The 922,746-nt window shown below is 39.6% G+C and carries 957 protein-coding genes, 9 pseudogenes, 12 riboswitches and 6 other annotated features (2 of these 984 only partly in view); of the genes and pseudogenes, 290 read left to right on the top strand and 676 right to left on the bottom strand.

Translation table 11 applies throughout. The features are described from left to right. Nucleotides 1-44, top strand: partial view of a YppG family protein gene (locus IEV52_RS12895; protein WP_188402929.1) — the 3' end only. Its footprint begins 256 nt before the window's first position; 44 of the gene's 300 nt are visible here — the last part of the coding sequence; its start codon lies beyond the left edge, outside the window; it ends in the stop codon at nt 42-44. Nucleotides 45-86: 42 nt separating this feature from the next. Here IEV52_RS12895 and IEV52_RS12900 read toward each other — a convergent pair whose 3' ends face one another. The 3 genes from IEV52_RS12900 to IEV52_RS12910 all read right to left on the bottom strand — a co-directional run bounded on the left by IEV52_RS12900 (nt 87) and on the right by IEV52_RS12910 (nt 2,191). Then, the gene (locus tag IEV52_RS12900) at nt 87-266 is read right to left on the bottom strand and encodes a ComZ family protein (protein ID WP_188402930.1); all 180 of its coding nucleotides are present in this window, start codon (nt 264-266) and stop codon (nt 87-89) included. Nucleotides 267-430: 164 nt separating this feature from the next. Next, entirely contained in the window at nt 431-1,336 is a 906-nt protein-coding gene (locus IEV52_RS12905; protein ID WP_188402931.1) for an NAD-dependent epimerase/dehydratase family protein, read from the bottom strand. A gap of 114 nt (nt 1,337-1,450) precedes the next feature. Further along, nucleotides 1,451-2,191, bottom strand: coding sequence for an alpha/beta hydrolase (locus IEV52_RS12910; protein WP_188402932.1), 741 nt, complete (start codon nt 2,189-2,191; stop codon nt 1,451-1,453). Nucleotides 2,192-2,607: 416 nt separating this feature from the next. Between IEV52_RS12910 and IEV52_RS12915 the strand changes: the two genes are divergently transcribed. Continuing rightward, the gene (locus IEV52_RS12915; protein ID WP_188402933.1) at nt 2,608-2,787 is read left to right on the top strand and encodes a YjzD family protein; all 180 of its coding nucleotides are present in this window, start codon (nt 2,608-2,610) and stop codon (nt 2,785-2,787) included. A 38-nt stretch (nt 2,788-2,825) separates the two neighbouring features. Here the strand turns inward: IEV52_RS12915 and IEV52_RS12920 are convergent, their stop codons facing one another. The 6 genes from IEV52_RS12920 to IEV52_RS12945 all read right to left on the bottom strand — a co-directional run bounded on the left by IEV52_RS12920 (nt 2,826) and on the right by IEV52_RS12945 (nt 6,206). Then, entirely contained in the window at nt 2,826-3,005 is a 180-nt protein-coding gene (locus tag IEV52_RS12920; protein WP_188402934.1) for a YjzC family protein, read from the bottom strand. A 90-nt stretch (nt 3,006-3,095) separates the two neighbouring features. Then, entirely contained in the window at nt 3,096-3,419 is a 324-nt protein-coding gene (locus tag IEV52_RS12925) for a hypothetical protein (RefSeq protein ID WP_188402935.1), read from the bottom strand. A 294-nt stretch (nt 3,420-3,713) separates the two neighbouring features. Then, a complete protein-coding gene (gene moaD, locus IEV52_RS12930; RefSeq protein WP_188402936.1) occupies nt 3,714-3,953 on the bottom strand; it encodes a molybdopterin converting factor subunit 1 in 240 nt (79 codons plus the stop codon). Further along, nucleotides 3,954-4,415 carry a molybdenum cofactor biosynthesis protein MoaE gene (locus IEV52_RS12935; RefSeq protein ID WP_188402937.1) on the bottom strand — a complete coding sequence of 154 codons (462 nt, stop codon included), beginning with the start codon at nt 4,413-4,415 and terminating at the stop codon, nt 3,954-3,956. Continuing rightward, on the bottom strand, nt 4,402-4,947 hold the full coding sequence (gene mobB / locus IEV52_RS12940) for a molybdopterin-guanine dinucleotide biosynthesis protein B (RefSeq protein WP_188402938.1): 546 nt from the start codon (nt 4,945-4,947) through the stop codon (nt 4,402-4,404). The genes IEV52_RS12935 and mobB overlap by 14 nt, the downstream gene beginning before the upstream one ends. Beyond that, nucleotides 4,887-6,206 carry a molybdopterin molybdotransferase MoeA gene (locus IEV52_RS12945; protein WP_188402939.1) on the bottom strand — a complete coding sequence of 440 codons (1,320 nt, stop codon included), beginning with the start codon at nt 6,204-6,206 and terminating at the stop codon, nt 4,887-4,889. Before IEV52_RS12945 ends, mobB begins: the two co-directional genes overlap by 61 nt. A 100-nt stretch (nt 6,207-6,306) precedes the next feature. Here IEV52_RS12945 and IEV52_RS12950 point away from each other — a divergent pair, with 100 nt between their 5' ends. After that, nucleotides 6,307-6,498 carry a hypothetical protein gene (locus tag IEV52_RS12950; RefSeq protein ID WP_188402940.1) on the top strand — a complete coding sequence of 64 codons (192 nt, stop codon included), beginning with the start codon at nt 6,307-6,309 and terminating at the stop codon, nt 6,496-6,498. A 4-nt stretch (nt 6,499-6,502) separates the two neighbouring features. On the opposite strand, the gene IEV52_RS12955 is transcribed toward IEV52_RS12950, so the two are convergent. Continuing rightward, nucleotides 6,503-7,318 carry an alpha/beta fold hydrolase gene (locus tag IEV52_RS12955; protein ID WP_188402941.1) on the bottom strand — a complete coding sequence of 272 codons (816 nt, stop codon included), beginning with the start codon at nt 7,316-7,318 and terminating at the stop codon, nt 6,503-6,505. 102 nt (nt 7,319-7,420) lie between these two features. Here IEV52_RS12955 and IEV52_RS12960 point away from each other — a divergent pair, with 102 nt between their 5' ends. The 3 genes from IEV52_RS12960 (at nt 7,421) to IEV52_RS22790 (ending at nt 8,909) form a co-directional block, all read left to right on the top strand. Further along, nucleotides 7,421-8,233, top strand: coding sequence for a Cof-type HAD-IIB family hydrolase (locus IEV52_RS12960; protein WP_188402942.1), 813 nt, complete (start codon nt 7,421-7,423; stop codon nt 8,231-8,233). Nucleotides 8,234-8,370: 137 nt separating this feature from the next. Beyond that, nucleotides 8,371-8,514 (top strand): hypothetical protein, encoded by a 144-nt coding sequence (locus IEV52_RS12965; protein ID WP_188402943.1) that lies wholly within the window; start codon nt 8,371-8,373, stop codon nt 8,512-8,514. A gap of 2 nt (nt 8,515-8,516) precedes the next feature. Next, nucleotides 8,517-8,909 carry a DUF3813 domain-containing protein gene (locus IEV52_RS22790; RefSeq protein ID WP_188402944.1) on the top strand — a complete coding sequence of 131 codons (393 nt, stop codon included), beginning with the start codon at nt 8,517-8,519 and terminating at the stop codon, nt 8,907-8,909. A 19-nt stretch (nt 8,910-8,928) separates the two neighbouring features. Here IEV52_RS22790 and IEV52_RS12975 read toward each other — a convergent pair whose 3' ends face one another. Continuing rightward, a complete protein-coding gene (locus IEV52_RS12975) occupies nt 8,929-9,516 on the bottom strand; it encodes a GDSL-type esterase/lipase family protein (RefSeq protein ID WP_188402945.1) in 588 nt (195 codons plus the stop codon). A gap of 147 nt (nt 9,517-9,663) precedes the next feature. Here IEV52_RS12975 and IEV52_RS12980 point away from each other — a divergent pair, with 147 nt between their 5' ends. Both IEV52_RS12980 and IEV52_RS12985 read left to right on the top strand, forming a co-directional pair. Next, on the top strand, nt 9,664-10,116 hold the full coding sequence (locus tag IEV52_RS12980) for a GNAT family N-acetyltransferase (protein ID WP_188402946.1): 453 nt from the start codon (nt 9,664-9,666) through the stop codon (nt 10,114-10,116). 17 nt (nt 10,117-10,133) lie between these two features. Then, nucleotides 10,134-10,394 (top strand): NifU N-terminal domain-containing protein, encoded by a 261-nt coding sequence (locus IEV52_RS12985; protein ID WP_188402947.1) that lies wholly within the window; start codon nt 10,134-10,136, stop codon nt 10,392-10,394. Between the two features lie 88 nt (nt 10,395-10,482). On the opposite strand, the gene IEV52_RS12990 is transcribed toward IEV52_RS12985, so the two are convergent. After that, nucleotides 10,483-11,295, bottom strand: a complete 813-nt coding sequence (locus IEV52_RS12990) for a BsuPI-related putative proteinase inhibitor (protein ID WP_188402948.1) — start codon at nt 11,293-11,295, stop codon at nt 10,483-10,485. Between the two features lie 451 nt (nt 11,296-11,746). Here IEV52_RS12990 and IEV52_RS12995 point away from each other — a divergent pair, with 451 nt between their 5' ends. Beyond that, on the top strand, nt 11,747-12,145 hold the full coding sequence (locus tag IEV52_RS12995) for a hypothetical protein (RefSeq protein WP_188402949.1): 399 nt from the start codon (nt 11,747-11,749) through the stop codon (nt 12,143-12,145). A 586-nt stretch (nt 12,146-12,731) separates the two neighbouring features. Here IEV52_RS12995 and IEV52_RS13000 read toward each other — a convergent pair. Continuing rightward, nucleotides 12,732-13,598: a YitT family protein gene (locus IEV52_RS13000; protein ID WP_188402950.1), complete on the bottom strand. Its 867-nt coding sequence runs from the start codon at nt 13,596-13,598 to the stop codon at nt 12,732-12,734. Nucleotides 13,599-13,686: 88 nt separating this feature from the next. Between IEV52_RS13000 and IEV52_RS13005 the strand changes: the two genes are divergently transcribed. Beyond that, nucleotides 13,687-14,616 (top strand): DegV family protein, encoded by a 930-nt coding sequence (locus tag IEV52_RS13005; RefSeq protein WP_229754281.1) that lies wholly within the window; start codon nt 13,687-13,689, stop codon nt 14,614-14,616. A gap of 56 nt (nt 14,617-14,672) precedes the next feature. Further along, entirely contained in the window at nt 14,673-14,810 is a 138-nt protein-coding gene (locus IEV52_RS13010; protein ID WP_188402951.1) for a hypothetical protein, read from the top strand. Nucleotides 14,811-14,849: 39 nt separating this feature from the next. Here the strand turns inward: IEV52_RS13010 and IEV52_RS13015 are convergent, their stop codons facing one another. Continuing rightward, nucleotides 14,850-15,983, bottom strand: coding sequence for a histidine kinase N-terminal domain-containing protein (locus IEV52_RS13015; protein WP_188402952.1), 1,134 nt, complete (start codon nt 15,981-15,983; stop codon nt 14,850-14,852). A gap of 161 nt (nt 15,984-16,144) precedes the next feature. Between IEV52_RS13015 and ku the strand changes: the two genes are divergently transcribed. The 3 genes from ku to ligD are packed head-to-tail and all read left to right on the top strand — an operon-like array spanning nt 16,145 to nt 18,880. Next, nucleotides 16,145-17,101 (top strand): non-homologous end joining protein Ku, encoded by a 957-nt coding sequence (gene ku / locus IEV52_RS13020; RefSeq protein ID WP_188402953.1) that lies wholly within the window; start codon nt 16,145-16,147, stop codon nt 17,099-17,101. Next, nucleotides 17,025-17,987, top strand: coding sequence for an ATP-dependent DNA ligase (locus IEV52_RS13025; RefSeq protein WP_188402954.1), 963 nt, complete (start codon nt 17,025-17,027; stop codon nt 17,985-17,987). The genes ku and IEV52_RS13025 overlap by 77 nt, the downstream gene beginning before the upstream one ends. Beyond that, nucleotides 17,960-18,880: a non-homologous end-joining DNA ligase gene (ligD, locus tag IEV52_RS13030; protein WP_188402955.1), complete on the top strand. Its 921-nt coding sequence runs from the start codon at nt 17,960-17,962 to the stop codon at nt 18,878-18,880. Before IEV52_RS13025 ends, ligD begins: the two co-directional genes overlap by 28 nt. Nucleotides 18,881-18,918: 38 nt before the next feature. On the opposite strand, the gene IEV52_RS13035 is transcribed toward ligD, so the two are convergent. The 5 genes from IEV52_RS13035 to IEV52_RS13055 form a co-directional block, all read right to left on the bottom strand. After that, on the bottom strand, nt 18,919-19,941 hold the full coding sequence (locus tag IEV52_RS13035; protein WP_188402956.1) for a LacI family DNA-binding transcriptional regulator: 1,023 nt from the start codon (nt 19,939-19,941) through the stop codon (nt 18,919-18,921). 115 nt (nt 19,942-20,056) lie between these two features. Continuing rightward, nucleotides 20,057-21,583: an alpha-amylase family glycosyl hydrolase gene (locus tag IEV52_RS13040; RefSeq protein WP_188402957.1), complete on the bottom strand. Its 1,527-nt coding sequence runs from the start codon at nt 21,581-21,583 to the stop codon at nt 20,057-20,059. Nucleotides 21,584-21,614: 31 nt separating this feature from the next. Further along, nucleotides 21,615-22,451: a sugar ABC transporter permease gene (locus IEV52_RS13045; RefSeq protein WP_188402958.1), complete on the bottom strand. Its 837-nt coding sequence runs from the start codon at nt 22,449-22,451 to the stop codon at nt 21,615-21,617. A 1-nt stretch (nt 22,452) separates the two neighbouring features. Continuing rightward, the gene (locus IEV52_RS13050) at nt 22,453-23,715 is read right to left on the bottom strand and encodes a carbohydrate ABC transporter permease (protein WP_188402959.1); all 1,263 of its coding nucleotides are present in this window, start codon (nt 23,713-23,715) and stop codon (nt 22,453-22,455) included. A gap of 153 nt (nt 23,716-23,868) precedes the next feature. Further along, nucleotides 23,869-25,134 (bottom strand): extracellular solute-binding protein, encoded by a 1,266-nt coding sequence (locus IEV52_RS13055; RefSeq protein ID WP_188402960.1) that lies wholly within the window; start codon nt 25,132-25,134, stop codon nt 23,869-23,871. Nucleotides 25,135-25,475: 341 nt separating this feature from the next. Between IEV52_RS13055 and IEV52_RS13060 the strand changes: the two genes are divergently transcribed. Further along, entirely contained in the window at nt 25,476-27,200 is a 1,725-nt protein-coding gene (locus IEV52_RS13060; RefSeq protein WP_188402961.1) for a glycoside hydrolase family 13 protein, read from the top strand. A 104-nt stretch (nt 27,201-27,304) separates the two neighbouring features. Next, nucleotides 27,305-28,660 (top strand): MATE family efflux transporter, encoded by a 1,356-nt coding sequence (locus tag IEV52_RS13065; protein ID WP_188402962.1) that lies wholly within the window; start codon nt 27,305-27,307, stop codon nt 28,658-28,660. Between the two features lie 40 nt (nt 28,661-28,700). Here IEV52_RS13065 and asnB read toward each other — a convergent pair whose 3' ends face one another. Then, a complete protein-coding gene (gene asnB, locus IEV52_RS13070) occupies nt 28,701-30,548 on the bottom strand; it encodes an asparagine synthase (glutamine-hydrolyzing) (protein WP_188402963.1) in 1,848 nt (615 codons plus the stop codon). A 161-nt stretch (nt 30,549-30,709) separates the two neighbouring features. Between asnB and IEV52_RS13075 the strand changes: the two genes are divergently transcribed. Next, nucleotides 30,710-31,804 carry an AI-2E family transporter gene (locus IEV52_RS13075; RefSeq protein ID WP_188402964.1) on the top strand — a complete coding sequence of 365 codons (1,095 nt, stop codon included), beginning with the start codon at nt 30,710-30,712 and terminating at the stop codon, nt 31,802-31,804. Nucleotides 31,805-32,119: 315 nt separating this feature from the next. Here IEV52_RS13075 and IEV52_RS13080 read toward each other — a convergent pair whose 3' ends face one another. The 5 genes from IEV52_RS13080 to IEV52_RS13100 form a co-directional block, all read right to left on the bottom strand. Continuing rightward, a complete protein-coding gene (locus tag IEV52_RS13080) occupies nt 32,120-32,656 on the bottom strand; it encodes a 1,2-dihydroxy-3-keto-5-methylthiopentene dioxygenase (RefSeq protein WP_188402965.1) in 537 nt (178 codons plus the stop codon). Further along, entirely contained in the window at nt 32,634-33,299 is a 666-nt protein-coding gene (locus tag IEV52_RS13085; RefSeq protein ID WP_188402966.1) for a methylthioribulose 1-phosphate dehydratase, read from the bottom strand. Before IEV52_RS13085 ends, IEV52_RS13080 begins: the two co-directional genes overlap by 23 nt. Next, a complete protein-coding gene (locus IEV52_RS13090; protein WP_188402967.1) occupies nt 33,296-33,967 on the bottom strand; it encodes a 2-hydroxy-3-keto-5-methylthiopentenyl-1-phosphate phosphatase in 672 nt (223 codons plus the stop codon). The genes IEV52_RS13085 and IEV52_RS13090 overlap by 4 nt, the downstream gene beginning before the upstream one ends. Beyond that, nucleotides 33,964-35,205: a 2,3-diketo-5-methylthiopentyl-1-phosphate enolase gene (locus IEV52_RS13095; RefSeq protein ID WP_188402968.1), complete on the bottom strand. Its 1,242-nt coding sequence runs from the start codon at nt 35,203-35,205 to the stop codon at nt 33,964-33,966. The genes IEV52_RS13090 and IEV52_RS13095 overlap by 4 nt, the downstream gene beginning before the upstream one ends. 76 nt (nt 35,206-35,281) lie before the next feature. Further along, nucleotides 35,282-35,401: riboswitch (SAM riboswitch) on the bottom strand. A 71-nt stretch (nt 35,402-35,472) separates the two neighbouring features. After that, on the bottom strand, nt 35,473-36,639 hold the full coding sequence (locus IEV52_RS13100; RefSeq protein ID WP_268234775.1) for a pyridoxal phosphate-dependent aminotransferase: 1,167 nt from the start codon (nt 36,637-36,639) through the stop codon (nt 35,473-35,475). A gap of 107 nt (nt 36,640-36,746) precedes the next feature. Here IEV52_RS13100 and IEV52_RS13105 point away from each other — a divergent pair, with 107 nt between their 5' ends. The 6 genes from IEV52_RS13105 to IEV52_RS13130 all read left to right on the top strand — a co-directional run bounded on the left by IEV52_RS13105 (nt 36,747) and on the right by IEV52_RS13130 (nt 43,816). After that, nucleotides 36,747-37,529, top strand: a complete 783-nt coding sequence (locus tag IEV52_RS13105) for a carbon-nitrogen family hydrolase (RefSeq protein WP_188402970.1) — start codon at nt 36,747-36,749, stop codon at nt 37,527-37,529. Nucleotides 37,530-37,634: 105 nt separating this feature from the next. Continuing rightward, nucleotides 37,635-37,799, top strand: a riboswitch (SAM riboswitch). An 87-nt stretch (nt 37,800-37,886) separates the two neighbouring features. Next, a complete protein-coding gene (gene mtnK, locus IEV52_RS13110; RefSeq protein WP_188402971.1) occupies nt 37,887-39,104 on the top strand; it encodes an S-methyl-5-thioribose kinase in 1,218 nt (405 codons plus the stop codon). Between the two features lie 3 nt (nt 39,105-39,107). After that, complete coding sequence (gene mtnA, locus IEV52_RS13115; protein ID WP_188402972.1) at nt 39,108-40,163, top strand: S-methyl-5-thioribose-1-phosphate isomerase; 1,056 nt, start codon at nt 39,108-39,110, stop codon at nt 40,161-40,163. Beyond that, nucleotides 40,160-41,296, top strand: a complete 1,137-nt coding sequence (locus tag IEV52_RS13120; protein WP_188402973.1) for a sugar ABC transporter substrate-binding protein — start codon at nt 40,160-40,162, stop codon at nt 41,294-41,296. Before mtnA ends, IEV52_RS13120 begins: the two co-directional genes overlap by 4 nt. Continuing rightward, entirely contained in the window at nt 41,260-42,798 is a 1,539-nt protein-coding gene (locus tag IEV52_RS13125) for a sugar ABC transporter ATP-binding protein (RefSeq protein WP_229754282.1), read from the top strand. Before IEV52_RS13120 ends, IEV52_RS13125 begins: the two co-directional genes overlap by 37 nt. Beyond that, on the top strand, nt 42,776-43,816 hold the full coding sequence (locus tag IEV52_RS13130) for an ABC transporter permease (protein ID WP_373869436.1): 1,041 nt from the start codon (nt 42,776-42,778) through the stop codon (nt 43,814-43,816). Before IEV52_RS13125 ends, IEV52_RS13130 begins: the two co-directional genes overlap by 23 nt. A gap of 24 nt (nt 43,817-43,840) precedes the next feature. Here the strand turns inward: IEV52_RS13130 and IEV52_RS13135 are convergent, their stop codons facing one another. Next, complete coding sequence (locus tag IEV52_RS13135; protein ID WP_188402975.1) at nt 43,841-45,649, bottom strand: EAL domain-containing protein; 1,809 nt, start codon at nt 45,647-45,649, stop codon at nt 43,841-43,843. 152 nt (nt 45,650-45,801) lie between these two features. After that, nucleotides 45,802-46,158: a YisL family protein gene (locus IEV52_RS13140; protein WP_188402976.1), complete on the bottom strand. Its 357-nt coding sequence runs from the start codon at nt 46,156-46,158 to the stop codon at nt 45,802-45,804. 147 nt (nt 46,159-46,305) lie between these two features. Between IEV52_RS13140 and IEV52_RS13145 the strand changes: the two genes are divergently transcribed. Next, complete coding sequence (locus IEV52_RS13145) at nt 46,306-47,514, top strand: ornithine--oxo-acid transaminase (protein ID WP_188402977.1); 1,209 nt, start codon at nt 46,306-46,308, stop codon at nt 47,512-47,514. Nucleotides 47,515-47,539: 25 nt separating this feature from the next. On the opposite strand, the gene IEV52_RS13150 is transcribed toward IEV52_RS13145, so the two are convergent. Genes IEV52_RS13150 through IEV52_RS13165 form a run of 4 tightly spaced genes read right to left on the bottom strand, consistent with a single transcriptional unit; the run spans nt 47,540 to nt 50,908 of the window. Next, nucleotides 47,540-47,716, bottom strand: a complete 177-nt coding sequence (locus IEV52_RS13150; RefSeq protein ID WP_188402978.1) for a hypothetical protein — start codon at nt 47,714-47,716, stop codon at nt 47,540-47,542. Between the two features lie 27 nt (nt 47,717-47,743). Continuing rightward, a complete protein-coding gene (locus IEV52_RS13155; protein WP_188402979.1) occupies nt 47,744-48,532 on the bottom strand; it encodes an SDR family oxidoreductase in 789 nt (262 codons plus the stop codon). 30 nt (nt 48,533-48,562) lie between these two features. Beyond that, on the bottom strand, nt 48,563-49,987 hold the full coding sequence (locus IEV52_RS13160) for an NAD-dependent succinate-semialdehyde dehydrogenase (RefSeq protein WP_188402980.1): 1,425 nt from the start codon (nt 49,985-49,987) through the stop codon (nt 48,563-48,565). A 36-nt stretch (nt 49,988-50,023) separates the two neighbouring features. Further along, nucleotides 50,024-50,908, bottom strand: a complete 885-nt coding sequence (locus tag IEV52_RS13165; protein WP_188402981.1) for a fumarylacetoacetate hydrolase family protein — start codon at nt 50,906-50,908, stop codon at nt 50,024-50,026. Nucleotides 50,909-51,100: 192 nt separating this feature from the next. On the opposite strand from IEV52_RS13165, the gene IEV52_RS13170 reads away from it, so the two are divergent. Then, a complete protein-coding gene (locus tag IEV52_RS13170) occupies nt 51,101-52,858 on the top strand; it encodes a B12-binding domain-containing radical SAM protein (RefSeq protein ID WP_188402982.1) in 1,758 nt (585 codons plus the stop codon). 17 nt (nt 52,859-52,875) lie between these two features. On the opposite strand, the gene IEV52_RS13175 is transcribed toward IEV52_RS13170, so the two are convergent. Together IEV52_RS13175 and IEV52_RS13180 are read right to left on the bottom strand one after the other, a co-directional pair. Beyond that, the gene (locus IEV52_RS13175) at nt 52,876-53,952 is read right to left on the bottom strand and encodes an efflux RND transporter periplasmic adaptor subunit (RefSeq protein WP_188402983.1); all 1,077 of its coding nucleotides are present in this window, start codon (nt 53,950-53,952) and stop codon (nt 52,876-52,878) included. Between the two features lie 15 nt (nt 53,953-53,967). Further along, nucleotides 53,968-54,639, bottom strand: a complete 672-nt coding sequence (locus tag IEV52_RS13180) for a hypothetical protein (protein ID WP_188402984.1) — start codon at nt 54,637-54,639, stop codon at nt 53,968-53,970. 163 nt (nt 54,640-54,802) lie between these two features. Between IEV52_RS13180 and IEV52_RS13185 the strand changes: the two genes are divergently transcribed. Genes IEV52_RS13185 through IEV52_RS13195 form a run of 3 tightly spaced genes read left to right on the top strand, consistent with a single transcriptional unit; the run spans nt 54,803 to nt 58,586 of the window. Continuing rightward, complete coding sequence (locus IEV52_RS13185) at nt 54,803-56,368, top strand: spore germination protein (RefSeq protein WP_188402985.1); 1,566 nt, start codon at nt 54,803-54,805, stop codon at nt 56,366-56,368. Next, on the top strand, nt 56,365-57,459 hold the full coding sequence (locus IEV52_RS13190) for a GerAB/ArcD/ProY family transporter (protein WP_205724010.1): 1,095 nt from the start codon (nt 56,365-56,367) through the stop codon (nt 57,457-57,459). Before IEV52_RS13185 ends, IEV52_RS13190 begins: the two co-directional genes overlap by 4 nt. Continuing rightward, nucleotides 57,456-58,586, top strand: coding sequence for a Ger(x)C family spore germination protein (locus tag IEV52_RS13195; protein WP_188402987.1), 1,131 nt, complete (start codon nt 57,456-57,458; stop codon nt 58,584-58,586). The genes IEV52_RS13190 and IEV52_RS13195 overlap by 4 nt, the downstream gene beginning before the upstream one ends. 38 nt (nt 58,587-58,624) lie before the next feature. Here the strand turns inward: IEV52_RS13195 and IEV52_RS13200 are convergent, their stop codons facing one another. The 9 genes from IEV52_RS13200 to IEV52_RS13240 form a co-directional block, all read right to left on the bottom strand. Further along, nucleotides 58,625-62,032 carry an AAA family ATPase gene (locus IEV52_RS13200; protein ID WP_188402988.1) on the bottom strand — a complete coding sequence of 1,136 codons (3,408 nt, stop codon included), beginning with the start codon at nt 62,030-62,032 and terminating at the stop codon, nt 58,625-58,627. After that, the gene (locus tag IEV52_RS13205; protein WP_188402989.1) at nt 62,029-63,210 is read right to left on the bottom strand and encodes an exonuclease SbcCD subunit D; all 1,182 of its coding nucleotides are present in this window, start codon (nt 63,208-63,210) and stop codon (nt 62,029-62,031) included. The genes IEV52_RS13200 and IEV52_RS13205 overlap by 4 nt, the downstream gene beginning before the upstream one ends. A gap of 11 nt (nt 63,211-63,221) precedes the next feature. Further along, nucleotides 63,222-66,959 (bottom strand): helicase-exonuclease AddAB subunit AddA, encoded by a 3,738-nt coding sequence (gene addA, locus IEV52_RS13210; RefSeq protein ID WP_188402990.1) that lies wholly within the window; start codon nt 66,957-66,959, stop codon nt 63,222-63,224. Next, a complete protein-coding gene (gene addB / locus IEV52_RS13215; RefSeq protein WP_188402991.1) occupies nt 66,956-70,459 on the bottom strand; it encodes a helicase-exonuclease AddAB subunit AddB in 3,504 nt (1,167 codons plus the stop codon). The genes addA and addB overlap by 4 nt, the downstream gene beginning before the upstream one ends. A 345-nt stretch (nt 70,460-70,804) precedes the next feature. Beyond that, on the bottom strand, nt 70,805-71,749 hold the full coding sequence (locus IEV52_RS13220; RefSeq protein WP_188402992.1) for a GGDEF domain-containing protein: 945 nt from the start codon (nt 71,747-71,749) through the stop codon (nt 70,805-70,807). 253 nt (nt 71,750-72,002) lie between these two features. Further along, nucleotides 72,003-72,091: riboswitch (cyclic di-GMP riboswitch) on the bottom strand. Nucleotides 72,092-72,172: 81 nt separating this feature from the next. Continuing rightward, nucleotides 72,173-72,823, bottom strand: a complete 651-nt coding sequence (locus tag IEV52_RS13225; RefSeq protein WP_188402993.1) for a serine/threonine-protein kinase — start codon at nt 72,821-72,823, stop codon at nt 72,173-72,175. A gap of 100 nt (nt 72,824-72,923) precedes the next feature. Next, a complete protein-coding gene (locus tag IEV52_RS13230) occupies nt 72,924-73,283 on the bottom strand; it encodes a YhjD family protein (protein ID WP_188402994.1) in 360 nt (119 codons plus the stop codon). A gap of 16 nt (nt 73,284-73,299) precedes the next feature. After that, on the bottom strand, nt 73,300-73,509 hold the full coding sequence (locus IEV52_RS13235) for a WYL domain-containing protein (protein ID WP_188402995.1): 210 nt from the start codon (nt 73,507-73,509) through the stop codon (nt 73,300-73,302). 97 nt (nt 73,510-73,606) lie between these two features. Then, nucleotides 73,607-74,410, bottom strand: a complete 804-nt coding sequence (locus IEV52_RS13240; RefSeq protein ID WP_188402996.1) for an STAS domain-containing protein — start codon at nt 74,408-74,410, stop codon at nt 73,607-73,609. A gap of 159 nt (nt 74,411-74,569) precedes the next feature. Here IEV52_RS13240 and IEV52_RS13245 point away from each other — a divergent pair, with 159 nt between their 5' ends. After that, a complete protein-coding gene (locus IEV52_RS13245) occupies nt 74,570-74,932 on the top strand; it encodes a DUF2243 domain-containing protein (RefSeq protein ID WP_188402997.1) in 363 nt (120 codons plus the stop codon). On the opposite strand, the gene IEV52_RS22660 is transcribed toward IEV52_RS13245, so the two are convergent. Then, nucleotides 74,929-75,585: an N-acetylmuramoyl-L-alanine amidase gene (locus IEV52_RS22660; protein ID WP_276208316.1), complete on the bottom strand. Its 657-nt coding sequence runs from the start codon at nt 75,583-75,585 to the stop codon at nt 74,929-74,931. The genes IEV52_RS13245 and IEV52_RS22660 overlap by 4 nt on opposite strands. Before the next feature lie 300 nt (nt 75,586-75,885). Between IEV52_RS22660 and IEV52_RS13255 the strand changes: the two genes are divergently transcribed. Together IEV52_RS13255 and IEV52_RS13260 are read left to right on the top strand one after the other, a co-directional pair. Then, nucleotides 75,886-76,299: a MarR family winged helix-turn-helix transcriptional regulator gene (locus IEV52_RS13255; protein ID WP_229754283.1), complete on the top strand. Its 414-nt coding sequence runs from the start codon at nt 75,886-75,888 to the stop codon at nt 76,297-76,299. 70 nt (nt 76,300-76,369) lie between these two features. After that, the gene (locus IEV52_RS13260; RefSeq protein ID WP_188402998.1) at nt 76,370-77,986 is read left to right on the top strand and encodes an MDR family MFS transporter; all 1,617 of its coding nucleotides are present in this window, start codon (nt 76,370-76,372) and stop codon (nt 77,984-77,986) included. 43 nt (nt 77,987-78,029) lie between these two features. Here IEV52_RS13260 and IEV52_RS13265 read toward each other — a convergent pair whose 3' ends face one another. The 19 genes from IEV52_RS13265 to IEV52_RS13355 form a co-directional block, all read right to left on the bottom strand. Beyond that, a complete protein-coding gene (locus tag IEV52_RS13265) occupies nt 78,030-78,857 on the bottom strand; it encodes a GNAT family N-acetyltransferase (protein WP_188402999.1) in 828 nt (275 codons plus the stop codon). Between the two features lie 150 nt (nt 78,858-79,007). After that, nucleotides 79,008-80,366 carry a magnesium transporter gene (gene mgtE / locus IEV52_RS13270; protein ID WP_188403000.1) on the bottom strand — a complete coding sequence of 453 codons (1,359 nt, stop codon included), beginning with the start codon at nt 80,364-80,366 and terminating at the stop codon, nt 79,008-79,010. A 176-nt stretch (nt 80,367-80,542) separates the two neighbouring features. Next, nucleotides 80,543-80,944, bottom strand: coding sequence for a DoxX family protein (locus IEV52_RS13275; RefSeq protein ID WP_188403001.1), 402 nt, complete (start codon nt 80,942-80,944; stop codon nt 80,543-80,545). Nucleotides 80,945-81,098: 154 nt separating this feature from the next. Continuing rightward, nucleotides 81,099-81,848: a type I methionyl aminopeptidase gene (gene map, locus IEV52_RS13280; protein WP_188403002.1), complete on the bottom strand. Its 750-nt coding sequence runs from the start codon at nt 81,846-81,848 to the stop codon at nt 81,099-81,101. Nucleotides 81,849-81,943: 95 nt separating this feature from the next. Further along, a complete protein-coding gene (locus tag IEV52_RS13285; protein WP_188403003.1) occupies nt 81,944-82,549 on the bottom strand; it encodes a TVP38/TMEM64 family protein in 606 nt (201 codons plus the stop codon). A 121-nt stretch (nt 82,550-82,670) separates the two neighbouring features. Then, nucleotides 82,671-83,057 (bottom strand): hypothetical protein, encoded by a 387-nt coding sequence (locus IEV52_RS13290; protein WP_188403004.1) that lies wholly within the window; start codon nt 83,055-83,057, stop codon nt 82,671-82,673. Nucleotides 83,058-83,143: 86 nt separating this feature from the next. Beyond that, nucleotides 83,144-83,599: a pyridoxamine 5'-phosphate oxidase family protein gene (locus tag IEV52_RS13295; protein ID WP_188403005.1), complete on the bottom strand. Its 456-nt coding sequence runs from the start codon at nt 83,597-83,599 to the stop codon at nt 83,144-83,146. A 93-nt stretch (nt 83,600-83,692) separates the two neighbouring features. After that, on the bottom strand, nt 83,693-84,865 hold the full coding sequence (gene iadA / locus IEV52_RS13300; protein ID WP_188403006.1) for a beta-aspartyl-peptidase: 1,173 nt from the start codon (nt 84,863-84,865) through the stop codon (nt 83,693-83,695). A gap of 192 nt (nt 84,866-85,057) precedes the next feature. Then, on the bottom strand, nt 85,058-85,789 hold the full coding sequence (locus tag IEV52_RS13305; RefSeq protein ID WP_188403007.1) for an ABC transporter ATP-binding protein: 732 nt from the start codon (nt 85,787-85,789) through the stop codon (nt 85,058-85,060). Then, a complete protein-coding gene (locus tag IEV52_RS13310; protein WP_188403008.1) occupies nt 85,786-86,553 on the bottom strand; it encodes an ABC transporter ATP-binding protein in 768 nt (255 codons plus the stop codon). Before IEV52_RS13310 ends, IEV52_RS13305 begins: the two co-directional genes overlap by 4 nt. Beyond that, nucleotides 86,550-87,575, bottom strand: coding sequence for a branched-chain amino acid ABC transporter permease (locus IEV52_RS13315; RefSeq protein ID WP_188403009.1), 1,026 nt, complete (start codon nt 87,573-87,575; stop codon nt 86,550-86,552). Before IEV52_RS13315 ends, IEV52_RS13310 begins: the two co-directional genes overlap by 4 nt. A gap of 8 nt (nt 87,576-87,583) precedes the next feature. After that, a complete protein-coding gene (locus IEV52_RS13320; RefSeq protein ID WP_188403010.1) occupies nt 87,584-88,465 on the bottom strand; it encodes a branched-chain amino acid ABC transporter permease in 882 nt (293 codons plus the stop codon). Between the two features lie 12 nt (nt 88,466-88,477). Then, nucleotides 88,478-89,647, bottom strand: coding sequence for an ABC transporter substrate-binding protein (locus tag IEV52_RS13325; protein ID WP_188403011.1), 1,170 nt, complete (start codon nt 89,645-89,647; stop codon nt 88,478-88,480). Nucleotides 89,648-89,741: 94 nt separating this feature from the next. Further along, nucleotides 89,742-90,725, bottom strand: a complete 984-nt coding sequence (gene hpaD / locus IEV52_RS13330) for a 3,4-dihydroxyphenylacetate 2,3-dioxygenase (RefSeq protein ID WP_188403012.1) — start codon at nt 90,723-90,725, stop codon at nt 89,742-89,744. A gap of 12 nt (nt 90,726-90,737) precedes the next feature. Next, on the bottom strand, nt 90,738-92,213 hold the full coding sequence (gene hpaB, locus IEV52_RS13335) for a 4-hydroxyphenylacetate 3-monooxygenase, oxygenase component (protein ID WP_188403013.1): 1,476 nt from the start codon (nt 92,211-92,213) through the stop codon (nt 90,738-90,740). Between the two features lie 12 nt (nt 92,214-92,225). After that, on the bottom strand, nt 92,226-93,740 hold the full coding sequence (gene hpaE, locus IEV52_RS13340) for a 5-carboxymethyl-2-hydroxymuconate semialdehyde dehydrogenase (RefSeq protein ID WP_188403014.1): 1,515 nt from the start codon (nt 93,738-93,740) through the stop codon (nt 92,226-92,228). Then, nucleotides 93,724-94,515: a fumarylacetoacetate hydrolase family protein gene (locus IEV52_RS13345; protein WP_188403015.1), complete on the bottom strand. Its 792-nt coding sequence runs from the start codon at nt 94,513-94,515 to the stop codon at nt 93,724-93,726. The genes hpaE and IEV52_RS13345 overlap by 17 nt, the downstream gene beginning before the upstream one ends. Beyond that, nucleotides 94,512-95,438 carry a 2,4-dihydroxyhept-2-ene-1,7-dioic acid aldolase gene (gene hpaI / locus IEV52_RS13350; protein ID WP_188403016.1) on the bottom strand — a complete coding sequence of 309 codons (927 nt, stop codon included), beginning with the start codon at nt 95,436-95,438 and terminating at the stop codon, nt 94,512-94,514. Before hpaI ends, IEV52_RS13345 begins: the two co-directional genes overlap by 4 nt. Nucleotides 95,439-95,450: 12 nt before the next feature. Next, nucleotides 95,451-96,116, bottom strand: coding sequence for a GntR family transcriptional regulator (locus IEV52_RS13355; protein WP_188403017.1), 666 nt, complete (start codon nt 96,114-96,116; stop codon nt 95,451-95,453). Between the two features lie 212 nt (nt 96,117-96,328). Here IEV52_RS13355 and IEV52_RS13360 point away from each other — a divergent pair, with 212 nt between their 5' ends. Together IEV52_RS13360 and cspD are read left to right on the top strand one after the other, a co-directional pair. Further along, on the top strand, nt 96,329-96,619 hold the full coding sequence (locus IEV52_RS13360; protein ID WP_188403018.1) for a late competence development ComFB family protein: 291 nt from the start codon (nt 96,329-96,331) through the stop codon (nt 96,617-96,619). A gap of 192 nt (nt 96,620-96,811) precedes the next feature. Further along, nucleotides 96,812-97,012, top strand: coding sequence for a cold-shock protein CspD (gene cspD / locus IEV52_RS13365; protein ID WP_188403019.1), 201 nt, complete (start codon nt 96,812-96,814; stop codon nt 97,010-97,012). A 376-nt stretch (nt 97,013-97,388) separates the two neighbouring features. On the opposite strand, the gene IEV52_RS13370 is transcribed toward cspD, so the two are convergent. After that, on the bottom strand, nt 97,389-98,261 hold the full coding sequence (locus IEV52_RS13370) for a hypothetical protein (RefSeq protein ID WP_188403020.1): 873 nt from the start codon (nt 98,259-98,261) through the stop codon (nt 97,389-97,391). A gap of 132 nt (nt 98,262-98,393) precedes the next feature. Between IEV52_RS13370 and IEV52_RS13375 the strand changes: the two genes are divergently transcribed. After that, nucleotides 98,394-99,869 (top strand): methyl-accepting chemotaxis protein, encoded by a 1,476-nt coding sequence (locus IEV52_RS13375; protein WP_188403021.1) that lies wholly within the window; start codon nt 98,394-98,396, stop codon nt 99,867-99,869. An 83-nt stretch (nt 99,870-99,952) separates the two neighbouring features. On the opposite strand, the gene IEV52_RS13380 is transcribed toward IEV52_RS13375, so the two are convergent. Together IEV52_RS13380 and IEV52_RS13385 are read right to left on the bottom strand one after the other, a co-directional pair. Then, nucleotides 99,953-100,378 carry a transporter gene (locus IEV52_RS13380; RefSeq protein ID WP_229754284.1) on the bottom strand — a complete coding sequence of 142 codons (426 nt, stop codon included), beginning with the start codon at nt 100,376-100,378 and terminating at the stop codon, nt 99,953-99,955. A gap of 382 nt (nt 100,379-100,760) precedes the next feature. Next, the gene (locus tag IEV52_RS13385; protein ID WP_188403023.1) at nt 100,761-101,864 is read right to left on the bottom strand and encodes a hypothetical protein; all 1,104 of its coding nucleotides are present in this window, start codon (nt 101,862-101,864) and stop codon (nt 100,761-100,763) included. Nucleotides 101,865-101,967: 103 nt separating this feature from the next. On the opposite strand from IEV52_RS13385, the gene IEV52_RS13390 reads away from it, so the two are divergent. Further along, nucleotides 101,968-102,303 (top strand): ribonuclease M5, encoded by a 336-nt coding sequence (locus IEV52_RS13390; protein WP_188403024.1) that lies wholly within the window; start codon nt 101,968-101,970, stop codon nt 102,301-102,303. A gap of 105 nt (nt 102,304-102,408) precedes the next feature. Here the strand turns inward: IEV52_RS13390 and IEV52_RS13395 are convergent, their stop codons facing one another. The 3 genes from IEV52_RS13395 to IEV52_RS13405 form a co-directional block, all read right to left on the bottom strand. Further along, on the bottom strand, nt 102,409-102,783 hold the full coding sequence (locus IEV52_RS13395) for a VOC family protein (RefSeq protein ID WP_188403025.1): 375 nt from the start codon (nt 102,781-102,783) through the stop codon (nt 102,409-102,411). Between the two features lie 18 nt (nt 102,784-102,801). After that, complete coding sequence (locus IEV52_RS13400; RefSeq protein WP_188403026.1) at nt 102,802-104,025, bottom strand: MDR family MFS transporter; 1,224 nt, start codon at nt 104,023-104,025, stop codon at nt 102,802-102,804. A 369-nt stretch (nt 104,026-104,394) separates the two neighbouring features. Continuing rightward, nucleotides 104,395-105,027 (bottom strand): DsbA family oxidoreductase, encoded by a 633-nt coding sequence (locus IEV52_RS13405; RefSeq protein ID WP_188403027.1) that lies wholly within the window; start codon nt 105,025-105,027, stop codon nt 104,395-104,397. Nucleotides 105,028-105,279: 252 nt separating this feature from the next. Between IEV52_RS13405 and IEV52_RS13410 the strand changes: the two genes are divergently transcribed. Both IEV52_RS13410 and IEV52_RS13415 read left to right on the top strand, forming a co-directional pair. Continuing rightward, the gene (locus IEV52_RS13410; RefSeq protein ID WP_188403912.1) at nt 105,280-105,939 is read left to right on the top strand and encodes a deoxynucleoside kinase; all 660 of its coding nucleotides are present in this window, start codon (nt 105,280-105,282) and stop codon (nt 105,937-105,939) included. A gap of 45 nt (nt 105,940-105,984) precedes the next feature. Further along, complete coding sequence (locus IEV52_RS13415) at nt 105,985-106,203, top strand: hypothetical protein (protein ID WP_188403028.1); 219 nt, start codon at nt 105,985-105,987, stop codon at nt 106,201-106,203. An 18-nt stretch (nt 106,204-106,221) separates the two neighbouring features. Here the strand turns inward: IEV52_RS13415 and IEV52_RS13420 are convergent, their stop codons facing one another. Next, entirely contained in the window at nt 106,222-106,572 is a 351-nt protein-coding gene (locus IEV52_RS13420; protein WP_188403029.1) for a hydrolase, read from the bottom strand. 56 nt (nt 106,573-106,628) lie between these two features. Then, nucleotides 106,629-107,564, bottom strand: coding sequence for a magnesium transporter CorA family protein (locus tag IEV52_RS13425; protein ID WP_188403030.1), 936 nt, complete (start codon nt 107,562-107,564; stop codon nt 106,629-106,631). A 150-nt stretch (nt 107,565-107,714) separates the two neighbouring features. On the opposite strand from IEV52_RS13425, the gene IEV52_RS13430 reads away from it, so the two are divergent. Further along, nucleotides 107,715-107,894, top strand: coding sequence for a small acid-soluble spore protein H (locus tag IEV52_RS13430; protein ID WP_188403031.1), 180 nt, complete (start codon nt 107,715-107,717; stop codon nt 107,892-107,894). A gap of 80 nt (nt 107,895-107,974) precedes the next feature. Here IEV52_RS13430 and IEV52_RS13435 read toward each other — a convergent pair whose 3' ends face one another. From IEV52_RS13435 to IEV52_RS13450, 4 genes are all read right to left on the bottom strand, one after another. After that, complete coding sequence (locus IEV52_RS13435; protein ID WP_188403032.1) at nt 107,975-108,349, bottom strand: cupin domain-containing protein; 375 nt, start codon at nt 108,347-108,349, stop codon at nt 107,975-107,977. A gap of 11 nt (nt 108,350-108,360) precedes the next feature. After that, entirely contained in the window at nt 108,361-108,783 is a 423-nt protein-coding gene (locus IEV52_RS13440) for a DnaJ family domain-containing protein (protein WP_188403033.1), read from the bottom strand. Nucleotides 108,784-108,890: 107 nt separating this feature from the next. Further along, entirely contained in the window at nt 108,891-110,114 is a 1,224-nt protein-coding gene (locus IEV52_RS13445) for an MFS transporter (RefSeq protein WP_188403034.1), read from the bottom strand. 193 nt (nt 110,115-110,307) lie between these two features. Next, entirely contained in the window at nt 110,308-111,267 is a 960-nt protein-coding gene (locus tag IEV52_RS13450) for an ABC transporter substrate-binding protein (protein WP_188403035.1), read from the bottom strand. Nucleotides 111,268-111,460: 193 nt separating this feature from the next. Between IEV52_RS13450 and IEV52_RS13455 the strand changes: the two genes are divergently transcribed. The 6 genes from IEV52_RS13455 (at nt 111,461) to IEV52_RS13480 (ending at nt 116,183) form a co-directional block, all read left to right on the top strand. Then, nucleotides 111,461-112,462, top strand: a complete 1,002-nt coding sequence (locus tag IEV52_RS13455) for a FecCD family ABC transporter permease (RefSeq protein ID WP_188403913.1) — start codon at nt 111,461-111,463, stop codon at nt 112,460-112,462. Next, nucleotides 112,459-113,502 (top strand): FecCD family ABC transporter permease, encoded by a 1,044-nt coding sequence (locus tag IEV52_RS13460; protein WP_188403036.1) that lies wholly within the window; start codon nt 112,459-112,461, stop codon nt 113,500-113,502. The genes IEV52_RS13455 and IEV52_RS13460 overlap by 4 nt, the downstream gene beginning before the upstream one ends. A gap of 16 nt (nt 113,503-113,518) precedes the next feature. Beyond that, a complete protein-coding gene (locus IEV52_RS13465) occupies nt 113,519-114,337 on the top strand; it encodes an ABC transporter ATP-binding protein (RefSeq protein WP_188403037.1) in 819 nt (272 codons plus the stop codon). Continuing rightward, nucleotides 114,312-115,070, top strand: coding sequence for an IucA/IucC family C-terminal-domain containing protein (locus IEV52_RS13470; RefSeq protein WP_188403038.1), 759 nt, complete (start codon nt 114,312-114,314; stop codon nt 115,068-115,070). The genes IEV52_RS13465 and IEV52_RS13470 overlap by 26 nt, the downstream gene beginning before the upstream one ends. Before the next feature lie 89 nt (nt 115,071-115,159). Beyond that, nucleotides 115,160-115,447 (top strand): hypothetical protein, encoded by a 288-nt coding sequence (locus IEV52_RS13475; RefSeq protein ID WP_188403039.1) that lies wholly within the window; start codon nt 115,160-115,162, stop codon nt 115,445-115,447. Nucleotides 115,448-115,460: 13 nt separating this feature from the next. After that, nucleotides 115,461-116,183 carry a hypothetical protein gene (locus IEV52_RS13480; protein ID WP_188403040.1) on the top strand — a complete coding sequence of 241 codons (723 nt, stop codon included), beginning with the start codon at nt 115,461-115,463 and terminating at the stop codon, nt 116,181-116,183. A 46-nt stretch (nt 116,184-116,229) separates the two neighbouring features. On the opposite strand, the gene IEV52_RS13485 is transcribed toward IEV52_RS13480, so the two are convergent. From IEV52_RS13485 to IEV52_RS13495, 3 genes and pseudogenes are all read right to left on the bottom strand, one after another. After that, a complete protein-coding gene (locus IEV52_RS13485) occupies nt 116,230-116,592 on the bottom strand; it encodes a cupredoxin domain-containing protein (protein WP_188403041.1) in 363 nt (120 codons plus the stop codon). Nucleotides 116,593-116,703: 111 nt separating this feature from the next. Further along, nucleotides 116,704-117,021: pseudogene (locus IEV52_RS13490) on the bottom strand (redoxin domain-containing protein); the annotation flags it as partial. Between the two features lie 15 nt (nt 117,022-117,036). Continuing rightward, nucleotides 117,037-117,219, bottom strand: a complete 183-nt coding sequence (locus tag IEV52_RS13495) for a hypothetical protein (RefSeq protein ID WP_188403042.1) — start codon at nt 117,217-117,219, stop codon at nt 117,037-117,039. A gap of 130 nt (nt 117,220-117,349) precedes the next feature. On the opposite strand from IEV52_RS13495, the gene IEV52_RS13500 reads away from it, so the two are divergent. Then, the gene (locus tag IEV52_RS13500) at nt 117,350-118,060 is read left to right on the top strand and encodes a thermonuclease family protein (RefSeq protein ID WP_188403043.1); all 711 of its coding nucleotides are present in this window, start codon (nt 117,350-117,352) and stop codon (nt 118,058-118,060) included. A gap of 48 nt (nt 118,061-118,108) precedes the next feature. On the opposite strand, the gene IEV52_RS22795 is transcribed toward IEV52_RS13500, so the two are convergent. From IEV52_RS22795 to IEV52_RS13530, 6 genes are all read right to left on the bottom strand, one after another. Beyond that, a complete protein-coding gene (locus tag IEV52_RS22795) occupies nt 118,109-118,390 on the bottom strand; it encodes an adhesin (protein ID WP_188403044.1) in 282 nt (93 codons plus the stop codon). A gap of 267 nt (nt 118,391-118,657) precedes the next feature. After that, nucleotides 118,658-118,852: a hypothetical protein gene (locus tag IEV52_RS13510; RefSeq protein WP_188403045.1), complete on the bottom strand. Its 195-nt coding sequence runs from the start codon at nt 118,850-118,852 to the stop codon at nt 118,658-118,660. A gap of 142 nt (nt 118,853-118,994) precedes the next feature. Continuing rightward, nucleotides 118,995-119,579, bottom strand: a complete 585-nt coding sequence (gene uptA / locus IEV52_RS13515) for an undecaprenyl phosphate transporter UptA (RefSeq protein ID WP_188403046.1) — start codon at nt 119,577-119,579, stop codon at nt 118,995-118,997. A 19-nt stretch (nt 119,580-119,598) separates the two neighbouring features. Next, on the bottom strand, nt 119,599-119,946 hold the full coding sequence (locus IEV52_RS13520) for a fluoride efflux transporter FluC (protein ID WP_188403047.1): 348 nt from the start codon (nt 119,944-119,946) through the stop codon (nt 119,599-119,601). After that, nucleotides 119,943-120,332 (bottom strand): fluoride efflux transporter CrcB, encoded by a 390-nt coding sequence (crcB, locus tag IEV52_RS13525; protein ID WP_188403048.1) that lies wholly within the window; start codon nt 120,330-120,332, stop codon nt 119,943-119,945. Before crcB ends, IEV52_RS13520 begins: the two co-directional genes overlap by 4 nt. Before the next feature lie 46 nt (nt 120,333-120,378). Then, nucleotides 120,379-120,801: a CBS domain-containing protein gene (locus IEV52_RS13530; RefSeq protein WP_188403049.1), complete on the bottom strand. Its 423-nt coding sequence runs from the start codon at nt 120,799-120,801 to the stop codon at nt 120,379-120,381. 245 nt (nt 120,802-121,046) lie between these two features. On the opposite strand from IEV52_RS13530, the gene IEV52_RS13535 reads away from it, so the two are divergent. Further along, nucleotides 121,047-122,018 (top strand): metal ABC transporter solute-binding protein, Zn/Mn family, encoded by a 972-nt coding sequence (locus IEV52_RS13535; RefSeq protein ID WP_188403050.1) that lies wholly within the window; start codon nt 121,047-121,049, stop codon nt 122,016-122,018. Nucleotides 122,019-122,056: 38 nt separating this feature from the next. Here IEV52_RS13535 and IEV52_RS13540 read toward each other — a convergent pair whose 3' ends face one another. The 3 genes from IEV52_RS13540 to IEV52_RS13550 form a co-directional block, all read right to left on the bottom strand. Further along, nucleotides 122,057-123,874: an ABC transporter ATP-binding protein gene (locus IEV52_RS13540; protein WP_229754286.1), complete on the bottom strand. Its 1,818-nt coding sequence runs from the start codon at nt 123,872-123,874 to the stop codon at nt 122,057-122,059. 2 nt (nt 123,875-123,876) lie between these two features. Then, a complete protein-coding gene (locus IEV52_RS13545) occupies nt 123,877-125,640 on the bottom strand; it encodes an ABC transporter ATP-binding protein (RefSeq protein ID WP_188403916.1) in 1,764 nt (587 codons plus the stop codon). A gap of 198 nt (nt 125,641-125,838) precedes the next feature. After that, the gene (locus tag IEV52_RS13550) at nt 125,839-126,369 is read right to left on the bottom strand and encodes a copper resistance CopC family protein (RefSeq protein WP_188403051.1); all 531 of its coding nucleotides are present in this window, start codon (nt 126,367-126,369) and stop codon (nt 125,839-125,841) included. Between the two features lie 222 nt (nt 126,370-126,591). On the opposite strand from IEV52_RS13550, the gene IEV52_RS13555 reads away from it, so the two are divergent. After that, nucleotides 126,592-126,678, top strand: a complete 87-nt coding sequence (locus IEV52_RS13555) for a YjcZ family sporulation protein (RefSeq protein WP_077361959.1) — start codon at nt 126,592-126,594, stop codon at nt 126,676-126,678. Nucleotides 126,679-126,749: 71 nt separating this feature from the next. Here IEV52_RS13555 and IEV52_RS13560 read toward each other — a convergent pair whose 3' ends face one another. Together IEV52_RS13560 and IEV52_RS13565 are read right to left on the bottom strand one after the other, a co-directional pair. Beyond that, a complete protein-coding gene (locus IEV52_RS13560) occupies nt 126,750-128,834 on the bottom strand; it encodes a peptidoglycan D,D-transpeptidase FtsI family protein (protein ID WP_188403052.1) in 2,085 nt (694 codons plus the stop codon). Nucleotides 128,835-128,977: 143 nt separating this feature from the next. Further along, nucleotides 128,978-129,151 carry an EAL domain-containing protein gene (locus IEV52_RS13565; RefSeq protein ID WP_188403053.1) on the bottom strand — a complete coding sequence of 58 codons (174 nt, stop codon included), beginning with the start codon at nt 129,149-129,151 and terminating at the stop codon, nt 128,978-128,980. Nucleotides 129,152-129,381: 230 nt separating this feature from the next. Between IEV52_RS13565 and IEV52_RS13570 the strand changes: the two genes are divergently transcribed. From IEV52_RS13570 to IEV52_RS13580, 3 genes are read left to right on the top strand one after another with little or no spacing between them, the layout of a single operon-like run. After that, the gene (locus IEV52_RS13570; RefSeq protein WP_188403054.1) at nt 129,382-130,161 is read left to right on the top strand and encodes an ABC transporter permease; all 780 of its coding nucleotides are present in this window, start codon (nt 129,382-129,384) and stop codon (nt 130,159-130,161) included. Between the two features lie 3 nt (nt 130,162-130,164). Next, nucleotides 130,165-130,950: an ABC transporter permease gene (locus tag IEV52_RS13575; protein ID WP_229754287.1), complete on the top strand. Its 786-nt coding sequence runs from the start codon at nt 130,165-130,167 to the stop codon at nt 130,948-130,950. A 12-nt stretch (nt 130,951-130,962) separates the two neighbouring features. After that, complete coding sequence (locus tag IEV52_RS13580; protein WP_188403056.1) at nt 130,963-131,931, top strand: ABC transporter ATP-binding protein; 969 nt, start codon at nt 130,963-130,965, stop codon at nt 131,929-131,931. A gap of 159 nt (nt 131,932-132,090) precedes the next feature. Here the strand turns inward: IEV52_RS13580 and IEV52_RS13585 are convergent, their stop codons facing one another. The 4 genes from IEV52_RS13585 to IEV52_RS13600 all read right to left on the bottom strand — a co-directional run bounded on the left by IEV52_RS13585 (nt 132,091) and on the right by IEV52_RS13600 (nt 136,658). After that, nucleotides 132,091-132,948, bottom strand: a complete 858-nt coding sequence (locus IEV52_RS13585) for a patatin-like phospholipase family protein (RefSeq protein ID WP_188403057.1) — start codon at nt 132,946-132,948, stop codon at nt 132,091-132,093. 133 nt (nt 132,949-133,081) lie between these two features. Further along, a complete protein-coding gene (locus IEV52_RS13590) occupies nt 133,082-134,680 on the bottom strand; it encodes an N-acetylmuramoyl-L-alanine amidase family protein (RefSeq protein ID WP_188403058.1) in 1,599 nt (532 codons plus the stop codon). 140 nt (nt 134,681-134,820) lie between these two features. Continuing rightward, nucleotides 134,821-135,597, bottom strand: a complete 777-nt coding sequence (locus IEV52_RS13595; protein WP_188403059.1) for a Cof-type HAD-IIB family hydrolase — start codon at nt 135,595-135,597, stop codon at nt 134,821-134,823. Between the two features lie 77 nt (nt 135,598-135,674). After that, nucleotides 135,675-136,658 carry an EamA family transporter gene (locus tag IEV52_RS13600; protein ID WP_229754288.1) on the bottom strand — a complete coding sequence of 328 codons (984 nt, stop codon included), beginning with the start codon at nt 136,656-136,658 and terminating at the stop codon, nt 135,675-135,677. Nucleotides 136,659-136,958: 300 nt separating this feature from the next. On the opposite strand from IEV52_RS13600, the gene IEV52_RS13605 reads away from it, so the two are divergent. Continuing rightward, nucleotides 136,959-137,165, top strand: coding sequence for an alpha/beta-type small acid-soluble spore protein (locus IEV52_RS13605; protein ID WP_066288466.1), 207 nt, complete (start codon nt 136,959-136,961; stop codon nt 137,163-137,165). 56 nt (nt 137,166-137,221) lie between these two features. Here the strand turns inward: IEV52_RS13605 and IEV52_RS13610 are convergent, their stop codons facing one another. The 4 genes from IEV52_RS13610 to gnd form a co-directional block, all read right to left on the bottom strand. Further along, nucleotides 137,222-139,630, bottom strand: a complete 2,409-nt coding sequence (locus tag IEV52_RS13610; RefSeq protein ID WP_188403060.1) for a DUF6359 domain-containing protein — start codon at nt 139,628-139,630, stop codon at nt 137,222-137,224. 218 nt (nt 139,631-139,848) lie between these two features. Next, entirely contained in the window at nt 139,849-140,490 is a 642-nt protein-coding gene (locus IEV52_RS13615; RefSeq protein WP_188403061.1) for an SOS response-associated peptidase, read from the bottom strand. 391 nt (nt 140,491-140,881) lie between these two features. Beyond that, on the bottom strand, nt 140,882-141,415 hold the full coding sequence (locus IEV52_RS13620) for an acyl-CoA thioesterase (RefSeq protein ID WP_188403062.1): 534 nt from the start codon (nt 141,413-141,415) through the stop codon (nt 140,882-140,884). Nucleotides 141,416-141,526: 111 nt separating this feature from the next. Next, nucleotides 141,527-142,423 (bottom strand): phosphogluconate dehydrogenase (NAD(+)-dependent, decarboxylating), encoded by an 897-nt coding sequence (gnd, locus tag IEV52_RS13625; protein ID WP_188403063.1) that lies wholly within the window; start codon nt 142,421-142,423, stop codon nt 141,527-141,529. A 245-nt stretch (nt 142,424-142,668) separates the two neighbouring features. Between gnd and IEV52_RS13630 the strand changes: the two genes are divergently transcribed. Then, entirely contained in the window at nt 142,669-143,535 is an 867-nt protein-coding gene (locus IEV52_RS13630; RefSeq protein ID WP_188403064.1) for a sulfite exporter TauE/SafE family protein, read from the top strand. Between the two features lie 154 nt (nt 143,536-143,689). Here the strand turns inward: IEV52_RS13630 and IEV52_RS13635 are convergent, their stop codons facing one another. Further along, nucleotides 143,690-144,532: a DegV family protein gene (locus tag IEV52_RS13635; RefSeq protein WP_188403065.1), complete on the bottom strand. Its 843-nt coding sequence runs from the start codon at nt 144,530-144,532 to the stop codon at nt 143,690-143,692. Between the two features lie 228 nt (nt 144,533-144,760). On the opposite strand from IEV52_RS13635, the gene IEV52_RS13640 reads away from it, so the two are divergent. The 4 genes from IEV52_RS13640 (at nt 144,761) to IEV52_RS13655 (ending at nt 147,462) form a co-directional block, all read left to right on the top strand. Further along, complete coding sequence (locus tag IEV52_RS13640; protein ID WP_188403066.1) at nt 144,761-145,204, top strand: MarR family transcriptional regulator; 444 nt, start codon at nt 144,761-144,763, stop codon at nt 145,202-145,204. A gap of 207 nt (nt 145,205-145,411) precedes the next feature. Then, the gene (locus tag IEV52_RS13645) at nt 145,412-146,365 is read left to right on the top strand and encodes a helix-turn-helix transcriptional regulator (RefSeq protein ID WP_188403067.1); all 954 of its coding nucleotides are present in this window, start codon (nt 145,412-145,414) and stop codon (nt 146,363-146,365) included. A 67-nt stretch (nt 146,366-146,432) separates the two neighbouring features. Continuing rightward, nucleotides 146,433-146,621 carry a cold-shock protein gene (locus IEV52_RS13650; protein WP_066236983.1) on the top strand — a complete coding sequence of 63 codons (189 nt, stop codon included), beginning with the start codon at nt 146,433-146,435 and terminating at the stop codon, nt 146,619-146,621. Nucleotides 146,622-146,871: 250 nt separating this feature from the next. Then, nucleotides 146,872-147,462: a YtxH domain-containing protein gene (locus IEV52_RS13655; protein ID WP_188403068.1), complete on the top strand. Its 591-nt coding sequence runs from the start codon at nt 146,872-146,874 to the stop codon at nt 147,460-147,462. A gap of 35 nt (nt 147,463-147,497) precedes the next feature. Here IEV52_RS13655 and IEV52_RS13660 read toward each other — a convergent pair whose 3' ends face one another. After that, entirely contained in the window at nt 147,498-149,369 is a 1,872-nt protein-coding gene (locus IEV52_RS13660) for a heavy metal translocating P-type ATPase (protein ID WP_188403069.1), read from the bottom strand. 514 nt (nt 149,370-149,883) lie between these two features. On the opposite strand from IEV52_RS13660, the gene IEV52_RS13665 reads away from it, so the two are divergent. Together IEV52_RS13665 and IEV52_RS13670 are read left to right on the top strand one after the other, a co-directional pair. After that, entirely contained in the window at nt 149,884-150,501 is a 618-nt protein-coding gene (locus IEV52_RS13665) for a DUF47 domain-containing protein (RefSeq protein WP_188403070.1), read from the top strand. A gap of 12 nt (nt 150,502-150,513) precedes the next feature. Further along, nucleotides 150,514-151,512 (top strand): inorganic phosphate transporter, encoded by a 999-nt coding sequence (locus IEV52_RS13670; RefSeq protein ID WP_188403071.1) that lies wholly within the window; start codon nt 150,514-150,516, stop codon nt 151,510-151,512. A 31-nt stretch (nt 151,513-151,543) separates the two neighbouring features. Here IEV52_RS13670 and IEV52_RS13675 read toward each other — a convergent pair whose 3' ends face one another. From IEV52_RS13675 to proS, 4 genes are all read right to left on the bottom strand, one after another. Beyond that, a complete protein-coding gene (locus tag IEV52_RS13675; RefSeq protein ID WP_188403997.1) occupies nt 151,544-151,837 on the bottom strand; it encodes a hypothetical protein in 294 nt (97 codons plus the stop codon). Between the two features lie 57 nt (nt 151,838-151,894). Then, the gene (locus IEV52_RS13680; protein ID WP_188403072.1) at nt 151,895-152,728 is read right to left on the bottom strand and encodes a pentapeptide repeat-containing protein; all 834 of its coding nucleotides are present in this window, start codon (nt 152,726-152,728) and stop codon (nt 151,895-151,897) included. Between the two features lie 143 nt (nt 152,729-152,871). Continuing rightward, a complete protein-coding gene (locus tag IEV52_RS13685; protein WP_188403073.1) occupies nt 152,872-154,125 on the bottom strand; it encodes a dicarboxylate/amino acid:cation symporter in 1,254 nt (417 codons plus the stop codon). 252 nt (nt 154,126-154,377) lie between these two features. Further along, nucleotides 154,378-155,808: a proline--tRNA ligase gene (proS, locus tag IEV52_RS13690; RefSeq protein WP_188403074.1), complete on the bottom strand. Its 1,431-nt coding sequence runs from the start codon at nt 155,806-155,808 to the stop codon at nt 154,378-154,380. Between the two features lie 46 nt (nt 155,809-155,854). After that, nucleotides 155,855-156,068: a binding site (T-box leader), on the bottom strand. 203 nt (nt 156,069-156,271) lie between these two features. Between proS and IEV52_RS13695 the strand changes: the two genes are divergently transcribed. Continuing rightward, the gene (locus tag IEV52_RS13695) at nt 156,272-157,675 is read left to right on the top strand and encodes a LysM peptidoglycan-binding domain-containing protein (protein ID WP_188403075.1); all 1,404 of its coding nucleotides are present in this window, start codon (nt 156,272-156,274) and stop codon (nt 157,673-157,675) included. Between the two features lie 132 nt (nt 157,676-157,807). Here IEV52_RS13695 and IEV52_RS13700 read toward each other — a convergent pair whose 3' ends face one another. The 5 genes from IEV52_RS13700 to IEV52_RS13720 form a co-directional block, all read right to left on the bottom strand. Next, nucleotides 157,808-158,776, bottom strand: coding sequence for a sugar phosphate isomerase/epimerase family protein (locus IEV52_RS13700; protein ID WP_188403076.1), 969 nt, complete (start codon nt 158,774-158,776; stop codon nt 157,808-157,810). A 1-nt stretch (nt 158,777) separates the two neighbouring features. Continuing rightward, nucleotides 158,778-159,833 carry a Gfo/Idh/MocA family protein gene (locus IEV52_RS13705; RefSeq protein ID WP_188403077.1) on the bottom strand — a complete coding sequence of 352 codons (1,056 nt, stop codon included), beginning with the start codon at nt 159,831-159,833 and terminating at the stop codon, nt 158,778-158,780. Further along, nucleotides 159,830-160,870 (bottom strand): Gfo/Idh/MocA family protein, encoded by a 1,041-nt coding sequence (locus tag IEV52_RS13710; RefSeq protein WP_188403078.1) that lies wholly within the window; start codon nt 160,868-160,870, stop codon nt 159,830-159,832. The genes IEV52_RS13705 and IEV52_RS13710 overlap by 4 nt, the downstream gene beginning before the upstream one ends. 29 nt (nt 160,871-160,899) lie before the next feature. Next, nucleotides 160,900-161,622 carry a ThuA domain-containing protein gene (locus IEV52_RS13715; protein WP_188403079.1) on the bottom strand — a complete coding sequence of 241 codons (723 nt, stop codon included), beginning with the start codon at nt 161,620-161,622 and terminating at the stop codon, nt 160,900-160,902. 90 nt (nt 161,623-161,712) lie between these two features. Further along, a complete protein-coding gene (locus IEV52_RS13720) occupies nt 161,713-162,729 on the bottom strand; it encodes a LacI family DNA-binding transcriptional regulator (RefSeq protein ID WP_188403080.1) in 1,017 nt (338 codons plus the stop codon). A gap of 153 nt (nt 162,730-162,882) precedes the next feature. Between IEV52_RS13720 and IEV52_RS13725 the strand changes: the two genes are divergently transcribed. Both IEV52_RS13725 and IEV52_RS13730 read left to right on the top strand, forming a co-directional pair. Next, nucleotides 162,883-163,971: an AI-2E family transporter gene (locus tag IEV52_RS13725; RefSeq protein WP_188403081.1), complete on the top strand. Its 1,089-nt coding sequence runs from the start codon at nt 162,883-162,885 to the stop codon at nt 163,969-163,971. 19 nt (nt 163,972-163,990) lie between these two features. After that, entirely contained in the window at nt 163,991-164,842 is an 852-nt protein-coding gene (locus IEV52_RS13730; RefSeq protein WP_229754289.1) for a DUF1206 domain-containing protein, read from the top strand. 146 nt (nt 164,843-164,988) lie between these two features. Here IEV52_RS13730 and IEV52_RS13735 read toward each other — a convergent pair whose 3' ends face one another. From IEV52_RS13735 to thiD, 9 genes are all read right to left on the bottom strand, one after another. Beyond that, nucleotides 164,989-166,224, bottom strand: a complete 1,236-nt coding sequence (locus IEV52_RS13735; RefSeq protein WP_188403083.1) for an MFS transporter — start codon at nt 166,222-166,224, stop codon at nt 164,989-164,991. Nucleotides 166,225-166,476: 252 nt separating this feature from the next. Further along, the gene (clpP, locus tag IEV52_RS13740) at nt 166,477-167,058 is read right to left on the bottom strand and encodes an ATP-dependent Clp endopeptidase proteolytic subunit ClpP (RefSeq protein ID WP_188403084.1); all 582 of its coding nucleotides are present in this window, start codon (nt 167,056-167,058) and stop codon (nt 166,477-166,479) included. A 15-nt stretch (nt 167,059-167,073) separates the two neighbouring features. Further along, entirely contained in the window at nt 167,074-167,283 is a 210-nt protein-coding gene (locus IEV52_RS13745; RefSeq protein WP_188403085.1) for a hypothetical protein, read from the bottom strand. Beyond that, nucleotides 167,280-167,864, bottom strand: coding sequence for an ArsR/SmtB family transcription factor (locus tag IEV52_RS13750; protein ID WP_188403086.1), 585 nt, complete (start codon nt 167,862-167,864; stop codon nt 167,280-167,282). The genes IEV52_RS13745 and IEV52_RS13750 overlap by 4 nt, the downstream gene beginning before the upstream one ends. A gap of 192 nt (nt 167,865-168,056) precedes the next feature. Further along, nucleotides 168,057-168,296 (bottom strand): hypothetical protein, encoded by a 240-nt coding sequence (locus IEV52_RS13755; protein ID WP_188403087.1) that lies wholly within the window; start codon nt 168,294-168,296, stop codon nt 168,057-168,059. 72 nt (nt 168,297-168,368) lie between these two features. Continuing rightward, complete coding sequence (thiW, locus tag IEV52_RS13760) at nt 168,369-168,881, bottom strand: energy coupling factor transporter S component ThiW (RefSeq protein ID WP_268234789.1); 513 nt, start codon at nt 168,879-168,881, stop codon at nt 168,369-168,371. A gap of 6 nt (nt 168,882-168,887) precedes the next feature. Next, nucleotides 168,888-169,562, bottom strand: a complete 675-nt coding sequence (gene thiE / locus IEV52_RS13765) for a thiamine phosphate synthase (RefSeq protein ID WP_188403088.1) — start codon at nt 169,560-169,562, stop codon at nt 168,888-168,890. Beyond that, nucleotides 169,559-170,458, bottom strand: coding sequence for a hydroxyethylthiazole kinase (thiM, locus tag IEV52_RS13770; protein WP_188403089.1), 900 nt, complete (start codon nt 170,456-170,458; stop codon nt 169,559-169,561). Before thiM ends, thiE begins: the two co-directional genes overlap by 4 nt. Then, nucleotides 170,445-171,257 carry a bifunctional hydroxymethylpyrimidine kinase/phosphomethylpyrimidine kinase gene (thiD, locus tag IEV52_RS13775; RefSeq protein ID WP_188403919.1) on the bottom strand — a complete coding sequence of 271 codons (813 nt, stop codon included), beginning with the start codon at nt 171,255-171,257 and terminating at the stop codon, nt 170,445-170,447. The genes thiM and thiD overlap by 14 nt, the downstream gene beginning before the upstream one ends. Before the next feature lie 105 nt (nt 171,258-171,362). Next, nucleotides 171,363-171,470, bottom strand: a riboswitch (TPP riboswitch). Nucleotides 171,471-171,843: 373 nt separating this feature from the next. Between thiD and IEV52_RS13780 the strand changes: the two genes are divergently transcribed. Then, nucleotides 171,844-172,074, top strand: coding sequence for an IDEAL domain-containing protein (locus tag IEV52_RS13780; protein WP_229754290.1), 231 nt, complete (start codon nt 171,844-171,846; stop codon nt 172,072-172,074). 133 nt (nt 172,075-172,207) lie between these two features. On the opposite strand, the gene IEV52_RS13785 is transcribed toward IEV52_RS13780, so the two are convergent. Then, complete coding sequence (locus IEV52_RS13785; protein ID WP_188403090.1) at nt 172,208-173,134, bottom strand: DUF4349 domain-containing protein; 927 nt, start codon at nt 173,132-173,134, stop codon at nt 172,208-172,210. A 190-nt stretch (nt 173,135-173,324) separates the two neighbouring features. On the opposite strand from IEV52_RS13785, the gene IEV52_RS13790 reads away from it, so the two are divergent. Further along, nucleotides 173,325-174,359: an SEC-C domain-containing protein gene (locus tag IEV52_RS13790; protein WP_188403091.1), complete on the top strand. Its 1,035-nt coding sequence runs from the start codon at nt 173,325-173,327 to the stop codon at nt 174,357-174,359. Nucleotides 174,360-174,428: 69 nt separating this feature from the next. On the opposite strand, the gene IEV52_RS13795 is transcribed toward IEV52_RS13790, so the two are convergent. From IEV52_RS13795 to IEV52_RS13825, 7 genes are all read right to left on the bottom strand, one after another. Next, nucleotides 174,429-175,748 carry an APC family permease gene (locus IEV52_RS13795; RefSeq protein WP_188403092.1) on the bottom strand — a complete coding sequence of 440 codons (1,320 nt, stop codon included), beginning with the start codon at nt 175,746-175,748 and terminating at the stop codon, nt 174,429-174,431. A 146-nt stretch (nt 175,749-175,894) separates the two neighbouring features. Next, entirely contained in the window at nt 175,895-176,077 is a 183-nt protein-coding gene (locus tag IEV52_RS13800) for a hypothetical protein (RefSeq protein ID WP_229754291.1), read from the bottom strand. A 246-nt stretch (nt 176,078-176,323) separates the two neighbouring features. Further along, entirely contained in the window at nt 176,324-177,115 is a 792-nt protein-coding gene (locus tag IEV52_RS13805) for a DeoR/GlpR family DNA-binding transcription regulator (RefSeq protein ID WP_188403094.1), read from the bottom strand. A gap of 340 nt (nt 177,116-177,455) precedes the next feature. Continuing rightward, nucleotides 177,456-177,779, bottom strand: coding sequence for a nucleoside triphosphate pyrophosphohydrolase (locus IEV52_RS13810; protein WP_188403095.1), 324 nt, complete (start codon nt 177,777-177,779; stop codon nt 177,456-177,458). 77 nt (nt 177,780-177,856) lie between these two features. Next, nucleotides 177,857-178,891 (bottom strand): YkvI family membrane protein, encoded by a 1,035-nt coding sequence (locus tag IEV52_RS13815; RefSeq protein ID WP_188403096.1) that lies wholly within the window; start codon nt 178,889-178,891, stop codon nt 177,857-177,859. Nucleotides 178,892-178,996: 105 nt separating this feature from the next. After that, the gene (locus IEV52_RS13820) at nt 178,997-179,875 is read right to left on the bottom strand and encodes a GGDEF domain-containing protein (RefSeq protein WP_188403097.1); all 879 of its coding nucleotides are present in this window, start codon (nt 179,873-179,875) and stop codon (nt 178,997-178,999) included. Nucleotides 179,876-180,284: 409 nt separating this feature from the next. After that, entirely contained in the window at nt 180,285-180,566 is a 282-nt protein-coding gene (locus IEV52_RS13825) for a hypothetical protein (protein ID WP_188403098.1), read from the bottom strand. Nucleotides 180,567-180,773: 207 nt separating this feature from the next. On the opposite strand from IEV52_RS13825, the gene IEV52_RS13830 reads away from it, so the two are divergent. Then, the gene (locus IEV52_RS13830; RefSeq protein WP_229754292.1) at nt 180,774-181,172 is read left to right on the top strand and encodes a phage holin family protein; all 399 of its coding nucleotides are present in this window, start codon (nt 180,774-180,776) and stop codon (nt 181,170-181,172) included. Between the two features lie 11 nt (nt 181,173-181,183). Here the strand turns inward: IEV52_RS13830 and IEV52_RS13835 are convergent, their stop codons facing one another. Beyond that, nucleotides 181,184-181,441, bottom strand: coding sequence for a flagellar biosynthesis anti-sigma factor FlgM (locus tag IEV52_RS13835; protein ID WP_188403099.1), 258 nt, complete (start codon nt 181,439-181,441; stop codon nt 181,184-181,186). After that, complete coding sequence (locus IEV52_RS13840) at nt 181,438-181,695, bottom strand: hypothetical protein (protein WP_188403100.1); 258 nt, start codon at nt 181,693-181,695, stop codon at nt 181,438-181,440. The genes IEV52_RS13835 and IEV52_RS13840 overlap by 4 nt, the downstream gene beginning before the upstream one ends. 236 nt (nt 181,696-181,931) lie before the next feature. On the opposite strand from IEV52_RS13840, the gene IEV52_RS13845 reads away from it, so the two are divergent. Both IEV52_RS13845 and IEV52_RS13850 read left to right on the top strand, forming a co-directional pair. Then, nucleotides 181,932-183,227, top strand: coding sequence for a purine/pyrimidine permease (locus IEV52_RS13845; protein WP_188403101.1), 1,296 nt, complete (start codon nt 181,932-181,934; stop codon nt 183,225-183,227). Between the two features lie 108 nt (nt 183,228-183,335). After that, nucleotides 183,336-183,842, top strand: coding sequence for a ribonuclease FAU-1 family protein (locus IEV52_RS13850; protein WP_188403102.1), 507 nt, complete (start codon nt 183,336-183,338; stop codon nt 183,840-183,842). An 82-nt stretch (nt 183,843-183,924) separates the two neighbouring features. Here the strand turns inward: IEV52_RS13850 and IEV52_RS13855 are convergent, their stop codons facing one another. The 3 genes from IEV52_RS13855 to IEV52_RS13865 form a co-directional block, all read right to left on the bottom strand. Next, complete coding sequence (locus IEV52_RS13855; protein ID WP_188403103.1) at nt 183,925-184,152, bottom strand: hypothetical protein; 228 nt, start codon at nt 184,150-184,152, stop codon at nt 183,925-183,927. Between the two features lie 117 nt (nt 184,153-184,269). Continuing rightward, nucleotides 184,270-184,845 (bottom strand): cysteine hydrolase family protein, encoded by a 576-nt coding sequence (locus IEV52_RS13860; RefSeq protein WP_229754293.1) that lies wholly within the window; start codon nt 184,843-184,845, stop codon nt 184,270-184,272. Between the two features lie 445 nt (nt 184,846-185,290). Continuing rightward, nucleotides 185,291-186,019: a TraR/DksA C4-type zinc finger protein gene (locus IEV52_RS13865; protein ID WP_188403104.1), complete on the bottom strand. Its 729-nt coding sequence runs from the start codon at nt 186,017-186,019 to the stop codon at nt 185,291-185,293. Nucleotides 186,020-186,336: 317 nt separating this feature from the next. Here IEV52_RS13865 and IEV52_RS13870 point away from each other — a divergent pair, with 317 nt between their 5' ends. The 3 genes from IEV52_RS13870 to IEV52_RS13880 all read left to right on the top strand — a co-directional run bounded on the left by IEV52_RS13870 (nt 186,337) and on the right by IEV52_RS13880 (nt 188,881). After that, nucleotides 186,337-187,833, top strand: coding sequence for an HD-GYP domain-containing protein (locus IEV52_RS13870; RefSeq protein WP_188403105.1), 1,497 nt, complete (start codon nt 186,337-186,339; stop codon nt 187,831-187,833). Nucleotides 187,834-187,847: 14 nt separating this feature from the next. After that, entirely contained in the window at nt 187,848-188,405 is a 558-nt protein-coding gene (locus IEV52_RS13875; protein ID WP_188403106.1) for a GNAT family N-acetyltransferase, read from the top strand. A 113-nt stretch (nt 188,406-188,518) separates the two neighbouring features. After that, the gene (locus tag IEV52_RS13880) at nt 188,519-188,881 is read left to right on the top strand and encodes a hypothetical protein (protein WP_188403107.1); all 363 of its coding nucleotides are present in this window, start codon (nt 188,519-188,521) and stop codon (nt 188,879-188,881) included. A 26-nt stretch (nt 188,882-188,907) separates the two neighbouring features. Here IEV52_RS13880 and IEV52_RS13885 read toward each other — a convergent pair whose 3' ends face one another. Further along, a complete protein-coding gene (locus tag IEV52_RS13885; protein WP_188403108.1) occupies nt 188,908-189,342 on the bottom strand; it encodes a hypothetical protein in 435 nt (144 codons plus the stop codon). A 194-nt stretch (nt 189,343-189,536) separates the two neighbouring features. Here IEV52_RS13885 and IEV52_RS22855 point away from each other — a divergent pair, with 194 nt between their 5' ends. Together IEV52_RS22855 and IEV52_RS13895 are read left to right on the top strand one after the other, a co-directional pair. Further along, a complete protein-coding gene (locus IEV52_RS22855; RefSeq protein ID WP_188403109.1) occupies nt 189,537-190,784 on the top strand; it encodes a site-2 protease family protein in 1,248 nt (415 codons plus the stop codon). A gap of 189 nt (nt 190,785-190,973) precedes the next feature. Next, nucleotides 190,974-191,996 carry a C40 family peptidase gene (locus IEV52_RS13895; RefSeq protein WP_188403110.1) on the top strand — a complete coding sequence of 341 codons (1,023 nt, stop codon included), beginning with the start codon at nt 190,974-190,976 and terminating at the stop codon, nt 191,994-191,996. A 55-nt stretch (nt 191,997-192,051) separates the two neighbouring features. On the opposite strand, the gene IEV52_RS13900 is transcribed toward IEV52_RS13895, so the two are convergent. From IEV52_RS13900 to IEV52_RS13920, 5 genes are all read right to left on the bottom strand, one after another. Continuing rightward, complete coding sequence (locus tag IEV52_RS13900; protein ID WP_188403111.1) at nt 192,052-193,731, bottom strand: hypothetical protein; 1,680 nt, start codon at nt 193,729-193,731, stop codon at nt 192,052-192,054. A 261-nt stretch (nt 193,732-193,992) separates the two neighbouring features. Beyond that, the gene (locus tag IEV52_RS13905) at nt 193,993-194,901 is read right to left on the bottom strand and encodes a YitT family protein (RefSeq protein ID WP_188403112.1); all 909 of its coding nucleotides are present in this window, start codon (nt 194,899-194,901) and stop codon (nt 193,993-193,995) included. A gap of 22 nt (nt 194,902-194,923) precedes the next feature. Then, entirely contained in the window at nt 194,924-195,484 is a 561-nt protein-coding gene (locus tag IEV52_RS13910; protein WP_188403113.1) for a tyrosine-type recombinase/integrase, read from the bottom strand. A 146-nt stretch (nt 195,485-195,630) separates the two neighbouring features. Then, nucleotides 195,631-196,392, bottom strand: coding sequence for a Nif3-like dinuclear metal center hexameric protein (locus IEV52_RS13915; RefSeq protein WP_188403114.1), 762 nt, complete (start codon nt 196,390-196,392; stop codon nt 195,631-195,633). A 97-nt stretch (nt 196,393-196,489) separates the two neighbouring features. Then, nucleotides 196,490-196,732 carry a glycine--tRNA ligase gene (locus IEV52_RS13920; protein ID WP_188403115.1) on the bottom strand — a complete coding sequence of 81 codons (243 nt, stop codon included), beginning with the start codon at nt 196,730-196,732 and terminating at the stop codon, nt 196,490-196,492. A 183-nt stretch (nt 196,733-196,915) separates the two neighbouring features. Here IEV52_RS13920 and IEV52_RS13925 point away from each other — a divergent pair, with 183 nt between their 5' ends. Further along, a complete protein-coding gene (locus IEV52_RS13925; protein WP_188403116.1) occupies nt 196,916-197,065 on the top strand; it encodes a hypothetical protein in 150 nt (49 codons plus the stop codon). Nucleotides 197,066-197,077: 12 nt separating this feature from the next. Further along, on the top strand, nt 197,078-197,431 hold the full coding sequence (locus tag IEV52_RS13930) for a DUF2512 family protein (RefSeq protein WP_188403117.1): 354 nt from the start codon (nt 197,078-197,080) through the stop codon (nt 197,429-197,431). A gap of 49 nt (nt 197,432-197,480) precedes the next feature. On the opposite strand, the gene IEV52_RS13935 is transcribed toward IEV52_RS13930, so the two are convergent. The 6 genes from IEV52_RS13935 to IEV52_RS13960 form a co-directional block, all read right to left on the bottom strand. Beyond that, on the bottom strand, nt 197,481-198,029 hold the full coding sequence (locus IEV52_RS13935) for a class I SAM-dependent methyltransferase (protein ID WP_188403118.1): 549 nt from the start codon (nt 198,027-198,029) through the stop codon (nt 197,481-197,483). A gap of 379 nt (nt 198,030-198,408) precedes the next feature. Continuing rightward, on the bottom strand, nt 198,409-198,573 hold the full coding sequence (locus IEV52_RS13940) for a Fur-regulated basic protein FbpA (protein WP_188403119.1): 165 nt from the start codon (nt 198,571-198,573) through the stop codon (nt 198,409-198,411). A 377-nt stretch (nt 198,574-198,950) separates the two neighbouring features. Beyond that, complete coding sequence (locus tag IEV52_RS13945; protein WP_229754294.1) at nt 198,951-199,796, bottom strand: mechanosensitive ion channel family protein; 846 nt, start codon at nt 199,794-199,796, stop codon at nt 198,951-198,953. Nucleotides 199,797-199,872: 76 nt separating this feature from the next. Beyond that, nucleotides 199,873-200,862: a biotin synthase BioB gene (bioB, locus tag IEV52_RS13950; protein ID WP_188403120.1), complete on the bottom strand. Its 990-nt coding sequence runs from the start codon at nt 200,860-200,862 to the stop codon at nt 199,873-199,875. 11 nt (nt 200,863-200,873) lie between these two features. After that, nucleotides 200,874-201,476, bottom strand: a complete 603-nt coding sequence (locus IEV52_RS13955) for a biotin transporter BioY (protein WP_188403121.1) — start codon at nt 201,474-201,476, stop codon at nt 200,874-200,876. A 226-nt stretch (nt 201,477-201,702) separates the two neighbouring features. Then, nucleotides 201,703-202,035: a LapA family protein gene (locus IEV52_RS13960; protein ID WP_229754349.1), complete on the bottom strand. Its 333-nt coding sequence runs from the start codon at nt 202,033-202,035 to the stop codon at nt 201,703-201,705. Between the two features lie 130 nt (nt 202,036-202,165). On the opposite strand from IEV52_RS13960, the gene IEV52_RS13965 reads away from it, so the two are divergent. Further along, the gene (locus IEV52_RS13965) at nt 202,166-202,825 is read left to right on the top strand and encodes a haloacid dehalogenase type II (RefSeq protein ID WP_188403123.1); all 660 of its coding nucleotides are present in this window, start codon (nt 202,166-202,168) and stop codon (nt 202,823-202,825) included. Nucleotides 202,826-202,855: 30 nt separating this feature from the next. Here the strand turns inward: IEV52_RS13965 and IEV52_RS13970 are convergent, their stop codons facing one another. The 5 genes from IEV52_RS13970 to IEV52_RS13990 form a co-directional block, all read right to left on the bottom strand. Beyond that, entirely contained in the window at nt 202,856-203,041 is a 186-nt protein-coding gene (locus tag IEV52_RS13970) for a hypothetical protein (RefSeq protein WP_188403124.1), read from the bottom strand. A gap of 30 nt (nt 203,042-203,071) precedes the next feature. Continuing rightward, on the bottom strand, nt 203,072-203,638 hold the full coding sequence (locus IEV52_RS13975) for a hypothetical protein (RefSeq protein ID WP_188403125.1): 567 nt from the start codon (nt 203,636-203,638) through the stop codon (nt 203,072-203,074). Nucleotides 203,639-203,651: 13 nt separating this feature from the next. Beyond that, nucleotides 203,652-204,263, bottom strand: a complete 612-nt coding sequence (locus tag IEV52_RS13980) for a hypothetical protein (protein WP_188403126.1) — start codon at nt 204,261-204,263, stop codon at nt 203,652-203,654. A 167-nt stretch (nt 204,264-204,430) separates the two neighbouring features. Further along, on the bottom strand, nt 204,431-205,354 hold the full coding sequence (locus IEV52_RS13985) for a CobW family GTP-binding protein (protein ID WP_188403127.1): 924 nt from the start codon (nt 205,352-205,354) through the stop codon (nt 204,431-204,433). 63 nt (nt 205,355-205,417) lie between these two features. Further along, nucleotides 205,418-205,993 carry a thioredoxin family protein gene (locus tag IEV52_RS13990; protein ID WP_188403128.1) on the bottom strand — a complete coding sequence of 192 codons (576 nt, stop codon included), beginning with the start codon at nt 205,991-205,993 and terminating at the stop codon, nt 205,418-205,420. A gap of 420 nt (nt 205,994-206,413) precedes the next feature. Here IEV52_RS13990 and IEV52_RS13995 point away from each other — a divergent pair, with 420 nt between their 5' ends. Both IEV52_RS13995 and IEV52_RS22585 read left to right on the top strand, forming a co-directional pair. Next, a complete protein-coding gene (locus IEV52_RS13995) occupies nt 206,414-206,926 on the top strand; it encodes a cupin domain-containing protein (RefSeq protein ID WP_308464571.1) in 513 nt (170 codons plus the stop codon). Continuing rightward, a complete protein-coding gene (locus IEV52_RS22585; RefSeq protein WP_268234776.1) occupies nt 206,914-207,045 on the top strand; it encodes a hypothetical protein in 132 nt (43 codons plus the stop codon). The genes IEV52_RS13995 and IEV52_RS22585 overlap by 13 nt, the downstream gene beginning before the upstream one ends. Before the next feature lie 72 nt (nt 207,046-207,117). On the opposite strand, the gene IEV52_RS14000 is transcribed toward IEV52_RS22585, so the two are convergent. From IEV52_RS14000 to IEV52_RS14015, 4 genes are all read right to left on the bottom strand, one after another. Beyond that, on the bottom strand, nt 207,118-208,227 hold the full coding sequence (locus tag IEV52_RS14000) for an MBL fold metallo-hydrolase (protein ID WP_229754295.1): 1,110 nt from the start codon (nt 208,225-208,227) through the stop codon (nt 207,118-207,120). Nucleotides 208,228-208,344: 117 nt separating this feature from the next. Further along, complete coding sequence (locus tag IEV52_RS14005) at nt 208,345-208,515, bottom strand: hypothetical protein (RefSeq protein WP_188403129.1); 171 nt, start codon at nt 208,513-208,515, stop codon at nt 208,345-208,347. Nucleotides 208,516-208,554: 39 nt separating this feature from the next. Further along, nucleotides 208,555-209,556 carry a S8 family peptidase gene (locus IEV52_RS14010; RefSeq protein ID WP_188403130.1) on the bottom strand — a complete coding sequence of 334 codons (1,002 nt, stop codon included), beginning with the start codon at nt 209,554-209,556 and terminating at the stop codon, nt 208,555-208,557. A gap of 383 nt (nt 209,557-209,939) precedes the next feature. Continuing rightward, complete coding sequence (locus IEV52_RS14015; RefSeq protein ID WP_188403131.1) at nt 209,940-211,100, bottom strand: S8 family peptidase; 1,161 nt, start codon at nt 211,098-211,100, stop codon at nt 209,940-209,942. Between the two features lie 319 nt (nt 211,101-211,419). Between IEV52_RS14015 and IEV52_RS14020 the strand changes: the two genes are divergently transcribed. Next, a complete protein-coding gene (locus tag IEV52_RS14020) occupies nt 211,420-211,641 on the top strand; it encodes a hypothetical protein (RefSeq protein ID WP_188403132.1) in 222 nt (73 codons plus the stop codon). Between the two features lie 71 nt (nt 211,642-211,712). Here IEV52_RS14020 and IEV52_RS14025 read toward each other — a convergent pair whose 3' ends face one another. From IEV52_RS14025 to IEV52_RS14050, 6 genes are all read right to left on the bottom strand, one after another. After that, on the bottom strand, nt 211,713-212,165 hold the full coding sequence (locus tag IEV52_RS14025; protein WP_188403133.1) for a PaaI family thioesterase: 453 nt from the start codon (nt 212,163-212,165) through the stop codon (nt 211,713-211,715). Between the two features lie 172 nt (nt 212,166-212,337). Then, a complete protein-coding gene (locus tag IEV52_RS14030; RefSeq protein ID WP_188403134.1) occupies nt 212,338-212,592 on the bottom strand; it encodes a hypothetical protein in 255 nt (84 codons plus the stop codon). 141 nt (nt 212,593-212,733) lie between these two features. Then, entirely contained in the window at nt 212,734-214,125 is a 1,392-nt protein-coding gene (locus IEV52_RS14035; protein WP_188403135.1) for an amino acid permease, read from the bottom strand. Nucleotides 214,126-214,212: 87 nt separating this feature from the next. Beyond that, the gene (locus IEV52_RS14040; RefSeq protein ID WP_188403136.1) at nt 214,213-215,595 is read right to left on the bottom strand and encodes an NAD-dependent succinate-semialdehyde dehydrogenase; all 1,383 of its coding nucleotides are present in this window, start codon (nt 215,593-215,595) and stop codon (nt 214,213-214,215) included. An 18-nt stretch (nt 215,596-215,613) separates the two neighbouring features. Continuing rightward, nucleotides 215,614-216,951: an aminotransferase family protein gene (locus IEV52_RS14045; protein ID WP_188403137.1), complete on the bottom strand. Its 1,338-nt coding sequence runs from the start codon at nt 216,949-216,951 to the stop codon at nt 215,614-215,616. 151 nt (nt 216,952-217,102) lie between these two features. Further along, nucleotides 217,103-218,506 carry a sigma-54 interaction domain-containing protein gene (locus tag IEV52_RS14050; protein ID WP_188403138.1) on the bottom strand — a complete coding sequence of 468 codons (1,404 nt, stop codon included), beginning with the start codon at nt 218,504-218,506 and terminating at the stop codon, nt 217,103-217,105. A 237-nt stretch (nt 218,507-218,743) separates the two neighbouring features. On the opposite strand from IEV52_RS14050, the gene IEV52_RS14055 reads away from it, so the two are divergent. The 3 genes from IEV52_RS14055 to IEV52_RS14065 all read left to right on the top strand — a co-directional run bounded on the left by IEV52_RS14055 (nt 218,744) and on the right by IEV52_RS14065 (nt 221,220). Continuing rightward, nucleotides 218,744-219,472 carry an ABC transporter ATP-binding protein gene (locus IEV52_RS14055; protein WP_188403139.1) on the top strand — a complete coding sequence of 243 codons (729 nt, stop codon included), beginning with the start codon at nt 218,744-218,746 and terminating at the stop codon, nt 219,470-219,472. Next, on the top strand, nt 219,462-220,499 hold the full coding sequence (locus tag IEV52_RS14060; protein WP_188403140.1) for an ABC transporter permease: 1,038 nt from the start codon (nt 219,462-219,464) through the stop codon (nt 220,497-220,499). Before IEV52_RS14055 ends, IEV52_RS14060 begins: the two co-directional genes overlap by 11 nt. A gap of 67 nt (nt 220,500-220,566) precedes the next feature. Beyond that, nucleotides 220,567-221,220, top strand: coding sequence for a TetR/AcrR family transcriptional regulator (locus tag IEV52_RS14065; RefSeq protein WP_188403141.1), 654 nt, complete (start codon nt 220,567-220,569; stop codon nt 221,218-221,220). A gap of 49 nt (nt 221,221-221,269) precedes the next feature. Here the strand turns inward: IEV52_RS14065 and IEV52_RS14070 are convergent, their stop codons facing one another. From IEV52_RS14070 to IEV52_RS14085, 4 genes are all read right to left on the bottom strand, one after another. After that, on the bottom strand, nt 221,270-221,413 hold the full coding sequence (locus IEV52_RS14070; protein ID WP_188403142.1) for a hypothetical protein: 144 nt from the start codon (nt 221,411-221,413) through the stop codon (nt 221,270-221,272). A gap of 102 nt (nt 221,414-221,515) precedes the next feature. Continuing rightward, on the bottom strand, nt 221,516-221,803 hold the full coding sequence (locus IEV52_RS14075) for a hypothetical protein (protein ID WP_188403143.1): 288 nt from the start codon (nt 221,801-221,803) through the stop codon (nt 221,516-221,518). Further along, on the bottom strand, nt 221,800-222,234 hold the full coding sequence (locus IEV52_RS14080; protein WP_188403144.1) for a VOC family protein: 435 nt from the start codon (nt 222,232-222,234) through the stop codon (nt 221,800-221,802). The genes IEV52_RS14075 and IEV52_RS14080 overlap by 4 nt, the downstream gene beginning before the upstream one ends. 244 nt (nt 222,235-222,478) lie before the next feature. Further along, entirely contained in the window at nt 222,479-223,636 is a 1,158-nt protein-coding gene (locus IEV52_RS14085; RefSeq protein WP_188403145.1) for an acyl-CoA dehydrogenase family protein, read from the bottom strand. A gap of 328 nt (nt 223,637-223,964) precedes the next feature. Here IEV52_RS14085 and IEV52_RS14090 point away from each other — a divergent pair, with 328 nt between their 5' ends. The 4 genes from IEV52_RS14090 to corA (IEV52_RS14105) all read left to right on the top strand — a co-directional run bounded on the left by IEV52_RS14090 (nt 223,965) and on the right by corA (IEV52_RS14105) (nt 228,282). After that, complete coding sequence (locus tag IEV52_RS14090; RefSeq protein WP_188403146.1) at nt 223,965-225,014, top strand: coiled-coil domain-containing protein; 1,050 nt, start codon at nt 223,965-223,967, stop codon at nt 225,012-225,014. 72 nt (nt 225,015-225,086) lie between these two features. After that, the gene (locus IEV52_RS14095; protein ID WP_188403147.1) at nt 225,087-225,773 is read left to right on the top strand and encodes a response regulator transcription factor; all 687 of its coding nucleotides are present in this window, start codon (nt 225,087-225,089) and stop codon (nt 225,771-225,773) included. Further along, nucleotides 225,763-227,163 carry a sensor histidine kinase gene (locus IEV52_RS14100; protein ID WP_229754296.1) on the top strand — a complete coding sequence of 467 codons (1,401 nt, stop codon included), beginning with the start codon at nt 225,763-225,765 and terminating at the stop codon, nt 227,161-227,163. The genes IEV52_RS14095 and IEV52_RS14100 overlap by 11 nt, the downstream gene beginning before the upstream one ends. Nucleotides 227,164-227,328: 165 nt before the next feature. Further along, entirely contained in the window at nt 227,329-228,282 is a 954-nt protein-coding gene (gene corA, locus IEV52_RS14105; protein ID WP_188403149.1) for a magnesium/cobalt transporter CorA, read from the top strand. A 130-nt stretch (nt 228,283-228,412) separates the two neighbouring features. On the opposite strand, the gene IEV52_RS14110 is transcribed toward corA (IEV52_RS14105), so the two are convergent. The 3 genes from IEV52_RS14110 to IEV52_RS14120 all read right to left on the bottom strand — a co-directional run bounded on the left by IEV52_RS14110 (nt 228,413) and on the right by IEV52_RS14120 (nt 232,395). Then, nucleotides 228,413-228,682 (bottom strand): hypothetical protein, encoded by a 270-nt coding sequence (locus IEV52_RS14110; RefSeq protein ID WP_188403150.1) that lies wholly within the window; start codon nt 228,680-228,682, stop codon nt 228,413-228,415. Nucleotides 228,683-228,777: 95 nt separating this feature from the next. Next, nucleotides 228,778-228,939 carry a hypothetical protein gene (locus IEV52_RS14115; protein ID WP_188403151.1) on the bottom strand — a complete coding sequence of 54 codons (162 nt, stop codon included), beginning with the start codon at nt 228,937-228,939 and terminating at the stop codon, nt 228,778-228,780. 27 nt (nt 228,940-228,966) lie between these two features. Continuing rightward, nucleotides 228,967-232,395 carry a S8 family serine peptidase gene (locus IEV52_RS14120; protein ID WP_188403152.1) on the bottom strand — a complete coding sequence of 1,143 codons (3,429 nt, stop codon included), beginning with the start codon at nt 232,393-232,395 and terminating at the stop codon, nt 228,967-228,969. 355 nt (nt 232,396-232,750) lie between these two features. Here IEV52_RS14120 and IEV52_RS14125 point away from each other — a divergent pair, with 355 nt between their 5' ends. The 3 genes from IEV52_RS14125 to IEV52_RS14135 all read left to right on the top strand — a co-directional run bounded on the left by IEV52_RS14125 (nt 232,751) and on the right by IEV52_RS14135 (nt 236,127). Next, nucleotides 232,751-233,992 (top strand): helix-turn-helix domain-containing protein, encoded by a 1,242-nt coding sequence (locus IEV52_RS14125; RefSeq protein ID WP_188403153.1) that lies wholly within the window; start codon nt 232,751-232,753, stop codon nt 233,990-233,992. A 76-nt stretch (nt 233,993-234,068) separates the two neighbouring features. Then, nucleotides 234,069-235,250: a DHH family phosphoesterase gene (locus tag IEV52_RS14130; RefSeq protein WP_188403154.1), complete on the top strand. Its 1,182-nt coding sequence runs from the start codon at nt 234,069-234,071 to the stop codon at nt 235,248-235,250. A 109-nt stretch (nt 235,251-235,359) separates the two neighbouring features. Then, nucleotides 235,360-236,127, top strand: coding sequence for an alpha/beta fold hydrolase (locus tag IEV52_RS14135; RefSeq protein ID WP_188403155.1), 768 nt, complete (start codon nt 235,360-235,362; stop codon nt 236,125-236,127). Nucleotides 236,128-236,208: 81 nt separating this feature from the next. Here the strand turns inward: IEV52_RS14135 and IEV52_RS14140 are convergent, their stop codons facing one another. Continuing rightward, nucleotides 236,209-236,652, bottom strand: coding sequence for a MarR family winged helix-turn-helix transcriptional regulator (locus IEV52_RS14140; protein WP_188403156.1), 444 nt, complete (start codon nt 236,650-236,652; stop codon nt 236,209-236,211). Between the two features lie 159 nt (nt 236,653-236,811). Between IEV52_RS14140 and IEV52_RS14145 the strand changes: the two genes are divergently transcribed. The 4 genes from IEV52_RS14145 (at nt 236,812) to IEV52_RS14160 (ending at nt 241,669) form a co-directional block, all read left to right on the top strand. Then, nucleotides 236,812-237,234 carry an organic hydroperoxide resistance protein gene (locus tag IEV52_RS14145; RefSeq protein WP_188403157.1) on the top strand — a complete coding sequence of 141 codons (423 nt, stop codon included), beginning with the start codon at nt 236,812-236,814 and terminating at the stop codon, nt 237,232-237,234. A gap of 157 nt (nt 237,235-237,391) precedes the next feature. Next, entirely contained in the window at nt 237,392-238,765 is a 1,374-nt protein-coding gene (locus IEV52_RS14150; protein ID WP_188403158.1) for a sigma-54 interaction domain-containing protein, read from the top strand. 81 nt (nt 238,766-238,846) lie between these two features. Beyond that, nucleotides 238,847-240,190, top strand: coding sequence for an aspartate aminotransferase family protein (locus IEV52_RS14155; RefSeq protein WP_188403159.1), 1,344 nt, complete (start codon nt 238,847-238,849; stop codon nt 240,188-240,190). 39 nt (nt 240,191-240,229) lie between these two features. Further along, nucleotides 240,230-241,669, top strand: a complete 1,440-nt coding sequence (locus IEV52_RS14160; protein ID WP_188403160.1) for a sodium:solute symporter family protein — start codon at nt 240,230-240,232, stop codon at nt 241,667-241,669. A gap of 41 nt (nt 241,670-241,710) precedes the next feature. On the opposite strand, the gene IEV52_RS14165 is transcribed toward IEV52_RS14160, so the two are convergent. The 4 genes from IEV52_RS14165 to IEV52_RS14180 all read right to left on the bottom strand — a co-directional run bounded on the left by IEV52_RS14165 (nt 241,711) and on the right by IEV52_RS14180 (nt 243,541). Continuing rightward, nucleotides 241,711-242,187 carry a hypothetical protein gene (locus IEV52_RS14165; RefSeq protein WP_188403161.1) on the bottom strand — a complete coding sequence of 159 codons (477 nt, stop codon included), beginning with the start codon at nt 242,185-242,187 and terminating at the stop codon, nt 241,711-241,713. Nucleotides 242,188-242,247: 60 nt separating this feature from the next. Continuing rightward, nucleotides 242,248-242,574 (bottom strand): hypothetical protein, encoded by a 327-nt coding sequence (locus tag IEV52_RS14170; protein WP_229754297.1) that lies wholly within the window; start codon nt 242,572-242,574, stop codon nt 242,248-242,250. A gap of 39 nt (nt 242,575-242,613) precedes the next feature. After that, nucleotides 242,614-242,934, bottom strand: coding sequence for a hypothetical protein (locus tag IEV52_RS14175; RefSeq protein ID WP_188403163.1), 321 nt, complete (start codon nt 242,932-242,934; stop codon nt 242,614-242,616). A 112-nt stretch (nt 242,935-243,046) separates the two neighbouring features. After that, a complete protein-coding gene (locus IEV52_RS14180) occupies nt 243,047-243,541 on the bottom strand; it encodes a competence protein ComK (RefSeq protein WP_188403164.1) in 495 nt (164 codons plus the stop codon). Nucleotides 243,542-243,811: 270 nt separating this feature from the next. On the opposite strand from IEV52_RS14180, the gene IEV52_RS14185 reads away from it, so the two are divergent. Beyond that, nucleotides 243,812-244,606: a cyanophycinase gene (locus IEV52_RS14185; protein WP_188403165.1), complete on the top strand. Its 795-nt coding sequence runs from the start codon at nt 243,812-243,814 to the stop codon at nt 244,604-244,606. A gap of 15 nt (nt 244,607-244,621) precedes the next feature. Then, the gene (gene cphA / locus IEV52_RS14190) at nt 244,622-247,249 is read left to right on the top strand and encodes a cyanophycin synthetase (RefSeq protein WP_188403166.1); all 2,628 of its coding nucleotides are present in this window, start codon (nt 244,622-244,624) and stop codon (nt 247,247-247,249) included. Between the two features lie 44 nt (nt 247,250-247,293). On the opposite strand, the gene IEV52_RS14195 is transcribed toward cphA, so the two are convergent. From IEV52_RS14195 to IEV52_RS14210, 4 genes are all read right to left on the bottom strand, one after another. Beyond that, the gene (locus IEV52_RS14195) at nt 247,294-248,037 is read right to left on the bottom strand and encodes a hypothetical protein (protein ID WP_188403167.1); all 744 of its coding nucleotides are present in this window, start codon (nt 248,035-248,037) and stop codon (nt 247,294-247,296) included. Nucleotides 248,038-248,040: 3 nt separating this feature from the next. After that, nucleotides 248,041-248,766 carry a hypothetical protein gene (locus tag IEV52_RS14200; protein WP_188403168.1) on the bottom strand — a complete coding sequence of 242 codons (726 nt, stop codon included), beginning with the start codon at nt 248,764-248,766 and terminating at the stop codon, nt 248,041-248,043. A 237-nt stretch (nt 248,767-249,003) separates the two neighbouring features. Next, the gene (locus IEV52_RS14205) at nt 249,004-249,405 is read right to left on the bottom strand and encodes a hypothetical protein (RefSeq protein WP_188403169.1); all 402 of its coding nucleotides are present in this window, start codon (nt 249,403-249,405) and stop codon (nt 249,004-249,006) included. Between the two features lie 115 nt (nt 249,406-249,520). Then, complete coding sequence (locus tag IEV52_RS14210) at nt 249,521-249,673, bottom strand: DUF3934 domain-containing protein (RefSeq protein ID WP_188403170.1); 153 nt, start codon at nt 249,671-249,673, stop codon at nt 249,521-249,523. Between the two features lie 363 nt (nt 249,674-250,036). On the opposite strand from IEV52_RS14210, the gene IEV52_RS14215 reads away from it, so the two are divergent. Beyond that, on the top strand, nt 250,037-251,014 hold the full coding sequence (locus IEV52_RS14215) for a nuclease-related domain-containing protein (RefSeq protein WP_188403171.1): 978 nt from the start codon (nt 250,037-250,039) through the stop codon (nt 251,012-251,014). Here the strand turns inward: IEV52_RS14215 and IEV52_RS14220 are convergent. The 4 genes from IEV52_RS14220 to IEV52_RS14235 form a co-directional block, all read right to left on the bottom strand. Beyond that, nucleotides 251,007-251,396, bottom strand: coding sequence for a hypothetical protein (locus tag IEV52_RS14220; protein WP_229754298.1), 390 nt, complete (start codon nt 251,394-251,396; stop codon nt 251,007-251,009). The genes IEV52_RS14215 and IEV52_RS14220 overlap by 8 nt on opposite strands. After that, entirely contained in the window at nt 251,396-251,962 is a 567-nt protein-coding gene (locus IEV52_RS14225; protein WP_188403173.1) for a GNAT family N-acetyltransferase, read from the bottom strand. The genes IEV52_RS14220 and IEV52_RS14225 overlap by 1 nt, the downstream gene beginning before the upstream one ends. Continuing rightward, nucleotides 251,955-252,167 carry a hypothetical protein gene (locus IEV52_RS14230; protein ID WP_188403174.1) on the bottom strand — a complete coding sequence of 71 codons (213 nt, stop codon included), beginning with the start codon at nt 252,165-252,167 and terminating at the stop codon, nt 251,955-251,957. Before IEV52_RS14230 ends, IEV52_RS14225 begins: the two co-directional genes overlap by 8 nt. 185 nt (nt 252,168-252,352) lie before the next feature. After that, nucleotides 252,353-252,604 (bottom strand): hypothetical protein, encoded by a 252-nt coding sequence (locus IEV52_RS14235; protein WP_188403175.1) that lies wholly within the window; start codon nt 252,602-252,604, stop codon nt 252,353-252,355. 392 nt (nt 252,605-252,996) lie between these two features. Here IEV52_RS14235 and IEV52_RS14240 point away from each other — a divergent pair, with 392 nt between their 5' ends. Further along, complete coding sequence (locus tag IEV52_RS14240) at nt 252,997-253,368, top strand: cyclic-phosphate processing receiver domain-containing protein (protein WP_188403176.1); 372 nt, start codon at nt 252,997-252,999, stop codon at nt 253,366-253,368. A gap of 24 nt (nt 253,369-253,392) precedes the next feature. On the opposite strand, the gene IEV52_RS14245 is transcribed toward IEV52_RS14240, so the two are convergent. The 3 genes from IEV52_RS14245 to IEV52_RS14255 all read right to left on the bottom strand — a co-directional run bounded on the left by IEV52_RS14245 (nt 253,393) and on the right by IEV52_RS14255 (nt 255,537). Beyond that, complete coding sequence (locus IEV52_RS14245; protein ID WP_188403177.1) at nt 253,393-254,196, bottom strand: PP2C family serine/threonine-protein phosphatase; 804 nt, start codon at nt 254,194-254,196, stop codon at nt 253,393-253,395. 50 nt (nt 254,197-254,246) lie between these two features. After that, nucleotides 254,247-254,473: a binding site (T-box leader), on the bottom strand. Between the two features lie 65 nt (nt 254,474-254,538). Next, nucleotides 254,539-255,024: a dihydrofolate reductase gene (locus IEV52_RS14250; protein WP_188403178.1), complete on the bottom strand. Its 486-nt coding sequence runs from the start codon at nt 255,022-255,024 to the stop codon at nt 254,539-254,541. A 3-nt stretch (nt 255,025-255,027) separates the two neighbouring features. Continuing rightward, entirely contained in the window at nt 255,028-255,537 is a 510-nt protein-coding gene (locus IEV52_RS14255) for a GNAT family N-acetyltransferase (protein ID WP_188403179.1), read from the bottom strand. 289 nt (nt 255,538-255,826) lie between these two features. On the opposite strand from IEV52_RS14255, the gene IEV52_RS14260 reads away from it, so the two are divergent. Then, the gene (locus tag IEV52_RS14260; RefSeq protein WP_188403180.1) at nt 255,827-256,345 is read left to right on the top strand and encodes a YfiT family bacillithiol transferase; all 519 of its coding nucleotides are present in this window, start codon (nt 255,827-255,829) and stop codon (nt 256,343-256,345) included. 21 nt (nt 256,346-256,366) lie between these two features. On the opposite strand, the gene IEV52_RS14265 is transcribed toward IEV52_RS14260, so the two are convergent. The 6 genes from IEV52_RS14265 to IEV52_RS14290 form a co-directional block, all read right to left on the bottom strand. Then, nucleotides 256,367-258,538 carry an FUSC family protein gene (locus IEV52_RS14265; protein ID WP_229754299.1) on the bottom strand — a complete coding sequence of 724 codons (2,172 nt, stop codon included), beginning with the start codon at nt 258,536-258,538 and terminating at the stop codon, nt 256,367-256,369. A 234-nt stretch (nt 258,539-258,772) separates the two neighbouring features. Further along, complete coding sequence (locus IEV52_RS14270; RefSeq protein ID WP_188403182.1) at nt 258,773-259,114, bottom strand: LSm family protein; 342 nt, start codon at nt 259,112-259,114, stop codon at nt 258,773-258,775. 95 nt (nt 259,115-259,209) lie between these two features. Further along, nucleotides 259,210-259,824: an FMN-binding negative transcriptional regulator gene (locus tag IEV52_RS14275; RefSeq protein ID WP_188403183.1), complete on the bottom strand. Its 615-nt coding sequence runs from the start codon at nt 259,822-259,824 to the stop codon at nt 259,210-259,212. 18 nt (nt 259,825-259,842) lie between these two features. Then, nucleotides 259,843-260,475, bottom strand: a complete 633-nt coding sequence (locus tag IEV52_RS14280) for a pyridoxamine 5'-phosphate oxidase family protein (RefSeq protein WP_188403184.1) — start codon at nt 260,473-260,475, stop codon at nt 259,843-259,845. 15 nt (nt 260,476-260,490) lie between these two features. After that, nucleotides 260,491-260,781, bottom strand: coding sequence for a hypothetical protein (locus IEV52_RS14285; RefSeq protein WP_188403185.1), 291 nt, complete (start codon nt 260,779-260,781; stop codon nt 260,491-260,493). 29 nt (nt 260,782-260,810) lie between these two features. Beyond that, nucleotides 260,811-261,053, bottom strand: coding sequence for a zinc ribbon domain-containing protein (locus IEV52_RS14290; RefSeq protein ID WP_188403186.1), 243 nt, complete (start codon nt 261,051-261,053; stop codon nt 260,811-260,813). Between the two features lie 191 nt (nt 261,054-261,244). On the opposite strand from IEV52_RS14290, the gene IEV52_RS14295 reads away from it, so the two are divergent. Next, nucleotides 261,245-261,562, top strand: a complete 318-nt coding sequence (locus tag IEV52_RS14295) for a hypothetical protein (protein ID WP_188403187.1) — start codon at nt 261,245-261,247, stop codon at nt 261,560-261,562. Between the two features lie 39 nt (nt 261,563-261,601). Here the strand turns inward: IEV52_RS14295 and IEV52_RS14300 are convergent, their stop codons facing one another. The 4 genes from IEV52_RS14300 to IEV52_RS14315 all read right to left on the bottom strand — a co-directional run bounded on the left by IEV52_RS14300 (nt 261,602) and on the right by IEV52_RS14315 (nt 265,923). Then, a complete protein-coding gene (locus tag IEV52_RS14300) occupies nt 261,602-262,954 on the bottom strand; it encodes a sodium-dependent transporter (protein WP_188403188.1) in 1,353 nt (450 codons plus the stop codon). 54 nt (nt 262,955-263,008) lie between these two features. Further along, nucleotides 263,009-263,231: a binding site (T-box leader), on the bottom strand. A 42-nt stretch (nt 263,232-263,273) separates the two neighbouring features. After that, nucleotides 263,274-263,915, bottom strand: coding sequence for a DsbA family oxidoreductase (locus IEV52_RS14305; protein ID WP_188403189.1), 642 nt, complete (start codon nt 263,913-263,915; stop codon nt 263,274-263,276). A 68-nt stretch (nt 263,916-263,983) separates the two neighbouring features. Beyond that, the gene (locus tag IEV52_RS14310) at nt 263,984-264,421 is read right to left on the bottom strand and encodes an Rrf2 family transcriptional regulator (protein ID WP_188403926.1); all 438 of its coding nucleotides are present in this window, start codon (nt 264,419-264,421) and stop codon (nt 263,984-263,986) included. A gap of 242 nt (nt 264,422-264,663) precedes the next feature. Further along, entirely contained in the window at nt 264,664-265,923 is a 1,260-nt protein-coding gene (locus IEV52_RS14315; RefSeq protein WP_188403190.1) for an MDR family MFS transporter, read from the bottom strand. 102 nt (nt 265,924-266,025) lie between these two features. On the opposite strand from IEV52_RS14315, the gene IEV52_RS14320 reads away from it, so the two are divergent. Next, nucleotides 266,026-267,681 (top strand): ABC transporter substrate-binding protein, encoded by a 1,656-nt coding sequence (locus tag IEV52_RS14320; protein WP_188403191.1) that lies wholly within the window; start codon nt 266,026-266,028, stop codon nt 267,679-267,681. A gap of 40 nt (nt 267,682-267,721) precedes the next feature. On the opposite strand, the gene IEV52_RS14325 is transcribed toward IEV52_RS14320, so the two are convergent. Then, entirely contained in the window at nt 267,722-268,195 is a 474-nt protein-coding gene (locus IEV52_RS14325; RefSeq protein WP_188403192.1) for a DUF5662 family protein, read from the bottom strand. A gap of 166 nt (nt 268,196-268,361) precedes the next feature. Between IEV52_RS14325 and IEV52_RS14330 the strand changes: the two genes are divergently transcribed. Next, entirely contained in the window at nt 268,362-268,550 is a 189-nt protein-coding gene (locus IEV52_RS14330) for a hypothetical protein (protein WP_188403193.1), read from the top strand. Nucleotides 268,551-268,602: 52 nt separating this feature from the next. Here the strand turns inward: IEV52_RS14330 and IEV52_RS14335 are convergent, their stop codons facing one another. The 4 genes from IEV52_RS14335 to IEV52_RS14350 all read right to left on the bottom strand — a co-directional run bounded on the left by IEV52_RS14335 (nt 268,603) and on the right by IEV52_RS14350 (nt 270,958). Further along, nucleotides 268,603-269,103, bottom strand: coding sequence for a VOC family protein (locus IEV52_RS14335; protein ID WP_188403194.1), 501 nt, complete (start codon nt 269,101-269,103; stop codon nt 268,603-268,605). Nucleotides 269,104-269,284: 181 nt separating this feature from the next. Beyond that, on the bottom strand, nt 269,285-269,725 hold the full coding sequence (locus tag IEV52_RS14340) for a DoxX family protein (RefSeq protein ID WP_188403195.1): 441 nt from the start codon (nt 269,723-269,725) through the stop codon (nt 269,285-269,287). 212 nt (nt 269,726-269,937) lie between these two features. Then, nucleotides 269,938-270,414, bottom strand: coding sequence for a DinB family protein (locus tag IEV52_RS14345; protein WP_188403196.1), 477 nt, complete (start codon nt 270,412-270,414; stop codon nt 269,938-269,940). Between the two features lie 76 nt (nt 270,415-270,490). Then, nucleotides 270,491-270,958, bottom strand: coding sequence for a GNAT family N-acetyltransferase (locus IEV52_RS14350; RefSeq protein ID WP_188403197.1), 468 nt, complete (start codon nt 270,956-270,958; stop codon nt 270,491-270,493). Nucleotides 270,959-271,116: 158 nt separating this feature from the next. On the opposite strand from IEV52_RS14350, the gene IEV52_RS14355 reads away from it, so the two are divergent. Continuing rightward, a complete protein-coding gene (locus tag IEV52_RS14355) occupies nt 271,117-272,037 on the top strand; it encodes an NAD(P)-dependent alcohol dehydrogenase (protein WP_188403198.1) in 921 nt (306 codons plus the stop codon). Nucleotides 272,038-272,085: 48 nt separating this feature from the next. Here the strand turns inward: IEV52_RS14355 and IEV52_RS14360 are convergent, their stop codons facing one another. From IEV52_RS14360 to IEV52_RS14370, 3 genes are read right to left on the bottom strand one after another with little or no spacing between them, the layout of a single operon-like run. Further along, nucleotides 272,086-272,592, bottom strand: coding sequence for an SRPBCC family protein (locus IEV52_RS14360; RefSeq protein ID WP_229754300.1), 507 nt, complete (start codon nt 272,590-272,592; stop codon nt 272,086-272,088). Further along, on the bottom strand, nt 272,593-273,105 hold the full coding sequence (locus IEV52_RS14365) for an SRPBCC family protein (protein WP_205724014.1): 513 nt from the start codon (nt 273,103-273,105) through the stop codon (nt 272,593-272,595). A gap of 56 nt (nt 273,106-273,161) precedes the next feature. Further along, nucleotides 273,162-273,485, bottom strand: coding sequence for an ArsR/SmtB family transcription factor (locus IEV52_RS14370; protein ID WP_188403199.1), 324 nt, complete (start codon nt 273,483-273,485; stop codon nt 273,162-273,164). Nucleotides 273,486-273,756: 271 nt separating this feature from the next. Here IEV52_RS14370 and IEV52_RS14375 point away from each other — a divergent pair, with 271 nt between their 5' ends. Beyond that, a complete protein-coding gene (locus tag IEV52_RS14375) occupies nt 273,757-274,455 on the top strand; it encodes a hypothetical protein (protein WP_188403200.1) in 699 nt (232 codons plus the stop codon). Between the two features lie 48 nt (nt 274,456-274,503). On the opposite strand, the gene IEV52_RS14380 is transcribed toward IEV52_RS14375, so the two are convergent. Continuing rightward, a complete protein-coding gene (locus IEV52_RS14380; protein ID WP_188403201.1) occupies nt 274,504-275,445 on the bottom strand; it encodes an aminoglycoside phosphotransferase family protein in 942 nt (313 codons plus the stop codon). Between the two features lie 152 nt (nt 275,446-275,597). Here IEV52_RS14380 and IEV52_RS14385 point away from each other — a divergent pair, with 152 nt between their 5' ends. The 4 genes from IEV52_RS14385 (at nt 275,598) to IEV52_RS14400 (ending at nt 278,317) form a co-directional block, all read left to right on the top strand. Then, a complete protein-coding gene (locus IEV52_RS14385; RefSeq protein ID WP_229754301.1) occupies nt 275,598-276,536 on the top strand; it encodes an RNA polymerase sigma factor in 939 nt (312 codons plus the stop codon). 155 nt (nt 276,537-276,691) lie between these two features. After that, nucleotides 276,692-277,441, top strand: coding sequence for a DUF2087 domain-containing protein (locus IEV52_RS14390; protein WP_188403203.1), 750 nt, complete (start codon nt 276,692-276,694; stop codon nt 277,439-277,441). Between the two features lie 17 nt (nt 277,442-277,458). Continuing rightward, nucleotides 277,459-277,818 (top strand): GIY-YIG nuclease family protein, encoded by a 360-nt coding sequence (locus IEV52_RS14395; RefSeq protein ID WP_188403204.1) that lies wholly within the window; start codon nt 277,459-277,461, stop codon nt 277,816-277,818. A 34-nt stretch (nt 277,819-277,852) separates the two neighbouring features. Beyond that, the gene (locus IEV52_RS14400) at nt 277,853-278,317 is read left to right on the top strand and encodes an SRPBCC family protein (RefSeq protein ID WP_188403205.1); all 465 of its coding nucleotides are present in this window, start codon (nt 277,853-277,855) and stop codon (nt 278,315-278,317) included. A 31-nt stretch (nt 278,318-278,348) separates the two neighbouring features. On the opposite strand, the pseudogene IEV52_RS14405 reads toward IEV52_RS14400, so the two are convergent. The 4 genes and pseudogenes from IEV52_RS14405 to IEV52_RS14420 form a co-directional block, all read right to left on the bottom strand. Then, nucleotides 278,349-278,908 (bottom strand): annotated as a pseudogene (locus IEV52_RS14405) (AAA family ATPase). 23 nt (nt 278,909-278,931) lie between these two features. Further along, a complete protein-coding gene (locus tag IEV52_RS14410) occupies nt 278,932-279,141 on the bottom strand; it encodes a helix-hairpin-helix domain-containing protein (protein WP_188403206.1) in 210 nt (69 codons plus the stop codon). A gap of 12 nt (nt 279,142-279,153) precedes the next feature. Then, nucleotides 279,154-279,501: a DUF3147 family protein gene (locus IEV52_RS14415; RefSeq protein ID WP_188403207.1), complete on the bottom strand. Its 348-nt coding sequence runs from the start codon at nt 279,499-279,501 to the stop codon at nt 279,154-279,156. After that, nucleotides 279,492-279,905 carry a MarR family winged helix-turn-helix transcriptional regulator gene (locus tag IEV52_RS14420; RefSeq protein WP_188403208.1) on the bottom strand — a complete coding sequence of 138 codons (414 nt, stop codon included), beginning with the start codon at nt 279,903-279,905 and terminating at the stop codon, nt 279,492-279,494. Before IEV52_RS14420 ends, IEV52_RS14415 begins: the two co-directional genes overlap by 10 nt. A gap of 361 nt (nt 279,906-280,266) precedes the next feature. On the opposite strand from IEV52_RS14420, the gene cyoE reads away from it, so the two are divergent. Beyond that, a complete protein-coding gene (gene cyoE, locus IEV52_RS14425) occupies nt 280,267-281,181 on the top strand; it encodes a heme o synthase (protein ID WP_188403209.1) in 915 nt (304 codons plus the stop codon). Between the two features lie 42 nt (nt 281,182-281,223). On the opposite strand, the gene IEV52_RS14430 is transcribed toward cyoE, so the two are convergent. Continuing rightward, nucleotides 281,224-281,586 carry a group I truncated hemoglobin gene (locus IEV52_RS14430; RefSeq protein ID WP_188403210.1) on the bottom strand — a complete coding sequence of 121 codons (363 nt, stop codon included), beginning with the start codon at nt 281,584-281,586 and terminating at the stop codon, nt 281,224-281,226. A gap of 176 nt (nt 281,587-281,762) precedes the next feature. Here IEV52_RS14430 and map (IEV52_RS14435) point away from each other — a divergent pair, with 176 nt between their 5' ends. Beyond that, complete coding sequence (gene map, locus IEV52_RS14435; protein ID WP_188403211.1) at nt 281,763-282,509, top strand: type I methionyl aminopeptidase; 747 nt, start codon at nt 281,763-281,765, stop codon at nt 282,507-282,509. Between the two features lie 497 nt (nt 282,510-283,006). Here map (IEV52_RS14435) and IEV52_RS14440 read toward each other — a convergent pair whose 3' ends face one another. The 4 genes from IEV52_RS14440 to IEV52_RS14455 form a co-directional block, all read right to left on the bottom strand. Beyond that, nucleotides 283,007-283,870 carry a 5'-methylthioadenosine/S-adenosylhomocysteine nucleosidase gene (locus tag IEV52_RS14440; RefSeq protein WP_188403212.1) on the bottom strand — a complete coding sequence of 288 codons (864 nt, stop codon included), beginning with the start codon at nt 283,868-283,870 and terminating at the stop codon, nt 283,007-283,009. Between the two features lie 169 nt (nt 283,871-284,039). Continuing rightward, nucleotides 284,040-284,143, bottom strand: a riboswitch (purine riboswitch). Between the two features lie 99 nt (nt 284,144-284,242). Further along, nucleotides 284,243-284,782, bottom strand: coding sequence for a GNAT family N-acetyltransferase (locus IEV52_RS14445; protein ID WP_188403929.1), 540 nt, complete (start codon nt 284,780-284,782; stop codon nt 284,243-284,245). Continuing rightward, nucleotides 284,778-285,275, bottom strand: a complete 498-nt coding sequence (locus IEV52_RS14450) for an HIT family protein (protein WP_188403213.1) — start codon at nt 285,273-285,275, stop codon at nt 284,778-284,780. The genes IEV52_RS14445 and IEV52_RS14450 overlap by 5 nt, the downstream gene beginning before the upstream one ends. A 12-nt stretch (nt 285,276-285,287) precedes the next feature. Then, nucleotides 285,288-285,776, bottom strand: a complete 489-nt coding sequence (locus IEV52_RS14455) for an NUDIX hydrolase (protein ID WP_188403214.1) — start codon at nt 285,774-285,776, stop codon at nt 285,288-285,290. Between the two features lie 113 nt (nt 285,777-285,889). Here IEV52_RS14455 and IEV52_RS14460 point away from each other — a divergent pair, with 113 nt between their 5' ends. Next, the gene (locus IEV52_RS14460; RefSeq protein ID WP_276208313.1) at nt 285,890-286,969 is read left to right on the top strand and encodes a nitric oxide synthase oxygenase; all 1,080 of its coding nucleotides are present in this window, start codon (nt 285,890-285,892) and stop codon (nt 286,967-286,969) included. Nucleotides 286,970-287,012: 43 nt separating this feature from the next. On the opposite strand, the gene IEV52_RS14465 is transcribed toward IEV52_RS14460, so the two are convergent. The 5 genes from IEV52_RS14465 to IEV52_RS14485 all read right to left on the bottom strand — a co-directional run bounded on the left by IEV52_RS14465 (nt 287,013) and on the right by IEV52_RS14485 (nt 291,725). After that, nucleotides 287,013-287,462, bottom strand: a complete 450-nt coding sequence (locus IEV52_RS14465) for a YrvL family regulatory protein (RefSeq protein ID WP_188403216.1) — start codon at nt 287,460-287,462, stop codon at nt 287,013-287,015. A 91-nt stretch (nt 287,463-287,553) separates the two neighbouring features. After that, nucleotides 287,554-288,249, bottom strand: a complete 696-nt coding sequence (locus tag IEV52_RS14470; RefSeq protein WP_188403217.1) for a GNAT family N-acetyltransferase — start codon at nt 288,247-288,249, stop codon at nt 287,554-287,556. 179 nt (nt 288,250-288,428) lie between these two features. Next, the gene (tyrS, locus tag IEV52_RS14475) at nt 288,429-289,676 is read right to left on the bottom strand and encodes a tyrosine--tRNA ligase (protein WP_188403218.1); all 1,248 of its coding nucleotides are present in this window, start codon (nt 289,674-289,676) and stop codon (nt 288,429-288,431) included. Nucleotides 289,677-289,723: 47 nt separating this feature from the next. Continuing rightward, nucleotides 289,724-289,955 (bottom strand) — a binding site (T-box leader). A gap of 18 nt (nt 289,956-289,973) precedes the next feature. Then, entirely contained in the window at nt 289,974-290,486 is a 513-nt protein-coding gene (locus tag IEV52_RS14480) for a MarR family transcriptional regulator (protein ID WP_229754354.1), read from the bottom strand. A gap of 156 nt (nt 290,487-290,642) precedes the next feature. Further along, complete coding sequence (locus IEV52_RS14485; RefSeq protein ID WP_188403219.1) at nt 290,643-291,725, bottom strand: DUF3626 domain-containing protein; 1,083 nt, start codon at nt 291,723-291,725, stop codon at nt 290,643-290,645. Between the two features lie 136 nt (nt 291,726-291,861). Here IEV52_RS14485 and IEV52_RS14490 point away from each other — a divergent pair, with 136 nt between their 5' ends. Beyond that, nucleotides 291,862-292,449 (top strand): hypothetical protein, encoded by a 588-nt coding sequence (locus IEV52_RS14490; protein WP_188403220.1) that lies wholly within the window; start codon nt 291,862-291,864, stop codon nt 292,447-292,449. A gap of 178 nt (nt 292,450-292,627) precedes the next feature. On the opposite strand, the gene IEV52_RS14495 is transcribed toward IEV52_RS14490, so the two are convergent. The 4 genes from IEV52_RS14495 to bcaP form a co-directional block, all read right to left on the bottom strand. Next, the gene (locus IEV52_RS14495; RefSeq protein WP_188403221.1) at nt 292,628-293,854 is read right to left on the bottom strand and encodes a cation:proton antiporter; all 1,227 of its coding nucleotides are present in this window, start codon (nt 293,852-293,854) and stop codon (nt 292,628-292,630) included. After that, the gene (locus tag IEV52_RS14500; RefSeq protein ID WP_188403222.1) at nt 293,851-294,351 is read right to left on the bottom strand and encodes a cation:proton antiporter regulatory subunit; all 501 of its coding nucleotides are present in this window, start codon (nt 294,349-294,351) and stop codon (nt 293,851-293,853) included. Before IEV52_RS14500 ends, IEV52_RS14495 begins: the two co-directional genes overlap by 4 nt. 144 nt (nt 294,352-294,495) lie before the next feature. Next, nucleotides 294,496-294,816, bottom strand: a complete 321-nt coding sequence (locus tag IEV52_RS14505) for a hypothetical protein (RefSeq protein WP_188403223.1) — start codon at nt 294,814-294,816, stop codon at nt 294,496-294,498. 112 nt (nt 294,817-294,928) lie between these two features. Then, nucleotides 294,929-296,308 carry a branched-chain amino acid transporter BcaP gene (gene bcaP / locus IEV52_RS14510; RefSeq protein WP_188403224.1) on the bottom strand — a complete coding sequence of 460 codons (1,380 nt, stop codon included), beginning with the start codon at nt 296,306-296,308 and terminating at the stop codon, nt 294,929-294,931. A gap of 252 nt (nt 296,309-296,560) precedes the next feature. On the opposite strand from bcaP, the gene IEV52_RS14515 reads away from it, so the two are divergent. After that, complete coding sequence (locus tag IEV52_RS14515; RefSeq protein WP_373869437.1) at nt 296,561-297,814, top strand: cation:dicarboxylate symporter family transporter; 1,254 nt, start codon at nt 296,561-296,563, stop codon at nt 297,812-297,814. Between the two features lie 51 nt (nt 297,815-297,865). On the opposite strand, the gene IEV52_RS14520 is transcribed toward IEV52_RS14515, so the two are convergent. Further along, nucleotides 297,866-299,692: an APC family permease gene (locus IEV52_RS14520; protein WP_188403226.1), complete on the bottom strand. Its 1,827-nt coding sequence runs from the start codon at nt 299,690-299,692 to the stop codon at nt 297,866-297,868. Between the two features lie 133 nt (nt 299,693-299,825). Further along, nucleotides 299,826-299,967: riboswitch (cyclic di-AMP (ydaO/yuaA leader) on the bottom strand. A 149-nt stretch (nt 299,968-300,116) separates the two neighbouring features. Between IEV52_RS14520 and IEV52_RS22590 the strand changes: the two genes are divergently transcribed. Next, nucleotides 300,117-300,248, top strand: a complete 132-nt coding sequence (locus tag IEV52_RS22590) for a hypothetical protein (protein WP_268234777.1) — start codon at nt 300,117-300,119, stop codon at nt 300,246-300,248. 52 nt (nt 300,249-300,300) lie between these two features. On the opposite strand, the gene modB is transcribed toward IEV52_RS22590, so the two are convergent. The 7 genes from modB to IEV52_RS14555 all read right to left on the bottom strand — a co-directional run bounded on the left by modB (nt 300,301) and on the right by IEV52_RS14555 (nt 306,618). After that, the gene (gene modB, locus IEV52_RS14525; RefSeq protein WP_188403227.1) at nt 300,301-300,957 is read right to left on the bottom strand and encodes a molybdate ABC transporter permease subunit; all 657 of its coding nucleotides are present in this window, start codon (nt 300,955-300,957) and stop codon (nt 300,301-300,303) included. Nucleotides 300,958-300,960: 3 nt separating this feature from the next. Then, nucleotides 300,961-301,710, bottom strand: a complete 750-nt coding sequence (gene modA / locus IEV52_RS14530) for a molybdate ABC transporter substrate-binding protein (RefSeq protein WP_188403931.1) — start codon at nt 301,708-301,710, stop codon at nt 300,961-300,963. Nucleotides 301,711-302,064: 354 nt separating this feature from the next. Beyond that, nucleotides 302,065-302,883: a MetQ/NlpA family ABC transporter substrate-binding protein gene (locus IEV52_RS14535; RefSeq protein ID WP_188403228.1), complete on the bottom strand. Its 819-nt coding sequence runs from the start codon at nt 302,881-302,883 to the stop codon at nt 302,065-302,067. Nucleotides 302,884-303,005: 122 nt separating this feature from the next. After that, nucleotides 303,006-303,120, bottom strand: a riboswitch (SAM riboswitch). A gap of 47 nt (nt 303,121-303,167) precedes the next feature. Further along, nucleotides 303,168-303,986: an alpha/beta hydrolase family protein gene (locus IEV52_RS14540; protein WP_188403229.1), complete on the bottom strand. Its 819-nt coding sequence runs from the start codon at nt 303,984-303,986 to the stop codon at nt 303,168-303,170. An 87-nt stretch (nt 303,987-304,073) separates the two neighbouring features. After that, nucleotides 304,074-304,188, bottom strand: a riboswitch (SAM riboswitch). Nucleotides 304,189-304,281: 93 nt separating this feature from the next. Next, on the bottom strand, nt 304,282-304,602 hold the full coding sequence (locus IEV52_RS14545) for an antibiotic biosynthesis monooxygenase family protein (protein WP_188403230.1): 321 nt from the start codon (nt 304,600-304,602) through the stop codon (nt 304,282-304,284). Between the two features lie 16 nt (nt 304,603-304,618). Continuing rightward, nucleotides 304,619-305,215, bottom strand: a complete 597-nt coding sequence (locus IEV52_RS14550; RefSeq protein ID WP_188403231.1) for a class I SAM-dependent methyltransferase — start codon at nt 305,213-305,215, stop codon at nt 304,619-304,621. A gap of 2 nt (nt 305,216-305,217) precedes the next feature. Further along, nucleotides 305,218-306,618: a bifunctional metallophosphatase/5'-nucleotidase gene (locus tag IEV52_RS14555; RefSeq protein ID WP_188403232.1), complete on the bottom strand. Its 1,401-nt coding sequence runs from the start codon at nt 306,616-306,618 to the stop codon at nt 305,218-305,220. A gap of 101 nt (nt 306,619-306,719) precedes the next feature. Between IEV52_RS14555 and IEV52_RS14560 the strand changes: the two genes are divergently transcribed. Beyond that, nucleotides 306,720-307,265, top strand: a complete 546-nt coding sequence (locus IEV52_RS14560; RefSeq protein ID WP_188403233.1) for a GNAT family N-acetyltransferase — start codon at nt 306,720-306,722, stop codon at nt 307,263-307,265. Nucleotides 307,266-307,455: 190 nt separating this feature from the next. Here IEV52_RS14560 and IEV52_RS14565 read toward each other — a convergent pair whose 3' ends face one another. The 3 genes from IEV52_RS14565 to IEV52_RS14575 all read right to left on the bottom strand — a co-directional run bounded on the left by IEV52_RS14565 (nt 307,456) and on the right by IEV52_RS14575 (nt 308,844). Beyond that, nucleotides 307,456-307,629 (bottom strand): hypothetical protein, encoded by a 174-nt coding sequence (locus IEV52_RS14565; RefSeq protein WP_188403234.1) that lies wholly within the window; start codon nt 307,627-307,629, stop codon nt 307,456-307,458. A gap of 194 nt (nt 307,630-307,823) precedes the next feature. Next, nucleotides 307,824-308,354, bottom strand: a complete 531-nt coding sequence (locus tag IEV52_RS14570; protein WP_188403235.1) for a competence protein ComK — start codon at nt 308,352-308,354, stop codon at nt 307,824-307,826. A 202-nt stretch (nt 308,355-308,556) separates the two neighbouring features. Next, nucleotides 308,557-308,844 (bottom strand): hypothetical protein, encoded by a 288-nt coding sequence (locus IEV52_RS14575; protein WP_188403236.1) that lies wholly within the window; start codon nt 308,842-308,844, stop codon nt 308,557-308,559. A gap of 384 nt (nt 308,845-309,228) precedes the next feature. On the opposite strand from IEV52_RS14575, the gene IEV52_RS14580 reads away from it, so the two are divergent. Then, nucleotides 309,229-310,089, top strand: a complete 861-nt coding sequence (locus IEV52_RS14580) for a TVP38/TMEM64 family protein (protein WP_188403237.1) — start codon at nt 309,229-309,231, stop codon at nt 310,087-310,089. Nucleotides 310,090-310,244: 155 nt separating this feature from the next. Further along, the gene (locus IEV52_RS14585; protein ID WP_188403238.1) at nt 310,245-311,438 is read left to right on the top strand and encodes a M14 family zinc carboxypeptidase; all 1,194 of its coding nucleotides are present in this window, start codon (nt 310,245-310,247) and stop codon (nt 311,436-311,438) included. A 42-nt stretch (nt 311,439-311,480) separates the two neighbouring features. On the opposite strand, the gene IEV52_RS14590 is transcribed toward IEV52_RS14585, so the two are convergent. From IEV52_RS14590 to IEV52_RS14605, 4 genes are all read right to left on the bottom strand, one after another. Continuing rightward, the gene (locus IEV52_RS14590; protein WP_188403239.1) at nt 311,481-312,413 is read right to left on the bottom strand and encodes an SDR family NAD(P)-dependent oxidoreductase; all 933 of its coding nucleotides are present in this window, start codon (nt 312,411-312,413) and stop codon (nt 311,481-311,483) included. A gap of 77 nt (nt 312,414-312,490) precedes the next feature. Next, a complete protein-coding gene (locus IEV52_RS14595; protein WP_188403240.1) occupies nt 312,491-313,057 on the bottom strand; it encodes a TetR/AcrR family transcriptional regulator in 567 nt (188 codons plus the stop codon). Nucleotides 313,058-313,260: 203 nt separating this feature from the next. Next, nucleotides 313,261-313,776 (bottom strand): GNAT family N-acetyltransferase, encoded by a 516-nt coding sequence (locus IEV52_RS14600; protein WP_188403241.1) that lies wholly within the window; start codon nt 313,774-313,776, stop codon nt 313,261-313,263. 119 nt (nt 313,777-313,895) lie between these two features. Beyond that, nucleotides 313,896-315,092 carry a metallophosphoesterase gene (locus IEV52_RS14605; protein ID WP_188403242.1) on the bottom strand — a complete coding sequence of 399 codons (1,197 nt, stop codon included), beginning with the start codon at nt 315,090-315,092 and terminating at the stop codon, nt 313,896-313,898. Between the two features lie 204 nt (nt 315,093-315,296). Between IEV52_RS14605 and IEV52_RS14610 the strand changes: the two genes are divergently transcribed. Next, on the top strand, nt 315,297-316,187 hold the full coding sequence (locus tag IEV52_RS14610) for a DUF4240 domain-containing protein (protein ID WP_188403243.1): 891 nt from the start codon (nt 315,297-315,299) through the stop codon (nt 316,185-316,187). A 60-nt stretch (nt 316,188-316,247) separates the two neighbouring features. On the opposite strand, the gene IEV52_RS14615 is transcribed toward IEV52_RS14610, so the two are convergent. From IEV52_RS14615 to IEV52_RS14630, 4 genes are all read right to left on the bottom strand, one after another. After that, nucleotides 316,248-316,922, bottom strand: coding sequence for a hypothetical protein (locus IEV52_RS14615; protein ID WP_188403244.1), 675 nt, complete (start codon nt 316,920-316,922; stop codon nt 316,248-316,250). Nucleotides 316,923-317,117: 195 nt separating this feature from the next. Next, entirely contained in the window at nt 317,118-317,621 is a 504-nt protein-coding gene (locus IEV52_RS14620) for a DinB family protein (RefSeq protein ID WP_188403245.1), read from the bottom strand. A gap of 131 nt (nt 317,622-317,752) precedes the next feature. Next, entirely contained in the window at nt 317,753-318,061 is a 309-nt protein-coding gene (locus IEV52_RS14625; RefSeq protein ID WP_188403246.1) for a hypothetical protein, read from the bottom strand. A 26-nt stretch (nt 318,062-318,087) separates the two neighbouring features. Beyond that, on the bottom strand, nt 318,088-318,915 hold the full coding sequence (locus IEV52_RS14630) for an aminoglycoside adenylyltransferase domain-containing protein (protein WP_229754302.1): 828 nt from the start codon (nt 318,913-318,915) through the stop codon (nt 318,088-318,090). Nucleotides 318,916-319,200: 285 nt separating this feature from the next. Between IEV52_RS14630 and IEV52_RS14635 the strand changes: the two genes are divergently transcribed. From IEV52_RS14635 to IEV52_RS14645, 3 genes are read left to right on the top strand one after another with little or no spacing between them, the layout of a single operon-like run. Then, nucleotides 319,201-320,748, top strand: a complete 1,548-nt coding sequence (locus IEV52_RS14635) for a spore germination protein (RefSeq protein ID WP_188403932.1) — start codon at nt 319,201-319,203, stop codon at nt 320,746-320,748. A 32-nt stretch (nt 320,749-320,780) separates the two neighbouring features. Beyond that, complete coding sequence (locus IEV52_RS14640) at nt 320,781-321,872, top strand: GerAB/ArcD/ProY family transporter (RefSeq protein ID WP_188403248.1); 1,092 nt, start codon at nt 320,781-320,783, stop codon at nt 321,870-321,872. Then, nucleotides 321,869-323,017 carry a Ger(x)C family spore germination protein gene (locus IEV52_RS14645; protein ID WP_188403249.1) on the top strand — a complete coding sequence of 383 codons (1,149 nt, stop codon included), beginning with the start codon at nt 321,869-321,871 and terminating at the stop codon, nt 323,015-323,017. The genes IEV52_RS14640 and IEV52_RS14645 overlap by 4 nt, the downstream gene beginning before the upstream one ends. A gap of 46 nt (nt 323,018-323,063) precedes the next feature. Here IEV52_RS14645 and IEV52_RS14650 read toward each other — a convergent pair whose 3' ends face one another. Next, nucleotides 323,064-323,252, bottom strand: coding sequence for a hypothetical protein (locus IEV52_RS14650; protein WP_188403250.1), 189 nt, complete (start codon nt 323,250-323,252; stop codon nt 323,064-323,066). A 192-nt stretch (nt 323,253-323,444) separates the two neighbouring features. Between IEV52_RS14650 and IEV52_RS14655 the strand changes: the two genes are divergently transcribed. Together IEV52_RS14655 and IEV52_RS14660 are read left to right on the top strand one after the other, a co-directional pair. Next, nucleotides 323,445-323,864, top strand: coding sequence for an SRPBCC family protein (locus IEV52_RS14655; RefSeq protein ID WP_188403251.1), 420 nt, complete (start codon nt 323,445-323,447; stop codon nt 323,862-323,864). Next, nucleotides 323,865-324,194: an ArsR/SmtB family transcription factor gene (locus IEV52_RS14660; protein ID WP_188403252.1), complete on the top strand. Its 330-nt coding sequence runs from the start codon at nt 323,865-323,867 to the stop codon at nt 324,192-324,194. It abuts the gene before it with no gap. A gap of 64 nt (nt 324,195-324,258) precedes the next feature. Here the strand turns inward: IEV52_RS14660 and IEV52_RS14665 are convergent, their stop codons facing one another. The 3 genes from IEV52_RS14665 to IEV52_RS14675 all read right to left on the bottom strand — a co-directional run bounded on the left by IEV52_RS14665 (nt 324,259) and on the right by IEV52_RS14675 (nt 326,391). Next, the gene (locus tag IEV52_RS14665) at nt 324,259-325,260 is read right to left on the bottom strand and encodes a DUF3231 family protein (RefSeq protein ID WP_188403253.1); all 1,002 of its coding nucleotides are present in this window, start codon (nt 325,258-325,260) and stop codon (nt 324,259-324,261) included. A 79-nt stretch (nt 325,261-325,339) separates the two neighbouring features. Beyond that, on the bottom strand, nt 325,340-325,906 hold the full coding sequence (locus IEV52_RS14670) for a CBO0543 family protein (RefSeq protein ID WP_188403254.1): 567 nt from the start codon (nt 325,904-325,906) through the stop codon (nt 325,340-325,342). 59 nt (nt 325,907-325,965) lie between these two features. Further along, on the bottom strand, nt 325,966-326,391 hold the full coding sequence (locus tag IEV52_RS14675) for a VOC family protein (protein WP_188403255.1): 426 nt from the start codon (nt 326,389-326,391) through the stop codon (nt 325,966-325,968). A 121-nt stretch (nt 326,392-326,512) separates the two neighbouring features. On the opposite strand from IEV52_RS14675, the gene IEV52_RS14680 reads away from it, so the two are divergent. Further along, nucleotides 326,513-327,460, top strand: coding sequence for a helix-turn-helix transcriptional regulator (locus IEV52_RS14680; RefSeq protein ID WP_188403256.1), 948 nt, complete (start codon nt 326,513-326,515; stop codon nt 327,458-327,460). Nucleotides 327,461-327,508: 48 nt separating this feature from the next. Here IEV52_RS14680 and IEV52_RS14685 read toward each other — a convergent pair whose 3' ends face one another. The 5 genes from IEV52_RS14685 to IEV52_RS14705 are packed head-to-tail and all read right to left on the bottom strand — an operon-like array spanning nt 327,509 to nt 329,668. Further along, nucleotides 327,509-327,994, bottom strand: a complete 486-nt coding sequence (locus IEV52_RS14685) for an SRPBCC family protein (RefSeq protein ID WP_188403257.1) — start codon at nt 327,992-327,994, stop codon at nt 327,509-327,511. 26 nt (nt 327,995-328,020) lie between these two features. Then, entirely contained in the window at nt 328,021-328,506 is a 486-nt protein-coding gene (locus tag IEV52_RS14690; protein ID WP_188403258.1) for a DinB family protein, read from the bottom strand. Between the two features lie 32 nt (nt 328,507-328,538). Beyond that, nucleotides 328,539-328,847, bottom strand: a complete 309-nt coding sequence (locus IEV52_RS14695) for a TfoX/Sxy family protein (RefSeq protein WP_188403259.1) — start codon at nt 328,845-328,847, stop codon at nt 328,539-328,541. Between the two features lie 22 nt (nt 328,848-328,869). Continuing rightward, on the bottom strand, nt 328,870-329,328 hold the full coding sequence (locus IEV52_RS14700; RefSeq protein ID WP_188403260.1) for an SRPBCC family protein: 459 nt from the start codon (nt 329,326-329,328) through the stop codon (nt 328,870-328,872). Further along, entirely contained in the window at nt 329,312-329,668 is a 357-nt protein-coding gene (locus tag IEV52_RS14705; RefSeq protein WP_188403261.1) for an ArsR/SmtB family transcription factor, read from the bottom strand. Before IEV52_RS14705 ends, IEV52_RS14700 begins: the two co-directional genes overlap by 17 nt. A 175-nt stretch (nt 329,669-329,843) precedes the next feature. Between IEV52_RS14705 and IEV52_RS22360 the strand changes: the two genes are divergently transcribed. Next, nucleotides 329,844-330,107, top strand: coding sequence for a hypothetical protein (locus IEV52_RS22360; protein ID WP_229754303.1), 264 nt, complete (start codon nt 329,844-329,846; stop codon nt 330,105-330,107). A 295-nt stretch (nt 330,108-330,402) separates the two neighbouring features. Here the strand turns inward: IEV52_RS22360 and IEV52_RS22365 are convergent, their stop codons facing one another. The 6 genes from IEV52_RS22365 to IEV52_RS14740 form a co-directional block, all read right to left on the bottom strand. Further along, nucleotides 330,403-330,996 carry an excalibur calcium-binding domain-containing protein gene (locus tag IEV52_RS22365; protein WP_229754304.1) on the bottom strand — a complete coding sequence of 198 codons (594 nt, stop codon included), beginning with the start codon at nt 330,994-330,996 and terminating at the stop codon, nt 330,403-330,405. Between the two features lie 339 nt (nt 330,997-331,335). Beyond that, on the bottom strand, nt 331,336-331,557 hold the full coding sequence (locus IEV52_RS22805; RefSeq protein WP_373869438.1) for a cysteine-rich CWC family protein: 222 nt from the start codon (nt 331,555-331,557) through the stop codon (nt 331,336-331,338). Nucleotides 331,558-331,659: 102 nt separating this feature from the next. Then, on the bottom strand, nt 331,660-332,178 hold the full coding sequence (locus IEV52_RS14725; RefSeq protein ID WP_188403263.1) for a DinB family protein: 519 nt from the start codon (nt 332,176-332,178) through the stop codon (nt 331,660-331,662). A 122-nt stretch (nt 332,179-332,300) separates the two neighbouring features. Next, nucleotides 332,301-333,005: a hypothetical protein gene (locus tag IEV52_RS14730; protein WP_188403264.1), complete on the bottom strand. Its 705-nt coding sequence runs from the start codon at nt 333,003-333,005 to the stop codon at nt 332,301-332,303. Continuing rightward, nucleotides 333,002-333,877: an ATP-binding cassette domain-containing protein gene (locus tag IEV52_RS14735; protein WP_188403265.1), complete on the bottom strand. Its 876-nt coding sequence runs from the start codon at nt 333,875-333,877 to the stop codon at nt 333,002-333,004. The genes IEV52_RS14730 and IEV52_RS14735 overlap by 4 nt, the downstream gene beginning before the upstream one ends. 12 nt (nt 333,878-333,889) lie before the next feature. After that, nucleotides 333,890-334,261 (bottom strand): GntR family transcriptional regulator, encoded by a 372-nt coding sequence (locus tag IEV52_RS14740; RefSeq protein ID WP_188403266.1) that lies wholly within the window; start codon nt 334,259-334,261, stop codon nt 333,890-333,892. 209 nt (nt 334,262-334,470) lie between these two features. On the opposite strand from IEV52_RS14740, the gene IEV52_RS14745 reads away from it, so the two are divergent. After that, nucleotides 334,471-334,935 (top strand): DinB family protein, encoded by a 465-nt coding sequence (locus IEV52_RS14745; protein ID WP_188403267.1) that lies wholly within the window; start codon nt 334,471-334,473, stop codon nt 334,933-334,935. 55 nt (nt 334,936-334,990) lie between these two features. On the opposite strand, the gene IEV52_RS14750 is transcribed toward IEV52_RS14745, so the two are convergent. The 25 genes from IEV52_RS14750 to IEV52_RS14870 all read right to left on the bottom strand — a co-directional run bounded on the left by IEV52_RS14750 (nt 334,991) and on the right by IEV52_RS14870 (nt 377,962). Next, nucleotides 334,991-335,827, bottom strand: a complete 837-nt coding sequence (locus tag IEV52_RS14750; RefSeq protein WP_188403268.1) for an endonuclease/exonuclease/phosphatase family protein — start codon at nt 335,825-335,827, stop codon at nt 334,991-334,993. A gap of 62 nt (nt 335,828-335,889) precedes the next feature. Next, nucleotides 335,890-336,933 carry a 5-methylcytosine restriction system specificity protein McrC gene (locus IEV52_RS14755; protein ID WP_188403269.1) on the bottom strand — a complete coding sequence of 348 codons (1,044 nt, stop codon included), beginning with the start codon at nt 336,931-336,933 and terminating at the stop codon, nt 335,890-335,892. Then, nucleotides 336,908-339,370, bottom strand: a complete 2,463-nt coding sequence (locus IEV52_RS14760; protein WP_188403270.1) for an AAA family ATPase — start codon at nt 339,368-339,370, stop codon at nt 336,908-336,910. Before IEV52_RS14760 ends, IEV52_RS14755 begins: the two co-directional genes overlap by 26 nt. Before the next feature lie 282 nt (nt 339,371-339,652). Beyond that, the gene (locus IEV52_RS14765) at nt 339,653-340,432 is read right to left on the bottom strand and encodes a methylamine utilization protein MauJ (RefSeq protein WP_188403271.1); all 780 of its coding nucleotides are present in this window, start codon (nt 340,430-340,432) and stop codon (nt 339,653-339,655) included. 54 nt (nt 340,433-340,486) lie between these two features. Then, entirely contained in the window at nt 340,487-341,326 is an 840-nt protein-coding gene (locus tag IEV52_RS14770; protein WP_188403272.1) for an HNH endonuclease, read from the bottom strand. Then, nucleotides 341,310-341,708, bottom strand: coding sequence for an 8-oxo-dGTP diphosphatase MutT (gene mutT / locus IEV52_RS14775; protein ID WP_188403273.1), 399 nt, complete (start codon nt 341,706-341,708; stop codon nt 341,310-341,312). The genes IEV52_RS14770 and mutT overlap by 17 nt, the downstream gene beginning before the upstream one ends. A 699-nt stretch (nt 341,709-342,407) precedes the next feature. Continuing rightward, the gene (locus IEV52_RS14780) at nt 342,408-347,213 is read right to left on the bottom strand and encodes a DEAD/DEAH box helicase (RefSeq protein ID WP_188403274.1); all 4,806 of its coding nucleotides are present in this window, start codon (nt 347,211-347,213) and stop codon (nt 342,408-342,410) included. Next, nucleotides 347,204-350,686 carry a hypothetical protein gene (locus tag IEV52_RS14785; RefSeq protein WP_188403275.1) on the bottom strand — a complete coding sequence of 1,161 codons (3,483 nt, stop codon included), beginning with the start codon at nt 350,684-350,686 and terminating at the stop codon, nt 347,204-347,206. Before IEV52_RS14785 ends, IEV52_RS14780 begins: the two co-directional genes overlap by 10 nt. Before the next feature lie 305 nt (nt 350,687-350,991). Beyond that, a complete protein-coding gene (locus IEV52_RS14790) occupies nt 350,992-351,891 on the bottom strand; it encodes a hypothetical protein (RefSeq protein WP_188403276.1) in 900 nt (299 codons plus the stop codon). 122 nt (nt 351,892-352,013) lie between these two features. Beyond that, nucleotides 352,014-352,871 (bottom strand): hypothetical protein, encoded by an 858-nt coding sequence (locus IEV52_RS14795; protein WP_188403277.1) that lies wholly within the window; start codon nt 352,869-352,871, stop codon nt 352,014-352,016. Nucleotides 352,872-353,236: 365 nt separating this feature from the next. Next, the gene (locus IEV52_RS14800) at nt 353,237-356,392 is read right to left on the bottom strand and encodes a type I restriction endonuclease subunit R (RefSeq protein ID WP_188403278.1); all 3,156 of its coding nucleotides are present in this window, start codon (nt 356,390-356,392) and stop codon (nt 353,237-353,239) included. Nucleotides 356,393-356,415: 23 nt separating this feature from the next. Next, nucleotides 356,416-357,645: a restriction endonuclease subunit S gene (locus tag IEV52_RS14805; protein WP_188403279.1), complete on the bottom strand. Its 1,230-nt coding sequence runs from the start codon at nt 357,643-357,645 to the stop codon at nt 356,416-356,418. After that, nucleotides 357,635-359,227: a type I restriction-modification system subunit M gene (locus IEV52_RS14810; protein ID WP_188403280.1), complete on the bottom strand. Its 1,593-nt coding sequence runs from the start codon at nt 359,225-359,227 to the stop codon at nt 357,635-357,637. Before IEV52_RS14810 ends, IEV52_RS14805 begins: the two co-directional genes overlap by 11 nt. 30 nt (nt 359,228-359,257) lie before the next feature. After that, nucleotides 359,258-359,821 (bottom strand): restriction endonuclease subunit S, encoded by a 564-nt coding sequence (locus IEV52_RS14815; protein WP_188403281.1) that lies wholly within the window; start codon nt 359,819-359,821, stop codon nt 359,258-359,260. 191 nt (nt 359,822-360,012) lie between these two features. Then, nucleotides 360,013-363,144 (bottom strand): anti-phage protein, encoded by a 3,132-nt coding sequence (locus IEV52_RS14820; RefSeq protein ID WP_188403282.1) that lies wholly within the window; start codon nt 363,142-363,144, stop codon nt 360,013-360,015. A gap of 388 nt (nt 363,145-363,532) precedes the next feature. Continuing rightward, nucleotides 363,533-365,515: a hypothetical protein gene (locus IEV52_RS14825; RefSeq protein WP_188403283.1), complete on the bottom strand. Its 1,983-nt coding sequence runs from the start codon at nt 365,513-365,515 to the stop codon at nt 363,533-363,535. Nucleotides 365,516-365,520: 5 nt separating this feature from the next. Beyond that, the gene (locus tag IEV52_RS14830) at nt 365,521-367,401 is read right to left on the bottom strand and encodes an McrB family protein (RefSeq protein WP_188403284.1); all 1,881 of its coding nucleotides are present in this window, start codon (nt 367,399-367,401) and stop codon (nt 365,521-365,523) included. A gap of 729 nt (nt 367,402-368,130) precedes the next feature. Then, nucleotides 368,131-368,364, bottom strand: a complete 234-nt coding sequence (locus IEV52_RS14835) for a TIGR04540 family protein (RefSeq protein WP_188403285.1) — start codon at nt 368,362-368,364, stop codon at nt 368,131-368,133. Nucleotides 368,365-369,404: 1,040 nt separating this feature from the next. Then, nucleotides 369,405-370,181, bottom strand: coding sequence for an enoyl-CoA hydratase/isomerase family protein (locus tag IEV52_RS14840; protein WP_188403286.1), 777 nt, complete (start codon nt 370,179-370,181; stop codon nt 369,405-369,407). A gap of 18 nt (nt 370,182-370,199) precedes the next feature. Beyond that, on the bottom strand, nt 370,200-371,051 hold the full coding sequence (locus IEV52_RS14845) for a 3-hydroxyacyl-CoA dehydrogenase (protein WP_188403287.1): 852 nt from the start codon (nt 371,049-371,051) through the stop codon (nt 370,200-370,202). Continuing rightward, a complete protein-coding gene (locus IEV52_RS14850; protein ID WP_188403288.1) occupies nt 371,048-372,097 on the bottom strand; it encodes an alcohol dehydrogenase catalytic domain-containing protein in 1,050 nt (349 codons plus the stop codon). The genes IEV52_RS14845 and IEV52_RS14850 overlap by 4 nt, the downstream gene beginning before the upstream one ends. Then, complete coding sequence (locus IEV52_RS14855; protein ID WP_188403289.1) at nt 372,094-373,503, bottom strand: phenylacetate--CoA ligase family protein; 1,410 nt, start codon at nt 373,501-373,503, stop codon at nt 372,094-372,096. The genes IEV52_RS14850 and IEV52_RS14855 overlap by 4 nt, the downstream gene beginning before the upstream one ends. Before the next feature lie 28 nt (nt 373,504-373,531). Next, nucleotides 373,532-374,902, bottom strand: coding sequence for a TIGR00366 family protein (locus IEV52_RS14860; protein ID WP_188403290.1), 1,371 nt, complete (start codon nt 374,900-374,902; stop codon nt 373,532-373,534). Between the two features lie 35 nt (nt 374,903-374,937). Beyond that, nucleotides 374,938-375,906: an enoyl-CoA hydratase/isomerase family protein gene (locus IEV52_RS14865; protein WP_188403291.1), complete on the bottom strand. Its 969-nt coding sequence runs from the start codon at nt 375,904-375,906 to the stop codon at nt 374,938-374,940. Nucleotides 375,907-376,075: 169 nt separating this feature from the next. Beyond that, a complete protein-coding gene (locus tag IEV52_RS14870) occupies nt 376,076-377,962 on the bottom strand; it encodes a sigma 54-interacting transcriptional regulator (RefSeq protein ID WP_188403292.1) in 1,887 nt (628 codons plus the stop codon). A gap of 381 nt (nt 377,963-378,343) precedes the next feature. Here IEV52_RS14870 and IEV52_RS14875 point away from each other — a divergent pair, with 381 nt between their 5' ends. The 3 genes from IEV52_RS14875 (at nt 378,344) to IEV52_RS14885 (ending at nt 382,082) form a co-directional block, all read left to right on the top strand. Further along, nucleotides 378,344-379,108 (top strand): MurR/RpiR family transcriptional regulator, encoded by a 765-nt coding sequence (locus IEV52_RS14875; RefSeq protein WP_188403293.1) that lies wholly within the window; start codon nt 378,344-378,346, stop codon nt 379,106-379,108. 208 nt (nt 379,109-379,316) lie between these two features. Further along, entirely contained in the window at nt 379,317-380,873 is a 1,557-nt protein-coding gene (malX, locus tag IEV52_RS14880; RefSeq protein ID WP_188403294.1) for a maltose/glucose-specific PTS transporter subunit IIBC, read from the top strand. 15 nt (nt 380,874-380,888) lie between these two features. Continuing rightward, nucleotides 380,889-382,082: a MalY/PatB family protein gene (locus tag IEV52_RS14885; RefSeq protein WP_188403295.1), complete on the top strand. Its 1,194-nt coding sequence runs from the start codon at nt 380,889-380,891 to the stop codon at nt 382,080-382,082. A gap of 260 nt (nt 382,083-382,342) precedes the next feature. Here the strand turns inward: IEV52_RS14885 and IEV52_RS14890 are convergent, their stop codons facing one another. The 4 genes from IEV52_RS14890 to IEV52_RS14900 form a co-directional block, all read right to left on the bottom strand. Beyond that, complete coding sequence (locus IEV52_RS14890; protein WP_188403934.1) at nt 382,343-382,930, bottom strand: hypothetical protein; 588 nt, start codon at nt 382,928-382,930, stop codon at nt 382,343-382,345. 425 nt (nt 382,931-383,355) lie between these two features. Then, the gene (locus IEV52_RS22595; RefSeq protein WP_268234778.1) at nt 383,356-383,481 is read right to left on the bottom strand and encodes a hypothetical protein; all 126 of its coding nucleotides are present in this window, start codon (nt 383,479-383,481) and stop codon (nt 383,356-383,358) included. Between the two features lie 69 nt (nt 383,482-383,550). Continuing rightward, nucleotides 383,551-384,390 (bottom strand): alpha/beta fold hydrolase, encoded by an 840-nt coding sequence (locus IEV52_RS14895; RefSeq protein ID WP_188403296.1) that lies wholly within the window; start codon nt 384,388-384,390, stop codon nt 383,551-383,553. Nucleotides 384,391-384,514: 124 nt separating this feature from the next. After that, nucleotides 384,515-384,658: a hypothetical protein gene (locus tag IEV52_RS14900; protein WP_188403297.1), complete on the bottom strand. Its 144-nt coding sequence runs from the start codon at nt 384,656-384,658 to the stop codon at nt 384,515-384,517. Between the two features lie 184 nt (nt 384,659-384,842). On the opposite strand from IEV52_RS14900, the gene IEV52_RS14905 reads away from it, so the two are divergent. From IEV52_RS14905 to IEV52_RS14925, 6 genes are all read left to right on the top strand, one after another. Continuing rightward, a complete protein-coding gene (locus IEV52_RS14905) occupies nt 384,843-386,288 on the top strand; it encodes an FUSC family protein (protein ID WP_205724002.1) in 1,446 nt (481 codons plus the stop codon). A 38-nt stretch (nt 386,289-386,326) separates the two neighbouring features. Beyond that, a complete protein-coding gene (locus IEV52_RS22370) occupies nt 386,327-386,767 on the top strand; it encodes a hypothetical protein (RefSeq protein WP_229754305.1) in 441 nt (146 codons plus the stop codon). A gap of 84 nt (nt 386,768-386,851) precedes the next feature. Continuing rightward, complete coding sequence (locus IEV52_RS14910; RefSeq protein WP_188403935.1) at nt 386,852-387,838, top strand: Gfo/Idh/MocA family protein; 987 nt, start codon at nt 386,852-386,854, stop codon at nt 387,836-387,838. Nucleotides 387,839-387,891: 53 nt separating this feature from the next. Next, entirely contained in the window at nt 387,892-388,749 is an 858-nt protein-coding gene (locus IEV52_RS14915; protein WP_188403298.1) for a Cof-type HAD-IIB family hydrolase, read from the top strand. A gap of 238 nt (nt 388,750-388,987) precedes the next feature. Beyond that, a complete protein-coding gene (locus IEV52_RS14920) occupies nt 388,988-389,107 on the top strand; it encodes an FbpB family small basic protein (protein ID WP_188403299.1) in 120 nt (39 codons plus the stop codon). Between the two features lie 646 nt (nt 389,108-389,753). Next, nucleotides 389,754-391,232 carry an alanine/glycine:cation symporter family protein gene (locus IEV52_RS14925; protein WP_188403300.1) on the top strand — a complete coding sequence of 493 codons (1,479 nt, stop codon included), beginning with the start codon at nt 389,754-389,756 and terminating at the stop codon, nt 391,230-391,232. A 126-nt stretch (nt 391,233-391,358) separates the two neighbouring features. Here IEV52_RS14925 and IEV52_RS14930 read toward each other — a convergent pair whose 3' ends face one another. From IEV52_RS14930 to IEV52_RS14950, 5 genes are all read right to left on the bottom strand, one after another. After that, the gene (locus IEV52_RS14930; RefSeq protein ID WP_188403301.1) at nt 391,359-391,913 is read right to left on the bottom strand and encodes an NADPH-dependent FMN reductase; all 555 of its coding nucleotides are present in this window, start codon (nt 391,911-391,913) and stop codon (nt 391,359-391,361) included. Beyond that, complete coding sequence (locus IEV52_RS14935; RefSeq protein WP_188403302.1) at nt 391,907-393,301, bottom strand: MFS transporter; 1,395 nt, start codon at nt 393,299-393,301, stop codon at nt 391,907-391,909. Before IEV52_RS14935 ends, IEV52_RS14930 begins: the two co-directional genes overlap by 7 nt. A gap of 86 nt (nt 393,302-393,387) precedes the next feature. Further along, nucleotides 393,388-393,978 carry a TetR/AcrR family transcriptional regulator gene (locus tag IEV52_RS14940; RefSeq protein WP_188403303.1) on the bottom strand — a complete coding sequence of 197 codons (591 nt, stop codon included), beginning with the start codon at nt 393,976-393,978 and terminating at the stop codon, nt 393,388-393,390. A gap of 205 nt (nt 393,979-394,183) precedes the next feature. Further along, on the bottom strand, nt 394,184-394,696 hold the full coding sequence (locus tag IEV52_RS14945) for a hypothetical protein (protein ID WP_188403304.1): 513 nt from the start codon (nt 394,694-394,696) through the stop codon (nt 394,184-394,186). A 409-nt stretch (nt 394,697-395,105) separates the two neighbouring features. Continuing rightward, a complete protein-coding gene (locus tag IEV52_RS14950) occupies nt 395,106-395,417 on the bottom strand; it encodes a hypothetical protein (RefSeq protein WP_188403305.1) in 312 nt (103 codons plus the stop codon). A 430-nt stretch (nt 395,418-395,847) separates the two neighbouring features. Between IEV52_RS14950 and IEV52_RS14955 the strand changes: the two genes are divergently transcribed. From IEV52_RS14955 to IEV52_RS14970, 4 genes are all read left to right on the top strand, one after another. After that, complete coding sequence (locus tag IEV52_RS14955; protein ID WP_188403306.1) at nt 395,848-396,051, top strand: hypothetical protein; 204 nt, start codon at nt 395,848-395,850, stop codon at nt 396,049-396,051. Nucleotides 396,052-396,091: 40 nt separating this feature from the next. Further along, nucleotides 396,092-396,253 carry a hypothetical protein gene (locus IEV52_RS14960; RefSeq protein ID WP_188403307.1) on the top strand — a complete coding sequence of 54 codons (162 nt, stop codon included), beginning with the start codon at nt 396,092-396,094 and terminating at the stop codon, nt 396,251-396,253. A 577-nt stretch (nt 396,254-396,830) separates the two neighbouring features. Beyond that, nucleotides 396,831-397,577, top strand: coding sequence for an ABC transporter ATP-binding protein (locus IEV52_RS14965; RefSeq protein WP_188403308.1), 747 nt, complete (start codon nt 396,831-396,833; stop codon nt 397,575-397,577). Beyond that, nucleotides 397,574-399,538, top strand: a complete 1,965-nt coding sequence (locus IEV52_RS14970; RefSeq protein ID WP_188403309.1) for an ABC transporter permease — start codon at nt 397,574-397,576, stop codon at nt 399,536-399,538. The genes IEV52_RS14965 and IEV52_RS14970 overlap by 4 nt, the downstream gene beginning before the upstream one ends. Before the next feature lie 40 nt (nt 399,539-399,578). Here the strand turns inward: IEV52_RS14970 and IEV52_RS14975 are convergent, their stop codons facing one another. The 23 genes and pseudogenes from IEV52_RS14975 to IEV52_RS15080 form a co-directional block, all read right to left on the bottom strand. Next, on the bottom strand, nt 399,579-400,502 hold the full coding sequence (locus IEV52_RS14975) for a sensor histidine kinase (protein ID WP_229754306.1): 924 nt from the start codon (nt 400,500-400,502) through the stop codon (nt 399,579-399,581). A 53-nt stretch (nt 400,503-400,555) separates the two neighbouring features. After that, nucleotides 400,556-401,230, bottom strand: a complete 675-nt coding sequence (locus tag IEV52_RS14980; protein ID WP_188403311.1) for a response regulator transcription factor — start codon at nt 401,228-401,230, stop codon at nt 400,556-400,558. Between the two features lie 111 nt (nt 401,231-401,341). Beyond that, a complete protein-coding gene (locus tag IEV52_RS14985; protein WP_188403312.1) occupies nt 401,342-404,755 on the bottom strand; it encodes a phosphodiester glycosidase family protein in 3,414 nt (1,137 codons plus the stop codon). 348 nt (nt 404,756-405,103) lie between these two features. Beyond that, entirely contained in the window at nt 405,104-406,297 is a 1,194-nt protein-coding gene (locus tag IEV52_RS14990; protein ID WP_188403936.1) for a YhgE/Pip domain-containing protein, read from the bottom strand. A 417-nt stretch (nt 406,298-406,714) separates the two neighbouring features. Further along, nucleotides 406,715-408,073 carry an N-acetylglucosamine-specific PTS transporter subunit IIBC gene (gene nagE / locus IEV52_RS14995; protein ID WP_188403313.1) on the bottom strand — a complete coding sequence of 453 codons (1,359 nt, stop codon included), beginning with the start codon at nt 408,071-408,073 and terminating at the stop codon, nt 406,715-406,717. Nucleotides 408,074-408,087: 14 nt separating this feature from the next. Next, nucleotides 408,088-408,993 (bottom strand): N-acetylmuramic acid 6-phosphate etherase, encoded by a 906-nt coding sequence (gene murQ, locus IEV52_RS15000; protein WP_188403314.1) that lies wholly within the window; start codon nt 408,991-408,993, stop codon nt 408,088-408,090. Continuing rightward, nucleotides 408,993-409,724, bottom strand: a complete 732-nt coding sequence (locus tag IEV52_RS15005) for a GntR family transcriptional regulator (RefSeq protein ID WP_229754307.1) — start codon at nt 409,722-409,724, stop codon at nt 408,993-408,995. Before IEV52_RS15005 ends, murQ begins: the two co-directional genes overlap by 1 nt. Beyond that, entirely contained in the window at nt 409,717-410,481 is a 765-nt protein-coding gene (nagB, locus tag IEV52_RS15010; RefSeq protein WP_188403315.1) for a glucosamine-6-phosphate deaminase, read from the bottom strand. The genes IEV52_RS15005 and nagB overlap by 8 nt, the downstream gene beginning before the upstream one ends. Before the next feature lie 13 nt (nt 410,482-410,494). Continuing rightward, nucleotides 410,495-411,667 (bottom strand): N-acetylglucosamine-6-phosphate deacetylase, encoded by a 1,173-nt coding sequence (gene nagA, locus IEV52_RS15015; RefSeq protein WP_373869439.1) that lies wholly within the window; start codon nt 411,665-411,667, stop codon nt 410,495-410,497. Between the two features lie 144 nt (nt 411,668-411,811). After that, nucleotides 411,812-412,753, bottom strand: a complete 942-nt coding sequence (locus IEV52_RS15020; RefSeq protein WP_188403317.1) for an ROK family protein — start codon at nt 412,751-412,753, stop codon at nt 411,812-411,814. 1 nt (nt 412,754) lies between these two features. After that, nucleotides 412,755-413,681, bottom strand: coding sequence for a 1-phosphofructokinase (gene pfkB, locus IEV52_RS15025; protein ID WP_188403318.1), 927 nt, complete (start codon nt 413,679-413,681; stop codon nt 412,755-412,757). Between the two features lie 4 nt (nt 413,682-413,685). Beyond that, the gene (gatY, locus tag IEV52_RS15030; protein ID WP_188403319.1) at nt 413,686-414,537 is read right to left on the bottom strand and encodes a tagatose-bisphosphate aldolase subunit GatY; all 852 of its coding nucleotides are present in this window, start codon (nt 414,535-414,537) and stop codon (nt 413,686-413,688) included. Further along, nucleotides 414,534-415,745: an SIS domain-containing protein gene (locus tag IEV52_RS15035; protein WP_188403320.1), complete on the bottom strand. Its 1,212-nt coding sequence runs from the start codon at nt 415,743-415,745 to the stop codon at nt 414,534-414,536. The genes gatY and IEV52_RS15035 overlap by 4 nt, the downstream gene beginning before the upstream one ends. Before the next feature lie 63 nt (nt 415,746-415,808). Next, complete coding sequence (locus IEV52_RS15040) at nt 415,809-416,528, bottom strand: GntR family transcriptional regulator (RefSeq protein WP_188403321.1); 720 nt, start codon at nt 416,526-416,528, stop codon at nt 415,809-415,811. 98 nt (nt 416,529-416,626) lie between these two features. Then, the gene (locus tag IEV52_RS15045; protein ID WP_188403322.1) at nt 416,627-417,886 is read right to left on the bottom strand and encodes a Gfo/Idh/MocA family protein; all 1,260 of its coding nucleotides are present in this window, start codon (nt 417,884-417,886) and stop codon (nt 416,627-416,629) included. 23 nt (nt 417,887-417,909) lie between these two features. After that, nucleotides 417,910-418,743, bottom strand: coding sequence for a carbohydrate ABC transporter permease (locus tag IEV52_RS15050; RefSeq protein ID WP_188403323.1), 834 nt, complete (start codon nt 418,741-418,743; stop codon nt 417,910-417,912). A 15-nt stretch (nt 418,744-418,758) separates the two neighbouring features. Then, nucleotides 418,759-419,700 carry a carbohydrate ABC transporter permease gene (locus IEV52_RS15055; protein ID WP_229754308.1) on the bottom strand — a complete coding sequence of 314 codons (942 nt, stop codon included), beginning with the start codon at nt 419,698-419,700 and terminating at the stop codon, nt 418,759-418,761. Nucleotides 419,701-419,759: 59 nt separating this feature from the next. Continuing rightward, the gene (locus tag IEV52_RS15060; RefSeq protein ID WP_188403324.1) at nt 419,760-420,998 is read right to left on the bottom strand and encodes an ABC transporter substrate-binding protein; all 1,239 of its coding nucleotides are present in this window, start codon (nt 420,996-420,998) and stop codon (nt 419,760-419,762) included. A gap of 288 nt (nt 420,999-421,286) precedes the next feature. Continuing rightward, entirely contained in the window at nt 421,287-422,198 is a 912-nt protein-coding gene (locus tag IEV52_RS15065; RefSeq protein WP_188403325.1) for an endonuclease/exonuclease/phosphatase family protein, read from the bottom strand. 264 nt (nt 422,199-422,462) lie between these two features. Then, a pseudogene (locus IEV52_RS22375) lies at nt 422,463-422,592 on the bottom strand (small multi-drug export protein); the annotation flags it as partial. A 96-nt stretch (nt 422,593-422,688) separates the two neighbouring features. Continuing rightward, the gene (locus IEV52_RS15070; RefSeq protein ID WP_188403326.1) at nt 422,689-423,294 is read right to left on the bottom strand and encodes a YdcF family protein; all 606 of its coding nucleotides are present in this window, start codon (nt 423,292-423,294) and stop codon (nt 422,689-422,691) included. Between the two features lie 9 nt (nt 423,295-423,303). After that, entirely contained in the window at nt 423,304-423,906 is a 603-nt protein-coding gene (locus tag IEV52_RS15075) for an undecaprenyl-diphosphatase (protein ID WP_188403327.1), read from the bottom strand. A gap of 144 nt (nt 423,907-424,050) precedes the next feature. After that, nucleotides 424,051-424,533 (bottom strand): NUDIX hydrolase, encoded by a 483-nt coding sequence (locus IEV52_RS15080; RefSeq protein WP_188403328.1) that lies wholly within the window; start codon nt 424,531-424,533, stop codon nt 424,051-424,053. A gap of 275 nt (nt 424,534-424,808) precedes the next feature. On the opposite strand from IEV52_RS15080, the gene IEV52_RS15085 reads away from it, so the two are divergent. Together IEV52_RS15085 and IEV52_RS15090 are read left to right on the top strand one after the other, a co-directional pair. After that, complete coding sequence (locus IEV52_RS15085; protein ID WP_188403329.1) at nt 424,809-425,138, top strand: DMT family transporter; 330 nt, start codon at nt 424,809-424,811, stop codon at nt 425,136-425,138. 14 nt (nt 425,139-425,152) lie between these two features. Continuing rightward, nucleotides 425,153-425,509: a DMT family transporter gene (locus tag IEV52_RS15090; protein WP_188403330.1), complete on the top strand. Its 357-nt coding sequence runs from the start codon at nt 425,153-425,155 to the stop codon at nt 425,507-425,509. Nucleotides 425,510-425,669: 160 nt separating this feature from the next. Here the strand turns inward: IEV52_RS15090 and IEV52_RS15095 are convergent, their stop codons facing one another. The 3 genes from IEV52_RS15095 to IEV52_RS15105 form a co-directional block, all read right to left on the bottom strand. Beyond that, nucleotides 425,670-426,197, bottom strand: coding sequence for a hypothetical protein (locus IEV52_RS15095; protein ID WP_188403998.1), 528 nt, complete (start codon nt 426,195-426,197; stop codon nt 425,670-425,672). Between the two features lie 468 nt (nt 426,198-426,665). Next, nucleotides 426,666-427,190 carry a GNAT family N-acetyltransferase gene (locus IEV52_RS15100; protein WP_188403938.1) on the bottom strand — a complete coding sequence of 175 codons (525 nt, stop codon included), beginning with the start codon at nt 427,188-427,190 and terminating at the stop codon, nt 426,666-426,668. A gap of 138 nt (nt 427,191-427,328) precedes the next feature. Further along, nucleotides 427,329-427,745, bottom strand: coding sequence for a VOC family protein (locus IEV52_RS15105; RefSeq protein ID WP_188403331.1), 417 nt, complete (start codon nt 427,743-427,745; stop codon nt 427,329-427,331). A 307-nt stretch (nt 427,746-428,052) separates the two neighbouring features. Between IEV52_RS15105 and IEV52_RS15110 the strand changes: the two genes are divergently transcribed. Further along, nucleotides 428,053-429,291, top strand: a complete 1,239-nt coding sequence (locus tag IEV52_RS15110; RefSeq protein ID WP_188403332.1) for an IS110 family RNA-guided transposase — start codon at nt 428,053-428,055, stop codon at nt 429,289-429,291. Nucleotides 429,292-429,454: 163 nt separating this feature from the next. Here the strand turns inward: IEV52_RS15110 and IEV52_RS15115 are convergent. The 4 genes and pseudogenes from IEV52_RS15115 to IEV52_RS15130 form a co-directional block, all read right to left on the bottom strand. Further along, nucleotides 429,455-429,829 (bottom strand): annotated as a pseudogene (locus IEV52_RS15115) (class I SAM-dependent methyltransferase); the annotation flags it as partial. 261 nt (nt 429,830-430,090) lie between these two features. Continuing rightward, a complete protein-coding gene (locus tag IEV52_RS15120; protein WP_188403939.1) occupies nt 430,091-430,426 on the bottom strand; it encodes an SRPBCC family protein in 336 nt (111 codons plus the stop codon). Nucleotides 430,427-430,548: 122 nt separating this feature from the next. Further along, nucleotides 430,549-431,898 (bottom strand): S8 family serine peptidase, encoded by a 1,350-nt coding sequence (locus IEV52_RS15125; protein ID WP_188403334.1) that lies wholly within the window; start codon nt 431,896-431,898, stop codon nt 430,549-430,551. Between the two features lie 425 nt (nt 431,899-432,323). Beyond that, nucleotides 432,324-433,661 (bottom strand): FAD-binding oxidoreductase, encoded by a 1,338-nt coding sequence (locus tag IEV52_RS15130; RefSeq protein WP_188403335.1) that lies wholly within the window; start codon nt 433,659-433,661, stop codon nt 432,324-432,326. Between the two features lie 354 nt (nt 433,662-434,015). On the opposite strand from IEV52_RS15130, the gene IEV52_RS15135 reads away from it, so the two are divergent. Then, complete coding sequence (locus IEV52_RS15135) at nt 434,016-434,666, top strand: FusB/FusC family EF-G-binding protein (RefSeq protein ID WP_188403336.1); 651 nt, start codon at nt 434,016-434,018, stop codon at nt 434,664-434,666. Nucleotides 434,667-435,010: 344 nt separating this feature from the next. Here the strand turns inward: IEV52_RS15135 and IEV52_RS15140 are convergent, their stop codons facing one another. From IEV52_RS15140 to IEV52_RS15155, 4 genes are read right to left on the bottom strand one after another with little or no spacing between them, the layout of a single operon-like run. Continuing rightward, nucleotides 435,011-436,120: an ABC transporter permease gene (locus IEV52_RS15140; protein ID WP_188403337.1), complete on the bottom strand. Its 1,110-nt coding sequence runs from the start codon at nt 436,118-436,120 to the stop codon at nt 435,011-435,013. Then, a complete protein-coding gene (locus tag IEV52_RS15145; RefSeq protein ID WP_188403338.1) occupies nt 436,120-436,992 on the bottom strand; it encodes an ABC transporter ATP-binding protein in 873 nt (290 codons plus the stop codon). The genes IEV52_RS15140 and IEV52_RS15145 overlap by 1 nt, the downstream gene beginning before the upstream one ends. Next, a complete protein-coding gene (locus tag IEV52_RS15150) occupies nt 436,976-437,791 on the bottom strand; it encodes a hypothetical protein (RefSeq protein WP_188403339.1) in 816 nt (271 codons plus the stop codon). The genes IEV52_RS15145 and IEV52_RS15150 overlap by 17 nt, the downstream gene beginning before the upstream one ends. Next, nucleotides 437,760-438,335: an RNA polymerase sigma factor gene (locus tag IEV52_RS15155; protein ID WP_188403340.1), complete on the bottom strand. Its 576-nt coding sequence runs from the start codon at nt 438,333-438,335 to the stop codon at nt 437,760-437,762. The genes IEV52_RS15150 and IEV52_RS15155 overlap by 32 nt, the downstream gene beginning before the upstream one ends. A gap of 434 nt (nt 438,336-438,769) precedes the next feature. On the opposite strand from IEV52_RS15155, the gene IEV52_RS15160 reads away from it, so the two are divergent. Next, nucleotides 438,770-439,654, top strand: coding sequence for a phosphatidylinositol-specific phospholipase C/glycerophosphodiester phosphodiesterase family protein (locus IEV52_RS15160; protein ID WP_188403341.1), 885 nt, complete (start codon nt 438,770-438,772; stop codon nt 439,652-439,654). A 63-nt stretch (nt 439,655-439,717) separates the two neighbouring features. Here IEV52_RS15160 and pheA read toward each other — a convergent pair whose 3' ends face one another. Further along, a complete protein-coding gene (gene pheA / locus IEV52_RS15165) occupies nt 439,718-440,536 on the bottom strand; it encodes a prephenate dehydratase (RefSeq protein WP_188403342.1) in 819 nt (272 codons plus the stop codon). Between the two features lie 334 nt (nt 440,537-440,870). Between pheA and IEV52_RS15170 the strand changes: the two are divergent. Next, nucleotides 440,871-441,074: pseudogene (locus tag IEV52_RS15170) on the top strand (KGG domain-containing protein); the annotation flags it as partial. 122 nt (nt 441,075-441,196) lie between these two features. Here IEV52_RS15170 and IEV52_RS15175 read toward each other — a convergent pair. After that, nucleotides 441,197-441,397 (bottom strand): hypothetical protein, encoded by a 201-nt coding sequence (locus IEV52_RS15175; RefSeq protein ID WP_188403344.1) that lies wholly within the window; start codon nt 441,395-441,397, stop codon nt 441,197-441,199. Between the two features lie 173 nt (nt 441,398-441,570). On the opposite strand from IEV52_RS15175, the gene IEV52_RS15180 reads away from it, so the two are divergent. Further along, the gene (locus tag IEV52_RS15180) at nt 441,571-442,305 is read left to right on the top strand and encodes a YqcI/YcgG family protein (protein WP_188403345.1); all 735 of its coding nucleotides are present in this window, start codon (nt 441,571-441,573) and stop codon (nt 442,303-442,305) included. A 76-nt stretch (nt 442,306-442,381) separates the two neighbouring features. On the opposite strand, the gene IEV52_RS15185 is transcribed toward IEV52_RS15180, so the two are convergent. Next, entirely contained in the window at nt 442,382-442,636 is a 255-nt protein-coding gene (locus IEV52_RS15185) for a hypothetical protein (protein WP_205723997.1), read from the bottom strand. A gap of 293 nt (nt 442,637-442,929) precedes the next feature. Then, on the bottom strand, nt 442,930-443,262 hold the full coding sequence (locus IEV52_RS15190; protein ID WP_188403347.1) for a hypothetical protein: 333 nt from the start codon (nt 443,260-443,262) through the stop codon (nt 442,930-442,932). 276 nt (nt 443,263-443,538) lie between these two features. Here IEV52_RS15190 and IEV52_RS15195 point away from each other — a divergent pair, with 276 nt between their 5' ends. Genes IEV52_RS15195 through IEV52_RS15205 form a run of 3 tightly spaced genes read left to right on the top strand, consistent with a single transcriptional unit; the run spans nt 443,539 to nt 447,111 of the window. Beyond that, nucleotides 443,539-444,942, top strand: a complete 1,404-nt coding sequence (locus tag IEV52_RS15195; RefSeq protein ID WP_188403348.1) for a spore germination protein — start codon at nt 443,539-443,541, stop codon at nt 444,940-444,942. 13 nt (nt 444,943-444,955) lie between these two features. Continuing rightward, nucleotides 444,956-445,990, top strand: a complete 1,035-nt coding sequence (locus tag IEV52_RS15200) for a GerAB/ArcD/ProY family transporter (protein ID WP_229754309.1) — start codon at nt 444,956-444,958, stop codon at nt 445,988-445,990. A 5-nt stretch (nt 445,991-445,995) separates the two neighbouring features. After that, on the top strand, nt 445,996-447,111 hold the full coding sequence (locus IEV52_RS15205; RefSeq protein WP_268234790.1) for a Ger(x)C family spore germination protein: 1,116 nt from the start codon (nt 445,996-445,998) through the stop codon (nt 447,109-447,111). A 63-nt stretch (nt 447,112-447,174) separates the two neighbouring features. Here IEV52_RS15205 and IEV52_RS15210 read toward each other — a convergent pair whose 3' ends face one another. The 12 genes from IEV52_RS15210 to IEV52_RS15265 form a co-directional block, all read right to left on the bottom strand. Beyond that, complete coding sequence (locus tag IEV52_RS15210) at nt 447,175-447,624, bottom strand: hypothetical protein (protein WP_188403351.1); 450 nt, start codon at nt 447,622-447,624, stop codon at nt 447,175-447,177. Nucleotides 447,625-447,822: 198 nt separating this feature from the next. Beyond that, on the bottom strand, nt 447,823-448,476 hold the full coding sequence (locus tag IEV52_RS15215; RefSeq protein ID WP_188403352.1) for a YdeI/OmpD-associated family protein: 654 nt from the start codon (nt 448,474-448,476) through the stop codon (nt 447,823-447,825). Nucleotides 448,477-448,677: 201 nt separating this feature from the next. Beyond that, a complete protein-coding gene (locus IEV52_RS15220) occupies nt 448,678-450,135 on the bottom strand; it encodes a protein adenylyltransferase SelO (protein ID WP_188403353.1) in 1,458 nt (485 codons plus the stop codon). A 111-nt stretch (nt 450,136-450,246) separates the two neighbouring features. Beyond that, nucleotides 450,247-450,693 carry a GNAT family N-acetyltransferase gene (locus IEV52_RS15225; protein ID WP_188403354.1) on the bottom strand — a complete coding sequence of 149 codons (447 nt, stop codon included), beginning with the start codon at nt 450,691-450,693 and terminating at the stop codon, nt 450,247-450,249. Nucleotides 450,694-450,866: 173 nt separating this feature from the next. Continuing rightward, nucleotides 450,867-451,934 (bottom strand): hypothetical protein, encoded by a 1,068-nt coding sequence (locus IEV52_RS15230; protein WP_188403355.1) that lies wholly within the window; start codon nt 451,932-451,934, stop codon nt 450,867-450,869. 22 nt (nt 451,935-451,956) lie between these two features. Then, nucleotides 451,957-452,649, bottom strand: a complete 693-nt coding sequence (locus tag IEV52_RS15235) for an ankyrin repeat domain-containing protein (RefSeq protein WP_188403356.1) — start codon at nt 452,647-452,649, stop codon at nt 451,957-451,959. A gap of 138 nt (nt 452,650-452,787) precedes the next feature. Continuing rightward, nucleotides 452,788-453,474 carry a response regulator transcription factor gene (locus IEV52_RS15240; protein ID WP_188403357.1) on the bottom strand — a complete coding sequence of 229 codons (687 nt, stop codon included), beginning with the start codon at nt 453,472-453,474 and terminating at the stop codon, nt 452,788-452,790. Next, the gene (locus IEV52_RS15245) at nt 453,452-454,918 is read right to left on the bottom strand and encodes a sensor histidine kinase (RefSeq protein WP_188403358.1); all 1,467 of its coding nucleotides are present in this window, start codon (nt 454,916-454,918) and stop codon (nt 453,452-453,454) included. Before IEV52_RS15245 ends, IEV52_RS15240 begins: the two co-directional genes overlap by 23 nt. 300 nt (nt 454,919-455,218) lie before the next feature. Next, on the bottom strand, nt 455,219-455,740 hold the full coding sequence (locus tag IEV52_RS15250; protein WP_188403359.1) for a GNAT family N-acetyltransferase: 522 nt from the start codon (nt 455,738-455,740) through the stop codon (nt 455,219-455,221). Beyond that, the gene (locus IEV52_RS15255; RefSeq protein WP_188403360.1) at nt 455,737-456,432 is read right to left on the bottom strand and encodes a Dph6-related ATP pyrophosphatase; all 696 of its coding nucleotides are present in this window, start codon (nt 456,430-456,432) and stop codon (nt 455,737-455,739) included. The genes IEV52_RS15250 and IEV52_RS15255 overlap by 4 nt, the downstream gene beginning before the upstream one ends. 105 nt (nt 456,433-456,537) lie before the next feature. Continuing rightward, a complete protein-coding gene (locus IEV52_RS15260; protein ID WP_188403361.1) occupies nt 456,538-457,548 on the bottom strand; it encodes a peptidoglycan recognition protein family protein in 1,011 nt (336 codons plus the stop codon). A gap of 432 nt (nt 457,549-457,980) precedes the next feature. Beyond that, nucleotides 457,981-458,628, bottom strand: coding sequence for a pentapeptide repeat-containing protein (locus IEV52_RS15265; RefSeq protein ID WP_188403362.1), 648 nt, complete (start codon nt 458,626-458,628; stop codon nt 457,981-457,983). Nucleotides 458,629-458,783: 155 nt separating this feature from the next. On the opposite strand from IEV52_RS15265, the gene IEV52_RS22810 reads away from it, so the two are divergent. After that, nucleotides 458,784-458,939 carry a winged helix-turn-helix transcriptional regulator gene (locus IEV52_RS22810; RefSeq protein WP_188403940.1) on the top strand — a complete coding sequence of 52 codons (156 nt, stop codon included), beginning with the start codon at nt 458,784-458,786 and terminating at the stop codon, nt 458,937-458,939. 60 nt (nt 458,940-458,999) lie between these two features. Continuing rightward, on the top strand, nt 459,000-459,539 hold the full coding sequence (locus IEV52_RS15275) for a DUF6843 domain-containing protein (RefSeq protein WP_188403363.1): 540 nt from the start codon (nt 459,000-459,002) through the stop codon (nt 459,537-459,539). A gap of 17 nt (nt 459,540-459,556) precedes the next feature. On the opposite strand, the gene IEV52_RS15280 is transcribed toward IEV52_RS15275, so the two are convergent. Next, a complete protein-coding gene (locus IEV52_RS15280; RefSeq protein WP_229754310.1) occupies nt 459,557-459,970 on the bottom strand; it encodes a DUF3574 domain-containing protein in 414 nt (137 codons plus the stop codon). A 242-nt stretch (nt 459,971-460,212) separates the two neighbouring features. Next, nucleotides 460,213-460,441 (top strand) — a binding site (T-box leader). Nucleotides 460,442-460,526: 85 nt separating this feature from the next. Here IEV52_RS15280 and IEV52_RS15285 point away from each other — a divergent pair. Further along, the gene (locus IEV52_RS15285; protein WP_188403364.1) at nt 460,527-461,891 is read left to right on the top strand and encodes an amino acid permease; all 1,365 of its coding nucleotides are present in this window, start codon (nt 460,527-460,529) and stop codon (nt 461,889-461,891) included. Between the two features lie 54 nt (nt 461,892-461,945). Here the strand turns inward: IEV52_RS15285 and IEV52_RS15290 are convergent, their stop codons facing one another. The 7 genes from IEV52_RS15290 to IEV52_RS15320 form a co-directional block, all read right to left on the bottom strand. Then, nucleotides 461,946-462,722 carry a DeoR/GlpR family DNA-binding transcription regulator gene (locus tag IEV52_RS15290; protein ID WP_188403365.1) on the bottom strand — a complete coding sequence of 259 codons (777 nt, stop codon included), beginning with the start codon at nt 462,720-462,722 and terminating at the stop codon, nt 461,946-461,948. A 20-nt stretch (nt 462,723-462,742) separates the two neighbouring features. Next, on the bottom strand, nt 462,743-463,924 hold the full coding sequence (locus tag IEV52_RS15295; protein ID WP_188403366.1) for a saccharopine dehydrogenase family protein: 1,182 nt from the start codon (nt 463,922-463,924) through the stop codon (nt 462,743-462,745). Then, nucleotides 463,921-465,036, bottom strand: a complete 1,116-nt coding sequence (phnW, locus tag IEV52_RS15300) for a 2-aminoethylphosphonate--pyruvate transaminase (RefSeq protein WP_188403367.1) — start codon at nt 465,034-465,036, stop codon at nt 463,921-463,923. The genes IEV52_RS15295 and phnW overlap by 4 nt, the downstream gene beginning before the upstream one ends. Nucleotides 465,037-465,047: 11 nt before the next feature. Next, nucleotides 465,048-465,851: a phosphonoacetaldehyde hydrolase gene (phnX, locus tag IEV52_RS15305; protein WP_373869418.1), complete on the bottom strand. Its 804-nt coding sequence runs from the start codon at nt 465,849-465,851 to the stop codon at nt 465,048-465,050. Nucleotides 465,852-465,867: 16 nt separating this feature from the next. After that, entirely contained in the window at nt 465,868-467,625 is a 1,758-nt protein-coding gene (locus tag IEV52_RS15310; protein ID WP_188403369.1) for a putative 2-aminoethylphosphonate ABC transporter permease subunit, read from the bottom strand. Nucleotide 467,626: 1 nt separating this feature from the next. Beyond that, nucleotides 467,627-468,637: an ATP-binding cassette domain-containing protein gene (locus tag IEV52_RS15315; RefSeq protein ID WP_188403370.1), complete on the bottom strand. Its 1,011-nt coding sequence runs from the start codon at nt 468,635-468,637 to the stop codon at nt 467,627-467,629. 64 nt (nt 468,638-468,701) lie between these two features. Beyond that, nucleotides 468,702-469,772 carry a putative 2-aminoethylphosphonate ABC transporter substrate-binding protein gene (locus tag IEV52_RS15320; RefSeq protein ID WP_188403371.1) on the bottom strand — a complete coding sequence of 357 codons (1,071 nt, stop codon included), beginning with the start codon at nt 469,770-469,772 and terminating at the stop codon, nt 468,702-468,704. Nucleotides 469,773-470,693: 921 nt separating this feature from the next. On the opposite strand from IEV52_RS15320, the gene IEV52_RS15325 reads away from it, so the two are divergent. Both IEV52_RS15325 and IEV52_RS15330 read left to right on the top strand, forming a co-directional pair. Then, entirely contained in the window at nt 470,694-474,431 is a 3,738-nt protein-coding gene (locus IEV52_RS15325) for a S8 family peptidase (RefSeq protein WP_308464572.1), read from the top strand. 200 nt (nt 474,432-474,631) lie between these two features. Next, entirely contained in the window at nt 474,632-474,823 is a 192-nt protein-coding gene (locus IEV52_RS15330; protein WP_188403373.1) for a YfhD family protein, read from the top strand. Nucleotides 474,824-474,895: 72 nt separating this feature from the next. Here IEV52_RS15330 and IEV52_RS15335 read toward each other — a convergent pair whose 3' ends face one another. Then, nucleotides 474,896-475,051 (bottom strand): IS3 family transposase, encoded by a 156-nt coding sequence (locus IEV52_RS15335; protein ID WP_188403374.1) that lies wholly within the window; start codon nt 475,049-475,051, stop codon nt 474,896-474,898. A gap of 194 nt (nt 475,052-475,245) precedes the next feature. Here IEV52_RS15335 and IEV52_RS15340 point away from each other — a divergent pair, with 194 nt between their 5' ends. From IEV52_RS15340 to IEV52_RS15355, 4 genes are all read left to right on the top strand, one after another. Beyond that, entirely contained in the window at nt 475,246-476,271 is a 1,026-nt protein-coding gene (locus IEV52_RS15340) for an extracellular solute-binding protein (RefSeq protein WP_229754311.1), read from the top strand. 125 nt (nt 476,272-476,396) lie between these two features. Further along, a complete protein-coding gene (locus IEV52_RS15345; protein WP_188403375.1) occupies nt 476,397-476,894 on the top strand; it encodes a hypothetical protein in 498 nt (165 codons plus the stop codon). A 132-nt stretch (nt 476,895-477,026) separates the two neighbouring features. Beyond that, the gene (locus IEV52_RS15350; RefSeq protein ID WP_188403943.1) at nt 477,027-477,611 is read left to right on the top strand and encodes an RNA polymerase sigma factor; all 585 of its coding nucleotides are present in this window, start codon (nt 477,027-477,029) and stop codon (nt 477,609-477,611) included. Beyond that, nucleotides 477,601-478,353, top strand: a complete 753-nt coding sequence (locus IEV52_RS15355; protein WP_188403376.1) for an anti-sigma factor — start codon at nt 477,601-477,603, stop codon at nt 478,351-478,353. Before IEV52_RS15350 ends, IEV52_RS15355 begins: the two co-directional genes overlap by 11 nt. 393 nt (nt 478,354-478,746) lie before the next feature. Here IEV52_RS15355 and IEV52_RS15360 read toward each other — a convergent pair whose 3' ends face one another. The 15 genes from IEV52_RS15360 to IEV52_RS15430 form a co-directional block, all read right to left on the bottom strand. Further along, entirely contained in the window at nt 478,747-479,382 is a 636-nt protein-coding gene (locus IEV52_RS15360) for a GTP pyrophosphokinase (RefSeq protein ID WP_188403377.1), read from the bottom strand. Between the two features lie 121 nt (nt 479,383-479,503). Continuing rightward, complete coding sequence (locus IEV52_RS15365; RefSeq protein WP_308464581.1) at nt 479,504-480,106, bottom strand: dienelactone hydrolase family protein; 603 nt, start codon at nt 480,104-480,106, stop codon at nt 479,504-479,506. Nucleotides 480,107-480,150: 44 nt separating this feature from the next. After that, nucleotides 480,151-480,576 carry an NUDIX hydrolase gene (locus tag IEV52_RS15370; protein WP_188403379.1) on the bottom strand — a complete coding sequence of 142 codons (426 nt, stop codon included), beginning with the start codon at nt 480,574-480,576 and terminating at the stop codon, nt 480,151-480,153. Further along, nucleotides 480,573-481,301 (bottom strand): ATPase, encoded by a 729-nt coding sequence (locus IEV52_RS15375; protein WP_188403380.1) that lies wholly within the window; start codon nt 481,299-481,301, stop codon nt 480,573-480,575. The genes IEV52_RS15370 and IEV52_RS15375 overlap by 4 nt, the downstream gene beginning before the upstream one ends. Further along, nucleotides 481,298-481,783 carry an ECF transporter S component gene (locus tag IEV52_RS15380; RefSeq protein ID WP_188403381.1) on the bottom strand — a complete coding sequence of 162 codons (486 nt, stop codon included), beginning with the start codon at nt 481,781-481,783 and terminating at the stop codon, nt 481,298-481,300. The genes IEV52_RS15375 and IEV52_RS15380 overlap by 4 nt, the downstream gene beginning before the upstream one ends. Next, entirely contained in the window at nt 481,776-482,363 is a 588-nt protein-coding gene (locus IEV52_RS15385; RefSeq protein WP_188403382.1) for a cob(I)yrinic acid a,c-diamide adenosyltransferase, read from the bottom strand. The genes IEV52_RS15380 and IEV52_RS15385 overlap by 8 nt, the downstream gene beginning before the upstream one ends. 17 nt (nt 482,364-482,380) lie before the next feature. Further along, nucleotides 482,381-482,809: a bifunctional adenosylcobinamide kinase/adenosylcobinamide-phosphate guanylyltransferase gene (locus tag IEV52_RS15390; RefSeq protein WP_188403383.1), complete on the bottom strand. Its 429-nt coding sequence runs from the start codon at nt 482,807-482,809 to the stop codon at nt 482,381-482,383. Next, on the bottom strand, nt 482,761-483,393 hold the full coding sequence (locus IEV52_RS15395) for a histidine phosphatase family protein (protein ID WP_188403384.1): 633 nt from the start codon (nt 483,391-483,393) through the stop codon (nt 482,761-482,763). The genes IEV52_RS15390 and IEV52_RS15395 overlap by 49 nt, the downstream gene beginning before the upstream one ends. After that, on the bottom strand, nt 483,345-484,151 hold the full coding sequence (locus tag IEV52_RS15400; RefSeq protein ID WP_188403385.1) for an adenosylcobinamide-GDP ribazoletransferase: 807 nt from the start codon (nt 484,149-484,151) through the stop codon (nt 483,345-483,347). Before IEV52_RS15400 ends, IEV52_RS15395 begins: the two co-directional genes overlap by 49 nt. Then, the gene (locus tag IEV52_RS15405) at nt 484,126-484,716 is read right to left on the bottom strand and encodes a bifunctional adenosylcobinamide kinase/adenosylcobinamide-phosphate guanylyltransferase (protein ID WP_188403386.1); all 591 of its coding nucleotides are present in this window, start codon (nt 484,714-484,716) and stop codon (nt 484,126-484,128) included. Before IEV52_RS15405 ends, IEV52_RS15400 begins: the two co-directional genes overlap by 26 nt. Further along, nucleotides 484,713-485,795 carry a threonine-phosphate decarboxylase CobD gene (cobD, locus tag IEV52_RS15410; protein WP_188403387.1) on the bottom strand — a complete coding sequence of 361 codons (1,083 nt, stop codon included), beginning with the start codon at nt 485,793-485,795 and terminating at the stop codon, nt 484,713-484,715. Before cobD ends, IEV52_RS15405 begins: the two co-directional genes overlap by 4 nt. After that, on the bottom strand, nt 485,770-486,726 hold the full coding sequence (gene cbiB / locus IEV52_RS15415; protein WP_188403388.1) for an adenosylcobinamide-phosphate synthase CbiB: 957 nt from the start codon (nt 486,724-486,726) through the stop codon (nt 485,770-485,772). Before cbiB ends, cobD begins: the two co-directional genes overlap by 26 nt. Then, nucleotides 486,720-488,186, bottom strand: coding sequence for a heme ABC transporter ATP-binding protein (locus tag IEV52_RS15420; RefSeq protein ID WP_188403389.1), 1,467 nt, complete (start codon nt 488,184-488,186; stop codon nt 486,720-486,722). The genes cbiB and IEV52_RS15420 overlap by 7 nt, the downstream gene beginning before the upstream one ends. Next, complete coding sequence (locus tag IEV52_RS15425) at nt 488,183-489,247, bottom strand: FecCD family ABC transporter permease (RefSeq protein WP_188403390.1); 1,065 nt, start codon at nt 489,245-489,247, stop codon at nt 488,183-488,185. The genes IEV52_RS15420 and IEV52_RS15425 overlap by 4 nt, the downstream gene beginning before the upstream one ends. Continuing rightward, nucleotides 489,210-490,169: an ABC transporter substrate-binding protein gene (locus IEV52_RS15430; protein WP_188403391.1), complete on the bottom strand. Its 960-nt coding sequence runs from the start codon at nt 490,167-490,169 to the stop codon at nt 489,210-489,212. The genes IEV52_RS15425 and IEV52_RS15430 overlap by 38 nt, the downstream gene beginning before the upstream one ends. Before the next feature lie 136 nt (nt 490,170-490,305). Next, a riboswitch (cobalamin riboswitch) is annotated at nt 490,306-490,486 on the bottom strand. A 135-nt stretch (nt 490,487-490,621) separates the two neighbouring features. On the opposite strand from IEV52_RS15430, the gene IEV52_RS15435 reads away from it, so the two are divergent. After that, nucleotides 490,622-490,771 (top strand): hypothetical protein, encoded by a 150-nt coding sequence (locus IEV52_RS15435; protein WP_188403392.1) that lies wholly within the window; start codon nt 490,622-490,624, stop codon nt 490,769-490,771. Between the two features lie 49 nt (nt 490,772-490,820). Here IEV52_RS15435 and IEV52_RS15440 read toward each other — a convergent pair whose 3' ends face one another. The 5 genes from IEV52_RS15440 to IEV52_RS15460 all read right to left on the bottom strand — a co-directional run bounded on the left by IEV52_RS15440 (nt 490,821) and on the right by IEV52_RS15460 (nt 494,069). Beyond that, the gene (locus IEV52_RS15440; RefSeq protein ID WP_188403393.1) at nt 490,821-491,801 is read right to left on the bottom strand and encodes a glycerophosphodiester phosphodiesterase family protein; all 981 of its coding nucleotides are present in this window, start codon (nt 491,799-491,801) and stop codon (nt 490,821-490,823) included. Nucleotides 491,802-492,004: 203 nt separating this feature from the next. Beyond that, complete coding sequence (locus tag IEV52_RS15445; protein ID WP_188403394.1) at nt 492,005-493,138, bottom strand: zinc-dependent alcohol dehydrogenase; 1,134 nt, start codon at nt 493,136-493,138, stop codon at nt 492,005-492,007. Between the two features lie 91 nt (nt 493,139-493,229). Further along, the gene (locus IEV52_RS15450; protein ID WP_188403944.1) at nt 493,230-493,580 is read right to left on the bottom strand and encodes a hypothetical protein; all 351 of its coding nucleotides are present in this window, start codon (nt 493,578-493,580) and stop codon (nt 493,230-493,232) included. Between the two features lie 79 nt (nt 493,581-493,659). Beyond that, on the bottom strand, nt 493,660-493,896 hold the full coding sequence (locus IEV52_RS15455; protein ID WP_188403395.1) for a YozQ family protein: 237 nt from the start codon (nt 493,894-493,896) through the stop codon (nt 493,660-493,662). Between the two features lie 17 nt (nt 493,897-493,913). Next, complete coding sequence (locus IEV52_RS15460; protein WP_188403396.1) at nt 493,914-494,069, bottom strand: hypothetical protein; 156 nt, start codon at nt 494,067-494,069, stop codon at nt 493,914-493,916. Between the two features lie 134 nt (nt 494,070-494,203). Here IEV52_RS15460 and IEV52_RS15465 point away from each other — a divergent pair, with 134 nt between their 5' ends. Further along, nucleotides 494,204-494,362, top strand: a complete 159-nt coding sequence (locus IEV52_RS15465) for a hypothetical protein (protein WP_188403999.1) — start codon at nt 494,204-494,206, stop codon at nt 494,360-494,362. A gap of 224 nt (nt 494,363-494,586) precedes the next feature. Here IEV52_RS15465 and IEV52_RS15470 read toward each other — a convergent pair whose 3' ends face one another. Together IEV52_RS15470 and IEV52_RS15475 are read right to left on the bottom strand one after the other, a co-directional pair. Next, nucleotides 494,587-494,790 carry an alpha/beta-type small acid-soluble spore protein gene (locus IEV52_RS15470; RefSeq protein ID WP_188403397.1) on the bottom strand — a complete coding sequence of 68 codons (204 nt, stop codon included), beginning with the start codon at nt 494,788-494,790 and terminating at the stop codon, nt 494,587-494,589. Nucleotides 494,791-495,236: 446 nt separating this feature from the next. Then, entirely contained in the window at nt 495,237-495,578 is a 342-nt protein-coding gene (locus tag IEV52_RS15475; RefSeq protein ID WP_188403398.1) for an avidin-fold protein, read from the bottom strand. A gap of 147 nt (nt 495,579-495,725) precedes the next feature. On the opposite strand from IEV52_RS15475, the gene IEV52_RS15480 reads away from it, so the two are divergent. Both IEV52_RS15480 and IEV52_RS15485 read left to right on the top strand, forming a co-directional pair. Beyond that, nucleotides 495,726-496,379: a GNAT family N-acetyltransferase gene (locus IEV52_RS15480; RefSeq protein WP_188403399.1), complete on the top strand. Its 654-nt coding sequence runs from the start codon at nt 495,726-495,728 to the stop codon at nt 496,377-496,379. A gap of 58 nt (nt 496,380-496,437) precedes the next feature. Further along, nucleotides 496,438-496,528: riboswitch (cyclic di-GMP riboswitch) on the top strand. Between the two features lie 44 nt (nt 496,529-496,572). Beyond that, nucleotides 496,573-497,445: an amidase gene (locus tag IEV52_RS15485; RefSeq protein WP_188403400.1), complete on the top strand. Its 873-nt coding sequence runs from the start codon at nt 496,573-496,575 to the stop codon at nt 497,443-497,445. A gap of 95 nt (nt 497,446-497,540) precedes the next feature. On the opposite strand, the gene IEV52_RS15490 is transcribed toward IEV52_RS15485, so the two are convergent. From IEV52_RS15490 to IEV52_RS15500, 3 genes are read right to left on the bottom strand one after another with little or no spacing between them, the layout of a single operon-like run. Next, complete coding sequence (locus IEV52_RS15490; RefSeq protein ID WP_188403401.1) at nt 497,541-498,263, bottom strand: AAA family ATPase; 723 nt, start codon at nt 498,261-498,263, stop codon at nt 497,541-497,543. Nucleotides 498,264-498,292: 29 nt separating this feature from the next. After that, complete coding sequence (locus tag IEV52_RS15495; protein ID WP_188403402.1) at nt 498,293-499,258, bottom strand: alpha/beta hydrolase; 966 nt, start codon at nt 499,256-499,258, stop codon at nt 498,293-498,295. Then, a complete protein-coding gene (locus tag IEV52_RS15500; RefSeq protein ID WP_229754312.1) occupies nt 499,255-499,893 on the bottom strand; it encodes a GNAT family N-acetyltransferase in 639 nt (212 codons plus the stop codon). Before IEV52_RS15500 ends, IEV52_RS15495 begins: the two co-directional genes overlap by 4 nt. Nucleotides 499,894-500,154: 261 nt before the next feature. Between IEV52_RS15500 and IEV52_RS15505 the strand changes: the two genes are divergently transcribed. Further along, on the top strand, nt 500,155-501,621 hold the full coding sequence (locus IEV52_RS15505; protein WP_188403403.1) for an MDR family MFS transporter: 1,467 nt from the start codon (nt 500,155-500,157) through the stop codon (nt 501,619-501,621). Between the two features lie 328 nt (nt 501,622-501,949). Here the strand turns inward: IEV52_RS15505 and IEV52_RS15510 are convergent, their stop codons facing one another. Both IEV52_RS15510 and IEV52_RS15515 read right to left on the bottom strand, forming a co-directional pair. Continuing rightward, nucleotides 501,950-502,249: a hypothetical protein gene (locus tag IEV52_RS15510; protein ID WP_188403404.1), complete on the bottom strand. Its 300-nt coding sequence runs from the start codon at nt 502,247-502,249 to the stop codon at nt 501,950-501,952. Nucleotides 502,250-502,375: 126 nt separating this feature from the next. Further along, nucleotides 502,376-503,113 carry a ZIP family transporter gene (locus IEV52_RS15515; protein WP_188403405.1) on the bottom strand — a complete coding sequence of 246 codons (738 nt, stop codon included), beginning with the start codon at nt 503,111-503,113 and terminating at the stop codon, nt 502,376-502,378. A 192-nt stretch (nt 503,114-503,305) separates the two neighbouring features. Here IEV52_RS15515 and IEV52_RS15520 point away from each other — a divergent pair, with 192 nt between their 5' ends. The 4 genes from IEV52_RS15520 to IEV52_RS15535 all read left to right on the top strand — a co-directional run bounded on the left by IEV52_RS15520 (nt 503,306) and on the right by IEV52_RS15535 (nt 507,954). Continuing rightward, entirely contained in the window at nt 503,306-504,088 is a 783-nt protein-coding gene (locus IEV52_RS15520; RefSeq protein WP_188403406.1) for a lipase family protein, read from the top strand. A gap of 101 nt (nt 504,089-504,189) precedes the next feature. Beyond that, nucleotides 504,190-505,722 (top strand): spore germination protein, encoded by a 1,533-nt coding sequence (locus IEV52_RS15525; protein ID WP_188403407.1) that lies wholly within the window; start codon nt 504,190-504,192, stop codon nt 505,720-505,722. Between the two features lie 16 nt (nt 505,723-505,738). Next, entirely contained in the window at nt 505,739-506,851 is a 1,113-nt protein-coding gene (locus IEV52_RS15530) for a GerAB/ArcD/ProY family transporter (RefSeq protein WP_188403408.1), read from the top strand. Further along, complete coding sequence (locus IEV52_RS15535; protein WP_188403409.1) at nt 506,848-507,954, top strand: Ger(x)C family spore germination protein; 1,107 nt, start codon at nt 506,848-506,850, stop codon at nt 507,952-507,954. Before IEV52_RS15530 ends, IEV52_RS15535 begins: the two co-directional genes overlap by 4 nt. A gap of 355 nt (nt 507,955-508,309) precedes the next feature. On the opposite strand, the gene IEV52_RS15540 is transcribed toward IEV52_RS15535, so the two are convergent. The 4 genes from IEV52_RS15540 to IEV52_RS15555 form a co-directional block, all read right to left on the bottom strand. After that, on the bottom strand, nt 508,310-509,374 hold the full coding sequence (locus tag IEV52_RS15540; RefSeq protein ID WP_188403410.1) for a glycerophosphodiester phosphodiesterase: 1,065 nt from the start codon (nt 509,372-509,374) through the stop codon (nt 508,310-508,312). A gap of 206 nt (nt 509,375-509,580) precedes the next feature. Next, nucleotides 509,581-509,865 (bottom strand): DUF3784 domain-containing protein, encoded by a 285-nt coding sequence (locus tag IEV52_RS15545; RefSeq protein WP_188403411.1) that lies wholly within the window; start codon nt 509,863-509,865, stop codon nt 509,581-509,583. A 39-nt stretch (nt 509,866-509,904) separates the two neighbouring features. Continuing rightward, entirely contained in the window at nt 509,905-510,504 is a 600-nt protein-coding gene (locus IEV52_RS15550; protein ID WP_188403412.1) for a hypothetical protein, read from the bottom strand. Next, entirely contained in the window at nt 510,497-510,835 is a 339-nt protein-coding gene (locus IEV52_RS15555; protein WP_373869419.1) for a PadR family transcriptional regulator, read from the bottom strand. Before IEV52_RS15555 ends, IEV52_RS15550 begins: the two co-directional genes overlap by 8 nt. A gap of 395 nt (nt 510,836-511,230) precedes the next feature. Between IEV52_RS15555 and IEV52_RS15560 the strand changes: the two genes are divergently transcribed. Next, nucleotides 511,231-511,851, top strand: a complete 621-nt coding sequence (locus IEV52_RS15560) for a cell wall hydrolase (RefSeq protein WP_188403413.1) — start codon at nt 511,231-511,233, stop codon at nt 511,849-511,851. Between the two features lie 46 nt (nt 511,852-511,897). Here IEV52_RS15560 and IEV52_RS15565 read toward each other — a convergent pair whose 3' ends face one another. Beyond that, entirely contained in the window at nt 511,898-512,782 is an 885-nt protein-coding gene (locus tag IEV52_RS15565; RefSeq protein WP_188403414.1) for a hypothetical protein, read from the bottom strand. Nucleotides 512,783-512,996: 214 nt separating this feature from the next. Here IEV52_RS15565 and IEV52_RS15570 point away from each other — a divergent pair, with 214 nt between their 5' ends. From IEV52_RS15570 to IEV52_RS15585, 4 genes are all read left to right on the top strand, one after another. Then, on the top strand, nt 512,997-513,422 hold the full coding sequence (locus IEV52_RS15570; protein ID WP_188403415.1) for a DMT family transporter: 426 nt from the start codon (nt 512,997-512,999) through the stop codon (nt 513,420-513,422). 28 nt (nt 513,423-513,450) lie between these two features. After that, nucleotides 513,451-514,152, top strand: a complete 702-nt coding sequence (locus IEV52_RS15575) for a Crp/Fnr family transcriptional regulator (RefSeq protein WP_188403416.1) — start codon at nt 513,451-513,453, stop codon at nt 514,150-514,152. Nucleotides 514,153-514,167: 15 nt separating this feature from the next. Continuing rightward, nucleotides 514,168-514,662, top strand: coding sequence for a DMT family transporter (locus tag IEV52_RS15580; protein WP_188403417.1), 495 nt, complete (start codon nt 514,168-514,170; stop codon nt 514,660-514,662). 193 nt (nt 514,663-514,855) lie between these two features. Next, nucleotides 514,856-515,920, top strand: coding sequence for a M14 family zinc carboxypeptidase (locus IEV52_RS15585; protein WP_188403418.1), 1,065 nt, complete (start codon nt 514,856-514,858; stop codon nt 515,918-515,920). 278 nt (nt 515,921-516,198) lie between these two features. Here the strand turns inward: IEV52_RS15585 and IEV52_RS15590 are convergent, their stop codons facing one another. Beyond that, on the bottom strand, nt 516,199-516,846 hold the full coding sequence (locus IEV52_RS15590; protein WP_188403419.1) for a C40 family peptidase: 648 nt from the start codon (nt 516,844-516,846) through the stop codon (nt 516,199-516,201). Nucleotides 516,847-517,081: 235 nt separating this feature from the next. On the opposite strand from IEV52_RS15590, the gene IEV52_RS15595 reads away from it, so the two are divergent. Together IEV52_RS15595 and IEV52_RS15600 are read left to right on the top strand one after the other, a co-directional pair. Further along, a complete protein-coding gene (locus IEV52_RS15595) occupies nt 517,082-517,375 on the top strand; it encodes a hypothetical protein (protein ID WP_188403420.1) in 294 nt (97 codons plus the stop codon). Between the two features lie 70 nt (nt 517,376-517,445). Continuing rightward, on the top strand, nt 517,446-518,300 hold the full coding sequence (locus tag IEV52_RS15600; RefSeq protein ID WP_188403421.1) for an SDR family oxidoreductase: 855 nt from the start codon (nt 517,446-517,448) through the stop codon (nt 518,298-518,300). 10 nt (nt 518,301-518,310) lie between these two features. Here IEV52_RS15600 and IEV52_RS15605 read toward each other — a convergent pair whose 3' ends face one another. Next, the gene (locus IEV52_RS15605; RefSeq protein ID WP_188403422.1) at nt 518,311-518,649 is read right to left on the bottom strand and encodes a MerR family transcriptional regulator; all 339 of its coding nucleotides are present in this window, start codon (nt 518,647-518,649) and stop codon (nt 518,311-518,313) included. 197 nt (nt 518,650-518,846) lie between these two features. Here IEV52_RS15605 and IEV52_RS15610 point away from each other — a divergent pair, with 197 nt between their 5' ends. Then, entirely contained in the window at nt 518,847-519,209 is a 363-nt protein-coding gene (locus IEV52_RS15610; protein WP_188403423.1) for a CidA/LrgA family protein, read from the top strand. Beyond that, a complete protein-coding gene (locus IEV52_RS15615; protein WP_188403424.1) occupies nt 519,206-519,889 on the top strand; it encodes an LrgB family protein in 684 nt (227 codons plus the stop codon). Before IEV52_RS15610 ends, IEV52_RS15615 begins: the two co-directional genes overlap by 4 nt. 57 nt (nt 519,890-519,946) lie before the next feature. Here IEV52_RS15615 and IEV52_RS15620 read toward each other — a convergent pair whose 3' ends face one another. Further along, nucleotides 519,947-520,768, bottom strand: a complete 822-nt coding sequence (locus IEV52_RS15620) for an STAS domain-containing protein (RefSeq protein ID WP_188403425.1) — start codon at nt 520,766-520,768, stop codon at nt 519,947-519,949. A gap of 224 nt (nt 520,769-520,992) precedes the next feature. On the opposite strand from IEV52_RS15620, the gene IEV52_RS15625 reads away from it, so the two are divergent. Then, nucleotides 520,993-521,784, top strand: coding sequence for a TIGR00266 family protein (locus IEV52_RS15625; protein WP_188403426.1), 792 nt, complete (start codon nt 520,993-520,995; stop codon nt 521,782-521,784). A 108-nt stretch (nt 521,785-521,892) separates the two neighbouring features. Here the strand turns inward: IEV52_RS15625 and IEV52_RS15630 are convergent, their stop codons facing one another. After that, nucleotides 521,893-522,909 carry a S66 family peptidase gene (locus tag IEV52_RS15630; RefSeq protein ID WP_188403427.1) on the bottom strand — a complete coding sequence of 339 codons (1,017 nt, stop codon included), beginning with the start codon at nt 522,907-522,909 and terminating at the stop codon, nt 521,893-521,895. Nucleotides 522,910-523,077: 168 nt separating this feature from the next. Between IEV52_RS15630 and IEV52_RS22380 the strand changes: the two genes are divergently transcribed. Then, nucleotides 523,078-523,464, top strand: a complete 387-nt coding sequence (locus IEV52_RS22380; RefSeq protein ID WP_229754313.1) for a hypothetical protein — start codon at nt 523,078-523,080, stop codon at nt 523,462-523,464. Nucleotides 523,465-523,489: 25 nt separating this feature from the next. On the opposite strand, the gene IEV52_RS15640 is transcribed toward IEV52_RS22380, so the two are convergent. From IEV52_RS15640 to IEV52_RS15650, 3 genes are all read right to left on the bottom strand, one after another. Then, the gene (locus tag IEV52_RS15640; protein WP_188403428.1) at nt 523,490-523,876 is read right to left on the bottom strand and encodes a VOC family protein; all 387 of its coding nucleotides are present in this window, start codon (nt 523,874-523,876) and stop codon (nt 523,490-523,492) included. Nucleotides 523,877-523,976: 100 nt separating this feature from the next. Next, a complete protein-coding gene (locus IEV52_RS15645) occupies nt 523,977-525,305 on the bottom strand; it encodes an amino acid permease (protein WP_188403948.1) in 1,329 nt (442 codons plus the stop codon). 139 nt (nt 525,306-525,444) lie between these two features. Further along, a complete protein-coding gene (locus IEV52_RS15650; RefSeq protein WP_188403429.1) occupies nt 525,445-526,077 on the bottom strand; it encodes a LysE family transporter in 633 nt (210 codons plus the stop codon). A gap of 114 nt (nt 526,078-526,191) precedes the next feature. Between IEV52_RS15650 and IEV52_RS15655 the strand changes: the two genes are divergently transcribed. Then, complete coding sequence (locus IEV52_RS15655) at nt 526,192-526,455, top strand: hypothetical protein (RefSeq protein ID WP_188403430.1); 264 nt, start codon at nt 526,192-526,194, stop codon at nt 526,453-526,455. A gap of 45 nt (nt 526,456-526,500) precedes the next feature. Here the strand turns inward: IEV52_RS15655 and IEV52_RS15660 are convergent, their stop codons facing one another. Both IEV52_RS15660 and IEV52_RS15665 read right to left on the bottom strand, forming a co-directional pair. Next, entirely contained in the window at nt 526,501-527,346 is an 846-nt protein-coding gene (locus IEV52_RS15660) for an MBL fold metallo-hydrolase (protein WP_229754314.1), read from the bottom strand. Between the two features lie 127 nt (nt 527,347-527,473). Continuing rightward, nucleotides 527,474-527,701 (bottom strand): hypothetical protein, encoded by a 228-nt coding sequence (locus tag IEV52_RS15665; protein WP_188403431.1) that lies wholly within the window; start codon nt 527,699-527,701, stop codon nt 527,474-527,476. Nucleotides 527,702-527,858: 157 nt separating this feature from the next. On the opposite strand from IEV52_RS15665, the gene IEV52_RS15670 reads away from it, so the two are divergent. From IEV52_RS15670 to IEV52_RS15685, 4 genes are all read left to right on the top strand, one after another. Further along, nucleotides 527,859-528,683, top strand: coding sequence for an MBL fold metallo-hydrolase (locus IEV52_RS15670; RefSeq protein ID WP_188403432.1), 825 nt, complete (start codon nt 527,859-527,861; stop codon nt 528,681-528,683). Nucleotides 528,684-528,794: 111 nt separating this feature from the next. Further along, on the top strand, nt 528,795-529,628 hold the full coding sequence (locus tag IEV52_RS15675) for a deoxyribonuclease IV (protein WP_188403950.1): 834 nt from the start codon (nt 528,795-528,797) through the stop codon (nt 529,626-529,628). A gap of 197 nt (nt 529,629-529,825) precedes the next feature. Further along, nucleotides 529,826-530,191 carry a helix-turn-helix domain-containing protein gene (locus IEV52_RS15680; RefSeq protein WP_188403433.1) on the top strand — a complete coding sequence of 122 codons (366 nt, stop codon included), beginning with the start codon at nt 529,826-529,828 and terminating at the stop codon, nt 530,189-530,191. A 150-nt stretch (nt 530,192-530,341) separates the two neighbouring features. Continuing rightward, entirely contained in the window at nt 530,342-530,515 is a 174-nt protein-coding gene (locus tag IEV52_RS15685) for a hypothetical protein (protein WP_188403434.1), read from the top strand. Between the two features lie 41 nt (nt 530,516-530,556). On the opposite strand, the gene IEV52_RS15690 is transcribed toward IEV52_RS15685, so the two are convergent. From IEV52_RS15690 to IEV52_RS15715, 6 genes are all read right to left on the bottom strand, one after another. Continuing rightward, nucleotides 530,557-531,012: an SRPBCC family protein gene (locus IEV52_RS15690; protein ID WP_188403435.1), complete on the bottom strand. Its 456-nt coding sequence runs from the start codon at nt 531,010-531,012 to the stop codon at nt 530,557-530,559. Between the two features lie 25 nt (nt 531,013-531,037). After that, a complete protein-coding gene (locus IEV52_RS15695) occupies nt 531,038-531,523 on the bottom strand; it encodes a DinB family protein (RefSeq protein ID WP_188403436.1) in 486 nt (161 codons plus the stop codon). 73 nt (nt 531,524-531,596) lie between these two features. Continuing rightward, nucleotides 531,597-532,610 (bottom strand): Gfo/Idh/MocA family protein, encoded by a 1,014-nt coding sequence (locus tag IEV52_RS15700; RefSeq protein WP_188403437.1) that lies wholly within the window; start codon nt 532,608-532,610, stop codon nt 531,597-531,599. Between the two features lie 534 nt (nt 532,611-533,144). Continuing rightward, nucleotides 533,145-533,984, bottom strand: a complete 840-nt coding sequence (gene ypfJ, locus IEV52_RS15705; RefSeq protein ID WP_188403438.1) for a KPN_02809 family neutral zinc metallopeptidase — start codon at nt 533,982-533,984, stop codon at nt 533,145-533,147. A 230-nt stretch (nt 533,985-534,214) separates the two neighbouring features. Next, nucleotides 534,215-535,459 (bottom strand): erythromycin esterase family protein, encoded by a 1,245-nt coding sequence (locus tag IEV52_RS15710; RefSeq protein ID WP_188403439.1) that lies wholly within the window; start codon nt 535,457-535,459, stop codon nt 534,215-534,217. A gap of 101 nt (nt 535,460-535,560) precedes the next feature. Further along, complete coding sequence (locus IEV52_RS15715) at nt 535,561-536,055, bottom strand: GNAT family N-acetyltransferase (RefSeq protein WP_188403951.1); 495 nt, start codon at nt 536,053-536,055, stop codon at nt 535,561-535,563. Between the two features lie 196 nt (nt 536,056-536,251). On the opposite strand from IEV52_RS15715, the gene IEV52_RS15720 reads away from it, so the two are divergent. Further along, on the top strand, nt 536,252-536,818 hold the full coding sequence (locus tag IEV52_RS15720; RefSeq protein ID WP_188403440.1) for an NAD(P)/FAD-dependent oxidoreductase: 567 nt from the start codon (nt 536,252-536,254) through the stop codon (nt 536,816-536,818). A 22-nt stretch (nt 536,819-536,840) separates the two neighbouring features. Here the strand turns inward: IEV52_RS15720 and IEV52_RS15725 are convergent, their stop codons facing one another. From IEV52_RS15725 to IEV52_RS15740, 4 genes are all read right to left on the bottom strand, one after another. Then, nucleotides 536,841-538,109, bottom strand: coding sequence for an aminopeptidase P family protein (locus IEV52_RS15725; protein WP_188403441.1), 1,269 nt, complete (start codon nt 538,107-538,109; stop codon nt 536,841-536,843). Between the two features lie 338 nt (nt 538,110-538,447). Beyond that, complete coding sequence (gene pepT, locus IEV52_RS15730) at nt 538,448-539,680, bottom strand: peptidase T (RefSeq protein ID WP_188403442.1); 1,233 nt, start codon at nt 539,678-539,680, stop codon at nt 538,448-538,450. Nucleotides 539,681-540,035: 355 nt separating this feature from the next. Then, nucleotides 540,036-540,458, bottom strand: coding sequence for a DUF1801 domain-containing protein (locus IEV52_RS15735; RefSeq protein WP_188403443.1), 423 nt, complete (start codon nt 540,456-540,458; stop codon nt 540,036-540,038). A 138-nt stretch (nt 540,459-540,596) separates the two neighbouring features. Further along, nucleotides 540,597-541,133 (bottom strand): hypothetical protein, encoded by a 537-nt coding sequence (locus IEV52_RS15740; RefSeq protein WP_188403444.1) that lies wholly within the window; start codon nt 541,131-541,133, stop codon nt 540,597-540,599. A gap of 190 nt (nt 541,134-541,323) precedes the next feature. Between IEV52_RS15740 and IEV52_RS15745 the strand changes: the two genes are divergently transcribed. Then, nucleotides 541,324-542,445 (top strand): glycosyltransferase family 4 protein, encoded by a 1,122-nt coding sequence (locus tag IEV52_RS15745; RefSeq protein WP_188403445.1) that lies wholly within the window; start codon nt 541,324-541,326, stop codon nt 542,443-542,445. Further along, on the top strand, nt 542,445-543,617 hold the full coding sequence (locus IEV52_RS15750) for a glycosyltransferase family 4 protein (RefSeq protein ID WP_188403446.1): 1,173 nt from the start codon (nt 542,445-542,447) through the stop codon (nt 543,615-543,617). Before IEV52_RS15745 ends, IEV52_RS15750 begins: the two co-directional genes overlap by 1 nt. Here IEV52_RS15750 and IEV52_RS15755 read toward each other — a convergent pair. The 3 genes from IEV52_RS15755 to IEV52_RS15765 are packed head-to-tail and all read right to left on the bottom strand — an operon-like array spanning nt 543,614 to nt 546,853. Beyond that, nucleotides 543,614-544,765 (bottom strand): glycosyltransferase, encoded by a 1,152-nt coding sequence (locus IEV52_RS15755; RefSeq protein ID WP_188403447.1) that lies wholly within the window; start codon nt 544,763-544,765, stop codon nt 543,614-543,616. The two genes, IEV52_RS15750 and IEV52_RS15755, sit on opposite strands and share 4 nt — an antisense overlap. 33 nt (nt 544,766-544,798) lie before the next feature. Then, nucleotides 544,799-545,485 carry a glycosyltransferase family 2 protein gene (locus tag IEV52_RS15760; RefSeq protein ID WP_188403448.1) on the bottom strand — a complete coding sequence of 229 codons (687 nt, stop codon included), beginning with the start codon at nt 545,483-545,485 and terminating at the stop codon, nt 544,799-544,801. Nucleotides 545,486-545,497: 12 nt separating this feature from the next. Further along, nucleotides 545,498-546,853: a sugar phosphate nucleotidyltransferase gene (locus IEV52_RS15765; protein ID WP_188403449.1), complete on the bottom strand. Its 1,356-nt coding sequence runs from the start codon at nt 546,851-546,853 to the stop codon at nt 545,498-545,500. A 197-nt stretch (nt 546,854-547,050) separates the two neighbouring features. On the opposite strand from IEV52_RS15765, the gene IEV52_RS15770 reads away from it, so the two are divergent. Beyond that, nucleotides 547,051-548,100 carry an NAD(P)/FAD-dependent oxidoreductase gene (locus IEV52_RS15770; RefSeq protein WP_188403450.1) on the top strand — a complete coding sequence of 350 codons (1,050 nt, stop codon included), beginning with the start codon at nt 547,051-547,053 and terminating at the stop codon, nt 548,098-548,100. Between the two features lie 309 nt (nt 548,101-548,409). Here the strand turns inward: IEV52_RS15770 and IEV52_RS15775 are convergent, their stop codons facing one another. Next, nucleotides 548,410-549,291 (bottom strand): EamA family transporter, encoded by an 882-nt coding sequence (locus tag IEV52_RS15775; RefSeq protein ID WP_188403451.1) that lies wholly within the window; start codon nt 549,289-549,291, stop codon nt 548,410-548,412. Nucleotides 549,292-549,588: 297 nt separating this feature from the next. Beyond that, complete coding sequence (locus IEV52_RS15780) at nt 549,589-550,143, bottom strand: helix-turn-helix domain-containing protein (RefSeq protein ID WP_188403452.1); 555 nt, start codon at nt 550,141-550,143, stop codon at nt 549,589-549,591. A 113-nt stretch (nt 550,144-550,256) separates the two neighbouring features. Here IEV52_RS15780 and IEV52_RS15785 point away from each other — a divergent pair, with 113 nt between their 5' ends. Together IEV52_RS15785 and IEV52_RS15790 are read left to right on the top strand one after the other, a co-directional pair. Then, nucleotides 550,257-550,841: a LysE family transporter gene (locus IEV52_RS15785; RefSeq protein WP_188403453.1), complete on the top strand. Its 585-nt coding sequence runs from the start codon at nt 550,257-550,259 to the stop codon at nt 550,839-550,841. A gap of 162 nt (nt 550,842-551,003) precedes the next feature. Then, nucleotides 551,004-551,420 carry a CHRD domain-containing protein gene (locus tag IEV52_RS15790; protein WP_188403454.1) on the top strand — a complete coding sequence of 139 codons (417 nt, stop codon included), beginning with the start codon at nt 551,004-551,006 and terminating at the stop codon, nt 551,418-551,420. 240 nt (nt 551,421-551,660) lie between these two features. Here IEV52_RS15790 and IEV52_RS15795 read toward each other — a convergent pair whose 3' ends face one another. The 5 genes from IEV52_RS15795 to IEV52_RS15815 all read right to left on the bottom strand — a co-directional run bounded on the left by IEV52_RS15795 (nt 551,661) and on the right by IEV52_RS15815 (nt 555,597). Continuing rightward, on the bottom strand, nt 551,661-552,956 hold the full coding sequence (locus tag IEV52_RS15795; protein ID WP_229754315.1) for an Nramp family divalent metal transporter: 1,296 nt from the start codon (nt 552,954-552,956) through the stop codon (nt 551,661-551,663). A gap of 84 nt (nt 552,957-553,040) precedes the next feature. Further along, nucleotides 553,041-553,715 carry a 3-oxoacid CoA-transferase subunit B gene (locus tag IEV52_RS15800; RefSeq protein WP_188403455.1) on the bottom strand — a complete coding sequence of 225 codons (675 nt, stop codon included), beginning with the start codon at nt 553,713-553,715 and terminating at the stop codon, nt 553,041-553,043. Further along, nucleotides 553,715-554,395: a CoA transferase subunit A gene (locus IEV52_RS15805; RefSeq protein WP_188403456.1), complete on the bottom strand. Its 681-nt coding sequence runs from the start codon at nt 554,393-554,395 to the stop codon at nt 553,715-553,717. Before IEV52_RS15805 ends, IEV52_RS15800 begins: the two co-directional genes overlap by 1 nt. Nucleotides 554,396-554,626: 231 nt before the next feature. After that, nucleotides 554,627-554,962 (bottom strand): DUF3870 domain-containing protein, encoded by a 336-nt coding sequence (locus IEV52_RS15810; protein ID WP_188403457.1) that lies wholly within the window; start codon nt 554,960-554,962, stop codon nt 554,627-554,629. Nucleotides 554,963-555,027: 65 nt separating this feature from the next. After that, nucleotides 555,028-555,597, bottom strand: a complete 570-nt coding sequence (locus IEV52_RS15815) for a nitroreductase family protein (RefSeq protein WP_188403458.1) — start codon at nt 555,595-555,597, stop codon at nt 555,028-555,030. A 183-nt stretch (nt 555,598-555,780) separates the two neighbouring features. Here IEV52_RS15815 and IEV52_RS15820 point away from each other — a divergent pair, with 183 nt between their 5' ends. After that, on the top strand, nt 555,781-556,095 hold the full coding sequence (locus tag IEV52_RS15820) for a MerR family transcriptional regulator (protein ID WP_188403459.1): 315 nt from the start codon (nt 555,781-555,783) through the stop codon (nt 556,093-556,095). 38 nt (nt 556,096-556,133) lie between these two features. Here IEV52_RS15820 and IEV52_RS15825 read toward each other — a convergent pair whose 3' ends face one another. The 5 genes from IEV52_RS15825 to IEV52_RS15845 form a co-directional block, all read right to left on the bottom strand. Continuing rightward, nucleotides 556,134-556,832, bottom strand: coding sequence for an exonuclease domain-containing protein (locus IEV52_RS15825; protein WP_308464574.1), 699 nt, complete (start codon nt 556,830-556,832; stop codon nt 556,134-556,136). Nucleotides 556,833-556,855: 23 nt separating this feature from the next. Further along, on the bottom strand, nt 556,856-557,833 hold the full coding sequence (locus IEV52_RS15830; RefSeq protein ID WP_188403461.1) for a DUF294 nucleotidyltransferase-like domain-containing protein: 978 nt from the start codon (nt 557,831-557,833) through the stop codon (nt 556,856-556,858). Between the two features lie 60 nt (nt 557,834-557,893). After that, a complete protein-coding gene (locus IEV52_RS15835) occupies nt 557,894-559,168 on the bottom strand; it encodes an ammonium transporter (RefSeq protein ID WP_188403462.1) in 1,275 nt (424 codons plus the stop codon). Between the two features lie 304 nt (nt 559,169-559,472). After that, nucleotides 559,473-561,209 carry a ribosomal protection-like ABC-F family protein gene (gene abc-f, locus IEV52_RS15840; RefSeq protein WP_188403463.1) on the bottom strand — a complete coding sequence of 579 codons (1,737 nt, stop codon included), beginning with the start codon at nt 561,207-561,209 and terminating at the stop codon, nt 559,473-559,475. Nucleotides 561,210-561,762: 553 nt separating this feature from the next. Further along, nucleotides 561,763-562,674 carry an SDR family oxidoreductase gene (locus IEV52_RS15845; protein WP_188403464.1) on the bottom strand — a complete coding sequence of 304 codons (912 nt, stop codon included), beginning with the start codon at nt 562,672-562,674 and terminating at the stop codon, nt 561,763-561,765. An 86-nt stretch (nt 562,675-562,760) separates the two neighbouring features. On the opposite strand from IEV52_RS15845, the gene IEV52_RS15850 reads away from it, so the two are divergent. After that, nucleotides 562,761-563,723 carry a helix-turn-helix transcriptional regulator gene (locus IEV52_RS15850; protein WP_188403465.1) on the top strand — a complete coding sequence of 321 codons (963 nt, stop codon included), beginning with the start codon at nt 562,761-562,763 and terminating at the stop codon, nt 563,721-563,723. A gap of 32 nt (nt 563,724-563,755) precedes the next feature. Here the strand turns inward: IEV52_RS15850 and IEV52_RS15855 are convergent, their stop codons facing one another. Then, nucleotides 563,756-564,658 (bottom strand): macrolide 2'-phosphotransferase, encoded by a 903-nt coding sequence (locus IEV52_RS15855; protein WP_188403466.1) that lies wholly within the window; start codon nt 564,656-564,658, stop codon nt 563,756-563,758. A 571-nt stretch (nt 564,659-565,229) separates the two neighbouring features. Here IEV52_RS15855 and IEV52_RS15860 point away from each other — a divergent pair. Next, nucleotides 565,230-565,322: pseudogene (locus IEV52_RS15860) on the top strand (IS3 family transposase); the annotation flags it as partial. Nucleotides 565,323-565,379: 57 nt separating this feature from the next. Here IEV52_RS15860 and IEV52_RS15865 read toward each other — a convergent pair. The 6 genes from IEV52_RS15865 to IEV52_RS15890 form a co-directional block, all read right to left on the bottom strand. Continuing rightward, nucleotides 565,380-565,676 carry a putative quinol monooxygenase gene (locus tag IEV52_RS15865; protein WP_188403467.1) on the bottom strand — a complete coding sequence of 99 codons (297 nt, stop codon included), beginning with the start codon at nt 565,674-565,676 and terminating at the stop codon, nt 565,380-565,382. 18 nt (nt 565,677-565,694) lie between these two features. Beyond that, a complete protein-coding gene (locus IEV52_RS15870; protein WP_188403468.1) occupies nt 565,695-566,330 on the bottom strand; it encodes a nitroreductase family protein in 636 nt (211 codons plus the stop codon). Between the two features lie 41 nt (nt 566,331-566,371). Further along, nucleotides 566,372-566,809, bottom strand: coding sequence for a MarR family winged helix-turn-helix transcriptional regulator (locus IEV52_RS15875; protein ID WP_373869420.1), 438 nt, complete (start codon nt 566,807-566,809; stop codon nt 566,372-566,374). Nucleotides 566,810-567,190: 381 nt separating this feature from the next. Further along, entirely contained in the window at nt 567,191-567,388 is a 198-nt protein-coding gene (locus IEV52_RS15880; RefSeq protein ID WP_188403470.1) for an alpha/beta-type small acid-soluble spore protein, read from the bottom strand. 376 nt (nt 567,389-567,764) lie between these two features. Further along, on the bottom strand, nt 567,765-568,667 hold the full coding sequence (locus IEV52_RS15885; RefSeq protein WP_188403471.1) for an AraC family transcriptional regulator: 903 nt from the start codon (nt 568,665-568,667) through the stop codon (nt 567,765-567,767). A gap of 327 nt (nt 568,668-568,994) precedes the next feature. Further along, the gene (locus IEV52_RS15890) at nt 568,995-570,626 is read right to left on the bottom strand and encodes a M4 family metallopeptidase (RefSeq protein ID WP_188403472.1); all 1,632 of its coding nucleotides are present in this window, start codon (nt 570,624-570,626) and stop codon (nt 568,995-568,997) included. Between the two features lie 285 nt (nt 570,627-570,911). Here IEV52_RS15890 and IEV52_RS15895 point away from each other — a divergent pair, with 285 nt between their 5' ends. Further along, nucleotides 570,912-571,274, top strand: a complete 363-nt coding sequence (locus tag IEV52_RS15895) for an SET domain-containing protein (protein WP_240460769.1) — start codon at nt 570,912-570,914, stop codon at nt 571,272-571,274. Between the two features lie 290 nt (nt 571,275-571,564). Here the strand turns inward: IEV52_RS15895 and IEV52_RS15900 are convergent, their stop codons facing one another. Both IEV52_RS15900 and IEV52_RS15905 read right to left on the bottom strand, forming a co-directional pair. After that, nucleotides 571,565-572,437 carry an RNA polymerase sigma-70 factor gene (locus IEV52_RS15900; protein WP_373869440.1) on the bottom strand — a complete coding sequence of 291 codons (873 nt, stop codon included), beginning with the start codon at nt 572,435-572,437 and terminating at the stop codon, nt 571,565-571,567. Continuing rightward, the gene (locus IEV52_RS15905; RefSeq protein WP_188403473.1) at nt 572,437-573,726 is read right to left on the bottom strand and encodes a phytoene desaturase family protein; all 1,290 of its coding nucleotides are present in this window, start codon (nt 573,724-573,726) and stop codon (nt 572,437-572,439) included. Before IEV52_RS15905 ends, IEV52_RS15900 begins: the two co-directional genes overlap by 1 nt. 162 nt (nt 573,727-573,888) lie before the next feature. Here IEV52_RS15905 and IEV52_RS15910 point away from each other — a divergent pair, with 162 nt between their 5' ends. Next, nucleotides 573,889-574,341, top strand: coding sequence for a universal stress protein (locus tag IEV52_RS15910; RefSeq protein WP_188403474.1), 453 nt, complete (start codon nt 573,889-573,891; stop codon nt 574,339-574,341). A 1-nt stretch (nt 574,342) separates the two neighbouring features. Here IEV52_RS15910 and IEV52_RS15915 read toward each other — a convergent pair whose 3' ends face one another. From IEV52_RS15915 to IEV52_RS15955, 9 genes are all read right to left on the bottom strand, one after another. After that, a complete protein-coding gene (locus IEV52_RS15915; RefSeq protein ID WP_188403475.1) occupies nt 574,343-574,504 on the bottom strand; it encodes a hypothetical protein in 162 nt (53 codons plus the stop codon). A 350-nt stretch (nt 574,505-574,854) separates the two neighbouring features. After that, nucleotides 574,855-575,487 carry a YrrS family protein gene (locus tag IEV52_RS15920; protein ID WP_188403476.1) on the bottom strand — a complete coding sequence of 211 codons (633 nt, stop codon included), beginning with the start codon at nt 575,485-575,487 and terminating at the stop codon, nt 574,855-574,857. Nucleotides 575,488-575,717: 230 nt separating this feature from the next. Next, nucleotides 575,718-576,971 (bottom strand): L-lactate MFS transporter, encoded by a 1,254-nt coding sequence (locus IEV52_RS15925; RefSeq protein WP_188403477.1) that lies wholly within the window; start codon nt 576,969-576,971, stop codon nt 575,718-575,720. Between the two features lie 245 nt (nt 576,972-577,216). Continuing rightward, on the bottom strand, nt 577,217-577,555 hold the full coding sequence (locus tag IEV52_RS15930; protein ID WP_188403478.1) for a sigma factor: 339 nt from the start codon (nt 577,553-577,555) through the stop codon (nt 577,217-577,219). A 146-nt stretch (nt 577,556-577,701) separates the two neighbouring features. Beyond that, nucleotides 577,702-577,950 (bottom strand): phage holin family protein, encoded by a 249-nt coding sequence (locus IEV52_RS15935; RefSeq protein WP_188403479.1) that lies wholly within the window; start codon nt 577,948-577,950, stop codon nt 577,702-577,704. 88 nt (nt 577,951-578,038) lie between these two features. Continuing rightward, nucleotides 578,039-579,124 (bottom strand): NAD(P)H-dependent flavin oxidoreductase, encoded by a 1,086-nt coding sequence (locus IEV52_RS15940; RefSeq protein WP_188403480.1) that lies wholly within the window; start codon nt 579,122-579,124, stop codon nt 578,039-578,041. An 81-nt stretch (nt 579,125-579,205) separates the two neighbouring features. After that, entirely contained in the window at nt 579,206-580,477 is a 1,272-nt protein-coding gene (dctP, locus tag IEV52_RS15945; RefSeq protein ID WP_188403481.1) for a C4-dicarboxylate transporter DctP, read from the bottom strand. 174 nt (nt 580,478-580,651) lie between these two features. Beyond that, the gene (locus IEV52_RS15950; protein WP_188403482.1) at nt 580,652-581,335 is read right to left on the bottom strand and encodes a response regulator; all 684 of its coding nucleotides are present in this window, start codon (nt 581,333-581,335) and stop codon (nt 580,652-580,654) included. Then, nucleotides 581,328-582,926, bottom strand: a complete 1,599-nt coding sequence (locus IEV52_RS15955) for an ATP-binding protein (RefSeq protein ID WP_188403483.1) — start codon at nt 582,924-582,926, stop codon at nt 581,328-581,330. The genes IEV52_RS15950 and IEV52_RS15955 overlap by 8 nt, the downstream gene beginning before the upstream one ends. A gap of 97 nt (nt 582,927-583,023) precedes the next feature. Between IEV52_RS15955 and IEV52_RS15960 the strand changes: the two genes are divergently transcribed. Beyond that, entirely contained in the window at nt 583,024-584,085 is a 1,062-nt protein-coding gene (locus IEV52_RS15960) for a DctP family TRAP transporter solute-binding subunit (RefSeq protein ID WP_188403955.1), read from the top strand. Nucleotides 584,086-584,105: 20 nt separating this feature from the next. Here IEV52_RS15960 and IEV52_RS15965 read toward each other — a convergent pair whose 3' ends face one another. Both IEV52_RS15965 and IEV52_RS15970 read right to left on the bottom strand, forming a co-directional pair. After that, nucleotides 584,106-584,291 carry a cysteine-rich CWC family protein gene (locus IEV52_RS15965; protein ID WP_188403484.1) on the bottom strand — a complete coding sequence of 62 codons (186 nt, stop codon included), beginning with the start codon at nt 584,289-584,291 and terminating at the stop codon, nt 584,106-584,108. Next, nucleotides 584,284-584,622: a winged helix-turn-helix transcriptional regulator gene (locus tag IEV52_RS15970; protein ID WP_188403485.1), complete on the bottom strand. Its 339-nt coding sequence runs from the start codon at nt 584,620-584,622 to the stop codon at nt 584,284-584,286. Before IEV52_RS15970 ends, IEV52_RS15965 begins: the two co-directional genes overlap by 8 nt. A 116-nt stretch (nt 584,623-584,738) precedes the next feature. On the opposite strand from IEV52_RS15970, the gene IEV52_RS15975 reads away from it, so the two are divergent. Together IEV52_RS15975 and IEV52_RS15980 are read left to right on the top strand one after the other, a co-directional pair. Further along, complete coding sequence (locus IEV52_RS15975) at nt 584,739-585,281, top strand: GNAT family N-acetyltransferase (protein WP_188403486.1); 543 nt, start codon at nt 584,739-584,741, stop codon at nt 585,279-585,281. A 244-nt stretch (nt 585,282-585,525) separates the two neighbouring features. After that, a complete protein-coding gene (locus tag IEV52_RS15980; RefSeq protein WP_229754356.1) occupies nt 585,526-586,656 on the top strand; it encodes an endonuclease in 1,131 nt (376 codons plus the stop codon). 47 nt (nt 586,657-586,703) lie between these two features. Here IEV52_RS15980 and mraY read toward each other — a convergent pair whose 3' ends face one another. Beyond that, complete coding sequence (gene mraY / locus IEV52_RS15985) at nt 586,704-587,654, bottom strand: phospho-N-acetylmuramoyl-pentapeptide-transferase (RefSeq protein WP_188403488.1); 951 nt, start codon at nt 587,652-587,654, stop codon at nt 586,704-586,706. Between the two features lie 229 nt (nt 587,655-587,883). On the opposite strand from mraY, the gene IEV52_RS15990 reads away from it, so the two are divergent. Continuing rightward, entirely contained in the window at nt 587,884-589,545 is a 1,662-nt protein-coding gene (locus tag IEV52_RS15990; RefSeq protein WP_188403489.1) for a serine hydrolase domain-containing protein, read from the top strand. 219 nt (nt 589,546-589,764) lie between these two features. Here IEV52_RS15990 and fdhD read toward each other — a convergent pair whose 3' ends face one another. Both fdhD and IEV52_RS16000 read right to left on the bottom strand, forming a co-directional pair. Beyond that, nucleotides 589,765-590,559 (bottom strand): formate dehydrogenase accessory sulfurtransferase FdhD, encoded by a 795-nt coding sequence (gene fdhD / locus IEV52_RS15995; RefSeq protein ID WP_188403956.1) that lies wholly within the window; start codon nt 590,557-590,559, stop codon nt 589,765-589,767. A 19-nt stretch (nt 590,560-590,578) separates the two neighbouring features. Continuing rightward, the gene (locus tag IEV52_RS16000) at nt 590,579-590,923 is read right to left on the bottom strand and encodes a Na-translocating system protein MpsC family protein (RefSeq protein ID WP_188403957.1); all 345 of its coding nucleotides are present in this window, start codon (nt 590,921-590,923) and stop codon (nt 590,579-590,581) included. Nucleotides 590,924-591,262: 339 nt separating this feature from the next. On the opposite strand from IEV52_RS16000, the gene fdhF reads away from it, so the two are divergent. After that, nucleotides 591,263-594,190: a formate dehydrogenase subunit alpha gene (fdhF, locus tag IEV52_RS16005; RefSeq protein WP_188403958.1), complete on the top strand. Its 2,928-nt coding sequence runs from the start codon at nt 591,263-591,265 to the stop codon at nt 594,188-594,190. Nucleotides 594,191-594,205: 15 nt separating this feature from the next. Then, the gene (locus tag IEV52_RS16010; protein ID WP_188403490.1) at nt 594,206-594,685 is read left to right on the top strand and encodes a helical membrane plugin domain-containing protein; all 480 of its coding nucleotides are present in this window, start codon (nt 594,206-594,208) and stop codon (nt 594,683-594,685) included. Between the two features lie 222 nt (nt 594,686-594,907). Here IEV52_RS16010 and lysS read toward each other — a convergent pair whose 3' ends face one another. The 14 genes from lysS to IEV52_RS16080 form a co-directional block, all read right to left on the bottom strand. Then, nucleotides 594,908-596,455, bottom strand: coding sequence for a lysine--tRNA ligase (gene lysS / locus IEV52_RS16015; protein ID WP_188403491.1), 1,548 nt, complete (start codon nt 596,453-596,455; stop codon nt 594,908-594,910). Nucleotides 596,456-596,522: 67 nt separating this feature from the next. Further along, nucleotides 596,523-596,796, bottom strand: a binding site (T-box leader). 52 nt (nt 596,797-596,848) lie between these two features. After that, a complete protein-coding gene (locus IEV52_RS16020) occupies nt 596,849-597,412 on the bottom strand; it encodes a phosphotransferase-like protein (RefSeq protein WP_188403492.1) in 564 nt (187 codons plus the stop codon). Between the two features lie 100 nt (nt 597,413-597,512). Next, on the bottom strand, nt 597,513-597,938 hold the full coding sequence (locus tag IEV52_RS16025) for a cytidine deaminase (RefSeq protein ID WP_188403493.1): 426 nt from the start codon (nt 597,936-597,938) through the stop codon (nt 597,513-597,515). A 66-nt stretch (nt 597,939-598,004) separates the two neighbouring features. Continuing rightward, nucleotides 598,005-598,220 carry a dihydrofolate reductase family protein gene (locus IEV52_RS16030; RefSeq protein ID WP_188403494.1) on the bottom strand — a complete coding sequence of 72 codons (216 nt, stop codon included), beginning with the start codon at nt 598,218-598,220 and terminating at the stop codon, nt 598,005-598,007. A gap of 105 nt (nt 598,221-598,325) precedes the next feature. Next, nucleotides 598,326-599,183 carry an amidohydrolase family protein gene (locus tag IEV52_RS16035; protein ID WP_188403495.1) on the bottom strand — a complete coding sequence of 286 codons (858 nt, stop codon included), beginning with the start codon at nt 599,181-599,183 and terminating at the stop codon, nt 598,326-598,328. Nucleotides 599,184-599,207: 24 nt separating this feature from the next. Further along, complete coding sequence (locus IEV52_RS16040) at nt 599,208-602,327, bottom strand: GNAT family N-acetyltransferase (RefSeq protein ID WP_188403496.1); 3,120 nt, start codon at nt 602,325-602,327, stop codon at nt 599,208-599,210. Between the two features lie 412 nt (nt 602,328-602,739). Further along, nucleotides 602,740-604,011 (bottom strand): FtsW/RodA/SpoVE family cell cycle protein, encoded by a 1,272-nt coding sequence (locus IEV52_RS16045; protein ID WP_188403497.1) that lies wholly within the window; start codon nt 604,009-604,011, stop codon nt 602,740-602,742. Beyond that, the gene (locus tag IEV52_RS16050; protein ID WP_188403498.1) at nt 603,984-604,421 is read right to left on the bottom strand and encodes a PadR family transcriptional regulator; all 438 of its coding nucleotides are present in this window, start codon (nt 604,419-604,421) and stop codon (nt 603,984-603,986) included. The genes IEV52_RS16045 and IEV52_RS16050 overlap by 28 nt, the downstream gene beginning before the upstream one ends. Nucleotides 604,422-604,423: 2 nt before the next feature. Further along, nucleotides 604,424-604,957 carry a sigma-70 family RNA polymerase sigma factor gene (locus IEV52_RS16055; RefSeq protein WP_188403499.1) on the bottom strand — a complete coding sequence of 178 codons (534 nt, stop codon included), beginning with the start codon at nt 604,955-604,957 and terminating at the stop codon, nt 604,424-604,426. 99 nt (nt 604,958-605,056) lie between these two features. Next, nucleotides 605,057-605,938 (bottom strand): SMP-30/gluconolactonase/LRE family protein, encoded by an 882-nt coding sequence (locus tag IEV52_RS16060; RefSeq protein WP_188403500.1) that lies wholly within the window; start codon nt 605,936-605,938, stop codon nt 605,057-605,059. A 491-nt stretch (nt 605,939-606,429) separates the two neighbouring features. Next, on the bottom strand, nt 606,430-608,190 hold the full coding sequence (locus IEV52_RS16065) for a methyl-accepting chemotaxis protein (protein WP_188403501.1): 1,761 nt from the start codon (nt 608,188-608,190) through the stop codon (nt 606,430-606,432). A gap of 88 nt (nt 608,191-608,278) precedes the next feature. Continuing rightward, nucleotides 608,279-608,758, bottom strand: coding sequence for a GNAT family N-acetyltransferase (locus IEV52_RS16070; protein ID WP_229754317.1), 480 nt, complete (start codon nt 608,756-608,758; stop codon nt 608,279-608,281). Between the two features lie 14 nt (nt 608,759-608,772). Then, nucleotides 608,773-608,982, bottom strand: a complete 210-nt coding sequence (locus tag IEV52_RS16075) for a GNAT family N-acetyltransferase (RefSeq protein WP_373869441.1) — start codon at nt 608,980-608,982, stop codon at nt 608,773-608,775. A 29-nt stretch (nt 608,983-609,011) separates the two neighbouring features. Continuing rightward, the gene (locus IEV52_RS16080; RefSeq protein ID WP_188403504.1) at nt 609,012-609,284 is read right to left on the bottom strand and encodes a hypothetical protein; all 273 of its coding nucleotides are present in this window, start codon (nt 609,282-609,284) and stop codon (nt 609,012-609,014) included. Between the two features lie 79 nt (nt 609,285-609,363). Between IEV52_RS16080 and IEV52_RS16085 the strand changes: the two genes are divergently transcribed. Next, complete coding sequence (locus IEV52_RS16085; protein ID WP_188403505.1) at nt 609,364-609,828, top strand: hypothetical protein; 465 nt, start codon at nt 609,364-609,366, stop codon at nt 609,826-609,828. 58 nt (nt 609,829-609,886) lie between these two features. On the opposite strand, the gene IEV52_RS16090 is transcribed toward IEV52_RS16085, so the two are convergent. After that, nucleotides 609,887-610,150 carry a hypothetical protein gene (locus tag IEV52_RS16090; protein ID WP_188403506.1) on the bottom strand — a complete coding sequence of 88 codons (264 nt, stop codon included), beginning with the start codon at nt 610,148-610,150 and terminating at the stop codon, nt 609,887-609,889. 132 nt (nt 610,151-610,282) lie between these two features. Here IEV52_RS16090 and IEV52_RS16095 point away from each other — a divergent pair, with 132 nt between their 5' ends. Continuing rightward, on the top strand, nt 610,283-611,569 hold the full coding sequence (locus tag IEV52_RS16095; protein WP_188403507.1) for an L-cysteine desulfidase family protein: 1,287 nt from the start codon (nt 610,283-610,285) through the stop codon (nt 611,567-611,569). A 92-nt stretch (nt 611,570-611,661) separates the two neighbouring features. Here the strand turns inward: IEV52_RS16095 and IEV52_RS16100 are convergent, their stop codons facing one another. Continuing rightward, entirely contained in the window at nt 611,662-613,275 is a 1,614-nt protein-coding gene (locus IEV52_RS16100; protein ID WP_188403508.1) for an MDR family MFS transporter, read from the bottom strand. Between the two features lie 11 nt (nt 613,276-613,286). After that, entirely contained in the window at nt 613,287-614,171 is an 885-nt protein-coding gene (locus IEV52_RS22870) for a TetR/AcrR family transcriptional regulator (RefSeq protein ID WP_188403509.1), read from the bottom strand. Nucleotides 614,172-614,328: 157 nt separating this feature from the next. Between IEV52_RS22870 and IEV52_RS16110 the strand changes: the two genes are divergently transcribed. Genes IEV52_RS16110 through IEV52_RS16130 form a run of 5 tightly spaced genes read left to right on the top strand, consistent with a single transcriptional unit; the run spans nt 614,329 to nt 617,036 of the window. Next, nucleotides 614,329-615,147 carry an aminoglycoside phosphotransferase family protein gene (locus tag IEV52_RS16110; RefSeq protein WP_188403510.1) on the top strand — a complete coding sequence of 273 codons (819 nt, stop codon included), beginning with the start codon at nt 614,329-614,331 and terminating at the stop codon, nt 615,145-615,147. Next, nucleotides 615,144-615,563: a hypothetical protein gene (locus tag IEV52_RS16115; protein WP_188403511.1), complete on the top strand. Its 420-nt coding sequence runs from the start codon at nt 615,144-615,146 to the stop codon at nt 615,561-615,563. Before IEV52_RS16110 ends, IEV52_RS16115 begins: the two co-directional genes overlap by 4 nt. A gap of 13 nt (nt 615,564-615,576) precedes the next feature. Further along, nucleotides 615,577-615,966: a VOC family protein gene (locus IEV52_RS16120; RefSeq protein ID WP_188403512.1), complete on the top strand. Its 390-nt coding sequence runs from the start codon at nt 615,577-615,579 to the stop codon at nt 615,964-615,966. 2 nt (nt 615,967-615,968) lie between these two features. Beyond that, nucleotides 615,969-616,433 carry a hypothetical protein gene (locus IEV52_RS16125; protein ID WP_188403513.1) on the top strand — a complete coding sequence of 155 codons (465 nt, stop codon included), beginning with the start codon at nt 615,969-615,971 and terminating at the stop codon, nt 616,431-616,433. A 12-nt stretch (nt 616,434-616,445) separates the two neighbouring features. After that, entirely contained in the window at nt 616,446-617,036 is a 591-nt protein-coding gene (locus IEV52_RS16130; protein WP_188403514.1) for a hypothetical protein, read from the top strand. A gap of 19 nt (nt 617,037-617,055) precedes the next feature. Here IEV52_RS16130 and IEV52_RS16135 read toward each other — a convergent pair whose 3' ends face one another. Together IEV52_RS16135 and IEV52_RS16140 are read right to left on the bottom strand one after the other, a co-directional pair. After that, complete coding sequence (locus IEV52_RS16135; protein WP_188403515.1) at nt 617,056-617,619, bottom strand: nucleotidyltransferase family protein; 564 nt, start codon at nt 617,617-617,619, stop codon at nt 617,056-617,058. A 225-nt stretch (nt 617,620-617,844) separates the two neighbouring features. After that, on the bottom strand, nt 617,845-618,570 hold the full coding sequence (locus IEV52_RS16140) for a hypothetical protein (protein WP_188403516.1): 726 nt from the start codon (nt 618,568-618,570) through the stop codon (nt 617,845-617,847). A 590-nt stretch (nt 618,571-619,160) separates the two neighbouring features. Between IEV52_RS16140 and IEV52_RS16145 the strand changes: the two genes are divergently transcribed. Further along, on the top strand, nt 619,161-619,811 hold the full coding sequence (locus IEV52_RS16145) for an alpha/beta fold hydrolase (protein WP_188403517.1): 651 nt from the start codon (nt 619,161-619,163) through the stop codon (nt 619,809-619,811). Nucleotides 619,812-620,158: 347 nt separating this feature from the next. Here IEV52_RS16145 and IEV52_RS16150 read toward each other — a convergent pair whose 3' ends face one another. Beyond that, nucleotides 620,159-621,067: a LysR family transcriptional regulator gene (locus IEV52_RS16150; RefSeq protein WP_188403518.1), complete on the bottom strand. Its 909-nt coding sequence runs from the start codon at nt 621,065-621,067 to the stop codon at nt 620,159-620,161. A 475-nt stretch (nt 621,068-621,542) separates the two neighbouring features. Between IEV52_RS16150 and IEV52_RS16155 the strand changes: the two genes are divergently transcribed. After that, nucleotides 621,543-622,598: a Cas5 family CRISPR-associated protein gene (locus tag IEV52_RS16155; protein ID WP_188403519.1), complete on the top strand. Its 1,056-nt coding sequence runs from the start codon at nt 621,543-621,545 to the stop codon at nt 622,596-622,598. A 947-nt stretch (nt 622,599-623,545) separates the two neighbouring features. Here IEV52_RS16155 and IEV52_RS16160 read toward each other — a convergent pair. Beyond that, the gene (locus IEV52_RS16160) at nt 623,546-627,730 is read right to left on the bottom strand and encodes a S8 family serine peptidase (RefSeq protein ID WP_188403520.1); all 4,185 of its coding nucleotides are present in this window, start codon (nt 627,728-627,730) and stop codon (nt 623,546-623,548) included. A gap of 510 nt (nt 627,731-628,240) precedes the next feature. Here IEV52_RS16160 and IEV52_RS16165 point away from each other — a divergent pair. Beyond that, nucleotides 628,241-628,762: a DinB family protein gene (locus tag IEV52_RS16165; RefSeq protein ID WP_188403521.1), complete on the top strand. Its 522-nt coding sequence runs from the start codon at nt 628,241-628,243 to the stop codon at nt 628,760-628,762. A 207-nt stretch (nt 628,763-628,969) separates the two neighbouring features. Continuing rightward, nucleotides 628,970-629,293, top strand: a complete 324-nt coding sequence (locus tag IEV52_RS16170; RefSeq protein WP_188403522.1) for a hypothetical protein — start codon at nt 628,970-628,972, stop codon at nt 629,291-629,293. 262 nt (nt 629,294-629,555) lie between these two features. On the opposite strand, the gene IEV52_RS22600 is transcribed toward IEV52_RS16170, so the two are convergent. Continuing rightward, the gene (locus IEV52_RS22600; protein WP_268234781.1) at nt 629,556-629,681 is read right to left on the bottom strand and encodes a hypothetical protein; all 126 of its coding nucleotides are present in this window, start codon (nt 629,679-629,681) and stop codon (nt 629,556-629,558) included. Nucleotides 629,682-629,841: 160 nt separating this feature from the next. Here IEV52_RS22600 and IEV52_RS16175 point away from each other — a divergent pair, with 160 nt between their 5' ends. Further along, on the top strand, nt 629,842-630,174 hold the full coding sequence (locus IEV52_RS16175) for a hypothetical protein (protein ID WP_188403523.1): 333 nt from the start codon (nt 629,842-629,844) through the stop codon (nt 630,172-630,174). Between the two features lie 40 nt (nt 630,175-630,214). Here IEV52_RS16175 and hmpA read toward each other — a convergent pair whose 3' ends face one another. The 3 genes from hmpA to IEV52_RS16190 form a co-directional block, all read right to left on the bottom strand. After that, nucleotides 630,215-631,441 carry an NO-inducible flavohemoprotein gene (gene hmpA / locus IEV52_RS16180; protein ID WP_188403524.1) on the bottom strand — a complete coding sequence of 409 codons (1,227 nt, stop codon included), beginning with the start codon at nt 631,439-631,441 and terminating at the stop codon, nt 630,215-630,217. Between the two features lie 108 nt (nt 631,442-631,549). Beyond that, the gene (locus tag IEV52_RS16185) at nt 631,550-631,945 is read right to left on the bottom strand and encodes a hypothetical protein (RefSeq protein WP_188403525.1); all 396 of its coding nucleotides are present in this window, start codon (nt 631,943-631,945) and stop codon (nt 631,550-631,552) included. Between the two features lie 119 nt (nt 631,946-632,064). Next, a complete protein-coding gene (locus IEV52_RS16190) occupies nt 632,065-632,511 on the bottom strand; it encodes a hypothetical protein (protein WP_188403526.1) in 447 nt (148 codons plus the stop codon). Between the two features lie 379 nt (nt 632,512-632,890). On the opposite strand from IEV52_RS16190, the gene IEV52_RS16195 reads away from it, so the two are divergent. The 3 genes from IEV52_RS16195 to IEV52_RS16205 all read left to right on the top strand — a co-directional run bounded on the left by IEV52_RS16195 (nt 632,891) and on the right by IEV52_RS16205 (nt 633,731). Further along, nucleotides 632,891-633,070, top strand: coding sequence for an alpha/beta fold hydrolase (locus IEV52_RS16195; RefSeq protein ID WP_188403527.1), 180 nt, complete (start codon nt 632,891-632,893; stop codon nt 633,068-633,070). A gap of 13 nt (nt 633,071-633,083) precedes the next feature. Next, nucleotides 633,084-633,467: a DUF1428 family protein gene (locus IEV52_RS16200; protein WP_188403528.1), complete on the top strand. Its 384-nt coding sequence runs from the start codon at nt 633,084-633,086 to the stop codon at nt 633,465-633,467. A gap of 90 nt (nt 633,468-633,557) precedes the next feature. After that, a complete protein-coding gene (locus IEV52_RS16205; RefSeq protein WP_188403529.1) occupies nt 633,558-633,731 on the top strand; it encodes a hypothetical protein in 174 nt (57 codons plus the stop codon). 31 nt (nt 633,732-633,762) lie between these two features. Here IEV52_RS16205 and IEV52_RS16210 read toward each other — a convergent pair whose 3' ends face one another. The 4 genes from IEV52_RS16210 to IEV52_RS16225 all read right to left on the bottom strand — a co-directional run bounded on the left by IEV52_RS16210 (nt 633,763) and on the right by IEV52_RS16225 (nt 637,937). Next, entirely contained in the window at nt 633,763-634,209 is a 447-nt protein-coding gene (locus IEV52_RS16210) for a DUF4385 domain-containing protein (protein ID WP_188403530.1), read from the bottom strand. 97 nt (nt 634,210-634,306) lie between these two features. After that, nucleotides 634,307-636,619 (bottom strand): RNA polymerase recycling motor HelD, encoded by a 2,313-nt coding sequence (gene helD, locus IEV52_RS16215; protein ID WP_188403531.1) that lies wholly within the window; start codon nt 636,617-636,619, stop codon nt 634,307-634,309. A 205-nt stretch (nt 636,620-636,824) separates the two neighbouring features. Continuing rightward, the gene (locus IEV52_RS16220) at nt 636,825-637,298 is read right to left on the bottom strand and encodes a DinB family protein (protein ID WP_188403532.1); all 474 of its coding nucleotides are present in this window, start codon (nt 637,296-637,298) and stop codon (nt 636,825-636,827) included. Between the two features lie 81 nt (nt 637,299-637,379). Beyond that, the gene (locus IEV52_RS16225; protein WP_188403533.1) at nt 637,380-637,937 is read right to left on the bottom strand and encodes an isochorismatase family protein; all 558 of its coding nucleotides are present in this window, start codon (nt 637,935-637,937) and stop codon (nt 637,380-637,382) included. Nucleotides 637,938-638,119: 182 nt separating this feature from the next. Here IEV52_RS16225 and IEV52_RS16230 point away from each other — a divergent pair, with 182 nt between their 5' ends. Then, nucleotides 638,120-639,298 (top strand): NupC/NupG family nucleoside CNT transporter, encoded by a 1,179-nt coding sequence (locus tag IEV52_RS16230; protein WP_188403534.1) that lies wholly within the window; start codon nt 638,120-638,122, stop codon nt 639,296-639,298. Between the two features lie 569 nt (nt 639,299-639,867). On the opposite strand, the gene IEV52_RS16235 is transcribed toward IEV52_RS16230, so the two are convergent. From IEV52_RS16235 to IEV52_RS16255, 5 genes are all read right to left on the bottom strand, one after another. After that, complete coding sequence (locus IEV52_RS16235; protein ID WP_188403535.1) at nt 639,868-640,404, bottom strand: hypothetical protein; 537 nt, start codon at nt 640,402-640,404, stop codon at nt 639,868-639,870. Between the two features lie 185 nt (nt 640,405-640,589). Beyond that, nucleotides 640,590-641,081: a methylated-DNA--[protein]-cysteine S-methyltransferase gene (locus IEV52_RS16240; protein WP_188403536.1), complete on the bottom strand. Its 492-nt coding sequence runs from the start codon at nt 641,079-641,081 to the stop codon at nt 640,590-640,592. Further along, complete coding sequence (locus IEV52_RS16245; protein WP_188403537.1) at nt 641,074-641,973, bottom strand: DNA-3-methyladenine glycosylase family protein; 900 nt, start codon at nt 641,971-641,973, stop codon at nt 641,074-641,076. Before IEV52_RS16245 ends, IEV52_RS16240 begins: the two co-directional genes overlap by 8 nt. After that, nucleotides 641,960-642,544: a bifunctional transcriptional activator/DNA repair enzyme AdaA gene (locus IEV52_RS16250; protein WP_188403538.1), complete on the bottom strand. Its 585-nt coding sequence runs from the start codon at nt 642,542-642,544 to the stop codon at nt 641,960-641,962. The genes IEV52_RS16245 and IEV52_RS16250 overlap by 14 nt, the downstream gene beginning before the upstream one ends. Nucleotides 642,545-642,760: 216 nt before the next feature. Next, nucleotides 642,761-643,978 carry an MFS transporter gene (locus IEV52_RS16255; RefSeq protein ID WP_188403539.1) on the bottom strand — a complete coding sequence of 406 codons (1,218 nt, stop codon included), beginning with the start codon at nt 643,976-643,978 and terminating at the stop codon, nt 642,761-642,763. A gap of 179 nt (nt 643,979-644,157) precedes the next feature. On the opposite strand from IEV52_RS16255, the gene IEV52_RS16260 reads away from it, so the two are divergent. Then, entirely contained in the window at nt 644,158-646,254 is a 2,097-nt protein-coding gene (locus tag IEV52_RS16260; RefSeq protein ID WP_188403540.1) for a DNA topoisomerase III, read from the top strand. A 178-nt stretch (nt 646,255-646,432) separates the two neighbouring features. Here IEV52_RS16260 and IEV52_RS16265 read toward each other — a convergent pair whose 3' ends face one another. Together IEV52_RS16265 and IEV52_RS16270 are read right to left on the bottom strand one after the other, a co-directional pair. After that, nucleotides 646,433-648,115, bottom strand: a complete 1,683-nt coding sequence (locus IEV52_RS16265) for a metallophosphoesterase family protein (protein WP_188403541.1) — start codon at nt 648,113-648,115, stop codon at nt 646,433-646,435. Nucleotides 648,116-648,251: 136 nt separating this feature from the next. Then, nucleotides 648,252-650,000, bottom strand: a complete 1,749-nt coding sequence (locus IEV52_RS16270) for an alkaline phosphatase D family protein (protein ID WP_188403542.1) — start codon at nt 649,998-650,000, stop codon at nt 648,252-648,254. Nucleotides 650,001-650,316: 316 nt separating this feature from the next. Between IEV52_RS16270 and IEV52_RS16275 the strand changes: the two genes are divergently transcribed. Beyond that, nucleotides 650,317-650,472 (top strand): hypothetical protein, encoded by a 156-nt coding sequence (locus IEV52_RS16275; protein ID WP_188403543.1) that lies wholly within the window; start codon nt 650,317-650,319, stop codon nt 650,470-650,472. An 83-nt stretch (nt 650,473-650,555) separates the two neighbouring features. Here IEV52_RS16275 and IEV52_RS16280 read toward each other — a convergent pair whose 3' ends face one another. The 4 genes from IEV52_RS16280 to IEV52_RS16295 all read right to left on the bottom strand — a co-directional run bounded on the left by IEV52_RS16280 (nt 650,556) and on the right by IEV52_RS16295 (nt 654,729). Continuing rightward, on the bottom strand, nt 650,556-652,376 hold the full coding sequence (locus tag IEV52_RS16280; RefSeq protein ID WP_188403544.1) for a PAS domain S-box protein: 1,821 nt from the start codon (nt 652,374-652,376) through the stop codon (nt 650,556-650,558). Nucleotides 652,377-652,618: 242 nt separating this feature from the next. Beyond that, a complete protein-coding gene (locus IEV52_RS16285) occupies nt 652,619-652,849 on the bottom strand; it encodes a hypothetical protein (RefSeq protein ID WP_188403545.1) in 231 nt (76 codons plus the stop codon). 86 nt (nt 652,850-652,935) lie between these two features. Beyond that, nucleotides 652,936-654,285, bottom strand: a complete 1,350-nt coding sequence (locus tag IEV52_RS16290) for a hemolysin family protein (protein WP_188403959.1) — start codon at nt 654,283-654,285, stop codon at nt 652,936-652,938. A gap of 183 nt (nt 654,286-654,468) precedes the next feature. Next, nucleotides 654,469-654,729 (bottom strand): DUF6672 family protein, encoded by a 261-nt coding sequence (locus tag IEV52_RS16295; protein WP_188403546.1) that lies wholly within the window; start codon nt 654,727-654,729, stop codon nt 654,469-654,471. Between the two features lie 116 nt (nt 654,730-654,845). Between IEV52_RS16295 and IEV52_RS16300 the strand changes: the two genes are divergently transcribed. After that, nucleotides 654,846-655,526, top strand: coding sequence for a hypothetical protein (locus IEV52_RS16300; protein ID WP_229754318.1), 681 nt, complete (start codon nt 654,846-654,848; stop codon nt 655,524-655,526). 140 nt (nt 655,527-655,666) lie between these two features. On the opposite strand, the gene IEV52_RS16305 is transcribed toward IEV52_RS16300, so the two are convergent. Further along, complete coding sequence (locus IEV52_RS16305) at nt 655,667-657,190, bottom strand: MDR family MFS transporter (RefSeq protein WP_188403547.1); 1,524 nt, start codon at nt 657,188-657,190, stop codon at nt 655,667-655,669. A 526-nt stretch (nt 657,191-657,716) separates the two neighbouring features. Here IEV52_RS16305 and IEV52_RS16310 point away from each other — a divergent pair. After that, on the top strand, nt 657,717-658,163 hold the full coding sequence (locus IEV52_RS16310; RefSeq protein WP_188403548.1) for an OsmC family protein: 447 nt from the start codon (nt 657,717-657,719) through the stop codon (nt 658,161-658,163). 131 nt (nt 658,164-658,294) lie between these two features. Continuing rightward, complete coding sequence (locus tag IEV52_RS16315) at nt 658,295-658,522, top strand: hypothetical protein (protein WP_188403549.1); 228 nt, start codon at nt 658,295-658,297, stop codon at nt 658,520-658,522. A gap of 63 nt (nt 658,523-658,585) precedes the next feature. Here the strand turns inward: IEV52_RS16315 and IEV52_RS16320 are convergent, their stop codons facing one another. The 32 genes from IEV52_RS16320 to IEV52_RS16475 form a co-directional block, all read right to left on the bottom strand. Then, nucleotides 658,586-658,981, bottom strand: coding sequence for a gamma-glutamylcyclotransferase family protein (locus IEV52_RS16320; RefSeq protein ID WP_188403550.1), 396 nt, complete (start codon nt 658,979-658,981; stop codon nt 658,586-658,588). A gap of 198 nt (nt 658,982-659,179) precedes the next feature. Then, complete coding sequence (locus IEV52_RS16325) at nt 659,180-659,509, bottom strand: hypothetical protein (RefSeq protein ID WP_188403551.1); 330 nt, start codon at nt 659,507-659,509, stop codon at nt 659,180-659,182. A 124-nt stretch (nt 659,510-659,633) separates the two neighbouring features. Continuing rightward, a complete protein-coding gene (locus IEV52_RS16330) occupies nt 659,634-660,380 on the bottom strand; it encodes a gamma-glutamyl-gamma-aminobutyrate hydrolase family protein (RefSeq protein WP_188403552.1) in 747 nt (248 codons plus the stop codon). A 178-nt stretch (nt 660,381-660,558) separates the two neighbouring features. Continuing rightward, the gene (locus tag IEV52_RS16335) at nt 660,559-660,744 is read right to left on the bottom strand and encodes a hypothetical protein (protein WP_188403553.1); all 186 of its coding nucleotides are present in this window, start codon (nt 660,742-660,744) and stop codon (nt 660,559-660,561) included. A 483-nt stretch (nt 660,745-661,227) separates the two neighbouring features. Then, complete coding sequence (locus IEV52_RS16340) at nt 661,228-661,623, bottom strand: GNAT family N-acetyltransferase (protein WP_229754319.1); 396 nt, start codon at nt 661,621-661,623, stop codon at nt 661,228-661,230. Nucleotides 661,624-661,638: 15 nt separating this feature from the next. Continuing rightward, nucleotides 661,639-662,391, bottom strand: a complete 753-nt coding sequence (locus IEV52_RS16345) for a sugar phosphate isomerase/epimerase family protein (RefSeq protein WP_188403554.1) — start codon at nt 662,389-662,391, stop codon at nt 661,639-661,641. Between the two features lie 25 nt (nt 662,392-662,416). Further along, the gene (locus IEV52_RS16350) at nt 662,417-662,857 is read right to left on the bottom strand and encodes a GNAT family N-acetyltransferase (RefSeq protein WP_188403555.1); all 441 of its coding nucleotides are present in this window, start codon (nt 662,855-662,857) and stop codon (nt 662,417-662,419) included. A 32-nt stretch (nt 662,858-662,889) separates the two neighbouring features. Continuing rightward, a complete protein-coding gene (locus IEV52_RS16355; protein ID WP_188403556.1) occupies nt 662,890-663,660 on the bottom strand; it encodes an alpha/beta hydrolase in 771 nt (256 codons plus the stop codon). Nucleotides 663,661-663,682: 22 nt separating this feature from the next. Continuing rightward, nucleotides 663,683-664,540 carry an MBL fold metallo-hydrolase gene (locus IEV52_RS16360; RefSeq protein ID WP_188403557.1) on the bottom strand — a complete coding sequence of 286 codons (858 nt, stop codon included), beginning with the start codon at nt 664,538-664,540 and terminating at the stop codon, nt 663,683-663,685. A gap of 80 nt (nt 664,541-664,620) precedes the next feature. Further along, nucleotides 664,621-665,559 (bottom strand): VanW family protein, encoded by a 939-nt coding sequence (locus IEV52_RS16365; protein WP_188403558.1) that lies wholly within the window; start codon nt 665,557-665,559, stop codon nt 664,621-664,623. Nucleotides 665,560-665,692: 133 nt separating this feature from the next. Further along, complete coding sequence (locus tag IEV52_RS16370; protein ID WP_188403559.1) at nt 665,693-666,664, bottom strand: ring-cleaving dioxygenase; 972 nt, start codon at nt 666,662-666,664, stop codon at nt 665,693-665,695. Between the two features lie 87 nt (nt 666,665-666,751). Then, nucleotides 666,752-667,078, bottom strand: coding sequence for a YnfA family protein (locus tag IEV52_RS16375; RefSeq protein ID WP_188403560.1), 327 nt, complete (start codon nt 667,076-667,078; stop codon nt 666,752-666,754). A gap of 75 nt (nt 667,079-667,153) precedes the next feature. Then, entirely contained in the window at nt 667,154-668,125 is a 972-nt protein-coding gene (egtD, locus tag IEV52_RS16380; RefSeq protein WP_188403561.1) for an L-histidine N(alpha)-methyltransferase, read from the bottom strand. After that, entirely contained in the window at nt 668,122-669,396 is a 1,275-nt protein-coding gene (gene egtB, locus IEV52_RS16385; RefSeq protein WP_188403562.1) for an ergothioneine biosynthesis protein EgtB, read from the bottom strand. Before egtB ends, egtD begins: the two co-directional genes overlap by 4 nt. 16 nt (nt 669,397-669,412) lie before the next feature. After that, nucleotides 669,413-670,039 (bottom strand): flavodoxin family protein, encoded by a 627-nt coding sequence (locus IEV52_RS16390; protein WP_188403962.1) that lies wholly within the window; start codon nt 670,037-670,039, stop codon nt 669,413-669,415. A 334-nt stretch (nt 670,040-670,373) separates the two neighbouring features. Further along, nucleotides 670,374-670,655, bottom strand: a complete 282-nt coding sequence (locus tag IEV52_RS16395; RefSeq protein WP_188403563.1) for a DUF3817 domain-containing protein — start codon at nt 670,653-670,655, stop codon at nt 670,374-670,376. 209 nt (nt 670,656-670,864) lie between these two features. After that, nucleotides 670,865-671,506 carry an SCO family protein gene (locus IEV52_RS16400; protein WP_188403564.1) on the bottom strand — a complete coding sequence of 214 codons (642 nt, stop codon included), beginning with the start codon at nt 671,504-671,506 and terminating at the stop codon, nt 670,865-670,867. 34 nt (nt 671,507-671,540) lie between these two features. Beyond that, nucleotides 671,541-672,914 (bottom strand): PepSY-associated TM helix domain-containing protein, encoded by a 1,374-nt coding sequence (locus tag IEV52_RS16405; RefSeq protein ID WP_188403565.1) that lies wholly within the window; start codon nt 672,912-672,914, stop codon nt 671,541-671,543. Nucleotides 672,915-673,034: 120 nt separating this feature from the next. Beyond that, nucleotides 673,035-673,667, bottom strand: a complete 633-nt coding sequence (locus IEV52_RS16410) for a response regulator (RefSeq protein WP_188403566.1) — start codon at nt 673,665-673,667, stop codon at nt 673,035-673,037. Continuing rightward, complete coding sequence (locus IEV52_RS16415) at nt 673,664-674,485, bottom strand: sensor histidine kinase (RefSeq protein WP_188403567.1); 822 nt, start codon at nt 674,483-674,485, stop codon at nt 673,664-673,666. The genes IEV52_RS16410 and IEV52_RS16415 overlap by 4 nt, the downstream gene beginning before the upstream one ends. Before the next feature lie 84 nt (nt 674,486-674,569). Then, nucleotides 674,570-675,466: a manganese catalase family protein gene (locus IEV52_RS16420; RefSeq protein WP_188403568.1), complete on the bottom strand. Its 897-nt coding sequence runs from the start codon at nt 675,464-675,466 to the stop codon at nt 674,570-674,572. 119 nt (nt 675,467-675,585) lie between these two features. Further along, nucleotides 675,586-675,765 carry a 4-oxalocrotonate tautomerase gene (locus IEV52_RS16425; protein ID WP_188403569.1) on the bottom strand — a complete coding sequence of 60 codons (180 nt, stop codon included), beginning with the start codon at nt 675,763-675,765 and terminating at the stop codon, nt 675,586-675,588. A 12-nt stretch (nt 675,766-675,777) separates the two neighbouring features. Continuing rightward, nucleotides 675,778-676,578, bottom strand: a complete 801-nt coding sequence (locus IEV52_RS16430; protein ID WP_188403570.1) for a 2-keto-4-pentenoate hydratase — start codon at nt 676,576-676,578, stop codon at nt 675,778-675,780. Nucleotides 676,579-676,581: 3 nt separating this feature from the next. After that, nucleotides 676,582-677,610 (bottom strand): 4-hydroxy-2-oxovalerate aldolase, encoded by a 1,029-nt coding sequence (gene dmpG / locus IEV52_RS16435; RefSeq protein ID WP_188403571.1) that lies wholly within the window; start codon nt 677,608-677,610, stop codon nt 676,582-676,584. Then, nucleotides 677,597-678,505, bottom strand: coding sequence for an acetaldehyde dehydrogenase (acetylating) (locus IEV52_RS16440; protein WP_188403572.1), 909 nt, complete (start codon nt 678,503-678,505; stop codon nt 677,597-677,599). Before IEV52_RS16440 ends, dmpG begins: the two co-directional genes overlap by 14 nt. Nucleotides 678,506-678,532: 27 nt before the next feature. Then, nucleotides 678,533-679,318, bottom strand: coding sequence for a 2-keto-4-pentenoate hydratase (locus IEV52_RS16445; protein ID WP_188403573.1), 786 nt, complete (start codon nt 679,316-679,318; stop codon nt 678,533-678,535). 68 nt (nt 679,319-679,386) lie between these two features. After that, nucleotides 679,387-680,856 (bottom strand): aldehyde dehydrogenase, encoded by a 1,470-nt coding sequence (locus IEV52_RS16450; RefSeq protein WP_188403574.1) that lies wholly within the window; start codon nt 680,854-680,856, stop codon nt 679,387-679,389. 4 nt (nt 680,857-680,860) lie between these two features. Then, the gene (locus tag IEV52_RS16455; protein WP_188403963.1) at nt 680,861-681,331 is read right to left on the bottom strand and encodes a RidA family protein; all 471 of its coding nucleotides are present in this window, start codon (nt 681,329-681,331) and stop codon (nt 680,861-680,863) included. Then, nucleotides 681,309-682,349, bottom strand: coding sequence for an amidohydrolase family protein (locus IEV52_RS16460; protein ID WP_188403575.1), 1,041 nt, complete (start codon nt 682,347-682,349; stop codon nt 681,309-681,311). Before IEV52_RS16460 ends, IEV52_RS16455 begins: the two co-directional genes overlap by 23 nt. Beyond that, nucleotides 682,337-682,876, bottom strand: a complete 540-nt coding sequence (nbaC, locus tag IEV52_RS16465; RefSeq protein ID WP_188403576.1) for a 3-hydroxyanthranilate 3,4-dioxygenase — start codon at nt 682,874-682,876, stop codon at nt 682,337-682,339. Before nbaC ends, IEV52_RS16460 begins: the two co-directional genes overlap by 13 nt. A 15-nt stretch (nt 682,877-682,891) precedes the next feature. Then, nucleotides 682,892-684,379 (bottom strand): 4-hydroxyphenylacetate 3-hydroxylase family protein, encoded by a 1,488-nt coding sequence (locus tag IEV52_RS16470; RefSeq protein ID WP_188403577.1) that lies wholly within the window; start codon nt 684,377-684,379, stop codon nt 682,892-682,894. Nucleotides 684,380-684,689: 310 nt separating this feature from the next. Beyond that, nucleotides 684,690-685,439 (bottom strand): IclR family transcriptional regulator, encoded by a 750-nt coding sequence (locus IEV52_RS16475; RefSeq protein ID WP_188403578.1) that lies wholly within the window; start codon nt 685,437-685,439, stop codon nt 684,690-684,692. A 389-nt stretch (nt 685,440-685,828) separates the two neighbouring features. On the opposite strand from IEV52_RS16475, the gene IEV52_RS16480 reads away from it, so the two are divergent. After that, a complete protein-coding gene (locus tag IEV52_RS16480) occupies nt 685,829-686,977 on the top strand; it encodes a histidine kinase N-terminal domain-containing protein (RefSeq protein WP_229754320.1) in 1,149 nt (382 codons plus the stop codon). Between the two features lie 35 nt (nt 686,978-687,012). Here IEV52_RS16480 and IEV52_RS16485 read toward each other — a convergent pair whose 3' ends face one another. The 12 genes from IEV52_RS16485 to IEV52_RS16545 all read right to left on the bottom strand — a co-directional run bounded on the left by IEV52_RS16485 (nt 687,013) and on the right by IEV52_RS16545 (nt 702,251). After that, entirely contained in the window at nt 687,013-688,152 is a 1,140-nt protein-coding gene (locus IEV52_RS16485) for a zinc-dependent alcohol dehydrogenase (RefSeq protein ID WP_188403580.1), read from the bottom strand. 129 nt (nt 688,153-688,281) lie between these two features. Next, nucleotides 688,282-689,148: a dimethylarginine dimethylaminohydrolase family protein gene (locus IEV52_RS16490; protein ID WP_188403581.1), complete on the bottom strand. Its 867-nt coding sequence runs from the start codon at nt 689,146-689,148 to the stop codon at nt 688,282-688,284. A gap of 361 nt (nt 689,149-689,509) precedes the next feature. Beyond that, entirely contained in the window at nt 689,510-690,352 is an 843-nt protein-coding gene (locus IEV52_RS16495) for a DUF4037 domain-containing protein (protein ID WP_188403582.1), read from the bottom strand. Between the two features lie 201 nt (nt 690,353-690,553). Continuing rightward, nucleotides 690,554-691,240, bottom strand: coding sequence for a YqcI/YcgG family protein (locus tag IEV52_RS16500; RefSeq protein WP_188403964.1), 687 nt, complete (start codon nt 691,238-691,240; stop codon nt 690,554-690,556). An 84-nt stretch (nt 691,241-691,324) separates the two neighbouring features. Next, on the bottom strand, nt 691,325-692,335 hold the full coding sequence (locus tag IEV52_RS16505; RefSeq protein WP_188403583.1) for a phosphotransferase: 1,011 nt from the start codon (nt 692,333-692,335) through the stop codon (nt 691,325-691,327). Nucleotides 692,336-692,867: 532 nt separating this feature from the next. Beyond that, nucleotides 692,868-694,670, bottom strand: a complete 1,803-nt coding sequence (locus tag IEV52_RS16515) for an IucA/IucC family protein (RefSeq protein WP_188403584.1) — start codon at nt 694,668-694,670, stop codon at nt 692,868-692,870. 42 nt (nt 694,671-694,712) lie between these two features. Beyond that, complete coding sequence (locus IEV52_RS16520) at nt 694,713-696,062, bottom strand: lysine N(6)-hydroxylase/L-ornithine N(5)-oxygenase family protein (RefSeq protein WP_188403585.1); 1,350 nt, start codon at nt 696,060-696,062, stop codon at nt 694,713-694,715. Beyond that, a complete protein-coding gene (locus IEV52_RS16525; RefSeq protein ID WP_240460768.1) occupies nt 696,037-696,621 on the bottom strand; it encodes a GNAT family N-acetyltransferase in 585 nt (194 codons plus the stop codon). The genes IEV52_RS16520 and IEV52_RS16525 overlap by 26 nt, the downstream gene beginning before the upstream one ends. After that, the gene (locus IEV52_RS16530; RefSeq protein WP_188403586.1) at nt 696,605-698,377 is read right to left on the bottom strand and encodes an IucA/IucC family protein; all 1,773 of its coding nucleotides are present in this window, start codon (nt 698,375-698,377) and stop codon (nt 696,605-696,607) included. Before IEV52_RS16530 ends, IEV52_RS16525 begins: the two co-directional genes overlap by 17 nt. Beyond that, nucleotides 698,374-699,864 carry a pyridoxal phosphate-dependent decarboxylase family protein gene (locus IEV52_RS16535; RefSeq protein ID WP_188403587.1) on the bottom strand — a complete coding sequence of 497 codons (1,491 nt, stop codon included), beginning with the start codon at nt 699,862-699,864 and terminating at the stop codon, nt 698,374-698,376. Before IEV52_RS16535 ends, IEV52_RS16530 begins: the two co-directional genes overlap by 4 nt. A gap of 9 nt (nt 699,865-699,873) precedes the next feature. Then, nucleotides 699,874-701,220 carry an aspartate aminotransferase family protein gene (locus IEV52_RS16540; protein WP_373869422.1) on the bottom strand — a complete coding sequence of 449 codons (1,347 nt, stop codon included), beginning with the start codon at nt 701,218-701,220 and terminating at the stop codon, nt 699,874-699,876. Nucleotides 701,221-701,498: 278 nt separating this feature from the next. Beyond that, complete coding sequence (locus tag IEV52_RS16545; RefSeq protein ID WP_188403588.1) at nt 701,499-702,251, bottom strand: GNAT family N-acetyltransferase; 753 nt, start codon at nt 702,249-702,251, stop codon at nt 701,499-701,501. A gap of 93 nt (nt 702,252-702,344) precedes the next feature. Between IEV52_RS16545 and IEV52_RS16550 the strand changes: the two genes are divergently transcribed. Beyond that, nucleotides 702,345-703,049, top strand: coding sequence for a DUF421 domain-containing protein (locus tag IEV52_RS16550; protein WP_188403589.1), 705 nt, complete (start codon nt 702,345-702,347; stop codon nt 703,047-703,049). 68 nt (nt 703,050-703,117) lie between these two features. On the opposite strand, the gene IEV52_RS22820 is transcribed toward IEV52_RS16550, so the two are convergent. The 7 genes from IEV52_RS22820 to IEV52_RS16580 all read right to left on the bottom strand — a co-directional run bounded on the left by IEV52_RS22820 (nt 703,118) and on the right by IEV52_RS16580 (nt 707,352). Further along, a complete protein-coding gene (locus IEV52_RS22820) occupies nt 703,118-703,264 on the bottom strand; it encodes a DUF6157 family protein (protein ID WP_373869423.1) in 147 nt (48 codons plus the stop codon). 4 nt (nt 703,265-703,268) lie between these two features. Beyond that, on the bottom strand, nt 703,269-703,736 hold the full coding sequence (locus tag IEV52_RS16555) for a GNAT family N-acetyltransferase (RefSeq protein WP_188403590.1): 468 nt from the start codon (nt 703,734-703,736) through the stop codon (nt 703,269-703,271). Nucleotides 703,737-703,795: 59 nt separating this feature from the next. After that, a complete protein-coding gene (locus IEV52_RS16560) occupies nt 703,796-704,605 on the bottom strand; it encodes an alpha/beta fold hydrolase (protein ID WP_188403591.1) in 810 nt (269 codons plus the stop codon). 109 nt (nt 704,606-704,714) lie between these two features. After that, nucleotides 704,715-705,377, bottom strand: coding sequence for a type 1 glutamine amidotransferase domain-containing protein (locus tag IEV52_RS16565; RefSeq protein ID WP_188403592.1), 663 nt, complete (start codon nt 705,375-705,377; stop codon nt 704,715-704,717). 167 nt (nt 705,378-705,544) lie between these two features. Beyond that, a complete protein-coding gene (locus tag IEV52_RS16570) occupies nt 705,545-706,390 on the bottom strand; it encodes an aldo/keto reductase (RefSeq protein ID WP_188403593.1) in 846 nt (281 codons plus the stop codon). Nucleotides 706,391-706,435: 45 nt separating this feature from the next. Continuing rightward, on the bottom strand, nt 706,436-706,846 hold the full coding sequence (locus IEV52_RS16575) for an HIT family protein (RefSeq protein WP_188403594.1): 411 nt from the start codon (nt 706,844-706,846) through the stop codon (nt 706,436-706,438). Next, entirely contained in the window at nt 706,846-707,352 is a 507-nt protein-coding gene (locus IEV52_RS16580) for an NUDIX hydrolase (RefSeq protein ID WP_188403595.1), read from the bottom strand. Before IEV52_RS16580 ends, IEV52_RS16575 begins: the two co-directional genes overlap by 1 nt. Nucleotides 707,353-707,539: 187 nt before the next feature. Here IEV52_RS16580 and IEV52_RS16585 point away from each other — a divergent pair, with 187 nt between their 5' ends. After that, complete coding sequence (locus IEV52_RS16585) at nt 707,540-707,782, top strand: transporter suffix domain-containing protein (RefSeq protein ID WP_188403596.1); 243 nt, start codon at nt 707,540-707,542, stop codon at nt 707,780-707,782. A gap of 183 nt (nt 707,783-707,965) precedes the next feature. Here the strand turns inward: IEV52_RS16585 and IEV52_RS16590 are convergent, their stop codons facing one another. From IEV52_RS16590 to IEV52_RS16600, 3 genes are all read right to left on the bottom strand, one after another. After that, nucleotides 707,966-708,538, bottom strand: a complete 573-nt coding sequence (locus tag IEV52_RS16590; RefSeq protein WP_188403597.1) for an MFS transporter — start codon at nt 708,536-708,538, stop codon at nt 707,966-707,968. Continuing rightward, nucleotides 708,535-709,959 (bottom strand): FAD-binding oxidoreductase, encoded by a 1,425-nt coding sequence (locus tag IEV52_RS16595; RefSeq protein WP_188403598.1) that lies wholly within the window; start codon nt 709,957-709,959, stop codon nt 708,535-708,537. Before IEV52_RS16595 ends, IEV52_RS16590 begins: the two co-directional genes overlap by 4 nt. 226 nt (nt 709,960-710,185) lie before the next feature. Beyond that, nucleotides 710,186-711,445: an MFS transporter gene (locus tag IEV52_RS16600; protein ID WP_188403599.1), complete on the bottom strand. Its 1,260-nt coding sequence runs from the start codon at nt 711,443-711,445 to the stop codon at nt 710,186-710,188. A gap of 129 nt (nt 711,446-711,574) precedes the next feature. Here IEV52_RS16600 and IEV52_RS16605 point away from each other — a divergent pair, with 129 nt between their 5' ends. Beyond that, nucleotides 711,575-712,462: a LysR family transcriptional regulator gene (locus IEV52_RS16605; protein ID WP_188403600.1), complete on the top strand. Its 888-nt coding sequence runs from the start codon at nt 711,575-711,577 to the stop codon at nt 712,460-712,462. An 80-nt stretch (nt 712,463-712,542) separates the two neighbouring features. Beyond that, nucleotides 712,543-712,791, top strand: coding sequence for a hypothetical protein (locus tag IEV52_RS16610; protein WP_188403601.1), 249 nt, complete (start codon nt 712,543-712,545; stop codon nt 712,789-712,791). A gap of 46 nt (nt 712,792-712,837) precedes the next feature. Here the strand turns inward: IEV52_RS16610 and IEV52_RS16615 are convergent, their stop codons facing one another. Then, on the bottom strand, nt 712,838-714,040 hold the full coding sequence (locus IEV52_RS16615) for a M20 family metallopeptidase (RefSeq protein WP_276208308.1): 1,203 nt from the start codon (nt 714,038-714,040) through the stop codon (nt 712,838-712,840). A gap of 225 nt (nt 714,041-714,265) precedes the next feature. Between IEV52_RS16615 and IEV52_RS16620 the strand changes: the two genes are divergently transcribed. After that, nucleotides 714,266-714,952, top strand: coding sequence for a class I SAM-dependent methyltransferase (locus IEV52_RS16620; protein WP_268234782.1), 687 nt, complete (start codon nt 714,266-714,268; stop codon nt 714,950-714,952). Between the two features lie 324 nt (nt 714,953-715,276). Next, on the top strand, nt 715,277-715,972 hold the full coding sequence (locus tag IEV52_RS16625) for a class I SAM-dependent methyltransferase (RefSeq protein WP_188403603.1): 696 nt from the start codon (nt 715,277-715,279) through the stop codon (nt 715,970-715,972). Between the two features lie 40 nt (nt 715,973-716,012). On the opposite strand, the gene IEV52_RS16630 is transcribed toward IEV52_RS16625, so the two are convergent. The 3 genes from IEV52_RS16630 to IEV52_RS16640 all read right to left on the bottom strand — a co-directional run bounded on the left by IEV52_RS16630 (nt 716,013) and on the right by IEV52_RS16640 (nt 719,444). Beyond that, the gene (locus IEV52_RS16630) at nt 716,013-718,295 is read right to left on the bottom strand and encodes an ATP-dependent DNA helicase (protein ID WP_188403604.1); all 2,283 of its coding nucleotides are present in this window, start codon (nt 718,293-718,295) and stop codon (nt 716,013-716,015) included. A gap of 67 nt (nt 718,296-718,362) precedes the next feature. After that, nucleotides 718,363-718,824 (bottom strand): large conductance mechanosensitive channel protein MscL, encoded by a 462-nt coding sequence (gene mscL, locus IEV52_RS16635; protein ID WP_188403605.1) that lies wholly within the window; start codon nt 718,822-718,824, stop codon nt 718,363-718,365. Between the two features lie 83 nt (nt 718,825-718,907). Next, complete coding sequence (locus tag IEV52_RS16640) at nt 718,908-719,444, bottom strand: 2'-5' RNA ligase family protein (RefSeq protein ID WP_188403606.1); 537 nt, start codon at nt 719,442-719,444, stop codon at nt 718,908-718,910. Nucleotides 719,445-719,613: 169 nt separating this feature from the next. On the opposite strand from IEV52_RS16640, the gene IEV52_RS16645 reads away from it, so the two are divergent. Then, the gene (locus tag IEV52_RS16645) at nt 719,614-719,748 is read left to right on the top strand and encodes a YjcZ family sporulation protein (protein WP_077363080.1); all 135 of its coding nucleotides are present in this window, start codon (nt 719,614-719,616) and stop codon (nt 719,746-719,748) included. 338 nt (nt 719,749-720,086) lie between these two features. Further along, nucleotides 720,087-724,196, top strand: a complete 4,110-nt coding sequence (locus IEV52_RS16650; protein WP_188403607.1) for a phosphodiester glycosidase family protein — start codon at nt 720,087-720,089, stop codon at nt 724,194-724,196. Between the two features lie 183 nt (nt 724,197-724,379). On the opposite strand, the gene IEV52_RS16655 is transcribed toward IEV52_RS16650, so the two are convergent. The 11 genes from IEV52_RS16655 to corA (IEV52_RS16705) form a co-directional block, all read right to left on the bottom strand. Next, nucleotides 724,380-725,657 carry a homoserine dehydrogenase gene (locus tag IEV52_RS16655; RefSeq protein WP_188403608.1) on the bottom strand — a complete coding sequence of 426 codons (1,278 nt, stop codon included), beginning with the start codon at nt 725,655-725,657 and terminating at the stop codon, nt 724,380-724,382. Beyond that, nucleotides 725,644-726,741, bottom strand: a complete 1,098-nt coding sequence (gene metX, locus IEV52_RS16660) for a homoserine O-acetyltransferase MetX (protein ID WP_229754321.1) — start codon at nt 726,739-726,741, stop codon at nt 725,644-725,646. Before metX ends, IEV52_RS16655 begins: the two co-directional genes overlap by 14 nt. Continuing rightward, the gene (gene acsA, locus IEV52_RS16665; RefSeq protein WP_188403609.1) at nt 726,719-728,410 is read right to left on the bottom strand and encodes an acetate--CoA ligase; all 1,692 of its coding nucleotides are present in this window, start codon (nt 728,408-728,410) and stop codon (nt 726,719-726,721) included. The genes metX and acsA overlap by 23 nt, the downstream gene beginning before the upstream one ends. A gap of 148 nt (nt 728,411-728,558) precedes the next feature. Beyond that, the gene (locus IEV52_RS16670) at nt 728,559-730,349 is read right to left on the bottom strand and encodes a PLP-dependent aspartate aminotransferase family protein (protein WP_188403610.1); all 1,791 of its coding nucleotides are present in this window, start codon (nt 730,347-730,349) and stop codon (nt 728,559-728,561) included. A 190-nt stretch (nt 730,350-730,539) separates the two neighbouring features. After that, nucleotides 730,540-730,653, bottom strand: a riboswitch (SAM riboswitch). A 176-nt stretch (nt 730,654-730,829) separates the two neighbouring features. Beyond that, on the bottom strand, nt 730,830-731,939 hold the full coding sequence (locus IEV52_RS16675; protein ID WP_188403611.1) for a hypothetical protein: 1,110 nt from the start codon (nt 731,937-731,939) through the stop codon (nt 730,830-730,832). A 223-nt stretch (nt 731,940-732,162) separates the two neighbouring features. Further along, a complete protein-coding gene (locus IEV52_RS16680; protein ID WP_188403612.1) occupies nt 732,163-732,810 on the bottom strand; it encodes a nitroreductase family protein in 648 nt (215 codons plus the stop codon). A gap of 87 nt (nt 732,811-732,897) precedes the next feature. Then, nucleotides 732,898-733,119 carry a hypothetical protein gene (locus IEV52_RS16685; protein ID WP_188403613.1) on the bottom strand — a complete coding sequence of 74 codons (222 nt, stop codon included), beginning with the start codon at nt 733,117-733,119 and terminating at the stop codon, nt 732,898-732,900. Nucleotides 733,120-733,196: 77 nt separating this feature from the next. Beyond that, nucleotides 733,197-733,823 (bottom strand): phosphatase PAP2 family protein, encoded by a 627-nt coding sequence (locus tag IEV52_RS16690; protein ID WP_188403614.1) that lies wholly within the window; start codon nt 733,821-733,823, stop codon nt 733,197-733,199. Nucleotides 733,824-733,924: 101 nt separating this feature from the next. After that, nucleotides 733,925-734,356: a YflT domain-containing protein gene (locus tag IEV52_RS16695; protein ID WP_188403615.1), complete on the bottom strand. Its 432-nt coding sequence runs from the start codon at nt 734,354-734,356 to the stop codon at nt 733,925-733,927. Between the two features lie 69 nt (nt 734,357-734,425). Then, nucleotides 734,426-734,587 carry a hypothetical protein gene (locus IEV52_RS16700; RefSeq protein WP_373869424.1) on the bottom strand — a complete coding sequence of 54 codons (162 nt, stop codon included), beginning with the start codon at nt 734,585-734,587 and terminating at the stop codon, nt 734,426-734,428. A gap of 103 nt (nt 734,588-734,690) precedes the next feature. Further along, nucleotides 734,691-735,644 carry a magnesium/cobalt transporter CorA gene (gene corA, locus IEV52_RS16705; RefSeq protein WP_188403969.1) on the bottom strand — a complete coding sequence of 318 codons (954 nt, stop codon included), beginning with the start codon at nt 735,642-735,644 and terminating at the stop codon, nt 734,691-734,693. A 131-nt stretch (nt 735,645-735,775) separates the two neighbouring features. On the opposite strand from corA (IEV52_RS16705), the gene IEV52_RS16710 reads away from it, so the two are divergent. From IEV52_RS16710 to IEV52_RS16720, 3 genes are all read left to right on the top strand, one after another. Then, nucleotides 735,776-736,330, top strand: coding sequence for a sigma-70 family RNA polymerase sigma factor (locus IEV52_RS16710; protein ID WP_188403616.1), 555 nt, complete (start codon nt 735,776-735,778; stop codon nt 736,328-736,330). Next, nucleotides 736,330-737,436, top strand: a complete 1,107-nt coding sequence (locus IEV52_RS16715) for a hypothetical protein (RefSeq protein ID WP_188403617.1) — start codon at nt 736,330-736,332, stop codon at nt 737,434-737,436. Before IEV52_RS16710 ends, IEV52_RS16715 begins: the two co-directional genes overlap by 1 nt. 61 nt (nt 737,437-737,497) lie before the next feature. Continuing rightward, nucleotides 737,498-737,839 carry a hypothetical protein gene (locus IEV52_RS16720; RefSeq protein WP_188403618.1) on the top strand — a complete coding sequence of 114 codons (342 nt, stop codon included), beginning with the start codon at nt 737,498-737,500 and terminating at the stop codon, nt 737,837-737,839. 87 nt (nt 737,840-737,926) lie between these two features. On the opposite strand, the gene IEV52_RS16725 is transcribed toward IEV52_RS16720, so the two are convergent. Continuing rightward, complete coding sequence (locus IEV52_RS16725; RefSeq protein ID WP_188403619.1) at nt 737,927-738,754, bottom strand: VanW family protein; 828 nt, start codon at nt 738,752-738,754, stop codon at nt 737,927-737,929. Between the two features lie 206 nt (nt 738,755-738,960). Here IEV52_RS16725 and IEV52_RS16730 point away from each other — a divergent pair, with 206 nt between their 5' ends. Together IEV52_RS16730 and IEV52_RS16735 are read left to right on the top strand one after the other, a co-directional pair. After that, the gene (locus IEV52_RS16730) at nt 738,961-739,872 is read left to right on the top strand and encodes a permease (protein WP_188403620.1); all 912 of its coding nucleotides are present in this window, start codon (nt 738,961-738,963) and stop codon (nt 739,870-739,872) included. A 14-nt stretch (nt 739,873-739,886) separates the two neighbouring features. Then, a complete protein-coding gene (locus IEV52_RS16735) occupies nt 739,887-740,744 on the top strand; it encodes a TIGR03943 family putative permease subunit (protein ID WP_188403621.1) in 858 nt (285 codons plus the stop codon). A gap of 28 nt (nt 740,745-740,772) precedes the next feature. Here the strand turns inward: IEV52_RS16735 and IEV52_RS16740 are convergent, their stop codons facing one another. Continuing rightward, the gene (locus IEV52_RS16740; protein ID WP_229754322.1) at nt 740,773-741,474 is read right to left on the bottom strand and encodes a vanadium-dependent haloperoxidase; all 702 of its coding nucleotides are present in this window, start codon (nt 741,472-741,474) and stop codon (nt 740,773-740,775) included. A gap of 228 nt (nt 741,475-741,702) precedes the next feature. On the opposite strand from IEV52_RS16740, the gene IEV52_RS16745 reads away from it, so the two are divergent. The 3 genes from IEV52_RS16745 (at nt 741,703) to IEV52_RS22605 (ending at nt 743,806) form a co-directional block, all read left to right on the top strand. Continuing rightward, nucleotides 741,703-742,506, top strand: a complete 804-nt coding sequence (locus tag IEV52_RS16745; RefSeq protein WP_188403622.1) for an FkbM family methyltransferase — start codon at nt 741,703-741,705, stop codon at nt 742,504-742,506. 119 nt (nt 742,507-742,625) lie between these two features. Next, nucleotides 742,626-743,417: a class I SAM-dependent methyltransferase gene (locus IEV52_RS16750; RefSeq protein ID WP_188403623.1), complete on the top strand. Its 792-nt coding sequence runs from the start codon at nt 742,626-742,628 to the stop codon at nt 743,415-743,417. A 266-nt stretch (nt 743,418-743,683) separates the two neighbouring features. Then, entirely contained in the window at nt 743,684-743,806 is a 123-nt protein-coding gene (locus tag IEV52_RS22605; RefSeq protein WP_268234783.1) for a hypothetical protein, read from the top strand. A 76-nt stretch (nt 743,807-743,882) separates the two neighbouring features. Here IEV52_RS22605 and IEV52_RS16755 read toward each other — a convergent pair whose 3' ends face one another. Further along, nucleotides 743,883-744,308: a MarR family winged helix-turn-helix transcriptional regulator gene (locus IEV52_RS16755; protein WP_188403624.1), complete on the bottom strand. Its 426-nt coding sequence runs from the start codon at nt 744,306-744,308 to the stop codon at nt 743,883-743,885. Nucleotides 744,309-744,569: 261 nt separating this feature from the next. Between IEV52_RS16755 and IEV52_RS16760 the strand changes: the two genes are divergently transcribed. Then, nucleotides 744,570-744,803 carry an XRE family transcriptional regulator gene (locus IEV52_RS16760; protein WP_229754323.1) on the top strand — a complete coding sequence of 78 codons (234 nt, stop codon included), beginning with the start codon at nt 744,570-744,572 and terminating at the stop codon, nt 744,801-744,803. Nucleotides 744,804-744,902: 99 nt separating this feature from the next. On the opposite strand, the gene IEV52_RS16765 is transcribed toward IEV52_RS16760, so the two are convergent. The 7 genes from IEV52_RS16765 to IEV52_RS16795 all read right to left on the bottom strand — a co-directional run bounded on the left by IEV52_RS16765 (nt 744,903) and on the right by IEV52_RS16795 (nt 755,004). Further along, nucleotides 744,903-745,406, bottom strand: coding sequence for a ParB N-terminal domain-containing protein (locus IEV52_RS16765; RefSeq protein ID WP_188403626.1), 504 nt, complete (start codon nt 745,404-745,406; stop codon nt 744,903-744,905). 134 nt (nt 745,407-745,540) lie between these two features. Then, nucleotides 745,541-746,563 (bottom strand): Delta(5) desaturase DesA, encoded by a 1,023-nt coding sequence (gene desA, locus IEV52_RS16770; RefSeq protein ID WP_188403627.1) that lies wholly within the window; start codon nt 746,561-746,563, stop codon nt 745,541-745,543. 158 nt (nt 746,564-746,721) lie between these two features. Next, on the bottom strand, nt 746,722-751,059 hold the full coding sequence (locus IEV52_RS16775; protein WP_188403628.1) for a S8 family peptidase: 4,338 nt from the start codon (nt 751,057-751,059) through the stop codon (nt 746,722-746,724). Nucleotides 751,060-751,671: 612 nt separating this feature from the next. After that, entirely contained in the window at nt 751,672-752,283 is a 612-nt protein-coding gene (locus IEV52_RS16780) for a flavin reductase family protein (protein ID WP_188403629.1), read from the bottom strand. Between the two features lie 15 nt (nt 752,284-752,298). Continuing rightward, nucleotides 752,299-752,907, bottom strand: a complete 609-nt coding sequence (locus tag IEV52_RS16785) for an alpha/beta hydrolase (protein WP_188403630.1) — start codon at nt 752,905-752,907, stop codon at nt 752,299-752,301. Beyond that, nucleotides 752,904-753,854 (bottom strand): ring-cleaving dioxygenase, encoded by a 951-nt coding sequence (locus tag IEV52_RS16790; protein WP_188403971.1) that lies wholly within the window; start codon nt 753,852-753,854, stop codon nt 752,904-752,906. The genes IEV52_RS16785 and IEV52_RS16790 overlap by 4 nt, the downstream gene beginning before the upstream one ends. A 313-nt stretch (nt 753,855-754,167) precedes the next feature. Further along, the gene (locus tag IEV52_RS16795; RefSeq protein ID WP_188403631.1) at nt 754,168-755,004 is read right to left on the bottom strand and encodes an aldo/keto reductase; all 837 of its coding nucleotides are present in this window, start codon (nt 755,002-755,004) and stop codon (nt 754,168-754,170) included. Between the two features lie 152 nt (nt 755,005-755,156). Here IEV52_RS16795 and IEV52_RS16800 point away from each other — a divergent pair, with 152 nt between their 5' ends. Further along, on the top strand, nt 755,157-755,351 hold the full coding sequence (locus tag IEV52_RS16800; protein ID WP_188403632.1) for a hypothetical protein: 195 nt from the start codon (nt 755,157-755,159) through the stop codon (nt 755,349-755,351). On the opposite strand, the gene IEV52_RS16805 is transcribed toward IEV52_RS16800, so the two are convergent. Then, nucleotides 755,348-755,521: an aspartyl-phosphate phosphatase Spo0E family protein gene (locus IEV52_RS16805; protein ID WP_373869425.1), complete on the bottom strand. Its 174-nt coding sequence runs from the start codon at nt 755,519-755,521 to the stop codon at nt 755,348-755,350. The genes IEV52_RS16800 and IEV52_RS16805 overlap by 4 nt on opposite strands. Before the next feature lie 268 nt (nt 755,522-755,789). On the opposite strand from IEV52_RS16805, the gene IEV52_RS16810 reads away from it, so the two are divergent. Continuing rightward, on the top strand, nt 755,790-756,023 hold the full coding sequence (locus tag IEV52_RS16810) for a DUF2164 domain-containing protein (protein ID WP_229754324.1): 234 nt from the start codon (nt 755,790-755,792) through the stop codon (nt 756,021-756,023). Between the two features lie 37 nt (nt 756,024-756,060). On the opposite strand, the gene IEV52_RS16815 is transcribed toward IEV52_RS16810, so the two are convergent. Further along, nucleotides 756,061-756,354 (bottom strand): hypothetical protein, encoded by a 294-nt coding sequence (locus tag IEV52_RS16815; protein WP_188404000.1) that lies wholly within the window; start codon nt 756,352-756,354, stop codon nt 756,061-756,063. A 213-nt stretch (nt 756,355-756,567) separates the two neighbouring features. Between IEV52_RS16815 and IEV52_RS16820 the strand changes: the two genes are divergently transcribed. Further along, the gene (locus IEV52_RS16820) at nt 756,568-756,720 is read left to right on the top strand and encodes a YjcZ family sporulation protein (protein ID WP_188403973.1); all 153 of its coding nucleotides are present in this window, start codon (nt 756,568-756,570) and stop codon (nt 756,718-756,720) included. A gap of 48 nt (nt 756,721-756,768) precedes the next feature. Here the strand turns inward: IEV52_RS16820 and IEV52_RS16825 are convergent, their stop codons facing one another. After that, nucleotides 756,769-757,398: a YitT family protein gene (locus tag IEV52_RS16825; protein WP_229754325.1), complete on the bottom strand. Its 630-nt coding sequence runs from the start codon at nt 757,396-757,398 to the stop codon at nt 756,769-756,771. 136 nt (nt 757,399-757,534) lie between these two features. Between IEV52_RS16825 and IEV52_RS16830 the strand changes: the two genes are divergently transcribed. Further along, the gene (locus IEV52_RS16830) at nt 757,535-758,479 is read left to right on the top strand and encodes a nucleoside hydrolase (protein WP_188403634.1); all 945 of its coding nucleotides are present in this window, start codon (nt 757,535-757,537) and stop codon (nt 758,477-758,479) included. A gap of 128 nt (nt 758,480-758,607) precedes the next feature. Continuing rightward, entirely contained in the window at nt 758,608-758,766 is a 159-nt protein-coding gene (locus IEV52_RS16835; RefSeq protein ID WP_188403635.1) for a hypothetical protein, read from the top strand. A 40-nt stretch (nt 758,767-758,806) separates the two neighbouring features. Here IEV52_RS16835 and IEV52_RS16840 read toward each other — a convergent pair whose 3' ends face one another. Further along, a complete protein-coding gene (locus IEV52_RS16840) occupies nt 758,807-759,058 on the bottom strand; it encodes an HPr family phosphocarrier protein (protein WP_188403636.1) in 252 nt (83 codons plus the stop codon). A gap of 187 nt (nt 759,059-759,245) precedes the next feature. Here IEV52_RS16840 and IEV52_RS16845 point away from each other — a divergent pair, with 187 nt between their 5' ends. After that, nucleotides 759,246-759,497 (top strand): hypothetical protein, encoded by a 252-nt coding sequence (locus tag IEV52_RS16845; protein ID WP_188403637.1) that lies wholly within the window; start codon nt 759,246-759,248, stop codon nt 759,495-759,497. 356 nt (nt 759,498-759,853) lie between these two features. Here IEV52_RS16845 and IEV52_RS16850 read toward each other — a convergent pair whose 3' ends face one another. The 3 genes from IEV52_RS16850 to IEV52_RS16860 all read right to left on the bottom strand — a co-directional run bounded on the left by IEV52_RS16850 (nt 759,854) and on the right by IEV52_RS16860 (nt 763,162). After that, a complete protein-coding gene (locus IEV52_RS16850) occupies nt 759,854-760,192 on the bottom strand; it encodes a VOC family protein (protein WP_188403638.1) in 339 nt (112 codons plus the stop codon). A gap of 185 nt (nt 760,193-760,377) precedes the next feature. Continuing rightward, nucleotides 760,378-760,674: a hypothetical protein gene (locus IEV52_RS16855; RefSeq protein WP_188404001.1), complete on the bottom strand. Its 297-nt coding sequence runs from the start codon at nt 760,672-760,674 to the stop codon at nt 760,378-760,380. Between the two features lie 85 nt (nt 760,675-760,759). After that, the gene (locus tag IEV52_RS16860) at nt 760,760-763,162 is read right to left on the bottom strand and encodes a penicillin acylase family protein (RefSeq protein WP_188403639.1); all 2,403 of its coding nucleotides are present in this window, start codon (nt 763,160-763,162) and stop codon (nt 760,760-760,762) included. A 205-nt stretch (nt 763,163-763,367) separates the two neighbouring features. Between IEV52_RS16860 and IEV52_RS16865 the strand changes: the two genes are divergently transcribed. Next, nucleotides 763,368-763,556 (top strand): hypothetical protein, encoded by a 189-nt coding sequence (locus IEV52_RS16865; RefSeq protein ID WP_188403640.1) that lies wholly within the window; start codon nt 763,368-763,370, stop codon nt 763,554-763,556. A 171-nt stretch (nt 763,557-763,727) separates the two neighbouring features. Here IEV52_RS16865 and IEV52_RS16870 read toward each other — a convergent pair whose 3' ends face one another. Continuing rightward, complete coding sequence (locus tag IEV52_RS16870) at nt 763,728-764,357, bottom strand: hypothetical protein (protein WP_229754326.1); 630 nt, start codon at nt 764,355-764,357, stop codon at nt 763,728-763,730. A 411-nt stretch (nt 764,358-764,768) separates the two neighbouring features. On the opposite strand from IEV52_RS16870, the gene IEV52_RS22385 reads away from it, so the two are divergent. Continuing rightward, the gene (locus IEV52_RS22385; protein ID WP_229754327.1) at nt 764,769-764,858 is read left to right on the top strand and encodes a putative holin-like toxin; all 90 of its coding nucleotides are present in this window, start codon (nt 764,769-764,771) and stop codon (nt 764,856-764,858) included. 162 nt (nt 764,859-765,020) lie between these two features. Here the strand turns inward: IEV52_RS22385 and IEV52_RS16875 are convergent, their stop codons facing one another. Continuing rightward, nucleotides 765,021-767,165, bottom strand: a complete 2,145-nt coding sequence (locus IEV52_RS16875) for an ATP-dependent Clp protease ATP-binding subunit (protein ID WP_188403641.1) — start codon at nt 767,163-767,165, stop codon at nt 765,021-765,023. A 173-nt stretch (nt 767,166-767,338) separates the two neighbouring features. Beyond that, a complete protein-coding gene (locus IEV52_RS16880) occupies nt 767,339-767,884 on the bottom strand; it encodes a BsuPI-related putative proteinase inhibitor (protein WP_188403642.1) in 546 nt (181 codons plus the stop codon). A 115-nt stretch (nt 767,885-767,999) separates the two neighbouring features. On the opposite strand from IEV52_RS16880, the gene IEV52_RS16885 reads away from it, so the two are divergent. The 3 genes from IEV52_RS16885 (at nt 768,000) to IEV52_RS16895 (ending at nt 769,987) form a co-directional block, all read left to right on the top strand. Beyond that, the gene (locus tag IEV52_RS16885; protein ID WP_425589498.1) at nt 768,000-769,376 is read left to right on the top strand and encodes an FAD-binding oxidoreductase; all 1,377 of its coding nucleotides are present in this window, start codon (nt 768,000-768,002) and stop codon (nt 769,374-769,376) included. A gap of 63 nt (nt 769,377-769,439) precedes the next feature. Next, nucleotides 769,440-769,760, top strand: coding sequence for a YbjQ family protein (locus tag IEV52_RS16890; protein WP_188403643.1), 321 nt, complete (start codon nt 769,440-769,442; stop codon nt 769,758-769,760). Next, nucleotides 769,757-769,987, top strand: coding sequence for a hypothetical protein (locus IEV52_RS16895; RefSeq protein WP_188403644.1), 231 nt, complete (start codon nt 769,757-769,759; stop codon nt 769,985-769,987). Before IEV52_RS16890 ends, IEV52_RS16895 begins: the two co-directional genes overlap by 4 nt. 37 nt (nt 769,988-770,024) lie before the next feature. Here the strand turns inward: IEV52_RS16895 and IEV52_RS16900 are convergent, their stop codons facing one another. The 11 genes from IEV52_RS16900 to IEV52_RS16950 form a co-directional block, all read right to left on the bottom strand. Beyond that, nucleotides 770,025-770,846, bottom strand: a complete 822-nt coding sequence (locus IEV52_RS16900) for a DUF2785 domain-containing protein (protein ID WP_188403645.1) — start codon at nt 770,844-770,846, stop codon at nt 770,025-770,027. 50 nt (nt 770,847-770,896) lie between these two features. Beyond that, nucleotides 770,897-772,585, bottom strand: coding sequence for a methyl-accepting chemotaxis protein (locus tag IEV52_RS16905; protein ID WP_188403646.1), 1,689 nt, complete (start codon nt 772,583-772,585; stop codon nt 770,897-770,899). A 10-nt stretch (nt 772,586-772,595) separates the two neighbouring features. Then, nucleotides 772,596-773,036 carry a chemotaxis protein CheW gene (locus tag IEV52_RS16910; protein WP_188403647.1) on the bottom strand — a complete coding sequence of 147 codons (441 nt, stop codon included), beginning with the start codon at nt 773,034-773,036 and terminating at the stop codon, nt 772,596-772,598. A gap of 365 nt (nt 773,037-773,401) precedes the next feature. Further along, entirely contained in the window at nt 773,402-773,845 is a 444-nt protein-coding gene (locus IEV52_RS16915) for a helix-turn-helix transcriptional regulator (protein WP_188403648.1), read from the bottom strand. Between the two features lie 73 nt (nt 773,846-773,918). Continuing rightward, nucleotides 773,919-774,167 (bottom strand): hypothetical protein, encoded by a 249-nt coding sequence (locus IEV52_RS16920; RefSeq protein WP_188403649.1) that lies wholly within the window; start codon nt 774,165-774,167, stop codon nt 773,919-773,921. A gap of 54 nt (nt 774,168-774,221) precedes the next feature. Continuing rightward, nucleotides 774,222-776,066 carry a PAS domain-containing sensor histidine kinase gene (locus IEV52_RS16925; protein WP_188403650.1) on the bottom strand — a complete coding sequence of 615 codons (1,845 nt, stop codon included), beginning with the start codon at nt 776,064-776,066 and terminating at the stop codon, nt 774,222-774,224. Between the two features lie 173 nt (nt 776,067-776,239). Then, nucleotides 776,240-776,518 (bottom strand): HU family DNA-binding protein, encoded by a 279-nt coding sequence (locus IEV52_RS16930; RefSeq protein WP_066236049.1) that lies wholly within the window; start codon nt 776,516-776,518, stop codon nt 776,240-776,242. A gap of 128 nt (nt 776,519-776,646) precedes the next feature. Beyond that, nucleotides 776,647-777,417 (bottom strand): SDR family NAD(P)-dependent oxidoreductase, encoded by a 771-nt coding sequence (locus IEV52_RS16935; RefSeq protein WP_188403651.1) that lies wholly within the window; start codon nt 777,415-777,417, stop codon nt 776,647-776,649. A gap of 17 nt (nt 777,418-777,434) precedes the next feature. Beyond that, nucleotides 777,435-778,349: a hypothetical protein gene (locus IEV52_RS16940; RefSeq protein WP_188403652.1), complete on the bottom strand. Its 915-nt coding sequence runs from the start codon at nt 778,347-778,349 to the stop codon at nt 777,435-777,437. 267 nt (nt 778,350-778,616) lie between these two features. Beyond that, nucleotides 778,617-781,397 carry a DEAD/DEAH box helicase gene (locus tag IEV52_RS16945; protein WP_188403653.1) on the bottom strand — a complete coding sequence of 927 codons (2,781 nt, stop codon included), beginning with the start codon at nt 781,395-781,397 and terminating at the stop codon, nt 778,617-778,619. Then, nucleotides 781,394-782,701, bottom strand: coding sequence for a hypothetical protein (locus IEV52_RS16950; RefSeq protein ID WP_188403654.1), 1,308 nt, complete (start codon nt 782,699-782,701; stop codon nt 781,394-781,396). Before IEV52_RS16950 ends, IEV52_RS16945 begins: the two co-directional genes overlap by 4 nt. A gap of 322 nt (nt 782,702-783,023) precedes the next feature. On the opposite strand from IEV52_RS16950, the gene IEV52_RS16955 reads away from it, so the two are divergent. Beyond that, nucleotides 783,024-783,188, top strand: a complete 165-nt coding sequence (locus IEV52_RS16955; protein WP_188403655.1) for an aspartyl-phosphate phosphatase Spo0E family protein — start codon at nt 783,024-783,026, stop codon at nt 783,186-783,188. A 116-nt stretch (nt 783,189-783,304) separates the two neighbouring features. Here the strand turns inward: IEV52_RS16955 and IEV52_RS16960 are convergent, their stop codons facing one another. Further along, nucleotides 783,305-783,469, bottom strand: a complete 165-nt coding sequence (locus IEV52_RS16960) for a cation:proton antiporter domain-containing protein (protein ID WP_188403656.1) — start codon at nt 783,467-783,469, stop codon at nt 783,305-783,307. Between the two features lie 236 nt (nt 783,470-783,705). On the opposite strand from IEV52_RS16960, the gene IEV52_RS16965 reads away from it, so the two are divergent. From IEV52_RS16965 to IEV52_RS16990, 7 genes and pseudogenes are all read left to right on the top strand, one after another. After that, a complete protein-coding gene (locus IEV52_RS16965) occupies nt 783,706-783,864 on the top strand; it encodes an aspartyl-phosphate phosphatase Spo0E family protein (protein ID WP_188403657.1) in 159 nt (52 codons plus the stop codon). Between the two features lie 302 nt (nt 783,865-784,166). Further along, nucleotides 784,167-784,352 (top strand): annotated as a pseudogene (locus IEV52_RS22670) (peptidoglycan-binding domain-containing protein); the annotation flags it as partial. A gap of 36 nt (nt 784,353-784,388) precedes the next feature. Next, nucleotides 784,389-784,676, top strand: a pseudogene (locus IEV52_RS22675) (3D domain-containing protein); the annotation flags it as partial. A 163-nt stretch (nt 784,677-784,839) separates the two neighbouring features. Next, nucleotides 784,840-785,787: an AAA family ATPase gene (locus tag IEV52_RS16975; RefSeq protein ID WP_188403659.1), complete on the top strand. Its 948-nt coding sequence runs from the start codon at nt 784,840-784,842 to the stop codon at nt 785,785-785,787. A 1-nt stretch (nt 785,788) separates the two neighbouring features. Continuing rightward, on the top strand, nt 785,789-787,006 hold the full coding sequence (locus IEV52_RS16980; RefSeq protein WP_188403660.1) for a DUF58 domain-containing protein: 1,218 nt from the start codon (nt 785,789-785,791) through the stop codon (nt 787,004-787,006). Then, nucleotides 787,000-788,208 (top strand): DUF4129 domain-containing protein, encoded by a 1,209-nt coding sequence (locus IEV52_RS16985; RefSeq protein WP_188403661.1) that lies wholly within the window; start codon nt 787,000-787,002, stop codon nt 788,206-788,208. The genes IEV52_RS16980 and IEV52_RS16985 overlap by 7 nt, the downstream gene beginning before the upstream one ends. 95 nt (nt 788,209-788,303) lie before the next feature. Then, on the top strand, nt 788,304-789,239 hold the full coding sequence (locus IEV52_RS16990) for an ATP-grasp domain-containing protein (protein ID WP_188403662.1): 936 nt from the start codon (nt 788,304-788,306) through the stop codon (nt 789,237-789,239). Nucleotides 789,240-789,303: 64 nt separating this feature from the next. On the opposite strand, the gene IEV52_RS16995 is transcribed toward IEV52_RS16990, so the two are convergent. From IEV52_RS16995 to IEV52_RS17030, 8 genes are all read right to left on the bottom strand, one after another. Further along, a complete protein-coding gene (locus IEV52_RS16995) occupies nt 789,304-790,227 on the bottom strand; it encodes a DNA-3-methyladenine glycosylase family protein (RefSeq protein ID WP_188403663.1) in 924 nt (307 codons plus the stop codon). A gap of 30 nt (nt 790,228-790,257) precedes the next feature. Beyond that, nucleotides 790,258-790,560 (bottom strand): YtzI protein, encoded by a 303-nt coding sequence (gene ytzI, locus IEV52_RS17000; RefSeq protein WP_188403664.1) that lies wholly within the window; start codon nt 790,558-790,560, stop codon nt 790,258-790,260. Beyond that, nucleotides 790,535-791,146 carry a nitroreductase family protein gene (locus IEV52_RS17005; RefSeq protein ID WP_188403665.1) on the bottom strand — a complete coding sequence of 204 codons (612 nt, stop codon included), beginning with the start codon at nt 791,144-791,146 and terminating at the stop codon, nt 790,535-790,537. Before IEV52_RS17005 ends, ytzI begins: the two co-directional genes overlap by 26 nt. 120 nt (nt 791,147-791,266) lie before the next feature. Next, a complete protein-coding gene (locus IEV52_RS17010; RefSeq protein WP_268234784.1) occupies nt 791,267-791,911 on the bottom strand; it encodes an FMN-dependent NADH-azoreductase in 645 nt (214 codons plus the stop codon). 210 nt (nt 791,912-792,121) lie between these two features. Beyond that, complete coding sequence (locus tag IEV52_RS17015; protein ID WP_188403666.1) at nt 792,122-792,679, bottom strand: DJ-1/PfpI family protein; 558 nt, start codon at nt 792,677-792,679, stop codon at nt 792,122-792,124. Nucleotides 792,680-792,854: 175 nt separating this feature from the next. Then, nucleotides 792,855-794,096 (bottom strand): MFS transporter, encoded by a 1,242-nt coding sequence (locus tag IEV52_RS17020; RefSeq protein WP_188403667.1) that lies wholly within the window; start codon nt 794,094-794,096, stop codon nt 792,855-792,857. A 160-nt stretch (nt 794,097-794,256) separates the two neighbouring features. Further along, nucleotides 794,257-794,472, bottom strand: a complete 216-nt coding sequence (locus IEV52_RS17025) for a hypothetical protein (RefSeq protein ID WP_188403668.1) — start codon at nt 794,470-794,472, stop codon at nt 794,257-794,259. A 78-nt stretch (nt 794,473-794,550) separates the two neighbouring features. Further along, a complete protein-coding gene (locus tag IEV52_RS17030) occupies nt 794,551-794,775 on the bottom strand; it encodes a hypothetical protein (protein ID WP_188403669.1) in 225 nt (74 codons plus the stop codon). A 340-nt stretch (nt 794,776-795,115) separates the two neighbouring features. Here IEV52_RS17030 and IEV52_RS17035 point away from each other — a divergent pair, with 340 nt between their 5' ends. From IEV52_RS17035 to wrbA, 3 genes are all read left to right on the top strand, one after another. Continuing rightward, nucleotides 795,116-795,781, top strand: coding sequence for a phosphatase PAP2 family protein (locus IEV52_RS17035; protein WP_188403670.1), 666 nt, complete (start codon nt 795,116-795,118; stop codon nt 795,779-795,781). Nucleotides 795,782-795,888: 107 nt separating this feature from the next. Continuing rightward, nucleotides 795,889-796,320, top strand: coding sequence for a hypothetical protein (locus tag IEV52_RS17040; protein WP_205723987.1), 432 nt, complete (start codon nt 795,889-795,891; stop codon nt 796,318-796,320). 97 nt (nt 796,321-796,417) lie between these two features. Next, nucleotides 796,418-797,044: an NAD(P)H:quinone oxidoreductase gene (gene wrbA, locus IEV52_RS17045; RefSeq protein ID WP_188403671.1), complete on the top strand. Its 627-nt coding sequence runs from the start codon at nt 796,418-796,420 to the stop codon at nt 797,042-797,044. Nucleotides 797,045-797,263: 219 nt separating this feature from the next. Here the strand turns inward: wrbA and IEV52_RS17050 are convergent, their stop codons facing one another. The 4 genes from IEV52_RS17050 to IEV52_RS17065 all read right to left on the bottom strand — a co-directional run bounded on the left by IEV52_RS17050 (nt 797,264) and on the right by IEV52_RS17065 (nt 801,622). Then, entirely contained in the window at nt 797,264-797,809 is a 546-nt protein-coding gene (locus IEV52_RS17050; protein WP_188403672.1) for a TVP38/TMEM64 family protein, read from the bottom strand. Nucleotides 797,810-797,895: 86 nt separating this feature from the next. Continuing rightward, entirely contained in the window at nt 797,896-799,950 is a 2,055-nt protein-coding gene (locus IEV52_RS17055) for a heavy metal translocating P-type ATPase (protein WP_188403673.1), read from the bottom strand. Between the two features lie 16 nt (nt 799,951-799,966). Next, nucleotides 799,967-800,281 (bottom strand): ArsR/SmtB family transcription factor, encoded by a 315-nt coding sequence (locus IEV52_RS17060; RefSeq protein ID WP_188403674.1) that lies wholly within the window; start codon nt 800,279-800,281, stop codon nt 799,967-799,969. Nucleotides 800,282-800,410: 129 nt separating this feature from the next. Further along, entirely contained in the window at nt 800,411-801,622 is a 1,212-nt protein-coding gene (locus tag IEV52_RS17065; RefSeq protein WP_188403675.1) for a DUF418 domain-containing protein, read from the bottom strand. Nucleotides 801,623-801,765: 143 nt separating this feature from the next. Here IEV52_RS17065 and IEV52_RS17070 point away from each other — a divergent pair, with 143 nt between their 5' ends. The 3 genes from IEV52_RS17070 to IEV52_RS17080 are packed head-to-tail and all read left to right on the top strand — an operon-like array spanning nt 801,766 to nt 804,453. Beyond that, the gene (locus tag IEV52_RS17070; protein ID WP_188403676.1) at nt 801,766-802,569 is read left to right on the top strand and encodes an SGNH/GDSL hydrolase family protein; all 804 of its coding nucleotides are present in this window, start codon (nt 801,766-801,768) and stop codon (nt 802,567-802,569) included. Further along, the gene (locus tag IEV52_RS17075; protein ID WP_188403677.1) at nt 802,566-803,480 is read left to right on the top strand and encodes an ABC transporter ATP-binding protein; all 915 of its coding nucleotides are present in this window, start codon (nt 802,566-802,568) and stop codon (nt 803,478-803,480) included. Before IEV52_RS17070 ends, IEV52_RS17075 begins: the two co-directional genes overlap by 4 nt. Then, nucleotides 803,473-804,453, top strand: a complete 981-nt coding sequence (locus IEV52_RS17080) for an ABC transporter permease (protein ID WP_188403678.1) — start codon at nt 803,473-803,475, stop codon at nt 804,451-804,453. Before IEV52_RS17075 ends, IEV52_RS17080 begins: the two co-directional genes overlap by 8 nt. Before the next feature lie 107 nt (nt 804,454-804,560). Here IEV52_RS17080 and IEV52_RS17085 read toward each other — a convergent pair whose 3' ends face one another. Then, nucleotides 804,561-806,567: a methyl-accepting chemotaxis protein gene (locus IEV52_RS17085; RefSeq protein ID WP_188403679.1), complete on the bottom strand. Its 2,007-nt coding sequence runs from the start codon at nt 806,565-806,567 to the stop codon at nt 804,561-804,563. Between the two features lie 262 nt (nt 806,568-806,829). Beyond that, a complete protein-coding gene (locus IEV52_RS17090; RefSeq protein ID WP_188403680.1) occupies nt 806,830-807,531 on the bottom strand; it encodes a TerC family protein in 702 nt (233 codons plus the stop codon). 535 nt (nt 807,532-808,066) lie between these two features. Here IEV52_RS17090 and IEV52_RS17095 point away from each other — a divergent pair. The 3 genes from IEV52_RS17095 (at nt 808,067) to IEV52_RS17105 (ending at nt 811,277) form a co-directional block, all read left to right on the top strand. Continuing rightward, complete coding sequence (locus IEV52_RS17095) at nt 808,067-808,879, top strand: YihY/virulence factor BrkB family protein (protein WP_188403681.1); 813 nt, start codon at nt 808,067-808,069, stop codon at nt 808,877-808,879. Between the two features lie 158 nt (nt 808,880-809,037). Next, on the top strand, nt 809,038-810,072 hold the full coding sequence (ytvI, locus tag IEV52_RS17100) for a sporulation integral membrane protein YtvI (RefSeq protein ID WP_188403682.1): 1,035 nt from the start codon (nt 809,038-809,040) through the stop codon (nt 810,070-810,072). A 164-nt stretch (nt 810,073-810,236) separates the two neighbouring features. Further along, nucleotides 810,237-811,277, top strand: coding sequence for an acyltransferase family protein (locus IEV52_RS17105; RefSeq protein ID WP_188403683.1), 1,041 nt, complete (start codon nt 810,237-810,239; stop codon nt 811,275-811,277). Here IEV52_RS17105 and IEV52_RS17110 read toward each other — a convergent pair. The 7 genes from IEV52_RS17110 to hutP form a co-directional block, all read right to left on the bottom strand. After that, nucleotides 811,274-811,471, bottom strand: coding sequence for a hypothetical protein (locus tag IEV52_RS17110; RefSeq protein WP_229754328.1), 198 nt, complete (start codon nt 811,469-811,471; stop codon nt 811,274-811,276). The genes IEV52_RS17105 and IEV52_RS17110 overlap by 4 nt on opposite strands. Nucleotides 811,472-811,581: 110 nt before the next feature. Beyond that, nucleotides 811,582-811,842 carry a helix-turn-helix domain-containing protein gene (locus tag IEV52_RS17115; RefSeq protein ID WP_188403685.1) on the bottom strand — a complete coding sequence of 87 codons (261 nt, stop codon included), beginning with the start codon at nt 811,840-811,842 and terminating at the stop codon, nt 811,582-811,584. Continuing rightward, nucleotides 811,835-812,809: a formimidoylglutamase gene (hutG, locus tag IEV52_RS17120; RefSeq protein ID WP_188403686.1), complete on the bottom strand. Its 975-nt coding sequence runs from the start codon at nt 812,807-812,809 to the stop codon at nt 811,835-811,837. Before hutG ends, IEV52_RS17115 begins: the two co-directional genes overlap by 8 nt. Further along, on the bottom strand, nt 812,784-814,055 hold the full coding sequence (gene hutI, locus IEV52_RS17125; protein ID WP_188403687.1) for an imidazolonepropionase: 1,272 nt from the start codon (nt 814,053-814,055) through the stop codon (nt 812,784-812,786). Before hutI ends, hutG begins: the two co-directional genes overlap by 26 nt. Nucleotides 814,056-814,070: 15 nt before the next feature. Beyond that, on the bottom strand, nt 814,071-815,732 hold the full coding sequence (gene hutU, locus IEV52_RS17130) for a urocanate hydratase (RefSeq protein WP_188403688.1): 1,662 nt from the start codon (nt 815,730-815,732) through the stop codon (nt 814,071-814,073). Between the two features lie 14 nt (nt 815,733-815,746). Next, nucleotides 815,747-817,273, bottom strand: a complete 1,527-nt coding sequence (hutH, locus tag IEV52_RS17135) for a histidine ammonia-lyase (RefSeq protein WP_188403689.1) — start codon at nt 817,271-817,273, stop codon at nt 815,747-815,749. Between the two features lie 105 nt (nt 817,274-817,378). Then, the gene (gene hutP, locus IEV52_RS17140; RefSeq protein ID WP_188403690.1) at nt 817,379-817,813 is read right to left on the bottom strand and encodes a histidine utilization transcription antiterminator HutP; all 435 of its coding nucleotides are present in this window, start codon (nt 817,811-817,813) and stop codon (nt 817,379-817,381) included. Between the two features lie 182 nt (nt 817,814-817,995). On the opposite strand from hutP, the gene IEV52_RS17145 reads away from it, so the two are divergent. After that, nucleotides 817,996-818,454 carry a hypothetical protein gene (locus IEV52_RS17145; RefSeq protein WP_188403691.1) on the top strand — a complete coding sequence of 153 codons (459 nt, stop codon included), beginning with the start codon at nt 817,996-817,998 and terminating at the stop codon, nt 818,452-818,454. 106 nt (nt 818,455-818,560) lie between these two features. Here the strand turns inward: IEV52_RS17145 and IEV52_RS17150 are convergent, their stop codons facing one another. The 7 genes from IEV52_RS17150 to IEV52_RS17180 all read right to left on the bottom strand — a co-directional run bounded on the left by IEV52_RS17150 (nt 818,561) and on the right by IEV52_RS17180 (nt 825,784). Beyond that, nucleotides 818,561-819,913 (bottom strand): TrkH family potassium uptake protein, encoded by a 1,353-nt coding sequence (locus IEV52_RS17150; protein ID WP_276208306.1) that lies wholly within the window; start codon nt 819,911-819,913, stop codon nt 818,561-818,563. Nucleotides 819,914-819,916: 3 nt separating this feature from the next. Then, nucleotides 819,917-820,573 (bottom strand): potassium channel family protein, encoded by a 657-nt coding sequence (locus tag IEV52_RS17155; RefSeq protein WP_188403692.1) that lies wholly within the window; start codon nt 820,571-820,573, stop codon nt 819,917-819,919. A gap of 137 nt (nt 820,574-820,710) precedes the next feature. Next, a riboswitch (cyclic di-AMP (ydaO/yuaA leader) is annotated at nt 820,711-820,868 on the bottom strand. A gap of 77 nt (nt 820,869-820,945) precedes the next feature. Further along, nucleotides 820,946-821,728, bottom strand: a complete 783-nt coding sequence (locus IEV52_RS17160; protein ID WP_188403693.1) for an undecaprenyl-diphosphate phosphatase — start codon at nt 821,726-821,728, stop codon at nt 820,946-820,948. 113 nt (nt 821,729-821,841) lie between these two features. Further along, on the bottom strand, nt 821,842-822,006 hold the full coding sequence (locus tag IEV52_RS17165) for a hypothetical protein (RefSeq protein ID WP_188403694.1): 165 nt from the start codon (nt 822,004-822,006) through the stop codon (nt 821,842-821,844). Continuing rightward, the gene (gene cls / locus IEV52_RS17170) at nt 822,006-823,508 is read right to left on the bottom strand and encodes a cardiolipin synthase (RefSeq protein WP_188403695.1); all 1,503 of its coding nucleotides are present in this window, start codon (nt 823,506-823,508) and stop codon (nt 822,006-822,008) included. Before cls ends, IEV52_RS17165 begins: the two co-directional genes overlap by 1 nt. A gap of 486 nt (nt 823,509-823,994) precedes the next feature. Next, on the bottom strand, nt 823,995-825,146 hold the full coding sequence (gene spoIIP, locus IEV52_RS17175; RefSeq protein ID WP_188403696.1) for a stage II sporulation protein P: 1,152 nt from the start codon (nt 825,144-825,146) through the stop codon (nt 823,995-823,997). Between the two features lie 170 nt (nt 825,147-825,316). Next, nucleotides 825,317-825,784, bottom strand: a complete 468-nt coding sequence (locus IEV52_RS17180) for a MarR family winged helix-turn-helix transcriptional regulator (RefSeq protein WP_188403697.1) — start codon at nt 825,782-825,784, stop codon at nt 825,317-825,319. Nucleotides 825,785-825,957: 173 nt separating this feature from the next. On the opposite strand from IEV52_RS17180, the gene IEV52_RS17185 reads away from it, so the two are divergent. Genes IEV52_RS17185 through IEV52_RS17195 form a run of 3 tightly spaced genes read left to right on the top strand, consistent with a single transcriptional unit; the run spans nt 825,958 to nt 828,805 of the window. After that, a complete protein-coding gene (locus tag IEV52_RS17185) occupies nt 825,958-826,554 on the top strand; it encodes an ArsR/SmtB family transcription factor (RefSeq protein ID WP_188403698.1) in 597 nt (198 codons plus the stop codon). A gap of 1 nt (nt 826,555) precedes the next feature. Then, complete coding sequence (locus IEV52_RS17190) at nt 826,556-827,803, top strand: MFS transporter (RefSeq protein WP_188403699.1); 1,248 nt, start codon at nt 826,556-826,558, stop codon at nt 827,801-827,803. A gap of 12 nt (nt 827,804-827,815) precedes the next feature. Continuing rightward, nucleotides 827,816-828,805, top strand: coding sequence for an NAD-dependent epimerase/dehydratase family protein (locus tag IEV52_RS17195; RefSeq protein ID WP_188403700.1), 990 nt, complete (start codon nt 827,816-827,818; stop codon nt 828,803-828,805). A gap of 253 nt (nt 828,806-829,058) precedes the next feature. Here IEV52_RS17195 and IEV52_RS17200 read toward each other — a convergent pair whose 3' ends face one another. Then, the gene (locus tag IEV52_RS17200) at nt 829,059-829,688 is read right to left on the bottom strand and encodes a hypothetical protein (protein ID WP_188403701.1); all 630 of its coding nucleotides are present in this window, start codon (nt 829,686-829,688) and stop codon (nt 829,059-829,061) included. Between the two features lie 104 nt (nt 829,689-829,792). On the opposite strand from IEV52_RS17200, the gene IEV52_RS17205 reads away from it, so the two are divergent. Further along, nucleotides 829,793-830,326 carry a histidine phosphatase family protein gene (locus tag IEV52_RS17205; RefSeq protein WP_229754329.1) on the top strand — a complete coding sequence of 178 codons (534 nt, stop codon included), beginning with the start codon at nt 829,793-829,795 and terminating at the stop codon, nt 830,324-830,326. 89 nt (nt 830,327-830,415) lie between these two features. Next, nucleotides 830,416-831,054: a CAP domain-containing protein gene (locus IEV52_RS17210; protein ID WP_188403702.1), complete on the top strand. Its 639-nt coding sequence runs from the start codon at nt 830,416-830,418 to the stop codon at nt 831,052-831,054. 37 nt (nt 831,055-831,091) lie between these two features. Here IEV52_RS17210 and IEV52_RS17215 read toward each other — a convergent pair whose 3' ends face one another. Beyond that, on the bottom strand, nt 831,092-832,513 hold the full coding sequence (locus IEV52_RS17215) for an ATP-binding protein (RefSeq protein WP_188403703.1): 1,422 nt from the start codon (nt 832,511-832,513) through the stop codon (nt 831,092-831,094). 256 nt (nt 832,514-832,769) lie between these two features. Beyond that, complete coding sequence (locus IEV52_RS17220; protein WP_188403704.1) at nt 832,770-833,321, bottom strand: TlpA disulfide reductase family protein; 552 nt, start codon at nt 833,319-833,321, stop codon at nt 832,770-832,772. A gap of 289 nt (nt 833,322-833,610) precedes the next feature. Between IEV52_RS17220 and motA the strand changes: the two genes are divergently transcribed. Both motA and motB read left to right on the top strand, forming a co-directional pair. Then, the gene (gene motA / locus IEV52_RS17225; protein WP_188403705.1) at nt 833,611-834,396 is read left to right on the top strand and encodes a flagellar motor stator protein MotA; all 786 of its coding nucleotides are present in this window, start codon (nt 833,611-833,613) and stop codon (nt 834,394-834,396) included. Beyond that, on the top strand, nt 834,389-835,162 hold the full coding sequence (gene motB / locus IEV52_RS17230; protein WP_188403706.1) for a flagellar motor protein MotB: 774 nt from the start codon (nt 834,389-834,391) through the stop codon (nt 835,160-835,162). The genes motA and motB overlap by 8 nt, the downstream gene beginning before the upstream one ends. Nucleotides 835,163-835,356: 194 nt before the next feature. On the opposite strand, the gene IEV52_RS17235 is transcribed toward motB, so the two are convergent. Together IEV52_RS17235 and IEV52_RS17240 are read right to left on the bottom strand one after the other, a co-directional pair. Then, nucleotides 835,357-836,622, bottom strand: coding sequence for a M48 family metallopeptidase (locus IEV52_RS17235; RefSeq protein WP_188403707.1), 1,266 nt, complete (start codon nt 836,620-836,622; stop codon nt 835,357-835,359). Nucleotides 836,623-836,699: 77 nt separating this feature from the next. Then, on the bottom strand, nt 836,700-837,527 hold the full coding sequence (locus tag IEV52_RS17240) for an HAD family hydrolase (protein WP_188403708.1): 828 nt from the start codon (nt 837,525-837,527) through the stop codon (nt 836,700-836,702). Nucleotides 837,528-837,670: 143 nt separating this feature from the next. Here IEV52_RS17240 and IEV52_RS17245 point away from each other — a divergent pair, with 143 nt between their 5' ends. The 3 genes from IEV52_RS17245 to IEV52_RS17255 are packed head-to-tail and all read left to right on the top strand — an operon-like array spanning nt 837,671 to nt 839,997. Continuing rightward, nucleotides 837,671-838,075, top strand: a complete 405-nt coding sequence (locus IEV52_RS17245) for a GntR family transcriptional regulator (RefSeq protein WP_188403709.1) — start codon at nt 837,671-837,673, stop codon at nt 838,073-838,075. Continuing rightward, nucleotides 838,059-838,943 carry an ABC transporter ATP-binding protein gene (locus IEV52_RS17250; protein WP_188403710.1) on the top strand — a complete coding sequence of 295 codons (885 nt, stop codon included), beginning with the start codon at nt 838,059-838,061 and terminating at the stop codon, nt 838,941-838,943. Before IEV52_RS17245 ends, IEV52_RS17250 begins: the two co-directional genes overlap by 17 nt. Then, nucleotides 838,933-839,997: an ABC transporter permease subunit gene (locus IEV52_RS17255; protein WP_188403711.1), complete on the top strand. Its 1,065-nt coding sequence runs from the start codon at nt 838,933-838,935 to the stop codon at nt 839,995-839,997. The genes IEV52_RS17250 and IEV52_RS17255 overlap by 11 nt, the downstream gene beginning before the upstream one ends. A 134-nt stretch (nt 839,998-840,131) precedes the next feature. On the opposite strand, the gene IEV52_RS17260 is transcribed toward IEV52_RS17255, so the two are convergent. From IEV52_RS17260 to IEV52_RS17310, 12 genes are all read right to left on the bottom strand, one after another. Further along, nucleotides 840,132-840,989 carry a glycerophosphodiester phosphodiesterase gene (locus tag IEV52_RS17260; RefSeq protein WP_373869426.1) on the bottom strand — a complete coding sequence of 286 codons (858 nt, stop codon included), beginning with the start codon at nt 840,987-840,989 and terminating at the stop codon, nt 840,132-840,134. Nucleotides 840,990-841,136: 147 nt separating this feature from the next. Further along, a complete protein-coding gene (locus tag IEV52_RS17265; protein ID WP_188403712.1) occupies nt 841,137-841,997 on the bottom strand; it encodes a Cof-type HAD-IIB family hydrolase in 861 nt (286 codons plus the stop codon). A gap of 136 nt (nt 841,998-842,133) precedes the next feature. After that, nucleotides 842,134-842,265 (bottom strand): hypothetical protein, encoded by a 132-nt coding sequence (locus IEV52_RS22610; protein ID WP_268234785.1) that lies wholly within the window; start codon nt 842,263-842,265, stop codon nt 842,134-842,136. Nucleotides 842,266-842,360: 95 nt separating this feature from the next. Next, nucleotides 842,361-842,666, bottom strand: a complete 306-nt coding sequence (locus tag IEV52_RS17270; RefSeq protein ID WP_188403713.1) for an AzlD domain-containing protein — start codon at nt 842,664-842,666, stop codon at nt 842,361-842,363. Then, nucleotides 842,659-843,384, bottom strand: a complete 726-nt coding sequence (locus tag IEV52_RS17275) for an AzlC family ABC transporter permease (RefSeq protein WP_373869427.1) — start codon at nt 843,382-843,384, stop codon at nt 842,659-842,661. Before IEV52_RS17275 ends, IEV52_RS17270 begins: the two co-directional genes overlap by 8 nt. 81 nt (nt 843,385-843,465) lie before the next feature. Beyond that, nucleotides 843,466-844,530, bottom strand: a complete 1,065-nt coding sequence (locus tag IEV52_RS17280) for an undecaprenyldiphospho-muramoylpentapeptide beta-N-acetylglucosaminyltransferase (protein ID WP_188403714.1) — start codon at nt 844,528-844,530, stop codon at nt 843,466-843,468. 176 nt (nt 844,531-844,706) lie between these two features. Then, complete coding sequence (gene lpdA, locus IEV52_RS17285) at nt 844,707-846,140, bottom strand: dihydrolipoyl dehydrogenase (protein WP_188403715.1); 1,434 nt, start codon at nt 846,138-846,140, stop codon at nt 844,707-844,709. Continuing rightward, nucleotides 846,141-847,415 (bottom strand): dihydrolipoamide acetyltransferase family protein, encoded by a 1,275-nt coding sequence (locus tag IEV52_RS17290; RefSeq protein ID WP_188403716.1) that lies wholly within the window; start codon nt 847,413-847,415, stop codon nt 846,141-846,143. It abuts the gene before it with no gap. A gap of 13 nt (nt 847,416-847,428) precedes the next feature. After that, entirely contained in the window at nt 847,429-848,424 is a 996-nt protein-coding gene (locus tag IEV52_RS17295) for an alpha-ketoacid dehydrogenase subunit beta (protein ID WP_188403717.1), read from the bottom strand. Beyond that, a complete protein-coding gene (gene pdhA, locus IEV52_RS17300; protein WP_188403718.1) occupies nt 848,424-849,488 on the bottom strand; it encodes a pyruvate dehydrogenase (acetyl-transferring) E1 component subunit alpha in 1,065 nt (354 codons plus the stop codon). The genes IEV52_RS17295 and pdhA overlap by 1 nt, the downstream gene beginning before the upstream one ends. A 15-nt stretch (nt 849,489-849,503) precedes the next feature. Then, on the bottom strand, nt 849,504-850,604 hold the full coding sequence (locus IEV52_RS17305) for a Leu/Phe/Val dehydrogenase (RefSeq protein ID WP_188403719.1): 1,101 nt from the start codon (nt 850,602-850,604) through the stop codon (nt 849,504-849,506). Between the two features lie 110 nt (nt 850,605-850,714). Beyond that, nucleotides 850,715-851,110: a thioesterase family protein gene (locus tag IEV52_RS17310; protein ID WP_188403720.1), complete on the bottom strand. Its 396-nt coding sequence runs from the start codon at nt 851,108-851,110 to the stop codon at nt 850,715-850,717. Between the two features lie 154 nt (nt 851,111-851,264). Between IEV52_RS17310 and IEV52_RS17315 the strand changes: the two genes are divergently transcribed. Beyond that, nucleotides 851,265-851,672, top strand: coding sequence for an HIT family protein (locus tag IEV52_RS17315; protein WP_188403721.1), 408 nt, complete (start codon nt 851,265-851,267; stop codon nt 851,670-851,672). A 198-nt stretch (nt 851,673-851,870) separates the two neighbouring features. On the opposite strand, the pseudogene IEV52_RS17320 reads toward IEV52_RS17315, so the two are convergent. The 4 genes and pseudogenes from IEV52_RS17320 to IEV52_RS17335 form a co-directional block, all read right to left on the bottom strand. Next, nucleotides 851,871-852,311: pseudogene (locus IEV52_RS17320) on the bottom strand (AhpC/TSA family protein); the annotation flags it as partial. A gap of 139 nt (nt 852,312-852,450) precedes the next feature. Continuing rightward, a complete protein-coding gene (locus IEV52_RS17325; RefSeq protein ID WP_188403723.1) occupies nt 852,451-853,170 on the bottom strand; it encodes an SDR family oxidoreductase in 720 nt (239 codons plus the stop codon). Nucleotides 853,171-853,262: 92 nt separating this feature from the next. Then, entirely contained in the window at nt 853,263-854,597 is a 1,335-nt protein-coding gene (locus IEV52_RS17330) for a sodium-dependent transporter (protein WP_188403724.1), read from the bottom strand. Between the two features lie 38 nt (nt 854,598-854,635). Next, nucleotides 854,636-855,607, bottom strand: coding sequence for an NAD(P)H-dependent flavin oxidoreductase (locus IEV52_RS17335; RefSeq protein ID WP_338083025.1), 972 nt, complete (start codon nt 855,605-855,607; stop codon nt 854,636-854,638). A gap of 46 nt (nt 855,608-855,653) precedes the next feature. Here IEV52_RS17335 and IEV52_RS17340 point away from each other — a divergent pair, with 46 nt between their 5' ends. Beyond that, nucleotides 855,654-856,169: a gamma carbonic anhydrase family protein gene (locus IEV52_RS17340; protein ID WP_188403726.1), complete on the top strand. Its 516-nt coding sequence runs from the start codon at nt 855,654-855,656 to the stop codon at nt 856,167-856,169. Between the two features lie 332 nt (nt 856,170-856,501). Here IEV52_RS17340 and paaX read toward each other — a convergent pair whose 3' ends face one another. The 20 genes from paaX to IEV52_RS17440 all read right to left on the bottom strand — a co-directional run bounded on the left by paaX (nt 856,502) and on the right by IEV52_RS17440 (nt 875,893). Next, the gene (paaX, locus tag IEV52_RS17345; protein WP_188403727.1) at nt 856,502-857,389 is read right to left on the bottom strand and encodes a phenylacetic acid degradation operon negative regulatory protein PaaX; all 888 of its coding nucleotides are present in this window, start codon (nt 857,387-857,389) and stop codon (nt 856,502-856,504) included. Nucleotides 857,390-857,457: 68 nt separating this feature from the next. After that, nucleotides 857,458-858,234: an enoyl-CoA hydratase-related protein gene (locus IEV52_RS17350; RefSeq protein WP_188403728.1), complete on the bottom strand. Its 777-nt coding sequence runs from the start codon at nt 858,232-858,234 to the stop codon at nt 857,458-857,460. 13 nt (nt 858,235-858,247) lie between these two features. Further along, a complete protein-coding gene (locus IEV52_RS17355) occupies nt 858,248-859,453 on the bottom strand; it encodes a thiolase family protein (protein WP_188403729.1) in 1,206 nt (401 codons plus the stop codon). Continuing rightward, nucleotides 859,453-860,325, bottom strand: a complete 873-nt coding sequence (locus IEV52_RS17360; protein ID WP_188403730.1) for a 3-hydroxyacyl-CoA dehydrogenase — start codon at nt 860,323-860,325, stop codon at nt 859,453-859,455. The genes IEV52_RS17355 and IEV52_RS17360 overlap by 1 nt, the downstream gene beginning before the upstream one ends. 379 nt (nt 860,326-860,704) lie before the next feature. After that, nucleotides 860,705-862,213: an aldehyde dehydrogenase family protein gene (locus tag IEV52_RS17365; RefSeq protein WP_188403731.1), complete on the bottom strand. Its 1,509-nt coding sequence runs from the start codon at nt 862,211-862,213 to the stop codon at nt 860,705-860,707. Between the two features lie 32 nt (nt 862,214-862,245). Further along, the gene (locus IEV52_RS17370; protein WP_188403732.1) at nt 862,246-863,019 is read right to left on the bottom strand and encodes an enoyl-CoA hydratase-related protein; all 774 of its coding nucleotides are present in this window, start codon (nt 863,017-863,019) and stop codon (nt 862,246-862,248) included. A gap of 10 nt (nt 863,020-863,029) precedes the next feature. After that, a complete protein-coding gene (locus IEV52_RS17375) occupies nt 863,030-863,806 on the bottom strand; it encodes an enoyl-CoA hydratase/isomerase family protein (RefSeq protein WP_188403733.1) in 777 nt (258 codons plus the stop codon). Continuing rightward, entirely contained in the window at nt 863,799-864,104 is a 306-nt protein-coding gene (locus tag IEV52_RS17380) for an EthD family reductase (protein WP_188403734.1), read from the bottom strand. Before IEV52_RS17380 ends, IEV52_RS17375 begins: the two co-directional genes overlap by 8 nt. Nucleotides 864,105-864,138: 34 nt before the next feature. Beyond that, nucleotides 864,139-864,621 (bottom strand): 1,2-phenylacetyl-CoA epoxidase subunit PaaD, encoded by a 483-nt coding sequence (gene paaD, locus IEV52_RS17385; RefSeq protein WP_373869442.1) that lies wholly within the window; start codon nt 864,619-864,621, stop codon nt 864,139-864,141. A 47-nt stretch (nt 864,622-864,668) separates the two neighbouring features. Further along, nucleotides 864,669-865,475: a 1,2-phenylacetyl-CoA epoxidase subunit PaaC gene (paaC, locus tag IEV52_RS17390; protein ID WP_188403736.1), complete on the bottom strand. Its 807-nt coding sequence runs from the start codon at nt 865,473-865,475 to the stop codon at nt 864,669-864,671. Beyond that, nucleotides 865,472-865,819: a 1,2-phenylacetyl-CoA epoxidase subunit PaaB gene (paaB, locus tag IEV52_RS17395; protein ID WP_188403737.1), complete on the bottom strand. Its 348-nt coding sequence runs from the start codon at nt 865,817-865,819 to the stop codon at nt 865,472-865,474. The genes paaC and paaB overlap by 4 nt, the downstream gene beginning before the upstream one ends. A gap of 24 nt (nt 865,820-865,843) precedes the next feature. After that, entirely contained in the window at nt 865,844-866,809 is a 966-nt protein-coding gene (paaA, locus tag IEV52_RS17400; RefSeq protein ID WP_188403738.1) for a 1,2-phenylacetyl-CoA epoxidase subunit PaaA, read from the bottom strand. Nucleotides 866,810-866,880: 71 nt separating this feature from the next. Beyond that, a complete protein-coding gene (locus tag IEV52_RS17405) occupies nt 866,881-868,209 on the bottom strand; it encodes a phenylacetate--CoA ligase family protein (RefSeq protein ID WP_188403739.1) in 1,329 nt (442 codons plus the stop codon). A gap of 596 nt (nt 868,210-868,805) precedes the next feature. Next, the gene (lplA, locus tag IEV52_RS17410; protein ID WP_188403740.1) at nt 868,806-869,795 is read right to left on the bottom strand and encodes a lipoate--protein ligase; all 990 of its coding nucleotides are present in this window, start codon (nt 869,793-869,795) and stop codon (nt 868,806-868,808) included. A 27-nt stretch (nt 869,796-869,822) separates the two neighbouring features. Further along, entirely contained in the window at nt 869,823-870,557 is a 735-nt protein-coding gene (locus IEV52_RS17415) for an MBL fold metallo-hydrolase (RefSeq protein ID WP_188403741.1), read from the bottom strand. 205 nt (nt 870,558-870,762) lie between these two features. Continuing rightward, complete coding sequence (locus IEV52_RS17420; protein WP_308464576.1) at nt 870,763-871,119, bottom strand: YmaF family protein; 357 nt, start codon at nt 871,117-871,119, stop codon at nt 870,763-870,765. Between the two features lie 82 nt (nt 871,120-871,201). After that, nucleotides 871,202-872,029, bottom strand: coding sequence for a carbohydrate ABC transporter permease (locus tag IEV52_RS17425; RefSeq protein WP_188403743.1), 828 nt, complete (start codon nt 872,027-872,029; stop codon nt 871,202-871,204). A gap of 31 nt (nt 872,030-872,060) precedes the next feature. Further along, entirely contained in the window at nt 872,061-873,386 is a 1,326-nt protein-coding gene (locus IEV52_RS17430; protein ID WP_188403983.1) for an ABC transporter permease subunit, read from the bottom strand. A 156-nt stretch (nt 873,387-873,542) separates the two neighbouring features. Further along, entirely contained in the window at nt 873,543-874,850 is a 1,308-nt protein-coding gene (locus IEV52_RS17435) for an ABC transporter substrate-binding protein (protein ID WP_188403744.1), read from the bottom strand. A gap of 56 nt (nt 874,851-874,906) precedes the next feature. Further along, a complete protein-coding gene (locus IEV52_RS17440; protein WP_188403745.1) occupies nt 874,907-875,893 on the bottom strand; it encodes a LacI family DNA-binding transcriptional regulator in 987 nt (328 codons plus the stop codon). Nucleotides 875,894-876,101: 208 nt separating this feature from the next. On the opposite strand from IEV52_RS17440, the gene IEV52_RS17445 reads away from it, so the two are divergent. After that, the gene (locus IEV52_RS17445; RefSeq protein ID WP_188403746.1) at nt 876,102-876,824 is read left to right on the top strand and encodes an amino acid ABC transporter ATP-binding protein; all 723 of its coding nucleotides are present in this window, start codon (nt 876,102-876,104) and stop codon (nt 876,822-876,824) included. A gap of 171 nt (nt 876,825-876,995) precedes the next feature. Here the strand turns inward: IEV52_RS17445 and IEV52_RS17450 are convergent, their stop codons facing one another. From IEV52_RS17450 to IEV52_RS17490, 9 genes are all read right to left on the bottom strand, one after another. Then, complete coding sequence (locus IEV52_RS17450; protein WP_420842255.1) at nt 876,996-878,558, bottom strand: glycine betaine ABC transporter substrate-binding protein; 1,563 nt, start codon at nt 878,556-878,558, stop codon at nt 876,996-876,998. Further along, entirely contained in the window at nt 878,542-879,696 is a 1,155-nt protein-coding gene (locus tag IEV52_RS17455) for an ABC transporter ATP-binding protein (RefSeq protein WP_188403747.1), read from the bottom strand. The genes IEV52_RS17450 and IEV52_RS17455 overlap by 17 nt, the downstream gene beginning before the upstream one ends. A 161-nt stretch (nt 879,697-879,857) precedes the next feature. Then, on the bottom strand, nt 879,858-881,993 hold the full coding sequence (locus IEV52_RS17460) for a YhgE/Pip domain-containing protein (protein ID WP_229754330.1): 2,136 nt from the start codon (nt 881,991-881,993) through the stop codon (nt 879,858-879,860). A 156-nt stretch (nt 881,994-882,149) separates the two neighbouring features. Then, complete coding sequence (locus IEV52_RS17465; RefSeq protein ID WP_188403748.1) at nt 882,150-882,719, bottom strand: TetR/AcrR family transcriptional regulator; 570 nt, start codon at nt 882,717-882,719, stop codon at nt 882,150-882,152. Next, the gene (locus tag IEV52_RS17470) at nt 882,719-883,996 is read right to left on the bottom strand and encodes an ATP-binding protein (RefSeq protein ID WP_188403749.1); all 1,278 of its coding nucleotides are present in this window, start codon (nt 883,994-883,996) and stop codon (nt 882,719-882,721) included. Before IEV52_RS17470 ends, IEV52_RS17465 begins: the two co-directional genes overlap by 1 nt. 109 nt (nt 883,997-884,105) lie before the next feature. Further along, the gene (gene hemY / locus IEV52_RS17475; RefSeq protein WP_188403750.1) at nt 884,106-885,506 is read right to left on the bottom strand and encodes a protoporphyrinogen oxidase; all 1,401 of its coding nucleotides are present in this window, start codon (nt 885,504-885,506) and stop codon (nt 884,106-884,108) included. A gap of 5 nt (nt 885,507-885,511) precedes the next feature. Further along, nucleotides 885,512-886,453, bottom strand: coding sequence for a ferrochelatase (hemH, locus tag IEV52_RS17480; protein ID WP_188403751.1), 942 nt, complete (start codon nt 886,451-886,453; stop codon nt 885,512-885,514). Nucleotides 886,454-886,459: 6 nt separating this feature from the next. Further along, nucleotides 886,460-887,488 (bottom strand): uroporphyrinogen decarboxylase, encoded by a 1,029-nt coding sequence (hemE, locus tag IEV52_RS17485; RefSeq protein WP_188403985.1) that lies wholly within the window; start codon nt 887,486-887,488, stop codon nt 886,460-886,462. A gap of 406 nt (nt 887,489-887,894) precedes the next feature. Further along, nucleotides 887,895-890,120 carry a transglycosylase domain-containing protein gene (locus tag IEV52_RS17490; protein WP_188403752.1) on the bottom strand — a complete coding sequence of 742 codons (2,226 nt, stop codon included), beginning with the start codon at nt 890,118-890,120 and terminating at the stop codon, nt 887,895-887,897. Nucleotides 890,121-890,277: 157 nt separating this feature from the next. Here IEV52_RS17490 and IEV52_RS17495 point away from each other — a divergent pair, with 157 nt between their 5' ends. Both IEV52_RS17495 and IEV52_RS17500 read left to right on the top strand, forming a co-directional pair. Then, nucleotides 890,278-890,769: an antibiotic biosynthesis monooxygenase family protein gene (locus IEV52_RS17495; protein WP_188403753.1), complete on the top strand. Its 492-nt coding sequence runs from the start codon at nt 890,278-890,280 to the stop codon at nt 890,767-890,769. Then, nucleotides 890,766-891,677, top strand: a complete 912-nt coding sequence (locus IEV52_RS17500; protein ID WP_188403754.1) for a diacylglycerol/lipid kinase family protein — start codon at nt 890,766-890,768, stop codon at nt 891,675-891,677. Before IEV52_RS17495 ends, IEV52_RS17500 begins: the two co-directional genes overlap by 4 nt. Here the strand turns inward: IEV52_RS17500 and IEV52_RS17505 are convergent. Both IEV52_RS17505 and IEV52_RS17510 read right to left on the bottom strand, forming a co-directional pair. Further along, on the bottom strand, nt 891,655-892,362 hold the full coding sequence (locus IEV52_RS17505; RefSeq protein WP_188403755.1) for a phosphatase PAP2 family protein: 708 nt from the start codon (nt 892,360-892,362) through the stop codon (nt 891,655-891,657). The two genes, IEV52_RS17500 and IEV52_RS17505, sit on opposite strands and share 23 nt — an antisense overlap. Before the next feature lie 159 nt (nt 892,363-892,521). Continuing rightward, entirely contained in the window at nt 892,522-892,854 is a 333-nt protein-coding gene (locus tag IEV52_RS17510; protein ID WP_229754331.1) for a DUF3243 domain-containing protein, read from the bottom strand. 204 nt (nt 892,855-893,058) lie between these two features. Here IEV52_RS17510 and IEV52_RS17515 point away from each other — a divergent pair, with 204 nt between their 5' ends. Beyond that, nucleotides 893,059-893,490: a ferritin-like domain-containing protein gene (locus tag IEV52_RS17515; protein ID WP_188403756.1), complete on the top strand. Its 432-nt coding sequence runs from the start codon at nt 893,059-893,061 to the stop codon at nt 893,488-893,490. 28 nt (nt 893,491-893,518) lie between these two features. Here IEV52_RS17515 and IEV52_RS17520 read toward each other — a convergent pair whose 3' ends face one another. The 5 genes from IEV52_RS17520 to IEV52_RS17540 form a co-directional block, all read right to left on the bottom strand. Beyond that, nucleotides 893,519-894,289, bottom strand: coding sequence for an EcsC family protein (locus IEV52_RS17520; RefSeq protein ID WP_188403757.1), 771 nt, complete (start codon nt 894,287-894,289; stop codon nt 893,519-893,521). Nucleotides 894,290-894,370: 81 nt separating this feature from the next. Next, entirely contained in the window at nt 894,371-895,735 is a 1,365-nt protein-coding gene (locus tag IEV52_RS17525; protein ID WP_229754332.1) for an FAD-binding oxidoreductase, read from the bottom strand. A 90-nt stretch (nt 895,736-895,825) separates the two neighbouring features. Next, the gene (locus IEV52_RS17530; protein ID WP_188403759.1) at nt 895,826-897,043 is read right to left on the bottom strand and encodes an ABC transporter permease; all 1,218 of its coding nucleotides are present in this window, start codon (nt 897,041-897,043) and stop codon (nt 895,826-895,828) included. Next, nucleotides 897,040-897,783 (bottom strand): ABC transporter ATP-binding protein, encoded by a 744-nt coding sequence (locus IEV52_RS17535; protein WP_188403760.1) that lies wholly within the window; start codon nt 897,781-897,783, stop codon nt 897,040-897,042. Before IEV52_RS17535 ends, IEV52_RS17530 begins: the two co-directional genes overlap by 4 nt. Before the next feature lie 63 nt (nt 897,784-897,846). After that, nucleotides 897,847-898,392 carry a PCYCGC motif-containing (lipo)protein gene (locus IEV52_RS17540; protein ID WP_229754333.1) on the bottom strand — a complete coding sequence of 182 codons (546 nt, stop codon included), beginning with the start codon at nt 898,390-898,392 and terminating at the stop codon, nt 897,847-897,849. A 395-nt stretch (nt 898,393-898,787) separates the two neighbouring features. On the opposite strand from IEV52_RS17540, the gene IEV52_RS17545 reads away from it, so the two are divergent. The 3 genes from IEV52_RS17545 to IEV52_RS17555 all read left to right on the top strand — a co-directional run bounded on the left by IEV52_RS17545 (nt 898,788) and on the right by IEV52_RS17555 (nt 901,138). Continuing rightward, complete coding sequence (locus IEV52_RS17545; RefSeq protein WP_229754334.1) at nt 898,788-899,216, top strand: HIT family protein; 429 nt, start codon at nt 898,788-898,790, stop codon at nt 899,214-899,216. 209 nt (nt 899,217-899,425) lie between these two features. Further along, entirely contained in the window at nt 899,426-900,505 is a 1,080-nt protein-coding gene (gene serC, locus IEV52_RS17550; RefSeq protein WP_188403762.1) for a 3-phosphoserine/phosphohydroxythreonine transaminase, read from the top strand. Nucleotides 900,506-900,625: 120 nt separating this feature from the next. Then, the gene (locus IEV52_RS17555) at nt 900,626-901,138 is read left to right on the top strand and encodes a tryptophan transporter (protein ID WP_188403763.1); all 513 of its coding nucleotides are present in this window, start codon (nt 900,626-900,628) and stop codon (nt 901,136-901,138) included. Between the two features lie 22 nt (nt 901,139-901,160). On the opposite strand, the gene IEV52_RS17560 is transcribed toward IEV52_RS17555, so the two are convergent. Further along, nucleotides 901,161-901,583 carry a YkvA family protein gene (locus IEV52_RS17560; protein WP_188403764.1) on the bottom strand — a complete coding sequence of 141 codons (423 nt, stop codon included), beginning with the start codon at nt 901,581-901,583 and terminating at the stop codon, nt 901,161-901,163. A 361-nt stretch (nt 901,584-901,944) separates the two neighbouring features. Here IEV52_RS17560 and IEV52_RS17565 point away from each other — a divergent pair, with 361 nt between their 5' ends. Together IEV52_RS17565 and IEV52_RS17570 are read left to right on the top strand one after the other, a co-directional pair. Continuing rightward, nucleotides 901,945-902,226: a YtxH domain-containing protein gene (locus IEV52_RS17565; RefSeq protein ID WP_188403765.1), complete on the top strand. Its 282-nt coding sequence runs from the start codon at nt 901,945-901,947 to the stop codon at nt 902,224-902,226. Nucleotides 902,227-902,436: 210 nt separating this feature from the next. Next, entirely contained in the window at nt 902,437-903,018 is a 582-nt protein-coding gene (locus IEV52_RS17570) for an HTH-type transcriptional regulator Hpr (RefSeq protein ID WP_188403766.1), read from the top strand. On the opposite strand, the gene IEV52_RS17575 is transcribed toward IEV52_RS17570, so the two are convergent. Both IEV52_RS17575 and IEV52_RS17580 read right to left on the bottom strand, forming a co-directional pair. Next, nucleotides 903,009-903,350, bottom strand: a complete 342-nt coding sequence (locus IEV52_RS17575; RefSeq protein ID WP_188403767.1) for a DUF1878 family protein — start codon at nt 903,348-903,350, stop codon at nt 903,009-903,011. The genes IEV52_RS17570 and IEV52_RS17575 overlap by 10 nt on opposite strands. Nucleotides 903,351-903,505: 155 nt before the next feature. Then, on the bottom strand, nt 903,506-904,084 hold the full coding sequence (locus IEV52_RS17580) for a YpmS family protein (protein ID WP_188403768.1): 579 nt from the start codon (nt 904,082-904,084) through the stop codon (nt 903,506-903,508). Between the two features lie 97 nt (nt 904,085-904,181). On the opposite strand from IEV52_RS17580, the gene IEV52_RS17585 reads away from it, so the two are divergent. Then, a complete protein-coding gene (locus tag IEV52_RS17585; RefSeq protein ID WP_188403769.1) occupies nt 904,182-904,361 on the top strand; it encodes a hypothetical protein in 180 nt (59 codons plus the stop codon). A 173-nt stretch (nt 904,362-904,534) separates the two neighbouring features. On the opposite strand, the gene IEV52_RS17590 is transcribed toward IEV52_RS17585, so the two are convergent. Both IEV52_RS17590 and IEV52_RS17595 read right to left on the bottom strand, forming a co-directional pair. Then, entirely contained in the window at nt 904,535-904,630 is a 96-nt protein-coding gene (locus IEV52_RS17590; protein WP_188403770.1) for a YjcZ family sporulation protein, read from the bottom strand. A 101-nt stretch (nt 904,631-904,731) separates the two neighbouring features. Beyond that, nucleotides 904,732-904,860: a YjcZ family sporulation protein gene (locus tag IEV52_RS17595; RefSeq protein ID WP_373869428.1), complete on the bottom strand. Its 129-nt coding sequence runs from the start codon at nt 904,858-904,860 to the stop codon at nt 904,732-904,734. A gap of 204 nt (nt 904,861-905,064) precedes the next feature. Here IEV52_RS17595 and IEV52_RS17600 point away from each other — a divergent pair, with 204 nt between their 5' ends. Continuing rightward, entirely contained in the window at nt 905,065-905,958 is an 894-nt protein-coding gene (locus IEV52_RS17600; RefSeq protein WP_188403771.1) for a peptidylprolyl isomerase, read from the top strand. Between the two features lie 315 nt (nt 905,959-906,273). On the opposite strand, the gene IEV52_RS17605 is transcribed toward IEV52_RS17600, so the two are convergent. The 10 genes from IEV52_RS17605 to IEV52_RS17650 all read right to left on the bottom strand — a co-directional run bounded on the left by IEV52_RS17605 (nt 906,274) and on the right by IEV52_RS17650 (nt 919,338). Continuing rightward, the gene (locus tag IEV52_RS17605) at nt 906,274-906,657 is read right to left on the bottom strand and encodes a sporulation YhaL family protein (protein ID WP_188403772.1); all 384 of its coding nucleotides are present in this window, start codon (nt 906,655-906,657) and stop codon (nt 906,274-906,276) included. Between the two features lie 64 nt (nt 906,658-906,721). After that, on the bottom strand, nt 906,722-908,029 hold the full coding sequence (locus tag IEV52_RS17610) for an MDR family MFS transporter (RefSeq protein WP_188403989.1): 1,308 nt from the start codon (nt 908,027-908,029) through the stop codon (nt 906,722-906,724). Nucleotides 908,030-908,632: 603 nt separating this feature from the next. Continuing rightward, on the bottom strand, nt 908,633-909,592 hold the full coding sequence (yhaM, locus tag IEV52_RS17615) for a 3'-5' exoribonuclease YhaM (protein WP_188403773.1): 960 nt from the start codon (nt 909,590-909,592) through the stop codon (nt 908,633-908,635). Nucleotides 909,593-909,708: 116 nt separating this feature from the next. Then, nucleotides 909,709-910,908 (bottom strand): MFS transporter, encoded by a 1,200-nt coding sequence (locus IEV52_RS17620; protein WP_188403774.1) that lies wholly within the window; start codon nt 910,906-910,908, stop codon nt 909,709-909,711. A gap of 5 nt (nt 910,909-910,913) precedes the next feature. Continuing rightward, entirely contained in the window at nt 910,914-912,278 is a 1,365-nt protein-coding gene (locus tag IEV52_RS17625; protein ID WP_188403775.1) for a sensor histidine kinase, read from the bottom strand. Then, nucleotides 912,275-912,952: a response regulator transcription factor gene (locus IEV52_RS17630; protein WP_188403776.1), complete on the bottom strand. Its 678-nt coding sequence runs from the start codon at nt 912,950-912,952 to the stop codon at nt 912,275-912,277. The genes IEV52_RS17625 and IEV52_RS17630 overlap by 4 nt, the downstream gene beginning before the upstream one ends. A gap of 20 nt (nt 912,953-912,972) precedes the next feature. Next, the gene (locus IEV52_RS17635) at nt 912,973-915,831 is read right to left on the bottom strand and encodes an ATP-binding protein (RefSeq protein WP_188403777.1); all 2,859 of its coding nucleotides are present in this window, start codon (nt 915,829-915,831) and stop codon (nt 912,973-912,975) included. Nucleotides 915,832-915,839: 8 nt separating this feature from the next. Continuing rightward, nucleotides 915,840-917,057 carry a metallophosphoesterase family protein gene (locus tag IEV52_RS17640; RefSeq protein ID WP_188403778.1) on the bottom strand — a complete coding sequence of 406 codons (1,218 nt, stop codon included), beginning with the start codon at nt 917,055-917,057 and terminating at the stop codon, nt 915,840-915,842. A gap of 117 nt (nt 917,058-917,174) precedes the next feature. Further along, the gene (locus IEV52_RS17645) at nt 917,175-918,449 is read right to left on the bottom strand and encodes an ABC transporter permease (protein ID WP_188403779.1); all 1,275 of its coding nucleotides are present in this window, start codon (nt 918,447-918,449) and stop codon (nt 917,175-917,177) included. After that, nucleotides 918,442-919,338: an ABC transporter ATP-binding protein gene (locus IEV52_RS17650; RefSeq protein ID WP_188403780.1), complete on the bottom strand. Its 897-nt coding sequence runs from the start codon at nt 919,336-919,338 to the stop codon at nt 918,442-918,444. The genes IEV52_RS17645 and IEV52_RS17650 overlap by 8 nt, the downstream gene beginning before the upstream one ends. A gap of 147 nt (nt 919,339-919,485) precedes the next feature. On the opposite strand from IEV52_RS17650, the gene IEV52_RS17655 reads away from it, so the two are divergent. Together IEV52_RS17655 and IEV52_RS17660 are read left to right on the top strand one after the other, a co-directional pair. Continuing rightward, nucleotides 919,486-919,671, top strand: coding sequence for a YhzD family protein (locus tag IEV52_RS17655; RefSeq protein WP_188403781.1), 186 nt, complete (start codon nt 919,486-919,488; stop codon nt 919,669-919,671). Nucleotides 919,672-919,700: 29 nt separating this feature from the next. After that, nucleotides 919,701-920,135, top strand: a complete 435-nt coding sequence (locus tag IEV52_RS17660; RefSeq protein ID WP_229754335.1) for a GNAT family N-acetyltransferase — start codon at nt 919,701-919,703, stop codon at nt 920,133-920,135. 314 nt (nt 920,136-920,449) lie between these two features. Here the strand turns inward: IEV52_RS17660 and IEV52_RS17665 are convergent, their stop codons facing one another. Together IEV52_RS17665 and IEV52_RS17670 are read right to left on the bottom strand one after the other, a co-directional pair. Next, nucleotides 920,450-921,934, bottom strand: a complete 1,485-nt coding sequence (locus IEV52_RS17665) for an aldehyde dehydrogenase family protein (protein WP_188403782.1) — start codon at nt 921,932-921,934, stop codon at nt 920,450-920,452. 329 nt (nt 921,935-922,263) lie between these two features. Then, nucleotides 922,264-922,746, bottom strand: the 3' portion of a protein-coding gene (locus IEV52_RS17670; protein ID WP_188403783.1) for a Cof-type HAD-IIB family hydrolase. 366 nt of this gene lie beyond the right edge of the window; the window shows 483 of its 849 coding nt (coding positions 367-849); its start codon lies off the right edge, out of view — the gene reads right to left on this strand; the stop codon is at nt 922,264-922,266.

Here is a 922,746-nt window from a genome sequence, read left to right on the forward strand (position 1 = left end):
CACAACAGATCTCGCCAATCTTTTCTGCGTTTAAGAAGAAGTAAAAAAGCCAACCCGAGCAGGTTGGCTTTTTCTTTTGGCAGTTCTTACTTATTCTCTTCTTTTCCAAGTTCATATGCATCGTTCATTACATTCATTAACAATTGAAGCATCGGCTGAATATCATCCATGCCAAGCTCGATGCCTTTTTTCTCTAGGAAATCTCTTGCTTCAGGCAGATGTGACATGGCAATCTGCATAAATTTCATATTGCGTTCTGTATCCATTCGGTATGTATGCCTCCTTTACAAATATAACCTTTACTATTATAAATAAATTTTGGTGAAGGATAAACGTTTTTCGTTGTTTTTCTTATGCAGACATTTTAAATAGAACCTGAAAAAAAGAGAGTGTCCATGCAGACGTTTTAGCCCATGGTCACTCTCTACCATTAAATCTCTTTTGAATTTGGTTTAGTCTTTTTATTCCTAAAATGCATAATCTGCTTCATGATCCCCTCTTTTATCTTTGTCTTGGCTCGGAATCCAAGTTCAAGCTCAGCTTTTTCTCCTTTTATCCTCATCTTTCTTTTTTCTTTAAATGAGAGTTTATCTGCTTTTAGTTCTGTTAATCCTTCAAGCCACTGATTTTGGTTCCCGCTTGTAATGTTATAAATCTCATTCTTTGAAGGAGATCTGCCTGCTAAAAACAATGCTTCTGCAGCATCTTCGACGAACAGAACGTCTTCAGTTACTGTATCTTTTGAAATTGAATCATCCCTCTGCTGCGGCTCACCTTCAATCGAAATGACTTGTTGATAGGTATGGTGTTCAGGCTGTCCTGGCCCATACACAGTTGGCAGCCTCATAATAACAAAAGGAAAATTATGCTTTTCGGCTAATTGTTTAACCATATTTTCTTCTGTAAGCTTGATCAATCCAAACAGCGTCTCAGGATTTTTAGGTGAGCTCTCTAAAACGTCCCCTTGTCTTTTCCCATATACATCATAAGAAGAAACGTATACCAATTTTGTTTGTTCATTAGCTGATAAGGCTACCTTCTTCAGAACTGATACATGTCTTTGCACTTCATCTTCTATGTTTGCCCATGGTGCGTTTGGTTTTACAGAACAAGCTAAATGAAAGATAACATCACAATCGTTTGTATAAGGTTCAAGATCTGTTTCATTTATTTCATATGGTAGGTATTGAAATCCCGCATGGCGTGCAATATAGTCAATCCGGTCTGGAGAAACTGCCATATCGATTCCAACTACATCGATCTCCTCATCTAACAACCGGCTGCACAAGTGATAACCGATAAAACCTGCTGCTCCTGTTACAAATGCCTTTTTCATGTAAGAGCCTCCAGTTCCATTTTTCTCCTCTTACTATCCTATGGAGGAACACTTAAGAATACGATACTTTTTTTACATACAAAGACCTCATTGTTCCTTATTTCAACAATGAGGTCATATCTCTTTTTCGTTATCTTTAAAAAACTCCTGAAAAGCCCTCGCTGGATTAAATGAAGCTTCCGGAACATGGATAGACAGTGAAATCGGCGCTTTGATCTCGAGCCTTCTCTTTTCATATGACCTGCTGTGATCCCTAAAGTTAAAGGCAACACCTCTTGCAGCATGCCATATTCGTACTGGAGTTTTTGCGGATAGATCTGTGATTTCCGGAAGACTATTAATCAAAGGTTCAATCTTGTCTTCTTCTGTATGGTAGGCTGCAGTTATCTCTCTTACTAACCTTTTAAAGAACAATCTATTTTGTCTTTCATGATTAAAATGATGTTTTAAATCCATACAAGGATTAATAAAAAGAGCGGAACGGATTTGGTTTTCCATATCTTCCATCAACCGAAGCGCAACAAGTGATCCCATCCCCTCAGCAATCAGATGAATATTGGGATTTAAGATCTCATGCTTCATAACATAATGATAAAGTCTTTTTGCTAAAATAACAGCTTTCGGACTGCCCCAATGTCTTCCATAAAGGTTGGAATAAAAAACGGTGTATCCTTGATTCTTGAGGGATTGAATGAGGTTAGCGCGTTCAGTGTTCTGTTTCCAAAGACTTGTATGTTCATCTACATAATGGCTGCAATCACCAATGATCATTATAGCAAAACCATTAGGACGCTTAGGTATGTGTATAATATTCCACTGATTGTCTATTTGGAAAGTGCGTTTATCGATACTCACATTTCTCCCCTCACATAAGCTTTTCTTAACTAATGTATGCAGGGGAAAATTTTTAGCTAAAGTTATCTGCCTAAGTTTTAAGAATTCAGTTCTTTTTTCAGCTGCTCTAACGTTTCTTTACCTTGTTGTGTTAAATTATTTTCATCCTGCTCTTCCAACGCTTTTAATTCCTCCCACTTTTGTTCCATCATTTAACCCTCCTCAAATTTCACTTTAAAGTGTTCGTAGTGTTGGTTTATGTACCTTTTTCTTTGTTTATTCTCACAATCCTGTTAAGCTTGAACATTTTATGAAAATTTTTGATAAATTCAAGCTTCTAAACGATAAAATCGCTAAAGAATCTTTCCCTTTGTGTAAACTTTTGTTACTATACAGAAGGGTAAAGAATTCGTTTACATTAAAGAGGTGAATGTAGCATGCGTTATTTTTGGACGTTAATTTGGTCTTTATTATTAAGTAATATGATTTTTTATGTGCTCGTTTCAATGCAAGGCGGAACATTCGATTTCGTAAAAGCTTGTATCTTCGGAGTTGTATTTACAGTTGTTATCTCTGTTCTTGGAGAATTATTGCCAGCAAAAAGCGAAGAGATATAAGATGAAAACCCGGTTGATGACCGGGTTTTTGTTTTAGGCTATGGTTTTCTTTTATATGTCCACACGCGATTATGGTTTGTTGTTTCGGGAAAACGGTCTCCTGCCGATAAATGAATCTGCTTTGGATCATTTACCATGCTGCCGGTTTCACCAATTTCCACATACATACCATTATTCGGTGCTTTTTGACCGTGTGTAAACTGTCTACTCTGCCCCATGAGATGCACCCTCCTTTCTTTTATAGGTTACCCGGGGTTTGCCTGATAACACTTGCTAAAAAAAAGAAAAGTTAACACCTTTATATTTGATTAGTAAGCACCGTTAACCCCAGCTACAGCATGAAGCGGAAACATACATCGGTAGATCTGATACCCTCTTACATCATATTGTGCTTCTGAATTACGGTTTTCTTGCTGATTTTCAACATAAGGAATTGCAAAATATACGTTTTGCTGATCGACATATTCGATAAATCCTGTATAAGCTGCACCATCCATTAACATGAGTTGAACATGCTGGTTTCTATTTTTCATACATGTTTTATATATTTTTTTAATTGGTGAACGCCCCATCCCTTGTGACTGTCCTCCAAGGTTTTGAGCTCCTCCGAACGGATATGGTTGTGGATACATATATCCCCCTCCTTTTACCACATCCTATTCAAAGGGAAAGAAGATGGTACTTGTATCCCTTGAAATCGGAATAGGGATTGAATTTAAATGATGGAAGGAACTTGTGAACTAAAAAGGGAGATGATACTGATGAAGGAACTTGTAGGCTCTTGTGTTTCTTGTGGCAGAGATTTATTTTGTATAGACGGATTTTTCGAAGGCTTTATTTTAGATGATAAGAATCTCTGTATAAATTGTTACGAGAAAATGAAAAAGGAATCTGACAAGTAACTGTCAAATCCCTTTACGTGCAATTCAACCACCGCTTACGGGAGGAATAAAAGCAACCGTATCCCCATCCTTAACTTGATCAGAAAGTTCAACATATTCTTCGTTTAGAGCGACTAAAGCACCTTCTATTCCTGCAAGCTTTCCCACTTGTGTTTGCAGCATTGTTCTAATCTCTTCTACAGTTGCCGACTTGTCCACTGAGATAGATACTTTCTGTGTTCCGGCTTGCTGTGCCAAACTTGCAAACAGTAAGATGTGTACCATTTATTTCTCGACCCTTTCTGGACGTCCTGATGGATAGCTTTGTGTACCTTTTTGATTCCCTATCCACTCTTCACCGTCTGTGTAGTGTTCCTTTTTCCAGATCGGCACGATTTCTTTAATCCGTTCAATAGCATAGCGGCATGCTTCAAAAGCCTCGTGACGATGTGGTGTTGATACCGCAATCGTGACGGCCACATCTGAAATTTGCAGTGTACCAATTCGATGGGTGATTGCCGTTTTGGCACTTGGCCACTTTTCTTCGATCTCTTGGCCTATTTTCTCAAGCTGCTTTTCAGCCATCGGCACATATGCTTCATACTCCAATAACTTTGTCTGTTTATCCCCTGTCATTTCTCTGACTGTTCCTATAAAGACCGAAACTGCACCCGCATTATGGTGGATGACTTGATCAATAACATTCTGATTGTCTATAGGTTCGGTACTTATATTAAAAAGTTTCATGGCCCAATCTCTCCTTACTACTCTTACTTTCAATGTAATGTACTAAAAAATCAAGCCACTTTTCTTCATCTTTCCATAGAAAAAATGGAATGTTTCCACCTTGTCCTTCTAATGGATTTAAAGATATACATGCTACCATATGATGTGATTGGTTTAATAGTTCTTGATCTAGACTATAGTCTCTACATAGTACAATACGCGGATGTTGAATATTTTTGTATCCTTCTATTAAAATGCAATCCATGTTTAAAGAATCGTAAATTCTAATCCCTTGATCAAGAGTTAATTCTGTGTTCATTGAAAGAACAGAACCCCCTGACGAAGAGACTCCCGTCATAAATGCCCCTGCAGTTCTATGACGTTCTGTATCTTTTCCTGCATCATTAAAATTTAAATGGCCACTATGGCCGTGATGTTTTAACACCCCAGCATGAATGCCTTTCTTGGATAAGCATTGTAGTAATTTTGTGATTACGGTTGTCTTTCCGCTGTTCTGATAGCCGACGATTTGGAGAATAACGGGTAATCCCATGGCCATTCACTCCCCTCTCCATTCCATGTGAGAACACCTACTTCACTACCTTGTTCCCAGCCTCTAGTCCCCCCCGGCAAAACAATTAATCCATTTGCATGTAATAGAGAAGATACTGAACTTGACTTATCCAGACCAGCAGGAGTTACTATTTTTTGTCCGGATTCCTCAATTAAAGTGGCTCTTACAAAGCGTGTAAAAGGGTTTGGCTTCGGAAAGTCACTGCCAAGGATGGCTTTAACGACTCCACAATGAATTTTTTTCATCTTCATCCCAGATAAAATAACAGGTCTAACAAAAAGTTCACAGCCTACAAAACAAGCTGATGGATTTCCGGAAAGACCGAAAAGCCATTTGCCTTCATGAACTGCAATTGTCGTTACACTTCCCGGTCTCATAGCAATTTTATTAAAGAGAACTTCAGCACCTAATTTTTCATAAATAGCAGGCAGAAAATCATAATCTCCAACCGATACACCACCAGTTGTAATCATTATATCTGTTTCATTCAGACATTCTTTAACATTCTGATACAGAGAATCAAAATCATCCTTCCTGTGCTGGTATAGTTTCACCTCAGCACCCATCGATCTTACTTGTGCAGCTGCCATATATGCATTGCTGTTTCGTATTTTTCCTGGCTGCAATTCTTCATGTACATCCAGCAGTTCCGAACCTGTTGAGAGTATACCGACAACGGGTTGTTTGAATACTAAAACTTCATCGTATCCAAATGTGGCAAGGATCGCTATCACTCCAGGCGTAATCCTGGTACCCTTTTCAGCAAGCAGAATGCCTTGTTTTGTATCTTCACCTTGAAAAGAAATGTTTTCATTTTTCTTAACAGAACGTTTAATTTCGATAAATGAGCCGCCTTGATCTTCTAGTTCTTTTACAAGTTCAAGCATGATCACGGCATCAGCACCTGCAGGGATCTTTGCACCCGTCATAATCCGTATTGCTGTCCCGCTTGTTACTTCATTTATAGCAATTTGGCCAGCACCGATTGTTTCAAGTACCTTTAGTCTCACAGGATTGTTTTCAGTCGCTTCCTTTGTATCGTTTGAAAAGATCGCGAATCCATCATAAGGTGATCGGTCAAATGGAGGAACATCATGTGTTGCTGTAATGTCCTCAGCTAATACTCGGTTATCACAATGAATTAAAGCAACTCGCTCCATATTCCAATTTGTACTTTGTTTCAGGATTTTTGCAACAGCCTCCGCTACCGGGAGCGGTGTTCTTTTAGTAACAGTCATAAGAAAACCTCCTTATTTTCAGAAAATAAAAACTTTTCAGTTTACTTTTTGGGACAAGTTTGATATATTTTTTATAAATTACCGAAAGGATGTTGATCTTATGAAGGTTTCTTATGAATATTACCACCGATCTGGCTATAAAGTAACCATTACCGACATCCCAGAAGAATTTAACGAACATGGTGCGTGGACACTGCGTATTATGCACTCCCTGCAAAAACAAATCGACGAAATTGATCATATGTATCTGCCAAAAAGAACTTATCGACTAAAATTAGAAGAAACGGGGTAATCACTTACACCGTTTCTTTTTTTGCATTCATTTGCTGCGCAATCCATTCGACAGCATTTAAGTACGCTGCACGTGAAACTTTGTGTCCTGATGTCTTATCGTTCATATATACAGACATACTATTCTTCTTTGTTAAGGTTTCAATATAAGGCTTTGCAAACTCGTAAGGAATAACTGCATCCACTTCACTATGCCAAATAAATAAAGGACGGTTATTTAATTTTTCAATATTTTGTATTAGATCATACTCCCGGATATGATTGAAGGATTCTTCAAGTTCACTTGTTGACAAAGGGATTTCATATCCTGCCTTTTGAATTCTTTCTATTTGCCATCTTGCAAATTTTTCATGAGCAGCTGTACCCATAAGAGCACACCCTGCACTGATATTTGGGTAATTTACGAGCGATCCGTACGTAATGATAGCCCCCATTGAAGTTCCGCCTACTGCAATCTTTCCATCAGAAACGAACTCGTTTTCATCTGCCCATTCCATAATTTTGTTAACATCCTGAATGCCTTGATAAACAATATTCCAAAAATCATAATCCATACTTTTTGGCGGGTTAGAAGAGATACGTTCTCCATGATGAAGTGCATCAGGCAATATCACACGAAATCCTTTTTCAGCAAGTGAATAAGCAAAATGCAGGTTGTGTTCTTTAGCACTTGTGTATCCATGTATAAAAATAAAAAGCGGGAGCGCTTTCCCGTTATTTTCTTTCTTTTCTGCCATTAAGAAAGGGATATCCCCGATCAATCCTTTTTGTATCGAAACCATGTGCGTATCTCCTCTTTCTCTTTTTTTCCATCTTATCATGAGACATGTTTCTTTTCATGAAAGAAGACCTCTATGAATAGACTTTTTCTAAGTAAAATAATACACTTTACGTAAAGCATTCTAAAAAAGGCAGGTACATTTGTGACACAACCATACTTAATTGCATTGGATTTAGATGGAACATTATTGACAGATGAAAAAAAGATTCCACGTAAAACGAAAGAGATTCTTTTAACCTTAATGGATAAAGGTCATCATGTCTGTATCTCTACAGGCAGGCCCTTTCGTTCATCTAACATGTATTACAAGGAGTTGGAATTAAAATCACCAATTGTTAATTTTAATGGTGCGTTTGTTCATCACCCACATGATGCTGACTTTGGCATCCATCATTCTCCTTTGGAGCTTGATGTAGCAAAAAGAATCATAACGGCCTGTGAAACGTTTAAAGTGAAAAATATTATGGTCGAGGTACTGGATGATGTGTATTTAAAAAAACCTGATGAAGTAATTGTTAACACATTTATTATGAACGAAAATCCTCTTCAAATTGGCGATCTGCATAAAACGCTGAAAGATGATCCGACAGCCATCCTTGTTCATCCTGAAGATCACCACATTTCAGAATTAAGAGCGATGCTTGAAAAAGAACATGCAGAAGTTGTTGACCAGAGAGTGTGGGCAGCACCTTGGAATATCATTGAAGTTATTCGTTCCGGGATCAGCAAAGCAACTGGACTCAAAAAGGTAGCCGAATATTATAATATTCCTCAGGAGCGGATTGTCGCCTTTGGCGATGAAGACAATGATTTTGAGATGATTGATTATGCCGGGCATGGTGTTGCAATGGGCAATGCTATTAATGAACTTAAAGAACGGGCAAATTATGTCACTCTTACCAATCAAGAGGAAGGAATTGCTCACTATTTAAAAAACATTTTAAAACTTGTTTAACGTTTAAATGAACTTTGGCTGAGACTCAGCCAGAGTTTTTTTATTTTCCAATACTTTTAATGGGGTTCCATCTTCTTCTTACATAATGTACTTCGTACGGTAGAAACTAAATGTACGGGAGAAAAGGAGGAATTCCAATGAGTAAACGAAGCCGTTCGAAGCGCACGATCAAGCAAGGTGCAGATATGGTAAGCCAAGAAACTACAATGGCTTTTAGTAAAAACGAACAAGAAAATCGCAAGCGTGAAAAAGAAGAAAGAAATTCTTTAGGAGGCATATAACCATGGCAAACAAATTATTTCAAATTGCTAAAGATGCCGTACAGCAGGCTGTTGGAAAATTTCAGGAAACTGCTCAAAACATGAATAATAACTATTCAAACAGCCAGACTTCTCATGCAGAACTATCGGGTCACGATATGGAAGTTGCTCAGAATGCTCTTTCTTCTGCGATGGCAAATTCAACTGACGCAGAACGTGCTCAACTTGCTGAATTTCAACGTGAACTTGATGCACATGCTAATTCTTCGGCAAATTCTTATACTGGACAGCTTACATCTGGCCCACAAGCTACTCCTGAACAAAACGGACAGCCTCAATCCTTCTCTCAAGCAACTGGCTTAAGTCTAGAAGATGCACAGAGCCTTTTAGAGGAAAATCCAGATAACTTAAAATAAAAGCAGAACAGCTTTCTCTCTATGGAGAAAGCTGTTTTCTTGAATAAGTAATAGCCGTCAGCCTATGTATTTCCCTTAAAATCAGCTCGCTTAATTCTTCATACCCGAACTTGTTAAAATGAAGACCATCATCTATTACATATTTCTTTATATTTCTTTCGCTAAACGTTTCAAACAGAGGCACATAATGAGTTCCTTCGTGTTTGGCCACCTTTTTAACGATCTGTACGTAATCATTCATCCTTTCATTTGTACGTGCTTTTTGTTTTTCCTCATATACCGGTGCAGGACTGATTAGGATCACCTTTTCCGCACCAATCTTGTTAACCATATACGTAAGGTTATTTTCATATTCATTTATTGGAATAAGTCTGTGATCACTGGAATCGTTCGCCCCAAAAAGAATCGTTACTAAATCGGGTTGATGACGCAAAACATCGTCTTGCAGTCTTTCTAAAGCTGCTCTTGTCGTTTCTGCAGGTATTCCAGCATTCATGACTACCCACTCTGTTAGTTCTTGCCTCAAACGGGAAGTTAACCTTAGTGAGCCATCTTTACTCTTTTCTTTCGAAGTGATGCTGTCTCCAAAACAAACAAGAGTCTTCATACGAACTCATCTCCTCTATCGAATATCTCTTTTTAAAGTATTCGAAAGAAATTTCCATTTATCAAACGTCAAACATTCAATATATTTGTTATAATGTGTTATGTGAATAAGACTTTAACGTTTATAGAGTAATTTTGGGGGCATTGTATGAAAATATATCGTGTAAAGAAAGAAGCTGAATCCCATATCATCGAAGAAATAGCGCATCTTTTTCTACAGCAGCGAACCATGGACGGAGAACCTGAAGAACACTCCAGAACGCTTGCAGGTATTAAATTAGCACTTGAAAACCCTGATAAAAGCGGCATCATTGTTGCAGAGGAAGAAGATTCAGTGATTGGAATTGCCTTCTTTAATTTGGGAGTAAGCATTCGTATCGGCGGACCTTATCTATGGTTAAACGAGCTTTATGTACACGAAGAGCACCGAAACAAAGGGATCGCCCGTAAACTTTTACTACATTTGATCTACTGGGCAGAACGAGATGGCATCAAATCCATTGAGCTCGAAACCGGGATTAATAACTCTGTTACGAAACATTTGTATAACTCATTGGATTTTCATGATATTATCTCTAAAAGATATGCATTTCATTTTTAATAAGAAGGAGTGTTTAAATGGCTATCGAATTTTCGATCCAACCTACACCTAACCCAAACGCAATTAAATTTGACGGTTCTGAAAAGTTCCTAGAAGGCAGACTTTCTGCACGGGTGGGTGATGATTCTGACTCACCGCTCGCAAAAGCATTGCTATCGATCGACGGAGTAGAATCTATCTTTGGTTTTGAAAACTTTATCACTGTTAACAAAACGAACGACAGTGACTGGAATGATCTTATGCCAGAGATCCAAAAAGCATTGGAAGAGAACGCTTAATACGTTATAAGAAACCAGCCCATTAGAGGCTGGTTTTTTCATGTATAAATGTTTAGCTGTTATGAGGAGCATGAGATTGCATCCCCTATTATTTGAACGTTTGTAAGGGTATAGCAAGTATGTCTGTCTTCTCCCCATCTTTAGGACTGAAGTAAAATAGTTCAACCATAAGAGTTCCGTTGATCGGTAAATCATCCTCTGAAAGGTTGATATCGAATGAAAATGGTGCCCAAGCTGGTGCTCCTTCTGCTGTTTGTTCATGTTTCTCAACAAAAATGGTATACCCGTCAGTAACTGTATAGGCAAATGATGCTTCAAAAACTCTTGCCTCACCCGAAACTTTATACTTTCCATCTTTTCCGGAAAAGTGTATGTTTCGAAAAGAATTGTTTTTCATTTCCCCAGCCCCTGATTGTAAAGTAAGCGTCTCTTCTAGAGTTAGGTTTTCCGTTTTTACTGAACCTGGTGATATCTTTCTTGGTGTAAACGAAGCTTTTACATTATAGATTCCAGCTTTTCTTTCAGCAGCAGGAATTTTCCATTCCGCTTTCCATATATGACTCGCACCAGCTTTAATCTGCACTTGTTCTTTCTCTTCCGCATATGTTTTCCCTTCAGAATGCCTAAATACCTCTTTGTCTGATGAGTCTATAACTGACACATCAAACATCTTTGAACTATCGAAGCTTAGGGTGACTGTATGATTGCTGTGATTTTCAATAACAGTCAAAAAGTCAATGCCGTTATTTTTCTGCTGAACAGATAATACAGGTTTTAACTGTGAACCAACATGTCCCTCTTTATTTCCCCTTTCCTCTTCTCTTCCACAGGCAGAATGAAAAGGAAGGACCAGTAAAATCAAAATGGAAAGAAACCAAAACCTTTTTGGGCTTTGTTCCAACTAAATCACCACCTTATCTCTCATTTTTACCTTATATGGAGGTTTTAACGAAAAGATTCATATGAAAATATAATTGACATGGAACGTTTTATTCCAAAAGATAAAAAAATAGTATACATGCCCTTCCCTTCTTTAATAAGCATGAATATATTGTATTGTTACCAAGGAGGTGTAATTTTTACTGAGAGAATTCATAAAGAGGATAAAAAAATGGACAACTGCTATTTTTGAAATCTCGAGGATGAATTTCGGGGCAAAGGATCGGCTTTTGACCTGCTAATAAAACCTAAAGTAATTGAAGTTGCATGATAAATTATCTGAAACTACTATAAGAAGCCACACTCAGTAGAGAATTATTGTAAAGACCATGATCTATCCTGTTGTTTAATTTAGCCAAATAGTAATGCAAAGATCAAATCATGCAGTTAAAAAAGTATGAAAGGAAAACATAATGGACAAGAAAAAAAATAAAGAATTAGAAAAAAAATTAGAAAGAGATTTAAGGAAAAAGTTTAAGTACAAACTAAAAAAACAAATGGAAAAAGAAATAAATGAATATCCGGATAACAGTGTGGTTGCTCTTGGCAAGAAAAATGACGCAGACAATCCTGAGAAAGGTCGAGCGGCAAATGAAAAAAGTAAAGCTATTGTTGTTCCAATTTGCAATAAAGCAAAAGAGAAAATTAACCATTTAGTAAAAAAGACTGCCACTATTCCTCCTGCCTTAACACGAAGTGCAAAAACGCGAAGTAACTTAAAAAAATCTACAACAAAACTCGGCTACGCGCCTATGCCTCTTAAAACAACAGCTAAAAACTCAGGCGCCCGTAAACCTGATCGCTTCTGGTAAATTCTATTCCAAACACTTTTTAACCCTGAATCCGACTATTAAAAGTTAGATAAAGGGTTAATTTTTATGAAAACAAAGGTACAGATTGGTGTTAAGGAAATAATTTACCAAAATTTTCATATAAAAAAATAATAGAAAAAACCAATCCTCTAGTGTACATGCCCTTATAAAACAAATTTATAAGGATATATTGTAATACATCAATGAGGTGTTTTTTTAAGTAGGTAAAAAAGGTAAAAAAGTTATGAAGGACTGGTCATTTGAGCATGAAGAGAATCCAGTTCAAATCGCAGTAGAATATATCAATAATGGAGCGATCGCTATTTAAAAAGAGTAACGCGTCTGACAACCCTGATGCCAGTGCTGTAGCTCAACAATAGAGTAACGCTTCTGATAATCCATATGCAAGTGTTGTTGCTCAAGGCAAGAGTAATGCTTCAGATAACACTTCAAACAGCGCAGTTACTCTTGGCAAGTGAAATGATGCTCACAACGACTAATAAATAAAACAGGGTATGGACATGTCCGTACCCTGTGTACATATTAGTCAGATATGTAATTGTCTGGGGTCTGTCCCCATTTACAATTAGTCGTTTCGGAAGAAGCCGTAGATGCCTGTTGTGTGAACGATATTTGTAAAGGCATTCGGGTCAACTTCTTTGAGCACTTTCTCTAAATCATATAATTCATAACGGGTGATAACGATAATAAGCATCTCTTTATCTTGCTTTGAGAATGCTCCCCTTGCCGGAACAATCGTGATCCCGCGGACCATCTTTCCGTGAATGGCTTCTTGGATCTCTTTTCCTTTTTTCGTTACAATCATAGCTGTAAGCTTTTCATGACGAGTATGTACAGCGTCGATCACTCGGGACGATACGTAAAGAGCAACAAGTGTGTACAATGCTTTTTCCCAACCAAAAAGAAAGCCAGCAGCAAGAATAATTAATCCGTTAAGCACAAAGAAGTAACCACCGATTGGTTTGTTCTTCATGCGTGACAAGATCATCGCAATGATGTCTAATCCTCCGGTTGATGCACCGTATTTTAATGTTATCCCTACTCCCAGAGCAGCGATTACTCCTCCAAAAACAGCATTCAGCAAGATGTCAGAGGACACAGCGGTAATCGGTATGATTTCAAGGAAAAATGTAATCATAAGAACACTTAGAAAGCTATATACCGTAAACGATTTTCCTACTTTCATCCATCCTAAAATTGTGACTGGTATGTTAAAAACAAAATACAAGATACCTGTTGTGATCGGAAAAGCCGTATTTGCCAGCAATGAAGATATAAGCTGGGCAACCCCTGTAAATCCACTCGCGTATACTTTTGCAGGAATTAAGAACATATTTAAAGAAACGGCGTTTAATAAGGCTCCGAAAATAATAAAAAAGATCTTCTTCGCTTCTGTAATACTTAGATCTGATATTCGAAAACGTTTTGTCATGTTTAAGTTCCCTCCTTTCGTAATCCAAGATTCATTTTTAACAGAAAAGGATAAGCCGCGTCAATAGCATAATTGGCTTTTTTCAACCATGGAGATTGCCTTTTCATCCAACCTCAAGTTAAACTATAGAAAAAGCCAGGCAGGTGAAATGACAATGATTACGATAATTACCGACACAGGTTCGGATCTACCTAAACAGATTTTGGACGAGTATGAAATTACAATGCTGCCATTAGTTGTTCAGGTAAATAACGAAGAATTTCTTGATCGATCTAACATAGAGCCGAAGCAGTTATATACACACATGAAGGAAGGCTCTGTACCAAAAACGGCACAAGTACCTCCTTCCATCATAAAAGAAACACTAACTTCATTTGCGCGAAACGGCCAATCAGCCATCTATATCACGTTATCATCTGGAATCAGTGGTACCTATCAGACTGCTGTTCTTATGAAAAATGAAGTTCTCGAAGATTTCCCTGATGCTGAAATTGAAGTCTTTGACAGCCAAGCAGCTTCTCTAGGTTACGGCCTAATGGTCTATGAAGCAGCAAAAGAAGCAAAAGAAGGCAGATCATTTAACGAAATCATACATACACTCAATCACTATCGCGACCATCTTGAACATATCTTTACCGTTGATGACCTCGAATATTTATTGCGCGGCGGACGTGTCAGTAAAACGGCTGCAGTTATGGGAACTTTATTAAAAATTAAACCCGTATTACATATGGAAGATGGTAAGCTGTTTCCATTAGAAAAACTGCGCGGCAAGAAAAAAGTACTTGGCCGTATGGTTGAGATCATGAAAGAACGAGCAGCAACACTTGATAACATCACCATCGGCATAAGCCATGCAGATGATACAGAAACTGCACAGGCATTAAAGGAGCTTATTATAGAAGAAACAGGCAATAAGAACATCTTAATCACGATGATCGGCTGTGCGATTGGAGCTCATGCTGGTCCAGGCACAATCGCTCTGTTCTTTTTAAATACACCTAAAAAAGTTTCTTAAAACATAATGAATAAACGATTACCTTCTTACAGATGTTAGTGACAGGAGGGATAATCATGACACATCGTTATACAAAAGATAACAATAAAAGACCCGAAGATAATCAAGCGATGAACCAATTAAGAAATGAAGCCGAACGTGAAAAAAAACATAAAGGAAAACAGCCTTATTCAAAAGAGCCTGATCATTTATAATGTACATGATAAAAAGCCCCCTAAGCCAGGGAGCTTTTTTTATTGCAGGGGAAATTTAATAATAAAACACGTAAAGTCATCCCCCGATCGAACTTCAATTGTTCCATTGTGCTTTTCTACAATTTGTTTGCAAACAGAAAGGCCAAGACCCGTACCAAGTGATTTTGTGGTTACAAAAGGCTGAAATACGTTTTCTAACAGATAATCAGGGATCGGGTTCCCATTATTGCAGATGGATAATGAAACGAATGTATCATCAATCTTCTTTAATGAAACCTTAATCCGTCTTTCGCCATCCCATCCGCTTAACTCTTCAACTGCATTAACAAGAATATTTAATAACACTTGTTTAATCTGTGAGCTGTCTCCTTCAATAACAACATCTTCACCTAGATCTGTACTCGTAACAATATTCGCTTCGGAAAACCGGGGATACATAAAATTCAGCATCTCTTTTAGAAGAAAGTTCACTGGGACTTTTTCCAACTTGTCTTCAAGGCCTCGCATCTTAGATAGATAAAGAAACTGAGTGATTTTCTCTTCAAGACTTTGCATCTCATTTTGGATAATGTCAAAGTAATAGTTGGATTGCTCTGTTTTCTCTAGTTCTTTTTGCAGAAGATAGATAAATCCCTTTACTGATGTAAGCGGGTTACGAAACTCGTGTGCAAAACTCGCAGCAATCTGTCCCAGCATGGTTAATCGGTCATGATGCATCTCTTGAATAAACTGGTTTTTCCGGTCAATGATTGAGTCCTTAAGTGCTGTATATTCTTTGACACTTAAAAAAACAAGCTGATCAAAATAGCACTGCATCTTTAAAACGCCTTCGCCTTTTTCTCGATCATTTAATAAGGAGCACATCAATAACTCATATACAATGCTTCGCCCAATATTAATATTGTGGACAAAATCTCCTACGTTTGCCTTAGCTTCAATCCGCTCTTTAGCAATCTTGCTGGTTAACCCATGTAACCTCTCAAGTGAGCCCGTTTTCAAATAATTTATCAACTCTACTATCGTTTGGTGACCGTTCTTCTTTACTTCTTCATAGAAAGGGTCATTTTGAGGCAACAGTACTTTCTCTAGCCATTTCTCTACAATGCTTGATTTTTGCTCGCTTAAAAACTGAGCAAGTTCTGTATTTGTTTGTGAGCTGGTACTGCTATCCAATTTAATCACCCTTTTAATTAACAACCTCTCTCCCCATTATGAAGGAGATTATATATTTCTACAATATATTGTCGAAATCTGTTTAAACCATGGAAAATTATACATGATGTATTCATTGATGGAGAAACTACTATATAAATGGGTTTGAAAGGATGGTATTCATGCATACGATGTGGAAAGGTGCAATAAGTTTTGGTCTTGTAAATATACCGATCAAGCTGTTTGCTGCCACTGAAAATAAAGATATAAAGATGAGATATTTGCACGAAAAGTGTCATAGTCCTGTCCAATATGAAAAGATCTGTCCCGTATGTGAAGAGACTGTTGATACAAAAGAAATTGTAAAAGGCTATGAATATGAGCCAGGTAAGTTTGTAGTAGTTGAAAAAGAAGAATTAGATGAATTAGCGGGAGCATCCGACAAGTCGATTGAGATTATAGATTTTATTCAGTTAGAAGAGATCGATCCGATCTTTTATAACCGCTCTTATTTTATTGGCCCTGGTGAAAATGGGACAAAGTCTTTTGCTCTATTAAAAAAAGCAATGGAAGACACCGGAAAGATCGGGCTTGCAAAATTCACTCTTCGCTCCAAAGAACATTTAGCTGCAGTTCGCGTGTATAAGAATGGCTTAGTCCTTGAAACGATCTTTTATCCAGATGAAGTAAGAAATGTAGAACATGTGCCAGGATTAACAGATGAGGTGTCTCTGAATGAAAAAGAATTAGAAATGGCAAAACAATTAATCGAACAATTAACCGCTCCATTTGAACCGGAGAGATACGAGGACGAATATCGTGAGGCTGTGTTAGAGCTGATCAATAGCAAGATTTCAGGCAATGAAGTTAAAGTGGCAAAAGAAAAACCGAAAACCAATGTTGTTGACTTAATGGAAGCACTTCAAGCTTCTATTAATGAGAGTAAAGGAAAAGGGGCTTCAGCTAAAAAAGAAAAAAACCAAAAGAACCTGCCTCTCAAAAAAGCACGGAAGAAACGAAAACAAAAAAGAAAAAATCAACGGCTAAAAAGAAAGCTAGTTCATGATTCAGTCATTTCTAAAACCGATGCTCCCTACTCTATCAGAAGAATTGCCGCTTGGGGAGAATTGGCTATATGAAGTAAAATATGACGGGTTTAGGTGTGCTCTTTATTGGGATGACACCTCGATCTTAATGACTTCGAGAAATGGTCATCACCTTCATGCAATTTTTCCTGAGGTACCTCTTTTTCTAAAGCCATTAGAGGACAATGTAAAGCATCTTTTTCCCTTATTAGTAGACGGCGAGCTTTGCATCCTAGAAAATCCCTATAAAGCAAGCTTTGAAGAAATTCAGAAAAGAGGAAGACTTAAACAAAGTGAAAAGATTGCACATGCAGCTAAGCTTTTTCCTTCTTCATTTTGTGCTTTTGATTTGCTTGCGGTAGAAGGAAATTATATTAATCAGCTGTCTTTCTTAAAAAGAAAAGAGAAATTAAAAAATGTGCTTCACCTGCTTAATAGAAATGTGAACGATATACTTCCGGCTTCTCAGATTAATTATATTCCTTGTACTGTAGATAAAGCGGAGATTGAAAAAACGGTTAAGAACTACAAGAGTGAAGGCATTGTAGCAAAAGATGTTTCTAACAAATGGTCTCCCGGAATAAGAACAAACAAGTGGATCAAGGTAAAAAACCTAAAAGTCCATACATTTATACTCCTTGGTTATGACACAGAAAATGGATTTTTTCATGTTGGTGTGTTGAAAGACAGTTCTCTTGTTTTTGTAGGGTTGTTTTCACATGGAATTTCTCCTAAAGAGAAAGAGGCTTTAATTCAAATTGTAAAACAAAATCAAAGCGGAAGATCAGGTTCTCTTATTTTGATCGAACCATCAATATGTATAGAGCTTTCGTATTTGGAGCTTTATAAAAATCAGCTCAGGCAGCCGAGGTTTCTTAAGTTTCGATTGGATGCTGATTGGGAGGAGTGTACATGGGAAAGCCTGCTAAAGAACAATTGAATCTTCAGGTGAACGGTGAGATAGTAACGTTAACTAGTCCTGACAAACCTCTTTGGCCGGAACGCAATATCGTTAAAGTCGAATACATGAACTATTTGACTCAGATGGCTCCATATATGCTTCCATTTCTAAAAAATCGCGCTCTAACCGTTATCCGATATCCGCATGGTGCGGGAGATGAGCGGTTCTACCAAAAAAATTGTCCTGACTATGCCCCACAATATGTGCTTACAGTGAAAGAAGAAGATATCAATTATATTGTCTGCAATAATCTTCCAACCCTTCTGTGGCTAGGCAACCAACTGGCATTTGAATTTCATATTCCTTACCGACCTTCTGGTACACGCTATCCGTCAGAGATTGTAATGGATCTCGATCCACCCTCAAGAAATGAGTTTCAACTTTCTGTGGAAGCCGCCTTAATGATTAAAGAAATATGTGATAGATTAAACCTGGTTACATTTATTAAAACCAGTGGAAATAAAGGCATGCAAATTTATATACCCTTGCCAACGGATCAGGTAACATTTGATGAATCCCGCCTATTCACTGAATTTCTAGCTCATTATCTTATTGAGCGTGAACCACAATGGTTTACGGTTGAACGTTTAAAAAAGAACAGAGGTAATAAATGCTATATTGATTATATTCAGCATGCGGAAGGCAAAACCATTATCGCTCCTTATTCTGTAAGAGGGAATAAAGATGCGCTTGTCGCAGCACCACTATATTGGCGAGAAGTGACACAGTCTCTTAAACCTGATATGTTTCCACTAACAACCATACACGACCGTGTAAAAGAAATTGGCGATCCATTCAAAGACTTTTTTACAATAAATCAAAAACAGCCAATCCTCCCTGTTCTACAAGCACTAAAAGAAAAAAGCCTCTAATGGATAAGACGACTTATCTGTTAGAGGCTTTAAGGATTTTATTTGAATGAACTGCAAGTCTGTCTCTCCACTAGCTTAAATGGAACGACTACTCGCTTTGCTGGTTTTTCCGGAAAGTGTATGCATTCCAATAATCCTTTAGCTGCTTCATATCCGAGCTGAAAGATATTGATATCTACTGATGTTAAGGATGGAGAAGAAAGTTCTGATAGCATAACATTATTAAAGCTTAATAGGGATAGATCTCCTGGAACACTTACCCCTAGTTCATTCAGTGTACTTAAAACACCAAATGACATAACATCATCGATTACAAGGAGTGCAGAAGGCGGTTCTTTTAAAGCGAGAAGCTCTTTAACTGCTTCCTGCCCCCCTTCTTTTAGGAACTCTTCATGAACGATATATTCATCTTTGTATGGAAGCCCTGCGTTGCGTATCGCTTTTTCATAACCTAGTAAACGGTCAATAGTTACAACTAGGTTTAAGTTGCCACCGACAAAACCAATTCGTTCATGACCAAGTGAAATCAAGTATTCTGTCATTTCTTGTGCTGCTTTAAAGTTATCATTATCAATATGGGTTATACTTTCCGCGTTCTTAAAAGGCTTACCGATTACAGTAAAAGGAAATTTCTGCTCTTGCAGATAACACATGATCCTGTCATCCACACGAGAATAAAGCATGACTATTCCGTCGACGCGGCGCCCCTGCACCATTCGAACAACACCTTCAAATATTTCATCTTCCGTATTTCCAGTTGACATATATAGTGCATATTCCTGTTCATGTGCAATTGTACTTATTCCACGAATTACTTCTGGAAAAAAGGGATTTTGAAATGCTTTATCAGCTGAACTTGGCATAACTAGCCCAATCGCTTGGGTGCTTCGATTTGCTAAACTTCGAGCATTGAAGTTTGGATGATAGCCAAGATAGTCCATTGCCTCTTTTACTTTTCGTTTTGTTTTTTCTGATATACGAGGGTTGTTTGCGATCACCCTGGATACCGTTGATGGAGCAACATCTGCTAATTTTGCAACATCTTTTATCGTAACTGACATGTCATAGTCCTCCTTTCAGACTATTTGGCTTAGTGTATCCGCTTACTTAATCCATCATAATTGTATAGAATCCATAGGAAAAAAGAAATACTAATTCCTTTCTAACCTTAACAATTTAGGAATTTTCCTTTCTTCTTTTCATGAAAAAGAACAAAATCCCAACTAAAGCCAAGATCCCAGCCATAATACCGTAAAGGAAAGTATACGAATCGGCATTTTGTTTAGAAAAGATGTATGCACTTTCCCCTTTTGCTTCTATCGCAACTGAACCCTCGTTTGCTGTAACCTCTGCATCTGACAAAAGATCAACGAGCTTTTTATTCTGTAATTCCTTATCAGAAAAAGTGATGGTAGATTTCCTTTTATCGTTGTTAAATACGATATAAAGTGTTTCATCTTCATACGTTCGCTTAAAAACAGCAATGCCGTCTTTATCAACAACCATAGAATAATCTCCGCGGCGAAGTGTTGGATGATTTTGCCGCAGTTTTCCAAGCTGTGCTGTAAACGTCTCCATGTCCTTATTATTGGAGAAGTTCATCATTCGACGATTGTCAGGGTCTTTTGCACCATCCATCATATGTTCTGTTCCTTGATACACAATCGGAATTCCTGGTGCTGTGTAAAGGTACGTTAAAGCAAGCTTAAGTCTTTTTTCTGGATCTTCTTGCTTCAATAACGCCTCACGCACAAAACGAATATTGTCGTGATTATCAATAAAGTTCCCTAACGTGTAAGGATCTTCGTAATAGTACTTGTTTCTTTCCCATACTGAATAAAGTTCAGAAAGTGATTGTCCGCTTTGTCTAAAAATACGAACCATTTCATTAAATAAAGGATAGTCAACAAAAGATTGGATGCCCGCTTTATTATAAGCTGCAATATACCTTGGATCGTTATGCCACACTTCCCCGATTAAATAAAAGTCTGGCTTTGCTTTTTTCACTCTTGCAGAAAATTGGTTCCAAAAATCTTTTGGAACGTGTTTCACTGTGTCCAACCGATAACCGTCAATATCAGTTTCATTAATCCAATATTCTGCTACATCTAAAAGGTAATTCCTCGTTTCATTGTTTTCAGTATTAAGATCAGGCAGACCTGCAAGCCAGCCATTCTCAACGTTTTGTTGGTCGTCCCAGTTGCTGATCTCCATCTGTGGATGAAACCAGTCCTTTTTAATAGGATCATCCAGCCAACGATGCTGATAGCCAGTATGGTTCACAACTAAATCTAAAATTACTTTAATGTCTCGATCATGCGCTTTTTTTACAAGCTGTTTTAATTCTTCTTTCGATCCAAAGTGCTCTTCTGTATCGTAAAAATCTTCCGTCCAATAACCGTGGTATCCTTTTGGTTCATTTTTTACAATTGGTGTCAGCCATATGGCTGTTGCACCAAGACCCTTTAAATAATCAAGCTTTTCAGTAATTCCTTTAAAGTCGCCGCCATGGTAAGCAGCAGGATCACTGATGTCTGCTTCAAAATCATTGCTCTTATCTCCGTTATGAAACCTGTCTATCATAATAAAATAGATGGTTTCGTCTTTCCAAGATCGCTCTTCCTTTTTTTCTGCAAGCGCTTTATTTTGAACAGATAAAAAAAGAAGAAACGATAAGCCCAAGAACATAATCCTTTTGCCCATCGCCGTTCCTCCTTGAGTGCGGTCCTTGTTTTTACCCTTTTGTACCGCCGGCTGTTAATCCGGATATGAAATAACGCTGCAGTGATAAGAAAAGCAGACCGATCGGAATTGCTACTAATACAGAACCTGCTGCAAAAAGCGTAAAGCTGTTTCCAAATTCATTCTTAATCATGTTAAACAAACCAACCGCAAGTGTCATCTTTTCATCAGAGCTGATGAGGATAGATGCTAAGATGAAATCTGCAAACGGTGAAATGAAACTGAATAGCGCGATTACTGCTAAGATAGGCTTTGATAGCGGAAGAATGATCTGCCAAAAGATACGGAAGTGACCAGCACCATCAATGCGTGCGGATTCGTCTAATTCTTTTGGAATCGTATCGTAATAGTTCTTCGCTAAATACGTGTTCATCGGAATTAATCCACCAACGTATACAAGAATTAATGCAAAGTGTGTATCAAGCAATCCAACCTGGTATGCAAGGATGTAGATCGCCAAGATTGCAACGAATTGCGGGATCATCTGTAGAATCAAGAATAATAGCAAACCGTTCTTACGTCCAATAAACTTATAACGTGAAAAAGCGTAAGCAGTAAGGCCAATAAAGATAACAGAAAGCACCATTGTGATAAAGCAGATTTTCAGCGTGTTCCAATACCAGATTAAATAGTCGGTTTCAGCAAACAGCTTTTTATAATGAGTCAATGTTGCATTCTCTGGAATAATCGTAGAACTTGATAATGTGTTACCTGGGTTGAAGGAAGATCCAATAACCCAGAGAATCGGATAGACAACGATAGCAATAGCTGACAATAAGACTAGATAGGACAGAGTTAAACGAATTCTTCTTGCTGTTTTTATGCTCATATTAAATCATTCCTTCGTCCTTAAATGATTTTGTTTTTCTAAATTGCCATAGGGCAAGCGAAACGATAATTAACGACAGCAATACGGTTACAGCTGCGGCCTTGCTATATTGAGCCGATGTCATCGTTAAGTTATAGATCCATGAGATCAGGATATCTGTCCCTCCTGCATTTTGATCAGCTACTGCAGGACCACCGTTATTAAAGAGATAGATAACGTTAAAGTTATTAAAGTTAAACGTGTATTGTGTGATTAAGATTGGTGCTGTTGTAAATAAGATCATTGGAAGTGTGATCTTACGGAATTTATCCCAGTTTGATGCACCATCAACTGTTGCTGCCTCATAAAGTTCACCAGGAATGGACTGAAGTACGCCTGTTGTCATCGCCATAACGAACGGGAATCCTAGCCATGATTGAATAAAGATTAAGGCGATCTTTGTGTAAAAAGGATCTGTCATCCAAGGTAAGGAATCGATTCCAAGTGGTGCTAAGATGGATTGGTTAATCGCTCCAAACGTGTCATTGAACAGACCTGAGAAAATTAAGATGGACACGAATGCAGGTACTGCCCATGGCAAGATCAGCAGTGTTCGGATAACGCCTTTAAACTTGATTTCCTTTTGGTTTAACACTACTGCTAAGAAAATACCTACTGCCACTTGGAGTGTTGTTGCTGTAAATGTCCAGATGATCGTCCAAGCAAATACAGACACGAATGTTTCACGCCAGATATCTAAAGAAAAGATCTCAATAAAGTTCTTAAAACCTACCCAGTCTACTAGTTTAGCGGGTGGTGAGTTATATAGGTTGTAATTCGTAAAAGCTAGAAGCAGCATGAAAATAATCGGAAAAATGACCACGAAGATCAATAGCAAGAATCCAGGACCAACCATTAAGTAAGGAAATCCTTTATCGACTACATTGTGGTATTGCTCTTTCAGTGTGCTTAGTTCCAAACCGTTATCACGCTTTTTCCCATTCTGATATGCGTCATATAAGTTAAAGTAATAAAACGCTAATCCAATCCCGACTACAAGTATGGAAATAACTCCGTTTACAAGCAAGAATATGGAGTGGTCACGAGGCACCTCAGTACCAAGTGTTACTATTCCCCAAAGGCCAATATTTAGAAAATCCAGGAATGCAATAAAATAACATACTGCTAAAAATAAGAATGCGAAGCCTTTAACAAACTGTTTGTTATAAAATTGCCCCATTCCTGGAATGATGGACAGCAACGCTGCCGTCTTTCGATGTGTCATTACAGGGTTCCCCTTTCTTTTGCCCACTAACTGCTTTGTGTTTTGTTCGAAAGATCTTAGGACCCATTCATCAGCAAAATCTTTCCAACACACACAATAGTGAGAGAAAGCAGTACCCGCGACGACTGGGTACCGCTTTCCTCTTATTGCTTATTACTTGCTGTGGTTTGCTTTAATGTTTTGTCCGATCGTTTTAACTGCGCTTTCTAGAGCAGCTTTTGGCTCAGACTTGCCTGTAGCAGATAATTGAAGTGCGTTTGCAGCTGGAGCCCAAACTTCTGCCATCTCAGGAATGTTAGGCATTGGAACTCCACGTTCAGATTGAACAGCTACAGCTTTAGCTGCTTCGTTGTCTGCAATCAGTGGGTCCTCCATTAAAGATACAACTGGAGGGATTTCTGCTGTCTTTTCGAAACGAGTTTTAGCGCTCTCTTCGTTAGTGATGAACTCTACAAGCTTTGCAGCCCATTCTTGATTTTCAGAGAATGCACTTACGTTGTAACCTTTAACACCGATGAACGTTTTAACATACTCACCGTTTGGAAGCTTAGGCATTGGCGCAACACCGATATCGATGCCAGCATCTTTGTAGCCTTGGAAAGACCAAGGACCGTTCATAACAGAAGCAACTTTACCTTCTTGGAATAGTCCGTCAATTGTTTGTCCGGCTTTTTCACCAATGATACCTTTAGGGAATAATCCGTCCTTATACCAGCTAGTGATGTAGTCTAATCCTTCAACAGCACCTTCATTTGCAAGACCAAGGTCTTCAGGATTCAAGGTACCATTGTCGTCTTTAAATACATAACTGCCGTATCCAGAAAGAATTCCATTTGCAAAGTAGAAGTCAGTCCAGTTTGCAAGGAAACCGTATTGTGCTCCACCTTTGTCACCTTTAGAGAAAGCAAGAACGTCGTCTAAAGATTCTGGCGCTTCTGTCATTTGCTTTTTGTTGTAGATAAATACTGGTGTTTCAGTTGATTTTGGAAGACCATAAAGTTTTCCGTCATATGTTAATGCGTTAATTGAAGATTCTGTATAAAGCTTTGTTACATCATCAGAGATTTCGATCGGCGCGATTAGTCCTTCAATCGCCAAAGGTCCTACACGGTCATGAGGAGTCGTGATAACATCTGGTCCTTTTTTTGCTGGTCCGTCAAGACGAAGCTTCTCCTGCTGATCAAGCATTGGAATTTCTTTTAACTCAACTTTGATGCCGTGTTTCTCTTCGAACTTTTTGATTGCATCTTCAGTTCCAGCACCTTTTTCTTGGTCTTCCCAGATCACTAATTTTTCAGGCTTGTCTGAAGCCGTTTCTTTTTTACCGCCAGTAGAAGAGCTGTCTTCTTGCGGTCCGCAAGCAGCTAGAGCACTTGCAGCTAGAGCAAAAGTTAAAGGCAATGCTAATAACTTTTTCATCAATTGTACCCCCTAATGTTATTAAGAATCCAAAGCATACAAACGTTTGCACAAAGTAGCAAAAAAAATGATCCTTTGTCTTTTTATAAAGTTTTTTGCCGTTTATGAAAACGATTGCATTACGTGTTCAATTTCATTATACCTTTGCTTAGAATTTTTACAATACTTTTTTAATTTTTTTGTTTCCGCTTTCATTTTCCTTGATTTTTACTTTGTAAGCGGTTTATACTATCACCATTACAAGTTGAAGGCAATGTACGATCCTTACGGGGTACAACCTAGGTATTTAATAGGTTGTGCCCCTTTTTTATTTTTTAAGATTAGAAAGGAGAAAATTCTATATGTTAAAAGAAGCGATCTATCACAGAGCTGGTAATAATTATGCGTATGCTTATGATGAGAAAACACTTCACATTCGATTACGTACGAAAAAAGGAGATGTTGACTCGGTCTCGTTAATTCACGGTGACCCTTATGACTGGACAAAAGAAGGCTGGCAAACTTCTTCTTCTCTTATGACATTAAGCGGCACTGATGAGTATTTTGATTATTACTTTATTGCTATACAGCCTCCTTATCGCCGTTTACGTTATGGATTTGAGATAAAGAGCGGTAAAGAAACACTGATCTATACTGAAAAAGGATTTTATGAAAAAGCACCATTTGATGATACTGCATACTATTTTTGCTTTCCATTCTTAAATGCAATCGACGTATTTCGTGCTCCATCATGGGTAAAAGACACAGTTTGGTACCAAATCTTCCCTGAACGTTTTGCAAATGGTGATACAAGCAACGATCCTAAAGGTGCCCTTCTTTGGGCAAGTGAAGAACCTCAGTTCAATAATTTCTTTGGCGGAGACTTCCAAGGTGTCATCGATCATATTGATCATCTCGTGAAACTTGGTGTAACAGGTATTTACTTCACTCCTATCTTTAAGGCAAAATCAAACCACAAGTATGACACGATCGATTATTTAGAGATCGATCAACAGTTTGGCGATAAAGAAACGTTCAGGGAATTAGTAAAAGTGTGTCACGAGAATGGTATAAAGGTAATGCTTGATGCTGTTTTCAATCACAGTGGTTATTATTTTGAACCCTTTCAGGATGTTCTAAAGAAACAGGAAGATTCGATTTATAAAAACTGGTTCCATCTTAGAGAGTTTCCGATCGAAACAGAGCCGCGCCCGAATTACGATACGTTTGCGTTCGTAGCTGATATGCCGAAGCTAAACACTGAAAATCCAGAAGTACGTGAATATTTGTTAAACGTTGCTCGATATTGGGTGGAGGAATTTGATATTGATGGCTGGAGACTTGATGTGGCAAATGAGGTCGATCATTCTTTCTGGAGAGAATTTAGAACAGCTGTCAAATCGGTTAAACCCGAAGCTTATATTTTAGGTGAGATCTGGCATGATTCAATGAGCTGGCTTCAAGGCGATCAGTTTGATGCTGTTATGAACTATCCCTTTACAAATGCAGCACTGGACTTTGTTGCGAAAGAAGCGATTGATGCTAAAGCCTTTGCAGAAAAGATGACATCAGTTCTCCACATGTATCCTGAAAACGTGAATGAAGCAGCTTTCAATCTCCTCGGATCACATGATACGAAGCGAGTTCTAACATTCTGTGATGAAAATAAAGATAAGATGAAATTACTTTTCCTTCTTATGCTTACTTTTAAGGGAACTCCTTGTATCTATTACGGTGATGAGATCGGGATGACTGGCGGAATGGATCCTGGCTGCAGAAAGTGTATGGAGTGGGATGAAGAGAAACAAGATAAGGACTTATTCGGGCATATCCAATCTCTACTCTCTCTTCGCAAAGAATTCAAAGTACTTGCAAATGAGGGTGAAATGAAATTCTTAACAGCTGAAGGAAAAACACTCGCTTATGAAAGATCAAAAGAACAAGAGAGTGTATTAGTCCTTATTAATGCAGGAGAAACTGTTGCAGAACTATCTGTTAACATGACAGAAGGCTACGAAAAGATCTTTGGTCATGATTTCACTGGTTCACTTCCTCCATACGGATTTAGCATGTTTAGAAAAAAATAAAAGCCATCCCCTTACCATATTAAGTAAGGGGATTTTATTTCAGGTGCTGCACTTTCTGCTACAATAGGAAAATAATCTACCAACAACGATGGAGGGGGATGTAGATGAAAGGAAATAAAGCTTCTAAGCTTTCCCTATTTGCCATTACGTGGCCCATATTTATAGAAATTATGCTGCACATGTTGATGGGTAACGCAGATACACTCATGCTCAGCCAATATTCTGATCATTCAGTTGCTGCTGTCGGTCTTACTAACCAGCTATTATCAATCATTATTGTTATGTTCGGTTTTGTTGCTACTGGCGCAAGTGTTGTTATTGCACAGGCAATCGGGGCAAAACTTGAGAGAACAGCAGCAGAAGTAGCTGTTGTAGCAATAATGGGGAATCTACTTTTTGGCTTGATTTTAAGTGCAGCCTTGCTCATCTGGGGCGATGTCTTTTTAATGTGGATGAACACTCCTCCTGAATTAATGACTGAAGCTTCAAGCTACCTCTTAATAGTAGGTGGGTTCTCTTTTATACAGTCCGTTATTATGACGATTGGAGCAGCCATCAGAAGTTACGGTTTTACAAAAGATGCCATGTATGTCACGATCGGCATGAACATATTAAATGTATTTGGTAACTATTTATTTATCTATGGTGCACTCGGATTTCCTGTTTTAGGTGTAGAAGGTGTTGCAATCTCTACTTCATTTAGCCGCTTTTTAGGGTTAATCGTCATTCTTTACCTATTATTCAAGAGAACTTCTGTCCCACTACCTTTTGCTAGTGTCTTTAAACTGTTTCCGCTTCATATTAAGAGCGTTTTAAAGATTGGATTACCATCAGCTGGAGAACACTTATCTTACAGCGGTTCTCAGATGCTGATAACGTTCTTTATTACATTGCTTGGCACAACAGCTCTGACAACAAAAGTTTACACATTTAATATCATGATGTTTATTTTCCTTTTTGCTGTTGCGATCGGGCAAGGAACGCAGATCCTAATCGGTCATTTGATCGGTGCAAAATCGTATGATTCCGCCTATAAAATGTGTTTAAATAGCCAGAAATACGCGATGATCATCAGTTTTCTGATGGCCGGAGTTGCCTCCCTTTTTGCAAAGCCGCTTCTTTCCATTTTTACAGATAATCCAGAGATCATTAAAGAAGGAACGCTATTGCTCTATTTAACGCTCCTACTTGAGCCTGGAAGGTCATTTAATCTTGTTATTATTTCAAGTTTAAGAGCAGCAGGTGATGTAAAGTTCCCTGTTGTTATGGGCGTAATCTCGATGTGGGGTGTCTCTGTTCCTCTCGCCTACATACTCGGTATCACATTTGATCTGGGATTAGCAGGTATATGGCTCGCTTTTACAGCAGATGAATGGCTGCGTGGATTGTTCATGCTATCGAGGTGGCGAAAAAGAAAATGGCAGAAGCAGCACCTTCTCCAAACAGCTGCAACCGCATAGGATGAGAAAACCGGAAAACATGAAGTTTTCCGGTTTTTTATTAATCCACAATATTAATCTTGTAGTCGGTCAGCCAGCTGTCGATCTGAGCAAGATGTGCCATGAGTTGTGGACCTGTCATGAGCTGGCCAAACCAAGGTTCTTTAAATGTTTCTCCGTTCGTATCAATGATTTCTTGGACCCGTTTTCGATTCAACACTTCTAACAATGGTGACTCCTTATGATCAACGATAGACTGGAGCCAATCTTTAACCCCATTCGTATAATCCGGATGGAATGTCTTTGGATACGGACTTTTCTTTCGATATAAAACGTCGTTAGGAAGGATTCCCGTTAGTGCTTTTCTAAGGATTCCCTTCTCTCTTCCGTCCAGCATCTTCATATCCCAAGGTATATTCCAGGCATATTCTACAATCCTATGATCGGCAAATGGCACTCTCACTTCAAGAGATGCTCCCATACTCATTCTATCTTTTCGATCTAAGAGTGTAGTCATAAACCAAATCATATTGAGATAGAAAATTTCACGTCTTCTCGCTTCTATTTTTGATTCGCCATCAAGTACAGGTGTCTCAATTATCGTTTCTTCATATCTTTGCTGAACATATGAAGCAAGATTTAACTTATTCGCCCATGTGTCTTGCAGGAGTTTTTGCCGTGCCTCTGTTGAACGCATCCAAGGAAACATCTGACGATTCAAAAGCTCTTCTTTATGAAACCATGGATAACCACCAAAGATCTCATCGGCACATTCCCCAGATAGAGCTACGGTTGACTGTGGCTTAATCTGTCGGCAGAACCATAATAATGAAGAATCTACATCGGCCATCCCAGGCAGATCACGTACAGTAACTGCTTCGCGAAGATGATTGATCAATAACTCATTATCTATTACACAGCTATGGTGAACAGAACCAGTCGCTTCAACCATCTGATTGATCCAATAAGCATCTGAGTTCGGCTGGTAATCGCTCGCTTTAAAATATTTATCGTTATCAACATAATCAATGCTGAATGTGTGCAGCTCTCCCTTGTTTTCTTCTTTAAAGAAATTTGCAGCAATAGCAGTTATTGCACTGGAATCCAAACCTCCCGATAAAAACGTACAAACCGGTACATCTGCAATGAGCTGGCGTGTAACAGCGTCATTTACAAGGCTGCGTACATTTTCAATCGTATCTTCGAGTGAATCATGATGAGGTTTACTCTCTACATTCCAATAACGCCAGATCTTTAATCCGTTTTTTGTGTATGTTGCGGCATGAGCAGGACGCAGTTCTTTAATCCCTTTATATACGCCATTACCCGGTGTACGCGATGGTCCTAAGCCGAACACTTCCTGCAGTCCTTCTCGGTCAACTACTGCTTTCATTTCAGGATGTGCCAGTATCGATTTTATTTCGGAACCAAACAAGAACATACCGCCCTTTTCTGTGTAAAAAAACGGTTTTACACCTAAGCGGTCACGGGCTACAAATAAGCTTTGCTTCTCTTCATCCCATATGCCAAACGCGAAGATTCCGTTAAATTTGTCGATGCATCCTTCTCCCCATTCTATATAGGAAAGCAGGAGCACTTCAGTATCAGAGTGTCCTTCAAATGTGTACCCTCTTTGTAAAAGTTCTTTTCTTAAATCCTCTGTATTGTACAATTCACCGTTATAACAAAGTGTATAATTTGTTTTGTTCTTTGTTCTTGTCATTGGCTGAACGCCGCCTTCAATATCTACTACGGCTAATCTGGCGTGGCCAAAACCTGCATGTGTGGTGCTCCAAACATTAAGTGCATCTGGTCCTCTTTTTGATAAGGGTGTCGCCATTTTTATTAAAATATTCTTTTCATTTATAAGGCTACGATTCCAATCTGCCCAACCGGTTATTCCGCACATTGGCTTCATCCTTTCTATACAAACTCCAAATTTCAGTACGCATGCCCATTACTCAGCATATGCTTTCATCCTTGTACGGGTGTTAATGAAATAATTTGTGTATGTTCTCACATCTTGTATATAATGAAGACATATTTCAGAAGATAAAAGGTGATAATTGGATGCCACAGTCGAAGTTTTTTCGTTTCGGTTACGGATTGCTGCTCATTTTTCTTATTATTTTAGTTGGAACTAAGATTGATTTTATTTTCAGACCGATCGTCGTCCTTGTACAGACGTTATTCTTTCCGTTTTTATTAGGCGGTGTCCTGTATTATTTGTTCCGCCCAGTTGTTCAGTTTTTACATAAGCGGAACGTGCCAAAGGTATTATCCATCTTACTCATCTACCTCCTGGCTATCGGACTCTTCGTATTATTGTTCTATTCTATTGGTCCGGTATTACAAAGACAGGTTAGCACTTTAGTAGAGAATACACCTGCTCTTATTGATGCGATTCGTTCAAAATTGTATGACCTTCAGCAAAGCGAATGGGTCAATCAATTCCAGGAAAGTGAACAGTTTGACTTAAAAGAAATCTCTGAAAAAGTTACAGCTTATCTTTCGTACAGTGTTCAAACGATTGGAACTAATATTGCTAATTTCATAGGAATCATCACTAACATCATCATGATTTTTGTAACAGTACCATTTATACTTTATTACATGCTAAAAGAGGGTGAAAAGGCGCCACATATGGTGCTGCAGACTCTTCCTGAAAAACAGCGTAATAATGGAACAAAAATTTTAAAAGATATGGATATTGCCTTAAGCTCTTATATCCAAGGGCAGATCTTGGTCAGTGTTTGTGTAGGTACTATGCTTTACATCGGGTACCTCATAATAGGTATCGAGTACTCACTAATCCTAGCAATTATCGCCATGTTTACGAATGTTATTCCGTTCTTGGGGCCGATTATTGGAGTCGTTCCAGCATTAGTCGTCGCGATCGTTGATTCCCCTGCTATGATAATTAAGGTACTGGTCGTTATGGTTATCGCTCAACAGATCGAGGGTAACGTGATATCACCGCAAGTTATGGGTAAAAAGCTCGACATTCACCCGCTTACGATCATTTCCATCTTGCTTGTAGCTGGAAGTCTTGGCGGATTACTCGGGTTAATCTTAGCTGTTCCGGTATATGCCGTATTAAAAGTAATCGCACTTCACACATACCGATTGATTAATTTGAGAAGAGCAAAAGAATTAGAGGATTAAGAGGAAAAAGCACCGGCTGTGACTGGTGCTTTTTTGTGTGGATTTGATAGGAGTGTATGGATTGAATGGCGTGCTCGTAAATCTTGGATTCCGCTCGTAAATCTTGGATTCCGCTCGTAAATCTTGGATTCCGCTCGTAAATCTTGGATTCCGCTCGTAAATCTTGGATTCCGCTCGTAAATCTTGGATTCCGCTCGTAAATCTTGGATTCCGCTCGTTCAGCGAGCATACATGCCGCTGAACGAGCTTAAAAGAAAACTCTGCATCTATAAAATAAAAACACACCATTTCCCTAAAAATGGTGTGTTCTTTCAATTATTTCGCTTCTTGAGGCTCTTTGTCGTAGATTGGCACCCAGCCTTCTTTTGATTTAAAGATACGAACCGCTACTACTTTGCGGTCTTCTTGCAGTGTGAAATAATGACGGAAGTTTTCAGGAACTGAGATCAGGTCACCTGGTTCAAGTTCTACATCAAAAAATCTTCCGTTCGGCCCCTCAATCGCAAAGATACCATGGCCAGAAACAATGAAGCGCACCTCATCATCTGTATGGTGGTGTTCGGCTAGGAAGTTTTTCAAAAGTTCATCCAAATTTGGAGTTGCATCTGAAAGGGAGATAACATCTTCGGTTACATACCCACGGCGTGTAGAGATATCATCGATCTCACTGCGGAATGTTTGGATAACCTCTGCTTTTTCTTCGTCACTTAAAGAGTAGTTCTCGCGAAGATGTGCGGGAAGTTTTTCGATATCCCACTTCTCATAAATAACTTCTTGGGAATTCAAATACGTTTCTACCTCACTTTGGTTTTCAATTCTTTCGTTGTTATCATGAAATCGTAGTTGTGCCATTTTTAACGCCTCCAAATGAATTATTTTTATTTAAAAAAGTAAGAGTCTGCAGTTTTATTTGGTATGAGAACAAAAACTCAAATGCTTCTAAATGCTTTTTAGCTTCAAATGCATTTCTGCCCCATACGGTAATTCCATGATTGCGAATCAGTACTGCCTTCGTTTCAGGTTTTATTACAGCACCAACAGCTTCAGACAATTTAGTTAAGTCTGCATAGTTTTCCACGATCGGAACTGTGATCTTACCGTCTTCCTCCCAGATTCCAAATGCTTTGATCAATTCTTGGCCTTGAAATGTGATCTCGCCCTCATCACCGTAAATTTCGGAGATCAAATTGTTATCAACGGTGTGGACGTGGAGACAGCAGCCCGCATCTGTTAACCGGTAAACTTCACAATGTATCCCCGTTTCAGCAGAAGCATTAAGATGGGTTTCTTCAACAGGCTTGCCGTAACCATCAACAAGCAAAAAGTCTTCAGAAGTACGTTTGGTTTTTTCTTTTCCGCTTGCAGAAACATAAAAGGCAAGCGGAGAATCACTCACTTTTATAGAAACATTGCCGCTTGTGCCAGGAAACCAGTTCCTAGCTGCTAATTCATCTTTTACATCAGCAAGTTCGTTCCAGCGCTGCTGTTTCGTCAACTTCTTACACCTCTTTTCTCTAATGCATGAATAACGTCATAAAACGTTTCAAAAGGTGTAAATGGAATGTTGTTTTCTTGACATTTTTTGATTAGATAATCTCTTGCAAAAACAACATCCGCTAGTTTTGATGCTTGCAGATCAGTTATGGAATCACCAATCACGATCTTTTCTGCAACTCTGTACCGAGTCACTAGTCCACGTATTACAGAGGGCTTACAGCAGCCACAGTCATTTTCACAGAGGGCATCGCATGCATTCGGCCATGTGATTTTAATTGTATCTCCCGAGAAATCACTGGCATTACAGATAATCTGCTCGGGTTCAATTTTATTTTTTAATACAGGATAAACAAAGAAATCGATACCACCGCTTACGATGTAGAGTGGGATGTTCTCCTTCTTCGTGTAGTCGATGAATTCTTGAAAGCCATCTCTAATCTTAGACCGGGTTAAGACAAAATCGATAATCTCTTGTTTTTTTTCAGAAGAAATTCTCGAAAACATCTTCCCTACCCCTTCACGGATCGAGATCGTTTCATTCAAGATGTCATTTACGATCGGCTGCCAGCCTTCAGGGGCAAATTCCTCCATAATGGCAACGATGTTATCCTTCTCGGTTACAGTGCCATCAAAATCGCAAAAGATTACGGATTCATGGGTTGTCATTTAACGGGAACCCCTCCCCAAAGCTCTAATGCTTTTTGAAGTTCAGAGTGCGTGTCTGCATAATCACCAAAGTCTTCACCCTTAATAACTGCATCTACAGCTTGACGAAAAGCACGAGCACCACCTGCAGCTCCATCTGGATGACCGTGGATTCCGCCTCCCGCATTGATAACACTGTCTATACCAAAGTCATTGAATAAAACTGGTGTCAGGCCGGGATGTATTCCTGCTGAAGGCACTGGGAATGCTTTTTTCAGCGCAATCGACTCTGTCGTTAAAGACTCGGCAATGCTTAATGTTTCACTTCGCTCAAGTGCAACACTGCCATAAGATGACGGGAACAATACAAGATCTGCACCTGCATAACGCAGTAATTTACCTAGCAAAACAGAATAGCTTATCCCATATAGTGCAGATGAACCGATCGCACCTGATAATGCTGGATGCGCCATGATTGGAAGCGGTATTTCTTTATCCTCAGCCAACTCCTGAAGTACATCAGGTCCATAAGACAGTACGTTAAACAATAGAGCATTCGCTCCTAATTCTGCAGCACGTCTTGCTTTATCGCGCAGTCCGCTTGTTCTCCCTGTAAGGTTCACGGCATAAAGCGTCTTTTCTCCAGTACGTCCTTCAACTGAATCTAAAACTTCTTTAGCAGCTTTAATCCGTTCTTCAAAAGGAGTAAGCGGGTTTTCAAATAAAATCTCGTCATCCTTTACTAGATCTACTCCGCCTAGAGCTTGCTCATACAGCTGCTGTTTAAAAAACGATAGGTCCTTGCCAAGCACTCCTTTAAAAATGCTCATCACCAGGGGACGATTATGTACGCCCAAAATGTCTCTAATCCCTGAGATACCATATTTCGGACCTGGAAAACGTTGCTCTAGTTGTTTATCAAACTCTAAATCAACCAGCTTGATCTCCCCATCTAACGAAAGCTTTCCGAATACAGTTGTAAGAATGGCCGGTATATCGTTGGAAAAATTGGCTGAAGGGTATGAAATTTTCAGCAGTCCTTTTTTCCTTTTGCTGCCCAGATATTGATCGGCAGCTGTATCCCCAGGAAGCTCTCTCACTTCTTCAACAATTCCCTTATGTTTTAAAAGCTGATCCTGTTCAAGTTGAGGAAGATCTGTCCACGAACCAACCGTTAATCCCAGAGCAATGCCCTCTGCCTTTTTCTCTAGATTCTCTTTTTTATCATGCACCAAATACGTTGCAGTAATTTTGCTCATGTTGAATAAACTCCTTTCAAACACACTAAAAAGCCCCTTCACGAGGAAGGGGCACCAAAATCGTCAGTTCCGCTTCCTCTTATCTCTCAGTCTGATCAAATAGACTGCAAGAATTAGCACCGTTTTCAGCTAGATCAATAGCTGAATGGTTGCCGGGTTTCATCGGGCTAGTCCCTCCACCTGCTCTTAATAAGAGTGCAAATTGTTAGAATATAATTTTAATTGTGATTATGACAGTCCAATTATGATCTGTCAACCCTAACTTTTTTATAACAGTTTTGTAATTCGGTCAGCTGCTTCGATCAAACGTTCTTCTGAAGTTAACAGTCCTGCCCGGACGTATCTGTCTCCTTCCTTCCCAAATCCGATTCCTGGGGCAACAACAACATGCGCTTTTTCTAAAAGATAATCTGCGAACGTTTCAGACGTATACCCTTTTGGAACAGGCAGCCAGCAGAAAAAGGATCCTTTTGGCGCTTCCACACTCCACCCATTCTCATTAAGGCGGCCAATAAAAGCATCGCGCCGCTTTTCGTATGTCTGAACAAGCTCATCTACACAGTTCTGAGAGCCGTTAAGCGCCTCTGCTGCTGCATGTTGAACAGCACCGAACAAACTGACATAAAAATGATCTTGCAGAAGGTTTATAGATTCAATAACCTGCTCGTTTCCTACAGCAAAGCCTACACGCCATCCGGCCATGTTGTAGGTTTTAGACAGGGTATAGATCTCAATGCCTACGTCCTTTGCTCCTTCAACTTCTAAAAAGCTTACTGGTTTTTTACCTTCAAATCCAATTGCTCCATACGCAAAGTCATGACAAACTAAAATATCGTGTTTTCTAGCAAGTTCAATTGTTTCTTCAAAAAACGGTTTTGTCGCAACCCCAGCTGTAGGATTGTTAGGGTAATTTAAAAACATTAGTTTAGCAGCTTGAAGCACTTTGTCTGATAGCTGATCATAACGCGGCAAGAATTCATTCTCTTTACGAAGGGGCATCGTTTCCATTTTTGCTCCAGCCATAGCGATCCCTGACCAATAGTCGGGATACCCCGGGTCAGGAACTAGCGCAACATCACCAGGATTTAAATAACACTGCGATAGTTCTACTAAACCTACTTTTCCCCCAAAAAGTACAGCTACTTCTTTTTCAGGATCAAGCGTTACGCCGTATTCTCTTTTATAAAAATCAGCTGCAGCTTGTTTAAGAAAATGATGTCCTCGAAAAGGAGAATATTTATGATAATCAGGGTTATCCGCACCTTCTTTTAATGCTTCAACAATGTGTTGAGGTGTAGGCTGATCCGGGTTGCCTTGTCCAAGATTAATAACATCATAGCCTTGCTCTGCATAGCGAGATACTTTTTTTACAAGCTTCGCGAAAAACTGCTCCGGGAGTTTCCCCATCACTTCTGCCTGCTCAAAACGTTTCACGTCCATCACTTCCAGTCTAATTTGAATGTTCTTGAAATTCTAATCAGTTATGTTATACGCTTAAGTAAATTCTGTAAAGACTTTTTTACACTGTGGGGGTATAGTTTATGAAAATTGCTTGTATTCAAGTTGATGTTCATTTCGGCAATCCTGATAAGAACTATGAAAATATTGAAAATAAAATACGTGATGCAGTTAGTAAACAAAATGTAGACACTATTATTTTGCCAGAGCTTTGGGATACGGCGTATGACCTTTCCCGCTTAAATGAGATCAGCGACAGCAACGGAGAGAGAGCAAAAAGCTTACTGAGCAAACTTTCTAAAGAGTTTGCCGTTAATATCATTGGTGGTTCGATAGCCTGCCGTGAGGGCAACGGTATTTACAACACCTCTCTTAGTTTCAATCGAAAAGGAGAGCATATTGGGACCTATTCTAAAGCTCATCTGATCACACTTATGGAAGAAGAAAAGTATATCTCATCTGGAAAAAATAGCAGTATGTTTAAGATAGATGGAATCTTATCAACTGCAGCTATCTGTTACGACATCCGTTTTCCAGAATGGATTCGTGCACCTTTCCTAAAAGGCGCTAAAATTTTGTTCGTTCCTGCCCAATGGCCGATACAACGTCAAACCCATTGGAGAGCACTTCTTATGGCACGTGCTATTGAGAACCAGTGCTATGTTATAGCGTGCAACCGTGTTGGCCAAGATCCAAATAACACATTTGCCGGACAGTCCATGATCGTTGATCCTTGGGGGGATATCATCGCTCAAGGTTCTTCGGGAGATGAAGAAATTCTTTTTGCAGATATTTCCCCGGAGCTGGTGGAAGAAGTGCGTGCAAAGGTTCCAGTATTTAACGACAGGCGAACTGATCTTTACTAATTTTTTCTAAAATTTTCTGTTGACAGACTTCTTTTCACGTTGTAGTATAACGATTATGAATTGCGTGAATATTATCACGCTTTAAAAAGAATCGAATAATTTGGTCTCTTATCAAGAGCAGGTGGAGGGATATGGCCCGATGAAACCCAGCAACCGACCGTAATACCATTGTGAGATGGGGCGCCCGCAACATATGGGGAGCCGCTGATAAAACAGCGTATGGCACGGTGCTAATTCCAGCAAAACTTGATTGTTTTGCTAAGATAAGAGGCGCGGATAACTGTCATTCCGAGCCTCTTTTCTTATACGAAAAGAGGCTCTTTTTATTTGTAAAAACATTCCGGGGGGGAACAAACAATGAGTGTACAAATAAAACCTACATATGAACCTTTAAACGAGGTAACAGTTCTTGAAGTAGTAAAAGCATTAGATTTCTTTGAAGAAGCTGCACTTAGCCACTTACATGTTAAAGAAATAGGAGATGGTAATTTAAATCTTGTTTTTCACATAGAGGATCAAGCTTCTAAGAAGGCTCTGATTGTTAAACAGGCACTTCCATATGCAAAAGTAGTTGGTGAGAGCTGGCCGCTTACGCTTGACCGTGCGAGAATCGAAAGCGAAGCACTTCTGAAAGAAGCTGAATCTGTACCTCACTTAGTACCAAAGGTATATTATTCAGACCGAACATTAGCAGTAACGGTTATGGAAGATCTATCTGATCACCTCATCCTTCGAAAAGGCTTTATCGATGGACACACGTATCCTGCCTTAGCTGAGGATATTGGAACATTTACAGCCAAGACCGCCTTTTACTCAAGTGATTTTTATCTGCATCCATTTGAGAAAAAAGAACAAGTGAAGCGCTTTTCAAATCCTGAACTCTGCAAGATTACGGAAGACTTAGTGTTTACAGATCCATTCTTTAACCACGATACTAACGACTATCCTGCTGAACTGCAGAGTGAAGTCGATAAAATCTGGAATGATACAGAGTTACTTAGAGAAGTTTCTAAGCTGCGGTTCTCTTTCTTATCAAAAGCAGAAATCCTGCTTCACGGGGACCTTCATACAGGAAGCATCTTCGTTAAAGAAAACTCTACTAAAGTGATCGATCCTGAGTTTGCTTTCTATGGACCTGCAGGTTTTGATATTGCTCACTTTATTGCAAATTTAGCCCTTAATTATTTGTCACAAAACGCACATGCCAAAGAACCTTTTAACCGAGAGTCTATTCAATTATATTTACTGCAAACGATTGAAAAATCTTGGGATACGTTTACAGAAACGTTCACACAATTATGGAACGAAAAATCGACTGATCCTTATGCCCATGTAGATGGTGTTTTAGAAAACTTCTTACAAAAAACGTTCCAGCAAGCGATTGGATTTGCTGGCTGTGAAATCATCCGCCGAACAATTGGTCTTGCACATGTTGCAGATCTGGATACCATCCAGCAGAAAGACGTAGAGCTGTTTTATAAGAAAAAGGCCTTGGAACTTGGAAGCAAATTGATTAAAAATCAACGGAATATCACAAACATTACAGAACTGACTGACTGGATTAGAGGTGCTTAATTAATGACTGTAGCTGAAAAATGGGTGCCTTCTGTACGTTACAGAGGCGACCACTTGCTTATTTTAGATCAACAACAACTTCCCCATCACACGGTTTACTTGAATGTTACAAGTATTGGACATGTATGGGACACTATTTCAAAACTGAAGGTTCGCGGAGCACCAGCGATTGGAATCACAGCTGCTTTTGGTCTTGCCCTTTGGAGCAACACTGTAAAAGAAGATGATCTTTCTATTTTTCTATCAAAACTGAAAGAACAACGAGATTACCTCGCCTCGTCTCGCCCTACTGCGGTTAACTTATTTTGGGCAATCGACCGTGTGGCTGCAGCGGCACAGTCTGCAACATCAGTAGATGATGCGAAAAAACGGATTGAATCAGAAGCTCTTCACATACAAGAAGAAGATGAAAATACATGCCGGAAGATCGGTGAATATGCGTTGTCCCTTTTACAAGACGGTGATGCGGTTATGACCATTTGCAACGCTGGAGCTATCGCAACGAGTAAATATGGAACAGCTCTTGCACCCTTCCACCTAGCAAAAGAAAAAGGCTGGACCTTGTCTGTTTACGCAAACGAAACCCGTCCTGTACTTCAAGGATCTCGTTTAACAGCTTGGGAGCTTCAAGCAAATGACATCGATGTAACCCTTATTACCGATAACATGGCTGCTCATACGCTCAAAACTAAAAATATCAAAGCTGTTATCGTCGGCTGTGACCGTGTTGCTGCTAACGGGGATACAGCCAACAAAATCGGTACATTCGGTTTAGCTCTTCAAGCACGAGCATTAGGTATACCCTTTTATGTCGCTTGCCCTCTCTCTACCCTAGATCTGGTTACGGCAAGCGGTTCAGACATTCCGATTGAAGAACGGCCAGAAGAAGAAGTGACACACATAAATGGTGTTCGTATTGCACCTGAAGGAATTAAAGTATTTAACCCAGCATTCGACGTTACGCCAGCAGAATATATATCAGCGATCATTACGGAAAAGGGTATCATCAAGGGCAACTATACGAATGAACTGCCAAAGCTAAAGGAGGAACACAAGTGAAACCATACAAAGTAGTAGCAACAGCTTTCTTAACAGCATCCCTTCTTTTAGCGGGATGTACGAGTGAACAAGATGCACTTTCCAGTAAAACAGAAACAAAGCCCGCATCAGCGACCGAGTCAAAAACAAAAGAAACAAACCAAGCAGCTGCATCAAGTGAAGTTCCAGAGCAGCTTCAAAAACCTTTAAAGATTGCTTCCATTAATCAATTCTCGATTGGAACGTTTTCTTCTCAATATATTAGCGGTGTGAAGAAACAGGTTGAGAAGTTTGGCGGCGAGGTTCAAATCTATAATGCTGACAATGATCTTTCCAAAATGGCGGCATATGTAGAAACAGCAGTTAACCAGCAAGTAGATGGCATATTGATCGACCATGGACGTGCTGATGCAATTGCACCAAGTGTTAAGAAGGCGGTTGAAGCAGGCATCCCTGTTGTCGCATTTGACAGTGATATTAGTATTCCGGGTGTAACCGTGATCGACCAGGATGACTATAGCCTTTCATGGAATGCTTTGCGCAGCATGGCACAAGACTTGAACGGAAAAGGCGAGATTGTTTATGTTTGGGTAGGCGGATTCACTCCGATGGAACGCAGAAATGTGATGTATGAAGCATTTAAAAAGCGTTATCCTTCTATAAAAGAAATTGCGCGGTTTGGTAACGCAAGCCAAAATACGGCTCTAGATACACAATCACAGATGGAAGCGCTTCTCCAGAAATATCCGAACAAAGGTGATATCGATGCGGTATTCGCACCTTGGGATGAGTTTGCAAAAGGTGTAACGCGTGCGATTCAGCAGGCTGGCCGTGATGAGATCAAAGTGTACGGGATCGACCTCAGTGATGAAGATCTGCAGCTGATGCAAGAACCAAACAGCCCTTGGACAGCAACAGCTGCGACTGATCCTGCCGATGTAGGAAAGCTGCAGGTGCGTTTTCTCTATCAAAAAGCAGCTGGTGAAGAAACACCTCAAATCTATAGCGTTCAGCCGCATCTTGTTGAAAAAGAAGATCTGCCGAACACGAAAGTATCTATGAGTGAGATCGGTAAATATGTGGATGGTTGGGGTAAATCAGATGCTGCTACTTCACCATGGATGGAAAACTTAAAGAAGGCGAATCAAAAATGACCATACTTTCATTAACTTCTATACAAAAGTCGTTTGGCGATCAAACCGTACTTAAAGGAGTGGACTTTACCGTGAATAGCGGTGAGGTCCATGCTCTTTTAGGGGCAAATGGTGCAGGAAAAAGTACGCTGATGAAAATATTATCAGGTGACTATGAAAAAGACGGCGGCAGCATCACCTTAAATCAAAAAGAGCAGTACTTTAAAACTCCTGCTGATGCAAAAGAAGCAGGCATTGAAATGGTTGTACAGGAAGTGGATACAGCACTTGTACCTTCTTTAAGCATTGCAGAGAACGTGACGATGAATGCATTTATTACGGGACCAGCTTTCTTTTCGTGGAGAAAACGGAATAAGCGGGCTGAAGAACTTTTACAAAGAGTAGGCTTGAAGCTGGACCCTTCCCTTCCCCTCTCCCAATGTTCGTTAGCTGAAAAACAGCTAGTGCTTATTGCGAAAGCATTATCTCGTGAGATTTCGTTTATTATTCTAGATGAACCGACTGCCGCCTTAAGCACGAAAGAAGCAGATCATCTTTTCAGCGTACTGCGTGATCTGCAAAAACAAGGCGTTGGGATCATCTATATCTCGCATCGTTTGCCTGAAGTGATGGAGTTATCAACCAAGATAACGGTGTTAAAGGATGGGTTTGTAACGCTTCACAAAGATACTTCTTCCTGTTCCTCTGAAGAAATCGTTCGGGCAATGTTAGGAAATGAACTGGTAGAACTTTTAAATGATGAAGAAGAACGGGTATTGGGTAATCCCCTTTTAGACGTCAATAACTTCAGAGTACCTACAACAAATGAAACGCTCTCATTTTCGATTAGAGAAGGAGAAATTGTAGGAGTAGCCGGATTAGTCGGTGCTGGTAAAACTGAAACAGCCCGAGCTCTTTTTGGTGCCGATCCATCTAATGATCCTGTTTCTATTAAAGGGAAAAAGATAAGAATTACGAGTCCTCAAAAAGCGATCTCTGCAGGCATCGGCTTCGTTCCCGAAGAACGCCGTAAAGAGGGGATACTCGTCGATTTTAATGTTGTAGAAAATTTGACTCTTCCTGTATTAAAGCAGTTTACAAAATTTGGATTTATCCAAAAGAAGCGTGAACGAACTGAAGCGGAAAAGTGGATTAAGCAACTGGGGATAAAAACGCAAAAATCCACACTTCTTCTTAACTATCTCAGCGGTGGTAATCAGCAAAAAACAGCAATCGGAAAATGGCTTCTTAATGATGGTGATATTTACATTTTTGATGAACCGACAAAAGGTATCGATGTGGGTGCAAAACAAGATGTGTTTCGGTATATCAAGGAGCTCGCACGAAATAAAAAAGGCATCCTTTACTTTACGAGTGAGATTCAAGAACTGCTTGCCTTCTGTGATCGAATCCTTGTTATGTATGATGGAAAAATTGCGGGTGAACTGAGCAAAGAAGAAGCAACAACGGAAAAAATTATGCACTATGCAACAGGAGGTCATTATGGCACAGTACGTTCATAAAGAACAGATAGAAAAAGAGAACAATCGAACAAAATATACATTTCAGGAAAAGGTATTTCCATTCCTGTACCGCTACGGAACACTTATTGTCATTCTGCTGACGGTTATTGGATTCAGCCTCGCTAATGACAAGTTTCTAAGCTATCAAAACTTTACCGATATTCTGCGATCGGTCTCTATTATTACACTGTTAGCAATCGGTGTTACCATCTCATTGATTGTTGGCGGTTTTGACCTTTCTGTTGGATCTACAGCCAGCCTTGCTACTGTTACAAGCGCTGCTTCTCTTGTATTGTATCGTCAGGAAACGATTATCGCTATCTTAATTCCTATTATAATCGGGCTGTTGGTTGGTCTATTAAACTCCTTTTTCGTTGTAAAAGTCAGGCTTCCCGATCTGCTTGCCACACTTGCAGTAATGTATATTATTAACGGCCTTCATCTGACATTTACTAAGGGCTTTTCTATCTACAACAACATGCCTTTAACAGAGGGTGGAACAGCACCTGGGGTATTCCTTCCTTCGTTTCTATTTATTGGTCAAGGAGAAATCATCTCCGTTCCGGTACCTGTTATTATTATGCTGATCGCCGTTATAGTAGTTCATATCATTCTTCAGCAATCTCGTTTTGGAAGATTGCTATACATTACAGGGGGAAATGAAGAAGCGGCGCGCTTATCTGGTGTACCTGTTCAACGTTATAAAATGTATGCTTATCTCCTATCTGCCTTTTTTGCAACACTAGCTGGTATATTATTAGCAGCTCGAATAGGTACCGGCCAAGTTTCAGCAGGCGCTCCTCTTTTAATGGACGGTGTTGCAGCTGCATTTATCGGTTTCTCCGTATTTGGTGCAGGGAAGCCGAATGTGATCGGAACGTTTGTTGGAGCTGTTTTAATCGGAATCCTGCTTAACGGACTCACCATGTTAAATGTTCCTTACTACGCACAAGATATTGTAAAAGGATCTATCTTAATTGGTGCGCTGGCATTTATGTACTATGACAAGAAAAAATAATAAACAAAAACAGCACCCTCGCTTTTAGGAAGTGCTGTTTTTTACTGTATAGAAATTTGTAATAAACTGCTCTGCGTCATATGCAGGCATCGGTTTACTTATAATGTACCCTTGAGCCATATGACAGCCATATTCTCGAAGCAGCTTCATCTGTTCAAACGTTTCAACACCCTCAGCCACAGTAGACAGGGATAGTCCTTCACACATCATAATAATCGCTTTAATAATTGCTGCGTCACTGGTATTAAAATAATCATCGCTTAAATGTCTAATAAAGCTTTGATCGATCTTCAATGAGTCTACCGGAAAGTCTTTTAAGTAACTAAGAGAACTATAACCTGTTCCAAAATCATCAATGGATAATTGAACACCAAGTTCTCTTAACTCACGCATAATGCTGATGCTATACTGCACATTTTTAATCATCGTGCTTTCTGTCAGTTCTAAGTGAAGATATTCTGCAGATAATCCAGCCTCTTCAAGTGCTTCTTTTACTTCATATACAAACGATAACCTTTGGAATTGTCTGCCTGAAACGTTTACAGAAATTGATAGATGAGTTGCTCCACCGTCATGCCATTTTTTGAGCTGTTTACAAGATTCAAACAACACGAATCGGCCAATTTCGTCGATCAGACCAATCTCTTCAGCTAACGGGACAAACTGTATAGGAGAAATGAGTCCCAATTCAGGATGATTCCACCTGATAAGCGCTTCGAACCCTATCACTCTCTCTGTTTTCAAACAAAATTGCGGCTGAAAGTACGGTTCCAGTTCCCCTTTTTGAACAGCTTTTCGCAGATAGCCTTCCAGTTTAAGGCGCTCTAATGTAAAAGCGTTCATCTCACCTGTAAAAAATTCCCGTTTTCCCCGCCCTTTTTCTTTTGCTTTATGAAGAGCAGTATCTGCATTCTTAATTAGAACATCAGCACTCGTACTATCATTTGGGTAGATACTGATCCCGATTGAAGTACTGACCGTATATTCTTGTCCATCCAAATAGATCGGCATCTTTAAGGCTTCTGTAATCCGGTTTGCAGTGTCGATCACATCATCCGGTTTATCAATCGACGTTAGAATCAATGTAAAGAGGTCACCGGCAAAACGGCATAACAGATCTTGGCTATTGATTACTTGCCTTAATTGTTTACCTACATGTTTTAAAACCACATCACCAATATGATGACCAAAACTTTCATTAATGATTTTAAATTGATCAATATCTATAAACATCACAGCTAGTTTACTTCGTGAATGATCGCTTTCAGCTATTAACTCACGCAGTCTCTTCTCAAACATACTTCTGTTCGGTAAACCAGTAAGAGAATCATGAAAAGCTAATTGCTCGATCTCCTCTTCAGCTTTAAGCTGCCACGTAATATTCTTTCCTATACCGTACACCCCGACAACTTTTTGATTTACTACGATTGGAATGTTCGTAATGCTGCTTAATAGCTGGCTGCCATCCTTTCTTTTGATGCTTGTAACAAACGTCTGGGGTTTATCATATACGGCAAGCCTAAAATGTTCAATAACACGCTTATGATCTTCTTCACTAACAAATTTTAGTGCGTGGGCTGAAAGCATGTCCTCCTTGGAGAATCCAAGAGTTTGGACGAGTGCATGATTTACACTCGTAATATAACCCTTCATATCCATGGAATAGATCATATCAGGATTATGATCAAATAATGATTTGTAACGCTGTTCAGATTCTAAAAGATTACTAGTAAGCTCTTCCATCTCTTTAGTATTCATTTGTATTAAATGAGATAGTGCTAACAGTTCATCACTCTCTTTTATATATCCAGCTATAGTGGGATTGGTTTTCATGCTTACACCTCATCTGCCAAGGAAACGTAAAATCTTGAAATTGCCTCGCTCTCATTAATATCGGTGTACAGTCAGCTTTCTTTACACTATTAACGATTAGTTATTTTTATCCAATAAAAAAACCACCTGCGATGCAGGCGATTTTTTTCTTCTTATCCAAGTACGGCATATCCATAAAACAATACTAATAATAATGAAACCCAGAAAAACACCCAGTTTAACAAACGGCCTTCGCCACGTTTTTTTTGAACAAGGATGATTTCCATCAAACCTATCATGATAATACCCAGCGTGCCTTTAATAATGATCGGTCCTTTATTTACAATACCTGGGTCTGTTAAGTAACCAGCAAGCAGGTGTCCACCTGTAGCAAGGATGGCTAAGTACAAAACGCGTAAGATCATGTGAAAAATTTTAGATTTTTTTTCGGCATTTTTTTTGTATAACATATACGTTACAAAAAACAAAACTAACCCCAGAAACCATGAAGTAACATGAGCATGAATCATAAATATATCCTCCTATGTATAATTCTCCATATTACTATACCACGAAGTCACTAGTACTAGGCAATTAAAAGGATTACCCCTGTAAAGTAAGCACTTTCATTGTTATAATAGCAATGTGAGAAATCTTGCAGAATAGAGGTGTTTCCTTTGAAACAGACAGAAACGAAAAATACGGAAACTGTAATTTCTAAAACGGAACAGTATGGTGCACAAAACTACCACCCGCTTCCAATCGTTATTTCTAAGGCAGAAGGGGTTTGGGTAACAGATCCTGAAGGAAACCGCTACATGGACATGCTTAGTGCATACTCTGCGGTTAACCAAGGGCACCGCCATCCAAAGATCATCCAGGCACTAAAAGACCAAGCGGACAAAGTTACTTTAACTTCCCGTGCATTCCACAATGATCAACTTGGCGACTTTTATGAAAAAGTATCCAGCTTAACAAAAAAAGACATGGTATTACCAATGAACACAGGAGCTGAGGCTGTTGAGACAGCCATAAAAGCTGTTCGCCGCTGGGCTTATGATGTTAAAGGTGTTGCGAATAACCAAGCTGAGATCATCGTTTGTGAAGGGAACTTCCATGGCCGTACGATGACAGCTGTCTCTATGTCATCAGACCCTGACTATCAACGTGGATTCGGTCCAATGCTTCCTGGTATTAAGATTATCCCATACGGGGATCTTGAAGCTTTGAAAGCTGCGATTACACCTGATACTGCTGCATTCATCTTAGAACCAATCCAGGGTGAAGCTGGAATCGTTATTCCTCGTGAAGGGTTCTTAAAAGAAGCGCTTGAAGTATGTAAAGCTGAAAATGTTCTTTTCGTTGCTGATGAAATTCAATCTGGACTAGGCCGTTCAGGTAAAATGTTTGCTTGTGACTGGGAAGAAGTCGAGCCGGACATGTACATTCTAGGTAAAGCACTGGGCGGAGGCGTTATGCCGATCTCTTGTGTAGCAGCAAACCGTGAGATCCTTGGCGTATTCAACCCTGGTTCACACGGGTCTACATTTGGTGGAAATCCGCTTTCTTGTGCGGTTTCAGTTGCTTCAGTTGAAGTGCTCGTTGAGGAGAACTTGGTTGAGCGTTCATTAAAGCTTGGTGAGTACTTCTTAGGCGAGTTAAAAAAGATTGATAACCCAGCGATCAAAGAAGTTCGCGGAAAAGGCTTGTTCATCGGAGTCGAATTGAACGAACCAGCTCGTTCTTATTGTGAACGTTTAAAAGAGCAAGGATTGTTATGTAAAGAAACACACGAGAACGTAATTCGTTTCGCACCGCCGCTTATCATTTCTGAAGAAGATCTGGATTGGGCGATCGAGCGTATTAAAAACGTACTTTCTGTGTAAAAAGGAAGCTGACTCTTGGATGGAGTCAGCTTTTTTCATTATTTGTCAAAAATCCGTGATATAGTTCGTTTTTTCCGTGATCAAAGTCACTATTCACGTGATTCTCATCCATTTTTACGTGATTAAGCAATATTTTTCCTTGATCAGCAAAAACCTCCACTTGTAGATCTACGAACACGCAACATAAAAAAAGAAGCAGCATCTGCTGCCTCCTTTCACTTCTCCACTACTACAACGCCTTCACCATACCACCATCAATCAACAGAGACTGTCCTGTAATATATGTGTTAGCTCCAGAGCACAAGAACACGACCATCCTGGCGAATTCTACCGGCTTTCCATAACGTCCTAGAGGAATTCCGCTTTCCATTCCTGCTTTTACCTCTTCAGCCGTCAATCCCTTTTTATCAGCTACCATCTGATCGAGTTCACCTATACGATCTGTTCCAATTCGTCCTGGACCAATCGTATTGATCAAGATCCCGTCTTTCCCCAATTCTTGAGAGAGGCTTTTAGACAGACCGTTGATCGCTGTACGGAATGTATTCGATAGAATAAGTCCGTCGATCGGCTGCTTAAAGGATGAAGACGCAATGTTCACGATGCGTCCCCCTCCATTTCTTCGCATATTTGGCGTGACCGCTCGAACGGATCTCACCAGACTCAAAAGGGTTAACTCAAACGCACCCTGCCAATGTTCATCCTCAAAGTCATTGAACATACCAGCAGGAGGTCCGCCAGCATTGTTTACTAAAACATCAACGCTGCCAAGCTTTTCAACCGTTTCTGCGACTAATTCGTCGATCTCGTTCCGCTGGGTAATATCACATTTTTTATAATGAACCATTGCTCCCGTTTCAGCTTTGATCTCTTCAGCTGTTCTGGACAGCTGCTCTTCATCACGGCTTGTAAGCATGATGTTTGCGCCTTCTCTGGCAAATTCGAGTGCACAAGCTTTCCCGAGCCCTTTACTTGAAGCAAGAACTAATACATTTTTTCCTATTAATCCTAAATCCATTTATATTCACCCGGTTCCTTAAAAGTTGTTTTATAAGACGAAGCTTACATATTTCGTTTCAAGATAAGCTTCCATTCCTTCAGTTCCACCTTCACGTCCGAGTCCACTCTCTTTCAGACCGCCAAACGGTGCTTGAGCTGCAGACGGGACACCATCGTTCCAGCCGATGATTCCATAATCTAAACCTTCAACTATTTTAGTACCTTTTGACATGTTTTCTGTATAAACGTATGCTGCTAATCCAAATGGACTAGTGTTCGCAAGCTTGATACCTTCTTCGACCGTATGAATTTTATGGATAGGAATAACTGGTCCAAACGTCTCTTCATTCATAATGAGCATATCTTGTGTTACGTTCTTCAACACTGTAGGCTCATAATAATAAGCTCCGTTCTCTGCTTTTCCTTTTCCGCCTGTCACACACTCTGCTCCGCCCGCAACTGCGTTCTCTACATGCTCAGAAATCTTTTCGTAACCGTCTTTATTAATGATCGGTCCGATATCCGTCCCTTCTTCAAGCCCGTTGCCAACTTTTAGTTTCTTAGCCTCTGCAGCAACTAGTGCAACAAATTCGTCGTACACGTTCTCATGCACATACACACGGTTAATGCAAATACACGTTTGACCAGCATTACGAAACTTGGAAGCTACGATTCCAGCCACTGCTTTTTTCAGATCTGCATCATCCAGTACGACTGCAGGGGCATGACCGCCTAGTTCCATGGATACATTCTTTACCGTAGCTGCACTTTGCTCGATCAGTTTTTTTCCGATTTCTGTGGAACCGGTAAATGTTACTTTTCTAACTTTTTCACTATCCATAATCGCTTTTCCGATCACCGAAGAGGATCCAGTTACTAGATTGATAACACCTTTCGGAAAACCGGCTTGGTCTGCAAGTTCGACTAATTTAATAGCTGTTAATGGAGTTTCTTTAGGCGGCTTCACAATAAACGTACAGCCGGCCGCAAGTGCAGGACCCAGTTTTCTCGTGATCATGGCAGCTGGAAAGTTCCAAGGCGTGATTGCTGCAACAACTCCTACAGGCTGTTTCAACACTTGCATTCGTTTATTTCCAGCACTTGAAGGAATGGTTCTGCCATATATCCGTTTTCCTTCTTCTGCGTACCATTTAATAAAGGATGCAGCATACATGACTTCACCAACTGATTCTTTTAAAGGTTTACCCATCTCAAGTGTCATCAGTTCTGCAAGTTCTTCTTTTTGTTCGATCATCAAGTCATGCAGTTTCATGAGGTATTCAGCTCGTTCATAGGCAGTTAGCTTTGACCAGTCAGAAAAAGCTTCATGTGCCGCATCGATTGCAGCATCCGTCTCTTCTTTTCCGCAAGACGGCACTGTTCCGACAACTTCACCGTTTGCAGGATTAAATACCTCTATTTTTTCAAGAGAGTTTCCTGTCCAAGTTCCGTTAATATAAAGCAGCTTTTCCATGTGAATTCCTCCTCTATGTAACTAGTTAATTCGGCGTCATTCTACTATTTCATTACGAAGTGTCCCGATTCCTTCTATTGTAATTTCGATTACGTCTCCACGTTTTAAGAATACAGGCGGCTTCATGCCCTTTCCTACTCCAGCAGGTGTTCCTGTGGCAATAATATCTCCTGCTTCGAGCGTCATTCCTTTAGAGAGCTCAGCAATGATGGTTGGAATGTCAAATATAAAATCAGAAGTGTTGCCCTCCTGTCTCACTTCCCCATTTACCTTCGTCAGGATAGAAAGGTTCTCAGGATTAGGTACTTCAGAATGGTGGACAATCCAAGGTCCCATCGGACAAGTTCCATTTAAGCTTTTGCCGAGTAAAAATTGCTTATGTTTCTGCTGAAGATCACGAGCCGTTATGTCATTAATGATCGAATAGCCAAACACGTGATGCATCGCATCTTCTTTTGTAATACCTGTACCCGTTTTTCCAATAATGATTGCAAGCTCACCTTCATAATCAAGTTGTTCCGTTATAGAAGAATGACTAGGGATTCCTGTCTCATGCCCAATCACGGAAGTGGGCGCTTTAGAAAATACCATTATATCTTCAGGGATATCCGCTTCACTTCCCATTTCGATCGCATGATCACGATAGTTCTTACCGATACAGAACACATTTTTAGATGGCCGAGGAATAGGGGCTAACAGGTTAACTTCATTCGTTGAATATGTATGATTTCTTGCTTCCTCTGAACGAGCAAGTTCTTCAATCCGAGTCAAAAAGTCCTCCCCGCTTATAATTCCTTCGAGTAATGAAGCAGGAAAGTCTTTTTCCATGCTAGCCGCAACTTCTGTTACATTAATAACCTGTTCTGCCCTTACAACTCCAATAAAAGGCTTATCGATATTAACTGCCGTAACCAATTTCATTCTATTCTGATTCCTCCTTCTAAACGCTTACATTGTAATTAGTTCTACTATATCTTGTTCATGTTAGCACCGTAAAGAAATTTGCTGTATCGCGAATCAATACTAGTTTTTGCTTCGTTTCAAAATATGGTAAAATAGTATGTCATCTAAAACACCCGTTAATATCGGGTACGATAATGAGGTTATAAAAAAATGAAAACAGTACTAAGTACGTTAAATGCTAAATATATACACACATGTCTTGCTTTGCGCTATTTAAAAGCTTATAGCGAGCCGGAATTTCCCGTAGTGATTCGAGAATTTACGATAAAAGACCCTTCACTTAATATCGTCACTGATCTTTATAGCCAAGACCCTGATGTTCTCGGTTTTAGCTGTTATATCTGGAACATTGAAGAAACGATTAAGGTTATCCAAATGTTTAAGAAAATAAAGCCAGAAACAAAGATTGTCTTAGGGGGGCCTGAAGTTTCATACGATGTGGCGCATTGGCTGGATCGTATCCCAGAAGTTGATTTTATCGTAGTGAACGAAGGTGAAGAGACGTTTAAGCATCTATTGACTCAGATTCAAAACAATGCTGGATATGAATCCGTGGCTGGACTTGGCTTTCGAAAAGATGGAAAACCAAAGATTAACGGTCCACGTGAGAAACTAGACTTAAAGACAGTTCCATCTCCGTTTCGTTTCGAGGAGGATATAGCATCACTGTCAAAACGAATAACCTATTTTGAAACAAGCCGTGGGTGCCCATATTCATGTGCCTTCTGTTTATCTTCAATTGAAGTCGGCGTCCGATATTTTGATCCGCAGCTTGTTAAAGACGATTTGATCTTTTTAATGGATAACGGTGCGAAGATAATTAAGTTCGTAGATCGAACATTCAACATTCGCAGAGATTATGCGCTCGATATGTTCTCTTTCTTAATTGAAAACCGAAGACCGGGTGTTGTTTTTCAGTTCGAGATCACGGCTGATATTATGCGGCCGGAAGTTATTGAATATTTAAATGAACATGCTCCAAAAGGCTTGTTCCGTTTTGAGATCGGTGTTCAATCCACGAATGATGCAGTTAACGAACTTGTTCAGCGGAGACAAAATTTTGAAAAGCTTACACGTACGGTTACGACAGTACGTGACGGAGGAAAAATCGTACAGCATTTAGACTTGATCGCTGGTTTGCCAGAAGAAGATTACAATTCGTTCCGTAAAACGTTCAACGATGTATTTGCTTTTGGTATCGAGGAAGTTCAATTAGGTTTCCTAAAAATGCTGAGAGGAACAGGACTGCGACTTACAGCTGAAAAGCATGACTATGTCTATATGGATCACTCTCCATATGAGATTCTTGGCAACAATGTGTTAACCTTCGATGAGATTATCCGGATCAAGCAAGTAGAAGATGTTCTCGAAAAGTATTGGAATGATCATCGAATGGATCATACGGTAAAATACTTGATCCAGCACGTGTTTGAATCACCATTTGATTTCTTCCAGGAATTCGGTACGTATTGGGAAACACGTGGCTGGTCCAGAATCGGACATCAGTTAGAAGATTTGTTCACCCGCTTGATCGGCTTTTTGCGAGAATCGGCTCCTGAGGCACTGCCAGTTGCCGAAAGCTTGATGAAACTTGATTATTTAGAACGGCAGCAGTTTAAGCCTCGTAAACCGTGGTGGGAAAACACGCAAAATAAAGAAGAGAATTCACGAATCCTGTCTATGCTTGCTCAATTCCCTGAAGTGATCGATGGCTTCCCTTCCCTTTCTGAAAAAGATATTCACAAACACGCATTTGTTACGGAAACGGCGATCGATCCATTGTCAGACGAACTGCAGCCCCACCAGGAAAATGATTACTTGCTGATTGCTTTATTTGATCCGAAACAGCAGAGCACTAAAATTTTCACAGCCTCAAAATCATCTCTCCAAACAAAAAGGGACGCGTAAATCGCATCCCTTTTTTATTATTTTTTTAGAACAGGCTGTCCAGAAACAAAAACCGGTGAAGGGTTTAACACGATGGCTTGACCTTTTTTAAGTCCCTTTTTAATCTGGACATCCTCTTTTTGTTGTATCCCCGTTGAAACTTTCATTTTATATATTTTATTTTTTACAATTGTTAAAACATAGGTACTTCCGTCATCTTTAAGAATAGCTTGTTGTGGTACGCTGACTGCATTTTCAGCCAGCTTTTCTGTCACAAAGATTTTTCCCGTTTGACCTTCTGTCCAGGCAGCTTCACCTTCAACTAAAACAGTCATCTTAAACTTCTTACTTTCTTCATTTGGCAATACCGTTTGAACCGTTCCGTTTACCTTTTTTGTATCAGAAGACATGATTACGACCGAATCTCCTGTTCTAACCATCGATGCTATATTTTGTTCGATTTCTGAAACCAACTCGAAATTCCCTTGACCAACGATAGTTAAAAGCGGATCCTCACTGCCAATACCATTCACTTCAGATACGATGCCATCTGCAGGGCTTTTTATCGAAAGAGCTTCAAGTTGTTTTTCTAACTCTGCTATCTCTTCATTAAGAACAGAACTTTCATTCTCAGCGAGATCACTCTGAAGTTCAGCTTCTGCCAACTGCTCTTGAATCAGCACTTTTGCATCTGCACTGTCTTTCTCATCATCAAAACTGGATATTTCACTTTGCCATTTCGTAACTTGACTAGAGAAATGATCAGCGCGCACATCTGCAGCTTCTTGGTCTCTCTTTAATTCTCGGATTTCCTTTTCGATCTCTTTATTCTCATACGTAATAAGAGTCTGACCAGATGTAACGGTTTCACCTTTTGCTACGATTATTTCCTTTATATGACCAAGTGAATGGTTTTGATATATATTAAACGTGTTCTTTGATTGTGCAACACCCGTAACTTCGTGTTTTTTTACAAAATCTTTTTGTGTAGAAACGCCAGTCTCCATTCTAGGAGCTTCAATAGCTGCAGACTCTTTTTTATCAAAGATCATAACGTTCATCACGATAAGGAGAACAACCATCAAAGCTGCTGCGATCCATTTTAGTCTGTTCATCTGCTTGTTTCCCCCTTAAACCAATTGTCCGCTAACGAGTGCAGCGTATAACGAAAAGATACAATTAAAAAATAAAGAAAAGCCGATTGTTACGATTAAACAATATTTCTTCTCTTTATAAGACAATTGACGTAAAGCAAAATACACAACAACCGTTCCCCATATCGTAAACACATTAATTAAGTTTAAAAGCTCTTGCCAAAAACCATGCTTAAAAAATAACACACCAGCAAAACCAAAACCTAACGGCTGAACTACTTCTTCAGCTCCCGTCGCAAACTGCAATGGCAGTTCAAAAAGAAGTCCCAATAAAAACAAGATATAAACAAAGCTCATAACATAAAAAAGAGCTTTATAGCCGATATCACGGAAGAAAAAATATAAAAATAACGTACCAGACTGTATGGCTACTAACGGAACGATTAATCCCCATACCCCGCCAGCTAAAGATAACAAATATCGAAGAAGGTCTTGTTCCGCTCCAGAAAGTTTTGCTGCTTCTACAAACGCAAGAGTCTTGAACGAGGGAAAAGCTGCAAAAAAGGATAGTGCATGAAGCAGTCCGCTAACCGCTAAAATAGCTAAAAATCTGATCCAAAACCCCTCTTTTTCTTTCCACTCTTTGTATAACGAAAAATATGTATAAGGCTTAGTTAAAGCAGGAATAATTTGTGCTCTTCCTGTCATGAGGCCTCCTCCTTCTCTTTCTTTATCTGTCTATGTTATCACAAATTTTTACTCATAATGACAATTTCTGAGTCAATTCATGAAAAATAGTCCCATATCCGCATAAAGGCATGATTTAGACAAAAACTAATCTAAATTATTGCGAATCGGAATGAGGTTCATTATGACTTTTTTTAAAAAACCTAAAAAGCTTAAGCAAATAATTGCCTCTGTTCAAAAGGAAGACAAAACCGAAACTTACAACGAGGTTGGAGAAAGTCAAATAGAGCAAAAGCAAACCATAGAGGATATTGTAGCTCAAATCAAGGAGCCGTTTGCTTCCACTGAAGACCTTATTACACAATGGATAGAACTGCCTTCTGACGATTCCCGTGTGGCCCTGCTTTATATTGAGTCTATTATTGATAGAAAGCTTATTCAAGATCAGATCTTAAACCCGCTTTTTGAGTTAAGTAATGAAATCGGCATGGACTCGCTCAGAAAAATGGGGAAACTTGATTTAACAAAGCACACGGACATGACAATGGCTCAATCTTTGCTTTTACAATCACATACCCTTGTTTTCACTGAAGATACGGCATGCTTTTATTCTGTGTCTACTCCGGTTGATACGAAGCGTGATATTACTGAACCAGATAATGAAACCATTTTAAGAGGAGCACATGATGGATTCATAGAAAACTTGTCCATCAACCTTGCTCTTATTCGAAAGCGATTGAAAACCCCTAAATTAAAAGTAAAGTATTATAGGGTTGGAAAAGAAACACACACAACAATTGCGGTTGTTTATGTTGATAACATCGCTAACCCTGATTATGTAAATGAGGTTGAAAACAGAATTAAATCAATAGAGGCTGATGGTATCTATGCCCCAGGGAACCTAGAAGAGAGCATAGAAGACAGACCGTTTAGTTTTTTTCCGCAAATGGTAAGTACAGAACGTCCAGATCGTGTGGCAGCAAATCTCATGGAAGGCCGTATCGCCTTAGTTTATGACACGTCACCCACTGCACACATCATGCCTGTTAACTTTTTCACCTTCTATCAATCCGTAGATGACTACAACAATAGATGGATTATCGGTTCTTTTTTCCGTCTAATTCGTCTTTTTAGCTTTTTTATAGCGATTGGGCTGCCAGCTGTTTACATAGCAACAGTTTCTTTCCATTTTGAAGTAATCCCTTTTGGACTTATCCTCCTGATCAAGAGTTCACTTGAGGATATTCCATACCCTCCCCTTTTTGAAGCGATGCTGATGGAGTTAACGATTGAATTAATACGGGAAGCATCCATCAGACTTCCTACCAGGATCGGTTCAACGATTGCGATCGTTGGAGGACTTGTAATCGGTGATGCAGTAGTTAAGGCAGGTCTCGTTTCAAACCTCATGATTATAATCGTAGCCGTTACAGCTATTGCGGCTTATATAGTACCATCCAACGAAATGAGTGCCGCTGTACGAATTCTGCGTTTCCCATTTATGATTGCAGCAGCAACGATGGGCTTTGTGGGGATCGTATTTGGATTCATGATTCTGCTCTTTCATTTGTGCAGACTGTATACATTTGGCGCACCATACTTTGCTCCCATTGCACCATTAAGTTTGAAAGACCTAAAAGACTCTATCATCCGAGCACCTTTCTGGGTTATGAACCGAAGGCCACAAGATCTAGACGCTCAGAAAAGAAGTCTAGACAACCAAGTGCGAAAGTGGGAAAAAAAGTCATGAACAGCCACAATATTACACACAGACAATTGTTTTTTTTGATTGTTCAAACACAAATAGGAGTAGGAGTCCTTTCCCTGCCCTACTCTTTGTTCTCAAAAGCAAAAGTAGACGGCTGGATTTCTCTGATACTTGCAGGTATCCTAATTCAATTCTCTTGTCTTGCCATTTGGAAATTGTGTGCGAGGTTTCCGCAAAAAACGATTTTTGAAATTCTCCCTAAAATTATGGGTAAAAATCTCGGAATGGTATTTAATATTATTTACACATTGCATTTTGCGGCCATCTCTATATTGTTATTAGCTATGTACAACAACATCGTAGGTAAGTGGATCTTATTCGAAACACCCCACTGGGTAATTATTTTTATAATGGCATTCTCTGGCTCTTATTTTATAACAAGCACTCCAAGGGAACTTGCCCGATTTTATACTCTTGTTACCCCTCTTTTGCTCGTACTGCTTGGTTTAATTTTATATGCTTACACAGATGTTCATTTTTTGTACCTTTTACCGGTTGGACAAGCAGGTCTTTCGAATATCCTAAAAAGCTCTTCAGATGCTGTTGTCGCATTATTGGGATTTGACGTTGCACTTGTTTTTTTGGCTTATACATCCGGTTCAGCCAACAAAATGTTAAAAGCTATTTCATTCGGATCGCTTTGTGTAACATTGGTATACCTTTTTATCGTGGTAACAACTTTCATCTATTTCAACCCCTTGGAAATTATCATCATTCCAGAACCCGTGTTATACATGTTAAAAGCATTTTCATTCAGTATTATTGAACGAACAGATTTAATTTTTTTATCCGTATGGATCATTTCCGTTGCGACGTCATTTATCAGTTATTTGTTTGTTGTCGCTAAGGGTGTACAAACACTTTTCAAACTGCAGAATCATCAATCTGCTGCACCGTTTATTGCTTTATTTTGTGGTTTGATCGCTATCATTCCTAACGAAAAACTTGAGATCGCTGCATGGAATAAATATGTCAGTTTAACATCTTTGTTTTTTTCAGGTATATCACCTATCCTGTTTTTGCTGATTGCCGTAATAAGGAAAAAGAACGAGAAAGGAACAGCTTCCTCATGAAAAAAGTTACTTATCTCTTACCCATACTTTTTCTTTTAACAGGCTGCTGGGATCAAACAATGCTGAACCAAACAAAGCTTATAACAGCTGGCGGATTTGATTATACAAAAGATGATAAAGTTATTGGGACTGCAGCTGTTCCTCAGGCAGTTGCAGTTGAAGCAGGCCAAAGCAAGGTGGCGGATCTAATTTTTTCCTCAACTGGTTTTACGGCACGTCAAACCAGACTGCGGTTAGATCGAAAGGTTACTGAAAGATTAGAAGCATCAAAAAATCAAGTTGTTGTTTTTGGCGAAAAGGCAGCCAAAAAAGACATCTATCATTTATTGGATGTATTTTACAGAGATCCGAAATCAGCATTAAATGCAAAATTAGCTGTTTCTAAAGGAAGAGCTGCAGACGTAATCAGTACTAAATTCGAAGAAACCAAGACTTCTACAGGGGTTGGAGAGTATCTGCGAGACTCCATTATAAGTGCTGAGGAATCGGCTACTGTACCAAAAGAAAACATACAGACGATATGTCCTCTCATGTTTGATCCTGGCCAAGATTTTGCTCTTCCTTATTTAGAACCTATGGGAGATAAGATCAAAACGGTGAAAGTAGGTGGAGTAGCTCTTTTTAACGGCCATAAGATGGTTGGAACGATAAAAGAGCCTTTGTCCGTAGTCTACACGATGATGACTGGAGAATCATCTACTGTATTTATGTCTACGACAAAAAAAATATCGAACAAAAAAAATCAGAATGTTTTAAACTATGCCACCATAAAAGTTCAAAAAAACAAAAGACATTTTAGTGTAAAGGTTTCACCAACAGGAGAAATTTCTGCACAGATAAAACTAAAAACAAAAGTAGTTGTAACAGAGTACCCACCTGATAAATTAAGCTCGCCTACGGAGATAGAAAAATTGGAAAAAGCTTTATCAAAAAGATTATCAAAAGATGCTCAAGAAGTCATAAACAGACTGCAAAAAATGAACAGTGATCCATATGGTGTGGGAAGAAAAATGATAGCATTCCATTACCCGACATGGAAAAAGTTAGACTGGGCAAAAGAATATCCAAAAACAAAATTTACTGCTTCAATCGATGTTAATATTGTCGATAGCGGAATTATTGAATAAAAAAGGATTCAAGGAAATCTCCTTGAACCCTTTTCTTATTATAGTTGGTCTAATTTAACACGTGTTCCTCGGCCGGAATGTTCTGCAGGTTCTACAATAAGTCGTTTTGTTAAACGCGCTTTTAGCTCCGGCACATGTGAAATAACACCGATCGAGAAGTTTTCCATCTGTACTTTTTCAAGTGCGGTTACAACCGTATCTAATAACTCTTGATCGAGAGTACCAAAGCCTTCGTCCAAAAAGAAGAACTGTAACGGAAACTTTCCTCTTAACTGAATCTGCGCAGATAGTGAAAGCGCTAATGAAAGTGATGTCAGGAATGTTTCGCCCCCAGACAATGAAGTAACAGGTCTCTTGATACCACCATTAGCATCATCCCGTATAACAAAACCGCCGCTCGAATCAACTTCAATTGCGTATCTTCCTCTTGTCAGTTTAGCAAGCCTGCCTGAAGCATCACGGGTAACATGATGAAGCTGTTCTTCTGCCATAAACTCAACAAAGGCATTTCCTCGAAAAACACTTTGCAGTTTGCCTAATTGTTCTAATAAGTTAGTTACTTTATTTTTTTCTTTTTCAAGTTCCTTAAAACGATTATGATTCTTCTCGATTGTTATCCATTGCTGCCTTGCTTCTCCAACAGCTTCCCGTGTATCATCCGTATCTTTTTTCAACAGTTCCAACTGCTCTTTAGCATGTTGTACCTGTGCAGCCGTTAATGTTTCGGATGGTAATTTTTCTTTTATCACCAGAAGTGAAGCTGTGTTCGCTTTCCGTTGATCTCGGTATTCAGCTAATTCAAACTCCCATTTCTTCTGAATATCCTCGTTGGTCAAGCTGCATTCAAAATCTTCAAATGAACTAAAATCAGATTGTTTCAAGTGCTTTTCCCATTCAGTTTCAGCTCTCTCTCTTCTTTCTTGTGCATCAATCAAGCGCTGGATAATCGTATGATATGCTTTGTCACAATCTAAATATTGATTCTTCGATTTTTCATACGCTTCTTCCGCTCGGGAATAATTTTCTTTTAGTTTGTTTAATTGGGTTTCTATATGATCTAAGGCACTCTGTGCAGATTGATCACCAATTCTATTAGTAATCTTGCCTTTTAAAATCTGAATTTCTTTTATAAGCATATCCTGCTGATTGAAACAGATTTTTATATAGGTTTCCTTCTCAGCTTTTTCTTCTCTTGCGGATTCCAGCTTGTTTGTTTGCTGATCTAAGAATTCATCTGCTACGGTTAGGCTTTTGTGGATTTCCGCCTGGCGATTTTCTCTTTTCTGGAAAACATCAAGTTTTTCTTTCAGGCTATCAGGAGAAAAAGGGATCTCAGCCTGTTTCCATTCTGAAAGAAACTCTTCATTCTTTTCTTGAATAGAAGAAATTTGCGCTCTTAGCTTTTCTCTTTGTTTCTCACCATTCTCAAGTGTTAAAGAGAGACGCACTAATAGTTTTTGTTCATCGTCAAGTTTGTTTATTAAAGAATCAAGGCGTCCTTCAAGTTGATTTCTGTCTTGCTGGATGCCTTTAGCTTTTGTAATATGGCTGTCAACCTGAAGGAATGAAAATACATTTTTCTCATTCGTATCTTCGATTGTTATGCTATGTTCAGCAGCTGCCGTTTCTGCTACTGCCAAATCCAGCCTGTTCCATAATTTTTGCGAGCATTTTTCCAGGATCTCGCTATCATGCTTTAAATGATAATAGTGACTTTTTAATGATTCATTTGATTTCTCTAACTCTTGTATCTTGTCTCCGTATTCTGCAACTTCCTGATGATCATTGTAATCAACGGGAGAAGGATGAACAGTGGAGCCGCAAACTGAGCATGGTTCATTCTCTTTCAGCTGTGCTGAGAGCTGAGCAGCCAGATGATTGATTCTTAACTGTTCTTGCTTATGTTTTGAGACTGAAAGTTCATTTTGAAGAGAATAAGTCATCTGCTCGTTTTCTCGAATTGTTTCCCAAACCTCTTCGTATAGCTGCTGAATATCATTTGACAGCTTTTTTCCTTTATCCAGACTCTCTGTATATGATCGGTGAAGGATACTTTTTTTATGTTCCGCTTCATTTATTTCACTTTCTGTTGCATCCATTTCTTTTAAATGCTTTTGGAGTTCTAAATCTACATCTTTTATGCGTTGAGCTAAAAGGACCGCTTGCTGATAGATGCCGCGTTCATCCTGTTTAATTTCGATCTCAGACAATTCGGTTTTTAAAGCTGACTGCTTCTCTTTACCTCGCTTTAAAACTCGTGCAGCCTCAATCTCTATTTGTTTTAACTCATCATACGCACTAACTAATTCTTCATGTTCTTTTCGTTCGATAGCTAAAGATTGATTCTTTTCTTTAACCATTTTTTCCCACTCAAAAACTTCTTTTAGTGAGCTTCTTTTTTCAATTAAAGCAGGTTCTTCGTGACTTCTTGCCTTCCTTACAGCTTTAAATGTCACTTCGTGCTCCACTAAAGAACTCTTAAATTCTTCTGTACGTTTTTGAAGCTGTTCTTGCTCATCTCTAATCCTTTTTTCATTAGAAACCGAGATTTTCCACGCATCGGCATAAGGTTGTAACCTGTCAGCTTGTACAGCCCGATTAAGATTCGATTGTAAGAGGTCCATATCCGGCCGCAGCTTTTCCAGTTCATCCTTTTCTTTTAGAAGCTTTTCATTTTGAACTTGAGCATCCCATAATAATACTAGAGTCTTAACATTCTCTTCTTCTTCTTTTAAACGTTCTGAGACAATCTGCAGTTTTTCTTCTTTTTCTTTCAAAAGGAGGGCCGCGTTCTCCAACGTCTCTAATGATGCTTCACCTAAACCGGCTTGCTCAGCTAAGATCTCATTGAAACGATTTTTCTGTTCATCCGACCTTTTCCTTAGCTTAAGGTTTAATACATCACCATATTTTTCAAGCTGAAACAAGCGCTGCAGCATCTGCCTCCTGTCAACCCCTTTTAACGATAAAAACTCAGCGAATTTACCTTGAGGCAGTACTACCGCACGCGTAAAATCATCAATCGTAAGTCCGATTAGTTCCTGAACCAGACGGGTTACATCTCTTTCTTTATCAGCATGAACAACAGATTCATCATTGGCTATCTCTATTAGTCTGCAAGTGGTTGTACGGATAGAATGTTCTCCGCTTCTTTTAAAAGAACGTTCTACTTTGTATTTCTTCTGCTGACTTCCTTCCCCTAATTGAAAGGAAAAAGATACAGAAAGTTTATCTTCAGCCTGATTCATGATCCCATGAGTTCCACCCGCAGCACGTTCAACTTTTCCATAAAGAGCAAGAGTCACAGCATCTAGGATTGTTGATTTACCGCTTCCTGTTGGCCCAAAGATTCCAAATACACCACCTGAACAGAGCTCATGAAACGGAACTTCCTGTGACTCACGAAAACTTTGCAGTCCAGATACGGTTAATGATATGGGTCTCATCCGGCTTCCTCTCCTTCCGTATCTTCATCACCAACTAGGTCAAGAAAGAGAGAGAGCAATTCTTCATCAGGAACCGCCCCACCCGTTTGCCGCTTATAAAAGGTTGAGAACAATTCATCTACAGGAAGTTTTTGGGCAGAAACGGAAATCTGCTCTCCAATTGTCTCTGTATAAACAGGTTTAATGTGAACGAGTCCATCATGAGCTTTTCGAAGTCTCTGGATTTCTTCCATCGAAAGGGCGTCCTGAACGTGAACAGATAGATCAACCCAGCAATTATGATGCAGTCCTTCCTCAATTCCTTGAAACACTTCAGTTAATCCATTTCTCGCTTCCCATGCAACAAGAGGCTTTCCACAGTTCAAATGAATCTCTTCCACTTTCGCTGGCTGAGCAGGTTCAACATCAATAATGGTTACAGATTTGGTTTGTCCACTTTCTGAAAAGCTATAAGAAAGTGGCGACCCTGAATATCGAGCCTCTGTTTTAGCCCGTTTAATGATCTGCGGTCTATGAAGGTGACCTAATGCTACATACTGAGCTGCTTCAGGCAGACTTTCTGCAGCAACCGTATAAGCCCCCCCAATATGAACAGGACGTTCTGAATCCGTCTCTTTGCTTCCTGCCACATAAATGTGACTCATGGCCATATGTACATTCCCTGGCTGAAACTTAGAAGTGATTCTTTTAAAATAGGAATCTACCCAATCATCATATTGATTTCGAACATCAAGCTCTTCTGCCGATTCACTTAAAAGCATTTTCAAACGGGATTCTGATGGATAAGGGAGAGCTGCAATTTCCAGCATCTCCGCTGTTCTTGAAATCGGAACTCGCTGCAGCTCTAACGTCGGCAGTCCGACAAGCGTGATGCCTAATTCTTTTGAAAGCGGGAATGATGCTGCCAGCCGGTCTGGATGATCATGATTTCCTGCTATCGCCACAAAGGGACACGTTCCTTTTCTGCTGATCCGTGCAAGTGCATCAAAAAACATTTGCTCAGCCGCAGCCGGCGGGTTCACCGTATCGAATACATCCCCTGCCATAAGTACGGCATCTATCTTTTCGCTTCTAACAATCTCTACAAGCTCGTCCAAGAAAGCTTGCTGTTCTTCCAGCCTGCTTCGTCCTTCTAACGAACGACCCAGATGCCAGTCAGCGGTATGAAGCAATCGCATCGTATCCCTCCTTATTTCACTTGAAGAATGTGCCCACCGTCAAAAAAGTAGAGATAGCTTTCTTTGACCGGCTTCTTTAAAATTCTTTCTATTGCTTTTGAATAAAGTGTCAGCTGCATTTCGTATCGGTCTAAGAGTGTATCTTTTGCTCCAGTAAAACCGTTTGTAAACCGATTTGTGATTTTGTCTGTTTTATAATCAATTAATATAAATCCATCTTCCTCTTCAAGAAGGCAATCAATTACACCTTGTACAAGTACATGTTCTTCTTTTAAGCTCCATTTTCTTTGAATCTCAGACAATGGAAGTGCCATGCTGAACGGAATCTCTCTTTTTAAGCTGCCGTTCTCTATGATTCTCTTTCCGAGCGGCCCTGTTATAAACTGCTGAATCTGATGGACCTGAATATGTTGTACTTGTTCTGCCGTGAGCATCTCTTTCGCTTCCATTTCAGCAAGCTGTTCTTTTAATTCTTCAGAAGATGACCTTGTAAAGTCTACATGCTGCATAACCATGTGCATGGCTGTTCCGACTTCTGCTGCATTCAACTGTGTTTCTTGCATAAATTGAGGACGTTCATGTATGACTTGTTGAGCAGCTCTCACTAGATCTGTACTGCTATATTCATCAGCTTGATATTGTTTTTTGATCTCTGTAACAGATTGCTTTGACCGGGTATACGTTGACTGCATATAGGTATAACCCCATTCCAATCGGCGTTTAATCTCATCATAATCTTCACTGACAAGATCTACTGGTTCACTGTTTTGCAGCTTAGTAAGCAATTCTTCTTGTTTTTGTTTCTCTTCAATCTCTAACTCTTCATACTCGCTTGCCCTGAGAATGGTAATCTTCCAATCTGTTTCATCAATATACACTTCGCCTCTTCCTTTTTCACCTGTTCCGAGAACTGATAAAAGAGGGTCAGCGTTCTTATGGCGAATGACCGCTCTGCCAATCCAATCAAGGTAGCTTTTGACACCCGCACGTTCAAAGTCCGGCAAAAGCCAGCTCTCTTCGTAAAGGGAATCACTCCAAGCAGCTGCAGATTTTTCTAAATCATTTACAGTACCGACTAGAAATAATTTTTCCTTGGCACGAGTAAGTGCTACATATAATACACGCATTTCTTCCGCTATAAGTTCCATCTTCTTTCTGCCCGCAATCGCAAGTTTCGGAAGTGTTGGATAGGCCACACGATATTCAGGATTGATATATTGAGTTCCAAGACCAAGTTCTTTATGAAGCAATACTTTCTCATTCAAGTCTCTTGTGTTGAATTGTTTGTTAAGACCTCCAACAAACACGATCGGAAACTCTAGACCTTTACTTTTATGAATGGTCATCACACGGACAACATCTTCTTGCTCTCCTAATGCCCTTGCTGCACCTAAGTCCTTACCTCTTTCCTGCATCCTTTCAATGAAACGAAGAAACCGGAAAAGTCCTCGGAACGATGTGCTTTCATACATTTTAGCCCGGTCATACAATGCTCTCAAGTTTGCCTGACGCTGCTTCCCTCCAGCTAATCCTCCCACATAATCGAAATACCCTGTTTCTCTGTAGATATCCCAGATGAGGTCAGCAAGTGAACCTTGGCGAGCTCGGTGTCGCCAAGCCTCCAGCTGCTGTAAAAACCTTAAAGCTTTTTCTTTAATTTCAGGAATCTCACCTTCTTCACTATACAGCTCGACAGCACCCAGATAGTTGTCTTGTTTTTGCTTCAGCCTGACTATAGCAAGTTCTTCTCCCGTCATACCGACGAGCGGAGAGCGCAGAACCGCTGCAAGAGGGATATCCTGCAGCGGGTTATCGATTACTTTTAATAATGACATCATGACATGGATTTCTGTCGCATCAAAATAACCTGTTGAAAGCTCAGCATAAGCGGGAATTCCCTGCTGTTTAAATTCTTCTAAAATAACAGGCGCCCAGACTGAGGTAGCCCTAAAAAGCATCACTATATCTTTATATTTTGCTGGACGCATCGCCTTTGTGTTCTTATCAAAAATAAGATGAGGAGATTTTCCTGTCGTCCCAACGATCTCTTTAATTTTTTCTGCGATAACACGCGCCTCTAGCTGCACTGTTTCCAGATCTGTTTTTTCCACTTCGCCGTTCTCTAAACCTTCCTCATCAACAACAGGGTTACTTTTATTAATAAGGATCAATTCAGGTTCATTGCCTTCCTGTTCAGGATAATAGCTGGCACCAAGCTTTAGTTCAGCGTCCTCGCTGTATTCGATCTCTCCAACCGTCTCATTCATGATCTGTCTGAACAAATAGTTAGTCGCCTGCAGAATTCCGTTCCTGCTTCTAAAGTTCTTAGCTAGATCGATTCTTAAACCACTGCCGCCTTCTTTTGTAAATTGTTTATACTTAGATAAAAAGAGAAGCGGTTCAGCAAGACGAAACCGGTAGATAGACTGTTTCACATCACCTACCATAAACATGTTACCTGCCTCACCGTCTTTGGAAACTAGACGAACGATAGATTCCTGCACAAAGTTTGTATCTTGATATTCATCGACTAAAACTTCAACAAATCTTTCTCTGTACTCAATAGCTGCATCTGATGGAACGGGAGAATCCATCGTTGAACCTTCACCTTTTAACACTTGGAGGCAATAGTGTTCCAGATCACCAAAATCAACGAGTGATTTTTCACGTTTTGCTTCTTGATACCTTCGTCCAAACTCTTTTACTAAAGAAGACAATTCTTTTACGACGGGTGCCATCTCTTCAATATGAACGACATAGGAATCGGGATGACGTTCAAAATATTCTTCTTTAAGCGTACTCGTTCGTTTCTTAATGGTGTCTCTCATCGCTTTTGCTTTATTCTTTAGTTCTTCATCTACTTCTTTTCCGCGTACCGCCTTTAATTTAGGAGGATCATACGTTTGAAATACTTCATAAAGATGATTCCAGCTGTCTTTGGCACTGGCTAGCTGATCGATAAAGGATAAGTCACTTTTAAGCGTTTCTGCATATGCTAGAGGTCCCCCTGGCAACTCAGCTAGTTCAAGCGCCCTATTTGTCAACGACTTTAGGCCTTCGATCTGAAGCGAGATATCAAACAGCAGTTCTTTTGTCCACGGCAGTTCATCAATAGTAGAAGCTTGCACATGATACGTTTCAGCCATTTGATCCAGCCACTCATCAGGATCTGGATGACTCCGCGCAAAATCATAGAGTGACAGCACTAGCTTTTGGAGTTCCATGTCATTTCGGTCAGAACTATAAGCATCTACAACTTGATAAAAGATATGGTCTTCCCCTTTGCTGTACTCCTCTTCAAAAAGTTCCTCGATAACTTCCTGACGAATCAGCTCTGCTTCCGTTTCTTCTGCTACTCGAAATCCAGGATCAAGGTCTGTTTCATAATAATGTTTACGAAGCACTTCAATACAAAAAGAATGCAGTGTGGAGATAGAAGCTTTGTTTAATAAATTCAGCTGTCTTCTTAAATGCAGAGAAGAAGGGTTCTGTGATAATTCTTTATCAATTGCTTCCCCTATACGTTTTCTCATCTCAGCTGCTGCTGCGTTCGTAAACGTTACGATAAGCAGTCTATCAACATCTGCTGTCTTTTCCCGGATCATGGTGATGATCCGTTCAACGAGAACGGCTGTTTTACCTGAACCAGCTGCCGCTGCGACTAGAATGTTTTCTCCTCTTGCTTGGATGGCTTGCCATTGCTCGTCCGTCCAAGTGGTACCTTCAGGTTTTGGGATTAATGTTTTCATTTGAGCTTCCCTCCTTCCTCTTGCATTCTTTCTAATATGATTTCATCTTTCTCAGAACGAAGCTGACGATATTGATTCTCTTCGAGTGTCTGATCGAACTGACAAACGGGTTTATAGGAACAAAATGTACAAGGTGTTTTTTTCTTCATTTCATACGGCGATATATCTATAACACCGTTCGTTATACCGGCTCCGCTATTAACCGCCATTTTTCGTGCATGCTTTCTCATCGTCTGGAAATGATCAGCAGTTGCAACAGAAGAATGAGACTTGTGAAATCCTTTTTGCGTTAGTGCTACAGGGATAATGGAAGAACGCTGCTCCATCGTATTGTCCATGAGCTGTACCGCTTCTTCTTCCGCTAATACAAGGCCTTTCATCTTAAATTTTTTGAGCACTTCTTTCTCTATTTCCTCCACACTGAGAAGTTTCTTTTGATTTAGAAGCGGATTATGAACATGAAAGTAAAGAACACCCGCCGGTATGGATTCTTCACCAAGCCAGTTTTGAGAATGTGTTACAGCTACGTCCAAATAGGTTAGCATCTGCAGAGCAATTCCATGATACAACTCTGCTAAGTTTAAACCTGTTGAACTAGATTTATAATCGATCACCCGCATAAGAAGACCTTTGGAGCTCATTGCTGTATCCACACGATCAATACGCCCGATTACTTCCATCGTCGTTCCGTTCGGCAATGTATACAATAACGGAGGCAATGTTCCGCCTGTTCCAAAGGCAAGTTCAAGACCAGCAGGCGTAAATCCACTTGCCTTAGCATGCTGACTTAGAATGTGCGATGCCTTCCCAACTACTTCTTTAAGCTTTTTCTTTATATAGAGATGCCGGTTAGAACTTAATAAAATTTCATGCTGCAGCTGAGGAGCAAGCAGTTCTACTATATCCCCTGCCATTCTGTAGCAGTCTCCTTTAGAGAGATCGCTCCAAGACACTCTCCGCTGCTGAAGTGCATCGTTCATTTGTTTTAATGCAGCATGAAATAACTGACCAATATCAGGTGCTTCCAGTTTGTACATTTGACGTTCTCTTAGTTTCAAACCATATGACATAAACTGTGAAAACGGACAAGACTGGAAAAGCTCCATTCTAGAGATGCTTGTCAAGATCTTTTCACCGTATAACTCCTTTGATACCGAAGGGCTTAAAGGTGCTTCACGGTTTAAATAAAACAAACTTGATAGGGCGCGTTTCGCGTAATAGTCATATTGATCATTAGTGATCACCCAGTTGTACACATCCCACCAAACCGGAGAAATCGGGTAACCTTTTTTCCATTCCCGAAGCTGTGCACTTAAATAAGAGACACTTTTCACTGGATGCTGTACGTAGGCTACATCTTCTCTTGAATCAGGTTCATTTTGATAAAGCTCTTCTTTAAGTGCCGGAAAAAGATCATGCAATCGCTGAATAACCATTGAAGGCTGAAGCGTCTTTCCTTCTTCATCTGCAAGTGCATAGGAAACATACAAACGGTCACTTCCATTTGTTAGCGCAAGATAGATAATAAATTGTTCATCTAACAGCTTTCTGCGTGCTGAAGGCGCGAGTACTACTCCGTTTCGTTCAAGCGCTTCTCTCTCATCTTCAGATAATAAACCATCATCTTTAGGCTTAAGAGGAATTACTCCATCATTCACACCTAGTACAAAATTTACTTTTACGTCCGTAAAACGCGAACGCTCCATGGTTCCTACCAGTACTTGATCAAGTGAAGGGGGAACAAGTGCAAATTTCATGCTCTCTAAACCAGTTTCAAGCATCTGCATCCATGTATCTTTTGGAAGCTCTTCTTCTCCCGTCAACTCTACCATTTCGTCCAGCAAACCTAACACTGCGTTCCAAACCTGCCCATGTTCAGAGGCAGCTCTTAATCTTCCTGATGATTCTGCTTGAAGTCTCAGTCGTTCCAGCTTCATAGGCACATGGAGATCTTCTAAGTATTTATAAAGAGATTTACAGAATTCGAGCACTGTTTTGCTCTTTGATAGATCTTTTGACAATCTGTTTAGAGGGGACACGATCATGTCCCGCAAATCATTGATCAACTGTTCTTTTTCATCATCACGGCTTGTTTTTCCAAAGTCATCTGCTTCAAATCCTCTGAACCTTTTATACTTCCAAGGTTTTGGATCAGTCCATTTTTTCCCTTGAATCCCCAGAGCTAATACGTAGTTCTCAAGTTCATCCATACAACGTCTCATTTCAGATGTTGTTTTTCTAATTTCATCTAGCGGATAAAGCATGTCTGTTTTAACAGCACGGAAAACCGCTTCGTAACGCCAATTCTTTAGAACAACATCTATTGAAGAACGGATCAGTTCAATAAGCGGATGATGAAGCATAGATTTTTTCTGATCCAGGAACACGGGGATACCATAATCAGCAAACACGGTCTCAATAAGTGTCTGATAGCTTCCAGCATTTCGAACCATTACGGCAACGTCACGGTATCTGTATCCATTATCACGAACAAGCTCTACAATTTTTCTGGCAGCTCCTTCAATTTCGGACCTGACATTTACAGCGGCCGCGACATGAATGCCTTCCAGACTCGATGATGGAATAGACGGTCTTCTGTCATATTGTTCTTCGATATGAGCAATCGCCTTTGATGTAAATTTAGGTTTATCCTGAAGCAAGACGGGTTCATCCATTTCCACACCAAGTTCCTTTGCCTTTTGCATGAGAACTTGAACAGTCTTTTTTGTCATATGAAAAAGATCAAGGTCATGTGGATCTGATTCTGCAAGATACGATTGCTCTGTTGTAAGTGCTATAGTAACTTTTTTCGCATGTGACATTAAGCCTGCTACAACCTCAAGTTCCTGAGGTGTAAAAGAATGAAATCCATCTATGTACACTTCGCAATTCCTAATGGTCTCTGAATAAGGCATCTTCTCTTGAAGAAGACTTAAGTAATCTTCTGAATCTATATATTTCCCGGCAAGTGCTGCTTCCAGGGCACCAGAGATGATGCTCAAATCTGCTAATTTGTCTTTTAGGACCTTTTTATTTTTCTCTTTTTGACCTAGTGAAAGAAGAGTCTCGGCGTTCCATGAAAGCTCCTCTGAACTTACGCAAAATCGTTTCAGCTCTGTTGTCATAAGCTCTAGCAATTCATAAAATCCGCTTTGTTCAGATGCTTTTCTAAAGATTTTCAGTTCTTCTTTTTTATGTTCAATAATTTTCCGAAGCATCATTCTTATGCCAGTTGAAGTAATATGCATTCTTGTCATTCCGCCGGTCTCACCAAGAATACGCCACGCCAATCTTGAAAAACTAAATACTTGCGCCCGCATCATACCTGCTAGTCCCGGACTTGATGCAAGCTTGTATTCTGATTGAAAAGTCATCTGATCTGGTACTAGATAGATAATAGGATTCCCAGACGGATCGTCTTTAAGTTTCTTTTGAATGTCCTTAAAGACAGAGTGGGACTTTCCGCTGCCGGATCGTCCCAAAATAAATTGAAAACTCATTATGTTCAACCCCTGTTCCGCACACAAATTCTGTTTCTATTATCTCATATTCTAGTAGTACGGCAAAGTCTAGTATGTTGAAAAACAAGCACTGACTAGCTGGTATTTAAAGGGCATCACTCATAAAAAAAAGAAAAACAGCTACATCATCAGCTGGTTTTCCTCACTTTTTATATTATCTAATTTTAACGCAATACAGAGATTTTTCCTGACACCGGTTAACACGATCTGAGTAGGTATCATATATAAAAGACTATATAGTAAATAGAATGGAAAACATGTTTATATCAGGAAATTAAAGCATGCAGTTCCTGTTTTTCTCACATCATCAGATTATATTTTTCATCACGTGTCACAAGTCTTCACCTCTCGCTTATTCGTATACATCCGTTCGTCAGCCAACTGAAGATAATAGTCAATGTTCTCATAAGCATCAGCAAGAAGTTCTATCGCACCGTAAGCAAGAGAAACCGATGTATTCCACGCCATCAGCTGACTCTCCATTTTTTCAACAAGAATATACGCTTCACTCTCTGTAATACCAGGCAAAAGAAAAACAAATTCGTCTCCTCCAAACCTGAAGCCAGAGAATAATTTTAAGCGTTTAGAGAGTTCTGCGATTTGCTGAAGAAGTTCATCTCCCGCATGATGCCCAAATTCATCATTGATCTGCTTAAAGTTGTTAATATCAAACATGACTAAGGATATAGGTAAGTTTAACTTTTGAGCCTTCCCAAGTTCGATCTCTAAACAGTCATAAAAATATCGTCTGTTATAAAGGTTAGTCAGCGGGTCCCGGATACTGATTTCTTTTAAATCTTTAAATTGCTGAGAAGAGAAACCGCTCAAAAATCCTGTAACAGCACGAAGTGAAATCCGGTTCCATCGATCAAGCATAAAAAGCTGTACAATACATGATTCTTCATTCATTACTCTTTTCATTTCTCGGAGAACCGCTTCACTGATACTTGTAGAAAAGCAAGCGAGTACCTGATGAGGAATACGCTGATGACGTAAAAAGTGGATTCCAGACCGAAATGCCTTTTGCTCAGCTTGATTTAAAAAGTTTTCAAAGCGTTCTTCCTGAAGAAATACGGCATGAACGATCCCACGCAAAAACTTTTCTAGTATCTTCTCATATTGCTCAACAAAACCGTTTAAAAACGTATGGAAGTCATCATATTGTCTTAAATGCTCTTTATGCGTATGTATCATGTTTGGAATAGACTTCATAAATCTAGTAAACAAGTCTCTTTTGAGTGTGCGTAAATCTAGTTGGAATTTTTCCATTATTGCAACCCCTCAAATCTCTAAAAAATTACATACAAAAAAGCCATTATCCCATAAAGGGAAATGGCTCAATCGATATCGATAAGCATTAGAATTTTTTAGTCGGTATCGTCCTTTGGTAAAAGAAGCAACTTCAAACACCTACGATTATTACGTGTGTACAACCCGCAGTCTATCGTAAGTCTTGCTCATCACTCGCTTTTTGAACTTCCCTTCCTCGACCCCTAAGCTACCTTCATATCATCCGTTTCCCTTTGGCAACCGGCTGCCATTGTATGTTCACCATACTTTAGGCCCATAGCTTTGCGTCCCAGTTTTTCAACTAGTTTGCCCTTAATAACAAAGGTTTCTATTCATTTATAGATAGTATATCCTATAAAGGTAAATTGTGCCAATGATTTTTATAGGTATAAATAACTATTATTATTTACCCTTATTTTTGGATAATTTTAACTTTCTGTAGTATCTATACCCGATCCTAACAAGATCTAAAACAAAATAAGGAATTCGTATGGGTAAATGATAGAGTGTTTTTTTATAAAACTTAAAATACGCTTTCCTTAAATCCTTCCACTTACTGCATGTTTCCTTTTTATAAAAATCAGACACGTCTACAATAATTCCTCTATTATTGGAAATCATCACATTCTTGCCATGTACATCACTTGGGGTTAAACCTTTTTTCCTTGCATAATCCAATGCCTCATCAACGTCATAAATTACATCCTCAGGTATTTGAATCCCTTTATGTACACAGTCATAAAGGGTAATACCCTCGATTCGTTTTAAAATTAAAAAACGACTCTCCGTATAATAACAAACCGAATAGCCAGGATGACTTCCCAATCGCTCATAAACTTTCTTCTCATCGAGGAGGCCGTGTTCATCCCTGCCATATATTTTAACGACATAAGAAGGATAATCAGGATGTATAAATACAGCCGCATAATTACCACAGCCGAGCATCTGCCAAGGGTGTGGAGTATTTACCGGGCAGACAGGGTCAAATGGACTTCGACTTTCAATCATGATTTCCTTGTTCAATTGTCTGGCAAGCTGAATAAAGTGTTCCATACGTCTCCTCAGTTTCACTTGTTCTCTTATCACTATATGTTTCTGCATTATGTTCATTGTATACAGTTGATGTAAAAAAGGAAACTTGAACACTTCTGTCTCAATCGGCTGCCACTTGAAGATAAGACAACATTAAGCTTTCTGTTTTATTTCTTAAATGCACATTCGGAAATCTCATAATTTCCCTGTAACCGCGTATAAAGATCTCGTATTCAGTAATTTCATCGTCCCGCCGGCCATCCATCACCTTAATTCTTCTCTTTCGCAGTTCAACTCGAACATCATAGAGATCTTTGCTGATCTGGTTCATAATCTGTTCTACTACCGCGATATATGGCTGTTTCAGCTTGAATGGAGAGCCGTTTATAATTCGCAAGTCCCGATTAAACACTGTGAGCAAGATCGGATACAAGACAAATTTTTCAATGAGGGAACGCTCTTCTTCGCTTCCGTACTGCACGACAATCCCCCCAATCTTAAGAAGGCAAAAAACGTAATTGTGCTGATAAAATATTTCTTAAATGAAAAGTCCTGATCTGTTTTCGAACCGAACAATATCCAGTGATCAAGTTTCCGTCAAATGAGTATGGTATTACTAATCGATGGGAGATATCACCTTTTCCCGACAGATAAATCATCTCAACGGCAGCTCTTTCCTGGATGGATCTATTTAACAAGTTAGTCATGAAGCAACCTCCTTTTTTTCTATTATATGCGAACAAACGTTCTTTTTATACAAGAAAAAAATACCTGCCCTTTGCAAAGACAGATATTTTTTGAGCTTTATTTGGTATGTTGCGCGATTCCCATTGCCTCGAGCTCCTGATATAGGTTGCCTGCGATCGAAAAACCTTCAAAACTGATTCCTAGAGATACAACGGTCTGCGCTAATTCTGGACGCATACCGCTTAATGTAACTTTTACACCTAACAGTTTAAGTGAATTAATAACCTTAAACAAGTTATGAGCTACCATCGTATCAATAACAGGGACTCCAGAGAGGTCGATAAAAAGATGTTCAATCTGCAATTCGGTACATTTTTGAAGCGATGTTTCCATGATTAATTTAGACCGGTGTGTATCAATCGTTCCAACCAGCGGAAGAACAGCTACCGATCTTGTCAGCCTGACTACAGGGACTGAAAGCTCTTCAATAGCTTCACGTGCCAAGCCAAGTACACGGTTATTATTTTCCACGTAAGCCACGCTAAAAGAATGAACAGTCTCATCTAATAAAGGATCTATAATAGATGCTGCTTTAAGTACTGTCTCCACTGAAAACTTTTCGTTATTGATTTCATTTCGGATAAAATCCCAGAGGACAATCCGATAATATCGCGTGCTATTTAAAGCCATATCTAATGGAACTTCGTATTGCACTGCCAGCTGACCGTTCTTTTTTCCCCATGCAACAAATTGTTCTTCGCTGTCTTTAAGATCATTAAAGAGGGCTTCTCCAAAATAAGAGAATAGCTCACCTCGAAGTTCTAACAGCTGGTCTGTTAATACAGAAGGCTTTTCTCCATATTGTACTTTAACCTTATCAATGTTCTTTGCAAGATCATATTTATGATTAATAATCTTCATACCCAATTCCTGCAATTGGCCCTTCATTCTATCTATATCCCCCTATATAAACAAAAAATAATTGCATACCTCCTACTTATATACCATTATTAGGTGTTAGTGAAACCTATTTTGATAAAAAAATGTCGGATATTGTTGATAACATAGGAAGGTTCAACAATGAAAATTTGGATGGGTTTTATATTTGGTCTTTTCGTCATGTCTCACTGGTCAATTAAAGCCTTTGCATGGGAACTAAAAGCTGTATCAGCAGGCGAAAGAATCGGAGCTGTTTTTATAGGAATCCTTATCCTCTTCATTCTGCTTCTCTTTATTTCCAAACGCTACAATTCATCATTTTTTCACGGTTTCTTAGCAGCGATCGGCTTGTTTCTAACGGTTGACAACATCTTATTTCATTGGGTGTTTCAGTTACATCGCGTTACTAGCGGACCCGAGGCAAACATACTTGAGCCTATGTTTGTATTCATCGGAATCATTCTCGTCTATTACACATGGAAAAAAGAGAAAGCAGGCTTTTAAAGGTGTTCGATATAAACAGAAAATCCCGCTTCTTTGGCTTTCAACGCGAGATTTTCTGCATTCTTTCTTGATGAGAAAGCACCAATCTGTACTTTATATAGCTTCTCTGAAGCTAAAACAACTTCTTTAAACTCCTCTTGATTGACTATGCGTTTTTTTAGTTCATATTTCACATCTTCTAAAAAGAAAGGAAACGTTTTACCATACTGGTGAAAACTGTTTAATGGATCTGTTCTTCGCTTTGGATCCAGTTGGAAATGACCTTTTATCCGCATTTCAGGATCCCATTGATACGTATCACAAAGATAAGCAAAGAACCAAACATACCTGCTATATGCTTCTTTAAAATTGATGGAAGGTCCATAGCACAATTCAACACCGATCCCCCACTCGTTTGCATCAGATACATCAGAACGAACGTGCCACGCTTTTTCACTTAATGGTATTATCACAAGAATATGTTTGTCATCAATAAATACATGCGCAGATGCCCTAAGATCTTTGCTGTTAAAATAATGATAATTTTGCAATGCTGTTGAGTTTGGGTTTCCGGTATCATGTGCTACAGCATACTTGGGGGTTCGGTTTCCACCTGGACGCTGTATAAGCTTTTTATTAATAAATTGATTGGTTATGTGATATTTTCCCTCCATAAATACACCTCCAGAATTTTACCTGTCCTCTAAAAGTGTTTATAAAAACAAAAAAAGAGCCATTAAAGGCTCATTTTTTACATTCCACCAGGTTGTGATTGTGTTGTTATCGCCCAAACCCAATAAGCGATTCCTATTAAGAATCCTAAACCTAATAGGACAAAAAACAAAGTTGAATTTTTCATTACATGTTTCCCCTTAAACCTTTTACTTTCTTTCTTATTAAATATAAATTATCATATACTAATAGAAGAAACAAAAAGCAAGGGTGTTAACAAGGAAAATAAAGAACATTCTCCGTTGAGAAATGAATTAGAACGCAAACTTGAAATGAGTTTACGCAGACTTTTTCGCACGCTGCGAAAAGGTCTTAACGAGGTGTACGCAGATTATATCCCAAGCAACGAATTTGCTGTTCTGCAGACGCTTTTTATACAGAGCCCTTTAATGGCTTCTGAAATTGCTAATGAATTAAAGGTATCATCAAGCCATATTACCGCAGTTACAGACCGGCTTGTTGGCAAGAAATATATTCAGCGGGTCAGATCTGATTCAGACCGCAGAATCGTTTACCTGGAGATTACAGAAGACGGAAAAGAAATTGCAAGCAGAATGGAAAAAATCAAAAACGAGTATCTTGAAAAAAAGTTTGCCAACTTGACAGATGATGACATGGAGCAAATGATAGCTTCTTCAACAAAACTGCTGGATTAATCGAAGCAGTTTTGCTTTTTGCAGATACTTCACTTTATGAATTATTTACTACATGAATAGGAGGAAGATGATGGAACATTTAGAAATGCGGCGGAAAGTGATAATTATGCTTTCCATTATGGCAGCAATGCTTTTTGCGGCCTTAAACCAAACGATTGTAGGGACTTCATTGCCAAAGATAATCGCAGATCTTGGCGGTATAGAATATTACAGCTGGGTTTTTACCATTTTTATGTTAGCTTCCAGCATCACAGCTATCTTAGTCGGAAAATTATCAGACATTTACGGTAGAAAACCATTTATTCTTCTAGGTATTGGTGTTTTTTCTCTAGGATCATTACTGTGTGGTGTTTCCGGAAGCATTCTTGAACTGATTTTGTATCGAGGCATACAAGGTTTTGGCGGAGGAATGATCATGTCAACAGCATTTACAGCCGTTGGTGATCTATTCCCTCCTCGTGAACGAGGAAAGTGGCAAGGAATCATGAGCAGTGTGTTCGGCTTGGCCAGTGTGTTCGGACCAACATTAGGTGGATACATCGTTGACCATTTTCACTGGCATTGGGTATTCTGGATTTTCCTTCCGTTTGGTTTAGTTGCATTTGCAGCTATCTACTTTTTATTTCCGTCTGTCCAAAGAAAAGAGAAGGAATCTATTGATTACACCGGATCTCTCTTACTAACACTAACAATGGTACCACTCTTGCTTTCGTTCACATGGGCAGGCAATCAATTTGACTGGGTATCTCCTGAGATCATTGGGCTATTCGCTGTAACAATTGTAGCTTTCATTTTCTTTATCCGTACAGAAAATCATGTCTCCAGTCCGGTATTGCCTCTCGATATGTTTAAAAACAAAGTGTTTACTGTTTCTAATATCATCGGTTTCTTTTTAGGAGCTGGTATGTTTGGGTCTATCATGTATATGCCATTTTTTATTCAAGGTGTAATGGGCACTTCCGCAACTAAATCAGGATTTGTAATGATGCCTTTAACACTTGCCATGGTTGCTGGGAGTACAATAAGCGGTCAGATTGTAACAAAGACTGGGAGCTACAAAAAGCTGGCAATGCTTGGCCTTCTTATCATGGTAAGCGGTATGACGAGCATGCACTTCATGGATACAGAAACAACGAATACAACTGCGATCGTTAATATGATGTTAGTTGGTTCAGGACTTGGAATCGCTTTTCCCATCTTTACACTTACCGTCCAAAATGCGGTTGAACATAAGTACTTAGGTGTAGCTACTTCATCTGTTCAATTGTTCAGACAATTGGGGGGAACAATCGGTGTTTCCATTATGGGAAGTGTTATGAATAACTCCCTGGCAGACCATTTTAATGAGAATTCTCAAAAGTTGATAGCTTCGACTCCAAATGTTACACCTCAGATGGGTGAACAGATTAAAGAACTGGCAAATCCACAGGTTTTATTGAATCAGGGGGCTGTTCTAGAGAAATTTCGTGCATTGCCACCTGAATCACTCGGCTTTATTAAACAAGTTCTAGGAATTTTGCGTGAATCACTAAGCTATGCCTTAAACGGTGTTTTCTTAACAGGAGCAATCGTGATTGGTTCTGCCTTTTTACTAACCCTATTCTTCTTAAAAGAAATACCGCTTAGAACCTCTAACGAAGATAAGTCAGAAACAAAAGAACAAACTGCTGAGCGAAAGCTCGGGTAATGATAAAGAAAGAAGACGGCAAGGGAGAACCCCAGCCGTCTTTTTATTTTACAAGTGTTGCCGATTGTTCTGGAGATGATTTATGAAGCGCGTAATTCATGCTCCAAAGACCTATATCTTTAAATCCAAGCCGTTTATAAATAGATCCTGCTTTTGGATTATCATAGAAAAGGCAAAGTGCTTTTCCCTCAGCCAGTATATCGTGGCATAGTGCTTCCATACAGAGAGAGGCAAGTCCCTGATTTCTTTTTTCAGGATGTGAACAAACGCCAACGATCATAGCTGACAACGAATTCTCAGCAGTTGAAGAGGCACAGGATATTACCATGTCTTTGTCTTTTATAAAATAGGTGCGGCCAGTCTTGGTTGTCAGGGCCTGCTCCAGGCTTTTCCGTGCTGTTGGACCGATACAGAATTCTTTTATTAAATACTTTAGTTCCATAATACTTTCCACATCTGAAAGCTCAGCTTGCTTGATGATCTCTCGATTGAAATTCTTGTTAAGGGAATAAGCATCTTTTAGTTCAGCAAAATACGTTTCTTTCGTTCTCTCAAAAGTTATGTACGGACGGAACTGTTCTGTGATTTCTTTTTTGCCGGAGAGCATTTCATAGTGAACATCTAAATTAATGATTTCCGAAAAAGCCTTCGCGTTAATCGTTGACTTGGCATAAGGCAGATAGTTGCCCATGTAGCGGAGAAGAATACCTGAGATGGTTCCTGTTTCATCAACCTCGGCCCAGATTTCCTGAAAATCTGTATCGTAGCCAAAGTTTTCAATATCAGCAATTATAAATAGATTTAGAGCGGGTTCATCACTTAAATAGTCCATCACTTTGTCATGCCATGATTGATCGATTTTTATAATCATCTGCTCTTCTCCCTCCTATGTTGTATCTATTTTAGCTGGTCGCTGGAAAATTGCAACAATTTTTTCTGCATCCATCATAGAACATCCGACAATAAAAAACCGAAATTAGTCCAGCAGTAGGGTGCTGGTGACCAATCTCGGCAATGTTTTTTATAATAAATGTGATAAGAACATAGTTGCTGTTCCAAAGTAAACAAACAGCGAGAAAATATCATTTAATGTTGTAATCAATGGTCCTGAAGCGACAGCAGGATCAACTTTAAAGCGGTACAGAAGTAAAGGGATTAACGTTCCGGCCAGTGTTCCTATTATCAACGTGAAGAACAAGGAGCTACCTACAACAAGACCTAAAATGATATTGCCCTTCCAAAGATAAGCTACAATCGATATTAGAATTCCACATGTAATCCCTATAATAAAACCAACACCAAATTCGCGAAGAATTAATCTAACAATTGTGGGACGGTCAATATCATGGGAAACGAGCCCGCGAACTACAACAGCCAGTGATTGTGTACCAGTATTTCCTGTCATTCCGGCAATCATCGGCATAAAATATGTGAGTGCGACTGCTTTTTCGATCGTCCCTTCAAATGTACTTATGATGCTTCCGGATAAAATACCGATAAACAAAAGCAGGATCAACCAAGGAAGTCTACGGTAAGACGCTACAAGGGCACTCGTTTGAAAATCAATGGATTTACCGGTAGCTGATAATTTTTCAATATCCTCATTTGCTTCTTCAATTAATACATCGAGGACATCATCGACCGTTACTATTCCTATTAACCGCTCTTGTTCATCAATTACAGGAACAGCGATAAAATCATAGCGTTCCATGGTTCGTGCTACTTCTTCCTGATCCGTTTCTGCAGGAACCGAGATAACCCTGCTGTACATGATCTCTTCTATTTTTTCGTGCATCTCTGCAAGAAGCAGGTCTCTGTAAGACACTACCCCCACAAGTTTTTTCTCTTCATCAATTACATAAAGATAATAAATGTTCTCGGCAAACCCGGCAAAGGTTTTTAGCTTTTCTACCGCATCTCTTACCGTGTATACTTTTGGAATCCAAACAAAACGGTTCGTCATAATTCCACCGGCGGTATCCCGATCATATTGCATCAAACTTTGAACTGATTTAGATTCATCAGCTTTCATTGAAGATAAGAAATCCTGAATCTCGTTAACATCTAAGTTGCCGAGAAGATCGGCAAGGTCATCGTTTTCCATCAGATTCATGATATGAGATGATCGTTCGATGCCTAGTTTATGCAGAATCTCCATTTGAAGATCACTTTCAAGTTCTTGAATCAAGGAAGCAATCTGTCTCGTTGTTAAAAAGGTAACGAACTTATGCCTGTGTTTTTCAGGTAAATTCTTATACACGTTGGCAATATCATAAGGATGAAGCTCATCGATCAAGAGCTGAAATTCTTTCTTTCGGAGCTCTTTTAAGTTTTTTATTACGTACAATAAGATCTGGTTTTCTGACATCTCTTTAAACAAGGAACGTCACCTCCTCATAAAAATACTTCCCCATTATATGATATTTTTCCGCATGTGACTATGATTAGCAGAATAACACCTTCGATTTTCCTCCTTAAATAGGATACGATTTTTCACAAAGAAAAAACCACCAGTAATCAGTGGTTTTCTCATTAAAAGATGTTTTATTCTATTCCCTATTTTAGCCAAAGATAATCCAGTGAATAGTCACCTGCACCAGTTAGAGCAACTCCGATTACAACTGCGATTAAAATAAGGTTAAATTCATAGCCATTTGATGTCACCCAAAATCCGTTTTGCAAATGAACCTTTACTATCGCTACAAGCATTGTACCAGCGATCAGAACGGCCCCAATTTCAGTGAACAATCCTGCAGCAAACAACAATCCGCCGCCAAACTCTGCTAGTCCTGCTAACAATGCCATCGTGTACCCTGGCTTAATACCGATAGACTCCATCCACCCCCCTGTTCCTTTTAAGCCGTAACCGCCAAACCACCCGAATAATTTTTGAGCTCCATGAGCCGCTAGAGCCAGACCTACTACTAACCGAATAATTAGTAATCCTAATGATAACATCGAATAATTCCCTCTTTCTTTTTTAATTTTTTTACTTACTTTATGTTAGTATATTACGATGAGTAACTTGTCTTTGTCAAGTAACTTTAAAAAAATAATTACAAAGGCAAAAAAATAACCGCTCTTCTATAAAGAATATGCGGCAAAGTTTCTTTTAAGCTTGCTCCGTTAAAATAATAGGTCCTTCCTTCGTAATGGCCACCGTATGTTCATATTGAGCAGATAAACCTCCATCAAAGGTAACGGCCGTCCACCCATCTGGTTTCATTGTCACAAATGGCATTCCCTGGTTCAGGATAGGCTCAATGGTTATGACCATTCCTTCTTTTAATTTAATTCCTGTATTCCGTTCTCCGATATGATGGACTTGTGGATCTTCGTGAATAGTGCGCCCGATTCCGTGTCCAATAAATTCTCTTACTATGGAATATCCTTTTTTCTCAGCGTAAGTCTGAATCGCATACCCGATATCACCTAAACGATTACCGACTTTCGCTTGTTCAATCCCTTTATATAAGGATTTCTTAGCCGTTCTCAATAATCGTTCGGCACTTGAACTGATTGTACCCACTCCATACGACCATGCTGAATCAGCAAGCCAGCCATTAAGGTCGACCACAAAATCGATCGTTGCAATATCTCCATTTCTTAATGCTTGTTTATTCGGAAAGCCATGGCATACCTCGTGATTAACTGATGCACATATGGCAAATGGATAACCCATATATCCTTTTTGAGCCGGTTTTGCACCATGTTCCAGCAAGAAGTTTTCCACAAACTGATCAAGTTCTAAAGTTGTAACACCCGGTTTAACAAGTTTGCTCAATGATCGATGACATGAAGCAAGAAGTCTGCCTGCCTCATTCATCTTCTCTATCTGCTTTTCTGATTTTATCTTAACCAACCAACTCTCTCCTTCCCCATGCTTAACTATATTCAAGGAAAAAGATGTTCGTGAAAAGCTAGTAGAGACATAATAAAAAGCATCAGGCAGAATAGTTAAGCCCGATGCTCTGTTTGTTTAAGTCTGGATTCAACCACTTTCCCGCCTAGCCATAAGACGAATATACCAAAGGCGATCAGTCCTAATTTAAGCGGACTTTTTAACACATCAACAAAATCATAACCGATGAAAGATACGATCGCGATCATGACTAGTTTGCCTAGAGATAATGCTAAGAGAAATGTTTTTGTGTTAATTCGTGAAAGTCCACCTACAACATTTACTAACGCAGATGGTGTAAATGGAAAACAATAGATAAGGAACAGCATCCCGAAACCATGCCTTTCCACCCAGCTGAGCATTCGTGTTGTGCTTGTATGTCTGTTTAAAAAATTCAAAAATCTCTTCTGGCCGTATTTACGAACAAGCAAGAAGACAATAATGGAGCCTGCACATACCCCAATCCATGAATAGAGGAAACCTAGCCAAAATCCATACGCGGCTGCGTTACCTGCAACAAAAATAAATAAAGGCAGTATCGGCAGAAAGGATTCTAGCATGGGCAATAATACCCCTGGCAAGAAACCAAGATCTTTGTATTGATCAAGTAATTGTAGGATATTTTTTTCTGTGAAATAGCGTTCCCAGTTTCTCCAGTCCATCAATCGTTCACCCTTTTCTTCCTCATACCCTCATCGTTGCCACAGATAACATGTTTAAAACCGACTTTAGGAAAAACAAGGAGTTTGTCATTTAATTTTAACATAAAGAGTTAAAAGTTCACTATTTGCTGATTGATTTCGAAGCAGTGTGTTTGACCTTATTTCCCAGTATAACAATACAGCAAAAGGCAGCTGTAAATGATGCAGCTGCGTAGAAGGCAACTGTACCCCCTGCGCCTTTCGTCTCAGTGCCATCAGGGAACAGGATCCAATAAAAAAAGAGTGTGCCATGAAGCAATATACCTAGTACAGCAAGCCCTTTATTGATCCACTGGATGCTGAATCGGTTTAGCGCACTCATTATAGCAACAATTCCCCAAAATAGAAGAAAGAATCCCCAAACATCCAATCCTTCTGATTTAGACCCTAAAAGACTTGTTATATATATAATACCGGCAAATACAGAGATAAGCCCTGAAAAAAGTAATAGCCGCCACGTTTTAGACAATGTATCCCCTCTTTTCAGATAAATAAAAACCGCCATAACGTGAAGTTTGACGGTTTGTGCAATTTAACAAGATATTATAAGCTGGCTTACTTCATTAAAGCGTTGTATACTTGTTTATCCAGCTCTTTAGCTTTCTTCTCGTTATACGTTTTTTCGTACACTGGTTCCTGAACGATCTTTGCACCCCAGAACATACTCTCAAATACATGCTCGATTTCGACTTCAATCTTTGCAAGCTTTAGAGGAACACCTTCCATGGAGTTTTCAAGAATGTTTGCCTTACCGTTGATAGAAAATACCGTTTCAAGACCTACAACCGTAAGAACCACACTAGGGTTATCCTGGATATTCGTTACGATACGGGAATTGTTCGTAACAGTAAATCTGATTTTATCTGGTGACAAACTCTTTACCCAAGAGATTGCGTTAATAGATGGAGCTTTGGTTTCTGCGTCAACCGTACCTAATAATACAAGTTGCTCGCCTTGCAGGTATTCAAACAACTCAGAACTTAACGTTGTCGGTATTTCCTGTTTCGCCATATGATCGCCACCTTCAATATAATAATATGTATACTTTCTATTTTACCATATATTTCTTAACTGCAAAGTGAAAAAGGAAGCACTCAGCTTCCTTTATTCTTCAAAGGTTCCTTTAACGATAGCCTCTCCGTATTGGACCATCAATTGCCCTCGTGCAATAACGGAATTGATGCTATGATCCTCATTCAACAAGACAAGATCGGCATCGAGTCCAGTTTCGAGTCTTCCTTTTTCTTTAAGCTTTAAAATCCGAGCAGGATTTGAGGTGATTGTCTGCAAGGCGGTTTGAAATGGAACACCCTCCATTAAGACTGCATCTTTCACTTCACTATATAACGAACTCACTTTTCCGATACGAAGCCCTATGAATTCACCAAATTCGTTGAAAGCAGGCAAACTTCCTTGAGCATCTGATGTGAATGTGATTTGTTCAACAGGTACACCGGCTTCGAGCATCGTTTTAAGTCCTACGCTGCATTTCACTTCGCCTTCTTCTAAAAACTGCTTTGTTGTACTTGTTGTAAAATCCACGATCCCGCCCTTTTTCGCATACTCGACCGCCGCTTCAAACAAATAAGGATTTCTGTTGATGTGCGTCGGATAAAATTGGGTGATTGGAAGATCTGATGTAGCAATCACTTCTTCAATCAAAGACAACATACTTTTGCTGTCTCCGAGATGGATGTTCACCACTCCTGATTTTCCTGACAGCAATCCTCCAACTCTAGCTTGAGATGCCAGCCTAGAAAGTTCGTGGGCTTCTGGCTGACTGGAGCGGTGATCAGCTATAGCAATTTCACCCACTCCAATGACTTCTTCAATCATCATAATGTCGGTCTCAATACTTCCTGTTAGCGTTTTTACTGGTACTTGGTAAGAACCTGTGTGCACAAAGCAAGAGATCCCTTCTTCTTTTAGCGCTTTTGCTTTTGCGATCAAGTTTGTCATTGTACGGGCTGTTCCGTCTGTTCCGATCACACCGACGATCGTCGTTACACCAGCCTTTGTTACATCTGACAAATAGATCTCAGGAGTCCTCGTTTTAAATCCGCCTTCTCCCCCGCCGCCTGTAATATGTACATGGCTGTCTATAAAACCGGGTGTGACAACAAATCGAGATGCATCTATAACTTGAACATCCATCAACGAATCCGGCAAATCAATGGTATCGGAAATCGCAGCAATTTTTTCTCCTGCTAAAAGGATGTCTTTTTTTCCAATATGTTCGGGAGAATACACATCGCCATTTTTTATAAGAACAAACATTTTTATCAGTCCTTTACTAAAAATAGATCTATTTCCAATTATACATTCATTGTAGGAGCAATAAAGGCCAGTTCCCCAAAGAATGAACAAATGACTCAGCTACATTAGGTAACCGAGCCAGAGGAATGGCTGTGCTTCCATGTTTGAATAATAATTTCACTGGAAATTCCCAAACGGATATACATGTCAACCTTATTCTTGTAAGCTTGGACTGGCACCTAAATAGGCATCTTTAATACTTTGATTTTGAAGCAATGATTTTGCTTCTCCTTCGAGTACGATAGATCCTCGTTCCAAAACAAATCCCCTGTCTGAAATAGAAAGTGCTGCCTTTATATTTTGTTCCACCAACAATATTGAAGTACTGGTTATATTACGCAGTTGTACCAGTATGTTCATAATTTCCCGTACAATTAAAGGAGCCAGTCCTAATGAAGGTTCATCAAGCATCAGCAATTTTGGTTTTGCCATCAACCCTCTACCGATCGCAAGCATCTGCTGCTCTCCGCCACTTAATAAGCCGCCCAGTCTGCTCTTCATGGCTGCAAGTTTAGGAAAATATGCATAGACCATCTCTAAGTCTTGTAAACACTGTTTTTTTTCTTTGGAATAACGATGATAGCTACCCAGAATAAGATTGTCTTCGACCGTTAATCCGTCAAATATTTGTCTGCGCTCTGGAACAAGAGTAACTCCTTTACGGACGATATCCACTGGACTTTTCTTGGCTAATTCTTCATCTTCCATTTGAATAGATCCTGCAGCAGGGGAATAAATCCCTGCGATCCCCCCCAGCAACGTGCTTTTCCCGGCTCCGTTTGCCCCTACAATAGAAACAATTTCACCCTTGCCAACAGAGAAACTAATTTCCTTAATAATCTTTAGATGTCCGTGATTCACAGATAGATTATGAACGCTTATCATATTGTCACCTCACTTCCCAAATATGCAGCAATAACAGTATCGTTCTGCTGGATTTCATCAGGTGTACCTTCTGCAATTTTAACTCCATGGTCCAGTACCACAATATGATCAGCAACTCTCATAACAATGTCCATATCATGCTCTACGAGTAAAAAAGTTTGTCCTTCTTTTTTCATTTCAAGGAGTAAATCTGCAAGTTTTTCAGATTCATTATGGTTCAATCCTGCCATCGGTTCATCAAGTAAAATGAGTTTAGGGTGTGAGATTACTGCTCTGGCAATCTCAACAAGACGTTGCTTTCCGTATGATAATGTCCCCGCCGGGAGATAGGCTTCCTGATCGAGATTCAGCCTCATAAGCCATTGCATTGACTTATCGTAAATATACTGTTCCTCCCGCTTCGCAGAAGGCAATCTAAAACCAGCATTCCACACCCCTGTTTTCGTTAACAGGTGCATACCAGCCATAATATTTTCTATCACAGTCATATCAGCAAACAGCTGTAAATTTTGAAAGGTTCTTGTGATTCCTTCTTTCGCGATCTGATGCGGCTTTTTATTTGATATCTTTTTAGAATGTAACATAATTGTTCCATTGCTTGGAGGAAAAACGCCTGTTATCATGTTGAAAACGGTTGTTTTACCTGCACCATTTGGCCCGATTAAAGCAGAAATCGATCCTTCCTGTATGGTAAAGGTTACATCTTGGACCGCCTGTACACCGCCAAAATCTTTTGATAGATTTTTTATTTCAAGAAGGTTCATAGTGCAGCTCCCTTCTTATTTTGAACGTTTTTCTTTTGTGATAAGAATAACTTCTTTTCCATCCAAGAACCCATAAGTCCTTTAGGTTTAAATATCAACAGAACAACAAGAAGAACTCCAAAGAATACAATCTCGAATTCTCCGCCAGTTGAGAAGCCTAATAAAGGAACCCAGTCTTTTAAAAGTTCTACCAGCCAAACATAAATGATGGCCCCGGCAAGCCCTCCCCAAAGGGAAGAACTTCCGCCTATCACAACCATGATAAGAAAAACGATTGAAGTCATAACTTCAAAAAGCTGCGGATTAATAAAACTAATGTAATGCGCATAAAAGCTTCCTGCTACTGAAGCGAAAACGGCACTGATAATCAAGGCCTTTAGTTTGAAAGTCATTAAGTTGATTCCGATTGATTCTGCTGCGGACTCACTTCCATGAATTGATTTTAGGGCACGTCCAGTTCGTGAATGTATAAGATTGTTCACGAACCACAATCCAATCACAAGAATGGCCCATACTATAAAATAATAAGATAGATCATTAGTGAACGTGAAACCAGCAACTTCAAATGGAGGGATGCCAAAAAAGCCATTTAATCCGCCTGTTAATGAAGTCCATTCTTTTAAAAAGGTAAAAACAATAACGCCAAACCCGAGTGTCGCAAGGGCAAGATAGTGTTCTTTCAATTTAAAAGAAGGGATACCGATGAGCAGAGCGACTATACAAGCGATTAATATTCCAGTTATTACTCCCATAAGTGGCGGTAAATCATATTTTCCTGAAACGATAGCACTTGAATAGGCTCCTATCCCATAAAAAGCTGCGTGTCCAAGTGAAATCTGTCCGGTATGCCCCATTAATACAACAAGTCCTGTACATACAATCCCATACAAACCAATTAAGATAAACATACTGATAAAATAATTAGAAGGAACAAGAAAGGGAAAAATGATGACTGCAAAAAGCAGTAAAGCAATACCATATAAATTAAGCTTGTAACTTCTTGTGAATTTTTTAGTATCCATGCTCCCACCTATACTCTCTTGCCCGATTTTTTTGAGAAAAGTCCATTCGGCATAAAAAACAAGACCAGCAGCAATACCGCAAAGCTTACTGCATCTTTATACCCCGAAGAAAGATAACCTTCTGAGAATGCTTCAATTATACCGATCAAGAATGCACCTAAAACAGCAGCGGGCGCGTTTGTTAGACCACCTATAACAGCCGCTATAAACGCCTTCATCCCAAGCATTAATCCCATCTGGTACGAAGCACCGGAAATAGGTGCAATGATGATTCCCGCTAATGCGCCGAGTCCCGCACTTAATGAGATAGAAAGAAAGGACATCTTTTCTGGTTTTATTCCCATCAACTGGGCCGCAAAACGGTTCATCACACATGCAGTTACGGCCTTTCCTGTATAAGTCTTATTAAAGAAGTAATACATTCCGGCAAGCGCTGCTAATGAGATGCCCACTGCCCATAAGCTCTGAGGCAGAAGAACAGCCTCAAAAATTCTAATAGGAGTATTTCCTGAAAAAGGAGTAAGCGAATGAGGCTGGGTTCCCCATATGAAAATGGCTGCTCCACGGAATACAAAAGATACTCCGATCGTAATAATGATCAATGTTGCGACAGAAGATTTTCTTGCAGGATAAATTGCTGCTCTTTCAAACAGCCCGCCAACCATCATAACAATTAAAATAGCGACTATTACAGCTAAATATAGAGGGAGACCTGCACTTGACATAGAGATAGTAAGGAGAGCACCAAGCATGGCGAACTCTCCTTGAGCAAAATTAAGAACACCTGTGATGTTATAAGTAATAACAAACCCGATAGCGATCAAGGCATAAATGCTCCCTATGGTAAGACCCGAAAACAAAAGCTGCATTAACTGACTTAACGATTCCACCTGTTGTTCCTCCTATTCGTTGATCACCCATCCGCCATCTTTGATTTTTACCATGACTAAACTATCTTTTGATAATCCGTTATGATCCTTCTCATTAATGTTGAATACACCTGAGATCCCTACGAATCCTCCATTATCTTTTTCAAGTGCATCTCTTACTTTTTTAGGATCTGTTCCATCTGCCTTTTTGATCGCTTCTACTAAAAGATAAAAAGCATCCCAAGAATGGCCGCCAAACGTGCTTGGAGGCGCGTTAAATTCTGCTTCATAATCTTTCTGGTAGGTTAATAGCTTCTCTTTTTGTTTATCATCATCACCCAGCTGATCCGCTACAAGAAGTCTGCCAATCGGAAATATAATTCCTTCTGCTTCGGCGCCGGCTAATTCTATAAACTGTTTTGTTCCAATTCCATGGCTGTTAATAATAGGAACATCCATTCCAATCTGACGAATATTTTTTGTAATAACAGCTGACTCTTGGGCTGTACCCCAGACGACTACAGCCTGTGGTTTTTCCTTTTTCACCCGTGTAAGCATAGCCTTAGCATCAGTAACTGTCGCCTCAAATTCTTCTTCAACTACAGCTTCTATTCCAAAATCTTTTGCCATCGCTGCAAATTCCGTATGACCGCTCGTTCCATATGCATTGGCAACGTTTAGCCAGGCAATTTTCGTTAACCCTTCATCCTTTAGATACTGCAAAACCTTTGGAATTACAACATCATCTCCCTGTGCTGTCTTAAAGATCCATTTTCTAGATGATTTATCATCTGGGTTGTGGATTTGTTTGCTGGCTGCAAGTGAGATAAACGGGATTTCAGACTTTTCTGCCAGCGGAATCATAGCTAAGGTGTTCCCGCTGATCGTACCGCCTATCACCGCATGGACTTTTTCTTGTTCAATGAGCTTTTTCATCGATAACACTGCTTCATTCTGATCCGATTTGTCATCGTAGGAAATAAGTTTTATTTTTTTGCCGTCGATTCCGCCGTCCTCATTTACTTTATCAACCAGCATTTTCACTGTATCCATCTCACCTTTTCCAAGAGGTGCTGCAGGGCCTGAGGCAGAGAACACTCCTCCAATAATGATCTCATCCCCTTCACCTGACGAACTGTCACTGCAAGCAGAAATCGTGAACAAAAATAGAACCGTTACAAATAACCAAACCCATTTTTTCATTATCTGATACCCCTCTCGTTTATATAATGAATACAAAAAGCTGCCTCGAATATGTTATGCTAGTCTTCGAGGCAGCTTACATTAATAAGTTATATCAAGTAACAAAGTCAGGCTTGCGCTGAGCGAGTGTCGGGCTTTTTTGTTTGACTGGCTCTCCCGTTTCTAAATCCAGAAATGAAGTCGCCTCGTTAAACCAGCTGTCAGGTGCTTTGTGACCCCAGAACGTTTGCCTTCTTGGGTCATTGATATCCCATTTGATTGGTTTGAAGTCCGGGTCACTCGTTAGATAGTCACCATTATACAATTCAATTCTGTTTCCATCCGGATCACGGACGTATAAGAAAAATGCGTTCGATAATCCGTGTCGGCCTGGGCCGCGTTCGATATTATCCGCATAACCCATACTCGCCATCACATCACAGCAATGGATGAGGCTCATCGGATCCGATAGCCAAAAGCCGACGTGATGAAGACGAGGACCTTCTCCGTTCATAAACGCTACATCATGAACGGTTGGTTTTCTATGAAGCCATGCTGCCCACGTTCGATCATCTTCGGTTGCCGTATATTCAGAAACTCTAAATCCTAGTTCATCCGTATAAAACTGAACTGCCGCTTCAACATCAGGTACCATACAGTTAATATGGTCAATACGTTGGACACGCGCTCCGCGGTATAGATCATACTTTTGAATACAGCGCTCAACCCCTTCCATTTCCACGAAAAACTCAAGAGGTATTCCAGACGGATCTTGTACGCATAATGTTTTGCCTATTCCAACGGATGAGTCTGCATCTTTCCAAAGCACCTTTGCCCCTTTTCCTTTAAAAAAGGACTCAAGCTGGTTCAAATGGCTGTCTTCCCAAACCTTATAGCTTACAGCGTGTACACCAGGCTTATCAGCTTTCTTTAAAAGCAGACTGTGATGCGTATGTTCTTCTAATCCACGCAAAGCCATCCACTCCGAAGTGGAAGCAGTTTCAATAAAACCCAGAGCATTTACATAAAAATCACGGGAAGCATGGAGGTCTGTCACGTTCATGACCACTCGCGCGATTCGAATAATGTTAAAATTCATGACTGCTACCTCCTATACGCTCGTATAATTATGGCTCTTAGAATTTACACGCTGCAAGAAATCCTTCACCATTGCTTTATATGGCTCTTTGTTAAATTTATCATAATAAATGTTGGACATGCGTGCTGGATCTCCGAAGAAATAGTATTCATAAAGCGCTTGGCGTCCGCCGAACGTACTGATTGAAATATCCCACGCTAGGCGGAATAACTGAGTACGCTCATAGCCATCGATGTTCGCGCCTTGCGTATAACGATGGACAAGCTCTCCTATGTCCTCTGCATTAAAATCAGCTTCTGTCGGAATTCCCATCAACCCTGAAGCGCCTAGGATCTTAACGATCTCAACGATACGCTGATACATTTTTGGATACCAGTTGCGCGCAGCATTTAACGGAGCGAAATCTGGTGTCATGTTTCCGTATTTATCAATAGATGCATTGTGCTCTGCCCTGTATAAGTGAGAACGCATCGTCTCTAAGATCAGCATAACTTCAGACGCTTTTTCTTTAACATGCGGAAACACATCAATCCCAATAGATTCCATCATATTCAGGATCACACCTAAAACAAATTCCGTTTTCACTGTATTTTTGGCGATTACTTGATGTGCCATATGGACGATCGCATTTGTCTCTACATACGTACGGTTGCAGATATCTGAGCTGCCGCTCACAAATACACGTTCCCACGGCACAAGTACATTATCAAAAACAACAATCGCATCGCTTTCTTCAAAACGCGAGCTTAACGGGTGATCCCACTGACCTCTTCCCTGATCAAAGGACTCGCGGCATAAGAACTTCAATCCTTCCGTGTTGTTTGGAATCGCAAAAGCCATAGCGTATGGATCATCTTCAGAGGATGCTTTATTCAGCGTGGATGGGAACACGACGATCTCATCAGTCACCCCGCCAAGTGTGGCTAACAATCTTGCACCTTTTACAACAATGCCATCCTTATTCTTCTCAACAATCCGAGCGGATAAGTAAGGATCTTTTTGCTCAGATTGTTTTTTTGAACGGTTCGTCTGAGGGTGAATCAGCGTGTGTGTTAAGCTGATGTCATTTTCACGGCAATAGTCATAATACTTTTTTGCGTTCTCCGCAAACATCGGATCATTTTGAGCAAAAAAGGAGCCAGATGTACCAAACGCCATGATGCTCGTATTCAAATAATCCGGTGAACGGCCCATCATCCCGCCCGTGTAGCCCGCCCACTCCGAGATCATCTGACGGCGGCGGATCAGATCGTCTACCGTTTTAGGCGCAATAAAAGAAAGACCCACTTTGTCTCCTGTTTGTTCAGAAGTGTACAGCATCTTGTCTGCTTTTTCATGCTGGAGGTCATACAGGTTAGCAATAGATCTTACAATGTTTCGAAATGCAGGATGAGATGGTACATCTTCTACTTTTTCACCATGAATCCAAACGTTGTTCTTAGCCTTTGTAATTCCTTGGATATATTGTTCCCCCGTGCGTGCAGGCAAAGAAATCCCTCCTTAATGTTTTGCTTCTGTCTGAAGCGTCTGTTTTTTCTTTCCGAATTGCTGAATGTGATGATCGGCTAATGCGACATGCACGACTTTCATCTCTGTATAAAACTCAAAAGCGTAATGTCCGCCTTCACGGCCGATTCCAGAATTTTTAGAGCCGCCAAACGGAATACGAAGGTCACGAACATTTTGAGAATTCACCCATAACATACCGGCTTCAACCGCGTTTGCAACTCGAAGGCCTTTTTTCATATCATTTGTCCATACGTATCCTGCAAGTCCATATTTGATGTCGTTCGCATACTCGATCACTTCAGCTTCATCACTAAACGTCATAACGGATAATACGGGTCCAAAAATTTCTTCCTGTGCCACTGTCATATCGTTCTTTACGTTTAATAAAAGTGTTGGTGCTACAAAATTTCCTTTTTTATGAGATTCCAAAAGCGGTTGGCTGTAGATTTCAACACCCTCATTTTCAGCAATCTGCAGATACCGTTTCACATTTTCATAGTGATCTTTATGAATGAGTGGTCCTACTTCTGTATCAGGATCTGAAGGGTCACCAACGATGATGTTGTCTACCCTCTCTTTTAAACGTGCTACAAACTCTTCTTTAATCGATTCCTGAACAAACAAGCGAGAGTTCGCTGTACACCTTTCTCCATTAAAAGAGAAGATTCCCCACACACAAGCATCGAGTGCTCGTTCGAAATCACAGTCATCAAATACGATGATCGGGGATTTTCCGCCAAGTTCCATAGAGAAACGCTTAAGAGAGTCAGCACCGTTTCTCATAATCTCTGAACCTGTCTTCGTCTCACCCGTAAATGAGATGAGCTGTACATCTTTATGAGCAACAAGTGATGCTCCGGCTGTTTCGCCAAAGCCATGAACGACGTTAAACACACCGTCTGGCAACCCGGCCTCATCTACGAGTTCTGCTAGTTTATTAGCCGTGAGAGGTGACCACTCAGCAGGTTTTAGTATTACTGTGTTGCCTGTTGCAAGAGCAGGAGCGATCTTCCACGTTTCAAGCATAAACGGGGCATTCCATGGTGTGATCAGTCCTGCCACTCCTACAGGTTTTTGAATCGTATAGTTCATGAACTCATCATCTACATGATACGCTTCACCAGACATGCGGTTTTTTACCATTTCTGCATAAAATCTAAAATTATCAGCTGCACGTCCTACCATTTTTCTCGTCTGTGCGATTGGCAATCCTGTATCATAGGATTCCAGCAAGGCAATTTCTTCGATATCACGATCGATAAGTTCAGCAATTTTATAAATATACTGAAGTCGCTTTTCCTGCTTAATCTTGCCCCAAGGTCCTTGTTTGAAAGCGTGCCTTGCTGCCTTTGCAGCAGCGTTGATGTCTTCTTTGGTCCCTTCACTGATCGTGTTGATTTTTTCGTTCGTAAACGGATTTATGTTTACAAAGTAATCACCAGTATGTCCTGAAACGAATTGACCGTTTATATAATGCTGAATCATTTCTTTAATTTCCGGCTTCATGATCCTTCCCTCCTGTTGGCACTTTTTCCGTACGTCCATCAACGATCGTGTTTTCCAATGCACCCAAGTAATCGATCTCTAGTCTTACCACATCTCCTGGGTGAACATGTGAGATCCCCTTTGGTGTACCTGTCCAGATCACGTCATTTGGCTCAAGTGTCATGAAAGATGATACAAACTCAATGATTTCCGGAATCGAATACATTAAATCTTTTGTGTTCCCTCGCTGTCTTAATTCACCGTTCACATAGGTTCTGAGTTCAAGATTCGTCACATCCGGGATGTCGGCAGCATCCACATAATACGGGCCCATCGGACCAAACGTATCATGTCCTTTCGCACGTACAGGAGGACGATACCAGTTGTTTACAAAATCACGAACCGTAACATCGTTCGCAATCGTGTAACCGCTTACAAAATCCATCGCATTATCAGCTTTAATGTTTCTCCCTTCCTTACCGATGACAACCGCTAACTCGTTTTCATAGTGCATGTACGTAGCACCGTCTGGGTAAAACACTTGCCCTTTATGGCCGACTAAAGAGGAGTTTGGTTTAATAAAAAGAACTGGTTCTGCAGGTTTCTCTAGCCCTAACTCATCTGCATGATCTGCATAGTTCAGAGCGAGGCCAATCATCTTATTCGGCTTAAATGGCGGCAGCCATGTTTCAATATCTTTTACGTGAGCTGCCTTACCAGATGAGAAAGTAATCACATCATCTACTATTGTTCCTTTTTGCTCTCTTCCTTCAAATATGACACGTGCGTGCTTCATTTAACTTCACTCCCTATTTTTTCTACTAATCCATAGTCTGCTAGTACAGACCTGATCTCTTTTTGTAATGATTCAGCAGGTAGATCCATCGGCAATCTGAGCTTAGGATTGATCTTGCCCATCATACCAAGTGCAGCCTTTAGCGGTGCCGGGTTTGTATCTTTAAAAAGAACATCGTTTAATGGCATCAGTTCGTAGTGCAGCTTTAAAGCTTCCTCAACGTTTCCGGAATCCCATGCGTTGTATACTTCTGCCACTTTAGATGGCAGCACGTTCGCTGTTGCAGATATATACCCAGCTCCGCCGATCGCCAGCATCGGATAACACAGAAGTTCGATTCCCGAATACAGCAAAAAGTCACGTCCGCAGTTTAGAAGCACACGATTAATGTGCTCAAAATCTTTATTAGATTCTTTTACACCTATTATGTTCGGACAGTCTTCATTAAGACGTGCGAGTGTTTTCACTTCCAGATTCACAGCTGTCCTCCCTGGAATATTATAAATAATAAGCGGAATATCAACAGAATCTGCAATAAGTTTGAAATGTTTGTACAGTGCATGCTGAGAAGGCTTGTTATAGTAAGGGACGATGACCATCGCGGCATCCGCCCCCATTTCTTGGGCGAGCTTTGTTAGATGAAGGGATTCCTGGTGATTTGTGGAGCCTGTTCCCGGGACGATCGGCACCCTCTTATCAACTGCTTTAATAGCAGTTTCCATAACACGTTCACGTTCTTTTAACGTTAATGATGAAGGTTCACCTGTTGTTCCTGTAACTGAGATCCCATGACTCCCAGACTGGATATGCCAGTCTATTAAACTTTTTAGCGTATCGAGATCCAATGACTCATCATCGTGAAAAGGTGTGATGATGGGTGCGATTGAGCCTCTAAGAGATTTTTTTGCTTCTTCTACGTTCATACTTTCATCTCCTCAAATTTGGTTTTTTGATTTGTCCTCAAGAAAAGCTTTCAGCGTGTTCATCTTATGATCTCTTGTAAATGTTTCAATTTTATTTGGATCTTCTCTTTTTTCGAGCATTTCTATTAATTGATAGTGTTCAATAATGGAACGTTTCATTCGGGAGGGCTTCATTGTCGTTCCTTGCTTACGAACCGTTGCTAACCTTTCCCATGTTGAATGAATTTGTTCCTTTAAAAATTGATTCGTGCAGTATTTGTATGTGAGTTTATGAAATTCTTTGTTGTAGTTGGAGAAAAGAGAAAAGTCCAGAGAATCAAGTGCATCTTCCATAAGTACTGTGTACGCTCTTAAATCTTCAAGTTTTTCATGAGGAAAGTGTGTAGATGATTCTGCAGTTGCAAAACCTTCCAAAACGGCTAATACGGATAGTGTTTCTAAATATGCTTCTTCATCGAATGGGGTAACAATCGCTCCTGAGTAGGGTTTAAATGAAATGAGAGAATCCGCTTCAAGTAATCTGATCGCTTCACGAACGGGTATAGCACTCGTTTGAAGTTCTCTTGCCAGCTGATCAATTACCAGTTTAGATCCTGGCGGATACCTTCCATCTAAAATACGAGAACGGATGACTTGATAAGCATATTGCTGCTTGTTAGGTTTATGTTGAGTCTTCATATTTCTATGTTAATCTCAAATCATATATGATTTCAACCTTATTTTCAGAAAAATCATATATTATTGTTAATTTAGTAAAAAGGTAACAGTAAAGATTAAGTACGAAAATTCCTATAGTTAAATAGTCATGTTAAAACGTGAAGAAGTTTACATATGTAGTAAGAATAAGCTATTCTATTCATATAGATTGTGTATAAAGGGGTAAATAGCCCATGAATGTAAAAAATGCAATGGAAATTCTTGTAGATGAAGCTTTGAAGAACTATTGGGGACAACTTCAACTTCCTTGCAAATGCGAGATTTGTAAAGCAGATGTATTTGCGATTACACTCAATAATTTGCCTCCCCGTTATGTATCGAATGAAGATGGCTATGCATACGTTAAAGCACAAAACTTTGATGACCAATCTAGAGTAAATATCTTAAACCAGATCGTTAAGGCAACAGGCATCGTAGCAACGCGTCCTTCACATGAATTAAAACCATCTCCCACTCTTGAGTAGAGGATGGTTTTTTTTGCAAAAAAACTCTTGTCTCTTTATTTCAATTTTTCAGAAAAGTTTCTTGCGAGAGTTTTTTTCTTATGATATATTTGTGACAACCATTCAGTACTGGATTACATCTTTTATCAAGTGTTTGAAAGTGGTTTGGTAATTACAGAGCACAAAAGTGCAAACGTTTTAGGAGGCATTCACATGCAAACAGGAAAAGTAAAATGGTTTAACGCAGAAAAAGGTTTTGGCTTCATCGAAGTTGAAGGTGGAGACGACGTATTCGTTCACTTTTCTGCTATTCAATCTGATGGATTCAAAACTCTTGAAGAAGGTCAAGATGTAGAATTCGAAATCGTTGACGGAGCTCGCGGACCACAAGCAGCTAACGTAACTAAAAAATAAGCACAGCCCATATATAAAACCCGGCAGTCTATGCCGGGTTTTTTCTGTGTAACTATTTCATATAAATGAAGAGGCCTCTCTCTAGAAGTGAGCCTTAATCTTTCAGTCTGACTTTCATCTTATAGTTTTGTATTTTCCCAAGTATGTCTATCTTATCCTCGTTTGAAAATATTCCAAGTTTGTGTAGGATCAATGTGTACTGCTGCAATTTAAATAATGAACTTTCTTTGCACCACATGGCGATCACCTATCTTTCCTTAAGGAAACTTTTTTATCCTTTGCAAATATTATATGCCACATGCTACATTTATGTCTCATATTCTTTTTTATTACTATAATTTTAAAGCGTACCCTACGAGGTACGCCTTATTTGTATTTATTTTGTTTGAAGGGTGGAAAGCATGGCCCAGATGGCTTGCTCCCATTTTACTGAGTTCTGGTGTTGAGGCAAGCTCACAGTGTATTTTACTTTATCACCGTTTTCCAAGTTCTGAAAAACAATATATTTTTTAAATGAATCTTTTGATGCTGTAATGAAAAGTTCCGTGGACCCAAAGGCAGGTCCCGCTGTTTCCCTGCCATTTACTTCTTTTATATCCCCTACTGCCTTCAGCTCATCGTTTGCCCACTTCTTTAAATCATCAACTGATGCATCCTCTGATAGCGGCTCGATTCTAACAAAAGTTTCAGCAAAATCGGCAACAAATAGCAAGTCTTTTTGTGGTTCTTCTGCTGTAAACTCAAAGTCTGGCAATTTATAAAAATGGTAATTAAGCTCACTCTCTATAAGGGATGCAGCCTCTTCAACTGAAGTACCGTTAACCGTGTATTTTAGCATTTTAGTAGGTGCTAACTCAGGCTGGCCAGTTTCAGCAGGTGTTATCCTCTCAAGAATCCATTGGTCATTCTCATTCTTTTTATAAACGATTGTTACTTTTGATCCATCTTTTAATGTTGCAATCGTGTCACGCACTTCTTCTGTTAAACGCAAAACAAGAATTTCACCAGCAGCTTTGACTTCAATCGAATTATTGTCGATCTGACCAATATAGGTGGCTTCTTCTTCAATTGAAGTAATCGTTTCTGCAGCCGGCTCTTCTTTTTTCTCTTCTTTGGTTTGCGTTTGTGCCGGTTCAGCAGTTTTAGCAGCTTGATCTTTCTTTTCAATGTTTTCGGATTTACTCGAGCAAGCAGAAAGCATAAGAACCAATGCTACCATCCAAACCTTTATCCATGTATTATTAGTCATAATTATCACCTCATAAATTTAGACGACTCTTCAAAAAAATTGTTACATATTGGAATTACCATCTTTAATTTCATAAAAAAGATGTCGATATAAGAACAGCACTTATACATTCTAAAACGGAGATGAATAAATTTGAATCCATCATTTGCCTCAGATTTACAAACAAACAAACTTGTAACAAAAATGCTTTGGGGAATGTTCTTTCTGGGCCTTGCAAGTACATATGCCAGTACAAAAACGGCAGGTAGCGTATTGTTTTATGGTGGAGCAGGATTAGTTATCCTTCTTTCTCTTACGATTTGGACGTATCAAAAATGGGCAACACGCTTTGTTCAGTATTATGTAGTCATTGGTATAACCCTTTTAACCGTTATTATGGCAGACTCAAACCCAAAGATCTCTACTTATTTGATGACTTATGTATGTTTGGCTGTAATTACGTTGTATCATAATTACATTTCTATTTTACTATCGGGTGTAGGCGGATTATTGTTAACCAATTTTTTCTTTTTCCAATATAAAGACACGATGTTTGCGGGTCAAGATCCGAAAATCATTATTTCTCTTAATGTTTTTTTTGTAGTTATCACAGCAGCCCTAGTGGCTCAGGTAAGAATCGGCCAGCGTATGCAAGAAAATATGATAAACGCTGAAAAACAAGCCGAAAGTGATAAAGTTAAGCTGCAGCAATTGTTAGCCAAAATAAAAGATGCATCAGATAACCTTCATCTTTTCAGTCAGTCTGTAAAAGGAAACGTTACTAGAACAGGTGAGATCTCTAGCCACATTACATACGCCTTTACTGAAGTCGCAAAGGGAGTAGAATCACAAGCTGTGAGTGTTGGTGGTATGAGCCAATCTGTAACAAGTACTAATGAGGCAGCAAAAGGACTTTTTCAGCACTCTAGCGATATGAAAAAACTATCTGAACAAACTGCCTTAATTACAAAAGTTGGTGAAAATCAAGTTTCCGAACTTTCCATAAAGATGGAAGAAGTCAGCGAACTTATGCGACAAACGAATTCATTAATGCACGAATTAAATGCTCAAAGTGAATCGATTGAAGGAATTTTAACAACGATTGAAGAAATCTCTTCTCAAACGAATCTGCTGGCTTTAAACGCAGCGATTGAAGCTGCACGTGCTGGAGATCAAGGAAGAGGCTTTGCGGTAGTAGCTGATGAAGTTAGACGGTTAGCAGAAGACTCAAAGAACTCAACGAAACAGATCGCCGGCATTCTTGAAGAGATTCGCAGCAAAGCAAAACAAGCTGCCCAATTTGTAGATGGATCACAAGGGGTAGTCACATCGAGTCTAGAAGCAACACAGAAAACAACACATAACTTTAATCAAATCCTAAAAAATGCAGATCAAGTTGCTGCACAGTCTTCTCAAGTACAAGAGTTGATCAACCAGTTATATGAGTCTACTGGATATATTGTAGGAGAAATTCGATCTGTTTCCGGAATTGCTGAGACTTCAAGCGGCTCTGTTGAGGAAGTTCTTGCATCTGTTGAAGAACAACATAGATGTGTCGAAGAGGTTGTGGAAAGCTTTAACCAATTTGAAGCACTTACCACAGAACTAAATGAACTTGTAAAAGAATAAAGAAATAAAGTGCCTTTTCATGATAAAGTGGAAAGGTATTTTTGTCGGAGGAAATAAAAACAGCCGCCATAAGGCGGTTGTTTTTAATAGCAATAAAACGAATTGATTTGGCGAGTGTCCATGCCAAAGTAAACCCAGCGGCGTCCGTTCCAACGGAAACCGGCAACAGATCGGCGGCCGACAAATGTGAGCCATGCCCAAAAACCAGGACCCCATTTTGGCCAGATGTACACGAATTGATACAAACAAGGTCTGATTGCCCCTGGATCAACTGCGTAAATTCCAGGCTGGCCTCCACCCCCGCCGCCTCCTTGCAAACTATAACCTTGGGATTGTGATGGTGTAAATGAAGGTGGTGCTGATGTTGGTGCCATACCACCGCCTCCGCCACCCCCTCCAGGAGGTCCTCCGGGAGGTCCACCTGGAGGGCCAAATCCTTGACCGCCTCCTGGTCCAAAACCTTGACCTCCGCCTTGCCCAGGGAAGAAAGGGAAACTTCTATTACTCAAACTATTCAACTCCTGTAAAAATTGGTATTCGCTTCAGTTTATTCACTTCATACTAAAACGTATAGACAAGTATCCCGACTGCGATTAAAAGGATTGCTTTACACTAGATTCGGGTATATTACAGGAAACACCTATGTTTTCTTATAAGGAGGATGACAAGATGGGTAGACTCAGTAAAGGTATAAAAGGAATGGCTTTCGCCTTTTTATTAAAAGAAGGAAAAAAAAGACTTTTGCCAATTATTAAACGGAAATTGAAAAGCCGATAAGCGAATAGACCCCTATTACGGGGTCTATTTTTTGATATCAAATTAAAGCGAGGGCTAGCAGGTGTGAATATAATTGTTGCAACACCCGAGAGAATAAATGAAAAGGATTCCTGATCAATCGTTATTTTCCCTAAAAACCTTCATCTCATCACGTAAAAAGTGAACCTCAAACTCAATGACTGACTTTCCAATCTCCTTCTGAAACAAGCGGTAAAAGTTTTCTTTATTATTTAATAGCAATGTTTTTATTCTATCTTGTTTGCCGTCTCGAACCAGCTGATCGATTGCATAGTAACTTTGGCGATATGGCAAATGGGGAGAATTACGCCTGTTTTCATATGCCCACTCTTCAACTGTATCTAAGCGAGTGAATGGAATTAAATTAAGCGGGACAAAATCCGGAACAGTCCTTATACTCTGTTTACCCGCGTATTCTGCAAGCCCTTCTTCAAACCACCTTGGCAAGTGCCGATTGTCCAAGCCATTTTCTGATAGGTAGCTTACGATCCAGTGATGTGTATATTCATGAGCGACCAACTCCAATAAACGGTCCCTATCTTTTTCCATCTCTTTCGTTACAAGCAGATGGATCGTCTCTTCTGCCGGAACATATAATGCTTGTAAATTTTCGTAAGAATGATGCGGTAAGTGTTTTTGGAAGATTAATGGATTTCGGTATAAAATGACAGTAACAGTGACTGGATTATGAGCATCGATCCATCTGGAATTCGAACCTTGCATTTTGCGAATATGTCTTGATGCTGCCACTGCCAATTCCTCGTCCTGTTTTTCATAGAAAACAGAAGTAAGTGGGTCGAACCTATTTTCTAATGTTTTTAAAAAAGATATCTTCTCAAAGATCCTTTCTTTTTCAACTAGCACTGCTTCCATATAAAATTGATTCTTTATTCTTGCTGAAAGATTTTGAGATAAAGAAGTATCCAATACATAGTTGGTTACGGATAGAAATACCGTTGTTAAAGCGACAACAAGAAGTAGAAGAAGACTTGCTCCTATTCTTTGTTTACCTAGTAATGAAGAACTGCTCTTATACAAACCAATAAAGCCTATAGAAAATAGCAAGAAACAAATGATGAGTACAATTACACCAAGAATCAATCCTTGTATTCCACTGAGCAGCAAGTATAGACCGTATAAAATGAACGGCCAAAAGAAGCTCCATAAAAGTGTCTTCATGATGAATAACAGCTTCTTCAACACATACACTTCCTTTTCTCTGTCAATAATTTTCAGAAGTTGTACTATTATCGATATGCACTCCATAAAATTATCATGAATCTTAGTTTTTACAGGAGGCGCTATGACCGGATACATCGTTGAAGGCAAAAGTGATCAACTGAGAGTGCAAAGTGTTCATCCACATGCCCATTTTGTTATTTTGAACGGAATATCATTTCGTCATAAAGAAAGAAGAGCGATAGAAGAAGCTTTAACGCTGTGTGACGAAGTTTATGTTTTAACAGACCCTGATGAGCCAGGAGATAAAATCGCCCTTAAAATCATGGAAGCATATCCAGAAATCAAACGTATCCGAATCGATCCGAAAAAGGCAAGAAATGTTCGAGAACATCGTTATAAATACGGTGTAGAGTATTGCTCCAATCAATACTTAAAAGAGACACTTCCTGGAATTTAAGTTCTTTTTCAAGATTTCTCTAGAACCTCTCTTTTCCCTTTCCCTCTAATAAAACTTTACAAAGCAATAAAAAGACTGCAAAGAATTATCTCTGCAGTCTGCTTATCATTTACGTTCAAAAAACTCTAAGGATTCTTCATCAGGACCATAAAAGAAAAAGTACTTTCCGTTTGGAAGCTCTGTGATTTTTTTATCTTTTATCAAAACTCCCTCTCCTTTTAACAATTCAAACTTCTCCTCGATGTTCGTAACAGAAAATGCGATATGATGGACTTTCCCTTCGTTTGTTACCTCACCTGTGTAGCCTGAAATCAGTTCAACAAGTACTTTTTCGCCTAATCCTAAAAACGCCAGTTCTACCGGAACACTCGTATGTTCAAATCGATCTAAAAGTTTAAGACCGAGTACCTCCGTGTAAAATGCGATTGAATTCTCCATGTTCGATACTATAATTCCTGTGTGTTCAATCCCTGTTATCATTGTCGAAAAACTCCCCTCTTATGTTGATGCAGATTGTTGTTCAGCTAGTGTTTTCCGTATACCCTCACCATATTGAAAAAACGGTAAAGCCAGCAGTGAAATAAGTGTTAGACAGCCGAACACATAAAATCCATGTTCGAATCCAAATGTACTCAGCAGCATGCCGCCAATCCACGGACCTGCACTGAAACCAATTGAACGAAATGACATGGCTCCAAAATATGTACCTCTCATATGCTCTGGAGCTAAGTCATCCAGAAGCACATCGCTCATTACAAAAACAATAATTTCACCAACCGTTAAAAAGATCATACTAATAACCAAAAAGATCCAATTAGTCGATAACCCGAACCCTAACAGAGCAAGGCTGAATGCAATACTGCCAAAGCGAAGTGCGTTCATGGGCTGAAATCTATTTATATAGTTTGTGACGGGAAATTGCAGTACGAGTACAGTAATAGCATTTGTTACAACAAGATAGGCAAAGAGTTTAACACCATTTTCAAATTGTGGTGCGTTTCCTATATATTGCGCTAGTGTTGTATCCATTTGTGACTGTGCCATCATAACAATTGTGTTCCCGATCAGAAAAAAAGCAAGCACTTTATCATTCACTAGGACACGTAAAGCAGATTTCATAGAAAACTTTTTTTCTTCCCCTCTAGCTAATTCAGATGCATGTCCCTTTAATGTCACAACAATGAGGAGCGCGTATAAAAGATAGGCCAAAGCTGTAATATAAAAGGCCTTTGTTGAAGAACTTGTTCCGAGCTGTGTACCGACGACCGGTCCGATAGCAGCACCTACATTGATCGCAAAGTAGCGAGCATTAAAAACCCGAAGACGGTTTTCTTTTGTTGTTACATCAGCAAGCAATGCTCTTGAAATCGGTTCAAACCAAGACCGACAGAGTCCGTTTAACATGTTAAGCAAAAAGAAATGCCAGGTAGCATCCGCGATGGCAAATCCAATAAAAACAACACTCCATGTAAAAATAGCAGCGGTCATCACCGGTACTCTTCCTATACGATCTGACAGATATCCACCAAAGAATCCGCCAAATGTTCCGGTTAAAGCGCTAATGCCAATGATCAACCCTACCATAGAGGGATCAATACCTTTTTCGCTGTACAAATAGATTGCTAGAAACGGCATCGTCATAAAGAATGCCGCACGGGTAAAAAGTGTACCTGAAACGATAACAATAACAGCAGGATGCCACTTAGCAAAAAATCCACTCATCTCCATTCCTTCTCTCTTCTTTTTTCTGTTTTATAACTTTATCACTTTTTTAAAAAAGATAGAAAAGAAAATTTACATTTTTTGAAACTTATCTTTATTTCATTCGTCTTATATAGGTGTACCCCCCTTTCCCGAAAAAAGCCCTCCCCTATAAAGGGCTTTTTTCTTTGTTTATAGGAATCTTTAGTCCGTCAACGCGACTTTGTCACAAAGTAATAACGTTTATCAAAAAAATCACATATTCGTCCATTTTTCTATTGGCATTGCTATATTATAGACATCCCTATCAACAACCCCCTTTTTTCATTGTTAAAAACGAAAAAGAGCGCTTAGAAGGAAATCCTTCAAAGCGCTCTTTTTTCTGTTAATTTATTCGCATTCATCTCCTTCACAAAACTCATATTTCGTATCACGGATTGCACCTCTTAATGCTCGTTCAATATTGGCTTGTGGATGAAGTCCCTTTAATACCCGATCGCCGATAAAGATGGTAGGAACGGCAGTAATATCTAATTCTTCATTTGCCTGACGTAAATATTCTGCTCTCTCTTTACTGAATTCACGAGACTCTAAGGCTTGTTGAAACGCCTCCCCATCCAGTCCAGCACCTTCTGCAATTTCACGAAGAACGGCAACCTGTCCAATATCTTTTCCTTCGTGATAAAAACTCTTAAAAACAAGATGTGCATATACTTGTTCTTTCTGATGTTTTTTTGCAAACAGAAGACCTTCATGAGCGTAATAGGTATGCGGCTGCGGAGAGACATCTGGCAGAATCATCTCTACACCCATTTTTTTTGAAAGAGGCTGAACCGATTCTTGCCATGCTCTTTGAAGGTAATCGTCTTCTGGTCTCAACGTTTTCTGTGGAAATGGACGCAGTTCATATGGCATCCATTCAATGTCAACGTCTTTATCTTTTGTAGCTTCTAAAAGAGGTGTTTCAGCTAAAAAACAATAGGGACATACAAAGTCCGAGTATACTTTAATTTTAATAGTCATTCTTTCCCCCCTAACTTAATTTTTATTCGTTAGGCAAACACCCTCTATTCACCTTTTGTATTACATGATATATTTAGAAAGGCTTTACAGACATACATACTATATATAGATTTTTTTATTTTTATTTCTTACATAAGTATCAAATTTAGTCCAGCTTACTGGCTAACAGCTGTAAATCGCATCGTTTTTTGTTTAACACCAAAAACCTTATGCATTCAGCATTTTATTTTAGGAGGATATACCGTGATTTTAATGGCAGGTATGATCGGTACGGGTAAGTCTACATATGCCGAGTTCTTAAGTAATCAGCTTGGCAGCGAAATTTTTTACGAAAGCGTTGTCGATAACCCTATTCTACCCGATTATTACAAAAACCCGAAGCGATGGGCATTTCCGCTTCAGATTTATTTTTTAAATACGCGTTTTAAAACGATTCGCCAAGCTAGAACGAGTCCGGATAATGTACTAGATCGAAGCCTTTATGAGGATCTGATCTTTGCAGAACTCAACTATGATTCCGGCAACATGACACAGCTTGAATTTGACACTTACAAAGATTTACTTGAAACCATGATGAACGAAATAGACAAAACGCCAAAAGTACGCCCAGATCTTCTGATTTATTTGGATAGTGACTTAGAAACCGTTTTGAATCGTATTCAACAAAGAGGCCGTTCATATGAGCAGGTTGAGGAAAATCCAGAACTTTTGGCATACTATAAAACCCTTCATGCAAAATACAAGGAATGGATCAAAGCCTACGATAAGACACCCGTTTTGGTGATCGAAAGTGATCAATATAATATATTTGATAAAAACGATCAAGAAAAGATTTTAGCACTCGTTACAAATGAGCTTCAGAGACTTGATGCATTAGCCCAACCTTCTGCAGTTATGCATGAAAGCCGCTAAATTCACAAACACTATGAGGACAAACAAGGTTAAGGAGTGAACACATTGTTTACAATGTTATTTATTTTATTGTCTGTCCTTGTAGCAGCTGCAGGACTTTGGTATACGATGAAACTCACAAAGAAACAAAAAGTGTATACTGAAGATGAGGTAAATCCAGCAGTTTCTAGACATACTGCACTGCTCAATCCCGTTTTTATTGCGTTAGCAGGTTTTACGGTTGCAATTGCTTTAATCATCTACATTGCATATTTTGTTTATTAAGAAAGAAAAGGCCTGAGACTATTTGTCTTTTGGCCTTTTTTCTAGGTCTTGCGGTTTTTCAGGATTCCAAAAACTCATCGTTTCAATAAATCGTCTTGTTTCTTCTTGACCGAGATCATGTATGATTTGATAGGCTTCTCTTAATTTTTGATCGTACCTGTCATTATCAGAATCATTTGAATATGGTACATATGGCACGTGTGATCTCACAAATGTATCATTTGCTGTACTTTCCAGCTCGCTAAATTTTTTTTCAAGTTCTCTTACATCTTCATCAGATGCTGATATTTCAAATTGAAAAGAAGATGCGGTTTTAATTGGCAGGATTTCTCCACTTTCAACGTTTACATAGTAAGGTCTTTTTTCCAAGAGTGACGTCCTCCTTTTTCATTATTTTCCGCCACACACGAAATTTTATGTAACCTTTACCACCATCTTTTTTTCTTAAAATAGCCCATGATCATGATAGCTAGAGCTAAACAAAGGGTTAAAACAAAAAAGTAGCCATATTGCCATTTGAGCTCAGGCATATATTCAAAGTTCATCCCATATAAACCCGCGATGAATGTTAGAGGTACAAACACGGCGCTTATAAGTGTCAATGTTTTCATAATCCGGTTCATATGATCAGACTTTAACGACATCTGCAAATCTAAAACACCTTTTAAATTTTCTTTAAAGCTGTCAAATGCAGAAGTAACTCTTGAGAATGCAGAAAGTAGATCCTTGAAATAAAAACCAGATTCCTCATTGGCGTATTCAAAATCATCATGGCCCATCTTTTGTATAATACTTTCTTCTGCTTCAACATACTGTCTTAGTTTGTGAAGCCGGTTTTTCCACCGGTACACTTTGTGGCCGATCTCACGCTTTAACGGATCAACAAATACACTTTTCTCAAGCTCCAAAAATTCATCTGAAAGCTGATCCACTACTTCCAAGTAGGAATTCACAATGTCCTTCATAAAATAATAAAGCATATAACTGACATGCTGCATGTGCTCTGGATTCTCTTGAAAGTCTTTCACGAGCTGTTCTCTAAATGGCATTTCACGTTCGGCCATAACGACTAAGTACTTTTCGCCAATGAGAACATTTATCCTCAGTGGTTCTAAGGTTTTATTTTCTAAATAAAAGGTAGAAAGTACAGCATGTTCGGCATACACGTTTATACTTGGATGTTCAGAAAAGGTGGTGAATGATGATCTTGCCAGCTCATGAAGATCAATTTTATCTAACACACCATCTCTTTTCATTTCTTCAGGTGAATCATAAAACAGCCAAAGTGTTTCGTCATCAGATGGCACTTCAAAATGTTCAGTCCGTATCGTTTCGTTCGTTGATTTTTTGTATTTTAGCATAAAATCTGCTCCAGTACCGTTTTTAAGTAGCTTTCCCTATTGATTGGCGAATATTGAAAAACACATAATTTTGTCACATCATAAAAGTATAATTCAGACATGATTCACAAATATTATGGGTGTTATTAATTTAAGGAGGTTCTTCTTAAAATGGAAGCAAAGCGAGCACAAGAGATTTCTTCATCTTCAACTATGACTACTGTTACTTATAACGGAGAACAAATTTACATTGAGCACGTGGACCAGCAAACTGGAAAAGCTACAATTCATCCGCTTAATGACCCAGATAATAAACAAAGTGTATCTGTTTCTAGTCTTATTGAACAATAAATACTTCCCAACAAGAACCTCCGCATATTGCGGAGGTTTTTATCTTCAGGTTCAAAAAAAACCCTTTTTGCTATTGAGAGCTAAAGGGTCACATGACTGATGCTTTTTACTTTTTTTACAACCACTCGATCTCCATGAGCGGGAGGTTGCGATGTTACAAGAAACTCAGCTGGCATTTGAGATTCATTACGAACCTGGTGAGGTATCCCGGCAGGAATTGCGATTCCCTGATGAGGATGAATGGTTGTTTCTTCCCCATCCTTCTCAATGACAAGCTCACCATTCAACAAAAAGAAAAATTGGTGTGAGAACACATGATAATGTCTCACCTCAGCTGATTGAGGGGGCATCTTTTCATGTATGATACTTAAATTATCTTGCTTAAGAAGATGCCATCCATCACATGCATCTCCCCAATGGTAATGTTCTGCATTTAACGTACTTATTTTCGACATACACCCTCCGCTTATTTCTTCAAAATGTCCTCCAGGTTCACTTTCATCCGCTGAGCCGTCGGCGGACAGGTTAAGTTGTACTGAAGCACTTTTTGGTTAATGGCTTCCACTGTCTTTTTAATGTTATATTCGACCGTATACGATTTTAGTTCTTCCTTTAATACGTCTATCTCTTGGCCAAGTTTCACCCAATTTGGCAAAACATTATTATCTTTCATCACTTTATGAAGACGTTTCTCGGGATTATAAGCAAGGTCTTGATCGATCTGGAGTGGTTTTCCTAATCCATCCAGATTGTCAAATGCTCCTTCCTTACGCGCACGGTTCACAATAGCCGTAATATGATCTTCATAAAACCAGGCATTTGTTTGCTCGTCCTTCATTAAAATTTCACGTTTCTGCATTTCCTTTTCAAATGACGGTTTTTTATTCATTGTAAAAACCTCCAGAAATAAATTTGCTTCTTACCTATACATTATGTTTATTCCCTTCATTTTCCTTGGAAAAGATATGGCAGATTTATAGCAGAATTGTGTATAAATTAAGAACGCTTTTGTTCTGGTTTGAAATTTCGGATAAATGGAAGTGAAAACACAATCAGTGCAACAAGCATCTCCATCGTTCCTCCCCAAACAAATACGTCTCGAGGTCCTATTCTTTCAATTAAGATACCTGCAGTACCGGCAGCAATGGGCTCAGAGATCCCCATGATAATGATCATGATCCCAATCACACGACCAAACAGTTTTGGAGGGATAAGCGCATGGTTTACGCTCGGTGCAATTATATTAACAGCCGCCTCAAAAAATCCCACGAGAGACAGAAGCAATAATAAAACAGCAAGTTCCTTTGAAAAGAACCCGATTAAAACAATAGTAACTCCTTGAAGAAAGCAGGTTAACAATGTCATATATGGTTTTGGTTTATGAATAACGAATAAAGAGAAGATAATAGCCGCTGCAACACTTCCAATTGCAATGGAAGAATGAGCCCAACCGTAACCTTTGATGCCAAAGTCTAAATCCTTTATTAAGAATGGCAGACTGACCATTACTGCCCCTACCGCTGCATTTGCAAAAAAAGCAAAAAGAGCCATTGTTGCAAGTACGGGTGCTCCAATAAAAAATGAGAAACCCTCTTTTATGCCTGTAAAAAATGAAGAAGCTTTTTCTTCGCTCGTCTCTTCCTTTACCTTAATAAACAGGAACAAACCAGCAGCGATAAAAAATGCTGCAGCATTTAAAAGAAATGCCATTTTAGCTCCATATACAGCGTATAACATGGCACCGGCAATAGGGCCTACAACCCCTGACGCCTGATTCGCCATCATTAGAAGGCTCATTGACTGTGTGTAATGCTTCTCTGCCACAAGCCTTGTTCTAAAAGTTATACCTGCTGGTTCACTGATAGCGTCGATCAATCCGAAAAGAACTCCTGCAATATAGAACACGTAGACAGGCGGTTCGTACAGGGCGACGATAAGAAATAGAAGTAAAAGGATGGACCCTCTTCCTATCGCCGACCCAATTAAAAGGTTACGAACCGAAAAACGGTCAACTACCGCCCCGCCAAATAGAATAAATGAAAATTTCGTTAGTGTGACGAGCAAGATGTAAGTACCTACGATGACTGGCGAACCTGTAATCTGTACCAGAAGCCACATCAGCGTGATCATAAAAATACTGTCACCCATCGCGGTTAAGATTGAACTTAGCCAAAAATAAAGAAAGCTTTTGTTGCGAAAAATCTCCCCTGATAACTTCAATTCTTTTTCTCCCGCCATTCATCTCGTTACTTGTTACGCTTCTATTATAGGAAAATACTGGCGAAAAAACGATCACTTGTTGTAATTTTATGGTGAAATTAATAATATTTCTACTCGAATTCTCAATTTCAATAAATCAACAGCAAAGTGGATAAAAAGAAAGGAAGCGAATACTCGCTTCCTCTTCTTCTGCTTATTTTTCTAAGAAATATTTTTCAAGCTCATCAAGCATTATGTTTGCCGCTTTCACACCGCCGGCTGTGTTCCAAGTCGCATCGTCCACTTTAAATGCTTTTCCTGCTTTTACAACTTCAAGGTTTTTCCAAAGCGGATTGTTTGTCCATTCTTTTTCTATTTTGCTAGCTTCCCCGTCTCCTGTTTCATAAGTGAAGTAGAATAAAATGTCACCGTTCATATCAGGAATGCGCTCTTGTGTTACTTCTTCAGCAAAATCAGGTTTGTTTTGGTCTCCAGGACGTGCAAAACCGATTTGTTTAAGAATTACGCCAGAGAAAGTATCTTGATGATAGATACGAGTTTTTCCTGGCATAAAACGGACCATGGAAACTTCATTCTTCAGCTTATCGCCAGCTTCTTTTTTGAAGTCCTCGATACGTTGGTCGAATGCTGCTAACACTTCTTTTCCTTTTTCTTCTTTATTTAATGCTTTAGCATAAAGTTCGAAGTTAATCTTCCAGTCACCACGCAGATCTTCCGCGAAAACTGTTGGTGCGATCTTGTTCAATTCATCAAATTGTTTTTCTTGACGCATCTTGTTACCGATAATCAGGTCAGGTTTAAGTGCTACAATTTTTTCAATATTAACCGCGCTCTCGTCACCTACAACTTCCACGCCTTCCATCTCGTCCTTAATATGATCGTACCAAGGATCACCTGTCCAAGATTTTACTGCTCCTACTGGTTTTACTCCGAGAGCAAGGAGTGCTTCAGTTCCTTCATTCGTAAGAATAACTACGCGTTTGTTTTCTTTTACTTCTGTAGTACCCATAGCGTGTTCAACTTTATAAGAAGCGGAAGCTCCCTCAGATTTTTCTTCTTCTTTTGCTTTGTCTTTCCCGCCGCATGCTGCCAAAGCAAGCATTAAAGTAAGAACAGCAGCAAATGCAAGCCATTTGTATGTAATCTTTTTCATCTGTTTCTCTCTCCCCTTTTTTGTTCGCAAATGATAATGAGAATCAATTACAACTCGTATCATAATATGTATTGAATCCGTTGTCAATAACTAAATGATAATGATTTTCAAAGTCATTGACAGATCTCTCTTTTACTTTTAAACTGTTAAATGAGAACATTTTTCATTATTAAAAGAGGCCCAGATGAACGGAATATTATACGGAAATAACAGAAAAGCAGCCGGTCTGATTATCGGTATTATTTTAGCACTTATTATAATGGCTCTTAGTGTTGTTTTGGGGTATACAAATACTTCATTTAAACAAGCAATTGAGGCATACACCGCATTCAACGGCTCTAATGAACATCTAATTATTCAGCTTTCACGAGTGCCGCGCTCCCTTGTAGGTATGGCAGTCGGCATCTCATTAGGAATTGCCGGCGTCCTCATGCAGGCACTCACACGAAATCCGATCGCATCACCAGATATCTTTGGTATTAATGCTGGTGCAGGATTCTTTATTGTATTTAGCGTTACTTTCCTAGGAATCTCATCCATACAGCAGTTTATGTGGATTGGTTTTTTAGGAGCCGCTGTTGCCGCAGGACTGGCATATGCTCTTGGATCTGCAGGAAAAGGAGGATTAACTCCTGTAAAGCTGACTTTAGCAGGAGCTGTAATGGCTGCACTATTCGCATCACTTACACAAGGGATGCTTGTAACCAATGAGAAAGCTCTTGATGAAGTATTATTCTGGCTTGCTGGTTCAGTCGAAGGAAGAAAACTTTCTATGTTAACTGCGGTTATACCAGCTCTTGCATTCGCTTGGATCGTTTCAGTCCTTTTGTCTAGGCAGCTAAATGCATTTGCTCTTGGTGAAGACGTCGCAGTAAGCTTAGGGCAAAAAACAGTGATTTTTAAATTAGCAGCTGCTTTAATGGTAATCTTGCTTGCAGGCGGGTCTGTTGCTATAGCTGGTCCAATTAGTTTCATTGGGATTGTTGTCCCGCATTTTGCAAGATTCTTAGTTGGGAATGATCATCGCTGGATAGTACCTTACTCCGCTCTTATTGGCGGAATCATGCTAGTACTAGCTGATATTGGCGCACGTTATATTATCATGCCAGAAGAAGCGCCTGTCGGTGTTGTCACTGCTCTGATCGGTACTCCATTCTTCATTTATATTGTTAGAAAAGGAATTTTTCAAAAATGAGAAAGTATTGGGTTTTACAGCGTAAATCATTTTCCTATTTAATTGATAAAAAGACTACTCTAGCCATTATGGTCTTATCAATAGCATCTATTGCCGCAATGTTAATTAGCATTGGGGTTGGTGATATGTATATCGCACCTTGGGATGTTTTCACTGCATTAATCGGCACTGGACTTGATATTAACGAATTGATTATTACAGAATTCAGACTTCCTAGAGTTTTAGTCGCTTTCATTGCCGGAGCATCACTTGCTCTATCGGGAGCAATATTACAAGGAGTTATACGTAATCCATTAGCTTCCCCTGACATGATAGGTATCACAGGTGGAGCAGGATTTGCAGCAGTCGGTTTTCTAACGATGTTCAGTGATGACTCCAACAACCTCTTGCTTAGCATCAACTATTTGCCTATATTCGCTTTTGCTGGTGCAACCGTCGTTGCCTTTCTAATTTACGCTCTAGCATGGAAAAACGGCGTTACACCGATACGCTTGATTTTAATAGGCATCGGACTTATGGCTCTTTTTCAAGCGTTAACGACACTCATGATGCTCATCGGTCCGATCTATAGAGCCAGCCAAGCTACTGTATGGCTGACAGGAACTGTTTATGGCACCTCATGGAAAGAAGTAAAAGCGATGTTGCCTTGGTTCTTAGGGATGCTGCCTATTTTAATTCTTTTGGTTCGCCGCTTGAACATACAAGGCTTTGGTGATGACCTTGCGATGGGAGCCGGCATTGCTGTTCACCGAGAGCGGTTTATGCTTTTAATGGCGTGTACGGCACTCGCAGGATCTGCTGTCGCTTTTGCAGGGGCCATAGGGTTCGTTGGTTTAATCGGACCGCATATCGCGCGGCGTATCACAGGTTCTTCTTTTGGGGGACTGTTCCCTGCTTCAGCACTGATCGGCGGAATCATGGTGGTTTTAGCTGACCTAGCAGGCCGTACAGTCTTCTCGCCATTAGAAGTGCCAGCTGGTGTTTTTACAGCGGCAATTGGCGCGCCATACTTTATTTATCTATTATTTAAAAATCAATAACAGGAGTGGATGACAGATGGCTGTTTTAACAACCTCAAACCTAACTTTATCTTATGGAAAAAAACCGATTATTGATGAATTGAATCTACAGATTCCAAAAGGTAAAATCACGGTCTTTATCGGAAGCAACGGCTGCGGTAAATCCACCCTGTTACGTTCTATGGCACGCCTGTTACAGCCTAAGACAGGTCATGTTTTATTAAACGGAAAAGATATCGCCAAACGCTCTACTAAACAAGTAGCAAAAGAACTCGCCATTCTCCCGCAGGGCCCTGCAGCTCCTGAGGGACTGACAGTGCTTCAGCTTGTTAAGCAAGGACGCTTTCCTTATCAATCATGGCTTCAGCAGTGGTCTGCTGAAGATGAAAAAGCCGTTATGAATGCACTTAGAGCAACGAACCTGCTTTCTTTCATGGAAACACCGGTTGATTCGCTTTCTGGAGGACAGCGCCAGCGTGCTTGGATCGCTATGACACTTGCTCAAGGAACAGATACGATTCTACTCGATGAACCTACAACTTATTTAGACATGACACACCAAGTTGAGATTCTTGATCTTTTATTTGAGTTAAACGAAAAAGAACAGCGTACAATAGTAATGGTGCTTCATGATTTAAACTTAGCTTGCCGCTACGCCCATCATATTGTAGCCATTCAAGATAAAACCGTATATGCGCAGGGTGCACCTGAAGAAATTATGAATGAACAATTAGTTGAAGATGTGTTTCAAATGCCAAGTACAGTGATTCCTGATCCCGTCTTTGGCACACCGATGTGTATTCCATATGGAAAGGGGCGAGTTGTGCGACATGTCAATACTCCTCAGTACGCCTAAATCTAACGGATGGACAACAGACGAAAAGAATCATATCAGCTCTAACTACCGATTTTCTTTTCAAGCTCCATATGAAAATGAAGTGGTAGTCTCTGCTGAACAATTGCTTGATCAAGAGAACCTGCTTCAATTTCTGGATCAAACAGGACCACGTATCGGATCCAGCAAACGTCCTGTAACAGCCTCTCTCTTCTTCAAGAGATACGCATATTGCAGCTTAACTTCTTGCCTGTATGGAATGACGATGCTTAATAAATCATTTGATATGAATATTAAAAACATCTACCTGATCGATCACAACTCTGAAAGCATGTGGCTGCCGTCTTTCACATTAAAAGATGCATCAGCCTGCCTTTCTTCTGAATCTCGAGAAGACTGGCGTTCTAGCGTAATTGAAACACTGTTTAAGGAAAATATATCTATTATGCTGAACCATGTTGCAAGCTCGGCACGCATCTCAAAAGCTACACTCTGGGAGAACGCATGGATATACATACGCTGGGTTTATGAGACTTGGTTAAGCGAGGATCATCCTATTGAGGTAAAACAGCGCATTCAAGATGATTATGCATTCTTTATGGATGCCCCTGCTTTCCATTTTGGATTAACTAAAAATCCGTTTCATCGTTTTATGGCTCCGACCGGATGCGAACCTGCAAAGACCCGAAAGACATGCTGCCTTTATTACAAAACTGAAAACGGGACTTGTTGCTCTACCTGTCCAAAGCGATAAAATCGAGGCTTTCTTCCCTCGATTTTTTGTTTTTTCTTGCAAGTTTCCGGGTATTTTAGATAAAGATCGATTAATTGGAGGCGATGTTCATGTTATGGCTATGGATTTTCTTAGGAGTTTGTGCGGCTGCAGCCATTTTTATTTTAATACCAGGTTTAAAGGCTGCTAAAGAATCTATGGGTGCCGTTCAAAAAATGAAGAGTACTGGAGACGGTATCACTGCACGTATGAATGACATTAAAACACAGCAGCAGCTGCTGCAAGAAAAGAAAGACTATCTGCGTTATGACATTTACCAGAAGAAGAACAGTTTCACAGCTGTTAAGGAAGGATTCTCAGGATTAAAAGATACTTTTACTAAAATCATTAAAGATTAGAGGACGAATCATATTGAATATTACTATCTTCGTAATGACGGCTATTGAAACCCCGGATGAAAAGACAATAAGCTCACTTAAAGAGGAGGAACTACCTTCCTACGAATTTTCAAAAAGAGGATTGTTTACCGCCTACTCACTTGAAACCGGGGAAAGATTGTTTAAAGATGAGAATGATACATGGTATGCTTCAGCTTCTTTTGAAAAAGAAAACTTTCATGATATCAAGTATGGAAGGCAAACCTTTCCCCCTCCATATACGGATATTCCGTCTGAAGAGCTATCATTTCTTCAAATCTTAAATCGTCATGGATGGATACCCTTGAATGCTCATTACGATAAGGCATTATGTCATGTGGTTGCAGAGGTGGCTGACCTTGATTCGATTTCATTAGAAAAGCAGTCAATTCTTGCACATGCTGATGGGGATGATGATCCGCAGGTTGCCCATTCTATTCATTACATAGAGTCGAAACTTGCTGGCAAACGAACCCGCTTTATTTCTGGCTGGGAATCTCATTCTTTTTTGACGATTACAGAGAGCAAAGAGTATGCAAATCAGATTCTTTTCCCTGTCTCATCCTGGCTCTATCTTTTATATTTTGATTATTTTCTTAAAAACAATGGTAACATTCCATCAGATCAGATGATGCCCCGATTGCTCGGAAATCTTTGGGCATCCACGATGAGAGATTTTCCATTTAACGAAAAGCTGATACACAGCCAAAAATTATAAAGACATAAAAAAAGCCCTCCGGTTAGAAGCTCGAAGGGCTTTACTCTTATTCAACTACTAGTTTTGAAACCATATCTGCATGACCATTTCCACAAGGGACACTGCAGCGAATCGTGTATTCACCTGGTTTAAGGTTCACAACATCTGAAGAACCGCCAGAAACGTTAACGTCTTCTCCTTCAATCATAAGTCCATGATTACCATCAACGTTTTCCAGCTTTAAAGCTACATCTTTATTAGCAGGGATTTTGTATTCTTCTTTATCGAATTTAAAATTACTCGCCTCAATAGTAATTGTTTCTTCCGCATTTTTAGCGCTTTCTTCTTTTTCTTTTCCTCCGCCACATGCTGCTAAGATTCCAATTGCAAGAACAGCGATTGCTGCAAGCCACAATGATTTTTTCAACATATCGATTGCCTCCTTGAGTCTTTCTGATTTCATTATACCCTCATTTTAATTCAACTAGTATGGATAATCTGTGACACTTATCAATACAAAAAAACAGCCCGGCGCACCGGACTATTCTTCCATCTTCTTATACTCATCATGAATTTGTTTAGATGTTTGATCGATCTGTTCTCCCCAATGGTCATTTACTTCCGTAAAGATGACCTTACCTTTTTGATCCATTAAAGCGTAACCACGTTTAGCCACACTTTCTCCCCTCATATCCAAATGATCAATCAGTTTAAATTCTGGATCGGACAAGAATGGAAACGGAGGTTTCATCTCTTGATGCAGAATTGATAAATGTTCCACTGTATCGGAACTCACAGCATAAATATTTACATCCATATCTTTTAATTTTCCGACATTCTCTTTCAGCTGAACCAGCTGAGCTTGACAGAGTCCTCAGCCAGCAGTTGTAAATAAAAAGATTAAGGATGGCTTATCAGATGGGAATACAGAGACCTCTTCACCGTTTTGGTTTTCAAGTTTAGCTTCTTTCAGTTCAGAATCGTTTCCGCAGCCAGCTGCAAATATCGTTAGTAAGACTGCTAAGCAAACAGCTAGTATTTTATGAATCTTTTTCACATCATTCTCCTTTCTATAGATACCACACGTCTATATATATGATATTCTATAATTTCTTCTTCCTAACATTTATTATAATAGAATGAGGTTTACTATATACAATAATTTGAATTATAGAAGGATGATACATATGAAAGTAAAAGCAATGCTATTTTTCATGTTTAGCCTATTATTTGTTTCTGGATGCAGTTATTTTGATTCTGAAAAAAATAAAGGTTTAGTTCAATTGGTTGAAGTCGTTGATGGAGATACAATAAAAGTCCAAATGAACGGAAAAACGGAAACCGTTCGTTTGTTGCTGATTGATACTCCGGAAAGCGTTCACCCATCAAAACCGGTTCAGCCCTTTAGTAAAGAAGCCAGCAAGTATACCGAAGATTTGTTAAAGGATGCTGACGTTGAGTTAGAGCTTGGAATCGGTGAACGAGATAAATACGGAAGGCTTTTAGCATACGTATACGCTGACGGCAAAAGCGTCCAGGAATCTTTGCTGAAAGAGGGATTAGCCCGTGTGGCTTATGTCTTTGAACCCAATACAAAATATGTTGATGAATATCAGGACATTCAGATGAAAGCTCAACAAGAGGGTGTTGGGATTTGGAGTCTAGAGAACTATGTTCAAGAAGATGGCTATTTTTCTAGTGGATCAGAAGCAGGTAAGAGTGAAGTTGACAGTGAAAAAAGCACCGAAGAATGCAGCATTAAGGGAAATATCAATTCTTCCGGGGAAAAAATCTATCATGTTATAAGCGGCAGGTATTATAAGATCACAAAGCCCGAGCAATGGTTTTGTTCAGAAGAAGAAGCGATTAAAGCTGGCTTTAGGAAATCTCAGCAATAATAAAACCGCTAAGATGACAATTCTCCTGTCATCTAGCGGTTTTTTCATCTAACAGCATTCATCTTGTCCAAGCATCACAAGACCTGCACCATGTTGAGAGTCTTCAAAATCAAGCTTCAACGTTGATGTTTGATCTTTAATTCTGTTATCGAAAGCCACTCGAATTCCGTTAATTTCTTCTATTATATCTGTGTTTTCCGGCTCATCCAGAGCCAGGCCTAGCTTTGGACCTCCTCAGCCCATGCCAGCGAAATAAACTCGAATTCCGTTGGCGTTGTTCATTTCAAGCACTTCTTCTATATACTTTTTTGCGCTTAAAGTAATTTCCATTGCCATCACCTCTTACTCTGTAGTATATCGCAAATGAGGTAAAATCGTCTAAGAAATGCTTGAAAGATAGTGACTTTTGGTGAAAGTTAAAAGAATTTGTTAGGGTGAGCTGCTTTTTTGATAGGATTTTGTAATGACTTGTGGCTGTTTGCTGAATTGAATTTGAAGGAATTTCAGTTTATACTGCTCCAAAAATTTTATGTGCCTTAGCAAGTACAGAACTGAGTGTCCTTCCGAGATGCACAAAAACAATAAAAGTGTAATTGTCTAGGGTCTGTCCCCCCCTCGCAGTTGCTTCAAGACCAGCTCGATGTCTCCAGGTGTGAAGCCGCATACCTTCATTGCTTCTGATACTTGAGCTGCCATATTCTCTTTCTCTTGATGAGCTTTGATACGCAGCAGCAGCTCATTTACTTTTGCAGCGTTGTACGTCTCATGGTAGTTTTTACTGAACGTTTCCATACACCTTCCCTCCCCCTTACGTAATTTTTATGCTGTAGCCATATATATGATGAGGACATCCATGCTTAGAATTTGTCCTAGTACTCAGTCCATAATAAAAAGCCTGATGCATGTGCAGCAGGCTTACTAAATTTACAACCAACTATTTCTTCTTCACTTTATACAGAATAAATAAGAAGATGATGACAACAGCGAGAATCATGATCCCTCTTGTATAAGGTGCTGCAATCGTTTTAATGTCCTCCCAGTTTGATCCTAGTCTGCTTCCTAGCTCAATAAAAAAGATAGACCATGGAATAACCGCTAGTGTAGTAAATAACGTAAACTTTGCGAAAGACATTTTTGCGATTCCTGCTGGAATGCTGATCGCATGCCTTACTACCGGGATAAAACGTGCAAAGAAAATTACACCGGTTCCATACTTGTTGAACCATTTCTCTGATAAGTCGATCTGTTTGCTTGAGATTAAGATATACTTTCCGTACTTCTCAAGAAATGGGCGGCCGCCATAATACCCCATCCAATATAAAAACAGCTGTGCGATTGTTCCCCCGATCGTTCCTGCAATCACAGCTAAAGTAAAATTCAAATGTCCTTTTGCAACCATATAGCCACCATAAGATAGAACAAGCTCACTCGGAATTACTTCCACCATCAACCCTAGTGCGATACCTAAATGCCCTAAACTCATTATCCACTCTAATAGAGAAATCACTAATTCTTTCATTGTTTCACCTTATTCTTATTTATAGTTTGGCAGCGATCATAAAACCTGTCCAAGCCGCCAACAATCCTAATGCGTATGTAGAAAATAAATAATAAAGAACGCTTCTCTGACTTTTTTTATATAAAGAAACTGCCTCATATTGCAATGTAGAGAATGTTGTCAGGGCACCTAGAAAGCCCATCCCAACAAACGAATTCAGTATTTCGCGCCTTTCTTCTCCAATTAGCCATCCTAGTAAAAACGATCCTAATACATTAACGAGGAATGTGCCCCATGGAAATCTTGCATTCAGCTTCTGGCATACAAAATATCTCACAAGTGCTCCTATTGCACCACCAGATGCCACAGCTACAGATAGATTGATCAAAGATCTTCACCCACTTTATCCAGTGTAGCTGATCCGAACTTCATTCCAAGAAGAATGGCGGCGATACCAATAACAGTGCTGATTACAAAATACATAAGTGCCATCGTATAGCGTTCATCCTTCATAAGAAGAAGCAGCTCGGCATTAAACGATGAAAAAGTTGTAAATGAGGCGATAATCCCTGTTTGAATGCCTAATATGTAGTGCTTATTTCTGACCATCTTGGCGCCATGAATGACGAACCAGCCAAGAAAGAAACTACCCATAAGATTAATGATTAATGTTGGATAAGGAAAGGCTGCTTCTGGATTAAAAAGAAGGATACCGATCCATAAACGCAGGAGGGCTCCAATCATTCCGCCTATTGCAACTGCTAAAACTTTCACCTGAAGAAATCCTCCTGTATGTACAAAAAGATTAAGACAGACCGCCTTAATCTTTTGTAACTTCTTTGTTCCAAATTAAATTTGAACAATACTTGATGATATCTCGTCTTCTAATGATTCCGATAAAGTGCCCGTCATCATCTGTAACGGGTATAAAGTTTTGGTCAGTAGACAAAGTAATAAGGTCTTCCATGTTTGAGTTGATGGAGACTGAAATATTATTGACACGCTGAGGTACATTTACGAGCTTTGTCTTTAATACATCATCATACCCTTTGTCAAAGGCTTCCCTTAGTTTCCATAAAAGATCGCCTTCTGTTAACGTTCCTATGTAGCGGCCTTCTTCCGACACGAGAGGCACAGAAGTGTACTTGTGGTAAGATAACTTTTCAAGTGCCTGTCTTATCGTTGCTTCTGGGTTCAGGTACTTCACTTCATCTTTAGGCAACAAATAAAAAGCAATATTCATGATAGTACGCGCTCTCCTTTTTAAGCATGATTCACGCTTATTTAAACGCTTTTATAAACACCTCTTTATTATAACAAAAAGGGCAATGATTCGCTTTATTAAACACTACCCTTAAGAATTTCCATTTAGAACTGTTTTCTACCTGCAGTCTGTAGGAAATTCTTACCAAATAGAAATAACATTTTACAAATCGTAATCATTACGTTTATAATGAGGAAGGATTGTTTGAAAGGAGAGATTTACTTATGAAAAACCTTGGTCTTTGCAGCGCTATTATATTATTACTTATATCAGCCGCTTGTGGAAACAATAATGGATCTGATAAAAATGACGGAACATTAAAGATCTACACGACGATGTATCCATTAGAATACTTTACAGAAAGAATTGGCGGCAAGCATGTGGAAGTATCCTCTATTATACCTCCAGGAGCGGATGCACACACGTATGAACCTTCAACCAAAAAAATGGTGGAGATTACAGAGGGAGATGCTTTTGTTTACAACAAACTTGAATCGGATGAATTTTCTTCTTCTGTTGCTGATACGTTAAAAGAAGAAGATATGCCGATTATTGATGGTGCTAAAGGTATCACTTATCATGAGTCATCAGAACATGAAGAGGAAGAACACGGTGAGCATGGAGAGGAAGAGCATGGTGAGCATGAAGAGGAAGAAGCTCACCAGGATCATGGTTCACTTGACCCTCACATTTGGCTTGATCCTGTTTTAGCGCAGCAGATAGCTGATAATATCTATAACGGGCTTGTTAAATTAAAACCTGAAGCAAAAGATGAACTTAAAAAGAATCACGAAACGCTGACTGCGGATTTAAAAGAGCTGGATTCAGCTTTTAATACAAAAGTTGAAAATGCTCCAAAGAACTCATTCATAGTATCCCATGCTGCATATGGTTATTGGGCGGAACGTTACGGACTGGAACAGGTTGCAATCAGCGGTCTTTCACCATCACATGAACCAAGTCAAAAACAGATTCAAACCATTATTGAAAACGCGAAAACAGAAAAAACAAATTACATTATATTTGAAGAAAACGTAAATAACAAAGTTGCAGCTATGATTAAAAAAGAAGTCGGTGCAGATACTTTGTCACTTCATAACTTGGAGACATTGACAAAAGAAGATATCAAGAACGACCGTGATTACCTATCGATCATGAAAGAAAACATTGATACACTTTCAAAAGCATTGCAATAAAGCAAAACGCCCGGGAAAAAATTTCCCAGGCGTTTTTTTTAGATGGCATCATGCATTTTAAATTGAGATACAACCAGATGATAATAGATTCCTTCAGCATTCATAAGCTCTGTATGATTACCTTGTTCCATTATTTCACCATGGTCTAATACGATGATATTATCAGCTTCTCTAATGGTAGACAGTCTATGAGCAATAATGATTGCCGTTCTGTCTTTCAACAAAGTCTTTAGGGCTTTTTGTATTTTTTGCTCAGATTCTGTATCGATACTTGCTGTTGCTTCATCAAGGATTAATATGTCCGGATCAGCGAGAAGCGCTCTTGCAAAAGATAGGAGCTGTCTCTCTCCAACAGATAACACGTTCCCTCTTTCTTCAACTTCAGTTTCATAACCATTTGAAAGCCTTTCAATAAAAGCATGCGCACCAACAGCTTTTGCGGCTTTCTTCACTTCCTCATCAGATGCATTCGGTCTTCCGAAACGTACATTCTCCATGATTGTTCCAGAGAAGATAAACGTATCTTGAAGGACCACACTCACCTTTTCGCGAAGACTGGCTAAATTTACATCTTTTAAGTTTTTCCTATCGATCAGAACTTCACCTGAAGTCGGGTCATAAAAACGGCTGACTAAGTTAGCGATAGTCGTCTTACCTGAACCAGTATGGCCGACTAAAGCTACTGTTTGACCACCATGTATCTTAAGGTCAATTCCTTTTAGAGCTTTTCGGTCAGCGTTATAAGCAAATTCTACATCCTTAAACTCGATATCGCCTTGAATTTGAGAGAATACATACGCATCATCTTTCTCATGGACATTCGGCTTTTCATCCAAAAATTCAAAGATTCGTTCAGAAGATGCCATTCCAACTAAAAGCTGATTATAAACCTGCCCTAATCGGGAGATCGGCTCCCAGAACATACCAAGATAAAAAGCAAACGTTACAAACACCCCGATTTCCAAAGCTTCCCCTTGAATCAGATAAGAACCAAACCATAATAGAATAGCCGTTCCAATCGCATTCGACATCTCAACGAACGGCCGGAACAAGGCATTCTGCTGTGTTGCCGTTTTCCAGCTGTCATACGTTTCATTATTTACACCGTTAAAAAAGCTCATGTTCTCTTTTTCTTGTGTATACGATTTTGTTACGCGGATCCCTTGAATGCTCTCATTAAGATGGGAGTTAAGTTTGGATTGTTTAATGCGTACAACCTGCCAAGAACGTCTGATCTTTGTCCTCAGACTCGTTGAGATAAAGAACATGAGTGGCAGGATTACCATAATGGCTAATGTTAGCTCTGGGCTGTAAATAAACATGATCACGATAATGCCGAACAACAGGATAATATCCATCAATACATTGATAACCCCGTTTGTAAAAAGATCTTGAAGAGAGTTAACGTCATTGATGATCCGAACGAGTATAGACCCGGCAGATCGCTGATCGAAAAATCGGTGAGACAGTCTCTGAATGTGTTTGAACAGATGTTGTCTTATATCGTAAATTACATACTGTCCCAGATAGTTCATCCATTTTATCCGTAATGTATTTGCTCCCCATGAGAGCAAGTATAAGCCTGCTATAGCAATGATCAATGTGACAAGAAGTGAAGTATCCTTATTCTTAATCGCATGATCAAATGTCAGAACCCCTATAAAAACAGGCACGACAAGCCTGACTGCTGTTGAGACGATCATAGCTAATATCGCTTTTGGCAGCAGGTTCTTGCTGTATGGTTTCATATATCCGAACAGCCGAATGATCTGTCCCCAGTTAAAGGGTTTATCGATTACTTGTTCAGAAGAATATCGAAACCGGGCAGATTTTTTTAGTTTATTTGTTTCTTGCACCTTTACACCCCCTGACCGTTCATTTGAAACACTTTGTCTTTATCTTGATATTGAATGTCATAGATTCTGCGGTACGATCCTGATTCTTCACGAATAAGCTCCTCATGTGTTCCGCGTTCAATAACCTCTCCCTCATGAAGAACGAGAATCTCATCTGCATGTTTTAAAGAAGAGATCCTGTGCGCAATAATAAAAGTCGTTCGGTCGCTCATTACTTCTTTTAACGCTTTTTGAATTCTAAATTCCGTTTCCATATCAACTGCACTTGTTGCATCATCCAGAATGAGAATGGTCGGATCAATAAGAATGGCTCTAGCTATTGAAATCCTTTGCTTTTGACCGCCAGAAAGACCAAGTCCCCTCTCACCTAGAACGGTGTCGTATCCATCTGGAAGTTCCATGATAAAATCATGCGCCTGTGCCCGTTTTGCAGCATCAATAATAGCTTCCATATCTGCATCCGGACTGCCATACGAAATGTTATCTTTTATGGTAGACGAAAATAAAAAGGACTCTTGCAGGACGGTTCCAATATTCTTTCTGATCGTTCTGAGCGGATATGTTTCAAGAGGTTTACCATCAATAAGGATATTTCCGGAATGAGGCTGATAAAATCTTGACAACAGCTGTGTAATGGATGTTTTCCCTGAACCTGTTGCACCGATAAGTCCTATTGTCTGACCTGGTTCAGCCTTAAAGGATACATGTTTGAGCGCATCTTTTTTCTCATTTTTATAACGGTGTGTAACCTCTTCAAACGTTACCTCACCATTAAAGCGTACCACTTCAAGTTCTCGGTCTTCCCCCTCCATCTCAAGAGGTTCATCTAAAATTTCTAACAGACGCTCACCAGAAGCTTTGGATTGAGAAAAAGTGTTCATGATAAAGCCTAGATTCATGATCGGCCCCATGATGTACCATACAAGACTGAAGAACGCAACAAGCTCGCCTGCTGTCAGGTCCCCTTTTATTACAAGGTAGCCTCCGTATGCAAGAAGAAACACGACTGATAAGTTCCCGATCAATTCCATGATAGGAAAGTACCGTGCCCAGATGTGTGAAGTGTGTATAAATTGAGATTTGTAATCTGCGTTCGAAGTATCAAATTTACCAATCTCAAAATCTTCGCGCGATAAAGATTTGACCGTGTTGATACCGCTAATGTTTTCCTGAACTTTCGTATTCAGGTTAGCCATAGATTTTCGGATTCCTCTAAAAGCGGGATGAACTTCTTTATCAAACTTGTAAACAACGAGTGCGAGGAAAGGCATCATACAGAGTGTGATGATAGCCAAAGGAATGGAATAGAAGAACATGACGGATAGACTGAAGCCAATAATCAGCACAAAGTTGATTAGTTGGGAGAATCCAAACGAAAGGAAAAAACGGAACCCCTCAACATCTGCGGTTAGCCGTGACATTAAATCACCGGTTTTCGCATTATCATAATAGTCAAATGGCAAGAATTGAAGTTTTTCGTATAAAGATTCGCGAAGCTCATATACCGAACTAATCCCAAACAAATCTCCGTAAAACTGATGACTATATGTAGCTGCCCCTTTTATAGCCATAAGAAGTACAAAGCCGATTGCTACATAGGGGACGAAAGAATATTCCCCTTTCATGATGATTTCATCGATGGTAAATTGCAAGACCATCGGATAAACAACGGTAATACCTGATACAAGAAACAAAGTCAGGATCGACCAATAAAAGTATTTTTTATAAGGCCAATAAAAGTCTTTTAATCTCTTAAATGTATCCAGATCAATCACCTTCCCCCTTCTGTAAAATAAAAGACAATATACATCTTATAACAGAATAGTTAGAAAAAACTATATTTTTGCTCATATTCTTTACTAAAAACTTTTTTAACTAGTTACCATATGAATTATCAATTATGTTAACCAAGTACCTTTCCTATAGTACTAAAAAAAGCCCCGATATATTCGAGGCTTTTTTCCTTATCTTTTTCTTCTAAATGCAAAAAACGAAACAATCGCTATTAAAATCACGAGACCTATTGTAAGGGGTGCAAAATAACTAGGATTTTTGGGTTGGTCTTTTTTATCTGCTTCAGGCAGCGCTTGCTCTGCATCGTCCTCTTGCTTTTCTTGGCCTTCTTCCTGTAGAGCCTGTTCTGGACGTTCCACAGAGAACGTATAGTTCCCTTCAATAACGTGACTGTCAGCACCGATTACTTTGTACTCTACGGTATAATTACCATTTTCCAACGGCGCATTCATTTTTCCGATCATTTGGTCGTCTTCAACACTTACCTGGAGTGGAATCTCTTTATTATCATTTTTTAGTTTTATCGTACTTAAAGACTCAATCTTCGTTGAAAAGGTTAAGACCACAGTTTCAAGATCTGTTGTAACTTTCTCCCCTTCTGCTGGTGTTGCTGATTCTAGTTCTGAATGAGCAAATGCAAATAAAGGAAGTTGAAATACAACTGTAAGTAAGAACACAAAGGATAATACCGTTTTTTTCATAGCTTGACTCCCTGTAACATATTTTCTTTCTATCTACATTAAAACAAAGATCAGGTGTTCTTCACAAGAATTTTTGTCTATAAAAATCGTTGACAGTTTTTTAGTTATACATACAATTAATGCCTATTTTAAGGGAAACTCCGCTCTTGCCTGCTTCGAAAATGAAAACAGGCATAGGATATAAGGAATTAACAATTGCAAGAATTAAAGGAGGAAAAATCGATGGGTTTTGCTCATGGCAATTCTTTTGCGTTGGTAGTAGTGTTGTTTATTCTATTGATTATTGTAGGGGCAGCTTGCTTCTGCTAATAAAAGGTAGATTGATGGGAGAAAACCGGCTGAGCCCGGTTTTTTCTTTTTTTATATAAAAAGACTCAGCACTATTGTGCTGAGTCCTCTTCTTGTTCTTTTTCCAAGTTGCCATTTACCGTTTGTGCATTTTCGCCGTATTTTTTCTTAAGATCCCAATATGCTTCCAGCGCACGCTGTCCGATGTATTTGTTGATTTTTTGGTTTCCGTTTTGCGGTGTACCCTCAGGAACAACAACAGCAAATGCAATCTCAGGATTTTCGAATGGAGCATATCCGACGAGTGTCAGGTTATGCTTTTCAACCAACTGCCCTGTACGAGGATGCTTAATGATACGCTGAGCAGTACCGGTCTTTCCTGCTGGGTTGTGATACTTTTCTGGATCATCGAAATAACTTTTAGCTGTACCTCCAGGAGCATGCATAACTTGCCAGAATCCTTGCTGAACTCTTTTTATATATTCGTCTTCAACATCAAGCTTGTTTAAAATTTCTGGTTCAAATCGTTTAAGTAACTTACCATGTGTTTCTTCAGATGTAGCAGGTTCACGAACTTCTCTTACTAATTGAGGCTTCACTCTGTATCCACCATTGGCAATAGTAGATACGTATTGCACCAATTGAATCGTTGTATACGTATCAAACTGCCCGATCCCTAAGTCATAGAGTGTACCTGACTCACCTTCCGGCGGCTTTCCTTCATAACCTACCGCTTCATTCGGAAAATCGATCCCTGTTTTGACTCCCAATCCAAATTGACTGAACGAATAACGTGCTTCTGCATACGTTTCCGTCCAATGCTCAGGCCCGATCATGCGGTCCATAATGTTAAACATGTAAACGTTGGATGACATTCGAAGTGCATCTAGGTCATTGATAGAGCCCATGTTCTTCCATGAGGATTTATTCATTCCGTTCTTTGTAAACGGTGCGTCATAAATTACTGTACCCATACCTATTACTTTCTGTTGTAAACCTGTAAGTACAGTTGCACCTTTTACTGTTGATCCCATCTCATACGCGTTAAAGAGAGCGCCATAGGCATCATTGTGGAATTCACCGTCTTCGTATGTTTTTCCTGCGATCCCTTTTACTTCACCTGTTTTGGGATTCATCATTACGATATAGGCTGATTTAAGCAGGTCATTTCCACCGAGTGGTTTTGCTCTCAAAATTTCCTCTTCTAAAATCTTTTCTAATCGGAATTGAAGTTCCATATCGAGTGTCAAAACAATGTCTTTACCACGTTGACCTGGTATCGTTTTAGGCTCACCAATCGTCTCTCCAGTTTTCGGATTTGTAAGGTAAACCGACTTTTCCTTCGTACCTCTTAATACTTGCTCATATTGAACTTCAAGACCACTTATTCCCACTTGGTCACTTCTGTCATAACCCATACTCAAGAAATATTCTGTTCTGGTTTTTGGAATTTGCTTTACCTTCCCAAAGATCGTAGATTCACCGTATGGATAGATTCGTTCAGAGTCAGCCATAATATCAACTCCAGGAAGATCTCCAAGGTTTTCAGATATTACGGAAACTTCCTCATTGCTTAAATTGGTCTTTATGCGTTGCGCTGAATAAGCATAACCAGTATCCATCGCCCTTTTATAAGCTAGAACGTTTATATCTTTTTCACTAAGGCTATTGATCTCTTCTTCCGTAATTTTGTTAACCAGCGCTTTATATTGTTCTTTATCACTTAATTTCTTTTCTTTTTTGCTCAAGCGCTCTTCAAGAAGTTCTGCAACGCCTATTTTAGCAATAAAGTAGTCCTTCTTATCACGTTCGGTGATTTTTTTCTTTTGCTCTTCTGTTACACCTAGCCGTTCAGCGAGCCATTTTGCAATCCGTATCGTGTCTTCTGCTTTAGTATCCACTGTTTTTGTATATGTTAAAGAAAAGAAGGGCTTGTTCCCTACAACTTCACGAAAATTGCTGTCTAATAGCTTTCCGCGCGGTGCTTCTTTTCTTGCAATGACTTCCTCTACTGCTTCAGACTCCAGCCGTTTTTCCTCTCCGTTCACAATCTGGAGAACACCTAACCTTAAGATAAGGATGGAGAACAGAAAAAACACGACTAAAAACAAGACATTTAAACGAAAGGGTACTTGTGATTTTTTCCTCTTTTTTTCCGGATCCGCTTTCGTTACCATCATACCGCTCCTTTTGGAAAATTTTCCGTTAATTTTACAATTATATTACAAAAGCATCTACCTATAGATTACTAGAAGTTGACCACAATTCCAAGATATTCACTAAAAAAAACCTTATCTTTTTTTGATAAGGTTTAATTAAATTATTCTGCAGCTAGTGTTAGACTTTTTGTGGGAACAGGTCTTCCAAAATAATAGCCTTGTGCAAGCTCTACCCCGTATTTTAGTGCGGCCTCAGCTTCTTCTTGTCTTTCGATCCCCTCTGCTAGAACGATTGCCTTTATGCTTTTTGCAACATCAACAATTTGTTTTATCATTTCAGTGGATTACTTCCAAACCATTATCGGCAGCCAGTTGCTGCAAACTTTGCATAAGGACTGGGTAATCGGAACGAATGTTCAAAAAACCTTAAACGGAAAATCAGCTGACGGGCGACATTGCGAACATGACATTTGAAAACCTCCAAAAAAAGAATTGCAAACCTTTTCAAAATTTGCTATTTTATAATTCTGCGCTTTTTATATGACAACTACATAAAGGGGGACTTATGGTTTATTGGATTCTTTTACAAAAGAGCTTTATGCGAAATATGCAGTATAAAGTTGCCCATCTTATCAATAATGCGGCAAGCGCTATCTTCGGCTTTGTCTTTATTGCCATCTGGGTAGGTGTATTGCAAGGAAAAGAAAATGAAAGTCCCTATAGTGCACTGGACATGACCTATTACATCTCGGCCGTTCAATGTATCCTTTGGGTATCTGGATTTCTAACAGCAGGACTCAATATTCAAAATGGAGTTCGAAACGGAGCCATCTCATTAGAACTCGTTAGACCCACTAATTTTTTTCTATATGTTACCTCACAGGAAGCTGGCCGGCTTCTGTACAATTTCTTCTTTCGCTCGGTCCCAATCGGACTCGTTTTTGCATTGACAGTTGGCTTTTATTTACCTCAACATCCAGCAACTTATATTTACATATGTATATCAATATTTTTAGCAGTGATCATATCAGTAAATCTTCACTATCTGGTAGGAATAAGCGCTTGCTGGACCACCGAGATTGCTTGGGCACACTTTGTTAACTTTACCTTGTTAGTCGGCCTTGGCGGCCAGCTCGTCCCGATCGACTTGCTCCCTTCGCCTCTATCAGCGTTAACACCCTATTTACCATTTGCTGGCGCCATTTATTATCCTGTGATGGTCTTTTTAGAAAAAGCGTCAAACGAGGTTATCTTTATTCAGCTCTTTTGGGCTGTAGGGTTAACTCTTATCAATATGTGGCTTACAGAAAAAGCACGCCACAAACTAGAGATACAAGGAGGATAAATGATGAGCCTTTACCTGAAATTAATCTCTGGCAGCCTTCGCTCTCGCATGCAATACAAAATGAACTTTCTAGTATCCTCCATTTCTTACGGTCTCATCATGGCCGTGGATTTTGTTTTGCTTGCTGCCATTTTGCAGCGTTTTAACGATGTTAAAGGATGGAATCTTTATGAAGTGGGTTTGCTGTATGGAATCTCTTCTGTTGCCATTACTCTGTACAGAGTTTTTGGCGTTGAGATACATAACTTTGAACGATACATGGTTGAAGGAGACTTTGACAGTCTTTTGATTAGACCTGTTTCTCCACTGTCCTTGCTCTTAACTAAGAACTTGGATCTGTCACGAATTGGCGGAACTATTCAGGGCATCCTTATCCTTGCCATTTCTATTTTCGGTCTGAATTTGAAGAATTTTGAACTGTTTTTATTAGTGCTTTATTTACCCATCTCAATTATTTCAGGAGTAGCCATTTGCTTTTCTTTAGGACTATTAACTGCTACGATTGCTTTTTGGACACAGCGGATCAAAGATTTTCAAACATTTACGCTGTATGCTCCTTTTAACGCAGCCAACTACCCCATGAACATTTATCCAAGCTGGTTGAAGTTGATCTTTTTTACTGTTATTCCAGTCGGTTTTATGAACTATACTCCTATTCTATTTTTATTGGATAAAGGCGGCAGTCTCTGGAATCTTGCATTGCCTCCAGCTGTTGCAACCATTTTCTTATTTTTAGCATTACGTTTCTGGCAATTTGGCATCCGGCATTATCACAGTACAGGAAGCTAAGGAGGGTTATCTATGATTGTTGCAGATCAATTGAACAAACATTTTAAGATCTATGAAACCAAGAAAGGATTCATCGGCTCATTCGCGTCTCTTCTATCAACTAAACATCATATTGTAAAAGCAGTAAATGACATTTCTTTTACGATTGAAAAAGGTGAATTTGTTGGGTATATAGGGCCGAACGGTGCAGGTAAATCAACCACGATCAAGATGCTGTCTGGCATTCTTCATCCAACTAACGGAAGAATTGAAGTCGGCGGCATTAGCCCCCAAAAGAGAAGAAAAGAAGTAGCAAAGAAGATTGGGATCGTTTTCGGACAGCGCACCCAGCTATGGTGGGACCTTCCGTTAAGAGATTCATTTGATATTCTAAAAGAAATGTACAAAGTACCTGATGCGAAATACCAACGGTTTTTAAAATTGTATGATGATATGCTTCAGATCGGAAAATTTATGGATACACCTGTACGAAAACTCTCCTTAGGTCAAAGAATGCGCGGCGATCTAGCAGCTGCCATGATACACGATCCGGATATCTTATTTTTGGATGAACCAACGATCGGGTTGGATGTGAATGCAAAAACGAGTATTCGGGCTTTTCTAAAAGAATTGAATACCAATGAAAAGAAAACGATTCTATTAACGACTCACGATATGGATGACATTGAACAGCTATGCAGCCGTGTAATCGTGATCAACCACGGTCAGATTGTTCTAGATGGAACATTGGAAGAGTTAAGGAAAAATATTGGTTTGCCAAGCTTGATGGAAATTCAATACCGGGAGAAACCAGATGTTTCTGAAGTCAAACTAACCGGAATTGAAAAGATGAAGTGGGAAGATGAAAAACTCGTCATTCTTTATGATCGTTCTGTTCTTTCATCACCATCTTTGCTGCAGAATGTAACACAATGGGGTGAACCGTTAGATATTCAGATGAAAGAACCGGATATCGAGGAAGTTATTCAAAAGATTTACTAGTAATAAAGAGAGAAAGCTGGCTCATCAGGTCTTTTTTGCCCTGTAGAGCCAGCTTTCCTACTTTATTTGATTACTTTTTATGATAATCTGTCCGATTCGAGCAACAATCTGTCCACTTGGATCACTAATTTGTCCAGTTGAAGAAATAATCTGTCTAATCTAGTTTGAAAGCCATTTTTGCAAGTTCTCCATCTGATTCATCGCATCTATCCGGCCTTGTTCATACAATACGCCAAGTCGTTTCGGATCTCGCTCTACTCGTTTCACTTGCATTTTCTCCATCGGCCGTAAAACAAATAGATTGCCTTTCTTCTCTTCTTCTTCAATATAATCCAAGGTCTCGTTATATCTTAGGTAACGTCCTCTTAAGCTTTCATCGAGGCCTGTATATTCTGGATAAAATCGCCTTGTAACCCATGTCATTCTAGGCTTCTTCTTTCGATAGCCCTGATTTTGCGTTAGAACGACTACGCCCTTTTTTACACCATCATTCAAAGCTTGACGAACCGGTATCGGATCGGAAATGCCCCCGTCCATCATATGCCCTCCTGCAATCTCAACCACTGGAGCAATAAAGGGTATAGAAGAAGATGCACGTAAAACTTTTGATATATCCACCTCTTCATAGTCTTCTCTGCTTAGATAGACGGGTTTTCCTGTACGGCAGTCGGTAACTACGACGACAAAACGTTCTTCTGACTGATTAAACGCCTGATAATCAAATGGAACAAGCCGATTTGGCAACTCATCAAAGATGAAATCCATCCCAAATAATCCTTTTTTCTTAAACAGCCAATTTTTATAGGAAATATATTCAGGATGTGAGCTGTATTCAAGATTCACCGTACGGTTTCTTCCGTGCTGCCTCGATAAGTAAGATACTGCATTACATGCTCCTGCAGATGCACCAATGACATATGGAAAATAAAGGTCGTTCTCCATGAACACATCCAGTACTCCTGCAGTATAGACCCCGCGCATTCCGCCACCTTCAAGAATAAGTCCAGAGTTTTCCAAATTTGGCACCACCTATTGTTAACTAACTTTATTATTTATGATTTTAATTATATGAAAAACAGATAAGAAAAATCCAGTGGATCGTTCTAAAATAAAAAACCATCTTCTTAAATCAAAGACGGTTTTTGTTTTTTTATTTAAAATAATTAACTAGTCCGTTTGTAATTCCTGAAGCGGCTCTTGATTGAAAAGAATTGCTTTTTATCGTTATTTCGTCCATTGGATTTGATAAAAACCCTAGTTCTACAAGTACGGAAGGCTGCTTATTCTCACGAAGTACATGAAAGTTACCATACCTGACACTTCCGCCTTTGAGTCCCGTATTTGCCTGGAGCAATCCAGCGTGAACAGAATCTGCCAGTTTGATATCTTTTTGTCCATAATAGAAAGTTAACAGCCCTGTTGCCGATTTATCCGTTGCCGAATTGTAATGAAGGCTGACAAACGCATCTGCAAAATGATAATGACTGATCTCTACACGTTTGCTTAATGAAACATAGCTGCTGTCACTCCGCGTCAGGATAACAACGGCACCTGCCTTACTCAGTTCGGTTGCCAAGAGCCTTGCACTCATCAAAGTAAGATCAGCTTCTCTCGTTCCTGTAGATTTTCCTAATGCTCCTGGATCATGGCCTCCATGACCCGGATCGATCACAATCCGCTTACCTTTTAGCCCACCTATCGATGGTTTAGGTGCAGGTCCTTGACCAGGTGAAGAGGTGGTTTGCTGCACAGCAACTAGCCAGCCCGCAATCCAAGCGGTGTTTCCGTTTGGCAGCTTCAGCTGTACCCAATCATTTTTAGACTGGATATATGCATACTCATCTCCTTGATTTGCCTTACCTACTATGAGATATGCAGTTGAAGGACCTTGCCTGATATTTACTCCATCTGCCATCACTACTACCTTTTTTAGTACGGAAGATGGTGGTGCAGCTGGGGGCTTTGTTTCTGGTTTTGGTTTTGATGCAACTGGATTTTCACCGCTTTGAACAGAAACATACTGACTCGAAGCCCAACCCTTTTTACCGTCAGATGTTTGAATGGATAACCAGCCATTTGATTCTGATAAGATCTGGACAGATGTACCAAACTTAAGAGAGCCAATAATCGGTGCGTTTAAGTTGCCGGATGAACGGAAATTTAAGTAAGTTGCTGTTACCTTACCCCATTTTGCTTTATTGTCCGGTTTAGAAGTTGATGGTTTTTGTGCAACTGGCGCAGTTCCGGATTGAGTCAACAGATAAGCACTGCTTACCCACCCTTTTAAAGACCCATATGTAATGTTAGACCACTTTCCTTCTTCTCTTTGCACGGTGACCAAGGTTCCATTTTTAAGAGAACCTACTACCTTGTTTTGTGTTCCTGCACCACTTCTAACATTTAAAGAAGTAGCTGTTACTTTTGCTGTTTTCGTTTTGCTAGTTCCTTTAGCCTGTTCTGCTTTGGAAGTTCCGCTCGTCATTTTTAAAAACTCGGCACTGACCCATGCTTTTCCGCCATTAAAGGAGATATTTGCCCATCCCTCTTCTGTTTTATAAACTGTAACGGTTGATCCTCTTTTTAAAGACCCGATCTGTTTAGCCTTAATAGTAGGTTCTGACCGCACGTTTAAGCTGGTTGCATTGACGGAAGCGGTTTTTAGTTCTGCTGATGCAGGCATTGCTTGAATGCTTGTTAGGATGAGGATGGCCATAAGAAATAAACTAGTCAGCATCTGATTTACTTTCACACGATTCAACTCCTCTTTGAACGTCCTGTACTTGCTGTAAATCTTATATCGTCATTCCTCAAGCATTCATGAATAAAAACCTTATAAAAAGACAAAAAGAAATACCCTGCCGTCCTGGCCAGGGCATTCTGTTATTTTATTTATATCAATCCAAAATGTTTTAAACCATGATAGATCCCATCGTCATCTACGGACTTCGTTACAAAATCCGCAGCTTCTTTCGCTTCTTTCAAACCGTTCCCCATTGCAATTCCCGTACCAGCAGCATTTAACATCTCAATATCGTTTAGTGCATCTCCAAAAGCATATACATTTTCAGGCTTCATGTTCATCTGCTTGATAAAGGCTTCGATTCCTTTTGCCTTTGAACCTCCTGTAGGCAAGATATCTAATGCATTCTCGTGCCATCTTATAAAATCAAACGTTCCTTTATAGCCGTCCTTATAAACGTGTTCATGCTGCTCCTGACAGAACAATAGAACTTGATAGACTTCGTTTTCTTTATAAAAACCAGGGTGATAAACTGGATAGCTAGGCATTAGATTAAACGTACAATTCTTAATGATCTCATGGTTATCTGCATTGCAAGTTGCTCTTTCATGATCAAGATAAACGAGAGGATGACCTGCTTTTTCAGCCTCTTCTTCAATCTTTAAAATGGATTCTTTGGATAATGGTGTTTTATGGATCACTTCATCTTTAAAAACAACGTACGAACCATTAAAACTCACAAAAGAGTCCACAGCTAATTCCTCACGAATTGGTTCAAACATGAATGGTCCGCGTCCAGTTGCAATGGCAACATGAACACCATTCTTGTTTAACTGAAGAATGCTTTCTTTAGTACTGTCAGGAATTTTCTTTTCATCATTTACGAGGGTTCCGTCTATATCAAAAAATACTATTTTGTCATTCATTTAGCATCGTCTCCTGTTGTAAGCTCTCACCCTACCAATACTGTTACGATTCGTTCCAAATGTCAAATAATGCGGCCTTATTTATTTACAGTCTGATTCACTTTCAGAATTCCTTTTTCTGGCATAGATAATAAGAAGACCGTGAGGATGATTAGCATTCCGCCTGCTGTTTGAAAGCTCCCAAAAGCCGTTCCTAACCAGACGACAGAAACAATGGTAGCAACAAGCGGTTCTGCACTACCAAGTAAACTCGTTTCAGTCGATGTAATATATTTCAAACTATCTAAATACAGATAGAATGGTAAAAGGGTACCAAAAATTACCACAAAGGCAAGCATCCAAAATAATGAGAGTGACCAATCTATAAAACCCGCCTGCCAAGGCTGCGTCCAGATTGAAACAGCCAACCCCCCCAGCAGCATCGCCCATCCAACGATAGTAGCAGATGCATAACGCTTCAATAAGCGCACGGGATATACGGTATAGACGGCAACAGAAACTCCTGATAAAACACCCCAAAAGATCGCCTCTTTAGAAACGGTAATCTTGTCCAGCTGTCCATTCGTTAAAAGTAAAAAGGTACCTGATAATGCCAATAATACAGCAATCCATTCTTTACGTTTTGGCCACTTTAAAAATTTTATCGCAAAGTAAATGGTAATAAATACTGGTCCAAGAAACTGTAGGAGTGTTGCCGTTGGAGCGTTCCCTGCTTCAATGCTCAAAAAGAAAGTCAGTTGTGCTCCGAGCATCCCCGTCAACGAAAAGACGAGTAAATCCATTCTGTCTCTTTTGTCCTTCCAAACTCCAAAAATATTATGATGAAAGGAAACAAGAAATAAAAGAAGTACACCTGCCATAATCATACGGACCGAAACAAGCCACGTTGCTGTGACTGCCGAATGTGAGAAGATCCATTCTGCAGCATTTCCGGAGAATCCCCAAAGCGAAGCTCCTGCCAATGCCAGCCCTATACCTTTCCATCGGGAAAAATCTTTATTTATTTGATTTCCCATTCCACCACCTGCTCTCTCTTTTGCATGCATATTCTCGCTTTTCAACAAAATTCCTTCTCTATTATAAAATGAAAAGCTGCAAATCACATACCTTTATACGGAAATTAACAAATTTTTATTAAAGCTAAAAACAATCAGAAAAGCACTGAACCGGAGACCAGTTCAATGCTTTTCTTGAAATAAAAATAGGGGGATGATTTATCATACGAAAAAGAATGGTTTTGGTGTCGTTATCACCAAAAATATGCGTATACCTACTAAATACATCACCTATAAAAATATTTTCCAGTACATGCATAAATTTATAAAAGATATACAAACTAGTATTACAAGGAGGTGATACATATGGCACGTAACAACAACTCTAACGAATTAGTAGTAGCTGGAGCACAAGCAGCTTTGGATCAAATGAAGTATGAAATCGCTTCTGAGTTTGGTGTTCAACTTGGACCAGACACAACATCCCGTGCGAATGGATCTGTTGGTGGTGAAATCACTAAGCGTCTTGTTCAAATGGCTGAGCAGCAATTAGGTGGCGGATACCGTCGTTAATCGCAACACATAAAAGAAAAAAGTCATCCCTCAACGATGGATGACTTTTTAATATTTTACTTCACTTTATCTAATTTTACTTGAATCAGGACTGGGTCATGGTCACTAGCTCGTCCGTGTTCTTCCATGAACTGTGAGTTAATGTGAACAATATCGACCTTCGTCTTTTTCGCCATGTTATTTGTTACAAGAATATGATCTAATACTTGAGCATTTCCTTGGTAAGAATACGTAAAGCGCTCATCCAAAGGCACTTCTTCAATCATGTTTGTTAACTCTTCACCTTTTAAAGTTTCTAATGCTGGAGTAAACTCAAAATCGTTAAAATCGCCAAGCAGAACAACTTTTGCATTTTTGTCTTCTTTCTTAACATCCTGCACAAAATCGTTCACGACTCCAGCGATTTCTAAACGCTGAGCTTCACTTCCTAAAAACGGAGGCTGATTCTTTCCAAAAAGCGGCTGATCTCCACCTTTAGAATTAAAGTGGTTCGCTACAACAATTACACTTTCACCTTTGAACATGAACTGAGCCGCTAACGGTTTACGGCTGTCCTCAAACGCTGGGTTTGTTGGATCAATCCGTCCCGGGTTAAGCGTTAATTTGCCATCGTTGTATCCTACCGCTTGTGTAGCCGATCCTTTTGAACCTTCTGCCAATGTTACACGTTCTGGATTATAGATGAATCCAACACGAATATTTCCACCAGGCTGTCCGCCATCTTGATTGTTTTCTGGGGCAACATCTGTGTAAACATATTCTGGTCCGCCTTGCGCTTTAATCTCCTCAATTAAGCGCACAGCACTTTCAGTTGCTTCTGTATAACCATTATTAATAGCACCGTTTCCGTCTTGCATCTCAACTAATCCTACAATATCCGGAGATTTTAAGTTAGAAATAATTGAATCTGCAATTCTGCTAACCTTTTCATCAGATGTATCAGAGGTGTTTGCCGAAAAGTTCTCAACGTTAAAGCTAGCAATTGTCAGCTCTTTATGTTTTTCGTGGAAGCGGCTTGTTTCACGTTCTGTTGTTCCTTCAACTAAGGTTGGAAGCTCCTCGCGATCAGCTAATACTTTGTAGTTACCGAATCCGTAACTAACTACCCCCGAAATCGTCCCTACAAAATAATCACCTGATTTGGCAACAAATGAAGTATCATCTATATCAACAAAGATACGTTCAGGATTGTAATCAAACTCTGTTATGTTTAATCCACCAGCTGAATTAAGTCTGCTGCCTTTCCCGCTGTCTGGCAGCACTACAAGTTCACCATAATTTTGTGGTGCGATAACAGCCGGGTTATTGATCTCTACCAGCATTCCTTCTATACTTTCATAAAAATCAATTCCATCTTCATCTGGATCAAATTCTGCAAAGTCATCATTATCGATTACTTGTGCTGGCTGTTGTAGGCCAAACATTCCAATAAGAAGAGATTCAGGAAGTTCTTGTCCCTCTGCTATGGATGCTATCCTCCCATAATCTGCATTAATCTCAGTTACAGCAAGATCGGTTTTTAACTTATCAGAGTACCCTTCAAGTACCCACTCTTTTACAGTACCGTTAACTGAAATGACATTTCCTACAGCTTGTCCGTGTCCTTTTTTATAAACTAAAATACCTTCAGAAGTTTTAGCATCTATATCAGGCTTTAGATCCTGCATGTAGAAGTTGCTGCTATCTACTACTTTTGTAACAATTCCTTCTACACCTTCAACCGCTTTGTTTGCATATGGTGATTGATGGCTGGCTCCTTGAATATCGTGGATACGAAGTCCCGAAAGTGCCACCTGGTATTTAAATGTAGCAACGTCGCTGTTTTTTAAACCTTCTTTTATTGCAATTGCTTTAATCGTTACATCTTCGTTGACCGTGATTGGTGTTGAATAACGTGAACTATCACTTGTAGGATTAGAACCATCAAGTGTAAAGTAGATCGCTGCATCAGGAGTTGCTGTGGTTAGAGTGACGTTTGTCCCTTTTGAAACAATCTCACCTGTAACTGATGAAGTAATCACTTCAACTTGTGGTTCAGGTGTTGAACCGTCTACGAAAGTGAATGCTGTAGCACTTTTATGTCCAGGCATTGAGAAATAAGGTTCTAGATTTCCTGTAATCTGAATCTTCTTGCCCAGGTTCGATGGATTAGATTTTAAGTTTAAACCTTCTCGAACTTTTCCAATTGGTAATTGAACAGGTAGTATTTTCGTTTTATCTTTTTCATTAGGCGAATCTGCAATTGCAATGTTTGTGTCAGTTGTAAAAGGTCCTTCATGTTGAAAACTATTTGTGGCTTTTACTATCCCTACAATATATCCTTCAACAGTTGCTGTACCACTGTTGTTAGCTATTGCATGGCTTACCGTAATCGCTTCAGCTGCCGAGGCCTTTTGCTGCAAAGGTAAGATCAGGCTAATTACCATCGCTAAAATAATCCCTAAATTTATGAGTTTCTTCGTCATTCTTAGAAACACCTCTATTCACCTTCCCATTTTTTAAAATGTAAAACTTAGTCAATCCATGAAAAATATAACACAATAGTACCGATTCAAATGTTAGTTTTATGTTAAAACAGTTAAAAAGACTTACAAAAAAATTACAACTAGTTCTCTTTTACTATCTTCCTTACAATAAAAAAGCCGACTCCTTTTAATGATGGTTCAACTAAAAGTGTCAGCCTTTATTTAGTATTTAAATTTAAGTCGAATGAGACTTGTTCAACATCTAGATCAGGGTTATTCCTATCAAGAATGGACAATAGTGCATCTTTCTCAACAGAACGATTCAGCCACTTCTCTCCTTCTTGAGGTTTTAACATGACAGGCATACGATGATGATACCTCTGCATCTTGGGTGTTGACGCTTTTGTTAAAATAGAGCACGTTATTCTTTCTACTGTTTTGCCGTTCACCTCACCCGTCCATCTCGACCAGATCCCGGCAAACGCAAAAGGCTTCTTGTCTTCTAGCTTAAATGAGTATGGCTGTTTCTTTCCACGGTCACTCTGAACCCATTCATAAAATCCACTAGCAGGAATCAGGCATCGTTTTTGATAAAAAGATTCTTTAAAGCTCGGTTTTTGATCAATCGTTTCGCTCCTCGCGTTAATTAATTTATTACCGATTTTCAGGTCAGGAGACCACTTTGGTACGAGTCCCCATTTCATGTATCCTGCCCGATTACCGTTACTCCCTTTTACAACGGCAAGAACCTCTTGGCTAGGAGCAATATTGAACCGTTCTTCATAATCAAATTCATTCACTAGATTAAACGCATCAATGATCACATCTTTTTCGTAATACAGCATATATCTGCCACACATATTTCCTAACCTCCTTTTTAAGAGTTGGGATAAGGAAACCCTTACAAGTAAAACTACAATGAGGAGCCTATACTTCATCCTCTTGTTTAAGAATACAATAATAAATAGTGAAGGTAAAACAACTTGAAATGGTATGTGAATAAAGTACGGAACGACATTTAAACCCTCTGTAATGTGATCCGGATCGTTGGCCGCATTAGCGGAACTGCCCTTAACACAAAAAGCCTCTAATCATCTATAATGAATAAACGATTAGAGGCTCTAACAAATAACAGTATAAATGCCAGGGTTCTGTATCCCTGGCTGGAAAAAGGTTACTCTTATTATATCATCTTATTTTTAAAATGCGAATCATAAGGCCTGCAATTTTTTAAAAATATATCTTAAATACTCAAACCGGATCCCACGGTTTTTTTACGCCAAATTCTTTTGCTAATTTTTTACTTTCTTCCCTGCGCTTTTTCCTTGCGATCGCTCGTTCAGGAGCATGTTCGTGCAGCCACTTTTCCTCTTCTGTTTCAGGTATGGCTTTTGGTACTGGTGTAGGTTTCCCATCCTCATCTAACGCTACAAATGTTAAAAAAGAGACGGCACATACTTTACGTTCACCTGATAATAAGTTCTCAGCAATAACCTTTACGAATACTTCCATTGAAGTCGTTTTTGTCCACGTTACAAACGATTCCAGGCAAACTGAATGTCCTACTTTTATAGGCTGCAGAAAATCTACGGAATCTGTTGAGGCAGTTACAACATTTTTCCTAGCATGGCGGATCGCTGAGATCGCTGCAACATCATCAATGTATGCCATAAGTTTTCCGCCAAATAAAGTTCCATGATTGTTTGTATCTGGGGGAAGAACTACGGATGATTTAACGGTACGAGATTCCCTTACATACTTTTTTTCCGTACTCAAATTTTCCATATTCAAAACTCCTATTCCTTTTCAGGTCACATCTAGTATATGTCAGAATTGAAAAAAATAATGAAAGACCTCCGCTTAACTCAAGCAAAGAGGTCTTTGTAGAAGTGCTAATTATTTTTTTACAACTGCATGTCCACCGAATTCGTTACGCAGCGCAGCTACAACTTTACCGTGGAACGTATCATCTTCTAATGAACGGAAACGCATGAATTGTGAAAGGGCGATAACTGGAGCAGATGCTTGATAATCCAATGCAGCTTCAATCGTCCAAATTCCTTCTCCTGAAGAGTTCATCACACCGCGGATATCTTCAAGTTTAGGCTGTTTGCTGAATGCGTTCTCCATTAGTTCAATCAGCCAGCTGCGGATAACTGATCCGTTGTTCCATACTCGGGAAACAGCTTCATAGTCATAATCGAAATCACTTTTATCCAAGATTTCAAACCCTTCACCAATCGCTTGCATCATGCCATACTCGATTCCGTTATGAACCATTTTTAAGAAGTGTCCAGATCCAGCGCGTCCTGTAATCAAGAACCCTTTTTCTACACAGATTTTTTCATAAAGAGGCGCAAGATAATTTACAGCATCCTCGTCTCCACCCATCATTGCACATAAGCCGTAACGAGCACCATCTGTTCCACCGCTTGTTCCCACATCAACAAAATGGATGCCAGAAGCTTTAAGTTCTTCATAACGGCGAAGCGTATGTTTGTACATGGAGTTACCAGCATCAATGATGATATCTCCTTCTGTAAGGTGAGGTTTAAGCTCATTGATAACTTGATCAACAATCTCACCAGCAGGAACTAAAAGAATAACTGCTTTTCTTCCAGTAAAGGAGTTCGCAAGCTCTTCAATAGAGTCAACCCCTTTTACACCTTCAGAAGATATTTCTTTCACCGTGTCTTTGTTAACGTCAGTAGCGAAAACCGTATAACCTTTATCGTTCATGTTTAATGCCATATTAAAGCCCATTTTACCTAGGCCAATCAAACCGATTTCCATTGTACGAATCACTCCATTTTATGTATTTACCTATTTTGTATTATTCCACAAATGAAAGGCTCTTAACCTTTACTTGCAACACTGTCTATTAGATTATCGAAAAATGAACAAAAAAACAATTATTTCAGTCCGTTTTTATCATAAAAACAAATAAAATTATTGAACACTAAACATTTGCCTATGCCGTTCACGTTTTATTCACATAGCCATAACCTATAAGATATCTTTTATTGGGGGGGCAATCAGTGAAAAAAATTATTGTATTAGCTTTGATCGGCTTAATAGCACAGCTTATAGACGGATCATTAGGGATGGCATATGGCGTTACCTCTACAACCCTCTTACTGGTAGTGGGCCTCTCACCAGCTATCGCTTCTGCTTCTGTCCATCTTTCTGAAGTCGTAACATCTGCTGCTTCTGGCTACTCCCATTTAAAACTGGGAAATGTTGATATGAAAATCGTAAAAAAATTAATTCTTCCTGGCGCAATAGGTGCCTTTTTAGGAGCGGCTTTCTTAAGCTATATTCCCTCTATTCTGATTAAACCTTTTATTTCTCTTTTTTTATTAGGTCTTGGCTTTTATGTTTTAATCCGCTTCCTACTATTTAAAATAAATGTGCACAACAATACGGAAGAGGAAGGAATTGACAGCAAAGAAAAAATATATAGACCAGTAGGTTTTATCGCTGGATTTATGGATGCTACTGGTGGCGGGGGCTGGGGACCCATAACAACTCCGCTGCTGCTTACCCGCAAGAACCTTACTCCAAGCAGAGCTATTGGCTCAGTAAATTTTAGTGAATTTGCCGTTTCCCTGTCAGCATCCATTGGATTTTTTATATTTATAGGGTGGGAAACCTTATATTGGCAAGTAGTAATAGCTATGATGATTGGCGGAGTAATCGCAGCTCCATTTGCCGCATGGCTTGTAAAACATTTGAAACCTGCATTATTAGGTGTGCTTGCAGGCGGTCTGATCATTCTGACGAACCTTCGGACTATTTTGAAGGAGTTCTTCTCAATCGAACTTTTTACAGAGCAGCATTTTCTCCTGCCTCTTCTTTTCATTTGGTGTATTTTGATTTTTACTGCTATACGAAAAAGGAATTAGTATTGCCTAGGAATATGATATTGGCAGAGGGGTGGAACTGCGTCAACCTGCGAGCTAAATCATCATCCTGCTTAAATCGGTTCAAAAATAAAAGCTGGTTCGATTGTGTAAAACTCACAGAATCGAACCAGCTTTTTTAATAGTTCATACGTATTTACTCCTCAAACCATAGAATACCCAGAGTGCCTGCCCCTACATGTACACCAATTGCAGGGCTAAGCTGTCCCAGGTTAAACGTTATGTTCGGATATTTTTCTTTTAAAAGATGAAGCCAGTCTTTCGCTTTTTCTGAAGATCCGCTATATATAACACTTACTCTGTATGCAGCATTTCTTTGTGCTGCCTCCTCAAATAATGCCAGAACACGAGATTCAGCTTTTTTAAGGGTTCTTATTTTTTCGAAAGGTACAAGTGAACCATCATCGAAAGTAAGAATGGGTTTGATCTGCAGCAGATTCCCGACGAGGAAACCCGCCCCTGATAATCTGCCGCCACGTCTAAGCTGCTCTAGACTGCCAATACACACAAAGCCTTTCACATGATCAGCCATATCTCGAAGTAATGAGGCAATTTCTTCTGGCTTTAGTCCTTCCTCCTCCAGCTTCTTTCCTTTTAGCAGAAGCTGCTTCATGGCTTCGGATGTTATTTTAGAATCCACGATATGCACCGGAAAATTAGCCATGTCAGCTCCCAGTCTTGAGCCGTTTATTGTCCCGCTGAATTTTTCGGAAACATGGACTGCGATTGCGCAATCATAATCGTGTTTCAGAACTTCGTAAAAATCCGAAAACTCACCAACTGTGGGCTGACTGGTTTTCGGAAGTTCGGTAATTGTTTCCAATTTGGCATAAAATTCATCTGGCGTAATATCCACACCATCTTTGTAAATTTGATCTTCCATAATGACGGATACCGGAATAATATGTATACCAAGTTCTCTAGCTTCCTCTAGTGAAATACAGCTTGTACTATCAGTTATCCATGCAATCCTTGACATCTTGCATCCCCCTTTTATATCTACTTTTCTATTAGATAAATAGAAAGGAAATTCCTCTTTTTATCCAAAGAATATTATTTTTATTTATAAATTAAACCTATATTTCAATAGTTTAAATACTAGCACAGAGATACACATTGAAAACTAGATACTTTATACTACTATTTAATGGAACTTATCGGAAATATATATTAAAATAGGAGTAATGTAAGCTAAGGAGGCAATACTGTGAAAGTGGTAGCAGATAGTAGAAATGTATTGTTGGATGTAGAGCGTATAGAGATAGCGTTTGTAGAAATTATGGACGTAATAAAACCTGAGATTTGGGAAGAAGAAGAGATTACCTCCACTCAATTTCAAATTTTAAAAACACTTTCCACCCGTGAGAAATGGACGGTTTCCGAAATTGCCGATGCTATGAAAGTACGTGCTAGTGCTACTACCGTTATCATTGACAGGCTTGTCAAACGAGGATTAGTCGATCGTTACCGGTCTGATCTAGATCGAAGAATTGTATATGTGCAGCTAAATGAAATCGGTTTAGAGGCATTTCACCTAATCCAGGAAAAAAGAAACGGGGTACTTTTGAAGTATATGTCTCAGCTGACTGAAAAACAATTGACTGATTTGGTTCATTGTATTGAACACCTTTCATCAATCGTAAAGAATTAGCGCCCTGCTAAAAATAATGATTGCAGCTTAGTTTTACTACCTTTCATATTTTAATCTATACACGTTATCCAAAAGGATCAACGTGTTTTTTATTTTAAATAATAATTTTGACTTAATTTGGATAAACCCTAACATTTCAGCAAATATGTACGATATAAAAAACAATAAATAGCACTAAAGTTCGAAAACAAAAAATAGGGGTCAAACATGTCAAAGATAAAACGATTGGAAAGGCTGTTGCTTTCCATTAACTCAAAAAAACAATTTACGCTTAAAGAATTAGCAGTTGAATTCCAAGTATCTACAAGAACCATTCAGCGTGACCTGTTAAGTCTTATAGAAATGGGACTTCCCATCGTTTCCGAATTTGGTCCTCATGGAGGATATCGGATTGAGAACGATCGAATCCTTCCACCAATCGGTTTTACGGAAATGGAAGCATCCACTATTCTATATAGCCTGGAATCATATCATGAAGAAGGTTTTCCTTTCCTTATGCAGAGCAGATCAGTAATGAATAAACTTTTTCACTACTTGCCAGAGGACGCAAAAGAAAACTGGGAGCAGATGCAAAAGCGATTATCTGTTCAATTTCCACTTCCTCCGCAATGTGCCGTAGCTCCAGTTTTATTAGAAGCTGCAATAAAACAAAAAATTGTCACCGTACTTTATCAGATAAAAGAACAGAAGAGGTACTGCAATATACAGCTGATTGGAATTTTTAGTGAGAACGGAGAATGGTACGGTCCGGCTTATTGTTATTCGTTAATGGATTTTCATATTTTCAAACTCTCGGATATTCAGCATGCAGCTATTAATTATGAACCAATGGAAGTTAAAGACTTTTCTAAAATGACGATCCATAATTGGCCTTCTCAGATATCACCGAGAAACTATCTTACTTTAGATGCAGAGATTGATCCAGAAGGACTGCAGTATTGCAGAACCCACCATTTCCTGCACCAATTTATCAGTAAGCTGGATAATAACACAGACGTGCTTAAAGGCAGCGTATTAACAACATACATCGATAAGATCGCAGAATATTTATGGCCATTAAAAACAAATATAACCATACATTCACCAATAGAATTAAAAGCGATACATGCTCAGTGGGCAAAAGAAATTTCTTCCCAATATGAACCTATTTTAAATATGTAATCAAAATGATACATATTTTTCCTCTTTTAGGCGTATACTATAAATAGAACAGAAAAGGGGGATATCTATGGCTTTTTTTTCAAAACAACCTGCAGAGCCGATTCCAGACGTAGAAACGAAGGTTTGGGCATGTACGAGTGACGGTTGCTCATGCTGGATGCGCGCTGACTATTCTTTGCAAAAAGAACCGCAATGCCCCATTTGTCAATCAGCAATGAATGAGGAAATAAGGATGCTTCCTGAACTCAAAAGCTAATGAAATAAATAGAAATCCGCCGGGTGCAGCTACCCGGCTTTTTCTATGTCTAAAACAATTCCAATTGCGCGAATAGAGCATGTCTGGATTGAATAAGATTTTGACGGAATTTAAGAATCAGTAAAGCCGATCAAATCATTTCCCGATATTTTGCAAGCCCTAGAAATAATAGGAATTCAAGCCGTAATGTTTATCATCAACTCGTTCCGGGTAGGGTTTTTATACAAGCTAAAAGGAGGATTTGATAACTATGCCTAACGAAACAATCACAACAACAACTACAGCGGAACCAGTGTTTACACATTCCGATTTCCAAACACATGACACAATGAACACGAACGTAAGCAAGAAAGGGTCTGGAACAAGATTTACTACGGGACTGGTAGTCGGCGGACTTGTTGGGGCTGCAGCAGCCCTGTTATATGCTCCTAAAAAAGGAAATGAGTTTAGAAATGATCTTCGTGATTCTTCGATCAAGTTAAAAGAACGCACGCAGCAGATGAGAGATGAAACCAAACTTAAAGCTAAGCTTGGAAAGATGGATGCTAAAGATAAAGTAGAATCCATTAAAGAAAAATCAGGTAATCTTTCTTTTTCTGCTCGTCAAAAATTGCAAGAAGCAAAAAATACAGCCAGTGAAGTAAAAAGCGAGACTAAGTCTGCTATTGATGAAGCAAAAAGAGAAGCAAAAAAAGACGGGTATCAATCAGGCTCGGAATCATCCAAAAATAAAGCTGTCGTGACACCGAGGACGATGTCTCCAACTGATACTCAGAAAAAAACCGGAACAGATACGTCCTACGAAAAGAAACAAAGTGATGTTACTAAAAATACGTATTAAAAATAAAAGCCGGGACAATAAGTCCCGGCCTTTTTTTAGCCTTTTAACAAACGCAGGCCATTTAGAATGACCAGTATGGTGCTCCCTTCATGTCCGATGATACCAAAAGGAAGTGTTAAATATTGCGTATAGTTGGCAAAGAGCAAAAATAGTATAACACCGATTGAAAATACAATGTTTTGCTTAACAATTCGTGAGAGGCGTTCCGATAATTTTATCGCGTACAGCAGCTTGCTTAGATCGTTTTTAACTAATACAACATCTGCTGTTTCAATCGCTGCATCGCTTCCCATCCCCATTGCTACTCCAACATCTGCAACCGCTAAAGCAGGTGCATCATTAACTCCATCGCCAATCATTGCGACTACAGCCTGGCGTTCTTTCCACCTTTTTACCGTCTTCACCTTATCTTCAGGCATGCACGAATATCCGATCTCATCAATATTCGCCAACTTTCCGATACTTTCTGCTCCACGTTTTGTATCGCCGGTTAACATTAAAGTTAAGATCTGTTTCTCCTGTAAAGCTTGAATTGCTTCTACAGTTTCTTCTCGGACTGTGTCCCCTAATAAGTAATAGGCCGCAAGTTCATCATCTGCCGTAACATAGACAACCGTATAACCAGTGTCTCCTTCCAGCCCTTCTATAGTGGATAGAAGCTGATGTTCTTGCTTTTCACTGATCCCCGTCCATCCACGGCTTCCAATTTTCCAGACAGTTCCGTGAACTAGAGCTCTTACGCCTAAACCAGGAATATCTTCATATACAGTTATTTCAGGTGCTGTTTCTTTCGGAACTGCCTGAATTGCTGATAGAATCGCCTTTGCGAGCGGGTGGTTACTGTTTTTCTCAATAGCATGTATGATCTGTACCAAATCCTCTCTGCTAGTAGAAGAGTGAATATATTCAACATGCTGAACGGTTGGACAGCCTTCTGTTAACGTCCCAGTCTTGTCAAAAGCGATTACGTTAACCATGTTTAACTTTTCCAAAAATACTCCACTCTTAAAAAGGATTCCGTGTCTAGCGGCGTTTGAAAGAGATGCTAATAGAGCAGGCATGGTAGACGCAACAAGTGCACAAGGAGATGCAACAACTAGAAGTACACACGCACGATATAATGACTCTGAATAGCTCCATAATCCTGTTGATCCTGGGACCAGCACAGTTAATGCTGCCGCCAGAAGTACAAATAGAACATATTTGGTTTCAAACTCTTCTATCTTTCGCTGGACGGGGGGCGCTTCACTTTGTGCTTTATTTACGAGATCTATCATTCTTTGAAAAACAGAGTCTCTCATGTGCTTCGTAACTGAGATCTCTAAAAGACCAGATTGATTTAGCGTACCCGCAAGAACTTCTGAAGTCGGCTTGACCTCTTTTGTAAACGGTTCACCTGTTAATGCTGATTCATTGATTGAAGAATTTCCTTTTATTACAATTCCGTCTGCCGGTATACGCTCACCTGGCTTTACTTTTATAAGATTACCAGGCTCTAAGGAAGAAGCATTCACTCTAAATTCCTTATCTCCTGATATGAGCCAGGCTTCATCCGGCTGTAAGGAGACGAGTGCTTTGATTTCTCTGTCGCTCTTTTGTAATGTGTACATCTCAAGTGCTCCGGAATAGGCAAATATTAAGATAAGAACAGCACCCTCACCCCAATAGCCAATTGCTGCCGACCCGATCGCAGCCATCATCATTAAGAGCTCAACATTTAACTGTTTTTCTTTTAAACTCTCCTGTATCCCTTCTACAGCTTTCGCGTACCCGCCTATTACAAAAGCCAAAAGATAAAACAGAACATAATAAGGTGATTCCGAATACTTTTCGATAAACCAAGCCGTTAATATGAACATACCGGCCGTTGTTGCCAGAATCAGTTGAGTTCGTGCAGAGAGTTCCACCTGAACATCCCTCCTGCTATTGATAATAACAATCATCCTCAAGTACCCTAAAAAAGCAGAAATGCTGCCGTCTTTATGACAGCAGCCTTTACAACTTCCCAATATTCGGTTCCTAGCCCTAACAGTTTATGTATGAATTCTTATGGATGTGACATAAATTATTAACTTAATTATATCTTTTATGTTAGACATTTTGTCTTGTTTTTCTGCTTCTCTCCAAAGATCTATTTGAACAATCTATAATCCTTATATCGAATCCACAATACCAATATGCTGATCTTAAATAACGAATTGAAGCTTTCTAAGCGAAAGCTTCTTTTTTATCTTAATTTTTAAAAATAAGGGTATATTAAAATTACAAGTCTGATTTTGTAAACGTTTTGTAAATTATTCATTACATTTCATTCTTTTTCGACAAAAACTCTTTATTTTTTGTATAATGTGTTGGGTGGTTAAAACATACAAAATCAGCCACCTAGAAAAAGGATAAAAGACATTTCTTTTGGAGGGTACTATGTTTACAAAGAAAAAGGATAAGTTCATGGTCATGCTAACGGATATCGCTAGCAACTTAAAGGAATCCACTGGATATTTCCACGATTTCAAAATTACCAATGAAGACGATTTGCGTGAATTTGCAGATCACCTGAAAACACTTGAATCAAAAGGTGATTCTTATGTTCATACCGTTATCATGGAACTGAACAAAGTATTTATTACACCCATTGAAAGAGAAGATATCTTATCACTTGCTATGAGCATGGATGATATTCTAGATGGCATCGAGCAGTCTTCTGCTCTATTCGATATCTATGCTATTACAAATCCAGACAAGTATATGGTTAAGTTTGTAGAATACATCAAACTAAGTGCGGATGAAATTTTACTGACAATTAATTTACTGGCTGATAAAAAACTTCTTGAAATGCGTGAGCATGCGATCAAGATTAAAGATTATGAATCAAAATGTGATGATTTATACCGTGAAGCACAACGCGAACTGTTTGCTACTCAAACAGATCCGATTAAAGTGATCAAGTATAAAGAGATGTATGAAGTGCTTGAAGGCATTGCCGACAGTTGCCAAAACGTTGCGAACACTCTAGAATCCATCATTATGAAAAACGCGTAACGGGTGGCTAGTATGGATACAGTTTTAATTATTACCGTTCTCGTTGTTATCGGTGCACTCGCATTTGATTTTATCAACGGATTTCACGATACGGCGAACGCGATTGCAACTTCTGTTTCAACAAAAGCACTAACACCTAGAAAAGCCATTATTTTGGCTGCTGTCATGAACTTTGTCGGGGCCATGACATTTACTGGTGTTGCCAAAACAATTACAAAAGATATTGTTGACCCTTTTACACTTCAAAATGGATCCGTAGTTATTTTAGCTGCACTTATTGCAGCGATTGCTTGGAACTTAATTACTTGGTATTATGGGATACCAAGTTCTTCTTCACACGCGATCATCGGATCGATTGCAGGTGCAGCGATTGCAGCTGCTGGCTTTGAAGCGCTGCACTATTCAGGATTCCTTAAAATTATATATGGTTTATTGCTTTCGCCAGTGTTGGCATTTGCTGTTGGTTTTGTATTTTATCACTTGATCAAACTAGTATTTAAGAATGCTAATTTAACGAAAACAAACAATGGGTTCAGAAAAGTCCAAGTAATGACGGCTGCATTCCAAGCGTATTCGCACGGAACGAACGATGCTCAAAAGGCGATGGGTATTATTACGATGGCTTTGATTGCAAATGGTTATACAAACAGTACGGATATCCAGTTATGGGTTCAGGTATCCTGTGCCATTGCAATGGGACTTGGAACTTCTGTAGGCGGATGGAAAATCATCAAAACAGTTGGCGGAAAAATCATGAAGATCCGTCCCGTTAACGGTGTTTCAGCTGACTTAACAGGTGCGTCTGTAATTCTAGGTGCTTCCGTTTTAGGTATTCCGGTAAGTACGACTCATGTAATTACATCTTCTATTCTAGGTGTAGGTGCTTCCCATCGTCTAAAAGGGGTAAAATGGGGTACGGCTAAAACCATGATTATCACTTGGTTTATTACATTGCCGATTTCTGCAACGATAGCTGCACTATCTTATTTTGTTTTAAATCTGATCTTTTAAATAAGAAGCCTGGGTAAAACCCCAGGCTTTTTTATATTTTCTTATAGGCATCTTTAATCTTGGAATAAGGTATTAATACATAGGGTTGATCTGTAGGAGTAAATAGTTTAATCTCAGGCTGGTTTTCATCAGCAGAAAAATACATTTTCCGCCACTTTTTCACTACCCAGCCTTTTGTACCTGCAGGAATGGTTCCCCAGTTTTTTTTAATGTATTCATCTTCTTCTGCAAACGGATAAAATCCACCGAACAGACCATTAAGAATACCCGAAACAGTGCATGGTTTTATTATTTCGATACGGTAAAGGTTCTCAGTTTTTAACAATCAAATCCTCTCCTTCCCTGACCTAATTACGTATAGGAGCCTGAAAAAGATTCGATATTAAAGCCCATTTTTTATACTTACTTTTAACCAATGATCTGGCTTCAGTAAAGAGTTAGGTAATTTTGTATGCAAATTCCCTTTTGCCGAGTTCACTTGAGCTTGTGTAAGGAAAATACTTCCTGTAAGATCAGCGCCACTAAGATTGGCATCCCTTAAGTCTGCTCCAATCAGATCAGTCCACCTCATGTCGGCACCTTGCAGATCAGCAGCGATAAGTAACACTCCACGAAGGTTCGCTCCTCTAAGATCAGTTTTTCTTAATTTTGCACCTATCATGTCCATGCTTTTACGGTTGAGGACATCATACTTCTTCTTCAAAAAATGGGTACGCACAAGTTCGCTCACCTGAAGAAGAAGTTTGTTAACCATTACCCTATGATCTGATACTCTAATATGCTTGATTTCTGTTGCAGGCAGTTGTGTTAGATGTTCTATTTCTTGTATAGATGCTTTTAATTCATTATAGATTGGCGTTGTTTCTTTTAATTGAAGTGCTTCGTATAAGTAGTTCAGCATTTCGTGAAGCTGTTGCATGATTGGAAATACTTCAAACATTTCTTTAGCTCTTTCAGGAGAATCTCTCCAATCTTCTCCTCCATACGTAATCTGTGAAACTTTTTGACCAGCGCCAAAGCATTCATAAACCGTACAACCCTTAAACCCCTTTCCCCTTAGGTTTTTATGGATGCCGCAGCGATAATCCGTTTGCAGATTTCGGCATGGAGTACCACCATCTTTATCAAAAGCAAAATCAGCTGATTTTGCGTATGGGAGAGCCACACAACATAAGCCAAAGCAATTTTCACATTCCGCACGTAGTTGACTATTCAAAACTTTTCACTTCCTTCAAACATTTAAGCTTGTCCGTTATTGTTTTAGCGTAGCACATTTAGAATAGAAAGATGATGAGAAGGAATCTTCATTTTTATAAAAAAAACTCCCCCACTCACAATAGAGTCAGAGAGCTTGTTTTTTTACGCACCTTTTTGTTCAGTTAACGGAGAAACCTTTTTACTTAGCCAGTTCTTCCCTTCAACAAATCTGGCTGTCATCATACTTGCTACATTATCCCCAGTAGCGTTCAGCAGTGTTGCTGGCGGGTCAATAATAGCAGAGATCGCCGCGATGATCGGAAGTGCTTCTGGAGGGAAACCGAATAGAGATAGGATCAGCATTTCTGCGATTAACCCGCCTTGAGGGATTGCTCCCATTACCATTCCGACTAAAAGAGCTACACCCCCCACGAGCAAGTAGGTGTTAATGCCTGAGAAGTCCATTCCAAAGATTCCAAACAGGAAAGTAATCTTTAGAACGCCTCCGATCACAGAACCATCTTTGTGAAGTGTTGCACCGAGTGGAATCGTTGTTTCACTGATGTCATCAGGTACTCCCATCTTCTTCGCTGCTTCTAGGTTAACGGGAATGCTCGCTGCTGAACTGCATGTTGCAAGACTGGTAACAGAAGGAGAAATCATGTTTTTCCAGAAGGTGCGGATCCCAAGCTTTCCGTGTGCAATCCACGCATACAATGTAAAGAATCCAAAGAAATACAAAATAGAAAACGGATAGTAAAATAGTACCGCTTTAAAATAAGAACCAAGCAGTGTTGGTCCAAACTCCCCTACCAATGCTGCAAAATAAGCACCTAAACCGATGGGAGCGTAAACCATGACATACTTTACCATCTGCAGAGTTACCTCACTTCCAGCAGATAAAAAGTTTGCGAGTGGTTTTGCTTTTTCTCCTACTTTCGAAGTAGCCAGTCCGAGTAAAACTGAAAATAGAATAAGTGATAACATATTTGCTCTGCTTAACAGATCAACGAAATCTGGAACCGTTACTGTGCTTACCAGTTGATCACCGATCGAAACTTCTTCACTTGGAGCATCAGGTTTTACAAGGTCAATATTTACTCCCTCTGAAGGCGGAAACAATTTTAATCCAGCCATACTGACGACCGCAGCAACAGTACCGGTAAATAGAAATACAAGAAGCATCGTGCTAATGATTTTACCAAATCGTTTCGTACCAGCCATATTGGCTACACTCGATGAAATCGAAAAGAATACTAGCGGAACTACGATCATGAACATAACGTTTAAAAATAAGTCCCCGAACGGCTTTAGAACCGCAGCATCTTTGCCCATTGTAGAACCAACAATACTTCCAATGATGATGGCAAGCAATAAAATAATTGGCGAGCGGTATGCTTTCCACGTTTTTCTCATAAAACATTCTCTCCTTAAATAGATTCATAGCTACTCTTTCTATTTTATACAGAAAAAATTTTTTTCATAGAGGGATGCAGAAAATGTGATGAAAACGTTATATTACTTCTCCATTTAGTAGGTTATTATTCTATAGACCAGTTTTTTTGAATAACAAAACCAATAGATACATTTAGCCTGATTCTTTTTACATACTTTTAGTAAAAAAGACAGGGGACAGACCCGGGTCTGTCCCCTGTCCTTACATGATGTTTAATACGCTTTTGCCCAATAGACAAGCTGCTTTCCTTCTTGCTCACAGCACACACACTTTTTAGAGATGTTCTCTTGTTCGAACGGGATACATCTGGATGTTGCACCTGTTTCATCTTTGATGAAGTTTTCGCAAGCTTCATCACCACACCACATCGCTTTTATGAATCCGCCTTTATTGGTAAGGTTATCTTTAAAATCATCGAATGTGGTTACAGCTGTTGTTTGGCTATCTCTATGCGTTTTTGCTTTTTCAAATAAGTTATTTTGAATATCTGTTAAGATTTGTTGCACAGAAGATTCTAAGTTTTGCAATGCTACCGTTTGCTTCTCACCTGTATCACGTCTTACGAGCACCACTTGTTCTTGCTCAATATCACGCGGTCCGACTTCTAAACGAAGAGGGATTCCCTTCATCTCATACTCGTTAAATTTCCAGCCTGGCTTCTTATCACTAGCGTCGATTCCCGTTCGAATTGTAAGAGAGAGCTTTTCTTTTAAATGGTAGGCGAAATCTAGTACACCTTCTTTATGCTGAGCGATCGGTACGATCATAAGCTGAGTTGGTGCAATCTTTGGAGGAACAACAAGTCCTCTGTCATCCCCATGGACCATGATCATCGCTCCAATAATTCGAGTCGTAAAGCCCCATGAGGTTTGCTGCACGGTTTGCAGTTTGCCTTCTCTATTTGTAAATTCTATGCCGAACGCTTTTGCGAACCCATCTCCCAAATGGTGTGAAGTCCCAGACTGCAAAGCTTTTCCGTCATGCATGAGACTTTCAATTGTATAGGTGTATTTTGCTCCAGCAAACTTTTCTTTTTCTGTTTTCTGACCTTTGATGACTGGAATGGCAAGGTATTCTTCACAAAGATCTGCGTACACATTAAGCATACGAACGGTTTCCTCATGTGCATCTTCATCTGTTTCGTGGCATGTGTGCCCTTCCTGCCATAGAAATTCAAGTGTGCGAAGGAAAGGTCGTGTGGTCTTTTCCCATCTTACTACGTTTGACCACTGATTATATTTCTTAGGAAGATCACGATAAGAATGAATGATGTTTTTAAAATGCTCGGCAAAAAGAACTTCTGATGTCGGACGGACACATAGACGTTCTGTCAGCTTTTCTTCCCCGCCATGTGTGACCCACGCTACTTCAGGCGCAAACCCTTCGATATGATCTTTTTCTTTCTGAAGAAGGCTTTCTGGAATAAAGAGCGGCATATACACATTCTCATGACCTGTTGCTTTAATCTGTTTGTCGAGCTGCTGCTGAATGTTTTCCCAGATTGCATAGCCATAAGGTCTGAGGATCATGGAACCGCGGACACTCGAATAATCGATCAGCTCCGCTTTCGTTACTACATCGGTATACCACTGAGCAAAATCATCTTTCATACTTGTTACGTCTTTTACAAAATCTTTAGCCATCTTACGTGCTCCTCGCTTTTAAAAAATAAAAAAAGCCAGGCTCATCATTAGGGACCAATCAATTGGCGGTACCACCCTAATTCAAAGCATAGCTTTACACTGTTTCATGATAACGGTATTTAACCGCTGATATCTTCCACTCGTTTCAGATACAGAACTCTGAGGCAGGTTCGATTGTTTGTCAGTAGGAACCTTTCACCAAACAGTCCCCTCTCTTTAAATGACAAGATCAATGTACTAATCCTCTTCCATGTTTCGGTAATAATTAGTTTTTTTGAAATTATATGTGATGTTGGGATGAACTGTCAATTATTTATTTTATAGAGGATCGATAGCAGGATGCTTTTATGCAGTAAAACGCTGTATAAGGGGGGACAGACCCGGGTCTGTCCCCCCTTATGGCTTTCATATTTCGTGTGTTTGTTCAATACATTAATTACAGGGCATAAGGAGGCGTATGTTTATGGACATTCATGTGGTACAAAGAGGTGATTCTCTTTGGAAGATTTCACAGAATTATGACGTTCAGATCTCATCCATCGTAAGAGCTAACGGCATCGAAAATCAAAACGTGCTTGTCGTTGGCCAGGCGCTTGTTATTCCGAATGATTTTCCAACTTATACGATACAATCCGGTGATACTCTCTATGAGATTGCTAACCGATACGGTACAACAGTTGATAGTTTAATCGGCTGGAACAACATACCCCTTGCATCTGTTATTTATGTAGGGCAAGTGATAGATATTCCAGTTCACGTGGTTCAACAAGGCGAATCTTTATATGTAATTGCCAATCGGTACGGGACGTCTGTTGCAGATCTGCAAAGAGAAAACCGAATCACAAACCCGAATCTCGTTTATGTAGGAACTAGACTTTCAATTCCCTATAACCGGCCAATAAAAGAAGTAAATTCATATGTTACCAACATGGGGACTGCAAGTCAGACAGAAGTTAGAAACGTAGGTTCATATTTAACCTACATCACACCGTTCAGTTATTCGGTAACTCGGTCAGGCGGATTAACCTCTCTGCAGGATGAAGGAGTTATCGCTGCAGCCAGGATAAATCGTGTAGCTGCCCTTATGGGTGTTTCCAACATAGAAGGAGATATGTTCAACTCCGATCTGATCAAGACGATCTTAGATAGTGAATCCCTTCAGGATACCTTACTTAACAACATTCTGAACACCATGCGAACAAAAGGATACCGGGGCGTTAACTTTGATTTTGAATATGTCTACCCTGAAAATAAAGAAGACTATAACAATTTCTTGAGGCGTGCTGTGGCGAAATTTAAACCTCTAGGCTTCTCTGTTTCTTCTGCAGTCGCGCCCAAATATAAGGAAGATCAGCCAGGATTGTTGTATGAAGGACATGATTATAATGCGCATGGAGAGATCGTTGATTTTGTAGTCGTCATGACATATGAATGGGGCTGGGCAGGTGGTCGTGCGATGGCAATTGCACCACTGGATGAAGTAAAAAAAGTATTAGATTATACCGTTACTGCCATACCTCGGGAGAAAATCATGATGGGTGTTCCAACGTATGGCCGTGATTGGACATTGCCATTTGTTGAGGGGACATTTGCGAAAACATTAAGCCCAGTAGCAGCCGTTAACCTTGCCGCACAAAAGAACGCATCCATTCAATTTGATGAAGGTGATGCGTCGCCTTGGTTCAAGTATCGGGATGATCAAGGAAAAGAACATGAGGTATGGTTTGAAGATGCAAGAAGTATGCAAGCTAAGTATCAAACAGCGATCGATTATAATCTGCGCGGTGTCAGTTTCTGGGTACTAGGAATCCCCTTCCCACAGAACTGGTATGTCGTCCGGGATTCGATGCGGGTAAGAAAGATTTAAGTATTAGTGGTCAGAAGAAAAGCCTGAGAACTGATTAACAGATCTCAGGCTTATTTAATCAAGGGGGTGTGCACCCCACAAATACAAATCTCTGGATTTGTATTTGTTTGGGGTCAGACCCCTACTTTTGTACTATACCCACCACATCTCGGCTGGCTGCTCTGCGATCAGGATAGACTGCAGATTTTTCACAGCACGGCTGAAGCCTTCTTCGATAGACATGATCGGATCTTCATGCTCGATGCTTACCACATAGTCATAGCCGTAAGTTCGAAGTGCACTCATCATATCAGACCAGTCTTGAACTGAGTGGCCGCACCCTACTGACCGGAAGCTCCATGCCCGATTTTGAACTGCTCCGTATGGCTGCATGTCCGTTAAGCCGTACATGTTGATGTTATCTTGATCTAAATACGTATCTTTTGCATGGAAGTGATGGATCGCTCCGGCTTTTCCAAGAATTTTAATCGCTGCCACTGGATCGATGCCTTGCCACCAAAGGTGAGATGGATCAAGGTTAGCACCGATCGCGTCACACGTTTCTTCACGTAATTTTAACAGTGTATATGGAGTGTGCACCAAGAAACCGCCGTGAAGCTCTAAGCCGATTTTCACGCCATGCTCTTTCGCAAACTGCCCCCATGTACGCCAGTATGGAATCAGCTTTTCTTCCCATTGCCACTTCAACACATCACTGTACTCGTTCGGCCATGGAGAAACAGGCCAGTTCGGATATTTTGCGTTTTCCGAGTCCCCTGGTACACCTGAGAAACAGTTTACGACCGGAACATTCATCAAACCAGCAAGTTCAACTGTTTTTACATACGTATCATGAGATTCTTTAGCAAATGCTTCATCTGGTGACAAAGGGTTACCATGGCAGCTGAACGCTGAAATCGTTAATCCGCGTTTTTCGACCTCATGAAGATATTCTGCACGCTTTTCTTCACTCGAAAGCAACTCATCAAGTGGGCAGTGTGCATTTCCAGGATAGTTGCCTGTACCGATCTCGACCGCTTGTACTCCTGCTTCTTTTACATAGTCGAGCATTTCTGTAAATGACTTTTGCGAAAAGAGAACTGTAAAAACACCTAGTTTCATATTACCTCACTCCTTTTTCATTCTCTAGCTGAACGCTTTTTCCCATTAGACTGCTCGCATAGATCGCCTCAATCACACGGGATGTGTTCATCGCTTCTTCTGCTTTTACAAGGGGTTCTGCCTTACCTAAGCAGCAATCCACAAAGTTCTGTGCTTGCGGAAGCCCTGGATCGTCTTCTCCTAAGATCCAATCTGCCTTCGTGGTTGTCATCATACCGTTCTCTGCTTTGTTTACAGCAAATGGGAACACGTCAAGTCCCCCTTTGTCTCCTGAGATACGAAGCAGCTCCGCATCATCCGGAATGTTTGCAGCCCACGATGTTTCGAAAAGAATCGTTCCTCCATTTGCTAAGCGGATATAAGCCGTCACGTGATCGTCCACTTCAAATGTTTCTGCATCAAATGAACCCCATTGATTCACTTGTTCTGCTTCACGGCTAACGGTGTTGTACGTTTGGCCGGATACTTCACTTACTGTCGGGTTATCTAAAAGCCACAAAGTCAAGTCTAGCAAATGACAGCCATAATCGATTAAGCTTCCTCCGCCTTGAAGTTCTTTGTTCGTAAAAACACCCCAGCCTGGCACTTTACGTCTTCTTAACGCTTGTACACGGACTACGAGCGGATTACCCACTTCTCCAGCTTCCATCATACGCTTAGCTGCATGAGATTCTTTCATGTAGCGGTAGTGATAAGCGATGGACAGTACTTTTCCAGAACGCTTTTCTGCTTCTATCATCTCCGCACATTCTTCAACTGTCATCGCCATAGGTTTTTCACAAAGTACATGTTTACCTGCATCTAGAGCAGCAACCGTGATCTCTTTATGAAACTTGTTTGGCGTACAAATAACAACTGCATCTACGTGCGGCCACATTTCTGTATAGCTTGTAAAATAGTGTGGTACGTGAAATTTCTCTGCGACTGTCTTTGCAGCATCAACGTTTACATCGCTGACTGCGGTAACTTCTGCTGTCTCACTTAGTTTTTGAAATGCGGGGATATGACGGCCTTGCGCAATGCCGCCTGCCCCGATGATCCCAACTCTTAATTTCATGCGTGAACACCTGTTTTCACTTTTTCAATCGTCTTCTTTTCGTTTGATTCAAGTGCTGCTAAGATTACTGCCAGTGAACGCTTACCTTCTTCCCCCGTAATAAGTGGTGCTTTACCTGACTCAACAGCTTCTATAAAATGGTCAACAACATGTGAGTTAGACTGATTCTCGTTTGTTTGGATCGCTCCCAACTCATAACGAACGATTGATCCATCTGTATATTGAGCAACAAGAGAGAATTTCGGATCATCTTCTAAACGAAGAATGCCTTTTTCACCGTAGATGATTGTTGAGTTGTCTTCTTTTGCTGTATAAGACCAGCTTGCAGCAAGCGTTCCAATAATTCCGCTCTCTGTTTTAAGTACACAAACTGCTGTATCATCTACAGAGGCAAACTCTTTCGCACTTGTTTCCACGAATGCGCCCACTTCTGCAATTTCTTCACCTAAGATATACCGGATCAAGTCTGTTTTATGAACCCCAAGATCACCCATCGCTCCAATAAAAGCTTCATCCTTTTTAAAGAACCAGCTCTTCACACCATCAACGCTCCAGCCTTCAGGACCAGGGTGACCAAAAGCTGTACGGAAGCTGTATACTTTTCCAAGCTCACCGCTTGCAATGATCTCACGCGCTTTTTGGTGAGCCGGAACGAAACGCTGGTTATGGCCGATCATCAGCGTCTTGCCGCTTTTTTCAGCTGCTGCGATCATTTCCTCTGCTTCTTGAAGAGATGTTGCCATAGGCTTTTCACATAATACGTGCTTTCCAGCATTTAGTGCTGCAATTGATATTGGAGCGTGCAGGTAGTTTGGCGTACATACACTTACAGCTTCTACTTCTTCAAGGGCAAGAAGTTCGGTATAATCCGTGAAAATTTTACCGCCGTATATGGCTTGTGCAGCTTCAGCACGTTCTTTCACAACATCACAAACAGCAACGATCTCTACATCTTGGTTTGCCGCATATTCTGGTAAATGGCGATGTTGAGCAATACTTCCGCATCCGATAATTCCAACTTTAACTGTCATGTTCATTTCCTCCTCGTAATATAGGGTTATATGTTTTATTTTGCTGTGATCGCTTCAAGCGGCTTAGCGTTTCCGTAAACCGGAGCCTGGCTGCCCGACGGAGCTAAGAAAGATACTGCATTTGCAATGACTTTTTGAACGTCTTTGTTGTAGTATGTTGGATACGTTTCATGTCCTGGTCGGAAATAGAAGATCTTTCCTTTTCCACGGTTATAGGCTGCACCTGAACGGAACACTTCTCCGCCTTCAAACCAGCTGACAAACACGAGATCGTCAGGAGCTGGAATGTCAAAGTGCTCACCATACATCTCTTCTTTTTCAAGTTCGATGTACTCACCAAGTCCGTTTGCTACAGGGTGACTCGGGTTCACGATCCAGATGCGTTCTTTCTCATCTGCTTCACGCCATTTAAGGTCGCAAGATGTACCCATGAGCTTTTTAAAAATTTTAGAGAAATGGCCCGAGTGAAGGACAAGTAACCCCATTCCATCAAGTACACGCTGATACACTTTATTTACGATCTCTTCTTCTACTTCGTCGTGTGCCAAGTGTCCCCACCAAACAAGTACATCCGTGTTATTTAATACTTCTTCTGTTAGGCCGTGCTCTGCTTCATCAAGCGTAGCCGTATTAACAACGTGTCCGGCTTCTTGTAAAAACTCTTGAATCGCACCATGGATCCCTTTAGGATAGATTTCTTTGACTACCGGATTCCTTTGCTCATGACGATTCTCGTTCCAAACTGTTACTTTAACCATTTTGATTTCCCCCTATATGCATGTAAGCGCTTTACGTAAACGTTTACGTATTTCTCAAATAAAAATGAAGCGATTTTAGGTTCCGTTTTTTTACTTGTCACGTAGATCACTGACTGATTGCCTTTCTACGATTGAAAAAGGCATATAACGGCTTTCTGCTTCTTTTTTTTCACCTTTAATCAAATTAACTAATATCTCTCCTGCAGTTTGCCCCATATCTTTTAAAGGCTGGGATACAGTTGTGAGCGCAGGGTAACACATCTCTGCAATTTTTAGATTATCGTATCCGATTATGGATAATTCTTCTGGTACTTTTACACCCAATTGGTGGGCAGCTGACATAGCTCCAATCGCCATTTCATCACTAGCTGCAAACAACGCAGTCATGTTTGGGAGCTTCTTCAAGAGAAGCGGCAATGATTCTTTTCCGTTTTGAAACCGATAGCCTTCATTCGTTGTTAGATGATCATCCGAAAAAGGAAGACCATGTTTTTGAAGTGCATCTTTAAATCCTTGCATTCTCGGAATTCCCGCAATTGGATCTTGATAACTTCCGCCGATCATCCCAATCTCTTCATGTCCTTTTTCGATTAGATACTCAGTTGCTTTGAATGCACCCTCATAATCATTAACCCGAACATATGGCAAATCGTATTGGGTGGATGCAGTAGAAACAAGAACTACCGGGACTTTCATCTCCTCAAAGATCTTATAATACTCTTTCTTTACATCTTCAGAAGCGAAGATGATGCCATCCACTCTTTTTTCTTGCAGAAGTCTGAGGTATTTGACGGTCCGCTTCCCGCTTGAAGCCGTATTACAGACGATCACACTGAACCCTCCGTCATGTGCTGCATTTTCCACACCTTCAAGAACTTCTGATGAGAGCATTCCAGATACTTCAGGAAAGAGTACCCCGATCGTTTGCGTTCGCTTGTTGATCAATCCGCGTGCTATTGCGTTAGGCTGATACCCAAGTGCCTCAATGGATTCTTGCACTTTCTTCTTCGTTTCCTCCGAATAGCCTGACAAGCCGTTTACAATGCGAGACACTGTTGCAATTGAAACGTTTGCATGTTTGGCCACATCTTTTATTGTCGGATTCAAAACATCAACCTGCTTTCTTGTTACGTAAACGTTTACATTTACACTTACAATCTATCAGCGCACTGCAAAAAAGTCAATTATTTATTCTTAAAAAAGGTTACAGATTTTTAAAAAGGGAAAAGACTAGTATCAAGAATTGGAGGTCGCATCTACATGTGGTATCAGCATTCATTTTTCAAGTATGCCGCAGGTTCTGTACTCATACTTATTATTCTCTTTTTACTCGGAAAAATCGATTACCTTTTAGACTTCCTTAATCTCATCATTTCCAGCGTGTTTTTTCCGGTGTTTATCGCAGGTCTGCTTTACTATTTGCTTCGCCCGATCATTAGGTACTTGATTAATAAGAAGGTACCTAAATTTGCAGCCATATCGATCATTCTTCTTGGGCTGATCCTAGCCGTTTCAGGAATTTCCACGGTGGCTTTTCCGGTCATAGCCGATCAGGTCACAAATCTCACAGATGATTTTCCAAAGAAGATTGGTGAAGCGACAGAAAAAACCGGAACCATGATTACAGGAAGCAAAAAATCATTTATTGACAGCACACGAGTCGCCAAATTAGCAACTGAACGCCTCGAAAGGTTTACGAGCTCAGTGTCAAAAGATCTAACTGCACTCGTAACAACTTTAACAAATATTGCGCTTGTATTGTTGGTGGTACCCTTCATCCTCTTTTACTTGCTTCTAGATGATAAAAAGTTCTTTAATTATTTTTTAAGACTCGTTCCTCATCATATGGAGCATGATGTTGCTGCGATTCTCAGAGATATTGACTCAACACTATCTTCTTATATAAAGGGGCAAGTGCTGGTCGCGCTTTTTGTCGGGATCTTCATGTATGCGGGGTATTTAGTGATTGGTCTTAAGTTTGCTCTCATTCTTGCACTATTTGCTGTCCTGACGAATGTAATACCGTTTCTAGGGCCATTCATCGGCGTGTTTCCTGCCCTCTTAGTCGGATTGATTCAAGATCCCTTTATGGCTATAAAAGTTGCGATCGTTACACTTGTCGTTCAACAGGTGGAAGGAAACATCCTATCTCCGCAAATTATGGGAAAACAGCTGAGAATCCATCCGCTTACCATCATTTTGATCGTATTGATGGCTGGAGCGGCATTTGGTTTTATCGGCTTATTGTTGGCGATTCCAGCCTATGCGGTTACCAAAACGATCATCAGCAACCTGTATCGGATTTATCTGTTATACCATCCACCAGAGTCTCGCAGCGATCTGCTCTGAAAGGAGAAACATGCCCACCGTGAAACAGCCTTTTGTTAAAGAAAGAACGCTTAAAGATAAAATTTGGAGCTGGTTTGAATCTTCACGTCCTTGGGTTCACCGCTTTGCGCGTGTTGGTTATACATCTAAAGGAATCGTTTATGTGCTAATAGGGATCCTTGCATTAATCATGTCTACTGGAAAACATCCAAATGAAGCAAGCTCAAACGGTGCACTCTATACGATCGCCCAGCAGCCCTTTGGACCTCTATTATTGATCTTGCTTTCGATCGGCTTAAGTGCCTATGCCTTTTGGCAGCTTGTAAGAGCCGTTTTCGACCCAGAGTGCGTAAACCATAGCTGGAAAAGGTGGTTCAGCAGACTGAGCTATCTATTTATCGCAGGTACCTACATCGCCATGTGTATCAGTGCATTACGAATTCTATTCCGAGCCAGAGCGGAATCATCCGATAAAACATATCAGACTCTATCTGCACAGATGCTTTCACAGCCGTTTGGCCAGTTACTGATCGCAATCGGCGGACTGGTATTTGGGATCATTGGTATCATCTTTTTATATAAGGCGTTTTCACACCGTTTTAAGCGTGATTTAAAGAAAAATGAGATGAATAAAAAAGAATGGCGCTGGAGTGGGTATATTGGAACGTTCGGCATGGCGGCAAGAGGAATCGTCTTTATGATCATTGCTTTTTTCCTGGTGCGTACTGCCATTTTGGCCGATCCTGATGAGACCAAAGGTTTGGATGGCGCGCTCTTAGAACTCGCATCACAGCCGTTTGGCCCTGTGCTGCTCGCAATCGTCTCGCTTGGTTTTATCTCATATGGTATTTTTATGTTCGCAAGTGCTAAATATAGAAGGTTGGATAGTTGAATGAGGATACAAGCCTTGTCTGCAGCGTGCAGACAGGGTTTTTTATTATTTGAATGTGTTTTCCTGACGAATACAAAAGAAGTGGATATGTATTTGTTTGGGGACAGATCCGGGTCTGTCCCGGGTCTGTCCCCCTTTCGTTTCCCTCACTCTTTCGACCACTTCTCCAGCGTATTATCAGTTGGCAGCATAACTGTTAACAACCCTAAAAGCGGCAAGAAGCTGATAAGGAGCATGGTGTTTGAGATACTGGTAAGGTCAGCTATTTTACCAAGAACGACCGATCCGAGTGCTCCCATTCCAAAAGCAAGCCCTACGATTAATCCAGACACCATTCCAATCCTGCCTGGTACAAGCTCTTGGGCATAAACAACGGTTACTGAGAAACTCGTGTTTAAAATAAACCCGATCACAAAAAATAATGGAATCACAGCCCATAACCCAACGTGAGGCAATAGAAGAGCCAACGGAGCAGTTCCGACCATCGACCAGAAGATCATGTTCCGCTTTCCTAGTCTGTCTGCGATCGGCCCGCCAAAGAATGTTCCTAGCACACCTGAGGCCATGAAAACAAATAGATAGATCTGAGCTTGCCGGATGGACAATCCATAATCATCGATCAAATAAAACTGATAATAGTTTCCGATTCCTGAGAAGTACCATGAACGGGCAAAGACCAAAAAGACGAGGAGAGCCATTGCTCCGATTACTTGATTTTTTCTCTTTTTATCGATAGCTTTTTTCTCACCAGACTGCTTTTTCACACGCGGAAAATGGATTAACTGTCTTGAGTACCAGCCTGAAACATAAAACAAAACGAAAATAGCGACGGCTGCTAACGATGTAAACCACACTGCTCCAAACTGGCCAAGTGGTACAAATACGAGTGCTGTCATAACTGGTGCAAGCGAACTTCCTGAGTTTCCTCCTACCTGGTAGATGGATTGAGCTAACCCTCTACGGTTTCCAGCGGCCATATAGGCTACCCTTGAACCTTCCGGATGAAAAACGGCAGAGCCAAGTCCTATACCAATAACCGAGATAATAATCAGATGGAATGAATCTGCAAAAGCAATGCCCAGCATTCCTATTAAACTAGCCATCATTCCAAACGGTAACAGATACGGTGATGTCGTCCGGTCGGTATACCACCCTATAACCGGCTGCATGACTGAGGAAGTAATGTTTAGCGTAAATGCAATCCAGCCGAGCTGCGTGAAGGTCAGGCCCATCGATTCTTCTAGAATAGGAAAAATCGCTGGAATTACTGCCTGCATCGAGTCATTCAAAAGATGAACAAAACTAATCGCAAAGAGAATGGAATAGATTGTTTTTTGCTGTGAAGACGCTAAGCTTGGCGTCTTTTCTGTTGGTGCTGCCATGCTGCATTCCTTCTTTCTATTGTTTCACTATACCTTCCAAACTATGTAACTTACATTAGATTATCATAACTATCTTGTCTATTACTAAAAAAGAGGTTTTCGACAAGGGAAATTAAGTAAATATCCAGGTACGAACCATTAAAATCGCGTGGGAAATAAATTGTTTGGGGACAGTCCCCCTTCCCCCTTCCACCATCTAATGCAAACCAAGAAGCCAGCCTGTAAACAGGCTGGCTTCAATCGCTGCACTTTTTAGATCTTTTCTATCACTTTGTCGATTATTCCATACTTTAATGCTTCTTCTGCTGACATGAAATAATCACGGTCTGTATCTTTTTCTACTTTTTCAATCGGCTGCCCGCTGCGGTCAGAGATAATCTTGTTCAACAGTTCACGTGTCTGCAAGATGCGTTTTGCATGGATGGCCATATCGGATGCCTGCCCTTGTGTACCGCCTAACGGCTGGTGGATCATCACCTCTGCATTAGGAAGCGCATAGCGTTTTCCTTTTGCACCGGCTACCATTAGAACCGCCCCCATCGAAGCGGCCATACCGATACAGATCGTGGATACATCCGGTTTGATGAACTGCATCGTGTCAAAGATCGCCAGGCCGGCTGTAACTGAGCCTCCTGGAGAATTAATATAGATGGAAATGTCCTTATCAGGATCCTCTGCTGCTAAGAAGAGAAGCTGCGCAACAATTGAGTTTGCCACGTTATCGTCGATGGCACTTCCCAGCATGATAATGCGGTCTTTTAAAAGTCTTGAATAAATATCGTAAGAACGCTCTCCTCGATTCGTAGATTCCACAACCATTGGTATTAGGTTCATCTGTTTTCCTCCTTTTTATGCCGCGATTGCCATCGGGCTTGCGCTTGTTGTTTGTGGTACATGTATGGAGCCAAAGCCTGATGTAATAAAGATAATTTTTGCCGGCTCTTGCTGTTTGTCAGCAACTTCGACCTTCACTTCTGTTTTCATTGGAATTACATTTGTTTCTTCATTAGCTGACTCACGCTTTAGTGGGATGACTGTGGTTTTATTATCCTTCTTCACGGTGTGCCGCCTCCTTCAGGTTTGGGGTACATAGCCATTGAAACTTGATACGATTTCGCGTTTTTTTCTTTTGGTTTGTGATGTTTTTGAATGAGAGCTGTAAGCATATCTGCATAATCCTGCAGAAATGCATTCCGGTTTTCAACACCAGAAAGAGATAGCTCCATTTCCATCACAGCACTTGGAATTTCCTCATCTTCCACTTGCTCCATGAGTGAAACCGCGTCTCGCTTTATTTTTTCTGTGAGTGACAATACGTGAGCGAGAGCTGTTTGATCCTGCAGCTTCTTCATCGTTTCTTGCGATAATCCTAGTGAATCCGATAACAAGAAAGTTTTGCCTGCGCTTCTATAAAGAACTTCAACAAGATTTCTAACATTCCTTGTTCCCGCACGCACCACAAGACCAACTTTTTCCAATGCTTTAAGATGATAGTTCACCTTTTGAGCGGAATCGTTCATTTCTTTTGATAGCTCTGTCGCAGAGCGCGGTTCCTTCAATAAACTTATGATCTCTGACCGGACAGGATGCAGAAGTGCCGCTGCTTGCTGGGGCTCTGTGACGATAAAGGTTTCTGGCATGCTCTGATTCCTCTTCACTCTCATCACCTCACATTCCACTATTTTATCCTTACGTAAAAATTATACTTTACGTAAAATTATTTTATTACGATATACTCCATTATGTCAAAGATTTATAAAAAATATACGTTTGCCTATTCTCTACACAAAAAAACAGACTGTCATCTGAAGCCAGCCTGCTTTTTCCTCTCTCTATAGAAGCGGAATGACACCGAGAATCAAAAAGATTACCGCCATCCCTATGTTTAACCAGAATTCTGTTGTTTGATTGAATAGTCTTCGTTCCACCGAACGAAATAAAAAGATGACCATTAAGATCGAAAACAATACGGTTGGGTTTTCCCAATTCATTCCGTTATAGATCGCAAGCAATAATCCTAAAAACATGAGCACCATCTCAGTGTACACCCAGCGTTTTGGTCGTTTTTTCATCTGATATCGGCCCCCTTTTCACTGGTTGATAGTACACAGTGTACGGTGTGGAGGCCTATTCGGTGCATATTTTTATACTGATTTTTCGCCTTTTGATCCTAACCAGCTTCCTGCAAGTGAACGTTCTGGAAGGACACGGAGCACCAACCAGCCGATCAAACCACCGACTATAGAACTTATTAAAAAAGGGATAACAAAAAAGAACACACCTGTTTTCGTTCCTAATAGGAATGTTGCAACAGGAACGGCGGCGAGAGCTCCAATTATTCCAGTTCCCAGCCATTCTCCGAGTGCTGCTAACCCGTAGCTCTTTCCTTTTTTATAAAAATAGCCAGCCACAAACGCTCCGATCATGCCGCCTGGAAATGCAAGCAATGAGCCCACACCGAACAAATTTCGCAAAACACCAATGCTAAAAGCTACAATCAAAGCAGGAACTGGTCCAAGCGTCACACCTGCAATAACATTTAACGCATGCTGTACAGGGAATGCTTTTGCCACACCTGCTGGTATCCAAAACAAATGTGATGACAGTGTACCGATCGCTACAAACATCGCCATTAGGGTAAGTTTCTGTACAGAAATCTTCACTTATAATCCCCTCTTAGCTTGCATGATGATCTTAAACATTTCACTGGAAGAAACTGATGGATCCTTTGCGCAGCTAATTGCCGAAATAACAGCCGCACCATCAGCTCCTGCTTCAATAACTGCTCCAGCCTTTTCAAGTGATATTCCACCTATACCAACAAGTGGCACGGTAATCCCATTTGATCGAAATTCTTTGATTAGTTCTGCGCCCACAGGTTTCTTCGCATCTGGTTTTGAAGATGTTTGATAGATCGGACCTGCTCCTATATATTCTGCACCAAGCGATACAGCATCTTCTGCTTCAGCTAGTGTATGTGCAGAAACACCGAGGATCTTCCCTTTTGTTTCTTGTCGGATTACTTTGAGGTTACCGTCAGATTGGCCTACATGTAGGCCGTCTGCATCCACCGATTTCATCAACTCTATGTCATCATTCACAATAAAAAGTACATTATGATCTCCACACAGCTTTTTCGCTCTTACCGCCATCTGAAAACGCTCTTCTCCTGTTAAACAGTTAGAACCTTTTTCCCGATATTGAAAAGCCGTGATACCGCCTTTAATCGCCTGCAAAAGAATTCGTTCAAAGGCTTCGGGAGACTCACAGTTCATGGTGCCAGCCACAAAATAGAGAGAAAGCTGCTGTCTTAGATCCGTCTTAGCAAAAGTTGTCATACACGCACTCCTCCCTTAAAAGAGTGATCTTGCCAGTTCATCGTACCCCGCCAGATACCTGGTGTTTTTTCTAAAGCAAATAGCTGGTCTAAAAGTTTTTGCTGGAAACTTCCTGGCCCTTGAGCTTCCTTCACTGCTTCTTCGGCCGCTTTTGTGAGCATAAGAATCGCCAAAGCTGTTCGTTCCAAAATAGAAAGTGATTGTGTCCCCGCCCCCTCCTCCTTGTGATTGCCTTGATAAAGAGCAACCATGGATGTAGCAAAACAGCCAGTACCTGTCACGAATGCTAGCATTGGATCACCATGCGAAAGCACTATAGCTTTCTCGCCATCCGTAACGACATCCTTCTTTCCAGTCATGGCGATGAGACACCCAGTCTGTTTCGCAGCAGCAGAGGCCAGTTCAATCAAGCTATCCTCAGAACCTTCAAGGTCACCATCAACACCCTTTCCAGCCCATCCTCCTTCGGCAAGAAATTTCATCTCTGCCGCGTTTCCGCAAATTGTCAGAATTGTTTGGGGACAGACCCCCTTCAATTGTGAATATTCCGCAAGCAGCTCTTTAACCACTTCTTGTCGGAAAGATGACAAACCTACTCCCACTGGATCCAAAACGACGGGCACTCCTCTATGCATAGCTCTCCGAAGTGCAAGAATCATAGATTGAGCGGTTCCTTCTTCTAGAGTGCCTATATTAAGCACCAATGCACCTGCCACACTTACAGCCTCTTCAACTTCACGGGCATCATGAACCATCATCGGGCTTCCCCCGGCTGCAAGAACTCCGTTCGCAAGAAAATTCATTGTTACGTTGTTTGTAATGTGATGAACAAGTGGCTTTTCTTTTCTGACCTGGCCAACAAACGTCTTCCAATCTTGTACTCTAGTATTGTTCATGTGCAATCCTCCGATAAACAAAGTGATTGACTGGTCCGTGACCCGAACCCACATCAATGCCATGTTCGATTGCATGTTGAATAAATTTCTTTGCATACTCTATGGCACTCTCTGCGGTTTTACCGTAAGCGAGTTCTGCTGTGATTGCAGCAGAGAACGTACATCCTGTTCCGTGTGTGTTTTTCGTGATTACACGTTTCTCAACAAACTCATACATCTCAACACCGTTATAAAGAAGATCGGATACATACGTTCCTTCACCAAAGTGTCCTCCTTTGATCACGACATAGTCAGCGCCTTGATCAAAAAGTACTTTTGCTGCTTCTGCTCTCGCTTCTTTACAATCGATAATGATCCCGGTTAAAGCCTCTGCTTCTGGAATGTTCGGCGTGATGATCTTAGCGATAGATAGCATGTACGTTTTCATTGCATCCAGCGCCTCTTCACTTAAAAGGGTTGCGCCTCCTTTAGCAATCATGACCGGATCTACGACCAGGTTATTCCATCCAAACTTTTTAATAAAATAAGCCGTTCTTTCGATATATTCGCCAGAGAACAACATGCCAGTTTTGACAGCATCCGGTTTCAAATCACTCCCGATCGAACGAAGCTGGGCTTCGAATCCTTCTATAGGAACAGGAAATACTCCCTGAACTCCTGTCGTATTTTGGGCAGTGACTGCTGTTAGAACGGACATACCATAAACACCAAATTCTTGGAACGTTTTCAGATCAGCTTGAATCCCGGCACCACCGCCGCTGTCTGATCCTGCGATCGTCAGTGCTTTACTTACTTTAATCAATTGTCCCACAACGTTCTCCTCCTTCTACATACACAAAAAAGCCACCCGCATAAAGTAGACAGCGGGTGGCCATTACGATTATATGAATAAAAAAGAAACGTGTAATGTACCACACCGCTTCCCTACGCCAGTATAATCTGGATCAGGTTCTAAGGGTCGAAGGCAACAGCCTTCTCTCAGCTTTAATTGAAAGCACCCCTAGCGGAAATGACAATATTGATTTAACTCAATCCTACTCACAGTATACTAGGAATGTCAATGTTTTTTTGAAATAAGTGTTTTCGTGTGTTTAAGCACCATGAAATACGGGGAAATAGTATCTAACACACACATTAAACACATAAACAAAACTCATTCAAAACATTTGGAACAAGTGAGAACATTTAGCAACACAAATGACAAACCATTAACAATTTTTCCATAAGGTGGTGAATAAACAGTGCTTTAGGAGAATAATTTAAATTTTTTTCAGAATTTTCAAATAAAATGGTTGTCATCGGGCGTCTTGCTCAGTATACTAGTAGAAACCTAGAAACATAAAAGGTTAATTGGATAGGGAGATAATTTAAGGAGGGAAAACAGGATGAAAGACAAAAACACTTCTTTTAACAAAAACCAAAACGAGATGGTGCAGTATAAGCAACAAAAAAGAGACCCATTTGCCTTCAGCCTTATTGCCCAAATGGTACTCGATGAGGCCCTGCACAATTATTACAAAGCGTATTATGAAAGAGAAATCGACAATGCCCTGGATCAAAAAGATAAAGATCGTTTTATGAAATTAACCGCAGAATACAAAGCGTTTCTCGGCTAAGGCTTTCAAAACGGTACATCTTTTATAAAGATGCCGTAAAAGCCAAAACACCCTTTCAGCAAACGGACTATCCGCGCTGCAGAGGGTGTTTCTGACGTACCTATTAACTGACACATTATTTTAATTTCATATGTTAAGTCATTGTTGTCGGGGATTCCGGCTTTTTCTTTTGGTCTTTTTTCCTTTTCCTCCACAGCCAATACAGCACTGCGATTATGATTAGCCAGACTGGGGCTAATCCGAGCAAACCGACTACGATAAATGAAACCGTAGATACAAGAAAGTTCACCGTTTCCATAAATAACATCTTTGTCTTTTTCCAAGTGTTCAATTCTTCTGTTTGCAGCTTCTCCGCTTTTAGATTTTTAACCTCAAACTGTATCGTTACTGTTGAATAATCACTTTGATTCTTTAAGAAGTGTAATCGTCCTTCAATCTGTTCAATCTCTTCTTGAACACGGGCAAGGTCATCTGATATTTTTAATAAGTCTTCAGTTCTCTCGGCATTTGCCATAAACGATTCTAAACGCGTTCTAACCTGCTGCTTAGCTTTTAATCGTGAAGAAAGATCTACATATTCTTCTGTAACATCCTCGCCCCGGACATTCTCATGCGGAGTCCCTTTGCTCAAGTTTTTTATCTCATTTAAGAATGGACGAAAGGTATCCGTGGGAACACGAACAACCATCATCCCATTTTCATACCCTTCTTCACCAACATTAGTATTTGATTCTACAATATAGCCTCCTTTATCTTCGGCCATCTTTCGAACAGACTCCATGGAGTTCTCCAATTTATCTACCGTGATACGCATATCCGCGTTATAGATTACTTTTCTTTGATCCTTTATTTCCTTCATTTTAGTACCGGCACCCTCATCACCCGAACCTGAATCTGATTTTGACTCATCCGATGAGTTTTCCATCTTTGCTTCTGAACTCTGATCAGCACCGGCATGATCAGGAGCTATCTTGCCGCTCTCAGATTTGTTTCCGCCGTTGCTGCATGCACTCAATAGAAGCAAAACAACAAATAACCAAACCTTCCATTTCATCCACATATCGGAATTCCCCCTTTTTTTCTTAGACGCTCTCTTAGAAAAAAAGTTTCAACCCCCAAAAAGCCAACATACTTATTGATTTTTTCTCCTAACGTTTTATGTTAAAATGTTATCTGATGATTTGTGTTGAAAAAAAATCGATTTATGCTAGTATGTACAGGATAAGTAAGTGATTTACTGGAGGAAAAGCATGTCAATGATAGGAAGAAACGATCCGTGCCATTGTGGCAGCGGAAAAAAATATAAGAAATGTTGCTTACATAAAGAAGAGCAAACGCGCGAAGTATCCTTCCACCAAGAAGGACTCATCAAATTTGCTCTTGAGAATTACCAGCAGGAATTAGCTGCACGTACATCTGAGTATGTGAAGAAATACCCTGTTGGAAAAGAACAAGAACAAACATACGCGAATATTGCTGTGTGTTGGGAAGTATTCTGCTCTAAGACCCAAGACGGAAAGACACCTGTAGAACTTTATGTAGAAAAAGTGAAAGATACGGTTAAACCAGAAGTTTTTGAGATTCTCACAGGCTGGACGACAGCTGCACCTTCTCTTTATCAAGTATTGGAACAAAAAACAGGATTTATCTTCACAGTTCAAGACATTTGGTCAGAGAAAGTGTACGATGTAACGATTAATGCTGCAGAAAAACCGAAAACAGAAAGTGCTCTGCTTGGAACACTCGTTTCTAACGGCATCAATCATGAGTTTTATGTGGGATATGTAGAAATGCCTCTATCGGAACTACCGCCTCTTAAAGAAGCTGTAGAAAAGATTCAGCCATTAGCTGACGCTAAACAAATTTTCAAGACAGACTTCCCTGCTGTTCTTCAGCTTTCTCTCATTGATATTTCTGCAGGCTTGCCAGAAGTGAAGCACGAGGAAAAACCTGCAGATATCAAAAAGCCAGGTACGGAGAGCGTAAAAGCCGGAAATGCGTCTGATGAAATCGATGAGAAATATACAGCTGTAACAGAACTTGTGAAAGCGAATGCTGAAACAGAAGTTGTAGAAGAAGCTGAAAAATTTTGGAGTGAATACATCACGGAATCCAAACCATCAATCCGAAAAGAGGAAATCTATGCAGCCGCATTAGATTACCTTGTTTCAAAAGATATAAGAGGAATTGCCTCTACACAAGCTGAAACAGCAAAAAAATACGGCGTTTCACCAGCGAGTCTTTCTTCACGCTATCGTGAAATGAAAGAACTTTTAAGTGTATAAGCGTATCATACGATCATCTACCCGTCAGGAGCTATCTGGCGGGTTTTTATTTTAAAAAAACAAGGCCCCTTATAAGGAACCCTGTTGTTTACGCTGCAGCCAGTAATAGACCGGCAAACCTGCAACTGTTATGAAAATGGCTGTTAAGCTATCAATTGGATCATTTAAGATGGTCGCACCTACGATGTACAAAGACCCAAGGATTGCAAAAATAGGAATGACCGGGAACAATGGCACACTGTATACCCGTGTCTGGCCAGGGTTCCGTTTACGTAATTTGAATACGGCGTAAAATGCAAAAATATAAAAGATATAAACAGCGAAGATCGCCATTTCAGAAAGATAATCCGGATCCGTCAGAATCATCATGATGATCGCAATAAAGACTTGCAAGTAAGTCGCTGCGATCGGAGTTCCATATTTTTCACTTACTTTGCTAAACACATGTGACATGGGAAGCTGATTTCGCTCAGCCATGGCAAATGGCACACGCGGAATGGTTAGAATCTTACCGTTTAAACAGCCAAAGATCGATACTGCAATACCTACTGCGATCAATTTCCCTCCAAGCGGTCCGAATAGAATCGTTGCCGCTGAAGCAGCAGAGTTTTCTCCAAGTCTTACAATTTCTGAAGCTGGCAAAATGTGCAGCAATGCAATATTAACAAGCAAATATGCTGCCATGACGATCAGAATTCCGCCGACGATTGCTTTTGGCAATGTTTTTCCAGGATCCTTCATCTCTCCTGCTACAAAACCAACCATTAACCAGCCGTCATACGCAAAAAGAGTGGCTAAGATAGCTGCACCCATACTGATTTCTACAACTGCTCCGCTTGAAGCATCTAAAATCTGTTCGTTTCCTTGCCAGATTCCAAAAACAATAATCATACCGATTGGAACCAATTTTCCTAATGTAAAAAGATTTTGAACAAATCCCCCATACTTTGTACCAAAATTATTTACGATGGTAAGAAAAAGTACCGTTCCAATTCCAATCCATGGTCCGAACGATTCTTCCCATGAAAACAGGTTGATCATCAATGAACCGAAGTATAGTCCCAGTGCACCAATTACGGCTGGTCCATAGATAACTGTCTGCACCCATCCGCTCAAATATCCCCAAAGCTTTCCGTAAACTTCTTCCATATATACATAAAGTCCGCCCGTTTTAGGAATCTGGGTAGCTACTTCAGCAATTGTTAGGCCGCCTGCTAAAGTAATCAAACCACCTAAAGCCCAAGCTAAAAGTGCAAGGTTTGAGTTGCCTGTGTACTCTAGAACACTTCCGGGCTTCATAAAAATACCGGATCCAATTACCGTTCCGATAACGATGGACATGGCTACAGAAAGCCCAATGTCTTTTTTCAATGCTGCTTCTTGATTCATGCTGTGTCCACTCCTTAGAAAACGTTTGTCCATCTGAAAAAGACTAGTGTCACTTTAACATAAACAAGCTTGAAGTGTCACTACTTTCCAAAAAAGACGGGCAATTCAGTTTTTTGCAAAGGTTTTCTTTTGGAGCCAGCCGTCATTTAGAGCTCTTTTCGTCTTAATAGCTGTTTCTTTATAAATGCTTTTTCCATAATGGTGTTGAGCTGACGTTCAAATTTCTTTTTTTCTTGTGTATCCATTTCAATCCTGATCTTCTTTTTTAGTTCACGAATCATTACCTTTTCTTCCGATGTAAAATGAGAAGAATGAAGCAATCGAATCACCTCATTTCTTTTTGCATCACTGATCTTCCCCTATTTTTATAAGGATAAGCCAATACCTCTTTCATGACATGATATGTGTAAAATAATCTGACACTCTTTTTTTTAGATAAAAATTTCAAATTAGGCTTGTGTTGGAACTGGTACTTCATAGCTCTGAAAGAGGAAACCTCGCGTTAATGATGTATATAGAATAACAAAGAGACCTCCAATTTTTTGGAAGTCTTCTCTTTGAAATTTCAGGATTTATTATTCCGTTTCTGTCTTGGTTTTAAAATTTTCTGCCGCTGCGATGATGATCTTGACACCCTGCTGTTCGATCGCTGAAAGATGATCTCTTGGCGCATCATCATCTGTGATGACCACATCTAAGTTGGAAACAGGTCCTACATTCGCGAATGCATTGACACCGATCTTATAATGAGGAAAAACACCGATTCGCTTGCGTGACACTTTTCCTACAGCACTCATAAACGCAGCCACTTCAGGTGTTGCTGTGCTGATTCCACGGTCAGAAATACCTCCGCCTGTTACAAAAGAAAGATCAAAAGAATATTGACTGATGAGATTGGTGACTAGAGCATCAGTCATGTTTCCAGAGCTCTTCACTTTGCCTCCAACTACATAAAGATCGATGTTGTCTTTACCGCGAAGGGCATCTGCAGTTACTAAGGAATTGGTAACGATTGTTAGACGGTAATCAGGCAGATGCTTCAGGATCTCATGGTGCATCCCGCCGCCACTCAGAAATATGGTGTCATTTTCTTTGATGTATTTTACTGCCTCCCTCGCTATTGCCCTCTCATACTTTGATCCTTCACCAAAACGAACAGCGTTTGATGCAGGCCCCTTCTTCACTTCCGTTACAGGGATCGCACCACCATGCGTACGCTTAAGAAGGCCATTATCTTCCAGAGAAGATAAGTCACGGCGAATTGAGTCAATTGATACTTGGAGGGCATCTGATAGTTCTTTTGCGAGTACTCGACCTTCATTTTTAAGCACTTCTAAGATTTTTTCTCTTCTTTCTTCAGAAAACATAATAATTTTCCTCCATTACCTCTTATTTCCACGTGGTATTTTAAGTGTATGCTTGATTATGCTTGTTTGTCAAACTTATTTTGCATGTTTTTTCTTTTTTTTTCTGATATTTATAAAAAACAAGCTAAAACAAGCAAATTCGATTGCTTGTTTTAGCTTGTTACATTAAAGTTATCTGCTGTCAAAAAAGTATCAAATAAAAAGAAGCCTTAATCACATAAAAAATAGCTATAATCACATAAAAATGATTCATGATCACATAATTTCATACTTGCAAGAAAGTTGTCCTCCTGACAAATACAAATTCAATGATTTTGTATTTGTCGGGGGTCTGTCCCCCCTAGTCTTCCACCTTAATCAGGAACAATCTCTCGTGGAAGCGGCCTTGCTTTTTAGCTTTTTCCTGCCTAATCTCATCCAGCTCACGTAACGTAAGATCATGCACTTTTGTCAAAGCGATTAAGATTTCAAACAAGCCTGCCAATTCCTCAGCAGCATCCACTTCATTCTCAGTATCGCGATACTCTTTAACGCCTTCTGCAAGCTTCTTTTTAAGTTCACTCTCAAACTCTTGATCTCCCAGAATCCGAAAAGTTCCCTTCTTTCCTGCCTGCTCGAGCAGTTCCGGTATCTTATCACGAACTAATTTATTGTAGTACGCCATTGGCTCTATTCCCTTCCAGCAATTTCACAGCAACCCCCTATTAAAGCTAAACCAAAAACATCTTATAAAATCTATATTCATGTGTTAAGTTTTTTAGCAGATACAACTCCTAAAAACACAAGGGCGATCATACCAAAAACAGGATATAAATAATGCAGCAGCTCCGAATAACCAACTTGGCTCAACAGATAGCTTCCTGCCATTAAAAAGAGTAAGATCATTTGGTTTGATAGCCTTACATTTTTATTAAGCGATTCTGCCAATCCAAATATATTTCCAATTAAAGTTGAGAAGATCTCACCATAGATTACTAATACAAAGATGTAATGAACGGCTATCCCTAGTCCTCCCACAATTTCTGCTATCGGAATCTCATAGCTTAGTACTCGAGGAACCGAATATAGAACATACTGGCTGTTTAATAAAATAAACGTAAGTCCTAATCCTCCTAAGAACCCGCCCCATTTGATCACAGATTCATCGTCTGCTTGACGTGATAATGGAACAAGGACAGCTTGGGCAAGTGTTAAATTAAAAGCAGCATATGCAAATGGACTGACAATCCACTTCCAATGACCGGTAAAATCTTCTTCAACAAAAAGCTGCCTTCCGCCTGAAAAATCTAACATAGAAAAAGATAAGACGACTGAAAATAAAATCATAATAGGGACGATAAGAGAATTTGTCCAAAGAATTCCCTCTATCCCCTTTTTCATCACCAAATACGTGATGACGAGGGTAATCAGGATACCCGCCTGGAACGGCAGATGCAGTTGTTCCCAAAACAGCGCTCCTGCCCCTGACAGCATGACCCCTGTGACACCAAAGAGCATGATGAGCATCAAGACATTCACTACCTTAGAGACAGCTGGTCCAAACAAGTACTGATTCATTTCATCAAAGGATGTAGCATCCAATCGTTTTGCCATAATCATTAATTTCGTACCTATTGCTATAAATAGGAACCCGCTGATCAGTATTCCTGCAAATCCGGCTGAACCATATATCGTGAAAAATTCTACTATTTCTCTTCCTGTAGCAAAACCAGCACCCACAACTGTGCCGATATAAGTGGCGGCAATCTGTAATATTTGTTTCATCCGTCCACTCATGCTCTCACCTCCATGCCCCATATCTTTACAAACATATGCATGGACAAGAGTTTTAGAAGAAAAAGAAAAACAGCAGGATATCTCCATACTGTTTTAACGTCTTCTTTATATTTGCAAGGCTTCACCGCACTCATGAATGATTACTCGATTCTTCCCCTGGCGCTTAGCCACATACAAACTGTTATCTGCTCCCTCAAAGAATGCCTGTTTATGCATACCTGCTCTATAAGTTTGCAGCCCCAAACTAATGGTTATACGTTCTTCTTTAATTTCAGGATGCACAAGGTTTTCCACACCCGTCCGTACTTTTTCAAGGATAGCAAATGCTTTTTCCTCATTCACATCATTTAAAATGACAACGAACTCTTCTCCTCCATACCTCGCCGTAAAATCGTCATTCGTTACGTTTTCCTTAATTGTTGCTGCAATCCGCTTAAGCACAACATCACCTATTCCGTGACCATAGGTATCATTGATTTTTTTAAAATTATCAATGTCTATAACAGCTAAATGTACGGGATAATGATACGTTTCAGCCTGAAGCAGTAGTACGTCCATATATTCATAAAAAGCCATGTGATTATACAACCCAGTAAGAGCATCGGTTTTCACTTGTTTTTCCATAATTGTTGATTTTACCATCAGATCTTGATGATCTTCCTGTGCTTTGGTTAGATGCTTTGCAATTTCATAACCTCTGCTCATAATTCCGATACAGATTGCCGTAGCGGTGATCAAGATGCACATCATAGATAGCTGATCCATCAAGTCATTCATCTTATTTGAAATTGGATGAAAGGTTGTAATGACTAAAAAAACAAGGGAACTTAATAAGAAAGACAGCCACACTTTCTTCTTTTCAAAATAAATAGTTGAGATTAGCATAGGAAAAAACAAACTCGTATACATGACATACATTTCAGAATGAACACTGATTAAAATTGCAGAAAAAAGACTAGCTGCCATAATAATAATATAGTCCATAAATTTATTTTTCTTCCTATAGCTCCACTCCGCAATTAAAGTAGTAAATGTCAACAGAACGGTCGGCAAAATAATATAGGACATCAAAAAATCCTGTAATGGCCTTGTTGTTAAAAAACTGTTTAATACCTCGACGCACACTGACACAAAGATAACAACCCAAAATACATTTAATATTTTCCGGTTCCACGCAATGTGATTTAAGTGTGCAGGCAGGTGTGGTTTTCCCAAGTCATTCACCTCATCTACACGTTTCCAATTTTTATTATAGCATTATTTTCCTGTATCAATGTCTTTTGATCATTTAATTCTCATATGAACGATGGCTCTTTTTTTATGATTAAAACGAAATATACAATGAAAACGCACAGCCGGAATACCGGCTGTGCGACTATTTATAGTTAGTAGTTTATTTGATTTTTATGCGTTTTTTCTTTGGTAACTTATCAAGGAGCCAGCCTCTGCCCACTTCACAAAAACGAATCGGCATTTCAAGGGTTGCCAGTATCTTATCCTTTCCGTGTATGGTGAGTAAACCTGTTTCTTCATTCACTTGGTCTACTACAGCATTCTCAGTTCCTGAGAGCGGAAACGCCCATTTGTTATTACCAGAGTCCTTAATTTTAATCATTCTTCCGTCACAAGATACTTTGTGGCAATGTGGAGGCAAGCCCAACGTAATTTTATTCATTGCATTTCTTTCCTCCCTTTCCGGATTTGTTTCATTGTAACAGATTTAGTGCGTGTCTGACTTAATATTTTTTAATTTTTTGACTATTTAACACATTTGAAATATACCTACAAAAATTAGTATGACAACCTTAGGGCAAAAGCCAATTCCTACAATGGCGTACAAGCATATACTATTGTAATTGAGAGATAAGGGAGGAATGAACGAGTGGAAAAATGGTCCACGTTATATCATATGACCGTCGTTTTTTTAGGGGCTGCTATCAGTTACTTATTTGGGACACCAGGCTTATTATTTAAGACTCTTGTCCTCTTTGTTGCATTAGATTATTTAACAGGCATGGCAGCATCGGCGTATGAAGGTAAATTAAACAGCAAAGTCGGCTTTAAAGGGATTCTAAAAAAGGTGATTATCTTTGCGATAGTCGCAGTAGCCCATTCTCTCGATCAAATCGTAGGCGGTAGCTACATCCAGGCCGCGACCATCTTTTTTTATTTATCCAACGAATTGTTATCAATGATTGAAAACGCTGGCAGACTAAATGTGCCGATCCCTCCATTCATAAAAAATGCCGTTTCTCTGTTAAGACAGAAAAGCGGCAAATGAAGTATAGTAAATTAAATAGAATAAAACTGCGAAATCTTTTTTGCGATCTCTTGTGCATTGACTTGGTACTCACCAGCGTCAATGCGCTTTTTAATATCTAAAAGTTTCTTTTCTCTTATGTTTAATTGGGTATTCTCATGCAGCACTTTTGCTTCATTCGATATGTATAAATCGTCTTTAGCGAATGATGGCGCCTTTACAGAAGGCTGTTGATATATTTTATTGACATTATATTTTCGCTGAACAGGTTGCTGTCCCTCAATTCTCATGATTTCACCTCTTCTGGGCTATTAATCGTACCGAGCCATTTCCATTTATCATCATAATCCAGGTTGTCCAACACTCTAAAAAACAATTCCTGACCTGATGTATCCCATTTTACTTCAAATTCATTTCCATTTTCTTTATCCTTACAAAAAGAATGAATCCACTGTGAAGTAAACAAGTAAGGAGTAAACTGTTCAAAGTCTAATAGATGTTTCTCTAACCATTTAATGACATCATCATGTGTAAGTTTATGCATCTAGAATCGTCCTTTGTTTGGTTCGTCATTACCTGTTTCTATATGATTCGGTTATCCTAGAATCTTTAAGGGTATACACAAAAAATATTTCACAGAAAATTCGAACCTCTTGATGTTAAAGCTTTATAGTAAAAAAATACCCATTTTAAACACTACCTTAAACATCTTTCCTTTCTACCAAACGATCATAAGGTCTATAATAAAAGTAGAAGAAATACATAACAGAAGGTGTTTACATGAAATTAACGTTTTCCTCACTTCAATGGATGGTTTTTATCCTGGCAGGAAGCTTAGTAGCTCCAATCGCAATCGGGGATGCTTTTGGTATGACTCAAGCGGAAACAGCAGAGCTTTTACAGCGATCTTTTTTAATCATTGGAATATCTGCTATTCTACAAGTTATGTTCGGCCATAAGTTACCTATTAATGAGGGGCCCGCTGGACTTTGGTGGGGAGTCTTTACAGTTTATGCCGGTATAGTTGCATCAGGCGCATTAACTGCATCTGAAGGCTTACAACAGTTGACTGCAGGGATGCTGATTAGCGGAGCCCTCTTTCTTCTGCTTGGTTTATTTCGCGTTATCAGCTCAGTAAGAGCTTTGTTCACTCCTCTAGTAACTGGAACTTACTTGGTTCTGCTAGTTTCACAACTAAGCGGATCATTTATTAAAGGGATGCTCGGCATTGGTTATCTTCAGGAAAGTGCGGATGCAAAAGTAGCGATCGCTTCTCTTTTTATTCTTGTACTTTCTATTGCATTAGGAAAATCACGGGTAAAATGGCTTAGAAGTTATTCTATCCTAATCTCTCTACTATTAGGATGGGGACTTTTCAAACTACTAAACTTAACAAAAGAAACAATGGAAGCCAGCAAGATCTTCGCATTTCCAGAATGGTTTGCATGGGGAATGCCTGAATTATCTTTGGGAACAATTCTCACTTCCCTGTTTGTTGGTATGCTTCTTCTGACCAACATGGTAGCGAGTATCAACGTTGTTGAAAAGGCGTATGAATCAGAAAAACAAGAATATGAACCTATCAATTACAATCGGTCATCTATTATGATGGGTCTGAACACTTGGGTTGCAGGTTTGTTTTCAGCTGTGGCAAGTGTACCGATCTCAGGTGCATCGGGTTTCATTTTGACAACACGAATGTTCAGCAGATTCGCCTTTATCATAGGAAATGCTTTGATCATCTTAATCAGTTTTTTTCCGCCGCTCACTTTTTTCTTTGCCGGCATTCCTGCTCCTGTCGGATACGCAACCATATTCCTTCCGTTTTCGAGCATGATTGGATTGGCTTTTAAAGAATACAAAGATCAATTAAAATCAGATAATCATTTATTCATTATCAGTACATCCCTTATGGTGGGTATCGGAAGTCTTTTCATTCCTGCTGCAGCTTTAAAGGAATGGCCGAATATAGTCGTAACCCTTTTAAGCAACGGACTCATTATGGGAATGCTCACATGTATGGCGTTAGAGCAGTTTTATAAGCGAAGACTTTCACGAACTGAACAAAAATCATAAAAAATGGCTCCTCTCTTTAATGAGAGGAGCCCTCTTTACGTTTATTCTCACTATCCCTTCCCATTAACAAGAAAAGCTGTTATAATTTTACAAAATCTGGAGGTGTATATGGAACATAAAACGGCAGACAGACCTAACTGGAAAAGAGTTATAGATCGAAGTTTTGAAGTTACTCACAAAGAAGATTCTTGTTTTAGGGGGAAAGTAACAGCTATCCATCTTAAACAAGTTACAGAACCGTTAGTCGTAAAATACAAAGAACATAAGGTATGTATCGCCGATTCTGGTTACACATGGCTCCAGCACTTTCCGGAAGGCGAAAAATATACGATCACAACCGTACTTGATCAAAACGGCGAAGTTGTGCAATTTTACATTGACATGTGCATGGATCATGGGATTAACGAAGAAGAAATTCCCTGGTTTGTTGATCTCTATTTAGATATCGTTATCCTTCCTGATAAAGAGCTCTTTTTACTCGATGATAATGAGTTGATGGAAGCTTTTAAAAAAGGCGAAATCAATGACAAAGATATGAAACTTGCCCTTGAGACAGCACGAAAATCATTTCAAAACATAAAAACGGAGAGTTTGAACACCTCAAAACTTGCATAAGCCATGCTGCAGAGTGGCATCGTGAGAAAAGATTTATATAACAAAAAAATCCAGAGGGAAATTCTCCTCTGGATTTACTATATTACGGACGATTTTTTTCTAAAAAACGCAATGCATCTTCAACTTCATCTAAAACTTGAGACCCAATAATTCCTTCTTCTTCATCTAGATAAGTAACTTGGAAATATCCGCTTTCACCTTGAGGTACATAACGCATTCGAACTAATTCTCGTTGTTGATCTTCTTCTCTCCAGAACTCTAATTCTTGTTCAGGGTTGGTTATTAATTTCTCTACTTGATCATTGATCATCTGTAAGACACCTCTAGATTAATCTCTTTAATTTTGTACATTCATTTTTACCCTAAAATTAACCCTCTAAACCATTAGCAGTATCCGACATTTCCTGGGGAATATTGTCTATGCCTGTTATTGGATAAAACGGGAAGATCGTACCCATTTTACTAGAGCTTCTTCAGTATTTAATATCTCAGCAAATTCATTATGCAGGTGTGATAGGGCAGAATCATGTACTTCTTGCCCTGAGTATTTCCTGCCATCATACGAAACAGTACTAAACGCTGCTGTTGCATCATGGATCAAAGATACCCCATATCCATAGTTAGCAGCCATCCTAACAGTTGTTGAGACACAATGATTAGTCGTTAAACCAACTATAATGATTTGTTGTATACTCCTTTGTTCTAATTCATCTTTAAGTGAAGTTCCAATAAAGGCACTGTTCACATTTTTTATAAAAATGGGTTCATCCTCCCTAGGTTCAAAACCTGTTTTCAGCTGATAACCTAACTTTGTTGGATGAAGTGGAGATTGTTCGTTTTCAGATTGGTGCTGAACATGTATAACAGGTAATTTCGCTGTACGAAAAGCATCCAACAGTTTAAGCATATTTACTTCAGCGTTTGGATTGTTACGCTCCCCCCAGAACTCCTCTTCTTCAAAACCTTTTTGAACATCAATTATAAGTAAACACGCTTTTTCCACGAGTATAACTCCTTTTATCCAATATAGGGTGGTCCTTATTAATTGTAATCTTCGAGGTAAGTTTTGATTTTCCTGCCGTAATTAATGGATTCTTGACTCATATTTTGGAAGAGATCTAAACAAGCAATAGAATCCAGGAGGTGTCTCATTGAGTAAAAAACTAGAAATGTTGTAAACATTTAATAGTTTGGCTGTGCATGTTGGATTGGTAAACTTGATAGGATTAGACGAGGATTAAAAGGTGGATTCTTATCATCGGGGCTCATTGGACTAGGAGCAGTTAGTGCGGATTATGTATTTATGTTTTGTACTTTTTTAAGAGTGTTCATTGGATCAGCTGGAGTTGGTTTAAATGGTTTTTGTTGTTTTTTAGCTGTAAGGTTAGTTGATCTCATTTAAAAGAGGCACTAAAACGAAATGTTTAAGCGCCTCTTTTATTCATTATTTATTTATCATATTTGTCCATGTCCAGCTGCCTTTCTTCCTCTCGATCTAATTCTTCCTCGTACTCCTCATGGCTGCGGTTGTGTATAACGTTTACTTCTTTTCCCGTTATATCTGTGGCCACGAAGTTTTCGTATTCCTCTACGTAACCGTCATCATCATCCGAGTCTACATACATTTCGTTATAATCCCTTTGGTCTGGATCTGTAAAATCAGCTGGAGTTTCACTTGTACCATATTTTGCAACAGCCTGCCAGGTATCCTCTGCATCAAAAAAAGTAGCATCTTTATCATCGTTGTTATGTCTAGAAAAATCAGGACCTACAACCTCTTCCTCAACAGGTCTATCATCTGATGAATGCTGTCCAGGACTGTGTTCTTTACAATAAAGGGTAGAAGGTATTGCCTCTAAACGTTCCTTTAGAATGTCCTGTCCACATGTTCTGCAAACACCATAATCACCGTTATCAATACTTTTTAAAGCTGCTTCGATGTCTTCCAATTCTTTTTCATGAAGATCGTTTAAAGCAATATCTTTTTCTCTTTCAAACAATTCTGTTCCTAGGTCTCCCGGATGGTTATCGTAATTTGAGAGTTCTCCCATTGATTCTTTAGGAAATTCTGTATCATTTCCAAATGAATCATTTCTCTCTCTCATTTCTTTTATCTCATCTTTACGTGACAATAAGATTTGTTTAAAATGGTCCATTTCTTGTGTAGTTAATGACATAATTCAAGCTCCCTTCCTACATCCTTATACCATTTCATACCCGTTTTTCTAAATAATTATCCATCCTGTGTATTTTGCACCATTCCTACTCATGCTATACTTAGGCTAAAGTACAAACTTATCTTGATCTCCTTAAGCCTCTTTAACAATGCTTTTCTTGCCACTTTTACACCCCTTTGTCATTCCTTTCCTTTTTCGCACCTTATTAAGAATCAATCTGCAAAAAATGTAAAAAAGTGTTGAAAAATTGCTTTTTTTCCAAGTTTTTGTAAGGTATGCTATTAGTATGTTTCTAATAGTAAGAAAGGCGGGTAGAGATGAAGATCTATGATCAATTTGAGAGACGTTTATTAAAAAACTATATTATCGGATCTGCCGCTGCTGTTTTGGGAGTTGGAGGCGTCTTTCTTTTTACTACCCTCCGCTTTACAACAAGTGAGTTTTTTGTATTATGCGGTATACTTGTTTCTTCATGCTTTATTATGTTTCTATTGGAGTATTTATTTTTTCGGATGCACACAGCCGTCTTCCGAAATTACTTTTCGAAAAATCATCCTGGTTTACAACTTGCTGAGAGAGCTTATTTTCATGCTCATCATTTTCCGATTCGTACTGTTAAAAGAATCCTTGGTCCGCATCTTTTGGGCTTATCGGTACCTGCTATATGTTTAACAGCTGCTGCCATCTATTTTGAGCACTTAACGTTGCCTTACTATTACATATATCTCGCATCACTTGGGGCAGTTCTAGTAGCTGGAATGCATGCCATTATTGAATTCTTTTTAACAACAAAAGCAGTTCAGCCTGTACTGCGGATCATTCAGGATCGTACATTGAAAGACCACGGAAAAATACTTTCTTTAGCATCATCAAGACATATATCCATCCAGCGCAAAATTCAGTGGAGCACCCTTTTTATTGGAACATTTCCTCTACTTTTGTTTGCGTTAGCTAATCAAGTACGGTTGTATCAGCTTTCTGCTCCTGTTAACGGTTCTTATTGGAGTTGGGCATTTTATGTTTTATTAATCGGTATTTCATTTGCCATATACGGTGCTTATCTTTTGTTTAAAGATATCCAGCAGCCTATGAACGAGCTACAAACAGGTATGTATGAAGTGCGAACAGGCTATTCCAATGCAAAAGTGGATGATCTTTATTCAGATGAATTTTCAAAGCTGATCAAAGGATTTAATCATATGGCAAGGGCGATACAGTCAAGGGAATATGAAAATAAGCAGCTTTTAGAAAGCTTTTTTGCCACGATGGCAGCAACACTAGATGCTCGTGACCCTTATACGGCAGGCCACAGTCTCCGTGTAGCAGACTATGCAATGAAAATCGGCCAGATGGCGGGACTTCCCTTTCAGCAACTGGTACAGCTAAGAAAGGCTGCCCTTCTTCACGATATCGGAAAGATCGGGATTCCTGACGTTGTGCTATTAAAAGAAGAAAAATTAACACCGGCTGAGTTTGAACAAATCAAAAAACACCCTGTAATCGGTGCAGATATTCTGGCACAAGTCCAGCCTTTTGAGGCTATGCAGCCCCTTCTCCCTGGTGTTCGATACCATCATGAGCGCTACGATGGACATGGCTATCCTGAACGACTTGCTGGAGAAGACATACCGATCTTTGGGAGAATTATTGCAGTAGCAGATGCTTATGATGCTATGACATCTGACAGACCTTATCGTAAAGGGATGACACATGAGAAAGCATTAGCTATCTTAGAGGATGGAAAAGGAACACAATGGGATCCATATCTCACCCAGCTCTTTGTAGATGAGATGAAATTAAAATCCATTTCATAACAGGAGGTAACAAATTGAATACATACGACCATTTTCCTCTTATTGAAACAGAAAGACTAAGACTAAGACCTGTACTAGAGTCTGACGCAAAAGAAATTTTTGAGACTTTTTCAGATCGGGAAGCTCTTCAGTATTACGGAATGGAACCACTAACGTCAATGGATGAGGCACCCGCTCTTATTAACGCCTTTGAGAAAGGATTCTCATCAGGAAGCGCAATTCGTTGGGGAATTGTACGAAAAGAAGAAGACAAGCTAATCGGCACATGCGGGTTTCACAATTGGAGCAAATCTGACCGCAGAACAGAACTTGGTTATGAATTAAATCGTAAGTATTGGCATAACGGGTACATGAATGAAGCCCTAAAAGCGATCATTCATTACGGTTTTAATGGAATGGAGTTCAACCGGATCGCTGCTGTAATCAGACCTGAAAATACATCTTCCCGTGCTCTTGTAAAAAAACTAGGTTTTCAGGAAGAAGCATTGTTACAAGAGCATCAAAGAGCAGATGAACAATTCTATGATATGTACATCTATTCTCTTTTAAAAAAGAACGCAGAAATCTACTAATGATAAACACCTCTAAAGAAGCTGTGAACTATTTCAGCTTCTTTTTTCCTGTCTGCCTTATGTTTCAAAATCGTTCTCTTGAGGTATGAAAAGGAAAAAGGAGGTATTTGGATATGGAACAAAAAGAAACATTCTTTGTAACCGCTAAAGGCGATATACAGCCGCTCCCAACCGATGATCATGTTCACTATTTTGAAATACAGGCAACGTATGATGAAAAACAGCAGATAGACCACCTATTTACTCAGATACATGCAAATAATAAACAAGAAGGATTGGACATATTCTCACCAAAAAGACACTTTTCTGAGTCTCATGCTGAATATCATCGCGGCAAAGACAGCAAGCTCGTGTATGAGTTGTTCAGATACATCTATTTATTAGGTACGGAAAAAACGAAGCGTGAAATTGAAGAGATGAATGTTCTTCCTGAATTGTTTGAATCAAGTCACACGACAATCGAAAAAGTAAAATAGCACCGGAGCTATCCCGGTGCTTTCTTTTATTCCCACTCAATAGAACCATTTTCTTTTACCCAAAAACGAACAATTCCGAGATCATCTAATGCTTGTTTAATATTTTCTGCCTTATCACGGAATAAAGGAGTGTCTGGGCTGGCTAGCACTAATGTTTTCGCTGGATTTTTCTCATGATGTTTAAGAAGATCGACAATCAGTTTATCAAAGTTTGTTTCATTCTGTGTCGCTGGGTATTTATGACTCAGCAACTGAAGCTCAGAAGTATTCCCCTGTGCAGCAATAAGCAGTGTATGGTATTCATTTTCTGCTGCTAAATTAACCCCATATATATCCTCAAGTATTTCTGTTTCATATCCTTCACGCTTTAAATAGTCTTTCACAGCAGAAATTACTTCTGTTTTTTCCAATACAAAAGGGTCTGCTTTTATGAATGGTTGGTTATGTACAGGCAATTTCATCACTCCCTCTCCTCTTTACAAATCATTCGTATGAAGAATCTGCCAATAAAGGGGTACTTACCTGTCGTATACCCCTTATACTGGAAGAAAAAACGGCTGAGATGGGGAATTTTCTGCAAAAAAGAAACTTATTTCCTCTTTTTGCGTATTTCATTTAAGATATAGATAAGAAACTATTTTTGGGGGATTCATACATGGCTGAAAAAGCAGAAAAACAAAGTCAATCCCGTTTGTGGACGATTCTAGCGGGTATTGGTTTGTTCTTATTGAGCAAATTAAAATGGGTGTTCGGCTTATTAAAGATAGGCAAGTTTGCGACACTCATTTCGATGTTTATATCACTTGGTGCGTATGCGGCTTTTTATGGATGGAAATTCGCTGTTGCTATCGTTTATTTAATCTTTGTGCATGAAATGGGTCATTTAGTCGCCGCTAAACAAAAAGGAATCAAAACATCACCTGCCATATTCATACCGTTTATGGGTGCAGCGATCGGTATGAAAGAAATGCCGAAAAATGCTAAAGATGAGGCATATATTGCTTATGCTGGTCCATTATTCGGGTTATTATCGTTCCTTCCTGCTGTTTTTCTTTATGAAACAACAGGTGAACCATTCTGGGGCCTTGTTATCTTTTTAGGTGCCATGATCAATCTATTTAACTTATTTCCTGTTTCACCGCTTGATGGCGGAAGAATTGTTGGGGTACTTTCTACAAAAATCTGGTTTATAGGGTTGCTCATCGTTATCCCTTACTTATTTATCTCACCTGATCCGATTATCTTCTTGATCTTTATATTTGGTATTTTGACCTGGTGGAAAAGAGTTCGAGAAGACTTTGAACAAAACAAGACAAAGCAGACTCTTGAATCGTTTGTGGCCGAGGAGGAAAAGCTTGCAGGTATTAATCGGGAAATGGATGAATACCAGGAAATGCCGAACTTCGGTTATATCATCGGTACTTATTTAGAAGATGTACGCGTCGCAAAAGATAGACTTAAACGCAATATACCAACTGGGTTCGCATTCCCTGTCCTGCAGGATAAGAAAAAATTAAAGAAACACCGTACATTAGTAGAAATAGAAATGTTGAATAACCGTGAACGGTTTTTACAGACCCTTCAAGAAGACTATGAAAAGGATCGGCTTCATAGAGAGTTCGCAGGAGAAACTTACCTAGATGCTGACCCGGAAGGTGCTGTTACACTCCCTGAACGTCCAGAGTTCAATCACACAATTTATTTTGATACTTATGAACAAAGTTTGCTAGCTGAAAAAGCCAAAACTGAAAAACACTACGAACAGACGAAGAACTATTATGTTTCAAATACAAAAACAAAAATTGCAGTGTTATTTATGTATCTGCTCCTCGCGGGTGTACTGTCCGCATTTGTTGTTTACGGAAATCATCTCATGGAAGTCAACCGTTTTCTGCTTAATTAAACACCTCAGACCTTGAGGTGTTTTTTTATACCCTTCTTTTGTCCTGCATGTTTTCTAGTTTTTAGTTCATTGGTTCGAAAAAACCATTTTAAGGAAAAGGATATTTGGCTTATCTTTGGTTTCCTTTAAAGGATACAGAAAAGAAAACTCGAATTGTGAAGAAAAATAGAAAAAGGAGCGACTTAAGAAATGAGGAAAATGATGAAGATTCTCTTTTCACTTGCGATGTTACTTGGGCTATTTACAAACACCGCTTCTGCTGAAAATGGAACCACGAACACAAATGCCGTTGGACATGATATGTATGTGGACGTTGCAGCAGCAACACTCTGGGTGGGTCCAAATGCTGCCCGGCCGCTCGATGAGCCATCCCTAACAAATCCAGTCGATCTAAGAAGCTGGACAACTGGAATGTCTTATGAAGAAAAACTATGGTTAGTCGGTGAGCTAGAAACACAAGCACTATACGGCCAAAAAGTCCGCGTTTTAGAACAGCAAGGTGATTGGGTGAAAGTGGCTGTTTACGGCCAGCCTACACCAAGAAACTCACTTGGATACCCTGGTTGGATGCCCCTTGCACAGCTGACAGCATCTGATCGCTTTAAACATGCTGAAGGAAAACCTTTTGCACTGATCACGAGCCCTACAGCATGGCTTTCCAAAGCTCCATTCGGTCATGATAAAGATCTAGAATTAAGCTACAATACGAGACTGCCTGTTTTAAAGGAACTTTCAAACACAATCGCTGTTCTAACTCCTCAAGGGAAAGTGCGCTGGCTTGATGCGAAAGATGCAAAAGTGTATAAGAGCGACATTGATATTCCTGTACCAACAGGAGAGGCACTTGTAGAAGAAGCGAAAAAGTTTCTAGGGCTTCCTTACTTATGGGCAGGAGCAGCTGGATTCGGGTATGATTGCTCCGGATTCACTCATACGATCCATAAAGCAAACGGCATCACGATTCCGAGAGACTCCGGACCACAATCTAGGGAAGGTTTGATCGTTGATAAAGATAAGCTTCAGCCCGGTGATTTGATGTTCTTCGCCTATAATGAAGGTAAAGGGAGTGTTCATCATGTGGCGATGTATGCTGGTAATGGTATGATGATCCACTCTCCTAATACAGCATCAACGGTTCGTATGGATCCTATCTCTACACCTGCCTATGCAGTTGAGTTTTCTGTTGCAAGACGTTACGTACCTCAACAATAAAAGAATAAAAAAAGCAGTGAACATTCCCAACTTGAGAATGCACTGCTTTTTTGTTCTATTCTAAACCTTCGATTGTCAATTCGGTGACCGGAAGAAACACTTCACCTGTATTTTGATAAGTGACCTTTACTTTATCAGCTTCTTTAAGATAGATTGCAAGCGGATTACTTTCAGAAGATACGATAAAACTTTGACGATTATCGAGTAAGAAGGATACGATCGTATAATCTCCTGATTTTTCTTTGTATACCCGAAGAACTGTACCACTCACTTGTTTATCTTCTGCATCTGAACGTCCATCAACGGTGCCTCCACCTCGCTGCAAAGCTGTCTTGTATTGTTTTATTGCGGCATTGGGCGTATTTCCAAAGACTGAGATCTCAGGGTTTGCAGCTGAGACTATAAAATAGTTCTGCAAGAACCCGTTCGAATCGAGTACAGGTGTCAGCCAGCTTGCTTCTCCATAAAAATTATAGAGTACCGGCATCTCACCTTCCCATTTCTTTTCAATGAACTTTTTCTCGATGATCTCTAGTGCCCCTTCTGAATCCATGTATGATTCTTCAAGGTTACCTGTATAATACGTTGCCTTTCCTGTTCGAGCATTCGTTAATGAATAACCAAGCATCGAATCAACGCCTTCTTTTGGACTTGTAAAATCGGTAAAGTAATACATCTCTCCATTTTCATCAAAGATCGGGCTTACATTTGCTTCCGTTCCTTCATCAGAAGGCAGTTTTATATCTTTCTTACCAAACTTGCTGTTCCAGAACCCGTGTACATAATTTCCGAAATAACTGTTTTGAAGGCTAACTGTTTCAGGTGATACAGCACCATCAATAAATTCAGGAATATCTTTTAAGCGGTAATCTTTCGTTTGACCATTCTCAGGGTTTGTTACAACAATCCCTTCAACTTTAAAACCGTTTCGTGCAGAGATAAACTCACCGTAGGAACGAATATAAAACGGCTTCCCCTTATCATCTACTTCAAGCTGAGAGTCACCGTGAAAGATGTATTCCGGAAAATTAGAGCGCATATGACGTTCAATGTTTTTGTTGAAGTACGAAGAAGGTGTATAAGTCATTTCTGATTTTACAAACTTCGGATTCGCAGATGAATCTGTTGCACTCAACATGAAATAACCAGGTGTCACATCACCGTTCACCCACTTAAATAACCCGGAGAACTCAACCGGTGCAATGTAAACATATTTTCCATCTACCTTTTGGATCTGAAGGTTGCCTAATTCATAAAAGCTCGTGTTCGGTACTTGACCAAACGATTTTCTCATTTTGTTTCGTGCAAATTTAGGCGGAACACTAGCTGGTGTTTCTTTTTCATCAAAAGACTCGATTTCCGTTTTTTCATTCATTTTTGATGTATGATACTTTTCTTCTGCATTAAACAATCCCGCTGATAAAAAATAAATTCCCACGATTAAACTTAGTATGAACAATACCGACTTGACGAGCCTCTCCCTGCCTGTTGCAAAAATTGCCCCAATTGCTGTCGCAACGATTGCTAGAATCCATATAGAAGAAAAATTACGGTCTAGATTCGTCATATAGTAGAAGATAAATACAACTGGTATGGTGAAAACAATGATCCCAATCATAGCACCTGTTGAGTTGTTCTTCTTTTCTTTTTTGGATGATTTTCCACTGCTTGCAATCGGCAAGATTACAAGTGCAGCGGCAAGACCCACAATGATGGAAAATAACAAGATGTTCATAAACTATCCCCTTTTTAACATGTACTTTCCTGCCCTATTAAGCAATACGGATGAATATGTAAAAAGTTCCATACTCTAGTTAACTCTAAATGACACTTCGTTTCTATGAAAGATTGTCTTGAAATTACCGAGGTTAAAATAAATAAAAAAGAGCTTAAAATAATTTAAGCTCTTCATCTTTGTAAAAAAATAACACGCCCCGGTTACGAGGCGTGTGTCTAAATAAAGAATGATGGCATGGAGATAAAATTCCACACTTTTTTAGTGAATCCCTTTCTTTTTGAACCTGCCGCCTTTTACTTCTGCAATATCGGCTATAGCCAGGAATGCACTTGAATCAAACTCTTCGACAATATCCTTTAGCTTTGCTTCTTCTAGTCGAGTAATAACACAAAATACAACGCCTTTTTCGTCACCGGTATATGCGCCTTCTCCTTTTAAGTACGTCACACCGCGTCCTAGTCTGTGAAGGATTGCTTCCCCTATATCTTTATGATTTTCACTGATTATCCAAGCTGATTTGGATTCTTCTAATCCTGTAATCGTCAAGTCAATCGTTTTAAAAGCGATAAAATAAGCAATCAAAGAATACATCGCTCTATCCCATGTGAAGACGAAGCCAGCTGCTCCTAGAATGAAAATGTTAAAGAACATGATGATTTCACCAACAGAAAATGGCAGCTTGTTGTTTGAAAGAATCGCCAAAATCTCCGTACCATCGAGTGATCCACCGCTGCGGATCACCATACCGATCCCGACCCCAATAAAGATTCCACCGAATACTGTGGCTAAAAGCAGGTCATCCGTAAAAGGCGGTACAGGATGTAAAATTGTTGTTGCAATAGAAAGAATTATAATTCCATATAAAGTAGAAAAAGCAAATGTTTTACCAATCTGCTTATAACCAATAAAGATAAATGGTAAGTTTAATGCGAATAGGAAGATTCCAAGACTTGCTCCAGTCAAGTGCGATAACATGATCGATATCCCAGCAATACCGCCATCAATAACATTATTCGGTACTAGGAAAATCTCTAGTCCAACAGCCATTAAAATGGCACCGAATGTAATCAATATGGCTCTGGCAGCCAGTTTTCCTTTTGTTAATTTACGATGCTGCTTAGTTAACTTTTCGACGATTTGTGTATTTGTTATTGTTTCTTCTGACATAAATTTACCCCCAATACGATTCCTATAGTCTTACATCAATCTGGGTCTTTATGATTTCATCCTTTGAGATCCCAAGATATTTTAGTGTTTCGGAAGGACTGGAATGATTAAAGTGTTTTTGTAAAAGAGATATAGCAACTCCACGTTTGTATGCATGATACCCAAATGTTTTACGCATCGAGTTTGCTCCGATATTTCCTTTTATACCCACTTTCTCGGCAGCTTGGTGTACAACACGGTAAGCTTGCTGTCTAGTAATTGGCAGCTTTGTTTTTTTAGACATAAACAAATAATCGTCTCTCTTAAGATTTGCACATTGAATATATTGTGAAACGATTTTTTTTACTGTTTCATTAAGAAAAATTTCTTTGTTGGCTTCTGATGGGGACAAGGTGTAGAAATCCTTTATAACGCATTCCTCAGTCATTAAATCTTGTACTTTAATCGAAAGCAATTCGGAGACTTTCAAACCCGTATTAATCCCAAGAACAAAAAGAACATAATCCCGCTCCGAGCTTTTCTTTAAATAACGTTTAATGGCGTTTATTTGCTTAATATCTCTTAGAGCTTCAACATATTCCATCTGAATAATCCACCTTATACTATGTTACATAATACCAGTATAGCATATGATTATGTAACATTAAAAAGATATGCTTAAAGACATAACCTTATTAATATGTTCAGTTTTTCAAGATATAAAAAACCTCCCTGAAAAGGAGGTTTTCTTTAAAACGATTCAATATGATCTTCTTTTATAGGGAATATTTCAAAATCCGGATATGCCTCTTGGACCTTTTTAACGAAGTTCTCAACGCCGAAAATCTCCGTGTATGTATGACTTCCAACATAAAGATTAATACCAGCAAATTTGGCATATTGTACTGTATATAAGGTGCGTTCCCCCGTAATAAACGCATCACAATCCTGTTCTTTTGCATACTTGATCAACGCTGAATTGTTACCAGCTCCCGTTAGGATAGCTATCTTTTTCACTTGACGTTGATGATTTTGCCACGCCATAACGGGTTCATCTAGAACAGTTTCAAGCCGCTCCTTTAGTTCAGAAAAAGAAAGAGCTGTATAGTAGATACCGATACCGGGGATTTCCCTTTCATCTTGAAAAGTTGATAAGCTTGTAATCTCATCTATCCTTAGTCTTTCAAATAAAGCGGTACATGTTCCAAATTCTACAAAATCAAGTGGTAAATGCGTAAAATAATGCGAAATCTGATGTTTTTCTAACTCTGTAACACAAACTTCTCTCATACCATAAATAAAATCCCAAGCATCATGATGCGTGATCAAAAGATCAACACCATACTCGTTAGCCTTATATACCGTTTCCGGTGTAAGATTTGTAGCATATGCTATTTTTTTGATTTCTTTTTCTACCCGATACGTAAAACCGTATTCCCCATCATCTTTAAATTCCTTCAGCCACTCACCAAATAACTGTGGCATGAGCCCTTCAAATTCACTTGTTTTCATAACAACTTCTCCTGTTCACTCGTTTCCGCTATTATACATATTTTTTCCAGAATGAACCATCAAAAAAGAGCAGGTAACTATCACCTGCCCCATCTTACTATTCATACTTATCCTCATCCTGCAGGGAATTCTCAAGATGCTTCATTAAGTCATAATAATCATCAGGCCTCTGAAACTGCTCAACAGACCAGTGTTGTTTGATCCATTCGGCTACTTCACTAGCACTGTTAAAGACTTCACCCGTTGTATCGCTGTCCCGGACCGTAAAGACCATATTGTCATAATCAACTGTGACGTCACATGGAAACTTGCCGTCTTTTTTATACAGCGAATATTCCACCTCTCCCGCCTCCTTATTAATTACATTCTTACAGAAGTAATACCCACTCTAAAGCGTTTTTATGACACATAACAGGAGAACTTTCTAAAAGAGGTATAAAACGCTCGTACTACGTTCATTCTGATAAGGATTGCTGTATTCATGGATTAATAACGAATTTTAATGAAAAGGAGAGAGAAACTAATGAACAAAGAAAATAAAAGGGAAAAGAAAGTAACGCCATCATTAGAAAATGAAGTTCGCGGTGAATCAGTGGATAAACATCAGATCCAAGAAGATGCCAATATATACTTAGATGAAGGCGAGATCAGCCAACAGAATAATAACCTATAAGGAGGACTGAATATGCAAAGCTTAATGATTAAGATATTAGGAATTCCGTTAGCTCTAATCCTAGCTAATTTTTTGTTTGAAAGCGTCGACTTTCACCTTGTGCAGCCAATGATCTGGATTACGGTTATATTAGCACCGATTGGAGTATTGATGGAATACATCACGATTCCGCGGATCTCTTATAGCAAGCAGCTTACACTGGATGCGGCTACTACCTTTGTTCTCGTTTACCTGCTTGGTCTACTTTTACCTGGAGTGAGTATTTCGTTATGGGGCTCGTTCTTGATCACCCTTCTTATTACCGCCATGGAAGCCATGGTTCATAAACATTTAATCTCGGATCATATGGATCACTCATACCGCTAACTAAAAAAAGTGATTATTCTAAACCTTGATAATCACTTTTTGTTTGCTTTTATTTTTCACAAATATACACAAAAGCAGGTGGAAAATTTTTTGGAACAAATGAAACTTCCACCGTTCGAAAATGCTGGAGGAATGTCTTTTTCATTTGAGTTGAATATTGAAAAGCTACAAGAACCCCACCTGGCCTTAGTGCCAGGTACACCTCTTCAACAATCTCTACGCGAATATTTCTATGAAAGTTAGCGAAAGGCAATCCTGAAAATATGGCATCTAGCGATCCTTCCCTATTTCCAATACTTTTTATAATTTCACGTGCATCTTCGTGAACGAATGTATTAGGGTACTGTACCTTTAATTTTTTTCGCATTTCTTGATCTTTTTCAAAAACATGCAGTTTTGTTTCTGGCTTCATGGAACGAATGATTTCAGACGTAATTACCCCTGTACCTGCTCCTAGTTCAGCTGCTTCATTAATATTTTCCCAACTCAGTTCAGCTGTCATTTTTTTTGCTAATGCAACAGAACTCGGAAACAGGCTTCCGATCTGCATGGGTGACTGTATAAACTTTTGTATAAATAATGAGGTTCCGCCTTCCATCCTCAAACACCTACTTAATTCCGATTATTTCAATCAACTTTATCTATAATATTCCATTGTAAAAAATGTGGTGAGAGGTATATATGGAGTTGACCCGCCTATTTATTCAGTTAAGGATATTGAACAATAACTATATTTTTTCTCTTGCCTTTATTATTTTGGAATGGTAAACATTAAAATTTATGCTAAACGGCAATAAGCGTATATAGCGAAAAAAAAGACTTCCCTACTGAAGGGAGTCTTCTTTGATACTACTTTTATGAAAACCGTATATGATGAATAGGAATTTAAAGCAGGATATCTGATCCTAATTGATTTATAGTCCAAATAAAAAAACCGGCTGTATGAAGCCGGTTTATCGTTTTTGATCTACATAAAGTTAAGTGGCTTTTTCCTGTGCAGGCGGGGAAAGAATATCCTTAAATTGTTGTTCAAGATCCTGCAAGGAAAGCTCGTATAGATGTCGTCCATCTTTTGTTTTATATATGTTATGTAGCAACAAATCAGCTATTAAATTTTCTCGTTTCTGATGGTCCGCTGACATGCTCGATCCCTCCTGTAAATCTCTTCAACATATTTCTTACCCGTTAATGATGGAGAAATAACTTTTCAATTATAGTTTATGTATAAATACTTTTAATGTGAAGTGATTTAAGACCTATTATCTTTCGTCAACATTACCCGCTTTTGGCTAAATTGTCAAATGTTTCAAGGATAGTGATTGTCTTTAACAATGTAAAGCTTATCACGTGAAAAATGGCATTTTTCACGGAAAAAATATCACTTATCACGGAAAAATAGATGTCAATCACGGAAAAGTCATACTTAATCACGGAAATCCTTATAACACACAAAAAAGATTAACAATGAAATTCAATCTATACTAAAAGCCGGGGCAGATCCCCGGCTTTATTATTACTATTATGCTCCCTTTTCCACCTGCACTTGGTGAGGATATGGAATTTCAATGCCATTAGCATCTAAAGCTTCTTTTAAAGTTTTTCGTAATTCACGCTCGACTGCCCATTGTTCCCCATTGATCGTTTTTGAAATAACCCGGATTACCACATCTGATGATCCTAGGGTATGAACACCCAGGACGTTTGGACCTTCCATGATGCTTGGGTTTGCTTCTTTTACTTTGTCACAAGCTTCCTGCAGCACGACAATCGCTTTATCAATGCTCTCTTCATATGCGATACTTATGTCAACTAATGCACGCATGTTTCCTCTCGAATGGTTTGCGATCGTACTGATCTCCCGGTTTGGCATGTACGAAAGTGTACCGTCGAACGCACGAATATGAGTCGTTCTTAAACCCACTTCCTCTACAATTCCGCTAATACCACCGATGGTTACATAATCCCCAACATCGATCTGCTTTTCCAGCAAAATAAAGAAGCCTGTTACTACATCGCTGACTAGCCCTTGTGCGCCAAATCCTATGGCTAATCCAACTACACCGGCTCCGGCAATAAGTGTTCCGATCTCAAGACCAAACTGTTTAAACAAGATGCCAGCAAAAACAAAGATCAAGACATATGAAAATAAGTTGGCAACCAGCTTTTGCAGCGTGATGATTCGACCATTTGACATTTTACGATGTGATGCTGCTTTATCAAACATACGATTGATCAAACGTCTTCCGACTGATCGAATGATGATGAACATGACAATGATCAAGAGGAATTTAGCTGCCCATAGTCCAGCCGACAGCAACAACTCAACCCAATTTATTTTTTCTAGCCATTTTTGCCATTTCTCCAAAAAAACCACTCCCACTATGTACAATAGAATACTCCCTATTGTAACAAGGCATGGCGTGGCTTTTCAATCTAAAAAATTATGTTGCCATAACAGGGGTCCGATCGATGTTAAAACCCATATCTTCTAGCATCTTATGATCTTCTGTTGACTCCTGACCTGCGGTAGTAAGATAGTCTCCAACAAAAATAGAGTTCGCAGCATACAAACCTAGAGGCTGTAAACTTCTTAAGTTCACTTCACGACCACCTGATATCCGAATCTCTTTTGTTGGATTAATATAACGGAATAAGGCTAACACTTTTAAACAATAACGAGGATCTAGCTCATCTGTTCCTTCAAGCGGCGTTCCGTCAATGGCGTGCAGAAAGTTTACGGGAATAGAATCTGCATCTAATACTTTTAAACTTCTTGCCATATCGATCACATCTTGCTTTGTCTCTTTCATCCCAACAATAACCCCAGAACAAGGGGATATACCGCTATCCTTAACAACATTTACTGAATTTACTCGATCATCGTATGTATGGGAAGTCGTTATGTTTTCGTGATTTCTAGCCGATGTGTTCAAGTTATGGTTGTATCGGTCGACTCCCGCTTCTTTTAGGCGTGCAGCCTGTTCCGGTTTTAAGATGCCAAGACATGCGCAAACTTTTAATCCATAAGTTTCTTTAATCTCTTTTACAGCTTCTACGACTTTATCTACATCTCGGTTCGTCGGCCCTCGTCCGCTCGCCACGATGCAGTATGTACCCACATTCAAGTTATACGCCGTTTCTGCACCTTTAACCATCTCATCTTTATCCATCATTTTATACGTTTCGATCGGAGCTGTTGAAACGATAGATTGCGAGCAGTATCCGCAGTTCTCAGGGCATGCACCTGACTTTGTATTGATGATCATATTAAGTTTTACAAGATTGCCGTAATAGTGTTTTCGAATCTGATACGCTCCGTGCAACAATAAAAGCAGATCCTCATCTGGACATTCTAATATGGAAAGAGCCTCTTCATTCGTGAGCTCTTGGCCCTCCAATACCTTTTCAGCAAGTGCATTCCAAATCATCATCTTTCCCCCTTTTAACATGCGTGTTTTGTGCGATGTGACATCGTTTTTTTACGTGCAATGTTAATTCGCATAGCTAACAATCCGGCACAAACAGCTAAGATTACATCCTTAGGTAGCGGAACCATCATCCACGCCCAGACAAGCGAATACGTGAACCCTTCTGGTGCATCCGCCCACATTTGATACGCTAAAAACATCAAGTTAGTCCCGACAGCGTAGTTAATGGCTGTCCCTGAAAGAGTTGCTGTGACATAGGACACTTTGCTGCCATTCTTTTCAATAATCAATCCTGTAAAATAGGCTACTAGAATAAAAGATAGTAGGAAACCAAACGTTGGAGAGATCACCGTTGCAAATCCACCCTTAAATTGAGCAAAAACAGGCGCCCCTACTAGTCCAACAACTACATAGACGCTCATAGCGATCGCGCCTAATCTGCTTCCTAACAAAGCTCCCGCAAGAATACAGAAAAACGTCTGCAGTGTAATCGGAACTCCCCCAACTACCATAAACGGAAAGATAGTTGTAATGTTGGCACCGATCGCCATCAGAGCTACAAACATTCCAATCAATGTAAGATCAATCGTTTTTAACCCCTTGCTTCGTGCTGTCATGTTTAAACAAACCTCCATAAGTAAGAATCATTATATGTCTAAGGATAGCGAAGGTTTCGAAAAGCGTCAACTTATAAACAGACGTTGGTTAACATATATAATAATAGAAAACCACTCTGAAACTAGAGTGGCTTTTTAAGATCTCGATAGATTTTCGTGAGTTTTCCTTCACTAAAATCAGCATTCGGGATGTCATTTTTTTGTATCCAAACTCTGTTAACCTTGACTACTTACTCTCTTCCACTTTTTCATGAAGCATCTCATTTGAGGGATCCACTGTTTCTGAATCAGTCTCACGCTGCTTTTCCTCTTTCCATGTTTCCTTTTCATTGTGGATCTGATGCAGTTTTTTCACTTGTCGCTGCAGCTGAATAACTTTAATCAAACCAAACAATCCTACTGAAAGACCACCAATAACAGCCGAACCCAAGATGACCAGAACTAAAGGCCAGTTGGCTGTTCCAAACAGGTAATTAATTTCAACGTCACCAACATTAATAACAGCAAATGTAGCAATAATCAGAGCAAAGATAAAACCAAATAACAAGTACAATTGCATTTTCAAAAATATCACCTCATTGTTATCTATTCCCGTAAATGCAGGAAATTCACTTCGATTCGTTAATTTTTTATTATTGGATTTGAGCTGAGTTGTTTTCGGGTATTCTTTTTAATAAGGTGGTGCTTATTTGACGATTAAAGCATTTATTTATGATGCATATGGAACACTTTTTGATGTGCATTCAGTTACAGAAAAAGCAGAAAGCCTTTTTAATGGCTACGGAAAACAGATTAGTGAAGCATGGCGGCAAAAACAGGTCGAGTACTTTATGTTACACCAGCTGACAGACCGTTATATACCTTTTTCTGAAATAACGAAAAACGCCCTTTCGTATACGTTAAATAAATTATCTCTTTCATACAAAAAAGAAGACCTTGATCACTTAATGAATGCTTATCTAGAATTACAAGCATATGAAGAAGTCAGCGAAACACTTAAAAATCTTAACAGACGAAAAGTAAAACAAACTATCTTTTCTAACGGAACAAAAGACATGCTTACACCATTAGTTAAAAAAAGAGAACTCAGCGACTTTTGTAATGTATTATCTGTTGATGATGTTAAGCAATACAAACCCTCTCCTGCTGCATACAAGTATGCTCATGAATCACTTGGTGTAAACTGCGATGAAATCTTATTTATGAGCTCTAACTTTTGGGATATAACCGGCGCATCTTCATATGGCTTTAAGACCGCTTGGATCAATAGATCAAAACTGCCGGAAGATGTTCTTGGTATCGAGCCAGATTATATATACAGCAATCTGAAAGAACTTTTAAACATATAAAAGAGTGGCCCTATCGTGTGTGGCCACTCCTTATTTGTTTTCTGTTTTTTTGTTAGATGAAACAAAATAATCAGGTATGAGCAGTGTCCCCATAAAGAACATACTCCCACCAAATATGCGTATATATCGTTCATGATCTGATTCTATGGTTAAAGATACTATCATGATCAGCGCTCCAAGTATAACTAATGTAATCCCCAGGTAACGTTTTCTCACTATATAACACCCCCAAATTGTTTTCACTTACTAATTAAAAAGTTTCGTAATGAATGACTTTTTCTCCTCCAACTCTTTTTCTTGTTCTTCTGAGGTTGGAACCTGCTCTACATCCACACCACTTATCATGGGTTCTGCCATGTCTTCTGTAAATTGAATGTGAGGCACCACCCATCCCATCTCACCCTTTTTTACGTTAACCCACACATCTTTCTGACACTCTTCACAGGATTTCAATCCGTAATAATGTAATTTATAGACATACTCATTCCTGCTTATTTTCCATTGAAACAGATCCAGCTTTTCAAACGTGTAAGTTGGTTGATCTTCCTTGTTGGTCTCTGAAACTACATCCATGTATTTAACTTTTTCTGAATCCGATAACAAAAGATACTTCATAGATTCGTTATTTTGCATCTCCGCCTCTCCCCATTGGCTTGCAATTCCTTGGGCTTCAATGCTCGAATCACTAAAATCGACAAAAAGGAATACAACAGAACTTATGATTAATCCAATAAATATGACTATTAGGACAAACGAAAATCGTATATTTTCCTCTTTCAATTCAAGTTTAAACTTCACTTTGTCTGTATTCATGCTGCGCTCCTGATTAATTAATTATTTCTGCACTTACAACGGTTTTCCAAGTAACGGGGTCATGGCATTTCATGGCAGGTGTTAAATAGATTTCTTTGTGATTATTTTTCAGTTGATAGCCTTTGTCCTGTGCAAAACTCATTACTTCTTCCAACGTTTTGGCTGTTTCATGGTAATGTCCAATATGTAGCTTTTGCACACATAATACCAGCTCTGTAGTAAGGAGCTTCATAGGCGGTAGTTCTTTTTTTAGATTTTTTGCCACATGATCTTGTGCTGTTTCAAACATCTCTTGTGTAATACAATCAGGGACCTGCATCATTTGCGTAGTAATCGACCGACCTTCATTTTTTTCATGCCACAGAATCTCATGTGGCATTAGGGTAAATTTATAATTTAGCGTGTTCTTTGTAATGTTTTTAAGTTGGTTTACAACTTTCCATACGAGCCATTCTTCATCGATCGGTTCTGGTCGTCCTGCCCAATCCATTCGATAAGCCGTATTCATCTTTTGTGCGATAAACTTCATTGCAGGTACTTTTCGAACAGAAACAGGTCCAGACTTCATTCTATAGATATCTCGGTGAATTTTTCTATGGTCATAAGTTATTGCTTTTGTAGTCAAAAAGGCCACCTCTCCATTAAAATAATTGGAAAATTATGATAATATAAGACTACCATATTTTTGTTCGAATTTGGTTACAAACTGCAGGTTCACTTTATAAAATCATAAGCAGAAAAAAAGTTTCACTGTTTTCCACAAAAAATAAACGCCTGGCATCTGCCATGCGTCTATCTGTATCTACTATTCTTTTCAACTTCCTTCAAACCTTCTTCTAATCTCTCTTCATCTAAGTCTTCTCCGATAAAAACGAGTCGAAGCGGCATCTTCATCAATTCTTTTTCGTAAGACGGCAATCCGTATGAGTATTGAAAGAGATAAATTTGATCCTCGTATTTGATATAGCCTTTAATTCGGTAAATAGAAGACGGAGCTTCACACAGCCAGTTTTCAAACACTTTTTTGTTCACTGGCCCGTTGAACGTATAGACCCACGTTTTTACCTTTAATTTTTCTGTTGATATCGGTTGATGTTCTGAGCACTGTTTTCCCGCAAGTGAAAACAGCCTTGATAATTCCACACTGGCATAATCCGTTAATATGTATGGTGTTCCTTTGTTCAATCGTTTAGCATCACGTTCTAGCTGTTCCTTTTGTTCTGGAGACAAACTGTCAGTCTTGTTCCAAACGATGTAATCAGCATGTTTAATCTGCTCGAGCATCAGCATTTTTGCCTGAACACTCATTATATCCCGATCAAGCCATCTCGGAGCATCCATAACGGAAATAATTCCTGACACAGAAAGTTCATCAAGCAAATAAGGGGACAAGCATGCATCTAAAACATCTATCGGATGTGCTGCACCGGTCGCTTCAATGATTAGAGTATCTAGTTCGTTCTCTTTACAAAGGGCCCAAAGTTGCTTTTCTAGCTGATCAGATAACGAACAGCAGATGCATCCATTCAACAATTCTTTTAGCGGCACATCACCCGGTATAACATCAGAATCAATAGACACTTTACCCAGTTCATTCATTAAGACCGCTGTTTTATGATTCCGTTCTTTCTCATACACAAGCAGCTGTTTCAATAAGGTTGTTTTTCCGCTTCCTAAGAAACCGGCTAAAATTATTACATCTACTTTCTTTTTCATCGTTCACCTCAAACCAGTAATGTTACTCGTTTCATTTTAACATAATACAAAAAAACAGCCTTTTTAAAGGCTGTTTACATTTGCTTTCGCTAATAACTTCTTAATGATATCCAGACTGACCTCTTCCCAAAGCGCATGGTCTGTCGTAAATAAAGACGATATTTTTTCCGCAAAAAGCTTAAATGCTTTCTCGTACCGTGGATCTTCTTTTGATGGCAGTTTCTTCTTCCGTTCTTCCACCAGTTGCTGCAGTTTCGGTGCCCTTGGTCCCCACTTCACAATTTCTTTTCCATTTTCATCGATAAAGATGATGATGGGAATAGATTTGGCTTTTCCTGTTAAGTACCTATTCATAAGGTCAGGATGTTGATCGCGTAAGATAAAACGAATATCAATGAGTGCTTCATCTGCCATGCGCATAAAAACAGGGAGATTCAGCATCGCATCACCACACCAGTCTTCGGTAATTGCGATAGCTCGCAACCGGCTTTTTTGCATACCTTGCAACGCATCTTTCATAGGATCTGGAAGTACGAAAGAATTATAGATCGTTAGAAGATTTTCTTTGTGAATTTTCATAGAGTTTATATATGCATAGCGAGTCATGCCTTTTTCAAACCATGTATTGAGGTCAGTCATACTGTGTTCCTCCCTGTTCATCTTGTACTCTTATTTTAACCAAACAAGGGGGAGTTGTGGCAACGAATATGGCTTATATTTATTTTTTTGTTTCTTTTAACCTGCTCTAAGTTTTTTCTGGAGTTGGGAAACAGCAAATAAAAGCAGGTATCTCTCATTCGGCGTTAACCTGAGCCAGTCCTTCGCTTTGTACTTCATACTGATTTCCACCTTTCACTAACATTTGAACCCCTGTACCTTTTAATTACCTCTTTTTTCAAAAAAGAAAACTTTTTTAAACACATTTGTTTTCGTCATTTAATGAGCTTTTTCGCGATTTTGCTTTTATTTATATGTTACTTATTATATTTTTGAAGAAAGAAGACGGGTTTCTTTTCATAAAATTAAGGGAAAAGAAATGAAAAACGGGGGAGGAGTAATATGGATATGAAAATGCTTAGCGAAGATGTAAAAACACTTTACTTTACAGACGATGGAATGATTCCGAATCATCCCTCCTGGCCTGTATTATTGTATATTGGAAAACTAAAAGAGCCCCAGGATGCTTTGGAAATATTTGAACAGAACGGTTGGAGAAACGGATGGAAGAATGGCGTGTTTGACTATCATCATTATCACAGCAATACACATGAGGTTCTTGGTGTGATAAGCGGTGAAGCCGTTTTGCTACTTGGCGGTGAAGAGGGTGTTTCTGTTACCGTTTCAAAAGGTGATGTGATTGTACTTCCTGCTGGAACAGGACATAAATTGATAGGTTCGAGCACAGACTTTAAAGTAGCTGGAGCTTATCCAAACGGAATGGAACATAATTTAAAAAAAGGTACTCCTGATGATCGTCCTAATGTATTAGATGATATCATGCTAGTACCCCTCCCAGATACAGATCCTTTGTACGGAGATAAAGGTCCCCTTCTGGAGTTATGGAAAAAGTAATACACAATCGTAAAGAGCGACCAATAATGGCCGCTCTTTTTATCCTTTCCTCAGACAAACCAAAAGCTGCCCTTCCTGATGTTGCAATAGCAGGTGATTCACGGTTTGATAAAATTTGAAAACAAAAAAGTTGGCACAACGAATGTTCGTGCCAGCAAATAAAATAACTACGATTATTTCAGTTAAAGTATTCATATAGCTCTCCACCATTTGGAACTAGGAAAGTTACGTGAACCGAGCGTTACCGTCTCGCCGATTTGCGGGGTACATATAGAAACTCCTTCTATTTCTGCAGCTTTTACAGCACGTTCAACAGGTTCTGTCCAATCATGCAGAGACAATGAAAATGCACCCCAATGGATCGGAATCATCATTTTCCCCTTAACATCAATATGTGCTTTTACGGTTTCTTCAGGCATCATATGAATGGCAGCCCATTTCTCATGATATTGTCCGCATTCCATCAAAGTAAGATCAAACGGCCCATATTTCTCACCGATTTCTCTAAAATGCGGTCCATATCCGCTGTCACCACTAAAATAAATCTTTGAATGTGTGCCGCTTAAAATCCATGAACACCAGAGTGTTGCATTACGATCCGTTAAACTTCTGCCAGAAAAATGACGGGCAGGTGTAGAGACGAGTGTAACTCCAGCCACCTTAATTTCGTCCCACCAGTTACATTCTTGAATGCGGTTAGGCTCGACACCCCATCTTTTTAAATGCCCGGCAACTCCGAGTGGAACTACAAATTGTTTTACCTTTTGCTTAATTCTTTTTATCGTTCCATAATCCAAATGATCATAATGATCATGCGAATATACGACTAGGTCAATCTGCGAAAGCTCTTCAATCTCAAAGGGAAGCTCCTTGCTGTATCGTTTGTTGCCGAACCAGGGAACAGGTGATGGAGCCGTTCCAAACATAGGGTCTAGTAATATTCGTTTTCCATCTAACTCTACCAGAAATGCAGAATGGCCAAACCATGTGACCTTCGTTTTAGAATCTGTTTGTTGTGCAGGAAACGCATATCGCTGAATGGGAACAGCTTTCTTTGGCTTTCTGTTCGGATTTCCTCTTAAGAATTCCTTTAATACAGGCAGCATGGAACGAATATCCGTTGTCATATCAGTCTTTATTTGATTCAAAAACTTCCCGTTTTCATGATGTGGATGTTTGCTGAAAGTGTCTTTTTCAGGCATTTGTCCAAAAACAGGGTAAAGTTTTAAAAATAAGAATACAGCAAGAATGACAGCTAATATGACCAATAAGGCTGTGAGCATAGCTACTTCCCTTCCCATATGTACGTTTTTAAAATAAGTCTACCCTTATAGTTTCCATTAAATCAATTAAAAAAGCTGATCGGCTTCAGACATTTTACGTGTCCTGAAAGATCAGCTTTCATTCTTCTTATTCATTTACGCACTTTCCTTTTCCTTTTTCTTTGCTGTTTTTCTACGCTTTCGTTTCTTCTTTTTTTCCAGCTCTTCTTTTTTTGCTTTGTTTTTTGCACGCCTTCTCATCTCTTCATAGATCCTGACACACAGGGTCGCGAAGCTTATAAGAAGTGCCATAATCTTATATGCCATCCTCAAACACGCCCTTCCTTCCTAAGAAACGGGCAGATTTTAAGATTCTGACTCTTTCGCTGCAGCCGTTTCAATAGGAGTTCTCATCACTCTAAACATCTCCTTTTCACACACTGCCTTTTCTTGAGCGTTCAGTACCAGCAATCCGTTTCCTTCCGCCTTCTTCGTCAACCCGATGCTTAGTGTATTTTTTACAAGCTGGGCATAAACTTCAGCTTCAGATAGTTCACGGCCGAACAATTTTTCTTCACGTTCAATTAATAAGGCAGCAGCACCAGAAACGTGCGGTGTTGCCATAGAAGTTCCGGACAGCTTGGCATATTTATTTCCAGGATAAGTTGAAATAACATCAACGCCTGGGGCTACAAGATCAATCTCATCATTCGTATTTGAAAAAGGAGCAAGCTTCATTTTAGAGTCTACTGCACCAACTTGTACCACTTCTTTATACGCTCCAGGATAAGCATGTTCATTTGTATTCTCTTTGTTGTCCCCCTCATTTCCAGCCGCACAAACCACAAGTACATCTTCTAAAACAGCGCGTTGAACAGCTTCATGAAGCTCAGGAACATCAGTCGGACCGCCTAGAGACATCGAGATTACACGTACTCGTTCTCCGTTCTCTCCCCGCCATTTTACAGAATAATCAATGGCATCAATAATTCCTTGATACGAGCCGCCGCCATCTTTTCCAAGCACCCTGCAGATTAAGAGTTTCACATCTGGTGCCACACCCGCAACTCCCGCGTTATTTAAGGTAGCTGCAATTGTACCCGCCACGTGTGTACCATGATAATGCGCATCACTATAATCATCTGCATCACCATCTACAAAATTTCTTCCTCCTGCAATTCGGTTTGCAAGTTCCGGATGACTTGAATCACAGCCTGTATCAAGTACAGCAACGACAACACTATTGCCTTTTTCGCCTTCACGCCAGAAAGCAGGTGCGTTAATCATCTCAACCCCATATGGAATTTCTTCTTTTGAGACTTCTAATACCTCTTCAAGGACAAAAGGGATTAAACAAACTTCACTCATGATTTTTTACCTCCTTTTTATTTAAAAGAATAGTGTTAATCATTATCGAGCTTTGGATGATTTGGTATAGCAGTGGAATAAAAGACAGGAAACGGAACCTCCTTTCTTATCGTGAGTTTACTCTAAGAAATAAAGATTCTAGATGGAGGGGTTGTATATCAATTCTACCAGACTGTTAAATGTTGCCTCAAGTCCTGACTTTAAAAATAAGGCATTAAGTCTACATCGACATTTTATGCAAGGCGAACGTACGTCCTTATTCTTATGTGTTGCCATGTTTCGACAACGTTTACTAGTCTATTAAAACTATCTAGATAAAAAGAAAACTCTCAAGACTGGACGTATATCCAACCTTGAGAGAAACATTTCTTAAAGATTAATGATTAATAACGAACAGCATCCGCTGCGTTTACACGGCCTTTAGAGTAATATGAACCTGTTCCCGGAACATAATCCGCTGTGTTCTCGATCGCTGCACGGATATTAGCTGCGCTGCGTCCCTGTGAAGCTAATAATCCAGCAATCCCTGCAACTAGCGGACAAGCCATTGAAGTACCAGACATGTATGCATAACCACTGTTACGAACAGTAGAAGCAATGTCTACACCAGGAGCTGCAACATCAACCCAAGATCCATAGTTAGAGAAAGAAGCTCTGTTATCATTACGGTCAGTTGCTGCTACTGCAATCGCACCAGAGTAGTAAGCTGGGTAGCTAGGTGCAGAGGTGTTTTCGTTACCTGCGGCAACGACTACAACAGACCCTTTAGAAACTGCATAGTTTACAGCGTTTTGCAGAGAAGTTGATCCGCTTGGTCCACCAAGGCTTAATGAAACTACTTTTGCACCTGAATCAACAGCGTGGTAGATTCCATTTGCGATGTCATCTAGAGATCCGCTTCCGTTAGCATCAAGCACACGAACAGCGTAGATCGATACGTTAGGTGCCATACCTGCAATTCCTCTTGCATTGTTCGTTTGAGCAGCTGCGATACCCGCTGCGTGAGTTCCATGGTCATGACGGTCCATTGGATCCCAGTCATTGTCTACATAGTCATATCCTTTGATAACTTTTCCTGCTAGGTCCGGATGGTTGTAGTCAACACCTGTGTCAAGAATAGCAATTTTTGTAGAAGATGAACCGCGCGTGATGTCCCAAGCAGATTGTGCGCTAACTTTTTGCGGTGCATACTGCACTCCGTTTGAGAAATACGTATCATTTGGTGTCCACGAAGCATGGTATGTATAGTTTGGCTCCGCATACTCTACATCTCCACTCGCTTCATATTCTGCAATAGCTGCTTCTACGTTTCCATCTTTAACTTTAATAACGTGGAACTTAGGTGTTTTTTCCTTCACTTCGTCTTTGGCTTTCATCGCTAAAGATTTTGCTTTTGAGTCAGAAACGTTATCTTTAAATTTTACGATAATTTCTTGAGGTGTAACGTTCGCTTTCACTTCTGTACTTTTTGCGGCTGCCGCTGGTGATGCGAGAGATACTACTAATGGTAAAACTGCTGCCATAGTGGCAATTTTCTTGATCATTTACTTCACTCCTCTAATTTGGTGTTGAACTACAATTTCTAATATAGAGGGGAATTAACAGAAAATAAACAAAAATTTTACTATTCTAGCAAAAACAAATAGATTCTACTAAATTTTAAAAGTTTTGACTTAAATTAGTAAAAAGGTCATTCTTTCACTTCATTTTTTATTGAATCTTTCTTCATCTAGACGTAGATAAGACCTAGTACGAAACGAGATAATTTGTAAATCAAAATGGTTCAATATTTAAATTTCTGATAAAAGGAATATCTAAGGAAGAAACCAACGATTTGAGAGATAATCTAATGTTAAAAGTCCAGTGTTTAGTGATCCAGAGCGCAACGCTTCAGTACCTTATGGCATCCACTATCATAATGGTAAGCTTTATGAAAATCATGGGGAGCACGGAGAACCCGCACTGTTTTTAATTGACGACCAGATGAGGGTCCTTTACTTTGATATTCAAACAGGTCTATTTGGAAGGCCCACGCCTGATGATTTACGAACAACGATTAAATACATTAAGAAAATAGTAAAATAAAGTGAAGAACGGAGTGAGGCATAGGATAGCCACACTCCGTTTTGCTAAAAAGATAATGTGTTTTCGTTTCACTACTCCTCTTCCCCGCCAACGAAATAGTCATTTTTCCGATAAGACAATGCACTTACATGAGCGACAAGATCTTTTTCGCTCTCAACCCTCACCTCATACCAGGAGGTTCGATGATTTCGCTTAATTTCAGTAGCTATTGCTTTAATTTTCTCCCCCTTTTGGCAAGCGGCTAAATACCCGATGTTTACCGAAAGCCCTACCGAGGTTTTTCCGTATGAATTACAGGCAACCGCAAATACAAAGTCAGCAATTGCAAAAAGTGCTGCACCATGTGCAGTACCATGAGCGTTCAGCATATTTTCCGTTATTGTCATCTCGGCTGTTGCTGTTCCAGGTCCGATCTCTATTAACTCGATCCCTAACCATTGAGCAAACGTATCTCTTTTGAGCTTTGCTTGAATCTCCTCTGCGTATTGATAATGGAGTTCCGTGTCATCTCGTTTTATTCTCAATTCAATCACCTCTTATAAGAAATTCCTTTTGTATCTGTAAATCCCCTTCTTCCCCTTATTTTCTTAGCTTTTCAATTAACAATGTACGAAATAAACGTTTCAATACTTATCCCAAATCTTTACCACAATATAAAAAAGACCATCTGCACCATGCAAATGATCCTATCTTTTGTTATTTAGTTGCTTCAAAAACAAAACTCTGCCTTGCATGAGTGGGTTTTTTACCATATTCAAAATCAGCACTAATCGATACATTCCTAAAACCGATACTTTCCATGATTAGTTTTAGCTCTTCAATTCCGTACCAACGGATGGCAAAACGCTGAAGCTCCGTTTGAATCAAACTTCCTTTACGCCATTTTTCATATTTCAAATAAGATACTTTGTACTGTTCAAAAAAGTTTACATCTACAAGTTTATCTTCCATCGTAATGATATCTCCGTTTGGACAATCAACGGTTAATGTTCGGAGTACCTTTCCTGCTTCAAAATTTTCTGTTGGAAGAAAAATATCTAATAAAAGGGGTCAGATACTTGTAATAACAGTACCTGATCCCCCAATTTTTAATTAAACGGCAGATTCTTTTGTTTTAACTGAAGCTGATGTTGATGTTGTGTTTTTCTTTTTCAATATAAAGTAAGAACTAACCACTAATACGGTGATGAGCAATGTCAGGAACAGCTGTGAACGCATGGACTCAATGAACGCCATCGAGACAAGAATGACTAGTATACTAGCAATCGTAAAATATGAAAGCCCCGGAAACAGCCACATTTTCATCTCTAGCTTTTCACCTTTCCCCTCCATTCGCTTTCTGATCACAATGTGTGAAATGGCAATGGCTAAATACACTAGTAATGCGATAGCCCCTGATGCATTAATCAAAAACATAAACATCTTATCCGGTGAGACAAAATTAAAGATCGCACAAATATAAGCAACCACAGTTCCAATCCAAACCGCACGCGTAGGTACTCCTTGCTTGTTCAGCTTAAGGAAGGCACGAGGCGCATCACCTCTTTGAGCAAGTGAAAAAATCATCCTTGAATTGGTGTACAGAGCTGAATTCAAGCAAGAAAGTACTGATGTTAATACCACTAGATTCATGATAAACGAAGCACTTGGGATGCCTATCAAATCTAGCATGGTAACGTATGGGCTTTTTAAAGCAGTCGTTGAATCCCATGGCAGCAATGTAACGAGTATGGCTACAGAACCAATGTAAAAAATCAGGATCCGCCAAACGACACTTTTAATGGCTATTTTAATGGTTTTCTTCGGATCTTCTGACTCACCTGCAGCAATTGCTGCAATTTCAGCACCAAAATAGGCAAAAATAACAGTCGCAACACCAAGAAAAATGGAACTTATTCCATTCGGCGAAAAGCCCCCATTCCCAAACAAGTTAGAAGTACCAGGCGATTCGACTCCCGGAAAAATATTCAAGATTATGGATAGACCAATCCCCATGAAGACGGTAATGGCAATAATTTTAATGAGTGCAAACCAATATTCAAATTCACCGAACGATTTAACCGAAAATATATTCGTAAGCGTTAACAAAAATGTCAGGATAAGGCTCCATGCCCAAATTGGGATAGATGGCATCCATTCATGAGCGATCGCCCCTCCGGCAACAGCTTCTATCGCGATAACGATCACCCAGAAGAACCAATACAGCCAGCCAATGGTATAACCAGCCCATGGCCCGATCGCTTCCCTGGCGTATGTGGCAAATGAACCGCTATCGGGATTCTGGGCAGCCATCTCCCCCAGCATTCGCATCAGAAAGACAACTAGCAAGCCTGCAAATGCATACGATAGAACTGCACTTGGGCCTGTTGTATTAATAACAGAACCAGCTCCTACAAATAAACCTGCACCAATAATTCCTCCTAGAGAAATCATTGTAATATGCCTTGTTTTTAATTGTTTCTGAAGCCCCTCTTTATTTTCCAATATTATTTCGCCTCCTTGTTGTAGTCGTTCTTATAAACCGTGACTGTCCAACACGCTGTATTCAACAGCGGACAGGCAAAGAGATCGTTAAAGTCCGATTGAGATGTATTTCACTTCCAGGTATTCTTCAATGCCGATCTGGCTGCCTTCACGCCCCAGCCCGCTTTGCTTCATGCCACCGAATGGAGCTTGCGCTACAGAAGGAAGGGCATCATTTAATCCTACTATGCCGTACTCCAGCTGATCAGTAATCGTAAATGCCTGGCTCAAGTTTTCTGTATACACATAAGCAGCCAATCCATACGGTGTGTTGTTTGCCCGTCCGATAACCTCTTCTGCTGTTTTGAAGGTAGCGATTGGAGCAAGCGGCCCAAAAGTTTCCTCGTTCATGCACAGCATATCGTCGGTAGCATTTGTGATAACTGCAGGATTCATGAAGTATCCTCTACTGTTTTCCAGCGTCTCACCCCCGTAGGCAAGTGTGCCGCCTTTTTCGATTGCATCATCAAGGTGCTTTTTTACTTTTTCAACCGCATTCGAATCAATAAGCGGTCCGATATCTGTTCCTTCATCTGCGCCATTGCCTACTTTTAAGTTGGAAACCGCTTTAACAAAAGCGGCACTAAAAGGAGCTGCAATGCTTTCATGAACATATACCCGGTTCGTACAGACACACGTTTGGCCTGCGTTCCTGTATTTTGAAGCAAGAAGCCCGTGTACAGCTTTTTGTATATCTGCATCTTCCATTACGATAAATGGTGCATGGCCGCCCAGCTCAAGAGATATCTTTTTTACAGTATCTGCGGCCTTTCTCATCAGCAGCTTGCCAACTTCAGTAGATCCAGTAAACGAGATTTTGCGTACGCGTGTATCTTTCATCCATGCATCACCAATCTCTGCGGCATCGCCAGTTATCACCTGAAGCACACCTTTTGGTATTCCCGCTTCCTCAGCTAGTTCAGCTAGTTTAATAGCAGTCAGCGGCGTTTGTTCTGCCGGCTTCACCACTGCTGTACAGCCTGATGCTAAAGCAGGTGCAACTTTTCTCGTAATCATCGCTGCCGGGAAATTCCATGGAGTAATCGCTGCAATGACACCTACTGGTACCTTTTGCACAAGAATCCGTTTGTCCGGATGTGAAGCAGGGATGGTTTGTCCGTAAATACGTTTTCCTTCCTCAGCAAACCAAGAAATAAAGCTGTTTGCGTATGTGATCTCTCCAATTGCTTCTTTTAACGGCTTTCCTTGTTCTTTCGTCATCAATCTCGCGAGATCTTCAGTCGATTGTTCGATTAACTGGTGCCACTTCATTAATAAGGAGCTTCTCTCTCCGGCCGTTTTTTTGGACCAATCTTTAAAAGCTTCATGGGCACGGTCTACAGCTTCAGCTGCTTCTTTACCTCCGCTGTAAGGCACAGTAGAAACAATGTCTCCATTTGCCGGATTTAATACTTCGATAATTGGGTTCATGTGATCACTCCTTGTTGTTTACAATGCAGACGTTGTGGCAACAGTTTTTTCAACTGCCAAAATGGCATCATTTAAAATTTCGATGAGTTCCTTGATCTCACCCTGGTTTATTGTAAGAGGCGGGGCAAATACAACAGTGTCCTGCTGATCAAACACGACCGAACGGCAGATCAGCCCTCTTTTTGCAGCTTCGGTTACAATTTTTGGAGCAAGAGGATCCTCAAAACGTTCATTGGTTTTTTTGTTTTTTACAACCTCAACCGCACCCATCAGCCCGAGTGCTCTTACATCTCCTACAATGCTTCGTTGTTTCTGCACCTGTTTAAACCCATTCAAAAGTTCAAGCCCCATCAGCCTAGAATTTTCTATTAAATTCTCACGCTCAATGATTTCAAGGTTTTTCAATGCTACAGCACAGGCCATCGGGTGTCCGCTGTAAGTGTAGCCATGAAGAAGTGTCCCTTCAGAAAGTTCTATTAAATCTTTGTGAATATCCTCAGAGATCATAACACCACCAAGCTGGGCATAACCGCTTGTTACCCCTTTTGCAAAGCACATCATGTCAGGAGCAACATCATAATGATCCATGCCAAAGTACGTTCCTGTTCTGCCAAAACCGGTAATGACCTCATCGGTAATGAATAAAATTCCGTACTCGTCACAGATTTTTCTAATTTCTTTGAAAAAGCCTTCCGGGGCAATGTGCAGCCCGCCGGCACCTTGAACAGGCTCTGCTATAAATGCTGCAACAGTTTCTGGGTTTTCTGATTCAATTTTTTCACGCAGGGCTTCTGGCGAAAAATGGTCTACATAACAAAAGTCAGGAGCTAATGAATTTGTAAAATCTCTAAAAGGTTTTAAACCTGTAGCGCTCGTGGCACCCATAGCTACCCCGTGGTAGGATTTCGACCGTGAAATAATCTTCTTTCGCTCAGGCTGGCCTTTTAAAATCCAATAATGGCGAGCCAGCTTATATGCTGTATCATTGGACTCAGAGCCGCCTGATGTAAAGAACGTTGCCGATAAATTCCCCGGTGCAATTTCAGCGAGTTTAGCGGCTAATTGAATGGCGGGTTCATTGCTAAACGTTGCAAAACAGGAGCTATAGCCAAGTGTTTTCATTTGATCGTATGCAGTCTGAGCGATCTCATCGCGCCCGTGACCGATATTAACATTCCAAAGGGAAGATAATCCGTCTATAGCAGAGCGTCCATCCAAATCATAAAGGCGGACACCTTTCCCTTCAGTAAAAATAAATTCAGGTCCATTCTCTTGTTGTTGTTTAATTGAGGTGGTTGGATGCAAGAAATGCTTTTTATCTAGATCCGCTAGCTTTTGATAGTAGTCTTTCATCATAATCATCCTATCTGTCAATATTTTAAAAGCGCTTACATTATTGATTTGCAATTTCTATGCCAAACTATAAATCTAGTAAAAATAGGGTGTAAACACAAATTTTGATTCAAAAATGAATCACTTAAGACCGTCTCGATTCATTAATGAATCTTTAATTCGTTTTTGAATCGATTTTGTACTTCTTCAGACGCCGAACAACTGTAGGCTGGCTAAGCCCTAAGTATTCAGCCATTTCATATGTAGATTTACATCTGCGAAAAGCCCGCAGGAGCCATCTTTTCTCGACTTCTTCCAAAGACTCCTGAAGTGATGATTTTAAAAATTTGTACTCGTTGATGTCCGTTGATATCTCTTCATGTTCTTTTTGAAAAAAAGGAAGATTTTCAACTGATATCTTTTCTTGTTCAAGCGTTACTACTAACCGCTCTATAAGATTTTCAAGCTCTCTGACGTTTCCTGGCCAGTTATAGTTTAAAAATGCTTCAACTGCGGAGAAATGGAACACTTTAGATGACATATATTTTTTATTGAAGCTTTCTAAATAAAAATTCATCAATTGTAAAATGTCTTCTTTTCTTTCGCGCAATGGCGGAACAGAAATTGGAATCACATTCAGCCTGTAAAATAGATCTTCCCGAAACGTACCCTGCTTGACCATGACTTCAAGATTGCGATTTGTTGCAGCTACGATTCTAAAGTCTACAGACCTGCTTTTATTTCCGCCCATTCTTGTTATTTTTTTCTCTTGAAGAACTTTTAACAGTTTTACTTGGATGGAAAGCGGGAGTTCACCTACTTCGTCTAAAAAGAGTGTGCCCTTATCCGCAAGTTCAATAAGCCCTATTTTTCCTTTGGTATTCGCACCAGTAAATGCACCTGCTTCATAGCCGAACATCTCTGACTCGAATAAACTGTGCGGAATAGCTCCACAGTTCACTTCAATAAGAGAGGCATCTTTTCGGCTGCTTCCTCTATGCAGAGCTCTCGCAAAAATCGTTTTTCCTGTACCGGATTCTCCTTCTAGAACCACAGTTGCTTCACTTCTCGCTACCCGGTTCACGAGCTCCCAGACCCTTTTCATTTTTGGGCTCTTGATGACCACACCATTAAAGATCATGCTCTTATCACGCAGCTGCTCAATTTCAGTTTTATAGATTTTCATCTTTTGCTGCAGTTTTTCGTATTCACTTTTTAGTTCTTCAATTTCGGTCATATCATGGGAGAAGCTTATAACTCGTATGATTTTATTATCTTCGTCAAAAAGAGGAATACCGTGTGTCATAATGATTTTTCCTGTACCGGTTTTTTGCATAAAACGGACAGGCTCCTTTTTTTCAATAACACGGAGCGTTACCGATGGATTAAAGATCTTTTCTCTCTCTAGATCTTTAACCGATTTCCCAACGAGATCCTCAGATGTGATGCCATACATTTCCTCGCTGTTCTTAACTGCCCTTAAAATTTTTCCCTCGCCATCGGTAACGATAATATTCTCACCAGAAGCGTTTATAATCCCTTCGATCTCAAGCTCTAATATATCCCGCCGATTCAACAATCTAATCACTGCTCCTAAAGTATAAAAAATATTTCGAATTATTATAACATTGGATTTTGAAGACGAGAAGGCTTTAAGAGGGATAACCTATTGGATTAAGTTTAAAAAGAAAAGCACACAAAAAAATGAGTGAGTACTCACTTGACAAACTTTTGTCCACTGGCATATGCTGATAACAACAAAATGAGTGATTACTCATTTCCTTCCCCTTTAATCCAACCTTTAAGGAGGTTTCTTATGAATGCTGTTATTCAAGTATCCAATGTTTCTAAAAGTTTCGGATCCCATCATGTGTTAGAAGATATTTCGTTAACTGTTAAAAAAAATGAGATCTACGGGTTGCTCGGTCCTTCAGGTGCCGGGAAAACAACACTTGTAAAAATGATTGCAGGAATTGAAACACCCAGTGACGGCAAGATTAAAGTTCTCAACACACTCATGCCAAATCTTCGAAATATGACACAAATCGGATTTATGGCTCAGTCTGACGCCCTTTACCTTGAATTGAGCGGCAATGAAAATTTAGAGTTCTTTGCATCTATATATGGGTTAAAAGGAAAAAGACAAAGAGAACGGATCGAACATGCTGCATCACTTGTGAACTTGACTGATTTTCTAAAGAAACCTGTTCACCAATATTCAGGCGGTATGAAAAGACGCCTGTCCTTAGCGGCTGCCCTTTTGCATGAGCCCGATATATTAATTCTGGATGAACCTACTGTCGGTATCGATCCCGTTCTTCGCCAGTCAATTTGGAAGGAACTTTACAAACTAAGTGATATGGGAACAACCATACTTGTGACCACGCACGTTATGGATGAAGCTGAAAAATGTGGTCAGCTTGGCATGCTTCGTGATGGGAGATTGATAGCTTCAGGCTCACCACAGCAGTTAAGAGAATCTACTTCAAGTACAACGATAGAAGAAGCATTCCTTTATTACGGAGGTGCTCGACATGAGAATTAAAGCACTTGTAAAACGGATCATCCGCCAGTTCATACGTGATAAGCGAACACTTGCAATGATGTTTATCGCACCATTACTCATCCTGACGCTCGTTAATCTTGTTTTTTCAGGAAACGATTACGAACCAAAAATTGCAGTTGTAAGTGACCAGGCAACGCTGAGTGAAAAACTTGAGGAAACAGATGAAGCGTTTACTTCTTACAAATCCAGCACGAAAGCTTTTAATGATTTAGAAACCAAAAAGCTGGACGCTATAATCGAAATAGATCCGCCTTCAATAAAAATTACACTTGAAGGAAGCAATCCAACGGCGAATAAAGCGGTTATGATGACCGTTGAACAAGCTCTTAAGTCTATGAATCCTCAAGAAAGTCAGCAAAAAGAAGTGGAGCCAGAAGTGAATTATCTGCACGGTTCCACGGACATGGAAACGTTTGATTACATCGGTCCCTTTCTAATCGGATTCTTTATTTTCTTTTTTGTATTCTTAATCGCTGGTGTTTCGTTCCTGCGAGAAAGAACAACTGGAACATTGGAAAGGCTGCTTGCAACACCATTACGTAGGTGGGAGATGGTTGCCGGCTACGTATTAGGTTTTGGAATCTTTACAGTTATTCAATCTGCGATCATCGTCATGTTCGCAATCTTTATACTTGATATCATGATGGCTGGGTCCATTTGGTACGTGATTCTTATCACACTAATGCTTGCATTCACTGCACTTTCGCTCGGCACTTTGTTATCGGCTTTTGCAAAAAACGAGCTTCAGATGATCCAGTTCATTCCACTCGTTGTAGTACCTCAAGTATTTTTTTCCGGTTTGTTTAATATTGAAACAATGGCAGAATGGCTGCAGCCCTTAAGTTATATCATGCCCCTGACATATGGCGGTGAAGCGATGCGAGATGTAATGATACGTGGTGGCGGCTGGCCACAAATTTATGATGAAGTTCTCGTTCTAGCTGGGTTTTCATTATTGTTTATGACCCTAAACGTACTTGCCCTAAAAAAACATCGCAAATTATAATGAGTTTGTCCGACGATTGAATTGTGTCTATAATGAAAGGAAATGTATGTTTTAAAGGAGAAGACTCATGTCCGATTCAGAATGGATTACAGAATTAATTAACGATACCGATACAACCATGAGTGAAAAGCAGCGCAAGATTCTAGAAGCTGCGATCGATACCTTCTCGGAAAAAGGATATGCCGGTTCTTCCACAAGTGAGATCGCAAAAAAAGCTGGTGTTGCTGAAGGGACGATTTTCCGCCATTATAAAACGAAAAAGGATCTGTTGCTATCAATCGTTACTCCGACGATAGCAAGGTTTGCAGCTCCTTTCTTTATTAAAACCTTTACAAAAGAAGTGTTTGAAAACGAGTATGAACATTATGAGGATTTCTTAAGAGTTATTGCAAAGAACCGACTGGAGTTTGTCCGGAAACATTTTCCTATCTTAAAGATTTTCATTCAAGAAATTGCTTTTCACGATGAACTTCGGGAACCCTTTCAACAACTTTTTACAGAGCACGTCTACCAGAAGTTTAAGAAGATCATCGAACATTTTCAGGAAAAGGGCGAGATCATCGACCTTCCACCAGAAACGATTATGCGGATGTCAGCATCAAGCATCATCGGTTATATCCTGCCACGTTTTCTTCTCTTTCCTGAGAAGGAATGGGATGATGACAAAGAGATTGACCAGCTTGTAGAATTCATTTTATATGGATTAAGCGGCAAACGCTGAATAATAGGAAAAACCCGTCCTCAATAAGAGTGGCGGTTTTTTTGTTACCCTACTCAACGAATTTAGGGCTTACAGGTGTAAAGTGAGATAGGTTGGTAAAGATAGCTGAGGTTGTGGGAGACAATCCTTTTGAAGAATGGCCAAGAAATAAATATACGCCGCATATCAGGATAAGAACAATCCCTTTTTTCATACACTCACCTCCTCAACTCTTTTTGAGTAAAAGAAAAACCAGTGAGAAGATCTCATTGGTTACCATTTATCGTGTTATGAAATTTCCCGCTTTGTTCCAACCTCAAGCCTGGTTTTTCTTTTGAAGCGGTTTAAATGTTCTTTTTTCTTTAAGCAAGATAACAAATAAACAAACCGCCAGCAGCAAAAAAATGGTTCCTGAACCTAAAAAGCCGTTTGCATAGGAGATGATATCTGCTGCCTCCACTTTCTCGTTAATTTCCATCCCAAGAAAATAAACGCCGATCCCGTTACCATCTACTTCTACCAAACCTATTGATCTTAAATGCAGACCTTTTGTCAACAATAGGACACCTAATACCGAGAAGAAGATGCCGGTCACCCATCTCATTTCTTAACCTCTGCTTCATGTAGTGTTTGCATTTTCTTATACGCTGGACTCAATTCACTCCAAACATCAAAAGTATTACCATCTGGATCAGAAAAAACAAAATTTTCACCTGTGTGACCTCGATCTTCAATTTCACCCGTTTGAATCCCATAACCTCTAAATTCTTCATGAATCATATAGAGTGATTCGATTCCGTCTACTTCAAATGTTAAACTGAAACGCTTCGTACCTCTATGATCTACGAAATTAGCATTCTCGTTTTCTTGTGACTTTACGAGGAAAAAACTTTGGTTAGCCAGGTCAAGAATCGCTTTATCATCGTCCTGATAGTTGATGGTTGCACCGAGTTTTTCAGCATACCACTTAGCTGATTGATCAACACACTGAACAGGCACATATGTTGTGCCTACACGAACTAGTTTTCCTTTCAATTTCATTCCTCCTCATAGTGTAAAATAAATGACATAGCTTAATAACAGCCCTACCATAGTCCCAAGATCATACTTTTATTTCCTTCTATATAATATTTCGTTTTTTTGGCAAAAATCCTTCCAAGAAGCAAAGTAACTGTAATCTTAACCGTGCGGATCTCATTAATCTGACCACTTTCCAAATTAATCTGTCCAATAGAAAAAAGACACCAAAAGCTCTTAAACTTTTGATGTCCTTCCTCTACTATTCCAAAGCTCTATTCGCGAGCGAACTGATTACGATATCATCCATCGGAGGATTATGAAGACCTGCACGCACATCACGGTAATGACGCTGCAAAGGACTCGACATCGCTAAGCTTCTAGCTCCAACGATCCGCATCGCAAGATCTACTACTTTTGAAGCAGCGTTGGTCGCCACATGTTTTACGGCCATTAAGGAAGGTCCCATTTCCATTCGTGCGCCAGGTTCGTTCACCCATCTTGCAGCAACGGAATACATAAGCTCTCTTGCTTTGAACAGTTCTAACTCCATTTCACCGATCTTGCGCTGCACTTCTGGAACTTCCCCTATTGGTCCAGGAAGACTGTTCGGTCTATACGTTTTCGCAAAATGGACGGCTTCGTTCCGGGCAGCAACGGCTACACCAATGTAACAAGCAGGAATGTGAAGCAGCCAAGCTTTTGGCAGTTCACTTTTTCCACGGTCCTCTTCAACTAGCGCGCTTTCATTTACTTTTACATCCTTCAGCACAAGATCATCACTCCGCGTTCCACGCATAGCCACTGTGTCCCATGTTTCTTCAACGGTTACACCCTTTGCATGCATAGGGATCAAAAAGTTTCCTTTCTTTCCAGTATCCCCTACTTGTGCCGAAACAATTGCATAGTCAAGTGCCGGAGCCATGGATGTAAAGGTTTTTGTACCATTGATCACCCAATGGTCACCTTCTTTAACCGCTTTTGTTTGGGGCATCCCTCCCCGTGTTGGGCTGCCTGTTGCGGGTTCTGTTGCAGCACGATTAATGAGAGCTTGATCTTGAACCACTTTTTCACACAATGTTCTCAACATATCTTCATTCCACGTTCTCTCTTCAGCCAACTCCAGAAAACAGCCAAGGTGCCAGCCAAGACTTAATGCTGTGGCTGCATCGCCTGCAGCAATTCTTTCTTGTAATAGAACAAACTCGTACAAACTTAATCCTTCACCGCCAAACTCTTTAGGAATAGTTAAAGAGAGATAACCTGCATTTTTTAATTCATCTACATTTTCAAATGGAAATCTGCCTTCTTGGTCATATGTGTCTGCACGTTCAGCAAACTTAACTGCAAGAGCATCAATGACTTCAAACCACTTTTGCTGTTCTTTATTTTTTATATAGTGATCGTATAAATAATTCACTAAACGACAATCCCTTCCTTACATATCAGAACACTATGGATTTAAAGTATAGTGTATGCCTTTTATATAAAAAACGGCAAGGTATTAGTCCCATAATTCCCCTTTGACTTATTCCTGACACATTCAATTTCCATGGTGTTATCATACGAAGGCTTATTTTATTTGGGCTCGTTGCATCATTTTTCACTTTTAAAAATTCTTTTCACTTTTTTAATATTTTTTTCTACTGACATAGTGCTGACATTTTCGATGGTTACATTATATGTACAAGGTTCGAACCTTACAGCAGCCTTAAACAAAACTATGCATTTAGGAGGAAAACATTATTATGAAGAAATCAGTGATCGGGTTTACCCTTGCAGGAGCATTATTAGTAGGAGGATACGCTACAACGTCTCTTGCAGCAGACAATGATAAGTCGGGTTCAACAGAATTCTCACCGGAAAAAAGGGTAATGAAAATGAAAGGCTATGACCATTTCGGAGGTTTCTTTAAAGGAAATTCTGAAGATCTGCTAGAGAAAGCAAAGAAGCTTGGTATCAACACGAAAGACAAAGATGCTGAAACACTAATGAAGGAAATACGTGATGTACAGATTAAAAAAGAAGCCAAAGAGTTGGGTATTAAGACGTCTGGCAAAGATATCGAAACATTGGCAGAAGAAGTACAGCTGGCAAAGCTGCAGGAGAAAGCGAAGGATCTAGGAATCTCAACAAAAGATAAAGATGCTGCCGAATTACACGAAGCGATTCACTTAGCTCAGCTGAAAAAAGAAGCGAAGAAACTCGGTATTTCAACTGATGGCAAAGATGCAGAAACGTTAAGGCAAGACATCCATCTAACGTCACTCAATAAAAAAGCTAAAGAACTTGGCATCTCAACAGATGGAAAAGACATTCAAACCCTGCAGCAGGAAGTGATGGCAGCATCCATAAAGAAAGAAGCCAAAGAGTTAGGTATTACGGTGGACGGGAAGGAAATCAGAGAACTTGCTCATGAAGTAACTTCTGCCCACGTCAAAGCAGAAGCAAAAAAATTAAATATCACGATTGACGGTAAAGCGATCCCTGAAATTGCGTTTGAGGTCCAAGAGAAAAAGGTTCAAAACTTGGCAAAGCAACTGGGAATTTCAACTAAGGATAAAACAACAAAAGAATTAATTCAAGCCATTCAAGAGAAAGATGCCGATAAGCTTAAAGAATTGAAAGACGATGACTTTTTCCTTCCATTCGGAAAAGGAGTATTTGGCCCTGGAGGTCATCATGGCGGAGTCAGACACTTTGAAGGTGGAAAGCCATTTGGAGGAGCTTCATCTGGTGCTGAGATCAAGCTGAAAATGCATGAAGAAAATCCAGTGGAAACACGAAACGAAATTTAAGCTTTGAAAGAGTCCCCAGTCTATAAAACTGGGGATTTTTCAAGTATAGTAAGGGTAACAGGAGGGGCGGCCATGAAAACCATATTGGTAGTGGAAGACGAAGAAACGATTTCAAGAGTTTTGACGGTATACTTAAAACATGAAGGATTTGAAGTGCTCCAGGCATTTGATGGGGAGACAGCAATTAAACGTTTTAACGAACATTCTCCTAATCTCGTTTTATTAGATGTAATGCTTCCAGATCGAGATGGATGGAGCATCCTTCAGGAAATCCGTCAGAACAGTTCCTGCCCTGTTATCATGCTAACTGCTCTTGGTGACATCGATTACCGGTTAAAAGGTTTAAATCAAGGGGCAGACGATTATATTACAAAGCCTTTTATCGGCGAAGAAGTCATTGCAAGAGTAAATGCTGTTCTTCGTCGTTCTGCAAATGTTTTAGAGTCCGAAAATACAAAACAATATGGCAGTCTTTGCATCAATCTCGACTCTCATGTTGTTAAAATCAATGGAGAATCTGTTGTTTTAACCCCTAAAGACCTTTCCCTTCTCCTCTTTTTAGCAACTAGACCTAATCGGACATTTACAAGACAAAATTTGATCGATCAAGTTTGGGGACTGGATTATGACGGAAGCGAACGTGCTGTAGATTTAGCAATAAAACGAATACGGCAAGCACTGGCAACATGGCCAGAATCACAAGGAGAAATCCGAACGTTGCGGGGATTGGGGTATCAGTTCTGTGTTTATGAAAAATAAGAATCGAACAACGCTGTTAAGGTATTGGACAACAAGATATCTGTTTACCCTCTTTGTCGGACTGCTTATCCTTGGCGTCTGTTCTTTATGGTGGATCAGACATACCGCTCTTGAAAACCGGTTAACTCTCATGGAATATATGGCAGCAGAAACGGCAGATCGCATCTCACTTAATGATGGAAAAAATAATTTTTTTCTATTTGACAGAAAGCTCAATGAACGGTCAAAGATTCTTCAAATGGATAATCCGCCACAGCTTTTTATCGCAGATATGAATGGAACAATCCTGAATTCGAACAGGAAATTCGAAGGAACGATGCCTGAATTTCATGGTCTGCAGGAAATTCCTGCTGAGATATATGAAAGTGATCGTACGGTACAAAAAGTACAACTTAACGACACACGTGTTTTTGCCGTTAAAAAGCCTATTTTGTATAACGATAACCAAATAGGATGGGTTATTGTCATGCAAAATGCATCAGAATTAACGGATGTGGAGCAAGAATATCAGCTACCTATCATTTTGTTGATTGGGCTCGGTCTCCTGGGATGGATAATTATTTACCTGCTAACAAAAAAAATTGTAAAACCCATACAGGATGTTGCACATGCAGCTTCACTTATTAAAGAAGGAAACTACGAAATCAATCTCAACACCGACACAAAAGAACAGGAAATTTATGAGCTCTTAACATCGTTTGAAGAAATGAGCAGCCGGCTGACCCACTTAGAAAAACTCCGGGCGGAATTGCTCGCTGGTGTTACACATGATTTAAAAACACCAGTCACTTCTATCAGCGGCCTAGTACAAGCCGTTAAAGACGGAATCGTTTCTGGTGAAGAACGAGAAGAATTTTTGCAGATCACCATGAAAGAAATTCATCGCTTACAAAGAATGATAGAAGATCTGTTAGATTACAACTCTCTTTCAGCAGGAGCTTTTACGATTCGAAATGAAACGTGCAATATGAATGAATTGGTTCAGGATATTGTTCATCAATGGAGAATAACGATGAATGAAGAAGTGGCTTGCAGCGTCGTTGTTCCGGAATTAGCGATTTTCCGTGAAATTGATCCACTTCGTTTGCAGCAAATCTTAATCAATCTATTGAATAATGCATACCACGCTCTGCAAAAGAATGGCATGATTACAATCAAGTTAAACAAGAACGAGATTGAAATTATAGACAACGGTTCAGGTATTCCGGAAAGTGAACAGCCCTATATCTTTGAACGATTCTTTCGTGGTGAACAAAAGAAATTAAAAGTACGTGGATTGGGTCTTGGATTGCCATTTAGCAAAATGCTGGCAAAAGCACTAGGGGTAAACCTTCTTTTAAAGAAAAGTTCATCACAAGGAACTATTTTTTCAATACTTTGGAAAAAATGAATCAGAACGATTTACAAGAACGTTTGTTCGTGTTATTCTGACTATAGGTTAGACCTTCCAACAGCTAACCTCCCCACCAGTGAGACCGGCCTACCCAGCCGGTCGTTTTTTATTATCAAATGTGCAATAATAAAGCTAAAACTATTCCTATAATAGGAGATGTAAATGATACGGATTCTTGCTGTTGATCAACAAAATAATGTTCTAATAAATCCGGCTGTAGAAGATTTAAAAACTTCATTAACGAAATGGTTTTGGGTAGATATCAGTATGCCTACTGTTACGGAAAGTGAGATGCTTACTGATTTTTTTGATTTTCATCCGCTTGCTGTAGAGGATTGTCTATACTATACACAGCGCCCTAAACTTGAATATTATGAAGACCACAGCTTTTTTGTAGTTCATGCATTGAATCTGCAAAATCTGGAGCCTCATGAAGTGGATATTTTCTGGGGAGAAAATTATGTAGTTTCTTTCCATCTGGATGATATATCGGAAATCGACCAGCTTTGGGAGACCCTTCAGAAGGTTAAAAACTATACCAAGGTCGGTCCCATTGAAATTACACATAAAATAATGGATAAAATAGTTGATACATATTTTCCTATCCTGCAACAAATAGAAGATCAGATTCTTTCGATCGAGAGTAATTTTAATTTATCTGATGAGGCTGTTATTCAGGAAACGTTCCTTGTTAGAAGTGAGCTAATTAAATTGCGAAAGACAATCATCCCTATGCGTGAACTTCTATACCGGGTAACTGAATCAAAGAAACTTCCAATAACAAGTAAGAAGATGGCTTATTTTCATGATGTTCACGATCATCTTATCAAGCTAAGTCATATGGTAGAATCGAGCCGTGAGATGACTTCTGAAATTAGGGATAACTATATCTCCCTTAACTCATTTCGAATGAACCGTATCATGAAAACATTAACCGTGATCACGACCATATTCATGCCATTAACCTTTATTGCTGGAATTTATGGAATGAACTTTGATAATATGCCCGAGCTTCACTGGCACTATGGCTACTTTATCGTCCTAGGCGCCATGCTCACTATCGGAATTTCAATGATACTCTGGTTTATTCGAAAAGGGTGGTTTAAGGACAAATAAATAAGATTAGCAGTATAAGCCGGTCTTTCCTAGTTCTTACTTAAATATTGAATAATATCCAGTAAATAAATATTAAAGAGTTTCTTTCTTTAATAAAAAAGCTCTGCAAATTCTATTTGCAGAGCTTTCCTTAGTATGATCTAAAATCCAGTCTTTGTCTTTTTGACCAAAGCCAGACACCGGTCACAAGATGAATAGCAAACACAACAAAAACAGCACCATAACTCTCTGTAAGCCAGCCAACAAACCAAACAAGCGGGAGTGTTAAAAACAAATTAACAAGCAGTAACACCCAAGATGTTCTGGCAACCGCAACGATAAACAGAATGATAGGCAAAATCAGAAAAAACCAGAATAATATACTTTGAAATACGGCCATAACTTCCCCTCCGACTTCCATTATATAAGGGGCTAGACATAATCTCCACCTTTAAACGGGTACCTTTTCTAATTCAGCTTCATCATTTTCTTCAACATCATACTTAGGCAAGATGATCAAATAGAAAATCCGACAAATATCGGTGAACCTCCCACAATCCAGAAAAGCCCTTCTACAGTTAAGACCATCGGGAAGAATGCAGCAATTAATCCAAGTATTATCGTATGGGACAGCATGTTTATCGAAAATAATAAAAAGAACCCTATGGTTTTGTCCATAAAGTTCTTTTGGCCCAATCTGTAAATTTAATTATGTTTTACGGTTATCTTTTTTGGTTCGCTCGTTAGCGTTAATCCACTTTCATCTTTAACGGTAACTTTTACATAATAGTCTCCATCCGGGTATTCCCGGTCTGGCACCCATGGCAATTGATAGATGGAATGTTCATTGTAAATGTCAGCTTCCTCGAGTGTCTGGCCTTGTGCATCTGTAATCTCAAAATGCCAGTCCAGGCGTTTGTAGCCGAATGCCATAATGTAAGCCGGCTTTGATTCGTTTACATCCGTTCCAGAAATGGAAAGATAGTTGATGAGAGGTTCTGCATTCAGGTATTTCTCATCACCAAGGTAGTTCACTCCTACATTTCTTGCATAGTCGATAGCAGAGATCGTGACTAGCTCTGGTTTAATATTTGAGATGAACTCTTTAGCCCCATCTTTTACGCTTTGATATTTTCCGTTTACCCACGCCATGCTGCCCAAATAGCCCGTGCTTGTTTCGTTTACATCCCAGCTGATGCGATATTTTCCATCTGCCTGCTCCGTAACCTTAATGTTTTCAACCTTCGGAGCCTCTGAATCTACCTTAATAGGAATCTTCGTAACCTGCGGTTTTGCTCCCTCGTAGTTTAACGTGCTCGTATAGACATAATAATACTGTCCGTCTTTTAATAGATTCCCGGAATCATTCGTAGAATTCCAGAAAAACCCTTCAAAATTATAATAATAATCTCTATAGCTCATGATATTTTTTCTAAAAGGATATGGACTTCCGTCTTCTGTAAACTCACTAAAATTGCCGATGTCCGTTACTGTATTCCCTTTATCATCCTGTATGCTGAGTGACATTTCCTTTAGATTACGAAAAGCAGTAAACGCTGGATATGCACCCGAGCTGATCGACCTTGGCGAAACCCCGATCTTTTCTTTGTCAAACGTTCCGGTCGTTCCGTCATACCCTAATGGCAGCGAATCAATCTCATTAAATAATACGGTATAACCTAAGAATGCATCTCCGGTAACAGGACTTTCATCAATATTCGCGATCTGGTCCCACTCGCCGTAGTACCCCATCAGCGGAACTGTAAGTGTTGTTAACTCTTTAACAGAACTGCCTTTAGGCACAAAGCGAACATAGCCTTCGATGAAACGCCCCTTGCTTAACTCTTCAGGCAGCGTGACGGAAATCTTTACTTCTTCATCTCGGCCCGGCTTATACGTATACGCTTCTGTCGGATCATACGTTTTCCCGTTTATCTTGATGTCTGCTCCATTAACCGGAACCGAATTCAGCGTTAAGTATTCCCTTTCAACACCTGCGTGTGTCTGCTTTTCTGTTTCATCTGTAATAAGATCAATCTGTATATCATACTGATGATGCGGTTTCACTAGATTTTTCTTTAAAGGTTCTACGTTCAGGGTAAAATCAAACTTGCGATCCACTTCCTTTAAGGCTACAGATGCTGCCTGCTCTAAAGGTACACCTACATGTTCAAGAAGGTATGGAGTCTTAACGGCTTGTTCGATCTTCATCATGCCAGAACCTTGCCTTCTAGGTGAATAAAGCGTGTTATCATGCTTTGGATTCGTCATCGTTTCTGATGTATTCATAAGAGCGTTCTTTGCTTGTAAAACCGTTTCCATCTTTTTAGGCAGCTGTAGCTCTTGATAGTAATGCTGTAGAAGCAGAGCCCCTCCCGCAGCAACATGAGGACTTGACATAGACGTTCCGCTCATTGTCTCGTACTGATTATTGATTACGGTAGAATAAATCTTCCCACCGGGTGCTGTTATTTCAGGCTTGAAGCTTAAATCTGTTGGAGACCCAAAAGACGAGAATGTAGACATCGGCTCGGTTGCTGTATTTTGAACTTTTAATGTTTCGTCTGTTAGCTGAACGGTTATTTTCTCACCAGCTTTTAAACGCTCAGCAAGCTGGTTCCCGTTCACTTGATCGGTTGTTACAGCAGGAATAAAGTATGGGCTAAAGAACAAGTTTGCGTATGCTGTAACAGGAGACGGAGGAATGACCATGGCGGCTACAGCGCCTTTACGGCTTGCTTCACTCTGAATATACGTATATAATGCGTAGTTTTGCAACGGCTGAGCTACAACGATTTTTCCCTGCAGATCAAGGTTTTTCATATCTGCAGCTCTTCCCTCGCCCACAAATGCCAAGTCGTACTCTTTTGAAGGATCCAGGTTGCCGATTAATTTCTTAATGCCTGGCTGGATCTGATAACCCATCAGGCTGCCGTCAGACAAGCGCAGTGCATCTACTGTCATTAAGTCGTTTTCAGAAGACGCCACCTGTAGTGCATATGGCGTCACACCCGGATCCCCTACTAAACCAATGTCAGGATTTTTGGCTAATGGAAGTTGAGATCTGGTTAATAGGTTATTTTTTGTGCTGTATGCAGCATTCCCCGCTGCCGCTACAACGAGTACCCCTTGTTCTGTTGCATATTGGATCGCGAGCTGTACTGGATCGTTCGGGTCTGCGTTCCCTGCTTCAGAACCAAGGCTTAAGTTGATGACATCTGCTCCAACTTCAACCGCATGGTAGATTCCCGCTGCAATATCGTCATCATAAGCACCTGCTCCTTTATCAGAGAAAACCTTTTCCGCCAACAGCTGTACATCTGGAGCTACCCCAACCGCCTTTTTTTGCGACTCTTCATAAGCACCTACGATTCCGGCTACGTGTGTTCCATGGGAGCTCGTTGTCGGAATAACGTTGGTATCTTTATCTGCCCAATCATAGCCAGTAGGCACTTTATCAGTGTACCAAACGTCATCTACAGACGTTCTGTTCAATTCATCCTGGATGTTCTCCTCTGTAAACTTTGCTTTCTTTTTCCCTCCGTCAGATAGCTGCATCGCTTCATGGCGGTGATCGATTCCTGAATCAACGACGGCAACGACCATACCTTCTCCGCGCGTGTTGTATTTTGTCCAGGTGTTCATTGCCTCAACAAGTTCTTTGCTGTTTACAACCGTATGCTCGTATTGCTTGGCTAAACGCACTTCTTTTACACCTTCCAGCTTTGCCCATTTTTGGGCTTCTCCCAGTGTTGTCTCTAAGCTAAAACCGTGGAAGCCTTTAGAATACGTATGCCTTACTTCCGTAGAATTGCTTCTCTTTGCTGTAATGGCTTTCTTTACTTTTTCCACTTGTTGCTCAGGCGCAGATTTCAATTGCTTGTCCACTTCTACTTCAACAACAACCCTTACTTTTTCGTTAGGATCAAAAGAAGTTTTTTGCAGCCCATACAACGGGTCATTGTTTTGTTGTGTAGTTGAACCAAATTGCATGAACTTCTCTAACGTCTCTGATTTTGGCGCTTGATCATACTTTGAGATCATGAAATCAGCGCTGACCGATGATCCAAACGTACTCGCAGCAACCACACATGCCAAAAACGAAGGCAACACTTTTCTTTTCATACCACTCATTCCCTCACCCTCTAATCCATAATATTCAAACTATTTCTACTTTTCATCATAGAGAGACAAGGTCGTGAAGTAAATTGGGGTTTTTGCGAGGTCAATTAAGTCCCATACCAGGTCCTATCTTACTAGTAAACGGGATACATCCTGCAAGTACTAGTTCTTATGACATGAAATAATGGAAGAATATATGTTTTATGGCTATTACATATCAATTCAATTTTCCCAAATCTTAGTTTTCCTGTTGTTTTAATCAGCTTATTTTAAAAAAGAGAAATGATGTCTAACCACTTCTGATCCTCTATTTACGGTTGGAAATTCGTGCTATTATAGAAAAAATTTATAACTGGAGTGGAGATGCATGAAGGAAGGGTTAATCATTAAGCTGTATCGGGAAAAAGCCAGCTTAACTCAAGCGCAACTCGGTGAGGGAATTTGCTCCATTACGCACCTAAGCAAGATCGAAAGGGGCATCACTCAATATTCTTTGGAGATCACTTCATTGATTTGCAAAAGGCTAAATATTGATTTAGAAAGAGAACGGAAACGATACGAACAATTAGAGAAAAAGCTCCATGAATGGCTGGATGCCATGGTCAAACAGCAATTAGGAGAGCTGGAAGTCATTAAAGAAGAGATCGAAGGCAATACTTTTATCCACCTTTCAGAAGTGCAGAACTCGTATCAAATATTGCTCGCCCGTTATTACTTTACTAAAGGAAACTTCTTAAAAGGAAAAGGGTTTTTAGAGAGCTGCCAGAACCGCCAAGGAACTTTTGACCGGTATGAACGGAACCTGTTCGAACATACATGGGGCACGTATTGCCTGACACAGGGGAAAATGAATGATGCCATCAAGCACTTGACCCGGATAAATCCGATCGAATATCCCAACCATGAATTCTATTATCACCTTGCATGCGCCTATCACCATGTTCAGTCGAAAGTGAAGGCCTATCATTATGCAGGATTGGCTCTTAACTATTTCAGAAATACGAATAACTTTAAACGAATGCTTGATGCTGAAATAATGATGCTGATCCAGATGGGCCACAATGATCTGAATCATTTTGATGATACAGTAGAACGCTATCACACTTTGATCAAAAGCTGTAATACCTATCAGGAAAACGAAAAAGTTGCCAACCTTTGGCACAACCTAGGCGTCGATTTTTCCAGCAAAAGACGTTATGATGAAGCAATTGACGCTTATAAGAAAGCGTTAAAAGTGTGCGAATCTCAGTCACTTCCATTGATCGAATTAGGAGCGAGACGAGGGATTGTGCATTGTTCCCTGCTTATCGGCAGATCGAAGAAATCAGAGTTAAAAAAACATATATATCTAGGCATGTCTCTAGCTGAAAAAATGCAAATTCAGCCATACATCCATGTCTTTTATCTGCTTGAGATCATGCTCAATCACTCCCGTGAAGAAAAGTATTATCATTATTTAGAAACAACAATTCTTCCGTACCTTAGGGAAGTCGGCCATGAATCCCTTCTCACGATTTATGAAAAAGAAATGTTTCATTATTATAAAAAATCCTCTCAATATGAGAAGGCCGCTGAACTTGCTGTTAAATATATGAGTACTTCCGAATAGGAAAAATTTTTTAAGGTTGAACTTTATGCATTATGACGATACTCTAGACAGAGAGCAAAATAGAGAGGATACTGACATGATTCATTTATTTTCACACAATGATTTAGACGGAAAATCGTGCGGCTATTTGGCACAATTGGCATTCGGAGATAACTGCAAAATTTCATATTGTTCTCACGGAACGATTAACGACCGTGTTGAACAGCTGCTCGATAACCCAAAAGAAAGAAAGACGGAAATCATTATTACAGATATTGCTGTAAATGAAGAACTAATGATGCGCCTTGACGAACGTGCCAATGAAGGCGGCAAAGTAAAACTGATCGACCACCATGCTACTGCCCTTCATTTCAATGGTTTTGACTGGGGGCATGTACAAGTTCGTTATGACGATGAACGCTTAACGTGTGCAACTTCCCTTTTTTATGAGTACCTTATTGAAAACGGGAAAATTAAACCAACGGGTGCTCTAGATGAGTATGTAGAACTTGTTCGTTTGTATGACACTTGGGAATGGTTTGATGAAAAGGTAGAAGCAAAGCGTTTAAACGATTTGTTCTTCATCCTCCCTCCTGATAAATTTGAAGATCAGATCATGGAACGTCTTAAAGGGGATTCCTTCGAGTTCTCTGAAACAGAGACTACGATCCTTGATCTTGAAGAAGAAAACATCGCTGATTACATAAAAAAGAAACAGCGTCAGATGGTTGAAATCTGGGATACGTGGGCCTTGGGTGAAGGTTCTGAACAGAAAACATATAAAATAGGGATTCTTCATGCCGAACGCTATCATTCTGAGCTCGGGAACGAGATCAACCGTGAGAACCCTCACTTAGATCTAATTGTCATATTAAACATTGCCAACAAGCGAATTGGGTTGCGTACCATTCATGATGAAGTGGATTGCTCGATCTACGCAAAGCAATACGGTGGCGGAGGACATCCAAAAGCTTCTGGTGGCAACATGACTTCTGAAGCGTTTGATAAGTTTGTCGTTGCTGCTTTCCATGAACAGCCTAGACGCATCGATGCGCCGAAAAATGAGCAGAACGTCAAAGAAAATCCAGATGGAAGTTTGTATGTAAACAATCATCGTGAAGTTTCTAAGATCTATTCCGAAGACAATCAAACATGGCTGATTACGCACAAGACACACCCTGTGGATGAAACGTTTGAAAGTTATCAGGCTGCTGAAAATTACGTGAAACGCCACTTTGAAGGCTGGCTCATGCGTGATGATGAGATCAATAACAATTAGTTATTCTAAAAGCTTAAACCTCTAAGGTTTGGGCTTTTTTGTTATAAAAATAAGCAGAAAAGACACAATAAAGGAGATTAAGTCGAAAAACAGCTAGAGGTGTTTAGTCATGCCGTTCTTTGAAGCCGAAGGAGTATCTATATACTATCAGGTAAATGGAGAAGGAATTCCTATTGTTTTTATTCATCCACCCCTCCTTACCTCTGAGAATTTCACCTATCAGGTATCCGAATTATCCAAAAGCTATAAAGTCATCACTTTTGATATCAGAGGTCACGGAAGAAGTCAGTTTTCCAGCGTGCCTTTAACTTATCCTTTAATTGTTGATGATATAAAACGGCTTTTAGATCATCTTGAAATTGATCAGACTTTCATTTGTGGCTATTCTACAGGCGGATCGATTGTTCTGGAATTTTTACTTCAATCACCTGAACGCGCTCTTGGCGGCATCGTCGTGAGCGGCATGTCAGAAGCTCATGGCGCACTAAGAGATAAGATTGAGCTAGGCAGATCCATGGCAGAACAAGATGCCGTACCACTCATCGCCTTATCTGTTTCTAAGACGAATTCAAACAATAAAGAGATGTTCCAGCTATTATTAACTTCATCACTCAAGGGAAATGCTGTAAATATCGAGCAATATTATGCTTATAGTTTAGCATTTAACTGTACAAATCAGCTTAAGAACATTCATCTGCCCGTGCTGCTCGTCTATGGAAAAAAAGATCGACAGTTTCACCCTTATGCTAAATTACTGCATAAACATTTGAAGCATAACGAGTTGAAGATGATCGATTCTGTTAAACACCAGCTCCCTACTAAAGCAGCAAATGAACTAAATCGGTTCATTATTGATTTTATGACACAAAAATCCTGAAGTGAATAGAAACGAAACGCTCAGTCTACATAAGGCTGAGCGTTATTTTGATTATTATAGAATACATGACTGGATCATTTTCTATTTACCGGATTGATTCTGCAGTTGCTCCAGCATACTTGTCAGTGTTTGATTCAGCAGTGTAAGTTCATCTTTTTTTATCGAAATGTTTTCAATTAGCTGACTTGGAATACATGCCGCCTTTTCTTTTAATGCACTGCCTTTTTCAGTTAATGAAATAATCACACTTCTTTCATCCTCTAGTGACCGTTTTCTTTCAACCAGTCCGTTTGTTTCCATACGTTTAAGCATCGGTGTTAACGTGCCCGAATCTAAAAACAAACGCTGTCCTAATTCTTTAACGGATAATGAATTCTTCTCCCATAATAAAAGCAATACTAAATATTGCGGATATGTCACGTTTAATTCATGCAGAAGATCTCGATACAGCTTTGTAATTTCACGTTCTGCTGTATAGATCTTAAAACATATTTGATTTTCGAGTTTTAGTTGATCGATATTCATAACGACTCCTTTCTCATACTTTATCATCTTTATTATACCACAATTTAATTTCACGCAATTAAATTGTTTGACACACTGTTAAGTCTGCGGTATGATAAAATCGTTATTTACATTGTGTGCAATTTAATTTTGCGCACCATAAAAAAGGAGTGTTTTTAGATGGAGAAGCTATTCACAGCAAAAGCAACTGCAGAAGGTGGCAGAGCAGGTAAAGTTAAAAGTGACGACGGTGTATTAAACCATGAACTTGCTATGCCAAAATCACTTGGCGGATCAGGAAACGAAAACGCAACAAACCCAGAGCAGCTTTTCGCAGCTGGATATGCCGCTTGCTTTGATTCAGCCCTAAACTTAGTTGCGAGACAAGCAAAAAAGCGTATTGAATCTAAGGTAACTGCTGAAGTATCACTTGGAAAAGATACTGATGGCGGGTTTAAGTTAGCTGTAGTTTTGATTGTTGGGATTAATGGTGTAACACAAGAAGAAGCAGAAGGACTAGTGAAAACAGCACACGGTGTTTGCCCGTATTCTAAAGCAACAAGCGGCAACATTGATGTTGAATTAAAAACTGAATTATTTTAATCACCACTATAAGGACCAGTGACATGGTCCTTTTTTATGTTCTTTTTTATTTAAAATTAATTCCTTTAGCCAGTATCCAACTTTCAAGAGCCGTTGTATAATTATTCATAAATAAATAATTATTCAGAATTGAATAACCGGAAGGGATTGAAGTTTAATGAGCCATCCTAACACCTGGAATGAAAATGAGCAGATCCTGCATTCATTAAAGGATGATATTTTAGTAACGAATGTTGATGGCATTATTCTTAAGGTTAGTGAAGTGACCGGTAAAATTTACGGAGTAGATTCTGAAAGTTTGATCGGAAAATCAGTCTATGATCTAGAGGCTCAAGGTTTGTTTACGCCGATCCTAACCCCAATGGTCGTTAAAGAAAATAAGAAAATCACTTTTGTTCAAACAACGAATAAAGGTAAAAAGCTTCTTGTTACCGGCATTCCCGTCTATAACGAAAAAGGCGAGTTATACAGAGTCGTAAGCTACTCACATGATATTACTGAACTAGCTGAATACAAAGATTTTCTGATTACGATGGAAGAAGAAATGCATCGGGTAAAAACCGAGCTTGACCTGCTAAGAAGTAAACAGCTGCATGACGCAGGAATCATCGCCAACAGTGAAGATATGAAAAAAGTAATCGCTACTGCTCTTCAATTATCTGAAGTTGATGTGAATGCATTAATCTTAGGTGAATCGGGGGTTGGAAAATCATTATTAGCTAAATTTATACATAATAAGAGCCACCGATCTAAGGGCCCATTCATTGAGGTAAACTGCGGTGCAATCCCCGATTCGCTATTCGAAGCTGAATTGTTTGGCTATGAACCAGGGGCATTTACAGGAGCCCATCAAAAAGGAAAAGTGGGGCTTATCGAACTTTCAAATAAAGGCACACTCTTTTTGGACGAAATCGGAGAACTCCCGTTGCACCATCAAGTAAAAGTTCTAAAAGTTATTCAGGAGAAGCAGTTCTATCGCGTGGGTGGAACAAAGCCGATCAATGTCGATTTCCGTCTTATTTCAGCAACTAATAAGGATTTAAAAAGCGCTATTCAAGAGAAGAAGTTCCGGGAAGATCTGTATTTCCGTCTAAACGTTGTGCCTGTTACCATTCCCCCGCTACGCACAAGAACAGAGGATATCGTCCCTCTGATCCATCTTTTGCTGGAGCAATTTGAAAAGAAATACAACCGAAGTAAAAAGCTAGATGAGGCGGTTATCCATCACCTTTTGCATTATGAGTGGAGAGGAAATGTACGTGAATTGATTAATATCATGGAACGTTTAGTCGTTATCTCCCCTTCCACGCTTATTACAGTCGACCAGCTTCCTGATCATTTAAAAGAAGATTTGTCCCCCTCTGCCCCTTCTTTAAATGCTCAAACACTTAAAGAAATAGTAGAGGAAACAGAAAAACAAGTTTTATTAAAGGCGCGAAAAAAATACAAAACAACCGTTGGCATGGCAAAAGCACTTGGCACAAGTCAGCCTTCTATTGTAAGAAAGATGAAAAAATATCAGATTATTTAAACATTTTGGCACGGAACTTGCATGGATATTCTCTAAGAAAAGTTTTTATACATCAAGAGGAATATTCAAGGAGGTAATATCGTGTCAACGAACAACTGGAACAACCTTGTAACCGAGATGCCCGACCTATTAGCACCAAGTATGGCAAAGGATCATCCGAATCTGCCTGTAGTAAAAGCGGAGGGCTGCTACTATTATGGACTCGATGGAAAAGAGTACCTTGATTTCACGTCAGGTATCGCCACGGCCAACACAGGCCACCGTCATCCAAAAGTAGTACAGGCTATTAAAGATGCTGCTGACCACCTCATGCATGGTCCTTCAGGTGTCATCATGTATGAATCGATTCTGCAGCTTTCCAAAGAACTAGCAGATGTTCTGCCAGGCGATCTTGATTGCTTCTTCTTTGCGAACAGCGGTACAGAAGCGATTGAAGGAGCGATCAAACTGGCCAAGCACGTGACAAAAAGACCTTATGTAGTTTCATTTATCGGATGCTTTCATGGCCGGTCACATGGGGCATTGAGTGTTACCACATCCAAGAGCAAATATCGTAAGTTTCTTCAGCCAAACGGACTTGCCTATCAAGTTCCTTATGCGGATGTAAAGAGCTGTCCAAGCGGTGCCGATCCTGAGGCATACGTCATTGAAAAGCTCGAAAAAGATTTTGAAACACTCTTTAATCACCAAGTCACACCAGAAGAAGTAGCATGCATGATCGTTGAACCGGTTCTTGGTGAAGGCGGTTATATCATCCCACCAAGCGGATGGTTGAAAAAGATTAGAGAGATCTGCGACAGACATGGCATTCTTCTCATTTTTGATGAAGTACAAACAGGATTCGGCCGCACAGGTGAATGGTTTGCAGCCCAAACATTTGGAGTTACGCCTGACATTATGGCCATTGCAAAAGGAATCGCCTCAGGATTGCCTTTAAGTGCGACAGTAGCTTCTAAAGAACTGATGAAACAATGGCCGCTCGGCAGTCACGGTACAACATTTGGCGGAAACCCGATCGCTTGCGAAGCCGCTTTAGCTACGATTTCGGTTTTAAAAGAAGAAAATCTAGTAGAAAACTCGAAAAACATGGGTGCTTATGCATACCAAAAATTGAAGATGCTGCAGGATCAAAATCCAGTGATAGGCAGTGTCCGTGCACTTGGTTTAATGATTGGGATTGAAATCGTTGATCCGTTTACAGGCAAGCCTGACGGCAATGCTCTGATGACAATTCTTGATAAGTGTCTGGAAAAAGGGGTGCTCTTTTATCTTTGTGGAAACCACGGTGAAGTCATTCGAATGATTCCTCCACTTACGATAAACCAGGAACAAATTGATCATGGGCTTGCTGTCCTTGAAGAAGCTCTTCATGAGCATCAAGCTGAACTTGAGTCTCAAATGAGCGGAAACTATCAAAATGTGTAATAACAGCAATTCATTTTTTAATTAAAGGGGGCTATTACGATGCAAGCATTAGATACGGTTATTATTCTTTTGTATTTTGCTGTTTTGATTGGTGCTGGGATAATCGGTTCTACAAAAGCGAAAACATCTGAGGATTTCAACCTGGCAGGACGAAACTTAGGGATGTTTATGTATCTTGGCTGTTTATCTGCTGTTATTCTTGGTGGAGCAGCAACGATTGGAACAACAAAGCTCGGGTATCAGTTTGGGATCTCAGGCATCTGGTTTGTATCTATGATTGGTTTAGGCATTATTCTATTAGGTACTATTTTTCTTAGAAAGATTGATTCGTTAAAAGTTACGACGATCAGTGAATTATTAGGAAAACGATACAAATCAGAAACACGTCTTTTGAGTGCGATTGTAGCTTCCATCTACACATTGATGATTGCTGTTACTCAAGTGATTGGGATGGGTACGATTATAAACGTACTTTTAGGCTGGAATATCACGACTTCTATGCTTGTCGGCGGCGGAATCGTACTCTTCTACACCATTTTAGGTGGAATGTGGAGTGTTACCGTTACAGACATCATTCAGTTTGTCGTGATGACAGTCGGCATCTTCTTTATCATGTTGCCTATGAGCGTTTCTAAAGTTGATGGTTTCGGAAATCTTTTAACGGAACTGCCAAAAACGCATTTGGATTTCTCAACGATCGGCTATCAGCAGATTTTCCAATACTTCTTACTGTTTGCCCTTGGAATGGTCGTGTCCCAAGATATCTGGCAGCGTGTATTTACAGCAAAATCCGGCAAAATTGCTAGAAATGGTTCGATCTTTGCTGGTATTTATAGCTTTGCATATGCGATTGCTGGAAGCATCATCGGGATGTGTGCCTTTATCGTGCTGCCAAATCTTGATGACCCGCAAAATACGTTTGCCGAGATGGCACTTACCATCTTGCCAACAGGAATTTTAGGACTTGTACTAGCGAGTGTGTGCTCCGCTCTTATGTCAACAGCATCCGGATCGCTTCTTGCTTCTTCAACCCTAATTACAAATGACATCTTAAAACAATACTTTCTTAAGAACCCAACCGATAAACAACTGATTCGCACTTCTAGAATCACGACTCTATTTATTGGTTTGATCGCCATTACGTTCTCTATCTGGATTCAAGATGTATTGGTCGCTCTTGATGTAGCATACGCGATTCTTTCTGGTGCGATTTTCATCCCGCTCGTTATGACTTTCTTTTGGAAACGAGCAACGCCTAATTCTGGCTTCTATGCCATCTTAATTTCTACCATTGTGGTTTTGGCTGGTCTTTTTATTGAAGGACTTACATCGACAAATCCAATACTTTACGGTATGTCTGCAGGTCTTATCAGTATAATTGGGATCTCCTTATTCACTGCACCCACTTCTGAGTTCGATACACCTTTTGATGAAGGTGAAGATGATGAAGAATTGGAAGAAGAAAGAAAGCAAGCATAAAAAACAAAAAAGTCTTCCTGTTGGAAGGCTTTTTTTCCTAGTTATTCGGTTACTTCTAATGCAAAAGCATAGAATGCATCTCCATTTGAAATATGTTTTTCTTTATCGGTCATCCACCATACACCATACGAATAATAGTATGTTCCTTTTTCTAGAGGTGCATTAAATCGGTTATTCTTCACGTTTACTTCTGTTTCTTGATTTCCACTAAACTGGGTAACATGGATCTCGTTTGGTTCAGGACTGTAATTCATATGAAAAGCGACTTCTTCTCCTGGCTTTACCTGAATAACCTTTTCACATTCCAATAATTCAACAGGACCAGCTGTATCCACACACATTGCAGATTTACCATGATCCCAACAATAAGTACCGAGTGTCGTTTCGTATTTCTTATTTTGTATTTCCACAAATGCTGCAGGCGGTTTATCACCCGTCATTCCGTTTACGTTCCCACCTGAACAACCTGCTATTAAAATGACCAACAACCAGGCTAGAACCGCTGTCCATTTTTTCATTGATCTGCCTCCCTTTTTGTTACAGTCGCTTTATTAGGGAGTAAAGTTACCAGTGAGAAGCTATTTTCCGCCAATCCCCAAAGATAACAGCAGAAGGCTGAATATAGAAAGGACGGCGATCAGCAAAATGAAGAATACTCCAAAGAACTTGCTCTTACCTGCTTCCTTTTTTACTATCGCAATAATACTTAAAATAACACCGATAAAATATAACATGATCCCAGCAAAAAGAAAGACCGCTACTTGCTGAGCTACTGAATCACGAACAATAAACGGCCATGCCGTCAAAAGTATACCTGCTGCACAAAACCATAAAGACAAACGTCCAAACCGCAAATTCAATCTGATGCACGCTCCTGTACTATTTCTAACAAATGTACTATACATTGTTGCCATTTTTATATTGTAGCGTGCATTCATTTTCTTTTAAATAAAATAGTCTTTGTAATAGATCAAGACACCAATAAGTGCGGCCACAGTATAAAAAATGGCTGTGTAGAATGCATACGTTGGTTTGAATGTTTCTTTTTCTTCTTCCACTTTAATACCAGTCATCGATTGAACCTGTACTCGGACCATGTTGGAGGACAATCCCCCTGTTGAGGTAAAAAAACGAATGATGAGAGCGAACGCTAAACCTACAAATAAGGAAAGATCAATAAAATTCCATCCTAAAACATTTGCCAGTACATAGTTCATTACAACCATAAACATTAGAGTAACAACCGATATGATCATATTTTTCATCAAACCCCTCCTCTTTTATGGACTATACGGCGCAAAAGGAAAAAAGTTCCATTAAAATAAGCCCGTGCATTCAATCTGCATCGGGCATTAATTCTGGTATTCTATTTCACTATCAATATCTCATAATTCTTTCGCTGACCCGTTCACTTAAAATGTACCGATATTGAGCGGTTCGGAAAAGCTTTGCCTCTAATGCATATTTAGATTGGGGTAATATTAAGTTTGCGGTGTTTTTAAAGTGGACACTGCATGTATCAGAATCTATAGAATCGATCCGTTGAACGTGCGCTTGAGATAACCAGATACACGTTTCATTTTTTGGAGATTCTACAGGAAAAAAGAAAATGCCAAGTTCGAGGTTAATCATGATTGGGGATAAACTCACATAGCCCATTGAACGGCGTACAGCTTCTCGCCTGCCTTCGTAACTAGAACCAAAGAATAAACAGCTTTCATTGATGATCTTGATGGGACTAAGAGCGACTCTCTCGTTCTTCTCAGATTCCAAGACCTCAGTATGCACATCTCCGTATTCGTTATAAAACGGCAGAAGTGCCATCGTGCTCATATTAATTTCGTAAGAACGTAGAAGTAATGTTTTTTCCATTTATACATCCTCCCTTTTAATTAAAATTAACCCTGGCTCCTCCCTCCTACATAAATAATGAAAGTAAAAAACTCCCAATAGGTAAATTATACTAAGTCTTTTGACAGGAATCTAGTTATTTTTACAAAAATTTTAACTATTTAAATAATTAGAAAAAAATTACTCAAAATGGTTTGAATACTGACGAAACGTGGAATACATAACAGGGCGAAATGGACGATCGATTCGACCTGTTTTTCCTACTACTAATGAATAAGAGGCTGATGAGAAATGGCAAAAGGTGATCTGTTGATCATTGGTGGCAATGAGGATAAAAGCGATAAGAAAATCATCCTATCCCGATTCGCTGCACTATGTAAAAATCGTCAAGGTCCAATTGGAATCTTGACAACAGCATCCGGCTATCCGGAAGAGGTAGGCAGTGAATACTATCAGTTGTTTCAGAATTTACATGGCACTAAGCCACTGCTTTTCCATTTGGATTCCCGTGAAAAAGCGGAAGACCCAGCATTACCCGAACAGCTTGCTTCCCTGTCAGGTTTGTTTATGACAGGCGGTGATCAATTAAGACTAACCAGCATTCTAGGTGGTACCACATTTTATAAGCACCTCTTTCAAGAATGGAAGAGCGGGTTGACCATCGGCGGAACAAGTGCCGGTGCTGCTGTTATGAGCAGACTAATGATCATTTCTTCAAAGCTGTTTGAAAAAGAGGACGTTTCCATTCTCGAAATGGGATCAGGCTTCGGCTTTTTAGAGGACGTTATTATTGACCAGCACTTTTCTCAGCGTGACCGATTTAGCCGACTTATGAGAGCGATTGCATTGAACCCTCAGATCATCGGCATCGGTATTGATGAAAACACGGCGATCTGGGTGCACAACGATGGCAAACAATTCGAAGTAATCGGTGAATACAACGTCAGCATTTTTGATGGTAAAACATCCACTTATGTAGATGTTGCCGAGAACAAAGGAAACATGACCATATCCGATATCCGCTTCCATACACTGGGTGCGGGCGCGGTTTTCGATTTATACAAGCGAGAATTAATCATCACTTAAGGAGCGAGCGTCTTAATGAAAATCAATCGCGTCAATTACTTAACGGGACCAAATCTATACAGCTTTAAACCAACGATCTGGATTGAACTTGATATTGAAGAATTTGAGGAAAAACCATCAAACTTGATACCAGGATTTACAGATAGATTGTTAACAATAATCCCTTCTCTTCATACACATACATGTTCTAGAGGCTATGCAGGAGGGTTTGTAGAACGGCTGAATGAAGGCACTTGGATGGGTCATATTTTAGAGCATATCGCACTTGAGATTCAGCATCTTGCTGGTATTTCCGTAAAACGCGGAAAGACCATTACAAGTGAACGAAAGGGCATTTATTATGTTACGTATGATTATGTAGAAGCTAAGTCAGGCTTTTACGCATTTGAAGCAGCACTTGAGATTGTAACCGCTATCATTAGTGGGAACGAAATCAGTGCTGCCCCTTATATCCAGCACACCTCAGACCTATATCATCTGCATAAACTAGGCCCGAGTACAGAGGCGATCTACAATGCTGCCCGACAACGCAAGATTCCAGTGGAACGGATTGGAACAAACAGTTATCTCAGACTTGGAACCGGTAAAAAGCAAAAATCAGTACAAGCAACCATTTCTTCGCAAACGTCTTACCTGGCTGTCGAAAATTCATGTGATAAAGATATGACGAAGAACTTGTTAAAGGGGTATGGTCTCCCTGTCCCGTCAGGTGACGTGGTCTCTAATGAGTATGAATTGCTTCAGTCAGCTGAAAAGATTGGCTATCCTCTTGTGATCAAGCCGCTTAACGGACGACAAGGTCAGAATATTGTAACCAACATACAGAATAATACAGACCTTATTGCTGCTTTTCACTGTGTATTCAATGAAGGTACATCCTATATTTTAGAACGCTTTTATGCTGGTAATGATTATCGCTTTTTCGTCGTAAATGGCGAACTTGTTGCGGCAAGTCTTCGTCTCCCTCCATTTGTTATAGGTGATGGCTATAAAACAATCGGTGAACTGATCGAAGAAGAAAACCAGAACCCTTTGCGTGGTGAAGGTCATGAAAAAGCCATGAGCAAAATTCCCATGGATGAGAGAACTGTTGTGCATCTAGAAAAGAGCGGCTATTCTTTAGAGTCAGTATTGAAGAAAGGAGAGTCTGTAGAAGTCTTAGGCAATGCCAATCTCTCAACAGGCGGATCCGCTATTGATGTAACAGACGATGTACATTCAGATTACCGTAAAATGGCGATAGAAGCGGCGGAGGCTGTAGGACTAGATATCGCAGGCATCGATATCCTATCGAGCGATGTAACCGTTCCATATGTGGAAGGCGAAGCCGCAATACTAGAAGTAAATGCTGCTCCGGGCATACGTATGCACCTCTATCCTTCTCAAGGAAAAAGCAGAGATGCTGGAGGGGCAATCGTGGATTATTTGTTCTCTTCACGAGAAGAAGCGGCCATTCCGATTGTGGCTGTAACCGGAACGAATGGTAAAACAACAACAACACGTCTCGTTTCACATCTCTTACAAAAAGAGAACGTAACAGTTGGGTTCACTTGCTCGGACGGCGTTTGGGTTGGCGATCAACAGCTTGATTCAGGTGACTGCAGCGGCCCGAGAAGTGCTCGTAAAATTTTATCTCATCCTGCTGTTGATGTTGCGGTACTCGAAACAGCTCGGGGCGGTATGCTTCGTGAAGGGCTTGCCTTCCGTTATTGTGATGTGGGAATTGTAACCAATGTCAGTGAGGATCACTTAGGGTTAAATGGTGTAGAAACGTTAGAAGATCTTAAAAAGTTGAAGCAAACGGTTGCTGAAGTCGTCCTTCCTGAAGGCACTTGTATATTGAACGCTGATGATGAGCGATGTGTCGATATGGCAAACCACACGAATGGCGAAGTAATCTTCTTTTCTTTATCTGTGATGAATCCTGTCATTCAAGAAAAATTAAGAAAAGGATCAAAAGTGTGGTACTTAGAAGACGATTGGGTTGTTTACAACGAAAAAGGCAAAGCAGAACGATTTCTTCCTGTTTCTCACATACCCATTACGATTAACGGTGCTGCCCGACATAACATAGCAAACGTACTTGGTGCACTCGCTGCTGCACATTCTTTAGGTCGCCCATTATCTGAGTTACGCAGCAAAGTTATTACGTTCCTTTCAACCGAAAACCAAAATCGTGGCCGTTTCAACGTTCTAAATATTCATGGTCGTACCATTGTCGTTGATTATGCACACAATCCAGCTGGTTTACGGGCTTTGTTTGAAACGGTAGATCATTTAAAAAGCGGCCGGGTAATCACAGTTGGCTCAGCAGCCGGTGACAGAAAGGACAATACGATTCGGGAGATGGGCCGTATTTTTGGCAGCCATTCAGATATTTTTATTATAAAAGAAGATGTGAACCTGAGAGGCCGCATTCCAGGTGAGACCGTTCATCTTCTCTATACAGGTGTTAAAGAAGCGGGAGGATCGACATCCGTTTCAGTGTATCCGAAAGAAGCAGAAGCTTTCATACAGGCTTGGGAAAATTCCGAGCCTGGTGATACAATCCTTTTTCTCTATGACGAATACACCTCCGTACAAGGTATTCTCCAAAAGATCATAAACTCCAATTCAATGGGTATTTTGCAGAAGGCGGAATAAAAGAAAGTGCGGTTCCCTAAAACAGGGAGCTGCACTTTTTTACTTTATTGCTGATTCTCTAACTGATGCTCTTCTACTAAGCTAATAATGTCATAGTCTCCTCCATTTGAAAATCCGCCTCCGCTGATCGAGCGTTTTGAAAAGATATCATCTCCATTCTTCTTATCAAAAACAGGCTTCCAAGCTATTAATAGAGAATGTTCAGCATTATCCCCATCCAATATAGACATCCGATCAGGGTTATGGATGTTATTGGTCGACTGAATAATTGAAGCCCAATTTCTTGGCAGTTTTTTTATCCTATAGGATTTTTCTGACAGCGTAAACTCTTTATTTAATTGCACTTTTGGATAATAAAACTCAATACCATTCGTTATTTCATATCCTCTATCACGACTCAAATAGAATTCCGCGGCTTTAAATTGATCCTCAGGGTGAATGTTCCAAACAATACGATAAGAAGAAGGGTCTTTATTATCAATCTTCCAAAGGATCGGCTGCCCTACATCATTTAGTGCCTCTATTTCCCACTTTCTTTTTTTCCAAACCCAAAAACTAGATCCGTAATCATTATTTTTAGAAATAAAAGGTACATATAAATGTCGGCTATCCAATAAAATGGTGTCCTGGATGGAAACTACTTCTGTATCAGAATACACACGGTTGATCCGGTTTTTAAGTTCTTCTTTTTTTGGAAGAGTACTAGGTTCTGAAAGGTAATACCAATACACACCTGCTGTAATACAGAAAGATAGAATCCCTATTATAAATAAGAGTTTTTTGCTCACTATCTATTCCACCCCTTTTACTAACGACTCGTTTGATCGGAAATAATATTGTTTCTTTTGAGTTGTAATTAAAAGGCCTTTTCCATCTCTCTCAACAAAAATGGCAGTTTTCAAAGCGCTTCCCCACCTAGGTTCTGTGCCCATGATTTGAAAAGGGAATTTTTCCTTACGCTCTTCTTGAGGTACATCGATGTTTACAATATCGTTGTACCATCGTTGACTATCTATGGGCTCTGGTTGCATTTCAGACAATTGTTTGTTGAGTACTCCTTTTTTTAAAGTAGCTTCTTTGGCTGATGTATGAAGGGCAAATATATTTGCTTGGTCTGTTCTTGCTATATACGTAGAAAGCTTATCTTGAGGATATAAAGCTTCTTCTATCGGAAAAGATGCAAAAGCTGCTACAAGAAATATAAAGTTTGCCAGGAAACCTAACCATGCAAACCTGCGGTACATCATCCATTTCTCCACTTTGTTCCGAAAGACAAAATAAAGAATCCAGACGCCTAGCGGCAGAATGGGTATTTTCACAAAAGTGTCATATACAGGCAGCGTAAATGAAAATGCAAACAGCCCAATAAACAAGATCAGCAGCACTTTCCAGATCTTCGGCTTTTCTTCCTGATTCTTATAAATCCGATTTGCCAGAATAGCAATAATGATAAAAGCTATAATGTCCATAAGAACTGATGGAAAATGATTAACGAAGTAGAAATTAATGACCAGCACTCCCTTTTCCTGTAAAACTACATGTATATCCAAACTATGTATGTAATTGAATATAATAACAATTATTACATAGGATTCTTATCGCTGCTATCCCTCCTCATAAAAACAGCTCAAAGGCGATATGCCTGTTGAGCTCATTGTTTCTATTTATGCTTAACCAGCCGTGTGATTCCCCTGCATGAGCGTAGCGCCCTCCATATTAATATGATGACTTATCAAGTAAGTCATCCTTCCCATTTATTTAAGCGTTTTTACTATGATCGCTTGAGACGCGCTTTTGATAAGACATCCTTCGAGATCTTCTTCTTTTAATAAGCCCAGCGTTATGGCTGATCTCACCTTTTCCTCATCCGGTCTTGGGACGTGGTGAATAAGATCTGTCATGTTGAGTTCAGTGAGTCGAATAACCGTCTTCTCGTCGTGAAGTTTTTCTGATTTCCGAATCTGCCTCTGCAGTTTGTAGTTGTTGACGGTGACTTCACCCTTCTGGTTCTGTCCGACCAGGTTGTCAAAATAAATGTGAAACACTTTCTTGAGCTCCTCAAGTTCTTTTTCGAGCTCTTTCTTTTTCTCGTTTAGTGCCTGGTATTTGATGACTAAGTCTTCTGAGATTGTGTAGTCTGTTTTTTGCGTAGTCACAGCTCGTCCCCCCGTTACCAATTAATACTTCATCTTATGGCGGTGAGCGCTCGATTATTCCATAATAAAAACCACCTTCTTAATCAGGTGGCTTTTAGTTAGATGCTTTATTTGGTTAGTTGGTCTCGTTTTCGCTGTCCGGCTTTTTTGTTCCCTTACTCACATAGGGCTTTGGCCCCTTTTTTTTGCTGCTGGCTTTCCATCGGTTCCAGCCCTTCTTGCCAGTTCCTTGACCAACCCCGCTCTTCTTGCCTTTTGCTTTACTCATTTTATCACTCCATGAACGTTCTCGTACTCAGTTTTGAGCAGTATCCTGAATTATACTACATTTGCCGTGGTGAAGGTAGTTGATGGCTGATCTAGGATGGCATTTCATGTAGAAAGGGCTAAATTCTTTGATCGTTTCAAGCATTTTTTATAAATTCCGTGATTGACCCTGTTTTTTCCGTGATTGCCTTTCATTTTTCCGTGATAATCCTTATTTTTTCCGTGATTAACATCGATTATTCCGTGATCATGAGTAGGGATATTCCGAACACAGATCAGATTAGACCTCGATTTGTCCTTTTCTTGTATTTTGTATTACTTAAAGCTGTTGCTAAAATTAATTTTTATAAAAAGGAGGTTTTTTATGATTAAAAAACAACTTAATACACCACTAATTATCCAAAAACTAGAGGCATTGTTAAGAAGGCTACCACCTCATCACTCTAAGAGGGCAATAGTAGAAGAGCAGCTTGGCAAGTTCAGGTCAGGCTTTATGGGAGAACAAGCATTAGACTACTTTTATAGATATTTGCCTAAAAGGGAGATCATATTTACACACAATATCCGTATCTTCCATATGGATTATTACTTTCAAATAGATACACTAGTAATGACTTCAAAGTTCTTCATACTGCTTGAAATAAAGAATTATACGGGACACCTTTACTTTGATGATAAGTTTGGTCAACTAATACGCACACTAAACGAGAAAAAAGATTTCTTCGATGATCCCATTCAGCAAATAAAAAGACAACTATATCACCTAAAAAAAGTTCTAAGAAATCATAATTTTCCCCAAATCCCTATCGAGCCTCTAGTGGTTATAAGCAATAAAAACTCATATATCGAATGTTCTCCAGATTATAAGGAAGCGTTAACTTTGATTATAAAAAGCCACAAACTCCAGAACAAGTTTGATGAGTTTACTAGAAAGTATAGTGAAACCTTGATCACTATAAGAGAAATGAAAAAAATTAACAAGCTATTAAACAAACTTAACGAACCTTACAACACAGATCTACTAAAAAACCTTGAAATTAAACCTGGTGAATTAATTAGTGGGGTACTATGTTTAGATTGTAAACACAATTATCAGATGGAGCGAAAGGCAGCAATCTGGACGTGTATCAAATGTGGTAGCCGATCAAAAAATGCACATGTGTTTACCTTGAGAGATTATGCATTATTACGCTCTCCACAAATTACAAATAAGCAATGTAAAGAGTACCTAAACTTAGGTTCAAGTGATCAATCTTATTATCTATTAAATTCCCTAAACCTTTCCTATTCAGGAACATCGCGCAGGGCAAGAACCTACCACCTCGACTCCCTCATCACTTAATCACGTCCTCCAACTTTTGGCCATCTGCTGCACCCAGCTTCCCATACCGATGCTCATTTTGGTCCACTATCTCGACAGGATTACCATCGTTAAACCAGATCTCAAACTCTTCCAATCTCTCTGGCATATTTTTATCATAACGATAGAAAAAAGTTAATTTCAGGTCTTCTTCCCGATTCATCTGGACCTTTACATTACCTTTTTCCCAATCCACTTTTTCAAACAGCTCCCCTATTTTTCGCACCTGCTCGGTTTCGGTAATCATCTGACCATCACTCGTATGCAGCTCACTATTCTGATAATCAACCCTGACTAACTTTTCATCCTCCCTGCACCCTGCTAAACTAGCCACTATAAAAAACGTGACCCCCCATTTTCGCATCAGTCTGCTGGGTTAATGATCGCCATCTGCTGGTGGTCTTCCCACTTGCCGTTAATTTTTACATTCTTGCGGGCAAGTCCTTCTTTTTCAAAGCCTGCTTTTTCTAAGACACGAATGGAACCGATATTATGAGGCATTACACCTGCCTCAACACGGTGCAGCTTCAGCTCATCAAACCCATACTTTACAATCAATTTTACCGCTTCTGTCGTATACCCTTTGCCGTTATGCTCCTGATCTAAAAAGTACCCGACAAAAGCACTCTGAATTGAGCCACGGATAACAGAGAAAAGGTTGATCGTTCCTACCAAACGCTCTTCATCATTTGTAAAAATACCAAAATAGTAATCTAAGTCTTGCTTTGCGTTTTCCATCAGCGTCTGTATACGTTGGCGCTGGTTTTCGACCGTGTAAAAATCATTGTTGCGCTGCATAGAAAACTTTTCAAAAAAAGCCTTATTCTCTAATTGAAGTCTTACCATTTCCTCTGCATCTTCTACAGTCAGTAATCGAATATGGATATTCTCTCCAAATAACTTAAACTTTGTTTCTAATGTTTCATTCATTGTAATTTGTCTCCTTTTTTTCTGTGTATTCAATCGCATGTTTCGTGTCATAGACGGGTTGATCTTTCATTACATTAATCTGCCGCCCCATCGTTATGTCATCGTAAGGCGTATACTTATTAGAGGGCATCTTACGTTTAAATAAGATGCGGTAAAGGATTAGACCAAAAACAACAGCGTAAAAAATGATACCAACAACCGTCATTCCGGTTCCCTCCAAACTACTTATAACTTGCCAGGCTCACACTATAATTCCCCATTCCGTTGCGAGTTCCTTCATTTTCAATAGCACCTTTTTAATCAGGTGCAGCCATTCCCCATCATATTTCCATTCAAATCGCCTCCTTCAAACCGCCAGTAGTGGAAGCCCCAAACAAATTATGTATGTTCTTACCCCTTTGCCCTTTTGCAGGGATCCTTTTCGTTACCCCGTTTGAAGTTCCCGGTTACTTTTGCCAGTATCAACTGGATATCTTTATCCGTCGCAGCCTCGTCAATTCTTTTGATGATTTTTTCGGCTTCTTTCCCTTTTACTACCATCACCTGTTTACCATGATACTCAATAAAAACTGTATTGTTTTTTGTGATTTGATAAGAAAAAACTTTTTCATCCAGCCGTTTACGTTTATCCACGTTACCCATGAAGTCACTCTCCTCATTCTTCACTGCTCTATGGATTGCTGTTTCGGCTCCATATTCCTCTGTACTAAAAAAAGTGTACCATAATTATATGAATATTTTGGTAAAAATCATAAGAGGTATCCTATAAAAAAGACAGCAGTATTACTTTCTCCACAATTCAAGGGGTAGAGGATTTATTAAGTTTGGAACAATGTTAGGAAAAGCTCTCAACCTATCATTCGATGATCAATAGGTATAAGGAGATTTGATTACACGCTTAGAGTAGATACTTAATGCGTTTTTGGACTTTTTTTGAGATAAAAAATCTATCTATGTTATAATAGTCATATAATAAAAACTTGGGGCTCTCGACTTTTCTTAGTCACCCTCCGTCTAGGGAAGGAGTGCAAGAAATGGAGAAAATCAGTGTATTTTTGGATGATTACCGCAGCCCTCCTGAAGGGTACGTTTACGTCGAAACCATAGATGAATGCATGGCACTCTTAAGGAAGCATAAAATTGAACACCTGTCTCTGGATCACGATTTAATAAGTAAAACAAGAAACGGACTGATGCTTGTTGAAATGATGGTCGATGAACAACTTTATGCAAACCGCATCACGATCCACTCTGCCAATTCAGTAGGGGGCAAGAATATGTACAATTGCCTCAAACAAGCTCAAAAAAACTTTCTCATGCCTGGATCTATCATAGTCTCCTTACGCCCTCTGCCTCTCAAATACATCCCACCACGAGTACTCCAACACTATTTAGATATAAAATAATTTTACAATACGAGGGAGCAGCTTTTACAAATCACTCGGCATACTGGCTGTTTCCTCAATTTCTACAGACCACGCAATAATTGTCGTACTGTCCCTTACATTGTTTTCTTTAATTGCAGTTAACAGTTTTTCTACACCTACTTCTATACCAACTTCTGTTAACGTTTCCTCAATTGAAGCAGGGTCTTCAAAAGGAACACCCGGGCATTCTGTTAACCCATCTGTTGTTATAAAAATACGATTCAACCCCTGCCTCAATTCTTTCTTTCCTGTGCTGTAACAAGGAACCGGAAGCTCAAACGTGTTCACCTCTCCCACCCATTCGTAAAAACTCCTCTGTACCAGCTGCCTCTCTCCAAGTGCAATAAGTTCTGGATGAAATAGATGCAAGATGCAATCTCCAATTGAAAACCACCATAGATACTTCTCTTTTCGTATAACAATAAGACAAGCCGTTTCACCAGTCGTTTTCCGGCAAGCCTCCATAAAACTTGGCTCTTCGAAAATATCCAAGATCAGCCTGTCCATTTTTTTAAGTGTTGAGCGTGCTGATTGTGCAAGCAAATCTGTAATGTCCTTTTTCATTCTGTAGAACTGTTCAATTACGAGTTCTACACTTTTGGCCGTTCTATGTCCCTCAAGCAACATAGCAAATTCCCAATTCTCCTTTTCGTTTGTCCATACCAAACAGCCATCTTCGTTCTTATACTGACCAGCAGACGAATTACCACCAAATCTTCCAACCGTAACGTTATTTATTTGAACCACGTCTAATTCATCTACAAAATGCTTTTCACTGCCATTCCACTTTAACTCACGAATGCTCATCCGCCCCCTCCTCTACTTTCTCCCTTATAGATAAAAAGCCTACCATCTCAGAAAGAGACGATAGGCTGTTCCTAACGTGGTACCACTCTTCTAGGTTTACAGAAAAAGAAAATGTAAACCTTTTTTATGACCTTATCACGGGGGTTAACCGTCCAGACTTACATAACAGTCTGGCTGCTCCTAGGCGACTTCGGGAAAAATGTTAGCTGTTTTCCACCAAATCAACAGCTCTTTAGACAACAGAAAGTTCCTTACTACTCCTACTCATAGCGTTTAGTATTTGGAAAACTTTTACTAATCGTATTGGTAATAGAAGATTCTGTCAATATCACTTTTTTGTTTCTATTTCTTTTCATACACATAAAACGTATACGAATACGGATTTTTTTCGTCCGTAATTCCTTTCTCTTTTGAAATCTCACTCCACTCATTGTAATTAACATCCGGGAAAAAGGTATCCCCTTCAAAGGCATGATGAATCCTTGTTATAAACATTTTTGTGACAAGTGGTAAAAACATTTTATAGATTTGTTCGCCGCCAAAGATTATGACTTCATCCTCATCCGTACATGCTGATAAAGCTTCTTCCATAGAATGGACAACCTTGCAACTCTCAGCATAAAAATCACGATCTCTCGTCAGCACAATATTCTTTCTCCCAGGCAAAGCTTTTCCGATCGATTCAAAATTCTTCCTTCCCAGGATAATAGGTTTACCCATCGTTAGATGTTTGACATATTGCCAGTCCCTCGGCAGCCTCCATGGCAGGTCATTATCTTTTCCGATCACTCTATTTTCATCCATTGCAGCAATTAGTGATACATTCATACATTAACCCGCTTCCACACTGAGAGCTTTTTGATACTTGCAATGATTATCCGTTTCACCTAAGTACTCAAATCCACTTTCTCGATAGAACTGATTGAGTCTCGGATTGTCTGCCACACAATCTAGCTTTAAGAATTGCTTTTTGCTCTGACTGTTCTCTTCAACCCATCGCAAGATTCTTTTTCCAATACCTCGATTCATATAGGCCGGACGTACAGCTAAACGATGCAAGTACAAAGAATCCGAACTGGTATCCTTTCCGAAGATATGATGATCCCACTCGTTTTGTTCTGAAGATAAGGAGAAGGTTGCAATCAGTTCCCCCTCTTGTAAAACGAGATACGTATCGTTTTGTTGAATCGATTTTTTGATTTCCTCGTCTTCACCGCCTTCAAGAAGATAACTCCATTGCTTAATCTCATTGCTTTTCAACCATTGAGCAACTTCTTTTAGCAGGCTTATGACGTATTCAACGTCGCCACGAGATGCCTTTTTAACTTCTAAATTCTTCATAATATTCAATTTGAGGTCTCCCTCCATCCACGTATTCTATTACTAATACGTTATCTTCGCTTCAGCTTTCAGCATTCCTTCTAAAAAAACAACAACACCAAATAGGAATTGCCGCATACTCTTACACTGTTTTAAAGGTGACTGTTACTAATCCCGATTCAAACGCTTTGCTCTTAACTAACTAAAGCTTCATTTTGCTGTCCCCTTTCCCTTACAATGAATAGAGATTAGTCTTTAGTATCCCGTTTACATGACTTCTTTTGTCATATTTTAAAGAGGAGGCGTATCCATGAACGCAAGCTATCCAATTGGTACTTTTCAACATGAAGGAACCATCACAAATGAATGGATTCAGCAATGGATCAATGACATTGAGGAGCTGCCATCAAAAGTAAGGACTGCTGTACAGAATCTGAACGAGCAACAGCTTGATACACCTTATCGGTCTGCCGGCTGGACCGTCCGGCAAGTTGTTCATCATTTAGCCGACAGTCATATGAACGCTTATATCCGGTTCAAATTGGCTGTAACAGAAGAAAATCCGGTTATTAAACCTTATGAAGAAGCAAGATGGGCAGAGCTTCCCGATTCAAAACTTTCGATTGATGTTTCCTTAAACTTGCTTGATGCTCTACATCAGCGCTGGATCGTACTGTTAAAGAATCTTACCCCAGCTGATTTAAAAAGAACCTTTATACACCCTGATGCCGGTGAGGTCTCTGTTGGAACCAATATCGGAATCTACGCATGGCATGGTAAACATCACACAGCACATATTACATCATTGATCCAAACAAAAGGCTGGTAAAATAATAGGGAAGAAGTATTTTTACTCCTTCCCTGCTCCTAACTCGTCTCCTAATGCTACAATGGATTGATTGATCCGCCATACGTAATAAAGATGGTGAATCAGGTCACGATGAGACTGCTTGCGGCTTGGTGCAAGACGCTCGACCTGTTCACGCTCCTGATCAAGATCATGCAGAACACACTCCTGCTCACTGCCTTTTATCAATTTAGTTACATGGTCGATGTTATGCTTTAGTTTTTCTTCAATCTCCTGAAAGACCTTTTCCAGTTCATCTGGGTATTCGAATCCTTTCCGATATGCAGATGCCACTAGGTGTCTTGCATAATAGTTGATGGCAGCCAGCATGGTCATCCATCTTGTCATGTCAGTATATATGGGAGAGCCTGGCCGCTGCAAAAAGGATTGAGCCTCTTCTCTTACAGCTTGAAGTTTCTGATCCAATAGAAAAGCACACTCTGAAAGCTCCTTTATGTTCACATCTTCTCTAAATCCTCTTACGTACTCGGTTACAAACGGTGTAAGCTCTCCGAAAAATTCACCGATCGATTCAGCCACTTTATCCTTCGTTTTTTTAGGAAATATGAAGAATGAGACCCCTAAAGCAATAGCAGCACCTGCAATTGTATCTAATACACGGGCTCCGATTAAAGTAAACGTAATTCCTCCCAATAAAAGGTCATACATAAAAGCAATCAGCATTGTGATGAACACATTCATTAAGGTGTAAGAAACCGTTAACAAATAAAAAGCCAAGAAAACAACCACAAACAAAAAGATCAGTTCCAAAACGAAGTTCCCTGAAAGAAGCTTCGCAAAAGTAAAACCAATTACAGCACCAATGATCGTTCCTAAAGAACGCTGATAGCCTTTTGTATAAATACGTCCGATCGACTCAGTACCGAGTAAGACGACAAATGTGGTAAGAAGAACCCAGTAAGGCTGAGTAGGTGAAATGATCTGACCCGCGATAATCGCAAGAATACCAGCTACGAGGGCTTGGTACGCTTTTTTTGTTGTAGGCTTCAATCCTTCCTCTTTTGGAGATTCTTTCTCACTCGATTCTTCTTCAGGCACGTCTGACAGCACTTCTCCTCTTTGATGAAAATGAAGAGAATGCTGTATCGTGACAGCTCCTTCAATCACATGATTGGCAATAGATTCAATGCGTCGAATCAAGTAGATCCACCCTTTTGGCTGTTCGTCACGGCCGAAAAGATCTATAATCAGTAAACGAAGTCGCTGTACAGCTTTTTCAGCAGGTTCAATGTTTTGTTCTTTTACACTCGGAGCAAGTACTTCTGCATCCCTTATCGCTTCTGTCACTGAAATGAGTAACTGTTTGACATCTTCTAGTTCGAGAGCCTCTGCTTTTTTTAGACTATAAATCGAATGGGTTAACGTCTCGATTAACATGCCTGTATCAAATACATATAACCGCAGCTGATTCGGCAGTAATCCAGGCCACAATTTTTGAACATCATCCGCATCGATGTATCCAGAAACGATTAGAGCGTATTCCCTTAACTTAACAATATGCCTCTCTAGTTCTACCTTCCGCTTTGGGATAAATTCTTTATCTAGCATGGCCTCAATTAATAGATTTAACGTTAGATTGCTTTGTATATGAAAAGAATGAAGGCTTCTTCTCAAGTTTTTAGCCGTATCTTGAAATAGAAAGAAATTAAACAAAAACGCATAAGCAATACCTAACCAGATCCCTATGTAGAACCATGGAAGCTGCGCACTTGATAGCTTCAAAACAGATGAGAAATAGACGGTCAAAAAGAAAATCATGAAGAGGGAAAAATAACGCGAACCAAATCTGGAAAAATAGAAGCTGCTAAAAATACTAATAATCATGACGATATCTATGTAATAAGCGTTGCCAGCAACCATGGAACCAATCGAAATTCCGAACATGGCCGAGATGCCAAGTAATAATGTGGTGATCTTCATCTTTTGCTTTGTATCATCCATGACAACCATGATACCCATCAGTCCAAGCATGCCAGACACAATTGAAGGAGTGATATCTCCTGAGTGACCAGTAAAACGCATGATAAGAAGTGTCGTGAAAATGGACAGGATCAAACTCGCCGTTGCTCTTCCCGCTTTTTGGAGACGCACATGGCCAGGGTCTGCTGCCAACAATCGAGCAACCCAACGATGTTTTCTATGCAGTTGTCTCACTGTCTCACCCCCTCTGAAAACTATAATTTTCAATAATATCATGTGTTAGGTTGTATACCAAGTTAACGGCCTAGAGGCTTTTATTGGTTATAAAGAAATCTTGAGAAGATGGATTCCCTATCTTTCATTCCCTATTTATTATGTCCAAGAAACTATTCAAACACTTTTACAGCCTATTCTGTATGGTTTAATCAAATAAAAAAAGCCCAGCAATCTCACTGGGCTTCTTAACAATTACCACCAGAAACGTCTAAATCTGCGAATTCCAAAGAAAGGGAAACCGAAAAGACCAAATCCAGGGAAAAAAGGGCCTGCAAAGAACGGAAAACCAAATCCTCCGCCAAAACCAAACGCTCGCTCTTCCCTATCTTGTGTCTGCATCACGAGGTACATGTTCTCGTTGTCATAGCTATGGATCTTGCCTTGGTAGACCCTGCCGTTAGACATTTCAACCTCGCAGTTTTGACCTACTCTGTTCTTGCAGATGTCCATCATAGGATGATGTCCATCTTTCATATGGTAATTTTCGTTGGGCATATGATACCCAGCATTCACGTTGTCCTTGCCGTAGTGCAAAAGAGTTCCTCCTAAAAAATGATTCACTACCATTCATATTCAACATATACCAATTGGTGACTAGCTCAATTGCTTAAATACGACAAAAGTTATGATTATCTTTTTATGTCTTTCATAACACTCGACAACTCTAGTGCAGTTGCGTCTTTCTCTTCATTTAGTTTCTTCATTATATTTTTATAATCTTCATCATTTCGGTTCTGGCTTAACTTGTATGCGGCTTGCACTTCGGTCACTTTGATCTTGAACCCTACAATTCCCTTTAGCTCTTTCTCTAATAGTTCCGGTGATACGGTTTCCCAGAGCACAGGGTTCTCTCGTTGGCTTTCGTACTTTTTTAATAGATTCTTCATTACTATCTTTAACTCTTCTTTTTCTAAAATTTGAGGTTTTCCGTACATATGAACAGCTTGATAGTTCCAAGTAGGAACGTTTTCATGACCGTACCATGACGAGGATATATAAGCATGAGGACCTTGATACATAACCAGTACCTCATCACATTCATGAAGTGTTCTCCACTGCGGATTTCCTAATGCCATATGCCCCGTTATGAATAGGTCGTCTCCTTCTTGATCAAGCACTAAAGGAATGTGAGTTGCGATCGGTCTTCCCTTTTGGATGGTGACAAGAGTTCCGAACGAATGCTGCTGAACGAACTCTTTTATCTCTTGGATATCAGATACTTTAAACATTTTAGGAACATACATTTTTTCGAAATCTCCCTTCTAATACAGACGATTCTTATAGCCTTCTTCAAGATCTGCAACAATTCGCTCTTCTGTCATACCAGGCAGATTTACATGTGCAGCCAGTATCTTCGCGGCACTTGGCAAATCATCTTTGCCGCTCCAGCTTTCCGGGTTCCATAGTCCAGATCGTTTGAAGGCTTTTGCACAATGCATGAAACATTGATCGACTTTTACAACAATACCTAAGTGTGGTACTTTCCCGTTAACTTCCATCTTCTCAAGAATCTCTTCATCCTTAATAATTAAGGCTTGCCCATTAATACGTAATGTCTCACCCATCCCTGGAATCAGAAACAGTAAACCTACCTTAGGGTTACTCAGTATATTAAACATTGAATCTACCCTTTTATTTCCTGGTCGATCCGGGATGATCAGGTGTTGATCATCTGCAACATAAACAAACCCTGGCGCGTCACCTCTAGGCGAACTATCGCAGTTACCATCTGCATCAGAGGTTGCCAGCACCAAAAAAGGAGACTTTGATATAAAGACCCTGCAATGATTATCAATTCGTGAAATAACTTTATTTTGACCCCTCAGGCTAGGACTTCCAAGCATATCTCTTAGTTCTTCCTGACTAGTGACATAGTTCTTGAATAAAGTTTTCATCGTGGCTCCATCTCCTTATCTATGCAAGGCATTTCCCGCTCGGTGTACTTCCTCTTTTTTAACATAGATATCATATTGGGTGTTGTCGACAAATGACCTCTCACTCACACCAAAATTCTGTCCTGGTACTCTGACCTTATATTTCACACCATCATTGTTCAATTTAGATATCACCTTAAAATAGTTCTCCTGTCCAAATGCCGTGTAGATAAGCTTCATGTTTCGATAACGATATTTTTGAATCAGCGAACCTATAATAATGCCACCTAATACAATTGCGACAAACAGCCACCCAATTCCCGGCATTGGACACAACACCTCTCATCTTTCTAAATTTATCCGAAGAGCATATCCAATACAGAACCTAACTGCCCCTTTTTACCTTCAAGTACATTCGGATCATACACTTCAACAAAACCGCAATTCTCACAGGAAACAAATAAGAAGTGATTGTGTTGAATGTCTAGAAACTTACTAATCCCTGAACCTGTCATGGCCAGTTCTTTTGTTCTGCATCGTGTATGACTGCATTTGTTACATTTGAATTTATTTTTAACCGCCTCTTCTACTCTACTCATATTCATCATCTCCTTTTCTTAATTACGGTTACAAAAGACAAAAGTTCCCATAAGCTATCCTCATCATATGTCCATGGAAAAACTTAGTCAATGCATGAAAATACCCCCATAAATGAGCGTGTCATTATAAATAGTGTATAGAGTACATAAAAGGAAAAGACGTAAGAACGAACTCTGTAAGGAGGAAAAAAATGGAGCCGTATGTAAAGGATGCTCTGATTGAATGGAAAGAAGAGATCGAGAATCAAAAGAAAGAAATAGATGAAGAATACGAGAAAGTAAAGACTGAACTTCAGCTATACTCTTATAAATTTGGTATCACGAAACAAGTCATCCAATCTACCATCAACGAAGAAATGATTAAGAATATTAAGAAGACGTATCAGCAGCCTTTTGAAGAAAAGTACAATGAGCTGAGACTGCAGCTCAAGAAACTCGATGAAAAGCGCAGTGTCTTTAATATGTTTGTTGAAAAGATTGAGATTGCTAGTGTAAAAGAACCTAAATAGAAAAAAGCTTGGACTCGCATCCAAGCTTTTTTGTTTCAGTTAAAACCTTTTCCAAACCCCTAGTACATCCAACAACACTAAGAAAATAGCGATCGGAGCTACATATTTCATTAAAAAATACCAGACGTTGAATAAACGTTTAGACAGGGCATTGCCCTTTGTTAACTCATCATACAGGTGTGACTTCTTCATCTTCATCGGAACAAATATCGAGATCAATAATGCACCAACTGGCATCAAGATATTGCTGACTAGATAATCCGCTGCGTCAAAAATGGTCTTATTAAAAATACTTACTTCGCTCCAAATCCCAAATGATAACGCAGATGGAACACCAACGGCAAAAATGATTAATCCAATGATCCATGACCATTTAGTACGTGCTTTAGTATCTCCTTTTGAAAGAACAGATACGATAATCTCTAACATGGAAAAGGCTGAAGTGAGAGATGCAAACAAGAAAAGAAGCAAAAATGCAACAAAGAACACCATTCCAAACGTCATCTGATTAAAGACTGTTGGAAGAACATTAAAGAGCAATACTGGTCCTGCATTAGGCTCTAATCCGAAAGAAAAAACAGCCGGAAAGATCGCCAACCCTGCCAATACTACGATCATAATATTCATCCCAACAATTGAAATAGCCGATTGAGATAGATTTGAGTCCTTCGGCAGATAAGAACTGTACGTTACCATAACCGAAACCCCTACACTCAAGGTGAAGAATGATTGTCCAAGTGCAGCAAGAATAGTTTCTGACGTTAATTTTGAAAAATCAGGATAGAACAGAAACTGTACACCTTCCATCGCGCCACTTAAGGTTACCGAACGGAAGATGAGGACAAGAAATAAGATAAATAATGCCGGCATCATAAATTTACTCGTCCGTTCGATTCCCTTCTGTACTCCCATCGCAACAACTACAATGGTTATTATCATAAAAATCAAATGTGCGCCAATGCTGAGCACCGGATCTGAAATCGTAGCACCGAACAGCTCTCCGTATTCCTGCTGACTCAGACCGTCTAAGTCTCCTCTAATCGTCTTAACTAAATAAAGAATAATCCACCCACCAATAACACTGTAAAAGGATAGCAGGATAAAGCAAGTGATCATTCCCAAATAACCGATTGAATGCCATTTGGAGCTGGGAGCAATACTTTTATAGGATTCAATAGCATCTTTTTGGGTACTTCTGCCGATTAAGAATTCAGCCAGCAAAAGTGGAAGACCCAGTAATAAAGTAAAAAGAAGGAAGATAAAAAAGAAAGCCCCTCCTCCACTGACTCCTGCAATATACGGAAACTTCCAGATCGCCCCAAGTCCAATGGCTGATCCTGCTGCAGCTAAAATAAAACCTAATTTTGAAGACCACTGCTGATTTTCTTTCATGATGCACCTCTCATCTTTCTGTTTTTTAAGCAATAGAAAAAGCCGCCCCTAAAAGATAGGGGCGACTTTACATCGCGGTACCACCCTAGTTGAGAATAGAAAACATTCTCCGGCTCTGTAGTCGTTATCGGAACAACCCGTTAATCCCTAGCAAAAAGTTCGAAATTAAAACTTAAGGACCGAAATTCATCTTTCATGCATGTACTGATTTTCACCAACCATCAGCTCTCTATAACAGCGGCAAGAAGACTACTATGATTCCCATCAACGTTCAACTATAAAATTTAATAATTATTTAAACACCTTTAAACACGTGTTGTCAACACTTTTCGTCACAAGACAATCCTTCAAATCCATGAAACTTAGACTTTTCTGCTTGATCGATCGCAGTCGCGAGACGTTCTTTACTTGCAAGTCCTTGAATAACCTGATCCCCAATAATAAAGGTTGGAACTGCTGTTATGCTTGCTTCTTCATAAGCATGTCTTAACTCATTTTGGTGTACTTCTTTATAGGTTCTTGAAACTAACGCAGCTTTAAAATCATCAGCAAGAAGACCAACTTCTTCAGCTAATTTTGTTAAAACATCTATATCCTCAATGTTTTGTTCTTCTTGGAAAAATGCCGAAAAAACTCGTTCGTAAAACTCGTTTCCTTTGTTATGATCCTTTGCATATTGAAATCCTTCAAAAGCCAAGTGTGTGTATGGATGAGGTGATAGACGAGGAAGTTTCATGTTCACTCCAAGCTGTTTTGCTGTAGGTTCAATATACGCTTGCCACGCACCGAGTTTATCAGGTTCATTCCATGGATCAATCTTAGGTGCAGGACTTGGCCTCAACTCGAACGGCATCCACTCCACTTCAACATCTTTCTCTTTTACAACTTCATCTAAAGGAGCTTTTCCTAAAAAACAAAACGGACAAACAAAATCCGAATATACTGTAATTTTTACTGTCATTGCTCTTTCCTCACTTTGTTTTAAATTTGAGTTGTAACCAATATCGTTACAACAACACTAAAAAATTTTTATTTTGTTTCTTTTATTTTCATTTGGAGGGCATTAAATAGTTGGTCCATCGAAACATTTTTCAATACCTGCTCCATGGCCTCTTGAGCTTGAACCAAAATGAGTTCTAAGACATTCTGCAAATTGATGCCTACAGGACAATCTGGATTAAGATCCTCATGAAAATGAAAGAGCTTATCCTCTTCAACCACTTCTACTGCTCGATATACGTCCAATAAGGTTAACTCGCTTGGGTATTTTCGTAAGTACGCCCCTCCCGCTCCTCGACGAACGTCCACAATACCTGCTTTTTTTAGATAGGACAAGATTTTTCGTATGATCACTGGGTTGGTATTGACGCTCCCAGCCATGAACTCTGACGTACAAGCTGTCTGGGGGTTATTTTTGATTAGAGCTAAGATATGAACAGCAATAGTAAAACGGCTACTTATCTTAATGATTCAACACCTCCGTTGTAACCATAATAGTTACAACATAACGAAAAGTCAACACATTGTTCTTCTTGTATTTAATGAATTCCAGAAATTTAGAGCTTAATTCCACGAAATTTATTGATTTATCCAGAAATTCGATGCGTAATTCCATAAATTTACACTACATATCCACGAGACGACTTATTTCGACACCTAGGCAAGACGTGATTCAAAAAAAGGATGACCTCTCCTTGGTCATCCCCCTCCTACTTTCCAACAGGAACTTCATTCTGCAATACTTTTTCAGTCACATGTTCTCTTATAAACAATCCGAAATATAAGAAAAACGCCCCTGCCATAATGATGATTCCCATATAAACGGACATCATCATCGGAACAAAGAAGGCTCCTAGAATGATTGTGGAACGTGCAAGCATATCTGCCCCGCTAAAAGAAATGTTGGCAAAAGCAGAATAAGAGCCTCTCTTGTCACTCGGAATCATGTTTGCCTTTTCGGCTTCTTTAATCGGAGAATAAATCAATTCACCCATTGTTGCGATCACGTTAAACAGAATCAATACGTACCATGTGTTCGCAGATGTTACGGTTACATATCCGATTCCATACAGAATCAGCCCTATAAGAAGAGCATGCTTCTTATTTAAACGGTCCGTTAACCGATTGATGACGAACGTTAAACAAACCACCATCAGCATGTTTTGAATGTTCAACATACTTAACATCCTGACACCGCTTATTTCAAAATCCCCGATATGGATCGATTCAAAAGTCTCGGCCAGCCTGATCCCAATATAACTGTTTAGCGTAAATTCAGCAGAAAAAATAAACGTTCCACCAATAACGACTTTCACGAAAGCAGAATCTTGCAAAGCAACCTTATAGTTTTGAAATAAGTCCACAAACACATTCTCATGTTTCTTCTCTAAAAAACCGCTAAATTCATCTCGCAGCCAGATCCAATACGCTATTGGAATAACAGCTGACGTAATGGTCAGCAGTAAAAACAACTCTTTTTGATAGTTTACATAGAGCAAGCCACCAAGTGCTGCACCGATCGCCATAGATAAGTTAATCGCCCAATAATCTAAGGCATAGACTTCTTTTCTGTTCTCAGGTGTCGTGGAATCCATGATGATCGCATGCATCGCTGGTCTTCCCAGACTGCTTGTAATGACAAACCCGATGTATGCGAGAGCAAACAGCATAATCATTTTACTTTCCGGAAACAAACTGATCGTCATAATTAAGAACATCCCTGCATTCAGCCAAGATGTAGCTAACAAGACCTTTTTCCTTGGAAAACGATCTGATATGTAACCACCGATTAAATTCACAACAAATCCAATCACAACCGTTAAGATCAAAAACGTTCCTGCCCAAACTTTGTTCTTTTCTTGAGCGAAGAAAAGAGCCATAAACGGCATAACCGCTGATGAAACAGCTCGGTTAAAAAATGATGTAATCAACCGCACCTTAATGTTTTGGGGGTAATCTTTCCATCCCATATTGTCCCCTCCCTTTGTGTATTGTAATATTAAACTAGACTTAAAATTCAAAAAATAGACACTTTACAAAAGCGTGTCCACTTTTACATAAAGGGGAATAACATGGATACAAAGCTGCTCATACTGTGGAGATATTTTTCTTCTGGCAGTATCCGGACTGAAGAAATTGCTGAAGCCCTGCAAATTAGTCAGAAACAGACAACCCGTTATCTAAAGAAATGGACAGATGATGGTTGGCTGAATTTCACTCCAGGCCGCGGGAGAGGAAACGTCTCACATTTAGAATGGCTAAAGGATGTTGAAGAAATCTTTGAAGAAGAGGTTATGAAGATCATTGATACAGAACCCGTAGAACGAAGCAGTAAATACCTTATGTTCGATTGGTCAACCGACACCAAAATGAGGGTAATGAACAAGTTTCAATCACTATTTGGGTTTGTTCAGCAAACACAGGACAAATTAATCGTCCCTAAGCGGTATCCCTTTCAGTTGATCCATCCGTTAGAAGCAGCAGATGCACACAGCGCTCATATGGTGGCAAACGTATTTAACAGGCTTGTCTCTATTACGGATACAGGAAAAATCCTGCCCGAGCTAGCCCACAGCTGGGATGTATCACCCACTAAACTTAGACTTTATCTAAGAAAAGATGTTAGTTTCCATGACGGCTCTGTTCTTACAGCTGATGATGTGGTGAACTGTTTAGAGAAGCTGCGTATCCATAAGCACAACAAAGAACTCTGGGCTCCTGTAGAAGAAATCGTTGCAAAGACACCGCTCGTGGTTGATATCTTGTACTCCCAAGGTTGCAGCTATAGTCTTCACTTGTTAAGCACGATGACCTCCAGTATCTATAAAGAAAACAAAGGTAGGCTCTATGGTACAGGGAGCTTTTTCATTGAAGAGAACACCGACCAAAAAACAACATTAACTGCTTTTAAGGAGCATTTTCAAGAAAGACCGTTACTCGATGCAGTTGAGTTTGTTCATGTCCCAAAAGACTTTCCGATTGTATATCAATCGACACTTGAGCAGGAGAAACAAACTACATATAAAGTAGAAAGTGACTCCGGTTTTGGCGTAGTCATCATGAACGCTTATCGAAAAAACTCGCAGATTCAACGAAAAGAAGTCCGTCATTACCTTCATCAGCTGATTGCTAAAAACAGACAAAAGATTCAAGGTATTGATTCAAGAACCATCCCTAACCAAAACAGCTGTATAATCGGTCAAAAACAGAACGTTCACATACCAAAAGTTGAACGCCCTATGTTTATAAAGCCCCTCATAGTAAGAGCATCAGATCATACTGAAAAAACCACAAGATGGTTGATTGAGTTGCTTGAACAAGAAAGCATTCCTGTTGAAGTTAAATGGTTTCCTTTTGAAGAGATCATCAAAAACAGACTTCATATTCAAGAAGTGGACCTTTTCATTCATGGAGAAATATTTGAGTTGAACCAAGATCTTTCATTTTATCATTTCTTAACCAACGGCTTTGCCCCACTCCCATACATCTTGCAGAATGATACAAAATGGAAAAAACGTATTGATGAATATGTACATACGCCTTTTGAGGAATGGACCAGACTTAACATTTCATTAGAAAAAGAGCTTATGGAAGAGTCAATCATGATACCCCTTTATTATGAAAAACGGTTTATCCCTTTTTCAGCAGAGCTGATGAACGTGAACATTAAACATTTTGGTTACGTTGATTTCTCTAAGCTCTGGGTGAGGCCGACACTTGAAGATTAATTAACGACGAAAAAAGGATCTGAAATGTTCAGATCCTTTTTTATTTAGCTATATTACTCTCATTAATTTTTCTAATAAAAAACTCACACTCTTTCCTAGTTTTCGGATGCAATATGACCTTCTCTGTTAATAAATTTCGAATCAAACGGTCTGCCATATCAGTATCTATCCTTTTTCTTCCCCACGTTCTCGAGAAAGAGCGATAATCACAAATCATTTCTAACAGATATTTTCTTGGCATAGGCAGGGCTTCTCTTTTGACCGAGTCCACCACCCAATAGTTCCAGTGATGTTTGTTATGATGCTGATGATGAAGCCAAGCATACTCCCATTCAAATTCATCTAACTTTTTGTTTAAATAAAACTTTCGGGCATATGGGAAGAACTCAATAGGGTTAAATTTAGACATGTCATGCATCATGCCTTGAACATATAAGCCTTCTTTCCAGCACTCTAGGAGCACATTAAGCTTATGTTCAAGTATGTAAAGGAGATATTTCCAGTAGCTTTTCATGCTCCTTGCCCTCCAGTTTAAAATGTTTTTTTAATTCTTTTCTTTATCTCTAATAAACTCAATTCGATTCAAATGCTTCTCAACTTTATGTGTTTACTATTCATGAATAAAAAAACCAAAAAATCAACAAAATACCTATAATGATAAATCGAAAGGAGGACACAACATGAAATTAAAGAAAATAGTACTGGGTTCACTTTCGGCTGTTCTTTCTCTTAGCTTACTTTTTGGATGTGCAGATCCGAGTGAAGACGAACAAGAACCAGATCCAACTGAAGAACCTTCTGAACAGAATGATGAACCTGATCAAGATGATGATAAGAGTGAAATGCAAGAGGAACAAAAAGAGCAGTAATACATAAAAAGCTTTGACCCTTCAAATATGGGCAAAGCTTTTTGATTTTCTATTACCATCCCTCATATGCTTCCTTTAAAGTGTTAAGATCAATTTTGGTCTTCGTTTTCATTAGTGCCTGCATCACTCTTCTTGATTTCTCAGAATCTAAGTCATTTAACATATCAGGCAAATCACGAGGAACAACTTGCCACGACACTCCATATTGATCTTTCAACCAACCGCACACTTGAGAATTTTCGTCTCCACCTTCAGAGAGCTTTTCCCAGTAGAAATCTATTTCATCTTGCGTCTCACAGTGGACGATAAATGAGATGGCCTCTGTAAATTTGAACTGACGCCCACCGTTTAATGCAACGAATGTTTGTCCTTCTAGCCGGAATTCCACGGTCATTACTGTCCCCTCGGGTATTCCATGAATTTCATATCCTTCTGTACCATACCGAGTAATTCTACCGATCGATGAATTTTCAAAGATTGAGGTATAAAACCTTGCAGCTTCCTCTGCTTTTGAATCGAACCATAAGTTTGTTGTGATTTTTTGTAATTTCATCTTTTCCTCCTACTTGCGTTAATTCTTGAATAATCCTTTAATTCTAATTCGATTGTATCTTTGTAAACAGATCGGATACATACCAATTACTATCAATCTTTTCATTCTTCATACTTACCTGAAAGTCCTTCTCCACAAAAAAGACGCCTTTTTAAAGGACGCCTTAAGTAAGAAGCTGATCTTAAGTTAGGTTATGGTCTACCTTACTTTCATTTGCATGTTTGGCATTTTGGAAACGAAATAAGTTACGTACCCTCTCATCTCTTAAATATAATCCGCCCCAAGCAATAATTGCAAAATACACAGGAGACAATGTATGAGTGAAAAGCGGGTCATCCAGGCGGATATGTGTAACAATTGCCCCGCCTAAATATCCGGTTATAAGGACAGCACCCCATATAGATGTTTGGGGAATGGCATAAAGAATGGTTGAAATAAGGCCAAGAACTCCTATCACAACAACATGTTGTACAGAGAATCCCATTTCCATAGAGGGTTTTATAACAGATTCAAGTTTTAACAATTTCGTTATCCCATCAAAAAGCATAAATACAGTGAACAGACCACTCATTATTCGTGCTGTCCATAAGCGCCCTTTAGAAGTTGAATCTTTCACAGTCATCTCTCCTCTTCATACCTATAGATTTTTTGATGCAAGTTCTACCCAGCTACTGAGTTGATCCATATCTAACATTTCCCCATCCACTATTTTTAAGGTTTTCCTTTCAGCTGGTCCGCTAAAAATTTCTGGGAGTTCAAGTTGAGAAGTATTAAAAAGAGTAAAACTTACAGCCTTCTTAGAAGTTGATATAACGGCAACATACTTTCCGTTCTTTAAAAAATCCAGCTGTTTTGCAGTTTACGAATAAATATGATTTGCCCAATGTGATAAGCATTATGTGTGGCTACATTTCCAAGAATTCCCCACCACTTCGCTGGTACAGGGAATCCATTAACTTCGCTTTCTACTTTCTCTTCGGTTAATAAATCTTGCCATCTTAAGAGGACCTCTAACAGACGTTCTTTTAAATGGTTAAAATTCTCATTATCCTGTAGGACAAAGCTTTTATTATTATCACCTATATTTGGTACAGCATTAACATGAGATTTTATGTATCTGGTCTGCCATGTTTCATTCCAATAAAGGAGATGCTGTACAATTTCTGCAATACTATTACAATTTTCGCTAGGCTTCCAGAATGCTTCATCTATTGATAGATTAACAACCGACTCGGAAAATGGAAGATACCAACTGGGATCATTAGCATTTGCTAATAATTGATCGGATAATACCTCTTTTGCATGAATCATATTTTTTACACTCCTAATCCTTTAAGTAGTTTTTTATTCTATTCACTTCTGTCACGGATAAAAATGAAATTACGATTTAAATGGATTTAGAATAAGTAGGCTCACCAAATGTTAGGGTTTGATCATCAGTAAATCCTAGTTTCATATAAAACTTCACACCTGCATTGTTTTCCGGATGCACCGTTAAACGAATTCGATTACAAGAAGGATGAATATGTTTTAGGTGCTCTATCAAAGCTTTTATTACGTCATTACCAAACCCCTCTCTTTGGTATCGTTTATCAATGAAAAAATGAAACAGCCAATAGTCATCTTTACTGTCAGGTGTATAGTGCAGATTGAAGAAACCGACTATTTTGTTCTGGTTGTATACGCCATATGGTTCCACTAATCTTCCATCAGGTCTGATGTATGCTTTAGTAAGTGCAATCGCAGCAGGCGGTGAAACGGCCGCAACAAATCTTTGTTGATCATCAAACACAGTGAGCTCAAGAGCTTCTCTCCAGTTTTCTGAATCTATCTTCCTAAGTTCAATCCTCGTCATGCTTTTCCCTCCCTTCCGTAATTCAAGTACACTTGCAAATTATTACATATGTATATGAAACAACGTTCGAATTATATTTCTTCATATGCCATATGACATTTTTTTATGCTGTTGAATCATAAGATGAATAGGGTTAAATAAAAATATGGAGGGGACTTATGAAGGCCATTATATGCACAAAATATGGGCCACCAAATGTACTTTCGCTTAAAGAGGTTGAAAAACCTTCACCCAAGGACAATGAGATACTCGTAAAAGTTCATGCGACTACCGTTACTTCTGGCGATTGCAGAGTTCGAGGCTTCAAAAGTCCGATCATGTACTGGGTCCCTATGCGACTTTTCTTAGGTCTCAGAAAACCAAGAAAACCAATACTGGGCGTAGAATTAGCAGGAGAAGTTGAAGAGATAGGCAAGAATGTAACCCGATTCAAGGAAGGTGACCAGGTTTTTGCTCTAACTGGAATGCGATTTGGTGCTTATGCCGAGTACACGTGTCTTCGTGAAGACGGTATAGTAGCCTTGAAACCAGTCAACCTATCGTATGAAGAAGCTTCAGCCATTCCTTTCGGTGGAACCTCAGCTCTTTATTTTCTTAGAAAAGGTAAGATCCAGAGCGGACAAAAAGTTCTGATCTATGGAGCTTCTGGTGCAGTTGGATCCGCAGCAGTCCAGCTTGCCAAATACTTCGGGGCAGAAGTAACCGGTGTATGCGGTCCAACTAATATAGAATTAGTGAAATCTCTAGGAGCTGATCAGGTCATTGATTACACGAAAGAGGATTTTACGAAAAGAGACGAACGATATGATATGATCTTTGATGCTGTTGGAAAAGCTTCGACATCTAAATGTCAGAATGCTTTAATTCCTCATGGGACATTCGTAACAGTTGATGGGCAGGGTATCGCAAAAGAACGAACAGAAGATCTAATTTTGCTGAAAGAGCTTATCGAATCCGGAAAGATGAAACCAGTCATCGATAGACGCTATCCGCTGGACCAAATTCCAGAGGCACATGGATATGTGGATACTGGCCACAAAAAGGGAAACGTCGTCATAACGCTAGATCATAAAAACTAAATCCAAAAAAGACGTACACTCCATCTGCAGAATGTACGTCTTTGTACTTTATTGAATCTTATTTAAATGTGTCTCTAGTTTATCCCACATTTCCGTGAATCCTTGTTCCATTCCCATGTCGATTACTGTTTTCAGAGCTTCCTCCGAAGAGAATTGAGCGTGGTTCACGATCTTGGTTTTCCCTTCATGTTCGACAAGAGTTAAGGTTACATGAACACCTGGCATGTTTTCGTTTAAATTTCCTTCTTCATCTGAGAAGTAATCTTCATAAACGATTCGTTCCGGCTCAACAATTTCCTTATATAAAGCTTTTCCCCATGATTTCATCTCGCCATCCGATGATTCCATGCAATAGTGCCAAGAGCCGCCTTCACGAAAATCCATCTTATTGACAGGGAGTGTCCATCCATTTGGTCCCCACCAGTGTGATAGATGTTCCGGGTCTGATAATACTTTAAAAACCAGTTCTCTTGGCGCATCAAAGATTCGTGTAAAGGTAAGAATATTTCCTTCAACCGTTTTCGTCATAGAATTCTTCACATTATTTTCAGCCATTTACATTTCCTCCTTTGGATTAGAAGCCGTATCTTGAATTTTCACGAGTTGCTGCTCTAAACGATTCATTGTAGATGTAGCACCTTCAATAGCTCCAAATTCTTTCACAGCCCTTTCAAGCTCCTCAGTTGATGTAAACAGCATGTGCATGGTGAGTTCAGTCTGATTACCTTGATCATCAAACGTTACAGTTACACGAAAATGTTCTGTCTCATTATCACCATGAGCATAGACTAGTTTTTCTGGTTCGGCGACTTCGATGTAGTTGATCTTATTGTCATAATCAACACCGTTTGGTCCGTGCATCACATACCTCCATACACCACCAGGCCTCACATCTATTTCTTGAACCGTTATCGTAAATCCTTCTGGTCCCCACCAATTTGGCAGGTGATTTGAATCTGTCCATGCTTCAAATACTAACTCCCGCGGTGCATGTAACTGCCGTTTTATCACAAGTTCACTGCCATTGACTGATGTTACAGTTTGGTTTGCTTCTTGACTCATCCTCATCATGCATACCTCCACTTTTTTATTAGTGTTTTTAGAAACTTACCAATTGGTGCCTATTATCCATCCTCACCCTTCCCTTGGAGTTTTTTCAGGTAATCGTCCAAGCGGTCCAATCGTTCATTCCAGAGGTGTTTGTAAGATTCAACCCAGGAATTTAACTCCATAAAAGGCTGAGGTCTTAGCTTGTAATAACGTCGATTGGCGATTGGCTGCACTTCGACGAGCCCGGATTCACTAAGTACTCGGAGGTGTTTTGACACTTGCGGCTGGTTCATTCCAAGTTTGTCGGTAATTTCCCCTACTGTAAGAGGTCCATCCCGAAGAAGTTCAACAATCTGCAGGCGGTTTGGCTCGGCGAGAGCATTTAATATCGTTTTCATGTTTATAATATACACCAAAAGGAATATACGTGTAAAGGAATATATAAAAATTTCTAAAATAAATTTCCACACAAATATATCTATATAATTTAGAGTAAATATAAACAAAGAATTAGATTTGCTTTACCCATTCTAAAAAAGATGTTAGATTCCACAAATTATGACTTGTAATTACCTTTATCAAAGTTATAATTTTTGTATATATATTAAAATTCTGGATCTAAATATAATTTCTAGATAATTTAATCGGAAAGTTTTCAGGGGGGTCAACGTGAGAAAAATATTACCGGGGTCCATTTTATCCTATACCCAATATGGATATTATAAAGTAGCGAAAACCATAAAGAGCCGTTGTCCAAAGTGTAGCAAATCAGGATTATTTACATTGAAAGCTAATTTTTATTTGGTCAATAAAACAGGTTTGTTTGCTGAAGGCATTTGTTCCGATTGTAAAAAAACATCAGAGTTTGTCATTATGCTAAATGATTCAAATCGCACTAAAGAAGAAGCAGAAGTTTACATATATGACCCAACAGCTTCAAAAGATTCTCTGGAGCAAATGGAGCGGGATCCTAATATAGCGAAAGACCTTTTAAGGGCGTATATTTCGGTATTGAACGTGAGTCAGTCAAAAGATAATTCCGCAACGGCTGTTATGTCAAAACGCGTTTTAGAAAGTATCCTTAAGAACTTCCTTGGTGAAAAAAGTAAAGGTCAGACACTTTCTCAGCAGTTTGAGCAGCTGCCTAAACATGTTGATTTTACTACACCTCTTAAAACGTTAAGCCATCTTGTTCATCCCGACAGTCCTTTTAATGAAATGCTTGACCTCGAACGAGAGATTGATGACGACTCGGTTGCCTTATTAATTGAACTATTAGAAAGCCTGATCGATTATTTATTTGTTCTTCCTGGAAAGATTGAATCGGTCACTCAAACCCTTGAGCAAAAATGGAATAAAACAAAATAGATAACAAGCTGGAGCCAATAATCATTCATCGGACTTCAGCTTGTTTTTTTATTGATTGAGAAATAGTTTATTTCGTACATTCTTACAAAGGTGTTTCTGACAGAGCTCTTTAAAGATCTGTACGGTACCCAGAAAAGACTCACTAAAGTTCCCGTCCACAATCGTCCAGCATGTAGCGAGCACCGCATGAGAATACATTCTAAGAAGCAGCCTCTCTTTATCTAGTTTCAGTTCATCTACGAATATATCAACCCGGCTTTCCGTAAACTCTATCAAGTTCTGCCCAGGTAATTTGTTAAGCATAAATTGAACAGCCTCATATTCACGGTCTCCGATCAATCCTTTAGGATCAATGACAGCCCATGAATCACCTTTTTTTAAGATATTGAAATGATGCAGATCACCATGCAGCATATATGGATGTTCAATTGTGTTATTCAAGTATTCAAAAATGTTTAGCGCTTCTAGCATACTCTCCTTGGGAATAGGGTCAAAACCATTGTTATGCTTATGATAAATTCGTTTTAGGCTGTCTTCGCGATCAACCACTGTTGGAAGTGTAGATCTTGATGGAGCCTGAACGATCAACTTTTTCATCACATGTGCTGCAATTCGCGTTGCTTCCTTATCATCTTCTAAAACAGCTAGTGTATGACCAGGCTGAAGCCTTTCTAGAATCATGATCCCTTTTTCCACGTCATAATCAATCACTTGAACAGCCCCCTTCCCTTTCATGTGGAGAAGTGCCTCAAGTTCAGCCTGAAACTCATGATCTGAAAGTACAATCTTTAAAACTACTTCTTGGCCGTCCTTTTTTATCGCAGGAGCAACAAAATTGTAGGAGAGATCAAAAGGTTCTTGAACATACATGTTATATCTTTGCTCACACTCTGCTATCAACTGATTAAAATTTTGCAGAAACTCCGCTGCTTTATCTCCATGAACGCCCTTTATCGTATTTATATATTTTTCTGGCAAACGGATACGCATCGTTTTTCTCCTTTTGCAGTTGTTTACTTTATCCATTTCAACCATAGCACAATTTATTTCTGACTTTTTTCAAAAATTTCTGCAAACGCGTATAATTATCCTTAATGAATTCGTCGTACAAAGTGAACGATAAAATAAAGGAGGTACTACATTTGTCTAAACCTAAAACAAATACCCTGTACGAGAAATCAATCGAGCTTCGCCAAAGATTTGACGAGGAGATTCGTAATTTTAGTGATGGGTTATGGAACTATTGCAGATATCTAACAGGTTCCCCATGGGATGGTGAAGATCTTTATCAAGAAACGATGCTTAAAGCACTTGGAGGTCTTTATACAAGATGGCATCCTGTAAATCTCAAATCCTATCTTTATCGAACAGCTACTAATGCGTGGATTGACTACTGTCGAAGAGAAAAGCGAAACTTAGGAGTATTAGTTGAAGCTGAAGAACCAACTGAAGAATTTGTTGACACTCACAATATTGAAGAAGCACTTGAAAAGCTTTATGAACTTTTCACACCCAGGCAGACCGCCGTATTTTTATTGATGGAAGTCTTTCAGTTTAAAGCCGAAGAAGTAGCGAACATAGTTAAAACAACGCCAGGAGCGGTTTACGCAGCAACCAACAGAATGAAAAAGAAGCTAAAAAAGATTGAGTTTGAAACGCATAAGCCACAGAGTAAAGATAGTCCACAAAAATCTAAAATCATTCAAGCTTATCTCAATGCGTTCAACAGAGGTGATCTAGAAGGCATGCTTTCACTCATTAGTGATTACCCACATTACGAAGCATCATTAGGATTCGTTGAAGTAAATAAGGAAGAAATGCGCAATGGGTCGCTTATGTACGGATTGCCTGGCCACCGTGCCATTGAATGTATGCTGTGGGGTAAAGCTGTTATTGTAGTCCTTGCCGATTCAGATCAAGGACCGCTTATCCACGATATTCAATATCAGGAAGTAGAAAATAACAAAATTGTTTATCACAGAAGCTTTTTCTTTAGAAAAGAATTCATATTGGCTGCTTCAAAAGAATTAGGATATGCCGCCCAGTTGAACAAACCACCCCTTAACTGGGTAGATAAATAAAAGTACACCTTTAATCTGGTCCGTGTAAGGATCAGATTTTTTATTTAGTTCTTTATTGACAGCTATTAAACAAAATCATATTATGTTTATAAATAAACAAACAAATTAAAATAATATTAATTATTTAATAAACAAAAATAGAAGGTGTTTATATTATGAGGGAAATCACGGAAACATTTTGGGACTCATCACTTGAGGAACTTAAACAAGGTTATATCGAAGAAACACATTCCTTTGTGTGCCTTCTCTGCGGTAAACAAGTTGAGAAAGGCATCATCTATCCTCTTAACGACGTTCTATATGAAGCAGAAAGATTTATGCGTTACCACATAGAAAGCGAACATGGATCTGTTTTTGATTACCTGCTGAGTTTGAACAAAAAACTGACTGGACTCACAGACCACCAGAGCAATCTGCTTCGTCTGTTTTATGAAGGAAAAAATGATAAAGATATACAAAAAGAGTTAGAGATCGGCAGTGCTTCAACGATCCGTCACCACCGATTTGCTTTGAAGGAAAAAGAAAGACAAGCGAAGATTTTCTTGACGTTGATGGATCTTTTAAAAGAAAAAGACAAACATGCACCCGCAATAGTTCCACCTCATAAAACAGCCAACATGCTGGATGTCCGCTATGACATAACCCATGAGGAATCCGAAAAGGTAGTTAAGAAATGTTTTAAAGACGGACGGCTTATCAACTTTCCACGGAAAGAAAAACAAAAACTTGTTGTGCTAAGACAAATCACAAATCAGATAGATCCTGAACAAACATACAGCGAAAAAGCATTAAACGAGATTCTTAAATCCATTTACGAGGACTTTGTGACGATTCGAAGATACTTAATCGAATACGGATTCCTCGATAGAAAACCAGATGGCAGTGCGTATTGGATAAAGAAATAAGAAAGGATGAATGAACCTTGCAGACAAAAAAAGAACTAAAGCAACTTTATAAAGAAACACCTATTGAAGCTGGTGTATATCAAATTAAGAATACGATCAACAATAAGTCCTTTGTTGCCAGCACGAGAAATCTTAAAACGCTAAACGGAGTTAGATTCACTTTAGAAAATAACACACACATGAATAAAGAGCTTCAACAAGAATGGAATCAATACGGGAAAGAAGCCTTTATCTTTGAAACGTTAGAAATCCTGAAAAAGAAAAAGGAAGGATTTTTCGACGAGAAACGCGAACTACAAAAATTAGAAGAGAAATGGTTGGATCACATCCAGCCGTATGGAGGTCAAGGGTACAATAAAGAGAGAACCAACGAATGAATAGTTCAGGGAGACATTAGGAAGGAGTTTTACTATGACAATAACTCTAAATAGTACGCCAGTTGTTAAAGCAGAAATGATGATTCGAAAACCTGTAAATGATGTATTTCAAGCATTTATCGAACCAAGTACTACAACTAAATTCTGGTTTACAAAAAGCAGCGGAAGATTAGAAAAAGGTAAGCATGTGCGCTGGGAGTGGGAGATGTATGGTGTATCCGATAACATCTTTGTAAAAGATATTGAAGAAAATAAGCGGATATTTATCGAGTCTTCAGATGGAACAACAGTTGAGTGGATATTCACACCACGTAATGAACAAGAAACCATGGTCAGCATTTCAAATTCAGGATTCAGTGGGAACGGCGATGAAATTGCAGCCCGAGCCATTGACTCGATGGGCGGCTATACGATGGTACTGTGCGGATTAAAAGCTTATTTAGAACACAGCATCATCTTAAATCTCGTGCTAGACAAAGCCCCCGACTATCACATATAACCTTCAAAAAGGACCTGTCCATTAGGTCCTTTTATAGATTGAATGTTTCCTTGATTTGAGCTGCAACCTCATCTGGACTGAGGTATGTGTTGTTTATCCGCAGGTAGTTCTTCCTTTTGATCTCCCCATCAAGCGAGTTCAGCCTGTATTTATCCATCGATGTCTTTAGATCATTCTCTGACCATTCTAGGTTTCGTTTGGTCGGTTTATGTTGTAAACGGTGTGGCGTCGTATTTCTCTTTAGTCTTGTTTGCAGATCTGACTCAAGTTCTACGAAATAGATCGCTGCACCTGCTTCCTCAAACACCTGGCAAACACTCTCTACAAAATCCCAGTCGGATTGGTAGTTAAACGCCCAAACATAAGTAAAGACCATGCCGTATTGATCGCTGTCAGCAAATGATTTAAAGATCTCAGAACGAAACAAGTTGACGAGCCTCTTCCCTTCTTTTGTTCCATAATCAAAAAAGGACTAACAAGATCGATCGTCATATGGTTGTGAAACAGCTTTAGCTCTGTCGTTTTTTCTAATGCATGCCCAACCGTCATTTTGCCAACGGCTTGCGGTCCAAATAATAGAACCAACTTCATGATGTTTCACCTCAAGTACTGTTTTATTTTTTTGCAAACGACAGTCCTTTTTCGTTTAGTGCTTCACGCAGCTGCCCCATTGCTTTCGGCCCCATTCCGTGTAAGTCCATAAGGTCTTTTTCCGGCCACTTCGCTAATTGTTCTATCGTAAAGATGTCAGCACCTGCAAGTGCTCGCTGTGCTGGTTTAGCTAACTTTGAGGGTAGATTTGTTTGATGCTTTTCCACTGTCATACTCTCAGCTCCTTATATCATGCTTTTGATAAATTTCACCGCTGCTTCTTGAAGCAGAATACATATTAGCCACCCACCTATGCCTAACGCTAGACACATTATTAATGAAAGTGAATGTTTTAATGAGAAATACACAATAAGCAATAAAACGGCTGTAGCGGGGAAACCCCAGAGAACACCTAAGGCAAATTTACTTAAATTCGCTGTTTGTTCACCTTGGACATATAGCCAGATGATGCTTAACAAACTAACAAGCGGCAATGCTGCAACCACTCCGCCATACGCAGGAAACCTTCTTGCTACTTCCGTAACGATCGCAATAATTCCTGCAGAGATTATGATTTTCATTATTACATACATGTCTTTGCACGCTCGCTTAACAGTTTAAAAGCTTGGATAACCAACTCTTTCTCTTTCTCATTCATCTCATTAAGGATTTTATTCAGTCTTTCTTCATCAAGACTTGTGTTCTGGTAAAGAACATCTTTTCCTAGTTCGGTTAAGGCAAGCAACACTTTTCTCTCATCAAGAGGATCACGTTTTTTTATAATGTAGTTCTTCCCCAGCAGCCGTTTCACATGTTCGGAAGCCGTATTATGAGAGATTTGAAGATACGAAGCCACATCATTCACACCAATCGATTCCTTCTTTTCAATAAGCTGCAGGATTCGAACAACTTGGTGAGTAATCTTTTCACCATGGGGATAATGCAGGTGAAAATATATGTCTGTCCAATATTGGTTTACTTCTAAGGCCTGAGACAATTATGTCACTCCTTTATATCGTACTAAATGATTATATCTTATTATACGATATAAATTGTATCATAAATCAATTTTGATGCAAGAAAACGAAATAATTCCTAAGATAAATAGAATTAACAGAATTCCGGGAATAAGAAAGAAGCCCAGCGAGGTTCAATAATCACAAGCCCCGTAAGCGCTTGTATCACATTTCCATCACACAACCATCACAAAACGTTCACAAAACCCTTTTGTAATGTGCGCTCAGGTGTTCTATCATTTGAACTGGGAATTCATTTAATGCTTTAATAGAGGAGTATTTAAGGTTACACTATATGGATAATATAGAGAGAGAAATATTGTGAAGATGGTGTCTTATAGTATGGAGAGAAGTGTAAGTTTAGAAAAACAAAAACGGTCAGCGGTTCTGTCACAAACAGTGAAAACAGGTATTATCAAGTCAAACCTCGTTCCCATGTTTGCGGGACTCACGCTGGCTTTATATACGTACGATATCGACCCTGGCACGAAATTATTAGATGTACTCTTCGTCTTGATCGGTACGATTCTAGTCATTGGTGCTGCTGGTACGTTCAACAACGTATATGACAGGGACATCGATGCGATCATGGAGAGAACAAAAGGCAGACCCACTGTCACGGGAGAGATCAACACGAAATCAGCTATAGTGCTTGGTGTTATCATGGCTGTACTCGGTATTGTGGCTCTTGCTTTTACTACGCCACTCGCTGCCCTGTTAGGCTTTCTGGGGTTATTCTTTTACGTTGTTCCGTACACGATGTGGAGTAAAAGGCGTACTATCTACAACACAGAGATCGGCAGCATCTCTGGAGCGATGCCTCCATTAATCGGGTGGGCGGCTATGACCGGAACTCTTGCACATCCCGCTATTGCGGCATTATTCATCATTCAAGTGATCTGGCAGATGCCACACTTTTATGCGATTGCGATCCGCCGGCATGATGAGTATAAAGCAGCAAGAATTCCGATGCTTCCTGTCGTAAAAGGCATTAAGAGAACGTATACGCAAACTAACATCTACTTGGTGCTCTTAAGCTTAACGAGTTTTCTATTCCTGCCGCTAAGTTTAGGATTAACGTTAGTGGCACTGCTCATGAATGTAGGATGGCTCGTTTTGAGCATCTACGGTTACAAAAAGAACAAGGATTCAGAGAAATGGGCGAAGCTGCTATTTATCTATTCTCTTATTCACATGACGATCCTTTTCTCAACTGTCATCGTCTACTCCCTTGTTGGGATTTTTATCTTAAAATAAAAAATGCTCAGAGTCTCGCACTCTGGGCATTTTTTTCGTCCACTATTTATAGAGAATATCGTCTCTTAAGGAAGCGACTTTCGTTAATGCTGTATCAATATCAGCCTCTTCTACTCCGAAGTGAGCCAGGGCGTCGTGCAGATGTTTCGCGATCGCATTAAAATGCTCGGGCTGCAGATTTAAACCTTCATGAGCCTTAGCCATCGATTTACCTGTGTACTGTTTAGGGCCACCTAAAGCAAAACTGATAAATTTGGTCTGATGGCTTTTTTGCTTTTCCATATCGGTATGCTCAAAGAAACGATTGACCGTTTCATCTTTTAACACCAATTCAGAATAAAAGTAATCTACCACTTTTGCCACTGCTTCCTCGCCGCCAACTTTTTCATAAAGCGTTTGCTGCATCAAAATCTCTCCTTTATCTGATTGTTACGTCTACCCTATTAATCATTACCCAATACGATAAAAAGGAATCCCTCCAAGTTGTATTTCCTTATGAAAGCACCCAAACTTTTGTTGTCACCCATCCCTATCGTATAATAGACGTTATACATAATCCGGAAAGTGAAGAGGGATGTAAAATGATTCATTTAAAATCTGCCCGAGAGATCGAGCTTATGCATAACGCAGGCAAGCTATTAGCTGCAACCCACCGTGAGATCGCGAAAAGAATCAAACCAGGCATCACGACGATGGAGATTAACGAGTTTGTTGAAAAATTTCTAGCTGAACATGGTGCAACGCCTGAACAAAAAGGATTTCATGGCTATCAGTATGCAACTTGTGCATCGATCAATGATGAGATCTGTCATGGGTTTCCGCGCAAGAAACCTTTAAAAAAGGGGGATATTGTTACCATTGATATGGTCGTGAATTTGCGAGGAGGATTGGCCGACTCTGCTTGGACGTATGCGGTTGGCAACATCTCTCCCCAGAAACAAAAATTGTTGGATGTAACAAAAGAATGTCTATATAAGGGGATCGAACAAGCGGTTGCTGGAAACCGTATTGGCGATATCGGTCACGCCATTCAAACCTATGCTGAAGCAGAAGGCTATTCCGTTGTACGTGATTTTACGGCACATGGAATCGGTCCTACCCTGCATGAAGATCCACAAATTCCACACTACGGTGAACCTGGAAAAGGGTTAAAACTAAAAGAAGGAATGGTAATCACGATTGAGCCCATGATCAACGAAGGCATGTGGCAAAGCAAGATGGACAACAACGGATGGACAGCGCGAACCATTGATGGCAAGCTCTCCGCTCAATTTGAACATACCCTTGCAATTACGAAGGATGGCCCGATCATTTTGACCGAGCAGTGATAGGATTTTGCCCGTCGTTATGAAAATGCAGTTTTATGTCGAAGTGTGTCATTTTGTTGAATTATCCCTAATTTTTGTGGAATTATGCTCCAAACTTGTGGAATTTTGCTCGCAATTTCTGGAATTAAAGCTAAATTTCGTGGAAATATCTCTAGAAGATGGATTCCCGCTTCTCTCGCTATCCCCTAGATACCTCATCGATAGGGCTAATCCAATGACACTCTACCCATAAAATAATACAAGGACCAGTTTTGGTTACAAAACTGCCCATTTTCATTAGTATAATAAATAAAAAACCCAAAAAAGCCTGTTCCCAATGAGGAACAGGCTTCTCATCATTATTACGCTGTATCCATGCGGTCTCCATGCGCAAGATGTTTATCGTTTTTCCAAATAAAAATAAAAGAAACCCCGCTGAGGTAACCTCAACGGGGGTTTCAATGGATGGGATATGATATTTAGTGTTATTGATAAATTAGATTAATTGTCTTTAATGATTACTTACCTTGCTTCATAGCAATATATTGCTTAACAACTTCGTACACATACTCTTGGTTCGCAGCAGCTGTTGTAGGGTCGTACTTGCCGCCGTTTGTTTTGTTGTTTGATAGAACGCGGATTCCTAAGAACGCCACATCATAGGCTTTGGAAATTTGTGCGGCTGACGCACCTTCCATCTCTTCTACTGAAGTCCCAAAGTTCTCATGGAACCACTTGATGCGGTCCACCTCGTTGTTCCAAACATCTGCTGAACCAATCGTGCCTTCAACCACTTTTCCTTTTGTATAAGTATCTTTTACAGCATGTGCAGCTGCCAGCAGCTCTTCGTCACCCTCAAAATAACGAGCCTTTTCTGCGTTCGGGTCTTCCCCTGCACTTCCTTCAGATGCCATCAAGTCCATCGGAATCCAAGACGTTGGATGGATGCCTTCGTTCGCCTCCAAATGAGGAGTTTTTAAAGAACCCAAATTTACCGTTCTTTTACCTAATACAATATCAAAAACATTCAGACTTGGGTCATGTCCACCAGAAGTTCCTTGGTTGATGATCGCGATCGGATTATATTTTTCAATAGCAATCGCTGTTGCCGCTGCTGTATTCTCCATACCCTTTCCAGTTTTCGCAACGATTACCGGATAGTTATCAAGTTTTCCTTTATAGAAAACAAAGTTTCCTGACTTCTCTTCTTTTACATTCTCTAAACGTTTAGCAAAATTCTCAGCTTCAATCGGCATCGGACCTTGAATGATGATTGGTCGCTTCGCCTTTTCTTTTCCTGCTGCAGTCTGATTAAAGTCAAAACCTGCAAATGCTGATAAAAACAACACAGCCGCAATCGCCAGCAATCCATATTTCTTCATAATGACTCTCCCCCTGATGGATTACTCGTAGATCCGCTAAAGTAAAAAAAGCCCAGAGTGCAGATTGAAATCTACCTTCCAGACCATAGAAGTCAAAGTATACATAATTAAGCAATTGAAAATCATGCAAAATCATACTGACGCTGATAACGGACAAAACCGAATTCAACTGTGGAATACTTTAACTCGTAGTCCAGTTCTTTCAGCGGGAACCGGGTAGAAACACTCAGACCATATTACCGAGCATATACGAGTAATTCGTTTTTAAGTTTAATACTTTGATAATATAACAAACTATCATTTTAAATTCAACTAAAAACTGAATAATAATCGATAATATTGAGCGATTGTTCGTGTTTTAGTTAATCGTAATTAAATATCTTCTTTCAATATCGAATACATATACAAATCATCAAACTTTCCACATGTGTATTCGTAATGTCTTAACAGTCCTTCTTTCATGAATCCCGTCTTCTCTACTAATTTTTGCGATGGTAGATTAGCAGGTTCAATGAGCGCTTCGATCCTTTCCAGCTCCAAGTGCCGAAAACCAAACTTCATGACAGCCTCCAACGCTTCAGCAGCGATCCCTTTTCCCCAGTATGCTTTGCTCAGTTCAAATCCAACCTCAGCTCGATAGTGTTTTGGAGATCTATTTAAGAAACCACAGCTACCTATAACCTTGCCGGATTCTTTCAACGTGATGCCCCACCGCATACCGCTGCCTTCTCTAACAATAGATTCATACCATTCAATCTCACCGAAAACATCCTTAACCGTTCGATACGGTTCTAACCCCATATGTTTTACAACATCCGGTTCAGATAGGTATGTAAACATATCTTCTGCATCATCTTTTGTCACTTCTCTAAGGATTAGTCTCTTTGTTTCAATGATCGGAAATTTATCAATCATGGAGTGTCCCTGCCTTTTTGAAAGAATTTTTTAATGGAGTTACCTTAATTAATTCGTTGTGTAGTCTAATCTTCATATCTTCTAATTCTTCTGCTGAGGGCTTTACCTCTTCTGCAAACATATCATCACGTTCAACCCACCAGACAGGACCTTTTACAGGTGAATCTTTTTCTCTTCGAGGAAATAGGTGCCAGTGCAGATGTGAATCGCCATTCCCAAGCAACTCATAGTTCAATTTCTCAGCGTTAAAGGCTTTATAAACGGCTTCAGCTACTTTACTCATCTCGATTAAAAACTCGTTCTTCACGTTCTCTTCTAAAAAGTGAAGCTCTGTCTTATGTTGCTTAGAAAGAAACAAACTGTATCCCTTAAAATACTGATGATCACCAATGACTACATAACCCGTTTCCAATTCAGCAACAAAATATGGGTTAGTTCCGTTCTTAATCATTTCAATGCGCTCACAAATTAAACAGCTTTTATCAGACATTATCCAATAACCTCATTCCATTAATCTTGTCTTTATCTTAGCATTATTTTCCTTTTTTATGGTTCTCTTTTTCAGTCTTTCGTTCAACCCCCACAATGCTGTTTTATTGCTGTCCCATTTTAGCGCCTCAATTGCTTTGTCATAGCTCACCCACTTAAAAGAAGAATGTTCTCTCGATAAAGTTATTTCTTGATCAGCCACTTCCACGCCAAAAGCATATTCAGGAATGACATACACGTCTTCCCCCCACAAGAAACGACCGATAACATGTTCCACTGGCAGCGATGACACGGAATCTAACTGCATCAGATTAGATTCTACGTTTAATCGCGCTTCTTCTAAAATTTCACGTCCAGCCGATTGAAGCGCTGTTTCACCCTCTTCCCCGCCACCAGCAATACCTTGCCAATAGTTGAGATCAGCTCTTTTAAAAATGGCAAATTTGATGTCGCTTTTTTCTGTCTTATAGGGCAGAACCAAAACTTGGTACGGAGCTCTCATTGTTCATTCCCTCCACTATTCATAAATACTCACTTCATGAACATCATTAGCGGTATTTCCGCTTAAACTAGGCTATGATAAGAATAACTTTTATTTTTGTTGGGGGATTTATTTTGAAGAAAGATTTATTACAGGAAGCAAAAGAATTTATCAATTCCTGCTATCAGGAGTTACATAGAACACAAAACGAGATCGATGAAAGAATACATGAGATCACAAATCACATTCAAACAGAAGGTATGTATGTGCACACTCCTCAAGAACTGGAATACGGAGCAAAAGTAGCTTGGCGAAACAGCAACCGCTGTATCGGAAGGCTCTTTTGGGATCAAATGCACACTTTAGATAAGAGACACCTTCAAACAGAAGAAGATATATTCAAAGCCATTTTAGAGCACATGCATTATGCTACAAACCGTGGGCGCATCCGTCCTACAATTACGATTTTTCACCCGCAAGCTCACGAGAACCATATACGCATTTGGAACCATCAGTTGATCCGTTATGCTGGCTACCAACTAGAAGACGGCGTAATTGGTGATCCAGGGTCAGTCGCTTTCACGAAAAAATGCATCGAACTCGGTTGGGAGCCGAAATACGGAAGATTTGATATTCTGCCAATCATTATTCAACTCAACGATAATGCTCCTAAATTCTTTGAACTGCCAGACGAAGTTACACTTGAAGTAGAGATTCGACATCCAGAATATGAATGGTTTGAAGACTTGCAGCTCAAGTGGTATGGCGTTCCTTTTATTTCTGATATGGCACTGGAAATCGGCGGCATCCGATATACAGCAGCACCTTTTAACGGTTGGTATATGGGAACCGAAATCGGAGCGCGCAACTTAGCCGATGAAGACCGGTATAACATGCTGCCTCAGATTGCATCGTTGATGGGGCTAGATACAAAGAGCTCCATCTCACTTTGGAAAGATAAAGCACTTGTTGAACTGAATATTGCCGTCCTGCATTCGTTCAGAGAAGACGGCGTTAGCATTGTGGATCACCATACAGCTGCACAGCAGTTTAAGAAGTTTGAAGAAAAAGAGACAGAGGGTGGAAGAAAAGTAACCGGCAACTGGGCGTGGCTCATTCCGCCAATGTCTCCTGCTACTACACATATCTTTCATAAACCATATAAAAATGAAGTGTTAAGGCCCAATTATTTTTATCAAGAGAGACCTTATTAATATTGGAAGCAGAAAAAATACGCAGGTATACGCCTGCGTATTTTCATTTCTTCCATTCTTTTTTTCCTTCAAATGCAACATCTACTATGAATAGCAATAACACTACAATCAATTCTGCAGTAATTGGAATCGTAATACTTCTCATAAGCTCATCCACTGTATGTAAAGCAAACCAGGAGAATGTACAATCTATGATCATCGTTATGAGAAAGACCAAAACAGCACCTGATAACTTTGGTGTTATCAGCAAAATAAAAACTTTAGAAAAAAGATCACTAATAATACCAAGAAGAAAGAAATAGAGAACGAACAGTAATATGGCTGAAAACGACTCAAATTGAACCCCTAGTAAACTAAAGATACCTGTAAAACCAAAGAAAAATAATCCTACTATAAAGGTTAGAGCAAGGATTACTAAAGCGGATAAAGCGGTTACAACAAACATCTTCACATTCCATTTCAAGTGACGAAATGACTCGTTCTGTTTACTCATTGATGTGTACCCCTCTATGAAACTATGTCCGATTACAGCTTATTTTATCATATTATCCTTGTGTAAACAGACCACCATGTCTTTAACTTCCTTATTCAAACAGATCATTCTCTTCTATATTCATCTTTCTGTATGAACGATTGAGAACATGCTTTTCAATACGATTTGACATATAATACTTCTCTATATACATGGCTCTAACGATACGCGTGACCTCATCCTTCTTTAATTCCTGTTCGCTCAAATTTTTAATAAAAAGATGTAACGGAACATCGACTCCGTCCTGGTGGATTGGCGGCTGCAAGTAATTAACATCCTCATATTTCCTAAACTCATTCTTCAAAAAAAACCTCGTACGCTTAATGCTATCTTCCTTTTCTTCTTCTGTATGCAGCGTTTCTAGTATTTCCGTCTCTAAAACGATAGCTTTTAAAGATTTATGTCCTGCTGTTACTGCATCCTGGTTTAAAAACTCTTCCATCTTACGCAAAGTCTCCCTACCTAATCCACGACTTCGCACCATTGAATTTGTAACAAGGTATACAATAAACCCCGTGTTCACATCAGCTAAATAGTGTGCCGTTGAGAGCGATACAAGCTCCTCATCCAGATAGCCAACCAAAAAACGATAGTTATTAGGCCTATGTTTCTCGGCATACTCTAAACTTTGGATGAAGATGTTTTCTGTCTCTCTCACTTCCATCGGAAAAGATTGATGATAAAGGGTAAATGCGTCATTTAATCGTTCTGCATCATCATAAGTGATCTCATGCCATGTGATTGTCATACATACATACCTTCCATTCTTATTGTTGTTCCCTGAATTTATAGCCGTTCAAATACAACTTTTTCATTTATGAGTCTCTAATAATGTGTCTTGTGCAATAGGGTTCAAACAAAGCCGTCCATCCACACAGAATTGTATTATACTCAAAAATGGACAACAACTAAGTTGCCCTTTCCACTCTAAACCAATTGAAGCTTCACAAATCTCCGCTTTCCAACCTGAATGATCAAATCGTCAGCAATGGTTACTTGCCAATTTGTGTCTTCCACTTTTTCCCCGTTAATCTTAACACCTCGGTTTGCAATCATGCGGCGGGCTTCACTTTTTGAAGACAGCATTTTCAACTCAACTATCAAGTCGATCACAGAAATCTTTTCAGCACCTCTCCACACCACTATCGGGATGTCATCCGGCAGCGTTCCTTGCTGGAATACCGTCACAAAATGCTGCTCTGCTTTCTTGGCGGCTTCTTCACCATGGTACATACGCACGATGGTCTTTGCTAAAAACATCTTCGCATCACGCGGATGCATTTTCCCACTCCCGATATCAGCTTTAAACTTCTCCAGCTCTTCCGGCGTTAAGTCGGTGACGAGCTCAAAGTACTTCGTCATCAATGAATCTGGAATCGACATCGCTTTACCGTACATTTCTTGTGGAGCCTCATCAATGCCGATGTAGTTCTTTTTGGACTTAGACATCTTCTCCACACCGTCCAGCCCTTCCAGCAGCAGCATCAGCATCGCTACCTGCTTTTCCTTGCCAAACTTCTCCTGGTAATGACGTCCCATCAAGATATTAAAATGCTGGTCTGTTCCGCCAAGTTCGATGTCGCACTCCAGCATGACCGAGTCGTATCCTTGCATTAAAGGGTAGAAGAACTCATGCAGGGAGATCGGTTTTCCTGTTGAAATACGCTGATCAAAGTCATCACGCTCTAACAGACGTGCAACCGTAATCTTCCCTGCAAGATTGATCACATCTTCAAAATTAAGCTGTGAAAGCCACTTAGAGTTGTAGTGCAGTTCTACTTTTTCCATATCAACGATCTTTCCGAACTGTTCGAAGTACGTCTTCGCGTTATGCTCCACTTCTTCTGTTGTAAGCTGCTTGCGTGCAGCTGATTTTCCTGTCGGATCTCCAATCTTTCCTGTAAAATCGCCAATGATCAGCTGGATTACATGACCGTTCTCTTGAAACTGTCTCAGCTTGTTCAGTACAACGGTGTGGCCTAGATGCACGTCTGGAGCTGATGGATCCAAGCCAAGTTTAATTTTCAAAGGCTTGTTCTCTAGAATAGATTTAGCCACTTTCATTTCTAGATCTTCAGATGGAATGATATCCTGCACACCTTGTGTGTAGATCGCTATCTGCCTCTCTACCTCATTTCGTTGTTGTTCAGTAAGCTGATCCATAACCTCACCCATGTTCATTCCTCCTATTAAAATATATAAAAAAGACCACATCCCTATCGATAAGGGACGTGGTCTAACTTTTACACGCGGTACCACCCTAATTGAAGAATACAATCATTCTTCCGCTCAAAATCAAATAACGGTTTGCCCGTTCTTTATCTCTGGCTACCAAAGACAAAGAAAGCTCTTGGAAGTGTAATTCACATGATCTTTGTACCGGTTCGCACCCGCCACCGGCTCTCTGAAAAACAGGGAGATCATTGCTACTAGGTTTCCTGTCATCACATTTTTTTATATGGAATTGTTACCTTAAAAGTTGTTCTCTCGAATGACTCTTCGAAGCAAGCTCGATATCACTTTTTGCTCATCAATCGACAGCGAAGAAACGACTTCCACTTCACCTCGATGGAACTTTGGATACAGATCTTCCATCACTTTTCTGCCTTTATCCGTCAACACCACATAGGTGATCCGCCTGTCGCGGTTATCTATTTTTCTATAGCATAATTCTTTACGTTCCAGTGTATTCGTAATGTTGCTGATCGTTGCTTTTGAGACACCTGCGGACAGTGCAAGCTTTTTCGTTTCAACCGATTCCCATATCCACAGATCATAAAGGATGGAAAAGGATGTCCACGAAAGACCGTGATCGGATAACACTTCCCGCTCCATCTTGTTTCGAAGACCTTGTGCAGCTCGGTAAAGGTTCGTCACAACAGCGATAGAGTCTAAATGAAGTGACTCAATTGGCGCTTTTGCTAATTTGTTGATGGTCTCCTTCTCTTCCGGCAATAACTCACCGTACTCATCAAAAGAATAAATGCTAACCACTCCTTAAAGTTTTCATAATCGTTAGCTTTGAAACGATAATAGCAGATTCAATTGTGTATGGCAAGTGCATTTTTTTCTAAGCGCGCCTAATAATCTGTCCGATTGCTTTTTTCTAACTAAAAAAACTTGAAAAATAACGCGTATTTTTCAAGTCTTAGGTTTTCCGTACTTCACTAACACATGCCACAACAATTTTAGTTCTTGTAAAGCCTCGTCAATCGTTCCTCTATCGCTCCATGCATCCGGATTACGCTTCAGATCAAATACAGCGGCGCCTATACATTGTGCATGGATCACGCCATTGTGAGCAATACGTTTCGCGAGCGAAGGCATGCTAGGCCCACGAAAGTCTGGAGGAACTTCATCAACTGATAATTGAAAGCCCGAGTGCCAGTAGAGTTCAATAGCGTATGTTCTACATAGCTGCTGAAGAGTTCTGCCAGTGTCGGTATTTTTAAAAGATGGATCTGCTACAAGAACCTCAACATCTTCCCTTAAAGAAATATCACCATGAACTTGTGCCTCAATATAATGGTTCAGGTTGCGGACTGCCTCCTTGCCTTCCGGTTTTAAAAAGGGCTTTTCTAATTCCGTATTAAAGTGATGAATCAGCTTTGTAGGTGTTAAATTCATTTCTCCAATAGCAAAATCTCTTACGAAAACTTCTGCAAGCAGCTCAGATAGAATCATATCAAACTCTGATAAAGTACCCTTCCCTCTTGGATCTTGGTGAGAATCTAAATAGGTATACGTCGCACGCTTTGATACTCCTGGGGATAATAGAAAGTAGCACGATCCAAAACGTGGCGCAGGGCCATCCGGATGAAGCATCACATTTAACGCTCCATATTTAGGACGGTCTTTGTTCGTGGTTCCCTCCGTTTGATAAGCGCCGCCAAACAATCTTTCTTCCCACGTATCTCTTGCCCCGCCAGGATAAGCACTAACACTTCCATTCGATAATAACGTTTCAAATTGGCTTTTATAGATTCCTTGCTCCAATAAGGCCTGTGCTACACTTTTTAAGTTGGAATCGGGCCGATCAGGATGGAAATGCAGCGCAACACATGCGTTTTCTTTTAACTTTTGCACAGCCGATTCAAAAAACGAATCCTTTATATTAGACATTTTTAGAACATGCTGAATGGTTGATCGTGCATCATCTTTATGTTTCCTGGCATAATCCTCAAAATGCTGAATCGCTAATTGTTGTGATTTTGTTAATTTCATACTAATGCTCCCCTTTGTTTCTTATACCCACCTTCGACAATCGAAAAAAAAATCCTTCCGACACCAAATGAATGTGGCCATCAGGATCGTATTTTAGATATAGAGAATATACTTCTTAAAAAGGAGGAGTGGTCGTATGGCAAAACGCAAAAAACAAAGAATTACAGGCTCACGAAATTTTCATACACCCAAATTAATTCCTCTTCTATTCATGATATTCATTCTATTCGTTTCAGCTCTTAGCTTATTTCTGTCTTCAACGATCTTTAAGGAACATCTCGTGTTATCGGAAGCCTCCCTTTGGCTGGCTATGTCTTTACTCTCATTATTTATTGCACTTGTCACACTTCATTCTAGGATGGATCATGTCATGGAAAAGGTCCTCGTTCCTATCGTGATAATTGGTTCACTCGTTTGTTCGGGAACTTTTGCCCTTACCACGTTTCAGCTATTTTCTGATAAACGGAACTATGAAGACCATGAGTTCAAGATATCGGAAGGAGTGCCCAGTGAAATCTCGTTTGACGGTTCAAAGTATGGAGAAGACTACATTTCTTCAATCACTATTCACGGTGTGGAGATTAAGGTTGCTCACCTGAATATCACGAGGACGGACTATTTACAGGAATTAAAGAACAAACCTTTGAAACTTCAGTATTTGCCTCATAGCAGGTTTGCGGTTGCGGTCACCCTGGTGATAGAAGAAGAGGTTCAAAAACAATAAAAGCACAGCCTCGTTAGAGAAGCTGCGCTTATCTTTTTTATAGTTTCTTTAAAAACTTAAATAATCTCGGGTACTCATGTTCCGGAATTGAAAGATTATAAAAGTGAGTAAAAACCAATACCAGAACAACTGTCAATATACTAAACGTTAAAACTTCTCGCATCACTTAATCTCCCCATCAATTTGCCTTCTTTTTGAGCTGTTGCGGCTCTTCAGTCTTCCACTTAAAGATCCCATTTAAGAACGTATATAATTTCTTTGATTCTTTAGTAAGCAAAGGGCCTAGAATCGCTAGAATCAGAACATACAGAGCGGAAAATGGCTTTAGTACGGAAGCTAATCCGCCAGCCATTCCGATGTTCGCGACAATGATAGAAAATTCTCCTCTCGAAACAATCGTTAAACCGATGTTTGAGGAGGCTTTATGAGATAACCCTGCTTTTCTCCCCGCGATCATTCCGGCTGCAAAATTTCCAATAATGGTGATCACTACGGCTCCAAGGGCTAGCCAAACCGCGCCGCCTAGTGTGAACGGGTCGATGCTTAAACCAAAGCTGAAGAAAAAGGTGGCTCCAAAGAAATCTCTAAATGGTATGACCATTTTTTCAATGCGCTCACTATGCTCTGTCTCAGAAAAAACAAGCCCTAACAGAAGTGCACCAATAGCTTCTGCCACATGGATGGTTTCTGAGAATCCTGCGATAAAAAACAAACAAGCAAAAATCACAATAATAAAAATCTCATTGGAAGTGATATTAAGTAGTTTGTTTAAATGCTTCGTACATGTTCTGGCAATAACGAAGAACAAGATCATATAACCAAATGCGATAAAAATGGACTTAGCCACTCCAAAAACGGATGTAGCATCGCCTAATACCAATCCAGAAATGATGGATAGATAGACAGCAAGGAATATATCTTCAAACATGATGATCCCCAATATCAGTTCTGTCTCCGGATTTGCTGTACGCTTCAGGTCCACAATAACTTTAGCCACAATGGCACTCGAAGAAATCGTAATAATACCTGCAATAATCAGAACTTCAAGTACGGAGAATCCCATAAGAAAGGCGTAGATCAATCCGAGTGAGAAGTTAATAAGAATATAGATACTTCCGCCTATGGCAATCGACTTACCAGAACGAACCAATTTCCCTACTGAAAATTCTAAACCAAGGTAGAACAGCAAAAACAATACTCCGATCCTTCCAAAGAAGGTGATAATTTCGTTGCTTTTAATAAAGGTAAAATCCAATACTCCGATCACGGGAGCATGTGGTCCTACGATCATGCCAAAAATGATGAGAAAAGGGATAATCGAAAAGTTTAACTTATTTGCGATTAAAGCTGCTAAAGAAATAATGATCAACGCTGTTCCTACTTCTAAGACGAGGTGGTTATTCATTCACTGCTCACCTCAGCCGATAACATCTCTTTAATGATCTTTTTTACACCATGCCTTTCCCCGGAAATGACTATCATATCTCCTGATTCAATCATCGTTTCGGGTCCAGGGTTCAATACTTTCTCATTCCCTTTTACAATGGCAATAACAGATACTTCATATTTTTGACGGATGTCTAACTCACCAATTGTTTTACTGACTGCAAATGCATCGGGTTCAATTCTATACCACTCAATCATCAGTTCATCGAACGCCATTTCAATGGTTTCAATGGCTTTTGGCCTATAGATTATGCCGCCGATAATGGCTGCGAACTGTCTTGATTCCGTATCGCTCAAGGTAACAGACGACAGGCTCTCTTCATAATCCTTTTTATCAAAATGGTAGATTTCTCTTCGGCCATCGTCATGAACAATGACCACCACTTTATCTCCATTTGCAATTTCCACTTCAAACTTTCTTCCGATTCCGGGTAATTCTATTTCTTTGACGATCATAATTTACTCTCCTTCAGCTTTTTTAGACAAGACAAATAAACGTTCGGTTACTTGTTTTTCCGAACAGATTGGTATCGATTTGGATTTCCAAATAAACCCTTACTGGTTAAGGATTTTCAAAAGCTTTTATAGGGATTATGACCGTCAGAGGTAATTCGATTGGAATTGATAGGGGGTAAGGAATACGGCATTTTTGCTGATTGGGTCAATCCTCGGCTGCACATGGAACTCTTTGTTCTCATCCAACAGGATCGTACGGTTTAAGTGAATAGCCTTTATTCCCTTTTTCAACTTCTTGCTTTTCGTTGGATATTCGCCAATTATGGTTGAATCATCGAACGACGAAGAGGATATTTCAAACACGTCTTTTTGAGGTGGCGATGATAGGTTTTCCATATTGTAGTTCGGAAATAGAGATGTGCCCGCGAACACATACAGCAATGCCAATAAGAAAATTCTACGCAATTCTTACTCCCCCTTTCTACAGTTCTGCTTTAATTTTAACATAAAAACACAAGTTCAATGAAGCGAAGCAAAAAAGCCCCCTTTTAGAAGGAGACTTTTCCAATATATCTTATTATTTAGTTGTATGAAGCTTGCTGTTTCGGTATCCATAACTAAAGTAAATAACAAGTCCCATTACAAGCCATACGACGAACCCTTTCCATGTGAATGCTGATAGCTGAAGCATTAGATACACACAGAAGATGATCGCTAATGCTGGGATAACCGGTACCCATGGTGTTTTAAATCCACGCTTCAAGTCCGGTCTTGTTTTACGAAGAACTGCAACTCCAAGTGAAACGGTAGCAAATGCAAACAATGTTCCGATACTTGTTAATTCTGCTAATTTATCCAACGGTACAAACCCTGCAAAAAGTGCTACCAGAATACCTGTAACCCATGTACTTGGAAGCGGAACTTTAGATCGTGGATGAACGGATGAAAGCTTCTTAGGAAGCAATCCATCGCGGCTCATCGCATAGAACAATCGAGTCTGTCCAAACATCATCACAATAAGAACAGTCGTTATCCCTACAATGGCACCAAGCGAGATAAACCCTGCAGCCCAATCTTGGTGAATAAATTGAAGAGCAAATGCAACTGGATCTTTTACATTTAACATTTCATAAGGAACAATTCCCGTAAGGATTAAGGAAACTGCGATATAGATGATCGTACAAATCGCTAGAGCTGAAATAATACCGATCGGAAGATTTCGCTGCGGATCTTTCACTTCCTCAGCTGCTGTTGAAACGGCATCAAACCCGAAGTATGCAAACACAACGACTGCCGCACCTGTTACAACGCCTGAGAATCCAAATGGCATGAACGGCTGCCAGTTCGTCGGTTCCACATACCATACCCCTACTGCGATAAAGAGAAGTACAACGGCTACTTTAACAATAACCATGATCGCATTGAACTTTGCTGATTCTTTAACACCTCTGGACAGCAATAACGTTACGAGTAAAACGATAATTACAGCCGGTAAGTCAATATACGTACCTTTTGCTGGATCAAATGCACTAGTTAAGGCCGTTGGAAGGTGGATGCCAAACCCGGTTAACAAGCTTTGGAAGTAACCTGACCACCCACTGGCCACTGCTGATGAAGCAAGTCCATATTCTAAGACGAGATCCCATCCTAAAATCCAAGCGAAGATCTCACCAAACGCCACATAACTGTACGTATAGGCACTTCCTGATTGCGGAATCATGGATGCGAATTCCGAATAGCATAATGCCGCAAATACACACGCTAGACCTGCTATGATAAATGAGAGAATCAATGCTGGACCAGCATACTTAGCCGCAGCTACACCAGTCAGTACAAATACTCCTGTACCAATGATCGCTCCCACTCCTAACATCGTTAAATCTAGAGCCCCGAGTACCCGATTAAGAGATTGCTCCGGGGTTTGATTGGATACTAATTTCTTTCTAAACAAGTTCATAAGTGCCTCCGATAATTGTCGATAAAAGTCGAATTATTCACATTTTGCTATTGTACAAGCATTTATTGAATTTGTAAACATTAAAATTTTCTAACATTTCTAATAAATAACAAAATATATTGTTAACGTTTTCAAAAAATAGCGCTTGGGAATATTTAAGTTTGACAATCATTCATTATACTCGCTAAAATATTCTTCATGTGGACATCTCAGATTAAAAACTTATGAAGAAGGTGATTCAATTTGAAAAAGATAAGAATTAGTTTAGCTTGGCAAATCCTGATTGGACTTGCTGTCGGGATCATTGTTGGTGCTTTGTTCTTTGGAAACGAAACAGTCCAAGGGTATCTGCAGCCTATTGGAGACATTTTTATTCGACTAATTAAAATGATCGTCGTACCAATTGTTGTTTCCAGCCTCATCGTCGGTGTAGCGAGTGTTGGAGACATTAAGCAGTTAGGACGTCTTGGCGGAAAAACCATTTTATACTTTGAAATTATTACAACTTTAGCTATTATAATCGGACTATTTATAGCTAATATCTTCCAGCCTGGTGCAGGCGTGGACATGAAATCATTATCAAAAGGCGATATTTCAAGTTATGTGGAAACGACTGAATCCGTGGAAAGCCATGGTTTTGCTGATACATTCTTGAATATTGTTCCAACCAATCTTTTTGAATCGTTAGCTAATGGAGATATGCTTGCTATCATCTTCTTCTCTGTATTATTCGGATTAGGAATTGCAGCGATCGGTGAGAGAGGTAAGCCTGTATTAGCGTTCTTCCAAGGAACGGCAGATGCGATGTTCTATATCACAAACCAGATCATGAAACTTGCTCCATTTGGAGTATTTGCACTGATCGGAGTAACCGTTTCAAAATTCGGTATTGAATCTCTTGTACCATTGAGCAAACTTGTTCTAGTTGTTTATGGAGCGATGTTCTTCTTCGTAATCGTCGTATTAGGCGGAGTTGCAGCGATGGTGAAGGTTAATATCTTCACGGTGATCAAAATTCTAAAAGATGAATTAATCTTAGCTTATTCAACAGCCAGCTCAGAAACAGTATTGCCAAAACTGATGGAAAAAATGGAGAAGTTCGGCTGTCCGAAAGCGATCACTTCATTTGTTATTCCGACAGGTTACTCGTTCAACCTGGATGGATCTACTCTTTACCAAGCAATTGCAGCACTGTTTATCGCTCAAATGTACGGAATAGAACTATCCATTGCAGAGCAGATTTCATTGTTACTTGTATTGATGGTAACGTCTAAAGGTATCGCAGGTGTTCCTGGCGTTTCATTCGTAGTACTTTTAGCCACTCTAGGTTCTGTAGGAATTCCTCTAGAAGGATTAGCCTTCATTGCAGGTATTGACCGTATCCTGGATATGGCACGTACGGCAGTAAACGTTGTAGGTAACTCTTTAGCCGCTGTGGTGATGTCTAAGTGGGAAGGCAAGTTCAACCCAATAAAAGCCCAGCAATATGAATCTGAAGTAAGCTAATAAAAGAAAAACCGTGTCAGCATTTAAAAGCTGACACGGTTTTTTTTGACTTTATTTTTTCAGATGAAAAGGCACGGTCGAGATGACAATATCTCTTTTGTATAATAGATAAGCGCGAATCAACAGACTCGACTGGTTGTGAAGGATATTATGCCACCCCTTCTTCGGAATGAATTGCGGGATCACTATCGTTACTTGATAATCTCCTTCTTTCGCTTTATGAGCAACTGTGTCTACAAACTTTGTTAACGGACCTATTATGCTTCTGTACTGGGAGTGCAGCGTAACGAGCCTAATGTCTGGCTGCCATTTCTCCCACTTCTCTTCAAACTTCTTCTCGTCTTCCCTTTCAAAGGCTACATATACCGCTATAATTTGATCTGGGTTTAAGGACTTTGCATATTTTAAGGAATTCTCGACCACATGCGTGATCCCGGCAACAGGAACGATCATCACATTTCCTTTTATATCTGGTGAAGGCTCACACGTTGTAAGCCTCAGCTGGTCTCCAACCGCATCATAGTGCTTTTTAATTCTATGGAAAATAAACACGATAATCGGCAAGAAGACTAGAATCGACCACACCTGCGAAAACTTTGTCAAGAAGAACATCAGCGTAACAATAAAACTAATAACAGCTCCCGTTGTATTCGTTATAAATTTCGGGACCCATCCTGCTGGCTTTTCTCGAAGCCACTTCAACATCATCCCCGTTTGCGATAGCGTGAAAGGAATGAATACTCCTACAGCATATAGAGGAATGAGATGCTCTGTTTCAGCGTGAAACGCAACAATAAGAAGTATCGAAGCCAATCCCAGGATGATGATACCATTGGAATAACCCAATCGGTCTCCTCTTGCTAGGAACATACGCGGTATAAACTTATCTTTTGCCAAATTTACAGCTAAGAGAGGAAACGCAGAATATCCTGTATTTGCTGCTAAGATCAAGATCAAGGCTGTCGTCCCTTGAACGAAGAAGTACATGAAGTTTCGTCCAAATGTTTCTTCAGCGATCTGAGAGACGACCGTTACCTCCGCTTTTGGGACAACACCATAAAAGTAAGCGAGTGTCACGATACCTGAAAAAAGGATCGCCAGTAATGCTCCCATCATCATTAAAGTACGCGCAGCATTTACAGGTGCTGGGTCTTTAAAGTTCGGAATCGCATTCGAGATCGCTTCTACACCAGTCAGGGCCGAACTTCCTGAAGCAAAGGCACGCAAAAGGATGAATAATGAAATGCCAGCCACCGGTGTTCCAATTGGCGTGGGCAGGTCGGCTGAAACATCACCCGTCACGATTTTGTAAATACCAACGGCGATTAGAATAAATAGTGCTAATACGAATAGATAAACCGGGTATGCAAGAATGGAAGCTGATTCCGTTACACCTCTTAGGTTCAATACTGTAAGGAAGATGACAAAAATAATCGCGATCTCAACGTTAAATTCATGTAAAGCAGGAAACGCTGATGTAATCGCGTCGGTTCCTGCCGATACACTTACCGCTACAGTCAGAATGTAATCGACAAGGAGCGATCCTCCTGCAATAAGCCCTGGATTCACACCTAAGTTTGATTTAGAAACAATGTATGCTCCGCCGCCATGTGGATACGCATAAATAATCTGCCTGTAAGACAAAATGAGAGCAGTTAAAAGAAATAACACCCCGATAGCGATCGGGATAGAATACCAAAAAGCAGCAGCTCCCACTGTAATAAGGACGATTAAGATCTGTTCAGGACCATACGCTACTGATGAAAGGGCATCCGATGAAAGGATAGCCAATGCCTTCGTTTTATTAATTTTTTGTTCTCCTAATTCGGTCGACTTTAGTGGACGACCAATTAAGAATCTTTTCAATGATGTTAACATAATGTACTCTCCGTCCGGATTTTTTTATCTCTTTTAATCTTTTCCATAACTTCTGTTTTTAACAAAAAAAAGTCTGCAAGTCATCAAGAAAAACGACCTGCAGACCTTAAATTTTCGGCTCCACAAGCTCCACCTTCCTTCTCATAAACGCTTACGGAGTTAGCTGTCGGATTCGGGCCTTTGAGTAGCCCTACCTTAAAAAAGGATTCACCCCAGGATTCCAAAGAATCCGAAATGGTTCCCCCGCACCGATTTGGTTTCAGCGATTTAGAAATTAGAAACTGTGATAATAATACTCCTGTCATAACAAAAAGTAAATAACATTTATTTAAAGAATATGTTACTAAAAAATGGCCCATATTGTTTATAAAGATTAATGAATTCATTTCGTAATGAATAGAGTCGAAAATTAAAGGAGTATACCATGTATAAAGAGCCAAACCCCCTTTTTTCAGATGAATATTTAACACAAGTAGCAGAGGAAATTAACGAGCAGTACGGATTTAACGACGACAAACAAGAACTCCAAAATTCTCAGGAGATTGACAAAAAATAAAAGACCCCGTGAGCGGGATCTTTTTCTACTTTCCTTAAGCGTATCTCATCATTCAAGCTTTTACCCGGTTAACAGCCATCAACATCAGAAAGGAAATACCAACAACACATGCAACCCAAAGCCAGGCAAGATCCATATTCCCTGAATCCATTGCCATGTAGATGGCAGTCGAGACAGTCTGTGTTTTACCTGGTATGTTCCCGGCAAACATTAAGGTTGCGCCGAACTCCCCTAACGCTCGTGCAAAACTTAAAATTGCACCAGAAATTAGTGCCCTTAGAGCTAGAGGAATAGAGATTCGGAGCAATACTTGAAATTCATTCCCTCCGTCCACTCGAGCTGCATTTTCGATGTCTCCATCAATTGATTCAAAACCTGCCTTTGCAGACTGATACATAAGGGGAAACGCGACGACGGCAGAAGCGATCACAGCTGCCCACCACGTGAACATGATCGGCTGGTTAAAAAGCCATTCAATCAGTTGTCCGCCTGGGCCGTTTCTTCCAAAAAGTACGATCAATAAGAACCCCACTACAGTTGGCGGGAGCACTAACGGAAGCAGAAAAGCCGTTTCCAAGATGGATTTTCCCTTGAATTTCCGATCAGCCATCACTCGTCCTAAAAATAACCCTGTAAGAATAACTAGGATTGCCGCAACCAACGCAATGCCAAGTGACAGTTTTACAGGTGACCAAAATTCTGCACCCATCAATTAATTGACCGTGCTAAATCCATACTCTTTAAAGATCTGCAGGATTTCTTTCTCTTGAAGGTAGTCATAGAACAGCATAGCTTCTTTTTGGTGTGGACTTTTTTTAACCACACCTACTGGATAAACAATAGGAGAATGCTTGTTTTCGTCAGCGGTTGCTGCCACTTTTACTTTTTTAGAAGTCATGGCGTCTGTTTTATAAACGATACCTGCGTCCACGTTCCCCGTCTCTACATATGTAAGAACCTGCCGAACATCTTTCGCATAAACCACTTTCTCATCAACCTCATTCCATAACCTCAAGTTTTCTAGTGTTTCCTTTGCATATTTTCCTGCTGGAACAGATTCAGGCGTTCCTATAGAGAACTTTTCAATCTTCGCTAAATCATTAAACCCTTTTACATCTGAATGACTTGCCACGATTAAAACGAGCTCATTTCGAACAAGGTCTGTCCCATTTTTTTTATGGATCAAACCATCTTTAACAAGCTTGTCATATTTATCTTCTGCCGCAGAGAAAAAGAGATCTACCGGCGCTCCCTGTGAGATTTGCTGCTGCAAGGCACCTGACGCCCCATAGTTATATGTAATCTTTATGTTGGGATGTTTCTTTTCAAAGTCTGCCGCTATTTCTTTTAATGCATCCTGTAAACTGGCTGCGGCCGAGATCGTGAGCTCTACCTTCTCTGTGGATCCAGAAACATCCTGCTTCTTTTCGGTTTGCCCGCACCCTATCAGGATCAACAGCATACTAAAAAAGATCAAATACCATTTTTTCAAGGTGATTTCTTCCTTCCCGCTTTAAAACTGATTACTTACGATTATAGCAAAACATTACCCGAAAGCCTTTATATTGGAGTTAGAGTATTTTTTCGCAGTTTTAGTAAGCATTCAAGAAACAAAGCCCCATAATTCAGCGAAAATATAAGAAATTCCGGCGAGTTTTAGCATTAATTCAGCGAGTTTGCGCATTAATTCGGCGAGTTTTAGCCAAATATCAGCGAATCTGCAATTTTCGACAAACTCGCATCATCCTCCTTCACATCTCAAATGAAAAAAGCCACCATAAAGGTACAATAACCTTTATGATAGCTTCCTTTATTTTTACTCCGTTACAGCAAGCACAGAGCCTTTGTATTCCTTGTCGATAAAGTCTGTGATCTCTTTAGAGTGAAGGACTTCTAGCAGTGTTTTGATCGCTTTCTTGTCTTTGTCCCCTTCACGAACCGTGATGATGTTTGCAAATGGAGATTCAGATCCTTCAAGTGCAATGGAATCTTCTTTTGGATTAAGGTCTGCATCGATCGCAAAGTTTGTGTTGATTACGATCGCGTCACCTTCATCATGCTCATACGCTTTTGTTAAAAGACCTGGGTCGATATCTGCAATAAACTCTAGGTTCTTCGGATTCTCAACAATGTCACTAAGCTGGGCTTCATATCCTTTTCCTTCTTTAAGCTTAATCAATCCTTCTGCTTCAAAGATCGAAAGAATGCGTCCATGCTCGGCAACAGAATTGCTTAAGATTATTTTTGCGCCCTCCGGCAGATCTTTTAATGATTTATGTCTCTTAGAATAAACGCCCATCGGCTCGAGGTGAACTGCCCCTGCGTTTTCAAATTTGTACTTCGGGTTATCCTTTACCTGCTGTGTTAAATATGGGATGTGCTGAAAGTAGTTCGCATCGATTTCTTTTTCGTACAATGATTTATTCGGTAAGATATAATCTTGGAATGTTACAATCTCAAGGTCAATACCTTTTTCCTTTAGTATTGGTTTTGCTTCTTCTAAGATTTCAGCATGCGGTACGTTTGACGCACCTACTGTTAATTTCTCCGTCTTCTCTTCACCGCTTGTTGATCCACAAGCTGCTAGAACAAATACGGCCAAACTTGCTAAAAGCACTTGAATTAATCTCTTCATCTCATAATCCCCTATCCTTTATTTTCTCTGTGGTTTGATAAGAACTCTACAAGAGGCAGAATGCAAAAAAACCTTCTGAACTCATGAAGAGACAGAAGGTTTCCGAAATAGATCCGTTTCTCCTCTCATCTCTCAGCGTTCGCTGTTAGATTTAGCACCGTTTCCATACTGGCTGTTCAGTACGAATGGTTGCCGGGCTTCATAGGGCTAATTCCCTCCACCTGCTCTTAATAAGAGTATTCATATCAAATTACTTTGTATTATTACAGGAATTTCATTTAAAGTCAAACACTTTTTTTCAAATTTTTCTGAACTTGAGGAGCCGCATACTCTATAAGCCATTCCGATGTTGCGTCAATCAGCTGCTTAAAGTGCTGAATGGATGAATACGTATGGTTCGCTCCTTCCACTAGAACCATATCCGTTGACCCTTCTGGACGTACTCTTGCGTGATCAAAATATTCATAACAATAGTCAGATGAAATCACATGATCACCTGTTCCATGGATAAAGAGTGCGTTACCTCTGAACGTATCCCAAACATGGATCGGAGAATACGGTTTTAGCGAGATTAGAAAGTTTTCCGTAATCTCATAACCTAGATGATCGATAACACCAACTGAACCTGGATGATTTTCGTCATACCCAACAATTTCAGAAATATCTTCATAAGGATCACCAACGGCTGACCAGAGCACAACATTCCGTATACGATGATCAACAGCAGCTGTACTAGCAGCAACGGCCCCGCCTAAGCTATGGCCGATAAGTGTTACTTGATCAGGGTCAATGTTTTGAAGTTTACTGCCAAACGAGATCACATGCTTCGTTTGATCGATAAAACACGCAAATTCATTATCGCCATATGATCCATCACTCTCACCGCAACCCGCATAATCGAATCGCAAGACGGCAAAACCGAGCTTCGCTAATTCCTGTGCCGTTTTTACAAATAAACGATCAACGCCTATTCGTGTACTTGTAAACCCGTGGCAGATGATAACGAGCGGATATCGTTCACCACCAAGACCAGGTGATGATGGGTAATGAACGGTATAGGCAAGCTTCTTCCCTTTCCAGCGTAAACAATCACCATTTTCCATGCGACCGATCTCCTTTCACTTTTTTTAAAAACAAAAAAACCGCGTTCCTGAGAGAACACGGTTTATACCTAATAGAATCCGTCCATCCTCTCATCTTTCAGCATAAGCTGTTAGATTTAGCACCGTTTTCACACTGACTGTTCAGCATGAATGGTTGCCGGGCTTCATCGGGCTAATTCCCTCCGCCTGCTCTTAATAAGAGTTTTTATTAAATTACAAACAATCATAGTCTACTAGAAATAAGATGTCAACGAAAAAGTCAGAAAACAAGAACAGGAACGATAATTATCTCATTTTAGAAAAAGTAATCTCTCTCTACTTTACTGATCCTTACTCCAAAATTCCGGTACCACTCTTTTTTCCCCTTATCCTGTGCAATCTGGTGGGCTGCATTCTCTTTCCAAGATTGAATAGCATCTAAAGAATCCCAATACGATACCGTTATTCCGAGATTAGAGTCCCGAGCACTTTCCACACCCAGAAAACCTTTCTGTTGTGAGGCTAGCTGCACCATTTTCTCGGCCATCTGTCCGTAGCCCTGATCGACTTCGGTGCGTGTTGATGTAAAAACAACCGCATAATAAGGTGGTTTTGGTGTTTTAGATATATGGCTCACTTCGTATCCCCTCTTTCTAAATCCTGTCTCTTTCAAGAATTATCTCTTCTGTCTTTTTATGTTTAATGGCATCCACGATCAGTGAGGGAAACTTGATACGTTCTCCCTGATTTCTAGGGTCATATCGTTTGGAACGAAAAATAACACCGTCTTTTCCGTCCCATTCGTTTTGATGGAAGCTGCCTGATACATCACAGTACTCGAGCAGTTCCACTTGAAACCCAGCTGTCTCAAACATCTTACTTAATGTTTTATAAGTATGAACGATCTTATGGCTTACAGCTGGATGGTCTTTTGGCCCGGGTCCTCCAATCTGTACCATTTCTTGATATGCTTCATCAGGAAAGTATCCATCAGGGACGGCACAGCGAATATATCCTCCAGGCTTCAGGAACGCATAACAAATCTTCGCGGCTGTTTGTCCTTCTTCGTAAGTAAGATGCTCCCACACATGTTCAGCAAGAATCGCTGATACTGACTCGGGTTCAAATTTCTCTTCCCACTCTTCTTTATTCAGCAGATTCAGTTCCTCTTCCTGCGTGTGAAGCCAGCCTGGGTTGTTATAATATTCACCAGCTCCGATTACCAGTTTAATGTCTTGTTGAGTCTTCATTTTTATCCCCTCGTTACAAAAGGCTGGTTTTGTTGTTCTAAGAATCTTGTAACAAAAGCACGTTCTACGAATTCTGGTTTGTTAGCATAGATTTTAATCACTTCTTTTATTTCTTCTGCTCGGTATTTTTCATTTTTGTTGTTGGCGAGTGAAGGATACCCTGAGCCACGTTGAAGGTAATCAGACGTTGCTACTGTATACCATTTTTCATCTTCTAAAAGTGTACTGCCAATACTTATTTCTATAACACTGCTGCCATCATGAACCACTTTTGCTCCTGATACATGCAGCCCGCCAACATACTTTCCTCTAAAACCGGGTCCCTTCCCGTCTAACAAACAGTGCTGTACATCCAGAGACTGTTCGACCGCTTCTTTTATGTATTTTCCTTGGAGCTCGAACGACGTAGGGTTTAATGGCGACGGGCAGACTTCAATCAATTTTTTATCAGAAACATAGTGAAAGATGCCAGCATTAGCGATTCCGCTGTTGATCAGACCGATGTCACAGTTCAGCATGTCTCTTAGTCCATCTGCAATCAAATTCGTGAGGGGATTCTCTCCGATCACGTCATGCCATAAAGGTTGCTCGATATGATAGAGTGGCTTCTTCAGCACCTCGATCGCCTTATATTTATTTACTTTTAAAATCGCTGCGATCTCTTCATCACTTGCAGCATTCTTGGTTGGATAAACACCAGAGCTAATAAGCTTCTTACTCTTCCCATCCACATCTAGCTCCAACACCCCAATATACTCACCATAGTTTCCAGCACTTACGATGAACGTGTCATTGACCGTCTTTGCTTCTGTAAAAAGCTGATGGTCGTGTGATGAGACAATCACATCTATTCCCGCCATCTCTTTAGCAAGGTCGATGTCAGCAACTGTGCCAACGTGGTTCAGCAAGATGCACAGATCATAATTCCCTGCATGTCTCTCAATCTCCTCAGAAATCGAGATCATGTAGTTTTCATTATGTAACCCGAGCCCTTCGTTAAATTCACCCATGTCAGGCGAGGCACCCGTGATCAGGATTCGGAGACCGTTTTTATCCAATAGGATACTAGAAAGGACTCCACTAATATTCGTCCTGTCTTGCTTAAAAAGGTTGCTGCTGATAAAAGGAACAGAGCTATGAGTGGCCATGTGTTCAAGCGTATTCACCCCATTAAACATCTCGTTGTTTCCTATCGTCAACGCATCATACCCTACAGCTTCCAACAACTCTACTGCTGCCAGTCCTCTTGTCCCTTGCAGTTCGATGCTTTTAAAATCAGCAAAATCTCCCGCTTCTAAAAGAATAGTATATTCATCTTTATGCTGTTTGATCAGGGTGGCTGCTCTCGTAAAATTATCAAAATTACTGTGAAGATCATTGGTATGTATGATTTTAAGTTTCATAGTTTCCCCCACATTAGGAATAATTGTTAATTCTATCTTTACAAATAATGGTATCATAAAAGGGTGTATTTGCATTCATAAAACGTATGCGGAGGAATGGAATGTCTTACAAAGATAACGATTTGATGATTCGACCGATTACAGAAGAAGATCTGCCAAAGCTATGGGAACTCATCTACAAAGAAGAATCACCTGAGTGGAAAAAGTGGGATGCCCCATACTTTGAGCACAAACATGTTCCTTTTGATGAATTTATTTCGAACAAAGCAAATTACGTGAATCAAGACAAACGCTGGGCCATAGAAGTTAATGGAGAACTGATCGGAACGGTAAGCTACTATTGGGAGCATCAGCCATCCAACTGGATGGAAATAGGAATCGGCATCTATAGCCCGAAGTACTGGAGCGGCGGTTACGGTACACGAGCGATTCGTCTTTGGATCAGCCACTTGTTCAACACGAAGCCGTTAGTCCGTGTCGGTTACACTACATGGTCAGGCAACGAACGCATGATAAAGGTTGGAGAAAAGTTAGGCATGACAATGGAAGCCCGCCTCAGAAAATGCCGCTATTACAACGGGGAATACTATGATTCTATTCGAATGGGCCTCCTTCGCGATGAGTGGGAAGAGTGGTGTGCTATTTGATCTTGTGGGGTGAAGAACTTACAGATTTAAAAACAGCTAGAGATTCTAAACAAAACTAAATCAATGAGTGAACATGACTCATAATTTTAGTTTTCTGATGCCTTTCTTCCGTAACCACCTCACAAAAAAGGACGCCTCCCCACGAGTTGCGTCCATTTTTATTGCGTTATATATATTCTTTGATGGAAAATTAACTCGTCATACTTCTCTCGATCGCATCATCCCAACTTGGGAAATAGTGAAGTGCATGTCTCATTAGCTGAGGATGTGTTTTTTTTACCGTTTTTTTGTTAAGGTTTGTACCCCTGGCACTCAAGTTTCGAATCTCGACAATTACCTCTTCAGAACTCATATTGACTTCCATGATAAGCCTCCTTTCTTAACTTGTTATCAATCCTTTACACATTTAGGAATGTTTAAACCAAATAAATTATAAAGTTAGGTTTAATTTTATTTCATCATTTATAAAGCATCTATTATAAAAGCACCCAAAGTTTACAGTATTTTACAATATTAAAACGCCTGATCAACTTCACATCAGGCGCTTTTTACAAATTTCTATGTAAGGATAAGATCACGATTTCGTAAGCGTTCTCGTTCCTTTTCTGTAGTTCGATTGGTTAGCATCGTTCTGTAATGAGCGGCTCGATGAAGTTTGCCTCTGAAGGCTGAGTGGGAACTATCGATGGGTAGGTCCATACCATTTGAAAAAATAACCCTGACCTTCTTCAGGCCGATTTTTTCATAGTCGTCTATGTGGGGATGAGACAGCCAGATGCAGGTATCTTTTCGTGGTGATTGCGTGGGAAAGAAGAAAATATCAAGTTTGGAGTTAATCATGATGGGAGCGAAACATAGCTTTCCCAAATTAATTCGTGCGGCTTCTTTCTTACCATCATAGGTTCCGCCGTAGTAAGGACAAGTATCTACGATGATTCGAGTAGGTTTCTTTTCAACGAGGATGACAGCATCTCTTTCATAAATCTCTGCACACACAGCACCCCACTGGTTAACAAACGGATGAATGGCCATCGTGTCACTGTTAATCAAATATTCCTCAACCTTGTCTTGCACGAACTTGTACTTCATTCAGTACCTCCTAGTTATTTTTTTAACTGCCCCAATACCCTTTCTCTTCATAGTACAAATATCCCCTGACACCTATACTATGTAGTAATATTTTACCATTCAAAAATACACTCATCTACATATTTTTCCAAAAATCTTCAAAATATTTAGTTTATTTTAGTTGCCAATAATAAAAGCGAGTGAATATCTCACTCGCTTTTCCCTATTCATCTTGTTTTAAGATCACTTTCTCTTCAGCATGCACGATGTAAATGTTATAAATTTTATGACTGAGTTTCTGCCTTAGATTTAAAGGAATCGTGAGTACACCTTTCTTACTTAACCTTTGTGTGTACTCTCTTTCAACGTTCTTATCAATAATAACCACATCATTTTCACAGTCAATGCCTACGATCGTATCGCGAGTGATATTGAATTCTTCTCTCCAGCTTACGGGAATGTAAAGATAACCTCTGTCGTTGTCATAATACTTCTCTGCCAGTTTAAACATAATTACTTTATTCACCTGCTCTTCAAGAATCGGGAAATTTTATATTACTATAATAGAAAAAAGGATGACAGAAAGAAAAGACATTTTTAATAAAATATTTACAAATGAATATATCCGATAACTAACAATTTATTGAGACGGTTGAGCGCGAAGAATTATATGAATTTATTACAGAAGCTGCTAAACTAACTGGTTTACATATGGATGAAGATGAAGACATAACCGAAGAGTGGAGAGAATGGTAAAAGGAGCAGACGCTGCTCCTTTTTATTTTTTATAACTACGCCTCAAGTCTTAATCAAATTACACCTGGAGAAACTGTCTGCACTTTCTTTCTTTGTCTAAACTAATAGTATGAAGAAATGACGAACGGAGACATGAGTTATGACAGATACTTTTACCAAAAAACAAATCACACTCGAGCTTCTGCTGCACATCACACTAACATCATTAACCCTTGTAACACTGTTCAAATTGCTGCCCACCATCCAGCCAGTCTTCAAGTTGATCGGGATTGGTTTATCACTTCTTATCGTTACTTTTGACGTATTATTCTTGGCAAAAAATAGCCTGCCATCCTTAAAAATCACACGATTGATCGCGATCTATTTCTTTGCCGTCAGCTTGATCGTTTTTGCTATCTTCTATCTGACAAAGCTACTCGTATTAACTGATATGTACGGATTTGAAAATTTGCTTAAACTTCATGAATCGACTGCAAAACTTATATACTTAGCCATCTGTTTCGCGCAACCGATCGTTCTCCCGTTGCCTGAAGTGGTGACAGTTGCAGGAGCAAGTGCTGTATTCGGACCTGTAACGGCGATTTCTCTAGGATTTCTTGGAACGCTTGCCGGTATCATCGTGATGTATTTCATCGCAAGGATTGGCGGTCAGCGCATCGTTTCCCGATTTATAAAAGAAGAACACCTCGCAAAATACCAAAGTTATGTAAAGAGAAATGAATTCCTATTCTTAGCTATTATGTTTATCATTCCCATTCTTCCAGACGAAATCATCTGTGTTGGAGCAGGGCTAGGCGGAGTTACATTTAGAAGATTCTTTATCATTGCGGCTTTAACAAAGCTTTTTACGTCCACGATCTTTGCGTATTCTGTAGAACTTGCGAAAATGTTCTCACTTTCCCCAACTGAACTGATGGTGTACGCTTCCCTCATCTCTGGTGCTGCGTTCATCTTAACAACAACGATCAAACGAAATGTAAAACAAAAAGAAGAAGCATAATAATTTCACGTGACCAAGAGCCTAGAGCCAATGACTCAGGCTTTTTTCTTTATGTTAGGTAAATTGTATGAATTATCTGACTACTAATTGTATTCCTTATTTTGGTGTATTAGTATAAGGCTTGTACAACAAATTAAGGGAGTGACTGAATCCACATGTTCAAACGAAGAATGGTATACACACTCGGCGCCTTGGTCCTATCTGCAAGCCTTACAGCACCAACTTTTGCCTCAGCAAACACGTCTCCCGGAACACCTGATCAACAAACGTTCTCTGTAGATGGCTTCATCAATCATGCAGAACTCACAAACAAGCTGCAGCAGATCGCAACCAACTCTCAAGGAAAAGTGAAAGTTGAAACAGCTGGCTACTCTAACCGTAACCGCGAGATCTACAAAGCGACAGTTGGTACAGGTAAAAAAGTGGTGATGATCCAAAGTGAAATCCATGGAAATGAGAAAACAGGAACAAATGCCATTTTAAATATCCTTCAGTTCTTAGGATCTAATTCTCCTGAAGCAGAGAAAATCCGCAGTGAGATTACACTCGTTGCCCTTCCGATGATAAACCCGGATGCGTCTGAATTGGATCGCCGCGGAAATGACCTGAACTGGAACGAAGTTGTAAGCAAATTCCCTCAGTTATCAACCGCAAAGCCATCTTGGAACTATTATACGTACAAAAATGAAACATACGATTATGCGTCTAAACCAGGATTTGACGTGAACCGTGACTTTAACCCGGATCTTAACTATGTACCAAAAGCATCTGATTTCCCTGGCAAATCCTCTACTCCTGGCTGGTACATCACGCCTGAATCACAAACGGTACGTGATGTGTATAAAGACCTTGTAAAGGAATTTGGAAAGGTCGAAGCGTTCATCGACCTCCATCACCAAGCACCTTACTATGAAGTAGATGGTACGGATGATCTTGTAACGTTCTCCATCTCTGCGCAGTTCGTGCCAAATCCAAAAACGACTGAAGGCGCAGCCTACGCGCAATATGCCGATAAATATGACTATGATTACTCCCGACAGCTGAACGTTGCGGTGTATGATGCGATGCAGGAGCAAGGTGATTCACCATTCGGAAACATCTCATTGTATCCGCAGAATCAGAACCTGCCTGGAACAGCACTTGGGTCATTCGCACTGAACGGCAGTGGTACGGTGCTCTTTGAAGTGCGAGGCCAAACACAATCGTTCGGTCAGAAGAAAAAAGGCCAGCTTGTAAAAGCCATCGAACGCGGACTATACGGAGTCATTGATGGCGTTACCGATGGTTCTGTTTATAACATCGATCCTGAAAAATATGAGTCTATTCCTTTAACAGAAGGAAGACAGTAAGAAACAGAGGGGAACTTCACTTTAAGAAGTTCCCTTTATTCATTAAGCTTTATTTTCAATCCATGATAACGTTTCTTCCAATCCTATCTTGTACGGAGTTCGTGGTACTGAAGTAAATTTCTGTTCATATTTTTCTCCACTTAAGATTACCGGTTCTTCCGTTAGGTACATCATCTCAATCAGCTCTTTCATAAACGGTGAAAATATACTCATAAAACGAATCATATTCTTTTTAACTATTCTTACGCTTTTTTTATAGCCTGTTATTTCTCTGATGATCTTAACTACTTCTTCTCCAGAGATCGGGCGTGCTGCAGGGATATTCCAGTTTTGATCATACGTATCTTCTTGGAGTGAAAGGTTAACAACCGCTTTGGCAGCATCTTTCGTGTAGATAAACTCCCTTTGAAGGCAAGGATCTCCTATATAATTTGTTTTTTTATTTTCAACAACGTTCTTAAGAGTCTCGTATAGCAGAGTGTTATTCGCATTAGGTCCATACAGATCAGGTAAGTGAGCAATTAAATGATGGACACTGGAATTCTTAAGCTTCCTCTCCATTTCTAGTCGAATACATCCTTTATTCGTATGCGGCATTTTAACAGCCGTTTCTGTTACTCTGTTTTTTTGCTTGCCATAGGCATAGATATTGTCTGCAAGTACGATTTTTAATTGTTTGACTTCTCCTACATGTATTAGATTATCCATGCAAGGAATGTGGGTTCTACTCCATTCTGGATAAGGAAAACTTACAGCATGGAAGATTACATCTACATCTTTTGAGGCATTCATCACATCACTTAGTTCAAGAGCATCCCCAGGGTAAATTGTTACGCCAGTTGTTTTTTGAAAGAGATTCTTTAATTTATTTTCACCACGAGCAAATGCAACAACCTTCACACCCTTTGAAACTAGCTCTTGGACCAATGCATATCCAATTCCACCTGATGCTCCTACTACTAAAGCTTTTTTCATATTGTTCTCCCTCTCTATTTGACCAGTGGTCAATAATATTTAAAATAAAACTCTAGGCTATATGTAAAACCTAAAGTTTAATCTAATGCTTTCAAGATAAAATCCGCATGTACTTGTGCAGCATCAATTGCTTCTTTATAGCTGCTTACAGAGCCACTGTAATGAGAAACAAATCCATGAAGGGAAATAAATGCGGAGTAAATATCTTTAATCAGTAATCTTTTATGAGATAATAACTGGACGGTCTCAGCAAACTTTTGATAGCTTAGGTTTGCAGCTTCGTGAGATAGTCCATCTACTTCCTTATTCCGCGTCATGAACATAATTTCATACTGACTTTGGTGATCCAAACCAAATTCGATAAAACAAAGAAACACATTTTTAAGCTTTCCATGCTTATCTCCTGGATCGTTAACTGTATCCTCCATTCGTTTGTTTAACGAAATAAAGTATTCCTCTATGATGGTATAAAACAACTCAGCTTTATTTTTAAAATGATAATAAATAGCACCGTGGCTGCAATCGAGTTCTTGAGCAATACTGCGCATAGATACTTGGTGAAAGTCTTTCCTTTCAAATTGCTTTCTTGCTTCTTTTACAATCATGTCTCTTGTAAGTTCTTGTGATGCTTTCTTGCGAGGCACCTAACTCCCCCTTTAATTGACCAGTGGTTAATTAATATTATACTCACATCTAAGCCAAATACAATAATTTCCTCTCATTATTTTTAAAAACATTTTTAAAATCCTTTTCTCGTGTAGACTTTTACTACAATTTTTATGTATAGGAATGAAAACCTGCCAAAACAATAAAATGCCCAAAGCCTAATAGCTCTGAGCTTTTTCTTTTACTTCACCAGCTTGTACATCAAAACATCATCTACGTATTCATTGTCACTAAACTTAAACTCCCTCACTTTACGTCCTTCTTCCACAAACCCTAACTTTTTATATAGTTCTATGGCTCTGGTGTTCGTCGAGAACGTACCTAACGAAACTTTTTCGATTACGGGGTGCTGTTCAGCCCACGACAACAACTCATGGATTAATAGTTTACCAATCCCCTGATTCCGATAATTCTTTTGAAGCATGATGGCAAACGATCCTGTATGGTGCATTCTCTTCCGTTCTTGTGACCGGAACACGATCCACCCTACTACCTTATTATCCACTTCTGCGACTAGCATTGTTTCTCTTTCATGATCAAAGATTTTTCGAATCCATTCCTGATGCTCTTCCGTCGTTTTATTAATTTCTTCAGCTACGGCGATAAAGTAATCTTTTTCTGTAACGACCTCACGCTGGATGTCGAGTACAGCTTCAGCATCCTCTATACGAGCTGTACGAATGATAGCTTTAGACATCGTAATTCCCCCTTTTCTCACAGACGTTCTAAAATTCTACATAAAATGATGATTCCCTTCACAGTAAAAAGAAAAAATCGAGCAAAACCACCTGGGGGTTCTACTCGATTTCTTACTGATTATGCTTTTACCGCTTCCTTCTCTGGGAGTGGAGCCGGATCAATGCTTTGATCGTTCGCTGTAAGATCGATGCCGTAGTCTTTTGCAAACACCATGTGGGTTTCTGCTAGTACGTTTTCATGGTTCAAATCAAGGTTAAACACACGTGCCCCGCGGAGACGGTTGCGGTCTGCTCCAGAAAGGCCGTACGTTCCAAATCCAGTGTTTCCACTGTACCCCAGCATGATGCCGTAATAGTTTCCAGCATACGTGTTGATGTGGTCATGGCCGCAGAATACGCCTTTTACATCACCACGGTGCTGCATCGCCGAGAACAGTCCTGAATTGATCGGTCCTGGGCACTCAGCTTCATTACGCTCACCAGTGATTTGGTGTTTCTCTACAGCACGCTTATGATCTGCTTCTGTACGGCTGTCGACACTCGCATACCACATGTAACGGTGCTCCCATAACGGAATGTGGATGAACATGAGTGACGGCACCTTATAGCCAAATCGGTTCTCGATCTTCTGAGATGTTTCGTTATACCAGCTTACTTGGTCAAAACGAAGCCAGTCCCACGTCGGGTAGCCTTGGAAGTCTTGTCCAGCAATTGTTTTTGGTGCATAACGCCCGCTGTCCAGCAGCCAAAGGTTAAACGCTGCTTTCTTCGCTTCATGATCCCAGACGAGCAGGTTCATGTTGCCTGTCCCAGTAACTTTTGCACCTTTATCGTTCAAGTTATGTTTATAAGAACGGTAGAATTCGAGCATCTTCTCTTCATCTATACCGTTTTTAGGAGTGGAATCCTCATCATGGTTGCCGAATGTAACGGCCCACTTGATCCCGCGCTTTTCCATCGGCTGCACAACGTTGTTCATCGCTTGTTTCATTTCAAGAGGTGTATCACAGCCACCCGTAATGTTATCTCCATTCATGACAACAAAATCTGGTTTCTCTGAATCTAGCACTTTTTCCATCAGCTCGATCGTACGGCGGTCGATGCGCTCATCATCCTGCGTGTCGTTGAACTGAACTACTTTGAACTTGCCATTCTGGTGAAAACGAAGAACTTTTTCCTCATGACTGTCAGCGTGTATTGTCGTATTCTGATTAAAAAGTGAAGACGACTCACCAAGCGAGCCAAGTGTTAATGCAAGTGTACTCGCTCCCCCAATCTTAATAAAATCACGACGGTTAACTTGTTTTGAACTCATTCCAAACCCCTCCGATTTTTGTACTGGTCTTACCACTAAATAGAGTAGCAACCAGATTTATAGGAAGTGTATGGCTGGTGTAAAGGTTGTATATAAAAAGCGTTTAAGAATTTTTACAAAGAAGTGCCCCCATAAAATTTGAACAAGGACACCTTATACGTTTTGAAGAAATAATGGACAGCAAAAATTTCAGGAGGAACGAACATGTTTAACTTTAAACGAAAAGCCAGAGTCTCCGCTGGAGATATCTTTGCGGTCGGGCTGCCTGACGGCCGATATGGTGCGATCCGAGTTATGGATCACGATGGCCGCTCTTCTATGATCGCTACCACCCCTTATATGGATAAAGCACTTCCAGACATTGAAAATGAAATATTAAAAGAAACGCTAGTACAAAATCGTTTCTTTTTTGATGGTGCTCCAGCTGTATCGAGAGTTGATGGAAAGCCCCCAAAAGAGTTGATCTACATCGGTAACATGAAGGTGAAAAATAAAATGATACGCACTGATTACAGTGGGGTCTGGGATAAAACAACAGGTATCGAAGCGTATTATGAATGGCGTTGGATCCATGATAGAGAAAACTTTGAGCGAGAAGTACGAGAAGACGAAGAAACGATGGAAAGAGAAGCAAACGCAGAAAACCAAAAGCCTAAGAAGATGATGAAGGAAGAGATGTTTTGGGATATTATCTCTTTCATTGATGAAGAGGATACCGAACCAGCTGTTACGGCATTAGCAAAACTCGGAGTTCGCAGTATCAAGCAGTTTGAAGAAGCACTTTCCTATAAACTGTTTCAATTAGATACAATGGAACACGCGAGAAACATAGGCATCTATTCTTATGACGAAACAAAAGACCATTTCTCAGTTGATCTGTTTTTGTATTTCCGTTGTGCCGTTATTGCGCAAGGCAAAGAATTTTTTGAATCAGTACTTACAGACCCTGCCTTAATGCCTAAAGGTGACACATTTGAACCGCTGCTCGATCTAGCTGCTGACGCTTTTGAAAGACGTACCGGGAAAGATTTTGATTATGATCCGGGATGTGATTACGAGACATTTTCCAATGTAAAGGGGTGGTGGAAAGCATAAGCATAATCTATGTTGATGGAGAAAATCATAAAGCATACAAATAATATCAAGCCCAGCAATTTAATAAATATATCTATATGTCTCTAGATCGCCATACTTGATAACAGTTTTAAATGGTTCCCCACCCTTTTTTTCATTTAAACTAGCTTTTAACTGATCAAACTTAATAGAGTAATGCTTTTTGTCTAGGAACCCTACACTTCGTATCGTTGGATGTTCTAAAATCGGTGATAAGTCGCCCTCTAACACATTAGTATCAACAAATCGAAAGTCGATCAGATTGGGAAATTCATGAAGAAAATCTAAATTCTCAAGATTCCCGCAAGAATTAAGACATAAAACACGAAGGTTCTTCAGAGAGAATAACTCCTTATTTGGGCGAAATTTCTTTGACTGATTAATATGCAAATGTTCGATCGTATTAGCTAATTCGGACAATCCTAAATCATCTTGCAGTTTGGTAGAGTAGTGCAATTCTAATCTCTTTAATTTTGGATATTTTCCAATCCCAATGAAATTATGTATATTAGACCATGTTAAATCAAGATAGGTAATACTTAGAGGAATATGTAAATCATCTAAATTAAACATTTTGCTTTTGTAGTGCCTAAGAGTTAAATATTCAATACCTTGCAGATTTGACTGATTTAATTTCACTTTTTTTAAATTTAAGTCAGCCTGAAGATCATCAGGTATTTGTTCAAACCAAATCGTATTATTTCTCCAATTTTCCATAGTCCTTCGCACCTACATTTTTATTTGCATATATGTTGTATTACGCAATTTAAGAAAAAACACAGCTTGATACGCACGGGGGTCTTGCAGATCTTTTTATATGCTATGTTATTTAATATTGATAAACAGAAAAAATTAAAGGAAACCCAAACTTAAAAGGTTTCCTAATCTTTGTTAAAGTAACGAATCAATTTTTTAAAGCGGCGGATTTTCCACACCTAAATGAGCCCAATCTTCTTTTGGCGGTCCGTAAACCCCAAAAGGTTTTATCCCTGCTTGACGCATAAGTACTGTAATTTGTCCACGATGATGTACAATGTGCTTGATTAGTCCCATTAGGATTGTAGCATTCGATTCCTGTCTTCCAAAAGCTTGTTGTATTTGCTTTAGAGATTCATCTGTCCATTGTTCTACGATAACTTTGGATGCATTAATACTTAAACTTTTGAAGGTTTCAGCAATTTCCTTTGCTGTGTTTGGTACGTTTTCTGCATTTTCTATTTGTTTTATCTGCAACCCAAAATGAGCTAAATAATCTGGAATATTTGTTGTGAAATGCCACGCAATTCTTCCTAAAGTACGGCCTTCTGGATAAACTTGTTGTTTTAATGAATCATCTGTCAAACCGTCCAAAACGTTTTGAGTTAATATAGCTTCCTTGTTCCATTCTTTGATGAAGTCTGAAATTGTGACATACATATATAATTCCTCCACAATCTTTTTAATATCTTTTTTCAGAAATAAACTTCGATAGATCTAAATTTCGGGTGATAATTCAGATATGGATTATATATTCCAGGTGATAAAGGGGGTTTCCTTCATCGATGTGGTTATTTCTTCTCCAAATATACAAACTCATCTACTTTGTTCATGGAAGATGAAGCATTTAAAATCTTCCATCCTTTTAAGCGACTCCCACACTGGAACTTAATAATGTCATCCGATTTCAATCGGATCTCATGTGTAGCGCTCTCCACCCAATCGATCTTAAGCTTTACGACATACTCACCTGGTTCCTTATCAATATTTATGATTTCTCCATCTTTAATCTCTTCCACTTTGTTGTCATTGATATAAATATCAAATTTTCTCCACTTGCTCATCCACTGACTCTCACGTTTAAAGACCAATTGAGCCATGCATTCCCCATCCTTCTCTTTAAAACTTAAAGATTATTACATTCCTTGATCATGTAATTCATAAACTTTAAAACATCCCGTCGTCTTTTAACTATTGAACCATATAATGAGAACTTATTTCCGTTTCGGATTCGTAAGGCTTCACGAATGATTTTGTGATACTCTTCGGGAACCGTTCGTAACGCGTACTCCCCTCCTCCCATTTTTGAAGTAATGTCTTCTTCACGTATGGAATAGTAAAGCCGTGTAACTCCAAGGACTCCCCACTCAATCATCCCACTACTCACAAATAGACCCGGAAATTGAAGGGATCTGACACTTTCACACCTTTTCACCCAGTTCAGCCAATAGCCGTTGATGTTTTCGATCAAGCTCGCCTTCAATCCTTTCCAGTCCAGAGGTAAACTATAGGTTTCAATTGGAAGTCCCCTCACAACGATGCCGTACATTTTTAACTGGAAGGCATCGATCCAGTTCCTGTGAAAAAGCCGATATCCTTGAAGTTTTCCTTCGTTAAAATAAGGACATCGCCCGCCTTCGTTAGTCCCTTCAAGATCTTCTCTCCTTACATACATGCCATCTAAGCCCGGCTTCGGATACTTCCTTTTCATTTCCTGATGAATTTGCCTTAACGCTTCAACCTCGGCTTCTGTAAGCTCCCGTTTTACAACGGCAAAAAAGTCAATGTCACTTAATCCTTCCTGATGAGCATTTATCGAAATCGATCCAAAAAGATAAAAGGATTCCAACAGGTCAGGCAGTCTTTCGTCTGCGATTTTTAAATAATCGTCTAATGCCTCGCTCACTTTTGCCGGTATCTTGTTCGGTTGAATGGTTGAAACAGAATGCTTCATAGCCGTTAGCCCTCTTTTCATGAACATTCTCGTTTATATCATTTTAGCATATTTATCCAGTTGGAAGTTCACGCCAATTTTCTGGTTATTAATACCTTGCATTGGAAAATATAAGATGGAATAAAAACTTGTTCGATTTGAAGGGGATCGTTATGGTGAAAAAAGTACTTAGTTTCCTTCCTGATCTGAAGGTATTTGTAGAAGGTTTATTCTGTTTTATTGTCCCGTTCGCGATATCAAAGTTTTTTAAGTGGATCAGTTCGTTGGAGAAAGTGTGAACACCGCATGAAAAGAAGAAGAAAATTACTCAGGAATGAAGAACAGCAAATTGAAAGTAATGAAGAAACCATTCTATCCTGTTCCGATGAACTAAGCGGGGACCTTTCGATCGATCTAGGCTTTATCCACCAAGAGATTGGACAAAATTCGGATGTTCATGTCCGTGAGCTAAGGATAGGGCCACGGAATATCAAGGCTGCCATCATTTTTATCGATGGTTTATGTGATTTGGGCCAAATCAACAACAATATCCTGAGCAGTTTGATGTCTGTCGAGGATCATGAATGCCGTGATAACGAGTTACAGCCTCCACTCAAAGAACTTATCACTGCTCATAAACTATCGGTTGGAAAAGTGACTGAGACCACATCCATCAAAACATTAACGACAGACATTATGATTGGTTACGTCGGGCTGCTGGTGGATGGAATGTGTGAAGCCTTTTTACTCGATGTCGCCCAAGCGAAAACAAGGAACATTGAGGAAGCACAGTCCGAACCATTAGTCCGGGGACCGAGAGTCGGCTTCGTTGAGAATTTGTCGGATAATACAGCCCTGTTAAGGAACCATGGCAAAACACAGGACCTCACAATTGCTCGTTTTCAAGTGGGCAGCCGCATAAAAAAAGACCTGGCTGTTGTGTATATAAAAGGTATTGTAAACCCTGAGCTGCTGGAAGAAGTCAAGCAGAGGATCCAAAAGATCAATATTGATGACTTGCCCGAATCCGGTTATGTGGAACAGCTGATTGAAGATAATCAATACAGCCCGTTCCCGCAGATCCAGAACACCGAACGGCCTGACCGGGTGATGAGCGCCCTGCTTGAAGGCCGCGTCGGCATCCTGCTGGATGGCACTCCTTTTGCCTTGATCGCTCCCGTAACCTTTAACATGTTCCTGCAGTCTCCGGAAGATTATTATGAACGGTGGATCCCTGGCACATTGATTCGGATGCTGCGCTATCTGGCCACTTTTATCGCGTTGTTCGGGCCTTCTTTATATATCGCCTTCAGTTCGTTTCATCAAGGCTTGATACCTACGAAGCTTGCGATTTCTATCGCATCAAGCCGAGAAGGAGTACCCTTTCCTCCTTTGATCGAGGCATTGATCATGGAAGTCTCTATCGAAATATTGCGGGAAGCCGGGCTGCGTCTGCCGAAGCCGGTCGGACAATCGCTCGGAATCGTTGGAGGCTTGATCGTCGGGGAAGCAGCCGTGCAAGCCGGTATTGTCAGTCCGATCATGGTCATCGTTGTAGCGGTTACTGCCATCTCGTCTTTTACACTGCCGCAGTACAGCATCGGAATCACGATTCGCTTTCTCCGTTTCGTTGTCATGCTGCTCTCTGCTATATATGGTCTTTATGGTGTGGTGCTGTTCTTTTTGCTGCTTTGCAGCCACCTGGTGAAGCTAAAGAGCTTCCATGTGCCTTACTTAAGTCCTGCAGTACCCTATCAGCTAAATGATCTGAAGGACTTTCTGATCCGTGCACCTCTGTCGATGATGAAACGCCGACCAAAGTTTATGCATACACAGGACGATAAAAGGAAGTAAACACGGAGAATACCTTGAAAGGAGTTATGCCTATGTCTAAACAGCCAATCGACAAGATCACTACACCCCAAACGGTAGTCATCATCAGCAATTTCATCTTAGGGATAGGCATATTGACCCTGCCGAGGACGGTAACCGAAAAAGTCAAAACTCCAGATGGCTGGATCACGATCATCCTTGGCGGGATCATTGCGATCCTTGTCGCCTTCATCATGGTGAAGCTGGCTGGACGGTTTCCAGGTAAAAGCATCTTTCAGTTTAGCAAAGAAATTACTGGAAAATGGATTGGGGCCATCATCAGTTTATGCATCATCCTCTATTATATGGCGCTCGCCAGTTTTGAACTGAGAGCCATGTCCGAGACAACCCGTCTTTTCTTATTGCAGGGTACGCCAAACTGGGCGATCATCCTCCCCTTTATTTGGGTGGGGCTCTATCTGATCACAGGAGGCATCAACCCGATCGCAAGGATGTTTGAGATCATTTTCCCTGTCACGGTTCTTTTCTTTCTTCTCGTGATGTTTTTAGGGATCAAGGTTTTTGAAGTAGATAATCTCCGCCCCGTGTTGGGGATGGGGCTCGGTCCTGTCATGAAAGGATTGACCACCACCTCTTTATCTTTTGTCGGTTTCGAGATCATCATGATCATCTTTATGTTCATGAAAGAACCGAATCGTGCAATGAAAGCTACTTTTATAGGATTGATCATCCCTCTGGTCTTTTACAGCATCACTTTTGTGATGGTAGTCGGATCATTGACAGTCGATGGCGTCGTAACCCAGACCTGGCCTGTCTTAACCTTTATCAGGAGCTTTGAGATCCAGGGACTTTTAGTCGAACGATTCGATTCACTCCTCCTTGTTGTTTGGATCATGCAGCTGTTTGCCACTTTTTCTGTTTGCTATTATGCGGCATCGCTTGGGTTGTCCCAGATGTTCAAGAAAAATATCAATGGCTTTATTTATGGGTTGGCACCTTTGATCTATATCGTTTCAATGGTTCCCAAAAACATAAATGAGATGTTTGAGATGGGTTCGATGATCGGAAATTTCACCCTATATTTTTTTAGTTCAGTCCCTGTTCTGCTTCTTCTTATCACATTGATAAGGGGGAAAAAATCATGAAGAAAACAAGCAGGAAAACTTTTACACTAGGGATGGTTTTTTGTATAAACGCTATACTCCTTACAGGCTGCTGGAGCTATATATCGATCGAGGATGTTAATTTTGTTGCTGGTGCCGCAATCGATGCAGAAAAAGAAGGTAAAATCAGATCCACTCTCCAGTATATCATCCCTCAAACAGGCGGGGGCGGGCAGTCCATGGGTTCAACCACACAACAAGCCTATATCAATGTAAAAGAGACAGGAGAAGCGCTCGAGCCGATCGGGTGGGAGACCACGTTAAAAAGAGAAGGTTCGATATTTGGTGCTCACGAAAAGATCGTGGTGATCGGAGACAAATTAGCAAGAAAGACTAACCTGGAACAGTTGGTCGATCTTTATTATCGGGATATCGATATAAGAGGAAGCACCCTAGTGTTTGTTTCAAAGGGAAAAGCAAGCAGCACATTAGAATCAAAGGAACCAAACGTTATTCCCTCCTTTCGGATATCTGAAATCGCTAACCAGCAGCTTTCGACCAGAATGATAAAACCCACAACATTGATCCAGGTTCTGGGTTATATGGAATCAGACTCAAGCTTCGTGGTTCAACGACTAAGTTCCGAAAATGGAGACACACAGCTCGATGGAGCGGCCGTATTTAAAGGGAAAACGAAAAAACTGATCGGGTTCTTCACGAAAAAAGAGGTTGAGGGGCTGAATCTGATAACCGGTGACAGCAAAAGCGGTTCAATAAGAGCTAAGACGAAACAGCCAGTCTATTACCAGATCGAAGGCTTAAAATCAAAGATTATTCCCCATGTTAAGAGTGGCCAAATATCCTTTCAGGTTCAGGTAAATACGGATGGACGCATAGCAGAAGACTGGAAAACCCCCCTCAATCTGTTCGAAAACAGCGATCTTAAAAAAGTGGAAAAGGACATTCAACAGCAAATTGAAAAATCGATCAGCCATACATTAGATAAGATGCAGAACGACCTTGGTGTAGATGCAGGAGGCTTTGGCAACCAGTTAAGGATCCAGCATCCAAGGCTTTGGGAAAGTGTTAAAAAAGACTGGGACAGCCAGTTTAGAACCGTTCCGATTACAACTAAGGTTGAAGTAAAGATTTCAGACTATGGAATGATCGGTGAGAAAAAGGGATAACACCTAATATTAGAGACCCCCCAGAAAAAGGGGTCTCTATATCCGTTTATTGATTACCCATAGGTTGCTGCTGATCTTGACCAAGTAAGCCAGCGTTTCCCATTCCCATCATGTTGGTTGCAAGAGGAAGCATGTTTTTCATCTTTCCGCCATTCCCGCTCATCATCTGATACGCTGCGATGCCTACTCCAACTGAAGCAATCACCGGCAAGATCTTATTCATGTTTGTTCTCATGTTAATCTCCTTGAAAATAATATTTGGCCACTTTCGTATGACAAAATTAGTTTGGCTCAAAACCATTATAAAATTTAGGGTGATTCTTTCCATTAACCGTTTCATTCCTTATATGCTTGACATAAAACCAAAAGGTGTTATATCATAAACGCGAAACCAAATGGTTATATATTTTTCTTAGGAGATGATTAAATGTCAACATTGCCAGATATTAAACAAACAGCTGTTTTTAATGCGCCGATCCAAAAAGTGTGGGATACGGTTTCAACTGCTGAAGGCATGTCCGCCTGGTTCATGCCGAACGACTTTAAAGCCGAAGAAGGCCACGAGTTTCACATTCAATCCCCTTTTGGCCCTTCCCCTTGTAAGGTGCTCTCGATCGATGAACCGCAAAAGCTTTCTTTTGCATGGGACACGGATGGCTGGGTTATCACGTTCTTACTCGAGGAAAAGGGAGATCAAACCGAGTTCACGCTGATCCATAGCGGCTGGAAGGACGAAGATGCGATTATCGGAAAAGCGAACGAAAAGAGTTCTGTCATCCGTGACCGCATGAACGGCGGATGGGTTGGCATCGTCAATGAGAGACTTAAAAAGGCAGTTGAGGGCTAAGTGGCTGCACCAGCTGAGAAGCATGACGTCTTTAAAGCGATCGCGGACCCTACAAGACGTGAAGTGCTAAGGCTGCTTTCAGAAAATGAGCGGCCCATATCAGAGATCACCTCTCACTTTTCCATGAGCCGGACAGCAGTTACGAAGCACCTTCAGATTTTGGCCGAAGCTGAACTGATATCCGGGCGAAAAGAAGGCCGGGAAAAGATCTACCAGCTCCACCCTGAACCATTGAATGAAGTGAAGCAGTGGCTCTCCTACTATGAGAAGTTCTGGAGCAACAAACTGTCTATACTTAAGAATTTGGTTGAGGAAGATGGAGATAGCTAACGACTTCTAGACAAAAAACAAGCTGATTTTCCTTTGTTGGAGAATCAGCTTGTTTTTTTTACTACTATTTTCTGTTTCGTAAGGCTTCCCTGTCCACGTTTTGCGGGGGCTGCTCCAGCCACCTATTTTCAATCATCAATTCAGTCCCATCATTCGCAAACTGCAGGATTTCAGCCATAAGCCTCGTGTAATGTCCGCCTAAATCCTTCCTAAGGCTGGTACCGATTGCTGTCCCGTATCCTGCCACACTAAGCGCGATTAGACTGTCTATTTGAAACATCATTAGCTTATCGGAAAAAGGCGGTTCAATGGATTGTGAGAGCGTGGAGTCCCATGAGCTCGGCAATGGCACGCCATCCTTAATCAATATATCTCGAAACACTGTTTCATGCTTCGCAGCGATTTCAGTTCCTCTTTCCATATATTTTCTGACTTTCGGCGATTTGGCCGTTTGGGAAAAACCACTTATAAATGTTCTTCCGATCGAATTGGTTTCCGTATTTTTAGAAATATGGGCCAGTTCGATCGCTGTTAAAGGGCGATGCCTGCCCATTAATCCAGACAGAAAAGATTCATCCTGAAGATATTCCGCTTTTTCCATAGGTGAAATAGTCGGAGAACGAACAAATGCCCCTTTTTTTAGCAGCAGGTCACACGAATCATTGTATAGCTTCATAAACTTTGCGGAAATTTCCGAAAACAGCTCTCTTACATCGTTTCTGGCCAATACTTCAAGTAAAGCAGCCGCTGCAGCTGTTCCAGCTGCCGCCATGTATTTTATGTATCTCATGGTGAACAGGTCTGAATATAATCGGCTGGCCTTCAGGTTTACATCTTCTTGTGTAAACCCAATTGGAATAGCATGGTTTTCTTTTTCAAAGATTCCTTTTACTTCGTTCACGACAAATTGACAATTCGTTAAAGCGGTTTGAATGATATCTGTACTGTCAGGGTCTTCATTTACAGCTGCAAAGTGCTGTACGATGCAATAAGCCATGGAATTCTGCATATAAGCACTCCACAATGCAGCAACCTCCGACGATACGAGCTTTGCGTTATGTTCCATTTTACCCAAGACTCCTTCTATTTTTTACTTAGTATGTACAAAATGATCAATAAAATAGATTTCTATGGGACAAAGAAAATTATTTAAATCCAGAAACGGGAATCTGACATATGGTGATTAACAAAATGACATAAAGTAAGAAAAGAAAATAGGCAAAAAACGGCCTTGCCGGATGAACGGTCAATGCGATAAACAAAGCAATATTAAGGAAAAGCGATTCCATTATGCCCCAGTTATTGTCGTAGTTGATATTGTCCAAATAATATTCCGCTATCTCAATGCCTGTAAAAAGCAAAACCCAAAGCATAAGATAAAGTACTTTTCGAAATATGCCTTTATGTTTGGGATAGTAGGTAAAATAAAGTAAGATGACTGGCGGAAAGAACAATACGGCTAACAGCGTATCATTGAGGAGATGTCCACCCAGTTCAGAGGATAAATCCCACAGTGTGTAATTATATGTAATTAATGAAACATAAAAATCCGCAGCAATGATAAATAAGATGGTAGCATGATAGTCCTGCCATCTTTTCCAATCACTTTTAAAAAAAGCGATAATCCACATAATACCTATAATGATTAAACGCATCATAACCGAATCAATCCTATACGATGTATTGGTTCCTAGTTTTTCCATTCCTTTCATTATTAATGCGGAAAACAGAAAAAGCTTAAGGAGGGGCTCTCTCCATAAGCTTTTTTCTATTATTGATTTCTGGCGGTAAAAATTTGAAACATTACCCCAAACTTATCCTTCACCATGCCATACGCCGGGCTGAAATACACTTCCTCCAGTTCAATGATCACTTCCCCTTCTTCAGCCAATTTTCCGTAGATCTGTTGTGCTTCCTCTTTGGTCTGTGTTGTTATACAGATAGAGACTTGGTTGCCTTGCTGGAATGGGAGCTCCAGAAACAGATCGGCAAGCATGACTTTTGTATCACCGATCTGGATCACAGCATGTGCGAGATATTTTTGTTCCGATTCCTTAAACTTTACACGTTCTTCTTCTGGACCTTCCCCGATCGTTTGCTTGAACAGCAATTCAGCACCAAGCACTTTCTCGTAATAGCGGATCGCTTCCTCTGCCTTTCCATTCATTAAAAGATAGGGACTTAACTGCAATGACATTCTGAATCCTCTCCTCACTTTTTTGTAATAAATGATTTATTCCTCATCATTTATCTTATTTTCAGTGTAGCGTATAATAGTGACATAACATGTCACTGTTAAAAAATTCGGAGGAACACGAATGTCTAAAGCGAAACGGTTAAATGAAATGATTATGATGGTGAACCGGAAGAGGCGGTTTACGGTTGCGGAATTGGCACAGGAGTTTCAAGTGTCCAGAAGAACCATCTTGCGTGACCTCCAGGAGTTGAGCGAGATGGGGGTACCCCTGTATTCAGAGGTCGGGCCGCACGGGGGATACCAAGTTTTGAAGGAAAGGATCCTCCCTCCGATCGCCTTCAGCGAGGACGAGGCAGCTGCGATCTTTTTTGTCCTTCACGCCTTAAGACAGTATATTTCCGTTCCTTTTGACGCGGAGTACGAATCGATCAAAAAGAAGTTTTATTTAAACCTGACCGGCAGCATCAGGGATACGATCGATCACATGAAAGACCGCGTTGATTTTATGACTACTGCCCAGCAGGAAGTCATCCCGCATTTAAAAGAGCTGCTGGAGGCCGCCATCCATCAGGACGTGATCACCATTCAATATGAATCAAAAACGAAGAAAAGTGAGCGAAATATACAGCCGATCGGCATCTATGCCCAAGAAGGCAACTGGTACTGCCCTTCTTATTGTTTCGTAAGCCAGGATTACCGTGTCTTCCGGTGCGACCGGATCAAAAGAGTGGAGATCAATGACAAGATCGAGCCCATCGACCTTTCTCACATTCACTTAAAGAACCGTTTTTCGATCCTTAACGAAAACAAAGAGACGTATGACATTCATGTGGAGTTAACAGCGCGTGGTGTTGAACGATTTAAGTCTGTCAGCTGGCCAGTTTTGGTGTTGAACAAAAGAGATGACGGAACGGGATACGTATCAGGCACGTTCACCAAACAGGATACCGACTTTATGGCAGAATTCTTTTTGTCCTATCATAAGGAAGCCCGAATCTTAAAGCCTGAGGAACTGATCCAGCGGACGAAAGAAAAAGTAAATGAGCTGTTAAAACAGTATGAATTGTAATCCATATTAAAAAGCATTCCATCACTTAGATGAAATGCTTCTTCTTTTCTACTTCATTAACGATTCGCTTTCAATATCGTCCATATAAGGTTTTCCCTGCCCGTTCACAAGAAGCTCCTTTAAACTAGAAAGATAAGTGAACCATCCATTCTCACAAACTTGATAGCATTCCAGTTCTTTCGTCAGCCCTTGATGGGTAAAGTGAACTACCGACTCATTCTCTGAAACGTCTTCGATATCAAAACGGATCACTGTTCCTTCCCAATCCCGCAGGTTCGAGAACCCGCTTTTTTCAGGATGCATAGAATCGATCACTTTCCATTCGACGAGCTTAGAAGGGATTAACGATTGGATCTCGGCTTTTACATAGAAACCGGCCATTGGGAAACGAAACTCGGCTATGCTTCCTGTTTCCTGTCCAACATCAGCGAACTGCGTCCACCACCTTCTTACGCCATCTTCTGTGGCAATCGCTTCATACAGTTTTTTTGCGGAAACAGGCAGCCTTAACGTATAGTGAAAATCCTTTGACAATCAAATCCACCTCTTCCTTCTAAAATTTATTTTGTACCTACTGATGATTTAACGGCATGGTTCATCGTTTTGATAATACCAATGTGTTCACTCTCGTGGAAGGAAGCAAAAGAGATTAGTTCACCGATCGTTTCTAACTTAAGTGGTCCTATCGGTAATGGATTTGCAATCTTTTCATCCAAACGTCCTTCAAACGTTTCGCGAACACGCTTCACTTGCTCGGAAAGCAAGGATTTGATTTCCTCAATCGTAGGCGGTGTTGTATTCCAGTCAACTGGTTTAGTCCCCGTATTGAAAAGCTCTCCATAGTTTCGTGGCAGGTTCTTTGTTTCATTGGCAAAGTGAAAAACGATTCCCTCGACTGATGTATAGATATGGCCCAGCTGCCAGCGAAGAGAGTTTGGAAATCCATCCGGGATAAGATCCGCGTTTTCTTCTGTAATCCCCTCTGCCACCTTAAATGTAATGTTCCGTGCAAATTCCAATTGGTCAAAGATCATTTTTTCGTTCATGTTTTATTCTCCCCTTGGTTTTAATAATTTGGTTATGCATTAACTTTTATAAAGTTCAACGCCTCAAGAGCCAACTCTTCCCACTGCCCTTGATGCGGAACGGAAATCCAATCTTTCATTGGACGGCCCGGCATCGGCTCAAAGTGATGGACACCTTCTAAAGCAAGTACTTGTTGCTGTCTTTCCGGTGGAAGTTTGAATACCATTTCGTCTTTAAAGAACATGGCAAAAACTTTCCGGTTGATTTTGATGCATTTAGCGCCGAACATTGAGCCCTTAGAAGCATTCTCGGTCACTTTTAACTGTTCGGCAATTTGGTTGTATTTCTCCTCAGCGGACACTGCTTTCCCCTCCAAATTGTGTTTACTTTTGTTCTAAATAAATTTTCAAGCTGCCTTCTAAAGAGCTTGTCAAGCCGAAGTTATGGTTGTTCGCTGCTTCTTCGCTTGGAAGATCTGTATGTGTCACGACCACTTCAGTGGAATCTCCTTTTTCCAGGAAATCTATCGTTACTGTAGTTGACGGAAACGCAACATCTCTATTTTCCCATTTCCATGTAAAGACTAACTTCTCATGTGGAACGATCTCCTTATACTGATCCGTCAATACATGTGTTCCTCCGTCTGGAGAATGCATGTGGAATTTATAGTTTCCGTTCACTTCAACGTTCATTTCTTCGATGGTCGTTTTAAATCCTTCTGGTCCCCACCATTTTTCCAGTTGTTCTGATTTCGTCCATGCGTTAAATACTCTTTCTCTTTTAACCGGATACGTGTGATTTAACTGAAGGGTAAAATCTCGTGCACTATTCATCGTGATCATCGTTGTCTTCCTCCTTGTTTTCCAATAAATATTTTTCCAAGCTTGTTAACTGGCTCTTCCAATACGAGCTTAATTCATTCAGCCACTCTGTCGCATAATCTATGCCTTTTGGTTGAAGATAATAGTACTTATATTTTCCCACCTTTCTAAAAGAGACTAGCCCGGCATTCTCCATGATTTTCAAATGCTTCGTAAAGCCCGGCAAAGACATGTCATAGGCAGCAGCCATCTTCTTGACGGTGTTCTCGCCTTTAGACAGCTCTTTGATGATGGCCCTTCTCGTTGAATCCGCCAATACTGAAAATACTTGATCAAGATCATCTTTTTTATAGTTAACCATATGGTTTACTGTAATTCAAAAAAATAAGAATGTCAACATGGATCTATTGAGTGTACTTTATAAAAGTTTAAAACAAAGATTGACAGGACTTTGATTTCAGTTGAACTTCTTATAAGGAAATAAACTGAAGGAGAGTAAAAATATGTTCCTGACGAAGAACGATTTCTTTTAGATTTTGGAAGGAATCAGAAGATTGACGATGCGTGTGATAGAAGCTTCTCCAGAAGATAAATTATTCAATTATACACCTGACGAAAAGCTTTGCCCGTTTGCAGAAATGGTGAAGAAAATCGCAAATATCGAAAACGGCTATATGAAGGGAATCCCACTGGACAAATGGGAATATAAAGATGAGTTTGAAGGGGTTGCAACAAAAGAAGATCTGATTAAAATACGTCATGAGATTCGTGAAGAGACAAGAAAAAGTGGGAAGAAATGAACGAGGAAAGACTTAGTCTCGGACCCTTTCTTCTGTCCTGAGCAAAGTCATTTTGCTAGACTTCAATACGCGATGGAAAATGAGGTCCATCACAGGGATCAGGGCTATACATATCTGCGTCTACTTTGAATCGAACCACCTGAAGTTTTATATGAGATAAAAATTTTCGATAAGAATTAAAAAAGCTTAAGGATCATGTCCTTAAGCTTTCTTCATTATCTGAAAGTACCTGAAATCTGCCAAGCGGATGTCATAAAAAGCACCCAATTATATAGGGCAATTTAGTCTTGTTCTATTAATTACAAGCTATACCATCGTGATTATAATCTAAACGATGATCTCCAAAACCTGCTGCCTTAGACGCTTTCATAAAAGATGTGGCTTCAGTTGAATTATTAAAGTCTCTGCAATCTTTATCTTCTTCAAAGTTGTAAAGTGGTGTTGCAGGTTTCTTTAGCTCTGGTTTAGGTTGTGGCTTATTTCTTTCTTCTGCTTCTCGTTTTGCCGCCAATCTATCACTCTCTTCTTGGACTCTTTTTTGTTCCTCTTCAAACTTTTTCAGCGCTGCTGCTGCTTCTAACTCACTTTGTTTTTGGTCCTCTGGAGTTTCTTCTACGATTGTTAAATGTGTATCCCATGCGCAAGGTATTATTCTCCATGTTAATAATAAGGCAAATAAGATAATAAGGAATGCACCTCTCTTAAACGTTTGCTCTTTCCTTTTTCTATAAAAACACCATACGGCAGTACATAAAATAAGAACTAGTAAGATAATATTCCACCAAGAACTAAAAATACATTTGATAGAAACTCCTAATGCATAGAATATGGCAATAATGATTAAATACTTTTTAACCTTTTTGTCTTCTTTTTCTTTTTTCTGACCCATCTATGATGATCCCCCGTTGAATTTATTAAGGCACTTAATTATTTTAGTTTATAATTTCCAGATGTAAATAGAAAAATTAAAAAAATCGAGCAAAAACCTATATGATTTCTACTCGATCCCCTATTTTCTATTCTTTTACCGTTTGTTTCTTTGCAGGAAGTGGTGGGATCACGCTGGATAAATGGGAAACAAATGGATCTGTTTATAATTTCGATCCTGAAAAATATGAGTCTATTTCTTTGACTGAGGGAAGACAGTAAGGAATGCCGAGGCTGACTTAAGTGTAAACAAATTAACACTTGCTCAGCATCTATTTTGTAAATGGATTACCGACTATCTTTAAGTTTTTCTCCCAATAGCTCCAATGTAGTCTAACTGCGGCACTGACAACTTGAAATGAACCACAATTAACCCTTTATTCATTTTGAAATGATATTCTTTAATACAGTTCTTACAAATACAACAACCTCTTTTTGAAAAAATTTCTTCAAGAAGATGTGGTGGAATGAATACCTTCATGCACCAGCAATATTCTGGATTCTCTCCCTTCGACTCACACAGTTGTTTTCTTCATTACATATTGGACATTTAGTCATAGTCAGCTACCTTCTATTATCACGTTTTGGGATCTGCTTCGTTTTCTTACTTCCATTTTATAAAATTTTAATTATTTCGTAATTCCCTAAGCAGCTGAAAAATCTGGCCTCTATGGTGTGCTTCGTGTTCGATCAAATGGTAAACCACCCACTCTGGTGTAACGTCATATTGTTCCAGCACTCTCACCTTGCGCCAATCCGCTAGGTCCATGGCACGAAAGTGTGACAGAAAGACTTCACGCACCTTTTTCAGACGGGAAACATGTTCTTCCAGACTTTGACCTTCAATGTGAGTGTTTGAGCCATCTTCTGAACGGCTATCTAATGGAAACAACGAGCGAATGTCGGCATCCCATTCTGTACAAAGGACTTCCTCGTATAACCAGTCTGCCTCTATCAAGGCAATATGATATAACTGCGAGCCAATCGTCTGTCTTTCACATATTTTTGCATCAAGGATATCCCGGCCCACTCCCGTTAAGCCTGCAAGAAGTGTACGTCGAACATCTTCTAAACACCAAAGCCATCTGCCGATTTCTTCCTCATATCCTGGCAAAGCCGATACCACTAAAGATCTTCTCTCCAACGAAATCATCCCCTTTTCCTAATGTACATACGACTAAAAAGGGATGGTTCCTTCTTTTTTAAAAAGATATATCCATTAAAAAGCAAGTATTATGTTGTATATAAACGTTTTTTAAAGTCTCCCTACCTTTTACTGCTCTTCATCTTTAACGGAGCATCCTTCATCATCGGATAAGTAAGCAGCAGCATGGCTATACCGATGATCCCGATTGTTGTAAAAAATAAGAATACATCTGTCTCAACGATCCATTCAAAGATCAAAGGGGCATTTCCAGGTATTAAAATGAAGGTTAGAGCCATACCGAGCAGAACGATTGCTATTAAAAAGTTGACAATTCCCATCCTGCGGATCAGGACAGTGACCAATGCAGTGAGACCCATCAATAGAAACCCGATCATTAGATCAAACCAGTAATAGGTGAAGAAATGATAGTCTTGAGACTCCATATATCCGGGATGAAAGAATTTAAACTTGTTGATCCCTTTTTGCAATAGAAAATCCATAATGAAATACAGCACGTTTAAAAAGGTGATGCTCGCTACCACCATGAGGCCCGCCATGGCATAATACGATTTTAAAAATTGTTTCCTCGTACTGCCGAGGCCAATCGCCACCTGGAACGGCTGAACCAATCCTGCACAAGCAAATGCACAGATTCCGCCATATATCGGACCGAATAACGAGGAGTTCGTGTTAGCCGGTACATTAAAAATCATACTGATCAAGAGGTAGATCACTGACACGGCCAGCGTAATACAAGAAAAAAGGATTAAAAACCATCTCATATCATTGAATACGAGCTTATATGTTCCATTCACAGCACTCATAGTTGTACTCCTTTCTTATTCGTTGTCAGATTGATCAAATAATCCTGTAAGCTTGCTTGTTCTATAGCCAGATTTTGATCAGTCGCGATCGTTTTCCATTCTGGCGAAAACACTTCATCGATCATGACTCTCACGGTAGACCGCATCTTGACCGTTTCGAGTACTCGTTCGTTTTCGGTAGCTTTTTCTACGCTGCTTACTTCTCCAGATAAAATGATACCTCTACCTCGTATCTCATCCATTTGTTCCTGAAGCAAAATGTGTCCATCATGAACAACCACCAGTGATTCACATAACGGCTGGATCTCTTCAATATGATGCGTGGAGATCAGAAAGTATCGGGGATTGTCTTCATAGCTCGTTAATAGCGCATCATAAAACTGCTTACGCTTTACCGCATCTAGTCCATTCGTCGGCTCATCCAGGATCGTGATCTTCGCATTGCTCGCGAGCCCAAGAATAATCTGCGCGGCCGTTCTCATTCCTTTTGAGAACTTCGTGATTTTTTTCTTTTTCGGAAGTTCGAACAGATCGGTTAAGTGCTCGGCTAGATTCTGATCCCAGTCCTTATGAAAATAACGGCCGAACTCCAGTACATCTGTCATTTTCCAATGTTGGCCGAACGGATGATTTTCCTGAATATAGCAAATGTTTTCAAGCGCGTTTAAGTTATTATAAGGATCCTGCCCCAATACGTGGATTTCCCCGGAATTCGGTTTAAAGTGGCCCGCAAGCAGGCTCATTAACGTTGTCTTTCCGGCACCGTTTCTTCCCCATAAGCCGGTAATGACGGGCTCTGCTTCATGTAAATTCAGCCCGTTTAGGACGGGTGTCCGATTGTAACTGTACGTCACATTCTTTACGTCTATCATTTTTTTCTCCCCTTAATTTGAACTCATTTTTCCTTTGATTAGATCAATGACCATGTCCTCGTTAAGATGTATTCTTTTTGCTTCTTGAAGCAAAGGCGAAACGTATTCTTCATAAAACTGCTGCTTCCGTTCCGTTAATAGCTTCTCTTTCGCTCCTTCTGATACGAACATGCCAACACCTCTCTGTTTAAAAATAATGCCTTTGTCTGCTAAAGTCTGCAGCCCCTTTCTAGCCGTTGCCGGGTTGATGTTGTAAAAACGGGATAGTTCGTTTGTAGAAGGGACTTGTTCCCCTTCCTTCAGCCTGCCATCGATGATCTCATCCATGATCAGACTGGATATCTGTTGAAAAATCGGCTGCGAATCATCAATTGTGGGTTTCATTAGCAACTTCCTTTGCCTGTTAGTTAATTGGTTGGTTACTCATGTAACTAACCATACCACTTATTGAATTATATGTAAAGTTTTAACAAAAAGTACCTGTTTCGCTCTTCATTTTTTGTTAACCTATTTTAATAAACGAAAATAAAAGGACTTTACCCCTTTCAGTTGAACTTCTTAATAGAGGAAAAAACGAAAAGGAGTGTGCAGGTATGTTTTTAACAAAGAACGATTTCTTTGAGATCCTGGAAGGAAACAGAAGATTAACGATGCGGGTGGTGGAAGCTTTTCCAGAAGACAAATTATTTAACTATACACCAGATGAGAAGCTGCGTCCTTTTGCAGAAATGGTAAAGGAAATCATGAACATCGAGAACGGCTATATGCAAGGGATCGCACTCGACAAATGGGAGTATCAAGACCTGTTTGAAGGGGTTTCAACAAAAGAAGATCTAATTAAAGTAAGTAACGAGATCCGTGAAGAGACTAGAAAAATGTGGGCGGAAATGAGTGACGAAAGACTTGAAATCGTGGTGAAGGATTCCTTTTTCGGACCAGAGCAGAGCCACTTCGCAAGACTGCAATACGCCCTGGAAAATGAAATCCATCATAGAGGACAAGGATATACCAATTTACGATTACTGGGAATCGAACCGCCTGAGTTTTACGTTAGATAAAAAAATTTTAAAAACCAAACCTGAGTTAAGGTTTGGTTTTGTTTGTTATACTCTCTTATTTTTTATGGATAGTCGGTTGAAACAACACCTCAACTGCTGAATGATCGCTTAATTTATTTTCACGAAGCTCATGTAAATAATTAAATTCCACTGGATTAAGACTGCTAGATGCAAAACAATGATCAAATCGCCTAGGATATACGTTAGAACGGTTTTTTAAAAAGAAACTGTATTCCTGTTTTGAAAATCCATAAAGTAAACGAAATACGTCATTTAAATCAAACTCAGATAAACCTTCAAGAACATTCCTTTCTCCTTTATCCCACCGTTCTCCCCATTTAGGTATTCGCCATGTTTCATCTTTAGCCATCCTTTGACCCCAGGTTATTATGGTTCCATTATTTGTTTCTAATTGAGGAGAATTGAAATCACCACATAAGATTCTGTGATGATTACAAACAGTAGATAAGGAATCATATATCCCTTCGAATGTATCAATTTTTATCCATCCATTAGATGAACCTGGTGGAATATGCACATTGTATATTTCAATTAACCCAAATGGACTCTCTATAAGTGCTCCTAATACTTTTTCCTTCCACGGTATATCAAAGGGGGCAAGAATACGCAAAGGCCATTTGCAAGCTATCAACAATCCGTATTTGCGGGGACCATTTAATTCTGTTGATCCCTGAAATAACTCAAAAGTATCTATAACATAATGATATCCTAAGTTTTTTTGTTCAGCTCTATATTTACTAATTCCATGGATCGTCATCTCCTGAAGAGCAATAATATCCGGATTAATAACTTTTATTTCATTTAATTGCCGTTCTATTCTCTTTCCGCCGCCTTGACGTACGTTCCATGAAAACAACTTGAATGTATCCATTCAAATCACCACCATTATTAAACAAGCAAGAGATTAAAATAGTACAGGTTCATTTTCATAATTCAATTCCCACAAACTATCTCTACTAATCTTTTATGGATACTTTTCCAATCAGAATTTAAATCCACTGTAACAACCTTTAAAGGATATCCCATAATTGTATAAGATAAATTTAATACTTGATCCCCTTGTGGATAAAGCAATACCCCACTTATTCTTTTCCCTTGGGCTTTTTTGTGATTGTTTAAGTATGCAAAAAGCTGATACAAATTGCCGCTAATAAGCTTTTGCGAACCATAGTTAGCAGTTAAACTATTTTGATAATATTTCGTATCCATTATGATTTTCTCTGTATCGCTTTCAATTGAAATATCTGTTTGCATTAATGGTAGGTATTCTAAATTTTCACCTAATGCATCCCAATAAATATTCTCTCTAAACACTCTATGGCCTTTTAATTCGTTTCTATAAAAACTTCTCACAAACTCCTCAAATAAATAAGCCATAGCTCTTGGGTTACGATCAAATTCTATAAACTTACCATTATCACCATTTTCATGTACCAGCAAGGATTCAAATAAAAAACGGCAAATATCTAAAACAAATCTGTAGTGATGATTATTCCTATGATAATTAATTTGATCAAACACCGAACTATTCAATTTTATTAACTGAATACTTTCAAAAAAAGGTACTATCTTAAATAATTCAAATTTAAGATTATTATCTAGTTTTTCTGATTTCCCTAACTGATAGAGGATTGTTTTAATGATTTGATTGTGCAATATGTCATGACTCATATCTTCATAAACAAATTTCATTTTTCCTCTTAAAAATGAAAGAGAATTGATAGACTCTTTAAAAAGAAATTTCCCTCTTAATAACGATGCTTCATCATCATATTTTTTATACTCTTTATAAAACCCACGTTTAATTAAAGTTTTTAACTTACTTAACAAAATTCTTGTTAGTAAATTATTTATATCCTTATCATCATTATTTAGTACATCTGTATATCCTTTTTCTAAAAGATGTCCCCAAGCATAACAAAGCATATAATATATGTTTTTAATAGGAATCTTACTGGAGTCTGGCAAGGAGTTCATTTACCTTTTCCTCCTGATCAAACCAATACTCTCTTAACAAAGGAGCAATTTCCAATCTAATGATCCGATCATACCAATTTTGTTCATCTTCCACTTTTTCAACATTCGGACAAAAATAACTATGTCCAATTTCGTATCCTTTTCCTAAATGAACGGTGTCATTAATAATTTCCTGATTTATGTCCGTTACAGAAGCTACTAATTTTTCAATAAAACCTTTACTGATTCCTTTGTTTTCTAGATATTCTTTAAAAGATACAGTATGGAATCCTGGCTCTATTGAAATAAATGAAAACCTTCTTCGCAAGGCATAATCAACTAAGGCAAGAGAACGATCCGCTGTGTTCATTGTACCGATCAAAAATAAATTTTTAGGAATATAAAAGCTTTCTTCTCCTTCACTATATGCAAGTTTAACAGCGTATTTTTTCCCTCTTTTATCCGCCTCGATAAGCATCATTACCTCACCAAAAATTTTGGAAAGGTTACCCCTATTAATTTCATCAATAATCATATAGAAGTTTTCTTCAGGACTTTCGCAAGCCTTTTTAGAAAAAGAATAAAAAACTCCATCTTTCAGGATAAAATTTCCTTCTCCATTAGGTTTATATCCTCTAATAAACTCTTCATAGGAATAAGATTGATGAAACTGTATCATTTCGATATTTTCATCACCTTTTCTTCCCATATGTAGATAAGCAAGCCGCTTCGCTAAAAAAGTCTTTCCTACACCAGGTGGTCCTTGGAGTATAATGTTATTTTTATAATCTAATGTCTCTAATATATCTTGTATTTCATTACCACTCATGAAGATCTCAGATAATATTTGTTCTTCATCAAAAGTGTCCTCTTTTATTACATTGCCAGTAATATTATCATCTGGCATTTGATAAAAGGATTCATTTTTTGGTACAACAATTTCTAGTAACCTTTCCACGAAGTCATGATAAGGAGTAATATCTGTTAATGTTTTTGTACTTAAAGGTTCAGAACTTACATCCCATTCTCCAATTTGTAACCATTCAACATCTCTTATTGAATGATGAAATTCCTTATTTGGGTCGAATTGATAGTCCGAAACGATTTTTCCATAACCAATAATTTGTTTTTTACCTTTTTTAATAAATACATAGTCCCCAGCTTTCATTTCAAAACAAAATTGATAATTAGCTAACGCATCATTATTAGGGTTATAATTCAGTTGATTGATTTCCTTTAGTGCCTCTGTAATTTCACGCTTACTACTATATTTCTTTAAATTCCCAAGCTCTTTCCAGCCAATTGAAATTTGCTCATTTTTTAAAAAATTATTCCATAGGAAATTTGCCTCGCCAGCACTTAATAACCAATATTTTTGTTCGTCTTTTTCAATAGAGACTAGATTACCCTTTTTTCCGAAATTCTCAAATATGTAACTAAAAAATTGATCAATCTCATAATAAATAGGGAGTTCCGTTTGCTTTCCTACAATCTCTAGATATTTTTCAACAATTTGGTTTTCTTTTAATGTCTCATGAAATTTCATGAACTTTGTCGCAAAAGTGTCACCACGCGTATATGAAGGAACCAATTCCAAAATGTTTTCTAAAGCTACTTTATCCCTTTGATTATAATAGCAGTACTTTTCCGGAAAAACATTTCCAACCAGCTCACTTACTACGCTTATACCAAAACCAAATAATTGATATTTTTTATTCGTTAAGAAATTTTGGATACGTATATCTAATGGCTCTTCCCCGTGTACTAAATAAAAGAAACTTTTTTGATATTTTTCAATTGGTGCATTCATGTTCCCAAGTGCACGTTTTTTTGCAATTGCCATTCTATAAGAATTTATGTGTTCCCCTAATTCTTGAACATCTTCCCAATTCATATTTTTAAGATGCTCTGGTTTTTTAAATTCTTCAAAAAAATGATGTGTCTTATATAAATTGTCTGCTCGTTCCTTATACCATTCAGTTGCTTCTTCTTTAAAAATACCTAAAAATCTTTCAACCTTTGAAAGTTGAGTTTTCTCTATAAGAAGATTAGGTGAATCCCAATATTTTTTTAATCGATTAAATTCTTCATCTAATAAACGATAATTAGTACCTTGAGTCATTTTAAAAATTTGTAGATTCATAGTTTCAGGCAATTCTTTTAATTTATATCTTAATAGCATGCCCTCTTCTTCCTTTAATCTGAATTCAAAAAGCCTTAAATCTACTTTAATGTCATCTTTTTCTGTATAAGGCTTAGAATGAATTTCACACAAAGCTACAATTCCGCCAGTGTTTTTCTCTCCTCCATCAGAACGCCAAATAAATACTTTATCCCCAACCTGAATTTCGTCTATGTAATGTTTTTGTCGTACGCTCCAATTAATAATGCTGTTGTTTCTTAAATAATCATCAATAGGAAAATGTTTAGGATTACCTTGAAATATCCAATATGCCATAGATTTCCCCTCCAATTAATTTGTTTAAATAAATAATATCAATATCAATTTAGCCAAAAAAGTAGAATTACTTTACCATGTTTTACTCCCTATAACTATACAAATTGAAAATTCTAAAATAAAAGAGAAAACTTAGGAAAATAGTTTCCTAAGTTTTTTCTTTTATATATAGTCACTTACTCCAAATGTCCAGAATATATGTGACAACACACTACACATGGGTAGTGGTGAGTTACATATATACAGTATAGATAATTTTAACTTAGTCCTTGATATAATTATTTAAAAATCAAGATGAATAAATTCTCTACGCTCATAATTAGCATTTATTATTTTATCAATTAATTTTCTGGATGTTTGTTCTAACAATGGTATTAACTTCGAAGTAGCATTAATTGCCTCTATTGTAGTATCTTCTCCACCATGAACAATTTCATTTCTCTTTTCATACATATCATCTATCCATTTTTCGGGTAAATCCCAGCCCTCAATTTCCCCAAAATAATCTAAAAAACATTGATATATTTTATTTTTAGTTTTGTTTTCGCCTTTAGTTCTCTCCGTTTCAGTATGATATTCTTTCCCTAGTATTTCCAAAACATTCCAAAATGCAAGAAATTTATCAAATGTATTTTGCGGTATTTTTCCTTTTGAGTACCAGCCTATTGATCTTAATAGTTTTGGTTGATCAATCTCAAATTTTCTTGCCATTTTAAATGCTGTTATAATATCTGATTTATTTAATAGTCTTCGACTCACATAACTTCTTTGATTATTAGATGTTCCTTCATGTTTATAAAGTAGAATAGGTATATCGTTCTCTAAAGAAAGAACATCCCTCATTCTCCCAAAGTAAACATATGCAACAGTTTCTGCAATATTTATATTATCTGCATATGCAGTTATTGTAGCTCTTAAACCATAAGAGCTTTTTGTTAGCCTTATATCACTATAAAATTGGTGTTGATCAAAGCCCTTTTCTTGGCGAAAATTAATATTATTTTTAATAGAAATGGGACCAACTACGTCAAAGTCAACCTCCCATATTTTACGATTACTCATGATATGCCTCCATAATTATCCCAATAGTCCCACCTTTTCTAACCACCCTTTTTTCTAGGTGGTTACTATATATTCTTGTCTCGCAATTGCTTGTAATTTTTCAACATCTTTAATGAGATTTAACGAATGCATTTTTCGATGACAGTTAGGGCATAAAGCTACTGTATTTTTAATTGTGTCCTCTCCCCCATTAGCTAACCAAATAATATGATGGTTTTCTAAATATGGATTTCCCTTCTTATCTTTAAAAGGAGCTGGTTGTTCGCAAAGTTGGCATATACCTTTTGCTCTTCTTTTTGCCAATTCAGAAATATAAGCATTTCTTTCATAAACTTTTGATACAACATTCCGTGAACCAGGTTTTTCTGGGGCAAAAGCAGCTCTTTCAGCAACTTTCCCATCTATTAGTTTCCTTACTTTCTTTTCTTGTGTTACTGCTCTTGAAAGAATATCCTCTGAATCAATTAATGGTTCCTGTTGTCCTTCTTTTAACTTTAATGGAAACACCCAAACTAACCTTGGTACTTCGTCTGCATCAGGTTGAGTTTCTTGGTATGGTTCTCCTGCAAGATATACTTCACCCTGGTAGATATAATTATTTGGCTTAAAAACCTCAAATAGGTAAACTGTAACTCCCAAATTATCCGAATTGTTTAAAGTTTTGTTTTGTGCAAAATCTATACTCTGATCCCCTTTTTGCCCCATACCAGTATAATGGAAAACATCTTCAATCCATCTGTCGTCATATAAGCCATTGGTGTGATCAGATATTAATACTAATGTTCCATTCTTCTTTGACCGTCTCATTCCACCTGATGTTGAAACTTCAAATGTATCAATTATTTCCCTGTGAGTAATTACATCAGATGGATTTAAATTATGCTGAAAACTCATTTTCTTCCCTCCTAAGTCTTTCAACAATCGGAATATCAGCCGGTGCAAAATTAAAGTTATGTAGTTCTCCGATTGTTACCCATTTATAATCTTCATGCTCAGTAGCATTAATTTCCCCACTGATCCAACTTGCCCAATAAACAATCAATTGGATGGTACCAAATTCATACTCATAAATACTTTCGTCATAATACTCTTCAACTTTAATCGTTATTTGAAACTCTTCTTTTATCTCTCTTGTAAGACATTCTTCAGCAGTTTCCCCTTTTTCTATTTTACCACCTGGAAATTCCCATAGGTTACCTAATTCTCTTTGTTCATCTCTTTTTGCGATTAGCAACTTTCCATTATGTTTTAATAGTACAGCCGTTACCTTCTTCATTTCATCCTCCGAAAAAGTCTTTTTACTTAGTTTAATACAATAAATAAACCCTGACACCAATCTTGTCAGGGTTGCACTTGTATAAATACACCCTCATATGTTAAGAGTGTATTAAAAGCTTAGGTTTCAAACTAACCTTTATTCTAATCTAAAAATAAAATTTAACCTTCCATCTCGAACTTGATTAATTGAGGATTTCATTAGTGTTTCATAGATTTGTAGAAACGTTGATATATCAACGTTTTTCAAATATCCTTTTCAAAGCTTTTTAAGGTCTTTCAATCCGAATCGGCACGAAATCGGTACGTTGATATAATATGGCTGGGGTCCCAAGGATGAACTTGTGTACGGAACATATCTCACCCTTTTTTTTCTTTTCAAAATATATCTAAAATGCTGTTATTGCAGCTTTTTAGATATATTGCTTTTCAAAATTTTTCTTATCTTTTTAAAATATTTTGGTCCGATTTTGGTCGGGATTTTGGTCGACTAAACAATAGGAAAAACGGTTTTATAACAGGTGTAAAATACCCTATCTTTGAACAAAGTATATTATATTACCTCACTTTGATACAGAAAAAATGCGAAGAACCCCCTTTTCCAATTTTTATGCTCCTGACTTCTTCTTTAAACCTACCTAATTGAATAACAATTAGCTCCCAATTCCACATGTAATATTACATTATTTACTGATTAAATTTATGAATTAAAGATAGTCTCGTAATCAGCTACTTGCTTAACATGATTAGTACCCAACAGTTCAGTTAAATATTTGTATGCAATCCCTCTTTGTAATATTTCGTGATAGAACTGGTTCTCAAAACTTCTTAAACAACCATAGCAGCTTGTTTCTTCACCGCAACCACATGATCCTGCGACTTTCAATTTTGCATTTTCCAAGATTCCCATTAAATGCTGGGATATTTTTTTTGCATGCCCAGCACCGCCTGGTACATCATCGTATAAAATAATTGATGTGTTAGTAACATCAACACCATCAGCTCTATACAAACATCCACCGATTTCACTTCTTGCTACACCCAATTCAATACTTGCCCCCTCCATTATTGCGTATAACAATGAAGGCCAAAAACTTTTCTCTATATACTTTATAGAGATCAGCGGTAATTTTATTTCTACAACGTCCGTAATAAAGTCATGTCCTAAATGGATATTATATAAGTAAGTGTTTTCACACTTTTTACCAAGCTTCGTTTTATGCTCTGCTTTCATTTCTTGTTTATTTTTACTTTTAATTGGTCTTGTTTGTGTAATATATCCACAACGTTTGCAGAGTGAATATCCCATACCTCCCCCATTATTAACGATGACCATTTTACCTCTAGAAGAATATTTCACATCTATTTCATGGTTTGCAATCTTCACTACATTATGAAAAGTCTCTGTAAGTTCCAATTCCTCATCCACATAGGTATCAAACTTTACTCTTGAAGGTAGAGGTTTAGCTTTACGTCTTTCTCCTGGATTTCCAGGTAAATCGTCTGCTTTTGTTGAAAATCCGAATACAGGCTGTAAATAATAATGATAGTTTAATGGCTCATTACAACAATTCGTCTCTTTTTCTTCATAAGAAGTTCCTAAATCCACATGGTATCCATATAATCGACCACATGTTTTACAAATAGCGTACTGTTGTACTGGCCAACCTTTCATTCTACTCATGTTTAATGCATACGGTTTCCATACCTTTTTATTGGCCACAATTTCCGACCCAGGAGCAAATTCAGAAATTGCTAATTTTAGATCCCTTGAAATATTAACTACTTTTGCATTCTCTCCATTATGAAGAATATCTAAACTTACTACATCTACTGGAAATCCATATTTCGGCAGTACATTACTTGATGATAAAAAGCTCAATACATCTTTTTGTAAATATGTGTTTTGAATCTTTAATATACTATCACTAGGTTTACGTTCTGAATCTAGTTTTTTCTTTAATTCTTCTAACTCTTCAATTATTTCTTTAACACTTGACTCCGCAATAACTAGTGCACCCTCGTCATCTTTAACAAGATAATCTATCCATTTCCAATTTTCAATGTCTACAAATGCTCGTAAAGATTTTGATTCTGGAACAATATATTCTAATGATTGCTTTAGATCTTCAGGTTGTTCACTTAAGATTTCTTTTAATACTTGAACTGCGCTTTCCCCACCATCACCAGATATATTCAGGAAATTATCAACCTTCCCATAATAGGTTTCGTATTTTCTAAAAAACCAAGCAAACACAACAGAGAACATATGGCGTAAGACTATTTTTTCATTGTTCATTTCAATATATGGTGCCTTAATCATTCCACCTATTATTTTTTCGGGAAATTGGTAGTATGTTAGATCATGTGATCGTCTTTTTGCGTAGGTTAGTGAAAACGCAGTTGATTCAGTTCTTCTACCTGCTCGACCTGCTCTTTGAATATAATTTGCGGTTTCAGGTGGTACATTTCTCATAAAAACTGCTTCTAATTGCCCTACATCCACACCCATCTCAAAAGTGGTAGAGCAGCTTAATACATTTACTTCCCCCTTTTCAAAACGGTTCTGTAATCTCGAAGCATATTCGCTTGTTAACTGTGCTGTATGTTCATTTGCAATTAGAGGTAATGGTTTCATATTAGTATAAAGATCTTTAAAATAGGAGAATCTATTCATATCTTCCTTATAATCAGATAGTTTTCCATCACATCTAAATGTAGGGCAAATTCCTCTCAAATTACTTGAAAGAATGCTACTGCACTTATCACAAATATATAACAATTCTGGGTTTACAACCTGCCACTTTTTATAATTTAGTTTTAAGACAGTTCCCTCTCGTGGAAGAGGTGTTTCAAAAATATATTCATCTTTTACCCAGAATCCTTTATAAAGCTTTCCGACAAGAAGTTCTTTTAGTAAACTCCTTGCTTTTTCAGAAGCTTCATCTTGTGAATATCCTTTTGCTTTAAAAAGCTTTTGAATAAAATCTAGTCTTCTGTTATTTGAATTTTCTCTGGGTAACCAACCTAATATATTATTTCCTGAAACACTCTTCTCGGATTCTAATTTGAAATATACTTCCTTATTTCGAGGTGCGAAAGTTTGATCGGTTATAGACACTAATTCCGGAAATGTTATTGCATTCATATCTCTTAATGAATTAAAAATTACTCTATATAATTCCCATAATTCATCTATAGTAAGTTCTAAGTCTTGATCAATCCCAAGACTGTTCATGTTTAGTTTTGACCATTTAGCTGGTTTTTCCGGCACAAAAGAAATTAGACCCAAACCTTCAAGACCAATTTGACGTTCTGTGTTCATAAACTCTTTTATTAACACCGTTTGTATATGTTTTTGTTTTTCAATATCATCTAAGCCATTCTCAAATAGTTTTTTTTGTTTTCCATACTTCACAACTGCATTTACTAGACTATCTAATCGAATATCATCGTATTCTTGTAAATTTCCAAGTTGATGAATAATCGCATTCCTCCACAGAATGTTAAGATATTTTGACTGTAAATACGATGCAAAAAAAGCAGCCTCTTGACGACTATCAGAAAAAACTAATAGTTTTCTTCCTAATAATTCTTCATCGATATCTTCACCTTCACCAAATAAATCATCTTCCATTATATTTTTTTTATTGGGTGGAATACATTGATACAACGATCTAGTTAATACTTCAGTTGCAGGATCATCAGCGGTTCTAAACTGTTTAACAATGTTTTTTGAATGATTGCCACACTTTAAACAAGTATTCACTGTGTACTCAGGCATTTTTATTTTAAGAACTTTTATATATTTTTCACTTGAATAATCACAACAATTTGTGCGTCTCTTTTTACCTTCAGGTTCTATATATCCACAAGCTGTACATAGGATAAATTCATCACTATCTATTGAAATATCCCCTCCTTCAACAATGGATTCATCACCATCTATCGAAGAAATATCTAAATCATCTTCTGCTGAACAAAGCATGTAATATTCCTGTTTTCTTCTTACTACTCCTTCGATGTCCACATCGGCATCAGCATGTATCAATGTTTCATTTTCTGTTCGTCCCGTGATATATTCTTGCCCACATCTTTGACAGTTTGCAAGTTCAAATGTTGCAACTTTATTACCGTTATCTAGAATATATGTTTTTCTTCTGTCTAAAAATAATCTTCTTTTTTTATATAATGATACATAAGCTCCTTCCAAAGCTTTTGCAAACACATGATATCTTGCTGGTAACAATGGCATTGAATTTCCATCTTCTTTAGCCATTGCACATAGGTTAACAATTTCTACAAGTGCCTCCAACTTCTCTGATGCTGATAGGTTTTCATCCTGGAAAAATAATTTAGTTAAATCACTAAGGAGTTGTGGCTTTTTTTGGAGAATATCTTGCAATTTAATAACATTTAAATCATTTTTAAGGAGATCAAATAATTCACTATTAGAATAGTTTCTTGCTAAACCAAAATACTCCCTACTTGCCCTTTTTACACCATTCAGGTTTCGTTCTAACAAATTTACTCTCTTCGATTCAATAATATCATCTGGATAAAATGGTTCGTGAAACAAATCTGAAGCAAATTTCGCAACTTCTTTATATGCCTCTTTTCCTCCGCCTAATGTTGCACTCGTAGCAATACATGTTAATCTTTGTTTCTGATTTTTAGATATCCTTTCTTTTAATTTCTGTATTAGCATTGATATTTCTGTACCTTTTGCACCATTATAAGTATGAGCTTCATCTAACACTATAAACTTCCAATTTTCTGAGTGTTTTTGATCAAAAAACACATTATCATTTGGACGTAAAAGTAAATATTCCAACATTGCATAGTTTGTTAGTAATATGTGTGGAGGGTTCTCTCTCATTCTCTCTCGAGAAATCAATTCATTTGGAATTAATTCTACATCTGGATTTGTTTTTGCAAATAACTCCTCGGCTTTTTTTTGTGATTCCTCAGTTTCACCTGTGTATCTACCAAAAGTTATATCTGGATAATCATTCAAAATACCTCTTAATCTACCAATTTGGTCATTAGCAAGGGCATTCATAGGATAAAGCAAAAGTGCTCTAATACCACTATTTAAGGTTCCAGCCTCTTTCTCTCTCATTAACTCATTAATAATAGGGAGTAAAAAACATTCTGTTTTACCACTTCCTGTTCCTGTGGCAACGATTATATTTTTCCCCTCAATTACTTTTCTCATTGAGGTTTCTTGATGAATATAAAGTGTGCGATCGAGCGGAAAGTGCTCTTTCAATTTATAAAACTCCGTGGATACTAGTCCCTCGTCTATAAAAGCTTGTATGCTTTTTCCAGTAATAAAAGGTTGTGTTATTTCAATAAACGGGCCTTTTACAAATTTGCCTTCCTTAGATAGATGTTGTTTTGCTTGCTTCATTAAATCTTTATCTTGAAAGAAAAACATTGAACTTAAATACTCCACATATTCCTTCTTAATTTTTTGTGTAGTAGTTATAGGATTTAAACCCATGAATATCCCCTTTCTAATCGCATATAAAGTTCAAAAATTATTGCGTCCCTGTAGTACAATTTTTTGCATTTTTCGATTGTATAAAGTAATATATGACAGAACTGTCTTGTTTCTTCCATCAATCCGTTTCTAATAAAAGATGAATATAAAGCAATTAAGCCTATATAATAACCTAGCTCATCATCTGTTTTTCGTTTCGCAATAGCCTCAAATGCATCTTTGAATTGTTCTTTTAATTCACTTTTACAGAGTATATCTCTAGCATAAGCTAATCTTTCTTGTATTATTTCTGCCTTGTTATTCTCTTTCCATTCTGCAATTAATTGAAGTCTAGTCTTTCCAAAAATTATTGTCTCCTCAACCAAATGTTGTTTTTGAAATTCCCTTAAAAAATCAGCTGACTTTTTAGTGAAATTTTTAGGTTTCTGTAAATAGTCATACACATACTGAAAATAAGCTGCAATATAAGAACTCTTCCCTAAGTTTTCTTCTGAAAGAAAAGTAGCAGCAACCTCTTCGTCAGCAAATAAGTTATCCACCTTTAAAACTTCTATACCGGATATTCCAGCCCAATTAAGCCCTTTTAAATTATCTTCAGATTGTACAAGATTAATAAATCCAGCCATGTCTTCATTAATTTCGCCAAGTAATTTCAATTGAAAGTTACTAATTCTTGTTCTAGAAGTTAAATTAATACAGTAAAACTTATGAAGCAATTCTTGCTTATATCTCTTAGAGAAATCACTTTCTAAAATATATTTAATTGTTTCACTTCCGTAATTTGAAAATAAATCAAATAGTCCAGTAAATATACTCATAACTTCAGTTGAATCCTCATTCTCTAGATAGAATCTATCGTGAAGGATATAAGTATTAGCGAGCAAATTTATATCTTCTGGTACTTTAACACTTATACTACTAATCTGGGATTTAATTTGTGTTAATCTTTTCGGCACTAATTCCTTCTTCATAAATCTACTTCTCAATAGCTGATATAAAATTTTCTCCATATCTGAAGAATATTTTTGTTCACCTTTTACAATGATCCTCTTTTTTTGAAAATCTTTTAAGGCGCAAATTTCAGCTTCAACTTCTTCAAATAAATCGTCTGTTTCTTTTTGAATTACGTACCTATAAATACCTTCTTCAAGCATTTCGGTATTAATAGTTATTTCACACATTTTATCTTCAATTTCAAAATGATATGGCTTTACCCATGGCTTTAGGAAATTAAAAAGAACGAGTTCTCGTCCACAAAATGTACCCTGTTCTTTCCATTTAAAAAAAATGTTATTCTCATCTAGTGAAAAAACTGCATTTCCCACTACTACTTCATCTTGAAATCTCGCAACCAGAAAGCTCGAAACTATTAACTCATTAGAATTGAGACAAGTTATGCGAAGATGAAAATCTATTGTGTTACTTGTATTTTGAACTTCAAATAAGAAAGGATTTAATTGAACTCTCAGTCCATCCTTATTCTCAATTAAAATTTTATTACTCATTACAATCCTTTTATCCGGTCCAACTAAATCGATTTTTATAGTTTGGACATCGTAAATTGGATCTAGGTTAAATCCAAACAATAAGTATGGGTCCGTTGCATTATTTAAATCTTGTAATGTAAGTGTGTATACTCTGCTTGAAAGATCAATGATTTCATTTTCAAGTCCAATAATTCCCCATGAAACCGGGTAGACATTTTTTTTAATGGGAGTAGAAAAAACATATCCATTGTATGTGTATCTATACTCACCAATTAAGTAACGGTTCTTTTCATTGATTTTATATTGATAAACATTATGATTATCTTGATAGATTTTCGAAACTCTTTCTGCATTATATATATCTATATCTACATTTTTGCTTGTCCGTAACTTTTGAATTTTATTTTGATATCCTTGATAATTAGTTGGCCAGTAATCATTTTTATCTAATTGAATCGTACCAATAGGCACATATTCTACACTAAACCTTCCATTAATCCCATTACGATTCCAAATTTTGATTTCATATTCTCCATACGATTCATTCTTAATATAATTACTGAGTGAAAATCTTTCACAATCAGATCCGACAACAACATTTGTTTTACTGATTACATCGCTTCCTGCTTTATGTTTAATTTCAATATGCCATTCGCCATCAGTTATTATAGGAACTTTTATGTAAGGTAATGTTATATAAGCTCTTGAGTTTTCTTGGTTAAATAAAGTTTCTCCCCCTTCAATAATAGGTTTATTTTCAGAATTTACACGAATATTTAATCCAGAACATTTAAGTACCTTCGAATTTGACAAGTCAACTTTATATACGTTATAGGAATTCCAAAACGGTATTTGTGGCAATTCATTTATTGATAATTTATCTTTTTCAATAATACTAATGTTCTTATTAAGTAAAAGTATTACCGAGTTATTCGGCAGATGTTCTGTCTTAATTACATTTCCATTTTGAGAAAATGCGATATAATTATCTTCAACTCCACTAAATTCCCATTTGGAAATCTGGTTATCGTCAACCTTAAGAATAATAGAGTATGAATTTGCAGGTTTTAAGGTAATGATCTTTTCTTCAGAAACTAATACTCCACTTCTTCTAAAAAAATCTGCTTTCACAATATTTGTAGTTTCATCACTTGAGATCTCCCAGATAATATAAGAATCATAACAATCCTTAACAATAATTTTTGGTACTTCACAGTAAATACCTACTCCGTCAAGGTCAAATTTTATTTTAGGCGCATTTATTTGAACATTACCTCGAGCCTGTAGATTTTTTTTATTTGTGGGTCTTTCCTTCCATAAAAAAATCTGTTCTAACATACGGGTATAGTTTCCGCTATCCATTACCTCATCACTATCCACATTATCACTTAGTACTAATTGTTTAGTATTCTGAATAAAACTGTAGGAATTTCTCTTATCTGATAACCTAATGTATCGTTTTACTGGCATTTCAGTTTTATTTTTCAAGTAACTTAGATAATCATCAACATCAAAGTCATCATAAAAAGCATCATTAACAGTATTACTAATAGCGGAAAAATAACTATCTAACGCTTTTATCGGTATACCTGCATGACACAAAATTGGAGTAACATATGTGTAGCCTTCTTCACTTTCGTTTTCAAATGTATTTAATTTATATTTTTTAACTACACTTAAAAAAGTAGAATACATTTCCATCCTTCGTTGATAAGATAAATCACCAGTGTATCTTTCTATTGGTTGCCAAAAAGTTTTTTTATCGTATTCATATACCGCACAAAATACAAGGAAAACTGTTAAACATTCTTTATACATATTAAAAATTTGTGGATTTTCCTTAATCTCCACCTTGATGATTGAGGCAAGATGGTTAAAATCTTCTCTAGATAGCGGTAAGTCTCCGATCAAGCTGTACTTAGGAATCTGTGAAACTATCATTTCATTTATAGAGTTGAGTGAGCTGTTTTCCGTAAATAAGTTCAAATACAACCTCTCCCTGTCTTAACTTACTATTAATAATATAAAAAACATTTATTACTACTGTATCTTCAAATAGAAATATACACAGTAATATTTTACCATAATTACATATATTTCTATCGAAAATTCTGTAATTAACATTCAACATTTTAGTTACCTTTCTATAAATGTAGAATGTAAAACAAGTGTATATACGAACAGTTTTTAATTTTTATAGTTAAATAATATAAAAACCCCCGACACAGTTGATGTCCGGAGGTAGGATGATATATATTGTTCAACAAATTTCTCTTTAAGTTTCATTTTTTTCAAAATAAAGTTTGTTGTATATGTGTTGATTTTATCACTTTTGTTTTAAGTACTAACTCTTTTCTTGGTTCTTTACAACCATTGATCATTGATTCTATATTTGCAACTGCTTTTAACACTGTGTCAATACTAATGTTAGGTATATATCGGTTTTCGTTAAGATAATTTTCCAGGTATTCAGCAGATGGATTTTTAATCCCCATCCTTTCACAAACCAACCAACATACACTTTCAGCTTCGAATTCTTCTTCATTTATTGTTAAGTTTCGTCTATTAGGCAGCCATTTCAAATCGTTAGAACCTAAGTGTCCACAATATAGATGTGCTAATTCATGAATGATTGTTGCAAATTTAGTTTCAACGGGATGTTTTCTATTAATAATCATGTTAAATAGGATTTTAACTAAAATTTCTTTTTTACCCCGTACAATTTTTTTCTTAGTATTACTATAGTTTTTCTCGATAAAACCAGCACTAGAAGTACCATGCTCAGACTCACAATACAAAATTCCATCACACTTAAGATTGTTTAACAAATTATTAAATATAGTTTCATGTACCTTCCCTTCTACTTTGAATGGGTTTAATAACTTTTCAGGAAATGAGTCACCTGTTGTATCCCCTAATTCAAAGACAAAGGAAACTGGACCAAACGGACGTAAAATCACTAAGGGTCTTGCTCCTGGATTTATAGTTCGATTGAATCTTTTTTGCCATTCAACTGCTGAAGCAACAAACAGGCTGCCTGGTTGTTGAATATGTAATAGCATTGCATTATATGGAGCTATACTTGGAAACTTTTTAACAAATTCATAAAGTCTCTTTATATCATTACTTTCTCGATAGGTGCCAATATCATAAAATAGTTTATCTAATTCTGGAATACTTTTATTTTCCATATTAAATTAACTTCCTTTATCTCAAAATATTTTTACAGCTTTTAAATGAATTAACAAAAAGCTACAGATGCTTCTATATAATTCACTCGATATTTCTTAAACCGTAACCTAATGAATGTTAATTATCTTGGTGAAAAACCTCCACCTAATGTAACTGTTATCGGGTAAAACCTCTTGCAGCAATTATTATCGTCAACCTCTACTTTAAACACACTGCATATGTTGTATTTCTGTAAGCTTAGACAATTTCCACAATTTCTCCATTTACTTCTTGATAAGTAGATCCCCTTTTTAACTTTTATGCCCTGTTCAATTTTTTGTCGTTGTGTTACTACACCGGGTTGCTCTAATTTTGTTTGATTTTTTCTTTCATCTTGGCGCACATTAACCTTTTTTGTTCCATTTTGAATCGGTTTTCTTTCTATAACACTAAGATCATAATATGTTTTCACTTTGGAACTTTTGTTTGTATACTTCTTTTTCTCTTGAATAGCAGAAGACGCAGGTTTAATCTGTTTTGTGGTAGATTGAGCTTCTTTACGTGACGTATCCTTCTCTACGTGTGGTTGCTTTTTGGGGCTTTTATTACCTTTAAATAAAGCTGAATATAATTCTCCTACGAATTTAAACTTAAGGTCAGCATTATCATATTTATGAATTAGCAATAGGTTTTCATTTTGTTTAATTAGTTGATTCTTTGTATTTTTGAAATTAAATCGAATTTCTAAAGAATTATTTCTATTTTTTATTCTAATGTTTGGAAGAGCTATTTCATTTTTTCTGTTTAATAGATTTAAAAGCTGTTTAGAAAACTTTATTGAAAGAGCATATCTAATATCTTGCTTATTCTTTTTATGTAGAGACATACCAGATAATAATCTATTACTCTTAGACAAGTTCTTAATCAATAAAGTTAATTCAACACTTACTGAATAATTTACTATTAGAAAATCGGTATTACATGATAAGTTACCAGCCATCAGAATTCTTCCCCTTAAACAATATTTAGGAATTAACTACTCTTTCATAGTATATCGGCGAAAAAGTAAAATATTGTATAATTTAACAGGTAGAATTATAGGAACAGGAAGTTAAATTATGATACCCCTCATTCCAGGGGAAATTTAGGTTTCCTTATAAAAGAAGCATCTCCTTATTAAGAAAAATTTTTTCTTATTACGCAATCTGGCCTTTTATTAAATAGAGAGTTTGAGAAGTATAGCCACCACTAACATAAAATGTCTAAATAAAAACCTGAATCCGGTTGTTATCTCGAATTCAAGCTTTTGTGGCTTAAAGCAGTTGACCAATAATTATATAGATTTTGTTTATTGATTTAAAATAATCATCTCAGCTCGTCATCTAAAGGTAAAATCACTACATCTAATGTCTTTCTCCACTGACGTTTCATTTCTGGTCCGTATTTAAACGGTATTGCATCTGGATGTACGGTTTTGTATTTATCAAATTGCTTGCTGTCGATGATGCCACCCATATTCGGAATAGGTTCTGTACCTATCTCATATTGAACAGCAGATGCATGCAGTTCTCTTTCTTCTACAAACCACGTATTTGCAAATTCCTCTATCGCTTTATTGTAGGATTGGGTAAAGTAATGGCGTTTGACGATAAGAATATCTTCCTCTTCTTTTATTTCTTTGTTATCGATGGCGTTTAGGATAGCCCGATATACATCTTTAACAATTTCTGATTTCTTCAACTTTTGAAGCGCTTTTTCGATTTCTGACCGGATGTTCTGATTGTTTGCAGAGTACGTACCCAATAACTGGTCGATATACGTAGAATCAATATCATAGAGCTTAATGGCGTTTTCACTATAGAATTCAATACCTGAGAAATCTGGTCTCGTTCCATCGCCACCTTCATCAACTAACGATCCCTTAACAGTGTTGTACACACCAATATATTCTTCTAAAGTCTTCACCTGTTCTTGAAGTATTTTTGATTTCTCCATCTCATCGTTGTAATCATCATACGTAACTAAAGCTTCGTAGGCGTTATTTAGCTCTTGAAACGCTTTTACAAACTCAATTCGCGTTTCAAGTGAAGAGTGCTCGTTAATATCTGTTGGACTTGGCACTAGAATTTGAAGTGATTTGTGAGCCTTTTTGAAGCGTTTTTTTGATTCGTCATACGTCGGATAAACAAGTTTAGATTCATCATTTTCATTCGAATACAACTTAGTCGCATCCTGCACATTTCGTTCCATAGTTGAAGGTTTTCGGAATGTAACGATCAATCCCTTCGTTTTTCCAGGATACGTTCGATTCGTTCGAGAAAAGGCTTGAATTAGATTTGCGTAACTTAAGTTTCGGTCTACGAATAACGTTTGAATTGTCGGCGCATCAAATCCAGTTAACAATCGATCTACCACAATCACTAGATCGATTTGTTTCCCAAATTCTTTGAATTCAGCTCTTTTACGTGCTAATCGATTGTTGATATCACCATTGTATCGTTCAATATCTTCGATCGACCAAGCCGTTTGATAATAATCGTTATACTCTTTTATAATTCCCTTCATTTCATCTTGGAATTGTTTAGAGTTTTCTTCGTTTTCTTGTACCGAATAGGTTATAGCGATTCGTGGAAAATCGGGATCATCAATCGTACGACCTTTTCGAATCGGATGACCTGCAAACTCGTTGGTTAACCAATCAGGGTTCTTTGTCATTTCCTTGATTGCATGATAATAACGTTTCGCCATATCAATTGAACTAGTTGTTAAGATGGCTGACTTTTGAGGTCGACCATTTTTAAAATCAAACTTGGTGTAGGCGTTATCTGGTCGAAAGATCTTATGTATAACCTTTTTGATATGGTCATCGATTTCAAATGAAGAGTTCGGAATATAAGTTTCTTTCTCTATCCCTTTCATTTTATCAATCAATTGGTTCAATTGATCATCCGTGTAATCCGCGTATTTTTCATTTTGACGCAGTTGGCTAAAAATATAATTGTATAAAGAAGTGGGTTCAATCGTATCTTCGTGTTCGACTTGAAACCCTAAAACAGATCCATCTTCTAACGCGTTCTTTATAGTATAGGTATGAAGGATCTCTCCATACTGATCGCGAGTAGTCCGCGCCAATTGACCTTTCGCTTGCTTTTTATTTTCATTAAATATCGGAGTACCAGTGAAGCCGAACCATGTAGAGTTCGGAAAGAACCCTTTAATGACTTCCATTCCTTCGGCACTTAACGCGCGATGACATTCATCTACGACAAAGACGATGTGTTGACTAATTAGTTTCTTAAAACGTTGGTTTCCACTCTTCTCCTCTTGTTTTTGAGCAAGTCGAAGAGCAGACTCTAATTTTTGACGTGTGGTAATAATGACTGTATTCGAGTTGGCATCAGATAACAGCGTCTCACTTAACTTCCTTGCACTCTTCGTACCGACTACTAAACTATTTGACTTGGCATCACCTGAAGAGATACCGGTATTAAACTCTGATGCGAACTTGGTAAATTCAGTTGTCGTTTGATTGTCCAAGTCTTTTCGGTCAATGAGCATAATCGTACGATCAACACCAGGTTTACGAGCTAATAACTTCGTAGAAACAAAACTTGTTAACGTTTTTCCTGAACCTGTCGCATGCCAAACAAATCCCGATTCGCGTTTCATGGCAGAAGTAAACAAAGCTTCGATCGCATGAATTTGATATGGATGTAATACCATTAGAGCTTTATTGTCCTGATCTTCACTAACGATCGTATAATTGGCAATCAATCGATGCGCATCTGGGATGTTTAAAACTTGTTTCACAAATTCATAAAGATTTTCTACTTTCCGGTTATCGGTAGTACGCCAGCTAAAGACAAATTTCTTGTGCATGTCTTTTGGCATCGCATTGGCAAAGTACCGAGTCGTTTGTTCGTTCGAAATAACAAATAACTGTAGCGTAGAAAATATATTGTTTCTAAACATCCCTTCTTCTGCGTATTTCTTGATTTGGTTGTAAGCTTGAAATACGCCGTCTTTGGCGTTTACCTGTTTTAATTCTATTTGAACGATTGGCAACCCATTAATTAAGAGTGTCACGTCAAATCGGCGGTCGCGACCATCATCATTAACCTTTTGTTTAGCAATCTGATGCACCACTTCGTATGTAGAGATTCCGCCCCCGATGTCTTGGTTGGAATACAAAATCAGCGACATAGATCCTAAAGAAACATCTTCTCGTTCGATCGTAATCCGAGCAATTCCATTCTCACCCTTCAGCCACTTAGCAGCATCAAACGGTGTCTGAGTTTTGGATAGTAACTCCGTCTTAATCGAGTCAAACTCTTTATCAGAAATAGGGTGTTCCCCAATTTCTGATAAGTTATTTCGAGTTATCTTTTGACGCAAATTTTTCCATAGATCTTCCTCAGACTTTAAATCCGGACGATAATTCCACTGATTATGCCCTTCCCCTAATACTTCAATCAATCGACGTTCCACTGCAAGTTCATCATTATGAGCGATCTTGGTCACGTTTCTCCCTCTTTTCTATACGCTTAAACAAACATCTTTTGAAGGAATGCTTTTTTCATTTCTTTTAGGGCATCTAGCTCATGTTCATGAAGAGCAATAATAACGTCTAGTTCTTTAAAGAAATTACCAATTTTCTCTTGTTCTTCTAGAATAGGAAATTCCCCTGTCATTTCTTCAAATTGTTTTCGTGAGATATAAAATATTGTTGAACCTGCGGATTCTCTTTTCATTTTTTTTTGTATATTTGTTGATTTAAAAAATGCAAATAAATAATCAACATTGAAGTTATTATTTGGGACTAAACCAATAAAAGTTTGGTTAGTTATTAAATCATTGTTTACAATAGCAACAACTCCAAATGTTGCACTAGCTGAAACAATCAATGAACCTTTGGGTATAATTTTTAAATTCATGGATTTAATAGTTTCTTTAGAGACATATTGGCCACTTGTTGTACCATTAATATATCTACCTTCTATGTCTTCAATTCTCGTCCAAGGTATAGTTCCAGAAAATTCTTTGGGTTTGTCCCGCATTGGAACAATGAAATCTTTAAAAACTGTATTCAACTTCCGCTGTTCCCAATCTCCAGTAAATCCTGAGAACCGAACCTCAGGAACAGACTCCCCTTCTTTTGGAAACATTTTTTGTAAGAACCCTTGTTTTGTTTGCTTAAGGGTGGTGAGTTCTCGTTGGTGAAGAGCAACCTTTTTGTCTAATTGTTTGAAAAATTCACCGATTTGTTCTTGTTCATTTTTCTCCACTGGTACTTTTAACTCGGTATCGAAAAAATCACTTGCGGAGATATTTAGTAAGCCGTGATTTCTTGCTCCCTCCGCTGCGCGATCAGAAACTTCTTTATGCCATCGATTTGTATCATAATAAGAAACCAAGAAGTTAGAATTGACTTTTGTCGGTTTAAAAACTATATAAAGTGTTGATAACACACCTTGCTCATATTTATCTAGCCTTTTGACTGCCCCCCATGGATAGTCATTTGAATAACTCTTATTATAAGCAAATTCCCCATTTTCAAGAAGAAAATAATTACTTAAATCTCTACTTGCTACTTGTTTATTGAAAAAAGTTATTTGATCAATTAATCCATGTTGAGCAGAAATGGTTAAAGGTAAACTCGACTCAGTATTTTTGTTTTTTCTAGTTACTCGTTCAACTACATCTCTCAATTTACGCTGTACCCAATCTCCAGCAAATCCTGGGAAACGAACTTCTGGATTTTGTTTACTTTTCACGATTAAACACCTCTAAAGCACCCTTGATCCATTCTGCGTTTTCTGCATCAAACTGTAATGATGAAATCATGTCATATAGGCTAGATTCTAGTTCTGCTTTTTCTTTTCGAATGTTTTTAATGGTTGAGCCAATTGCGACCATATCGACAACTGTTTCTTCCTCGAAAGTATCTACGTATCGAGGGATGTTCAAATTGAAATCATTCTCTTTGATTTCATCAAAGCTAGCGAGATGGGCATATCTCTCAACATTTTCTCGATTTCTATATGCTTCAACAATCTTATTTAAATTTTCTTTTGAAAGTTTGTTTTGGTTCTTTCCTTTTATAAAATCTTTACTCGCATCAATAAATAGCACATCACGCGTCTCGCGATTCTTCTTCAATATGATGACTGTTGTTGGAATGGATGTTCCAAAGAATAAGTTTCCTGGCATACCGATAACCGCATCGATACTACCATCTTCTAAAAGCTTCTTTCGAATAACACCTTCTGCTGCTCCACGGAAAAGAACCCCATGAGGCAAGACGATGGCCATCGTTCCTGAATCTTTCAAATGATAGAAACCATGTAACAGGAAAGCAAAATCTGCTTTTGATTTTGGTGCTAACTTTCCGTAACGATTGAAACGAGAATCATCTAAGAATGTGTCATCTGCAGACCATTTTGCAGAATAAGGAGGATTCATAAGAACTGAATCAAAGGTATAAGGTTCATCTGTCGGCCAGTCTTTATTCAGTGTATCTCCATTACGCAAACGCATATCCTCTTTATCCACACCATGTAAGATTAAGTTCATCTTGGCTAAGTTATAGGTCGTTGTATTAAGTTCTTGTCCATGATACTTCACGCTATCTGGATAATTGATATAGTTTCGGATATTCAACATTAAGGAACCTGATCCCATTGTTGGGTCATATACGCTAAACAATTTCTTATCTTCTTGTCCCATCGCAGCAATACATGCCATCATGTCCGATACTTCATGAGGTGTATAGAATTCTCCAGCTTTCTTCCCAGCTTCTGAAGCAAATTGACCAATCAGGAATTCATAGGCATCCCCAATAACATCGCCATCATGACCCATTAAATCAACATCGTTTAGTTTCTTTAAAACCTCTGTAATGGTAATGTTTCGTTGTTGATCATCTGAACCAAGCTTTTTGGATTTTAGATCTACATCATCAAATAATCCATTAAATTGATCATACTTGGTTGCTAAATCGATAAAGGCTTTATTCAAGTCATTCAACTGAAACGTGTTCTGCTTCGCTTGATCCGTTAATACATTAAATAAGTGTCCTGGCGCAATATCATAGCCTAATGTATCTACTAACGTTTCAATCAAATCGCCTTTGATATCGTCATCTGCTAAAAGATTTCTGTATAATTGAGTTTGTTTAGTCTGTGTGTTGTATTTCTCTAGTGATTCATCAGCGATGACAACCACTTTTTCTAATAACTTATCCGATAAGTACTTGTAAAAGATCAAGCCCAGTAAGTAGTTTTTGTATTCGGATGCATCCATTTTGCTTCTCAGGTTGTCTGCGGCACTAAATAATTTTTGGTTTAATCCTGCCATTGTTTGTTCCCCACTTCTTTTTTTGTTAGTCTAGTGATCTAGTTTTCTCAATATCTCTAAATACAGCTGTTCTTCAAGTTGAGCTTGTTGCTTAGCTAGAGCTTGCTGCTTTCTTAAATAGAAGTACGCTTTTCCAATTGTTCGTTGTTTCTCACTAGCTGGTAGCTCGATTTCCAACTCTTTTAATATGGATGGAGATAATTTTGGTACAGTACTTCCTTGCATACTGATGGCCATTTGCTTTTTCATTGATGTAGATTCATTTAACGCATAACATAAATAGCTGCTATCCAAATCATCATGTTCAATAATGAGCTTTGCAAAGTTTTGATTAATAATCTTACCTTGGTTTTGGTCACTCACTATTCCGGCTTTGGAACTTACAAAACTAAAAACAACTTCACCTGCATTGCTCAAGTAACCATCGTTTTGAAACTCATTGTTACTAGCAAAAGTTTTAGAGTCTAAAAATAAGCCATCTAAATCATGCATTAAATCTTCGTACGAATAAGCCACCAAAGTTAAATCATCTTTCTCCGTTCCCCTTGAAAGATTCCTTCCAATTTTAACTGTTACAACATCTTCAAGTTTCATATCCCGCCCTCTTTTATGTATTTCTTCGAAATTACACGTTTATCATATCATTTAAAAATATAACTGCCAATAATATTTAAAGTAATTTTTTAAAATTACAAATAAACATAAAAAAATAGGACCTAAGGAGGTCCATATAAACTTTCTCGTTAAGATCTTTTTACTTGTGTATTTTTTATGTCTACATTGATCTATTTACTCAGCAATTGTACTTTCATTTTCGGGCTTATTTCGATCCCTATTAGTGAACATATCCTTTGTTTTTGTGATTTACTCGTTTCAAACATGTATAGATATCTTTTTATCATATTCTGAATAATCTGTAATGCAACTTTATTGTATTTATTACACTCATAAATACGCTGTAATTCTGCTGATGGAAATTCTTCATAACACTCTAACATAATAAACAAGTGTATTAAATCTATAGAGTTATACGACAATTGCTCTCTAACCCTATGATATGTTCTATCTAAATCTTCCGTACCAATTGATAATGCAATTTTACTAATCGTGTTAAAAGTAACAAAGCCCCCTATTGAATATAGTATATTCTTTGCTGTTTTTTGAGCCTTCTGAACATCTTTTTCAAGTCCTTTATCAATGATATAACTTGAAATATAATGTAATAAACTCTCATTTTCGTTATTTAGATCACTTATGAAACGATGATTTATTCTTAATCCCAATTTAAAATGTTCTTCGCAAAGTTCTTGTTTATCAGAACCACTCATTGATCCATAATAATTTTTAAGTATCTGGCCTATAATATCTAGCATTTTAAATCCTTTATTTAATTGTTCAATTTTTTGCATTGCATTAATAACTTCCGAACTTTCATCTTCAGTACTTGCAGCTAATTGTTCAAGTGCTTGCATAGCTTCATTAGGTCTTTGATTTCTTTCATTCTCATCCATTTGTTTATTTAGCATTTTTCTATGCTCTTTTACATTTACGTCATGCAAAATAAGGGGTGAAAGTTCTTCACATAATTCATTGATTAAGTTTACATCTTCTTCTAGTTTTAATGGTGCAACGTCATTAAAAATTGATTCCGCAGCCAGAAGGACCTCTTCTTTGATAAATGAATCTTTTGATAAATGTGTTAGAAACATAATAATATTAGCATATTCATTATTATGTAAATTCTGGCACATTTCTTTTATTATTCCCTTGATACTTCCTTTATTTATGTTTCTAGCTAGGTTCTGGGCTACAAAAAAATAATATATATAAGGATAATAAAATTCATATCCCTTAGTACTGTTCCGTATAACTTTCTCTTTAACCAATTTTTCTTGTATTTCTTTAAAAACAATTTGATCATCATTCATATCGTAATATTGCAAATGATTTTTATGAAAAATTCTCCATTCTTCCGATGTTAAAGAGTTCATGGGATGTTTTAACATTTCGAATGCGAGATCAGTTAAGTATTGATAAATCTTGTCGGTTTCGTTATTCTCTATCTCAATGGCTGCCAAAGAATCTTTTATTAAAATTTCAAAATAATATCCATTTGAACTTTTGTCTAAATTATGAGGTGTTCCTGTCTCAATAGTTTTTATAATTATTAATAAGTATAGGGGAAACTTAGGTACATAACTTTGCATTAATATAGGTTTCATAATCCTATTTATACGATCTACTTCTTTCAATAAATCAGAATCTTCAAGAGTTTCTCTTTGCCCCAAAGAAACCCAGTTCTCAATAAATTCATCTCTTTTCACATGACCAAACTTCATAATATCAAAATATCTTAATGTATATTTTTCTTCTTTCGAAATCATTTCAATAGCATCATTAATAGAGTTATTTAATTCTGAAAAAAAGATAACTTGATTGAAGTATCTATTTGCGTGTTCAAGAAAACTAGCTTTTGAAGCACTATTAATTGGGGTTCTATGCCAATCATCAACAATTAATATTCTTTGCTCTTTTTTTAATTGAATATATGAATCTCTCTTTTCTATCCCGTATACTCTATCTATAGTTTTCTTAATTAATAGATCAATATTACGGGTAAGACTAGGTGTAACATCCCCACCAGATATGAATAGAGGGAAATATTTTTCCCCTACAAAATAATTAAAAAGAATTTTTGCTAGCGCAGTTTTTCCAGAATCTTTATCACCTTTAAACAAGAAATGTGATTCTTTGTCGGATTTTAATAATTCAGGTATTTCTTCTGGAGTTGATAGTAATTCAACATCTTTCTGATATAATACTTCTTCAATATTAGGATAAATATAAATATCTTTTAGTTTTAAATTAGGAACCCGCGGATGTGAAATTGGTATCCCAATATCATATAAAAACTCCTCAAATTCAGGTTTAATATTTAATAGTGTTGGCTCATTAAATTTTGCAGATAACTCTTTAGTAAATGGTTTCCAAATTGTTGCATCCTCTTCTTTATATAAAGTTGAATCCCATGTATGCTTTTTACAACAAAATTCCAAACTCTCAAGATCTATTTGAATTGAATTAAAACCACTTACTTCTGGGCTACCATGTTCTTGGAGGGCAGAACCTTCTATAAAATTAATTGCTCTGGTAGTCCAATCTGTAAGTGTTACATTTGTAAAAGAATGTTCATGCCCGGATAAAATAAAATCTGAATGTTTTTGTAATAAGTTTTCCATGTCCCTTTTATTATTAGGGTTTAACCAATGAGTAGGATGATGTAATAATGAAACATTAATATCGCCAGAATAAGAAGAAATTAAATCCTCAACAAAACTTACTGGATAAAACATATTCCCTGGCCGTTCTTTTTTTGTAGAAATCCATGAAGTGTTAAATAAATTAAAAATAATACTCTTACCCTTAATATTCAACTCTACTTTATCAAAAAGATCATTAGATCCTATTAACTTACAACTTGTCCATTCGTTATGAAACAAATCCTTAAAACTCAAAAAATGCTCTTGTGTTCTTATCCCTTTAATAAACTTAGAATTATTACAAAGTGCTGGTTTTGATATAATTGAATTAATTAATTGATCCCTTAAATCCATTTCTTCATTATCACTAAAATCACAATCGTGATTTCCAGGAATGAAAAGAAACTCACATGGTATATCATTCAATTCTTCTTCAAAGATGTTTTTTAATGAATCAAAAAAAGGAAGTGCTATATTTGAATATTCATTATCAATCCCAAAATTTGCAATATCGCCAGATATACAGAAAACAATGTGATCTGAACCACGTCCCTTAGCTATAAGAGCACTAAAGAGTTTATTTTGTTTTTTTATTAAAGTATTTTCATATATAGTAGAAAAATGTATATCAGTTAAGTGAAACAATGTAAGAATCAATTGACTTCCTCCCAATAGTATTGTTAACAAAATTATACAATAAGAAAGCTATCATTGGTATATAATGTAATTTGTTTCTTTCAGTTTTTCTATATTTACTTATTCTATAACTAGTATAAAGTGAAAAAATTAACAGTGCCATAATAGTCTACTTTATTGAACCTCTTTACTACATTTGTAAACATAAATTATCTAGAAATGAATACAGTTTTCAGAATTGACGAGCAGCTTGTGAAATATTCTCACTTTCAAGCAATTATCTTCTCTCACTAGAACTCATAGTAGCTTTCATAACCAAATGTTTCATGCAGTATAAAAAATAGAATAAGAGATTCAACAAAAAAAGCACCTGCAAGTGGTACTTTCTTTTAAGTATTAGGAAATAGTATTACAACTGTTTACACCCGTATAAATCTAGTTTTAGTACATTCCCATTATAGTCTTTGTGACAAACAGGGCAGTGGACGTCCCAGTTGTTTTCGACCTGATTGTTATAATTACCAAACGCATATTTCATAAGAGCAAAATTATGATTTATGTTCTGATGCTCCCTTTTATATCTGCAAGTATTTGACACCCACACTTCATAATCATTTGGACATTTATATGTTTGTTTATATACCTTATCTTCACAATGAGCTTTCTCACCGCAACTTGGGCATATGGTCTTTTGCAAGCCAAAAAAATGAAGAATTCTCTTAATATATGTTTGAATATTTTCCAGATTCCCTGGCAAAGCAAAAAAGTGACTTAAATGATATAAACTATTTGAATCGACATTCCAATTCGTTGCATTGTTATCAATATGGACTAAAGTTGCACTCTTCATGATGATTGAAGTGTTTTGAATTTTTCTTAAATATCGTTTACCGGAATGGTTGATATCTTTTTCAAGTTGGCGACTTAAGAGTTCCGAATATGGTTTATATTTAGCATCTAACACATGTCCCTGCCATTTTGTATTCTTATGATGTCTGTATAAAAATAAATAATCAGGCATTATCATTTTGGAATCTTCCAAATGAATGGATTTTTCATAGTATAAGACAAATTCACCACGGGTCTTATCAAAAGGAAAGCGGTAGAACCATCCACTAATTTTTTTATCTTTTTTATATTTTTCTACCAGAGAATATCTGACTCCTGAACAATCAATCTTGATTTTTTTCAGATGATGAATAAGCTGCAATAATATCCAAATTTCATATAAACGAGGAGAGCTCATTACCGCTTCAAGGAATGCACGTTCTTCTGAATCCATTTTAGGAACCATATTTTCAAATTTTTCATAAAGTTCATAGACCGCTCCATAGGATGGGTCTTGAGAAAAAAGATGTGTTAATTCTGGCATTACTGGATCTACCATATACAAATTTTCACTTAAAATCATCCGTAACATTGAGTCACAGTGTTCCCATTTTTTCTGTCGTTCCTTTAACCAATTGATATCCCTCTCAAGCGATGTACACCTTTTTTCAATAAAAACCTTCATTAAACCGTTGATTACATTTAATGTTTCATATCGCTTGTTTAATTCAAATTCAAGTTGTTTCAACGCTGAATTTTCGATAACCATTGACTGCTTAACTTGTTCAACGAATGCTTCAATCATGTATCGAATCATTTGATGTTCTTCAAGATTCAATTCTTTTATGCTTGTTTGTATCAATATTTTTTCACGGAAAGGAAACATTGCAGCTTCTAAGATGGAATGGCTGTCCCATTTTGAAATTTTAGATCTTGTCATTTTTTCTTTCGATTTTACCAATTTCTCTGAAGGATTTTTACATATTACTAACGCCCAGTCCTTAAATTCTTCAAGGATTAAAACAAGTTCTTCTAATCGGAAAAGAGGGATCTGCAACTCTTTTAAGTAGCTGCCTTCTTCAGGTTCAGCTGTAAGACCCTCAAACAAACTTTTCACTTCGGCCTGCATTGTCCTGTATTGGGCATATGAAAAAGTTCGTGGTATAACCACTACTCTTTTTTCATTAAGAGTTTTGCCTTCATCGCTAACAGCTGAAACTTTCCACTCTCCACAAGCATTCATGCCAAAACAGGATTCAGATCGCTCCAAAAACCCTTCTTCATACCATCCTCTTGAAGCTTCGTACCACATTCCCAAATGGATCTTTGATTCAACAAGGTACTTCTTTACATTACCGTTTGAAATAAAAACATGAGCTGCTTCTGGAGCATATACTCCGATTCTTAAGGTTTTATTATTTACCTTGCTGTATTCATTCATCAGATAATATTGCTCTATTTTTATTAATGGATCATAAACTTCTAAATCCATTTCTTCATACAGAAAACTTGAAGTACTATGTTCAGGTACAGATTCTCTAATATATATTTGATATAAGTTCATCATTATCACCAAAATTGAACCGTACGAGGACTCTTGTGCATCAACTCAAACTTTTGGGACGCCTTTGGATAAATCAAAATTTTTCCAGAAAAATCTTCTAAAATCTTTATTTCATTTTCATCTCTTCTTGATACAGCTATTCGCGGCAATAGTTTTGTACAAAGTAGTTGATCAATATGAGTAGGTTCTATGTTTGATACTCTAGTCAGATATTGTACCAATTGCTTATATCCGCGGCTGTTTAATCGTGCGTTAGGTATAGAATCAATCTCAGAATTCAGTTTCATAATTTGATTTGCATACTCCACAACGTCTTCAGTCGACTGAACTTGTTTTGTAAACTGTTCAACAGTAACATTTATATAACCAGTTTGAAGATTTTTTAATAATACCTCCTCGATCTCTCTACTATTCTCTGGATGATTTAATTCAATTACGAGGCTGCGGTCTATTACTTTGGGACTTAAAGGTTTTACTGTATGATCCATGTTTAATGTTCCGACAAAACGAACATTTTTTGGTATTTGAAACAGGTGTGGATAACGGGTAACCAGTTCTGCAGCGTTCTCGTATTTTTCTCTTTTTTCAATGCTGATATCTTCACTAAGGTCAGTATTTTCAATCAAACGACATGCATCTAAGAAATATCGTTTACTATAAAGTCTGATTGAGGGATTTTCCTGTTCCCTTGCACTCAGGAACTCTGAAAAATAATACTCAACATGTGCTAAGTTCATCTCGTCTAAACATATAAAATATAGGTTTTCACTATCTTCTTGTGCTTCAGACAAAGCTTCTAAAAATGGTGAAGCAACAAAACGCTTTTCTAAGGGATTAAAATACCCAAGTAAATCCTGTGTATCAGTCCAGCTGGATTGAACAGGAATAATTTTTGATTTTGCTCCTTTTAAGGTGTTTGCAACAGCCGTTACCAAACTAGATTTCCCTGTTCCTGAAGGGCCACTTAAAACTACAAGAATATTAGCCTGTAGTCCTCTCAAAAAGGATTCAATAATAGTAGGGTCATAAATCAAATCATCATCTGAGTTATGATAGATAAGAGACTGCAATAGTTTTATTATCGTACCGTTATCCCATTCATGTTCTTCTGGTACAATATTGTTTTTTAATTCATATTCTGTTTCTAATCGAATCATTTCTTTAGTTCGTTCCAATATTTTTATCCATCTTTTCTCATTTGCTTCTAATACTTGTAATCTTTCCTCATATGCTTTTTCACGTTTTCCCAATGAGAGCCTTTTTTTGGTTATTTCTTTTTCGCTCGTCACAAGGGATGTCCATGTCGATTCGGATGCCAGAAGTAACTTTTCCGCAATTACTTTTTCAACATCTGTTCCAAAAATGTCCTGAGCTGCTTCGACGAGTTGATTTCCACCAAAATTTTTAAGTAAATCAGTAAATGATAGCTCAATTTCTTTGTAAGAGTTTAAATCAAACGTGATCAGATCAGCCAAATGTTTATCATCATAAGCTGCTCTAAAAGAAGCGAAAAAAAGTATCCCTCTCTTTAATTCTTCACTAAATCGATTCGATTGGATAACCGATGATACATACCATAGTTTTGAAGCATCTATAGGATGGGAACAGGTTGTATAACCTGTTTTAGAAGGTTGCATAACAACTGCATTGACCTTAAGTCTTTCAATTTTATTCTTATCATTAAATGTTTCAAAAGACTCAACTCTGAATACTATCGTCGATCCAAAAACTTCGTTTTTTAACCGTTTTTCAAAGCGGTTAAGACTTGGTTTGGTAAATGATTGTTCTAAGTTTTCCTTTATTAATAAGCTTATGTCTTCAACAGCTTTTGTCTCAAGCCATTTTTCAAGTGTGGTAATATTGGATTCGATTTCAGTAGTGTTCATAGTTGTATTAATATGGCTTACTTAATTATATTAGCCATATTTCTCCTCTCTTTTTGTCTATAAATTATACTTTCTTTTACGTTAAAACAATTTTTGCTACAGTGAGTGTTTCAATCACAACTACTCTCTTTTAAAACTGTGTCAACATTGATGTTTGGGATAATTTTTATTCGTCATAATAATTATCGACTTATTTAATTTAGTTTTGAATAATATGAAATAAGGACTAAATAATAATATTCTTGGTATTCGTTTACTCTACGATGGTTTTTAGTTTTTTGGCATGGCACTGATGATTCGCAACATCAGTGCTACTTTAAATGCTTTTCTCTCCATTTAAAGTGGTCCTACAAAAATTATTAATCTATTAAAAAAGTAAAAACACCAATTATGGATATTCCAATTGGTGTCTAAAAATTATTCTTATGCATAAAATTGCGTTACTCTCGCCATTCTATCAGGATAATCTCTGTACATTTTATACAAGTCATTATAGGACATTAATTCAAAATATTTCTTAGCTGCTATCTCAAAACATTGTGATGTAACTCCCCTAAGTATCCAACACAGACACGTAAAGTAAGTAAATTTACTTTATCTTGAAATCGCATAAATATCATTTCCTTTATATTTACAAATTTTGGTTTTTGTTTTTAATAAAACTAGTTTTAACCACCATGAAAAAATACCACTTCTACTTAAATTTCTACGTTTGTACGTTAGTATTTATTATAATTTTAATATATTTACTACTACTTCTAATCGCCTTTTACCACATTGCTGTTCTATAACCTTAGTAAACCTACTACCCTTTCTTAACTTGTATAGATTGTTTTCATACATATTTTTTACTCCAACAATCAATTCTTGCTCTTCGATTTCTTCTTTCCAATATGCATCAACCAATTGATTTAATGCAGTAGCTAACTCCCTCTGAGTACGATAAAAAAGCTTTACCTTCACAAGACGTCACCTCATATTAGGTCCTCTTACTTTATTTTTATTTTACTCTTACAAAAATGGAAAAACAACGGAAATAAAAGCTGGATAATTGAATATCACTTGGAATCCCAATTTAGTAGATGTTTAGGCTCTGGAAGAAGTGTGACTAGGTTGATAAAGTTCTCCATAATAATAAAGCTAAATTGCACATATTTAGATTTAATTGCAGTAAATCCGTTTTTCAGCTGTGGATATAGATAATATCAATCCAACCCTTTCATACGATGTAATAACTAGCCTTATAAGTAGAGAAGAACGCCTATTACCCTGGTCAATTCTTCTTCTCTGGATAACAAACTTACTTAGACTGAACAATCCAAAACAATATTTCATCAATTTTCTATAAAAACTTAGAAAAAAAGTATAACGTTGATAAAAAAACATATAGGTACACTTGACTAATTAATTTTAAATGGGATTTTTCTGTTCGTAAATGTGTACTTTAACGAACTTGTTTTACTAAGGAAATTAAAAAACACGCTTATTTGCGTGTTTTCATCAAAGATAAAACTACCTTTTTCTCTGAGGTAATTTAATTATCCTATTTAAGGATGGAATATTCTGTTTTTCTTTGATTTCATTACTTTGATCTTCAGCAAGTAAACAATTATCACAAATCGGTAACAAAGACATCTCTTTTAAAATTATCCAATCGGTATAATGAATTTGAATACTACATTTTATACACCTTTTGTTATTGATAATATCACCTACTGCTATTTATTTAGTTTTCTTTCAAAATGTACATGTAGCCTGTATTTAGTTATTTCAGAGGTCCATTGATAAATATACTCATTTGCAAAACCCTGTACACACATAACATTTCTAATCAAATATTTATCATTGATCAAAGTCATAATTAAGTTTTAATTGAAGGATCAGAGCTTTCTCCTCTTTATTTATGTATAGTTTAAAGTATACCAATAAATGTTTACCAAAAAAAGTAATGTCTAGATTCTAATTACAAAAAAAAGAGACCTAAAAAAAGGTCATTTAATTTATTATTTACCTATAAATTGTGCATCTCTTTTCTCTAAAAAAGCTGTAGTACCCTCAATCTTATCCTGTGTACTAAAGAGGATAGCTTGTAATGATTTTTCAAGTGCCAGTCCTGCATTTAAATCTGATGTTACACTTTCATTAAGTGCAATCTTAGCCAGCATTAATGCTATAGGAGGTTTTTTTGTCAGATTAAGTGCAAATTCTCTAACCCTGTCTTTTAGTTTTTCTTTTGGTACAACTTCATTTATTAAACCGTATTCATAGGCTTTCTGTGCATCAATAATATTTCCTGTTAAAATTAATTCTTTTGCTCTTGGAAGTCCGATCAACTTTGTTAACTGCTGCGTTCCTCCTCCTGCTGGCAAAATACCAAGAGTTATTTCAGGCTGACCAAATTTGGCATGCTCACTGGCAATCCTAAAATCACAAACAGTCGCCAGCTCGCATCCTCCGCCTAATGCATAGCCATTAATTGCAGCTATCACTGGTTTTTTCGATTGATAAACACATAAAAGGACATCTTGTACAGCTGATCCATAGATATCAAGTGGCTGCCGTTCTCTTAACCATTCGATATCAGCTCCTGAAACGAAGGATTGATCTCCTGCTCCTGTTATGACTATCACTCTTACTTCATTTAGCTGATTAAAATAGTTAACTGCATCACGAAGTTCAATCCAGCTTTCAGAATTCATTGCATTTCTTTTCTCGGGGCGATTAACCTTAATCGTGCCCACATAATCCTCCACGTTTAACAGCAAATATTCAAAGTTCATAGACGTTCTCCTTCACATTCAAGTGTAATTGTAAACGCCCTTGCCTGTTTTTCTTCCTAGTCTGCCTGATTTTACATACTTTACTAAAAGAGGGCTTGGTCTGTACTTTTCCCCAAGGGTTTTATGAAGATATTCCAGGTTCTTCAACCTAGTATCCAGACCGACCATGTCTCCGAGTTTAAAAGGACCCATTGGATAGTTCAATCCAAGCTCAATAGCCTTATCGATCTCTTCCGCAGTTCCTACACCTTCCATTAGCATGTTAAATGCTTCGTTCCCTACTAAACTGCTAATCCGACTTGTAACAAAACCAGGAAACTCGTTAACTCCTACCGTTTCTTTGCCCATCTGATAGGCTACCTCTTGCGTGATTCGCAACGTTTCATCACTTGTTTCAAGTCCTCGTATGATTTCTACAAGTCTCATCTTATGAACGGGATTGAAAAAATGCATGGCGATGGTTCTATCAGAACGTTTTGTATAAGAACCGATCTCTGTTGGACTCATTGTGGATGTATTTGTGGCTAAAATTGTATGAGAAGGAGTATATTGATCCAGCTTTTCAAAAATATCCTTCTTAATTGACATTACTTCAGGTACTGCCTCTATTACGAAATCTGCCAATGCAGCGCTGTTCTGAAGGGCAGTAGAATATGTTAAACGACTTGAAGCATCCTTAGCTTCTTTTGATAAGATCCTTCCTCTTTCAACGTCTTTTGCAAATAACTGTTCGATCTCATTTTGTGCATTTTCTATCGCACTTGGAGAGATATCACTTAATGTTACTTGGTATCCTCCCAATGCAGCTGAATAAGCAATACCTCTACCCATGACACCTGAACCGACAACAAGAATATGATTTACGCTCATTGGATCTGTTCCTCTTCATTCACTTTTAATACGATTTTTCCAACGTGCCTTTGTTCCTCCATCACTTGATGGGCATCCCGTACTTCTTCAAGGTTGTAAACTTTCCAGATATAAGGAAGGTTTTCATTCACTTCGATAAACTGTACAACTTCTTTAAAATCATTTAGATCCCCCATCCATGAACCGTGGATGGCAAGTTGTTTTCCAAGGATGTACCGAAGATCTGTTACCGCTTGATGGCCGGTTGTTACCCCGCAGAACGCTAGCCGCCCTCCGCGTTTAAGCATCTTTAAGCTTTCTTTCCATGTTTCTTGGCCGACATGGTCCAAGACAATATCCACGCCACTGTTATTCGTTAGTTCTCTAATTTCTTTTTGTAAGTTGTCTGATCTGACAACGATATGCCCTTTATAACCCCTTTCCCTCAAGAATCTTTCTTTCTCTTTAGAACCTACTATTCCAATTGTTTTTGCTCCGAACCCTTCAGAGATTGTCAGTGCTGCATAACCTAGTCCGCCAGCTGCACCCCAGACAACAACAGTATCAAACATGGTTAAGCTTCCCTTCGTTACCAAGCCGTTCCATGCAGTGACATAGGAGACGGGGACCCCAGCCCATGCTTCTAAATTTTGTTTTTCGATCTTTACAACATTCTTTGCAGCAACATGAATATAATCGGAATAGCCGCCATCAATGTGGTAACCGATAATCTTAAACTCCCGGCAAAGAGTCTCTCTTCCTTTCTTGCATTCATCACATTCTCCACACGAAGTACCAGGATATATTAAGACGGTATCTCCGATTGAAAGATTAAAAACTCCTTCCCCTACATATTCAATCGTGCCTACAATATCACTTCCTGGTATTCGAGGAAGTGATAATTTATCGCCTGTTCCTCCTCGCCGAAGCCATAAGTCCAGATGGTTTAACCCGCAATAGTTGATCTTTACTCTTATTTCTCCATACTTAAGATCATCCAGTGAGTAATCTTGTGAAACGTTCAAATGATCGATTGGTCCATGTGAGTTTAATACTACGGCTTTCATACACCCATCCCCTCTTTTCGGCGATCCTCAAACCGTTTTAACTTTGCTCTGTGACCATGCCCGGTCAATTCTTTTAACGAGTCTTCTTCAACCACTTGTACATGAATCTTTACACCGATTCTTCTCTTTAAGATCTCTTCCAGTTCTTGTTTAAGCAATTCATCGTTTTGATCTCTTTTTCTTTTTTCAACTAATATGGTCATTTCATCTCTTGTGGGTTTTCCCTCAGGTTTTACTTTTTCCACATAACAGTAATACTCACCATTTGTTCTAATATCTTCGGAAACGACTTTACCGCAAGCTTCGGGCCATACATTGATCCCGCGAAGTTTAACCATCGTATCACTACGCCCTTGAAAGTACTCCATCCGTCTATGAAGACTGCCGCATGCACAAGGAACCATTTCATAAAGAGCAGAAATATCTTGAATGTTATAACGGATCTGCTGCGTTCCCGTTTTATAAAGCGCCGTTACTACAATATTTCCTCGATGCCCTGGAGGAAGCGGTTTCCCTGTTTCAAAATCAACGACTTCCACTATGAATGAATCTTCAAAGATATGAAGTCCTTGTTTAGCAGGACATTCAGCTGCTACATATTGAACTTCATGAAAAGCATATGAATCATATACCGGAATCCCAAATGCTTCTTCCACCGGTGCTGTATTTCCGAAAGCAGATAACGTTCTTAAGTTAAAATCTGTCTTCGGGTCATAACCCATCTTTTTTGCCGTTTCCGCAATATGAAGCAAATAATCAGAAGTCGCAATGATAGCAGAGGCCCCAAACGTCTTGGCAAATTCAACCTGCTTTTCAGTAGGAGTAACGTTCCCCGTTCCAGTAGTTATCGGAGTGCACCCTAACCAGTGCCAAAGAGCATGATCCATAATCCATGCAGCATTATGGGTTGAATAAGACCAGGCATTAATAACCGCATCCCCCGGTTTGATTCCCTGTAAATAGAACGTTCGTGCACTAAGAATTGCACCGACCTCTCTATCCCATTGAGAATAGATGGTTGGCCTAGGTGTTCCAGTCGTTCCACCACTTGTAAAGAACCTTAACGGAGTATGTGTCCCATCTGAAAAATGATATCTTTGGTAATCGCCAAAAGGGGGTTTTCGCTCAATGCTGTCTCTAATGTTTTCGATTGTATAGATTGGAATCTTATACATATCATTCAGTGTTTGAACATCTTCTGGGGAGAAATCATGTTTTTTCCACAGAAGCTGGTAAAAAGGTATTTCGCTTCCTTTTCTTAGAGTCTCTTTAACCCTTTCCAATTGAGTATGCTCAATTCTGTCTCGGCTCCACTTCCATGTTCCTTCTATAAACTCCAATGGAGGCTCATATTCAGAAACGAGTTTATTCCAGTCAATCGTTTTATGGTAATACGGAATACTCACTTTTTAACCACCTTTCTAGCTATCATTACTAAATAGGAAGGAACATTAAAGCTAGGATCCATATAACACCGACTGCTAATAAAATAGGAAGACAGTATCCTAAGAAATCTCTTACTTGCAGCCTTGTACCTGCGGCTAAAATAGGAAAATAAAGCAAGGTCCAAAACGGCTGAACTAAATTAGTCCAAATATCTCCATAGGTTATGGCAAGAACAGCTCGCGGCATCTCCACTCCAAGTGCTTCTGCAGCTGGGATAAAAAATGGGGCAGTTGCCGTAAACTGAGAACCTGCAGAAGGAATAAACAGGTTTATAAAACCAGTTACCAAGAAGGTGAGTACTGGAAAAGTACCTTCTGTGGAAACGCTTACAATATAATCTGTAATTTTACCGGCTAATCCTGAAACCATTAATACTGACGCAATTCCACCGTATAAAGGAAATTGAAGGCCAATTGACCCTGTTGAAATTAGGTTTTTGGAGAATGACTTAGAATAACTTACGGCATCTTTCTGTACAAGCAAGCCCATAACAAGTGCAATAAAAGCGACAGTATTTAAATTTAATCCTGCCATGCCGTTTTTTGAAAAGTAATAGAAAAGATAGATAAACCCAATTAACCCTATTACTAGTATCATTGGCCTGAAATCATTTACTTTGTCAGCAAAGGATTTTTCCTTCAAGTGATAAACTGAGCCGACTTCAGGTTCAACGCTGCTTGCCACCTCTTCATTTTCAATTGCTAAATCCTGAAATGAAGTTACCTGTTTCTTGTTTTTGGCAACAAAGTAATAGATCAATGTGGTAACAGCTACAATGGCGAAACAAGAAATAATATTGATCGTTGAAAATGTTGTTTGATCTAAAGGGATAATCCCACCAAATAATTGATTGTTAAGTTCTCCTTCAGTTGAAACAAAGAGCGGAATCGTTCCTGAGATACCGGTTAAAGAGATAGTAAAAGATGAATAAGCAATTGAAGCTAAAAGAGGATAATCTACACCTTTAATTTGTTTTCCTACCGTTCTGGCAAAAATAGAAGTTACAACTGGTCCGATGTACCAGCCCAAAAAGGAAGTCAGCGCTCCTAAAATTCCAGTAATCATATAGGCAGCCATCGGGGATTTAATTGTGTTTGCTGCTTTAATAATCCATCGTTGTACAACTGGTGTGTCAACTAACACAAGGGCAGCGGCATACGTAAACATAAGTTGAAATGCGAAAGTAAATAACATTGGAATCCCGTTAAACCAAGCATCCAATACTTCACCTAACGAACTAGCAGTGAATGCATAAGCACTTAAGATGGCCAATAGGGTCAAAATAATAGCAAAGATAAAATCATGAGGAAAATACCTGCTGTACCAACCGGCAATTCTTTCAGAAATTGAAAGCCTCATCATTAAAACCCCCTATACAATTTTGGAATTCTTGTTTACTTTGTTAACGGACTGCCGCACTTTCCGCAATGATTAAAGTGTTCTGGAAGATCTTTTGTTCCACATTCCTGACATTCCACCATAGGAGCGCCCCATAAATGCTCAGAAGAATCACCATTCGCTGCACGGTTTCTAAGCATCATGTAGTCAGGCTTTCTCTTTTCGTTAAATGCTCTCATAGCTTCGTGCGTTTCAAACGCTCCTGTGTGGACAGTCAGCCAATCACGCGCGTGTCCGACAGTCTGGTTTAGGGACATTTTCTTCCAGTAATTCGTTTGTTCTTTTGTATAACGAACACATTCGGGAAGCTTATTTAATAATTTTTGAGCCATACGGTTTACAGCTTCATCTAATTGGCTCATAGGAACCACTTCATTCACCAAGCCCCATTCCAATGCTTTTTCTGCACTAATTTCCTCATTTAGCCAGAGGATTTCCCTAGCTCTTCTGTCTCCGACCATGATTGGCAGCCACTGTGTTGCCCCACCAGCTGCCACACTTCCATGGGAATTGCCCACTTGACGAATGTAAGCATGATCCGCCATGACAGCTAAATCACAGTTCATGTTAAATTCGTTTCCACCGCCAACCGTAATACCATTCAATCTAGCAATCGTTGGTTTTCCGATGTTCAGTAACTTTTCATGAGCTTCGATGAATACGCCCATCCATTTCCAATAGTTCCGTGGTCGTTCAAGGATATCGTTATTTTGCTCCTTCATATCCGCACCGGTACAAAATGCTTTATCGCCTGCACCTGTGAGTACGACTACACCAACTTCATCATCCCAAGAAGCTAATTCGAATGCTCTTGTCATTTCTCTTAATGTCTGGAAGTTTAAACAGTTATAAACTTCTGGACGATTGATCGTAATTGTGGCAATCATGTCTTTCTTCTCGTACTTTACTTTCTCGAAGTTTACTTCTCCAGGTTGTGTTGGATGTAAAAAGTGATCTGAATTCATCTAAATCCCTCCCATTTTTGTTTACAATTTATTATGATGCAAGTTCTATGCCAAATTTAAAACCGACAAAAAAGCCTGCTCTAATCGAGCAGACTTTTTTAAAAGTTAATTTACTGAACATACAGTGTTTGTTTTTTGAACATTGCTGTTCAATAAGTGAACATACATGTTAAAGGTTGTCTAATTTCTTTATTTTTTTCCATAATGTCGTCCTGCTTAAACCCAATTTCTCAGCCATTTCTTGCTTGTTACCTTTATAGGATTGTTGAAAATAATGGATAATTTGATTTTCCATTTCTTCTAAAGTTCCAATTGTTAATTCTATACAATTGCTTTCCATTAGAGGTTTCATTTTTTCTTTTACACTAAAAACGGGCTGGTCAAGTAAAATCTTCTTTATATCATTAGATACTTTGCCTACAGTGGTCATTCTTTCAATAACGTTTTCTAATTCACGAACATTTCCTGGCCAATCATAGTTTTTGATAAATTCGAGAAAATCTTCATCATATAAATAATTTTCTTCTCCGTTTTTATGCAAGAAATGGTTAATAAGTATAAATAGATCTTCCTTTCTTTCTCTAAGAGGTGGGATAATGATCCTTAATATATTTAGTCTGAAGTACAAATCTTCTCTAAAGACATTTTTTTGTATAGAGGCTTTTAAATCTTTATTGGTGGCTGAAATGATTCGAACGTTTATAGGAATGATCTTTTCTCCACCGATTCTCATCACTTCTTTTTCTTGAAGAACACGGAGAAGCCTTGCTTGTAAATCAATTGGCAGTTCACCGATTTCATCTAAAAATAAAGTACCGTCATGCGCCATTTCAAACAAACCAGGCTTTCCGCCCCTTTTAGCTCCTGTAAAAGCACCATCCTCATACCCGAAAAGCTCACTTTCAAGTAAATCTTTTGGCAGAGCAGCACAGTTTATTGCAACAAACGGTCCGTTCGTCCGATTGCTTTCATTGTGTATACTCTGGGCAAACAATTCTTTTCCTGTTCCACTTTCTCCAGTTATTAGAACACTTTTATCAGTCTTGCTGTAGAACTTGGATAGTTCAATCACCTTTTTCATAGAATCACTCTGGCAAAGAATATCGGAAAATGAATACTTTGCGTAAAACCTTCTGTTATGAAGGTTTCTTCTAAGCTGTGAATCTTGTTCAATCACTTTATTGGTTTCTTGAAATGTGATAACAATACTTTCACCTTCTAATGGAATTCTATTAACTACATACCTATCATTACCAAAACTCGTAATTTTTTTATTTACTTCTGACCCATTACCATATAGCTTTTTAAGTTTAGGATGATGCATTCTTCTTAATTCTTTACCGAGCATGTCACCAGGCTTTAAATCCAGTAATTCACCAGCAACCGTATTAAATACGCTTATGATACCTTGAACATCTGTTGCAATAACACCATCAAAAGCATGAGAAATAATCGTTTGCAGGTGATGCTGTCTCAATTTTTCTCGTTCATAAAGCCGAGCAGTATCAAACGCTCTATGTAAAGCTTCAATCATAACTTCTTTCGTAGATTTTATTACGAAACAATAAAGGTCTAATTTTTTAGCGGTCCTTTCCATGCAATGAGCAGTACCCACTACTACCTTGTGGAGACCTTTTTCTTTCATCTCTTTCATAATATCTGCAATTTCTTGTTCATCATTATATTGTTTCAGGATAATGTCGACAGAAAAAAGCTTTTCAATGAAAGGGATATCATATAAGGAATAGTTTTCATGATGATCAATAAAAATAATGGTAGAAGAAATCTGTTTCGCACTTTGAAAGGTTTTAAGCAGATCATAATTATTAACAGTAATTTTGATAATCGGGACATTTAACTTGTCTTCAAGAAGATCAGCCGTCGGTCCACGCGCAATGATGACGCTTATATTTTCTTTCTCAACCAATAAGTTTGCAGCGGCTAACCCCCGTTGCAATGCACCTTCTTTTACAATTAATGGAACATCCATATCAACTGAAATGTCTTTTACTAAACTAGTGAATTCAGGATATGGTGATATTACTCCTATTTTCATATCAATTCCCCCTAAAAGTCCTGATTTGACTTCTCTTCCACTCTAGTTCATATTCTCTATTTTTAAACCAAAAACCTTTTGTTTAAGGAGTTTCTCGTACACCTCCACATATTAATTTTTTAATATCGCCTGCATTCTAGGTTTTTAGATATTCTTTTACAAATAAATACAAAATCCTCTATTCATAAAGAAATAGAGGACAAAAATACTATAAAATCTTATTGGCAACCCTGTCCGTTATTTACGGGAGGCTTGGAAGCTTCTGATACCCGATGGCTACGCAAGGATTACTCTTAAACAAAGTATGTCGCTTAAAGACTACCCATTAAAGTATTTCTTGGGTATGCTATATAAAATGAATCATATTGTGTGGTGATGAAGATGAAAACATTCTTGAAACGATTGTCGCAGCATAGAGACCGGTTAAGCCAATTAGAGAAACAGGTTTTAGATTATCTATTAATTAATCCCGATAAAGTTATCAAGTTAAACGTAAATGAACTTGCAAAAGAACTGTTTGTATCAACTGCTACCATTAGCAGAACATGTAAGCAACTAGGTTATGATGGGTTTCAGGATTTAAAATATACGTTAAGTAAATATGTAGATCAGGATAAAGAGGTACATGTAATCTCCTCTACTACCATGTTGTCTCAAATAGATCGAATGAAAGCAGAAATGGATCAGACGCTGCAATCTATCAATGAAGAACAAATCCAAAAAGCAGCATCTTTTATAAAAGAGAGTAACTTTGTTGAATTCTTTGGAGTTGGAGCTTCACACCCTACATGTGTGGAAGCGGCAAGAAAACTAACTTTTTCAGGAAAAATATCTAGTGCACGCGAGGATTGGGATGAATTGAGATGTGTAGCGAATAGTCTGACTGAACAAGACTTAGCCATCCTTGTTTCCTTTAGTGGAGAAACGTTACATATTCTCGAATATGCAAATATCCTAAAAGAAAGAAATGTAAGAACGATTGCGGTTGTAGGCAGACAAAATAGCAGATTACAACAAGAGGTTGATTTAACGTTTCATGCTCAAATTATGAATGGTTATTATGGTGATCTAGATATGAGCTCTAGATTTCCTCTAAGCATCCTTTTAGATTTGATGATCTTAACCTATATGAACAAGAAATCTTGAGGGCTTTCTAGTTAAACTAGTGGCCTCTTTTATTTGTAATAAAAACTTTAACAGATTACTCCCCTATTGCGATAAGTCCTTAAAATGTAAGCATGTTACAAAAAATGTACGGTTCTTACAAGAACCTTGAAAGCGATTGCAACAACTCAGCATACCAGCTAATCTAAATCTGTGTTTACGAGAGATACCTTATAAAGGAGAGTCCAATATGAAAAAAAGCAAGAAGTCTAATTTTTGGGAGTTCTTTCAAGGTTTAGGGAAAACCTTCATGTTGCCAGTAGCACTGTTGGCATTTATGGGATTGCTTTTAGGGATTGGAAGTGCATTTACCAGCCCTACTACAATCGAAACCTTTCCCTTTTTAGGAAATCCAATTTTACAAATTATCTTTAGCTTTATGTCTACAATCGGTGGTTTTGCTTTTACCTTTTTACCAGTACTATTTGCGATGGCCATCCCCTTAGGTCTTGTAAAGTATGAAAAAGGAGTGGCTGCCTTTTCAGGATTTATTGGTTATGTCATCATGCATTTATCTATTAACTTTTACTTAAACGAAACCAAACAGCTAGCTGAAGCCGATCAAATGCGTGAAGCTGGACAAGGAATGGTATTAGGAATACAGACCTTAGAAATGGGAGTTCTAGGCGGAATTATCGTTGGTATTATCGTTTACCTACTTCATAACAAGTTCTATGAAATTCAGTTGCCTGACTCCTTTGCCTTTTTTGGAGGAGCACGTTTCGTCCCTATTATTACTTCACTTACATTAGCAATTGTCGGTATATTAATTCCTATTATTTGCCCAATTTTTGCGTTAGCGATTGCCGGAATAGGATCTATCATTCAAAAAGCAGGTGTGTTTGGCCCGTTCTTATTTGGTGCTGGAGAACGATTATTACTTCCGTTTGGTTTACATCATATTTTAGTTGCTATGATTCGTTTTACAGAAGCTGGAGGTACTCAAGTAGTTGATGGTCAAACGATTTCTGGTGCACTAAATATATTCTATGCACAATTAAAAAGTGGGGCAGCAATCAGCCCTGAAGTAACAGCTTTCTTATCACAAGGAAAAATGCCTACCTTCATGTTTGGATTACCAGCTGTTGCACTAGCGATCTATCATACGGCTCTGCCAGAGAATCGTAAGAAAATAAAAGGACTGCTGATTTCAGGAGTTCTCGCGACTTTCGTAACAGGGATTACGGAGCCGATTGAGTTTCTATTCTTATTCGTCGCTCCAGTATTATATGGTATCCATGTTATTATGACCGGATTAGGATTTATGGTCATGTCATTACTGGGCGTAGTTATCGGAAACACAGATGGCGGAGTATTAGACTTTTTAATCTTTGGTATTTTACAAGGTACGTATACGAAATGGTATCTAGTAATTGCAGTAGGGCTTGTATGGTTTGCTGTTTATTACACGGTGTTCCGTTTTGCGATTACAAAGTTTAATTTAAAAACACCGGGTCGAGAAGCAACTGAAGATGTTACTCAAGAAGTCGCTGTCACAAGTACTAAAAAAGGAAAATACGATGCTCCTAAAATCCTAGACGCGTTAGGTGGAAAAGAGAACATTGATTCACTAGATAATTGCATTACTCGGTTACGTCTTGTCGTTAATGATATAAGTAAAGTAAACCAGCCCGTTTTAAAAGAGTGTGGGGCACTTGGTGTCGTTGTGCTTGATGAGCATAATGTTCAAGTTATCTTTGGTCCTCAAGTTACATCTGTAAAAGCTCAACTAGACAAAATCGTATAAAAAGGTTTGATTGAATTGAAACATTCATTTGATGATGAAATAAACAGATTAGGTACTTTTTGCACACAGTGGGACTATATCGAAGATCGATTTGGAGAAAAGGATCTTTTGCCTTTTTCTATATCAGATACAGATTTCAAAGTCCCTCAAGAGGTACTTGAAGCATTAAAAAATCGAATAGACCACGGAATATTCGGTTATACAAGATGGAATCATGAGGAGTTTAAAGGTTCTATTGAAGAATGGTACCGTAAGAGGTTTTCTTCCTTTATAAATAAAGATTGGATCGCTTATAGTCCCTCAGTCATTTATTCGATTTCAAAGTTAATCGAACAACTTACAGACCAAGGAGATCATATTGTCGTCCAAACTCCTGCGTATGATGCTTTCTTTAAACTAATTAAGGATAATAAGCGCGTCTTATCAGAAAACAAGTTAATTTATGAGAAGTACAAATACTCTATTGATTTTCAGGATTTAGATGAAAAGCTTGCCCATCCCCGAGCTAAAGTATTGATATTATGCAGTCCTCATAATCCGACTGGAAGAGTTTGGACTCGAGATGAATTAAATAAAATCATTTCATTGTGCAAGAAACACGGCGTATATATTATTTCTGATGAAATACACATGGATATTGTACTAAAACCAAATAGGCATATTCCAATTGTAGAAGTTGCTGGTGAATATTTGGAAAATATTAGTATATGTACATCTGCAAGTAAGACCTTTAATACACCTGGACTAGGCGGATCCTATACCATTATTCCAAACGAAATAATAAGAGAGGAATTCCTCCTGACTTTAAAAAATAAGGATGGACTTTCTTCAACAAGTACACTAGGTGCAATTGCTTTGATGACTGCCTACCTTACTTGTGATCAATGGGTAGTTGATTTAAATGCATATCTTAAAGGGAACATGGAAATTGTAAAAGTGTTTCTTGATACACATCTCCCAGCTGCTCATTTTCATGTACCTGAATCGACCTATCTCGCTTGGATTGATATTTCAGATCTACCTTATAGTGATGAACAGCTGCAAAAAGCAATGATTCATCATGGGAAAGTAGCTATAATGCCTGGTGAAATGTATGGGAAGAATGGAAAAGGATTCATACGAATGAATGTGGGCTGCCCTTCCTCAAAAGTTATTGAAGGATTACAAAGGTTAAAGAAAGCTATTCATTATCTTGATAATAAAGGATAATATAAATGAAAAAGGACGGAAACAATCATGTCCTTTCAGAACGTAGACAACCCCATCCCAAATAACTTGAGATGGGGTTGTTTTTTAAGGCCTTTCATACTTTATTACACTGGACATGGCTTGCGGGCATATGTATTGATCGTAGTATTCATCATAGATATATTCGGATTTCTTCGTAAAATATTCTACAATAAAAAAAGCTTGTAGACATGATACTTTGTCTACAAGCTGTAACACTGCTACTAAGTAGTTTTTTTCTGTTATTTGATTTGAATAGCCGATGCCCTGTCGTTCCAATCCGAAGCCATATTAGCAGTTTTACCATACCAATCGGAGTGTCTAAATAAGACTCCTTTGCCATACCCTTGAGTTGATGTATGCTCCCACAGTGTCGTAGAATAGCTTGAGGAAGGTGACGCCGTACTCAAAGAGGAAATTCTGTCATTCCAACTGGAAGACAAGTTTGTAAACCCGTATCTCCAATAAATATACTGCCCGCCTTTATTTCTATGTTCATAAAAATCGGTACAGCAAGAACCGCTGCCCATGATATCGATTTTGTTTTGCAGTCTCTTTTTATCTTTTTCGATAAATGCCTCCAACGTTTCCATGCTTGTAAATCCGTAAGCCAACCAATCTCCCTCTTTATTTTGTTTAGGCAATACCATGGTTACTTTTATGTCATTGTCAGATGTGTTATTGATTTTGGCTTGGGAATCAATATCATTCCCATCCACCGTTAAATAGTGGAACGATTTAATCGTATAATCTTTTTCTTCATACGCCGCGGTTGCTGCTCCCGCCGTTACTGGTGTAAATCCCATTGCAATAACAAGAAAACATATCATGAAAAGAGAAACTTTTCCTCGCAATTTCATCAACTCCCGTATCATTTTATTTTTAGATCTTTGCCTGAAAAAGTGATCAATGTCGAAATCCTACGCGTAAAATCTTGACAGAACAGTGATTCCTGCGTGTTCCCATGGCTTAATCCCGTTGTTATTACACATGTCCTCCTCCTTCCCGCTAGCTTCCCATACGTTTACACAGAACGTGTCAGGTATGCTTTTTGGTTAGGTTATTTTTGGACCGCGGTTCATATAACCATGTTACTCTGCCAATTTATATTATTTAGGTATAATTTGTAAATAGATAATTAGTAATATTCTGTTAATCATACTTTCTCTGCTTCGAACAAAAGTCGAGTTCTTTTATGCCTATAAAATGATACTTTTGAAAGTAAATATCGCATAATGTAAGAGACTTAATGAGTTTATTTTATACGTTTTCCGACAAGGACCGCATCATAGATAAAATCAAAATCCATGACTTGAATCGGTCTTCCGTACCAAATGATCTTATGGTACGAAAAAGTGTCTGCGCATGCGATGCTTTTCAAGAATTTTTTTAGATAAAACTTTATTTTTTTCCAAATAAATAAGACACTCCTCAGAGTGCCTTTTTGATCTCAAGTATTCATTTTTAATGCTTGTTTACTATAACACTCTACTCGATTCAACCATTCCTTAACATGTGCATTCAAAAGCTCTGCTTGCTCAATCTGTAAATTGTGCCCTGCTGTATCGAGTATGGAAAGTGTAGCTCGTGGGTATTTGTCCTGGATATTGTAAGCATCATGGTAGCCCGTAATGTGATCTTGTCTTCCTACAAGGAATACGCATGGCTTTAGAAACTCAATCTGGTCGATTGGAAACGTGAATCCATAAGCTCGGGATATTTTCTCTAAGTGCTCTGGGTCTGCTGCCTTCAATCCTGCTACAACTTCCTCTTTATATCGTTTCCAGTTGTATTCGTTCAACACGACTTGAATGCCGCTAAAGTCTTCCCTTTCCTCTTTTGTTAAGGTTGCCAGGAAGTCATGATCAACTTGCAGGTTGGCATGCTCAGGCAATGTTCTATCTGCATGCGCCGGGATGATCATCGGACAGATGAACGCTGCCCCCCTTACCCGTTCAGGCATTTTGGCGATAATTCCTCTTGTTATGTACCCCCCATAAGACTCTCCAGCAATTAAGAACTCTTGCTTCGGCAGCATGTTATCGATTAGTTCAATCACGGCTTCCAACATTTCATCTGTGTTCTGGATCTCTTTATAATCCTTCGTCTTGCCCATTCCCGGCAGGTCAAGATAGATCCGTCTGTATCCTTCCATCTCCTGAAATATCGGTTCCATGCACCCTTTCATCAGGCGATGGTCAGGAGAGAACCCGTGAATCATCACGATCGGTGTTCCTGTTCCGTATTCTTCATAATAGATATTGGCTTTTGTTACTTTGCAATAAGGCATTGTTCACCACTCCTTTTTCTACAAGAAGGGTTCGGCAATTGGACATGGATATCCTTTGTGTGCTCTCAAAAAAGAAAAAGAGCGAAGATCATAAGCCTGATCTTCGCTCTTTTTCTGATTATTTTTATTTTGGATTCAAAGACGTTAGTTCGAATTCTGGTTTACATTTTTCTTGTTCGGCTAATGTCTGTTCTTTTAGCACGTATCGTGGTACTGGCAGATCTAAAGGCTTCGTTGTTAGCTCGTCATGGTTTGTCATTGATAGCATAACTTATCCCTCCTTACCAGGTTTTAACTTTATCTTACCCTATATATTATATAAAAAAACCATATTTGACAAAAATAGTGCGAGAGTCCTCAACATTTGTCTAAAACATGACTATAGGAGTAGAATATGAAAGAGTGAAATAATTTCATTCATTACATAATTACAATTTATACGGAGGTTCAGCATGAACAAACTAACACAACCTGAACCTGTCTTTCTGCCCCTTTTAAAGCAGGCTTTTGTTTTGAATAAGAGCTCCTTTCCATGGTCAAAGTCACTTCTTGCCGGATTATGCTCAGCCCTTCCTGTCGTAATCGGTCTTTTGTTTGGCAGCCTGCAGTATGGTTTATTGGCCGGAATCGGAGGCTTTACCTATCTATATGTGTTTCATATCCCTTATGCACAGCGCGCGAAAAAATTATTTTTTGCTTTTACAGGTATTGCCGCAGCGGTCGGTTTAGGAACCCTTTTAGCAACTTATCCCTTGGCATCAGCTCTCATGGTCGGTTTGATTGGAATGACTGTTACCTTTATCTTTGGTGCTTTAAAGATTACGGGGCCGGCTGCAATCTTTTTTGTGCTGGTCTTTTTGCTTTCAACCGGCATGCCTATTGATCCGGGACTTGCTCCGCTTCGGGTCGGTCTCGTTCTTCTCGGTGGAATCTTTTCATGGTGTGTGGCGATGGCAGGATTCCTGTTCAACCCGCACGGTCCGGAAACAGCTGCTGTCAAAAAAGCTTATGCAGAACTCGCTGACTTTCTAGAAGCCGTTGGAACAGATCGGTTTTCTGAACAGCGGCATCGGTTTGTTTCAGTCCTGAATACGGCTGAAGATACACTGTTAGCCGGTTACATCCCATGGCGTAAGATCGATCACTACAAGAGGCTTATTCTGTTGATCCATCAGGCTTATGATCTCTATTCAGATATCCTGGAGCATGTTCATGAACAGGATCAACCGCTGCCTAAGAAATTGAGCAAAATGGCAAGGGTTATTTCAGATGCGATTGATCCGAAAGGTGTAAAAGCGGTCAACAAAGCTGAACTGCCTGAATCAAACAACACCCATGTTCAGCAACTTGCACAAAAACTGGACCGATGCGTTCGTATTCAAAAAGAACCTGTTGTGCAAGACATTAAAATCACGAAACCTTCTCTTTTAACTGTTTTTGCAGGAGCATTCGATAAGCATTCCATCGTCTTTCTGACATCTGTACGGTTTGGGATCGTGCTTACATTAGCGGCAATCATCGCGATTTCATTCGATTTCAATCGTTCGTACTGGATTCCGTTATCGTGTGCAGCTGTAATGTCAGGTGCAACCATCATCGCCACGTTTCACCGGGCGATCCAGCGGTCAGCCGGAACAATCTTAGGAATCCTGATTGCATCTTCAATATTATTTTTCCAACCGGAAAGCTATATGATTCCTCTCCTGATCTTTCTGTTTACGTTCCTGACCGAACTCGCTATCGTCTTTAACTATGCAGTGGCAGCCCTGTTCATTACGCCGAACGCTTTGCTGCTTGCTGAGAGCACAACGCAGATGCATACGTCCCTTTTTTTGCATCAGCACGTGTGGTCGATGTACTCATCGGAAGTGCGATCGGACTACTCGGAACCCTTCTGATCAGCAGAAGGCACGCATCGAATCTCCTTCCCCATCTGATGGCAAAAACGATCCGAAGCCAGCAGCAGTTTTTGCTTGCTCTATTCTCAGAGTACGGTAAAGATACGGATCTCGATGATTCGGCAGAGAACCGGAAGATGCAGACCAATCTGACCAACCTTCGCATCGTATACAATACAGCTCTCGGTGAGCTTTCAAAAAACCGATCACGAACCGAGCTTCTTTTGCCAGTTATCTTTTCCCTCGAACAGCTCGGGTATTTAATAGAAGCTTCTGTACAAAAGAAACGGCCTTCCCTTTCAGATCAAGAGCTGGCACAACTGATGCTCGCTTTTGAAGTGATGGCAAAGTCAGCTGAACAACAGAGAGCATTTTCCCAAAAACCTATCCCGGAGTTAAAAGATTTTAAGAAGCTCCAAAAAGAAATCCATGACCTACAATACGGATTAACGGTAAGTATGAACGCGAATGCCACATAGGTTGTGTTCTCCTTAGCGATAGGAGTAGAATACATACTATGCAAAGTTGTAGGCTTTTGCCTACAGATATGAAAGGATGATTGAATCTTGAAATTTGGAGTTATCGGAACGAATTGGATCACAGAAAGCTTTATTGCTGCGGCACGTGAAGTGGAGAGTTTTATATTGAGTGCGGTCTACTCCCGTACGGAAGAAAAAGCAAAGGAATTTGCTGAGAAGAACGGTGCTGAATATATATTTACCGATCTGGAAGAAATGGCAGCAAGCACTGTAATTGATGCCGTTTATATCGCGAGCCCGAACTCTTTTCATGCTGAACACGCCATCACGCTCATGAAGCACGGCAAGCACGTTATCTGTGAGAAGCCCATCGCGTCCAATGTAGCTGAAATCGAAAAAATGATCGCAACGGCAAAGGAAAACAACGTACTTTTGATGGAAGCGATGCGTTCTACCGTGACGCCGAACTTTAAAAGCATTCAGGAGAACCTGCATAAGATCGGAACAGTGCGCCGTTATTTCGGGAACTCGTGCCAGTACTCTTCCCGTTATGACAAGTATAAGGAAGGAACGGTGCTGAACGCGTTCAACCCAGAGTTCTCAAACGGTTCCTTAATGGACATCGGTATCTATTGCCTGTATCCGATGGTCGTTCTTTTCGGAGAGCCTGAGTCCGTGAAGGCAAACGCCTATTTGCTGGAGTCTGGCGTAGACGGTGAAGGCAGCATCCTCCTGAACTATGGTGATAAAGAAGCCGTAATCATGTACTCGAAGATCTCAAATTCCTTTGTGCCGTCTGAGATTCAAGGCGAGAACGGAAGCATCATCATTGACCACATTCAGGACTTGACGAAGATTGAGATTCGTTATAATGATGGAAGAACGGAAGACATTACGGTGGAGCAGGATAAGCCGAAGATGTATTACGAAGCAAAAGAGTTTATCGAACTGATCGAGCGAGGCGAGCTGGAGTCCAAGGTAAACTCGCATGCGAATTCTCTTACTGTCATGAAGATCATGACTGAGGCACGAAGACAGGTTGGGCTGGTTTACCCAGCAGATAACAAGTAATTATTCGTTTGCACACACACTATAAGTCTCTTATAAAAGGAGGGCATAAAATCATGATTATTGCGATTGATATGGACGGAACCTTGCTTAATTCAGATGGAAAGATCAGTGAACGAAATCAAAGAAGTATCCTGCAGTGCCAAGAAAATAATCATCAGGTTGTCATCGCAACCGGGAGGGCGTATAAGGACGCCGATCGCCAGTTAAGAGCTGTCGGTCTTGACTGTCCCATCATCAGCCTTAATGGAGCTGCGATCAACCTGACCGACATGACAGCCATACATGATCTTCCTTTGGATAAAGACAGCCTTATCCCAGTGCTGGAATGGGTACGTGACCAGAATGATCTATATTGTGAAATTTATTGTAATGATAACGTGTACGCGGGTTTGCACAACCGTGAACATTTAGAAAGCCTCTCCCATATTCTTGACGTTCACTCAGAGTTAAAAGAGATTGTGGAGAAACAATTTCAGCAGGCTGTTGTTACTTATATTGACGATATCCGTCAGATTTGGTTAGGAGACAAGGACATTTATAAAGTCCTCATCTTCTCCCTTAACATGGATGCATTACATGGGGCTCAAAATAAATTTTCTGAACTGAGCGGTTATGCCATCACATCCTCCCACCCTAATAACATTGAGATCAATCATGAAAAAGCCACAAAGGGCCAGGCTTTGATCAAACTGGCATCCTATCTTCAGACGGATATGAAAGAAACTATCGTGATCGGTGACAGCTTAAATGATCTGCCCATGTTTAATGTTGCGGGTATAAGAGTTGCCATGGAGAACGCTGCTCCTCTTGTAAAAGAAAAAAGTGACCATATTACATTGTCCAATGATGAAGATGGAGTCTCAGTCATTTTAGAAGAATTACTTTCTAAATCTGAAAAGCTTCCTTCCTAAACCTAAAATAGATAAGAAAAAAAATCCCTTCAAATGAAAGGGATTTTTTTCTCGATAACGATTAACATGCTTCCTAAGGTTTTACGACAGGTTCCGTATCATTTTGGATGCACTCTATCCAGAGCTTTGCTCCCCGATCCCTTTAATTTTCAAAATATTCAATAATTTGTAACATTTGTTCGCTTAATCATGGGAAAATATAGGCTATAATATTCATAAGCAAAGGAAGGTGAATACGATGAGAAAGAAGAATATGATCTCCTTTAAAGAATTAGTAGTAAAAAATAAAAAAGAACTGCTACAAGATAAAAAGGTGCTTGAGCGTATTGAAAAGCGCCTAGAAACAAGACACAATTAACTACTTTACCTCAATTAGTAATTTTAATATAGTTTCCATTTAATTTAGAAAAGTCTCGTGTCATTAATTGTCCGAGGCTTTTTCTAGTATATATAAGAAGTGCAGTAGCTCAACAAAGTGTATAAGTACCGAGAAAGTAACCTTTTCTACATTGGCCGTGCAAGGTGGGTCACTTTTTTGTGTTTTTTTTACATATTTTCACAAACTTTAAATCAAATTCCTTCTATTAAATCAATTGAGTTTCATCAACAATATCTGCTTTTAATTCAAAAAAATTCATTCCTCCCTGATTAAATACGGTTATGTTATTCTTGCTTTTTACTGGTTAAGTTTTCTCATTATTGGTATTGATGTTCTTTAAGGAATACCTCTTAAAGAGCTTTTCGCCAAAAACAAAATGTTTTTACAGACGATATCTAAAGAAGATTATTTCGTTTAATTTACTTCGCTCCATTGGTTATTCATCATAAAAAATTTTACTAATATTTTATTTATTTAATATATTTCTATAATCAAAATATATCGAATATACAAAATATTTCATTGTCATATTATACTGTATTATTTTATACTTTAAATGTCATCTTGTTATACAACATCTTGGGAGCATGAAAATTCATTCTACACACATCAGAGGGGGAAATTTATGTTCGAGCAGCTTGTTACTGGCATTAACGGTTATTTATGGAGCGCACCACTCATCATCTTTATTTGTGCAGTAGGTGTGTACTTTAGTTTGCGGACAAGATTTCTGCAGATTCGTCATGTAAAAGAAATGGTTCGTTTATTATTTTCTGGTAAGAGCTCCAATGAAGGTGTCTCTTCCTTTCAAGCATTAGCAATGTCTTTATCAGGACGAATTGGAGTCGGAAATATTGCTGGAACGGCAACGGGAATTGCATTTGGGGGGCCAGGTTCCGTATTTTGGATGTGGATAATCACATTTATCGGGGCAGCATCAGCTTTTGTTGAGTCTACTCTTGCACAAATCTATAAAGAAAAGCAAGATGGAGAGTATCGAGGCGGTCCTGCATTTTATATTGAAAAGGGACTTGGGTGGAAATGGTTCGCCGTTATTTTTGCCATTGCAACACTCCTTGCTATGGCTGTACTAATGCCAGGTATTCAAGCGAATTCCATTGCGGAGGGCGTTAGCAATGCTTTTGGTATTGATAATACAATTACTGGTTTAGTAGTTGTTTTACTAATGGGTCTTATTATTTTTGGCGGAGTTAAGCGTATCGCGAGAGTTGCAGAATTTCTCGTACCATTTATGGCCATCGGATATTTACTAATTGCAATAGCTATTATTTTGGTTAATTTCGAAAGAATTCCAGAAGTATTTACCCTTATTTTTAAAAGTGCTTTTGGAGCAGAAGAAATGTTCGGTGGTATTCTCGGTTCAACCATTATGTGGGGTGTAAAACGTGGACTATATGCGAATGAAGCTGGACAAGGTACAGGTGCTCACCCTGCAGCAGCCGCAGAAGTATCACACCCGGCAAAACAAGGACTAGTCCAAGCATTTTCAATTTATCTAGATGTGTTCTTAGTCGTTACATCGACCGCTTTCATGATATTATTTACAAATTCATACAATACAGTAAATGAAAAAACCGGGGAAGTCTTAGTTGAGAATCTTAAAGGAGTAGAAAGTGGCCCTGCTTACACTCAAGCGGCCGTTGATACCATCCTGCCAGGATTCGGATCAGGATTTATTGCGATTGCTCTATTCTTCTTCGCCTTCACGACCATTTTCGCTTATTACTATATTGCAGAAACAAATCTTGCTTATCTAGTACAAGGCAAACATAGAAAATTAGCTATGACTTTATTAAAATTTGTCCTCCTAGGCGCCACTTTCTATGGATCCGTAAAGACAGCAGACCTAGCATGGGCAATGGGGGATATCGGACTTGGAATTATGGTATGGTTGAACTTATTTGCTATTCTTTTATTGTTCAAACCAGCAAATATTGCTTTAAAGGATTATGAAGAGCAACTAAAGCAAGGTCAAGACCCTGTATTTAATTCTACTAAATTGGGTATTAAGAATGCAGAATTCTGGGCTAATGGTTATGAAAAAGATGAAGAAGATGAAATAAAAAAACGTATTGCAAATTAATACTTTTAAATCCGTGTTAGAATCCACAAAAAGAAGAAAAAAGAGGAAAAGATAAAGTTCTTTTCCTCTTTTTTTGCTTTTTTAGTGTATACTTCAATTTTAATGTCAAGCCTCCGGAAAAGTTAATTACAGTCTTTGTTCTCGGAGGGCTTTTAACGCGCTGCTCCAAGAGAGAAGTTGGTCTAACATTTCGTTAGCGTTCCTTTGATGGTAATCGGCTGGTTTAAAGACACTCATATTTTCAAAGTCCGTGATAATTGAGAACGTGACAGATGTTCGGACATCAGCAACCTGGAGTTCTCCTAATATAAGTCGCAGGTTCTCGATTGCTCTCGCTCCCCCTAGACCTCCGTATCCTACAAACCCAGCTGCTTTGTTATTGATTTCACGGTTCAGGTAATCGAGTGCGTTTTTTAATACTCCCGTCGTTGCATGGTTATATTCTGGCGTTACAAAGATATATCCATCAAAAGAAGCCATCTTCTTCGACCAAGCTTCAATGATCTGCTCAGCCTCTTGTTGGATAGTTCCAAAGAACGGAAGATTATATGAAGCGAGATCCACAAGTTCAAACTCCACCTGATCGTTTCTATTTGCTGCAAAGTTGTACATCCAGCTGGAAACGGCTTCACCGTTCCTTCCTTCTCGAGTACTGCCGATAATGATACCGATTTTTAACATTTAAGTTCCTCCTTTATCGTTTTTTCTTTTTGTATTGATCGATTCATTAAACTGCGTTTTTGTACGATAAACAGAAAATAAAAAATAGAGATTAAGACATGGAGTAAAGCAAGAACGAAAAAGATGTTGCTATAGACTGCTCCCTCATGAAAGAATGATAGTGGGTTCCATGTTAAATCAGAGCCGATATCGACTACTTTTCCATACAATCCAGTGGCCATCCCACCCGCGATAAAATTCAGCATCGAGAATAACCCCATCCCCACTCCTGTTTTCTCTTTAGACAATGTTAAGGACACCGAGTTCGCCAATGCGATCATCATGAACGTTTGACCTACGTTTCCCAAAATTAAAACCAATGAGATTAAAAAAGCTGTCGATGCTGTAAAAGTCGACAACATCGTAAAACATGAGATTAAGAGAAGGGCGGCAATAAAATAGAGGTGAGCGTTGCCTTTGCTGTCGGCTAGTTTCCCTCCTCTTTTCCCCAGCAGGGCGGAGGCTAAAGCAGCAGGTACCATGGCGAAAGCGATTATACTTGACTTTAATCCGTGAACGTCTGCCAGTAGTAACGGAATCAAAAAGTAAAGAGAGAAACCGATTCCGTTTATGAGAAATGCGATTCCGAGATTTAACGTGTATTTTTTGTTTAAAAATAGCTGGGGTTGTAAAAACGGAGCCCGAACAGTTCTGATCCAAAATACAAAACCAGATAAGGCTATGATCCCACCTATCAACCACCTGCTTCCTTCTGTAACCCCCATTAGGATGAACGTTACGGTAGTTGCGAGCAACCCTCCACCAAGCCAATCAATCCTTTGTGGAGTACCACGTTCATTGCTTAGATATCTGCGATAAAAAGGTAGAGTTAAGATGATTAAAAACGGAATACAAAAAAGCCAGCGCCAGTTTAGGAAATGAATCACTACAGCCGACACGACTGGTCCCAAGGCTCCACCGACGGACAAACCTACAAACGCAGTACCCATTGCCGCTCCTCTTTTCTCTTTGGGAAAGTATCGAATTGGAATTAAAGTAGCTACTGCTGGAATGACAGCTGCTCCAGCTGCCTGCATGACGCGTGCTGTGAGGAGTATCGAGAACGTTTGAGAGAAAAACCCTAAAAGAGAACCTAATGCGATAAAGATTAACCCAAAAGTGAGGAGTTCTTTAAGATTATAACGATCCGCCAGCTTCCCATAGAAGACCGTACCTATCCCATAGATCAAGGCATATGAAGAAGCTACCCAACTTACCTGTGCATTGGTAAGTTGAAACTCATCACTTATCTGTGGCATTACAAAGTTGAACACCAAGACACTCATGGAAGAAAGTGCAAGGGTAATAGTTAATATACTTAAAAGTCTATCTTGGTCCTTATTTTCCATGTTTGTTTTCACCTCCTTTCTAAATGTATGCGCAAATTAAATAAAGGGTGTCAGTACTTACTGACTTTTTGGAGTAAAAATTTTTACTAGGGAGTTAAACCCCTAGTAAAAAGAAACACGCTCTCTTTGATGAAATCTTCAAGGTAGACTGTAGTAAAAGAAGGGTCATTATGAATCCTTCCTAAGGCTGCCCCGTAGTTCATGTATAAAAAAGCAATTGCCATTTTCTCTGGATCTACTTTTATGATTTTCTTTTTTTGCAGCATCTTTTCAAAGTAATCGGTTAAGAATGCCTTTAACTGCTCTGGGTGTTTGTGGGTGGCCTCCCGGAATCCTGGAAGATGTTCGCCGTCCTTCATAGCGATCAGGATCATCTTTCGATTCTGCTGCATGATCTTATGATAGGTGTTACAAACCATTAAAAGATCTTCTTGGAGATCCCATTGTAGGTGCTGATGAAAAAGATTTCTCATTTCTTCCCCGTAGTGGTATTTCTCAAATGCAGCCTCCAAAAGTTTTTGTTTGCTCTGAAAATGCCTAAATAGTGTTTTTTCACTGTACCCGGCAGTACGCGCGATCTCTTCGGTCGTTACCCCGTTATAGCCTTTTTCCGACATTAAATCGATGGCAGCTATCATGAGTTTTTCTGAAGTTTCTTGCTTCCTGTTAGAGCCCATTGTAAAAATCCCTTTCAACTAATGTCAGTGTTTACTGTCATTAATATAAGGGATTCCATTATAATTGTCAATTAATTAACGAACTATTGCAGGATTAATAAGTCAAAGGCTGAAAGGCATCAGACGTATACTAAAAAAGGGAAAAGAACGATTACATTAGGAAAAGATAAGAAAAAGTCAATGAGTGACCTTTTGCTAAAATGTTTTAATCTGCATTGACTCTGTTTTTGCTAAATAAAGAACTTATACAAAGAGTGAGGACACTAAAGAAGATCAACGTGACTACTGTGACAACAACGTTTAAGAAAAGTAACTGACCACATTTGATCAGTACTAAAACGGTTGAAAAAACAAGGGAGATGGATAGGATGATCTTAAGCACAAGATCTAGCCCTGAATCGTTTTTAAAAGGAATGGAACGAAGGAGATCTTTACAGATAAAACCCAGAATAAACAGCGAGACAAACAAGAGAAGACATGGAAAAGCTAGGTTCCAAAAAGGGTCAAAAGACATCTTCCTTAAAACATGTGGTTGATCAAAAGCTTCTTTAATGATACCCCCGAACACTGACCCAAGATTTTGGGCCATTTCTTCAGATAGTACTTCAGCGCTCTTTCCTTTGATTGGTTTAGTCAGTTTATCCGACCAAATATTGAGCAATACTGCTACACCAACTCCCAATGTATGTACTACACACTGAGTGGAAACGTCTTTCACTCTATCTACCTCCAATTTATTCCCTACTCTAACATATATGTAAGAAAGGAAAATATAGGACAGATACCCCTGGTGACAGATTTCTTAATGTCATACTTGGATATGAAGTCTTTTGAGTATTTTATAATATGTCTGATTACTCTATTTATCGTTTAATCATTAAAGTAATATAAGGTTACCCCTTTTATAATAGGCAACCTGTCTCTTTTGGTTGCCTTCATGTTTTTCATCTAGAAACGAATCCAAATATTAAGACCCGAAGATGTTCATCCTCGGGTCTTTTAGGGTATAACGAATTTTTGGGTTGTCGAATCTCTAATACCATCCTGGAAACAGCACGGCATATGGAACACAAAGTCTTTTTATGGAGGACAGATGGAGATTTCACTTCAGAATCAACCTTATTTTTTTAAATAGCAAAATATTGATCCCCTTCGTGAAGTACTGAATAAGTAGGTTTTTGAATCAGTAAATTATCCTTTTTAAAATACATAACAACTAATTCTAACGCAAAAGGCAAGGAATCTTTATCCAAATTTTTATATAATAACTGCAGGTCAAACTTCATCTCCTCAGGATACTCAAAAAACAACGCTAATTGTAGAAAGGTTTTTTCTACCAAATTATAAGACTTTATCTCTTCCTCAGATAAAGCTTCTATAGACAATACATCTTGAACAAACGGAAACTTCTCAACAATTCTTTCAGTTGTTGTTTTCATCTCGAACCCTCCCGTTATTATTTTTAAATAGCGTATCCTATTTTGTTTTCTTCTATCTTCACTTCCTTGTTCCTTCTTATAAACCATAACTTAATTCAATAAAAAACATCGTTAATCAGTTCGAGTTACTTTAACTACCGTAGCATCAACAAAAAAATAATTATGTATTAGATGATATAGTACAATCTAGATTTATAAAGAAATGGGGAATGAAAAAATTGGTAAATTTCAGACTCCCTTTATACATATCTGAAGTTCTTCATCCTCTGTTATGTTTCTGTCTCTCATTTATATTATTATTTTAGTATAAAAGCCCTCACTTATTTTTATTAAGCTACGAACAAATATTAGGATTAAAGATATAAAAACGAAAATAACTAAAGCCATTTCCTAGTGTTCGTAATAAATTCTTGTATGGGAGGACGAGATGATGTATACCACGGAACAGATTATTGCTGAGTTATCAGATGACCAACGAGATGTTGTTGAACAATTCATAAAAACATACCCGAAAGAAATCAGATCGTATGAACTCCTGAATTTTTTAAACATATTACTGTTTGAAAGTGAAGTTAAGGAAATACATCATCGGCTTAAAATGAACAAAATGGTTAGAAGACAAGCAAATCCATAAATTTCTAATCTTTGTTGATAATGGGGGCTTTTGATGAAAAATGAAGAAAGTTCACTTTACGATAATCTTTCCTTTAGAATTATTAGCTGGATTCTATTATGAAATAAATAAGAACATAGAAAATGGAATCTTATCTGATGCTATGTATAATGAAATTAGTTTGATTGAACAAGCCGCTTTAAAAAGGGGTATCCCACTGTAATTCCTAAATGATAGTTTACATATAAGAGACTATAAGAAATAGTTTCTTGTCACCTTATTCCTGTTGCGTCACCTAACCCGTGGTTTCATGTTTAGACGATAGAACCTCAACAGTTTTTAAGATACAGATTTTTGGGGTTGTTTTCACACAGAAACACTAAGACCACGGTTTCCAATAAAACAACCAATCCCCCAAACACATAGTCAAAAACACTTTTATTTATTTTTAAGAGTCTCTTCCTATTCTAAATTCTGAGTCCGGACCAAATTTCACAACTACTTTTATAATGTGAACCCCTTGTAATCGGCATTCATAATCCAAGTACTTTATTAGCTCCTCTTTCTTCATATTTTCAGTTAAATGTATCCAATTCTCTAAATGTCTTATCCCCCTTCATCTTTCGTCACTGTAACTGATCTGTTTGATGGGCAGTTTATTTGATTTTATTTTAGCTGAAAGAAATATTTTACATAATCCCCTCCGAATGTGACAATATTGTAATCTAACATCCTGTTACATCTATGGTTACGAACTTTAAGCCATCCTATAGTAAATAGCAGGAGGAGGAGATTTTACAATGAAACCTGTTATTCAAACGAAAAACTTAACAAAATCGTACGGAAAGACACAAGTCTTAAAGAATATTGATCTGACCATCACAGAGGGTGAGTTCACCGCGATCATGGGACCATCCGGTTCTGGAAAGACCACGTTGATGAACGTGTTATCGACTATTGATAAATTCTCGGGCGGAGATGTGTGGCTGGAGGAGCAATCGTTATTAGATCTGAATAAAAAAGCGTTGCGTACCTTCCGCCAGGAACGAATGGGGTTTATCTTTCAGGATTATAACCTGCTCGATACATTGACGGTTAAGGAAAACATATTGCTTCCCCTTTCCCTTCGAAAATTCTCGACGGAGGAAATGGAAAAACGGCTGCGGCCTATTATAGAGGCGTTAGGAATTACTGACCTTCTAGACAAGTATCCTACTGAAATATCAGGCGGACAAAAGCAGCGAACGGCATCAGCTCGTGCCATCATCACCAATCCTGCTATCGTTTTTGCGGATGAACCGACGGGTGCATTGGACTCCCGTTCAGCCACCCAGCTGTTAGAGCAGCTGTCACATTTAAACCAAGCCTTTCAGACGACCATCCTGATGATCACACATGATCCGTATGCCGCAAGCTATTGTAAGCGGGTTGTCTTTTTAAGGGATGGCGGGATCGTGAACGAACTCTATAAAGGAGATCAGCAGCAAAAGGACTTCTTTGACCGTATCCTGACGATACAAAGTGCCATGGGAGGAAATCAAAGGTGAACTTACTGACTCTAACATTTAGAAACGTTCAGCGCGATTTCCGGCTCTACACGATATATTTAGTGGCTATGATTACAGGGGTAATCATTCATTTCACGTTCTTATCGCTCAGTTACAACCAGGATATATTAGTGATGCTAAAGAACAAAGAGAGCTTTCAAATGGGTGTTACGATTGCCTCAGTGGTGATCTTCCTGTTTATTATTTTCTTTATTCTGTACGCGAACTCTTTCTTTATGAAGCAACGAAAAAAGGAGTTTGGATTGTATCTGCTTTTAGGGATGAAAGAAAGCCAGGTTACGCTGATGGTATTTTTTGAATCGTTGTTGATCGGGGCTGTTTCTCTTGTTATAGGGATACTCCTTGGGGGCTTGTTGTCTAAATTCTTCGGGATGCTGTTGATGAATTTGATGCAGTATGACAATGTGATCACACTAAACTTCCCCATCCAGGCGATTGTTTTGACCATCGTGCTGTTTCTGGGACTAACGGTTCTTACAAGTGTTCAGAGCTTCTTTTTGATCCGCCGGGTTCAGCTCGTTGAATTGTTTCACGCCAAAGAAAAGATGGATAAACCGATTCCATCCTCTTTTACACTGGCAGCACTGTCCGTTGTGTTATTAGGAGCAGCCATTTTCCTTATCACAAGAGGCAGAGGCTCTAATGTTTGGCAAGATCATACGACCTTTGCAATGATTACCGTCACGATCGGGATGATTGGAGGCACCTACTTGTTCTTCCGTCAGTTTTCAGGCTGGCTGCTCCAGCGGATGAGTAAAAGCCCTCATTATTATAGAGGAAATAAACCATTATGGATCTCATCGCTCCGTTTTCAAGTAAGAGGCAACACATTAAACCTAACCTTTATCTCGTTATTCAGTTCCGCTATCATTTTCCTGATCGGTTTCGTTGCCATCAATTACGCGGTCCAGTTTGAAGCGGTAGGAAGGAACCTGCCTAACGATATTGCCTATCAGTCATTGGATGAGGAAACCAACAAAGATATTCAAACGGTCATAAAGGACTCCGAGCACACGGTTGAATACCACAGAACCATTTCGGGGATCCCGGGTAAGCCTGTCTCTGCTATGAGTCTTGCTTTTGACGAACCAGATTATTTTTCAAAAGACGTCCTTTTGTTTTCTGAAAAAGCATATAACGAGATCGTGGCATTGCGTGGAGACCCGGAAAAGATCAATCTGAAAGATGATGAAGCCGTTTCCCTTAGTCAAGGAACGGATTTCGCTAAAAGGTTGCCCAAAGGTCAGCAGCCACGCTTTCAGATCGAAGCAACAGAAAAGGTTACTGTTACCATCGTGGAAATGAAGGATTACGCCCTATTAGGCTGGGCGAGCGATCCGGAGGAATCCATGCTGATCAAACCAGCTATCGTGGTAGTGTCAGATGAAGTTTATCAAGAACTTGCAGCTAACGTTCAGCCGATCCCTTTTGAGATCTATGAAATTGAAAACGAAAAACGGGCCGAATCCTTATCGAAGAAAATACACGATCTTATGGCCAAGAAAGAAGGAGCCTATTATTCTTCCTTCGCCGATGTGTATTCGAAACAGATCGAGGGCTCTTCCCTGCTTCTGTTCTCTGCCACTTTTCTTGCGGTCATCGCGCTGTTTGCCTTAGCAAGTGTGATTTACTTCAAGCAATTGCGTGAAGCAACAGAAGAACAGAGACAATATTCGATTCTTCGCAAGTTAGGGACAGCCGACCGTGAGTTTAAGAGTGTGATCCGAAAACAGCTGTTCTTTGTTTTCTTCCCGCCTCTTGTTCTCGGCATGCTTCATGGCTGGCTCATTCTCAAATATTATATCTTGGATTCCATTCAGGATTTCCCTCAGATTACGAATATGATCTGGCTCGTCTTTGCGGTTTACTTCGTTATCTATCTGTTGTTTTACCTGTCTTCCGCGAAGATCTACTTTAGAATCGTCAATCAAAGATACTAACATACAAAAAACCGCAGCGACCCTCAAACGGTCATTGCGGTTATTTGATATGGAGATAAGGATCATAGTTCTTTGGAAAGTGTATGATGAATTCGGTGTATTCTCCAGCTGTAGAAGTACAAGTAATATAGTGTCCCAGTTTTTTTGACAATTCCTGTGCCAAATATAACCCCATTCCCGTTGATTTCGTCTGTGTCCGTCCGTTCGTCCCGGAAAAGCCCCGATTAAAAATGCGAGGCAGATCCATCTTTTCAATGCCGATTCCATTATCACTAATCGTCAACTGTTTTTCCTGGGATGTTTCATGAGTCTTAATGGTCACTTTCCCATTCTCTCCGGTGTATTTTAACGCATTCGAGATCAGCTGATTGAAGATGAACTGCAGCCACTTCCCATCGCTCTGAACAGTGATTGGCTCTGCATCAAGCTGCAGACTTATCTTTTTAGATATGAATGATTTAGAATGAGCTCTTATCACCTTTTTGATCAGCTGATCCAATTCGCAGTTCTGAATATCATAATCCTGATGGAAGTTATCTAACTTTGAATAATACAAGGCTTGATCCACATAATGTTCGATTTTAGCTACTTCCTCTTGAAAACTTTTCAGGTCTACTTCCGTCTGCTCCATCAGCCGGAGTACAGAGATGGGTGTCTTGATTTCATGGAACCACGAAACAATAAAATCGTAGTACTCTTTCTGTTTATCCTTAATCCGATTCAGATCTCTTATCTGATTTTTTTCCCTTTCATCCAGCAGCTGGCGGTAAAAAGCAGCTTCCAATGAAAGATTCTCGTACTCTTCTTCCTGCATATGGCGGATTACAGACAGGTTTCGCTGGTATCGGTAGATGAAGAATACGATCATGATGATCGCCGTCAGGGCAAGTCCATAAAAAAAGGTGTTCCAATTCCATGCCATGCCGGGGTCCGTATAGAATACCGCTGACATTATCAGCAGCATAAGAATGTACAAGATGATATATGGTCTTTCATAGTTTATGAATTTGAAAAATCTCATTCGATGATGTACCCCAATCCTTTACGGGTTCCGATAAAATCATGGATCCCAACTCCAGAAATCTTTCGTCTTAGGCGATTGATGTTTACCGTCAGCGTGTTGTCATCCACAAATTGTTCTTCATTCCATAGTGCCTGCATCAGTTCTTCCCTGGAAACAATTTTACCTATTCTGCGCATCATCATCTGCAGGATAATAAATTCATTTCGGGAAAGTTCGACCGTTTGCTGGCCTATTTGAATCGTGGAATTGGTTAGGTTTAACGTTAAATCTCGATGAACCAATTTTAAGCTCTCATTATTTTGATAAGTGTAATTCCGGCGCAGCAAAGCACTGATCTTCGCTATAAGAACATCGAGATCAAATGGTTTCTGGATGAAATCATCTCCGCCCATATTCATCGCCATGATGATATCCATGTTCTGATTCCGGGATGAAACGAAAATGATGGGGACCCGTGAGACGGCCCGAATTTGCTGGCACCAATAAAAGCCATCAAAAGAAGGCAGATTAATATCCAATAGAATCAGATCCGGCTGAGCATTTTCGAAATCGGATAAGACCTGGTCAAACTCAGCGATCTCAATAACGTCATACTTCCATTTTACTAACGTTTCAGCTACAATTTTTCTGATCTTAACATCATCTTCAACAATCATAATCTTAAACATAACAATCTCCCATTAGGATTCATTTCATATTTTCACTGTTGCCTAAATTATAGCATTGAATGATTAAGACAAAAAATAACTATCCTCACGAGAAGGATAGTTATTGTCTCTTTATTGAATAGAGATTGCTTTCTCTGCTTCTGTGTCATTTGTTTCTACAGCTAATCGAATCTCTCCTTTTTGAATGGCAGTGAGCGTGCCTGTTGCTATGTTAAAAACAGCGATAAATTTGGTAGATTCCTTGGCTTTCTCTAAAGCTTCCCCTGTCCCAATAAAGAGATTTTCACTTCCGCTCCAATTGACGCTTGCCGGGTAGCACAGCGGGAAGTTAACGTTTCCTGCCTGATGACCGGTCGCTTTTACCTCTGCTGTCTCACCCACTGCAACCGATTCTGGTGCATCCATTGTTATACCTTCTAGAAGAGGATTTACCTCTGCACGTATCCATTCTGTGTCATGCACCGGACTTTGTTCGCTTGAACGATCTGGCCCGTTTGCTTTTGACTTAACAGGAGTTGGGTCGATGCCGAACATCGTCCATTCATGGAATCCGCCTTCCTCTGGCGGCCCATACGGGGCTTTTCCTGTCGGACCGACAACCATATACGGTACTCCGTCAACACGTTCCACATTTACCGTGTGGGCATGACCGGAAACATGGAGTACGCCTTTTCCGCCCGACTCTTCTCTAAATTCAGTCAGCCACTTCTCTAATAGCTCTGCTTCTTTCCGGTCAGCGAGCTGGCTGTTCTGTGTGGAAAGAGGGTCCCTTGTCGGATGGTGCTCCATGACAACGATATTCTTGACCGCAGGATCCTTCGCCGCATTCTCCAGCATGTGTTTAAATTCAACCAATTGGTCAAAATCGGAGGTGCGCAAACTGCCGGTCGATGAATCCATCAGGGCGAACTGTGTGCCTTTATGTGTAAAAAAGTAGTTGTTCTCTTCAAAATCATGAAGGAAGTTGTCCAGATTGCCTGTACCCATGATCTCATGGTTACCAGGGATATAATAGACCGGAAACTTGTCTCCTACCTCTTCTTCCAGGATCTTTTTAGCAAGTGCAAAGTCTTCCTTATACGCCGTATCAACGAAATCCCCGCCGATGATCAAAAACTCTGGGTCAGCCTTAACGATTTGTTGTAAGCTTTCTCTGGCAAGCCGAACTTGCTGGCTGTCCGGTGAACTGGCGATAAACTGGCTGTCCGCCATCACGGCGAACTTCCAGCGGTCTTTCCCGATTTCAGCATTCTGCAGGACAATCGGATCCGGCTTTTCCGGGACAACTGGAACCTCCACGGAAGGGCTCACCTTAACGGTCAGATCATCATAGATAAGCTCATCTGTGTATTGCTTCGATTTATTGGTTTCAATGGCACCGATTGTCCTTAATTCAAGGGGATATTTCACTCCTGCCGGTACCGGTATCTCGATCTTCTTCCAGCCTGTCCACGTTACGTATGGGCCATAAAGATAATGGTTGCTCCCATCTGAACCTTTCGTTGTAAAAGACATCCATTCTCCTTTGCCGTTCCCCTTCACCCAAAGGCCGATCGACTGCGGTTCACCCGGGAGAAACAGCGGACTAACCGGATGCACATTTGCTGTACGTGTTCCTGTCGACTTCGTAAAATCAAAATTTACTTTTATACCGTTGCCATTCGTTCCCGCTGCGGTTCCGATCACACCCGAACCACGCGCTGATGAAAACCGCCAGTCGGCCACTGTTTCCATCGCTGAAACATTTTCCGTTTTTAAGCCGACGGTTACAGGAAGAAACGCTTTTTTACCAAGGACGGTTGCTGTAACTAAGGCAGAACCTTCATTCACTTTTGGCAGTACGGAGAAATATCCGTCCTTGTCCGCTTTTATATCGATAATGGATGGGTCGTACGCTAAGCTGACATCTTCGGGCTCAATCGGTGCAGAATATCCGTTCTTGTCATACCCCTTTACATAAAACCGGCCTGTTGCTCCTTCTGCCAGACCCAGTCTATCAACATCGGGTTCAATCCGCTTTAATTTGTCTAATACGGTAACAGGGTTTGTACCTTTTACCGACTGGTTCTGTGCCTCTATTTCCGCTTTACCTGGTTTTGCGGCATGAAGGATACCGTTATCCCCGAGCTTGCCAACGTCGCCAGGCAGAGCTTGCCATTTCACTTGTCCGGTTTCAACGTGATCGTAAACATTATCATACCCTTTGGCAGCAAATTTCCTTGTAAGCTCAGGGAAAACACGGTCCGCGTTTTCGATTTCCGATTCGGTAGAAACGTTCAAACCAAAAAGGTTACCATTCCCCTTCTCTGTAAAAAGTCCGATCCCATTTGGGACGGCTCGCTCTACACCATCAGATGGACTGTTGACGATGTCAACATGATCCTCACCAGGTGTACGGGCAACCATCGTCGTAGATCCGCCGCCATCCAGATTGATCGCATGATGAGCGCCGAACTCCTTCATCAGTTCTGCAAATTCATAGAGTGTCATACCACGGCTATCGGTTTGTCTGCCATCGACGATAACGAAGTACATCTGTTTTCCGTCAGCCGAGAAACCGACGGCTGTACGTGGGGCTAATACGGAATTGTCTACGTTTTGCACTTCCCCATTTTTTACAAGTACAGGATTTCCGCCAATCGCGAATTCAAAGGGGTTGCCATTAGAGACCTTTGGTTCATAATTGATTGCAATTTCCTGTCCTGTGGTTAATTGCTGCAGAGTCGCCGCTCCTGCATCACGCCCGATCAGAACAAGCGTGTCTTCAGGAATTTCTTCATCCGAAATGCCAGATCGGCTCTCTGTTACTTTTCCATTCTGTATTCTTACCTCATGGACAGATTTACTGCTTCCAGCGACTCCACTTCGAGCAGCTGTTCCCCAAAAGGAGGAATATAAGCCAATTCCATTGACCGGTATGCTGTACTGGTTAAATGCCGTTAGCGGATGCGTCTTTCCATTAAAGATCATGGACCCATCCAGTAGAAGATCGGCAATCTGCCCGAGTCCGTTCGTATCTACTCCTACAGACTTCTCCCTTCCGGAAGTCGCCCCTTTTAGAATCTTGCCATCTTGAACCTCTGCACCAATGGTTGCCTTTGTTCCGTTGATGTCAAAAAAGTCGCCGTTTACGCCAGCGATTGCCCCTTCGCGCTTGGCAGTTTCGGATAGAGGCTCAGCTTTTGACACAACGCCTGGATGAAGAATATCTGCATAAACGGAGCCGTTTGCCAGATCCACTTTCATCATTTCCCCGTTCAGCCATCCACGGGCATCAAATCGTTCAAAGGTTGTTAATTGCACACCGTCACCAATAGGTTCTGTATGTTGATCGGTAACAAGCGTTATTCCTTTCTCACTTTCAATAACAGATTGGGGTTCATCATGTTTGGATGATTGTGCTGGACGTTCTTCCAGAATACGGACCTGCGTTTCCTCAGGTGTTTCTGCAAGAACCTGATGCATCGAACTGAATGACAAAGAGACCGAGAGCGAGCCAACGAGTAAATACCGCAGCTTTTTCACAATTTTTCCTCCTAAAAAAGATTTGTTATTCCTATTAAATCAAATATGTATGAATTTCAAATGAGGCTTTTGTAAAGTTTGGAAGTAGATGAATAAATAGGAAAAAGGACCTTATTGGACCGTAATTCCAAGCCTTTTAACGAACGAAACTGCACATAATTGGTTAATAAAATTCAAAAACGACCAGATTCCTATCTGATCGTTTCTACTTCTTAATATTCAATAGTTTTATAAAAAAATAGTGGCCTTATGCTCTTTAACCCTTCATTGAGTGACCACAAAGGGATTCATACTAGTTTCTATATCCGGTTTTCCATGGAAATCAGGTCAACTGCACTTTTGGCACGATTAAATGATTACTCTACTATCAGTTGGGAGTTCTTTTAATGGATCACGTTTTAAAGCAGAACCTAGTATGATTAAAATGCTCACAGTTCCAATCCAAATAAGGACAGATAAAGGTGAATTCCAGGTCAATCCTTTATCGAAGAAGAACAATTCTCGAAGACCTTCAACCATAAATCGCATTGGCAGCCATGAGTAAATCCAATCTCTATAAAAAGAAGACATCATTTCAGGAGCTAACGCAAGCAATGGTGCACCAAAGAAAAGGATTAAGACAAAAATAGGTATACCCTTTATGCCTAACAACGAAAGTACCGCTGTTATCATTAAGAAAAAGCTAAAACACGTAATAGATAAGAATAGTGCTGTATCCGCAAATTGTGGAATATGTAGTCCTACCATCGCATCCGCCAGCCAAGTCAACCCAAAACCAACTACAAGGGCAACAATAGCACCTATTAAAATTTGTCCTGTCTTTGCAGCTAGGTTCTCTTGACGGGTTCTAATCGCTAATTTGCTGACAGCCATAAAGATAATAGCCGCACTCGCAATACTTCCCATCCATAATGGTTGGAATAAGGAAACAGGAGCATTGCCGTTTGCACTATTCGTACCGATTTCATTAACATTTGTGATTTTTCTTGCAATAGGGGCTGCTAGGCTGGACGCCTGATTGGCTGTTAAACGTGTACCTTGTTTTTCAAATTCATCAAGAAGTTGGGTACGAACTTTGTTGTTCATGTTGTCAACTACACCATTCAATATTTGTCCAGCCATTGAAGCAGCAGCTGTATGCATGCCTTGATTTATATAAATCTGAACTTCTGGTGAAGAAGGTGTTGGAGTCTGTAAAGTAGCTTGCTTCGCACTAAAATCTTTTGGAATTACTAATGCTGCATAGTACTTTTGATTATCTAATCCGATTTGTACTTCTTCCGTGCTTCCTACTTCCATCCATTTTACAACGGGGGCTTCATCCGATGCCTTTTTTGACGTGTTTTGTATCATTTCAACAATTGTTTGCCCCATATTCATCTTGGGTTGATCAGGTATTTGTATTCCTTGATCTTCATTAACAACGGCAATGGGCAAATTTTCCGGTTGAGGTTGGACCGATGGAAACAGTGTCAGTGAAAAAATAAATATGATTGCCAACGCTATGATTGGTGATAACAATACCAGCTTGTTTTTAAAAATATTCATGTTTTTTTATCCCTCCGTTTACTCATAAAAACGTTCCTATTTAATCTTTTTTTGTTTTGTAGATTGTTCCGAAATTAGAGAGTATGGCATTTTATATATTGTTGCTTTTGGGCCAATCCTATCGATAGAATGAGTGAGTAATTACTCACTCATTCTATTTATACAACCAGACAAACGCAATGTCAACAGAAAATGAGTGATTACTCACTTTATTCTTTATTCGCCTTAATTATGCTCCTTTCTTGAAAGGTACGGCTTGTTTTTTCCACAAACACTAAAAAGCACGCGCGAAGCGTGCTTTTCACTTTAGCTATCTTATACATATCCCCTTGGCTACATGGGCAAGAGCTCCGTGGCAGGATAACTTTATACATAAAAAAAAATCGGGGTATTGCCCCGATTTTTATATATTTATAGCTTCTTCAAATCATTCGCCAAGCTCTCTACCTGTGTCCCTACGACTACTTGAAGATCGGTGTTGTTCAGCTTGATGACGCCTCTTGCTCCCAGTCGTTTTAACTCTGCCTCGTCAACCTCTTTTGTATCTTTCACTTTCAGACGAAGACGCGTTACACAGTTATCGATGTCGATCAGGTTTTCTTTTCCGCCTAACGCACTCATGTATTGAGCAGCTAATCCATCTTTATTTCCCTCTTCATTCGCATCAGCCGTTATACCAGCAGAATCATCTTCACGACCTGGTGTTTTAATATCGAACTTCTTGATAACAAAGTAGAAAATAACAAAGTAAATAATAGCATAACCAAGTCCAACTACTGCTAATAATCCCGGTTTTTGAGCGATTCCAAAGTTAAGGAAGTAATCAAGTGCACCAGCAGAGAAGCCGAATCCATGATGAATACCAAGCGCAGTTGTAAGAGCTAAGGAAATTCCGGTTAAGACCGCATGAATTCCGTAAAGAACCGGCGCGATGAACATGAAAAGAAACTCGATTGGTTCTGTGATTCCTGTTAGGAAAGAAGTAAATCCTAATCCGATCAGCATCCCTGAAACAGTTTTTCTTTTCTCTTTCTTAGCAGCAGCAATCATCGCGATCGCTGCAGCTGGAATACCAAACATCATCACCGGGAAGAAACCAGTCATGAAGGTTCCGGCAGTTGGGTCACCAGCGAAGAAGCGGTTAAGGTCTCCTGTTGCCCCGTTATACTCACCAAATACGAACCATACTAAACTGTTTAATACGTGATGAAGCCCAAGTGGAATTAACATACGGTTTAAGAAGCCATAGATCCCTGCTCCAACTGCTCCCGCTCCTGTAATCCATTGACCCAAGTTATTGATTCCTTCTTGAATCGGAGGCCAAATGAATCCGAAAGCACCTGCCAGGATTAACATAACGAGTGATGTGATAATCGGAACGAAACGTCTTCCAGCAAAGAAACCTAACCATTCCGGAAGCTTGATGTCATGAAAGCGGTTGTATAAAAGTCCAGCCACAATCCCGGCGATGATCCCGCCAAGGATCGCCATGTTGATGTCTTTATCAATGGCAACCGTTCCCTTTGTCAGAACGAGATAACCGATCGCTCCGGCTAATCCGGCTGCCCCGTTATTGTCTTTTGCGAGTCCGATCGCGATCCCGATGGCAAACAATAGCGCCAGATTGGCAAATATAGCGTCTCCAGCTGCTGCTATGAATGGAATGTCCAATAAATCTTTTTGTCCAAGGCGAAGTAGTAGCGCTGCTGCCGGAAGAACGGCGATTGGCAGCATCAGTGCTTTACCGATACGTTGTAAGAATCCTAACATGTTCAAAACTCCTTTTACTTCTGATTTTGATAGTACAGTTGAATTGCTTTTTTCAGATGCTGTTCAGCCTTTTCTAAGAAATAAACAGCTTCCTCTTTCGTGCTTTCGGTAAGAGATACAAATAATGCTTGTTTCAGGTTGTTCTCGTTGTCACCCAACAGATCTTGAGCTTTCGTTTCATCGATGTCAGCCAGCTTGCTGATCATACTGACTGCTCGCTTTTCAAGCTTTTTATTGATCAGCTTCATATCTACCATCTCGTTTTGATAGACTTTTCCAGCCTTGATCATGACACCTGTTGAGATCATGTTGAGTATCATCTTTTGGGCTGTCCCTGCTTTTAATCGGGTAGAACCCCTGATAACTTCTGGCCCTGTTACGGCTTCGATCGGAACCCGGCTGATCGCTGACACAGGTGTTTTTTCATTATTTGAAATGGATACGGTGAAAGCGTCTTTATCGTTTCCAAGCTCTATAGCAGACATGACAAACGGCGTGCTACCGCTGGCTGTGATTCCGATGATGGTGTCTACGTCAGTGAGGTCGTATCCGGCTAACTCTTCTCTGACCTTCTTCGTATCATCTTCATTTTCTTCGAGCGGCTGATACATCGCTTCCTTACCTCCTGCGATGATCGCGATCCACCGATTTGGATCGACGGAAAACGTCGGTCCCAATTCAACCGCGTCCAGCATCCCGATACGCCCGCTCGTGCCTGCACCCACTACAAAAACTCTTCCCCCACGAACCCATCTTCTATAGATCTGGTCAACTGCAGCTGCTATCGATGGAATGACGGGGGCAATTCCTGAAACGATCTGTTCATCCTCTTTAAGCATCAGAGAAATCATCTCATGTGTTGATCGTTCATCAATATCTACGGTACGTGAATTTATTGCTTCTGTTTGCTTGTCTGACATTACGATCTCACCAACTCTATCTTGAACTTGTATCGGTCCCCGCGATAGATGGATCGTACGAATTCAAGCGGCTTTCCTGTTGTTAAAAAGGTTGTCCTTTCAATCGCCAGAACAGGAGCCCCTTCGTCTATCTGCAAAATCTCCGCTTCCTTCTGCTTCGCAACGGATGCCTCTAAAGATTGATCGGCATGCGCAATAGCTAACTTCTTCTCTTTTTCGATATAGTCGTACAGGGACTGTGATGCGATTTCTTTCGTCAGCTCAGGAACGAGCTCCTTCGGCAGATAGACACTTTCATAAGCCATCGGGATATCGTCCGCTATACGGATCCTCTGCATTTCAATCAGCCATTCATTTTCATGGATTTGCAGCTTTGCGGAAAGTGCAGCTGTTGCTTTAATCTCCCTGAAATCAAGCAGGATAGATGTTGGATTCATTCCCCTTGCCTTCATATCTTCTGTAAAACTTGTAAGCCCTTTAAGGCCTTGCTCGATTTTCCCCATTCCTACAAACGTACCTTTGCCTCTTTTTCTGATGAGAAAGCCATCATTCACCAGGTTGTTGATCGCTTGCCTGACCGTCATGCGGCTCACATCATAACGGTCACAAAGCTCGCGTTCTGATGGGATCATCTCGCCTGGCTGTAATTCTCCAGAAGAGATCAGACTCTTTAATCCTTCTTCAATTTGAAAATAGATCGGCAACAGAGAGTCTTTATCTACTTCAAACAACACAATTTTTCAGCTCCCCGTTGTGATTCTTTTCAAATAAAGAAAGGGCATCAGCGTCCGCGATGATCGTTACATCATGATGTTCTTTAAGAGCTGTAGCAGGAATCGATTCTGTCTGCTCAGATTCAAGCAATTTGTTTAGAATTTCCGCTTTTCCCTTACCGGAGACGAGCAACAGAATTCGTTTGCTTTTTAGAATCGTTGCGATTCCCATCGTGATCGCTTGATCCGGAACCTCTTCCATGACTTCAAAGAATCTGGCATTGGCTTTTCTAGTGGATTCTGCTAAATCTACTACCTGTGTTTTTGATTGAAAAGATGTACCTGGCTCGTTGAAACCAATATGGCCGTTATGTCCAAGACCCAATAGCTGAAGGTCTACTCCACCTAGTTCTTCGATTCGTGATTCATACCTTACACATTCGTCCTGTAAATCGTTTGCCTCTCCATCAGGGATAAAATGATTTTCAGCAGGCATATCGATGTGTTTGAACAAATGATGATCCATATACGCATGATAGCTTTGATCATTTTCAGGGCTTAGACCTACATATTCGTCCAGGTTTACAGAGTGTGCTTCCGTAAAACTAACCTCATCGTTTTGGAATGCTTTCACAAGATATTCATACGTTCCTTCTGCTGTACTCCCGGTCGCCATCCCGATCACAGCATTCGGTTTTTGATTAACCGTTTCTACAATAAATGCTGATGCCTTTTTGCTTAACTCTTCATAATTTTTTACTTTAATAAGTTTCATTTCTATACGCCTCCTATCGTTGATACGCGAGTTCGCCCCGACAGAATGTCATTTCAATGCCATCTTGACCCCATATGACGAGATCAGCGTCTTTCCCTTTTTCAATACTGCCTTTTCTGTCAAATACGTTTATTTGTTTAGCAGGATTAACGCTAGCCATCTGAATTATTTCTCTTATCCCACATGAGGTAAAGTCCATCATATTCTTTGCAGCTTCTTGCAGCGTAACAATGCTGCCTGCAAGAGTGCCATCAGCAAGCTGTGCTGACTTGCCTTTAACGGTTACGTTCTGTCCGCCAAGGTCATATTCACCATTCCCTAAACATTGTGCTCTCATCGCATCTGTAATCAAGATGAGTCCTTCCTTACCCTTATTCCGATAGGCTAGACGAACCATCTCTGGACGGGAATGGACACCATCAACAATGATCTCGCTCTTGATCTCATCATGTAAAAATACGGCTCCAACTACTCCCGGTTCTCTATGATGTAGGGGTCTCATCCCGTTATAAAGGTGTGTGGCATGGGAAAGTCCTGCTTCAATGGCCTGGACAACCTGTTCATAGGTTGCGTCAGAGTGACCGATCGAACTCACCACGCCCTCTTCTGTAAGAAAACGTACCAATTCCATACCGCCTGGCTGTTCAGGAGCAATTGTGACTAACTTAATATTCCCATTTGCACATCTTTGCCATTCCTTGAATTGATCGATGCTAGGGCTTACCACAAAGTCAGGATGCTGTGCACCTATTCTCTTAGGAGAAATAAACGGCCCTTCCAGATGTATACCAAGCACCTCGGCTTTTCCTGGGTGATTGTGCTGCGCTACGTATGAAGCTGCATTCTCGAGCGCCTTTTGGATGTCACTTTTATGCGTTGTCATGGTGGTAGCCAGGAATGATGTTGTTCCTTCTTTCGGCATGGCTGCTGCGATTGTTTGCAACGCCTCTGCCGTCGCATCCATCGTATCTGCACCACTTGAACCGTGAATGTGAAGATCAATGAATCCAGGAATAACAGCCTGATCAGGTGAAAGCTGGATCACTTTGTATGATTCATCAATTACAGGGCAATCCTTAGAATAGCCAAGCTCTTCAATGATTCCGTCGTTAATGAGAAGAAATCCACAATCTATCGTTTTATCCGGTAAAAATAGTTGAACATCTTTTAAAAGCGTTTTCATGATTGCTCATCCTTTCATTCTTCGAAGTAATGTTAACATCTGCACAACTAGTTGTCTATACCAGTTTATAAGGTAAATTATACCTCTATTTTTCACTCTATTACAAAGACCAAGCATTAGAGCTTGGTCTTTATGGCCACTAAGTTTTTAAGTAGTTGAATTTACTTGTACATTTAATCTCACAAGTGCGTTATAACATGCACCAAATAAACCTGCTTGGTTTCCTAAAACAGCTGATGAAATTATATTATTATTTAAATACATACTCATTGCTTCTTTTTCAATTTCTTTATTAACATCCTGAATGAGTTGTTCGTTTTGTTCAGCTATTCCTCCACCTATAATGATAGACTCTGGATTAAGCAGGTGAATGATATTAGCTAAGCCCTGACTCAGGTAATGAACAAATTTAAGATATACCTTTAATGCACCAGGCTCTTGCTTATAAACCAGCTGTACTATTTCTTCACCAGAGATTGAATTAACAGGAAAACCGCGTCTCCTCATTTCTCTGATATAATCCTGTACCAATGCAGAAGTGGAGGCGTATCTTTCAAAGCAGCCCTTCCTTCCACAGCTACAGGACCTCCCATTGTTAACAATTACAGTATGTCCTAATTCCCCAGCAAGGTTTGAACTTCCATTAAGAATTTTGCCGTTTACTAGTATTGTTCCACCAATCCCTGTACCTAATGTTAGAAAAACGGCATCCTTTTTTCCTTGTAAAGCACCCTTCCACATTTCTCCCATGCAGCCGCATTTAACATCATTTTCAACGAAAATCGGCAGATTGGTTAGAGGAGACAATGCTTCTTTAAAATTCATTCCTGTATAGCCAGGAATATTATTAGAATACAAGACGATTCCTGCCTCTCGATCAACTAGACCACAGGATGAAATACTGATTGCAGAAATGGACCATTCTCTTTGAAGGGCATCAAGTTTTTCCATGATAATCATAGGTAAAATTTGTTGAATGTCTTTTTTCGGAGTTGGTGTTTTATCCTTAAAGCATAAACTTCCATCCTGGTTAATTACACCATACTTAATAAATGTTCCTCCAATATCAAAACAAATCACGTTGCTCATCTTATATCCCCTTGTATTGTGTAACGGTTATCTTGTTAGTAAGGTCCTTGACTTGAGATAGATCAATACACCCCGTTCGTTCCGAAAGAGCGTTTGAAATCCCACATGCACAAGACCATTTTAATGCTTCAATTAATGTATAATTTTTCTGGTAGGCATGAGTAAATCCTGCCAGCATACTGTCACCTGAACCTACTGGGTTTACCTCTTTAATAGTCGGCACGTATGCTCTAAGCACCTCAGAATTGCTTATCAGTAACGCACCTTCTTTTCCCAACGAAAGCAGAACATAACGAGTTCCATCTTCACAAATATTTTTGGCGTAATCCACCAGATCACTTATACAGTTTTTCCCACTTAGCTCTTTCAATTCTTCTTTATTGGGTTTAATTAAGAATGGTTTACTTTTGATCACTTCAGCTAGTGTTTTTGCACTTGTATCGACGAAGCAAAATTTACCTCTGTCTTTGGCTTTTTTAATTAAGATTGAATAAAAGTCTGGTTTGACTCTGCTCGGAAGACTGCCGGATAGAATGATAAAGCTTACCGTTTCTACTAGAGAGTCGAACCTCACGAGAAATTCCTCTTGCTCATGTTCTGTAACGATTGGGCCTTTTTCCAAAATTTCCGTATAGGTACCTTCTGAAAGAATTGCATGACAAGTTCTTGTTTCTTCCTGAATGGGAACAAAAAGATTCATGAGTCTAAACTGAGTGAGCTGGTTTGCGATCCATTCCCCGTTTCTGCCTCCTAGAAAGCCAGAACAGATTACATCATGACCAAGCTGGGATAACACTCTTGATACATTCAGCCCTTTACCACCAGCTGATCTATCCATTGCCTGAACACGATTTACTTGATTCAATTGAAAATTAGATAAAGAATATGTGATATCAATGGCTGGATTACACGTAATGGTTGCAATCACAGCCTTACCCTCTATTCATGCTTCCACACATTTTGATCTTGTCGCTAACTACTCGTTTCATATTAGCTATGGCGTCCTTAAAATAATAACGAGGATCATTTACTTCAGGATTTTCTTTTAAATAGGCTCTAAGTCCTTGAGCAAAGGCGATTTTTAATTCCGTTGCAATGTTCACCTTACAAATTCCCAGTCTAATTGTTTCTTGTACTAAATCATCAGAAAGCCCTGATCCACCATGCAGGACAAGAGGTACTTCTACTTCTTTCTGTATCGCTGCTAAACGGTTTATATCCACATTTGGTTTCCCTTTGTAAAGACCATGTGCAGTCCCTATAGCAACAGCTAGAGAGTCTACACCAGTCCGAACGACAAACTCTTTTGCTTGATATGGATCCGTATACATTTTGTCTTTTTCATCTACCACCATATCATCTTCTATACCACTAAGGCGCCCTAATTCTGCCTCAACAGCTACGCCACTTTTTTCCGCATATTCTACGATTTCACTCACAATCTTGATATTCTCTTCAAACTCATAATGTGATGCATCAATCATTACAGAGTGAATGCCAAGGTCTATAAGTTCCTTTATATTTTCTAGCCGCTCATGATGATCTAAGTGAAAACAAACCGGAATATCAAACTGCTTTTGAGTGGCTTCCATCATGCCGATCAGATAATGTTCACCGATATAACGAACGGTGCTGGGAGTGGCTGCGATGATGACTGGAGAACGGAGGTCGGCAGCTGTTTCCAACACTGCTTTTAATGTTTCAAGGTTATGAATGTTAAAGGCTGGAACTGCATAACCATTCGCCTGCGCATTTAATAAAATGGAACGCTTTGAGGTTATCATTTCACCACTCCTCCTTCTTTGCTTTTATCAACAAAAGGATAGATAGAAACTCCTTCAACAACCCGATTAACAACCCCTAAAGGAGAGGGATTATCAGGGGATATTCCTAGATGGATAGACCTAAGCATCGCAAAGATTTGAGCATATAAAATATATGGAAAAGTTAAATAAAGATCCTCTTTTGCATTTTGAAGATTAATATTAAAAAATAGATCGCAATGTTTCTTAGCAACCTCATCCTGTTGGGAAGAAATCACAATGATCCTTCCTCGATTTTGCTCGTAATAAAGTTCCTTTAATATATCCAGGTCATATTGCTTTGTGTATGGGTGACAAGATAGGTAGATAAAGATCATTGTCTCTTTATCTAATATTGATTTTGGACCATGTCTAAATCCTAACGATGTTTCATAAGAAACCGAAACCTTTCCGCTAGTCAGTTCTAATAATTTTAAAGCGGACTCTCTTGCAAGTCCTTGGAATATGCCTGACCCTAAATAAACAACTTTAGAAAAGTCACTTTTAGCAAGCTCTTTAATCCTCTTAACATCATTTTTAAGAATCTGATGGCTAGAATAAATAACATCATCAAGTATCTTCTCAACCTCTTGTATAGGCTCTGTATGAAAAAGAACCAACGTTGATAAAAGCATTGATGTGAAGCTGCTTGTCATGGCAAATGCTTGATCATTTGCTTCTTGGGGCATTGTGATTACTCGGTGCTTTTTATCATTTCTTTTGCCCAGGGCCAATAATCCGTCTTTGTTGCATGTAAGAATAATTCCATAAAAATGTTTAATGATCTGCTCAGCTAAATGAATAGCAGCCAAACTTTCCGGACTGTTCCCGGAGCGTGCAAAAGAAATCATAATCGTAGGAGAAGCAGCATCTAAGTAATAATGTGGATTTGAAACAATATCTGTCGTTGGTATGCTCTCTAGGATGATGTTTTGATTATTCATCGTTTGTTTCAAATATGGCATGATCGTTTCGCCTACAAATGCAGATGTTCCTGCTCCTGTTAAAATGATTCGGATTTGTTTATATTTATCTTTTACTTCCTTAATAAAGGAAATAATCTCATCTCTGTCTCTTCTCAAGATCTCGAACGTCTCTTTCCACACATCAGGTTGTTGAGCAATTTCCTTAGAGGTATGAATCGCACCATACCTTCTCTGTTCCAGTTCATCTAATCCCAACAGGTGCATGATAGTTCCTCCTAAACTGTTAATGTTGTCATTACCACTTAGGACAAATAGATACAGAAGTATCTATTTCAATTCAACTGTATATGTGAATTTATCTCCTCTGGCAATTGAGACGGTATACTCTATGACTAAATCTTCTTCATACGTGATTCGTTCTAACATTAGGCATGGTGACTTTTCCTCAATTGTAAGGAGTTCAGCTTCTGTCTTCCATGCACTGACTGCTTTAAAACTCTCTAATGCTCGAGTTATATGTACGTCGTATTCCGTACGGAAAATATCGTACATTGGTTTCTTTTCAAGAGCTGATTGGGAAAGACCTTCAAACCGTTCTACTGGCAAATAAGAAGTTTCATAAATCATAGGCTCTCCATCAGACAATCTTAATCTAGTAATCTTGTATACTTCATCTTCTACATTTATATTCATTACTTTAGCTGCTTTACTGTCACAGGGAACTTTTTGAAAAGATATAACCTTTGTAGATGGTTGTTTTCCGGCCTTCTTCATTTCATCTGTAAAACTATAAAATTGTACCAGACTCTGTTTATAAGTTTTAGGAGAAACAAAAGTACCTTTTCCGTGCACTTTATAGATATATCCCTCTTTCTCTAGTTCCTGCATAGTTTGGCGAACAGTCGTACGGCTTACTCTATATGATTCACACAGTTCTCGCTCAGAGGGTATTTGATCATTTTCAGCCAGTTCACCTTTCTCTATTTTTTCAATAATAATATCCATGAGTTGATAATAAAGAGGTAAGCGATTATCTTTTTCTATCATGATTAACTCCTTTAGTGGTATCTATGTCATTATAAGTTATGAGTTTAATTATACATAAAATTTCGACAATTACCACTTCTTGTCATAATAGAAAGAGCCTAAGCTTTCTCTTTCGTTTCTTTTAATTTGCTAACATATTCTTTTAGGTTAACCGTTAAACCTGTAACTCTTGACTCTTCAGCTGCAAAGGCAATCAAATGACTTATGGCTGAGCTCCTTGCAGATGTTAAAGTATTTCTGTTATCCTGTTTAACGCTCTTAATAAAATCCTGCATGATACTTGTATCAGCACCCATATGTCCACCTGCTACGGTTTCAGGATAGATGACTTCTTTTTTGCCTGTAAAATAATGAACATCTAATTGATTTTCCAAATCATTGCCTATAATTTCACCTTTGGTTCCCATTATTTTAAAATTCCGATAGGTCTTATTCGTGAATGCTGTCATGGTAAAGGAAACCGTTATACCTTTTTCAAATAATAGATTTACTACTTGATGATCGACTACATCATTATCACACTTATAAACGCATCTTCCATAAGGTCCTGTTTGTAGCGCTTTTAATCTGCTTGCCATTGTTGGTGTAGGCGAAACGACATTCGCAGGCCATTCATCCCTATCATGTAAATACCATTTAGCAGCAGAATACGGGCACTCCTTTTCCACTTCACATCCGTCTAAACAACGGTATGTTGAACCTTCAGGAGCGTTCTCCTGTTTAAAATAGGTCAGATCACCGAATGAAGAAACACTTATACACTCATTACCAATCAGCCAGGCTAACATATCCATATCATGACAGCTTTTTTGAAGAATCATTGGACTTGATTCAGAAGCATTTCGCCAATTCCCTCGAACGAAGCTATGTGCATGGTGATAATAGCCCACATTCTCGTTCCATTGAATAGAAATGATATCTCCTATTACTTGTTTATCTATTAATTCTTTAAGTGATTGGTAGAATGGAGCATACCTCATAACATGGCAAACACTTAATAAGGTATTATGTTTCTCTGCTTTCTCTGCGATTTCTAAAGTTTCTAGTGGAGAGGGAGACATGGGTTTTTCAAGTAATATATGATACCCCTTTTCAATCGCTTTCATAACAGGATTGAAATGGTCACGATCAGGACTGCAAATTAGAACGGCTTCACATAGACGGTTTTGGGATAGTAGTTCTGACCAGTCTTCAAACCTCATTTCTTCTGGAATACTATGAAGCTCTGCAAATTTTTCTCGTTTCTCCTTATTTGGTTCTGCTATTGCTATAAACTGTATTTCATGCGGATATCGTACAGCGTATGAACCATAAGCATAATACCCTCTGCTTCCAGCTCCAATCATTGCTGCTTTCATGCTTGATTCCTCCTTAAAATTCATTATTTGCCCCCTGAAATTGCTATCCCTTCTATAAACTGCTTTTGCAAGATGAAGAATATGACTAGCATTGGAAGAACAGCTAAGAAAGAACCTGCCATGAGAATCGGATAATTTGTTGCATACTGTCCTTGTAAGGAAGACAACCCAACTGAAAGTGTCATTGCCTCTGGCGAACTGTTGACAATCATGGGCCACATTAACTCATTCCAAGACCAAAGTGTAGTAAATATTCCTAAAGCAATTAAACCCGGTTTCGCTAATGGAAGCATAATTTTCCAAAATATTTGGAAATGATTACAGCCATCTAATCTAGCGGCTTCTTCTAATTCTTTAGGAAGCCCCATAAAAAATTGTCTCAGCAAGAAAGTACCGAAAGCACTAAATAAACCCGGCACAATGATTGCTTGTAAGGTGTTTAGCCAGCCTAATTTAACCATGATCATATATTGTGGCAATAGAAAGACCTGCCCTGGGACCATTAACACTGATAGTGTAATGATAAAAAAGACATTTCTTCCTGGAAAGTGAATACGTGCAAAAGCATAGGCAGCCAAAGAGCATAAGAATAACTGACCTGCTGTACGAAGAACTGTAACAATAAATGTATTAAACATAAATTCAAAAAAAGGAAGCAAGACAAACACTTCTTTATAATTACTCCATTGAAAGTCACTTGGCATAATAACAGGAGGAACTTGAACAGACTCTGCATATGTCTTTAAAGAAGTTAAAATCATCCAAATAAAAGGAATAATCATTGCAATAGAGCCTAATATAAGGATGAAATGAATGAGAAGTGATTTACGTTTCATTGATTGGACAGATTTCTCCATCTTCATTCCTCCTTTTTATTCGTAATGGACCCACTTTTTCTGCAGGATCATTTGAATCGCTGTGATGATTAAGATAACAATTAGTAAGAGTACAGCGATAGCAGCAGCATATCCTTTATTATTTAAGATGAACGCATGCTGATAAAACAAATACACGATAGATTGAGTATTTTCAAGTGCCGTACTGCTTTTGCTAATCATCATAAAGATAAGGTCAAATACTTGAAAGGCGCCTATCATAGACATAATGGATACGAAAAAGATAACAGGGGATAACAAAGGAAGGGTTATCTTGAAAAACATACGTATTGGGCCCGCTCCATCAATCCTCGCCGCTTCATAGTAGGTACTTGGAATTCCCTGCAGCCCTGATAAAAAGATAACCATGTTGTAGCCTATACCACTCCAAATTGCTACCACCATTACGGAGAACAGAGCAATATCAGGATTAGTTACCCAGTTAGGTCCCTTTATTCCTATTAATGATAAAACATAGTTTAATAGTCCATAATCCCCGTTATAAAGCCATTTCCATACCATAGCTATAGCTGCGGGCATGGTAATCACCGGTAAAAAATATAGCGTTCTGTATATCGATTTTCCTTTTATGTTTTGATTTAAGAGCACCGCAATAATAATAGAAATAAATATCCCGATCGGTACGGTAAATATAATATAAATAGTCGTGTTTTTAATAGATTGAAACAGATCACTGTCATTAAACATGAGCTTATAGTTTTCAAGCCCAATCCATTGAAAGGTTCCAAAAGAACCCCATTCTGTAAAACTGAAATATATGGTTTGGAGGATCGGCCATAGATAAAAAATAGCAAGTCCAAACATTGTAGGTGCAATCATTACATATCCCCAAAGATAATCCGAAAATTTCTTGGTTTTAATTAAAGAATTAACCTTAAAAGGGCTCTTTGTTTCAACTTGTAAAGGAAGCGGTTTCAAAATTTTCTCCTCCTTTCTAAGGAGGAGAAGGATTGCTTCTCCTCACTGAAGTTCTCCCATTATTTTAATTCTTCTTCAGCTTTCTTTGATAATTCTTTTACAGCTTCTTCTACACTTTCCTCACCAGACCATGCCTTTTTAAGGATATCTGTTTCATGCTGCCAAATTGCTCCCGTATTCTTGGCGCTTGGTAGCGGATATGCGTATTCAGCCCCATCAATAAACGCTTGTAAGTTAAGTGTTGGAACAGACTTTAACCAAGCTTCTTGTGTTCCGTTATATGCAGGAATGACTGTACCTGTTTTAGCATAAATTTCTGCTACTTCTTTAGATCCTAGAAATTTCACAAATTCCCATGCAGCTTCTTTTTGTTTTGAATGTGCTGAAATAACGTTGGATAAGCCATGTATGGACACTGCTCTCTGCTCCCCTTTAGGAACAACCGTTACATCTAAATCTTTGTTCTTTTTGTATTCAGGTACCATCCACGGTCCGTCAAACATCATGGCAATCTTTCCGGAAGAGAATAAGTCTCCCGCAGCAGTCTCCGCCATTTGCGCTTGTGTCGGAGACAACCCTTCTTCTATAAAACTAATATTATATTTTAATGCTTCAACAGCTTCCGGTTTATCAAAACCTACAGACTTTCCATCTTCTGATACAATGTAACCTTTATTCTGCCAAATAAAATCATAGTATCCGCCCTGGTTCCCCATTACAGCGGCAAATCCCCATATTCCCTTTTCCTTATTGGTTAATTTTTCAGCTGTTTCCTTTAACTTTGCCCAGTCCCAGTTTTCATCTGGATACGGAACGCCTGCATCATCAAATATTTTCTTGTTATACCACAAACCAGTCGTATCGTAGTCTTTAGGTATCCCGTAAACTTTACCATCAACCGTATAAAGATCAATTAGAGATTTCGGATAATTTTCTAAGCTGTAGTTGTCCTTTTTTGCATGCTCACTTAAGGGCTCTATCACTTTTCCTTCTGCATATTGAACAACATGGGCCCCATTCATCCAAAGAACGTCTGGCAGTGCACCGCCTGTCGCAGCTGTTTCAAGTTTTTGAAAGTATTGCCCATAAGGAATAAGTTCTGTTTTCACTTTAATATTAGGATGTTTCTCGTTAAATTTCTTAATAGCTTCTTCAATGGCGGGTACCTGCTTTTTGTCCCAAAATCCATAACTGATCTCAACTTTTCCATCTTTGGAACTACCTGCTGTATCACTACAACCTGCTAAGACTAATAAACCCATTATTACGATCATTAAAATGGAAAGATTTTTTTTCATTCAGTCCCCTTCTTTCTCAATTAGGATAATTATGAATTTAAGTCATCATGATGTAATTACCAGTTGATTTGTAAAAAAATGCATGGACCTAAACGAATATCCCCCCTTACCACGATTAAAAGTAATGACGTCATTACCAGTTAATTTAGTATAACACGCAAAATCCGAAATCAGAATTACTTTTTCGAATTTTCAATTATTTTTTATCGACATTATTCTACAACACTTATAAAACCAAAAAAAAAAAGCCTTAACCCTTTTTGATTAAGACTTTTTCCTTTCATTCTATTAATTGTAAGATAATGTCACATCTGAAATGACCGGATAATGATCACTTGGGAACTGTCCATTTTTAGATTCGTCGATGATCTCGATTGAATGTGCTTCTACGTTTCCTTTACCCATCACCCAGTCAATTCTTCTTGTGGGACCTCCGCCTGTCGGATCATGAAATCCATTAAACGTTCCAAGATGTTCGTTGTATCTTACATCTGCCGTTTCCCACAGATCATGAAACGCTCCTAAGCTAGTAAGAGTTTGGTAAGGTGTGCTGTCAGGGGCCGTATTAAAATCTCCGGTTAACAACACAGGCAGCTCGGGATCAAAATCTTTTATTTTTTCCAGGATTAATTCAGCACTCTTTTCTCTTGCATTGACAGATTGATGATCAAAGTGTGTATTAACTGCATAAAATTCCTGGTTGGTCTTTTTATCAAAAAATTTCGCCCATGTTACCATGCGAGGAATTCTATTCCCCCAAGTCATCGAACCGATCACATCAGGTGTATCGGATAGCCAAAAGTGGTCAAACTCTAGTGGCGAGTAGCGATTTTTGTTGTAGAAGATAGCGGAATATTCACCTTTACTTCCACCTTCACGACCTAAACCGATATAATCATAATTCGGTAAGACTTCCTCAAGATCCTGAAGCTGTGGATATAACACTTCTTGCGTGCCCATAATGTCAGGCTGCTCTTTATCGATCAGTCTTTTGATAGCAGGTACTCGTTCTGCCCAAGTATGAGGGGAAGGATCACTCGTATTTAAGTACCTTAAGTTATACGTCATTACCTCTAGATCCACTTCTGTTGCCTGATTTGCTTTTTCCATCGCAGAGACATTTGAGGTTCCCATCATCAAACTGCTTGCCAACATCGTGATCGTTGCCGCAAATACAACCGGTTTAACTACTTTTTTCAACTTGTTTCCCTCCTAGTTATGTATTCAAAAAAAGCATACAAGGTTTTTGTAAAGCTTTTATAGGAGTTACGTTGAATGTTCTTTAAGGTATGGAATTGATAATAATGCACATTCTAGCTGGGCTTATAACCGATAAAAGGTAGAAAAGGTCGATATCTTGTAAACATTTAATAAATATTTAAGTGAATGATTGCCTATATATTTTTACTTTAGATTAGCAAAACGGCAAAAAGAAAAACTTAAACCTCAAAGGTTCAAGTCAAGTCAAATCATATCTAAAACACTAAGCCCATACACAGATGCGATTGCAGCTAGAATGGTCCATAGTGCTAAACTGAATGTCATCCACACGTTTTTACGACGATCCAAACGTCAGGGCTAAGATTGCAGCAATTAGAAGGAACGATATTACATTTTGGTCACTTCACAAAAAAGAGCATCTCCCTTCAGGAAGAAATGCTCTAAAAGATCATTTAGGCTTTTCTTTTACTTATAATTCACCAATATCCATATCCATCAGAATTCCTTCTTTTACATAGCGGATTAATGACGGTACTTCCTTTAATACTTTTTTCTCTTCCACCGGATCTTTCCACCAGGTATCTTTTTGCCCGAAGGTTCTATCATCTGGACAATACGTGTAGTTAATCCAGCTAGGCATATACGTTTGTAACGTTAGGGAGCACCGTTTCATGTGGAATGGCGAGCTTACGACCAGGATTCTGTTGATGGTATGCAACCCAAAATTCCGTTGCAGTATGAATGCAGAGGCTACTACGTTTTCCGTCGTGTTCTCTGCTTCCTCTTCTAAAAGTATCTTTTCTTCAGGTACTCCCATTTCTATTAAGTGCTCTTTCATCCATGCAGCTTCTGTTGTTGTTTTATTCTCCCATCTCGCAGCTGAACCAGAAACCACGATATAAGGAGCTCTATTCGCTAAGAATAATTCTCCTGCTTTTTTAATCCGGCTCAAACTTCTCCCGCCAAAGACAAAGATGCAATCTCCGTTCTTTCCATCATCCACCAGGTTAATAAATAACAAACGTGTCATCTGTTCTCGTGTAAGCGTACTTGGATCAAGAGATGAAATCAGCATAAATCCTCCTTAATAGTTTTTCGGGACTTTTTTTCTTTTAGTTAAAGCTAGGCGATCAAATCTTTCACTGACTTTAATGATCTTTTTTGTTACGTTCATTTGAGGAACGATGATATAAACGAGGATGGCTGAAACCAAACTTATTAAAGCTCCGGCTAAAACATCTGCCGGATAATGTACACCAACCCAAATACGTGAAACGCCAACTATAGCTGCGAGTATTATCCATAGGAACCACCAACCCCTTTTAAACAGCCAAAAGGTGATACAAAAAGAAAAGAACAATATAGTGTGATCACTCGGAAACGAATTATTTACAGCTTTATCAACGAGTTTATTGACGTGGGATAGTTCTGCAAATGGTTGATGGTTATGATGAAGCATCCCTGCAAACTTCGCAAACACTTCAGCAGCACCAAAAGAAATCACTGCACAGAAGACCATGATCCTATTGGCTTTATTTCCTGTTAACCACATCAATACGACACTTAACGCTAGAACAAGCACCAAATATTCAGCAATGAAATACACGGGAGCATTTAAATAGGTGTATTCCTTTCCTAAATCATTAATCATTCTAAATACATGTATATTCTTTTCAGAGATATCCATGGAGGAGCACCACCTTTTTCTTTATCTTAAAAAAGTGGAGTGGTAAGCACCATCGATTGTCCTTACATTTACAAGGCTCAAATAACACTATTGTCACTTGTGATTGAATAAAAAAAGAAAGCTCAGGTCAATGACGACTCAAGCTTAAACCATTCGCTCCACTTTCAATTCGAAATTCGGCTTCGTTACGTATTCTTTATAATGAATCTTGCCTTCTTTATTTAAATAGTCTTTATACCGAGTACGAATAGCCTCCTCTGTAATCAAATCTAGCACTTTATCTTTTGCTACCCAGCGGCTGTCTGTGGTTTCCTCTGAAATAGCAAGCTCTCCACCAACCGGTCTACAAACAAAATCCAGCATCACCTTCGTTGGAATATCTGTAACACCATCATGCCACTTATATTGGCCCGAGTTGGAATACACACCTGTAAGGTAAGAAACGGTGATGTCGATCCCGCTTTCTTCCTTCGTTTCACGGATCAGAGCATCAATCAAATTCTCACCAGCTTCCACTTGACCACCTGGAAACACCCAACCGTTATGTATCGTTTTAACCAATAGAATATTTCCATGAGCATCTTCTACAAAACCGCCTACCGCTACGATATGTGTTGGCATCGCCATAAAAATTACCTCCTCTTACATCTAGTAAACTCATCATAATAGGATTTAGCATATATTCCCATGGAAAACAGATGATAGATTTATGATAAGAAAAACAGCCACCCTGTTTTGGGTAACTGTTTTATTGTTCTTCTAGGGGTTCATATTTGCATCCCGTTAATAAAACTAGGGTGATTTCTTTTAAGATTTATTTGACTTTAAAAACGCTGAAACGGTACAGTAATTTCAGGTCTTAGGACGTTTATTTATCGTAAAAAATGCTGGAGGTATTACTATTGAATCCATATTTTTTATTGGCTATCGCCATTGCAAGCGAAGTGTTTGGCAGTTCGATGTTAAAGGCATCTAGCGGTTTTAAGCGATTTCTCCCTTCCGTTTGCGTCGTGATCGGGATGGGTGTTGCTTTTTACTGTTTATCCTTATCGTTAAAAGTCATACCGCTTGGCACTGCCTACGCCATCTGGTCTGGGATCGGGACTGCATTAACAGCAACGGTTGGTGTGCTTGTCTATAAAGAAAAATTTGATCTGAAAAGAGCTTCGGGGTTGTTGCTTATTATAGCAGGAGTCGTTGTATTGAAGCTATCTGGCGGCGTAGCTCATTAATAGGAGGTTTTCAAATGAATGGTTATGTATATTTAAGCATCTCGATTATCAGCGAAATCTTTGGAACGTCGATGCTGAAGTTATCGAATGGGTTTACGAATGTACTACCTTCTATCGGCGTCATAATCGGGTTCGGTCTCGCATTTTATTGTTTATCCCTTTGCCTGAAAACCGTACCGTTAAGCTTAGCCTACGCGATCTGGTCAGGCATCGGAACAGCACTAACTGCGCTGATCGGTGTACTCGTGTGGGATGAACCGTTTAGCCTCACTACATTGATTGGATTAGTGATGATAATTGGCGGTGTTACGTTATTGAACGCTTCTAGTCGGAACGAGTACAAATCGAGTACGAACATAAAAGGAAACTAGTGCTGTTTAGAAATAATAAAGTCGTTTAACTTTATTACTCAAACACACATAACACCGTTCCTTTTTCGAACGTGTTATAAAATAGTTGTTTAATTTTCTTCACATTAAATAAAAGTCTCTAAAATTAATAATAATAAAATTGTTGAAGATCTACCTTCTACTAATACTCCATTGAATTAGCCGTTTTAACAACGTCCTCAATCGAGTATTCCTTTTCGATTTCAGGTGATTTTATAAGCATAATTGAATAATATATACCGTCTTTTTTCCATCGAATTTGTTGAACATTTTCTGCATCACCTTCTATAAATGCCTTTGTTCCATCTTTTAAGTTAATCCAATTGGTTTGTTTTTCATCAGACCAAATAGCTTTTTTATTGTGAAAGGTGATGACACGAAGATTAACTCCTTCTCCATCTCCATAAGTAAATTCAGTATGTATAATATCTCTCATTGGTTTTCCAGGCATATCTCCAGCGTAAGTTAATGCAACATTTATTGGTTTAAAGGGTAATTCAGTAGGAGCGGCTAATTTTTGTTGAACAGCTATAGGAAGACTCTCTGCAACTTCCTTTATTTCTGGGTATTCTCCCTTTAACCGTTCTACTACACCTTTATTATTAAATGTATTTAATCCAAAAATGAAAAGAACAAGTGCATAGATAATTTTAAAAAAAGAACGCTTCATTATCCATTCATCCTTTAGTCATTTATTCTTTCAAATTATTATTTACAATGAACTTCAATAAACTACCCTTTTAATTCAATGAAAAAGAGCACTTCTCCTTCTTGAAGAAATGCACCCGTTTGTAGAGTAAATTATCTTCTGAGTTTAAAGACTATTTATTACTGGTATTAAAAAACTTAGAGCAAGGCAGATAACAGCAGCTAATTTAGATTGTTTTATCATACGCTCATCACCTAATTTTAAGTAGTGAAAGAAAGTAAGGGTGAAATAAAAACAAAGTATAATTAGTATCAAAGATAGCATTACTACCCAATGATCAACATCGATTAAAGACATATTTTCTAACACTCCTATGTTGAGTTAACTATAAAATAAAACCTTTTATGATTTTCACAAAGGACTTATTTCAATAAAAAAGAGTACATTCCCTTCTTAAAGAAATGCACCCGTTTAAGGAAGAATTAAAATTTAATTTTTATTTGTATTAATGGTAAAACGCCAATTATTGCAATGCATTAAGTTACCTGGCGGGTACTCAAATTCGCAATCTGAAATAAATGAAAAGTTAAGCTTTCGACAAATCGCATTTGAAGCAGGATTTTCAACTGAGGGGAAAGCGTGAATGTATTTATATTTCTTCTCCTTTATTGCTTCATTAATTGCAAGTTTAACTGCAAGAGTTGCTATTCCTTTCCCTTGAAATTGTGGTAATACGCTCCATCCAATTTCATACACACTTTCATCATTCCAAGTAGTTTGCCAATAACCTACAGAACCTACTGCTTCAAAATCAGGAGATTGAGTAATGCTAAACATCTTCCCTTTTTCACCCAGTTCAAGATACCTTTTTTGCCGTTTCAAAATTTGCTCTTTTGTCTCTGCCCCTCCCAGATGTTCCATCATTTCTGGAGCATTTATTTTAAAAAGCAGCTCAAGATCTTTATCTTCCCAAATGTTAATTTGTACTTGGCGTTCTCCGATTTGTTCTGAGATATCGTCCAACTCCTTAAACTATATTTTTTAATCCTAATACTTGTAATTAAACTCTTATTCTACAATCCTCCCTTTATTCAATAAAAAAGAGCACATCTCCTTCTTAAAGAAATGCACCCGTTTGCTTAATAAGGAATGTTAAATGTCCCACTCTGGATTCCAGACTACTTCCCACAAATGTCCATCCAGATCTTGAAAGTGTCCAGAATATCCACCCCAAAACGTATCATGTGCCGGGTCCGTTATAACGGCTCCAGCCTTTTGTGCCTCTTCCATGACCTGATCTACCTCTTCTTTACTACCAACATTGTGACCAAGAGTAAATTCGGTAGGGCTTGGTGTCGTTTGGGAAACCTTTGCCTCATGAGCCAAATCTTTTCGATTCCAAATGGCAAGTTTCAAGCCTTCTTGTAGCTCAAAAAAAGCAACAGCTCCATGCTCAAACTCATTGCCAATTATACCTTCTGTCGGCAGCCCTAATCCGTCCCGATAGAATTTCAATGACCTCTCTAAATCATCTACCCCTATTGTAATTACCGTAATTCGTGGTTTCATAACTTCACGCCTTCCTGGCTTTCTTCTTTAAAAAATGCATAACTCCTTCCCGGAAAAATGCACCCGTTCGTAATATAAGGTTAACCAGATTTCTGGTTGACCTTTTTTTATTTGGTCTTATTATATCGGTAGTCGGGGTAGAACGTAGCACCCGTGGGACTACTGATCCCGTCCACAAAACTGTTCACCCCCTACTTGTATAAACATGTTTCAGGCTGGTTGGGACAAGAAGGATCCCGTTTAACAAGCGAACCTATGAAGGAGCTAAGGGGTTACCGACTAATTTATTCTAGGAGGAGAATCATAGATGAATCCAGTTGTAGGTCTGGATGTTTCAAAAGGAGAAAGCCAAGTTCAAGCATTCTTAAATAAAAGAAAACCCTATCGTAAGAGCTTTAGCGTTAAGCATACTCTTGATGGTTTAGATCGTTTATTAGAATTCTTGGTAGAGATTACGAGATTAACGAATGGAAAGAAACCTTCGGTTATTTTAGAATCAACAGGCCATTATCATCATCCTGTTGTTCAGTTTCTAGAAGATCACCATTATGTGTACATTGTGGTAAATCCACTTGTTTCTCATCGTTCCCGAAGTGCGAATTTAAGGAAAGTCAAAACGGACGCAGCAGATGCTTATCAGCTTTGTGAACTGTTTTATAAGGAAGAGCTAGCTCCTCATCGAAAAAGAGGGATACAGCTTTTAAATCTTCGCAACCTTACGAGACAACAAGAAACGATCACAAGTAATGCCTCTCAAACCAAGTTACAGCTTCAATCGATACTAGATCAAGTATTTCCCGAATATAGAGGCGTTTTTGGAAATTTATACTCAAAGGTTTCTTTACGAATGTTAGAAGCTTTTCCAACATCCGAAACGGTCTTACAAGTAAGTGAAGCCGAATTGAGAGATAAAATTGCTTCGTTATGTAGAAGTCGTTCAGAGAAATGGGCATTGGACAAAGCTCAAAAATTAAGAGAATCAGCCTTGCGTAATCCATTTCAGAACAACTTATATGAGAGTCTTATTTTTAATCTTAAAATGCTCATTAACATCGTTCTTCAATACGAAGAGCATCTATCCATGTTAGCAGCAGAAATAGATGCCCTCGCCAAAGAAATTGAAGAATATAAGATTATCCGATCTATCCCTGGTATTGGAGAAAAGATTGCAGCAACAATCATTTCAGAGATTGGCGAGATAGAAAGGTTTAATCACCCTAAAAAGTTGGTCGCGCTCGCAGGCGTTGACCCGAGTGTCTATTCTTCTGGGAGATTTACAGCATCCGTTAACCGCATCACGAAACGAGGATCCAGCAGACTTAGGCTAGCCTTGTATATGGCTGTCACCTGTGGCATCCGAGATGCCCGAAAGCTTAAAACAACGGATGAAATTATCCCTAGAAACAAGAAACTACGAGAATTCTATAATAAGAAACGCGACGAAGGAAAACCCTTTCGGGTAGCAGTCATTGCGTGTGTAAATAAGCTCTTACACTGGATCTATGCCCTTTTAAAAAGCAGATCGACTTACCAAGATATAGTTTAATATCTACATCTATCCACTAAATGAAAAACCTTCCAAGATTGAAAATCGGAAGGTTATTTGTCATGGACAAAATTAGTATAACACGAATATATATAGGCTTTTAATGAAAAATGTTGACAAACTATTAGCTGGTTTTGTGGAATAACTTTTTTGCTCAGATAAATTATTCATTTAAAGGATTAGGTTTAGTGCCAATAACGATAGTTGCATCAATTTCTGGATTGTATCTTATCTGAGGAATTAGCCCGTTTTGACTAAAGATTTCAAATGTTAGGTGTGCCTGCATTTCGCTGGTCTCTACTAATAGGTGACCCCCAGCAGCTAACCAAAGTGATGCTTTTTCTGCGACTCTTCGCTGAATGTCAAGTCCATCAATTCCACCGTCAAGTGCAACTATTGGTTCATGAAGACGTGTATCCTGGGGAAGTAGTTTTATTGCCTCTGTTGGTACGTAAGGTGTGTTCGCAACTAAGAACTCCACTCTCCCACGCAATTTAGCAGGCAGTGGCTCATAGAGGTCTCCTACATATACGACACCACAAATTGAAAAAATCTTGAGAGTATTCACTTGTCACTCCTGGACTTGGCTCCATCATTTTCTGTTATTCCTGTACCTACAACGGACTACTGTATGCAGCAAAAGATTAGAGGATACAGTATGTACTGTATCCTCTTTTTAATTCTCTTAATAAACTAACCTACCACGATAGTTTAAGTACATTTTTCACAATTCTCTCCCATAAATTTCAACATAAATATCCATTTACCCAATTGTTAATATTCAGGTTATTAATATTTTTTACAACATTTCCCTTATTCCGTTTAGAACTGTCTCCCAATTTACTTTCATTTCTTCTCTAACATTTTCATGGGGGAGATTTTCCTGATGAAAACTAATCGTTGTTTTATTACTTGCTTTGGAAATAATTCGGACTTGAACTGTAGAAGGTCTTTTCCATTCTTCTTTTTGCCAAGTTAGACGAAGCTGTTGTAACGGTTTAACCACTCGGATTTCGCCTGATCCTGTTTTCGTAATGTATTTCTGACCTGGATGAAGAATAATGCTACTTTCCCCCAACCATAAATTCAATCCTTCTTGAGAAGTAATAAGATTCCAAGCTTTCTCCTGCGAGATAGAGAAAGTCCTTCTAACACCAACTTGAAATCCAAAAAAGAATCCACATCATGTAGCTTCTTTTTTATATCAACAAAAAGAAACAACCTGCTTTTTCGAGGTTGTTTCTTCACATCTACCTATTAATCTAATGCATTAACCGCGTTTATTAAACCAAACCCAGATTCTCCATCGTAACCTGTTTTGAAGACATCTTCAGAAGAAGACTGTATGATGTGTTTTACTTGTGACGGGGAAAGTTGGTCCTTACCGTGCTGTGCAATTATAACGCCTGCAAGTGCAGCAGTTTTTGGAGCGGCCATTGATGTTCCGCCTTTATAGCCGTAGCCTCCACCCGGAATCGTGCTCAAGCACAGATATGTGTTATCTCGTCCAGCACCTGTCTCAGGATTATAGGCAGGGCCGAGGTCTCCACCTGGAGCCAGAACATCAATCTTGCCAACTCCGTAATTTGAATAGAATGCTAGATTCTTCAGTTGTCCGCCAGCAGAAACTCGAATCATGGTTTGGCTGCTTGGACTGCGGTGTGTTGCACCATTGTCATCACCTGAAAGCTTCCCAGGAGAGCTGATGTCTAATGCATTATTTCCAGCAGATCCAACCACTGTTACACCCTTTTGAATGGCATACTGAATCGCTCTGTTAAATAATCGAACATCTGCCACAACATCTTTTGTTGCATATTCAGGATTTTGGAACCAGTCGTATCCGCCAAGTGACATGTTCACAACATCTACATTGTCATCAGCTGCTGTCATTAATGCTTCTGCAATATGAGCTGTTTCCGCGCCACCCGTAGGGCCGAATACGCGGTATGCTGCTACTTTTAAATCTGGTCCGATACCCATAGTTCGACCTTTAGCAGCAATGGATCCTGCTACATGTGTTCCGTGTGAGTTTTGGTCCATAGCATCCGGGTATCCTGGCACAAACGACTTCCCATAAGCATAGTTGGCTTTTAAATCAGGATGGTTATAATCGATCCCTGTATCAATTACGCCTACAACTATATCTTTTCCGTCTACTGATTTACCTGAACCGCCTGGAAGGGTCCAAGATTCCCCGTTCTTCGTAACTTGCTTAATATCCCATTGTAAGGAGTTGTATAAATCTGCAGATGATCCAGCTTCCGTCACGAATGCCGTTTCTTCTATAGCTGCCGTTTCAGGCTGAACAATATTCTGTACACCTGCTTCTAAAACGGTGCTCGATTTCTTGATCTCAGATAGGAAGTTTGGGTTACTAGAAACGACTTCAACTGCACCAAGCTTGTCCAATCTGGATTCAATTTGGCCACCAGCCTTAGAGATTTCACTGCCATATCCCGATGGCAACTTGGCTTGTTCCTTAAAGATTACTATGTATTTCTTTTCTTGACCGTTTTCAGCCTTTGCTGCGATTGGACTACCGCTGAATGCGACTGAAGCCCCAAGTGTAAGCGCAAGCGCACTAGCCATAATTTTACTTTTCATACAGATCATACCTCCTTTGTATTCTATATTTTATTATAGTTATTTTTTATAGCTTTACAATAAAAATTTTTAGAAAATTCTTCTTATTCAGCAATTTTAATATAGCATTCATTTTCCGTTACTTTAAGCTCATTTCTATCAAACTGGATTATAGGTTAAAAGAACTGTTATTCTTAATCATTTTAAAAAACTTAATTATTTAGTCCTTATATGCGTATCTTTTCTAATTACAATATACTTTTTTTTTCAAGCTATTTATTATGGAATCTGAAATAACTATTAATCTGTTTTTAAATAAACAAAAAATGTTGTTACCCATCTTTCCAGAATAAAAAATGCACCTCATTTGTTAGATGGTGTCTAACAAATGAGGTGCATTTTAAGACGAAATAGTTTTATATTTTTTTACAAAACGCATAAACGATTTAACATGATGGTGGAACACTCTGTGGATGATTGAATACATTTTCGGGATCATATTTTGCTTTTACTCTTCGAAGTCTTTCAAAGTTTGCTCCCCAATAGGCAGATCCAAAATTTTTGATATTTTCGTCTGGAACGTTAACATATGAACCAACTACGTATGGTTTCAACAGCTTACGCACTCTTTCAACTGATGCAAGACTGCGAGCTTCTTCTGACTTATCTACCCAAGTCGCATTCCATTCTGTGTAAAACAATGGATTGCGCCAAAAGAATGCCGTTTTGTCGCTCGGCACTCTGCTAATGGCACCGCGCCAATTTGTAAAATAGAAATTGGATTCTGTTCCCTGTGCATCTTCTAAAAACTGTTTCATGACCGCAATGGGTTCTTCAGGCCAAAGGTTATTTGCCCAAGACGAAGAGAATTTAAAATTTTGATCTGCAAAAGGTGGTTCGGGAGGATCAAGGAAATCGATACAATCTGGATAGAAAAGTGTTTCTATAACTACTTCAGTTGGTGTTCCAGCACTTAGTAAAGGTTCTAATATTTGAATTAGTTCAGGCCTGGAACCCAAGAAAAGTCCTGTTGCCTGACACAGTCCATTTACTTTACTGAAAATCTCAAGGTAGCTCCCTAATCGTTCGTCTACAAACGGCATCAAATTTTGCCAAGCTCTAAATACCGTTTCCAACTGTTCCCATGGCCAAATAATATTAAAGACAGTTGCGGTTGCAGGGGCACGATGAACTTTAAACGTGTATTCGGTATTATATCCAAAAGTACCGCCGCCACCCCCTCGTGAAGCCCAAAATAAGTCCTCATTACAAGAATCATCTGCTCTAAGAATCCTTCCTTTTGCATCCACCGTCTCCAGTGCCAGGAGGTTATCAGATATAACACCAATTGACCTTGAGACCAATCCAAATCCACCACCCGTCGTAATTCCTCCGATTCCAACGGTTGGACTATCTCCAAACACAGCCATAAAACCTTCTTGAGCTAATCCTTTTACAAGCGGGCCCACGCGAATTCCCGGTTGAACGGTAGCAATTCCCTTTTTCTTATCTAAGTGAACTTTATTCATGTCGCTAGTATCAATAACGAGTCCTCCCTTTACAACTGAGAAGTCCTTATCTAGCGCATGACGGCCACTTCTGACGCGCAGGGGAACATCATTCTCACGAGCCCATATGATCGCATTACTTACATCGCATGCATTTTGTGCAAAAACAAAGACTTGAGGAAAGGTATTAACATAAGGGTTCCAGTTTTTAATGGCTTCTTTATAGCCGGGGTCTCCTTTAAAGATGACTCTTCCTGTTAACTGTGCAGATCCCATGTATTCAACTCCCAATAAACATTTTTGTAGATTATATTGTATGAATTGAGAGTTGATACGGTTAAAAATCAAATAAAAATCGCACCGAATATGATCTGAGTTCATCATTTTTGTTATATGCAAGGTTGCATGAAAGCTGATCCCTTCTTATAATAATGGTGAATGGAGGTCGGTAGAAATGGCAAATCATTTTGCCGGAATCAGAAGCTGCTCATGCAAAGCCTAGTATAGGGGCGATCCTTTGTATGGGCGTACATGTATATTAGATTTTTCGCCCAAGAAAGTAGATATCGTTTCTAATAATGGGCTTTGCACCTTGTTTTCTTTTCACTAAAAAATAAGGAGCTGAAAGCAGTGAATACACCATTCATTAGAAACCATCAATATAACCTCATCAAAAAACAGGTCGGACTGTTGCAGCATGCCTGTAATAACGGTGCTGATCCAAAAGTGATTGAAGCCGCACAATATAGTGCTCAATCCAAAATCTTAGATGCATTTCCATCAGCAACAAAACCTCAACAAGAAATGTTAGAAAAGATTGTAACATTACGAAAAACTGAAGAATTCCAGCACTATCTGCAATCGTTGGAACAGTATTTAGAAGAGTTTCCAAGCGTCTCAGGAAAACAGATTACCAAACTGTTCCCTAAGAATAAAAAGCTGAAGACTCCTCATGTAAACGACATCGATTATCGATTTATCAGTTACCTGGGCTGGGTTGACATCGCAACAAATAAATTGTTCCTTGTTTATCATCTGAACGGGCAATTAGCAGGCATCCAAGGAAGATATACGCCTGCAAAAAAAGGAATCTGCTTCTTATGTAACGGGATTGGAGACATTGCGTTGTTTTCTGCGATAACGAAATCAAAACCAGCTAACGCTTCACCTGATTATTATAAGGCAATCGGTAACTATATTTGTATGGACAGTCATGCGTGCAACAAACGAATTACGGATGTGTCTGTATTGGAAAAGTTCCTTCAAGAGGTTCTTTATTGAATTCTTAATCATGTAAAAACCAAGCCGTGGCTTGGTTTTTTTGTATTGTTACCACGCACTAGTCCAATCATTGAGACAAGCCATGAGTAAGATGTTATAGAAGAGAGCTATGACTCTTTTTAATAATCTCAAAATAGGGGGTGTCTTTTTTGAGTTTAATAAGTATCTTAAATGGTCTTCTTGCGAATAAGAAAAAATGTAAAAGCAAGAAAAACAAAAAAAGAATAGGCTAACCCTATTATAGAGCTGCCCACTTAGGCAGCTCTTATTCGTATTTAGAAGACCAAAACATTTAATAGGCCATTTTCTTAAATAAAAAAGCTGCACAGACAGCAGCTTTCTCTTTACACGGTTACCTCTTTATTCTTAATCACTTTGTTTGTCACCAATAGAATAACGGTAGAAATAATAATCACCCATAATAGGCCAACTATCGGATATAACAAAGGTGCTCCCCATACATTAATTGTCTTAAAATGATCAAACAAGAACTCAACTTTCATGATATAGATAAATGAAAAACTGAACATATCTTCTAACCAACTAGGAAAATTCATAGTTTCTACAACAAAAAATGGCACTGCAAAAATCACGGCATTGATAAAAAAAGAGAGCAACGAGTTTTTACAGAGAGAAGAGACCAAAATGATCAGCATTGCAAAAGCGAAGGCCGCAAACAAGTGAAGACATAATTGAACAAGATGAAACTCTAGCATGGTAAAGCTATAAGGTGAAAAGTAGTACTTAAACATGTGCTGGATAGGTGTAGACCATCCTTCAAACCCATACTTTATTCCGTTCCACACGAGATTAAAAATCTCCCAGACTAGCACAACAACTGCAGCATAAATGAGTGATGCTATGATTTTGGACGTTAACAATGTTTCCTTTCCTTTACGCGAACTAAGTATATAATGGTCTACACCTGAACTATATTCTTGTGTGTAGGTAGCCGAAAGTCCGATAAGGAGCATGCATCCTGTTAAAAGGACCGAGTAAAAGCTCGCGTAATCGATCATTTCACTAGGTCCTTTATTATACGAAAAATAGGACAGGTCTACTTTCTGAATCATAGACTTTCCAAGTTCGCTGTTATACTTGTTTTCCTGATCAAGCGTCTTGTATGTTTCTTTCAACTGCCTTTCCGACCCTTTTATAAAGGCAATTTGTTCATAAATGCCAGACCTTAAAATTTCTGTGTCGGTAAGGATTTGTCCCTCTTTTCCTTCTTCTACCCTTTTATCTATTATTTCATTTAGTCTTGCATTCTCTTTTTCAGCCAGCTCCACTTTTGCTTCTGGTAACGGGCCTTCCCACTCTTTGTATAGATCCCTTTCTGCTTGAGTCGAACTATCAAACGTAAAGCCTGTTGAAAACAAGAGTAAAAATAAAAACGTGATGTACACCATTTTTTGATTAAAAATCTTATAGAGTTCAAATTTCAACAGCTGCATCAAGCTGTTTCCTCCTCATCAAAATAGTATAGATACAAGTCTTCTAGATTAGGATGATCTTGTATCGCATCGTGATCTGGCTGATCATCACTAAGGATTCTAAGCTGGAAACGGTCATCGACACGGGCAATGTTCCCCACTTTATATTGAGATTGGTATCTCGGTATTTCATTCTCATCTATAACGAGCGTCCATACTTTGTCTTCAATTCCTTTTAACAATCGTTGAGGCGTTTCTTTCTTGATCAGTTGACCTTCTTTTAGGATCAGGACTTCTTTCGCGATGAATTCAATGTCTGAAACAATATGCGTAGATAGAACTACAATTCGATTACTCGAGATCTTGGATAAGAGATTTCTAAATCGGATTCTTTCTTTCGGATCAAGACCTGCCGTAGGTTCATCCACGATTAATATTTTCGGATCGTTCAATAACGCTTGTGCAATCCCTACTCGGCGTTTCATACCACCAGAAAATTCTCCTACTTTTTTTCGGCGAGCCTCTGATAAACCAACTAATTCCAGTACTTCATCAACCTTCTCATCAGTTTCCTCTTTCGGAAGTCCTTTAAGAGCGGCGATGTATTTCAAGAACTTTTCCGCTGTAAAATTCTTATAGAGCCCAACATGCTGCGGCAGATAGCCGATCAGATTCCGATACTCGTGACTCATGGCCATAATATCTTGACCGTCTAACAATACCTGGCCAGAAGTTGGTTTCATCACACTTGCCAAAATCCGCATAAGTGTAGTCTTCCCCGATCCGTTTGCTCCGAGTATTCCGTACACCCCGGTTGTTAACTCTAGATCAATAGCATCCAGTGCTTTTTTTTCTTTAAATGTTTTGGTTACTTGTTTAATGGTTAGTTTCAAAAGATACACCCCTTTTATAAATGTGGATAGCCTGGAACAAGACAGTGAGTGCAGCTGCAGCAATCACTAATAGGTAAATTTCAGCAGGCATACTTTCGATTCTTTCTACAACAGTAGTCTGACTTAAGAAGACGCTACTGGTAAGCCATAGTACAACCCCACCCGTAATTGAATAAATCCCTCTGTATCGGCCAACAAAAAGCAGCGATAAAGCTGTAAAAACGGTGAATGGTGTCATCCAATAAAGTAATAATTTCGAAACTAAAATCTCTTGATTCAACATTCCAAAGCTGATTGTAACAAGCAGATTGATTACAAGATTAAACCCGCCAACTACGAGCATCTTGGACAGGATGAGCTCCTGAAAGCTATACTTGAACGACATCTCAAGTTCCGCCATACCGCTATTTCGGCTTTTCAATACTTCGATCAAACCAGTGATTGTCGGGATAGGTGCAAGTACCATCATCATGGTATAAGGGTTGCCATCCATAACAAACACGCCAGTTAATGCAATCAGGAACAATAAACCGTTCGCGGTCCAAAACAACGGACTCACATAGAACATCTCTTCATACGCTTGTTTTATAATAGAAGCCATTCCTTTAATAGCTGTATTCCATTTATTCTCTTTTACAGGAACATGGGGACGAATTGCATGAATGGTCAACATGATCTCTTCCTCCGTCGGATATTCCACATCGTATTCGTCCAGGAATGTACCGATTTCAAGTTCGAGTTCCTCTATTTGGTTATCATTCTCGGTGTCATATGTATGGTGTAGTTTTCTGGTTCTCATCTTCAACACCCCGCTTTAAAAGTTTGGCTAGCTTCCCTAATCCTTGATGTAACCTTGATTTCACGGTAGAAACATTTGAATCAGTCACATCAGCGATCTCTTTAATCTTGAAATGATGAAAATACTTTAGGATGACCACTTCTCTCTGAAAATCTGGCAGTGAATCGACCGCTGTTTTCACTTGCTCTCTCACTTCCTTTCGCTCAAAGATGTAAGGAACATTATTTTGTTCACACACAAAAGCCTCGTTTAATGCTGCTTGTTTTGAAATCTGTTTAAAATCTGAACTTCTCCAATAATCCCTGCAATGATTGACCGCAATGGAATAGAGCCAGCTTGAAAATTTTCCTTTATTGGAATACGACTGAATGCGCTGGAACACTTTTATGAATATTTCCTGCGTTAAGTCATAGGCTGTCTCCCTGTTTCCTACTTTCCTATAGACATAGGCAAAGATCGCTTTATAGTATTTTCGTGTTAATACTTCCATTGCTGCTTGACTGCCGTCCAATATTTCTTTAACAAGCTGTTGATCTTCAGGCACTTTCTATCACCTCAATCAGTAAGACGTATACTTTTAAAAAAGGATTTAAATGGATGAAAAATAAAAAAGAGCTGTATGTTACAGCCCATAAATTGTCGTTTGTATTCGATTACAATTATTTCAAATTTTAGGATATCGTTCAATCACTTCATTTCCATTAATTTCAACTGTGTTATTTGGAGCTTGCTGAAAGTCATAGACTTTTTACAAGAATTCCAATTCTAATAATATCTTAGATGGAAATCTACCTACTAGATTCTCTCCTCCATTAACCTATCCTTGATTGGCTGCCTAAACCATTCATTTTGCTAGGAACTGAATATTGTTTGAATGTAAAGGATGTAACTTCTTTGTTAAGGTTCCTTTGTTTTGGCCATCTAAAGTGATTTGTCAGTTAAGATAGGAGTGAAAATAGAGTCAGGGAGGATAAACAAATGAAGAAATTGAGATTATTCATATCTCTTATGTTACTTGCAGTCGCTATGCCGGTATCCACAACAATAGCTTTAGCAGAAACGGATTCCAATAAAGAAAACCCTGTTCCTTTAGCCAAGGCTCATGCCCACAATGACTATGAGCATGAACGACCGCTATACGATGCACTGGACCATGGCTTTACAAGTGTAGAGGCTGATGTATGGCTAGAAGATGGCGAGTTACTTGTGGCACATGATCAGGTTGATGTGAAACCTGACCGTACTTTAAAATCGTTATATTTAGAACCGCTCAAACAAAGAGTTAAACAGAATAAAGGCTCTGTTTACAAGAATAACGAACAGGATTTCTTGTTATGGATTGATATTAAATCAGAGGACGTTGCCACCTATAATAAGATTCATGAAGAGCTAGCCGACTACCAAAAGATGCTGACAAAATTCTCTAAAGTTGGAGTCGAACAAAAAGCTGTAACTGTTATTATATCTGGTAATCGACCACGAGCATTGATGGAGAACCAACCCGTTCGTTATGCAGCATATGATGGACGAATGAGTGATTTAGAAACACAAGTATCGAATACATTCCTTCCTGTGATCAGCGATAACTGGACAAAACATTTCACATGGCAAGGAGTTGGGGAAATGACTTCTGATGAACGCGAAAAGCTAGAGCGTATTGTAGAAACAGCACACAAAAAAGGGCAGATCGTAAGGTTTTGGGCTACACCAGATCTCGTACCGTCAACAAGGGAAGCCGTTTGGGATGAGCTCATGAAAGCTGATGTGGATGTCATTAATACGGATCACCTTCCAGAATTACAAGAATACTTAATGAAAAACGATTCAGAACCTACGAAGCAGCATATTGATTGGCAGGATTAATGAAACATACTTTTCCTGAAGAAATAATGGAACCCTATGCTTTAAGGCATAGGGTTATTTTTACTATAGCTTAATTGTATTGTAACTTCCTAGAACACGAACATCGTGTCCAAACGCTTTCAAGATGGTGATCGCTTTGTTCATTTTCTCTTCATGCAAGCCATTTTGGGCTTCTACAAAAAAGTGGTATGTACCTAATTGTTTCTTCGTCGGGCGTGATTCGATCCATGTTAAGTTAATGGAAAGTGCCGTAAAAACATTCAAGATGGAAGATAATACGCCTGAATAATCCTCTGTAGGAGAAATTAACAGCATCGTTTTTGTATTATGATTTTGTCCACTATTCTTTTTGCTGATTACTACGAACCTTGTATGGTTGTTGCTGTTATCTTGAATATCGCTCTTTGTGATCTGCAAGTCGAAAACTTCTGCGGCATACTTAGATGCGATGGCTGCAACATCTTTCCTTTCTTGATTTTTAACAGCCTGTGCTGCGGCTGACGTACTGTCAAACTGCCTGCTTTTCACTTTTGCTTCTCTCATAAAATCCCTGCATTGAGCTAATGCTGGTACGATAGACCAGACTTCAGTTATCTCTTGCAAGCTCGCTCCCTTTAATGTGAGAAGGTGCAAGGAAACGGGAAAGATGATTTCGGCTTCTACAAAAAGATCATATCTTAATAAACCATCAGCTGTAATATTGATTGTCCCTTCAATGGAATTTTCAATTGGAACAATACCTTTATCAGCCTTACCTTCTTCAACAGCTTCAAGAACATCCACAATGGAATCACACATATGCCACTTATCATGTTTGGAGAAATAACGAAAGGCAGCTTCTTCTGAGAAACTTCCTTGAGGACCTAGATATGCTACTTTCATTTTGAGAACACGCCTGCCTTTTTTCTTTTCATATCAGTATACATCTATTGATCTCTTACACCAACTATTAATTTCACAGAATGAGTTATCACTCTAATTTTCAATTACAATCTCTCCTTTGCCTGCTGGTTCTTCAAACCCTTTTAGATATGTGCATTCTTTAAAGGTGTCTCGACAAAAGGATTTCACTTACCTGCCCTTTTACTTATTAATAAGAAAAACCGTTAGCACATTCACCAGTTTATTATCCTTATATAAGGGTTACATACAAAATAGAGCTGATAAATTTATTTTTGATCAGCTAAAATCTACAAACCATAAGGAGGAATTTTCAATGGCTAGAGACAATGGAAAAATGAGCAGAGAAGAAGCAGGTCGTATGGGCGGTGAAGAAACTTCCAAATCGCATGGCAAGGATTTTTATCAGGAAATAGGTAAAAAAGGCGGCGAAGCTACCTCCCAAAATCATGACAAAGAATTTTATCAAGAGATCGGTGAAAAAGGCGGAAATTCAAGAAACAATAATAACAACAATAAATAATATAAGAAAAGAGACCCGGCATACACCCGGGTCTTTTTTTGATCGAATATGCTATATCAAAAATAGAAGAACAAGGATAAGAAAGCTAGGCAGGGATAGATGATCTGGGCGTTACTGCCTTAAAACGGTCCTTGATGATGGTCCCGTCCTGCAGCCTTCCCCATTTCTGCGGCATTATTAATCTGTGTTCCATTACTCAAGTGCTGGTCATTGTGATACATGTTAACCCCATCTCTTCCTTTTTTCTTTCCTCGATAATCGATATACACAGCAAAAATCAGGAGAAGCACGACCGGGATAAGTATGATCAGCCAAGGCATACCACTCAACTCCTTTTCAATCTATTCAACTTCATATTACCTTATTATTCCATTATATCGAACTTCAAAACAATATTTGATTTTTATCATTGTTACCTGCTTATTTAACAATCGGACAGTCACAGGACAACCTTACCCTCATTACTCTAGTAGAGAGAGGAGTGAGAGATCCATTGGCTTTTTATGATTCAGAATTCATTGTACAAAACCCATTATTTTTTAAGAAATGGGAACGTTCTGCTTATCAGGCTTTCTCTGAGAAGCTTTCACATCCAACCAACCTATTCCCATGTATTCCTGCAGCCCAAGGGCATAAAATGGGGAATTTTAGATATGCGTTTTTACAGAACCCTTCCTCAAAAAAGTCGAGGGATGAGTTTGCGGAGATCTTAAGACAGTACGGGCATATAGCAAGAGACACTGGAAAGTACAGCTCTTTGATTGTTTTCTTTTTTGAGACGGATGCCACTAAAATAGATGATTATTTTAAGGAGTTCTGGTCTTTGCTGTCTGCCATCCATGAACGCGATCAGGCGGATTGGCCAGAACATATACCTCCTGATCCCTATCAGAACGAGTGGGAGTTCTGCTTTGATCAGGAACCGTATTTTATATATTGCGCGACCCCGGAGCATGAGAAGCGGCAGAGCCGTTCCTTTCCTTTCATGATGCTCGCTATAACGCCACGATGGGTCATTCAGAAATTTAATGAGACGAAGAGCAGCAGAAAAGTGAAAGAAGGGATACGTCAGAGACTTGCTGAATATGACTCGATTGAGGCACACGTTGACCTTAACGTGTATGGTACTGACGAGAATTTTGAATGGAAGCAGTATTTTTTGAGCGATGATGAACAGTCCCCGGATAAATGCCCGTTTGAACATCTTTGGAAACATAGGAATAGCTGATTACAATGAGGAAGGGACAGACTCCTATTCTATAATGGTGCCAATCCCTTCTCTGCTTATTTGGTCGGCACATCATTTATTTATGCTTATTAATATGTTCCTGAACTTTAATCCCTTTCTTGGCTAATTCGTCGATATCCCCTTCTATCGGTTTACACTCTTTAGGAATCAACCTTGCATAATCACAAGGAATCTTTTGCTGACTGTTTTTAAATGCAGATTTAATGTAATAATAATCCTGATCTACAGCGAATACCTCCAAAATTTTCCCTTTAAGTTCTCCTTTATCCACTAATATGAATCTAGTTTCACTAAACAGGCTTTTCTCCATGTAAACACCTCTCTTACAAAAGTTCTTCTCTTCACATCTTATTAAAGAGTGTCGCAGTGAATGTTACATCTTTTTAATTTAGTGATCCTGCATAAACAAATAGGCCGTTTAAATGATTTTTTACCAATTCTAGTCCAATCATCTAGACAAGCCATGCGTACTTTATGTAAAGAGAGACCTTATCTCTTTTCATTATTCTTTTGAAGAGCTGCTCCCTTAGGAGGCTCATTTTTAGTAAAAAAAAGGTACCCGTATGAGGTACCTTTTATCTTAATTGCCGAAAATAGTTCTACTTACGACGCTAACTCTTTCCAGTCTGTTTCTGTTCCTACGGCGATCGCATTCATGTTTCTTTTTGCATCTGCTCCATTCATCGCATCTCTTTTTGTGGCTATTACATTCGTGATCATGTCTTCTTTTATGGCAATTACATTCGTGATCATGTTTTCTTCTATGGCAATCGCAATCATTATCATGTCTTCTTCTATGACAATCGCAGTCATTATCATGTCTTCTTCTATGGCAATCGCAATCATTATCATGTCTTCTTCTATGACAATCGCAACTGTGATTTTCGTTACTTTCTCTCCAGCAACCGCAAGAATGATTACTCGAAAAATTTTCAAGACTATTCATAATTAACCCCCCTTTTTACCTCGAAGGCAGACCTTCGATTATTATATTTTATGAACTAAATTTAAAAGTGCTTGTACATTCTCTTTTTTTGTTGTACCCAATACCAAAATAAATAGCACTCAGACATATCCAAGTGCTATGCAATATTGTGAGCTCTTACGATGTCTAATGAATAAATCTTAATGAATAAAACTATAAGAATATTAAATGAATATAGCGTCAATAATGCTTAGTATTCATTTAAAAATAGAAAGAAGTTTTAGAATATGGTCCGTACAAAGAGTGAGTTTCTGACAACAGATTTGAACCAAAATATATTGAAAATCACAACTGGGATGAACAACACCGCTGATTTAAAACAAAGAAGGATTACCTTTAGCAATAAAAGTGTCATCCTCCTTTATTTGGATACGCTGATTGATAAGGAATCGATCGAAATTCATATCATCAGCCCATTGAACAAGCAGATCTCAGATAGTGTTGAAGAGTCCCTGAGCACAACACAATTTACCATGCTGACGACTTTAAAGGATATAAGCATTGCCTTGGCTAAAGGCAATACAATTCTGCTAGAGGAAAATAATGATAAAGCTTATTCGATCATGGCTTTATCACGCGAAAAACGTGCGATAAACGAATCACTGAATGAGAAGGTTACGCTTGGCGCTCATGATGGATTCGTTGAGAACGCCAGCAGTAATATTTCCCTGTTAAGAAAACGGCTGGGCACTCCCGAATTTACTGTGGAGTATTTACACGCCGGGTCACTTACAAATGTAGAAATTGCCGTTTGCTTTCTGGATTCAACGGTCGATAAAGACACTTTGCATATGATAAAAGATAGATTAGAACGGCTCACTGATCAGGAAGTCATCTTGTCCAGGCAGGTTCAAGAGGCTCTTGAAGACCGTCCATTCTCACCGTTTCCACAGACATTAAGAACAGAACGGCCAGACCGGGCAGCTGGGCACCTGCTGAATGGCAGCGTTGTAGTTTTCCTTGACCATGAGCCTTCTGCACTTATTACGCCAGTATCTTTTCAATCGTTTTTAAGAAGTCCGGAAGATTTAAATTCACGATGGTTTGTTAACCTTTTTTATTACTCGTTAAGGATGCTTGCCTTTATTCTCTCGGTAACACTCCCTGCATTCTACATTGCCGTGAATGCCTATCATGCTGCCATCCTGCCTGTCAGCACGTTTTATACGCTTAAGCTTTCGGTATTGAATGTACCGTTCCATCCATTAATGGAAGCTGCCATGATGCAGGTTGTTTTAGAACTGCTTAAAGAAGCCTCTGTTAGGCTCCCTTCTGCTGTTGCGCAAACGATAGGAACAGTAGGTGCGATCGTTATTGGGTCTGCAATCGTTCAAACGAACTTTATATCCAATACGATGGTCGTGGTGATCGCTATTACTGCCGTTTCTTCTTTTGTTATACCAATAGGAGAGATGAGCACCACGATACGGCTTATGAGTTTCCCGTTGATTTTTTTAGCCGCAACGTTCGGCTTTATCGGTATTGCGGTCGGTCTGATGATCTATCAGACTCATTTAGTCAAGCTGACTTCTTCAGGAAGAGCTTATTTGGATTCTCCTAAGATTCTTAGATCATTCAAGAACAATTCAACTCATAAAAAGAAAGGGTTGGGAAAAAATGCTCACGAATAAAAATTTGTTCTTTTTGATCATACAAGCCCAGATTGGCATTGGCATCCTTACCCTTCCGTACGTCCTATACAATAAAGTTCAACAAGATGCTTGGATTTCACTTTTAATTGCCGGCGCTCTATCACAAGTTGTAATTGTTATTCTCGTCAGTCTCAGTAAGGTTTCTTTGAAAGAAAACTTATATGAATTAAGTTCAAAACTATTGGGAAGGTTTTTGGGCAATGCATTAAACATTTGCTATGTTCTTTATTTTATTACCTATTCCATGCTGTTGCTGTTTTTGGTCAGTGATGTGATCATTACTTGGATTCTGCATCGAACACCGCAGTGGGCGATCATTCTCTTAATCCTTTTGGCTGCGTCCTATATTGCAAAAGAACATCTACTCACGATTTCTAAATCTTTTTTAGTATTTTCTCTGCTTTTTGCCTTTTTAATCGTTACAATCTTCTTTGTCTATGTGCAGGATGTTCACTTTGGAAGGCTACTTCCATTCGCTTCAAAGGAACCTTTACAAATTGTATCGAGCAGCCCTCAAGCATTCGTTTCACTTATTGGTTTTGAACTAATTCTTTTTATCATGCCCTTTATAAAAAAACCAGCTGAGAGCTTAAAAGTTTTATCAATCGCAAATGGATTCACGTTGTCTCTTTACTTGTTTTTACTGATTACATGTATTGTTTATTTCAGTGCAGATCAGTTCAAACTGGTTAACGAACCTTTGTTATACATGTTAAGAGGGCTGTCGTTTAAGTATATCGAGAGGATCGATATTATCTTCCTTTCCTTTTGGATCATACCCATAACTACTTCTCTCGTAACTCAACTCTTTACCGCAAGTCTTGGGGTACAGAATCTGTTTTCAATAGGGCGAAGTAAATCTGTTTATATTATCGTTGGCGTTTTATTCATTCTTGGCATGCTGCCAATCAGCAACTTTATTAAAGAATCCCTATCAAGTCTGATGACGTACCTAAATATTATCTTTATTTTCTTTATACCAACATTGCTGCTTATCATTGCAAAGCTGAAGGTGTATAAAGGATGAGGATAATGATTTATTTAAAAAGATTACTTCTTTTGCTGATAGTATTTCCCCTTCTATCAGGCTGCTGGGACCAGAATTTAATCGTGGATCAAGAAGTGATGAACGGTATCAGTTTTGATCTGAAAGATGACAAGGTTAAATCGACGATCGTGGTTCTGAACATCATCCCAAAAGGTTCAGGCGTCTTTGACTTCAACAACCAGATAACATCTGCAACCGGACATTCCTTGGAAGAAACGACCGAGGAATTACGGATGTATTATACAGGACCTTTGACAGCTTCCAAATCCCGCATCGTATTGTTCGGTGAAGATTTTGCAAAAAAGGATTTAGAATCGTATTTGGATCTTATCTATCGTGTACCTGATCCGTATCTGGGCAGTAAGGTAGCGATCGTTGAAGGCGTGGAAGCAAGTAAATTATTTTCCTTAGAGGAGATTGGTACTGATCCCATTGCTTTTGGATTGTATGAAATCATTGATGCCGCTGAAAAAAATTCAACCATTCCTAAAGGGACCTTAAACACTCTGTTTACCTTTTTTAATGAAAAGGGAAAGGACTTCATCCTGCCGATATTAAAACAAAAAGGGGAAAATATAATGGTTTCAGGAGCAGGTCTGATCAGTGAGAATGCTTATTCAGGAGAATCCATACCCCTTAACGATTGTCCACTGCTATTGCTGCTCATGGACGATTATGGACATCTCGTAAATCTAAATTCGTATATCGATAAAAAGAAAAAATTAAATAATCAGGTTTCATACAAAATCACAAAGGTCAAGCGAAAAATGAAGGTAAATGAAACCCCTCATAAAAAACCAGAAGTTGATCTTAAGCTCAACTTGGAAGTGTCTCTTACCCAATATCCGGGAACGGAAAAATTAACGACTAAACGAATTAAGGAATTAGAAAAAGTCATCACAAAAGATTTAAACAAGCGATCGAAAAAGATTATAACCGCAACACAAAAAGCGAACAGTGATGTCTTAGGGATTGGAAGAACCATTAAAGAAACTGATCCATCAGCTTGGCAATCTTATGATTGGAGAACAACATACCCGCATATTGAAATAAAAACAGCAGTTGATGTAAAGATCGTCAATACAGGAACAATAAAATAAACGATAAAAAAGCTCGGGTTAAATGAACCGAGCTTTTTACACATATTTTTTAATCCCATAAACCTATGGACACATTTCCAAGGCAGGCTGGGATAATATTTCTATCGTTTGATTAATATCAGATACATCCAAATAGATTTTCGTATCGTCTCCTACATAGATTGCATTAACGGATAGTTTACACCATAGAGACCCATATATCGCGTTAATCTGACCAGGAGCCTCGGGCAATATTTCAAGTACTTGAACCACTGACTTCTCTTGGAAGCGGACCCGATAGTGCTTGAGGATATTCCTCATGGTATTTAGATCGTATTCGTTTTCACCCTCCGTAGTCCCGGTAACAATTCTTAAAATATTTAACTTACTGCCGTCACGGACTATTTCCGTTTGAACATAGCCATTCATGTTGATTCGATACAAGGAAAGCTGATTTAAAATGTCGCTTAGCGTCCGTTGATCTGTCATAAAATAAAATTGTGTTCTTAAATTGTAATTTAAAGAGCTGTTCATCCTGATCCCCCCAACCATATCCCCATATTCTTTTTCGATATGATATGTAAGGGTTACCAGCATGGTTCCCTGCTTTATTTAGGACAAATAAAAAGTGCCTTACTCTTTAAGAAGTAAAGCACTAAACGTAAGATTTAATTTCAAGCTATTTGTATCAACGCAATGTCTTCCCTTGTCCATGCCCATTTTCTTGTTTGCTTATTTCTTTTTCTGACGGAACAGTTCCATAGATTTAAAACCTTGTGCGAGAATATCTACCATTTGAAGAAAACGCTTGTCCCTTGTCTGCTGCTGTTTAGCTGAAAAAATATATCTTGCCCAGTCTTTTTGATAACCCGGTGTTAAGTCCTGGTAAAACTTCAGTTCGCTTGGATGATTCGCTAGCAGCTTTTCAACATCTGTCACATTGTCTTCATAATCCGCAACACATTGACTTGCAGCTGTGGATTTCTTGATTTTCTTTTTTTCACGTTTTAATCCAACAACAGTGAATACCTCATCCATACTTACCATACGAGCAAACTTTATCTCACTATCCCCCACATATCCATCCTCTCCTACATTCAAGGCTGGGAACATCTCATCTCTGTGGATAAATGTTGAATAGCGAGTATTTCCTTTTTTCGGGTACGCAAAAAAGAGATAGCCTTTTTCTTGCAAAAGCTGTTCATTACTTTGGATTTGATGAACATACTTCCTCATCTCATCCAATGTCTCTACAAATATAAAAATCGCATCATGATTTTTAGATAGTGAAGTGGGTTGTTCCGTAAAAACATGATAATCACTTGGCTGGTTAATGACAGCCAGGTTCTTATATTTTGTAAGTTTTAATTTATCGATAATTGTCATGGTATGCTCCTTAAATAGGTTGGAATCATTATTTTTTTCTATGCCTAAATCTAAATAGGTTACATCCAATTTACAACACACAATATCCCAGATGCAATATTATGAAAATCTTGATATTCCTCTTTTGAAGTAAACCAGAAGAAAAAAAAAAGAGCAAAAAAACTTTGCTCTCTTGATAGCACATGCAGCCAAATCAAATTGTTATGTCCCACAAAACGTGCGATAAGGACCTTCTGAATCAGGAGGCAGTGTCGTGTACTCTTCTTGTTCAGGTGAGTGTACATATGGATTTGATAGAACGTCAACAAGTCGCTCCATCACGCTAAGATCTCCGTTTTCTGCCGCTTTCAACGCTTCTTCCACCCGGTGGTTCCTTGGAATGATCCCAGGGTTACTGTTTCTCATCAACTCATCTGAAGACTCTTTTGATTCCTGTTGCCGTCTTCTTCTCTCTTGCCACTTTTCTTTCCATTGTGTGAATTCTTCTGCTCCAAACAAGGAAGAACAATCCCTCATATCCAGGGTTAATGCGCGGAAGGTGTTCGTGTAGTCTGCCTTATGGTTCTTCATCATTTCAAGAAGTTCTTCAACCAAAGACTGATCTTCTTTTTCTTCATTAAACAATCCCAGTTTTGCTCGCATGCCTCTAAAGTAATTAGCGTTATACAGCTCTGAGAAACCGTAAAGGACTTCTTGGGCAATTTCAACTGCCTTTTCTTGATTTTCATGCAAGAGCGGCAGCAAAGTTTCAGCAAAACGTGCAAGGTTCCATCCAGCGATACGCGGCTGATTGCCATACGCATAGCGGCCCTCTCGATCAATCGAACTGAATACCGTTTCTGGATCATAACTATCCATAAATGCGCATGGACCATAATCAATGGTTTCTCCGCTCACTGTCATGTTGTCAGTGTTCATGACACCATGAATGAAGCCGACTAACTGCCATTTTGCGATTAAGTATGCCTGTCTTTCAATTACTTTTTTTAGCAGGCTTAGATATCGTCCTTGATCTTTTATGATTTCTGGATAATGACGCTCTATGGCGTAGTCAGCAAGCTCTTTTAGTTCTTCCCCTGTTCCCCACTTCGCTGCGAATTCAAAAGTCCCCACACGCAGGTGACTTGAAGCCACACGAGTCATAACAGCCCCTGGAAGCTCCGTTTCACGAACAATGGACTCACCTGTTGTTACCACTGCTAAACTGCGAGTCGTTGGAATGCCAAGCCCATGCATGGCTTCACTGATGATATATTCCCGCAGCATCGGTCCAAGCGCTGCTCGACCATCCCCACCTCGTGAGTATGGCGTTCTTCCTGAACCCTTCAACTGGATATCATATCGTTCATTTTGAGGCGTGATCTGCTCCCCAACCATTAAGGCACGTCCATCCCCAAGCATGTTAAAATATCCGAACTGATGGCCTGCATATGCCTGCGCAATAGGAATTGATCCTTCAGGCGTTTCATTGCCAGCAAGTACTGCAAGGTTCTCTTCCTTTTGAAGTTCTTCAGCCTTTAATCCAAGTGATCTTGCAACGGGCTCGTTTAGAACAACTAGATTGGGTGAACGTACAGGGTTTGGGTTAATCGTAGAGAAGAACTTTTTTGGTAAACGAGTATAGCTATTATCTAAGTTCCAACCTGTTTCTTTTGTCATTGGATCTCCTTTACTTGTTCATTACTTTTACTCAATGTTTTGTAACAATAGCATATTTATCTTCTGTCCTTTATTATCCCCACTTTAACATAAACATGACACCATTTTGGATTAATCCAAATTTCGTTTCATCACGATTCGATCTTCGTTGATTGTATAGTTGTTTTTTAAATAAAAATTCCTTGCAGATCCTTCGTTTGAAGTTAATAAATAGATGCTTTGAACCTCTTTTTCTTTGAGGTTTTTTTCCAGGTGCTGAAGCAGCTTCGAACCGTATCCTTTTCCTTGGATTTGATTGTTGATACACAGCTCGGCCAAGTAAAAGGTCGTTCCCGCATAAGTTCTTTTACTATTTCCTGCAATAAAACCTATAGCTTTATCATTATCATAAAGCAAGAAGCCTAGAAATTTCGGGGTATGCAACAAGTCTGATAATCTCTCTTTTGCAGTTGGAAAATCCCAGGATTCTTTCCATGGAGTACTATTAAATACTTTTATATAAAGATCGGTACAAGCTTCCAAGTTTTCAGATGAAATTGGTACAATATACTCCGACATAAAAAGACCTACTTTCCTTTTTTTATTATCTAAACAAAAAAGCATACACTTCTGCAATAAACCAGCCTGTTTTTAAATAAAGAGCTCGATATATGGGTAATGCTTAGCTATACTTTTCTGTTATTCAGAAAAAAACACACACTCTGATGTAAGGAATGTGTGCTTCTTATATGTTATTTTGCTGTAAATGAAACGTTGTTCGCATTTGCCCAATTGTTGAGTGGAACAATCGTATACGTTTCTCCTTTTGTTAACGTGCCTTTTACATCAAAAATTCCTGCTGCACCTTTTCTAGATGAGAAGCGGTATTGAGCTTCTATTGTTCTGCCGTCCTCTGCTTTTAATTGAACACTTCTTCCTGCGAAAAGTTCCATTCCCGGGTCGGCATCTAGCGTAATTTCTAATGATTTGCTGTCGATTGCATTCGCAGATTGTATGGTTAACGGCTCAAAATCAGCTGCTTTGAACGTTGCGTTCTTAACGTCCGCCCACTCAGATGTTACCGTGTAGGTTACACCTGGCTTTAATGTTTCTCCCACTGGCAGACGGAATTTCGGTGCTTGTCTCAGGTCAGCCGCTTGTGTGAAAGGGACATAGTTTGCTCTAAAAGATTCACCATTATCGCCTGTGATGGTTACAGCTCGATCACGAAGAGAAGAGATAATTTCAAATTGAACACCATTTTCGTCACGATTCTGACGGTCTAATTCAAACGACTGCTCACCACGGTTTGCTCTGTATGCTTCAATGATATTCGCGTAATCTGTCACCCTATCTTCACGGAATGACTCGATTTCAAAGGTATCATCTGTGATTTGGTGAGTATCACGAATATTGATTTTTTTATCTGTCCCCTTAAACATCTTTGTATGCTCACCTTTATAGCTTAACGTGTAAGGGAAGCCATCCTTTTGCATCGTCACTGGAACAATGTATGTGCTTTTTGCACCTATCTTTAATTGAGGCACATTTACAATGCTTAAATCATGGTTGAATTTGAAGTCCTTTTTAATGCTTTCCAAGTTGCTTGGGTTCACATCTCCTGCTGCAAGCGGCTTGTTGAATGTTACCTGCAGTGTCATTTTGTTGAGTACATCAATATTGGTAACGAGGGCTTCTTGTTGCTGCTGTTGAGCAGGTTTTTCGGCGTTTACATTTTCTGATTGGTTATACGTAACTGCACCCGCTGATATAACTGTAAAGGCAAGTGCTGCTGTGATGATCTTTGTTCGTTGGTTCATTGTTGTTCTCTCCTTTAGTTAGTTAATTGGCTCCTGCTTCTAGTAAGATTTTCTCGATCTCTTTAAACCCTTTTTGCCTCGCATGCTCGAGCGGTGTGACCCCTTCCCCGTCTGCCAGGTTCACATCTGCTCCATGCTCAATTAATAACTGCACCGTTTTCTGCTGCATTTCGTTCCCATTATTTAAGATGATCGCCTCTAATAGTGCGGTCCATCCCAAATTGTTTACATGGTTAACATCGACATCCGTTTTCGTTAAAAGCATCTTCACAACATCCACATAACCGTGCTCAGAGGCTGGAATCAAGCCGGTTCCACCGTAACGGTTTGTGACTTTGGTGTCAGCTCCTGCCTGGACCGTTAGTAGAAGAATGTCTGAATATCCTTCTGCACTCGCATACAGATACGGGTTGTTCTTCATATTGTCTTGGATATTCACGTCGGCTCCAGCATCTATCAATACCTTTGCTGTATCATAATCCTTGTTATACGTCGCTATCATAAGTGCAGTACGCCCTTGTGAATCTTGTGCGTTAAGATTAATACCTTCCCGGATCAATTTTTTTACCTGATCAGATTCTTTTTGTTCAACTGCTTTAAAGAGATTGTTTGTCAAATTCTCAGTCTCCTTTTCTCGCGTCATCCTTTCACTTGTGTCACTGCATCCTTGAAGAAACATCATTACGCTAAGTCCTGCAATTACCCATTTCAGCATGTTCATTCCTCGTTTCACATCGCTCCTTATGGTCTGTCTTACACAAATAAGCATAGTGGTCATTGTTTAACTCCATCTAAATAAATTCTTAAAAAAAGCTTAAAAAAATATCCCGGAGGATTTTCCGGGAATGATTCGTTACACATTAAAGCGATAGCCAGCTCCCCAAACAGTTTCTAACCGTTCAGGTTCTGCTGGATTTTGTTCGATCTTCTCACGTAATTTTCTAACGTGAACGGTGACGGTTGAAACGTCAGCCGCAGAATCCATCCCCCAGATTCTCTCATACAGCTGATCCTTAGATAGCACTTGATTCGGATGCGTCACAAAAAACACAAGGAGATCAAATTCTTTTGTTGTAAAAGGGATGTCTTTTCCTTTCACTTGAACTTTCCGAGAAGACTGGTCGATCGATATGCCGTGAATCCATAAGATCTGTTTTTTGGGCTGCTGGCCAGAAAGACGATCATATCGTGATAGATGTGCCTTCACACGTGCAACGAGTTCACTTGGCGAGAAAGGCTTTGTGATATAATCATCCGCTCCAAGGCCGAGTCCTCTGATCTTATCGATTTCTTCCTTTTTCGCCGAAACGAGCAGAATCGGAATATTCTGTTCAGCCCGAATCTGCTTACATATATCAAACCCGCTTATGCCAGGCAGCATGATATCAAGAATGATGAGGTCATAGTTTCCTTCTAGTGCAGTGGTGACACCAGCCTTCCCATCATGTACCATATCCACTTCAAAGCCTTCAATCTCTAAGTAATCTCTTTGAAGCTCAGCAATGCTCACTTCATCTTCAATCAGCAGAATGCGTTTCACGATGCTCCCCCTTTTTCAACGTAAAAATGACAGATGTTTCTTCTCCAAGCAGACTGTCCGCTTCGATCGTTCCCCCATGAGCCAGAATGATCTGTTTGGCAATCGCCAGACCCAGTCCGCTTCCGCCAGTTTCGGTGTTGCGAGAAGGTTCTAAACGGTAAAAGCGATCAAATACATACGGAATTGCCTCAGGATCAATGCCCTGTCCATTGTCTTTAATTGAAATCTTTGCATCATCTTTTCTTTCTTCTAGGTGAATTGTGATTTTTTTCTCATCCTTATCTAAGAACTTTACGCTGTTTTGAATCACATTCATCATAACTCGCTTTATTTTTTCTCGGTCAGCTGTAACGTAGATAGATTGACTAATGATGGAAACATCCAATTTAATGCCTTGCGGTTGAAGGTCAAATTGAACTTCTTCTGAGAATTCTTTAATAAATTGAACTAGATCTACTGTTTCAAATGAAAAGAGTTCCCTTTTAAGATCTAACTTTGAGAACAGAAATAGCCCATCAATAAGTTTATCCAGATCTCTTGCTTTAATGGATATCGTCGAAAGATACTTGTCCATTTTCTCAGGGCTGTTTGCGACACCATCTCGAATGCCCTCCACATATCCGATGATAGAAGTGATCGGTGTTTTTAAATCATGCGAGATATTAGAAAGCAGCTCTTTTCTGTTTTCCTCATATTTTATTTGAAGTTCTGTTGATTCCTTTAGTCGAATTCTCATTTCCTCAAATGCTCGATAAAGCTGTCCTACTTCATCATTAGACGCTGTCGTAACCTTGAAATTAAGATCACCTGATTTGATTCGGTCAGCAGAGTGTTTTAAAAACGTGATAGGTTTAATGATGCTTCTTGAAACTAAGTAGTTAAGAAGGCCGATGATAACAACAAACAAAATCACGAGCAGCAGTAAAAGAAGCGGGAATAATTCACGGGTGAGTTCTGCATATGAACTTGCTTTTCGTAAAACGAAGATACTTCCCTGCTCTCCATCTTCAAAGTAAAAATCGAACTTCACATACGTGTAGAATGTATCATCGATTCTTATTGTATCGCGTGTGTTTATATTTATTTCTTCAAACTTAGGCAGAAACCGCTCTAGTTTCGCTCGATTTTGCTCGTCAGACGTATAGAAGACCTTTCCGCTTCTTCTAACTACAATCCCTATATCCTCTTGCTTCATTTTTTGGAGTTCATTGATATTCAGGAGTGCATTTGGGTCTTTCTTTGCCAGTAATTTAAGATCTAAAAAAGTACTTTCCTCTTTTGCAGTCAGAGGCTTTTGGATATATGTCTTCTTAAAAAGGTGATCGATTGCTCCCACGTCTCCCGTAACTGTAAAAAGGATCAGAAATCCAGCTGCCAGACAAAGGGTGATTGAGACAACCGTAACACCTATATATGAAAGTAGAAATCTCATTTTAATAGACATGCTCTAATCTCCTCAAAAACTCGGACTCATTAACTATAGAGTTTCTTCCTTTACGGGTTCTTAACCTCAACGGACATTTTAATCTCTTTCACTTTATCATGTAAATCTTAAAATTTTCTTAAATGATTATTAAATAAAAGAATCCTTTAAAGGGGTTCTTTATCGTAATTTGTAATTTGTAAATGCTTAACGCTGTGGTAACTCCGTTGTTTTTAATATTATCTCCAGGCAATTAAAAAGAGAGATCCCTAAAAAGGAAATCCCTCGAGAACCAAAACGTTTTACTTGTTCATGTATTTACTAAAGATACTTTTCCATGCGAATATCTGCCCACATTTTATCCTGGAAGTAAGTAAAGTCACTAATGCGTCCAATCTCTTTGTAACCTAACTTTTTGTATAAATGATGTGCTTGCTTATTAAATTCAAACACACCGAGTTCTATCCTTGTAAGACCTTGTCTTTTTATCTCATCCTCAAGGAATTCAAGGGCTAAGTAACCTAACCCTTTTCCTCGTCCTTCCGGCTCCCCGATCGTGATTCCGATCCATGCAGTGCCCGGCTCCTTATTTAGGAGATGTGGCGGATCAACCATAAAGTTCATTTCTCCAACTAAGTGATCATCTATATGTATGAGATACATATGGTGGAACTCTAATCGTTGGGACAAATCTTCAGCAGTTATTAATTTCTTGACCTCTAGTTCGGCTCTTGTTTTATGGGGACGGGTTAACGGAACAATAGCAGCGTCATTTTCCCAACGATTTAATGCTTCTATGACATCAATTGCAGGTTCTGTTACTTTACAGAAATGAGCATTCAATTTATTGCAGCCTCCTCAGTCTTTTTTTCTACCAATCTGTACGATTTAATATCCAGTGACCATAATCCAGCATTCATTACCACATCTGATTGTGTGATCTCCAGTCTCTTCTGAAAAATAGGTCCATCCAGAACGAATGTATGATATTCTCCTAATTCACCCATTACGCAGCACTCGGTTTGATGGATATCTTCATAAAAACTTTCATCAAGTTCCCGGCCTGTCCACGTTTGATCTAGAAACTGTGTTGACGCCCGACAAACGACAGACAAAAAGCCTAAAGATATAAATTCATGGAGAAGCTCGGAAGCTTGATCTTGCGGTATCCATACTGGAAAAAGGGGTTCGAGTCCTGCTTGATGAGCAACCAGCTCATTCCACTTTCGATCTTCTTCCATATACAAACTGCCATAAGCGATTGATTCTGCGCCGAATTGTTCTCTTATATGGGAAAGCGATTTTTTGAAACGCGTTTCATACTCTCCTGCAGAATCTACCATGATTAACGGCAATCCTAAAGCTTCTGCTTGTTTTTTTAATATCTCCAGCTGGATGCCATGTGCATGATTGCGGTCATGTTTTTCCGAAACCATGGATAACAAACAAACAACCTCATACTCTTCCTTTAACAAACGGTATAATGCTAGACAACTGTCTTTTCCGCCACTCCAAGAGATCCCTACTTTTTTCATTCTATTCTCCTAACCTATCTGATTTTGACATCGTATCCAAAAATTTCTTCTCTTTATCAGCTTAACAAAAAAAGAGATCCCTAAAAAGGAGATCTCTCTTAAATTTCATCTCATAGACGCCTTTATCTCTTTCATTTTTTGTAACACTAAAGGGTAAAAATTTTTCTTAGCACTGGCAGTAGAATTCCCTCCGAAAAACCCTGTGCCTGGACAGGATTTTACGGCATGTCCCTTACTGTTATCAAACACCCTTTCCCCAGTATTGATATCCCACCAATGATGGTACGAAATCGTATCAACCGAAGGGGTTAAACCATACTTCAAACTAAGCAAAGCATTAACTGTTACAATCGTTTCTCTCTGTTCGGGAGTCATTTTGTTATTGCCTTTATCAAAGTTCCCTACATTCTCAATAGCTAATGCATCAGCTTCAATTCGACGCATAGCAGCTTTATTCAATAATCCATACGAACCTTCAGGTGGCGTATCAAAAGGCCTTCCCACTGCAACTTTTCCATCTGGAAACGTGGTGAGCTGTTGACTGATATTACTCCAGCCCATTCCCTTCACATGATGTTCTTCCATGCCCTTCAACAGAGAAAAATGATTAGTACCGGTAAACTGTTTGTATGAAGGTGAATAAGTATGGTGCTCCTGGATTTTTCCTATTTTTCTGTTGAACCTATGGTTGAAAAGCCAATCCTTGAACTCCTCCCTCGTCATAAGTATGTACTGACCTTGCATTGTGAGCTGTTTCGGAGGAATCTTTAATTTTTGCCCAACAAAAATATGGTTTGATGTCAGCCGATTTTTATTTTTTATGGATTGCACTGTAGAATTAAATGTTTGTGCCAACTCCCATAAAGTATCTCCAGGAGCCACTGCATACATGATAGGGACCCGTAATCTCTGTCCAACCAAAATGATATCAGATTGCAATCCGTTGATTCGTTTTAGATCGTTTACAGAAGTCCCATAGGTGTTAGCGATCTTCCCTAAATAATCACCAGGCTTTACATCATACATATTTCTAGGATTATTCGTAGCATAAGCAGGCGATATGTTCATTGTGAATAGAATCAGTAAACCAACAAGGAGCATATAAACTTTTTTCATTTGTAAATTTCCTTTCCTTATGACATCCAGAAACTCTTTATTAGTTTGTAAACAGCTTATGAAAATATTCTGATCCATAACAAAAAAAGCGACTGCTCATAGTTGAGCAGTCGCGCAAGGTAAAATATTAGGTTACCATGCTTAAAATTCTGTCTTCCAAGTCCTGATTATATTCCAGTCTGACCACATCACATAAAATCCTGTGGACCTTTTTAAATTCAGGGATCATGCTTTTCATGACTTCGATTATATCATCTTGATTCCTGCTGCTGTGCCATGTTTCGAGGAGGATAAGCTGCCAAGCTTCAAGCTGACTTCGGCAACCAACTCCTAAAATTTTGTTGACTTGTAGTATTCGCAATTGAACGAAGCATCCCTTTAAAAATAAAAAACTGCTGAAATGGACTTCAGCAGTTTTTGAATTCGTTCTAACTATTCTTTCACTTTTAAACCTAGCAAGGTCGAGAAACCGATCGCTTGTTCACTGGAAACGATACACCCTTTTAAGCTTTTGATATCCACGTTAATATGTTCAAACTTACAAGTACTAATATCGATGCCATTCAAGTTTGTTTCGGTAAAATCCACGTCTTCTAAGTTGCACTGATTAAACTTCACCTTGTTCAGTTTCGTATCATAGAAGTTTGCGCTTTTTAATGATGAGTTTTCAAAGAGGACCGGTTTTAAGTCAGCTTCAACAAATTCACTCATGTCTAATTTACAATTCTCGAACGTTACATGCCGCAAGTTTGCGAGTTCTAAATCTAAGCCCATTAACTTGCAATCTTTAAACAAAATCCGATACAGGATGCCTTCTTTAAAGTTCGTGTTGGATAGATCACAGTTCTCAAAAATAACATCCGTCATGTCCACTTTATAGAAGCTTGAATCCATAATGGTAGCATTGTTAAAAGTGACTTTGGAAAGAATCAATTTTTCAACGTCCTCATTCTCAACAAAATCCCCTGTTATGGCGCACTCTTGCAGGTAAGGATCCTCTTCCATATAAATATTTCGAAACCTTGCCTCTTCTAGATCGGGATGAATTTTAGGCAGATCCACCTTAAGGTTCTTAGTCATACTTTTACCTCCGTTCTAACGTGTTAATACAAGCTTACAGAAGTAAAAAGGAAAATATAAGTCTTTCATTTTTGCAGAAAGTTTGTACAAAGAACGGCTGACGTTCATTCAGCAGTGTCACTCATTCGTAAAAAAGCTCGAGGAAGACGGGGTTTATCAGCCGAAGATCAAATTCCTCCGTTCCGCCAAGGGTAGAATACTTAATGACTGATCTAGGTCAACCATTGATGCCGATATTGAAGCGAATCACGGTAAGGAACATGGTGATTTTAGTTAACAAAGCGTTCATGAATACGTTATTAGACATGTAGCAAATTCGGGTATGATATAGATAAAACAAGTATAAGAAATGAAATGAGAAGAGTGAAAAAATGAAGAAATACTTATTTATCGTTATTTCGATATTGTTATTAGCAGGCTGCGGATTGAACAAACAGGAAACCACAAAGAACATTTTCTTGATTCCTGAAGGGTTTGAAGGATCTATCTTTGTGTTTTACAATATGCCGAATGAGCCAGCTTTGAAAAAGGAAAAAGGTTATACCGTGATTCCTATAAAGGAAAAGACATTAGACACATTAAAAGATACAGATATCAGTCAGTATGGCGTTCATTTTACATCCACAAAAGATATGATCTATGGCATCGTGAATGACCAATATTATTATGTAGATGAAAAGGGCAAACGAAAAGAAATCAATGAGCAGTGTATTAGTCTTGGTTCAAACGGGGGTTTTACCGGTAAAAAAGGTGAAGATATTAAGTACTCGGTCATTCAAGTCACTACATCAAGCTGTGGTCCATCTTTCAAAGAAAACGGAAGAAATGACTTTAATGCGCAAGTTAATGAAGTCGGCAAATATTATCTTAATAAACTTGGTATCAACAATAAAAATGCTGCAGAGGGCTGATCCCTGCAGCATTTTTTCTATTCGATGAAATACATCTTCCCGTTTACTTCCAGCGATATCGCTGACTGCTTCATTTCTTCTTTTAACGATTTCGCATATGCTACAACAGCATTAATGCTCTTTTTATCAAGATCTTCCGCAAAACTATAAACGATCGTCACTTTTTCTTTTACTAGCTTGTCCTCATCGGATACCCAAGCCCCTGTTCCTTCAATGGCTGTTGCTCCGCCAAACATTTTTGAAAATGTCTCAAGTGACTGATTTACATATGGGGTGTTATCGATCGGTTCGTCCACATTGTATGTAGATGGCACATAGATCTTTACAACTTCATCCAGATGAAATTGCCCCTTTAAGGCATTTGTTTCTTTTGCTTGAAGCGTTGTTTGTTGTCCTGAATCATTTAGTGAAAACCCCAAAAAACCAACCAAAACTAAAGATAAAACCAAGTAAAAAATTTTGTTCCCTTTCAACTTGTCCACTCCCTCTTCCTCCATAATAGACTGGTAATAATAAACAGTGTATAAGAAGGTAAAACTTTGTTGAATAGGTTTATATATCCATTTCGTATTGGGACTTTTTTCATGAAATGCTTGTCACAGCAAAAAAATTTAGTTGACAACCTATATAAAGAGCCATTATAGTAATCCATATTATTCTGAATAATGATTTGATAAAAGCTAAGAACGGGAACAGTAAAAGTGACTTTGTAGTAGCAGAGAGCTGCGGGTTGGTGGAACGCAGTCTATGAATCCTTTGAACTCGCCCGGGAGCAGCAAGACAAAAGGAACGCGTTCTCTATGTTTTGACGACTAACCTTCGTTAACAGGTTTTACAAGCAGGATTCTTAACGAATCAACAAGAGTGGTACCGCGGTTAGCCAAAGGCTTATCGTCTCTTTTCTCAAAAAGTTTGAGATCAGGGATGGTAGGCCTTTTTTGTTATTTGTTATAGAATCTAGAGTTTAAAACGGGAGAGGTTATTAAGATGGAAAAAGACACCCAGAAATTACAAAGAACGATGACTTCCCGCCATATTATGATGATGGCGCTTGGAGGCAGTATCGGTGCAGGTTTATTTAAAGGAAGCAGCGAGGCTATTGATATGGCAGGGCCTGCTGTTGTTTTAGCATATTTAATCGGTGGGATCTTATTATTGTTCATCATGCAAGGACTGGCAGAAATGGCGGTACAGAACAGCGGAGCCCGTACGTTTCGTGATTTGGTCCAGTCTGTGTTAGGAGTATTCCCCGCTTATTTTCTGGATTGGATCTATTGGAAGATGTGGGTATTAAACATAGCAGCTGAGGCTGTTGTAGCGGCAATTTTTCTTCAATACTGGTTTCCAGATACACCGATCTGGATGTTGGCGTTGGTGGTTTCTGTTTCGGTTACTATTGTAAATTTGTTGTCTGTAAAGATCTTTGCAGAAACCGAATATTGGCTTGCTCTAATTAAGATTAGTGTTATCGTGATCTTTATACTTTCTGGGTTACTGCTTTTATTCGTGTCATTTGGTGAGCATACAGCTCCGACTTTTTCCAACTTAACCGAACATGGCGGTTTTTTCCCGAACGGTTCAGCTGGTCTCATGACAGCCATGTTAGTTGTTATCTACTCTTATGGCGGGACTGAAATTATCGGTATTACCTTGGCTGAAACGAAGGATCCCGAAAAGGTGGTACCAAAAGCAGTACGTGGCACCCTAACACGAATTATCGCTTTTTATCTTTTCCCATTCTTTATTATCGTTGGATTGATTCCGTGGGATCAAGTAAACGGTGCAGGAGAAAGCCCGTTTGTGATGGTGTTTCAGATGATAGGAGTTCCAGGTGCAGATCATGTGATGAATGCGGTTATCTTGCTGGCCATTATCTCATCGATGAACTCCGGACTTTATGGCTCTTCGCGTGTGCTGTACACACAAGCTGTTGATGGCCGAGTTCCTAAGCTGTTTGCTCGCCTTTCACCAAAAAAAGTTCCGTTCTTTGCGATATTGATGTGCACCGCTTCCCTATATGCAGGGGTGCTGATTTCCATATTCGCAGGAAGCCAAACCTTTAATTATCTTATGGGTTCACTAGGTTATACCGTATTGTTCATCTGGTTGATCATTGCCTTTGCTCATCTAAAATCAAGAAAACCGCAAAATCAGCTGTCTGGCTACTATGTTAAGTGGTTTCCTTATACCACTTGGATTGCTATCATTTCCTTGCTTGCGATCTTAGTTGGAATTGTCATTAACACCTCCGTGATCATAACGGGTGTAACACTTGGAATTTATCTGTTTATCTCGCTCACTTACCTCGTAAGAAGACGTTCACTTCATGCGCAAGGCAGCTTACAAGTATAAACATATTGAAGAAAAAACGCTCTAGTGAGCGTTTTTTTCTTTTATTTAATGGATTTAAGATATGATCCACTTTTCGTTTAACTTCTCATTACTCCACTCTTTGGGCATGGAATGATCACAGATGACGTAGTCAAATTGATCCACCTTACAAATACGGTAATTGGCTTTTACTCCAATCTTAGTATGATCGGCCAATATAAAGGATTCTGTGGCATTTTGAATATAAGCCTGTGCCAACTGGGATTTTTCTAAGTCGTAGCTCATAACACCATTCGGGTTGACCAAGCCGTCAGCAGAAATGAATGCTTTGTCTGCGTAGAATTCTCTGGCCATTTTCTCTGTTAACGAGCCACCTGACCGATAATGCAGAGGCCGTACATTTCCACCAATAAAGATTATTTCACCGTCAAAATGTTTGTTGTTCGCGTAAGACATTAATGCCGATGCTACAGGAAAAGAATTTGTTATAACCGTGATGTTCTGCTTTTCACATAAGCTTTTTACCATCTGTAAAGTGGTCGTTCCCTCGTCTATGATAATGACATCATTATCGTTAATAAATTCAACTGCTTTTTCTGCAATTTTTCTTTTTTCCTGGATACGAACAACTTCCCTTTCATACAAGCCTGGCTCAACCGTGTCAGCGTCAACCTTAACTGCTCCACCATAAACCTTTTTTAATTTATTTTCGCTTTCGAGCTCTTCTAGATATCGCCTGATCGTTTCGGTAGAAACATCAAATTTTTTTGCTAATTGTGCAACACGAACCTGACCCATCTCTTCAAGGTCTGAAATGATGACTCTCTTTCGTTCTTCTCCAACAAGTGACATTCTTTATTCTCCTTATTCTGCTAAGCTTTAGAAGCTAATCCTATAATTTCCTTATCTCCCCATATATATATATCACGTCTTCTTAACTCTTCAAAAAACAAATCCGGCTCTAGGAAAGCCTCTTCAGGCGTAACTATCCCTGCCTGTTTAACCTTTCCTTCTGCTATCATCTGTGTGGCAATTGAAAATGGAATCGCTACATTTCTGGTATAAGCCCTTAATCCTTCCCATTCTTTAACAGACCCATCAGATGAAGGGTGTGTGTGATACAAGGTATGCTTTACTTTCTCATCATTTTTCAAACCGATGACTTCGATATGTAAAGCATAGCCATATAAGTCTGTTTCTGTTCCTTCAGCTGACTGTAATAAGTATTCTGCAATACAGTCCATAATTCCTATTTCTGTTCCATTGATTTTTATTAGATCATTCCTTAATATACCAAAATCATAAAGGGCTTTAATAAGATTCATGTTTTTCTCAGGCCAAGTTCCTCGAACTTCAATTAGCTGTACACCTTTAGATTGAAGTGCTTTTGCTAACGTTTTAGTTTCTGCATGAGGAATGATATATTGAACACCTGCTCCATAAGGTTCCGGCAACTCTATTTTTCGAGGCCTTGCAAAAGGCGGGACTTGGATAAACTCTCCATCCTCATAGACTACCCTGCCAGCTAGGTCCGGATCATACTCATATGTGGTAGTTTCTGTTATTGATTTTGAAAATGCGATCGGACGATATGATCCATGGCTGACCCTCACACTTTCAACTATATCAAGCTTGTTAGCTGCATGCATGGCCATGAGTTGTGTTAATCCTGGTGTCATGCCAAACCCTGGCAAACATATTTTATCATTCTCTAAAAACATTTGATGAAAGGGGTCCTCTTCCCCAAACCCGTTGAGATTGATGCCATGACACCCAGCTTCAGCAATACAGGCGGTTGTTTTTCCATTTAACGTGATGGTCGTTCCATCCATCACAATATCGTAACCTCTCATTTTCCCTACTGTATCATCATGATCATGTACATTGACAGGAACAAAATCTACACGTGGATCATTCAGCCACTCTACTACTTTTCTGCCTTCTTCTTGGTTATAGTCTGCTACTGTAATAACTTCAAAGTTAGAATACAATACTAGATCTTTTATGGCTTCCCGAGCAATTTTACCTGCTCCGCCTAAACAAAACACCTTCATGCTGTTACGACTCCTTTTCCTTCTTGGTAGGTTTGAATAGCATCAAGCAGCCTTTCCATATCTGACACATGAACAGCTCCAATGTTCCCGATTCTAAAAGTAAGCTGGTCAGATACTTTCCCCGGGTAAATCACAAAACCTTTATGCTTTAAAAACTCATAAAAAGAAACAAAATCAAAGTGGGATTCCGGATACAAAAAGGAGGTAATAATGGGTGACTGGTGCTCCCTTTGGATATACGGGATAAAACCTAATTTCTCCATTCCTTCTACAAGTGTCCTTTGATTTTCTGCGTATCGTTTAAACCTTGCTGAAATACCACCTTCTTCAGCCAGTTCTGATAAAGCTTGATCAAAGGCTCTTACTGTATGTGTTGGAGAGGTATATCTCCATTTCCCGTGCTGTTTCTCCATCACTTCCCATTGATCATATAAGTCAAGTGATAGTGATCTCGCCTGTCCTTTACACCTTTCAAGATTTTGTTTGCTTGCAATGATAAAGCTGAAACCTGGAACACCTTGTATGCATTTATTGGCTGAACTGATCAGATAGTCGATCTTCCAATTATGGACATCCATTTCAATACCACCAAAACTGCTCATCGCATCAACGATCGTTGTTTTTCCGTATCTTTTTGCTACTTCACAAACATCTTTCACTGGATTTAAGATACCCGTTGTTGTTTCGCAGTGAACTACCATAACGTGGCTTATGTCCGGATCATTCATTAATACCCGATCCATTTCACCTGCGTTCACTGGTTCGTTCTCGTTTGATTGGTAAATCACATGTGGGATATGAAGTGCTTTTGCGATTTCAATGATTCGATTACCATAAGCTCCATTGGTTGCAATTAGTAGTTTTCCTGAATCGGGAATCACACTTCCAATCACAGATTCTACACCGAAAGTTCCACTCCCCTGCATCAATACAGAAGTATATTGAATCATATGCTCATTTGCTGTAGCTAGTCGAACGAGTTTCGTTCGTATTTGTTGAACAAGTTGAAGATAATCATCATCCCATGTACATAAATCTAATCTCATCGCACTTCTTACACTGTGTGAGGTACTTAACGGGCCAGGTGTTAGTAATAAATAAGGATTTTCCATCTTGTCTCCTCCTAAATCAACACTTCTGTTTGTTTTTCTAATGCATCAATTAAGGGTACTAATTCATCCATTGAATCTATTACGTAATGTGCTCCCGCTTCCATAAACGTTTCACGAGCAGCATCTATTTTAAGTTCCAATTGATCTGGAGCCATTATGTTCACTTCTTCCAAAGTAAGACCTAACACACTGCTGCCAAGAATAACTCCAATCGTCGTAATGCCAGCGTTTCGTCCTTCTAGCATATCACTGACTGTATCTCCTACTTTTATCATGCGAGTCACTGGGTACACGCCTAGATTCATAGCGTTATGATAGATCATCCATGGGTAAGGTCTTCCTTCTTTCACATCTTCTGCAGTTGTATAAAAATCAGGAGCGTAACCTTTCTCTTTCGAGCATTCAGCTACAATATTCATCATTTCCCTCGTATACCCAGTAGTTGATCCAATCTTTACCCCTCTATCTCTTAACTCTTTTACCACTTCTAACACCCCAGGAATGGGATCCGTAAAGTCTGGGAGCACTTCAAACAATTTTGCTTCAAATTCTTCATTCATGTTAACGATATCTTGTTCGGTCGGCTTACTTCCATACCTTTCAATCCATTGATTTCGTACGTTTTCCATTTGAGTTAACGCTCGTATATGTTCGATTTTCAAGAGCCCCATCGGTTCTCTCGCCTCATCTGTCGTGATCGAAATTCCTCTATCTTCAAAAATCTTAATAAAAACAAGCAGTGGAGCAAAACACCCATAATCAATCGTTGTACCCGCCCAATCAAAGATTACTGCATCTATATTTTTCATTGTCATTCTCCTTATCTTTTATTTATTTTTGCCATTCTGCATTTCTTTTTCGAAGACCTAGAACCGCCCATTCGTATAAAAGTCGGACAACAATGTTTGTAAGCACGATCAACACACTCATAGCTGCAGCAGAAGAAATATTCCCTGCATCATCCATATTCACAATGGATATAGCAGCTAGTTTAAAGTCGGCAGAATACAGAAATACCACCGCTGAAATCGTAACCATGCTGTTAACGAAATAAAACATGGCAATCTCCAATATCGCAGGGAGACACATAGGGATCGTAACAGTGAACATGGTTTTATAAAACGGAACTCCCATAGACTCTGAAGCTAGTTCAAACTCTTTGTCTAACTTCCTTAATGCTGTAGTAGCCGTAACAAAAGCAACAGAGTAAAAATGCAGGATGTTTGCGATTACGATGATTGCTATCGTTCCATATAAGAAATGAAATGGATTAGAAACGCTAAGACCTAGAATCTCTAATTCTGATTTACTGAAAAAGAATACATAGCTTATACCGATCACAAGTCCTGGTACGGATAACGGAATGATAGATAACAAGTAACCCAGTTTACGAAGAAATCTCTTCTTCCTGATTTTTTCAATGGAATATGCAAATATAAAGGTAAAGATGGTCCCTACGAACGCGGTAATCCCAGCAGCGATTAAACTATTCTTATAAGCTGTCAAACCATCTCCGGAAAAGCTTGAAAATTTAAAATGATCCAATGTAAAACCTAGGTTATATGGCCAGATTTTTACACTTGCAGCGACACCAACTGCAACAAACAGCAACATGATAAAGCACGTGATCAATAAACAGTAAAGAAAAGCAAGGAGATCTCTCCCTTTATTTCCGGGAATTTTATACCCCATGGCTTTTGAGGTAATATACATCGACTGTTTCTTTTGCGAGACATGATCTACAAAGAATGCGACCAACGCAGGAAGCATCAGCAGTACACCAACAGTTGCTCCCATTGAAAGATTTTGTTGACCGACAACCTGCTTATAGATGTCTGTTGCTAAAACGTTATATTGTCCGCCTACAATCTTAGGTGCGCCGTAATCCGTAAAGCTCAAGGTAAATACAACAAACATGGATGTGATGATGCCGTATTTTGCACTAGGCAGTGTTATGTTTAGAAATTGCTTTAGTCTTCCGCTGCCTAATGTATTTGCTGCTTCGTACAGCCTGTAATCTGTATGCTGAAGAGCTATATAGATAATAAGAAAGGCTTGCGGAAAGGTATAAACGGTTTCAGCAATAATAATTCCGATTGGTCCGTATAGCTTAATCTCCCAACCTGGACTGAATCCAAAGAACCCACTAGTTATGAGTCCTTGATTTCCAAAAAGGTACATCAACCCTATTCCATGCATCATTGTAGGTGCAAAGAGCGGCAGGAGAGCTGCATACCGGAAAATACTCTTACCTATCATCCTTGTTCTCGTAAGCGAATAGGCATACATAAATGCCAGTCCCACCGATATAAACATAGTCATCACTGAGATGTATGCCGTATGTTGAAGAGACGTCACAAGTGTTGGTGTACTAAAGTATTTAACAAAATTATTTAACCCCGCAAAGTTCCCTTCTCGATCATAAAGTGCTTGGCCAAATAGAGCAGATAAGGGCAGGATCAGGCTCACCATAAAGGATAAGATCACAAAAATTATTAGGATCGTTTGCAGTTGCTCATTCTTCCCTTGGACAGCTCTTTTTTTCTTGCTTAAACGACCTGCGATATTCACTTTCTTTGCCAATTCCATGTCAATAAACCACCTGTTCCTTGTATGTTAAAACTTGATTCTCAGGAAATTGGACGAAGATGATAGATCCCCTCTTTAAATTAAACGCTTGAATAGAAGAAGCAAAAAGATCAACCTCTATTTTTTGAGAATAAAGTGGTGATGCACTATCTATGACCTCTAGTTCTATCCGATAGGTAGCTCCTCTAAATTCAATTGCCTTAATTTCCGACTTCATGCCTTGGTTCTTTGATAACCGAATATGTTCGGGACGGATCGCTTTTGTCACACCTTCAACATGGTGATTCCATATGTTTATCGAACCTACAAAATCAGCAACGAAGGGGTTAGCTGGATGAAAATAAATTTCCTCTGGTGTTCCAACCTGCATGATTTGAGCATTGTTCATTACTACAACTTTGTCCGCCATTGTGAGAGCTTCTTCCTGGTCATGCGTAACCATGATAGTTGTTATTCCTAATTTTTGCTGAAGGCACTTTATTTCGTATCGAAGTTTTTTCCTTACCTTGGCATCCAGGGCCGATAAAGGTTCATCGAGCAGTAAGAATTTTGGTGAAAGAGCAATTGCTCTTGCAAGTGCAACTCTCTGCTGCTGTCCACCTGAAAGATGTGCCGGATATTTATCTTTTATCTGTTCAAGATCCACCATTTGAAGTGCTTCCATCGCTCTTTGCTTCAGCTCTGCTTTAGAGACTTTTTTATTTTTCAACCCATATTCCACGTTTTGGAGAGCTGTTAAATTGGGAAATAACGCATACGATTGAAAAACAATCCCAAACTCTCTTTGTACCGGAGGAAGATGAAGCATCTCTTCCCCATTTTTTTTAATAGATCCATGGTCAGCTTCTTCAAGTCCCGCTATTATTCGTAACAGGGTTGTTTTTCCACATCCACTGGGACCTAATAAACAAACAAATTCATTTTTATAAATATCAAATGAAATATCGTTTAAAGCTGTAAAATGGTTAAATGTCTTTGAGATGTTACTGATTTGCAGGAACGGATCCTTCATTACTTTACTCCCCAATCTGATCTCACCTCATGCAGCAGGTTAAATCAGCATGAGGTTTGTATATTTACTCCTTTGGTTCTGCTTTTTTTCCAAAGCTTGAATCCCATTTCTCTAGGATTGCATCGCGATGTTTTGCGGCCCAATCCAAACTATTCTCTTTATACATTTTTTCATCCACTCTAGATGGAAAGCCGTCAGGTTTCGAAAAATCATTCTTCATTGTTGAAAAACCATTTGCATTATAATAAGCCTTCATCACTTCATCGGAAATCGCCCAATCAAGGAATGCTTTCGCTAATTGCTGGTTATCTTTATCTTTTTTAATCAATGCATTAGCTTCAACTTCCCATCCTAATCCTTCTTCTGGAAGAATTACCTCAACAGGTGCTCCCTGCTGTTTCTGAGTTACCCCACTGTATACCAGTGAAATTCCGATCGGAAACTCTCCTGAAGCTGCTAACTTGGCAGGTTTAGACCCCGAATGCGTATAACTTGCTACGTTTTTATGAAGGTCCTCCATATACTTCCACCCTTTGTCTTCCTCCATCATTTGCAGCCAAGCAGAAACTGTAAGGAAACCTGTTCCTGATGAGGCCGGATGCGGCATAACAATAAGATCTTTATATTCTGGTTTAAGCAGGTCTTCGTATGACTTTGGCACTTCAAGTCCCATTTTTTCTAACTCTACTGTATTTACAACAACTCCAGTCATAAAAGCCGTATTGCCGACCCATTTTGCTGGTTCTTCAGAATCCTTGTAAGGTGTAAGAATCTTCTCGCTTCCTTTTGGTGTATACCCAGCCAGCATGTCTTTTTGATCTAACGCAAGCAAGCTTGAAGCGGCAAGTCCCCACACAACATCAGCTTTTGTATTCTTACCTTCTGATAGGAGCTTCGCTGTAATAATCCCTGTTGAATCTCGCACCATGTTTAGCTTTATGTTCGGATATAATTCCTCAAATGATTTTGTATATTCTGGAATGAGTTCTTCTTCAATTGCTGTGTAAACAGTAAGTTCTCCCGATAGATCATCATTTCTGCCTGATGCACCTTCTAATGAACTTTCTTTTCCACAAGCTGCTAGTAAACAGATAATGATACCTAAAATCAATAATTTGGATATGTAATGCTTCATTAAACTTCTCTCCTCTTATTTTATTTTTACAAGACACTAATTTTCTTTTGATCACCAATCGTTCTTTTTACATTCATCACCTCATTGGTTTTAGTTGCATTTATTTGGTTTTGGTTTGCTTTACATATTTACCTTACAGGAGTTTTTTTAAGTTTAAATGAATACAATATTAATTTATTGCAAAGATGTTGTTTTTCTTTGTTTTAGTTGGAATTCGAGTTTTTTACATACAAAAAAGACATGCTAATATGCATGTCTTTTTTACTTCAACACTTTAACTTTTTGGTAAGCCGATATAGTAAAGGTGCAGCAGATAGTATGGCACTAGGTAAGAAAAAACGTTTTCTAAGATTGGTCCTTTTCACACCAGGCTTCTAGAGTTTATTTCCAGATCACTAAATATTTTTTTCTTATTCTTGCTGTCTGTTTCCTTTTCAATCACCCTCTTATTTACATTTTATAACTTAGAGTATACAGAATATCTTTTTATCACCATTAACATTCAACTTAAAACTCTCTTCATATATTAAATTCACAATCTTCCATAATAATCAATAGCAAGAATAAAAACCCCAACTCTAAACCGACGTAATAGTTATTTTGGAGTAGATATCCGATCATTTTTATCATAAAAACAATTTTTTATATAAAATCTGTAGGTCTCAAGCCCTCTTAAAAACCCCCTTTGTCACTTCAAAGCAAGAGTTATACAATTCTATTAAATTCAGTGCCTATTACTTATCATCTGACCTTCAGCTAGAATTACATACTCCTGTTCAGAATCTCTAATCGGCCTAGGAGGTGTTTCTTGCAAAATTATTAAACTCTTAACTCCCCTATTTGTTTTTCACATTGAACTTCTTGCATCAAGACCTATCTTATTCGTTGCATTTATTAATAGCTAATTTAGGAGGATGTTTGGTGAAAAAAATAAAATTGAAAACATTAATCGCAACCTCACTGTCAACCGTCATGCTAGCTTCATCATTTTACAATGTTAAAGCTTTTGATAAAACAACGCTCGAAAAGACGCTCGAGACTTCTTCAATCGTTAACAACACAAATCTTGCTGATGAGCATAAGATTACGCTTATTACAGGTGATGTCGTTACCATCAAAAAGATTGAAAACGGCAAAAGCGTCATTAATGTGGAACCTTCCGATCAGAACGGTGGAGGTGCACAAATCTTTACGATTGGTGAAGAGACCTATGTAATCCCGACTTCAGCCATGCCTTACTTAGCAGCTGATAAGTTAGACAAAGATTTATTTAATGTAACGGAACTGATAGAGAACGGCTATGATGATAAAAGCCTCTCTTCCCTGCCTGTTATTGTTGAATACACCGAATCCAAAGCTAGAGCGGTTCAAACAAAAAAAGCAGATCCAAAAGGTGCAAAAACGGTCCGTGTGCTAGAGAGTATTAATGGTGCTGCTCTTGCCACTTCAAAAAAAGAAGCGGATACGTTCTGGGCGGATATCACCAAAGAAGATGCAGTACGAAAAGGAGCGCCTGAAAAAGCAGCATTTGATCAAGGGATCGAGAAGATATGGCTGGATGGCCGAGTTGAAGCAGCACTAGACAAGAGTGTTCCGCAAATTGGTGCACCAACTCTTTGGGAATCCGGCTTTACAGGTAAGGGTGTTAAAGTAGCGGTGCTGGATTCAGGCATCGACAAGAACCATCCAGATCTGGCAAGTCAGATTGACGAAGCGGTAAGCTTCGTACCAGGAGAAACTGTGGATGATAAACATGGCCATGGCACGCACGTTGCTTCTACTGTTCTTGGAACCGGAGCTGCTTCTGAGGGCAAGAACAAGGGCGTGGCACCTGAAGCGCGTTTACTTGTAGGGAAAGTATTAAATGACGCAGGCAGCGGTTTGGATTCATGGATCATTGACGGTATGGAATGGGCTTCAGACAACGCCAAGATTGTAAGCATGAGTTTGGGAAGCTCTGAGCCGTCTGACGGAACGGACCCGATGGCACAAGCCGTAAACAGACTGAGTGAAGAAAAAGGTGCGCTATTTGTTATTGCTGCCGGAAACTCAGGCTATGAAGGTGCCATCGGTTCACCAGGAGCTGCAGATGCTGCTTTAACGATCGGTGCTGTTGATAAATCAGACGAAATTGCTTATTTTACATCAAAAGGACCTCGTTATGGAGATAAGGGATTGAAACCTGACTTATCTGCACCGGGAGTTGATATCGTTGCAGCCCGTTCTGGTCTTTCATCAGGCAGTGGTTCTTACAGAAGCATGAGTGGAACTTCTATGGCTACTCCACATGTAGCAGGAGCAGCGGCACTTTTACTTCAGAAGAATCCAGACTGGAACGGCACACAACTAAAGGAAGCATTAATGAGTACGTCTAAGAAATTAGATTATTCACCTTATCATATCGGAACAGGCCGACTGGATGTACCTGCTGCAGCAAACAGCACGGTTCGAGCAACAGGTTCCCTATCGTTCGGTTTCTTCAAGTGGCCACACGATAATGCTCAGCCTGTCCAAAAAACGGTCACGTACACGAACACAAGCGATTCTGCAGTAACGCTGAACCTCCAAGCTGATTTTAAAACGGCAGATGGCAAGGCTTCACCTAACGGATTCCTGAACGTATCTGACAGTCAGATCACTGTTCCGGCTAATGGAACGAAGAACGTAACGGTAACCTTAGATCCAAAGCTTGGCGAACTGGGTGCACGTTATGAAGGCCACCTGACAGCGACGGATGCTGACGGCAAACAAGCAGCTCATACGTCAATGGGCATGGTGAAAGAAGAAGAGAAGTACCCGTTAACGTTGAACGCAACTGACCGTAACGGAAACCCAACTCTAACGTATGTAGGTCTAGTTAACAAAGACATGGACCCTGAGTTCGTTGCGGTAAACGGAACAACAGAACTCCGTCTAAAACCTGGTACGTATTCGGCTATCGCTATGATGGATGTGGATACGGAAACTGATCACCGTGGTGTAGCTTTGGTCGGTGATCCTGAAATCAAGCTTGACGGTCCGCAAACGGTGGAGCTTGATGCGCGAAAAGCAAAAGAAATTTCGGTTGATGTTCCAAAGAATACAGAACCAAGCTATCAGCGCATGGAATATTACCGTTCCCTTGATGGCAAATCAATGAACGACATTTACTTAATGCCTGTATGGATCGATAAGATGTACGCCGCACCAACAAAAAAAGTGGAGAATGGAGAATTTGAATTCTTGACTCGCTGGCGTCTGATTAAGCCTTACCTAGAGATCAATTTTAAAGGTAAAGTGTTGGATGATATTCCGCTTGCCGGAAGTACACCACTTGATGGCAAATACAACTTATCAACTGTATATGCCGGAAACGGAACGGCGGCTGATTATGAAAACGTAAATGCTAAAGGCAAGATTGTAGTTGTTGAACGAAACACAGAAGTGACTCCGCCTCAGCAATCAGTTGCTGCACATGAAGCAGGCGCGAAGTTGTTGATCATCGTCAATAATGAAGATAAAGAATTCAGTGTGTTTGCAGGAAATCCGGATTATACAGATATTCCACTTGCTGTTGCCGGGATCAGTAAAAGTGAAGGTGACGAACTAATTAAGGCAGCACGTTTAGGTAACTTAAACTTGAACGTTGAAGGTGAAGTAAACACGCCTTATGTATATGATTTAATGGATGTTCATCAAGGTAGCATTCCTGAAGATCTAACCTATGCACCTGAAAACGAAGAATTAGTCAAGATCGACACACGTTACAAATCTGACCGAGAAGCACCTGGCGGAGAGTTCCGTTATGACCTGCGTCCTCATACAAGAGGAGCGGTTGGGTTCTTGTACAAATTGCAGCTGCCTTCTGTCCGAACAGAGTGGGTTTCTGCAGTAAAAGATACACGCTGGTATCACCATGCAGAAGTACTAGACAGCCAATGGGAAGTCCGTCAGCCGTCTGTCACGTATGAAAAAGGCGGAAAATTAAATGAAGACTGGTTCTCGCCGGTCGTACGTCCTCGTTTAGGAGTTGGCTATTGGACCCCTAACCGACAAGGGAACTCGTTCCAGTTCAACATACCGGCTTGGGCAGATTCAACAAAAGGCTCTACAGGCGGGTCCGGTTATGATGAATCCGTGAAAAATCAAACACATAAGCTATATCAGGGAGATACGCTTATTAAAGAAGGAAAAAGCCAAGCCCTCAATGTATTCAGCGGCATTTCAGAAGAGCGAAAGCAATATCGCCTCGTAACGGATGCGAAGCGCGATCCGAATCGCTGGGATACATCCGTAAGCACGCATACGGAGTGGACGTTCTGGTCTGGAAAAGGCGAGGATTTCCGTACACTGCTGCCGTTCTATTCTCTTGATTATAAGGTTGAAACGGACATGAACGGAGATGCGTTAGCAGCACCTTCTACTAATTTAGAGTTATCTGTTGCAAAACTTGACGGTGTTGAAGGCTACGGTAAACTGGAAGGCGCTAAACTAGAAATTTCCTTTAATGAAGGTGCGTCTTGGAAAACCGTGAAACTCGAGCGTACATCAGATGATAAGTGGATTGCAAAGATCAACAATCAAGCGAATGCCAAGTATGTATCGTTAAGAGCAGCAGCTTGGGATGATCTAGGCAACAAAATTACACAAGATGTGATTAAGGCCTATGGCTTAAAATAATTAAAATGTAAAATTTAAAAGATAGCCTGCTGATTCACTTGCGATTTGGCAGGCTATTTTTATTCCCTTTTATTGTTACGGATAAGTTCGAATCTCTATCAGTATCTCTACCCACTTATTCAATTAACTTTCGTCTCATAAAAAACACGTTACCTTCACAAACTAAAGAGAACAAATTCCATGAGAGGATGTTATGAAGAATGAGACACAACCGTCATAAGGGAAACCGTGATAAAAATCTCACTTCCCTGCCGCAAGTTCCAAAGAATCAGATTTCGGATTCGAATAGCGAGGAATATGAATTTGCAAAAGAATTATCAGCTGAGTACGAATTCGAAAAAAAGCCTGGATTTGATACGACAGGCGTAAAAAGGAAAGACGAAGAAAGATAAGGATAGTATAAAAAAAGCGCTTGACACTTTTGAACTGTCACCTATAAAATAGACAGTTTATTAAAAGACCTTTTAAGCAGCTAATAGATGACCTTGGTACTGTTCCGGGGTCATCTTTTTTAATCCCCATTGTTCCATGTACTTTTCAACTTTTCTTCTTAATTTTGCCACTGTTTTACAGTTAGTGGCATCTACCTCGTCTTTGAAATGACCAAAGAATGATTCCATAGGGGGATTGTCCAAACATCCTTCACTCTGACCAGGGCATGCATTTCACTCATTGGCTTCACACATTCCATGTCATTCGGACATCGTATGTCTAAACCGCAAATTTGTTCAAGAATCAGGCATGGTTTTACTAACAGACATTACCTATTTGTATTTGGAGAACCGAACGAAGGTATATTTGTCATGCGTTAAAGATGGCACAACTCGTGAAAAATCAGCTTACCATCTGTCTGTCTACTTCACTAGGGATGGAAATTGTATATAAAACCTTAAATAATCTGATGACATCCTTGGACGGTAACGTGGGACGGTTCTCATGGTTTCGTGAGAACCGTCCCCATGGTCTTTTTTTTTCGAACCGTTTTATTCCTCAATTCGTTTCCTTAATTGAAAAACAAACAAATGGAGGAATAAGGATGAAAAAAACGTTGTTAATTGGTGCAATCTTTTTACTATTGTTTACGGCTGCCGGAATATCGGTATACGCCAACATGGATCATTCATCAAAGTCCCAACAGCAAGTAAAATCCACAGAGAACGATGGAGTGATCCGGGTATATGGCCCAGGTGGACCACTGGGACCTATGAAGGAAGCAGCAGAAAAATTCACAGCTGAAACAGGAATGAAAGTGATAGTGACGGCTGGACCGGAATCCAATTGGATTGGCCAAGCGAAACAGGATGCAGATATCATTTATGGAGGGTCGGAGTACATGCTTCGCAGTTTCATGCTCAGCCATCCGCAGATGATAAATGAAAAATCACTTACAGAATTATACCCTCGGGCGGCAGGAATTTTAGTACGTAAAGGAAATCCGAAAAACATTGGCTCGCTTAAAGATTTAACGAAAAGCGGGGTAAAAATTATCGATGTCAATGGCGCCGGGCAGCTCGGATTATGGGAGGATTTAGCAGGCAGAAAGGGACTAATCGGAGGGATTAGCCAAAATATTGATATTTCGGTAAAGTCTAGTGCGGAAGCAATTGAAATATGGAAATCCAATGAAAAGCACGACGCGTGGATTACATATGAATCCTGGCATTATAGGCTTAAGGACGTTACCGAACTAGTGGAACTGCCAGAAGCAGAAAAGCTTTACAGAGGAACCCCAATTGCCCTTACAGCCATCACAGAAAATAAAAATGAGGCCCAAAAATTCGTTGATTATCTAAAAACGGAGTCATCCCACAAAGTCTTTCAAAAATGGGGCTGGAAATAAAGCTGCGGGGTTCCAATGGGCCGGATCTCATAGTCGGTCAAAAAAATACCTCCCTGGAATGCGAACCATTTTTCAATCTACTTCGTTATCTTTGATGAAAAGAATCATTTAAGGAGGAATGAACGATGAAAAAGTGGAGCTGGTTATTTTTGTTTCTTTTAACAGGAGTACTTCTTGTTGGATGCGGTGCGGAAGAAAACGCAAAGGACTTGAGTGCAGGTGGTAAAGCAGAAGAAACAGCCACCGAGGCCGCAAAGAATTCGACAGAACCGGGTCCAGCATTGCAGCTGCTGGAAAATGAAAAAGTTGGTGAATATCTTGCAGATGCGAAAGGAATGACACTTTACTATTTTGCAAAAGATACTCCAAATACAACCAACTGCAGCGATGATTGTCTAAAAAACTGGCCAGCCTTCTACGGTGAAAACGTTGAAGTTCCTGAAGGATATAACAAAGAAGACTTTGGTACCATTACCCGCGGAGACACTGGTGAGAAACAAACAACTTATAAAGGCTTTCCGCTTTACTACTTTGTCAATGACAAAGCAACTGGTGATGTAAACGGACAGGGCGTTAAAGAGGTTTGGTTTATAGTAAACAGCGAGACTACTTTTTCACAATAATACTAGGTTCTAAGGGAATTGCCGCTTTGGCAATTCTTTTTTTCTCTCCCCATCCAAATTTTTTACCACAACTCAAACAATGATTTATACTAAATTAAAAATGCTTTCCATGAAAGGGGGAAGAACTTGGCAATGAAGTCTAAGACAGACGAGGAACTGATGGAATTAATTGTTCAAAACCATCGTCAGGCACTTGAAGAGCTTTATGACCGCTATGTAAAGCTCATTTATAGCTTCTCTTTAAAAATATCCAAGGGTAATACGGATAAAACGAAAGAAATTGTCCAACTGGTATTTCTCCGGCTTTGGACAACGAAAAGCACCTATAATCCAGCAAAAGGACAATTTGTGAACTGGCTACTTACCATTACCCGAAACATTGCGATCGACCTCATTCGTAAAGAGCAAAAACATAAGGGAACCATTCCATTTGAACTTGATGAAATGCAGCAAATTCAAGACCAGCAGTTGGAGGATGTCCTGCAGCAGGTTTCAAGAAATCTAGTAAAACAACAAATTCAAGAAGCCAAACGTCATCTGTCTGAACCACAGCAGCGCCTCATCAACCTTTTATACTGGGAAGGCTACTCCTTAAGCGAAATTGCAGAATTAGAAAAAAAGCCGCTCGGTACCATTAAAAGCCGGCTGCATCAAACGTTAAAAAAACTTAGGAATTATTTTAGCAAGGAAACAGGAGGGGCTCGGCATGGAAAATAAATGCGAAAACCTGTCTTTATATATCATTGATGAATTAACTGCACGTGAAAAAGAACAATATGAACGCCATCTGAGAATGTGTGCCCACTGTCAGCACGAATTAGAGTCACTGCAAGAAACATGGCAGTCCCTTTTTTATGAAATCGAAGAGGTGGACGTTCCAGAAACATTGAAAGCAGAAGTCATGGACTTTATTTTTGAAAAAAACGAACCGGTGCAGCGGGAACATAAAGTAGAAACAACGAAGAAAAGCTTGATCGAACGATTCAAATTCATTTTCAAAAAGCAGTTTTCACCCTTATCCACTGGTGTTGCGGCCGTTTTAATCATCGGCTTAGCTGGACTTTATTGGCATAACCTTCATTTAAAAGATACAATTACAGCGTTAGAAAATGAAGCAGTTGGCCCAGTGCAAATTGTTTCGACCTATGCCTTAAAAGGGCAGGGTTTAGCCGCTTCGGCAAACGGGAATGCGTACCTTCTTCAAGAAGGCAGTGACATCAGCCTGGTCATTGAATTAAATAATATGCCAGGCACTAAAGATAAAGAAGTATACCAAGTGTGGCTATTAAAAAACGGCACTCGGCAAAATGCTGGTACGTTAAAGCCTGATCAAAACGGTAATGGATTGATCACCTACCGCCTGCCGCCAGCCCACTCATTTGATGATATTGGAATCACATTAGAACCGAACCCAAACAACACCCAACCACAGGGCGTAAAAGTGATGGGAACGTTTTAGGGGAAGTCAGGGGGACAGTTCTTGTAAATACCATTTGAGTGGATTAAATCTATTTAGTGAAAAACGCTCTTTAAATGCCATTGAAATATCTTGTACGAAGATGCATATACTTGGATGAAAACTTTGATTTTGATAGTGTAAATGACTTTAAAGAGAGAAACAAAGAATTATTTTTCGTAACCAATAGTAAAAAGTTTTTTTGAAGAAAATTCTAAGAAATAATTTCGCTAAAAAATAATCCACTTCCTTTGAAGGTATCGCAGGTACTATACTGATTGGTTTTGGCATAAAACTAGCGCTAGAAAAAAGTACAACATTAAGTTTCTTGTTAAAACTTTTTTATTTGTCAGATTGACTTAAGGTTGTAAATAGAAAGGTGTCACGATTGTTTGCTTAATTGGCTAGTAGTTTTGTTCTTAATCTTGACATTTCTTTATCCATTAAGGAAGAAGCTTTGGCAAGCTCAATTAGCTGCTTTTGAGCATCCTCAGGTATAGTCTCGCCTTGATATTTATAGTTTAGTTTATGCTCGGTGGATGCCCAAAAATCCATAGCGGAAGTACGAATTTGTATTTCTGCAGGAACCCATATTATTTCGTTGGACAGGATGACTTGGGTTTCTACAATCAGGTGCAAACTTTTATATCCGCTCATTTTTGGGTTTTGAATATAATCCTTTACGCGTATCAATCGAATGTCTTCACGTTGCTCGATATGCTCCTTCAACATATATACATCATCAATAAAACTTGTGACAATTCTAACACCCAAAATATCTCTTATTTCATTCCTCACCGCTTCTTGTGTTAAAGGAATTTCTTTTCTTTGTATTTTCTTCACCAAAGATCTTAATTTTTTCATACGTGTTTTCATATGTTCAATTGGGGAATAGCCATGTTGTGTTTTCCATTCTAAGTCAATAATCTTGAAATCACTTTCTAATTCATGTAATGCCATTTGGTAAGGTAAAAAGAAACCCCTCCAATTGTCTAATACTTTTTGAATAACCTCTATCTTTTCTTTCAGCATGTCCACAGCCCTCCTGTTATTATTCTTTTATCATAACACAGATGATTCAAACCGAAGTAAGAAGCTCGTTGTATGGATCATTCCTCTTTAACCAAATTTAATAATCTCTTCCCTACATATCTCACTGCCTTAAAAAATCACTCACCTTTTTGTAGGCTTGTTGTGCAGATTGTTTTTGAAAGTTTGGAGAGTATGGATCTGTGAATCCGTGATTTCCGGTTAATTGATAGACCTCAATATTCTTTTTTTGTAAGGATGTTACTAAATCGTCTACATGAAATGAATCCTCTTTTTCAGGGAAGAATAACATAACAGGGCACGTGGGCTCTATTTCAAGAAAATCTCTTATTCTCGATCCGTAAAAACCAACAACACCATCAACCGACCTATCATCACTGCATTTCCAAGCAATCGTAGCACCAACGCTAAATCCGACCAGATATACTTTCTTATATTTTTCTTTTACGTTTAAAACGAGTCGTTTCATTTGATTTGCAGCCTTTTTGAACCCTATGTTAATCATAAAATGTCTATAAGCAATCTCTTCCTCCTCATAAGAGAAAGGTGAATTCTTTTCAATAAAATTAGGACATATTGCATCAAAACCCTGACTTTCAAATAGCTTACAAACATTCTTGATATGTTCATTTATCCCATAAATTTCATGAAGTACAATAACTGCAGTGTCTCTTTTTTGCATGGTTCCTCCTATATATGTAAAAATTAAACTAGTGTTCTACAATTAATAAAAGCTGCCTCATTTGGCAGCTATCTATCTCTTAATATATACGGCACTGACTGATTGCTTTTTAACAATCCCTTAACATCTTTTCTTAAATGAACATATTGCTCAGCTTCCTCAGCATCCATCCAAGTAACCTCTTCTATTTCATCGGGCATTAAAATAGCTATCTCACCACCGATAATCCTTCCTCTAAAAACAAAGAAAATAGCGTGGTGTCCTCGATCTTCGAAGAATGCTTCGTTTACAGAAAAGATTCCATCCAGCTCAACATCCAAGCCTGTTTCTTCTTTTACCTCTCGCTTTGCTGCTTCTTCCAGGGTTTCTCCCGGTTCAACTGCTCCACCTGGAAGTGTGTAGTAAGAGAAATCTTTGCCTTTATTTTTCACCAATAGAATCTTTTCGTTCTCTTCATCAAAAAGAAGGACATAGGTAACATCTACTCGTTTCATAAGTTCTTATCTGCCTTTTTATATATTGAATAAAATAGATTTCCGGTTAACTTCTTAAGCTGATTTTCAATTTTCGGATTGTAACTGATTAAAACACAACTGGACGGTCCTGCTGATTTATCCATTGGTAAACTGCAGCCATAATCATGAGGATGCTCGCATATTACACTTAGTTCTTTTCCAATACCTTGAGAACCCACTGGAACGAGTTCGTAAACACCTTCCAACTGGCAGAGCTCTTGAAAAAAACGAAGTGGTAAAACCTCATCACGTTGCCTTATGATTTCTTCTCCAACAAGCGGTTTTCCAATCACAGCATAGCTTGTATCTTCTAGCGTCGTACCGATCCGTAGACCTGTTTCTTTTACCGAACCAATAAGTGTAAAGCTGGAAGCAGACTGCTTTAACGAAAAATTGCTTTCTGTGCTGCCAATGATCTCGATGTTCTCCAACCCTACCTCTTTAAAGGCTCTTTGAGCGCCTTGCACCATTGAATCCCAAACGTTTTCTTCATTAAAAGAATGAATGATAAAAGTTCGAGGTCCCGCTCCCACCGCTAGTGTTTCCATCACACAAACTCTTGCTCCGTAATAGGCGACAACATCATAAGGAACGTTGACCTCGTCTTCTCTCTTCTCTCCTACACTGCCTGAATTATCAGCTGCAACTGTCATTAACAGATCATCCTGTAGAGGAACAATAGAGATATCCCGGCTGTTTTTCATCGTTCCATCCGGAGCAGCGAGTTTCGTAATGCAGGTTCGATTCTTGGGATAAGGAGCCACGCAACAATAACATTCATAACTGTCGCAGCAAGCAAGCTAGGAATTAGTGCCATAACGACAGCTTTACCGAGGAACGGCCAAAAGCTTAAAGGAGCTGCCAAACCATTCCCTGCAATAAAAGCAATGTTTGCAGTCTTTTTTCGATTCTTGCGGTATAAAGCTCCAAAAAGAAAAACCAATCCACCCATAAGGACCCCAACTAAAACATGAAGCGGACCTAGCGGAAAACCAGCAAGCCCAGCCGACAAAAGATGTCCCAGGATTGCGACACCAAGACCAAACACAGGTGAAATTAGTGCAGCTCCTGCTAGAGCAGGCATGGAATCAAACGCCACACTCCCTATGGGTGAAGGGATTTTAAGGAATGACCCTGCTGCCGATAGAGAAAGAAAGACAATGAAGAAGGCATACTTTCTATTCATGATCGTTTTCTTTACGTTTTCCGCCACGGAAAACAATCGCACTGCGTTCATACTCAACATCATTTACTCCAGAGCGGAAGTTAACGACTCTCGCTATCGCAAAGAAATAGTCAGACAGCCGGTTCACGTATTTGAGTACAACGGTATTAATCTCTTCAGACTGCTGTAACTCTACGATTTCTCTTTCACCTCTTCTTGCGATCGTGCGGCAAACGTGGATATATGCTGATGCTTCTGTCCCGCCTGGCAAGATGAATCGTTCTAGTTCTGGCGCTTCTTTTATGTACTCATCGATTCTTTCCTCCAAAAACGAGATGATCTCCTCTTTTGCTTTAAATGGATAATCTTTTTTAACCGCTGAGAGATCGCCGCCGCAATCAAAGAGTTCATGCTGAATCTTAATCAGCTCGTTTCTGATATCATCGAACTTTGATTCCTGAAGTTTGGCAATGGTTAAACCCACAAAACTATTAAGCTCATCTAACGTACCATATGCTTTTACACGGATGTCACTTTTGGCCAGTCTTCCGCCAATCACACTTGTCATCCCTTTATCGCCTGTTCGTGTATACAGTTTCATCGTCCATTCCTCCGTTTTCATTTTAGTTGGTGTGACAGTCCGTACCAGATGATATCTACTTGGTCGGCCATCATCGTAATGTCTTGGTAGAACCAGCCTGTATAGTCGCGCCACATTCTGTCTTCTTTATTCATCGGTACAATTCCTTTTCCAATGTCCGTTCCGATCAAAACGAGCTGGCGGCCATACGCTTCTTTTTCCCACGCAATCCATGTTTTCAAGTGTTTCTCTAACCTTTCTCTAGGATCTGAGTGGTTTTCCCTGATCACTTGTCGAACGAAATTCTCTAATCCTTCAATCACTATGAGTGAGTATGTAGAAAAATCAATATGGAAATATTCAGATTCATATCCGCTAAACCAAGCTGCATCTTCCCTCGGAACACCATATGTTTTCTTCACCCATTTCGCTTTACCGTTAAAGGCGCCGCCTGTAACAAAGTGCATCGTCCTGCTACTCCTCCTTCCCAAGTAAGCGTATATCCTTGTCCATGTCCCGTGCTCCATTCCCAAAGATCACGTTTTTCTGGAGCGAATTGTGACAGAAGGAAGCGAATCGGACCACCATGTCCAAGGATTACAACATGATTGAGATTGTTATTCTCAAATAAGGGGAGAACTTCATTTTGCCATCCCGATAAAACACGTTTCTCAAAGTTAGCTAAGTCTTCTCCATTTGGCGGACAAACCTCTTTCGGATCGTCAATCCATTTTCGGTACTGTAGATTTCCGCAAAGATCATCATACGTCTTATTCTCCCAATCACCAAAATTCATTTCTCTAAAGCCTTCACACGTTTGAACCAGGAAACCTGGAAACAAAAGCTCGGCTGTCTCCACACATCTTCTTCTGTCACTTGATAGAATTAGATCTGGTTTGGGATAAATACCATCTTGTTTTAAGGCCTGAAGCTCATTTATGCCTTCATCACAAAGAGAGTGGTCAGAAAAACCTATATATCGCTTTTCCTGATTGGCCTTTGTTAAGCCATGACGTATGAGAGTAACAGCCATCCGACGAACCATAGCCATGTTTCCATCCCTTCTGTAAAGGCACCGACTGAATCTCCAGAGATGCCGCTAAATTGCTTGATGATAAACCTTCTACCCAGCGTAAATCCAACTGCACTTACTACAAGCATGACAAGAAAAATCATCGCTTCACCTGACCAATACGCCAGTACAAGAGCAATTACCATATACCATCCATAAAACCAAACATTTTTTCTTTCTACGTTTTTTCTGAATTCGTATGCCATCCCTTCTTCTTTCGCGAGGGGAGTCAATAAAAGAAGAACGCCCATCCATGTCCTCGAGAGTAACGGAACAAATAAAAAGATAAGGCATACATCTGATCCGGCCATTTTGACACTCTCATACATGAATAAGTACCGCCAGCTTAAAAGAAAAAGTACAGATAGAACGCCAAAGGCACCGGTTCTTGGGTCCTTCATGATCTGAAGTCTTTTCTCAATATCTCTATATGAAAAATAAGCATCACTCGCGTCCATCCAGCCGTCTAGGTGCAATCCGCCTGTCAGAAAAACAGAACAAGTGAACACGTAAAAAGAGATGATTAACAGTGAAAAGCTAGAATGCTCTAAAAGAATGAAAGCCTGAAGTGCAACAAGTCCACCGAGCAGAAGTCCAATCAATGGATAGAAACGAAAACTCCAGCTACTCGTCATTGTTGTCCATTGTAACGGTACTCTGAGAGGAATAGCTGTCAAAAACTGAACAGCAAGCCCCAAACCGTGAAGCACATTAGAATAAGATGGATTGTTTTTCAAGCGCATGCGGCCCCTTTCGCAAAATCGGCATTCCCTGTTCCACCTGATACACCCAGTCACTTTTTTGTACAATGTCCTGATGAAGTATTCCTAGCATCTGTGCAAAATAATATGTCCCGCTATCTCTTAAAGGCATTCCATAATTTACTTCATTAGACACCACGATTAGGGTGTTCTCCTCACTTAGTGCGATAATTCCATCGATGATTTTTTTATAAACACCCTTACGGTAATCTTTTTGCAGCCACTGTTCTCGCTTCTCTTCCCAACCATAAAAAAGCTCGTTTGTTAGTAAGTTGGTCAAGCAATCCAACAGAATCACACTGTTTGGTTCAAAGTTATATTCTATTTCGTGGATATTTCGTGCTTGTTCCCACGTTTTCCACCTATACCCGCTTCTTTCACGATCGTCAACGTGTCTCTTGATCCGATGAAGCATCTCTCCATCTTGCCTTGCACTTGTTGCGATGTAATGAATAAGAGTCTGTCCTCCGTAATAGACAGCCGTCGTTTCTGCAAAACTGCTCTTACCGCTTCTTACACCACCTGTTATAAAAATGATCATGTATTATTCCAGCTTTCCAGGACAGAGAGAAGCCGATTATTCTCTTCAGGAGCACGGATTGCCACACGCAGACCTTTTCCGTCAATTCCTCTAAAATTTTCTGTATGCCTAACTACAATACCGTTTGTAAACAGAAACAATAGAAGCGGAAACAGATCTTCAGGGCTTTCCTTTTTCTGAAGTACATAAAAGTTTACTGATGATGGGGATGCTTCAAACCCCAAAGAATCTAAAATAGGAAAGATACGTCCTCGTTCTGAGGAAATGTCCAGAGCTGTTTGCTTTATGTACATCTCACCACTCTCCAGACAAATAGAACCTAGTCGCTGTGCAACTCCATTCACACTCCATGGCGGCTGAAGGGTCTTTAGACGGGTGACCCGTTCTTCAGAGGCTATCGCATAACCGATCCGAGCTCCCGGGAGGTGAAACATTTTAGTCAGCGACCTTAAAATAATGATGTTTGGGTATTGATTTAGGAACGGTACCGCCGATACTGGTTTTTCCATAAAGTGAAGAAACGCTTCATCAATGACCAATGTAACACCGTAGGTCGCAGCGAGATGGATGACAGCCTCCAATTCTTCTCGCTCGTAAGAAACACCTGTCGGATTGCTCGGATGGCAGAAGAAGCAAAGCTGTTTTCCTATGAGATCTTTTTTTAATTCCTCTAGATCCAGTCTCCATGCGTTCTCCCTTTTTGTTAGGTAAGAATGGACTTCACACCCGTTTACTGCACAGGCATCACGGTATTCAGAAAAAGCGGGTTCAACGATCAGCACCTTGCTTCCGCGGTAGGCTTGAGCAATCAAAAAGATCAGTTCAGCAGCTCCGTTGCCTGGCAGTATCTGCTCTTTTCCCACCCCGTCTTTTTCGGCTGCTTTTTCAATAAAATCCCTGCACGTTGGATCAGGATAGTGAAGGATCTCTTCGTAAAGATTCCTCCAAACCGTACTTATTTCTGGCAGAGGCGGAAATGGATTTACATTAACACTGAAATCCACACTGCCTTTTTTCACTTCACTTTTTAATGACTGCGCAAGCAATTGAGGATTAGCACCATGATTGGGTAACAGCAAGATAGATCCCTCCTATCGCTAGTAAGAATAAAGTAAACCACACCACTGCTTTTTGCATAATGGATATAGACTGTACGATATGCAAAGGTTCTAACTCCGAATGTGCTTCACCGATAACGGGTCGGTGTGAAACGACCCCTTTATATGTATTCGTACCTCCGAGCTGGATGCTGAGGATTCCTGCAACAGCCGCTTCTCCCCAGCCGCTGTTCGGGCTTGGATGGTTCTTCGCTTCTTTTTTTAACCACATAAGCGAAACGGGCTTTCTTTTTCGATTGCCTAAAATCATCAGTAAACCAGTAAGTCTCGCAGGGATGTAGTTTAAGAGGTCATCGAATCTTGCTGATGCCCAGCCGAACTCTAAAAATTTATCATTCTTGTAGCCTACCATCGAGTCACACGTATTAACTGCCCGATATAACAAAGCAAAAGGCGCACCGCCGAGTAAAGCAAAAAAGAGCGGTGAGGATATTCCGTCACTCGTATTTTCTGCTATCGTTTCAACAGCTCCTCTTACGATATCAGGCTGATGAAGTTGATCCGTATCACGGCCAACAATCCAGCTAAGCTTAAAGCGCGCCTCTTTAATATCTCCTCTGACGAGCGGATCATAAACGGAGAGGCCCGCTTCTTTTAGCCCTCGTGCAGCAATGGTAGAAGCAATTAGAAATGACTCTACTAAAATACCAGTCAACCAATGAATCTGATATGCCCCCCACACCACTCCCATTGAAAGGATACATGTGATAATAAGGACGGAGACGAGCATTAAAACCCCTTTTTGCTTTTTGTATCTGCCTTTATTTAAAAGCCGTTCACCGGTAGAAATCAATTTGCCAAATCCTCTTACCGGGTGAGGCAGCCAACGTGGATCTCCGATAAGCTGATCAATAAAGACTGCTATGATGATACTTACAAAATGGTTCAGCATAACGCCATTCTTTTCCTATAGTTTTCAATGGCCTGACCAATTGCTTCGTAAACTCCTTTACCAATCGCTTTTCCTAGAAGAGTAATCGTCCCAGCATACATCGTGTGAGTACCCGATTGAGTGGAGGCGATACACAGACTATCTGTAGAAGTTCCGGTAGCCATCGTTTTAGTTACAGGATCAAGCACCTCGTGTTCCCGCAGTGCACTTGATTTTGCTTCTGTTGCGGTCATCATCGCCTGAACGAACGCTTCATCTGTCAGTTTACTCTCAATAAAGATCCAGATGTTGATGGTTCCGATTGTCACATCTTCCTCTTTTCGAATCCATGACTGAGCCGCATCTACCGCATTACCTGTACCTGCTGTGGCTGCAATCAGAAGGGAGAAGTCTTTTTCTTGGATCGAAACTACGCCAGCATCTTCTAACCTGGCCGCAGTCATCATACCAATCGTATCGTGCGGATCAAACTGTCTTTGCTGTAGATAGTCCTTATATTCATTGTGTGCATCGTCAATATAATAGTTTTTATCCACATGACGGTTGACGAACGTGGATGCCCACTGAAACCCTCCGCCTATCAACGCAGACGACAGCGTTTTCAATGGAAAAGGACTGGAAAACACCATAAGCTCTTTCGATGCTGTCAGTTCGATCGACTGAATCGTTTTCTCTTGTGCATCCATTTCAGGAACTGGCGCGATCAATGGACTAGGTGTAGAAGGGTGTTCCTGACGGGTTAAATTTGTATCGTATACGTCTTGAAGAAGATCTTGATTCATAATGGCACGTGGTTGTCCGTCTGCTTTTACACTTCCTTCATCCAACAGAATGATTTCATCACAATAAAGGCTCGCGATATTCAGATCATGAAGGATCGCAACTACGGTTAACTCTTTTGAAAATATCCACTTCTTCAAGAGATCCATCAATTTCATCTGATACGAAAGGTCCAGGTGGTTTGTTGGTTCATCGAGAAGCAATATTTCAGGTTCTTGGGCGAGTGCCTTTGCCAGCATGACTCTCTGTTGTTCCCCGCCACTCAACTGATTTATATTCTTGTGTGCAAAACCTTGAACACCAGTCAGCTCCATCGCTTCATTTACAACCTGCTCGTCGTATGCACTTGCAGCCTTTAGCAGTCCTTTGTAAAAAGGATATCTGCCGAGCTCTACGACTTCGCGGACAGTAAAGTCAAATGAACTCTCAGCATGCTGCGGAAGAACAGCGATCACTCTTGCCAGCTCTTTAGCCGAATAGTCCTGCAATCTTTTACCTTTAATCAGAACTTCTCCACCGTTCATTGGATGAGTTCCGTTCAACACTTTCATAAGTGTGGTTTTTCCGCTTCCGTTCGGTCCGATAATTCCAGTCATCTTCCCTTTTGATATGGATAGAGAGATGTCATTTAAGACCTTCTTTCCTTCATACCCAGCGTTTACTTTTACAGCAGAAATCATGTGGTCACCCTCTTTCGTCGATGTTGGATAAAGATGATCGCAAATACAGGACTACCGATGATCGCTGTCAGAACACCGATCGGCAGCTCAGTTGGCGCAATGATCGTACGTGCCAGTAAATCGACCAGCACTAAAAACACACCGCCAAGCAACATGGAAAGAGGCAGCAGCTGTCTGTGATCAACTCCCCAAATCATTCGCCCGATATGGGGGATCACGAGACCTACAAATCCGACGGTTCCCGATACGGCAACCGCTGACCCTGTTAATAAAGAAGCACCGAGAAGGACAATCGTTGTATGTTTCTTCACATCAACACCAATGCTCTTAGCATCACTTTGGCTGAAAGACATAGCGTTCAGTTCCCTTGCACTCGTTAATAGCATGAGCAAACCCGCTGCAAGAAACGGTGCGATCAACGAAACGTAAGGCCAGCCTCTCATGGAAACACTCCCCAAAAGCCAGCCAATGATCTGACGCAGCTCCTCACCTGATAATGCGATGAGCAGTGATATGAGAGCACCAAGAAAGGAACTGCATAGGATGCCTGCTAAGATGATGGTTTCCACAGACAGGTTCCGCTGTACTAAACGGGCAAAAGAGATCACACCAACGAGCGTAAGAAAACCTGCAACAATGGAGACGACGGGCAGTGTGAAATTTCCGATACCCGGCAGCTGCAGCCCAAAAAACAGTACGATAACAGCTCCAAGCGATGAACCTGAAGATACACCGAGTGTGTAGGGATCTGCGAGAGGATTTTTTAAGAGTCCTTGGAAAGCCGTTCCCGCTAACGCTAGCGCAAACCCCACTAACATAGCAAGCAGCACCCTTGGAAAACGGATCTGCATAATAATCGAAACGGTCGAAGAATCAATTTCTTTTGGCAATGGATAATGAAAAATTTCTGCACCTAATATTTGAACGACATGAAAAAGGGGGATCGATACGGAACCGATCGATATCCCCAAAACCAGTGCTGCAGCGAGTAAGATAAATAGTGCTGCATATGAAAAATAAAGTTTACTTTTTGAATACTTCCGGATAGATAGCTTGTGCAAGCTCCTCCACTCCTTCAATCAATCGCGGACCAGGACGTGTTACTTTGTCCGAATGAACATCATAGATGTGGTTATTCTTAACAGCTGTTACATCTTTCCAAGCTTGTCTTGCCATCACTTGCTCTTTTGGCTTTTCCGTATAGTAGCCATAGGTTGTTACGACTACATCCGGGTTGTAGGCTACCGGCTGTTCTTCTGAAACTTTTGCCCAGCCATCTAGGCCTCCTGCTGCGTTCTCCGCATTGATAGCTTGCAGCATTTCATCGATAAACGTTCCTTTTCCAGCTGTATAAATCTCTGGAGAAGGGGAGATCTCTACCCATACTTTTTTCTTTTCTTTTACTGTTTCAGCTTTTTCCTGAATATCTTCAAGATCATCCTTCATAGACTTCACGAGCTTGTCGCCTTTACTCTCCGTTCCTGTTACTTCAGCGATAGTATCGATCGAGTCAAACGTATCTTTAAAGTTTGTTGCATCATTTACAACAAATACTGTTATGCCGGCATCTTCAAGTTGTTTTAACCCGTCTTTTGCTGCAGCCATCCCTGATTCATGAGCAAGTACAAGGTCAGGTTTTAAGCCAACTATCTTTTCAACGTTAAATTCCATGCCGCCGATCTTTGTCTTTTTTGCTGCTGCCTCTGGATAATTATCAAAATCTGATACGCCTGCAACTTCTTTCTCTAATCCAAGGGCAAACAAAATTTCCGTGTTGCTCGGAAGCAATGACACGATTCTTTCCGGCTTTTCATCAATGGTTATTTCTTTTCCACTAGCGTCTTTGATTTTTACAGGAAAATCTGATTTTTGCGTTTGTGCACCATTTTCGTTCTTCTTAGCTGTTTCGTTTTCCGTGGAACAGCCAGTGATAATTGCGATCACCAATAAAAGCATCATGGTGATTTGTGTAAACTTCTTCAAACTCTTCACGCTCCTGTTATGTATCGTATTTAGCTGTCTTTCGTGCAAAAGAAAAAGCCCTCCCTTTTAAGGAGAGCAAATCAATAGTAAAAATCATGATATACGATGATTACGATCGCTTCACCTTTCCTCGAAGGTTGCACAGACAGATAAGGCAGGTATCCTGACTCTCGTTCATCAAGCTTCTTTCCCTTCCCATTCTATTAGAACAGTGGATTGTGAGAAGCTCTCCCGATTACAGTGGCGGGACCGTGCTGGACTTTAACCAGCTTCCCTTTTAACGTTTATACAAACGAACCTTATATGTTTATTCAGCTATCACCATTATACCGCTTTAACCAAAAATATGAAGATTAATTTCAACAAAATAAGTGAGATCTGTATTCCTTGTGTTTTGGGGTTAATTCCTTTGGCTCTTGGTAAGAATAATAATAAAAAAGGAGAGATCAAACATGGAACAACATAAAGAATATAGTGCCGCAGATCTGCCGGCTGAACTGGTGAACGAACTTCAATCGTTCGAACAGAAACTTAGCGGCCAATCTAACAAAAATTTAGTGGTGATCGCCTACGAAAAAGATTCTGAGAATACAGGCAGATAGATAAGAAAGAGAGAAATAGATGCATACCTATTTCTCTTTTCTTTTTTGCCTATCTGCTTTTCTTCACTTTATCTTCTATCACATCGATTCGATTAGTCCAGATGCCTCCGGAGTAGTGAGCGGGCAGCCTCTCTAAATCTTCCACTGTATCAAAGCCTTCTGACCAGCCTCCATCACCAGCAACCATGAGGACACGCGTACCTTTATCCTCTAAACGAGTGATAAATTTCTCAGACCAGCCCCACATCCACGGTCCATAACTTTCCGGCATATGAATTTGTGTATGTTCACATGTTGAAGGGACATAGCCTGTCCATCCTACAGCCATATAAGGCAGCAAGCAGCTCTTCATCGTTTCTTTTGACATTACACGCATTTCCGGCAGGTTTTGCTTCAGCGTCTTAATCGGCTGATCACCTCCGTAAACAGTAAGCTGACTTAATCGATCCTTAGATAATTTGCCTAGGTGTTCCGCGAGCAGTTCTCCTTCATCCGGATCATCACTTTTAATATGAATCAAGAAGTCCTCATCTGGAAAAGCTGATAACACTTCATTCAGCGACGGCATTAGTCCTACACCTTTTCCGCGGAAAGGATACGTCTTTCCTTCGTCTGCCGTATACCCGTAACCGATATCTAATTGCTTCAGTTCTTCCATCGAATATTCTCTTGTCACGCCTTCACCATTCGTACGACAATCGAGTGTCCAATCATGAAACACGGCAAAATCTTTGTCTTTTGTCATCTGTACATCAAATTCAACAACATCTGCACCTTCTTTAAAAGCAGCTTTTATCGAAGGAATCGTATTCTCTAAATACATATGTACGGGCTCGTGTATCCTTTCAGCCGTACATGTTTCACCTGTAATACCTTCCATATCAAAGGTTTGAGCCAGACCTCTATGGGCCATTAACCAAGGTTTGGCATCATCTTCATCTTTTTTGGTAAACAATGAACTGTTATTTATATACATAAAAGCGAACATGATCATACATATTATCAGTATCTTTTTCCATTTGCCTCTCATATCCACTTTCCCCTAACTTCCTTTTTATACAATCATTCACATTATAGGAAAGCTCCCCAGCTGCCTCAATGGTCATTTCATGATAGTTTCATGATAAACTTCCTTTATGCATCCTCTCGCATTTTTTTAAGCCCTCCAGCAAAGCGTCTTTTTATTTACAAAAAACCCTAATTCTCCTTGTTTAAGGAAAATTAGGGGTTGACTTATGGTTTTAGTATAACTTTAATACAATTGTCTTCTTTTTTGTTAAAGATGTTATACCCATGCGAAGCCTCATCCAGAGGAAGTGAGTGAGTGATGATGGCGGTCGGATCAATATCACCATTTACAATTTGTTTATACAGCTCTGGCATATAGGCTCTAGCTGGTGCCTGCCCCATCTTAATGGTCACATTTCTTGAGAAGAATGGACCTAAAGGAAACATATTGTACAAACCGCCGTAAACTCCAGTTAATTGGACAGTACCACATTTTCGAACCGCTTTTGTCGCGATCTGTATTGGTCCAAGTGTTCCGCCTTGCATCTTTAACTTTTGTTCTACAAATTCTAATGGTGACTTCTTACCGTCCATCCCCACACAATCGATCACAACGTCTGCTCCACCGCTTGTTAGTTCTTTTAAGGTCTCACCCATGTCGTCGTATTTTGTAAAATCGAAAGTTTCCGTTTTGTTCATCTTTTTGGAATGGTCTAATCGATAATCAAAATAATCGACAGCGATTACTCGATCAGCTCCTTTTTTCCAAGCGAATTGCTGAGCCATCAAGCCGACAGGACCACATCCTAATACGATTACGGTATCCCCTTTTTTCACACCAGCATGTTCAACACTCCAAAAAGCTGTAGGGAGTACATCAGATAAAAATAATAATTTTTCATCTTCAAGCTCACAATCCTCTGGAATTTGAAAAGGTGTATAGTTTCCAAATGGAACTCGAAGATATTCAGCCTGTCCACCAGGGTAATTTCCGAATTTTTCCGTATAGCCAAATAAACCGCCTGAATCATAATGCGGGTTCGAGTTATCACATTGACTCTCTTGATGCTGGTTACAATATGGACAAGTTCCACATGCAACAGTAAAAGGAACAACAACACGGTCTCCCTTTTTTAATTTTGTTACTTCAGGACCAACTTCTTCAACGATACCCATTGGTTCATGACCGATCACATAACCGATCGGAACAGGAAGATTCCCTTGATATAGGTGAAGGTCTGAACCACATATTGCGGTGGAAGTGATCTTAACAATAACATCTTGTTTTTCTTGTATTTTGGGGTCTTCTACTTGTTTTACACTTATTTCATTTTTTCCTTGATAGGTTACAGCCTTCATTAATAAAGACCTCCTATTTTTTTGTGCGTCAAAATTGAAACGTCAAAATTAGGGTTCACAATCCAAAAGAGATTATACTTGTATATAATCTTTATATATTTCTTTCAACATACTCAGCTTGATAGGAATTTTCTCCTGCATGTACAGATAATAAGGTGTCTGCATAACCGACTAGACGATTGATCGTTTCATCTGCTACAGCACAAATAAGCTTATGACATTCATGTTTATAAAGAGCGGGATCATCCAAAATAATGGTTGTATTGATGAATACATCACGATTGCCAAAAAGGTTATAATGAACGATTACTTTACCGGCAGCCCCTTTAGATACAGGATCTCGATACGACTTAAGAAACATATACCATTCTTCAGCAGTGGACGATCGAAAGTTTTTCGTGAACTTCATCGAGCTAATTTCCCGGTTGATAAAATCATCCATTTCAGGATTGGGAATCTCATATACATTTCCGTCCAAAAGGCATCCTCCTAAGTAAAACAAGCTGAACCAAAAAGACGAATTAACGTCCTTTTGGATCAGCTTTTCTGCTTTCATAATGTTCTCGTTTTAATGGAACGTCTTCACCTTCCACATTTTCGATTACTCCATCAACCGTTCCTTCCATATACGTATCACTTACTTGCTCGTGAGTAGTTGCAAGTCCTTTTGCGAGCTCTGAATTACTTTTGTAATCACTGACTTCATAATTTTTTTCAGCAAGCTCATTGCTTGTCTTTTGTTCTTTTTCATTTGGCATAAACTTGGCTCCTTTACTCATTTTTTCCCGCTATTCTTTAATTTTGCTTCTCTTTCTTTAATCTCCTCGGCATCATCAGCTGTTACCATTTGGTGTACTTCTCCAGGCGACTCTTCAGGCCCTTTCACGTTCATATGATATTGGTTCTTGTTTGTTTGTCCTTCGGTAGCCATTTCTTTCACTCCTTTTTACTCACTCCTTTATTATGCAAACATTCCCGGATATTTATTTATGAGATTGGTCTAACACTAAGGGTGTTACAAATACAGGTGTTTGAAGTACTAAAATGGAAAGGAGGGGATTGACCGTGGAAAACGATACAACAAAACCAAACATAAAGAGGCCTCAAAATGCTCAGCATATTGATGAACTTTTTGGATTAGAACCCATGATGAGTTTGCAATCTGTTAATTATGCAACATCAGGCAATCAGTATCTTACTGAGCAAACAGAAAGTGAAGATTAAATGATTACACCAGGCAGGCAAATTCCTAACCGACCTCATCTTTCATTGAACATTATAAGGACACGTTTAGAAGTAATTAAGACATGTTAAGATGAGTTATTAAAAATTTAAAACTAAAAAAGTCGGGGATACCCTATGAATGATGTTCAAAATTCTTCGGTGATCCCTTTCACATAAATAAAGGCTGCCCATGCATGGGCAGCCTTAGCCATGATATACAATTATTAACGAAGTCCGCCAGATAGTTGAGATTGTGCTTGAGCGACAAGACGCTTTGTGATCTCACCACCTACAGATCCGTTAGCACGAGAAGTTGTATCTGGTCCAAGTTGTACACCGAACTCAGAAGCTATTTCATACTTCATTTGGTCAAGAGCTTGTTGAGCTCCAGGTACTACTAATTGGTTGTTGCTGTTGTTTCTAGCCATATTTTTCACCTCCCTTAATGGGGTTATGTTTCCACTTTCTGTTACGGCATTTTGGTTTTTTAAAGAGGAGAGGACGATAAAATTTCGTCCTCTGTGAAACAAATGGCAAACCTAGCTATTTGTTACCAATAGTGTTTTCCTAACGAGATAATCTTATTCATCTTTTTTTAAAGCCTGTAAAGATATACAAAAAAAGAGCAAATATAATTTGCTCTTTTTTTTTGCAGTTCGTATGGTATAATTATCCAAAATCTTAAGGAGAATGAACTTGGATAACAGTATAGTATTTGCCTTTTTTCCACTTATAACTTTACTATTCTACATAGCACCTATCGTATTTATCGTTTGGTTCTTATTAAGAATTCTTAAATTACAACGAGAGAAAAACGAAATCCTTAAAGATATCTCAGACAAGCTAACAAAACGATAATAAATGGAAGTGGAAGCTACTTTACCTCTTCAATAACTGATTCCCCTTCACTCTGATCAGCATCAGTCCACTTCCATTTTTCATGAAGTCTGATTCTTCCGTCAGACAGCGTCTCGGGTGTCGAAACGCATTCGCCGCCTCTAATATCACCTTCTTTGTTCACATGATTGTATCTGAATCGTAAAATACCATCGTCGCTTACAATTCCAATTAGTGTCCCTTTTATAATTTCTCCACCACCGTATGTAGCTGATATAATGTTCCCTTCCTGTTTGTAGTGAAATGTTGTTTTAGAAGACACCTCCCCATTTGCGGTATTTTGAACAGAAACAAATGTTTTACCTTCATAATAAGCCAATATACACCCTCCTATTTTTAAAATATTCAAATAACTTAACACATCCATTTACTTTTTTCCAATTAAAAGGCCTTACTAGGTTTAAAGTTATATATACAACTTTTCTCGGCATATAGTTGGGAGATCGCATCGGAGGGAGATCATTCCATGTATAATCACTTAATTCCGCTGCAAAAGAGACACTATACGGCCGCAAGTGATGTATTAACGAATTCTTTTATTGACAATCCCATGTTTGTTTACTTCTTTCCTGTACCTCAAAAAAGGAGAAAGATCTTAAAGATGACATTTCCAATCGTGATTCAGGTCCTTCAGTCAAACGGACGACTGTATGTTACTTCTGAAAATGTGGAGGGGCTCTTTTGTGTAACGCGTCATGGTGAGAAAACAAAGATTGGCAAGCTCTTTCTGGCATTTGCAGCGTGTGTTTTTCGTCTTCCGCAGTTCTTCTTTCACCTGTCTTTTGTGGAATTCATGAGAAAAGCAAGCCGCTTACAGCCTGCGAATGCAACTCTCTCTTATTATAAGAAAAATTTCAATGACTTTTTGATGGTCGATTCAGTATGTGTGGATCCTGCCCACAGGCATCAAGGGCATATGACCGAAATGATGAAAGCAGCCGTGGCAGAGACAAAGAGAAGCAAGACTTTCTGTTTGCTGCAAACTGAGACCATTCAAAATGTAAGGATCTATCAGCATCTTGGCTTTTCGCTGGTTAAAGAAGTGAAGAGTGATCAGATTCCTTTCTCAACGTATGTGCTTATTTATGATCCTTTTGGAATTACAAATGTAGTTACTTAATGTGCTCTTTAATTAAAAAGCTGCCCTTCCACTTCCGATATATCTTATAAGAATAAAATTTTGAAAAAGGCAAACTTCTCCGAAAGGAAAGGACGCAAAGCCATGAGCCTAACCGCTGAAAGTAAGCGTATGGTCGTCAGGTTGCCAAGGCTCTTCTTTCCCGAGCTTCGGCTATCAAAAGGAGGGCTATTTGGTGAAGACAAAGATTGCGGTTTTATTTGTATTTATGTTGATCGTCGTTGGAGGTACGACAATGAAAACAGAAGCATTTTTTCAAAAAGATCGTGCAACTTGGCTTTGGAATCCATGGATTATTGTAAATGACGAGAGTGGTACTCTTGCTTTTCTAGAAAGTAAACAGCTGACCAAAGTGTATGTACAGATTGACCGTGATGTTCCAATGAACGTCTATCGAAGTTTTATAGAGAAAGCTGCCACTAATGGCATGAAGGTTTATGCACTCGATGGATCACCGCAGTGGGTGGCACCTAAAGGTTATTTAAGCCAGGATCAACTGATGAATTGGCTTGGCAGTTATCAAAACGGCTCGACTTCTTTGCAACAATTTTCAGGTATCCACCTTGATGTTGAACCATATCTGTATAGTGGATGGGCAAACAACCGTGCTGAAACAGTGAAATCTTATCAATCTTTGCTGACTCGTGCTAAAGAAGATTCAGATGCATTGAACCTTCAGCTTGAAGCAGATCTTCCTTTTTGGTTTGATGAGATTTCTTATAAAAATATTTACGGAAGAGGAATTCTAGCTGAATGGGTGATCAGCAAGACGAACAGCGTGACGCTCATGGCTTACCGAGATTCTTCTTCAATGATTATAGACTTAGTTAAAAATGAAGTGGCGTATAGCAGCAAGTATGGAAAAAACCTATTAGTTGGTGTAGAAACGGGACAAACGAATGAGGGAAATCAGATCACCTTTTTTGAGGAAGGTGAAAACTACATGAACCAACAGTTGGCTGCCGTTACGGGGTACTATACTGGGCATGCTGGTTTTGGTGGAGTTGCCATTCATCATGTTGGAAGCTGGGTGACCATGAAGCCATAAATAGTGTGGGAGTAAAGGGCTGCCTCAAAATGTGCAGTCCCTTTTTTGTTCTATTTCATAAAATAAAGTCCCACTTTCCATGAGAAAGCAGGACCTTAATCATCTTTTAGCAGCTCTGACATGAACTTACTTCTGTTGTTTAAAAAGTACTTGGTAACTTGATAATGGTCTGTTGTTTCATAATCAATCCTACTAATTTGATCTCCATCAAAGCTTAGAATATCTGCATCTGGAAACCCTAAAAGAATAGGAGAATGTGTGGCAATAATAAACTGTGTATCTCCGTTCAAAGTTAGATCATGAATAATCCTCAAGAAGGTCAATTGTCTTGATGGTGAAAGTGCGGCTTCAGGTTCATCTAACAGATAGATCGACTTTCCTCGAAAACGATGTAAAAACAAAGATAAAAAAGATTCCCCATGAGATTGTTGATGCAGGGATCTGCCGCCATAATCTTTAAAACCTGTATTGTCGATCTCATCGATATGCGTCGCAAAATTATAGAAAGATTCCGCACGCAAAAAGAAGCCATTCGTTATTTTTGGCATCCACGAAAGCCTTACATACTTCCCTAATTCAGATTCTGAAGCATAAACATCGTACATGTTGTTCCGGCCACCGCCAGCAGTGTTAAACTCACATTTATCAGCAATGGCTTCTAACAATGTTGATTTTCCTGTCCCATTTTCTCCTGCAAAAAAAGTAACTTTCTTTTCTAATGAGATTTCATTCAAATTCTTAATAGAAGGTATAGTAAACGGATAGGATTTAAAAGATGTGATATTCTCACGTAAAAGCGTTATTCGCCTTAAAAACATTCAGATCACCCAAAAACAGTATATCAAAATTACTCTATATATAACATTTCTCTAAGTTTCTTCGTTATTTCAATCAGTGCTTTCCTCGCTTCATCACTAGTGCCAATCATATTGATAAAACTATGGACCATATTTTCAAAATGCAAGTGTTCCACCTTTACCTCGTCCTCTCTTAACCGATCGACAAACGATAGACCTTCTTCACGGAGAGGATCAAAATCAGCTGTAACCAGCAGCGTTTCTGGTAAATCCTTCGTACAAGAAACTTGTAGAGGTGAAGCGAATGTCTCTCTCCCCTGTGTTGGGTCTTTCAAGTAGTGACCCCAAAACCATTTCATCTTTTCCGTCGTTAGGTTAAACTGGTAATTTGCTCTATAAGATAAGGTGTCAAAATTGTAATCCAATACAGGGGTAATTAAGAATTGATGAGATAATTTAAATTCTTCATCTTCTCTATAATAGATAGCGGTTGCAGCAGCAAGGTTTCCGCCAGAGCTCTCACCACCTACCAAGATTCGAGTGGAGTCCCCATTTAACTTTTTGACATGTTGAAATGCCCACCTTACTGAATCTATGGCATCTAAAAACGCTGCTGGATACTTATGTTCCGGTGCTAACCGATATGCGACCGAAACGACAACAATACCAGCCTCTTTTGAAAAGTAACGGCAAACATGATCTGAACTGTCTAGGTCTCCGAATACCCAGCCGCCGCCATGAAAATACACAAGAACCGGAAAAGGACCTTCACCATCAGGTGTGTAGATGCGTATCGGTATCTCATGTTTCAAAGTAGCTTTGATGTATGTATTCTCGATGGTTACACCATCCACTTGAACAGTTGTAAAAAATTCTCTAGCTATTTTGTAATAGTGTCTCGATTGCTCAGGTGTTAACAGATCGATTGGCGGATGATTAAGCTCCATCATCTTTTTACTAATGGAATGAAGCAACGCTACTATTTGCGGATCTACCGCTGCTCGTACATTTATCATAGAATCTTGTTCCTTGTATTCGTCACTGAATTCATTATTTCTACATGAATATTCTTCTCTTTTAATCTACTCTCCACAGATTGCCTTTCTCCCACTATTAACATCGCCTTTTTATTTGGTAAGTCAATCTGTCCTAACACTTGACCCCCAAGTTCTTTTAAGATCGGTATGACGATCCGGTTTCGAATGTCTGGTTCCCCTATGATTCTTTTTGCTCCATACCTGTGAAATAAAAAGATAATCATGCTTCTGATAATAGAAAGTCCGTCTTCCTTATTCAAAAAGCGGCGTGGTCCAACCAGCAGGTGCATGCCTAGATCACCTTGCTGATATTCATAATAATCCTTGATCGGATCTTCTTTAATTGAGTAGGCGATCAGATAACAAACCGGGGTACCATTAAACGTTCCCATGTAAACCTCTTTATGTTCTGCAGCTATGGAGTTGTGAAGCCATTCTTTGAACTCACCCATTGGAAGATTCAGCTTCCAAAACGGTGCGATGTGACGTTCATGCATCCATTCATAAAGCAGTTCTAAGTCAAGTTCAAAATCAACTGGACGGAATGTAAACCGCTCCATACCATCCTCTTTTATAACCTGAAAATCGGTTTCATTCATTTCTGAACCAATCATAAAACTTTCCCCCTGATAAACAATTGATAATGATTATCAATATCATTTTATTTGATTATAAAAATATACAATGACCCCTGTCAATCATTCTTTCTGCCTATCCCTGGGTTAGCAAATATTCCATAATGGCTTATTAGTTATTTAAGTGATAAACTATTTTCTTGGCTGCACTTTCTTTTTTTATTATTTATTTAACTATGTGAACAATCTGATTATTCTGCTTCACTCTCAAACTGTGGTAATTAGTTAAGGAGGACTTCTATGAGAAAACAAATCATGACCGCTCTATTGCTTGTAACCGTTCTTGCTGCTATGGAAGGAACCATAGTCAGTACAGCGGTACCTAGAATTACGAGTGATCTTTCAGGAATCGAGCTTGTCAGCTGGGTATACGCGGTCTATATGCTTGCCACCGCGGTTTCTACCCCAATCTACGGAAAGCTTGCCGACTTATTTGGCCGAAAAAAAGTCATTCTTGCGGGTATTATTCTTTTCTTAATCGGGTCTGCTCTTTGCGGGATCGCGATGTCGATGGAGCAGCTGATCTTCTACCGTGCGATTCAGGGTCTAGGTGCCGGCGCTGTTATGCCGATCACCATGACCATCATTGGTGACCTTTATTCAGAGGCGAAGGACCGAGCGAAAGCACAAGGCTGGATCTCAGCGGTTTGGGGGGTTGCCGGTGTGTTAGGTCCTTTAATGGGTGGATTCCTCGTTGACACTTTATCCTGGCGTTATATCTTTTTCTTAAATATTCCTTTTGGTCTTGTGGCCTTTTTCATGCTTATCGCAAACTATAAAGAGAATCTGACAAAAGGGAAACCTTACATTGACTATTGGGGAGCTGTTACTTTTTCTATTGGAACGATCGCCTTCTTATATGCGTTGTTAACAGGGAGCCAAACACAAGACTGGGGCAATCCGATGATCCTTAGCCTTTTTGCAGTTGCCGTCCTATTTTTTGTGGGGTTTGTCTCGATTGAGAAAAAATCGCCTGAGCCGCTCATTCCACTCAACCTTTTTTCAAACAAAAGTGTTTTGATCGTAAATTCATTAACGTTGATTTCAGGTGCTGTCGTCATCTGTCTCACGATCTATTTACCGATCTGGAGTCAGGGAGTTATGGGAAAAACGGCTACTCAAGCCGGATTCGTACTGATGCCGCTACCGGTTATGTGGACGCTTGGTTCGTTAGTCGCTGGCAACCTGATAGGAAAGTTGAAGGATAACTGGATCATTACACTTGGAATCAGTGTTGTTAGTGGAGCATCACTCATTTTCTATTTGTTAGATGCACATTCTCCAACGTTCTTAATCTATGTTGCTTCAGGCGTGTTAGGCCTTGGGATGGGCCTCATTACACCGATCTACATGCTGATCATCCAAGCTTCTGTACCTTCGAACAAACGCGGAGTAGCAGTAGCATCCAACACCTTTACGAACACGTTCAGTCAAACGCTTGGCTCAGCCGTGTTCGGTACGATCTTTAACTTAATCACGCTATCAAAAGCTGAAAAAGCTGGACAAGATCTTGATCTTAATGCTTCCTTTGAACATGGCGGAGATCTTCCTACAGGGCAGCTTGCACAGCTTCAAGAGATCGTCGCATCCGGTATTCACGCGATTTATGGTGTGATGCTCGTACTTACGATTGTTGGAATCGGGCTCTCCTTCCTTCTTTTAAAACATAGGGAGCAGTCAACTCCAACGGCCATCCCAATAAAATAAAAAAGTGGCCATTTAACGGGTTCTGTTTTGGTGTACAAAAAGTAAAACAACAAAAAAAAGCAAACCGAAATAACACTGCAAATGAATATGTATAGCATCAAAAAGCGACCAGACACTTTGTCTGGTCCTTTTTGATATCCTATTCTATTAAAGCACCATTTAGTGAAGAACAAGAAAAAGGGAAAGCGATAGCAGCCCTATTGATGCTAAATTTCACTCTTAAATAATTCAATTTCTTGATTTAAAATTTCTATTATCATTTATCCAAAATAAAAAAGGATTATCAAATTCCCAGTTTTACTGGGTTTTATGACAATCCATTAGTTAATTATCGATTATTAAAATAAACGGATAATGCATCTCTCAAATTTTCGGTGTCTTCATTTGTTTTTATTATATAGTGGTCACCTTCTAATGAAGAGGAAAAATTATGAATTCCTTGAATTTGTAAAAAGTCGTCTACATCTGAAAGTTTTTCACCAGCATTCTTTAATGTTTTATGTCCGACAAAATTATCATTTACATACACTTCATATGTATCCTCATTTAATTTCACACCGTTCTGTAAATCCAGCTTTCCTCCTGATAGTGGAAATAGATAATTGTCATTCGGATTGTCGGTATTCACTTAGGTTCCCTCCATTCATTTTATATTGATACGTTTTCCCTAATAGAGAAAAAATATTTACCTCCAGAGGTGAAGATGTTTTTTACTCAAATCAATGAATGGTTTAAAAAAGTAAACGGATAACGTTTAGATCAGCATCATTAAAACAGAATACACGGCTAAACCTGAGATGAATGCTGTAAAGCTGCTTTCCCGCTCTTCCGGTAATTCTTCTTTTAGAACATTAAAGGTGATCGCTCCTACAAGAAGAGCAACTAATACAGAGATGATCAGTTCATGAACTTCTGTTATCACCCCTATACCCCATCCTAGAACGGGCGCGACGGCAAGAAGGACCCTCCCATACTTGTCATATATGTGTTTATGATCTTTTCGGAGTCCCCTGTCGTTGGCTATAAAGTGGATACTTAACGCGGTAAAGAAAAAGAACATGCCCCAATGTGTTTCATATTCATCTCTGATCAACAAGTAGCCGATGACAGAGTTGTAGAAAAAGAACGACGTGATATGTATCCAGAAAACGCCTATCGAAGCAGCAGCCTCTTCTGAGTTGCCGCTCTGTTTCTTTTTTGAATTCTTAACCAGCCGCTCAAGCCCGTAAAAGAGAGCAAGACCAAGCATAGCAACTGCATAAATATGATTTTCCAGGTATTTTCCTGCTCCATTATTAAGTGTATGGCCGACACTCTCCTGATAATGATCCAACTCTGGAAGTAAATGCAAGAATACATAAGATACAGCCACCCCGCCTGCAAAAGATAAGAATTTGCTGCGAGGCGATTCCTTTATAAAGTTCATTGATTTTGAACTTAAATGAATAATTGCAAATCCTATTGCAAAAATGAAACTAAGAAATATGGTCATGCCCTTCTCCTTTTTATTCATCTTTATAAAGATAGAATGTATTTATCTCTATTATGTAACCAATCCTCGCGAGCGCTAAACAGAGTTTCAGTTTATACGTTAAAATAGTCGAACTCCTCAGTGTATGTGTCTATACTTGTCCACCCACTTTTTCATATACTATTAAATCGGTAATATGAGGAAGTGATTGATGTGACTACAAGAAAAGAAGTTTTTGCGTTCAACGGCGAACTGGCTCTGCTATTAGCGGTTATGTCCTATCAGGCGTATATGGTCCAAGAAGTTGACGTATTCGCATTGCCTGCTGGCTTTGTATTTAATCGTGCTGTTACTTCAAATGCTGGTGAAGCATTCGGTTATATTGCAGAATCTCCGGATATGATCGTCGTAGCATTTAGAGGAACAAAGACATTGACCAATGTAAGTTCTTATCTTGATGCTGTGCAAATACCCTACCCATATGTAGAGAATTGCGGAAAAACGCATCGTGGTATTACAAGAATCTATCAAACCTTTAGAGATAAGATTATTCAAACCATAAAACACCTTTCTACAGAAAAACAAATTGTTGTGACAGGGCATAGCTTAGGCGGCAGCCTGGCGGCGTTACTTACTATGGACATTGCTGTAAATACAGCATTCAAAAACCCAATTCTATATAGTTTTGCCAGCTTGCCCATCGCAGATGATGTATTTACAAAAAAATTCTATAGAGCAGTAAAAAACAGCATACGCATCGTCAATGTTCATGATGCTATTTCGAATTGCATGACTCCCCTCTTTTTTAGAAACAAACCTCTATTAAATCTCCCTGTTGGACGAGAATTTCAATTAAACTTTAACAATAATCATTTTATCCAAAACCACAGAATGCTTAGCTATATACATTTTTTAATTAAAAGATATCCCAAAGCCCATGAAAAGGTGTGTAAAAGAAATCCTGGTTTCTGTCCAGATGTTTCAATATATGAATAGAAAAATCCGTCCAATATGTGTTGAACGGATTTCTTTATACCCATTGCATGCTTTTAGAATAATCTCCTAATTAAAGCTCACACTAACGTTGAGGTGAGAATATGTTTAAAAAGCGTGCAATCAATAAGCGGCTGCAGCCAAAGAGCAGCCTAGAAAACGGTCCACAGACAGAAGAACTCGCAGAACCCCATAATACTTCTAACTTGCCGTTGAAATCTGATGATCTTACCCCGATGATTCATGAAAAATTTAACAACACCTCAGATCTAAAGGTTAAAAAGTATATAAATCTCACCATCTATTACATAGAAAATCAGATAAACCAACAAGAATTGAATCAGAACATCATCGGCAAGATCAAACAAGCCGATGAGATTACGACTGAAACGGTCTACGCTTCTATTGCTATTAATGAAGTTGAAGATACAGATGATCTATCTTATGCCATTCTTAGAATGATTAAAGGCAGCGTCGCTCTTTTTATCGAAGGTACTCCTAAGATAATCTTAGCTTCCATTCCTGTTAAAGAAAGCCGGGCACTGAGCCGTCCTGAAAATGAATCACAGGTTACAGGACCACAGCTCGGCTTCAATGAAAGTCTGGCTACAAACGTCTCGGTTATCAGGAGGTACCTGTCCACCCCTGATCTTTGCAACGAATTTTTTGTTTTTGGCACCAGGACTAATACAGCTGTTTCCCTGTTGTACATAAAAGGGATAGCTTCAGAAGATCTTGTGAACAGAGTAAAACATAAACTGAACCAAATTGAAGTAGATGCACTCATTGATAGCTCGGTGCTCAATCAGCACCTTGATGATCATTCCTGGTCTATTTTTCCACAGATGCTATTAACTGAAAGACCAGATCGAGTGAGTGATGGTTTACTAAACGGAAAAATAGCATTGTTTGTAGATGGCAGTACGAATGTGATTTTATGCCCTTTTACCTTTATTGAGTTTTTTGAGAGCAGAGAAGATTACAATATACGGTGGCCGATTGCCACATTTATACGTTTATTAAGGATAGTTGCCATGTTTTTGTCCATTTTCTTCACGTCGATATACGTGGCCGCCTTAACGTTTCATTATGAAATCATTCCTCAAGCACTTTTGGTGCCTTTAGGAGAATCAAGGTCCCGGGTTCCCTTTCCACCATTGTTTGAAGCCGTTTTGCTTGAGTTTATTATTGAGCTTTTAAGAGAGGCTGGAGCACGTTTGCCAACGAAAGTCGGTCAAACGATGGGTATCGTTGGAGGGATCGTAATTGGTACAGCAGCGGTGCAGGCTGGTTTTACAAGTAATATCTTGCTTATTATCGTCGCTTTAAGTGCATTAGCCTCGTTTACTGCACCAAGTTACACAATGGGCAATGTTATTCGAATCATCCGGTTTCCGATCCTTTTTATGGCGGGTTTCCTAGGGTTTTACGGAGTCATGTTTGGGTTTTGTTTATTACTGATTCACTTGATTCGTCTTTCTAGTCTAGGAGCTCCCTATCTGTCACCTTTTTATCCTCCCCGTTTTCAGGATTGGGTAGATAGTGTGATCCGTTTACCTATGAAATACACAAATAAGAGACCCACTTTAACAAGACCTGCCGATGTCCAAAAGTATGATCCTGATAAAGTAAATTAAGAATGGTGGAATACCTATGAAAGTCTTGCTTTCTATAAAACAAGAATATTTGTTGAATGCTTTCATGATTTTTTTCATTGTTCACTCGACTCAAATTGGAGTTGGTATACAGGGGTACCAGCGGATCATTTACAGTGATTCCCATCAGGATGCTTGGATCTCAGTCATTCTTTCAGGACTTTATGCGAGCCTTATTGTTTATATCATCATTAAAACACTTGAGCTCTATGAAACATCTGACATCTATGGCATCCAACATGATGTGTTTGGAAAACTGATAGGCAAGCTTTTAAATGTTTTGTATATTTTTTATTCATTGATCTCCTTCTTTGTTGTATTGCGCAATTACATGGAAGTGGTTCAGGCCTGGATCTTTCCTGAAGTGCCCCTTTGGTTCTTAACAACTTCCTTGTTGATGCTCGTGATCTATGGCATTCATTCTGGTGTAAGAGGTATTGCTGGAATAGCATTTTTTAGCGTGACCCTCTCTCTTTGGTTGCTAATATTAATCATCTATCCGCTTCAACACGCAAAATGGACATACCTGCTTCCCGTTCTCGAAGCAGATTTAATTCCCTTGTTAAAGGGGGTCTATCATATGACATTTACTGTAATAGGATTTGAAATTCTTTATACCGTGTACCCATACATGAAAGATAAGAATAAGGTTCAAAAATACGCACAGCTGGCAATATTGTTTACGACATGTATTTATACCATCCTGATGATGGTCGCCATCGTTTATTTTAGCGGCGCTCAACTTGAACGGACAGTTTGGGCGACCTTGTCTCTTTTTAAAGTAGTAAGGCTGCCTTTTATTGAACGATTTGAATATGTTGCCATTACCTTTTGGATGTTGATCATTCTGCCAAACCTTATTCTCTATATGTGGGCGGCCTGCCGTGGGATGGAGCGTGTTTTTACGTTTTCAGCCAAGAAATCAGTATGGTTGTTTTCAAGTATCATTTTTATCATTACGCAATTTGTTATTTCAAGAACTCAGATCAATATGATGAACGGATATTTTGCGAAGTTTGCTTTCGTTGTGGTCTTCTGTTATCCCCTCATTCTTTTTTTAGCAGCCTGGTTAAAAAAGAAATTCACAAAAAAGAAGGAGCAGTCCGTATGAAGAGCTTTTTGATACTTCCTGTCTTGATCATATTGCTTCTTGTAACAGGGTGTGCTAAAAAAAATATTTTGGAGGAAACAGGTCTTATAACAACAGTTGGTTTTGACATGGCGTCTTCGGAATCTATATTAACCACAATGGTTGTACTTCAGATTGATCCTGAAGCAAAACGAAATGTTGATATCCTATCAAGCAGTGCCGACACAAGTAAAGGTTCTAGGATAGATGCTAATCTAAAAACACCTAAAGAACTTCAAGCAGGCCAGCTCCGAGTCGCTCTTTATAATGAAAAAATAGCCCGAAAAGGATTAAGGTACTTTGCGGACACCATGGCTCGAGATCCTTCTGTCAGTGATCTCATCTATATAGGTATCGTAGAAGGTTCTGCGCACGATACTCTTAACCATGATTATAAAAACATTCCCGATATCGGCCGGTACCTCTATAATCAATTTGAACAATTAACCGAGCAGGAACAAATTTTAAATCCTACCTTGCAAGATGTACAGCAAAGCTTATATTCAGTAGGCATGGATCCGATCATACCTTTAGTGAAAAGAAAAGGAGAAACCATCGCCAATACAGGGAGTGCCATTTTGAGGAACGATAAAATGGTCGGTAAGTTATCTCCTTATAAAAGTTTTTTTGTAAAACTGATCCGAGATGATTTTCGTGCAGGAAACATTGAACTCCATTTAGATTTAAAGAATGCAGATGGAAAAAATGAAAAGGTTGTAACCGTTTTAGACACCATCAAGACTTCCAGTGATTTAAAACTAACCGATCCCAAAATTCCACATATTGATGCAAAATTAAAGATCACCGCACGATTGCTTGAGATCAGAGGGAAGATCGATTTAACCAATCCTAAAAATATCAAGTTACTTGAGAAAAAAATAGGTCAGAAATTAGAACAAGACACGTTAAAGGTGATCCGCTACTGCCAGGAAAAAAATTCTGACGTATTTGGTTTTGGCGAAGTGTATCGCAGTTCAGTAAGGCATTCAAACTTAACGATGAAGGAATGGCATGAAAAATACAAAAATTTAGAAGCTCATGTGTCAGTAGACTTTTCCTTGGTACGTACAGGGGTTACGGAGTAAAAAACACAAAAAATCCGTCCAGCTCGTTGTATATTTCCTTTTATGCCGGCATTCCTATAGTGAGGGTATATTCGGATCAGGTTGTGTCGACGATTGTCGACTCGCTGATATATTGTAAAAACTCGCTGAATTAATGCTGAAATTTCTGGAATTAATCCTGTTTTTTCTGGAATTATCGCTAAAATTTCTGGAATTATTAGAAGAATACCCCTCTAAGGTATTGCAAGGAACAGTTCCGAACACCGAAACTGCCCCATTTAATTATAAAAAAAGGATGTGCCCCATGACTCTTGGCCAACATCCTTGTTTTTGTTTATTATTAGTGCCTAAACAGTACTCTTTTTCTGCAAATCGTCTACTTTTTAGCCACATAATCCTTCGGCAGCTTAAGTCCGCGCTCTTCCATTACCTCCCGAAGGCGGTCTGGGTAATCGGTGATGATTCCGTCTACACCGTCATCGATCAGTTTATTCATTGTCGCTTTATCATTTACTGTCCACGGAATCACTTTCATTCCTGCTTCGTGCGCGTCACCCACCATCTTTTTCGTTACGTAAGGCTGATAGTTTTCATCTGTAATGGCACCGTTTTGAGGATTACCGTGTACCGGCGAGATGGCATCTGCTCCAAACGAATGGGCAGCTGCTACTAGGTCTCCATTAAAATCATCAATATCGATTCCACCTAACCAGGGTGATGCACCAGGTTGTCCAGGCTGTAAGAATTGAGCACCGTTCGTCAGCGCAACGATCGGCAGGCTCGGCTCAACTTCACGCATCATCATAAGTGAGCCCCAGTCAAAGCTTTGGATCGAAACACGATCCAGCATTCCAGCTTTACGAATCTCTGAAGCCACTATGTTTACAAAATCTTCACGAGGGGCCGTTTCATGAGGAGCACCCGCTTCTACTTTTGTTTCAATATTCATCCAAACTTTTTTCGCGTTATATTGTTTTACAAGATCAAACACTTCAGATAACTGCATCATTTTCGAACCAGGACTTGTTACCTGACCAGGATATTGCGGTTTAACTAATGATCCGCAATCCATGGTGCGTATCTGCTCTAGCGTTAAGTCTTTTATGTACTTTCCGACATACGGATATTCCGGATCGTTCTCAAAAGCAGGTTCAGTATCCTGACACACCGCTTTTGATATCTTTCGGTCATGAGTGACTACCGCTTGTTTATCCTCCGTAATTTGTACATCTAGTTCGAGCGTGCTTACACCAAGTTCCAATGCATGAGAAAATGATGCGATGGAGGATTCCACAGTAAGTCCCATCCCTCCTCGATGTGCTTGAAGATCAAATCCTTTCGAGCCAAAGCTCTCTTCTTCAGCTGACACCTGGCCCATTCCTAAACCTGACCCAAACAAAAGTGCTGCCAATGTTCCTGTTAAAACCTTTTTCCTATTCATCTTGTCATCTCCCTAAACCAATTGAAATACAGTACTATTCAAAGTATAAAGAGATAATGTAAAGGTGCTCTTAAGGTATTCATAAGAAAACATGAAGATAAACAAGAATAAAGACCTACCCAAATAAAAAAAGCAGTCACCCTATTTTAAAAGTGGCTGCTTACCAAAATTAATTTTCTCATGTTCACTTCATCTCGCCTCTATATTTACTCAACCATTTTTTCATTTACATAAAAGATGATGATTAATCCATAGGCGATACTTCCAATCGGCAGCACTTTATCTTGATAAGGATAATCAATAAAAGCACTTATCAAAAGGAATAATCCTAGGGGTAAAAATAAATATAACCCCGCTATTTTTGCCAATTTATTCTTATCTTTTACTCTTTTTTCATTAAATCCAGCCATAATCCATGTTTGTTTCTTTACACCCACCATAAAAGCGATAATAAAAAACACCAGACTTAAAAGGATTAAGTTTGTTTCCATCATGTAGCCCTCCAATCAAATTGTAAGGATTCTAATTCACTACCGAAGCAGTTTACGATTGGTATAAAAATAGAATCCAAAAGTAACAAGCAAGATTGCCATAAAAAAAATGACTTCCTTATTTGGTACTGTTACAAATTGTCCCATTATAAAAAACAAACCAAGTATAAACAGGTAAATACTTCCAATTTGAGCCACTTTCTCTTGGTGTTTGATTCGTCCTGGCTTTTTTCGTATGACAGCAAAGCCCCAAATTGCTTTTTGGATCAGGACCAAATACGAGTAAATAAATAACATTAAAGCTATTAGTAGTTCTTGGTAGTCTGGAAAAACAAATATTCCAAGTGCTCCAACCAAGATTGGAAGCAGCAAAATGTAGTTGTGTTTAATGTTAAACCGGCTTCTTTTAGAACTGTTTATTAAGTCAGCAGCCAGCTCATTCATAGATAAAAATTCTTCCTGAATTTTTTGTTCAATCTGAACATCTGATAATCCTTTTTGCTTATATTCATTAACAAAGGAATATAAATGGTCCCTGATCTCTTCTACATAATTTTCACGTTGGACTCTCTGAATTTGAATCAGTCGTTCTTCTAATTCGTTTACGTATCCAGAAATAACCTTTTCTAAATCACTCATTGTTAGCACCACCTTCTCCTAAGAGTAAAAGTGCTTCATATATTTCCTTATATTTCTCGATTCGGTCTGCTAAAATTAAACTCCCTTCCTTTGTAATTTGGTAATACTTTCTCCGCGGCCCTTCTAATGAATCCTCCCAGTAAAAATCAATCCATCCTTTTTCCGTCATTCTTTTTAGAATCGGATAAATGGCTCCTTCTGAAATCGCAAAGACTGGTAATTGCTTTAAAGCCGATGAGATCTCATAACCATACATCGCTTGATTTTTAACTAATGAAAGGATGGCTAACTCAAATGTCCCTTTTCTTAACTGCACCATCCAACTATCCATATTTTTACTTTTCATACTCATACTATATATGATTCACACCTATATATCAATGATACTTAGGTAGAAAAATTTTTATTTGATCATTTGATAAAATTTACCTTTTGCAGAGCAGTGGCAATATAAATTTCACAAAATTTTCTCAACCAAAAATCTTGGACGTATACTGTAAAATGTACGATTAGAGTATTTTTCGATCAAAAACAAATATGTTACTTACCCAATATTTGTTATTTGAAACATACTTTTTATATAGTTAGTCATTTTGTATCGCATTTTGTCACAACTTCATACTTTTGGGGTGAGTTTCGACATAAATAAAAATAGAGAATGTGTTTCATGACTGTTTTCTCCTTTCCTGATAATATATAGAAATAATAAAGGGAAAGGAGCTAATAATGAGAAACCTGCTTAACAAATTCATACTATTTGTCGTTACAGCCGCTGTTTTGTTTATACCTACAAACGTCAATGCACAAGGCCTTTTATCTACTGGCAGTCAAGGTTATGAGGTCACAGCGCTTCAGCAGAAACTAAAAGAGATGGGCTTTTTCTATGGACCGGTGACAGGTTATTATGGTCCTATTACGGAGCGTGCAGTTGCAGATTTTCAGTACAAGACCAACCTATCTTCTGACGGAGTAGCAGGCCCTGCAACATTTTTGATGCTGAATGAAGTCGAACAGATGGCTCGTGTCGTACACGGTGAAGCTAGAGGCGAATCATACATAGGTAAAGTTGCGGTAGCCGCGGTCATCTTAAACCGTTTAGATGATCCTGCTTTTCCAAATAACGTGGAAGATGTGATCCATCAAACCAATGCATTTACAGCGGTTCATGATGGGCAATATAACTTATCGCCTTCCAACTATGCATATCGTGCTGTTATTGATGCAATTCAAGGCTGGGACCCTACATACGGTTCTGTGTACTACTATAATCCGGATTTAGCGACGAACACTTGGATTTTTTCACGACAATCCGTAACGAAGATTGGCAACCATCTTTTTGCACAATAATAACAAAACCTCCTTCTTTAACACAGAAGGAGGTTTCATTTTTTATTTATTGAAATGTCTTACTTACATGGATGAATTCTCGATAGCCTGAACGTGTCAGATGATAATGATTGTCTAAGAATCCATCTTTTATTAGTGAATCTAGCGTTTCTTCTGGAATGATATCTATCACTTGGTCCATTCGCTGATTTAAGTCTTCGAGCGAAGCGTTTTTTAGAGTAATCGGGTTCATCATGCGTACGATGCCTTCAATTCGCGAATCTCTTTTTTGGAAGAATTGCGGCGTCTTCTTAAACACGTTTTGCAGGCGGTCTTTAAATTGGTTCAATTCTTGCTTCGTGTTGAACGACTCGGTTTCTTTCTCTCTAATTCTTTCATTGAAGTACTTCATCTCTTCGTTGCTTAATTGTGCTCTTGTGAAAAGCTCGTTGTAGATCTGTGTTTTATCCATCTCAATCTTTTCAAGCTCTTCTTCTTTCATACGTTTTGTTTCCCAGATTTCTTCTGAGATTTCTTCCTCTTCCTCTTCCTCTTCCTCAACTAATTCTTCTACTGGTTCTTCAACTTTCTCGTCCTCAAAAAGCTCCAGCTGCTCAACAGGTTTCGGCGCCTCGACCTCTTCTGCCGGCATCTGTTCAGTTACATGAACTGTTTTATCTTTAGATGTGTAAGCTTCAATCAACCTTTCTAGCTTATTGATCTTGTTAAAGTATATTAAAGAGATCGTGATTGCAAACAACGAACAGAATACTGATATAAAGTCAGAGAATTGAAAGACAAATGGTGCTGTTGCTATTTTATAGAAAAGCAATAAGGCAAATGCTCCAATGATTATAATCTTTAGCCAGCTCTCTCGATTTTTTATTTCATCAATCGATTGTGAACTTTGATTTTTATTTTTGTCGACAGATAACATTTTTAATCTTTTCATAATAATCTTACCTCTTTCGTAGAGATTTCCGTGCAGCTTTTTATTTTAAACGAAAAGACGAAAAGTGGAAAGGAAAACCACTGTTTCATCATGAAAGTATCATTTTCTTAACACTTTCCTTTAATATTATTTATTTTTTAGGACATATGTCCTTCCCAACATCTCTTCTTTTGTTCTTTAATAAGTAGAGAATTCTACTTTGGGATGTGATGAGATGAAAGGAATCCTGTTTGCCTTCTTAGCCGGGGCTTTTATTACCTTGCAGGGTGTAGCAAACGCACGGATCAGCCAGGATATCGGTGCTTGGCAGGCAGCGACCATTACACAGTTAACCGGCTTTATAATGGCACTTTTGATCGTGTTGTTCGTAAAAGATCAAAAATGGAAACAATTTAAACAGGTACGCCCTATTTATCTAACAGGAGGCTCCTTCGCAGCAGTTGTTATTTACGGGAATATTTATGGCATCCATTCGATCGGCGTAACGTTGACAATAGCAGTGATATTAATTTCGCAGCTTACCATTACGTTCATGATCGATGGCAAAGGCTGGTTCGGTGTATTAAAGAAGGAAATGAAACTTCCCCAATTCATAGGCATAGCAATGATGATTGCCGGTGTCGTGATATTGAAATTTTAACGAGAAAAGCGATTGAGGTGAACGTGATATGAAAGAACTGAATGATCCTGATCTGTTAGAGCATTACTTAGGAGCATACGAAATCGAGTCTATCTTTAACGAAGATCTTCGTCCATACTTAGCGCTTTATCGGTATGATCATGGTGAGTTGATCTGTTCACAAGGTGATCCTTACGATTATCTGTATGTTTTAGTAAAGGGCAAATTGAAAATTTTCACCACCTCACCTGAAGGCAAAACACTCATTCTTTCGTTTAAAACACCTCTTGATGTTGTCGGTGACATTGAATATGTACAGAATACAGAGATCATTAATACTGTTGAGGCAGTTTCAGAGGTTCACATGATTGCGGTCCATCACCGCTATCTAAAGAAATTCGCGAGTGATCATACTCCTTTATTAAAATTTTTGCTCGATGTGATCACACAAAAGTTCTACGTCAAATCGAGTTCGTTAAGCTTTAATTTGCTATATCCAGTTGAAGTCCGATTTGCGAGCTATCTCTTATCTGTCTGTTTTGATGAGTCAGACGCCCTTTACAGCGGAAAGCTTAGTACAGGAGCCTTGATAGATGCTGCAAACTTGATCGGCACGAGTTATCGGCACTTAAACCGTGTCATTCAGCACCTTTCACAAGAAGGGCTAGTGGAACGTCATAAAGGGTTTATTGTAGTAAAAGATCGGAATGGCTTGAGCAAACTTGCCAACCATAAAAACATATACGAGTAGAAAGGAGTGTATGACATGTTAGCAGGTTTATTTTCTGCGGTTATTGCAGGACTGTTAGTTGGTCTGCAAAATATCTTTAACACCCGGGTCAACGACCATGCTGGAACGTGGTCCACGACTGCATTGGTGTTAGGACTAGGATTTCTAGCTTCCATGCTGTTAGGACTTGTTTTTGAAGGAACACAACTCTTTGTTTTAGAACATATAAAAACGTGGCATTGGTTCAGTGGTTTAATCGGTGTAGGTGTTGTTGTTTGCCTTGTTCAGGGTACAAAGTTACTCGGACCGACATTCGCGATCTCAATCGTCCTAACATCTCAGCTCGGTTTTGCCCTATTATGGGATTCATTAGGATGGTTTGGATTAGAAAAGATTCCATTTACGACACAACAGCTTGTTGGAGTACTCGTTATCATCGGTGGAGTGATCGTATTTAAGTTTGGCGGCAGCCAGAAAACGGATAAAGTAAAAAAGGTTCATAATCAGATGAAGCATGCAGCGGGGAGATAAATTCTCCTCTTTTTTGTTGGAAAACGACTCCCTATCCTACTTATGACCTTCATCTTCCTCGTTTTTTTGCATACTATTTCCCCATTCATTCTATAAAAAATGGGTAGTCCCCTCTATTAAAAAGGGATTAGTCATACGGTACACTTTAGTAGAAGAACCTTTTTTGAAAAATTCAAAATACGGAGGTATTCTCATGAAAGTGACAAAGAAAGTGTTGTCCGTAACGTTATCCGGTTTAATGGCTTTTGGTGCTTTAACTGCCGTATCTTTACCTGCACATGCTGTCGGAAATGGACCTGGCACTGGAAATGGATCGATCCAAACATCTATTCTGCATACGTATGATGAACTTGTAGACACCTTAAAAACACTAGATGCAAGTCAAGATGCTATGAATCTTGAAGTCATCGGTCAAACCGTAAAAGGCCGAGACATCTACATGGCAAAATACATATCGAATCCTAGCAACCCAACGATCTTGTTTTTGACTCAGCAGCATGGAAACGAACAGCTTACGACTGAAGGTGCTTTGGAGTTCATGAAACACCTTGGTACGAACAAAACGAAAGGATTGCTCGAAAATGTAAACGTACTAATCATTCCAATGCTTAACGCTGATGGCGCAATGGGTGATGTGAATTTTTCATTAGAAGATTACTTAGCTGATGGCGACCGCCACTTAACACGTTATAATGCCAATGAAGTGGATTTAAACCGCGAACACGCGAAAGCGACAAGCGAAATGGAACCAGAAGCACGCGTACTTCATGAAAATGTGTTCGCTAAATACAATATTGACTATATGATCGACCTTCATCACCAAGGAACGTTAAGTGAGACAGAAGGTGAGCTTGTATCAGGCTCTATGCTTTATCCGACGAACGAAAATGTTAAGCCGGAAGTTCTTGAGAAATCAAAGCGCCTTGGTGCAGTTGTATACAATGCGATCGAAAATACCGGATGGGGCCACATCGGAAAATATGTTGGAGGTTCTGGTGAAAATATTGGACGAAACGGTGCAGCCGTACGTTATGATATCTCGACACTCCTTTTTGAGATGCGCGGAATGTCCGATCATTACCGTGAAGATTATGCGCTCGGGCAGAAGAGCAACGGCTATTTGATCAAGCAAACTATTGTTACATTGGATGCTGCGGTTCGTGCGATTGCGGATGACTCGATCGACACAGTAGATGCAAGTTTCTGGGATACACTGCCTGAACAAACAAACCGTTCTGGAGAAGAGGCAGACGAATAAAAACGAATATGGAGATAAAAAAAAACGGCTTCTATAGAGAGCCGTTTTTTATGTTCGGAAAGTTTATTACACGTTAACCGATAGAATGCTGATTCTAGCCGGTAACTATGAAGTCTTCACAGATAACTCTGGAGTTTCCAATGATAAACCTGTTTTTCCACCTGAACATTGTTTGTTTCCACCTGAAATTAACAAATCCTAGACCAAAAATTAACCTTCCCTCCTAATTTAAAAAAAAATACGTCCACTCATCATGAATGGACGTATTTGTGATCCTATTATTCGTAGCTTTTTGCACCGATGTATTTGTCAGCCCAATACGAGCTTTCCATTTCGGTGGTTGTTACACCGTTTGATGAAGAAGCGTGCATGAACTTACCGTCTCCAATGTATACTCCGGCGTGGCTCGGACCATCTCCTTCCAAGTTAAAGAACACGATGTCACCTACAGCTGGTGAATCTACCTGTGTTCCTTCTGCATACATGCCATCTACCGTACGCTCAAGGTCAATGTTCTCCGCTTCATCGAAGATATAATTTAAGTATCCGCTGCAGTCAAAACCATCGGGTGAATCTCCTCCCCACTTATAAGGAGTACCTTCGTACTTCTTGGCTGTTTCCACTATGGAAGATTCATTTGCCTCGATACCTAACGCTTTAAACGTTTCATCTCCAGCGATGCCATCTACTGTTATGCCTTTATCTGCTTGAAACTTCTTTACCGCATCTGTTGTATAATCACCATAATAATCAGTTGTTTTGCTGTAGCTAAAGTATCCTTTTTGATCTAAAGTTTCTTGAAGGTCTTGTACATCTGAATGCTGCATCTCAGGTTTCAGCGTCTGATCTCCAAGCGCGGCTTCACCTACTACTGGATTGAACGCCACAACACCTGCTACTGCTAATCCTGCTGCTATCTTTTTCAAAGTACCATCCCCTTTTCTGTATTTGATCTGACCTGTCCCATACTAACAGGTGGAGATGACAAAGAGATTGTAAGGCAGTTACAGGGCAATAACAATTTTTCTCCAATTGTATGAGGAATTACACATTGTAATATTAGATAAATTTTTCCATATGCTTGTGAATAAATATCAGGAAAGATTGTTTGAAATTTGTATAGAGTATATAAAGGGCAAAAAAGGATAAGGAGGCATCTGTTTGGAGTTCCCGTTCATTCATACTAACTTTTGGGATGCATTGATTGCTGTGCCTGCCATCATTATTCTTATAGAAATCCTTAAGATTTTCTTCCCCTATTACACTGCTTGGATTCCAACCATTGCTAACCTGCTGGGACTCATCATCTCTGTTTTTATCACTCATCCCCATAGTCTTTGGACGGGGATCGTTATGGGAATTGTGTATGGAATTTCTGCAGTTGGCTCATATGCCGGCTTCGTTAAAGTCATCCACACCTATCGAGACAAAAGTCCGAACAGCCCATATAAATAGTTGCTTGCAGTAATACGATTGTTTAAGTTTAGAAGTATACGAACTTCTTTTAAAAGATTAGGAGAAATCAATGAATAGAAAAACAGCAATTGTTACCGGTACTTCCAGCGGGTTTGGCATGTTTTGTGCACTTGAACTTGCGAAGGCCGGTTTTAATGTGGTTTGTACGATGCGGAATTTGGATAAAGCAGATAATCTATTAAAATTAGCTGATGAGCAGATCGTGACAGACCGCATCCACCTGCATCCATTAGATGTAACGTCAGCCGGATCGATAAAGAGCTTTGCAGCATACATAAATAAGTTTCAGAGGATTGAGGTCCTAGTAAACAACGCAGGATTTGCGCTAGGAGGTTTTAGTGAAGAACTGACAGTCTATGAATATCGGATGCAGTTTGAGACAAACTTCTTTGGTGTAATCTCGGTAACGCAAGCTGTCCTTCCCATCATGAGAAAAAGTAGAACAGGCCGAATTATTAACATGAGCAGCATCTCTGGAAAATTTGGTTTTCCAGGTTTGTCTCCCTATGCTGCATCCAAACATGCATTAGAAGGTCTCAGTGAGAGTCTCCGTCTGGAGCTGCGTCCATTCGGAATAGATGTCGTTTTGGTTGAACCCGGTTCTTATAAGACCAACATCTGGTCTTCAATCGACAACATGGCCATCAACCCTGAATCTCCCTATCGTTTTTATACTGAGGCACTCCTAAATAATATTGAAACCGGTAAAGGAAATCATGGCGATCCGCTGGATGTGGCAAGACTTGTATCTAAAATTGCAGCTTCATCCAAAACGCCTAAGCTGCGTTATTCGATAGGCAACGGTGTAAAGTTGAGTTTGATCTTAAAAGCTATAGTGCCATGGAAACTAGTAGAATCTGCGATAATACGGAAACTGATAGGAACGCGAAAAGGCAGTCATTAGACTGCCTTTTTTACATCGAATTATTATTGTTATTTCTAAAGTGAGCATTGAATTGGCCGCGAAGCATATCTTTAAGCACGTTTTTCTCAACTGATTTGGTTCGTTCTTGTTTCATCTCCTTCCTTATTTCGTGTGTTTGTACCCCTTCTTCCCTCTTATTCGCGATTTCGACCAGTTTTTCAATATCAGAGAATGAATATCTTCGAGTTCCTTTTTCGTTCCGTTCGGGAAAGATTAATTTTCTCTCTTCATAATAGCGAATCTGTCTGAATGACAATCCTGTCAGTTCGCTTACAATACCAATTGAAATGACCTTCTTATCTTTATACGGTGTGCTTTCAAATGACATGTAAGAGTCACTCCTTCTCCACGCTCCCTCTTTTCACTATATCTCAATAAAACTTTCAAGCAACAAAGCTGTCAGATTATCTTACGCACCATTTCCTATCCCTGAAAAAACCTTGATATATTTTCTGACAAGTTTGTAGAACATGATTATTTCGCCGTGTACACTATGAGAAATCATTAAAAATGGTGGTGGATCGAATGCATCGGCTTTTCTTGCAGTTTACGTTAATCTTTTCTTCTCTGGCTGTTGGTAATGCCATGGTATCTTTCTTTCGCCTCCCTCTCTCTGGAAGCATCTTGGGAATGCTGTTACTGTTTTTTTCTTTATTAACCGGAATCATACAAATGGAGTGGGTAGAAAAGGCAGCAAACCTTCATCTGCAGCATATGACATTGCTTTTTATCCCACCTGTAATAGGAGCTCTTGTTTACTTTCATTCCCTGCACATGAAAATATGGAAGCTCGGCGTAATTATTGCAGGGAGCAGCTTATGCATTATCATCATCACAGGATTCTCCGTCGAGCTTTACGAAAAATGGAAAAGGAGATGTAATCGATGATTGAATCAATCCTGCTCTGTACCGGTATCACCGTTTTGGCTTACGTAATCGGTTTAAAACTATTTAAGGCCTTTAACCATAATGTTTGGCTTAACCCGCTATATACGGTAACACTCTTTCTGTTTATCTTTCTTCCTCTTTTTCACTTTGACTATAAGACGTATGAAACTGGCAGTACACTTTTCTCGCTCTTGATGCAGACGGCCATAGTTTCACTTGCGATTCCTTTATTTAAACAATGGCCGCTTATTAAAAAGCACTTTAAAAAGATAAGCACAGGGATTTTTGTTGGGTGTGTAGCAGGTTTTTGTTCTACCTTTTTTCTTGCCAGTCTATTCGGCATAAAGGAAGATATCATGGCCTCTCTTCTTCCAAAAGCTGCCACCTTACCCGTAGCTTTATCGGCCTCTGGATCCATTGGAGGTGTTCCATCACTGACTGTCTTGTTCGTTTTGACTTCTGCTATGTTTTCGTTTATCTGCGGGCCTAAGGTGTTGGAAATGTTCAATATCACTAGTAAAGCGGCTAAGGGGCTTGCAATGGGGGCTTCTGCTCAAGCACTGGGCGCAAGCAAGTGCTTGCAATGGGGAGAAGAAGAAGGCGCAATGGGCGCGATCGCCATGACCACTACCGCTCTAATCGTTTCATCCATCATCCCGCTTTTTACCTATTTTATATAGGCATAATATAAAGAAGCCTGGAGAATTTTTTCTCCAGGCTTTCTGTATTTATACCATTTATGAGACCAAATAATCTTCCAAGGCTTGCTGTAAAGTGGCCTTTGTCTCCGCTTTATTTTCAAAAGTTAAACCGATCTTCGTGACTTTTCGCACAATATCAGGTCGTAGTCCAGTAATCACACATTTACATCCCATCATATTAGATCCTTCAATAATCTTCATCATATGTTCGATGACTTCAGTCTCCATTTCGGCAATGCCAGAAAGATCGATGACCAACGTTCCAATACGTAATCTGCTGATTTCATTCAATACTTTTTCTTCAATTGTACTTGATCTTGATGTATCGATCGTTCCAATTAAAGGAAGTACACATACTTTTGTCGTAATAGGTATGATAGGAACAGAAAGGTTTTCGACAAGCATACGTTGAGATTCAATGAGTTTGTCTTTATATTCTGAATAACTCAAGAAGAACTCATTTAAAAATTTGTCTACACTATCATTTATCTTTCGTTCTAATTGAAAAAAGTTTTCTTCTGTTAAATCGATAGGAGTGCTTTGATTTAATTTTTGAAGGTATTTCCAAATTGTTCTCCGGATGGCCTGTACCCATTCAAGTTTGAACGACAACGTTAAGCTATGGGATGCCCAAGAAACACCCTCTTTTTTCGCGAAAATTTCTAATTGCTTAAGGTTTCCGTCCAGTGTGTACATGACTAGCTTATGTGCGTTGGATAACAGGTCAATGTTGCCGATGAATTGAATCTCTTCAATTTTTTCTCTGACATTAATCGCTTCTTTTAGTAGGTCGTCTTGAAAGTCTTGTCTATGATTAGTGAAAAACTCAATAGAATCTTTAACAAATGTTATCCCCAATTTTTTCACACTCCTGCATATTATTAGAATGTTCCACTTTTAAAGTGTAACATAAAACAATTAAACTTATAAAGCAAGCTACTAAGCACCCCAAATAACATTTTTTGAAACCTTATTTTATAATACAGCGTACATACATGTGGATAGTCAATAAAACGAAATAAATAAAGGAAAATCTATGGAGTTTCCGGAAAAAAACAAATTAACCTTTGGAGGAAAAGAACATGAATAACCACGAGATTGATTATAAAATCTACGGAGATGATATGCAGTTTGTTGAGATTGAGCTTGACCCGAAAGAAACGGTGGTTGCTGAAGCAGGTGCTCTCATGATGATGGAAGATGGGATAGGGATGGAAACCATCTTTGGAGACGGTTCAACTGGCGGTGGAAGCGGATTAATGGGCAAACTTTTCAGTGCTGGAAAACGGGTACTTACTGGCGAGAGCTTGTTTATGACAACATTCACGAACGAGCATCAAGGCAAAAAGCATGTATCGTTCGCCTCTCCTTATCCAGGAAAAATCATTCCGATGGATTTGAGTGAACTTGGCGGTAAAGTAATCTGTCAAAAGGACTCTTTCTTAGCCGCAGCTAAAGGGGTATCAGTAGGTATTGAGTTTCAACGTAAGATAGGTGCAGGTTTCTTTGGTGGAGAAGGATTTATCATGCAGAAGCTTGAAGGCGACGGAATGGCGTTTGTTCATGCGGGGGGAACCATTTATAAGAAAGAACTGGCTCCGGGTGAGGTATTACGCGTAGATACAGGATGTTTAGTCGCGATGACAAGCGATGTTGATTATAGCATCGAGATGGTTAAGGGTGTAAAAACAGCATTATTCGGCGGTGAAGGTTTATTCTTTGCTACATTACGAGGTCCAGGGACGGTTTGGATTCAGTCTCTTCCGTTCAGCCGATTGGCGAGCCGTGTATTTGCAGCTGCACCACACCGCGGAGGCTCAAGTGATGAAGGAAGCATCGCTAAAGGGGTATTTGGGATGTTGAACGGAGATTAATTTGAAGTAAACAAGAGAAGCTGACCCAACAATGATTGGTGTCAGCTTTTTTGTGCTGCTAAGCCATTAATCTGTTCACTTTTTATAATAATCTGTCCAACCTTCATTTCATGGCTTAAAATGCTGCAGAACGATACCCTTCCCATCTTCTGCTTCCACCTCTGCATACGCTCCATTAATAAAGGTGATCTGTGGCGGCTTATGGCCACAATCCACATCATAAATGATTGGAATCTGGAGCTCTCTTGCGAACTCCTCATAAACATCTTCTGCCGTATAATGATCAACAGGGTTATTTGCAGCACTACGGCCAAACAGAATTCCCCTACAGCCTTCAAACCAACCTGCTAACTTCATTTGGACCAATGTTCTCCTAAGATCTGTTGTGCTCATCTCACAATTTTCTAAGTACCAGAGGACCGGCTCATTCGGGATAAGCTGCTGTTTAAACTGTTGAACAAGATCAAATGGTGTCCCGATCAGGTGACGGATCACATCCATGCACCCTCCGAGTAAGCGGCCTTCCACACACTCTTTTTTCCCGGAAACTGTCTTCCAGTTCGTTTCGTTTGTCAGATGAAAAATACATGGTGTTGGATTATCATGCTGCCATTCTTCCTGAAACTTTTTAGATGATTTCTGTAAAACAGACTCTCCTGCCGAAGTTGACAATACCTGCTCCCACATTGCCGTCGTTTCGTCAGAGTATTTTCCCCTTAAATCGACTAAGTTGGTTCCATGAGCGGTTGCCAAACCGGTTTTTAAAGTAATCGCCAACAGCAATACACTTGTATCCGAATAACCAAGAATCCACTTATCTTTTATTCCAGAAAAATCAACGTGCTCCAAGATTTCGATTAACAGTTCTCCACCCCAGGGAGGGATGATTAAGTCGATATCATCGCTTTTTAGCATCTCATTCAATTCAGCAGCCCTTACATTTGCAGGCGCAGACTTCGCTTTTTCCTGTGTCCAAACCGTGTTGCCACAAATGACTTCATACCCTCGTTGTTCCATCCGTTCACATAATTGCTTGAACATGTCATGCAGTATGGACGGCACGCCAGAGGAAGGAGCCGTTACACCAATCCTTGCATTCCTTTTTAACTCTGGATACCTGATCATCTTTACCACGTTCTCCCTCGATTCTAAAAATTACAATTTATTATCCGGTACGATCCAACTTTCCACAATTTTTTTCCCACAAAAAAAGGGCACCTCGAACAAGCTGCCTTAAAGGGAAGTCCATCATATTCTTATCTTAGAATCCACTAAGACAAGGAGGCATATCACATGTATCATCATTCAATGAATAATCATCCATACAATCACCATCAGCAGCAATCTTATGCAGATTCTATGCACATCGGGCGTCAGACTGATGAGGACGAGGCTGGTCCTTTTGCTCCACCACCGCAGCAATTTGCTCAATCCCAGATCCCGCAGCCTTTCTTTACTCAAAGCTTCCAGCCGCCACAGCTGCGATCGCGACTGTGCAACTGTTTAGGAAGCTGGGGTCTTTTAGGGCTGAGACGGCAAGGTCAATTTGGCAGAGATTTTTGGTTCTTCCCAGTGGCGGTCCGTCGCAACAGTGTAACAGGCTTTATCTGGATTGGTGGCCGACGCCAGCGCGTTCGCTTTAATTTTTCTCAAATCCGAAACTTCATCTGTGTTGGCTAAAAAAAGCAGGTTATTCCTGCTTTTTTTATTTTTGCGGAAGACTCAATTGCCATGAAACACCAAATGAATCTTGAACCCAGCCGAATTTCTCCATTCCCGGCAGTTCTCCTAACGGCATCAAGACTGATCCCCCTTCTGACAACTTTTCAAAAAGCAGGTTGATCTCATCAGCTGAGTCACATTCCACAAACAAGGAGATAGAAGGTGTAAACGTAAAATCATGGTTTATCCCACTGTCAATACACATGAAAGCCTGTCCTTTCAGAGTAAACGTCGCGTGCAAGACCGTTCCATCTTCCTGATGTAGAATGTTCGTAATCGCACCATCCTCAAATAATGATGTGTAAAAATTCATAGCGTTCTCTGCTTGTCCAGTAAACATCAAGAATGTCGTAATTTTTTGTTTAGTCATTTCTCAATTCCCCTTTTTCTTAGTCCTTTAATTAGACTTGTTCGTCCTTAAAGAGGTAAATTCCTTCACAAAAAAACCAAGACGTCTTTGATCGCCTTGGTTATGTTAGTTTTACTTGTCCTTTTTTATGTTTCTTTTGAATCACTATTGATAGGATTCCTATCAGAACAGCTATACCTGCACTTACATAAAGTCCTGGTCTGATCGTATGTTCAAACCACGTTCCGGTTACCGCAAATCCAATAAAAAGCATTGCGATAATAGATATGATCTTACCCCACATATTTTGTTTCAAAATTTTCAAGGCAGAAACGATAATAAACAACCAATTGAATAAAAGCAGAATACCGGCTGCTGTTGTAATGTACTCATAGATTTTCCCTGGCAGGAGAAGAGCTGTTATGATACTCGCTAAAAGTCCTGCAGCACCAAGCCCCATCGCAGGCAGCGGCAACTCTTTAAACTTTACTTTCTTTGCAAAAAACTTAGGTGCATCCCCGTCTTCTGCTAATGTCATCAATAAGTTTGTTACACCAAACAATGCTGCTGCCATTGCGGAGAATCCAGCCACAATGATTGCTCCGTTAAATACGTGGGGAAAGAATGCAAGGTGATACCGTTCCATTGCGGTTACGAATGGGCTTTCTTTATGATCGAACGCGTCCAACGCGACAGTTGTTACCGCAAGTCCTAATGACAGTACATAGATGATGGTTAGTACAAGCAGCATGATACTGCCTGCTTTTGTTGCATCTTCCGTTTTCTTTAGTTGCATGGCCATCATTCCGATCACTTCGATTCCGCCGAACGCATAGAACGCATAGATGAGTGACGACCAGAAACCTTTTAAGCCTCCAGTAAAATATCCATCAAACGAATTGGGGATTGTCACCTCATAGTTTTTTCCATCCACCAACCCGATGAGTCCAGCAATAGCCAATATGATAAACATGACGATAGCGGCTACTTTAATAACCGCTAGCACGTTTTCGACTTGATCAAATTTTTTCGTTCCCGCTAAGACAACGATAATGCCCAGGACTGCATAAATAGCAGCAAATACCCAGAGCGGTGTTTTCGGAAACCAGAATTGAGATAAGATCGAGAGTGCAGTAAGCTGGCTGCCCATGATTAATATGTTAGATACCCAATAGTTCCAGCCACAGCTGAACCCTGCCCATTTTCCGTAAGCATTTGATGCGTAATAACAAAATGAACCCTTCTGCGGGTCAGCAGCTGTCATTTTTGCGAGCAGTTCGAAGACGATATATGTACCGATGGCAGCAAGTAAAAAAGAGAAAACGATAGACGGCCCCGTTAACTGTATACCTATCGTTGACCCAAGAAAGTATCCTGTTCCTATTGTGCAGCCTACTCCGATCAGCGAGAGCTGCCACCAAGTCATGTTTTTACTTTGCGACTTATCCATTTTTGTCTGCACAGGTCCGTTACAATTGGAATTGTTCAAAATAATACCCTCCTGCTTTACAGGTATTATTGTTTAACTTAATCAGTTGAATATTCATGTATACATAAAAAAACAACCTAGGGGTTCCCTAAGTCATTTTCTACGATAATAAAAATGAGATGCCTTGATACCCAAAATAACAGCCGAATCCGACAAGTGATAGGCCCGATACCTTTGAAATTCCATGTAAAATACGGTCTGCCAGCAAATTTCGGAAACTGCTGGATACTATAGCCATCGTAAAATCCCATAGAAGAATGCCGGAAAAGATTGCACCACTGTATAATAAAAGACTTTCCAGACTGTATTTAGCTGCTGTTTCCGCAAGTATAGAACCATAAATTCCTAACCAAAATAAGATAGTAAGGGGGTTTGTAAGCGACATAAGAAAGCCCGCAATAAAACTCTTTCTATTTTGACCTGATTGAACGTTGTCTCCGTTGTTCTCTTCTCTTGCAGCAGGATTTTTAAATGTTTCGAATCCTGTATAAAGAAGGACAAAGCAACCGAAAAGCCATAAGAAAGTTTTCATGAAAGGCGTATTGATGTAGCTCACCAGACCCATATAAACCATGAGCATGTATAATGCGTCAGCTGTTGTTGCTCCAAGACCCAATATCCAAGCTTGCCAGAATCCGTACTTTATCCCTCGATCCATCTGGGCTGCATTGATGGGGCCGATCGGAGCAGCAAGTGATAATCCTAACAGCACATATTTCATAATAAGGAACATATAAGACCTCCACAAATGAGATGAAAAAAGATGGACAACTCATGCCTGTCTCCATCTTATTCAGGAAATCTGCCAATCAGACCAAAAATTATGTTATAAAAGGAGTACTTTAAAATGGAACATCAGTACAGCCCAAAGATTCAAGAGGCACTCGACCATGTGAAACGCGCAGATGAAGCAATGATTGAAGCACAAGCCAATCAGACGCCTTCTTGTTTTCAGACCGCTAAAGTTTGGCTTGAAACGGCACAGCAGTCTGTCCGTTCCGCTGGAGAAGGTACTTCAGAGGAAGAGAAAAAACAGATACATCATGCAAAAGAATACTTACGACATCTTCACGAAACACAAGCTGCATTACTAGAAACCAGATACGATTGAATAAAAAGATCCCTCATAACATTTGTTCATGAGGGATTTGTTTATTTAATCCACATATTTTCCGTTGTTTGGTTTGGCAATCTCATCGAAATGCTGGACCAAATTCTTTAAATTAACTGTGAGTTCTGCTCCGCTCATCGGGATCCCATGCCCTGTTGCCGCAACAGATGGATCAAGAGCTGCCAGCTTTTCCACGGATTGTTTTGCATGTATCCAGTCAGTTGTGAAATATTTAGGCGGCCCACTGATCTCTTGTTTTTGTATGAGCACTTTATATAAAGATTCTTGTTTGACAGTAACAAAGGCATCACCTGCAACCAGTACCTTGTCACGCTCTCTATAAAATGACACATGACCTGGTGTATGGCCTGGTGTATGAATCCATCTCCATCCTGCTAGGCCTGGTATTGTTCCGTCTTCGGGAAGGGGCTTGATGTGTTTTCCTAAATCAATTCCGTGGTTTGGAAAAAGCGGAGAAAGTTCTGTAACAAGACCGCCTTCCACCGAACGATCCGGTTTCGGATAATCTTCTTTCCCATTTAAATAAGGTAATTCAACTGTGTGCGCATAGACCGGCACTCCCCACTTTTCTGCCAGATCATTGACCGCTCCAACGTGATCAAAGTGACCATGTGTAAGCAAGATTGCTTTCGGTGCTTTTCCGTCAAACCATTTGTCTGCCCATTCACTAATTGTTTTTCCTGATTTTGGCATTCCTGCATCAACCAAAAAATAGGTTGAAGGGTCCTCAGCACATTGAATAAAAAATACGTTTACGATCTTTGTTGTCAGACCGAACAGACCTGGTGCAATTTGTTCTCCCACATTATCAGCAACGCTTGTCATCGGTAAAAACTCATGATTCATATCCTTCTCTTCAGAATGACTCATAATAAATACTCCTTTAAGCTATTTTTATACGATTTAGTAAATCTCGTTTCATTGTTCCACTTGCAAACAAAAATATGTGAGCAGACAAATTTCAAGGCTGCCCCAAAGGCAGCCTTGTTAAAAAATCCTATGAAAATAATTTGCGTATGGATTGAGCTTGATTTAGGGTCTCGCTCTTTACATCAACATTTAGTTTTCGAATATTATCACAATAAATATGAAGTCTCTTTGCTTTTTCTGCGTTTAGATAAGAGGCGTAGTTGTCCAGCTTATCTACTTCGCGAAGTACGTCTTCCTTCGTGTCTGCTTTCTCAATCCTGCTGCAGCAAGAGTTGATCTGGTCATAAACAGACATGATTGCCACCTCCCTTTCGTTTTGTTTTTCTATTCCCTTCTCTCATTTTTTAAAACTGAGGCGGATGAACTGTAAATACGAAAGAACATTTACATTACTTTCCATACTTGGTTTGCTACACTGTCATTAAAGCCAAATTAAGGAGGGACATCAAGTAATGAAAGAATATCTATGCACAACTTGTGGAACACAATACACATCGGCTGTTTCCCCTTTGAAAGAATGTGTGATCTGTAAAGAAGAAAGACAATACATAAACCCGAAAGGACAAGAATGGACTACCTTAGAAGTGATGAAACAATCAGGCGAATATCGCAATAAAATAGTGAACGAACAGCCAGGACTCTATAGCCTGAAAACAGAACCGGAATTTGCGATCGGACAGTCCTCATTTTTAATCGATGTAAAAGGATTTCGTCTATTATGGGATTGTATTCCTTACTTAGATCAAACAACTGTTGACCGTATTATGCTTGACGGCGGCATTGATGCCATTGCATTATCACATCCCCACTACTACTCCACTCAGGTGACGTGGGCAGAAACATTCGATTGCCCGATCTACATTCATGAGGATGATAAAGAATGGGTTCAACAAGAAAGCTGCAGAATTGTTTATTGGAGCGGAGAGCAGAAGCCGTTGACTGAAGGTCTTGCCATCCATCGGATAGGCGGACACTATAAAGGTGGAGCTGTCCTTCACTGGGAAAACGGGAGAAGAGGAGCTGGAGTTCTATTAACAGGGGACATTATACAAGTAGTTCCCGACCGAAGATGGGTAAGCTTCATGTACAGCTATCCGAACATCATTCCGTTGCCTGCTAAAACCGTTGATCGTATGGCAAAAAGAGTAGGTTCACTACAGTTTAAAGAATTGTATAACGCGTTTAACCGTCATGTAAAAAAAGATGCAGATCTTGTTGTCCAGCGATCTGCTGAGCGATATATTGCTGCACTAAACGGTGAATGGTTTACTACATAAAGAAGAAAAGGGAGAATAGTTCTCTCTTTTTTATTTTGCTTAATGTATTTTTCGGATGAATATAGATACATACTGTTAGAGAAGATTTACAGATGGAAAGTAGGGATTTCTATGCGCTTTGGCTGCCATGTGAGTATAAGGAACGGATATAGTGGTGCAGCAAAACACGTTCTTTCCTTAGGTGGTCGCGCGTATCAGTACTTTCCAAAGAATCCGCGAAGTTTGTCTGTAAAGGATTTTAATTTAGGTGATGCGAAAAGCTGCAAAGCGTTTTGTGCGGAAAATAATTTACTGTCTATTGCACATACCCCCTATCCAACGAGCCTGACTCCCTCTGAAAATAAAAAACAACTTACGATAGAATCCCTTAGGAACGACCTGGAGATCGCAGATGCCTGCGGTTCTGTTGGGGTTGTTGTGCATTTTGGCAGTCCCGTTCCTGGTGAGGACCTCCTTGCAAGCTATCAACTGATGATTCATACACTGAATGCTGTTCTCAGTGATTGGGATAGTGATTGTCTAATTTTACTTGAAAATTTAGCTGGTCGTCCTGGCTCGATGGGAACAACGTTTGAAGAACTCGTTCAAGTGAGGAATCTATGTGAACAACCTGAGAAAATTGGTTTTTGTTTGGATACGTGTCATGCGTTTGCCAGCGGACTTTGGACCGGAGAAAATTGGAGTGAACTCGAGGAAAAAGGTACGGAGTTGGGTTACTTTCAGCATTTGAAGGCAGTCCATTTGAATAATTCCCGCTATGCCTCTGGAGAAGGAAAAGACCGACATGCCAACATTTTTCATAAGGGACGTATTACCGAAGAACAGTTTGATCAGCTGATAACTTCACCGCTTTTAAAAGATGTTCTTTTTGTGTTAGAAACACCATCTGAGTATGGCATTTCGCACGGTGAAGAAATCAAAGAGCTTTATAAAAAGTGGGGTTGAATTTTAGTGTCAAAATAAAATATATAATTCGAAAAAAGCTGAGAACATCAGCTTTTTTTATATTTATAAAAATGTTTTATAAAAAAATAGGCTAAATTCTTCCAAACGCACAATATAATGTAAAAAGAATAAGTTCATATAAAAGAAAGTATTTCATGTAGTTACGCACATGGATTAATAAGGTGGGATCTTTTCTAATGAGAAAAATTAGGGAACTGCGAAAAGAGAAAGGTGACACCATAAAGGAATTAGCCGATAAAATTGATTATGATTTTAGTAATTTATCAAAAGTAGAGCGTGGTCTTATTACTCCATCGTTAAAGCTACTTTCAAAAATTGCAGCTGTTTATGATGTGAAAATATCTTATTTTTTTGATCAAGAAGAAAATTTATCAACAACAGAAAAAAGGTTTATTGAGGATCTGGAACTGTCTTCTGCAGATTTAATGAACAATTATAATCTCTTATTAGATGGAGAACATGTAACTAATCAAGAAGCAGAATTCGTTATAACTTTGATACGAAAACTCAGAGAAACAATTAAAAAGATAAGACCTAAATGATAAGTATTTTTTTATTTGATTATATTCAAAGAAATTGGTTTTATAAACAAATAAATTTATTTTTTGGTTCCGCCTACCATTTAATGTGCATATGATGAATTAAGTCCTTAAAGGATTGTTTGCAATTATATGGTAAAGGTGAGGACTAATATGGATCACAATGAAACTTTTAGCGAAAAGCATTGGTATTTACTTGAACAAATCGAACACAAAGGACTTGACACACAAAAGTTTCAGCACATCTTAAACGATCTTGAAAGAAACGGCAATCCATTATTGTTAGAACAGTTAGTCGAGATCTTGTATTTTTGTTTAAAAAAGTAATCTAGAAAACGCTTAGGTAATCTTCCTAAGCGTTTTCAGCATTATACAATTACCGGTGGCAATGTTCTTCCTGTCTCCAACAGCGTCTTTAAGTTGCTAAGAATCGCTGGCCAGCCATTGTTATATCCAACAAAGGTATCTTCTTCTTCCACATAGTCCTTTTCCATCAAATTCTCATGCCGAAGGGTTAACTTAACGGTACCATTCAACTCTTTCAAGGTGAACGTAGCAATCGTTGGCTCTTCACGTTCTTCATAGTCCCATTTGTTGGTCCACGTAAAGGATAGCTCCTTTTGGGGTTCACATTTTAGGATTTCTCCCCAATCCGTTACCTCTCCACTACGAGAATATGTGATGCGAGATCCCTCTTTCCAGTCAGACTCTACCCGGCTTCCAAAAAAATACTGTTCCGTAACATCTCCATTTGTTAGAGCATCCCAGACTCTTTCAGGGGTCGATTCAATATAAGAAACATACACAAATTTTAAATCTGTCATTGTACGTTATCTCTTTCTATTTCGATTAATGAACGCCTTTTGATGGGTCCCAACTGCCTTGTGTTTTTCTAATCTCTACAATTTGCCCAATATGATATGCATTATGAATATTGATGTTAGCTAGCACCGAATACCATGGATCATGGCGATCCTCATGGGCAGAGCGTTCAAAGATCTCGTCGTCCGCCTCTTTAACTGCTGCTGCCCATTCTGTTAAAACCGTAAAAAGCTGAGTCTTCGCACCTTCCCAATCTTCATTGTTCTCATTTAGAAACGTCTCATCGTTGCTGTCTATTTTCCTTGTAGCCGGAGTTCCTTTAAACCTATTCAGATACCGCTCATTCCAAAAAATGAGATGGTTAACGATCTCCCAGATGGAATTACTGTCACCTGATTTTTCTTTTGCTTGTTCTTCAGTAAGTCCATCTAATGCACGCTCCACCGGAACAAACCAGTTCGGTTCGTTATGATTGGCTCCCATTTGTCTCAATAGAATCGTTCTCTGATCCATAAAAAAACCTCCTACACAGAAATAAGTACGAACAAACATTCTGCAAACGGAGGTTAAATTCCTTTAATAAATTTTAAATTTTTTGCTTCATTCCGAGATCCGACAATAGAACACGGCGTCCTTCTTTATCTGAAAGGGCAGCTGCTTCATTAATGGCAGTCAAGTTCACAATGTCTTCTGTTGTTATGGTAGGCTTTGTACCATTTGAAATCGAATCTACCCATTGTTCCATAGCTGATTGGATTGGCTTAGGCAGTTCTGGGTATATCCAGTCTTCTGTCCCAAGGTGCTTACTCTTGATTCGAACTTCCTGCCCTTCCACCATTAGCGTTCCTTCTGTTCCGTACAGCTCGAGCTGCTGTGGGCTTCCGAATGACAGGAACCCGGTTTCGATCATTCCCATTGCCCCTGATTCATACTCCACCATTACCAAGGCATTGTCATCTACACCAAGCTGATAGAATTGGTTCAGTCTTCCACTAACCGCTTTTACTTTTCCACCTAGGCGATTTGTTAAATAGATCGGATGTGCGCCAAGGTCAATCAGTGCTCCTCCACCACACTCCTCTTTGTTATAAAAGTGCTGGGGCAGCCATCCTTTTGGATTTTCGGAGGAAGGTACAGAGCCATTATGCGCTACACGGCATCTGATGTATGTAATATCTCCTAGCAACCTCTTATCTACCACTTCTTGTGCATAGAGGTAAAAGCTTTCTGTCAGCCTTGGTAAATTGACGATTAATTGTACATTATTCTTTTCAACGGCCTCTACTATTTCTTCACAATCTTTTACCGAGAAAGCCAAAACTTTTTCCGTGAAAATGTGTTTGCCATGATTTGCTGCCGCAATGATCACTTCCTTGTGGCGGTTCGTCGCTGTTGTTACGATAACACCATCAATGGCTGGATCAGACAGGACTTTATTTAAGTCAGGCTCATAAGCAACTCCTAACTCCTTTGCCCACTCGGCTCCGCGCTCTGTGTCCTCATCCCATACTACTTGAATGGATATTGTTTCGTTTTCCTTTGCCTCACGTGCATAATCGACCGCGTGTACATGCCATTTACTGAGTAGTGCCACATTCATCTCATCATCACTCCTCCAGCTATAATTATCTTCATTATACATAAGAGCGATAATTGATTGAAAAAATTCTATACTGTTTCTTCTAAAAGTGATAGATTAATTGGTTTATCCATCAGATGGGGATGAGGCAAAAGTATGGGTTTTTGATAGGCAGGTTGTTGAAGAATGTCGAAATCTGGATAAATCGAAAATTACGTGGAATTATTGATCGTTTACGTGGAATTACTGACTGTTTACGTGGAATTATTTCGATTCAGTGTGAAATTAATTTTAAATACGGAAACAGTGTCCTTTTTAAAAGTACTCTTTTCTAATATGTATATATCAAAGATACACCAGAGCTAAATTAATCTGAAATATCATACAAATCATGAAAATCACTTAGTTTTCAGCTTTTTTTTACTCACTTCAGTCCCTTTTCCTGCCCACAAACTGCTCAAATTCGATCTTCATATGGGGGTATATAGCAAAAAGACTGGCCAAAATGGATCAACTCATCCCTTAGACCAGTCTTAACCTATTTCTTAAAATAAATCAAAGCTCTTTCACTTTAAATGTGTCTCCACCCTTAATTGTACCGTTCTGAAATCCTTTATAAAACCAGCGTTTGCGCTGTTCGGAAGTGCCGTGGGTAAAGCTTTCTGGCACCACATAGCCTTGTGATTTCTTCTGCAGTGTATCATCACCAACCCCACTCGCAGCATTCAGTGCTTCCTCCAGATCCCCTTTTTCCAGCACATTCATATCCTGAGCGTGATTCGCCCATACTCCCGCATAATAATCAGCTTGCAGCTCAAACCTGACTTGATATTTATTGTATTCCGTTTCACTGAGCTTCGATCGCAACGCGTGGATTTCTTCTGTTTTTCCTAGTAGTGTCTGTACATGATGGCCTACCTCATGTGCGATCACATAGGCCATGGCAAAATCACCTGGTGCATCGAACTTATCTTGAAGTTCCTGATAAAAGCTAAGGTCTATGTAAAGCTTCTGGTCTCCAGGACAATAAAACGGACCGACCGATGAACCCGCTGCACCGCAAGCCGACTGAACGCTTCCTGTATAGAGAACAAGCTGTGGTTCTTTGTACGTTAGTCCTTGTTCTCGAAAAATGTCAGTCCACACATCCTCTGTGTCTGCTAAAACAACTGACACAAACTGTGCATTTTCTTTCTCTTTTTCAGTCTCTTCATATGGTACTGACTGCTCTGTCTCTCCCATGCCACCGATCAGATCTCCTGGATTTCCTCCTAAAAGGGTAACGATCAGTACAATGATCAAACCTCCAAGACCCCCGCCGACTGCCAGCCCTTTACCACCCATCCCCCGCCGGTCTTCAACGTTTGTGCTTCCACGTCTGCCTCTCCACTTCATATCTTATCCTCCTCACAATGCCAAAACTTTTAATGTAATAGTCTATATACCCTAAGTCATGAAAAAATAGACGAGTGAACATTTAATTAGAAACCAACTGTGGCTAAGACTGTTAAAGCACCGAAAAAAAGGGGACTATCACTGGTCTCATTTTTCCACCAGGACTGTTTATTATATATAAAAATAAGCTTCCGAGCGTTTCAGCCTGGAAGCTTGCGTGATTTATCTGGCTAGAGCGGATGCAGGGCATTCGAGTGATTGATAAAAATAAAAGCATCATATCTGTTGGACAAACTGGTTGGAACATAGTTGCCTAAATGTTCATAACGAGGATTATAAACCACACCAATGGCACGGTGGCCTTTGACATCTTGGAACCTTTCATGGTGTTCTTTTAGCAGCATAATCTGATCGTGAGTACCAGCAGCATGAAATACCCCTTCCCAACTGTCATCAGAAGCTGGCGGGACTGAAATCTTTTTGTAAGGAGCTCCCCATGCATCTCCAGCAATCACTGAACCGCGGTGTGTGCCAAACCCTAGAGCATACACATCTTTAGGAATATGGCTTTCACGAATTAATTGGCCTACATTCACCATTCCTTCCTCTGCCATATCGGTCGCACGCGCATCTCCAATGTGTGTGTTATGTTCCCAGATGATGGCCTTTGCTTCCGGTCCATGGAAGTCCATTAGCTTCTCAACAGCTTCAGTCATATGACGGTCTCGAATGTTCCAGGTTTCGGTGTCGCCTTTTACCATAGATCTGTAGTAATGTTCAGCATGAGCAGCTACTAGCGCATTGAGCTCCAGACTAAGTCCACCTTCCAGGTCATCTTCATAAGATTCTCTTTTGGACTGAATGTCTAAAAGAAGCTTGATCACTTCTTCTTCACAGCTTTCAGATAGATAACCTGCTGAGATCGCATATTCCTGTTCGTCTTTTTCAAAAGGCTGAAAGCATGAAAAGGCTTTTTTGGCAGACTCTAACCTGCTGGGGTCCTTCTTTTCTAGATAACGAATAATCTCTTCCATCGATTCAAAAAGACTGTACATGTCGATCCCATAAAAGCCGACTTTTTTCTGTATTGCCTGTTCATCATTATGTTTTTTTAACCACGTTATAAAATCAAGAATTTCTTTATTTGCCCACATCCATGAGGGCCAGCGTGTAAAGCTGTGTTTTAAAAGGAATTCAAGCTGTGGAGGTTTTGCGTAGTAACTTTTTATGTACCGATTCACCCTGTAACAGGACGGCCAGTCCCCTTCCACCGCAATGAACGAGAAGCCTTTTTCTTGAATGAGTCTTTTTGAAAGTTCAGCACGAATTGTATAAAACTCAGATGTACCATGTGAAGCTTCACCTAATAGCACATAACGCGCATCACCGATTGAATTTATAATTGTATCCAGGTCAGATTTATCTTCAAACCGTACAGCATGTTTTCTTATATACTCAGCAATTGATTCTGACATTGTCCCACCCGCTTTCTACCTGTACTATAACCAGCTGGTGTTCTTCTTAAACGAAGAAAAAGGACTTTTGGGTAAGTCCTTTCTGAGATATGATCATTCTTTTATATCATTTTATAATATAAAACAGTCGTATCAATGCCCCCTTCAGCGTTCTGAGCAAAGTGAGGAATACGGCCAGCCTCTTTATAGCCGATGGACTGATAAAGAAAATTTGAAGGGTCTCCCTCTCTTGTATCTAGAACCAGCAGGGACCTTCCTTCATGTATCGCTCTTTGTTCTGCTTGCTTCATCAGCTGACGTGCGATTCCTCTTTGTCTGAATGAAGGATGTGTCATTAATTTTGCAACCTCTGCCCGGTGAACACCGTTCGGCTTCGTACATAAATGCAGCTGGATGGTACCAGCAATCTGCCCTTCCACCTTTGCAATCCAAAATAATATCTCAGGGTTAACACAGCTTTGCCAATATGCACGAGCCTCTTCTTTTTCAAGTGGCGGAAGAAAACCGATGGATGCTCCATCTCCTACTACTTTTATCAGCAGATCTGACAGTTCTTCTAAACATTCATTAACACTGTGAAGTTCAATGATCTCCATCTCATTAGCCCCTTTGTTTATGTTAGTTGTTTCATCTATTTTAATATTCATTATCTGCTTTTTCTATCTCTTTTTTCATAAAAAAACCTCCCTTGTTACAGGAGGCTCTTTTTGCTTGTTTTTTCGTGTTTCATTCGCTATTCCCAACAAAAACCGCTATGATGAGTGTAGAGCTATTTATTCAGGAGTGTTTGCTTTGACTAAATTATTGCTTATTGGTGCTGGAGAAGCACATTTGTCTGTTCTCCGTTCTCTTCAATCAGAGAGATTACAAGATGTAGACGTTACGCTTATCTCTTCTTCTCGTTATTCAGGAAAAGACACTCAATTAGATATAGTCACATTGTGTGAAACAGCCTCAGTTACTTTTATTGAAGACACCATTATTTCCTTTGATCCTCTTCAGAAAATGCTGTTAAGCTTTTCAGGTGAGATTCATCGTTTTGATGTCATTTCATTTGATGTGGGTATGAAGATTTCCCTCTTTAAACAAGCATTGGTTCCTGTAGATCCAAAAGGATTGATGCTAGTGAACGATAAGCTTCAGAACACGGAATTCTCCTTTATATTTGGGGCAGGAAGGTGCGTCTCAATCTTGGATGTATCAGAGAATAGTGATGCACTCTTAAAACAGGGTAAAATCTTATGTAAGAATATAAGAAGGTACCTTTCCGGTAAGCCATTAAAAGAATTAAATGAGGGGTCAGGACTTTCATTCATGGATCACCTTAGAAAACTGCTAAAAAAACAGTCTAATTCGTAATGAACTAGACTGTTTCTTTTTATTAAGCCTTCAATGCATGAACACCTTGTGTCGCCATAAACTCTTCGATCTCTTCTACTTCACGCATAATGTCTTTTGACAGGTTCTCAAATCCATCTTCTGTTACTAAGATGTCATCTTCAATACGAATGCCGATTGACTCATCTTCAATATATAATCCAGGCTCTATCGTAATCACCATTCCAGGTTCTAATACACGGTCTTTATATGAACCCACATCATGTGTGTCAAGTCCAAGGAAATGGCCGACACTATGATAATAGTATCTGGAGATCTCAGAGTCTTCCTGAATCAAACCAATCTTCTTGCACTCTTCCGCTAAAACTTTTTTTGCATGTTTATCCAGTTCAGCGTACTCCAGACCTGGTTTAATCAGTGCAGTTGTTTCTTTTAAAGCTTTTAAGACGATGTTGTACAGTTCTTTTTGTCGATCAGAAAATTTACCATCAACCGGGAACGTATAACTGATATCTGCATTGTAATAGTCTTTCTGTGCGCCAAGGTCAAGCAACACTAGCTCTCCTGAATCGGTCTGTGCGTTATTATGTTCATAATGAAGAACCGTCGCGTTTTTTCCGCTTGCTGTAATGGTGTTAAACGCGTAATTGCGGATGCCGTTTGATTTAAGCGTGAAATCAAAATGAGCTTCCAGCTGATACTCCATCAATCCCGATTTCGCGTTCATTAGCACATTGTAGATGCCTTCTTTAGTAATGGCGATCGCTTCTTTAATCTTTTGAATCTCTTCAGGTGTCTTAAATACACGAAGTTCAGAGATTTCAGGGTATACGTTATGAATCGTTACGTGGGGATAGTGCTCACGAATGTGTTTGGCAAAAAGGGATGTGTTTGTCGGCGCACCAGACCATCCGCGGCGCTCTAAGTCCAGACAAACATGTTTTGCTTGATTCGTAAAAAAAGTTCCCGCAACAAAAGATTCAAAGCTATCTACATACTTGATGTCTTTAATGCCAGATAGGCTTTCAGCTTCCTCTTTTGAAACCGTCTTACCCACCCACTTCTCCATTACAGGATCAGCTTTTTCAATAAAAAGCGTCTCTTCAAATAGTGCTCCGCTCTTCTTTAACATGAGGATAACGTTTTGCTCGTTGACTCCTGTTAAGTAATAGAAGTTACGATTTGGTACGAACGGATAATGTTCATCTGCTGACTTTTGTGGTGCCTTTCCTGCAAACAAAATTGTTAGTGATTCATCAGGCAGCAATTCTTTCAATCTGCTTCGATTTCTTTCAAAAAAATAAGACTCCATGTGAATCCTCCTTTAGGATAATATCAAAAAACGACTGATGAGTTTATTTATGTATTTATAGTATAAAGATTTTGGTACTGTAATGACAGTTATTTTTCTGAATTTTATAAAATGAATTTAAAATAATATGATGAGTGGGCGTTTTTATGGGATTAGGGGCAATTTTTATGTGATGGTGCAGATTTTTTATGTGATTCAGCTAAGTTTTTGTCTCTTACTAGTTCTACAATATGTGTTTTACCTTTTCATTGGAAGAGATACAACTCCCTGAGCTAACATCCCTTCACCTCCAATGACAGATAAAGCTAACCAAAACGAACTGGTTAGCTCCATACCATCTATGCCTCTTGTTCAAACAACTGTACAAGCTCAATAATGACTTGTGTTGCTTTGACCATGTTATCAACTGAAATGTATTCGTGACGGCCATGATAATTTTCCCCGCCAGTAAAAATATTCGGCGTCGGCAGTCCCATGAATGATAGCTGAGACCCGTCTGTTCCGCCTCGGATTGGTTTGATGTTGGGTTCGATACCCAGCTTCTTCATTGCTTGTGATGCAAGATCTACAATTTCTTTTACCGGCTCGATCTTCTCTTTCATGTTGTAATACGTATCTTTCATTTCTATCTGAACTTTATCCTGACCGTACTTTTCTCGCAACTCATCTACTATACCCTGAATCGTATCTTTTCTTTTTTGAAAAAGTTCCTTGTCATGGTCACGGATGATGTAATACATCTCAGTTTTTTCTACATCTCCTTTAAGACCAATGAGATGATAAAAGCCTTCATAACCTTCCGTATGTTCCGGTGCTTCATCTGCTGGCAGTTTACTTTGCAGCTCCATTGCAATTTTCGCGGAATTTACCATCTTGTTTTTCGCTGATCCTGGGTGAATGTTTTTTCCTAGGATGCGAATCTTTGCGCTTGCAGCATTAAAACTTTCATACTCAAGCTCACCAAGTGGACCTCCGTCCATCGTATACGCGTATTTTGCTCCGAACGCTTCTACATCAAATTTATGTGGGCCGCGTCCGATCTCTTCATCTGGTGTGAACGCCACTCTGATTTTTCCGTGCTTAATTTCAGGATGTTCGATTAAGTACTTCATCGCCGTCATGATTTCTGCGATACCCGCTTTGTTATCAGCACCAAGCAGTGTTGTTCCGTCTGTTGTGATCAAAGTGTGTCCCTTGTAATCTTGTAAGCTAGGAAAATCGCTTGGTGATAATTCGATATGTAGGTCTTTATTTAAAATGATAGTATCTCCATCATAGTTTTCTACGATCTGTGGATTTACGTTCTTACCTGTAAAATCAGTAGCTGTATCCACATGCGCAAGGAAACCGATGACGGGCACATCTTTTTCCGTATTTGGTGGAAGAGTTGCCATCACATAGCCGTTTTCATCTACGGTAACTTCTTTCATGCCAATTTCCTTTAATTCTTCAACTAAAATGTTAGCAAGTGTCCACTGCCCCTCTGTTGAAGGAGTGGTTTCACTGCTTGAGTCAGATTGCGTATCTACTTTTACATAAGAGGTAAATCTATTTATGATCTCTTGTTTCAATTTTCAATCAACTCCTGTCCTTTTGTTTCATCATAGCATGTTTGACCAAAATTCGAAAAATTTTTAAAGACTCGTCCATTTGTCTAAACAACCTGTCCTCTGCTGCATAAGATATAGTAACCAGCACAGGTAATGTGTTGGATAATAGCGGGGTGATATTAATGGGTTGTTGGAAAAAACACGACAAATGTGAATCTTCTTCTTCTTCAAGCTTCATCTTAAAATGTAAGAAGAAGGACAAGAATAAAGACAAGAAGAAGGACAAAGACAAGAAGAAGAAAAAGCGCTGTAACTGCGGCTGCAATCACTGATGCTCATTTCATGAATAAAGGAGTCCTCACAGGGCTCCTTTACCCTATTCCTGCGGATATGTTTTGAGTAAAAACTGCATCGATTGCTTGATTAACGTTTTTAGGACCTCTACGTCAACGTCCGCAATTTTATTAATGTAAACACATGCTGCGCCTGTTGTATGCTTTCCGAATTTCTCAAGCAGTTCAGCACGGTCTGGATCCCCTGGTGCAAAGTAAAGGCTGATCTTCGCCTTTCTTGGTGAGAATCCAACAAGAGGTGCATCGCCTTCATGGCCGGTTTTGTACTTATAATGATAGGATCCGAATCCGATAATGCTTGGCCCCCACATTTTTGCTTCAAAGCCAGTGGTTTCTGTAAAAATATCAAGCAGTTTATAAGCGTCTTCTCGTTTTTTGGGGCTATCAACTGATTCGATGAATTCTACCACACTATTATCTGTTTCTTTTGTTTTTTGCTCGTACATAAATAAACCACTCCTTTTCTTATAGGTAGGCTGCTACTTTATATTTTCTACATTGGATTCTTAACCCCTCTTACACATTTTACATCGCAGATTGGACCGTAAAAAAGACAACTCCTAAAAAAGGAGCTGTCATTTTATCTATTCACAGTGTTTTTTACAAACTACAAAATGGCTGAATGGAAAGAACAACGTTGCATCTGCCTGCTCAAGTCCTGGTTCTACAAAATTGAAAACACTTCCGCCAATTACAGATATTTCGGCCAGGCCACAGACTACTTGACACCCGCAGACTTCGAAATCACCTTTTGCTGTTACACGATAAACAGCGTTTGTTTCATCTTTTTTTCCTGGTACAAGGTTTCGAGGTATATTTCTTTCTATTCTTGTGCAAGTATGTGGGTTTAATTTAAACTTGCCTAAATTAATTTCTTTTTCTTCAATGTCTTCAAAAATATTAATATATCCGGTGCAGCTCATTTTCGGCTCCAAACAAATGCCCAATTTTACCTTGACTTTAAGTTCTTTGTCAGTAGGGTTTTTTAGAATAATAATGAGTCTGTCGTTCTCTCTCCCCCCTTGCAGTTCTGAATCAACTTCTTCCGGTACAAGAAATGGACCAGTCGTAATCTTTACTTTCCTGTGTTTATCTTGATTTCCTTTTGATTTATCACTCATCTGTTCAGCTCTCCCTTTTTAACTAACTCACATCATTATCTTCAACATATTAAATGCACCTGGTGAGTAAAAGGAATGGGCCATAAGGTAATTTTTATTTGGTATAAGAGTGCTAGTCGCACGTCATGGATTTGTTGAACATATAAATAGTTTGATCAATAATTATGAATACGTACTGAGGAGGTTACATATGAGGATAGGCGTTAACTTGTTGAACCTGCAACAGGACAGATACGGCGGGGTTGAACAGTATGTCGTCCATTTGATCTCACGAATACTAAAGATCGACAATCGAGTAGAATTGTTTTTATTCCTTACAAAACCAAGCAGAGATCTGTTTCCTGATTATCAGGAACGATTGAAAAAAATAATGATAAAAGAATATAACATTCATAAAGTGATTTACCCATTGATTGCCCAATGCCAGCTCGACCTATGGTTTTCGCCCTTACACAGATCATACCTTCCAGATATACCGGTTCCTTCGATCACAACCATCCATGATGTTCTGCACACAGCCTATCCCCAATTTGTCCCCGGGGATTTCCAAGAAAACAATTCTTATTATGAGCAGTTCGCTTCATCCTTTGATGCCGTTCTGACTGTTTCGGAGTTCTCTAGAAATGCCATTGCAAAGAATATTGGCATTCCTAAGGTAAAAATACATGCGATCTATCCGGATGCTCCATTGGCATTTCAGTATTTCTCCAGATATAACCAGAGAGAAAGAATCAAGAAAAAATACGCACTAGAAGAAGGATATGCGATCTATCCAGCCAGCTATAATCCGCATAAAAATCATATCAGCTTGCTTAAAGCTCTTGTTTCACTAAGGGACAACTATAATAAGCGTCTAAAGCTTGTTTTAACGGGTTATGCGTCAAAAGAGAACCGTGTACATCAATCTGTCCTAAACTTTTTAAAAGAACATAAACTTGAAACCCAAGTAAATGTCTTAGGCTATGTCCCTCCTGAAGATATGCCTTCCCTATATGCAAATGCGTTGTGTTTGGTCTTCCCTTCCCTTTATGAGGGTTTTGGCATTCCTTTAGTAGAGGCGATGAAAACACAGTGTCCAATCGTCTGTTCAAATCGAGGAAGCATTCCGGAAGTAGTTGGCGATGCTGGTTTACAGTTTAACCCGGAGGATCCGGAAGATATCGCATTAAAAATGCTGGATATGTTAGATCCAAGAACCAGAGAGAACTTCATAAAAAAAGGAAACATGCGGTCAAAACGTTTTTCATGGGAAAATTGTGCCAAGGAAACACTGAATGTTTTCAAGCAAGTTGTGAAAAGGAATGAAAAATGATGAAAAAGATTCTAGTCCTAAACCATTTTCCGACTGCGCTTCCACCAACGAGCGGAGGCACATTAAGGTATTTTCATATTTATGAAAACCTAAGCCGCTTTTATGATGTAACCCTGCTTTCACAAACCTTCGGCAACAAAGGGGGATTATTCCACTATTCCTCATCATTCAGAGAATATAAAGTTGCTAAAGACCACTTTTACAATAAAATTGTTCAAGATCTACAGCATAATGAATTAACATATGAATTTGCCTTGATCATACAGACTGAGCTTGCCAAACATCCTACTTTATTTAAAAATCATTTTAAATCTCTTTATCCATCGAGTGATGTGGTCATTCATGAATCCCCTTTTTTATTGAACTATGATTCATACATCCGAAAAGATCACAAGCCAAGAGTATACAATAGCCATAACCACGAATTCATGCTGGCTGAACAGATTTGGAAAAATAAGGAGGCAAGAAGCTATCTGCCTGCCGTCTTTGATTTGGAAAAAAATCTTGTGAACAATGCCGATCTGGTATTTTCTACGTCTGCAATCGAAAAAAAGCTTTTTGCTGCGAAGTATAATGTTGATCCATCTAAAATCAAACTGGCTCCAAATGGGATACACCCAGATGGATGGCTACCACGAAAAGAAGGTGCCAACAAAAAAACTCTTGCCTTCTTCATTGGAGCTGATTACCCGCCAAACGTGGAAGCTGTTGGTTATATCGTGGACCATCTAGCTGACTGTTGTCCTGAAATGGACTTCCTAATCGCTGGAGGATGCTGCTCCCCGTTTTCAAATGCTCCCTGCAAGCCTAACGTAAGACTGTTAGGGAGAGTCCGGCACAAGCAGAAAATAAAATTATTGGCTGAAGCAGATATAGCCATAAATCCTATGTTTACAGGCGCTGGCGTAAATCTGAAGACATTGGAATATTTATCTGCAGGAATCCCTCTATTCTCCACACACTGCGGCGTAAGAGGCTTAGAACTGATTGATAAGAAACACTATATTCATGCAGAAAAAAAGGACTTTGCTTCTAAATTAAACCACCATGCTGGAGATCATATCTTATTACGAAAAGTGGCTGCAAGAGGCCAAAATTTTGTTAATGAGCACTATTCATGGAGAAGCATTGTCCATAGGATGAAAGGCGAGATTGATAAGCTCCTGTTCTAGGAGCCTATTAATTTTTCGACCATTTGTTTTAATGAAATGCCTGCTTTATCCCAAGTCAGCCTCAGCATATCCTTCCTGCCTTGTTTTCCTTTTTGTCTGCAAAGATCAGGATTTTCATAGGCATATCTCATCAGCTTTTTAAGGTGTCCGAATTTCGGTTCAGCCCATAACTGTCCATTTTGTTCAAATTGCCGGTAGATCGTAGAGATAGCGTGATCGCTATTCATGCTGATGGAAGGATCCTTAAGTTCGTAATCTATCAGGAAGGAGTTATGTTTATTTAAAAAATCAATCTGTCCCCCCCATCCTGTTGTAATAACTGGTATACCGCTTGATAATGCTTCAATAAAAGGCAATCCGACTCCTTCTCCTCTCGTAGGAAGGACAAACGCATTTCCTGCTCTGTAAATTCCCTTTAATTGAGTCTCGCTGCATATACCAGTCATTATATAAATGGGAGCAGAATCGTCCCCAACCCCCAATTTCCGTTTATAGTTCATAATTGCTGCTCTTATTTTTTTGCGTGAACTGCCATACGTTTTGATAACAAGCAGCACTGGCTCCTTCGCTGTGAACTCTTCCCAATACGCACGGAGCAAACTCTCCGGATTCTTTCGATGCTGAAAATCAAAAATAGAAACAAAAACAAATTTCCCCTCTGCTCCATTAATCATGAACTTTTGATTGTCCGGATTAAACATTCGTGTATCTGCCCCATGTGGAGCCAGAAATATCGGAATACGAACACCGCTGTTTTTCAGTGCATCTAAATTATGCGTACATGGAACGGAAACGGCATCAAAAGTAGATAGGATCGGCAGCCAAGTAACAGGGATTCTATTCGTTTCCCATACGGTATTAAGAATACAACGATCAAATCTGGCTTTATCTTCTTTTTCAATAACTGCCGGCGGAGAATGATAGATCAATAGCTTAGGTTTATCGTTTGAAACGGGTTTTCCAATGAGTTGGAGCAATCTTGCTTTTTTCTTTTCATCCTGCATGTTATAAGGAAAATTCCATGTATATGTTTCTATTTTAACGTCAACGTTCTGTCTGTCTAAAGCTAGGGCGTATTCCCTGCTCGCCGTTCCATACCCTGTGGCATCCAGTACAGGTCCTCTCCACACCACTTGATAGTCTTTCATCACGGTCTCCTTTTGATAGATAAGTAATCTTTGCTATCCGAGAATGATGGGCTTGTAATCATCGGTTGAGCAAACAATCGAAGATTTTCTTTTTAGAGCGGTATTGCTAACATTCCAAGTGTGATGGTCAGATTGGGAAGATCGCAAGCAAACATAATGTTTTTTGTCTGCAGAAAACAATCTCAGCTTATTTTTTACACACTGTTTCAAAAAAACAGTATCTTCCCCAAGATTTAATTTGGGAAACTGGATAGTCTCGTATATTTTTTTATGAAAAAAAAGAGTTGCCCCCTTCAACCCTTGTCTGACAAACATGTTTTCCCGATTTGGATTGTTAATAACGAGTAACTTTTCATTCTCAAAATACATATAGACCGTCCTTTTACCTACAATATCTGCTTTCGTTTCTTGTAATGTTTCCATAGCATGTTCGAGGTAACCTGGAGCATAATAATCATCATCATCAAATTTTGCCACATAACTATATTTTGCTTTTTGAATGGCTGTATTTAAGCATTCACCAAGCGTCCACGTTTCAGGCCGCTGATAAACGGAGACATGTTTGTGCGCTTTTGCTGCCTCCTTCCATTTGTTTAAGTTCAAATCATCTCTATTTAAAATAATGATTAGTTCTTTCTCACTCCACATTTGATTGCTGTAGTTCTGGAACACATTGTCCATAAATCGTTCTCTCATCGTGCAGCATATTACTGAGATCATGACCATCCCGCCCTATTTACAGAATCTGACCGCCTCTTCCCATGAATAGGTAATTCGTGTGATGTCCTCTTCCGAAACTTTGGATCCAAGCTGAACCTCAATAAATTGGAGCGGCGTATCTGCTTTTACAGCATGTTTGGATCCTTGCGGGATTTGAAAAACATCACCAGCTTTAATACAGCTTAACTGATCATTTAAAATAATCTCCCCTGTTCCAGAAATGACAGTCCAAATCTCTTGTCTTTCCTGATGGAACTGATAGCTGATGTTGCGGCCAGGGAGAACACTTACGATTTTCGTTAAAGATTGCTTGCCTTCACTCGTTATCGATTTTTCTAAAACTTTATAGCTGCCCCACCGTTTTTCTGCATATCGTGGCGGGACATCTGTTATGAGCTTCTTAACCTCTGAGCTTCGTTTTTTGTTTGCGACAAGAATGCCATCAGGTCCTGCTACAATCATGCTATCTGATATTCCTATCACATGGATGGGTTGAGATAGTTCATTGATTATATGTGTATTTACCGTGTCAGCTGTAAGCTCGCATGGACCGAAAGCATATGATTTCATTTGTTTACTTATGGCCCCCCATGTCCCAATATCATCCCATTCTCCCTGATAAGGGATGACAATCGAACGATTGCTTTCTTCGGCCACTGCATGATCAAAGCTTAAATTAGGCAGCTCATCATAATTCTCAAGCATGCCATTATAATGGGTTGGAAGGCCTTTATCTTTTAGAAATTGAAGCATAAACCTAATTGAAAAAACATAGACTCCGCAATTCCATAACGCATTTTTCTTTATTAACTGCAACGCTTGTTTGGGGCTTGGTTTTTCAATAAAGTGACTGATGTGATAATAATCATCAGTCTTCTGTATGTCAGGAACAATATAGCCAAATTGATCAGAAGAAAATCTCGGTTTTACACCTATGTGAGCAAGGTCAGCTTTTGATTTCTGAAGAAAATGAGGTGTTTTTGTTACTAGCTGATAAAAGGATAGCTCTACGAAAATGTCAACAGGCAATACACAAACACACTCTTCAAGATTCGTTAGCAACGGTGTATTAAAAGAAGTGACAGCTAAAGAGATTGCAGAAAACGTACCCTTTGGTACAGGTTCACTAATGATTGGAATGTGATTTTCAAGCTGATTATGAATGATTTCCACTTGATCCTGAGTGGTAATAATGTGAGTAGACGAAAGAAGGCCAACAGAATCCAATTGTCTGCAAACTCTTTGGAGCATAGATTCATATTGGTTATTCTCCATACTTAACAGTTTCAGAAATTGTTTGGATCTAATCCGATTCGACAATGGCCACAGTCTTCTACCAGAACCACCAGATAACAGCAGAATTTTCATATGTCTCCTCCATACACCATTAATAAAAAGGCCTTTGCTATTCTATGAAGGTTCCTATTTCGATATGCAGTTGCCCCTTATCACTTCACTCCAAATTTTGCTCTTCTTTCCTTAACATATTGTCTTTCTTTAAAAACCATTGTATAGTTTAGTTGAGAATGATAATCAATATTACATGTTCCAAAGGAGCGGACATTATGGAGCAACCTGAAATTTTTGATGTTACCATTATTGGCGGAGGGCCTGCAGGTCTTTACTCTGCCTTCTATAGCGGACTTCGTGAAATGAAAACCAAGATTATTGAATTCCAGCCCCAATTAGGCGGAAAAATTCATGTGTATCCGGAGAAAATGATCTGGGACGTCGGAGGGCATACTCCGCTGCCAGGAGCAAAGCTGATCGAAAAACTGGTAGAACAAGGACTTACCTTTCATCCGGAGGTTGTTCTAAATGAAAAAGTAGATTCCATTACAAGAAATGAAGAAGACCTGTTTATTTTACAAGGTTCATCTGGTGAACAGCATTTTTCTAAAACTGTTATTGTAGCAGTTGGAAGCGGTATCTTAAATCCGCAAAAACTGGAGATTGAAGGTGCTGAAAGGTTTGAGGTTTCCAACTTAAACTACACCGTCAAATCTCTTCAGCATTTTAAGGATAAGACTGTCGTTATCTCGGGCGGCGGAAATACGGCTATCGACTGGGCAAATGAATTAGTTCCAATCGCAAAGAAAGTATACTTAACTTATCGAAAAGGAAACTTAGCTGGTCATGAGGCTCAAGTGACACAACTGATGAACAGCTGTGCTGACTGTATCTTTAACACTTCGATCTCAAAACTGTTTGCATGTCCAAACCACGAAGTGATTGAACAGATCGAATTGACCAACCATGAAACGGGTGAGATCTCCTACCTTCCTATTGATGAAGTCATTATTAATCATGGTTATGAACAAGATACTTCACTGCTGGGAAATAGCGGATTAAGTATTGAACTGGCAGACAACTTTTATATCGCCGGCAATGCCAATAGCGAATCATCGATTCCAGGACTATACGCTGCTGGAGATATACTAAAGCATGATGGTAAGCTAAACTTAATTTCTGGAGCTTTTCAAGACGCTGCAAATGCAGTGAACAAAGCCAAACAATTCATCCAGCCTGACGCTCAAAAAGTAGCTATGGTTTCTTCTCATAACGAAGTTTTCAAAGAGCGCAACCGTGAACTTGTAAAACAGATGGTGAGATAAACGTTCAAATATACTAGGGGTAACCGTAATTGGCGGACTAACAATCTCAACACTGTTAACGTTAGTAATTGTGCCAATTGTTTATGAATCCTTAATGAAAATAAAAAATAGAAAGAAAAAAGCATAAAATCAAGGGGCTGACTCAGGAGATATACAGGTCAGCCCTTGTTATTTTTAGTCTCAGATTGAGGAAACATGATTTATAGGCCCCTAAAATCACTTTTATAGTCAAATAAATTTATGGGCCTTCCATCAAATTTATAGTCCCTCAAATATTTATGGTCTTTTCGACAAAAAACCAGACATAAGCTAAGATTCCTTTTCGATCTTCCCGTTTTTATTACCAACAATTATTCCGGCTAATATAACACAAACACCGATCCACTGTAATGGACTGATCTCTTCAGCTAGTACAATTGCGGACAGGACCACTGCAACAGGAAGTTCAGAAGCTGTAAGTATAGTTCCTAGACCAGGTCCTACATGCGGCATGCCGATCGAAAAGAAAAACGGCGGCAAAACCACACCAAATATACCCAAGATCAATCCGTAAGGTGTAATATCCAGCAAGGTTGGTAAATCATTTAAAATAATGGGAGGAAATAATAAAACAGTAATGATCATGCCGCCGGTCGAAAGAAGGGCACTTTTTTGAATGGAGGGGACATTCTTGCCGATCATGCTGCTTAAAAGAATAAATAATGAAAAAGTAAAAGCAGCAAGTAACCCTAAGGCGGCTCCTTCCCAAGCAATTGGACCAGCACTTACCTTCAAAACTCCGGCAGCCAGAATGGATCCTGTAAGAAGGATTCCAATTGAAAGAAACTTTTCTGATGAGGGTCTTCTTTTATAAACAAACCATTCCAGAAATGTTCCCATCCAGATAAATTGAAATAAAAAGATAATCGCTAATGATGCAGGGAGCGTTTGTAAAGATTGATAATATAGCAATCCTGTTAATCCCATAGGTGTCCCGGCTAAGATGATTTTACCAGTTTGAATGAGACTGATTTTTTTCTTCTTTGTAAAAATCGTCACCATCCAAATCATGCTTGTTCCAAATAAAAATTGACTTCCCGATACCGCTGGCATCGTAAAGCCGGCGGAATAGGCTAGTTTTACGAAGGTGGATAATATTCCATAGCAGCAGCCACCAAGAAAAACCATTAAAGCGTAATGCCAATTTTTCATCAAAAAATTCTCCTTTTCGTTAAAATAGAAATAAAAGAAGCCACACGATTGTCTGACATAGACATCGTGTGGCGAAAATAGAGTTGCCTCTAAAAAAATCCACAAACTCACAAAGATTTTAGTATTCATTTCAGTTTTCATTATAACGTGATAACAAGTTGTTCACAATCATATCAAGCTTTTTTTGATTTAAATTGTCGTAATGAGGGCAGTATTGCACCTCTGTTTTGATTGTTGTAGATTGGAAATAACAGGGCTTCTTTAAAAACACAAACCCCGTTTTTATAAGACGGGGTTTTAAACGGGATAATAGATGATCATACTTAATCGAGTTAACGATCCACTTGAATTATGATAGGTATGAGGCCTGTCTGCCTTGAACCTTATGGAGTCCCCGCTTTTTACTGTATATTGCATATTATTTACACGGACCGTCAGTTCTCCTTCAAAAACGGTTATGAACTCTTCCGTTCCCTCCCTATGCGAATCGGCACATAACATTCCGCCTTTTTCAATCTCAACAGAATAAACCTCAAACCGTCTATCATCCTCAAAAGGAAAGTAGGGATAGACTCTATATTTTCCATTGTCTTCTGTTAAAGTTTGAATCTCGCTTCGCAAAACGATCTTTGTATCGGGCTGCGGATTATTGATAAGCGAAGTAAAGGAGATTTTTAATCCGTTTGCTATCTTCCAAATGGTCGTAATCGTAGGGCTTGACTCTCCTCTTTCTATTTGGCCGATCATCGTTTTGCTTACTCCTGTTAATTCAGCAACTCTCTCTAGGCTCATCTTCTTGCTTTCTCTTATCGATTTTAAGTTTTTTGCAAGAATAAGGTGTATATCTTCCATAAACACACTCCTGTTCATGTGTACAATATAGCGTCTATAATGTACAATAAAAAGTAAACCGCTATAGTGTTCGTTTCGATCATTATAACATACTTGCTGAAGGAGGCTCCAACATGCCATACTTATCGTTTCTTCTTTATGTGATTGTGACCAGCTTTACCCCTGGACCAAATAACATTATGGCAATGGTATTTGCGAATAAATACGGGTTAAAAAAGACAATCAGATTTTGCCTTGGGGTAGGTGCAGGTTTTTTTGTAATCATGGTATTAAGCAGTTATTTTAACCTTTTGCTTAAAAACTATATTCCAAAAGTTGAATCGATCATGTCCATTCTAGGTGCGATTTATATGGTGTACCTTGCTGTAAAAATTATAGCGAGCAAAGAAAAGGGTGATGACAGCAACGGAAATAAGAAATACGGCTTTGTAACAGGTATGCTGTTACAATTCATCAATCCAAAAGGTATATTATATGGCATAACCGCCATATCTACCTTTATCCTTCCCTATTACACTTCAAATCTCAGTTTGCTGTTATTTTCTATCCTTCTAGCTTTTGTAGGGTTTATGAGTACGATTTGCTGGAGTTTGTTCGGAGCCATTTTCAGCAGATTCTTATCTAAGTATAGAAGCCCGTTTAATGCCATAATGGCGCTGTTGTTAGTGTATAGTGCCGTTACGATCCTTATGGAATAAAAGTATTTAAGATTAACGGTTACTCCCCCTTTTTAAAAAAACAAAAGGCAGGTTTTTCGAATAATTTTAGTTTCGAATAGGACAAGTTACCATGCCAATCGTTGAACTGAACATATCATGGTATAAAAGCAATTTAATTGTTTTTAATGGGGAGTTGATGAGATGTCTTTGCGATTTTTTGCTAACTTAACCGGGAGAGAAGAAGTTCCTCCTGTCAGAACAATTGCAAGTGGTTCCACCATTTTTGAATTCAGTCCATGTTTTAAAGAGCTTCGCTTTAAATTAACGGTGAACTGTATTGAAGGTTTTACACAAGCTCATATTCATTTAGGTGCTAGAGGAGAAGAAGGACCTGTTGTCGCATTCCTTTTTGGACCGGTTGACCCTGGTATTGATGCTGAGAAGAAAGTGATCAAAGGGACTCTAACGAGAGCAGATCTTGTTGGCCCACTAGCTGGATTTCCTTTAAAAGAACTTGCGAAAAGCATGATAGCTGGACTCACTTATGTGAATGTGCATACTGAAGATTTTCCAGATGGAGAAATCAGAGGGCAAATAAAGCAAGAACCAATATGTTAATACCATAAATTGATAATAAAGAGCGGCCTATTTTTAGTCGTACTGAAACGACCTGATGAAAGCTTGCTCTTTTTTTTGGTCGAAGATCCGGAGTAAATTAAAAGACTCGTCATTTGACGAGTCTTTTTTATTTAACCTCAGGCAATTACAATGACAAAATCAATGTCATTTCCCTTATTAATTTTGAAAATGCACCTAAAAACGGAACCCTTTACGTTTAACACGGGGGCTTTCTTCCAATTAAAACAGTTTTTGCAGTTCATTAATTCCTAAGAACGCGAACATGAGTACACAACCGATTAATACAGCATTAGCCAGCCATTTATTTCGATACTCCGCTTCTACTTTATTAGAATTTAAAAGTACGAGGAGCGAAATTGCTAAGAATGGCATGAACAACGCACCCAACGCTCCATAAATAATGATTAATTGTACGGGTTTCCCAAAGTAAAAGATAAGCATCGGCGGAAATGTTAGCCACGCCAGGTATGCACGATAAGATGGATCCTTTTCAGATACTGGCTTAATAGAGCCAAGGTCCTCTTTTTTCGTTTTGATCGTTCTGACAAAATCGGCGAACAAGTATGGTACACCGTTCCAAACTCCAAGCAGCGATGTGAATGCTGCCGACCAAAAAGCAATGAGGAAGAGCCAACGCAGCGGTGTTCCAAATTCTTCACCAAGGAGTACAGCTAGCTTCAGCAAACCTTGATCTCCTTCAAGTTTCACATCTGTACCAAACAAGAACTTAGCACCGATAATAAGTGCTGCCATTGTAAAAATAGCGGTCATTACATACGCAGCTTTCGCATCCATTTTCATAACAGACAGCCAGCCCTTGCCGTTCCAGCCTTTTTCTTTTAACCAGTAGCCATAGGATGCCATCGTGATTGTACCGCCTACACCACCGATTAAACCAAGTGCTAACATCAACGAGCCATCCGGCATTCTCGGGACGAATCCTCCAGCGAACTCTCCGATTGAAGGCAGGAAAAGCAATGCTGTGCCGATGATCGTGATAAACATGATTCCGATCAAGAAAGTCATAATCTTTTCAAAAAGCAAATAACGGCCTGTCCATACGAGTGCGAAACCTAATAATGAATGAATGACTGCCCATGCCCAGATCGGCATGATTGGAAACATTGCATGCATACCCAATCCGCAGGTTAGAGCTGCAGCAGCACCATAAATATACCCCCAGATGACCGAATAGATTCCAAAATAACCTGTCGCCCATTTACCAATAATGTGCCATCCTTGCAGGATCGTCTGTCCTGTCGCTAAGTACCAGCGTCCGACTCCTTCATTTAAAAAGTATTTTAAAATAGCACCAATTATAATAGCCCAAACGAATGTCATTCCGAATGACGTTCCGATGACAATCGCTGTGATCATATCTGCCGTACCTACACCTGTTGCAGCGACGACAAATCCTGGCCCGATCATCTTCAGTTTTTGCCCAAATGTTTGAGGGGGTGTGCTTTGAGCTGAGACTGTGTTCAAATCTTGGTCTAAGTTTACTTCACTTTTCACATGCAACTCCTCCTTTAATGATAACGACTAGAAAACGCTTACAAAATAGTCTATTAAAATAGTATTCACTTATTATGACACATTTCAGAAAATTTCATCAACTGTATTTGTTAGATTCTTGATGTTTACTTCAAAGGAAGCTTCAGTATGCTGTACGACTTCTTCTAATTCCACACCTGGCATCAGTTCGATGAGCGTGCAGCGTCCTTCTTTAAACTGAAATACACCTAGGTCTGTAATGAGCACATCGATTTTACGAATGGACGTTATAGGATACGTGCAGAGTTTGACAAGTTTAGACTGACCTTCTTTGTTAGTGTGCATCGTAGTAGCGATGATTTTTTTCGCTCCCGCCATTAAATCCATCGCACCGCCTACTCCAAGAATATTTTGTCCAGGAATGGCCCAATTGGCGATACATCCGGTTTCATCAACTTGCAGAGCCCCAAGGATCGCTACATCAATATGTCCGCCTCGAATCATACTGAATGATTCCGCACTGTCAAAGTAAGAAGCCCCAATCGTTTCTCCGACCGGCAGTTTTCCCGCATTTACGATAAGCGGGTCTATTTCGTCTTCTTCAAATATATCTTTAACACCCAGCAGCCCGTTTTCTGTATGAAGAAAAATATCCTCTGAATTTATGAACTTACTGACGAGAGTTGGTATACCGATCCCAAGATTAACGATGGAACCTGGTATAATTTCCTTCGCTGCACGCATAGCAATTCTCTCTTTTGATGTAGCATCAGCACTCATCAAGATACCACCCCTTCCTTTGATAGAATTTTATTACTTATTACCAATGCATCAACATAGAGATGCGGTGTAACGATCTCTTCCGGATTAAGGCTTCCGTTTTCAACAATCTCGTCCACTTCTGCAATCACAAAACGTGCGGCTGTTGCCATCATCGGATTGAAATTTCTCGCGGTCTTGTAGTATGTAAGATTGCCTAGTTTATCAGCTTTGTGTGCACGGATGAGGGCAACGTCTGCAGTTAGAGCTTCTTCAAAGGAATAGAGCTCACCATTGATTTCGCGAGTCTCTTTTCCTTTTGCGATCTCCGTGTTTACACCTGTTTTCGTATAAAAACCACCTATCCCAGCACCACCTGCACGAATAGATTCAGAGAATGTACCTTGCGGCAAAAGTTGTATCTCGATGCCACCTGCATGATACTTCTCTCCTACCTCTCGATTACTAGTAAAATAAGAACCTATCGCTTTCTTAATCTTTCCTTGCCGCAGCAGCATCCCAAGTCCCTTTCCCGCTTCACCGAGATTGTTCGAGATGATGGTCAGATTCGTTGCATCGTGATCAGTTAAGGTTTCAATCAGCGACAATGGTGCGCCGACTAACCCGAATCCTCCAACCATCACAGTCGCTCCAGTTTCTACATGATGCACGGCTTCCTTTAAACCTCTTACTTTGTTCAAAGGCTCTACCTCCTGTACTGTTTTTAAAAATTAGACAACAAAAAAAGCCCGCACTTAACCACAGTAAAAAGGAAACATGGTATTTCCCTACTTACAATGGATAAGCTAGGCTTTCTTAATTTCTGTGAAATGGGTGTGTTTCACCATTAAGAAGACACTATCCGTTCGTAGACTTCAAGTTCTTCAATTGTCTATTCTTACTATACCAGACGAAAAAAAGGTCAGCAAGCATTATTCTGAATGTTTTGTCTTTTCCATATATCGTTTGTACGCTGCTTTAACAGCAACGACAACTGAATTGGTTGAAGGGGTATAATAGTGGGTTTCAATTCTTTTGATCAAATCATCAATACCATTTGATAAGTCATAATTCACAATCACTCTTCTAAGAAAGTCCTTCGCCAGATCGGTGACAAACGTAAATTCCGCATTCACTATTTTATTTGTTTCTGTGTCAATCTCCATTACAATACCGGATGTTTTGTAGATTTCGTACATGGAACTTCCCTGTGGTGCTTTCGCATAACCCGTTACTAGGACAGTTTTCATTTCTGTTAATTGGCTCATGAAACCTTACCACCCTTTTTATTCTATATTTTATCATCATAATATGAGCGGTAATACGAATTTATTTAATCCATCCACACCGTATAGTTTTTGTATCCTGTTTTTTTTACTGTTTTAGGATTCATATCTGGATACCCTAAATAAATAAATCCTGCAAGTTCTCCTTTTGCCGTCAGTCCAAAGAACTCTTTCACTTTTGTGTGATATGCCACAGCACCGGTTCTCCAGATGGCCCCTAACTCTAAAGCATGTGCTGTGAGCAGCATATTTTGAATGGCGCTATGGACGGCTGCGTACTCTTCAATCTGAATCACGTTCTTCTTATCGCTCGGTTCCACTCCAACTGCAATAATAACAGGTGCCCTGAGAGGATTGTTCCTGGATTTTTCAGCTTTCTTGTCGAGTTTTTCTTGATCAAGACCTATGTTTTCAGATCTTGTAATCCCTTCTAAAACTTCACCTAACTCCTTTCTGCTCTCCCCACTTAACACAAAAAAGCGCCAAGGCTCTGTTCGGTAATGGTTTGGTGCATAGGTCGCTGCTTCCAGTATTTTTTCAATGAGCGATTTTGGGACCGGATCATCCTTTACTTTTCCGACACTTCTTCTAGTCCTGATCGCATCGAAGGTTTCCATCTCCACTCCTCCCTTTCTTAACAGATATTCTGGGACATCGGTGAATAGAATAAAGTTGGACTCACCTTAATTTCACATTGGAATAAAATATATGTAAGAAAACCTAACATAAATATGATACAATAAATCACAAATATTTAGAATTATCTGGTTAGGTACTTTTTTTAGCTTAGGAGGATAACAATGTCTGTTGATAAAACATCCTATAAAGATAAAAAAGTCATGTCGATCGGCATTATCAGTGAGCTAACCGGATTATCTGAGCGTAAGATCCGGTACTACGAAGAAAGAAAACTGATTTTTCCAGATAGAACAGGAAAAGGAACCCGCAAGTATTCTTTTTCTGATGTCGAGCGGCTTATGGAAATTGCTGATCAGATCGAGGACGGGGTACAAACGTATGAGATTAAAAAGGAAATGACGAAGAAGCAAAAACGAGATGAACGGAACAAGATGATTCGTGGTCAGATCAATGCACAATTTAATATGAGAAATTAAAAAACAGCTGGCTCCCCAATCATAAGGTGCCAGCTGTTTTATCGTGATAGCCGTTCATACACTTCTCTTAAATTCTTTATACCTAATGCTTGTATTCTTTCAACATAAATACTCCAAAGTTGAGCGGTCATCTTCGCATCCCCTAAGGCATGATGCCGATCAACGACAGGTATGCTGCAGTGTTCACAACAATCCTCTAATCGGACAAGATTCACATTTGGTTCGGCTAATTTCAGCAGAAATGAAGTATCTACTATTCTATGCTTAAATTGACTCCTAAAGAGCTTCCAGTTGAAATGCTGCAGGAATTTCTTTTCATGACTCGCATGGTGTGCGACGAGCACCTCTCCTTTTACAAAATCATAAAAATCCACCAGCACTTTTGATAACTCTGGAGCTTCAGCAAGATCACTCTCCTCAATCCTTGTAAGCTCTTTGATTTCTGGTGTAAGTTCACGGCTGCAGTGAACCAGGGAATAAAAGGTATCCTCCAGCACCTCTCCCCCTTTTACCTTAACTGCCCCGATCGATAGAATTTCGTCCCCTTGCTCCGGGAAGAAACCTGTTGTTTCGAGATCAAAAACGACCACGGTTAATTCACTTAGTGGGACAACTAAACTTTCTTCCACCTTCAATTCTTTTTCAAGCTGTCTCAAAAAAGCGACGTGCTGCGGGCTTGATTGTCCTTGCAGTGAAGCATACACACTTGAATTAATCTTCCCTTGGACTTGTTTCATGAACTGAATGAGCGGATTCATCCTCATTTACGCATCATTCCCTGGATTACAGCCTGTGTATAGTCTTGCAGTCTTTGTCCGTTTAGTAGAATTTGCTTCATGTCTTTTTTTTCATCCTTGGGAAGTTCTTTTACATCTAAGTAATGTATATCATCATAGTTTTCCGTCATTTTTTTATGGTACTGAAGGCGGTAATGAAGCAGCTTTTCAAATTCACCCTTACACCAGCTTAAGTCTCGCTGATAGTTGGGGAGCTTTGTCAGCTCTTCAATTCTTGAAAGTGTTGACGTTGCATTCACACTTTCTTTAAGCGCAAGCAGACGAATATTATTCACATACGGAAAAAAGCCAGATTGCTTAAGATCAATGCTTCCTGCATACGAGCCATGTGTTTCAGTTAAAAACTGATGGAAGAAACCGACTGCTTTCTTTACATGCTGTGTGTTCTCTAACAGCCTCTCAAGAAAATGAGGATTTTGGTTCGTATAATCGTGTACGTGTTGTTTGAGTTCAAAGATATATTCCTCTTCCCCAACGAGAACTCGCGCATCATAGAAGATAAGAAGGAAGCGAATGCTCTCAAAGCTTTCTTCTTTCAGCCACTTAGAAAGCTGCTCGTTCCATTTTGATTTTGATTTGCACCAAACAGGATTTGAACTCATTACATTTCCATCACAAAAGGGATAGCCTGCTTCATTTAAACCATCCGCTAATTCCTTACCTAAACGTATAAAATATTGAGCTGCACTTTCGCTATCCTCCTCATAAACCAAACCATGGTCTTGATCTGAGATGATGGCCTGTTCAAACCTGCCTGCACTTCCCATTACAAACCAGGAATAAAGACAAGGCGGCGGTCCGTGTAGCGCCTTTTGTTTTTTTAGTGCAGTCTCAAAGACTTTCTTCATCACTGAATCATGAAATACGTTTAATGCTTGTGATGACGCATCATGTTTTTCCAGTTCAGTGTCACGCCATTTTTTTATCGTTGTATAAGACATTTCTTCACATCCCATGTGATAAAAGCATTGAGGAAATGCCCCCAATGCTCATATCCACTATTAATTTGCAATTCTATTTTTCTCTTCGTTCGTAATGAACGCTTCTGGATAACCGTAGTTTCCGTGTTCACTAACGTCCAAACCGATAATCTCTTCTTCCTCAGAGACACGAAGTCCTTTCATCACTTTTTTCATCGCATATAAAAGGATGAAGGAGACGGCGAACGCGTAAAGTGCTGACACAGAAACACCCATCGCCTGAACACCAAGCTGTGAGAATCCACCGCCATAGAATAATCCTGGCTTACCTACTGCTGCAAGTTCTGGTGTCGCGAATAATCCAGTCGACAAAGTCCCCCATACTCCTGCTGCACCGTGAACGCTAAGCGCGTAAATCGGATCATCCACTTTTAACTTATCGAAAAACTTAACGCTGTAGAATACAAGAATCCCTGCCACAAAACCAATCAATACAGCTGCCCACGTTTCTACAAACGCACATGATGCTGTGATGGCAACAAGTCCTGCTAACGCCCCGTTCAGAATCGTCGGAATATCAGATTTACCAAGTACCATCCAAGAAATAATAAGTGCAGCAATTGCTCCAGCTCCAGCAGCAATGTTCGTGTTTAACGCTACAAATCCGAAAAAGCCATCATCAACAACAAACGTACTCCCTCCATTAAAACCAAACCATCCTACCCAAAGAACAATAACCCCTAATGCTGTGTAAACTTGATTGTGTCCAAAGATATTGTTGGTTGTACCATTTTTATTGAACTTTCCGATACGCGGTTTAAGTAAAATTGTTGCCGCGAAAGCAGCCATCGCACCTGTTAAGTGAACAACTGTTGAACCCGCAAAATCTTGCTTGCCATGTTCGGCTAACCACCCGCCGCCCCATATCCAATGCGCCACAACCGGATAGACAAGCACTGAGAAAAGGATCGCAAACACAAGGTATGCAGATAACTTTGCACGTTCTGCAAAACCACCAAATGCGATTGTTAGCGAGATTCCTGCAAAGGCTAACTGGAATAAGAAGAATGCCGCTGTAGAATAAGGCATACCGTCGGCTTGATCACCCGAATAGAAAAAGTCAGATAACCCGATAAAAAAATTTGAATTACCCCCAAAGATGAATCCATAGCCAACAGCCCAGAATACGATGGACGCTAACCCAAACGTAAAGACCGTCTTACCAGCAATGTGTCCCGCATTCTTCATTCGTGTCGAACCTGCTTCGAGTAGGATGAACCCACCTTGCATCAAAATAACAAGAAGTGCACCTAACACAAGCCAGACACTGTTTAACGAAAACATGATTTCTTTCATTTGAACGCCCCCTGCTTAACTGTTTCTTTTCATTTTATACAGTTCTGGCGCAGATTCCACACCCATGTTAGATAATCTGACATGATTTTTCCCAGAGGGATCGATTACATAAAAAAGCTAACCTTTCGAGATCAGGATCAGCTATCCTCTTTAAACAATTTTGGATTGGTTGATCGACTTTTATTTAATACAACATCGGGCTATGCTCTTTTGCCCCACTCTATAGCGAGATGACAATTTCTCGGGTTCATCCTTGTATAGTAAATAGAACAAAGCCAGGCGACAATTCCCACCTGGCTTTTCTTTACGCTTTAGATTTTTGGATGAGCTCCCTTTTTCTATCCATTAAATCTTTTAATTCGCGATCGACTTGAATGTACTCATCTGTACCCATCTTATAAAAACTGATTTTCCCGAGTAATTCCGTGATTTTGTTCTCTACTAACACCAGTTCTTCTGTTTGGGATTGATCTGTACCTTCGGATTTTCTGCTTTTCTTTTCCTCGTATTCTCCAAGCCCCATCTCGACCCTCTTTATCTGCTGATTTTCAATAACTAGCAATTTATCGCAAAGTTTCTCAACAAAAAAGCGGTCATGTGAAACAATAATGAGAGTTCCGTTAAAATCACTCAAAGTTTCTTCAAGCTGCTCCCGGCTCGGCAGATCCAAATGATTCGTCGGTTCATCCAAAATGAGAACATCGTATTCTTGTAAAATCATTAAAACAAGTTTGACACGCGTTCGTTCTCCTAAGCTTAAGTGACTAATGGGTTTTGAGAGCTTTTGATCCTCGATACCCATGTTGGCAAAAATTGTCCTGGCCTGTGTTACCTGATGTTTCTCCTCCAGATCAAAGTATTCATAGATGGTCTTTTCTTCAGGCATATCACTTACATCTTGAGAGAGGTAGGCAATTTTCATCGATTCACTTTTCCAGATGGACCCGCTTGAAATCGGTTCGTCCTCAAGCAGCATTTTAATAAAGGTTGTCTTCCCCGCTCCGTTTGCTCCTTGCAGCGCTATTCTCTCGCCATGCTTAATATAGAAATGACTTTTTTCAAATAAAACGCGGTCGCCAAACTGCTTGGTTAATCCGCGTGCTTCTACCAGCCGCTTCCCTCTTTTACCAGAGGTATCAAACTGAAAGAACACATCTGTTTCTTCCTTCGGTTTATCTATGCCTGTTTTAGACAATTCCAAGTTCAATCGATTCAACTTTGATTTCACCTGGTTATCTTTTTTCTTCGCTTTTACCCGTTCATATTCCCGGAGACCAATCAGCCGATTTTCAGAAAGAGAGCCTCCTTTACCCGCTTCCCGGTGTGCTTTTTCAGACCATGCCTTTAACGTATTTACTTGCTGCTCGATCATCTGGATCTTTCTTTGCTGCTTCTCATAATCACGCTTTTGCTGCTCATACCGTCGCTGTTTTTCAGCCCGATATGCCGAATAGTTTCCATCATAGATCGTCAGCTTGCCATCTTCAATCTCAAAGATCTTATGAACCGTCTGATCTAAAAAGTGGCGGTCATGAGAGATTATGATTGCCGCACCAGCGTAATCGTTCACCTCTTCTGTCAGCCATCCTATTCCCTGAAGATCAAGGTGATTGGTGGGTTCATCTAGAATCAAGAAATCTGGATGGTTTGCCCAGATTTTCGCGATCGATAATTTCAAACGTTCACCACCGCTTAAATGGTGCAACTCTACCGTTTCTAACAGATGTTTTTGAAGCCCTAATCGTTTACTCGTTCTTAAAAGCTCTTCACCAGATTCTCTCATCTCTTTTTCCACATCCAGCATGTAATCCGTGGATTGCGGCAGGAACCCCATGTTTAAATGTGCTGGCCATGTCGTAATTGACCCTTTATCTTGTTCTACACGTCCCATAAGCATGTTCACTAATGTAGTTTTTCCACTCCCATTCCAACCGACTAAACCGATCTTCTCACCTTGCCTTATTTCAAATGAAATCTCTTTTAATAATTCTCGTTCACCAAATTTTTTCTGCAATCCTTTGACTTGTAATACTGTAGTCATGCAGCTCACCTCTTTCATCTTATTAATGACGGAGGTCGCAAAAAAACCTCCCTGGAGCCCAGAGAGGTTGGTTGGTTCGCACATATATGCTTTTACACGTATCCAAATAACACAAAAACAGAATATGTTTTGTGTGAACTCATATTGGAAATGATGGTACTCGTGTACGCAAAATGGGCAGACTTATCCTATTCTCCAGGTCTCACTATTTTGAGTTAGCCTAAGAAAATAAGAGTTTTCCACATCAGCGTAGTACCGTTCCTTTCCCATATGACTTCTTCTTACAGTAATTAGTATATTTTCGGCAGTAAAAAATGTCAATCTACTTCCCAGAATGAAATCAATTAAAGGAAAATATAGGAATCACAAAATAGATTTATGATTTAGCTGAAGGTCGATTTGAATGATAATCCTAGAAATTAAGTCAATAATCCGGCGAGATTTTGAGTTAATCCGGCGAGATTTAAACATATATCAGCGGGTTGACAAGTTTCGACAAAGCCCCCTTAAGTGTGCATAGTATGTAAAAGGCGTATTTGGCACGCCTTTTTCTTTATCTGTATCTTTTCGTGTCAGCCGGTTTTCCTGCCTCTACTACTTCGACTAAATAACGCCAGCAATCCGGCTGTGATCCATCCACATCATATACGTCATATCTTTTAGCGAGCCCTCCGCTTGATAGAGATTTCCCGTTCCACTCATGACGCTGCTCATCAACTGCTAAAGCTGCCACCGCACGTCCGACAAAACGCGGTGATTCAGATATCGCAAAATGCGGATCTTTCCCTGTCCCGTCTCTCCAGTTTTCTTCTGTTACCCCAAAAGTCTCAAGCATGATCTCTGAACGGATCCAGCCAGGCGTTAACGAAACCGCGGTGCATTTATATGGTGCAAGTTCGTGTGAAAGAGCTCTTGCCATGCGGTTAACCGAACTCTTCGCTAGGTCATAAAACATTGACAACCTGTAATTTTTATCGTTGTATTCTTCTGTTCCATCTGTCATCTCAACGACCAATCCACCTTCATTTTTTATCAAGAGTGGCAGAGCAAAGTGACTTGTAGTTAGATGTGTTTCAACAGCTAACCGCAACATTCGGAGACCTTTTTCTAAAGAATGCTCCCAGACCGGTTTATTCCACTCGATTAAATACTCACCGCCCCAAATGTCGTTTACCAAAATATCTAATCTTCCCTGTTCGTTTTCAATCTTTTGGATCAGTGCCTTTACTTGCTCGGGTACAAGGTGATCCACTTGAATCGGAATGCCGATGCCACCTAACTCGTCTACAAGATCAGCGGTTTCTTCAATCGTTTCCGGGCGGCCATATTCAGAAACTTCGTTACGTGTAGTCCGCCCCGTAATATAAACGGTCGCTCCTGCCGCCCCTAGTTCCATTGCGATTCCTCGTCCTGCTCCTCTTGTACCACCAGCTACAAGTGCTACTTTTCCTTTTAATGGTTTCATTTGCAATCGCCCCTTGTTTTGAATTATCTTTAGTGTAAATCATAATGTTGACACCTAATGTCATATTAAAACCATAGGAGAAATAGATGAGAGCAGACCGATTAATCAGCATTTTATTGCTTCTTCAAAATCATCAAAAGATGACAACAAAAGCTCTGGCAAAAGAATTAGAAGTCACCGAACGAACAGTCCACCGGGACATGGAAGCGCTAAGTGCAGCAGGAATACCTGTTCTAGCGGAACGTGGAAAATATGGTGGGTGGCGGCTTGTGGATCAATACCAAACACGACTGACAGGATTAAAAGAAGACGAGATGAAAACATTGTTTCTTTCCCCGTCTGTTCAGCATTTAAGTGATCTAGGTTTCATGAAAGACTGGAAAGAAGCGCGTCAAAAGCTTTTAGCCGTCCTTCCAAACCCTATGAAATCAAAAGCAGATGATATGTTGAACCGCGTCCATATCGACACAGATACATGGAGACAAACGAAAGAAGAAGTCACCGCACTTAACACCTTGCAGCAAGCAATATGGGAAGAACGAAAGCTGCAGATAAGTTACGAAAAACCAAATAAAGAAATCACAGAAAGAATTGTGGAACCATTAGGATTAGTAGCAAAGGGCCGAACATGGTATTTAATTGCACGATCAACCGGGGACATCAAAAGTTTTCGGGCATCCAGAATTAAATCAGCAAAATTATTGATCGATACATTCGAACGGCCACCCGGCTTTCTGCTGGCCGAGTATTGGGAGCAATCCAAACAACGTTTTATTAAAAATCTCCCAACCTTTGAAGTGAATGTAGAGGTATCGTCTTCGATCCTTCCCCGCCTAACGTTTACCGGCCGTTTCGTTCAGGTGGTGAACACCAATGACGAGAACAAGGATGGCTGGATACCAGTCAAACTCTTATTCGAAACGGAGCAAGAAGCAAGAGAATATATCTTAGGATTCGGAAATCAAGTCAGGATCGTGCAGCCCGTTTCACTCATCGATTCAGTTAAAAAGATGGCGGAGGCTGTGCTCAATTTATACAAAAAAGACTGACCTCATCTTAGAGATCAGCCTTTATAAACGTCTTATTCTACACCCAAGACTTGTTTCGCCATATTTTTATATTCGCCTAGTCCAGATTTCAAAGCAAATTCAGCTATTGCAATCGGATAAGTCGCAGTAAGCTCGATTACATGCTCCTTCATTTTTGGCCACACATATCCACCCGCTTTTTCATAATGGTAAATTAAGCGCTCTAGTGCCTCGTCCCCAAACGTACGATAATGAGGAACGAAATCATTCGCGATATCTGTAACAGATGCTTCTGTCCAATCAATAAAACCAGTCACTCTCGCTGTCTCTTTATCGATCAGAATATGACCCGCATGCAGATCTCCATGAACGAGGCCCGTTTGTTTTGGCCAGAACGAGTCTTCTGTAACCCAAGCCTGCCATCTTTCCCAAAGTTCAGAGCTGACACCGAATTCAGCTTTTACATTATCCATTTTTTCTTTCATCGACGATCGCGCTTCCTCAGCGTTTTGTACGGTTAACCACTTCGCGTTCATAGCCTGCCGTGCAATGGCATGCAGGGAAACCATCGCCCTTGCCAGGGTTTCATTAAAGAGATCCGGTACATTCTTTTCATCCAGTTCCCAAATATAGGCTCGAGCAGTATGGTCAATCGTTCCTGCTGGTATACCGCTTAGCTGTTTATACCCAATCAGCTCGTTCGTAAATATGCTCCAGTTTGGCACTTGCACTGAGATGAAAGGAGCAATCAAGTCCAATGTTTTCTTTTCCTTCAAAGTTCCAGTTACAACATCTTCTCTTCTCGGAATGCGAAGTACCCAGTTCTCTCCTTCTTGATCTTCTGCAAAAACAGCTAAGAAATCTAGTCCAGATTCATTAAAGGTCAAGGAATTCTCTTTTACCTCTAAACCGTGTTTCTTTGCTAATTCTAAAACGCGCTCTTTTGCTACTGACATGTTCTACACTTCCTTTTTCAATTATTTGTAAAAAATAACAAGACACAGCCACGATACCTGTGAGAGTAAATGAAAAAGGACATATTTGAAGAAACCTAAACCAGGCCTCGATGTTTTTAAAAATGAACGGTACGTGTTTTTATAGTTGTTACACGTTCACAGATAGAAGTAAGTTTTCACCGATAAAATTCTCATTTTCGCCGATAAATTGCAACTACCCCCGAAAATAGACAAACTTTCGCTGCTAGAACTGCTATAATCGCCGGTAAGTTCTTTTTAACGGTGTTTTTTTACAGCAAAAAAGAGGGCAGACTCCTCCCCCTCTTTTTTCACCTTATCATTATCCGTAAAATAAAGGTTTCCTAAAAATAGGCAGACCAATCCCATTTACTCTCCACAGGCAGAGAGCCTTTAAACGTATTTAATTAACGGTTCAAAGTTGGGAATCGAAGTCTCATAGACGCTATCAAAAGGAAAACCTCCATTTCTTTAAAAGTTACCTTTAATTTAACATGGCAATCAGATCGTTGACAACCTTTAGCTAAGGATCAAGTATTCAAATAAGCTTGCGTATATCCATTATTACAACCACAAACGAATTAAGGCGAAATTAAAAGGCCTGAGTCCGGTTCAATACCGTACTCAGGCCCAAGAAGCCGTCTAATATTTTTGTCTAACTTTTTGGGTTCAGATCAATACTATGGCTTCCTTTTCTAATGATTTATCTTTCTACTTCTTGTCCTGCAAAGATCTTCACATCAGTTGGAGCCGCCATAAAGCTTTGCGCCTTTTGGCCAAACTGAATGTAATGTTCGCTTGTGTTATGGCTTTCAACCGCTTCTTGGTTTTTCCATACTTCTATCATCATGTACGCTGACTCTGTTTCTGTGTCTTTCATTAGATCATATTGCATGTTTCCACTCTCTCTACGAGATGCTTCTATCAGTGTTTTTACCTCATTTAAGAACTCTTCTTCTTTCTCTTTTAGTACCGTTAATGCAGCATGAATGATTATCATGATCGCATCTCCCCTTTCTTATCTCCACTCAGTTGTTTCTTCTACCGATAGACGAACGGATTGGTATCCTTTGTCTGCTGCTTTACCGATCGAGATCAGCATAACTGGGAAATAACGTTCTTTATCTAGACCAAACGCTTCAGCGATCTTGTCTTTTTCGTAACCGCCGATTGGGTTTGTATCATAACCATGTGCACGAGCTACTAACATAAGCTGCATTGAAACTAGACCTGCATCGATCAAATTCATGTCTTCAACCTGTTCTGGTGGCATCTGTTGCAAGGAACCACGGATAGCTGGTACTTGTTGATCTCTTACTTCTTGAGGCATGTACCCTTCAGCCACCGCTTTATCATAAATTTTTTCCAAATAGTCCAAGCTGTTGTTGTCTGCAAATACAGCGATCACTGCTGCAGAAGATTCTACTTGTCTTTGGTTGAATTTCGCAAGTGGTGCTAAAGTTTCTTTACCTTCTGGTGTATCGATCACCATAAAACGCCAAGGCTGTAAGTTAACAGAAGATGGTGCAAGTGATGCTTCTGTTAAAATCTCTTTCATCTCCTCTCTTGAAATTTTTACAGATGGGTCATAGTTTCGAATGGAACGGCGGCCCGTAATAATTTCATGGAAATCGTTAATTTTAGTTTGTTGCATATTGCATTCCCCTTTATGTCTTAATCTTAGATGTATAGGTGTTACTCAAATCTTTCAATGTTGTGCTGAATGCGCGTTAACATGTCGAGAAGAACTTTTCTCTCCTCAGCTGAAAAGTCATTTAAGACACCTGAGATAAACCTCTCTTTTTCTTCTCGGTAGTGAATGATTCTCGTGCGGCCTTCCTCTGATAAAGAAACATAAGTAAACCGCTGATCATCAGGGTTCTTCCGTCGGATAACCATCCCTTTTTCTTCGAGTTGTTTAAGATGTCTTGTAACTGCAGCATGGTCGATATTTACTTTCTTCTGAAGGGCTCTTTGGCTAATTTCTTCCACTTCATACAGTTCATGCAAAAGTTCCAATCGAGTTTGACTGATGCCAGTACAGCTTTCAAACTTAGGCGCTGTGCGGCGGTGGATCTCGTACAATCGGTTAATGATCTTCTCGTCTTCTATATTTGAGTTGGACAAAAACATCCCTCACCTTCATTAATTGATAGCTCAATCATTGATACGTCAACTAATATAAAACACTTCATTACTTATGTCAAACGTTTAACTTTTTCTATGTAAAAATAAGGCTGTTTTCTTAACCTTTGTTACTCTTTTGAAGTGGTTGATTTCCGTTTCAGGTTGCTCGCTTTCCGCGGGGCGTGCGGTGAGCCTCCTCGGCCCCTTGCGCCTTTGGGGTCTCACCTGTCCCGCTGCTCCCGTAGGAGTCTCGCACCTTACACTCCAATCATCTTGTCAATGAAGACTCTTGCAAAAATGACCAAAAGCAGTAATCTTTTATAAAAGAAACAAAAACAAAGAGGCTATCTGCGTTTAACAGATAGCCATAGCCATGATATTTAATTATTAGCGTCCGCTAAATTGAGATTGAGCTTGTGCAACTAGACGTTTAGTGATTTCTCCACCTACAGATCCGTTAGCACGAGAAGTAGTGTCCCCACCAAGTTGTACACCGAACTCAGAAGCGATTTCATACTTCATTTGGTCGATAGCTTGTTGTGCACCAGCAACTAATAATTGGTTTGAGCTGTTGTTATTAGCCATGTTGATTTCACCTCCTCTTGTTGGATTAAGATTATAATCCCACAATCAAATGTTCTTATGCGCTACCGTTAAAGGTAGTATTTGTTAAAAAGAGAGGTGACATCGTCCTTAGGGTAAAACCAATAGGCAAACATTCATTTTCTAAATATATCTTTAGAGTTACCCAAAGTTGAGTAATTATTCCAATTGAGGTCTAAATGAGTGAATAGTGATGAAAAAGGATGCAATACTAATGAATAGACAGATATTCATCTTTTAGTATGCTCATTCTTATTACCTAACACTTTTTTAATAATTTCTTATTTAAACACAAAATTCCCATACAATATGAGAAAACACCCCCTTTGCTCGTAAGCAAAAAGGGTGCATCCACTTGTTATTTAACTTTTACAGCTTTCTTTACAACTGGAATGTATATGTCGATCTGTTTGTTGTCTTTTCCGTAACAGCGTTCATCATATAACTCAAATTCAACTTTTCCGTTATGCTCATAACCTGAATCCGGGAACCATTTAGAGAAAATTTTAACCCATGTTTGTTGAATGGACTGTGTAAAGTTTTCCTCTGATGCTTTTGGAGTTGTAAATACAGCGTACTCCATTTCAGGAAAACTTCTATATGACAATCCTTCTGGAGCTTGTGTTCCTTCCGCCACTTCCATACCGATCATGTAAACGAACTCACCGGTTGTTGTATTGTAGTCTGTACACAATCCAAGTTCTTGATTTTGATGTAACGGATTAGGAATCTGTGCGCCAAGGTTGTTTTGGATATAGTGCTGCCAAAACTTAGGGACCTCTCGATTATTCTCACCATCCGTGTTTCTTGTCTTCAAGTCATACCCGATGATGTGGAACGCAGGCTTCTTAATCAGTTTCATATCCATGTTCATTCCTCCTGTATAACGATTTATATTCAGGTAAGCTCTTTGATGAAGAGAAATGGGATGAACTATTGCACTGCGATACTCCCGAGGTGAACGGCCGTAGTACTTTTTAAAAGCACGGTTGAATGACTCATGATACTGAAATCCAAGATCAAACGCAATATCGACTACTTTGTCTTCGGATTGCAGCAGACGCAGCGCCGCATGTGTGAGCCTTCTCTTCCGGACATACTCCATTACCGACTCACCGACAAGAAACTGAAACACCCGATGATAATGAAAAGGTGAGAAGCAAGCGAGCTCTGCCAGCCCCTCTAACGTAATTCTTTCGTGCAGGTTCTCTTCAATATAATCGAGTGTCCGCTGAATGCAAACTTCATAATCCATCTCCATCACCTACCCTACGTCTATCATATACACGAACATTTATTCGTTCTTAACCTTTTTTGCTAAGTTCCACCTTCTTTTTCTTTTCGACATTGGTAGAATGAATCCTTTTTGATGGTTGTGTCAGAAAAACCTCTTTTAAGAGGGCAATAATTCACTAATTCAAGAAATTTTGCTGTTATTCCGGCGAGTTTTGGAAATAATCCGGCGAATTTCGAACTTATTCCGGCGAGTTTTAGCCATATATCGGCGAGTCTACATATTTCGACATCCTCCCGACATATTGCCTATACAAAAAAGCTAGAGCCAACAACTCGGCTCTAGCTCTTAATATTATTGAATCCCTACTGCGTTAAACGCCTGGTTTACGGATGTCACTTCTTGAGAGGTTGCACCGTACAAGTCAGTTGCTGCACGTACAGCTGCTGCTCTCGCTTGGCTGAAGTTAGAAGATGATGTTAAATAAACTGTGTTCATACGATAGAAGATCGCCCCTAGCTTAGCTTGTCCGATTCCAGTCACTGATACACCATAGTGACTGCCTCCCTCACTTAATAGATATGCGGCCTTGTTGATGATCCCGCTGTTGATATGAACGCCTCCGTTGTCACCAGTTCCGGTATAGCGAACAGAGTAGTGGTCAGGATCTTGGTATTTTGCCGGATCAGACATAGAACGCAGTGCATCTCCTGCCGTACCAGGTGTGTAGATATCTTCCCCAATCTCAAAGTCAGGATTCTTGCCATTATAGTACTCTACCAACGTTCCGAAAATATCAGACATCGCTTCGTTCAGAGCACCTGATTCGTTTTGATAAACTAGATCAGAACTTGTATCGGTTACCGCATGTGTAAGTTCATGAGCCACTACATCGATACCGCCTGATAGCGGAATGAAGGTTGTCCCATCACCATCCCCATACACCATCTGCGATCCATTCCAGAACGCATTGTTATAGTTTTGATCAAAGTGAACGGACGATTTGATCTGCGCTCCTTTGTTATCATAAGAGTTTCGGCCGTGTGTGTTTTTATAATAATCGTACGTAAGACCTGCAAAATAATGCGCATCTACAACCGCTTGATCGTACGTGCTGTCAAAAATATTATCTGTTCCGCTGTACAGCGTTCCTGGCAGGAAGAATTGAGGAAGGAATGTGCTGTTCTTCATATCATACGTAAAGATTCCGTTTCCTCTTGTGTTGTCTTGCATATAGTATTTACCGCTCGATAGTGTGAGGTTCAACGTTTTAGAGTCTCCTAAAACTCCCTTTCCAGTTCCAGTTGTATTCGTTCCTGTTACTTCGTGCATATCATTGTAACGGTGAAGGATATCACCTGATGCTGCATCGATAAAGTAGTTCCAGTTCCCTGGCTCTGGTGTTAAAAAGTTTAAGTTCACTAGATAGGCGTTATGGGCCGTACCATCTTTTATGAATACTACTTTTTCTGCTTTATGCGCTTTTTCGAATTGAGGGGTTATGCCGAGTGCAGTTGTTGCGATCCCCACTGCTTTTTTTCCGCTGATTTGCTTCTTGCTTTTTAAGTTCCCCTGCTTGTCCAAATCTGCAGCAACTTCACCCGAAATAACGGTAAGCTCACCATTTTTATTAATGTGTGCGACTTGTGTGTATCCCCAAACCGGAACTCCGTTGTGCTCTTGTTGAAGTCTTAGAATTGTATTGCCGTCCGCTTCTTTCGTGCTTTCTAGGATCTGGAAAGATTCTTCTGCTTTTTTGTTCCCTAGTTTAAAAATAGACTTATGGCTGTTTACGTATTCAAAAAGAACTTCTTGTGCTGATGCTTTTGATGGAGCCGATAATTTACCTGCTAAAAAGGCTGGTGTTCCAGACTTGCTGTTTACTTTCACCTTTACTTGTTCCGTCGCTGCCGAAGCTGGTGACCCAAAAGCTCCAGCTATTAATGATGCCGCAATCCCCATTGCAACCCACTTTTTCTTTCTCATTGCCATTCCTCCATTTTCCTTTTTCAGTAAATGATCTAGCAAGCAACATCATAGCACCTTTCAGAATCTATTTATATGAATTTTCAGAAAGTTAAACAGTTGTTACTACTGGAAAAAATAGAAAGGAGATTCATAGAGGCTGATGGCATATTTTTACTTTAGTCCTTTATTACCGCAGAACGCTCGATTAAAATTCTTATTTTACTAGGCACATTTCATCTCCCACCTTCATAACATATCATGATTTCAATTTTACTGATAAAAAGAATGGTGGTGACAAAAGGTTTGATTGAAATAAAAAAATCTCGTTACGGAAGAGGAATTTTTGCTGCACGCACGATTGAAGAAGGTGAATTGATTCACGAAGCACCTGTTATTGTATGTCAAAATATTCAAATTATGTTTCTGCATTCAACAATATTAAGAGATTACTATTTTAACTGGAGTGACGATCGAGCCGCAATCGCTCTTGGATATGGTTCTTTATTTAACCATTCCTATACCCCCAATGCCAGGTTTAAAAATAACCTTGAAAAAGAAATGATAGATTTCTTTGCCATAGAAAAGATTGAAGCAGGGGAAGAAATACTTGTGAATTATAACGGTGATCCAGATGACAAAAAAGCATTATGGTTCGATGTTTTGTAGAACAAGAAACAGCACGCTCAATTAACGTGCTGTTTTTATTATGCTTCTGGCGAATTAGATGGAAACTGAAATGAAAATTCTTTCCTATTACAAGTTTACTAGTAATCTGAAAGTTCCAGTCCTCTCATATATTACGTTGAAAGCACCCTGTTCCCTGGCCCCTTTCTTTGAATAATAAGGGTCATCCCAAGCTATATAACTTTTTTGTATTTGGTAACCTCAATGTTTTCCCCACTGCTTTATTCGTCTAGTTTTCCAGCTCTATTCGGATTCATTTTTTTCCTCCATTTTTATTTAATATGAGTCAATTTTTCGGGGTTCACCACCCAGTATATTTGGTGAATCAAGCCATTTTGTATGTGAAGGGAAAGTACTCCAAAGACCTTGTTCTCTACATACAATATAATTCCAGGGTCTCCATTAACGGTTGTAAACTTGTATGAGAAGTCCTCTGTAAACTTTGCCAAGATCCCCATATAGAAACGCACAATTCGTTCTGCACCCAAAATAGGAAGGACAGCTGCCTTTGTTTTTCCGCCTCCATCGGATAATAAAGTTGCATCAACCGCGAGCAGGCTTAGCAGTTTGTTGACGTTTCCTGAAACAATAGCTGTCACAAACTGCTCGGTTAATGCAGCAGCTCTCGGAGTCGGTATTTGATCAGATGCTCGATGGTTTCCAACTGCTTTTCTAGCTCGATGAAAGATCTGTCTGCAGTTGGTGCTGCTCTTTCCGACCACCTCTGCAATGTATTCATAATCGTACTGGAGAACTTCCCGAAGCAGAAACACGGCACGTTCTGTCTCTGATAATTGTTCTAATAGAAGCAGATATGCCGTAGAGATGGATTCTTTCATCATGTAGTTTTGCTCAGGATCTTTTTCGGTATCTATTATTAGAGGCTCTGGAAGCCAAGGACCTACATATGTTTCTCTTTTTTTTCGTGCTGATTTCAGTAGATCAATGCAGCGGTTGGTTACGATTTTACAAAGATAGGCTTTTGGGTTTTGCACTTGTTCGATCGATGTCTCACTCAACGTAAAATAGGCTTCTTGAATGATGTCTTCAGCATCATGCACACTTCCTAGCATTCGGTACGCTAAAGAAAATAACAGTGGCCTATGCAGCATAAACAGTTGTTCTGGCTGTGTTTCGTTCAAAATTAAGCCTCCTTTGGCAAACCATGTGCACCAATCTGCCGCATAATGGCATTTGCTGCCCGCTTGGCACTCGCAAACGCTGTGTCTACCAACATTTCTCCATGCCCTGTTCCATCTCCTGCCATGTATAGGCCTGGTATTTCAGGTACGTTCGGACCAAAATGTTGTGTATCTCCTATCTTTATTGAATCATGAACAACAGTGATATGTGGAAGAAATTGTTTAGCCACAACTTCTTCTTCCCAGCCTGGCTGCATAAGGTTCATGATCTTCTCCAACTCTCGCTTATTTTCAAGCCCATGTTCCTCCTTCTCTGTTCCTAAATATTTTATCAACTGAAGTACCACTGTACCATCTTCACTTAGCTTTGAAGCTCGTGAATGGTTAGAGAATAAGATATGCTGATCTATGCCGATAGCAAAGTTATGATGAGGATTTGGAAGTTTCCTTAGTGCAACATCCAGGCATGCTGCATATATAGGCTGTGCCTGCTCTTTCCATCTGTCCAGCAGCGTTCCTTCGGCATTTTTTACTAGCTTAAAGGTTTGTTCTGGCCCGGCTGTCACGATCACATACGGTACTACCATGGCTTCTCCATCTGTAAACCTCAGTTGGTGCTGTCCTACATTTTCTATAGAAGAAACGGTTTTATTTTTCAGAATGGTTGCTCCTGAAGCAACTGCTTTTTTCCGCAGGTTATCTACAATCGATTGCCACCCTCCGTCTATATAGAGAACGCCCTTCATTCCAAGCTGCACCTGCTGGATCACTGCACTTGCCAGTTGCTGATCAGGATTGATGCAGTATGTTGATGTTCTGCACAAGGCGTAAAAAATATGACGCACCATCGGATCTTTGATCTCATTCTCTGCCCATTTCCGCAAACTCATGTGAGGGATTGATGCTGCATCTATTTTACGAACTTTCATCATGATCTTGCCAAGCTCCATTTTTCCAGACCAGGTTAACAGTCTTGTTTTGACCATACTTTTCAACGAATCAGGCAGTTCAAGCAGTCCGCCGTTCCATATGGCAAATCCTTTTGTATCGGGAACTGTTCCTGATATCTTTACTTCCAGCTCCTTCAAGATTCCTTCTGCCGCTCCGCCTCTATAAAGAGCATGACCCCCTAGGTTAAAAAGTGCCCCATTTTTATTTATCGTACGCGCGCGCCCTCCTAGTTCATTGCTTTTTTCAAAAACAGTGACAGAGTGTCCTGCTTTCGCCAAATAAATAGCGCCTGTTAACCCTGCAATTCCCCCGCCTACAATTGCCACATCACATTTATTCATCTGTCATCACTCACTTTCTTATTTTACAAACAAGACGAGAAAGCGATTTGATTTGTGACAGAGAAACAATTCGGTTTACACAAAATTTCAAGGGGTACTGTTTTTATAAGGTATTTTTTTTAAAATAAAAGATACCAAATCTGCATGAAAGGAGATCACGTGATGTTATTTACCAAGATCCTCGTTGCTGTTGATGGTTCAGAAGGTAGCTTTAAGGCATTGAACAATGGAATTGAGATTGCCCGGAACACGGGTGCAGAGTTAACGTTGCTCTATGTGACGACCGAAATTGCTCTTCCACTGTATGGCGGTGTTCACCCTGGAGGCGTGGCTAGCACGGTTGTGGAAGTAAAGGAAGCTGAAGTTGTGGAGCAAAGTCATGGTGAGGAGATCCTTAACAGAGCTTTAAGAAGAGTTGATCCTGAGATAAAGACAACGACAGCCATACTGCACGGTGACCCAACTGCAACAATCTGTGCATATGCGGATAGTCATAACATCGATCTCATCGTCATCGGTAATCGAGGCCATAGCGGATTCAAAAAACTATTTCTAGGAAGCGTTAGTCAAAAGGTAATTACTAACGCACATCAACCCGTACTTGTTGCTAAATAACTCACATAAAAGGAGCCCACTCAAGCCTGAGCGCGCTCCTCTTTTTATTCCACCATTTCTGAAACGGTACTAAACACCCGTTTCCTTTTCCTTCCAAATCTTTGATGATGCCTTTTACAGATTCCAGCGATTCCTCCCGGCTGTCATACATAACATGCAGCAAGATGATTGAGCCTGGCTGAACTCTTTGACTGACGTATTTTACGATTTTTTTTGGAATCAGATGTGATCTTAGGATGTTTCTTACTTATGAATGGGGTCACACTATTTAAAAGCGAGGATCAAATAAGAGAAAATGTAAAAAAGCTGGCTCTGTTGGTCGTTTGAAGTAACGATCAGGGCCGGCTTTTTGTTTAAACATTCCACTTTAAGTGATTATGTGTCGGTTTTGAGTAATTTACTGTCCACTTTCTACAAAATACTGTCCACTTTACAATTTTTTCTGTCGACTTTTCACAGTTTACTGTCCACTTATCACATAATACTGTCCACTTACAGAAATCGTGTCAAAGTCTACTTCTGAACACTCGTCGCCATCCATCCTTTTTTATCAACCCATTCAAGGTTAACTGTATATCTTTCGTTTGGCTGTTTGTTTGGACTTACCTCTGCAACCGATTTTTGTGGTCCACCGCCATTTGCGATCTTCCATACGGTCATGTTTTCATCAAGCCCTGTTGCAAGACGAATTGCCTTTAGCTTTTCGTTCCAATCCACACTGCCCTCTTCGTAACTGGATGTATGCGGTCCTGTTTGTGACGTGCCGATCGGCTGGTTAAGAACGGGCTGCTCACCAGAAGCTTGCTGTTTTTTCTTTTCAGCTTCCGCTTTCTCTGCTTTTTTCTTTTTCTCTGCTTCTTTTTCTGGATTTATGCCGATTTCTTGAGAAGGTTGTTGCTCTTCTTTTGCTGCTTCAGATTCTTCAGCTTCTTTCTCTTCATCTTCATATGCGCTCTCGTTATCTGGCTGAAGTTTTACTACTTTATGTTTTGGTTCATTACTTACTTCTTTTTTTACAGGTTCTTCTTCATTCCCCATTAACAACACATCTTTCGGTAAAAACAATAATCCCAAAAGGACTGCTCCTAATGCGCTGAATAGTACAACGTTCCTTTTTTTCGATTTGTTACGCTGAGATCTTCTCATCTATAATTCACTCCTTCTTAAAAACAACCGTTCCCTCTATCGATGAAACAAAACAAAAAGAACTCCTTTAAGTGGAGTTCTATCAATAACTAACACTTAATTACTCAACATTAATTATTCGAAGAGTCCAGGTGGAAAATTGAGGGTTGTAAAAGATTTCAGAAGTTTTTGCAAAATATAAAAACAGCACTTTCCCCTTAAGGAAAGCACTGCATTTTCTTTCTCATCATCTAGGCTACGGACTTTTGTTGTTTAGCCGCTAGCCGTTTCATATCAAAGCGAACTAAGATGGATACAATAAGTGCGACAACAAACAATCCTGAGAAGAATGTTAAACTGTTTGCGTAAGATCCTGTTGTGTCTTTGATCCAAGCGGCAAAAAGTGGACCGGCAAGCCCTGCTGCTGCCCATGCTGTTAAGATGTAACCATGGATGGCACCAACTTGCTTGGTTCCAAACAGATCTCCAATGTATGCTGGTATAGAAGCAAATCCTCCTCCATAGCACGTGTAGATGACCGCGAGCATCACTTGGAACAAGATGGATGAAGAAGTTTGAGGCAATAAGAAAAATAAAGCGATTTGCAGTACAAAGAAAGTCGTGTACGTATTGGGTCGACCGATATAATCGGAAACGGATGCCCAGCCAATTCGGCCAAAACCGTTGAACAATCCTAATACACCGACGAGCGCTGCTGCTTCAGCCGTAGAAAGGCCAATACTTTCCTGTGCAAGTGGCTTCGCTGCAGAAAGAATGGCGATTCCGCACGTAACATTGATGAACAGCATGATCCATAGATAATAGAAGCGTCTTGTTTTGACCGCTTCATTTGCAGTTAGTTGTGAAAGGTCTTTCTTGATCTTCACCTTTCCGCTCTTAACGTTCTCTTTAAAACCGGCAGGGAGCCACCCTTCCTCTGGTTTTTCCAGGTAAAGCGAAGATAATGTCATGATGGCAAAATAAGCAATTCCTAAAATAAAGAACGTGTTTGCTACGCCAACGGATTTAATGAGTGCATCCATAATAGGAGAACTGATCGCTGCTGCAAAACCGAATCCCATTATGGCGAGCCCAGTCGCTAACCCGCGGCGATCGGGGAACCATTTAATAAGGGTTGAAACCGGGGCTATGTATCCAACTCCGAGGCCGATCCCGCCGAGTACTCCGTAAAATAGGTAAAGCATTGTTAATGAACCTAGATTAACTGCGATTCCTGAACCCGCAATTCCCACTCCGAAGAAAATAGCCGCAAGTAAGCCTGCCTTTTTCGGTCCATGTCTTTCAACAAAATGACCCAGAAATGCAGCAGACAAACCTAAAAAAAGAATAGCAATGCTGAAGGTCATCTGAACTTGTGAAGCGGACCAGCCAAACCGATCAATCAATGGATTCGTGAAGTTGCTCCATGCATAAACAGAACCGATTGAAATGTGAATCCCTACCGCTGATAAAGCAATGAGCCAGCGATTCTTTGACTTTCCCATCCTTACATCCCCCTAAAAAAGTTAATTTGGTTAACAATTATGAAGCCCACCCTAATGCAAACAAAATAAAAAGACAACATCCAAAAGTACTTATTCATCAAATAAGTGCTTTAAGAATGTTGCCTAAAATCTCTACATACTCGTGCAGAGAGTTCATTCAGCATTATAGATAAAATAAAGAAAGAGCAGGTCATGCAATTTCTTCATTTTCGAATTGGCATTAGTTGTAAGCGTTTTTAATATTATCAGATTGTGGCTTTCTTCGCAATATATTTTTTTGACTTTTTCGACAATATTGTCATGATGTGTACTTCTTCACGTTCTACACATTTTAGCTTGCACCGTTTGATTAGATAACTGGAAAAAAAGTTATCTTTTGATTGAGCAAACCGATTTGGGTTTTCCCAAAGTTCTCGAAAAACTTCACATAAAATTTGCTCCGACTCTCTTTGACTGCCGGTAATTCTGTAAGCTACCTGGTAAAGAAGCATGCTGTAAAAAGAAATTATTTGTTTTAAAACCTCGGGATCTTTATGTAACAACTGTTTTAATATGTTTTCCTCAAGCTCTTTTCTAATTCTCATAACAGCATCACCCTTTACCTAGAATTAATTTTCATTACCCATTCAATAACTATTGTAAACATTTGTACAATATTTGTTTACATAAAATATATTAATTGCACAATAAAAAACAGTACTGTTTTTTAACAGTACTGGCTCATTTCAGCTTATTTTTTTGTATTATTCTCGATTGAATACTTAACCCCTGCAACTGTACCGATACCCAACAGTGCATATTTTAAGCCGACCAGTGTTGCTTCTGGAGTTGCAGCACCTGCTTCCCAAAAAGCGTAAAGAACACCTAAAACTACTGCCGCAATTGGAATATACTTATTTGAGAATCGTTCGGTTTGACGAATCGCATATAAAATCACAGCTAAACCAACATACGGTGCAAAGTCGGATATAATATCCATGATTTTCACCCCGATCTCTTGTTTTGTTGTGCTTATACAAAACGTATTAAGAGATCGATAAGAAAAGAACAAATCCTGCTTTGTCCGGTTAAGGTTTTAATCTCTTTACCTGCTTCAACTCCTTTGGAACATTATCAACTGCTTTTTTGAAGCCTTGTACAAGTCCTTCAACTAACTCAAATGCTGACTGTTTTCGGGCTAATGCAGACGCCTGCCCTGCCCACATGGATATTAACTCTTGATTGCCTTTCCGTGCAGCTTCTTTTCTAATATCAGATGTTAAAACATGCTGCACTGGGTAAGGTGGTATCCCGCCAACACGCTCAACCTCTACCATCATCTTATTATGAAATCCTCTTGCACTTTTTCCAGAAAAAGCTTTTGTAATCTTCGTATCGGTATCACAACTGGAGAGAACGGCTTGTCTATGAATCTCGCTCGCACCGCTTTCCTCAACCGTTAGAAACGCCGTACCGAGCTGAACGGCGGATGCGCCTAACGTTAATGCAGCTGCTATCCCTCTTCCGTCCATGATGCCTCCCGCTGCTACCACTGGGCAACTTACTGTATCAACAATCTGCGGAACTAAAGCCATCGTGCCAATCATTGACTCGTCCTTAACATTAAGAAAAGTACCTCGATGTCCACCTGCTTCACTGCCTTGTGCAACGATGATATCTACTCCACTAGATTCTAACGCGACAGCCTCTTTAACAGTTGTAGCGGTCGCCATGACTATGATTCCAGCTGACTGCAGCATTTCTACTAAACTCTGAGATGGCTGATCAAATGTAAAACTAACAATCTTAACACCTGAATCTATTACCACTTGAAGTTGTTGTTCAAAGAGATCCTGCCTATCAGGAACACGGTCCACCTCTGGAATTCCAAGTTGTTTTCTATATGTATTCAAGTGCTGCTGCATCTTTAAGATCTGCTTTTCGTCAATCTCGTAGTGCTGTGGAAGAAATAGATTTACCGCAAAAGGCTCCGTTGTTAACTTTTGAATGCTATGAATCGCCTCACCTATTTGTTTTGGTGACATATAACCTGCCCCTAGCGTCCCGAGTGCACCTGCCTCACTAACGGCTGCTACAAGCTCTGGTGTTGTGGGGCCGCCTGCCATCCCAGCTTGAATGATGGGATAGCTGATATTAAGCATTTTACAAATCATTCGTCATTCTCCTTTCACACACTTTTTCTAAATCATACCAAAAGAAAGAGCTTTAGTCTGTTCTGACCAAAGCTCTATTGTTTAAACTGCAATCCTTCTATTCTCGTACATCTCTTGAATGGCTTCTTCACTCTTATTCTCATCAAATTCATTTTCACTTTTTGAAACAACGATCGTTGCGATTCCGTTACCGATTAAGTTTACGATCGCACGGGCTTCACTCATGAAACGGTCTACCCCAAGCAGAAGTGCCAATCCTTCAACCGGAATAACCTGCATTGCCGTTAATGTTGAAGCAAGAACGATAAATCCTCCGCCAGTTACTGCTGCTGCTCCTTTAGACGTTAACATCAATACAGCGATGATCGTAAGCTGCTGCGTTAAGCTTAAGTCTATGCCGAACACTTGAGCCAAGAAAACGACAGCCATGGAAAGATAGATGGATGTTCCGTCTAGGTTGAACGAATATCCAGTTGGAATGACAAGACCAACAACTGATTTTGAACAGCCGAACTTTTCCATCTTGTTCATCATTCTTGGGAGCACAGATTCTGATGAACTCGTTCCAAGTACGATAAGAAGTTCGTCTTTTATAAACTTCAGATACTTCCAAAGACTAAAGCCGTACATTTTACAGATCAGGTTCAAAACGATGAAAACAAAGAAGAACATCGTCGTATAAACGGCGATCATTAATTTCCCTAGCGGAACCAGAGACTCAAGACCGTAGTTTCCGATCGTAAACGCCATTGCACCAAATGCTCCAAGCGGTGCCGCTTTCATGATATAGCCCACGATTTTGAAAAAGACGTTAAGCAGTTTATCAAAGAACTCGATAATGATCTTTCCTTTGTCACCAAGAGCCGTTAAACCGACACCGAAAAGAATAGAGAAAAACAGAACTTGCAGGATATCTCCTTTTGCAAAGGCATCAACCATGTTGCTCGGAACGATATGTGTAACAAACTCGATCCAGTCGATCTTTCCGCCTTCCTCTGAAGTATATTGAGATACATCACCTTTTTCGAGCTTATCAAAATCTAAACCAGCACCAGGTTTTAACACGTTAACAACAATAAGACCGATGACAAGTGCAAGTGTCGTTACGATCTCAAAGTAGATAAAAGCTTTCCCACCTACCTTACCTACCTTTTTCATGTCTCCCATTTTTGCGATTCCAAGAACGATTGTTAAGAAGATAATTGGAGCGATCACCATTTTAACAGCATTAATGAACGTATCACCAACAGGCTTCATCTGTTTTCCGACTTCCGGCCAGATCAGACCCACAAGCACCCCAACCGCTATAGCAGTCAAAACCTGGAACGTTAAATTCTTAAATAATCTTTTCATATTCATCTTCCCCTTTCATTATTTTGAAAAGGGGGTCTGTCCCGGGGACAGACCCCCTTCAATTTCCATAAAAAATAGCGTTACCTACACTTTGTAAATGTAATGATAACGCTTTCAAGTATTTGTTAGAATATTTTGAACGTATTGAACGTTTTGGTCTTTTTGGTCTTTAGCTTATCTTTTTAAGATGTACCGATTCACAGGACGTCCGATTGTTCCGTATTGAATATCCATTTGGATGCTGTTTTTTTTCACCAGATAGTCCAGATATCTGCGTGCTGTAACACGGGCAATTCCTATTCCCTCAGCCACTTCTTCTGCTGATTTCGCTTCCGTCTGATTTTGTAAAAATCCTTCGATCTGCTTTAACGTAAGCTCGTTTAACCCTTTAGGCAGTTCCGCGCTTAAAGCCACCACACGTTGTTCAGAAAAGAAAAGATCATCCAAATCCTTTTGAGTAACCGAGCCAGAAGGTGAAATGGTCGAGTGAAACGCTCTATACTTTTCCAATGCTTTTTGGATTCGCTCATAATTAAACGGCTTGATGATATAGTCAAATGCACCATTTTGCAGCATAGATCGTATGGTTTCTAAATCATTTGCTGCGGTTATGACCACAACATCCACCTGAATTTTTTCTGCTCTGATCTGTTGGAGTGTTTTAACGCCGTCTTGACCTGGCATATAAATATCGAGCACGACAAGATCAGGCTTCAGCTTCCGTACTTGTTCCAACCCATCTGTTCCATTAGATGCGGTAGATATCACTTTGAATCCTTTTACTTTTTCTATAAATGCCTTGTTGATCTCCTGCACCATCGGATCGTCTTCGATCAATAGAACCTTAATTTCACTCATTGTTCTCACCCCTGTCGGTCATCGGAAAAGTGATTAAAAAGCTTGTACCTCGGTTTGGTTGAGAAATCACTTCAATCTCGCCTTTTCCTTTATCTACAATTTGTTGAATCAAAAATAACCCGATCCCTGACCCATTGCTTCCTTTTGTCGTGTATCCTCTTTCAAAAATCTGTGTTTGAACTTGATCACTCATTCCACAGCCGTTGTCTTCCACCAAAACGGCACAAACTTCTGAATCCTGTGCAACGGAAACATCTATTCTTCCGTCGCTCATCCCTTTAAGGGAATCATAAGCGTTTTCGATTAAATTGCCTAATATTATCACAAAGTCGTGCTGATCAAGCTGCTCAGGAAATTCTTCAAATCGGCTCTCACTGTCAATTACAACTTGAATTCCTAGTTCCTTCCCACGCCCTACTTTGCTTAATAAAAGGCCTGCCAAACTCTCATCCTTTATCCGCTCATTTAAAAATCTGGTAAGAGACCCTTTTTCTTCAGACACTTGAAAGACATACTGCATGGCCTTCTTGATTTTTCCTAGCTGCAGAAGACCTGCTATCGTATGAAGCTTGTTCATATGCTCATGATTTTGTACACGCAGTGCTTCAACGAACGCTCTAACGCCTGTTAATTCTTCGGCCATCCTCGCGACTTCCGTTCTGTCTTGGAAAATGGCCACTGCTCCAACTATTTGGTTCTTCACTTTTATAGGCACACGGTTACTCATAATAACTTTTCCGCTAACCCGAATTTCCTGATTGTACACAGGACGGCTGAGTTCAATAATCTCGGGCAATCGTGTATCCGGAATGACCTCTCGAATCGGTTTACCTACAACATCACCTGTAACTGAGAAGATGCTCTTTGCTTTTTCGTTAAAGATCGATATTTGCTCCTGGTTATCTATTGCAATTACACCTTCATGCATCGAATGGAAAGTAGCTGTTCGTTCTTCGAGCATCCTAACGATTTCGTGTGGTTCCAGATAAAACATCTGCTGCTTAAGATGACTCGCAAGCAGATAAGATCCGATGATGCCGAACGAGAGAACCAGCAGTAAAATCAAGGTCATCTCGTCTGTCAAGTCATTTACTACTTCATAAAAACCCGGAATAACATGACCCACAACGACAACTCCGATCTGCTCCAATTCTGAATTTTTTATCGGTACAAAAGCTCTTACCGCGGTTCCCATCTCACCTTTTGCTTTCGAGGTAAACGTATGATCAGCAAATGCAGCACTTTCATCTTTTCCTTCTGATTTTGTGCCAAGCATATCCTTGACCGGATGCGAATAACGCACATGGTCCATGTTCATTACCACGATATAGTCCGCTTCGTTAATAACTCGTATTTTTTCAACAGCTGGTTCAATTTGCTTCCAGCCCTCTTTTTCTTGAATATTCTCTTTCACCTCGGGAAGCTGTGCAACTGTTCGGGAAGTGATCATGGCTCGCTTGGCAAGCTCTTCTTCCTGAATATCGAGGATTTTTCCGATGATAACAACTCCGCCGATAACAATTGCATACAGGACGATGCCAAAGGTAAGGATCATAATTTTTGTTCGGATCGGCAAGCGTTTCATCGTCATGGCAGAAGTCCTCCTCATTATCGTTGACCTTATTGTATCATTACAATTTTAATATGTTAGACTATTAAAAAAAGTAACAGATACGGGGTAATGAATGATGAAAGCATTCACGGGAATTGTGGTGTTATTGCTTACCGGTTTAGCCGCATCGATCTGGATTGGGTTCCATACGAAGTTGTCAGAAGGAACGGTTCCCTATGACGATGATCAAGAAGGAATAAATGAACAAGTAGTTATCAAATTTAGCCATGTGGTCGCGGAAAATACGCCAAAAGGCCTTGCTGCCCAACGGTTTGCAAACCGTGTTGATGAAAGATCTGATGGTCGGATAAAAGTAGAAGTGATTCCTAACGGGGGTCTATATTCCGATCAAGAGGAATTTGAAGCATTGCAGCGTGGAGATATACAGATGATTGCTCCAGCCACCACAAAGCTAAGTTCGTTTTCTTCCAAGTGGCAAGTACTAGATCTTCCATATGCAATGCCTACAAGAGAAAGTATCATTGAAGCGTTAAACGGTGAGATAGGTGAGATTCTGCTTCAGAAACTAGAGAAAAGCAACATGAAAGGCCTCACATTATGGATTAATGGCTTTAAACAAGTAACAACAAATAACGGTCCGATCATTCAGCCAGCTGACTTAAATGGACAGGCCCTTCGTATCATGCCAAGCTCAGTACTAAAAAAACAATTTGAGTTAGTAGGTGCCAAAGCCATTGGACTGGATTTTAATGATACATATCGGTTGTTGGAGTCAGGGGAATTGAACGGTGAAGAGAACACGATCTCTAACATCTACTCAAAAAAGTTTTTTGAGGTACAAAGTGACCTTACCATCAGTGATCATGGATTTTTAGGATATGCCGTTATCATGAATAAGGATTTCTGGGATCATCTTACGGCTGATCAGCAAAAGATCATTTCGGAAGCATTGGATGAGACCACACGGTGGAACCAGACACATTCGTTTGCAATGAACGATGAACAGCTATCCATCATTCAGAGAAACTCTTCCATTTCCATTCATCGCCTGACAGATAAGGAAAAGAAGGAATGGGCAAAAGCTTGGGAACCCGTTTATCTTGATTTTAAAGAAGAAATTGGAGAAGAGTTATTAAATAAGATCCTCGAACTACAAGAGAAATACCGTAAATTTTAATAACGAAGACGCCTGTTATTTTATGAACATGCGTCTTTTTCATATTTTTCAATACACTTTTGGCAAATACATACTTCTTTGTTTGTAGAAACCGCTTCGAGGAGCTGCAGTGGAATGGCAACTCTCATGCACCAACACGTTTCTGGTTTTTCACCAGCTTCAATTGCACAATGATTATTCTCCCGACATAGTGGACATTCAGACATGATTTTTCACCTTTACTTGCATGGCTTTTCCCCATTTTGCGAGTGATTCCAGTGAAGGTATCAATGCCTCTCCAGCCTCTGTTAAAGAGTATTCAACTCTTGGGGGTATCTCTAAGAATTGCTTACGAACGACAATTCCCTGGTTTTCCATTTCTTTTAATGATTGAGATAAGACCATGTTTGTTATACCATCCACATGACGTTTCAGTTCGTTGTAACGCAGCGTCTTATTTTTCCATAATGCCCAAATGATCGGCAGTCTCCATTTACTTCCGATTAACGTGAGAGCAAACGTTAACGGGCAATCTTCTTTTCGTTTGTATCTATTCATGGTAAGACTCCTTTAATCAGTTTTTACTGACTTAGTAAGAAATAACTGCATACTTGTTTTCCTTTTGTTATGTAATAAAATTATAGCGTACTTTACGATCTGAAGGGGTGTGCGAAATGGACTTAAACTATGAGATTCTTACTGAAGAAAAGATTGAGCTTTGCAGGGATGGATGTAATGAACTAATGGCCTTTCAAAAGTCAAAAGCATACATAACACCAGAATTATTTGACTCGATGAATTTTGAAACGCGTCTAGTTCCCTCTGTAGAGAAGGCATTATATAACTATATAGTGGTCGTCAAGGATGGTGATGAAGTGGTAGGTTACGTTTATTCCAATATCTCTCCAAAAGAAGTTTACTCAAACGAATTTGCTACCTTTTTCGACCTTTCCTCTGTTCATGGAACTGTTGTCGGCTGTTTATCTCAGTTTTATATAAAGGAAGATTACAGACAATACGGGGTGGGCTCTACCCTTTTTAACATGTCCATGAATTGGTTAAGTCAGTTTGATATGGTTGAAGATTACTTTATCTATGTTTCGAATGGGAACGATAATGCTTTGGAATTTTATAAGAGAAAAGGCTTTAAGGTTAGCCATGATATATTGGACGGATTTATAACTGTTTTACGCAGTAAAAAAGTCAGTCCAAAGTAATTTTTTGTTTTTGCTCTAGGCACTTCTGACTGTTTTTCACCCTCCAGTACTTCGTCCCTTTGTAGCTAGTTTTATAGATTTACAAATCTGTAAAATGAAGTTAATAAAATGATTGTAGAATAAAACCTGTTTCTCCAACATCTAGAATTTTTTCTGCTAAATGGGGTCGAAAATAAAATATATGGAGGCGTTGATGTTGAAAAGACATGGAAACAAGAAGTTCCTTTCTCTTTTCTCAGTTGTCATTGCTTTAGTAGTTAGTACTCTAGCATTCATCCCGACTCTTCAAGCTGCCGGTGATGGATCCTGGTCAAGTCCGTATTCTGTATCACAGGCAAAAGCAAACCAGAACAACAGCTTAAAAACGGTACAAGGTTATGTGGTGGGACAGCCTACTTCAACCACAACTGTTGTGACAAGCAACTATCCGAACGATTATGCGCTTGCTTTAGCAGACAGTGCATCTGAGACAAACACTGCCAACATGGTGTATGTTCAGATTCCTACTTCTTTTCGTTCACAGTTTGGTTTAAAAACAAATCCTAGTTTAAAAGGACAATCTATTAAAGTTACAGGCTACTTAACGGCTTATTTTTCACATGCTGGTGTGAAGGACGCAACGGCAATGGAAAAAACATCAGGTTCTACACCTACAGATCCTCCTACTGACCCAACCGATCCGCCTGCTTATGATGACACGTATTACAATTCTGCTAGAGGTCTTACGGGAACAGCATTGAAAACAGCCCTTCATAACATAATTGACGATCATACCGAGCTTTCCTATACAGAGGTTTGGGAAGCATTAAAGGTGACCGACCAAGACCCAAACAACACTAATAATGTAATCTTGTTATATACAGGACGTTCACAGAGCAAAACATCTAATGGCAGTGACGTTAACGATTGGAACCGTGAACACGTTTGGGCAAAGTCTCATGGTGATTTTGGAACGACGATGGGTGCGGGTACTGACATTCATCACTTACGTCCGACAGATGTAACTGTAAATAGCTCTAGGGGGAACCTTGATTTTGATAACGGCGGCACACAGCACTCTGAAGCACTCGGCAACTATTATGACAGTGATTCTTGGGAACCGCGTGATGCTGTAAAAGGTGACGTAGCCCGCATGCTTTTTTATATGGCCGTCCGTTACGAAGGCGATAGCGGTGAACCTCAGCTTGAAATGAACAATACTGTAAATAACGGAACAGCTCCTTACCACGGAAAATTATCTACACTATTGCAATGGCACTTGGAGGATCCAGTAGATAACTGGGAACGCAACCGAAATAACATCATATATGAGCAGTACCAGCATAACCGTAATCCTTTCATCGACCACCCTGAGTGGGTCGAGGAGATCTGGTAAATAAAAAAAGGCAGCGAGAAATCGCTGTCTTTTTTTATGGCTATATCCTACATAAATATCTCAAAGTAGATGAGGCATATTCCACAGGCGGCCCATGAGACCATCGCAAATACGGTAACGATCATGTTTTCAGACCAGCCATACTTTATTCCATAATGATAATGAATTGGCGTAAAGCGGAACAGTTTCTTTTTCGTACGTTTAAAATAAGCTACTTGGATGATGACCGATAGCTGTTCGGCAAGATAGATGATAAATAGGATCGGAATCAAGATTTCTACGTTTTCAATGATTGCGAGAAATGATAACGTCCCTCCTATCGCTAAAGAGCCTGTATCCCCCATAAACGCTTTTGCCGGATATAAGTTATAGATCAAGAAACCAAGAATGGTTGCAATCATCACCAGACAAAACACTTTCACTTCTGTATTCTCACTAATGACAAAGAAAAAGAAGTATGTAGGTATGGACACCATTCCTAACAGCCCGTCCATTCCGTCTGTGAAATTGATGGCATTTGCGGTTCCGACAATGAACAAGGTGATTATAACTAGATAAAAGACATAAGGGAAGACAATATTTAGTGATTCCGTCACACGGATGCTCGTATCAATATCGAAAAGATCAATGCCAATATACAGGAGAAGAATCGTAAACGCAAATTGAAAAATAAGCTTTGTTTTTCCAGAAACACCACCTGGATCTTGTTTTGATGCTTTCCAAAAATCATCAAGAAACCCAATAAAACTAAACAGCACAAACGTACCTGCAAGAAAAAGCATCACAGGACTCGTAGTATAATAAAGGGCTACGAATATCCCTACAAAAAAGACACTTCCCGCCATAAGAGGTGTTCCCTTTTTTTCCTGATGATCGGCTGGCAGTTCAACTCGAATGGGCTGTGTCAGTTTCAATTTTTTTAAGGTAAAAATCAAAATTGGTGCTACTAAAACCGTTAATATAAACGTAATAAAAGCAGGGGTTAGCTGTAAAAACACGAAAGTGGCTCCTCTCTCGTTCGTCCACCTTAACAATTCGATAAAAGGGGAAATGTTCCTTTATTTTCATATAAAAAAGACTGCTCTTTCTCAAGAACAGTCCCTTTCCATTTGAGGATCTATGTACAAAGTAATACGTCTTCAATAGGACTTATGCGCGATGGACACTGCTAAGCAGGATTGTTACTGTTATAAAGTGTAAGAATTTTCAGAATAAGGAGACGTACATATGAGAGGAAAACGGGTTTTAGTTTGTACCATGCTAAGTACAGCCATGCTTTTATCCAGTGTAACCCCTGTAATCTTTGCTGAAGGTTCTTCGAAAGAAAACCATGTAAGACCGGGTGATTGGAACCGCCCTGTTCCATCATCTGCAGTTCTTCACCCAGGCACTCCACAAAGTGCATCGTTAAAAAGTGAACCTCTTAACCAGATTGATAATTTCATTGCGCAAGAGATGGAAAAGCGAACGATGCCAGGTGCTGTCGTGCTGGTTGCGCGCAGCGGCAGTATTGCAAAACACGATGCCTATGGCTATTCCGCTCGTTACACGGACGATAAGTTTACCGAGATGGAAAATCCGGTTAAGATGCAAAAAGACACGATCTTTGACATCGCATCGATCTCCAAGCTCTTTACTACAACTGCCGCCATGCAGCTGTATGAACAAGGAAAATTCAACTTAGACGACCCAGTCGGAAAGTATATCCCAGAGTTTAACGAAAACGGAAAAGAAAACGTAACGATCAGACAGATCATGACACACACTTCTGGTTTTGTTGCATGGATCCCACTTTACAACATGGGAACAAACCGGGAAGACCGACTGCAGATCGCACTAAAATACAAACTAAATAAGCATCCAGGTACCACATATACATACAGCGATCTTAACTTGATCACACTTGGTGTGCTAGTAGAACGGCTCTCTGGACAGCGACTCGATGAATTTGTAAAAGAAAACATCACAGAGCCTCTTGGGATGAACGATACGATGTACAACCCTCCAGCAGAGCTTCGGGACCGCATCGCCGCAACAGAATATCAGCCAAACATCGGCCGTGGGCTGGTCTGGGGCAGTGTTCACGATGAGAACGCCTGGAGCCTTGACGGTGTAGCTGGACATGCCGGAGTCTTTTCAACAGCTAAAGATCTTGGTATTTTCGGTCATATGATCCTGCAAAAAGGAAAATATGGCGGAACCGAAATATTGAGGCCAGAAACGGTACGCTTGTTAACGGAAAATCAGCTTCCTCAGTTCCCGAGCAACTCACACGGCCTTGGCTGGGAGTTGAATCAAGGCTGGTACATGGACTCTCTGGCAAATGAAGAAACGCTCGGCCATACGGGCTATACCGGAACATCTATGGTGGTATCACCTAAAAATCAGATGATTGTTCTAACGTTGACGAACCGCGTCCATCCTTCCCGGGCAACCGTATCCATAAATCCGATCAGGCGCAAAGTTGCTCAGCTTGCGGGTGATGCCATTTCTGTACCAATGGAGCAAAGAGATAACGCGTGGTTCGCTGGTTACGGGGATAATTTAAAAAGAAGTCTCACGTTTGGTGTAGATGAAGGTGAACGCACGATTCATTTTGAGAATTGGGTTAGCCTAGAAGATGGGAGTGACAAAGGTCTTCTCCAAGTTTCAGAAGATGGTGAAGCGTGGAGGAGCTTACCTGAAGTTTATACCGGTAAAGAAGAAAAATGGAATCATGAGAAAGTGGAGTTGCCTGAAGGAACGAAGTTTGTACGGTTTGTATATCAGACTGACGCTACTGTAAACGGCAGGGGCTGGTATGTGAACGATGTGTTTGGTACGGATTCGAGCGGTGAGAAGAAACGATTAGAAGTGATTGAAAACCAGTGGGACGAACGGGATTGGTAAGATCTTTAAAGCAGTTTCGCTATTGACAAAAAGCAGTTCCTGTTGAATGAGGGGAACTGCTTACTTCTCTTTATTCTGTTTTCTGTACTTCACGGAATTTTTGCTCTTCATCACGGAAAAAAAGAGGATAATCACGGAAAAATTGCCTTCAATCACGGAAAAAACATCACTAATCACGGAATTCCTTTACACCGCACAACCTCGCACTTACACTCAGCTTTACTCCGTTATAATTCTTTCCGGCCTTGTATACACATTCATAGAATCGCCACGGATAAATCCAACAGTCGTAATGCCTAATTCTTCTGCTGATTGCAGCGCAAATTCAGTTGGTGCTGACTTAGACAATACGATCTCACAGCCGATCTTCGCCACCTTCAACAAAATCTCAGATGATATCCGCCCGCTAAACACAAGAATCTTATCCCCTATGAAAATATCATTTCGTAAACAATACCCGTATATTTTATCGAGTGCATTATGACGCCCGATGTCCATCCGGCTCAGAACAATTCCGTTCACATCACAAAGTGCAGCGTTATGAACCCCGCCTGTCTCTTGAAAGATCCCAGCCTCGCTCTGCATCTCTTTCATCAACCTGAAACAGTCCTCAGGCGTCACTTTTATCCGTACATCATTCATAGATTTTGCCATTAAAGCATCACTGGCAAACACAAACCCTTGACGACTCATTCCACAGCAAGACGTTATGTATCTTTTATTCTGCAGATTTTGATACAGCGGGTTCAGACGATCTGTTGTCACATGCACATAGCTGCCGTCTTCTTGTACCCACATATCTTTCATATCTTTATAGTTTCGTATAATTCCTTCAGAGGCCAGATAACCAACCACCATGTCTTCTATGTACTCGGGGCTGCACACCATCGTCACGAACTCTTCCCCGTTGATTTTAATCGTCACCGGAAGTTCAGTCACAATCGTGTCTTCCACCTGTGTGGCTTTCCCGCTTTTAAACTGAAGAATTTCACGCTTCGTTACAACAGGCTTCATGATCAAATCCACCACCACTCTATGCAATAGGTTTATCAAACACAAACACCGACACAGCCATGTCTTCATCAACTTTAAAATCAGAGAACAGATGAACAAACTTGGCACCTGTTACATCTTCCAATCCTTCTGGAGGTGCAGTCGCGTAAACATCCTGAATAAGGCGTGTTCTTGCTGCATGCACCATTTCCTTGCCCTCTGCCGTTCGGGCAATAAACTTTTCGGTAGGCGTTAAATTCCCGTACATCGTCGAGATCGCCATGTTTTCTACAAAGACAGTATGGATCTTTTCCGGTCCTTTTCCTAACAGGTTTTTTCGCAGTTTGCGGATAATATCATTAAAGTCATGCACTTTCTTAGACACTTGAACCATCACCACTGTTTCTCCATTTTTTACTAATCATACATGAAGTACTTACTTTTCGCACGTGATAAATATGAATGTAAGTTTACAAGTCTTATTGTTCTTTCCCAATGTAAACGCTATAATAAGAAGAGAAAAGTTGGAAGAAGGAATAGTTGTCACTGTTTTTCTTCCCTCTTACTGAATTACATAACTGAAATGTTGGATTGGCTAAATAGTACGCTCTGCTATTAAACTATTCCACCATGAACTCGCATTTTCTGTACGTGTATAGAATTTGTGCTTTCGTGGTGGATTTTTTTGTATCTTCAAACGAAAGGAAGGTTCTAAATGGATAAAATGATTCAGATTTCAATTGACGGGAAAACGTACGAAGCTCCATCTGGCACGTCGATTCTCGATATTATTAATAAAAATGAACTCCCTCATCCCCAGATTTGCTATACACCACAAGTTGACCCGATCGAGACATGTGATACGTGTATTGTAGAAGTGGATGGGAAACTCGTGCGTTCGTGCTCCACAGCTGCTCTTGATGGTATGAGTATCGAACGTTCTTCAACTCGAGCGAAAGATGCCCAAAACCAGGCGATGGACCGCTTGCTCGAAAACCACCTTCTCTATTGCACAGTGTGTGACAACAACAATGGAAACTGTAAGCTGCATAACACGGCTGAACTTATGGAGATCGAACACCAGGCTGTTCCTTATTCTCCAAAAGAAGAGCCAGTAGATATTGATATGTCTCACCCATTCTACCGCTATGATGCGAATCAGTGTATCACGTGCGGCCAGTGTGTGGAGGTTTGCCAAAACCTGCAGGTCAACGAAACGCTATCGATCGACTGGGAACGCGAACGTCCGCGTGTTATCTGGGATGCAGGTTCGAGTATAGACGATTCGTCTTGTGTGAGCTGCGGTCAGTGTGTAACGGTTTGTCCGTGTAACGCCCTTATGGAAAAATCCATGCTTGGTGAAGCTGGTTTTATGACTGGGTTAAAAGAAGATTTGCTCGAGCCGATGGTCGAACTTGTAAAAGAAGTCGAGCCTGGCTACAGCGGTATTTTTGCCATCTCCGAAGTGGAAGCGGCTATGCGTGAAACAAGAACGAAAAAGACGAAAACGGTTTGTACATTCTGTGGTGTAGGCTGTTCGTTCGAAGTATGGACAAAAGGCAGAAAGATTTTAAAAGTCGAACCAAGTGAAGGTCCGGTAAACGCGATCTCAACGTGCGTAAAAGGAAAGTTCGGCTGGGATTTTGTAAACAGCGAAGAGCGTCTTACTACCCCGCTTATCCGTAAAGATGGCGTTTTTGTTGAGTCTACTTGGGACGAAGCATTGACTATCATTGCGAGTAAGATGGGTTCTATTAAAAAACAATATGGCAGCAACGCACTTGGTTTCGTTTCTTCATCAAAAATTACTAACGAAGAAAACTACTTGATGCAGAAGCTCGCACGTCAAGTAATTGGAACAAACAACGTCGACAACTGCTCACGTTATTGCCAGTCCCCTGCAACTGACGGCTTGTTCCGCACCGTTGGAATGGGTGGTGACGCTGGAACGATTCAGGATATCGCGCAAGCTGGTCTTGTAATTGTCGTTGGCGCTAACCCAACTGAAGGGCATCCAGTACTAGCGACACGCGTTAAACGAGCCCATAAGCTTCACGGCCAAAAACTGATTGTAGCCGACCTTCGTAAACACGAACTTGCTGAACGCTCTGATATTTTCATGAGTCCGAAACAAGGAACGGACCAAGTGTGGCTCATGGCGGTTACAAAATACATGATCGATCAAGGCTGGCACGATGAGGAGTTTATTGAAGAAAACGTTCATTATTTTGATGAGTTTAAAGAAGTTCTGGAAAAATACACACTTGAATACGCAGAAGAGATTACAGGTCTTTCTCAAGAGATGATGATCAATGTTGCAAAAATGATCCGTGACGCTGATGGTACTTGTGTCCTCTGGGGTATGGGTGTTACGCAAAATACAGGCGGAAGTGATACGTCTGCTGCGATCTCAAACCTGCTATTAGCAACGGGTAACTACCGCCGTCCTGGGGCTGGCGCTTACCCTCTTCGTGGCCACAACAACGTTCAAGGGGCTTGCGACATGGGAACTCTTCCTGCTTGGCTTCCAGGCTATCAGCATATTACCGATGACATAGCCCGTGCGAAATTTGAAAAAGCATATGGCGTTCCAATTGACGGCAAGCCTGGTAAAGATAACATTCAGATGGTTGAAGCAATCGGTACTGGTGAGATCAAAGCGATGTATTTGGTCGGAGAAGACATGGCTTTAGTCGATTCCAACTCAAACCACGTTCATGAAATGTTGTCTCAGCTTGAATTCTTTGTTGTGCAGGATATTTTCTTAACGAAAACCGCGCAATATGCAGATGTTGTGTTACCAGCAGCTCCTTCTCTAGAAAAAGAAGGAACGTTTACGAATACAGAACGCCGTGTTCAGCGTCTGTACCAAGCACTGCCGACAACTGGGGGTTCTCGCCCAGACTGGGAGATCATTCAAGCGATCGCAATCAGAATGGGAGCAGACTGGAACTACAGTCATCCGAGTGAAATTTTTGAAGAGATGGCTAGTCTCGCACCACTCTTTGGTGAAGCGAACTACGATGTGCTGGAAGGCTGGGGCAGCTTCCTATGGGGAGATTTTAGTGGAAAGAGCACGCCGCTTCTTTACACAGACGGCTTTAACTTCCCTGATAAGAAAGCCCGTTTCGCATTATCTGACTGGATGCTTCCAGCTGAGTTTCCTGAGGAGTTCGATCTGCATATAAACAACGGGCGTATGCTCGAACATTTCCATGAAGGAAACTTAACGAACAAATCGAAAGGGATACAACACAAGGTCCCAGATGTGTTCGTTGAGGTATCACCTGCCCTTGCTGAAGAACGCGGTGTTGTTGATGGGTCTGTTGTTCGGTTGATCTCTCCTTTTGGTGCCGTTAAGCTGAATGCACTCGTTACAGACCGCGTCAAAAACAATGAGCTCTATCTGCCGATGAACTCAGTCAATAACGAGACGGCGATCAACTTTTTAACAGGTCCTGCGCTGGATCACCGTACGCATACACCAGCTTATAAGCAAACAAAGGTACGCATGGAAATCATCAGCCGTGAAGGTGAAGTGAAGCTTCCTGGCAACAATCCGAGAAACAAAAAACGTTATCCGCAGAACGGTGTAGAAGTGGAGCGTAAATGGAACCGTCCAGGTTATGTTCACCTGACAGATGAAGTGTAAGGAGGCGGATTTAATATGGCACAGCCAATTACCGTTGTAAAAAAGAACGAGAAAACAGAAGATCAGGTTCAGCAGGAAAAACTGGCTGAGTTACAAAAAGCATTAGCTGAAAAAGATGAAGCGTTGAAGAGTGCCCTTGATTTTATTGGTGAACTAAACAAGATTGGCGCTTTGGAAGCCGCGAACGCTATGCTTGAAGCAAAAGACAAGATTGCAAGTATCGCCCTTGGCCAAGCTTCCCGCGAGCCTGTAACGAATATGATAAACAACCTGATGGGTGCAGCTGGCGTCTTAACGAAGATGGATCCTGAGGTAACAGAGAGATTGTTAGACAGTGTGGTTACTGGTGTAAAGTCAGGCGAAGATTTTGTAGATAGCGACAAGAAGATCAGTGCATTCGATTTAGTTAAGTCTCTGAAAGACCCTGATATCAACCGTGCAGTCGGATTTGGCCTTCACTTTTTGAAAGGCATGGGGAAAGAGCTAAAAAAATAAAAAAGGAAAGGTGATGCTCTAAGTCGGGCGTCACCTTTTTTTCATGAGTGTACGAAACGAATGCTGAGGTTGTCGAATGGACAGTATTTTGCTGAAAGTCGACAGTATTTTGCTGAAAGCAGACAGTAATTTTCGAAAACCGGACAGTAAATCTCTAGAAGTGGACAGTATTATTGTAAAACCCGATAGTAACTCTCTGAAATGGATCAGATACCTCCATAATTAAAACGATAAAAGTGCAATCAACCGCTCTTTTCCCACTGAATGAACCAACAATGGTATGCGTGGACCGCTCTTACTATCCAAAACAAGCTGATAAATGATACGAAACAACCTTTTTTGGTTGTTTTTTTTCACTTTGGGATCATCATCGTGACAAATATCATATACGTTCCTCATCAGTTCATCATCTTCAGGTTCTGAACAATCCTGCAGCACCCCAACAAAACCACTTATCCACTTCTTTTCTGTTTCAGTTAATCCTACGTATAACGGTTCATTTCTTTCATCACGAACATGAAGCACTTTTTTAGGACACCAATTCCAAAGCCAATACTCGGCTCTTACACATACTTCTTCAACCTCTTCTAATCTGTACACCTCACCTGTCTTCTCTAAAACATCACGTACTAAGGAAGCATTAAAATTTACGAGCGGCAAAACGGACGCCACTTGCCCGAACTTTAGCCTCTTCCCTGTACCTGTTGAACACCCGGACAATTCTTGTGCTGCTCGTATCTCCTCTTTTACTTGTCTCGGATCAGTTCCGCGATACCGTTCAAATTCCGTATAGTTTCGGATGACATCCTCATCTAGCCCGATGTGAAAAGCTGTGTTGGGCTGGTATTTTGCAAACAAGAAGAGGATAACTTCCGGCGAATAGATCCGCAATAACTCTCCAGGCGTAATGTTGTTCCCTGATGAACTCGACATCTTCTCACCGGTTCCTTTAATGCTGATAAAGTCGTATGGTTCATATTGCGGTGCTCGATGGACGAAGATCTTAGAAACTATCTCACTTGATACACGATAGCTCCCTGTCGCTGAGGAATGGTCCCTTCCACCAGGCTCGAACACCACGTCTTCCGCCACCCATCGCATCGGCCAGTCAATTTTCCAGTTTAGCTTTATATTCATAGCTTCTAAAACCTCAACTGAGTTTGAATGACCACATGAACATGAATAACTTAATTCTCCATTTTTGAAGCTATTAACGTTTACCGTATCCTTTCGACACCATTCACAATATACATTCACGGGGTAAAAATTTTCTCGCTCCTCATCACATGGTTCTGAAGTTTTATAGTTCTTTAAAATGTCGTAGATCTGCTTTCTTTCATTCAACGCATGAAGAATCTGTGAGTTATATCTTTTTGATCTGTACTCCTTACTCTGATAAATAAACTCCGGCACAATGCCGAACGCTTGTAACGACGTCTCAAACTCTTTTTCAAAGTGCTCGGAATACGAGTGATGGCACCCAAACGGACACGGAATCTCGGAGTACGGCAAACCAATGTATTGTTCAAATGACGCATCCACGTTCTTAGGCACTTTGCGAAATCGATCAAAGTCATCCCATGAAAAGATGAAACGCGTTTTCTTTCCCATACTCTGAAGTGCTCTTACTACAAAGTAGGTTGTCACCACTTCTCTAAAGTTCCCAATGTGGACCGAACCAGACGGACTAATGCCGGACGCGCAGACAAAGGTTTCTCGATCCGGATATTTACGTGTTAATTCTTCTGCTATTCGATAAGCCCAATGCATGATTGAATCACCTCTTCAATGTAATAAAAAAGAAAAACAAAAAAGCCCTCACCCCAAGATTATTCATCTTGAGGACGAGAGCTTATGAGCATTCGTGGTACCACCTCAGTTTGTTAATATGTCACCATATCAACCTCTTCAGGTACGGCAATGAAAAACAATCACTTGCGTATACCCTATCTCTGTAACGGGAGATCCCGTTGTAGTATCAGCAAGAATATCCCTGCATCCGTACAAAGCTCAGAGTCTTTTTTCATTAAGAGTATTATTGCTCTTTTCCACCAACCAAGAGCTCTCTGTAAATAATGAGTCCTAATTACTTTTCTCGTCATAGCCATAAATTGTTAAATTTTTATTAGTATAAGCAGTTTTGTGAAACTTGTCAAAGAATTTTTAACCCATACTGCTTTCACTTTTGTTATAGAGATTAATCGTATTCTCCCACCCGCGAAATTCTGCCTCTTCCATTATCACACGGACAAGCTCATTGATAGAATTATCCATACTTTCACTCGTATCTATTTTAAAATCATACTGTTCCCCTTGTTGATGAACGTATTGTAATTGTGCCTTTGCTTGACCAATCGTTCGGTCGCCTCGCTCGAGCTCTCTTCTTTCCAGTTCTTCAACAGGACAGTGAACACCTACAAAAACAACTGGATAGTCTTTCAATGTTGCATAACAATCAATAGTTGTATCGTTATTATGGAGAATTTGATCGACAACTAGATTCACACCTTTATCCGAAAACATCGCGATGGTTCGATGGAAAAAATGTTCAGTTGGAACTGGGATTAACTGTCCGCTTTCACGATTCTCCATTCGGTCGATGATAGTATCATAGTCATCGATACTTAAGTGAAAATAGTTTGGCAGTTTCTGAATCAAGATTTTTGATAGCGCTGATTTACCAGAGCTTGAAACACCGTTTAATAAAATGACCTTCCCTTTGTTCATCTTTTTCCCTCTTTATACAATTTCTATTTAGCATTTCTTTTGTATTGCCAGACATAGAGTAGACAACACATACCAATAAATATTCTATCCTAACAGATTTTTACTCACTTCCATACTTCAATGGAAGCAGCTCCATCACGTTGCATTTGACCAGTCGATCTTCAAACGGAATGATAACAGATACGTCTTTGCCATAGTCACTGATCAGTTCACGGCACATCCCGCAGGGTGAAACGACCCAGCACTTATCGATGTCTTCATGAGGATGCGGGTGGGCTACGGCTACAATCGTATCAAATTCATGATCGCCTTCTGATATGGATTTACCGAGTGCCATGGCTTCTCCACAAACGGTGATCCTTCCAACTCTTGCTTCTACATGTACCGCCGCATAAACTTTTCCAGATTTCGCGCGAACTGCTGCTCCAATATGGTGTCTTTCATATCTGTATTTTTTCTCGATCACTTCTTCTGCTGCTCTGATGAGTTCATAATCCTTTTCGTCTAATTCCATGATTTGTAGCATACCCATTTCCTCCTGCTTCTGCATTTACAAATTTTAAAAAGGTGAGCAGCATCGCTCACCTTCCATTTAAGAATAAAGTATTCTGTACGATGGCTTGATGACTCCGTTGTTATAGTACTTTATATTGGATAGATCCATCATTTTGAAATACGGTTTTAAACCGCTAAACAATAGAGTTCCTTCCCCAATCATAACCGGATTCACCTTTAATACTAACTCGTCGATTAATTTCGCTTTTAATAACGATCCTGCAAGCACCGAACCTCCGCTAATACGTCCCATCAATATAGGGGTGATCCCTTCCTCTCATCTGTTGACCTACAAGCTGTTCAGTATGGATACCGTTTTCGCGTTCCATTTGCATCACCCCTCTCAACAACCTTTCTACTATTTTAGAAACGGTCTGATTTTCGGAAAGATTTTAAGAGCTGTATGATAAAACACATCCTCGTGATGTTCTTCTGGTATGATCTCCCTGATAAAATCAATGTACGGCTGAATCGGCGCGAGCGGCCAATCCGTACCGAACAAGAACTTGCTGTAATTATCAGTAAAGATTAATGCATGGCGCAAGTGGTTAAAGAAGCGTGGTGAATCTTTGTATCTATTAATATCCTCCCTCGTTCCTACCACAAGCCCTGAGAGATCCGCATACATGTTACGATTCTTATAGACTACCTCTGCTCCGTCCAGTGTCCATGGATCCCCAAAATGCGCCATCATAAAATTCACATCACGATGCATCACGGCCACTTCATCCAGCGTTAAAGGGTGGGAATATTTCAAGAGACCCCGCTCAGAATACGTGTCACCAGTATGAAACACGACTGGCAACTCGTACTTCGCTGCCAGCTTATAAACCGGCTGGTACACTTCATCATACGCATAGTATGGATAATAGCCGAGGTATATTTTGATGCCCACTACTTCAGGTTTTTGCACTGTTTTTTCAAGTTCCGCCAATTCTTTATCACCAAGATGATAGGGATTGATACCTGCACAATAGACGATGTTTTCCGGAATCCTTGTGTCGAGATCGATTCCCATTGGCGTTGCGGCTAAGGGGTCCGGAAACCCCTCAACTTCTTTTTCAGTAAGCCCCATCGCAATACCGAGTACAACACCTGCTTCCTTATATTCCTTTATGATCCCATCATGAGAATAATCCAGTTTGGACAGATTTGCTGCTGTATGTTTAAAGCTCTCAATATTTGAAAAATGCATGTGCGCATCGATGATTTTCATGGACTCTCTCCTTTTAGAGACGTTTTAGCTGAATTTGATCTTCTTTAAATCCTCTAAAGCAACATCTGGAATCACCTTATCGTTAAACACGTAAAACACAGGTGACGTAACATGTGTAGCGCCGTGCTCAAGGTTCAGCTTTTCTGAATACCCGAGTTCAATTACTTCTAAATTGATATAAGAATCTAAATAAGTAACGTTTTGATCGGCAACAATCTGAAGGAGATCCCCGTGGTCATCCGAACCGAAAACAACACCTCGGTCCACCACCATCTCCTGCTCACCCTTGCCCCCATAGACCATAAGCCACTCGCCACTTTCACTTTGGAAGCTTCCCCAGCTCTTTTTAAGTTCAGTTCCTGGATTCAAGAAACAGCCAGTATAAAAGTTTTTATTATGAAGATAGCTTCCCATATTTTGAACGATTTCTGTCGTATGACATAGAACGGGTACACCTGGTAATACCAAGAAATACTTATGAATCTCAAGGCCTTTAAATATTTCATGTTTTTCATAGCGCGTGGAAACTCTAAGACCCTTCCATACGTTTCCTTTGCTGTCCTCTTTCTCTGCAAAATCAATAGAACTTTTCTCTTTTAAGATCGAGTTCAGACTCGTGCCTTCAACAAGCCCAGCGATTCCACCAAACCAAGGGTTCCACCATGATTTTGGTGCCGGTTTCGGAAATGGTGATTCCATCCATTCGTGCCCTTTGTATTGAACAGAGAAGATACTCGGGGCGAATTGTGCTGAAGCTGAAAAGCGGATCTCACCATTATCAACTGTTAGCACTTCTAGATCATCCTTTATCGTCTTCTCGACCTGAACAGGAACATCCTTCTGAACAAAAGCCACAGATTGCCTTGTGACATCGATCGCATCCAGGTTCATTTTTGACGTTAATACATGAACCCCTTTGTCTTGCGGCAATTGGATATCGAATTCGGCCCTCGTCATCTCTTCATTAGCAGCAAACAAGTGACTTTGAAGGATTTGATCATCCAGCTTGATTTCAATCATTCCGTTAAAGAACGCGGATTTATAGTCGTTTGCCTCCGCTTTAAGCTGATTTCCGCATACAAACGGATTTCCGTCATTTACAGACAGCGTCATATGATTTGTTAAGCTTATTGTTGGATTATCATTCTTTTGCGTTGCATATTTTCTGAACGACTGCCAGTCATCGAATGCACCAATTGTAAACGTAACTGGTTTTGTTGCAACCGTTTGTTGAGCCGCTATCTTTCCGAAGTTGTTCTCAAAGTACATAAACCATGATGCAAAGTGTATCTTTTGATCTGAAGACCATGAGATTCCTCGTGGATGGTTTTGTCCTCTTAAGAAGATCCAGTTCTCCGTCAGCTTTTTGCTCTCCCAATAAGTCAGGAAGGATCCCATCGAGTCATTCAACTCCATATATTTTCCGTCATACGGTAAGACGGCTCTCTCCAGCAAACGACAAAGGATCGGACTGTTCAACCACACTTCTTCTGTTGTTTCCGTTTCACTTGTATTAGTAATCTCGTAATGCTGTTCAACCAATCCTTCACTGTAAAGTTTTAAAACAGATGTTAGCTCAATGCCAGGAAAAGCTTGCGATTGGAAGCGGGCATTAAATCCAGCGTATCCCTCTTCCATGATGGGTTCTACGGTCTCAGGACGAAGGCGGGAGAATTCTTCTGAAAATGGCTTTCCTAATTTTGGAACCATGAAGGAGATTTTATAATCCACGTCCCCTTTCCCTGGTGAGATCCAGTTGTTGAACTTATCCAGCTTCAAGTGATACTGTCCATTGTATACGTGATAATAAGCATCACACTCGCCTGCTGATTTAGCTCCAATCCCTTTGATAGCTGTTCCGATTCTTTTTGTAAACACAACAGCCATTCCATCCTTCTTTGTAGCTGTAATCTGTAGTTCCGCTGAGTAAAAACCGTGTTTTACTAAAGTGAACGGTATAGGAACGGATTGTTTGGCTTTTGGTGCTAACGTGACACTTACATCACGATTATATATTTGAATCAGCTCAGATAGTGGCAGTTTAAAACTAAATGTGACTTCTTCATTAAAATTGTTTTCTAGATTTAGATATAAGATGGATGGTCTACCGATAAAACTTAAGTTATCAGGTAAAAGGCAATCTAGTTTCACTGGATATTTAGGTCGGATCCCTACTTTAAACAACGCCTTTTTCCCGTTAATCGTTAGGTTAGATGCGACCGCTGGATGGGTTCTCCAAACGCTTTGCTCTTCAGTTATCGGGTTTACTTTAAAAGGGATCTCAATACTCTCTTCTTGTTGAACCGTTAATTTCTTGGAAACATCAAAATGAATATTCTTATCGTTCATTCCTTCAATTTCAACGGTTAAGGGCTTACCTGATTTATTTACAATGTGGTATAAAATGTTATATTCAGCACCAAATACAAGATCAAAATTTTCTACGGTTGCAGATATCCTATAATCGTCCGTTTCGATCAAGCGAAGTCCTCTTCCAAAGCGCTCGAATTCCATTTTGAGGTTTCCTAGAGTTGCATGTTTCCAAGAGTACTCATAAAAATGAAATTCATTTTCTTTATTGCCATCTGGTATGGTTTCAATCTTTCTTGTACTGTTTTCGTACCAGAGACCGTCAGCAAAATACTCTTGAACCGCTTCGGTTTGCATAACACTCGGCATGAAGTTCATCAGATGTGTCGTATCATCTCTCTCTTCCCAGAAAAATCCACACTTTTTATAGAGAGGAACGGCCTTCGTGTTTCCTGGCCACGTATAAAGATCCAAACGAGGCCATTTCATTTCAATAGCTCTTTGGAGCGCCTTAAGAACAAGCTTTTTTCCGATCTTCTTGCCATGATAATCACCACGCACGTTTAAGAGCGGAATGTAAAGCGCACCTTCGTCCTCTCGGTACTCGCCCAGACTGCAATAACCGACTACCTTGTCGCCATCTAGTGCCAAATATAAGTGGAGGTTTGTTGAGTTCGCTTCTTGCTTCAATACTTGTTCTTCTGTCATGATCGAGTTGCCGCCACCCCAGCCGTCCTGACTCTTATTCCACATTTCAGCAACTGCCGCAGCATAACTTGGATCGTATTCTACAATCGTGATTTGATCGATAACTTGTGTGTTTAGTACTTCCATTTCTCTTTCCTCCAGTTCTTTTATTAGTATCCTCGCTTAATGATTCCACCTTTATGGCGTGATTTTCTAAATTGAATCACATTCTACACCCCTTTAAATATAAAAAAGCCACCCTTTATTCCTAGGTGACTTTTCGTAAATTTGCTAAAAAAGCACAAAAAGGCCCCAGAATGCATACACATCCTGAGGCTCTGGTTCACGTGAACATATGGTCAGATCGAGATCCGGTAAAGAAGGCTGTGTATTGGACAGTATGAAATTGTATTCTTTGTTTCTAAAAATTTAATCATGTCCAGCGCCTCCTCAACTTCTAATATTTTCCTTGCCTCCATTATTTTAAAACAGATGGATAAAAAAGTAAATATAATTTTCCGAATATTTATTTTTTATTTACGATTATCTTAGGGTCCCATTACTTATAGCAGTAAATGAAATTTTTTCTACGATATACACTCAGTACAATGCCCAATAATATTGAGTTTAGTAGGATCGGCATCAACCCGTAACTGATGAAAGGTAAAGACATGCTTGTAAGCGGAAAAAATCCTAATGCCATCCCGATATTACTACCCACCTGGGACAGATATAAAGAAATCCCACCAATTATCAGAAGTTTTCCAAATGAATCTCTTACCTGCTGCGTTACCATTATCATTCTCGCAATGACTAGTGAAAGGATCAGCACAATGATAATAGCTGCAATCCAGCCAAAGTGATACGTGATGTTCACAAATACAAGATTGGTATGTGCCTCAGGGATAAACTCCTGAATCCTTTTACTTCCGCCAAACCATTTTGCTTTAGTCATGAGCTCGTGGATATGAAGCACTTGATATCCTGATCCTTCAGCCACTTTTTCTGGCTGCAGAAATCCTATTATCCTTTCTTTTATATAATACGATTGATAGTGCCAGGTTAGGATACCTGTTAAGATAAGTGAACTTACAGTGATTCCTGATACAACGGCTTTTTGTCGAGTAGAAAATTTACTCCACCACAACATGCACATTACCATCGCAAAATACAGGTAAGTGGTTGAGAGACTAGGTATTTGTATGAACACTAAAAGTGAAAGTAAGAATAGCAGGACGAAATGCCAGACCTTAAAAGTATTTTGGTTAAAAAAACTAGCCCACGCTGCCAAAAAGAACGGCAGTGCAAATAAACTTTCAAGGGTTAGTGGACCTATGATTATTACAGAAATACCATTTATTGTTGCGTTGGAGAAGAAACACAAACTTAAGAGCAGCCCAGTTCCTAATCCATAAAACAACCAACCCATTTTCATAAACTTACGATAATCAACAACCATGAGTCCTAACGTAACAGTCATTCCTAGTATAATGAATACAGCTTTTCGGGTTAGGAAATTAGTATTGTTCCAATAGCCAGGGGTGAATAGAGGCAAAAATCCTACCAATAAGATAACACCCATCAACATAATTAACATCCAGTCAATACGAGGGCGATGAATCTTGTTCAGCTTCATGCCAAGGATTACCGGGCTTCCCATCTGCTCAATTGCGTTTTGCTCCGCTTCCTCATCAGAAAAACCTTTGTTTAACCACACTTTTTTTGCTTCCTTTACATGATGAGTCAGTTCATCAGAAACATACTTCTTCGCTTCGTTCGAACGGATCTGGTTCGTGACTTGTTCTAAGAATGACTTCCTGCGATTCTCCATTCCGTTCCCCCTTCTAACAGCTGCAGCAGGACTCGCGAACTGTTTTGTTTTTTCTCAGTTTGCTTCAAAAGCTTTTTGCCCTTGTTCGTAAGTTGGTAATACTTCACTTCCTCTTTTGGTATCCAAGTAGATCTCAGAACTTCCTTGTTTTCTAAAGTGTGCAGCAAGATATAAAGCGACCCTTCGATGTCTTCGAACCTTCTAACACCACGTCCGCGCAGCAGATGAGATAGTTCGTAGCCTGTTCTTTCTTGTGTTAACAACTGTAAGATACTAAGAATGATCGCTTCTGTGTCGCCTTGTTTTCTAATTTCTTTTTGTATATTTTGGCGATGTTTTTCTGTAAATGTTAATTGGGAAAAAGTCTTTTGGTTCAAGACTTTTTTAATTCCTTTTAATCGGTTCTCCATCCCTATCCCTCCAGTTGTAACTTTAAGAGTTCTTTTGCTCGCCTCAACCTTGTTTTGACCGTGTTATCGCTAACATCAGTCATCAAAGCAATTTCCTTTATTGGCAACTCTTCATAATAAAAGAGATAAATGACTTCTCGGTATTTGATTGAAAGCTGCATGATCGCATCGATCAGCTCATCGTCATCTTCTCTTTGAATAACCTCATATTCCACCAAATCATTTTTAGTCCGATGATTTTCAGGCTCCTCTTCCGTTACGACGACCTTGTTGTTATACCAGCTTTTTAAAAAGTCTTTACATTGATTGATCGCAATTCTCCATAACCTTGTTTTAAACTTAGATTTTCCGTTATATGTATGTAGCGCTTTGTAACACTTAACAAATATATCTTGTGTTAAGTCTTCAGCAACTGCTTTATTCTTCACGTATGAGTAGACAAGCTGCAATAAATCTTGTCCGTGTAGATTCATAGCTTCCATCAAGATGTATTCTTTATTTTCCTCATGTAACACATCTGCTATCATTTCTTCCATATTTATCCCCCCTCCCTTATTATTAGACGACTGACTATATTTGCAAGTTTTTGTTTCAATAAAAAAGAACAGTGTATTATCACACTGTTCTAATCTTAATCAGCCATTGAACGTATAAGCAGGCAATCCTTTCACTCCAGATCTTACCTTAAAAACACCGCCAGCTTCGGGGAATCGGTCTAGGTTTTCTTCACTGGTGTTCTTTCTTGCAGTAGTTACATACAAATCATCAAGATTCTCTCCTCCAAACGCACATGAGGTTACGTTGAGAGATGAAATGGGGATAGAACTTACCTGTTCACCTGTTTCAGGATTCCACCGTGAAACTTGAGCCCCGCCCCAATGTGCTATCCACAACATGCCTTCTTCATCAATCGTCATTCCATCAGGTACTCCAACTCCTTCTGGAAAAGCTATTACTTCGGTAGGGTTTTCAATATCACCTGACTTAAGATTATAGTCAAATCGTGTAACCTTCTTTGTTGGGGTGTCGATTAAATACATATACTTTTGATCCGGTGACCACGCAAGTCCGTTTGAGATAGTTAGGCTTTCACGCTTCTTATCAACTCGTAATTCCGTATCCAAACAATAGAGTGACCCTTGCCCCTTCTCTTCACTCAGACTCATCGTTCCTGCCCAAAAACGCCCAAACGGATCACACTTTCCATCGTTAAAACGGTTTTCTGGCAAATGACTTTCTGGGTCATCAATAGGCGTTAATTCTTCTGTTTCAAGGTCCAAGAAATGAAATCCCTTTTCTAGAGCTACAACTAAACCGCCTGCCCTTCTTGGCACAACCGTCCCAACCATCTGATCCAGCTGGATCTCTCTATTTTTATGTGAACGTGGGTCATAGATGTTTACCTTCTTATCTAAAATGTTCACCCAATATAGAACCTTTTTATCTGAATCCCAGCAAGGTCCTTCACCTAAAATAGCTTTTGCAGGAATGACTAATTCAGCTTCACTATTTAACATGATTATTACCTCCAACACCGTTGTTGTATGTACATTTATTTTCCTTCAATCAGAAAAATTATTAATCACAAGTATACCATGTATGTATCATATGACCGTCAGGATTTAAACTCTTATTATGAACTGGGCATCGTTACAAATGCGCTATACGATCCCCGTAAAAAGGTGTATTAAATGGGACTTCAGAGGTATTTCCTCCTGAAACGATCTTTATCCGTTTTATGATCTTATAATCTATTAAATCACATGAGATTAATTGTAATTTTACACTTACAGACTATATATACAATAAAATAGCTTGTGTTCTGGATTCCCATATTGTAAAATTCATCAAATTTTGATAATAATTCAAGAAATTCAAGCCTTAATTCGGCGAGATTTTGCTTTAATTCGGCGAGTTTAGATAATATATCGGCGAGTCTACATATTTCGACACATCCACACCTTATAAAAACAAAAAAAGTGACGGATACCCTCCGTCACTAACTATTTCAAGCTGTTTCTCTTCCCTGATCCACGCTCTCAAACTGACTTTCTTTCTTTAGCTGCTGTGACAGTTTTGAAAGAGCTGCACCTACTAAATACGCCTGTTTGATCTTCTCATTTTGTTTGATAGACGTCATAGACATCTCTTCTGAACTTGCAAGTGTTTCTTGTGAGATGCTTGAGAACTGGATAGCTGCAGTTTCAAACTCTGGCAACGACACTTTCAGCTCTTGGAGGGCACCTCTCATATCTTTCATTCTTCCATTATTCTCTACTATCGAATTCATTAGGTATTGAATGAAACCTGTTGTATCTTTCACTTGCTGTAAATGAGATTGATTCGTTTCACCAAGAATGCGTGATTCCTTAATCGCTTGTATGGCCGTTTCGTTCATTTGGTTAACTGTTGAAATAATCTCGGCTGCTGCACGGCTTGACTGATCTGCTAATTTCCCTACCTCGTCAGCGACAACGGCAAAACCTCTTCCTGCCTCACCCGCTCTAGCTGCTTCAATTCGAGCGTTAAGTGCAAGCAGTTTGGTTTGTTCAGAGATATCCTTAATGGTTGTGATTACCTTTTGAGAATGGTTCGAGTAATTCCCCATCTCATCAATGATATGGTTTAAATGTTCAAAGCGCTCATGATTCGTATGTATCTCCTCAACTAATTCGTAAACCTTTTCCTGACCGGAAACAGCATTTTGGTTCATTGAAATAAACTCGTCCATCACTGTCATCATAGTTTTGTTTAACTCACTCACCTTTTCTTGCATATCTGCAAAAAGACGGACACTATGATCAGAGCTGATCGCGGTTTCTTTTGCACCGATCATCACATTCTCGATCGTTTTAACAAGTTGGTCATTATACTGATTTGCTTCACTGTACGTATGCTCTAACTTGTCACCTTGAGCATTCAATTCTCCTGAAATCTGCTGAATCTGAGTATGAACATTTCTTATGAATGCCATCATCTGATTAAAGCTTTCGATCAACTTTTGAATCTCAATATGCCTGGATTGATAATGCACATTATGCTGAAAGTCACCTTTTTGCACACGTTTCATAACTCCGCTTAATGCGCCTAACGGTGAGGTGATGCTTCTGATAACAAGAACGATAACGACTGCTGTCAAAAGAATGCTGATGATTACAGCAGCAGCCATAAAATTTCTGAGTTCATATACCGGCTGCATGTAGCTTTCTGTTTCTATCGCAATCACGTAGATCCCGTTTAGCTCTTGTATTCGTTTAAACGCCAGCGTATATTTTTTATCCTCTATGTCTGTATGCAGCACACCATTTTGCAACTCGTTAATCTGTTTCTTTTTCTCTGATGATAAAGGTAATTTGTCCTTTCCAGTTGCCTTATAAAGTGTTACTTTTCCGTTTTTAAATAGGTATATACTAGATTTCATATCATCTTGCTGCAAGCCGACATACTGTGTGTTGATGCTTTCGGTCAGACGTTTATTGAACATTTCTTCATCACGGATAAAACTAAATTTAAGATTCTTTGCGATGTCGTATGTGGTTTCCGTTTCTCGTTCCAATCGGTTTTCTATGATTGTTCTTGTTGTATCAAATGCCTTATTATAGCTAAAGATTCCGACAATCGAAATTGTTAATGCAACCAACGAAAGCATCATCAATAATAGCTTTGTCTGTAAGTTGAGTCTGAACTTAAGTTGATAGGGAAATTTTATTTTCTTAAAAACTTTTATTCTCTTAACTTGAGAAATGAACGAATATAGTATCTTTTTCAAACTAGCCACCCCTTTTGTCTATGTATTGAAATTATTACAATATTTTCTAAGGAGTGGTGTTAAGGTTTAGTTAAAAGTTTGTAAAGGTCTAAAGACCCATATGGAAGATCATCTCTATGCCATATTCCCCATTGTAATTTTTACCACGATATTGAAACCCAGCCTTTTTATAAAGAGAAATGGCAGGCTCGTTCGTCTCATGGACGGTTAGTATGATCTCATCTTTGGCCGGATAGAACTTCGCTGCGATCTGTGGAAGCATTCTTAACGCTTGATAGGCATAGCCTTTCTTTTGATGACGAGAATCAATTGAGAACGATTTTAATAGAATTGCGTTTTGATTGCTTGTATAAATGTTTCCCGAAGCCTCTGTGTAAAAAGCAAAGCAGCCCACAATGTTTTCACCGGAACATATAACAAAGGGCTGGTTATATGTATCCTTTAAAAAAGTGTTGATGACTTCTATCGGCATAGATGTATATAAGGCTTGCTCGGCCGGTAAGCTGTAATGAACGACAGACTTATAATCTTTTTTGTTATACTTTCTTACTTCTAATAGATTTGCCACGATTATGACCCCCATCAAACAAACTGACTCATGATGATTTCATCTTCATATTGATCCGGCCCGTGTTTTACATGATTCTTTTTCCGTCCTTCCTCAATAAAACCATGCTTCTTATAGAGGTTAACAGCCCGCCCGTTGTTGGCGAAAACCTCTAAATAGATTTTTTCAACCACCTGACCTTCTTTAGCCCATTTCAGCAGTTCCTTGATCAAAGAACTGCCAATCCCTTAATTCGTATAAGATTCTTGGATGCTCATGCTAAAGCTCCGTTGTGGCTGAATTTTTTATGGGAGGAACGCTTAAAATTCAGAAGTCCAATGATTTGACCTTCAACTTCTGCAACGAGCAGCAAGCCCTTTTCTGCATGAGTGTTGATCCATGTTCTCTCCTCTTCAACAGAAACCGAAAACTCCTCTAAAGCCGTACCCATCACAAAAGGATTTTCCTTTAAAACGGTTTTGGTATGCAGAATGATTTGTTCAGCGTCGGACTGGGCACCATGCCTGATCCTTACTTTCTTCTCCAATGACTTCCCTCCAGTTTAATAACAAGGATTTTTATCTCACACATAGAATAAAATAAAGGGTTATGGAATAGATGAGAGGATGATTCAATTGAAAAAGAAACTCGTTTTGGCTGTTCTTTTATTAGCAGGCTTTGCTGCTCTTTTATCCGTCTTCTCAAAAGATTCTGTTCAGACCGTTAAAGAAACATCAATAAAGTCAAGACCTATAGAAAAAAACAATATTATCACCTATTCAGGAGAGAACGATTTCTGGAAAGCTTCTTTTTCTGTCGGCAGGAATTCAAAAAAGCAGCTGCATCTTTCGCACCTCCAAAAAGATCGTGAACTGCCTCAAGAACTTGCCTTCACCTTGAGCACCGCTTATGGCAAGTCAAAAAAGGAAACTCAGATCGGAGCGTTCAAACTCTCCTTTCGTACGTTTCCTGAAACCTTTTCACTAACCTTTGAGGAAGACAGTGTAATTCCAACAGAAAGTAATAAATTAATATTGAAGATTACAGGTAAAGACCATTATCAGTTTTTTTATTTATATTTGGAGGACTAACCTATTAGTTATTCCTCTATTAAATTTTAACATATTTATCCAACAAATCTAAAAGCAATTATTCATACAGGTTTCGAACTTCTTCAAGGTCCCGGATCAGCAGATTTATTTCTTCTTGAGATAATCGGATAAGCATCTGGTCATAAAGCGTGATGATCTGTCCATCTTGCTCATCTTGATGTTTGACTAAATAATTGTAGAGTGCCTGCAGCTGTTTTTCATTAATTGTTGATTCTGTATTAAAATGTTTCACTTTTTGCAAAGAAAATTCGTTTGTTTGTTCATCGAATTCTCCTGAAATAATGTTCCCATCCATCAGCATGTTGAACTCTCCTATGTATAAAAGCAATCTATAATATAGTTTATCCAAAACAAAAATATATAATTTTCCTCTTTCTTTTTCCCTCTAAAACCCGTTATTGTAAAGAAAGAGAATATAGGGGATGGTGCTGATATGAAAGCGGACAAAATATATGACCTTTTAGAAAAAGAGCTTGTTGTGGCGCTCGGCTGTACGGAACCTGTTGCGATCGCACTTGCTTCAGCAACAGCAAAACAATATATAAGTAGTCCTGTCACATCCATTTCTGTTAGAGCGAGCGGAAATGTGATAAAGAATGCTTTATCGGTAGGCATTCCCGGAATGAATTATACAGGAATTGATTTCACAGCAGCGCTTGGGGTTATTGCGGGTGATCCCGCTAAGAAGCTTCAAGTATTAGAAGGTGTAACGAAAAAAGACGAAGACGAATCAATAGCATTTGTACGAGAAGGTCTTGTTTCCGTTTCCACGGCCGACGGACCAGAAAAATTATATATTGAAGTGGAATTAAAGTCACAGACTGAAGAAGCTGTTGTTGTTATTTCAGGCGACCATACGAACGTGAGCTATGTTTCCTGTAACGGCAAGGTCCTAGTTGATGAAAAACAGCCTGATAAGACTTCTACGTCAACCAAGAAGCCTTTTCCGGAACTAAAGATTGAAGACCTTTATTCCTTTATCAGCACTGTTCCCTTAAATCGATTGGAACTTGTAAAAAGAAGTGTCGAGTTGAACAGAGCCATCTGTGAGGAAGGCCTTTCAAATGAGTACGGATTAAAAGTTGGAAAAACGCTTTATGACCAAACGAAAAAAGGCATTCTCTCTGACGACCTTGCGACATACAGTATGGCGCTTTCCGCCGCAGGTTCAGATGCACGAATGGCTGGATCAACGATGCCTGTTATGGCGAATTCCGGAAGCGGTAATCAAGGAATTGCGGTAACGATGCCAGTTGTGGCTGCTGCTGAAAAACTCGGTGTAACAGAAGAGAAAATGTTACGAGCAGTCACATTAAGCCATCTGCTTTCGATCTATATGAAATCAAAGTTCGGACGTTTGTCAGCTCTGTGCGGTGTAACTGTCGCGGGCGCAAGTGCATCAGCTGCTATTACTTACTTGTTGGATGACGATTTAGGTAAAATGAAAGCCGCGATTCAAAATACGTTAGGCAATGTAAGCGGAATGGTATGTGACGGAGCGAAAGCTGGCTGCGCGATGAAGGTTGCTACGTGTTCCAGTGCGGCTGTTCAATCGGCACTGCTTGCGTCAAATAGTTTATGTATCCCATCCACGAATGGATTTATTGAAGAAGATGTGGAGCAAACGATCGAAAATTTCTGCCGGCTTGGTCACGAGACTTCAGCCACAACCGATTCCGTCCTGCTGGATATGATGGTGAACAAACAAAGAAAGGTGTAAGAGCGGAGATTTAAGCTGATCACGGAATTTTACTCTTCCTCCTTTAGATACGCAAAAAAAGAGCTGATCCAATTCGGGTCAGCTCTTTCGATTTATTCTGTTGCTAATTTCTTTGTTGTAACTTGCTCTTCCCCATTTTCCTGTACTTCTGAATCAACAGGCGTTTCTCTTACAATACGGCTGTTTCCTACAGACAGCGCCACTACAATCCCAATCGCGATAAAAATCAATCCTGTTAAGAACACGCTTGAGAAGGACGAAGACCATACATCTTTGATGGTTTCGATCACAGGTGTTTTTAATTCTGCCGGAAGCGGGAGCAGATCCGGATTGATCAAAATACCAAACATCGCATCCGTTTTCTTCCCGATCTCTTCAAGTGCTTTACCAAGAATCGGGTTGGAAGCGCCGCTTGCAGCTTCGCCAATTTTATCTGTTAAAGAGTGGTTCATTACTGCGTTTAGTATCGTAATCCCAATTGTACCTCCGATTGAACGGAAGAATGTTGACGCAGAAGTAACTTCCCCAAGCTGTGATTTCGGAAACTCGTTTTGGACCGCGATCATCAGGGTCGGCATTACAAGTCCCATACCGAAGCCTAGAACCACCATGTACGCATAAGCTGTATACTCATTGGAATCTACACCCATCGTGCTCATTAAGAAGAAACCAACTGCCGTAATGACCATACCTGCTGTGAGTACTGTTCTAAATCGAAGTTTCAGCAATAATCGTCCACCGATAATACTTGCTGTGATGAGCGCGATCATCATCGGTGTCATGGTAGATCCTGCTTTTGTTGGGCTTACCCCTAAGATTCCTTGCATGTACATCGGTACGAACATAATGGCACCGAACATGCCTAAACCAAGTAGAAATCCTAATATATTTGTTGTGGCGAACACTCTGTTCTTAAAGAGAGATAGATTCAAGATCGGCTCAACTGCTCTTTTTTCAATAAAAATAAACAGTGCAAGAAGAACGAATACGCCTCCGAATAACAGGTAGCTTGTAGATGATTGCCATTCGAACTTATCGCCGCCAAATGTAAGACCTAAAAGTAATAGTACAACTGCTGGTATCAACGTGAAAATTCCAAAGTAGTCGATGTTCACTTTTCCTTTTGCAGCTCGGATCGTTTCGTTTTTCATACCGATTACGATCATGGCTGTTGAGATAATACCAAATGGTACGTTGATCAAGAAGATCCAGTGCCAGCTGATGTGATCGACCATAAGTCCACCGATAAATGGACCGATTACAGAACTCAATCCGTAGATGGCCCCGAATACACCTTGCCACTTGGCACGCTGTTCTGCTGTAAAAATATCACCAATAATCGTTTGGGATAGAGGCATGATCATACCTCCACCGATTCCTTGAAGACCACGGTAAATGATAAGTTCTTCCATCGAGTTTGCTGTTCCGCAAAGGGCAGAACCTAAAATAAAAATAATGTTACCGAGTAAATATAATTTTCTTCTACCATAAAGGTCAGATAATTTACCAACGATCGGTACAACCGTTGTTGATGTAATTAGATATGCCGTTGTCACCCATGCAAAGATCGAGAACCCGTTAAGGTCTGCGATGATCGTCGGCATAGCTGTACCAACAATGGTTTGTTCTAAGGCACTAAAGAACATACCTATGATTAGACCAGCTAATATGAGTTTTGTGTTTAACGGTTTTTGTGTAGTTTCCATATGCATTCTCCTTATAAAAGCTGAACGTTCATGATTTTTGCTATTCGTTCTCGCTGTTTTTCTATTCTCTTTATACCTCTTAAATTGGCAAGCATCCCTTGAATCACCATCTTTTGGGGCTGCTCCTTTTTTATTTCTTGTGAAATGAATTCAAGCACTTGAGTATAATCATTCTTAAGGTTTTCTTCAACGGCTTCTTGTTCGATTATTTCCTTCATTTGGTTAAGTATTTCTTTTACCTCTTCTTGGATTACTTCTTTTTCTGTCCAGGGCTTTAGCTTCCGATCGATTATATCTTTATCGATAATGGGTGTTCTTTTTGTTTGTTGAATCCCTTTTATGACATCGTCAAACCTTTCCATCAGATAAGAAGCAACGTTCTCAAGATCTATAGGCACATCATTGAACATTAATGCACGGATAAAGGATTGTTTCATCCCTTCACAGATCGTAATGATATCCGCTAAGAAAGGTTCAATCTCAGGTCCGTATATTTCAAGAAAATAGCTCTCGTACCACTTTGACATTTCAAAAAAATTCTTTCGAATGAAAAGTTGAATCCCTTTAATAATAGACGCATTTTGTTCCCGAAAATGCATTTGCATAAAAGGCTTATGGGCAATATGATTTTCTATCTGCACCTTTAGTTGTTCTTCCATTCGTTTCTTTGGTGAGAGATGCGTACTTACTTGCTGCATGCTAGTGCGCAGCTTTTCACTGTAATAATCAAAAATCTCTATGATCAACTCGTCTTTAGATGGAAAGTACGTGTAGAAGCCCCCTTTTGAAATATTAAGTGCTGTAGCGATCTCTTGAACGGTTGTTGCATGAAATCCTTTTTCAGCAAACATCTCAATAGCTTTCTCTATAATTTCAACTCGTTTATCCTTCTTCAATTAAGATTCACCTCTTTGACCGACCAGTCATTCTCAACATACGCTAGTATACTTTGTTTATGACCGGTCAGTCAAACGAAATATTTATACGTTCATCATTTGGTATATGTGCTAAAATTATCCATATATACAGATTGTCTGAGAGAGGTTTAAAATCATGGAAACATTACAGGTGATTGGTGAAGGTAATACGGCACAAGTGGTTGCTCTTTCTCATCAAAAAGTGGCTAAACTTTTTTTTGCTCATGTGACTGAGGCAGCCATTGAACATGAATATGTCATTCATCAAGCGATTAGCAACTTAGGTCTTCCTACCCCTTTTGTTTACAAGAGAGAAATGATTCATGGAAAACGAGCTGTGATTTATGAAAGGATCAGTGGACCAACACTCATAAGACAGATAGAAAATAAGCCATGGCGTGCGTTTCCCCTCATTATGCAATTAGCAAAGCTTCACGCGAATGTCCATGATACTAAAAAGCTCTCTAACCTACCCTCACTACATGATGTTATAAAGAAAAAGATTTCCTCCGTTGATGCAATAAATGAAGAAGAGAAAACCATGATCGGTCTGCACCTTAAAAAACTTTCTGACGGTAATTCTTTGTGTCACGGTGACTTTCATCCCGATAATGTTCTTTTATCCGAAAGAGGTCCCATTATCATTGACTGGACTGACGCAACGATGGGAAACCGACTGGCAGACGTAGCACGTACCCTTTTGATTCTAAAGTACGGCGGCTTACCTGATCATACATCCCAGATCAGATTCAGAACTACTTTATACATACGGAAACTTTTAGCGAGTCACTATGTAAGAAGTTATAAAAAAGGATATGATTTTCCTGTAAAAGAACTGGAGAACTGGACACTTCCGATTGCTGCAGCCAGGTTGAGTGAAAATCTTCCTCTTCGTGAAAAGAAACAATTAGTTTCGTTTATACAACAGTATTTAAAGGATGGTAAAACCCATTGAAACTAAGATACCTGCTTATGATTTTAGTTATGTTGACATCAGGATGCAGCGATCCTTCACCTTTACGTTCACATGTAGAAGTAAAGATCAACCAGACATTTGGAACAAAATTCGGATTGATTGATCAATTGATCATAAAAAACCTTAAGAAGAATGAAATCGTAACAGTATTAAATCCTGAACATTTCTCTAACAGTCTTGGCAAGATGAAAAAGGTTGAAGGCCGTTTACTAAAGTCTAATTACGCGATATATTTAAAGACCTCAAAGGAATCTGAAGAATACAGCAAGGAACAAACCGAGGCAACACTTCTTTATGATTCTGAAAAAGAACTCATCTGTACAGAAAATAAAAAATTATGTTATGAAACCTCTGACTCGTTAAGAACGTTTTTAGTAGATAATCAAATGAATTAAAGGAGAAATACATATGATATATGAAATGACAGTTCAAGTTCGTGTTTCGGATATGAATAAAGGGCAGCAATTTTATGAAGCCTTGCTGAACCGAGCACCGGATTCTACTCCCCATGAAGGTTTTGCAGAATGGGAGCTGATCCCAAACTGCTGGCTGCAAGTGGCAGAGGGTGCTCCAGCAGAAGGAAACGGTCCTATCCGTTTAGGTGTCGTTGACCTTCATGATGAACGCAGACGATTAGTGGACCATTTGAATGTTGAACCATTTGAGATTTTTGAGCGTGAAGAAGTTCCTGTAAGATGGGCTACTTTTTCAGATCCTTGGGGAAACCGCCTTGGGTTGTTTGAATACAAAGATGAAGAAGCTGCAAAAGAAAAGCTTCAACAAGCAGTTAGGAGATAATCATGAGAGTCATTATTTCATCAGTAATATCCATACTTTGCGGTGCTTTATTTTTCTTCGCCATCCCTGGAGGAAATCCATTAGAGCTTGACCTGCAAGGTGTGTTATTCGGTCTATTCTTTGGTATTGTTACAGCACTGCCCTTTTTTCTTTTTTGTACGCTCCCAATTGCATTTATCATTGAATCTTTTAGGTCTAAAATGAGGTTGAAATTCAGATATCATTTACTTTTATATGTTGTACTGAGTGTTATTTTTCTTCTGATCTATCGGTTCACCATCTTTTATTGGGCAAAGTTTGAAGGGCTAAACACATTTGCCGTATTCGGTTACGGCATTTCATGCTCAATCGGCTTTTGTATAAGTTTCTCCCTCTTTAGAGGAAGAAAAGGAAGAGATCCGAAAGAACCGAGAGAGCCGAGGGATCCTGAAAGCCCTAAAAGATATAGAAGTCGCAGAACTTCTTAAAGAGGTCATATGATGAGAAAAACAAAAGTATTACCGATTTTTATTGGTTTTATAGTGTTATATTTGATTATTAATTGGTTCTTTCCATTCTCGCCGATTAGTTTTAACAAAGAAGTTAACTATAATGCTGATAATGTAATTATTGGTGAATATAAAGCAGACATTAAAAAATTAAAAAATCATTACGAACCATTACTTATCAAGGAAACAAACAATAAAAGCATCGAGGATTTAACCACATATGACATTCAATATATTCTAAAAATACATGAGCAATCTTGGCTGACGAACAAGGGTTCAACGGCTATAACAAAAAACACATTAGGAAACATGCTTCTATATGTTAAAGAAGCTAGAGAGATTATCCTATTGCTGGCATTTGAAGAAACCTATACACCAAACACAAAGATCTATTTAAAAATGCTTCTCGATCAGACTTATAAGTTAGAAGAAGAAATCAAAGATCTTCAACTGCTGTCTAATCTTCATTCTAGAAGTACGCTAGAACGACAGCTTCGAAACCTGCATGTTAGCTATATTTCAAATTTTCAGCATCTAACCTCTTTTTATGAAGAATATCTAAGATCAAAGAAAGAAGCTTGAGCGTTTGCTCAAGCTTTTCTTACATTTCCATAATCTTTACTTTATGCCAGGTAGATACCCAGTCCTTCTTTTTCACTCGTTCTCCATACTTGATTCTTCTTTCCTCTGTTTCCCTAAACACATCGGTTGGCCTGACTTCCAAGTTGAAAACATCTTCTAAACCGCATGGCGCTGCAAGTATGACTTCATCCTTTTCATTCAGAGTTACACCTAAAGCTGTAACCGTCTCTGGAAACTTAGAAATCGCGTCTACAGCTGATGAGTATGGCTCAAAATCATTTACTAGATGCATCCTCGCTTCGTTTTTCACCGACCATGGCAGTCCAGGAATTTGTTCATGAAGTACCCTCTCGTACTCTTTTTCAATAGCTTTGCTTATATTTTCAGGGTCAAAATAAACCACGTCAATATCACTTAGGGGAGTTCTTTTGTTGAAACCGTGCTGGTCATCCCAGATTTTTGAACGGACAAATCCCGCGCAGATCCACCAGTCGGGCAAATCTAATGTTTTAACCGCTTGTAAGACATTCATCATCCAGTCATCTTTTTCAATACGTTCAACAATGTATCGATGCTTATCCATCTACCTACCCACTCTTTCATGCTTGATAAAATAAGAATACTACAACATCCTCAACCCTAAAAACAAAAAAACTGGAGCCAAATCAGCTCCGCTTTCTTTTTAGCGATTTCGAACAGAATCCCCTTCAATCAGACTTACGTTGATTCGTTCGTGTTCAGGTTTTTGAAAGGCTGATACAAGGTGCAATAAGCACTTTTGGATCAGTCTTTATTGTTAGTGTTGCTATTACCAAACCTTTAGGTCAGACAAAAGAATACCTTTTTTAGACAGTACAACACTCTGGTTCTCCTTAAAACCAGATATTGTTTGAATCGTTTTGTCATTGAATGAGAATTTAAACGACTTATTAAAGTCTCCATAAAGTGTAAAATAGACATTATTATCATCTGGAATGAAAATCATAGATAGCTGGGTAGGGTACTCTCCTTCTGTTTGAGCGGTTTTTCTTAAAATGGATATGCATTTTTCTGCAGAAAAATCATTTTTATGGCTGCCAATCTCATGATAAGCTCTCTTGTAGCGATCACTTCCAGGTCCTTCTGCAATTACAGACTTCTTTGATAACTGATCTGAAACAGAAAAATTAGTTAATACTAAAAATTCCAAATTCATTTTATCCAGATCTATCAAATGTCTCCCTGGCTGCACCACATAAGATTTTCGATCTGGAGCTGTTATAAGACTATGAACACTATAGTCTGGCACATTCACTATCTCTTTTTCTTGAAGATATTCCGGCAAGGAAGCTGCTTCAATTTTTCCAGACAGTACATCATCAAACAGCCTCATGATATGTACACAGTTCTTCCCTCTTCTATATTTCCCCTCATCAGTCGGAGCCACCATCTGCAGGTTCATAAATGTCCCATCTTTATTCAGACCAAGGGCTGGCAAGAATCGTCCGCCTTCTTTTTGGAGGATGATGAGCTGTTTGTCTCCTGCTAAAGCCATTTTAATAGGCCTCTCTGAGATATCGAAATTCATACCGATGTATGTTTTTTCCTTGTGTAAAACAAAGCTTGTACACATGTTGGAGTCACTTCCTCAATCATTTGTAAAATCTTACAGCAATTATTCGACTAAAACTGCGTAAACCCTTTTCAGGCTATTCACGGTACGTGTTTTTAAATTGTTACACGTTCGCGCAAGATGTCGATGTTTTCACGCAGTCATATCCTATTTTTACGCATTTTCAAAAAGAATTCACGCGCCTCCCCTCTACTTTCACGCACTTTTGTCCATTTGACAACGTTTCCTCAAAGCTCCCCCTAATTTCCTGTTTAAAATGCAAAAAACCGAATCAATATGGATTTGGGTGCTCTATTTTCTTATTGAATACTATAGAAATGAAAAATATAGTAAAAACAAAACGCACTCTTCACAAATTTGAGGAAAATAAAGGATGAGAATCGTTTTTATCGAAAACATTATGAAACCTTTGATTGGAGTTTTATTAAACAATTCAGGAGAAAGTGACCTACAAGAGCTGGATGAATAATTAATTCTTTTAATAAGTATTTGAATTAATGGAGGCAATACATATGAAGGTAAGTGAAGGTACGACTACAGGCTACAAAGATATGACAATACCATATGGATTTATAAGTAAGACTGAAAACCCAAAAGGACTAGCTATCATACTCCCTGGTATAGGCTATACAGTTAGGTCGCCTTTACTGCATTTCGCAACTGGCGCATTCTTAAATAACGGTTATGACGTCCTGCATATTAATTATCAGTATCATACAGATCAGTACGATCATTTTTCGCTTGAGGAGCTTAAACATGCAGTAATCGCTGATGTGATGACAGTTTTAAATGAAACATTACGTGACGATCGTTTTCAATCTTATTACCTTGTTGGAAAATCATTTGGCAGTTTAGCTATGGGAGAAGCGCTACAATTTGATCCTTTACGTAATGCGAAGACGGTTTGGCTGACACCCAACTTGAAAGAAGAGATCGTTGTTGATGCTATGATAAACTGCAGAAATGAAGGACTATGTATTATTGGAGACAAGGACCCGTTTTACAGCAAGCTAATCATAGAACGATTACACACTAACCAAAATATGAATTTCTACATCCCTCAAGGAGCAAATCATGCTCTAGAGATTGATGGCCAGACATTTGAATCAATTGATTTAGTAAAAGATGTCATTAAGAAGATCACTGAGTTTGGATTAAAATAACCACTTGAAGTAAAGATTAAATCGTTTTCTTTTTCTGTGCGAAGCCGATTAAATCAAGGTTTTGAACTTAACATGTTGCAAAGATAACACACAGACTTCGTTCACCTAGTTAAATTAGTATTAAAAAAGATTCTTTCTTCTGAAAGGGGTGCCGCCAGCAAAACGCGGATTTACAACGTTAAGCAACTAAAATAACGAAAAAAGCCCAATTTCTTAGTACTGTCGCAATTGGGAAAGAGTCCCAACTTGAAGAATAATATTAAGGATTACATCCATGAACGAAATAAATAATACTCTAGTGATATTTCTTGCAATTAAATAAGCTAGGGAAGCATTGAAATGTTTCTCTAGCTTTTTTTTATACATTGCTTAAAATGCTCTAAAAAGACTTTAAGAAATTCCCTTGCTACTTCAGTTAATCCTGTTGTCTCTAAATAAATGTTCCAGAAATCAACTTGGAAATAATTTTCTTCTTTTAATGGAATGATTTTTATGTCTCCATTTAATACCATTGGCTGACTATTAATAGTAAAATCATGCAAATATAAGATCGCTTGGCTCTCTTTTACTAATTCTAATAGTAAACTACTTTTATTTGTGGTCATAAATGCTTGATTAATATTCATTTTCGTATATTTATAGAGTTGGTTATAATCTGAAGCTTTATAAATAACAATTTTTTCATTTGCTAAATCACTAGGTAACACAAATTCATATGAATAAAAAGGTGAATTTCTACCTACTGCTACACATATGTGCCCCTTATGAATATGTTCATACTTAATATTTTTTTCTTTCTTCAGTTCTTCCAAGGTTGCAGAAATAAAAGCAATATCATAATTTTCTTTATTGAAACTTTGTAATATGTTTGAAGGATTTTGCTCTATTAATTCAAATGTCATGTCTTTATTTTCTTTATTGAATTTTACGATTGATTTTTGAAGTATATATGAAAATGTTGGCGCAGTTAATATTTTCAAATGAGTAAGATTGACATTTCTATTATTTTTTATTTCTTCATTTAATTCATTGATCGTTTCTAGCAATTTTACTGCTTTAGTAATTACGATTTTCCCTTCATAAGTTGGAGTTATTCCATTTTTCGATCGATTAAAAATTTTTATTCCTAATTCATTTTCTAATTGAGTAATTGCTTGACTCATACCCGAGATAGAAATAAATAACTTATTAGCTGCTTTTGTAATAGACTTTTCATTTGCTACAGTTACAATGTACTCCATTTGTTCTAAATTCATTTTTTACCTCTACTAAAGGAATTTAATCACTTCAGCTTAAATTATTTTACTTAAAAATTCAATCAGATCTAATAGTTAATTCAATTGAAAATATTTCCGCTTTATGTTTTCATTCAGTAAGTCTGATGTTCAAAAATTGTATTTTGTATGATTTCCTAAGGTATTTCATCAATTATTTTTTTTAAAACCAATCCTGAAGTAATTCTTAAGTATTACTTCATAAGTTTCTCCAATATTCTAAATATACTTAATTTGTTGATAAAGGTAGAATTTTATTATTATCTATATTAAATAAGGGGGCTTTGGTTATGTATGAGGGGAAAATCATTAAGTTTTATCGAGAAAAAAAAAACTCACCCAAGAACAATTAGGAAAAGATATATGTTCAACATCTCATATTAGTAAAATAGAGTGTGCCCAAACAACTTACGCGACAGAAATTACCAATTTATTATGTGAACGACTTGAGATTAATATGGAAGAAGAGTTAACTAAACTTACGAATATCAAACAAAAATTACTGTATTGGCAAGAAACGATTGTTATGCAGCTTTATAATAAAATGGATCAAATTAATAGTGAGCTAGAGCATGAGGAATTATTAGAAATTTCGAAATATGTATACATGTATCAATTACTCCGAGCTAGGTATTTGCTTATGTATCATGAGTCAAATGAGGCATTTAAAATCCTCAAAAATATTCAAAGAAAATTAAATAGACTCTTACCTTATGAAACCAATTTATTAAAGCATACATTTGGTATTTATTATTTAGAAAAACAAGATTATATAAGTGCAATACAATCGTTAAAATCAATTCAAATTACTGTTTATAATAACCCGGAATATTATTATCATCTTGCAGTTGCTTATCACACGACACAATCACCTATGTTAGCATATTATTATGCCGAAAAGGCACATCAATATTTTAAGAACATAAATAACTATCTTAGAGTCATTGATGCAGAGATGCTAATGCTTATTCAAGTAAAAGATGACTTCAATACAGATGATGAAATTATTAAACGATTAAAAAATTTAATTACGAGTTGTGAATTATGTAATGCCCTTGATCGGAAAGCAAGAGTATTGCATAATCTTGCATTTGAATATTTACGAAGGTCTAACTATGATCTAGCAAGTATTTATTATAAAGAATCAATGGCAATAAAAGATCAAGTATCGAATTCCTACTTACTTTCTTTAGAGGGGTATATTCGAAGTTCATTAGAAGGAGGACTTTTACCAAAAAATGAACTTATTATACTTGCTGAAAATGGGTTTACGATTGCAAAAAATATGAATTCATTATTATATATTCATCTTTTTAAGCTCCTTATCTATTTATTAAAATGTAAAAAGAAAGAATATTATCAATATTTAGTCGATAAAGCATTACCAATGTTCAATAAAAATGGATTTTATTATTTAATTGAACGCTCGAATAAAGAATTATTTAATTATTATTCCACGATGAGATTAAATGATCAGGCAATGGAAATCGCTAAATTACTCATAAAAAATTAATATAAAGAAAACTCGCTGACTGGCTAGCATTTAAGGCGAAGATTTAAGGCGTAGTTGCACTTATACTTAATACCTAGAACTGGAAAACACGCCTGGTACTCTTCCTCGCTGCCAATTATTCTTTCTTAACCTGCAAAAGAAAAAATAACCAAGAATACGCTCGTATTCTTGGTTTTATATTTAGGGGAGATTTTATATTTTTCTAAACATAAACAATTTGGTTATTAAAATAGTATTTTATGATCATTTGACACTTTAAACCTTCTAAAGATTCGTGATGATCATAAAAATATCTGAAATTAGAGAAATACAATTGTCCGTTTTTTAGTCTCTTAGATAATTTATTTCATTAAAGTGATAAAGTTATAATACGATTAAATTGTCAAAATGCGTAATCAGCCCCTTTAACCACAATACTTTTCGGTTTGTAGTTTACGAGTAATTTTGTATCTTTTCCTGGTGTATAATAATTTCTGTTCACCCAAACCATTGCAGCAACATATCTACTTCCGTTTTCATTATCTTATCAAATGTTCTTGAGAATATAATTAAACGGTTATCAAAAAACGCTTAATCCATAAAGGAAAAAGCGTTTTGTTATGCAAACTAATATATCGTAAGTCTCAGCATTAATAATTGAGAAATTGGGCATTTTTTGTTACTCAAGAATCGCGCCCGATTGTTGAAGATCGTCCTGGAACATCCGCACTGTATGGATATTCCAGAAAAGCCCCCGATCGTATTATAAGGTCAGCCAGATATTTAAAATGTACCCTTATGGAACTGATGCTTTTTGAACGCATAGAGATTGATTTCAAAAGTAATTAAAAAACCTTAACCCAATAAAATACAGGGCTAAGGCTACTTAAAATCTTATTTAATTACTGTCTATTTACGTAGTAATCCATAAAATGGTTCTTCGTTTGATTATAGAAACTAGCTTAGGATTATTTTAATCCTAACTGATTTAACACAGTATCTAATGTAGAACCTTTATACGAAGTTTTCGCTTTAGGTGCATTCGGAACTGTACTATTTTGTAATCCATAGTTTTTAATAAGAAGATCCATATCCTTTTTATCAACAACTCCATCGAAGTTCAAATCTGCACCTGATTTATTTGCTCCCCAATATGTTTGTAGATATAATGCATCCATTATATCAATTACATTATCTTTATTTGCATCTCCAGCTTTTGCCCGAGCAAGTGCAGAACCAAATCTATATCCGATTGCTTCTCCTCGAACGTCATAAGATAGTACTAACGACTTATACATCGTAAAATGACCTGGTACATCTACTTTTAGTGTATAAGCATTTTTATCAGCATTCATTCCATCTGCAGTGTAGTTTCCATATTTGTTTTCTATTGGAGCCTCAATAACAGTTTTACCATCATATGAAGTTACAGTTACTTTTGCACCAAGTTTGGTTTGATCTAACGCGTAATTCTGTTGGCCTGTTAAAGGATCAGTCGTTCCTTCTAAATTCAAGTTACCCTGTATCCTTGAATATTTTTCTTTCATATTAACACTATCCATATAAGTATATACATTATTTGTTACTGCATTTGATTGATCAATTGTAGTACTAGTCATTTCCATTTTAAACCAGTTGACAGAGAAAGCTGACTTTGGCGAATGATGTTTAACTGTATTTAAATCGAAATTAACTAATTGCATATCTTCTGGTAATGCTTTATTTCCGAAATAGTTAAAAGTAATTGTATAAGTCGTAAAAACATCATCTGATGTTGATGTTACAGATACTTGTGCATCCCCATATTGCTTAACTGCATCACTTACAACAACATTATTAATTGTAGCTAAGTCACCATTGTCTTTTAATACTGGAATTGTAATCTTTGATGTTTTTAGGTTTTTAATATTATTCGAACGAATAGAATAATTTATAGTATCTCCGGTTGAAGCGGCTTGTTTATTTGCTTTTAAGTAATAGTAAGGGTAAGTATTAGAAACATAAGCTACCCTTAGCATTGACGTTGCACCTGAAGTAAAGTTTCTTGCAGAATCATAAGCATAAAACTGAACTTTTAAAGGTGTAGACCTTTTTTTCACTAGTATTTGATCGTTGTAATTTCCATTTTTATCAGTGTTAATTGGTTCTGCTGGATATGGACTATCGTAAAATGAAACCACTGCATTGCTTGATTGATCAATTGGAATTCCAACACGATTAGCATCAGCCACTTCAGGATCATTTACATTAATATTGAAATCATGTAAATATTCTCCATTTGAATCGAATTGACTATCATCATATTCAATAACTTTTTGATCTAACGAATCAAAACTTGAAGTCATTGTTGGTTTGCCTTTTTCGAAGATGAAATCCGCTACTTTCGTAAATACTTTCCCCTGATCATTTGTTCCAATCATTTTTAATTTATAGTTACCTGTTTTTGCATAAACATAATCACTGTTAATCGGATTTTTCGGATCACCTGTAAACGGATAGTAAGTCCCAGTAAATCCAAAAGTATTATAATTATCTATGTTTTCATTCAATAATCGAGTATCATAAGACCCTAGGAAACCAATATCTTGACCCGTTGAATCTTGTAATACTACATCTAAAGTCTTCATAAAGGACTTTAATGAGAATTGAAAACCAAGGCCTGGCATGGCTTGTTCTGGCCAAAGTGTATCACCAGAATACATTGGATTTCGTAATTTAAAGGTATCAATCCCTTCATTAATAACACGTCCGCCAAATGGAATTTGATACGTTTCAGTTGGATCTGCATTATTTGTAAAGACGATATATCCCTCATATGTTCCTTTTTCGGCTGTTTTCGGAATGTTTAAGTCAAATTTAATTGATTTTTGACTAATTCCGTTTAATTTAACTGAAGTTGGACCTGTTAAGGTCACTCCATTTTGAGCTGCATCTTTGGAACCTCTTAATCCTGTTTGGAATTTAACATTTACACTAAATGTTTTTGCCTTTTCACTTCTATTATTCATTATGATGTTACGTGTATCATAAATATCTTGATCATCAAATCCATATGAACCAAAACTGATTCCACCCGTTAATTCTTTGATTAACTTTTGTTTTCCATTGATACTTGTAGGTGTTTTATCTACTACTTCAAATTCAACATTCGAATGAATTGCTTCATATGCATCAACACGACCACTACCGATTTCAAATACACTATAAGCTTTTGAAAGTGGATCAGCCGTATTCATTAAAATTGATTTAATGTCTGCAGGCTCAAGATCCTTATTCGATTGTAATAATAATGCTGAAACACCTGCCACATAAGGGGTTGCCATTGAAGTTCCTGATAAACGCTGATATGCATATTTATAATCTTCCGGTTTTGTTCCATCTACTGTTTTATCGTTTACGTAAAATGGGACGGTTGAAAGAATCGAAACACCTGGTCCAGTTACTTCCGGTTTAATGTCATAATTTATTCGAGAAGGACCTCTAGAACTAAATGTTGCTAACTCATCTGATGCTGTTTGTATCTTAGTAAAATCGCCAAATGTGAAATCTGTTTTACCAGTTTTTAATGCTTCCAAGATCGTTAATCCTTCTTCATTTGAAACAGAGAATGAAGGAATCGAATTAACTGATTCACCTAAAAAGGACTGAATTGCACCCTCGGCCTTGTTTGCCTCATCATTATACATGATAACGCCAGCAGCACCTTGTTCCTTGGCATACGAAATTTTAGAGGACAATGTATAAACTCCTCGGCTCATGAGTACAAATTTCCCTTTTACGTCTTTTCCTGTATAGTCATCTCCGAGCCCCACATCAACAAGTTGGAGAGTTTTTCCTTTTAACGTAGATAAATCATCTGTATAGTTTTTTGCTAATTGTCTTAAATTGTAATTCTCCCCATTATGTGCACCTGCATATTGATAAATATCAATTGCAACAGATGATGCACCGACAGTTAACGCTAAGGCTGCAGCACCAGGTGAACCTAGCGTATAATTTTTATCGCCACTATTCCCCGCAGCAACAACGGTTGTTACTCCACTTAATACTGCATTGTTTACAGCAATTGAAGTTGCATATAATGGATCATTAAGTGAATTACCTAATGACATATTAATAACATCCATGCCATCCTTCACACCTCGATCGACAGCTGCAATTATGTCATCAGCTTGTCCGCTGCCATATGGTCCAAGCACTCGGTAAGCATAAATATCTGCTTCTGGTGCTGCCCCAACTGTTGTATACTCACTATCCGTTACTCCACGGCTTCCAATAATCCCAGCAACATGTGTACCATGATTAGTATAATAAGCCGAGGAACCACTCATTTCTGGCTTACCTGATTGTTTCCAATCAGCATAGGTCGTTTCCATCGGATTACTATCGTCATCTACAAAATCATATCCACCTTTATAAGCATCCTTTAAATCTGGATGGTTATAATCAATACCTGTATCTAGAATACCGACCTTAATTCCTTTACCGGTATAGCCTTCTGCATGTAACCGGTTTAATCCATCATAAGGAGTATAATTTGCGATATTGAATTCATCTGCTTTTAATGGATCATTATCTTTTCCTTGAACAGGCGGATCAATCGTAAACGTTTCGTTACTAAAAACTGATTTGACAGCTTTTGATTTTAATAGACTTTTAATTTTGTTAGCAGGTAAACTCATTGAAACACCATTAAATGCATGTTTATATGAGCGATTAATCTTATAATTTACTTTTTTACTATTTTTATCAGCTAATACTTGTCCTAAATCTTTTTGAAATATTTCATGATCTTGATCGACTAAATTTGATGCTTCAGAATCTGATAGTTGTTGATCTTCTGATGCCGCTTCAATCTTAGCAACTTTTGCTGGTTTATTTGCAAACTCGACAATTACATGGGTTTGTTCCGTTGTCGTTAAATCAATATCTGAAGAAATTTGAAGACCTGTTGATTCATTTGTTGAAAGTTGGTTAAGAGCTGCTCTTTGTTCTGGTGTTAAATTAGCAAGTAAACTATCAACATTCGTATTACCAACTGCTTTAGTAACATTTGATACATGTCCAAGTGAACCTAAAATAAAACTAGATGATAGAGCAAATACAGCTAAGCTTTTTAAGACCTTACTTTTGTTGCTTGCTTTTTTTCCCATTTTCTTCCTCCAAGTCTCTGTCACTTTATTACATATGTAGTGCAATGATTTACGAAACAATGATTCTAATAGGTTTTTTAGTATTTATTTAGAATTCATCTATTTTCGTTGATTCATTACAATTACATAAGTATACTTGCAATTATTAAAGATATTTGGAGTCGTGTAAATTGGGGGATTTTCGTAAAAAATGATAATAAATTTTGGTATTGTGCAATAAAAAAATTAGAATATTCTATCTTTCCTCTTTGTTTCACTTGGATTTTTACAAAAAAGAATTTGTGAGAATATTGTACAAAACTATTAAATACTGTTGATTTAGTATAAAATATTTTTTTAATACGATACAAAACTAGGAAACTATAAACGAAATTGATATCTTCTTCAAAGTAGATTTGCTCCAAATCCTCTTATAAACTTCCGGATATTACACTAACGCATTCGTTTCAGCTTCTTGCTCTGACCTTCGCCTGTTCAGCAAGGGACTCATAGTGAAAAGGGGCTTTTCTAATGAATTTCAAAATCAATGAAGCTATCGAACTATTGGAACGAACACCTGAAACCCTCTCTCACCTTTTAGTTGGTCTGTCTCCTGGCTGGTTAACTTGCAACGAAGGCGATAATACATGGAATGTGCTTGAGGTAGTAACTCATCTCATAGAAGGCGAAAAGGTAAACTGGATCCCACGCATAAATATTATTCTTACAAAAGGCGCAAGCTACACGTTCCCTCCTTTTGACCGGTTTTCTCACTTAAAAAACAAAGAAGAAAAAAACATCGAACAACTTTTACTAGAATTCAAACAATGTAGGGAAGAGAGTCTCCTGACCCTTAAAAATAAGCTAAAAACAATAACTGATTTTGAACAAACAGCCCTCCATCCGGAATTCGGTCCTGTAAGATTAAGGGAATTACTTTCTACTTGGGCTGTTCATGACTTAACACATATTACTCAAATTACGAGAATCATGGCAAAACGTTATAAAGAAGATGTTGGTCCATGGAAAAATTATTTAGGAATCCTGAAATAAAACGTTGCCTGCCGCAAAAAAAGAATGAGTCCCCTATTAGAATTATCCTGCTATCCCTTAATCTGCACCACCTGGATATGTCAGCTCATAACTGTGGCTTTAGATTTCAGGCGAGGCTGCCGAAGCGCCGCTTATCCCTCTTTATACATGTTCCCTATGATAAAATAGGATTGGATAAACCATAAATTACATAGGAGGAAAAATGAAATGTCTGTATTGGTTACGATGGCCCTCTACAAGCCACATGAAGGAAAAGAAAAAGAATTGCATGAAATCCTAAAAACCCATGTTAACACGTTAGCAGCAGAGAACTTGATTACTTCAAGCAAACCGATCCGTGCTCAAGCTGCTGATGGTACGGTTATCGAGATTTTTGAATGGAAATCCGAGCAAGCAAAAGATGCTGCCCACGAATCCCCGGTTGTCATGAAAATCTGGAATGATATCATGGAAGTTGCAGAGATTAAAAGTCTCTCAGCATTAGATGAAGCAAATCATCCATTCCCTAACTTCGGACCATACTCCTTATAAAGCATTCTAAAGGTAAAAAAAGAAGGGCATCCTTCTGCCCTTTTTCCATGTCTGAAACTAGTCAGGTTTGTGCTCATTCATTCAATTGATTGGCGAGGCCGTTTCTTTTTTTCCCACCTTTAAACACAATAGTAGTGTGTCATTCCATTGTCTTTCCCTTTTAAAATGATTTTCTTCTGCGAATCTTTACTGTTTGAATCCTGGATTAAACAAAACAATGTTTTCATTCTGATCATAGGAACTACTGTAATCCTCCAACCAGTCAATATACATATTTTTCAGGTCGAATCTGATCGGTTGGTGCAGCAACAGATTGAACAGTCTCAAACACAGCAAACGAGACCTTGCCATCGATATTTTTTTTCGCTGGTTGCATACTACCTGTCATTCCTACCAACAATAATAAAAAATGGCCAATAGTCCTCTTTCTTGTGAAAGCACCCCATTTTCCATTAGACGATATCATCGCCATATCATTACACCTTGCAGAAATACACAGAATTGTTCCAGGTTAAGTGGAATATAAGAAATAGAAAAGGAGTGATCCTTTGCCAAGTGAAGCAGATCTGAACATTATCTTTTATACTTTGTTCCTTCTGTCAGGTTTTCCTGTCAGCTACAGATATGCAGTGTTCATGGTAAAACATACAGGTATGATCATCCCTCACTATTTTATAAGTCTTATGATAAATCTTTGTTTTGGGGTACTCGGAATAGTAGGATGGATTTTTTATGCGCCAAAGATCAGTATCTACTTTACTCTAGGTGGCATCTATCTCGGTGCTGGAGTAACGGCATTGAGTTTAATCATTTTGTTCACTCTACTTCTTATAAAACGAAAAGCCTTAATACAAAGCTTTAAGATCTGGATCACATCATAAAAAACCACCTTCCTTACGTTTTAGGAAGGTGGTTCGTTTTTTATGCTTTTATTTTTTCTGCCTCTAAATCACTTGCTGGACCGAAGAATTCAAAATGGATGTTTTCTTTCGGGAAATTTAACTGTTGCAGTGCATGATTGATTACTCGCATAAAAGGAATCGGTCCACAGAAATAGTATTCTGCTTGTTTGTTTAACGGTAAAACTTTGCGCAGCCATGATACATCAATATAACCTGTTTGATCATAACCGAAATCTTCTGGTAATGGTTTTTCATATACAAAATAGGTTGAGATATTCTCAGCATCTTCTGCAATCTTCTTAACTTCTTCCTTTAAAGCATGGGCTTGCCCGTTAATCGCTGCATGAATAAAAGTTACCTCACGCTCAGGCTGCTTTTCCGCTGCTGATTTCAACATGCTGATCATCGGCGTCAAGCCAACACCACCACTGATTAAGACAATAGGTTTATCACTATGCATATCTAGGTAAAAGTCACCTGCTGGTGCACTTAAATGAAGAATGTCTCCTTCCTTTACTCCTTCGTGCAGATAGACAGAAACGACACCGTCAGGAGAATTCAATCCAGATTCTTTTTTTACAGATATACGGTAATGTTCTTTTCCAGGTGAATCTGAAAGACTGTACTGACGGATATGTGTATTCTTTTCCCCTGGGATCTCCATTCTTACACTCACATATTGACCAGGTTGATAGTCAGCAATTTCTCCGCCGTCTTGCGGTTTTAAATAGAAGGACGTTATCACAGAACTCTCTTCAACTTTTCGTGCAACGACAAACGATCTGAAGCCTTCCCAGCCGCCTTTTTGCCGTTCTGCTTCTTGATACATTTCAAGCTCAACACCGATAAACGCGTCAGCGATCACGCCATACGCTTCCGCCCAAGCATTAATGATTTCATCTGTCGCGGCGCTACCGAGCACATCTTTGATCGCAAGCAATAAGTTTTCTCCAACAACAGGGTAGTGTTCTGGTTTAACTCCTAAACTTCTATGTTTGTGTGCAATTTGTTTTACAACTGGAATGATTGTTTCCAGTTTATCGATATTTGCTGCAGCGGCGTATACTGCATTTGCCAGTGCCGCTTGCTGGCGGCCTTTTTTCTGGTTGGCATGATTAAAAATATTCAATAGTTCCGGATGCTTCTCAAAAAGCATTTCATAAAAACGGGAAGTAATAGCTTCTCCGTGTACTTCTAAAACAGGAACGGTTGACTTAATGATTTCAATGGTTCTTGCTTGTAGCATGTCAATTCCTCCTTAGTTCTTTTTACACCTTTATCGTAAAAGAAATAGAGAGCCTGACGTGTGATTTCAATCACTTTTCCTTTGGACGTTTTGTGAACAAAATCAGAACTATTGATTTAACCAAACTTCTGCTTTTTTCTGCACTTCTTTTTCAAGCTCTTTCACATGACCTGTATCAGCCAATGCTTTAGCCGCATAGACCCTAGGAAACATTTTATAGAGAGCATATTTATAATTAGAATCATTCTGAGGTTCTTTATAATACGTGACGACATACTTGCCTTCTTGCTCTTCAAGCTTTATTAAAACAGGAACTGAATGACCTGATTGTCCTTCTGTTCCTGTTTCTTTATTGAAACACAAGTAAAAAGAATACATATAAACAGAAATAACTCCACTCTTTTCCTTAGCTCCATAAACCTTGTGAGCTTCAAATTGTCTATCTGTTGTCGGGTAAACATCTTGATATTCTTTTAATATATAATCTGTGATCGTCTTATCCATTTCTTGCGTAACTTTAATGTTTGTGGAATTAAACCATGCAATACACCCAGGTAATAAGAGGATTCCACTGAGAAACACGATTATTTTTATCCATGACACCAAAAAATTCCCCGCTTTCATTATGTTAAGTTCGCTCCCCATATCATGTGGAGAAACATCATATAAAACGTCATCAAAGAAGATCCAATCATAAGTAAAACAGGTACAGAACGATATTGTTTCACTTTAAAAAGCGTGTAAACATATACGAGTAATGCAAGAACCGTCACCAAGTAATAGACCCCAAACATAGGATAGATCGTAAAAGGTCCTAAAAATAACCCTAAAACAGAAAAGTGAACACAAAAAGCCAAGACAGAAAGCAGCACCCACCTTATCCGGCCATTCGTTTGGACAGCACCCGTTAACGCCATCCCTCCTGCTCCAGCTATTAAGACGCTAAGAACCCATTCATATAAATAGAATAGGTCTTCATAATCAACTGCTAACAAATAACCGATCACAGACATCGGGATGATGGCAGCCAAAAGAAATGAACTTGTTCGAATATAATGCACCGTTTGCACGACACTTCCCCCTTTTATGAACTACTTACACTTTACCATTTTATGGGTTTAAAATTATATTCATTTCAAATTATTCCAAAATATATGATAAAATTGCTGAATAAAGAAAAATTTAACTTAGTAAAAGAAAATGGAGCCAACGAACTTAAATTTTGAAGATGAAACATGAATCCTTTCTTTATCACCTAAAAAATCATACCTTTCATCTGACAGAGTGGGGTGAATCTCATAACCCCACCGTGATCTGCCTTCACGGATTAGGAAGTACAAGCCTTAGTTTCCTAGAGATAGCCGAACATTGAAGAACGATTTTAGATTCATTGCGATCGATGCCCGGTCACGGAAAGTCAGACGCTTTCCTTTCAGCAGAAGAATATGAATGCCTGGACTCGTAGATTGGCTTCATGGGTTATTATCAAAAATAAATGTAAGCGATTTCTTTCCACTCTCACATTCATGGGGAAGTTTTCTAGCTTTTCATTATTTAGCACGGTATCCGGAGCAAGCAATAGACACTCTCTTGATCGACGGGGGGTATCAAACAAAGCGCAGCAAATAAAGGAGGTTAACAGATGGCTTATCTGCTTGTTTACTTTTATAGACTAACACCAGAGGTAAGAGAAAAGTTCTTGGAAATCTCTGCCCAAACAAATAAAAAGTTTCAAGAATATGGAGGCGTAACAGAACAAATCTTTAAACTGTCTTCTTCTCCAAAGAATTACGGAATCTCCTCGATTTCAGACAAACTAAAGGTTGAAGATAATGAGGAGCTATGGATCGGACTGCTTCGTTTTCAATCTGAAGAACATGCTCGAATTACCATGGAGGATTTCGACCAAGATCCGGAGGTAAATGAGCTGCTGAACGAGTTTATAGCTTATGTGGCTCCCCTCGAAAAATTAGTATTCGGTGAGTTCGTATCGGGACAAGAAGCAGTAAGAACGAGTAGACAGTAAAGACACAAAGACAAATAGTGACCTTTACTGTTTTTATTCTCACATACTTCGTAACGAGCATCATATCTTTAACTAAAGGGGGGTTCTGCCATGACCTGGTTCTATGTATGTATTGGAGGGCTTTTACTCTTTGCTCTGTTCATCGATTGGCGCCGCAAAAGAAATAATAATAACTCGCAGCATCCTACACACGCGGATGCAAAACCTGGTGAAAGCCAGAATTATCAGATGGGTGATAATCGCTATTCAGGTCCCGGAGAATAAAAATAGCATCTCCTCTCATTTTAGGAGATGCTCAACCAAACTCTTTTTGGTGCGCCTTTTTCATTTTCAGGTACTCTTTATCCGTTCGTGCAAGTTTCCACTTTTCTTCAAATATAGCAGCAGATTCGGCTTTAACGGCGTCGATCTGACGTTCATTGATCTCTCCGTTTTCTTTATATTTCCTTCCACCTTTATAGTTCGTGTAGCGCCTTGCACGGGTATATCCCATCTGCAAAAACTTCCTCGCCATATCCGCACCAACAAAATCATCGTTTTTCTTATAATCGAGAAATTGCTCATAGATTTTTTTCGATGACACCTTCGCCTCTTCAGGTGTTTTAAACCGCCAATGCGGAAGAATCTCACCCTTATAAGGCTCTACTAATAGTACTCCTTGTTCGCCTCTTCCAACACGATAGAGCTCCGGGTTCTTTCGAAAATCAATGTTCTCAAAATCCAGGTCATAATTAAAGGCCAAAGCATATCAACCTCCTTTATGTTCGTTACCCTAAATGGTTCCTTTTAAAAATAAAAAAATCCGCTATCCCAGATGGAACAACGGATTCTTACTATCATTAAACGGTCTCATATAAATGTTCTGATGCTTCTTTTATAAACGGACAAGGTTTCCCGCTTTCTAAAACCGTGAGTTCATGCATCGCACGGGTACAAACTGTGTAGAACAACTTTCGTTCGCTTTCTTGCTGGTAACCAGATGCGTCATAGATCACAACAGCATCAAACTCGATGCCTTTTGCAAGATACGAAGGAATCACGATGATCCCTTTTTGAAAAGCTGCATCTTCATTAATCATAAGTCTTACATCTATCTTTGACTTTAACTTTTCGTAAACCTTCTTACTCTCTTTAGCCGAACGACAGATGACAGCAACGGTTTCATGCCCTTCTTTAATCCAGCCATTTAATTGTTTCTCTGTTTGATCGATATGTTCCTCTGCATCTTTAACCCGAACAACGGAAGGCTTCTCACCCGATCGGTTAAACGGCACGATCGTATTTCCATCTTGTAAAAGACTTCTCGTAAACTCTACGATTTCTTTTGTAGAGCGATAGCTTCTCGTCAACGTTATCGTTTCAGGATTCTTTTTCCCCAATAAATTTCTCAATCGGCTAAAAGCTTCATCTGATGCATGTGCATAGATCGATTGATTCAAATCACCCAGCACCGTCAAGTTCGCACGCGGAAAGATACGCTGGATAAACGCGAACTGAAAGAGAGAGAAGTCTTGAGCTTCGTCAATGAACACGTGGCGGACAGCAGCGTTTGTTTGAAAGCCAATCAGCAGTTCTTTCAAATACAAGAACGGTGTAGCATCTTCATTAGAAAGATGATTTTGTTTTAGATTAAATAAAGTTTCATTACAGATTCCACTCCATAGGGAAAGATCTTCGATGAGCTTATTATTCTTCTGAAACAATTTTGCGTACAGACTCTTCATATCTACGAACACAAACTTTTCGATTCTATTACGCAAGGGCTTAAAAGCTAACCTTGCCACATAAGCAGAAAGAACCTTTTGCTCACTCGCTAAGTCATTAAACGAATTCTCTCCGTATTTGTTCCGTTCTTGCAGTTTGTGATAAAGCTTCGTATATACGTTTTTATCAAGAAGCTGAATCTCTTTTTCTACCCATGGCTTCTTTCGTTCACGCCGCTCAATTTTCTTTAGCTCTTCTAGAATCCACGCAGAGGTTTTTTTCATTCTGTATGGAATGGTCTCACGCTTATCTAGCGAATAAAAGTGTTCACTGATCTGTTTACTTCGGATTAAAACTTTATCTCGAAACTTGATATCTGAAAATTGCATGCCTGACTCACTTAGTTTCTCCACATACCGATGAATGGCTTCAAGAAACGGAACAGATGCTTTAAATTTAATTCCTTCTATACGGTGTGAATCCCCGCTTCCGGATAGAAGTTCTTCCATCTGTTCAAAAGGAGTTTCCACAGAAAAATCACGTACCAAATGGTGGTCTATATAAGCCTGGAATGTGGTTTGCTCCATATTCTCTTCCCCAAGTTCAGGAAGTACGTTTGCCACATAACTGTTGAACATATTATTCGGGGAAAACAAAACAATATGATGAGATTGCAGCGTTTCACGATCACGATACAGCAGATACGCGACCCGCTGAAGTGCTGCAGATGTTTTCCCGCAGCCAGCAGCTCCTTGGACTACCAGTAAGTCACTCGATGTATTACGAATAATAGCGTTTTGTTCTTTCTGGATGGTGGCTACAATGCTTTTCATTTGGGTATTGGCATGTTTGCCCAGTACTTGCTGCAGCAGTTCATCCCCGATCGCTTCACCTGTATCAAACATACCCTGGATTTGCCCGTTCTTTATAATAAATTGTCTTTTAAGTTCTAAGTCACCTTTAACGGTTCCACTTGGTGCCCGAAAATTCGCTGACCCAAGAGAGTGGTCGTAATACAAGCTTGAAATAGGGGCGCGCCAATCATGAACGAGAAAACGGCTCGTTGCATCATCATAATAAGATGCAATTCCAAGGTACACTTTCTCGCTCTCGTCCTCACCCTCTTCCTTAAAATCAATACGTCCAAAATAGGGGGAACCTTTCAGTTTTTCATAGGTTTTAATACGAGTTTCTGCAGATGTATGACTGCGTTCGATCTCGGATAAAAGTTCTGATTGCTGCTTTATACTTGCAGCTGTTTCTATGGCATCATCAACATTATCTAAATTGACCGTGACATCAGACCAAAAGTTTTTACGTACCTGCACGACATCGGCTAGTTTTCCACCTAGATGATCTTGCAATTTAGCCGTTGCCTCAGAAAGTTTATCAATCACTTGATCTATGCGTTCTTGCTCATTCTGTTGTTCCTGGCTCCATGTCGTCATCCGATCTCTCCCTACAACAAAATTTATCGTTGACACACACTTCCATTTTATCGTATAATATAATTAGGTAATATTTTACCCATCAAATTATTAGAAGTGCGTCTTTTATATAATAGCATAATTCTGTGCAAAAAGTACATAAATTATTTCAGCAAAAAAACAGTGAGCCTCTATTCGAGATTCACTGTTTTCTTATTTTATAAACTTACGATTGCTTTACCTTCTGAGTCTGGATTACACGCTTAATTGCGTGTATCTGTCCAAGATGATAGGTTTCATGGAATACAGCAAAGTTGAAAAGCTCACCAAATGTCGTTAGATCAAAAAAAGTTTTCTCCAACTTTTTTTGCAAACTTTCTTCTGGTATTTCTTTTACTCGTGCTAATTGGTCTACTAACTGCTGCTTAAGAATTTCTAATGTTGGCACTTCACCCTTCCAATCTGCCGGACTTGTTCCTCTATTAAATAGGTCAAGATACTGTTTTGGTAAACTTGAAGATTTTTCAGGAAACCCAAAGAGAAAGTACTCTGCTGTTGTTAACACATGACCTGCATGCCAGCGAATATTGTTATTGAACCCTTCTGGCTGAATATCAGACAAATCTGCTTCCATCGCCTCTAAATGCTTTAAAAAAAATCCCCGGGATAATTCAAAGTTTTGAAACGTTAACTGACTCATTTTTTACGCCTCCTTTATTTTTTAAAAAAGCGTTCACGTATTTATTATACAAAGCATTCTAGCCACTGCCTAATTATAAACCTAGCGATAGTTATTATGAATCGGGTTAAATAGATCTTCGTTTGTATCTCTAACCACTGAAAAGTGATCTACATTATAGTGGCCATGAAGGATCTTGTTATGATGACTGATAATTTGACCGGCTGTTAAAACATCTGAGTCTGTTGTGGAATGACCATCTCCGACCAAAGTTACATCAAAGCCTGAAACAGTTGCCATTCTAACCCCTGTATCGATGCAGTGTTCCGTTTTACACCCCATCACGACTAGATGACTGACTCCTTCCTTTTTTAAATATTCCAGCAAAGGTGTTCCATAAAATGCGCTCGTTGCTTTCTTATTAAAATATTTTGCTCTCTTCGGTTTTACAATACGAGAATGGACTTCAAATCCCTTCCCCTTACCCTCGGCTACGTCAAGATCCCGTATGAAAATGACACCTGCATCAACTTGGTTCGCCTTTTCGATAACACTATTGATATTGTTTAATAGTCTTTCTTTGTTGTAAACTTCTTTATCTTTTTCGTTTCCATCCATCAGTTCTTGTTGTGCATCAATAATTAACAAAGCCTGTTTCAATGTAACAACTCCTCTATTTTTATATTCATTCATAAGCTGGAACGTAAAATTCTTGTTTTCAAAGTAGAATTTTTAGGAAATGGTTAATACTAACACAGCAGTTATTTTTTATGGGTGAAAATACCATTCATTAAACCAACGATGGTTAAGTTCAACTCGTGAAATTTAGGAGGAAAATAATAATGACGTACCTTATTTTTCTGGCTGGATTGGCAGCTGTTTTCTTATTAGCCTTCCTTGTCAGCAACGATCGCAAAAAAATCAAATACAGGCCAATATTAATCATGCTTGCGCTGCAGCTAATCTTTACATATTTCCTATTAAATACAAGCATTGGCCTTATTTTAATTAGAGGGATCTCTAGACTATTTGAAAAGTTGCTGGGTTATGCTGGAGCCGGTATAGATTTCGTGTTTGGCGGCCTGGCCAATGAAGCAGCCATGCCATTCTTCTTAAACGTCTTGCTGCCGATCGTATTTATTTCTGTATTAATTGGTATCGCACAGCACTTCCGAATTCTTCCGTTTATCATTAAGTGGATTGGTTTTGCATTAAGTAAAGTGAACGGATTAGGAAGACTAGAATCTTACAATGCTGTAGCATCTGCAGTTTTTGGCCAATCTGAAGTATTTATCTCTGTAAAAAAACTTCTTGGGCATCTGCCAAGACACCGTTTATATACACTTTGTACATCAGCCATGTCTACTGTTTCGGCTTCTATCTTAGGTGCTTATATGACGATGATCAATCCAAAGTACGTTGTAACTGCCCTTGTACTTAACTTGTTCGGCGGATTTATTATCGCAAATATCATAAACCCTTACGAAGTTAAGAAAGATGACGACATCATTGAGATCGAAGAAGATGAGCAAACATTCTTTGAAATGCTTGGTGAGTACATTATGGACGGCTTTAAAGTAGCTGTTATTGTTGGTGCGATGCTGCTAGGGTTTGTTGCATTAATTGCATTGATTAACGATGTGTTCGATATGATTTTCGGTATTACGTTCCAAACAATATTAGGTTATGTCTTTGCACCAGTTGCTTTTCTTGTTGGGATTCCTTGGGGAGAAGCTGTATCAGCAGGAACTATCATGGCGACAAAACTTGTATCCAATGAATTTGTAGCGATGATGGATCTTGCTAAATACTCAAAGGAAATGTCCGATCGAACTATTGGAATCGTATCTGTATTTCTTGTCTCCTTTGCAAACTTCTCCTCTATCGGAATCATTACAGGGGCCGTTAAAGGGCTTCACGAAGAGCAAGGAAACACTGTTGCCCGTTTTGGTTTGAAGCTTCTCTATGGCGCCACATTGGTAAGTATTTTATCTGCTGCAATCGCTGGTTTATTTCTATAAAGAATCACCCAAAAAGAAGCCTTGGCTTCTTTTTGTTTTCCTCTTACCTCCTTTCAGTGGTTTTGTGACAAAAAGACATCCGATAAGTTTCCATCCTGTTAAAAAGTCTTGTTCGAAGATTTATCAACCACTCAGGATCATTACTTTATTCAGGCAGGTCAACAGCTTTTAATAACCTCACAAACATAGTAACTCTACATGTATTTAAACATCCAATAAGCAAGGCGCGTTTAATCAAAATAAAAAGCCAAAGCAGTTATCACTTCTTCGGCTTCTTCACTCATTTATTAAAAAAGCCCTGGAATCACGAATCCTAAGAGCCTCCGGTCGACCGTTTATTTTCTATAACCGCAGGGTGAGGACACATGACCGCACTTATTGAATTTCTTCGTCATAAAGCCATCACTCCTTTCATTTGATAGTTATAGTGTAAACCAATTTATGTAAAATAGAAATATATTTTTTTGAAAATTCTTCTTTTTAAGTAACTTCTGAAAAAGCAGGCGGGTAAACAACCTTCCTAAAAGCAGAAAAACTGCCGTCTCATATCGAGACAGCAGTAATAAATGCTATTGCAATTCAGCTGCAAATTGTCCTGGGATCAATTTTAACTCTTCGTGAACTGTGTTTAACTTCTCTTCAAAAGCAGTAAACAACTCATCAGCTTCTGCTGCTTTTGCTTCATCTTCTAATCCAGCCACTCGAGCTTCGTAAGATTTTTTAAGCTCTTCTAGTGCACCTTTTATAGCTTCTTGGTTTTCTTTTGATAAGTCTGAAGGTACTTCAACAGATGGAATTTCCGCAACAGCTTTTTCACCTGCTGCTTTTGCATCAGCTTTTAACTTATCTAGTTCTGCTTGCGGAACTGCTTCTTCGCCTTCTTTTTCCAGACCTGCAGCATATGCGTTAAATGCTCCATGGTACTGACGAAGTTGGTTCATAAGCTCTCCTTCAAAGTTAAGAAGAGTAATCTTTTCAGCATTTCCATCTTCTTTCTTTTCAGCAACTGCTGGCTTTGCCTCTTCTTTCGGTTTTTCTTCTTCCTTGCTGCATCCTACGCTAAGCGCAAGAACGGCAGCAGCTGTTACTGCTAAAAACTTTTTCATCGAGAAAGCCCCCTAAATTTTTCTATTTTTTGAACTTTCTCATTTTAATACTTTTTCTTAATATTGTAAATTAAAATATCCTAATTTTTATCCAAATCGTTCTAAATCCTTAATATAATTGAATTATCTAACTATTCATATTATTTTAAAATGGATATTTTTAACATAAAAGTTATTTTACTATACTAGCTACTGTGTTCCTTAAACGTTTTTTCGTGATTTAACAGCCATTCTTTTCTCCACAGCCCACCTGCATAACCTGTAAGATTTCCACTAGATCCTATGATCCTATGACAGGGGATCACGATGCTAAGTTTATTTTTACCATTGGCGTTACCAACAGCTCTCACCGCTTTTTGCTTTTGAAGAATATTTGCAATGTCACGATATGAAGCTGTTTCCGAAAAGGGAATCTGTAATAGCGAATTCCAGACCCTTTGTTGAAAAGGAGTTCCCGTATACATATAGGAAAATGAAAAGGTTTTGCGCTTTCCCATAAAATATTCATGAAGTTGAGTTTCGCAATCTTGTAGGACTTTAGGAGTCTCAGTTTTGGGCTGATGCTCTGTCTTCACGACTCTATCAACAAACAGAATGGAATGAACAGCTTCTTCATTGCCTGCAATCTCTAGAATTCCTATAGGAGATTGATAGTCCAGTCGATATGACTTATTCATACAATGACCTCCAAAGATAAAAAGTGGCGTATGCTTCCCACCCGCTCCAGTTTTTCGCTAATTCTTTTATTTCATCGATACTTGGCTTAATTTCCATTCTCATCATTTTTTTAATCGCGTTATGAAGACCAACATCTGCTATAGGAAAAGCCGTTGGCTCCAATAAACATTTCATCAAGACATAATCTGCTGTCCAAGCTCCAATCCCTCTTATGGAAATCAGCTTTTCTCTAGGATTTTTTAATTCTAGTAATAAGCGTTTAGATAATCTCCCAGCACTCATTTCTTTTGCTGCGCCGATAATGTACTCAGCTTTTCTTGTTGTAAATTGAAGCTTCTTTAATTCCTCAATCTCAAGACCAGCTATCGATCCGGCTCTTGGATATAGCCAAAACAGCCTTCCATCTACGTTCAGGCATTCCCCGTAGTTTTTAACCAGCCTTTGTTTTAATGTATAAGCGAAGGTTAAATTAATCTGCTGTCCCATGATCGCCCAAGTGACTGCCTCAAACAGGTCTGGTATACCTATCATACGCAAACCAAAGTACTGATCCGTAAGAGGCTTCAAGATCTTATCATGTAAAGCATTTTGGTAAAAAGGAGAAAGATCTCGCTCAAGATCGAACCAATCAGTGATAAACTTAACTACATTTTGTCGGTGCTCCTTTTGTGGTATCACATCAGGAAACTCTATCCTCAGTTTTCTATCTGGAGAGCTTATCCTAAGCAGGATTAATGACTCATGGATCTTTATCGGTTTATAAATTTGGTCATCTTCTATATGGTGCAGCACTTCAAGTTCTGATCTTCCTAGAAATTTGAGGCACTCACGAAAACAAAATGCCTCTGGTAAAGAAATCTCCAAATGTGACCCGCAATCAGTCCACTGCATGCCCTGACTCCTTGGTTTGTTTAGATTTACGAAACTCTGTTGGCGAGCATCTCTTTCGTTCACGGAACGCCTTATAAAAATTTGAAGGACTCTGAAATCCAGCTTCATAACAGATCTCAAGGGTCGTTTTTGACGTATTTGCAAGAAGAAATGCCACTCTATCCATACGGATCTTTTCTAAATATTCACGTGGTGTCTCATTCATCTCTTCTTTAAATAGCCGTTCTAAATAAAATGTACTTATACCAACATGTCTGGCTACATCCTGTAAAAGAATGCGCTTTTGATGGTTGTTCACTAGAAATGCTGTTGCTTGTCGAATTAAATCAATCTGCGGACAATGTTCGATCTCAGGCTGACACCTTTTACAGGCACGGTACCCTGCCTCCTCACATTGTAAGATGGTCTCATAGAATATAACGTTTTTCTTTTTTGGTTTTCGTGATCGACAGGAAGGACGGCAGAAGATCTTTGTCGTCTTGACCGCTGTATAAAAAAGCCCGTCGTAAGACCGATCGCATTCCATAATCTTATCCCACATCTCATCAAACGACATCTGTACATTGCTCACTGTTCATCCCTCCATTCTTCATCTTTTTTTCATTTTAACAAGGTCATTCAAAAGAATCGTCCTAAATCTTGCTGTTATGGTCCCTTTCCGATGGGCCTGAGGCGTTTTTCATCATATCTATTGCTAATCTATCCATTTCCTAACTTTTTTGTCCACCTCGGCAATTAATCTGTCCACTTTCATAAAAAGAGAGTGACGTGTTGTCACTCTCTTACTTTATTTTACTGCAGCAACTGTATCTTTCTTATTTCGGCTGCCGCTCGATGTATATTGATAAAGAATGACTGATGCGATAACAAAGGACGTAACACCAAACCCGATAACCATGTTGAAGAATCCGATCGTATCTAAGAACAATCCTGTTAACAACATTAATGCCTGGAAGATAATATTGTCGATCATCCCTTTTATGGAGAAAAACCTTCCGTGATAGTCAGATGGTACATCCGTTTGAAAGATCGTGGTCACGACAGGGAAGAGCGTCCCAGCAGCAAGGCCAAACAAACCAAACGAAAGGACTGACATGATGGGATGATCAGATAAATATAAAGAAGTGTGCGCTGTTGCAATAATGAACGTGATCGCAAACATGTAAGAAAGCTTCGGATTATTTTTAAAAAACCTCTTCGATAAAAACGTCCCGATGAATACACAGACGCCTTCTGTTGTATAAAGGATTCCTTTGATCCCCGCATTATCTTGCAGCTCACTGATCTCAATAACCATTAAGTTAAAACCGGATAAAAATAAGTACGCTGGAATCAATAAAAAGATCCCGTAAACCACTTTGGGCTGATTCTTAATAATCGGGTACAGTTCGCCAAGCGTTCTGAAGAAGTTTTCTTTTTTGCCTGACTTGTTTATCTCTTTTGGTTTTTCTTCAACATTTAAGAAGAAAGTAGAAACGAGAAGAATGACATATGAAATCAACGTTACCGTATATAAAGAGAATAGTGACATACCAACAAGCATCACACCGCCCAGCGCTGTTCCTACAATTCGAGATGCAGTGAAGATGTTCATGTTGACGCCATTCGCATCCAAAAGCTCTTCTTTTTTCACAATCAGCGGCAGCATCGTCTGCATAGCAGGCTGTGAGAAGGTGCCTGAGATCCCTATTACGAGCGTGTAGACTACCATCCACCATACATTGTTATAAAAGATCGCTAAATACATAAAAAAGATAGCGGCACATCGCGCAAACCCTGCATATATTAATATCTTTTTCTTATTGCTGCGGTCAATAATCCGTCCTGCCATGGGTGCAAGAAAGATTCCCACTAGAAAACCCGCTAAAATAATTAACGCCTGCAGGAAGGAGGATTCAACATTCATCTGCAAAAATTCAAGATTTCCAATGATTCCAACCCATAATCCTGTACTCGATACAGCCAGGCCAAACATCAATATTAAAAAATTCCGATTTCTCCACATGTCCCTTTTCTCCTCTCAGTACACCGGAAACAATACCTATCTACTTTACTAATTAGTAAATAAAGTTAAAATAGACTCATTATTCAGTATACAATATTTAGTGTAAATATAACCTCATTTCTTTCTTATTTTCACACTCTGTTATAATGACTAAAGTAGAAAGTTGAAAGGGGTACGTTATGAAACAATTAATTCTTGCCGAAAAGCCGAGTGTGGCACGTGATCTCGCTCGTGTTCTTGGCTGTAAGCAACAAAATAAAAGCTATATTGAAGGCTCGAAACACATCGTGACATGGGCGCTTGGTCACCTCATTGAACTAAAGATGCCTGAAGACTATGACAAACAGTATAAACAATGGCGATTAGAAGATCTTCCCATCATTCCGAAACATATGGGTTTAAAAGTCATCCGCCAGGTGAGTCATCAGTTTCGTGCGATCGAACAGCTTGCAAAGCGCAAAGATGTAAATGAGCTTGTCATTGCAACAGATGCCGGACGTGAAGGTGAACTCGTTGCCCGCTGGATCATGGAAAAAGTGAGATGGCAGAAGCCTGTGAAGCGGCTATGGATTTCGTCCCAGACTGATAAAGCAATCCGTGATGGATTCAACCAGCTTAAGCCCGCTAAACAATACGACAATCTGTATCAATCTGCTGTCTGCCGTTCTGAAGCAGACTGGCTGATTGGCTTGAACGTAACAAGGGCATTAACTACGAAATACAATGACCCGCTTTCTGCTGGACGTGTTCAGACTCCAACGCTTGCCATGATTCTAGAGCGTGAGCAAGAGATCAATTCGTTTACACCTAAAGAGTTTTGGACGATTGATGCGACGATCGGTTTATTGAAGGCATCTTGGGAACAAAATGGGGAAAAGCGTCTTTATGATGAGAGAAAAGCAACCGACATCGTTGGTAAGGTTAAGAATCAGCAAGCAACGCTTCAGTCCATACAAAAGAAAGAAAAGACGGAATCTCACCCGATGCCTTATGATCTAACTGAGCTGCAGCGTGATGCGAACCGCCGTTTCGGATTCTCTGCTAAGAAAACATCCTCTGTTCTTCAAAAGCTTTATGAGCAATTTAAGCTTGTCACTTATCCGAGAACGGATTCTCGTTATTTAACAAAAGATATGGAAAACACGATGTACGATCGTCTTCAAGGCATGTCAGCCGGCTATCGTGAAGAAGTACAGCCTCTTTTAAAACAAAAAGGAAAAGTGGTCGCAAAGAAAGTATTTAACGATGCAAAAGTTACCGATCACCATGCGATTATCCCGACCGATGAACCACTGCACCTAGGCGATCTTGATAATGACGAACGCAAATTATATGACTTAATAGCACGCCGATTTCTTGCTCTTTTTTATCCGGCGTATAAGTCTGAGACCTTAACCGCTACATTAAAAGTTGCCGGAGAAATCTTCACAGCCCGTGAAACGTTAGTGTTAGACCCTGGTTTTAAGGTGTTATCCGGGAAAGAAGAAGAAAGCCCTCGTGCGTTAGCCCATTTAAAAGAAGGGCAAACCTTATCTGTAAAAGATGTAGATATGGAGAAGAAGCTGACTGAACCACCTTCTCGTTTTACTGAGGCTGATCTTCTATCTCGTATGGAAAAATACAGCTTAGGAACACCCGCTACCCGTGCAGATATTATTGAAAGGCTTCTTGGTTCTGAAGTGCTTGATCGCAAAAACAACAAGCTCCATCCTACCCCAAAAGGAAAACAGCTGATCGACCTTGTAAATGATGAGCTGAAGTCTCCGGAGCTGACAGCTAAATGGGAGCAGGAACTAGAGGCCATTGCCCGTGGCAAAGGAAATCCAAAAGAGTTTCTGGAAAACATCCGTAAACAGACGAAGCAGCTTGTGATGGAAATCAAAACGAGCTCGCAGGAATACCGCGCCCACAACCTGACTGGTTCAAAGTGTCCGGACTGTGGGAAGCCTTTAAAAGAAGTAAAAGGCCGTGACGGCAAAGTGCTTGTCTGCTCTGATCGTGAGTGTTCATACCGTCGACGTAAAGACCCGAAGCTTTCGAACCGCCGTTGTCCGCAGTGTCATAAAAAAATGGAGCTGCATAACGGAAAAGCCGGAACGTACTTCCAATGCAAGCCATGTAACGTGGTTGAAAAAGCCGAAGACAAGAAGAAAAAAGTAACGAAGCGCGAAGAACGCCAGCTTCTGAAAAAATACAGCGCGAACAACAATTCTGACGAAGGATTTGGAAACAGTTTGGCTGATGCCCTAAAAGCTGCGATGAAAGATAAGAAATAAGTAAAAAGCTGACTCCAATGGAGCTAAAACAGCATGAGATGAGCTGTTTTGGCCTGTCGGAGCCAGCTTTCTTTTGTTCTAATCCTTTTAATCTGTTCACTTTTTGAATTTATCTATCCAATTCACATAATCTGTCCGATCGATCCGATATTTAGGCCAACCCACTAACAATGCCTTTTTACTCTATCTTAAACGTCGCAGAAGCTACCGCATCGTATCCATTGCCATAGAAATAAACCAACTTATACGTGGAGCCTTGTTTGTAGCGTGCTGCATTCACATTGTTTTTTGGATCGTATGTAAATTTACACGTTCCGTCATTAACCTCTGTGTACATCCACCAGATCGAGCCCACCTCTCCTGGTTTTTCGTTGATTTCATAAAGTCCAACCCAGTCACTTTTTGGAGCTCTAACACCTTCCACCACTACATCTACAGTATCTTCTACGCCATTTACCGCTGCTTTTAATAAGGTGATTTTTATCGACTCACCTTCTTTTGTTCTCCCTAATGCTTTTATAGAATTCGTACTGATATTCCCATAAGCATCCAGTGCATACACTTCAATTTCATAGGTCTTAGCTGGTGTTAATCCTTCAAGATTAAGCACTAAAGGATTAGGAACAGGATCTTTATAGAACTCTGAAAAACCTATATACTCTTTTGCTACTTCTTTACTCTCTGTGTTTGTAACGATTACCTTATAATCGTGTACGAGAAGTTTATCTTTTGCCTGTGTAAACATAATGGATAGACTAGTAGACGTTGTCATATCGTTAACAACAGAGAGCATCGCATCTTTTGTAAAGAATGGAGGTTTTTTATCTTTCCTCGCGTCCGTATATTTAAAATTTCTTTTATTCGCTGGATAGCTGATCTCAAAAGGTTCACCTGTCCAATCATTGTTATGAATATCGCGTCGTTTTATAAGCACCTTGTTTTCGTAGACTTCCACAATCAGAGCTTGATTCAAAACATCTGCCCCTTCAGGAACTTCCCCTTGGATTCTGCCAGCATCAAGCCATAGATAAGCCCCTGTTGAAGTTCCGATCGTTGTAAAATCCTTTTGATAGATAATCTTAGGATCATCTAATGGGTAGTGAGTGTGCCCCGAGAAAGTAATAGCCTGCGGGTACCTCTTTAACGTGTTATAAAAAAGATCTCTATTCTTCGAAAAACCCCACTCGCTTCCATATATGGTGTCTTTGATCGGCTGATGGTGAAAAACAAAAATAGGTTTTTTCGGATCATCGGCATTCGCTTGTTTTAATTGTTCTGACATCCATTCAATTTGTTTAGTAGAGAACGTTCCTTCTGTTACACCATCCTCAGTTCCTAAAACAATAAAATGATATCCCTTTATGACCTTATGAAAGTAGATGGAAGGCATTTCTGTTACGTCTAAGAAGCGATTTTGAGCATCAGCTTCAGACAGACCGTTCCAATAATCATGATTGCCAATAGCAATTAATGATGCTGCCTTGGATTGTTTGTGTGCGTTATAAGCGGTTTTGAATTTCTCGTATTCAGGTACCCGACCATTGTCTGTTAGATCACCGACCACAACAAAAGCATCTTGCTTTGGAACCAGTTGATTTAATTGTTTCAGAGTCGTTTTAAACTTTTCAAACGTTTGATCTGATTTTTCATTCATATGAATATCACTTATTACAGGAAAGACTAAAAGCGGCTTTTGACGACTTTTTAACTTTCCATCGTCTGCGAGCACTCCGATTGAGTTCATTGGATTTATAAAAGACAACCCTAAAGACAGTCCTGCTACTTTCGTTGTTCGTTCTATAAACGTTCTACGCGTAATCTTCGGCTTTTGCTCTGGAAGTTGATCAAAGGGATTGGTCATTTATCGTTTCTCTCCTATCAAAATGTTTTCTTACACGAAGAATTATATGGTTTTCATATAAAACTCTTATTACAAGGGAGTTAATGATTATTAAGATTAAATAAAGAAGCACCCACGATGTGGATGCTCTCAAAAATTATTGACCAACCTCTACCTGATTCTTTTTCATCTGCTTCTCATGTGCTTTCCCGTGAGCTCTGTTACGGTCTTCTTCCACTTCACGTGAAATCTTCACACCTTCTGCTACATTTACCGAAGAAACCTGCTGCAATCCATTTTGATCTTTTTGATAAACGAGAGATGCTCTAGTTGAGATGGCTGCCCCTGGGGACGTAACAAACGGAACAACACGGTAATCTGTCCGCCACTGTTCTGGTGTTACGGTACAACGTACATACCCACGATAGTCATTGAAAAATTTAATGTGCGGATTCAGCTCTAAAATTTTGTCCGTGTCTGCACGTTTATCTGCACCGTTTCCTCCAGACGTAATGGATGTACCTACAAATTCAGCCCCAATTACTTTAGAAGCAGCATCATTGTAATCAGCCTTTAAATCACAAGCCCAGCTTGCATGAACATCTCCTGTTAAAACGACCAAATTGTTAAGGTTTCTAGCTTGAACAAAATCTGTAATGCGCTGACGTGACGCGGTATACCCGTCCCAGGCATCCATACTTAGCCTAGGTGCCGCAGCTGTTCCATAGTTACGTTGAGCAAAAAATACTTGCTGAGCGAGGACGTTCCAATGAGTTTTTGAGTTTCCTAGATTACGAAGCAGCCAGTCTTCCTGTTCCTTACCCATCAATGTGCGGTTCGGGTCCATAGATTCCGGTGTTGGCGGTTTGCTTCCGTCTCCGTTTGCTTGATCGTCACGGTATTGACGTGTATCCATCACGTTGAACGCTGCTAGATTTCCATAGTTAAAGTCACGGTAAAGCAGCATATCTGCTCCATGCGGAAGAGACGATCTACGAAGCGGCATGTGTTCATAATAAGCTTGATAAGCAGCAGAACGGCGCTTAACGAATGCTTCAACCGATTGGCCTTTTTCAGGTATCATGTTGGCATAGTTATTCTCGACTTCATGATCATCCCATGTGACGATCCATGGAAACGCCGCATGAGCAGCTTTTAGATTTCCATCAGAACGGTATTGCGCATGTCTGTTTCGGTAGTCTTCTAGTGTCATGATCTCAGGTCCGCTATGCGTCCGAACATTTCCAGATGGAGAAACATATTCGTTTGGTCCATATTCGTATATGTAGTCACCTAGGTGAACAACAAAGTCTAATTCTTCTTCAGACATGTGCTGATAAGCTGTGAAAAATCCATGTTCATACTGCTGGCAAGATGCAAAAGCGAAGGTCATGCTGGAAACATTTGCTCCTTTTTCAGGCAGTGTTTTTGTTCTTCCTGCAGGGCTCAATTCATGACCACTTTTAAAACGGTAAAAATACACACGGTCCGGTTGCAGCCCGTTCACTTCCACGTGAACCGAGTGGGCAAGATCTGGCTGTGCAAGCTCCGTCCCTCTCTTTATGATCTTTCTAAATCTCTCATCTTCGGCGATCTCCCATTTTACGGGTACAGCCTGATTCGGCATACCGCCTCCATTTAACGGATCTGGGGCTAACCTTGTCCATAACACCACACTATCCGATAATGGATCTCCTGATGCAACACCTAATGTAAAAGGATAATTTCTAAACGTGGGTGCCGCGTTCACCTCTGAGCTGCCTAGCGACTGAGCAATCGTGAGTCCCAGTGAAATACCTGCAATCTTTCCGGCACCTGTGAGAAATTTCCTGCGGTTTACTTTGTTTTTTTTTAAGCTGTCTTCTGTAAGTTTCTTGATCCATTCGTCCATTGGTCTTTGATCCATGTTTGATGCAACCCCTTTAAATGAATTTTTTCAACCCTCATTATAGGAGCAAATTGTTAAGAAACTATTTCTTAATGTAAACGTAGAAAAAGTTAAGCTTGGGGAATTTATACTAATTCATATATAGCTCCACTTTAGAAGTGTATATCCCTTAAGGTTCGACAACTATGATTAAAATGATTTATCATTCAAATGTCCTGTTTTTCTTTATAATTTCTTTAAGCCAGCAACATAATTTATCCATGACAAAGTGATTCTGTAGATCTTTAATATTGATATACTTATTAATAAAACAAAAAGGATCCGGTGATGACCAGTGGCACTTCAACGAAAAAAGAAAAGAAAACAAAATGGCGAACAATACACTTGGTTTGATCTTATTCTAGATATTCTATTCGTTGTACCCGAGCTCTTAATCTGGTTGGTTCGTATTCTTGGAAGAGGTATCTTCAGATTGTTTGACGGCATATAAGTACATTTATCACAAAAAAATAAACAACTCTTTCCAAAAGAGTTGCTTACATACCTATTTCTTTTCTTAATCTTTCTTGATCATTATTCTGTTTTGGGCAATGATATGGAAACGGTTGTTCCTTTTCCGGCAAGACTCTCTACTTTAAGTACACCTTTATGCTCTGTAATGATTTTATTGCTGATTGTAAGCCCAAGGCCAATTCCTTTTTCTTTGTTTGTAAAGAACGGTACACCTATGCTTTTTAGCCGTTCTTCCTCTATTCCAATTCCATTATCAATAAAAATTAGTGTAACTGTGTTGTTTTCTGATTCTTTAATGCCTATTGTTAAAATACCGCCCTCACTCATTGCGTCAATCGCATTTTTTATTATGTTTATAAAAACTTGTTTAATTTGATTACTTTCACATGATACATAGATCTTCTTCTCTTTGAATAAAAGGCGGATCTCAACGTTAAATAAGTTTGCTTCAGATGTTAGAAGCATAACTGTATCTTGTAACAGCTGAACTAAATTTACCTTGCTCTTATATTGCGTCGCATCTGGTTTTGCTAAAGCCATAAACTCATTAACAATATATTCAATTCGATCAAGCTCATCACATATCACTTCGTTGTAAAGATAATACTTCTCCCTATCAAAATCACCATTTTTCATCAATGAAAATAATCCCTTTATAGATGTAAGTGGATTTCGGATCTCATGAGCAACTCCGGCTGCTAATTCACCTAAAACAGCAAGTTTTTCACTATTCCGTATATACTCATCAGCCTTTTTCTTTTCTGTAATATCTCTGGAGATAAAGACTATTCCTTCAAGATCTCCTTGATCTGAATGCATAGGCATCCCTTTACCTTCTAACAAGATAGCCTTGCCTGAAGCATGCATTTTTCGGTACACAAGAGGGAGAGGATTTTCAGATGCAGCTATCCTATTTATATAATCGGTTACCAAAGCATGATCTTCAGTGTGAATACAATTCAATGAATTAGTGCCTAATAGAGTTTGAGGGTCAATACCTAATACGTCTTTATATGATAGAGAAGCATATAAATAGTTTCCCTCTGGGTCCACTAAACAGATTAAATCATTGCTATGCTCTAAAATAATACGATGATTATACTCGTTCTTTTTTAATGCGTATTCAGCATCTTTCCTCTTCGTTATTTCTCTTGACGCAACAATAGCAGAATGAAAATCCTTGTTACAGATAGGTTTCCCTTTAGACTCAAGCCAAATATAAGAACCGTCCTTTATTAAATATCTATACTCAACAGTCAGAGGAATATGTTCGGTGATCATCCTTGTAAATTCAGAGATAACAAGAGTCCTGTCTTCAGGGTGAACAAGATCAAAAGGGGATGTACCGATTGATTCTTTTTCTGTGTATCCCGTTACTAACCCATATGAAGGAGTTAAGAAAGTGAAGATTCCCTTATCGTTCACAATTCCAATTATATCAATCATATTTTCGGTAATAAGCTTTAAATGATCTAACGTTTCCTGCTTCTCAATATTCTGCTGAGTTATGTTGCGAATAATAATTTGTGTTGCATCGGACGAAAACATGAGCGGAAATCCAATTACCTCCAATTGAACCTGATTACCTTTTTCGGTAATCCAAGTCTGTTCACTTGGTCTGGGTGCAACGCCATTGCCACATGACTGAATACGCTCCTCCACAAGATCATGAATATCTGTGTGAAGATTGTTCCAGATTGGGTTGCCGATGATGTCTTCCTCCGCTTCTAATATCTTTCTTGCTGCAGGATTAACATAGACCCACTTTCTGTCTTTTTGGATAAGAAAAGGTGTCTCAGAATATTCAAATTGGTTGGCGTATTTTTTCATTTGGTTAATGATAAGATCATCTGCAACTGGTTGACCATCTGAAATTTTCATATCCACCCTCCATAGAAAACGTTAATCAAAACGTTTCGTTCGCAATTAACTAAATTATAAACACATGTTCTTTTGTAAATAAAGATATTTTTCCTTTATTATTCTTGATATTGAAAATATTTACAATGTATCTTGATGTTCAACTTTAGAGAAAAGTTCGTTTGTCAATATATTCTGTCAATTTAAGTCGATTTCCTGGGAAATTAGTTGTAAAAAAGAAAAAGAGACGGGAAGTTCCCGTCTTAGTTTTCATTTGGCGGCTTTTCATTATCAGGTGATGTCTGTCCACCAGCTCCGGTTGAATATATATCTTTTCCCTCTTTGGAATTCTTATCTTTTTGAACGGACTGATGAGAAACTGAAATCAAACTAAAACCTGTTCCATAGAGTTGTTCTTGTAACTTTGACTCTACTTCACGACCTTCTTGCAAAACTGTTTCGTCATATTCCAAATTTACAGTAATTGATTTCATTTCATACCTCCTCCTTTAAATCATTCGTACCCGGAATGAAAAATTTTAAACAAAAAACCAGCCAATTAAGACTGGTCTTCATTTTTTTATGCTTCATTCTCGATAAGGGAATGATTAGTATCTTTAGGAAGGGAACGTTCCTCATCTTCAATTTCTCTCTTAGTTACTTCTATCTTCTTCACTTGATGTCCATCAATTTCAATCACTTTAAAGTCATAGCCTTCATACGTGATTACTTGCTGTTCTTGGATTTCTGAGTTCTTAGAAAGTACCCAGCCCCCAATCGTATCAAGTTCGCTGTCATCTATCTGTAGCCCGTAAATATCATTAACTTCAGCAATAAGCACTTTACCATCAAAATGTTTAACATTTGGACTGATAGCTTGGATCATAGGTGACTCATCTTCATCAAACTCGTCACGAATCTCACCAACAAGCTCCTCGAGAATATCTTCAATGGTAACTATGCCAGCTGTTCCACCATATTCATCAACGAGGACAGCCATATGAAAGCCTTTTTTCTGAAGCTTTACCAAAGTTTCTTTAATTGGAGTATTTTCAAAAACACTAAGTGTTGGGCGAATATAATGGTCTATTGGATATTCTTTTCCTTTGATCAGGTCAAAAAATACTTCTTTAGCATTAACCATACCAAGCACATTATCTTTATCTTCCCGAACTACCGGGTAACGAGTATATTTTTCTTCAGCAATAATATTAATGTTTTCTTGCATGGTATTATCTTCGTAAAGACAAACCATTTCAGTACGAGGGACCATGATTTCTTTTGCAGTTCTGTCGTCGAATTCAAATACTTTTTCTACATAACTGAACTCAGATTTGTTAATCTCACCACTTTTGTAGCTTTCACTCAAAATCAAACGAAGCTCTTCTTCGGTATGTGCCATATCATGCTCAGAGGCAGGCTTTAAACCAAACATTCTTACTAAAAGCTGTGCGCTTCCGTTTAAGAACCAAATAAATGGATACATCACTCTATAAAAGCCGATCAATGCAGGTGATAACCATAAACTTATTGTTTCTGCTTTTTGAATAGCTACTGTTTTTGGTGCAAGCTCACCAAGAACAACATGTAAAAAAGTAATTGATGCAAAAGCAATTGCAAATGACAACGTATGAACAATCGCCGGACTTAATTCCATTCTTTCAAATACTGGACCAAGAATTGCTTCAACCGTAGGTTCACCTAACCAACCTAAGCCTAACGCAGTAATTGTTATACCTAGCTGACAGGCTGAAAGTGATCCATCAAGGTTTGAAATAACCTTTTGTGCTGCAATCGCTCGTTTATTACCTTCTTCTGCAAGCTGATCTATTCGTGTTTTACGAATTTTAACGATCGCAAACTCTGCTGCAACGAAAAAGGCTGTGAGTAGAATTAATACGGCTACTGCAAATAATTTCAATAAGGTCAAACTGTCCAAAAAGACTCCTTATACCCCAAACTTTCTGGAATATAAGTTGTCACCTCCTAAGTGTTTTAAATTTTATTAATTTAGAAAAGTATATCATAAAGTAGGAAAACATACTTAATTAAACATCTTGGCTATAGTAATACTCTGTGATTCTGCCAACTGTATCCAAGTTTACTCCACTTTTTAAAACAAGTTTTCATCATAAAAATAAATTTTCATTTGAGTACCTTCAACAAATTGTGCATCGCCGCTATATAGACCGAAATGCCCATTGCTAAGGGACACAAGGTTTTTATGATAACTGGTTATATTGCCAGAGAACTCATCATTCCTGTTATCAACGGTGACATTGTGGCTTGCACCTGTTATAAACATAAGTAAACAGCCTAAAACAATTAAGGTAATTCGAATTCTACGTAATTCAAATGCAATGTCAGAATACATTGCAATCCTCCATTTTTCTCATAATAATTACCTAATTTTACCATATTTTTAAAGTAGTACTTTTTATGGAAGACTTAACCATTTATCCGTGATATTCTTTAAAATGGAAAATAATAATGAAATGGAAAGGACGAAATGATCTAGTGGATTTCATTTTAGACAATAAATGGCTGTTTCTAATTCTCGCAGAGATTATATTCTGGGTGTCGACCTTATCTTTCTTGGTTGTAAGGTATTGGTTCAACTTAAATAAGCTAAGTGTAGCGTTTTTCATCCTATTTATTCTCAATGATCTATGGATTGCTACAATGGGATATTTCGATTATTTAAAGACTGGTAAATTCTCTGCATATCAGATAATTATTCTGATTGTTATCGCCTATGCATTTCTTTATGGAAAGAGTGATTTTCAAAAGCTTGATGGTTTTATTCAACGAAAAGCAGCAAAATGGCGAGGTTTGCCGGAACCGGAATTTACTGCTTCCAAACCACTTTATGGGATGGCACATGCGAAACAAGAAAGACGAAACCTTTATAAACACTTTCTTGTATTTTTTGCTGTACAAGGCTTGTTTCTCCTTATGTTCGGTCTCTCTGACGCAGTCTCAAACATACAGTTAAATACTTTGTTTGAGGAGTGGTATGAAAAAACAAATACAGACTTGTTCTATCAAAATGATACGGCTAATAACATTACTAGGATATGGGCACTGATACTTGCGATTGATATTGTGATCTCCTTGTCTTATACAGTAGCTCCGAAAAAAGAAAAGAAAACTTCACATTCTGCATTATAAATACATCTCACTATGTCATCCTGACACATAAGTTTTGTTCCCATTCCTAGTGATCGGATATGTGATTTTGCTCTGTTATGAAAATACTAGAAGGGTTGAATAAAAAAGAGCTTGGAATCTATTTTCCCAAGCTCTCTTATTTATTCTGGCTTTGTTTCAGGTACTCGAGATGTTTCAACTCGTTCATTTCCCATAAGTAGAATGACAAGTGCAGAAACCACAATTGGAATAAGCGCATACGTAAAAACAGTTGTAATAGAATCTGACATAGATGCAGTAATACCCTCTAATATTTCATCAGGAATCTTAGAACGTTCTTCAGCTTGAAAGACTTTTTGAGGATCTATTGTTTTTAACATACCTGCCCCTGCTCCACTTATACCTTCGAGTTTCTCATTTAAGCTCTCATAAAAAAGACGGTTTTGCAGTGCTCCGAAAATGGTTACTCCAAGCGTCATTCCTAATGAACGTAAAAAGGCATTTGTAGAATTTGCGGAGCCACGGTAACGAAATTCCATTTTGTTAATAGATGCAGCCGGTAAAAGAGAAAAAGAGAATCCCATTCCGAATCCTACAGTTACCATAAAGATTGTCAGCATTATTCTTGAAGTATCCGGCGTCATTCCACTTAGCATATACATGCCTGTAAAATAAGCAATTACGGATATGATCATCAAGTTACGGAAATTCGTTTTTGTTTGGAAAATACCGCCTATCATGCTGCCGGCAACCGAACCCAGCATCATTGGTGTGAGTACCAATCCTGCACTTGTCGCAGATCCGCCGTAAACCGCTTGAACAAATATCGGGATAAAGACTGCCAAAATGATAAACGTGCTTCCATATAGAAAACCAAGGATCTGTGATGTTGCAAACAGACGTTTTTTAAACATCCAAAAAGAGATGATAGGTTCTTCTGCTTTCTGCTCAACAGCAAAGAAAACTATAAAAAAGACTGTGAAAATCGTGAACAAAGAAACGATTTGTGTAGAATCCCACGCGTACGTTCTTCCTCCGAGTTCAAGAGCGAACATCAAACTGACGACCGCAATAACAAGCGTTATCGCTCCCCACCAGTCGATCTTCTGTTTACGGTGCTCAAGTGTTTCTTTATAATAGCGGAAAATGAAATAAAATGAAGCAGCACCTATCGGTACGTTGATATAAAATACCCAGTGCCACCCAATAGCGTCTGTAATGAATGCACCAAGTAACGGACCTAGAACACTCGAAGTTCCAAAAACCGCTCCAAGCAGACCCGTCATTTTCCCTCTTTTTTCAGGTGGGAAGATGTCAAAAACAATGGTAAAAGCTATTGGTAAAAGTGCGCCTCCGCCAATCCCCTGAATGGCTCGAAACGCAATCAGCTGTTCCATGCTTTGTGCAAGGCCACAAAGTGCAGAACCAACTAGGAAGACGACAAGACCAAAGATGAAAAAACGCTTCCTTCCATACATGTCGGAAAGCTTTCCGTAGATCGGCATTCCTGCCATAACTGCAACCATGTAAGATCCTGTTACCCAAACAAATTTATCGAATCCTCCTAGGTCTGCCACAATGGTTCCCATGGCCGTTGCAACAATGGTGTTATCCATTGCAGCCATGAGAATACCAAGAAGTAAACCGGCCACTACCAATCTTAAATTTGATTCTTTATGCACCATCGCGCCATCTCCTAACCTCTAACCCCTCATGTATACTTAATAAAATTAAGTATACATGAGGGGCCGTTTGAGGGACAGTCCCCCCACAATTTATTTCCTTCAATAAATCTCTTAATTTGTACAGGGTGTTTTCTGCATTTCCTGCATCTAAAAGCAGGTGTTTCATTTTTTCGTATGCGAGCATTGTACACTATTTCCTAGCCTTCAATCTCAACAGAAAAAGAGACAGCACGTCCGCCGTCTCTTTTCATAAATTATTAAAGTTCTAAGATAGAATCTTCCTCATCTTAACCGTCATACATTGCATCAAGTATTCAGATCCTAGCATTACGTTCTTGTTCGACTCTCCGTCTTCCATAGAAGCTTCAACACCTTAAGGCCGGCATCAAATAAATTTCATATAGCTAACGGAGAGAATTTAGATTTGGATCACTAAAAAGATAATTTTTCTCCATAAACAAGATATGTGACGAATAACATTCTTTCCTTTACACTAGAAATAAGATAAAAATGAGGTGAATGGTAGATGACTCAACATGTTTTTCGTCTTAAAGCACATTGGCCCGGTGGCAGGAACGATTCAGGAACGATCGAAACAAATCATTTGAAAGCAACCGTATCAATCCCACCTGAAATGGACGGACCAGGGATCGGAACGAATCCTGACGAAATGCTGCTTGGAGCAGCAGCAACATGCTACATTATTACCCTGGCAGCCTTAATGGAACGGAGTAAGATAGAAAAAATAGATTTAACGATGGAATCAGAAGGAATTGTTGATGTTACGAACGGGGTTATTACCTATAAAAGGATTATCCATAAACCAATCGTCACGATCAAACATGACCCGTTAAAGGATGTTTCGACACTTCTTCAAAAACTCGCCATAAAAGCTGAGCATTCGTGCATGATTTCGCGGGCATTGAAAGGAAATGTCGAAATAGAGGCGATTTTGACGATAAAAAAACAGTAAATTTGGGAGAAGTTGGTTACGGTTCCCTGTACTTCGTAAATTTATTATGTTAGCATAAATGTTAATAAGTGAAAATATTATATTATTTGGGTTCCTAACAAGCCCCCATAATAGAAAGGGGACGATGTATCATGAACCAACAAGATGTGAAAGACATACTTTTAAATTTGCAGAATAAACAATATATTGAATCTGATATTACACACACCTTTAGTGAAAATAATACTGCCGTTTTTTCTGTCAAGTACTCAAAGAACGAGCAATCTTTTGAAGTAATTCAGATTGAAACAAACTCCCTTAACAGGTTTGAAGACGTTGATTCAGCTGTTCATTGTATAGCTGCCTTGATTACTAAATAAAGAAGATTTCTCATACACATCATAAAAGAGGCTCTCCATGAAAATGGCGACCTCTTTTTTGTTTTATTTATTATTCTTTTGATAGGAAACCCAATCATTTTCTTGGATAGGAGTAAAATGTTCTTTCGCCTCATTCATTACATATACAATTACTTCTCTCTCCCCATTCGGAGTTTGGATTTTTGCTAAAATTCGTTCATATAGGTTGTTCGTTCCGTTTTCATCGTAATCTTCAAGTTCGTCTAGCTGTTTCAGCTCTTTATCTGTAACTTCATATAGCTCACCGACAACGGAGATCTTCCCTTTTGTTTGGAGGAGAGCTGGATAACCCCATTTTGTATCATAGAGAGTACCTTCTATAAGACAATTATCTTCCACGCATTTGGCTTCGTTTAAATAATGGGCATTACTTTCACCCTTTCGAAGAGTTCCATATACAAATACGAGATGTTTGTTCATATTTCCGTTCCCCTTTTAACAAAAGTGCATAAATTCTTACCCTTATTATACATCCCTCACAAAAGACCATAAGTCTCAGTTTCTTGTTTTATCACCGATTCCTATTTTCCTTTAATAATTAACAAATTCTTCTATTGAAACCCACAAAATAAAAAACTTTCAACCATAGGGCTGAAAGCTGTTAATTATTAAAAGGGGTTAGTTCCTTCTTACGTCCATCACGTGTTCATTCTTCTTTTTTCGGCTTCCTCTTGCTGCATCAAATAATAAGACGAGAGCTGTTACGATATGCATGACCATACCGACAAAAGGCAAGTATCCTACAACGGATGTGATGAGGCCTAAAATACTACCGTAGAATCTTTCTTTTTGGACGATACAGATCACGAGGGTAATCAAATGGAAAACAAACATGAATTGAAGTGGCCCCCAGGCAGAAGCTAGGATGATGGCTCCTCCTAAAAAAGGAATTCCCAGGAATGCTTCTATTCCGCCTGTAATGATTTTCAGTAGTCTCGATATATTCATGAGACAGCCTCCTCGATAGTTTCTTTCCTATATTACGTTTTTGGTTAGAAAAAGTTTCCTCCTGTAAATTATATCCTTTCTATACAATGAAAAAACCTCCAGCTACTGGAGGTTTTTATATCTATTAAGATTTATTTGCTTCTTTAATAAACGTTGTAATGATGGCCATCATATTTTTATTTTCATGTCTCAATTCTTCTGGGTGCCATTGTGTACCCAATAAGAATTTTTTTTCTTTGTCCTCGAGCTCTAATGCTTCGATTACACCGTCAGCAGCTCTTGCTGCAACTCTTAAACCTTTACCTACTTTGCCGATGGCTTGATGATGGAAACTATTCACGGCAGCTTCTTTTTCACCAATTATCTTATACAACATGCTGTCTTCTTCAATAGTCACCGTATGGGTTGGTTCTGTTCGAGTTGCGGATTGTTGAAAATGATTGATGCTGTCAGAAAATTCACTCTCAACATCCTGAATGATCGACCCGCCAAAGCTAACGTTTAATAAATGGTATCCACGGCACATAGCTAATATGGCTTTTTCTTTTTCTCGCGCTTTTTTGACTAGTTCAATTTCAAAATCATCGCGGTGTTTATTTACTTTCTTTAATTTAGGATGAGGCTCTTCACCATACGTGATCGCACTAATATCCTCTCCGCCTGTAAAGATAAATCCGTCACATAAGTTTGCATAGAATTCCGCTTCCTCTGGTTTCCCCAATGGGATAACGACAGGAACCCCCCCTGCATCTCTGACGGTTTCAGCAAATTTATTATAAACAACGATCGTATCTACATTTTCGTATTGCGTTTCAATTGTATTAACACTCATAACCGTACTTGTAAGACCAATTAATGGTTTATGTTTCATACGAAATACTCCCTCTCAAATGTGTCGCTTCCTCTTATTTATCCCATTTGAACGACTACAAAACACCCAATATTTAGCATTCCAGTTTTATGAAATTAAGAACTCATACTTTTATTTTAAAATGAAAAATTAAAAACAGCTCACGAAAATATGAGCTGTTGTATCTTGTTTCTTTTTATTATTGAATGGGTGGCCTCGGTTTTTTCACAGAATACACAAGTTCTATATCTCCATTGTCTTTCACTCGTTTAACAATATACGTTTTCTCAACACCTTGTTCGGTATTGTAAAAGGTGATTCTATCGCCTTCCTCAAAATCTGATGTACCTGTGTCCCATAATTTCTCGTCATCGGGTTTTCTCATACCTTTCACCCCTTGTTCCGATTATCAACCTTATGAAATATGCAATTTACCGTACTTTTCCCCTGTACAAGGAAAATTAATCCTAATTCGTATGTATATACGTGCATATCTTTACTCCTCGTTATTGAGAATCCAGCATACAATCTCCTTTATTCACTGGGAATAGAGTCCGGCTCAATATCGGAATCGGTATGTCGGCAAAGTAAAACCACTCTCTCACCAACCGGTTATGACAAGAATTTATGGACACCTCTTTATAGGTAACCTCATAGGCTATTGATTTTCTAAATAAAGTGCGCCTTATTCTTTATAATTCTATAAAATCTACTAAATCCCTTTAAAAATATTTAAATTTATTAAATATTTATTTCCTTATTTAACTTACCGACAGTAGATGCACATGCACAAACACATTATTAACGTGACTTTGAATCGGGGCAATACTCGACACTTTCTCACCCATTACAAACGCTCCCTCGTTTTTTATTCTTCGTATGTTTTTCGAAAACCATAGAAGGGTCTGAATTTCTGAGATTCATAAAAAGTATGTGATGAACTGGATGCGAGCATTTCCATCCGAGTTCTCGGATACCTTGCATGTACAAACTTTAATAATTTGCTGCCTAAACCTAATCCTCTATAAGGTTTAGCGATTAACATCTCGCAGATATAAAGCGTTACATATCCATCGGATAACCCTCTAACATATCCAGCTACAGAGTTATCTTTCACTAGAACATAAGCCACATTAGAATTTTTCCAAGCATTCCTTGTTTCTTCATTCCGTTCGACAAGCTGTGTCCAGTTTTCGGTTTTGTTCAGCTCTTGAATCGCCTCAATATGCTCCTCTGAATAAGGCACAATGGTCATACCTTCCATCTTGTGTTTCTCCCTTTATAAGAATGACTTTACGTTTTGCACTCCTTTTTCTACTTCTTTTAGTGGATCACCTTCAAAATATTCTTGTTCGATCACACAATAATCCACTTTTTGCTCATCTGCTAATCGCAGGAAACGACTCAAGTCTAAAATCCCTGTGCCTGCAATCGTACTTTGTTTTTCCCCGTTCTTTACTGTCATATCTTTTAGATGTAGAGAAATACAGCGGAATCTGTACTTGTTTAATAATTCTTCTGGTTCGTAACCCGCATATTTTATCCAATACGTATCGAGCTCCATTTTTACTAGATCAGGATCAGTTTCCCGGTAGATTACATCAAACGGCAACTTACCGTCCAGCTTATGAAATTCAAAGTCATGATTATGATAAGCAACCCGAATGCCATACTCCTTGCTTCTGAAGCCAGCTTCGTTTAACAATTCAGCAACACGCTTATAGTCATCGATCGTTTTTCTTTGTTCTTCCGTTAAGTAAGGCATGATCATCAAGTCGTTTTCTAAAATTAGCTGATCTTCCATTTGCTTTTTAAAGGCATCACCTGAGAATTGGTCTAAGGGTATGTGAGCACCTGCAGCAGTTAACTCATTCGCATCCAGTACCTTCTTCACCTCTTTTGCTGAAATGCCAAAAAGCCCTGCAAACTGCACACTGTCATAACCAATAGCTTTAACTTTTTCCAACGTGCCAAGTAAATTCTTTTCGGCCTCCGCGTGTATAGAGTATAGCTGTAATCCGATTTTGCGCATGTGTTCTCTCTCCCTTTTAAAACGTTTACAAAACTTTATTCATTGAAATAGACGCTTGTCTGTAGCCGAGCTTCTTATAAAGTCCAATGGCATTTTCATTGCTTCCAAAGACATGCAAACCAACAGAGTCCGCTCCCTCGTCTTTTGCTTCATTTTCAAAAAAGGCAAGTGCAGCTTGAGCAACTCCCTGTTTTCTGAACGATTCCAAAATATAAATGTGATAGAGAAATGCTCTCTTTTTTTCTTTTTCTACATGAAACCAAAGATAACCAGCGATGTGTTCATCACTTTTAATGTTGAACAAATACTGTCCTTCCGTTTTTTCCTGATCCGGAAGCAGACTTTCCATTTGATTTTCTGCTTTCTCGTTAGCTTCTTCTATCGTCATCATATAATGTTCAGCTGTGTCACGCTTATAATCCGGCAACATGAATTCCAGGTAATTCTTAAACTGCTTATTGTTCATACGTTCAAATGTGATCAAAATCATCCGCTCCCTTACTTCATCAAATATTGAATGATCTCTGGCATCCGTGCACGCCAAGCTGATTCATGATGTTTTCCGTCTTCTATGATGTCAAATCGCACCTCGATCCCCTTTTCCTTAAACACTCTATAAACCTCTTCAGAAGACTGGATGTAATGTTTTGCGTCCACTTTTGAGCTGTCTTCATCTGCTCCAATATCCAGATAAAACTTTTCGAGCGCACTTAAGTCACTTTCTTCTATAAAGCTTTCAATTTCTTTTTGATTAAACCAATACGCAGAAGATATGCTTGCTACTCGGCTGAATACATGAGGGTAACGGCATGCCGCATATGTGGAGATCAATCCTCCCATTGAACTTCCTGCCATTAATGTTTCTTCAGGCTTTGTCCGATATTTTTCATCAATCAGTGGTTTTAGAGTCTTAAGCAGAAACTCCACATACTCTTTCCCTTTTCCACCATAGACCCCTTCAAATTTTAGAAGTTCAGGTCCAACAGTTTGGTTTTCCCATGGAGCGTATTCATTTAAGCGTTCAAATCCTTCATGATTGCAGTCGATTCCCACAATAATTAGAGGCGTTCTACTTCTTTCTAAAAAATCAGCTAGTCCCCAGGAAACACCATAGCTTGCCTCTTCATCCCTAAAGAGATTTTGTCCATCATGCATATAAAGCACCGGATAGTGTTTATGACTCTCCTCGTATCCAGACGGTAGACACACACGAATCTGCCTTTCAATTCCTTCAAATTGTTCGATCGCTACCTTAAACTCTTGAATCATCTTATTCTCCTAACCTCTTATTCTAGTTATATTGTTCATAGCCATTCACAAAAAATTGAATGGTTTCAAGTTCATCTTCCTTTACTTCTCGTTCAACCAGGACTTTATATTCTTCTGTAATTGCCAGCAGATTACCTTCACATTTTTTTGTCAGGCTTGCAACCCTTCTAAGTAGTTGGGCTTCATTTACAAACTCTTCTTTTGTTGCAGGCTTCCAATGTGAAAAGATATACGTCTCTGCATCGAAAGACTCAACAAGATCAAGTAACCTTAATGCAGCATCTGTTGTGTAGTTGTTTTTTGGTGCGTACATATTGGCGTACATGCAATCTGCTAAAAACAAAATTTTTTCTTCTTTTATGTAAACAATTATGGAGTCATTTGCATGATCTCCTCCAACATGTTGAAGGATACAGGTTACTCCCCCAAGGTTGATTTCAAGTTTCTCATGAAACGTAATCGTTGGCAGTTTAATGCTTATGTTTCTGTGTTCGGTAAATTCCTTTTTTATCGCTTCTGCACAAAATTCAATCTCAATGCCTTGCTGTACTCGATCGTCAATCGCCTCGTCTGACCATGAAAAAGGAACCAATTCTTCCATCTTTGTTTTAGTTTTAGTCGAAGCAATGGAAGGGATTTTCAATGCTGATAGTCCGAAAATATGATCCCAATGCCAGTGTGTGATGGCCACAAGGCTTGGCGCCGGAACTCCACTCTTCTGAAGTTCTTCTAAGAAAAACCGCGCATGGTCTTCTGAGTTACCTGCATCAATCATTAAAGTCATGTCAGTTCCCATTACAGCTCCTAAAATCGGGCGATCTGTTTCTGAAACAGGTGTTTGATACCAAAATCGACTCGTTAATTTTTCAAGTGTCTGCAAAACATCCATCTCCCCAGGTACATGTTCTTTTAAAAAGCCCCATTACATCTTTCTGCATTTACATCATTGTACCTTCTAAATTATCTTGTGGGGTTAGAAAGATGCACATCCTGGTCAATATGAACTTCTTCAGGCTGGTTTGTTGGTGCATTTGGAACATTACGCACTTTACGATCGAGCATATCTGATGAAAAAAGTTTGATGACTAAGCTGTTTCCATATCGATTGGCTCGAATCAGAATTGGCTGGTTGTATTTGTTTTGAAACTGAAAATCCGGACCATACCAGCTGACAGTAGCATCCCTTCCAGATGGCACATAGGGTACACGTTTACTGTGGGAATATCGTTGAACAATTCGCAACCCCGCACGGTCCACCGCATTAAATAATGTGGAAGATACCTGGCAAATGCCACCGCCTACTCCTTCAGACAATTCACCTCTTACGATAATCGGCGCTCGCATGTACCCTTTTGCTGTTGTTCTTCTTCCAACCACCTGGTTAAACGAAAATGTTTCATTGGGGAAAACTACGTGGCTGTCTAAGGCTTTTGCCGCAAGCTCAATATTTGTTGTACGACTTTTATTCCTCGAGTTAAAATACGTTACATATTGTCCAATCTGCTGTGTTTTAATATGAGCAAGAAGTTCGGTATCTACTTTTGGGTAGATGTTCATCTCGGGAACATCCATCTTTTGAGAACCATTTGCAAAAAAATAGGTATAGAACTTTTCTTTAAAAGCGCTGCGGTTTAATCGATAGCCCACTTGTCCCGGCACGATGCCGCCATGGTCATTTAGCTTGGCATTGACCGGTGCCCTAAATAATTTTTTATCAAGATTCTCCTCAAACTTAAGGTATTTAGATTGATCGACCATTGGAAATCCTGGTATCGGAGCTGTAAATTGATCTCGATTCACTTCAGCGATTATCTGTCCTTGTTGGTTTACTGTTAACGTGTCATATGTTTGAACCGGTTGTATAAATAATAATAATCCAGCAAACCCATTTAATAACATGTGAAGCCCTCCGCTGTGTTTTATCGTAAAAAAACCTTCCTAGCGTTTTTTACTTTTTCCTAAAATAAGGTTTTTATTACACATTTACATAAAAAACGCCTGAATCCCTAGAGATTCAAGCGTTGTTCTTAACTTATAGTTTTGTATCAAGAGGCTTTAACTTAGCTTCAATCTCCTCGCGATGCGGTTCTAAAAATGGAGGCAGAGCGAGTGATTCTCCCAGATGTTCTAAATCCTCATCCGTATCGAATCCCGGACCATCAGTCGCGAGTTCAAATAAAATACGGTTTGGCTCACGGAAATATAGCGATTTAAAGTAGAAGCGATCCACAAACCCAGAGTTCGCAAATCTGGATGTTTTCACTCTTTCAATCCATTCGCGCAGTTCATCCTCGTTATCAACACGGAACGCAACATGGTGCACACCGCCCCTGCCTAAACGTTCCTGCGGAAGATCAATTCGTTCTTCCACATGAATTTCAGCACCACTTCCGCCTTCTCCAGTTTCTAATACAATGATCTCAGGCTGTCCGGCTACTTCTGCCGCGTATGTTCCTTTATGACGAAAGCCTAATAACTTGATCAGCACTTCAATTGTAGGCTCTGCTGCAGGAACAGTCAGCCTGACAGGACCGAGGCCTAGTATTGCATGTTCTTCGGGGGTTGTACTTTTACTCCAAGGCTGACCACCAGCAACTCCTTCATTTTTTTCATCAGAAACTAATATCAGTCTTTGTCCTTCTTTGTCACGGAAGGCTAACGTTTGACGGCCTGCCCTGTCTTTTATACCTTCTGTTTGTATGCCATGTTCTTTTAAACGCTTTTCCCAAAATGTCAGGGCATCATCATTTTTAACACGCAAGGAAATAGCGGAAATGCTATTATTGCCATCATGGTTTCTTCCTGCCATCGGAATCTCAAAAAAAGTAAGCTCTGTTCCGGGATTTCCTTTTTCATCACCATAAAACAAGTGATAAACACTTGTATCATCCTGATTTACAGTTTTCTTTATAAGTCTGAGCCCCATTACTTCTGTATAAAACGTGTAGTTTTCAGGCGCTTTAGCGGTAAGTGCAGAAACGTGGTGAATTCCTTTCAGTTCCATATTAACCCTTCTTTCATGCCTTTTTCTTTATTATCTACTTTTGTTTCTAATATTCCCAACAAAACGATTTAGTCTAATTTCGGTTCGTTAACTTCTCGGTGCCCACAAAATGACTGATACCCCAATCAGACAGATTCCTGCTCCGACCCAGTCATAAACATCTGGCGTCTTTCGATCGACCAACCATCCCCACAAAACGGCCAATACGATAAAAACGCCCCCATATGCAGCGTACACTCTCCCGAAGCTCGGAAAAGTTTGCAAAGTGGGAATGACTCCATATGCTACTAAAATAAGACTCCCTGCTAGGCCATAAGAAAATGGCTTTGATTCCCTTAGCCAAAGCCACACTAAATATCCACCACCGATTTCCGCTAAGCCTGCTATGATAAATAGAAAAATAGCTGCAATCAATTATGGCACCTCCTAAAATGATGCATTCGGCAACACGAAAAAAACTCCTCTTTTAAGGAGTCTTTTTGCCGTGATCTATTCTACCATCAAATAATGCATGCTGAACCAATTCTTCTCATCGCACCACACTTTTTTAGGTGTAAAACCGCATGATGACGCAATCTCTTGAAATTCCTCAATCGTGAATTTATATGAATTTTCCGTATGGATGGTTTCCCCTTCCGAGAAAGCAACTTGTTCATTCCCAATGGTTATCTTCTGATTCTTAAGACTGACGAGATGCATCTCAATCCTGCCTTTTTCTGCATGGTAAAAGGCATGATGACGGAAGTTTTCAAGGTTAAAGTCAGCGAGAAGCTCACGGTTTAGCCGGTTAAGCAGATTCGTATTAAATTCACTTGTGACACCTTTACTATCATTATAGGCTGCGTTCAATACAGCATGATCCTTCTTCATATCTACACCAATCAAGAGCCCTCCACCGGGCAATAAGAAGTCAGCGGTCATTTTTAAAAAGTTGATTCTTTCATCCGGGTCAAAGTTTCCTATTGTAGAACCAGGAAAGAATACGGCTTTGCTTTGAGACAGGAGTTCAGGAATATGAAACTTCGCTGTATAATCAGCCGAAACTGCATGAACGTTTAAATGCGGGTATTCGATGGAAAGAGCTCTTGCTGATTGATATAGAAAGTCTTTGGATATGTCGATCGGTACATATTCTTTTAGTCCGGGCAGCGCTTCAAGGAGCGTTCTCACTTTTTCGCTGCTTCCGCTTCCAAACTCAACAAGTGCTGTGTCGGACCCAATTGCTTCGGCTATCTCATTTTTAAATTTATTTAATATAAACAATTCTGTTCGTGTCGGATAATATTCAGAAAGCATCGTGATAGCTTCAAACAGCTCCGACCCTCTCTTATCATAAAAGTACTTGGGAGAAACGGTTTTCTTTTCTGCTTTTAATCCGGCGAGCACTTCACTGTACATATCTGTTTCTGTTTCTGTTTCGTTCCCAACATGATACTGTACATTGGACCTAACTGCTTTCATGATAGGTCCTCTGCTAAGCGTATGCCGCTGAACTGCCATCTTTTATCGGCTTGAAAGAAGTTTCGGTAAGTTGGACGGATATGAGATTGAGACGTGACACACGATCCCCCTCTTAACACCATCTGGTTACACATGAACTTAGCGTTGTACTCACCAAGTGCACCTTCAAGCGGTTTACTTTGAGGGTACGAAGTGTACGGGCTGCTCGTCCATTCCCATACATCTCCATAAGCTTTTTTTATGGGTGAACGTGTATGTGATTCTCTGATGACAGGGTGATAGGCTTCGCTTTCCACAAAGTTCCCTTCTATCGGGATTGACGCCATCGCATGTTCCCATTCAGCTTCAGTCGGGAGCCTTTTTCCGCTCCACCTAGCAAATGCATCTGCTTCATAAAAACTCACATGGCAAACAGGTTCATCAAGGTTTAACCTCTTTTCTCCTGTTAACGTAAAGGTGTACCAGCCATCTTCTGTTTTTCGCCAATAAAGCGGGTGCTTCCATTTTTCCTTTTTGACGGCTGCCCATCCATCTGACAGCCAATGTTCTGGTTGTTCGTATCCTCCTGATTCAATAAAAGAAATATACTCACCGTTCGTAACGGGATGAGAAGCTAGCTTGTATGAATCAAGCCAAACTTTATGACGGGGCCGTTCATTATCAAAGGAAAACCCTGTGCCTGTAAATCCGATCTCTACAAGACCACCGTCAATATTTATATAGGTAGATAACGATCTCAAATCTGTCTGAAGGCTCAAAGTTGCTTCCACATATTCTGGGAGTAAAGGGTTGCAGCTAAAGTTATATTTAATATCGGTTAAAAGTAGCTCTTGATGCTGCTGCTCATGTTGCAGGCCGATCTCAACAAGCTCTTCTACGTCTTCCGGGATATGGTCTCCATAATCTTTTAACAGGGATAAGATTCCTTCGTTTACATGTTTTCTATAATCGTACACTTCTTCCATCGAAGGCCTGGAGAGCACACCTCTTGAATGCCTTGGGTGATAAGAACCTATGGTTTCATAATAAGAGTTGAAAAGATAATCAAATTGCGGATTATACGGAACATAAGAGGGATTCTTTTCTTTTAAGATAAAACGTTCAAAAAACCACGTTGTATGGGCCAGATGCCACTTAGGGGGGCTTACATCAGGCATCGCCTGAATGATGGAGTCTTCGTTTTGGAGTCTTGATGCTAGCTTTTCAGATAATGACCTGACACTTTTGTAGTGCTCACTTAACCGTTCAACTGCTAAATGCTCGATCGCCATAAATATCCTCCTTTTTTTAGCTACTGCTTTTCACGACATTGCCTTCTGTTGGAATCGGATGATCTTTTAAAAGTTTTGCAAAGTGAATCAGGTTGTACGTCATTATTTGGTTGTGCTGCATCGTAAACTCATTTTGGTTTCCTTCAGCTTCAATATAAGAAGGACCCGGTCCCGCTTCACCAACCCAATATGTATCTACATTCGGCGGAATCGTGAAACCAATGTGTGACAATCCATATAGAATGGATGCACTGGCATGTTTCGCTCCATCCTCATTTCCAGTCACAACAACACCTGCCACCTTGTTATAGAATATATATTGGCCTTTTTCATTCGTCATGCCACTTGCACCATAAAGCCTTTCAATCGCCTGGGTAGCAAGACTGCTTTTTTCACCCAGCCAGATGGGTGTGCCAAGGATCACAATATCTGCAGATTTTACTTTTTCAAAAATTTCAGGCCATTCATCTCCATCACCTTCATCATCAGTTACTCCGTATGCTATTTGATAATCGGCAAGCCTTACCATTTCGGTTTCTATATTGTTTTTATGAAAAATGGATACCGCTTCATTCATCAGACTTTCAGTATTTGAGACTTCCTCACCGCTTTTAAGGGACGCGTTAAGTAAGAGTGCTTTCATTGTCAAAACAGACCTCCCATTTAAGAACATATTAAGGTATAAATAACCGTAAATTAGGAAATTAAAACAATCTAAATAATTTCTTAACATGTTGGAGTAAGGATGGATGTGGCTGGATGAGGTTGGGTTATGCGTGGATGTATAAGCCATTTAAATCTGTAATTAGGTCAAAATCCAGACGAATTAAGCCTTAAACAGAAAAATTAAGTCATTTAAACGTTAATTAAGTCTAAATCACATAAATATAGGTCGTTCGAAAAAACAGACATTCACAGCCATACCTGACCAAAATAAAGAAGCCCCTTTTAACAAGGGGCCTCCGATTGAACAGGTATTAATCTCTTAAAAACTTACGATCAAAGATGAATGGACCAAATGGTATAACAGATGAAACTCCCGCTAGGAACGCACGCATGAACGGCCACTTCTTCACGTTCCAAACATATAGGATAGCAAGAACATAAAGAATAAACAAAAGCCCATGCAGAGCCCCTACAATCGTTACGGCCATCGGCTTATCAAAGAAGTGTTTAAGCGGCATTGCGATAAAGAGAAGAATAAGGAAAGACCATCCTTCCATAATGCCCACTGTTCGTAAGGTTTTGATCGCGTTCATAAAAAATTACCTCCAATATCACGTTTCTAATTATAGTTTTAGCATAAGATAGGTTTTTCTAGACCCTATAACCCTTACTATTGTGTGAACAAAAACAAAAGGGGGAAATAAATGTTTGGGGACTGTCCCCCAACTATTTATTTCCCCCGCTCATTTTTTGCTCTTCCTATGGGTGTTTGCTCCATATCCTTCATTGAACATGCGGCAATTTATTTTTTAGTTTCTTTTTTCATATCCTTGATGATCTGATCATATGGAGTGTTCTCAACTCCATCGTATCGGGAGACCACTTTTCCTTCTTTATTTACCAAGAAAAAAGCTGTTGCATGTATGAACTGATCAGAATTAGGGTCAGCAACTACAGGCGTTTTAAATGAATCTCGGGCTAGCTTCTCAATTTCCTCCTGCCCATATCCTCCAAGAAAGTGCCAGGTTGAAAAATCAGCATCATAATTCTCTCCGAACTTGGTTAGAGCAGCTGCATCATCTCTTTTCGGATCAATGGAAAACGAAACAAATTCCACATCAACATTCTCTTCCTTTGCCATCTGCTGAAGCTTTGCCATATGAGCTGTCATTGGCGGGCACACTGTTTCACAGTTTGTAAATATGAAATTCGTAAGCCAGACCTTGCCTTTTAGGTCAGATAAACTAAATTCAGCATCATTTTGGTCTTTATAAGCAAACGACTGAACGTCCCAGTCTAATGACTGAGACGTCTCCTCGCTTTCGCTGTTATGCTGTTCATGATTTTTATGGTTCTCATGCTCGCCTTTTGAACCCCCTGAGCCACATGCAGACATGGCTGCCATGGCTAATACTAGACCTAAAATCATCATTAATTTTTTCATCAATCCATCACACCTCTAAACAATTTATTTTTTTCTATGATAACCATGCTTGCAGTGGCTTTACCCGTGGTATCACAAACCGATCCAGTAAGAATACAAAGATAAAGGACAACCCTGCAAGTGGCATGATAACGCCAGCTACGATCATGACAAAGATGATCCAAGGCTTAAATTTTTTGTCTGATTTTTTTGGTACACCTAATTTTCCTGCTGGCTTTCGTTTTTTCCACATGATTAGTGAAAAGATAACGATTGCAACTAATCCAAGTGCCGCGACTGTTCCCAGCAGCTGGTTAGCTAGTCCAAAATAATGGCCTTCATGAAGTGCGATACCAATTGAGATCGCCTTAGCCATCCAACCGTAGTCACTGAATCGAATATCTTCTACAATCTCCCCGTTGTATTGATTAAAATAGACAGTCGCCTCATTATCAGGTTTATCCCTTGAAGAAGCAACGGTAAAGACACCATCTTCTCCCTCCGGCAATGAGATTGTATAAGGCTTCTGTATCTTGTTCTCTTGCGCTAAATACATCACCTGGTCGATTGATAATGAACCGTCATCTTCTGTAGAGGTTGGTGCCGGATTGTTCTCTGTTGCCCAAGGAATATCTTCAGCGATCTCATCGGTCGTCTTCTCCGATTTAGGCGCCATGAATGCATATGTTGGATATCCGGCATTTGCAGAAGTGGCAAGCTTGTTGATCTGTTCACCCATTACTCCTGACCATGGCAGACCCGTTATGATCAGAATCAGAATCATTAGTGACAGCCAAAACGCTGTAACCGCGTGAAGATCACGCCAGAACATACGTCCATTCATCTTTAATCTCGGAAAGATTGTTCCCATGAATGTTTTTTTGTTTCTTGGCCACCAAATGGAAAGACCTGTTACTAAAATGATAATCGTCCAGCACGCTGCAAGTTCAACAAGCCTGTTGATGAACGTACCCCCAACAATCCACTCGCTGTGAAGTTTCGCAACAACGTTCTTAAAATGTTCTTCATCTAGAATCGTTCCCGTTATTGAGGCTGAGTATGGGTTTACATACACTTGGGTAACAACATCATTTTCTATCACTTTTACAAGAGTTGCTCGATTTTCTTCTTTAGGAAGCCTGATCGAACCTATTTCAGCTTTGGGGTACTCAGCTTTAACAGCATCGACCTGCTGTGAGAGAGGAAGTGCCTTACCATCTTCTTGAACGAGCAGTTTGTCCTTATAGATGAATGTTTCAATTTCTGCTTGATACAGATACAAAGCCCCACTAATGGCAAGTAAGATTAAAAATGGCGCAAAAACGATTCCGCCATAAAAATGCCAGCGCCAAAATGTTTGGTAAAGACTATTCGATTTTTTCGTTGGACTTTCATTATTTTCTGGTAGCTGATCAGCAGTTGCTTGCATGATTTAAATTCTCCTTATTCATACTCGTATGGAGAAGTATAATCACTAATAACGAGATGGTCATCACTCTAAAGGGTGATAATGTTTAAAAAGTGTGTCAAATGTATGACACACTCTCACTCAAACGAATCCCTTATCGTAAGCATAGCTTGCAAGCTGAACACGATTATCGAGTTGGAGCTTGCCTAAAATATTCTTCATATGTGTTTTTACTGTGTTCTCAGAGATGTTTAGTTCTTTGGAGATCTCCTTATTGGAATATCCTTTTGCTACTAACTGCAGCACTTCTTGTTCTCTAATTGAAAGAGATTGTTCAGCTTGTCCATCTTTTTTAAACTCTTTCCATATGCGAAATGCCATCTCTTTCGACATAGGTATCTCATCCATGGAGTATGCTTTTAGCCCATTCAGCATATCTTCAGTATTTAAATTTTTGAGGAGGTACCCTTGTGCTCCTTTTTTTAAAGCTTCAAACCAATCAGTGATATCATAAGAAACTGTCATCATAACCACTTTTACATTTGGAAATTGCTGCTTAATTTCTTTTGTTGCTTCAAAACCGTTCATTTTCGGCATGGAGATGTCCATTAAAACCAGATCAGGTATAAGTTCCTGTGTCTTCTCGACAGCTTGTACACCGTTCGATGCTTCTCCAACGATCTCAAACTCTTTCTGTCCTTCTAGAATTTCTTTTACACCTTCCCGGGCAAGAAGGTGATCATCTACAAGCAATAATCGAATCGGTTGTGTCATGCACTTTCCTCCTTTTCAATCGTCATGGTGGTCTTCCCGTGCATGCTATCAATATTTAGCTTCCATTCCATTGAAGAAGCTCTGTCTTGTACTATTTTTAACCCAAATCCATCTGTTATTTGATTGGTGTCAAATCCTGCACCCTTGTCCATAACACTGCAAATCCAGCCTTTTGGTGTTGTCGTTGTTTTTAACCACACTTCGTTCGTAACTGCGTGTTTGATTACATTGATGATCGCTTCTCGTACACAGGCAAACAACTCTATTTTTTCCTTTGAAGACAAATCGTCGTCTTCCAAACACCATTCACGATGAATCTTGAGTCCATGTTGACTCTCCATCTCATTAAAAAAAGCATCCAATGATTTTGTCCATGTAATATCATCATGGGATGGCAAACTTCGAAGATTTTGAATAGCACTTCTTGTATCATCATGAATGTGCTGCAACGTTTTCTTTAATTTATTATAAGGTTTATTGTCCTTACTAAAATCATTCCCCATTTTATTGACTTGAACCGACAGAAAAAAGAGTGACTGCGCAATTCCATCATGCAGCTCTTTTGCTATTTTCTCTCTTTCTTCCAATACCGCTTTCTCAGATCGCTCTCTTTGCAGTTCTTGCTGCATACGTTCTAGTCTTCCAAACAATATATTTAAAAAATAGAGAGTTACAAGAAATACGATTATCGCAGATAACCAGTTTCCTGCGTTCATTGATATATATGGCAGTAGAATGGTATGCCGCAAGTATTCCCATAAACCGACCGAAATTGTTGGAATCAAAAGAATCAACCATTTAATTTGTCTGTATGTCATCTATGGACTTCCCTTCACTATCTCGTATCATGTAAACAAATTAATAATAACACAAAAAAACCGGACGTATTTTACCCCGGCCGGTCAACTCATTCCTGCATTCTTCTTTAATCGTTCCCAAATCTGAACAAAGTCTTCTTGTGAGATACCTGGGGCAAACTCTTCTGAAATGGACCGTAATTCCGGCATCGGAGCGCCTTCAGGAGCACCGATTACCGTTTCAAGCTGGCCGCCCATAGGATGCTCACCTGCCCAAATATAAGCAATGTCACGATAATCCTTGTCGCTAAATGTATAGAGCTTTCTATGAATGCCTTGTGCCTCAAATTTACGTGTTGTTTCAAATGCCGCATTCTCGAGATCTGGTATTGGCAGCATCTTTTTGACATCTACTCCTGTTACCATCTCAATTGCTTTTGCATATGCGAGAATATGGACACCTCCACGAACGAGCAGATAACCTATCATCTCACGTGCTACAGGATTACTCGTCATCTCATAAACTCTCATCTTATGCGTTCTTGCCCCGCACTCCAGGAAGAAGTTATGAAGAAGATCCATCAGCAGATTTCCGCTGCTGAACACATAGTCCCCGTTCCAAGGCTTCCCCATCGAATCAAACGGAAATGACGTTTGTGCCGTTACAATAAAATGCTGTGAGTTCCTTTTATCCTTAGCCGCTTCCATCGGAGCATCATTTACATCACCAGGTTGTGTTGTACCATAGATCATCATGTTAATCGTATGTGAAACAAGTTCAACGTGGCCGAACTCTTCTGCCGTAATACTAGAAACCAAATCAAAAAATGGTTTCAGCTTGCCTCTTTTTCTGAAGTTAAATGACTGATACATGTAGTTGTTAAGCGTTGACATCTCACCAAAACGGCCGCCTAAAAGTTCCTGTACAGCAGCAGCCGCATTCGCGTCAGGATTTATCGGTGTCGGCAGTTCTATAGCAAGCCTGTTAAATCGTGTAATCATCAAGCTCCCTCCTCGCTGTCACTCCGTTAAGTTGTATGACAGTGCGAGGTTGTTTTATTCACGTTTTATTTAGGAAATGAATCTTTTCAACAAAAAAGAACTGAACCTTAGCTCAGTTCTCACCTCTTAGGCTTTCCGCCAACTCCCCAGTGCTTGTTCGGAACTTCTTGAATCAACACCCGGACTTGTTCTTTTTTTACATCTAAACTTTCTGCAGCAGCATCCGTTAGTCGTTCCATCAGCATACTCAGCTGTTCATCCGTTCTGCCTTCAATAACATGGACATGTATAATTGGCATCGTAATTCTTCCTTACTTTACGTATCTGGATGACAGCGTGACTGAGCCTAGTCCGTCAAATTGAGCGATGATCGTATCATCCATATCAAAGGCTACTGCTTCGGATAACGCACCACTGAGTACAATATCTCCTTTTTGCAGTCCTTCACCGCGCTGAGCCAGCTTTTGAACCGCCCAAGCCACCGCTTCAGCAGGATGTCCGAGTACGGCGGATCCCGAACCCGTTGTTACCATCTCACCATTTTTACTCATCACCATACCGATATTCGATAGATCCAGTTCCTCTGGCTTCACCATCTTGCTTCCTAATATCAGTTTGGCCGAGGAGCAGTTGTCAGCAACTACATCTGGCAAAGTGAAACGAAAATCCTTGTACCTGCTGTCGATTACTTCAATAGCTGCTACAACAAACTTAGCAGCTTTCATCACATCGGCGGCTGTTACCTCTTCCCCCATTAAATCCTCACCCATAATAAAGGCAATTTCAGGCTCGGCTTTAGGATGGATGAGGCGATGCTGCTGAAGCGGCTCCCATTCAAACGCCAGCATATCACTAAGCAAGTAACCATAGATAGCTTCATGAACACCCATCATTTCTTGCTTTGCTTTGCTTGTTAAACCAAGTTTAATGCCGAGACGCTTCGTTTTTGTTTTCTCCATCCGTCTTTCAATCAGCTTTTTTTGAAGATCATACGCTTCCTCTATCGAAAGATCAGGGTACTGATCTGTTATTTTTACTACTTCTTTAACTTCATGCTCAGCACGTAATAGATAATCGATCACTTCCACTTTTAACTTGTTCGTAACCGCCATTCATTACACCCCCTGCTTTACTTGTTTCGCCAGTTCAGCAGCCACTTCAATAATAAGATCTTCTTGTCCGCCGACTGCTTTTCGTCTGCCCAGTTCAATCAAAATATCTCTCGAATCCAGCCCAAACCGTTTGCCCGCACGTTCTGCATGCAGTAAAAAGCTCGAATATACACCAGCGTATCCCATCGCTAGACTGCCTTTTCGAATTTCCTGGGAACCCGGAAGCATCGGCCCGATCACGTCTTCGGCTAAGTCCATCATTCTATACAGATCAATACCAGTTTCCATACCCATTCGATCTAATACGGCAAGCAGTACTTCTGTTTGTGTGTTTCCAGCTCCAGCTCCTAAACACCGCACACTGCCATCAATTCGAGTCGCTCCTTCTTCGATCGCAACAAGTGTATTGGCAACTGCAACAGATAAATTGTTATGCGCATGAAATCCAACTTCAATATCAAGTGAATTCCGCAAGGCAGAAATCTTTTCCTTTACTTCATGCGGGAGCATGGCACCAGCAGAATCCGTTACGTACACACCTTGTGCACCATAGGATTCCATCAGCCTGGCCTGTTCCACGAGCTTTTCAACAGGTGCTGAATGAGCCATCATCAAGAACCCCATTACTTCCATGCCAAGTTCACGTGCTATGCGGATGTGCTGCTGTGATACATCGGCTTCTGTTACATGTGTTGCGACACGAACAAGACTGGCTCCCAATTCACGTGCTTGCCTTAAATCATGAACAGTTCCAATACCAGGCAGCAAAAGAACTGCAATCTTTGCTTGTTTACAAACACCAGCCGCGATTTCTATCAGCTTCATCTCATCTATGAGCGATCTACCGTACTGCAGTGTTGAACCGCCCAGTCCATCTCCATGGCTCACTTCAATGTAGTGCATGCCAGCTTCATCAAGTGCTTTCGCTGCAGCATACACTTGCTTTTCCGAAAATTGATGCGCCATCACATGACTGCCATCACGAAGACAGACTTCTGTAAACTTTAGCGGTAATGTGCTATTTCGTTTCATGCATCGTCACCGCCTTATTCACTTTTTTCTCACCTAACAAATGTTTGGCCGCCATTTCTCCAGCTTGTTTAGCTGCTGCAGTCATAATATCCAGGTTACCGGCATATTTCGGGAAATAATCCCCCGCACCTTCGACTTCTACAAACACTGTCACCCGGTTGCCATCAAATAATGGTTCCTGTTTTAACCGGAAGCCTGGCACGTAACCTTGTACCCTTTTTTCCATGTTCATAATAGATTCTCTGATCTGCTCTTTATCATCATGTTTCACTTCGCAATAAACGGTCGCTCTCATAAGGATTGGGGGGGCTGCAGGATTTAATATAATAATAGCTTTCCCTTTATCCGCCCCGCCGACTTCCTCGATTCCACGCCTGGTCGTTATGGTAAATTCATCAATGTTTGCACGTGTTCCAGGCCCTGCACTTAATGAAGAGATGGTTGCAACAATCTCACCATATGTAACATCAGCCGCCTCATTGATAGCGTGAATAATAGGAATCGTTGCCTGTCCGCCACACGTAATCATATTAATGTTCCTGGACTCCAGATGTTCACCTGAATTTACCGGTGGACATACAAAAGGACCTACTGCGGCAGGAGTTAGATCGATCACTGTTTTTCCCATGTCTTTTAAAATTTCAGCATGCCTGATATGGGCTTTAGCTGATGTCGCATCGAAAATAATATCAGCTAATTCTGGGCGTTCCACAAAGTCCTCGATGCCATTCGTAAAAACTCTGTATCCAGCGGACTTTGCCCGCCTTAATCCTTCAGATTCTGCATCGATCCCTATCATGGCCGTAAGTTCCAAACAGTCGCTTCCTTGAAGTTTATACATAAGATCCGTACCAATATTACCAGATCCAATGATCGCTGCTTTCACTTTTTTCACAATAAAAAGTCCTCTCTTTAACAAATTTTATTCACGAAACGAGATGGTTACAGAACCTAGTTTTCCGAATGCCGCGGTAATTTCATCGCCAGAATCCACATCAATGGCAGCAGACAATGCACCAGGCAGGATCAGTTCACCTGCTTTTAAAGAAATGTTATAGTCCGCCAGTTTATTAGCCAGCCATGCGATCGCATAAGCAGGATGGCCAAGAGCTGCTGCTCCCGTTCCTGTTGCTGAGATCCCGCCGTTTTTAATAAGCGTCATGCTCAGTGTACGCAGATCTATTTTTTCTAAATCATAAAAGGGTTCTCCGATGACTGCTCTTGCTGATGAACCGTTGTCAGCCACCGTATCCACAAGCCGAATCTTCCAATCTTCTATTCTGCTGTCTATGATCTCTAGTGTCGGAACAAGAGCTTCTGTTGCCATTAGAACATCCACGTATGTTACATTCGGCCCGCAAAGATCTTCTTTTAAAATAAAGCCGATCTCTGCTTCCACTTTTGGTTTGATGAAATCTTTTCTTGAAAGCTCAGTACCAGATGACACTTTCATGTTATCTAACAGATGGCCATAATCGGGCTCATCAACACCAAGCATATCTTGCATCGCCTTACTCGTAAGTCCTACCTTCTTGCCAATGATCACCCGGCCCTCTTCTAACTTTCTTTCGACCCACTGAAGCTGAATGTCATAGGAATCCTTCACCGACAGTTCTGGATATCGTGTGGATAATGGCTCTACAGGGACCAGTTTTGCTTCTGCTTCTAACAATTCTTCTGTTAATTTTGAAATGATCTGTTGCTGCATCACTAATTCCTCCCTTCTATCTTCAAAGAGCAAAACGCGACTGGAGTCCAATCACGTTTTAAACAAATCTATAGTTTCATCGTTATCGTTTTTGCTTCTGAGTAGAATTCAAAGCTATGCCTTCCGCCTTCCCGGCCAATTCCGCTCGCTTTTGATCCGCCAAAAGGTGTACGAAGGTCACGAATGTACCAGCAGTTCACCCAGAGCAGACCAGAATCGACAGCTGATGAAACACGCTGTGCTCTACGGATATCATTCGTCCAAACGACTCCTGCTAATCCATATTGTGAGTCATTTGCAATACGGATCGCATCTTCTTCTGTCTTAAATGGAATGACAACAAGCACTGGTCCGAAGATTTCTTCTTGTGCGACACGCCAATTATTATTCACATCATATAAAACGGTTGGTTCATAGAAATTACCGTTGCCGATCCCTTCAACCCTCTTACCTCCGCATGCTAACTTGGCTCCTTCTTTTATTCCGATGTCAACATACATCTCTACAGTTTCAAGATGACTTTTTGACACGAGAGCTCCCATGTCCGTGTCTTCTTGAGTCGGGTCACCTACTTTAATCTTCTTCACCGCCGAAACAAATTTGTCCATAAACTGATCATAGATGCTTTCTTGTAAAAGCAGCCTTGATCCGGCTAAACAGATTTCTCCTTGATTTCGGTAGATGGCATCAATGGATCCTTTTACTGCTTCATCTAAGTCGGCATCTTCAAAAACGATGTTTGCTGACTTGCCACCCAATTCCAATGAAACAGGAATCAAGTTCTCAGCAGCGTTTTTCATAATCATTTTTCCTGTGTTTGATTCACCAACAAATGAGATGCGCCGAACGTTTGGATCTTTCGTCATCGCTGCACCCATCGTACTTCCAGGTCCTGTTATAATGTTCAACACACCTGGCGGCAATCCTGCTTCGTTTGCAATATCACCAAACATGACAGCAGAAAGCGGTGTGTATGAAGCTGGTTTTACGACAACCGTATTGCCTGCCGCTAGAGCCGCGGATGCTTTCCATGTCATCTGCATGAACGGCAGGTTCCAAGGGATGATCAAACTCGTTACGCCTGCAGGGCTGTATTTGGCGTACGACATGATATTGTGTTTATCATAATGCTCGCTCACCATGTACTTGGACATCTCTGCAAAAAAGCGAAAATTGGAAGCAGCTCTTGGGATATCAAATCCCCGGCTCTCTTTGATCGGCTTCCCTACGTCCAGTGTCTCAACCATAGCAAGTTCGTCTACATTATCCATAATAAGATCGGCCATCTTACATAAAATATCTGACCGCTCTTCAACAGGCATCTTGCTCCATACGCCACTATCAAACGTAGTCTTAGCAGATTGAATGGCTCGTTTTGCATCTTGTTCACTGCCATTTGCAACAAAGGCTATCCTTTCATTTGTTGCAGGATTGATGGATTCAAAGGTTTCACCTGAAAGTGCATCTACATATTCACCATCGATGAACAATTTTGCATTCTTCACTTTTACTTGTTGGGCAAGGGTTTCTGATTTCATTTTCTTAGTCCCCCTTCTCTTCTTCAACTTCAACGATCATCTCGATCTCAATAGCGGTGCCGCCTGGCAGCTGTGCCATTCCAACTGCTGATCTGGCATGCTTGCCTTTTTCACCAAAAATATCAACAAGAAGATCTGACGCACCGTTGATAACTTTTGGCTGATCAACAAAATCTTCTGTGCAGTTAACAAATCCGAGCAGCTTTACGATCCGTTTTACTTTGTTTAAGCTCCCAAGCTCGTTCTGCACAACAGCCAGCAGATTCAACATGGACTGTCTGGAAGCTTTATAACCATCTTCAACTGATAGATCGGCTCCCAACTTTCCGTGGTACTGATCGACACCTTGTCCTGCTGTAAAAAGAAGATTGCCCGCTCTTACACAGCCTACATAGTTACCAACAGCCGATCGTACTTGCGGCAATACAACGCCTAACGCTTCAAGTTTATCCTCAGGTGTTTGAATGACTTGCAACAGCTGCACCCCGCTTCCTTTTCTCAAGGTTCAAAAATTCGGCTGCATTTCCGCCCAACATCCCTTTACGCTGTTGATCTGTTAGTTCGAGTGTTTCATCCAGCACTTTACCTGGATTCACTTCACGCAAAAGAAACGGATAATCTGATCCCATAAAAATCTTGTCCGAACCAAAACGTTCCATCATATAACGGATGTTCATCGGGTCATAGTTCAATGAGTCAAAATAAAACTGCTTTGCATAATGGCTTGGCGGATGTGTAGTCAGACGCAGATGCGGCCAAACTTGCCACCCTTGATCAAGACGCGGAATCAAGTAAGGAAAAGATCCTCCGCCATGAGCGAAGCAGATCTTCAGCTTTGGAAATTTCTCCATCATTCCACTCCAGATTAATGCAGCTGCAGCAAGTGCTGTTTCACTCGGCATTCCGATCGTGTACATAAAGTTGTGATTTGGCATTCTTTCTTTTCCTAGGGTTTCCCATGGGTGAATAAAAAGTGGAACTTCCCACTCCTCCGCCTTTTGAAAGAACTTTATAAATGATGGGTGATCCAAATTCTGACCGTTCACATTTGTTCCAATCTCGATACCGTGAAGCCCGAGTTCATTCATACAGCGGTCCATTTCCCTGATCGCCGTCTCTGCATCCTGCATCGGTACGGTTCCAAGTCCGGCGAATCGATTCGGATATTCATTTACAGTCTCAGCAATAAAATCGTTCTGAATTTTTGCCATTGCTTCAGCTTGTTCAGGTGGCGCCCAGTATGAAAACGTCACAGGGATTGGAGATAGCACCTGAATGTCTACCCCTTCACGATCCATGTCATCGATTCGCTTTTTAGGGTCCCATACCTGATCAGTAACATCTCTAAAATTTTTTCCGCCTACCATAATGGCTGCTCCGCATGCGCACGTCCTATTTAGAACAGGCCACCTTTCCCCACCATACTTTTCAGCAAAGTCAGGAAACGACTCTGGAATGATATGTGTGTGAAAGTCGATTCTCAGCACTTCCATTCCTCCACGTTCTCTGGCACCTGATAGCCGCAATCCTTGCACAAACGAACACGCTCATTAGAGTTGAAGCTATGGATCGCTTCTTTTACTTGCTTTTCAATATCACTTAACTGAACAGTCACACGATGCATCTCTGAATCACAGCGGTCACAGAACCAAACGAAATCTTCGAGCTCGCCTTGTGCACGTTTACGTTCGATCACCAGGCCATAAGAATCAGCAACACGGTGTGGTGAATGAGGCACCATCGCCGGCAGCATAAAAACATCTCCTTCTTTTACTTCAACTACTTCGCGCTTGCCGTGTTTATTAATGATCTCTACATAACAGCTTCCTTTGATTTGATAGAAAAACTCATCTGAAGGATCTACATGAAAATCACGTCTTTTATTTGGTCCGCCTAAGATCATCGCGATAAATTCAGAATCCTGCCAAATGACTTTGTTATTAACAGGGGGCTTGAGCAGGTCTTTGTTCTCGTCGATCCATTTTAATAGGTTAAAAGATTTCATAGTCGTTGTACTCATACTAGTTACCTCCCTTTATTTAGCCAGCTTAGGCTGGTCCTTAACAAATTGGTTTGTTACAGATAGTGCCTCATCAACCATGGAGAACGTTGCCTTTCTTTTATATCCGTTGTAGAAGATAGCTCTCTTACGGATCGGGTCACCTGTGTAATAGCGCTCATATTGTACAAGTCGCTGACCAAAGGCCTCTCCGCAGAGATCCCATGCGAGCTTGAACAGCTTAACGCGTTCCAGCGAATCCACACCGTCACGGCCAAGGTAATACTTATCAATCTCACTGCGGATTTCAGGTGCGTTAAAATCGTTGCCAGTCGGTGACATCAATAATCCGCCTGCACCAATGATCTGTATAACTTCAATGGCCCTTGGATACATCTTAGGAAGCATGCCGCGGATCGTTTCAAGTGCTGCTGCATTCGGCATCACTTCGCCTGACGCTGTTGTTTCGTACTCATATTCCGCTACCCTTAACAGCGAGCGAATCACTTCTACGTTCTGCACAAGTTCACCGAGGTCGTTTTGTACGTTCAGATACCCATCTACACCGATGGAGTCTGCTAGTTTACAAGCGACTTCTGTTGCAAAAGCGAGCTTCACGTAGCCTCTTACGCCTGACTGATGTGCAGGCTGCTGAGCGATTCCTGTCTTAGGATATAGAAGGTTAGCTGCTTCTACATTGTTGTAAAGGAACACACGATCCCACGGAACGAGTACATCGTTAAATACGAGCAGCGCATCCATCTCTTCAAATCTTGATGCTAACGGATGATCAAACTGTGAACGCTTCCCATCCTGCATCGGTTCACGACATAGAAGTTTAAGTCCCGGAGTGTCCACGGGTACTGCAAAAGCTAATGCATAGCGCTCATCCCCAGGTGCAAAGCCTGGGAACGAATAGATGATCACTTCATCTGTAATTGGAGCCAATGTGGCCAGCATCTTTGCTCCGCGTACGATTAGGCCTTCTGGTGTCTCTTCAACTGCTCCAAGATGCGTAAACATATCCTTTTGACCATGAGAGTTCTTGCTGCGGTCGTTTTGAGGATTGATGATCGCATGAGTTAAAAACAGATCGTTATCTCTTATATAATTGTAGTAATTTCTAATGTTTACAGACCATTCTGGGTTGTACTGATCTAAGAACCAGCCGTTATGAGCCATGCCTGTAACAACAACGTTTAAAAAATCAGGTGTTCGGCCCATCAGCCCAAAAGTAGATCGTGCATAAATTTCAAATAGCTGGCTACGTGCCATTAATTGTTCATAGGTAGTGGGATGCAGAAAAGCATTATTTACCCTTTCACCAGTTTCCTCGCAGATATGAGTAATCGCATCTTGATACTTCGGGTCATGCTGCATATCATATAGCTTTGCTATCTCTTCAATTGGCTGTTTGAAAACAGGTTCATTTATAACATCCGTAACTCTCCTGCCCTCTAGCCAGATTTCGGGTGAACGTGATTTTAGCCCTTCGATATATTGTGTACCAGTTCTAATTCCCATCCTTTCTGCCTCCCTTAAGTATTTGAATTTGATACCACTATATAAGAAAGCGCTTTCATATATCTATGCAGGAATTTCATATTATGAAATTATCAGAATTTTTTTATAATAAACGATTGAATACAACTAAAATCTGATGATGTGTTGAAAATTAGAGGAAACGTGTTACCTCAATTTTTATTTATGCGAAAAATAAAAAAGCCGCTCTTTATAACGATGTTTACGATCCGAGCCTGCTTTTCTTTAATTTGTCCGATTCTCCTATTAATCTGTCCATTTGAAAAATCTAGCTTATCTATTGTAAGCGTTATTATAAAAAGCTAATATAACCCAATTCCTTTGAGATCGACTCTGCTGTTTTTACAACATGATGAATCATGGATGGGGTATCCTGTCCTAGCATATAAGATACGGGGCCAACCATATTAAGTGCCGCGATGGTCTGCCCGGTATATGACTTTATGGGTGCAGCTATGCCATACAACCCCATCTCATTTTCATAATTACTGATGGCATAACCGTTTTTACGAATCATCGCAAGTTCATCTTTTAATTTTTCAACACAAGTAATCGTATTCGGAGCGCGACGAAGCAACCCCTTTGAAATAGTAGGTTTTATCATGGAGGGGTTAAAAGCTAGTAATACTTTTCCTGTACTCGTGCAATATGCAGGTTTTGTATCACCGATAAACGTAGGGACTGGAACTGAATTGGAAGAAGCCACTCTAAGCACAAAACGTACTTCACCACGATCCAGCATTCCAATATGAACGGTTGTATTAAATCTTCTGACAAGACCTTCGCATAAAGGAAGTGCCTCTGTATTGATATCCTGCTGATACATGACGTGGTTGCTCCATTCTAGCAATTTCCAACCTAATCTATATTTTTTCTGACTGTCTTGAATCAATATGCCTTCAGAGCAAAGTGTTCGAATTAAATGATGAACTGTGCTCGCATTCATGTTTAACTTTTCTGCAATCTGCAAGTTTCCTAGTGCTGGTTCATCTTTAGTGAAACAATTTAATATCCTTGAAATTTTTTGAACAGATGAGATCACCAGTTCTCCCCCTCAAACGGCTATGATTTAGTTGAAGTCAGCTTACTGGCCACCTTTTCCAATATGCGTTCATCGTATTGAAAAAGGTAGACTTGTACAATGTCAAAATTTCATATTATGAAAATCTATAAAATATATTTCGAATAATTAGAAAATTTTAAAGGATAGTATTTCACTCATAAAGAAAAAGTATAGGATTGAGGATTATGTTAGATTTCGAGGTCTGCTGTCGATTTACCTACCTGTTTTTCACTTTTTCACGAGAAAAATATAAACTGTATATAGCAATTCATCTATAATTCTATTACTATATGTAGTATACATACTTTTATATATCAAATTATCTATTCATTCTTTCCATGATTTTATTGTTGAAAGAGGTGCGAGCGTTGGACATTACTGAGAGTTTGATCACTTATATGGATGAAAACCTACCTACTTACTTACAAGATTGGCAACAGAAAGTCGTCATATCAAATCATGACGTACATAAAGAAAAAGTGATTGAAAATGCACTGCATATGCTGAAGTTAGTGAAGCTTTCTTTACGAAACCAGCTATCTCCCGAAAAGATCATGCAGCTCGCACATGAAGTAGCTGTACAGCGGTTAGAAGCAAAAATCAACATCGGTGAGTTTGTTTATAATGTAAATTTAGGACGTAGTGAGATCGTTCGTTTTGTGACGGGCTCTGGCATATCCATTGATCAGCTTCAGCCTGTTATCGAAACGATCAATTCATTATTTGATGAGTTTCTGTACCATGCCGTTAAGAAGTACACACAGCTAAAAGATGCAGAGATTCAGGAAAAGACAACGTTCATTGATCAAAGCCATAAAGAACGATTGACCATTTTAGGACAGATGTCATCAAGCTTTGTTCACGAATTTAGGAATCCCTTAACGGCTGTTATGGGTTTTGTGAAGCTCATGCAGCAAGAAGATCCAAATATGAAATATATTGATATTATTAGTCATGAATTAACACAGCTGAACTTTCGTATTTCTCAATTTCTTCATGCCTCAAAAAAAGGGGTACAAGAACGTGAAGCAGAGGATTTTGCATTAGAGGATTTATTCACGGATATTCTTGACTTTATGTATCCGAGCTTAGTAGACGCGGACGTAAATGTCATACCAAGGATCGATCCTACGATTTCACTTCGGGCACACAAGGACGAGTTGAAACAGGTTCTGCTTAATGTAATCATGAATTCAATCGATGCGCTGCGTCAAAAAAAGCAAAACAGACGCATCATGATATTTAGTAAAACTGAAAATAACTCTAACGTACATATAACCATTTCAAATAATGGTCCTGCTATTCCACCGGAAGCCATGAAAACCATCTTTGAGCCTTTTTTCACTACAAAAGAATTGGGTACAGGGATCGGACTGTTTGTATGCAAGAAAATTATTGAAAAACATCACGGTACAATCAGTTGTTCATCAGACGATAATATCACTACATTTACGATCGTCCTTCCGCTGCACGGAGCACCCGTTCAGGCAGAAGAAATTTCACACTTAGAAATGTAAAAGGAACTTGGAAAGTCCAAGCTCCTTTTTGCACTCTATGGTTTTAATACGACTTTTATACACTCATCTTCATGATCATTGAACGTCTTATACGCATCTCCAGCCTTTTCAAGCGGTACTCTGTGCGTAATTATTTCAGTGGGATCAAACTCATTGTTCATGATCTTATCAAAAAGCATTGGCATGTAATGAATAACAGGAGCCTGCCCCATCTTTAACGTTACATTTCTCTCAAAGATATTTCCGAGCGGAAACATGTTGTACATGGAACCATATACGCCAGTAAGCTGTATCGTACCAAATTTCCTGACAGCATTCAGGCCGATTTCAATGGCACTGAGTGTCCCGCCTTGTATCTTCAATTTCTGTTCGACCTTCTCAACGACTGATTTCTTGCCATCCATTCCTACACAATCTAATACAACATCCACTCCGCCGTTCGTGATTTCTTTAATATGAGCACCCATATCATCAAAATCATTAAAATTATAAACCTCTGATCGATTTTTCGTTGCAGCATGGTTTAAACGATATGGAATGTTATCAATGGCGACCACACGTTTAGCACCTTTCATCCAGGCAAATTTTTGAGCCATTAATCCAACCGGGCCGCATCCAAGGACAGCAACAGTATCTCCTTCTTTCATTCCAGAATTTTCAATGCTCCAGTACGCTGTTGGAAGTACATCAGACATAAATAAAAGTGCCTCGTCCTCAAGTTCACAATGTTCAGGAATGACAAAAGGCATAAAGTTGCCAAATGGTACCCGAAGCAGTTCAGCTTGTCCGCCAGGATGGTTGCCATACCTTTCTGTGAACCCAAAGTATCCGCCAGTATCAACTTTAGGATTGGGGTTTGAATGATCGCATTGACTTTCCATATCATGCTTACAATAGAAACAATGGCCACACGAAATGTTGAACGGCAGAACGACTCGATCTCCCTTTTTTACCCTCGTTACTTCTGGACCAACATCCTCCACGATTCCCATCGGCTCATGCCCAATGACATAATCTTTTTCGGTTGGCAGTGCCCCTTGATAGATATGGAGATCTGAACCGCAGATAGCTGTTGATGTAATGCGCATGATAATATCATCTTTCTTTTGTAAAATCGGATCCGCAACGTTTTTAACCTGAATGTCTTTTGTTCCTTGAAAAGTAACTGCTCTCATAATACCCTCCTTGATGAAAGATTAATATCCTTTTCCCTTTCCACATCAAAATATGTGCTCAGCAGACAGTTTAAGGCTTTTCGTCCATAGAAAAAGCCCCTGCCCTTTGGCAGAGACTTTGCATTTCTTTTAATGCATTTCTTCACGATATAGCGGCATTGAACAGCAACGGAACGAACCGCCTGACTTGATGATTTCAGAGATATCAACTTCGATAACCTCATATCCTCTTTCTCTCATTGAAGCATTCACCTTTTCATTTACAGGAAGACTTAAGACTTTTTTATCACCAATCGACAATACATTCGTACCCATCGTAAACTGTTCATCCTTTTCAATTTCAATCACATCAAATTGAGATGCTAGGAATTGGTAGTCTTTTTCATCAAAAGCATGGCGATAAATAATGGCATCTTTTTCTGATAAAATATTAAATACACAGTCCAAATGCAAGAAAATAGGATCAAATGGAATCGTGACTACTTTCATATTGGGAAGCTGCGCTCTCACTTCCTCAATCGTTTCCTCTGATGTTCTTCCACTCAGTCCGATATAAACCGTATCACCATGAACGATTACATCTCCACCTTCAATACGGTCTCCTTCTATAAGGGATAGATTGACTTGATGCTCTAACAGCCAATTCCGAAGCACCTTTTCTTCCCCGTCTCGAATATTGCTGCCCATCCTCGAAACAAAAACAGTCTCACCGATCGTAAATCCGATGTCACGGGTAAAAACTTGTTCGGGGAATTTTTCTATAGCAGGAAGCTTATAAACATCAACACCGTTGTCACTCATCGTTTGCACAAATTGCTGATGCTGCTTCATCGCACGCTTCATGTTGATATTGTCTTTAGCAAAATGACGTTGAGTTTCATTTATGATTTCATCAATCTTCATATGCTTTGGTTCACATACAATAACTTTTTTCAATGCTCCATATTCACTGTCACAATTCACGTGTTTGTATTCTCCTTTAATTACGGTAGCCATTTATAATCCTCCATACACTCTTAAGGTATTTATAAGGCTCTTCCCTATATGAATAGTCCCGTAAACGTTATTTGCATGTTCCATTTCCTTATTTTCAGTTTTTCCAAATATGGAAAAAGTTATCTTCCTTCCAATCAATCCTTAATAAAACAGCTGACTAATAAAAAAATGGGTTTGCGTAATATAAAGGCAAACAGGCGTGAAACTGGAATCGAACTGCGTGAAACTAAGATTGAATTGCATAAACAAGGGTCTTTTTGTGCGAACGTGTAAAAAATAAAAACCACCCGAGAAGAAGAATCCACCCGAATGGCTATTTCTATTGTGTATGTATGATGCAGAATTTATACTCTTATCTTAGTCAGATCCTGTTTTCCGGCCGAACAAAAGCCATTTTTTCTTTGTATGATTCAAGAAATTCAAGATGAGGATAATGTTTTTCTACAAGTTGAAAAACTTCCTCTATCAAAAGCTCTAAATCTTTTAAACCCTTCTGAACATCACCAATAAGAATAGTCGATAATCGGTCATCCACATTTTTAGGTTTAATCGTAAAAATTTCACCGTATTTGTGCATCCATTTAAACGAAGGGTGATGAATATATAATTTGTTCAAACCGAATAGGGTACCCATTAACTTTTTTTGAACACTTCCTATAAGATCATATAGCATCAGCCAATCTTCCCTGTCTAATAGGGCTTTGCGATTGTTCCATCTATACCAAAGGGCTAAATTTTCTTCAATCATATTTTCTGCAAGCTGATCGGGATAGGTTTTAACTTTCTTTTTTAACTCTTCAATAATGGAATCACCTGATAAACATTGTCCGTAATAAATAGAAGAAACCATGCACTGTTTGCCATAGTTGATATCAAACTCTTTCACTACCTCATTAATCCACTTTTCAGCCGTACTTGTTAAAAAGCTGCTGATTTCTAATTTTACATTTTGCGGTGTTAAATAACTCTCAGCCCATTCTTCCTCTTCAAAGGGATGAAAATCAATGATCGAACCATTGATTTCTTTGATGGGATTCTTTCGTTCAACATCAGTTGGCTCCTCTGACCAAAAAATATTGAGTTCAATATCAGAATGCTTATCCTCCCAACCTCGTGAAACGGAGCCTGCCAATAATACTGCTTTTACTTTCGGGTTTAGTCGATAGATAGAAGCCATTTCAATCGCAATATCTTTTAAATTCATTTTTTGATTCTCCTATTATTGTTAAGATCTAATACCCTCTACGAAAAACAAATGGTAATTACGGATAAGATTAGATTATCATAAAAGAATAAAGGAGAGGTATATGTTAACAGGCGACGAAGAGATTCATTGTTGTTTAGTATGCTGGAACACGAATGGACAAACAAAAAAGGACTCCATTAAGAGGAGTCCTTTTGCTTATTATTTGTGATGAAACGGACATTTCCCCGTTATTGGTTCAACGTCGTCGCCAATAAAATATTGCTTCCACTCGCGGTGTTCCGGGTCACCATAATGACTGATGTTTGGATGCTTTGGCAAGTTATCCCACTTTTCTACTCGTTCCCGCACTTTTTCTCGAGACATAGAGCCGCCTGGGGATGTCCCCTCAAGACCTTCAAAAATACGGCGCGGCTGAAATCCAAGAACTAAACTGTTCCCAAGGTCTCTTGTTTTTCGCTGCTTATATGCAGGAGCATTCCCAAAGACAAAATAAGGTTCGTTATCAAATGAAAAAGCAAATAAGTGATGATCTGGATCCTTCGGAATATGTTCAGGCCAAGGCTGATCATCTGTCTCATGTAGAGACTGGAGGATCTTCCAGAAGTAATCCCGGTAATACGGAATGTCTTTTTCTTCTTTCTCAGGTTCCACGAACACGAACAATCCATGACGAATTAATTTTGGTGCATCAAAAAGTTTGTTAAACTCTCGGATCGCTTCGGGCAGATTCGACCAATCATCATGGGTAATATACGCATAGCGAAGCTCTCCTTTATTCTCAGCTGCCATTCCAAAGTAGCAAGGAAACGTTTTATTGGTTACTGTTTCATGAAAGGTCTTATACTCTTCAATGACCCAAGCTGGTACTTTTTCTGGATTTGTCATATCTTCTTTTTTCAGCAAACATAATTGTTTCGTCTCCACTTAACCACTCCTCTTATCTGTTAGTGAGGAATTTCCCTTAAGCTCTTACTTCAAAACATGAATGTTTTTGCTTCTTTTTTCCAGGAGTATGTCTTCAAGATTCCCTAGATTTTTAGCTAACCAATTTATCTCCTCTTTAAAGCGTTTCGGAGGTTCTCCTTCATGAGGGATAATACTGACCCACCATGTGCTTTCCATATACCAGACCAATTTTAAAGAAACTATTAACTTTTCAATTGATAATTTATTTGTATCTCGATATCCCTTAACAAATGCCTGTACTGCTTCCTGATTTAGTTTTCCATTAAGTAAGCACGTGGAAATTATAATTCTGCCTAAGTCTAATTCGATAAAATCAAAATTCATGCGGTCATAATCCAATATAGCTTTTACTTCATTTGTTGAGAACAAAAGGTTATCTACCCATAAATCACGGTGACACCATCCAGGAGTCAAACTTTTAAAATCAGAATCATCCAAAGTACTTGTTGCTTCTTTTTGCAGCTGGAAAGCTGGTTTAAGATGGTTATAGTGTTCTTCCTCGCAATGTGATAGAACAGAATCCCAATAAGCAAGGCGTTCCCCAATCGTTGGAAGCTGAAACACAGTTTCTGTTTTTGGTGGTAAATGTCCATCGTTAAACACGTTGTGAAGTTTCCCAATCCACGCACCTAATGACTCCATCTGCTGTGTTGTTGCTGTTCCCGCTTTTATTAGATCACCTTCCATAAAACGCATCACAGTAAAAAGTTCACCATACTTTGACTTATGTAAAACCTCTCCATCATGGGTTAGAAGTTCTGGGCAAGGTATACCGTTTAGAAACGAATAGTTTTGAATGTGTAGTGCAGATTTCACGGTTTGAAGATCGTATCTTTTCATTCTCTCCCTGTTGTATTGCTTGATAAGGAATGTCCCCTTATTCGTTTCCATTTTCCACTTTTGATTGAGCCAGCCACGCTGAATCGGGGTACATTTTAGCACTTGAAAATTAAATCGCTCTTCTGCTTCTTCTTTTAACTGCTCCCATAATGCCTTTGAATCCAGTTCACTCACTACTTTCTGTATGTATCTTCAAATTCTTGCCTTGTACTTCTATCTTCTATCTCCTACGAGATAAACAGATTTTCAGCATTTTTTTGCTGAGAAGTTGAAAATATCAGCATTATCTTATTTTGTTAAAAGTTACATTAACAGTACCTCTCTTTCACAAGGATCCGTTTGCCTTTTTCTTTTAAAACCTAAATAACGTGTACCTTGAAAAGTAAGTGTACCCCTATCTCCTTTAACTAACAGGCCATATTCTTGTTCTAACTCCTTACCATATTATGACATACCAAAATTTAAAAACAGAAGTTTCAGTTTTATAAAATTGGACTTTGTTTACAGTACGTGTTCTTTTTTCTGTTACACGTTCGCCCGATTTTGGTCCATTCACTCCACCATTCGACAAAAGTTCACCCGAAAAAAAGCTGTTTACGCACTCTTGTCCGTTGTTCACACCCATATTTAACAGATTTTCGACCTTTATCAGCTCCACCAACAAAAAAAGTGGCTTTCTCAGCCGAGAAAACCACTACTTCCACTATTAAACTGCTTGTATTTTATTATTTCTTATTATATGCAGCGCATTTCGCACTTTACCATATTCTGATGCATGCGGGCGATCATCTCCATCATTATAGCCGTAGTCTACCATTCTATTTCGATTTAGACATAATTTTGTAAGCTCTGGCTTAAAGAAATCAAACAGTTTAAAGCGTTCTTCTAAATGCGAAAACCGGGTCTGATACGACTCAATACTCGCCACTAAGTGGGACCAGAACACAGTTTCTTCTATAAGACTGTTACGCACCATAACATTCGACATATAGCGGAGGTGACAGATGAACAGTCCTGTGAAGATAAATTGAGTCAATCCTTCGGGCGGCTCGCTGCGTAATACCGCTCTGAGTTCTTCCGTTACACCCTCTAACTCTGGGAATGGCTGATCTGAAATGTTAACGTCATCCACATAATCTTTTACTGCTAATCTTTCGGGCTTATAGTCTTTTAATATCAGGATGGTGTTTTGACCATGCGGCGAGAAAACTGTGCCGTACTGATATAAGAAATGAAGCAGCGGGGGCATTATAACATCAAAGAACTTCTTCATCCATTCATCAGCCGTTAAACCTGATTTTTCAATAAGACTTTGAACGAACGGTTTTCCATTTACATCTACATGGTGAAGAGCAGCAAGCGTAATAGGCTGTTCGCCATCTTTTAAATAGTTGTAAATGCTCTCGCGCCAGATCGTACCGAGCATTTCTAAATATTGATAAGGAGCGCCTTTTAACCTGCTATAATGGGGGTGATCGACATTGATACTCGCCACTTCGCCAGGCAGAACAACCTCACATTCATCACGCAAGAAACTGTCTTTTTCAAAGATACCCTTAATATGCTCTGTCACACGAGGTGCGATGACCGTACGCTCTGCCGGAAGTCCACGATAGACGAGCGTATTTAAAATACTCATGGGCAACTTCACATGAGACTTCAACGGATTTGTTCTGTTTACCATCGTTCGAACCGATTGTTGCGGCAAGTAATGATCTGTACCTTCTTCAAGTGGTACGATCATACCTGTCGCCAGATCCTCAGGATAGTTTTGAATCAAGATGTTTTTCCATTGCCATTCGTGTACCGGCATAAAGAAATAATCAAGCGGTAACTTACCGTTCTCTCGCAAAATTTCATTAAAACGCTGAACAAGTACACCATCCAGTTCTCTCATGATCAGCTTCTCATAATGGAGTTCCCCCACAGAATGAAACTGGGCACGATCACGATGTACGGCGATCCAAAAAAGCTTTGTTTCCTGTTGGTTTTCCGGCGCGTATTTTACATAATCATCAAATCCAAACCCGATACGGCCTTTATTATACGTTATCCATGGATGACCGGACATCTCACCCTCTAGCTCGGCATAATCCAGGTCTACTAACTCATCAGATGTTTTTCTATGATTGATGAGTAAGTTAGCATCAGCAATTAGGGTATGATTTAATTCTTTGATCAAATGTCCTGCTGTTTCAGCAGACATGCCGATCAACGGCTGAATATCGGTTAAAAAACGTATGGCATTGGTAGCAGGTTTCCAATTTCCATCTTCAAACACTTCAATGGAAGCCGCCTCTACATCATAGCTGTCAAAAAATCGTTTTTCTGCATTAAAACGGTATTTCCGATCAGGGCCAACAGAGAAAACAAAACCGCTTCCTTCTTCCTCAGGCCGAATCATGTCTTCGTACATATACTCCGCTAACATTTTAGCAAGTAAGTTTTTGTTAACCTTTTCCCACGTTTCTTTTTGTAAGATAGATTCTGTTTCATTTATATAAAGCATGTTTTTCCTCCTTGTGTACGAGTGAGTTAAATGGAAAAAGAGTTAACGAACGGGAGCCGGCTTCCATGCAGGTTCCATCCCAAATGTCTGAAACACATTCTTCTGGCTGACAGGATAGATCTCTTTTCCATAAAGCTTGTTGATGATCACGGCATTCCGGTGCGCACCAAGACCAAGATCCGGGGCACCGACACCATGCGTATGAAGCTCACCATTTTGAATAAAGATATGATTGTCCTCAAGACCTTTTGTCATTAAACGATAATCGTTGGTAATCTGGTAGCGGTTCTTTTTATCCCACTCGATTCGTTCTTGCATACTCATTAAAAAGTGCGGAAACGAAGGAGCGTACCCTGTTCCTAAAATCACTACATCTGACTGCAGTTCGAACACTTCACCTGTTACATGCTGTCTTAGTGAAAGGAGATGTGAATCATCCACTCTTTCAAGATGAACAAGTTCTGTCATCGCCTGCAAATGAATCTCAGGTTTTACTTGGCCTACTGATTTTTCATACAGAAGATCATAAATATCAGCAATCGTGTCCATGCTGATCCCTTTATATAAAAGATCTTGTTTTTTTAGAAGATCATCCTTTTTCGAAGCTGGCAGCTGATAAAAGAAGTTCGTATAATCTGGTGAGAAATACTCAAGTCCTAACTTGGAATACTCCATAGGAAAGAATCCACTTGAACGTGTGAACCAATTCAAGGTATATGAATCATTATCCTGGAGCAGCGCAAGATCATAGAACACTTCTGCTGCACTCTGCCCTGATCCAATCACGGTAATCGAATTTGCTTGGAGCAGTTCTTCTTTTTTATTCATGTACTCTGAAGAGTGGATCACTTTAGCGCCAAGCTGTCTTTCTATATGAGACGGAACAGAAGGACTCGTCCCAATTCCTACTGAGAGATGCCTTGCATAATACGTATCCGTTTCACCAGAGCTTTCTGACTTCACAATCACCTCATACAGCAAACCTTCAGCAAGGTCTACAGGCCGAACCTGCTCTACTGTCATACCAAATCGGCAAGATTCCAGTTGATTGGCTGCCCAGCGGCAGTAGTGGTTGTACTCCTTGCGCGGGATATGAAAGTTCTCCAAAAAATAAAAATGATACAACCGATTATGTTCTTGAAGATAGTTTAAAAATGTATACTTGCTCTTTACGTCTGCCATACTCACCAAGTCTGCAAAGAATGGCACTTGAAGCGTCGTTCCGTCGATCAGCATCCCTTTGTGCCAATTGAACTCTGTTCTCTTTTCTAAAAACAGTGCTTCTTTTCCACCCGTTTCATCCAGCATCGCCGCTAGTCCAAGATTGAATGGCCCGATGCCGACACCAATTATGTCATATATTTTTTTAGGCCGTAGCTGTTTTAAAGACATCTTCCCATCTCCTCTCAAACGTTTCCCGATGACAATACATGAGCATGCCTGTCTTATCTGGAAGCTCAATCGGCTTCACCTTTTCAAAACCGCATTTCTCAAAAACGTGAATCATCTTTTCGTTCATAATATCCGGCTCAGCAATCACTTTTTCGGTGCCTTTTGATAAAAACTGAAAACGAACCATGGCACGAAGCAGTGGAAGGGCGTATCCCATACCCAGATAGTCTTCTTCACCTATCAGCAGATGAATGCCTTGATCTTCTGGATGAGGATCATAGCAATTCTCAACAACATCTCCAATTACCCAATATGCTTCCCAATAGCTCATTGGAACACCATCGATCAATCCGAGATATAACGATTGATGCTGATCGGCCAAAAAATTTTCAAGATGGGTTCGATAATCTTTCAGTGAGATATCCAGCTTCCAGAATGGAATAACATATGGCTGGTGCTGCCATTTATGCAGAAGTGAAACATCCCGTTCTAGATCAGCCTTTACAAAAGAGATCGATTTTTCTATTGTTGGATCGTAGAAACTAAACTCTGGCTTCATCTGATCTCAGCACCTTCTGTAATGGGTTAGGGATATTTGTATAAACGGACTGTGTCTCGAGTGAACCTACTAGCTCGTCCATGTCATAAAAACGCGTTAATAGGTTTGCCTTACATGGCAGTTCCTCTTTATCTAGCAAACTTCTTAAAAGGTCAGAGTGTCCTCCAGTAATGGTGTCATGATGTATTAAGCGGTCTCGCAGCATCTTCATCAGCTTATCTTCTTCAATAAGTCCAGCTGAACCAAACCCGTTGATCAAGCCGAATAAATGGTTCATAAAGAAGTAATAACGAAAACGTTCAATTGCCACTTCATCGCTGCAGATCGTTACACTTTTGCGGTTCAAATCAGGCAATTGTTCCACGAGCAGGTCTGCCTTTGATTCGCTGTAATAATACCCTTGGTTATCACGGTAATAGAAATTCTTCGGATACCCTTTTTCTAGCTGTACTACCGCATTCTGCTGGTGTGCTTCAAGTGCGATGCCATATGTTTCATAGAGCCAGAGCATCGGATCGAGTGCCACTGACAGATATTTTGCAAACCAATCTTTACTTGCTTCTTCTGTCGTTCTATTTTCTCTTTGTGCCAGATCCTCAATGATCGCCTTGATCCTCGAGCGCCCGCCGTAACCATGATCCTGACAAAGTCCAGCTATCAAACTGGCATTCTCGTCGTTTTGATAGAAAGGATTCTCTCTGATCACCACTTCGAATCCAGATGTTTCTTTTTCAGTCGGTATATTTAAGTAGGCTGGATCTTGGATGATCTGAAAGGATGGGAAGAGTTCTTTTAATTCTTGTCCAATGCGCGACTGAATGAGTCTTGAAACTTCCACACCTCTATGTAACTCTTTTTCCAGATTAACGCGTAATGAGTTCGTGATTTTAATAGGAACAGAGAATTTGAACATGTATTTAAAGTCCTGGCTGTATACGGTTCTCATAGATGATGTTGCAGAGAACTTTTCACCATATGGGCCGATATAGTCTAGCTTTCCTTCTTTTATTAACCGTTGTACCTCTTCATCATTAAGCAGGATAGGCACCTGAAGAGGATGAACAGGTATAAAGATAGCTTCTTGATCTTCTAAAAAACAGTTTTCATCTTTCTGAAGCAGTTCCTTTGTAATTTCTTCAGCAGTTACGTCAACAGCTGAATCCTGATCAACGATCGAGCGATCTGCTTTAAAAAAATGAAGCTGAAATGAACCTTTTAGTTCAGGAGCATATATTGACTCTTCATGTATGCTCATTCCTTGTTTGCTTTTTGGCGTTGGATGCAGCAGATGGCCAAAAAGAAGAGATTGCTCTGCTTCAATAAAGGTAAACTCGCAGTTCTGCAAACGGTCAGTGTCTTCTTCTCGCTGCTTTAAATAACGTTCGACATTTTGTTTGCTTAAGATTGTACGAAGCATTAGCTCATCTTCCGCATCATTGCGTCCATTCTTCAGCAATAATTCCTTTGAAATAAGCGCGACCAGCGTTACATAGTCCAGTGGCATGAAATGATCATGTGTCATTAAGACGAATGGAAATTGAAAAAGATGTCTCCCCGTTAATGACCAATGTTTTACCGCTGCATAAATAGATGCATGTTGATTAGGCAGGCAGATCTTCAGCCATTTTGCTGGTGCTTCATCGTGCCATTCCAATTCAGCGGGTGCCTCTTCCATATAGTTTTGTGTTTCTCTTAAGTAACAGTTCAAGAAACTTTGCATGCTTGCTTCTTCTGCTCGTTGTTTGTGATTTGTCATTGGGTAATCCCCCTGTCTTCGTACTCTGCTGCAAATTGAGAAATGCTATGAAGAATGTCTTCAATATCAACGATGGTCGTTCTCGGGTTAAGCAGCGTAAACTTCAAATAAACCTGATCTTTCACTCTCGTTTTTGCAATTAATGCTGTTCCTGTATGAATGAGTTTTTTATAGATAAACGTATTCTTTTCATCCAGGTTCTCTTCTGTGTTGTCGGTGTAACGGAAAACGACAGCATTGATTTCAGGAATCGTGTTACAAACTTGGATGTTCTCTAGGTGAGCCATCACTTCGGCAGCCTGCTTTGCAAGTTGAACCGTGTAATCGATCATACAGGCAAAATTCTTTTCCCCAACCATTCGCAGTGACATAAATAATTTCAACGCATCAAATCGTCTTGTAGTCTGTATAGACTTATTGACTAAATGGACAAGGCCAACTTCTTCATCATCTTCCGGATTTAAGTAATCGGCATGATGAGTGAGGTAACGGAAATTCTTTTTATCTTTTACAAAAAACGCTCCGCAACTGATCGGCTGATAAAATTGCTTGTGAAAATCGATTGTGATAGAATCTGCTCGGTTAATGCCCTCCAGTTTGTTAAAGTGTGTTTCGCTAAGCATAAGGGCGCCACCATAAGCAGCATCTACATGCAGCCAAAGTCCATGCTCGTCTGTAATAGCGGCAGTCTCTAAAATAGGATCGATGCTTCCAAAATCTGTTGTTCCTGCTGTTGCAACCACACACATCGGTATGAAGCCGCCAGCTTTTAAACGCTCAATTTCTTCAGCTAATATGGCGGTATTCATTTTATGATTGATGTCTGTTGGAACGGTAATAACAGATTGTTCACCCAGCCCTAGCTGAAAAGCAGACTTTTTCACTGTAAAATGGGCACTTTCCGAACAAAGTATTCGGAGTCTATGAAATTCAGGCGGCAATCCTTGTTGCTTAACGTTCCAATTCCAATGCTTATCACAAAACCAATCTCTCGCTAACAACAATCCCATGTAGTTCGATTGTGTACCTCCACTTGTAAATGTTCCATCAGAAGATAGAGGCAGGGTAAGCTTTTCACCTACCCAGTTGATCAGACGTTCCTCCAGAAAAGTGGCTGTTGAACTTTGATCCCAGGAATCCATTGACTGATTAAGTGTGGCAATGATCAGTTCCGCTGCGATTGCTGGTATAAGTGGCGGACAATGAAGATGACCGATACTCGTTGGGTGAGAAACATGAATGCTGTTCTTTACAATTCTTTTCTGAACATCATCTAATACAACAAGAAAATCGTCTCCCTCTTTTGAACGAATAGGCAGAGCATCTATTTCTTGTTCAATGACTTCAGGGAGCTCTCCACTAAAAGCATCTGAATTGGTTTTATAAAATTCACTTATCAGCTGCTGAGTCTCCAATACGATTTGTTGAAAATTCTCATTACCAGCTGGGCTGTTTAAGAAAAAACGGTCAAAATCAGTTGTGTTCATGCTGCACCCCTAATTGACAGCGGTTTTTACCGCCTCTTTAAATATGGAAATTACATCTTCAAGCTGAGCTTCAGTGATAATAAGCGGTGGCAGGAATCGGATCACACTTCCATGCCTTCCTCCAACTTCTAAAATAAGTCCTCTGTTAAAACATTCTCGCTGAATACGGCTTGCCAGCTCCGGATTTGCTCCAAACGTCCCAGCTAAACCAGTTAGCACTCTTGGATTTACAATCTCAGCACCTACCATCAGACCTAGTCCGCGGACATCACCAATTTCGGGATATTCGTTTTGCAAGTCTGACAGCTCTTGCATCAGCTTCTCTCCAAGGGCAGCCGCATGCTGTGGAAGGTTGTTCTCTTTTACATAGCGAAGCGTCGCTGTTCCTGCAGCCATTGCCATTTGATTTCCTCGGAATGTTCCAATGTGTGCTCCCGGTCCCCATTTATCCAGTTCACGGTCATATATAACCACTGAGAGAGGTAAGCTACCGCCGATGGCTTTAGATAAGACCACGACATCCGGGATGATATCTGCATGCTGAAACGCAAACAATTCTCCAGTTCGTCCGATTCCTGTTTGAACTTCATCAATGATTAATGGAATGTTGCGCTCTTTCGTGATCCTGCGGATTTCTCTCAACCACTCTACTGGAGCTGGAATAGAGCCGCCTTCCCCTTGCACGGCTTCCAAGATCATCGCCGCTGGAGGAAGGATTCCACTTTCTGGATCGTACAGAAGATTTTCAATATATTTAGCGCTTATTCTGTGTGTGTCATCTCCACCCATCCCAAACGGACAACGATATGCATACGGATATGGCATAAAATGAACATCTGGCATTAAACCTTGTACATTCTGTTTTGGCCCTAAGTTACCGGATAACGCCATCGTCCCGTGGGTTGCTCCATGATAACCGCCTTGGAAAGAGAGGATGCTTCTTCTGCCAGTTGCTGTTTTTACAAGCTTGATCGCAGCTTCGATTGCGTCCCCTCCTGTTGGCCCGCAGAATTGGATCTTTGCACGCTTCGCAAATTCTTGCGGCAAACTTTCAAACACTTCACTAACGAATTCTTCTTTTACTGGCGTTGTTAAATCCAGTGTATGTAATGGGCGCTTATCATGAAGCACTTTCTCAATCGCATCGATCACGACTGGATGATTGTGTCCAAGTGCAAGTGTTCCAGCTCCTGCTAGACAATCGATATACGTTTTTCCATCAGCATCTTTTACATAGATACCTTCCGCTTCCTCAATCGCGATCGGGATGCGTCGTGGATATGATCTTGCATTTGATTCTCTCTTTTCCTGCTGTTTCAGATACTTTTCGTTCATTTCTATTTGTAACGTGTTCACTGTTTTTTCCTCCTTAAGTTATATCCGACACTGAAAATGATTCTCATTACCGATTACATGTATAACCTTAATTGATAATGATTATCATCGTCAATGATAAAATATCCCTAACTTCTTTCCATTTATTTTTATTGCTGTATCTGAAGGATAGGTATAAAGACCTGTGTTTTTGTAATCCTTCTGAAGGTAAGTTCTCATCTAACTATGCTCAAATTTGCTGGTAAATAGAAAAATTAGCATGTTCAATAAAAAAAGCCGCCATTTGGCGACTTTTTACCTTACTTATCAAAATAATAATAGTATGAGGCTCTTCTTCCTCTTTCCTCACATCCTGATTTCTGAAAGATTCGCTGCATCGCCGTATTCGTCTCGTGCGTGGAACCTACGTAATAACTCGCTCCCAATTCTTTCAAAAGTTTTAAAGAAAGTTTATGAAGGATCCCTGCATACCCTTTTCCTCTCTCTTCCGGCAACACACCAAAATAAAATAAACGTCCCTCATCTTCCGTTCCCGGTTCAATGTGAGGAATGCAAACGGCCACCGGAACTTTATCCTTATAGAAAACTCCGCAATTTCTCATCCATCCGGACCCTAGCTCATGCTTTACTGAAATTAAATGCTCGTCCATAGAAAGAGTCGAATTTGCATTACCTGAACCTTGCATGACTCTTCCCCATAAACTCTTAAACTCAGTTTCAGTAAACCTGGAATCTTCCAATGTAAAATAGGAAAAATCGGTTTTTAGTTCAAAATCTTCAGAAAAGCTTTTGTAATATTCCACTGACGTTGTAAATAACTCAAACCCTCGTTCCTCTAAATGTGCAGCATGGTTAAAAAATACTATACTATCCTTTTTTAAATGAACGCTTACCCGGTTGAGATTATTAGATAATCCTATTGACAGCAGTTCATCAACCAAATGAGAAAATACTTCTGTTTCAATTCTCTTCTTCTGCTCTAAACCAACAAAAGAAGGCATTCCGTTTAATATATAAAATGATTCCTGCGATATGGTGCTAAGACGATTCATATTATTTCACGCAACTTTCTTACATGGAAGGATTTATATTTAAAATTTGATGACCATACTACTAAAAGCATTGAAAGAGACGAGGTGTAGCATTTGCTTGATTTTTATCAAAGTCAGGAATCTTTAACGAGCATCGAGTGGATCTTAAGGGCAATCGTAGCCTTTTTCTTTTTGCTTATTGCTGTAAAAGTGATGGGACTGCGATCTATTTCACAACTGCGATTACTGGATTTTGTTATGGCACTTATTTTCGGAAACATCATTGCACATCCACTTTCTGACGAACACCTAGGACTAAAAGGGTCTTTAATCACGATGACTGTTCTCGTTTTTTTATATGTAAGTACAACTTTAACTGGCCTGCATTGGCACCCAATTCGAAAAATTATTGATCCTGCTCCAATCCCTTTGGTGAGGAATGGACAGATCCAATATAAAAACCTTAAAAAAGCCAGAATTTCCATCGATGTACTCTATTCAGAACTGAGAAGACACAGGGTAATTGATATTCAAGAAGTAGCACTCGCCTTATTTGAATCAAACGGAACGGTTACATCCTTCTTACAGCCCTCCTATCAGACTGTTATTCAGAAAGATCTAAGCTTGCCGTCAAAGCCGTTTGATTATCCTCAAATTGTGATCAAAGAAGGGAAGATTAATCAAAAAGAGCTATCAAAGATTGGAAAAGACGAAGAATGGCTCCATGAACAACTTAAGAAGAAGCATGCCAAATTGCCAGATATACTTATTGCGACTCTGAATCACCAAGAACAACTGCATCTTATGTTCTATAAGTAAACAGCATTTACTTTTTACTGATGTTACGCATGGTGGCGATCAGTTTTATTTTGCCGTTCTCATTTTTATTAAAGGTGATTAGCAAGCAGCTCGAATTCAAGGGAAGTTTTTGTTGGTCTTGTTTTACGTAAAGGAGGAACTTCCCCTCGTGTTACAGGGCAGTATTCTGCTACCTTGATAAACGTTTCGCAGTAGTTGAAGTCTTTATTTATCATTTTACTATCTTTCAGTAAACGATAATCTCCAGACTTCTTCTTCTCCAAACATCTGTGTTGTCTTTGTGAAACCTAAACTTTCATACAGTTTCTTAGCTGTCTTATTATCTTGATAAACAGTTAGCCTAATTTCATCACATTGGTTAAAGTTTTTTCTGATCCACGAGATCATTTCAACCATGGCTGCTCGCCCGTATCCTTTTCCTTGATGCTTTTCATCAACGATAAATCCGTTGATCCAGTACATACCTGAAGTTTGCTCTTCATAAGCATGCATGATGAAACCTATCATCTGTTCAGAGTCATAAATAGCAAATGGAAGATATTCAACATTTGGTCCGTCTGGTTTTATATACACTTTTGCAAGTGAAACAGCTACTGTTGGTGCAAACTTGCTCTGTTCTTCTTTTACCTGAAGCTTCAAAGCTTCTTCCCAGTTATCTCGTGTAACCCTATTTAATTTAATGTTCATTCACTAGTCTCCTCAAAGTCTTTTTTCTTTTCTTCTTCACAAACCTTCCCTATTCCTCTTTACTCTATAAACTCTGCGAGTTCTTTGTTCACTTTCTCCCACTCTTCCCAGAACAGGCCATGGCCGCTATTTTCCAACGGTATAAGTTTCGAGTTTTGAATGCCTTTGTTCATGGCAAGAGCCAGGGGAAAAGGGCATACTTGATCATGCACTCCATGAAGGATTAGAGTTGGAACTTTTATTTTTTCAAGGTCAGAAAACAGTGACTCATCACGCAGCGAACCTAAAACCGCTGCTGTCGAATAACCCGCAGCTTCCAGGCCCAACTGAAAAAACCAGGTGGAAAATGGCTCGGTTACATATTTAAAGAAGAAAAGATCACCAAATCCTGAAAGCATTTTAGGCCTGTCTTTATACGTGTCTTGTATTAACGTGTTCACTTGCTCAACCGAAATACCATATGGAAAATTTGGCCGTTTTGTAAAACTTGGCGCTGCTGCAGCTAAGAGAGCTAATTTAGAAACACCATAATTGTTATGTCTAGCCATATATCGAATGGAAATAGCTCCACCTACAGAGTGGCCTACCAATGCAAAGTTCTCGAGCTTCAGTGTTTGTACGATGGCATAGATATCATCTGCTAATCGGTCATAGGAGTAGCCAGTGTATGGTTTATCTGATTTCCCGAAACCTCTTAGATCAATGCCTATACACCTAAACCCTTGTGATGGAAGCTGATTAAACTGGTATTCAAACAATTTATGATTCGCTGGCCATCCATGTATAAAAAGGACCGTCTTTTTGCCTTCTGGATTCACATCTTCTACATAGATCCTTACATCTTTTTCAACTCGAATATAGTATCCCATTCCGATTCCCCCATTTTAATCCATTTTTATTAACATACTCAAGGGACCGTCAATGGGTGATTGCCCATATAAAAACGACCGGCACAAGCCAGTCGTTCTAATAATTGGTTTATTGTTTTTCTAGAACATCAATCATTTGAAGGGCAACACTTTTACTGGATTGCGGGTTCTGCCCAGTAACGAGAGTACCATCCGTTACTGCAAAATCCTCCCATTTTCCTGCTCGTTGGAATTCGGCGCCCAGCTCACGAAGTCTCGTTTCTAAAAGGAACGGTACTTCCTTTGTAAGCTTCATTTCTTCTTCCTCTTCATCCGTAAAAGCTGTTACCGTCTTTCCTTTTACAATCGGTGTACCATCTTTAAGTGTTGCAGTCGTGAGACCCGCTGGACCGTGACAAACGCTGCCGATTACTTTGTTCGTCTGCGCCATCTGACTTACTACTTCTTTCAGCGCTTCACTTGCAGGGAAATCAAATACGGTTCCATGGCCACCTGGGAGATATATTGCGTCATAGCTTACAGCGTCATCCTTGCTTAGTTCTGCTGTATCTTCAAGCAAGGCTAGTGCCTCTTTGAAATTCTCTTTATCTACACCTTCTAAACTGTTTGGATCTAATGGAACACCTCCGCCTTTGATACTTTTAACAGTAATGTCATACCCTTTATCACGAAACACGTTAAAAGGAACGGCAAACTCCTCTAACCAAAGGCCTGTTTTATTGCTGCCGATGTTTTGATGGTTTGTTACAACGATCAGAATTCGCTTCGTCATATTGACACTTCCTTCCTTTCTTTAAACTACGCTTACCCTTTTTCCCGTTTTTTCTTTTTTAAAACAAAACAGATACTGAAAAAAGGTGGTGATAGGATGTATCATGTGAACGACCATAATCTACTTATCCAATAAAAAAAGCCTTCCTGTCGGGAAGACTTCAACTCTTAATCAAATTGCTTATAAAACTCTGGATCATCGGGGTCTGCTCCGTTCCTTTTATCCTGATTGAGTGCCGAGATGCGTGACATATCTTTATTCGTTAATTCAAAATCAAAGATATCGATATTCTCCTCAATCCGATTCTTTGTCACAGATTTTGGAATCGTTACGACGCCGTTCTGAAGATCCCAGCGCAGGATAATCTGAGCTACTGATTTATTATACTTTTCTGCAAGTTCAACTAGAGTAGGCTCTTCAAAGATTTCTCCCTTTAAAAGAGGCCGCCATGCTTCTAGTTGTATACCTTTTTCTTTACAATACGACAAAAGGTCTTCCTGTGTTAAACGCGGGTGGTACTCCACCTGGTTGACCATAGGCTTGATCTCAGCATCAGCTATTAAATCTTCAAGATGGTGCTTTTTAAAGTTACTTACACCAATAGCTTTTGCACGGCCATCGTTATAGATTTTCTCTAATGCTTTCCATGTTTCTTTATACATTTCTGGCACCGGCCAGTGAACAAGGTAAAGATCTACATAATCAAGGCCCAATCTTTCTAAACTAGCGTTAAAAGCTTCGAGAGTTCTTTCGTAGCCTTGATCTGTGTTCCAGACCTTTGTCGTGATAAACAGTTCTTCTCTAGGAACATGTGATTCAGCAATCGCTTGTCCAACACCTGCTTCGTTCTCATAAAGGCTCGCTGTATCAATACTTCGATATCCTGCATCAATCGCCCATTTGATAGCCTGAATGACTTCATCACCATCTTCAGCTTTATAGACTCCTAAGCCGACCCATGGCATCTGAACGCCATTATGTAGAACGGCTCGATCATGACTACTGCTTGCCATAATATCCCTCCTTATTTCACTTTGTTATACACTGTTTTCATAGAGTTAAAAAGATTCCACTGTTCTTAGCTTTTCCGCCGTTTCTGCTAATCTCTGAGGTGCATCATCTAAGATTAAAGACTCACTCCATGTAAAACCGTCATTTTCATACCTTGGAATCACATGCATATGAAAATGAGTGAGGTCACTAAATTTTCCCCCATTTTGGTTGATCGTAATCCCATCCGGTTTTAAACATATATTTAATTTCTCTGATGTGTATTTGGCTGCATCCACCACAGCTAAAGTTTCTTCATGTGTTAATTCAGTCAGTTCTTTTACGTGCCTCTTAGGAAGAATCAGCGTATGTCCCTCATTAAACGGATCGATGTCTAAGATGCATCGAATAAGTTCATCTTCAAAAATCGTATGTACAGGAAGTTTACCGTTTGCTAAATCACAGCCTAAACATTCCATTAGATCAGTCCTTTCAAACGAGCTAGCAGCAAACCATGTGCAAGTTCGCTGTCTTTCCATATGCCTTGTTCAATATTTCGAAATGCCCGTTCTACAGGGATATGAAAAGCTTGAATAGTGGATTCTTTTTTCTCAAGCATTTGTGATTGGTACTCTATTATTTCCTTTGTAAAATAAACATGTGTAATCGTGTTGCTCAGGCAGGCACTCGGCTGAATGCTTCCTAAGAATAGAACCTCACCGCAAACGATCCCTGTCTCCTCTGCCAGTTCTCGTTTGGCAGCTTCCATCGGATTTTCGTTTACGTTCATTCCTCCACCTGGAAGTTGTATGATTACTTCATCAACTGCAGGCCGATATTGGCTGATTAAAATCAATGAATCATTTTCAAGAGTGACCATTACCGCTGCTTCATGTGGTATTTCTTTTAAGGTTATACATCCAAACTCATCTTCGAAAACTTCAATCTCTTTATCTCTGCTCTGATAAACAAGTTCTTTCTTCAAGATATCCCCCACCTTTACACCGGTTTCCCCTTAACATTATCCAAGTTTGGAAGCTTTTTCAACTAAGAACCTATTGGTTAAGTGTTTAGTGGTAAAATTTTCTACCCTTATAATAAAATATAGAGGGCGGGAACTTTTATTGTTGCTTTTTCGTACTACAGGTAACTAGTTACGAAGGAGACAACCCATGAAAAAGAAAACTGGAATTATCTTTGTTATACTCTCATTTGTGTTATGGATTTCGATTCCTATTATTCCCTTCCTATCATTTAGCGGAGGTGTAAAGACGGCCATCGTCAGTGGATTGTTTATAGGAGGAGAAGTTTTCTTCTGGCTCGGTGCACTTTTAGCCGGCAAAGACATAGTTAAGAAATTTATTCAAAAGTATTGGCGAAAAAAAGATAAGGATGATAATGGATCGTGTCCATGAAAAAGATGCGCTTAAATGGAAAAAATTCTTGTTGGCTTTATCTATACTTCTTAAATGTAGTAACGTTTGAAACGCCTTTAAACAGATTCTCGGGTATGAGTTTAGATACTCTTCATTCTTGCTTTTTAAGGTATCATCATAAAACTGGTTTTTATCTCAGTTGTATCAATAAAGCCTGGCAGCTTAGTACTGCACAGGCTTTTCTTTTTGGAAAGTTAGTTTGCTCGAAGTTGATTTCATGATCATGATGGCTGAAATCATATACAGGAAAGAGGCAAGATAAAAAAGGCTTCCGATGGTAAGGAAATCTATTAAATAGCCTGTTGCTATTACAGCGATTGCTCCCCAAACATTCGTCCAAAAATGATAGTTTCCAATTTTCTTACCGGTCTGTGTTCCTGTATACTGCCGTGCTAGCGCTGTTTTTTCAACTGTCTTTTGGACGGCACCTAAAACTCCCATCGCAATCTGCAGCATATATAGAACAAAAACCGTCTCAATGATAGGAACAACAAGCATCATCCCTGCCATTCCCCAAGTATAAACAATAAGTAAGGGGCGATCTCCTATCCGGTCAGAAAGTCTTCCTACAACTGGATGAAAAAGTGCACCAGTTAATGCAAAAAGACCGTATGCCAAACCGAATTGCGAGTAACTGTCACCTATATTTCGAATGAGCAGCAAATAAAACGGAAAAGCTATTGAACTCGCTGTCATCAAAAGACTTTGCGATGTTATAAATGTACGATTGTTCATTTTCCATACCTCTCATAAAACAGATTTTTAAACCGATTCTCAGGATCAAGTTCACGTTTCTTCTTAAAGAATTCCTCAATTCGTGGATATGCATTTTTCAGCTGCTGATCCGACGGATAAGAGTAATAGGGCAGATAATAACTGCCTCCGTGTTTTAACGTCATATCGATCGTCTTGCGGATCACTTTTTCTGTTTTTTGTATGTCTTGTTTAGAGCGACCTTGATTGATCAATAGTACAAGCGCAAACATATCGTCTTTGGCATAGGAGAGGACTGCATCCTCATCATGTTCAACATACCGGATTGTAATATTAAGTACATTTAGTTCTTCTCTTGCTAGAACCTTTCGCAGATCATCGATATACGATGTAAACTCATCCACAGGGACAAAATATTCCTGTAATACTTCTGTTCTGTTGGGATTTTCGTATTCCATGAACTCACTGTCTGATCTCATCACGTTGTTTCGTGTTTCATACTTTCCGTTGCTTTCCATGAAAAATTTTTTCTGTGTGTCCCAAAATACATTTTTACCCCACTCACTATAACGTGACATACCTAACATTAATTTAGGGAGAGCAACCAATTCTTCTTCTTTTAATATAGAATACTTCTTTAACCTTCCTTGTTCCCTGGCAAGTACATAATCCGTTATATATATCTCCTTTAAAAACGTCCCTGGTGCAACAGATAATCGAGCTAGATGCATTTTAACCTTCTTATCTTTTTTCACTTTTTCTGCAAAATACGTTTCATATTCTTGATAATCCATGGATGCCGTTCGGTATTGGTAAAGTTCATCCTCTGCTAATTGGAGCGTTACATCTAGAATGACTCCAAATAGTCCGTAGCCTCCAATAACATACGAAAAGTAACCACTGTTCTCTGTCCGGCTAACGTTGATTACTTCTCCATCCGCTTTTAACAATCGAAAGGAGTCAACAGTATCAATCAATGAGCCATATCGGATGTCACGCCCATGAACGTTTACACTTAGCGATCCGCCAACCGTAAAAATATTTTGTGACTGCATAACTTTAATAGATAAACCAAACGGATTTATTTTTTCTTGTATATCTGCCCAAGTGGCCCCGCTTTGTACGGTGATTTTCCTTTTTCCAGGATCGAAATCCAAAATCTTATTGTAGCTCTTCATATCAAGGAGGGTTCCGTTAGGATAAAGCGTATGACCACCTTGACTGTGCTGCATACCTGCAATTGAGATCGTTTCCTCTTCTTGAATCCATTTTTGAAGATCAGGAATTGAGTGAGAGCTTCTGATAACTTTCATTTTCGTAGGTAATAGCTTTCCAGCATCCTCCACCACTTCTGTTTTTTGTTGCAGTGAATATACAAAAACACTTGAATAAAGAGCTACACTATACAGAAAAATCCCAGTTACGATCCATTTTAGCTTCATTCCTTACACTCCCTGCCTAGTGAATAAAGTGTAATTTTACACTAATATTATAAAATAAACCCACATCTTATGCCAAGCAATTTTTTCCATATAAAAAGAAAGACTCGGTCTAGACCAAGTCTTTCATTTCAAAATTGCTCTATTTATCACACTAATTCTTTCAACCACTTCTATTAAATCCTTCACACTATGCTTTGTCTTAACAGCTCTTATCAAGTCTTACCTCCTACGCCTGGTAACCAGCAGGAATACTAGTTTTAGATGTTCTACCAATTTTCATAACGATCAAACTCGCAAGAACACAGAACGCACCTGCGGAAAGAAAACTAAAATAATAGCTTCCTAACATATCATGAAGCAGTCCCCCACTGTATGCCGCGATCGCTGCACCGAACTGATGAGCTGCCATAATCCACCCGAATAGAATGCCAGCTCGCTCTTTCCCAAAAATATCTGAAGTTAGTTTGATTGTCGGAGGAACCGTTGCCACCCAATCTAAACCGTAGAAGATAATAAAAAACCACAGATAAAAGTGAGATGCATCCAGTGCGAAGGGCAAAAACAATAAAGAGATTCCTCGTAATCCATAGTACCAAAATAAAAGCCATCGGTTGTTAAAACGGTCAGATAGGATGCCTGAGAGCATCGTTCCAAAAATATCGAAAATACCGATAAAAGCAAGCATACTAGCCGCTTTCACTTCTGAAATCCCGTGATCGATACAGGCTGGAATAAAATGAGTTCCTATAAGTCCGTTTGTTGAAAAACCGCAAATGAAAAAGCTGCCGGCCAACAGCCAGAAATCAAGGTGGCGAGACGCCCCCTTTAATTCTCGAATAGGCTGAGTGAATGGATTCAACTTCGGCTGAAGAGGTTCGTGAATGATTTTATTCGATCCATAGGGGGCCAGCTTTATATCACCAGGATGGTTTTTCATTAAAAATAATACAACAAAGAACACAAATGCTATGGCGATGCTTACTGCCCAAATAGACAGCTTCCAGCCTCTTTCTGAGACAAGCTGTGCCAAAAACGGAAGAAAGATAATCTGTCCAGTTGCTCCGCTCGCCGTTAATATCCCTATCACCAATCCTCTTTTATCTACAAACCATCGATTGGCAATCAATGTGCTAAGAACGACCGTCGATCCGCTTCCTATTCCGATCAAAACACCCCATAAGAGATTTAACTGCCATGGTGAATCTATCCAAAGAGTTGAGAATACCCCAGTAATAAGCAATAACAATGCTGTTCCGGTAACCCGCTTCATACCAAACCGCATCATGAGTGCAGCAGCAAATGGACCAAATAATCCGTATAGCAGTAGATTGATCGCAAGTGATGTTGAAACAACTGACCGGTTCCAATCAAATTCTGTTTCAAGCGGTACCATTAAAACACTCGGCATCGAACGAATTCCAGCACCAGTAAGCAAAATCATAAAAGCAACAGCTACCATCACCCATCCATAGTGAATCCTCTTCATCTTTTAAACCCCCTGTTATGTCTTTCATTTACTATAATTCTTATCTTTCCCATTTGTAAAATTGAAATAATTTATTCGTTCCATCATTATTTTTGATACTATATACATAATTCATGTGGAGGTGGATTCATGGAATTTCGCCAGTTAGTTACATTAAAAATGATTATTGAAAAAGGAAGCTTTACAGGGGCTGCTGATGAAATGGGTTATACGCAGTCAACTGTAACTTCTCATATTCAAGCCCTTGAACAATTTATCGGTGCGCCGATCTTTGACCGAATGGGACGAAAGGTAGTCTTAACAGATGTCGGTCATCGAGTGATGGAACACGCAACGGTAATATTGCAAGAATATGAAAAGATGCAGAACCTTAACCTGTCTAACGGTGAGATAACAGGTGAAATTAAAATTGGAGCTGCGGAATCCATGACTGTCTATCACCTAGATAAAATATTAAAAACATATCGTGAACAATGTCCAAATGTAAGGATCTCGCTGTTAAACATTAATTGCAATGAAATTCAAAGTCAGCTCATTTCATCAGAAATTGATGTTGGTTTCATGCTGATTCGTAACACATCAAAGGACGTTAAAATCATTAAACTGAATGAAGAAGACTTAGTACTCGTTGGTTTACCAGAAAAGGCAACCACATTTAATCAAATGAATAATGGACAATGGGACGAATGCTTCATCACCAATGAAAAAGGCTGCAGCTATCGCACTGATTTTGAAGACTATTTACGCCGAAACCAAATCACACCTGCTCATAAGATGGAACTTTGGAGCATCGAAGCTATAAAGAGATGTGTGATGACTGGACTTGGAGTCGGTTTCTTACCTTATGTAACCGTTGAAAAAGAAATTCAGGATAACAAATTAATCATAATTCCATATACTAAGCCGATTGAACCAATGCCTTTATTTATTGGACATCATAAAGACAAATGGGTATCACCAGCGATTCAAAAGTTTCTCGAAGTTACAAAAGAGCATTTTACTTACGTTGTAAATTAGACGTTTCAAATTACAAAAAATGGTGATTTGTACAAGCACTCCCTCTAGCATTTCATATAGTAATAGTGGGGGTGATCATATTGGGTAAGAAATTACGCAAGAAATGTTTAGGTGTTAATGGTTTAAAACAAAACGGTACAGCTGCTGCTAATGGTACAGAAACAGTTGAAGAAAACGGTCTTGGAACAGGCGAAGCTGTTGAAGCCATCCGGTCTATTTTAAGCATTGCTTTAAAAAGAAAAAAATCTAAAAAATCCTCTAAAAAATGCAACAACTCTAATTCATCTAATTCTAATTCGTCTAATTCATGTGACGAATGTTGGGAATAATCCCTAAATAAAAAGCCTCCCTAAAAGGGGGCTTTTTTTACATATTCTATTTCGTTAACTCTACCTTTTTCTCTGCATTTTGTTTTAAATAAGAAAGGGTTGCTGCTCCAAGCAGCTTGGCAGCTATAAGCAAAGCATCTTCATTAATCTTAAATTTAGGATGATGGTGAGGATATGTTTCCTTCCATGTTGCATCTTCTGCACCCGTAAAAAAGAAAGTGCCTGGTACTCTTTCAAGATAGTACGAATAATCTTCTCCGCCCATCTGTGGCTCGATCTCTTCTAGTTGCTGCACTCCAGGTACATTTTTTGCAACATCGACAACGAATTCTGTATCCTTTTTATGGTTGACAACCGGTGGATACCCGCGTCTATACACATATTCATACGATGCATCAGATGCAAGGCAAGTTCCTTTCGCAATACGATCGATCTCTTGCTCAATCGCAGCGCGAACATCTTCTTTAAATGTCCGAACGGTTCCAGTTAATTTTGCCGTATCTGCGATTACGTTAAATGCATTCTTCGCTTCAAAGGCACCTACCGATACAACAGCTGCATCCAATGGGTTTACTCGACGGCTTACGATCTGCTGCAGGTGCGAAACAAGCTGTGCACCAATAACAATGCTGTCTTTCGTTTTATGTGGCTGCGCTCCATGACCGCCTTTACCTTGAATTTTAATGGTAAATGAGTCAGCTGCTGCCATGACCGGACCTGTACGGTAACCGATCGTCCCCTTAGGCATCGTTGCCCACAAGTGTGTTCCATAAATGACATCAACACCATCTAAACATCCATCTTCAATCATCGGGAGCGCACCGCCTGGAGCAAGCTCTTCTGCGTGCTGATGAATAAAAACAACATTGCCTTCGAGTTCTTCTTTTAGTTCTGCTAATACTTTTGCCAATACAAGCAGCGTTGCGGTATGACCATCGTGACCGCATGCGTGCATTACACCAGGCACTTTAGACTTATAGGGCAGATCATTTTCTTCTTGAATAGGCAGTGCGTCAAAGTCTGCGCGCAGTGCTACGGTCTTCCCGGGCTTTCCACCTCTTAAAGTTGCAACTACCCCTCTTCCGCCTACGTTTGTGCGAACATCTAATCCCAATTTTTTATGATACGCAGCAATATATGCGGGAGTTTCCACTTCTTCAAAAGAAAGCTCAGGGTTTTGATGAAGGTATCTGCGAATTTCCACCATTTCATCTGCATAGGTGGCTAATCGGTTAAATAATTGTTCCAAACCTGTTCACTCCTTCTATGAAATCTAGATTATTTATATATTCGCCAAGAGCTAATGAAAGTCCTAGTAAGTACCAAACAACAAATAAGAAAATCAAAAAGACATTGAGAAAGTTACTATTTTACTAGAGTTAAGATGGGACAAGGGCTGAGGGAGATGTAAGTGCTTTCCTGTACAGAATATTCTTTCATTTTGAAATTTACCCCTTCGACATCATCCGCTATAATGAATCTATTGTTTTGCTTTTCAAACCGATTTTCAGGTTACGATAAAGGAGAGAAATTCATGGATCTTTTGTTAAAAGAAAGTCTGAAAGCAAGCTATAACCAACAAGCCGATTTGCGCAGTAAGTCTGAGATAGAAGAATGGAAAATAAACAAGCTCGATACGTTTATTGAGGCACTTTACAAAAATGATTTTACAAACGTTCTCGATATCGGTTCAGGGTCTGGCCAGCACGGTAAATACTTAATGGATCACAACATGGATGTAACGTGCATCGATCTCTCACCTAAAATGGTTGAAACATGTCGCCATAAAGGATTAAAAGCAGAAGTAATGGATTATTACACATTACATTTTGAATCTGAATCCTTTGATGCTGTTTGGGCGATGAACACCCTTCTTCATGTACCAAAAGTAAGCCTGCCTGCCGTTCTGAAGAACATACATACTGTTTTAAGGAAAGATGGATTGTTTTATATGGGAGTTTATGGCGGACAAGATTCAGAAGGTGTCTGGGAAAATGATTCGTATGTGCCAAAACGGTTCTTTTCTTTTTACACAGATGAGGATCTAGTAGATGTTGTTTCTCCCCTTTTTGAAGTACTAGACTTTCACACCATTCCAGAAGCCGGGGGAAGCATGGATTTTCAATCACTGTTGCTGCGTAAGAAACCCATCATAGATTAATTAAAAGGACTCATATAGGTGAAGAAGTCACATTTACCGAATGATGTCCTAAAACATATGGGAGGTACGTCTTTATAAACGTACCTTTACATTTTACGTATATCTTCTAAATAACCATAGGTTGCCATCCTTTTGAACACACTTTGGCTATACCAGCAACATCTTCAGGACCCGCTTTTTTTAAAGTGAAATCAGTTGTTTCTGCCACTTTTCCCACCCCATTATTCTGCTGAATCACTCCTATTATAAGCTATATTTTGGTAAAATAAAGGTATACAGCTCCGTCAGTCAGAAGCTACTTTCAAACGAAAGGCGGAAGATATTTTGACAGATTTGATTACAAAGAATGAACATGTTTATGACATGCTGGACTCCCTATTACGTGATGAAGGTGCCTTTTGGAACTCTTTTTATGAGGATCGAAATAAGAAGATTCCTTTTTTTGTGGATGCACCTGATGAAAATCTGGTGAACTATATAGAGCGAGGATGGATTAAGCCTGGACGGGTACTGGAACTCGGCTGCGGACCAGGACGAAACGCCATTTTTCTTGCCCAACAGGGTTTTGAAGTGGATGCAGTTGATCTCTCTAACGAGGGCCTTGAGTGGGCACGTGAACGGGCAGCTGAGAAGAACGTTCATGTGAACTTTATGCAAGGCAGTATATTTAAAGTAGAACTGCCTATTCACAAATATGACGTAATCTATGATTCTGGTTGTTTTCATCATATTCCCCCTCATCGACGTGTCACTTATTTACATCTGTTAAACAGCTGTTTAACAGAGGGCGGCCATTTCGCCATAACTTGTTTTGATGCTGAAGGAATGGGGTTAAACATCCCCGACATGGACGTGTATAAAGAGCGTACGATGAAGGGAGGTCTTGGCTATACGTTCGATCGATTAAGAGAAGTTTTTTCTGAATTTGAAGAGGTCGAAATGCGTAAAATGAAAGATATTACACAGCCAGCTGATACATTTGGAGTACCTTTCCTTAATGCAGGCCTATTTAAACGATAAATAAACACTTGGAGCATTGTCTCCAAGTGTTTTATATTATCTATTTGTTTAGCACTTTAAAATCCCCCCACTCTTCTGGCAGCATCTCCACATACTTTCTCGTTAAAAAACGATCATCCACGAGGACAAGTGTCCCACGGTCTTCTTCTGACCTGATCACTCTGCCTCCTGCTTGCAGCACTTTATTCATGCCGGGATAAACGTACGCAAAGTCATACCCGTTCTTGCCCGCACTCTGAAAATATTCCTTCATCGTGTCACGCTCTAGCCCAACTTGCGGCAAACCAACTCCAATAATGACTGCACCAGTAAGTCTGTCTCTTTTTAGGTCGATTCCTTCAGAAAAAATACCTCCCATAACAGCAAAACCGACCAGTGACTTCTCTCCTTTAGAATCAAAATGGTTTAAGAACGTCTCCCTCTCTTCCTCCGTCATGGCGGGATGCTGCACAATTGGCTGAAACACAGGATCCTCTTCAGCTAAACGTTCAAATACATCCGTCATATAGCGGTAAGATGGGAAGAAGACGAGGTAGTTTCCGGGTCTTTTTTCTACGAGATCTATAATCATGTTTACGATCGGTTCTATCGTTTTTTCTCGATCTTTAAACCGTGTAGACAGTGGCTGAATGAACACATCCAGCTGCTCTTTTTCATATGGAGACGGCATACGGATCACATAATCTTCTTCTTCTCCTCCAAGCATTTCTCTAAAATAAGAAAGCGGCGAGAGTGTCGCGGAGAAGAAGATGCGTGATCCGTATTTTTTACCGGTCTGAAACAAAAGCTGGGAAGGATCCATGCAGAATAGACGAACTTTAACTTCACTTTTATATGGAGAGATAAATGTAACAAACCGCTCATCATAAAATTGTGAGATCTTTACCATCTGCAGCGATTCAAAAAAAGTTTCCAATAATTGCTCATCACTTTCACCGCTTGCGAGTATCTGTTCAGCTTGTACTAAAAAGTCTTCCAGCAAGGCGATCAATTCCTCTGTCATACCAGGCACTGCAGCTTCTCTTTCACCGTGTTCTTTTTTTAATCGTAAGAGTTCTTCATTGATCCTTTTAGCTGTTATCCAGACACCGTCATGCTTCCTTTTAAAATGGCGGGAGAGCTGTAAGTAGGAAGATTTCATGATCTCAGCCGAATACATACCGCGCGCTCGATCCACTAAGTTATGTGCCTCGTCCATCAAGAGAACAGTCCGTTTCTTTTGTTCTTCAAACAAACGTTTAAATGATACTCGAGGATCAAAAACATAGTTATAATCACAGATTACACTGTCTGCCGCGTAAGCAAGATCAATAGAGAACTCGAACGGACAGACTTTATGTTTTTTTGCATACTCCGAAATAATGGCTTTGTCTAAAACAGTCTCATGTTCCAATATATCCAGAACCGCTCCATTTATCCGGTCATAATAACCGTCTGCAAACTCGCAATGAGCTGAGTCACAGCGGGTTTCCTCTTTAAAGCATATTTTGTCTTTTGCGGTAATTGTAACACTTTGCAAAAACAATCCATGTGCTTTCATCAATAGAAGAGCTTCTTCCGCATTCTTGCGGTTTAAGGTTTTCGCTGTTAAATAAAAGATTTTTTCCGCTTTCTTCTCCCCGATTGCTTTAACAGCTGGAAAAAGAGTGGAGATGGTTTTGCCTGTTCCAGTCGGTGCATTCGCAAAAAGTGTTTTTTTATCAGCAATCGTTTTATAGACAGCTCCTGCAAAGTTCCGCTGGCCATTTCGATAACTTGCATATGGAAAAGCGAGATCACGGATGCTCTCATCTCTCTTTTCTGAATTATGGATCTTGAGCTTCGCATATGGTGCATAGCTTTTCACAAGCTGGAGCATAAACTCTTCCAACTCATCTGACGTTACCTCTTCTTCAAACTTCTTTTGTTCACCAGAATCGACATGAACGTAAGTGAGCTGTACCGCCACTTTCTCTCTATTCTCTTTTTTTATGTACATATAGGCATAACACTTCGCTTGAGCCCAGTGAACAGGATAAGATTCTCTCGTAATCTCATCTAAATTTCTTGCTGTAGACTTAATCTCGTCGATTGTTACGGCTTCCTCACGCGAAAGAAGACCATCACAGCGGCCCTCTACTATATATTCTATATCTTCATAGGTATAGTTCGTTTGTAAGTACACTTCAGCCGCATCTGCTTCTTCATATGTTTTTTGTATCGTTTGATGGGCTTTTGTACCTTCTATTAATGAAGAGGTCGACTTAAATCCCGATTGGATACTGCCTGAACGGTAAACATATTCTACGAGAGAGCGGACAGAGATATTCACAGAACGGGACATGAAGTCACCTCCTGATTTTTGTTATCGTAATAATTCAATAGTAGCATAAAGCAAAAAAACAGCCATCTTATTCAGATGACTGATTTGCCACGGCTTCATCGTTAAGATCTGCCGTACAGTTTTGACACTTAACCGCTCTTAGCGGAATCGTTGACAAGCAATATTTGCATTCTTTTGTATCTGGTTCTTTTAACTCTTCTTTCTTTTTCAGACGGTTGATCTGCTTTACTACGAAGAAAATAACGAGAGCTATAATGAAAAAGTTAATCAGCGTATTAATAAACAGCCCATAATTCAACGTGGCTGCCCCGGCCTTTTGTGCTTCAGCCAAGGTTGCATAATCCCCTTTTCCTAAATTTATGTACAGGTTGCTAAAATCTACTTTTCCAAGCAGCAGGCCAATAGGAGGCATAATTACATCATCAACAAGTGAAGTTACAATCTTGCTGAAAGCAGCTCCGATAATGACCCCTATCGCAAGGTCGATCACATTACCGCGCATGATAAATGTTTTAAATTCGTTCCACATCCACAAAAGTTCCTTTCTGTATCGCTATTTATATGTATAACCATACAGCATCCTTCTTAAAACGTCATCATCCAGCAATCCATTTATTCTTTTTTTAGTTCCACCGTCAGAATATCTTTCACATTTGTACAAACATCAGCTTCAAACTCTAGTTCTAACAAGGCAACGCTTTCTAATTTTGCATGAAAGGGTTTCAAATCTTTAACAGAATAATCAAATGCTTCAACCAACTTCTCATGAGTCAGATGACTGGCTATCGTACAATGCGGAACCCATTGACCAGGAGCATATAAAGATTTTGGATCTACATAGGATTTAAACCGTTCATGATAGCGCTGATGAAAACGATTTAGGATCTCATTCTTTGTTGGAGCTGCATATAACGTACCACTGTCCAGAAACATACCGAGTGACGGAAAGAATAATGGTACGACGGACTCGCCATGAAAATATTTCTTCATCGCTTTTTTAAACTCGACAATCTCTATTTCGGTATGTGTAGCAATTGTAACATGAGGACGCATCCCATAATCAGCAATTCTTGCCTCCCTCATACCATCTCGTAACTGGTTTACTCTTTCTTCTGTTTCCTGATCCAAATAAGCCATAATGCCGTACATAGTAAACGCCCTCCTTTTGGTGTTATTATACAGAATTTATGATTTCTGTAAATATATCCATTTATAAAATATGGCTTCCGCTCTTGTCCCGAAAAAATGGGCTAATTCCGCCCAAACCTTTAACTTGTACCCCTAATATTCTGTCATTGTAAAGAAGGAGGTGGGTTACATGGGATTTAAGTCACACGGAAACAGCTTTGCTTTGATCGTAGTGCTATTTATCTTGTTAATCATCGTTGGGTGCTGCTGGTGCGGTGGTTACGGCGGTGGATACGGCGGTGGATACGGCGGCGGCTGGTGCTAATCAGTTCATTTCCAGAATGGAAATAAACGCGCTTATTCATTCATGATCAATTGCGTTAAAACCTTTTGCTTTAACAACCCCTCGTATGATAACAGAGAGAAAAACCAGAGAGAGAAAAAGGCCTGCACTCTTAGGAGAGCAGGTCTTTTACATATCAGTATGGTTCTCCTAACCCAGTAAATGAAACTACTTTCGCCCCATTGTAAGAATCACTTTGGTTTTCTAGTATAACTATATACATACATTACAAAATCCTAACAGTAAATTAATATTTTTCCATTATCGTAAACCTGTATGCCAAATCTAGCAACCCTAATTTATGTTTACAGGAGGAAGAAATGAAAAAACATTGGAGAAAGCTTTTGCCCACTGCCCTTGCCTTTAGTTTAATGAGCGGCACTTTATCACCAGGTACGACTTCTGCTTTAGGAGAGTTCGATCTCGTGTCGGAGATTGTTCAAACTCCTATTAATGAGTACCGGGCAGACCTAGCGCCTGGTGTGAAAGAAAAGCACTATAGCTTTGAAAGCAAAGAAGGCAAAAAGATTGAGAGTTTCGTAGTGGAAGTGGATGTACATAATCCTAACGTTGCCATTGAGGCAGGAACTCCTAATGATGGAGATGCATTTGGCTTACAGCCTGTAAGAACACAAGCAAATGCAGCCAATGAAGAGAATCACCAAGTGGTTGCGGCCGTAAACGCTGATTTTTATAACATGGCTACCGGCGAACCCCACGGGATCGTTTATAAAGATGGACGTACTATAAAAGGGACGAATGGGCAATCGTGGAACTTCTTTGGAATAAAGAAGAACGGAGGAGCTGTTATCGGTAACTCCTCTGAATATGAAACGGTTAAAGCTGATCTTAAAGAAGCTTTAGGTGGAAATGCTGTTTTAGTCAGAAACAGCCAAATCTATCAAACTCCACAAACGGGTCAAGATAAAGAACCCCGTACAGCGGTCGGGATTAAAGAGGACGGCGATGTTTTCTTTGTTGTCATTGATGGAAGACAAGAACCTTATTCTGCTGGGATATCGATGAAAGACTTAGCGCAACTAATGATCGACCATGGTGCTGTTCATGCACTTAACCTTGATGGCGGAGGCTCTTCCACATTTGCTTCCCGCAAGCTTGGTGACGATGTGCTAGAGGTGGACAACCAGCCATCTGACCGAAATGAAAGAAGTGTGGCAAACTCTTGGCTAGTTGTGACAAAAGAACCTTCTGATCACGTCTTTCATTCTGCTCACATCGAACCTTATGATAAATCGTTCACGCCTGGTTCAACAATAGATTTTTCAGCAAAAGGATTGGACAAGTCTAAAGCTTCTGCCCCACTTCCTGCTGCAGGGTTAACGTGGGAGCTTTCTGATCCATCTTTCGGAACCATTGATGAAGAAGGTACGTTTATTTCTAGTGGAAAAACAGGCCAATTCCATATCCTTTTAAAACGCGATGGTGCAGAAGTTGGAAAAAGTATCATTGAAATTGAGAAGCCAGATGAAATGTACTTTGGTTCAACCGAGTTAACAGTTGCAAAAAACAGCCAAAGAGCGATTGATCTCGTTACACGATTTCAAAAAAGAAACGTGAAATGGAATCTGCAGGACATTGATTTTGATATCCCAGAAGGTATAGGAACAATTGACAAGAATGGTATTCTTCAAACGGGAGATCAGAACGTAAAAGGAACCATCACGGCACGGTTAAAGGGAACATCTCTTGAAGCGCAATTAAAGGTTTCTGTAGGTCAGCTGCCGATCGTTGTTCATAGCTTTGAAAATGAATTAGGCAATTGGAAAACGTCTACCGCAGGGCGCGGTGAAAAAGGAACACTATCACTATCTGAATTCCCCGAGCCCGTTCGTTTTGATAATCAGTCATTGAAACTTGATTTTGATTTTACAAATGCGCAAACAGGAACGACACTCGGTGTTTATTCGGGACCTGGCACACATACCCCTATCGAGGGTAATCCCTCAAGTATCGGGATGTGGGTTTACGGGACTCCTGAAGCACAAGGATATTGGCTTAGGATGCTGATTGTGGATGGCAACGGGAAAAATCAGACGATCAATCTAACAGGTGAAAAACCTGGAATCGACTGGACAGGCTGGAAGTACATTGAGGCCGAGATCCCATCTTCGTTTACGGGTCCTTTTAAATTATCAGCAACCCAAACCATACGGATGATGTCTACGAGATCCGGCCTCACTGGCCCAATGACAAAGGGATCCATCTATTTTGATAACATTCGTGCGGTATACGGGGAGAAAGTAGATGATCTTTTCCCTCCCGTTGTTCAATCTGTAAACACAGACGGAAAGAACTACACTTCAAATGAAGTAACAATCACGGCGAAAGTAAATGAATATGAAGATGATCCTTTTAAAACAGGTATCGACTGGGAAAAAATCCGCGTTCTGGTGGATGGCATAAATTATGCTGATGCAAAAGGACACTTCTCCTACGATATGGATGGTTCTGTTTCCCTCAGCGGCTATAAGTGGGCTGATGGAACACATAAAGTAACTGTGATTGTTCCAGATAAATTTGGAAACCAAGCTGTTCATACTAGCTATTTTACAGTTGAAACAGGTTCTTCAAAGGTCGAGCTTCTTTCACCACAAGAAGAAGCTTACTTAGGAGATACTTTTAACCTTGGCGTAAGCATGACTAAACCGGCAGATATCTCTCGTTCAACGATCCGTATACAAATGAATAAAGGGTATCCTGTTAAGAACGTTTCGTTCCCAGATGCTTTTCAAGAAAGCACCTCAACCTATGATTCAGAAACAGGAATTCTGACGTTAAACATGATTAACACTGGAGAAACAGGTGCCACTGCGGAATCTGCAACCATTCAAGTCGATATTCCTGCAGGAACAAAAGAAGGCAGCGAATTCACGTATGAAATGATAGAAGGAAGCATCATTTACAGTGAGCCAAAAGCTGAGAACTTCGTCCCTACCTTCTCCATGAAATCTGTCAGTGTACCAGTAAAAGCAGCGATCAGTTTGACACACGAGCCAATTTTAATCGGAAAGCCGACTATACTTTCTGTTAATGATCAGAAAAAGGACGTGGTTGCTGGTGCTGAGATTTTTGCCTTGATCGATGGCGAAAAAGAACCTGTTTTATTAGGAAAAACGGATACGAACGGAACGCTTGCCGCAGATTCTTTTACAGATGAAATCAAGAAGGTTACTCTTTATGCCGTTAAAGACGGTAAGTATTCATATAAAATCAATACTCAAACATATCCAGCTCTTGCAGGTGATACAGAATTTAAGAATATCATCTCATCAACAACAGGTGATCCATATCAGACGAAGGGCTTAACGTGGATGTCGAGTCCATTAGCGGAAGAACAATCCACTGTTATTCAATACGCAAAGAAAAAAGATTTTGAGCGTAATGGCATGACATCGCTAATGACTAAAAATGGAACGGGAAGCAACCACGTATTCTCGGGAGAACTGGACATTAAGAAAAACGGTATCGTTCGTTTAAATAAAGTGCTTCTTCAAAAACTACAGCAAGATACAACTTACATTTACCGTGTTGGTGATGGTACTAACTGGTCAGCGTTTAATGAGTTTACTACCTTAAAAAGAAAACAAAGCTTTGAATTCGCAGTATTAGGTGATACTCAGTCCCCATCAGATCTATCACACTTTAATAAAATACTTGGTGATCTGGACAAGAAAGATTTATCTTTTATGATTCACGTCGGTGATTTGATTGACGAGTCTTCAAAGTTCAAGCAATGGGATGATGCCTTAACAACAATAAGCAGTTATGACAACATTCGTTCTACAGATCTAATCACTGCCCTAGGGAACCATGAATACATGGGAGATGCGGACGGATCGTTGGCAAAATCTATCTTTAACCTGCCTGGTAACGGACCAGACGTAGATAAAGGGGGTACGTATTCGGTCGATTACAACAATATGCATATCTCTGTACTCGGATATACAACAGATTCTGATGTTTTGAACCAACAGCTAGAGTGGTTAAAGAAGGATATGAATAATTCGGATAAGCCTTGGAAAATCCTTGTCACACATAAGCCTCCATACTATACAAACCCGTTTGGCGGTAACGAGATCATGAAAGAAAAAATTCCTCCTGTAGCAGATGAACTAGGAATTGATCTTGTATTCTCTGGCCATGACCATTCTTACGGCAGAACAAAGAAACTAAAAGCCGGAAAAGAAGATCCTAACGGAACGGTATATGTTGTAGCCGGTACAACTGGAAACAAACATTATGATGCTGTTGCTGATGAGAAATTTGACTTTGTTAACATGGATAATATCGCAGTATCCATGCATGCAAAAGTGGATAAGGAACAAATTACGTTTACGACCACTTCATCAGATGGAGAATTAATTGATACATTTACTGTCATCAACGAGATTTATGAAGATGAAGAATAATAGATAAAGTGGGAAACTGGCTGGATGAGGTCATTTAATGATCTTACAGCCAGTTTTTTGTAATTTTTAAATGAACGGATGGATTTATGATCGACTGTATGCAATTCACACTAAAAAACATTGCAGGAGCCACTCTGCAATGTTCACCTCATTCACACTTGACGATATCTTTCCTCTTTCCTTCTAAAGATTGATCACCTTTTGCAGCAGCAGATCTTTTTTCTCAGACTGTACCCATGCTTCTTTCACTTTCCCGGCTACTTCATATACAACAAGGTCTGGATTTTCTTCTAACAGTTCCGCGGTGCTTGCTTGACACTTAATCAGTAAATAGACAAGATCATCTTTTACTTCTTGTTTTAAAATATCAACACCATCTGTTCCGTGAAAACCAACTGATGAGCCAATGACAGCATACTCTCCAACTAACGTACGATCTGCTTCTTCAGCTAAAGATCCTGCCGCAAACGGAGCGATTTTTTTCTTCCTTGCGAATGTTGAATTTGATTGCAGCACATACGTCAAGTCTTCCACCATGGCACTGGCGGTTGGCAGCTTCCCTGCTCCAGCACCTTGAACAGTTACTTTTCCTGCAAGACTCGTTTCTACCATGATAGCATTTTGAACATCTTCCACTCCGTAAAGAGGGTGAGCAGCGTCCACAAGAACAGGTTTTACAGATGAAATGAATTGGTCGCGGTCACGTCGGATCCGCGCCAAATGTTTCACTTTAAAGCCCCAGTCTTTAAAAACAGCGATCTGCTCTGACGTCACATCTGTTATCCCTTTACGTTCGACGTCTTTCCATTCTGGTGTCTCTCCAAACGACAACTCACTTAAGATCATCAACTTAAAAAAAGCATCATGGCCTTCTATATCACTTGCCGGATCTGCTTCTGCATAGCCCAGTTCTTGTGCACGCTTCAGCACATCTTGGAAAGGCAGCCCTTTCTCCCTCATATTCGTTAAAATATAATTGGATGTACCGTTCAGTATAGCTTCAACCGAATGGATCTCATTGACTTGCAGCAGTTGTGCGATGCTTCGAATAATCGGTGTTCCTCCTGCGGTTGTCGCCTCAAAACCAACGAAACGTTCTAGCTTTTCGGCTTTATCCAGCAATGTTCTTCCATGTCTAGCAAACATTACTTTGTTGGCCGTAATCACATGACACCCTTTTTCAAGGGCTTTGCTCAAGTAAGTGAAACCAGGCTCTTCTCCTACAATCGCTTCAAATACAATTTGTAAGCCTTCAATCTGCAGAATTTCCTCAAAGTCTGTTGTGACAAGAACGTGTTCATCCACATCACGTTGTTTGGATCCATCTTTTACTAGAATACCTTCAATAACAACCTCTTCACCCAACACTGCCTTAAGCTGTTCCCTATGTGTTTTCAGTGCTTCATATACACCTTGGCCGACGGTTCCAAATCCGAGCAGCGCCGCTTTAATAAGTGCCATATTGCAGCCTCCTTTCTTGTATCAATGCTTCTCTTACATATGGTCCCCATTTCTCAAACTCTACTAAAAATCCGTCATGTCCGAAATCTGTTTCAATTGAATAATACGTTCCAAACCGGGTATGTTTTACGAAATTCTCAATCACCTCTGGCGGGTATAGAAGATCGCCTTCATAACCAAACGCATGCACTTCCGCTTGGATTTGCGAGGCTGCACGTTCCCAGCCGCCTAGTTTATCTCCAATATCATGGGCGTTCATCGCGTAAAGAAGAGCAACGTAGCTGTCTACATCAAATCGTTTAGTGAGTTTCTCCCCTTGATAAGAGAGATAAGAATCCACTTGGAAGAAAGGCTTTCCTTCCTCATCTATTTCCCTAACTTCCCGTTTAAATCGATCGTTAAATAGCTTAGGCTGACGATAAGTTAACAATCCTGCCATTCTAGCAATCTCCAAACCTGCTAACTTTTCACTTCTTTCATATTTGCCGCTTTTATATACAGGGTCATTTTCTATGGCGTGAAGTGCCAGTCTATTGAAGGCCACACCATAATCACTTAAATACGGAGTTGCAGCAAAAACAAACACTTTTTCTAAAAAATATGGAAACTGTACTGCCCATTCTAAAGCTTGCATCCCGCCAAGAGATCCACCCAGTACGGCTAAAAGCCTGGGAACACCTAAGATGCCAAGTGCCTGACGCTGCGCCCGCACCATGTCTCTTACTGTTACAAAAGGAAAACTCTTTCCATAGCGCTCCCCTGTTTCACCGTTCACTTTTGCCGGCCCTGTAGAACCGCTGCACCCGCCGAGCACGTTGAATGAGATGACTTGAAATTGGTTTGTGTCGATGTATTTATCTGGACCGATCAGCCCTCTCCACCAGCCCGGATCGTGTTCTGAACCATAAGCGTACTGATTTCCAGTTAGAGCATGACAAAGCAGAACAACAGGACCTTTTGCGTTTCCCGTCTTTTCAAAAGCCAACTCCGCATCAGCAATAACTTTGCCGGATTCTAAGGCAAAATCGCCAATCCTTACTTTACCTATTTTTCTATTGGTCTCAAGCAAGTTTTTGTAACTCACGGGCTTTCAGCTCTCTTCGTAAAATTTTTCCGCTGATCTTTGTTTTTGGAAGCTCTTCTACAACTTCAATCTCACGCGGAGCAGCATGTGCTGCAAGCTCACCTCTAACGTAGATTCGGATCTCTTCCAAAAGGTCAGAGCTCGAAGTGTATCCATCTTTTAACACAATAAAGGCTTTTACGATCTCTCCGCGAATCGGATCGGGTTTACCGATAACTCCCGCTTCGGCCACTGCTTTATGCTCGATAAGTTTGCTTTCTACTTCAAAAGGTCCAATTCTTTCTCCTGAAGAATTGATCATGTCATCTGAACGACCTTGGAAAAAGATATAGCCATCTTCATCCTGGATAGCCAAATCTCCTGACACATACCATTCACCCCAGCTAAAATAAGAATTATACTTTTCAGGATTCTGCCATACTTCTCTCATAATAGCTGGCCATGGTGCTTTGATCGCCAAATGTCCGACTGAATAAGGAGGCAGTTCCTTTCCGCCTTCATCCAAAACAGCTGCTGTAATGCCAGGAAATGCTTTTCCCATAGAACCAGGTTTGATTGGTTCAGTCGGCAGATTCACGATCAACTGTGCACCTGTTTCCGTCATCCACCATGTATCATGAATTCTTTTTCCAAGCATATTCTGGCCCCAATAGATCACCTCAGGGTTTAATGGTTCCCCGACACTTAAAATATGCCGTAGTTTTGACAGATCATACTGTTCAGGGAGTTGATCTCCTTTTGCCATCAGCATCCGAAAAGCAGTCGGAGCACTATACCAAACTGTTACCCCTGTTTTTTGGAGCGTTTCATACCAAGTTTCTGCCTTAAAACGGCCTCCATGAACGACAATGGATGCCCCGTTCAAGAGTGGCGCGAACACTCCATAGACTGTTCCTGTTACCCAACCAGGATGTGCGGTGCACCAATACACATCATCTTCTTGGATATCCAGCACCCAGCGCCCTGTTAAATATTGCTGAACCATAGCACGGTGCGCGTGGATGATTCCTTTTGGCTTCCCCGTTGAACCTGATGTATAGTGGATGTTAAGTCCATGTTCCGGGTCTACCCACTCGATCTGACTCTTGATATTCTTTATTGTTTTCAATTCTTCTTGTAATGCGATCTCACTATCCTCTCCTTTTCCATCCGTTAAAAATACTGTTTGGAGACTTGGCAGTTCATGACGAGGAACACGCGTATACAGTTCTTGATTCGTGATTAAATAGGTTCCTTCACAGTCTGCGATACGATCTCTTACGGCATCAGACATAAATGCTTCAAACAACGGTCCGACAACAGCTCCGAGTTTGATCGCTGCAAGCATCGCGATATGACAATGGTGATGTTTAGGCAGAAAAACAAATACAAAATCCCCTTTTTTCACACCATGCTTAGCTAATACAGCTGCCCATCGGTCCGTAGTTATCTTTAGCTCACCATAACTAATCCGAGTTTCCTGTGAATCATCTATATAATGAAGTGCCGTTTTTTCGCCGCGGCCCTCTTCAACATGGCGGTCCACACATTCATAAGCCATGTTCGTTTTCCCATCTGGTCTTCTGCTAAATCTCTCTACGACAGGTTTCCATGAAAAAGGAGCATCACTTCGGTCGCTTTCAATATTATGTGTTCCACCTACAGGTTCTATGGTAGCTAATCTTGTCATTGCTGTTCACCTGCTGCTTTCTTCTCAACGTTTAGAAAATTTAAGATGTGTGCTTTTTGTTTAGAAAGATAGGCATCCAGGGCTATCTTTTGCCAAATCTTCATCGTGTATTTCCCTCCACTTTTCTATCTCTGTTTTAATGAGTTTTTTATAATTCACAAGCGTAAGTTGCTATTGTTCCTCGTAGACGCTGTGCTTCTTTATACGTACAGCGGTTGTGAACCACATCAATTCCAGCTTCCTTTGCGATTCGTGCTGCTTCTGGTGAAATAACACCTTCTTGAAGCCAGAATACTTTCGGCTGAGTGATGGCTGCTTCTTTAGCCAATTCAATCGCTGCTTCCGGGCTTCTAAATACTTGAACCACATCAATTGGAAACGGAATGGACTTTAGATCAGGATACGCTTTTTCATCAAGCACTTCCGTTTCTCTTGGGTTTACAGGAACGATCTTATAGCCGAGTCGCTGCATTTTTCTCGCTAGCCTATGACTTGGTCTTGCTGGATTTGAACTTAACCCTACAATTGCAAGTGTTTTAGGGCGCTGAATTTCTTGGCCGTTTTCAACTGCTCTGTATAAGGAAGACTGCAAGGCCCATCGAATAACACCTTCATCGTTGATCGTGATTTCTGTTTTATCAGAACCGATTCCGGTTGCAGCCTGTATTGCTCGGTCAAGATCGTTTGTAAGATCTTTTACTGATTCAAGTCCGATCGATAGGCGAATAAGCTCTTCTGTAACACCTGTAGCGAGTAATTCCTCATCACTCAGCTGCTGATGTGTCGTAGATGCTGGATGGATGATAAGTGATTTTGCATCACCAACATTCGCAACATGCGACCAGAGTGAGATATTGTTGATCACTTTACGCCCGGCATCACGACCTCCTTTAATTCCGAAGTTTACGATCGAACCAAAACCATTGCTTAAATACTTTTTCGCCAGTTCATGACTTCGATGAGATGGAAGTCCAGGATAAGAAACCCAATCTACCGCTGGATGGTTTTCCAAATACTCAGCTACTTCCTGTGCATTTTTTGCATGTTTCTCTACTCTAAGATGCAATGTTTCAAGTCCTTGTAAAAGAAGAAAAGCATTATGCGGGCTTAAGCATGCTCCGAAATCTCGTAATAGCTGAACACGTAGTTTAGTAGCGAATGCTAACGTCCCAAAATCAGTTGCATATCGTAATCCGTTATAGCTTCTATCTGGCTCCGTAAATCCTGGGAATTTTTCTGAGTTCCAATTAAAACGGCCTCCATCAACAACCACACCACCGATTGCTGTACCGTGACCGCCGATCCACTTTGTTGCTGAATGGATCACAATATCTGCTCCCCAGCTGAGCGGCTTTGTTACATATGGAGTAGCAAACGTATTATCGATTAAAAGGGGCACACCGTTTTCATGTGCGATATCTGCCACCGCTTCAATATCGAGTACATTTAGACTTGGGTTTCCGATCGTTTCAGCAAAAAAGGCTTTCGTGTTTGGTGTAACAGCTTTTCGGAAATTCTCAGGATCTTCCGCATCTACAAACTTTACGTTGATGCCGTATTTCGGAAGTGTGATTGAAAATAGGTTGTATGTACCTCCGTACAGATTCGTCGCTGCAACGATCTCATCACCTGCATGTGCGATATTAAGAATCGCAAGCGCGATGGCTGACATGCCTGAGGAAGTTGCCACAGCAGCAACACCGTCTTCTAGTAGTGCCAATCTTTTCTCAAAAACATCTACTGTCGGGTTTCCAATTCGGCTGTAGATGTTTCCAGGCTCATCAAGCGAGAATAAACTTTGAGCGTGATCTGTATCGGAGAAAACATAAGAAGTAGTTTGATAGACCGGCACTGCTCGAGATCCAGTCGTTGGATCAGGTGCTTGCCCTCCGTGTAATAGCAATGTCTCAATATCATATCCGTCAAAGGATTTTGTCATATGAATCTCTCCTTGTTTTTTAAAAAATGATAAAACCTATAGGAAAACTAGGGATAAAGTTTATTTCTTTTCCCTTGGCCTATATGTAATTTTAAAAATGTGAAAATAATGGGTGTGAAGATATCTTGAAGTTTTAAAAAGAGGGGAAAAAAGAAAAACCCCCTTCCTAAGAAGAGGGTTTTAAATCCTCCTCTTATCTTTCAGATCATCATGATCTGTAGGAATTGGCACCTTTCCAAACCACTGGGGTTTGTTGGTTGCCGGGCTTCATCGGGCCTAGTCCCTCCGCCTCTCTGGATAAGAGATAATTAAATTATGTTTAACACATTACCGTGCTGATGTTTGTTTTGTTCTTGAATAGGATTATAGAGGATGCTGTTTCATAAAGTCAACCGTTTTTTGAAAAATCATAAAAGTGATACAAAAGACTTAGTGTTCAACTGTCAGCTTTGAATTAAGATTATGCTCATGCTATGACCGTTATGCCAATTTTGTTCCACTTTTTTCATCAATCCATTGAAACTCCTCTATTCGTTTAAAGAGTACAGCAATTCGGTTTGCAATAGCGACTTTTTCTCCGTACCGAATTTTTTGTTCAGTTGTTAGCTCAGCAGATTTCAAAAGAGCAGATTGGGATACAGCCAGACTTGTAAGTTTAATAAATTCTTCTTGCTTTACGACCTGTTTTACGGTGGGATCTCCTTTACAATAGCCCTCCATAAATCCATCAGCTATTCTTTGCAGCCTGTCTTCAAAACGATCAAACTGATGTTTTGCATATCGCGGTGCATTAAAGAACGTCGGAAATAGAGTTCGGTAATTATTCATAAAGTTACCAGCTAGCGAGTCTCCGCTGTAAAGCAGCGGAACAGGATCGATCAGACTTACTGTTCCGTCTTGGTGGAGCAGGATATTCTCAGGAGAAGTATCCTGGTTGGTAAACACTATTCTTTTTTCACTTATCTCTCTATTCTTCAAGCACTCTTCCAGCTGTTTAAGTGCCGATGAATGTATATTTCCTTCATATGCGTGGATCAACTCTTTAAAATCAGTGATATATTCCTTGTTCTCTTTCTTCATAAACGCAGAAACACTTGACTGAAACTGGCCCTCAATCTTTTTCCCGTTCCACTTTAGGTACCCGAAACCTTTCAAATCATGTTGAGCTGCATTCATTTGCCTGAAGAATTCACCCAACTCCGCTCCTACTTGAAAGGCTTCTACAAACGTAAAGCTTTCCAGTTTAATAGCTTTTCCCGCATATGATTCGACTGTAAATGTCCTCTCTTTCTCTACATGATAGTGAAAGAATTCTGGGCTGATACCGGGTTTTACTTGGTTAGCCAGTTTATAATATGCTTTCGTCCCTTCATACTCGGCATAGCAAGCAGCCTCGTCAAATTCGATCCTTCTGCCATATGCCTCAGACTTTGGAAAACGAACAACTACAGCATCACCGGTGCGCAATTGAACAAAATAGGCATAATGCCAAGCACCCTCGCCTAAATATTGAACTTGCGTTGTATCTTTAAGCGGCTCAAGTCCACTTTTTTGCAAAGCAAAGTCAATTAAGTCAAATGTTTCTTTCATAGATGTTCCTCTTTCTTTTAATGAAAATACTTTTACGAAACATATATTCGATATCTGTCGAAAAAAATCCTTTTTTGGATTAATTTTTCATGGGTCAGAAGTCATAGAAAGTTTAGGGAATGGGTGGGATTTTTGATACGTGCTCGTCCGCAGTATAGATTTCTCCCAACAAGAAAAAATGGCCCCAAAGTGCATGTTCGTACACTAGAGAGCCGTTTTTTCCTTAATCAACGTATGTTACAATTTCTTCTACTGATTTTCTTGCTAATTTCTTTGGCTGGTCTTGAGGGTGGCCTAGTGAAATAACCATATTGATCTGCTTTTCCGATGAAATATTGAGATACTCTCGAATCGCATCTTGTGCCAATAACACAGGTCCTGTCATCGGACAAGATCCTAGTCCACGCGCGTGTGCGGCAAGCATCAAGTTTTGTATAGCTAAACAGCTGCTCTTGATTCCCTCTTCTTCCCAAACTGATTCTTCTGCTAGCTCGATCGGATCAAAGATTTTTTCACGAAACTTAGACTCATAAGGAGTAGCTAAGCAGATGATTAACACGGGCGCTTCAGAGAATGCCGTTGCATAAGGACCAAACGAACGGGTAAGCAGTTTTGCTTCCTTCGTCTTTCCGTTCTCTTCTGCTCTCGCTGCTAATTTATGAATGGCATCCCACGTCATCTCTTCAATCTTTTTCACTTTTTCTTTATTGCGGATGACGATAAATTCCCACGTTTGCGAGTTCGTATCACTCGGTGCATAGCGGGCGCAGTCCATGATCTCATAGATATCTTCTTCTGCAACTGCTTCATCAGTAAATTTTCGGACACTTCTTCTTCCGTGCACGATTTCTTTAAAATCCTCGTATTTCATGTTTGTCTCCTCTGCCTCAATGAATTATTAACTCTTTGTATTATACAAAAGATTGCAACTGTCTACAAAACACATAAAAAAACAGTGCTAATTTGCACTGTTTTTAGATTCTATATTCTTATGTGTTTTTATTCGTAAGCCGATGGCTATAAGGGATGAACCCATCAGAACACTCACGATATAAAGTGACTCAATATTCAGGCTCACTCGCTGAACATTTAAACGCTGCACATACTCACCAAAGAAAAAAGTACTGAAAAGCACAATCACACCAGCAACAATCAGTCCTGCTTTAACATATGGCTTCATTGTAAAACCGCCTTTTCCCTTTTATATCTAACTTATTCCAGGGAAAGGCCAGAATACCTTTTCTAATGTAACAACCATTAGCGCCTTACAAATAAGTTGTTTATTTTTATAGATGCCAGGTTAAAAAATATCCCGCTTGCCATTCCCGCTATCATATCAAAAACAAAGTGGATTCCTAGCTTTACCCTGCTCATACCGATCATAATCAAAAACAAGATATAACCTGTTACTGCCCAAATGTTTCGAGATAGACCTGATAAAATGAGCAGCAAACTATAAAACGCAGATGAATTCATCGTATGTGCACTGGGATATCCATATTTACTTGCATTCATTTTTCTTTCCCATCCAGGCGGCCTTCTTTTAAACAATAGTTTAAATAAAACGTTCAGAAGCCGGACACCGAACACATTAAAAAGAAGGAGTTTGCTCTTATCAGGTTCTCCTGTTTTTTTATAACTAAGAAACAATAATGTTCCTAATGGAACGGTAAAAAAACCCGATCCAAGCCTTGAAAAAATAAGCATTATTCTGTTTGAAAGAGTCCTTGAATCATAAAGTGACCGGCTGCATCTTTCATCAAATGAACGAAATGGATCTTGGTTCCTGGCTGCTGTTATAATTGTAAATATCACACCTGAAATCAACAAAACTAGAATTGATGGAAGAGGCGTTTCTGTTCTTTTCCTCCGTGAAAACATCATGAAATCACCTTCTTATATGTACTGACTATTATTTTCTTCATTGAACACTTTTTCTATACGAAAAAAGAACACCTTACTAAAGGTGCTCTTCATGAAATCACTTATTTTCTCTCTACCATAACAATGATCTTTCCGTCCTGCAGATCTTGCATATAACGTTCTGCATCACTTTCGGATACATCCATCTTTAAAAGAATTTCTTTCATATCCTTTTCACCGTCATCAAACATCGAAGCAAATGGTCCTGCAGCAAGTAATGGGCCAACACCAGGGACACCAAGTCCTGGAACTGCGATACCGCCGCCGATACCCGTTAAAAAACCTGCTATCGTACCATATGTTGCACTATCTATATCATCATCTATTACCTTTTCTTCTTTAACATGCGTTTCATCAGCAACACTTTCTAACATATCATCGTCTTTGGCCACAATTGAAATATCAGAAGGCTGATAGCCTTTTTCGACTAGCGCTTTAATCGCTCCCACTGCTTCTTCTTCTTTCGTATATGTCCCGATAATATCTTTTTTCATTTGGTTTCCCTCCAAACGTTTCTTTACAAGTAGGTTCCCCTGTTAAATGGGTTTTAAACAGTGGTTGATCTAACCCTTTGTACCAGATGTGATGTTAGACCCTTCAATAAAGTACTTTTGGAAGAAAAAGAAGATCAGTACAACTGGTAATAAGACCATGACAGATGCTGCCATTAAGTAATGCCATTGGGTAATAGAAAAAAAGAGCAGCCATCCAGATGAATATTCCATCTGACTACAGCTACTCATTTCAATCATTTTTCTCTTTTTATTCATATTCTCAAATATTTTTTTAGTCCTATTACTTTAGGTTTACCTTTTACCATAATTAGAACTAGTCTTGTTCGAACCACCCTTTTTTCTTGAACCACAAAGACATCATTCCACCTAACAAAATCATCGCTCCGAGTACATAAAAATAGCCGTTTTTAGATTCAAGTTCAGGCATGTTTACAAAGTTCATACCATAAACACCTGCAATAAACGTTAACGGCATAAAAATCGTTGTAATAACCGTCAGGGTTTTCATGATGTTGTTCATGCGGTAGGAGTTTAGCGAGATATAGTTATCCCGAATATCAGAGGTCATCTCACGAGCTGAAGTCATCATATCAGTCAACCTTAGAAGGTGATCGTAGATATCATGAAAATAGGATCTCTCTTCAGCGTCCAGTCCAACTCGTTTGGACTCAAGCATCCGATACAATAGTTCTCTCATCGGTACAACCGTTTTCCGTAATGACAGAAGATCACCTCTGATATCAAAGATCTGATTGATTATTTTAGGAGCTTCATCATTTTCATTACTTTCAATAGATATTACACGCTCCTCTAGCTCATGCATGATAGGAAAATACATATCTACCAGTTTGTCCATGAGCTTATGAACGAGTTCATTTTTTCCTAGCTCTGCCGGAACTGCCTCTAAATTTTTTAGATAGTTCCATACAAAATCAATTTCAGGAACGTTCGTTTTATGAAAGGTAACAACACTGTTTTTAGTTGTAAAGATATCAACTTCTGTTGCTTCAAGTGTCTTTTCATTCAACGCATGTACGACGTAAAACAGGTGATTCTCATAAAACTCTACCTTTGGCCGCTGCAGGGCATTGACACAGTCCTCAACAGCTAGGGGATGAAAGTCAAAAAACGAGCGCAGAAGGTTCGTTTCACCTGTCGTAGGGCTGTCAAAATCTACCCAGAACCAATCCGGCTGAATCTCATTCAAGCGCCTGAAGGGCGGGTTAATGATTACTTTTTGATCAACTATTGCTATCGTACGGATCATAGGCAGACCTTCTTTCACTATCTTCTTATTATCATTACCATAATCTCTTTTTCTTTTTTCGTCTATTTGAAACATTTCTTCTGTTTTCCACGTCTAACTAAATGGAAACAATAGGAAAGGATTGGGGTGACATGCAGCATTTATCTACAATAAGCGAAGAACTTGATTTTTACAATACGGAAGAATGTCTAATCTACTTAATGAACAGTTATGGAGTTGAACTTAAGCGCCTAGCCTATACGTATGTAAAAGACTGGGGAAAAGCTGAAGACCTTACTCAAGAAGTTTTCGTAACATGCTATGAAAAGCTGCATACCTTTCAAGGAAATTCAGCCATTAAGACGTGGCTCTATCGTATAACAATCAACAAATGCAAAGATGTTCTACGAAAAAAGAATGTATTAGATTACTTCTCCCTTCAAGAGTTATCCCAAATTTTCTCTAAAAATGAACCATCTCTTCATGATCAGACCTCTTTAGATCATGATCATGACCGATTATCATTATCTGAAAAGGTAATGTCACTTCCCATCAAATACCGTGAACCCATCATTCTATTTTATTATTCAGAACTAAAAATAGATGAGATCAGTCAGCTCACTGGCCTAAACACACAAACGGTAAAAACAAGACTTCGGCGTGCAAAAGACAAACTGAAAGTGATGTTCGAAGGGAGTGAATCTTAATGGAAAAGCGACTTGAAAATCTTCGGAATGAGTTAAATGATACACTCTTAAAAGAAGCTGAGTTTGCCATCACGAGTAAGCAAGCCGTACTTAAAACAGTTCGGAAAAATGGAAAGACTGCTAACCGTATAAGCTTTTGGAAACAAAGCATAAACATTGGGTTCACAGCTGTCCTTTTTGCCGGGTTACTTATTTTTGCAGTGTCACATGTCCAGCAAGGGACACCGAAGATGAATACGATGTCGGGAGATAAAGCCTCAACCGAGCCTAATCCTTCTCCATCGAAAGTAACTGCCTTTCAAGATGTTAAAGGAAAAAGCAAAGACTCAACAAATGATGTTGTAAACAAAAAAGAAAGTCAACCTCCTGCCTTTTATGTAGTATTTGATGGCTATTATTACGAGAAAACAGGAGATGCAGTAGAGGAAAATCGTCTTTTAGATAAGATAGGCGAAGTGAAGCGCATTGGTGACTGGAAGATTGTAAGAGAAGGTGATTCTACCGAAATCCCCCCTGGTCCTCTTTATTCTGTAAAGGACATGGACTCGAAAGAATATATTGCGGGGAAAGGTGTTATTTATGAAGATGGAGAGAACAAAGCTGGCTACCTATTGTTCAAGCGAGCTATTGCGGTTCAAAAACCCGATCCCAGTAAGATTTATAATGCTAAGAATGATCCCGTAGAAGTAAAGCTTGCGTTAGAGAACGTAAGACAAGCAGCCGGCCCTTTTTATGAATTAGTCGAAAAGAACGTAGAACCTACTTTTGTTTCTTATTCCGATAAGAATGGAAAATCAATAACGCTCTATTATCGTTTGATTACTAGAGCAGATCAATACGTATTCATTACTCAATATGAAAATAAAATGAAGAATATGGATTACCCCGCATCACGTTTTGCTTCGGATGGGCGTAAAGATTTTAATATGCCTAGATTAATAGACGAATATGTTATCGAAGGTTTGAAGTGGGCTTATTATGATGATTTAAATCATGGCGACCATTTTTATGTCAGTTATGGACCAGAGTGGACCCTAGAGGTGTCATTTCAAGGTGAGCTAGCTGAAGAACAAATCAGTACGTTCTTAGGAAACTTAAATAAATAGTCCCCTCCCCATTCTTCCTTTTTCTGTTAAAATTAGTGGGAGGATGAAGCAGGAGGCATCGATGAAAAAGAGTATTGTTATTACTTGTGTAATTTTTGCCTTCTTGGTTTCTGGCTTTTCTATATATAGCTATATGAAGGAAAAGAACAGTTATACTGGCCAAACCGTCGTTCCAGAAAAACGTGATGACCTGCCCCTTTATGAAGGATTGGAATTTCAAGAACATGAATATATGTTAAAGGGTAATCATTGGTACGCGGTTTACGAATTTTATAAGGAAAAACTGCCGGAAAATGGCTGGAAGCTTATTCATAAACAAGCGTCTTTAGAAGCATCCGGCGGATTTATGATGAGTTGGGAAAAAGATGGAACTCTGGATCAATGGCGGCTGGAATACAAATGAAAATGAAACAGAAATTATATTTGACATAAATCCCAGTCTTCACTAGAAAAATATAAAAACCTTGGCTTTTTCGGGCCAAGGTTTTTATTATGCTTCTTTCTGACTGGATTCCAGAAGTGGCTCATACATCATAATGGCATGATTCTCTGTTACATATTCATCATCTATTTGCTGTTTTTGGCGGTTGAATACTTTGCGGTGAATCAGATTATGCCGCAAGTACCCTCCCCAATAGGCGGGGGTGATCCAATGTTCTTTTTCGTAAACTTGATAGGATTGCAGCGGTTCTTGCTCAGTGCGCCATTCCCCGACGAGATGTGTATCTGTCAGATATAGATGGAGTTGATACGTTTGATGGGTGGTGTTCTTTATCTGCAGATCCAAGTAATTATAAGCACAAGTTGCCCCGCTTCCAAATGGCTGTGTTCGCTTCGAATCTGGGAAGACATCATAACTGTGCCGATGACGTTCTGTTACGGTTAAAGGTGTATGAAGAGTCATCCAGTATATCAAATTAGACAGTTGGCAAAGTCCTCCTCCTGTACCTTTCTTAAACGTCCCATAAAACAAAATCATCCCATCCACATAGCCCTTTGATCGAGTGGTCGTTCCAATTCTTCTCCAATACGAGAGTGTCTCCCCTGGCTTAATCACGATACCGTTTAACCGTTTGATGGCGATCTGCAGGTTTATCACTTTATTGTGTTGATACCACATGTCCACATCTTTTAACTTTCGAAGCAGTATCGTCTGATGCGAAAAACTAACGAAAGGCAGTTTTTCGCTCTTTATGGTTTTAGCATATGTTTTTTCGTCGGTGAACCACTCTATGTACCTCTTTAACGTGTAATATTTTTTGCCCAGCGAAATTCGAAATGCCGAACGCCGCTTCGGACGAAGGTTAAAATGGTTCATATCGCCTCTCCTTTTGCTCAATTTCAGCCTGGGAAATAAATTGTTAGGGGACAGTCCCCTTTTCCCACAATCTTCTAATTCTGCATTTACCATTTATCTTCCTTTGATTTTTGCGTTATAGTTGAGGTATTATGGAAAGATATTTTACTTCATAAAGTTTATATTTTATTATGATAAATAGTTCAGTGGTTTGGAGGAATAATTGGATGCTCGACAAAACGTTTTTACAGATGAATACCGTATTTATAAGCATCCTCATTGAAGCACTTCCGTTCGTATTGATCGGTGTGCTTATCGCTGGTGTTATCCAGATGTTTGTTACAGAGGAAATGGTGGCACGCATAATGCCAAAGAACAAGGCAGCAGCCATCTTATTCGCTACGTTCATCGGCGCTGTCTTTCCGGCTTGTGAATGTGGAATCGTACCGATAACAAGGAAATTAATCGCAAAAGGTGTTCCTGTTTTTGCTGCTATTCCTTTTATGCTCACAGGACCTATCATTAATCCAATCGTACTGTTCTCCACTTTTGTTGCTTTTGGGAATCAATGGAATGTTATGATTTTCAGAGGCAGTCTTGCCATTTTTGTCGCTATAGTAGTAGGATTTATACTTTCTGTTCAATTTAAGAATGCCAAAGTGCTTAAGAACGAGAGCGGTGCAATCTCAGGCTCACCGGGCAGTATTGAAGTCGCGGCGACCGTTTCAGCACCTTCGTTATCTTTTTACAACAGATTAAAAGGGACCTTTGTACATGCAGTTGAAGAATTTTTCTCAGTTGGAAAATACCTCGTGGTCGGTGCATTGATCGCAGCAAGCATGCAAACGTATGTGAAAACTTCAACATTGCTGGAGATCGGTCAAGGCGAAGTATCCTCTTCACTCGTCATGATGGGAATAGCTTTCGTACTATCCCTTTGCTCAGAAGCTGATGCGTTTATTGCTTCTTCCTTTCAGAGCACATTTACCATTGGCTCAATCGTTGCCTTCCTGGTCTATGGTCCGATGCTCGATGTTAAGAACGTGCTGATGATGCTTGCTGCTTTTAAAAAGAAATTGGTGTTTAGTCTCATCGGATATATTACGGTCCTTGTCTTACTCGGATCTTTATTTCTTTAAGGAGGTAGAAGCGCATGATTCGTATCCTGATCCTGATCGGTTTTACCTTTTTGTTTATGCACTTGCATGCAACTGGTGATATCAGCAAATACATCAATATGAAATATTCGTATATCTCTTTTTCAGCAATTTTTATCTTAGGATTTTTAACCCTTGTTCAGTTCTATATTTATGGAAAAAGTGATGAAAGCGAACACCAGCATGATGAGGCTTGCTCACCTGAATGCGGACATGATCATCATAAAAAGCCATCACGCATTAAAAACATAACCGTCAATAGCATCTTAATATTCCCACTGATCTCGGGGTTGTTCTTCCCAATCGCTTCTCTTGATTCTGAGACAGTGAAAACAAAGGGATTTCACTTTAAAGGACTTGAAAACGAAGGTGATTTTGGAGAACATCAATTCTTAAAGCCAGACACGAGTGTTTATTACGGAAAAGAAAGTTACAACACGATTATGGATAAAGAACTTCAGCCGTTTACTAAAGGTGATGCGGTTGTATTACACGACAAGAATTATTTAAAAGGAATGGAAAGTGTCTATTACAAGCCGGGCATATTTCTTGGTAAGCAAATTCAATTCAAGGGGTTTACTTATAATGCGGAAGACCAAACGAAGAGTAAATCCAATGAACTATTCCTGCTTCGTTTCGGTATCATTCACTGTATTGCTGATTCAGGGGTATTTGGCATGATGGTGGAATTCCCTAAAGGGACTTCGTTCCCGAACGATAAATGGATTGAAGTAGATGGAACCATTGAAACCCAATACTACCAACCTTTTAGAGCAAATATTCCTTATGTAAAAGTGAAGAGCTGGAAGGAAATCAAAAAGCCTGAAGAAGAATATGTATATAGAGGATATTAAAAACCGGATCATCGTTGTCCGGTTTTTCTTAAATATTCTGTGTTCTGATTAATTGAACAACGATCTCCCCGATCTGACGTCCCAAAGATAATCCTTCATCATTATCTACTTTAAAATGTACTCCTGCATATAACCTCGACATCGCACACTCTTCCATCAAATGACGGATCCGATAAGCTTCCTGAGGAAAATAATGAGTTAAGATGACTTCCGAACAACCTGCCATTGTAGCATGTGCGGAAGGATAGCCAGGAAAACGCGGAGTGAATAATACCGTTTTTAAATTTGAGTCATATTGGCAAGGCCGCGCTACATCCCAAAGATATTTAAAATACCAAGTCATGACAAACGCATCATTAATGGCTGCTTGATAGAATCCTAAAAGCCTGGCTGCTTTCGTAGAGGCCAATCCGTACGTTTCCATCATTCTGTAGATGATTGGAATGATTTGTTTACTTACTTCTCCTGTTCCCCACCCTTTAGCGATGCGTATCTGTTCAGGTGTAATCTGCTGCATTACTTGTTTTACAAGATAAAGTTCCTTTTCCCAATCAATTGTATTAGGATTTTTTATTCTCCATCGTATGGAGTTTTTGAAAGGGTCAAAAAATTCTTGTCCTCTTTTTGTAATAAAAAACATGGGCCATGAACCTGCTTCAGGAGTAGCTGGAGTCGGGGGATAGCTTTCACCTGGGTACGGAATTTGAGACCACCTTAGATAATTTCTCACTTTATAGCCCCCTCAGTTTTTTTGATCCTCTTATTTTATGTAGCCGTACAAAATATTTAGAACACGAGGGAAGCGAATAGTGGTTAAACAAACATTTTCACCACACAAAGCGCTGAATTTAAAGAATTTGCGGTTCAATACGTTCTATACATTCATATAATATTGTATAGTTGGCCAAGCCATAACCGCTTGAGACCGGCTTTTTTAAATGGAAGTTGGTGAACGATTTTGAAAAACGTTGTAAAAAATGATGTTTCCTTTATCGTGTCCGACGATGAACAGTTCGCATCCTTTTGGAATGTTGTGTTTCCGAACCATTGGGAGGATTTCACGTTTCAAGTCCTAGATTATTACTTACGTCCTGATCAAAATTATTTAGATATTGGAGCTTGGATCGGTCCAACTGTACTTTATGCAGCAAGTAAAGCGAAACAATCATTTGGAGTTGAACCAGATCCTGTTGCTTTTGAAGCGTTCAAAAAGAATATAAAATTAAACCCCCAATTCGAACCAAAAATTACTGCGATCAACAAAGCTTTGTCCTATAAGTCAGGAACGATGAAACTATATAAAAGAACGCGTTTCGGCGATTCAAGTTCTAGCTTAATCCGTACATTATCTGATGACTTCCATTCTGTTTCTGTTTGTATCCTTAAAGAACTGCTGTCTGATTATCAGATTAAGGATCTTTCACTAATAAAAGTTGATATTGAAGGTGGAGAATATTTACTGATCCCTGCCATGCGAAAATATTTAAAACGACACAAGCCTCCACTCTATCTATCCCTCCATCCTGAATTTTTAAAAAGCTATATGAAAAAGAAATATCCTTTCTCAACTGAAGAGAAATTGAAAAAGGATTATATAAACAGCGTAAAAAGACTCGTAAACAGCTTAGATATGTATGCCTATATCTATGATTCATCAAGCCAACGTATTGAAAGAAAACATTTAGCAGAAAAACTATTAAAAAATGATGAACCCATTGAGATTTTACTTACAACAGCAGAGTTTAAACTGAATAATAGTTAAGGAATGAGGTTCTGCATGCTGCAGATCCTTATTTATTTGGATCTCTCACTTTCCTCTATCTAATATACAAATAAATTGGTATGATTTTCCTTAAAACAAAATGAAAGGTGCTGATCTGGATGTCTTCTCTAAAACAATCGTTTAACGCTGTTGCTGAATCCTATGAAAAATACAGACCTGCTTATCCGTCTGAGCTTTATACTGATGTACTTCTTTATGCAAATGCAGATGTAAAAGAACCACTATTGGAGATCGGCACTGGCACCGGAAAAGCTACTGAAGGTTTTTTACAGCAAGGATTTGCGAACATCACTTGCATTGAGCTTGGAAAAAACTTAGCAGAGCTGACACGTAACAAATTTTCTTCTTACCCGAACCTTCAAGTGTTTCACGCTGGATTTGAAGAATGGCAGAATCCAGAGAAAAAATCATTTGCACTCGCTTTTTCAGGAACCGCTTTTCATTTTATTCCTTATCAAGAGGGCTATCAAAAGGTCTCTTCTCTTTTAAAGAAGGATGGAGCCCTTGCACTCTTCTGGTTCGTCCATGTTCCTTCTGCCGAACCAGTCTATCAATCTATTCGGGAGGGTTATGAAAAGCATGCACCACATCTAGATGATCGCAATGTTCCGTCTTTAGAAGAATTCATCGAGGAACGCAGTCAGCTTACCTTAAACTCCGGTCATTTTTGTCAATTGAAGGTACATACCTATAATTGGGAACAAACTTATACAGCGGAAGACTATTTAGGATTATTAAACACTCATTCGGGTCATCAAGTATTATCACCACAACAAAAAGAACCACTCTATAAAGGTATAAAGAAAGCGATTCAGGATAACGGTGGTACAATCGTTAAAAAGCATGCTGTTGCTCTATTTTTAGCAAGAAAAAAGCAGATCAAAAAATAAAAACCAGACGTATGGACGAAACTGTCCTCGCTGGTTTTTTTCTATTCCTTCAACAAATACGCATAAGTGCGTAATGCTTCTTTTCATTTCTCATAAAGTTCTTTCTATTCTTCATTCGAAAGATAAACCCTTCAAATGTCCTGCTTTCACAGCAAGAATAGAAACTCTAGGACAGCAGTACTATTGTTTCGACATATTAGAGGATATTTATCGATTGAGGGAGAATTATGGGGAAAACAGAAAACAATGAAGGGAGGAAAAGATAAATGAGTGAAGTGATCATCCGTAATCTAGTAAAACGTCATTTCACAAAGAAAAACATACAAGATCAGCATCTTCAGCAGCTGCTTGTTCACTTTCTTATTTCAGTAAAAAAAGAAAAACATTAAAAAAGAAAGATATAAGACAATCATATAATCTCTCGTTCATACAGAGTATCTGACCACTCAGGTACTCTTTCTTATTTCACCTGTTAGAGCTCATAACTTTCGTTAAGATCTGAAGCGAATGGATTACCGTATTACGTTCGAAGTCAGAGAGCTGTTTCAGCAGATCATCTAAACGTTTATTTAGATTCGAATCAATTTTAGCAGCTGCCTGCTCGCCTTCCTCTGTTAATGAAAGAAAAAACATCCTTTTATCTTCTGGGTTAGTACTCTTATTAACGAGCCCAGCTTTGATTAAGGTTTGTATTTGCCTGCTAAAAGTCGTAATATCGACTCCAAGGATTTCAGCAATCTGATGCATAGAAGGCTGTTGGTGCTTATTGATTTCATAAAGAATGTCACTATGTGCCAATGATAAGTCTAACTCACATAATCGGCAGCCATTTTTCTGTAAGATCTCATATTTTTTGTATAAAGCATGCAACAAGCTTCTTACATCCTCCAAGTCAAGACACCACCTTTTTTTCACTATACGGGATATTCGGTTAAATTGAAATTATTTTTCATCCAGCCTCTCAAGATAGTAATAAAGTACTTTTTTACTATTCAACTTATCAAAATCTTCATGAACGAGGATATTTCCATCATCTAAACATCATTTTTCAGTATAAAAGACCCATATTTTAGCCCATTCAAATGTTTCATTCCTTTTTTATAGGGGTAACAAGAAAATATAGAGAAAAAGGAATTTGAGTTGGGGGTATCATTGAATATGTACAGAGTGAAGCAGAAACGCAGTAAACTTGGCATTTGGCTCGAAAAGCATAATAAAGATACTGACTGGTTAACTCAAACGACTGGTATAGAAAAAAAGACTGTAGAAGAATTAGCATCTAATCCAAATAAAAGTCCAAGAATGATAGCCATTCGTAAAATTTTATATGCTGTAAAAAGCGTCGATCCGACTACTAAAGTCAGTGATTTATGGGATATGAATTAAGACAAGCACTCAATATCGTATATATGAGTGCTTGTTTTTTTATTTGTTATTTGTTTATAAATTTAGAAAACCAGTCAAAGATCTCCTTGTCCGCTTCACTTATTTTACAGCAGATTTTTCTAAAATATCTTCCACTTTTGTTTTCATAGATCCTATTACCGTTTTCTTATATCTGACGGCTAAAAGAATTACTTTTAAACGCTGAAAATGGGAAAGCTTCTTAAACCGTGTATCTTCTTTAAAAAAAGTACGAACAATTGATATGGCAGTCGGACACATTTTGTCACGCGAAAACCAATCATTGTTCTCTTTTTCCATTCTTTCTGCACGCCTTAAGCGATTTAACCAGTACTTTATGTCAGTTTTAATCGGATACTCATCAATAATACATGGGGCGTACTTATGTTTTGTATGCTTTGTAAGGTACTCATAACGGTCATTTCCGCTAATAATAGTGAAACCGCCATTCTTGTCTTTTTTGACAACCAGCATATTCATGCAATCCCACATCATTCCTCTTAGCTTTTTTACATGCTCCGTCAATTTTATTGTAAAATTGGGTTTAATCTTTTCAAGTGGGATATATTGGACATTAAGCTTCATCTTTATCCTCCTCTTCTCATAGGGAGTAGGCTTGTGAATAGTATATGAAGCCAAGTGGGCAAATGGTGCCTAATAAAAAAGAGTCACCCTTCACATGCTTGTATAAACGTTGTGAGAGTGACTTCTTATAAAAATTATGCTGCTTTATTTTTACGGATAAAATTACGAATGTCTCGATTCCCAATAAACTTTTTAGACTGTTCATCCCATAACTTAAAGGTTAAAGATTTTAAACTTGTTAAGAGTGTAAGTGTTGGAACATCTTGAAGTCTAGGATCACTTTTATGTGCTTTTTCCAAGTGATAATTTGGTACACGAGAGTTCAAATGATGCACATGATGAAATCCGATGTTTCCTGTAAACCATTGCAAAACTTTTGGAAGCTTGTAAAACGAACTGCCTTTTAAAGCAGCTTCTACATAGTTCCATTTTTCATTGTGCTCAAAATAACCATCTTCAAACTGATGCTGAACATAAAACAGCCATACTCCAGAGAACGTTGCAATATAGAAGATCGGGAGTTCAACTAATAAAAAGGCTTTCCATCCGATCGTCATTCCAATTGCAAGAACAATCCCTACTAATAAAACATTTGTCAGCCAAACATGCATTCTTTCTTTCTTTGAAGCATTCTTTGTATTAAAACGGTAATCAATTAAAAAGATATATAATGGTCCGATTAAGAAAAGTACGATCGGATTTCGATACGTTCGATATTGCAGTCGCTTTAGCCAAGAAGCTTCGGCATACTCTTGCAAAGTCATCGTCCATACATCACCAACACCGCGCTTCTCAAGGTTTCCATTTGTCGCATGGTGTGTTGCATGACTATTCTTCCATTGCTCATAAGAACAGAACGTAAACAATCCAGTAAATATACCTACGATCTGATTAGCTTTACGGCTTTTAAAAAATGAATAGTGTGTGCAATCATGGAAGATGATAAACGTTCGAACTAAAAATCCCGCTGCAGGAACAGCACAAAGAAGTGTTAACCAAAACGATATATCTAAACTCAGATAAGCAAGAATCCATAATAGAATAAATGGTCCCACTGAGTTAATTAATTGCCATACGCTTGCTGAAATACGCGGACGCTCAAACGGCGCTAATTTTTTCTTCCACTCACGAATGTCATAATTCGAATGTTCGCTCATTCAATCAGTCTCCTTTTTGTTACATCCATCCTATTTTACCACAACTTTTGTATTCCGTTTCTACATATATTTGACGAAGTATGTAATTATTACAGTTCAAAATAATAACCGGCCTCTCACGATTAGAGATGGCCGGCTTTGATGATCAGTCTGTTATGTTATTTTTTAGCATTAATATAAAGTTTACCTGCGGCTTTTTCATATGTCTTATTTCCATAATCATCAGAAGCGATTACTTCTACGATTGCACCAGGGGCTTTCACATTTGAAGTAGCAGTGTAGTAACCTTCGTAATGGCCTTCTGACGTTTCACGCATCGCCAGTTCTGTTGCGTTTGCCAAGTTGCCCGCATTTGTCAACGGCATATGGATTACAAATATCGCATCTAATCCTGGCTCACTTTCAAATTCAATTTTTACAGACTCCCCGCTCTTCAGCTCTTTGTCCGCATCTGGCTTTAGATTTTCAATAACAGGAGCCTCAAACTTCGCATACACTTTCACAGTCTTTGCATGACGATTGCCTGCTTTATCTAGTGCAACAACCTTGATGACATTCTCACCTTCATTTAGTAGCATACGGTGACTGTAGTTTCCTTCTTCATCCACTTTTGCTTTTTGACCGTTTACTTTAATCCAATCAAGGTTTGTCTCGTTAACCGTACCTGTAACTGTTACGGATTCGCGATTTGTTTTCAGGCCATCCTCTGGCGAAGTAATGCTGACTCTTGGTTTTGATTGATCCAATGTAATGGTTACTGGAGCTGATTCATCTGTTGAACCTTGCTCTGTAACGGCTTTCGTAGTCAGTCTGTTCTCACCATCTTCAAGTGTGAGATCAGCTGAGAAAGTTCCTTCGTCTGTTGTGGCTGCACTTGCGACTTCTTCACCATTGTTAAAGATTTTCACTGTTGTTGTTGGTGCAGCCGTTCCTGAAACAGTTACGTTTTCTTGATTTGTAAATGCTCCATCTGCAGGAGACGTAATTACAGGTGCCGTTACTTCATAGTTCACAGTTGCCCGGATCATATAGTTTCCTTCGTCTTCAGGTGATTGTGACCAAGCCCCGCCAACTAATTGATAGCTTCTTCCTGACCATTCACCATCCTCATCTGTTCCAAGCCCCGGAGTATTTGGATTAGGATGACTTTGAATGTACACCATGTAGAAATCTCCCTCTACCATGATGCCGTGTGCACTTAAATCAACATGTGTCCACTCACCGTTACGAAGTGCAGTTGCATCAAAAGGACCTGCAAGCTTCTTTCCAGGTGCTCCGTCAGGACCACTTGCATCGTAAACAGCTAATTGGAATTCTGTTCCGCCCGGTACCGGCCATTCCGTATCCCAGAATCGGAACAATCCGCCTGTTACGGCTGCCTTCTCATTACCTTCAGCAAGTGACATTTTAACTGCCCATCCATTGCCAGCATCATAGAAGGCACGTGCGTTTTCAGCCGTTCCATCGTCATAGCCGATCTCACCCGGATATCCGATGAACGGTTTTAGTTCGAAGTTCTGTTCTGTAGATCCTCCGCCGGCAATCGTAACAGATGCTTCTTCACCGTAGTATGAAGGGGCAACGACTTTAAGCGTATACTCTCCTTCATAAGCTTCAATCTCATAAGAACCATCTTCGTTCGTTTCAACAGGTGAAACAGCTGCATCTTCCATAAGCATGACAGTAGCGCCTGCAACTGGTTCTCCTGTTACCTGATTCGTTACGTTACCTGAAACTGTACCTTTAGGAATTTCTTCAAGAGTAAAGTTTGCTCTTGCTGTTCCATCTGCTTCAAGGTTTACCGTTTGAGATGCTGAACGAAAGCCGTACGCTTCTGCTTTTACTGTGTACGTACCGGCAGCATGCGTCAAGCTGTAAGAACCATCTTGAGGGTTTGTATAAACGGAACGTCCTGTTTCAAGTACACTTACCTCTGCACGCATAGGAAGTGCCATTGGGGCAGCTTCACCGTCTTTAGATGGTTCTTTTTCTTCTGTTGGTTTCATTGGTAAAATCTTTGAAGGATCTACCTTTGGCTTCGCTTCTAAAGAAGGAGCTTTGTCCACTGAACCTTTTCCTAATTTTGCTTTTTGCGCAGGAGCTAATGGCTGATCCATTAATTTTACATCGTCCAAATACCATCCGGCTTTTACAACAGAGCCATCCGTTGTAACGTTGAAAGCCACATATACGCGCTGGCCAGCGTACTCGCTTAAGTCTACTTCTCCATCAATCCATCCGCCGGACGTTGAGTTAACACGCAGTTTCTGAGTCCAGTTTTCCATATCTGTAGAAACAAAAACATGGCCATAATCATAGTTGCGTTCTAGATCATGCCACTGTTTAAACTGAAGATAGCTGTGGCCTTCTGGTAGATCAACCGGAGGCATCACAAGTGTCATGTTCGAACTGTTTGCATAGTTTCCTGCAAGATTAGTAGCATATACCTTTTCTCCTGAAAGTGCTGCACCCGGTCCGCTAGTTGGTGTACCATGCTCCCAGCTGTTATTTGGACCATAAGAAGACCATCCAGTCAGACTTCCTTCAAAATCTTCCTCATAGCCAACTGAGATTCCTGGCAGTAAAGCAACTGTGTAATCCTCAGCTGAAACTTCATTACCTCCAAAGTCGTTTACCTTCCACTTGTAAACAATTTGGTCACCGGTTAATGCGGATCCAGGAATTGTTGCTGTATACGCGCCAGACTTATAGTCTCCCTCTGTTCGCTCAGCCGCAATGTCTGTCCAGCTTCCATCTTCGTTTTGGTAACTTAAAAGAACAGAAGTTACACTGATGTTATCTGATGCTTGTGCCTCAAGGGTTAGAGGCATTTCTTTGTAGGATTCACTTGGTCCTTCATGCGTGATAGAAGGCGCTTCGGTGTCCTCTCCCTCCTTTGTTACAGTCCCTTCAATACTCCCTAAACCTGTTACTACAGAAGATACAGCTGTAAAAGCATTTACAAGCCCATGTCCATAGCCATTGTTAGGAGATTCAGGGAATGTTGCATCAGTTAGTGGTGTAGCTGAAGATAATAAAATCTCTTCCATTTCTTCTACCGTTAAGCTCGCATCCGCTTGGCGAAGCAATGCGGCAACGGCTGATACGTGCGGCCCTGCCATTGAAGTACCATTCCATCCGCCTTCATAGGCACTTCCCGGTACAGAGGATCGAATATTTACACCTGGCGCAGAGATCTCTGGCTTCGTTTCATCATATGGGGATGGTCCTTGGAGAGAGAAGCTAGCTAAACGGTCATTGATATCCGTTGCACCAGTAGCAAAAGATTCAGGATAGTTTGCAGGTGTCGCTACAGATCCAGGACCGCCCGGGTTAAAGATAGTCGTGTTGCCTGCAGAGAATTCTGGGAAGATTTCTGCTGCACGCCATGCAGCAACCATTTCTCTGTACCACTCATCTAATCCAGGTCCGCCGCCCCAAGAGTTGTTAACAACATCTGGCGCTTTTTCTGGATGAGGGTTGCCCTGTGCATCTTTTGGAGCTAAGATCCATTCACCTGCTTCTAACAGATCAACGTCTGTACCACCGTCTGCATTGAATGCTTTAACGGCAATCCATTTTGCACCAGGTGCAACACCGATTTGGTTGGCACCATCTGGTTCAGAACCGACCATTGTTCCGGTAACATGTGTACCATGTCCCAGGTCGTCATAAGCGGCTGCTTGACCGCTTACTGCATCAAACCAGCTGAACTGATGATCTGGAGTATCGGGATTCTGCGGGTTAAATCCCCGGTACTTTTCCTTTAAAGCTTGGTGGTTCCATTGTACGCCTGTATCAATAGATGCAACAACTGTACCAGAACCATCGATACCCATATCCCAAACGGCAGGAGCTCCTACTCGTTCAATATTCCATTCAATAGAAGACAATCTGTTTTCCGGTTCAGCTTGCAGGGCAGGTTTTTGTTTTTCGGGGAGTTTAATCGTACTTACAGGCTGAATGAGCTGTCTTGTTTCATTTGGAAGGACTTTTTCAACCTCGGGGAATGCTGCGATTTCTTCCATAACTTCCTTTGTTGCTGTAACAGCCATACCGTTTACAACATAAAAGGATTGGATTTTTTCAGCTTTTCCTGCTTTTTCTTGTTTTTCTAAGTAGTTTTTTGTGTGCTGTTGTGTTTCTAGCGCTTTTGCACGAAGAGAAGAAACAAGTGTGGAACGTTTCATTAGCTTAGATTGATTGGCAGAAAGTTTTTGGGACTTTGCTTTTTTAGCTGCTTTTTTTGCGACTTCTGCTGTATCAACTTGTTCTTTAAACTTTATAAGGAACGTGACCTTATCTTTTTTATTGAACTGTTCACTCAATCTTTTAGAGACCTTATTTTTGCTGCTTTCTAATGCTGCTTTCTTTGCTGATGTAGATGGTTTTTCTTTTGTTGCTGCATTCGCTTGAGACGGGAACATCAATGGAACAATCATTAAAAAAGCTAAAAATACGGAAAGCCAGCGTACTTTTTTTTTGTTTTTACTCATGTTTCTTTTCCCTCCCTATTCTTTTTGGCGATACAGATCTCTAACTCTATTTACCGTTTCACACCTCCTGTATTTTTTTTGAAAATATAGTAATTACTTGTTGTTATGTAAAGATTAACCGATGACCGATGTAAGATTATGTAAAAAAATGTCGTTATTTTTGCATGAAATTGGAAATTAAATCCTTTGTATGACCTTAATCCTTCCGTTTTGTTACTATTGAATAACTGATTTTTATTTCTGTCCTATTTTTTAAGGAAAGACAAACTTCTGACTCATGACCTAACTACCTGTTTTTGTAATATAAAAACTCAGTTGATTAAAATAAGAATTCGGACCCCCATGAACACAAACAAACACTCTTTGATTTTCTATTTTTTTCTTTATTTTCTCAATCCTGTATTGATTTCGTTACATTTTTCTAAAATAAAGACTGCCTTATTTCCTACCAATCAATCAGTCCAATTGTCGGAAAAAGAAATCCTTCTACCCAAAAAAAAGTATCTTCTTTATCAAAATGGTATAGGGCATACCATTTAATAAAGGCACTCTTTTGATTAAATGTCGTTTCTTGACAAAAAAAACTCTCTCTTATTAAGAGAGAGTTCTAACTTATTCAGGTCTTGTTAATGAATAGGCATCACCGATCTTTGCATAGTTAGTTCCTGCTAGCCTTCCAACAGGACGCAGCCTCTTGGCATCAATCCTGCCTTGACTGTATATGTCCTCTGCTATGTGATAGTGGACAACCCTTCCGATCAGGAGGTCCGTTGCCGGTTTATCAGGTGTGCCGCCTAGAGGAATGATCTGTTCAATAACACATTCCATTCTAATTTTTGCCTCTGCAATTCCCGGAACTTTCACTTTTACAGATTCAACAGCTGTCAGATTTGCCAGTTCGACTTCACTTTCTTCAGGTCCTAAATTTGCTGCAGTTTGATTTACGGCTTCAATGTACGTTTCGTCTGGGATGTGTACGACGAATTGTCCTAATGCTGCGGCATTTCTGGAAGTATCTTTTTGTACGCCATCCCTCCTGCCGATTGATATAGCGATCAAGGGCGGGTCGGCCGTCAGTGCGTTAAAATAGCTGAAAGGAGCTGCGTTTAAGACACCTGTTTCGGATAATGTGCTCACAAAAGCGATAGGTCTTGGGATGATACTCCCAGTCAGAAACTTATAGTTTTCTTTTACGGATAAGCTTTGAGGGTCAATCGATTTCATGAATCATCACCTGCTTTAGTTAAAATTTTTACTGAACCATTGTGCCGCTTCTTCGACCTCAGCTCTTGATAGCTGATGGCCCATGTTCTCCCATTTTACGTGTACAGCTGCGCCTGCATGTGAAAGAAGATTCTCTAATTCTTCCGTTTCCTCCGGAGGACAGATAGGATCATTTTTGCCTGCACCAATAAAGACAGGCAGACCTTTTAGATCGGGTAATTCAACTCCTCGTCTTGGCACCATTGGGTGATGAAGGATAGCTCCTTTTAACGAATGCTGATAATGGAAAATCAAACTCCCTGCAATATTTGCTCCGTTTGAATAGCCGACCGCAACCACATGATCACGGTTGAACTCATATTTTTGAGCAGCCTCATCAATAAACTCATGAAGTTCTTTTGTACGGAAGATCAAATCCTCCTCATCGAAAACCCCTTCTGCTAAACGGCGGAAAAACCGCGGCATTCCGTTTTCGGATACATTACCTCGTACACTTAAAACAGATGATTCCGGTGAGATCAAATCAGCCAACGAAAGAAGGTCTTCTTCGTTTCCTCCTGTTCCGTGCAGCAAGAGCAGTACAGACTTTGTTGTATCAGTCCCTTTTTTAAACAAGTGTTTCATGATTTGTCCTCCTCTAAGATCCTTGCTTCTGCTGGCTGCAAATGATTCTGAATCTGCTCTCGATGAGGTTCTAGCCATGGCGGAAGCAATAGACTTTTTCCTAATTCTGCTTCTGTCTCATCACGGGTAAATCCTGGTGGATCTGTTGCGATCTCAAAAAGGATTCCACCTTCTTCACGGAAATAGATAGCGTTAAAATATTGACGATCAATGATCTCTGTAACATGAAAATTATTTTGCTTTACATGCTTCTGCCACAACTCATGATCTTCATAGCTGCTTGCCCGCCATGCGATGTGATGAACGGTCCCTACTCCACTTACTCCTCGTGCTTCTGGAGAAAGTTTGATATCGATCACATTTCCGATATCGCTTTTTGCTTTAAAACGAACGTAATTACCTTCTTGACCTATCTTTTTTAGTCCCATCACATCTGTTAGAACAACTTCTGTCTGCTGTGGTGAAACTGAAAGTAATGTTGCCCCACCAAACCCTTTGATCGCGTGCTGAGATGCAACTCCGCCAAATGACCATTCGCTTATCTTTCCTTCTTGTCTTGCGACGATCTCTAGACGCAGTCCATGAGGATCTAAGAATTCTAGATATTCTTCTTGGAAACGTATAGTTTTCTTATATTCGATAGAAAACTTTAGCAGTCTTTCCTCCCAAAACGGAAGTGAATCTTCCGGAACAACAAAAGAAGTCGTTCCTACCTGGCCTGAACCAACTCTTCCTCTATAGGCATCCGGCCACGGAAAGAAAGTCATAATGGTCCCAGGGCTGCCTCCTTCATCTCCAAAATAAAGATGATACGTTCCTGGATCATCAAAGTTTACCGTTTTCTTAACTAGCCTTAATCCTAGTACTCCAGCATAAAAATCAACATTCTCCTGCGGACTGCCGACAATAGCTGTAATGTGATGAATTCCATCTGTCTGCATTGTCATACTCATTTTCATTAACATCCTTTCAGTTGATCAACTTATTTTTTGTAAGTTTAGTATATAAAATATAACTTACTTTTGTCAAGTAACTATATTTATTTGTAATCCAATTGCAGATTCTCTTCAACTTAGTAGTCAATAAATGCTCCTTTTCATTATGTACGTATCACTGTTTACTTAGCCTTTACCCTTTATGAGGGGTTAAAAACGATAAGGTGAGGACTTGAAACCTTTAAAACAAAAATCCACGTGGAATATGTATATTCCACGTGGACAAAAAGTGAATTGTTGTATTTGTTTGGGGACAGACCCCTTTTTAGAAGTCGAATTTATCAGGGTCTGGACCGATGCGGCGATCTTCATTCAAATCATTGATCTTCTCCATATCCTTGACAGACAGTTCAAAGTCAAAGATATCCGCGTTTTCAACAATACGATGCTGTTTAATAGATTTAGGAATTGTAACAACACCGTTTTGAAGATCCCAGCGAAGGATGATCTGAGCCACAGATTTCCCGTATTTCTCAGCTAGCTCAACAAGTGTTGGCTCATCCAATAGTTCACCTTGCATCAATGGGCTCCATGCTTCCATTTGGATGCCATTCTCTTTACAGAATGAAAGGAGTTCCTTTTGTGCAAGACGAGGATGGTACTCCACTTGGTTTACCATCGGCTTGATCTCGCAATCAGCTAAGATGTCTTCTAAGTGATGAATTTGGAAGTTAGATACACCAATCGCTTTAACTTTTCCATCTTTATAGAGCTTCTCAAGCGCAAGCCATGTTTCTTTGTACTTGCCTTTTACAGGCCAGTGAACCAAATAAAGGTCAAGATATTCCAGACCGAGCTTGCTCATGCTCTCGTCAAAAGCAGCCAGTGTTGACTCATAACCTTGATCTTTATTCCATACTTTAGTCGTGATGAACAATTCTTCGCGAGGGACACCCGCTTCTTTAATAGCTTGTCCCACACCTTCTTCATTTTTATAGATGGCTGCTGTATCGATGCTCTTATAACCTGCTTCAATCGCCCATTTAACAGAGTCGATTACTTCTTGGCCTTCTTCCACTTTAAATACTCCAAGGCCAAACCAGGGCATCTTTACTCCATTATTCAGTACAGTTGTATCTTGCAGTGAATTAATTGTTGTCATCTGTATCTGCCTCCAATTCTACATGTAATTTTTATCCTATAAAAAGATATTGTCATATTCTGCTGTAGAAAGGAAACATTTCGACTTTTAGAAGGTTTTTAAATCCTTCTATGGAAGTAGTATCCAACACATTATGAAAATGGGGTGTTAGTGTGAAGGACAATCTGATTCAATTTAAAACAAAAAGCGAATCATCTAAATCTATGCCTGAACAAGAATTTACCCTGATTCAGGAGATTCGTGAACTGTTGTCAGAGTTTCACTGTAATTATCCTTTAGTAACAAAAAAGGCCATTTTACTTCGTATTGATCAACTAACAGATGAACTCATCTTCCATAAGCGTTAGTTAAAAAAAGCTTGCCGTTGATAGACATTTAGTAATATGTCAAGTTCTTGACTGCATTTTACTGTTTCCGTGCTGGTTAATCCGCTGCGATCGGCAATTTCTACCAGCTTCTCTTTTTTTTCTTTTATACATTCCATGAGAAGAGAGTTATTCCATACTTTTTTCTCCACGAGAATCGGCTCCCCTTATGTCAATTTTGTACCTCTCGATTATTATGACCGCTTTTTCTCGTCTTGAAAATAGATTCCGCAAAAGAAGAAGTAATCTTACAAAAGCGGACATTTTTTTACATGGCAAATCGTCATAAAGACCCAAAACTTCCTCCAATGTTAAGCATTTTTCAGCCGCATTCGTCTACTTTTTCGGGACTTTTCAATCGATTATATTTAATAGAGAAAGAAAATTAAAAAGGGAGGACTTTAGGAAAAAATGAGAAAAATGTCAAAAGAAATAAAAGAAGAGATGATTGATAGAATACAGGCCTTCTTTATAAAAGAACGCGGTGAAGAAATTGGCAATCTAGCAGCTGAGCAAGTTCTGGACTTTATAACAGAAGAGATGGCTTCTTATTTTTACAATGAGGGAATTGAAGATTCTATATCAGCGCTTCAATTAAGAATGGAGAATTTAGAAGAAGACCTGTATACGTTAAAGCATCCCCTTTATAAATAATAGACAGGAAAAAAGGATGGGAGATTTCCCATCCTTTTTATTGTTTCTTGTCATTATAGTAATTGACTGAATACATAGCACCCTCTTCAACCATCTTATTATCATCTACATCCATTGGATCAGGGTGACCTGCTTTATTGATCGGGAGCTGTGTACGCTCGATATGGTGAGGACGGACTTTCCGTTTCATATCTTTCAGTTTCATTTTTGTTTTTATACGATTTGGTTTAAAAGAGAGCCAGACCAATGCACCTGTACCTAAACCGATTAAAGCCCACGATTGCGTTTTAAATAATTTGTTAGTCGTTTTCATTTGGGTTGCAGTTTGCATGTATAACGCCTCCTTTGCTTACTATTACCCCTTTTTTCTTCATTCGTAACATCACAAATTTGTTGCAAAATTATTACATCCGCCCAATTCCGAAAAAACTAAACTTTTGTCCATACACGCTTTTCACCTATTACATATACTGTATCGAAGTTGTAAGTATAAATCGTAAGGAGGAGTTTTAGAATGTATGCAAATTCACCTGTAAATGCTTCAATGGCAAACGCACCAATTTATGGTGGTGGCGGATATGGTTATTGTGGTGGCGGTTATGGTTATGGTAAGGGTTTTGCGATCATAGTCGTTCTATTCATCCTTCTCATTATCGTTGGTTGTTCTTGGGCGCATAAAGGCGGCAAAGACTGCTAATTTTATTCCCAGTAAAAAAGGGTGCGGTTATAATAACCGCACCCTTTTTTACATATACCGCTTTGTTTTTTTCTGAAATCGAACCGTTCGTACAAAATCAATAATTCTGGTGCTGATCCATTGACATAATAAAGCAAACAAAATGATTTCAATTCCAATCGTTACAGAGGTAACAAGCAAAACAAAGCTGTTGATTAAAAAAAGAATGGTGCCTGGTCTCTTTCCTGACCATTTTGCGAGGATTAAAGCTAAAATATCCATACCGCCAGAAGATGCTCCAAAACGAAAAAGAATACCAACTCCTGTACCAAAGATAATAGCCCCGTAGATCACATCGATGATTGTCATGTTCAAAGGCTGTGGTACCAGCGCCGTCATCCAATCTACCGTAACAGAGGTAACAGCCACGCAATAAATGGTCCATAAAGCAGTCAGTTTTCCAAGTTTATTAATTGCCAGAAGCAATAACCCAAAATTAATGGTCCATAAGGTTAGCCCTAATGGTACATGAAAGAAATAATCATTTAAAATAGCAATGCCGGCTGCCCCGCCAGAAGGTATAGCGTGGGGAAATAAGAATCCAGCCATAGCTAGTCCCTGCAAAAAAGCTCCAACTGTTAACCATACGATTCTCTGCAAAACAAAAATCCTTTCTGATTCATCATTTCTATCCTTCATTTTAGATCTCACACTAAGAAATGCAAGATGTTTTAGGAATCATTTTTATCATTCATAAGTTTACCTTTTTGGATAAGCTCTCTATGTATCTGCTTAGCATATAGTAAAGAAACATGAGAAAAAAAGTGGGGTGGGTATGTTGAAAAAAAATATCCTTTTTTTTGGAGACCCCGGAATTGATGATACTCTTGCCCTTATTTATGCTTTATTAAATCCAGCTATAAACTTAGTAGGCATTGTAGCCGGTTTTGGAAATGTCACTCGTATGCAAACCGCCCAAAATGCTTATTACCTCCTTGATTTGGCACAAAGAGAAGACATTCCTGTTATAGGAGGGGCGGTAAGATCGGTAGTCGGGCAAGCTGGCGTATTTTACCCCGAAATACATGGTGAAGAAGGACTTGGGCCAATCCGTCCTCCTGAGTATATGACAACAGAACTCAATGTATTTGATGATATCTACAAGATCATCGATTATTATCCCGATCTTACAATTGTTGATGTAGGAAGAAATTCCTCTCTCGCAACGGCTTTTACACTCGATAATGACACCATGAAAAAGGTCAAAGAGATTTACCTGATGGGTGGAGCCTTTTTGGTTCCTGGTAATGTAACACCCGTAGCTGAGGCTAATTTTCACGGGGATCCTTTTTCAACAAATATTGTACTTGAACAAGGCAACAACATTACAATAGCCCCTTTAAATGTAACGAATTACGCTATTGTTAAACCCGAGACGATCGATAATTTGGCAAAAAACATGCAGCCTCCATTCGGAAGCTTAATCAAGCTGATCTTTGATTATTATTTTAAAGCATATCAAAAGCTAATCCCCGGCATAGAGGGTTCACCTCTCCACGACGTTTTCACGATTTGGGCTTTAATGCATCCTGACAAAGTAACAAAGGTGAGGAAGCAAGTATCCGTGGTGAACGATGGAATCTCTAAAGGGTTAAGCATTGCCGATTTCAGGGCAAAACCAGTTGTTCAGCCAGGTCTGACTTTTCAAGATATTATTTTACAATTTGATTACCAGGCATTTATAAAAGATTTTGTTACCGTTATGCTTAAGCGTCAATAAAATAAACATATTTTAAGATAATGCTTCATACCTTTAAAATGATTACTCCTTTTTAGAGGTATAGGGCCCTGTTCATCTCTTTTGCGGGAGACACTCTATGTGAGATCAGCAGAAAGGTGGACCAAACATTGAGTCATCATAACTTAAGTGATATTAAGGCGATTGAACAAAAGGCGCGAAAAGAACATAAAGAAGCCGAACAAGCACGGACGGTTATTCAAGATGTTCTGATTCAAAAACGGTTTCATGAAAACCGTCCGTTAAACCATCAAGAGAAAAATAAATGAAAAAGAGCAGTTCCTTCCCGGAACTGCTCTTTCAGTATTTTTACGACAACGAACCTGTTCCGAGACTTCGTAATGCATCAACTGCAGTTCTGCTGTCTTCACCGACTGCTGATACACAGCAAATTCCTTGCATTCCATTTAAAAGACTCATACTAAGATGGCTTTTTGCATTGATTTTTAACGTATTGCATTCAAAAAAGATCTGGCATTGTTCAAATTCGTTTGCTTTTACAACCATCTCATGAATCCATGATGGTCTTATTCTCTCTTGTACCATAAAGTAAGTTTTCATCACACATTACCCTCTTTTCAGTCCGCTTCATTTTTAATTGTACAACGTGAATGTAAAGCCTGTTTAAACGCTGTGTAAGTGTTTTATGGCTTATCGTTTCAATTTATGAGCAGAATGAAAAATAATGGTATGAAAAAAGCACTAAATTACAAACATTAGAAGTAATACATAAAAAGGGAGAATTGTTATGGCTTATTATGTTGCTTGTGACTATGACGAACCTGATTGCCAGAGTTACAGAGGAATTGTGATCATCGACACACTGACGAATGAAGTGGCACACCGCTTCTTCTCAGGGAATTTTGATCAAGATTTTCAGGAGTACAGAAGCTGGCTGGAAGACACGAATCCATACTATTACGAAGGGGATAGTCTTGTTAATTTTGTTGGGGACCTCCATAACCCTGCATTAAGTGATGAGCAAGATTTCTACCACTGACGTGATAAGTAAATTGACAAGGGTATCCGTCACTTTTTTCATTCTGATAAGGTGTGGTGGTCTCTCAAATTTTGCAGTCTCGCTGATATATGTTTAAAACTCGTGGAATTATGGCTAATATTTCTTGAATTGAAGCCATTATTCCTGGAATTAATGCATGAATTTCTGGAATTAAACGGCATAGGGTATAAAAGATCAAAAAACCACGTATGTTTTTTACACCTAGATCATAGCTGACAAACAAAAAATTGCAACAATATCGACATTTCACATTAAAACGCATGGTATAAATGAGTTATACATTCTAAAAACAATAAACAGCACCCTCCCAACTGGAGAGTGCTGGTTTTGTAATCTTAATCTTTATTTGAAAAATCAATAATACGGATCGGGTTCCCTGTTCCATCTCTATAGATCGCATATCTTCCGGGCGGGATGGTACATGGAGATTTTATAAAATCTAACTTGGATTCGTGCTCATCATAAAAATCATCGACGCTATCTACGAGGAATACTCCCCCTGGTCCTAGTTCATGTTCGTCCTCTTCAATCATCAACTGTACTTCACAATCTTTCATGGTCATCCCAAGTACTTGATTTCCCTCACGCCAAGCTTCTGTCATCCCAAGACCTTCATAATACCTTTGTGATTCTTGTAAATCTTTTACTGGGTGAAACAGAAATGCAAGCTTCATACCAATACCCCCTAAGTAAAAAATTTTCATGACACTTATGTTTATCTTACATTTATTTTTAGTGTATACGTTACATTCCATCTATCCTTATAATTTTCCTGCCGAATCCGTTAGAAAAACTTTAAAAAGAAAAGAACCTAGCCTCATAAACACAGCATGTGCGTATGTGACTCGGTCCCTTTGTCTTAATAATAAGGATACGGATAGGGCGGATAGGGCGGGTACGGCGGATAAACGGGATAGATTGGGTAAGGTCTTGGCGCTAATGCTAGACCAGCGATCGTTCCAAGTGTTAGACCTACTAATGCCGGTGCAAAAAACCGGTCGCTGCTTCCATCTAGTTCTGTACTATATGGCAGAATATATGCCTTTTTATCATCTACATGTTTAAGAACACCATGATATCTCGTGCCGCAATGACATGTTATATACACGGACCTGCCTAAATATCGTCGGCACAGGTGATATGTTTGGTATGACAAAGGGTAAACCTCCCAGCTTGTTTTTGCCTTCTGTACACCATATGTCCAACCTGTTATTTTGACAGAGACAAGTGTCTAACCATCATTAATTTTCTGAACCCGGAGTTAATAAAAGATGTTCCCTTCCTTTTCCGCCGTTGTCATCCAGCGCTGTCACATGATACTTTCCTGTAGCCCAATCTTTTGACTGGTCCTTATACCACGGGCTTAACACATGACCAGATTGCCCAGGTCCGACTACATGATAGGCTTTCGTTGGATCGGCCATATCGATTACCATCCGCCATGCTCCTCCATGGGTGATATCCCCAGTTTCTCGGTTCCATCCAGCTACTCCGACTGTAACCCGGCTTCCTCCCATCTTCTGTGTTTCAGGGTTAAACAGCAGATTTAATGGTTTGATTGATGCAAGCGGGTGTTCAAAAGTCAGGGTATGAAAGTCTCCCCATTTCCATTCAGCCAGATATTCACCATATTCCTCAGTGAGCGTTGAGATCATCGATCTGAATGACTTCTCGGTAACCTTCTCTAAACCACCGTGCTCTTTGATCCATGGACCAGGCTGTCCAGCATATGCCTTACGGATCAGCTCATCAATTACTTGTTCACGTCCATCAAACATATCCATCATCTCTTCACTGATTTCATCTTTAAATAACTCGCTGCTAAAACGGTCCATCCAGATATGAAAGATGAGAGGCGCCGCACTATTTTTACTGTCTAGCTTGTTCCATTTTTTCAGAACGTCTATGACTTGAGTTTCGATCTCGTTTAGCGGTTCATTCGTTACTTGTTCGATTAAGATCGGCAGTATTTCTTCGGCTTGTTTATTTTTTTGGTCAAACTGCAGAGTCTGCATGTCTTTTACAGTAAGGGTATCAGTTTTCTCTAACACTTCTACAATTCTTTGCTGTCTGTATGGCTGTGCGAATGTATCAGAAATATGATATGGATAGGAATCTGTTGTTACTTTATTGTTTGCGGTTGCAATATACCCATTTTTCGGGTTCACAGTCGTTGGAAGTTCATTCCAAGGAATATACCCTTCCCACTCATACTGATCCGTCCATCCTGGAACTGGGAGTGACGTATACTTTTGTTTTCTAACCGGGATTAATCCGTTAGCCTTATAGGCTATGGTTCCGTCCGTACTTGCGAAAACAAAATTTTGTGCCGGTGTATGAAATGATTCCAGAGACTTCTCAAACTGTTGCCAGTTTTTTGAGCGGTTCATCATAATAACCGCTTCAAGTTCCTTTGAAGGCTGAAGAGCTGTCCATTTTAAAGACAGAGCTGTTCCAGGTTTATCATGATGGGCAAACTCTGAAATAATAGGTCCATGTCGTGTAATCACGACCTCATAGTTAACATCAGCTTTATCTTTTACTTTGATCACTTCATCAACAACATCGGCTTTCTCCCAATCCGCTAAATACTGAAACTCGTATGGGTCTTTCGGATTTCTCTTTTCTATGTATAGTTCCTGTACATCTGGTCCTACGTTCGTAACACCCCATGCGATCGTATCGTTATGACCTACTATAATTCCAGGGATACCCGCAAAAATAACACCCGACACTTCATATTCCGGGGCCTTTAGATGTGTTTGATACCAGATGGAAGGCGTTCCAAGCGAGAGATGCGGGTCATTGGCTAGAAGCGGTTTTCCTGACTGCGTTTTACTTCCTGAGACAACCCAGTTGTTGCTACCATTATGAAAGTTTGGAACAACTGCTTCTGCAAAACTTTTTTCAAAATCTAGTCCGCTTTCCTTTAAATCTTCTAATATAGCGGGTGCGTCAGCCGGATACCCTGGAAAAAGATCTAATGCTTTTTCCTTTGAGAAAGTTTCCATTAAATAATAACGAAAAGCCTGGCCCTCCCAGTGTCCACCAAGGTCGAATGCCATGTATTTACCGATTACAAGCGAATCGACAGGTGTCCATTTCTTAGGTTCATAGCCAACAAGCATAAATTCGATCGGAAGGGTGTTCGTTTTCTTTGCCTGCTTCATGTAAGCGTTTACGCCATCAGCGTACCATTTCAGATATTGTTTCATTTCAGGCGAATATTTATGATATGAAGCTTCAGCTGCTCTTCTTAGACCAAGGGTTCTAAAAAACTTATCACGTGAAAGAGCCTTTTCACCGATCACCTCACTAAGCATGCCTGAAGCTTGTCTTCTGCTTAAATCCATTTGGAACATTCGATCTTGAGCCGTTACAAATCCTTGTGCTATAAATAAATCTTTCATCGATTTTGCTTCTATATGCGGAACGCCATGATCGTCCCTATAAACATCTACGTTTGCTGTCAATCCGTTTAAGGCTAATGCTCCATTTACTTGCGGCTTGCTTTTTTGAAGCAGAAAATAGGCTGTCCCTGCTGCAGCTGTTAAAATAATAACAAGTGCAACCACAATGATGATTAAAGTCTTTTTCCAAGTTAACCGTTTCACCAATCTTTTTTTCTGAAGTGCTTGTTCCACTTCTTTACCCCCTGCCCTGACAATCTTCCTAAATAGATTCTCTAATGTGACGGATTTCCCTGTGACAAAAGAAAGAAAAGTATTCTGCAGTTAAATACCGTCATACTTTCCGCCTAATTTCTGTTTAAATAGACAGAATTCTCAGACTTCTATCGAATATATGAACAAGCAGTCTCATGACAGACAGGATAAGGAGAAAAATAGTATGGCTAAAATTCTAGTAGACTTCCAACTCAGCCATGGCCAGGAAAAAATAACAAAAGGCAATATTGTTATCGCTAATATTAACCCTGGAAAATCAAATCTCCACGAACAAGTAAAGAAGTTAATTGCAGACCAATTTAAATGCCCAGCGGGAATCATTTCAATTAAGAAAATAAAAATGAACGCATAAAAAGAGGTGCTTCTAAAAACAGAAAGCACCTCTCTATGTATAGGGGACTTTATTATCTCACTCTTAAGTTCTCAGCGTAAGTTCCATAAGTCATATAACGGTAGGCCTACATCCATACCTTTATACGGTAATTCACCCGTTGAATGGTCAGCTTCTACATCTTTTGTCATGTTAAAAAAATATACTGATCATTTGTTCGATCTTATCCTCCGTCGTTCTTCCGGCAATACCTGGTGTTTGTGCAAAATATTTAACAGCTTCTCCACAAGTAAGACCAATTTGGCTAAGTCCTTTTGCAATCGTTATTAGATAAGTGGCAGGGGGCGGATTAAGATCCTGTTCGTGCATATTCAGATTACATGTAAATGTAACCATGGGATAACCTTCTTCTTCACCTAAATAGACCATTCTGCTGTACCAGCCTGCTCCAAAATGAATGTATCCTTTTTGAATGACCTCTTCTAGATCTGCCTCTATTTCATCACAGCTGTTTTCTTGTGCTGTTACATCTAAAAATTGCTCAAGTGTAACTAAATACTTTCTTCCGTACGTTTTGTAATTCTCATTTTTTTCATGACCTATGAAAGCAACCCCTCCTTCCCCCCATTTGGTTCGCTCTCTTGCAAAATAAAGTGGATAAGGAAGAACGGCCTTCCCATTTTTAAGAGGCATTGCTGGATTTCTGCAGCCCCTCTCTTTTTGGGTAGAACCTTCTGGCTGCTCTCCGAGAATATAACATAAAAAGCGATGTTCCATTAGATTTGATCCATAACTAACATACCAAACATAAGATGTATCCAAACTATAAACTCCTCCTAAATAATTTTTCTTGAATAATTGTCATGAAAAGTTTTATATCCTTATAAATTGATATACACAAGGGGGATGAAAAGAATGGTTAGAGCATGCTTAATCTTCTTACTTGGCGTTTTTGTTTTCCTTTTAATGATATTCGTTGCTTCACCTGTTATTTAAATTATAAATTGAATATTTAATAGGCCTTTATAACCAGTTAAGTATTATCAAAAGAAATAAAGTGCATATTCAGAATTATGATATTGGTAAAATAAACCTATTGACCTAAATGCAAAACATAGAAATAGTTATTCCGATTCTTGTTCTATTTTTATTTTCGGGATAAAATGGAAAACATACAATACTTTTCCTTCTCTAATTCTTGTACGAGTCTTGCTCCTAATTTGTTAAGGAGGGATGGGGATGACAGTATTTGAAGCGATGTCACTCATGATTGGTTTTTCAATGCTTGTTCTTACCATTATCCGCTCCAAAGATAACTCATAAGAAGATAGAGAGTTTTTTGCTTTTCCCATTCTGCCATGCCGGCGCATGGCTTATTTTTTCGGATAATTTCCTGTTAAACACACAATGAAGCATAATATCCTTTATAGGAATTGTAAAACAAAAACCTTGCTGGAGATACACTCCATGCAAGGTTTTTCTATTTTACGCTTTTTTTACAATGATTTGTCCGTCTGCTACGTGTACTGTTAGTTTTTCTACATTTTCTTCATCCAATAAAACATCAGCAATTCTGTCTTCAATATGCTCTTGAATGATTCGACGCAATGGTCTTGCACCAAACGAAGGGTGATACCCTAGTTTAGCCAGCTTTTGCTTTGCTGCAGAAGTAACTGTAATCTTAATATTTTGCTCTTGCAGCTGGTCTGAAAGCTCTTCAAGCATAAGATCAACAATCTTTACAAGATGTTCTTCTTTTAATGACTGGAACTGCACGATGCTGTCAAATCTGTTTAAAAATTCAGGCTTAAAGTATCCTCCAAGTGAATCTAGGATGTGTGTTTCCTTCTTAACATCTTCTATGTTAAACCCTAGTTTCTTTGTTTGTTTAACAGAAGCTCCAGCGTTGCTTGTCATGATGATGACTGTATCTTTAAAGCTGACTGTACGTCCTTGGCTGTCAGTTAATCTACCATCTTCCATGATTTGCAGGAACATATGCTGTACATCAGGATGAGCCTTCTCAATCTCGTCCAACAGCAAGATGCTATATGGCTTGCGTCTAACTTGCTCTGTTAATTGTCCGGCTTCTTCATGTCCAACATACCCTGGAGGTGAACCAATCAATTTGGACACAGCATGTTTCTCCATGTACTCACTCATGTCAAGACGGATCATGCTATCTTCATCACCAAAGATTTCCTTAGCTAAGGTTTTTGTTAGTTCTGTTTTACCGACACCTGTTGGACCTACAAACAAGAAAGAACCAATCGGGCGTTTCTTTGCTTTTAGTCCAGCACGGCTTCTGCGGATGGCTTTCGCCACTTTTTCGACCGCTTCATCTTGCCCGATGACTTGCGCTGAAAGCTTTGAAGCCAGCTCTTTCATTTTAGATTGTTCGTCACTTTGCAGCTTGCGAACAGGAATGCCTGTTTTATGTTCAACGATGTTTTGGATATCCTCAACTTGAACAATCGCTGCTTTTTTATCTTCTTCTTGCGTTTTTAGTTTTTCTTCAAGAACAAGCTCTTCCTGACGAAGTTTTGCTGCTAACTCATAATTTTCATCTGAAGCTGCCTTTTCTTTTTCTTTTACAATCTCCTCCAGCCGTTCTTCAATAGAAGACTTTTCAATCGTAATATGCTGAAGATTGCTTTTCGATCCTGCCTCATCCATAAGGTCGATCGCTTTATCAGGCAAGAACCGGTCCTGAATATAACGGTGTGAAAGCATTACACATGCTTTCAGCGCTTCTTCTGTGAATTTTACTTGGTGATAATCTTCATAACGCGACGCCAAACCTTTTAAGATTTCAATCGCCTCATCCGTTGTAGGCTCATTAACCATAACTTGCTGGAATCGACGCTCAAGGGCTGCATCTTTTTCTATCTGACGATATTCTTTTAGTGTTGTAGCACCAACCATTTGCAATTCACCACGAGCTAGCGCAGGTTTCAAAATGTTGCCCGCATCCATGGAACCTTCTGCAGATCCCGCTCCCACGATCTGATGCACTTCATCCACAAATAGAATCACGTTCTTGCGTTTCTGAAGTTCTGCGATCAGCTGTTTCATACGTTCTTCAAACTGTCCTCTTACACCTGTATCTGCTACGAGTGATGCAACATCCAGTAAGTACACTTCTTTCTTTAACAGCTTAGCTGGTACGTTGCCTTCCACAATTTTTGTTGCTAGACCTTCGGCGATGGCTGTTTTACCGACACCTGGTTCTCCGATCAATACTGGATTGTTCTTTGTACGTCGGTTTAGAATTTCGATTACTCGGCGAACTTCTTTATCACGTCCGATAACCGGATCAATGATTCCTGCTTTTGCAGCATCAGTTAAGTTGCGGCCGAATTTATCTAAAAAGCCTCCGCCACGTTTTCCTTTTTGAGTTTGTTGTTGATGATGGTGGTTTTGCTGATCAGAGAAAGCTTGGCCACTCATCATTTGTTGGAAGATATCATCGAAAGAAGAAAAGTTCATATTCATTCCTCCTCCAGTGTTCATTTCTTGTTTCACTTTATGGTAACAATCAGAGCAAAGCACAAATTGTTTCTTTTCTTTATTCATGGAAATACTCATTTGGATCGTAGCAGGATTAACTTCACATTGTTCACAACGCATATTTGTAACCCCCTATTATTTATTGGTTTCACATGGTCCAAGTTTGACTTTGACTTTCTTTGACCATTGATTTTAACCATATTATACTTTGACCTTTTTTGACTTTCAAGTATTTTGTTTTGCAGGAATAAAAAACAAAAAGAGATGAGCTCTTAACTCATCTCTTCCCCAATTCAGTTCCAATTAAAAGTGATTTTTTGTCTGTAATCTTCTGTTTCTCCAGTTGGTGTTAACCAAACCTCTAATGTATATGTTCCTGGTTCTAAATCACTAACTAAAATATCCTGCTTAAAAACGTCGGCCTGTTTCAACTTTAAAGAAGTTAATACTTGCATGAACATATGATTTTTTGAGTACTGATAAACAATCTTCCCGCTCTTATCTTTAATCACATAATCAAACTTTTGACTAGATGAGAATTGAAAGACTTTTTCTTTTTCAGTTTGGTTTTTTAATTCATAACGAAATAAAATACCTTTTGCGTTCTGCTGTTCTTGAATTTTTAACGAAGATTCAATACTTCCTGCTACAATACCGCTTTGCCCGCCTTGTCCGTTATCAGGACGCTGTTTCTTTTCATTTTCTTTACCATCACCCATCACCGGTTCTTCTCTCCCCTCGGATTGGTTTTGGCTGTCATTGTTTCCACAGCCTGTCATGACTATTGAAATACATATTACGATAAGTATAACACGCCATACTTTTGTACATTTTTTCACCGTTCATCACCTCACTTGTTAGTTTGGGCATATTTACTGATTTTCATGTTTAAAAAGGATTTTTAAAAGAGTTCATGTAAAATAGATAGTAACCACAAAAAAGGAGCGGGTTACTTTGAATATTGCACATGCTGATCTATTACTAGAAATGCAAAAACGAACATCTGAAAAACGTGCTACACAAAATGAAACCGTACTTTGGCAGCATAGCCGGGACGAATCTTATCACCAACCAGTTTCCCCTGATGTAGTTGTTTACCCTAAATCGGCAGATGAAATTTCTTCCATATTAACATTCGCAAATGAACATCATATTCCTGTAGTTCCTTTTGGAGCAGGATCAAGTCTTGAAGGACATTGTATACCTGTAAAGGGAGGTATTTCACTAAACTTTCAGGAGATGAAGGAAGTACTCGAAATTCGTCCTGATGATTTTTTAGTAAAAGTCCAACCTGGTGTTACACGAACGCAATTAAATCTTGCATTAAAGAAATTCGGCTTATTTTTCCCTGTAGATCCAGGAGCTGATGCAACAATCGGCGGGATGGCAGCCACTAATGCCAGCGGAACAACGAGCGTAAAATACGGAATCATGCGTGATCAGGTAAGAAACCTCCAAGTTGTTCTAGCGGATGGCCAAATCATCCAAACAGGCGGACTGGCAGCTAAATCATCAGCTGGCTACCATTTAACTTCGATGTTTGTTGGATCGGAAGGTACACTCGGTGTTTTTACCGAGATCACATTGAAAGTTTACGGTATTCCTGAGTCTGTTCTGGCAGCACGATGTACATTCCCTTCCGTTCAATCTGCAGTGGAAGCCGCATCTGCTGTACTTAGTTCAGGAACGGGTATCGCCCGAATGGAACTTGTTGATGAACGTTCAATTATTCAGGTAAATCATAATAGTGATACAGCGTATACCGAAGCTCCTACCCTTTTCTTAGAGTTTCATGGTAATCCTTCAAGTGTTACATATGAGGCTTCCCTGACAAAAGAATTACTTGAAAACTTTGGAGGTCTTGAGTGGGTAGAAGAAAGAGATTCAAAGGCGAGGGCAAAACTATGGGAAGCTAGACATAACTTAGCCTATGCATTTAAACATGGCTATCCAGGAAAGTCCATGATGTTCACAGATGTTTGCCTGCCTTTATCAGAACTGTCAGGAGCTATCGTTCATGCGAGAAAAACGATGGATGAGATTGGTGTGCCTGGAGCTGTTTTAGGGCATGTAGGGGATGGGAACTTTCATGCCATTCTTATGTATGATGCAGTTATCGATGCAGAACGGAAGAAAGCAGATCAAGTGAATGGAAGCATAGTGGACTATGCACTTCGTAAAGGCGGCACCTGTACAGGCGAACACGGAATCGGAATCGGCAAAGCGAAATTTTTGAGAAAAGAGCATGCAGATACACTTCCAATCATGGCGTCCATAAAAAAACAATTGGACCCGAATGACATTTTGAATCCAGGTAAAATCATACTATAAATAATGAAACGATATACTTGTTTCTCCGTATAAGTCTATAGAACTAAAAAAGGGGGTCATCAAATGATCGTAGTAACAACTGAAAACATAAAAGGCTATGAAGTAAAAGAAGTGAAGGGATCTACTTTTGGAGTCGTTGTCCGGGCAAGAGGGATTGGCGGTGACATCATGGCAGGACTTCGAGGAATCATGGGTGGAGAAATTAAAGAATATACAAGCATGCTAGAAGATGCGCGTAAACAAGCAGTTGACCGTATGGTTAAAAATGCAACCGAAATGGGTGCTAATGCAATCATCATGATGCGTTTTGATTCTGGTGAAATGGGCAACAACATGAGCGAGATCGTAGCTTACGGAACAGCTGTTGTTGTTGAAAAACAATGAATGTATTAAATATATTAATCGGCTGGCAAGTGCTCTCCTTTGTCGCACTCGTAGTACTAGGCATCATATCGTGGCTTTATTATGATAAGAGGTATAAAAAAAGTGAAACAAAAGTTCCGACTGGCTACATCTGGACAGAAGAAGTTTCAATCGATCCTGTCTCCGGCAAAAGAGAACGTGTTTACTTTAATCCGGATACAGGGGATCGATTTTATAAGGAAGAATGAAGAAACCCAAAAGTTTTTATACTTTCGGGTTTTTATTTTAATAAGAATGGAATGGGTTAAATTTTTTTTCGAGAGTTAAAAGATCTTCTCTACTATCACTCAATAAGCTCTTTTCTTCTAACCTAAAATAGAGACAGCGTAAAAAATGTTTGAAATTAATCCTGCGGTTCCTAGAGACCATGTTTCTGCCATTAATCGCATCCTGTTTCTTAAGCCACTCCATTAGGATTGAAATTGGTACTTTATTTTGTTCGACCATCGAACAGACTGCCAGTGAAATTCGCTCATCTTCCTCAGCCGTAAATACCTCTTTTCCATTTTGGATCAAGCTTAAAGAAGCGTTCATCAACAATTCACATTCTTTTATCCCTGTATAACGGCTTTTTACACACTCATCAATCACATCTGCAATATGTGCCGGGGCATGTGCCCATCCTTTTTTCTCTATGTAGCCACGATCATCTTTTTCTAGTTCACAATATGCGGCGACTTTAGTGATCACTTGCTGATAAGTTTCCATATGTAAAAATTCATTACGATTATCCCTGATTAATAGTAAAGCAATTAAAAGGGAAGAAAAAGACCTTAGGAATACACTATCTGTATTTGACTCACCAATTTTATAAAACAGCATTTTTTCTGAAAATGCTTGATCTAAGAGATTCTCTAATTGTTTGTTATTCAAAAAGTCCTTTGTTAAAAGCCACCTGTTCAAAACGGAATATCCTAACTCGTCTCGCAGTTCTGGATCTGTTGAACCTAAAATACTGATTACTTCCTGGACAGCTTCAAATTCGTCTTTTCCGACTGGGAGGTTATAATCTTGACTTACGATCTTTTGCAACTGCTCTTTATTCATCGGAACAGCCTCCTATCAACTAAAAGCCGCCTCTAGTGGCGGCTTCTTTATTATACTTTAAACTTGTTGATCGCCTCATTCATTTCTTCTGCCAACTGAGAAAGTGCATTGGATGAAGATGAAATTTCCTCCATGCTCGCAAGCTGTTCTTCTGCTGATGCAGAAATTTCTTGAGTAGCAGAGGCTGCTGTTTCTGCCATTGTTGAAATTACATCAATTGAACCTGCCACATGCTCCGTACTAGCTGTCATCTGCTGAGTTGCGGCTGTTACATCTCCTGCTTGATCGGAGACTTCTGCCACACTCTCATAGAGACTCTTGAATGCTTCACCAGATTGATACACGAGTTCTCTTCCGCCTGTTATTTCTTCAGTTCCGCTCTTCATGGCTTCTACTGCCTTTTCCGTCAGCTCCTGAATACTCCCGATCAATTGACCGATCTGCTGTGCTGATGCAGAAGACTGTTCTGCTAACTTCCGAACTTCATCCGCAACTACTGCAAAGCCTCTTCCTTGTTCCCCGGCTCGTGCAGCTTCAATCGCTGCGTTCAATGCGAGAAGGTTCGTCTGACCAGCAATGCCGGTAATAACATCCAAAATTTTTGTGATCTCTTGTGACTGATCACCTAATTCTCTAACCACATGGGATGTGCTGTGCATTGAAGCATGGATGGCATCCATCTGACCAATCGTTTGTTGAATGGTTTTATTTCCGCCCTCTGCTACTGAAAGAGAACGAGATGAAGCTTCAGACATGTTCTGCATACTCACCGCGATCTGCTGAATACCAGCTGAAAGCTGATTCATGGCTTCCACGATATCTTCAACCGTTCTAACCTGCTCTTGTGATCCGCCTGCGACTTCCCCTATTGTTGTTGCCACTTGTTCTGTTGCCATACTTGTCTGTTCTGCCGAGGCTGTTAACTCTTCCGAGGAAGCAGCGACTTGTTCTGCTGTTGCTTTTACCTGCCTGATAAGGCTAGCTAAGTTCGTGCCCATATGGTTGATGCCATCTGCAAGCATTCCGATCTCATCTTTATTTTTTATCTGTATCGGTTCCATCGTTAGATCCCCGTCTGCGATGTCATTCAGCATCTGTGCCATCATGACAACAGGTCTAGAAATCATGAGTGAAATGGTGTAACCGATCGCAATCGCAGCAGCTACTATAATAATGCCTAGAATCGTTATAAGGGTAACTATGAATTTTTCTTCTTCAACAACTGCCAGCTTACCTTCATCCATCAGGTTAGCTTGCCTTTTTGCCATTTCTTCAGTAACGTCACTCATTTCCCTTCCTAGTGGAAATAAAGTGCTTTTTGCATATTCGTTTGCGGCACTCATGTTGCTCATCGAGTTTTGCAGAACTCGATCTGACTCATTTTTGTAGTCGTTGTTCAGGTAATAGATCTTTTCAAGTCTATTTTTATCTGCATCCTCTTTAACGAGCTTCAACGTTTCATTTACAAGTGTCTCTATACGGCTGGTAGCGTCGGTTAGCTTCGCCTTGCTGTCTGAAGATGGCTCTAGCAAGTATTCACGCACACTGTTGTTTTGTACAGTGGACTGAAGCTCTATCTCTTTAGCATTTTGAAAAATGACAGATCTTCTATCTAGCAGTTCACTATATGTATGTTGCATATCTTTTAAAAAATAAAAGAAAACACCACACGTTGCCGCAAATAAAACAGCAATTGTTAAAAATGATCCAACTAGCTTTCTTCTTAACGTCAGCTTCATACGTCACCTCTTATACATTTCTGTTTTTAAAGATAACAGGGCAATTAAGCACAATAACGAGATGATCATCCTGCTTTGAAACACCCTGAATCAATGAATCTTTTTTTGCATTAAAGCTTCCTGGTGACTGTATGGAACCAGCTTCAATATCTATAACATCTGTTGCGGCTTCTGTTAACAGACCTAAATAGCTATCCTCATGTTGTAAGATTACGATCCTAGCCTTATCTGTTTTTGCTGTTTTGTTATTTCCGATCAGATGCCCAAAATCGATGATCGGGATAACATTTCCTCTAAGATGGATAACTCCCAACACCTCTTTATGCATCTCTGGCATTGGTGTAATCTCTAACACCCTCTCAATGGACGCAACATGGTCAATAGGCAGACCATATTGTTCTTCACCAGCTGTTATGATCAAAATCTTTAAAGTTTGAGTACTAAGTGACATCTCACTTACTCCTTTTCTAGGTATTTCGACGTTAAACAATAGTCATAAGTCCTATTCCTTTTATCGGTTACGCATTTAGATTGTTTTAGTCCTAAAATGGAGTGTAAACAGCTTGAGAGGTTATTTTTCTTAGAGCAGTGAGAAAGCATCAATTTTCACTTTATGAGTTTGTTCTGTTGGGGATTAATACGTAAAAAAACGCCCGAGCATTTTCGCTCAGGCGATATTTCATTTTCAAGTTAAGTTCTATATTTTTTCTCACTGTTTGGCGGGATGGTAACTTCGAACTCGATAAATTGCTTTGTTCCATACAGCTGGGTCTCGACCACTTTACCCGAAGAAGGTGTAGTGAGTGACTGATTCTTCTATATTTCCTTCAAACGTTTTTTAGCTTCTTCCTCTTCAAACGAACTATAGATGCGATAGTGGTTTTCATCTAAAATACGGTAATGCTGACTGATCACGTTTTGCTGAAGCCGATAACCTTTGTGTGAATCGATCTCCTTCCACCAGACATGTCCGCCCCATGTTTTTTCTTTCGATCTTGCCACATACTGATGGACAACTACTTCCAACACATCAAGAGGATTGCCGCCCAGTGTGTTGTTTAAAATTTCGGAGTTGCGAAAAAGAGCACACAACGCAACAATAACTGTCCAGCTTGCTTTAATTCTTTCTTTTTCGATTTGAACGAGTGTTTTTTTTGAAATCCCCAATATATCAGCCATTTTATCTTGTGTATATCCTAGTTCAGTTCGAACGAGTTTAATCTTGCCGGTTAGCAGAGCCACAATTTCGTCTTGTGTCATCAAAAAAAATCTCCTTTTATCCTTTTAGGAACATTTTACACAAAAAACTCCTTTCAACAAAACAGAAAGGAGTTTAGCTATACGTATATGGCTCCCAATGAGAAAGATCATAGAGTCCTGTGTTTATTCTAGTGCTCTCTTCTTCTAGTAGAGATAATAGCTCGTTCGGAAGCTGTTCATGATGGTTTGCTAGATTCATCTCATCATTTGGCGATGAGATAAGTACGGTAAACAGTTTTTTGTTTTCCATATTCATCCCATGGACGTGAATATAATTTAAATCTTTAATACGGTAGACAAAAAAGATTCGGTACTTTTCCATTTTCCCACACTCCCTTACAAATCAGTGTGGTCATGTATACCATTCTATAAACCTCTATTTTGATGGAACGGGTGCTGTTGGCAGTTCTATCTCCACACGAGTCCCTTCATTTTCAACTGATGAGAACTGAATGGCTCCCCTGTGTTCTTCAATGATCTTGAAACATACCATCAGGCCCAAGCCTGTCCCCTTTTCTTTTGTCGTATAAAAAGGTTCACCAAGCGTTTTTAGCCGTTCTGCAGGAATTCCGCAGCCTTGATCTTTTAGATCGATAACAACAGAATCATTCCGTGCACTGATCTTAATATGGATCTCTCCATCTTTATCCATGCTTTCTATTGCATTTTTTAATAGGTTAATAAAGAGTTGTTTTAACTGATTCTCCACCCCATAAACAAGGGGGATATGATCTGAAATGTTAACCCAGATCTGAATGTTCCTCATGATTGCCTGGGTTTCTAATAGTCTTACCACACTGTAGATAAGTTCTTGAATATTCGTATGTTCAAAGCTTACGGCCTGTGGTTTGGCAACTAGCATCAGCTCTCCAACGATGTCATTTATTCGATTTAGTTCAGATTCCATGATTCTCAAATATTCTAACCGAATCACATCATCCGCATCTGTTAATAGTTTTGTAAACCCCTTTAAGGAAGTTAACGGATTCCGTATCTCGTGTGCCACACCTGCAGCAAGCTCTCCAAGAACAGATAGTTTCTCCGATTTCAGCATTAGTTCTTCTGTTTGCTTTGCTTTAGTTACATCTCTTGCAAAAGTAACTAAACTTTCAACTTGACCTTCCTTCGTCATTACCGGCACTCCACGAGTTTCTAATAGAATCCAGTCTCCGTTCTTATGTTTCAGCTTAAATTCCGTTTGGAAAGGCTCCTTTTTCACAAAAGCTTTCATAAAATGATCTGATAGATCTTCCATATCTTCAGGATGAACAAGATCAATGATCGCTCCTTTAATTGCTCCTTCTTCATAACCCAGAACTGTATAGTGGGAAGGAGATACATACTGAATCAAGCCGGATGGATCAATTACAGTGATTAAATCGGTTGAATGTTCTGCGATCAAACGATATTTTGCCTCACTTTCACGTAGAGCACGCTCTACTTTTTTCTGTGAGGTAATATCCCGATATACAATAACAAACCCCATGATCTTACCATCCATGTCACATATGTTGGAAAAGGAGGCAGACACATCAAATACTGTTCCGTCTTTGTGAATACGCTGGGTTTCATGCAGAGGAACAGACTGCCCTTGTTTTAAGAGATCGATGATCTCCCTTGATTCATTTTGTAAATGCAACGGTGTAATAACCGGATATGCTTCATTATCCTCTAAAAAATCCTCTTCTGCCCAGCCAAACATTTGTATAAATGCATCATTCACCTTAATTACTTCTTGTCTCGTATTTAATATGAGAATGGCATCTGTTGTACCTTTTAGTACTGATTCCAAAAGGTCAAGTGCAACGCTGAGTTCTTCTTCCTTCTGTTTATGCGGCGTGATGTCCCTACCAGTAACAACTAATACTTGCTGTTTCCCGTCCTTTGTAAAGGTTGGCTGTTTAATGAGTTCGAGCATGATCGTCCTGCCGTTCCTCAGTGGAATTTTTTCAGCCGTTTTTATAGGTTTTCTTGATTCCCATGCTCTTTGATCAGAACGCTTACACCTCTCGATCGCTTCCTTGGAGAGTCTAGTATCCATTTCCTCCAGACTTTTCCCTTTATATTCATTGTGATCTATTCCGTATATTTTTAATGCGAGCTTATTTGCTTCTGCCCACGTTCCATCTGGGTATCTCATACACACGAATTCAGGCAGGACATCAATCATTTCTTTTAAAGTGGCAACTGCAGGAAGTTCGTCCTGGCTCATTACTTTCATTTTTATCCACCCTTTTTTTACGAAAACTTTCTTAACGTCTATTATTTAAATAAAAGGTTCTCGTTTCCTTCAAAGATTTTATGAATTCATACGTCAAATTAATTCGTTTTTCGCCTAAATATGACAAAAAAGACGCTTCCTTTTTAGAAAGCGTCTTCGATAACTGCTGGCGATTAAACGGCTTTTACCGCTTCTTTTAGCGATTTTCCTGGCTTAAATGCAGGTACATTGCTTGCCTGGATCATGATTTCTTCACCAGTTAGAGGATTACGTCCTTTTCTTGCGTTGCGGTTTCGTGTTTCAAATGTTCCAAAACCGATCAATTGAACGCTTTCTCCGTTTTTCAAAGCATCTGTAATGGCATCCAGCACCGCATCAACAGCAAGTGCTGATTCCTTTTTGTTCATACTTGTTGCATTTCTTACTGCATCTACTAAATCCATTTTTTTCATTATAGATATCTCCCTTCAAACATTAAGAATAACTGCTTGTGTAGCAACATTATTAACGAATAATGGAAGTTTCATACAGGAAGATATAAAATTCCGAAAAATATTTATATAGTTTACTAAGTATTATCTTAAAAGCCTTGAATGCTCATTCCGCCATCCACAAATAATGTTTGGCCATTCACATAATTAGCGGCTTCACTGGCTAGAAATACAGCCGGACCAACAAGATCAGGCAGCTCGCCTACTCTTTTTTGGGGCGTTACGGCTAAGATATCATCTAAGTAGCTTTGATCGGCAAGCAATTTTTCTGTAAGAGGTGTCTTAAAGTACCATGGACCAATACTGTTTACATTTATTCCATACTGTCCCCATTCAAGTGCAAGGTTCTTAGTCATTTGAATAATCGCCGCTTTTGTAGATGCATAGACTACCCCCGTTCGTAAGGCCACATGCCCCGCTACAGAAGAAATGGTAATGATCTTGCCTCCGCCTGCTTCTTTCATTCTTTCTCCTGCTTTTTGAGAAAACCAGAAAGCTGAACGAAGATTTGTATTCATAATGGTTTCCCATTCTTCGTCAGAAACATCCAGTGCCCTTGAACGTATGTTCATTCCTGCGTTATTTACAAGTATATCTACTGTTACGTGTTCTGAATCTAAGGTTTCAAAGATTTCCTCTACCTGACCCTTATTTGTAACATCTGCTTCAAAAAGGTAGGCTTTTGTGCCAACTCGATGAATAAACTCTGCTGTTTCCTCCAAATCGGATTGTGTCCTGGAAACAATTACAACGTCAGCCCCTGCTTCTGCATAACCGATTGCGATCGCTCGTCCGATTCCTCTTCCAGCGCCCGTAACAAGGGCTGTCTTCCCTTTTAATGAAAATGATGGTAAGTACATGTGTATGCCTCCTCTATTTAATTGAAAAGTTCAGGTGATATCGTAAAGAAACGGTGTTGATCTCCCAGATAAGTATTGGTGCCGGCATCTTCCTTCATGCTTGTGATGCTGATCTGATAAGGAGAGTGGATTGGTGCATCTTCATCTTTAGAAACTGTTTCCACTGCATGCTTTTGAATCCCAGATTTCACAATATCCCACAAGGTGCTTTTTTCATCCTCCAAAGATAATTCTCCAGAGTTCGTGAAACTCGTATAGTACATATCTCCATCTGGTACCATTTCTTTTAAACCATGCAGATCTAACGCCTGAAAATAGATTCCAGGTGTTGAAATATAATTTTGATTCACCATCATATCAGTTTCCTCAGTTATAACATGAGGAATTATCTTGTATTGCCCATCCGCCATCTCGATCCATGCATTCATACTTCTATCGTACTTATAATAATAAACCTCATAGTTTAATTGCCGAATCATCCCATCTTTATCAAATGAGAGTTCAAGATTGTTTATGGCGAGTTCTCCCTCTGGATCCAGTGCTGATTTAACTTTCTCATACTCTTCATAGAATTTCATTTCAAATGCATTTTGTGTAGACGCTTTCACATGAATGATCTGTTCGTAATACGCTTCGACAGAATAAGAAAAAAGTATTCCAGATAGAAATGAAGCTGCACCTATGAAAGCTGCAAGCTGTTTAGCCTGCTTGTTCACACGTACTTTAGGAAGGATAAAGATAAAAAAAATCGCGATTCCAACAGGCAGCACCCATGTTTCAAGACGAAAAGTAAACGTCCCAAGCAGAAAGCAGCCGATTAGTTTCCACCCTATATACTTCTCATCACGTTCCGCTTTTTTTAAGTAAACGAATACGAGCAGAGCTATGAAGATTAGAGAAATCCCTAAACCCAGAAGTGTTTCAAGCTGCACCTTTCTACCACCCCTTTTTTTTGGATATTTTTATTAAGTTTAACAAAAATATGGAACATACAGACCGTTTTTTGTAATTAATTGAAGGGTTTCTTTGTGAAAAAAGCACTTACTCTTGAAATCACATAAAAATCGCTGAACTTCACATAAAAATCGCTGAACTTCACATAAAAATGAACCATCATCACATAAATACTTAATTTCCTAATTTTTTTACACCCTAGAAAAACCAACAGAAAAAAAAGACATGCCCCAAAAGACATGCCTTTACGACTCTACCCACTCTTTTCTAAGCGTGAACAAATCCTTTAATTCATCTGTTGAAAGTTCAGTAATCCAGTTTTCACTCTGAATTACTTTTTCTGAAAGCTCCTTCTTGCTTTCAAGCATCATGTCGATCTTTTCTTCAAGCGTGCCGAGCGTAATCATCTTATGCACCGTTACAAACTTCTTTTGGCCAATGCGGTGAGCACGATCTGTCGCCTGATTCTCGACTGCTGGATTCCACCATCTATCGTAATGGATAACATGGTTGGCTTCGGTCAAGTTCAATCCTGTTCCACCAGCTTTTAGTGACAGGATAAAAATAGCATGTTCTCCATTTTGGAAACTTTCTATCATTTCATCACGTTTTTGCTTGGATAAACTTCCATGTAAAAATAGGACTGGCTTGCCGAACTTCTTCTCAACATATTTTTTTATAAGCTCACCCATAAAGATAAATTGAGTAAAGATCAGGCACTTCTCATTCTTATCAAGTATGGCATCAATTAACTCGATCGTCTTTGCAAACTTAGTTGATTGATCTTCTAATTTCCCCATTTTATCGTTCTTCGTGTAAAGAGCCGGGTGGTCGCAAATCTGTTTTAGTTTCCCAAGCATCGCAAGCAAAAGACCGCGTCTCTGCATGCCTGTTACTTTTTCGAGCTGTTCAAATGTATCCTGAACCAGTCTTTCATATAAGGAAGCTTGCTCTTTGGATAGCGGACAATATTCTTTGATCTCTTGTTTTTCAGGTAAGTTAAGCTGAACTGATGGATCCATCTTTGTACGGCGGAGTAAGAATGGCTGTACGAGCTGCTTTAACTGCTGTAAGCGCAAGCTGTCATTCTCTTTCTCTACAGGTGCTACAAATTTTTTCTGGAACGAAGGCTCACTTCCTAGGTAACCTGGATTGAGGAAATCAAAAATAGCCCATAGTTCGAGCAGCCTGTTTTCAACTGGTGTACCCGTAAGTGCGATCTTATGGCGTCCATTTAGCTTTCTAATGCTTCTTGACTGTTTCGTATAACTGTTTTTGATGTTTTGCGCCTCATCAAGCACAATTGCTTCCCAAAACGTCCCGCTCATCTCGCTAAAATCAAGCTGGCAAGTCGTATATGAGGTTATTACGATATCGTACTTTTTGTACCATTCTTGAAATTCTTCACCCTTTTTCCGATTCGCACCATAATGAAGACCAACTGTTAGCGACGGGGCGAAGTTCTCCAATTCTTTTTGCCAGTTTCCAATTACTGAAGTAGGGCAAACCAGTAAAAACGTTCCTTCCTGTTCCCCTTTTTCTTTTACTTTTAAAAAGTAATCAATTGTTTGAACTGTTTTTCCAAGTCCCATATCATCTGCCAAACAGCCGCCAAGACCAAACCTGCGAAGGAAATACATCCATGAGCTTCCGGTCTTTTGATACTCTCTTAACGATCCATTCAGATCTTCAGCTTTTGGTTCGACCGGAAGTGTTTTAATCTCGGAGAGTTGATCCATCCAACTATTTAGCGGTTCATCCCATTCCATGTCGAGCATAGGACCTTCAGATTCCAAGTCATCTTCTGCCGGGTTGGTTTCCATGTTTAACAGATGCTGTTCTAGAACATCTTTTAATTGGATGCCTGTGCGGTCCACATTTTTAATTAAGTGCCGGACCTGCTTCATCCATTCAGGGTCCACTCTGTACCATTGGCCGTTCCTTCTGACAAGTCTCCTGCTTCCGTCAACAAGTTTACGGAATTCTTCTTCTGATAGTTCTTCATCCCCTGTAGAAAGTCTCCAATCAAATTGCATGATTGCATTTAAACCAAGGAAAGATGGTGCTCCACCAGCAACTTGTGATTTCGTTTTAATCTTGGCTTTTACTTTAGGCTGAAGCTCTTGCACCGTTTGCCACCACTCTGGAAGAAGAACGGAAATGCCTATCTGCTTTAAAAGATCACTTTTTAACGTTAAAAAGTCCCAAGCCTCTTTTTCAGAGATCTCACTGCGAACCTCTTTACGGTTTGTTAGCTTAAGCCAAGAGATGAGTTTTGACACGAGTTCAATATCAGATTGAAGCATCTCTTGATAAGGTTTCCATTCATCAGGGAGAAGAGAGCTTCTGCCATTATACGGTACACGGATGCCATCCTCTTTTTCTTGAAGAAAGACGTCAAGATGCCAAACATCCTTGTCTGCTGCATCCTCATCCGGTTCTGTTAATTCAAAGATCAATTTAAAAGGCTTTGGATCTTCTCTCCAGCCTATCTTAATTAGCCATTCATCCTCATCTATATGGCTTAAAGCAGATATGACCTGTCTTGGTATCCCCCTCATTCGATCTCTGTTAAAGCCTGAAGGCATAGAGATGGCATCAACATTCGGCAATGTAGAAAGAGCCTCATTCACCCACTGAGATTCAATTCGTTTCCCTCCTGTTTTCCATGCCCACACCCCTGCCTTCCAGCTTTCAAAATCAGGAGTCACTTGATCCTTTTTCATCAAGCTATACACTTCGTTTGCCTCTTTTACAAAAGTCCATGAATCCCTTTCCCAGTTATTTTCAGATAGAAAGAAATCAGGATACCGATTAAAAAGTGCAAACGCTTCTCCAGCATTCAAATATATATTTTGATCTTCATCTATATCAAGCATTGTTCCGTAAAACGATGGTTGATGCCACGTAAATAAAAGAGGTTTCCAGTCGTTTACATGCACTCTTTTCTTATGATTAGTGGCCCATAAAACGATATTGCCATGAAGCCATTTAGCGTGAAGCAAAAGATTGCTTGTATCGATCATGAAATAAACTTTCCTTTCCTCAGCTCTTCCTGAAAGGCTCTTAGTCGTCCATAAACAGTAGCGATCTGGTCAATGTATTGCGAGAAGCGTTCTTCGTCTCCTAGTTCAAAATATAGTGAGCGAAGAGTTTTTAGATGTTTAATAGCAGACTGATAGGATTTTCTAGTCCGTTCGTTGATCAGCCTGTCGATCGCTTGATGATAAATGGGCAGAACTGTTTCTTTTTGAAAGGATACGACCTCTTTTAGGTCCTTTCTTTGGATCAATTCCGGAGAATAGCCCATGATTATTTGCAACTCTACCCATCGTTCATGTTCACCAATAACCATTAGATATTCCCCGTACTCATAAAACGTGATCGGCAAGAATTCAATAAGCATCTCCTCATACTGATCTTCATCACCCGTATGTTGTGCATATTTCCAAAAATAATTTAAATACTCGTGAAAGAACTCACGGGAATCCGAATGATAGTAATAGGTGCCGACTCCGTCTAAGAAGTTAGGCTTCAAATGCAGCAGCCATGATAAAAGACGGGTCCACTCTTGTTTGTCTACTAATAATTTCATCCATACAAGGTAATGAACCATGTCTATTTTCTTCTCGCTTTGGCTCAAACGTTCAAAAGCAAGCTCGTCTTTACCGCTGGCAAAAGCAAAATGAACAAGCGCCAACTCAAGCATCTGAGAGGCCTTCCCACTCTCTCTTTCCTCCAAAAGCTGTCTTTCATATTTTTCAACCCACGCTTGTTCAACATAAAGAAGCGACCAGCTGATCTGAAAGAGATAAAAAAGTAAGTGTCCCCATTTTGCAGGTATTTCGTAAAGACTTTGGAAGTTTCTTAAACTTTCTTCGATTAGCTGCTTGTTTTCCAAAAGTAATTTTTCACTATTGATCTGCTTTAATGTCACATACATTTGGTCTGAAAGCTTTTCAACTGTAGCATCAAAGTTTGCTTGCATGTAAGATGCTACTCCGTATTGTCCCTCGAATGAAAATAACCGTATCAACGTTTCGATCTGTACGTGATATTTATATAATAAGGCAATATCTTCATCAAAAAATTGACCTGCATTTAAGAGAGCTGGATAGTAATCACGATAGATATGAACAAATGTATAGCTTGTATCTTTTCCGTCTGCTAGATCGCGAAAGGAGACGGTCTGCATCTTACGTCTCTCAAAGGTTTCGAACCGCTCCGAAAAATATTCACGCCACAGCTGAACAGCATGTGTATTTTGAACCTTCTGTTCAGGCGTATCAAAGTGTTTTTGCTCATTGCTATTTTCATCAGTCGGCTTCACTCCGTCTCCCCCCTTCCGTTTTATTACCAATTATAGCAAAATCAATGTCCAATCATTCACGTATATCATATCTATTTTATAGGAAACAAAGTAAATTGACCAAAGAAAACACATTGTGGCATTTAAACTGTTCTCTTTCTTACCGATAATAGAAGTGAATCATCAACTGAACGAAAAAATAAAAAAGCGCGATCATATAAACTTCTTAAAAAAGAAGGACTCGAAGCTTTCGGAGCTATCTCTATTAACTTAGATGTGTCATCCAGCCGCTTTAAAGAGCTCCATCGCCGCTGCTAATTTGTATTGTAAGGGAGATTTACCTATGAAGGAGAACACTGTTCAAGAACGGATCAGCTTGTTAAGAGAAGAATTGTATCGAATTTCAAATCAACTTAATTATGAACTTACACACCCTAAACTAGTAACGGTTAGTCAGCAGCTTGATCAGCTGTTAAACCAATATACAAGGTTGGAACAAAAAGCATAATAAAATGGTCCTTAGAGGCCATTTTATTCTTGCTCACTTTAAATTTTTCTTCTTTTTTCAATTTGACCCAGTATGCGTTTAATTTTCTCATCTGCATACTGACCGTGATCATACCTTTACGTAAAAGCTTCTCCACAGCCTCCATATATTCTTGCCCCATAATTCCCAGATGTAAGACCTGCTACAACAACCGTAATGATTCCTGAAACATGAATGGCTTCAGCGATTAATAAACTTCCGTAAAAAAGAAGAATGGAAAACCCGATTTCTAATGGCCCCAACCGTTTTGCATTTTTTCACGCAAATGGTGAAAAGCAGTCTCCTCTCTCCATTTTTCATCTATTATGTTTCTCTAAACCACAATCCTTCAGACCATGTATTCTGATTCGACAGCCCCTTGCATTTTTTGTGATTTCTTGTAACTTTATCACTATTTTAGACGAAACCCTTTTCCTTTTTGTAAATATATTGCATATTTATTGAAGACAAAATCTCTCATGAAAGTTGTGAAATGTACATGTTATTACAATTAATTGAGGAAAAACGAGAAGTACTGCTATGCCTTGGCAAAACATATGGACTTACAGCAAAGGAAACCGTTATTTGCAGCCAGGAATTAGATCAACTTTTAAATCGTTTGGATGGTTTTCAAATTGATTCCAACGACAAGAAATAAATATTTGTCTATTTCCCAGGAAATTTGTCGAGATGGATAGTATCTCCTTATGAATTATCATTGCTCCCCCCCCTTAACCAATTACTACCTTATTTACCTATTATTATATGAAAATAATATTGTAATCACTTTGTTATCTTCTCCTAATGAGTTTGTCATATTCAATTAGTATAATTGGCAACCGAGGCGTATTTAACCAATAATACATATTAGGAGGAGTTATCATGATAAAAAAATGGGTAATTACAGGGGCTCTAGCATTCGGATTGCTCGTTTCTGCTCCCGTTAGCGGATTTGCGGCGATGGGTGATCACACTCTCCGACCAGGTGTTTGGGACAATGACGTATATGAACTTCAAGGTAAATTAAAAGCTATGGGCTATTTTGATTTTGCAGTAACAACCGGCTATTATGGTCCCGTTACCAAGCAAGCTGTAACAAACTATCAAAGAGCAAAAGGCTTATCAGTAGATGGAATTGCAGGACCACAAACATTTAATAGTATCCAAAGCAGTATTCAAAAAAAGGTTATGACTGTTTCATCAACAGCATACACAGCGAATTGTGAAGGGTGCAGCGGCACCACTGCTAATGGGACAAACCTTAAAGAGATCCCTTATGCAAAAGTAGTTGCTGTTGATCCAAACGTTATTCCAATGGGATCTGTTGTATATGTACCTGGATATGGCTACGCAGTAGCTGCTGATACAGGCGGAGGAATTCAAGGCAACGAGATTGATGTATACATGAAGAATTATTCAGATGCAGTCAACTGGGGCAGAAAAAATGTAAATATCACAATCATAAATTAACACGAGATGGGGTTTGACACCCCATCTTTTTTATTGCTCACTTATTGTTTAATAAGTGAGTTTTTTTCGTTTCATTAATTTCAAAAATATTACATTTTTTATTTTCTAAATATTACAATAATGGTATGGTGGAACTATATCCCTTTGAGAGGAAGTTTCATTTATGAATATATTGAGCCAAGTAACTCGTATAAAAAACGCTATTGCAGAAGTGCTTACTGGAAAAGATGAACTCGTTGAACTAACGATGATCGCTATTGTCAATAAAGGACATCTCTTGTTGGAGGATGTTCCGGGGACAGGAAAGACCGTTCTTGCAAAAAGCCTTGCCCGTCTGATTGAAGGAGACTTTAAACGTATACAGTTCACACCCGATATCCTGCCTGCTGATATAACAGGCATCCAGTTCTTTCATCCCAAACATCAAGAATTTGAGATGCGTCCTGGTCCTGTTATGACTAATATTTTATTGGCTGATGAGATTAATCGTGCAACCCCTCGTGCCCAATCCAGTCTTTTAGAAGTTATGGAAGAGCGGCAAGTTACCATAGATGGTGAAACACTTAAGCTTCCTTCTCCATTTTTAGTCATTGCAACACAAAACCCAATTGAATCCCATGGAACATTTCCACTTCCAGAAGCACAGCTAGACCGTTTCTTTATGAAACTTCCTTCTGGTTATCCTGATTTTCATCAAGAAAAGGAAATGCTGCACATGTATCGTACAAAAAACCCGCAAGATACGCTTAAACCAGTCTTCTCCTTAGAAGATATTTTAGTGATGCAGCAAGAGGTTCAGGAAACCCGTGTAAGTGATGAAGTAGAAAATTATCTGCTCTCGGTTGTACAAGCTACACGCAGTCATGAATTTATTGAGAACGGCATTTCTCCTCGAGGAACCCTTGCTTTTATGAGAGCGGCCCAAGGTGCTGCCTACATTCAAGGCAGAGCTTTTGTTAAACCTGACGATGTTCAGTTCGTTGCTCCTTATGTTCTTGCACACCGCTTAGTTCTTACAATGGAGGGAACGATGAGAAAAACAAAAGAACAGGTGCTGAAAGAAATCCTGGAATCCATTAATGTGCCTGTTGAATCTGAGGCAGGAAGATAACATGCAGTGGAGTAATCAAGTATGGGTTAAACCAATCTTTCGAGCAATGGTTCTATTCAGCCCTTTACTTTTCGTAATCGGCTTTTACCGTAACATATCCTTTCTATTTTTATTGGGTCTGATCATCATGTTCTTATATGGAGCGACATTATTACAGTTTAAATCAGCCTCTCGGGAACTAATGATCGATCAGGCTAAACAAGTGTATCGTTTGTTCCCTGGAGATTCTGATGAATTTTATGTAAAACTGCTTCATAAAGGGAAATGGCCTTCTTTCAGAGGGGAACTCATTTTCACTCACCGGGATGTCATTTCAGAAAAGAACATACAAGATGTTAATCAAGGTTCAAAAGGCAGGATTGAGTTAAAACGCCCTTTTGCCATTTATCGAAGAACTGCATTTACACAAGTAGTCCCATTCGTGGCTTTAAGAAGAGGAACAACAAGAATCTCGAATGTTACTCTTCAAATTCACGACCCGCTTCAGATTAGCGGTCAGTCATTGGGTTATCAGAACTTATTTCCTGTTGAAATTATCGTATACCCCAAACCACATCCTGTTCACCGGATCGAGCACCTTTTTCATGAAGGAAGCGGTGAATCTGCACGGCCGTTTGCACTTTTTGAGAATGCTTCACTTCCAGCTGGAAATCGAGAATATTCATTTGGTGACGCCTTTCATAAATTACATTGGAAAGCGACGGCAAGAACCGGAACTCTCCAAACAAAAGTATTTGAAAAAACCGTTGTTTATCATTGGACGTTTGTATATACCATATTGCCTGATCATAAAGATATGAAATCTTCTGAAGCGATGGAACGTGAAATCAGTTATCTTGCATATATGTGTCAGTTTGCTGCTGAGAAGGGCATTCCATTTGAAGTCTATATTAACTTTAAACTGCCAGGTCCTTTAGGGATGTATCATGTTCCAACCGGCAGCGGTGCTTTGCACTTAAGTAGAATACTAGAAGGTCTTGCACGTATTGATCGTTCAAATGTAACGGTAAGACCGATTATTATGTGGACAAAAATGGACCGGAACTTTGCAGGTTCAGTTCCTTTTATTATCCTCCTCGGACATATTCCTAACGACTCAAATACTCATTTCACGACAAAAAGATGGATTAGATCAGGCGGTAAGATCTTTATTGTGAAGCAAGATGGAAATGAAGCATACTTGATGCCATACACTTCACTGGAGGTCGTTCCATGTTAAATAAACAGCGAATCATTTTGTATGGAATGAATATGCTCTTTGATGCTATGCTTCTCTTTATTATGTATGTTCTCCTTTTACAAGGAGCTGCATGGATGGATCTTGGATTGTTTGCAGCAGCAATAGTGTCTATAGCTGCTGTTAGCGGCGCGATGTACATCTATAAACCCAAGCTATTAAAATTAACACTGGTATGTACCGTTATACTGTCCGCCATTGTATTTTGGTTTGTAACGTCTTCGCTTCTTTTTTCTGCCTCAATCGCTCTGATCCTTCTTTGGAGAAGTACAGAAAACTGGCAGGATCCGCTAAAGGCAGATCTAGAAGCTATCTTTACAATAACAGCAATTTTATCATTGCTCCTCTCGTTTTTTTTCAAGGACGGATTCACTGTCATGTACGGAGCTGTATGGTTGCAATTCATGCTTATGCTGGGAATTAAAATGACTGTCCATTATTTTAAGAACTCTTCCGCGGACAAAGTATGGAAAGACTTTTCTGTCCCCCTGGCACTAGTAGGTTTAAGCGGAATGATCTTCTTCTTCTTAGGACCTCTAAAACGATTCATTTATTGGCTTTTAGATGGTTTTTTGTTTCTGCTGTATTATATAGTGGCAGTGCCATTATGGAAGTTGTTCAGCTTTCTGTCGGTTCCAATTGCCTGGCTGATGAAATTTTTTAATAATGAGGAGGATGGAAAGAGTGATTTTGGGAAAAACAAAGAGATTCTTGAACAAAAGCAAGAAGAACTGTTAACTGATTTCTCTCTTCTGTTGTGGACCTCAGTTGCCTTGCTCGTAATCATGGTTTTGTTGTTTATTTGGAAAAAAAACTTATTGTTCAATCTACATTCAAACGCATTGTTAAACGGCAACGTTTCCGTATTGAATAGTTCTGACCTGGATGACCCTCCATCTAACAAAAGGAGATGGCTACATTCTAAGGACAGGACACGAAAGAAATTTATGCACTTTGAAAAAACATTGGATAAGCGCGGGTTTCCGAGGCTGCCTGGTGAATCCCCTGCCCTCTGGTTTGATCGGCTTCAGTTGTCTGGAAACGAAGCAGAAACTGTTTTACACGCATATGAAAAAGTTCGATACGGTGAAGAAACCATTTCGAATGAAGAATTTAACCGCTATGCAGAGGCTATAAAAAAACTTGAAAAGTCAGATCATCTTCAAAAGAAGAAGCCTAAATAAAGGCTTCTTTTTTTATTCAGTTTGCTGTTCATTGCATCTCACATATTATAGACTAGGGATATAGAAGTAGTAGGAATTACATCTAGGAGGATATGATGACTAAAAAGATCTATGTCATACATGAAAACAGCGAATGGACTGCCCCATTATTTCAGCGTTTTGAAGAGCTAGGTCTTCCCTATGAAGACTGGCACATGGCTAATGGTCATATTGATCTTACCGAGGCTCCACCAGAAGGTATTTTCTATAACCGAATGAGTGCTTCTTCTCACACTCGTGGCCACCGTTACGCACCTGAATACACATCTGCGGTTCTAGCTTGGCTTGAAAGTTACGGTCGGAAAGTGTTGAACAACAGCAGGGCGCTTCAGCTAGAAATCAGCAAAGTGAATCAATACAGCGCATTAAAAGTGTTTGATATTCCTGTTCCCCGTACAATAGCTGCTTATGGGAAGGAAGAGTTATTAAAAGCAGCAAGCAATTTTAATGGTCCTTTCATCACAAAACATAACCGTGCAGGAAAAGGATTGGGTGTTCAGCTTTTTCAATCTCAATCAGCACTTGAAACATACGTAAACAGCTCAAATTTTGATGATTCAATCGATGGAATAACACTTCTACAAGACTATATTGAAGCTCCTGAACCTTACATTGTTCGCTGCGAATTTATCGGCGGCAAGTTTCTCTATGCGGTTCAAGTAGACACGTCTGAAGGATTTGAATTATGCCCAGCGGATGCTTGCCAAATTGGTGATCAGTTCTGTCCTATCACTGAACAACCAGAAGAACCAGAGCCTAAGTTTAGAATAGTAAAGGATTTTGTACTTCCTCTTCAATCCAATTATGAAGCATTTTTACAAGCAAATGGCATTACGTTTGCAGGAATAGAGATCATTACTGATAAAAATGGAAATGTGTACGCATATGATGTGAATACAAATACAAACTATAATCGTGATGCTGAAGAAAAAGCTGGTATTTACGGCATGAAAGCTATCGCAGAATTTCTTGGAAAAGAATTACACGTTTAAATCATTTGTTCCTTTAAGAACGTAAAAAAGGTGAAGCGCTTCTTATCGAAGCCGCTTCACCTTTTTATGTATGATCAACAACAGCCGGTGTCTGATTTAAGCTTTCCCATAGATAATAAGTGATGTAAGTACGCCATGGTCTCCAGTTTTCTGCAAGCTTTCTGACCTCTTCTTCTGTAGGCTGCATTCCCAGCTCCCAAACCTGCTTAATGGCATTTCTTAACCCGATATCTGCCGCAGGCAAAACATCCGGCCGCCCCATCCCAAAGATCAAAAGGCATTCGATCGTCCATTTTCCGATTCCTCTGATCGGAAGAAGCGTTTCTATTACTTCTTCATCCGTCATCGTCCAAAGATTTTCAAAGTCCAGCTTGCCATCTGTAATGAGCCTGGCAAGGTCGATAATATATTCTGCTTTTCGCTGGCTGAACTGCAGTTCACGAAGATCTTCATAGGTTAGTTTTGCAACCGACTCTGGTCCTGGAAAAGTTTGAAAGGTTTCACCTCCAACATTTACTTCTTCTCCAGAACGCTGTATAAGTCTTTCGGTTAAAGTACCGGCAAACGTTAAATTTACTTGCTGGCCTATAATAATTTTTACGATTGATTCGAACAGATCCGAATCGGTTAGAAGCTTTAAGCCCTCAAAACGCTTAAGAACGTTTGCAAGTTCTTTATGTACTGAAAATTGTTGGTAAAGCGGAGAGAGATCGACCTCTGTAGAGAAAAGCTGCTGAATCTTTTCCTTAGCCTTTCCTTCAGATACATCCCCATTCAATGCTTGAACGTGACATTCTAAAAGTGGTTCGTTTACAGTCCCTCTTGTGATAACTTTTACATAACAAGAAACATCTTCTACACGTATGATTTTTTCGTATTCTGAGAATTGTTTATTAAGTTTTAACACATGAGTCTTCCCTGTTACCGTTAACCGCTGCATCATTTTCTGAAAATCGAACGGCGGTTTCGGTGTAAGTGTAAACCTCATACCCTCTCAACTCCTCATACAGTCATTCACTTATTCTTTTTGTGTTTCAGCATTCTTTTCTTCTGTTCGGATATATGGATTGTCTTCTAAACGATCTACAGTATGTTTATAGGAATAGCCTTTTGTGATTGCTGCCGCAAAAATAACAATTACAAAAATAATGATCACAAGTGAGACCAGTATGGATATCGTTAAAGTGCTCATAGATGCTCCTTCTATTAAAACTGACTTTATTTGTATAATAGCATATTTTTCGATAAAAAAAGCAGTCATGCCTGGACAAGGCACAACTGCTTGAGTAGTTAGATTAATATTTTTCTTCGTACTTCTCATGCATAACTAAACGGTCAATTTCAAAACGGTCAGTTGGTTTTGCTGGACCATCTGCATACCCTAAAGTAATCATCATCACAGGAATGAATCGTTCTGGAATACCAAGTGCAGGTACAATTGCAGCATGATCAAATCCAGTCATCGGACAAGAATCCACACCAGCGGCTTTAGCTGCAAGCATAAGCTGCATTGCTCCAAGTGAAGCGTTCTTAAGTGCTTCTCTTTCACCTATTGCACGTCCCTGTGAGTATGCAGAGTTAATATTTTTCAGCAAAATATTTCTTGCTTCTTCAGGTGCTTTTTCAAATACTTCTGCTGCTACTTTATCTGCCTCTGTATCCCCTAAAACAATAACAACCGCAGAAGCATCAAGTACATGCTTTTGATTATACGCAATTGGAAAAAGCTTTTCCTTTTGCTCTTGTGACGTTACTACAATAAAGCGCCAATGCTGAAGGTTCCAAGCAGAAGGTGCTTTTCCAGCCATCTCTAAAATTTTATGAAGTGTCTCGTTCGGTATCTCTTTATCTTTTTGATAAAGTCGGACAGAAGATCGTTCTTCCATAACTTTAAATGTTTCGTTCATTCTCTCCACTCCTTGCTCCTAATTCTTAGCTGACTACATTAAATAGAAGAGGTGCCTATGTTGCCGACACCTCTTTACTATGCCACCCATTATAGCGGCTTATCAATCCAAGTCAAAGAATTAAGCGTTGCGCTTAGCTGCAGCTAAATCCACTGCCAATTCTGTAGCTTTCTCTCTTGCTTCTGCTAGAATTTCTTCAGCACGGTCAGGAGCAGCAGCCATACCTTCAGTAAACACATGGTGATAATCAGTAATTCCGATAAACGCCATTACACCTTGAAGGTAGCCGTTTGTAAATTCAAAGCTCTGAGCTGGTCCTTCAGAATAAACGCCTCCACGTGATTGAATGTGAACAGCTGTTTTTCCGCCTAGTAGACCTGCAGGTCCGTTTTCAGTGTACTTGAACGTTTTCCCTGCCATCACTACGTTATCGATATATGCTTTAAGCATTGGAGGATAACTTAAGTTCCACATTGGCGTGTTAAATACATACATATCTGCAGATAGGAACTGTTCTAATACTTCTCCCATACGTGTTGTTTTTTCCACTTGAGATGGTGACAACTCCTGGCCACCAGCAAGTTTGCCCCAGGCATCTAATACATCTGCATCAATTAAAGGAATGTTTTCTTCATAAAGGTTTACTGTTTCGATCTCAATGTTTTTATTTTGATTTGTTAATTCATTCAGGAAATGACGTCCTAGACGAAGTCCGAACGATTGGTCCATAGGTTTTGGATTTGAATTGATATAAAGTACTTTCAAAGTAACTCGCTCCTTTTTGTTTAATCACATTTTAGTGATTAACTTCTCTTTAGTAAGTTGATTCTTTTACATCATAATAGGTTAACTTACTTTTGTCAAGCATTGAACTTTTAATAATTATCATTATATTATTTAGTATTTTTTCCCAATAAAAAAACGCTCTCCAGCAATGCCGGAAAGCGAAAAGGGGAGCATGATGATAGTGTTCCGCTAAAAGGAACTTGTACCTTTATAAAAATTATATTCTTCAAGGCCGTCGAAACATTGCAAACGGTCCCCAATCGTTAAACCAAAATCAATATAGGCATGGCTCTTGGCTGTTAGCAGGTTCTTATCCTCAACGATCTGTTTGGATTGAATAGTTCCATTTAACCAGTTTCCAGCTTTAATCATTTCTTCTTCATGCAAAGAAACAGTGAATGATCTGCCTTTTAAAATACCTGCTCTTCCTAAAATAACAGCGCCATTGCCAATTGCTGCTATTTTAATATTCTCCCTGTTAAAAACCTGCAAAAGGTGCAGCAGTCTTGGATTGCCTTGGGTAAATGCCTGTTTACCACCAGGGATGATCAACATTTCATAATCCATTGGACTTATGTTTTTCATTTTGATCGTGGGCTGCATTAACAATCCACATTCACTTGTAACAGTCCCTGGCAAAAGTGAGAAAGGCAGCACTTCGTATTTTTTACCAATAATAGATAAAGTTGTCATGACCTCAACTTCTCTAAATTGTGGATACAAATAGACAAGTACTTTCTTTTTCACATCGTTCACCCGTTCTTGTTACTAATCTACCCGTCTTGCTGGGAAGAGGGTGTAAACTAATTGTATCAGGATGAGGAAAACCTTTGTATTGGGAAAATTGAAGGAGAACATGTGCTTTCTTTTTAGTCATATACATGCAGTTTTCCCAACTTATTAAATAGAAACTACCGGGTATTTATATCATCGTTTGTTTTAAAGGCTCTTTTTTATAATCAGAATGTAGGACTTCCCGATTAATAAAAGCAATAAGGAAGGAAAACAAAAACAGTGTACTCACTAGTATATATGTCGCACGAACCCCAAATTCTTCTGCAAACCACCCCAGCACCAGCGTCGCCAATCCAAACGTACCATAAACAAGCGTACCGTGGGAGGCATAAACTTTGGCTAGCTGTTTGTCTCTATGTGTCTGCTGGATCAATGTATTCTGCGAAACATCTCTTGCCATTTGAGGGAATCCAAAGATAAACGACACCATCAAAGCAACCCATGGGGATGAAGTCAAACCAAACCATACATTTAGTCCTAATAAACAGAGCGTAGCTGTCATAATGACTAAACTCAAGTGAGATTCAAATCTGTTCGAGAAGCGGTATACCACAATTCCAGCAATCATCATCCCCGCAAAGAAAGCTGCATTAATATATCCCCACCACGCTTCTCCTTTTCCGATCGCTGTTTCAACATACACATACAAAATGGCCGCGATCCATACACCGTGTCCAAAGTTTTCCAAAACGTCCATAGCTGTAAGTGTTGTTAATTTTCTCGATTTAAAAATCAACTCCCACCCTTCTCTCATGGCAAGCCACTTAGACTCTTGACTCTCATTTATCATGGTTTCTTTTAAATTGATCTGATACGTTAGTATGGATGAAAGAAGAAAAAGAACGACTGTCAGCCAAAGCATATTCTGCTCTCCCCAAACGACCAAAAGCACACTACCTAGCGGCCAAGCTAAGAGCATAGAAGTTTGGTTTGCGACACTAATAAAGCTGTTTGCTCTTACAAGCTCTTGTTCCTCTACAAGGTCTGGCACCATGGAACGGCGTGCTGGATTTCCTATACCTTCAAGCAAGGAAATGATAACGATCAATACATATAAAAGCGCATATGTAAAAGTAGTGTCTATACCGTATAACGTTATTAAGCAGAGACCAAATAAAAGAATGGTTTTAGCGGTTAACGTGGTGAATAAAAGAGTTGTCCTTTTATATTTTTCAATAAATATAGGTGCAATAAAACCTGAAACAAGTAAAGACATTGTCTTCACAAATGGTATCAGAGCCATATGAAGTACAGATCCCGTTTCATTATAGACAAGTGAAATTAAACAAATGATGTATAAAATATCCCCTAGGTTCCCAAGAGTTTGGCCGCTCCATAAATAATGAAAATTACGATTTGCTTGAATCATGATATGCCATCATCCTTTTTATGGAAATCACATGTATGGGAATAAGTGTAGCATATAATGTGGGGATGCGTATGATCTGATTAACCTGCTTACTTATTGACCACCGAAAAAATAAAAACCAGCTCATAAATGGATGAGCCAGCTTCAAGATTCCAAATTGTTATTTATGTCCTCTACCTTTTGTGAGGTGGCAGGCAACTCCTTTTCCTACTGCGCCTGGGATCGACATACGCTCAATATATTCCAAACCTCTTGAACATTGAGTTTTACAGGCAATGCATGTTTCACTTGTAACCATCTTTTGTGTATGCTGATATTTGTTTACCACGCTATCATATTTATTTTTCGTACTTTTCTTTGCATTTTTTTTAGCCATATCCGTTCCCTCCCGCAAAATCCTAAACACAGTGTATGTAGGAAGGAGGGCTTTTGACATACTATTCTAATAAAAAAACTACCCGATATACAGGTAGTCTTCATCATATTCTACTTGATAATCAATCGCTTGCCGCTCAGCCAGCGAAAAAATATAATCGCTGTCCGATCTGTCGTATGACATCAAAAAATCTTGTAAGGGCATGTTGTATTTATTCCAAACCACTTCCATCAGCCACTTTTTGCTGATTTTAAAGTACTCCCCGTTATAACGGTTCACCTTAATGGTATTGCCTACATACATCCATAACACTCCCTTTCAAAGAGGTTAATTATGCAATAGGTCTTACGGTTGTACCTTCATTATATGCCTTTTATCAGAAAAGTCAAAAATTATTTCCTTTACATATACTACTGTTATAATTTCTTAATGGAACAAATAGTGGAAGCCGGATTAAGAGCGTTCGGAGGGAAGACTAGACAATAAAACATCTTGTCAAAAAAGTTTGTTGAAATAATTCTCATTTCCTATGACAAATAAGCCATATTATGGTAATCTCAAAAAGGTATATTTAAACGTGTAAAACCTCACATAACGGGAATAAGTTAATAAGTCGATGATATAGACAAAGGAGTAGTTATTATTGCGAATCGTAAAAGAAAACATTTTAGCATTATGTCTCCTCCTCTCTATCCCTTTGCTGAATATCATCTATCAGGTGCTAAACCATGGGGAACGCGGAGCGAGACAACTCATAACAGCTGTAGATCAACAAATTCCTTTTCTAGAGATTTTTGTTGTTCCCTACGTACTATGGTACGCTTTTATCTTTTTAATGTTTGTTTATTTTTGTATTTACGACCGGGCTATCTATTATAGGACCTTATTAAGTTTTTGTGCAGGAATGCTTGTATGCTATGTGATTTACTTCTTTTTTCAAACGACTGTTCCAAGACCAGAATTAATGTCAGACGGGATTTTTACTAAGATGGTCCAATACGTTTATGGTGCTGATCAGCCTTTCAATTGTTTTCCCAGTATTCATGTATTGAGCAGTTACTTAATGATTTTAGGAATCCGTCATAGTAAGATGTGGACGATAAAAAAGGACATAATTGTTTCAACCATCTCCTACAGCATCATTTTATCGACTCTTTTTGTAAAACAGCATGTTGTACTCGATGTCGTAGCTGGCATCTTATTAGGAAGCCTTCTTTTTAAACTGTTTTATTACCTGGAAGCCGAAACGGTATCCAACTTCTTTAAACGCATGTTTAAAACCAAACTTCAAAGTACGGAAAAAAGTTAATGATTGTACAAAAGAACTGCTCTCTGTAGCAGTTCTTTTTTGTTTTACCGTCCAGGCATAACTCACAGAAAACAAAAATAAAAATAACATGGGAAGGAGTGAAAAGGATGAGCAATGAGTATGAAGGTTCACCAGAACAGATCCGTGCAGATAATATGCATCAGATTTGCAAGCAGCATATGTATTACAATGTTCATGTTAAAACAACTGATGGACAGCAAGTTGAAGGCATTATTACAGATATCGATAAGAAGAATGTTTATATGATGGTTCCACAGAACATGGTTCAAGCACAAGAAGGCGAACAGGAAAGTCCGCAGGTGACACAGCAGCAGCAGATGAGCCAGCAAGGATATCAGGGTGGCCAGCGGGATCAAAGGCAATATGGGAGAAGGTATTATCGCAGGTTTCAGCGGCAAATCTTCCCGCTTGCGGCACTTGCTGCACTTTCTCTTTACCCTTACTATTATCCGCCGTATCCGCCATACCAACCCTACCCATATCCGTACTACCCGCCATATCCGTATCCATATTATTAAATTGCACCGCCTGAGGAAATCAGGCGGATTTTTTATGATTTCAATTGGTTAAAAACGGGAAGAGACTCTATGTCACACTATTAAAGGAGGTCATACATTGGCTAATATTTTGATTGTGTATTATAGTTCCTATGGTCATATTCACGAAATGGCGCTTGCTGCTGCCGAGGGAGTAAAGCAAGTAGACGGTACAGAAGTTAAAGTTGTAAAAGTCCCTGAATTCGAAGTTACGAAAAAATATATGTCTCAGCAAGAAGCTTATGTAAAAGCACAAGAAGCACAGGCAGATATTCCTGAAGTTACGCTTGATGATTTAAAATGGGCAGATGGGATTGTATGGGGTATCCCTACTCGATACGGGATGATGCCTGCTCAGATCAAACAATTATTGGATTCTGCCGGAAGTCTTTGGGCTAATGGCGATCTTGAAGGAAAAGCCACTGCTGTGATTACAAGTTCGAACACCATTCATGGCGGACAAGAATCAACTGCGATTACTTCATTCGTTCCACTCATGCACTTTGGGATGATCTATGTGGGTCTTCCGTATGGTGAAAATCCTGAACAGATGACAGCAGATGGTATTGGGGGTTCCCCTTATGCTGCATCAACTGTTGCTGGAGCAGACGGAAGCATACAGCCTCAAGATGTTGAGAAAACTATGGCTACTCGCCTTGGAGCAAGGGTTGCAAAAGTGGCTAAAGCTCTCAAGGGAATCCTTTAAACATTTTCGGACTACCATGATCATAATAAATAAAAAAGCCTCTCCAAATCGGAGAGGCTTTTCTCTATCCTTTTACATCATACCCTTGGTCTTCGATGGCTTCACGCATGTCTGAATTTGTTACTTTAGAAGAATCTCTTCTACCTCGATTGTTCCTTGTTCTAAGTATACCAAGACGTTTTTCACACCATCGTTCCCTATGGTATGCAAATATTTTGTTTATGATCTTCCTTTTTTAAAAGTTATGTATATAACCATTACTGCCAATAGCCCTGCTATTATCTTTCCTTCGGTGTTCCATTCCGTCAAGTTATAGACGGAATATGCTTCAAGCAAGAGTGCTGGCAGTTTACCAATCAAACTAGCCGCAATAAATATTCCTGCCGACACAGCCCCGATCGCACTGGCAAATGTTATGATTCCTGAAGGAACGAATGGAAATAATCGTAATGAAAGTATTAAAATAAAAGCTTCTTTCCCTTTCGTTTCAAGCAGTTTTACCACCCGGGGGTACCTTTTAAGCTTCTCCCTAGAGACCCTTTTGAACCCTCTTCGATACATAGCAAATGAAACCATGGCTCCAGCTGCCTCTCCAATAAAAGAAATAAGCGTTCCGTTCCAAAAACCAAAGAAAATGATGTTTGCTCCTGTTAAAAAAACAGAAGGAACTAGACCTAGGACAGCAATAAAGATATTGAGTACTATTGAAATCAAAATAGCCCATTCTCTATACTCTCTAAAAAAATGTAAAACTGTTTCTGACATGGAACATAATCCCTCCTCTAACAGGCATACCCCAATCCCTTTCATCCAACTAAAAGCCATGCACCCTGCATGACTTTTAAAGGATATTATTTTCGATTATGAAGTAAAACCGTTAAGCTGATTAGTGTGACAAGAATGGTTGCACCCATGTCAGAAAGAATCGCAATCCACAATGTTAGCCATCCTGGAATTGTTAGAAGCAAAGCTAAAACCTTTAGACCAAGTGATAATCCGATATTCCACTTAATGATTCGATTAACTTTCCGGGACACATGTACGGCGTCTGGCAGTTTACCTAAATGATCTTGCATAAGCACAATATCTGCAGTCTCGATCGCACTGTCCGTTCCTTTTCCCATAGCGATTCCTAAATCAGCAGTAGCGAGTGCAGGGGCATCATTAATCCCGTCACCGATCATGGCAACTTTACCTTTAGTTTTAAGGTTCTTTATCTTTTCTACTTTTTCTTCTGGTAGAAGTCCTCCAAAGAAAGCGGAAACTCCTGTTCTTTGTGCTACTTTTTCAGCGACTACAGGATGATCTCCTGTCAGCATAACCGTTTCTTTCACACCATTCTGTTGAAGGTCTCGGATAATGTCTGCACTTTCTTTCCTGATTTCATCAGCGATCGCAAACACACCTAAAACTTCAGTCTCACTAGCAACGAGAACTATTGTATTTCCGTCTTCTTTATATTGGTGAATCACCTTTATTACTTCTTCATCTGGCTTTGCATCACCAATTATTTTTTCATTGCCAAGTCTGTATGTTACTCCATCTACAATAGCCGTAATCCCCTGACCAGATACGGTTTTGATTTCATCGGGTTCTATATCTTCTATTCCAAGTTCTCGACATCTGGCTATAACCGCTTTTGCCAATGGATGAGATGATGATTTTTCAATCGCGTACGCTACTTTATAGAAATCAGGGTGAAACGCTTCATCTGCCACAACATGTGGCTCCCCTAATGTGAGCGTACCCGTTTTGTCAAAAGCGATCACATCTATTTTTCCAAGCTGTTCGAGATATGCACCGCCTTTTATCAGGATACCGTTTCTTGCATTCACCGTGATCCCAGATAATATAGCGATTGGTGAAGAAAGTATGAGTGCACATGGACAGCCCACGATCAGAACAGCAAGGCCTTGGTAAAACCACTCTCCCCACTCCCCGTTAAATAAAAGCGGAGGTACGAGCATAACCAGTGCAGAGATAATCATAATTATTGGCGTATAGTAGTTAGCAAAGCGGTTAATAAAAAGCTCAGTAGGTGTTTTCGATTCTTGTGCTTCCTGTACAAGAGCCAAAATTTTTGAGAGTGCTGATTGATTATACATTTTCGTAACTTTTACGTGAAGAACACCTTCGTTGTTTATACTTCCGCCAAAGACCGGTTCCCCGTTCTCTTTTTCTATAGGCAGGGACTCACCTGTAATAGCCGCTTCGTTCACTGAGCTTTTTCCATAGACAACCATTCCGTCAGACGGGATCTTTTGCCCTGTTTTCACAAGTACGATATCATCTACTTTTAATTTCTCAATGGAAACGGTCTCTGTTTGGCCATCCTTCAGCAGCAATGCTTCCTTTGGGGCTGCTTCTAATAGGGTTTCCATCGAACGCCTTGCTTTTTCCATCCCGTAGGATTCAAGCAGTTCATTGATTCCAAATAAAATGGCAACTAGCCCTGCTTCTTTCCATTCCCCAATGGCAACCGCACCTATTAATGCAACTGTCATCAGGGTGTTAATATCAAATTTAAACTTCGTTAGATTTCTAAGTCCTTTGATAAACGTCGGATAGCCAGACGTGATCGTCGCAATTGCATAAAGCAAGATTGGGATATACGGCTGGTTTAAGGTCCACTCTGCACTCAATGCTGCAAGAAAGGAAGCAACAGAGACATATAAACCAATCATCAGCCAGTTAGGTCCCTTTGGTTTTCCATCTGATTCGAAGCGGACATTTTCAGCAGAGAGAACAGAACGGACTGCATCTATATCCATCTTTTCATCTAATATGATCTTACTGGAGTTGAATTGGACTTTTGCTTCTCCACCTCCAGGAAGCTGCTGGATTTGTTCTTGTAGTTTCAATGCACAATGACCGCATGATAACCCTGTAATCTTATGTTCTTTCATGGTTGTCCTCCTCTCATTAGTCGTGTCTCGCATGATGGATCGATTGATGCAAGAGTGTCATAACGTGTTCGTCGTCTATAGAATAATAAAGTGTTGTGCCTGCACGTCTAAATTTTACCAGCCTTAAATTTTTTAAAAAGCGCAATTGATGAGATACGGTGGACTGCATGAGTGAAAGCTCTTCTGCAATTTCAGAAACACTGCATTCCTTTTCTCCTAACAAATGAAGGATTCGAATACGTGTAGGATCAGAAAGTGCTTTAAACGTTTGCGATACAATAAATAGTGTTTCCTCATCAAGTTGTTCATATTTCGTATTGTGATCTGACATGTGCAGCCGCCCCTTCCAAAAATGACTCTTAAATTACTATATGAACACATACTCATATATGTTACTTAAAGTGTAATAGAAATCGTAAAATAGTGCAAAACAAAAAGAAGCTAAACGTACTCAGCTTCTTTAAACACTGCCTTTATCTATTCTCTTCAATCTTTGTTTCTTTCCATATGTTAATGTCCGCCATACCCACTCTAGCGGTCCATAATAATATCTTTGGAGCCACCATTTTGAGAACAGCACTTGCAAACAAAATATAGATGCTGCAAAGATCACACCTGCTAAAGGGCCAAACTCTCCATAAAAACCAAGTCCATAACTATAAAAGATAGTAGTTGCTATGATGGATTGTGTTAAATAATTTGTAAATGCCATTCGGCCTGTGTATTGAAATAAGTTAAACAGATACTTACTTCTTCCGCTGCGGTAAAGAAGAACAATACTGCATATATAAAAGATGCTCATCATTGCTCCGCCAAACTCATATCCCCATGACATTGCTGTATCATAACGCCAATCCTCTCCTTTAGAAGGAAAGAAAATGACAGGAAGAAGTTTGCTTCCAGGTCCTAGTACGAGTGTGAGAAACCAAATTCTCCATAAAACTTTATTTGTGAATGTTCTTTTTTTTGCTGCGTATGCGCCAAACAAAAACATTGGCAAGAGGCCAGCTATAAGAAATAGGAAATAACGGTTTAAATCCGTCCATTCTTTAATCCTCTCTTGTATGATCTCACTGAACGAACCTTCACTATAAATTTGTATGGAACGCGAAATCTCATGCTCATGATAATCATTCTGAGCGCTTTGAAAGGTTAAAGCTGATCCACTCGTCCAAAAATCGTAAGTTAAAATAGTCATAAACAAACTGTAAGCAGTAATCAAGATAAGTCCCGTAATGAGCAGAGCATTTCTAGGCAATCGATAGAATAACAACATGAGCAGCCCTGCCAGAGCATACGTGATCAAAATGTCTCCGTACCAAAAGAGAAGCACATGCAGAATCCCAAAGATCAACAGGACGAACTGTCTTCTAAGAAAGACAGGTGCAAAACTACGGTCATGATCTGCTGCTCTTTGAGCCATTAAAACGATACCAAAACCAAATAAAAACGAAAACATCGTGATGAAGTTTCCTTGAACGAAAAACTCCAATAAAACATTTGTCCAAACATTGTAGGGCTGGTCAAAATACTCATAGCTTAATGCACGTATCGGTGAATCAGGCCCTGAAAAAGACTTCATATTGACAAGCAAGATACCTAAAACAGCTATTCCACGCATGATATCCAATGTCTCGATCCGCTGGTTATCTCTTACTGGTGTCCACTTCATAATTTGCCCCACTCAAATTTTTTTCGCATGATTCCACTCCTTTGGTTTATTTTACCGCAAATAGGCAAAAAAGTTAGAATATGAATCAATATTTGCTATCCTATTAAGAACAGATCATGCATTTGGGAAGGATGAAAGCGGCTTTGAAAAAATATACGTTAACGGCCGTATCGATTGTCTCTATAGCGGCCAGTCTTTTATGGCTTTTTGGTCTCGGTTGGACGTTACAGGATCAGTTTACTGCCAATGAAAAAGTTGAAAAGCCAAGAGAAAAAACAGAATCTGCCTCGACAGAAAAACAAGATGATAAACTAACCATCGTTGCATTGGGAGACTCATTAACTCGCGGAACAGGTGATGCTGACGGGAAGGGATATACCGGTTATTTAACAGATCGTTTGAAAGAGAAAACAGAGCAGGAAATCAACCTTCTTAATTCAGCTGTAAAAGGTGAAACATCTCGCGGCTTATTGAAGCAGCTTCAGCAAAGGGAGATACAGCGTCAAGCGAAACAAGCGGATGTAATCGTTATGACGATCGGCGGAAATGATTTGTTTCAGCAAGGTGCTGCGCTGGAGTCGTTAGACATGAATACGATCAACAGCAAGAGACAGCTTTATTTAAGCAATGTCAAAAAGATCTATACACAACTGAGAGATCTTAATAAAGACGCCGCTATCTATCATGTAGGACTGTACAACCCTTTTAGCAATCTTCCGGACGCTAAAACTACTTCATCCATCGTAAGAGACTGGAACTTTCAATCTGCAGAAACGGCAGCTGAATATGAAGACATCGTGTATGTGCCTACTTTTGACCTTTTTCAGCTTCAAGTTGAAAGCTACTTATACACAGACCAATTCCACCCTAACACAGAAGGTTATAAGCTGATCGCTGAACGTGTTGCCTCACTGATCAACTTTGAACAGGAGGAAGATGAATCATGAGCCAGAGCCCAGCATTAGAAGTAGAAAATCTGACTAAAAGAATTAAGGGAAAACAGATCATTAAAGGCGTTTCTTTTACCCTTTTTCCCGGAGAAGTATTCGGCTTTCTCGGGCCGAACGGAGCAGGTAAAACGACAACGATCCGAATGATTGTCGGCTTGATCTCACCCACCTCAGGAACGATTAAGATAGGCGGCAGGAATGTTCGTACTGACTTCACGGAGGCTATGAGACATCTTGGCTGTATCGTTGAAAATCCTGAACTGTATCCGTTTTTAACTGGATGGGAAAACCTTGAACACTTTGCAAAGATGGATCCTTCTATTCCTAAGAGCAGATTACAAGAAGTCATTACACTCGTTGGTTTATCCAATCGTATTCACGATAGAGTCAGTACTTATTCACTAGGAATGAGACAGCGGCTAGGGATCGCCCAGGCTCTTTTAGGAAGACCGAAAGTACTCATACTTGACGAGCCTACAAACGGACTTGATCCTGCTGGTATTCGTGAGATGCGTGAGTTCATCCGTCAGTTGGCAAGAGAAGAAAACCTGAGTGTACTTGTGTCGTCTCATTTATTGAGTGAAATACAGCTGATGTGTGACAGGGTTGCGATCATCTCTAAAGGTTCTGTTATTCGAACAGACTCTGTACAAAATCTCCTTGCCGAACAAGAACGAGTGATCTGGAAAGCAGAGCCGCTTCCACTCGCAAAACAGCTTCTTTCCGAAGAAACAGAAGTTACAGAAGGAGCTGACGGTACTTTGATCACTTTATACAATGAACCGCTCTTACCTGACTGGAATGAGAAACTTGTAAAAGGTGGAGTCAAAGTTAAAGAGATGAGAACTCAGCTTCCTTCTTTAGAAGATCTGTTCTTAGAAGTAACAGGAGGCGAAAGTATTGATTAATCTTGTTCGGAATGAAATGTTAAAGCTCCTTAGGAAAAAACGGCTGTATGTAATCGTTTTAATCATCGCCTTTCTCGTCCCTCTTTTTACATACGCACAGTTTAAAGAGATCCAGGATCAGCGTGAGAAATTAGGCAACCAAGATTGGCGGACCGTTCTCCAGCAAGAGATCACTGACACACAAAACAGGTTAAGCTCCAGCCGCATCCAAGATGAATGGAGAAAATATTTAAAGATCAGACTTTCTCAGCAGCAGTATTATTTGGAGAATGATATTGATCCACGGGCGCCTGGAGCACCTACTTTTATGCGTATTTTCGTAGAAAACTCGATCGACCTTCTTCTTCCTTTACTCGTTATGGTCATAGTTGCAGATCTCGTATCATCTGAAGCTAGCGGCGGGACGATCAAACTATTGCTTACCCGTCCAGTAAAAAGGTGGCGGATTCTCCTAAGCAAGTACTTAGCGATGCTGCTCTCTGTATCGTTTATCGTCTTATCAGTCGCGGTTCTTTCATACGGGATATCTGGAGTGGTCTTTGGCTATGGCGGTTGGAACATGCCGTTATTAACGGGCTTTTCGGTTTCAGGGGATGAGCTTATAACAGATAATGTTCACATTGTTCCGCAGTGGCAATATATACTGATGGAATTTGGACTCGTTTGGTATGTTTGTGTGATCGTAGGCACACTCACTTTCATGCTCTCTGTACTCTTGCGAAGTACGGCAGCTGTTATGGGGATCATGCTTGCTTCACTTATCGCAGGAGCAATTCTAGCAAACATGGTTTCTTCTTGGGAAAGTGCAAAATACTTTTTCATGGTAAACTTGAACCTCACGAACTATGTAAGTGGTATGGCAACACCTATCGAAGGGATGTCTTTAGGCTTCTCGATGAGTGTTCTGGCCGTGTGGGGAATTGCAGGATTCATTATCGCTTTCGTTACGTTCTCTAAAAGGGATATCTATTAAATATAGGAAAAAGGAAAAGGAAACCGGGGCTGCCGGTTTCCTTTTTGCTGTAATCTGTCCACTTCTTTGAATAATTTAGCCACTCGACAAAATGACCTGTTCATTCACTAGATCTTAAAGTGCTTGATCATCTCCGTCAGAGCCTGCGAGGCATCGTTCAATTCTTCAGCTGACTGTGAAACAGTTGCGAGTGCTCTGACTTGCTCTTCAGATGATGCACTCACTTCTTCGCTAGCTGTAGCAGATTGTTCTGCAACTGCCGCAATGCTTTGAATAGAAGCCACTACTTCTTCTTTATAGTTGTTAATGATCTCTACTTCACTCGTAATCTGTTGAATGGACTTTACCATATCATCCATCGTTCCCGCGATCTCTTTAAAAGCAAGCTCTGTATCTGTTACCGTATGATTTTGATCTTTAGCGATCTGTTTCGTTTGTTCCATCTCTTTTACAGCGCGGACAGATTCTGCTCCTATACCAGAGATCGTCTTTCTTACTTTATCTGCTGCGACTGCAGATTGTTCCGCAAGCTTTCGTACTTCATCTGCTACAACAGCAAATCCACGTCCGCTCTCGCCCGCTCTAGCCGCTTCAATGCTTGCATTTAACGCAAGCAAGTTGGTCTGCTCAGAGATCTCCGTAATAGATTGGATCACTTGTTCAATTTCTTCCACCTTACTTGCTAAACCTGAAATGACTGATTCTATGTTTTGCAGGACTTCATTGCTCTCGGTTGTTTTTTCCCGCAGCACATCCATTTGTGATATTCCCTTTTTATTAGCAGCCTCAGCAAGTGCAGACAATCGTGTCATCTGTTCTGCTTGTTCATTTACTTTTTCGATCTGTGAAGATAGATCCATTGTTCTTCGGTTTGTTTCATCTGCATCTTCTGCTTGGGTCGTTGCTCCGGAAGCAATCTCGGCTACAGCTCTTGATACTTCCTCACTTGCTGCGATCGTCTCTTCTGAAACTGCGCTTAAGTTTGACGTCGACTCATTAACCGTTACGACAGACTGGCTGACGGATGTAATCAAGCTCCTCATATTCTTGACCATCTCATTAAAGTGATGTGTGAGTGTGCCGACCTCATCCTTTGATTTTGCTTCTACTGATACAGTAAGATCTCCTTCAGCAACGAGCTGAACTTGTGCTTGAAGTTTACGAATCGGATTTGAGATGCTTCTAGCCATAAAATAAGTTACAGCTAGCGCTATAATGACTGCGACGGATGTGAATATCAGAATCATATTGAAAATCTGCTGAGCATCTTTTAATAGCTCTTTCTTTTCATACACAAACCCCAGTTTCCAGCCCGTGTCTGCGATTGTCGTGTAATATAGCTCGCGGTCTGTTTTTTGATAGCTATAAGCCAGGTTTCCTTTTTCATTTTTATACATGGCCTTAATGAAGGATTCTTTACTCAAGTCTTTACCTTGTTGTGTCGGATGTACAAGCGCCATTCCTTTTGGATCTAAAAGAACAGGATATCCCTTATAGCCGACTTTTGTTTTGTTAATCATGCTAGATAACCCTGCAAGACTTAGATCAAGACCGACAACCCCCAAAACTTCATCTGTTTCGGGATCTAACACTGGTTTTGCTACGGTTACAACATATTCCCCAGAGCTCGCATCTTCATAAGGTTCTGTCCACATTATTTTATCTGGTGATTGTTTGGCTGTTTGATACCATGGTCGTCCGGTTGGATCAAACCCTTCAGGCAGCTCAAGTACAGGTGACGTTTTAAATTGCTTTGTTTCTGCCCCAACATAAAGTACTGCTGCGTTTTTATTCAGTTCCAAAAAGTGCTGAAAATCTTGATCTACAATCGGCCATGCTTCTTTTAGTCCTTTAGCTTCATCAGTTTTTAGCGTTCTTAAATAATGAATCAGCCTGCTGTCCTGACTGTATCGGTCGATCGTATTTCCGTATGATTGTAAATATAGCTCTGTTGAGGCTTTCACCTCAACGGCAAGACCTGTTGCTTGTTCTTTGCTATTTCTTTCTAATTGCTGTTTGGTTTGAAAATAAGAAAAAAGTGATGCAGATAAAAGTGCCGCTGCAACCAGAATACTGACAGAAAGCATGATCTTCGTTTGAATCTTTTTAAACATCTGTTTGACCCCCTATTTTTCGATTGATAACCCCTCTCCTAAATATCGACAAAGTTTTACAAAAGCTTAATCAAATAGGACTAAACAGGAAAAAATTAATTTTATTTTCAGAAAAATGAATCTATTAAGGAAAAAACAGCTCTTTATTACGGGAAAACGGCTTATAATCACGGAAAAAAATCTGCTCATCACGGAAAAACAGTTATTAATCACGGAAAATTACTTTTTCGGGCAAAAAAAAAACCGCACGAGGCGGTTTTCATTAAGCTTCACTATTCGATGGATTTTTCTCTGCTGCTTTTTCCCCAGCCGTCTTTCTCTTCTTAAGTGCTCCAAGACCTAAGATGACAATAATCATAAGAATTTCAAATCCATATTTCACAAAATCATTTTCGAAATAAGGCTTCATAAATTTCTCTCCAACGATCATCTTAGACGCTGTCCATGCAAGAACACCAGCTCCAATTGTGATGATGAACGGATACTTATCGATCAATTTCAAGAACAATGTGCTTCCCCAAACCACGATAGGTACAGAGATTAATAATCCGATAACAACAAGCAAGAAATCTCCATGTGCAGCCCCAGCTACAGCAAGTACGTTATCAAGACCCATTACGGCATCGGCAATAATGATTGTTCTAATTGCTGCCCAAACACTGTTCTGTGCTTCAATATCATGATCTTTTTCCTCTACCATAAGCTTATAAGCAATGTATAAAAGAATTAGTCCGCCTGCAAGAAGCAAGCCTGGGATCTTCAATAACCAAACAACAGCTAGCGTTGCAACCGCACGAATGACGATCGCACCCACCGTACCCCAGATGATTACTTTCTTTTGGTTTTCTTTCGGTAAGTTTCTAGCTGCTAGACCAATTACAATTGCGTTATCTCCAGCTAGTACTAAGTCGATGACAACGATAGCCAATAATGCTGACCAAAAATCTGGTGCAAATAAATCCATTCAAAAAATCCTCCCTGTTAAACATCTGTATAATAGTATACCCCATGGCCATTTAAAAAAGAAAATGAATTTGCTTTATCAGACAAAACTTTATAAATAATGAATAAAAACAGCATCATTGCCCTGACAGGCTTATCCACATCTTCATATAATAGAAATAAAGGGGGTGTTTTTCATGTGCTCATGTGGATGTTTTGCCCACTGTAAATCGTGTGTAAACTTTTGCGGCGTCCCACTGTTTTGTCGAGACATATCTCCATGCTGTTGTCCATTCATCCAGCCTCAACCTACACCTGTAACCTCTCCTTTTGTTATTCTTTGCAACTGCCGTTGTGGAAAATGCAGATAAACATTCCAACATGCCTCATCATGCTGCATAATTGGGATAACGAATAGTATGAAAAGCCAAAGTTTATTTATCTCAAAACATTGATACGATTGAGTGAACGTTTTGTTTCAGAAAAAGCGTTCTTTTTTTTTTCATTACGGGAATAATGCATGATAGATACTCTTTCCATATCTGGAGGCTGCCCTCATGCGTTGGTTTATGAAACAGTGGTTTTACCGATTTTTTGAAGATAAAGTGTTCGATCTATCCGCTCAGCTTGCGTACTATTTTCTAGTGTCGCTATTTCCTTTTATTTTTCTCATCTTTACGATCCTTGGTTTTCTGCCTATCTCGTCTGCGTATGTACTCTCTCTTTTCCAGTCTATCGCGCCAGAAGAAGCATATACATTACTAGAGTACAATCTAATTGCTGTATTGGACGAGCACAGAGGAGATGTGTTATCTCTTTCTTTTATCATTATGATCTGGCTTGCAACAATTGGTACACATGCTATTATTCGGGTATTCAACCAAGCCTATCAAGTCGAAGAAAGCAGACCCTTCTTTAAAGAGCTTATCTTAGGTATCTTTTTGACGTTTGGACTTGTAATTGCAGTGCTTACAGCCCTCTTACTGCCTGTCTTTGGACGAACTCTCGGGATCTACATTTTTGAACAGACCGGATTTTCACATCCCGTCTGGCATATTTGGGAGACCGCACGTTATTTGATCGGTTTTTCCGTACTTCTCTCCATTTTTTCTGCATTATACAGATTTGCACCAAATGCAAAATTAACATTTAGAAACGTGTGGCCGGGTGCCATATTTTCAACGGCAGGGTGGCATCTGTTTTCTTATTTGTTTTCTTCTTATGTACTAATTTTTGATTACGGCCAGATATACGGAAATTTAGGCGCATTATTAACATTAATGGTGTGGTTTTATCTCTCTGCTATGATCTTGATCGCTGGGGGACAGCTTAATGCAATCCTGACATTAAAGAGGCAGTTAAGAAAATAAAAAGATTTTAGAAAACTTCACTTTCTATAATTGACTTTTTCACAGTATCGTAACATCATTGTGTATATACATAGAATTTTCATCTTTTTTTCCGGCAATACTGGTTATTGCCTTAAATAGTTGGCCGGATAAAAAATCACGGGGATTGGGGCCGGAAAATGACTGTAAAGAACTTAATCTTATTACTCGTTTTACTTGCCGGAATCGTCATATTTGTCTTTTACAGTATACCTCTCCTTCTCGCATTGCTTACCGCTATAATGCTTGAACCAGTAGTAAAATTGTTTATGAGACTTTTTAAAGGCAGACGATTATTGGCCGTCACTGCTTCATTTATTTTATTTCTCACAGGCTTTGGTTTATTTTCATATTGGCTTACAACAACACTTGTTATTCAGGTGATCGAATTTATAACGGTTCTTCCTTCTTATTCCGTCCATCTGTTTGAAGTAGCAGAGAATACGTTTTATGAGATGGAAAACTTTTATGCTACATTGCCTCCTGAGGTTGTTAGAACACTTGAAGAAGGATTAGTAGGATTAAAGGATTATGGTGTTGAAACAGCTAAAAATTTAACATCTAGCATTTTGGGGCTGATCACGGCCATTCCTGGTTTGTTGATCTACTTTATTATTTACGTTGTGGCGCTATTCTTGTTTTCGCTGGATCTTCCGCGACTTTATGCTGAGTTTCTTAACCTGTTCACAACAGCCGCGCGCGAAAAGGTGGAGCTTGTTTTTAGTCAATTATCAAGAGCAACAGTCGGATTTTTTAGAGCCCAGATCATTTTAAGTTTTGTTACATATCTATTAGCACTTGTAGGGCTCATGATCTTGGATGTTGAGTATGCGGTCATCCTCGCTCTTTTAATCGTTATTGTTGATATTCTTCCTATACTCGGAACAGGCTCGTTCCTTGTACCGTGGGCAGCGTATGCGTTCTTTATCAACAATGATGACCGCCTGGCTTTTGGCCTGCTGATCATGTTCGGAGTGATCACAATCGTCCGAAGAATCATAGAACCTAAAATACTGGGATCGAGTCTTGGTATCTCCGCACTGGCCGCACTTGTATCCCTCTATATCGGGTTCCAGTTTTTGGGTTTTATCGGTCTGATTGTTGGTCCTGCAATTGTCATTATTTACGAAGCGTTAAGAAGTGCAGGCTTTATCAAGATAAAAATAGATTTCTAGTACAGCAAAATGATAAAACGTGTTTCCTTTACAAGAGGAAATGCGTTTTTTTCGATTTTATAGGTTAGAAACCCCCATCATGTTGGGAATTATAGTGAATAGGGAAAAAAACAGGAATTTCAAGCGAATACTTTACATGGTGACTGATTATTGGAGGAATCTCGATGAGCACTGCAACAAAAGAACGCGATTATTATTTTGACAACGCGAAGTTTATTCTTATCTTTCTAGTCGTGTTCGGGCACTTTATTTCCCCGATAAAAAGCCAAAGCGAATGGCTTTACACGATTTATAACTTTATTTACACGTTTCATATGCCTGCTTTTATCCTTATAGCAGGATTCTTTACAAAAAGTGTATGGCGTGATGGCTATCTGCCTAAGATTTTCAAAAAAGTCCTTATTCCATATTTAGTTTTCCAGTTGATTTATAGTCTTTTCTATTATGATCTGTATGGTAAAAGCGAAGTGAAACTAGACTTTTTTTCACCGCATTGGACACTTTGGTTTTTATTAAGTTTAGTTTTCTGGAATATACTTTTAAAACTTTTTGTTAAGATGAAATATCCGATGGTTCTTGCCATTGGGATTGGGGTTGCGGTTGGTTATATTCAAGACATCGGAACATTCTTAAGTCTTCTTCGAACATTTGTCTTCTTCCCTGTGTTCTTGTTAGGACATCTGCTTGAGAAAAGAGATTTTAAGAAAATCTTAAAACCTAGCGCAAAAGCTGCTGCTGCTGCATTTTTAATCCTACTGTTCATTACGTATCACTTCATTTTTCCGAACGGTACAAAAGAATGGCTGCTATCTTCATCGTCATACTCTGCCATTCTGGGGTATAACGATTGGTACGGCGGTATTATCCGACTCGGTATGTATGGGGTGATGTTTGCAGCTACATTCAGCTTTTTAGCCTTACTTCCACGCCGGAAACTGTTCTTTACCGAATTTGGTGAACGAACACTCTATATCTACTTGCTGCATGGGTTTGTGCTGAAGTATTTGTTTACTACCGATCTATTTGCAGCAATTGAAGAAAATGGTGCTTACTTTATTCTCCTATTCTTAGCTGTAATCGTAACGCTGTTTTTAGCGAGTAAGCCTGTCATTGCTTTGACACAGCCATTTATTGAATTGCGCTGGTCAAGACTGAAAAAGATAGTAAAACCTAAACCAACACACCCACGCGAAAGTGAGAGTTAAATCGTAAAAAACACCGCTAGGCTAATGTGCCGGATGCGGTGTTTTTCTTTTAGGTTTAAATGTGTCATTGCTAAAGCTAAAAAATATTTTTCCGCTTTAGAAACACAGATTTCTATAGGATCTTCAATAATCACATAAAAAAAGCCACTTACCATATAAAAATCATCTAGGATCACATAAAAATCGGCAAACATCACATAAAATAGACCTGACTTCTATTCTATGTCCTTCTGGAATGTACACCTGCAGGAAATGCTTTTGTTATGCCGAAGACACCGACCCTGAATAAAACCTTACAGGCTTTCTACGATCCGTGTTTATAATATTCCTGTTTCGCTTCTGCCAAAACGCGCAACGGCAATTTATCAGCCAGTTTAAACGCTTCTTTCTCGTTTAACTCCAGCGTCTTGACCAATTTCTCTATCTTTTCCTCAGACGGGATCATTCTGCCTTTTTCAATATCTGCCATGTACTGTGGAGTGATGCTGAGTCTTCTTGCAAGTTCTGATTTACTCAATCCCTTTTGCTTTCGAGAAGTCTCGATAAATCTTCCAAAATCACTCATGGTGGTTACCTCCTTTTCTTTTTGAATAAAAAAGTGTAAATTGCATGATTAAATAAGCAGCAAGCCGGCTCGTCATATTGCGAAAATCCAGGGTCGGATCAATTTCTACGATATCCATCCCTTTAACAGACTGTTGGCCTGCAAGCCATTGGATGCCTTCAATTAAGGAGTCACTGTCCAAACCGCCTGGTCCGATTGCCGGACATCCTGGTGCATACGCCTGATCCAATACGTCCATATCTAATGAGATGTATATGTTTTCTGTTGTCTGTTTTAACTGGTCAACTGATTTTTGCAGCAAACGTAACAGGCCTTCTCTTTTGATGTCGCCCATCGTATAAACTGTAACCCCTTGTTCTTTCGCATAATCATGATAAAGCTTGCCATTTGAAAAATCCCGGATCCCTAACTGTACAAGCTGACTTCCATCAATCACACCTTGTTCGATCAACTGGCGGAAAGGCGTGCCGTTTGATGGTCCGCCGTCTTCTGTATTTCTAAGATCAAAATGCGCATCAAACTGGATGATGCCGGCCCGTCCTCTTGTTTCCTGAAAGGCTTTTATCGCGCCCGCCGAAACGGAGTGATCGCCTCCGAGCGTTATAACAAACGCGTCTTTATGCTGTTCCTGAATATCTCTTAACACGGAATAGATGCGGGCTTGTGATTCAAAAAGATCGGTTACATGCATTCCAATGTCACCAAAATCCGTAATATTGTGATCCCACATATCTGTTTCTTCTTCGATGCTATAGGTAGAGAACGATTGCATCATCGTGCGAATCGTCTGGGGTGTTAAATGGGCACCCGAATGCGAGATCGATGTCTTGGAGAGTGGAGCGCCTGCAATCGCTACTCCACTCACTTCCTCCCCTGACCAAGGCCGTAAAAGCTGACCTGCCTTCTTAATTCCCCGATCGGTAAATGGGGCGTCTCCTGATTTACGTAGAAAGGGTATAGTTTGCATGAACATCTCCTTTTCCTGCTACTAGCTTTCCGTCTTTCCAGACTTTATTTACGTGGTTAACGCCATAGTGATACGGAATATATTTATAGTTCGGAACATCCCAAAGAACGAGGTCTGCATTTCTTCCTACTTCTAAACTCCCCGCAGCTTCACCGCGTCCGATAGCGAAAGCTGCGTTAACCGTCACAGCGTTCCAAATTTCTTCCGGCGTCATCTTTAATCGTAATGCTGCTAGATTCATAATGAACTGCAGATTCTCAGTCGGTGAACTGCCAGGATTAAAATCAGTGGAAAGAGCAACTGCTGCTCCACTTGCGATCATATCTCTTGCCGGTGCAAAATGATCTTTCCCTAAATAAAAGGTTGTGCCGGGCAGAAGGACGGCAATCGTATCTGATTCACCAAGCATTCGAACACCTTCCTTGCTAGCCCCTACAAGATGATCGGCAGATGCTGCTCCGATCTCACAAGCCATTTCTGTTCCGCCTAACGGGTCGATCTCATCAGCATGAATCTTCACACCAAAGCCGGCTGTTTTGGCTTTTTGTAAAAAAGTTTTAGACTGCTCAACAGTAAATACGCCTGTTTCACAAAAAATATCAACAAACTCTGCTAGTCCTTCCTTCGAGATAACAGGCAGCATGGAGAGCATCTCTTCTAAAAATGCATCTGGCCTTCCTTTGTAGTTTTCAGGAATCGCATGTGCTCCTAAAAAGGTTGAGACCAGTTCGATCGGATGTGTTTCATTAAGCTTTTTTGCCACTCGTAACTGTTTCAGTTCTGTTTCTTTATCAAGCCCGTACCCGCTCTTTGCTTCCATTGTGGTAACACCGTATGTTAAACATCTGTTTAAATGGAATAGCCCCTTCTCATAAAGAGCCTCTTCACTTGCTTCTCTCGTGGATCTAACAGTCGATAAGATTCCCCCGCCTTGCGCTAAAATCTCTAAATAAGGAACACCTTGCTGTTTCAATGCAAGCTCGTGCTCACGGGATCCCCCAAACACAAGATGTGTATGAGGGTCCACTAAGCCAGGTGATAACAGTTTACCCGCTGCATCAATCGTTTCTTTTGCCTCTAGATCAGCTGCTTCCTCAGCCGATCCTACAAATGCGATCAATCCATCTTTTATTCCAACAGCACCATTATCAATTATTTTCAGCTCGTTCATTTCTGTTCCTCGAAGTGCTCTTCCGTTACTCGTTGGAAGAACCACTTGCCCAGCAAAAATTATTGTATCAAGCATATCCCACACTCCTTTTTATTTCTCGATCATCGGCAGGTCTACACCTTTTTCTTTAGCCGTTTGAATCGCCAGGTCATACCCTGCATCCGCGTGTCTCACGATTCCCATTCCAGGATCACTTGTCAATACTCGCTCTAGTCTGCGAGCTGCCTCTTCTGTTCCGTCTGCTACCACGACCATTCCGGCATGAAGAGAATAACCCATGCCAACACCGCCGCCATGATGAACAGATACCCAGCTCGCACCATTCACCGCATTGATCATCGCATTTAATATCGGCCAGTCGGAAACTGCATCACTGCCGTCCAGCATCCCTTCTGTTTCACGGTTTGGCGAAGCAACGGATCCGCAATCTAAGTGATCTCGGCCAATGACGATTGGGGCTGTCAGTTCTCCGCTTGCCACCATTTCGTTGATGATTCTGCCGAACTTTGCACGTTCACCGTAACCTAGCCAGCAGATGCGTGACGGAAGACCTTGGAACTGTACTTTTTCTTGAGCCATCTTAATCCATTTGCAAAGGTGCTCGTTGTCACTAAACTCTCGTAAAATCACTTCATCTGTTTTTCTGATATCCTCTGGGTCACCAGACAGGGCTACCCATCTAAAAGGACCTTTTCCTTCACAGAACAGTGGACGGATAAAAGCAGGAACGAAGCCAGGGAAATCAAATGCATTCTTCACGCCCTCATCAAATGCCACTTGTCTGATGTTGTTCCCGTAATCGAAGACAATAGCACCTTTTTTCTGCATCTCGAGCATAGCCTGAACATGAACTGCCATAGAATGTTTTGACTTCTCTATATATTGCTCTGGGTTACGTTTTCGCAGTTCTGCTCCTTCTTCCATCGTAAAGCCAACTGGCAAGTAGCCATGCAATGGGTCATGTGCAGAAGTTTGATCCGTAGCAAGATCAGGAATCTCACCCATCTCAATCATTTTTGGTAAAAGCTCAGCTGCGTTACCAAGTAAACCAATGGATAACGGCTCACCTTTTGCTGCATATTCTTTTGCCATCGCTAAAGCTTCTTCTAAGCTGTCAGTCTTTTTATCTAGGTATCTTGTGTCCAGTCGGCGCTGAATTCTCGTTTCGTCCACGTCGATCGCAATAACAACCCCGTCATTCATGGTAACGGCTAAAGGCTGAGCTCCACCCATTCCTCCAAGTCCCGCTGTTAACGTAATCGTTCCTTTTAAAGTTCCGTTAAAGTATTTGCGTGCAGCTTCGGCAAATGTTTCATAGGTTCCTTGCAGGATGCCTTGAGTCCCAATATAGATCCAGCTTCCGGCTGTCATCTGGCCATACATCATCAGTCCTCTTTTTTCTAAATCACGAAACGTTTCCCAATTTGCCCATGCAGGAACGAGATTTGAGTTCGCAAGCAGTACACGAGGTGCATCCGTATGTGACTTAAATACAGCTACAGGTTTCCCCGACTGAACGAGCAGTGTTTCATCATTTTCTAATCTTTCCAGTGTTTCTACGATTTTGTGGTAGGCATCCCAGTTGCGTGCAGCTTTCCCGATTCCGCCATAAACCACAAGTTCATCTGGATTCTCTGCTACCTCACTGTCTAAGTTGTTCATGAGCATACGGATGGCTGCTTCTTGAACCCACCCTTTTGCGGACAATTTTGTACCTCTAGCAGCTGATATAGAATGCTTTACGTTTGACATGTAAAATCCTCCTTTTAATGTGCGAACTTTTGAGTTTTTGTTCCGATTAAAATGTCATTCCATGATGCATCAAGAATCCAAGAAGCGATCGCTTCCATGTCGCGGTGAAACATACGGTCACATTGAATCGTTGGACAAACGATTCTGCCATGGTCATAGACTTCCTTTGTTTTGGGCGCGAGCTTTTCAGGGCCTCTGAAGTCAGCGGCCTGCATGGCACAGATCAACTCTACCGCGAGTACCCGCCTTGCATTTGCAATGATCTGAGCTGCATGTCTTGATGCGATGGTCCCCATGCTCACGTGATCTTCCTGGTTGGCTGATGACGGGATGGAATCAACACTCGCTGGATGAGCAAGTGTTTTATTTTCTGACACAAGAGAAGCGGCAGCATATTGCATGATCATCGCACCTGACTCAAGACCTGGATTCGGACTTAAGAAACCAGGCAAGTCACTTAACTGCGGATTGACCATTCGCTCAATCCGGCGCTCAGAAATATTCGCCCATTCCGCCGCGGCAAGCTTTAAGAAATCCATCGCAAAAGCGATCGGCTGTCCATGGAAGTTACCGCCTGAGATGATCTTGTTTCCTTTATCAAAGATAAGCGGATTATCCGTGGCTGCGTTCATCTCGATCTCCAGCTTTTCTTTTACATAGCCAAGGACTTGCCACGAGGCACCGTGCACTTGTGGAATGCACCTTAAGGAATAAGCATCCTGCACTCTTATCTCACCTTGCTTTGTTGTCAGCCGGCTTCCTTCTAAATACGTTCTAAGCCGCTCTGCCACTTCTACTTGCTCTCTATATCCCCTTGCAAGGTGGACATCTTCATCAAAAGCATCTGTAATCCCTTTTAAGCTCTCTGTCGTTAACGCAGCTATGGCATCTGCCATGAGCCCGATGCGTTCTGCTTCTAAATAGGCTGCAATTCCTTGAGCTGTCATGGCTTGTGTGCCATTGATCAAGGCAAGGCCCTCTTTTGCAGTTAAGACGACAGGCTCAATCCCTGCTCTCTTTAGGGCATCATGTCCAGCTAGACGCTCCCCTTTGTAATACGCCTCTCCCTCTCCTACTAAAACAAGTGCTAAATGGGACAGTGGGGCGAGATCGCCGCTTGCCCCAAGTGATCCTTGCTGAGGTACAACAGGATGAACACCTTTTTCCACAAACTTTAGCAATCTTTCAATAACGATTGGACGAATGCCTGATAGTCCTTTTAATAAAGCGTTTGCTCTTAAAATAAGCATCAATCGGCTGATCGTCTCAGGAAAGGGATCACCAATTCCACATGCATGGCTTCTGATCAAGTTAAGCTGCAGTGTTTCAACATCATCTCTTGATATCAGTACATCACTAAATTTTCCGAAGCCTGTTGTAATGCCATACACCACTTTGCCTGAAGCTACAATTTCTTCAACGGCTTTCCTGCTGTCCGCCACTTTTTTCATACTCACCGGACATGCTTCTACAGCTTCGTTCTCATCCAGAATTCGCTTGATCTCTTCCATCGAAAGCGTGTTCCCTGTTAAAGTAACCATCGTCATCCCTCATTTAAAAAGATTTGTTTAAACAAAAAGAGCGCACCCGAAAGAAAACTTACCTTCGAATACGCCCCCTCATCACTAGTTGCTATGGGCCACTATTTAAATATGATTAATACCCAGACCGATTGCTTCATGCTCCAATCCTTTTACTGGTGCTCCAATCGTTCCGTATAAGGCAACAGCTATCCAGTCGCCCTCTTCAAGCTTTTCATAAGGATTGCCACGGACTACAATAAAACGCAGTCCAACCGTCCGAAGAACTGTTCCTAGCTGAACTTGTCCTCTTGTCACACCATGAAACGCTTCCATGATGGCATGGTATAAGGAATGTGTTTCACGATAGATTCCGCTTTGAATCACATTTTCATTTTTGGCCGCTGTTTCAATAGCCGCTACTACCTTTTGCGAATCCATCGAACCGGCTTTGCCTACGCAATACTTCCAGCCCCGTTTTTCGATCTCTGGCAGATAGCTTTCATCTAAAACACCTAACATGGCCATCTTTCCGATCAATCTTTCATTGGATAATGCCATTACATGAACCCACTCTTTCTGCTCACGGCTAATAACTACCTCTAGTGTATGCGTTTACAATTAGTCCGTCAATTCCCTTTCAACAACTTATCACAGCAGTACAGTAAAGAAAATGATACGTATAATCTATCAATCTAGCGGCTAGACTAGTTATAAAAATATAACGGAATGAGGGTTGTTATATGTTAAACGTACAAAAGGAAATTGCACTTGCTTCTATGTCACGAACTCCACAGTTTGAAGAAAATGTGAATGACTTCTTTATTGCCTACGACAAAAAACATAACCCTTTATTGCTTTTACCTACAACAAAGGGTTTTCTGCCAGATGGTCAATTATATGCCATCTCATTTATTAAGAAGGAAAACAACTCCTACCAATTTACATTATCAGATAAAATCATGCCATTTAAAATGGAAGAAGCCACACTCATCCATGATCAGCTCGGATTCTTTTTTGGCCCTGAGAACAATATGTTAACGAGCTTTTTTAAAGGAGACATATATGGAGCGTATGTTGTTTGGACCAAGCATATGGTTAAGCAGCTGATCAACGAAACGCTTCACAATTGGCATAATACATCAGATGATACGCAGAGAGAAAAGTATAAAAACCGTTTAACCCTATTACTGCATGCGTAAAGGTTAAAGAGTAGCATTCCAGCGAAAAGTAATTAACCTGTTTTTTAACAAAAAAAGCTAACTCATTAAAAAGGAGGACTCCTTTAAGAGTTAGCTTCTTTGTTTGTTACCCGGTAAATACTTCACCATCTGGATAACGAATATTGTCTCTTGTTTGCTTGGCTAAGCTGAACGCAAGTGTAAGTGGTCCGAGTTTACCGAATATCATGACGGCACAGATTACGATCTTACCAATCATGGTGAGATCAAAAGTTAATCCCATGGTGAGTCCCACTGTTCCAAAAGCTGAGACTACTTCAAACAAAATGACCATAAAGGAAACGTCTTTTTGAACATAAGTCAAAACGAACAATGCTGCGAAAATAAACAAAATAGAGATCGTAGTAATGGCAAGGGCTCTATACACGACAGCATTCCTAATGGTCCTCTTCATGACTACGGTGTCTTCTTTTCCTTTTAAAAAAGCTGCTACTGTAAAAAGAATAACAACAAATGTTGTAAGCTTGACCCCTCCACCGGTAGATGTACTTCCTGCTCCAACAAACATTAACAAAATCATTAATAAGGATGTATCTGGATTAATGGCTGTCATATCGATAGAGTTAAAACCAGCCGTTCTTGGTGATACACCTTGAAAATAAGAAGCCCAAAACTTCTCAGTTCCGCTAAGCATTCCTAAAGTCTTTGGGTTATTAAATTCAAATAAAAACACAAGTAAGATTGCCAGGACGTTAATGATGAATGTAGCATAGATCATGACTTTAGAATGCAGAGAAAGGTTTTTCCATTTGCGGCTAACCCAAAGATCAACTAAGACGGTAAATCCTATTCCACCGGTAATAAATAAAAAAGAGATAACGATGTTTACGAGCGGGTCACCTACATAGCCCATTAGACCATCAGACCATAGTGCAAAACCTGCGTTATTATAAGCTGATATCGCATGAAAGACACTATAATAGATACCTTTAGCAGCACCCAACTCCGGAACCCATCTAAGTGATAAAAAGAAGACCGCTAATAACTGAATGCTTATAGAGAACACAAATAAGTTTCTCACAAGCCGAATGACTCCCCCAATTGAAGGCTGGTTCAATGCTTCTTGCATAAGTACTCGTTGTTTAACCGAAATCTTTCTTCCCATCATGATAACAACAAGAGAAGCAAATGACATCACACCTAGTCCACCAATTTGGATTAAGAACAGTATGACAACTTCCCCGAAAATTGTGAACGTCGTGCCTGGATCAACCGTGGCAAGGCCAGTAACGGTTGAAGCTGATGTAGCAATAAAGAATGCATCAACCCAAGATAATGACTGTTCATGAGCAACAGGGAGTTTTAATAAACAGGTCCCTATGAAGATGAGGAACAAAAAAAGTGTTGCTAAAAATTGTGGAGGACTTAATTTTATTGGATTTTGCAAAAAACGACTACGATTTTTTACATGCAGTGCCAAAGCCTACACTCCCTCATCCTCAAATCGATTAAGATCCTCATTGCGTCCGATAACCACAAGTACATCACCGTATTGAAGAGAAACATCAGCGATCGGAGAAACAAAAATATCATCTCCACGTTTTATAGCAACAATGTTACATCCAAAACGGGCGCGTACATCAAGATCTGTTAATGTTTGGTTAACCAATTTATCGGTTACACCAATCTCTACAATGCTGTGTTCTTGTGATAATTCAATAAAATCAATGATCTTTTCTGATGAAATGAGCTGTGCAACACGCAGTGCCATGTCACGCTCTGGGTGAATAATACGATCTGCCCCTAGCTTTTCTAGCACTTTATGGTGATAGTCGTTTTGGGCTTTAACCCAGACTTTATTTACCCCTGCCTCCTTTAACAGCAAGGTTGTCAAAATACTTGATTGAATATCTTCCCCGATGGAGACGATCACTTGATTAAAGTTTCGAATCCCAAGAGATTTCATTACTTTTTCGTCTGTTGAATTAGCTTGAACAGCTTGTGTTGCAATCGTCGCAAATTCATTTACTCTTTCCATATCTTTATCAATGGCAAGGACATCATACCCCATTGTGGCAAACTCCCGGCAGATGCTGCCGCCGAAACGTCCTAGACCAATTACTGCAAATTGTTTTTTCACCACTATTTCTCCCCTTAAACTACCTGAAGTATACTTGTTGTTCAATAGCCTTGCTGGTTAAGAGGTTCACAAAATCAGTTAAAAAACGCAAAAAAAGACCACACAAAAAAGCGGGTCCGGTTTTTCACCAAATTGACCTCTCCAGTGACATGACGCTTACGGGGTTAGCTGTCGGATTAGGGATTGGAGTATCCCTTTTTGCTTAGCGCAAAATTCACCCCAAAAAATTGGTTCCCCCGCTTCACAGTTTCCAATCAAAGATAAGAATTGACTGTAAATTCAGCGATCTAAAGCCTGCTAAATTTTGAATTACATATACTGTAATCCTCCAAGTTTTAATTGTCAATCCATTTTTACAGGTTAACAAATACTTTACATTTTTCCTGTAAATTGCAGGGCGATAACAATAATGCCTATCATCCACACATAAATGGCAAAGCCTTTTAGCGTGCCGGTTTGGAGCAGTTTAATCATCCATTTTACCGCTATATATCCAAAGACAGCAGATGCTAAAGATCCAATCGCTAGGGCTGAAAAAGAGATCGGTGGCTGTGTACCGGTAAAGACGTCTTTTGATTGTAATATCACTCCCCCAGCAATAGAAGGAATGGATAGGAGAAAAGAAAAATAGGCTGCTGCTTTTTTATCAATTTTACAAAATAATGCTGCTGCTATCGTGAGTCCAGAACGGGAAACCGCTGGGAGAATAGCCGCACCTTGAAATGTTCCGATCACGAGGGCATCCCGAATTGTTATGTCTTCAATCCCTTTATACCCGTTTCGTTTATATGAATCTGCCCACCATAAGAGCAATCCTGTTAAAAGGAACTCCCACCCCACCGTTACCCCTGTTTTGGAGATCTCTTCAAAAAAATCTTTAAAAGCCAGTCCGATTACAGCGGTTGGAATCGTCCCGGCAATAAGCAGAATACCCGTTTTACTGAATGGGTGTTTTATAACTTCCATGATTTCTTTACTGTAAACGGTCATAACCGCGATCAATGTTCCTATGTGAAGCATGCTGTCGAGAAAAAGACCCGCTTCCTGCAGTTGGAATACCTGCCTCCCGAGCAGCAGGTGACCAGTTGAACTAACAGGTAAGAATTCCGTTAAACCTTGAATAATACCTAATATAAGGGCTTCGAGCCAATCCATAAAAAATCCCCCTCGATAGATGGTCTCGTACAACCTATTCGCAAGGGGGATTTTCTATACCTGTGTTTTCTGATTAGCGGTGAATCTCTTTGTCATTTTTGTTTCTTCGGTACTCACGTATGAGAGTACTCTCTGCTCCTGCGATTACTCGTCGCAACTCGCAGTCTTCGTGCAAGTCTTTGCTCGTCGTTCCTCGAAACTTCAATTCCTCGACCTTCTTGCTTCTGAGGAAAACAACTGTTTTCTGATAAGCGGCGAAGCATAGTTGGCCTAATCACTAGAGGACACCCGAGAAAAGACGGGCAAATGACTCCTTCGTTCTTTCCCAAAGTCCTCTTTTATAAAATTCAACTGGGCGAAGCTTTGTTGATTCTTCTATATCTTCTTCATACTGTTGAACTAAATCATTTACTGAAGCCGTGTTTAACAGAAATACATTTACTTCAAAGTTAAGGTGGAAGCTTCTCATGTCCATGTTGGCTGTTCCTATCGATGCGGTGTCACCATCAATAATGATGACCTTTTGATGCAGGAATCCTTTTTTGTATGAGTAAATTTCAATCCCTGACCGAAGAAGCTCTGGGAAATAGGAACGTGTAGCATATTGTGTTAAGAATCCATCATTGATTTCAGGAACCATCAACCGGACTTGAACACCTTTTTTGGCTGCCACTCGCATCGCGGTACGAATTGCTTCATTCGGAACAAAATACGGCGTTGCGATCCAGATGGATTTCTCCGCACACGAGATTAATGAATAATAAAGGTCACTCATAATCCCGAGCTGTGTATCTGGTCCACTCGCAACAACGTGGACTGTTCCATCTCCTTCTGCAGGATAAGAAGCCGTCAAATGTGAGTCTTCTAATAAGTCCTCACCGCAAACATACTCCCAGTCCATCAGGAATATAGCATGCAGGACTTGAACAGCTTCCCCTTCCATAACCATATGCGTATCTCGCCAAAAGCCAATGTCCGGGTCTTCGCCTAAATACTCCACTCCGACATTCAAGCCGCCAACAAAGCCGACTTTTCCATCAATAACGATAATCTTGCGGTGATTTCGAAAGTTTATTTTTTGGTTAAAGAAACCGTACCGAACGGGCAAGAATGATTCTACCAGTATTCCCGCTTTCTTCATTCTGTCGATATCGTGCTGCTGAAGCGATAAGCTTCCAATCCCATCAAACAGGAATCTGACTTTAACGCCTTCCTCTGCTTTTTGAATCAAAAGATCGATTATATCCCTGCCAAGCCGATCAGAGCGAAAGATGTAATATTGAATATGTATATATTCCTTGGCTTCTTGCAGTCTCCGGATAATCTCAGGAAACGTTTCTTGTCCGTTCTTTAAGATCTTTGTACCCGTTTTTTTGTTCAACCTAGTTAGTGCTATATGATGGGCATGTTTAGCAAAGCATTGCTGATGCCTGTTTAGATCACTAAAATCAGGTTTTTCCTCTTGCTTAGAAACCCGGATCCACTCTTCCCGGTCGTTTTTTCGTTTTGATTTAAACAGATGACCCTTTAAGTAGAGCTGTCCTGAATATAAGTAAAACATATAACCAATAAAAGGAAACAGAATCAGAACATAGATCCATAAAAGCGTATGTTGTGCTGTTCTGTTCTCAAGCATTAATGAATAAATCGTATACAAAATTACCGCAGTGTAAAGGAGCCCAAATGTAGTTTTCACGATTACATATCCTTCTGCAAAGAAAACGATGTATAAGCAGATAAGTAACAATATGGTGAGGAAGAATTCCCAGATTCGTTTCATTCACTAGCTCCTTCTTTCACAATCTTCTCTTTTCTCTTTTATTCCCTTCCCCTTGTAAATAAAACAAGAGCACCTCTCTTTTTATATCATTTTTTCTTACTATTTGCAGATATGAAGGCTTCTATTAGGGAAGTTGCAGGAATTGTTGTTTAAGAGTGGGGATTTAAAGTTGGAATTGGACCAGTATGGAACACGAGGGTTAGCGATAAGTGGCTATGAGGGCTTGTTTTTTTTACGAACGAGCATAAATCTTCGCGAACGAGCATAAATTTCTCCGAACGAGCATAAATCTCTCCGAACGAGCATAAATCTCTCCGAACGAGCATAAATTTTTTCACATTGCACTCGTATTCTTCTTTAACTCACTTATATCTTTCATCAACTCACTCATATTCTGCCCTCAACTCGCTCATCAATCATGCAAACCTCAAAAAAACTGACTCCTTCAGGGTACCCCCATCCAGAATCAGCTGATAATCTAACTTTTTATTCCTTTTTTGCTCCGCTTTGCTTCCAATAATACTCTGCTACAGCCTCAGCAACTGCTTCTGCACTTCGGTACAGCTCATCCATGTTATTATCGACCCCGCCGAATTCAATAAGAAGAGCATTTTCGGAAAGATCTTGGTTGTATACTCCGTTCCCAGTTGTCTTGTTTTTGCCGATCACTCCCCGGCTCAATCCTGGGTATTTTTTGTTAAGAATATCATTTATTTCTTTTGCCGCGTTTTGGTTTTTCTCAAAATTAGGGTTAGCTGTTCCAATTACAAACAGCGTTCGTGCATAGGATTTACCATTGATTTCAGTAGTTGTTGATTTTCCTCTTTGGGAATCACGATGCAAGTCGAAGATCAGATCAATATCCTGATTGCTCGCCATCGCGCTCTCGACAAGTGTTCGTGACATCGGATAACTCTTTCGATAATCGGTGTTGTTCTTCTTAAGAAGTTCTGTCATGTTCGTCGTGTCCACGGTTGTCCCAATTCCTCTAGCCTCAAGTTCCTCTCCAAGCTTCTTCCCTACCATCGTGATGTTTACTTTAGAATGAATCGCATGGTCAGGATTCGTGACTCCTTTTAAATGCGGCAAGAAGGATTCCCAGCTGTGCGAGTGATAGATATAGGCTATCTTTTTACCGCTAGTTGTTTGCCCTGGCGGATTTTGAGGTTCCGCTGGATCTGGATCTTCTAATCGCTCAATGTCCTGTACTTCCGCTTCTTCCCCACTTAATAATAACTCCATCGGCGGCGGAGACTCATAGGCTAAGTTCGTGTAATCTGTACCTTCCCCAGCAACGATGATTGTGGAATCGTAGAGTGCAAAGCCAGGGAGTTCATTTCCAAGCAAACTGCGAATGTCTCCAGGTTTGATGCTTGTTGTGAGTTCAAACAGTACACTTGAAAGTGCTGGGGGTTCACTCTCTTTCGGAAGTTCCTGTGTAAAATAGCGGTTTTCCCATCCTATAAAATAGACCAGTGCTTCCCCAGAGAATTCTGTTAGCCACTTATGCATGCTTGATGAGCTTAACCGGTATTTGTGCTCGAAAGATGTGATAAAACTTGTGGCGACGACAATAAATAGCATGGCTCCAGCAACTAATAAAGGTAGACGTTTCATATTCAATTGCGGGGTAAACATTAATAGCCCTCCACTTCTGTTTACGTTTCTATCACATCCTATGCGTGGAAAATATCAAATAGAATCAAATCTATGAAAAAATAATAGAGCGCATTAACTTTTTAAATTAATCCTATATACGATTATTTAATATATCTAAATAATTTAAGACAAAGAAAAAAACCAGTTCCTTAACTGGTTTGTGAAGTATAAACGAGCTCATCCGAATCTGCTCGATTCCCGCTTGCAAGCTTCTCATAAATATCGATAAAAGTGCCTAATTCTTCAGGGGACAGATGATTTAGATAGCTGCTTATCGAATTAACTCTTTCACTTTCAGCTTCCCGTAAAATTTCATGTCCTTCATCGGTAATCTCTAAATACACAATTCGGCGGTCCAGGTCGCTACGGTAACGACTGACAAACCCCCGCTTGTACAAACGATCCGCACCAACTGTTATCGCACTTGGTTTTACACCCATATATTCAGCCAATTTTGAAACGGTCCATTTATTTCTTATACATAACGTCTTTAAAAGTACGAATTGTGTTTTGGTTAACTCCTTTTCAATCGCAAACTCCGGGTGTAAACGCTTTGACACAATATAATGTACTCTCTCCAACCTCTCCACATAGGACTTCAAATCCTTATTCCCCATACTATGAACCTCCAGCCTCTAAGTTGTGATGCGAATATTATACTAACATTATACAAAAGTTTTCATAACATTTGAACTATTTTTTACAAATAATGTGCAAAAGCATTGACGGTTGGCATATAATTACATTATGATACATTCAAATATATTTGAACGTTTTAGGAGTGTTAAACATGCAGGAAATTTATCATATACGTGAAATAGAACAGCTAAAGGTTATCAGTGACCCGCTTCGGATCAAAATCCTATGGGAAATCTTAGACGAAGCGAAGACTGGAAAAATTCTTTCAGACTTATTAGAAGTACCTGCACCCAAGATTCACTATCATCTTAAAGAGATGGAACGCGTTGGCCTGTTAAAAGTTGAAAGAACAGAAGAAAAGAACGGAATTATACAAAAGTTCTACAGACCCGTCGCTCAATCGTTTTCTATCTCAGAAATTTTGCCTGATCAGCGTAACGCAGTTAAAGACGAACTCTCTGACGCACTAAAAGAAAACATTTTAGTATCGCTGGATAAAACAAAATCAATGATTCGCAAACTGGATCCAGAAGTTTTGGCATATACGGAATCCCCCTTGAAATTTGGATACAGACATGTGAAGCTTTCACCCGATCAGGTAAAGCAGCTGCACGAAAAAGCAAAAGAAATTTCGGAACTCATCTCAGAATTTAAGAAAAATGAGCCAGAAGATGGTGAGATGCATCACTACTTCATGCTTTCTTTTCCTTTAAAAGACACTCCATATCCAGAAGAGGAGCTTGATTAAAATGGCACAAGCACTAGCAATAGAGGATAAAAATAAATCAAGTTCGCTATTTAAACAGCGGTCTTTCTTGTTCATTTGGGCTATCACGATTTGTTCTTCTTTTTCCATTGCTATCTTTCAATTTTCTCAAAGCTGGTATGTTGTAAAGACACTCGACAAAGAAGCTTCACTTGGAATTGTATTTATAGCAGCAAACGTCCCTCGGATTCTTTTTATGGCGATCGGAGGTGTTCTAGCTGATCGAGTCAGCCGTACGAAAATACTTTACGTATCTAATTTCTTAAGAACCTTATTACTAGTCAGTTTGCTTATCATGCTGGCATCTGGTCATCTTTCACTTCTATCATTTATCATTTTTGGATTATTCTTTGGGGCATTGGATGCTTTTGTTTGGCCTGCCAACGGCTCTCTATTGCCTAATATCGTTGATAACTCTCAATTAACCCGTGCCAATTCCGTCATCCAGACTACCCAGCAAAGCTCACTTATCCTCGGACCTATGATTGGCGGACTTCTTGTTGCCAGCAGCGGCGGTTACATGCTTTCTTTCGGTGTACCGGCAGCTATGTTGCTAGTTTCAGCTATACTTGCCTATCTTCTTAATGTTCCAGCCTCTGAGAGTTCAAGTACTAAGAAACCTGGAATGTGGCAGTCGATTAATGAAGGGCTTGATGTAGTTAAGCAATCTGCTTTTTTAAAAGCCCTGTTTTTAAGTACGATTTTTCTTAATGTTTTCGTTACTGGCCCATTGATGATGGGTTTACCGATTTTCGTAAAAAACATATTGGATGGAAGCGCCTTAGATTTTAGTTTTATCGAAGGCTCTATGGCTGCTGGGATGCTTATCAGTTCTGTGATCATCGGCATCTTAAACATTAAAAGAAGGCGCGGGTTTATGGTCACAATCTCACTATTTACGATGAACATTTTCTTTTTCCTTTTCAGTCAAAGTTCTTCTTTATATGCTTGTATGCTCGCTATCTTTTTTATAGGGATTACTTTTCCAGCAACTAATATCCCGCTCATTGCAGCGGTACAATCTTCTGTTGATAAAAGATTGCTTGGCCGCTTGATGGGACTGTTGACCATGGCAAGCATGGGCCTGGCCCCACTTTCACTCGCTGCAACCTCTATGCTGATTTCATACGGCTTTACCATTGATAAAATCATGGCTAGTGGAGCATTATCTTTAGTCGTCGTAAATCTTTTGATCATGTGGAAGCTTCCTGCTTTAAGAAAAATGGAATAGGCGGTGGATTCAATGAAGATTTTAATTATTGGCGGTACTCGTTTTTTAGGAAAACATCTAGCAGAATCATTTAAAAGAAACAACCATGAAGTAACTTTGTTTCATAGAGGCAAGACAGCTGCAGAAGGAACAATAGAAAACGTCCATGAAATCATTGGTGACCGAGATCAGGACTTATCGTTACTTAAGAATAATTCGTGGGATGTTGTTGTTGATACATGCGGATATTTTCCAAAACAAGTCCGTAAAACAGCTGAATCTCTTCATCAAAACGTGAATTCTTATATCTTTGTCTCATCTGTATCTGTGTATGAAGATCAATCGGTTCGCTCTCTTACAGAAGAAGCCAATACTGCTGTTCTGACTGATCCAGATGTCACAGAGATCGGTGAACATTACGGAGCTCTTAAAGCTGCTTGCGAACAAGAAGTGCTTGATGTGTTTACTGACCGAGCTTTAATTATTCGACCAGGTTTAATTGTCGGGCCAAATGATTATACGGATCGGTTTACGTATTGGCCGGACCGTGGAGTACGCGGCGGAGAGATCTTAATCCCATCCATGCAAGATCCGACTGTTCGTTTTATAGATGTACGTGACTTAGCAAATTGGATCGTCCGGATGGCTGAAAACAAAGAGATCGGAATTTATCAGGCTGTCGGGGGAATCTATAATTTCAATGAATTTGCGGAAAAGTGTGTTGCTGGTCCAAAAGATTCAAAGCTCGTTCACGTTTCAGAAATTTACCTTTTAGAAGAGAAGGTTGGAGAGTGGGTGGAAGTCCCCCTTTGGATCGCAAGCGAAGAATACCGAGGGCTCAATTACGCAGATGACACGAAAGCGATAAATAAGGGACTCGTTTTTCGTCCTATAGAAGAAACAATTAAAGATACTGCAGATTGGTCACAAGCCAGAAGATTAAAGCCAGATGAATGGAAGGCCGGCCTTCATCCAGATAAGGAAAAAGCTTTGCTGCAAAAGTGGAAAGAACAAGTTAAATAACTGTTTTATAAGACTGGCTTTATTAGGTATGTGGATCTGATAAAGCCAGTTTTTCTTTATTATATGGAAAAATACATGAATGCCCATGGCACTTGTCCATACCAATCGGCACCGAAGGACATATAGTAGGATTGTGAGATACAAAATCTCTCCTGTTGGCAAGAGGCCGGCAGAGCAATTCCCTACCCCCCATTTCTTCATCATGCGTTCGGTTTTCTTTACCATAATCCTTTTCGAAGGATTATGGCTTTTTTTATTTTGGGAAACGCTTGTGATCGTCATTAAATACTATATATTTATTTAAATGATCAGGAAGCTTCCCATTCCGAAAAACGTATTGAATATCTGACAATGGAATCTCCAGGCGAGATAAGGCAGGATATAACGGAAGAATCTCTTTAGGCTCATATGATTGCTGATAACTTGTTATGGCTTCATTCGTTTCTTTTTCTACAGATTGACGGTAGGCATGTATCTCTTGAATCTGCTGAACCATCATTAAGTATTCCGCTTTAAGCCTCTCGAGCTGAGTTGCTTTCTTTTCCATACTGTTTTTCGCAGCTTCAAGTTCTCTGTCTCGTGAAGAATAAACGGTTTTTAAGTACTCAGACAACCTGTCATCTCGATTTTCTTTTAAATCGTCTAATTGTTCCATCGCATTACGTTCTTTTTCCATCGCAAAAAGGTATTTATTTTTGGCTTCTGTTAAATCATCCATCGTTATTTTAGAGTTTCTAACACCATATGCATTTAAAAGTTCTTCGTATTCATTAGACGCCCATTCTTTTTGTTTATGCAGCTGCTGCCACTTATCTTGTGCACGTGCTATATCAGAATCGTATTCTTTCTTCATCTGTTTAAAATGGTTTAACTCAGGATACATAACAATCTCCCTTCATCTTTCAACATTTATAGTATTCGGGAAGGTTTTACGTTTAACGTCTCGAAAAGTTTAAACAAATGTTTAATCAGAAAAGAGGATGTATCATGAAAATCATTGCAGTCAGACATTGTAAAGCAGAAGGTCAAGAAAGCGATGCTCCGTTAACGATTGAGGGTGAACAGCAGGCAAGAGAACTTGTTGAATTCCTAAAAGACAAACAGTTCGATCGTGTGATCTCTAGTCCTTTTAAACGAGCGATCGACACGATAAAACCTTTTGCAGAAAAGAATGGACTACATATAAAGATAGATGAACGTCTTGCAGAACGCATACTTTCTGCAGAATCTGATCCGAACTGGAGAAAAAATTTAGAACGTACATATAAGGAAGAACACTTAAAGTTTCCTGGTGGAGAATCGACATACGAAGCAAAGCAAAGAATCATGTCCTTCATTAAAGATCTGCAATCAAATTCATATGAGTCCGTCTTAATCGTGACCCACGGAAACCTTCTAAGTCTCTTGATTAACTTGTTTGAACCTGCTTTTGGATTTAAAGAATGGGAGCTTTTATCCAACCCTGATGTCTACCTTATTGATGTATCCCAAAATGCTGTATCCAAGTTGTGGGCGTCTTAAACTGGTACATAATTCCAGACCCCCAACCCTCCTACAAAAGTCCCGAAACATGTACACGTAAGATAATTTATTAGGAGGGGAAACATCTTATGAAAAAGTTAGTAGTAGCATCAGTACTTGGCGCTTCCCTATTCGGCGCAAACGCAGGAATCTCAGAAGCGGCATCATCTTGCCCATTTGCTTCTTTAAATTATAATCAGCCACAACAGCAACAAATTCAAGCTGCTCCGGCACCAGCTCCACAACAACAAGAACAACAAGCTGCTCCGGCACCAGCTCCAGCACCTCAGCAAGAGCAAACAAAAGCTCCAGCTGAAGAAGCTCCAAAGGCTGAAACAAGTGCAGAACTTACTGCAGACGAGCAACAAATGCTTAATCTTGTAAACCAAGAACGTGAAAAGCAAGGTTTGCCAGCATTAAAAGCTGATCCAGAATTAACAAAGGTAGCACGTGTTAAAGCAAAAGATATGATCGACAACAACTATTTTGATCACAACTCACCAAAATACGGTTCTCCATTTGATATGATGAAGCAATTTGGTGTTGAATATAAAACAGCTGGTGAAAACCTAGCAGGAAACTCATCTGTACAAGGTGCTCACACTAGCTTAATGAACTCTCAAGGTCACCGTGAAAACATCCTGAAAGCTGACTACACAAACGTTGGTATCGGTGTAGTGGACGGTGGACAATATGGTAAGATGTTCGTTCAATTGTTCAAAGGATAATAAACGATAAAAAGCTTTCCCGGCCGGGAAAGCTTTTTTATTTAACAGGTATAGAAATAATGAAGTCAGTTCCCTTTCCCTTCTTACTCTTTACATCAAGTTTACCATTATGATGCTTAATAATATTTGTACTTACCATTAACCCAAGTCCTGTTCCTTCATCTTTTGTCGTAAAGAAAGGTTTCCCTATCTTCTTGAGCACAATCTCATCCATTCCGCATCCATAGTCACGGATCTGGATTTTCACACATTCCTTTTTCTCACACAAGTTTATTTTGACCTCTACACAGCCACCTACCGAAGAAGCTTCGATAGCGTTCTTAACAAAGTTAATAAAAACTTGTTTAAGCTGCATTGGATCACAAAACACGAGTGGCAGCTGGTCTGCAATTTCTGTTTTTATCTCAATGTTTTTCATGATGGCCTGTGTATTTAATAGGTCAACTGTGTCTCTTATAATATCTGCTACACAAGCCATCTCAAAATTTTGCGAATTGCTCTTAGAAAGTACTAAAAATTCCTTTATAATGTGTTCGATTCGGTCCACTTCCGACAAGATAATGGACAAATATTGATTAAAATCATCCGTTTGATTTTGAATAAGCTGAACAAACCCTTTTAAGGAAGTTAAAGGATTACGTATCTCGTGTGCTACTCCTGCTGCAAGTTCACCCACAACATTTAGTGTTTCTGCCTTTAACAGCTTCTGTTCTGTTAACTTTTGATCTGTTACATCTTTTAATATGGTTACATGCAAGTGATCGACGATGTCCTTTTCACATGAATATTCAATTTCTCTTACGTAACCATCAGGTGTTCTGTATCGAAACTCACCGGTTATTTTTTTCCCATGTAAAACTTCTTCCCACTTGCTTCGGATCACTTCTTTTCCATTTTTAATAAAGAATGCTTCTGCACTCTTTCCAATGAGTTCTTCTTTAGATAGCTGCAACAGTTCACATGCACGATCGTTTACCTCTGCAATTTCCATATTAGACCGGCATAAAACGATCGCTTCAAGCGCGTGATTAAACAACTGTTTGAACTTTTTAAGATTTTGCTCTAATGTAAGTTGAGCATCTGTTTCAGACGCCATATATGATGTCCCTACAACCTCAAGCACATCATGGTTCTTTCCGAAAACAGGATAAATCGTTGTCCGGATTGTTCGAATTCCTAAATTTATATCAGCAGTTTGGGTATCCCCTGAAAAGGCTTTTTCTAGCTGATCTGTCCAACCTGCAATTAATTCCTTGGAATAAAGGTCATGTAAGTTTGTTCCTGGCAGCGGCTTTACCGAAATCCCTGACTCATCAAGCATGGATCCAGCAGAATATGTAAACTTATAATCACCTTCACCCTCTCTTTTAAGTCCAAAAAGATGGATAGGGCAATGGGAAAGTGTGTTGTGAAAATCGGCAATACGTTTTATATCGACTTCTTCATATTGCTTGTTCATTAAGTTGTCCCCTTCTTCTTACAGAATCAAAATCAGTTGCTTGAACAGTTGTCTGAGTTAACCGATCATCCCTCATTTCCACTAATATCTTTCTTTCGACAAATTTATACCTTTTCCCTATTGGTCAACTTTCCCATTTTTTCAATAGTCAGAAACGGGTCTTTAGAATTACTTCTCTTGAAAAAGATATTAGGAGCTGAACTAAACATATAAAAAAAAACCTTTGTAAATAAATCTACAAAGGCTTTAACAATCCTTACCTATCCATCTTCACGATTTCATTATTCATAAATTCATAGTCCATAGGACCTATATGCATTTTTGTAATGATCCCTTTTTCATCAATAAAGTAACTCGTCGGGATGGAAACTGCTCTAAATTGTTTGCCGGTTGTGTTCTTTTCATCAAGCGGAATGGGAAAAGAAAGACTATATTCATCCACAAAATCACTGATTTTTTCTCGCTTTGTTTCAGAATACTCCAGATTAACAGCCAAAATTTCTACATTGTTACCTTTGAAATCATTATAAAATTTTTGCATTTCCGGCATTTCTTCTCTGCAAGGAGGGCACCAAGTAGCCCAGAAGTTTAAGATTACTTTTTTACCTCGATACTCTTTTAATTGCGTTTGTTTACCATCCAATGTTCTTAAAGTAAAGTTAGGAGCAGTACTTCCTGGTTTTAATCCTGTGTCTTCCTCAACGTGGGCTGCTGTTTCGGGCTCTTCCTTTTTTTCTTGAGCTGTATAAATGGCAAGTCCAATAAGTCCGGCAAAAATAAGAATGATAATAAAGGGCTTGATCTTCATTGTAATACCTCTTTTCGCATGCAATGGCTTTACTTATTATAGAGGATTTATATTATTAACTGCAAAGTTCCCCGCCTAACAAAAAACAACAACTTAGATTTAAGCTGTTGTTTCGGGGAATCGTTGTCCTTTTTTATGATGGAGGCACATAGCTAACGTTTCTAAAAATGATTCGGATCACATATTTTCGATCTTTATCATTAAGTTTCGCTTTATCTTTCCGATATAAAAGAAAATACAGCCATGTAATATTGATACAGAATTTAAAGATAAAGTGAGGCACATCATTATGGATCGCACAAGCTTAATAGGGGTCGTCCTAGGAATCATCGCCGTTGGTATTGGGATGGTTTTAAAAGGGGTCAGTCCCATTTCACTGTTAAACCCGGCAGCACTATTAATCATCTTTGCTGGAACCGCTGCTGCTATACTTATCGCATTTCCTATGAATGAGATTAAAAAAATACCTGCTCTTTTCAAAATCTTATTTAAAGAACAAAAGCTTATTGATATGAAGGATCTTGTAACGATTTTTATTGAATGGGCAACGATTGCCCGTAAGGAAGGCTTGCTCGCCCTAGAACCAAGGGCAGAAGAAGTCGATGATCCTTTTTTACAGCAAGGCATTAAGATGATCGTAGATGGTCAGCCGCCAGAATTTATTAAAGACGTACTGATGAAGGATCTTGAAACTATGGAAGAACGTCATGCAAGCAACGCGACGATTTTCACACAGGCTGGTACATATGCTCCAACATTAGGTGTATTAGGGGCAGTAGTAGGACTAGTCGCCGCATTAAGCAACATGGCAGATATTACAGCTCTCGGACATGCCATATCAGCAGCTTTTATCGCTACATTATTTGGGATTTTTTCCGGATATGTACTATGGCACCCATTCGCCAATAAATTAAAGCGAAAATCAAAAAAAGAAGTCATGGTAAAAGAGATCATGATCGAAGGATTGTTATCGATTCAAGATGGAACTTCTCCAAAAATTTTAGAAGAAAAACTTCTGACTTACATTCCGACTAGCGAACGCGATCAATACAAAGCGGGTGGTTCTGTTGGCTAAAAAGAAAAAGCATCATGAGGAGCATGTTGATGAGTCTTGGCTCATCCCCTATGCGGACATGCTTACACTTCTTCTCGCTCTATTCATTGTCCTGTTTGCTATGAGTGAGATCGACGCTCAAAAATTCAAACAGATGGCGAGCGCATTTCGCAATGAGTTTACAAGCGGTACTGGAGTTATGGAAGAACAGGCACCTATTCCGACACCAGACTCCAATCCGATACCTGATGCTCAAAAAGAAGTAATCTCCAAAGAAGAAAAAGAACGATTGGAAGAAGCAAAAAAAGAGCTGGAGGCACTTGAGGAATTGGAGAAGAAGATCAACGCATACATTCAGTCGAACGAACTTACCTCTAGTCTCCAGACAAAACTAACAGAGAACGGATTATTGATCACCATCTTAGACAATGCATTATTTGATTCCGGAAGTGCAACGGTTAAGCCTGGTTCAAGGGAGATCGGCAAAAAGCTTTCTGATCTGCTCGTAACCACTCCTCCTCGAAATATTGTCATTGCTGGTCATACTGACAATGTTCCGATCAGTACTGCCAGCTTTCAATCAAACTGGGAACTTAGCGCTTTACGAGGAATTAACTTTATGCGAGTCCTGTTAGAGAATCCAGGTCTGAGGCCAAACCAAGTAAGTGCAAGTGGATATGGGGAGTATAGGCCCAAAACAGATAATAAAACAGCTGAAGGCCGAGCCAAGAACCGCCGTGTTGAAGTTTTGGTGCTGCCGAATGTAAACTTGCAGGCTGTGCAGTAGAGCACTGAATGTTCTGAGACGCATGTGGATATGGAGTTGCGCTAAATTTTGGTGTGCGAGCATAAATTCCGCTGAGCGAGCATAAATCCTGCTGAACGAGCATAAATTCCGCTGAACGAGCATAAATCGCGCCTATAATAAAAAAACTGGCTCACCGAGGTGGTTTCCCATCCTCCAAGAGCCAGTTTTTCTTTTTACTCTGTTGTTTTACTTGTTTTATAGCTTTCTAAGAAATGAAGGCGTTCAAGCATGGTTGGGTGACCGTATAAGAACCACTTCACGACCTTAGGCGGGTTTACTTCACTCAAACTTACGGTCGCAAGCTCCTGGAAGGCACCGACTGCCGCTTTTGGATTATTGGTCATCTGGATCGCATACAGATCCGCGTCTCGTTCTGCTTTTCTAGACACGGCGTTCTCCACTGGAGAAACCGCAAAGCTTAACAACGAAAAGATCAGAAGCAGTGCAGGCAACGCCGCAATGTCTCCTACCCCTTTTATCCCCCATGCTTTACCGTACTTTTCAATCCACTTTCGATAGATGATATTCCCGAGCCACAGTCCTAAAAAGGAAAGAACAATGGATGAAATCAGGTTCCAGTACAAATGGTTCATAACATAATGCCCCATCTCATGAGCCATAACAAATAGTACCTGGTTATCTGTTAATTTATTTAAGGTTGTATCCCATAGAACAATTCTTAAGTTAGATCCTATTCCATTTACATAAGCATTGAGTGCGTTCGTTTTTTCAGACATATTCACTTCATATACATTTTCTGCTGGTATGTCTGCTCGTTCTGCAATATCCAGGATTTTTTCTTTTAACGCTTCATCCTGTAACGGGTAAAACTTGTTATACAAAGGATCGATCACAACGGGCTGGATAAAGTAAAGAAATACCGTAAACGGAATCGACAGCAGCCATGCGAAAACCCACCATCTTTTTTCGTATTTTTTAATGAGCCAATACATTACAGCGACCATTACCGTAGTAAGGAGCCAGCTGATCCAAAAATCTACAAGACCATCCCTCATCCAGCTGTGGAACGACTGCACCGAAATGTTATAGCTTTTAGAAACGGTAAAGCTGTAATAGCGCAGCGGGAACGTTAACAACCAGCTTGCGAAAGAAAGAAGGAGCACATAGATCCCTGTATGAACGATTGAAAACTTTGTTAATCCGCTGGATGCTTTGCGGAACCACTTCGAAAGTCCAAAGCCAAGGACAAAAAGATAAATCAGCCATTCGAGCGGAACCGAAATAAAGTATAGAAAATCTTTAATTCTTGAAAAACCTGTACTCAACTCAAGTTCTCTGTCAGTCATAAATACTGCCGGATCTGCAGCAGAACCCTTTAAATGACCGGGCAATGCGGAATCTGCTCCTTGAAACAGGTAAAACCACATCAAACCAGCATAGATCACAAAGCCGATTAAAAAAACGAACGATTTTCTCAAAGCTCACGCCCCCTTTTATACCTACTATAAAGTGTAGGGCAATTTGTCCAAATTAGAACAAGCTTTGTAAATAAAATTTACAGAGCATTGGTAAGTGTCGGCACGATGTGAAGGTTCTCGTGTTCTACTTCGATGCGATTTGGCTGAATGTACACAGCCTTAAGCCCTAAAAGAAGAGCAGGAGCAATTTCATTTATAAAATTATCGCCGATGGAAACTGCTTCATGAGGATGTACTTGAAACTCATCTAATATTGCCTCCATCATGTTTCTTGTTTTAAGCGGTTTTTGCCCTTCCGTATAGAGGGCATGAAATATTCCATCAAGCTCAAGTTCATTTAAAAGCCGTTTTACATCTACTTTTTCACTATTCGTTAAAAGTACCAGCTGTTTCTCTTCTTTCAAACGCTCCAAGGCCTTTTTAAGTCCTGGTGTTTTCGTTAACTGAAACTGATCGGTAACCATATATTCTTTTGTGGCATTGTAGCATTCCCATGTATCCGCTTGTTTTAATCCAAAGTGCATAGCTGTTGCATACGGAAGCCACCAGCCATCACCGATCGCAATCAGACGCTCAAAGTCATATACAAGTTCGCCAGCGTATTCCTGGTTCACTTTTTCTTCTGGCCACTCTTGTCCGTCAAATGATGTTACTTTTGTAACTTGCAGGGTCATCGGATCAACTGTCACACTTGTATCATTTTGAATATCGTATACCTTGCCAATCACTACAGGATGTGTCCCTTTTTTCATGCTTTCATATGTATTCCAGAATGCTTCTTGTTTCTGTTCAGGCACCCTCTTCTGCATCAATCTACAGTAATAATCAAAATGGTCAGTATCCTCATAAAGTGTGCCGTCAAGGTCAAATATAAGCAGCTTTGCTTCATCAATGATGTGTTTCATGACAAATCCCTCCTCCTATTTCATTGTAGTTTTCTCGTTCTTAAAAAGTAAAGAAATGTACGTTGACACAACTTTACTAATCCTGTATGTTATAAGTGTACTATACACAGTAATACACTGTAGTATATAAAGGTGGGATAATTATGATTTTAAATTTAGATCCCCGGAGCAATACACCCATTTGGGAACAAGTTGTCCATCAGATTAAGGAATTAATTCTGAAGGAAATTTTGTTGCCAAAAGACAAGTTGCCTTCGGTAAGGGAACTATCTGCAACGTTATTAATCAATCCGAATACAGTGAGCAAGGCCTATCAAGAACTCGAGCGGCAAGGAATCATTGAAACGCTGCGCGGAAAAGGCACTTTCGTCTCTGCCTCCATTACCCCCAGAGCAGATGAACACAAGATAAATGCCCTGATGCAGCAGTTTAAGCAACTCGTTATCGAGGCCTCTTATTTAGGCATTGATCATAAGACATTATCTCAATGGTTACAAAAGTATTCTGATGAGCTTGGAGGGATAAACAGTCATGTTGAAAGTGAGTAATGTAAATAAAACAATAGATGGTAACCAAGTGTTAGAAAACGTAGATATCACACTGCAGCCAGGTATGATTGCGGGTCTTGTCGGCAGAAACGGTGTTGGAAAATCTACCTTGCTTCGTATAATCGCAGGCATCCTAGATCCTGATGAAGGCGAAGTATCTTTTAACGAGATCGATATCCATAAAGAGCCAGAAATCAAACAAAAGATAACGTATGTACCTGATTCTACTGAAATTCTAAAGAGCTATAACGTCAAAGAAATTGTGAAGCTATATGACGCGATCTACGAAGACTTTGATGTGATGTATTTTTATTCGCTTATGGATCGATTCAAGCTTCCGAAAAATAAGAAACTAAGAACATATTCTAAGGGAATGAAGGCGCTATTTTTAATGATCCTTTCCTTTTCAACAAAAGCAGATCTTATTATTTTAGATGAACCTACCAACGGATTGGATCCTATCGTAAAACGAAATATTCTGCAATTTATTATTGAAGAAGTCAGTGAACGACAATTAAGTGTATTGATCTCTTCACATCACCTAGAAGAAGTGGAAAAGATGGCTGACCTTCTTGTTATGATCAAAGAAGGAAGAATTGAATCGACCACTTCTATTGAAGAAGCTAAATCATCGTTCCGAAAAGTTCAGGTTGTTTATACACACTCCCTTCCTGAAAAAATTGCTCACTTACACAATGTGAACATTCTTTCACAAACCGGCAGAGTGTATACCCTGATGATTAAAGGAAATATCGAAGAAACAATTAATAAAATGCAGCAGGAGCATCCTTTATTACTTGAAGAGCTTCCTATGACACTTGAAGATATATTTATTTCAACCCTTGGAGGTGAATCACATGTTTCATAAAGCGTTATGGATGAGGAATCAAAAATTAGCAAGCCCAGCCGTTTGGGCCGTCTACTTATCTTTGTTTTTCCTCCTCCCTTTTACGATGTTCGGTGATGCTCAAAGTTTGCATTCCCAATTAGAAAAGTTTCCTCAAGATGAAGCCTACTTAAGCTATAGTTTCCAAGGTATGACCACTGGTCTCTTCTTATCAATCGTTCTCATTGGTTTTGCAGCATTGTTAATCGGCTTGGAACGGTCGACTCACTCTACGGATCTAACTTTTTCATTGCCTTTTAAACGAAAAGATATCTATCTATCAAAATGGATGTTTGGTGTTGTCCATATAACCACAGCCCTTTTAGTCAATCTCTTATTATGCATGCTGGTCGTAAGGTTTACCTTTTTATCTGAAATCGGAGTAGATCCCTCATTTCTGATGAAGTTTATGATTCTGATAATCCCTTACGCTATCGCAATTTTTACATTTTGTATGTTTATTGGAACGATCTCAGGAAGTATTGTGTCTCAGTTTATTCTTAGTTCAATATTCTTATTCTTTCCGATCGGTTTCTTTTCTCTGCTTGGGACTTTCCTGATGTATCATGGTATTGGAGTTGATATGGTGCATGATATCAACAGCTCGCTTAATTCGTTTGGTGACTTTATGATCATTGCAACATTACCCGCACCAATCTTTGAATTTTCCTACTATACAGATGCCATGCAACTGAATAGTGTGGCAAATGATTATACGAGAATGCCTTCTTATCTTGTATTGCTGTCACCTCTCATTTATTTAGCTGTGACGTTTCCGCTTGGGATTTGGTTATTTAATAGAACGAAAAATGAAAACAACGGAAGATTGCTTGTTTTTGAAAAAGGAAAAGGATTCTTCAGTGTTGGTGTGATTGTTTGTTTTGCACTTGCCTTTGGAATGATTGGCGGAGGTCTTTTCGGAACGTATGACACCCCGTCCCTTATCGGTTATTATATATCTGCAGCAATAGGCGGCGTACTCAGCTATGCGGTACTCAGAAAATTAATGAATATGCGATTTAAATTGAGCAGATAAAACAAAGAGCGGCTGACATAAACCAGTCCGCTCTTTTTGCTTGTCGGAGGAAGAACTTAAAGATGATGGTGAAGCAGTCTTTGTAAGAATAGAAAAAAGCAGCTGACTTTATTAGTCAGTTGCTTTCCTTCGTTCTATTTTCCTTTTTTTACGTCATGTAAAAGATCGGGGAAATTGGTAAACATGCCTGTTACGCCCCAAGCGATCAACTTCTGCATTTCGTCTTTATCGTTTACGGTATAAGGGTGAATCTCAAGTCCGTTTTCCACCACTTTTTGTACGTATTCTTGATCGATCATAGCGCTGTTCGGCCCAACTCCAATGGCATACTGCTTAATGACTTGAACTTCTGCATCAGTTAATGCAGCTGGGGATGTATACCACATAAGTTGAACTAATTTCATTGACGGATCAATTTGGTTCATCTTTAATAAGCTATCAGCACTGAAGGATTGGACCAATAATGTATCTTTGTTGATGTCGTATTCCTTCACCATGTCTGCAAGTTTTTGTTCCATACCTGGATACACTTCAGGTGACTTTGTTTCTATGTAATAGTTTGCATTCTTCCCAAACGTTTGGAAAACTTCTTGTAAGGTAGGAACTTTTAGCCCTTCATATTCAGCTTTTGCTTTCTCTGGATATTTTTGATTAAACCAGCTTCCTGCATCAAGCTGCTTGATTTCTTCTAAAGTATAATCTTTTACTTGGCCTGTGCCATTCGTTGTACGGTCTAATGTCTCATCATGCATGGCAATCAATTCACCATCTTTTGTCATCTGAAGGTCGACTTCAATATAGTCTCCATGCATTTGTTCACCCATTTTGTAAGATGTGATGGTGTGTTCTGGAGCATGTCCGGAAGCTCCTCGGTGCGATACGTTTAGAATCTCTTTATCTTTCTCTTTTGCATCAGCCACTGTAAATCCAGCCCCCATGAATGTCAGACTTAACGCAAGAGCTCCTGCGGTCATTTTGAATGCTTTTTTCACGATGTTACACTCTCCCTTTGTCATAAGTGAACTACTTTGTCACTTTAACAAGGGAGTATGTAGGCACCTTTACCGTTAAGTAAAATACATGTAAAGATGTGTATAGAAATAAGCTGGTCCGATTGTTTGAACCAGCTTTTTTAAACTTTACTCGTTTTCTAAAAATTTCTGAATGGCAAATGCGACACCACTCTCGTCATTTTCCTTTGTTACAAATACGGACATCTCCTTAATTTCATCTACGGCATTTCCCATAGCAACCGGAAATCCCGCTATTTCAAGCATGGAAACATCGTTATAGTTATCACCGATCGCCATCGTATTTTCTAAAGGGATCCCTTTAAGTTCAGCGTACCTTTTAAGAGCTACCCCTTTTTGCGCTTCACTGTTTGTAATCTCTAAGTTGTTGTCAGCAGATGAACTGACAGCCAGGTCCTCTACCCCTTTTAAATGCTGAAAAGCACGTTGGAGTTTTGCCGTATCACTAGAGAAGGCAAGGAACTTATATACTTCTAGATCACTTTGTTCCATCAGTTTTTCAAAGTCTCCTACTACACTCACCAAGCCCAAACGGAATCGGCGCAGCGCAGCTTTTTGAACATCGTCATCCGTTGCTTCCGGATTTGATGTTAGAACGATATCTTTCATAACTTCATAGGCTTTTTCACGATTGTCGGTATACGTTCCTTTGCTCGTGTAAAGCTCATAATAAATATCTTCTTCATCCAGAATATTTTTGATTTCTTCATATTGTGAGTACGTTAACGGGATAGAAGAAAGAATGTCCCATTCAGCCGATCTCATTTCGGCTCCATTTACACAAATAAGCGGCAGATGAAGACCGGCTTCTTCTAATGCATGTCTTGCTTCATCATAAGAACGGCCAGTTGCGATCACAACATGATGTCCATCTTTTACAGCACTTGAAATTCTTTCGCTGTTTTCTTTTGTCACTTTTAACTGTTTATTAACCAGCGTACCATCCATATCAATTGCGATTAATTTCATCTAATCATCCTTTATTGCTTAGTCCATTAGTAAGTTTACCCATAAGTGAAGGCCATCTAATCATAATCCTTTGTGGATAAAGCTTATCAATAATCAAAAAAAAGAGCTATAATTAGCTCCCCAACTTTACAATGTTTTAATCTTTGTAGATAAATGATTGCACCATATCTGTGACAGCGTAAAATATTTCAACGGCTTGGAACGACAATACAGATAATGCTGAAATAGAGAATAAGCCAATCACTATAAATCGTAATAAATGAGGCATTTTGAATCTCCTCCTTTTATAGCGATTATACGCCCGCTATTTTAGAAATTCAATTAATAAGGTGTATTATTCACAAAGTAAATTATGACAATAAGCTACAGAAACGTATAACCGTACAAAACTAATATAGAGGTTAACACAACCAAGATAACATTTAAGTTCAGCCATGCGGCGATAAAAGCAGCTGCTGCCCCAATCAATCCGTATAGATAGGAATCTGGATTAATGGTAAGTACACCAGGGAAAATAAGAGCACCTAGGATAGCAAAGGGTACATTTTTTAGAATGCCCTGAATTCTTGGATGCAGGTTGTTCGTATGAAAGAGAACGAGAGGCAGCATCCTTGGAATGTATGTAACGATTCCCATTCCGATGATTACCCATATTAATTGATCACTCACTTTTATCATCCCCTTTTATAAAGAACTCAATGGACACAGCAGCGATAAGGGTTGATAAAATAATTCCCCATCCCCCGCTTAAAGCTGGGATCAGCGAAAATAAATAATTTAAAACAGCAGCAACTCCAGCAAGAGCAATTACCTTCTTGCTCTTTTTGGCTGCTGGAACGAGTAATGCAATAAACATGGCATAAAGTGCAATCCCCATACTAGCTTGAAGGGATTCCGGCAACCCAGATCCCATTACGTATCCTACACCTGAAAAAATCACCCAGCAACTGTATGCAACAAGACCGAGACCAAGCAAATAGCTTCCTGTGATCTTCTTTTCTGTGGAAGTAGCCGCAACTGAGAAGGTTTCATCCGTTATCAAAAAGGCGTAAATAGCTTTTAACCATTTTGGATCATCTTCTGCTCGCTCCTTAAGAGAAGCACTCATCAGGAGATGACGAATGTTCATAATAAAGGTGGTAAGGATCAGTTCTGCTGCACCGCTTGCAGCAGCAATCATCGATAATGCAATATATTGAGAAGCACCGGCAAAAACAATAATACTCATTCCTACTGTTTCAAAAAGACTTAAGCCTGCTGCTTTTGCAAGTAGACCAAATGTGAACGCAACAGGCATATAACCAATAGCAATCGGTAATCCAGCTGAAATACCCTTTTTCCAATGGGCAGGTGAATGTTCTCTAGGCATAGCAGGGCTTGGCATCATCGTTTTTTCATCTCCGTCTTTGTATGATGTAAAATTGTGCCTGAATTGTAAGGGGTCTGTCCCGGGACAGACCCCTTACAATTATTTCTGGCCTGTGATCGTTCTTAAGATAAGGTCCACACTATCAGAAGCCTTGAAGCTTTCCATGTTTTTCTTAATGTTTTCTTGATCTGCTTTTAAATCTTTTAATGAAGTAAGCAGTGTTACTTTCGTTAGTTCTTCTTCATACAAAACATGGCAATAGCCTTGTTTTTCAAATGATTGCGCGTTGAGTATCTGGTCCCCCCGGCTAGCCGCTCTTGAAAGTGGGATTAAGAGCATCGGAATCTTAAGCGTTAGCCACTCAAAGATACTGTTCGATCCAGCACGTGAGATAACAAAGTCAGTCGCCGCAACAATATCTGGCAGTTCACTTTGAATATATTCAAACTGACGGTATCCCTCAGTGTTCGTTAGACTTTGATCCACATTTCCTTTTCCGCAAATGTGTACGATTTGATAGGAACGAATCAACTCAGGGAGTGCTTCGCGTAGTGCTTCATTGATTTTTCGTGCACCTAAGCTTCCACCCATGATCGTCAGCACAGGCAAATGATTTCGAAAGCCTAAGAAAGATAAACCTTTCTCTTTAGATCCTTGTAAAAGCTCGTCTCGTATTGGAGAGCCCGTTACGATGGCTTGCCCTGATGCAAAATGCTTTTTCGCTTCATCAAACGTAACAAAAATCCTGGAAGCAAACTTTGAAGATATTTTGTTCGCAAGTCCTGGTGTAATATCCGATTCGTGAATATACACAGGGATTTTTCTCATCCAGGCTGCAATCACAACTGGAACGGCTACGAATCCTCCTTTTGAGAAAACAGCATCCGGTTTTATTTTTCCTAGTTTCATATAAGCTTGCAGAACACCCGCTGCTACCTTAAACGGATCTTTTATATTTTTCAAATCAAAATAGCGTCTTAACTTCCCGCTTGAAATTCCGTAATAAGGAACATTTGTGCCTTCCGTTATCAAACTCTTCTCTATTCCATCGACAGAACCGATGTAATGCAGGTCCCATCCCATTTTTTCTAACTTTGGTATTAATGCTAGATGCGGGGTTACGTGTCCTGCAGAACCACCGCCTGTTAAAACTAATTTCTTCAAAAAGCATTCCTCACTTCTTTGTATATCCGCCGGCTTTAAACGAATTTTATCTTATCGCCATTTTAATATATGTGGCTAAAAAAAGAAAATGGCAGTTGAATGATAATTGTGAGTTAATTCTATGTGGCTTCATTTTCAATTAAAAAAAGCGGCCATGTTGACCGCTTCTTCCTCTTTCAGACCGAACTTTTCTCTTTTTTGCGTGTTGGCGGTACATGGATTGCTTTACCGTTTAAGCTTTCAACCGCTTCAAGCCAGGCTTCATTCAAAGCTGGATGTGCGTATACAGGATAAGCCAGATCTTCTTCTCTAGCCACCATCTCTAGCGCATAAGTTCCTGCCTGAATCATTTCAGCAGCTCCAGCACCCATCATGTGAATGCCAAGAATGACGTCCGTTTTTGCATCCATCACCATTTTGGATAATCCCTCTTTTTGTCCAAGGATTGAAGCAAAGCCGTTCCCGCTCATGGAGAACTGTCCGGTTTTTATTTCATACCCTTCAGCACGCGCCTGTTCTTCTGTCAGACCGACTGACGCAATCGGCGGATTCGTGTGTACCACGTAAGGAACCAGGCTTAAATTAAACGCTGAGTGCTGTCCTGCCATATGTTCAGCCGCCGTTTTTCCTTGCTTGATCGCTTTAGATGCAAGTTTCATTCCAATCGTACAGTCACCGGCTGCATAAATGTTCGAAACACTTGTTTGTCCTTGCTCATTCACGATAATGAACCCGTTCTCATCACGTTCTAATGAGATCGCCTCAAGACCTAGACTCTCAACATTTGGAGAATAACCGGCCGCAAACAGAACATGTGATGTTTCAAATGAGACTTTTTCATCGCTGTCTTTTTTCAGTGTTACCGTCACTGTATCAGCAGCTTCCTCTGCACATTCCCACAGATGATTCTTAAAAACTTTAATCTTATTTTTTTTCAAAACTCGCAGCAGTTCTTTTTCGATACTGGCATCTAAACCAAATCCGTCAGACGGAATCACGACCGTTACTTCGCTGCCAAGCTGTTTATATGCCATGGCTGCTTCTAGTACGAAATAGTCTTCACCATAGATGAGGAGACTTTCCGGGAGCTCGTTCAACTCCCATAATGTGTGTGGTGTCATCAGCCGGTTTGATAGAGATGCATCTTTAGGCAAAAGCGGTGAGCTGCCAGTTGCAATAAGCGCATGTTCAAAATCGTACATCTCGAAATGGTGACCTGAATCAATCCCTATTCGTTCTGATGACATAAAGGATGCTGTTCCTGTCAGGTGCTCAATTCTATTCGCTTTAATCAGTGCTTCGACACCTTTTTGAAGCCCAGTTACTACAGAAGAATAGTAGTTTGAGAAGGTGTTATAGTCAAAGCTTGCTTCTGGGACAGAGATCCCCATCTGCTTGTATTGCGATAGCCCCGAAAAATTAGCTGAAGCCTGCGTCAGGCTTTTAGAAGGAATACACCCTTTATGAAGACAAACGCCGCCAAGCTTTTCTTTTTCGATCAGTGTAACTTCCATTCCAAGCTGAGCTGCACGAATCGCTGCATGATACCCGCCGGGTCCGCCTCCGATAATAACAAGCTGCCGTTTTGTTGCAAAATCACCTACAACCATCTAAATCAGCTCCAGTGTCATGAAGTATGGGTTCTCGATGAGTTCTTTTACACGGTTCGTAAACATAACTGCTGTCGCTCCATCTGCCACACGGTGATCAAAGGACATAGACACATTCATCATCGAACGGATCACGATATCATTTCCAACAACCACTGGCGTTTTCTTTGTTTTATGAAAAGCCATCAGTGCTACTTCTGGATGATTGATAATCGGAGTTGCCGCAATCGAACCAAGAGGACCAACATTGGAAATGGTAAATGTTCCGCCTGTCAGATCTGAACCCTTTAGTTTGTTCGTTTTTGCACGTGTGATCTTATCTTTCATATCGTGCGCGATATCTCTTACATTTCGCTGTTCTACATGTGAGATGACAGGAACGATCAGACCTTCATCAGAGTCTGTAGCAATTCCGATATTTACGTTCTTCTCTAAACGAATGACTTCCTTCTCTTCATCAAGCTTCGCATTGAAGATCGGAAAGTCTTTTAATGCGATCTGAATAGCCTTTACAAAGAAAGCTGCAACAGAAACGTTCATTCCTCGTTTGTTGTCAGGATCCATCGCTTTAAGCTGCTTCTTCAGATCCATAACTGCTGTTACATCAATTTCTTCAAAATGTGTAACATGCGGTATAGTCGCGAGCGATTGTACCATTTTCTTTGCAATCTGCTTTCTGCGTCCTTTAAAAGGAATCTCTTCTGCATCTTTTGAAGCATATGAAGGTGCTTCAACCTTACTATCTGCTGTGAGGTTTGCCGCTTCGTCTTTTACTGCAGGAGCAGATCCGTTCTGGATAAAGTTATAAACGTCCTGATCGGTTACACGTCCGCCTGGTCCCGTGCCAATGATCTGTTCAATATCCACACCGTTTTCACGAGCAATTTTTCTTGTAAAGGGAGCGGCTAGAACGCGTTTGTTCAGCGTTGCAATACCACCACCGAATGCAGTATTACTCGGTGCGGCAACAATTTTATCCTCCACCGGCTGCTCTGGAGCAGTTGCCTCTTCTTCTTTTTGTGAAGATGGCTCTCCTGCTGAAGCCGCTTCGATCGTTAAAATAACAGAACCGACCGTTACCACGTCGCCTTCTTTTACTTTGATGTCCTTGATGGTTCCTGCTGCAGGTGAAGGCAGTTCGGCCGTCACTTTGTCAGTTTGCACTTCCACTAGCGGCTGGTCGATTTTTACGGAATCCCCCGCTTTTACAAAAAAGTGAATGACTTCTCCTTCATGCATACCTTCTCCGATATCATGCAATTTAACTTCTACCACTCATATCCACCTCCTAAAATTGCGTTACTTTTTCAATCGCCTGTACAACACGTTCCGCACTAGGCAGATAGTGATCTTCTAGAGCAAACATCGGTACCGGTGTATCAAAACCAGTTACGCGTTCAACCGGTGCTTTCATATAAAGGAAAGATGTATCGTTGATCAGCGACATGATCGTCTCGCCAAGTCCGCCCGTTCCTGGTGCTTCATGAACGATAACCGCACGGCCTGTTTTTTGTACGCTCTCTGCAATCATTTCTTTATCAAGCGGATAAAGGGTACGAAGATCGATCACATCACACTTGATGCCTTTTTCTTCAGCCGTTTTCGCTGCTTTCGTCACGACGTCGATCATCGCGCCGTATGCAAAGATCGTTACATCGTCACCTTCTTGAAGACGAGCTGCTTTTCCAAGTGGAACATTGTATTTCCCATCTGGAACATCCATTTTCGTACTTCTATAGCACCGCATCGGTTCTAAGAAAAGAACAGGGTCTGGATCTTCAATGGCTGAGATCAGCATTCCTTTTGCATCATAAGGGTTAGAAGGAACGACAACCTTCATTCCTGGCATCCCTGTAAAAAGTGCTTCAACGGAATCAGAGTGAATTTCAGGTGCACGAACTCCTGCTCCAAACGGTGCACGAATAACCATTGGCACAGTAAAAGCACCCAGCGTTCTTGCACGGATTCGAGACGCGTGTGTCATGATCTGATTGAATGCAGGATAGATAAAACCTAAAAACTGCATTTCAGCGATCGGTTTAAATCCGTTCATCGCAAGCCCGATTGACGTCCCGATAATGCCTGACTCTGCAAGCGGCGTATCGATTACACGATGATCACCGAATTCAGCCACAAGACCGTCAGTCGCACGGAAAACTCCACCGTTCTGACCAACGTCTTCTCCAAGTACGATTACGTTCTCTTGTTCTTTCATCATTACTCTCATGCCGTCTGTGACAGCTTGAACCATCGTTAACTTTTTTGTATCTACTGCCGTTGTCATTAGCGATCACCTCTTGAATGAGCGTATGCTTCTTTTTGGCTTTCAATCGGCCATGGATTTTCCGCAAACACATGATCAAACACATCGTTATAATGTGGAGCTGGTGTCTCTTCCATCTCTTTTACGGCTGCTTCAATCTCAGCTGTTAAAGACTCCTGAAGTTCTGTGGCCCACTTCTCATCCCACATATTTTCATTCTTCATAAAGCGCTCGAGCCTTAAAACAGGATCGGTTGTCTCACGCCGTGTTGCTGACTCATCTTGATTTCTGTATTTTGAAGGATCATCAGCCGTTGTATGTGCGCCATATCGCCACGTTACTGCTTCAATCAATGTTGGCCCTTCACCTTTTCTTGCGCGTTCAACCGCTGTACGTGTATGGAAATAAACGGCGAACACATCATTACCGTCTAAACGAACACCTTCCATCTCGTAAGCTACTGCTTTTTGGGCGATCGTTTTACTTTTCATCTGCTTTTCAATCGGAACAGATATGGCAAAACCGTTATTCTGGTTAAAGAAAACAACTGGTGCGTTAAAAACACTCGCAAAGTTCAAGCCCTCGTGAAAATCGCCTTCCGATGTAGCTCCGTCACCGAAATAAACGATAGATGCGCGGTCCGTTCCTTTTAATTTTTCAGCCCAAGCTGCCCCTGTTGCGTGAAGAAGCTGTGATGCGATCGGCACTGCAGGAGGGAAAATATTTTTTCCTTCAGGCGGGATACAGCCTTCTTGGCGGCCTTTCCAATAAAGGAACAGTGTCTTTAATGAATGACCAAATGTCATCGTGGCCGCATGATCACGGTAAGTTGGAAACATCCAGTCACCCTCACCCATCGCCAAGGCACTGCCAATCTGTGATGCTTCCTGTCCTTCAAAAGGAACGTACGTGCCAATTCTTCCTTGACGCTGAAGATTCACGCCTTTACGGTCAAAGAGTCTGGAACGAAGCATCTTCGTATACAGTTCTTTCGTTAGTTCTTCTGTGATCTCACCGCGATATGTTTCATCCGTCCATTCACCGTTTTCATTAATAATCTGCAATTTTGGAAATAGCTTTTCCATGGATTGAATCCCTCCTTAGTTTCGAACCTGCCATTTTGGTCTTCGGTTATGAGCAAAAAAGCTGTTTCGTTTTGAACGGGCAGCCATCTTCTCTTCACAGAAGCGGTTAGCAGCCTCCATTGTAGAGATGCTGTTCTTCGTACTCTCACTGTAAATTTGGATTAAGCTGTCATAGATCGCTCTCGTTTTTGTTAAGACTCGGGCTTTGTTAGGTCCGTAAAGCTCATCAGCAACCTGAATCAGTCCGCCGGCATTTACAATATAATCTGGCCCATAAAGGATTCCTTTTTGCTGGAGATAGAGTCCATGCTTATCTTCTAGGAGCTGATTGTTCGCACTTCCTACTATTGCTTTTACTTTCAGCTTTTCAATCGTCTCATCGTGAATGATACCGCCAAGCGCACAAGGGATAAAAACATCTGCGTCCACTCCATAGATGTCGTTTCCTTCCACAACCTCTACGTTCCCCGGCAGGAGTTCGGCTCTTTCCTGAATAAGCTTTAACGCTTTCTCGTTAATGTCCGTAACATAGATTTGTGCTCCTGCAGCAAGCAGCTGTTCCGCCACTTTAAATCCTACTTTTCCTAGTCCTTGAATCGAATAAGATTTGCCCGCTAGTTCGTCAGTACCTTCAAGTGTCTGAATCGTTGCTTGCAGACCATAGATTACCCCTTGAGCAGTTGGAACAGATGAGTCACCGCTACCGCCGTATTCTTCTGGAACACCAACAATGCAGTTTGTTTCTTTTAACGCGTGAACAAAATCATCTGGAGTCGTTCCCATATCGGTACCTGTATAGAATCTGCCGTTTAATGAATCGACAAACTGTCCGAATGCGCGGAACAACTCTGGTGTGCTGTCAGTTGAGGGATCTCCGATAATAACGGATTTTCCGCCGCCAAAATCAACATCTGCACCTGCACATTTATAGGTCATTCCTTTGGAGAGACGAAGAACATCTTCCAATGCTTCATCAACAGATTTATACGGCCTCATTCTGCATCCGCCAAGAGCTGGCCCCAATGTCGTGTTATGGATGGCAATGATCGCCTTGAGACCTGTTGATGGATCGTTACAAAAAACAACTTGCTCGTGCTGTGATATTTTCTCAAACATGCTCAAATCCCCCTAGTATATCTCTATTTCTCTCTGAATCTGTTTACTTTTCTCCTTCTACACTTTGCTGCTTTAAAGTGTAAGCGCTTTCATGAAATTGCAAAAAAATATTAAACTTTCATCTCTTCAATTTTTTGTGCGATCGCCGCTCTTGGCAAGATATACTGTGTAACTTCTCCTTCGCCTGCAACGGCTTTTCCGTTATAGACGATCACATCGCAGATAACAGCTTTCCCTTTTACTTCTCTTAACGTAGCTGTAACTTTTAATTCAGCGCCTTCTGGTGTTGGAGCCATATGTTTTGCAGCTATGCCTCCGCCAATTCCTTCTTCATGTTCTTCAAGATATGGCAATATGATCTGTCTGGCAGCCCACTCCATATGGTAGACCATGCTGACAGTCGAATATGCTGGATGAACCAGCTTCCCCTCAAATTGAGCAAACATATCGGGTGTAACGGTAGCTGTGATGGTAGCCTTTTGGCCAACCTCCATGCCTGGTTTCATGCTCACACCTCATATCTTTCATCTAATTTATATAACGTTTTCTTAACGTTATCATATCATTTTGTGTGATACCTGGTCAACGAATCGCCTGAATTGTTCCATTTGTAAGAAATATGAAAAATATGCAAAAATGAAACTGGAGGTGATTTTACCGATGAAAGAATGTTTATTTTGTAATCCGATGAATTTTCCAGAACAAAGAATAGTTTTTGAGAATGAAAGCTGTTATTTCCTTCAAAGTCCAAAAGCTCAGGATATCTTAGAAGGTGCCGGATTGATCATTCCTAAAGAGCATAAGGAGACGGTATTTGATTTAAGTGAAAAAGAATGGTTTGATACATATGATCTGATGCAAAAAGCGAAGAAATTACTGGATGAGGTGTATGGACCAGATGGCTATAGCACGGGCTGGAACGTGAAGCCCGTTGGCGGACAAAGTATCCCGCATGCTCATTTTCATATCATTCCGCGATTTAGTGATGAGCCCCTTGCTGGAAAAGGAATCCGAGCATGGATCAAGTCAGAGGCAAACCGAAGGCCTGGCAAGGGAAGTCGAGTTTGATAAAAGGACACTACCTGTTTTTCCGTGATTTATATTCTTTTTTCCGTGATAGATTCTAATTTTCCCGTGATTATCACTGTTTTTCCCGTGATTGTCACTGATTTTTCCGTGATAAAAGACTTCTGCCCTAGCTTACTTCATAAAAAAGCTGATACAGAGACCCTAACACTATGGGACATGCAGTATCAGCTTTTATTTTTATCCTAGTTTCCGTACCTGCTCCAAGATTCCTTTCACTCTCGCATGATCCTTAGGTGAATCATCCAGGTGCTTCCACAAAACCTCTCCGTCTCGATCAAACAGCCAAGAACTTCCTTGAACGTTCACATCCTGATTTTTAACAGCACTAAAGAAAAGTTCTCGTTTCTTCTCTTCTCTTGGCACAATATCGCTTAATTTCGCCTTACCGCTCAAGATGCTAGCACCGACATACATCAAGCTCTTTACTGTCGTAAAGCGGTGGTTCCCCATCTCACGGTACACGTTCAGTTCAGGATCACCGTAAATTTCAAAAGGATAAGGCCCATGCACATCTAAAAACTTTTCAATCTGCCCACGATCTGCCGGTGAAACGGCTACCACCTTTACTCCTAATCTCTCAAACTCCTCATATGACTTGCGCAACTGCGCAAGGAAATGCTGGCAGAACGGTCAGCCAAGGTGCCTGACTAAAGCAACAAGCGTTTTGTCATTCCCAAACAGATCATGAAGCACAGGTGACTCTGAACTCTCAACTGAAACAACTTTTTGATTTAGATCCATCCGAAAATCCTCCTTTTTAAACGTTCGGATACTCCTGAGATAGAGGGTGAAGCATGATTTCATCAACGACCATATGTTTCGACGCGCTTGCCATGAATGCCACGGCTTCTGCAATATCATCCACTTTCAGCCAGTCTTCTTTAAAATCAAGGCCGGGCTCGGAATCAGCAAAATACGTGTCAATTGCACCAGGATTCACTGTGCCTACTCGAACTCCAAATTCACGAAGCTCTTGTGCAAGAGAACCTGAAAATCCTTGAACGGCGTATTTTGTTGCCGTGTATACAGATCCATTCGCAATAGTCCTGCGGCCAACATCAGACGAGATCGTAATGATCGTACCTTCTTTACGTTCTTTCATGTGTGGAACAACAGCTGTACTGCATAAGAATACACCTTGAACGTTAACGTCAAACATATGTTTAAAATCTGCTAAAGAATGCTCTTCTGCCAACTTAAACTGACCCACACCCGCATTGTTTACTAAAATATCAACTTGTCCATAATTATCAAACGTTTGTTTAAATAGATCAGCCACATCTTCTTCTTTCGTTACATCTGCTTTTACAGCCAGTACGTGAAAGCCTTTGTTTTTTAATTCATCTGCTGTTTTAAAAATATCATCCGATGACCCCACAATTGTTAACTTTGCGCCGAGCTTGCCTAATTTCTCTGCGATCGCTCTTCCGCAACCGCGTGAAGCACCTGTTATTACTGCAATCTTTTCTTTAAGCATGATTAAACCTTCCTTTCCCTGCTGGATGACTATTATGCTCTATTATAAGGATAAAAAAGACGCAGCACCAATTCGGTCTGCGTCACTCCGTTTTAAAACAATCCAAGCGTGTTTAAGAATACAATTACAATAACCACTGGTACTACATAGCGAATCAGCATCAGCCAAAGCGCAAATCCTTTTACTGATACAGAAGATCCTGCTCTAAACTCTTCCAATAGCATCTCTTTCGGATATCTATAGCCTACAAAAAGGGCAATGAAGAATGCACCCAACGGCAGAAGGATGTTACTGACTAAATAGTCCAGCTGATCAAAGATAATTTTGTCAAACAGCGTAAAGTCTGACCAAATTCCATAAGACAATGTGGATGGTACACCGAAAGCGAAGATAAGAAGTCCGATAATCCAAGACCATTTCGCACGGTTCGCAAGCTCTCCTTTTGTAATGGATGCTACAATGATTTCAAGCATGGAGAACGCTGATGTTAATGTTGCGAACAGGAATAATGCCAAGAAAACGATAAAGAAAAACTGTCCGAACACGATTTGATCAAATACAGCAGGAAGAACAACAAACAATAATCCTGGCCCTTCTGTCGGTTCAAGTCCTAACGAGAATACGCCTGGGAAAATCGCCAAGCCTGCAAGCAACGAAATCAACACGTTCAATAATACGATCATTGTTGCTGATTTTGTAAGACTTTCCTTTTTACTCAAATAAGAGCTGTACGTAACCATTACTGATATACCTACACTTAAAGAGAAGAAAGACTGACCGAGTGCGAAAAGGATATCGTCTCCGCCGATCTCTGAGAAATCAGGGAGCAGGAAGAACTTTATCCCTTCAATCGCGTTATCTAAAGTCAACGAGCGGATAATCAATACAGCGAATAATACAAATAATGCAGGCATCATGATTTGATTTGCTTTTTCAATACCGTTCTTGATTCCCCGGCTTACAACAAAGATAGTAATAATAATAAATATAAATTGTGATATTACGGCTGGCCACGTACTTGAAATCGATTCCCCAAACATCTTATTAAAGTCATTATTAAAAAAATCACCTGAAAAACTTTTGCCCAGATAGAGGACAATCCATCCGCCAATTACACTGTAGAACGAAAGAAGAATAAAGGCAGTTGCTACACCAATTCTGCCTAGCCATGGCCATGCGGAACCTGGCGCAATCGTTCGATAAGCTGAAACGGCCTCTTTTTGTGCTCCGCGTCCGATGACGAATTCAGCCATTAAAAGCGGAAAACCCACTAAGAACGTAAATAATAAGAAGATAAGAAAAAAGGCTCCACCACCACTTGTACCTGCTACATATGGAAATTTCCAAATTGCTCCGAGCCCTATTGCGGATCCTGCTGCAGCTAAAATAAAGGCTAACTTCGATGTCCATTGATCTTGGTGATTCATATGTAAGAAATTCCTCCCCTGGTACGTATACAACTAGCTTATTTTAGACGCTCGTTTAACAAACTAACTGTTTCTTTCGCTTCTTTCATTATGTTTTCGAGCAGCTCTTTCACACTTGGAACATCGTTGATCGCACCAGCGATCTGCCCGCTATTTATAAAACCGTTCTCCAAGTCGCCTTTTACAGCTCCTAAAATATGATGATCTTCTGAAGTGTGTGTTAGAAATTCTTCAGGTGTAACACCCTTCCTTTCCAGTTGGATCAACTTTTGGGCATAAGGCGTATTGTAAATTCTTCTGATCTTTCCAGTTGTTCTGCCGACGATCAGCGTTTTCGTATCATCCGCCTCTACTAGAGATGTTTTGTAGATCTCATGAAACGGTGCTTCTTTCGTCGCGATGAAACGAGTCCCCATCTGTACGCCTTGAGCACCTAATGCAAAGGCTGCAGCTAATCCGCCTCCATCTGCAATACCGCCGGCTGCGATCACAGGAATGGTCACACTTCGGCTCACTTGCGGCAATAACACCATTGTTGTCGTTTCATAAGGTGAGTTCAGTCCTGCCGCTTCGTATCCTTCTGCCACTAGTATATCAGCACCTGCTGCTTCAGCTTTTTTTGCATGGTAGACAGAAGCAACAACACAGATCACTTTCAGACCATTTTCCTTTAATTTTGGTATGTATGGTGCCGGATTGCCTGCGGATAAGGAAACAGCTTCCACTTTATGTTTGATCAGAAGCTTTAAAATTTCTTTTACGTTCGATGCAACTGTTAAAGGTACATTAACAGCAAATGGCTTATCTGTCATCCCCTTTGTAGCAATGATTAATTTTTCCACCTCTTCAGGTGACATTGTTCCTGCACCAATCGTTCCCATTCCACCTGCATTGGAGATCGCGGAGGCAAGCTCGGCATTACTGACGTTCCCCATTCCGCCTTGAATGATTGGATACTGAATGTTTAATTTTTCGCAGATCGGATTCAATTTCTCCACCTCCCTTTCTATCCTTTGTTATACTGAACCTATCAACCTGCATTTAGGGAGGCTCATTATGAAATACACATTTAACGGAAAAACGCCAGACATTCATGAAAGCGCTTTTATCGCTCCGGGTGTTCATATCATTGGAGATGTAACAATCGGTGAAGGGTCTAGCATCTGGTTTAACTCTGTTCTTCGAGGTGATGAAGGACCCATCTCTATCGGTAAAAAAACAAATGTTCAAGACAACTGCACCCTTCATCTGTATGAAGGGTATCCCCTTGTGCTAGAAGATGAAGTATCTATCGGGCATAATGTGATCCTGCACGGGTGCACGATAAAAAAGGGTGCACTTGTTGGTATGGGTTCCACGATCCTCGATGGCGTTGAAATTGGTGAACAAGCATTTATTGGAGCAAATACACTTATCCCGCCGGGCAAAAAAATTCCTCCTCGTGTCATGGTCATGGGTTCTCCCGGAAAGATAATCCGTGAACTGAACGATGAAGATCTAAAACTGATCCAGCTTACGATCGACACGTATTATGACAAAGGAAAGCAGTTTGCAGAACAGCTGAATAAATAAGCCTCTTTTCTAAAGATTGCTGCTTTTAGTCATTTCATTGACAAGTTGATTGGAGCGCAAGGTGCGAGACTCCTGCGGGACTAGCGTGCCAACGACCTGAGAATACTTCTCGCAAGGCATGCGACGAGGAAGCCAGCTTCATTTGGATTAGCTTGCAGACGCAGGAGCACAAATGCTTCCTTGAATGGGAGACTCCTAAGGGCGGCTCACAACTCGCCCCGCGGAAAGCGAGCATCCTGAAACGGAAATCAACACTTCCAAGAGCAACAACTTTACGAAAACACCCAAAAATAATGAGAAGCACTTTCGTTAGTAATCCGCGAAAGTGCTTTTTATTTTTCCTGAATAAGCGGGTGGTTCAGCACATCATATTTCGTGTTCTTCTTTAATTCATTTCCCTCAGCATAGATGCTCTCAAAGAAACGGCTGGCAGGTCCTGCTAATGCCCGGTAATAATCACTGAACAGAGATGCCGCGTGATCTCCAAGCCATTCAGATGGCAGAAGTTCCTGCGGGAGACCTGGATCGATGAAGAGAAACTTACGATATTCATGAACAAGCTTTGTTCGTTCTACAAAGCATTCTCCGTCTGTCATCTCTCGTTTTTCAATCTTGTTCTTATCGATTACATACTTTTGCGAATACGCCACAATAAATTCATTGTATCTTTGATTGATATCATTAAGGTCCCAGCACTCTGAAACAAGCTTATCATTTTCATTCGGTCCGTTATAAACCGCTGTAAACGAATGCACGTAATCTTTAATATCATACTTATCGATCATGGCCTGAATTTGTTCAGAAGACGGATGAGGTGAGATCCAAAAGCTGTTGGCGAGCAAGCCAAATCCGCTCCATACGAGCTCTTTTCGAAGCTCATCCCTTATGCTTCTTTTCTCTTCAGGAATTGTATACGTGAACATCAACCATTCGCCGTTCCAAGGTTCCTGCTGTACCTTAAAGATTCTTTTCGCGGCTTCATCCATTCGTTTACTGCCGCGTTCTGTTAAATAATAATAGCTTTTGTTTCCCTGTTTTCTGGCTGCGATCCAGCCTTGCTTGTTCATTCTTGAGATCGCTGCTCTGACCGCTTGTTCATTATGGCCAAACTCTTCTAACAAGCGGATCAGGCTGCCTATCCAAATTTCACTTCCATAATGCCGGATATAATCTCCGTAAAGCGTAAAGATCATGGAGCGTGTGTTTAAACTATTCTGCATGTTCATACCCTCATTTGTACCTGTTATCGTCTGTACAATCCTACCAGAACAATAGAGACAGAAACAAGTTACTCTCCCTTAAATACAGGCGGTCTTTTTTCACCAAATGCGACCAATGCTTCCATTCGGTCTTTTGTTGGAATCGTCACTTCATAAGCTTTTGCCTCTATCGCAAGGCCTGTTTGAAGGTCCACTTCCGTTCCGTGTTTGATCGCATACTTCGCTTGCTGAACTGCGACAGGTCCATTTTTCATGATAAGCGAAGCATAGTTTTCACAAACAGCCATCAATTCTTCTCTCGATGTAACCTGATTTAAGATGCCGTATGAGAAAGCTTCTTCGGCCATCATCTTCTTCGCCGTTAAGATAAGCTCCATCGCTTTTGCCTGACCGATCAGCCTCGGCAAGCGCTGTGTTCCGCCAGCACCAGGAATAATCGCCCAGCTAAGCTCTGTCAATCCCATCGACGCTTCTCTAACAGAAACTCGAAGGTCACATGCAAGTGCGAGTTCAAATCCTCCACCGAACGCATGACCGTTGATCGCACAGATCGTCGGCTGCGGCAGAGCTTCAACAGCAGAGAACACATCGCGGATCTTTCGTACATTTCGGCGTACTTCTGATTCTGTTAACGTACGGCGCTCTTTAAGATCAGCACCTGCACTGAACGCTTTTTCTCCTGCACCTGTAAAAATAACAACTCGAACGTCATTGTTATGATGAATGTCTTCAACGACTTCTTCGAGCTCTTTTAACGTGGAATAGTTGAAGCAGTTAAGCACTTCAGGGCGATTTAACGTCACATAAGCCACAAAGTCTTTTACTTCGTATAAAATAGCACTCACTTTGGTACCCCTCCTATTCGTTAATCGCTTCTACGACGGAAGCAATTCCTTGACCGACTCCAATACACATCGTCGCGAGTCCGTATCGCGAACCTTGCTTTTTCATTTCATGGATAAGCGTCGTTAAAATACGCGCTCCGCTGGCACCGAGCGGATGACCGAATGCGATTGCTCCTCCGTTTACGTTCACTTTGCTGTGATCCAATCCCAGCTCGTTGATGCATGCTAAAGACTGGGATGCAAAAGCTTCATTCAGCTCGATCAGATCAAGATTAGCTACGGAAAGTCCAGCGCGTTTCAACGCTTTTCGTGAAGCTTCAATGGGACCAACACCCATGATTGATGGCTCAAGACCAGCAACACCGGATGAGATATATCGAGCTAACGGCTTTAATCCAAGTTCATCTGCTTTTTCACGGCTCATTAAAAGAAGTGCAGAAGCTCCGTCGTTCACACCAGAAGCATTACCAGCTGTCACTGTTCCTTCTTTAAACAACGGTTTAAGTGTACCCAGTTTTTCAAGTGACGTTTCAGGACGAGGATGCTCATCCTCAGAAACCCACGTTTCGTTCCCTTTTCTGTCTACTAATCTTACAGGTACGATCTCTTCTTTAAACCGGTTTTCTTCTATTGCCTTTTTAGCTTTTTGCTGAGAGTTGTACGCGAATCTGTCTTGCTCTTCTCTTGAGATCCCATACTTCTTCGCCACGTTTTCCGCTGTTTCAGGCATAGAATCTGTACCGAATTTTTCATGCATGAGAGGATTTATGAAGCGCCATCCGATCGTGGTATCAAACATCTTCATATCTCCACGGGGATACTCCACCTCTGGTTTCCCCATAACGAGAGGTGCTCGCGTCATGCTTTCCGTTCCACCCGCAATGAAAATGTCTCCTTCACCTGCTAAAATCGCGCGAGCCGCATAGATAACTGCGTCCATGCCAGAACCGCAAAGACGGTTGATGGTCGTGCCGCCAACTTCAACTGGGAGATCTGCCAATAAAGCAGACATTCTTGCCACGTTTCGGTTATCTTCACCAGCACCGTTCGCATTACCGAATATGACTTCTTCAATCTCTTGAACTGGAACTTCGGGATTTCGTTCTACAAGAGCTGATATAACCACTGCTCCAAGGTCATCCGGGCGAACTGATTTTAACGCCCCTTTATAACGTCCGATAGGTGTTCGGACCGCGTCAACAATAACGACTTCTTTCATTACTTCTTCACCCCGCTGTTATCTGTGGTGTAATCGTAAACCCCTTTACCTGTCTTACGTCCAAGCCTTCCTGCTTTTACATACTTCACGAGAAGCGGTGCAGGTCTATATTTTTCACCTAATGTTTTATGAAGATAATTCAGATTGTTTAAGCGTGTATCCAATCCTACTAAGTCTCCAAGCTCAAACGGTCCCATCGGAAAATTCAATCCCAACTTGATCGCCTTATCAATATCCTCCGGTGTACCAACACCTTCTTGCAGCATGTAAAAGGCTTCATTTCCGATCATCGCAGAGATACGGCTCGTAACGAATCCAGGAAACTCGTTAACCGTTACCGTTTCTTTCCCCATCTTTACTGCAGCTTCTTTTGCAAGCTCCACCGTTTCATCATTTGTTTCATGCCCTCTAACGATCTCAACAAGCGGCATTCTGTGTACCGGATTAAAGAAGTGCATCGCGATGACTTTTTCAGGACGCTTCGTAAATGATCCGATCTCAGTTGGGCTCATCGTAGAAGTATTTGTAGCGAGTACGCAATGAGGTGGCGCAGAGCGGTCTAATTCTTCAAAAACAGCACGCTTGATCTCAATATTTTCAGGCACGGCTTCGATCACTAGATCTGCACCGCTTACAGCCGCTGATAGATTAGCAGTATATGAAAGTCTTTCCTGTGCTCTCTCAGCATCACTTTGCGACAGCTTACCACGAGATACCGCTTTTGAAAAAATAGAATCGATTTCTTTCTTTGCATTCTCCAGTTGTTCTTCCTTCACGTCAACAAGCTGAACATCAAAACCTCCAACAGCACTTACATAGGCGATGCCTCTTCCCATTACACCAGATCCGATGACTACTGCATTTTGCAACATGGTCTCTCCTGCCTTTCTTAAACAAATGTTTAACTTTTGTGTGTAGACTCTGTCAATCTTAATGTTGATATTAAGGCCTTTGTGTAAAAAGCGAGCACGAATGCCCGCTTTTATTTTTGTAAACATTATCGCTATTAACACGAAGAAAGGAGTGGCTGAATTACCGCTCCAGATGCTCGCTTTCCGCGGGGCGAGCGGTGAGCCTCCTCGGCGCCAAGCGCCTGTGGGGTCTCACCTGTCCCGCTTCTCCCGCAGGAGTCTCGCATCTTCCGCCACAATCAACTTCTTTGTCAATGAGTTGCTTTCACAATGCCTAAATAAATCACAATCTTTCAGAACTCCTCGTGTTAACAACACCGTTTAACAGAGCCTGTAATTATTACAGATTAAAAGGATTCAACGGACGAGATCCTGTGTAAGAAACAACACTCTTTGTTTCTGTATAGAGATCAAGGGTTTCAATACAAAGTTCACGGCCAAACCCTGATTGCTTGTAGCCGCCAAAAGGTGTCCCTGGGAAAGCAGAGAACGGGGAGTTGATCATGATCGTTCCAGCTTGAATCATGCCTGCAACACGTGTTGCTTTTGCGTGATCCTTCGTCCAGATCGCAGCTGCGAGTCCAAAATCTGTATTGTTCGCTAGTTTTACAGCTTCTTTTTCATCTTTGAACGTGGATACAACCACGACTGGTCCGAAGATTTCTTCTTTAACCACTTTCATATCCTCGTTTACATCAGCAATGATAGTCGGCAGGTACCAGTGGCCGTTTTCATAGCCATCCACTTTTGCACGTCCTCCGCCAACAAGAATAGTTGCTCCTTCTTCTTCTGCAGACTTTACATACCCATCGATCACTTCAAGCTGTCGCTCAGAGATGATTGCTCCAACGTGTGTTCCTTGATCAAGCGGGTTGCCGAGCACAAGTTTTTTTGCTTTTTCAACGAATTTCTCCATGAATGCATCGTAAACACTTTCCTCAATGTAAAGGCGTGATCGAGCTTCACAGGATTGACCCGTGTTATAGAAGATACCAAATAATGAGCCGTCAACAGCCGCATCAATATCTGTGTCGGCAAATACTAGGCTAGGAGATTTACCGCCAAGTTCAAGCGTTACTCGCTTTAACGTTTGAGACGCTTTTGCCATGATGTCTTTTCCTGTTCCTGTTTCGCCTGTAAACGCGACTTTATCTACACCTTCGTGTTCAGCCAGGTAAGCTCCCACTGTAGAACCATCACCAGTAATGATGTTAACAACACCTTCAGGAACACCAGCTTCGTGGCAGATCTCAGTCATCACGATTGCCGTAAGCGGAGTTAAGCTTGCAGGCTTTAAGATAACAGAACAGCCTGTTGCAATAGCAGGCGCGATCTTCCAAGCAGCCATCATCATCGGATAGTTCCAAGGGATGATCTGTGCACAGACGCCTTGAGGCTCTTTTAACGTGTAGTTCATGAACGGCCCTGGCATCGGGTTTACGGCACCGCGGTGGCTAACGATTGCTCCCGCGTAGAACTCAAAGTCTTCGATCGCCTGCATCACTTGCCCTTGTGCAGCACTTAAAGATTTACCGCTGTTTAAGATCTCAAGCTCTACAAGCTCGTTGAAACGAGAACGCATGATACTTGCGATCTTGTTCAAGGTACGTGAACGTTTGTTAACAGGAGAGCGCTTCCATTTTCCTGTTTCAAATGAAGTTCTAGCAGCGATAACAGCACGATCGACATCGGCTTTTGTTGCCTTCGCAACTTTTGCTAATGGTTCACCAGTTGCAGGATTGTATGTGACAAAATACTCCCCTTCAGACCCTCCAACGCTTTGACCGCCAATTACCATCTCGTAAACATCACGTTTTATTGCTTTTACTTCTGTCTTTGCTGTACTCATTCTCTCCACTCCCTTTATCATTGCTGTACTTTCTATCTTCCTGTGAATACCGGTTTTCTCTTTTCTAAAAATGCATGTAATCCTTCTTGGTGATCCGCTGACTCTCCAGCAATCTTCTGTGCCTGTGCTTCATACTTGAGCACTTCATTCAAATTGCTCTCCCAGCTCTTATTCAAATATCGTTTGATAAGTCCGATCGCTTTTGTCGGCATGTTTGATAGTTTTTCAGCAAACGTCTCCACTTCTAGCATAAATTCCTCTTCCGAGACGGTCTTTGTAACAAGGCCGAATTCCTTTGCTTGCTGCGCTGTGATTTTTTCTCCAAGAACCGCCAGCTCCATCGCTTTTGCGTGGCCTATCAAGCGAGGCAGGAAGTATAAGTTTCCTGAATCAGGAACCAGCCCAACATGAATGAACGCTTCTATAAAACTTGCTTTCTCACTTGCGATACGGAAGTCACAAGCTAGAGCGAGACTCATTCCAGCTCCCGCAGCAACACCGTTTACGGCTGCGATAACTGGTTTTTCCATCGTCACAAGCGCTTGCACCATCGGGTTATACCCTTTACGAAGGACTTCGCCATAATCCGTGCCATCGGTTGAACCTGTTAAGTCCTGGCCAGAACAGAAAGCACGGCCAGCACCTGTAATAACCACGGCTCTTACGCTGCTGTCTTTGTTCGCCTCTTTAATGGCCGAAACCATTTCTTTGTGCATGAGTGAGGTAAAAGCATTCAACTTATCAGGACGGTTCAGTGTGATCCAGGCGGTCTTTCCTCTTGTTTCATAACTAATCGTTTCAAACATGGTTATCCCCCTACTTCCCTTTAAACTCGGCAGGACGTTTTTCAACGAAAGCTTTCATGCCTTCTTTTTGATCCTGTGACGAGAATAATAGATAAAAGTTTTTACGTTCGAACTGCATGCCTTCGTATGTGGAATAATCGATTGATTTATAGACGGTTTCTTTGATTAAACGTGTTGATAAAGGTGCTCTTGAAGCTACGAGTCTCGCATATTTCTTTGCCTCGTCCACAACAAGCTCTGGAGCGATCACACGATTGATCACCCCATATTGAAGTGCTTCATCTGCTGTCATAGGATCGCCAAGCCACAGCCACTCAAGAGCTTTCTTTTGTCCCATCAGCTTTGTTAGCTTTACAGTGCCACCTGCACCAGGCATCACGCCAAGCTTGATCTCAGGAAAACCGAACTGTGCGTTTTCTGCGGCAAACAAGATATCTGCACATAGTGCAAGTTCAAAGCCTCCGCCAAAGCAGTAGCCGTTTACTGCACCAATGATCGGCTTCTTGATCGTTGCTAAGCGGTCCCATTCTTTAAACTGATTTAATAGTTCAAGAGAAACGGCTGTATCTTCTTTCATTTCATCAATGTCGGCACCTGCTGCAAATGCACGCTCGCTGCCTGTTAAAACAATTGCTTTTACCTCATCATTACGGTCAAATCCTTCAAAAGCATCTAATAGTTCCGTAACCATCGGCCGGTTGATCGCATTAAGCACACGAGGCCTGTTTAATTGAATCAGAGCAATCCCATCTTCAACTGAGGTTAGAATTGTTTCGTAATTACTCATTGATTTCCTCACCTATCATAAGCGTTACTAGTTCTGCCGCAAAGCTCATAAGATCTTTTCCAGATACTTTTCCTTCGTCAGACTTCATTGCGGCTTTCAAAGCATCATGATCATCGTAGTACATTTCACAAAGAATATGGTAGTCGCTTTTACCCATTGGAGAACCAACAATCTTTGTTACTTCCATCTTGCGCAGTCCAGGAATCTTTTTTGTGATTTCTGTATGATGTCCAAAATAGTGCTCGTCGAACTGTTCGATGTTTTCCGGTGTTTTGTAAAGTGCGATTAGTTTTACCATGTGTGTTTTCCTCCCTATTTTTAACTTCATTTTTTTACAATCCCATATCGGCAACTGGTTTCATTGCTTCAAACGGGTTCTTGCAAGACTTGCAGTACAGAATGCTTCTGCAGGCTGTCGGTCCAAAGATGTTTTCCATCGTTACATATGTGGATCCGCAGTATGGACAGTCGATCTCCCATGGCTCACCCATCACGTGGTTTGCGGGTGGAGGCGAGATGCCGAACTCTTTTAACCTTTCGCGTCCTTCAGGTGTGATGCGGTCCGTTGTCCACGATGGTGTAAATACAAAATTCACTTCAACAGATTGAATTCCTTCAACTTCTTCAATCGCTTTTTTTATATCTCGTTCGATGATGTGCAGAGCAGGACATCCTGAGAACGTAGGCAGTACGGATACCTTCACTGCTCCTTCTGTCACGTAAACTTCATGCACCATGCCAAGATCTAATATACTGACGGAGGCGATTTCAGGATCTTTTACTTTCCCAAGCGCGTCCATCACAATATCGGTCATGCTGTTTTTTAATTCGGACACGTGGTTCATCTCCTTTCTTAATCGTCTTACCAGCCAGTTGAAGGATTTGTTGCGTACACTTCTGAAAGTGTTGAAGTCGCTTGTTTTAAGTCATCTGTGTGAACACCGTTTCGGCCATTGCCTCTTTCCATACGCGGTTCACCAGGATAGTTCGCTCCAACTTCTTTTAGTACCGCTTCAATCTTGTTGTTCCATCTCTTCTTCATTACGGCTTCATCATCGATAAGGTTCGCTTTCACGATATCTTCGTAGTATGGTCCTAGTGTCAGAACGCCGCCAAAGTCTTTCCATACCTTTTGAATGGCTGTTGTCATTCGCTGGATGGCTTCATCTGTACTTGTCATGAGCTGTTTAAACCAAACTTCCCAATGCATAAGGTGGTAATATTGTTCAGTCATGATCTTGCGCGCAGCTTCAGCCAACGGCTCGTATGACGAGTGGCGAAGCGAATCTAGACGGATGTGCTTATGCACGGCGTAGAAGTAATTTCGTACAACCGTAAACGCCCAGTCATAATCCGGTTCTTTTAAATACGTTCCAGGTCCGTTCACTTCTTCTAAGATAATGGCATTCCTGAACAGATCTGGTGTGCGAAGATGAGCAATTTTATCTGCTTCTCCCTCTCCAAGATCTTCAAGAAGGTTATAGTAGAGGTTCGCATGTCCCATCATGTCTTGTGAGATCGATGAGAACGCAACATCCTCTTCAATATGCGGTGCGAGGCCGAGCCACTCTGATCCGCGGAAAGAGAGGATGAAATCGTCATCTGCAAGCTGGTAAAGGAGCTCGATTAATGCCTTTTTCTCTTGTGGTTTCAACGTTTCCTGTGTCATGAATTGTCTCCCCTTCCGCCAAGGATGTGCTGTTCTGTAAACTGCTCCTGATTGTAGTCACGCCACTTTTTCTTTAAATAACCATAGCCTTTTGTTTCTCTATATTGTTTATCGAGGCGCTTAAGCATTTCTTTCTCATCCTGATTAAGTCCGCGGATGTTCTCTCTTTTTACAACCCAAATATCAGCAACCGTTTCTCTTCTAAAAAAGTTCTCTTTCGCCATGATGAGCGCCATGTCTGCATTCGGTGCAAGCAAGCTGAAACTATGCTGAAACGGAGATTTATCTGTTTTTTTGCTGAAAACTTCATATACGTTGTAAAATTCATTTTTTTGTTCGTTCACGTTGGCTGTCTCTCCCTTCCGCTGTTAAATGGCCTTTTTCGCAGCTAAAGCTTCACGTACCCACTCGTTATTTTTGTATGAGCGGCGGCGCAGGTCTAAGCGATTTTGTGATTGTGGCCCGTTTCCAGATACGATCTGCTTAAACTTGCTCCAGTCGGCATCCCTATAGATCCACATTTGGCTTTCTTCATCAAAACGGATCGTGTCATCCGGAATCGTAAGACCAAGAGACCAGATACGCGGAATATATTTGGTGAAGAACTCTTGTCTAAGGTCTTCATTCGTTTTTGTACGGATTTTATACATGATGTTCTTATCCGCATTGGAGTTGCCTGTTTCTTTTGCCGACTTTGGTCCAAAGAACATAATCAGTGCTTCCCACCATCGGTTCAGCGCGTCTTGCAGCATCTCGCGCTGTTCAGGTGAGCCTTCTGCCATCGCTAAAATAATGCTCTCACCGTGCTGAGCGTGGAATACTTCTTCTGCACAAATGCGCTTAAGTGCTCTTGCATATGGTCCATAAGAAGAATCAAGCATCATGCTTTGAGAGATGATCGCCGCTCCGTCAACAAGCCAAGCAATGATTCCTGCATCTCCCCATGTTGGAGCGTCCATGTGGAATACGTTGTGAAACTTTAATTTCCCTGAAAAAAGATCTTCCATGATGTCATGGCGTGTTTTTCCAAGCGGTGCCATCAAATCTTCTGCTACACGAAGCAACAGCTGACCATGCCCCATCTCATCCTGAACTTTGGCCATGATCGCAAGCTTACGGTGCAATGAAGGTGCTTTAGGAACCCACTCCTTCTCTGGAAGCGCTCCCATAATTTCCGAAATGCCGTGCATAGAAATCAATCTGATAAGCTGCAAGCGATAATCCTCTGGCATCCAGTCATCGGGTTCTATCTTTTCACCAGCATTTATACGATCAAGAAAATGAGTCATCTTCTCTTCTTCACTTAGCTGATTAAAACTCATACCAACTGTCATGCTATTCTCCTCCTGTTATATTACGTTTATTTACCGTAATTATAATTTAACGTCATACGTTTTAACAATAGTTAAACACCCATTTTTTTCTGTGTTTGCCTAACCACTCGGATCGCCTTCCCTTCTGAACGAGGAATTCCTTTAGGCGGAAACACTTTGATCGTCATGGAAACAAGGCAATTATCTTTAATCTTTTTAGAGATGGTCTGTTTCAAAGCTTGAGTTGCTGAGTGAGCTTCATCTCCATTCGTAACAGCGTAAAGTTGTTCTGACACCTCAACATGAAGTTCTATATGTTCTTTTAGCCCTTCCGTTAAAATGTGAACTTGATAATGAGGAACAACATCTTCTATGGAAAGAAGGCAGTTCTCGATTTCAGAGGGAAAAACATTTACCCCTCGCACGATGATCATGTCATCAATTCGCCCTTTAACACGGCTCATTCGGACGGATGTTCTTCCACAGCTGCAAGGTGATCGATCTAGTGAAGCAATATCTCCCGTTCTGTAGCGGATGATCGGGAAGGCTTCTTTCGTCAGACTTGTAAACACAAGTTCACCATATTGACCGTCAGCTACTGGTTCTAAGGTATCTGGATTAATAACTTCTGCGATAAAATGGTCGTCCATGATGTGCAGTCCGTTCTGTGCCTCATGACATTCCATCGCAACTCCTGGACCCATCACTTCACTCAGCCCGTAGATATCCATCGCCTTAATCCCGAGCTTCTCTTCTAAGGCAGCGCGCATTTCTTCAGACCATGGCTCTGCTCCAAAGATTCCGTATTGGAGTGAAGTGGCTCTTGGATCTTTGCCCATCTCCTCCATCTTTTCTGCAATCGTTAAAATATATGATGGTGTTCCGCAGATCACTTGCGGTTCGAAGTCTTCAATCAGTAAAATCTGCCGCTCCGTGTTACCGCCTGATACAGGAACAGTAACCATACCTAGCCGTTCAGAACCGTTATGAAGCCCAAGTCCGCCTGTAAACAAGCCGTATCCGTATGCGTTATGAAGCACATTTCCTGGTTCGCCGCCAGCGATCGCGATGGATCTTGCCACCATGTCGCTCCAACGGTTGATGTCCCCTTCTGTATATCCTACAACGGTCGGCTTCCCGCTTGTTCCGGACGAAGCGTGGAGTCGAACGAGGTGATCTTGCGGGACCGCAAACAATCCAAAAGGATAGTGGTCACGCAGATCTTTTTTTATGGTAAAAGGCAGTTTTTGCAGATCATCTACTGTTTGGATGGATGAAGGGTGCACCTCTTTTTCAACAAATGCATTTTTGTAGAAAGGTACATTTTCATAAACAGTTTGAACTGTCTGCTTTAAACGGTGCAGCTGAAGCTCTTCTTTTTCATCACGACTCATGCATTCCACTTGTGGATGGAGGATCATTCTTTTTCATCTCCCTTTATAATATGTAAGCGATTACATTTGAGATTAAAAAAATATGACGTTTTTGAACCGTTATCTACATATTGTGTAATGTTATTTTAGCTTATCATTTATAATAATTTTCTGTCAAATGGTTTAAAGTGTTGAAACAGCCGTTCAGACACGACTAGCACTTAACTCTTGACTGAAGACACGCTTTTTGTGTCACAGGGAAAGAGGAAAGTGACCTCGAGTGTCTGGCTGTTGAAGCCGGATGAAATTAAGTGTTGAAGTGGCTCGTTTAAAAGCGACAAGCGCAAAAGTTTTTGAGCGTAAACACGCTTTTTGTGTTTAGCGGGGAAACGGTTGAGACCTCGAGCTTTTAGCCACTGAAACCGGATAAATAGGATGCTGAAATGATCTGTTAAGCCCCCTTAATTAATGAAGACGCATAAAATTTTTTGGGGACTTATAAATTTTTCTCAAGACTTATAATCGGTTGCTCACCATTCTATTTATACAAGATGTTGCTGCTTTAGGCATGATCAAACCTCTTTTTATCCCCTCCAAACAAAAAAACCGCCCTTCTAAAAAGGCGGTTTTTCACTCATTTCCTATTAATAGAGAAGATCAAGGAACTCTTGACGTGTAACCTTACCGAAATAATGGTTCATATCAATATCTTCTAACACATTTTCAATCGCTTCACGGTCATAACGCACACCATTCAGCTTATTCTCGATATCTGCAACGTCTCCTACTCCAAAGAAATCTCCAAAGATCTTACACTCTTGGATGATTCCTTTTACGATGTGAAGACGAATATCAACAGATCCGCCCGCAAATCGGTTTGACAACTCAACGTTGAATTTCGGCGATTTCCCGTAGTTCCAATCCCAGTTCGCATAGCGCTCTCTAGAGATCTTACGGATTTCTTCCCAATTGCTTTCTGTTAACTCATACTTTGGAATAGAATCAAACTCTTCAAATAAGTATGTTAAAAGAGTCAGCTTAAACTCTTCCATCGTCATATCTTCTTCTAAGTGTTCACGGATGTTCGTTACCCGGCTGCGGATCGACTTGATTCCTTTTGACTCGATCTTGTCCATACGCACGTTAAGTGCAGAAACAACATTCTCGATCTCGGAATCAAACAGCAGCGTACCATGACTGAACATACGGCCCTTTGTAGAAAACTGTGCGTTCCCTGAGATCTTCTTCCCGTCTGCCAGGATATCATTTCGTCCGCTCAACTCAGCATTTACCCCAAGTTTTTTCAACGCTTTTACTACAGGATCGGTAAACTTCTTGAAATCATGAAAAGAATTTCCGTCATCCTTTGTGATAAAGCTAAAATTCAAGTTTCCAAGATCATGGTATACTGCACCTCCGCCAGATAAACGGCGCACGACATGAATGCCCTCTTCACGAACATATTCTGCGTTGATCTCTTCAACCGTGTTCTGGTTCTTACCGATGATGATGGATGGTTCATTTATATAAAAAAGCAAATACGTTTCATTGATGTCCAAGTGCTTTAAAGCGAATTCTTCGATTGCAAGATTCACACGCGGGTCTGTAATATTTTCATTATCAATAAAAAGCATACTTCTCTCCTCTTTCAGTCCCTATCTTTAAGCTCCCCACGTCCAGCCGGATGAGGCAAGCTCCACTTTATTGTTATACACCTCTTTTGCTTCTGTGACAAGCTGTGACAACTGACCAAAATGAGGAAGATGTGTAAGAAGCAGCTGTCGCGCTTCCGACTGCTGTGCAAGCTTTCCGCAATCTTCAGAAGTCATGTGGCCAGGTCCGCTTCCATCCATCCCTTTATAAAAATTGCATTCTGCAATAAGCAGATCCGCATTTCGGCTGAACGGAATGAGTTCTGGAACAAGAGCTGTATCCGCTGTGTAAACAATCGTGTCCTTGCCATCAGTGATGCGCATCGCATAACAAACAGCTGCATGTTTTGTCAGCTGAAACGTTATCGTAAATGGTCCAACCTGGAGCTGGCGATCCGGATCGTATGCGATTCCCTTCGTATGCTGCAGGTGTGTTAAAGAAAGAAGTCCAGCTTGATCAAATCGATGACCATAGATCGGAAGGGTCTTCATACCTTCCTGTAAAAAGGACTGAATGAGCCTGCTATATTGAAGCACGCCGATATCCGCTACATGGTCGGCATGATAATGAGAGAGAACAACGGCATCTAGTTCTTCTGGCTTTATATAGTTTTGGAGCTGAGACAGCACTCCGCTTCCACAATCAATAAGCAGATTAAACCCATCACTTTGCAAAAGATAACCTGATGTCGCTTCACCCGCAACAGGATATCCTCCCCAATAGCCAATAACAGTTAGTTTCATAAACTTGTCCTCCCTTTTTACTTACTAGTTTACACAAAGTCACTGTCTTTACACTAGTTGTTGTGAATCATTGCGTTCCAGTACTTTTCAAGGATCAGATCATTCTCGTGGTCTACTTCATAAGCAGCAAAAATCCCCTGCTATCTAAAGGCAAGGGATTGAATATCATTATTCTTTTATTGCTATATTTACATTATTATATCAATCAATAATTCTTACCCGTCCATCCCGAGTATTGATGCATGTGTCCATCATTAAAAGTAGTTGTTCCGGCTATCATATGATAATGTGTTCCATCCGCTAAATAAATAGGAGGTCCGGTAGTTCCCGAGAAACGGTGAACATGACCGTCATCAAAAGTAGTAGTTCCTTCATACTTATGAACATGACCCATCGAGTTTTTTGCAGGGCTTGTAACCCCTTGGACAGTATGTGAATGTCCATCATTTACTGACGTCTGGGTAGAATATTGATGAACATGAACATTTCTGCCCTCCCATTTTATATGTTTTAGATCGTGACCGTGCACTAAATTTCCCCCTTCCTTAACGTTTATCATCATATTTGTATGTTGGTGATTTCAAAAAATACCATAACAAAGAACCCTGCAGCTTTTGTAGCTGCAGGGTATTCATCCAAAACTTCTATTCTTTTACCGCACCAGAAGTTAAACCAGAAACAATTCTGCGCTGGAACAGAAGAACCATGATCACAAGCGGCACTGTTACGATAACGGTTGCAGCTGTAACCTCACCCCAAGGAATGGTGAACTGGCCTTCAAACATCGCGATACCAACAGGAACTGTCTTAAATTCATCATCAGTGTTAATCGTTAACGCGAACAAGAACTCGTTCCATGCTGAGATAAAGACGAGGATTGCTGTTGTAAAAATCCCTGGTATCGCAAGCGGCAGAATAACACGCCAATATGTTTGCATCAATGAAGCTCCATCGATCTTTGCTGCTTCTTCCAGATCAAATGGAATCTTGCGGAAAAACGTTACAAGAAGCCAGATCGACAGAGGCAGCGTGAACGTCGTATACGGAATGATCAATCCAAGGTAGCTGTTAGTTAAACCTAGGTTCTTCAATACGATATAGATCGGTGATATGGTTGCTATCTGCGGAAACATCGAAACAGATAGCACCAACCCTAAAATTACCGTTTTCCCTCTAAAGTTTAAACGCGCGATCGCATAAGCTGCAAAGCTGGCTACAAGAACCGCGTAAACCGTTGTAATCGTCGAAACGACCAAGCTGTTCCAAAGGTATTTTAAAAATGGATAGTTCACAAATACTGATTCATAATTTTCTATCGTCATATTATCCGTAAACGGTATGAACGCACGATCACCAAATAACTCAGCAATCGGTTTAACTGAACTTGCCAGTACCCATAAAAACGGAAACATGACAAGGAAGACAAACAATGCTAAGAATACATAAAACATTGGGCCTGCTTTTTTGTTCATTTCCTATTCACTCCTTTATCTGTTCCGTTTTTTATTTGTCATTCAAAAGGTCACGGCCTAAGAACTTAATGTAGATCATAGAAATGATGGCTACACATGCAAAGACAATAACCGAGAGCGCCGAACCTTCACCAAAATTGGTTTGTGCGAACATGACTTTATATGCAAGGATTGAGATGGTTTCCGTAGAGTTTGCCGGACCACCGCCAGTTAAAACATAGATCAAGTCAAACACACGGAATGCATCCAGTGTTCGGAATAACAAAGCAACTAGAATGCTAGATTTTAATAAAGGTAAGGTGATCTTTAAAAACTGCTTCCATTTGCCTGCTCCGTCAATCGCTGCTGCTTCATATAAAGAACTAGGGATGGTCTGCAGCCCTGCTAAAAGCAAAAGTGCCATATAAGGTGTTGTTTTCCATACATCTGCAAAAATAACTGCAAACATAGCGCCCGTACTGCTTGTCAGCAAGTCTGTCATTCGGTCAAACAGCCCGACCTCTGCAAATGCTTTTGCCACAATTCCATTTTGGCCGTCATATAAATACTTCCACATAAATGCTGAAACGGCTGTTGGGATCGCCCATGGAATAAGAATTGTCGCACGTACAAGTCCTCTGCCAAAGAAAGCTTTATTAATAAGAAGGGCAATTGCTAAACCAATGACTAGCTCCGCAAATACAGAGATTACCGTAAAGACGGTCGTATTTTGAATAGCCTTCCACATACGGCTATCTGCTAAATTTTCTTTATAGTGCTCCAAACCGATAAAGTTAGGTGTAATTACAGAGTCTTTTAGAGAAGCTGATAGTCCGATGACGTCCTCTGGATTTTGCAGGTCACCTTTCAGCTCTTTTATGCGATCCCTAGAATTCGTAACAGCTTTCTCTAGATCGAGTGCTACTTCTTTATCCAATTCTGAAACCGCAAGCTCTTCACTAATCGGTTCCATGACCGTCAGCTTCTCATCCACCTGGTCATACTTGCTCTTTAGTTCGTTGTCCGCTTTTAATTCAGCATCCACTTTTTCTAGATTTGCTTTTATTTCTTCAAGCTCTGTTCTTGTTTTTCCAGAGGCGGCATCCACCTCATCCTCTAATGTACTAATCAAAAATGGATAGTTATCCAAATACGTTTGAAGATTAACTTTATACGAAACATATGCCTCAGACTTTGAAGGGTTATTCAGTCTTAGATCAAACATGCTGTAATAAAACGATTGAAAAACCGGCCATATCGCTATGACTAATATCAATATCATAGATGGGGCGATCAACAAGTAGCCGATGGAACGCTCAGAACGCTTCTTTGATTTGGCTTTCGGTGTTGCTATGACCTGCTTTTGTTTGTTAGGCATTAGATCTGGTTTCAACATTGTCAGCTCCTTACTATTCGAATGCAATCGACGGACGGGCGCTGTAACGTCCATCCATTTCACTCTGTGGAATCGATACCAGTTATAAAGAAAGGGGGAGCCTTTCATTGAAGGCTTGCCCCTATTACTACACTTTTCTTACTTTACAAGTTTTTCTGAAATCTCTTTTTGCATATTCTTAGCTGCTTCTTCAGGTGTGATCTTTTTAGCTACAGCCTGGGAAACTTGAACTTGAATGATGTCAGAGATCTCTGGGTAGTTTGGTGCAACTGGGCGAGAAACTGCTGCTTCAAGCGCGTTTACAAAGCCTTCTTCTTTAAAGTACGGGTTCGCATCTAAGATCTCTTGGTCTTCATATAGAGAAAGGATAGTAGGAGCGTGTCCGCCTTTGATCGCGTCGATCTTTTGTCCTTCTTTACCAGCCATGAAGCTTAAGAACTTCCAAGCTTCTTCAGGGTGCTTCGTGTTCTTGTTGATTCCAGCCATCCAGCCGCCAAGTGCTGCTGCAGAACCTTTATCTCCAGCTGGCAGCGGTGCTACTCCTACTTTACCTACGATTTTAGATTGTTTCTCGTCGTTTGCTAGAGCAAATTGATATGGCCAGTTACGGATCAGACCTGCTTGACCGTTGATGAATGCAGTGTGAGACTCTGGCTCAGCGAACGTTGTAATGTTTTGCGGAACAACATCAGAGTTAACAACCTCAACTAGCTTAGAGATCCCTTTGATCGCTTCAGGAGAGTCAACTTTAACTTCACCGTTTTCATCGATAATTTCTCCGCCATATGATGCGATAAATTCAACTGCGTTACATACAAGGCCTTCATATTGTTTCGCCTGCATTAAGTAACCGAATTGAGTACCACCCTGACCTTTTGTTTCTTTCGCTTTTGCTAATAGCTCGTCCCACGTTTTTGGAACAGAACCTTCGTCAACTAAATCTGTGCGGTAGAAAAGCATCCCTGCATCAATAAATTTAGGAAGCGCCCATTGCTTGCCTTTAAATTTAGAAGCACTGATCGCTCCTTGGTTATAATCGTCTGGTTTGATTCCGTCTTTTTCCATAAAGCGGTCCAGCGGCATCAAGAATCCTGCTTGTGCGAATTCAGCCGGCCAGATAACATCTAGGTCAATAACATCGATCTCGTCAGAGTTCGCATTAAATGCTGTAACGTAAGCATCATGCTGTTTTCCTGTATCGGCAGGCATCTCTTTAAATTTCACATCAATGTTAGGGTATTTCTTTTCAAAAGCTTCCACCATTGCTGTTGTTCCTTGTGTATCATCCTTACCACGTGCATAAACGATCGTTACTTTTTCGTCTTTATCACCGCCGGAGTTTTTACTGCTGCTGCTTCCTTCTTCTTTGTCCGAACAAGCTGCAAGTACAAGTGACAACGCTAGTGAAGTAGAAATCACTTTTGAGATTTTCTTAAGCTTTTTCATTGTATTTCCCCCTAATCTCCTGTTTTGTAAACGATTACATTTCATCGAAAAAAATTTTAAGTTGAAGACCGTTTGATTAACTGAAAAGGCAGAATCACTTCTTTACGTTTTAATGGCTTTTTTGCCTGAATCGCTTCAACCATCAATTTCATTGCCTGGCGGGCGATCGTGTCAATCGGCTGTTCGATCGTCGTCAGATCCATGAGTTCAGCCAGGGGCTGATTATCAAAGCCGATGATGGCAAGATCTTCAGGTACCCTCCAGCCTGCATCGAATGCGGCTTTTGCGATTCCCGCTGCCACTTCATCACTGCCGGTAAAGACAGCTTGTGGCGGGTCATCCAGCTTCTTCAATTCTTTAAATGCGGCAAAACCATCTTGCACACTATAAGCATTGTAAAAGAACCATTCTTCCTTCATCGGGATTCCCGCATCGCTTAGTGCTTTTAGGAAACCGATCTTCCTGTCCTTAGAAACTCTGGAGCTTTTGTGGTTACCCGTACAATAACCGATTTTCGTGTAGCCTTGATCGATCAGATGTTTTGTCCCTAAGTAGCTTCCTTCAATCTGATTTAAGTACACAGAAGGCACTTGAGCGGAGTCCGAATATTCGTTGCATACTACAATCGGACCGAACGATAAGTAAGGTTCCAACTTACTCCAATCGTTTTCAATCGAAGTTAAGATCAGGCCGTCTACCTGCTTCGTTTTTAAAAGCTCTAAGAAGCTACGCTCGTGTTCTTTTTTGTAACGGGTTTGGCACAAAATTAACTGGTAGCCTTTTTTGGCTGCTTCCTTCCCCATCACTTCAACAAGATGACTGAAAAACGGGTTGGTGATCCGCGGAACATAAACAGCGATCGTTTCTGTCTGCTGCCGCCTCAACCTTCTTGCCGATGAATTAGGAACATAATTCAGTTCTTGCATCGCCCTTGTTACGAGACGTTTTTTTTCTTCCGTCACATACGGATGTTCATTGATCACCCTTGAAACGGTCGTGCGGGATAATCCTGCTCTTTTCGCCACATCTTGAATGGTTGCCATCAGATTCTCCTCTTAAAACAATTGTGGAATCGAATTCATGAAATCGTTTTCATAATCAGAGTATAGTTCAAGTAATATTCACTGGTCAATCCCTATTTTTCAGAAAGTTTTGTAATTAAAGATTTCATAGAAAGCAGGAGATACATTGAATCAGCAGAAATTATGATAAAATACATACATCAATATGTTTTTTGAAAGGAGCCGGACCATGATTAAAGTAAAAAATTTAAAAAAGTCCTTCGGTGATCTAGAGGTGCTAAAGGACATTAATGCAGAAATTAAACCACAGGAAGTTGTTTGTGTGATCGGCCCCTCTGGCTCAGGCAAAAGTACATTTCTCCGCTGCATCAACAAACTAGAAGACATTACGGGCGGACAAGTTGTGGTAAACGGAACCGATATTACAGACCCAAAAACAAATATCAATAAAATCCGGGAAGATGTAGGAATGGTGTTTCAGCAGTTCAACCTCTTTCCTCATAAAACCGTTCTCGAAAACGTGACACTTGCGCCTTTAAAAGTAAAGAATGCAAATAAAGAGGAAGCACGCGACAAAGCCTTAAAACTGCTCGCTAAAGTTGGTCTGCAGGATAAAGCCAACGCCTACCCTTCTCAGCTGAGCGGCGGTCAGAAACAGCGTGTAGCCATCGCCCGTGCCCTTGCGATGGACCCGAAGATCATGCTGTTTGATGAACCAACATCTGCCCTTGACCCAGAGATGGTCGGAGAAGTACTGGAGGTTATGAAAGATCTTGCCCGTGAAGGAATGACAATGGTCGTTGTAACACATGAGATGGGTTTTGCCCGCGAGGTTGGTGACCGAGTTATCTTCATGGATGGCGGTTATATTGTAGAAGAGAACGTTCCATCTGAACTGTTTGGCAATACCCAGCAAGAACGAACAAAATCGTTTTTAAGTAAAGTGCTATAGTTCGTTGGCTTAAAAGCCGGCTCACGATGAGGTGGGCCGGCTTTTTTGATATCAAGCGTGTCAGGTTTTGTCGAACGACCTATAATTTTGAATTAAGACTTAATTAGCCACCAAAGCGAACCAATTCCCCAACAAAAAACTGGACCCCACCAAGGAGTTCAGTTTTCCATTTTATTTGATTAAACCTTTGCTTTTTAAAAAGTCTTGGGCCACTTTTTGCGGATCTTCTTTATCAAGATCCACTTTTGCGTTCATTTCTGCCATATCTTGTTCAGAGATTTCACCTTCCAGCTCATTGAGCACTCCTTCAAGCTCAGGGTATTTCTTCAGCGTTTCTTCTCTTACAACAGGAACGGCATAGTATGGCGGGAAGAATTTTTTGTCATCTTCCAACGTCTTTAAGTTAAAACGAACAATTCTTCCATCAGTCGTATAAGCCGGGATGGCATCCACTTTCCCTTCTTTTACAGCAGAATACATTAAGTTTGGATCCAGGCTTTTCTTATCCTGAAAGTTTAAGCCATATGTTTCAACAAACGGTGTATATCCATCTTCTCGTTCGAAGAACTCAGTTGGACCGCCAAACGATAGCTGACTCGACTTTGGTGCGAGCTCAGAGATCGTTTTAACGTTTACTTGTTTCGCCGTCTCTGGATTCAGGGCTAATGCATACGTATTTTCAAAACCAAGAGGCTTAGTCCATTTTAAATTGTATTCCTTTGCATATCCTTCTTTTACCGCTTTGTATATCTCATCAGGAGTCATTCCAGGATCGTATTTTTCTTTCAGTATTGTTAAATATCCTGTACCGGTATACTCCACATATAAATCGATGTCACCCTTCTTAATCGCCTCTGTTAGGATCGGTGTTTCACCAATCGCTTCTTTTACGACGACCGGATAATCCGTTTTATCTTTTACATACTCAGAAATCACATAAGGGAGGATATATTGCTCCGTCCACTTTTTGCCTGTTATCACAATAGCATCTTCTTCACCACCACCTCGTAGTGCAAAGAAAAGTACAAGTGCTGCAACAGGTATACCAATTAGCAAAGGCAATTTCCATGAACCACGTTTCTTAGACGCTTTTGGCTCAGTCGCAATTTCAATACGCCGAAGGATAAAATCAAATACTATAGCTAGTAATGCAGCGGGAATTGCTCCTGCCAACACAAGCTCATTACGCGTAGTAGATAACCCTCGGTAGATCAGGTCCCCTAATCCGCCAGCTCCAATGAAGGCTGCAAGAGTAGCGACCCCAATAGTTAAAACCGTTGCCGTTCTAAGCCCTGCCATAATAATAGGCAACGCGAGCGGCAATTCGATCATACGGAGGATCTGAGTATTCGTCATCCCCATCCCTTTACCCGCTTCAACTGCGGATCGGTCCACACCAGTAATACCGGTGTACGTGTTTCGTAATATTGGTAACAGCGCATATACAGTAAGTGCAATAATAGCAGTTGTACTTCCGATTCCGAAAACAGGGAGTAAAAATCCGAAAAGAGCTAAACTTGGAATGGTTTGAAAGATAGCTGTCACACCGATAACCGGTTCAGCCACTCGTTTTCTTCTTGATATAAAAATCCCTAAAGGCACTGCGATTAGAGCAGCAATCAAAATCGATACAAGAGATAAAAATAGATGCTGCTGAAGACCTGTTAAGATTTCAGGCCATCTGTTTACAAATGTATCTTTCATCGTTGCAAAAAAATCATTCAATTCCCGCACCTCCTTCGACCGGTTTTTGTGCGGAAATATTCAATCCGGCAAGTCCTCGCATCATTGTTGCACGTGTAATTAAGCCTACAAGCTTATCATTTTCAAGGACTGGGATCATCTGGACACTGTTGGTCGCGAAAATTTCAGCTACTTCGTTATATGTGGCAGAAGGACTAACTGTTATAACATCTTTCTTCATCAGATCTCCAACGGTTTTATCTTCTTCTGGGTAATGCTGTTCAATGCTTTCAAGCGTCGTAATTCCTAGAAGCCTATTTTGCTGATCTGTAATAAGAAGGCTGTCTACGCCATAACGCTTCATCATCTTTAACGCTTCTGCTAATCCTCTAGTTACTTTAGCTGTAACCGGATTCGGTCTCATAAGATCGATCGCTTCTGGCATTCCAGCATCACCAGCAGATAATCGGTTTTCCCCAATAAATCCTTTTACAAAATCGTTGGCTGGATGACGCAGAATTCGTTCAGGTGTATCAAATTGGATGATTTCACCCTTGTTAAGGATCGCAATTCGGTCCGCGATCTTAATCGCTTCATCCATGTCATGCGTAACAAACACGATTGTTTTCTTGATCGTGTCCTGCAGGTTAACAAGTTCATCCTGAAGCTGTTCCCGGCTGATTGGATCAAGTGCGGAGAATGGTTCGTCCATCAAGATGATTGGAGGTTCGGCTGCCAGAGCACGAATAACTCCTATACGCTGCTGTTGACCGCCGCTTAGCTCAGAAGGATAGCGTTTTCTGAATGTCTTTGGATCTAATCCTACTAAATCCAGCAATTCATCAACTCTGCCATCATATTTTTCTTTTTCCCACCCTTTTAAGCGAGGTACGAGTGAAATGTTATCTTCAATCGTCATATGGGGCAGAAGACCGATCTGTTGAATCACATATCCGATATTCCTTCTCAGCTCAACGGGGTTTTGGTTTGCAATGTCTTCTCCATCAATTAAAATTGTTCCTTTTGATGGCTCGATCAAACGGTTTATCATTCTCATGGTTGTTGTTTTCCCACAACCACTAGGCCCGATTAACGCGACTAACTCCCCTTTTTCAATCTGAAAGTCAATGTTTTTCAAGGCCTCAAAACCGTCAGGGTACGTTTTCCCTACGTTTTTGAAAGTAATCAATTGAGGTTCTCTCCTTTTCGTAAAATAAGCTGCATCCATTAGAATGTTCAATTAATATGTTTCCCTTGCTTGCTTGCTTAAAAACCTCTTTTTTCAGTTAAAGGTTTAAAAATCTACACAGAAAAACACCTGGAGAATCAACTTCCAGTTGTTTTTCTATATTAAGCTGCCGCCTCATCTATATTTTTCTTTTTTCTAAACTGGCTTGCAAAATAAGTCCATGTCCCAACCATACAAACGACCATGAACCCTACTAATACCCACATGTTCTGAGTAAAGCTGCTCATATCTCCGCTTGAGATGACTGCCTTGAATCCAGAAACGGAATATGTCATCGGAAGCCATGCATTAAAGACTTGCAGTCCGTTCGGGATCAGTTCAAGTGGGAATGTACCTGCACTTGTTGTAAGCTGTAGAATTAAAATAATGATCGCTACAAATCTTCCAGGGTCTCCTAATACGGTAACCAGCAATTGTATTAAAGCCAAGAATGTAAGACTTGTAATAATACTTAGCCCGATAAACGCAGTTAGATTGCTTACTTCGATATCAAGACCCAACAATAGTACAGCATCTGCAATCAACGCTTGAATAACACCGACTGCAGCCAAGAAAGTAAACTTACCTGCGAACCAGCTAAAACCAGAACGCGGTTCTCCGGCTTTATCACGCAGAGGGAACACGATTGACATTAAGAGTGCCCCAACAAAAAGTCCGAGTGATAAGAAATAAGGAGCGAAACCTGTACCATAGTTCGGTACATCAGAGAAGCTCTTTGTTTTTACAGAAACGGGGTTCGCGATACGCTCGAACATTTCACTGTCTGCATCCAGTTCACTTGTTTTATCTGCTGCTTCACTAAGCTTTGATGACAGCTGACCGCTTCCATCTAAAAGCTGTTCTTCACCCTCATGAATCTTACTTACGCTGCCAGCAACTTGTTGCCATCCTGCTGAAACGGTTGACGTTCCATCCGCGAGCTTTCCGCTAGCTGCCAGCAATTGTTGTGAACCTGCAGCCGCTTCACCTAATTTAGAGTGAAAGGTTTGTGTGCCTTCGTTAACTTTTGCCTGACCGCTCGCTAGCTGGTCAACGCCACCGACCAATTTAAGCTGCCCGTTATGAAGCTGCTCTGCTCCTTGTGCAACAGCAGTTTGGGATTCACTAAGCTTTTTCGCACCTGCTGAAAGCCCATTAGCTCCGCCTGCAATTTTGTCTGACGCTGCCGTTAAACTATCTAGCCCATTATTAACGCCGTTGCTGATTGCTGCGATCTGTTTTAATGAAACAGCAATCTGCTCATCAGTCATGTTTTCTTGATTTTGTATGAGTGCATTGATTTGTTGCTCTAGTTGTTTTGAACCTGCCGCTGCTTTTTGTGCACCTGCATTCCATTCATTGACGGAACTTGCAAGTGTACCCGCACCGCTAGACAGCTCGTTGGCACCGCCTTGCAATGCAAGACTTCCGTTTTTAATCTTTTCAGAACCAGCTGTTGCTTGACTAAGACCGCTTTTTAACGATTGAGCCCCCACGTTAAGCTGTCCCTGCCCTGCTGCTAACTGTTTATGAGCAGCGATCAATTTATCCAACCCGTTATCAAACTCTGACATCTTCGATTGAAAAACAGATGCACCTTCTTCAAGATCTTTGATCTGTGGTGTTTTCTCGTTCATACCTGCTGCCAGTTGACCACTTCCAGAGGCTGCTTTCTTTAATCCTTCTGTAACTTGGTTCGATCCATCTGCAGCCTGCTCCAGACCTCCAGCAAGCTGTTCCACTTGTTCGAACATAACTTCAGCATAGGTTTTTGTAAGTTCATTCGATAGACTTTCTTTCATCTTATCGACAGCTGTTCCACCGATTTGTGCTGCTAGAAAGTTAAAACCTGCATTAGGTGTATAAATGATCTCCGGCTTTTTAGTTGAGCTGCCTGATAATGATGTTGCTTCCTCTGAGAAATTCTCTGGGATCTCAATCATCATGTAGTAATCATTATGTTCGAGCCCATTCTTCGCTTCTTCTTCTGTAACAAACTTCCACTTAAACTGAGGGTTTTCTTTCAGTTTATCTACAAACTCATCACCTACGGTTAATTTCTCTCCGTTGTATTCATATCCCTCATCGAGATTGACTACCGCAACCGGCAAGTCTTCCATCTTGTCATACGGATCCCAGAAGGCCCATAGGAACATCCCGCTGTATAACACAGGTATAAAAAGAACCGCCAAGACAGGTATCGCAATTTTTCTATTTAAAAATACCGCTTTAAATTGAGCTTTGATACTTTTTAGCACTTGTTTCACTCCTTATAAAATACTGATTGACCATTTTAGTCAAACGGTCATTTCGAATCAAAAAAAAGAGAACTCTACAGTCCGCTTTTTACAGATTGACCGAAAATGAAATTTGGTCACAACTTAATTTAACACGTTTCTTTTACTTCTGCAACACTAAGATTTTCTTAATCCATCCATGACAAACATCTCAAGTACTTCAAGCATCTTTTCTTTTTGAAGAGCTTGGTGATCGCGTTCCCAATCAAATATGAGAGCAATATAAAGCTTTACCATCATAAATGCTACTATATCTGTCGGGCATTCTTTTATCTCACCTTTTTCGACTGCTTTGTCCAGCTCTTTCTGAACAAAACCCAGGACGGCCTTTTCAATTCTTTGCAATGCTTCAGTAACTGGTGAAGTGTTTAATTCTTTAACCTCTTGGGACAGTTTCACAGCCAATTGATGTGTTTTTCGAAGTTCTACCACTTCATATAGTGCATTATGAAGATTTTCATAAAAAGGCCGATCTTCTTTAATAGCTGAAGATGCCGCATGTTTTGTTTCTAGAACTAGATTCGAAATGATCTCAGAGAACAACTCTTCTTTATTTGCGAAAAAAGTATAGATGGTACCTTTTCCGACGTTTGCAATTTTTGCGATTTGATCCACCGTGCTTGCCTTATACCCAAACATGGAAAAAGAACGTTCTGCGGCTTCCAATATACTCTTTTTGCGGTCCATTATTCTATCACCTCTTCTGGAAGCGGATTCGATTTTGTGTATAACGGCAAAGTTAGAAGGACTCTTGTTCCTTCATTCAGCTCACTTTCGTATCTAAGCTTTCCGCCCATATCCTGAATCAATTTATACGTTACCATCATACCGAGACCCGTACCTTTAGCTTTTGTTGTATAAAACGGAAGTCCGATCTGTTCGAGTTCAGTTTCAGTCATTCCCTTTCCATTATCTTCTATCGCAATGGTAATATTCCGTTTTGTCAATTTGTACTGGTACACGTGAATCGTACCGTTCTCCTCGATGGCTTCTATACCGTTTTTAATAATATTTATTAACCCTTGTTTTAGCTTTTGTTCATCAATACAAACTTGGTATGAACCAATTTTGCTTGTCGTTACTTCAACATTATTGATCGCCCCATAAGGAGCGGTTAACGAAACAACATCTATCAGTACATTTTCTAGCGAAATTCTTTCAAGCTTCGGTTCATCGGGTTTAACCATTGATAAATAATCTGTGATAATCTTGTTTGTTCGATCCAACTCTTCAATTAAAAGGGGAGAATGTTCTTTTAGCTTTGGATCTGACGTTGTACTTCCTAGAAACTGTATCATTCCTCTGATGGTCGTCATCGGATTTCTTACCTCATGTGCGATCGCGGCTGCCATTTGTCCTGCTACTGCCAGTTTATCCAAATAAACGGTTTCCTTTAACTGCATATTGATTTTAACGAGTCTCTCGATTAAGAAGATGCAAGAGAAGAATGCGATCAAAAAGCTTGAGAAATAAACCAAATAGAAATCAAGGGTTAAAAATTGAAGATACGTGTGAATAAACAAAATATAAAACAATGTATACACTAGAGCAATGTAGATGGCAGAAATCCATCTTCTTTTATCTTGATCAAAGAACCCATGATAGATCAAGCAGACAACATAGGCTAAAAAGGTCAAGATGACGCCAAGCCATGCAAACTCTCCACCTATTCCAATCCTGGCCATTAGTACAAACAAGGAGCAAATGGCACCAGGAAGCCAGCCTGCGTATAAAGTAACAATCATAATCGGTACATTCCGCAGATCAAAAAAAGAATCCTTAAGTGTTTCAATCGGAAAAAGCATACAAACCAGTGCTCCAACACCACTAATCAGACCAAATATGACCTGGTTTTTTAAGCTTGGAATAACACCCGGATGAAGGGGAAAGAACATATTCAAGAGGTGTGTAAATGAGAATATGATCGCAATATTTACAAATAATGGTTCAACAAAAGCCTCCATGATGCTCCCCTTCCTTTTTTCTTCCTTCAGTATAGCAGAAACATTCTACAAGAAAATATGAAAAACGACAAACATATCCATTTGTCGTTTTATTGAAACCTATTTTATTTTAAAGAAGTGATTCTACAGCTTTTTTTGCTGAATTCACACAATCTGGAAGTCCTACTCCATCATATGGCGCACCAGCTAAAGCAACACCTGGAAGGTTTTCAGCAAAACTGTCGCGCAGCTTTTTCACATACTCTATATGACCGACTTCATACTGAGGCATAGAATCAATCATTCTTGAAACATGATAGAACTCGGGCTGAGCATCAACGCCCATGATCTTCTTTAAGTCGTCCAATACTTTCTTTAGGATAACTTCATCCGGTTCATGAACGATATCCTGATCTTCCGCACGCCCAACATAGCAACGCAGGACCACTTTGCCTTTCGGTGTCGTATGCGGCCATTTCCGGCTGGTCCACGTGCAAGCCGTTATCGACGTTTTCTCACTTTTTGCAATAACGAAGCCTGTACCGTCCAAAGAAAAGTTCACTTCATCCTCATTAAAACTCATTGCAACAGTGGCTACAGAAGTAGGCTTCGTATCATGAAAGCCTGCTGGAAAAAGGGATTCATCAAAAAGCCTTTTCGTTACTGCATACGGTGTCGTAACAATCACATGATCACCCTTCAATGTGGAACCGTCTTCCATGATAACAGAATACGTTCCATCATCCATTGACTCAACATCTTTAACTTTTATTCCAGTCTTGATGCTATCTTCTGGCAAAGCCTTTGAAAGTGCTTCAATAAATGATGACAGTCCGCTTTTCAGGGTTAAAAATGCACCTTTTTTCTTCTTTGTTACCGGTGTTTTCTCGAGTTTTGGCTGTGACTTTTTCATCCCTAATATTAAACTTCTATACTTTTTTTCCGTTTCTGCGAATTGCGGAAAAGTAGACTGCAAACTCAGCCGGTCGATTCTACCCGCATAAATTCCAGAAAGCAAAGGTTCGATCAATCGGTCAACGACCTGATCACCAAGGCGTCTTCTAAAGAAATGACCCACTGAAACATCACTTTGTGTATCCGTACGTTTTGGAAGGAATAGATCAAATCCTGCCCTAGCCTTTCCAGCTACAGAAAAGAGCGGCGTAAATGCAAAGGGCATTATCTTAGTTGGAATACCCATAACTGCCCCTTCTGGAATCGGATGAAGCCTCATGTTATGGAGAATGTAAGCTTGTCCTGTTTCATTGGAGACTAGTTCATCACCAAGCCCCACATCTTTAACAAGATCTGTCATCACCGTTTTTCTGGCAAGATAGGAATCCGGTCCGCGTTCTAAAACAAAGCCATCTTCTGTAATAGTATCGATTTTCCCTCCAAGACGATCGCTTCCTTCAAGCAATGTAAAAGTTAGGGGTTGTCCTGTTTCTTTGGCATGTTTTTGAACATAAAAGGCAGCGGCTAAACCTGTTATGCCGCCGCCCAATATAATAACGTGCTTTCGCTCGCTCATCGCTTTCACATTCTTTCTTTTGTTAGTGCGTTTTCAATTACCGTTGCCAAACAATCAATAAATTCCGGCTTTGCGTTAGGCATTTCAGGACGATAATAGTTAACTCCCAACTCATCAGTGACAACTTTACATTCATAGTCATTGTCATATAAAACTTCTAAGTGATCAGCAACAAATCCAACGGGGCAGTAGATAAAATGCTTGTAGCCATGCTCGTTATACAGATCGCGCGTCAGATCCTGAACATCAGGACCGATCCATGGTTCTGGTGTATTCCCCGCACTCTGCCATCCGATCGTGTAATGTGGAACATTGGCTTCTTCCGAGATCAGATCAGCTGTTTCTTGTAATTGTTTAGGATACGGATCTCCCATTTGAAGGATCTTTTCTGGCAGGCTGTGTGCTGAGAAGATCACGACTGTTTTGTCATGCTCATCTTCAGGAATGTTTTTAAACGTTTGTTTAATCCCATCCGCCCAAAATTGAACATATTTAGGCTCATCATACCAGCTGTCGATCGTTACAAATGATGGACCGCCAATTTTTGCAGACTCTTCTACTGTGCGTCCGTTGTAAGATTTAACACTGAACGTTGAGTAGTGTGGAGCTAACACAAGAGTTACCGCTTCCTCAATACCGTCTTCTTTCATCTGCTGCACCGCATCCTCAATGAAAGGATCAATGTGCTTCAAACCAAGATAACTCTTAAACTCTCGGTCAGGATAACGTCGATTCATTTCCTCTTCTATTCTTTGAGCCTGTTCTTCTGTAATCTTCGCAAGCGGTGAAATACCGCCGATCTGCTCATATCTCTCTGTCAGTTCCTGTAGCTGTTCAGGAGAAGGCTTACGTCCTCGTCTAATGTGTGTGTAATAACTTTCTACTTCATCAAGACTCCTTGGCGTACCGTAAGCCATAATTAATAATCCGGTAGTATTATTTGACACTCTTTATCACCCTAGTTTTTTAGATGTATATTCATGGACAAAGGTGGTTAGTTGTTTTAGTGTTGCTATATTTACTTCTGGGAAGATCCCTTTTCCTACATTAAAAATAAACCCTGGCTCTTCCATACCTTCATCCAAAATTTCTTTCGTTCTTGCTTCGATTACTTCCCATGGTGCCAATAGAATGGAAGGATCTAAGTTTCCTTGAAGTGCTTTTGTCACACCCATCTGGCGCGCCTCTCTTGGAGATAGTCTCCAGTCAAGCCCGATCACATCAATCGGCAGCTCGTTCCACTCCATCACGAGATGGCGTGCACCTGTTCCATAAAGGATCAGCGGAATATTTTCTTCACGAAGACTTGAAAAGATTCTGTACATGACAGGCTTGATGTATTTTCTATAATCGGCGGCATTTAATGCACCAACCCATGAATCAAAAATCTGAAATGCTTGAGCACCCGCAGCAATCTGTGCTTTTGCGTAAGCGATCGTCATATCTCCTAGCTTATCCATTAGCATGAACCAGCTTTCTGGATCCGAGTACATCAACTGTTTTGTTTTATGATAATCGCGAGATGGTCCGCCTTCAACCATATAGCTCGCTAGTGTAAATGGAGCACCTGCAAACGTAATAAGAGGCACTTCTAACTGCTGGCGCAAAATCTTGATCGTATCCAATACATAAGGAACATCTTTCTCCGGGTTTATCGTGCCAAGCCTTTCAACGTCTTCACGAGTTCGTACAGGCTTATCGATCACCGGCCCGATCCCTGACTTGATCTCTACATCTACCCCGATCGCAGGAACAGGAGACATAATGTCTTTATAAAGAATGGCAGCATCAACACCATGCTGGTCAACTGGCAGTTTCGTAACGCCAGCGCACATCTCCGGTCTATGAGTGATGTCAAACAGTGAATACTTCTCCTTAAGTTTACGGTACTCCGGCTGGGAACGGCCCGCCTGTCTCATGTACCATACAGGAATATGTGAATTTTTCTCCTTACGACACGCCTTTAAGAACTCTTCATTCATTGTCAAAACGTACACACCTTTCTATCAAGACCAAAAGCTGCAGCACTATTGTTATCTCCTAGCCACTGAAACTTAAAACCTTTAACGTCAATATCCATACACATTGTAAGGGAATTCATAATAAAAGTATAGGCACAAAGCTCAATTGTCATCATTTTGGCAAATTGGGTGCGTGGAGATCCCTCTGGCAGGCTGTAACTGGCTTTAAGTAAGGTCTGATAGTCGGGGAATTAAGCCTAAGTTGGAATATAAGTCTTAATGAAACTTAATTAAGCCAAAACATCTATCTATTAAGTCTAAATCATAAAATATAGGTGGTTCGACAGAATTCGATTCCATTATACTCCGACGACTCTTTATTCAAAAAAAGAAGATGGCCCTTCAAGCCATCTTCCACTTCATATTCCTATTCTTCGTCCCGCTTCTTTTTATCTTTCTTCTCTTTTCCACTACCGCTTCGTCCTTTCTCCTTCCCCTCCTTCTCATCATCACCAAAACTCGGGAAAAGCGAGATGGATACCACGTTCGAAGGCTGTCCTTCTTGTTTCGTAAGGGGATTATAAGGAACTACGTAAAAATCTGGCAGGGTGAATAAATTCTTACCGGATGCCATATATTGTCCCTTGCCTTTAACAGTATCTAAAAGCTGGGTCTCTCCCTCATTAACAGCATATACCTTATACTGCAGACGCTTGTCCTTTGATGGAGACCAATTCAACTGAACAGACGGCATGCCATAGTCACCGACTCCAAAGGAAGCCCCAAGATCAGCAATCTCAATCAACTCGATCGGAGGCTCCAGATCTTTAACACCGTCTGGCTTTTTGAACTTTAACCCTTGCTGAGACGGCATCCCGTTAATCACTTGTTTAAATAAAAGAGTCGGCTGTGCACTTCCGCTATTTAAATAAGACTCTTTCGTCGTCCTATCATATCCGACCCAAACCGCACCGACCACTTCTGGAGTAAAACCGACAAACCATGTATCTTTGTTCCCTTTATCTACGTTTGGAAAATTGGTCGTTCCCGTCTTTCCTGCGATCTCCATATTTTCAGCTCCATCAGAGCCTGTTCCGTTCTTTATAACCTGCTGCAGCATTCGTGTCATATACCAGGCATTTTGTTTTTTCCAAACTTTCTTCTCTTCACGCTTTGCTTTACCAACAAGATCCCCTTCATTGTTATAGATTTTACTGATCACATAAGGCTCGACTGTTTTTCCTTCATGAAGAAAACTCCTGTATCCTTGCACCATCTGAAGCGGACTTACCCCGTGATCGATTCCGCCGAGTGCAATACCAAGTCCCTTATCCTCGATCGGCATGCCAAGTTCTTCTAGATATTTTTTGGAATCCGATATTCCGATCTCATTTAAAAGCCAAACAGCAGATGAGTTCACCGAACGAGATATTGCATCTACCATCGGCACTTTTTCTTCGTATTTACCGTTATAGTTTTTCGGTTCATATCCGTTATAGCTTAATTCCTCATCCCGCAGCATGGAATACGGCTTATATTTTTCCGACTCAAGCGCAGGTCCGTACACAGATAAAGGTTTAAAAGTTGAGCCCGGCTGACGTTTCACTTCTACTCGGTTAAGCCCTTCTGTCACATAATTGCGCCCGCCTTGAACAGCAAGGAGTCCGCCTGATTTGCTGTCCATCAATACCATGGCACCCTCAGGTTTTGCTTGACCCGTACCAACGAAATAGCGTCCATCTTGAAAACTTTTATAAACCGCGTCTTGTGCCGCAGGATCCATCGGCACTACGATCTTGTATCCTCCCTGTCTGAGCTCTTCTCTTGAAAGGTGATATTTTTCCTTCGCTTCTTTTATCACCATATCAATATATGTCGTATAAGCAGGATTTCGTTCTTCCTGCTGAAAATCAAGCGCGATCATCATCCCTTGTGCTCTTACAGTTTCTGCAGGTGATAGATAATCTTGCTTTTCCATTAGTGTAAGCACGAGATCACGACGTTCTTTAGCCGCTTCTGGATGTTTGATAGGTGAATAATAGTTTGGCGCTTTTGGAAGACCTGCAAGCATGGCTCCCTCAGCCACTGTCAATTCTTTGACATCCTTATTAAAATACGTTTTTGCTGCAAGCTGGATACCGTATGCACCATGGCCAAAATAGATTTGATTCAGATACATCTCCAGAATCTTATCTTTTGAATATCTTCTTTCTAGATTAATGGCAATAACCGCTTCCTTCGTCTTTCGAAGCCATGACTTTTCATGAGATAAAAACACATTCTTCGCCAGCTGCTGTGTGATCGTACTTCCCCCTTCTACCTTGCTGCCAGCCAGAATATCTTTATAAATCGCACGTGAAATAGCTTTTACATCGATTCCGCTATGTTTATAAAAACGGCTGTCCTCAACAGCGACAAAGGCTTCTTGAACATGTGCCGGGATATCCTCTATTCCAACGATATCACGGTTTTCATCATATATTTTTGTAATCTTATCTCCATTTTCAGTAACTAGGAGAGTTGCAGAATCCATGACAAGATCTTTTTCATCAATTACATAGTCACCAGCCATAATAATGAACAGGTATGCAAAAAAACCAATAATGAGTGACCCTGTTAATATCCCGAGTACGATAAGACTTTTCTTTATCATAACCCAACCTCATTTCATTCTAGGTCGAAAAGTACATTTTATATAATTTTCCCTTAGATGGAAAGTATATTACAAGCATCCATGTTCTTACACTGTTTAATGTGCTTAACGGTTGGGTAAAACAAAGGTAAATCCATAATAAAGGCAGGGATATCGCATGAATATATACATCACATATGGGACGACAGACTATTTAGACGCCTATCAAGAAAAATACGATGAAGCTCTCCTGCTAGAAGGGGATTCAAACTCTGCTTTAGTTTATGAAACAGCGGGAGAGAATCCTTTTACAGAAAAACACGAATATGAAGTGATCAACCAACGAGGTTCTTTAACAGGGGCAGGTTTTGTGGTCATGAACCATATACCGGTTTCGGAAGAAGGAAGAGCTCTATTTGAAGAGCGTTTTCAGAACCGTGCAGGGCTAGTTGAAAATGAACCAGGTTTTAGTGGCATCCGTATCCTTCGCCCACTTCACCAAGATCCATACATCGTGATGACACTTTGGAAATCACATGCTGACTTTATGAACTGGCAGCAGTCAAAAGCCTATGAAGAGGCTCATAAAAACAGAGGAACATCAAAAGGACTTCCCGAGACACTCTTCACTGGAAAGTCCTTCGTGAAAGAATATATGGTTGTGCAATGAATACAAATCCGCAATTAAAACGTGCTTCGGTCATATTAAATCCTTCTGCCGGTCAAGGAAGAGTTCTTAATCAGTGGAATGCTATTTTAACTGAACTAAGAAATGGATTCGAAGATGTCCAAGTCTTTGAGACGACCGCACCTGGTGAAGGAGCCACTTTTGTAGAGAGGCTCCATCAGGATACAGATCTTATTATCGCAGCCGGCGGTGACGGAACCGTCCATGAAATTGCAGAAGCTGTTTCGTCCATCAAAAAAAATCCACCTGCATTTGGCATTCTGCCTGGCGGGACATGCAATGACTTTTCAAGAGCGCTTGGCATGGAGCAAAATCCCGTGAAGGCAGCTGCACAGCTAAACAGAAAAAAGATACGTCAAATTGATATAGGTGCATTTAACGATAATTTTTTTACAAATTTTTGGGGTATCGGAATGATTACTCACGTCTCAGAATCAATCGATCCAGATACTAAAGAAAGATTCGGGCGGCTATCTTATTATCTATCAGCTGCTAAATCCTTTCAAACGTGGGAGCCTTTTAGGATCACGATCGAATCAAAAGAATTTCAATACGAAGGACAAGCTGCCATGTTTCTTGCTGTTAACGGCCCTTTTACGGGTGGCATCCGACCTTTTTTTCCGGATACAGACATACAAGACGGAAAGCTGGATTGCTTATTGATCGAAGAACCTTCCATTTCGTTCATTTGGGATGTTTTGCAGAACCGCTTGTCTGATACATCTCGTGAAGGACAAGGCTACCAATATTTCCAGAGCTCTGAAATCCATATTAAAACCGCTCCCCAACAGCTAATAGACTGTGATGGAGAGCGAGAACACAAAACACCTGCTATTGTAAGATCTCTGCAAAAGCATTTAACAGCACTTATTGGGGATGTTTCCTTTTAAAAAAAGGAAGCGTCCTTTTTTGATAAGCACTAATCGATTCAAGAGCTCCAATACAAAGAAACAGCCAGACCGTTCCCGCTGAAAATCCCGCTAAAACGTCTGATGGGTAATGAACCCCTAAATAGATACGGCTAAAACCAATTAACAAGATTGTTGCGATAAAACCTATGGCAAGGGTAACTTTCAGCGACTTCCCTCTTTGGCTTCTAATAACCAGATATCCAAGGAAACCATAATAAATCAAGCTTCCCATAGCATGTCCGCTTGGATAGCTGAACCCTTGCTCAACGATCAGACTGTTTTCTGGACGAATTCTTCCAAACCAGTGTTTTAAGCCAAGATTTAAAAGACCTCCCCCTGCAACGGCCACTAAATACAAGATGGCCCCCCAATAATTTTTACGCTTCACAATAAGCCAGATAAGACTGCCAACCAATAATAGAGTAAGAATATCTTTTGATCCTAAATACGTAATAAATTTCATAATGGCAGTCAGCGTATCGTTACGAAGGTTTGAAACTTCTTGTATGATGACCTGATCAAATTGAAATCGCTGCTCTTCCATCAGATCCTCTGACAATTCAAAGAAAATATTTAAAGAAAAAAACGAGAGTGCAAGCCCGCACGCGATATAAATAAGGGGGAGTATCGGAAAAGGCAGTTTGTTGGCAAGTTCACGTAACATAGAAAAAATCTCCTCAATCTTCACCTAAGTATTAAAGTAAGTTTTCACTTTTTTATAGTGAATTAAACCATATTAATATTTCTGCTAAACTCTAGTCAAATAAGATTCCATTTAAAGAAAAAAGCTGCTCGATTAACAAGCAGCTTTTTCTTATTTCTATTACTTCACAAGTTTTACTAACATATGAGCGAGCTTATGGCGTTCTTCTTGCTCTCCAACTTTCCATAATTCTTTTAACAGATTTTCTTCTGAATTTCGAGGCTCTTCATGGTCAGCTAAGTAGTCCGCTACTTTCTCCGCTGTCTTAGCAAGTGTTTCTTCACTCATGCCCATTTTCTCACCAACTTGAACCTTGCTGTGCAAGTAGCTTTTAAACTCTTCAAAGTTTGATAAAATTTCGTCCTTTTTGCTTTCACTCATGCGGTTTGCTGTTTCCTCAACCTTACTCGTGTCTACATTACGTTCATTATCAACCATGTGTCTGCTTTCCATTTGAATGTAACCTCCTTAGAATTTGTGTATCACTTTTGTTTAATGATTGTTTTATGCATATTTGTCTTTTACCGTTTTTTTTATCTCTTAAACGTATTTGTACAGTTCGGATTTTTTGATTGAACACTATCTATTCATTCGGTTTATGTTTAATAGAAAAAGGGAAGCATAACTTTGTAGAACAAGATTCAGGAGGTTATACAAATGGAAAAAGATTTACAAGCACTAATCGATGGACTAAACGAGGATCTTGCAAACGAATATTCAGCAATCATTATGTACAATCATAATGCCGCAACGGTTACTGGATTGTACCGTCAGATCTTAAAACCATTTTTCCAGGGTGAAATCGCTGACGAGCAGGGTCATGCCCTATATTTAGCAGAGAAAATTAAAACCCTTGGCGGCACGCCCACTACTCAACCAAAGCCAGTAAAACAAGTTGAAGGTGTTCGTGAAATGTTAGAAGAAGCGCGCAATGCTGAAGAAGATACGATCAGACGTTATGAAGAGCGTAAAGAACAAGCTTCTAATCTAAAACTGACTGAGCTTGTTGTCCAGTTAGAGGATATGATCGCTGATGAAACAAAGCATAAAGAAGAAATGGACCGCTTACTAAGCGACAGCCGCTTCTAATTATAAGGAATCGAACAAAAGCACCCTTTTACCGAGGGTGCTTTTTGTGTTTATGCAGTTTACTGTTCTCATCCATTAACAATCGCCACCTGAAGCAATTCTGTGCCACCTGACCAAGATCTTCGAGAAAATGATAATTGGCATAAGCTCCAACGATCGCTCCTAATCCAGGAACCATTTGCAGCATTTTAATAAGGTCAATATGATCCCGGTAATCCTGCTGCAGTTCTTGCCAGTTCATCTGATCAATTGAATCAGGGCGAGCAGGAAATTCTTCAATGGTCTCTTTCCAAAAAACAACCTTTTCAAAAGCTTCCTTTTTCTTATGAGGATCTGAAAATGCCAGCCGGAAAACATGCAAAATAAAAATCCGTTCTTTGTAGTCCCTTACATCAAGACCATAAATACTTGCAGCTTCAAAAAGAAACTTCATTTTAATGCCGAGAAGCAAAGGAAAATCAGCCAAACTAAGCAAGATACCACCAACACCTGTTCCAGCTCCTTCGACTGCGGCCGTTTTTTTATAAAAAGCAAGACGTTCTTGCAGTTTGTAATCACGTTCACGGAGATCTGCCGTAAACTTAATCGTCCTTTTCGTTGTATATTCGGAACCAATTAAAGTTGCTTTAATCATATGTTTCATGCTTGTTGTTATGACATCATGAACCTTTTGAGGAATCTTTTCATTTATTTTTGTTTGAACAGACTTCGTCGCTTTATTCCAAAGAGAGGGCCTTTTGCACATCTCGATTTCCCATTTTTTCAGCTCATCTAATATCTTTTCTTCGTAAGTATTCATCGTATACCTCCTTCCTAATAATACGTCTTATAAATAATCTTAGTTTCGTTTTTCAGCCCTCACGATTTTTACAAATGAATTTTAGCTATTATCTACAGGAACCCCTAAAGGGAAACGGAATACATGTTCTGGGTCATATTTTGTTTTCACTTTAATCAATCGTGGTAAGTTAAAAAAATAGCACTGTTCCAGCCAGTCTTTGATACAATTATCGTGGAAGTTTACATAAGCCCCATCAGCAAAAGGCAGCAATGAATTTCTTAAGTCCTCTACCCACCTAATATTAATATTTGCTTCACTATGCTTCTCCCATTTTGTTATATATAAAAGGCTGAATAATGCCTCTCTATGAACATAAGCGGTATCAGTTGATTTTTCACATGCGGCATTGCCGCATAACGCTTGCAGCTGTACTTTGTTCTCAATGCTGGGAGAGTTTGATAAGAATTTTTTTAATCGTTGTATCGCTTCTTTTGGCAGCTGGTGTTTGGCAAATGCTCCTGTATTTTTAAAAGGATGTGCATCAGGATCCCCATGGTTTACAGCATACTCCTCCATCCCAGGCATCATGCCACCGAACATTTTTACAGCGTCAATATAAGGTATATTTTTGATCTCAACAACTTTTGGCGGATACGCCTTAATAAGCGGTTCCAACAATTGTCTTAATTCCCCTTTTTCTCCGGTAAATTCGCCTAACGCCCTTAGTTCCCCTGCATCCTCCGTTAATAGATCAATGATGGCCGTCAATCTGACATCTGTATAGGGAGCCCACTTTTGCCATGAATCAACGACATTCTCAAATCCGTCCCAATCCCACGTGATTTTAAATACGGAAACACGTTTGATCGGAACTAAAGAAAATAGAAACGACGTTACTACACCAAAGTTTCCTCCGCCTCCGCCTCGGGATGCCCAAAATAAATCAGAGTTTTCTTCTCTGTTTGCAATGATGATATTTCCATTTGCATCAACCATTTCTAGTTCCAGCAACTGGTCAATCAACATTCCATATGGACGGGTTAACATCCCCCATCCTCCACCTAGCGTCAAACCGGAAAGACCGACAGAAGGACACGTCCCTCCTGGAATCGTGAATCCTTCTTCATATAATTTTTCGTATAAAGGAAAAAGAAGCGCTCCCGCTCCAAGTCTTCCTGTTTTTGTTTTATGATCCACTTCCACTTTGTTAATTTCACTGATGTCTATGACTAATCCGCCATCTAAAGAAGAATAAGCTTCATAACTGTGCCTGCCGGTTCGTATCCGAAATCGTATATTCTTTTTTCTTGCCCAACGGATTGCATTTGAAACGTCCTTAGCTGTTTGGCAAAAGTTAATGATCGCTGGAAACAAATCGTAGCGTGTATTAAATTCTTCTCGTGCGAGATCGTATTCAGGATTTCCGGGTATAACAATTCTCCCTGTTAATCCATACGTATTCATGTGGAGGGCTCCCTTCATGTAAACTTTCTTATAAGGTATGAAGGGGGCCTAGTTTGTGTTATGCACAAAAAAACTTCCCAACCATAAGGGCTAGGAAGTCATCGGAATATGTTTCTTTGACATTGCCGGCAAACGAACTAAACTGTAGACTAGTGCCGCTACAGGCATAAGTATAGCAACGATCCAGTCACCAGTAAGGATCCAGTAGAAAACACCATAAACCAATCCTTGTATGATCAGCAGACCTTTAAGCCAATTTTCAAAGGCTTTTGCTTTTACAGTGTCATTAATAGGATAGATCATGAAACTTACATTCCATCTGTATTGTGTGTAGAGCGTAAATAATTGCAGAGAGAACATTTGAAAAAATAAGAACACGACTGCTAACTGCCACCATCCAGGAGGAATGAGGTAGATAAAAAGAAAGCCAAGTAAAATTAACCGTACATATAACCCTAAGTAATCTCCCGAACGGATAAACGTCTTCATGTAGAGCGCGGAAAAGGCATTATTCTTTTTGAATGAGAAAACAGCCAGCCGGTTTAACAACGGTCTTCTGTGAACCGTTTGCTTAAGTGCAGGTACATCTGTAAAGTAATTGACTAGCCGGTAGCCCTTTATCTTTAACGCTTGTTCTTCTGCTAAAAGCATCTCCCACTGATAGCCATGCTGCTTTTTAAAGAAACCAAACACAAAATTCTTAAGAACATACATGATGGCAAATATGGCAATTAAAAAGAGATACGCTTCATTAAAGAGCAAGTAAGCATATACAAAATTTACAATAAAACGCATGATCCGATAGTTCATCTGATGACTTTTATAGGGAAGTCTTCTTTCTTCCCATGATACAAATAGGTTAAAAATTTTCGCTGCGATTAAAAAGAAGCTGAAAATAACGTACATCTTCCAGCCATCATGAATAAAGACCTGAACAATCGGCCACAGCAGCGTAAAGATAAATAACGTGGAAAACGCCCCAGCAGCAATGGATGAAGAAATGGCCATTGAAAAGTACTGTTTCATTCGCGATTCAACTGGAAGCAGAAATACGAGATCCCCTTCTTTTAACAGCGTTCGAATCGGGCTTTTCGTAAGCCAGATCGAAAATATGATAGTAAGAATAAAAACAGCAGGAAAATCATTAGGTAGCGCTTGAAGCAGCTTTGCATAATAGATGCTCCCGATTACGATAAGCAAAATTAAGGAAACAATGAGCCCGCTGTTTGCCATCAAACTAAAATATTTTAACATTTGAGTTAGATGAGCATTGCGCCGTTTTGTCCATAATTTTTTTACATCGATCATGTAACTTTACCTCTTGCTACGTATAAGTAAATTTCATCTAGAGTTGCATCCTTCAACTCGCTTCTCTTGCGTAATTCGTCTAATGTTCCACTGAGTACTAGTCTGCCTTCATGCATGATTAAGAAACGGTCGCAATATCTTTCAGCGGTCGATAGAATATGAGTCGACATAAGGACTCCTGCACCGCTGTTCTTAAATTTAACCATGTACTCAAGAAAAGATTGAATACCAAGAGGATCGAGTCCTACAAATGGTTCATCCACAATATAAAGCTTTGGTTCTACTAAAAGAGCACATAGGATCATCACCTTTTGTTTCATCCCTTTAGAGAACTGACTTGGGAACCATTTGATTTTGTTGTCCATACGAAACTCTTCCAATAAGGGACGGACACGTGTTAGGAATGTTTGTTCTTCAAGTCCGTATGCCATCGCTGTTAACTCAAGGTGTTCCCACAATGTCAGCTCTTCGTAGAGGATGGGAACCTCTGGTATGTACGTAAATTGGCTGCGATAAATTTCCGGTTCATCCCGAAACGTCTGTCCTTCAATTTTTGAAGATCCAGACATCGGTTCCATCAGACCCAAAACATGCTTAATCGTTGTACTCTTTCCTGCTCCGTTCAGACCGATAAGCCCAACGATCTCGCTTTCTTTTACCGAAAAATCTAAATGATGAATGACAGGCTGATTAGGCAGATAACCTCCTGTTAAATCGGTAACTTCAAGGATCGGCTTCATTATGTACCTCCTTCTTCATTCATTTCCTATTTTTATTCTTTGCCATTTTTCACGTTTTACCCGTTAGGATGCAGGCATAGGAGTTGGCGTAGGCTTTGCATAACCTTCTTTATATTTTTCATCAATCATCTTTCTAATCTCAAGCGGACTTTTTCCGTCGGCTGATTCACTCATGCTCACTGCAGCGATCTCCAGACATGTTCCACATTTCGTACCGTGGTCATCCCAAACGATTTTTCCATCTTCTTTATTTTCTGCAACAAAGCAATCATAGTTATTCTTATGCCCTGCTGAATCACCGCATCCACAATAGCATGGCATGGACTCCAGCAAGTCTTTAAATTTAGGAGCTGCCGCATAAATGGCCGCGATCTCTTCTGGTTGTTTATCTAAAAATCCAGGCATCACATCGACGGATGCTGTTAGCTCTTGAATATCACCGTTCGGCAGATGGTTTTCATGACCTTGATGCGAGGCTTCACTATCCTTATTTATCTGTGACTCTTCTTGATGATTTTTGTGGTCTTCTTTATTACTTTCATTCCCACAGCCCGAGATGAGGAAACCAGCAGCAAGTGTCATCGTTAATACAAGTTGTCTTCTTTTCACGGAGAATCCTCCTTTTTGTCATTCTTTCCTTATAATAGCTTAATTCGCGTTTCTTTTACCAACTTTATATGTATAATATGTGTGAGTTAATGGACAAAATAAGAGGGAAGAAGGTATCCCCCCTTCTTCAAGGAGAAAGATGCAAGGTTTTAGATTTTTTAATAAATGCGTAATTTTAAGGAGATGGTTCTCTTGGACTATTCAGTGCTTGAGTAATTTCAAATTCTTATTATTGAGGTGCATGGCTAAAAAATCATATTGTTTTGTTTTCGTGTTCTCCTTTCTTCTCTAACCTCTATAAGAAGGAGGGTTCTATTTCTAAATAGGACCCTTCTTCTTTATTTTTTTGAGAGATGATGTGTGATATGATAAGTAAAAAAAATGAGGTGAGCCACTTGTCCCACGATCCAAACTGCATTTTTTGTAAAATTGTTGCCGGTGAAATTCCATCGTACAAGGTGTATGAAGATGAGAACGTCCTTGCTTTCTTAGACATCAGCCAAGTTACAAAAGGACACACGCTGATCATCCCTAAAGAGCATTCAAAGGATATTTTTGAGCTGCCTGCAGAAACAGCAGCAAAACTTTATTCTGTCGTGCCTAAAATTGCCTCTGGTATTAAACAAACGTTTAATCCGATCGGCCTTAATATCTTAAACAACAACGGTGAAGCAGCAGGACAATCTGTTTTCCACTATCACATGCACTTTATCCCTCGTTATGGCAAGGGTGATGGTTTTGGTGCGGTCTGGAAAACACAGGATCTCTCTGCAAACGAGATGACTGAAATTGCTCGGAACATTAAAGAAAACGTTAAGAGCTAACATTACATATTTAAAACTGCCTTTCTTGATTCGGGCAGTTTTTTCTTATTTTTTTTTTAATCGTATTAGTGTAATCCGCGACATCTCCTGCGGAAAAAACTGGCTGTTGAGACCCCTCTAGCAGAGGTGCGAACGAGGAGCTTGGCAGTTAGTCCGCGGTAAGGGAGCGGATAATCTGTTGAGAGTCTATTATCTGGAGGAGGAGAAGGATGAAACGCATTTATTTTCAAGCAGGACCAACAACACTGCCAAAAGAGGTTATGGAGCAGGCGAAAGAAGAATGGGATGATTTTCAAGGCACTGGATTAAATATTATGGAACACAGCCATAGGGGAAAACATTACGAAGATATTCATGAACAAGCGAAATCTCGTATGCGGCTACTATTGGATATCCCTGACACACATGATGTCTTATTCTTACAAGGCGGCGCGAGTCTGCAGTTTGCTATGATACCCATGAATCTTATCTCTCAAGGAAAAACGGCAAAATATGTTCTAACAGGATCATGGTCAGAAAAGGCATTTAAAGAAGCAAAAAGAATCGGGTCTAGCGAAGCGGTTATTACAGGAAAAGATTCAGAATACCGTACGCTCCCAAAAATGGATTATGTTCCAAGTGATAGCGATGCCTACCTTCATATTACATCCAACAACACCATTTATGGAACACAGTGGCAGGACTTAAATACCTTTACTCACCCAACACTTATCGCAGACATGTCGAGCGATATTATGAGCAAGCCTTTCTCGGTTTCAAACTATGCGTTAATTTACGCCGGCGCACAAAAGAACCTTGGTCCTTCAGGAGTTACTGCCATTATCATTCGAAAAGATCTGCTGCAAGATCACGAAAACGTTCCATCGATTCTTTCTTATGCCGTCCATGCAAAGAATAAATCCCTGTATAATACACCTCCTGTTTACTCGATTTACCTCCTCAACCTTGTGCTTGACTGGGTTGATAGATCAGGTGGAGTTGCTGAAATGGAAGTTAGAAATAAAAAGAAAGCCGACGTTATTTATAATGCTATCGACCGCAGCAATGGGTTCTACAATGGTTATGCAACACCAGAATCACGCTCACTTATGAATGTAACGTTCACGTTAGGTAATAGTGATCTCGAAAAACAGTTCATTAAGGAAAGTGAAGAAAACGGCATCTATGGGTTGAAAGGACATCGATCGGTTGGCGGTTTCAGAGCATCCATCTATAATGCTGTCCCACAAGAGTCTTGTGAGAGTCTTGCAGAGTTTATGGATCATTTTCAAGAAAAATACGGAAAATAGTTCATAACCCTTTTCAGTCAGTAGTACTTCTGGTAACATAAAGGTACTTTCGCAATAGGCCAAGAGGGCACTATTGGAGAGGAAAATTTAAGCTTAGAAATAGCTGAGGAGAGATGAGAAATGAATACAAAATCACTAGCTTTAACATCCGTACTTATTGCATTGGGGTACGTTTTTCACACGATCGTACCACCACTATTTTTCGGCATGAAACCTGATCTTCTGCTTGTTATGATGTTTTTAGCCATCATGCTTGCTCCAACAAAACAAAACGTGTTGATTGCAAGTATGGCAGCTGGCGTTATTTCAGCGCTGACAACAGGCATGGCTGGCGGACAAATCGCAAATATCGTAGAAAAACCGATCACTGCTTTTATCTTTCTAGCTCTATTCATGTTAGTTAAGAAAGTTAAAGTAAATGCATTTAGTGCCGTTCTATTAACGGTAGCCGGAACCATTATCAGTGGAACATTATTCCTTCTCGTCGCAATGCTTGTAGCGGGCTTACCGGGCTCACTGTTTAGCTTTATAGGAATGATTGTTGTTCCAACGAGCATTGTAAGCGGATTGATCATGTTCTTCATTTATCCAGTGGCCGAGCGATTCTCAAAACGTTCAAGTTTAACAGCTTAATAAATAATAAAAAGCCAGTTCCTTATGGAGCTGGCTTTATATATGAATCTTCTTCCTCTTTTTCTTCCCATGTTTGGAATGCGGTGATTTCACCCGATAACGTTTTAAATAAAAACGCGAGCACTGTTGCGTCATCCAATAATCCTGCCCCAATCAAAAAATCAGGAACGGCATCAATCGGACTCACAAAATACAGAAGCCCTGCTACGATCAGGACCATAGATTTTTTAGAAACATCTCGGTATTCACCATTTTTATATGATTTTACAAGTCGTACTAAAGCTTTTACTTGTGACCCTAGATTACTGAGTCCTTGCTTATCTGGCTGAGAACTTTTGCTTTCAGCTTCTGATACAAGCTCGCCCGTTTGTGATGAACTTTCGAGAACAGCGTTTGCTTTTTCTTTCATTTTATTAAAATAGTTGCCGATCGTGTTCTGTTTCAACCCATTTCCCTCCTGCCGTTTTTATTATGTATACCCTCTTTTTATATTTTTCGTCAATTGATATCTTTTTTTCCTCTTTTTTTATTGTACCTTATCTTCCGCCAAACACAGTCAAATATCTTCTGATTTAGACAAGTGTTACATATTTTGTGCAATCTGCTCTGCTTTTACTTATTTTCTGTCCATTATTGTCACATCAATGTTTTTCATCAATCTATCTCTTCCGACAACTCTGTGTAAGTTGTCCAATCATGACGAAATCTATCGGGAAATATTTTTATATTCGTCATTATTTTTCATAGGATTATAAAAGATATTCACGAATTTATTAGATAATAAAAGAATGAGGAGGAATTTTAAGATGTCAAAATCAAAATCCATGATTGTAGGTTTTGCGCTAGGTACAGTAGTAACAGCAGCAGCTACATTGCTTTCAACACCTAAAGCAGGTAAAGAGGTAAGAAAAGAACTTAAAGACAATATGGATAAAATGAAATCCACGTTCACAAGCATTAAACGCGACGGCATTCAGCTTAAAGCAAAGATAAAATTCGCTAAGAGGGAAAAAGACGAAGCTCTAAAAGAAGCTGCCGCTTCTATCATTGAGGAAACACCGAAAGAAAAGGAGCTAGAAATCAAATAATTTTCCAAAAAAATTCTCCCAGCTTGGAGAATTTTTTCTTGTTTTGCTGAATTCAGGATATCTCTGACTTTATCACTATATCTGCAAAAAAATGTATATCCTTTTTACTAAAAAATAAGGAAATATTGAAAAATTTTACTTTCTTATTATAGGAAATACTGGCATAATGAGGAATAGGATGTGTTTTATAAGATGGAGGGCATTGTAAAAATGAACAAAGATCAATTATATAGTTTTCAAGAAGCCATGATCTATAGTCACAAACTTTCTCAGATTAGTAAAGCTTTATGGAAAAGCGTAGAAAAAGACTGGCAAAATTGGATAAAAGATTATGGTTTAAACATCAACGAACACCATATCCTGTGGATTGCTCATCATCTTGAGGGTGCTTCAATCTCTGATATTGCTAAATTTGGTGTTATGCATGTCTCTACTGCCTTTAACTTTTCGAAGAAGTTAGAAGAACAAGGCTACTTAACATTTTCAAAAAAAGAAGATGATAAGCGAAATACATATATTTGTCTCACACCTAAGGGCGAAGAACTTTTACTTCAGACATTGAATACGTACGATCCGGCAAAATTCGGTGTATTCAGTGCTTCTATGCCGATCAAAGAGCTTTTTGGCAGATTCCCTGAATTTCCGGAACTTATGTCCATCATCCGTAATCTATATGGTGATGATTTTATGTCGATCTTCAACAAACTTGAAGAAAAGATCGAAGCAACTATGGGTGAACAATCATCCTCGCCTGTTATGGCAGCTGAGGAAATTGCCTCTTCTCATTCGTAACGAACGGATAATTCATACAGCTTCTCCATTAATAAAATGTATTTTTCTTGATGAAGCATTGCTGTAATCGTTTCTCGTGGTGAAAGCTTTGGAGTTAACATGCCTGCAAAATGAACCAAAAGCGGTGTGTAATGAACAAAGCCTTCTGCACTCTGCATCACATATTTTTTCTCAAGCTCATCGCAAAGAAGGAAAACGTCGTTTACTTCTTGCTCGGTGAGCTTTTTTTCCATGACCAGTCTGAAGAACGGGTATGATGTTAGATCGACACTCTCAATCGTTAGCTGATTATAAAACTCTAACCTTTCTAACCTTTCCTCCACCGTTTCCATACTTACCCTGCTTTCTAGTTGCTTTCTAGTTGTTTTCTAGTCAATCTATGTCTATATCAATTATAATCCAACTTTCTCCATTTTGGTATGAATAATTGATTGATGGAATAAAAAAAACGCTCTGTCCCCGTTACTAAAGACAGAAGCGCTTCACATTAATCCTTTGTATAGACACCTAATTTGATAGAGTCCTTCTTTAGATCAAACTCTTCCGCTTTTACAGCATAACCCGGCTTTGTTGGCATTTGAGTTACTCTCATTAAGATGCTCTCATCTGCTGGGTATACGTCGACCCACTCGGGAAAATCAATGGTATTCTTAATCAATGTAAAGACCTCATCCCCTGGTAAAGGGAAACGTCCCACTTGCATATCCTTCTCTTTTAACAATAAATCTCCGTTATCCATCACTTCTGGTTCAAACGTAATCTGATAAGGCAGCTCCTGATTGAAAGCAACAAAGGATCCATTTAGAACTGCTTCATCCCGAAGATTTACATAGACGTTAACATCAGGTGCTTTTTTTCTTAATTCTTTGTTAAGCAGGTCTTCAACCTGTTCTTTTTCCGTATGTATGCTCAGCAATTTCTGATTATCACGAATATCTGAATCTAGCATACTTCGATCTAAGCTGCCTCCTCCTGGATCTTTAAAAAGTAAAAACAAAACAGCAGCCGGTATTAATAATATGAACAGCAACAGCGTAAAAAAAGCAGCTTTCCATTTATTTCTCATATTCTCTCCCCTCTCTCCTCTGACAAAGTAATTTCCCTATTCATATTCCACATATTTTGGTAAAGTTAAACAAGTAGTTCAAGTTGGAGGTTTTTATATGGCTGGCTATATTTTCATCTTTTTAGCACCTATCTTTTTGTTTGTGTTCAATTCACTTACACACAAATTATGTGACAAAAAGAACTTGTCCACTAAACAGCAGGATTCCGTATACCGTACGATTAACGTGTCTATTACCATTCTGCTCATTTCATCCTATATTTCAAACGTTCTTTAAAAAATATAAAGGGGGAACCAGACTGCATTCCCCCTTGAGTAACCTTACCATACATATGCTGCACCTTTGATCATGAGTAGTAAAACAACACCACAATAACGAATCTGCTTTTATACGTCAAGCCTCATCAGTTCCCCTCCACAAGAAAAGGTCCTGCAAGTCTAACAATTATATTAGCAGAAACATGCAGCACCTACGATAATCAATAGAATAAACAACACAACAATCAATGCGAAGCCTTTTCCATGCCCGTGTCCACCGAAACCCATGAAAGCCACCTCCTTTGATATTCTGTACACTATCCTATGCATGACGAGCTAGACACGCATAGGCATTCGCCCTTTATTCACTTAAAAATTCAAATTCGCCATCAATGGCAAAAACATGCTGCTCCTATAATGATGAGAAGGATAAAAAGAACTATAATTAATGCAAATCCTCCCCCACAATCGTTACCATAACCGTAGCCCATCATCATACCTCCCTTTTCTTTCTCCATATCATATAGTGATACGCCCTGTTTTGATTAGACGAATGACCCGGTTTTTAAATTTTTTTTCTTCAAATCGCTTGAATACCCTAAATTGCTGATTTTATAATGTGTAAATTTTCTCATATTTCATTTATTGAATAGGAATACACACAACGTTTATGCTATAGTAAGAGATGTTAAATTATTACTTCACAGTAGGAGTGTTTGAATATGAAAAAATGGATGTTATCAGTAGGGCTCACAGCGGGACTTATTTCATTATCCGCTTGTAATAATGCCGGTGGTGCAGATTCAGAAGCCATCGTTGAATCAAAAGCTGGAGATATTACTAAAGAGCAGTTCTACAATAAGATGAAGGAACAATATGGTGATCAAGTACTCAACCAAATGATCGACGAAATGGTACTTGAAGATAAATATAAAGTAACAGACAAAGAAATCGAGAAAGAAACGGACAAGATCAAAGAAGAGCTTGGCGGCGAAGAGGCTTTCAAACAAGCACTTGAGCAAAACGGCTTATCTGATGAAAAGCAATTGAAAGAACGCATCAAGTCTATGCTTTTAAATGAAAAGGCAGCTACAGAAGGCGTTAAGATCTCTGAAGATGAAATGAAGAAGACTTTTGACGAAAAATACAAAACAGAAGTAAAAGCTAGTCACATCCTTGTTGATGATGAGAAAACAGCAAAAGAAGTTCAAAAGAAACTTAAAGAAGGCGGAGACTTTGCTAAGTTAGCAGAAGAGTACTCTAAAGACCCTGGTTCTAAATCGAAAGGTGGAGACCTTGGTTTCTTCGGTAAAGGTGCGATGGTACCAGAGTTTGAAAAAGTAGCGTTCACTCTTGATAAAGGTGAAACAAGTGACCTTGTTAAGTCTGATTACGGCGTGCATATCATCAAAGTAACGGACAAGCGTGAAAATAAGTTCGAAGATAAGAAAGAACAGATCGAACAAGAATTAAAGCAACAAAAAGCTAAGCCGATCACTGAAATCTTAGAAAACCTTCGCAAAAAAGCGGACGTTAAAGTGAACGACAAAGAATTAAAAGAAAAGATGGAAAAGAAAGCTGAACAACCACAAACGCCTCAAATGCCCCAGCAATAATTAATATTTGAAGTGTAAAATGACAAAACCAGGCCTGACAAAGGCCTGGTTTTGTTTGTTGATTTATGCAAATGGATGAGGCTGAATGAATCTGTTTTGGAAACCTAGTCTAGCTAAGAAACATATAATCATATAAAAATTGTGATATTCACATAAAAAAAGCTGTTAATCACATAAAATATTGCAATAATCACATAAATAAAACTGTTCATCACATAAAAATTCGATACAATCAGTCCACCTAGATAAGACATTGCATTTAAAACCATGCAAAAAAGACCTGCTTCAGCAGGCCTTTCCCTATTAATCTTATTCTCAAGACCATTTTTGATCTGGCTTATCTGAAGAGTCTTCCTCTTCAACAAGTTTTTCACCCCGGTCTTCTTCAGCAGCTGCGATTAGATCCTCAGCATCCTCTTCTTCTACAGCAGCCGTTGTTCCAGATGCCCCATGAGCCTTCGCCCTCTCAATACGCTCCATGTATACTCTGCCTTCTTCTTCAATGACTTTCTGCTCGATAGCACGATCTTCCTGGAACAGAGTGACCACCCGATATGCGCTATAAATAATGCCGCAAAGAACAAAATACATCCACCATGGAGTCATAGTAAAAAAGCTGCCTACTCCTGCTGAATATTCTTTTAATACAAATGCAGCAATGAGTATTGCACCGAAAAATAAAGCAGCGTATCCTTTCATTGATTAACTCCCCCTTATTAGACAAGCTTTTACTAAAGTCTATGAGGAAGTAATATAAGATATGTCACGAAAGTACAGGTTCAGCTTTTGTTTCTTTCTTTGGCTGTGATTGTACTTTTTTATCGAATGAACGGAACATCAAATAATAGATTCCAGCACTCATTACAGCTAGAACAAAGAGTAGATAAAACGTGTTTTCAAACCCGATCCACATCGTTAAGGGGATAGAGATCGGTGCAATCGTACGGCCGATCGTAAAACGCAATCCGGCTGCCGCAAAATACTGCCCTCTCATGTTTTCTGGCGCGAGTTTTGAGATAAAGCTTTCTTGGATACCGACCACCATCAGTTCAGCCGTTGTAAAGATCACCATAGCTCCAAAAAGGACCCACATCAACGTCGTGCTTCCAAACACGAGCATCGATACTCCGTATAGAAGAGCGGAAAGGATAAATACTCGGCCTTCTTTAAAGCGGTTCATCCATTTGGCCATCCATACCGTACAAAGAGCTACCATCAAGCCATTTAGCGAGATCAAATAACCGAACACTTTTTCACCGGTTAACGAGATATCCCAGTTGGCGATTGCAAGGAGTGACTGCTCCGGTACTTTTTCCGTCGTATAAACAGCTAACAGCAGGTCCATTTGCATAAAAGTTTGAGCTACAAGAATTCCGGCTAAGATAAACAGCAAGAATAACTTATCGCTCGCGATTACTCTGTAGTCCTTCAGCTGTTCCCAAACCGCTTCATGCCATTTTTTATCTGATCCTACCTGTTCAAGCACTTCTTTTTTTATAGGCACCGTCTCACGAATGTATTTCGCAAGCACGATAGCTAATAGGATACTCACTGCTAAACACGCGAGCAGCAGTTCGAACCGGTATGAGAAAAAGAAGATACTTCCTAATACAGGACCGAACACGACAGATATATTAATGGATGTATAAAACACCGCAAATACTTCACTTCTATGCTTCTCTTCTACGACATCAGCAATCATCGCATGACTTGCCGGCCAATATAGAGAACCAAACAATCCTAGTGCTGAAAAAGCGATAAACGTTAGTATAGGTGAGTCCAGCCAAGGAGAGTTTGCGAGACAGAAGAATACAAATGTAGCCGCCTGTCCCCAGGCAGCGATCACCATCATCTTCTTCCTTCCGTATTTATCCGCACAATACCCGCCGACAAGGTTCGTGATAACACCCACTACCTGTGACAGGACAAGCAGCATTCCGGCAGTCGTTTTACCCAGTTCATCTGAAAAATAGATGGCCATGAACGGGAAGAACATCCAGAATAACAGGTTTACAAAAAATTCTCCGACTAAACGTACTTTAATATTCGCATCCCAGTCTTTCCACTTCATGTTGTTCACTTCTTCCTGTAAGTTAATATCTAACACAGTTGCTTCTTATACCTGCCTTTTGAGCTCTTCAATAGTGTAAGTTCAGTGAACAATGAGATTTTTCTAAGTAAAATAGAAAAAGCCCATGGTTAGGCACCTTTACATGTGCATACCACAGGCTTTCATAAAAAGGCTGAGAATAACACATGGAAGATCGCTCAAAAGTAGGTAGAATGCATAGCAAAATAAACCTTTCCTAACTAAAGGATTGGATGTTATTTAGCTTGCTTTCCTGCCTTACTTTGAACAATGCTTTCCATGAGTCATTGCCTCCTGAATTCGTTTTCTTTATTTCCAATTCCAAATTTAACATAATTTCAAATATTTCACAATGGGTTTATGTCATTAATTTTGCCTGCTTTGTTGCTCTTGAAAGTGGTTGAATTCCGTTTCAGGATGCTCGCTTTCCGGGGGGCGTGCGGTGAGCCACCCCGTGCTTTGCACCTTTGGTGTCTCACCTGTCCCGCTGCTACCCCAGGAGTCTCGCACCTTCCACTCCAATCAACTTGTCAATGAAGGCAAAACAAAAATAACCCAACAGCAATAATCTTTTAGAAGTGAGCATTAATTTTTGGCGTATTCTCCTTGGAACAGAGGTTTGTACAAAGAACGGTTCTCTAGAGCGAACTGTTTATCCGTAAATTCTCCAGGCTGCACTTTCTCAAGGGCCCGATCCATCATATTCATTCTGGCATCGAAATTATCGATCATATGAAGGATTTCCGCTTCCCGGATCAACGGCTGTTTCGGACTTCCCCATTCAGGCTTGCTGTGATGGCTGAGAACGAGATGCTGAAGCACTGTAACTTCTTCCCCTTCAATCTCTAACTCTTCTGCAGCCTTACCGATTTCGTTCACCATGATCGTGATATGGCCAAGGAGTTTTCCTTCTAACGTATAAGTCGCTGCTACAGGTCCTGATAATTCAATAACCTTACCTAGATCGTGAAGGATGATCCCTGAATAAAGAAGATCGGTATCCAGTGAAGGATACAACCTGCTGAACGCCTTTGCCATATCCAGCATGGAAACAACATGGAATGCAAGGCCTGACACAAACTCATGGTGATTCTTGACTGCTGCTGGGTATTCTAAAAATTCCGCTTGATACTTTTTTAGCAGGTGTCTTGTGATTCTTTGGATATTTGGATTCTTCATCTCAAATATGTATTTTGTGATGGTTTCAACCATTACATCTTGTGATAATGGTGCCGTTTCTAGGAAATCACTGATCTTAACGCCGTCAAGCTCCGTTGCAGGGCGAATCGCTTTAAGCTTCAGCTGCATTTTTCCTCTGTAATTGCCCATCTCACCAGAAAGTTTTACGATAGCTTGAGCCGCATACAGCTCCTCATCTTCAGGAGAACTATCCCACAATTTGGCTTCCACATCCCCTGTTTGATCTTGAAGGATCAACGTCAAGAATGGTTTTCCGTTACTCGCTGTCCCTTTTACAGATGACTTGATAAGGAAAAAACCGTCTACGATCTCTCCTACCTTATAAAATGCAAGTCCTTTTTTCATCTTTCACCCCGCCTTTCTTTGTTTTAGTATAGCATATCCGTCTATTTAACTACTTGTTGCAACACTAGTTTCGTGAATATTTAACAGGCTGTTTGAGACCCTATTCTTGCTTAACCTTATAGTCTTAAAACTGTTGTTTTGCTTTTTGAAAGCCAAACTCTCATTCCAATCAACGTGACCAGCATCAAGAAAGCTCCAAACCAATAAGGAAGTTCCAGGTTCCACTCAAAAAGTAAACCGGCCAGTACTGGACCTATCGCGTTTCCTAAACTTAAAAATGAATTGTTCAACCCCATGACCATCCCTTGATTCTGGCCTGCCATCTTGGAAAGCAATGCGTTAACGGATGGCCGCACGAGTGAATTGCCTAAGAAGAACAAGCTGATCGTCAAGAGAACCGTTGCATAATTAAAGGCAAACGTCATAGACAAAAATCCGATCGCACTTAAAAGCAATGATCCTTTTACTACTTTTTTCTCACCAAACCTGTTTGTCAGTCTTCCAATCAATGTTCCTTGCACTACAACTCCAACAATTCCGGTAACTGCTACGAGAATACCAACTTCTGAGGGATCATATCCAAACTTCTTTAACATATAAAAGCCGAAGATTGCCTGAAAGTTGGCAAGAGCAAAGCTAATCGTAAAAATAAGAATCAATAGGAAGCCGATCTCACTTTTAAGCGCACTTGCCATATTCAAAAGCAGACTTGTCTTCTCTTGCTGTTTAGCAGTTTCCTTATCTTCTGCAGAAAGGGATTCTGGCAAGAAGAAAATAGACACAATCCCGCCCAGTGCTGCAGCAATACCAGCTAAGATGAACGGCAGATTCAACTCTATCTCAGCAAGCCATCCACCAATTCCAGGACCAATGACGATACCAAGTGCCATGGCAGCACCTAGCATTCCCATTCCTTTTCCCCGATCTTTTTCAGGGGTAACATCTGCTACAAACGCCATCGCTGTCGGCATTAAAGCAGATCCAAAAATCCCTGCAACCGCACGGGATAAAAACAGCATCCATAAACCGGATGCATAAGCGAAGATAAACTCACCTGCAGCAAATCCAAACATACCCAGTGCCACAAGCGGTTTACGGCCGATTTTGTCAGAAAGACGTCCCCAGATTGGCGCGAACAGAAATTGCATAAAGGCAAAGATGGCAATTAAGAAACCTAATTCCCTCCCTGACGCATTAAATGCTTCAATATAATAAGGCACGATGGGAATCACTAATCCGATCCCCACCATAATAATAAAAAGGTTGACCATCAAAACGATTAACGGTGTTAAATATGATACTTTTTGTTTCGACATGCTGTTTATCCTTTCTCTTGGAGGCCGTTCATCTGCATTCTAATTTGGAAGACTACACCGTCTCTCGTATTTTGTGCGACCACGTTACCTCCATGAAGCTCTGCAATCCGCTTTACAATCGCAAGCCCCAGCCCAAACTGCCCCTTGTTTCCTTTTCTAAATGGCTGAAAGATCTCTTCTCCCTCAACATCTGTAATATGATCACCATCGTTAAATACCTCAATAATCAATTCTGATCCCTTATAAAAAGCAGAAAGCCTGATGGTGTTAAGTGCATAGCGCAAAGCGTTCTGAACTAAGTTATCAAGCAGTATACCCCACTGCTCTTTATCACCATGCATTTTATAGTGATTGCCTGTGATCTCAAAATGAATATCCTCTCGCTGATATCTGAATCTCTCCACAATATCTTCGGCAAGATCTCCAAAGTTAAAGGTTTCTTTTGAGATAACATCAAGCTTCATGGCGTCTAGTTTTGTATAATACAGCATGTTTTGAACACGCTTTTCCATTCTTTGTGTTTCTTTTAAAATGACATCCATCATATCTTCAGTTGTTTTTTTGGGCATGATCCCATCTTTAACAGACTGCGCATAACTTTTGATCGTCATAATTGGTGTTTTGAGTTCATGTGAGGCATGCTGAATAAACGTTTTCTGCGCATGATCGTGCCTTAATAGGTTCTGCCTCATTTCCTCAAACTGTCTGGACAAGATGTAGAATTCATCATCACCCTTCCAATGGAAAGGTTCCTGCCAGTTCCGTTTAGCGATCTGTTCAAACCTTTTTCCTAATATGATTAGCGGCGAGCGTAGATATCTCGCTAACCAGATTGCTGGAATGATGGAAAATATTCCTGTGAACAATAGAATCAACACAAGTCTTAACCAAAGTCTGTTTACCATCTGATCACGGTACGTATCCCACATGTACGAGATCAGGAACACCTTTTGGCCATCTTCATTTATCTTTGTTGAGATTGCATAAAATAGGGTCGCATCTTCATACGTCAACTCGTACCTGCCTTGATCCTTTTTCTGTTCATAAGCTTTTTCTGCCATTTCAAAGAGAACTTCCTGTGGCACAGGATCACCTTGTGAGTTGGCATATTTATCCACGATATAGAAATGCCCTACATCACGGGCCGCATTTCTTCTTTCAATGAAATCTGTCGGTGATTCCCCTTCTTGCTGAAATTGATTTTGAGGATCCCACACATTCTGCTGCTCATTCTCAATAATTCTATATGTCTCTTCAGTCAGCGTATCTTTAATCGAAAGAGGGTAAATGATCGCTGTTAAAAGACCAATCGTAAAAAGCAATAACCCGAAGGACAGCCAGATACGCTGTGTAAGGTTTAACCGGATCATGACGGTATGATCCTATAACCCGCACCATAGACTGTCTCTAAGTTCAACCGAGGCATCTTCTTACGGACACGCCTGATCACATCATCGACTGCACGTTCTGACCCAAAATAATCGTCTCCCCATACGTATTCTAATATCTCTTCACGTTTACGGGATTTGCCTTTATTTTCGATTAAATAAAGAAGAACATCGATCTCTTTTCCGGTTAAGTTAATCATTTCACCTTCACGCGTGATCTTCCTGGAGATCGGATCGATCGTATAACCTGTAATCTCAATAATCTGCGGAATACGGTTACCCGTTTCATAGATTCGGGTTAAGAGTTTCTTAACACGAATCACAAGCTCTCTTGGCATAAAAGGCTTGGCTAGATAATCATCACTTCCGAGCTCCAGGCCGACAATACGGTCTAAGTCCTGGTCTCGTGCAGATATAAAGATAACAGGTATATCTGAATTCTTTTTAATTTCCTTAATGATTTCATAGCCATCCATGCCAGGCAGCATAATATCTAAAATCCATAGATGAGGTGTGTTTCCTTCAGACTGCTTTAATGCTTCTTCACCATTATGGAAAACCGAAACACTCCACCCCTCTTTTTCCATATAGGCTTTCAGCACTTGGGCAAGATCTTGCTCATCTTCGACTAAGTAAATGGAATACTCATTGGACATGATCCATTCCCCTCCTTTGTTTACATTTCAGCTAAAACAGATCGGCTTGGCCAATGTATAAGAGGAACAGACGGAACGAGAGAAGCTACATGCTTATGACAAGTAAAGAACAGAATCTGCCTCTCCTGTGCCGCTTCTTGTATAAGCAGCAATGTGCATCTTGTTCTTTTTTCATCAAAATTTACTGCAATATCATCCATTAGAATAGGAAAGTCAGCAGGTCCTGCGTGTTTAGCAACAGCCAGACGGATTGAAAGATATACTTGTTCTGCTGTTCCGCGGCTTAACTCATGTGGATAAAAGCGGGTTCCGTCCTCTTTTACGGCCATTAGTTCATTTGTATCTGTAAATAGAATAGATTGATATTCACTCTCTGTTATTTTACTAAAATAAACACTTGAAGTCTCTAAAACCGCTGGCAGCTTCGTTTTTTGATAGTTTTCCTTTACTTTTTGAAGGGCATGCTGTGCCAGGCGGAAGGTTGCCCATTTCTTAACCAACCCGTTCCATTCTTCCTTTAACCATTCATATCGGTGTAAGTGTTCGGAATAACTTCCATCTTCTAAAAGTTTGTTGAGTTCCCACTCCAGCTTCCCTTTTCCTTCAACAGCCTCTGCATATTCTCTTTGTGCATCTTCCTCTTTTTTCTCTAATTCTTCTGCTGCCTGAACGGTATCATCATATCCTACGGTAACTTTCTCAGTCATCTCATCTATTTCATGTGTTGAGAAACCGAGTGTTTTAAGCTGATTATAGAATGTTTCTCGTTCTTCGTGCAGCTTAATAAGATGTTCAGCGCTCCTGCCTCTTTGGTAATAATCTAATTCTTGGCTTACACCTGCTTCATCCCATAACTTCCGAATCTGTACATTGATGAAATCAAACTTCTTCTGAAGTGAGCCTTTTCGTTCTAAAAACTCTTTACAGCTTCTTGTAAGGCGCTCCACTTCCGCTCTGTTTTTTAACTGCTCCTCTAAACGTGAATGGCAAGAAACAACTAACCCTTTTGTATCACGATGACCTTGGTACTCCACAAACGAAGTTAAAAGTGAAGCTTCATTTTCATAAGCCGTCTTTTCATCGTTTACTTTCTGTATCTTATCGTTCAAAGCTTCTTTTTGCTTTAACAGCTCTTTTAGCTCGAAGAGTCTCTTCATATAACCAGATACAAAAAGTTTCGCTGAATTCCCTCTATACCCGTTTTGAATTCCCCACTTTTCAGCACTCTCAAAGATCGCTGCCTCTTCTACTTCTATATAATCCAACTGTTTTGCAAGCTGCAGATAGATATTGTTCTCGTTAGAAAGCTGAGCTGAGATCTGCATCCATTGTTTTCTGTTCATTTCATCTTCTAACAAACGGTGATGGGCAGGGCTTGGTATCTTTTCATCTGACTTGCCCTTTTTTGTATAAATGGAAGCCAGCACAACCGAGATGGTGATTAAGAAGATACCGCTATACATAACCGATGAATTACTTGAAGACCAACCAGACCAAATTAGAACAACTGCAGAAAGAAGCGGGATAACAGCAGAATAGAATGGTAGTTTGTTAATCTGTTTTGTGGTGTTTTGCTGCTGAAATTGCTCAAGCTCTTCATTTGAAAGCAGCAGACCCTTCTGTTCGGCTTCTTCTTTTTCCAAACGTTCCAGTTTCATTCTCGAATCCTCTAGCTCATCTTCTAAACGTCGTTTCTTATCCTTGACATGAAATGACTGTTTAATCAGATCCTCCAGTTCATGAAGGGATGACAAAGAGAGCGACAGGTTCTTCAAATCTGATTCAGTCCATGTTTCTCCGATTGATTCAAAAAGGTTAGCCTCTTCCTTTTCAATGGATTCCACATTTTTCTTTAGATCTAAAAGTTGATTGTACAAATGCTTATAATATGGGAGTTTATTAAACAACTGTTTAATTTCGTTTTGTTTGTCAATCAGACTTGTATCTGGAATAAGGGATTTCTGCTCTTTTTCAGCAGATCGAAGGCGATCGTGAATATAGTCAAGTTCTCCTTTTAAAAGCGATCCTTCCTTTACCCATTGTTCATATCTTTGAATACCGTTTTCGGGAAAGTTCTTATTCATAGAACCAAAAGAACTTAGCTCTATCTCAAGCTGTTTAAATTTCTCAAGCACTGGTTTCAATTCAAACAGCCTTTTATTCGATCGCAGTTCTTTTTGGATACTTGCTAGATTTTCCTTTGTTTTTTTCAGGTGTTTCTCAAGATTTTCTTTTTGTGCCTTTACAGCAAGATAACTCTCATTCTTTCCTTTTAACGTTTCCAAAGATTTCCCGATAGCTTTTAGCTGCTCCAGCTTCTCATTAATGATTGGCTTTTTTCCTGCTTTTTTAAACAAAAGAGATTGTTTCTTTTCAAGATTCTGTTCTATTTCCAGCAGATCACGGTCACCAGAAATGGCTGTACTTATTAAAAAGTTACCGAGTTCCTCTGATGTTAGTTTATCCAGTTTCTGAAGTCCATCAATTCCAAAACAAAAAGCACCTGCAAATAATGAGTGATCCATGCCGTTTAACAATTGAAACAGAAACGATTCTCCTTTTTGCTGACCTGTCTCATCGTAAAGGGTAACATCACCAGTTACTTTTGTGCCCGCTATTCTCTCAATAGTCCATCTGCCATATTTCTTATGCTGAATAGTCATCTTGCCGCCCATTCTGTTTCCGTTCTTAGGTTCATAACGGCGCTCTGACTGATTTTTTGCAGGAAAGCCGTATAGCATGCATTTCATAAAATCCATCAATGTTGTTTTCCCTGCTTCATTTTCACCAAATAGCAGTTGTAAGCCTGATTGTTCGAATGATATCTTGCAATCTCTTAGTCCACCAAAATGATAAATATGCAGTGATACGATTTTCATCTTTTCACCTACCTGCTTTTATGGAGTTCTGATAATAATAAACGCTCTGCTTGCTTTTTAATGTCTTCCCAATCTTGATCCTCAAGAGCAATATATTTCCTCGCTGTCTTATGTGTGGAGAGCTCAGAAATGGCTTGTTGAAGTTCATGTTCATCCTGTAAGACATGTGAAATATCTTGAAAGAATCCTGATTGCTTTATAGACATTTCATCATGTATGGAAGGTTTCGTCTCATTTTTCAAAGAAACAACATGTATGAAAGAAGTACCATGATCTTCTTCCCGTAAGATTTCCTCTAGTTCTTCTAGAAATGTACCATCCAGCAGTTCCTTAAAGAGCTGAGTCTGTCCAGACAGTCTAATAGTCAGTAAGACACCTTTCTGTGGATGTTGATATTTACTTATTTCTTTTTCACATAGGGTGATGAGTTCTTGAAGACTATCTAATCCTTCTAGTTGGAGAACCAAGTCATGCCACTCTATATCAGAAGTAGCATAAAAGCAGCTTTCTGCTTCAGATCCGTTCAGTGTTACAATGTATCCGCCTTTCTCACCCGTTTCACCGCTATGTCTTCCTTGTATATTTCCTGAATACCGAACTGGAGGATCTGTACTCAAGTCCATTCTTTTGTGAATGTGGCCGAGCGCCCAATAGTCGTATCCCTTTTTTAGCAGCTCTGTTACTAAAAATGGTGCGTATCTGCTGTGACCGCTGTAACCATCTGCTTGACCATGCAATATACCGATGTGGTACAAGTGGTCTTTCTTCTCAGGATAATGAAGAGTACGGTTGTCGGTTACAGCAGCCGTTTCATAACTAAAACCGTGAAGACACGCAAGCTTTTTTCCGTCCTTTTCAAAGTGGACCGATTGAATCGAATTTCCTTCGAAAAAATGAACATTTTTTGGCCAATCAAGATCTACCCATCGTCCGTCCAGCGGATCGTGGTTACCATGGCTGATATAAACCTTTATGTTATGATTCTCGAGTCTTGTAAAACAATTCTTTAAAAAAGACTGTGCTTTTAGGCTTCGGTTTCCGCTGTCGTAAAGGTCTCCTGCAATAATCACAAAATCTACTTTTTCTGAAATGGCTAGATCGATAAGCCGTTTAAAAGACAAAAATGCACTTTCAGAAAGACGTTTAAAAAGCCTTTCTGGTAATGAGGAAAGCCCCTTAAATGGACTATCTAAATGAAGGTCTGCACAATGTAAAAACTTTATCATTTCACCCATCCTCTTTTTCTATCATTCTTCCCCTCATTTTAACATATATACGAAAACACGTTCGCTTTAATTAAAACGAAAAAAGAGAGCAGAATCGCCCTCTTCTTAGTCTGTAAATTATAGTCCTGTCGTATCTTTCTTTTCTTGTTTAGATAGGAGAATGGCTTGTTTAAAGAGCTTTAATGAAGGCGCGTTTCCATACATCAGAACTCCTCCACGATAAACACGCGCTCCGATTACAGCAAAAAGACCGATGGCCGCAATCAGCACCCCAATGCCTAGTGCTACTTCCCAAACCGGAAGTGAAAGCATCCCTACACGCAGAAGCATAAGCATCGGAGTAAATAACGGGAAGTAAGAAGCCCCTGCAACGAATGCGGATTCTGGATTTTCTCGGCCATACATAGCAATCATAAACGCAGCTACGATTACGATTACCACTGGCGTCATAATATTGTTGACTTCTTCTACTCTGCTGATCAATGAACCAATCATCGCAAAAAGGGTAGCGTAAAGGAAGAATCCTAATATGAAGAAAATTAGAGCATAAACGATTAATGGGACCGGTATTTCATTTAGTTTAAGTTCTTCTATTATACTCTCGCTTCCACTCAATTTTCCGTTCAATTGAACAGCGGCAAACCCGGCAGCAACAAATAATGCGAGCTGAGTAAGCGCGATCAGTACGATACCGAAGATCTTTCCAAACATCTGTTTAACAGGCGAAACTGATGAGATCAAGATTTCCATAACTCTTGAAGATTTTTCTGTGGCTACTTCTACTGCGATCATACTTCCGTACATCATGACTGCCATGTACATGAAGAACAACAGAACATAGACAAGGATATATACTTGAGCTGCCTCTTCTTCACTTTTAGCAGTTTCAGACAATGATTCCTTATCAAACGAAACAGGCAGATAGATCGCTGCGAGCTGCTCCTGATTTAGTCCGATCGATTCAGCTGCTGCTTTATTCTTAATCTGCTGAAGGGCCATTTCAATATCTGTAATAAGGTCCTGATTGGTTACATCTTCTGCTTTATAGCTTCCTGTTATCATACCTGAAGCATCTTTATCAATTATGAGTAAGCCGTCTAATTCACCGTCTAACACGGATTGTTCAGCATCTTTTTCAGACTTTGTGTAGACTTCAGCTTTTAGATCAGCACCTGCTGTTTTAAACTGCTCTTGAAGCGCAGGAAGTGTGTTTCCTGTTTTATCGATAACAGCCACTTTTGACTCTTCATCCCCACCGAACATTTTTGTGATCTCGTTCATGTTCGTTACAACAAACAATAGAGCAATGGTGATCAATGTGGAGATCAAAAAAGGTTTTGACTTAATCTTTGAACGGTATGTATGCATCATGACAGTCATAAATTTACTCATGAACCACACCTACTTTCTCGATGAAGATATCATTTAGTGAAGGTTCTTCAAGTTCAAACTTTCTTACAAACCCTTTTGCCTGGATCGCCTGGAACAGATCTTGAGCTACTTCTTCACGTTCCACCTGAAGTGTAATCCCGTCTGCTGTTACACGATGTTTCAGCACACCATTCGTATCTTTTAAGTAGCTCAGATCGAAATCAGCTTTAACAGAAACGTTCTTCTTGCCGAATGAACCTTTGATCTCTTTTAAATTTCCTTGAACCACTGATTTTCCTCTATGCATGATACATAAATTCTGACAGAGTTCTTCCACGTGCTCCATCCTGTGAGAAGAGAATACAATCGTTGTTCCTTCTTTTTTCAGCTCATGAACAGCACTCTTTAGCAGTTCAACGTTTACTGGGTCGAGTCCGCTGAACGGTTCGTCAAGAATTAACAATTCAGGTCGATGAAGTACAGCCGCAATAAACTGTATTTTTTGCTGATTCCCTTTTGATAGAGATTCTACTTTTTTATTTAGATACTCTTCTGCTCCAAAACGCTTTAACCATTTTTCTGTTTGCTCTTGTATTTGAGAACGGGACATCCCACGGAGCTGGCCAAGATAGATAAGCTGTTCCCTTACTGTTAGTTTTGGATATAATCCTCTTTCTTCGGGCAGATATCCAACTAGATCACTTGTTTCGTATGAGATCTCTTTTTCATTCCACGTAATCTTTCCTTTTGTTGGTGTTAATAGACCTAGAATCATTCGGAATGTTGTGGTTTTTCCTGCTCCGTTCGCACCCAACAGACCAAAAATTTCACCTTTAGGAATTTCCAATGTTATTTCGTCTACTGCTGTAAATGAACCAAATTGTTTTCGAACTTCGTTAATGGTTAACATGAACTTCCCTCCCGTTGTAAAATATACCATATTCTGCCTTATACGTGGCTAAAATCCTTAAGTTTCATACAATTTCTTCACAAAATAGCAGGAAAAAATCGTCGAATGTTGAAATCAATTTTTAGATATGAAAGGAGTTAGACTACCATGAATACCTACGCACTTACAGCTTATGAAAAGAACGGCGAAAAAATTTTAGATGAAACGATTTCTGCATCAAACGATTCTGAAGCGAAACAACGGGGAGAGGCCCGTTTGGCTGAATTAAACATGCAAGAAAAAACGCATCGTCTGACTTCACCAAAGGGACAGTTGCTTCTTTTCCATCGCTGATGAAACTCATGGAAACGAGGGGAAAAACAGTGAGTGAAGTTATACTACGCGAAGCACGTTATGAAGACAGTTATGAACTTGCTTATCTAATGGGAGAGCTCGGATATCCGACAAAGCCAGAAGAGATGACAGAACGCTTAGAAACGTTACTTCCCAATCCGGCCTATGCTTGTTTTGTTGCAAGTGTAAGCGATCAAGTGATCGGTATGATCGGGCTCACAAAAGGAATCTATTTTGAAAAAAACGGGTGTTATGCTCGGATTTCTGCCCTTGTCGTAAGTGAAGAGTTTAGAGGAAACGGCATAGGCAAACAGCTCGTTCATTATGGAGAAGAATGGGCAAAGGAACAAGGATGTACAGCCATCCTGCTTAACAGCGGTAAACATCGAACAGACACGCATGAGTTCTATCGCAGCTTAGATTATGATGACACGGGACTGCGATTTATAAAAGTGATGCTCTAATGACGTTTATCAATAAATATACGTAGAGGAGTTGTTGATTTCCTCTCCAGGATGCTCGCTTTCCGCGGGGCGGGCGTTGAGCCTCCTCGGCGCCATGCGCCTGCGGTGTCTCACCTGTCCCACTGTTCCCGCAGGAGTCTCGCACCTTCACCACCAATCAACTCAACTTCTTTTTCAACGGATTGCTTTCACATACCTACTAAAAAGATTTTTGTTAAAAGAGCCAAAAGAAAAACCGGATGCTGGATCAAGCACCCGGTTTTTCTTATTTACATCCCGTTCGTTTTTTTGAACCCCCGTAATGTCTATGTTGTCTATTTAAGGTTAATCCACACACTCTTCACTTCTGTGTAGTTGTTTAATGCATAAGATCCCATCTCACGTCCGATACCAGATTGCTTATATCCGCCGAATGGTGAAGCAGCATCAAATGCATTATAGCAGTTCACCCAAACTGTACCGGCACGAAGTTTGCTAGATACATAGTGAGCTGTTTTTAAGTTTTCAGTCCAAAGACCCGCAGCAAGACCATACTCAGAGTCATTCGCACGAGAGATAACATCATCCAGGTCTTCAAACGGCATTGCCGCAACAACTGGTCCGAAGATCTCTTCTTTTGCGATCGTCATCTTATCATCAACATCCGCAAAGATCGTCGGCTCTACAAAGTATCCTCTATCAAATGGTGCTGTTCCTCCAGTAAGAAGTTCTGCACCTTCATCTTGTCCTTTTTGAATATAACCGAGTACGCGGTTATGCTGCTCCTCTGATACAAGAGGCCCCATAGTAGTATCCGGATCTAAACCAGGACCTTGCTTGATTTTTTTCGCATGAGAAACAAGATCTGCTACTACGTTATCAAACGATTTCTTTTGGATATACAGGCGTGATCCCGCACAGCATACCTGTCCTTGGTTGAACATGATTCCGCTTAACGCACCAGGAACGGCACGGCTCATGTCAGCGTCAGGAAGAATGATGTTTGGTGATTTACCGCCAAGCTCAAGCGTAACGCGCTTCAATGAGTTAGACGCATTGCGCATGATCAGCTTTCCTACTTCAGTCGAACCAGTAAATGCGATCTTGTCCACATTTGGATGATCAACTAATGCTGCACCAGTTTCACCTGCACCCGTTACAACGTTCAGCACACCTTCAGGGAATCCTGCTTCTTGTGCTAATTTTACAAGGTATAGTGCTGAAAGAGGTGTTTGCTCTGCCGGCTTTAACACGACTGTACATCCAGTAGCTAATGCAGCACCAAGCTTCCAAGCTGCCATCAATAATGGGAAGTTCCAAGGAATGATCTGTCCAACTACACCAAGCGCTTCATGACGCGTATAGTTGAAGAAGCTTCCTGCAACAGGAATCGTCTGTCCCACGATTTTCGTTGCCCAGCCTGCATAATAGCGGAAATGCTCGATCGCGAGCGGAACATCCGCATTCATTGTTTCACGAATCGGCTTCCCGTTATCCAATGTATCAAGCTGTGCTAATTCTTCTTTATTCTCTTCCATCAGATCTGCTAGTTTGTAAATTAAGTAGCTGCGCTTTGAAGCAGGCATCTTTGACCAATATCCTGTTTCAAATGCTTGTCTTGCCGCTTTTACCGCTTTGTCGATATCTTCTGTTCCACCTTCAGATACGACTGCCAGTACTTCTCCAGTTGAAGGGTTTAACGTTTCAAATGTTTTTCCGCTTGCTGAGCTGACCCATTCTCCATTGATAAAATGTTTTTTCGTTCCGTTCAGGAACTCGGCCACCTTTGGTTTTAATTGCAGGTCTACTGTTTTTTCCATTTGAATCCTCCCTTTACATCGTGGTTCTTACATAAATATTATTCGTCACGATAAATGAAAACCCTTTCATTTTCTACATTTGTAACAAAACTGAAACGTTTTTGACGAAATTCGAGCTGGCGTTGTCGAAGGATGACGGAATGTGTTTTCCGTGATGGAGCACATTTTTTACGTGATTACACAGGATTTTCCCTTGATTATCAGTAAAAATTCCGTGATAACCGCTGCTATTTCCGTGATCAGCCGATTTAACCACTCCTCCCCCTCCTTCCTGCACAGCAAAAAAGCCCCTCTGGACGAAAATGTCCAGAAAGGGCTCTCAATTAACCTTATTTCATCGTTTGGAAGCGCATCTGCTTACGGAAAACTTCTTTTATCATATACGGAACGCCTAGCTGATCATTCGTACGCGTGATCCACTTTGCTTTCCTCTTTACTTCATCAGGAGCATTTGCCATTGCCACACCTAAACCAGCAAACTCTATCATATCCAGATCATTATGCGAATCCCCGATTGCCACCATTTCGTTTGGAGCAATGCCGAGTTTCTCTCCCAGGAATCGCAGCGCATTACCTTTTGTTACTTTTTTCTGTGTGATCTCCAGCTGGCATTTCGTTGAAGAAGAATACTCAAAGTTTGGCATATGTTCTTTCAGATACTTGATCGCGGACTCGCATTCTTTTTCATCAAAGAACTGTACATCCATCTTTGGTGGCGCCACTTCTTGTGCCAGTATATAATCTCCCAGATTCTCAGTAAAGGATACAGGATAGAATAATGGATCACCTGTACTTAGCGTTAACTTTGCGAC

This window comes from Fictibacillus barbaricus, assembly GCF_014635025.1.
GTDB lineage: Bacteria > Bacillota > Bacilli > Bacillales > Fictibacillaceae > Fictibacillus > Fictibacillus barbaricus.

What these genes read in the sequence shown, in the direction of transcription:
- IEV52_RS12900 (WP_188402930.1), bottom strand. Translation starts at nt 266, where the DNA reads ATGGATACAGAACGCAATATGAAATTTATGCAGATTGCCATGTCACAT.
- IEV52_RS12905 (WP_188402931.1), bottom strand. Translation starts at nt 1,336, where the DNA reads ATGAAAAAGGCATTTGTAACAGGAGCAGCAGGTTTTATCGGTTATCAC.
- IEV52_RS12915 (WP_188402933.1), top strand. Translation starts at nt 2,608, where the DNA reads ATGCGTTATTTTTGGACGTTAATTTGGTCTTTATTATTAAGTAATATG.
- IEV52_RS12920 (WP_188402934.1), bottom strand. Translation starts at nt 3,005, where the DNA reads ATGGGGCAGAGTAGACAGTTTACACACGGTCAAAAAGCACCGAATAAT.
- IEV52_RS12925 (WP_188402935.1), bottom strand. Translation starts at nt 3,419, where the DNA reads ATGTATCCACAACCATATCCGTTCGGAGGAGCTCAAAACCTTGGAGGA.
- moaD (WP_188402936.1), bottom strand. Translation starts at nt 3,953, where the DNA reads ATGGTACACATCTTACTGTTTGCAAGTTTGGCACAGCAAGCCGGAACA.
- IEV52_RS12935 (WP_188402937.1), bottom strand. Translation starts at nt 4,415, where the DNA reads ATGAAACTTTTTAATATAAGTACCGAACCTATAGACAATCAGAATGTT.
- mobB (WP_188402938.1), bottom strand. Translation starts at nt 4,947, where the DNA reads ATGGGATTACCCGTTATTCTCCAAATCGTCGGCTATCAGAACAGCGGA.
- IEV52_RS12945 (WP_188402939.1), bottom strand. Translation starts at nt 6,206, where the DNA reads ATGACTGTTACTAAAAGAACACCGCTCCCGGTAGCGGAGGCTGTTGCA.
- IEV52_RS12950 (WP_188402940.1), top strand. Translation starts at nt 6,307, where the DNA reads ATGAAGGTTTCTTATGAATATTACCACCGATCTGGCTATAAAGTAACC.
- IEV52_RS12955 (WP_188402941.1), bottom strand. Translation starts at nt 7,318, where the DNA reads ATGATAAGATGGAAAAAAAGAGAAAGAGGAGATACGCACATGGTTTCG.
- IEV52_RS12965 (WP_188402943.1), top strand. Translation starts at nt 8,371, where the DNA reads ATGAGTAAACGAAGCCGTTCGAAGCGCACGATCAAGCAAGGTGCAGAT.
- IEV52_RS22790 (WP_188402944.1), top strand. Translation starts at nt 8,517, where the DNA reads ATGGCAAACAAATTATTTCAAATTGCTAAAGATGCCGTACAGCAGGCT.
- IEV52_RS12975 (WP_188402945.1), bottom strand. Translation starts at nt 9,516, where the DNA reads ATGAAGACTCTTGTTTGTTTTGGAGACAGCATCACTTCGAAAGAAAAG.
- IEV52_RS12980 (WP_188402946.1), top strand. Translation starts at nt 9,664, where the DNA reads ATGAAAATATATCGTGTAAAGAAAGAAGCTGAATCCCATATCATCGAA.
- IEV52_RS12985 (WP_188402947.1), top strand. Translation starts at nt 10,134, where the DNA reads ATGGCTATCGAATTTTCGATCCAACCTACACCTAACCCAAACGCAATT.
- IEV52_RS12995 (WP_188402949.1), top strand. Translation starts at nt 11,747, where the DNA reads ATGGACAAGAAAAAAAATAAAGAATTAGAAAAAAAATTAGAAAGAGAT.
- IEV52_RS13000 (WP_188402950.1), bottom strand. Translation starts at nt 13,598, where the DNA reads ATGACAAAACGTTTTCGAATATCAGATCTAAGTATTACAGAAGCGAAG.
- IEV52_RS13005 (WP_229754281.1), top strand. Translation starts at nt 13,687, where the DNA reads ATGGAGATTGCCTTTTCATCCAACCTCAAGTTAAACTATAGAAAAAGC.
- IEV52_RS13010 (WP_188402951.1), top strand. Translation starts at nt 14,673, where the DNA reads ATGACACATCGTTATACAAAAGATAACAATAAAAGACCCGAAGATAAT.
- ku (WP_188402953.1), top strand. Translation starts at nt 16,145, where the DNA reads ATGCATACGATGTGGAAAGGTGCAATAAGTTTTGGTCTTGTAAATATA.
- IEV52_RS13025 (WP_188402954.1), top strand. Translation starts at nt 17,025, where the DNA reads ATGATTCAGTCATTTCTAAAACCGATGCTCCCTACTCTATCAGAAGAA.
- ligD (WP_188402955.1), top strand. Translation starts at nt 17,960, where the DNA reads ATGGGAAAGCCTGCTAAAGAACAATTGAATCTTCAGGTGAACGGTGAG.
- IEV52_RS13035 (WP_188402956.1), bottom strand. Translation starts at nt 19,941, where the DNA reads ATGTCAGTTACGATAAAAGATGTTGCAAAATTAGCAGATGTTGCTCCA.
- IEV52_RS13040 (WP_188402957.1), bottom strand. Translation starts at nt 21,583, where the DNA reads ATGGGCAAAAGGATTATGTTCTTGGGCTTATCGTTTCTTCTTTTTTTA.
- IEV52_RS13045 (WP_188402958.1), bottom strand. Translation starts at nt 22,451, where the DNA reads ATGAGCATAAAAACAGCAAGAAGAATTCGTTTAACTCTGTCCTATCTA.
- IEV52_RS13050 (WP_188402959.1), bottom strand. Translation starts at nt 23,715, where the DNA reads ATGACACATCGAAAGACGGCAGCGTTGCTGTCCATCATTCCAGGAATG.
- IEV52_RS13055 (WP_188402960.1), bottom strand. Translation starts at nt 25,134, where the DNA reads ATGAAAAAGTTATTAGCATTGCCTTTAACTTTTGCTCTAGCTGCAAGT.
- IEV52_RS13060 (WP_188402961.1), top strand. Translation starts at nt 25,476, where the DNA reads ATGTTAAAAGAAGCGATCTATCACAGAGCTGGTAATAATTATGCGTAT.
- IEV52_RS13065 (WP_188402962.1), top strand. Translation starts at nt 27,305, where the DNA reads ATGAAAGGAAATAAAGCTTCTAAGCTTTCCCTATTTGCCATTACGTGG.
- asnB (WP_188402963.1), bottom strand. Translation starts at nt 30,548, where the DNA reads ATGTGCGGAATAACCGGTTGGGCAGATTGGAATCGTAGCCTTATAAAT.
- IEV52_RS13075 (WP_188402964.1), top strand. Translation starts at nt 30,710, where the DNA reads ATGCCACAGTCGAAGTTTTTTCGTTTCGGTTACGGATTGCTGCTCATT.
- IEV52_RS13080 (WP_188402965.1), bottom strand. Translation starts at nt 32,656, where the DNA reads ATGGCACAACTACGATTTCATGATAACAACGAAAGAATTGAAAACCAA.
- IEV52_RS13090 (WP_188402967.1), bottom strand. Translation starts at nt 33,967, where the DNA reads ATGACAACCCATGAATCCGTAATCTTTTGCGATTTTGATGGCACTGTA.
- IEV52_RS13095 (WP_188402968.1), bottom strand. Translation starts at nt 35,205, where the DNA reads ATGAGCAAAATTACTGCAACGTATTTGGTGCATGATAAAAAAGAGAAT.
- IEV52_RS13105 (WP_188402970.1), top strand. Translation starts at nt 36,747, where the DNA reads ATGAAAATTGCTTGTATTCAAGTTGATGTTCATTTCGGCAATCCTGAT.
- mtnK (WP_188402971.1), top strand. Translation starts at nt 37,887, where the DNA reads ATGAGTGTACAAATAAAACCTACATATGAACCTTTAAACGAGGTAACA.
- mtnA (WP_188402972.1), top strand. Translation starts at nt 39,108, where the DNA reads ATGACTGTAGCTGAAAAATGGGTGCCTTCTGTACGTTACAGAGGCGAC.
- IEV52_RS13125 (WP_229754282.1), top strand. Translation starts at nt 41,260, where the DNA reads ATGGATGGAAAACTTAAAGAAGGCGAATCAAAAATGACCATACTTTCA.
- IEV52_RS13135 (WP_188402975.1), bottom strand. Translation starts at nt 45,649, where the DNA reads ATGAAAACCAATCCCACTATAGCTGGATATATAAAAGAGAGTGATGAA.
- IEV52_RS13140 (WP_188402976.1), bottom strand. Translation starts at nt 46,158, where the DNA reads ATGATTCATGCTCATGTTACTTCATGGTTTCTGGGGTTAGTTTTGTTT.
- IEV52_RS13150 (WP_188402978.1), bottom strand. Translation starts at nt 47,716, where the DNA reads ATGCTGCTTCTTTTTTTATGTTGCGTGTTCGTAGATCTACAAGTGGAG.
- IEV52_RS13155 (WP_188402979.1), bottom strand. Translation starts at nt 48,532, where the DNA reads ATGGATTTAGGATTAATAGGAAAAAATGTATTAGTTCTTGCTTCAAGT.
- IEV52_RS13160 (WP_188402980.1), bottom strand. Translation starts at nt 49,987, where the DNA reads ATGGAAAAGCTGCTTTATATTAACGGAACTTGGACAGGAAACTCTCTT.
- IEV52_RS13165 (WP_188402981.1), bottom strand. Translation starts at nt 50,908, where the DNA reads ATGAAATTGGTTACGGCAGTTAATATCGATAAGCCTTTTATTGGAGTT.
- IEV52_RS13170 (WP_188402982.1), top strand. Translation starts at nt 51,101, where the DNA reads ATGAAAACAGTACTAAGTACGTTAAATGCTAAATATATACACACATGT.
- IEV52_RS13175 (WP_188402983.1), bottom strand. Translation starts at nt 53,952, where the DNA reads ATGAACAGACTAAAATGGATCGCAGCAGCTTTGATGGTTGTTCTCCTT.
- IEV52_RS13180 (WP_188402984.1), bottom strand. Translation starts at nt 54,639, where the DNA reads ATGACAGGAAGAGCACAAATTATTCCTGCTTTAACTAAGCCTTATACA.
- IEV52_RS13185 (WP_188402985.1), top strand. Translation starts at nt 54,803, where the DNA reads ATGACTTTTTTTAAAAAACCTAAAAAGCTTAAGCAAATAATTGCCTCT.
- IEV52_RS13190 (WP_205724010.1), top strand. Translation starts at nt 56,365, where the DNA reads ATGAACAGCCACAATATTACACACAGACAATTGTTTTTTTTGATTGTT.
- IEV52_RS13195 (WP_188402987.1), top strand. Translation starts at nt 57,456, where the DNA reads ATGAAAAAAGTTACTTATCTCTTACCCATACTTTTTCTTTTAACAGGC.
- IEV52_RS13200 (WP_188402988.1), bottom strand. Translation starts at nt 62,032, where the DNA reads ATGAGACCCATATCATTAACCGTATCTGGACTGCAAAGTTTTCGTGAG.
- IEV52_RS13205 (WP_188402989.1), bottom strand. Translation starts at nt 63,210, where the DNA reads ATGCGATTGCTTCATACCGCTGACTGGCATCTGGGTCGTTCGTTAGAA.
- addA (WP_188402990.1), bottom strand. Translation starts at nt 66,959, where the DNA reads ATGAAAACATTAATCCCAAAACCTGAAGGTACCACTTGGACGGACGAG.
- addB (WP_188402991.1), bottom strand. Translation starts at nt 70,459, where the DNA reads ATGAGTTTTCAATTTATTTTGGGACGATCCGGCAGCGGAAAGTCCCAC.
- IEV52_RS13220 (WP_188402992.1), bottom strand. Translation starts at nt 71,749, where the DNA reads ATGGAAAAATTCCAACTAGATTTACGCACACTCAAAAGAGACTTGTTT.
- IEV52_RS13225 (WP_188402993.1), bottom strand. Translation starts at nt 72,823, where the DNA reads ATGGAACACTTTATTCAGCTTGCCAGACAATTGAACAAGGAAATCATG.
- IEV52_RS13235 (WP_188402995.1), bottom strand. Translation starts at nt 73,509, where the DNA reads ATGACTAACTTGTTAAATAGATCCATCCAGGAAAGAGCTGCCGTTGAG.
- IEV52_RS13240 (WP_188402996.1), bottom strand. Translation starts at nt 74,410, where the DNA reads ATGAAGATTATTAATCATAAATATGATCTTGCAAAGAACATTGATAAG.
- IEV52_RS13245 (WP_188402997.1), top strand. Translation starts at nt 74,570, where the DNA reads ATGAAAATTTGGATGGGTTTTATATTTGGTCTTTTCGTCATGTCTCAC.
- IEV52_RS22660 (WP_276208316.1), bottom strand. Translation starts at nt 75,585, where the DNA reads ATGGAGGGAAAATATCACATAACCAATCAATTTATTAATAAAAAGCTT.
- IEV52_RS13260 (WP_188402998.1), top strand. Translation starts at nt 76,370, where the DNA reads ATGGAACATTTAGAAATGCGGCGGAAAGTGATAATTATGCTTTCCATT.
- IEV52_RS13265 (WP_188402999.1), bottom strand. Translation starts at nt 78,857, where the DNA reads ATGATTATAAAAATCGATCAATCATGGCATGACAAAGTGATGGACTAT.
- IEV52_RS13275 (WP_188403001.1), bottom strand. Translation starts at nt 80,944, where the DNA reads ATGTTATCATTAGGATTACTAATTATTCGGTTAGTAGTAGGTCTGGCT.
- IEV52_RS13285 (WP_188403003.1), bottom strand. Translation starts at nt 82,549, where the DNA reads ATGGACTGGAGAAACTGGGAACGCTATTTCACAGAAAAAAATATCCTA.
- IEV52_RS13295 (WP_188403005.1), bottom strand. Translation starts at nt 83,599, where the DNA reads ATGGCGAAACAGGAAATACCGACAACGTTAAGTTCTGAGTTGTTTGAA.
- iadA (WP_188403006.1), bottom strand. Translation starts at nt 84,865, where the DNA reads ATGTTTGTTCTTATAAAAAATGGCGATGTGTATTCTCCCGAACATATT.
- IEV52_RS13305 (WP_188403007.1), bottom strand. Translation starts at nt 85,789, where the DNA reads ATGATAAGCGTTCATAATCTATCTGTGAATCACGGACATCTAAAGATT.
- IEV52_RS13310 (WP_188403008.1), bottom strand. Translation starts at nt 86,553, where the DNA reads ATGAACCTTCTTGAAATAAAAAATCTATCAAAAGATTTTGGCGGTGTA.
- IEV52_RS13315 (WP_188403009.1), bottom strand. Translation starts at nt 87,575, where the DNA reads ATGGATACTAAAAAATTCACAAGAAGTTACAAGCTTAATTTATATGGT.
- IEV52_RS13325 (WP_188403011.1), bottom strand. Translation starts at nt 89,647, where the DNA reads ATGAAAAAATGGGTTTGGTTATTTGTAACGGTTCTATTTTTGTTCACG.
- hpaD (WP_188403012.1), bottom strand. Translation starts at nt 90,725, where the DNA reads ATGAATTTTAACATTATTCGAATCGCGCGAGTGGTCATGAACGTGACA.
- hpaE (WP_188403014.1), bottom strand. Translation starts at nt 93,740, where the DNA reads ATGAAGCCGGAAATTAAAGAAATGATTCAGCATTATATAAACGGTCAA.
- IEV52_RS13345 (WP_188403015.1), bottom strand. Translation starts at nt 94,515, where the DNA reads ATGAAGCACGCACGTGTCATATTTGAAGGAAGAGAGCAAAAAGGAACA.
- hpaI (WP_188403016.1), bottom strand. Translation starts at nt 95,438, where the DNA reads ATGAACGTAGAAGAAGCAAAAAAATCTCTTAGAGGCTCAATCGCACCC.
- IEV52_RS13355 (WP_188403017.1), bottom strand. Translation starts at nt 96,116, where the DNA reads ATGAAGACTCAACATAAACCTAACAAGCAGCAATATGCTTATCAAGTC.
- IEV52_RS13360 (WP_188403018.1), top strand. Translation starts at nt 96,329, where the DNA reads ATGAATGTAAAAAATGCAATGGAAATTCTTGTAGATGAAGCTTTGAAG.
- cspD (WP_188403019.1), top strand. Translation starts at nt 96,812, where the DNA reads ATGCAAACAGGAAAAGTAAAATGGTTTAACGCAGAAAAAGGTTTTGGC.
- IEV52_RS13370 (WP_188403020.1), bottom strand. Translation starts at nt 98,261, where the DNA reads ATGACTAATAATACATGGATAAAGGTTTGGATGGTAGCATTGGTTCTT.
- IEV52_RS13390 (WP_188403024.1), top strand. Translation starts at nt 101,968, where the DNA reads ATGACCGGATACATCGTTGAAGGCAAAAGTGATCAACTGAGAGTGCAA.
- IEV52_RS13395 (WP_188403025.1), bottom strand. Translation starts at nt 102,783, where the DNA reads ATGATAACAGGGATTGAACACACAGGAATTATAGTATCGAACATGGAG.
- IEV52_RS13400 (WP_188403026.1), bottom strand. Translation starts at nt 104,025, where the DNA reads ATGAGTGGATTTTTTGCTAAGTGGCATCCTGCTGTTATTGTTATCGTT.
- IEV52_RS13405 (WP_188403027.1), bottom strand. Translation starts at nt 105,027, where the DNA reads ATGACTATTAAAATTAAAGTATACTCGGACTTTGTATGTCCCTATTGT.
- IEV52_RS13410 (WP_188403912.1), top strand. Translation starts at nt 105,280, where the DNA reads ATGGCAGGTATGATCGGTACGGGTAAGTCTACATATGCCGAGTTCTTA.
- IEV52_RS13425 (WP_188403030.1), bottom strand. Translation starts at nt 107,564, where the DNA reads ATGCTAAAATACAAAAAATCAACGAACGAAACGATACGGACTGAACAT.
- IEV52_RS13430 (WP_188403031.1), top strand. Translation starts at nt 107,715, where the DNA reads ATGGAAGCAAAGCGAGCACAAGAGATTTCTTCATCTTCAACTATGACT.
- IEV52_RS13435 (WP_188403032.1), bottom strand. Translation starts at nt 108,349, where the DNA reads ATGTCGAAAATAAGTACGTTAAATGCAGAACATTACCATTGGGGAGAT.
- IEV52_RS13440 (WP_188403033.1), bottom strand. Translation starts at nt 108,783, where the DNA reads ATGAATAAAAAACCGTCATTTGAAAAGGAAATGCAGAAACGTGAAATT.
- IEV52_RS13450 (WP_188403035.1), bottom strand. Translation starts at nt 111,267, where the DNA reads ATGAAAAAGATTACATACAAATGGCTTGCATTTGCTGCTGTTCTTACT.
- IEV52_RS13460 (WP_188403036.1), top strand. Translation starts at nt 112,459, where the DNA reads ATGAGAAAGTATTGGGTTTTACAGCGTAAATCATTTTCCTATTTAATT.
- IEV52_RS13465 (WP_188403037.1), top strand. Translation starts at nt 113,519, where the DNA reads ATGGCTGTTTTAACAACCTCAAACCTAACTTTATCTTATGGAAAAAAA.
- IEV52_RS13470 (WP_188403038.1), top strand. Translation starts at nt 114,312, where the DNA reads ATGTCAATACTCCTCAGTACGCCTAAATCTAACGGATGGACAACAGAC.
- IEV52_RS13475 (WP_188403039.1), top strand. Translation starts at nt 115,160, where the DNA reads ATGTTATGGCTATGGATTTTCTTAGGAGTTTGTGCGGCTGCAGCCATT.
- IEV52_RS13485 (WP_188403041.1), bottom strand. Translation starts at nt 116,592, where the DNA reads ATGTTGAAAAAATCATTGTGGCTTGCAGCAATCGCTGTTCTTGCAATT.
- IEV52_RS13500 (WP_188403043.1), top strand. Translation starts at nt 117,350, where the DNA reads ATGAAAGTAAAAGCAATGCTATTTTTCATGTTTAGCCTATTATTTGTT.
- IEV52_RS13510 (WP_188403045.1), bottom strand. Translation starts at nt 118,852, where the DNA reads ATGGAAACGTTCAGTAAAAACTACCATGAGACGTACAACGCTGCAAAA.
- uptA (WP_188403046.1), bottom strand. Translation starts at nt 119,579, where the DNA reads ATGAAAGAATTAGTGATTTCTCTATTAGAGTGGATAATGAGTTTAGGG.
- IEV52_RS13530 (WP_188403049.1), bottom strand. Translation starts at nt 120,801, where the DNA reads ATGAATATTGCTTTTTATTTGTTGCCTAAAGATGAAGTGAAGTACCTG.
- IEV52_RS13535 (WP_188403050.1), top strand. Translation starts at nt 121,047, where the DNA reads ATGAAAAACCTTGGTCTTTGCAGCGCTATTATATTATTACTTATATCA.
- IEV52_RS13550 (WP_188403051.1), bottom strand. Translation starts at nt 126,369, where the DNA reads ATGAAAAAAACGGTATTATCCTTTGTGTTCTTACTTACAGTTGTATTT.
- IEV52_RS13555 (WP_077361959.1), top strand. Translation starts at nt 126,592, where the DNA reads ATGGGTTTTGCTCATGGCAATTCTTTTGCGTTGGTAGTAGTGTTGTTT.
- IEV52_RS13560 (WP_188403052.1), bottom strand. Translation starts at nt 128,834, where the DNA reads ATGGTAACGAAAGCGGATCCGGAAAAAAAGAGGAAAAAATCACAAGTA.
- IEV52_RS13565 (WP_188403053.1), bottom strand. Translation starts at nt 129,151, where the DNA reads ATGATAAAACAAATTGTTGATGTTGCAAAAAGCATAAAGGCAATCGTT.
- IEV52_RS13570 (WP_188403054.1), top strand. Translation starts at nt 129,382, where the DNA reads ATGGTTTATTGGATTCTTTTACAAAAGAGCTTTATGCGAAATATGCAG.
- IEV52_RS13575 (WP_229754287.1), top strand. Translation starts at nt 130,165, where the DNA reads ATGAGCCTTTACCTGAAATTAATCTCTGGCAGCCTTCGCTCTCGCATG.
- IEV52_RS13580 (WP_188403056.1), top strand. Translation starts at nt 130,963, where the DNA reads ATGATTGTTGCAGATCAATTGAACAAACATTTTAAGATCTATGAAACC.
- IEV52_RS13595 (WP_188403059.1), bottom strand. Translation starts at nt 135,597, where the DNA reads ATGAATGACAAAATAGTATTTTTTGATATAGACGGAACCCTCGTAAAT.
- IEV52_RS13605 (WP_066288466.1), top strand. Translation starts at nt 136,959, where the DNA reads ATGGCACGTAACAACAACTCTAACGAATTAGTAGTAGCTGGAGCACAA.
- IEV52_RS13610 (WP_188403060.1), bottom strand. Translation starts at nt 139,630, where the DNA reads ATGACGAAGAAACTCATAAATTTAGGGATTATTTTAGCGATGGTAATT.
- IEV52_RS13615 (WP_188403061.1), bottom strand. Translation starts at nt 140,490, where the DNA reads ATGTGTGGCAGATATATGCTGTATTACGAAAAAGATGTGATCATTGAT.
- IEV52_RS13620 (WP_188403062.1), bottom strand. Translation starts at nt 141,415, where the DNA reads ATGGAAAATTTGAGTACGGAAAAAAAGTATGTAAGGGAATCTCGTACC.
- gnd (WP_188403063.1), bottom strand. Translation starts at nt 142,423, where the DNA reads ATGGAAATCGGTTTGATTGGCCTAGGTAAAATGGGCTTTAATATGGCA.
- IEV52_RS13635 (WP_188403065.1), bottom strand. Translation starts at nt 144,532, where the DNA reads ATGTCAAGGATTGCATGGATAACTGATAGTACAAGCTGTATTTCACTA.
- IEV52_RS13645 (WP_188403067.1), top strand. Translation starts at nt 145,412, where the DNA reads ATGTCAAAGATAAAACGATTGGAAAGGCTGTTGCTTTCCATTAACTCA.
- IEV52_RS13650 (WP_066236983.1), top strand. Translation starts at nt 146,433, where the DNA reads ATGGCTTTTTTTTCAAAACAACCTGCAGAGCCGATTCCAGACGTAGAA.
- IEV52_RS13655 (WP_188403068.1), top strand. Translation starts at nt 146,872, where the DNA reads ATGCCTAACGAAACAATCACAACAACAACTACAGCGGAACCAGTGTTT.
- IEV52_RS13665 (WP_188403070.1), top strand. Translation starts at nt 149,884, where the DNA reads ATGTTTACAAAGAAAAAGGATAAGTTCATGGTCATGCTAACGGATATC.
- IEV52_RS13670 (WP_188403071.1), top strand. Translation starts at nt 150,514, where the DNA reads ATGGATACAGTTTTAATTATTACCGTTCTCGTTGTTATCGGTGCACTC.
- IEV52_RS13685 (WP_188403073.1), bottom strand. Translation starts at nt 154,125, where the DNA reads ATGAGAAAAACGTGGAAAGCATACCGCTCGCCAATTATTTTATTGCTT.
- proS (WP_188403074.1), bottom strand. Translation starts at nt 155,808, where the DNA reads ATGGCTAAAGATTTTGTAAAAGACGTAACAAGTATGAAAGATGATTTT.
- IEV52_RS13695 (WP_188403075.1), top strand. Translation starts at nt 156,272, where the DNA reads ATGGACATTCATGTGGTACAAAGAGGTGATTCTCTTTGGAAGATTTCA.
- IEV52_RS13700 (WP_188403076.1), bottom strand. Translation starts at nt 158,776, where the DNA reads ATGAAACTAGGTGTTTTTACAGTTCTCTTTTCGCAAAAGTCATTTACA.
- IEV52_RS13705 (WP_188403077.1), bottom strand. Translation starts at nt 159,833, where the DNA reads ATGAAATTAAGAGTTGGGATCATCGGGGCAGGCGGCATTGCGCAAGGC.
- IEV52_RS13710 (WP_188403078.1), bottom strand. Translation starts at nt 160,870, where the DNA reads ATGAACATGACAGTTAAAGTTGGAATTATCGGATGCGGAAGTATTGCT.
- IEV52_RS13715 (WP_188403079.1), bottom strand. Translation starts at nt 161,622, where the DNA reads ATGGTTAAAGTAACAGTTTGGAACGAGAATCGTCATGAGCAAAGGAAT.
- IEV52_RS13725 (WP_188403081.1), top strand. Translation starts at nt 162,883, where the DNA reads ATGTGGTATCAGCATTCATTTTTCAAGTATGCCGCAGGTTCTGTACTC.
- IEV52_RS13735 (WP_188403083.1), bottom strand. Translation starts at nt 166,224, where the DNA reads ATGGCAGCACCAACAGAAAAGACGCCAAGCTTAGCGTCTTCACAGCAA.
- clpP (WP_188403084.1), bottom strand. Translation starts at nt 167,058, where the DNA reads ATGAACCTAATACCAATGGTTGTGGAATCTACGAATCGAGGAGAGCGT.
- IEV52_RS13750 (WP_188403086.1), bottom strand. Translation starts at nt 167,864, where the DNA reads ATGCCAGAAACCTTTATCGTCACAGAGCCCCAGCAAGCAGCGGCACTT.
- IEV52_RS13755 (WP_188403087.1), bottom strand. Translation starts at nt 168,296, where the DNA reads ATGAAAAAACGACCAAAACGCTGGGTGTACACTGAGATGGTGCTCATG.
- thiE (WP_188403088.1), bottom strand. Translation starts at nt 169,562, where the DNA reads ATGACAACTTTTGCTAAGACGGATCTAAGACAGCAGCTTTCTCTCTAT.
- thiM (WP_188403089.1), bottom strand. Translation starts at nt 170,458, where the DNA reads ATGAACAATACTAGAGTACAAGATTGGAAGACGTTTGTTGGCCAGGTC.
- IEV52_RS13780 (WP_229754290.1), top strand. Translation starts at nt 171,844, where the DNA reads ATGAAAGACAAAAACACTTCTTTTAACAAAAACCAAAACGAGATGGTG.
- IEV52_RS13785 (WP_188403090.1), bottom strand. Translation starts at nt 173,134, where the DNA reads ATGTGGATGAAATGGAAGGTTTGGTTATTTGTTGTTTTGCTTCTATTG.
- IEV52_RS13790 (WP_188403091.1), top strand. Translation starts at nt 173,325, where the DNA reads ATGTCAATGATAGGAAGAAACGATCCGTGCCATTGTGGCAGCGGAAAA.
- IEV52_RS13795 (WP_188403092.1), bottom strand. Translation starts at nt 175,748, where the DNA reads ATGAATCAAGAAGCAGCATTGAAAAAAGACATTGGGCTTTCTGTAGCC.
- IEV52_RS13805 (WP_188403094.1), bottom strand. Translation starts at nt 177,115, where the DNA reads ATGTTTTCTGAAGAAAGAAGAGAAAAAATCTTAGAAGTGCTTAAAAAT.
- IEV52_RS13810 (WP_188403095.1), bottom strand. Translation starts at nt 177,779, where the DNA reads ATGGCGTACTACAATAAATTAGTTCGTGATAAGATACCGGAACTGCTC.
- IEV52_RS13815 (WP_188403096.1), bottom strand. Translation starts at nt 178,891, where the DNA reads ATGAGTGGACGGATGAAACAAATATTACAGATTGCCGCCACTTATATC.
- IEV52_RS13820 (WP_188403097.1), bottom strand. Translation starts at nt 179,875, where the DNA reads ATGGACTATATTATTATTATGGCAGCTAGTCTTTTTTCTGCAATTTTA.
- IEV52_RS13825 (WP_188403098.1), bottom strand. Translation starts at nt 180,566, where the DNA reads ATGAATAAAATTACGTTGGGCTTGCCTCCACATTGCCACAAAGTATCT.
- IEV52_RS13835 (WP_188403099.1), bottom strand. Translation starts at nt 181,441, where the DNA reads ATGAGAATTGAGGGACAGCAACCTGTTCAGCGAAAATATAATGTCAAT.
- IEV52_RS13840 (WP_188403100.1), bottom strand. Translation starts at nt 181,695, where the DNA reads ATGCATAAACTTACACATGATGATGTCATTAAATGGTTAGAGAAACAT.
- IEV52_RS13845 (WP_188403101.1), top strand. Translation starts at nt 181,932, where the DNA reads ATGAAATTAACGTTTTCCTCACTTCAATGGATGGTTTTTATCCTGGCA.
- IEV52_RS13850 (WP_188403102.1), top strand. Translation starts at nt 183,336, where the DNA reads ATGGAACATAAAACGGCAGACAGACCTAACTGGAAAAGAGTTATAGAT.
- IEV52_RS13855 (WP_188403103.1), bottom strand. Translation starts at nt 184,152, where the DNA reads ATGATCAATGATCAAGTAGAGAAATTAATAACCAACCCTGAACAAGAA.
- IEV52_RS13865 (WP_188403104.1), bottom strand. Translation starts at nt 186,019, where the DNA reads ATGTCATTAACTACACAAGAAATGGACCATTTTAAACAAATCTTATTG.
- IEV52_RS13870 (WP_188403105.1), top strand. Translation starts at nt 186,337, where the DNA reads ATGAAGATCTATGATCAATTTGAGAGACGTTTATTAAAAAACTATATT.
- IEV52_RS13880 (WP_188403107.1), top strand. Translation starts at nt 188,519, where the DNA reads ATGGAACAAAAAGAAACATTCTTTGTAACCGCTAAAGGCGATATACAG.
- IEV52_RS13885 (WP_188403108.1), bottom strand. Translation starts at nt 189,342, where the DNA reads ATGAAATTGCCTGTACATAACCAACCATTCATAAAAGCAGACCCTTTT.
- IEV52_RS22855 (WP_188403109.1), top strand. Translation starts at nt 189,537, where the DNA reads ATGGCTGAAAAAGCAGAAAAACAAAGTCAATCCCGTTTGTGGACGATT.
- IEV52_RS13895 (WP_188403110.1), top strand. Translation starts at nt 190,974, where the DNA reads ATGAGGAAAATGATGAAGATTCTCTTTTCACTTGCGATGTTACTTGGG.
- IEV52_RS13900 (WP_188403111.1), bottom strand. Translation starts at nt 193,731, where the DNA reads ATGAACATCTTGTTATTTTCCATCATTGTGGGTCTTGCCGCTGCACTT.
- IEV52_RS13905 (WP_188403112.1), bottom strand. Translation starts at nt 194,901, where the DNA reads ATGTCAGAAGAAACAATAACAAATACACAAATCGTCGAAAAGTTAACT.
- IEV52_RS13910 (WP_188403113.1), bottom strand. Translation starts at nt 195,484, where the DNA reads ATGGAATATGTTGAAGCTCTAAGAGATATTAAGCAAATAAACGCCATT.
- IEV52_RS13915 (WP_188403114.1), bottom strand. Translation starts at nt 196,392, where the DNA reads ATGAAAACAAGTGAATTTGAAGGGCTCATGCCACAGTTATTTGGTGAG.
- IEV52_RS13925 (WP_188403116.1), top strand. Translation starts at nt 196,916, where the DNA reads ATGAACAAAGAAAATAAAAGGGAAAAGAAAGTAACGCCATCATTAGAA.
- IEV52_RS13930 (WP_188403117.1), top strand. Translation starts at nt 197,078, where the DNA reads ATGCAAAGCTTAATGATTAAGATATTAGGAATTCCGTTAGCTCTAATC.
- IEV52_RS13935 (WP_188403118.1), bottom strand. Translation starts at nt 198,029, where the DNA reads ATGGAAGGCGGAACCTCATTATTTATACAAAAGTTTATACAGTCACCC.
- IEV52_RS13940 (WP_188403119.1), bottom strand. Translation starts at nt 198,573, where the DNA reads ATGTCAGCGGACCATCAGAAACGAGAAAATTTAATAGCTGATTTGTTG.
- bioB (WP_188403120.1), bottom strand. Translation starts at nt 200,862, where the DNA reads ATGATGATTTGGAATGCACTTGCTGAAAAGGTATTGGAGGGCCAAGAG.
- IEV52_RS13955 (WP_188403121.1), bottom strand. Translation starts at nt 201,476, where the DNA reads ATGACAGCACGAAGCAAGGGGTTAAAAACGATTGATCTTACATTGATT.
- IEV52_RS13960 (WP_229754349.1), bottom strand. Translation starts at nt 202,035, where the DNA reads ATGCAATTGTACTTGTTATTTGGTTTTATCTTTGCTCTGATTATTGCT.
- IEV52_RS13975 (WP_188403125.1), bottom strand. Translation starts at nt 203,638, where the DNA reads ATGAATACAGACAAAGTGAAGTTTAAACTTGAATTGAAAGAGGAAAAT.
- IEV52_RS13985 (WP_188403127.1), bottom strand. Translation starts at nt 205,354, where the DNA reads ATGAAAAAGAAAGTAGATGTAATAATTTTAGCCGGTTTCTTAGGAAGC.
- IEV52_RS13990 (WP_188403128.1), bottom strand. Translation starts at nt 205,993, where the DNA reads ATGACTGACCTCAATACATGGTTTGAAAAAGGCATGACTCGCTATGCA.
- IEV52_RS13995 (WP_308464571.1), top strand. Translation starts at nt 206,414, where the DNA reads ATGGATATGAAAATGCTTAGCGAAGATGTAAAAACACTTTACTTTACA.
- IEV52_RS22585 (WP_268234776.1), top strand. Translation starts at nt 206,914, where the DNA reads ATGGAAAAAGTAATACACAATCGTAAAGAGCGACCAATAATGGCCGCT.
- IEV52_RS14000 (WP_229754295.1), bottom strand. Translation starts at nt 208,227, where the DNA reads ATGGGAAGGGAAGTAGCTATGCTCACAGCCTTATTGGTCATATTAGCT.
- IEV52_RS14005 (WP_188403129.1), bottom strand. Translation starts at nt 208,515, where the DNA reads ATGGCATATAAGATTATGGCACTTCTTATAAGCTTCGCGACCCTGTGT.
- IEV52_RS14010 (WP_188403130.1), bottom strand. Translation starts at nt 209,556, where the DNA reads ATGAGTGAAGTTTGTTTAATCCCTTTTGTCCTTGAAGAGGTATTAGAA.
- IEV52_RS14015 (WP_188403131.1), bottom strand. Translation starts at nt 211,100, where the DNA reads ATGATCAAGAAAATTGCCACTATGGCAGCAGTTTTACCATTAGTAGTA.
- IEV52_RS14030 (WP_188403134.1), bottom strand. Translation starts at nt 212,592, where the DNA reads ATGGAAGATAAACTTGTAGATGTAAACTTTTTTGAACAGTACAAAGTA.
- IEV52_RS14040 (WP_188403136.1), bottom strand. Translation starts at nt 215,595, where the DNA reads ATGAACCCAATTATCGAAGTATTAAATCCGGCAAATGGAGACATTGTT.
- IEV52_RS14045 (WP_188403137.1), bottom strand. Translation starts at nt 216,951, where the DNA reads ATGATGAAAGACTACTATCAAAAGCTAGCGGATCTAGATAAAAAGCAT.
- IEV52_RS14055 (WP_188403139.1), top strand. Translation starts at nt 218,744, where the DNA reads ATGAATGCTGTTATTCAAGTATCCAATGTTTCTAAAAGTTTCGGATCC.
- IEV52_RS14060 (WP_188403140.1), top strand. Translation starts at nt 219,462, where the DNA reads ATGAGAATTAAAGCACTTGTAAAACGGATCATCCGCCAGTTCATACGT.
- IEV52_RS14065 (WP_188403141.1), top strand. Translation starts at nt 220,567, where the DNA reads ATGTCCGATTCAGAATGGATTACAGAATTAATTAACGATACCGATACA.
- IEV52_RS14070 (WP_188403142.1), bottom strand. Translation starts at nt 221,413, where the DNA reads ATGAAAAAAGGGATTGTTCTTATCCTGATATGCGGCGTATATTTATTT.
- IEV52_RS14075 (WP_188403143.1), bottom strand. Translation starts at nt 221,803, where the DNA reads ATGAGATGGGTGACCGGCATCTTCTTCTCGGTATTAGGTGTCCTATTG.
- IEV52_RS14090 (WP_188403146.1), top strand. Translation starts at nt 223,965, where the DNA reads ATGAAGAAATCAGTGATCGGGTTTACCCTTGCAGGAGCATTATTAGTA.
- IEV52_RS14095 (WP_188403147.1), top strand. Translation starts at nt 225,087, where the DNA reads ATGAAAACCATATTGGTAGTGGAAGACGAAGAAACGATTTCAAGAGTT.
- IEV52_RS14100 (WP_229754296.1), top strand. Translation starts at nt 225,763, where the DNA reads ATGAAAAATAAGAATCGAACAACGCTGTTAAGGTATTGGACAACAAGA.
- corA (WP_188403149.1), top strand. Translation starts at nt 227,329, where the DNA reads ATGATACGGATTCTTGCTGTTGATCAACAAAATAATGTTCTAATAAAT.
- IEV52_RS14110 (WP_188403150.1), bottom strand. Translation starts at nt 228,682, where the DNA reads ATGGAAGTCGGAGGGGAAGTTATGGCCGTATTTCAAAGTATATTATTC.
- IEV52_RS14115 (WP_188403151.1), bottom strand. Translation starts at nt 228,939, where the DNA reads ATGGACAAAACCATAGGGTTCTTTTTATTATTTTCGATAAACATGCTG.
- IEV52_RS14120 (WP_188403152.1), bottom strand. Translation starts at nt 232,395, where the DNA reads ATGAGTGGTATGAAAAGAAAAGTGTTGCCTTCGTTTTTGGCATGTGTG.
- IEV52_RS14125 (WP_188403153.1), top strand. Translation starts at nt 232,751, where the DNA reads ATGAAGGAAGGGTTAATCATTAAGCTGTATCGGGAAAAAGCCAGCTTA.
- IEV52_RS14130 (WP_188403154.1), top strand. Translation starts at nt 234,069, where the DNA reads ATGATTCATTTATTTTCACACAATGATTTAGACGGAAAATCGTGCGGC.
- IEV52_RS14135 (WP_188403155.1), top strand. Translation starts at nt 235,360, where the DNA reads ATGCCGTTCTTTGAAGCCGAAGGAGTATCTATATACTATCAGGTAAAT.
- IEV52_RS14140 (WP_188403156.1), bottom strand. Translation starts at nt 236,652, where the DNA reads ATGAATATCGATCAACTAAAACTCGAAAATCAAATATGTTTTAAGATC.
- IEV52_RS14145 (WP_188403157.1), top strand. Translation starts at nt 236,812, where the DNA reads ATGGAGAAGCTATTCACAGCAAAAGCAACTGCAGAAGGTGGCAGAGCA.
- IEV52_RS14150 (WP_188403158.1), top strand. Translation starts at nt 237,392, where the DNA reads ATGAGCCATCCTAACACCTGGAATGAAAATGAGCAGATCCTGCATTCA.
- IEV52_RS14160 (WP_188403160.1), top strand. Translation starts at nt 240,230, where the DNA reads ATGCAAGCATTAGATACGGTTATTATTCTTTTGTATTTTGCTGTTTTG.
- IEV52_RS14165 (WP_188403161.1), bottom strand. Translation starts at nt 242,187, where the DNA reads ATGAAAAAATGGACAGCGGTTCTAGCCTGGTTGTTGGTCATTTTAATA.
- IEV52_RS14170 (WP_229754297.1), bottom strand. Translation starts at nt 242,574, where the DNA reads ATGTATAGTACATTTGTTAGAAATAGTACAGGAGCGTGCATCAGATTG.
- IEV52_RS14175 (WP_188403163.1), bottom strand. Translation starts at nt 242,934, where the DNA reads ATGAAAAATATGATCATATCGGTTGTTACTCTAATGTTTATGGTTGTA.
- IEV52_RS14180 (WP_188403164.1), bottom strand. Translation starts at nt 243,541, where the DNA reads ATGGAAAAAACATTACTTCTACGTTCTTACGAAATTAATATGAGCACG.
- IEV52_RS14185 (WP_188403165.1), top strand. Translation starts at nt 243,812, where the DNA reads ATGGCAAAAGGTGATCTGTTGATCATTGGTGGCAATGAGGATAAAAGC.
- cphA (WP_188403166.1), top strand. Translation starts at nt 244,622, where the DNA reads ATGAAAATCAATCGCGTCAATTACTTAACGGGACCAAATCTATACAGC.
- IEV52_RS14210 (WP_188403170.1), bottom strand. Translation starts at nt 249,673, where the DNA reads ATGAGTAAAGCAAAAGGCAAGAAGAGCGGGGTTGGTCAAGGAACTGGC.
- IEV52_RS14215 (WP_188403171.1), top strand. Translation starts at nt 250,037, where the DNA reads ATGATTAAAAAACAACTTAATACACCACTAATTATCCAAAAACTAGAG.
- IEV52_RS14220 (WP_229754298.1), bottom strand. Translation starts at nt 251,396, where the DNA reads ATGCGAAAATGGGGGGTCACGTTTTTTATAGTGGCTAGTTTAGCAGGG.
- IEV52_RS14225 (WP_188403173.1), bottom strand. Translation starts at nt 251,962, where the DNA reads ATGAATGAAACATTAGAAACAAAGTTTAAGTTATTTGGAGAGAATATC.
- IEV52_RS14230 (WP_188403174.1), bottom strand. Translation starts at nt 252,167, where the DNA reads ATGACGGTTGTTGGTATCATTTTTTACGCTGTTGTTTTTGGTCTAATC.
- IEV52_RS14235 (WP_188403175.1), bottom strand. Translation starts at nt 252,604, where the DNA reads ATGGGTAACGTGGATAAACGTAAACGGCTGGATGAAAAAGTTTTTTCT.
- IEV52_RS14240 (WP_188403176.1), top strand. Translation starts at nt 252,997, where the DNA reads ATGGAGAAAATCAGTGTATTTTTGGATGATTACCGCAGCCCTCCTGAA.
- IEV52_RS14245 (WP_188403177.1), bottom strand. Translation starts at nt 254,196, where the DNA reads ATGAGCATTCGTGAGTTAAAGTGGAATGGCAGTGAAAAGCATTTTGTA.
- IEV52_RS14250 (WP_188403178.1), bottom strand. Translation starts at nt 255,024, where the DNA reads ATGAATGTATCACTAATTGCTGCAATGGATGAAAATAGAGTGATCGGA.
- IEV52_RS14255 (WP_188403179.1), bottom strand. Translation starts at nt 255,537, where the DNA reads ATGAAGAATTTAGAAGTTAAAAAGGCATCTCGTGGCGACGTTGAATAC.
- IEV52_RS14260 (WP_188403180.1), top strand. Translation starts at nt 255,827, where the DNA reads ATGAACGCAAGCTATCCAATTGGTACTTTTCAACATGAAGGAACCATC.
- IEV52_RS14275 (WP_188403183.1), bottom strand. Translation starts at nt 259,824, where the DNA reads ATGTATGTTCCTAAAATGTTTAAAGTATCTGATATCCAAGAGATAAAA.
- IEV52_RS14280 (WP_188403184.1), bottom strand. Translation starts at nt 260,475, where the DNA reads ATGAAAACTTTATTCAAGAACTATGTCACTAGTCAGGAAGAACTAAGA.
- IEV52_RS14285 (WP_188403185.1), bottom strand. Translation starts at nt 260,781, where the DNA reads ATGCCGGGAATTGGGTGGCTGTTTGTCGCAATTGTATTAGGTGGCATT.
- IEV52_RS14290 (WP_188403186.1), bottom strand. Translation starts at nt 261,053, where the DNA reads ATGAGTAGAGTAGAAGAGGCGGTTAAAAATAAATTCAAATGTAACAAA.
- IEV52_RS14295 (WP_188403187.1), top strand. Translation starts at nt 261,245, where the DNA reads ATGGAGCCGTATGTAAAGGATGCTCTGATTGAATGGAAAGAAGAGATC.
- IEV52_RS14300 (WP_188403188.1), bottom strand. Translation starts at nt 262,954, where the DNA reads ATGAAAGAAAATCAGCAGTGGTCTTCAAAATTAGGTTTTATTTTAGCT.
- IEV52_RS14305 (WP_188403189.1), bottom strand. Translation starts at nt 263,915, where the DNA reads ATGACAGTAAAAATTACAGTATATTCGGATTTTGTTTGTCCGTTTTGT.
- IEV52_RS14315 (WP_188403190.1), bottom strand. Translation starts at nt 265,923, where the DNA reads ATGGGATGGAAAGATTACCCCCAAAACATTAAGGTGCGGTTGATTACA.
- IEV52_RS14320 (WP_188403191.1), top strand. Translation starts at nt 266,026, where the DNA reads ATGGATACAAAGCTGCTCATACTGTGGAGATATTTTTCTTCTGGCAGT.
- IEV52_RS14325 (WP_188403192.1), bottom strand. Translation starts at nt 268,195, where the DNA reads ATGAAAAGCTACTGGAAATATCTCCTTTACATACTTGAACATAAGCTT.
- IEV52_RS14330 (WP_188403193.1), top strand. Translation starts at nt 268,362, where the DNA reads ATGAAATTAAAGAAAATAGTACTGGGTTCACTTTCGGCTGTTCTTTCT.
- IEV52_RS14335 (WP_188403194.1), bottom strand. Translation starts at nt 269,103, where the DNA reads ATGAAATTACAAAAAATCACAACAAACTTATGGTTCGATTCAAAAGCA.
- IEV52_RS14340 (WP_188403195.1), bottom strand. Translation starts at nt 269,725, where the DNA reads ATGACTGTGAAAGATTCAACTTCTAAAGGGCGCTTATGGACAGCACGA.
- IEV52_RS14345 (WP_188403196.1), bottom strand. Translation starts at nt 270,414, where the DNA reads ATGATTCATGCAAAAGAGGTATTATCCGATCAATTATTAGCAAATGCT.
- IEV52_RS14350 (WP_188403197.1), bottom strand. Translation starts at nt 270,958, where the DNA reads ATGACGAGGATTGAACTTAGGAAGATAGATTCAGAAAACTGGAGAGAA.
- IEV52_RS14355 (WP_188403198.1), top strand. Translation starts at nt 271,117, where the DNA reads ATGAAGGCCATTATATGCACAAAATATGGGCCACCAAATGTACTTTCG.
- IEV52_RS14360 (WP_229754300.1), bottom strand. Translation starts at nt 272,592, where the DNA reads ATGGCTGAAAATAATGTGAAGAATTCTATGACGAAAACGGTTGAAGGA.
- IEV52_RS14365 (WP_205724014.1), bottom strand. Translation starts at nt 273,105, where the DNA reads ATGAGGATGAGTCAAGAAGCAAACCAAACTGTAACATCAGTCAATGGC.
- IEV52_RS14370 (WP_188403199.1), bottom strand. Translation starts at nt 273,485, where the DNA reads ATGAAAACGATATTAAATGCTCTCGCCGAGCCAAACCGCCTGCAGATT.
- IEV52_RS14380 (WP_188403201.1), bottom strand. Translation starts at nt 275,445, where the DNA reads ATGCGTATCCGTTTGCCAGAAAAATATATAAATACGATAAAGGGCGTT.
- IEV52_RS14390 (WP_188403203.1), top strand. Translation starts at nt 276,692, where the DNA reads ATGAGGGAAATCACGGAAACATTTTGGGACTCATCACTTGAGGAACTT.
- IEV52_RS14400 (WP_188403205.1), top strand. Translation starts at nt 277,853, where the DNA reads ATGACAATAACTCTAAATAGTACGCCAGTTGTTAAAGCAGAAATGATG.
- IEV52_RS14410 (WP_188403206.1), bottom strand. Translation starts at nt 279,141, where the DNA reads ATGACAGTGGAAAAGCATCAAACAAATCTACCCTCAAAGTTAGCTAAA.
- IEV52_RS14415 (WP_188403207.1), bottom strand. Translation starts at nt 279,501, where the DNA reads ATGTATGTAATAATGAAAATCATAATCTCTGCAGGAATTATTGCGATC.
- cyoE (WP_188403209.1), top strand. Translation starts at nt 280,267, where the DNA reads ATGGAGAGAAGTGTAAGTTTAGAAAAACAAAAACGGTCAGCGGTTCTG.
- IEV52_RS14430 (WP_188403210.1), bottom strand. Translation starts at nt 281,586, where the DNA reads ATGCAGCAAACGCTTTATGAAAAAGTTGGCGGCGAGGAAGCAGTGGCA.
- map (WP_188403211.1), top strand. Translation starts at nt 281,763, where the DNA reads ATGATTCATTTAAAATCTGCCCGAGAGATCGAGCTTATGCATAACGCA.
- IEV52_RS14440 (WP_188403212.1), bottom strand. Translation starts at nt 283,870, where the DNA reads ATGAAGAAATATGGATTGCTGGCGATTGCGGCTGTGTTGTTTTTATCA.
- IEV52_RS14450 (WP_188403213.1), bottom strand. Translation starts at nt 285,275, where the DNA reads ATGTCTGATAAAAGCTGTTTAATTTGTGAGCGCATTGAAATGATTAAG.
- IEV52_RS14455 (WP_188403214.1), bottom strand. Translation starts at nt 285,776, where the DNA reads ATGAGAGCTCCGTACCAAGTTTTGGTTCTGCCCTATAAGACAGAAAAA.
- IEV52_RS14465 (WP_188403216.1), bottom strand. Translation starts at nt 287,462, where the DNA reads ATGAGTAAACAGAACGAGTCATTTCGTCACTTGAAATGGAATGTGAAG.
- IEV52_RS14470 (WP_188403217.1), bottom strand. Translation starts at nt 288,249, where the DNA reads ATGACAATCACATGGCATGAGATCACTTATGATGATGCAGAACGATTA.
- tyrS (WP_188403218.1), bottom strand. Translation starts at nt 289,676, where the DNA reads ATGGGTGAGGTTATGGATCAGCTTACTGAACAACAACGAAATGAGGTA.
- IEV52_RS14485 (WP_188403219.1), bottom strand. Translation starts at nt 291,725, where the DNA reads ATGAAATTAACAAAATCACAACAATTAGCGATTCAGCATTTTGAGGAT.
- IEV52_RS14490 (WP_188403220.1), top strand. Translation starts at nt 291,862, where the DNA reads ATGGCAAAACGCAAAAAACAAAGAATTACAGGCTCACGAAATTTTCAT.
- IEV52_RS14495 (WP_188403221.1), bottom strand. Translation starts at nt 293,854, where the DNA reads ATGAATAACCACCTCGTCTTAGAAGTAGGAACAGCGTTGATCATTATT.
- IEV52_RS14500 (WP_188403222.1), bottom strand. Translation starts at nt 294,351, where the DNA reads ATGATCGTCAAAGAAATAGAATTACCCGGAATCGGAAGAAAGTTTGAA.
- bcaP (WP_188403224.1), bottom strand. Translation starts at nt 296,308, where the DNA reads ATGAACTTGTTTAGAAAGAAATTAGTATCCAATCAAACCCCGGAGCAA.
- IEV52_RS14520 (WP_188403226.1), bottom strand. Translation starts at nt 299,692, where the DNA reads ATGTTAACATCATTGAAAAGATTCTTAATTGGTCGTCCACTAAAGTCG.
- IEV52_RS22590 (WP_268234777.1), top strand. Translation starts at nt 300,117, where the DNA reads ATGTATAAAGAGCCAAACCCCCTTTTTTCAGATGAATATTTAACACAA.
- modB (WP_188403227.1), bottom strand. Translation starts at nt 300,957, where the DNA reads ATGGGTGCAGAATTTTGGTCACCTGTAAAACTGTCACTTGGCATTGCG.
- modA (WP_188403931.1), bottom strand. Translation starts at nt 301,710, where the DNA reads ATGCTGTTGATCCTGATAGGGTGCGGGCAAACCGAAAAGAAGCAGGAT.
- IEV52_RS14535 (WP_188403228.1), bottom strand. Translation starts at nt 302,883, where the DNA reads ATGAAGAGATTAATTCAAGTGCTTTTAGCAAGTTTGGCCGTATTTGTT.
- IEV52_RS14540 (WP_188403229.1), bottom strand. Translation starts at nt 303,986, where the DNA reads ATGGAAAATGGTGATTGTTTACGCTGGAAAGGGAAGAAGCTTGCCTAT.
- IEV52_RS14550 (WP_188403231.1), bottom strand. Translation starts at nt 305,215, where the DNA reads ATGAAGACTCAACAAGACATTAAACTGGTAATCGGAGCTGGTGAATAT.
- IEV52_RS14555 (WP_188403232.1), bottom strand. Translation starts at nt 306,618, where the DNA reads ATGAAACTTAAAATCATACATACCAATGATCTTCACAGTAATTTTGAT.
- IEV52_RS14560 (WP_188403233.1), top strand. Translation starts at nt 306,720, where the DNA reads ATGTCTTACAAAGATAACGATTTGATGATTCGACCGATTACAGAAGAA.
- IEV52_RS14565 (WP_188403234.1), bottom strand. Translation starts at nt 307,629, where the DNA reads ATGGAAGTCAATATGAGTTCTGAAGAGGTAATTGTCGAGATTCGAAAC.
- IEV52_RS14570 (WP_188403235.1), bottom strand. Translation starts at nt 308,354, where the DNA reads ATGAAGTACAAGTTCGTGCAAGACAAGGTTGAGGAATATTTGATTAAC.
- IEV52_RS14575 (WP_188403236.1), bottom strand. Translation starts at nt 308,844, where the DNA reads ATGTTTAAACTGGCAGAGAAGTATTATGACAACGACAGAGGTTATCTT.
- IEV52_RS14580 (WP_188403237.1), top strand. Translation starts at nt 309,229, where the DNA reads ATGACAGATACTTTTACCAAAAAACAAATCACACTCGAGCTTCTGCTG.
- IEV52_RS14585 (WP_188403238.1), top strand. Translation starts at nt 310,245, where the DNA reads ATGTTCAAACGAAGAATGGTATACACACTCGGCGCCTTGGTCCTATCT.
- IEV52_RS14590 (WP_188403239.1), bottom strand. Translation starts at nt 312,413, where the DNA reads ATGAAAAAAGCTTTAGTAGTAGGAGCATCAGGTGGAATTGGATATGCA.
- IEV52_RS14600 (WP_188403241.1), bottom strand. Translation starts at nt 313,776, where the DNA reads ATGTCTAAAGCTATCATTCGTACAGCTCGTATAGAGGATGCTGAAGCT.
- IEV52_RS14605 (WP_188403242.1), bottom strand. Translation starts at nt 315,092, where the DNA reads ATGAGTTCAAAACAAGTTAACCGTCGTGATTTTATTAAGATTGGGGGA.
- IEV52_RS14610 (WP_188403243.1), top strand. Translation starts at nt 315,297, where the DNA reads ATGTTTAACTTTAAACGAAAAGCCAGAGTCTCCGCTGGAGATATCTTT.
- IEV52_RS14615 (WP_188403244.1), bottom strand. Translation starts at nt 316,922, where the DNA reads ATGGAAAATTGGAGAAATAATACGATTTGGTTTGAACAAATACCTGAT.
- IEV52_RS14620 (WP_188403245.1), bottom strand. Translation starts at nt 317,621, where the DNA reads ATGTATGTCACAATTTCAGACTTCATCAAAGAATGGAACAAGGAAGCT.
- IEV52_RS14625 (WP_188403246.1), bottom strand. Translation starts at nt 318,061, where the DNA reads ATGGCTCAATTGGTCTTTAAACGTGAGAGTCAGTGGATGAGCAAGTGG.
- IEV52_RS14630 (WP_229754302.1), bottom strand. Translation starts at nt 318,915, where the DNA reads ATGAAGCATTCTGTTTCAACCATTCAACCGAACAAGATACCGGCAAAA.
- IEV52_RS14635 (WP_188403932.1), top strand. Translation starts at nt 319,201, where the DNA reads ATGAAAAGAAGAAGAAAATTACTCAGGAATGAAGAACAGCAAATTGAA.
- IEV52_RS14640 (WP_188403248.1), top strand. Translation starts at nt 320,781, where the DNA reads ATGTCTAAACAGCCAATCGACAAGATCACTACACCCCAAACGGTAGTC.
- IEV52_RS14645 (WP_188403249.1), top strand. Translation starts at nt 321,869, where the DNA reads ATGAAGAAAACAAGCAGGAAAACTTTTACACTAGGGATGGTTTTTTGT.
- IEV52_RS14650 (WP_188403250.1), bottom strand. Translation starts at nt 323,252, where the DNA reads ATGAGAACAAACATGAATAAGATCTTGCCGGTGATTGCTTCAGTTGGA.
- IEV52_RS14655 (WP_188403251.1), top strand. Translation starts at nt 323,445, where the DNA reads ATGTCAACATTGCCAGATATTAAACAAACAGCTGTTTTTAATGCGCCG.
- IEV52_RS14665 (WP_188403253.1), bottom strand. Translation starts at nt 325,260, where the DNA reads ATGGAACATAACGCAAAGCTCGTATCGTCGGAGGTTGCTGCATTGTGG.
- IEV52_RS14670 (WP_188403254.1), bottom strand. Translation starts at nt 325,906, where the DNA reads ATGAAAGGAATGGAAAAACTAGGAACCAATACATCGTATAGGATTGAT.
- IEV52_RS14675 (WP_188403255.1), bottom strand. Translation starts at nt 326,391, where the DNA reads ATGTCATTGCAGTTAAGTCCCTATCTTTTAATGAATGGAAAGGCAGAG.
- IEV52_RS14680 (WP_188403256.1), top strand. Translation starts at nt 326,513, where the DNA reads ATGTCTAAAGCGAAACGGTTAAATGAAATGATTATGATGGTGAACCGG.
- IEV52_RS14690 (WP_188403258.1), bottom strand. Translation starts at nt 328,506, where the DNA reads ATGAACGAAAAAATGATCTTTGACCAATTGGAATTTGCACGGAACATT.
- IEV52_RS14700 (WP_188403260.1), bottom strand. Translation starts at nt 329,328, where the DNA reads ATGATCACGATGAATAGTGCACGAGATTTTACCCTTCAGTTAAATCAC.
- IEV52_RS14705 (WP_188403261.1), bottom strand. Translation starts at nt 329,668, where the DNA reads ATGGTTAACTATAAAAAAGATGATCTTGATCAAGTATTTTCAGTATTG.
- IEV52_RS22365 (WP_229754304.1), bottom strand. Translation starts at nt 330,996, where the DNA reads ATGGGTCAGAAAAAAGAAAAAGAAGACAAAAAGGTTAAAAAGTATTTA.
- IEV52_RS14730 (WP_188403264.1), bottom strand. Translation starts at nt 333,005, where the DNA reads ATGAGTGCTGTGAATGGAACATATAAGCTCGTATTCAATGATATGAGA.
- IEV52_RS14735 (WP_188403265.1), bottom strand. Translation starts at nt 333,877, where the DNA reads ATGATAGACGTAAAGAATGTGACGTACAGTTACAATCGGACACCCGTC.
- IEV52_RS14740 (WP_188403266.1), bottom strand. Translation starts at nt 334,261, where the DNA reads ATGAAACCCACAATTGATGATTCGCAGCCGATTTTTCAACAGATATCC.
- IEV52_RS14745 (WP_188403267.1), top strand. Translation starts at nt 334,471, where the DNA reads ATGTTTTTAACAAAGAACGATTTCTTTGAGATCCTGGAAGGAAACAGA.
- IEV52_RS14750 (WP_188403268.1), bottom strand. Translation starts at nt 335,827, where the DNA reads ATGGATACATTCAAGTTGTTTTCATGGAACGTACGTCAAGGCGGCGGA.
- IEV52_RS14755 (WP_188403269.1), bottom strand. Translation starts at nt 336,933, where the DNA reads ATGAACTCCTTGCCAGACTCCAGTAAGATTCCTATTAAAAACATATAT.
- IEV52_RS14760 (WP_188403270.1), bottom strand. Translation starts at nt 339,370, where the DNA reads ATGGCATATTGGATATTTCAAGGTAATCCTAAACATTTTCCTATTGAT.
- IEV52_RS14765 (WP_188403271.1), bottom strand. Translation starts at nt 340,432, where the DNA reads ATGAGTAATCGTAAAATATGGGAGGTTGACTTTGACGTAGTTGGTCCC.
- IEV52_RS14770 (WP_188403272.1), bottom strand. Translation starts at nt 341,326, where the DNA reads ATGAGTTTTCAGCATAATTTAAATCCATCTGATGTAATTACTCACAGG.
- mutT (WP_188403273.1), bottom strand. Translation starts at nt 341,708, where the DNA reads ATGAAGAAGGTAACGGCTGTACTATTAAAACATAATGGAAAGTTGCTA.
- IEV52_RS14780 (WP_188403274.1), bottom strand. Translation starts at nt 347,213, where the DNA reads ATGGGTTTAAATCCTATAACTACTACACAAAAAATTAAGAAGGAATAT.
- IEV52_RS14790 (WP_188403276.1), bottom strand. Translation starts at nt 351,891, where the DNA reads ATGGAAAATAAAAGTATTCCAGAATTAGATAAACTATTTTATGATATT.
- IEV52_RS14795 (WP_188403277.1), bottom strand. Translation starts at nt 352,871, where the DNA reads ATGGCTGGTAACTTATCATGTAATACCGATTTTCTAATAGTAAATTAT.
- IEV52_RS14810 (WP_188403280.1), bottom strand. Translation starts at nt 359,227, where the DNA reads ATGGCAGGATTAAACCAAAAATTATTTAGTGCCGCAGACAACCTGAGA.
- IEV52_RS14815 (WP_188403281.1), bottom strand. Translation starts at nt 359,821, where the DNA reads ATGAAACTTGAAGATGTTGTAACAGTTAAAATTGGAAGGAATCTTTCA.
- IEV52_RS14825 (WP_188403283.1), bottom strand. Translation starts at nt 365,515, where the DNA reads ATGAACTTATATCAAATATATATTAGAGAATCTGTACCTGAACATAGT.
- IEV52_RS14830 (WP_188403284.1), bottom strand. Translation starts at nt 367,401, where the DNA reads ATGAACACTACTGAAATCGAATCCAATATTACCACACTTGAAAAATGG.
- IEV52_RS14840 (WP_188403286.1), bottom strand. Translation starts at nt 370,181, where the DNA reads ATGAACTTTGAATATTTGCTGTTAAACGTGGAGGATTATGTGGGCACG.
- IEV52_RS14845 (WP_188403287.1), bottom strand. Translation starts at nt 371,051, where the DNA reads ATGAGCGTAAATCATATTCTTGTTGTCGGTTCAGGTGTCATGGGTAGA.
- IEV52_RS14850 (WP_188403288.1), bottom strand. Translation starts at nt 372,097, where the DNA reads ATGAAAGCCGTAGTATTAAACTCACATGGACCAATCGATCATTTGAAC.
- IEV52_RS14860 (WP_188403290.1), bottom strand. Translation starts at nt 374,902, where the DNA reads ATGAGGCTTTCAATTTCTGAAAGAATTGCCGGTTGGTACAGCAGGTAT.
- IEV52_RS14865 (WP_188403291.1), bottom strand. Translation starts at nt 375,906, where the DNA reads ATGAATTCAGATCACTTTTTACATCCAACACAACCTGGAGAAGTAAAC.
- IEV52_RS14870 (WP_188403292.1), bottom strand. Translation starts at nt 377,962, where the DNA reads ATGAAAATAGGAGTAATATCACCATATCCTGAATTCACTAGTTTAGTA.
- IEV52_RS14875 (WP_188403293.1), top strand. Translation starts at nt 378,344, where the DNA reads ATGAAAACATTCTTGAAACGATTGTCGCAGCATAGAGACCGGTTAAGC.
- malX (WP_188403294.1), top strand. Translation starts at nt 379,317, where the DNA reads ATGAAAAAAAGCAAGAAGTCTAATTTTTGGGAGTTCTTTCAAGGTTTA.
- IEV52_RS14890 (WP_188403934.1), bottom strand. Translation starts at nt 382,930, where the DNA reads ATGATATGTTTTCTTGTTATTGCAATGGGATTTACACCAGTAACGGCG.
- IEV52_RS14895 (WP_188403296.1), bottom strand. Translation starts at nt 384,390, where the DNA reads ATGCCTTATTGCAAAGTAACAAAAGCCAATATCTATTATGAAGAATAC.
- IEV52_RS14900 (WP_188403297.1), bottom strand. Translation starts at nt 384,658, where the DNA reads ATGCTATCAATGACAAACCATGACGAGCTAACAACGAAGCCTTTAGAT.
- IEV52_RS14905 (WP_205724002.1), top strand. Translation starts at nt 384,843, where the DNA reads ATGAACAAACTAACACAACCTGAACCTGTCTTTCTGCCCCTTTTAAAG.
- IEV52_RS22370 (WP_229754305.1), top strand. Translation starts at nt 386,327, where the DNA reads ATGGCAAAAACGATCCGAAGCCAGCAGCAGTTTTTGCTTGCTCTATTC.
- IEV52_RS14915 (WP_188403298.1), top strand. Translation starts at nt 387,892, where the DNA reads ATGATTATTGCGATTGATATGGACGGAACCTTGCTTAATTCAGATGGA.
- IEV52_RS14920 (WP_188403299.1), top strand. Translation starts at nt 388,988, where the DNA reads ATGAGAAAGAAGAATATGATCTCCTTTAAAGAATTAGTAGTAAAAAAT.
- IEV52_RS14925 (WP_188403300.1), top strand. Translation starts at nt 389,754, where the DNA reads ATGTTCGAGCAGCTTGTTACTGGCATTAACGGTTATTTATGGAGCGCA.
- IEV52_RS14930 (WP_188403301.1), bottom strand. Translation starts at nt 391,913, where the DNA reads ATGTTAAAAATCGGTATCATTATCGGCAGTACTCGAGAAGGAAGGAAC.
- IEV52_RS14935 (WP_188403302.1), bottom strand. Translation starts at nt 393,301, where the DNA reads ATGGAAAATAAGGACCAAGATAGACTTTTAAGTATATTAACTATTACC.
- IEV52_RS14940 (WP_188403303.1), bottom strand. Translation starts at nt 393,978, where the DNA reads ATGGGCTCTAACAGGAAGCAAGAAACTTCAGAAAAACTCATGATAGCT.
- IEV52_RS14950 (WP_188403305.1), bottom strand. Translation starts at nt 395,417, where the DNA reads ATGAAAACAACAACTGAAAGAATTGTTGAGAAGTTTCCGTTTGTTCAA.
- IEV52_RS14955 (WP_188403306.1), top strand. Translation starts at nt 395,848, where the DNA reads ATGTATACCACGGAACAGATTATTGCTGAGTTATCAGATGACCAACGA.
- IEV52_RS14960 (WP_188403307.1), top strand. Translation starts at nt 396,092, where the DNA reads ATGAAGAAAGTTCACTTTACGATAATCTTTCCTTTAGAATTATTAGCT.
- IEV52_RS14965 (WP_188403308.1), top strand. Translation starts at nt 396,831, where the DNA reads ATGAAACCTGTTATTCAAACGAAAAACTTAACAAAATCGTACGGAAAG.
- IEV52_RS14975 (WP_229754306.1), bottom strand. Translation starts at nt 400,502, where the DNA reads ATGCTGCTGATAATGTCAGCGGTATTCTATACGGACCCCGGCATGGCA.
- IEV52_RS14980 (WP_188403311.1), bottom strand. Translation starts at nt 401,230, where the DNA reads ATGTTTAAGATTATGATTGTTGAAGATGATGTTAAGATCAGAAAAATT.
- nagE (WP_188403313.1), bottom strand. Translation starts at nt 408,073, where the DNA reads ATGTTAGGATTCTTACAACGTATCGGTAAAGCACTGATGCTGCCAATC.
- murQ (WP_188403314.1), bottom strand. Translation starts at nt 408,993, where the DNA reads ATGTCAGACAAGCAAACAGAAGCAATAAATTCACGTACCGTAGATATT.
- nagB (WP_188403315.1), bottom strand. Translation starts at nt 410,481, where the DNA reads ATGAAACTTATTAAAGTAAAAAATTATGAAGAGTTAAGCAAAAAGGCA.
- IEV52_RS15020 (WP_188403317.1), bottom strand. Translation starts at nt 412,753, where the DNA reads ATGAGCAACGTGATTTGTTTTGATATTGGAGGAACATTTATTAAGTAT.
- gatY (WP_188403319.1), bottom strand. Translation starts at nt 414,537, where the DNA reads ATGATAACCTCAAAGCGTTCCATTTTATTAAATGCGCAGGCGAATGGT.
- IEV52_RS15035 (WP_188403320.1), bottom strand. Translation starts at nt 415,745, where the DNA reads ATGCACCTGTTGGGATTAGATGAACTGGAACAGAGAAGGTATGGTGCG.
- IEV52_RS15040 (WP_188403321.1), bottom strand. Translation starts at nt 416,528, where the DNA reads ATGATAGAAAAAGATAATCGCTTACCTCTTTATTATCAACTCATGGAT.
- IEV52_RS15045 (WP_188403322.1), bottom strand. Translation starts at nt 417,886, where the DNA reads ATGAAAGCAGCAATGATTGGAGCTGGAAGCAGAGGGTATTATGCTTAT.
- IEV52_RS15050 (WP_188403323.1), bottom strand. Translation starts at nt 418,743, where the DNA reads ATGGAGAAATCTGTCCAATCAATGAAACGTAAATCACTTCTCATTCAT.
- IEV52_RS15060 (WP_188403324.1), bottom strand. Translation starts at nt 420,998, where the DNA reads ATGAAAAAAAATCTTTCCATTTTAATGATCGTAATAATGGGTTTATTA.
- IEV52_RS15070 (WP_188403326.1), bottom strand. Translation starts at nt 423,294, where the DNA reads ATGCTGATTTCATCTCTTGATCCAAGTACGCTTACACGAGAACAGATG.
- IEV52_RS15075 (WP_188403327.1), bottom strand. Translation starts at nt 423,906, where the DNA reads ATGGATATCTCTGAAAAGAATATACATGTATTTAGAATGATTAATGAT.
- IEV52_RS15080 (WP_188403328.1), bottom strand. Translation starts at nt 424,533, where the DNA reads ATGGCGATGCCAACACATATCGTAGCGGTAGGCGGTTTTGTAGAAGAT.
- IEV52_RS15090 (WP_188403330.1), top strand. Translation starts at nt 425,153, where the DNA reads ATGAATGGTTATGTATATTTAAGCATCTCGATTATCAGCGAAATCTTT.
- IEV52_RS15095 (WP_188403998.1), bottom strand. Translation starts at nt 426,197, where the DNA reads ATGAAGCGTTCTTTTTTTAAAATTATCTATGCACTTGTTCTTTTCATT.
- IEV52_RS15105 (WP_188403331.1), bottom strand. Translation starts at nt 427,745, where the DNA reads ATGAAACCACGAATTACGGTAATTACAATAGGGGTAGATGATTTAGAG.
- IEV52_RS15110 (WP_188403332.1), top strand. Translation starts at nt 428,053, where the DNA reads ATGAATCCAGTTGTAGGTCTGGATGTTTCAAAAGGAGAAAGCCAAGTT.
- IEV52_RS15125 (WP_188403334.1), bottom strand. Translation starts at nt 431,898, where the DNA reads ATGAAAAGTAAAATTATGGCTAGTGCGCTTGCGCTTACACTTGGGGCT.
- IEV52_RS15130 (WP_188403335.1), bottom strand. Translation starts at nt 433,661, where the DNA reads ATGGGATCTGCACAGTTAACAGGAAGAGTCATCTTTAAAGGAGACCCC.
- IEV52_RS15140 (WP_188403337.1), bottom strand. Translation starts at nt 436,120, where the DNA reads ATGCAGCTGTTGAAATTTGAACTCTATAAGATTTTTAATCAAAAAATG.
- IEV52_RS15150 (WP_188403339.1), bottom strand. Translation starts at nt 437,791, where the DNA reads ATGAGAACCAGAAAACTACACCATACATATGACACCGAGAATGATAAC.
- IEV52_RS15160 (WP_188403341.1), top strand. Translation starts at nt 438,770, where the DNA reads ATGAAGAAATTGAGATTATTCATATCTCTTATGTTACTTGCAGTCGCT.
- pheA (WP_188403342.1), bottom strand. Translation starts at nt 440,536, where the DNA reads ATGAAAGTAGCATATCTAGGTCCTCAAGGAAGTTTCTCAGAAGAAGCT.
- IEV52_RS15175 (WP_188403344.1), bottom strand. Translation starts at nt 441,397, where the DNA reads ATGCCTTGGCTGATCATACTTATCCCGGTCGTGCTTCTCCTGATTTTT.
- IEV52_RS15185 (WP_205723997.1), bottom strand. Translation starts at nt 442,636, where the DNA reads ATGGAGAAAAGCCTGTTTAGTGAAACTAGATTCATATTAGTGGATAAA.
- IEV52_RS15195 (WP_188403348.1), top strand. Translation starts at nt 443,539, where the DNA reads ATGGTCCGTACAAAGAGTGAGTTTCTGACAACAGATTTGAACCAAAAT.
- IEV52_RS15205 (WP_268234790.1), top strand. Translation starts at nt 445,996, where the DNA reads ATGATTTATTTAAAAAGATTACTTCTTTTGCTGATAGTATTTCCCCTT.
- IEV52_RS15210 (WP_188403351.1), bottom strand. Translation starts at nt 447,624, where the DNA reads ATGAACAGCTCTTTAAATTACAATTTAAGAACACAATTTTATTTTATG.
- IEV52_RS15215 (WP_188403352.1), bottom strand. Translation starts at nt 448,476, where the DNA reads ATGACAATTATCGATAAATTAAAACTTACAAAATATAAGAACCTGGCT.
- IEV52_RS15220 (WP_188403353.1), bottom strand. Translation starts at nt 450,135, where the DNA reads ATGACAAAAGAAACAGGTTGGAACTTAGATAATAGCTATACTCGTTTA.
- IEV52_RS15225 (WP_188403354.1), bottom strand. Translation starts at nt 450,693, where the DNA reads ATGTCGGAGTATATTGTACCAATTTCATCTGAAAACTTGGAAGCTTGT.
- IEV52_RS15230 (WP_188403355.1), bottom strand. Translation starts at nt 451,934, where the DNA reads ATGAACCAACGAACAAAGATCATCACAGCAGCACTTGCCTTTACAGTT.
- IEV52_RS15235 (WP_188403356.1), bottom strand. Translation starts at nt 452,649, where the DNA reads ATGCTGAAATGGGTAATTGCAGGACTTAGCGTAATGATGTTTCTTCAA.
- IEV52_RS15245 (WP_188403358.1), bottom strand. Translation starts at nt 454,918, where the DNA reads ATGTCTATTAAAATGAGATTTCTACTTTCATATATAGGTGTTACGGTT.
- IEV52_RS15255 (WP_188403360.1), bottom strand. Translation starts at nt 456,432, where the DNA reads ATGAAAAAAGTAGGGATCTCTTGGAGTGGCGGAAAAGACAGTTGTCTA.
- IEV52_RS15260 (WP_188403361.1), bottom strand. Translation starts at nt 457,548, where the DNA reads ATGAAAAAAGTTTATATGCTCCTTGTTGGTTTACTGATTCTATTCACA.
- IEV52_RS15265 (WP_188403362.1), bottom strand. Translation starts at nt 458,628, where the DNA reads ATGACTAAGAACCTTAAGGTGGATCTGCCTAAAATTCATCCCGATCTA.
- IEV52_RS15275 (WP_188403363.1), top strand. Translation starts at nt 459,000, where the DNA reads ATGAAGAAATACTTATTTATCGTTATTTCGATATTGTTATTAGCAGGC.
- IEV52_RS15285 (WP_188403364.1), top strand. Translation starts at nt 460,527, where the DNA reads ATGGAAAAAGACACCCAGAAATTACAAAGAACGATGACTTCCCGCCAT.
- IEV52_RS15290 (WP_188403365.1), bottom strand. Translation starts at nt 462,722, where the DNA reads ATGTCACTTGTTGGAGAAGAACGAAAGAGAGTCATCATTTCAGACCTT.
- IEV52_RS15295 (WP_188403366.1), bottom strand. Translation starts at nt 463,924, where the DNA reads ATGAAGGTGTTTTGTTTAGGCGGAGCAGGTAAAATTGCTCGGGAAGCC.
- phnW (WP_188403367.1), bottom strand. Translation starts at nt 465,036, where the DNA reads ATGGAAAATCCTTATTTATTACTAACACCTGGCCCGTTAAGTACCTCA.
- phnX (WP_373869418.1), bottom strand. Translation starts at nt 465,851, where the DNA reads ATGACAATGAAAAATATAGATGCAGTAATCTTTGATTGGGCGGGTACA.
- IEV52_RS15310 (WP_188403369.1), bottom strand. Translation starts at nt 467,625, where the DNA reads ATGGAATTGGCAAAGAAAGTGAATATCGCAGGTCGTTTAAGCAAGAAA.
- IEV52_RS15315 (WP_188403370.1), bottom strand. Translation starts at nt 468,637, where the DNA reads ATGAAGGATCCGTTCCTGCAAATCAGTAACATCTCAAAGACATTTAAC.
- IEV52_RS15320 (WP_188403371.1), bottom strand. Translation starts at nt 469,772, where the DNA reads ATGAAGCATTACATATCCAAATTATTGATTTTAGGTATCATTATCTGT.
- IEV52_RS15330 (WP_188403373.1), top strand. Translation starts at nt 474,632, where the DNA reads ATGAGACACAACCGTCATAAGGGAAACCGTGATAAAAATCTCACTTCC.
- IEV52_RS15335 (WP_188403374.1), bottom strand. Translation starts at nt 475,051, where the DNA reads ATGGAATCATTCTTTGGTCATTTCAAAGACGAGGTAGATGCCACTAAC.
- IEV52_RS15340 (WP_229754311.1), top strand. Translation starts at nt 475,246, where the DNA reads ATGGCACAACTCGTGAAAAATCAGCTTACCATCTGTCTGTCTACTTCA.
- IEV52_RS15345 (WP_188403375.1), top strand. Translation starts at nt 476,397, where the DNA reads ATGAAAAAGTGGAGCTGGTTATTTTTGTTTCTTTTAACAGGAGTACTT.
- IEV52_RS15350 (WP_188403943.1), top strand. Translation starts at nt 477,027, where the DNA reads ATGAAGTCTAAGACAGACGAGGAACTGATGGAATTAATTGTTCAAAAC.
- IEV52_RS15355 (WP_188403376.1), top strand. Translation starts at nt 477,601, where the DNA reads ATGGAAAATAAATGCGAAAACCTGTCTTTATATATCATTGATGAATTA.
- IEV52_RS15360 (WP_188403377.1), bottom strand. Translation starts at nt 479,382, where the DNA reads ATGCTGAAAGAAAAGATAGAGGTTATTCAAAAAGTATTAGACAATTGG.
- IEV52_RS15370 (WP_188403379.1), bottom strand. Translation starts at nt 480,576, where the DNA reads ATGAAACGAGTAGATGTTACCTATGTCCTTCTTTTTGATGAAGAGAAC.
- IEV52_RS15375 (WP_188403380.1), bottom strand. Translation starts at nt 481,301, where the DNA reads ATGAAAAACAGCCGGGATATCTCTATTGTTCCTCTACAGGATGATCTG.
- IEV52_RS15380 (WP_188403381.1), bottom strand. Translation starts at nt 481,783, where the DNA reads ATGAATAGAAAGTATGCCTTCTTCATTGTCTTTCTTTCTCTATCGGCA.
- IEV52_RS15385 (WP_188403382.1), bottom strand. Translation starts at nt 482,363, where the DNA reads ATGAAACTGTATACACGAACAGGCGATAAAGGGATGACAAGTGTGATT.
- IEV52_RS15390 (WP_188403383.1), bottom strand. Translation starts at nt 482,809, where the DNA reads ATGCACTTTGTTACAGGCGGCGCCTTTAACGGTAAAGCGAAATGGGTG.
- IEV52_RS15395 (WP_188403384.1), bottom strand. Translation starts at nt 483,393, where the DNA reads ATGGCTATGGTTCGTCGGATGGCTGTTACTCTCATACGTCATGGCTTA.
- IEV52_RS15405 (WP_188403386.1), bottom strand. Translation starts at nt 484,716, where the DNA reads ATGATCATTTTTATAACAGGTGGTGTAAGAAGCGGTAAGAGCAGTTTT.
- cbiB (WP_188403388.1), bottom strand. Translation starts at nt 486,726, where the DNA reads ATGCTGAACCATTTTGTAAGTATCATCATAGCAGTCTTTATTGATCAG.
- IEV52_RS15420 (WP_188403389.1), bottom strand. Translation starts at nt 488,186, where the DNA reads ATGATTTCTGCTGTAAAAGTAAACGCTGGGTATGAAGGAAAGAAGGTC.
- IEV52_RS15435 (WP_188403392.1), top strand. Translation starts at nt 490,622, where the DNA reads ATGGAACAACATAAAGAATATAGTGCCGCAGATCTGCCGGCTGAACTG.
- IEV52_RS15440 (WP_188403393.1), bottom strand. Translation starts at nt 491,801, where the DNA reads ATGAGAGGCAAATGGAAAAAGATACTGATAATATGTATGATCATGTTC.
- IEV52_RS15445 (WP_188403394.1), bottom strand. Translation starts at nt 493,138, where the DNA reads ATGAAGGCTGTAACCTATCAAGGAAAAAATGAAATAAGTGTAAAACAA.
- IEV52_RS15450 (WP_188403944.1), bottom strand. Translation starts at nt 493,580, where the DNA reads ATGGATGATTTTATCAACCGGGAAATTAGCTCGATGAAGTTCACGAAA.
- IEV52_RS15455 (WP_188403395.1), bottom strand. Translation starts at nt 493,896, where the DNA reads ATGCCAAATGAAAAAGAACAAAAGACAAGCAATGAGCTTGCTGAAAAA.
- IEV52_RS15460 (WP_188403396.1), bottom strand. Translation starts at nt 494,069, where the DNA reads ATGGCTACCGAAGGACAAACAAACAAGAACCAATATCATATGAACGTG.
- IEV52_RS15470 (WP_188403397.1), bottom strand. Translation starts at nt 494,790, where the DNA reads ATGGCTAGAAACAACAGCAACAACCAATTAGTAGTACCTGGAGCTCAA.
- IEV52_RS15480 (WP_188403399.1), top strand. Translation starts at nt 495,726, where the DNA reads ATGTATAATCACTTAATTCCGCTGCAAAAGAGACACTATACGGCCGCA.
- IEV52_RS15490 (WP_188403401.1), bottom strand. Translation starts at nt 498,263, where the DNA reads ATGTTTTTAAGGCGAATAACGCTTTTACGTGAGAATATCACATCTTTT.
- IEV52_RS15495 (WP_188403402.1), bottom strand. Translation starts at nt 499,258, where the DNA reads ATGATAAATGTACGAGCAGCGGTAGATCCGCAAATAGTAGCGTTGCTT.
- IEV52_RS15500 (WP_229754312.1), bottom strand. Translation starts at nt 499,893, where the DNA reads ATGATTGGTTCAGAAATGAATGAAACCGATTTTCAGGTTATAAAAGAG.
- IEV52_RS15505 (WP_188403403.1), top strand. Translation starts at nt 500,155, where the DNA reads ATGAGAAAACAAATCATGACCGCTCTATTGCTTGTAACCGTTCTTGCT.
- IEV52_RS15515 (WP_188403405.1), bottom strand. Translation starts at nt 503,113, where the DNA reads ATGACCATATTTCTTAGTTTCATTTTTGCAATAGGATTTGCAATTATT.
- IEV52_RS15525 (WP_188403407.1), top strand. Translation starts at nt 504,190, where the DNA reads ATGTTTAAAAAGCGTGCAATCAATAAGCGGCTGCAGCCAAAGAGCAGC.
- IEV52_RS15530 (WP_188403408.1), top strand. Translation starts at nt 505,739, where the DNA reads ATGAAAGTCTTGCTTTCTATAAAACAAGAATATTTGTTGAATGCTTTC.
- IEV52_RS15535 (WP_188403409.1), top strand. Translation starts at nt 506,848, where the DNA reads ATGAAGAGCTTTTTGATACTTCCTGTCTTGATCATATTGCTTCTTGTA.
- IEV52_RS15540 (WP_188403410.1), bottom strand. Translation starts at nt 509,374, where the DNA reads ATGAATAGGAAAAAGGTTTTAACAGGAACATTGGCAGCACTTTTGTTT.
- IEV52_RS15545 (WP_188403411.1), bottom strand. Translation starts at nt 509,865, where the DNA reads ATGGAAACAAACTTAATCCTTTTAAGTCTGGTGTTTTTTATTATCGCT.
- IEV52_RS15550 (WP_188403412.1), bottom strand. Translation starts at nt 510,504, where the DNA reads ATGAGTGATTTAGAAAAGGTTATTTCTGGATACGTAAACGAATTAGAA.
- IEV52_RS15555 (WP_373869419.1), bottom strand. Translation starts at nt 510,835, where the DNA reads ATGGATAGTTGGATGGTGCAGTTAAGAAAAGGGACATTTGAGTTAGCC.
- IEV52_RS15560 (WP_188403413.1), top strand. Translation starts at nt 511,231, where the DNA reads ATGAGAAACCTGCTTAACAAATTCATACTATTTGTCGTTACAGCCGCT.
- IEV52_RS15565 (WP_188403414.1), bottom strand. Translation starts at nt 512,782, where the DNA reads ATGAAAAGATTAAAAATGTTATCTGTCGACAAAAATAAAAATCAAAGT.
- IEV52_RS15570 (WP_188403415.1), top strand. Translation starts at nt 512,997, where the DNA reads ATGAAAGGAATCCTGTTTGCCTTCTTAGCCGGGGCTTTTATTACCTTG.
- IEV52_RS15575 (WP_188403416.1), top strand. Translation starts at nt 513,451, where the DNA reads ATGAAAGAACTGAATGATCCTGATCTGTTAGAGCATTACTTAGGAGCA.
- IEV52_RS15580 (WP_188403417.1), top strand. Translation starts at nt 514,168, where the DNA reads ATGTTAGCAGGTTTATTTTCTGCGGTTATTGCAGGACTGTTAGTTGGT.
- IEV52_RS15585 (WP_188403418.1), top strand. Translation starts at nt 514,856, where the DNA reads ATGAAAGTGACAAAGAAAGTGTTGTCCGTAACGTTATCCGGTTTAATG.
- IEV52_RS15600 (WP_188403421.1), top strand. Translation starts at nt 517,446, where the DNA reads ATGAATAGAAAAACAGCAATTGTTACCGGTACTTCCAGCGGGTTTGGC.
- IEV52_RS15605 (WP_188403422.1), bottom strand. Translation starts at nt 518,649, where the DNA reads ATGTCATTTGAAAGCACACCGTATAAAGATAAGAAGGTCATTTCAATT.
- IEV52_RS15610 (WP_188403423.1), top strand. Translation starts at nt 518,847, where the DNA reads ATGCATCGGCTTTTCTTGCAGTTTACGTTAATCTTTTCTTCTCTGGCT.
- IEV52_RS15615 (WP_188403424.1), top strand. Translation starts at nt 519,206, where the DNA reads ATGATTGAATCAATCCTGCTCTGTACCGGTATCACCGTTTTGGCTTAC.
- IEV52_RS15625 (WP_188403426.1), top strand. Translation starts at nt 520,993, where the DNA reads ATGAATAACCACGAGATTGATTATAAAATCTACGGAGATGATATGCAG.
- IEV52_RS15630 (WP_188403427.1), bottom strand. Translation starts at nt 522,909, where the DNA reads ATGATCAGGTATCCAGAGTTAAAAAGGAATGCAAGGATTGGTGTAACG.
- IEV52_RS22380 (WP_229754313.1), top strand. Translation starts at nt 523,078, where the DNA reads ATGTATCATCATTCAATGAATAATCATCCATACAATCACCATCAGCAG.
- IEV52_RS15640 (WP_188403428.1), bottom strand. Translation starts at nt 523,876, where the DNA reads ATGACTAAACAAAAAATTACGACATTCTTGATGTTTACTGGACAAGCA.
- IEV52_RS15645 (WP_188403948.1), bottom strand. Translation starts at nt 525,305, where the DNA reads ATGGATAAGTCGCAAAGTAAAAACATGACTTGGTGGCAGCTCTCGCTG.
- IEV52_RS15650 (WP_188403429.1), bottom strand. Translation starts at nt 526,077, where the DNA reads ATGTTCCTTATTATGAAATATGTGCTGTTAGGATTATCACTTGCTGCT.
- IEV52_RS15655 (WP_188403430.1), top strand. Translation starts at nt 526,192, where the DNA reads ATGGAACATCAGTACAGCCCAAAGATTCAAGAGGCACTCGACCATGTG.
- IEV52_RS15660 (WP_229754314.1), bottom strand. Translation starts at nt 527,346, where the DNA reads ATGAGTCATTCTGAAGAGAAGGATATGAATCATGAGTTTTTACCGATG.
- IEV52_RS15665 (WP_188403431.1), bottom strand. Translation starts at nt 527,701, where the DNA reads ATGTCTGTTTATGACCAGATCAACTCTTGCTGCAGCAGGATTGAGAAA.
- IEV52_RS15670 (WP_188403432.1), top strand. Translation starts at nt 527,859, where the DNA reads ATGAAAGAATATCTATGCACAACTTGTGGAACACAATACACATCGGCT.
- IEV52_RS15675 (WP_188403950.1), top strand. Translation starts at nt 528,795, where the DNA reads ATGCGCTTTGGCTGCCATGTGAGTATAAGGAACGGATATAGTGGTGCA.
- IEV52_RS15680 (WP_188403433.1), top strand. Translation starts at nt 529,826, where the DNA reads ATGAGAAAAATTAGGGAACTGCGAAAAGAGAAAGGTGACACCATAAAG.
- IEV52_RS15685 (WP_188403434.1), top strand. Translation starts at nt 530,342, where the DNA reads ATGGATCACAATGAAACTTTTAGCGAAAAGCATTGGTATTTACTTGAA.
- IEV52_RS15690 (WP_188403435.1), bottom strand. Translation starts at nt 531,012, where the DNA reads ATGACAGATTTAAAATTTGTGTATGTTTCTTATATTGAATCGACCCCT.
- IEV52_RS15695 (WP_188403436.1), bottom strand. Translation starts at nt 531,523, where the DNA reads ATGGATCAGAGAACGATTCTATTGAGACAAATGGGAGCCAATCATAAC.
- IEV52_RS15700 (WP_188403437.1), bottom strand. Translation starts at nt 532,610, where the DNA reads ATGAATGTGGCACTACTCAGTAAATGGCATGTACACGCGGTCGATTAT.
- ypfJ (WP_188403438.1), bottom strand. Translation starts at nt 533,984, where the DNA reads ATGAAGTGGAGAGGCAGACGTGGAAGCACAAACGTTGAAGACCGGCGG.
- IEV52_RS15710 (WP_188403439.1), bottom strand. Translation starts at nt 535,459, where the DNA reads ATGTCAGAATCAATTGCTGAGTATATAAGAAAACATGCTGTACGGTTT.
- IEV52_RS15715 (WP_188403951.1), bottom strand. Translation starts at nt 536,055, where the DNA reads ATGGAGATCATTGAACTTCACAGTGTTAATGAATGTTTAGAAGAACTG.
- IEV52_RS15725 (WP_188403441.1), bottom strand. Translation starts at nt 538,109, where the DNA reads ATGGAGTCTTATTTTTTTGAAAGAAATCGAAGCAGATTGAAAGAATTG.
- IEV52_RS15735 (WP_188403443.1), bottom strand. Translation starts at nt 540,458, where the DNA reads ATGTACGAGCAAAAAACAAAAGAAACAGATAATAGTGTGGTAGAATTC.
- IEV52_RS15740 (WP_188403444.1), bottom strand. Translation starts at nt 541,133, where the DNA reads ATGAGTGATAAATCAAAAGGAAATCAAGATAAACACAGGAAAGTAAAG.
- IEV52_RS15745 (WP_188403445.1), top strand. Translation starts at nt 541,324, where the DNA reads ATGAGGATAGGCGTTAACTTGTTGAACCTGCAACAGGACAGATACGGC.
- IEV52_RS15750 (WP_188403446.1), top strand. Translation starts at nt 542,445, where the DNA reads ATGAAAAAGATTCTAGTCCTAAACCATTTTCCGACTGCGCTTCCACCA.
- IEV52_RS15755 (WP_188403447.1), bottom strand. Translation starts at nt 544,765, where the DNA reads ATGAAAGACTATCAAGTGGTGTGGAGAGGACCTGTACTGGATGCCACA.
- IEV52_RS15760 (WP_188403448.1), bottom strand. Translation starts at nt 545,485, where the DNA reads ATGATCTCAGTAATATGCTGCACGATGAGAGAACGATTTATGGACAAT.
- IEV52_RS15765 (WP_188403449.1), bottom strand. Translation starts at nt 546,853, where the DNA reads ATGAAAATTCTGCTGTTATCTGGTGGTTCTGGTAGAAGACTGTGGCCA.
- IEV52_RS15770 (WP_188403450.1), top strand. Translation starts at nt 547,051, where the DNA reads ATGGAGCAACCTGAAATTTTTGATGTTACCATTATTGGCGGAGGGCCT.
- IEV52_RS15775 (WP_188403451.1), bottom strand. Translation starts at nt 549,291, where the DNA reads ATGAAAAATTGGCATTACGCTTTAATGGTTTTTCTTGGTGGCTGCTGC.
- IEV52_RS15780 (WP_188403452.1), bottom strand. Translation starts at nt 550,143, where the DNA reads ATGGAAGATATACACCTTATTCTTGCAAAAAACTTAAAATCGATAAGA.
- IEV52_RS15785 (WP_188403453.1), top strand. Translation starts at nt 550,257, where the DNA reads ATGCCATACTTATCGTTTCTTCTTTATGTGATTGTGACCAGCTTTACC.
- IEV52_RS15790 (WP_188403454.1), top strand. Translation starts at nt 551,004, where the DNA reads ATGTCTTTGCGATTTTTTGCTAACTTAACCGGGAGAGAAGAAGTTCCT.
- IEV52_RS15800 (WP_188403455.1), bottom strand. Translation starts at nt 553,715, where the DNA reads ATGAGTGCTGATGCTACATCAAAAGAGAGAATTGCTATGCGTGCAGCG.
- IEV52_RS15810 (WP_188403457.1), bottom strand. Translation starts at nt 554,962, where the DNA reads ATGAGCCAATTAACAGAAATGAAAACTGTCCTAGTAACGGGTTATGCG.
- IEV52_RS15815 (WP_188403458.1), bottom strand. Translation starts at nt 555,597, where the DNA reads ATGGAAACCTTCGATGCGATCAGGACTAGAAGAAGTGTCGGAAAAGTA.
- IEV52_RS15820 (WP_188403459.1), top strand. Translation starts at nt 555,781, where the DNA reads ATGTCTGTTGATAAAACATCCTATAAAGATAAAAAAGTCATGTCGATC.
- IEV52_RS15825 (WP_308464574.1), bottom strand. Translation starts at nt 556,832, where the DNA reads ATGAAACAAGTCCAAGGGAAGATTAATTCAAGTGTGTATGCTTCACTG.
- IEV52_RS15830 (WP_188403461.1), bottom strand. Translation starts at nt 557,833, where the DNA reads ATGTCTTATACAACGATAAAAAAATGGCGTGACACTGAACTGGAAAAA.
- IEV52_RS15835 (WP_188403462.1), bottom strand. Translation starts at nt 559,168, where the DNA reads ATGAAAGAAATCATGTTTTCGTTAAACAGTGTCTGGCTTGTGTTAGGT.
- abc-f (WP_188403463.1), bottom strand. Translation starts at nt 561,209, where the DNA reads ATGACTACAGTATTACAAGTCAAAGGATTGCAGAAAAAATTTGGTGAA.
- IEV52_RS15845 (WP_188403464.1), bottom strand. Translation starts at nt 562,674, where the DNA reads ATGAAACCATTAAAAGGAAAAGTAGCACTTGTAGCTGGTGGTACAAGA.
- IEV52_RS15850 (WP_188403465.1), top strand. Translation starts at nt 562,761, where the DNA reads ATGAGAGCAGACCGATTAATCAGCATTTTATTGCTTCTTCAAAATCAT.
- IEV52_RS15855 (WP_188403466.1), bottom strand. Translation starts at nt 564,658, where the DNA reads ATGTCAGTAGCAAAAGAGCGCGTTTTAGAATTAGCAAAGAAACACGGT.
- IEV52_RS15865 (WP_188403467.1), bottom strand. Translation starts at nt 565,676, where the DNA reads ATGATAATCATTCATGCTGCATTAACGGTACTAAAAGAGAAAGAAGAA.
- IEV52_RS15870 (WP_188403468.1), bottom strand. Translation starts at nt 566,330, where the DNA reads ATGCAACAAACTAAAATTAACGATTTCCATGAAATTATTACGGGCCGC.
- IEV52_RS15875 (WP_373869420.1), bottom strand. Translation starts at nt 566,809, where the DNA reads ATGTTTTTGTCCAACTCAAATATAGAAGACGAGAAGATCATTAACCGA.
- IEV52_RS15880 (WP_188403470.1), bottom strand. Translation starts at nt 567,388, where the DNA reads ATGGCTAATAACAACAGCTCAAACCAATTATTAGTTGCTGGTGCACAA.
- IEV52_RS15885 (WP_188403471.1), bottom strand. Translation starts at nt 568,667, where the DNA reads ATGGAGATGGATTATGAAGTTTGCATTCAGCGGACACTCGATTATATT.
- IEV52_RS15890 (WP_188403472.1), bottom strand. Translation starts at nt 570,626, where the DNA reads ATGAGAAAGAAAAAGTGGGTTGCAATGGGGATTGCGGCATCATTAATA.
- IEV52_RS15905 (WP_188403473.1), bottom strand. Translation starts at nt 573,726, where the DNA reads ATGAATAAATGTGATGTGGCAATTGTAGGCGGGGGAATTGCAGGGTTA.
- IEV52_RS15910 (WP_188403474.1), top strand. Translation starts at nt 573,889, where the DNA reads ATGTTATTTACCAAGATCCTCGTTGCTGTTGATGGTTCAGAAGGTAGC.
- IEV52_RS15920 (WP_188403476.1), bottom strand. Translation starts at nt 575,487, where the DNA reads ATGAGAAGATCTCAGCGTAACAAATCGAAAAAAAGGAACGTTGTACTA.
- IEV52_RS15925 (WP_188403477.1), bottom strand. Translation starts at nt 576,971, where the DNA reads ATGGGAAAGTCAAAGAATCGCTGGCTCATTGCTTTATCAGCGGTAGGG.
- IEV52_RS15930 (WP_188403478.1), bottom strand. Translation starts at nt 577,555, where the DNA reads ATGAGAATTAGAAAAGAGCTTGAGGAAAACATATTAAAACAGTTGTTA.
- IEV52_RS15935 (WP_188403479.1), bottom strand. Translation starts at nt 577,950, where the DNA reads ATGGATATTATATCCGACTTTGCACCGTATGTTGGTTTAGCTGTGATT.
- IEV52_RS15940 (WP_188403480.1), bottom strand. Translation starts at nt 579,124, where the DNA reads ATGATTTGTAAAATGCTTAATATCAGCTATCCCATCATTCAAGCTGGG.
- dctP (WP_188403481.1), bottom strand. Translation starts at nt 580,477, where the DNA reads ATGAAAAGATTATTTAAGAATTTAACGTTCCAGGTTTTGACTGCTATA.
- IEV52_RS15950 (WP_188403482.1), bottom strand. Translation starts at nt 581,335, where the DNA reads ATGAGTGAAATTAAGGTTCTATTGATCGAAGACGATCCGATGGTGCAG.
- IEV52_RS15955 (WP_188403483.1), bottom strand. Translation starts at nt 582,926, where the DNA reads ATGACGATGAAACGCTTGCCGATCCGAACAAAAATTATGATCCTTACC.
- IEV52_RS15960 (WP_188403955.1), top strand. Translation starts at nt 583,024, where the DNA reads ATGAAAGCATTCACGGGAATTGTGGTGTTATTGCTTACCGGTTTAGCC.
- IEV52_RS15965 (WP_188403484.1), bottom strand. Translation starts at nt 584,291, where the DNA reads ATGTCTGAATGTCCACTATGTCGGGAGAATAATCATTGTGCAATTGAA.
- IEV52_RS15970 (WP_188403485.1), bottom strand. Translation starts at nt 584,622, where the DNA reads ATGAATAGATACAAACGAAAAGAAGATTGCCCGTTAACGTTTGCTCTC.
- IEV52_RS15975 (WP_188403486.1), top strand. Translation starts at nt 584,739, where the DNA reads ATGGACTTAAACTATGAGATTCTTACTGAAGAAAAGATTGAGCTTTGC.
- IEV52_RS15990 (WP_188403489.1), top strand. Translation starts at nt 587,884, where the DNA reads ATGAGAGGAAAACGGGTTTTAGTTTGTACCATGCTAAGTACAGCCATG.
- fdhD (WP_188403956.1), bottom strand. Translation starts at nt 590,559, where the DNA reads ATGAAGCCTGTTGTAACGAAGCGTGAAATTCTTCAGTTTAAAAGCGGG.
- fdhF (WP_188403958.1), top strand. Translation starts at nt 591,263, where the DNA reads ATGATTCAGATTTCAATTGACGGGAAAACGTACGAAGCTCCATCTGGC.
- IEV52_RS16010 (WP_188403490.1), top strand. Translation starts at nt 594,206, where the DNA reads ATGGCACAGCCAATTACCGTTGTAAAAAAGAACGAGAAAACAGAAGAT.
- lysS (WP_188403491.1), bottom strand. Translation starts at nt 596,455, where the DNA reads ATGCATTGGGCTTATCGAATAGCAGAAGAATTAACACGTAAATATCCG.
- IEV52_RS16020 (WP_188403492.1), bottom strand. Translation starts at nt 597,412, where the DNA reads ATGAACAAAGGGAAGGTCATTTTATTAAACGGTGTTTCAAGCTCTGGT.
- IEV52_RS16025 (WP_188403493.1), bottom strand. Translation starts at nt 597,938, where the DNA reads ATGCTACAAATCATGGAATTAGACGAAAAGGATTATGAACTCATCAGA.
- IEV52_RS16030 (WP_188403494.1), bottom strand. Translation starts at nt 598,220, where the DNA reads ATGGGACGTATTAGCGGAGGTTCGGTGCTTGCAGGATCGTTATTAAAA.
- IEV52_RS16035 (WP_188403495.1), bottom strand. Translation starts at nt 599,183, where the DNA reads ATGAAAATCATCGATGCGCACATGCATTTTTCAAATATTGAGAGCTTT.
- IEV52_RS16040 (WP_188403496.1), bottom strand. Translation starts at nt 602,327, where the DNA reads ATGGAAGTACTAAACACACAAGTTATCGATCAAATCACGATTGTAGAA.
- IEV52_RS16045 (WP_188403497.1), bottom strand. Translation starts at nt 604,011, where the DNA reads ATGGAGAATCGCAGGAAGTCATTCTTAGAACAAGTCACGAACCAGATC.
- IEV52_RS16050 (WP_188403498.1), bottom strand. Translation starts at nt 604,421, where the DNA reads ATGGAGAACCGATTAAAAGGAATTAAAAAAGTCTTGAACCAAAAGACT.
- IEV52_RS16055 (WP_188403499.1), bottom strand. Translation starts at nt 604,957, where the DNA reads ATGGAAGAAATGATAGCAGATGTGTTACATGAGGAAAATAAAGAATAC.
- IEV52_RS16060 (WP_188403500.1), bottom strand. Translation starts at nt 605,938, where the DNA reads ATGTTAAATAGTGAAGCTGAATTAGTCATTCCTGCAAAAGCTATTTTA.
- IEV52_RS16085 (WP_188403505.1), top strand. Translation starts at nt 609,364, where the DNA reads ATGATTCAATTGAAAAAGAAACTCGTTTTGGCTGTTCTTTTATTAGCA.
- IEV52_RS16090 (WP_188403506.1), bottom strand. Translation starts at nt 610,150, where the DNA reads ATGCTGATGGATGGGAACATTATTTCAGGAGAATTCGATGAACAAACA.
- IEV52_RS16095 (WP_188403507.1), top strand. Translation starts at nt 610,283, where the DNA reads ATGAAAGCGGACAAAATATATGACCTTTTAGAAAAAGAGCTTGTTGTG.
- IEV52_RS16100 (WP_188403508.1), bottom strand. Translation starts at nt 613,275, where the DNA reads ATGGAAACTACACAAAAACCGTTAAACACAAAACTCATATTAGCTGGT.
- IEV52_RS16110 (WP_188403510.1), top strand. Translation starts at nt 614,329, where the DNA reads ATGGAAACATTACAGGTGATTGGTGAAGGTAATACGGCACAAGTGGTT.
- IEV52_RS16120 (WP_188403512.1), top strand. Translation starts at nt 615,577, where the DNA reads ATGATATATGAAATGACAGTTCAAGTTCGTGTTTCGGATATGAATAAA.
- IEV52_RS16125 (WP_188403513.1), top strand. Translation starts at nt 615,969, where the DNA reads ATGAGAGTCATTATTTCATCAGTAATATCCATACTTTGCGGTGCTTTA.
- IEV52_RS16130 (WP_188403514.1), top strand. Translation starts at nt 616,446, where the DNA reads ATGAGAAAAACAAAAGTATTACCGATTTTTATTGGTTTTATAGTGTTA.
- IEV52_RS16135 (WP_188403515.1), bottom strand. Translation starts at nt 617,619, where the DNA reads ATGGATAAGCATCGATACATTGTTGAACGTATTGAAAAAGATGACTGG.
- IEV52_RS16140 (WP_188403516.1), bottom strand. Translation starts at nt 618,570, where the DNA reads ATGGCTTTAGCAGGAGACAAACAGCTCATCATCCTCCAAAAAGAAGGC.
- IEV52_RS16145 (WP_188403517.1), top strand. Translation starts at nt 619,161, where the DNA reads ATGAAGGTAAGTGAAGGTACGACTACAGGCTACAAAGATATGACAATA.
- IEV52_RS16150 (WP_188403518.1), bottom strand. Translation starts at nt 621,067, where the DNA reads ATGAATTTAGAACAAATGGAGTACATTGTAACTGTAGCAAATGAAAAG.
- IEV52_RS16155 (WP_188403519.1), top strand. Translation starts at nt 621,543, where the DNA reads ATGGAAGAAGAGTTAACTAAACTTACGAATATCAAACAAAAATTACTG.
- IEV52_RS16160 (WP_188403520.1), bottom strand. Translation starts at nt 627,730, where the DNA reads ATGGGAAAAAAAGCAAGCAACAAAAGTAAGGTCTTAAAAAGCTTAGCT.
- IEV52_RS16165 (WP_188403521.1), top strand. Translation starts at nt 628,241, where the DNA reads ATGAATTTCAAAATCAATGAAGCTATCGAACTATTGGAACGAACACCT.
- IEV52_RS16170 (WP_188403522.1), top strand. Translation starts at nt 628,970, where the DNA reads ATGTCTGTATTGGTTACGATGGCCCTCTACAAGCCACATGAAGGAAAA.
- IEV52_RS22600 (WP_268234781.1), bottom strand. Translation starts at nt 629,681, where the DNA reads ATGACAGGTAGTATGCAACCAGCGAAAAAAAATATCGATGGCAAGGTC.
- hmpA (WP_188403524.1), bottom strand. Translation starts at nt 631,441, where the DNA reads ATGCTACAAGCAAGAACCATTGAAATCATTAAGTCAACCGTTCCTGTT.
- IEV52_RS16185 (WP_188403525.1), bottom strand. Translation starts at nt 631,945, where the DNA reads ATGGATAAGACGATCACAGATTATATATTAAAAGAATATCAAGATGTT.
- IEV52_RS16195 (WP_188403527.1), top strand. Translation starts at nt 632,891, where the DNA reads ATGCCTGGACTCGTAGATTGGCTTCATGGGTTATTATCAAAAATAAAT.
- IEV52_RS16200 (WP_188403528.1), top strand. Translation starts at nt 633,084, where the DNA reads ATGGCTTATCTGCTTGTTTACTTTTATAGACTAACACCAGAGGTAAGA.
- IEV52_RS16205 (WP_188403529.1), top strand. Translation starts at nt 633,558, where the DNA reads ATGACCTGGTTCTATGTATGTATTGGAGGGCTTTTACTCTTTGCTCTG.
- helD (WP_188403531.1), bottom strand. Translation starts at nt 636,619, where the DNA reads ATGACGACATGGAGCCAGGAACAACAGAATGAGCAAGAACGCATAGAT.
- IEV52_RS16220 (WP_188403532.1), bottom strand. Translation starts at nt 637,298, where the DNA reads ATGAGTCAGTTAACGTTTCAAAACTTTGAATTATCCCGGGGATTTTTT.
- IEV52_RS16230 (WP_188403534.1), top strand. Translation starts at nt 638,120, where the DNA reads ATGACGTACCTTATTTTTCTGGCTGGATTGGCAGCTGTTTTCTTATTA.
- IEV52_RS16235 (WP_188403535.1), bottom strand. Translation starts at nt 640,404, where the DNA reads ATGAAAAAGTTTTTAGCAGTAACAGCTGCTGCCGTTCTTGCGCTTAGC.
- IEV52_RS16240 (WP_188403536.1), bottom strand. Translation starts at nt 641,081, where the DNA reads ATGAATAAGTCATATCGACTGGACTATCAATCTCCTATAGGAATTCTA.
- IEV52_RS16245 (WP_188403537.1), bottom strand. Translation starts at nt 641,973, where the DNA reads ATGCAGTGGACTGATTGCGGGTCACATTTGGAGATTTCTTTACCAGAG.
- IEV52_RS16255 (WP_188403539.1), bottom strand. Translation starts at nt 643,978, where the DNA reads ATGTGGAGAAATCGGAATTTTTTAATATTGATGTTTGGCCTGGCTGTA.
- IEV52_RS16260 (WP_188403540.1), top strand. Translation starts at nt 644,158, where the DNA reads ATGAAACAATTAATTCTTGCCGAAAAGCCGAGTGTGGCACGTGATCTC.
- IEV52_RS16265 (WP_188403541.1), bottom strand. Translation starts at nt 648,115, where the DNA reads ATGACCAATCCCTTTGATCAACTTCCAGAGCAAAAGCCGAAGATTACG.
- IEV52_RS16270 (WP_188403542.1), bottom strand. Translation starts at nt 650,000, where the DNA reads ATGGATCAAAGACCAATGGACGAATGGATCAAGAAACTTACAGAAGAC.
- IEV52_RS16280 (WP_188403544.1), bottom strand. Translation starts at nt 652,376, where the DNA reads ATGAAAATTTCAGATGGTCAACCAGTTGCAGATGATCTTATCATTAAC.
- IEV52_RS16285 (WP_188403545.1), bottom strand. Translation starts at nt 652,849, where the DNA reads ATGAAATCAATTACTGTAAATTTGGAATATGACGAAACAGTTTTGCAA.
- IEV52_RS16295 (WP_188403546.1), bottom strand. Translation starts at nt 654,729, where the DNA reads ATGTATTCTGACATTGCATTTGAATTACGTAGAATTCGAATTACCTTA.
- IEV52_RS16300 (WP_229754318.1), top strand. Translation starts at nt 654,846, where the DNA reads ATGAAATGGAAAGGACGAAATGATCTAGTGGATTTCATTTTAGACAAT.
- IEV52_RS16305 (WP_188403547.1), bottom strand. Translation starts at nt 657,190, where the DNA reads ATGGTGCATAAAGAATCAAATTTAAGATTGGTAGTGGCCGGTTTACTT.
- IEV52_RS16310 (WP_188403548.1), top strand. Translation starts at nt 657,717, where the DNA reads ATGACTCAACATGTTTTTCGTCTTAAAGCACATTGGCCCGGTGGCAGG.
- IEV52_RS16315 (WP_188403549.1), top strand. Translation starts at nt 658,295, where the DNA reads ATGAACCAACAAGATGTGAAAGACATACTTTTAAATTTGCAGAATAAA.
- IEV52_RS16320 (WP_188403550.1), bottom strand. Translation starts at nt 658,981, where the DNA reads ATGAACAAACATCTCGTATTTGTATATGGAACTCTTCGAAAGGGTGAA.
- IEV52_RS16325 (WP_188403551.1), bottom strand. Translation starts at nt 659,509, where the DNA reads ATGAATATATCGAGACTACTGAAAATCATTACAGGCGGAATAGAAGCA.
- IEV52_RS16330 (WP_188403552.1), bottom strand. Translation starts at nt 660,380, where the DNA reads ATGAAACATAAACCATTAATTGGTCTTACAAGTACGGTTATGAGTGTT.
- IEV52_RS16335 (WP_188403553.1), bottom strand. Translation starts at nt 660,744, where the DNA reads ATGAGAAAACCCGATGACGAGAAATTATGGGACACAGGTACATCAGAT.
- IEV52_RS16340 (WP_229754319.1), bottom strand. Translation starts at nt 661,623, where the DNA reads ATGGAAGGTATGACCATTGTGCCTTATTCAGAGGAGCATATTGAGGCG.
- IEV52_RS16345 (WP_188403554.1), bottom strand. Translation starts at nt 662,391, where the DNA reads ATGCGCAAAATCGGATTACAGCTATACTCTATACACGCGGAGGCCGAA.
- IEV52_RS16350 (WP_188403555.1), bottom strand. Translation starts at nt 662,857, where the DNA reads ATGAACAATAAGCAGTTTAAGAATTACCTGGAATTCATGTTGCCGGAT.
- IEV52_RS16355 (WP_188403556.1), bottom strand. Translation starts at nt 663,660, where the DNA reads ATGATTCAAGAGTTTAAGGTAGCGATCGAACAATTTGAAGGAATTGAA.
- IEV52_RS16365 (WP_188403558.1), bottom strand. Translation starts at nt 665,559, where the DNA reads ATGTTATTAAATGGGTTTGCTGGATTATTATTATTTATACAACCGGTT.
- IEV52_RS16370 (WP_188403559.1), bottom strand. Translation starts at nt 666,664, where the DNA reads ATGGAACTGAAAGGAATTCACCACGTTTCTGCACTTACCGCTAAAGCG.
- egtD (WP_188403561.1), bottom strand. Translation starts at nt 668,125, where the DNA reads ATGAAAGCAGTTAGGTCCAATGTACAGTATCATGTTGGGAACGAAACA.
- egtB (WP_188403562.1), bottom strand. Translation starts at nt 669,396, where the DNA reads ATGGCGATCGAGCATTTAGCAGTTGAACGGTTAAGTGAGCACTACAAA.
- IEV52_RS16390 (WP_188403962.1), bottom strand. Translation starts at nt 670,039, where the DNA reads ATGAAAGCACTCTTACTTAACGCGTCCCTTAAAAGCGGTGAGGAAGTC.
- IEV52_RS16395 (WP_188403563.1), bottom strand. Translation starts at nt 670,655, where the DNA reads ATGAACGCGATCAAAACCTTACGAACAGTGGGCATTATGGAAGGATGG.
- IEV52_RS16400 (WP_188403564.1), bottom strand. Translation starts at nt 671,506, where the DNA reads ATGAAAAAATTAATGATGATTTTAGGTCTAGTATTAGCCATGGCAGCC.
- IEV52_RS16405 (WP_188403565.1), bottom strand. Translation starts at nt 672,914, where the DNA reads ATGCAAGCAACTGCTGATCAGCTACCAGAAAATAATGAAAGTCCAACG.
- IEV52_RS16410 (WP_188403566.1), bottom strand. Translation starts at nt 673,667, where the DNA reads ATGACACAACCGATTCGATTATTGCTTGTAGATGATCACCTTCTTGCC.
- IEV52_RS16415 (WP_188403567.1), bottom strand. Translation starts at nt 674,485, where the DNA reads ATGACATACAGACAAATTAAATGGTTGATTCTTTTGATTCCAACAATT.
- IEV52_RS16420 (WP_188403568.1), bottom strand. Translation starts at nt 675,466, where the DNA reads ATGATTACACGATTTAACAGGCTTGCTATAGAACTGCCGACACCGATA.
- IEV52_RS16425 (WP_188403569.1), bottom strand. Translation starts at nt 675,765, where the DNA reads ATGCCAATTATACATGTCCATGTTATTGAAGGCAGAACGGATGAACAG.
- IEV52_RS16430 (WP_188403570.1), bottom strand. Translation starts at nt 676,578, where the DNA reads ATGGCGGTTACGAACAAGTTAAAAGTGGAAGTGATCGATTATCTATTA.
- dmpG (WP_188403571.1), bottom strand. Translation starts at nt 677,610, where the DNA reads ATGAAACGAAATAGCACATTACCGCTAAAGTTTACAGAAGTCTGTCTT.
- IEV52_RS16445 (WP_188403573.1), bottom strand. Translation starts at nt 679,318, where the DNA reads ATGCAGCAACAGATCATTTCAAAATTAACAGAAGAATTGTTAGAAGCA.
- IEV52_RS16450 (WP_188403574.1), bottom strand. Translation starts at nt 680,856, where the DNA reads ATGAAATCAGAAACCCTTGCCCAACAAGTAAAAGTGAAGAATGCAAAA.
- IEV52_RS16460 (WP_188403575.1), bottom strand. Translation starts at nt 682,349, where the DNA reads ATGGAAGTGCTGAGAATCGACTTTCACACACATATCATTCCAGAGTCG.
- nbaC (WP_188403576.1), bottom strand. Translation starts at nt 682,876, where the DNA reads ATGAGTACAACGACTATGAAATCTTTTAACCTATTAAAATGGATCGAC.
- IEV52_RS16470 (WP_188403577.1), bottom strand. Translation starts at nt 684,379, where the DNA reads ATGGGAATTAGAACTGGTACACAATATATCGAAGGGCTAAAATCACGT.
- IEV52_RS16485 (WP_188403580.1), bottom strand. Translation starts at nt 688,152, where the DNA reads ATGAGAGCAGTTACTTTTCAAGGAACAAAAGACATTCAGGTTAAAAAC.
- IEV52_RS16490 (WP_188403581.1), bottom strand. Translation starts at nt 689,148, where the DNA reads ATGGCTACCGTAATTAAAGGAGAATACAAACACGTGAATTGTGACAGT.
- IEV52_RS16495 (WP_188403582.1), bottom strand. Translation starts at nt 690,352, where the DNA reads ATGAATTTAAAAGATATTGCGATTGAAATGGCTTCTATCTATCGACTA.
- IEV52_RS16500 (WP_188403964.1), bottom strand. Translation starts at nt 691,240, where the DNA reads ATGACAAATCCAGAAAAAGTACCAGCTTGGGTCATTGAAGAGTATAAG.
- IEV52_RS16515 (WP_188403584.1), bottom strand. Translation starts at nt 694,670, where the DNA reads ATGCTTTATATAAATGAAACAGAATCTATCTTACAAAAAGAAACGTGG.
- IEV52_RS16520 (WP_188403585.1), bottom strand. Translation starts at nt 696,062, where the DNA reads ATGTCTTTAAAACAGCTACGGCCTAAAAAAATATATGACATAATTGGT.
- IEV52_RS16525 (WP_240460768.1), bottom strand. Translation starts at nt 696,621, where the DNA reads ATGAAGCCAGAGTTTAGTTTCTACGATCCAACAATAGAAAAATCGATC.
- IEV52_RS16530 (WP_188403586.1), bottom strand. Translation starts at nt 698,377, where the DNA reads ATGACAAATCACAAACAACGAGCAGAAGAAGCAAGCATGCAAAGTTTC.
- IEV52_RS16535 (WP_188403587.1), bottom strand. Translation starts at nt 699,864, where the DNA reads ATGAACACAACTGATTTTGACCGTTTTTTCTTAAACAGCCCAGCTGGT.
- IEV52_RS16545 (WP_188403588.1), bottom strand. Translation starts at nt 702,251, where the DNA reads ATGAATCGTCTTAGCACCATATCGCAGGAATCATTTTATATATTAAAC.
- IEV52_RS22820 (WP_373869423.1), bottom strand. Translation starts at nt 703,264, where the DNA reads ATGATAAATAAAGACTTCAACTACTGCGAAACGTTTATCAAGGTAGCA.
- IEV52_RS16555 (WP_188403590.1), bottom strand. Translation starts at nt 703,736, where the DNA reads ATGAACATTAAATTAAATAGGGTTACACGAGATAACTGGGAAGAAGCT.
- IEV52_RS16560 (WP_188403591.1), bottom strand. Translation starts at nt 704,605, where the DNA reads ATGGGATACTATATTCGAGTTGAAAAAGATGTAAGGATCTATGTAGAA.
- IEV52_RS16565 (WP_188403592.1), bottom strand. Translation starts at nt 705,377, where the DNA reads ATGACGAAGCGAATTCTGATCGTTGTAACAAACCATCAAAACATCGGC.
- IEV52_RS16570 (WP_188403593.1), bottom strand. Translation starts at nt 706,390, where the DNA reads ATGGCAAGCAGTAGTCATGATCGAGCCGTTCTACATAATGGCGTTCAG.
- IEV52_RS16575 (WP_188403594.1), bottom strand. Translation starts at nt 706,846, where the DNA reads ATGGAATGTTTAGGCTGTGATTTAGCAAACGGTAAACTTCCTGTACAT.
- IEV52_RS16585 (WP_188403596.1), top strand. Translation starts at nt 707,540, where the DNA reads ATGAAAAAGAAAACTGGAATTATCTTTGTTATACTCTCATTTGTGTTA.
- IEV52_RS16590 (WP_188403597.1), bottom strand. Translation starts at nt 708,538, where the DNA reads ATGAACAATCGTACATTTATAACATCGCAAAGTCTTTTGATGACAGCG.
- IEV52_RS16595 (WP_188403598.1), bottom strand. Translation starts at nt 709,959, where the DNA reads ATGAAGCTAAAATGGATCGTAACTGGGATTTTTCTGTATAGTGTAGCT.
- IEV52_RS16600 (WP_188403599.1), bottom strand. Translation starts at nt 711,445, where the DNA reads ATGAAGAGGATTCACTATGGATGGGTGATGGTAGCTGTTGCTTTTATG.
- IEV52_RS16605 (WP_188403600.1), top strand. Translation starts at nt 711,575, where the DNA reads ATGGAATTTCGCCAGTTAGTTACATTAAAAATGATTATTGAAAAAGGA.
- IEV52_RS16620 (WP_268234782.1), top strand. Translation starts at nt 714,266, where the DNA reads ATGAATCTATTGTTTTGCTTTTCAAACCGATTTTCAGGTTACGATAAA.
- IEV52_RS16630 (WP_188403604.1), bottom strand. Translation starts at nt 718,295, where the DNA reads ATGTCCCGTTCTGTGAATATCTCTGTCCGCTCTCTCGTAGAATATGTT.
- mscL (WP_188403605.1), bottom strand. Translation starts at nt 718,824, where the DNA reads ATGTGGAACGAATTTAAAACATTTATCATGCGCGGTAATGTGATCGAC.
- IEV52_RS16640 (WP_188403606.1), bottom strand. Translation starts at nt 719,444, where the DNA reads ATGTACGGCATTATGGCTTATTTGGATCAGGAAACAGAAGAAAGAGTA.
- IEV52_RS16645 (WP_077363080.1), top strand. Translation starts at nt 719,614, where the DNA reads ATGGGATTTAAGTCACACGGAAACAGCTTTGCTTTGATCGTAGTGCTA.
- IEV52_RS16650 (WP_188403607.1), top strand. Translation starts at nt 720,087, where the DNA reads ATGAAAAAACATTGGAGAAAGCTTTTGCCCACTGCCCTTGCCTTTAGT.
- IEV52_RS16655 (WP_188403608.1), bottom strand. Translation starts at nt 725,657, where the DNA reads ATGGCACTTATTAAAGCGGCGCTGCTCGGATTTGGAACCGTCGGCCAA.
- acsA (WP_188403609.1), bottom strand. Translation starts at nt 728,410, where the DNA reads ATGACAAGATTAGCTACCATAGAACCTGTAGGTGGAACACATAATATT.
- IEV52_RS16670 (WP_188403610.1), bottom strand. Translation starts at nt 730,349, where the DNA reads ATGACAAAATCCTTTGACGGATATGATATTGAGACATTGCTATTACAC.
- IEV52_RS16675 (WP_188403611.1), bottom strand. Translation starts at nt 731,939, where the DNA reads ATGAAAGAAACATTTGACTTAATTGACTTTGCTTTGCAAAAAAGTGGA.
- IEV52_RS16680 (WP_188403612.1), bottom strand. Translation starts at nt 732,810, where the DNA reads ATGAAATACGAGGATTTTAAAGAAATCGTGCACGGAAGAAGAAGTGTC.
- IEV52_RS16685 (WP_188403613.1), bottom strand. Translation starts at nt 733,119, where the DNA reads ATGAAGCCATATGTTAAAGCAGGACTGATTGTTGCTGGTGTGATTGTG.
- IEV52_RS16690 (WP_188403614.1), bottom strand. Translation starts at nt 733,823, where the DNA reads ATGATGTTTTCACGGAGGAAAAGAACAGAAACGCCTCTTCCATCAATT.
- IEV52_RS16695 (WP_188403615.1), bottom strand. Translation starts at nt 734,356, where the DNA reads ATGAAAAAAGATATTATCGGGACATATACGAAAGAAGAAGAAGCAGTG.
- IEV52_RS16700 (WP_373869424.1), bottom strand. Translation starts at nt 734,587, where the DNA reads ATGGAATATTCATCTGGATGGCTGCTCTTTTTTTCTATTACCCAATGG.
- corA (WP_188403969.1), bottom strand. Translation starts at nt 735,644, where the DNA reads ATGATCCGTACGATAGCAATAGTTGATCAAAAAGTAATCATTAACCCG.
- IEV52_RS16710 (WP_188403616.1), top strand. Translation starts at nt 735,776, where the DNA reads ATGCAGCATTTATCTACAATAAGCGAAGAACTTGATTTTTACAATACG.
- IEV52_RS16715 (WP_188403617.1), top strand. Translation starts at nt 736,330, where the DNA reads ATGGAAAAGCGACTTGAAAATCTTCGGAATGAGTTAAATGATACACTC.
- IEV52_RS16720 (WP_188403618.1), top strand. Translation starts at nt 737,498, where the DNA reads ATGAAAAAGAGTATTGTTATTACTTGTGTAATTTTTGCCTTCTTGGTT.
- IEV52_RS16725 (WP_188403619.1), bottom strand. Translation starts at nt 738,754, where the DNA reads ATGAACCATTTTAACCTTCGTCCGAAGCGGCGTTCGGCATTTCGAATT.
- IEV52_RS16730 (WP_188403620.1), top strand. Translation starts at nt 738,961, where the DNA reads ATGCTCGACAAAACGTTTTTACAGATGAATACCGTATTTATAAGCATC.
- IEV52_RS16735 (WP_188403621.1), top strand. Translation starts at nt 739,887, where the DNA reads ATGATTCGTATCCTGATCCTGATCGGTTTTACCTTTTTGTTTATGCAC.
- IEV52_RS16750 (WP_188403623.1), top strand. Translation starts at nt 742,626, where the DNA reads ATGTCTTCTCTAAAACAATCGTTTAACGCTGTTGCTGAATCCTATGAA.
- IEV52_RS22605 (WP_268234783.1), top strand. Translation starts at nt 743,684, where the DNA reads ATGAGTGAAGTGATCATCCGTAATCTAGTAAAACGTCATTTCACAAAG.
- IEV52_RS16765 (WP_188403626.1), bottom strand. Translation starts at nt 745,406, where the DNA reads ATGAAGCTTAATGTCCAATATATCCCACTTGAAAAGATTAAACCCAAT.
- desA (WP_188403627.1), bottom strand. Translation starts at nt 746,563, where the DNA reads ATGAGCGAACATTCGAATTATGACATTCGTGAGTGGAAGAAAAAATTA.
- IEV52_RS16775 (WP_188403628.1), bottom strand. Translation starts at nt 751,059, where the DNA reads ATGAGTAAAAACAAAAAAAAAGTACGCTGGCTTTCCGTATTTTTAGCT.
- IEV52_RS16780 (WP_188403629.1), bottom strand. Translation starts at nt 752,283, where the DNA reads ATGAAATCGATTGACCCTCAAAGCTTATCCGTAAAAGAAAACTATAAG.
- IEV52_RS16785 (WP_188403630.1), bottom strand. Translation starts at nt 752,907, where the DNA reads ATGAAACACTTGTTTAAAAAAGGGACTGATACAACAAAGTCTGTACTG.
- IEV52_RS16790 (WP_188403971.1), bottom strand. Translation starts at nt 753,854, where the DNA reads ATGACAATGCAGACAGATGGAATTCATCACATTACAGCTATTGTCGGC.
- IEV52_RS16795 (WP_188403631.1), bottom strand. Translation starts at nt 755,004, where the DNA reads ATGACAACAATTAATTCACTGCAAGATACAACTGTACTGAATAATGGA.
- IEV52_RS16810 (WP_229754324.1), top strand. Translation starts at nt 755,790, where the DNA reads ATGTCAAAAGAAATAAAAGAAGAGATGATTGATAGAATACAGGCCTTC.
- IEV52_RS16815 (WP_188404000.1), bottom strand. Translation starts at nt 756,354, where the DNA reads ATGCAAACTGCAACCCAAATGAAAACGACTAACAAATTATTTAAAACG.
- IEV52_RS16820 (WP_188403973.1), top strand. Translation starts at nt 756,568, where the DNA reads ATGGCAAACGCACCAATTTATGGTGGTGGCGGATATGGTTATTGTGGT.
- IEV52_RS16825 (WP_229754325.1), bottom strand. Translation starts at nt 757,398, where the DNA reads ATGAAGGATAGAAATGATGAATCAGAAAGGATTTTTGTTTTGCAGAGA.
- IEV52_RS16830 (WP_188403634.1), top strand. Translation starts at nt 757,535, where the DNA reads ATGTTGAAAAAAAATATCCTTTTTTTTGGAGACCCCGGAATTGATGAT.
- IEV52_RS16840 (WP_188403636.1), bottom strand. Translation starts at nt 759,058, where the DNA reads ATGAAAACTTACTTTATGGTACAAGAGAGAATAAGACCATCATGGATT.
- IEV52_RS16845 (WP_188403637.1), top strand. Translation starts at nt 759,246, where the DNA reads ATGGCTTATTATGTTGCTTGTGACTATGACGAACCTGATTGCCAGAGT.
- IEV52_RS16850 (WP_188403638.1), bottom strand. Translation starts at nt 760,192, where the DNA reads ATGAAGCTTGCATTTCTGTTTCACCCAGTAAAAGATTTACAAGAATCA.
- IEV52_RS16865 (WP_188403640.1), top strand. Translation starts at nt 763,368, where the DNA reads ATGGCTAAAATTCTAGTAGACTTCCAACTCAGCCATGGCCAGGAAAAA.
- IEV52_RS22385 (WP_229754327.1), top strand. Translation starts at nt 764,769, where the DNA reads ATGGGGATGACAGTATTTGAAGCGATGTCACTCATGATTGGTTTTTCA.
- IEV52_RS16875 (WP_188403641.1), bottom strand. Translation starts at nt 767,165, where the DNA reads ATGCGTTGTGAACAATGTGAAGTTAATCCTGCTACGATCCAAATGAGT.
- IEV52_RS16890 (WP_188403643.1), top strand. Translation starts at nt 769,440, where the DNA reads ATGATCGTAGTAACAACTGAAAACATAAAAGGCTATGAAGTAAAAGAA.
- IEV52_RS16895 (WP_188403644.1), top strand. Translation starts at nt 769,757, where the DNA reads ATGAATGTATTAAATATATTAATCGGCTGGCAAGTGCTCTCCTTTGTC.
- IEV52_RS16900 (WP_188403645.1), bottom strand. Translation starts at nt 770,846, where the DNA reads ATGAATAAAGAGCAGTTGCAAAAGATCGTAAGTCAAGATTATAACCTC.
- IEV52_RS16905 (WP_188403646.1), bottom strand. Translation starts at nt 772,585, where the DNA reads ATGAAGCTGACGTTAAGAAGAAAGCTAGTTGGATCATTTTTAACAATT.
- IEV52_RS16910 (WP_188403647.1), bottom strand. Translation starts at nt 773,036, where the DNA reads ATGTCACTTAGTACTCAAACTTTAAAGATTTTGATCATAACAGCTGGT.
- IEV52_RS16915 (WP_188403648.1), bottom strand. Translation starts at nt 773,845, where the DNA reads ATGACACAAGACGAAATTGTGGCTCTGCTAACCGGCAAGATTAAACTC.
- IEV52_RS16920 (WP_188403649.1), bottom strand. Translation starts at nt 774,167, where the DNA reads ATGGAAAAGTACCGAATCTTTTTTGTCTACCGTATTAAAGATTTAAAT.
- IEV52_RS16925 (WP_188403650.1), bottom strand. Translation starts at nt 776,066, where the DNA reads ATGAAAGTAATGAGCCAGGACGAACTTCCTGCAGTTGCCACTTTAAAA.
- IEV52_RS16930 (WP_066236049.1), bottom strand. Translation starts at nt 776,518, where the DNA reads ATGAAAAAAATGGATTTAGTAGATGCAGTAAGAAATGCAACAAGTATG.
- IEV52_RS16935 (WP_188403651.1), bottom strand. Translation starts at nt 777,417, where the DNA reads ATGTACTTACCATCATTTTCATTAAAAGGGAAGACAGCCCTTGTTACG.
- IEV52_RS16945 (WP_188403653.1), bottom strand. Translation starts at nt 781,397, where the DNA reads ATGATCGATACAAGCAATCTTTTGCTTCACGCTAAATGGCTTCATGGC.
- IEV52_RS16955 (WP_188403655.1), top strand. Translation starts at nt 783,024, where the DNA reads ATGAAGGAGAACACTGTTCAAGAACGGATCAGCTTGTTAAGAGAAGAA.
- IEV52_RS16965 (WP_188403657.1), top strand. Translation starts at nt 783,706, where the DNA reads ATGTTATTACAATTAATTGAGGAAAAACGAGAAGTACTGCTATGCCTT.
- IEV52_RS16975 (WP_188403659.1), top strand. Translation starts at nt 784,840, where the DNA reads ATGAATATATTGAGCCAAGTAACTCGTATAAAAAACGCTATTGCAGAA.
- IEV52_RS16980 (WP_188403660.1), top strand. Translation starts at nt 785,789, where the DNA reads ATGCAGTGGAGTAATCAAGTATGGGTTAAACCAATCTTTCGAGCAATG.
- IEV52_RS16985 (WP_188403661.1), top strand. Translation starts at nt 787,000, where the DNA reads ATGTTAAATAAACAGCGAATCATTTTGTATGGAATGAATATGCTCTTT.
- IEV52_RS16990 (WP_188403662.1), top strand. Translation starts at nt 788,304, where the DNA reads ATGACTAAAAAGATCTATGTCATACATGAAAACAGCGAATGGACTGCC.
- IEV52_RS16995 (WP_188403663.1), bottom strand. Translation starts at nt 790,227, where the DNA reads ATGAGGTTTACACTTACACCGAAACCGCCGTTCGATTTTCAGAAAATG.
- ytzI (WP_188403664.1), bottom strand. Translation starts at nt 790,560, where the DNA reads ATGAGAAGTACGAAGAAAAATATTAATCTAACTACTCAAGCAGTTGTG.
- IEV52_RS17005 (WP_188403665.1), bottom strand. Translation starts at nt 791,146, where the DNA reads ATGAACGAAACATTTAAAGTTATGGAAGAACGATCTTCTGTCCGACTT.
- IEV52_RS17020 (WP_188403667.1), bottom strand. Translation starts at nt 794,096, where the DNA reads ATGATTCAAGCAAATCGTAATTTTCATTATTTATGGAGCGGCCAAACT.
- IEV52_RS17025 (WP_188403668.1), bottom strand. Translation starts at nt 794,472, where the DNA reads ATGGCTAAAAAAAATGCAAAGAAAAGTACGAAAAATAAATATGATAGC.
- IEV52_RS17030 (WP_188403669.1), bottom strand. Translation starts at nt 794,775, where the DNA reads ATGTATGTAGGCAATACCATTAAGGTGAACCGTTATAACGGGGAGTAC.
- IEV52_RS17040 (WP_205723987.1), top strand. Translation starts at nt 795,889, where the DNA reads ATGAGCAATGAGTATGAAGGTTCACCAGAACAGATCCGTGCAGATAAT.
- IEV52_RS17050 (WP_188403672.1), bottom strand. Translation starts at nt 797,809, where the DNA reads ATGTCAGAAACAGTTTTACATTTTTTTAGAGAGTATAGAGAATGGGCT.
- IEV52_RS17055 (WP_188403673.1), bottom strand. Translation starts at nt 799,950, where the DNA reads ATGAAAGAACATAAGATTACAGGGTTATCATGCGGTCATTGTGCATTG.
- IEV52_RS17060 (WP_188403674.1), bottom strand. Translation starts at nt 800,281, where the DNA reads ATGTCAGATCACAATACGAAATATGAACAACTTGATGAGGAAACACTA.
- IEV52_RS17065 (WP_188403675.1), bottom strand. Translation starts at nt 801,622, where the DNA reads ATGAAGTGGACACCAGTAAGAGATAACCAGCGGATCGAGACATTGGAT.
- IEV52_RS17075 (WP_188403677.1), top strand. Translation starts at nt 802,566, where the DNA reads ATGAGCCAGAGCCCAGCATTAGAAGTAGAAAATCTGACTAAAAGAATT.
- IEV52_RS17085 (WP_188403679.1), bottom strand. Translation starts at nt 806,567, where the DNA reads ATGTTTAAAAAGATTCAAACGAAGATCATGCTTTCTGTCAGTATTCTG.
- IEV52_RS17090 (WP_188403680.1), bottom strand. Translation starts at nt 807,531, where the DNA reads ATGGATTTATTTGCACCAGATTTTTGGTCAGCATTATTGGCTATCGTT.
- IEV52_RS17095 (WP_188403681.1), top strand. Translation starts at nt 808,067, where the DNA reads ATGCGTTGGTTTATGAAACAGTGGTTTTACCGATTTTTTGAAGATAAA.
- ytvI (WP_188403682.1), top strand. Translation starts at nt 809,038, where the DNA reads ATGACTGTAAAGAACTTAATCTTATTACTCGTTTTACTTGCCGGAATC.
- IEV52_RS17105 (WP_188403683.1), top strand. Translation starts at nt 810,237, where the DNA reads ATGAGCACTGCAACAAAAGAACGCGATTATTATTTTGACAACGCGAAG.
- IEV52_RS17110 (WP_229754328.1), bottom strand. Translation starts at nt 811,471, where the DNA reads ATGTTTGCCGATTTTTATGTGATCCTAGATGATTTTTATATGGTAAGT.
- IEV52_RS17115 (WP_188403685.1), bottom strand. Translation starts at nt 811,842, where the DNA reads ATGAGTGATTTTGGAAGATTTATCGAGACTTCTCGAAAGCAAAAGGGA.
- hutG (WP_188403686.1), bottom strand. Translation starts at nt 812,809, where the DNA reads ATGCAAACTATACCCTTTCTACGTAAATCAGGAGACGCCCCATTTACC.
- hutI (WP_188403687.1), bottom strand. Translation starts at nt 814,055, where the DNA reads ATGCTTGATACAATAATTTTTGCTGGGCAAGTGGTTCTTCCAACGAGT.
- hutU (WP_188403688.1), bottom strand. Translation starts at nt 815,732, where the DNA reads ATGTCAAACGTAAAGCATTCTATATCAGCTGCTAGAGGTACAAAATTG.
- hutH (WP_188403689.1), bottom strand. Translation starts at nt 817,273, where the DNA reads ATGGTTACTTTAACAGGGAACACGCTTTCGATGGAAGAGATCAAGCGA.
- hutP (WP_188403690.1), bottom strand. Translation starts at nt 817,813, where the DNA reads ATGGCATTATCCAATGAAAGATTGATCGGAAAGATGGCCATGTTAGGT.
- IEV52_RS17145 (WP_188403691.1), top strand. Translation starts at nt 817,996, where the DNA reads ATGTTAAACGTACAAAAGGAAATTGCACTTGCTTCTATGTCACGAACT.
- IEV52_RS17160 (WP_188403693.1), bottom strand. Translation starts at nt 821,728, where the DNA reads ATGGATTGGCTCGAAGCCCTTATATTAGGTATTATTCAAGGTTTAACG.
- cls (WP_188403695.1), bottom strand. Translation starts at nt 823,508, where the DNA reads ATGAAACGAATCTGGGAATTCTTCCTCACCATATTGTTACTTATCTGC.
- spoIIP (WP_188403696.1), bottom strand. Translation starts at nt 825,146, where the DNA reads ATGTTTACCCCGCAATTGAATATGAAACGTCTACCTTTATTAGTTGCT.
- IEV52_RS17180 (WP_188403697.1), bottom strand. Translation starts at nt 825,784, where the DNA reads ATGGGGAATAAGGATTTGAAGTCCTATGTGGAGAGGTTGGAGAGAGTA.
- IEV52_RS17185 (WP_188403698.1), top strand. Translation starts at nt 825,958, where the DNA reads ATGCAGGAAATTTATCATATACGTGAAATAGAACAGCTAAAGGTTATC.
- IEV52_RS17190 (WP_188403699.1), top strand. Translation starts at nt 826,556, where the DNA reads ATGGCACAAGCACTAGCAATAGAGGATAAAAATAAATCAAGTTCGCTA.
- IEV52_RS17195 (WP_188403700.1), top strand. Translation starts at nt 827,816, where the DNA reads ATGAAGATTTTAATTATTGGCGGTACTCGTTTTTTAGGAAAACATCTA.
- IEV52_RS17200 (WP_188403701.1), bottom strand. Translation starts at nt 829,688, where the DNA reads ATGTATCCTGAGTTAAACCATTTTAAACAGATGAAGAAAGAATACGAT.
- IEV52_RS17205 (WP_229754329.1), top strand. Translation starts at nt 829,793, where the DNA reads ATGAAAATCATTGCAGTCAGACATTGTAAAGCAGAAGGTCAAGAAAGC.
- IEV52_RS17210 (WP_188403702.1), top strand. Translation starts at nt 830,416, where the DNA reads ATGAAAAAGTTAGTAGTAGCATCAGTACTTGGCGCTTCCCTATTCGGC.
- IEV52_RS17215 (WP_188403703.1), bottom strand. Translation starts at nt 832,513, where the DNA reads ATGAACAAGCAATATGAAGAAGTCGATATAAAACGTATTGCCGATTTT.
- IEV52_RS17220 (WP_188403704.1), bottom strand. Translation starts at nt 833,321, where the DNA reads ATGAAGATCAAGCCCTTTATTATCATTCTTATTTTTGCCGGACTTATT.
- motA (WP_188403705.1), top strand. Translation starts at nt 833,611, where the DNA reads ATGGATCGCACAAGCTTAATAGGGGTCGTCCTAGGAATCATCGCCGTT.
- IEV52_RS17240 (WP_188403708.1), bottom strand. Translation starts at nt 837,527, where the DNA reads ATGAAACACATCATTGATGAAGCAAAGCTGCTTATATTTGACCTTGAC.
- IEV52_RS17245 (WP_188403709.1), top strand. Translation starts at nt 837,671, where the DNA reads ATGATTTTAAATTTAGATCCCCGGAGCAATACACCCATTTGGGAACAA.
- IEV52_RS17250 (WP_188403710.1), top strand. Translation starts at nt 838,059, where the DNA reads ATGTTGAAAGTGAGTAATGTAAATAAAACAATAGATGGTAACCAAGTG.
- IEV52_RS17255 (WP_188403711.1), top strand. Translation starts at nt 838,933, where the DNA reads ATGTTTCATAAAGCGTTATGGATGAGGAATCAAAAATTAGCAAGCCCA.
- IEV52_RS17265 (WP_188403712.1), bottom strand. Translation starts at nt 841,997, where the DNA reads ATGAAATTAATCGCAATTGATATGGATGGTACGCTGGTTAATAAACAG.
- IEV52_RS22610 (WP_268234785.1), bottom strand. Translation starts at nt 842,265, where the DNA reads ATGCCTCATTTATTACGATTTATAGTGATTGGCTTATTCTCTATTTCA.
- IEV52_RS17275 (WP_373869427.1), bottom strand. Translation starts at nt 843,384, where the DNA reads ATGATGCCAAGCCCTGCTATGCCTAGAGAACATTCACCTGCCCATTGG.
- lpdA (WP_188403715.1), bottom strand. Translation starts at nt 846,140, where the DNA reads ATGGTTGTAGGTGATTTTGCAACAAAACGGCAGCTTGTTATTATCGGA.
- IEV52_RS17295 (WP_188403717.1), bottom strand. Translation starts at nt 848,424, where the DNA reads ATGACAACGGCAGTAGATACAAAAAAGTTAACGATGGTTCAAGCTGTC.
- pdhA (WP_188403718.1), bottom strand. Translation starts at nt 849,488, where the DNA reads ATGGAAAAGCTATTTCCAAAATTGCAGATTATTAATGAAAACGGTGAA.
- IEV52_RS17305 (WP_188403719.1), bottom strand. Translation starts at nt 850,604, where the DNA reads ATGTTTGAGAAAATATCACAGCACGAGCAAGTTGTTTTTTGTAACGAT.
- IEV52_RS17310 (WP_188403720.1), bottom strand. Translation starts at nt 851,110, where the DNA reads ATGAAACCAGGCATGGAGGTTGGCCAAAAGGCTACCATCACAGCTACC.
- IEV52_RS17315 (WP_188403721.1), top strand. Translation starts at nt 851,265, where the DNA reads ATGAAAGAATGTTTATTTTGTAATCCGATGAATTTTCCAGAACAAAGA.
- IEV52_RS17325 (WP_188403723.1), bottom strand. Translation starts at nt 853,170, where the DNA reads ATGCTTAAAGAAAAGATTGCAGTAATAACAGGTGCTTCACGCGGTTGC.
- IEV52_RS17330 (WP_188403724.1), bottom strand. Translation starts at nt 854,597, where the DNA reads ATGAATCACCAAGATCAATGGACATCGAAGTTAGCCTTTATTTTAGCT.
- IEV52_RS17340 (WP_188403726.1), top strand. Translation starts at nt 855,654, where the DNA reads ATGAAATACACATTTAACGGAAAAACGCCAGACATTCATGAAAGCGCT.
- paaX (WP_188403727.1), bottom strand. Translation starts at nt 857,389, where the DNA reads ATGCAGAATAGTTTAAACACACGCTCCATGATCTTTACGCTTTACGGA.
- IEV52_RS17355 (WP_188403729.1), bottom strand. Translation starts at nt 859,453, where the DNA reads ATGAAAGAAGTCGTTATTGTTGACGCGGTCCGAACACCTATCGGACGT.
- IEV52_RS17360 (WP_188403730.1), bottom strand. Translation starts at nt 860,325, where the DNA reads ATGTTGCAAAATGCAGTAGTCATCGGATCTGGTGTAATGGGAAGAGGC.
- IEV52_RS17365 (WP_188403731.1), bottom strand. Translation starts at nt 862,213, where the DNA reads ATGAGTACAGCAAAGACAGAAGTAAAAGCAATAAAACGTGATGTTTAC.
- IEV52_RS17370 (WP_188403732.1), bottom strand. Translation starts at nt 863,019, where the DNA reads ATGTTTGAAACGATTAGTTATGAAACAAGAGGAAAGACCGCCTGGATC.
- IEV52_RS17375 (WP_188403733.1), bottom strand. Translation starts at nt 863,806, where the DNA reads ATGAGTAATTACGAAACAATTCTAACCTCAGTTGAAGATGGGATTGCT.
- IEV52_RS17380 (WP_188403734.1), bottom strand. Translation starts at nt 864,104, where the DNA reads ATGGTAAAACTAATCGCACTTTACAAAACACCGGAAAACATCGAACAG.
- paaD (WP_373869442.1), bottom strand. Translation starts at nt 864,621, where the DNA reads ATGACCGATATTGTGATGGACGCGCTTGGGAAAGTAAAAGATCCTGAA.
- paaC (WP_188403736.1), bottom strand. Translation starts at nt 865,475, where the DNA reads ATGACACAGGAAACGTTGAAACCACAAGAGAAAAAGGCATTAATCGAG.
- paaA (WP_188403738.1), bottom strand. Translation starts at nt 866,809, where the DNA reads ATGACAGTTGGTATGAGTTTTAATCAGCTAAGTGAAGAAGAGAAGATG.
- IEV52_RS17405 (WP_188403739.1), bottom strand. Translation starts at nt 868,209, where the DNA reads ATGATCCTCCATCCACAAGTGGAATGCATGAGTCGTGATGAAAAAGAA.
- lplA (WP_188403740.1), bottom strand. Translation starts at nt 869,795, where the DNA reads ATGCTTTTTATTGATAATGAAAATATTACAGACCCGCGTGTGAATCTT.
- IEV52_RS17415 (WP_188403741.1), bottom strand. Translation starts at nt 870,557, where the DNA reads ATGAAACTAACTGTTATTGGCTATTGGGGAGGATATCCTGTTGCGGGT.
- IEV52_RS17420 (WP_308464576.1), bottom strand. Translation starts at nt 871,119, where the DNA reads ATGATGATAAACGTTAAGGAAGGGGGAAATTTAGTGCACGGTCACGAT.
- IEV52_RS17425 (WP_188403743.1), bottom strand. Translation starts at nt 872,029, where the DNA reads ATGAACAAAAAAGCAGGCCCAATGTTTTATGTATTCTTAGCATTGTTT.
- IEV52_RS17430 (WP_188403983.1), bottom strand. Translation starts at nt 873,386, where the DNA reads ATGCCTAACAAACAAAAGCAGGTCATAGCAACACCGAAAGCCAAATCA.
- IEV52_RS17435 (WP_188403744.1), bottom strand. Translation starts at nt 874,850, where the DNA reads ATGAAAAAGCTTAAGAAAATCTCAAAAGTGATTTCTACTTCACTAGCG.
- IEV52_RS17440 (WP_188403745.1), bottom strand. Translation starts at nt 875,893, where the DNA reads ATGGCAACCATTCAAGATGTGGCGAAAAGAGCAGGATTATCCCGCACG.
- IEV52_RS17445 (WP_188403746.1), top strand. Translation starts at nt 876,102, where the DNA reads ATGATTAAAGTAAAAAATTTAAAAAAGTCCTTCGGTGATCTAGAGGTG.
- IEV52_RS17465 (WP_188403748.1), bottom strand. Translation starts at nt 882,719, where the DNA reads ATGGACCGCAAAAAGAGTATATTGGAAGCCGCAGAACGTTCTTTTTCC.
- IEV52_RS17470 (WP_188403749.1), bottom strand. Translation starts at nt 883,996, where the DNA reads ATGGAGGCTTTTGTTGAACCATTATTTGTAAATATTGCGATCATATTC.
- hemY (WP_188403750.1), bottom strand. Translation starts at nt 885,506, where the DNA reads ATGAGCGAGCGAAAGCACGTTATTATATTGGGCGGCGGCATAACAGGT.
- hemE (WP_188403985.1), bottom strand. Translation starts at nt 887,488, where the DNA reads ATGAATGAAGAGTTCTTAAAGGCGTGTCGTAAGGAGAAAAATTCACAT.
- IEV52_RS17490 (WP_188403752.1), bottom strand. Translation starts at nt 890,120, where the DNA reads ATGATAAAGAAAAGTCTTATCGTACTCGGGATATTAACAGGGTCACTC.
- IEV52_RS17495 (WP_188403753.1), top strand. Translation starts at nt 890,278, where the DNA reads ATGAATATATACATCACATATGGGACGACAGACTATTTAGACGCCTAT.
- IEV52_RS17500 (WP_188403754.1), top strand. Translation starts at nt 890,766, where the DNA reads ATGAATACAAATCCGCAATTAAAACGTGCTTCGGTCATATTAAATCCT.
- IEV52_RS17505 (WP_188403755.1), bottom strand. Translation starts at nt 892,362, where the DNA reads ATGTTACGTGAACTTGCCAACAAACTGCCTTTTCCGATACTCCCCCTT.
- IEV52_RS17510 (WP_229754331.1), bottom strand. Translation starts at nt 892,854, where the DNA reads ATGGAAAGCAGACACATGGTTGATAATGAACGTAATGTAGACACGAGT.
- IEV52_RS17515 (WP_188403756.1), top strand. Translation starts at nt 893,059, where the DNA reads ATGGAAAAAGATTTACAAGCACTAATCGATGGACTAAACGAGGATCTT.
- IEV52_RS17520 (WP_188403757.1), bottom strand. Translation starts at nt 894,289, where the DNA reads ATGAATACTTACGAAGAAAAGATATTAGATGAGCTGAAAAAATGGGAA.
- IEV52_RS17525 (WP_229754332.1), bottom strand. Translation starts at nt 895,735, where the DNA reads ATGAATACGTATGGATTAACAGGGAGAATTGTTATACCCGGAAATCCT.
- IEV52_RS17530 (WP_188403759.1), bottom strand. Translation starts at nt 897,043, where the DNA reads ATGATCGATGTAAAAAAATTATGGACAAAACGGCGCAATGCTCATCTA.
- IEV52_RS17535 (WP_188403760.1), bottom strand. Translation starts at nt 897,783, where the DNA reads ATGAAGCCGATCCTTGAAGTTACCGATTTAACAGGAGGTTATCTGCCT.
- serC (WP_188403762.1), top strand. Translation starts at nt 899,426, where the DNA reads ATGAAACGCATTTATTTTCAAGCAGGACCAACAACACTGCCAAAAGAG.
- IEV52_RS17555 (WP_188403763.1), top strand. Translation starts at nt 900,626, where the DNA reads ATGAATACAAAATCACTAGCTTTAACATCCGTACTTATTGCATTGGGG.
- IEV52_RS17565 (WP_188403765.1), top strand. Translation starts at nt 901,945, where the DNA reads ATGTCAAAATCAAAATCCATGATTGTAGGTTTTGCGCTAGGTACAGTA.
- IEV52_RS17570 (WP_188403766.1), top strand. Translation starts at nt 902,437, where the DNA reads ATGAACAAAGATCAATTATATAGTTTTCAAGAAGCCATGATCTATAGT.
- IEV52_RS17575 (WP_188403767.1), bottom strand. Translation starts at nt 903,350, where the DNA reads ATGGAAACGGTGGAGGAAAGGTTAGAAAGGTTAGAGTTTTATAATCAG.
- IEV52_RS17580 (WP_188403768.1), bottom strand. Translation starts at nt 904,084, where the DNA reads ATGAGAAATAAATGGAAAGCTGCTTTTTTTACGCTGTTGCTGTTCATA.
- IEV52_RS17585 (WP_188403769.1), top strand. Translation starts at nt 904,182, where the DNA reads ATGGCTGGCTATATTTTCATCTTTTTAGCACCTATCTTTTTGTTTGTG.
- IEV52_RS17590 (WP_188403770.1), bottom strand. Translation starts at nt 904,630, where the DNA reads ATGGGTTTCGGTGGACACGGGCATGGAAAAGGCTTCGCATTGATTGTT.
- IEV52_RS17595 (WP_373869428.1), bottom strand. Translation starts at nt 904,860, where the DNA reads ATGGAGAAAGAAAAGGGAGGTATGATGATGGGCTACGGTTATGGTAAC.
- IEV52_RS17600 (WP_188403771.1), top strand. Translation starts at nt 905,065, where the DNA reads ATGAAAAAATGGATGTTATCAGTAGGGCTCACAGCGGGACTTATTTCA.
- IEV52_RS17605 (WP_188403772.1), bottom strand. Translation starts at nt 906,657, where the DNA reads ATGAAAGGATACGCTGCTTTATTTTTCGGTGCAATACTCATTGCTGCA.
- IEV52_RS17610 (WP_188403989.1), bottom strand. Translation starts at nt 908,029, where the DNA reads ATGAAGTGGAAAGACTGGGATGCGAATATTAAAGTACGTTTAGTCGGA.
- yhaM (WP_188403773.1), bottom strand. Translation starts at nt 909,592, where the DNA reads ATGAAAAAAGGACTTGCATTTTATAAGGTAGGAGAGATCGTAGACGGT.
- IEV52_RS17620 (WP_188403774.1), bottom strand. Translation starts at nt 910,908, where the DNA reads ATGTCGAAACAAAAAGTATCATATTTAACACCGTTAATCGTTTTGATG.
- IEV52_RS17625 (WP_188403775.1), bottom strand. Translation starts at nt 912,278, where the DNA reads ATGATCCGGTTAAACCTTACACAGCGTATCTGGCTGTCCTTCGGGTTA.
- IEV52_RS17630 (WP_188403776.1), bottom strand. Translation starts at nt 912,952, where the DNA reads ATGTCCAATGAGTATTCCATTTACTTAGTCGAAGATGAGCAAGATCTT.
- IEV52_RS17635 (WP_188403777.1), bottom strand. Translation starts at nt 915,831, where the DNA reads ATGAAAATCGTATCACTGCATATTTATCATTTTGGTGGACTAAGAGAT.
- IEV52_RS17640 (WP_188403778.1), bottom strand. Translation starts at nt 917,057, where the DNA reads ATGATAAAGTTTTTACATTGTGCAGACCTTCATTTAGATAGTCCATTT.
- IEV52_RS17645 (WP_188403779.1), bottom strand. Translation starts at nt 918,449, where the DNA reads ATGAGTAAATTTATGACTGTCATGATGCATACATACCGTTCAAAGATT.
- IEV52_RS17650 (WP_188403780.1), bottom strand. Translation starts at nt 919,338, where the DNA reads ATGTTAACCATTAACGAAGTTCGAAAACAATTTGGTTCATTTACAGCA.
- IEV52_RS17655 (WP_188403781.1), top strand. Translation starts at nt 919,486, where the DNA reads ATGAATACCTACGCACTTACAGCTTATGAAAAGAACGGCGAAAAAATT.
- IEV52_RS17665 (WP_188403782.1), bottom strand. Translation starts at nt 921,934, where the DNA reads ATGGAAAAAACAGTAGACCTGCAATTAAAACCAAAGGTGGCCGAGTTC.